Here is an 855,711-nt window from a genome sequence, read left to right as displayed (position 1 = left end):
TTAAAACTGCCACGGTAAGTTATTTTGTTTCCAGCCTTTATCTTGATTATTTCCTTCAAAGCCGTCACTAATATTATAACAATTTTTATAACCCATATTAGTTATAAAATTTGCTGCGATAAACGATCTATATCCGAACGGCACAGAAAAAATATTATTGCATCGATTTTATCGTTAATGATAGATAAAAAATTGTCTCCAAAATCTTTATTTAATTGCCAACTTAGAAAGATCACCTTATTTTTATTATCTACATGAGGTATCCCCACTTGTTGCCACTCTTCTCTAGTTCTAACATCTACAAGAAAAGCATTATCATTTGAAATTAGTATATCATAAGCTTTTGTAGAACAGATATTTTGAACCGACATATTTATGCTTTTCTGCTGTTATTGATAATAAAAGTTAATAGAATTTTACCCATGTAGAATGGATTTATTAGAGTGCTTAATTATTAAAGCATTTTAAAATGATCTTGGTATCTTGATAATTTTAATAATATTATTATAAAAAAATTTTGCAAGATGTTATAGATGAATAAATTAAATAAAAACTCTTTACAAAAGAAACTTTTTTACCGTAGTAAAAATCGCGGTTGCAGAGAAATGGATTATATACTCGGTAGCTTTGCCGAAAAGTACCTATCCTTAATGGATGAAAAAAAACTTGAAGGCTATACTTTAATACTTGATCAAAATGATAATGATCTTTATAATTGGATTAATAATAAATCTTCTGCTCCTTCTTATCTAGATGCCGAAATAATTGATAAATTACGCAAAATAGCAAAAATATAAACTCCTGTAGAATGTTACAACAAAAATTTCCGGCGGTTGCCAAATCTTTCTTTGCAATTGATAATTTTACTAAGAATCTTAAGCAAGATTTTATCTTGAGTGCAAGTAATGAAGAAGAGGCGTTGCAATTATACAAGCAAGTTTTATTTTTTTCTTCTAATGAAAATATTTATTACTTTCCAAGCTATGATACCATTCCTTATGACCATACGTCACCAAATGCAAATATCTTATCTAGACGTGCAGAAACATTAACCAAGCTAACAATAAATAATAGTAATGGCAAATTACTCATCACTCATGCAGCTAACTTATTAAACAAATTACCCCCGAAAGATTTTTTTTCTAAATATTTTTTGAAATTATCCCCTAAAATAAAATTTACTACGGATGAGCTTGCTATGTTTCTAGTAGAAAATAGTTTTACAAGAAATGCGAGTAGCATCGATGTCGGGGAATTTGCGGTTAGAGGCGAAATAATTGATATAATATTGCCAGGTCCTAAAGCTTATAGAATTAATTTTAGCTGGGATTATATTGAATCAATAAAAGAATTTGATATTGATACGCAAATTTCGACTAAATCTTGTACGGAACTCGTTATTAGTCCTGCAAATGAGATAGTTTTAAACTCTGAAACAATCGGTAATTTTAAGAATAATTACTTACGAAGTTTTGGAGTTAATCATACTGATAATCCTTTATATGAGGCGGTAATATCGGGAAGAAAATTTTCGGGATATGAACAATTGCTCCCATTATTTTACGATTCCTGCTCTAACTTAATAGATTATCTAAACGATCCTATTTTCATATTTGATAATCTGTCAAAACAAGCCATTTTAGAGTTTGAACATAGTTATAACGATTTTTATTCAGCAAGGTCAGAGACAAATAAACTTAAATTTAATAGTTTCTATCCTACTCTTTCACTGACTAGCTTATATTTTACCGTTTCTGAAATAACGGAATTACTAGAACGAAAAAACAATATATTGATTAGTTATGAAAATTCTGAGCAAGCTAGCTTAATTGAAAATATTAGTTCTGCAAGTTTTATAGAAAAGAAAACGGTTTTCGATAAATTATTTGAGATTATTAAAGCCCATTCTTCTAGAAAAATTGTGATAGGTGCAGCTTCTTTAAGCGGTCTTGAGAGAGTTAAAAGCATCACCCAAAATTATGAATATAAATATAATGAGATAAATAAATTAGACGAAGCTAAGGCTTCAGTAATAAATGTCGGAATAATTCCTTTAAGTCAAAGCTTTTATACTAAAGAATATTTATTTATTACCGCTAGCGAATTATTAGAAGAAAAAACTAGTTCTACAAACACTAACAAAAAGCTTAAAAATATCTTGCTGGAGCTTGATAATTTAGCTGAAGGTGAGTTTGTAGTACACAAAGATCATGGAATAGGGCAGTTTTTAAAGCTGGAAGCTTTAGAAATCAAAGGTAAACTGCATGATTTCTTAAAGATTCTATATGCCGGTAATGATAAATTATATATACCCGTTGAAAATATAGAGGTAATAAAAAAATACGGCAATGATAATGCGGAGCTTGATAAGCTTGGCAGCGTCTCATGGCAAAGAAGTAAGGCGAAACTTAAAAACCGTATAAAAGAGATAGCACTGCATTTAATACAAATAGCAGCTAAACGGAAACTTAATAGCAGTGCTTCCGTTGAATTTGACCTTGAAGAATATGATAAATTTTGTGCTAATTTTCCTTTCAGTGAAACGGAAGACCAGTTAACCGCTATAAACGATATTAAAGAAGATCTAAGAAGCAGTATGTTAATGGATAGGTTAATATGCGGTGATGTTGGGTTTGGTAAAACTGAAGTAGCAATGCGTGCCGTCTTTATGGTAGCAAAATCTCTAAATGAACATTTACCTCAAGTAGCCGTAGTTGTACCGACAACTATTTTATGTAGTCAACATTTTTCAAGGTTCATAGAAAGGTTCAAGGGTTTTGATTTAAATATCAAGCAATTATCTAGCGTTGTTAGTTCTAAAGAAGCAAAGATTATAAGATCGGAACTTGAAAGCGGTAAAATAAATATAATAATAGGCACTCATTCTTTATTACATAACAATACAAAATTCTTTAATTTGAAATTGTTAATAATCGATGAAGAACAGCATTTCGGTGTCGGTCAAAAAGAATTTCTTAAATCGCTAAAATCCTCTTCCCATGTACTTGCAATGTCGGCAACACCGATTCCTCGAACTTTGCAAATGTCAATGACCGGTTTAAAAGAACTTAGCATTATTGCAACGCCGCCTCTAAACAGGCTGGAAGTTCGTACATCGGTTATGCCGTTTGATCCCGTTATTATCAGAGATGCATTATTACGCGAACATTTTAGAGGCGGAAGAAGCTTTTATGTAGTTCCAAGAATTAAAGATATAGAGGATATCGAAAAACAATTAAAACAAATCATGCCGGAATTAAGCTATAAAATAGCTCACGGAAAAATGACTCCGAGTAAAATTGATGAGGTTATGAGCGAGTTTTATGCCGGCAAATTCGATATACTAGTCTCAACTACTATTATAGAATCAGGAATTGATATAGCCGAGGCAAATACCATGATCATACATAAGGCTGATATGCTGGGTCTTAGTCAGCTATATCAATTGCGTGGTCGAATAGGTCGAGGTAAAATGCGAGGCTATGCTTATCTAACGGTAGCAAGTCATAAAAAGATGACATCGCACTCCTTAAGACGCTTAGAGATAATACAAAATAGTTGTGCTTTAGGCTCAGGTTTTACTATTGCAAGCCATGATATGGATTTACGAGGCTTCGGTAATTTGATAGGTGAAGAACAATCAGGACAAATTAAAGAAGTAGGTACGGAACTCTATCAAGAAATGCTGGAAGAACAAATAGCTATTTTTAAAGATGAACTGGTTGTTTCAGAACAACCCTTTATCCCGACTATTAATTTGGGATTATCCGTCTTTATTCCGGATAATTATGTATCCGATTCGGCTCTTAAACTTGGGCTATATAGAAGAATAGGTAATTTAAGTAATGAGATAGAAGTAGAGAAATTTAAAGATGAGATGATTGATAGATTCGGTTCGCTACCGATTGAATTTAATAATTTACTTGATATTGTAAAAATAAAACTATTATGCTTTAAGTTAAATATTGAGAATTTAGATTCAGGAGATAACGGGTTTGTGATTAAATTTTATAAAAATGCCGATATGACTGATAAAATTTTAAAATTCGTTAGTACTTACTCTAATCAGGCAAAAATCAAACCGGATAATAAATTAGTATATATCAAGAAATTAGTAGATAAAAATATGATTACCGAGGCGAATCAACTACTTTGGAATTTATCGGAGGTGTAGACTCGATGTCATTCCTACTCCGTCATTGCAAGCAGTCGTAGACTGCGTGGCAATCCAGAAGAAATAATAAAAAAATTCTGTAAATCAGAATTTTTTACTGGATTGCTTCGTCAATTGCTATGCAATTTCCTCGCAATGACAATAACACTTTTTTAACATAATAAACATGCTCCATAACTTAAAACAATTATTCCAACAACATAACGTAAAAGGTTTGTCGACCAACTCTAAAAACATTAAGAAGAATGATGCCTTTTTTACGATTAAAGGACAGAATACCGATGGAAATGATTTTATTAAGGATGCTTTAAGCAAAGGTGCAGTATTAGTAATTACAGATAATGAAAAAAATACTGTTATAGATAAAATAATCTATGTAGAGGATGTACAAGCAGCTTTATATGAAGCTATAGAAATCTTCTATCCTAAAAAACCAAAGAATCTAATAGCCGTAACCGGTACTAACGGTAAAAGCTCGGTAGTATCCTATATAGCTCAAACATATTCATTACTTGGGGAAAAAGCCGCATCTATAGGTACGATAGGTGTAGAGATTTTTGGCTGTGATAATCTTATAAATGATGTACCGGAGTTGACTACACTTGATTATTTAAGCTTTAGAAAAATTGCTCATAATTTAGCTGAAAACAGTATAAAATATTTAGCTTTTGAAGCTTCTAGCCATGGTCTTGACCAAGCAAGGCTTGGGGAAACAAAAGTAAATATCGCATGTTTTACTAGCTTTACTCAGGATCATCTAGATTATCACCATACAAAAGAAAATTATTTATTAGCCAAACTGAAATTATTTACTGATCATTTATTACATGGAGGTCTTGCAATATTGAATTCCGATATAGAAGAAATAGAGTTTGTTAAAGATTACCTACATAACCATAATATTAAATTTATAACTGTTGGGAAAAAAGGTGATTTAGAAATAACTAAAATTAACGGTTCTTTAAAAGGACAGGATATTAATTTTACATTTAATAATAGAGAATATAATTTTCATACGCCGATAATCGGTAGTTTTCAGGCTAGTAATTTATTAATTACTGCTCTTAGTGTGCATTATACCGATTTTGCTTTTGATAAAGTTATAGATTCTTTAGTAGAAGTTAAACCGGTAAAAGGCAGAATGCAGCGAATAAGCAACACTAATATTTTCGTTGATTATGCCCATACTCCGGATGCTCTTGAAAAAGCTTTAACAGAGCTGAAAAATATTAAATTACGTGATAGTAAGCTAAGCGTAATTTTTGGCTGCGGCGGTAATCGTGATAAGACAAAGAGAAGTCTTATGGGGCAAATAGCCGCAAAACTCGCTGATCATGTCATAATTACAGATGATAATCCACGCAATGAAGACCCAAAGCTTATTAGAGCTGAAATCATAAGCGGTATAGATAAAGCAAATTATATTGAAATAGCAAATAGAGAAGAAGCTATTAAATATGGTATAAATAATTTAAAACAAGACGATATCTTATTAATTGCCGGCAAAGGTCATGAAAATTACCAAATTATCGGCGATAAGAAAATATTTTTTGATGATGCTGAAGTTGCAGGGAAGAGTATTTTTTCGATGTCATTCCCGCGGAAGCAGGAATCCAAAAAATAACTTCTTAATGTTGACAAATAAACCTAAAAAAACAAGTTTTTTGTAGGTTTTTCTGGATTCCCGCTTCTAGCTAGGAATGACATCGAAGTATTGGCTATCTCAGCAATTCTTTTTAGGCAATGCCGTATTCTTACGAGCTTGAAGCTTGAAATAATTATAGAAATGTACTAAACTAAAAGTTATTTATAAAAGAAACTATGTGCCTGTAATTAGTCGTTTTCTTGGTATTGTAATTATGATGTACTATCACGATCATAATCCTCCTCATTTTCATGCCAAATATGGTGATTATGAAATTATAGTTTCACTAGAAGATAAAGTTATGGATGGTAAATTTCCTAAAAGAGCTTTACAACTGGTTATAGAATGGCTTAATTTATATAAAGAAGAATTACTAGTTAACTGGCAAAAAACTCAAAATGGTGAACCCATTAAATCCTATTACCTCCTTGGAGTAAAGAAAATGTTACATGTCACATCAGTGAAATATGTTAAAGATTATTATATTCATCTAGCTTTTGATGACGGTACAGAAGGAAATATTGATTTATATAAATATCTTAAAGGCTTAATATTTGAACCTTTTCAAAATAAAAACTTATTTAATAAGGTCACTCTAGATAAAGAACTGCACACTATTACTTGGCCTAACGGTGCAGATTTTGCACCTGAATTTCTGAAAACTAATTTAGAAATTAGTTAACAAACACTATTATATGATCTGGAACTCTAAAACTTTAAGTGCTGCTCTCGGTATAACAATCTCTAATTCTATCAATTGTAATGAAGCGCAATTTAATTCCAAAGACGTTAAAAAAGGTGATTTATTTATAGCACTTCAAGGTAATAGAGACGGCCATGATTATGTTTTAGATGCAATAGATAAAGGAGCGGCAACCGTAATTGTTAGTAAGCAAGTAGAGATAACGGATAAAGATAAAATTATTTTAGTTGATGATTGTTTTGAAGCTCTACAAAAAATGGCTTTATATAAACGAGAGAATTCAAAAGCGAAATTCATAGCTATCACCGGTAGTGTCGGTAAAACCTCCACTAAAGAAGCTTTAAAAACCTTACTAACTGAGACTAACGATAAATCATTAGACCTCTTATATAATGAAGCTAATCAAGAGGAATTTGAAGGAAACACGGAACGCAGAACCGCAGCGTACACTTTAGTACGTGAGGATGTGAGTACCGGATTGACGTACAAATTACCGTTAGAAGCAAGTTATATAAGAGGTCTAATTTTTGCTAGCCGAGGTAACTTCAATAATCACTTGGGATTACTTATTAATCTTGCTTCAATGCCTGATGATACGGAATATGCTATTTTTGAGTGTGGTATGAACCATAAAGGCGAAATAAGAGAATTAGTTCAAATATTAAAGCCGAATATTGCTATGATTACTAATATTTCGGAAGCTCATTTAGAATTTTTTAACTCGCTTGAAGAGATAGCTGAAGCTAAATGTGAGATTTTTGAAAATTTTAGCAAAAATGATATTGCCATTATTAATGCCGATACTAATTCCTATAACAAAATATTATCGATATTAAAAAACCTTTCTATTACCAATATACATAGTTTCGGTAGATCATCTAAAGCTTCAGCTGAATTAATTTTATATGAGAAGCTAGAAGATCAAGTTCATTTAAAGTATAAGATAAATAATAAAACCCTAGATGTAACTATACCTTTTGTTCCTGGGCATTTTGCTGAAAATTATACTGGTGTACTTTTAATTATCGATATATTAGGTAAAGATCTAGAGATAGCTGCAAATCACTTAGCAAATATTTCTCCTACTAAAGGAAGAGGAGAAATTATCAATATACAAAATTGTCGTGTAATTTGTGATTACTATAACGCAAGTCCCGCTTCAATGAAAGCTGCATTAGAATATTTAAAACAAGTACCTGCCGAGAATAAAACCGCTATAATAGGCGATATGCTAGAGCTAGGGGGGGATTCTAAACGGCTACATGAGGAACTAGTACCGTATATACTAGATGCTGGTGGTTCTAAGGTCTATTTAGTAGGAGCAAATACTAAATATATTTATGATTTACTACCTTCCAAAATAGCTAAAAAATACTTTAAAAATGTTGACGAATTAATTACGCATATCACGGATTTATTTGAAGGCAATGAGCTTATCCTAATAAAAGGGTCAAGAGGTGTAAAACTTGATAAGATTGTTGATTATTATAAATAAATACACTAGGATATTTCTAATATTGCATGGCTTGGTTTTTCCATTATTGCGAGGAAATTACGAAGTAATGGACGAAGCAATCCAGTAAAAAATGCTAAAGATTAGCATGTTTTTAATTTTTTCTGGATTGCCATGCTCCTTTTAGTCGCTCGCAATAATGATTTGGTATCCGTGCAACAATAAATAACATCAAAATATACTTTTTAATTTAAATCTACAAATGTTATACAATCTTTTACTTCCTCACATCCATAATTCACATATAGCTAATTTATTCCACTATATTACTTTTCGTAGCGGTCTTGCTATTATTATAACTCTAAGCCTGAGCTTTATCACAGGTCCTATATTAATAAAATTTCTGCGATCTCTTCAAAAAAATGGCCAACCTATACGCTTGGACGGACCTGAATCGCATCAAATAAAAGCAGGTACTCCGACTATGGGGGGCATTATGATTATTTTGTCTAGTTGTCTCTCTACTTTATTACTTGCCGATTTAACCAATAAATATATTTGGATTACGTTATTTGGTTTTATTAGCTTCGGTATTATAGGATTTATGGATGATTATGCTAAGGTAACTAAAAATAACCATTATGGGGTAAGAGGGAAAAGTAAGCTTTTGCTGCAAGGAATTATTAGCTTAATCATATGTGTTGTACTAGAATATACCGATAAAAATCCAAGCCATTTACTTAACGTACCGTTTTTTAAAAATTTAAGTTTAGATCTTGGTTATTTTTATATAGTTTTTGCTATATTTGTTATAGTCGGCTCTTCTAATGCTGTGAATCTAACGGATGGGCTTGATGGGCTTGCTACCGTTCCTATTGCTTTTACTGCCGGTTCTTTTGCTTTAATAAGTTATTTAGTAGGAAATCTAATTTACTCGAACTACTTACAGCTAACCTATATACCGAATACCGGAGAGTTAACGGTGTTATGTGCGGGATTAGTTGGTAGCTGCCTTGGATTTTTGTGGTTTAATGCACAACCGGCAGAAGTTTTTATGGGCGATACCGGTAGTTTAAGTCTTGGCGGTGTACTTGGTATTATTAGCGTCATTACTAAGCATGAAATAGTCTTAAGCATAGTCGGCGGCTTATTTGTTATTGAAACGGTATCCGTAATTTTACAGGTGTATTATTTTAAAGCTACTAAAGGAAAAAGAATATTTAAAATGGCACCGCTCCATCATCATTTTGAAAAACACGGCTGGGCAGAATCAAAAGTTGTAATAAGATTTTGGATTATTTCAGTCATATTTGCTCTTATAGGTTTATCATCCTTAAAATTACGTTAACTATACTCGTTTAATTTGAAAAATTGGCTACGTCGTCTTATAAGCTCAAGGATACTCACGTATTATATATGCTGCGTTCCTTGACTTATAGACTCCTTGCTCTTTTTCAAATTAAACTTCGTCTATCTACTTTTTATTTATCAAAAATATTAACATAAATTAACTTTCTCTTTGCTTTTGTACAAGAAATGTACTATAATACCGATATTAATTTATAGTAGGTGTATGACATGGCTAAAGAAATAGATATAAATAAATTATTAGCACAAGAAAATAATGCTTTAAATACTATATTAGGCCAAGTAAACAAATTATGCGAACAAAATAAGAAGCTGCAAGGTTTAATCGAAATACAAAATGAAACTAAAGAACTAGAAAAAGAACATAACAGATCGCTGCATTGGTTTAAAAGATTTGTAAAAACAGTTTCTAATGTAAAGTATATTTTTATAAAAAGTGAAGAACAGTTAACAAATGAAGCAATAAAGTATAATAATAAAGTATTAAAAGATATTGATAATAAGATATATAATATAGCGGAAAAATCTGCACCTTTAAAGCAAGAATTACAAGAAGAAATCAAAAAAAATTTTGAGGATTTAACAAAGAAAAATTTATCTAAAGATCAAAGAGAAAGATTATCAGAAGTATTTTTTAGTTATAAGAGTAAACCTGAAAGATTCTCAGCTCTACATATGACAAATCCCTTACAATTCATTAATGCGGAAGAACTAGAGAAACAATATAATTCTTTAAATGCTACAAAACAAAACATCCAAAATTTAATATCCGAAAATTCTAATATCAAAGAACTTAAAAAAATACAAAAACAGGTTGCTGAAATTAGGGAAGAAATACCTTATACATTTTTTGAAAAATTAAATAATATTTGGCAAAATGTTAAAAATGTTTTTGTAAATAATAGTGAGCAGGTTTTAGCAAAAAACAAAGAAAGTAATACTAGAACAATTAGAAAGATTGACAAACAATTATATGAAACGAAGCATAAATTTGAAGAATTAATTGAAAATAAAGAAAGAAATATTAATGATATAATTGCAAAGTTACCTGACAATGAAGAGTTGCAAAAGATAGTAAGTAACCTTACAAATCACATGACGTCAAAAAAAGAACCAATATTAGCAAATTCGTCCCTAGCTAAACCTTTAGAAAATAACATTCCGCCACCACCACCTTTACCGGAAAATAACATTCCGCCACCACCACCTTTGCCGGAAAATAACATTCCGCCACCACCACCTTTGCCGGAAAATAACATTCCGCCACCACCACCTTTACCGGAAAATAACATTCCGCCACCACCACCTTTGCCGGAAAATAACATTCCGCCACCACCACCTTTGCCGGAAAATAACATTCCGCCACCACCACCTTTGCCGGAAAATAACATTCCGCCACCACCACCTTTGCCGGAAAATAACATTCCGCCACCACCACCTTTACCGGAAAATAACATTCCGCCACCACCACCTTTGCCGGAAAATAACATTCCGCCACCACCACCTTTGCCGGAAAATAACATTCCGCCACCACCGCCTTTACCGGAAAATAACATTCCGCCACCACCGCCTATGGCTCCGGCTCAGACTGAGACATTATCTAAGCCTGTAGAAGCTACTACGGTTAAAAAACTGGAAAATCAACCACGTCCTTCTATAGATACTTCTGATTTAATGAAAGAAATAGTAGGACCAAAAAACCTAAGAAAAGTTGAAAAAACGGATGTTAAGGCACAAGATTCTAGAGATTTATTGCTGCAGTCCATAAGAGGTGAACACAAACTAAAAAAAGTTGAATTTGATCCTAATACAGGGAAACCGGTTGCATATTCTCATAGTAAGCCTGCTCAGAATGTTAGCAAACCTAATGAAATTGCATCAATTTTAGCACGAAGAGTCGCTATGGAGATGAGTGATAGTAGCAGCAGCAGTAGTGGCAGTGAAAGCGATAGCGGTAATTGGAGTGATGTTAGTACTAAACCAAAGGTTCTAAAAACTAAAGGAGAACGAGATGCTATAAAGAGTACCCATGTTCAAAAAGGTTTAAGTGGTAAAAATTCACGAAAATCGTCATTTGGTATAGGTTAATTAAGATGTTATTTCTTTGAGTGGGCTTTGTTGCATGACATAAAACACCATACGTACTTACCCTCTAAACTTCTTAATTACTTCAACTATTCTTTTACCGAATAAATTAGCTGTTAGAAGATCGCCTTTGGTAGGAGTAATATCAGGGGAGGATTTGTGGTTAGATTGAGTCATAAGTCCTGACCAGCTACCTAAGCGGTTAATTTTATCGGGAGCAGGCATCTCGTGATCAGCAAAATTCGGGGCAGCTTCAGCTTATCCAACCCAAATCATGCAATGCTGCATAGCGAAGTGAAATAGCTGCTGAATACTGCATAGCTTATCACCTGAATAAGAAGCAGAATTAGTAAAAGCTGCAGCTATTTTATCTTTCCATTTTTTTGTTGCACCCATCTAGTTGAGATAGCCTCCATAAATGTTTTAAACGGTCCTGCTAAACTACCCATATAGGTTTGGGGACTCCAAAAATGATAGCATCTGCATTGTCTAATAAATCCCAATCGATATTATCAGGTTTATCTTTATTTGTTTGTATAATAGAAACATTTGCTCCTGCTTCTTTTATGCTCTTATTTAGTTCTTCAGCTACTTTTACAGTATGACCATATCCACTATAATATATGATAGCTACTTTAACCATTTTATTCTCCATATTATAAATTAACTATAAACTCGGCTTCAGTTTTAGACTTTATTTCCTCAATAGTAACATAGTCAGCTTTTCTAACTAATATCATTTCATCTTTATCAATATCAAAAATTCCAAGATCGGTAATTTATTCTGTTAACTACTTTTTTGCCTGTTAACGGAAAGCTGCATTCTTTTAATAATTTAGCACCGCCGTCTTTTGCGTTATGTTCCATTATAATAACTACTCTTTTGGGGTTAGCGACCAAATCCATAGCTCCTCCCATACCTTTAACCATTTTGCCTGGGATAGTTCAGTTGGCAAGATCGCCTTTTTGTGAGACTTGCATCGCCCCTAAAATAGTTAAATCAATATGCAAACCTCTGATCATGCCGAATGAAAAGCTACTGTTGAAATAGCTACTTTCAGGAATAGCAGTGATAGTTTGCTTACCGGCGTTAATTAAATCAGGATCTTCCTCTCCTGCGTAAGGAAACGGTCCCATACCAAGCATACCGTTCTCGCTTTAAAATATTATATTCACTCCTTTAGGTATATAATTTGCTACATGCGTAGGCATACTACCTATACCAAGATTGACATATAACCCGTCTTTAAGTTCCTCTGCGGTTATTTGATAAATTTCTTCTTTACTCCAAGCCATATCTTATTTTTCCCTGACAGTTAATTGCTCAATATGTTTCTCATATTTTTCACCTACCATTAATCGCTGTATAAAAATATTAGGTGTGTGAATATTATCAGGTTCTAGATCTCCTACCTCAACTATTTCCTCTACTTCACAAACCGTAACTTTAGCTGCTCCTGCCATGACTGCATTAAAGTTTCTTGCTGTTTTATTGTAAATTATATTGCCGCTTTTATCGGCTTTAAAGCCTTTAATAATAGCAAGGTCAGCTTGAAGTGCAGTTTCCATTATATATTTCTCGCCGTTAAACTCCTTTGTTTCTTTACCTTCCTCTACGATTGTACCTAATACCGGTTTTAGTATAAAAAGCAGGGATGCCCATGCCAAGCAGCTCTAATTCGTTCAGCTAAAGTTCATTGCGGGTTTAATTCAAGCTCAAGTACTTTATCAAGATATTGTTGTTCAAAAATCCTATTTTCTCCGACATACGAAAAAATCATTTTTTTTATTTGTTTAGTTTGAAGAAGTAGTCCAAGTCCGAAATTGTCAACACCGCAATTATTGCTAATAATTGTTAAATTCTGAACATTGCTTTTAAGAAGTGCATTTATTAAATTTTCAGGAATACCGCATAAACCAAAGCCACCGGACATTATAGTCATGCCGTCATAAAGAAGTCCTGCAAGAACAGCCTCAGCCGAAGGATAGATTTTATTCATAAATTTTAAATTATTTAATATCTATTATCTAAGAGTGTATCTGTAAATAAATTTAAGTGGTAATTAAAGAGCTTTTATAGCGAAAATTAATAAGATTTTTGATAGGATATTATTCATATTTTAAAAAAATCTTATAATTTGCAGCAAAAAAGAATTTAATTACCACTTAAATTTATTTACAGATACACTCTTAGAAATTAGGAGGATTTTCAAAAGAAGTCAAGGACATACCTACGTTTGGTATATTAAAAAAATATTTTACAAATTTAAAATAGTATATATTATAGCTACTTATGATTAATAAAAATTAATAATACTATGAAATGAAATAAATTAAATTTAACTATTGCTACTTGTCTTTTATATTCATCATCAGTATTAGCAACTGCATCAAATATTGATGACGATATAACAATTCAAGAAAATTCTAAAAAAAATTATAGCTATGTAGTTACTTATGATAAAGATATGTCCTCAAGAGCGAGTAGCGATGCTGCTATGTCATTGATTGAAGGTTACCGTCAATTAGATGATGCTATATTTGCCGATTCAGATAATATAGCTTATGAAGATCTTAAGTTATATTACAAGATTTACTGCTACATCTTGGATTATGGTAGGTAATCATGAAATAGGAGGTCCCAATGGAGCAAGAGCAAGAGAATTTGACTTAAAAGTAATAAAATATGAGGTAGATCCTTTTGAGGGTACAACATATTTTAAAGCTAAAGATTTTAATTCTTTGCAAGTTTATAAGCAAATTGCTATAGATACAGGGGGGATTCAAGCAAGTCATTTGTTATCTGAAAATATTAAAGATAGATATATGGTAAGTAACAAAATTAATCCTACTTACGGTATAGGTTATTTATGGACAAGACTAGATCAAGCAGGATATATCTTTAGTACTAAATTTAATGATAAAGATAAAAGCGGTAATGATATAAATGCATATGTAACAGCGATTAACTCCATATACGGTAAAAATTATATTACTAAAAATAAAATTCGTTCATATGCTTATTTAGATTTATTTAATCCGTTTTTATTCTATTCAGGATATCCATTTATAATGAATACTAATCTTAATAATATTCCAATGTTTGAGTTGGGAGAAATAAAATATTTACCTGCGACTAGAGCGATACTTGCTCCATACGGTTTAGAGCGTGGTTTAGTTAACCATTTTGTTGTTGATAACAAAATATATTCAAGTTAATATTAATTACGGCAAAAATCAGAAATTTAAGTCTTATGGTGTTGGAGTTAAAGCAAATAAATTAATCGAATTCGATTTTGTCGGTTTAGGTTTAGAAGCGGCATTTTGGAATCAGCCTAAAATGTTAACCGCTACTCCTTTAAAAGAGAGCTGTAAACAAGGTGGACTTGGGGCAGTTAATTTTTTGAGCTTAGCTTAAATGAAACCTTTAAGATAGTCGGCTTAGGCGGTTACAAAACAGCCGGATTTATAGAAGGTATGCCTTTAAAATCTTCAGCTATAGTTAGAACAGGGTTAAAATTAGATTTATAAGCATTGCAAAAAACGTCATTGCGAGCGACTAAAAGGAGCGTGGCAATCTCAAGATTTTGGCCCGAGATTGCTTCATCAAAACTTACAGTTTTTCCTCGCAATGACGAAAAATCCAATCCACGCAGGCAATGCCTTCGTAGGCATGACATAAGGACACTTATTTTTTTATTAACTCTCTACTTATTTTAAAGTATATATGTAATCATGATATTAAAGTAATGGTATATGACGATAATATGCTAACTATTCTAGAAAAATTTTTATTCTCTTCTGTAAAAACGTTCATTAATATACGTGAAGATACCGTATCTGCTCTTAAAAGGCTTGGTATTAATAATATTCGGGATTTATTATTTTATCTACCCGTTTCGTATCAAAATAAAACATTATCGCCTAATTTAACCGAAGTTAGAGACGGTGAAATAATCCAAACGGAAATTGTAATTGAGAGCATTAATTTACCAAAGAAAAGTAATCAGCCTTTAAAGATTACGGCTAGTAATGATACCGGTTCTTTGTTATTAGTGTTTTTTCATAAGCCCCCACCGTTTATTTTTAATAAGCTGAAAGTTGGTACTTCTCATATTATCAGCGGAAAGGTACAATTCTTTGATCATTATTTACAAATTTCGCATCCTGAATTTATTACGAATCCTAAACTTGCAAAAGAAATAGAGCCGATTTATTCCCTGACATACTTACTTAGTAACAAGCAGTTATATTCATATATCATAAAAGCAATAGATATATTTGAAGAGAAGTGTAAGGGAGTGGAAGATAAAGAGGTAAAGGATTATTTGAATGTTATATTGCAGAGTTTGAAGGTGTTGCATGTAAGCGAGGCTGTCATCCCGTGGCTTGACCACGGTATCCATAACAATAACTGGATCCCGCGACTTGATCGCGGGATGACAACGGAAAAATCTAGTAATACAATAAAGCCGCGGGATGACACTGGGGCGGCCAAAAAGCAACTAGCAGCCAAGGAACTTATCGCTAATCAAATATCTCTTTTAAATGTACGTACACAGATAAGTAGAAGACAAGGTAATATTTACCCTAAAGCGGTGGGTATTCAAACAAATATATTAAATGAGCTAGGGTTTGAGTTAACTTCTTATCAAAAGCAAGTTATAGAAGAAATAGAGCTTGATCAAAGCGATAAAGTAGAAATGATGAGATTACTGCAAGGCGATGTTGGCTCAGGTAAAACTTTGGTAGCTCTGCTGACGATGGTAAATGTGGTAGCTAGTGGATTTCAAGCAACGCTTATGGCTCCAACCGATTTGCTTGCCAATCAGCATTATGGTTTTTTTGTTAAAGCTTTAAAAAATACTAATATAAGAGCCTCATTACTTACAGGTAAGATACTGGGGGCAGCTCGTAAAAATATTATGATACAACTTGAAAACGGTGAGATTGATATATTAGTCGGTACTCATGCGTTATTTCAAGAAAAAGTAAGTTTTAAGAAGCTAGGCTATATAGTGATCGATGAGCAGCATAGATTTGGAGTGCAGCAGCGTTTGAATTTAATAAATAAAGGAGCAAATCCTGATGTATTAGTTATGACTGCAACACCGATTCCTCGAAGTCTTGCACTTACTATGTTTGGTGATATGAGTATCTCAAAGCTAATGGGTAAGCCGAAAAATCGTTTACCTATCGCTACAAATACCATGTCCGTTAACAAGATAGAGCATATTATAGAAGCAATAAACAAAAAGCTTGTAGTAGGTGAGCGGGTATATTGGATATGCCCATTAATAGAGCAAGGAAAAATCTCTGTTGTCATACCGTGGCTTGACCGCGGTGTCCAAAAAACAACTTGTAATGCTAGTAATTTTGACTGGATCCCGCAGTCGAGCCGCGGGATGGTAACAGAGGAGGAAGAGGGTAGTTCATTAATGGATGTGATGAATCGTTTTAACTCTATCGAAAATATCTATCAAGGTTATACCGGTATTATTCACGGTAAGATGAAGAATGAGCAGAAAGACCAAATAATGAAGCAATTTAAGGAAGGCAAAATTAAGATATTAGTTGCAACAACCGTTATTGAAGTCGGAATAGATATACCTGAAGCTACCTTGATAATTATTGAAAATGCTGAGCAGTTTGGTCTCGCTCAACTTCATCAGCTTAGAGGTAGAGTAGGGCGAGGCTCTTTGCAGTCATATTGCATATTGCTATACAACCCTAAAAGGCTTGGTAAAGTGGCACGAGGTAGGTTTGAGATAATGAAACAAACTAATGACGGGTTTTATATCGCTGAGCAGGATTTAAAACTGAGAGGTAGCGGTGAGATTTTAGGAGTAAAACAAAGCGGTGAAATGGAGTTTTTCTTTGCTGACTTGGCTAAAGATTATGATCTATTACTTAAAGCTCATAAATTTGCAGAGACAGGCTTAAAAGGTAATTCGGATTTTGTTGACTTTCAGATAAAGCTCTTCGCCAAAACGCAAGTAAGCGAGTTAGTTTAGTTTAAATATGTTATCTCCGGTGGGTGTTCATTGGTTTTTCACCGTCACCCCATGGCTTGCCCATGGGGTCTAGTTAAAAATACTAAAAACTATTAGTATATTATCTTTCTACTCTTAACTTACGTATTGAGCATCTCCAATTATTTGATATTGTGAGCTATCATTAACCTCAGAGTATTGTGGTGGAGCGGTAGGAAGTTCTTCTGCTGTATGACAAAAGACAGTGTCTAAGGATTGAGTTTGTAATTGATCATGATCATTAAGCTTTGCTAATCCTTTTAAAAAAGTATTAAAAACTGCTTTATCTTTTAGAGCAATATCAAAAGCTTCACTAATGCTACTATTTTCTAATTTGACTCCGGTTGCTTCTACTTTACTAAAGTAATTTTTCAATAGTGAAGTGTTTTGTGATTCTACTATATTCTTTAGAACTGAACTTCCTTTAGAATCTGTATAATTATGATCGAATTTTTTGGATGAAAGTAAGCGTTGTGCAGTCTTTTCTTGAGATTGTTTTAATGCATTTTGAAAACCTTCATTTATACTAACCCCTATAAGGCTAGAAAATTCTTCCATAGCTTTTAATTTTTTATCAGAGTTAAATTTATTGAAGATTTTAGGTTGCTTAAAGTTTGATGTTTGTAAGATTTTTTTAAAATTTTTATATCCTTGGATGATATGGTGTGCTGACATAAGTTAACCCTTTAATATTATTTAATAATTCATATAGCTCAAATATTAAATATTCTTAACCATATAAATAAGCTTTAGTAGTATACATATAATGGATTTAAATGTCAATTAATTAATTTATATTTTCGCTATTTATAATAAAAATGCATTAAAATGATGATGAGAAGAGTAGGGAAAGAATAATAAATGAGAAAGAACCGAATGTTGTAAAACGGGTTTTACGAGGATAAAGTTAATCCTGTGTGATTTCAGCAAGTCTAGTAAATAGAGCCTCAATCATATCCCAGCTTTTTTTTGAATAGTGAGTAAAGAAGAATCATTAATATTTATTTGTTTTAATAAATCTATTCCCATTTGTTCATGTTCAGGATCAAGATGCATATGTGTTTTGAAATGTTTTGCTGCTTTATGATTAAAAAATATGATCCTAATTTTTCATAAAATATAGTAGCACAAGACTCTATTACTAAATGGACAAGGACGGCTCTTTCACTATCTCTAAGAGTCATCATTTTTAGCGTAAACCAAGACACCTAAGGCCTCAAAAATAGAATCTGTAGTTTCTTCACCATTTTCTAGATTTTGGGATAATTCTATATTATGTCCAAATTCATCGGTAAGATGCTCCCATGCAAGTTGTTTAAATTCTTTTATTTCAGAAAACACTACTCTTGCTAATACCATTTTTTGAAATTCGTCTGACCAAATCCGAAAATATTTAAGAAATTTATTTTTTCGTAGGGTACTATCTAACTTAATTTCAAATAGTTTGTTTTTTCTAAATTGCTCTTTATATTGTTCATTATCTGAAATTAGATGATCTATCAAATCCATATAAGTAATATCAATATTATCTAAATCATATTAATCTAGGACCACTGTCACTAATTATTAATGTTTACTTACCAACTTTTAAAACCATATGTGTATTTATAGATGAATATGAATTGTAAGATCATCATTTGTATGCAGTAAATATATAAAACATTTCGACTTATCCATTTTAGATTTATAGCTATTTTTTGTGAGTAATCGCTTATGATCATTAATATATAGGTAATTGTTAAGAAAGTAACATTTAAAATTAATTCAGTATTTGAAAAATTAAAATCACTGAAAGGAATTGCAAGAGTAAAAAGAGTCGAATGCACGAAAGAAGCAAAAATTGCTATAAAACAGCAAAGTTTTAGATTTGCCTGCTCATGTTTTGAAATAAATCCAAGTATCATTATAGCAATTACAAGAGTCCCATAATCAATCAAAGCCCAGCTAATATACCACAATATTACCATTATAATTACATGACAATAACCGCTATAGAAAAAGCTAGTTGCAGCATTGCGAAAATAATAAATATACCATTGACCTAAATAGATTGATATTATAATATTTGTAGTAATAAACTGTTTAAACAATACGGTAGTATATATTTGTAGTAAAACACCGCATATTATTATTCTAGTTTTTGGTTTATCATGGAAATTATAACCGGCAAAAAAGCAGAAAACCGGCATAGCGGTTCGACCTATGATCCGCATAATTGTTAGTTCAGGATATAGATATAAACCAATATGATCAATGATCATGGCTATAATAGCTAAAGTCTTTAACAAATCCTGATAGTTTGATTGGTGCTTATTTCTTGTTATTACCATAATTAACCGTTTTTAGTAAATATGCTGAGCTAAAAAATATTATAGCTCCGATTATAATTGTATAAGCTAATGTACAAGCTTTAATTAGTAAATATTCCGAATAAAAATATTCTAAATAATAATGTTTTATTAAAGCAATTGTAATAGACATTAATGTACAGCTTAACAAAATTTTACCACAGAAAAGCTTTATTCCAGCTTCTATGTAAAGCTTATTTTGTTTCGTAGTATAGCTATATAATAAACCTAAATTATACCATGCTGCAATAGATGTACCAACAGCAATACCGATATGTTTCAAAGAATCCATTAGTAGTAAATTCATACCGGTATTAATTATTATCGAAAATAAGGTTATTTTAAGCGGTGTTTTAGTATCTCCGTTAGCATAAAAAATAGGAGTTAAAATTTTTGCCAAAATAAAAGCAGGAAGTCCGAGTGCAAATGCAGAAATAGCCTCGGCTGTATTTGTAGTATCTTGGCTTGTGAAAACTCCTCTTTCATATATTATGTTAATAATAGGATGAGACAGAATTATAATACCGAATGTAGCAGGTAATGATAATAATAACCCCATTCTAATAGCATTATTTTGTACTTTTGTTGCAGCTACTATATCGTTTGATTTATAAATTTTGGATAATTCAGGGAGTAATATAGTAGAGAAGCTAGTACCTATTATCGACAAAGGAAACTGGTAAATCCGATCGGCATAAGATAATATAGAAATAGCACCTTCAATAAAACTAGCAATAGATTGGGATATGAAAAGGTTTAATTGCTGTACGCCGGAGCTAATAGTCGCGGGTCCCATATTAATCAAAAGCTTTTTTACATCGGGATCGCTTGGGTTAAAAATTATCGGAAAACTTAAATTCGCTCTTTTCACGGAGATAAACATAAAAGAAACTTGTAATATTCCGGCAATTATTAAAGATAGACTGATTGAAATGATAGATTCCATGTAATCATCTAACATTAAAGTGCAAATTATTACGCATACGCTTAAAATAACCGGCGAAAAAGCAAAAGCTGCAAATTTCTTTACGGAGTTTAATATTCCGCCAAGTAAGGCGGTCAAGGATATAAATATCAAATATGGTATAGTAATTCGGCATAAAAATACCGTAAGCTCAAACTGTTCTTTTTTACCGTGAAATCCAGGAGCAATAAACAGCATTAATTGTGGCATGAAGATTTGCATTAATGCTATTATTACTATTAATATCAGAAGTAGAAGAGTAAAAACCTCACCTGAAAAATTATTAGCGGCTTTCTTAGAAATAAGTATTTTTTCATTGTAAATAGGGATGAATACGCTTGATAATGCCCCTTCTGCAAAGATTCTTCTAAATAGATTCGGTAGTTTAAAGGCAACATTAATGCTATCGCCCATAGGCGTAGAGCCGAATAATGATGCGATAAATTGTTCACGCACAAGCCCGAATATGCGAGAAATTAGTGTAAAAAAAGCTACTACGACCCCTGAACGAAATAATCGACTTCCTGCATAACTTGCTTCTAAAGGTAATTTATGTGTCAATCCTAACCCCTTATTCTCACGTACTAAAGTGTACGCTGCGGTGTTGCGCTCCGTGTTTTCTTTAAATTCCTCTTTATTAGCTGACGTTTGCAAGAAGTCGGTCACTGTTTATTTTTTATATAAATGTTATTTCCATGTAGGGATGTTACGTGGATTGGGAAATTTTTACATTGTCATACCGTGGCTTATCCACGGTATCCAGAAAAAATAACCTCAACGTTGTTACCGACAGTACATAGTTTGATAGAATAAACATATAAAAATAAATTTTTATATGTTTTACTGGATCCCGTGAATAAATCACGGGATGACAGAGTTTCCCTACACCTATGCTCCTGCCCTGTCTATTCCTTCATTAATCAAGCTATCTGCTTTTGCTTTATTTTCCCATCCGGTAACTTTAACCCATTTACCTTTTTCCAAATCTTTATAATGTTCAAAGAAATGAACGATACGTTTCTTGAGCATGTCACATAAATCATCTAGCTCTTTAATATGATCGAAAGTAATATCAAGCTTTGAGGTTGGTACTGCGATTATTTTCTCGTCGAGTCCCGATTCGTCTTCCATCATTAATATGCCGACTGCTCGGCATTTAATAACAGAACCTGGTACTACGGCGTGATGGGATATGACTAGTACGTCTACCGGATCACCGTCATTTGAAAGAGTATGAGGAATAAAGCCGTAATTACACGGATAGCTCATGGTAGTTTGCATAAAGCGATCAACAAAAACCGCTCCTGATTCTTTATCAAATTCGTATTTGATTGGACCGCTATTCATCGGAATTTCGATAATTACGTTTATTTCATCATTATTTGCTTTTGCTTTGATTTTATCTATAAACATGTTTTCATTTATTTGGTTTGTTGATTTAGTTATTTTTCGTCATTGCGAGAAGAATTACAACGTAATTCGACGAAGCAATCTCAGGCTATTTTACTAGATTGCCGCGTCGCTTCGCTCCTCGCAATGACGTTGTTATTTCAGAGGTCTATAATTCTCATCATGCTTTGCAAGCAATTGTCTTGCTATAAATTTTCCGTCCGATAATTGCCCGATGGCAATAATTCCTTGTCCTTCACGAAATAGAGCAGGAAGTACACCTTGGTATAATATCTCTAAATCCTTAATATTATCGGTAATAACAAAACTTATCTTATCAGCGGCAATTTTATTTATTGAGTCTGTTTTAACAAGCCCACCGACTCTTAACTCCTTGCTTTGTTCTATTTCATTAATTTTTGACGGCGGCAAAAAAAATACTATATTTTTCTCTAAATTATAAAGTATTATACTAATTCCGAGAGCAGCTGAGCAGAAATAAATAATTATTGTTATTAATCTATTTCTTACTCTCTTTTGCATTAAAGTTCTGTTTATTTTTCAATGACTTGTAATTTAAAAAACTTACGATTAATAATATCGTTAAAACTAGAAAAGTAAATAAATATGCAGCTAATATATAATTACTCATTAATTGCCTTTCAAAAACTCCATAATTTCCTTAGGTGAAGAATCTAAATAGAAATGTTTCAGATATTTTCCGTGTGCATCGATTAAATAGGTAAAAGATGAATGATCAAGCATATAGTTTGGGTCGTCATCATCACCATTTACACGAGCATAGAAAACCTTGAATTTATTAGTTACATCTTTTATCTGCTGCTCGTTACCGGTAAGACCTATAAATTTCGGATGAAAATGTTTTAGATATTCTTTAAGTACTATAGGAGTATCACGTTTTGGGTCAATAGTGATAAAAACAGGTAGAATATCTATTTTATGTTTATTTAAAATTTCTACAATCTCCGTCATTTTATTTAGAGAGGTTGGGCATATATCAGGACAACTAGTAAATCCAAAGTAAATGAGGCTTAAGTTGCCTTTCAACTCATCACTATTAAATATCTCTCCATTTTGATCTATTAGCTCAAAATCACCGCCGATTTTTACGTTGTCTTCATAGATATTAACTTGACCAGCAAGCGGTTTTTCAGGCGTTCTTAAAGATAACAACAAATATAATGCTCCTACTCCTATTAATAAGCTAATTACGATAATTATTTTTATAATATTTGACTGCATTTTCATAATATATACTCGTTGAACTTGAAAAATTGGCTACGTCGTCTTTGTAAGTCCCCAGTCCTCACGTATTATTATACGCTGCGGTCCTTGGCTTACAGACTCCTTGCTCTTTTCCAAGTTGAACTTCGTATATCAACTCTTCATTTCACAGGAGTATAGTTCTTTTCTTTCAAGAAGTTCAAAATTACGACATCTTGGTTGTTCTTACACCAGACCTAGCTTTTTAGGTTTAAAATATTTTACCCAAATATCTATTAACAATTTAGTAATGATAATCGCCGAAAACATTGAGGATATGATCCCGATCGTTAATGCAACGGCAAAACCTTTTATTACACCTACTCCAAATATATAAAGTAAAAAAGCAATGATTAAAGTAGTTAAGTTAGAATCAAGGATAGTAGCAAACGCAGATTCAAAACCGGTTCTAATAGCATAAAGATTAGAAACTCCCTTATGTAGTTCCTCCTTAATTCTTTCGTAAATCAATACATTAGCATCAACAGCCATACCCATAGTTAGTATTATTCCTGCAATTCCCGGCAGAGTTAAAGTAGCTTGGAAAAGTGAAAGTAAAGCTAGAATATATAACAATGCAAGGCTTAAGGCTATATTGGCAAATAAACCAAGTACACCATAAGACCAAACCATAAATATACACACTGCTATAAACCCTATAAGTCCTGCTTTTTTTCCCGATTCTATAGAATCAGCTCCTAAATTTGGACCTATACTTCTCTCTTCAATAATTTTAAGTGGAGCAGGGAGAGAACCGGCTCGCAATAACAGTGCAAGCTCATTTGCCGACTCAACGGTAAAATTTCCTGTTATTATACCGCTTCCGCCCATAATTGCTCCATTTATCATTGGAGCACTTAGTAATTTATTGTCTAAAACTATAGCAAGACGTTTACCGGTATTATTTTTAGTTATTTCACCGAATATTTTACTACCTAAATTATTGAAAGAAAAAGCAACTACTGCTTGCGAATTTTGGTCAAAAGAAGCTGAAGCGGTTGTAAGCTGATCCCCACCTAAAACAACTTTTTTCTTTATAACGACATAATACTCCCCATGACTTTCGCTATCTCCCTTAACTAGCATTGAACCTACCGGAACATGTCCTTTTACCGCTTCTTCGATATTGGCATTTTCATCAACTAAATGAAAAGTTAGCTTTGCAGTTTTCCCTAATATATTCTTCAAGTAAGAAGGATTTTCTTCGCCGGGAACTTGCAGTAATATATGCTTATCGCCTTGTTTCTGTAGGGTCGGCTCTTTAGTGCCGGTACTATCAACTCTCATGCGAACGATCTCAATAGATTGGTCTACTATCTTGTTAAGTAAGTCATTCAATCTAGACTCACTGTAGCTTAGTTTTATTTTATTTTCATTTACTTCAGTGATAATTTCCTGATCGATTTTATTAATTATTTTCTTTAACGGCTTTAATTCCTCAGGTGATCTTACTTCTAATTGAATGCTATTTTGTCTAACTAACAGATTTTTATAGCCAATTTTATCCTCACGAAAATTTTTGCGTAAAGTGTCGGCAAGATTTTCCATTGAATCATTTAAGTAGGTATCAAAATCAACATCGAGTAATAAATGAGCTCCTCCTCTAAGGTCAAGCCCTAGATTTACTGAATCATGAGGCAGAAACTTAGAGTTTACCTGCATGAAATTAGGTAAGGCACAAATAACCGCAAAAACCGTACATATAATTGAAAGAAAAATTTTCCACTTAGGAAGATTTTGCACCGCTTACCTTCTTATCTTTTTTGTTATTTTCTTTTTTACTGCTACTTGCTTTTGTACGACTAGTTATATCAATAATAGCACTTTTTAAAACTTTAATACGTACATCTTTGGCTATTTCGACTTCAATATTATTATCGCTATCGCTTACTTTAGTTATAATACCGTAAATGCCACTATTTGTTAGAACTTCTTCGCCTTTTTTAACTTCACTTACTAATTTCTCTCTTTCTTTGCGGCGTTTTTCTTGTGGACGTAATAATAAGAAGTAAAATACGACAAAAATTAAAACCATTGGTATTAAGCTTGTTAACCCTGATTGTAGAGAATTTGTTTCTACAGGCACTACCTCAGTTTCCTGTATTTCTATAGTATCGTTATTATTTGCCTGATTATCTTGCGTACTTGCTGACATATGTAATTTCCTAATTATTGCAATAGACTTCGTGCATAACCTCCTTCTAAAGGTAATTTATACGTCAATCCAGTACTCGCATATCCTACGTACTTTTTTGTACGCTGCGGTTCTGCGTGCCGTGTTTCCTTCAAATTCCTCTTTATAAGATAGGTTATGCATGAAGTCTAATAAAATAAAAATAGCTAGCTAAATGTTTTTATGCAAGGGTAAAATAAATAATGTATAAGTTCGCGCTAGTATCAAAGATAGACGTCGTCATTGCGAGCGACTGAAAGGAGCATGGCAATCTAGTAAAATAATAAAAAAATTCTGATTTACAGAGTTTTTAATTAGATTGCTTAGTCAATTACTTCGTAATTTCCTCGCAATGACAAAAAACTGATCTACACAACAAAGTCCTGCTTCCGCGGGAATGACATTTTTTAGCATGAAAGGGAACTGGAGCGGGTGAAGGGATTCGAACCCTCGACTTCGACCTTGGCAAGGTAGCACTCTACCCCTGAGCTACACCCGCTTAAATAAAATAACGGCGTTTTAATGTAAAAAGTTTAAGGGGATCAAAATTCATTACATATAAAACGCCTTAGTGTTTTTTAATCTAAGCGAATCTGAATATAAGCAATTATAAGATAAATTGCAAGTATTAAATTAGAAATTTATTGGCATTGCTAAATAAAGATAGATTGGTTAATAAATTAACGTCATTGCAAGGAAATTACAAAGTAATTGACTAAGCAATCTAGTTAAAAACTCTGTAAACTAGGATTTTTTTTATTATTTTTATGGATTGCCACCCTCCTTTCAATCGCTTAGCTCATGACGACATCTGTCTTTAGTTAGCAATGCTATAAAATCTAATTTTTTTAAATTGACTTTTATTTTTATATAAAACAGTATAGTTTTTATTAATTTTAACTAAACTGTAAAAAAGTGTGTTAAGTTACGCAAAAGAGCAAAAAAGTTTAGCTCGTAATCAAAAAGAAGCAATAGGGCTACTATCGATAGGTACGTTTCTTGAATATTTTGATCTCATGCTCTATGTACACATGGCGGTACTTCTTAATGAGTTACTTTTTCCTGAAGCTGATGCATGAGCTGCTTCTCTATATTCTGCCATTGCATATTATTCCATCAGTCCTCCGACTTCAATAGAGCCATTGAAAGCATCAGTTTTTTTGTAAGCTAAGGTTTGTCTTATTTACCATCATTATCATTTTTTTTCGCATATTCCAGATTGGAATCTCGTTAATATCTAAATATATTTTATTTTGCTATAATCTTATTTAGCTCATTAAGTTTTTGTTTAGCTACAAACTTTACTTTCTAAATAATTATTGCTTGAGCTTAGTACAGCAAATACTACCCTAGCTAACTTGTTAGCTACAGCAACTACCGTTTTATTGTGTCCTCTTCGTTCAATTAAATTAAATATCCAACCTGTAAACTTACTATAATCCTTCTTGGATTTTTGTTCTTCAGATATAAATCTTAGCTTTGCATTAAGTACTGCTCTGCCTCCTTGGATTAATAGAGTGCGTAAATATATATCTCCTCGCTTACTAATCCCAAGTAACCTTTCTTTACCTCCACTAGAATGCTGCCTCGGCACTAGTCCTAACCATGCCGATAATTGTCTACCATTCTCAAAATTTGCTGCATTACCTATCGATGCTACTAAAGCTGTGGCCGTAATTAATCCAATACCAGGTATTGTAATTAATTGTTGACATTGTCTTGAATCCATAGCTATTACTTTTAATCGCTTCTCTAATTCTTTTACTTTCTTATCATTCTCTACAAATTCTTCCTTTAATTTGTTAAATGTTTGGTAACTTAACTCACTTAACTTACCTTCATCTAAAATTTCTGTTAATTTCACTATTACCTTATTAATACCTTGCGGTATAATAAAACCAAATTCCAGTAACAATCCCCGTATCTCATTGGCTAATGCTGTACGATTCCTTACCAACCTCTCTCTAACTCGATGAATTGATAATATATCCTGTTGTTCTATACTCTTAATAGGTACAAACCTCATATTAGGTCTTGTAACAGCTTCACATATAGCTTCTGCATCTGCCTGATCATTCTTATTAGTCTTAACATATGGTTTTACAAATTGCGGTGCAATCAGTCTTACCTCATGGCCTAACTTTATTAATTCCCTAGCCCAATAATTTGCTCCTCCACATGCTTCTATCCCTATTAAACATTTAGGTAATTTTACCATGAAACTTAATACTTGATCCCTACTTACTTTTTTCTTTAATACTGTTTTCCCATTCCTATCTACTCCATGAATTTGAAAAGTTCTTTTTGCTATATCTATACCTATTGTGTTAATATCCATTTTAACCTCTCGATTGTTGTTTTAATATTTTATTTAATATTAACTCTAGAAGTTTAGCAATTGCTTTTCTTAGCTCCCGCTCTTCATTCTTTATATCGGGAGGTCCATCCCATTATGTATTTAGACCTATCGGTGCTTTAATATTCGGTTGGATAGGAGATACTATAGGTCATAAGGCAACGGTCATTATTACAACTTTTTTAATGTCGCTTTGTTGTCTTATAATGGCTAATTTAAAAACTTATGCCGAAATTGGTATTACGGCAACTTTTGTAGTAACTGCGTGTCGGATCGCTCAGGGGATGTCCTCTATAGGAGAGGTAGTAGGTGCCGAGCTTTATCTAACCGAAATGATAAAAATTCCTCAACGTTATTGGGTGGTGGCTTCGCTTGTTGTTTTTATAACTTTAGGTGCAACTGTAGCATTGGCAGTAGGAACACTTGTTACTTCTTTTGGATTTGATTGGCGTATTGCATTTTGGTTTGGAGCAGCTATTGCTATAGTTGGTGCTGTTGCAAGGACAAATCTTAGGGAGACTCCGGATTTCATTGATGCAAAAAGATGAATAAAGAAAACTGTAGCACAAGCGGGGATAGATAGTAATCGGCTAAAATCAAGCCCTATTTGGAGTGAAAAAATTAATAAAACAACAGCAATAGCTTTCTTTTTTATACATTGTGGAGCACCGTTATGGTTTTATATTGTTTATATTTATTGCGGTAATATGCTAAAAAACTCATTTGATTACAGTGCTGCTCAAGTAATTCATCAAAATTTTGAGTTATTATTAGAAAAAGCTTTTTGTCTTTCAAGTTCGATATTAAAAACTTTTAGGCATAACTCAGCAAATTCTTGTTCTAGTTTATAATTTATATTAGCAGCGACTAAAAGAAAATTTATTAAAGTCTCTTCAATAATTTTTCTAGCTTTCTCAGGTGATTTAACTCCCAAAGTTTGCACATTATGAATTCGGTCAAATAATTTTATTAATGCCATATTGTATCTTTTCTCTTTAATTAATAAGTTTAGGCTTTCTCCACTACTTATCTTTCCGTAAGATTTAATTCTAGTTAGATCTTCTATGTGCTTTGCTACTTCCGGTCCAAAAATTTCGGTAATTGCTTCTTCAGTTAATTCAGTGTCTTCAATAGTATCATGAAGTAAAGCGGCTTGCAGCATAATAACGTTATGAAGCTTAGGTGCTTCTTCAGCTACAAATTCAGCAAGCATAATTGCTACCTCAATCGGGTGCGAATAATAAGGATCGCCGGATTGACGCATTTGAGAACCATGATATTTACGGGCATAGTAGATACCTTTTTTGATTTCGAGTATATCTATAGGATTTTCTACTTTAGTATTTAAATATTCGAGTTTATCAAGTAGTTTTTTACTATAAACACAAATTTCAAACTTTTCTTTCCAAGAGCTTAAATCTTCCATAAAAGTTATTTCTTATCTTATTATTAATTTGTGGGCTATTAATTAAAAAATTGGGCATTGCCTAGAAAAAGTTGATAATGTGAAAAGTTTACGTCATTGCGAGGAAATTTACAATAGTAAATTGACGAAGCAATCCAGTTAAAAATTCTGTAAATCAGAATTTTTTTATTATTTTACTGGATTGCCACGCTCCTTGCAGTCGCTTAGCTCATGACGATATCAACCGTTTCGAGGAAATGCCAAAAATTGCAGTAATAAATAGCTGTAGATTAAAGATTATTGTTATATAATTTTAAATATTAATCCTAAAGTCAAAATGTAACTATGTCAAACCGTAATAGTTTAGAAGTACAAGAGTATGCACAAGCTAGCTCCTTAAATAATACTAATCTCACTGCATCACAGGGTGAGTTAATACTTACTATTGCAAATTTATTGTTCAAAGAGTCGAATATTAATAATAATAATCAGAATATGCAAAGAGATAATAATATATCTTATGAGAATAATATTAATAGTATTACTGACTTTGAAAATCAGGATACAAGTTGTGGTATATGTAAATGTCTTGGAGCTATAGCTACTGTTTGCTGCAATGTGTATGTATTTTTATTTGAATAAACACCAAATTTTACACTAAAAAAATATGAGCAAGGCTTAAGAAAGTTAGGAAACCTAAAGCATCGGTTATGGTTGTTAGAAATACGCCGGAGCCTGCAGCAGGGTCTATATCAAAATAATGCAGTATTATAGGAATAGCAGAGCCGAATAATCCGGCTACTAAAAAATTTAAAATAACTGCAATAGCAAAAATAACGCTAAGATTTAAGTCAAGCAACATCACAAAGCTAAGTCCTGCTCCGATAATTGCGAGTACAAAACCATTAAAAGCCGATACGGCTATTTCTTTTAATATAACTTTATTGACATTATTATAATGAATATCTTTATTAGCAAGGGCTCTAACCGTAACAGTCATGGCTTGTGTTCCGGCATTTCCGCCCATTGAAGCTATAATAGGCATAGTGGCTGCAAGCGTTACAAGTTTTGCAATAGTATCGTTAAAATGGTTAATGATAAGTGAGGTCATGCAGGCAGTGATTAGATTAACAAAGAGCCAAGGAAAACGATGTTTAACGGTATAAAATACATTGAAGAAAGTATCTTGAGTATGTACCCCGCTTAATGATAATATATCTTTTCCGGCTTGTTCTTCGATAATATAAATTATATTATCGATTGATACGCTACCTACTAACTTACCGCTTTTATTTACTACCGGTACAATAGTTAAAGCATATTGTCTAAAAATGAAGCTTAGTTCATTTAAGTCGGTAAAAGCATCTGCAAGCTTAAAATCTTTGCTCATCAAATCTTTTATTAATTCATTTTTTTTGCCTTTAATTAGTGTGCTAAGAGAAATAATACCAATAGGGCGTAATTTATTATCAGTGACGATTGCAGCATAAAAGTCATTCTTTACGTTCTTGATAAAATTTAATGATTCCTCGACCGTCCATCCTTCTTGAAGATTAATAAAATCTCGCTCAATTACTCTACCTACCGTATTTTCGGGATATGTACAACCTACGGTAATTTGGTGTTTTTTTTCTTTAGTGAGATTACTTAGGATAAGGTCTTTTATATCATCGTCTAGATCAATTACTACTTCAATAGCATCTTCTATAACTAGCTTATTGATTAATTCTGCAGATTTTTTTATACCTAAAGTTTCTATTATTAGAGGCTTACTATAAGCATTTAATGATACTAACGTTTCAGGCTTAATTTCATCCTGTAATAAAGGAATAATTATTTTATATGTTTTATTGTTAAGATTATCTAAGAAATCCGCTAAATCGGCATAATGAAGCTTGGCCAGCCTGTTTGCAGCAGCATCATAATTGTGATCTTCAATCAGATCATTAATTTGATCAAAAATTTCAGCAAATTGATCGTGATGATCAGGTAAGATGCTTTTAAATATATTGAAATTAGGCATAACCTATTTACCTAATAGTTTATTATTAATTATTTAAAACTGATTTAGCTAGGTTTGACGCAAGGTGGTGTACAATTTGCTAATCAATATAAATCACAGAGTCCAAATAAGCAATAGTTTTTATTTCAACTCTTTTTCATTTATCAGGAGTATGCAATTAGCCCAGACATTTGGTAATAAAAAAAAGCTAGGAGTAAATATAAAATCTGAAGTGCTAAAACAGAAAAATTTTAGAGCAATGATCTCAGAACAAAGAAAAGAGTAGCCTACAGCAAGAGGTCGCTAATTTGACCTTGTGAAAAACCGGCGAATGGTGCGGTCGAGAAGACTTGAACTTCCAATCTTTTTACAGAACAGCACCCTCAATGCTGCGCGTCTACCAATTTCGCCACGACCGCTTAAGTTTTACTCTATAGCAGATTATGAGGATAATATCAATAGAGTTCTTTTGATGTCATTCCCGCTTTCTTATGTCATTAAGCAGGAATCTAGTTCTTTCTGATGTCATGGCCGTGGCTTGACCACGGGCATCCAGAAAAACAATCAACAATACTAAAATTATTAGTATTTTAAGCTGGATCCCGCGATCAAGTCGCGGGATGATAAGGGTGGAGTTGATCCATGCAACAACGCTGGTTTGACCACAGGATGACAATTAGTTACGATAAACTTACCACAAAACTAGGCATAATCGATTGCTTAACAGCAGCTTTCGTTAAACTATTCAGTTTTTCATCAATATTATCAAAATCAATATGATATTCTCTAGAATTTCCGGTTAACACTAGAGCAGAGTCTATACCGAGGCGATTCGCTGCAAGTATATCGGTGTAAAAAGTGTCCCCAATCATTAACATACGATTCTTAGGGGTATTATGACATTCTTTAAAAATCTTGCTATATATTTCTGCATGCGGCTTACCGCTATAAATTACTTTTCCGCCAAGCTGCTTTATTTTTTTGGCATAATAGCCGCTACAATATCTATAAACACCGTGCTGATTTATTCCAAGGTCAGGATTGGCACAAATATTGACCATTTTACGTTGTACAACAATTTTAAATAATTCATCGAATTCGTTTAAGTCTAAATTTTCATTTTCGTCTCTGTAAATAGTCATTAAGAAAATATTAGCTTTGTTAATATCATCGGTGATAGGACATTGAATTCCGTTTATTATATCATTTTCTAAATGTCCTAAGTGATATATGATCGGCTTTTCAATACCGAATCGTTCTTTACTTTCTAGGATCATTTGCACTGCTATTTCACCTGAGCTAATGATCATTTCAGGTAACACGTTTATTCCCCAAGATTTAATTGTTTGATGTAGTGAAAAAATATTTCGTGGGGCATTAGTAACAAAATATACTTTTTTCCATGCAATAATTTTATTAATATTTTGTGCAACATTCGGGTAGGTATGCCCCCCCTTGATTATTACACCCCAAAGATCAAATAAAAACACGTCATAATCATCCATTACATCGAAAATATTTTTTAACTTTAATATATCCATTATTATCTCGCTAATTTTAAATCAAGAAACTTTACTATTTTAATAAGTTACGTTATAGTGATTTTTATTGTTTCTAGCAACAATTAATAAATATTGTGTTGGATTATGTCGGAAATTGAAGAAAAATTTAACGAATCATCATACGGTGCTGATTCTATAAAGGTTTTAAAAGGTCTTGAAGCCGTAAGAAAAAGACCGGGAATGTATATCGGGGACGTTGGAGACGGGTCGGGTCTACATCATATGATTTATGAAGTAGTCGACAATGCTATTGACGAGTCGCTCGCCGGTTATTGCGATCTAGTACGAGTAACATTAAATAAGAACGGTTCGGTAACCGTATCTGATAACGGGCGAGGTATACCCGTTGAAATTCATGAAGAAGAAGGAATATCGGCAGCTGAAGTTATTATGACGCAACTTCACGCCGGCGGTAAGTTTGATCAGAACTCTTATAAGGTTTCAGGCGGTCTACACGGTGTCGGTGTATCGGTTGTAAATGCTCTTTCTGAATGGCTTGAGCTGCGTATTTGGCGTAATAATAAGGAATATTTGATTAGATTTAATAACGGTACAACGGAAGCTCCGCTTGCAGTTGTCAAAGAAAATATTGACAAAAAAGGTACGGAAGTTACTTTTTTTCCGTCTGTAGAAACGTTTACTAATATAGAATTTGATTTCGGCACTATAGAGCATCGTCTTCGTGAGCTTGCTTTTTTAAATTCAGGCGTAAAGATTTTACTCGTCGATAATCGCTTTGAAGAAGCTAAGGAAGCAGAGTTTTATTATACGGGCGGTATAGAAGCTTATGTAAAATATATAGACAGAGCGAAGCACGCTATCCATCCATATATAGTAGTTAACGCCGATAATACCGAATCCGGTATCAGTCTTGAGCTTGCGATGCATTGGAACGATTCTTATCACGAAAATATTTTATGCTTTACTAATAATATTAGGCAGCGTGACGGCGGAACTCACCTTAGTGCTTTTAAATCAGCGATAACACGTGTTATTACCTCTTATCTTGATACTACGGGTCTTAATAAAAAAGCTAAAAATGACTTTAGCGGTGAAGATACTAGGGAAGGCTTATGTTGCGTGCTTTCCGTTAAAGTTCCTGATCCTAAATTTTCTTCTCAGACAAAAGATAAGCTAGTAAGCTCCGAAGTACGACCGGTTGTTGAAAATGCCATATATACAAAAGTTCTTGAGTGGTTTGAAGAGCATCCGGCGGGAGCTAAGGCAATTATAGCTAAGATTATGGAAGCGGCAAATGCTCGTGAAGCTGCTAGAAAAGCAAGGGAGCTGACTCGAAGAAAATCAGCATTAGAAGTCTCGAACTTACCCGGTAAGCTTGCCGATTGTCATGCAAAAGATCCAGCAATTTCAGAATTGTTTATTGTTGAGGGAGACTCTGCGGGCGGTACTGCAAAGCAGGGTAGGGATAGCAAAATTCAGGCTATACTGCCTCTGCGTGGTAAAATTTTAAATGTTGAGCGTGCAAGGTTTGACAAAATGCTTGGCTCGGACCAAATCGGTACGTTAATTACAGCTCTTGGAATTAGTGTTGAGCGAGAATTTTCTTTAGAAAAGCTTAGATACCATAAAGTTATTATTATGACCGATGCTGATGTTGACGGCTCGCACATTAGAACTTTATTACTCACGTTTTTCTATCGTCATATGCCTGAGCTAATAAATAAAGGCTATCTATATATAGCTCAGCCACCGCTTTATAAGGTAAAGAAAGGAGCAGCCGAGCTTTATTTAAAGAATGAGCAAGCTTTGCAAGATTATTTGATCAAATCAACTATTAATGATACAACCTTAATTCTAGAAGGTAAAGAGCAGTTAGTGGGTGATAATTTAGAAGAGCTAATTAATAAAGTAGTTAAGTTTAACGGCTTGCTTGATCGTGCTAGCAAAAAATTTAACCGCTCAATTACTGAAATTCTTGCGATTAATGATTTACTTAATAATAAAATATTTGAGTCCGCAAGTGATTTAAGACTTAAAAAAGCTTTAGATATTTTAAATAGCTTAGAAGAGTCGCCTGATAAAACTAATTGGGAAATTTTAAAACATGAAAATAAAATAGAGTTCTTCCGTTTTAGCAGAGGTTTAAAAGAAAGTAAAATATTGTTGAAAGAGCAGTTGGAATCATTTGAGTTTGTACAAATATCAAAGCTTGCTTTAACGATTTTTGATATATTTGATAAGAAATTAAAGCTTATAATGAAAAGTCAAGAATTCGATATTTTAACGCCGAGTCAGTTATTAAATACTATTATAGAATGCGGTAAAAAAGGTATAAATATTCAGCGTTTTAAAGGTCTTGGTGAGATGAATTCCGATCAGCTATGGGAAACTACTCTTGACCCCGAAAAAAGAACTTTGCTTCAGGTAAGAGTTGCAGAGATTGATGAAGCAGAGGGCATTTTCTCTACTTTAATGGGTGACGTTGTTGAACCTCGCAGATTATTTATCCAAGCGAATGCCTTAAACGTCGTGAATTTGGATGTGTAGTATAATCGGTGTCATCCCGTGGCTTGACCGCGGGATGACAATTTAACCAGTTTTTCCTCGCAATGACGTTACAATTTTATCAAAATAATTTATGCAAAAATTGATTATTCACGGTGGTAAACCTCTTAAAGGTAGCATTAATATTAGCGGTGCTAAAAATGCTGTGCTACCTATTATGGCAGCGTCTATTCTTACCGATAAACTGCATATTACTAATGTTCCAAAGTTAACGGATGTTAGTACTATGAAAGATTTGCTAAGAAGTCACGGTGCAGAAATTGAAATAATAGAACACCAAGATGAATTTGAGCTTGTAACTAATACCAGAAATATAAATAACTTTACCGCAGATTATGCAATAGTCCGTAAAATGAGAGCATCGATTTGGGTGCTTGGTCCTTTGCTTACCAAATACGGTAAAGCAAAAGTATCGCTGCCCGGCGGTTGTGCTATAGGAGCAAGACAAGTAGATTTGCATATTGCCGTATTAAAAGCTATGGGAGCTGAAATTGAAATAGAAGGCGGCTATATTAATGCTTCAAGTAAAGGACGTTTAATAGGTACTCATTTTGTTTTTGATAAAGTTTCCGTCGGTGCTACGGTTAATGCAATACTTGCAGCCGTTTTAGCAGAAGGCGAAACACTGCTTTTTAATTGTGCTCGAGAGCCGGAAATAGTTGATTTATGTAATTGTCTTATTAAAATGGGAGCAGATATTACAGGTATCGGTACTAGTGAAATAACAATTAGAGGCAGAGATTCTTTAAATAACACCGGCTATAGAGTGTTATCCGATCGTATTGAAGCCGGTACTTATATGTTTGCGGCAGCCATTACTAAAGGTGACGTAAAAATTTGTGGAATAGATTACCATATTATAGAAAATATAGCTTTAAAACTCATTGAAACCGGTATAAAAGTTGTGCCGATCGATAACGGAGTGCAAATAACTTATATTGATAAGCTAAACTCCGTAGACTTGGACACAAACCCTTACCCTGGCTTTGCTACGGATCTACAAGCACAATTCATGAGTCTTATGACGATTAGTAACGGTGTTTCAATGATTACTGAGAATATTTTTGAAAACCGTTTTATGCATGTACCCGAGTTATGTAGGATGGGTGCAGATATAGTGGTGCGAGGTAATAAGGCTATCGTCCGAGGTGTTGAAAAATTAAAGGGGGCGGAAGTTATGGCAAGCGACCTTAGAGCTTCGGTATCACTGATTTTAGCAGGACTTAGTGCTAGAAGTGAAACTATATTACATAGAATATATCATTTAGATCGTGGATTCCAAAATTTAGAAAAAAAATTAAGTAATTGTGGTGCGGATATAAAAAGAGTATAATAAGTCAATTGGTGTTATGGGGTTTGACCTCTGTCATCCCGCGACTTGATCGCAGGATTCAGCTTAAAATACTAATTAATTATTAGTATTTTAAATTGTTTTTCTGGATACCGTGGTCAAGCCACAGTATGACACTGAAAAAATTTAAATAGAGAAAAATTATGGCAAGAATTACGGCAGAAGATTGTAATAAAGTTATACCGGATAGGTTTCGGCTTGTTGTGCTAGCAACAAGATATGCTAAATTATTAAATTATAAAGTAGAAACTAGTCAAAGCAAAAAAGAAAAGCGTGATAAACCTCCTGTTATCTCATTACGTAGAATTGCCGCCGGAAAAGTATCGGTAGAACAGTTAGAACAAGACTTAATAAACAGTCTGCGTACAAAAACTATGATAGAGCCATTTGTTAATCAAGATGAATCAGAAGAGGTAGAAGAAAAATTTGAATATTTACCTGAGGTTTGTATAACTGACGATTACTCTGATTTAGATGATCAAATCTTTATTGATGAGGTCGGTGAGGATTTTGAAGATAAGTAAATGATTATAGGTGTCGGCACTGATATAGTACAAATTCCTAGAATTGAAAAAATATTACATTTGTATTTAGAGCTTTTTGCTAAAAAAATTCTAACTTCAAAGGAGTTAGCACAGCTTAGTTTATTGGATAAGACAGGTTATGCCGTGTTTTTAGCAAAGCGTTTTGCTGCCAAAGAAGCTATTAGTAAAGCCTTTGGAGTTGGTATAGGCCAAGGTATAAATTTTAAAGATATTATTATACTAAATAATGATTTAGGTAAGCCTATAGTAGAAGTTAGCTCAAACTATACAAACAAACTTCCTCCTTTTAATATTCACCTTTCTCTTTCTGATGATTATCCTGTATGTGTAGCATTTGCTGTGATTGAGGGTAGTTATAATATCATTCCCGTGTAGGTGGGGAAGCATTGCTGCATGGCTCGAAAAACCCGTTCGGTGCCATACCGTGGCTTGACCACGGTATCCAGAAAACAACTTAAAATACTGATAATTATTAGTATTTTAAACTGAATCCCGTGATCAAGTCGCGGGATGACAACAAAAAACCTAGATTCCCGCTTTCGCGGGAATGATATTAAAGGTGAATAATATTAAATAAATTACGATCCAGCTTTGCTATCTGCTTTAGGTAGCATGATTTTTAAATCAGCTTTAGCTTCTAAATCAGAAATATATTTCTTTAGTATTTCTGCAGCTAATATATTATCAATAGTTACTTTTGCTTCTTCTTTTGTTGGAATAGGCACAGGTTTTTTCTCAAGCACTTTGATAATATGCCAACCGAAATCGGTTTTTACAGGAGTTGAAACTTCATTTACTTTTAAAGTAAAAGCTTTCTTTTCAAATTCCGGTACTAACTGCCCAGGTTGATTTAGTAGAATGTAACCGATAACGCCGCCGTTTGAAGCTGAAGCTTTATCAAGAGATAACTCTTCTGCAAGCTTAGTAAAGTTTCCGCCTTTGCTTAATTTGGTCTTTATATCATTAGCTTCTTTTTGGGATTTAACTAAAATATGAGCAACTTTTATTTGCTCTTTACCTTTAAGATTACCGACATATTTATTATATTCGTCATCAAACATCTTATCTGTAATGTTAGATTTTATGTAATTTGCTAGCAATTCTTGTTGAGCTAATTGATTTTTTGCATTTTCAAGTTTTTCTTGGAATTCTTTAGATGAAGTAATGTTTGATTTAACAACTTCTTCTTTTAACAAAAGATTATTAACATAAATTTTTATTAATTTTTCCTGATCTTGCAGCGGAAAATCATCAAAATTTTTGATTGTTTCACCTGATTGAAGATTAAGCTGCGGCTTAAATTCTTTCATAATTTGCGATTCTTTTACTTTACCGCCTTTATAGGTAGCAACTACCTTGTCTTTATCGGCAAAAGCAATACCGGAAAGCATGCTAACTGATAAAAGTATAACAGATAATTTTTTCATTTATGACTCGTAATTGTGTTAAACATAAGCTTAAATTTTATAAAAATAATATATAACCGTCAACAGCTATTTGAAAATATTTTATTTATTAATAATAATTTACAAATATTTTGTAGTAAAAAAATGCCTTTCAATAAAAAATTATTCATTTAAATAAAATTATAACATTTGATAATTTTATAAAATATACCTATATTTAAGTACTAAAATACTAAAAATGTCATAAGGACTTTAATGTTTTCTATTTTAAAAAAACTTTTCGGTACTGCAAATGATCGTACTGTAAAAAAACTATTTTCCGAAATTACAAAAATTAACTCGCTTGAGCCTGCTATACAAAAATTATCAGACGAGGAGTTGAAGAATAAAACTGTAGAGTTTAAAGAAAAGCTTAAAAATGGAGCTACTTTAGACGATATAGTATATGAGGCGTTTGCAGTAGTTAGGGAAGCAGCTAGAAGAGTTTGCGGTATGCGTCATTTTGACGTTCAGCTTATAGGTGGTCTTATATTACATCGAGGCATGATTACCGAAATGCGTACCGGTGAGGGTAAGACCTTAGTTGCAACGCTTCCTGCTTACTTAAATGCTTTGACCGGAAAAGGAGTGCATGTTGTAACCGTAAATGATTATTTGGCAAGTCGTGATTCTGCCTCAATGGGTAAAATTTATAACTTTTTAGGCTTATCGGTTGGATGTATTGTTGCTGGTATGCCTGATGAAGCAAAACGAGCCGCCTATAATGCCGATATTACCCATGCAATAAATAATGAACTCGGTTTTGACTATTTAAGGGATAATATGAAGTATAGCATGCAAGAGCGAGTACTTCGTCCTTTTAATTTTGCTATCATCGATGAGGTTGATTCGATCTTGATAGATGAAGCTAGAACGCCGTTAGTTATCTCAGGTCCGGTTAATGATAATTCAGAATTATACGGTAAAATTGATAAAATTGTACGTCTGCTTAATGCAAGTGATTTTGAAAAAGACGAAAAATTAAAAACTATCAATTTAACGGAATCAGGCATTACGCATATAGAATCGCTTTTAAGTAAAGAGAGTATTATAAAACCTGATACCGGTTTATATGATTTTGAGAATTTAACTTTAGTACATTATGTTAACCAAGCATTAAGAGCTCATAATATGTTTACTGTTGATGTAGATTATTTGGTGCGTGAAGGTAAAGTAATGATTATAGATGAATTTACCGGTCGTGTAATGGAGGGACGTAGATATTCGGAAGGGTTACATCAAGCATTAGAAGCAAAAGAAAATGTAAAAATTCAAAATGAAAACCAAACTTTAGCATCTATTACTTTTCAAAATTATTTCCGTAATTATCCTAAATTATCGGGTATGACCGGTACGGCTATGACTGAAGCATCAGAACTAAAAGACATATATAATCTCGATGTGGTCGCAGTTCCAACCCATAATAAAGTAACAAGGCTTGATCTTGATGACGAGATTTACGGTAGTAAAAAAGAAAAATATGATGCTATCTTAAAACTGATTAAAGATTGTTACGATCGTGGTCAGCCTATACTTATCGGTACGATAAGCATAGAAAAGTCAGAAGAACTTTCAAGCGTTTTAAATAAAGAAAAAATCCCTCATAAAGTATTAAATGCTAAGTTCCATGAGCAGGAAGCTTTTATTATTGCTCAAGCAGGTAGGTTTAAGGCAGTAACGATTGCAACTAACATGGCAGGACGCGGTACTGATATTATGCTTGGCGGTAATCCTGAAATGTTAATAGAACAGCTAGATAAAGATCATAATTATGAAGCTAAAATAGCTGAAATAAAAGCTCAAATTGCCGAAGAAAAGAAGCAGGTTATTGAAGTAGGCGGGTTATTTGTGGTAGGTACGGAAAGGCATGAAAGCCGTAGGATAGATAATCAGCTAAGAGGAAGATCAGGTAGACAAGGTGATCCTGGTAAGACTAAATTTTTCCTATCGCTTGATGATGATTTAATGCGTATTTTTGCATCAGATCGTATATCAGGAGTCCTTAGAACACTTGGATTGAAAGATGGAGAGGCTATCCACCATCCGATGATTAGTCGTTCACTTGAGAAAGCTCAGCAAAAAGTGGAAGGACATAACTATGAGATGCGTAAAAATTTATTACGTTTTGATGATGTAATGAATGACCAACGTAAGATAATATACGAGCAACGTACTGAAATTATTAAATCTAAAGATAGTCACGGTTTCTTAAATAGTACTACTGAGGAACTCGCCAAAAAGATAGTATTAACTTTTATGCCGGCAGGATCTTATAGAGAAGATTGGGATATAGAGAATTTAAGCGTAGAATTACATCGTATTTTTTCTATAAAATTTGATCATAATTTAGTAAGTAAAAATGATGTAACGGAAGAAGAAATTACGAAAATCGTTATACAAATGGCTCATGATATATATAAATCAAAAGAAGAAGCCTATAGTAGTGAGTTAATGCATAATGCCGTGAAATATATTTTACTAACTACTCTTGATCAAGTTTGGAAAGATCATTTATATAGCTTAGATCACTTAAGACAAGGCATATCTCTTCGAGTTTATGCACAAAAAGACCCTCTTAGCGAGTATAAAAGAGAAGCATTTAATTTATTTGAGCAAATGCTCAACAATTTAAAAGAATTATTTATTCAAACCGTATATCACTTCCATATCGACTTAAAACATGTTCAAAAAGAAGATGTTTCGCTTGAGCATAAAAAACTTCAGAAAAATATGCGGGAAAGTCGAGAAGATCCGGCATTTAGTAAATATAATGCAGGAAGTAGCATTAAGACCGATCTTAAACCTGTGGTATCACGCATTGATCCTAAAGCTAGGAATCCTGAAGACCCTACCAGCTGGGGTAGGGTATCCCGTAATGAGCTATGCCCGTGCGGTTCAGGTAAGAAATATAAATATTGTCATGGTGCAAATGAATAGATGAAAACCACTTTACCCGAACGTTCTCTAAAAATCCAAGCTAGGCTTAACTTTATAGGGCAGCAGATTTTAGATATTGCACAAGATAAAATTGCTATGATTATCTTGTACGGCTCTTTTGCTAGAGGTGATTGGGTACGTGATCTACCTAACGGTTATCATAGCGATACTGATATTTTGATAATTTTGAAGAAAGGTAAATATAAAGGACATACTGCTTTCAGGTTAGAAGATAAGATATATAAGAGGTTAGAGAAAACGGGAGTAATAAACCCTAAGCAAATTATCCCGTATGATTCATTAATATCTATAATTCTAGAGTCAATTGATGAAGTAAATAGGTAGTTAGAGATAGGGCGTTATTTTTATACTGATATCAAAAAAGAAGGTATTCTTTTATATGATAGCGGTGAGTTTACACTTAGCGAGGCTAAAGATTTACCTTGGAGTGAGATGAAAGAAATTGCTAAAGATTACTATGAAGAATGGTTTAATTTTGGGACAGGATTTCTTATAGATTCCAAAAGTAATTTAGAAAGAGAAAGCCTTAGACATAGTGCTTTTTATCTTCATCAAGCTACGGAAAGTTTTTACAGTACTATTTTGTTAGTTTTTTCTAATTATAAACCAAAATTACATAATTTACAAAAATTAGGTAGTATGGCAGGAAATTATGATAATGAATTATAGGAAGTATTTCCTAAGACAACTGCTGAACAAAAAGAATGTTTTGAATTACTTGAAAAAGCTTATATTGATGCAAGATATGATAAAAACTATAAAATTACTAAAGAACAGCTTTTATATTTAATTGATAGAGTAGAAAAGTTAAAAGAAATCACCGAAAGAATCTGCACGGCAAGAATTAATCAATAGGGCTTTAGTGTCATTCCTAGCTAAAAACGAAGTGTTGTTGCGTGGACCACCAGTTTCCTAATTGTCATCCTGCGACTTGATCGCGGGATCCAATTATTTTCAACATCTTCAAATAATGCACTAAAAGTTGCTACATGGTTAGTTGAAGAAAAAAAAGCAAATGTTAATATGTGTAGTAATATTTTTAAGGACACTCCTTTAAATTTAGCTGCACGTTATGGACATTATAAAGTAGCAGAATATCTAATAGCAAAAAGGAGCTGCAGTAAACGGTAACGAAGGAGCTTGGTTAGGATCACCTTTATATGAAGCGGTAAGCACTTGAATGTAGCAGAACTATTACTTGAGAAAGGAGCTTACAGTTGATCAAAGAAAATCCGGAGAAACGCCTTTACATGCGGTTGCTAAAAACGTTCGATATACTTCGAAAAATATTCAAGATGATGAAATATATAAGCTATTATTAATATGGTGCCGATATCAATGCAAAAGTAGCATTTAAAGGAGTAGGGTTCAGTATATATGATGGAAAAACAGTATCAGAAATAGCAGAATTTAAAATAGTGTTAGCCGGTGCAAGTACAATAATACCAGAAGAATAATGATTGTTATTAAGCTTCAGTTTTTTTACTGTCACTCTGTAGCTTGACTCTAATAGTGTACGAACGTTCAGGATGTCATTCCCGCGGGGCATTATTGCGTGGATCGATTTTTCCGTCATTGCGAGAAGAAACTGCAAGTTTCGACGAAGCAATCCAGTAAAAAAATTCTGTAAATCAGAATTTTTTTAATTATTTTTCTGGATTGCCGCGTCGCGTCGCTCCTCGCAATGACGGTTGGATATCCACGCAACAATGCCTTCCCGTGGAGGCGGGAATCCAGAAAATAACCTTGATATTAAGGTATATTTGATAAAATAAACATAGAAAAATAAATTTTTTCTATGTTTTACTGGATTCCTGCGAAAGCAGGAATGACAATAAGGGATTTTTTAAAATTTGTGTAAAACAAAACCACTTTTTTCTAGGCAATGTCTATTTATCGACATGGTGGTTATTGACAAGTTTAGGAAAAAGTTTTATATTCTTCACAAGTTTAAGAAAAAGTTAATAGTATATGTCTAAAGCTAAAGCAAAAACAGCTTCCAAAAATAACCCGACCTCTAGGGAACAGGCTAAAGAATATTGTCATAACGGTCAGAAAATCAAACCGGTAAAGCTTATTGCTGCTCAAAATTCTTTTCTAGCTGCTGAGTATGAATCTTCCGGAGATTTAGTCGTAGGGAGCAATGGTCAGCCATTACCTTGGGGACTAGTTAAAAGTTTATCTTAATTACTTATAAACAATATATCTTCTACACAATCGGGGATGTAGCTCAGGGGTAGAGCATCTGCTTTGCACGCAGAGGGTCAAGGGTTCGATTCCCTTCATCTCCACCATTCTTTATTTCTATTCCAATTTATAAATATCTCAAACAGCGAACACATTATAAACTAAGGACTTTTTGCTGTCCAAAAAAAGTTAGATAATGTTGAATCTTTCTAGTGATTCTTCTTTAAATCAATCTCAATTCATTTATTTATACTTCTAATTAAATTTCTATTGCATTCTTAAAACTACTTATTATGATTCTGTCTATAGCTCATTTTTAACAAAATATTAAAATTTATAGAATTTAATAAAGATATTAGTATGTTTAAAAAATGGTTGCAACCCTCAAATGAAGAGTTAATAAAAGCAATATACGTAAAAAATGAAGCTGAAGCACAGAAATTAATTGCTAAAATGGATATGCTAGAGTTAAGCAAAGTTTATATTGATAATACAGCTTTAACTTGGGCTGTTGATAAAGGCTTAGAAAAAGTTTGTAAATTGCTTATTAACAAAATGTCCAATGACGCTATTAATCATACATTGACCAATTCCCATGAAGAGGTAAAAAAATTTATATAAGAAAAAATCTCATATAATAATATTTTAGCAGAGAAATTAGCTTTATTTTTAAAAGAATCTTTTTTAGGTAAAGATAATATAAATAATTTTGTTAAAATGATAAGTGCCGCAAAATTTTATAGAATAGTAAATAATAAAGTAATAACTTAATTAAGTTATAGTGCCATAATATAATGAAAAGCTGGGATAACTTGTCCCCACCCTTTAAATTTTTATGCTGCTTGTGAATCTTGCTGCATAAAAAAAGTATAGTCGTTTAGATAGGGCGGATAGCAAATCATACACTAGCCTCCACCACAACTATACGTTAGTATAAAATCCAAAAATTTTAATAATTATTCGCCTATAGACGAATTATCGTAATATTTTCCTAATATTTCTAAAGCGTTTTGTTCATATTCATGTTGATTATCAGTGTGCCATATCGGCTCATAATTTTGTGCTTTTAAAACATTTTCTGTATAATGATGTTCTAATTTTTTCTTATCTAATGTACCGAGTTCATATGAAAGTGTATAAGAAATATTAGGTTTAATCAGAGCTTTTTGTATTTCTTGCTGAATATAATTATGCTGTAATTCGTTTGTACCGCCTACAATATAGATATGAAATTTATGTGTTTGTTGTAATTATATAGCTCTGTTAGCTTTTCATGTTCTACTTTGCACATAGCACTCCAGCATTTATCAAATGTTTCAAGATTTATAATAGGAGTGCCGCCTGCTTTTTCAATTCATTCATTTCTGTATGAAATTCTTCGGTAGTGATTTTACCAGTTTTATACTGATCTATTACCCCACCGTCTTTTTCTTCATTTATAGCTATAGTTCCAACATTTTATGGATCTATAGAAGAGTGTTTGCTAACTTGAGCTATAGTTGCCATTCTATCCGTTTTAATTACCTGAGAATATTTAAAAACATGTGCTTTTTTCATAATTATAACCTATAAATTGTTGGTTAAAGAAATATTAAGATTGTTAAATAAAAAAATCAATAGCTGAATTGTAATTAAATACTATAATATTAAGAAACTATATTTATGGTAAAAAATGAGTTTAAAATCCGCTTGGCTTGATACGCCTCTTGGTTCTATGCTGGCAATTAGTGATGAAGAGAGGCTTTATTTGCTCGATTTTGCTGACAGTAAAGGATTAGAGCATAAAATGAAAAGACTTAAGATTAACACAAAATCGGCTATTACTGAAGATCGCACTAGACCGATTCTATCAATTGAAGAGGAGCTTAAATCTTACTTTAGCGGTACTTTGCAAAAATTTAATACGCCTATACATCTTTTAGGAAGCCCATTTCAAAAATTAGTATGGCAAGAGCTAATGAATGTACCTTACGGTGAAACAAGAAGTTACTTTACTCAAGCTAAATTAATAGGTATGGAAAGATCTTATAGAGCTGTTGCAAATGCTAACGGAGCAAATAAATTTGCTATAATTATTCCGTGTCACCGCATCATCAATAATAACGGTGAGCTTGGCGGTTACGGTTCAGGGCTAGATCGTAAAAAATGGCTTATTGATCATGAGAGACAGAATTATTAAATAAAAAACCAATGCCTGAATTTCGGTTACAGGGGTTTTAAAAAGTTCCTATAATATAATTATAAATTTATATTATAGGATAAATTAATATGTTTAATGAGCATCAAAGACAAGAATATTATCAGGCATTAATTAATAAAGATGACAGATATGAAAATATCTTTTTTGTAGCGGTTAAAACAATAGGAGTATTTTGTAGACCGACTTGTCCTGCACGGAAACCTAAATTTGAAAATTGTGAATTTTATAAAACTGCTAAGGAAGCTTTGCATGCTTCATATAGACCTTGTCAGCGTTGCAAGCCTCTTTCTCATCCTTGCGAAGTTTCGGATTTAGTTCGTACTCTTGTTAATGCTATTGAGCTTAATTCTGCTAAACGATGGAAAGATAGTGATTTTGATGAGCTATCAGTAGATGCTTCTACAGCACGTCGTCAATTAAAAAAACGTTTCGGTATGACGTTTGTAGAATATGTAAGAGCAAGGTGTATGGGTATTTCGATGAAGCAAATTCGCATGGGTGAATCGGTAATTAATACACAAATTGATATGGATTATGAGTCAAGTAGCGGTTTTCGAGATGCTTTTTCTAAAATAATGGGAGGATCGCCAACAAAATTTAATCGGCATTTAAATATTTTAAAAGCAGCTTGGTTAGATACGCCTCTTGATGCTATGATTGTAATTAGCGATGAAAAATTACTTTACTTATTAGAATTTATTGATAGAAAAGGTCTAGAGCGGGAAATTGAAAGGCTAAGGATTAAGATGGAATCTGCTATTATTCCTGGAAGTACTGAACCGATTTTAATGATTGAAGAGGAGCTTAAATTATACTTTAACGGTACTTTACAAAAATTTAATACGCCTATACATCTTTTAGGAAGCCCATTTCAAAAAATGGCTTGGCAGGAATTAATTAATATACCTTACGGTGAAACACGAAGTTATTTAAATCAGGTTAAAGCTTTAGGCAAACCTACTTCTTATAGAGCTATTGCAAATGCTAACGGTATGAATCAGTTAGCAATAATTATTCCTTGTCATCGTATTATTAATAGCAATGGTGAACTTGGGGGATATGGCGGGGGATTACATCGTAACAAATGGCTTATAGATCATGAGAGAAAATTTACAACAAATTAGAAATATTTTACTTGAGAAGGCTACTATTCCTGTAGAACGTAGAACGCTATTCTTTAAAACTAGGGAAGGAGAGTATGGAGAGCATGACCGGTTTATTGGAGTTACCGTGCCGACTTTACGTAAGGTAGCTAAAAGTTATTATAATTTAGATGTGGGGGATTTAAGCCGACTTATTACTTCAGAATTTAATGAAGAAAGGTTTTTAGCGTTAGTTATTTTGATTATGCAATATCAGAAAGCACAAGATAAAGAGTTTTTTATAATTTTTATTTAAACAATATAAAATACGTAAATAATTGGAATTTAGTGGATGCGTCAGCTCATCATATAATCGGAGCTTATTTATGGGATAAAGAAGAGGATTATCTTTTTACATTAACAAAATCGGAAATTCTTTGGGAAAGACAAATAGCTATAGTTGCTACTTGGTATTTTATCACTTTTGAAATAGCAAAACCACTCTTAAACGATAAACATGATTTAATGCATAAAGCAGTAGGTTGGATGCTACGTGAAGCAGGAAAAAAAGATGAAAAACAGTTAATAGATTTTTTAGATCGCTATACTTTACAAATGCCAAGAACCGCAGTTCGTTATGCAATAGAGAAATTTCCGCAAGCAATGTACAAAAAATATCTTTTAAAAAACTAGATTTATATCTAATCTATGCTAATATTTGTATTTTAATTTATCAAGGGTATTATTATGCTAAAAACATTATTAATTGGTTTTATAACTTTAATTTGTGCAGTAAGCTATGCTGATAACCAAACAGCTCAAAATCCTAATTCTACAAATTCTTCTTCTGATCAGCCCGATGATCTATTACCTGCAGAGGCAGCAGTTAACTTTGCACAGCCTTGGGCAAGACCTACAACAAATGTACAAGGTAAAGTTAGCAATTCTGCTATGTATTTTACATTAATAAATAGTAGAAGTAAGAGTTATAATTTAGTGAATATATCTTCAGATAAGATAAGTGGAATAGAAATTCATCAAACAATTAATGATCAAGGGATTAGTAAAATGGTAAAAGTGGATTATCCATTTTCAATTGCCGGTAATATTAACGTTGATTTTAAGCCCGGTGGCATGCATATTATGCTTTATGACCCAAAAGTAGATTTAAATGTAGGAGATGAGTTTAAAATAACCTTTTTCTTTGATGACAATACACGAAAAATAGTGGATGTTAAAGTAGCAAATGACAATCCGTATAATACAGCGGGGAATTAGGAAAAACATCATTGCGAGCGACTAAAAGGAGCATGGCAATCTCAGGACTTTGGCACAAGATTGCTTTGTCAAAACTTACAGTTTTTCCTCGCAATGACGAACAAATAAAATATGACCCCAGAAATTACCGGAAGTGATTTAATTAAATCTAAACTTATAGATGCTCCTGAACGTTCAGGGGTTTATCGGATGTTTGACGTTAACAAGCAAGTTATCTATGTCGGTAAAGCGAAAAATTTAAAGAAACGCCTTACTAATTACATTAAAAGCGATTTAGATAATAAGACGCTTCGGATGATTGCAAATACTTGTTTTTTAGAGTATAGCATCACTAATTCCGAAGTTGAAGCACTACTTTTAGAAGCACAGCTAATCAAGAAATGTCAGCCGAAATTTAATATTCTTCTTAAGGACGACAAGTCTTTTCCTTTCATCAAGTTACGTTTAGATCATGATTTCCCGCAATTACTAAAATATCGAGGTAAAACTCTAAATGACGGAAAATTTTTTGGTCCTTTTGCCTCAAGTGCGGAAGTGAATACTACTTTGACCGAACTACAAAAAATTTTTAAATTACGTTCCTGCACGGATAATTACTTTAATTCACGTACTCGCCCTTGCTTACAATATGAAATAAAACGTTGTTATGCTCCTTGCATCGGTAAAATAAACAAGGAAGACTATAGAGATTTAGTAACTCAGGTTAAAGATTTCTTACAAGGTCGTACTAAAGAACTCCAAGAGAACCTATCTAAAAAGATGGAAGAGCTAAGTAGTCAGATGCGTTTTGAAGAGGCGGCAGAAATTAGAGATCGCATTAAAGCACTTAGTTATGTGCAGCTTAAAGCTGGGGTTTCAGATATTGTTAAAGATGCAGATATAATCGCTATTGTAGAAAAGAACGGACATTATTGCGTAGAAGTGTTTTTATATAGGGCAGGGCAAGCATGCGGTAATATTCCTTATTTTCCTACTTCTACCGAAAATAGTACCAAAGAAGAAGTATTAGAATATTTTTTATTACAATTTTATCAAAAACAACAAGTGCCTGCAGAAATTATTATTAATCATGAAATTAATGATAAAGAGAATGTCATAGAAGTGATTAAGAAAATCAACAATATACTTCAGCTTAATATTACAGTACCTAATAAAGGCGGTAAGGCTAAATTAGTGCAAAATGCCGAGACAAATGCTTTATTCTCTCTAGAGCAATATTTGAAGAAATTTGCAAAAAATCAAGAGATTATGCTTGAAATCAAAGAGTTATTTGATCTTTCTGAAATTCCTGAAAGAATTGAGATTTATGATAATAGCCATATTCAAGGTAAGTTTGTGGTTGGCGTTATGATAGTTGCCGGTAAAGCCGGTTTTGATAAAAAGGAATATCGGGTTTTCTCATTGTCATCCCCTGCTTCTACATTGTCATCCCATGGCTTGACCACGGGATCCAGTACATTAACAAACAATCTGGATCCCCGCTTTTTTCGCGGAGATGACATAAAGAACCGCGGAGATGACATAAAAGGTGACGATTATGAAATGCTCCGGCAAGTTTTAACACGAAGATTAACTAGACTTAAGAATGAGCCGCATAAATTGCCAAACTTAATGATTATAGACGGTGGTAGAGGGCATTTAGGCATTGTTAAAGAGGTAATGGATAAATTTGAAATGAATATTCCTTTTGTTTGTATGTCGAAAGGAGTAGATAGAAATGCCGGTCTTGAACAATTCCATATGACAGGTAAGGAAGTATTTACTTTGGATAAAAATTTGCCGATTATGAAATATTTACAAATCTTACGAGATGAAGCTCATAATTTTGCCATAAAGAATCATAGACTAGGTAGATCACGTGCTATAAAAATATCAAGCCTTGACGATATAGAGGGCATAGGTGAAACTCGTAAAAAAGCATTGCTGCATTATTTCGGTTCATATAAAGCAGTATGCGATGCAACCATAGATGAGCTTGCTAAAGTAAACGGCATTAGTAAGTCACTTGCCGAGATGATTTTTAGAACGTTGCATAAGGGTTAGTAGATAATAACTGATGTCATTCTTAGCTAAAAGTGGCATTGTTGTGTGGATCGATTCTATCCCTGTCATCCCGCGACTTGATCGCAGGATCCAGTTTAAAATACTAAAATTTTAGTATTTTAAGTTACTTTTATGGATATTGTGGTCAAGCCACGGTATGACACCAAATGCGTTTTTCGATCCACGCAACAACGCCGTGCGGGAATGATATAGAAGTTATACAACAACGCTAAAAGCAGGAATCTAGTAATTTAAGTTTCATGATTTCCAAAATTCATGGCTAATACATTCTTCTAACGGTTCTTTACTAGCTTCAAGAATTCTTTCTACTAAGCCTGGAATAGAGTATAAATATAAAGTCTCTTGCAATCCTTCATATTCTTCTTTTGAGATAACCATTGTATCACTACGGTTTCCCTTTGTGTAAATAGCCACAATATTATCTCTAAAAAAGTTATATGCTTAAGTGTACTATATTATGTACGTAATAGCAATAACTGTTTTAAATATCAGTTGCATATAGAAAAAACTAATGTTATAACTCATGATATGGAATTGGCAGCATAAGGATTGGCCTAACTTACATATATTAGATTTAGAGAAAAATTTATTTAAGTGCTAAAAATTATGTAAATATTACTAAAACTTCTAAAGCTACCACCACAAGAGATCTTCAAGAATTAATAGAAATTCAAGCATTTAATAGAACTAGAGAACTTAAGGGAACAAGATATAACATTAATTTAGAAACTTTCCCACAATGATAGGTATTTGTTGCATGAATCGATTTTTTTTTCGTCTGAGCTATGGAAAATTACGAAGTAATTAACGATGCAGTCCAGTAAAAAATTCTATAAATCAGAATTTTTTATTATTTTTCTAGATTGCCACGCTCCTTGCAGTCGCTTGCAATGACAATTCGTCCTAAAATAAATATTATCAGACTAGTTATTGTTCCTATCAAAACTCCTTTCAGGTTGAAATATTTTAGGTATAAAGAATAATATTCCCATATTAAGAAAGTAGCTGCTCCGCCGAGTGATGATAAGACCATTATTCTTTGATCTACTTTGATACCGAAAAGCGTTGTTATTAACGGTACTAATATTACCGGTCCCCAAAAACCGGTAAAGAACACTACTAAATCAATTACATTACTAAATTTTAAGGCTACAATTATCGCAAAACTTCCTATTATAACGTTAATAATTCGGGCAATTAATAATAATTTTTGCTGATTTTTAACCTTAAAAATAGGATTGATTATATCTTTAACAATAGCTATAGAAGTAACATTTAAATCAGAATCAGCAGTAGACATAACGGCAGCTAAGAGGCCGCTCATTACTATCCCTTGAATTAAAGTCGGGATGATTTGGTTGATTAAATAAGGTAATACTAAATTTGATGGTTGGTTTGGATAAAGCTTATAAGCAATTAAACCGTTTAGAGTAATGCAAATCAAGAAGAAAAAATATATAGCGGATTTTGCATATATTGCTTTAGTTATTTGCGTAGGATTTTTATTAATTAAAGCTCTTTGGATAAATGTAGGATATAGATTCATGACGCTAAAGCTTAAAGCTGCTGTAATCGTATAAGAAAGTAGGTTGCTCTGATCAAAATTTGCATTTTCCGTAGGTAGGTTATTAATAAAATCTACAAAACCGATTTTATTTAAACTGATAAAAGTTATGGTCGGTATAGCGATTATCATCGCCACAAATTGTAGTAAATTAGTAAAAACAATAGATTGTAAACCGCCTATTGTAGTATATATAAGTACTATACTATAACTTAAAATTACCCCATTTACATAATTTATTTCTAAGATATATTGGAAAATATAGCCACTGACGCTTATTTGTGCAGCCAAAAATCCCACTGAAACAATGACTGAGCTAACACCGCCGATAACACGACCGATATTACCATAATATGTACTCATGATGTCGCCGATACTTTCAGCTCCGTAATGTTTGGCAATTAAAGGCACTATATAGATCGCAATTAATATATCTATAGGTATTGTAAGTATAAGAGCATAAGCATAATATTCATGCCCTAAAAAAGCCTTTTCCATAATGCCGAAAGTGGTAGCACCTCCGACAGAGCTTGCAAATATCGTAGCTATTAATAACAGCTTACTATTTTTCGCTTTACTTTCGACATTTGCATAGTTCTTAAAACTACTATGTTTAGCTCGGTAATATATACCAATGAGTAGAATAGATATTAGATATATGAATACAATAATATTATCTATAGGTATTTTAAGCATAAATTAGGTTAAGTTTTTAAATGACATTCACTATAGGTTATTATTTTTTAATATACTATAATTAATTTAAACTTCAGATGCAGAACCTAAAATGGTAGTACTATATTTTTCATAAATATCTTTATCAGGATTATATATATATATTATCTTGATGTTCTATAAACTTATTTTCTTTTTTACTTAATAGCTCCATCGGCGTATAAGTATTATCATTAGCTTGGTCTAAAGTTTTTTTACTATTTTTACAATATTCTTGTATTTTTAAAATAGCTAATATAGCAAAAATTACACAACAAATTATTACTACTCTGTCTTTAGTGAATGATAAAAATGTTGAAGTAATTGAAGAATCACCGGACGGCATATTTGATTCTTCTTTATCGAACATCATAAACCCGGCAGTATGTATTGTTGGCCCTAAAGCATATGAAGTAAAGTTTCTTAAATTAGTTTCAAAGTTAGCATTAATAATACAATCTTCAGTAGTATTAAAGCCTATAAAAGCCGGTATATTTGAATCTTTTATTATATTTCCGATAACATCGTATAGCTCACCGAAAATAGAAATCGTATTATTTGAGAATATTTCAAAACTATCATTAAATATAAAGCTTATTTTGTGTCCATCTTTTATTATAGATTAATGGTGTGTTTAGCTTCCTCCGGACATTTTCTCATTAAAATTCTTGCCCAGTTATGAATTCTATAATTTGCGTTGTCTTCACATTCTTCAAAATCTATAAGGGTATTAGTAGTATTATCTTTCATAAATGCATGATAGGGTACAGAAGTAAATAGTTTATCGCCAATATTAAACAAATAAGGTAAAGGAAAGTTAGGTTGATAACTTCCGAGTGATCTAAGTATCGTGGCTATACATTCAAATTACGGTATAATTAACCTTTATTTATATTAAAAGTAAACTAATTATTAAAAAATATTAATAATTAGTTTAGATTTAATATAATAAAAATTAACAAATCAATATTTTTTAAAGTTTTATGTTTTTTATTTTAAATTATTGTAATTAAGATATGCAAGAAAGAGCATAGTATCGGACAGTTTTTATTCTATGTCATTCCTGCTCAGCATAACTTTGTTGTGTGGATCGAAAAACGCATTCGATGTCATACCGTGGCTTGACCACAGGATCCAGTAAAACAACTTAAAATGTTAATAATTTTAGTATTTTAACTGGATCCCGCGATCAAGTCGCGGGATGACAATAAAGACACAAGTTAATAATTTAACCCATGCTTGTTAAAAACGCTTGACTCCATTATATTCCTATAATATCCTATAATTTTCCATTAAATCCCAAATTAACCCAATGAATGTATTTTTATCTAAGTATGTAAATGGTGTTGATAAAAAGAGTAGGGTGTCGGTGCCGGCGAATTACCGTGCGGTACTAGGGAAAGAACTATTTAACGGTGTAATTGCTTATCCGTCGATTAGGAATAATTGTATAGAAGTGTGCGGTATTTCGCATATCGAGAAATTAAGGCAGATGATCGAGACGCTTGATCCTTATTCCGAGGAGCGTGATGCGTTTGAGACTATAATATTTGGGGAAGCCGTGCAGCTTTCGTTTGACGGAGAGGGAAGAGTTATATTGCCGCAGTCTTTAATGCAGCATGCAGGGATCGAAGAGCAGGCATGTTTTGTAGGTAAGGGGGTGATTTTTGAGATTTGGCAGCCGCAGAATTTTGAGAAATATTTAAATTCTGCTCAAAAAATCGCTCATGAAAAGCGTTTAACTCTAAGGAATGCGAATTGATGCTGCAATCTCATATACCGGTAATGCTAAATGAAATGCTAGCAAATTTAGCTCCAAAAGACGGTGAGTCTTATTTAGATTGTACGTTTGGAGCAGGAGGGTATAGCAAAGCAATATTGGAAAGCTGTTACTGTTATGTCACATCTTTGGATCGTGATCCGCACGTGATTAAAAAAGCCGAAGAAATTAAGCAAAATTATGGTGAGAGATTTGATTTTATAGAAACGAATTTTGCGGATAGCTTTACAAAGCTTAAGGAAAAAAAAGTTGATGGGATAGTGCTGGATTTAGGCGTTTCATCAATGCAGTTAGATATAGCAGATAGAGGATTTTCGTTTTTGCATGACGGACCACTCGATATGCGTATGAGTGGGCAGGGGCTTAGTGCTGAGGAATTTGTAAATATGGCAGAGGAAAAAGAGCTTGCCGATGTAATTTACAAATACGGTGATGAGAGCTTTTCACGAAGAATTGCTAAGAGAATTGTAGAATATAGAAAAACGGCGAGAATTGATAGTACAAGCAAGTTAGCCGAGATTGTTAGGAGTAGTATAGGATTTAGAAAAAGCAAAATTGATCCTGCCACTAAAACCTTTCAAGCTATTAGGATTTATATAAACGATGAGCTTGGGGAGTTAGAGCGGTTTTTAGCGAATGTAAAAAATATATTAAAGAAAGATGGACGTTTAGTTGTGGTGTCTTTTCACTCTTTAGAAGACAGGATAGTTAAGAATTTTTTTAAAGAAAATTCGGAAAAGCCGATAGCAAGATCAAAATATGCTAAAGATGATATGGCAATTGATCCAAATAAATGGCTTAAGATTATTACTAACAAAGCTCTAGCATCGTCAGATAAAGAAGTAGGGCTAAATATTAGAGCGAGATCGGCAAAACTTCGAGCAGCAAAAGCGATATATGAGTAATTAATTATGAGTATAAGAAAGTTTCACTATTTAGTATTATTGATAATAATTATAGCAATATGTAGTTTGTTTAGCATAAAGGAGCGAGTCTCAACTCTTGATTATCAATTAAGTAGCGTTGTAAAACAGATAAATAGTGAGAATAATAATATTCATATTTTAAAAGCAGAGCAAGCTTATTTACTTTCGCCGGCTAGACTAAAAAAGCTTGTAGCAGCTTACTTAACATTAGAAACAGTTAAATCTTATCAAATGATAAAAGATCCATTAGTGCCAAATATCGATCAAAATATTAAATTTGATCATAATATTAGTATTTCAAAGAGTAGTAAATGGCGTTACAAAAGAATTACGAATAATAAGTATATACAGACTGTTTCGAGTAGAGTTAAGTGATTGTCATACCGTGGTCAAGTCGGCCTTGTTGTGTGGATATCTAATCATCATTGCAAGCGGTCGAAGACCGTGCGGCAATCTCAGGAATTTTATACTGCTTTATGAGATTGCCGCGTCAAGGCTTCGCCTTTCCTCGCAATGACGGGATCACTACCCACTTAAAACACCATAAATAATATATGAAAAAATTTTGGAAAAATGAAATCTACAATTAAAAGTCTGATAATTTGGAATATTTGTAGTAAGAATACAAAAATCCGATTATTAATGGTTATTTGTGGCTTTTCTTTTCTTTTTTGTACTTTATCTTACAGGTTAATAATCGTTGCTACAAATGTTTACGATAAAAACCAAAGTTCTTTTAAAAAAAATAATCAATTTAGAAAAGAAATAGTTGATCGAAACGGTAATTTATTAGCCGTTAACCTACCTTCTGCATCATTATTTGCTAATCCACAAATAGTACTTGATCCTGAAACTTCCGTAAAAAAGCTAGCAGAAATTCTACCTGATATTAATAAAGCTAAATTACTTACAGAACTTAAGTCAAATAAAAGCTTTATATGGGTAAAAAGAGACTTATTACCTAGTCAGCAAGAAAAAATAACTAGCCTTGGGTTACTTGGTTTTGAATTTGAAGAAGAACAGAAACGAATTTATACGTTTTCTAATTTATTATCGCATGTTGTCGGTTATGTAGGTAGAGATTCGGTAGGGCTTAGTGGATTAGAACTCGCTTACGATAAATATTTAACTAATTCAGATCATGAATTAAATGAACCTGGAAAACAGAAAGAGCCGCTTAAATTATCGATTGATATAAGACTGCAAAGTATTTTAAGTGAGGAGATTGATAAAACTTTAAAGCAATTTAATGCTATAGGGGCAGTAGGCATTATTGCCGATCCAAATAACGGCGAGATTTTAGCATTAGTAAATAAGCCTGATTTCGATCCTCATCATCCGAGTTTAGCAAAACCGGAAGAGTTGTTTAATATAGCAAGTCTCGGCATTTACGAAATGGGTTCGGTGTTTAAGGCATTAACTATGGCAGTCGGTTTTGATACCGGTGCAATAAATATGAATGATGCTTATGATATAAGCTATATGAAAGTAGGAGGATTCCAGCTTAAGGATTATACGCCAAGGCAAGGGTGGCATAGTGTACCTGAGATTTTTCTATATTCTTCAAATATCGGCACAAGTCAAATTATGCTTGAAGTCGGTAAAAGCAATTTTAAAAAATACCTAAAGAAATTAGGTCTATTAGATCAGTTACAAATAGAATTACCTGAACGAGGTACTCCGTTATTTCCTTCTGAGAAAAGATGGAATGAGTTAACTAGTGTTACTATGTCGTACGGCTACGGCATTTCGATTAGCCCTTTGCATTTTGTTAGAGCAATGTTACCGGTTGTTAACGGCGGTATTTTATATGATCTTACTTTATTAAAAAGAAAGGATGAAAAAGTAATAGGTACAAAAGTTTTTAGTGAAAATACCTCTACCCAAATGAAGAAATTATTTAGATCGGTAGTAAAAGAAGGTAACGGTAAAAGAGCAGAGGTCAAAGGCTATCTTATCGGCGGTAAGACCGGTACGGCAGAAAAACTTTCACAAGGTGCAGGGAGAAAAAAGAAATATCTAAAAAATAGTAGAGCTTCATCGTTTTTAGGTATGCTGCCTGCATCTAACCCGCAATATGTTATTTTTATTAGATTTGATGAACCAAAACCGACTAAAGAAAGCTTTGGCTTTGCAACAGCAAGCTGGACGGCTGCCCCTACTGCTGGTAGAGTATTTGAACGTATGATATCTTTATATGGTTTAGAACCAATAGAACAAAGTGAAGAGGAAAGTTGAAAATTAAAAATATTGCCTAATAACTATAGATTTTGTCATTGCAAGCAGCCGTGTAGGCTGCGTGGCAATCCAGAAAAAATTACTGGATTGCTTCGTCAATTTACTACCGTAAATTTCCTCGCAATGACGAGTATATAAGCTAAAAAGGAGGTTTTTATGTCAAAAAATGAAGATATAACGAATGAACTTATTAACACTACCGCTATCAGGCGTCTTCCGTCTTTTGATCCCATGTTAAAAAGACCTAACATTATAACAAAACAACTATTTACGCTTACGTCCCCAAATCACGATGAGCAAGAAGAGTCAGAACTTAGCGGTGATGATAAAAGATGTAATCCTAGCTATTGTGAGTTATTGTAAGTTCTTTTAAATAGAGCCTAATTCAAATAATTTGTAGAAATACCTAATATTTCTATATTAAAATCCTCATCTATAGAAAATGTATTATTTCTTACTTCAAATATTTGGACAGTTATTTTATCACCCTCTTGAGGCACTATGTAAGCTTGTATGTATAGTTGTTTATAGGTAGAAAACTCTTTATAATTTTTTATAATCAATGATTTATCAGCATGCTTTGTAGAAGTAAAACGTATATAAGGGGAAGGGTTGGAGTAGTATAGACTTAAGACCTCAAACCTGTTATATTTTACATCTACTTTAGTATTAAGAGCTATATTAAACCTCATTGGGTTTCCATTTGCCTGCTCAGTATTAGTTATTACTTTAGGTATATTTGATTTCATAAATTTATCTAATTTAATTAATTAAGATAATATAAAGAAATTCTGTTATAATACAAGAAAAATAATATCTCATTCGCCGGATAGTCTATTTTTAAAACTGTACAAAATAGAAAATTAATTTATATTTTGTACACGAGTGGATATGGTTGTTGGGTGTATACCGAGTTGTCATTGCAAGGAAAAACTGTAAGTTTTGACGAAGCAATCCAGTAAAAAATGCTAATTTTTAGCATTTTTTTAATTATTTCCTGGATTGCCACGCTCCTTGCAGTCGCTCGCAATGACAAAAAATAAGATAATTTATGTTAAAGTTAAAACAGGAAATATATAAAAATAGCTTACAAATAATATTAAAATTGCTGGTTGCTTTATTATGTTTTTTTATAATATTATTTCCGTTGGTGAGTTATAAAATAAATATTCAAAGCAGAATTTTTCCGGCGATGGAAATTATATTTATTTATTATTTTATGTCGTTATATTCCTTAAATATTTTTAGCATATTTTTTCTCGGTCTATTGATAGATCAAATAAGCAGTATGCCTATCGGTACAAATTCGTTAGTTTTTTTATCGGCATATATGATTTATAAATTATCTTCAAAATATTTTGTAGCTAAAAACTATTTAATAAATTTCATTATTTTTTGCGTTTATTGTTTATTTATATTGAATTTTAAATATTTACTAGTAACAATCAAGAAGCTAGAAGCAGACGGATATTTAATAATTTTCTTTCAATTTTTAACAACTATATTTTCTTATAATATAATTCGTCTTATACTTGATTCTCCTATGAATTATTTCAAGAAATATGCTAAATAAAAAAATACTACATGGTGAGTTGATTTCACGTAGGGCTTTTATAATCGGATTAGGTAAACTCGGATTTTTATCGCTGCTTGGAATGAGAATGTTTTATTTACAGCTTATTAAAAGTGAAGAATATAAGACTTTATCGGATAAAAATCGTATTAATTTTATTGTACTGCCGCCGACTAGAGGAAGGATTTACGATTTAGACGGCAATATTTTAGCTACTAATAAACCATGTTATCAGCTAGTAATAGATAGGAGCATTAATAATAATTATAGGGATGAATTAGAAATAATTAGTAATATTTTAAATTTATCTCCGGAAAAATATAATTATATTAAGCAAAAAATTAAAAAATCTAGTCGCCACACTCCTTTAATAATACTTGATCAGCTTGATTGGCAGCAAGTATCGATGATTGAAGAACAAAAGCATAAATTGGCCTCGATATTTATTGATATAGGATATTTAAGGTTTTATCCTTTTTCAAGCACTACTTCTCATTTAATCGGTTATCTCGGTCAAATAAATGAGCAAGAGAAGCAAGAGTTAAATATACATAGTTTAAGTGATTTTAATATCGGTAAATCCGGTATTGAAAAATATTACGATAACAAATTACGAGGAGAATTCGGTTATAAAAAAGTTGAAGTAAATGCTTACGGTAAACAAGTAAGAGAAATAACAGGAACCCCTACTAAATCAGGGGAAGACATGCATTTAAATATCGATGCTTCTCTTCAGCAAAATATACAGCAATATTTAAATCCTAAAGGTTCTTCGGCAATAGTTATGGATACTAGAACCGGAAACATACTAATTTGTGCTTCCACACCGGGTTTTGAATCAAATAATTTCAGTAAATTATCGGAAAATTATTGGCAGAATTTAACGAGGAATCCCTATAAACCTTTAATTAATAAGGTAATACAAAATTCTTATCCCCCAGGTTCGGTTTTTAAAATAATTACCGTACTTGCAGCCCTTGAAGTAGGTATTAACCCTAATAAAACCGTTTTTTGTGACGGTAGCTCTGCTCTTGGTACTAATAGCTTTAGATGTTGGAATCATAGCGGACACGGGACGATAGATATGATGTCTGCTTTAAAGCATTCCTGTAATATTTATATGTATGAATTAGCAAGAATAGTAGGTCTGGATAAAATTCTTGAAGTTGCAAGAGAATTTGGATTCGGCTCAAAAACCGGTATTGATTTAGCTCCTGAAAATAGCGGGTTTGTACCGTCAAAAGAATGGAAAAAGAAAAAATTAAAGCTTTCTTGGTCAATAGGGGATAGTTTTAATTTAGCAATCGGACAGGGATTTCTAGGGGTAACGCCGATGCAGCTTGCAAGGTTTATTACGGCTATTGCAAGTAACGGCAAGCTATATACGCCTAGAATATTAAAAAACGATCCGGAATTTTATAATGTCAATATTAAGCCCGAAAATATCAAAATAATCCAAGAAAGTTTGTATAATACCGTGAATGTTGCTGGCGGTACGGCATATTATAATAGAATTTTAGGCGAAAATAGGCAGCTCGCCGGTAAAACAGGTACGTCTCAAGTACAAGGCAAACTAAATGCTAAAGATGATTTAAGCCGCGACTCTATTGCTTGGGAGAGGCGTAATCATGCCTTGTTCTTAGGCTTCGCTCCTTATCACGATCCTCGTTATTCCGTCACCGTCTTTGTTGATCACGGCGGAGGGGGCAGTAAAGCCGCCGCCCCCGTAGCTCGTAAAATCATGTCTGATGTGCTGGATAAGTATTTATAAACTATGATGTAATGCAGTTAAGATAAAATTATGCTAGAAGAACTAAAAACATTATTAGTTAAATTAGGTAGCGAACAAAATAATTGGTCAGAAGAAGAAATATTAGCAGCTCAACACATATTTGGAAATTATGCATTAGAAAGAATAGTAGTTTTAGCTGCTAGAAATGAGAGTTTATTACCTATAATAGAGCATTGTATTAGAAATGGAGGTAATCCGGATTTTGTAATACACGAACGTGATGAAATATTAAATTTGCTTAATATGGCTGCAATAGGAGATGCTTTAAATGTTATAAATTATTTACTTGATAACAATATTTTGACCGTGGATCAAAGAGCTTTTAAAGATAGTAGAACACCTTTTCATTCTGCTGTTCAATGGAATAATATTGAGGCTGCAAAGCTTTTCTTAAAAAGAGGGGCAGATATGCATGCTGAATTTGAGGATATAGAAGTAAGAACTGCTTTGCATGATGTTTTTGATGCTAGATATTATTTAGATAATGAACTTGACTATATAGAAATGTCTAAGTTTCTTGTTAGGTTTGGTATACGAATCCTTGATAATATTGATATGTTATGTTCTGATTCGTTAGTACAACACCATCCTACTAAGGGGGCTATTAAAGATTTATTACTCTCTATAAAAAGACTTGAGGATTTATAAGGTAACGATTTTGTGAATGCTTATAAAGCTTCGACTCCTGAAGTTCAAGAAATTTGGGATGTTAGAATATCAAGAGATCATTTAAGTAAGCTTGCTGGATTTATTGAAAAGAAGTTTAGCAAAGAAAGTAATATAGAACATACAGAATATGCTGCTCTTAGAGAATATAACAGTTTATCGAAACATAAACAGGAAGTATTAGAAATACTATTAGCACGAAAGAATTTTAATTCTGATGATCTTGTAAAAGTAGATAATTATATAAAAGCTCATTTTTTTAAAATAGCTTGTACAGTTAAAGACCTTACTGGTACTGCTTTTGAAGCAATAGCGAAAGCAGGAATAATAGGCGAGATAACTCAGCATCTTCATTTTGAAGATAGCAGCACTAAAATAGCAGGTGAAAACTTAGATAATACAGCAGATAATATAACTAATTGATATAAACTTGGTGTTTTCTATTGGTGATAAATATCAGTTTGTAGTTTGTGTCATAACGTGTTATTATATGTCGTGATGTGTTATTAATTTAAATATAGGTCAAAAGATGGCAAGACTTAATTAACTATTCCAGATGAACTAAATGATAGTTTGGCATGCTCAGCAAAAAACTTAGACAGATCAAAAGGGTATATAGTACGTAAAGCAATTAAATATTATCTATAGGAAATGCAAGAAGATATGGAAGATGCTAAAATTGCTTTACAAAGAATTAATGCTCCTGATTTTAAAACTTACACTACTGACGAAGTTAGGGAATGGTTAAAAAAGAAAAATGTTTAAAGTTATATGGGAAAATAAGGCACGTGCAGAATTAGCCGAGTTACCTACCCTTTAAAAATACTTGACAAAGTAGAATTATATCTTGCTCAAAATCCTATAGAACTCGGTAAACCTTTAAAAGGCGAGTTAAAAATTTATATAGATACAGGTTTGGGAATTATCGTGTAATTCTATAGTGTATCTATTCAAAAATCAACAGCAGCTGTTATAAAAATCGGTCATAGAGCTAATATATATTAATAGCTACTATCTTAACTCATATTAAAAAATACTTTATTTTAGTTAGTAGTTTGTGTTATTAATAACTAGGCTCTGTGAAAGAAAATTAAATTAATCTATTTTTGCTATTTTTTGCTGTAAATCATAAGATTTTTTTGAAATAGGAACAACTATTACTGCAAAAATCTTATTAATTTTCTTTCACAGAGCCTAGGAATTATTACAGAGGTATATTATGTCTAAGAAAAAGCAAGACGATCAAATAATAAAAGAATTAGAAGAAAGACTAGCAAAACTTAAAGGCACTCCTCCAACACTTGAAGAATTAGAAGAAAGGTTTGCAAAGCTCCAAGATAGACCTTATATCCCCACAAAAAAATCCGGTAATGAAGTAGACGATCTAATTGAGCAGATGCAATCTGAACTTAAACTAGAACAAAAAAGTAAAAACCTCAATGATCAAAAAGACCAAGCAATACGTGATAGGCTAGATAAATTAAGAGAAGACAGCCCTATAACGCAAAAAAAGACACCTCTAGATCTTTCTTTTAATGATACTAAATCAATAATTACCGATACTATAGATGTTCAGGCAGATATAGCTAGTTTATATGCTAATCAATCTACTGAGTTAGAGGAGAAAAAAGCATTACTTCATTTAGCTAATAATCTAACTGAAGCTAGGGATATTATTAAAGATACACCCCCTATATCTAAAGAATATGAGCCTAAAATATTAGATGTTATTGCTAGCGGGTTAAATAAAATTTATGAAGGAATAAAGAAAATAGCTTCTCCTGCAGTTAATATTATAAAAGAAATAGGTAGTAGTCTTGTGCATGCGATTAAATCACTTCCTCAAAAATCTTCCAAAAAACAAATAGAAGAATCTAAAACAAAATTAAAGAAGTTATATAAAACATATGTTGATTTGAAAGGAGTAAAACCAAAGATAAAAGAAGAATTTCTTAAAAAACATTACGAGCAAATTGATCAGCTACAAACTCCTCAGGAAATATTTGTAGAAACTGCCAAAATTACTAAATCTATAAGGATAGCCGGAAAACAAAAGATAAATAATCTTAAACAACAACAAATTATTAATAGAATGAAGAAACAAAGCCCTACTGCTTTTATAAATAATAATTCATTTACACCATCTAATACTCCTACTAATAAAGGAAAATCTTCAAAGAGCAACCAAAAGTAGATATACAGATGGTTTTTTGCAGGAATGTTGTTGACATTATACGTCACTGACATAATAATGTTTATATGGAATATATAGAATCCCCTTTATTTAATAAATTATTGAGTTCATATTTTACAGATGATGAGTATGCAAGTTTTCAATGGCACTTGTCACTACATCCTAAATCAGGGGATGTTATAATAGGTAGTGGTGGACTTAGAAAAATATGCTGGATGACTAAAGGACAAGGAAAGCATAGCGGTGTCCGTATAATTTATTATTATAAAAGTAAAGAAGAACAGATATGGTTATTAACCATATATGCAAAAAATGAAGCTGAAAATATCCTGGCTTCTGTTTTAAAAAAAATAAAAGAGGAATTAGGGTTATGAACACAAAAAGAGATATTGGAGCTGAAATTTTGCAATCGATTCAAGATATAAAATTAGGCAAAGGACACATAAAGAAAATAGAGACAAAAGAAGATATAGTAGATATCAGAAAACACTTACATCTTTCTCAATCAGCTTTTGCTGTACTTATGGGAGTTAATGTAAGAACATTACAAGAATGGGAACAAGGAAGACGTAAACCTACCGGTTCTGCTATATCTTTATTAAAAATAGCCTCTAAATATCCTAAAGTTATTATTAATTATTCTCATAATTAATATAAATGATAATTCTAACTTTAATTAGGATTATCCACTCCTTTCATTCCGCTTGTCTTAGCCTTATCAAATGAAGTATCTTTAATTACCGCTTCAGTAAAATCGGCATTTGTTAGGTTGGAGTTACTAAAGCCCGCCTGATCAATTTTAGCTGATTTAAATATACTATCTGTTAATATTGAGTTTGAAAAATCTGTTTTAGTAAGTATTGCTAAAGAAAAATTTGCTTCTTTTAAGATAGAATTTTTTATTACTGTATTTGTTAAATTAGTATTTTTAAAGATACTATTTGAAAAATCTGCTCCATTAAATACTAAACTACTTAAGTCAAGATTTGTTAAATTCATATTTGCTAAGTTAGTTATTTTTTGCAAATCTTTTACCGAACTTATTACTATATTATTTGGTGGAATTTTGCTCGAATTATCACTATTTAAAATGATATTATTAGAAACATTAGTATTAATAAAACCGGAATACGCTTGGTAGTTAATATTATTTATTTGTGAATTAGAAAGGATGGAGTTAATAACCGCAGTATTTGTTAGATTAGAATTTATTAGAGCTACTTGGTTTAAATTGCCTAAAGTAATTTTAACATCTGAAAAATTTACGTTTTGTATTAAAGATTTAGAAAAATTTACATTATTAAATTGCCCGTTTATATTTGAGTTTATTATTTCACTGCCGGTTAAATCGGTATTAATCACTATAAATTGTTTAAAGTCATTATTGCTAAAAATATTATTAGTATAGCTTATATTATCTAAAGTAATATTTGAGCCTTTAGTTTTATTAATCCTTACAAAATTAGCATTACTATTTTTTATTGATAAATTATTAAATTTATTATCGTTTAGACTCATATTATTTAATATAGCATTATCGATTTTAAACTGATTTAAAATTGAACTACTAATTGTGCTATTTTGTAAATCACATTTAGTAAGGCTAATATTTTGTAATGTCGAATCTTGAAAGGAAGCGTATGAAAAGAAAGAGTTATTACTTTGTACGTTATTAAAGTTTACTTCACTAAAGATACTTTGTGTGAAGTTAGAATCCTTAATTATTACTGCTGTTAATTTAGTTTGACTTAGGTCGCTAGATTCAAAATAATTATTAGTAAAATTGGTATTATTTATTATACTTTGTTCTAAATCCGTACCGTAAAATATTGAATTTGTTATATTAGTATTTTTAAAGCTATTATTTTTTAGGTTAGCTTTTTGAAAATTAACACCGTCGATAGTATTATTGCTCCATAATGCATGACTAAATTTAGAATTTTCAAAGTTGACATTTATTATAGTAGTTTTATTAAAAGCAGTATCGCTAAAATTTGATTGAACAAAATTTGTATTTTGTAATGTTATATTGTTAAAAATTGAACCTTGAAAGTCAGAATTATATCCGGAAATATTTTTTATTACCGAATCTGCAAAATTACTTTCTTGAATTATAGCATTTGTAAGTATAGCTTTTTCTAAATTACTACCTGCAAAATCAGCACGTAATATTTCGCAGGAAGTTAAATCTATTCCTGATAAATCTTCATTTATTAGCTTTACTCCTATTAATTTTACTCCTTTTAAATTTGAACCGAACTTCTCTTTAAGGTTCACTTTAAGGTTTTTAGAATTTTGCGATATTATATAATTCCGAATTACCGTGCTTTGGCTATCTGTAAGTAATCCATTCGCATCACGAGTAGACTCGGAACAGCTGCTTAATAACAAATAAATAGTAATTATTGATATGACTTTAAGCATTTGCTTCCTCATATTCTTCTTCATTTATTCTATTTATAGGAGGTATATGTAAGTTTAATAATTTTAATTTACGATGCAAAGCTGATCTTTCCATACCGACAAATGAGGATGTTTTTGAAATATTATTATTAAAACGACTCATTTGTGCCGATAGATATTGACGTTCAAAAACTTCCCTAGCTTCTCTAAGCGGCATAGATAACATATCAAAGCTATCTTCAAGTTTTGTGAGATTAGCACTATTTGCTAATATTTCCGAAGGTATCATATAAGGTTTGATAATTTCATTATTACCTGTAGTTAACGGATTCATAATTAAAGTCCATTCAACAACGTTACGTAATTGTCTAATATTGCCCGGCCATTCATAGGATTGAAGAGCTGCAATAGTTTCATCGGCAAAGGTACGTTCTTTTAAACCTGAAAATTTTGAAAGTTGCTTAACAAAATATTTAACGAGTAGCGGTATATCTTCTTTTCTTTCATATAATGAAGGTACTTTTAGAGAGGATACATTAAGGCGATAATATAGATCTTCTAGGAATTTGCCGTTATTAACTTCATCTTGGATATTTTTAGAAGTACCGGTGATAATTTTTATATCAACTTTAATATTTTTTCCGCAAGGTTTTGTAATAGTTTGATCTTTAAGGAATTTTAATAATTTTACTTGAATAGGAATTGGAATATTACTGACCTCATCTATATATAAAGTACCGTTATTGGCAAATTCTAAGATAGTAGGGCGTTTATTATTATTTTCCTGCTTTTCCAATTCGCCAAATAATTCTTGATTGATTTTTTCCATAGTCATACAGGTTGGGCTGAAAATAATGAACGGATTATTAACCCTTTTAGATTGTTTATGAATTAACCTTGCGGCAAGTTCTTTACCGCTACCGACTTTACCGTGAATCATTATACGACTGCTAGAGCTAGCTGCCTTTTCTATTTCCATTTTATATTTTAAAGTTACCGAACATCCGCCTACTAATTCAGTTTTATCTATAACCTTTGATTTTAAATCTATATTTTCACGTTTTAACTTTGTTACTTCACAAGCTCTTTTAAGTAAAATAACTAATTTATCATTATTAAACGGTTTTTCTATATAATCGTAAGCCCCCATTTTTATAGCATTTACCGCTGTTTCTATAGTGCCATGACCGCTAATAATTATTACTGGCATTAAAGGATAGCGTTTTTTAATTATCTCTAAAATCCCAAGCCCGTCAATTTCGCTTCCTTGAAGCCAAATATCAAGTATAACTGCAGAGACCAGTTTTTCGGAAAGTATTTTAAGGGCTTGAGTACTATTAGCGGCAACCTTAGGATTAAAACCTTCATCGTTCAAAATTGCAGCAATAATATTTCGTATATCCTCTTCATCGTCTATTATTAAAACATCTATTGGTGACATTACAATTTACCTTAAAAATATTTAATACTAGGTTCTTACGTACGCTTTCTAATTGATTTACTATTTTACGATATTTTTGCTGCAAATTATAAGATTTTTTTGAAATATGAATAACTATTCTTTCAAAAATCTTATTAATTTTCGCTAAAAATATCGTAAAATAGTAAATCAATTAGAAAACGTACGTAAGAACCTAAACATATATGTTAATGCCGAATGTAAAAGAAAGCAACATTTTTTATAACATTTTTGTCACAATAGCTATTTATAGTGTAAAGGTTGGCTAAGATTACATAATATTAATTAAATAATTTTATTTGCAGTTTGTAGTGTTATAAATGATTATATATAATAAGAGAGGTAGGATACCCAAGTCGTCATTGCGAGCGACCGTAGGGAGCGTGGCAATCTCATGAAATAATAATAAACTCCTGAGATTGCTTCGTCAATTGCTATGCAATTTCCTCGCAATGACGATTAAGTGTCCATACAACAAATCCTTTAACAAGCAGTAAACCGATTTTAAAAATTATGCTTAACATCTTTTTAATTATTATTTCATTATTTATTTGCTTAATAACCTACCTATTTATCAGAAAAACGGATATTTTTACAAATTTATTGATTTTAAATAGCTTCACGACTTTAGCGAGTTTATTTATTTGCTGTTTAGGTTTATACTCAGGAAATAGTTCATATTTGGATATAGCAATTATTTATTTGCTTTTAAGCTTTATAGCTACAAACGGTTATTTAAAATATTTTATAAATGAATCGAATGAAAACAAAGCAGATTAATATAGCAATTTTAGGTTGTGGTCTTAGCGGTATGCTAACGGCACTTTCTTTTGCAAAAAAAGGCATAGAAACTACTATATTCGAGAGTAAATCGGTAAAAAGTCCAGAGTTTTTTAAAGATATAAGAACGACTGCTTTAACGCCGCATTCTAAAAATTTCTTATTCTCTATTGAGATATGGGAAGAGCTTGAGAAGTTTATGGCAGAAATGCAAGACGTATATGTAGTAGATAATAAGGCATTGGAGATATTAGACTTACGAAATGATAATGATAGTTTACTGGGTTATGTAGTTCAAAATAGTAATTTTAAAAAAATATTATTATCGCAAATAACTGATCATCCGCTAATAACATTAATTGATAATAATGAATATCAAAAAGTTATAAGTCATAGCGATTATTCGATTATAAAATTTGATGATAAACAAATTAAATGTAATTTATTAATTATATGTGACGGAGCAAATTCAAAAGTAAGATCTAATTATTTCGCTAATGAAATAGAAAAACCTTATCAAACAGCTCTGACATTTAACATTAAGCATGAAAAGCCGCATGAAAATAGTGCTATGGAGCATTTTTTGCCGCTTGGTCCTTTTGCTTTGCTGCCTTTAAAAGATCAATATGCTGCATCCGTAATATGGTCAACTTCTTCTGATCAGGCTGCTTTAATTGTTAATTTGCCCGTAGAAGAAGTTAGATTTTTAACTCAAAGAAATGCCGGTAATTCCCTAGGTAAAATTACTATTGATAGTGAGATTAGTAGCTTCCCGTTAAAAGCCCGTATAGCAAATAGATATTTTCATAACCGTATAGTGCTTATTGCAGATACTGCTCACACAGTACATCCGCTCGCCGGACAAGGGCTTAATCAAGGTATAAAAGATATAGAGACTTTGAGTATGATCATTAGTAATAATGATACATTACAAGAATATCAAAAGCTAAGGCAAGACGATAATTTTATTATGTATAAGCTGACTGATGAGTTAAATAATATTTTTTCAAATTATTCCAAAAATTTAAGATATTTAAGGCAAATAGGGTTTAAGACGATAAATAATTTAAAACCTATTAAGAATTTGATTACTAGCTATGCGATGGGAGAGCGGTAATATGTCATCCCGCGACTTGATCGCGGGGATATCCATCTTTCTTAATTTTTTTTTGGACCCTATGGTCAAGCCACGGGGTGACAATGATATATAATTTTATGAGATATCTATGAGTAAAGAAAATTTAAGCAGTAAATCATCTATTAATACTCCTGAAGAAGGAATAAAAAATGCAGCAGAAGATAATAAGCTTAAATCTTCAATAAATACCCCTGAAAGAGTAGAGCCTTTAGAAGCCAGCACAAACAAAAGCTTCTGAGCCTCCACAGGAACGGCAATCGCAAAATAAGCCAGCAGGAAAAAGAACGCTGAAAGAGGATGCGGCACTTTACGGTGCTAGAGTTGCTCGTGCTGGAATCGCTGCAAGTGGAGTAGCAATCGAAATGGTAAAGGAGGGCAGTAAAGTTGTCGCTAGTTCTACTCATATAGTAGAAGGAGTAATTAATGTTGGAGAAAAAGTAGCAAAAACTTATGATCCGGTTGATAAACTTCAGCAAGGTGCAAAAATTAAAGAAGCAGGTCCACCAAGCCCCGGTGTTGTTGATAAGGTGCTTGATAAAATAAGAACTTTACCGGGGGGCTGAAAGGGCAGCAATATGTATTAGAGACAACATATAAAACATTGGGTAGTAAGGCAGTAAAACGTACGGCAAAAATTGGTGGTGTCATGGTGTCGTTAGCCCTTAACCCGACGCCAGTTGGGCTTGGTCTTGCTGCACTTTCTTTATCAGCCATTACTTAATAATATCGGAAAAGAAACTTTAGAAGTAAGAGCAGATAAGCATTTAGATAGAGAGAAAAAAACTTTAGAAAATATTAAGGATAATTATTTAAAACAAGTAGATCTAATAATTAACACTCAAAAAGATAAAGCAAAAGATAGTCCGACACTTAAAAATTTTTTGGATACTAAATTACCTAAAATTTATCAAGGAACTCTTGAACCTAAAAAGTTAAATACTACGAGAACTAAAGAAATTTTAAAAGCAGTTCGGGATAATGTTTTAGAAGTAGCGGCGTTAGTGGCACAAGCAGGTTCAGCAGGTGGTATTATAACCGGTTTAGCAGCCGGTCTTATTGGAGGAGGAAGTAATGTTATAGGTGAAGCAGACATAAAATTAGTACATATGGAACGAAAAAAAGATAAAATAAATCAAATAAATAGTTTAAAAACATCAATAGGAAATTATGAAGATAAAAAAGACTTGCTTGAAAAAGAAAGGCAAGCAAAAACAGATACCAAAGCCTTAGAAAAGTTTTTAGCTACAACCCCTAAAATTGATCAATTAAGTGAAAGAGAGCTTAGAGAACATTTTAATGTAACAAGAGCAAAAGTAGCAGAAAGGCAGGAATTTTTACCTCCGCCTGAAAAAACTAATTTTGAAAAAGCTAAATCAGCAGTAAACGCAGGAGTCGGTTATTTTGTTGAATCGCAATTTGGATATTTAAAAGAAATATATGGTAAAAAGGAAGAGCAGAAACCTAGTACCGTTCTTATTACTCCTAATATTCAAAAGCCAAAAACTCCCGAAATTGCTAAAGCGGAAGAAAAAGTACATCATATGCAGGAAAATTTAACACACGGTAAGGTTAGTTCTTACAGTAGTAGAACACCGTCGCCAACAAAAAGTGCATCTAAGAAATAAGAATCTTCAAAGGGAATGAATGTTGGTTAAATCTTATAATTATCTTATAGATTATATCTTGCCGCAGAGATGTTTAAGCTGTGCGGAAATACTAGGGGGAAGCGGTGAATTTTGTAGCGATTGTTGGAAGAAGCTAGAGTTTATAGCAAGACCCTATTGTAGTATATGCGGACAAAGATTTAGTATAAAAATCTTAGATAACTGCATTTGTGGAAATTATTATAGCAACAAACCTAATTATGATCTAGCTCGCAGCCTATTTAAGTTTAATGAGCATAGCAAAAAAATAGTTCATCAGTTTAAATATCAAGATAAGATGATATTTACTAAGACCTTTGCTAAGCTTTTATATAATAGATATAGCGAGGATATAAAAGATATTGATCTAATCATACCTGTACCTATGAATAGATTTAAGAGGTTACTATGAATGTATAATCCTGCTCATATTTTAGCTATGGAAATTGCAAAAGTTACCGATAAAATGTTAAAAGCCGATATTTTAACTAAATCAAAATGGACCAAGTCTCAGACGTTTCTGTCACGAAAACAACGCAAAAATAATAATATTGTAAGTAAAAAAATCTTATTAGTGGATGATGTCGTTACCACTGCTGTTACTATAAATGAATGTGCTAAAATTTTACGGCAAGCAGGGGCAGCGTCGGTATATGTTATGTCTGTTGCTATGACGTAGATCGTCATTGCGAGGAAAGGCGGAGCCTTGACGTGGCAATCTCATAAAACAGTACAAAATTCCTGGGATTGCCACGCTCTCTACGTTCGCTTGCAATGACGATTAAACAAAACCATCAGGAGTGAAGTAACTTATGCAAAATGAAATAAAAAAAGTTTGTGTTATTGGTTCAGGGATTGCGGCTTTAATTGCTAATTCCTCTCATAAAGTAGTGCTACTTGATATTATCGCTAAAGATTCCGATGATCCTAATAAAATAGTAAAAAATGCCGTAGAAAATTTGCATAAACAAAAACCTCCTCCTTTGTCTTTTCCGGATAAAGTAAATTTCATTACCATCGGTAATTTAGAACATGATTTGGATTTAATTAAAGAATGTGATCTAGTTATTGAAGTTATTGTCGAGAAGTTAGAAATCAAACACCAAATTATATAATAAGATTATCTCTTATCTTAAAGAAGATACAATTATTGCTTCTAATACCTCTACATTACCTCTTAAAAGGCTCAAAGAAAATTTACCGGATAATATTTATGATATTGATGCTGCTATGAAGCTTGGTTATAGCTGGAAATACGGTCCTTTTGAGTTATTGACTATAAAGCGGCTAAAGACGGCTGGGAATTTGTAGCTAAAAATGCCGGTGTAGTGCATATCCCACTTCCACAATATTTAGCCAATAAAGAATATCAAAAAATTGATAAACAAAAATTTAATTCTCACAAAGATATTTTACAAGAAAGTCAGATAGTATTAGAAAACGATTCTGCAAAGCTAATAAATTATCGTGAGAATTTAATTTTTGTGATTACTACAAAAATGAATTGTTTAAATCATAATGTGTTTTACTTACTTCAAGAAGTGGTAAGTAAAGCCGAAAATGATGGTAAAAATCTTTATATTTATCCGCAAGGAAATAATTTTTCTGCCGGTGCGGATTTAAAGCTTCTTCTTTCCTATATTGAAGACGACAATTTTCATGATCTAGAAAATTTATTAAAAGTTGGGCAACAAACTGTGTTGCACTTAAAATATTCGGGGACTCATATTGTTAGTTGTGCCAAAGGAGTAGCACTTAGAGGCGGGTGTGAGCTGCTATTGCACTCAAGCTATATTGTAGCAAATCAGGAACTTAACGCAGGACTTGTAGAACTTGGTGTCGGTTTAATTCCCGGCTGGGGTGGTGTTACCGAAATGTTTGTACGAAGTAACGGTGATAAAACTAAACTAATTAGAAATATCAGAAATATTATAGAGCAGAATAAATCAAGCTCAGCCGATTATGAAGTAGAGAATATGCAAGTAAATATGAACAAGCATTATATTTTAGATGAAGCTTTAAAATTAAACCTATCTAAAAAGATAGTACCTACTCCTCATAAAATTACTTTGCCTAAAATAAATTTAGCAACTGAAATAGATACATCAAAATATAACGATCTACAAAATAAAGTACTTAGCAAATTTCAAGATATTATTGATAAACATAATGAAACGAATGAAGAGGACCTACTTGCCTATGAGCGGGAAATATTTTTAGGACTTGTGCAAAAGATCCAAAAACTATAGAGAAGCTGAAAGCTGTGGTAGGATAAACTCCTACTATGTCATTCCTGCGGAGGTGTTGTTGCGTGGATACCGAGTTCGTCATTGCGAGGAAATTGCATAGCAATTGACGAAGCAATCCAGTAAAAAATGCTATTTTATAGCATTTATTTGTACTAGTTAGGAGTTGATCTGACAGTAAGAAGTTGTTGGGTATGAAAAAAAAGATATACTCGTACCCGGCAAAAATTTAACAACCTCTAAAAAAAGGAGACTGTCAGATGACAATATACCAACAAAAAATAATAAAGCCAAGAATTGGTTTATTACAACTAGCAGAACAACTAGGTAACGTATCGCAAGCATGTAAAGTAATGGGTTATAGCCGAGATACATTTTACCGCTATAAAGAGCTTCATGAACAAGGTGGAGAAGAAGCGCTATATGAGATGAGCAGAAGAAAGCCTTGTTTAAAGAACCGAGTACCAGCAAGTGTTGAAGATGCTATAGTTAATATTACAGTTGAATATCCCGCTTATGGTCAAGAACGTACAGCTAATGAGCTACGCAAGAAAGGAATAATTATTTCAGGAGGAGGCGTAAGATCAGTTTGGCTTCGTCATGATTTAGAAAATTTTAAGAAACGCTTAAAAGCTTTAGAAAATAAGGTAGCAAGCGACGGTATTATTCTAAATGATATACAGTTAACAGCTCTTGAAAAAGTAAAAAACAAACGTGAAGCAAGCGGTGAGATTGAGAGTTTACATCCCGGTTATCTTGGTTCTCAAGATACCTATTATGTAGGGAATATAAAAGGTATAGGACGTATTTATCAGCAAACTTTCGTTGATACTTATTCTATTGCTATTTGTAAACTTTATACAGAAAAAACAGCTATAACGAGTGCAGACCATCTTAACGATAGGGTTATACCATTTTTTGAAAGCTATAATATTCCTCTGGTTCGGATATTAACAGATAGAGGAACGGAGTATTGTGGCAAGCCTGAGCATCATGCTTATCAGTTATATCTTGGTATTGAAAATATAGATCATTCTAAAACTAAAGCCTATAGTCCTCAAACTAATGGGATATGTGAACGATTCCACACAACTATGCAAGAAGAATGTTATCACATTTTATTCCGCAAAAAGTTTTATTCTACATTAGAAGAGCTACAAACTGATATAGATAACTGGCTTGTAGGTTATAATAATGAAAGAACTCATTCAGGTAAACATTGTTACGGTAAAACGCCAATGCAAACTTTTAAAGATTCTCTTTATATTGCAATTAATAAAAATATTGATAATATAGAGACAATATCAGACAACTTGACCTTAACTTATCAAGCTGCCTGATTACTCAATACTGTCAGATCAACTCCTAACTAGTACAGTTTATTGCCACGCAAGTACTATGGTGTCCAACGTTACTTTGCCTATGTTGTTATTAGAAAGATAAAGCTCCGTTAAAGAGTTATTAGCTTTAAGTGTTCTAGCTAGTTCCCTTGCACCTTGCTCGCCTATGTCTCCCCCTCCAAGAGCCAAGCATCGTACCACCCTTTCTTAAACTATCTGCTTTATCCTTTAATCCTCTTTTGTCTAGAAATTCTATTAGTTCTTTCATATCTTTATCCTTATTAAATTCTATAAATTTTAATATTTTGTTAAAAATGAGCTTATAGACAGAATCATAATAAGGAGTTTTAAGAATGCAATAGAAATTTAACTAGACGTATGAATAAATGAGTAGAAGTTGATTTAAAGAATTTATAAGTATATAAAGAATTAAAGGAAATAATAATTTGAAGTAATGGGAATCTCATTAGCAATTGAGGCTGTGCCTGCTTCATTTAAAAACAATGACCGCTCTAGTTGCCGACGTTTAACCAAGCCTTGCAGTTTAATACCGCCTTTAACATGCACCCATCGCAGTAACGCGTTGGCGGCGTTTGCGTATTCGCCTCGGTTTAACTTTTGCCGCAATATTGATGCTTGAAACTTCCCACTGCCACAATTAAAGATGAACGAAATTAAGGTAGCTTATTGCTTAATTAAATTATCAATATTTCTTTTTTATAAGGTGATAAATTTACTATTTAGCAGAAAGAGAGAAGCTGCTTAGTTTAGAGACTTGGTGGCAGAAAATAGTTTAAGAGTGATAGACGTAATACAAATAGCTGCAAATGCATACCAAACTTTCAAAAGTTCGACAATTATAGAAAAACGCAATTTAGTAAATTTAGTATTTGCTAACCAAACATTAAAACCTGAAAAGCTTGACTTTATGTTGCGTCCGCCGTTTGATACGTTTGTAGAAATACCAAAAAATGAAGAATGGCGCACCCGAGAGGAGTCGAACCCCTAACCTTATGATCCGTAGTCATATACTCTATCCAATTGAGCTACGGGTGCTAAGCTTCAAGTAAATTTAGTGCTTAATTTCTAAGTCTTATTTCTTGTTGCTAACATACGAAGAAGCATATATAAAAGCATAGCATTTGTCAAGAAACATAGAGTGTTCTTATATTTTTCTAAATAATAAAATATAAGAACTTACAATTAATAGTTTGAATTATCATATTATATATTGTATATAGAAGTTCATAAATTAACATGAGAAAAAAATGAATAAAATTAATTATAATTTACTTACTTTGTATTAATATGACTGCACAAGCAGACAATCATATCGGAAAGTGCTAAAAAAATTTAGAGGTAATTAACTCTTTAAATGTTAAGGAAAAGTGGTAGAAAGGTAATGTAATAAATTGTAAGTCAGGAGAAACTTTATTAGAAGAAACGGAAAAATATAACTCTCCTAAGTTAAAGCGTTTGAATCATTACAGTTGTTTTGCGTATGCTGCTAGTGTAGCCTTAGGTCTTCCAAATAAGTCTCTACTTCCTCATCCTGAAAGCGATAAAGAAATTTATACCTACTTTATCAAATAAGCAAGCTGAGTGGCTTGAAACAGACGGAATAAAGAACGGATGGAATTTTGTTAAAGCAGGAAATCGTGATGATAGTTTTATTCAAGCACAAAAGTTTGCTAATCAAGGATATTTTGTTGTATCCGTATATACAAATGCTAATCCAAAAAGAGCAGGGCATATTGCCGTTGTAGTACCAAGTAGTAAGGATATGAGAAAATAAAAAATGAAGGATCGGACACGGCTCAAGCCGGTAATATTAATTTTTCCTGTAGCTCTTTGAAAAAGGGTTTTAGGAATAAAAAAGATGCATTTAAAAACAACGAAATAAAATTTTATTATTATAAAATATAACAGAGATCAGTAAGGTAACCGGACAATTTTTATTCTATGTCATTCCTAGCTAGAAGCAGGAATCCAGTGCTTAAAGCTTTTTTAAAAGTTTTACCTTTAAAAAAACGATATAATAAGAAAATCTTTAAAATCAAGATTTTTTAGCCTGGATCCCTGCTTTCGCACATGGGTGTCAACTTAAGCGAAATATTACTCAATGTCATCCCGTGATTTATTCACGGGATCCAAGAAAATGTAGAAATAACTTGTGCTTTAAGTTATTTTTCTGGATACCGTGGTCAAGCCACGGTATGACACCTCTCTTAAGTTGACATTCATGTGCCTTCGCAAGGATGACATCGAGGGCTTTTCAAAAACTGTCCGGTACTATGACAGCATAGGTGAACCTTACAAAATTTGAGTCAATATCTTATCGGTTGAAGAAAATTATCTTTCATGTTGTTTTGAACTATTTTTTTTAAAAAAGGAGTAGATTTTAGAGATTGTATAGAGCTTTGAGTGATTGGATAATTTTTAAAAGTTTGTTGCATTTTTTTGATTTGTTCTATAGTTTTAGGTAAATTTCGAGACGGTTGACTTAAAACTTCTTTAATGTTAGTTTTTTCAGCTTTATTAATTATAGACTTATTATTAATATCTTGATTAGGCTTAGTATTAATAAACGCTTTAACTGCCAGTTTTTCTACTTTTTCAGCTAAATATTCTTCTTTATCTTGTCCTTTAGTTGTTGTAATAATTCGATCAAGAATTGAAAGTTTTGTTGTTTTATGAAGATGTTTTAATGAATCAACCACTTTATTCTTTATGTTCCTCCAAATATTTTATATCTAATTTAGATAAAGCATTTTGATATTGCTTAGTTTGAGTATCGGTAATGGAAGGATTGGTTTGTTTTAAACCCTTAAATATTTTCTCATTGAGTATTAATCTATCATTCACCTCTTTAAGTTTATTATCTACTGCTTTAGTAAAATTCTCTATATTTTCCGGTGTTAGTTTATTTTTATCTAAAGTTGTTATTTCATAATTATAACCATCTTCAGCTTTAAAATTAAATTTAAGATCACCAAAAGCTTTTGCTATTTCAGGTCTAATTATATTTACTACTAGCTGATCTTTAAGCCCATTATTTCCGTTTATAACTATATCTTCATATAATTTGTCGGATATCTATAATATATAATATTGTTAACCAAATTTTTTTTTCTTGCCCATATTCATTTGAGCGACTTGACCGTTTATTAATTCACTAAAAGGTACAGCTTCATTTATAACCTCTTGTTTAAAACGATTTTTTATTAAATTATTTATTTTTTCATTAGAAGTAAAAGCTTCTCGAAATTCAGTGGAAAACTTTTCCATTTCTTGTTTAAGTTCTACAAAATTATCAGATGAAGCTCCTCTACCTTGGGCATCATTTATTTTTTCGGTTATTGCAAGTATTATTGCCGGAACATTTATAACGTTATTTTTTACCACTTCTTTTTTCCCGTCTATTTCTACGGTAGAAGTTTCATTAGGATCAGCTTCAAATGTTCCTTTAAAAGTTTTTTTAAAACCTTCGCTATTGATATCTATAGGTTTTTTATCTGCTATTATTTGATTTTTTAACTGTCCTAGAACATAACCTTCTATATCACGTATATCGTTTCTTGCACCATTAATAATTTCTTTAATCTGCTTCTCAGTAATAGGTGATTTAGCTGGTTGGTTGTCTTTCGACATAATAACGCCCCTAACTTATTTATTAATTCTATTAAACTATTATTTAATGCTGTTAACAAATCATTAAATTTTTACTTAAAAAGCACGGAAGAATATTTTAGAGAGATTTTTGGGAGGGAAGAGGTATTATTGTGTGGATCGTTTTATGTCATTCCCACGTGGCATTATTGCGTGGATCGATTTTCCGTTGTCATCTTCGCGATTTGATCGCGGGATCCAGCTTAAAATACTAATAATATTAGTATTTTAAATTGTTTTTATGAACCCCATGGTCAAGCCATGGGGTGACACAGTGGATTTTACTGGTCCACGCAACAATACTTTCCTGCGGAAGCGGGAATCCAGAAAAAAGCGAAATTATTTGAGCTTTTAATATGAAAAATTAAATATATTTGTATCTTTTAGTTACTGGATTCCCGCTTTCACGGGAATGACACCGATTCATGCAACAACGCCCCTGTTTTGCAGGAATGGCATAATCAGCTTTTTTAGTTATTAGCTATTTTAGAGATTTATGCAACAGCATCTACCCATGCAATTTCCATGCTACCGGTTAGATCTACTGGAGTTACTTCGCTGTAGCTTGGGTAAGTTATCATAAATAAGATTTCCACAACACCTGCGGCTGCATTGAATATACCAGCTGCATCGTGATATGCGAACTCTGCTGCATTTTCCGGTGAAGCTACAACTGCTGCTGTGACAAAGGTTGCCATAACAGCTATAGGATAGTGATAAATAGCACTCACAGCTGTACCTACTACAGTTTTTACAACTTCAGGCATAACGAGACCAAATGCATGTCCGGTCATTAACTTCAGCGGCAAATTCTTTGTAAGCACAGAGTCCAAGAATACCTTGAACAGCTGTTTTAGCAGCATAAGTAGCATAAGCTTCCGCAGCTTGCAGCAACTGTTGTGGGGCGTCTGCAAAATGTTTTGTAGCACTTGCAAAGTAGTTATATGTTGCTTCAGAAACTTTTACTCCTGCATATGTAGTCGAATTATTTACTACTTTTTCAGGTGATATGTTATTAGAAACTGTATTTTTTGAAAATAGATAGCTAAACATAATTTTTCCCCTTTAAAAATTTTGATTAAATTTAATTTTTACTTAAAAAAGTAAATAATCAATTAATATACTCCTAACTGAATATTATAATGCGTTATTGATAGTTTCTTGTTTATCTTAAGTGCATTATACACTAATAGACTGTCACATGTCAAGGGAAAATATTAAATAATTCTTAAAAAATTAATAAATTTTTACTGTAGTACCTAACAAACATATTCTATCATTGACCGTCTATCTTATATGTGATTATGTCTATACTATTCTAAAAAATATTATATGTAATGATGTTATTTAAAATAAATCCTGAATGGATATTGAATTTTAGAAGTGAAATGTTAACTAGCTGGTTTAAAATATTTCCTTTTTTCGCTAGTGATTATTTTTACATTACAATTATTGCGATTGCCTACTGGTTAAATCCAAGAAGATAGATTATTTTTGGATTTAGGCTGGCTTATATCATTTGCAACATTATTGAATGTTATTATTAAAAAGGCTTTTTCTATTCCTCGCCCGCTTAGTACATTACATATGTTACCTATTAATGATGGATCATTTGGTTTCCCTAGTGGAAATGTACAGGTGGCTACTGTTTTCTTTATGATAATATTTTTATCATTTAATTCAAAAACGTTAAAAATAATATCTATCGCAATGATTATTAATATTATGCTTTCACGCCTATATCTTGGAGTACATAGTATATATGATGTTATAGGCGGTATGATTTTTGGAGTGTTAATTATTTTAGTTTATAGAAGTAATTTTATGCCAGCACAAATAAGTAGATGGGAAAATAGTGCTAAATCTTATTATTGTACATTGGCTTTGTGATAGGTATATGTTTCTTTTTATGGAAAGACAATCCTTTTCCCTTACTGCTTTTATTACCAATAGGAACTTTAGTGGGTTATGGTATCGTATATATTTGCTTTAAATATAATTCTGATTTGATCTTAAATAATGCTCAAAAAACTATAGGTATAATTATTAGTTTTACTATGTTATTCTTTTTTTATAAAACTTTTCCTATAATAAAAAATTCAATAATATTATTGAATTTTACACTTTTGCTTAAATTTGCTTTATTACCTGTTTTAATTTATATTTTACTTCCTATGATACAAAGAGAACTAAAAAATAGATTAAATTAAATTTCCTTCACAAAATCCAATGTACTGATTTAGAACCATCCGCAGGGTAGTCTAATATATCAAGTATTGACAAAGTACTTACATTATTTATAATAAATTAAACATTGAAAATGGTTGTGTGATGAGTATTAAACTAGATTCTTATGAACAAGATATTGAAAATAATTTTGAAAAGCAGCAAAAAATTGATGATCCGGCTCTCATTGCATTATTTCAAAAGTCTGCAAAAGCACATCTTAATAAAAAGCGGTCTATTACTATTAGAATTGCAGAACATGACATAGAAGCAATAAAAATTAAAGCTTCTAAGCATGGTTTGCCTTATCAAACCTATCTTAATATGCTAATTCATTCAGACGCTACTAAACTCTAAATACCATGATCAAATTTAGATATAATCATGAAAAGAACGCTAAATTATTATTTGAACGAAATATAGGCTTTGAAGAAATAATACAGTCGATTGCTGATGGTAATTTATTAGCTATTAAATTACATCATAATCAAGAGAAATATAAAGGTCAGAAAATTTTATACGTTAGAATGATTGATCAAGTATATGCTGTGCCATGTGTAGAAGAAGACGAAAATACTGTTTTCCTTAAGACTTTGTTTCTTAGTAGAAAAGCAAAAAAAGAATTTTTAAAAAATAAGAAATAATATATGACCTTTATAGAAGAATTTATAAACAAAGGATATTTTCATCAATGTACCGATTTGGATCGGTTAACAAGTATAACGAAAGAAACAAAAATAGCTGCTTATATAGGTTTTGATTGTACTGCTACATCGCTTCACATCGGTAGTTTAATGCAGATAATGATCCTGCGATTGCTTCAGCAGCACGGACATAAGCCTATTGTAATTATCGGCGGCGGTACGAGTAAAATCGGTGATCCTACTTGGAAAGACGAAGCACGTAAAATTTTAAGCAAAGAAGATATAGCTAAAAATGCTGAAGGTATAAAAAAGTCATTGTCAAAGTTTATCAAGTTCGGTGACGGTAAAAGTGATGCTATTATGCTGGATAATGCAGAGTGGTTAGATTCCCTTAATTATCTAGATTTCCTACGGGATTTCGGCAGCTATTTCTCGGTAAACCGCATGCTGACTATGGATTCAGTAAGGCTAAGGCTTGAGCGTGAGCAGCATTTAAGCTTCTTAGAATTTAACTATATGTTGCTGCAAGCCTATGATTTTTACTATTTAAGCAAGCATTATAATTGCAGCTTGCAACTTGGCGGTAGCGATCAATGGGGCAATATCGTAATGGGAGCGGATTTAATCCGTAAAATAAGCGGTAAAGAAGTATTCGGTATGACGACGCCGCTACTTATGACTAGCTCAGGTGCTAAAATGGGTAAAACTGCTGCGGGAGCAGTATGGCTTAATGAAGATCTACTAAGCCCGTATGATTATTACCAATATTGGCGTAACTGCGAGGATGCTGACGTAATTAGATTTGCTAAATTATATAGTGAGCTAACTTCTGAAGAGCTTAATAAATTTGAGAGCTTAGCGGCTGAAGATATTAATGCAGCTAAAAAGCAACTAGCTTATGAGTTAACCAAGCTTTGTCATTCAGAGCAAGCAGCAAAATCAGCTCTAGAAACTGCAGTAAAGATATTTGAACAAGGAGAAATCGATGAAAATCTGCATACAGTCGTTTTAGAACCGGAAATATTACAATCAGGAATTAGTGCATATGAGTTATTTCACGAAGCAGGGCTTGCTAGCTCTAAGTCAGAAGCACGCAAACTTATAAGAGGAAAGGGAGCTAAGATAAATGATGAGTTAGTTGCAGATGAGAATATGATAATTAATACTACTTTTTTACTCGATAAAAATGTTATAAAGCTCTCTGCCGGTAAAAAAAGACATATATTAGTTAGGGTTTAAGCGGTAATTCTTGAAAATTAAATCATTATATGCTAAATTGAAACTATAAAATTCAATTAGATAGGTATAGGTATGTTTCAGCGTTCTATAGAAGAAGTAGTAGAGCAATATGCTCAGTTTTTTCCGGTAGTCGGTATTACCGGTCCTAGACAATCAGGAAAAACGACTCTAGCTAAAATGTTATTCCCTCATTTACCTTATGTGTCGTTAGAAGATTTAGATATTAGAATGCAAGCGAAAGAAGATATGCGTGTATTTTTATCTAAATATTATGATGGAGCTATTTTTGATGAAGTGCAGCATGTACCTGAGCTATTATCTTATTTACAAGGGGTAGTAGATGACTCACCTCAAAAAGGAAGATATGTAATTACCGGTTCTCAGAACTTTGCCCTTAATCATAAGATAACTCAATCTCTTGCAGGGCGTGTGGGTATGGTTACTTTATTGCCTCTTAGCTTAGCTGAAATTCAAAAAATAGACAATCCTTTAACTTCTATATTTAAAGGGGGATACCCTTCTTTACATAGTTTAAATATACCAACAATTCGTTTTTACCAAAGCTATATTCAGACTTATATTGAACGAGATGTACGGCAACTAAAAAATATCGGTGATTTAAATCAATTTCATAATTTTTTAAAGTTATGTGCCGGTAGAATAGGGCAGATTATAAGTTTTTCATCTTTGGCCCAAGATTGCGGTATTTCACATACTACGGCTAGGCAGTGGCTTAACATACTTGAAGCGAGCTGTATTATTTTTTTTCTTCAGCCATTTTATAAAAATTTTAACAAGCGACTTATAAAGATGCCGAAATTATACTTTTACGATACCGGTCTTGCTTGTAATTTGTTAGGACTTGAACAAGATAAACAATTAGAAACTCATTACCTAAAAGGAGCATTATATGAAAATTTAGTTATATTAGAGCTTTTAAAAGGTAGATTAAATTTAGGATTACCGGCGAATTTTTATTTTTGGCGAGATAAAACAGGTCATGAAATAGATTGTATTGGTGAGTGGGGAGGTAAGATCAAAGCGATAGAGATTAAATTTAATTCCACTTTGCAGAAAGATTTTATTAAGAATCTAACCTATTTTTCTAAATTTGATCCTAATATTGAAAATTATTTAGTTTATAATGGAACACAAGACGGTAGTTTTTTAAATACTAATTTAATTCCATTAGAAAGAATTAGCCAGATATTAAAATGACTAAAATAAGGCTTGATGAATATTTGCTGCAAAAAGGTTTTGTAACAGATATTACCATAGCACGAAGCTTGATTATTCAAGGTAAAGTACATAACAAACATGAGCAGTTAATTAAGCCCGGGGTGCAGGTTAATATAAATGATACCGACATTAAGGTAAAGCTACCGAAGCATAATTATGTTTCAAGAGGGGCATTAAAATTAATTGCTGCTTTGGATTATTTTAAAATTGATCCTGAAAATTTAGTTTGTATTGATATAGGTAGTAGCACCGGTGGTTTTACCGAAGTATTACTTGAGCGTAAAGCAAAATTAATTTTTACCATAGATGTCGGTTATGGCGAACTTCATCCTAAATTACGGGGCAATCCACAAATTAAAGTGTTTGAGAAGACTAATGCACGATATTTAACCGATAAACAAATAACAACGAAGCCTGATTTAATTGTTTGTGATGCCAGCTTTATTAGTTTAACTACTATATTACCGACTCCACTAAATTTAGCTAAAGAAGATTGCATGCTTATTGCTTTAATAAAGCCGCAGTTTGAGGTCGAAAAGCATGAAGTAGAGCAGGGAGGAATTATTAAAAATCCTCTCTTACATCAAAAAGTATGCGATAAAATCAAAGATTGGCTTGAGAGAGAACATAATTTTAAAATATTTGGTATAATAGAAAGTCCAATACTAGGGGCTAAAGGGAATAAAGAGTTTTTAATAGCAGGACATTTTAAGCCTTGATAATTAAATAAGAATGACATAAAGTATTAAGTAACACTTAATACTTTATGTTTATGAGATATGATCTTTTAGATAAAAAAAAGAAGAAACTAGATGATTTGCGTCCATTAAGCTCTGAATTAACTAAAAACTTAGAGGAATGGTTTAAAGTAGGATTAACTTATACAAGTAATGCTATCGAAGGAAATACTTTATCCTGCAAGGAGACTGCTATAGTTATTGAAAAGGGTTTAACTATAGGAGGTAAAGCATCAGTAGAACATTTAGAAGCTATGAACCATGCAAAAGCTTTAGATATGATCCACAAACTTGCTAAAAAGAAATATTACGAAATCACCGAAAAAGATATTTGGCAATACATCATGCAATTCTACATGGTATTGATGACTATAATGCAGGTCATTATAGAAATGTATCCGTACGTATTTCAGGCTCTAGTGTGATAATGCCTAATCTTGCAAAAGTACCCTTATTAATGACGGATTTTATAAGTTGGTTAAATGTGGGAGGTAAAAATATTCATCCAGTTGAGCTTGCAGAGGAAGCTCATTATAGACTCATAACAATTCATCCGTTTTCAGATGGAAACGGTCGCACTGCACGTCTATTAATGAATTTAATTTTAATTATAGAAGGCTATCCACCTGCAATTATAAGACCTCAAGAACGATTGCCTTATATTACGTCTTTAGAAACTGCACAGCTTGGCGGTTCAAAAGAAAAATATCAAAAGATTATTTATAACGCAGCTAACCGTTCACTTGATATTTACTTAAAGGCAGTAATGGGCAAAGAGCCGTCAGATATTGAAAAATCAGAAAGATTAATGAAAATTGGGGAACTAGCTAAAGCCGTTAACGAAAATGTTTCCACAATCCGCTTTTGGACTAAGGCAGGGTTGCTTGAAATTGCCGATATTACCGATTCAAATTATCAACTTTATTCTAAAGAAGCACTTGAGCGATGCAAAAAAATTCAACAATTGAAAAAACAGAGACTAACTATAAACGAGATTAAAGATAAATTATAAGAATATTTTAAAATAATCTAATTGTGGTTTTTTGGTATTGCTATAAAAATATAAAGTTAAATATTGCTTATATATTCTAATTAGTGTATTTTCGTTACGGATAAGCATTATAAAAATTATAGATAGGTGGGTTTATCCCACCTTTTTTGTTATAAATATCAAATATGCAAACTATTGAACAACAAATAACAAATGTAATAGAAGAATCCTTGACGGATATGGGGTTTGAGTTAGTTCTTGTTAAGTTTAAAGGTGTTAACCCTAAAGTAGTCGAGATATTGATTGATAGCTTAAACAGCGAAAAAGTATCTGTGAAAGATTGTACTAAAGCAAGCAGGACTATCTCCGCTATTCTAGATGTTGAAGATTTAATAGAAGACGCATATTCTTTAGAGGTAGCATCAAGCGGTCTTGAACGTCCGTTAGTAAAGTTTGAAAATTATAATAGATTTGTAGGAAGAGAAGTTAAAATCAAACTTAAAGAATTATTGAACGGCAAAACTCGTTATCAGGGTAAAATAATTAAAGCCGAAAATAATAAAATATATTTAAAATGTGAAGAACAAGAAGTACTAATTGATTATGATTTAATTAAAAATGCTAATCTAGTTTTAACTGAAGAAGTATTTAGAAATCTTCACAGAACCTAAAGCAATAAGAGATAATGTATGTCTAATATAGGTAATGTAGAAATTTTACAAATTATAGATTCTGTAGCTCGTGAGAAAGGAATATCAAAAGAAATTTTGATTTCAACGGTTGAACAAGCGGTACAAGTAGCAGGACGAAAAAAATACGGTAATGAATATAATATTAAAGCTCAGATAAATAGGAAAACCGGTGAGATAAATCTTTTAAGGATCTTAAAAATAGTAGAAAATGTAGAAGATTACTTAACGCAAATCTCACTTGAAGAAGCTTTAATAAAGAATTCGGAAGCTAAAATCGGTGATGAGATATATGAATATTTACCACCGATTGATCATGCTAGAGTATCGGCTCAAGCTGCAAAACAAGTTATAACTCAACGTGTTATAGAAGCTGAACGTGAAAAACAATATCATGACTTTAAAGATAGAAAAGGCGAAATTATAAACGGGATAGTTAAGAGAATAGAATACGGTGATATAATAGTTGACTTGAGTCGTGCTGAAGCAATAATAAAAAAAGATCAATTAATTAAGGGTGAGAATTTTAAACCTAATGATCGTATAAAAGCATATGTACAGGATGTAAGGCAAGAAACAAAAGGACCGCAGATTTTCTTGTCTAGAGTAGATAACCAAATGCTGGTTAAGCTATTTAAGCTAGAAGTACCTGAAATGCTTGAAGATATTATTCAAATAAAATCAGTAGCACGTGATCCCGGTTCAAAAGCAAAAATAGCGGTATTTGCTTCGGATAGTAGTATAGATCCCATAGGTTCATGCATAGGTATTAAAGGTAATAGAGTAAAAGCCGTAACAAATGAGTTAAACGGAGAGAAAATTGATATAGTATTATGGAGTAATGATCTTGCACAGTTTATAGTTAATGCTCTTGCACCGCTTGCACCCGGGGAAATCACAAAAATTTTGATTGATGAGGATAGGCATAAGGTAGAAGTAGTAGTTTTGCAAGAAAATCAAAGTATTGCAATAGGTAGAAGAGGGCAGAACGTTCGTTTAGCTTCTAAGCTTACAGGTTGGAATATCGATATAATGACCGAAGAGCAAGAATCAAAAAGAAGAAATGAAGAGTTCTTAACTTCTACGGAATTATTTATGGAAGCTTTAGATGTTGAAGAAGTTATAGGTCAGCTTTTATCGGTAACGGGATTTAATTCAGTAGAACAAATTGCCGGTAGTGAGATTAGTACTTTAACAAGAATTGAAGGCTTTGAGGAAGAACTTGCCGTAGAGATCAAAAATCGAGCTATTAATTACGTCGACCTTAAAAATGAAAAGATTATCAAAAAACTAGAGGAGCTGGGAGTTGAGCAAGAATTAATAGATATATTAGAATTACCGCTTGAATTAATATTAAAATTTGCCGAATATGGTATAAAGACCATAGAAGATTTAGGAGAGATGAGCGTAAATGAATTTAAAAATTTAGCTCCAAATTCTAATATAACGGACGAAAATATTAAATTGCTGATTAAAACTGCTAGACAGCATGGTGAATTAAAGGATAGTTAGAGGATGGGAATGTATGTCGTTCCTAGCTAAAAGCAATATTGTTGCATGGATACTAAATCATCATTGTGAGCAGCCGTAGGCTGCATGGCAATCTAGAAAATAATTAAAAAAATTCTGTAAATCAGAATTTTTACTAGATTGCTTCGTCAATTGCTATGCAATTTCCTCGCAACGACGAAAAAAAACTGATCCACGCAACAACACTTCTGCGGGAATGACATAATAAGTAGTAGACGGAAAAAACAGAAACACAAAGGTTTTAAATATGACGGATAACCAGGAAATCAAACCCAAAAAGTTGACACTTGGCAATTCAAAATTATCGCTTAATAAGTCTTTTGACTCTCTTACAGGAGCTCAAAGCTTTGTTAATGCTAAATCTAAAACGCTAGTAGAAGTTAGGAAAAGCTCTACCGGTAGTACTACTACCCTTTCATTAAATAAAGAAAGAAATAGCTTAGATCAAACTGTTATTGATGCTAATAAGGAAGAATTTAACAGACGTTTATCTATTCTTAAAAAAGCTGCTGAGCAATCTAAATTAAATAACCTTTCACAAATAAGCACTTTAAGTAAACTTGCAAGTATTAACCAGTCTGCTAACTCAAAAATAGAACCGCTAGAAACTGATAAAGAAGTTGAACAAAAACAGCAAAATACCGAAGAAAATAAAGTAGAAGTTAGAGCTAAAATCGTTCAAGATGATGAAGATATACCGTCACAAATACCTAAAAAGAAAGAAGAAACTTTTGTAAAGTCTCTTTTAGTAGGAATGCAAACACGTTACGGTATAGAATCAGAGAAAGAGTTAAATAAAACATCAGGGAGTAAAATAGTCGCACCAAAGGTTAAGCTAGAAGAACCAAAAAAATTCAAAAAAGCTGATCTTTTCAATATGCTTAGTGACGACGAAAGCGGCAGCGGTAGAACTAGAAGTCTTGCTTCTATAAAAAGAGCTAGAGAAAAAGAAAAACGTAAATTAGTATCACAAGCACCTGAGAAAGTATATAGAGCAGTGACTATACCGGAAGTTATCGGAGTCGGTGATCTTGCAAATGCTATGTCTGAAAGAGTGGCTGGTGTAATTAAAGAATTAATGAAACTCGGTATTCTTGCAAATGCTAGCCAAACAATAGATGCCGATACGGCAGAACTAGTTGCAACAAATTTAGGACATACGGTAAAAAGAGTTCAAGAATCAGATGTTGAAAATGTTTTAATTAGTGATGATAAGGTTGAAAATTTAAGAATACGTGCACCGGTTGTGACGGTAATGGGGCATGTCGATCATGGTAAAACCTCATTGCTTGACGCTCTTAAATCTACAGATATTGCTGCAGGTGAGCTAGGCGGAATTACCCAACATATCGGGGCTTATAGAGTAACTCTTGCAGACGGTAGAGCAATTACTTTTATTGATACTCCCGGGCATGAAGCTTTTTCAGAAATGCGGTCAAGAGGTGCTAAAGTAACGGATATAGTTATTATAGTGGTCGCAGCAGATGATGGAATCAAAACGCAAACGGTTGAGGCAATTAATCATGCGAAAGCAGCGGGCGTTCCTATAATTGTAGCTATTAATAAGATTGATAAGCCTGATATTGATATTGAGCGTGTAAAGAACGAATTATATGTCCACGAAATTATCGGCGAAGAGGCAGGTGGTGACGTTATGGTTATTCCTATCTCAGCACTAAAGAAAATTAACTTAGATAAACTTGAAGAAGCAATTTTATTAATTGCAGAAATGCAGGATTTAAAGGCAAGCCCTTTCGGTTCAGCTGCCGGTGTTGTAATCGAGTCAAAAATTGAAAAAGGAAGAGGAACACTAACCACTATATTAGTTCAGCGAGGTACTTTAAGAAACGGTGATATTATAATAGCCGGTACTTCTTACGGTAAAGTTAAAAAGATGACTAATGATAAGGGGCTAGAAATAGTAGAAGCAACTCCGTCTGTTCCTGTAGAAATTCAAGGTTTAAACGAAGTACCTTTTGCCGGCGATAAATTTAACGTAGTACAAAATGAGAAACAAGCAAAAGATATAGCTGAATATAGAATGCGTCTTGCTAAAGAAAAGAAAATATCTATTGCACCGCGTTCAAGTTTAGAAGATTTGTTTTTAAAAGCTTCCGGTAATAGTAAAATTAAGGAATTACCTTTAATTATTAAAGGTGATGTCCAAGGGTCGGTTGAAGCTATTTCAGGTAGCTTATTAAAATTACCGAGTGATGAGATAAAGCTTCGTATACTTCATAGTGGCATAGGTCCGATAACGGAATCCGATGTATCTCTTGCACATGCTTCTTCGGCTATTATTGTCGGCTTTAACGTTAGAGCAGGGGCAAATGTTTTAACTGCTGCAGAAAAAGAAAAAGTCGATATTAGATATTATAGTATAATATATAATTTAATTGATGACATAAAAACCATTATGAGCGGTATGCTTGATCCGATCGTTAGAGAGCAATATATCGGAAGTGTAGAAATTAGACAAATATTCAATATTACCAAAGTCGGCAAAATCGCTGGTAGCTATGTAACTAAAGGGATTATTAAGAAAGGAGCGGGCGTACGCTTATTACGTGATAATGTAGTCATTCATGAAGGAAAACTCAAAACTTTAAAACGCTTTAAAGATGAAGTTAAAGAAGTTAGAGAAGGATATGAGTGTGGTATAGCATTTGAAAATTACGAAGATATTAGAGAAGGAGACACAGTTGAAGTTTTTGAGCTAATTCAAGAACAAAGACAATTATAATATACTCGATCAACTTCAAAAATTGGCTACGTCATCCTACAAGTACTGCAGTACTCACGTATTAAGTAACGGCTTTCGTTCCTCGTCTTGTGGATTCCTTGCTCTTTTTGAAGTTGATCTTCGTATATCGGTCTTTATTATATCTTCTCATACTGATATATTTAATCAATTTTAAGTAAAGCACAATAAGAAGTTAATAATTATTAGCCTTTATCTTGACCTCCTCATAATTTCTATTATAATGCAGCGCTGATTATTATAATAAGAAATGAGGAAGAGTTATGGCAATAACATCAATTTTTAATAAGTTACAAAATTTAATCACACATAATATTTCTCTAAAGCCAGCCTCATATTCTTGCTAACGATGAATTTGAGTTTATAACTTATCCAACGCAAACTACTAATCAAGAAGAAAATACTGATTTTTTAGCAGCATTAGATAATGCGATTAAGCAGTATGACGAAAAAAGTGCAAGATGTAATAAAAAAATAGTAGAAGCTCAAGCTAAATATCCTTTTTTAAATTCTAAAATAGTCTTCCAAGAAGCAGTAAAAAAGATAAGGTAGATACTCTAGGTATCTCTCAAATCAGATTTACAGATATTTTAAATGAGCTTGATGGTAGCGAAAAAGTAACTAATACATATGAAAGCAAAGGTTTTTTCAGTACATTTAGTTCATCATTAAAAACAGTTTATGATTTTGGAGTAAAGAGTTTTAATATTATAAAAATACATCTAGTATTCTTTCTTCTAAAGTTGCTGAAACTTTTAATTTTGTGAATAATAAAGTTTTCTCTTATTTAAATAGTAATGCTGAAGAAACATTTAATTTCTTAGATCAACTTGAAACTCTTTCTGATAATGAGTTAGTAGAAGAAATTTTAAACACGCCTGAAAATGAATTAGATGAAGTTTTTGAAAAGATGACATATGAAAAATTGGCAGAATTAATTAATAATATTTCCGATGAGCAAGCACAAAAATTAGTTAATTATATTATGTCTTGGTATCTTGAAAAAGTAATAGATTTAATTACACGAGATAAGTTGGATAAATTATTTAATGAAAACCCTAATAATCTTTCTTTAGAAGAACTTACCGAGCAGGAACTAAAAAAATTATCGAATAAGGATATTTTCAATGAACAACTTGAAAATATAATTTTTAGCAGGAGAAGAAAAACTTGCAGAAAATTTTGATATTATTCCAAATAAAAATTTAGAAAGAATCATGAGTAATATTTCAAATGATAAGCTAGCAACAATAATTTATCATGCCTCAGATGAAAGTCTAGTAAGAATCGTTGATATTATTGATTCGGATAATCATGATTTATCGGAATTATTAGTTGGGCAAATAATAGCCTTAATACACGATAAGAAGTGTGTAAAGCAAGAAGTAGAATCATATAATGGTAATTTTACTATGAAATTATCAGGTGAAGTATCTGATAGTGATTCCTGGTTGGGTTCTGATTGTGAAGATGATGTAGTATACGTATAATAAAGCTCTTATGTCATTTCGTTGATCACAGGAATCCAGTAAAAATTAATGTTATCTTAGCTAACTTGATTGCGGGATCTCAGGACACAGCCTGTGATACAAGATCCCGTGGTCGTAGCCACGAGATGACAAAAAAATGGATTCCTGCTTTTAGCTAGGAATGACATAATTGATTGCTAGTTTAGCATCAGGAGGGCGTATATATAGTGGTTCGATAGAGCTATTTAACTTTATATCACTTGATAACCTATTAGCAATATATCTACAAATAACCCATGCTTTAACTCGTGCAAAACGCGGCAAGGTTATTATACTTGGTAAATGCATAATTTGATGATATATAAATTCGAGTCCACTACCGCAGCATGCTATATTATCTTTCTCATTTGTAAGCAACTTTATAGCATACTCGAAATCTATCAATAACGGCTCTTCTATTTTTCCTGATTTATGAAAAACTTGCATATAAAGCTGTGAGCGATAAGCGTTTAAAAAGACATATATTTTATCATAATCTTTAACTTGAGTTATGGTTCTAAAGTAAGCATATTCAAAATTACTAACCACTACTGCTTTAATATTTTCCTTGGCAAATAATATACCTTTAGCACTAGCGAGTCCTACTCTAATACCCGTAAAGCTACCGGGTCCGTTAGTTACCGCTAAATAATCTAGATCATCATATGAACATTTAGCTGCTTTCATTACATCTTCTATCATCGGCATTAGATTTTCTGCTTGCATAGAAGGACGTAATTCTTCTATATATGCAAGAATATTCTCATTTGCGGATATTGCCACCGATGCAGTATTATTTGCCGTGTCAAATGCTAGTATTTTCATAGATTATTATTTGAATAAGTCATTATATGTACCGGTACGTATATAGTGTACCAGGAAATTTTTGAAAAACCCTTATGTCATTCCTGCTTTCGCGGGAATGACATGGAATAAAAAATATCCGATACTATAGTCTTTACCACGTTATGCATAAGTAGTAATTCTTTCTCAAAACGTTTAGTGGAGGTTTGCAGAATCATATTAAATTAAGTTTTTTATACATTTCTTTATATGAAGAATATTTATTAATATTTAAACCTTTTGCTGATTCTTCTAATATTTTTATTGATTCTGCATTTAATTCTTTTTCCTGTTCTATTTTATGATATATCGCTTCTCTTACAAAATTCATAATAGTATCATTTTTATGTGCAGTGTGAACTTTAAGAAAATGATGTAATTCGTTTGGTATATCTATGCTTAGTCTAGTCATATTACATACTTATTTAAGTAATTACTTAAGTAAGTATATCATCAAATAAGAAAAATAAAAGTAAAAATATAGCCTCTAAGAATTATTTAAAGTATATTCAATAAAAATTTGGCGTGCTTCAGCCTGTCTATTATTATGAAATAAATATCTATTAAAAAAATAGTTTGTTAGAGTTAAAGCTTGTCTTTTTTCTTCTAATGTAATCTCATTATTATCTGAAAGTAAAAATTTTGGTAACATCAATAATTTATCTTTATAAGGTTTTCCTACTTCATATGATAATGCTCTACCTGATTTAGGTGATACATAGTATAAATCTTGTTTTACATTACTAACGGCACATTTGCTAAGGTCGAGTTTATAACCTGCTATGTCAAGTAAAGCCAGTTCAAAATTAATATAATCACGAAAACAAAAATTCTTTGATAAATTATCTAAATAATTAATTAGAAATGAAAAAAAATTAGAATGCTTTTCTCTTTCATGAAATAACTCTTTGATTAAAGATATAACGGAATTAAAGGCATATAATTTAGCTTTACTTGTGATAAAATAACCAGTGTAAGATTTAATAAGTTCACATTTAGCCATGCCGATATGTTCGTGTAATCTTGCTTGCCAAAGAAAATCTACAATATTACCTTCTTGATATATAAATTTGCTCTTTTTAGAAGATTCCTTTGTAACTCCCGAATATAAACCATGATTTTTAGTAAAAACCGTAATAATAAATGTATTTTCTTTCAAAGGTTTTTTAGCAATTATTACCCCTATATCTTTGATATTCATGGTTTTTTAGTATTAAATTTGCGTCATTGCGAGGAAATTTACAATAGTAAATTGACGAAGCAATCTCGGGCAAATTCTTGAGATTGCCACGCGATCAAAGATCGCTCGCAATGACGGTTTTGGTTTCACGCAACACCCCCCTAGCTTCCTCAGAATCCCCCGTATATACTATATTCTTATACCCTAGTTTGATTGCAGTAAATAAAGCGGCGTGATCCTCTCCTACATTTACGGTAAGATCTAAAACTTTTTCCGGAAATTCTTTACTTAAAGCTTTAAACATATAATCAATTGCTAGCATACCGTAATATTTTACGCTAGAGGCATGATTTGTTAATATCAGCTGCTCTTCTATACTAGATAAAAAATTACGTGCTTCTTCCAAATTTCTTATTTCATAAACTATACTCATTTGATTATCGCTGTTAGGTCCTTTAAATGTAAGATGGAAGATATAAAGTCATAAGTTAAATTTTCAAGTTTAGAGCAGATAATCTTATTAAACCCAAGCTTTACGGCTTCTTTTATTCTTGTTTCTGCTTTTGCAGTTTTTCTTATTTCACCCGATAAGCTTATTTCGCCGAAAAATACGCTATGTTCGGGTACAGGTTTGCCGGTTGCGGCAGATATTAAGCTCGCTGCTACTGCTAAATCAGAAGCAGGATCGGCAATTTTAAGTCCCCCCGCAATGCTTAAATATACCTCATAATTAGCAAGATTAAGTCCTATCCTACTACTAAGCACGGCAAGGATCATTGATAACCTATTAGCATCCCAGCCCACCGCAGAGCGTCTAGGAGTTACCATATTTGAGGGTACTATGAGAGCTTGTACTTCCATAAGTAAAGGTCTTGAACCTTCGATCCCTGCAAAAATAGACGTACCTATAACGTTCTGCTCTCGCTTCATTAAAAATAGTTCAGACGGATTTGTTACTTCAATAAGCCCGCTGCCGCTCATCTCAAATACTCCTATTTCACCCACACCGCCAAAACGATTTTTATATGAGCGTAAAATACGGAAATGATTATTATGGTCTCCCTCAAAATATAATACGGTATCAACTAAATGTTCAAGTATCTTAGGACCTGCTAGCTGTCCGTCTTTAGTTACGTGACAGCTTAATAAAATAATTATATTGTTTTGCTTAGCATAATTAACAAGCTCATCTGCACATGTACGAATTTGCGAAACAGTACCTGGAGGCGAGGATAATTCTTTTGTGGTAATTGTTTGAATAGAATCAATCACTACTAAATCAATATTATTCTTATTTGTTTCTATACTTGCAATAATATCTTCCAAATTAGTAGCTGCTAAAATATCGGTATTATAGTTAGTTAGATTTAGCCTTATGGCCCTTAATTTTATTTGGTCTAACGATTCTTCGCCCGTTATATATAAGCAATTCATCTTTGATGCAAAGTTACTTGCTGCTAGTTGTAGTAACAAAGTAGATTTGCCTATACCCGGGTTTCCTCCTATTAATATAGCAGAACCAAGCACTAAACCCCCGCCAAGCACTCTATTTAATTCACCTATAGGAGTAGGGACACGTAACTGCTCTACGTGACCTGAAAGCTTATCGAAATCTTGCTTGCTACCTGTTTTAACAATTGCTTTATTTGAACTTACTATCTCTTCAACAATACTACCCCATACACTGCAATCAAAGCACTGCCCTGACCATTTAGGACTAATATTCCCACAGTTAGAACATATGTAATGCTTTTTGTCTTTACTCATGTTTATTTTTTAAGGTCTTGTTACGTGGTTCTATGTCATTCCCGCGAAAGCAGGAATGGACAATACTCTACTGTTAGAATGCCTAATGATTTTTCACAGTATAATAAATTAATAGGCTAATTTCAATTTAAGAATTTTAGAAGACGTTTTATTTTTTGAAACTATACACCTAGGATAACTAACAGCAAATTAGCTAAGTAATCTGCTATTAATTGTTTACCTTACAATTCAGGATTCTCTACTGTTTCTATGCCTAAAATTGACATTTCAGTGGTCTTGAAAGAATCTGTAAGATTTTGATTAATATCTAAACCTATTATTTTAGCAAGATTTAGTTGGTCTTTTTCATTAACATTAATATCTTGATGAGAAAGTAGCATTTTAACTATTTCAGGTTTATCATTACTACTAGCTGAATGTAGAGACGTGTATCCACATTTATTTTTTTCATTAACATTGATATCAGGATGAGATTTAACTATTTCAGATTTATCATGTAAAGTAGCTAAATATAAAATAGTAAGTTCTTCTTCATTTTTTTCATTAATCTTTAATATTCAATATATAATTGAATATTTCTGTATTATCAAAATTAGATGCTAAAGAATTAATTAAAACTTCAGAAGAAAGATTACTCGTTTCTTCTTCTACTAATCTTTGGATTATATTTTTTATTTGATGAAAAGCAGCTGTATGGAAAAGCTCTTTACCTAAGGTTTGTACACTTATAAAAGGCAAAAGGTCATCTAGGTTATAAGCTAGGCTTTCATTGAGTGTTAATAATAACTTACATGCTAATTTGTTTATTGTTAAGCAATGCTAAAATATTGTCTCCTAATAAATCTATTGCCTTCTTGTATGGTAACTCCATTAATTCTTTTAGACCTTGCAAAGAATTATCAGGGTAAAAGTTACGAGCGTTCTCGAATAGCTTTTTAACTAAAAAAATATTTTCCTCATTAGCTAAATTACTACATTCTCCTAATGTATTTAGTAATTCATAGTTACTTAAATATGGCTCTATTTCCTCTTTTATTACTATCCCATCTTTTACTAACTTATGTTCTTCAACATTAGTTATTTCTTTTTCACCTCTTAAATCATTTTGCTGTTTTTGTAAGTTTTGTATATTTTGTTTATTAAGATTTTCAAGAGATAGTTTATATTCATTAATTATCTCTATTTTTTCTTCAAAAGAAGCTGTTTGATACAACAAAATATTTTTCTTCTAACTCTTGTATCCCATATCGCTTAAAATTTTACTTTCTATTAACTTTACAGCTTGCTCGTATATACTTCTTTGTTCTTCTTTAGTAAAATTTTTTGTATATCCTTTATTTAACTCTATTATTTATTAAATCTATTTCTTCATCTAATTCCGGATAATCATTGCTTTTTTGAATAAAACCTGTAGCTGCTAACTGTTCTGTGATATATTTGATAGCCGCTTCTTGCTTATTATATTCTAATGGAAATATGTTTTTTAAATCTAATTCAATTAGGGAATAAATTTCTTGCGAAGCTATTCCAGGATCTTTTCTTTTCATATTACTAATTTATTAAAAATTTTTTGCATATTTTAATAAAAAATTCCTTAATTTATCAATAAATTATTAATTAGTTACATTAAGCTATAGATGGAAGATGTATAGTTTATCAGGTTAAGTTTGGTAAACAATCAGAATAAAGGAGGAGTAAAAAATTAAAGATATTTCAAAACTAGTAGTTTAGTATTACCATATAGTTTTTCGCGTATAATTTCAATATTTTCATCTAAAACATACTCATCTGTTTTAGCCATCTCAATAACTATAATAGTACCGTCTTTAAGCCAGTTATTTTTTATCAGCAATTTCATTACTTTAGGCACTATATCTTTATGATAAGGGGGGTCGATAAATACAAGATCAAAAGCTTTATTAGCTTTTGGTAGATTTAAGGCATTAATATTAACGAAATTAACATTATTTTCAATGTTTAGAGATTTAGCAAATCCTTCTGCTATTTTTAATGAGGATGTATCAATATCAATTAAGGTAGCAAAACCTGCTCCTCTTGATAGGCTTTCAAAAGCAAGGCTACCACTACCGGCAAATAAATCGAGAATGTAGGTATTTTCGTTAAATAATTTATTACCGGTAAACTCACCGGAGGTTAATATACTAAATATTGCCTCTTTGAGCTTACCTGTGGAAGGTCGATATTTGATATTTTTAGCAGTAGGTATAATTTGGTTTCTATATTTACCGGATATTATTTTTAACACTTATTTAGTTATATGCTTCTTTTGTTGACCTTGATTTTTTTGTTCGTCTTTTATTTTTTTGGCAAATCCTTTGCCTTTAGTGTTAAGCTTAAATTTTGCTGCAAATGTATTAGATTTTATTTGTTGTTTTTCTACAGTTTTATCTTTCTTTTCTTTTATTTCTACTTTTGGCGTTTCTTGGTTTAAATTATTTTGTGCTTGTTTTAAAATATCTTGTTCTTTAGCTTTATCAATATTATTATTTACATTATTTAAATTTTCTTCCCTGTCTTTAGATTTTTCTGTCTCAGCTTTTTGTCTTGCTTGTTGTTTTTCTGTTACTAATTCATCAATATTTTCAGGAGGCGGTGAGATATATTTATCTATACTGCTAGTCAAATATTCAAATGATTTTTGAATATTGCGTAAAGGTTTTTGGGTAAATTTATAAGTTCCGGTAGCGACTAGCCCTCCGGCCAAAATACCTGCTCCTAGAATGACAGCTTTAGTAGTAAGAGCCGTGCCGGTGACTAATAACACAGGCATTGCCATGAAAGGTGCAGCTGCTACTGCAAGCCCCGCTACTACGGCAAGCCCTACTAAAAATTTTTTACTTGCTAAGAAATTTGTTACTCTGCTAATTCCTGATATAGTACTTTTAGCAAGTTTTGTACAAAGCTGTCCTACTCCGGTTTTCAGAAACCAACCGCTTTTCTCTCTTGCATGAATTTTATCTTGTAATTTAGCATGTTTGTTAACATTGACAGATGTTTTTTTACCGTCTTTATCTTGATGCTCTAAATTCCCTTTAGCCTCACCTTTAGTATCATGCATCTTTGTAGCATCGTCGATTTTTGCTTTATCAAAAGCTGTTCCTTCTTTATTAATTCCAGCTAGATTTGCTGCTTTTAGATTCGCTTGTTTTAGATTTGCTTCTTTAAATATAGCCTCGGCTGCTTCCATTGCTTGCATATCAGCATTTTCCAACACTGCTTTAGTGAAATCAGCTTTAGTAAGATCGGCACGCTGCATAATTGCATTTTTAAAGTTAGCTTCCTTAGCATTAATATTTTTAGCAATAGCATCTGAAATATTTAATCCTTCAGCTTCTGCTTTTTCTAAAGTAGCGTTACTTAACTTAGCAAACTGTGTAGTTGCATTAGTAAGCGTAGCGTTTGTAAGATCGGCATATTCAAGATTTGCTTTATCAAGCTTTGCTTTTGTTAAATCAGCGTTCTTAAGTTTAACACGCTGCATTATAGCTTCTCTTAAGTCAGCTTCTTTTAAAGATAGTATATGTTCAAATTCAGCATCGCTAAAATAGGCATTCCTTGCAGTTATGCCTTGCATGTTACATTGCTCTTTGAATTTTGCTTCTAACGCATGTGCGTTATTCATAAAAGCATTTTCAAGATTAGTAGAAACGATATTTGCTTGCTCTAGAAGTGCGTTATTTAAAACTACTCCCTGCATTTGAACTCTTTGCATATCTGCATAAGCAAGCGATATACCGGTAAGATTAGAATTTTTCCATTCTGAATCTTTAATAATTAACTTTTCGGCATCAGCATTAACCATCATAACCGCATTAAATTTGCTATTTGTTATCTCTGCTTCAGATAAATCTACTTTAGGCATGTAGTTTCTCGACATATCACTATTTTCAATTTTGCTATTTTTAAGATCAGCAAAAAGAAATCCTGCGTTACGTGCGGTAACATTTTGAAAAACGGCATTTTGTAAATTAGCTCCTTCAAAATTAGTAAAATCTAAATTACAATTTGAGATTTTAATATTCTCTAAGTTGGCTGAAGCAAATAATGTATTCTTCAGGTTAAGATTAGTAAGAGTTTTACCTGATAAATTAATTTCTGAAAGATCAGGAACTATATTTAAATCTTCTGAAAGGTTTTTTTGCTTTCTAACAAATGCGGTAAAAGATAATTTTGTGTCAGATTGTTTTGCTGCTTCAGTCAAATATAGATCAAATTCAGCAGAAGTTAATTTTATATATTCTTTCAGTATATCTCGTGTTTCTGAACTTGAACCTATAACATATGAAGGATCCAGTTTTACTTGTATTTTTTCGTCTTTTAGCTGCTCAAAAATACCATCTAAACCCTTACCACAGAACATTCTAAGATTATCTAAAGCATGTACTTCAGTTTCTAATTTATTTACTTCATGCTGTAACTTATTGATTTTTCCTAGTTCATTTTGTCGGTTTTGAGCAATAGTTTCTGTACTATTCCAAAAGGCATTTAAAAGATTGGTAGCAATCCCAGGATTATCTAAGTTTTGCTTTAGAGTTTCTAACTCTTCTTGCTTAGTCTTTAGCTCTTTTGATTTGACTTCCCATAAAGTTTTTTCGCCTTCCCCAGCTAAAATATATTTCTTTTTGTTTGTAACTTTATCTATAACTATTTCTTTGATATGTTCTTTTTCTAAATCTTTATCTATATATTTATTTAATCTTTCAAGATCTGAAAAAGATAGTTTTATATCTCGTATTTTATCTTTTAGATTAGGAATTTTATAGTTATCATAATCATAATCTTTATAATTAAAATCTGTGTAATGAAGATTTGCTCCTCTAAAGTCAGTACCGATAAATGTACAATCATTAAATTCTACATTTGTTAAATCTGAATCACATAATATGGTATTTGTTAAGTCACAATTATTAAATACGGCATCTGTTAGTATTGTACCTTGCAAATTAGCATTTGCTAAATCTGCGTTAATTTCCATATTTTCTAAACTAGTAATGATAATTTTATCATGATCTTCAGCGAAATATTTATTTTTGATAAAATCATTTAGTGAAACATTAGAGTTATCTTTTATATAACCAAGATAATCGTTTAAGTCTTTTTCTTCACATTTATATATATTAAGATTTGTCATATGTTTTTATATGATTAGTTAAAATGCGTGAGTAATAACACATTACTAATTATTTTTCTAGTATTTTATTATTTATTTCTTTATAATCTCCAGGTTTTAGATTACCTATTGTAAAACTACCATATTGAACTCTAATTAATTTGTTAACTTTTAGTCCAAAATACTCGAATATTCTTCTAATTTCACGATTTTTTCCTTCAAATAAAACTATTTCAAACCAAGAATTACTCTTATTTTGCTTAAGTAATTTCACCGAATGAGGATTATAAAATATACCGTCCATTTCTAAATTTTTATAATTGCTTTTTAGTAGAATATTAGGATTCCCGTATGCCCTAACATGATATACTCGCTTTAACCTACTTGAGGGTAGCTCAAACTGACGAGCTAAATCACCACTATTAGTTAGTAATAACAAACCTTCGCTATTTAAATCCAGTCTTCCTATTGAAATTACACGAGGTAAACCGGTTAAATCCTCAAACACGGTTTTACGAGATAAAGGGTCTTTATGAGTGGTAATTAAACCGACAGGCTTGTAATAAATCCAAAGCCTTGGTTTTTGTGATTGATTGATTAATATGTCTGATACTTCAATGTGATTACTAATATCAACGTTTGTAGCCGGTGATAAAATTGTAATGCCGTCTACTTTTACCTGCCCTTCAGCTATCAGCTTTTCGGCATCACGCCTAGAACAAACTCCTGCATTACTAATTATTTTGGCTAATCTATGCATTTTTAAATATAATAAATTTCTTATTATTTCCAAACTTCGCTTCTAGAGGTAATTTATACGTCGATCCGGTACTCGAATCCTCACATATGTCCATATACGCTGCGGTTCTGCGTTCCGTGTCTCCTTTAAATTCCTCTCTATAAGCTGGTGTGGAAAGATGTCTAATAAGAAATATATAAAAATACCCTTAAAAAGCAATATTAATAACTTATGTCAAATTATTAATATAATTATATTATGCTGCTGTTACATAATATTTTAATAAAATTATACGAATGTTAATTTTACTTATCAAAACTTTTTATTCTTTAAAATTCTTATCTTCTTTTTTTAGTTGATTTTCTTTTTAGCAAAAATTAAGTCTTTTTCTTTAATCCAAACTTCATTAAATGATGCAAAAACTTATTGGTTCAATCCTGTTAATTTCAGGTACTTGTATAGGTAGCGGTATGATAGCACTACCCATGGTATTAGCAAAATTAGGTATAATACCTAGTATAATTTATACTTCTGTAATTAATTTAGAGCTTAATCTTCAAGCAGGTAAAGGCTTAACACTCGGGATGCTTGGAAAATATTTTTCAGGACATACTGCTCAAATCATCGGCACGGTAAGTCTTAAGCTCCTTTCATATGCTTTACTTGCAGTATTTATATACGGAGGCTCTTCAATATTACAGAAGTTATTAGCTTTAAATATAAGTATAACTTATATAGGAGCATTCTAATATTATTATTACCTCTAAAGTTAGTAGATTATATAAATCGGGTGTTATTTATCGGATTACTTATAATAATTGCAATTTTAGTTATTGGACTTGTTTCCATGATTCAGTGAGATAATTTACCTTTATTCTCATCAAATTATAAAGAAATATCTATATGAGGTGTAGTAACTCCAGTAGTCTTTACTTCATTTGGTTTCCAAGTAATCTTCCATACCTTAACTAATTATTGTAACAAAAATGCTAAAGACGGCATTTTTATTTGGAAGCTTAATTCCTGCAATAGTATATATAAACTCGGAGTAGGAGGGCTATGTGATTCCCTTAAAACTATGTTTATGAATTCGATACCGAATTTAGTAATTCATAACATGACCGCTTCTATTGTTACTATATTACCGGCTTATATTGTAGCAATAGTAGTACCGAATGCTTTTATTACAATTTTAGGATTTGCCGGTATGATTCTTGTAATAATTGCAATTTTATTACCGGTTTATCTGTTATATAAAGCAAAGATAAATAAGTTTTATTATCCTGAATTGCAAAAACAATATCTAATTATTATATGCGTAATTGTCGGAATGCTTATAATGGGCTATGAACTTGTTAATATATTAGCTAAATAATAATAAAGCTATTTATTATTGCTTTATAAATACAAATATTGTAATATTGGAAAATAGGAATTTTGTAAATATAAATATTATGATAATAGGAAATAATATAGAAACAATCAAACACGTAGGGAATAATGGGCAAATATCCTTGGGGAAGAAATATGCAGGAAAACAGATACAAGTTTTAACCTTAAGTGATGGTACTATAATAATAAAGCCTGGTAGGTTTATTCCTGATAATGAGATGTGGCTTTATAGGAACAACAATAATGAGATGCTTGATAAAGCAATAAAATGGGTAGAAAAAAATAAAAGACGTGAAAATTTTGATGAAATATTAGAATCTATAAAGCATGACTAAAATATTATTAGATATGAACTATCCTGCTTTTCAAGAACAGTTATTTAGTTTAGAAAAGATAGAACAACATGCATTACTTGCTACCTTAAAAAAAATTAAACAATTAAATTGGGACCAATTATATAAGGATAAAGGTATAAGGTGGGAATTAATTACTTCTAAAATAACTTCAAAAGGTAATAATATTTATTCGTTTAGATTTTCTCAAAAATATCGTGGTACTGCTTATAGAGATGGGAACTATTTTGTATTAATGGCAATATTTATCGATCACGACAGTGCTTATAATTAAACAGTGACCTTCACGGGTGTTGCGTGGCTTATTATTCCTCTCTGTCATCCCGTGATTTATTCATGGGATCCAGTAAAACATATAAAAATAAATTTTTATATGTTTATTTTGTTAAACATGTAGTGTGGGTAACAATGTTGAAATTATTTTTTCTGGACCCCGTGGTCAAGCCACGGGGTGACAGTGAAAAATCCGTGAACACTCACATTAAGCAGAGTTAAAAGTTCTTTTCTCCAAATTGCCAAATTTAGAATATTGACTATCATAATAAAGCGGAACATTTCCAACCGGTCCGTTACGATGTTTTGCAACAATTATATCGGCAATATTATATACTTTGTTGAGCTTATCTAACCATTCGGCATGTTTAGCGTCGCCTGCCGCCGGTTCTTTTCTCGTTAAATAATATTCTTCACGATAAATAAACATTACTATATCAGCATCCTGTTCTATAGTTCCCGATTCTCGAAGATCGGATAGCATAGGTTTTTTATCCTCACGTAGTTCTACCGCTCTTGAAAGCTGAGATAACGCAATAACCGGAATATTTAACTCTTTTGCTATTGCTTTTAAACCTTGGGTTATTTCTGAAATCTCGCTAACTCTATTTTCGGATTTACTTACTCCTCTAATTAATTGTAAATAATCGATAAATAATATACCGAGATTATGCTTGCGTTTCATTCTTCTAGCTCTTGTTCTTATAGCGGAAATAGATAGAGCAGGGGTATCATCGATAAAAAATTGTAATTCCGATAAAGTATTTGCTTCCTTGTGAAGACGGTTATATTGTTCTTCACCTAGAATTCCCGTACGAAGAGAAGTAGAATCAATTTCTGCACACATTGAAAGTAGACGTGTGGTTAGCTGTTCTGAGGACATTTCTAAAGAGAAAAAACCTACCGACTGAATTTCTTGATTATCCCTGATATTTTTAAGACGCATATTATTACAGGCGTTAAGTGCAAGATTTATAGCAAATGCCGTTTTACCCATCGACGGACGTCCTGCGAGAATTATAAGATCGGAATTATGAAAGCCGAATAATTTATTGTCTAGATCAATCAAACCGGTAGATATACCGATTACATGATCGTTATTTTTCATGGCCCTATTAATACTAGCTAGTGACTCTGAAATAGATATACCGATTTTGATAAAACTTTTTTCATTTAAGCCTTCGCTAGCTAAATCATAAAGTTTAGCTTCGGCATGTTCAATCTGTTCCTTTGCTTCAACTTCTAATGAAGAACTGTAAGCATTATTTACTACTTCTTCACCGATATTTATTAAATTACGCTTTATGGCTAAATCATATATTATTTTACCGTAATCAACCGGATTTATTACCATCATTGACATAGTTATCAATTTTGCTAAATACTCTGCTCCTTCTATTTCTTGAAATAGTTCATCTTGAGTTAACATACTACGTAAAGTAATAGGGGTAGCTATCAGCCCTTTTTCAGTAATTTTCTCAATTACGTTATAGATTTTTTGATGAATAGGTTCAAAAAAATGTTCATCACGTAAAAATTCCGATACGTAATTTAGTAATTCGTTATTGGTTAGAATTGCCCCAAGTAGCATTTGCTCTGCCTGAACATTTGAGGGTAAAACTCTTGGTATAGGAATAGCTGCTTCTTCGTTAGCAGCTATATTTTTGTCATTATTTATTTTATTACGTGCCATTTTGTTTGTTAAAGTTTATTAGGGGTTGAAAAGTATACAGTGTCATACCATGGCTTGACCACGGGGTGACATTTTGGTTATCTTAAACACTACCCCAGCGTTTAATTAAATTAGTTTCAATATCAAAAAAATCTAAAACTCTACTAATAGAATGATTCACTATATCATCTATACTCGCAGGATTATTATAAAAAGCCGGCACGGGTGGTGCTATTATGCCGCCGTAACTCGCTACTTTTAACATATTTTCTAAATGTCCGATATGCAAAGGAGTTTCACGGGTCATTAAAATAAGTTTTCTTCTATCTTTAAGTACCACGCCTGCCGCTCTACTAATTAAACTATCTTCCATTGAGTGAGCGATACTTGCTAAGGTCTTCATGCTACAAGGGGCTATTATCATGCCTGAAGTTTTAAAAGAGCCGCTTGAGATAGTAGCACCTAAATCTTTATCATCATAATAATAATTTGCTAGTAGCTTAACTTCATCTATAGAATATTTAGTTTCGATTTTTATAGTAAGAGCTGCTCCCTCTGAAATAACCAAATGAGTTTCGATATTTTGTTGCTTTAGTACTTCAAGCAAACGAATACCGTATATTGCTCCTGAAGCTCCGGAAATTGCTATAACAATTTTTTTCATCTAAATTTCTACAATCTGTTAGTTTTAGTATATAATAAAAAAATAAATTATAAAATACATTATATATGCGAATAGCAAAAATATTATTACCGGTAGCAAAATTATTTCCGCTAGATTATTTAATACCTGAAGATTTAGAGCTAAATATCGGCGATCTTGTTGTAGTGCCTTTTAGAAATAAGGAATTAACCGGCATAGTATGGGAGCTTGCTTCAAATTCCAAGGCAAAAAAAATAAAAACTATTAGAGCGAAAGTACCGTTAAATTTAAATATTACTTTAGAAGTTTTAGAATTAATTAAATGGATGAGTAGCTACTATATGTCAGAACTTGGGAGCATAGCCAAGTTAGTATTACCTATAGATATTGCTGAAAAACCGATTAAAGTTAAAGAGCAGAAAGTAAATAATAACTTTGTGCTACCTGATTTGTCAGAAGAGCAGAAACAAGCAGTAACAGTTTTAAATGAAAGTAATAAGCCAACACTTGTTAAAGGTGTTACGGGATCAGGTAAAACGGAAATATATTTTCATCTCATAGCAGATTACTTAGCAAAAGGTAAACAAGTGCTTGTTATGCTGCCTGAAATTGCCTTAAGTACACAAATTATTAATCGATTTATGGAGCGATTCGGTTTTGAACCTATCATATGGAACTCAAGCGTTACTAAAGCTCAAAAGAAAATGATTTTAAGAGGTATATTAAGTAATAAAATTAAAGTAGTAATCGGGGCTAGAAGTAGTTTGTTTTTACCTTTTAAAAATCTCGGTTTGGTGGTTATAGATGAAGAGCATGACGATTCTTATAAACAAGATGACGGTATATTATATAATGCTAGGGATACGGCTATCGTAAGAGGTACATTTGATAAAGCACAAATTGTTTTGTGTTCGGCAACACCGTCTATTGAAACGATGTATAATATAGAAATAGGTAAATATCAATTGGTTATATTGGTTAATAGATATAAAAATGTCGATTTGCCAAATATAGAAATAATCAACATGACTAAAGAAAAGCTACCTAAGAATTCCTATTTATCCAAGATTCTTATAGGAGCTATCAAAGATAATTTAGATAATAAAAAGCAAGTATTATTATTTCTTAATAGGCGTGGTTATGCTCCGCTAATGCTCTGCAAAGCTTGCGGTTACAGATTTACCTGTAAATATTGTTCTTCTTGGATGGTGGTACATAAAGCAACTAAAAAACTTGAATGTCACCATTGCGGTTATCAAAGTAAAATTTTTAATTCTTGTCCTGAATGTCTAGAAGATGAAACATTAACTATCTGTGGTCCAGGAATAGAAAGAATAGAGGAAGAAGCAAAGGCACTTTTTCCTGAGAGTAAAATTGCAATGATAAGTAAAGATCATGCTAAAAATCCTGAAAAAATAGCCCGACTTCTACATCAAATGGAAAATTTAGAAATTGATATTTTAATAGGCACACAAATAATAACAAAAGGTTATCATTTTCCGAATCTTACTTTAGTTGGAGTAATAGATGCCGATCTTGGGAGCAATAACGCCGATCTTAGAGCATCTGAGCGAACTTTCCAGCTACTAAATCAAGTAGGCGGTAGAGCAGGGAGGAGCGATAGTAAAGGTGTGGTATATTTACAAAGTTATTATCCCGATAATATAATTTTTAGTTATGTTAAAGCCGGTGATGAAGATAGTTTTTTTGCAAATGAACTTGAAATAAGAAAATCAGCAGATATGCCGCCATTTTCCAAAATGGCATCGGTAATTTTATCAGGTTCTAGTGAGTCTAAAATTTTAGAGATTGCTAAGAATATGGTCCGAATTGCACCAAAAGCAAACGTAAAAATTTTAGGACCAGCAAGCTCATTAATGTCAAAGCTCGCCGGTAAATATCGTTACCGGATACTTATTATAGCCGATAAGAAATTTAATGTGCAGAAATATTTAAAATTTTGGCTAAGCCTTATAAAAATTCCTTCTTTTTGCCATCTAAAAATAGATATCGATCCTAAAAGTTTTTATTAGCTTCTATATCTTTCTCCTTTATTCTTCGACGGTGGAACATTAGATGAATGAGGAGAAGGATTAGTAAGAGATTTTTGTATTTCTGCTATAGCTTTTTTAGTATTTTGAGTAGAATTTTTTATAGCATCTTTATAAAAAGCAGCTTTAACTTTATCACCGGTAAAAGAATATTTTATAAAATTACCAATATTTTTCCAAATAGGATTATTATCCATTTTTGTAGTTTCTTCACACCATTTACTTACCTCTTTCAGTTTTGCTTCAACTTTAGCTGTAGTAGCTAGATTATGTTTATTATCATCATAAATCTGAATAATATTATTTACTTTTTCTTTAAACTCAATGTGTTTTCTACTTTGTTTCAAATAAGCTATTATATCATCATTGTTTACTAATTCTCTAAGGTTATCAATTATATCAGATAATTTAGGTGGTTCAGGTAATTTATAATGTTGATTGATTTTCTCAAATTTATCTTTATGTGGATGATTCTTTATTAGATCATCTTCTATAAAAGAAATAAACTCTTTTTGAGGTACTCCTACTTGTTTTATTAGCCGTCCTAATGATTGTTCATAAGCTTTAACAGTAACGTCAAGACGCTTCCCAGCCATAGAATTGCTTAATTCTATATAGCGGCTAAATTCCGGAATAAAAGCATCTTTGGTATCAATATTATGATCTTTAAAAAATTTCTCCATTTTTTCTTGTACGGTTAAATTAGATTGTTTTTTATGCGTTTCTTCCGGTACTTTTGTTTGTTCTGGAGCCGGTTTTGAAAGAATAACAGGCTTTTGGGTTTCAACTTGCGGAGATTGGGTATCGACAAACATATCAAGTGCTTGGGAATGTATAGTTAAATCAGTCTGTTTTTTATGTGCCTCGTTCCATGCCTTTATTTGCTCAGAAGTAGGTTTTGGAGGAACAGCCGGTTTTGTATTTTTTGGTGGGTTATTTGACATATTTGATTTTTTTTCCCACTCTTGTATTCTATCTTTTACTGATTTTGGAATATTATCTTGTGCCATATTAAACTCCTATATTTATTTACATAATTAAACCATATTTTTTCGTTAGTTTGCTTAAATTTTTTATAAATTGCAAGCAAAATTTCTTTTTGTAATGCAATATTTTTACTATAAGATAGTTAGGTTATATATTAGAATCCAAGTTATTAACTAAAATGAGATATGAATTTTATGTACCCCCTTATTAGACTTAGAAGAAATAGAAAAGCTTTTTGGCTTAGAGAGTTAATAGCCGAAAGTAATTTATCGGTTAGTGATTTAGTATTGCCTTTATTTGTTGTTGAAGGATATAATGAAAGGCAAGAAATTAAGACTATGCCCGGTATATATCGTTTATCGATCGATCAAATAGTAGAAACGGCAAAAGAAGCAGCAGAGCTTGGTATTAATACTATTGCATTATTTCCTAGTATTGATCAAAGTCTAAAAAGTGAAAATGCCGACGAAGCTTATAATTTAGATAATTTAATATGCAGAACTATTAGAAGCATCAAAAACGCTAATATTGGTATCGGTATAATATGCGATGTAGCACTTGATCCTTATACCACGCATTCGCATGACGGTATTGTGCATCACGGGGAAGTTGACAATGATAGATCAGTAAGAGCCTTGTGTAATCAAGCATTAGTACTAGCAAAAGCCGGAGTAGATATTGTTGCACCTTCTGATATGATGGATGGAAGAATCGGGGCAATAAGGGAATATCTTGACAAAGAGGGGTTTATAAATGTTGGAATTCTTGCTTATACTGCTAAATATGCTTCAAGCTTTTACGGTCCGTTTCGTGATGCAGTTAGGAGTAACAAAAAGAATTATTTAGATAAATCAAGCTATCAAATGGATGTGCGTAATATTAAGGAAGCAATGCTTGAGATTGAGCATGATATAGCAGAGGGAGCCGATATGGTAATGGTTAAACCAGGTATGCCGTTTTTGGATGTTATTCGTGAAGCAGCAAATAATTTTAATGCTAAAATTTTTGCATATCAGGTTAGCGGAGAATACGCAATGTTAAAATTTGCAGCCGAAGCAGGGGCAATTGACTGGGAGAGAGCTGTGATCGAATCATTAATTGGCTTTAAACGAGCAGGAGCAACTGCTATATTTACCTATGCAGCTCTTGAAGTAGCTGAAATATTAAAGAACAATAAAATTAAGTAGAAAACGGCTTCTGTCCTTGATATAAAATGAATGATATGTTTTATAATTATATCAAAATTATCAATTTTATATAAATCATTATAAAGAGGCGAGGATGACGCAAAATAAGAAATCAGTATTTAAAGGTTGGAATTTTTTAAAACCTAAAGGAGGCGGAGCTAATGAGGCAGGAGAGCATGGCGGCGTATATCAAAGCTCAGACGGTAAAATTACGGCGATGATAAAAAAAGAGGCTTCAAGCTCAAAAAATATAGCCGAGTTTTTAGGATCTCAAATTTTTGAAGCTATAAGTCCCGGAAATGGAGCAAAGGTTAATTTAATTGCTCCTGATGATTTTAATAAATCTAAAGCCGTTGATTCGCAAATATATGTCAAATCTGAATTTTTTGAGAATTATAGTAGCGATATGTATGTGGACATGGATAAACATATGTCTGCTAAAACTAAACCGAGTTCTTGGTTTAGAAAGGACGGCGGTAGACCACTTTTTATAGGGGCTAGAAATAAATTATTTAGAACCTTAGAAAATGCTTTTAAGGAAATTAAGTATCAGAACTTTGAAAACATTATGCCGGCAAGTTTATTGATAGGCGATTTTGATATGCATGTTGGAAATATAGGAGTTATCAGAGATCAAAAAAATCCAAAAACTTTACCTAAATTAGTAAGAATTGATTTTGCCAGTAGTTTTGATAATTTAACAAATAATATCTATCCGCATTCAAGAGCCAAACATTTGCCTGGATTCGGTCCTACTAACCATTTTAGAGAATTTCCCTCTAGTTTAAGAACAAAAAATCCTAATTTTGCTGATAGCTTACTTGTAGTTTCTAAAATTGATTTAAGCAAAACTATTGATAAAAGTTTTGATGAATTAACTGAATATTATAGTAATGAAGCAATTGCAGAATTTGCAAAACAAGCAATGCCCAAGAAATTTAATAATAAAAAACCTAAAGAAATAATGCCTGAAGAAATTAAGGCTAGTTTAATAGATACAATGAAAAAAAGGCAAGAATCCTTAAAGGAATATGGCTTAGAAATTAAAATAAATAGTTTAATTTCTAAAAAATATAGTTTTCCTTATTACGAAGTGAAAGAGCAAGGATTAAAAACATTAATGAAAGAATATCCTGATTATTTTGAGAAAATGCTTAATTATGAAGAAAGAAAAAAAGGAGGACAAAAACTTAAATTAAGAAATAAAGTTACTACTAATTTTGCAAGAATTTTAGAAATACTTGGTATTAGAGATAGTGCGAAAAAACATTTAATAAAGACAATAAAAAGTTTAAATGAAGATATTAAAGATGAAAGAAATTTAGCTGGTTCTTCTGATAAAATAAAGAAAGAACCAGAACAAAAATCGGTAAAGACAAATATAGATGTAAACAGAGAATATGTAGATGCTCTAGAAAAATTCAAGAAAGAAGTCGGAACGGATGATATTGTTAGTATTACTCCAAGTCAATTAGGTTTAGCTAAAAAAGCTAAAAAGAAAGATCAAGATTTATTAAAATTAGATGAAGAAGATCTAAAACATATAAAGAATCTAAAAGAAAAGGTTATGAAGCCGCAAGTTACTATCCCTAGTGTTGTTAATAAAAAGTCTACACCATCTAAAACGAGATAATAAATGAACCAAGCAACAAGAAGCCTACAACTAAGTAATAAATCAGTAAAAGCCCATATTGCATAGGCAGCTTAATTATCTCAATCTTTTTAGAAAAATACATGGCTTTTACTACTTTAAGATAATAAAAAGCAGCAACTATACTGGTAAAAATACCACAATAAGCTAATGCGAATTCTTCTTGATTGATTGCTTGGTAAAAAAGGTAATATTTACCGAAAAATCCTGTAAGAGGAGGGATTCCAATCATTGAAAACATAACTATGCTAATTACGGCAGCTATAGTTTTATGGTTCTCTGCAATTCCTTGTATAGTTTTAAAACTAGCTTTATCGGCGTCTTTACCGAGCAGCATAATTAAGCAAGTAAAAAATCCTATACTTCCTACTGCATATATTAGAATATATAGTAAAGCTGCTTTATATCCTTCTTGATTATGCAGAAGAACGCCGATTAATACATAACCGATATTTAAAATAGTACTATAAGCCATTAATCTTTTTAGAGAAGTTTGACGAATAGCTCTAAAAGCTCCAAACAGCATAGATAATATAGCAATTATCTTTATTAAATTATAATTAATAGGGTGGTAGTTACCTATAATTAATTTGCTAATATTTAATAAAACAATAACCATACCTATTTTTGAGGCAGTGGTGAAATAAGTAACCGAAGTAATCGGTGATCCTTCATATACGTCAGGGACCCAAAAATGAAGTGGAACGCTTGAGAGTTTAAAGAAAATACTACTTAAAAATAATACAATACCAATTATTAAACCAAGATTCATCCCAGAATTATCATTTAATTTATATAAGATATCCTCAAATTGTAGGCTTCCGCCGAATCCGTATATAAAAGAAATACCAAATAATGATAAACAACTAACTAAACTACCTAAGATAAAATATTTTAAAGCACCTTCCGATGATTTAATATCATTTAATTTGAATCCTGCAAGTGCATATGAAGTTAAAGCAGTAAGCTCCATACCGCAGAATAATAATAGAAAATTCCGTGATGAAATTGCAACAAAAATACCTACGACTGATAATAACATTAAAGTAATAAATTCAAACTTTAATTCCTCAGCAACAAGAATAGAGTAATCACGGTATATAATCATGGATATAATAGTGAATAGTAGCACTATGCTTTTACTAATACCGATATTTATTCCGGTAGCAAATGAGTACCATACTCCTTCATAGCTTGAGTACTTAAAGGTAAGAAAAATTGATAATATGCATAATAAAATAATGATATTAGAAATAATTCTATTTTTATTTGGTATCATTACGGCAAAAAACTGCCCTAAAAGTGCTATTAAAGTCAAAGTTATTTCAGGAAGTAGCAGTAGCATATAAAACTAATGTTATTGATGGAAATATAGATATTAGTAAATAAATCATTTTTTATCAACAAACTTATATATAATATTGAACTTTAATACTACCTGTAATTAAAATTATTTTCTTCGTAAAATTATATTATGCAAAAAAAGCCTAAACATGATGAGATTGTACGTAGTGCATTTGAAAACCCTATAGTTGCTAAAGAGTTTTTTGAAATGCATTTACCGCCACATATATAAAGATATGGAAAAGGATAGTTTTGTAGAGCCTAATCTTAAGAAATCTATATCGGATATTTTATTTTCTGCTAAATTTAATAGTGAAGATGGCTATTTATTTTTATTGTTAGAACATCAAAGTAAACCTGATTATTCCACAGTTTAAGTAAAAAATGTTATAAATTATTGATTAATGCTTCTTCTAATTTAGATTCAACTAATTGATAAGATTCCGGTAAACCTAAAAATTCTAATATTGACTTTCTCTCATAATTTCTATAGCAGACTTCATATCCTGTGCAAATATATTATTACCGGCTATTAAAATCCCTATGGCTAATATTTTAAATATTCGTTTTTGACCTTGATAAAATAGTAGACATAATAAAGATACACCCTACCCAAGAAGCACTTACTTTCTTGAAAGAGGTAATTATACATAATGATAATGATGATATGTATGTAGCTATTAATAGTTTAGGTGAGATAGTAGAAGCAATGCCAAGCTTATACAAGAATTGAAACCTATTCGAGAAGCATTTACTTTTTTGAAAGAGATGGTTACATATTATAACGATGATTATCCTAACGATGATTATAATTCCGAATCTATAGAAAGTATAGTAAAGATAGTAGAAGCGATACCAAATTTAGTACCGGAAGCCTTTACTTTTTTAAAAGAAATAGTTGTATGTTCTAAGCAAGATCTAAGGTCTAAAGCTATGGAAAATATAGTAAAGATAGTGAAAACTACACCAAGTTTGACCCAAGAAGTATTTGATTTTTGGAAAGAGATAGTTACAAATCCTAAATATGATATCAACTATGAAATTATTGATAAATTGCCTGAGATAGTAAAAATGATGCTAAGTTTAACGACAGAAGCCTTTATTGTTTCTAAAGAGATGTTTACAACTAATAACGATGATGATTACGATTACGTCAAGGCTATTGTTGCTGACAATATGGTCAATATAGTAAGAGTAAATTCTAGTATAGCAGAAGAAGTGCTTGAAATATTAAAAGAAATACTTAGTAATCTTGAATACGACTTTGAGGTTAATTATAGTGCTGCTAAAGGTTTAATTGAGGTATTAAATTTAGTATTACCTATAACCCACCACCTTACTCAAGAATATGAAAAAAGTAAGAATCCTGAAGTAATAGAATGGTTTACTGCGAGTTTTAACGAATTACCGAATATAAGTGAAACTCGAATATTTTTAAAAGAAATATGTAAAAGCATATTAAAAAGCGGTATTATAAATGAGCTAGAGAGTAAGTTTATTTTGAGCTGTATAAAGAAATATAATTTTACTTTTACGGTATCGATTAATAAAGCACAGGGAATAGAAGGTAAGATAATATTTGAAGATAGAAACTATGAAATATTTAAAAACGATAATTCAGCAAGCAAAATAGTAAGTTTAGAGGAGTTTGCAACTAAATTACTTGCGGAAACAGATGATCCGTTAGCAGGGCAATATAAAACGTATAAACCTTTATTCCTAAACAAAGGATTAACTCTTAAAATAGCGGCAAGTGATATTAATTACGTAAGTAGTATTGCAAATGAAAATACCAAACTTTCTACTAAAAAATATCTTTGATCTTATGCAGGTGATAATCAAGATAAGTTCGTAATGTTGTTAGAAAAAAGAAGTATTTTCGGTGATCATCTAATATATAAATTTGGTGAGGATAATTTAAAGAAAATAGCAACTATTTATCCGGCAGAAATTAGCCAAGAACTAAGAGGGCAACTATTTAACGCATTAGAATCCAAAGAACAATTTGATTGTTTTATTACGAATGAAAAGCTTAAGCCTGAAGAAGAAAAACGAATATTTAAACATAGTAGTAAGCTGAAACTTGCAAGCGAAATAATTCAAGGTATAAAAATAGCGTTGAAAACCAGTAATTTTAAATTACTAGATGCCGGAGCAAATAAAAGATTAGAGGTTCATGAAATTAAGATAGATAGTCACAATAAAACACTAAAAGATAGTGGAACAATATAAAAAGCAGAAATTAATAGAGAAATTAAAAGTTTAACACAAGAAAGCCCATTATTATACGATTACTGTAATACATTTTATTGGAATATAGACAATATTATAAAAGCTTGCTGTATTGCTGAAACTAAAATATTTAAAAATAATATTAATGAGAAAGAGGCTATAATAAAAATATTGTCGAAAAGTCTAGATTGAATAACGAAAGGTCTCTTAACAGATGTGTTAAAAGATTTGGCTTGCAGTATAGTAGAAGCAAGGCATGAGAGAAAGCGTGGAAATGAAGTAATTAGTATAAATGATTATTATTCGCAATAAAATTGGAATGGAAGATTTAGATGATAGTTTAAAGAAAATAGCTATTAATAAAATGCAAGAACGTAGAAACGAAATAATAAATCTCCAAAAAATACATGTATCAAATTCTTGTTCCCCGAAATCTCAACCTAAAATACAAAAATTAGGTAATGTGGTTAAAGAATTTGTGTTTCCTAAAGCTTTAAAAAGACATGATATGGATAATTTAGCTGTGCAGCTAGCTTTAAAAGATTCTATTTCATTTATCGAATCTTTATATACAAACCGTGATGATATATTGAATGAAAAAAACGATTTTTACGTGCAGGATGAAAAGGGTGAAAATAGTAATATTGTCTAATGTTAATCTCTTCTGACACCCAATAAATGCAAAATCAGATAAGCAGCAATTGCCACTCTCCTAAGAATCGTGCATGCTGGTTTCCCCGCACACGGCTCAAGCCTTGTTAGACCCAGCTATTTGGTGGTGTGTCACCTTCCCCCCACTAAATGGAGCGTTTTATTATGAACCCAATGCACATGTGATGAATTTCTTTTGAGTCGCTCACGCTTTTCAAAATATTTCTTATATGCTGGATCATATATTGTAGCATTCATTTTCACTTTAACATGTCTTACAATCGGTAAATATTTCATTATTTCATATTTATAATAATGTACCCATCCTCTTAACTTAGAGTTTAACTGGCGTATTAATTCTACAGTTGTTGATGCAATATTCATCTTGATACCTTCTCGAGCTTCTTTCATTAAGGATCAGATATCTTTATCATATTAGCTATCTAGCAACTTATCTGATTGTGATTATCAGAAGGGAATTACTCTCACGAGATTTTCCTATGCTTAACAGTATTTTGTCACATTGTCAGGGTAGCTCTTTATTCATACCCTTAGATTCATATAGTGACATAGATGGTTTCCTGCCTAGCGGAAACAACTCTTTGATGCAACCTCGTGTCACACACTATTATGTGGCTTTTCGGTTATTTAGGTATATGTTAAATATTGCTGATATCATATGAAAGTAATGAAAAACAAAAAATTTCCTTTCATATATTATTTAGTGTTTTATAATGGCATACAAAAATATACTGCTCCTTTAAATTTATGGGAATTATTTGAAAATAGTGAATTAGTAAAAGCTACTTGGATTAATGATTATCGGCTAATTAATGTTCATGAAATTCCTGATGAAAAATTGAAAGAAAATACTTGGTCCGGAATTCTACAATTTTTTATGAAGCATATTCATAAACGAGATTTGTTAAAGAGATGGTAAGAAATAGCTGACCTTTTATCTATATTTGCTGAGGTTAATATAGGGATTGATTATATAGAGTTAATTTTATTCTATACTTTGACCAAAGTTGGTCAAAATGATATAATAGAAATAGAAAAAATACTTAAATCACAATTAATATAGCCAAAAATTTAATCAAAGCCGGTGTAAAAACTGACTTAACAGCTACCTCAACCGGATTAAAGAAGGAAGAGGTTGAGAAACTTAAATAAATTACTCATACATGTATTTATTATCATTTATATTAGGAGGATTAAATGCATTACTCCGTCAATTACGTTTATCAATTAGCTCTATAGAGTTTTATAAAGACGTATATATAAACTATCAAGGATACGGAATAAGATATTTATTTACCATATCTTTTATTCCGTCAATAATTTATTGTATTTTTATATTAAATTACATAATAACTTTAAAAGATTATTTTAACGGAATACAATCATCAAAAGTTACAGACAACATTGAATATATTATCAATCAATTACCGGAAATTAAATATAATAATTCAAAAATTTCAGTTGAAGAAGTAGAGCCTATATATTTATATAGTAAAAATAACAATAAAATAGTCGTCATTGATACAAAAAATCAAGTTTCTAACAAAGAAAAAAGCAAAATACCGTTTGTACTTGAAGAGAATAAGCTGAAGATAAATTTAATTGTAGCCAATACTAAGAAAAATTTCCCAAGTACTGTTAACTATTCTGAGATATTCAAGCAAAATGAAGTAATTTTAACTCTTGAAATAATAAAAAAATATTTTGCCGATAATTTATTATATGCACCAAATTTATTTATTTATTTCGGTATGCCGGCTATTATATTATTTTGGTTTGTAACATTCTTATTAGAGAGAAGTATTATAGTTTTGTTAGTATATAGCTTAGCTAATTTACTTACTACTAAAACTTCAATACAAACTTCTATAAGGTTAGTAATGTTTTCAAGCGGAGTCCCGATAATATTACAACCGGTTATTATTATATTAATACCGGAATTAAGCATATTATTACAGCTACTACAAATGTGTACAACTTGTTTAGTATTTATCGCTATTTGGCAAATTAACAAGAGCCTATCGCACTATATATAAGAAAAATCGGTTATCATATAATATGTGATTTTAAATCCTCAATTTACTAAAAAAACAGCCTATTATTAAAAAAATAAAAGTTTTTATTGTTAAAATGAAACCTAAAATTGTTTGTTTATAAATTTAGGTAATGTAAATGGGTAAGGAAAAAAAGAAAGTAAGGTTTGCAGAAGAGCCGCAAGTTAAGGAATTTTTGCAAGATAAAGAAGCAACAGAAGTAGACCTTATAAGAGGAAGAATAATTAATATTTATGATAAAGGCGGCTACTTAAGCCGGATCAATTGGTAATTCATGAAAGAGAAGCTACTGGAGTAAAAAATGTTGAAGTAAAGAGAAATCTAAATTTCTTTCAACAAATTTTCGCTGCAGTAGGTCTTATAAAGGACACAAAAACAATCAAAGAAGCATTTACTTATACTACCGGCGATATACAAGGAATATTAAAGGATAACGGTCAATTTATTAATAATTCTGAGGAAATTAGAAAATTTGTTGATAAAAATAGAGATATTCAAATTGCGGATATTGATGGTATCGGTATTGGTAATTTAAATCATCAAGGTAAAACACAAATTAATTCAAAGCTTGGATTAAATAATGAAAAAATTATCCTTTATAAGGATAGTCAATTAGCTGCTATTGAAAGAAAAGGTCAACTTATCAATCAAGAGGGAGAGCCTTTATACAAAGATAACTTAGTCCAAAAAGATAATAAAGTTTATCTAGTTGGGGGATGCCGGAAAAAATATTGATACACCTTTTAGAGATCCAAAAACTAGAGCTAGAGATAATTGAAATAGATTAATAAATAAATTCAAGCATGCTTTAATACCGGAACATGAGTTAGGAAAATTAAACGATGCTATAGTAGATTCTGTAAGAGTTAAAGTAGTTCATCCAAATCCAAAACTTGCAGAACATCATCTTCAAGAAATAGCTCAAGGTAAACAAATATGGGATGGGCATGAATTTGAAATATTGCGTATGGGGCCGGAGGAACAAAAAAATCACCGACTATTCTATGATACCTCCTCTTAGAGATTACTTGATTCTAACGGTAAAGTAGCTTCTACTATCGGTAAAGAAAGTAAAAGCATGAATAATGTTCAAGCATTTGTAATGGGAAAGGATGGAGTAATTTATATGGGTACTCATAAAAATCAATATTTGCCAAATACTAAAAATCTTGTTCACGGTTCATTTTTAAGTGGAAAGCCTGCGGAAGCAGCAGGAGTTATAGGTATAAATGATAGGGGAAAAATTGATTACCTTAGTAATAATAGCGGTCATTATCAACCTTAAGCTTTAGATATGTACCGTGCTGTAAAAAAATACAAGAAACTATGCCCGGTGCTTTAGATAAAAATTGTCAAATCGATATTCAAAGGCATCCACGAACATTTGTTACTGATTTTATAAAAGATATGGAAACCAAAGTAGGTTTCGGAAAAAGTGCTAGAACCAAGCATGCAAAACTAAGAGAAAACAGAATAGAAAAAATTAAAAATTATCAAGCTCATTTAAAAAATATTGCTGCTCCTTCAAAACCTAAAGCTAGAAATAGAATAACAAACAGAGGGTATGGATAATAAAATAATTAACTATTTATAATTAAATGTCATTCCTGCAAAAGCAGGAATCTAGCTAAATGTCATATGCCGGCATTGTTGCGTAGATCGGTAAAACCCACTATGTCACCTAGCTCGCTTGACCACGGGGTCTATAAAAACAATTTAAAATACTAATATTATTAGTATTTTAAGTTGGATCCCGCGATCAAGTCGCGGGGGGGATGACAGAGGTGGAATTGATCCATGCAACAACGTCCCTAGGTAATTCTGGATTAATCACTTATTTATAATATTTTGTCCTTCTTTTTCACTTCTACTAGATTCTACACAATTAAATTTTAGTTTATATTAATAAGCTAATTTTTTATTAAATAATATAATTATATACTTGACTAAATTACTTGGGTATTGTAGATATAAAAAAAGATTTTAAGTTTTAATAGGTTGGTTATATGATGCTGACGACGAAAGGAAGATATGCCGTAATGGCAATACTTGAAATGGCTTCAAAATCAAGTGCCGAACCGGTCACTTTGAATGACATTTCCGTAAAACAAAATATATCGCTTAACTATTTAGAGCAGATATTTTCTAAACTTAAAAAAGCTGATCTAGTTAAGGCTATTAGAGGATCGAAAGGGGGATATATTTTAATAGGTAACCTAGAAGAAATAAAAATTTCCGATATTATGGACGCCGTTAACGAAAATTTTATAATGACTACCTGCTATAAGAAATCGGTTAAAACTTGCATGCCTGATACAATAAAATGTAATTCGCATAAATTATGGAAAGGTCTTGGTAAGCATATTAGAGATTATTTTGAAAATATATCGATTAAAGATGCTCTAAACTTAAATATACTCCTGTGAAATGAAGAGTTGGGATACGAAGATCAACTTGGAAAAGAGCAAGGAGTCTGTAAGCCGAGGAGCGGAGCGTACAGAAGTACGTGAGCATCCGAGGACTTACAAAGACGACATAGCCAATTTTTCAAGTTCAACGAGTATATATGATATATTTAGACCATAATGCTACTACTGTTATTGATCCTAGGGTTAAGGAATTCATAATAAGTTTAATGGACAAGGAGCTTAACCCTTCATCAGCACATAGCTCAGGTAGATTTGCTAAGAATATCATAGAAACGGCACGCTTGCAAATAGCAGCAGCTCTTAGTATAACCTTATCATCTAGAGAATATGATATTACTTTTACGTCATCGGGAACTGAAAGTAATAATTTAATAATGAAAAATTTTTATGACAGCGATATTTTTATTTCAGCTATTGAACATTTATCGATCTATAACCACATAAACTACGCTCCAAATATTAAAGTTATAAGAGTTAACACTCAAGGTTTGGTTGATTTAGAACATCTAGAAGAGTTGTTATCTCAAAGTAATGCTACTAAAAAATTAGTTTCTGTAATGATGGCTAATAATGAAAGTGGAGTTTTACAAGATATAACCAAAATAAGTGAAATAGCTAAAAAATATGATGCAAAATTTCATAGTGATTTAGTCCAAGGATTTGGTAAAATACCTATAAATATCAAAGTATTAGGGTTAGATTTTGTGACAATTTCAGGACATAAAATAGGAGCAGGGCAGGGTAGTTCAGTTTTAATTTCTAACTCTAATTTTCAAGTTACTCCAATAATTATAGGAGGAGGGCAAGAAAAAGGAATAAGATCAGGTACTGAAAATGTTTTAGCTATTGCAGGGCTTGGGTTAGCAGCTGAATTAATAACAAAAGATATCTCAAAGAAATATGTAAAAATCAAAAACTTACAGGAAGCTTTAGAGAAAAAACTAAAAGAATACCCAAACGTAAATATTGTTAGTAATAATGTAGCGAGGTTGCCTAATACTACCTTAATTACTATACCGAATACGGATGCACAAGTGAAATTCATCGGGTTTGATTTACGTAATATTTGCGTAAGCTCCGGCTCTGCTTGTTCATCAGGAAAAATATCTAAATCACACGTATTAACCAATATGGGTATGAATGAAGAAGAGGCAAAATCCTCTATTAGGATATCTTTAAGCCATACTAATACGGTAAGTGATATAGAGGCTTTTATAGAAGCCTTTGAGGAGATATACAATATATGAACTTTCAACCCATCATTGCGAGGAAAATTACGAAGTAATCCAGTAAAAAAATACTAAAATTAGCACTTTTTTATTATACTTTTTATTATTTTTCTGGATTGCCAAGCTCCCTACGGTCGCTCGCAATGATGAAAAACAAACTATTTAACATTTGTAACCATATGAACCCACAATTAAACAATTTAACCTTACCGATATATATGGATTATCAGGCAACAACACCGCTAGATCCAAGGGTAATGGAAGTAATGTTGCCCTATTTTACTACCAAATTTGGGAATCCTCATTCACGTAGCCATTCTTTCGGCTGGGAAGCAGAAAACGCCGTTGAAGAGGCAAGGAGTAGGGTAGCAAGGTTAATAGGAGCGGATACTAAAGAAATTATTTTTACCTCCGGTGCAACTGAATCTAATAACCTTGCAATAAAGGGAATAGCAAAATTTTACGGTAATAAGAAAAATCATATTATTACCGTAGTCAGTGAACATAAATGCGTACTTGACGCTTGCAGGCATTTAGAGCAAGAAGGGATAAAAATCACATACTTACCGATTAAACCAAATGGAATAATCGATTTAGAAACTCTAAAAAATGCTATTACTGATCAGACTATGTTAGTTTCAGTTATGGCGGTTAATAATGAAATAGGTGTTATTCAGCCTTTAAAGGAAATCGGGAAAATTTGCCGTGAAAGAGGCGTTTTTTTTCATTCCGATATTGCTCAAGGTTTTGGTAAAATTCCAATTGATGTTAACGAGTTTAATATTGATCTTGCCAGTATCTCAGGACATAAAATTTACGGTCCGAAAGGAATAGGGGCATTATATGTAAGGAAAAAACCTCGTGTGCGTGTTACGCCGCTCATAAACGGTGGCGGGCAGGAGAGAGGTATGCGTTCAGGTACGCTACCGACTCCTTTAATCGTAGGGCTTGGCATGGCTGCTGAAATAGCGTATAGTGAGATGGAAAAAGATACTAAGCACGTAAATTACTTGTTCGACAGATTTTTAAATAATATACATAGCCGAATTTCGGAAGTTTATTTAAACGGCGATAAAGATCAAAGATATAAAGGCAATCTAAATCTAAGCTTTGCTGGAGTAGAGGGGGAGTCAATTATCCTTGCTATTAAAGATTTAGCGGTTTCCTCCGGTTCTGCTTGTACTTCTGCTTCTTTAGAGCCGTCATATGTTTTGCGTTCCATGGGTATCGGTGAAGAGCTTGCCCATACTTCGATTAGGTTCGGTATAGGTAGGTTTACTACCGAGCAGGAAATTAATTACGCAGTAAATTTCATATGCTCAAAAATCGATAAACTAAGGGAATTAAGCCCTCTTTGGGAAATGATGCAAGAGGGGATTGATTTGAAGAAGATTAAGTGGGCAGCACACTAACATTGTCACCCCGCGTGGCTTGGCCACGGGGTCCAGTTTAAAATACTAATAATATTAGTATTTTAAATTATATTTTTGGATGCCGTGATCAAGTCACGGCATGACAGAATTGAAACTAAATTTTAGAGAATAACAATGGCTTATAGCAAAAAAGTGATAGATCATTATGAAAATCCGCGTAATGTTGGATCGCTTGATAAAGAAAATAAAAATGTCGGTACAGGACTAGTTGGAGCTCCTGCTTGCGGTGATGTTATGAAGTTACAAATCGAAGTTGATGATGACGGGATTATTACAGATGCTAAATTTAAAACATTTGGCTGCGGTTCGGCTATTGCTTCAAGTTCTTTAGTAACGGAGTGGGTTAAAGGAAGATCAGTAGAAGATGCCGAAACTATTAAAAATACTGAAATAGCAAAAGAATTGTCACTTCCACCGGTAAAATTACATTGCTCACTACTTGCTGAAGATGCAATAAAAGCAGCTATAGCTGATTACAAACAGAAAAAAGAAAGCAAAAAAGACTCTTAAAACATGAAAAATATTATTTCATTAACCGATTCTGCTGCAAAGCAAGTAAAATTGCTAATAGAAAAACGAGCCAAGCCTACCTTTGGTATTAGGGTAGGAGTTAAGTCAGGCGGTTGTGCCGGTCAGACTTATTACGTTGAATATGCCGATAGTAAAAATCAATTCGATGAAGTAGTTGAAGAAAAGGGCGTGCGGGTACTAATCAACCCAAAGGCATTAATGTATATTCTAGGTTCTGAAATGGACTATGTAGAGACTAAATTCAAATCCCAATTCACTTTCACCAATCCCAACGAAAAAGCTAATTGCGGCTGCGGCAAATCCTTTAGCGTATAAGAAGCTATCTGTAAACTTATTTTAAGGCTAATTAAATTCTTTTCTGCTGCAAATTATAAGTTTTTTTTGAAATAGGAACAGCTATTCCTGCAAAAATAATTGTTCTATAATCTATAATTTTCGCTAAAAAATCTCTTTAATTATCAATTAAAATAAGTTTACAGATAGCTTCTAACAATCCCACTTGATTAATTACACCATATGTTATTTATTAATACTTCAGAACTCAAATAAGTAATTTATATGGCACAAAGCATGTATATTAAAACCGGATGTAAAAGGAAGAATAACACTTGGTAAAAATTAGCTAAAGGAGTAAGTAGTTTTCACGTTATTGTTAATAGTAAAAAAGGACAAATTATTTTAGAACCCTATACGGAAATACCTTTAAAAGAAAGTTGGCTATTTAATAATAAAAAGGCTTTAACACAATTAAATAACGGTATTAAAGATTCTGCTAAAAGGCAAGTTAAATTTATAGAAGATTTCAGCAAATATTTAGATGATGACTTTTAAAATTCTTTACTATTCAAGCTAGTAAAGATTTGGAAGAACTTGAAAATAATAAAGGATTAGAAAAGCGTTTAAAAGCAGTAAAAAAAACACTGGCATATTTACAAATGAATCCTCGCCATCTTAGTTTAAATACCCATAAATATAAATCTATTAAAGGACATAACGGAGAAGAAATATTTGAAGCTTATGCTGAAAATAATACTCCTACTGCTTATAGAATTTTTTGGCATTATGGGACCAAACAAAGATAACATCACTATCTTAACAATTACAGTACATCCATAAAAAGCAGGTTGCGGTTGACTATTACACCAACAGCTTTATTTCAATAAAAATCATGCGAATCACCGGAAAATGAAATCTCCCAGCCTACTTTGATATGATTAGGGTCGCTTATACTATTATATTTAACTAAATCCTGAACAGAAGTACCATAATTTTGTGAAATTTTTGATAAAGTGTCTCCTGATTTTACTGTATAGCTTACTTTTACTTTATTCCCTGGATAAATCTTATCAGGATTAGCTTTAAACTGTTCGTTATTTGGAATAGTTAGCAATTGGTTAACTGTTAGACCATTTTTTGTAGTAATATATGATAAAGTATCACCTGATTTCACTGTATAAACTTTAGCGATGCGATTTGACATATTAACTCCTAAGATTGATAGCTTAAAAAGCTATCAATCTTTTGTTTAGAAATCAAGAGTAAAATGACTATAGTAGTTTTTTATCTATTGCTAAAAATCATTATTTCAGCTATGTTAAAAGCCGTTTCTATAATTAAATCAATAACAAAATTATGTCACAAAAATTAGGTTTTTGGGCGGTTTTTGCCTTAGTAACCGGCAGTCAAATCGGTACTAGCGTTTTTATATTGCCATTAAGTTTAGCACCATTCGGTATATACAGCATTTGGGGCTGGGTACTTTCATTATTCGGTGCTATGAGTATAGCACTGGTATTCTCTTGCTTATGTGCAAAATTTCCTAAAACAGGCGGTCCGCACGTTTATGTACGGGAAAGTTTCAGGGATAAAATAGCTTTTTTCACCGGTTGGACTTATTGGGTTATATCCTTTGTCAGTACAAGTATAGTAGTCATTTCGGCAATAGGCTATCTAACACCTTTTTTTAAATCACAAGCGATTTTAGATTTAATATTACAGATAATATTATTAGGTGCTATTACGGTTTTAAATTTAAAAGGTCCTGAAGTAGCAGGAAAAGCAGAGTTTTATTTAACTCTCTTAAAATTTGTTCCGCTGCTTGTGGTAGGTTTAGCTGCATTATCTCATTTTAATATAGATAATATAGCTATTGCCGAGGAAGTAGAGAGTTTAAGCATTCCGACCATTATGGGAAGAGTTGCACTTCTTACTTTTTGGGGATTTATCGGCATTGAGTGTGCAACTACTACGGCAGGAGCGGTAAAAGATCCGGCTAAGACTATTCCAAGAGCTATAATGCTCGGAACTTTCTGCGTAGCGGTTTTATATATTATTAATAGTATAGGTATAATGGGGCTAATCCCTGCTTCTGAACTTATTAGTTCTAAAGCTCCTTATGCTGATGCTGCTGCATTATTATTTGGGGGTAAATGGTCAAGCGTAATTGCGGTTATAGCTTCTATAATATGTATTGGTACGCTTAATGCTTGGGTACTAACTAGCGGACAGATAGCCCTAGGACTTGCCGAAGATGGATTATTACCGAAATTTTTTGCTAAGAAAAATAGCAATAACGCTCCAACTCACGGAATTATTGTAAGCTGTCTTGGCATTGTGCCGTTATTAGTCTTTACGGCAAATGATAATTTTGCCAAGCAGATCACACAAATAATAGATTTCTCGGTAATAGCGTTCTTATTCGTCTATTTAATTTGTAGCTTAGCATTTTTAAAAGTAATTCTTAGTTCAAAAGAAAATTTTTCTTATTATTATTTACTTATAGTTATGATATCTATTATCTTTTGTAGTTGGGTTATCTATGAAACACCTGTTAAAACTCTGATTATAGCTAGTTCCTTTACTATCCTTGGTATTCCTTTGTATTATGGATGGTATAAATGTCATTCCCGTCTATGAGCGTTGCCTAGGTGGTCAGCATCCAAGCGGGTAAGAGAACGACATGAGAGATATAAACATGACAAAAATCCGAATTAATCTACTTAGAAACTTATTTTCAAAATATAATATAGACGGTTATATAATACCGTCTAACGATAAATATATGAGCGAATATGTACCGGATTATGCTAAAAGGCTTGAATATATCACAGGTTTTACCGGCTCAAACGGTATGGCTATTATATGTAAAGATACTGCATTATTTTTTACTGATGGGCGTTATTTAGAGCAAGCAAGTAAAGAGCTTGATCTGCAAATTTTTAAGATTTTTAACTTAAAAGATATATCCACAACATTAGATAAAGATACTAAAATAGGATATGATTCTGAATTATTTACTTATCCTACTATATCAAATTTAATTTTACTAGATCCTGCGGTCAAGCCGCAAGATGACAATTTGTGCAAAATTAACGGAAATTTAGTTGATAAGATTTGGCAAAATCAGCCTCTAGAACCAAGCTCTAAAGTTTATTTACATGATATTAAATTTGCGGGTGTTAGTCATACTGATAAAATAAGTAAATGTTGTGAAATTGCATTGTCATCCCGTGGCTTGACCGCAGGATCTAATAATTATATGGATACCGTGGTCAAGCAACTAGATGACAACACTGAGGACTTTGCCTTAGTCATTCTTGATAGCTCCTCCATATGCTGGTTACTAAATTTGCGGGCTAGTGACGTTGCCTATACACCTTTAATGTTTGCAAAAGTAATTGTTACATCTACAAAATTATATCTATTTATCGATCCTACAAGAATTGATGCCGAAATTATTGATGCACGTCCTGAAATAACGATTTTACCGGAAAAAGAATTTGAAAATATTTTAAGAGATAGCGAAAATATTTTTATTGATGATACTATAGCCTCTGTTCATATAATGGACTTAATAGCTGATAAAAAAGTACAGAAAATTACCGATCCATGCTTAATGCTTAAAGCTTGTAAGAACGATGTAGAAATTAAACATGCAATCGATTTTCATATTAAAGATGCAGTAGCTTTATGTGAGTTTTTTGCTGATTTGGATAAATGTGTCATCCCGCGGCTTGACCACGGGATCTCAGAACACAGTGTGCAGCACAAGATCCCGCTACAAGCTCGCGGGATGACAAAGACTATAACCGAACACATCCTCGGTTTAAGGCTTACAGAGTATCGAGCTAAACAAGAGGGGTATGTTTCGGATAGTTTTCCAACTATTTGCGGATTTCAGGAAAATAGTGCCATTATTCATTATAGAGCTGACCAAAAAACTGCTAAGAAAATTAGAGTTCTTCCTTCTATAGGGCAGGGGATATTACTAATTGATTCCGGCGGTCAATATAGTGGTGCTACTACCGATATAACTCGAACAATCATGGTAGGTACGCCGACCGATGAGCAGAAAAAGCGTTATACGCAAGTACTTAAAGGACATATTGCTTTAGCTAAAGCCAAATTCCCTAAAAATATTGTTACAGGGGCTCATCTTGATATACTCGCTCGGCAATATTTATGGCAAGAAATGCTAGATTATCCACACGGTACAGGACATGGAGTAGGGAGCTTCTTAAGCGTCCATGAAGGACCGCAAAGCATAAATCTTCGTAATAAAACCGTACTTAAAGCAGGTATGATCTTATCTAATGAACCTGGATTTTATATTCCAGGAAAATACGGAATTAGAATCGAAAATTTAATGTATGTAAAAGAAAATAGCGAATGGCTTGAGTTTGAGACCTTAAGCTTAGTACCTTATGCTAGTAAATTAATTGATGTGAAACTACTTAATATTGATGAAATAAACTATATCAAGGAATATTATAATAAAATTAAAATCCAAATTTATTCGTTATTATCGTCAAATGCTCAAAATTGGCTTAATAATGAAATAAATTTATTTTTACAATCATTATTGTAATTGACGTTTCCGCTGTTTATTGGTATAAAGTCGATACATTTCTAATTTCTACATTGGGACGTCGCCAAGTGGTAAGGCAACGGTTTTTGGTATCGTCATTCGGAGGTTCGAATCCTCCCGTCCCAGCCATCCGTCAATTTCCGATGTTTTTACGAGGCTATCGAAAATCGAAAGGCGAACGCAGCATAAACTCAAGGTTTTCCTATGACTTCTGATACTTTAAAATATCTTAAAAAAGAACCAACAGATATTTATCAGTGGATGAAGCAAACCATGCTGCTTAATGCCAATCGTGAAGCTTATGATGATTTAAGAGAAAAATTTTCGCTATCTAGAATAATATCCTCAGTTAGTGAGTATGAATGCTACCAGGGGATTATTGCAGCAATCATTTTCTTATCTGGTTGCAGGAGAGATGGCAGCAAATATAATGCCTATCTTACAATCAGTATTTTTTGCCTTAGTAATTTGTCTCATTTTCGTAGTATTTCCAATGTCGCTGCTGCCAGGCGGTTATACTATCTTTAAGACCTGGATCATCTTAATTATTTGGGTAACTAGCTGGCCAGTGTTTTTTACGGTGATCCATTGTTTAGGAATGATTAGCCTAGCTGGTAAAGGCACAAGTCACCTTACTGGTTTAAATATCTTATCGCAGGGGAGTTTTTCAGAAATGGTGCTGCATGAGTTTGCAACGTTTCAGATGCTAGCAGCTTCAGTTCCGATGTTATCCTGGGCAGTATTAAAGGCGTGTGCCCATGCAACTACTACTTTGGCCAATCAATTTTCTCCAGTACCGGTTGCAAGTAATATTGGTACTAATATTGCTGATAATAACCTCTCTATGGATAATTACAACATCGGTAATAGAACAATTGCCCAGCAAAATCTTACCCCAACTTTACAATTGGCAGGAGGAATTATTGATGATGGGGGAATGAGAGTGACCAGTACTGATAACGGCAGACAAGTACTAACTGAGGCAGTAGACTCCTTAGTTAACAATTACCGCTCCTCTAAATTATTGCAAGATAGTTATCAAAGCCAGTTTATGAGCTCACAAAGTTATCTTGACTCATTAAATGATAGATATAGTGATTTAACTACTACAGGAAATTCTATAGCAACTGAAATAGGCAAAAGATTAAGCTATGAAGAGGCAAAATCCATTGGTATTACTGATAGCCAGTATCTAGCCTTGCAGCAGATGAATTCAGATAGCATCGCTGCTACTGATCATATTAGTAGTAGTAATAGAAAAGGCACAGGTACTAGTGCTGATATAGGTTTAAATATTCCTAGTCTGGGAGGAACAAAAGTTGCATCACGTAATGATCAAGAACAAGATCAAGGTAAATCTGTTAACCAACAGCAATCATATAATGAAGCATTGTCCAAGATTAAAAGTGCTACTAAAGATGGCAGATTAGGTCACACAAATAGTGATCTGCATTCACTTAGTAATAATCTAAATAATAATTTTTCTGAGCAACAGTCTGTAGGGCAAGAAATAGCAAAAACCAAACAAAATATAGAGCAATTAAGCTATAATATGAATTTATATATCACAAAACTCCGCTTCCATTGATCGTAAGTAATTTAAATGAACCGGTATTAAATAGCATCATTGCCAAAAATATTCCTGGCGTAAGTAGTAAAGAACAGGCTGCTATGTGGGCAAGTACTCACCAACAAGAAGCTGAACAAATAGCTTTAAACATAGCTAAAATTAATAATACTATACCGCAAAATTTAAGCTCTACAAGTAGATCCCATATTCCATCTAAAGAAAGCTTGCGATCAAGTTTTGATAAAAAAACTAAACAGTTAAATGATCAAGCGGCTATTAGTGGTATTGATGATAGAAAAAATGATATTTATGATAAAAATGTAGAACAAATGCTAATTAATAATGTAGATAATAATGAAGTAGAAAAAGTAAAGACTCTAGAGCAGTTATCTGATAAAGTAAAATATAAGAGGGAACAGCTTGAAGATGAATTTAATAAAACTCCTAAATCAACGATTATAAGAACTGGCCAGCAAATAGCAGATAATATTGGCATTAGCGATAAGGCGATAAAGAAAAGAAATATTAAACTACCAGGCTATAAAAATGAAAATAATTAAAAAGAAATCTATACAAAATATCACAAAATTAGCATTCATATTTATCTTACCATTAATATTTTTTAGCAGTGCTTTTGCAGAAAATACCACTAGTATTGTTAATGAAAAACCACAACCAATAGATCCACAAAGCAAGATTCAAGATCCCAATATTTTAGCAGAAGAGTATTTTAATATTGGAAGATCTCTTTATAAATTAGGTCAATATGAAGAAGCAATTAAAAATTATAATTTAGCCATTAAATATAAATCTGATTGTGCTAAATGCTATAACAATAAAGGCATGACTTTAAATACATTAAAACAATACCAAGAAGCAATAGACAATTATGACTTAACTATTAAATATGATTCTAGTTTTGCAGAAGCATATAATAACAAAGCAAATGTATTATGCACAATAGGAAAGCATCGTGAGGCAATAATATCATACAACCTCGCTATAAAAAATAAGCAAGACTTTGCAGCAGCTTATAATAATAAAGGTAGTGCATTAAATGACTTAGGAGAATACCAAAATGCAATAGAAAATTTTGATACTGCTCTTAAATATAATCCTAGATATCCGGAAGCTTATTACAACAAAGGAATATCTTTGATGTCTTTATGGCAACATCAGGAAGCGATAGAAAACTATGATTTAGCTATTAAATATAAACCTAATCTTATAGAGGAATATGAAGCAATAATTAAAGCTTTAAGGCAATTAGGTAATGATCTGATGGCTGGTGAGTTTGAAGAAAAATTAAAGATATTAAAAAATAATTTGTAATTCTATGATAGCCTAAAAGCCATGAAATGATCTGCTTTTGATTGATGTTCTACAAGCAAAAATAAGTAGCCATCTTGTTTATCAAATTTGCATGAGAATAAAACATCAGAGATAGAATCTTTTAAAGAGCTTTCTATAAATGTGGTGTTTTCCATTGCTAAACTAGGAAAATCTATTAAACTTTTAATATTTGGGGGCAAATGTGCATTAAAGAATTCATGGGCAACTAGAGGATTCTCCAGTGCTTTACGAAATATCTTATCATGCTTAGCTTTCTTCGTGCCTTTATCTGGATCACCCAGCAGGTTTCCTTGTTCACTCATATATTTACATTTTTTGAATAGCGATTCAAGATCAAGAAAATAAGAGTCCTAATATTATAGATAAAGTAGGTGATTGGTTTAAAGGGGTAGTAGAAGATATTAAGGATAGATTACACAGTAATGATAACTATTACCACTTAAGAGTGAGATCAAGATCATCTGCTAAAGTAGCAGAAATCCTAAGAAGCACTAGCACAAATTTTGCCACAAGCCATAAAGCCCAAGAAGAGCAAAAAAACTCTTCTCATAACCTCAAGAATTGTAATAAACAAGATACAACAATAAGTGTTAAATTACAAGAGGATATTATGGCAAAGAATAAAATAGATTATAATTCTATTAATAAACAAAAAGCAGTAGAATTAAAGCAACGATTATCATTTAAAGCGGAAGAAATAGGTAGAAATTTGCTAGGCAGTCCAAACAAGCATTTATCAAATAGTCAAGTGTTACGCTGGGAGAAAGATGGCAAAATAGTGATGAGGATAGGTGGCAGTAAACAGATGGTATGATTTTAGTAAAGGAGAGGGAGGAGATTTATTTACCTTAGTACAAAGAGAAAAAAATTGTGATTTTATAGAAGCTAAGAAATATTTACAAGATATGGTTGGTATATCAAACAATAGCAAGTTATTAGAAGATAAGATAAAAGAGCAATTTGACCAAAAAGTTAAGAATCAAGATCAACAAGCGAAATATGCTGAAATATCTAAGATAAAGAGAGCTTATATGAAAAATCAGACTCTGTAAAATATGTCATGCCCAATAATGTAGCAAAAAGATATTTTATCAGAACATCGCAGAATTAAAGACGTATTAACAAGATACCAACTAAGTAACGATCTTAGAACCAATATGATGTGGGACAGTAATAGCAAACAACATTATCCTGCATTAATTGCTTTTGCTAGAAATAAAGATGGTAATATTACCGGTGGACAATCAATTTATTTAAACAAAGACACAAATAATAAAGCTGATATTGAGGTTAATAAACGTTCATTTGGTAGAATCAGAGGTTCTTTTATTGAGATTAATAAAAATAACGAACAGCAGAACGTACAAAGCAGTAAAGATGACAACAATGCAGCAAGTAATATAACGATTATAGCAGAAGGGTTAGAGACAGCCTTAAGCATTGCGGAAGCCGGCATTAAAGGCAAAATTCTCTGTAGTTTAGGTATAAGTAACATCAGGAACTATGAACCTCTCAAAGGTGAGAGAATAATAATTGCTGCCGATAATGATGGTAAAGAAGCAGTATCACTTCATACCATAAATAAAGCACAGGAGGAATTAATTAGCAAAGGAGCAGCGGTAGCAATAATACGACCACCAGAAAAAGGTGATTTTAATGATGTGCTAAAATCTCAAGGAGCAGAATCAGTCAGAAAGATTATAGAGCCTGAAATAGCAAAATTAACAGCAGCAGCTAGCAATGTAGCTGGCCTTAAATCATCATTGAAAGCAAATGATAATAAAAAATCACAATTTAAGTCTATAGAATTACTATTTTCAAAAATGGTAAATAACGATAATAGTGAACTAAGTAATGTGCCACCACATCAAATCAAAGCTCTAGTCAAGTTTGGCACAGAAGAAAATATCAATACTGCCTTACAAATCTACAGAGAAAAAGGATTGGATTCTTGTATGCTCTACAGTCACAAGATTTGCATAGCAGCAATAGAGCAGAAGATACAGAAAGATTTACAAATTATGCAGAATAAATTTGATCCTAATTATAATCTTGGTGATCAAAGATTTTGTGATATAGTAGTATATGATTTTCAAGGTAAAAGTCATCTTGTTGCTGAAGATTATCTATTAGCCATTGGAAAAGATAAGAAAGTCATGCAGTATATAAATCCAGCTTCCGAAATAGGTAAAGCAATAAAAACTGAGATAAAGAACTGTTCTGAGATCAAGATAAATCGAGGTATCAGACTTTGATAGTACAACAAGCAGTATTGCTATACGAATTAAATAATAAATAAGTATATGGCACAAAAATTAAAACATGATGCTTTAGTAAAGAAGATTCTAACTGAGAAGATAGCAGCACAGGAATTTTTAGCACATTATTTGCCCTCAGATTTTAAGGAATTAATAGATTTAAAAGCAATAACAGTAGAAAAAGAGTCATTTGTTGAAGATGATTTAAAAAGAAAATATAGTGATATAATTTATTCAGTCAAAACTAAAGATCAAGAAAAAGCATTTGTCTATGTACTAATAGAGGCTCAATCTAGTTGTGATTATTGGATAGCATTAAGATTATGGAAATATATGCTGCTTCTATGTGAGCGTCATATGACAAATAAAGAGAAGTTACCATTAATTTGTCCATTGTTAATATATAATGGTTCTGAAGTATATAGTGCACCAAGAAATTTCTGGGAATTATTTACAAAACCAGAGCAAGCAAAGAAACTAATGGTTAAGGATTATCAACTAGTAGATTTGCAAAATCAGTCTGATGATGAGATAGCGAAGAAGAAACATCTTGGGATGATGGAGTATTTTTTAAAGCATATATACCAAAGGAATATGCTAAAACTATGGGATGAGTTTTTAACTAGATTTAAACCAAGTTTAATAATGGATAAGGAATCAGGATATATTTACTTAAGATCGTTTTTATGGTATACTGATGCTAAGATCTCTGAAGAGAAGCAGCAAGAATTAGAACAAATAATAGTTAAGCATTTATCAACAGAAGAAAAAGATAATATTATGAGAACAATAGCACAAAAATACATAGATGAGGGTATTCAGCATGGCATAATTCAAGGCATTGAAAAAGGTATTGAAAAAGGAAAAGCTGAAGGAAAAGCTGAAGGAAAAGCTGAGGGGATTCAAATTGGTGCAATGAAAGGAAAAGCTGAGGAAAGAGTAGAAATAGCAAGAAAAATGCTATCTCAAGGTTGTAATTTTTCTTTAATTTCTAGTGTTACTGGTCTTGAAGAAGATTTTATTCGTTCTTTATCATAAAATATTATTGATAGTGTTTGCTTTATTAATAGTTTATTTTAAATCGATAAAATTTTTTAATACCGCCTTAGTAACAAAGTTCATAATGGTAAATTAGCGATTTTAAGGGGTGTTATAATACGATTTTTTGTGTTTAGGTTTCCTTATCAAATAATTAAAATCGTTTAAAAATGCTATTAAAATGGTTTTTACATTCAAATCAAGTTTGTAAATTCATTTGTAATTTCGTAATAGGAAAATTACCAGCAAGTTTTACATAACAAGTAAGATCTTCTAAATTCATGATTTCAGATGGCATGACTAATAATTTTCTTCGCTCGACGTGATGCATGTTTACTCCATCACGCATGGAGTGGGCTCCGTATGAGAGGTTTTCTTGAGTTTCAATAATTTCTTGCTCACCAAGCATTAAAGCAGATCTTTGAGCCGTTTTCTGGTCACTTACTCGGAAGATAAATTTGCTACCAAATAGATCAAGCATTGAATTACTTCCTGCAAAACCATATATTTCTTCTAATTGATAAATATTCTGCACACCAGCAACAAAACAACCACCATATTTCCTGCTTTCAGCTAAAGCTATAGGCAGTGCAGATATCTTTTGGTAGCTCATCAATAATAAACCACATATTTTGATTGGTATTATTGATCTTTCTATCCATTAATGCTTTTATCGCTATACTAATCCATGCAGCAATAAGTGGTCTTAGCGTGACTCTTTGATTAGGAGCAGCTGTAATAAATAGCCAGCCCGTTTCTTCACTAAACCATTTTCTAATATAAAACTACCATTAGGCTCCAAATGTTTTAATGAGGCAATATTCTTGCTAATAGTTGCCTGAATACTGGCAGATGTTTCAGGAGCACTACTGCTTATAATACCTGATACAGCAGTCGCCTTAAAAATCCTAGCAAATTCTTTATTACTTGAGTAAGTTATAGCATTAATTAACTTTTTAATATCTTTGCTATCTTGATATATTTTCAATCCTTCAGCTAACACTAATTCAGCAGTTTTAGCAAAGAAGTCATCTAATTTAGGATTATAACTACTAAAACTACTTGCTATATCATCAAAATCAGAAATCTCGTTGCAATCATTCCATGGTAGCCAGTGCTCACTCCCTGTTGCAAATGGATTAAGCAGTTTATCAAAATTAGGATCAAAAAACTTATGAAAGCTACCTGTTAAATCAACAATAATCGCTCTACCACACTCTTTCCTAATCTGAGGTAATAGCTCATTTAGCATATTGGTTTTACCGCTACCAGTAGTACCAGTAATAAGAATGTGTTTTCTTTCACTATTTTGCACTAATGGCAACCCAGAAAAACAAATGTTAGAAGCTTGTTTGTTTTTATAAAGCATTTTTGCTAAAGCTTTAGCTTCTATAAAATCTGCTCCCCTAAGCTTATCTTTTATCACAGCTTTACTGCCTTTACGAGCAAAAAAGAGGATAGAGATGATTGTACTTATAGTAAAAACAATAATTATTTCTTGCAAGGCTGAATACAATAAAAATTTTCCAAATTGATTAATATGACGCCCATAGGGTGTAACATGCCAAAATTTATGAATAAATTCTTTAGCATGACGATATACCCAAACTTTTTGCTCTAAATAATAAAATTTGATTCCTATTTGCTCTAATGGATAAAAATGCTGCCCTATAGCAAGTTTTAATTGTACATATCGCTTTATGATAAAATAATATAAACTCAGTAAAGATAATTTCTGAAATATACGCAACATCAACCACGCTAAAACAGATACCAAGCCAATCATTAAAGCATTAATACTGCCTTGCCCGAGCATTCTCATCTGATGAGAGCAAAAATCTGAGAACCCCGAGTAAAATCATTTTGATTTTGGTAACTCATGAGTAATTAACTATAGTGTAAATTGTTGCCGGCACTAACACAAATAATCTTCACTTACCTAAATTTATAAATTATTTTTGAGTATTTATAATTTTTCTTCCAAATAATCAGCCATACGGCTATTACCTAATTTTCTTAAACTTTTAATTATTTTTTCATATTCCCCTATAATGTTAGGTCTATATTTAAGGTGCTAAATTAAAATTCTTTTTAGCTTCTTTATTATTTTCTAAGCGTAATAATGCAATGCCCTTTGCTAAATAATTTTCTGCATAATCAGATTGATACTGAATAGCTAGGTTATAATTTTTAATGGCTTCTTGGTAATTGCCTAGTTTTTCAGAGGCAATACCCTTATTATGGTAAGATACCATATCATCGCTTTTATAGCGAAGAGCCATATCACAAATTTCTATCGCTTGCTGATATTTGCCCAAAAGGTTTAAAGATATTGACTTATTAATATATGCTTCTATGTAATTTGGTTTGTATTTTAGAGCGGTATCGTAGTTTTTTATTGCCTCTTGATATTGTCCTAGATACATTAAAGATATGCCTTTATGATTATAAGCATCTGCATAATTTGGTTTATATTTAATTGCTAAATTACAATTTTCTATTGCTTCTTGATGCTGTCCCAAATTTATTAAAGTAATCCCTTATTATAATAAGCTTCGGGATATTTTGGGTTATATTGCAGTGCAAGATCATACTGTTCTATTGCTTCTTCATATTGACCTAATTTATAAAGAGATCTTCCAATATTAAAATACTCTTCTGCTAAAATATTGGGATCTTGAATCTTGCTTTGTGGATCTATTGGTTGTGGTTTTTCATTAACAATACTAGTGGTATTTTCTGCAAAAGCACTGCTAAAAAATATTAATGGTAAGATAAATATGAATGCTAATTTTGTGATATTTTGTATAGATTTCTTTTTAATTATTTTCATTTTTATAGCCTGGTAGTTTAATATTTCTTTTCTTTATCGCCTTATCGCTAATGCCAATATTATCTGCTATTTGCTGGCCAGTTCTTATAATCGTTGATTTAGGAGTTTTATTAAATTCATCTTCAAGCTGTTCCCTCTTATATTTTACTTTATCAGATAACTGCTCTAGAGTCTTTACTTTTTCTACTTCATTATTATCTACATTATTAATTAGCATTTGTTCTACATTTTTATCATAAATATCATTTTTTCTATCATCAATACCACTAATAGCCGCTTGATCATTTAACTGTTTAGTTTTTTTATCAAAACTTGATCGCAAGCTTTCTTTAGATGGAATATGGGATCTACTTGTAGAGCTTAAATTTTGCGGTATAGTATTATTAATTTTAGCTATGTTTAAAGCTATTTGTTCAGCTTCTTGTTGGTGAGTACTTGCCCACATAGCAGCCTGTTCTTTACTACTTACGCCAGGAATATTTTTGGCAATGATGCTATTTAATACCGGTTCATTTAAATTACTTACGATCAATGGAAGCGGAGTTTTGTGATATATAAATTCATATTATAGCTTAATTGCTCTATATTTTGTTTGGTTTTTGCTATTTCTTGCCCTACAGACTGTTGCTCAGAAAAATTATTATTTAGATTATTACTAAGTGAATGCAGATCACTATTTGTGTGACCTAATCTGCCATCTTTAGTAGCACTTTTAATCTTGGACAATGCTTCATTATATGATTGCTGTTGGTTAACAGATTTACCTTGATCTTGTTCTTGATCATTACGTGATGCAACTTTTGTTCCTCCCAGACTAGGAATATTTAAACCTATATCAGCACTAGTACCTGTGCCTTTTCTATTACTACTACTAATATGATCAGTAGCAGCGATGCTATCTGAATTCATCTGCTGCAAGGCTAGATACTGGCTATCAGTAATACCAATGGATTTTGCCTCTTCATAGCTTAATCTTTTGCCTATTTCAGTTGCTATAGAATTTCCTGTAGTAGTTAAATCACTATATCTATCATTTAATGAGTCAAGATAACTTTGTGAGCTCATAAACTGGCTTTGATAACTATCTTGCAATAATTTAGAGGAGCGGTAATTGTTAACTAAGGAGTCTACTGCCTCAGTTAGTACTTGTCTGCCGTTATCAGTACTGGTCACTCTCATTCCCCCATCATCAATAATTCCTCCTGCCAATTGTAAAGTTGGGGTAAGATTTTGCTGGGCAATTGTTCTATTACCGATGTTGTAATTATCCATAGAGAGGTTATTATCAGCAATATTAGTACCAATATTACTTGCAACCGGTACTGGAGAAAATTGATTGGCCAAAGTAGTAGTTGCATGGGCACACGCCTTTAATACTGCCCAGGATAACATCGGAACTGAAGCTGCTAGCATCTGAAACGTTGCAAACTCATGCAGCACCATTTCTGAAAAACTCCCCTGCGATAAGATATTTAAACCAGTAAGGTGACTTGTGCCTTTACCAGCTAGGCTAATCATTCCTAAACAATGGATCACCGTAAAAAACACTGGCCAGCTAGTTACCCAAATAATTAAGATGATCCAGGTCTTAAAGATAGTATAACCGCCTGGCAGCAGCGACATTGGAAATACTATGAAAATGAGACAAATCACCAAGGCAAAAAATACTGATTGTAAGATAGGCATTATATTTGCTGCCATCTCTCCTGCAACTAGGTAAGAAAATGATTGCTGAAATAACCCGCGAGTAGCATTCATACTAACTAGCTGAGGATATATTCTAGATAGCGAAAACTTCTCTCTTAAATCATCATAAGCCTCACGATTAGCATTAAGTAGCATGGCTTGCCTCATCCACTGGTGAATATCTGTTTGCTCTTTTTTAAGATATTTTAAAGTATCAGATGTCATTGTCATAGCTTTTAATCTACTTGCTAATATCTCTTGCCTACCCGAGCTAATACCTATATCATTTGCAAATTGAGTCAACAAGCCATCATTTAATTCTTTATTAATGGCTACCTTAATTAAAGGAGTTGCCTGCCTGCAGGTTTTAAAAGAAATAGCAGAATTACTTGGATCTTTATAATAAATACCAAAATTATTGGGCATATTTTGTTCGATAAAAGCAATGATGTCACTAGCTCTTTGTGCTTCTGCTTTTTTACCTAAAATATTGCCGATGATGTAAGGTTTCATAAAACATTGTCTTAAAAATTCTTTTGTATTGGTTAAAGTTACTGGATCTTCTATGTGAATATCTTTGATTTTACCGATAGCTTTTGCCCCAAACAATAATACAGTATAATTTATCTCTCTTAATCACGCATCACAATATGGGATTAAACTAAGTTAATAGTATCAGGAATATAGAATTGTAAGGTGAGATATTAAAGATTATTGTTCATGATACAGAATTAGATTGCTACAAAAAACAAAAATATATGAGTCAAGAATTAACTGAAGGTTAATATGATTGCTAAATCTATTAGTGTTACTATAGATAGTTCTTTTGCTAAGAGTCGTTATAGTAAAGGATAAATCAATAATATAGTAATTAGGTTTGGTATAGGTCTCAGAACTTCTTGATTTTTTAATTATTTTGTAAGATTATCAATAATTTTTGAGTTTTTAATGTTTATTAAAATAAATTTACAGTTAATAATTTTAATACTAAAATTATGGCAATAGGATGATTTAATTTTTTAAAACTTATTTCATGGTGATTAAACATGACTAAAAGAAAATTGGATTGTGTAATCAAGGAGAGTATACAAATTAATATAATGAATAAGAAAAGAAAATTAGAAGATAATGCTGAAAAAGGTATAATTTACCAGACTTCTAGCGTATCAGGTACAATGTATTCTGATAAAAGTATTAAATCATTATTAAAAAGTTATTTACCAAATGCAAACATAGAGGATATTTACTTATTTAAAGTAATAGAGGATCATGTATATTATAATTTTGTAAATAATTTAAAAACCAAATTAATATATGAAACTAAAGATAAAATAGTATCAGATGATAAATTTTATGTCATAATTGAACAATCTATTAATCAAGATCAAAACATATCTTCTGCGATCCTACTAAAACTGTATAATAAAAACCAACTTGAAATATTACCTGTAATAGACAATGAAGATACTGTAGATTTATTAAAAAATTTAAAAAAACAATTAAAATTAGGGTCTGAAGAATTAAAAAAATTACGCATAATTACTGATGATATACCTGAATGGTATAATGCTCAATTACCAATCAATATTAGCAATCTCATAGAAATAATAAAATTAAGTATAAAATATAAATCACCTCACCAAATACCAGATGATAAGATTATAGAAATCATGAATACTCCTTATGCAGAATATGAAAAATCACATCAAGAATTACTGAATGGATTAAAATTAACTGATGATGAAGAAATAGATCAATTAAGCTTAGTTGATAAGAATCAAGATGAATTTGTTGCAAGTGCCAACATAAAAAAAGCAGTATCCTGGGATCCGGTAGTAGAAGATAATGAAGGTCATACAATAAGAAGAAAAAAACATAAATTTAAAGTTAAAACAAAAGAAAAAGATGAAGTTGAAGAATATTTTGAACAATGCATTACATCTTGGAATTGGGATCAAAAAATATGGGAAGAGAGATATTTTAATACTAATAGATTAGATTCTGATAAATTTAAGGAACTAATCGATAAATATTGTGATGAAATAATAGTAAAGAATTTAGGAAATCAAGTTTTAAGTAAACATCATTATGATAACTGTAACAATACAAGTTGTAATCATACAGAATCACATAAGTCATTAGATAAAATTATTGAAGGATATGTTTTTTTAATAAATTATTCCCCTAACTTATTTACTCTTTTAAAGGAAAATCAAGAAATTGCATTTAGAGCTTTTTCTCAATGTGATGTTGATGTTTTAGGATTTTATAAGGCTCATCCTGAACTAAAGCTAACAAGTTTAATTGGAAAAAGAATTGGGAACATAGATATAGTTGTAAAAGATCAGGGTAATATAATTAATCCTATATCTTATGACAAGATTGATACTGAAATACTGATTGATGTTACAAATTATGACCAAGAAAATTCTGAATTAAAATTAACTGGTAATATTACAGATAATCATGAGCAGCTATCCACTATTTAAAGTTATCTTAATTTTTAATAAGTAATACTAAAGATTTATATAAAATGAGTCGAGAAATTTCATTAGTTATAGAGTCACTATATAGTGCTATTACAAAATATTTTAGTGATGATGAGTCAAATTTATCTAAAATTAAGGAGTGGTTTGAATTAAACGTTCGTGGTGGTGATCAATTAATAGCTAATAGAAGTAAAGTAAGTGCTATATGGTTATATAAACAGTTAAAACAACATAAACCAAATATATTAGCTCAGAAGTTAGTTAAAGAAGCTTTAAACGAGCAGTTAAAATTAGAAGCAGCACAAATCGTAGATTATTTTACAAGTCAGCAAGATAGTGAAAAAATCATCCTATTATATTATAAATATAAACAAGGATATAAATCACTACAAATTGGACAAGAAGTTAATAGACCAGTTCAACAACTACGTAAAACTATAAAAAAATCTATAGCAGAACATTTAAAAATAAGTCTAGATATAGACAACGTTAAAGAGATTACGGATGCTCAATTTAAACAAGAAATATCTAATAAAATACCTGAGCACAGGTTAAATATAATTGAAGATTATCTAAAAGATACAGGATATAACAATCAAGTTACTCGTGGTATTACTATAGATGACATAAAAAATATAATACAAAATAATGGATTAACAGATAGTAAGCTAGGAGAATATATAGAGCAAATCTATAACCAAGGAGTAATACATGAGGTTATTAGCGATACTGAAAGTGAAGATACAAGTTACAGAACCAGTGATAGTAGCACAAATGATCGGACAGAATATAATAAACTAATTAAAAAGATTAAACATCAAGCAGAAGAGCAATTAAATAAGCCTATTAATAAAGTATTATTAGAAATTGATAATAATGCCAATCAAAAGCATGGACTTAGAATAATAAAATTATATGGTATTAATAATCTTAATATAGATATAGAAGTTAATGAACAAGCAACTATCGATAAAGTATCAATAAGAAGGAATGGAAGTGGTAGTACACAAGACAATCATACTGTTCCTGTATCCACATTCCTTAAAGCTTTAGAGAAAAATCTCAAAAACAAAGAGCTTACAGAAAATACGGTCAAGAATTTACTACACCAATATGGAAAATATTTGCAAGATAGTATATCAAATCCTGAGCAAAGGAGAGAACCACAACACACTTCAGAATTTGACTGGATAAAAGATCAAATATCTGGTTTTGATAATAAAATTCCAGAGCAAAAACGATATATAGTTGAGAAATATATTATACCTTTTATATTTTATAAGTGGAATACCAGAGTTGAAGCTACTTTTAGAGCAGTAAAGGAAGCTACAGCTTATGGAGTAGAGGGTAATTTAATAAAAAAAATAAATAAACAATTTAATGAATTAATCAAAAGTCTTAAGAATGGAGAAATACAATCAATTAATAATTTAAAAGAAAAAATTAATGAGATATTACCTGAATATTGTAAATCTATCGATTTACCTCCTGAAAATCAATTAACTCCTCAAAGTCTTGGAGTTGTTATCAGTGATGCAAGAAGATTATTTAAAGTATGGTTTTCATTACTGGAGAATGTGGATAAAAATCTAGGGTTGCGTTCACTCTTAGATAGTAATGGGTCAAATGACTATAAATCATTTAAAGAAGAGTTTTTTAATAGGCAGAAATTTGGTGAGCAGATAATTGATTCAAAGCAACAATTAACTAGAAAACAAAAACAGAGTTTAAAGAATAAGTTAAGTGAATATATAGCAAACAATCCTGAGACAGTAGATTCAGGGGCTGATCATAGTGAATTTGATCAAAGTTCTTCATCTGATGCTCTTTCGCCAGGAAGAGATGAAGATGTTGATGTGATACTGGAAAAAGTAGAACAAGCACCAATTAAAATTGAATATACAGCTGATAAAATTAAATTAATACTTCAGAATTATTTACCACAAAAAAATATAGAACAGGTTTATTTAATAGATGCTTCAGATCAATATCACAGTTGCATAGATAATTTAAAACAAGAATTAATACGAGAAACTAAAGACAAAATTGTATTTAGTGACAAGTTTTATGTTGTAATAGAAAGATCAAACGAACAAGATATTATATCTTCCGTAATTTTATTGAAGTTATCCAATAAAGGAAATAAAAATCAACTTAAAATATTACCTATAACAGATAGTGAAGATACTGCAGATTTGTTTAAAAAACAATTAAAATTAGGATCTGAAGAATTAAAAAAATTACGCATGATTACTGATGATATACCTGAATGGTATCATTCTCAATTATTAATCAATATTAGTAATCTGATAGAAATAATAAAACTAAGTATCGAATGTAATGCTCCTTGTGAGGCTCAAGATAATGAGATAGAAGAAATAATGGGTGAATCTTCTATAGAATATGAAAAAATACATAAGAGTATTTTAGATCAAGTAAATAGTAGAGTAAGTATTGGAGAGCAAGCTGGTACGAGTGGTATATTAAAAAGGAAAGGAATAGATGGTGGTGATTCACCTATAAAAAAAGTAAAGTTTAATCTAGAAAATCTAGAGGAACATAGAGATAATATAAATTTGCAAGCATCTGGCTCTGGTTGTTCTACTCGTACTTCTAGTAAGAAACGTCTTAAACGTGATCTATGTCAAGAAGAAGAAACTAAAGAGATATTTCCATATGAACCATTGGAAGAAAATGTCGCAGAATCTTCTAAAGTCAGTGCAAGACTATATTCACAAATAGCATATCTTGTAGCTTCAGAGCATCCAGAACCTACTAATCCAAACATCAAGCCGGACAATGTTCTTACTTATGCACTAAATATAGGAGATATAATTAGTGAAGGAGAAATAAACCATAGTTTACGAGAACAGGAATTATTACAAACTCATTATCAGGAAGCACAAGACTTCTGTAATACATACCCTAAAGATACGATATTAGATTTAGTAGGAGCAGAAATTGATTTATCAAGTCGTGCTTGGTTATTTGATAATGGTAAACATTCCTTATTAGTATCATATGATGGCAATCGCTATCAGATATATAGTCCAGATTTGAACTATAGACAAAGCTTTCAAACCAAAGAAAGAGTAAGGTTTACAGATATAGAATTATATGCTGAAGCATTTTTTAAATGGCGTAGTAATAGTATAGAATATGATTTGTTTACTTTAAAATCAAATGTACCGGAAATCATTACCAGTAGAATAAAACGAGCTAAATTTTGGCATCCTGATCAAGTTGTTTCTGATTTAGTATTACTTGACAAAGGATCTTTTTCAAAGATAGAGGAAATACCAGCAAAAGTAGTAAGAGAGTTATTCTTTTTAGATGGTACAGTACCGGAACTTATGGCATTGCATGAGAACTTTTTTGCTCAATATTCAGGAAAAATTTCTATTAGAGTAGAGGAATTACATAATGTCTTATCATCTTTAGATCCACAAGCAAGTGAATCTTTAGTTAATTTAGTAAAACAATATAACTTCCGGGTAGATACTGCATATATTAATAATATGCCAGAAAGTACAAAAAGTTTACTACATTCTTATCATAACGAGGTTAGCAACAAGTTAAAAACATTAGAATCTATTACTATTAAAGATTTATCTGATTTATCTTGGCAAATCATTGCAGACAAAATGTTGGAACATCCTGAAATTTCATCTGAATTAAGAGAGTTATCATTACAGAGCGTGAAGGAGTTACATTCTGTAGCTGCTACGCGTGCTCATGCACTTGGGATAACTGGTCAAACATTATTTTTCTTGCCTGATATCATTAGATCAATGAACACTGGTAATTTTGAAGGATTGCAAAAAACTAGTGAGATGATGTTAGGAGATATGGCCTTTAATAAGATGTATGATTCACTAATAAGTAAATTGGGATCAGTATTACCTGAAAGTAGAATAGCATTACTTAAAAAATTACCAATAACAAGTCCTATATTTAAGATATTAACAATTCATGCAATTATAGAATTACATAAACAATTAAATAACTTGCCTGCTGATTCAGAAGAAGCCGGCATTATCAAACACCAATTAGGAGAGCAATATTTTACCATAGGATTAATGGTTGCAGAGTTATTTGGACTAGAACTAGGTCCATTATGGATAGGATTGATGGCAGAACAATTAGTTTATGGAGCAATAGCCTTAAGTAAGCAGTATCACTTAGATATTTCATTTGGTGAAGCGTTCTTAATGAATTTAGGCTTTGAGCAAGATAAGTTACAATCAATACTTACAGAAAGACAATTAGTTGACCTTAACCTATCTTTAGTCGATAGATTGAGTACTCAAATAAATACTAGTTATGGTTTAGTAATAATAAAAGTACCTAAAATGTCATATGATGCACCTCAGGTAGGAAATACTGTGATTGAGTTTAAACCTCAAAATAGTCATTTCTGTATGGAGGATAATGTCTTTTTAGAAAAGAACTCTGGTTATAAGAGAATTTCCTCTGTAATTAGTGATGAACAAAACAACAATTGTGTTGACACTGCTGCATTACAAATATCTGGTGATGGTCTTGCAGCACTGTATGGTAACAATAATAGTACAGAGCAACAATCTATTTATGTTAATTTTGATCCTAATGAAGGAGATATGAAATTACATTTTACTAAAGAAGGATTAAGTAGGTTAGATAAGTTAAATAATCATCAACAAAATAATACTAATGCTACTAGTCCATATGTGGTTACTGCTCAAATATATCATAAACCTTATCCAGATCAGATTGGATTATTTGGTAATAAAAATCATAATTTTATATTAAATGATGATAGCAAGCGTATAGCTAGTAACTATTACCTAGATGGTACTAGCTCTTTTGGATTAGAAGATAATTCTATCTCTACAAGTATAAAGTTTTTAAATAGCAAGCTCTTTAAAGGATATAACGCTTATATAAGCGGTAATACAAGTGATATGCAAGTAAGAAGTATCTATTCAGATGATATCACCAGTCATATTGTTTTAAAAAATAAAGATTACTTAAAGCTTAACTTAGAACATCTTCTTATAAATGGGAAATTAACTATAGATATTCCAAATATAGAAATATTATATGCCAAAGGTGCTACAATGCTACAACATCATCACAATAATAATATAATAGAAGTAAGTCCTAATGTACTAACATTTAAGCTATTATTAGCAGCACCTAGTATTAGCAGAATTGATATTAAGAATAAAAACACTTTTGATGTTATTATAGATATAGCACGACATCTTAATAAGCATGCTTTTACGTTATCTATGAAGGGCCTACATACTGAGTACAAATCGTATTATACTTTTATAGTAGATGATTTACAATCTGTATTAGATGAAATGACCTTTACTAATAGAGGTTTTCCTCGGTATTTTATTTTTGTTTGTAGTAGTAGAGGATCCGTGCAAGGATGGTGCAAGATTAATAATAATCCTAAAAAAAATATCATATCCATAAAAGGGAAAATAGATGAAAGAGATGGCATACTAACCATCGAAGATAAGAAGTCTGTCTTAGAGATTGTTAAAAATACAAATAAGCTACCTCAAGATAATAAGCATATTGAGGTAATAAATTATGATAATGTAGTAGCATTAGAAAATAGTTTAAAATTTGAGAAGGTTTTAAAACATGCTAATTATAATATCAGTGCTTATTATAACTACATTAATAAAAATGATTTATTAGGAAATTGGCATACCATAGAATTTTTTGACACTAATAGTAATTGTACTATACTACATCATTTTAAGCATGATAATAATATACAAATTAATGAAGTTAATTATCTAATAAAGGAAAATAAAATTTATGCTCTTCCACAAGATAACATTGATGGTAACAATTTACTCAGGAATTATGCTGAAAAACCAGTTCCTATTTTCTTCAATGTATCATTAGGTGATAGTCAAATTTCTTTAGAAGAGAAGATCATTATTAATAACTCAACCTTATATAATTTACCTGATACAACAAGCTTAGTTTTTCAGAAATCTAATGTTGAAATATTCCCTATTTCTCTCAGATTTTTAAAAGATAGTTTTAAATATATTAAAAGTGATTCAAGTCAAGAACATTCAACATTATTAATGAATCAAAATCAAATAAGATTCATTACTATTGAACGTAATATATCGATCTACAGTGGTAATAATCTAGAACAATTACAAGTGATTTCTACAACATATGATAAAAAAATAAATGAGAACCCTTATCATATAAATAATAATGATCTTACAATTAGTCGATATGGTAGTAATTCATCTATACATAAAGTTATGCTATCTAATGAACTTGGTACACAGCACATAAATATTATACTAAATACTGGATGTAATATATTTAGTACAAATTGTTTCACGAGCCAATATGAATTTAATTGCCTAAACACACCTATTGAAATAAAAGATAATACTCATTCTACTAGTATTAAATTCAATCAGTATAATTATATCAAGACATTGTCCTCTCAAAAACTGGAAGTACAATGTAATGATAATATAGTATCAACTATACACTTAAAAACACAACAAGATTTGGTACTATACAATCTTGTAATACAAGGTGAATTAAAAGTTGCTGCTAATAATGTAACCATTTTACATGCAAAGAGTGTGAACAATGGTTACATAATGGTAGAAGAAACTACAAAAGATTTTAAGATGATATTAGGAGGGTATATTCATATTGATCAACTTAGTACGGGATTTACATCTAAACTTGATATAATGCCTATACGTATGGATAATGATAATATGCAGTTAGTATATGAGTATACGGAGAAGTATCCTATACCAGTCTATACTGTAAAATTAGAACATATTAATCAAAATCTTTTTGATAGTATAGATGTATCTACTAATCTAAAAGAGCAATATGTTTATTTTAGAACACCTGGCGGAGCATTGTGCAAGTGGTCTTGTACTTATTATTTTAATAATGATCTTAGTTTTATATTGGAAAACGATTATCATGTTCGGAATGTTTTTAAGATTCGAGGTCAATTATACGATGATAAGAAAGGTTCATTGTCATTAGAAGGAGATAAATATATTTTAAGAATTTATAATCAAGCAAGAGAATTAGACTTAGAAGAAATAAAATATCATGATCAACCATTACAGTACCATATAAATAAAAACTTGTCATTTGAAGGTATTATACCAATATGTAATGCATCTTATTATTGTTACTATAATTTTTCTCCCAATTTATCAATAACCAGTAAGAACCAAGTGAATTATGATAGTACTCATAATATATTAGTATTTATACGAGATAATTATAAAGTATTTTATCACTTCAATCATCAAGATATAGAACCAGTTTATAATATAAATAATGTTTATTATAATATAACAAGTAATGAAATTTGTGCTACGTGCAATTACAATCAATCATTGAGTAGTATAATTTTATTAAAGTATCAAAATAATGATACCGTGCCAATTTGTTTCAATAGTATGTTACAAAATGCTAATATCACGAAATATAAAGATGGTTTATTTATTAATAATTGTTTTTTAGATAAAATAACTGAAAAGACGATGATTAATTTCCAGGATAGTAAAAACCATTCTTTTCAAGAGTTATTGAGTAGTACTAATCCACGCTTGCGTCGTGCTATAAAAGAAGATAAGCAAAATTCAGAAGCAACAGCATCTGTAACCATAGATGAACAACAAATTAATATGAATGATGACTTAGCAAATAGTAATACATATAATGTAGCAAGATCAAGTGCATCTATATTAGAACCAAGTTTTTCATTTAATAATGGATTATGGAGTTGGGTTCGGAATAAATTATCTAATTTAAGTTTTAAATTATTACCAGAAGCAGATACTGCTACTCTCGACAATAATAAATCCTTTAATGATATTTATAAACTAATAAAACAATTTAATAATCATCCATCTGATACTCAAATAAAGAAACAAAATCATGAAACTGAAGCAGAAAATAATAATATAGATAACAATGAAAATTATAATCTATATTATAATGATATAGATAACAGTAAGTCATCTTTGTCAGATTATCTTTTAATAGATGATCCTGGTAATGACCAAGGAAATTTACAAACTGTAATAAATTCTATAGATATACCTAATAATCTGTCGTTATTAACATTATTAATAGGGCAGTTTTTTGGTACCAATAAGGCTTTATCTAATAATCCTTATATATCTCCTGAACAAGAAAAAAATAGATATATAAATGAGTTAAACAAAACAGTAAAAAGTGCAATATCAGAAATGAAGACAAAATATGGTAAAAGACAGATAACTAATGAGGAATTAGAAGATATTTTACCAAGTCTAGATATATTATTTAATGGTCAAGAAGAGTTAAATTATAACAATTATTCTACATCTATTCTTGGCAAAATAACTGAAATATGTAATCATATATATGATTGTTTGGGATATGAAGCAAATTAATAGAACATTGTTGTTATGCAAGATTTAGAAAATTGGCAAGGTGAGTTTGAGATATGTATTTATGCTAAGAAGTTATTAGATAAAGTAATATATTTAAATAGTATAGTCAAAGTACCACCGTGGGTGTATTGGAGGTAAAGAAAACTATATACTATGCTAAGAAATATCATGGTAGTCAGATGCGTCAATCAGGAGAACCATTTTATTCACATCCGATAGAAGTAGCATATATGTGATATCAAGATTACTTATTTAGAACAGATATACTAGTAACTAGTATATTGCATGATACTATAGAGGATACAGAACTTACCAAGGAGAAAATATTACAAGAATTTGGAGAGAATATAGCCAATCAAGTAATGGATTTGACGAGGATTAAGGAGAATGGTATAAAGATTAGTTCTGCTAAAATGGTAGAGATGTTATACAAAGAGAAGAAACATGATGTACTTCTGATAAAGTTATTTGATAGACTGCATAATATACAGACAATAGGTGCTAAATCTCCTGAAAAAGCTAAAAAAATTATAAATGAAACTTTAATAAGTTTTATTGTTTTGATGCCTTACCTTGGAATTTCATCATTAGAAAAACACTTTTATCGATTATGTTTAAATGCTACACATAAAAATAGATTAAAGGAAAATACATTGTTCACTAATAATCTTAGAAAATTTTGGAGTTATTTTAAACACAACACTGAAGCTATAAATATAATTTAGCATACTACTTGATTATTTATAGAATAGATTATTTTGGTAGTAATTGAAATACTTTATGCTTTAGGTTAATTCTATTAAATGTATAATTACATGAATTTCATTGTTATCAGGACTCATAATAATAGCAGGATATGAATATTCTTCAGATAGGATGTTACTATATTCTATATCCCCTTCAGGATAGATAGAATTTCTAATAGTGATAGGGTGCCAATTTAACCCCTCATCATAGGATGTAGCTACACTTAATATATTTCGTGATTTATGATTATTGATTACTCGATTATATGTAAGTAGTAATGTATCATCACCTAAATTAATAGCATCAATGGCACTATCAGGGTTTAATAAGTTTACTGGTTCTAAATTACTCCAATATATTCCGTTATTTATCAATCATCTTGAGAAGAAAAAATTACTAGTCATGCCATCTGAAATTATGAATTTAGAAGATCTTAATATGGGGGAAATTTTACCTGAACACAAAAAATCTTATTATAACACCCCTTAAAATCGCTAATTTAGCATTGTGAACTTTGTTACTAAGACGGTATTAAAAAATTTTATAAAAACATCTTTTTTTAATTGAGTATTTGCGAATTTTATCGATTTAAAATAAACTATTACTAAAGTAAATCCTATTAACAATATTTTACGATAAAGAACGAATAAAAGCTTTTTCAAGACCAGTAACACTAGAAATGAAAGGAAAATCACAACCTTAGAATAACATTTTCCTTGCTATTTCAACTCTTTCCTCAGCTTTTCCTTTCATTTCACCAATTTGAATTCCCTCATCTATGTATTTTTGTGCTATTGTTCTCATAATACTATCTTTTTCTTCTATTGATAAATGTTTAACTATTATTTGTTCTAATTCCTGTTGCTTCTCTTCGGAGATCTTATAGCGTCATTATTAATCTTAGCTATATCTAAAGGCTATTTGCTCAGCTTCTTGTCTATGATTATTAGCCCACATAGCTGCTTGTTCTTTACTACTTACTCCAGGAATATTTTTTGCTATTATGCTATTTAATACCGGTTCATTTAAATTGTGATCAATAGAGGCAGAGTTTTGTGCTATATAATGCATATTATAGCTTATAGCTGCTGCATATTGTGTTTAGTTTGTGCTATTTCTTGCCCTACAGATTGTTATTCAGAAAAATTACTATTTAGATTATTACTAAGTGACTGCATACTAATATGCAGACAGTAAGGGCTAAGTCGCTTAACAAGATTTGGCAAACAACCTTGGAAACTTTACAGATATTTTTAGCATTAGCTTCTTACTTAAAAATACCTGAGATTGCTCGGCAATTAGAACAACACTGCCTCGATGTAATCTTCAATTATGAAATCCTATAGAATATATCGGATAATCATCGATTAGTTGATGTAAACTGTTGAGCAAACTATAAGGGAGAATAGAATAAAGTGAAGTTGTATGTCCGTCAAAACTATAGACACATCAGTCTGTTACTCCCATTAATACAGCATCATCAGAAAACGCCTCTGATGATGATAATGCATCTTGAGTGATATTGACATTTTTTGCTTCTAGGTACTGTATAACTTCCACCTGACTAGAGGCAACGTCACTCAATCCTTTTCCATCACTAGTTGTAATATTAATATTAGCACCTTTCTTATCTACTAGGTACTTTATAACTTCTAATGCACCAGCTTGACTACACTTAGCGGCAGAGTGCAGTATCGTTCTTCCATCATTGGCTATAGCATGAATATCAGCGTGTTTCTCCTCCACAAGATACTTTACAGTCTCCAATCTACCGTACCCAGCAGCGTAGTGAAGAATTGTTTCTCCATCATTGGCTATAGCATGAATATCAGCACCTTTCTCATCTACTAGGTACTTTATAACTTCTAATGCACCAGCTTGACTACACTTAGCGGCAGAGTGCAGTATCGTTCTTCCATCATTGGCTATAGCATGAATATCAGCACCTTTCGTATCTACTAGGTATTTTATAACTTCCAGCTTACCAAAGCAGCAGGCAGAGTGAAGCACTGACCAACCTGTTTTATTGGTAGTAGCATGAATATCAGCGTGTTTCTCCTCCACAAGATACTTTACAGTCTCCAATCTACCATACCCAGCAGCGTAGTGAAGAATTGTTTTTTCATCATTGGTTGTAGAATTAATATTAGCACCTTTCTCATCTACTAGGTACTTTATAACTTCTAATGCACCAGCTTGACTACACTTAGCGGCAGAGTGCAGTATCGTTCTTCCATCATTGGCTATAGCATGAATATCAGCACCTTTCGTATCTACTAGGTACTGTACAACTTTCAACTTACCAGATTTAACAGCAAAGTGTAGTATTGTGTTTCCATTCTTATCTGTAGCATCAACCTTAGCATCTCCTGTCTCAACCAAAAATTTGACAGTTTCAAACTTACCAGACTGAGCAGCGAAGTGAAGTACTGTACAGCCATTTTTGGTGACGGCGTCAATCTTTATATGCTTCAGCAAGTACTGTATAACATCTAACGCACCACACTGAGCAGAGGAGTGCAATACTGTCCAATCATCTTTGGCTTTAGCATGAACATCAGCCTTGTATTGTTCTATCAAAGACTGTACAACTTCTAATTGACCAGCTCTAGCAGCCCAGTGCAGTGCGGTCCAACCATCCTTGATTACAAAATTAATAAAATTCTTAGTTATATCATGCTTAGCATACTCAATAAGACTATCTAATAAAAAACTAATAATCTTAACATTACCTTCTCGTGCTGTTATGTATAAAATAAACTCCTCATCATTTTGTAATAATTTTTTGCTCCATAACTCCTCTATTTTCTTTCCGTACTCTATTAATGTACTATATTGGTAATGGGTTCTTATTATTAACAAGTGGTGATTGAAAAAGGTACGAATCATCTGATGACATGGATGCATAAGAATCTCGGTTAATAAATATTCTTGTTTTTTGTTATTCGATAATTTGTGTTGCTCTTTTTCTACCCAATGTGTAAATGCTTGAGCAGCAAAATATTCTCTAAATGTTGGATGAATAAATTCAATATTATTGCCGATACCTTGAGATTTAATAATGCCGACTAATAATATTAAATCTGTAAATTTTGCTAAATTGTTGTGTACTTTTGATTGTATAGTTAATGATTTAGCAAAATTTGCGTGATATTGATCAAAAATTATCTTCTCTTGTTCCTGCTTTAATACTTCTTTTACTAATTTTTTGTTAAAATAAGTTTCATATTTTTTATTAATAAAGGTGTGATATACCTCAGCTATATTATTACCTAAATAACTAAAATGTATATCTAAATCACCATCACTTTTCAGCCAATCTATAAAACGATCTAAAAAAATTTCTAACATTAAATATAGCTGCAATGGTGTGCCAATAAATTTAGCATTATCACCCTTAAATATATCTTTCATCTTGATTAGAAACGCTTCAGCATATTTGGAGACTTTGTTTGTCTTTTCATGTACCTTAGCAGCATTATCTCCAAAAGTATCATTAAACTGCTTCTTACTTAAAGTAAGATGCAACCTGTTTTTGAAAAACTGATATATAAATTCTTTATTTTTTTGATCATTAAGTGGTTCAAATTTTGTGGCAAATATTGATAATTTATTTTCTAAAGTTTGTTCATAATGCAGGCGACTGGTAATCCAAAACTTGACGTTCTTGACATTGGGATCATATTTTAAATACTGCATTAATGAAATAAGGTTATTTCTAATATTTTGATCTAAAACTTCATCAAATCCATCAAATTTGATTAATATAGGTTTTATAAAATTGGTATTCTGAAAAGCAAACAATAATATCTTTTTTGCGAATGTCGTGTTAAGATCTGAATCAGATTCTAAGCATAAGTTAATTATATCATCAATCTTAATATTAGAAGACTTAATCCTGCCGATTGTTGATATATGATCTTTTAGATCAACGCTTATTACCCAATGTGATTGAAATATTGATTTGACTTCAGACCCTAAATCGTATTGTAATGTACATAATTTTGTTAAACTAGTAGTTTTGCCCATACCTGGATCATCTGCGATGATGGTAGTCTGTTTATCCTTTATATCGTTAATAAAATCCTTGTCTAAAGTTAGTTTAATACTTTTTTCATTATTAATATATTTACGCAAATTATCTAATGTGCCACGAGATTTAATCCACACTATCTGTGTATTACCATTATTTTGTTCTATATTTAACCAATGAATGGTTTTATTTTGTACTACTAATTGATCAAACTGTGATAGTTCACCCCTCTTTTTTGCTATTACTCTGGGATGAGCATCATTCATATTTTGTTGTATTAATTTTCTGCTGTATGCTGGAAAAAGCTTTAACAAATCGTCTTGGTTATCTATACCAGTAAATAAAAATATATCACTTCTTTGTTGCGATTCGTTATGACTCTTTACTTGCAACTCTTTATATATATCTTCTTTAATAATTACTTTTTTAAAATGATTAAATTGTCTATCTACATAAAAATCAGGATTATAAATTTGTTGTAAAATAAATTGTGATTCATTATCACTGCCATCTTTGAGACTAATCCAATAAATTTTCTTATTTTCATTAACTAGACATAATTGTTTAAAATGCTTTTCTTGCAATTTATCATCATCTAGTAATATTCTAGTATTATGTTTAGTATCTGGATGAAAATCACTTATCTGATTTTGGTCGATATTATCAACCTGTAGCCCTGTATCAAATGCTTTTAGCTTATCAATAAAACTTTTACTTTTCTTCGATCCATTAATACCACTAATCACAAAGATATTCTCCTTGTCTAATAATAAATTGTTAATCAATCTTTCTATATTAATATCTTGATATAATTGTGCATATGCCCCTACTAAGTCACTTGTACCTGTGCTATCACTTCCTATCTTAATGTCTTCATTCTTAATAAGTTCTACTAATTTTGTTGTAGGGATCATTTGATTTATGATATCTTGGTTTTGTGCATCTGATAAATATTTATCTAAATCACTAATGCCCATTAACTCTTTAAGACTGATTTTTTCTTTATTTCCTAAAAAAATTAACAGCTTTCTTGTTAATAGATTCTCTTGGTCTGTTCGGATTAAATCTATAAAATTATGTTTTATTGGATAAGATTCTGCTTCTTGATTTGGCAATATATCTTGTACATTAAAGCCTTGCTTAGTGAGCAAAATGATTCGTGCCTCGACGTTATTTTGCAAAAGTGAAGATAGTAATGTTGTATTACTTGCGTTTACGATAGATGTATTACATTCAATAACGAATTTACCATATTTAGATAGTATCGATAAAAACTTACTATGATTCTTTAGCAATGAATCTAAATCTATAAAAAGCACATCATTTGTGTTCATAGTGGGATCACATAATATTTGATTTAATTTTGCATAACCTAATTCCATCGAATCTAAGGAAACCAAAGGCAAAATTTGCTTTTTCTCTGTAATAAATTCCTTTATTGTTACGTTATATGCAACATGCTCTAACGCTATAGATTCATAAAGTGATTTTTTATTTAAATCTTCAAAAAATTTATAAAGTGGATTTTGTTTTAATGCGTCTTTACTTTTGGCTTTTTCTAAAAGGTTAATCGTACTAATAAATATGGCTTTAAATTTGAAATCTTTTGTACTAATTATGGTCTCTAGAGTTTCCTTGAGGTTTTGCCGTATAGTGCCTTCAATGAACACAAGATGCAAATCATTTTGCTTAAATAAGGTAAGAGTATACTGATTTTTTGATGTCTTCGGTTGGATGATTGATTGTGTTAACATTTCTAGCGTTGGTAATGTTGCTAAATCTTGGATCGTTAATTGTTGCATTTTTAGTGCTTGCAAATCTCGTAAAACATCCGCTGCGCCTACTTTTGCTGTTTTTCCTGATGTTATTATATTTAGCACTCTCTTCTCTGGAAGCAAAAAATCTTGTAATTTATTATCTCTTAAATCTTTAATAGATTCTTCTGTAAAACTTACACCTAATGCTTCCAATTTTTTGCTATGTGCTCTATTTATCAATAATTCATCTAGTTTTTGCTTTTGATCACTAAATAATTCATCTAGTTCTTTAGGAGTGATTAATGTCTTATTTTCCCCCTTTCTTCTAAAGATTAAATACTGAAGAGCATTAAAGTAATCATTGATTTCAGCTTGTTCTAATAGCTTACCACCAATTTTTATCTTAGCACCAATTTGTTCATTTTTTATAATATTCTCTAAATTATTCCCTACAGTTCCTTGGCGTGGTAAATTAGTCACAAATATTAATTTGCCTAAAAATTCGTCAATACCTTCTGCTAATTCACTAGCATCTAAGTTACATAATTCAGTTAATTTATCTTGATTACCTTTTGATTCAGCTTTAAACGCTTTTATTAGTTCATTTTTTATACTATGAGGTTTATATAGTTCTCTATTACCAATATTTAATTTCTGATTATTTGTTTCTTTTATCAAATATTGGCTGGTAACCCCCTTACTGGTTGCTAAAATACATTCTTCTACCACATCCTTAAATTCTACATTACTATTTAAATTTTTATATTCTATTTGTCGTAAAAGATCTGGATTGTTTTTCGCTTTAAGATAAGCATTGCAATACATTAATAAACTATAATCCCCGTTGAGTAAAAACAGAGCTTGATCGGTAAGATTCTGATTAGGTTCTAGTACATGCTTTGCTTGAACAAAGATTATTCGCTCTTGTGCATTTCTTTCATACCTGATAACTATATCCTCTAATTTCTCAATATCATCAAATCCTGGAAAAAAATTAAAAGAATAATCAGACGCCTTATGTGCTTGATATTTAATATATTGATCTATTAAAAACCAAGTAGCTAGATCTAATTCAAAACTCTCGCCTTGTGCTTTACCCTGTCTCTTCTTTTGTGCTTTAATATTTTTTTTCATATTTGTTACTCTTTAATCTTAGGTGCAAATTCAAGGATTCAGTAGCATGAAACCTACAAATTTTCTGCCCAAATTTCATTGGGTGTTTTATAGCCAAAAATCTTTCTCGGTATGTTATTTACAATATCATTCACATTATCAAGTTGCTTTTGTGTTACAGTGGCAATATCTATATTTTGAGGTAAAATTCTATGCATCATAGAGTTCATCTGCTCCACTAATGCTTTTTGTCTTGGTCTATATGGATCACAGAAGAATATTTTAAATCAAGGATAAAACATTCATCAGCTTTAAACTAAGGTTTTTAGTGATATTGACTGTGAGCATAACGTGTAGAAGTCAAGATTTGCTATATAATCTTCATATCTTACTATGATGATGAATCAGTTTTATATCTAATGCAATAAGATATTGTTATATCTTGATTATTTTTCTGATATGCTGTATTTTCATGTATATTAAGCAATATTCATTACGCCATTTTTAACACATTATGTTGCCTACTAAATATGTTAATCTAAAATTTTAAACTGAGTATCTGTAGAAATATAACTAAGTATCAAGTTAAATTATCAAAAGCGTTCTTACCCATTTGAGTCCATTGATCTTGAATAGTTGGTTGCTGAATTAGCGTGTTTTGCAGAGAAATCAAAGCTCCAAGTAAGCTATTAGCAGGCAAACAGTCAAGTGTGGCTTTAACAACTAAACCACCCATTTCGATTAAGTGATGAGTACGAGCTTTTCTTTCTTTAATTTTTATTTTAGCTTCTTCCATAACTATTTTTGCTTTTTTTGCTCCAATTATAATCGGCGTTTTATAAGATTATTCATATAGATAATGTTGATTGTTAAACTCATCATGAATGCTGAATAAAGTATTGAAGTCAAGTCAATAATTAGAGGTGATAACAGATTGTGCCAAATGTATGTTAGTCTCACTAAGGCATTAATATCAAAACATCGAATGTTATTGCCAAAACAATTTCCAGGACCAACCGAACCAGCGATATTAATCTCAACCACTACCGGCTCTCAGCCGGTAGGTTGGTGGTAGGCACTAGAAGTGCCGTAAAGTTTAAGCTAAAGCTTATTCCAATCTAATATTAAAAATAGAAGTTGGTTGATGAGCTTCTGTATGGTTATTTATATATTCATTAAATGTACTAGTTAGGAGTTGATCTGACAGTATTGAGTAATCAGGCAGCTTGATAAGTTAAGGTCAAGTTGTCTGATATTGTCTCTATATTATCAATATTTTTATTAATTGCAATATAAAGAGAATCTTTAAAAGTTTGCATTGGCGTTTTACCGTAACAATGTTTACCTGAATGAGTTCTTTCATTATTATAACCTACAAGCCAGTTATCTATATCAGTTTGTAGCTCTTCTAATGTAGAATAAAACTTTTTGCGGAATAAAATGTGATAACATTCTTCTTGCATAGTTGTGTGGAATCGTTCACATATCCCATTAGTTTGAGGACTATAGGCTTTAGTTTTAGAATGATCTATATTTTCAATACCAAGATATAACTGATAAGCATGATGCTCAGGCTTGCCACAATACTCCGTTCCTCTATCTGTTAATATCCGAACCAGAGGAATATTATAGCTTTCAAAAAATGGTATAACCCTATCGTTAAGATGGTCTGCACTCGTTATAGCTGTTTTTTCTGTATAAAGTTTACAAATAGCAATAGAATAAGTATCAACGAAAGTTTGCTGATAAATACGTCCTATACCTTTTATATTCCCTACATAATAGGTATCTTGAGAACCAAGATAACCGGGATGTAAACTCTCAATCTCACCGCTTGCTTCACGTTTGTTTTTTACTTTTTCAAGAGCTGTTAACTGTACATCATTTAGATTTATCCTTACTATTTATTGAAGTCTAGTAAGAATTGTAGCAATAATCAAGAAAATCATTATTGTTAATTAATGCATAATCATCAAAACCTTATCAATATCAACATTATGTATCATAAATCAGATCATCAAGAAGAGGTAACTTAATTGGTATATTACAGACAATAGTAGTACTTTTACCTTTTTCACTTGTTACTTCAATCTCTCCATTTAACTCACCAATTAGACGCTTTACAAAACTTAATCCTGATCCAAGTCCATGATATTGCGCAGCAACATCAAATTTATCAATCTTTTCATGAAGATGTTGCTTGATTTCTTTAGACAAACCAACACCACTATCATGCACCATAAATTGGAATACCATTTCTCTGTTTTGTTGTTCTGATTCTGACAATGCAGGATTAATAGCAAACATGTTCACTGTTACCACAACTTTACCTTCTTTAGTAAAGTTAATAGAATTATCTATTAACTGCTCTAATATTGCCCCTATTCGATAAGTATCACTAATTATAGCATTTGTTAAATCATACTGAAAATTACAAGATAAATTTAATCCCTTACGTTGAGCTATTGGCATCGCTTTATCAATAATCTTATTTACCAACTGTTTTGGATCAAACTTATTTAAAACTATAGGAGGTAGTCCAGAATTATTCTGTAGATAACTAAGTATATTGTTATAATAATCTAGTAATTCTTCAGCACAACTTACCACACTAGCTAAATAATCCTTTTTTTCAGGATTATCTTCTACTTCATAAAGAGCTGTTACTAATGAAAAAATCCCATTACATGGAATCTTTAATCCATGTACTATATTTTGAACTACATCTCTTTTAAATAACTCAGATTCTTTCAATTTATTATTTGCTTCTTGTAATTCTAATTTATATTTAATTATATCAGTATAATTTGTGATCGTCGAGTTAATGATATTCTCTTCTTGCTGATATGGTATTAATGTGACAGATATGGGAGATAATTGAAGATTCCAATTTGTTTTAGTAAGATTATGATTATCTTTTGGTTGATTTTGATTATTAATTGTCATAACATTTCCTTGCTGTTAAAGTTAAGAAAACAGCTCAGAGGTTAAAGAGATAAAATTTTGTAGTTTTTAGTTTAACCTCTGAACTAGAACTGCACCACGGCCGCTCTTAGCAAGGACAGATATCACCACAATTCTACGAAGTACAGAGGATTTAAGAGCTTTTGTGACAGGTTTTTATACAATTGGGCAAACAGCTGCACAAATGAGACAGACTTAAAATATAATATTTGTTAGCCCTATTCTTTATCAATTATACATAGATAAAAATAACACTAAGTGATGCTATAATAAATACTAAAATCCTTTTGAATATGCTGTTTTACTCGCATTTAAGCCTCTTTTCTGATATAATCTTTAGTAGAAAATAAAGATAAATAACAAATTATGTCAGTAAAGAACTTAGATAAACCACAACCATTCCTGCAATGGGTGGGTGGTAAAAGAAAAATCGTTGATCAATTAGTTAAATTTATTCCTGAAAGACTAAACAACTACTATGAACCATTTCTTGGTGGTGGAGCTATTCTTTCATGTACGAGATAAATTTAAACAATGCTATTTATCTGACATTAACCTTGAGCTAGTAACGTCCTATAACGCAGTTAAGACAAATCCTGATGCGGTTAGTAAATTACTAGACTCACATAAAACAAAACACTCTAAAGAGCATTATTATCAAGTGAGAGCTAATAATGATAGTAGTGATCCAATAAAAATTACTGCAAGATTTATTTATCTTAATAGATATTCATTTAAAGGTATTTACCGGATTAATATTGATGGCAAACCAGCTCAAACTTTCTCTGGTAGAAATTATAGTAAATCTGATATTGCATCTAGACTAAAGAAATGTAGCAGCTTACTTACTGGTACATATATTTGTGCTATAGATTTCTCTTTCATTGAACCACAAAAAGGTGATTTTGTTTATTTTGATCCTCCTTATCATAAATCAGGTGAGAAGTTTTATACCAGATTACCCTTTGATGAAAATGAGCAAACGAGACTTAAAGATTTTGCTACAGAACTCAATGATAAAGGTGTTAAAATAATGGTTTCTAATAGTAATACTCCCTTTATTAGAAACTTATACAAAAATTTTAATATTAGTACTATTAAGGTTAAATATTCTATGCCTGAGCACAATAAAATATCTGATGAAGTAGTTATTACAAATTATCAATTACCACAATAGCTTAGTTATATTCAAACTTGATTAATTCAAAGCAATAATCTTGAGTCTTAAAAGCTTCTTCTAGATCTTGCATATGACGATTTCTAACATAGTAATCATTAAAAGCCGTTGTTGATTTGAGGATTACCTTGTTGTGACTATATCTTCCTCTACCACTACTAATTTACTTAATACCCCAAAATCAATATATTGGTTATAACGTTCAATGAGAAATTTCCTCACTTTATACCATATTGAATCAGGATTTAATTGTTTTCTTAGCTGCAGTAGATAATTTTGTTTTTCATCTTCAGTATTATTCTGCTTCGCTTCAAGCTCAGCAAATTGTATGATTTTCAACTTCTCAATACTACTGCCATAGATCATTTGTACTTGCTGTAGTATTTTATCTTGTGCATTTTCTGAAAGCGTAATATTTTTAAGCAGTTTTATTTGATAGCTATTACCTACTACCCCAATAAATAAGCAGGAGCTTAGTAATTTATAAGCTGAATCAGGATCAAAACTACCAACAATTTTACGTTTTAGCTGAGCTTGCAAGCTAGTATCAAGGCCACTTTCTATCTTATCTAGGTATTGCTCTTTAGCGTTGTTTAAGTCGCTAGATTTAAACTGAAATGTAGCATTATTAGCTTTAGTAGTTTCACGTAACTCATGAGCTAAAGCTTTAGCCATAGTTCAGTAGGACTTTCTTATGAGCAAAATGGTGATTGGAATATTCTCCTGCAAGCTTTAAGAGCAATTTGTTGATAAAATCTAGGTTAAATTCTCTATTTGATTTTACTTGTAGTAAATCAGCATCTTCTTGGCTTAATGGATAAAAATCTGCTAATTTTTTTCTTTTGAACCAGCTTTTATGATTAGTAGCAGTAATTGCAGCATTATTGCTACTTGATTCTGTAGGATTATATTTTTTAGAAATGTTATCAATAACTGCTTGCAGTGCAGTATTAATTCGTGTAGCACCTGTTGTGATATTAGCACTAGATGAACTGATATTATCACCTTGTTGTTCATCATTGATTGATTTTATAACATTGCATTGTAAATTTGCTTCAGGTTTTTGTTCTTGTAACTGAGTTTGGCTATTGTAATTAGATTCATTTTTTTTATTTTGAAAAATTGTAGATTCGCTAGATCTAGATTTATTAGATATATTTTTATTATTATCTATATATATTGTCTCATCCAAACTTTTTTGGGGCTGAGGCAAAATTTCTTTGGGTTTCACCCCAAAGTTTTTTGGAGTAGGTACAAAATTTTTTTCATTTTCAGAAGGTATTTTGCTAGAAGTAGGTTGGAAATTTCTGGCTAGCTTAATACAAGGAGTATTACGGCATTTAATGCCATATTTAACTATTGTTGCTTTATAAAATTCGATAAAGCCACTCTTTTTTAACTCAATTAGACACTGTCTGACACGTTCTTGAAAAACTCCCAAATGTTCTTCAAAGAAGTGATAAGTTTCTTGAAGTTCATCGATACTATTATTGTAGTAGATTTGCATACGGAAGACTATTAGGGATAGCAGTTGTCTTGCAGTTTTGCTTAATATCTTACCATTATGAGAGGAAAGAGTACTCCATTCAGGAGGGATAAAATTACCAACAAAATTATAGAAAATTATTGAATTTTTATCACTATGATTATGGATTACACAATCAGGAGTGAAATGTGAGCAGCATATAGTGTGCATAAGACCTCAACTTAAACATTAGGTTTAATCGAGGTAATAGAGCAATTAATACACCATTTTTAAAAATGCGAGGAGCATATAGTGAGCATACAGAGTAGGGAGGTAAAATTAGTATATTATGAAAAGCCTGGAGGTAAGGTGGTGGGCGATGGGGGACTCGAACCCCCGACCTTTACGATGTCAATCTAAAAGCCTCTTTTACCACACTTTTCTGCTTTTTTCTCATATACTAATTTGTAGCTCATAATCCTAGTATTTAATGGGTTTTCCTTAATTACCAAAATTATAGGCTTAACTGTAGTAGAGTTGCAATTATTTGTCAATATTAAAAAAATAGTACAAATCTAAAAATAACATGTGGATATGATGAGCATATAGTTAGTGCAAATTCATGATCAATTTTTAGCTTGTAAATATACCTGGACCTTTTGAATTTGATAAGAAATTATAGCAACTATTGGTTATTTAATTGTATATAGTTAGGATAAATTATCATGTTTTAAAGTATAATCCTGTTTAACATAAGATTTGTTTTTCTGAGTAAAGCATACTACAGTTTAATTATATATGAATTAAGCTGTGGGAGGATTTATGTCAGTTAAATCACTATTGTTTACTAAAGAAGCATTACATGAAATTAAAGCTCCACAGGCAAAACGAGATGTATATAAAGATACCAAAGAAAAAGGATTATTGCTAATCGTATCATATGGTGGTAGTAAAATATTTTATTTGGGCACAGTACTTGATAAGAAATATCATAGAATTAAAATAGGTGTGTTCCCTGATCTATCAATTATTGATGCTAGAGCCAAAGCATCTGAATTAAAAGGTGAGATCGCCAAAGGATATAATCCTGTAGAAGAAAAAGCTAGATTATCAAAAGAACTGACCTTTAAGGAGCTTTATGATAAATACCTTAATGAATATCTAAATATTACTACTGACCAAATCTGATATTTACAAGATTTTAGGATCATTTTGTAATTATCACTTGCAAGAAAAATTACTGCAGTTCATTTAGATCATTCTGTCTATAATTCATTGCTTCTCCAAACATTTCTACACTATCTGCCAGTATTTCCTCAGATGAATAATTTGCATAGATACTTGTTTTCTCACTCCTCTGATGTCTTTTGCTTACTATTTCTTCATATCTGTCTTTCATAACATCTTTGTACCACTGAGGTTCACTATTATAATTAGTAATAAAATTATCTATAGTATAACTAGCAAAGGGATTATTATCCATCATAGGTAAAATTTCTGACGCAAGCTTGTTTATTCTAATAACTTGTTCTTGTTCAAGTGAGACATAGTGAATATTACTAAGAGACTGATTCATGCCAAATAACTGGTAGATCAACAACTGTCCAAGAAGTAAATTACCATTTATATCAACTGTATTTGTTGTGATACTATTCTTGCTATCGTCAAAATTAATTGCCAGGTTATTTGATGAATTTGAAGCATTTTCTCTTATAATATAATCTGTATAATTATTCGATATTGTCTCCGTTAAGTTAGTAGTATTATTAGCAGTACTATTAGTTAGTTTTGGTGCCATTGACAAAACTAACTCTTGTAATAATTTAATACCATTTATAAATGACATAGTCATATTATTTGAATTTCCATATTCTTGCTGATGCACTGAATTCTCATTTCCTACAACGGTAGCTTCAGCTCCAGGTAAGATATTAAAACTTGGAAGTCTAATCCATGAAAACCAACCACTATATTCAGTATTATTATTTTCATGCTCTGTCTTTGCTTGACTATTTTGAGTAACCTGCTTCTGGTCAACTATAGTTTGTAAATTTTTATCTTCTAATTCTTGGTTAGCTTCAAGTTTATTTCTAGTAAAAGTACTATCTTTTAATAGAGCTATATCCTCATTGTTAGCATGTAGATCTAGATGATAGTACGTATCAATTGCTTTATAATACCTTTCTACATTTAGCTTAAGATCTAAACCTTTAGTGTTTATTTTATTAATAAAACGTCCATTTCCTATTAACTCTAAGTCAATTTTATCCTTATAAATTTCTAAATTATTAAAAGTCAAGTTATATTTATTTTGAAGATTATACAAACTTATTTTCCATAATGCATATGGACTAAGCATAAAATTACCATTCTTAATCTCACCGTATGTATCACCTATCACCACTGGTTCTTCTTTATTATGCTTTTTTTCAAAATAATACGACACCTTTTGGCTGGTGGTTGTTATTAGATATATTGTATCATTATATCGATAGTATGAATTACCAAGATGAGTAGCGCTTATTTGAAATCCTTTTAGTACGTTATCTATTTCAGATTGTACCGTTTGGTTTGTTGCCTTAAAATACAGTGCTATATTATTAAACTTAATTGCATCTTTATCGGAACTAGAGTCCATTATATCAGCTCTAACTACTACTTCTTGTCCAGATAATAGTTTTGAGAACATGTTTTTATGTTGCTCATTTTTCCATACAAAGAATGGTTTGTTGGAAATATAACCACTCTTAAACTCTCCTGTAGCAGTGAATTCATAGTGTTTTGGTGATATTGTTTTATCTTTTATCAACTCTGATCTTATGGTTTTTATTTGTTCTATTGCTGAATAGACTAAATTCTCAAGTGTGGTAGTGTTTTTATTAGCACCACCTAATTCAAGATGTGATGGTAACACCAGTTCCTTCAGATAAATGTGAGCAAATGGAAATACAAACTGTTTGAAGCCATTGATGGCTGTTTGATATTGCTTTAATACAAGATTAGATCTGATTAATATCTCTAAAGACGCTACAGCATCCTTAAGATTTTCATCAGTAATATCTATGTTACTTGAACCAGCAGAACTGATATTTGCAATGTAATTAGTTAAATTTTGCTCTTTCTGATAATTCTGTATATGATCGTAAACATTGATTAGGATAGTCATAGCATCTTCTAATTTTTCTATGCAACGTACTAAATTAGCTTGAGTTTTAAGACCTTGTGTCATTTGTTGCATTTGTAACTGCATATCTCTTATAGTACTTTGTACTTGCCACTTAGTTACATCAAGTGCTACTGATGACTTGTTACCTAATTTATTTGCTACTTCACTTAAATCATCTTGCATATTCTGTAATGTTGGAGTGATCACATCATAAATTGTATCTTCATATTGTTTTAATCTCTGCAATTCTTTGTATTTCCGGTTAATAGCCTCATTTATTACATCGAGTTGTGTTTGTCCAGTTTTGTACTTACTGTAAGTATCAAGGAGTACTTCACTGAATTGCATAGCTTTTTTGAAATTCTGTAGTACTGATAACGCTTTTACAGTGTTCTGATCAGCAATACTTACTACCTGAGATTTTTGTAGTTCTCCCTCTTGTGTTTGCAATGTTGCTGTTAATTCATTTTCTAAAACTCGAATTTCCTTAAAATTAAATCTTTTTTCATCAATTTTATTCAACCTGTCTTTAATCTCAGCCACTTTGACTGATATATTTCCTAATTTCTCTGAATGTTCATTGATACCTTGCGATATATCTTCTAATGTTTTTTTAAGGCGAATCACTTTTTGGTCTCTAATAGTTTTCATTTGACCTATTAGTGACTCAATATTCGATATACCTTGTGGTAATTTTGATGTGTTATACTGACTGTTTTGATTATCTAAAACAAAAGATTCAGCTATTTTACTGCCCACTCCAATAGCTGTACCAACAACTGCTCCACCAGGTACAAAACTTATCATTTGACCTATAATCTTAATTGGAGCGAGCAAGCTCTGTAATACCAATGCGTTTTCTAATTTATTTCTATGCTCAATGAATTCTTTTGTTTCTTTCTTGTTTTGGTTTTGTAATGTTGTTACATCATCAATCAATGATTTGATTTGGGTATCAATCTCAGTACTAATATTTTCTATTTCAGGTCTAATGTCTTTTGAAATAAGCTCCCTAGCTTCTGCAATTTTTTTATCAATTGCTTCTTTATAATCTTGTTTATATTTATTTATTATATTTTTCTTATTCTGTGCATGTTGTAAATCTTTTAACTCACTAATGTTCTCTTTCACCAAATTTAAATATGAAGTTATATTAATAATCAGATTAGATTCTGAGTTATCTTGTAAACTGTATATCTTACTTAAAGTAGCCGTATACAAATAACTTAGAACCTTTTTATATTCATTAGAATCTCCAACATCTTTGGGATGTTTTGCATACTCGCTTATTCTCTCTAATAGAGATTGATAAAAAGGCAGCAAGTCTATATCTTTATTGAGCTTATAAAACTGCTCCTCTAAACCTTGTAATTCATCTACCAATCCTAGTGTATTATAAACATCTTTAACATTCTGATTGCTATCCAAACTATTTGAAAACTTGGTTAAAAAAGATTTGGTAAAACGATCATTTAAGTTTTCTCTTAAATAGCTTTTATACTGATTTATAATTTTGGCTGGTTCAAGAATAATATCTGTTGATTTTGGATTTTTTATGTCCTTACTATTCCCACCATCGGTGCCATTTCTGCCTGATGGACTTTTTTTACTGTATATTTTCTCCTCTAATCTCCATCCTTCTGCTGAATAAGCATTTGCAATGTATGCAACTATATAATCTATATCATTACCACTATCTCCTCCTATTCCACCCGTACCATTCTTTCCATCTTTTCCAACATCATTATACTTTGATATTCTTGAATCATTACTCAATTCAAATAGTGCAATACTTCCTGGTAGTCCGCCTATCCCTCCTCTTCCACCATTACCACCATCTCCTCCCTTTGTTCCAGGTGTACCAAAAAGTTTATACTTACAAACAGGCCTAAAATATAAACCAGATTTCCCATCACTATCATGATAGGAATAATCAATTTTTTTACAATTAAACCCATTAATTTGTTTACCACCATCACATAAATCCTTATAACAAGGAGAGAGATCAGATGCTGATTTAACTATAGGGCTACTTCCATCTCTTCCTTTGAATCCATCTCCACCATCTTGCCCTGCACCACCTATCCCACCATTAGCAGTAATTGTCAAATTTCTACCATTAATAAATTGGTCTCCAATCCCAAAGAAACTGCCACCAGGCCCTCCAGCTCCACCTGGCTTGCCATCTTTTCCATTAATGTGTCGCTCGGTACCACCCTCTGCTTTAGATCTACCGTGTAGTATATGCAAAGTAAAATGTTTATTCTTCTGTATTGTTTCATTATAATGAGATTCTCCCTCAACACCATCTAATGATATTGTTTTAGTACCTATAATGTGCCATTTCGGGGCTATAACGGTAAGCGTATTGTTTCCTAATGATACATCTTCATCAATAAATAGTGTGTTTAAAGCAAAAACATTTAGGAATTTTAATTTTTTTGCTAATTGAGTCATAGTTAAATTACAACTATTATCCATATTAATAGTCATATCATGTGGTAGGATACCTCCCCAATGTTGGTGCAAAAATTTTAGACCTACCTCCATTAATACTTCTGAAGCAACAATGTAATTTCCTTTTATAAAAAGATATGGTTCTATACAGCTTACATTTATCTTATGTTTTAATGTTAAATCTAAAACATGGTTTAATTCTTTTAATCTTAATCCTGTAACCGTAATATTTTTAATGTTATCATACTCTGCTATTTTATATTCTGCTGTTTTGTTTAAAAACACCTCAAAATTATTTTTATTTATCTCTATCCCTTGCGGTTTTTTTTGTCTACCCCAATCTTCAAGATTAACAACATTATATTTACCTCTATCTTTCTGTATTTCATATTCTGAGAACTTAGAATACAAGCTATTTAAAAATATATACCACTGCTCTGATTGATTCAGGTAGTTAACTGCATCTTTAAATGGGGATATCCAGGTTAATGTGCCATTAATTAATTCTTTATTACTGATAGTTTGTAAAAAGTTAAAATATTTTTCCTGATTTATAATGGTTGGTATATTATTCTTAGCTATACTAATTCCTAGACTATTTGTCCTATCATAAATTGTTTGCATGGTTTTTAACAATTCGTTTCTAGTTACTGAGCCTTCAATTTCTTTTTCTATTTTAAGTATAACATCATGTTCTTTTCTCAATTCAGCTGGCAATTCCTGAATTTCAAGTAACTTCATTTTGTTATCATAATGTCCATGTATTGCTTTTACTGTACCATTAAGCTGTTGATTAAGCTTTTCTGCCGTATCACTAACGTTTTTCTCAATATTGTCCCTTAATTCAGAAAAGTACGGTAATATATTTTTAAATAATTCTGCCCATGGTCTAGTACTAAATGTCTTATCACTTACAATTTGTAGAAAATTAAAATATTTCCCTTGATTCAATACATCTAATATTTCATCTTTAAATAAGTTAATGTCTAAATTACTAATACTAGTATTAATCTTTCCTGCTAATTCTTCTGGATTTGTTAAATTTGTAAGCTCTACTACAAGATTTGATGTAATGTTATATCCCTCATTGAACTTAGATGAAAATGTCTGAGCTTCTGATGGGTCTACATCAACAATAGCACTACTACTAGTAACAAAAGATTTCATCTTATCATCCATTTGCTCTACTAAGTCATGATAATATCTTTTAACTTTCTCTGCTATATTGTGAACATTAGACCATATGTTTTGATTGATTTCGTCTACTAAATCATGAATGGAATTTTTAGATGTATCAGAGATAGTATAACCAAAATCTTCATCAAGTTTTGCAGTAAAATTAAGTTTTTCATACAATATTCTTTCTATGTGTTCTTTTCCTTCCTGTAGCAAAGTAATATTGCTTAAAGGTCCAGGTTCATCTGGTCTCCTAAAAATTCCTATCTTTGTATAATAATCATCTTCTTTTGCTAACAACACATCAATAAATTTTATGCTATTGTTATAGAATTTTTGTTCTTCAATAAAAATATCTGGAAGCTTTACTCTTTCTCCCAAATCTTGCTTAACCTCTTGTAAAAAATCAGCAATAGCTCCTATGACTTTACTGTCTTCCACTAAGGTAAAGCTTTTGCCTTGCTTTATATATTGGTTATTAACTTTTGTTGCTACAATAGCAATACTACACTGAAATTTATCAATGTCTTTTACAAGGTCAATAGCATGTCTTATTAATTTCATGAAGTCTTGTCTATCAAGACCTTTCTGAACTGAGGAGTGATTAATAATAAAAATCATTTTCACACTTTCAGCATGATCTATTACTTTTTTGATAAAGTAAGTTGTTGCTATATCATTACTCGTACTCCTAGTATCGCTAAATCCAGGACAATCATAATAGGTTGTGTTTGTCTTAGTACCTACTACTAATTCAGGAAAAATTGTTTTAGATGTTATAGTCGAATTACCAATCCTATTATTATCTTCAATAAGAAATTCACCAGTGCCTGCTGCTACTTCTTTTGCTATTAATTTATCATTATCCCCGGCAATCCACTGAGTAAATGTAGTCTTACCAGCTCCAGTATTACCCAATATTAAAACTATATCTTTGTATTTATCATTTAACTGTATCTCACTCTCACCTCTTTTTAACAAATCAAAAGTGAATCTGATTTGAGATTTTATTTGTGTATTACCTGTGTTATTAGCAGATTGCTGATTATTCGTTAATTCTGTATTGTTCATAAGGACCTCCAATCTGACTATATTCATTCAAACACTTGATTCATTTGAATTTGTGTCCAAAATAGCAGCATCTTAATCCTTCAATTACAGAACTTGTATGTTTGACAGTAAATTTATCACACACCGCTACTATATGCACACTTATTTGCAATCTTAATTTTATTAAAACATATAAATTCATCTGTGTATACTTAAGTTATTGATTTTATTTCAAAATACATTTGACTTCCAAAAAATTATTCAGCATTCATGATGGTTACAATAATTTGAGGTTCAAACATTAATATGGATAACGTCATAAAACAAAGATTAAAATTAGAACAAAAAAAAGCTAATATACTTATGCAAGAGGCTAAAATGAAAATTAGAGAAAGAAAAGCTCGTACTCGTCATTTAATTGAACTTGGAGGATTAGTTGTTAAAGCTAAACTTGACTGCCTGCCAGCTAACAGCTTGCTTGGAGCCTTGGTTTCTCTACAAAATGAGTTGATTCAGCATCCAAATGTGCAAGATCAATGGACTCAAGCTGGCAAAAATATTTTTGATCAGAAAAATGATCAAAATCTGTTATCTTAGCTTTCAGCTTACTTGAGTTTTGTATTTAAATATTGTATCTATAACAATACTTATTTAATTGCTTTTGAATATCTGGCACTTTTAGATAACTAGCAAAAGGTATAAATGTATGTAAGGTTTCTAAAGTGGTTTTTTGTATTTTATCTAGAGGTTTAGCAGATATAGTCTGCATGTTATGTAATCTATCGCATAGCTTAATTAATAATAAATCTTTTTTATTTTCTTGATATAATATTTTTACCATTTCTGCTGAGCTGATTTTCCTATTATGTTTGATTCTAGTTAAATCAGTAACATAATTTGCAACTTTATTACCAAAATCTTTAGCAATTGTTTCTTTCGTAAGATCTGTATCTTCTATACAATCGTGTAGTATTGCTGCAATTATTATATCTGTCTTAAATAAATAATCAGTTACTATATAAGCTACTTCTATAGAATGAGAAAAGTATAACTCTCCCGTTGCCCTTCTTTGATTATTGTGATACTTAAAAGCTATATAAATAGCTCTGCTTATTTTATCGCAATCAACTTTAATTTGAGACTTGCTATTCTTTGACAACAACTTATCTATTAACCTTTTGCTATAACGACAATCTATAGCAAGTTTTCCTATATCATCAGACGTAGCTTCCATAAACTTCTCCCCTCTGTAGTTTTTAAATGCTTTATCTATATTGGCGATAATAATCTTACTTTTGTACTGTTAATTAACTATCCAATATTATCATATATAAAATCATCGAGCAGAGGTAATTTCACTGGTATATTACAGATGATAGTAGAGCTTTTACCTTTCGTACTTGTCACCTCTATTTCTCCATTTAACTCATCGATTAGGCGTTTGACAAATTTTAGCCCTGATACTATTTCTTCATATTGAGTATCAAACTCATCAAATTCTTTACGTAAATATTCCTGTATTCCTTCGCTTAAACCAATTCCTGTATCATGTACAATAAATTGCAACACCATCTCTCTTTTGTTCTGTTCTGATTCTGATAATGCTGGGCTAATTGCAAACATATTAACTGTTACCACTACATTACCTTTATTGGTAAATCTGATGCCATTATCTATTAATTGCTCAAGTATGGCTTCTATTCTATAGCTGTCACTTACTACTGCATTGGTGATTTGATACTGAAAATTACAAGAGAGATTTATTCCTTTATCTTTAGCAACTGGTCTTGCTTTATCTATAATCTTATTTACTAATGATTCTAGATGAAATTTCTTTAACTCTATAGAAGGAAGACCAGTGCTACTATGTAAATTCTTACTTAATTTATCATAGTAACTTAGAAGACTTTGGGTATAATCTACTATACTGGCTATATAATTCCTTTTTTGCACATCATCTTCTAATTCATGCAATACTGCTACTAATGCAAAAATTGTATTACAGGGTATCTTTAAATTATATACTATATTTTGTATTAGATTTTTATTAATGCATTCCACTTGTTTTAACCTGCCTGTTAACTCTTGCAGCTCTGACTTGTATTTAACTATATCAGAGTAATTTGCTACTAAATGATTTATGTTAGATTCTGCATTAGATAGTGATTCATATGATGGTATTAATGTAACAGATATTGGTGATAATTGGAGTTGCCAGCTATGTTTAATAGAATTTTTAAGCTGGTCGATATCTTTTTCTTGATTCTCGTTGTTAGTTGTCATAATCTTCCTCTGCTGTTTTGTGTTGTAAAATAGTAGCTGGAGGTTAAATGTTAGAATTTTGGAGTTTTATAATTTAACCTCTATGCTTAGCGTTATCTTACATAACGTCAAATCACAGATATCCCAGCTATTTTCAGAAGTACAGAGGATTTTACAGCTTTTTTGACAGATTTTTATACAATTTAGCAAACAGCTGCACAAATGAGACACTGATAAAATACTAAAAAACGTACTTTATTAGCTCGTTTCTATATCACTACATATAATCAAAGTTAGCATTAATTGTGCCACAACAACACATCAAAATCTTTTAAATGCAGTATTGTACTAGCATTTGAGGCTGTTTTATGATATAATCTTTAGTAGAAATAATTAAGATCAATCATGGTTATGTCAGTAAACAAAATAGATAAACCTCAACCATTCTTACAATGGGTCGGAGGCAAAAGAAAAATCGTTGATCAATTGGTTCAATTTATCCCTCTAAATGTAAATAACTACTATGAACCATTTCTTGGTGGTGGAGCTTTATTCTTCCATGTAAGAGATAAGTTTAAACATTGCTATCTATCTGATATTAATCTAGAGCTAGTTACCTCCTACAATATGATAAAGAAAAATCCTGATAAGGTTAGTAAATTACTAGACTCACATAAAGAACAACATTCTAAAGAACATTATTATCAAGTTAGAAGTAATAATGATAGTAATGATCCAACAAAAATTACTGCAAGATTTATTTATCTAAATAGATATTCATTTAAAGGTATTTACCGTGTTAATATCAATGGCACGCCAGCTCAAACTTTCTCTGGCAGAAATTATACTAAATCTGATATTGCTTCTAGATTAAAGCAATGCAGCAGCCTTTTAGCTGGCACATCTATTTTTGCTACAGATTTTTCTTTCATTGAACCACAAAAAAATGATTTCGTGTACTTTGATCCTCCTTATCACAAATCAGGTGAGAAATTTTATACCAGATTACCCTTTGATGAAAGTGAGCAAACAAGACTTAGAGATTTTGCTCTAGAGCTAAACAATAAAAGAGTTAAAATAATGATTTCTAATAGTGATACTCCTTTTATTAGAAACTTATACAAAAACTTTAATATTAGTACTATTAAAGTTAAATATTCCATGTCTGAGCATAATAAAACAGTTGATGAAGTTGTTATAACGAACTATACTACGACTTCACTGCAAAGATTCTAATCCCAATAAATTAATAATTTCTTCTGCACCATCAATTTCTTTGTGATCTTGATAATAAGAAATGATTTCTTCTCTTTTATTAGGCTCGAGCTCTCCATTATATAAAGGCATACTGTATTTATCTAGCATCTTATAAATATATGGATGCAAAATTTCTGAATCTTCATCTGCATAATAAAGATCTCTATGTAATAGCTCTATGTAATAGTAAGTTCTCGACAACCTCAGATAATTTCATATCTTCAAGTTACTTTACAAGATTAACATAGTCATAATTATCGAGTAATGTCACCAATCTGGATACGTTATCGTTAAAAAATGTATTAAATTTATTCAGAATCGCTGCTACAAATTCATTAATTTTACCAATTATATCCGGATAATCAGCACAATGATTTTGTCGAATTATATCAAAAATATGTCCTTTAGCATTTGGTACATCATTTATTGTTTGTATAATATTTAAATACTCTTCAAAATTTAAATTTTTAATTTCATTAGGAATTATAAATTCTAAATTATCGGTCTGAGTGTTCTGTGCTACCAATTTTTGGAAGATATTTTGAAGTTTAGATGCTTTTATAAAGCACATAAAAACCACGGGGCTTGCCCCGTGGATGTAGTGCTCCCCATATCTTTCTGCTATGGTGATGTATGCAGATTAGAAAACAAGGTCACTGTGCTTACCGATGTGAATATCATTTAGTGCTGGTTAGTAAATACAGACGCAAAATATTTAATGATGGTAGTTTCAAATATTTTCAAGGCGTTCTGAAGCAGGTATGGGAAAATATCCCTGAGGTAAAATTATTGACAATAAATCATGATACAGACCACATTCATATGCATCTATCAATACCACCCAAGGTAAGAGTGAGCGATGTGGTTAGGACAATAAAATCTATCACTGGTCGATTATTAAAAAAGAAATTTGAATATATAAGAAAAGCTTATTGGGGCATTGATGGAATTTGGTCGGATGGATATTTTGTCGCGACTGTTGGAATCAATGAGCATATAATTAAACGATATATAGAACATCAGGGGTAGGAGGATATGGGGCAAGCGCAGCTTGTACTCGACCTTTAGGTCGACATAGATACCACGGGGCTTGTGCCCACAGCTGTCGAAAGTAGATAAAAATAGTTATAATCTAAACTTTATAAGATCAATATGCCCCCCAGATAATATTACAATATCATGGATTATTTCCTTCTCTAGTAATAAGCAAAACCGTAATAATGGAATCTTAAAACCCTTTAATTTATTTATTTTTTAAATATGGTAAATAGAATCGCAGCTATTAATATGCTGTATAAATATACTATCATGCCATTTTGAGAATGACTGATAAAATGTTTAAACTGTAAATGCTGTTTTATGAATTTAAAAAATACTTCTATATCCCATCTTTTCTTATATATCTCTGCTATTTCTTCAGCAGAACTATCCGATAAATTTGCTAAAAACCATATTTCTTTATTTTTGTAATCAATGGTTTTTATTAATCTTAAATTACATTTGATTATCTTGTTAGCACTGTATAAATTTATAATCTCATCACTTTGTATTTGTAAGTTACTATGATTATTTTGATGCTGCTTGATCTCTAACTTTTTAATAACTCTATAGCGTCTATTAGTTTGTACTCTAGTCACAAATTTTATTTCTTTGTTACTGAAATCTTCATAGGTAGTTGTTTTACAGATTCCTCTATCAAATACTAATATATCTTCCTTATCTAGCTTAGATTCATTTATAGCTTTAACTAATGCTACATCATCACTTGCTTCAGATTTATCATTGCAAAATCTTATATTAGATGGAATTTGTCCTTTTAAACCTACACTCAGCTTTACTTGACTATCATTCTTTTTACCTCCTATTTTTAATCCATCTTTAATTACTCTGCCAGAAAGATTAATAGTTGTTGAATCAAATAGGTGCAATTGTCTCCTTTCTACCTTATTAAAACGGCTATTATACTTTTCTACTAGTTCATCATAAATTGCTTGGAAATACTCTGTTTTTATTGTTTTTAATCTTTTACCAATAGAACTATGATCTATTTTATTTTTACCAGCCTTTTTTGTTTTAAGAAGATTACTTAACTCTAAAGATACCGGTACTATTTCATCTAATGTCCTTAAGCTAATCGGTCTACCAAGTAGTGACGACCTAACAAAACTTTTTAAAATAAAGGCTCCTGTAATTTTATGATTGGCTTTATCTACGGTATATTTTCTCCCTACCTCTATCAGCCTCTTATCACTAATTAAGTTCATTATTTCTTTTATTTCCATTCAGGGTAACCTCTTTAGTTTTTTAGTTACCTGTTTAACTCCTCCTAATACTTTTTTACATACTTATTTCTTCTTTTCTACTTTCGACAGCTGTGGGCTTGCCCCGTGGAGTGTTCACTTTATTCTCAGATACAGCTTCGTTTATTGCGGTTTTAACTCGATACCCCATATCGATATTACCAAAATTAACTTCAATAATTTGTGTGTCTTTTAAAGTTCGTGCCAAATATTGCACTCCATTATTATCTATGTTGTTGCACTTCAAAGAAATCGAAGTCAAACAACTATCTTTTAGATGGTCTGATAGGTATCTCATGCCACAATTACTTATAATATTAGAATCCAGATTAAGATGGCTGAGATTGGATTGTTTTAGATGCTCTGATAGATATTTCACTCCATCATCTGCTATTTGATTAGAGTCACGTGAGAAATCATCATTACTGAACACAATAGAAGTAAGGCTAGTATGTGTAAAGCATCTGCCAGATACTTTATGCCATTGCTTGTTATACCATTATTTTCCAAATTTAAAAAAATTACATTGGTGTTTTTTAAACCTGTAGATAGGTATTTCATGCCATCATCTTTTATCTGATTAGCCTTAAGACCAAGAGAAGTGATACAAGTATCCTTTAGAATATCTGCCAAATACTTTATTCCCATGCTCCCAATATCAGTATTATAAAGGTTCAAAGATGTGATATTGGTGTGTTTCAAGCCATCAGCTAAGTATTGAGCTGCATTACTATATTTAGCTGCATTACCACCTATTATGTTATTGCCTAAATTAAGAATTTTGACTTGCGTGCTTTCTAAAGCATTCATTATAACTCTAATTTTAATAGGATCATATATGTTACCTCGAATGTTAACACGATTAACCCTGGAATCTCTATCTAATTCCTGTATTAGATTGCAACCATTCCATCCTATCCGCATTACATGCATTGTTAAGTCCCAAAATTCTATGTTTTTATAATGAAAGTGGCTGAACATAATATTCTCCTATTAAACTTTATTCTGACAAGAAAAACAAACGACCCAAAATACTTCATCTGATACTTTGGACAATGATCCGTTACTACGATCCTAATCTACATTTAAATACACTGCGATAATCTGTTCCGTGCCTCCCTTCAAATTTCTTAGCATGAATAAATTTCAAAAGATGTCTATTCACTTATATATTAACTTTCAAATTTTATCAATTTAAAAGTAAAGTTTTGAGCCTCAAATGCTTCTGCTAGATCTTGCATATAACGATTCCTGACATAATAATCATTGAAAGCTGATGTTGATTTAAGAATCATGTTCTGATTCACTGTATCCTCTTCTACTACCACTAATTTACTTAATACACCAAAATCAATATATTTGTTATAACGCTGAATAAGAAAGCTTCTTACTTTATACCATACCGATTCAGGATTTAATTGTTTACTGAGCTGTAGCAGATATTTTTGTTTTTCATCTAGGGTATTATGCTGATTAGCATTAAGCTTAGTAAATGCTATAATTTTCAATTGCTCAACACTCTTACCATAAATTATTTGCACTTGCTGTAGTAGTTTATCTTGTGCGTATTCTGAAAGCTTAATATCTTGCGGTAGCCTGATTTGATACTTACTATCCACTACACCAATAAAAGAGCAGGAGCTTAGCAATTCATAAGCTGTATCAGAATCAAAGATGCCAATAATTTTACGTTTTAGCTGAGCTTGTTTGCTAGTATCAGTACTACCTTCTATCTCATTTAGATACCGCTCTCTAGCTTTATCTGCATCGTGATAGTTAAACTGAAAACTCGCATCATTGGCTTTAGTAGATTCTCTTAGCTCGTTAGCAAGAGCCTTGGCCATGTAATTCAGTAAAACCTTCTTATGACCAAAGTGATGATTAGAATATTCTCCTGCAAGCTTTAAAAGCAATTTATTGATAAAGTCTAGATTAAACTCTCGATTAGATTTTATACGTAATAAATCAGCATCTTCTTGGCTTAATGGATAGAAGTCTGCTAATTTTTTTCTTTTGAACCAGCCTTTATTGTTTCTAGATTTTACTGCTGCATTGCGGTCAGCTACGTGGTGGCGTCTTGTATAATCAATTCTATCAATCACTGCTTGCAATGCTTGATTTACCTGTACTGGGTCTACAGTATTTCTATATTCCGTTGGCTTTTTACTATCTTGTTGATCATTTGCTGATTCTTCTGTTGTAAATTGTAAATCTTGTTTCAGATTTTGCTCTGATCCAGATTGTAATAATTGTTTATCTTGATCAATTTCATTTTTGTTAAAAATTTCACTATATCTAGATTTATTAGATATATTTTTATTATTATCTATATATATAGAGTGGTCCAAACTTTTTTGGGGTTGAGGCAAAATTTCTTTGGGGTTGACCCCAAACTTTTTTGGAGTTGGTAGAAAATTTTTTTCATGTTCATGGGTAATTTTCTGAGAAAATGACTAGAAATTTCTAGCCAGCTTAATACAAGGAGTATTACGGCATTTAATGCCATATTTAACTATTGTTGCTTTATAAAATTCGATAAAGCCACTCTTTTTTAATTCAAGTAAGCATTGTCTTACACGCTCTTGACATACTCCTAGAGAATCCTCAAAGAAATGATAGGTTTCCTGAAGTTCGTCAATACTGTTGTTATAGTAGATTTGCAAGCGGAAGACTATAAGAGATAGGAGTTGTCTTGAGGTTTTACTTAAAATTTTACCATTACGAGAGGAAAGAGTACTCCATTCAGGTGGAATAAAATTACCGACAAAATTGTAGAAGATAGTGGGATTATTATCACTCTCATTATGAGTTACACAATCAGGAGCGAAATGTGAGCAGCATATAGTGTGCATAAGACCTCAACTTAAACATCAGTTTAGAAGAGGCAATCAAGGGGATAATAACACCATTTTTAAAAATGCGATGAGCATATAATGAGCATACGGAGTATGAAGCTAAAATTAACAGATTATGAAAAGCCTGGAGATAAGGTGGTGGGCGATAGAGGGATCGAACCTCTGACCTTTACGATGTCAACGTAATGCTCTAACCAACTGAGCTAATCACCCGTATGATTTTTTAAAATTATGGACCTTATAATATTTATAATTAAGATAAGTGTCAATTGATTAGTTCAAGTTATATTGATAACAAATAATTGTATAATATATCAAATTTGATATATTATATATATAACAAAGTGGATTATAAAATTTATAAATAATGCTGCAGAGAAAGAAGTACAGAAGCTTACTTATGATCTACAAGCTGATTTTTTACATCTATGTGAACTGCTTATTGAGTTTAGTCCACATAATGTAGGAATGCCTCACACAAGAAATATAGAAGACAAACTTTGGGAACTAAGGTTACATGGTAAAGATAATATAGCAAGATCAATATATTATTTAGCTATGGATAAAAAAATAGTTATATTGCATACATTTATTAAAAAAACGGAAAAAACTCTTAAAACAGCTATTTTAATAGCTAAAACTAGATTAAAGAAAGGTTTTAATGAAAAACTTTGATGAATTTAAAAAAGAGTTATTATCAAACCCTGAAGTAAGAAAAGCTTATGAAGAACGAAAAATGGAATTTGAGATAGCAAGCACTTTAATAAAGGCTCGTCTTGCATCTAATATGACTCAGGTGGATGTTGCTAAAAAAATGTCTACTTCTCAAGCTCAAATAGCAAGAATGGAAAGCGGACATCATATTCCTAATTTCTTAAGCCTTCAAAAATATGCTAAAGCTGTAAATCAAAAAATTAATTTGTTAATTACCCCATAGGTTCAATTCCCATAGGGTGTACTACTAAATCTGTATGTAGTTTTTAACCCTTGTTTTTTACAAAAATTCATTAATGTACTAGATTTCAAGCTTTATTTCCATTATTTATAATATTTTATTATTTAGTCTATAATTTTATGGTGGATTTAAAAACTAAAGCCTTTGATATTTCTCAAAATTTTACTATTGCTCTTGACGGTCCTGCTGCTTCAGGTAAAGGGACCATCGGTTTAATACTGGCCAAGAAATTTTCTCTTAAATATTTTCAGTCAAGTATTGTTTATAGGCAGCTTGCTTTTGACTGTATTAGTCAAAAAATAGATATCACTAATATAGATGCGGTAATTGCTTTATCTAAAGAATTAGAACTCGATAATACTAGACATCTTTCCAAAGTCGCTTATAGAGAAGAATTTAAAGGAGATACGGAACACAGCACCGCAGCGTATACAAAAGTACGTGAGGATGCGAGTACCGGATCGACGTCTAAATTACCTCTAGAAGTAGAGTTTGGGAAGATGTCTAATATTGATTTAGAGAATGAGAATATAGGAAATATAGCATCACAAATTGCCATAATAAGTGAAGTTAGAAATAATCTAAACAAATACCTGATTAATCTAGTAAAAACAACGCCAAGAATTATTATGGAGGGTAGGGATATAGGCACCGTTGTTGCACCTGACGCCGATTTAAAGATTTTTATAACCGCAAATCCTCAAATTAGGGCTGAAAGACGATATAAGCAGTTGCAAGCAAAAGGAAAAACATGTATACTCGATGAGATTTTACGGCAAATAATTTTGCGAGATAAAAGAGATAAAGAGCGAAAAGCTGCGCCGTTATTACCGGCTTCAGATGCTTTAATTATCGATACTTCAGAGCTTTCGGCTATGGAAGTCGTAGAAGAAGTAACAAATTACATAAAGAATAAAATAACTTGAAAAAGTGCTAGGTTATTTTATTCAATTTTATTGGTATTGCAAAATATAATTATAGATATCATCATTGCGAGCGGTCAAAGACCATGTGGCAATCCAAAAAAAATAATAAATTTAACTGGATTGCTTAGTCAAAATTTTCAATTTTTCCTCGCAATGACGTAATTTATTTTACAATATCGGTTTTATTAACCTTTTTAAAAATTTTTATTAGTTTAGGTTCTATGAATATTGAGCCTAGGCACTTTAGCTAATATTACGAGAAGAATATGTCAATAAAACTAAAACAACGATTTGTTCCACAACTTGCAGCAATTAATCACGAATTTGAGGAAGATTTTTCTAAAATGCTTGAAACCGTTGATATAAGTCACATAAAAGAAAAAACGGTAGTGAAAGGTCAAGTAATCGAAATAAAAAACGATATGATTATTGTTGACGTTGGATTAAAAAATGAAGGTAGAATACCTAAGTCTGAATTTTTAGCTTTACCTGAAGTTGGGGACATAGTTGAAGTTTTCATCGAGAAAATTGAAGGACGTAACGGCAGAACGATATTGAGCCGTGAAAAAGCAGTTAAAGAAGAATTATGGGGACAACTAGAAATCATGTGTTCCAAGGGCGAATTTGTCGATGGTACGATTTTCGGTCGTGTGAAAGGAGGCTTTACCGTGGATTTATCCGGTGTAGTAGCATTCTTACCAGGAAGCCAAGTCGATGTTAGACCTATTAAAGATCTTACTTCTATAATGAATATCAAGCAACCGTTTAAAATTTTAAGCATGGATAAAAAGCTCGGTAATATAGTAGTTTCAAGAAGAGCTATCTTAGAAGAATCACGTTCCGAAGCTAGAGATGAGATGCTATCTAAAATTAAAGAAGGCATGGTGTTAGAAGGGACCGTGAAAAATATTACTGATTACGGTGCGTTTATCGATCTTGGAAGTGTTGACGGTTTATTACATTTAACCGATATTTCTTGGGGAAGAGTTAACCATCCTTCAGAAGTGTTAGAATTTAACCAAAAGGTTAAAGTAATGGTTATTAAGTTTGATGAAAAAACCAAAAGAATATCACTTGGTATAAAACAACTTGATTCTAACCCATGGGAAGCAATTAAAGAAGAATTCCCCGTCGGTAAAAAAATGATAGGTAAAGTTACAAATTTTGCTGATTACGGCGTATTTATAGAATTAAAAGACGGACTTGAGGGACTTGTTCATTCAAGCGAAATTAGTTGGTTAAAATCTAATCAGAATCCTAGAAAAACGCTAACTATAGGACAAGAATTAGAATTCGTAGTTTTAGAGGTCGATACTGAAAAGCATCGTATTTCTTTAAGTATTAAACAATGCCAAGAAAATCCTTTAATAAAATTTGCCGAAAATAATCCTGTCGGTACTATAATTAAAGCACCGATTAGAAATATTACGGATTTCGGTATTTTTGTTGCACTCGGTAATAATATGGACGGCATGATTCATGAAGGTGATATTAGCTGGGAAGATAAGGGAATGGATCTATTAACATCATACAAAAAAGGTGACGAAATAAAATGCAAAGTTCTAGCCATTAATATTGAAAAAGAACAAGTTAGTTTAGGTATAAAACAATTGTCGCCGAATCCATATCAAGAAATCAGTGACGAATATAAAAAAGGCACAATAGTTAAAGCCCTTATAACAGAAGTTAAAGATGATGGACTCGAAGTACTATTAAACAATAAAGTAGCAGGTTTTATTAAAAGAGTTGAATTATCAGATGAAAAAGATGAGCAGAAACCTGAAATGTTTAAAGTAGATGAAGAAATAGAAGCAAAAGTTACTTCTATAGAGAAATCAACCGGTAGAATTTTATTATCGGTAAAAGCTCATAAAATAGCAGAACGTCAAAAAGCTCTCAAAGAATACGGTTCTAGTGATAATACTACCAATATAGGAGATATACTTGCTCATGTTTTAGAAGATAAGAAGTAATAATCTATATCGTCATTGCGAGTTGAAATTGCCTGCATGGATCGAAAAACGTACTCGGCGTCATACCCCGGCGGTGGCCTGACCACGGTATCCAGAAAACAACTTACAATGCTAATAATTTTAGTATTTTTAACTGGATCCCGCGATCAAGTCGCGGTATGACATCTTTAATCAATCAGTTTCAGGAGAAAATATTAATGTCGTATGTACCGATAGTAATTGAACAAACCTCTCGAGGGGAGCGTGCTTATGATATATATTCAAGATTGTTAAAAGAACGTATAATCTTTGTATGTAGCACTGTTGAAGATCATATGGCAAACTTAATCGTTGCACAATTATTGTTTCTTGAAGCAGAAAATCCTAAAAAAGATATATATATGTATATTAATTCCCCTGGAGGCGTTGTAACCGCAGGTCTTGCGATTTATGACACAATGCAATATATAAAACCTAAAGTGGCAACGCTTTGCATAGGTCAAGCTTGTTCTATGGGTTCACTTTTACTTTGCGGCGGTGAGAAAGGAATGCGTTATAGTTTACCTCACAGCCGTATTATGATCCATCAGCCGTCAGGAGGTTATAAAGGACAAGCTACTGATATAGAAATCCACGCTCAAGAAACCCTAAAAATCAAAAAATTAATTAATGGATTATATAGTAAACATACCGGGCAGGATATACAATATGTGGAAAAAAGTATGGAACGCGATAATTTTATGTCACCGGAAGAAGCAAAAAAATTTGGATTAGTAGATAATATAATTTCTTCTAGAGATGCTATGGCATTGTTAGCAAAATAAAGATTAAATTTTATAAAAAAATCTTATAGATTTAGTTTTATTATTATAGTATAAGAGAATTAATTTGTTATAGTCAATTCAGTGGGATTTGCATGCAAGGAGTGAGGAGTGAAGCCTATAACTAATAGGAGAGCGACGAGTGACGATGTAAGGCGAGTCCAAATCAATTGACTATATTGGGGTCATAGCTCAGTTGGTAGAGTGTTTGAATGGCATTCAAGAGGTCGGGGGTTCGATTCCCCCTGGCTCCACCAGATAAAGTCAAGCTTTTTGCATTTTACCAATTTTCCTCCATGCTCCTTATGCTCACTATATGCTCATCGCATTTTATTAATGATTGTGCAACACATAATTTTGATGATCAAAATGTAATCATTTTCTATAATTTTGTTGGCAATTTTATCCCTCCTGAATGGCGTCATCTCTCATCTCATAATGGCAAAAAATTAAGTAAAACTGCAAGACAGCTACTCTCTTTAATAGTCTTCCGCTTGCAAATCTATCACAATAATAGCATTGATGAACTTAAGGAAACGTATCTCTTCTTTCAAAAACACTTCGGTGTTTGTCAAGAACGCGTACGACAATGCTTACTTGAACTACAAAAAGGTGGCTTTATTAAAGTTTACAATGCAACAATCGTAAAATATGGTATTAAATGCCATAATACTCCTTGTATTACGCTAGCTAAAAATTTCTATCCATTTTCTAAAAAAAACACTCTTGAAAATGAAAAAAATTTTGCATCAACTCCAAAAAACTTTGGGGTTAACCCCAAAAAAGTTTGGACCACTCTCTCTCTATATATAATAATAAAAATATATCTAATAAATCTAGATGTAGTGAATCTACAATTTTTCAAAATCAACAAAAGCCAACTCTGCAAGATCAGAAATTACTACAAGATCAACAAACACCAAATCTGGCATAAGAATGACAATTTGAAATAATAAGATCAGCAAATAATCAACAAAAAAGTGAAAATACTAAAACAGCCAAAAATAATTTTGTTATCGGTCCATTACAGGTTAATAAGCCATTGCAAGTAATTCTTGATAAAATTGATAAGGCAAGATGTAAGCAAATAGCATTATCATCTCATAATGATCTAGCAGGAGAATCTGTAAAGAATAAAGGCTGGTTCAAGAGAAAAAAATTAATAGATTTTTATCCATTAAGCCAAGAAGATGGCAATTTACTTCAGATCAAATCAAATAGAGAATTTAATCTTGATTCTATCAATCAATTACTCTTAAAGCTTGCAGGAAAATATTCAAATCATCATTTTGGTCATAAAAAGGTGCTACTAGAGCTAAGGCATTATTTCATGAGCTAAGTAAGGAAAATACTAAAGCTAATCACTATGCTACTAAATCTCAATTTAGTAACTTCAATAAAGCTCAAGAGCAATATTTAGATAAGATAGAAAGCAGTAGTAATACTAGCAAATAAGCTCAACTAAAACGTAAAATAATCAGCATTTTTGATGCTAATACAGCTTATGACTTACTAAGTTCTTGCTGCTTTATTGGCATAGTTGATAATCAATACCAAATAAAACTGCTTAAAAATATTACGCTTTTAGAAAATACACAAAATCAAATACTACAGCAAGTACAAATGATCTATGACAGTAGTATTGAAAAGTTAGAAATAATACCATTTACTGAACTTGCAGCTAAGCAGCAAAACGCTGAATATGAAACACAAAATTACCTATCGCATCTTAGTAAAGAATTAAATCCTGATTCAGTATGGTACAGGGTGCGGAAATTTATGATTGAACATTATAATAAATATATTGATTGTAGTGTATTAAGTAAATTGGTAGTAGCAGAGGAAGATACGTGTAATAAGCAAATAATCCTTAAATCCACTTCATCTTTCTATGATTACTATGTGAGAAATAATTATATGCAGGATTTAGACAAGGCCTTTAAAGCTCAAGGTTTTACTTTTGAATTAATGAAATTTTAAAATAATCAAGGCTTTCTATGATTTAGAAGATAGTAATTGGTAACTTATTGAGTAGCAGTATACCGCAGTACTGTAATCTCACTTTAATAATTGGTTACTATTACCTCATCAGATATTTTATTATTCTCAGGCATAGAATATTTAACTTTAATAATCTTAATATTGAAATTCTTGTATAAGTTTCTAATAAATGGAGTATTACTATTAGAAATCATATTTAATTAATTGATCAACTATTTTTCTTTTACCACCTACCCATTGCAAAAATGGTTGCAGTTTATCTAAAGTTTTTACTGACATGATTTATTATTTATCTTTAATATTTCTACTAAAGATTATATCAGAAAATAAGCCCAAATGCTAGCAAAACATTATAACATAAAGGGATTTCAGGCTTGATTATAGCATTAATTTAGTATGATTTATCTATGTATAATTGATAAAGAATTAGACTAGAATATATTATTATTTAAAGCCTGTCTCATTTATGCAGTTGTTTGTCATATTATGAAAAATCTGTCAAAAAGCTTTTCAATTCTCTGTACTTCTAAAAACAACTGGGATATCTGTGATCTGATGTGACATGAGTATCAACATCAAACATAGAGGTAAAATTAAAACTACAAAATCTCAAATTTACCTCTAGCTACTATTTTACAACATAAAACAGCAAGAGTACATTATGACCATTAACAATCAAAATCAAGCACAAGATAACAGCAAGCTTGAAAATTCCCTCAAACATAACTGGCACCTCCAATTATCACCTATATCTGTCACATTAATTCCATCATTTGAATCACTATCTAATGCAGAAATTAATATAAATCACCCAGTAACAAATTACTCTGATATTATTAAAAAATCTAAGTCAGAGCTTCAAGATATAACAGATAAGTTAAAAAAAGTTGAATGTATCAACAAAAATCTAATACAAAATATAGTATATAATTTAAAAGTACCATGTAATTCAATTTTTGCATTAGTAGCAGTACTTCATGAGTTAGAAGATGATATACAAAAAAAGAATTATATAACCAGTATAATAGATTATACCCAAAGTCTGCTAAATTATTATGATAAATTAAGTAAGAATTTACATAATAGTACGGGTCTACCTCCCATAGAGTTAAAGAAATTTAATCTGTAATCATTAGTAAATAATATTATTGATAAAGCGAGACCAATTGCTCGGAATAAAGGCATCAATTTATCTTGTAATTTTCAGTACCAAATAAGCAATATAGTAGTAAGCGATAGTTATAGAATAGAGATCATACTTGAGCAATTAATAGATAATGGTATAAAATTTACTAATAAAGGCAATGTAGTAATAACAGTAAATATGTTTGCAATTAGTCCGGCTTTATCAGAAGCAGAACAAAATAAAAGAGAGATGGTATTACAATTCATTGTACATGACACAGGAAAAGGATTAAGCAAAGCAATACAAGAATATTTACGTAAAGAATTTGATGAGTTTGATATTCAATATGAAGAAATAGTCTCAGGTTTAAAATTTGTAAAGCGTCTGGTAGATGCACTACATGGAGAAATAGAGGTAACAAGCACAAAAGATAAAAGTTCTACTATCATATTGAAATTACCTCTTCTCGATAATTGTCCATACGGTAATATTTAACTAGTAATCAGTGTTAGTATTATAAACAAAACTTAGGCTATGTTATTGCTATAATTAAAAATTTTGACTGAAATGTATATTTTGTAATGAAGATTATTTATAATATCCCACTATTAAGGTCTTTGTAATAAAACATAGAGTAAGTTTTATAAACGTAATATTCTCAAAAAGAGTCTAAAAATAATAAATACATGTTAATTAACACAGTTACATTTGTAGCAACTTTAATAATTTTTGTATACTCAATAGTAATACATGAAGTGTCGCATGGGATATGTGCTCATTATTTAGGAGACCCTACTGCTAAAAACATGGGGAGATTATCATTAAATCCAATAAAGCATTTGTCTATATTAGGGATAGTGCTACCTATCATATGATATATAGTTGGAGCACCAATGTTTGGCTTTGCAAAACCTGTAATTTATAATCCAGTATATTTTAAAAAACCTAAAAGGGATATGATCCTTGTTGGACTTGCAGGTCTTCTCTCTAATTTTCTTCTAGCTACAATTGCATTTACTACAATATTTTTGATACATAACTTTCATATAGATTTGATAAAGTGTGCGTATGAAGTACTAAAACAATATGATAACAATAAATTTAATATTATGCTTTTTTAATTTATTTCCAATTCCTCCATTAGACGGAAGTATATTGTATATGAGTAGCATTATTGATAAAAATCCATTATTCGCAAGAAAATGCACATAAGATGCAACCTGTTTTTGAAAAACTGATATATAAATTCTTTATTTTTTTGATCATTAAGTGGTTCAAATTTTGTGGCAAATATTGATAATTTATTTTCTAAAGTTTGTTCATAATGCAGGCGACTGGTAATCCAAAACTTGACGTTCTTGACATTGGGATCATATTTTAAATACTGCATTAATGAAATAAGGTTATTTCTAATATTTTGATCTAAAACTTCATCAAATCCATCAAATTTGATTAATATAGGTTTTATAAAATTGGTATTCTGAAAAGCAAACAATAATATCTTTTTTGCGAATGTCGTGTTAAGATCTGAATCAGATTCTAAGCATAAGTTAATTATATCATCAATCTTAATATTAGAAGACTTAATCCTGCCGATTGTTGATATATGATCTTTTAGATCAACGCTTATTACCCAATGTGATTGAAATATTGATTTGACTTCAGACCCTAAATCGTATTGTAATGTACATAATTTTGTTAAACTAGTAGTTTTGCCCATACCTGGATCATCTGCGATGATGGTAGTCTGTTTATCCTTTATATCGTTAATAAAATCCTTGTCTAAAGTTAGTTTAATACTTTTTTCATTATTAATATATTTACGCAAATTATCTAATGTGCCACGAGATTTAATCCACACTATCTGTGTATTACCATTATTTTGTTCTATATTTAACCAATGAATGGTTTTATTTTGTACTACTAATTGATCAAACTGTGATAGTTCACCCCTCTTTTTTGCTATTACTCTGGGATGAGCATCATTCATATTTTGTTGTATTAATTTTCTGCTGTATGCTGGAAAAAGCTTTAACAAATCGTCTTGGTTATCTATACCAGTAAATAAAAATATATCACTTCTTTGTTGCGATTCGTTATGACTCTTTACTTGCAACTCTTTATATATATCTTCTTTAATAATTACTTTTAAACCCAAAGCTAAAAGCAAAGGTGCTAGCCAAATATTAGTAGTTTGCGGAGTACATGATGAACCTAAACGCCAATTTCTAAAAGCACTTGGATTAAATGTCGCTTCAGAATGGTATAATGCTGTTATATGAACATAAACTTTATCCCGCTTTCTACTTCTCATTTTTCGTTTCTTTTAAAATGGCTAGAAATGCCGCATGTGAAACTATGGTGGGATGAGGATATAAAATGGAGTTTAGAATTGATCGAACAAAAATACTTAAGCTATGTTAAGGGATATAAGCTAGAAAATAATGACCCGAAAAATATACAAGCTTATATTATAGAAGCAGACCGTACTCCTATAGGGTATATCCAAATTTACAATGCTTATGATTTTGAGCGTTCAGACCCATTAATAAACTTACCTTCAAAACTTGCAGCAATCGATTTCTTTTTAGGTGAGCCTGAATATTTAAATAAAGGGGTAGAGCTACTTACTCTAAGAACTTTTTGAGAAAATTTTATAGATAAGCAATATACTCATGTTTTAGTTGATCCTGATAGAAAAAATATCGCTGCTATTAAAACTTATGAAAAAGCAGGATTTAAAATAATTCAAGAGAATAACGACGTCTTAATGCTTAAGGAATTAAGGCAATAATTCTAACTTTGGCAATATATCTTATAATTTGTATATTTCTTAAAGCCTAATTTTTCAGCAAGTGACGTTGCCATTGGTGAAGTTTGAATTATTACCTTATCGATTCCCATTTCTTTTAATATTTTAAACCTAGCTATATATAAATCACTTGCAAGACCACGATTTCTATATTCCGGCATCGTTGAATCGTGATAAAAACCTGCTATGCCGTTTGCAAAAATTATAGAGGCAGTTGCAACAATTTTATTTTCTTCATATGCAGTAAGTGGAACAAATACTTTGTTATCTCCAATAAATTTTGATAAATTATCAAAATAAATATTATAAACATCATCACTAAATCCAAATGATCTAATTAATACTCGAATTCATTCCTTATATTCCTCTATTCCAGTAATAATTCTAATATTAGACATCTTCCCAAACTTCGCTTCTGGAAGTAATTTATACATTGATCCGGTACTCGAATCCTCACGTACGCTTGTGTACGCTGCGGTTCGAGGTGAAGTGTCTCCTTTAAATTCCTCTCTATAAGCCGGTTTGGAAAGATGTCTATTTTTATTATCCATATTTTGTTCAGAATAATCTTTAAGCGCATAAACCATTCCGGGTACGTCACCAAAATCAGTATATTTACCGTTTTGGAAATGCTCAAGCATTTCAGATGATAGATTCTTTTCATCAACCCACCAAGCAAACGGTAAATCCTATAGTTTAAACACTTCTTCCATTTTATCCATTTGGCTTATATTCACTTTATCAGGCAGTACAATCATATTCCATACAGGATGATTGCATCCTATATGTATCAGATAATAATTTATTCCATCTATTTGTTGCTCTTGTAGCCCCAAATATCTAAATGTTTCTATTAAACTTTGATCCACTAAATCAGCATTATTACTCGTAAATTTATCTAAGTGTATTAATTATATACCAAAAGTTATAATAAGAATTAGGAAATAGTAAAGAAATATATTTTGCAAAGCTAAAAATATTGTTATAGATTAGGTTCTGTGCACTTTTAATAGAATAATCATAATTATGGCTCTTTTTAACTACAAATTATAAGATTTTTTTGAAATATGAATAACTATTACTGCAAAAATCTTATTAATTTTCGCTTAAAAATATCTCATAATTATAATCATTAATCAAAAGTGCACAGAACCTAAGTATAAAAAAGAATTAACGAGTAAAATGTCAAAAAATCAAAGTTTAGATATAGAAAGAAAGCAAGATCATATTAAAATTAATCTTATAAAAAACGTCGAATCTACACTTAAAAGCGGTTTTGAATCTATTCAATTTATTCACAACGCATTACCGGAAATTAACTACGATAACATAGATACAACTACTACTTTCCTCGGAAAATCTTTACAAGCACCTATTCTAATTTCTAGTATGACCGGAGGCACAACTAGAGCTGGAGATATTAACTATCGACTTGCACAGGCCGCCCAAAAAGCCGGAATTGCTATGGGGCTTGGCTCTATGCGGGTTTTATTAACGAAACCGGATACGATCAAGACATTTGCAGTAAGGCATATAGCTCCCGATATCCCTTTATTAGCCAATATCGGTGCAGTGCAACTTAATTACGGAGTGACACCTAAAGAATGCCGGTATTTAGTTGATGCTATTGAAGCCGATGCCTTAATTTTACATCTGAACGTATTGCAGGAGCTAACTCAGCCGGAAGGTAATAGAAACTGGGAAAATCTTTTACCTAAGATAAGAGAGATGGTTAATTACCTCTCTGTCCCTGTAATTGTTAAAGAAGTAGGGTATGGTTTATCTAAACAAGTGGCTAAAAGTCTTATTGATATAGGAGTTAAAGTTCTTGATATTGCAGGGAGCGGTGGGACATCTTGGAGTCAAGTAGAGGCTTATCGTGCTACAAATTCGTTACAAAATCGTATAGCTAGTAGCTTTATTAACTGGGGAATTCCGACTTTAGATTCTCTAAAAATGGTGAGGGAAGTTTCAGAAAATATTCCGATTATTGCCAGCGGCGGGTTAAAATCCGGCATTGACGGGGCAAAAGCAATTCGTATGGGAGCTAGTATTTTTGGACTTGCCGGTCAATTTTTAAAAGCTGCAGATACATCAGAAAACTTACTTTTCGAAGAGATACAATTAATAATCAAGCAGCTTAAGATTACTATGCTATGCACCGGATCACGCACTTTAAAAGATTTAGCAAAAGCAGATATAAGGCATTGCTAGATTAGTCAAAATTTAACGTCATTGCGAGGAAATTATGTAATAATTGACGAAGCAATCCAGTTAAAAAATGCTAAAAACAATACTTTTTTATTATTTTTCCGGATTGCCACGCAGCCTATGGCTGCTTGCAATGACGATTGACATATTCTGCAATATATTTTAGTCCAGGAATAATTACTTGGTCATCAAAAAGACTAAACTGAGTCATAATTTAAATTCCTAAGTAGCAAATTTAGAATACTCTTCAATTGCACTTTCATCTTGATTAGTCATGGTATGTACATATCCCGGATAATCTTTTGGATCAAATTTATATTTGATGGGTATTGGTATTTTAAATGCATAATCAAAATCTTCTTTATTTATCATAATAACCTCTGCAACATTACGGATATTATATCATATAAATACTTTATACTAATCCTATTACTATATTATACTTTTCTTCATCCTAGGCTTTCCTATTAAATAGCATAGTACCGGACAGTTTTTACTCTATGTCATGCCTGCGAAAGCAGGGATCCAGGCTAAAAAATCTTGATTTTAAAGATTTTTTTATTACATTATTTCACTTTTTATGTAAAACCTTTAATCATTTGATTTTTTTAGGTTTTACTGGATTCCCGCTTTCGCGGGCATGACATAGAGTAAAAACTGCCCGGTACTATGATTAAGTAGATGATGGTTGTCATGTTATTATTTCAATTTTGGCATTGGAAAATTGCGGATTCTAGGGTGCATGTGAGTATGTAGTACTCTTATAATCATTATACCTTTTTCTTATTTTATATTAGACATCTTCCCAAACTCTAAATCTTTAGGAGCAGAATGTTCTGCTACAGAAATTAAATATAAAGCATCCTTTAAGGTTAATTTGTTTGGTATAGGAATATCGATATTAACAGGCAAAAACGCTTGCATTAACACATTTCTTTTATTTTCTTCTTCAGCTTGTTCTTTCTGTTTTCTAATTTCTTTACAATTAGAACAGGAACAGTAAGTATGGTCTCGATGATCACATACAGGGCAAAATTTTTCAAAATGTACTACATTATAATTCCTATGACTTCTACCGTCTAATTTACTTACTAGGTTTATATCCGGACAATATTTACAAAATAATTCATTATGAACTACAGGCGGAAAAAGTTTAACTAATATGCTAGGATATACATTAATCTCAAATTCTTCTAATAAATTAGCTATTTTCTCATGGTTATAGTAACGTTTTATTAAATCTTTGATTTGTTCTTCTGTTAAATGTGATAAATCTTTATGAGCCATAACTTAATATAAATTAATTGATTATTAGGTATATAATTGTAACTTATAAAATTACGGCTATAATAGAGAAAGTAGTATAAATATACAACTATTTTTATTATAAAAGTAAAAATAGAAATTAAAAGACTATCAATATGAGGTAATTAGTAGACGATAAGCTTTCTTAAAAGCTTTTAGACTTTATAAATGTAATAACAAATGCATATGAAACTTTTAAAGGCTTGACAGTGGAAACCTTGATTACTCTTTGGCTTTCCCGTTCGATAAACTACAAAAATTGGCTAACTGTCCAGACTAGACGTGGTATGTTAGTATTACAGAAAAAAGATATTTTTGTTTAGGTAAAGTTGATGGTAATATTTTAACAGTCCGTTTTATGTTCCGAGATAATCATATAAGAATTTTTGGAGTAGGATACTGGCGTAAAGGTAAGAGAGGATTTATGAGCAAGAGAATAAAATACACTGATGGGGGAATAGATGCAGTAAAAATAGTAAAAGATTTCTTGCCACACCCTAGAGAACTTTTATTAAAAGATGATTCTGTAAAAGTAACCATTTCTTTAAGTAAAGAGAGCGTAGAATTTTTTAAATCAGAAGCAGCAACTGCACATGTTCCTTATCAAAAAATGATTAGGATTTTACTAGATAAATATACTAAGCATTATAAAGAAAATACAAGAACATAACATACTCTTCTGCTTTTAAGAATTGCTCTTTGTTATCTTCATGGATTCACGTACTCACTTATTAAGTATAAGCTGTATACACTCACCATTTGATCACAAATTCAATTCTTGCAATCAATTTGAGTATACCATAAACTAAACTGGCGGGGAGGGTGTATGTTATGCAAACCTTTAACCTACATAAACTAAAGTTAATTAATATTCTAATAAAATTTTCTTACTTTAACAACCCTAATGAAAAAGAAAAGATAGCCATCATCTGATACAATTATATTAATAAAATATTAATTTATTAATTATTCATGTTGCTATTATGTGCTAATTATGTCATAATAATGCATAATTTTACATGAAAAAACAATGAACAATAATTCACATAATAATCCTGACAACACAATGCCTTTAGCAGTGATAATTACTGTACATTATGACAACAACTCAGCTTTTAATAAAAATAGAGGCTATTTTAAAGCTAATAAACAGCAATTACTAAATGGTTATAAAGTTATTGAGATAGATGATATAGCAAGCCCAAGAGATATTGAGAATATTTTAAAGGATATACCCCCAGATAAAATAGTTTTTTTTTGGCTAAGAGGTCATGGTGAAGCAAAATCAATACGATTTTCAGAACAAAATTATTTACTATCACAAGAGGTAGAAGAGATTTTTCACTGGTTACCAAATAAATTACAAGCGAAGGCAATTCTCTACTTAGAGTCATGCTCAACCGGTAGCCTTGAAAATGATTTTTATAATAATATTCAGTTTAGCTTTGCCAAGTTAATGAAACCCTAGTATTAAAGTTATTGCTCCTGCAGAAAAAGCAGCTTTAAATAAATTTACCATCGATCAGGATAATAATTTTAAATTTGCAGCCTTACCTGATTATAGTATAACTTCTCCTAATATTATGAAAATTCTTGATAAAAGCGTAAAAGAATTACTTAAGGGTATCGAGTTAAATACAGAGTTAAATTATCAGGATCAACTTCGTGAAAACGTAAAAGCTGGTAACGATGTATTTAAGCATTTTAAATTTAATGAATATCTTGCAGATAATTATTTCCTTCATGAGAAAGCAATATGTGCAGCTATATTTGTTAATGATTTAGAGGCAGTTAAAGAATTAACAACACTCTTTAATGTAGATGTAAATAATCCATTAACTATGGATGGAGGACTATGTTATTTCCCATTAAGCTTTGCTATTGATTCTAAAAACATACAAATATTGAAATTATTACTAGAGCAAGGGGCGAATATTTTTGCTGAATACAATAATTCCTCGCCTTTTAAATATTTGCTAGAACATTATAACTCCGGAGATTTATTTTATTTATCTACTTGGCAAGAAATAGATCAGCATTTAATAAAAAATGGTGAAAAATCTCTTATTGATAAATTTAATATACAAAGAGACGAATATAGAATAGCTAAAAGTTTTTATCAACATAATGATTTAAAAGTTGCTTGGGAAAGTTCCGTAGATGAGATAAATACTAACAATTCTCAGCCTTGTTTTGATAATCAAGATACTATTTGTTTAGGAAATACCATACATAAATTATGTAATTTGATACAATAAACTAAACTGGCGGAGAGAAGGGGAGTCGAACCCCCGACACGTTGCCGTGAACACGCTTTCCAGGCGTGCGCCTTAAACCACTCGGCCATCTCTCCAAAATTTTTAGCATTGTGCGCCCCCTATGGCTTCCTATGTAATTCTCGCAAGGCGTTTGCGTGGATACTGAGTTGTCATTGCGAGCAGGTGTTGTTGCGTGGACCGGTAAAATCCACTGTGTCACCCCATGGCTTAACCACGGGGTCCATAAAAACAATTTAAAATACTAATATCATTAGTATTTTAAACTGGATCCCGCAATCAAGTGGGGGGGATGACAACAGAAAATCGATCCATGCAACAACACCTGCTCGCAATGACAACTCAGTATCCATGCGGGTAACGCTAAGACTTGTTCTTAGAAAAAATATTATTAGTTTCTTCTAGCTCATTTTTAGTATTAACACCAACAATTAAATCATGATCAGTAGATAATAAATATGAAACTTTTTCACCGTGATTTTTACATATTTTTACTATTTCAGTTAAATAAACTTCCTTATTACCGTTAGTATTAGTAGCAAATAAAGGTAAGTATTTATTTAAAATTCCTCTACTGAAAGCCATAATACCTGAATTACAAAGTTTTATGTTTTTCTCTTCTTCGCTTGCGTTTTTATGTTCGATTATCTCTAAAAATTCGCCATTTTTATCAGTAGCTATTCTTCCATATTGAGCCGGATTTGCTCTCTCAAAGCTTAAAGTCACTAATGCAGAATTAGTAAGGCTTAAATAATCTATTAATTCATACATAAGTTTTGGAGTAATAAGAGGATGATCACCGTATAAAACTAATATTGTTTTATTTTTATCAATTAAATCTATTGCTGCATAAGTAGCATGAGCTGTGCCTTTAGGTTCTTCTTGCAGTACAAAACGACACATATTTTCATAGGGCGTTAAATGTTTTTTAAGTTCTTCTGAATAAACTATAATTACATCATTTGTGATGTTAAGCGAATTCTTTAATACCGTTTCAAGCATTGGAACTCCGCCGACTTTATGCATTACTTTCGGTAAATCGGACTCCATTCTAGTGCCTTTACCGGCTGCTAAAATAATTATTTGATAATTTGCATCGTTATAAGTCATTGTTCTCCTTGTATTATTTCGTAAACATCATCAGATAACTCATAATTCCCGAAAACTCTTTGTACATCGTCGCTTTCTTCTAAAACTTCCACAAGCTTTAGTAATTTTTCAGCTTTTCCCTTATCATCTATAATTATTGTATTTAATGGAATCCAGCCTATATAAGAGTCTTCAGGTATACCGTATTTGCCGGTTAAAAATTCTAGAACTTTAGAAAAATTTTCAATATCCGTATAGATTGTATGGGTGGTATCATCAGATATAATATCATCTACATCTATTTCTATAACTGCTTCTAAAATATTTTCATTCGATGCTATGTCACTTAGATATTGAATAACGCCGCAATGCTTAAATAAATAATTGACACTACCGGTTTCGCCTAAACTCCCACCATATTTAGTAAAACTAGAGCGTACTTCTGCAGCAGTGCGGTTTTTATTATCGGTTAAAGCTTCAACTATTATAGCAATACCATTCGGTGCATAACCTTCATATCTAATTTCCGTATAATTTTCGGTATTAGAAGAATCATTAGCACTATTAATAGCTTTATCTATTCTTTCTTTAGGGAGATTTTGACTACGTGCGGCGGTTAAAGCATTTCTAAGACGTGGATTATTTTCAGGGTTATTAGAAGAACCGGTTTTAGCTGCAGTAACTATTTCACGAATTAATTTAGTGAAAACTTTTGCTCTTTTTTTATCTTGAGCCCCTTTACGATGCTGAATATTTTTGAACTTTGAGTGACCGGCCATATTTATTTCTTTTCTTTCAAAAGTAGTATTATATACTCTGAAGTAAAATGAAGAGTAGTATACGAAGATCAACTTGGAAAAGAGCAAGGAATCTATAAGCCGAGGAGCGGAGCGTATATTAATACGTGAGCATCCGAGGACTTACAAAGACGACGTAGCCAATTTTGCAAGTTGATCGAGTATATTTTTTTTCTCCAAAAACGATTAATTAACCTTGTTTTGCTTTAAATCTTTTATTCTTTTTATTTATTACAAAAATTTTGCCTCTTCTTTTAACGATCTGACAATCTTTATCACGTTTTTTTAATGATTTTAACGAGCTAACAACTTTCATAAAATATACTTTTACATTTAATTTGGACTGATAATAAACATTTTGATTTATTCAGTCAATTACCAATTTAAAGCATTTTAAAAAACCATATTTTATGGTTTTTTAAATATAAATTTAACCAATAATTATAAAAAGGTCAAATTATGAAAAAATATTCGCCATATGATTTTAATCAAGTAACTATAAATGAAGTCAAACAAAATGGAAGAGAATGGAGTTTAGACAAACCATATTATGATGAATTTCTTGTTGAATTACCGAAATTAGTTCAAAAATTTGATCTATCTAAAATAAAGTAGATTATCCAGGTAAACATGTATCCATATTTAATGCAGTAGGGGAGCTAGCATCATATGCTAAACTTGCTAAATGGGCTGAGAACGCTATTAAAGATGAGCAGCAAGGTGAAAATGAAAAAGCTAATAATCAATGGAAAGCTATAAAAGCAGTATTAGAGCATGTTAAAACATCAGGTATAGATTATTGTAGTTTAATAAGGGGTTGGGAAAATAATAAGGGGCAGCACAAGGCGATCAGATACTGAAACTTCTTTTAAACAAAGTTAAGCAAAATATTGACTTAAGTATAGATGAACTGAAGATAGCTAAAATCGTAATAGACGAAGCAGATAAAGGAGAATACGGTTTATACGCTATTCCGAGTAATTATAAAAATAATGAAAATGTAAAACATGCAGCTAACGAACATAAGAAATGGTATGAAAGCATAATTAAAGATGATGATTTTTCAATGTTACAAGCTTTAAGCGATAGTGTGGATACAAACTCTATATTGCAAGAAGAAGATCTAATTGATCTATCTGAGGATGATTCTACTTTATCTCCAGAAATATCAAAGGAACAAAATAATCTTAACGATCAACAACTTGCAGCTTTGGTTCATCAAGCAACTGTGCATGCTAACGGAAAGGCAATACCACATGTACAACCTTCTACTAGTTCTAATAGAGGAGAGAGCGGTACAGAAAATACTATTTTAGGTATACAAACTAAGGATTTAGTAACCTTAATTAAGGCCGGAGTGCAAGCTTTAGATGGGGATACTAATCCTCAAGATACTCAAGGTAGAACTGCTGAAGACTTTATAACGCAAGTAAGTAATCTTTTGTAAGCGACAGGAGGTGATATTAATAATTTGTGGGATATGATACCCGATATATTAGGTAATCCTCAAAACACTAATGATGCAGCTTGGGATTTAGATTAAGTCTTTACATCTTAAATGTCATAACTTCTTTTGTTTCATAAGAGAAGTTATGATAGATTGTCTTTATTTCTTAAAAATAATTAATAACCTCTATACGCAAATCTTATATTTTATTGACAAAATTTTATAAATTCTATATATCTCCGTTTTCAAAAATTCAAAATCCATATCTCATGGTTTTTGAGATTTTAATTTAAATAGGGATATATTTATGAAAGAGTCTTTGATTGAAAAATTAAAAAAAGATGCAGTGGGTAAACTAGAATCGACAGATTATTTAAGTATACTTACTGAAATCGGAAAGCTTATTGAAGCTTAATATTGATAATGTAGCATTAAGACAAGGTTTATTGTCCTTAGAGCAAGTTTCAAAAGAAGCAAAAAATAATAATGAAGCTATTATAAAAGGTAAGGACATACTTAGAGTTACTTGCTCAAAATTTACCGGCAACTAAAAGCGATCCATTAAAAACAACAATATTTCACTTACTACTAAATGATTGTAGTGATTATTATAGAAATAATGAAGATGTTAATAATACATATCAATGGCTTAAAGAAATTGGCGTAAGATTTAGTGTGGTTAGAGCTGCAAGTTTAGATGAAGAAATATTAACCTCAGAAAACTTTAACTTTAATAAAAAGTCAGCTGAGTTAGAGCCTGTAGTAATAGAACTTGAACAAATATTAGAAACATTAGGTATTACTAAATTGTACTAGTTAGGAGTTGATCTGACAGTAAGAAGTTGTTGGGTACAAAAAAAAAGATATACTCGTACCCGGCAAAAATTTAACAACCTCTAAAAAAAGGAGACTGTCAGATGACAATATACCAACAAAAAATAATAAAGCCAAGAATTGGTTTATTACAACTAGCAGAACAACTAGGTAACGTATCGCAAGCATGTAAAGTAATGGGTTATAGCCGAGATACATTTTACCGCTATAAAGAGCTTCATGAACAAGGTGGAGAAGAAGCGCTATATGAGATGAGCAGAAGAAAGCCTTGTTTAAAGAACCGAGTACCAGCAAGTGTTGAAGATGCTATAGTTAATATTACAGTTGAATATCCCGCTTATGGTCAAGAACGTACAGCTAATGAGCTACGCAAGAAAGGAATAATTATTTCAGGAGGAGGCGTAAGATCAGTTTGGCTTCGTCATGATTTAGAAAATTTTAAGAAACGCTTAAAAGCTTTAGAAAATAAGGTAGCAAGCGACGGTATTATTCTAAATGATATACAGTTAACAGCTCTTGAAAAAGTAAAAAACAAACGTGAAGCAAGCGGTGAGATTGAGAGTTTACATCCCGGTTATCTTGGTTCTCAAGATACCTATTATGTAGGGAATATAAAAGGTATAGGACGTATTTATCAGCAAACTTTCGTTGATACTTATTCTATTGCTATTTGTAAACTTTATACAGAAAAAACAGCTATAACGAGTGCAGACCATCTTAACGATAGGGTTATACCATTTTTTGAAAGCTATAATATTCCTCTGGTTCGGATATTAACAGATAGAGGAACGGAGTATTGTGGCAAGCCTGAGCATCATGCTTATCAGTTATATCTTGGTATTGAAAATATAGATCATTCTAAAACTAAAGCCTATAGTCCTCAAACTAATGGGATATGTGAACGATTCCACACAACTATGCAAGAAGAATGTTATCACATTTTATTCCGCAAAAAGTTTTATTCTACATTAGAAGAGCTACAAACTGATATAGATAACTGGCTTGTAGGTTATAATAATGAAAGAACTCATTCAGGTAAACATTGTTACGGTAAAACGCCAATGCAAACTTTTAAAGATTCTCTTTATATTGCAATTAATAAAAATATTGATAATATAGAGACAATATCAGACAACTTGACCTTAACTTATCAAGCTGCCTGATTACTCAATACTGTCAGATCAACTCCTAACTAGTACAACTAAAGATAATAAGTAATCTTGTATCATAACGTCCCTTGCTTCATAAGATAAGTTATGATAGACTAGTTTATCTTATTGTAACTCAAGTTATTTTAGCGTTGCCGGTATGGTTTGGAAAAACAGTATGTCATCCCGTGGCGGGACCGGTGTTGTTTCATGGCTACTGATGTCATTCCCACGAGGATTGCTTGTGTGGATACTGAAGCGTCATTGCGAGCGCCTAAAAGGAGCGTGGCAATCCAGAAAAATAATTAAAAAATGCTACGCATTTTACTGGATTGCTTCGTCAAAACTTATAGTTTTTTCTCACAATGACATTAAAACCATCCTAATTCTCTTATCTTCCTTTATCCTCGTCTCTAAGTCGGCTATTGCCGATCCTGAAATAGCTGAATCCTTTAAATGTTCAAAACTTTTTCCTTACTTTGAAAAAAAATTTAATATCCCATCTAATACGTTACATTCAATAGCTTTAAAAGAATCGGGGAAAAAACATACAACCCGTAAAATTAGAGTAGTATGGCCTTGGACGGTAAACGTTGAAGGAAAAGGCTATTATTTTAACAGTAAAAGAGAAGCTATAAATTTTGTTAGAATAGAGCTTATAAAAGGGCGAGAGAGCATTGATGTCGGATGCATGCAGATTAACTTAAGACATCATTTAGGGGCTTTTAATTCCCTTGAACAGGCATTTGATCCAAATAATAATGTTCGTTACGGAGCAGAGTTTTTACGTTCAAAATATGACCAGCTAGGGAGTTGGCACAAAGCTATAGCACATTACCACTCAGCCACTCATTCTTTAGGGTTTAAATATAAGCAAGACGTAGTTAAAATAGCAAGTAACATGGCACTTTATAAAGCATCCTTACATAGTTATCTAAATAATAATGAAGGGGCTTTAGAAGATACAATTCCGGTAAATAATAACAAAGTTCAAAAAAAATCACTTTTTAGTGGCAATAAAAGATACAGAAGTAGTATTATGATACCTATTCCTGCTAAAATTAATTAATTCTATGAATATTAAATTAATTACATATTTTTTAATATTAGTAAGTACTGTAAAAGCAAATGCAGATTTTAACAATATTCAAGATAATTTTGAATATCAGGAAGAGCAGCTAACAATAGAATTACCTTGGAGCGATTGTACCGAAATTCATAAATTATTAGAGGAAAAATTATCTTTTTCAGAACAACAAATAAAAAAAGAAAATAAAATTCATGAGAAATATAAGCAATTTTATTTAAAACATAATAATCCTACTAATTTTTCTATGCAATTTCTTGAGAAAAAATCTGAGACTAATGGAGTAGAAACTTTAATATCAGGTTTTTTAAAATTTTGTGAAGATCATTTCCAAACTAGTAAAAGTAAATCTAATTCCCTAAATTATTATATTAAAAAACAACAAGACCAATGGTTTAATGATATAAGAAATGAGAATTACAAAATATATTATAGGAAAAAATACGAAGATAATATCTTTAGAAATAATTAATTTATTTCAGTACTTGATTCATATATTATTTAATTTATATTAACTATAATAATATACAGGGTTATTTATGTTAAAGAAATGTATATTTAGTATTGTGGTGTATTAAGTGGTTATAAATCTCTAGGAGAATCTAATAAGACAGAGAACAATGTTTCAGCAAATGTTAATAATAATTCATTAATAGAAAAGAAAAAAAATTCTAGTAATAGATATCTTTCCAAACTTCGCTTCTAGAGGTAATTTATACGTCGATCCAGTACTCGAATCTTCACGTATGCTTGTGTACGCTGCGGTTCTGCGTTCCGTATCTCCTTTAAATTCCTCTCTATAAGCTAGTTTGGAAAGATATCTAATGATAAACAACTAAAACTTGTCTATATTTAGAGTATTTTGATCTAACTTCGGATTTAAATCCTTCAGAAAAAAGTTTGCTAAGTTTAGAACCTTTATTACCTAATAATAAAAATACGAAATCTATAGTTGTAGGTATTCAGGATAATTTTGAAGGGCTAGATAGAGTTAAGGGGGATGATATACATATAGCAAGACAGAGAGAACTTATTCAAAATAGTTGGCTAGGAGGTTTTATTTCTGGATCACCCCAAACAATTTTAGGAGAGAAAATGCAAGATAGGAGAGGAAATTATATATTCAACAGATTAAAGCTAAAAAATCACCGAAATAATGCAGTAAGAGGAATAAGTAACAGCTTATTTATCAAGCATGCAGCTGATGATATAATAAGCCGGTTAGGGATGATTGACAAGGATTTAGCAGATATTCTAGAAATATCTGCTAAATGCGGTTATCTTACAGCTTTACTAAAAAATACTTATCGAAATGCTGATATTACCGCAACAGATATGTCTCCTTTGTTGCTTGATCCTTTTGAGCATAATCACAAATTATTAATTGATGATGAAGATTTAGAATTTCCTCCGAACTCTTTTGATTTAATTATTTATTCATTAGGGTTATACTGGATAAATGATGTGCAGAGTTTTCTATCTAATATAAGAACATTTTTAAAGCCTGACGGTGTTTTTATCGGTAATTTTGTCGGAGGAAATAGCTTAAAGAATTTACGTAAATCCTTAATAGATGCCGAAATAGCAAGTGGTTTTAAACATTCTCCTCATATTTCTCCTTTTATTCATTTTGATCATGTTCCGATTTTATTTTCGCAGGCAGGATTTGCTGAAGTAATTATTGACTATGAAAATATAGATCTAAAATTTGATAATCCTTTAGCGTTAATGAGGGAAATAAAAAATATAGGTGAGTCAAATTCACTAAATGCTAGTCATAATTACGCTATTTCTAAAAAGATGTTTTCTTTACTACAAAATTATATAAACGGCTTTGAAGATAATATTAATTTAATTAGTTTTATTGCTTCGCCAAATAAGAATAGTATAAGATTAAAGTTGTTATAAAGGTAATAGTGGTGTATTTTTAGCAGTATTACGTCATTGCGAGCAACTAAAGGCTTTGTTGCGTGGCTTATTTTTTTTGTCATTGCGAGGAAATTACGTATGTAATTGACGAAGCAATCCAGTAAAAATTCTAGTTTACAGAGTTTTTTTATTATTTTTTTGGATTGCCACGCAGCCTACGGCTGCTCGCAATGACGACTCGGTATCCACGCAGGCAAGCCTCCTCGCAATGACGAGCTAACCATCCAACAATTTATTAAGGTCAAACAAATATGCAAGAATTTGATTTAGTGGTAATAGGTAGCGGTCCGGCCGGTTATACAGGCAGTATTAGAGCTGCTCAGCTTGGTATGAGAGTAGCGTGTATTGAGAAAAACGATACTCTTGGCGGCACTTGTTTAAATATAGGATGCATACCGTCGAAAGCTTTACTTAATTCCTCCGAAAAATATGAAGAAGCTCTAAAGCATTTTGAGAGTATAGGTATTACTGCAGATATAAAATTAGACTTACAAAAAATGCTAGCTAATAAAGATAAAGTAGTTCGTGATCTTACAAAAGGTATAGAAAGCCTATTTGCCAAAAACAAAGTTACTAGAATAAAAGGTGAAGCTAAAATTATCTCTAGTAATATCGTTGAAGTAAATAAAGAGCAAATTAAAGCCAAAAATATTCTAATTACTACAGGCTCCAGCGTCATAGGAATACCGAATATCAAAATAGACGAAGAATTTATTGTTTCATCTACCGGTGCTTTGAAACTTTCTAAAGTACCTGAGAACTTAATAGTAGTCGGCGGAGGGTATATAGGCTTAGAACTTGGTTCAGTTTGGCGTCGTTTGGGAGCTAAAGTAACGGTTATTGAGTATGCACCGAGCATTATACCTATGCTTGATAAAGAAATTGCTATGCAATTTATGAAACTACAGCAAAAACAAGGTATAGAGTTTAAACTGAATACTAAAGTGCTATCTGCTGAAGTAAAGTCAGGAAAAGTAAATCTGACAATAGAGGAGGGCGGTAAGAGTTCGGTAGTAATAAGCGATGTTGTGTTGATGGCGGTAGGCAGAAAAGCCTATACGCAAAATCTAGGACTTGAGTCTGTCGGTATTATTACGGATAAGCAAGGTAGAATTGAGATTAATGACTATTTCCAAACAGCTGTTTCAAACATTTACGCAGTTGGTGATGTGGTAAAAGGAGCGATGCTTGCTCATAAAGCCGAAGAAGAGGCTGTAGCTGCCGTGGAAATTATGGCAGGGCAGGCAGGGCATGTTAACTATAACTTAATTCCAAGCGTGATATATACTTATCCTGAAGTAGCAAGCGTCGGTGAAACGGAAGAGCAACTAAAAGAAAAAGGTATTAATTATAAAGTCGGTAAGTTTCCATTTTTAGCAAATAGTAGAGCAAGAGTAATCGGTAGTACGGAAGGTATGGTTAAGATGCTTGCCGATAGTAAAACCGATAGGGTTTTAGGAGCTCATATTATAGGAGCCGATGCAGGTACATTAATTGCCGAGCTTACCGCTTATATGGAATTCGGAGCAGTGGCAGAAGATATAGCACGAACCTGCCACGCCCACCCGACTTTAAGCGAAGCTATAAAAGAAGCAGCTCTTAGTATAGATAAAAGAACTATTAATATGTGATATACTCCTACGTCATTGTGAGGAAAAACTGTAAGTTTTGACAAAGTAATCTCGGGAGTCCTGCTTTATGAGATTGCCATGCTCCTTTCAGTCGCTCGCAATGACGAATTTAAGGATATTTATGCATAAACAAGAACTGCGTCTTTATTTCAAAGATCTTTTAATAAGCAACCAAGAAAAAATTACTTCCGACTTAGTCAGAAACTCCTTAATAAGTAAAATTAGCCGATTATTAAAGGAGTTAAAAGTAAAGACAGTAGGACTTTACTATCCTCTAAAATACGAAATTAACTTACTTAAAATAACAAACTTACTTCCTGAAATAAAATTCTTCTTACCAAAAATTATAAAAAATGAGATAAAATATTGTGCTTATAATTATAATGACCGGCTGACTTCAGGTGATTTTAAAACCTATGAACCTATAAATAATGATTTTTTTATTCCTGAGTTAGTTATTATCCCAGGGCTTGCATTTAGTAAGGATGGTTATAGACTTGGATACGGCAAAGGACATTTCGATCGGTATTTAAATAATAACCAAAATATACTAACTGTCGGCGTTTGTTTAAAAGAACAGTTAATAGATAATTTTCCGGTTGAATCTCATGATCGTAAGCTTAAATTTGTGATCTTGGTATGATTTGTAATATTGCGTGGATTAGTTTTTTCGTCATTGCGAGCGACTATAAGAAGCGTGGCAATCCAGAAAAAGTAACAAAAAATGCTAATCTTTAGCATTTTTTAACTAGATTGCTTCGTCAATTATTTCATCATTTCCTCGCAATGACAAAAAAACTAATCTCATAATAAAGCTGTTAATATCATAACATGCCCAAAAAATTATTACACAAATTCATTATTTCATCTTTATATTTTTGTTTATGTAAATATTTGCTTTTTAAATTTAGATTTTTAAAATCCTTGTTATTCAATGGAAGGTATTTGCAAATCTTTATTAAATCTTCATCTAAAATAAAATGTTTGCGAGGAATATTTATAGTTTGTGCATTCTCTTCACGATAAGCTGCAAGTGCTTGAATTTTACGATTAAACCTCTCATCATCACTTCTATATTTTATTTTTTTCCAAGCATCTTTCAGCTCAACCTTATAATTTCTAACATCTAATAAAGAACTAAGAGTAGTTTGATATTTATTAGTATAATTATTAGAAATAATTATACTATTTAACTCTTTATATATCTTATACAAATACTCCACGTCTAACATTGCATAATTTAACATATCACTAGTGATAGGGCGTTTTAGCCAGTTAGATTTTTGGTGGGTTTTATCGATAGTAATGCCGATTAGCTTATAGCAAAGGTCATCATAGCTTAGCTGTTTACCGAATCCGCAAATATTTGCTGCAATTTGTATATCAAAAACATTAGAAGGTAGTGTTTTAAATAAATTATAGAAAATCTCTAAATCTTCACGAGGAGCATGAAATATTTTAGTAATATTATTATCTGCAAGCAGCTTATTATAAATATTCAGATCTAAATTGCTTAATGCATCAATTATTCCACAATATTCTTCTGCTTTAACTTGAATTATACTAAGCTGAGCATAATAGGTATAACGACGCTCAAATTCCGTATCTATGCTTAAGCATGTCTTATTTGCTAATTGTTTACAAAATTCTTCTAATGTTTTTTGATTATCGATAATTTGCATAGAAGCTATTTATAAAGCTCCGATAATTTTTAAGAAAAGATTAGTATGAGATAACGACAGGACAACTTCAAGACCGATTAAAATAATAATAATCCACTCAAGTTTGGTAGAATGTTTATAATTAAGATCGTTTGAAAGAATGTCTAAAAGCTCGTGAATCATATTAAGACGATGATTCATTATATTTTGCCGTATTTCTATGTCTTGAAATTCTGCCGTCATAAGATATAGAGGCTCATAGCTCGGACGACGCCAAAAGAATTCCGGAGTATCAAATATATCGCTATGCAAACTGATTGAATAACGTTCGTTAAATAATATACCTATCTGCTGTAATATCTCCTTTTTAGAAAGCGATACGCTACCGGTTCTAGCTAGTTCCTGCTGTATAGGAGTTGTCTGAACAATCAAGTTACTAACGGATTGCTCAAGAACGCTAAGTTTAACCGATTGTGCAAGAGCATGGGAAATAGAAAGTTTAACAAAAACTGATTTATCTGCTAAGATTATTTTATTTTTTTCTTCATCAATAAATGTTTTCTCGACTTCTGTATTATATTCAAAATAAATATAATCAGATACCGGCTCTTTAAGCTTGTTCACGGCTACTAAATCAGTATCGCTTAAAACTATTTTTTCTTGAATTTCATCGCCGCCCCAAATAGTTATACAGCCAAACGGAAAGAAAAATATCTCTATAAAATCAGAATCTTTATTTATCTCTTTCCGAATATATAAAACATCGTCAAAATGTTGAGGTTCAAGACCAATCTTTTTTAAATTAGTAACTAGATCACTCATATTATATTCGGAAGAAGTACAGTAAGATGAACATCTCATGATTATTAAGTTTAATTTATATATAATTTAGAGTATAGTAGTTAGCAGCATATAAAGTCAATAATATTATAATTATGTATGAAATATTAAGTAATAGAGAGGTCATTAAAATAATAGGTTTAGATTCCGTAAAGTTCCTACAAAATCTCATTACGAACGATATTTGTAAGAGTATAGTCAATTCAGTTGGGCTTGGATATAAGGCACCGAGGATAGAGCCTATAATAATAGGCGAGACGATGAGTAACATCGTCAGCGAGTCCAAATCAATTGACTATAATTACTGCTATACTTATTTGCTTAATAATCAAGGAAGATATTTATTTGATTTTTTTGTGTATGTTCATAACCTTGAAGAAATTTACCTTGATATTGATAAAAGTAATAAAACTGCTTTGATAGATCATTTAAATTTCTATAAATTTCGCTCCAAAATACAAATAATGGATTGTAGTAGAGAATATAAAGTTATATATTTACGTCAAAAATTAGATATAGACACGCTAATTACGGTTCGTGATCCTCGCTATGCTAAGCTTGGTTTTCGTTCTATAGTATGTCATTCCTGCGTTCCCTTATGTCATGCCCGCGAAAGCAGGAATCCAATATACCTAGAAGATAAATATAATTTTGCAATAATAGACGGAGTAGAAGATTTAATCACAGATAAATCTATTCCAAATATGTATGGTGCTGAGGAGTTAAATGCAATTAGTTTTGACAAAGGTTGTTATGTCGGGCAGGAAGTGATTTCAAGAGCTAAATATCAAGGTGTTATAAGAAGAAAGATATATAAAATTACGTCGGAAGAAGATTTATCCTCATTAGTTAAAGATGAAGAAATACTTGCAGATAACGATAAAATCGGTGTAATATGCTCAAGTTACCGTAATAAAGCAATCGCCTTAATCAGAGAAGAAAAATATTTTGCCGATAGAGAAGCTGATATTACCGTTAAAGGGATTAAAATAAACTTATCTTTCGCACCTTGGTATTAAATAATAGTTAATTTTTTAATAATTGCTTGACATTCATCAAGTTTTCATGTATTATACTAATTATAAAAGACATAGACCATATTTCATGGTATTTTTTTTATAAAAAATTAATATAAATTGGAGACTTTTATGACTATACCTTTTCAATTGTTAACTTCAGGAAATATACAAAACATACAACTAATACCGGCTATATTAAACGGAACTAATGTTAATAACAACCTTAATATTTTTGAAACTCTTTGTAATTTAATACCTCAACAACAAGATAAGAATGTTAAAAATGCTTTAGAAAGTACTGCAATACAGGTATTAGGAAAAATGATTTCCATTTCTGAAACCAATTGGGATAAAAAAGACGGTAATGATAATACTATATTTGAATGGGGAGTATGGAGTAATAGCTCTAAATTTCATAATAATCCTCAAATAATGAATAAATTTGTTTCAGCTGAGAAAACACAAATTCATAATTTTTGCCGTGTTATAGCAGAGCCGCATATTTCTGATGAATTCCGTAAGATACAAATCGAAAAATTAAAGCCATTCGGTTTAGATATTAATGAGTTTGGTTAAGATCATACTGCTTTATATTCTGCAATAAATATCAGCTTATTGCTAATAATCCGAGTAATCAAAATATAAGTTTATTTCAAACTCAAATGGATAAATATTATAAAATAATTGAGAATCTAGTTAAATTTGGTGCTAATCCTTCGCTTGAAGCAAATAATATATTAAAATGTATAAACTCGTCTGACTGATTTACATTGATGGCAAAAGACACAAAGCAAATATCAAAAACTTTTTTTATTTCGGCAATTATTTGTCTTTGTTTATCCACCTTATTTATTTGGATTGTAATATTATTACTATCTCAAGATCCGAGTGTTGACACTAATCAATTGTTTTTACGGATTATTAAAAGTTATATAGGATTTAAGGGGTTAATAGTCGGCGTTATTATGGCAATGATAATCTCAAGTACTAACTCTTATATTAACGTTGCAGCGGTAACTTTTACTAATGACATCATTAAAAAAGCTTCATTAAATTATAATTATATAACCGTAATTACTATAGGATTAATAGGTTTTATTATATCACTCTATACGAAAGATTTAATAAATCTATTTCTATTATTAACTAGTATCTATTTGCCGCTAATCACTTTGCCGTTAATTTTGTTAATATACGGTTTTAAATCAAGTGCCAAAAGTTTTTTTATCGGTATGATTGCTGCAATATTAACTATTATATTGTGGCAAATATTTTCTTTAAGAGCAATTCTAGGTATTTATCCGATACTACCCGCAACTATCGTAAATTTACTCTTTTTCCTTGGAAGCCATTACATTTTAAAACAACCAGGAGGGTTTAGTTCTTTAAAAGAGCCGCTAGCCGTTAAAATAATCAGGCAAGAGAGAAAAAGAAAAATTTTGACTTTATTTCGTGATCTTAAGAATTTTAACATCTTTAAATATTGGGAAAGTACCCTACCAAATCAAGAAATTACTTATAGTGATGTCGGTATATTTATTTTAATATCGATGTTCTCATCTTTATATACCACACCAGGTAGCAGAATAATGGACCATTTAGAGATATATAATATTATTTACCATACCACACTTATAACTGCTGCAATATTAATCACTTATCCTTTATGGTCTTTAAAGTTTAAAAAGAATTATATTATCTCTTTATCTTGGTTTGTTGCTACTTTTGTTATATTAATATTTTTCGGTAGTTTACTTGTTATATCAAGTAGTTTTGATCAGCTGCAATTAATATGTTCGATAATTTAACTTACTTATAATTGCAATGATATTCAGGTGGCAAGCTACTGTACTTATGATCGTTACAGGTGTATTTGCTAGTATAGAGTTTTATAAATATTTTATGGATGAGAAGTTATGAATTAGCATAGATAGTTTTCAATTTAAAGTAGTATATTTCCTAACCTTATTTAGTAGCCTTTTAATAGTATTCTTAAAACCAAGGCAGGAGCAAGAGAGATTAGTTAACCTAAAAAATACCCATGTAGGAATAGAGTTAATTATAGAGAACAGGAATTAGAGAAGTTACTTGATTTGAAACATGAGTTCTTACGTAATATAAACCATGAAATCAATATGCCGCTAACCGGTATTATTAGTCTTGGTGAAACCTTATGGGCTAATTATGATAAATTTAATGAAGATCAGCGTCGTAATGCCGTAGAGATTATAGCTAAAAGCTCTATTAGATTAAATAGCTTGATAAATAATATTCTAGATTTTTCAAAATTATCCAGTCTTAATTATGAACTAAATAAAGAAAATATAAACTTAAGCGAATTGCTACATGAAAGGATTAAAATACGTAAGAAATTATATCTAAACGGCAAAACCTTAAATTTTGTATCTGATATTGAAGAGAATATAATATTTAACTGTGATCCTCATTATATTAAACACACATTCGATAATCTAATAATTAATGCTATCAGCTATTGTAGTGAGGGAATAATAAAAATTGATCTACACATGCAAGAAAATAATATCTTATTTAGTATAAAAGACGATGGAGCAGGAGTGCTGAAAGAGGAATTGCAGAGTATATTCGGTGTATTTGTCGTAAGCTCTAAAACACGTACAACGGCAGGAGGTAGAGGAGTAGGGCTTGCTCTATGTAAGAAAGTAATAAAGAACTACACGCCGGAAAAATTTGGGCGGAAAACGATAAGCAGGGGAAAACTCAATTTATTTTCACTATGCCTTATACTCGATGAACTTCAAAAATTGGCTACGTCGTCTTATAAGTTCTGCGGTGTTCACGTATTAAGTATATGCTCCGCTCCTCGCCTTATAGACTCCTTGCTCTTTTTGAAGTTGTGTCGAAGTATAACTATCATGATTTTAATGTCATTTGTGGATTGATTCTACTTTTTTTAATCTTGAAAGTTTTTAATATATGTGCTACAATGTAGCTACATTATTTAAAGAGAATTTTATGTCTGCTGGTTCTATTGTTCGAGCTCGTATTAATGAAGACGTGAAAGAAGAAGCAACTGTAGTGCTTGCTGCTATGGGGCTTACTGTGTCCGATGCTGTTCGTATGCTTTTATTTCGTGTTGCTCGTGAAAAAGCATTACCGTTTGAACCGCTTATCCCAAATGATGAAACAATTAAAGCTATGAAAGCTGCAAGAAGCGGCAAATTAGTTCATATTGGTAATATAAATAATTTATTATCCGATTTAAATGAGAACGATTAAACGTACTGCACAGTTTAAACTTGATTATAAGCGTGAAAAACATAGAAAACATGGAATAAATTTGGATGATGTTTTACTGAAAGCAGTTAAGTACTTGATTGCTGATATAATATTACCTATACATATGAGAGATCACGCCCTTATAGAGATTGTCATATTAAGCCGGATTTAGTATTAATTTATAGAAAACCTGATACTGACACAAACGAGATTTGATATCAATTATAGCACCGGCGTCAAGCTGTCCGGATGCACAGGATAAACTAAAGAAAGCTATTGAAATACTAACTTTACAAGGGTTTAAAACTTTAGTAGATGATAAGATTTTTTCAGGTGATGAATTGCTTTTTTCGCTGCTCCTAAAGAGGAAAGGTTGAGAATGTTTAAAGTAGTCATGGAAAATGAGAAGGTTAAAATAATTTGGGCTTTTCGTGGCGGATATGGATGCGGTGAATTTGTAGAAGATTGTTTTAATATAGAGCAAAAAGGGGATAAAGTCCTGATAGGCTATAGCGATATTACCGTTTTGCATTTATTACTAAATAACCATTATAATATCCCAACTATACATGGTTCAGTACTAACCTCGTTACTACCGCCTACTAATCAGGCTATTATGCCTATAATAGATGTTCTTGAAGGGAAAAAGAGTAAAATACAACTTACACCTATAAAGAAAATTAGTGAAGAAAATATAACAGGTACAATAACAGGCGGAAATTTAACGGTTTTTAGCAAATTAATAGGAACTTCCGTTAATCTAAAAAAGAGTAATATATTACTGCTTGAAGATGTTAATGAAAAAGGTTATGCAGTACATCATAATTTAGTTCAGTTAAAAAATGCCGGTATATTTGAATGTATAAAAGCAATAATTTTCGGTGATTTTACTAAAGGGGATAAGTTTATAGAACAAACTATAAAAAGTTTTTGTTTAAATGATATTCCAAATATTAGAACTTATAAAGCAGTAGGAATAGGGCATGGAGAGGTAAATCATCCGGTTATTATGCATCATGAAGTAATTATAAGCAGTAATGTTTTAAGTTTTACTAGTCCTTTTGAAATAGTAGAAAACAAATGACAAATTCTATCAAAATAGGTACAAGAAAAAGTCCGCTTGCTTTAATACAAACTAATTTAGTTATTCAGCAAATCAAACAATTTTTTCCTGATATTAATTGTGAAATAGTATCCATTATTACTAGCGGGGATTTAATCCAAAATAAACCATTATACGATATAGGCGGTAAAGCTTTATTTTTAAAGGAAATAGAGCAAGCCTTGCTTGATAAAAAAATTGACTTAGCCGTTCATTCTTTAAAAGACATACCTGGTAGAATACCTGAAGAGCTAGTAATTGCTGCCGTTTTAGAGCGTGAAGATCCTAGAGATGTTTTTGTATGTTTAAATTATAAATCCATAGAAGAGCTGCCGCAAAATGCTGTAATAGGTAGCTCGGCAGTACGAAGAAAAGCATTTATCCAAAAAATAAGAATGGATTTAAAGGTAACGGTTTTTAGAGGGAATGTTGATTCAAGAATAAAAAAGCTAATGACCGGCGAAGTTGACGCAACAATTTTAGCATATGCAGGTCTTAAAAGGTTAGGGGCGTTTAATCCAGAGTATTGTCATTTGATAGAGTATTCACAGATGTTACCGTGTATAGGGCAGGGAGTCATTGCAGTTGAAATACGACAAGATGATAATGCTATGCTTGAGATATGCAACCAAATTAATCATCTTCCTACCTTTGAACTAATAAAACCCGAAAGAGCATTTTTAGAATATCTAGATGCTAATTGCTGCACGCCGATTGCTGCTTACTCTAAATATTTAGATGCGGATACTAGAAATCTTTCCAAACTCACTTATAGGGAGGAATTTGAAGGCAACACGGAAGCACTTGCCGCCACAGCATACAAAAGCGATAGCACAGATGCAAGTACTGAATTGACATATAAATTACCCCTAGAAGTAGAGTTTGAGAAGATATCTAGTATAAAAACCGATTTCATGCTAGGTAACCTCGACGGTAGTAAAATAATCTTCCACACCGAAACTACCAATATAAAAACCTCAAAAGAAGCAAGTATAAAAGCCGCTAAAATGATGTTGAATCAGCTAGACAAATAGATATTTAAGGAATATATTCCTTAAATATCAGATATTTAAGGAATATATTCCTTAAATATCTAAATTTGAAAGGTATTATCATGACGATACAAAGATTTTTAGACCTAGAATTATCAAAAGGACAATCTTGTTTTTTATGGGGAGCACGTAAAACCGGTAAGTCAACATATTTAAAACAACATTTTCCAGATAGTTTATATATAGATTTATTACAAGCTGATATATATAAAGGCTACTTTCAAAATCCTGAACGTTTAAGAGAAGAGCTTAAGTCAAAAGACGGCATCTCAACTATTATTATTGATGAGGTGCAAAAAATTCCCTTACTGTTAGATGAGGTTCATTATTTAATAGAATCTAATAAATCTTTACAATTTATCCTTTGCGGCTCCAGTGCTAGGCGTTTAAAATCAACAGGTAGCAATTTGCTTGGGGGAAGAGCGTGGAGATATATGTTTTTACCCTTATGTTATCCTGAGATAAAAGAGCTTGATTGGCATAAAATTTTCAATCATGGACTAATACCGGATCATTATATTGCATTAAAAAAGATTCATAAATATCTTGCGTCTTATTTATATGATTATATTTTGCCGGAAGTGCAATTTGAAGCTAATCTTAGAAAGCGTGAGGCATTTGCTAAATTCTTAGAGATTATAGGTATTTCAAACGGTGAGATGATAAATTATAGCAATATAGCAAGAGATTGCAGCGTTGATGCAAAAACCGTTAGAACATATTTTGAAATATTAGAAGATATGTATTTAGGATATCATCTTTATCCGTATAGATCACGTAGTAAAAGGCAAATTATTACGGAAATGCCTAAATTTTACCTTTTCGATACCGCACTCGCAAATTATCTAAGGAAATATGAATATCAGGAAATGATAGGGTTTGATGCCGGTAAAGCTTTTGAGCATTATGTATTCTTAGAGTTAATAGCTTATAAACACTTAAACGATAAAAGAGATGAGTTATTTTATTGGCGTACCAAAGAAGGATATGAGGTTGATTTTATATTTCAAAATAATGCATTTGAAGTTAAAATTGCTTCTTCTATACAAAAAAATCATTTAAAAGGTCTATTAGAATTCAGCAAAGATAGTGACTTTAAATTACATGTTATATCTTTAGAAAAAACAAAACGTATAATGAATTTAGAAAATAAAGAAATTACCATTTGGCCTATTCAAGAATTTTTAGATACTCTTTGGAATAATGAAATATGGCGGTAAAATAGTTAATAAATTTTTTCTTAAATTTTAATTTAAAACTAAAAGGTATGGTTTATTACCCATACAAATATATGGACATTTAGTATAAAGCTAAGTATTATTAAATTAATCTATTAAAGGTTAAAAATACATTCTTCTTTTGAATGGGATGAAGAAAAAAATAAAATTAATATTGGGAAGCATAACGTAAGCTTTTATGAAGCTCAAAAAGCTTTTCTAGATATAAAAAGGATAATTCTTGAGGATGTAGACCATAGTATTACAGAAAAAAGATATTTTTGTTTAGGTAAAGTTGATGGTAATATTTTAACAGTCCGTTTTATGTTCCGAGATAATCATATAAGAATTTTTGGAGTAGGATACTGGCGTAAAGGTAAGAGGATTTATGAGCAAGAGAATAAAATACACTGACGGGGGAATAGATGCAGTAAAAAAATGATTAGGATTTTACTAGATAAATATACTAAGCATTATAAAGAAAATACAAGAGCATAATACCATAAACTGAGCTGGCGGATAGGGTGGGATTCGAACCCACGGTACGGTTGCCCGTACGCCAGTTTTCAAGACTAGTGCCTTAAACCGCTCGGCCACCTATCCAAGAAGATTCATAGCAAAAAATGTTGCGTAATTCAAGGAAAATCTTGAAAAATATAAATTTAAATTACAAATCCGAATTGTTCTTTCACTTCATTTACCGTTTCAGAGGCTCTAATTTTTGCTTTTTCTGCTCCTTTATGCAGTATTTTTAATAAATATTCTTGATCATTCATTAATTCTAAATATTTATCACGTATCGGTTGTAGATTTGTAATAATAATTTCTGCCAAATCTTCTTTAAATTTTGCAAAGCCTTGGTTTTGATAATTATCGATTATTTTTTCTAAGCTTTCTTCAGACAAGCTTCTATAAATATCTAATAAATTACTCATTTCCGGTCTTGTTTCTTTATCATAGCTAACGAAACTTAAATGATCAGTTTTGGCTTTTTTTATTTTTTGATGAATAAGATCGTTATCATCTTTTAAATTGATACGGGAAAAATCTGAAATATCGGATTTACTCATTTTCTTTAATCCGTCTCGTAAGCTCATGATTCTTGCTCCTGTTTCACTAATTAAAATATCCGGAACTTTTAGAATTTCTTTATCAAATTTCCTATTTATCACCCCTGCAATATCTCTTGTTAGCTCTAGATGCTGTTTTTGATCTTCACCGACAGGTACTATATCCGCTTTATATATAAGTATATCGGCTGCCATAAGTACCGGGTAGGAAAATAACCCAAGACAAGTCTTTTCTTGATCGCTACCTGCTTTATCTTTAAATTGCGTCATCCGCTTTAACCATCCAAGCGGTGTAACGCAATTTAGTAGCCAAGCAAGTTCAGTATGCTCTTTCACCATACTTTGTGCAAAGATTGTTACTTTATCAGACTCTAGTCCTGCTGCTAAATAAATAGCAAGAACCTCCATAATTGAATTATTAAGTTCTGACGGTTTAATATCAACCGTGATAGCATGCAAATCTGCTAAGAAGAAAAAACAATTATATTCTTCCTGCATTCTAACCCAGTTTGTAATTGAACCTAAGTAGTTACCGAGATGTAAAGAACCGGTTGCTTGCACACCGGAAAGAACAGTTTTTTTCATTTAATACCTTTTTATTTTACTCATTATAAAATTATGTTATAAATACCATTTTAATTAATATAATTATTTTAATAATTATGCTTTGGCGTTTAAGAATTTTATCATTTTACGGATTATTATCGTTATTTACATTTATTTTTTTTCTTATATGTTACATACCCTTAACATTTTTCAATGTCAACTATCAAATAAGATATAGAATTGCCATTATCTTTTCTTATGCTTTTGTGTGGCTTGCAAAAATTTGTTGCGGTCTTAAATATAAAGTAGAGGGGCTTGAGAAATTACCGAAGACTACTTCAATAGTCGTGTCTAATCACCAATCCTTTTGGGATCAAATGTTTATGCAACTGATTATTCCTAAACATTCTTGGGTATTAAAGCGTGAATTATTTAATATACCCTTGCTTGGTTGGGGACTTCAGATGGTTAAACCTATTGCGGTTGACCGTGGTACTAATAGCTCAGTTGCTCAAATTTTAAGAGAAGGTCAGGAAAAAATAAAAGAAGGATTATGGTTAATAATATTTCCGGAATCAACCAAAGTCCCACCTGAGAGAACGGTAAAATTTAAGCCAAGTGCTGTAAAGCTTGCTTCAATTACTAAAGTTCCGATTGTAATGATGGCTCATAATGCCGGTTTATTTTGGCCTAGAGGTTTTTGGTTTAAGCAGCCTGGAACTATAAAGGTAAAGATTATAGGTGTAATAGAAAAAGAAGAGGTAGAGCAAACAGACGTACGTATACTTAATGACAAGGTTGAGCAAATTATTAACAGTGAAAAGCAAAAATTATTAAATTAATATTAGGTTTTAAAAATAATTAGTATTATCATAAAATTACTAACTAGTTTTTATGGAGGTATTTATGGTAAGTACGGCACCGTTAAAATTAATTGCGGTTATCGATAGTAAGCAAATGATGCTTTACGACGCTCAAGGAGTTAAAATTACTACTAATAAACCTTTAAAATTATCTTTGGATTTAGAGGAACATCACCATCATAGAGAAAAAAGACAAAGCCTTTACCAAAATAAATCTACCCCAGGATCACTTTTTGAGCCGCATACTTCGCTAAAAGATATAGAACATAAAGAAGCAGCCAGAAGTATTATTAAGCATTTAGAAAAAATAGCAGGAAATGATCAAGCTAAATATAAAGAATTGATTATTGTAGCAGAACCGCAAATGCTTGGATGTGTTAGACAAGAACTTAAAAACGGTCTAAAAAAGATGATTACTAAAGAAATTGCTAAGGATTTAGTACAACATAGCGTAGATGCAGTGGAGCGAGCAGTATTTTCTTAGATAATAGTGAATAGCAAATTACTTTTATAATTTGCTATTGTTATATTAAAATAAATCGGAATGAGTTCCAGTATGATATAAAATAATTGTATCTTTTTTTATTTTATATTAATAGCCAATCAGGTTCAATATGACATTCCCATTTTGGGTAATGATCACCTATGAGTTTATGAGGTCTATATTTTTGTGGTAAAGCAATATTGTTTATAAGCATATTCACTATTGCTTGTATTTTTTTTTGATATTTTTACCTATTTTAACCAATCGTTTTAAATCGCGATTAAAAATTACGGTAGAGTGAATTTGTTTCATTTAGCGATGTCGTCTAAAAATTTTTCAAATTGTTTTAAGTTATAGCTTTCAAACTCACCGTTTTCTGCCTGCTTAAATGATTCTAATGTTTCTTTATTAGGAATCTTAATGTGTGGTTTGAAAGGCAAACCGCCGCTATTTATACATTGATTTAGGAATATCCTCATGGCTTCCGACATAGTCATCCCCATTTGCTTAAATATTTCTTCTGCTTCAATTTTTATATCTGCTGAAACACGTAATCTAATATCTACCGTATTCATAATATAGCTCCATTCAATTATTATTATCCGCTGTAGTCAAATGATTTGAATTCACTTACATCGTCTCTCGTCGCTCTCCTATTATCTATAAGGCTTCGCTCCTCGCTCCTTGTAATTAAATCCCACTGATTTGACTATATTTTAGTATATATGGCGGCATATGTCAATACAATCATATTTTAATTAAGAATAGTTGCACTAATAAGAAAAAGTGGTAAAATATCATATCGAACAAATTAAATATTATGAATAATTATGCCACAAATTTATTTTAACGGTCCGGAAGGACGAATCGAAGGAAGATATGCAAAAGCTACCTCGCCTAATGCCCCTATTGCATTAGTTCTTCATCCTCATCCTTTATACGAGGGTAATATGAATAATAAAGTAGTTTATAATGCCTATAAGATTTTAGCAGATAACGGTTATACCGTCTTACGTATTAATTTTAGAGGAGTAGGGGGATCGCAAGGTAAATTTGATAACGGAGTCGGTGAAGTTGTTGATGCGGGGGCAGCTTTTGACTGGTTACAGCAGAATAACCTAAATGCTCAGTCTAATCTGATATTAGGATTTTCGTTCGGAGCATGGATAGCTATGCAGCTTGTAATGCGACGTCCGGCAATAAATCATTTTATTGCTATTTCGCCACCGGTTAATACAATTCATAAATATGACTTCTCATTCCTTTCGCCTTGTCCTATCCCAGGGTTTATATTACAGGGAGATAATGATAGTATAGTATCGGCAGATGATGTAAAAGATCTAGCAAATAGATTATCTAAGCAACAATCCCATATTAAAGTTGATTATAAAATTATCAATGGGGCTGACCATTTCTTTCGTTATAAAACTGAAGAATTTTCTAAAGCAATAAATGATTATTTAATAACAATCCAATCTAATTATCATCACCATAATAATAATGTAAATGAAGAAATTAGTAAGAGCCAAAAGAAACTATTTTTATATTAGTTTTTGTTGTGTGGTTCGAGAGGTCCGGTCCGTGCTCGATGTCATTCCGGCCTTCGCGGGAATGACATAAAAGAAGCCATGCATCAACGTCTACAATTCTAAATAAGCTTCTATTGCCAAAATTAATATTTCATCTTTTTTAGCATCTAACTCTTGAGTTAATTCTTCGTAAATTTGCCTATTTGATAGAGAAGTGAATTTTTTAAATAACTGCACTAATTTTAAAGAGGGGATAATACGAAAAGCATCTTTTAATATTTTGATCTTTTTATTAACATTAAGCTTATCATTTAAATTAAAGTAAAATTCTAGTAATTCGTCGTTATAAAAATTTAAACCTACAGCCGTTTCCAAATAATCTATAGCATTAGCCGTATTATTACTTTCTACTTCTTGCTTCGCTGCTAATAATAAATAATACTCAGCAATTTCTTGAGTTTGCAGTAGTATAGAACCATGTTTATGAAATTTTGCGAGCTTATTCATTATAAAAATAAATTTCGTCCATAGAGAAAGCTTTCCATAACAACGCATTAAAGTAATTAAATTGTCACTATCAAGTTCATTGAAATTATAAGCCTTTGTTGCATAATTTTCTGCTTTCTCATATAAAGATTTATCATAATAAAGTTTTGCTAGGTTTTTGCTACCGTAAAAAACAAATTCTTTAGATGTAATAAGTTTTTGAAAATAGGAAATTTTTCTATCTACATCCTCTTCAGTTACGGCTAAGATTAAATTATGGAATTCTTGTGAATCTTTTAGATCTTCAGAAGATAAATTTTTGCGGGCAATAGAAGCAGATTTAGCTTTATTATTCATAATATATTCGGCAAAAGCTAAAATTAAAGCATATCTATCATGATTAATTTTTCGTTTATTAAAAATATTATGTATTTTAGACGGTAAATCGATAATTAATATTAGAAATCTAATGACAATAAAACAAGAAATTAGTAATAAAAGCCCTAAAATAAGACTAAAGAACAACATAGTTTCAATATTATAATCGTATAAACTAATAAAAACTTTTGAATCAAAGCTCTCTATTAAAGTAAATCCGAAATAAAATAGTAAAAAAGTAGCACATATTAATAATAACCTAAACATCTTTATTTACAAACTCCTGCATAAATTTTTCTGAATAAAGAAAATCGATTAGATAGTTTAATTTCTCTAAAATGAGAGCTTTATCTTGTTCTTTTATCATCATAGCAGAAGGTTTTTTCTCAATTTTGATAAATTTCTCCAGCCACTTATGGTTGGTAGGAAAAATTACTTCCGTACTACTTGATTTAGAAAAAAGATAATTATTATTATATGCTTCTAAGTTATTTAAAATATTCCTTATATCTTGAGGCAGTAGGCGGAATTTTACTATTCTTAGTTCTTTACTATAATCCTTATCTTGCATGAAATTATATACTAATAAATTTACGTTTAATAAATAATGAATATAGTTCTTAGAATATGATTCAATAGGGGCTTTTACATTGTCATCCGTGACTTCTATACTGTCATCCTGCGGCTTGACCGCGGGATCCGGTTTTGGTGCTTCAGGAAACTTTAAAGAACTTACGTAATTTAAAAGCGACTTGGTAGATAATAGAGGGGCTGCTTCCTTTTCTTCCAGGGTAGTATTTTCTTTATTTTCTACTGTTTGATCAGGAATTTGGCTTAAATCTTTATTTTCACTTTTAAACAGTTTTAAAATATCGGATCTATTATGATAAAGAGTAAAAGAAGATAAGACAAATATTACTATTGTTATAAAAAAGATGTTTGTACTTTTAAATAAACTATCAAATTTTTGCATTTTCGGATAATAACTTGATTATATCGTTAGGGTTTTGATCATCACAATAAACCACATTTTTTATAAAAGGTCTAACTATATTTGCGACTTTCAAACTTATGGCTATAACTAAACTATCTTGTAAATATACCTTTGATACTTCAAGATTTGGTAAGTCAAATTTCAGGATTCGCCTTTGCTCACGTAGTTTTCTATGCTCCGCAGGCTCACCACTTATTTGACTTTCAACTTTTGAAGTATCTGCAGTATACTCTAGTAAATTATTTTGAAGTAATAATTTTATAAAAGTCTTAGCACTATTCTGAGAATAAAGAAGTATAAAGTCAATATTGTTTTTAAATTCTTTTATAATAGATACGGGCAGCTCATTCAAATATTCTACATTATAAATGATATGTCTAGCTATTTTACTAGGTAAATCTTTAGTAATTTCATTTGAAGATAAATATATAGTCTGCTCATATAAATCAGGAGGAAAATGCTTAATCAAATCTTCCACGTTTTTAGCGGTATAAATTACTTTCTTGCCCAATAATCGTTTTGACTTACTACCTACTACCCAAATATCTTGTTTTAAATTATGACCGGCTAAGATATTTGCCGCATATTTACTAGTAATTATTATATTTGAATAATCGTTTAAAATATCAATATTAAAATCTAGGGTTTCATATTTAATTAAAGGACAGTGAATATAAAGTAAATCTAAATTATATTTACTTATTTCCTTTATAGTTTCATTATTTTCTTCAATATTTCTAGTTAATAAAACCGATTTCATGCAATATACTCGATGAACTTGAAAAATTGGCTAACGTCGTCTTTGTAAGCCCTCGGATGCTCACGTATTTAGTATACGCTCCACTTCTCTCGGCTTACAGCCTCCTTACTCTTTTCCAAGTTGATCTTCGTATACCGACTATTCATTTTACTTCAAAGTATATTTGTACTCCAATATAAAAAAAGTAACTGCCCAAATAATAATAGCAGCTATTTTATTAATTATAGTTAAAATCGTACTACTTTTATTTAGCTTTCTGATATTATAGCCTGCAACTGCTAAAGAAAAAAACCATATCTAAGATATAACTATGCAAGTTAAGGTAAATATAATTTTTACAATACCGTTATACTTTAAAGCACTAGTACCTATTACTATAATCATATCCATAATTGCATGCGGATTTAATATTGACACCGATATAGCAAATAAAATTTGTTTTTTAGCTGAAAAAGCCCCAGAATTCATTGTAAGATCAATAGGAGGCTGATTCCAAGTATTATATCCCATATAAATTAAAAAAATAAATTCAACTATTCCTATTATAAAGGTGATAGGCACGATAAACAATTGACCGAGGGCAGTAACCATACTTATAATAAAGCTATAACAAATCCAAGCAATAATTATACTGGGTAGAGCTTTTTTAAAACTATGATATTTAGTACTTTAATTTAATATAAAAATACTCGGTATAATGGAATATATAGCCACATACGGTGTTAAAAATATTATATGTGAAAAAATATTTAATACATCTTCATTGTAGTTTAGTTTTTATTTTTAATAATATTAGTAAAGAGGAGATAGTTATAATAGTAGTAAATAAAAAGAAATTTTGCCAACCGAAATTTACTACCATATAGCCTGAAATTATAGGAAAAATTGAACGCGAAATCCCCATCATTGATGAAAGGAACGAATATTGAGTAGCTCGAAATTTACCTTGACAGAGTGAAGAAATAAAAGCGATATAAGCAATCATCGTCATACCGCCGGTAATACTTTCTATTCCTATTGTAATAAATAATAATAAAGAATTTTTACCGTTTATTTCAAGAAAAATAAATAAAATATGTCCTAAAGCGTGAATAATACCAAATAAAAATATACTATTTAATATATTTTTATGTTTCATAATAATACCGCCGACGAGTCCACCGATTATAGCTCCTACAATGCCCCAAAACTTTCCAACGCTTGCTATTTCAAAAGCATCATACTCAAGATGAAGCAAAAACGGATTAATCATAACATTGATTAAGTTATCCGGTAATCTATATAATACTAGGAAAATTAATATAAGAATAATGAAATAAACAGAACCTATAGGTTTTAACGCATTATATATAAAATGTATTATGTTTTTTTTATTTTGATTATTTTTTATATCATTCTTGATTATCTTTATATGTATGTTCTCGTTTAAATAACAATACTTAATTCCTACAATCAATAAAATTAAATAAATCAATACTAAACCGGCAAAGATTTTATATATTTCATTAAATGTTAAATAAATAGATAAATAAATAGCTCCGGAACCTGCTAAAAGCATACCGACCCGATAGCCGAATATATATATTCCTGAAGTAAACCCAAGCGATTCTTTAGGTACTATTTCCGTTCTTAAAGCACTTAATATAGTATCTTGTACGGCACTAAAAAAAGAAATAATTAAAGCCGTAAAAGCAAATAATAATAGATTAGTACTAGGATCTAGAAAGCTGAAAATATATATAAGAAATATCAATGCACTACTAGTTAAGCAAATCCAAGATAATCTATGACCGAATATTTTGTTTAAATATTTAACTTGCACTGCATCAAAAATCGGTGCTAACAAGAAATTAATAGAGTAGGGAAGCGTTATGAATGATAACATACCGATTGTTTGTAGTGCTATATCTTCTTTAGCAAGCCAATAATTTACAGTATTACCGGTAATCATTAGATTAAAACCGCTAATAAGCCCAAACAACCAAATAATACATAAACGAGAGTTATTTAACATGAATTCTATATACGCCTGTAGCTCTAGTTCCCATAGGCTTAATATGCAAAAATGTGAGTATTCTGTTTATTTGTGGCATGTAATGTAATTATGTTATTTTAATTTCTCAATTTCTTCTTTTTTTAAACCTGTAAAGTTTATAATCTTATTTATAGGCTCTTTTATAGATAGCATCTTTTTAGCTATAATAATTTTCTCTTTTTTTCTACCTTTTTCCATACCTTATTGCTCCCAGCTATGAGCTAAGCTATTCATAAGTTTTTCTCCTAATTCAGGGTTTAAATGCGATTTAAGCATTCTTTCTATTTCTATTTTATCATTTTCCTTAATCTTATTCAAGGTGTAGGACAAAAATTAGCTCTATATAATCTATACCAATATTAACTTTAATAAATTCAGGTAAAAAGATCAGCTACTTCTTGCCATCTCTTTAATAAATCTCATTCGTGGATATGTTTTAAAAAAAACTGCAAGATTCCAGACCACGCTTTTTCTTTTAATTTTTCATCAGAAATATTTTGAATATTGATTAATTGATAATCATTAGTCCAAGTTGTTTTTACAAGTTCGCTATTTTCAAATAATTCCCATAGACTAATACGTGAAGATCAATTAAATTTTGATTTAGTACTTGAGCAATTAGAAGATACGAATCTTTAAGCTTAAAAGATAAAGCAAGGTTAGAAAAAATTTGCTCTTTTCAAGTAGAAGACGGAATGGTACGTTTAGAGGTAGCAAAGGGTTATGATTGCTTACTACGTCTTTATCTAGACAAAAATGCTACTTTAGTTCAGCAATATAAAGCGATTAAAAACGGTAGTTACGGTTTAGATACTTAAACTAACATAGTTTGCTATTCATGCCGGTGCAGTAATATCCTCTAGTTTACTAAATAGCGATTTAGATAGTTTCTATAGATTTCATATTGTTATTCTAATGCCCCTGTTAGTCAAGAATCAATGGAAAAATTAGCTTCCATGAAATATATCAGAGATTATTCTATAGATCTTTTCCTGAAAATATATTAAATCAAGCTTTAACCGATAAGAAAATAAAATTTTTGGATAATTGGCTTAGTTTAGTAATGTATAGGTTATATTTTGATCAAATCTTTCCGCATCTAGATTCTATATTATATCTTGATGCAGATATTGTAGCTCTTAAAAAAATAGATATGAGTGATTATATTGCGGCGGGTAGCATAGATACATTTAAAATGTGATTTTTCTTTTCCTGACCAAGATTTATTAAATGTTACATTTCAGCATTATATTTATCCCTTATCGATGAGATGGAACTTTTGTACATATTTTGAGACTCAAAGCCCTTATTTTTCTTACTTCATTTTACACTATGCAGGACCTAAGCCATGGACTACCGATAAGCAGGAATTATGGGAGACAAATCAGGGCAAATTAGATAAGATCACAAAATATTACTGGCTATATAGAGAAATAACACCTTGGAGTAGTATAAATTGATTATTTTAATTGACTTTAGCACTTAAGAGATTTAAAAGTTAACTTTAATATGTAAGGTTACAATAAAAATGTTACCGCCTAAAATTTTCTTTGAAAAAGTTAAAGAAATAATTTGGCCTATAGAAAGGAAAGAATTAAAGCTATTTATACCTATGGCTTTAATGATGTTATGTATTCTTTTTAATTTTGGGGCCTTAAGATCTATCAAAGATAGTTTAGTAGTACCCTCTATGGGGGCTGAAATTATTAGCTTCTTAAAATTATGGTTAGTATTACCCTCGTGCGTAATTTTTACCGTACTTTATGTTAAGCTTAGTAATAAATTAAATTTTGAATATATTTTCTACATCATAGTCGGCAGCTTTTTACTATTTTTCTTATTATTTGCCTATATTATTTATCCAAATCAAGATATTTATCATCCTAATGATGAAATGATAAATAATTTAATTGCTTCATACCCTAATTTTAAATGGTTCATTAAAATAGGTAGTAAATGGAGTTATGCACTGATGTATATTTTCTCGGAATTATGGAGTGCAGTAGTCATAAACTTAATGTTTTGGCAGTTTGCCAATCACATTTTTGATACTTCTAAAGCTAAAAGATTCTATCCCGTTCTTGGAATGGTCGGTAATATCGGTCTTATAATAGCAGGCAGCGTACTTGTCTTTTTCTCAAGCGGGCAGGACGTCATTGATTCAAAATTATTACCGGATTCTTTTAATTCATCCGCCGGCAATGCTATAATGCTTCAGCCGATCATGTCAATTATTGTTACTGCAGGAATAATTGCTATGCTTCTATTTAGAATAATAAATAGATTTATTTTAACGGATTCCATAAATGTTTTAGATACAAAAAAAGTTACGGCTAAAACGAAAACAAAACTTTCGGTAATTGAAAGTATTAAATTAGTAATTCACTCAAAATATATAGGTCGTATTGCTTTATTAATAATTTGTTATGGATTATTAATAAATATAGTCGAAGGACCTTGGAAAGCAAAAATAAAAGAATTATACCCGAACACTATAGACTATGTTAACTTTATGGGCAGGTTTAATATTTGGATGGGAATATCATGCGTTACTTTCATGGTAATAGGCAGTAATATTCTTAGAAGACTCGGTTGGCTCATTTCTGCATTATTAACTCCTATTATGTTGTCTATTACCGGCTTGATGTTTTTTATTTTTATAATTTTTATTGAAGAAATAGGATCATGTTTCGGTGATTTTAATCTTCTATATGCAGCGATTATTGTTGGAGCAATTCAGAACATACTTAGTAAATCATCCAAATATTCATTATTCGATTCAACAAAAGAAATGGCGTATATTCCTTTATCTTTAGAGCTTAGAACTAAGGGAAAAGCTGCCGTAGAGGTAATAGGTACTAAATTCGGTAAATCGCTTGGAGCATTTATCCAGTCTTTGATATTTATTATTATTCCGACTGCTACCTTTGATTCTATTATAATATATTTATTAGTAATTTTTATAGTTATGATGAGTTTATGGATTTGGAATGTTATAAAATTGAATAAGGAATATATAGAGCTATGTAAGTGATTAGGTTTTAAATACTTTTTTTATATTAGTTGCTAAATTGTACCAATTATGGTACATTAAGTGTGGATAAACTTGCTGTTGTTATCCCGCGACTTGATCGTGGGATCCAGTTTAAAATACTAACATTGTTAGTATTTTTAGTTATATTTCTGGATACCGTGGTCAAGCCATGGTATGACAACGAGTGCTTGTTTCAATCCATACAATAAACTCTGATGACAAATAACCTGTCAACTAAAAGAAAAAAGTATATTGGTTCTAATTTTGATGATTTTCTTAATGAAATAGGAATATTAGAAGAGGTAATGGCAATAGCTCATAAGCGTATTCTTGCTGAACAAATAAAGCAGATTATGGAACAAAAATACATAACAAAATCAGAAATGGCCGAAAAAATGGAAACAAGTAGGTCAGCCGTAAATAGACTTCTAAATCCTAACAACCCTAATGTCACCCTTGATACTCTTGATCGTGCCACTATTGCTCTAGGAATGAGATTAAATATTTCTTTAATTTGATTTAAAGATGAAAAAAATTCTTAAAATAATATTATTTATAACTATCTTTATTATACTCGCATATAGTGGGCTGTGGTTTACTATTATGTTCTCTTTATCACACTCTATAAACCAAAAATATGCCGGTACCAACCTTAATATAGAAGAGGCTGATAATAATCCTAATCAGCAATATCTTATTAAATTTTCCAAAGTTCAGCCCTATGGTTTTCCTTTTAAATTAGGTATTTCGGTAATTAATTGGCAAGAAGAGAGTATTAATAGAGCGATTGAATTTACCACACCGATAAATATTGGTTATGATTTACTTAAGCAGAAGTTATTTATAAATTTTTCTGGAGAAGCATTCGGAAAATTTAAGCCGGTTCAAAGAGGATTTGGAGTAAGATTTTATAATGAGAACTGCATATTATCAGCAAGAATACCGTTAAATTTTAAATTATTTGAAATAGTACGATCAAAAAAAGATTTATTTGAAGTTATAAATTTAATAGAAAATATTAAATTTACTTCCGGTAAAACAGAAATTTTTGACTTAGTCGATAATCAAAAATTATATGAAGAAGATCATACTGTACTTACTATGTTATTTGATAAAAGTAAGTATTATACAAGTAAACAGGATTTCCTTGATAATATACCGCAAAAATTAGAAATTTATTATGAAACCGAAATAGTACAAAGTAACCTTGAAGATAGAATAATACCTGCCGGCTTATTATTATATAGACCCGCTTGGAATAATAATTTCAAATTTTCCGGTAATTTCTTGATTAGTACTAGTAGTTTGCATTTTAAAGATATTGCTAAAGATTTAACAATTGAAGTTACTAATGCAAAAATAAATAGTAATAACTTTGAAAATAATATTAATTTATTATATAAAGGTAAGTTAAACGATTTCAGCAATAATAATATTGATCTTTTGGTAGATTCGCAATTTAAGCTAAAACCGGGTTTTATAATAGGTTCATTAGAATTTATAAAGAAATATTACGATAAGCAAACCTATCTGTTTAAACTTTCCGATAATAAGCTATATAAAGATTTTAATAATGAACTAAGCTACATTTTGAATAATAATAAACAATATAATTTTAGCATTTTTGAAGATAGGCAATATAATTTTAATTTAAATATTAATTTAGTTACTGAATTAAATAAATTAACTAGAGCACAGATAAATGCTTTAAGTCTATATTCAAACGCATCGGGATTTAATATAACAAATGAAACTATAGTAAATGCTCTTAAAGATTCTTATAGTAAAGGTACAGTAATAATTAATGATTACTCTAGAATAATAGATGTTTTAAGTCCATATATGTATGGGGTAGGGGATTTAAAAAACTTATCCAAAGAGAGCAAAGAAGTATACGGAGATGCTCTAAAATCATTTTTAAAAACCATTTCCGATCACCCGAATTCATCTAATTTAATTGACGCTAGTATTGAGTATGTATTTGATTTATCCGATTTAAACAAAGCTAAAATAGGTAATATAGATGATATAAATAAACTTATACCTTTATATTATTTGTCTTTATATCAAGCAGCAGTAAAAAAAGTGAAACCGGGAGAAAACGTAAAAGAAAAAATTATGGAGTTAATTCCTAATGTTGATCAAAAAATATTAGAACAATGTGTAACTCGATGAACCTCGTTAATCGTCATTGCAAGCGACTGAAAGGAGCGTGGCAATCCAGAAAAAATAACAAAAAAAATTCTGTAAATCAGAATTTTTTACTGCAATGACGGAAAAAATTTAAAAAATACAATGAATATTATAGTAAAAATACAGCAAGATTTAAAAGATGAAGTAACTAAGTTAAACGATTTAATCATTAGTTGTTTAAAAAGTGATGAAGAATTAATAGAAACAGTAGGTAAATATTTACTAGAAGCAGGAGGTAAAAGAATTCGTCCGCTTTTAACTATAATAACCGCTAAAATGTTTGATTATAAAGGCGATAATCATATAAAGCTCGCAAGTGCCGTTGAATTCATTCACACCGCCACATTGCTTCATGATGATGTGGTAGACGACAGCACTTTAAGAAGATTCAAACCTACGGCTAACGTTATTTGGGGAAGTAAAACAAGTATTTTAGTCGGTGATTTCCTCTTTAGTCAGTCTTTTAAGTTAATGGTAGCTTCCGGCTCTATTAAAACTATGAATGTTCTAGCTAAAGCTTCGGCGATTATTTCCGAAGGAGAGGTAGTACAGCTAGTTAAGCTAAATGAGCGACGTATTATAACTATAGACGAATATCAGCAAATAGTTAAATCTAAAACCGCCGAACTATTTGGAGCTTCTTGTGAAGTTGGAGCTATTATAGCAGAGCAGGTAGACCATGTTTCTAAAGATATGCAGGACTTTGGAAGATTACTCGGTACGATATTTCAGGTTATAGATGATTTACTTGATTATCTAGGTAATGACAAACAGGTAGGTAAAAATATCGGTGACGATTTCTTGGAAGGAAAAGTTACGTTACCGCTGATTTTTTTATATAATAAGCTAGAGCAAGATAAACAGCTTTGGCTTGAAAATATCATTAAATGTGATAAGCGTACTAATGAAGAGTTTATGCAAATACATGACTTAATGGTAAAGCATGAAATTTACAATGAAACAATTAATTATTTGAGTAACTTAGAAAATGAAACAAATAAGTTATTAAATAAAATTCCGGTTCAGAATATTTATAAAGATTATTTGTTTTTGATTATTAGATTTATTTTAGACCGTTCTTATTAATTTCGTAATTTGCATTCGTAGCTCAGTTGGATAGAGCGTTGCCCTCCGAAGGCAAAGGCCGTTGGTTCAAATCCAATCGAATGCACCATCTTCTTTTCTTTTTTCCATAATATAGATTATAGAACAATATTTCTGTTAGTATTATCGATAGGTCTGAATTGACTATAGATAGGTCTGAATTGACTATAGACCGTTCTTAGGACGTTCAGGACTCTTCATCATCTCAAAAAACTCACCGTTAGTTTTAGTATTTTCAAGTTTTTTGAGTAAAAATTCTATTGCTTCACTGCTACCCATCGGATCGATGATACGACGAAGAACCCACATTTTATTTAATATTATTTTATCTACTAGTAAATCTTCTTTTCTAGTTCCTGATCTAGTTATATCAATTGCCGGATAAATACGCTTATCGGCAATCTTACGATCTAGAACTATCTCGGAATTACCTGTACCTTTAAACTCTTCAAAAATTACTTCATCCATACGAGAACCGGTTTCAATTAAAGCTGTACCGATTATAGTAAGCGAGCCGCCGTTTTCGATATTTCTTGCTGCTCCGAAAAATCTTTTCGGTCTTTGTAGTGCATTAGCATCAACACCGCCCGTTAATACTTTCCCTGATGACGGCACTACGGTATTATAAGCACGAGCTAAACGTGTTATCGCATCTACTAAAATTACCACGTCTTTTTTATGTTCTACTAAACGCTTTGCTTTTTCAATAACCATTTCTGCAAGCTGCACGTGCCTACTTGCCGGTTCATCGAAAGTAGAGCTAACAACCTCACCGCGTACCGAGCGTTGCATATCGGTTACTTCTTCGGGTCTTTCATCTATTAACAGTACTATTAAAAATACTTCCGGATTATTGGTTGTAATTGCATGTGCTATGTTTTGTAATAATACGGTTTTACCCGTACGAGGCGGTGCTACTATTAATGCACGTTGCCCTTTACCCATAGGGGCAACAAGTTCAATAACCCGTGTACTAAAATCCTTACTATCTTTACTATTATTTTCAAGTTCTAATCCTAATTTTTCATCAGGATATAAGGGAGTTAAATTATCAAAATGAACACGATGATAAGCTTTAGAAGAGTCTTCAAAATTTACTCTATTGACTTTCAGTAAAGCAAAATAACGTTCTCCGGCTTTTGGAGCTCTGATCTGACCTTCTACCGTATCACCGGTACGCAGACCAAAACGACGAATCTGACTTGGAGAAATGTAAATATCATCAGGACCTGCTAAATAGTTTACTTCCGGCGAACGTAAAAAACCAAATCCGTCAGGTAATACTTCAAGTACTCCCTCTCCCACTATTAAACCTCCCTGCTCTACGGATTTTTTCAAAATTGCAAAAACTAATTCTTGTTTAAGTAATGAATTAATATTTTCAATTTTTAATTCTTCTGCTTGAGCTTGTAGTTCCTCCGGTAATTTACGTTTTAATTGTTTTAAATTAATAATATTACCGTTCTCTGCAAAATTATTATGATTGTTATTGGATTCGGTATTGTTAAGTTCTTCTGTGGATTCTTTATTAGTTGTGTTCATTATTTTATTATTAATAGATTATAATTGAAAAGTTGAGTTAGCAATTAAGTTTAAAGGTAAGTAATATACTTATTTAAATTAGGAATTAAATTAGATTTTTAGAAAATTTTATTTATTCTTGCGGTTTGAAGAATTATTTATCTTGTTAGCTTATAAGAGCTGTCTATGTATGTAAAAGCATACTAACAACGTAATAGCACATTGTCAACCCAAATCGTCATTGCGAGCATTTGCTGGTGTTGTTGCTTAGTATTTTAAGCTGGATACCGCGATCAAGTCGCGGTATGATAACTGAAAAATCGATCCACGCCACTAATGCCGATTAAATATATTTAGTGCTTCTAAATATCGACATTGAGATATTAACATTTAATAGCATTATTTTTCACTTCTGCAAAAAGTTAAAAAGATGGATAAAGTAACTAGAGAAGCAATTTCCGAAATACTTACCGGTAATATTTACTGCTGAAGGATTAGACTCCAAATGTTCATAAATTTGTTTAGCAAAATTGGCAATATTATGGAAGTACGGTATATTATCAAGGTCATCAAGAGAGGCTACACTATCTTTTTGGTTTGATATGTAAAATGAATGTTTAATAATTACCGGTCTTTATCCATCTTTTTAACTTTTTGCAGAAGTGAAAAATCTTTTATATAACCTTCCGGTCTTAATAAAATTTTCTCTAAAGGATCAAGATAATCAACAAAATTTAAGTCTGCTTTTTCTATGAATTCATATAACTCAGGAATTTATCATTTTCATTAAATCCTGAACTTAATAAACACCGGTACGCCCGTATTAGCATATACCATTAAACCTATACTGCCGGTCGGCTTTAACAAATCTTTTAGATTTTTTAAACTTTCATCAGGATTTGCTAAATGATGAAGCACGCCGGTACAATTTTAACTGCTCGGCAAGATAAATAGTCGAATCACCGGTGCCGCCCGCCGGCTATTAAACATCTAAACCCGTTATTAAAATTTTCCTTTATATAGAAAATGGTTTAATTCTCCTAAGAACTCACCGCAAATTGCAAGTAAACGTTCTTTTTCTTGATTAGGGTCTCTAAACGGATAAGGATAATCTTGATAATGCTCTTGTACTTCTGCTAAATCTTTAGAAATTGTAGTATTTTTTGTTTTCTTTAAATCGCTCATAAATATTATTTTTAAGTTATTATTATATATATTCGTTTAATTTGAAAAATTGGCTACGTCGTTCTACAAGTACTGCAGTGCTCACGTATTAAGTATACGCTCCGCTCCTCGTCTTGTGAACTTCTTATTCTTTTCCAAATTAAACTTTGTCTATCTACTCTTTTAGAAGTATATCTTTTATAATTAATTGAATAGTATAATTATCTTGCCAATTATTGGTTTTTAATGTTCCTATTACGGCAATATTCTTTGCTTTAGGGCTTAATAACACTTCTTCAAGTGAAGTTCCTACCGAATTAAAAGCAATAGCAGACAAAGCTTTACTATCAAAACCTCGCTTATTTGGAGCAAGCATACATTTAATATGCTTACTTCCAACGATATCTGCTTTTAATACAAATAAATCATCAAACTTAAATATAGGCTCATGGTTACCTTGTCCAAAAGGTTCTAGAGTACTTAATTCTTCCATTAAGGATAAATTAATACTATTGAGGCTCAAGTCAAGATCATATTCTACTTGCTTATAATTTTCTAGCTTATTTATACTAATTCTAAAGGCGTTATTTAAAAATTCTTGTAATTCTTGTAATTTTTCAGCAGTTACGGTAAAACCTGCTGCCATAGCATGACCTCCGCCTGCTATTAGTAAATCTTTGCTTTTAGCATTGATAATTTCAGCACCGAAATCAATACCTAAAATAGAACGGCATGAAGCTTTACCAATCCCGTCATTTAAAGCCACAACCGCTACTGGCTTATCAAATTTTTCTTTTAATCTGCCGGCAACGATTCCTATAACGCCTGGATGCCATCCTTCTTTTACGATAAATAATAAACTACTATCTTGTTGTGTCAAAGCAATTTCCATCGCTTCTTCTATCATTAATAACTCAATTACTTTACGCTCATTATTATGTTTTTCAAGTTCTTCAGCTAATTTGTTTGCTTCATTAGAACAACTAGTAGATAGGAGATTAGCCCCTAAACTTGACTTTCCTACTCTACCGCCCGCATTGATACGCGGACCTAAAATAAAACCTAAATGATAACATTTTGGTATTTCATTAAGCCCTGCTATATCATATAATGTTTTAATCCCTATATTTTGCCTTTGTTGCATTACTTTCAATCCGCTTGCGACAAATGCACGATTTAAGCCTGTTAATTTCATCATATCGCAAACAGTACCAAGAGCCACTAAATCTAGATACTTCATTAGGTTAGGCTGAAGCAGTGTTTGCGTGAAATAATTTTGCTTCTTTAAATTCGATAATATGGCAGTTGCAAATAAGAAAGCAACTCCTACGGCTGCCAAATGTTTATATTCGCTTTTTTCATCAATACGATTTGGATTTACTATAGCTACTGCATCCGGTAATATTTCCATAGTTATATGGTGATCGATGACTATAACATCAAGCTGGGCGTCCTTTGCATATTTTAGGGCTTCATGTGCCATAGCACCGCAATCAACCGTAATTAATAATTGAGTAGAGTTATCTTTAATTTTTTGCATAGCAAAAGGAGTTGGACCGTATCCTTCAGCTATACGATCAGGAACATAAATATCACATATTATATTTAAATCTCTAAAGATATTTTTAAGTAAAGCGGCTGAAGTAGCACCGTCCACATCATAATCGGCAAAGATACATATTTTTTGGTTATTTAAAATAGCTTTAACGGTTCTATCTACAGCCTTTTCCATATCAAGTAGATGAAAAGGATCAGGTAATAAATTTTTGATTTTCGGTATTAAAAAATCTTCTACCTCTTCTAAATTATTTACTCTTAATGATACTATTCTAGCAAGTAAATCACTAATTTTAAAACTCCGACATAATTCCATAACTATATCTTCGTTAATCGGCTTCTGTTGCCATGTTTTACCGTTTATAGATGCTTGTGGTTTCATTATTATTTATAAATTGTTGAGATGTTTTTATAGTGTGTTTTTAAATAATTACACTTTACCCATACAATCAAACGTACCGCAATCACTTTCCTCTTCTAAAGCTAGAATTTTTGTTTGACTACTAGTATCATTGTCATTATATTCTTTTAATGATTCCGTATCGGCTATACTTAGCTAATTCAATTGCTTCTGAATTTTCACTTTTACTTTTATGTAAATGATTATCGAGGTGTTTGTTACTTTTTTTTGCTGTTTCATCTAGCAGCATTAATTCATCGCTATTTAAACTATTATTAGAACAAAATGCTTGTATTATTTCTACTTTTCCGAGGGTTATAGTAGCTTTACCTTGCTCATTATATGTATATATTGTTATACTTGCTTGATTTTTTTTGTATTCATACTTTAGCTTTATATTTCTGAAAGTTTCTTAGCCTCATCATCTGCAATTAAAGTTTCAATAAACTCATCTAATTGTCCGTTTTTAACTACTTCATCTATCTTATAAAGTGTTAAGTTTATTCTATGGTCGGATACTCTTCCCTGTGGGAAATTATAAGTACGTATCCGCTCCGAACGATCTCCCGAACCTACCTGCCCTCTTCTGCTATCGGCTCTTTCTTGTTCTTTTTTACGTCGTTCTTCTTCATAAATTCTAGCACGTAGAATTTTTAACGCCTTTGCTTTATTTTTATGCTGTGACTTCTCATCTTGCAAGGCTACGGTAATACCGGTAGGGATATGGGTTATACGTACGGCAGAATCGGTAGTATTAACATGCTGCCCACCAGCCCCTGAAGCTCTATAAGTATCGATTCTTAAGTCTTTATCTTCAATTTTAATATCAACCTCTTCAGCCTCAGGAAGTACTGCAACTGTTGCTGCCGAAGTATGAATACGTCCTTGTGATTCCGTTTCCGGTACTCTCTGTACTCTATGAACGCCTGACTCAAATTTAAGCTTAGAGAATACATCTTTGCCTTTTATCGATGCCGATGCTTCTTTATAACCGCCTATTCCCGTATCGGAAATTGCTAATATCTCAAAACGCCATCCTTTTAACTCGGCATATCGCTGGTACATATTGAAAAGTACGGCAGCAAAAAGTGCGGCTTCTTCTCCGCCGCTTCCTGCTCTAACTTCAATAATAGCACTTTTACTATCCGCATCATCTTTCGGTAATAAAGCAATTTTTACGGCTCTTTCAAGTTTTGATAACGAATTTTCAAGAGTGTGTATTTCGTCTTCAATCATTTCTAAAGTGGCATTATCAAGTCCCACTTCTAGCTTAAAATTATTTGCTTCTTCAAGCTCAGATTTAGCTTTATTATATTCTTTAATTTTTTCTATAACATCTTCAAGTTCGGCATATTCTTTAGATGCCTTAACAAACTCGTCTCCCATAATGCCGGAAGATAGTTTTTTGCCTAAATTTTCATATTTATCTAAAATTTTTGCTAAATTATCTGAAAAACTCATGTTATTTGTGATTTATTTATGGGTGAGAATAACAGTACTATCGTCATTGCGAGGAGGCATTGTTGCATGGATCGATTTTCTATTGTTCATCCCGCGACTTGATCGCGGGATCCAGCTTAAAATACTAATATTATTAGTATTTTAAATTGTTTTTATGGACCCCGTGGTCAAGGCCACGGGGTGACATAGTGGATTTTACCGGTCTACGCAATAATGCCTCCTCGCAATGACATTGTTCATAACAACATCAAAGCGGGACTCTCTATAAACTTCTTAAATGCTGCTAAAAACTCAGCACCGACTGCTCCGTCTACTACTCGATGATCGGCAGAAAGAGTTACGTCCATAATTGTTGCTATAGTTATTTGATCATTCTTGACTATAGCACGTTTTGAGCTGCTACCGATGCCCATTATACAACTTTGCGGTGGATTAATTATAGCATTGAAATTCTTAATACCGTACATACCAAGGTTAGAAATGGTAAACCCTCCGCCCTGAAATTCTTCAGGGGTTAATTTATTATCTTTTGCTTTCTTTATTAATTCTTTCATTTCACGAGATAGCTCTATAATGTTTTTTTGGTTGGCATTTTTAACTATCGGCGTAACAAGCCCATTTTCAATTGCTACCGCTACTGAAATATCAACATTATTATAATATCTAATCGCATCTTCTCCCCAGCTAGCATTAGCACTTGGCACTTCTTGTAAAGCTTTGGCTACTGCTAAAATAATAAAATCATTAACTGATATTCTTGTTGATTTATCTTCAGGAAAAGATTTATTAATGTCTTCTCTTATATCTAACAATTTATCGATATTACATTCTATAGATAAATAAAAATGTGGAACTGTTTGTTTAGATTTAAGCAGACGCTTGGCTATAATCTTGCGGATGTTATTATTTGGTACTAAACGATATTCTTCAGGATTTCTACTAACTATTTTATTATGAACAGTGCTAGGAGTATATGATAAGATATCTTGTTTGACTATTCTACCGTGTGGACCGCTACCTTTCACGTTCTCAAGCCTAATATTTCCCATTTTTGCAAGTCTTTTTGCAAGTGGTGAAGCGAATATTTTACTAGCATCATGTTTTATAACTGCTACCTGTTCTTCTATATTAGTTATATTTTCGTGGGGTTTCGGAAGACTAGCATCTGTTTTCGGTGACGGTGATACACTATTATTTTTTGCAATCAACGCATCAATATCTGCTTTTTCTTCTCCCTCTTCACTTAACACGGCAATTAAAGAGTTAACAGGTACATTTTGACTATTTTGTGGGATAACTATTTTGGCAAGTATACCTTCGTCTACTGCTTCTACTTCCATCGTTGCTTTATCGGTTTCAATTTCGGCAATTACTTCCCCGGGATTAACTTTGTCCCCTTCTTTTTTTAACCATCTAGCTAGATTTCCTTCCGTCATAGTTGGAGATAAAGCAGGCATTAAAATTTTAATCGGCATAATCTGTTTTTAGTTTTTATTATTGTTTTAGTTGTGGTAGGTTTACTTGAAAAATGTCATCCCCGTGAAAACAGGGCATTGTTGCTTGGATCAATGTCATTCCTGCTTTCGCAGGAATCCAGTAACTAAAAGACACAAATGTATTTAATTTTTCAGATTAAAAGCTCAAATAATTTCGCTTTTTTCTGGATTCCCGCTTTCGCGGGAATGACATCGAGTAGGTTTTTTGAGCCATGCAACAAGGCCTACGCTCGCAATGACGTTATTGCACCTTAATATCAGGGCTAACTATCATTATCATCTGCTTACCTTCCATTTTAGCATACTGATCAATTTTAACGAGTCCTTCGAGTCCTACTTCTATACGTTTAAATAGTTCTTGACCTACCTCTTTATGAAGAATCTCTCGCCCCTTAAACCATAAAGAAATTTTTACTTTATCTCCGTCTTTTAAAAATTCTTTTATTTTTCTTAGCTTAATTTCAAAATCACCTATACTAATATTAGGTTTAAATTTCATCTCTTTAAGTACGACGATTTTTTGCTTTTTGCGTACTTCATGCAAACGCTTTTTGCTTTCGTACTTAAACTTACCAAAATCTAGAATTTTACAGACAGGGGGTACAGCATTTGGTGATATCTCGACTAAGTCAAGACCGGCTCTTTCCGCCATATCTAATGCTTCTCTAATATTTACGACGCCGTGCATTCCACCGTTTTCGCCTACTAGACGAACTTCTCTAGCTCTGATTTCTCTATTAGCCTTAGGAAAATTATTTTTAGAAATAAAATTTCTCCGTATTATGTTTATAAATAAATATATATTGCATTTAACTTATTTTATTTAAAATTACAAGTAAATAAAATATTTTATCTTTAATTTGATTGAGAAAGTTTTAAAAAAAAATTGACACTACAAAGCAAATTCCAAATATTAATAAACAGATTCGTGTTAATTTAGCGACTCTTTCCTGTATTTTCAAGTTTTTTAGGTCTACAGCATGCTTATGAGCTTGTTCTTTTTGTGCCATATGTATTAATTCCTGTAAAGTACCGGGATAAATACTCTCATACTCACTGATTAAATCAATTGGCGGTAATATATGTTCAAATTTTTTACGGTAAAAATTATTATCAGGCTCGTTTATACTAAAAGTCGTAGCATAACCTTTATTTAATCTATTATTTTTGTTAAAAAAACGTTTAGTCTCTTTCATATTCCTTTTTCATTTTTTGAAATGTATATAATATATTACTTTCAACTATTTTAAAATAATCAATTAATTGCGTTTCTTTTTTTTGCTGTTGTTTGGAGCTTTTCATATTTATTATATTCTTTAACTCTGCATATACTAGTTTTATAAAACTTTGTTTCATTGATTATACTAAATTTATAAAATCTTTTTTTGGTATTAGCGGTTCGCCCCTAAAATTTATAGCATTATTAAATTTATTACAACAGGTTATAAAATTTTTATCACATCTGGCAGTAATTTTTACTTCCTCGGCATCTTTAGCATAATCTGGTATAATATCCTCTAATATAATCAAATCATGAAATTGCTTAGAACTTTACTGTTAAAATGACTTTCGCCGAATATAATTTGACCGCCGTTATAATAGCTGTTTTCTTTATCTAAATCTAGTATTTTTAAACTTTCCTTGAGCATTTCTTTAACCTTATATATGCCGCTATATAAAAAAGCTTTATCTATTTTACATTTACTATCTCCGAAAACTGCTCTACATGTTTTGCTATATCGATTAATTACAGTCTGATTATATTTTACCGTTTCGGGTTTTAAATGCATTTTAAAGTTTAAATCGTATTTTATATATAAAGTGCAATAATATGTAACGAAATGCTCAAAAACCTTGTCAGTATATATTATTATTTTAACAATAGCATTATTTAAATCCATTGCCGTCGTAATGCCGTTTTCCTCAAAAATACCTTCAATGATTATATGGTTTTGTGCGGAATCGTTAAATTCCGCTTCTTTTAAATCTAAACCGGAATTCGGTAAAAAAACTTTTCTTTTCACTTTTTATAGCATGATCGCTATTTGTTAAGTTTAATTCCTCACCGCTAGCTAGCTTAATTTGAAAACAATAAACAAAATTTGTGAGCTTTGTAATTACTTCTTCAAGGGCAATACTTCATATAACTACCTCTACTAACTCTATGTCAGATAATTCTATAGAACCGTCGTTACAATAAGAATATTCAAAACTATCTATACTAAATCTAACAGCTACATCAAAAGTAAAATCAGCAGTTAAAATTGCATCTTGACCTAAGGGAATTGGTAAGGTCACTATACCATCGTTGTAATCTACAATGCCCATAGCTCTTACATTATTAATATATAGAATTACACTATTATTAACCGGTTTAGTGATAACTCGTTCGTAAGGAGCAATAGGATCGCTATTTCCTTAGCTGAAATTTATTTAAATTACCGTCCCCTTTAGTCCTTTATAATCTGCATAATCCCTAAAAACCTAAAAGCAAAATTACTGCCACGTCTTGCTTTAAAAAAGCTATTAAATTGCTCAAATTCCGTACTGCTTAACCTTGCATTTTTGATTAAATATTTCTGACAGCCATAGTTGCGATCTAAATGTCTTGCTTCTCTACCTGATTTAGTTATAGCGTGAAAAGTAGAAAATTCTGGCTTCCCAACCGCAAAACTTTCAATAAATTCCGGCATGCATATATCGTGAAAATTCATAGAATACCTGCGTTGTTATTCAAAAAGAATAAAATCATGATACATATATTTCCAACGCTATTATATTTAAAAATTTGCTTTTTTCTTCGACATTAATAATTCGTTTAATTTCAAATTCTCGCTCTTTAAATAAAATACGCATTTTAGTAGTGATATTTTTAATAAATCTTATTCTAAATAAAAAATATCCTTCCGTTATTATATGTCCGAAACTTATATTTTCTAAAGCAAGAAATTTACTATCACATAATGGTTTGATTTCGGCATAGCTCGTCAATTTCTCTACCCATCTATCCTCCTCCATTCCCTCCCCTGCTATATTTTCTAAAAATTTAATTTGATGCTGAAAATTTTTCACGATTATTTTTGTCATTTTATTACCTTTTAAATTAAGTAAGGTGTCATCCTGCGAGCTTGTAGGCGTTATTGCATGGCTCGGTTTTTCAGTTATCATCCTACGATTTGATCGCGGGATCCAGTTAAAAATACTAACAATGTTAGTATTTTTAATTGTTTTATGGATACCGTGGTCAAGCCACGGTATGACATTGAATAATAATAAATGCCATATTTCCTAAATTTGTATATTTCTATAAGGTAGGTATAAATTTTTTACCTCTTTTGAAAGACCGATACAATTCATAGCTTGACGATCATACATCTCGGCTATATGTAGCATTATTCCGTGTTTTATAGCATGCGGAATATTGTTTTTATCATAACCGCTTATATATTTTACCGTCAGCTCTTCATTACTTAATGCTTTATGTAGAGTTAAAATATTCTGCTCAATCACATAATCATCTGCCGCTAAATCATTTTCTTGGTCTTTAAATTTTTTCTTTATTTTTAGTAATGGGTTATATTTTAATGAAAACTTCCCTTTTCCTGAGATATTACAAATAAATTTAATTTGTTTTGATATAAAATTTAGCTTAGTAAAATTCTCTGCTACTGTGATTGCAGCATCAATTAATCCGACTATTAAATCATCATCATAAATTGCCTCCACCCGCATATAATTTTTTATCTGCTCTAAACTCCGCACTTCTTGTGGAAATATTTTTATGATTTGAAAATTGTTTTTTTTGAACATAATTAAGCCCTCGGTGTTATGCCGTGGCTTGACCACGGCATCTAGAAAAATTAAAAAAGACTGGATCCCGCGATCAAGTCGCAGGATGACACAGTCTCTAACCAAACACCTCAATCTTAATAGCTTCTTGGTTCATCACATCGCCCCCTGCTCTTTTTACGGCATAAAATTTAACAAAAGGCTTTTCGGTATAAGGATCACGCATTATATTAATACCGCTTCTATCTACTATTTTATAGCCTGTTTTAAAATCACCTATTGCTATAGCATTTCCTTTCTTATCCATAGTAGGCATATCGGAGCTATAAACTACCGGTACTCCGAATATAGTTTGCTTAAAAGAATCCGAAAGAGATTATTACCAAATAAAACGCCCTTGATTATCTTTAAGTTTTTGTACTTCCGATAAGGTAATACGGTTCATTAGCAAAGTTGCATTTGCTAAATATTCTTCCTTAAGCGAGTTTATAAAATCAAGCAATCCCTCAGCAGTAATTTTATTACCCATTTTAATTTTCTCAATTTTATCATGATGAGGCGATAAAATACCTTTAATAGAATGAAGTTTTTGTCCTATTTCGAGAAAAAAATCTCCTTCAGTATAATTTTCTTTAACTAACCAGCCATTATAATAAAACTGAGCTAAATGCCACGCTGCATTTTCTTGACTGCAAAAAAGAGCTTCTTTTAATTTTTGGTATATTCCAATTATAATATCTCGGTTATTTTCTGTTATTTCTGATGGACTTTTTCCTGAGTTGGTAGAGGCATTGTAATATTCTCAGAATAGTATTTTAATGCTTCTTATAATATTTCTAAAGAAGTAAGTAATATATTTTCTGTTTTTCTAGTTTCATTTATCATCATTATTTTTATCCCTTTATTTTTTTAAGATATGGTGCAGTTTTCTGCTCCGGTTAGCCAGTAATCATCATTCTTAACATACTCTCTATATTCTTCTATTGGGTTCTAGAGTTATAGGTTGAGATTGGGCTTTAGTAGGCTTTATTATTTCTTCCATTTCTTGGGGTTTTTTGAATTATAGATTTATGCTTATCTTTATTGCTACCCAATACAGTAAATTCGTTTATTTCTTCTTTACATTCAAAAACGCTTTTGTCAGTAACTAATTGGTATTCAAATGGTAAGGTGTCATTAAACTCTTTTATAATTGTTTTTAAGTTAGTCAGGATCAAATATTCAGGAACGGGAATTTTATGCCATTCTCCCTATACTGCATTCATATATCCATTTTCTATTATAGCTAGCTCCTTAAGTTCAGAGTAATCAGATATTCCAAAATCTTTTAAACATATAGAATTTGTTAACTTGCTATGATATAAAAATTTTCCTATATTAATTACAATTTTTATTAAATTACTTAGTTGTTCATTATTAATTCCAAGGTGATTTCCATTTTTATAAAATTCTGATAAATATGCACAAGCATCATTGCTTCCTAAAAACATAGCACCTTGAAAATATAACATGGTATCTATATATTTTTCTTGTTGCTTAGAAATCTCTTCTTCCAGTAAAGCCTCTTGATGAGATTTTTTACCTTTTTCATATCAATATTCAGGAGTTAGTTGTATAAATTTTTGAGTCATAATAGTAGTTTGTTTCATAATCCATATCCCTATAAGATATTACACAAACTATATTCTGAGGTTATTATTTTAATCTCATCTTCGTCTATAGTTTATTGAGGATATAAGCTCTGAATAGTCTATTGTTATAGATATACAGAGGCTATCAAGAGTGAAATTAAAATTGTCAATAATTTTATTCTTATTAATTGCGAAAGGATTTTTACTATTTTGCTTTTGACATATTTCAATAGCTTTTATATGAGCAATAACACTTGGTTTGAGAAATTTTTCATCAATATCTATTGACAATAAGGAAGTTTTTATACATTTTTCATTCTTAAGTTCTCTTCCGACTAAGACCATAATATCTCTAAATTGTATTATATTTATATTTTGAAGTTCATAATCAGGTATTTTTTTTATTACTTCGTCATATAGTTCTACTAATCCTAATCCTTCACATAAATAAGGCACATTTAAAAGCTTTTTCAATTTTTAAGAAATCTTGTGTTAAAGTACAAATATTGTCATAAGAAAGATTTTTAAATTCTTTTAATTGTTTAGAAGCATTTTTACAAAATGCTTGAGACACATAACTTGGGCTGTTATTCTCTTGGGGCATATATCTATTACCTTGTTAAATTGGAGCTTAAGTAGAAGTTAACAAAAATTAAATCTATAATTTAAATTTAGTAATATTTTTGCTAAAAGAAAAGTTCGACAGTGGAAAAAGAGATTATTTTTTTGGAAGGTAGTTGCAATATTATTCTTCCAGTATTATCGATTTTTTTAAAAAAACCGGTTATGAGTTCATTTTGATGTTTAACGCTAATATTCTCATGTAACTTATAAGCATGTGCTAACCATTTTTTTCTAATAAAAGAAAAACCTTGAGCATGCCAAATTTGATAATATTTTTCAAAATTTTCTATTAATATCTTAAGTAAAGCTTGCGGTTCTATAGTCGGTAGATTTTCGCTTATTAAGCTAGTAGTAGGCTGATCTATATTATCAGGGTGATAGGTAATATTAATCCCTATACCGAGAATAAGGTAATAATTATTTTCTACTTTAACGGATTCAAGCAGTATACCGGCAATTTTTCGACCGTTCACCAAAACATCATTGGGCCATTTGAGTTTCACACTGTCATCCCGTGGCTTGACCACAGGATCCAGAAAACAACTTACAGCATCATTAGTTGTTGATTTACTAGATCCCATAGTCAAGCCACGGGATGACATAGTCAACAATTCTATACTCTCATAAACGGCAAGTGCTGCAACAAAAGATAATTGCGGTAATAATTCTAGCTCTTTATCAGGCTTTACTACTAAACTTACATGTAAGTTACCTGATCTAGATTGCCAGTTTTTACTGCTTCTTCCTCGTCCCTTGGTTTGAGATTTAGCAAGTACTGCATAATTTGAATCAATTTTATTACTCTTAGCAATTCTCATAGCCTCAGAGCTTGTACTATCTATTTTATCAAAAACAATTAGTTTAAATTTACCGATGTTCATTTTTTTTAGTAGCCGTCATTGCGAGGAAAGGCGAAGCCTTGACGCGGCAATCTCATAAAGCAGTATAAAATTCTTGAAATTGCCGCACTCACTTCCATTCGTTCGCAATGACGATTTTGACCCCATATAACACCACCTAACTCACCCCCTACTTACATGATTTGCAGCTACGTTATGTTTGCTTTGAATTTTTGGTGTTTCGCTTTTACTTTTAGTTATAAAGCTTTCTAAATCTTGTTTAGTAAATTTAAACTTAGCAATATTTTCATCAAAGGTTTTAGTTTTATCAAATCTTACATCTTTATTTTTGTCTATTCCAAGTACCTCAATGAAACTATCTTTTACTTTATTTGAAGCAGCAGGATCGTTTAAGGTATGCAGCAAAGCTTTCAATGAGTTTGTATCGGCTTTTAGTGTATTATTACGACTAGTTGCAGCAATAATTACATATTCTTTAAGCTTTTCATTTAATTCTTTTTCGTTTAATGCTCCGGTTTTACAAAATGATAATAACATTTTTGTTTTATCATCATGATTTTCAATAACTCCTTCTTGCCATTTAGAAGTATTATTTTCTTTTGATGGAATAAACATTTCTAATAATTTAGTTCCAAATGTTTTATGTAGATTTTTATTATCATAAACTTCATAAACATTTAGTAGAAATTTTTGATGGTCAAATGTTTTATCTGCTTCTTTGCTAAGGTCATGATTATTCAAATGTTCTCTAGTTTGACAATATCCTTTAATATGCAAATAATCAGAATATTTTTGTGCATCTTTGAAATCTAAAGTATCTATTCCGGCAGTATCTAAAACCACAGTGTTTAAAGCATTTTCACGTAACTGCTCATTAGTTTCTCTTAGAGTTTCAGTATATTTAAATTTTCCTCCTACTTTTGCAAGTGTCTTAAATAGTACATCAGCTAAAAACTTTACGATATCACTTGGGCTTTCAAATTTTTTTGCACTATATATAGCAATATTTGCATCAGCTTCCATACCCGTACCAAAAGCCATAGCTAGAGTTCTACCTTGCTTTTTAGCTAAGGTAATCTCCTCCATATTATTAGTTACTTCTTTTATATCAAATTCCGGTTCATTGCCTTTAAAATATTTTGTCGGTATATTATCTCTATATCCGCCGTCGACATATTTTTTACCGTCGATTTCTACCGGCTCAAAAACAAGCGGTATAGAAGCAGAAGCACGGCAAGCTAAAGCAATTTCAACATTTGGCGTATCAAAGCTATTGAAAATAGTTAGTTTGCTTGTCTCTTGCTGAGTTGCCGTAATTACTAAATCCTTATATTGCACGGGATCGTATTTTTGCAGTAACGCTATATCTTTAAAATATATTTTACCGTCTTTTTGATTGTATCTTTCTCTTAATTCATCAAGAGCTTTATCACCTTTAATATTTACTATATCTGATCTCTGTAAAAAATTCCCTATATTTTCTTTAATAACAAGTTCTAATAGATCATATAAAGGTTTACCGTCTTTATTTAACTGTACTATACCCGCAGAAAATCCTTTTTTTCCAAGCAATGTTTGTAAATTTGTATTTTTAGAAATTTCTTCAAATCGCTCAGGCGGTGTCCCAAGAGCTACCACTGCTGCAATTATAGCACCGGCGGAAGAACCGGCTACCGCCTTGACATTATCCAAAATACCGGCTTTTTTAGCTGCCTCATAAGCCCCGGAATACATTGCTCCCTTAGCTCCCCCTCCACTAAAAGCTATATATTCAATAGGAGTTTCTTGAGCCTTTTTAATATCCTCTAAATTCATAATTTTACTTAATTAAGTTATCTTCTACAAACTTCCAGTTAATCATATGCTTAATAAATATGTCAACATAATCAGGTCGTTTGTTACGATAATCAATATAATAAGCATGTTCCCAAACATCACATGCGAGAAGCGGCTTCATACCGTTTGCTATAGGTGTGCCGGCATTAGCGGTTTTTATAATTTGTAACCTATTATCGTGATATACAAGCCACACCCAGCCGCTACCGAACTGCCCTACTGCCTCTTGCTTAAACTGCTCACAAAATCCTTCAAAACTACTGAAATCTTTATTAATTTGTTCTAATATTTTACCGCTTGGCTTACCTCCGCCCTGCGGCTTTATTGAATGCCAAAAAAAGGTATGATTCCATATTTGGGCTGCGTTATTAAAAATAGCTGCATTTGAGTTTTGAGATGACCATTCTATTATTTCTTCTAAATCTTTTTTTTGTAATTCTTCTTTATCTTTGAGTAAATTATTTAGATTTTGTACATAAGCATTATGATGTTTACCATGATGATAATCAAAAGTCTCGGGAGTAAAATGTGGTTTAAAACTCTCTTTCTCATAAGGTAAATCAGATAAGATAAAAGGATGTGAGGTTTGATTAGATTTGTCGCAATAGGTCATATTTATTTTCTCCTATGTTGGTTAAATTATTGTCATACCGCGACTTGATCGCGGTATCTCGTATACGGGCTGCATCATAAGACCCAGTGGTCAAGCCATGGGGTGACAATTGGATAACAATTTATAAAAATCGGAAGCTAAATAAAGCGATCCGGTTATTATAATATTTGCTTTATTATCGCCGTTTATCTTCTTTATATTACTAATCGCTTCTTCGAGTGAGCCGCTTTCGCTAAAATCAATGCCGCTCTTTCCACCTTCTGAATTTACTGTTTCTGCATTATGACTTAGCGGTTCGGATAAAACTTTAACACCATAACCCTTAATTGTCAAACCCTTAAAGTAAGAGCAAAATTCCTCGATATTCCTATTTTTAGTCATACCGAGTATTAAATATATCGGTGATTTTAAATTATCACGAATCCAATTTGCCAAAACTTGAGCTCCGCTATTATTATGAGCTGCGTCTACCCAAATTTGAACATTATCACCTATTAATTTAGAATATTTTTTCGGTTCTATTTTGTCGATTCTTGCAGACCAAACAGTATTTTGCAGTCCTTTAGAGATAATTTCGTTGCTGATATTAAATTGTTTATTTATCAAACTTATTAAAGCAATAACGCTTGCAGCATTTATTAATTGATGATCACCAAGCAGTGAAGGAGTCGGAAACTCATAACTAAAATTATTTGATAAATAAATAAATCCATTATCCATCTTTTTAATACCGAAATCATATTCATAACAGAAACTCGGTACTTCCAGCTCTTCAGCTTTTTTAAGTAACACTTCATAAACTTCAGATACTTGCATACTTATAACACAAGGGACGCAAGACTTCATAATACCGGCTTTCTCAATTGCTATTAAGGGTAATGTATTACCCAGCATATGCATATGATCATATGAAATAGGTGTAATTAAAGTAATTAACGGTCGTTCTACTATATTTGTTGCATCTAAACGTCCACCAAGTCCTGTCTCTAAAATTAATATATCGGCTTTAGTATCCGCAAATGCTAGAAATGCTGCTGCCGTAGTACCTTCAAAAAAACTAGGTTCAATATTAAATTTTTCACTTGCTACCCTCACCTGCTCACAAACTTGCCATAATTCATTATCCGAGATTTTCTCGCCTGCTACTACAATTCGTTCATTAAATTCTAATAAATGAGGAGATGTATAGTAATGTACCTTATAACCGGCAAGCGTAAAGATGCTTTTGAGCATAGCGGCACTTGAACCTTTACCGTTTGTACCTGCTATATGTATAATAGGAGGAAGCCTTAAATGAGGATCACCTAAGGCTTTTAAAAGTCTTGCTATATTTTCAAGATCATATTTAATGTTATTGTTCCAGGTTGGTACCGGAAAATGCGGCATTAGCATTTTTCTTTAAATTTTGGTTTTACTGCATTGATAAGTCCAATTAATAATACTGATTTAATTATTCCCGGTATTATAAAAGGTAATACACCACCGTAAAATGCACCGCTTGGTCCTAAGAATTTAGAAAGCCACATCCAGCCAAAACTCATAATAATTATATTACCGATCAAATATAAAGATATCTGATTTAACCATTTATTAGAAATAAAAATTTTATCTTTTAAACTAGAACATATACGGCAAGTAGAAAACCTGCTAGATATCCTGCGGTAGGACCGAATAATATTCGTAACCTGCTCGGAAACTCTCCAAACACACAGGGATCCCCATTACTCCAAGAGTTATGTAAGATAGTATAGTTAAAGGTGCGGTAGTCTTATTATATGTCAGTCCGATGAACATCACTGCAACGGTTTGTAATGAAATAAATATAGGCTTCATAGGTATTACTAATTTGTGAACAAATAGTTAAGTAATGCCACTCCTAAAACTATTTCTATTGTTTGCCTTTTGGTTAACGGTAGTGAGATTGAATTAAGTTGCATAAAATTACCTCATAATTTCTTTTTAAGTCATTACACTAAAAATTATATAATATTCTTGTCAATAATATAAAAATGAAAATTTATAATGATTTAGGAGTTTCAAAAGAAAGTATTAAGCATTGCGTGCATACCTTAAAACTTTATGCTCCAAAGTATAACATAGATTATATTTCTGCACAAGAAATTATAGACGAAAAGTGGGTTCAAAACACCTTATTACTTATTTTACTCGGTGGAAGAGATTTATACTATGTACAAAAATTGTAAGGCAAAGGAAATGCTAATATAAAAAATTATTTAAAAAATGGCGGTAATTTTCTTGGAATATGTGCCGGTAGTCATTATAGTGGCAATTATTTAGAATTTGCTAAAGGAACAAATATAGAGGTTATAGGTGAAAGAGAATTAAAGATTTTCAATGGACAGTTAGAGGACCACTGCTTGTTCCTTATTATTACAACTCACATAAAGGAGCAAGAGCCGCTTATCTAAAAATCAATCTCTTAATAATATTCGTAAAATACTAAAAGCTCATGATACGGAAAGAATCAAATTATTAAATTATATATTCAAAAATCTAAATCTGTATAATAGCTCGGAGGGGTAAAGCCCGGGATTCTATCTTGTAATAATAACCTAAAAGCCGGTCTTGATTTAATTAGTGAATACCAATGTTTGATAAGCGTCCATTTATCCCAATCAATCTCACCGAAATAATCAAGTACCGATAAGTGACAGCTTGCTGCAATATCGGCAATAGTTAGTGAATCCGATACGATATAGCTTCTTTTTTCTAATAAAGAAGTTATATATTCTAAATGATAATTTAAATTATTTTTTGCAGCACGTAAAAACTCGGTTCGTGGGCTGCTCATTTTAGCAATTGATCTTATAACTTTTTCATCGATAATAATCTTAGTAACTTCACGATAAAACTTATCGTTAAACCAAAAGAATAATCGTCTAATTTCGCAACAAATATCAATATCTTCATCTAAAAAATTAAAATTCGGATATTTGCTATTAAGATATTCGACAAAAGGATAAATACCTACTACAAATAAGCTGTATTGTTCTGCTAAAACAGGTAAAGTTCCGGACGGGTTTATTTTTAAGAATTCTTTATTGAATTGCCAATAGTCTTCTTTAATCGTAGTAAATTCTATATCTAATTCTTTTAAGAAGACACGGGCTTGTCTTGAAAGAGGACAAATAGGATAATGATATAACTTTTTCATTAAATTTATGTCATAGTAAGTTCGGTGTCATCCCGTGTCTTGCCCTATGTTGTATGAACAACCTCGTATGTCATTCCTGCTTTCGCAGGAATGACATAAGGTCCACGGGATGACAATAAGGTCTATAAGCCGGATTCTGTATGAATATAAATTCATTGCAGTTATTTATCTAGGATAAACGTTACCGTTTACCTCAAGCGATCTACCCGCATTACAAGCCGGTTAGAGATAACCCGGGAACTTGACAAGTTCTGTAACGCCTATTTGATCTTGCTCTTGGTGGGGTTTACCATGCGTAATTTGTTACCAACTTACCGGTACGCTCTTACCGTACCTTTTCACCCTTACCGAAAATACTCGATGAACTTCGTATTCATATTCAGCGGTATATTTTCTGTGGTACTTTCCCTAAAGTAATAATACTCTGCCGGAGGTTAACCGGCACCATACCTCTATAGAGTCCGGACTTTCCTCGTGATCTATAGCTTTGCTATATCATCACGCAACTGCACGACCATTTAGAATTATGGTCAATTTTCTTAAATTAGTCAATAACATTTAGAAGAAGTTCAATTAACTTATTAGGTTCTGCGGATAAAATTTAAAATAATATATTATAATTCTTTTTAGCTGTAAATTATAAGATTTTTTTTTGAAAATTTGACTTTTATACACAGAATATAATTAAGTGAGTAAGTATAATAACAAATTTAAAATTTCAACTATTTTATTAAAGATATTCTTAATTTAACGTTGCTACTATTTTTTTCATACTGTATAAATATGTATTTAATGCTCCTAAACACATAAGTTTGTTAGCAAATTTTGATATATGATATGAAAAAATTAATTTATTATTTTGGCAGTAATGGTAGTGATGGAAACGCTAGCATGAAAAATATACTTGGTAATAAAGGTGCTGGTCTTGCCGAAATGTCTAACCTAAAACTACCTATTCCTGATGGTTTTACAATAACTACGGAGCTATGTAATTACTTTTATACCCACAATAATAACTTTCCTAAAAATTTTCAAAGTGACTTAAAAAAAGCTATCACCGAACTTGAAATAACTACCGGTAAAATTTTCGGCAGTACAAGCAATCCTTTGTTATTATCGGTGCGTTCGGGTTCTATGGTTTCAATGCCTGGAATGATGGATACTATCCTTAATCTCGGAATGAATAACGAAGTGTGTAATGCTCTTGCTGATTCGTGCGGTGATAAACGATTTGCTCTTGATAGTTACAAAAGATTTTTAGAAATGTACGGCTCAACGGTATTATCTATACCTAGTGATCTATTTGAACAAATTTATGAAAAACATAAGATTCAAGCTGATATTTATAAAGATAACGACATTACCGTAGAATTATTAGAAAAAATTATTGATGATTTCAAACGATTGCATATTAAGTATACTAAGCAACTAATTAATGATCCTTATGAACAGTTAGAATCGGCAATTAAAGCGGTGCTACATTCTTGGATGAGTAATAGAGCGATTATATATAGAAAAATCAATAATATTTCGGAGGATTTCGGTACGGCTATTAATATCCAAGCCATGGTTTTCGGTAATTTAGGTAAAACTTCGGCTACGGGAGTTGCTTTTACTAGATCACCTTCTACAGGAGAAAAAAAGCTCTTTGGAGAGTTTTTAATAAATGCTCAAGGTGAAGACATAGTATCGGGAACTAGAACACCTATGCCTATTATTGCAAATGATTCAAATTCTATGCAAGCAATGATGCCGGAAGTGTTTAAGGAGTTATCACAAATTGCGAAAAAGCTTGAAGAACATTACTTAGATATGCAGGATATAGAATTCACTATAGAAAATAATAAGCTATATATCTTGCAAACACGTACCGCAAAAAGAACAGCCATTGCTGCTATTAATATTGCCGTACACATGGTGAAAGAAAAGCTTATTTCTAAAGAACAAGCCTTAATGCGAATTGATCCGGAATCGTTAAATCAATTATTACATACAAGAATTGATTACAGTAAGGGGCTTACTTCTATTGCCGAGGGGCTACCTGCTTCTCCTGGGGCTGCAACAGGTATTGCAGTATTTTCACCTTATGATGCCGAAAAATTATCTCATCATCATAAAGTAATTTTAGTACGCCATGATACCAGTCCCGAGGATATTAACGGAATGCATGTTTCTTCAGGTATTTTAACTATTAGAGGGGGAATGACTTCACATGCCGCAGTTATAGCAAGAGGTATAGGGAAGCCTTGTGTTTGCGGCACAAGTAATTTATCTATAGATGAGAAAAAGCAAATACTAACAGCAGACGACATAGTGATTAAACAAGGTGATATTATAACGATTGACGGAGGTAGCGGTAAAATCTTCTTAGGTGAAATGCCTTTAATTCAACCTACTTTCAGTGAGGAATCAAAATTAATTTTAGATTGGGCAGATGAAATTAGCAGCTTAAAAGTTCGTGCAAATGCCGAAACGGTTAATGATGCTTTAGTATCTATAAAGTTTGGAGCTCAAGGTATAGGTTTGTGTCGTAGCGAACATATGTTTTTTGATGAAAATAAAATTCCTTTAGTAAGGGAAATGATTATTGCTCCTGATATAGAGCGGAGAAAGCTTGCCGTGCAGAAATTATTACCTCTGCAAACTGAGGATTTTAAAGCTTTATTCAGAGTAATGAAAGATAAACCGGTAAATATTAGATTACTTGATCCGCCGTTGCATGAGTTTTTACCTACCACCGAAGAAGATAAAAAGAATTTGGCAAATAGCTTAAATCTACCTTTATCCATGATTAATCAACGTCTTCATGCTATGCATGAAGTAAATCCTATGCTCGGTCACCGTGGATGTAGACTTGGTATATGTTCGCCGGAAATTTACCAAATGCAAATTGAAGCAATTTTTACAGCTATTTTTGAGCTACATAAAAAAGAACATATAGAATGTAACTTAGAACTAATGATTCCTTTAATTAGCAATGTAGGTGAAATAAAAAAGCTTAAAATGGATATTTATGAGGCAATAGAGGAATTAGAGCAACGTTATAGATATAAGTTTTCCTTTACGCTTGGTACTATGATAGAACTACCAAGGGCAGCACTTGGCAGTAAGAAAATAGCTAAGGAGGTTGACTATTTTAGTTTTGGTACTAATGATTTAACTCAGACTACATACGGAATTTCTAGAGATGATATTGCCTCCTTTCTTCCATATTATTTAGAAGAAAAGATTTTTGAATCCGATCCATTTACTACTCTAGATGAAGAAGGTGTAGGAGAATTAATTGAAATTGCTATAAAACGAGGAAAAAGCAGTAATGCTAATTTAAAGTTAGGTGCTTGCGGAGAACATGCAGGAAACCCTGCCTCTATAGAATTTTTTCATAGAATGAATTTACACTATGTATCATGTTCTCCATACCGTATCCCTATAGCAAGGATCGCCGCAGCACAAGCTAAAATTAAACACGGGTGATAATATCGTCGTTGCAAGTGGGCTTTATTGTGTGGATACCGAGCCATCGTTGCGAGCAGCCGTAGGCTGCGTGGCAATCTCATGAAATAATAGCAATCTCGAAAAAACTGAACCCCGTAGGAATGACATTCCCCGATTAAACCGGCGTTTCAAATGTTGATGACTCACCTATAAGATCGCTAGAATCACCTACCTCTGTTATTGTATATTTAATAGCATTATGATTACCCTTTTTATCAAATATAATTAGATGTTTATCGCCGTTTCGATATACTATACTAGGATATAACCTGCTATCTTGATCAATTTTTAATTCTATTTTATCATCAAGGAATTTTACTCTGTTTTCACCTTCGCTTCTATGAACAACTCCTTTTTTTAAAGCTTGAGTAAATATATCAAACGTTACCTTTTCAAGTGTTAGTTTAGAATCAATTACTGCATACCAATTTTTCTTAACCTTGATAACTTCTTCTGACTCTGTTGTAAAATCTTTTCTATCACCAATATGCCATGAAATTGACTTTTTAGTTCCAAGTAATTTTTATACTTGTTGTTTTTGTATTTTTTCTTTTTTATATTTGAAATATTTTTGAACTAATTTTTGATCAAGTTGAGTAAGAGAAGCATGATCTCCTGCGTTTATTATTGCTTCTATTTTTTTAAAGCTATCCTTATCCCTTGGTGCTTCAGATACTGATCTTACAAACGGCTCATATATTATTTTAGTAGCAGGAGTATCTATTACCTCTTCTGCTACTATCGCCTCTTTCTTTATATTTTCTGTAGTCGTTCTTTCAACTAAAGCATTTTCATTAGATATTTCAAATATAAATTGCATCAATTTGCTATAAGTTAATAAAGAGTTAATTTCAGGAACATATTCGGGAGCAACAGAGATTTTTTCTATATTTTGTAAGTATTTAGAAATTTTGCTTAAATCACCTGTAGAACATATTTGAAAAATTTTAAACTTATAAGCATCTATAGTAAATTCTAACCATTCCAATGATAAAGATGTTTTTTATGAAGATTTGTTAAAATTTCATCGCTTTTATCAAAACATTTTTCATATTTATTATAAATAGCAAACGCTGCCTGTGTTAAAAGTAAGCAATTATGATTTTTTAAGATCTCAGGATGTTCTTTATCAATTTTATCTAAGAGAATTTATATCCTGCATTCCAATCTTCATTTTTCACGCATAACTGCAAACATTTAACTATTGTTTCGTAAATCCAATTACTATTAGCTGTTACAAAAGCAAATTTTAATAATCTATCATATGAAGCGTATACTTCTTTAATATTATTATCGCTTAAATGTTTTTTTATTAGTATTTCATAATATATGTAGGTTTTTTCAAAATTATCAGCTAATTTTTTAAAAGAAAATCTATCGTTAAAATTACATTTTTTTAGTATATCAGATACTTGTTCCCCTGATTCTCGAAGAGCTTTAATAATTAAAAGATCCGTATAGTCTTGATCATATATTTTTCTTGCTTCATCAATAGCAGCTTGAAAGTTTTTAAAACCTAGAGAAATATAATATTTATCTTTTACTATTTCTTCATCATTGGTAGTGAGTGCTTCTACTTTATTTAAATATAAAAGTGCTTTATTTTTATCGCTTAAATTATACACTTTTCCCAAATTATGATATAAGCCTTTTTCCATATTATTAGTTGTTTGTTTTTCTAATAAATGAAAATTTTATTCAATTTTTTTATATAATCCTTAGTTTCAAAAATATCACCTCTATTTGCGGAAGCACCCATTAAATCTGAATAAATAGCTAATAATTAGATGCATCCCCAAAATGTTGTTCCGCGATTTCTAATATATAATCCTTTAAGTTTTCGTGACCTGAAAATGTAAAAATCTTATAAATATTTCTTAGTACATACAATCCATCGGATATATCTACTAAAATATTTTCCTTTACTTTAGCATTTGCTGTTGACTTTAATTGAACTATTTTATCGTTAATTATTTTTTTTGTTCTGTAATTACTTGTGGAAGTAATGAATATTTCTTACATAATATAAAGCTTGTAATAACTATATTTATCTTTTTTCCACTCCTTCTAGTAGCTTACATAGCTCACAAAATGATGGAGAATTATCTTTATCTCTAGAAGAATTATTTAAAATTGTAAGTTTTATATCCTTATAATCTTTTTAGGCTTTAAAAAGCGTATATTTTTTATTAGATGAAAGATTCAATAACTTCTTTCCCTTCATCATAAGAATATGAAGAACGTGTAAAAACCTCTATAGTTTGTTGATCTATTTTAGCACCCTTTTGAACTAATAAATTTATAATATCTTCATAAAAACATGCATATGTTAAAGGTGTAGCATCACTACCATTTGTAGTATTTATATTATATTTTCCTATACCTAAAAGAGATTCTAAACATTTTTTAGCTCCAAATGTTACTGCAAAATGTAAAATACTATCTCCATTTTCATTGTTTATTATTGATTTAAAATTTAATTTTAATTCTTCTATAAAATATTTAAGAATATCTGCCCTATCATTTATTCCTATTAAAAGTTTAAAGTGACTTACTGCCTCCTCCTCACTTAATTTTATTCCTTCCTTTTTCTCAAGAAGTGCTTTTAAAACTTCTAAATTTGTATCTTATAATGCAGGAGTTATTATCGCATCTTTATGTTTTTTAATTAAATAATCTACCGTTTCTTTTCTAAATCTTTCGTTAACCTCAATAGAAAAATTATTATTCTGATTTTGTTTGCTTTTACTTTTCTTCCCCATATATTTACTCAAATTAACTAATAGATTATTAAAAAATTAGGCATTATAATCTTTTTCTTAAGAAATTGCAAGGTTTACATTTTTATATTTGTTGGATAGAATACCTAAATTTATTATTTTTAAAAATATATGATCATAATACCGATATTAAGTATTTTTGGCTTTTCGTCTTTTTTTGCCAAATATTTCAAAACAAAATTGACTTTCGCTATTCCAGTAACAATCAGCATATTAGTACCGATTTTATATTGTTTTGCTATGTTAAAGCTATTATTGGCTGCAACATATGTAAGTTATTTCATCGGTATATTTTTAGCTTTCGTGTCATTTCTGTGCTTCATGTCATCCTTACCCTTTACGTCATTCCTGCCCTTTATGTCATTCTTTCGAAAGCAGGAATCTAGAAAAAATATAATTGAAATCATCGTATTTACTTTATTGATTCTTTTGTTTTTTCTTTATACAAGAGATGCATCGCTGCATGCTTATGATGATTTCTCACATTGGGGGATATTTACTAAAGAATTGCTATATTTCGGTGTTTTTGAGAATCAGTCTTCGTTAACCTCCATTATTACTACTCATGCACATTATCCAAGAGGAGCCGCCGTTTATCATTACTTCATACTTTCACTTTCAGGTTATTCAGATGGTAACGTATTATTTGCACATTTCTTATTACATTTAGCATTTCTAGTTCCTTTAGCCGCAAATAAGAAATTGTGGCAAACCGGTGTGTTGTTTTCACTAATACTTTGCAGTGTAGTATTATATACGACTGGAATTCGCTCTATATATAACGATAGTACTATCGGCTTAATGTTCGGAGCTATTGTTGCAATTTATATCCTTGAGGAAGACAAGAAGAAAGCATTATTGCTTATTTTACCTATCACGATATTGCTTGCCTCTTTCCGAGAAATTGGAACATGGTTTGCAAGTTTTGCTTCGGTAATTCTTATAGCTCATTATACAATTTTTTATAAAAAACCTAAAAAATCAAGCGATTATATTACATATCTAATTCTACTTACCTTACCGATTTTATATAATTTTATTTGGATGCATTATTTCAAAAATACTCATGATTTTTTTGACAGAGGCGAACATAGTTTTAGCAATTTAGTATATATTGCTGAAAATTTTAATGAACAGCATAGGTTATTATTACTAAATTACGGTAAATTTCTCTTGTTATTCTTAGTAAAAGAAGGAAGTTTAGTTGTATATACTATTTGTATAGCTGCATGGTACGGAATTCATAAATATAAACCGGATTTGCTGAAAGAATATAAATTTTTTCTGATAAGTACGTTTGCTTGTTTTATAATTTTTGCCTTGTGGCGATTATATTTATATTTCTTTAACTTTAGCTATGAGGAGGCAATTAGAGGAGCATCGTTACTTAGATACCTTGGATGTTATATTATCAGTATCGGAATGATTGCAGCTGCATATGTTAAAAATAGTATTTTCTTAAATAGATCTCTTCAGAAACGAGGGTTTAGGGAGGAATTTGAAGGAGACACGGAACACAGCACCGCAGTGTACACAAACGTACGTGAGGATTCGAGTACTGGATCGACGTACAAATTACCCCTAGAAGTAGAGTGTCCGAAGTCTATTAAGCAAAGTAATAAAGAGTTATTTATATTCCTTCTGCTTCTTGCTGTTTCTACGTTTTCTGTAGTAAAAAATATACTAAGAATCAAACACTTAAACTTAGAACAAAAGAATTTTATCCAGCAAACAACAGAGATTAAAAAGCTATTGAAGCAAGGAAATAAAATTGAATTTAACTTTAGCGGTAAGAAAGATAATTTACAATGTTATATATTAAATTATAATATAGCACCGTATTTAGGGAAAAAATATTTACAAGAATGTATAAAAACTCCTAAAGAAGCGATGATAGAAACAAAGGAAGAAGCGGTATATGCTCCTTTTTTGGGTATTCAATATTGATGGCTTGAATACTCTTACGTCATTGCGAGCGACTGTAGGCTTTATTGCATGGCTCGGTTTATCCGTCATTGCGAGGAAATTGCGTAGCAATTGATTAAGCAATCCAGTAAAAAAATGTTAATTTAACATTTTTATATTATTTTTTATGGATTGCCACGCAGTCTACGACTGCTCACAATGATGATTTGGAATCCACGCAATAATGCCACGTGGGAATGACATAAAACCAATATAGATTTAACAATAATGGATATAAAATATAATTTAGCTGCTGCTTACCGAATAATGGCGTATTTATCGCTGGATGATCATACCTATACGCATCTATCCGCAAGACCTAAAAATGCCAATTTTTACTATATTTATCCTTTTGGACTAAGGTTTGAAGAAGTAACTATGGAGAATCTTTTAAAAGTTAGTTTAGACGGAAAAATTTTAGAAGGGGAGGAATATCAATATAATAAAACTGGTTACTTTATTCATGGTAGTATTTACAAAGCACGCCCTGATATTTCTGCTATTTTTCATTATCATACTCCCGCAGCTATTGCGGTTTCTGCTTTAAAATACGGGCTTTTACCGATCAGCCAGTGGGCATTACATTTTTACGATAGAATATCATATCATGATTATAATTCTCTAGTGCTAGATGCTGACAAGCAAAGCACTAGACTTGTTAATGACCTTAAGCAAAACTACGTGATGTTACTTCGTAATCACGGTGCTATTACCTGCGGAAAAACTATTCATGAAGCTATGTTTTATACTTACCATTTAGAACAAGCTTGTAAAACACAATGTCTGCTAAATTCCACAAAAGAACAAGAACTTATAATCCCTTCCATAGAAATATGTAAGCAAACGGTAAAAGACTTATTATCGTTTGAAGAAGATTTAGGCAAACGCGACTGGGAAGCTTGGCTGCGACTTGTGAAGATGTGATCACAACACCACAACCCCAACGGCTTTACTTGCTTGTTTTAAGGATTTATCAAGTGTTGCTATTGGTAACCCACAGCGTAATGCTAGCTCTAAATAGCTCTAGCATCATAAAGTATTAATCCATATTGTACGGCTAAATCCATTGTCTCAAACCATATATGTTCCAGTGTTATTTGATCAATTTTGATGTAAATATCCTTTAAAGTATAAATTGCTTGATGGCGTTGATTTGGAGTAAGGTTTTGCACGCTCTGCACATAGTAATACACTTCCAATCTCAAGTCTCCAAATAGAAGGGACGATTACTCCTTCTTTTACCGTTTTATCTAATATTCCTAAATTTGCTACTTCATCAGGCATAAGCCAGGATAAAGCTACTGAAGAATCTAAAACAAAAGAGACCATCTTCTTTACTTCTTACCCTCATTCCTGTAATTTAGCCATACTTCTAGATCCGATGGTTGTAAATTAATTTCTTTTGCAAGTTTCCGAAGTCTGAGAGCTGCTATATTTGCAATCTCTACATTATTATGAGAATTAATAGGAACAATTTTTGCAGCAGCTTTTCCTCTTTTAGTAATTAAAATTTCTTCACCTTTACTAGCTCAGTCTAACAATTTAGAAAAATGGGTTTTAGCATCAAAGGCTGTAATTGTGTTTTTCATATAATTAACTAGTCAGTTATAACATATTTTAAATTCAAATGTCAAAAACTTTAATGCCTACAACTGCTACTGTGAATATGTGGAGGATGGAGTTTTATATGCTTTAGCATCTTTTTAAGGAGTGTATCATGCTTAAGTTTTGATAAATGATCTAAGAAAGTTTTGCCGTTTAAGTAATCTATTTCATGTTGAATCACGGTTGCTAGAAAGCCTTCTGCTTCTAGTTCTTGTTTATTACCGTTATAATCAAGATACTTTACCGTGATTGCTTTTGATCGTGTAATAGATGCTTCAATGCCTGGAAACGATAAAGAACGCTCAATAAAAGTTTGTTTTTCTTCCGAAAAATAAGTTATTTCCGGATTAATAAAAACTATAGGCGATGATTTATTATTTTCATGTAGGTCAACTACTGCTATACGCTTTAATATTCCTACCATATTAGCACCTAGCCCCACTGCCCTTTCTATATGTAAAGTCTGAAGCATTTTATCGACAATAGTATGAATATTATCATCAACAATGTCTATATATTCTGCTTGTTTTTTAAAAATATCGTTAGGTGCATAAACTATTTGATAGTAAGGTTTCTCTTGATTCATTAATATACTCCGGATAAATGAAGAGTTATTTTGGCATTGCTAAATAAAGATAGATATCGTCATTGCGAGCGGGCATTGTTGCGTGGATCGAAAAACGCACTGGGTGTCATACCGTGGCTTGACCACGGTATCCAGAAAACAACTTAAAATACTAATAATTTTAGTATTTTAAACTGGATCTCGCGATCAAGTTATGGGATGACAGGGATGGAATTGATCCATGCAATAACGCCTCCTCGCAATGACGTAGCTTTTTCAAACCATCAATATTTATTTAGCAATGCCATTATTTAATTACGATAGCTGATAATATATTCTGATTATAAGGTTCTTGCAAATGATATGAGCGTCTTTTGCTTGGATATTTTAACGGATTTGTGTAAGTATCTTCACCAATATTTTTTATATCTTTAACGCCTGCTTCTTTAAGTTTTAACTCTACAAAAGCCGGTAAATCAAACATATAATGATTTTCTTTTATCGAGTTTATAAAAAACTGTTTATTGTTAATATCCTTACTTAAGAAAGCTTTATAATATTCATCATCAACTTCATATGAACTTTGAGCTATAGCAGGACCTATCACTGCTATTAAATTCTTTGCTCCTTTTTCTGTCATATTAGTAACTATATTACTAATAATATTATTTATACTTCCTTTCCAACCTGCATGTGCCGCTCCGATTATTTTACCGTCGCCGCTTGCAAGTAGTACCGGTACACAATCTGCCGATTGTACCGCTAATACTAAATTTTTCTTAGTTGTAATGCTTCCATCTGCCTCAGGTACGGCAATTATGGACTCATCAGCATTAACAATTTGATTGCCATGTACTTGGTTTAAAATTAAAATATCTTGTGCTTTAAAATAAGTAGTAATAGATTTTTTGTTTTCAACTATTTCTGTTTCATTTATAGAGTTATTTTTTTTTATATATCTATGACTAGAATTATTGAATGTTTTATCAAAAATTTTATAATAAACTGATCCGTTTATTAATCCTTCCATGAAAATACCCTATATTAATTATAATAGTTTTATTAATACTTTATCCGGTCGTTTACAAAAAAATAAACAGCTGGAAAAAATAATAGCACAATTTCATCAAGACTATAACCTAATCCCTATTATCGGCGTAGAAATAGAGTTTTATTTAAGTCACAATATTGATATAGCTAAATTTGAAATACTTTCAAGAAAATACTTAGCTAGATTTAAAATTTCTAAAATAAAAAAAGAAAAAGGCAATAACCAATTTGAAATAGATCTCCCTCCTTCTGTAAACTTAATACAATATATAAAAAATATATTAGAGGTTAAAACTATTTTAAAAAAAATGGCACAGCAGTTAAACGGTTATATAGATTTTTCTCCTAAGCCGTTTTTGGATGATTATGGTAATAGTATGCATTTTCATATTAATTTTAATTCTGAGTTCAATGATTATTATATAATTTTAGCAGCACAAGGGCTATGTCACTATATGTTAGACACCCTACTCGCTTTTATGCCGACTACTCTAGATTATTCACGGATAAATAAAAAATTTATGGCTCCTACGCATATATCGTACGGTGGAAATAATAGAAGCGTAGCCGTACGAATTCCAAATTCTTTTCCCAAACGTTTAGAACATCGCTTATCTTCCCCTGAAACCGATCCGTATATAGCAATTTTTACTATTTTAAAATCAATATTATTGGCTTTAAAATCTCCAAGTTCGCTCCAAAAAATAGAAAAAATTTACGGGAACGCTTTCGATCTACAATATAATTTAATTCCATTACCTACATCATCTCAGGATAGCTTTATGTTATTTAAACCGGAGTTTTTTAAATAATTTGTATTTTGTTCACAAAACCTAAAAACTAAAAAATAATTGTTTTCTTACAACTAAAATAAAGATTGATATAAAGTTTTAAATATAAAACTGCCGAAATTATTTCAATTAATTATTTTATTTTTGTAAAACTAAATACTTATGAAGTGCTTTAAGCCGCACTTCACTCTATATTTTCATAATTTTTCATTAGATAATTAAATTCCGCACCATAGATAAATATCATATTTATAATATAGAAGAATATTAATGTAACTATTATACTACCAAGAGAACCATACATTAGATTTAATTGATTATAGTAGACTATATAAGTTGAAAGCAAATAGCCGCTTATTATCCATAATATCACAGTTAATAAAGCCCCTGGAAATACATCAACAAAATTTAGTGTTACATTAGGTAATATATAATACAAAGACGAGGCACCTAAAAATAATAAAATTAAAATTAAAGAATATCTTATAAAATTTAAAATGATCTTATATTTTTCAATGGTCTCTAATATTATCGGAATTTTTGTAAATAATATTGGAATTACCACTAAAAGAAACATAGTAAAGATAATCAAGGCACTAATTATAAGAAACTGTATAATACTAAGTAATCTTCTTCTTATATAAGGGGGGGGAGATTTTATTTGATATACACGATTTAAAATAGTCCTTAAACATTCTACAAAAGAAGAAGCAGTCCAAATACTGCCTACTATGGCAAGATTCATTAAACTTTGAGGAGGAGCACTTAGTAATTCTCGTATTCTCTTTTCTATTGATTCCGTTGCTTGTTCCGGAAGACTCTCTAGAAAAATTTGTATAAAATTTTGACCAAGTTCTGAAGCTCCTAAAAAGCTTGTTAAAGCTAATAAGAATACTAGGAAAGGGAAAATAGATAAAAGTATCATAAATGACATATATCCCGAATGTTCAACGCCATCATCTTCTATTGTTCTAAATAAGGCTACGTAAAGACAATTAAAAATTTTTCTCATTATAAAAGCTAAGTTATTATTATTAATTTTATACTTAATCTTAAATAAGTTTGCTGTAAATAATTAATTTATAATTAAAATGAAACTATACTTTATCCTTGATTTGAAATATTAATATAGAAATGAAATTTTCCCTTGCATTAATTTTATATTTTTATAAATTGTAATTTATGCTTCAGTAAATAAGTTTTTAAAACATAAGATATTCATATTTTAACTTTAAAATAATTTTAAAGTTCTTATGGTATTTTTATTTGATAAGAAATAATTTTGCACGATTCTTTAATAATTATTTACCAAATGATTACAAAAAACTTAAAAAATGTTATTTTATAGTTGCTTATAATATTAATTTATGGTATTATTTCTACTTATAATTGGATATGGTATAAAATTATGGATAACCACATGTTTTATAATAATATAGGATAATATCATTTTTGTTCAAAGAAAATTTTTAAATATAGATATAATTAGTAACCAAGGAGAAGATAATGGGTAGAAAAAACGATATTATACAAAAAATCGATAGTTTTATCGGCAAGAAAATTTATTCTTTAAGACTCGCTAAGGGGTTGTCTCGTCAACAACTTGCTGAAGTAATTGATGTTACTCATCAACAATTACAAAAATATGAAAAAGCAATTAATAGAATTTCTGTAGGAAGGCTAGTACTAATCGCAGAAGCTTTAGATAGGAATATTGATTATTTCTTTGAAGGTTTAGAAGAAGCTAATAAACCGCAGCCCGTACATACTCAACATCAACGTATGTGCATTGAAGTTTCAAGAAATTTTATGAAAATTAATAGCACGGAAGAACAACAAGCCGTTAATAATTTAGTAAAATGTCTAGCCGGAAAAGAAAAACTAAACACTAATGCATAAAGGCAAGCTGGCATCCTGATTATGTTTTGATATCATCTATGTCATTCCCGCGGAAGCGGGAATGTATCGCTTGTCCTATAATATACAGAATATAAATCTTGATCAGCGTTGTAGAGGGGAAGACTCTCTTTTAATAGGTGTTGATTTATTTAAATTTTCCAACTGAATGCTATCTCTTGCATTCATTAATGCTCCCATAATTTTTATATTATCTTTGATATTAACTCTATCTCTTTCTACTACCATTTTAGCTTTTTCAATATCCGGCTCATCTTTACTTATAGGTTTTAATTCAGACTGTCCTGATACTACCCTTACATCTTCCGTTTTAATACTAGGGTTTTCAACTGCTTCTGCTTGTTTTTGTTCTTGTTCTTGTAATAACTTATCTATAGTTTGTAAACGTACCTCTTTAGATAAAGTTTTATCATCAATTAAATTAGCTTTAATGAAACTTTGCTGTTCTTCAGTAGAAGATTTAGTACCAAATTCCTTTACCAGCTCATCTACTTTTTTTATTGATTCCTTTTTTTTTTCTTTAGCTATATCTAAAGGATCACGAAAAGTACTTTTTATTCTCTCGACATAACTAGAGATATCATTTAATATACTAGAAGTTTTTTTCGCCATTTGTTCTTCTGAATGAGCCTCTAAAACAGGATCAATAACATTTTTTAATGCATCAGTCATATCTTGGGATTTGTTATATATATCATGGTGAGGCTGAATTTCTTCTATATTTTGCCCTTGTAAATCTTTATTTAAATTTTGAGTTTCTCTATCTAAAGCTGCCTCACTCACTGTATCTTTAGCTTTTTTAAGTGCCTCTTTCTCAGAGCCATTAATATTACTATTATTAATCCCGCTAGAAACTGCCTTAGGCATTTCCTTAGTGATTTCAGGATCTGTTTTGCTTTCATAAACACCTTCTACTAACCCTTTAGTCATTAGCTCTCTATCAGGTAAATCAGTCTTACTTTCTGCAATACCTTTTTCCGCTGATGCCATAATAAGTGCTTTATCCGGTAAGGATAAAGAGGTGTCACTATGAGTAGCTATAGCCTTGCCTACGCCTTTAACAATCTCTGCTTTGTCTTTAGCTTCAAGCGAGCTTCCTGCAACTGTGTTAGTAATTCCTTCAATTATTTCACTTTTTACCTCTACTTTAGCCGGACTATCTAAAACATTAGCCGTAATGGCTTGTATGTTTGTTGTTTTTAATTCAGTATTACTTAGAGGATCAAATAAAATATCATTTACTTTTTTTATTGTATCTTTTTTAGTTTGTTCCGCCGTAATCTTATCTAAATTCTGTTGCATCAATTGTTGTTGTTCCGGGCTGAAAACTTGGGTTTCTACACCTTTCTTTAATACAGAACCTAATAATTTTTGTTTTTCCGCATTGCTTAATTCAGAGGCATTAACCTTATCATCTACTGCTATAAGCATTGTCCCTTTATCTTCAGTAGAAAGGTTACTTTTTATTACAGCATCCGTAATACCGTCAATTGCCGCAGCTCTACTTGCATCATCTTTAAGACTTAAACCGACATCTACTGCCTTTTCTAACATCTGCTGTTTTTGCTTTGGCTCAAGATTCTCTGAATTTAAAGCTATAGCTACTGTAGCTTCAAGCATTTTTGATTTTTCTAGGTCTGGAGTATTCTGATCATTTTTTATGGTTTCTAATATCGCATTTACTCCAGCTACTTTTGCGTCCGGTGTGAGGTCTTTATTATTGACCGTATTTTCAGCTAAAGCAATGATATTAGCCTGCTTTTCAGCAATATCACTTTTTTCATTATTAAGAATTGCTGTGGCTGCTTCTTTAATTAAATCAATTTGTTTATTGCCGTCAGTTTCTTTTGTTAAACCTGTATTTACATAATTTAATAAATCTTGCATGCTGCCTGATAAAGCTATAGCTGCATTAAGCACTGGATTTGGAATTCCTGAAGATTGAGCTTGTTGTGGTTGCGGCGGCTGTACTTGTGAAGTCTCAGGTTGCAGTGGCTGGTTGGCAGGGGTAATTGATGGCATTTGTGTAGCAGTAGGCGTTTCAATAGATGATTTTAATTCTTGATTTGGAGTTATTATTGGTTGTGGTGTTTCCTGAGATCGACCTTGCACCTTTGTTAAATCTTCAGCTATAGTTTGTGATAAATCAACACTTTGTCCTTTGTTTAACTCTACCTCTTTCATCATTTCTTTATATTTACCGCGTGTTACCGCAAGTGTATAAATTTCTCCTCCATGCTCAATATAAGCTACTGCATCATCTCCAGTTCCGGCAAATTTTAAAGGTTGAGGTGAGCTTATTTCTTTAAGTAATGGTTTACCGTTTGGTCCTTCTTCGTAGTGAGCGGTAAAATATACTGCTTTATCTTTGGAGGGCTTTGTGCCATCAGCTTTTAATGCTACCATCGATAAATGCATTGACCCATCGGCTTTATCAAGTTTTATAGGAAAATCTATTTCTCTATATGAGCTGACCTGAACCTGAGTACCGTCTTGTTTAGCTACAGTAAAAGGTTTAGTTTTAACAGTTATTTCATTTAAAGTACAAAGTTCATCACCTACATCATTTTTAACTACCGTGGCTCTAAGACCGCTTGCACTTATTTGGGGTTCCCACTGTACCGGCTTAAATCCACCTTGATACCCATTAGCGGCACTATATATTGAGAGAACATTTTTATAGCCGGCTATTTCTATTGATTCTAATTTCTTTTTAAGTTCAGGATTTTCTAAAGCCCTATCAATAAATTCTCTATTAGCCGGATTACCGAAAAAAGCACTTAATGTTTTATCTTTTTCTTTTTCCTCTTCTATTTCTTTTCTTTTTTGTTCAGCTAAATTACGGTCTGCAAGGACTGCCAGGTCTTTTAATATTTGTTCTATTAAATTATCTTTTTGTGGTTGTATAATTGTTTCTCTTACAGCCTTGGTTATTGGGTCTGATGTCTGACCGTCAGGGGAGATATTGCCTGATAAAACACTAATTGAAGGGGTAGATTGAGCAGAAGATGCAACCATAAAACCATCGTCAGCTGTCGCCGGTGTAGTTTGAGAAAAAAGTTCTTGTTCTTGTTTCGTTTGTTGCTGTTTTTCTTCTTCTGTAAATTCTCTATTTAAAGGATCAAATTCACTTGTATCTGGGTTACCGTCTTTACTCATAAAACCTCTAATTTAACCAAAAATTAATTAGCACAAACCGAATGTCATACCGCGACTTGATCGCGGTATCTCAGGAAATAGTCTGCGATAAGAGATCCCGTGGTCAAGCCACGGGATGATACATTATTTGTAGTTTGTGTTATACTGTTAAAGATAGTATATAGAGATTTTAGTAATATCAAGAAAAAACTGATATTATTATTGAGAAAATTTAATAGAATTTTTATATTCTTTATTGAGTTCTTTAGTTACCCAAAGCCAAGTTAAGCAAGTAATTATAAATATAATCATTAAACAGATAGAAATAGATTGATAACTAGCGGAAGGTAATATTATAAATACCAATGATTGTAAAAACGCACTACCGGATTTACCGAGTTTTGTACCTATCACGTCGGCAGTAGCTTTACCTTTTATTTTTATTTCCGGATCTAAAGGAACATAGGCCATTTCTTTTGTTGAATCAAATAAGGTATATTTGCTTGATTTACTAAGCACATTTTGAATAGCACCTATTGTTATAGCAATTAAAGCAGGATCGGTTAGAATAAAATTTGCTATTATTAAGCCGGCAAATCCTTCAAAATTATTAACGGCAAAAAATAATATTCCGGTAGTAAAAACTATTAAAGGTGTGATAACAGCTGCCGTAAACCAGCCAAGTCTTCTAACTATATTTGAGCCAAGTACTACAAATAAAATAGTAAATACTCCGGTATAGCTCAAATAACTTCCTATAAAAGCTGCATATTCGGTTGGAGTTTTATAAATTTTAGTAGCTGCTGCTTTCCAAGGACCTTCTACTAAATTAATGGCAATGCCATAGCAGATAAGCAAAGTTGCAATTAATCTAATATGTCTTGACGATAGAATCATTTGAAAACTTTCGGCAATAGTCATAGATTTTTTCTTTGCTTTAAACCTGAGTAATGCCATATGCTCTTTATCTAGTACTTTATGATTAAGCAACCAAAAAGTTTTAATAGCTATTATGCCTAAAATTAATACTATAGTTAGTATAATTTGTATAGAAAGCATATGAAAAGACGATTGCAATGCAAATTTATTAGTTATGTAATCATTAATATTACTTAGATTTTCTAAAAACTGCCCTGCTAAATAAATACCTGTTTGACTAAGTAAACCGAATAATGGATAAAATCTTTTAGATTCTTCCACTGTAGTAATGTTATTAACAAACTGCCAAAAAAGTAATGCGAAAACTACGTTTGGCCATAATTCGGCTATTATATAAAATAGCGAAAAACTCCATTTTGATAAAAGCAATATAAACCATTTTAAATTAGGTAAACTTGCCGTTAAATTTTGAACGGTTACAGGGCTTAAATGCAGTATTTCATGATTTGGAAAAATAACGTAAGCAAAAAGGGCAAAGAATGTTAAGAATATTGATATAATAAGATAAAATATATTTTCTGCTTTCATCCTATTAACAAGCTTTACATATATAGCAGTCATTAAGAAAGCTGACGGCATCACTCCCCAAAACTTCAAAAACGAGATAGTCTCGGCACCGATCATAGTAGTAACAATACTATCTTTTAAAGCTCTGATTAAATTTTGGATAAATAAAATATAGAACATTAATAAAGTGATGAATAAAAATTTAGAAACTTCATGGCGTTTTATAGGCCAGATATAATCGGTAAGTTTGGAAAGACGGCTATTGATTTTAGAGGAAGAATTTTCTATATTACTGGGGTTAATCGTCATTATTTGGTCTAACCTATATCTTGCTATTGGCTAGAATTATATATTAAAGATTTTCTAAATTTAAGTCAAGTTACAATCAAATTAAAATGAGTAATTATTGGTTAAATATTTATAAACCAAGAGGTATAAGTTCTGCTAAACTTGTTAGTATAGTAAAAAAAATACTCGGTAAAACCAAGATAGGGCATGCCGGTACTTTAGACGTTGAAGCGGAAGGAGTATTGCCCCTTGCCATAGGCGAAGCTACAAAGCTGATACAGCTACTAATTGATGCTAGAAAAGCCTATATTTTTACCATAAAATTCGGAACACAAACAGATAGCGGCGATTATGCCGGTAAAGTAATAGCAACGAAAGATTATATCCCTTCTCAAGAAGAGGCTTATGCCGTATGTTCTAAATTTATCGGTAACGTAACACAAATACCGCCGGCTTTTTCAGCTCTTAAAGTTAACGGTGTAAGAGCTTATAAATTGGCAAGAGAGGGGAAAGAAGTAGAATTAAAGCCACGAAATATAACTATTTATGATCTAAAATGTTTAAATTTTGGTGAGAAAAATGCTACCGCTATATACTATACGGAATGCTCAAAAGGTACTTATATAAGGACTTTAGCAGAAGATTTGGCATTGTCCTTGCAAAGTTTAGGATTTGTGATAGAATTACGCCGTACTCAGGTTGGAATATTGAAAGAAGAAAATGCTATCCGAATTAAATCGCCTGACGAAATTACCAAAAATTCCCTAGAGGAAAAAAGCATAAAGATAGAAGCAATACTGGACGACATCCTGGTTCTTGATGCAACTGACAGCCAAGCACAGCAAATTAAATACGGACAGAAATGTTTATTTAATTATGAAAAAGACGTTAATCTTTTATGGGTTCGCTATAAAGGCGTTTTGCTTGCAATAGGTAGCTTAAATAAGAGTTGCTTTAATTCTTTACGAGTATTTAATTTAACACCATAGAAATCTATCAAATAAGGAGAAATTATCGATGTCGATTACACAAGAACGTAAACAACAATTAATTAAAGAATATGCTATAACAGAAAATGATACAGGTTCAAGTGCAGTGCAATGTGCTATCTTAACTGAAAGAATCAATAATTTAACCGAGCATTTTAAATTTAACCATAAAGATCATACTTCAAGACGTGGATTATTAATTTTAGTCGGGCGTCGCCGCAGATTACTTAACTATATTAAAAAGAATAATATTAGTGAATATCTAGAGTTAATCAGTAAGCTAGGAATTAGAAAGATTAAGTAATTAAATAATCGTCATTGCGAAGAAATTGCATAGCAATTTACGAAGCAACCTCAGGAGTTTGTTATTATTTCATGAGATTGCCACGCAGCCTACGGCTGCTTGCAATGACGAAATGTAATATAAATTATGAAATGAGATAAATAGATGTTTAACGAAATAACTAAGAGTATTACATGGAACGGAAAAGTTCTTGAGCTTAGTACAGGTAGAATAGCACGACAGGCTGACGGGGCAGTTATGGTAAAAATGGGTAATTCCGTTTTATTATGTACGGCAGTAGTAGCTAACAAAGCAAAAGAGGGTATAGGTTTTTTTCCTTTAACAATTAATTACAGAGAAATGGCATATGCTGCCGGTAAGATACCCGGAGGATTTTTTAAACGTGAGGGAAAAGCATCAGATAGAGAAGTTTTAGTATCTCGTTTAATAGATAGACCAATTAGACCGTTATTTCATCCGGCTTTTGTGAATGAAACGCATGTAATTTGCAGTGTTCTTTCATATGATCCTGAAACTCCGGTAGATGTACTTGCAATTATCGGTGCATCGGCTGCACTTAGCCTATCCCCTGCTCCTTATCTAGAAATAGTTGCTGCAAGTAAAGTCGGTTTAATCAACGGTGAATTTGTTTTAAATCCGACACTTGAATTATTAAAAACAAGTCAGCTTGATTTAGTAGTTGCAGGAACATCAGATTCAGTAATGATGGTTGAATCGGAAGCTCATTTCCTCTCTGAAGAACAAATGTTAGAAGCTGTAAAATTTGGATTTGAGAGCTTCCAGCCGGTAGTAAAGATAATTAAAGAACTAGCAGAAGAAGTTAAAAAAACAAAGCTTGAAATGCAAGATTTATATCCCGCCTCATTAAAGAAAGAAATTGAGAAGTTATTTATAAAAGAAATTGAACAAGCTTTTGCGATTAAATCTAAACAAGAACGTAGCACTAATTTAGATTTAATACCTGAAAAAGTTCTTACACATTTTATAAGCGACATAGAAAATAAAAAATATAATAATTATCAAATCGAATCGGCTTTAAAATCTATTGAATCAGATATAGTACGTAACGAGATTTTAGAAAAAAATAGACGTATCGATGGAAGAAGTACTACGGATATAAGACAAATTGCTTGTGAAATAGGTTTATTACCTTCCGCACACGGTTCAGCTTTATTTACTAGAGGCGAAACGCAAAGCTTAGTTAGCACTACATTTGGTACTAGTTTAGATGAGCAGATAGTTGACAGTTTAGAGGGTGAGTATAAAGAGCGTTTTATGCTTAATTATATCTTCCCGCCCTACTCTGTAAATGAAGCAATGCCGATGAAAGCACCTAGTCGTCGTGAAGTCGGACACGGTAAACTCGCATGGCGTGCTATTAATCCAATATTACCTAATAAAGTACAATTTCCTTATTCTATTAGAGTAGTTGCCGAAACTACGGAGTCTAACGGTTCTTCTTCAATGGCAACTGTTTGCGGTAGTTCTCTTGCTTTAATGTATGCCGGCGTACCGATAAAAGCACCGGTTGCGGGTATTGCTATGGGACTTGTTAAGGAAGGCAAAAAATTTGCGGTATTATCCGATATTCTTGGAGATGAGGATTATTTCGGTGATATGGACTTTAAGGTTGCAGGAACTAGCGAAGGGATTACTGCATTACAAATGGATATCAAAATATCCGGAGTAGATTTTAAAATAATGAAAGTAGCTTTAGAGCAAGCACGACTCGGTCGTTTGCATATACTTGAGCAAATGAATAATGTTATCAGTAAACCAAATAGCGAACTAAGTAAGAATGCTCCTTCTACTACTACTATAAAAATAGATAAGGATAAAATTAGAGATATTATAGGACCGGGCGGTAAAGTAATAAAGGAAATTTGTGAAACTAGCGGTGCTAAAATAGATATAAGCGATGACGGCAGCGTTTCTGTTTATGCTTCAGATAGAGATAAGCTAAAAGTCGCCTTAGATAAAATTAAAGCTATTGCTGTTGAACCTGAAATCGGTGAAATATTTAACGGCACGGTAATGAAAGTCTTAGATTCCGGTGCTTTTATTAATTATTTAGGTAGTAAAGACGGCTTTGTTCATATTAGTGAAATTTCAGAAGAAAGAATAGAAACGGTTAGCAGTGTTTTGAAACAAGGCGATATAGTAAAAGTTAAGCTAATAGGTTTTGATAATAAATGCAAAGCAAAATTAACTATTAAAAATGCCGATAAAGATAAATCTTCAAATAATCCAAAGCCAAAAAATAATGTTAATAATGCTAAGGAAAATTCAGAACCTGAGCGACGTGATTCTAGTAAAAAACGAGCTTGGAATGAAGATAATAATGCTGAAACTGCTGAAGTAATTACAGAACGTAAGTATTTTACATAGAACGTCATTGCGAGGAGATATTGTTGCGTGGATCAATTCTACCGCTGTCATCCCGCGACTTGATCGCGGGATCCAGTTTAAAATACTAAAATTATTAGTACTTTAGATTATTTTTTGGATACCGTGGTCAAGCCACGGTATAACACCGAATGCGTTTTCCAATCCATGCAACAATGCCTATGCGGGAATGACATTGAGCGGGTTTTCCGAGCCATGTAACAACGTTTTCGTGTGCTCGCAGTGACGATTTTTTCACAAATGAGCATACATAATGACCAACACAAATAATTACCGCATCATCGCAAAGAGAGTTATTTCTAGTGAAGCAAGTGCTTTAGAAAAATTATCCGAAAATATCCCTGAAGACTTTAACAGAATTATAGAATTTTTATTATCTTTTAAAGGACGGGTAATTTTAACGGGTATAGGTAAAAGCGGTTATATTGCAAGAAAAATAGCTGCTAGCTTTTCTTCAACCGGTATGCCTGCTTTTTATTTACATCCGGCAGAAGCAAGTCACGGCGATTTAGGTATGGTGACGAGAAATGATCTAGTAATTATGCTATCTAATTCCGGTGAAACTAAAGAGCTATTTAATATAATTGAATATTGCAAGAACTCTTCCATAAAAATTGCTGTAATGACAATGAATAAAAATTCCACTTTAGCTAAAAGAAGCGATTTTTTATTAATAGTACCTGAATACCCGGAAGCTTCTATAATTGGAGCTCCTACTATATCATCTTTAATAATGTTATCACTCGGTGATGCTTTAATGACTGTTATACATGAAAAACGAGGCTTTACTAAAGATGATTTTAAAATTTATCATCCGGGAGGTACAATCGGTGCTAATTTAACAAAAATTAAAAACCTAATGCGTAGCGGTGATGAAATACCTTTAGTATATGAAGATACTTCCTTTGCTGAAACTATAATTGTTATGAATAAAAAACGTTTAGGTTGTACACTTGTCACGGATAAAAACCAAAATTTGGTAGGAATTATAACCGACGGGGATTTACGTCGTCATATTAACGACCAAATTCACTTAAAAACAGCATCAAGCATTATGACCAAAAACCCTATTCATATCTCATCGGACATATTTGCAAAAGAGGCTTTAAATTTAATGAAAACCAAGAATATCACTAATATACCGATTGTTGATGATAATGTTATTATAGGCATTATTCATATTCATGATTTACTACGCATAGGAGTTAGCTAAAATCTATGTCCTCTTCTTATAAACGGCGAAAAAAAATTTGGAAATCTATATATCTTTTAATAATAATTGGAATTTTGTATATAGGATATATATTAATTAAAAGCGGTTATATTAATGAAGAACATGATATTAACGTTACAAAAAAAAGTTTAAAAGATAATAAAAATTTTGATTTAAAATATAATATTATATTGAAAGATTTAATTTTTGAAGGAGTAAATAAAAATTTAAATGCATATAAGATTAAAACTGAGCGAGCTATAAAAGAGTCGGATAATAAATATAAACTAGATATAATAAATGCTATTTATAATGTAAATCAAGATCAAACTCTTATTATCAACGCGAAAGAAGGCTTTTTAGATGAAGAATCAAACATATTAGATTTAAAAAACGATGTAAAACTTTTTTTTGATGAGATCATATTTAACACTAACGATGCAAGGATTGATTTAGTAAATAAGAATATAACCGGTCATTCCCCTGCTAAGTTACTTTACAAAAACTCTTCAATTACTTCGGATAGTTTTAATACGAAGGATGAAAATAATATTATAATTTTTAAAGGCAATGTCTCTACAATCATCGATTTATCGGATTATTAAACTTGTTTTACTTCTTATAATTAGTACCGTAATATATGCTAATGATAAAAATATTTCAAATTTACATATAACATCTGATACTTTAATTATTGATAGAACCAAACAAAAGGCAGAATATCTTGGAAATGTTATTGTTTACTTCGATAATGCGATCCTTAGAACGAAAGAATTATACATTTTTTACAAAACAATAGATGAAAAGCAAACTATTGATCATATAGTTGTCCCTACTAAATTGACTGTAGAAAGAAAAATAAATAATGAATTATTACTTGCAGATAGTGCTAAATATTTTTTCGATAATAAACAACTTATTCTATTTGGTAATGTAATATTACAGCGTGACGATAATGTTTTAAAAACTAATAAACTAATCTATTATGTAGATATTGTTGATAAATAACATTTTTTATCGTTGGTACGTCATTGCGAGCGACTGCAAGGAGCGTGGCAATCCAAAAAATAATTAAAAAAATGCTAAAGATTAGTATTTTTAAACTGGATTGCTTCGTCAATTACTTATGTAATTTTCCTGCAATGACGTTGAAAATTAATCCACGCAACAAAATCTTAACAAATAAAAAAGATGGACAGCTTACAAGTTAAAAATATATCAAAATCCTACAAAAAAAGGAATATATTAACTGATATATCTCTTAATATAAAACAAGGGGAAATAGTCGGTTTATTCGGTCCGAACGGAGCTGGTAAAACAACTTGCTTTAATATTATTATCGGTTTAATGAAACCGGACTCAGGGCAATTACTTTTAAATGATATAAATATTACCAACTTGCCTATTTATTTACGAGCAAGGCTTGGAATCGGCTATCTTCTTCAAGAACCTTCAATATTTCGTGGGTTATCGGTTGAGGATAATATTAAAGCTGTAGTTGAGATATCTGAAAATGATAAAGAAGTAATTGAACAAAAAACCCATAATTTGTTAGAGAAGTTTTCAATAGTGCATTTAAAATATCTTTCTGCCTCTAGTTTATCAGGCGGTGAAAGACGTAGGCTTGAGATCGCACGTTCACTTGCAATAGAGCCTAAATTTATCATGCTTGATGAACCGCTTGCCGGTATTGATCCGCTTGCTATTTCCGATATCAAAAATCTAATTACTTATTTACGTAAGTTCAATATAGGTATATTAATTACCGACCATAACGTACGTGATACTCTAGATATAGTCGACCATGCTTATGTTATTTTTGAAGGTAAAGTATTATTAGAAGGAAGTGCTAAGGAAATAGCAAACAGCAAGAAAGTTAAAGAAGTGTATTTAGGTGAGAGCTTTAATTTCTAGATTCCAATGTCATTCCTGTATGGCATTGTTGCGTAGATACTGAGTCGTCATTGCGAGCAGCCATAGGCTGCGTGGCAATCCAAAAAAAATAATAAAAAAATTCTGTAAGTCAGAATTTTTTACTGGATTGCTTTGTCAAAACTTACAGTTTTTCCTCGCAATGATGAAAAAACCGGTCTACGCAACACAATACCTCTTCATAATGACAATATATTAATATTTACAATATGCAAATTAACAAAGAAATTTTTAGGGCTTATGATATAAGAGGCAATAGCCTTAAGAATTTAACAGAAGAAGTAGCTTATAAAATCGGCTTTTGTTTTGCCGGGATGACTATAACGAAAGATAACGATAAAATCTGTATCGGTTTAGACAGTCGCCTTAGCTCCCCTACCCTTTGTAAAGCTTTAGAACTAGGATTAACTGATGCAGGAGCTAAAATCATAAATATTGGCATAGTTCCAACGCCGGTTTTATATTTTGCCGATAAAGAATTTATGCCTGCCGGTAGTATTATGGTCACGGGATCACACAATCCTCGTGATGATAACGGCTTTAAAATACTACAAAATGGTAAATCTTTTTTCGGTCCTCAAATCCAGGATTTACTAGCAAAGATTAATGCCATACCGTGGCTTGACCACGGTATCCAAAAAAAAAATAAACAAGACTGGATCCCGCGGTCAAGCCGCGGGATGACAATAATACCTAGCGGGAATGACATAGAGTATAGACATAATATAGAGCATAAATACCTAAAGCGTATTTTAGACGGAATAAGTATTAGCCCCAAATTAAAAGTAACTTGGGATTGCGGTAATGGAGCAACAGGCAATATTATTGAAGAATTAAAAAGCAGTTTAACTAATGAAAACATAATCATAAATAGTAAAATTGACGGGAATTTTCCAAGCCATCATCCTGATCCTACGAATCCTGCTAACTTACAAGAGCTAATTAAATTAGTTAAAGAACAAAATTGTGATCTTGGTATAGCTTTCGACGGTGACGGTGATCGCTTAGGCATTGTAAGCTCAAGCGGGAAGATATTATTTGGTGATCAAATTTTATGTATATTTGCTGAGGATATTTTAAAGGAAAACCCGAATGCTACTATAATAGTCGATGTAAAAGCCAGCCAATTTATAATTGATAGAATTAAGTCATTTGGCGGAAATCCTATAATATGGCGAACAGGTCATCCATTTATTAAAAGCAAAATGCTTGAGACAAAAGCTTTACTTGCCGGTGAAATGAGCGGACATATATTCTTTGCCGATAAATATTTTGGCTTCGATGATGCAATCTATGCAGCTCTTAGATTTTTAGATTTACTTAGCAGCTCAAGTAAAACTCTAGATGAGATAATAGAAGATTTACCGAAAAGCTATAGTACACCGGAAATTAAAATATTTGTTTCTTCAGAGTTAAAATTACAAATTATTAAAGAGATTAAAGAAAAATTATTAGAAGAGAAAATAGAGTTTAATGATATAGACGGTGTACGGGTAAATACTGAACATGGATGGTGGTTGCTGCGTAGCTCTAATACCGAATCTATTATAGTTGCAAGGGCTGAATCAGCTAGTAAGAATGGTCTAGAGGAAATAATAACTATAATTAATAAATATCTTGAAAAATATGTTATTAATTAATTATTAAAAAATTAGTTTATCTATTGAGTTTTTAAATATTATTTTATATATTCTTTTCACATTAAATTAATATAAGGAAAAATAATATGTTAAAAGTCCCATCAGACCTAATCGATACATTACCTGTTGATACTAAATTAGTTACAATAATGGCAACAGATGCAAATACATTAAATACTATCGTCATCAATAAGACAGCCCAATTAGTAATAAAAAAGGAAGACCTTGAGCCTACTAATAATCCTTTTGTTTTTTAAACTTAACAGTGATGTAGCAGCATCTCACGGTATAAATAGTTTAGTTCTTGACTACAGTGACACAGGCTTATTTAGTGGTCCAGCTATTATTTATGACGACAAACTAGGCGTAATAACATTTAGTGGACCGGTAGATAATACTGTTAACTACAAAGTTGATAGTACTGAAACTTTAGGAAATACTAATACTGATGAAATCGTTTAATTGTACGATGTCATTACTGCGAAAGTAGGAACGCATTGTTGCATGGATACCCAGCCCGTCATTGCGAGCGGTCGAAGACCGCGTGGCAATCCAGAAAAATAATAAAAAATTCTGTAAATTAGAATTTTTAACTGGATTGCTTCGTCGAATTACTGAATAATTCTTCTCGCAATGACGGAAAAACCGGTCCACGCAACAATGCCATGCGGGAATAACATAGAACAAAAAACTGTCCGGTACTATAGAATGACATACTGAATGTTCGTACAACATAAGGTCAAGCCATGGTATGACACCGAATACATGAAATAGTTTAAATAAGTGATAAAGAAAGAAATAATTATATTATGCGGTCCAACTGCTAGTGGGAAGTCTTATTTAGGGCATGCACTGGCTAAAATATATAATGGGGAAATAGTAAACATCGACTCAATGCAGGTTTATAAGGAAATTCCTATTATTACCGCTTCTCCGCCTCAAATTTATAACACAAAAATACAGCTAAATTCAGAAAGCTTCAGACAAGATGAATTTAAAGGCGAACCTGCACAGCATATAAAAATACGTGAGCACAGGCGAATCCTGCAAAATTCACTTGTATCAAGTTTTCTGAATGACGCTGTACCTTATCACTTATATAATTTTTTATCTATTACGGAAGATTTTTCGGTAGTAAAATATCTAAAACTTGCTACAAAAAAAATAAAAGAAATAACCGGCAGGGGTAAACTACCTATATTAATAGGTGGAACGGGTTTATATATCAATTCTTTAGTTTTTGGCTATAATAATATTCCTGATATATCAGAAGATTTACGAGAACAAGTAAGAAACTTACATGCTAAAATAGGCAATATAGAATTATGGAGTAAATTAGAGCAGCTTGACCCGCTTGCTGCTTTTAAAATAAACCAAAATGATACTCAGCGTTTAATTAGAGCTTATGAAGTATTCATGCAAACCAGTAAATCTATTTTTTCCTTTCAAACTATGCCAAAAGAACAAATCTTATCTGATTTTAATTTCAAAATTATTTTCTTAAACCCTGAGCGAAAATTTTTATATAAAACATGTGATGAGCGTTTAGATATGATATTTAAAGAAGGGGCAATTGATGAAATAGCTTTAATAAAAAAGCAATTTGCTCCTAAAGATTATTCAAATTTAAAAGCAGTAGGGATAAAAGAAATTTTAGCTTATTTAGATGGCAATTTTACTTTAGATGAGGCTTTAAACGCTGCTATGATTAGGACCCGTAGGTATGCTAAAAGACAAGTTACTTGGTTTAAAAATCAGATACAAGATAAAATCACATTGGAATATGTTAACCAAGAAGAATTTACCCAAATATTAAGAAATTTTTTTACTAATTAATGCGTTTATCTATGTATTTCTTCTTTCTTTTTATTATTGGAAATAGGAGTAATGGAAAGTGCATTTGTCTTAGATCCTACAATATTAATCTTACTATTTAAATTTGAGACGATACTTTGTGCTTCTTTTAAAACATTTAATTTATTAATATTTTCAAACTCATTTTTAAAGTTATCTTTTAACTGTTCATTGAAGATTTCTTTTGGTAAATAAATTCCACCGGTAATAGTGCCTGCCCAAGTATATTTAGATTTAGAATTTAAAGTAGAGGCAATATTACTTGCTAACTTTTCTAGATTTTTCGGCTCTAAAAAATTATTTATATTATCGGGATTTTCTTTAGAATATTCAGAAACGATAGGTTTTAGCATCTGATTAATCATGTAAAAATCTTTACCTCTATTATCACCTTTATCAAAAAGTTTTTGTGATATTTGTTCACTTAAAATATTTGCCAATAAGTTACTCTTAATATCTTGTTTATTTGCAATATTTTCATATAAAGGGTTCAATATTTGTAATGGAGAATTTATATGATTTGTAATATGTTTATATTGGTTTGTTTTAGGAGTAGCTAGATTAGTAACCATATTCATAGGTAGTGAATTTAGTTTTTCTATAATATAGTCTTTAACCGTTTGATTTTCTTCATATAATATTTGTACTTGTTGCACAAATTCTTTTTTACTAAGTAAATTTCTTTTTCCTTCAGCTTGTATTTGTATAAATACTTTATCAATTGCCTTATCAATTAATTTTGCTTGTTGTTCTTTAATTAGTTCAGGTACTAAAGGAGGGATAGCTTTATCAAGATTGTAAGTATCAGTAAGTAGCATTAAATTATCAGGTAATTTAGCATCTGCTAAATTAGTATTTTTAAAATTACAATCTTTTAAAGAGGTTACTTTAGTTAAATCTGCATTTTTTAATGATACGCCTGAGAAGTCGATATTAGATAAATTACCTACTAATATAGCTCCCTCTAAGTTGAATTTTCCATTTTGTATTTTATTTAAATTATTTCTAAGAGTAATTTCATCTATAGTTTTATCTTTAAAATCTTGTGATGGACTAAATACGTCTTTTACTTTTTCAGTAGCATAGCTAAAACCTGCTTTGATAATATTCGGCAATTGCCCTTCAAAATAATTTGTTTTTTGAGCTAGATTATATATAGCACTAGCGGCCCCACGATAATTACTTTTTTCAACTTCCTCTATAACTTTAACTAATTCATCAGGATGGTTTAACATTGATGGAAGTACATTATATAATTCTTTCTTATCAAGGTTATTTATACCGGGTATGTCCACTAAAGTTTTATCTAAAATACTTGTAAATACTTCTCTATTATTGTTTAAATATTCTTTAATTTCAGGATTGTCTTTAGTTAAAGCTATTAACTCTTTTGCCATTCCCGTATAATCACCTTTAATAAAATCTCGAAAAACCGTTTTTAATGATTCAGGTTTATCAAGTAATATAGGCATTATGCTAGTTAGCTTTGTAACATCACTCGCTTCCAGACCATAATTTATAAGTTGTTGTTTTATAGTTTGGCTATTTTTTTCATCTTGTTCTAAAACTCCTGTAATTAAATTATCAAATAGACCTTCTTTACTTTGTTCTACTAATATATCTTTTAATTTAAATGAAGGATCATTAAGGGCAGAGATTATATTACCGGTTAAACTCATATAATCGCCTTTATTTAAGTCTGCAATAATCTCATGAGCAATTTCCGGTTTTGACATAACTTCGCCTACTATACTAAGCATTTGTTTATCAAAATTATATTCTTTTATTATGCTTTGTACGCTAGGAGTATTTTCAATAATACCTAAAGCAATATTTGGTAAGATTGTTTTATTATTAGCAAAAAAACTTTTTAATTTATCATCACCCGCTACCATTTCTAAGGATTGCTCAAGAGATATCATTACACCTTGATTTGGAGCATTAAGAGTATCAAAAATCTCTTTTGTCTCAGGAATTTTATTTAATAAAGTAGGAATAATATCTAAAATTTTAAGATCAATTTTGTAGCTTTCAAAATATTCTTTTAAGAAAGGTTTAGCTTGTTCTTTTGCTTCTGCTAAGAAACTTTCAATAATTATTTGTTTTTCAGGAGATAGTTTGTTAAATCTTTTTAGAGAATTAGTATTATTTATATTTTCAGCTAGTTCTTGTTTAAAATCAGGATATTCATTAAATATTTTTATAACTTTTGCATATATATCCTTACTTTGAGGTTTTTGTAATATATTATCAAAAGTTTTTATATAATCGCTTGGAAGTATTGCAGTTGCTCCGGTACGTATGTAATGCGTAATATCTTCGCTCTTTTCGTTAAAGAATTTTTTGAAGTTTTTATCGGTAACCAGCATATCCAAACTTCTAGAAGCCACTTTATTCCAGTCCGGTAGCTCTTGCTTTACTTCAACTGCAATTTCTTGAAGTTTTTTAAGTACTTTTTCATTTTTAAAACATTCTTTTAGTATTTCGAGTCCCTTTTGATCTAAAGCACTCTTATCTTGAAATTCCCTAAAGCCTGCTTTTGCTAAGATTTGACCTATTTTAGGCAAATCATCTGAATGTTTTTTTAAAAATTCCCATATTGGAGATTTTTCAAGAAGTGATTTTTGAAATTCCGGATCAAGATATATATTAGAGGATTTAGCAAGCTTAACAAGATTATAAGTATTTACAGGATTAGTTAAAACAAACCTTGCTCCGAGTAATATCGTTCTTAAGCTTATACTCTTTGAAGACGATAAGTCCTTAATTACACTCTTTAGTACTTTATTAGCTTTAGAAGAAGATAAAACGTTTCCTATAACTTTTTGATAGTTTTTATTATTTGTAACAGCCATAAAATTACTTGAAATTTTTAAATATTCTAAATCTATTTTAAAAAATTTTTAAAAATAAAGATTAGTATTTTTAATTTTTTTTATTCTTGTTATTAATATGTATAATTCGAAGTAAAATGAAGAGTAGTATACTTCGACACAACACGTTCAGCATCTGAGGTCTTACAAAGATATTGCTGCCAATTTTTCAAGTTCTATCTGAGTATATTATTTAGCCTCCACTTTTAGTATCCATCTCAGTGAATACTTCTTCCCATGAACCGGTAGTCGCTGCTTTTGAATATTCAGTTGCTCTATTTTCAAAAAAGTTCGTATGCTCAACTCCGTTTAGCATTTCATCAAGCCAAGGAAGCGGGTTATGATTTACCAAATATACATCTTTGAGTCCTAGCTGCATTAAACGACGGTCGGCAATATAACGAATATATTGTCTTACTTCATATGCCGTTAACCCCTCAATACCGCCGACTTCAAAAGCAAGTTCAATAAAGGCATCTTCAAAATGCACAATAGTCGTACAAGCTTCATAAATACGTTTACGTAAAGTTTCCGTCCAAACTTCAGGGTTTTCTCTTACAAAAGTCTTAAACAGAGTAATAATTGAGTTAGTATGAAGTGTTTCATCGCGCACTGACCAAGCAATAATCTGACCCATACCTTTCATTTTATTAAAACGAGGAAAATTAAGCATGATCGCAAAAGAAGCAAATAGCTGTAATCCTTCAGTAAAAGCTCCAAATACTGCTAGTGTAGTTGCTATATCTTCTTTGGTATCCACTCCGAATTGCTGCATATAATCATACTTGTCTTTCATTTCCTTATATTTAAGAAATGCTGAATATTCTACTTCCGGCATACCTACCGTATCAAGTAAATACGAATATGCTGCAATATGTACCGTTTCCATATTAGAAAATGCCGATAACATCATTAATACTTCAGTCGGTTTAAATACTTGTGAATAATGCTTCATATAGCAATTATTCACTTCAATATCTGCCTGTGTAAAAAAACGAAATATTTGCGTTAATAGATGTTTTTCCCCTGGAATTAAGTTATATTTCCAATCTTTAACATCGTCGGCAAGTGGTATTTCTTCCGGTAACCAATGAATTTTTTGTTGAGTGTGCCAAGCTTCATATGCCCATGGATATGAAAATGGTTTATAAATTGGACTTGCATCAAGTAGTGACATAATTTTTCTTTTATTTTTATTCTTTTAATTTTTCTATTTCTTCTTTTGAAAGCTTAGCATATTTAATTATTTTCTCTATCGGCTCATTATCCGCTAACATTTCTTTTGCTATTTCAATATTTTTTCTAGTTTTCCCAATTTCAATATCCTCAACTTTCCTATCAGCTTTTCCCTCATTATACTTACTTTTTTGATTTAACTCTTCCGTTTGAGCAGCAAGCATCGCTTTAATATAATTATCGTATTCTGCTTCACTCCAGTTAAATTGTTCAATAGTGTTATAGGCTGATAATACTATTTCATCTTTTATATATTTCGGGGGTTCTTTTGCTCTATCGAATTTAGCCATCATATATAACCAATCATCTTCTAAACTTTCTAACTCATCTGCTTCTTTGGTAAATTTGTCTAATTCAGCAAATACGTAAGACAAGCATTTAAGTTGATGCTTACCGTTGCTGACATTAATAGTTTGATGACAGCTAATACATTCTTTTTCCTCGGGTAATGCCTGAAATCCAGAAGTAATTACTACCATTACTACAGGAGCTAGATCAGCATATTCTTTTCCTCTTTTTAATTGCGAAGAAAACGCTATATAACCGTAAAATTGTACTCTTGCTAAAAAAGCATCGGCATAGCCGTTTTGCATCTCAACAATATAAATACTACCGGAGTTATCTCTAACTTTTACGTCTACTATACTCCTTTTATTCTGCCCTAAATCCGGTACTTGTTCGTTTGAAATATATTCAAGGCCGATAATCCTTAACTCTTCAGGTAACCTCATAATATTATTAAGAAAGCTTAGTAACCTTGTTTTATCCGTAAACAATTTTTTAAATGCTATATCATTTGTTGGGTCTAAATATCTTTGCACAGTTGTATTATACTTACTGACAAGCTAAGCATTCCTCATAGTTACCCGCTTCTGCTAGCTTGTCATTTTGTTTCTCTAAATCTTTAAAATCGGCTTTTAATACGTCATGCGAGACCTTATCAGCTCGCTGTATTGATGTCGATCTACAGTAATATAAACTTTTTACTCCTTTTTTCCAGGCTTTAAAATGAATATTATTTAAATATTTCTTACTAACATTACCCGGTAAAAAGATGTTTAAAGATTGTGCTTGCGTAATGTAAGGAGTACGATCGCTTGCCAGTTCAATTAGCCAATTCTGATCAATTTCGTAAGCGGTTTTGAAAACCTGTTTTTCTTCTTCGGATAAAAATGTTAAATGTTGCACTGAGCCTTCATGTGTTGCAATCGAAGACCAAACTTGATCATTATTAAATCCTGTCTCTTCTAATAACTTTTCTAAATGTTTGTTACGCACGTTAAAAGAACCGGTTAAAGTCTTTTGTACAAAGCTATTAGCGGCAAACGGCTCTATTCCAGGTGAGGCATTACCTGCTATTACCGAAATTGAAGCGGTAGGTGCTATTGCGGTTTTATTGCTAAATCGTTCATTACTTCCTGCATCTAAAGCATCAGGACATGCTCCTTTTTCTTTACCGATTTCTATTGAGGCTTTATCGGCTTCAGCAGATATATATTCAAATATTTTTTTATTCCAAACTTTTGCCATAACCGATTCTATCGGTACTTTTTTCATTTGCAAAAATGAGTGGAATCCCATTACGCCAAGTCCAACGCTTCGCTCACGCAAAGCCGAATATTTAGCTCTTGCCATAGTATCCGGTGCTTTATTAATAAAGTCTTCTAAAACATTATCAAGGAACAACATAATAGAATGGATAAATTCTTTATCATCTTTCCACTCTTCATAATACTCTAAATTTAAAGAAGAAAGGCAGCAAACAGCAGTTCTTGACTTTCCTAAATGATCAATTCCCGTCGGCAATGTAATTTCGCTACAAAGATTGGACATTTTAACTTGAAGCCCTAATTTTTTATGATGCTCAGGTATGGATTTATTAACACTATCGATAAATAATAAGTAAGGCTCACCCGTTTCTATTCTAGTAGTTAATAACTTAACCCATAAATCTCTTGCTCTAACTTTATTTACAACTTTTTTGGTAGCAGGACTAATAAGGTCAAAATCCGTATTGTTTTCAACGGCTTTCATAAATTCATCGGTAATAGCTATACCGTGATGAATATTGAGAGATTTTCTATTTATATCCCCCCCTGTTGGACGTCTTATATCGATAAACTCTTCAATTTCAGGGTGATTAATAGGTAAATATACAGCTGATGAACCTCGCCTAATGGAACCTTGCGAAATAGCAAGAGTCATAGAATCCATTACTTTAATAAACGGTATGATTCCCGAAGAGTGACCCTTATTATGAATTTCTTCGTTTATAGACCGAACATTACCCCAATAGCTACCAATCCCCCCTCCTCTCGAAGCCAGCCAAACATTTTCTGTCCATAAATTTACTATATCGTCTAAGCTATCATCGGTCTCATTCAAGAAGCATGAAATAGGAAGCCCCCTATCCGTTCCACCGTTACTTAAGATCGGTGTTGCCGGCATAAACCACATTTTACTCATATATTCATATAACTTCTGAGCATGCTGTTTATTTTCGGCATAATAACTAGAAACTCTTGCAAATAAATCTTGAAAATCCTCACCTTTCATAAGATATCGATCTCGCAGAATAGCTTTACCGAAAGGAGTAAGTAAATTGTTATGGTTGTTGTTTATAGTTATTTGAAATTTGTTTTTTTTAAGCGTGTTCATTATAGGTACTAATGGGGTTGTAGGCGTTATTTATAATGCTTATTTTGAAAAAATGACACCATATTCAGTGTATAGAATCTTCACCTAAGTAGACACGAGAATAATAATTTATTCAATATAAATATTTATTTTTTTTTAGATTTTTGACTTGACACAAATCATCCTTGATTACTATATAGAATAGTTTTTACAAATATTATGCTTTCTTAAGGCACAAGCAGTCTCTTACCCTGCGGAAGTAAGGCATCGTTGCGTGGATCCAGGTTGCATTCCCGCGTAGGCATCAGTTTAAGGATCGATATCATACTAGATAAAAGTGGATATCAAAACTATTTAAAAAGCTTTAAAGTACTGGATGCCTGCGGTCAGGTATTGTTGCATGGCTCGGAAAATAGCAAAAATGTCATACCGTGGCTCTAAGCCACGGTATCCAAAAAAACAACTTACAATACTAATAATTTTAGTATCTTAAGCTGGATCACGTGATCAAGTCACAGCGCAACAGAAGGAAAACCGATCCATGTAATAAGACCGTATCTACGCGGGAATAACGTTAAAGGCATTCTCCATCATTTGTATTAAGATCTATTGGTATAAAACCTCATCCTTATATTCAACAATAAACGATGAAACAAATTTACGTGGTGTGTCGGCTACTATTCAATCAACTTCTACAACATAATATCCTGGATCTCTGTCTGGAAAAGTTACTTCAATCGTTTTAGAAGGAGCTAATGTATGATCCCAGTAAGGGAATGTATCAGAAAGTTCACTATAAATTTCTTCTAAATCGTCGTGTTTCAGTCTATTTTCAAAGGTAAACTCTGCCTTTGTCATTTGCACTAATATAACCGCGAGTTTTATGTGACGCAGTATAATCCCATTCTATTGTAAGTTTTTTCTCACCCTCTAATGGTATAGCAAAGTTTATCCAGTTAAACGTTGGATCTTTTAATTCCGCTCTTATTTCTTCATTAGTAGCATTTTACCCAATCTGTATCATCTATACGCCCACCATTAAGAATATGCCCATCTAGTGGTAGCGGTTCCCCTGCGACATCATCCCCAAAACGCTCATCACTCCCTTTCCCTGTTTCAAATCCGTTAAGTTTCCACTCTTCATCTATTAGCTTCTTATCTACACAAACTTTTCCCATTGTGTAAAGAGGGAATATTATTCGACCATGTTTTGGAGCTGGTTGATTTTGTTGTTCTTCATTTTTCATAACTTCGACCTTTATTTAAGTTAAAAATATTAAGTAACTACAAAATAACTAAATATAGTTATAGTAATAACATTATTATAATTATTAATTATGTAATATAAAACTTAAATTGTTTTTGATATTATAATAAAAATACAACTTCATAATACCGGACAGCAATGTCCAGCACCCTGTAAATCAATCTATGCAAGCAATAAAGTTAGAACACAGATATCTAGGCTGAAGAATCTTGATTTCAAAGATTTTTTTATTATATAGCTATGGCTGGGTTACGGTTGCAGTAATAGTGTCTTGAAACGTACCAGCAGCGGCAAGAGGTTGTGACGGCAGGCGTGCATAGACCGTGTAGTTTCTTGTTACCGGTCCAAGCCCTAATAAATAGCTATCGGTAAATGTTACAGTACTACTAGTGTTCGAGTATTTGAGTAAAACCTGCATCTTTGTATAAATTATAATGCAGCTTACGTACCCCATTAATCATATTGCTTGGGTTATAAATATTAGCAGCACCTGTACTAAAAGTTACGGTATAGCTAACAAGCAGAGATAATAAGCCGCTGCACGTAACCATAGCATTAACAGAAGTGGTTCTAACGGAAGAAACAGCAAAACTACCAAAACTTACAGTTGGAACTGATATATTACATGTTGCAAGTAACGCCACAGCATTTCCTGATATAATAATATTGATTAATAATACTGCTAATTTTGTTTTTGGAGCAACTTTCAAAGAAATATCCTCAAACTCGGTATTAAGAGGTAGATTTTCATCGTCTAGTCTTATTTCAGAAGGAACATACGGTGTTATGTTAGGTACAAGCATTTTACCTTTATCATCAGTATAACCCGCTAATAGATTATTATTATAAACTCCGATATTTTTAAACTATTTACTTTAATCAAGGCAAGACCTCCGGTAATCGGTCTTGTCGCATAATAGCTTTTATCAACAGAAACAATTCCCTCTTTTATATTAAATCGTTATATTTAATATGAATTTATGATATTTTTCCCATAGAATTTGTTTTGGTTTTTTTATACATTGTATACTCAAATGAATGTTAATTCAGCCGGTAGAATGTGTTATCTTGCTATAATAAATTGAATATTTAAGTCTAGTTTTTGCCAAATTCTATCACAAGTAAGAATCGGGTAATTTTTAAGCATAGCAAGTGCAATGCATGCTCTATCTCCAAGCGATAAGCCGTAAGTCTTAGTTTTATGAATAACATTTGCACTAATTAATGCTTGCTCATGGCAAAAATCTATAATTTTGATATCTGATAATTTAATAAGAGTTTTTGCATCTTCTTCTGCTAAACCTTGTATTTCAATGCAATATTTATAAATCTCAGCAATATTCACGCTTGAAATTACTCCGTCTTTCATATATTTTTTAATCAATTGATATCCGTTTTCTTTTGCAAATAAAGCAATTAGTGCTGATGCATCCAATACTATTTTAGACATTCTTTTTACTTCTTGATTCTTCAATTAAATATTCCTGATGTTTTCGAGTAATAAAATCATCTACTACGGACTTTTTTTTATTAGTCTGATTTTTTGTAAAAATTTTGTGCATTTCGTCAATTGTATGTTCTGCATTAACAATTTTAATTTCGTTATCATCAATTTCTATAGTAATTTTTTCGCCTGGATGCATATTAAACTTTTCTCTAATTGATGACGGTATAAGCATTCTACCGTGTGCATCCATACTCGTTATTACTCTTTCCATATTCTACCTTATAATCATTATATTAATATTACCATTTCTTATAATATGTCATTTTTATGAAAATAACAATTGATTATTTAATAAAATCTTTTTTCAAATATAATTGACTATTTTATTTGACTATTATAATATAATAATACTTATTATTTTTTTAGAGTATAAAAATGGCTATTAGAATAGCAATCAGTCAATTTAAGTCTCATTGTCTTGAAATAATAGAAAAATTACAAACAGATAAGGAATCTATTATAATTACCAAAAGAGATAGGGAAGTAGCACAAATATTACCTATAAATACTAAAAAGACCTCAATATTCGGTATGCTAAAAAACAAAGCCGAGATAAAAGCGGATATATTAGATCCAATAGAAGAAAAATGGAATGCAGAACATTAATAATGGCTTAGTACTAGATACCCATGTTTTATTGTGGTCATTATTACAACCTGAAGAATTATCAGAACAAATAAAACACAAAATCAATTTAGTTCAAGAAAATTCGCAATTATTCCTAAGTTCTATTTCATTATGGGAAATAGCTATGCTTAACTTTAAAAAGCGTATTAATATTTATGAACCTATAAAGGACTTTCTAAACTCTATAACAAATATCAACGGATTATCTATTAAAGATATTTCTCCGGAGATTGCTGCTGAAAGCATTGCTCTTATGGATGGTTTTCATGGTGACCCAGCTGATAGAATTATTGTAGCAACAGCAAAATGTCTTGGAGCTACCATACTTACTAGAGATCAAAAAATTCTTAATTGGGCTAAGTTAGGACATATTAAATCAATATCTATTTAACAATAACAATTGATTATTTCCTCAATATCCAATAAAATCCTTTTTAAAATTTAAATATAAAAAATAATGTATAATACCGATATTGTAATAATAGGTGCCGGTCCGGTTGGATTATTTGCAGTTTTTCAGGCGGGAATGCTTGGCATGAAATGTCACGTTATTGATGCACAAGAAGTTGTCGGTGGTCAGTGTATTACCCTATATCCTGAAAAGCCTATTTACGATATACCGGCTTATCCTAAAATTGCAGCAGAAAAGCTAATAAAACAGTTAGAGCTTCAAGCAGCTCCTTTTAACCCTGTATATCACTTAAATCAGCAAGCTATAGAGCTAAATAAACAAGATGATTTTTTTGAAATTAAAACCTCAAAACACACTCTTATTAAAAGCAAAGTTATTATTATTGCAGCAGGAGCAGGTTCATTCGGTCCGAACAAACCGCCTCTTGCAAATATTGAAGATTTTGAAAGCAAGTCGGTTTTTTATTTCATCAATGATAAAAATAAATTTGCGGGTAAAAATATAGTTATAGCAGGCGGCGGTGATTCGGCCGTCGACTGGGCTATTTTTCTTTCGGAGATTGCAAATAAAATATATTTAGTACATAGGCGGGATAAATTTACGGCTGCCCCTGAAAGTGTAAGGCAATTAAGACATATTGCAGAAACCGGTAAAATCGAGCTAGTAATCGGTTATCAGTTAAATGCTTTAGAGGGCAATGATAGTGAACTTCAATCAGTTATAGTTAAAGATCTACAAAATAATACTCGCAAATTAGATGCCAATATATTACTACCGTTTTTTGGTTTAAAACAAGATCTAGGTAGCTTAGCAAATTGGGGGTTAAATGTTAAGCTTCACCATATTGAAGTAGACAATTCCTATTATCAAACTAACATAGAAGGTATTTACGCCATTGGCGATATTGCTCATTATGCCGGTAAACTTAAACTGATCCTTACCGGTTTTGCTGAAGCGGCAAGTAGCCTTCATCATGCTTATAGTAGAGTATTTGACGGCAAGGTTTTACATTTTGAGTATTCTACCACTAAATATGGGGAAAAGAAGTTAAGGTAAAAATCATAGTACTCTATGTCATTTCTGCGAAAGTATTGTTGCGTGGAACAAAAAAAGCACTCGGTGTCATACCGTGGCTTGACCATGGTATCCATAAAAACAATTAAAAATACTAACAATGTTAGTATTTTTAACTGGATCCCGCGATCAAGTCGCGGGATGACAACTGAAAAAGGATAAAAATATAGTGAATAATATAATTGACGGTAAAGCGTTAGCAAATGAGATACTAGCAGATTTAAAGCTAGAAATTCAAGAACTTAAAAGCCAAACCGATGCTTCACCGAAGCTTGCTATAGTATTAGTAGGCGATAATCCGGCAAGTATTATTTATGTAAAAAATAAAATAAAAAATGCACATAAAATAGGAATTGATATTTTATTAGTAAATCTATCTACTACTATTCATACAGATGATTTAATATCGAAAATCAATGAGTTAAACCTTGATAACGAGATTTCGGGAATTATAGTTCAACTTCCTTTGCCAAGCTCTATAGATAAAAATAAAATTTTATCGGCAGTATCACCCTCTAAAGATATCGATGGTTTTCACCCTTTAAATGTTGGTTATTTACATAGCGGGATCAGTCAAGGCTTTATACCCTGCACTGCTCTTGGTTGTCTTGCAGTTATAAAAAAATACGAACCTAATTTAACCGGTAAAAACGCTGTAATTATTGGACGCTCAAATATAGTAGGTAAACCTTTAAGTGCTTTACTGTTAAAAGAAAATTGCAGTGTTACTATTTGCCATTCTAAATCACGAAACTTAAGCTCTATTACTTCTAAAGCCGATATAGTTGTTGCAGCTATTGGATCATCTTTAAAACTAACTTCTGAATACTTTAATCCTGAATCTATAGTAATTGATGTAGGGATCAATAGAATTAACGGTAATAAAATTATTGGTGATGTTGATTTTGAAAATGTTGAGCCTAAAGTAAAATATATTACTCCCGTCCCAGGCGGCATCGGACCGATGACTATTGCGTTTTTACTTAAAAATACAGTAAAAGCATTTAAAGATTCTATGACTCTATAAATAGTCATTGCGAGCAATCTTTGATTGCGTGGCAATCCAGAAAAAAGAAAAAAAATGTTAAATTAACATTTTTTTTCTTTCTTGCTTCATCAAAACTTACAGTTTTTCCATAGCTCAGATGATGAAACCGATCCACATAATAATGCTGAGCTAGGAATGACATCAATCCATGCAACAAGACCGACTTGATCGCGGAATTCAGTTAACAATACTAAAATTATTAGTATTATAAGTTGTTGTTTGGATCCCGTGGTCAAGCCACGGGATGACATCGAATCTTATAAACATTAGCAAGTTTTACATAATTTCTTACGTTATCTTGCATATATTCTAAATCTTGATCGGTTAAATATCTAACGAATTTTGCAGGGGATCCCATCCATAATTCCTTAGATTTAATTATCTTCTTTGGCGGGATAAGACTTCCTGCAGCAATAAAAGCATATTCTTCTATTACTGCATAATCCATTATTGTAGTACGCATACCGATAAATGCATTATTATGTATTGTGCAGGCATGAATAAGAGAGAGATGACCGATAGTTATATTATCGCCTATTTCTACCGGTCCGTTAAATCTTGAAGTATGAATTACACTACCGTCTTGTACGTTGGTATTATTTCCTATTTTTATTGATTCAACGTCGCCTCTAAGAACTGTATTAAACCAAATGCTTGAATTACTACCTATTTCAACATCTCCTATTAAAGAGCTGCTTTCGGCAATATATACACTTTTATCGATTCTTGGCGTAACTCCTTTATAAGGGATAATGAGCATTAATTATAATCTACCCAAGAAATATTACCGTCTTTACGATAATAAACTATATTGATACGATCATTATTGATATTTTTAAATACTACCGCAGGTAAATCTTCTAAATCCATTTTCATTACCGCTTCTTTTACTGATAATTTTAATATTTCTACAGGCTTTTCAGCGATAATTGCCGGATTATCATTATCTTCGGAGTTAGAGGTTTCACTATCAGATTGCGGATTAATAATATATTTAGTACCTTCGTAAGCAATTTCTGATATTTTTACTTTACCCGCATGATGATTTTTGAATTTTGATTTATATTTTCTAAGCTGTTTTTCTAGTTTTGACATAGCTTTATCAAAAGCTACATATATATCGTTACAACTATCATTACTTTTGACTATATTATGTTTACCTGAGCCATATTTTACTATAATATCACATTTAAAGTTAATTCCCTCTTTTGAAAAATGTATATCTATATTTATTATATCGGTAAAATATTTTTTAACGACTTGCGTAGCCCTCTCTTTGGAATATTCTTGTAAGCTATTACCGATCGAAATATGTTGAGCTGAAACTGAAATAATCATAAATAACCTTTATAATCTGAAATAATTAATATATAGGCGTTACTAAGTAACACCTATACAATTAATTTATATTTAGAGTAATTTCAAGTTTTATTACAAATTAATTTAAACTTTAGCCGTAGAGTTTAGGATGCTTATCTTTATTTTATTTGATTTAATTAGTTTTTTAACAGTCTTTCTTACATAATTAGGCTCAATGCCGATTTCTAAACAAGTAGAATTAAAATCTTCATTATTTTCAAAAAGCCACTTTTTAGCGTTATATTCTGCTTTGATTGCTTCTTTCTTGGTAGAAGTATTAGTCCGTATCTATTATTGCCTGCATAATAATAGCACTTCTAAGAGCGATATCGGGTACAGGATTATAAAGTTTAATACGCTCAAAAGGAATAGTTAATTTAATGACATATGGTTTAGTCATATAAAATCTCCAATAATTATTTAATAAAATAAGATTTTGTTAATATAGATGCAATCAATAGGTTTTTCTTTTTTAACAAAATCCTTAAAAAGTATAATAATTTTCAAGGCTTCAACTAATAGTGACTAATTTGGATTAATAGAGATATCTATTGATTATAATATTAGGAATAAGCTATAAAATCTAAACGTTAGGTTATGTATATTTTTTGATAAAATAAGATATTTTACTCTTGCAGAAATAGAAGAATTGTTATATATGTTGTTATCTCTTATGTATACTCAAATGATTTCAAGAATTGAATTTTATTTTGAGAGGTGAGCACCTGCAGCCTATACTTAGTAGGTGAGGATGTGCATCCTTGATAAAATGAAAGAGCAATTCTTAAAAGCAGAAGAGTATATAAGGGGGTGTAGCTCAGTTGGTTAGAGCGTCTGCCTGTCACGCAGAAGGTCGCGGGTTCGAGTCCCGTCACTCTCGCCAAGCCCTTTCAGGGTTTCCCTTCGTTTTCTAAAAAATCCATATGCTCCTTTATATTCCTTTTGTTTTAATTTTTGTATTAAATCTCTTTTAAATACCGAATTTTAAATAAATTAAAACAAAATTATAAAAAAACTAACTTTGTATACTTCTTAAAATAATCTCAACTCATTTATTCATACTGTTAATTAAATATCTATTGCATTCTTAAAACTCCTTACTATGATTCTATCTATAGCTCATTTTTTAAAAAAATATTAAAATTTATAGAATTTAATAAGGATATATCTATGTATAAAAGACAGTTTCAATCCTCACAAAAAGTAGCAGCAACAAAAACATCGCATGAAAAATTAATAGAATTCCTAGAGAAAAGCTGGTTAATTATCCTAAGTCTTACTTCTGTGAACATAGATGGTGGTGGGGCGGGGGAAATCGCTGAAGCTCTTAAAGTAAATACATCTTTAACTTCTCTTCATCTTGATGATAACAACATAGGCGATCAAGGCGCAAGGAGCCTTGCTGAAGCTCGTAAATCTAATATATCTTTAACTTCCCCTTTATCTTGATAATTACGACATAGTTGAAGCAACCTTAAATACAACTATTGAACAGCAAGACCTTGAAGAGTTAAAATATAATCAATTAATTTCAGCAATAAAAAAAGTAAGGAAAAAGAAGCAGAAAATTTAGTTAGGGAGCTAAATGGTTATGTGCTTAGTAAAATTGATTATAACGGCAATACAGCCTTAACTTTAGCTGTGCTTATAAAGGTTTAGGAAAGATTTGTGAGTTACTTATACTTAAAATGTCTAATCAGACTATTAGTATTATTAATAATAATAATGGAGAAACGGCATTAACTTATGCTGCATGGAAAGGGTTAAAAAGTGTTTATGAAATACTTATTTTTAGGATATCTGATCAAGCTATTAATCACATAAATAATAATGATGATATAGCTTTAATTTGGTCTGCTTATAATGGATGGAAAAAGATATGTGAACAGTTAATTTCTAAAATGAATAAAAAAACTATAAGCGTTATTGATAACGATGGGTATAGTGCATTAATTTATGCTAATAACAAAGGTTAAAAAAATATGTGAGCTAATCACTTTTAAAATAAATGACGTGACTAATAAAGCAACTATGGAAAAGAAACAATAAACTCTAAAATCTAAACAATCAATTATAGCAATAAATAAAAATAAGGTTAAGATACAGAGATAAATATCCAAGCAACTCAAATTATAGTGAAGAGGAGGAAGATATTTACCAAATAATAAGCAAGATAATTTTTAACATACAAAATAGTACTAATATTGAGGAAACAGACAAGTCAGTAATAGAATATGCTTTATATAGAATAGCCGATAAAGTGCAGAAGCTAACAGATAAAAACGACATAATAAATATAACTCAAAGTATAAAAACTTATAGGAAACGAAATTATTGAAGGAACTGTTGTAGATGTAGAAGATGAAGTTAACGAAATAGCAGAAAAACAAACTCAAATAGAGGAAAATATACGTATACAGAAGTTAAGTATATTCAACGAAGCAGTAAAAAAAATAATTACGAAATTAGAAACAACTAATATTAAAGATAGTGTAGTGATACAAATACAAATAAATGAAATATCAAGTAAAGTACAAACTTTAGAAAATCATGTTAGTATAGAACAAATAACAGGCTGTATGGAAAAACTTATAGACGGTAAAATCACTAAAGGAATTGATACAATAATACTTCAAGAAATAAATGAATCCACTAATGTAATTACGTTTATAGCAAAGGAAATAATTTATGATAAACCGCTTTTGAATCATCCGAAATTACTACAAGTTGCCGTAGATAGTAAACTAAGCTCTGATTTAATCCACGAAGCAATTTAATAATGATGACGGCGATCTTATTGTATTAGCCGGCTTACTGAGCGTAGGGTATGATATAGGATCAATTAATTAAATTAGGAGATGGGCAATTTGCCCTACCCTCCTGCCTATGGCTAATTAAGCCGATATTAAGGCATAACAGGGCTTAACAAAAACCCTAATCAGGTCTAGTTCTATACTGGTTTAAGGTTCTCTAATATTAAGATCAAGGGAACACAACCCATCAGTTAGAACGCAAATTGTGGATAATGGGGTTATTATAGATTCACTTTAAATTGTACTAGTTAGGAGTTGATCTGACAGTAAGAAGTTGTTGGGTACGAAAAAAAAGATATACTCGTACCCGGCAAAAATTTAACAACCTCTAAAAAAAGGAGACTGTCAGATGACAATATACCAACAAAAAATAATAAAGCCAAGAATTGGTTTATTACAACTAGCAGAACAACTAGGTAACGTATCGCAAGCATGTAAAGTAATGGGTTATAGCCGAGATACATTTTACCGCTATAAAGAGCTTCATGAACAAGGTGGAGAAGAAGCGCTATATGAGATGAGCAGAAGAAAGCCTTGTTTAAAGAACCGAGTACCAGCAAGTGTTGAAGATGCTATAGTTAATATTACAGTTGAATATCCCGCTTATGGTCAAGAACGTACAGCTAATGAGCTACGCAAGAAAGGAATAATTATTTCAGGAGGAGGCGTAAGATCAGTTTGGCTTCGTCATGATTTAGAAAATTTTAAGAAACGCTTAAAAGCTTTAGAAAATAAGGTAGCAAGCGACGGTATTATTCTAAATGATATACAGTTAACAGCTCTTGAAAAAGTAAAAAACAAACGTGAAGCAAGCGGTGAGATTGAGAGTTTACATCCCGGTTATCTTGGTTCTCAAGATACCTATTATGTAGGGAATATAAAAGGTATAGGACGTATTTATCAGCAAACTTTCGTTGATACTTATTCTATTGCTATTTGTAAACTTTATACAGAAAAAACAGCTATAACGAGTGCAGACCATCTTAACGATAGGGTTATACCATTTTTTGAAAGCTATAATATTCCTCTGGTTCGGATATTAACAGATAGAGGAACGGAGTATTGTGGCAAGCCTGAGCATCATGCTTATCAGTTATATCTTGGTATTGAAAATATAGATCATTCTAAAACTAAAGCCTATAGTCCTCAAACTAATGGGATATGTGAACGATTCCACACAACTATGCAAGAAGAATGTTATCACATTTTATTCCGCAAAAAGTTTTATTCTACATTAGAAGAGCTACAAACTGATATAGATAACTGGCTTGTAGGTTATAATAATGAAAGAACTCATTCAGGTAAACATTGTTACGGTAAAACGCCAATGCAAACTTTTAAAGATTCTCTTTATATTGCAATTAATAAAAATATTGATAATATAGAGACAATATCAGACAACTTGACCTTAACTTATCAAGCTGCCTGATTACTCAATACTGTCAGATCAACTCCTAACTAGTACAAATTAAGCAAGGAAAATCGCATTTTTGATTGAAAAGTCAAAAAGAATTACATTACTATAGCTTGCATTAATTTAATATATGATATTTTGACTATTAACAAATCTCTATTTATTTATCGGCGTTTCTACCAAAGCGTGTTTCAGTACTTGGTCGATATTTGACACGGATATAATTTCTAAACTTTCTTTTATATTCGGCGATATATCTTTTAAGTCTTTAACATTCTCCTCAGGAATTAATACGGTTTTAATCCCTCCCCTACTCGCAGCAATTAACTTCTCTTTAAGACCACCGATAGGTAAAACATTTCCTCTTAAAGTAATTTCACCGGTCATTGCTATAGTGTGGTGTACGGGTATTTTAGTCATCAACGAAACAATAGTAGTAAACAAAGCACAGCCGGCAGACGGTCCATCCTTTGGAATAGCTCCGGCCGGTACGTGAATGTGAATATCAAAATCTTTATAATTATCATATTTTAATCCAAAATTTGTTGCTCTGCTTCTAAAACAACTATAGGCAGCCATTGCCGATTCTTTCATAACATCACCGAGTTTTCCGGTGGTTTTTATTTTACCTTTCCCTGGAAATGCTAAAGCCTCTATAGTTAAAAGCTCTCCTCCTACTGCAGTATAAGCAAGTCCTGTAGTACTCCCTATTTGATCTTCTTTCTCGGCAAGCCCAAAATTATATTTTTTAGCCCCTAAAAATTCTTCAAGATTATTACTATCTATGGCAATATGCTTAACACTTTTATCTGCTAAAATTTGCTTTAATGCTTTTCTAGTTAATGCCCCTATTTCACGTTCTAAAGCTCTTACGCCTGATTCCTTGGTATAATATCTAATTAAATCCAAAATTGCCGTCTCGGATATAGTAATTTCATCTTTTTTGATTTTATGCATTTTAAATTGTTTCGGCACTAAATAATTTTTGGCGATTTGTAATTTTTCCTCTTCTACATAACCGGAAATATATATTTTTTCCATTCTATCACTTAAAGCTCTAGGTAAATCATGAGAGTTAGCAGTAGCAATAAATATTACATTGGATAGATCATATTCTACCTCTAGATAATGATCAACAAAGTGACTATTCTGCTCATGGTCTAATACCTCAAGCAAAGCGGATGCCGGATCACCTCTAAAATCAGAACTCATTTTATCGATTTCATCAAGCAGCATTACAGGGTTACTAGTCTTAACTTTCTTAAGTTGACCTAAAATTTTACCGGGCATTGATCCAAGGTAAGTTTTTCTATGCCCTCTGACTTCTGCTTCGTCTCTAACACCACCGAGAGCAAATTTAGTGTATTTTCTACCCATTCCTTCGGCAATAGATTTTACAAGCGAAGTTTTACCGACCCCTGGCGGACCGATTAAACATAATATAGGTCCTCTAATTTTACTTGAACGCTGTAATACCGCCAAATATTCTATAATTCGTTCTTTAACTTTTTCGAGTCCAAAATGATCACGATTTAAAATTTTCTCGGCTTGATTAATATCTATTTTGCTATTATCATATTTACCCCAAGGCAGGCTAAGCAATGTCTCAAGATAGTTACGCGTTACTCCCGACTCTGCCGACATTTGGTTCATGGCACGGAGTTTCTTAAGTTCAGACTCAGCTTTTTCTTTTGCTTCTTTTGATAATTTTAAACTTTTAATTTTTTTCTCAATATCGGCAAGTTCCGATTTATCTTCATCAAGCTCCTTTTGAATAGCTTTCATTTGTTCGTGCAGATAATAATCACGCTGTGTTTTTTCGATTTGCTTTCTTACTCTTTGCTGCAATGCTTGCTCGGTTTCTGAATTTACTATATTGGAAGTAAGCATACTAATAACCGTAGTGATACGCTTAAAAGGACTGGTCTCTTCTAATAAATGTTGCTTTGCCTCAAGTGAAGTTATCAGATGTGAAGCTAATATATTTATAATATTTATGAAATTAGTGCTATTACTTATTTCTTTATTGATGGTTTCAATAATTTCCGCATTAACTTTCTTATCATTAATCGCATATTTACTAAATAGTTGTACTGCATTATCCACTAATGAACGCATATTATTCACGTCAAATATTTCTTCATCCGGAATAATTTCGTAATTTGCTTCAAAAGCTTCTTCGCCTTTGATATTGCTTAGCTTTACTCTTGCTACTGCTTCTATTAAGATTTTTGCTGTATTATTAGGCAGCTTCACTATTTGGATAATCTTGGCAAGTATAGCTGTGTTATAAAGTGCGTGTTTACTAGGGTTTTCTTGATCAAATTTTTTCTGTAAAGTTACTAAAATATATTTACTATTATCTTCCTCAGAAATGGTAGTATGAGAGAGTGCTTGCAGCGATTTTTGCCTACCCACAAAAATAGGAGCAATGACTCCTGGGAACACTACCATATCTCGTAATGCCATAAGCGGCAGGGATTTTTTATTCATCAATTAAAACCTTTTAAAATTTCTAATTATTAACTATATAATATAGTATAAATGCTATTTCAAGCCATCTTTATTAATTATATTTATGAATTTATTACTACAATCCTCTCAAAATGTAGCTACTGCACATAATAGAATAAAACAATATCTACATTTAACTCCGATCGTTCACTCTGAAAGCTTAAATGAGATGCTCGGTCATGAGATTTTTTTTAAAGTTGAATCATTACAAAAAACCGGTGCATTTAAAGTTAGAGGAGTGTTAAATCATTTATTAGAATTAAAAGAGCAAGGCAAATTGCCTGATAAAATAGTCGGTTATAGCACTGGTAACCATGGAATCGGTCTTGCTTATGCAAGTAAATTATTCGGTATTAAAACAAGAATTTATTTACCGTTAAATACTTCAAAAGTAAAACAGCAAGCAGCTCTTTATTACGGCGGTAAAGTTATATATACAGATACTCGACAAGAAGCGGAAGAAAGAGCAAAAGAAGATGAAAAGCAAGGATTTTACTATATACATCCTTCCGATAGCGATTCTATAATAGCAGGAGCAGGCACGTTATGCTATGAAGCATTACAGCAGCTAGGCTTTAGTCCTAATGCTATTTTTGCATCTTGCGGCGGCGGCGGTTTAATTTCCGGATCATATCTTGCCAAGGAATTAATATCACCGACAAGTTTGTTAATAGGTTCAGAACCGCTTACGGCTAATGATGCTTATTTATCGGTTAAAGATAATAAAATATATAGATTTAACTATGCTCCGAATACTATTGCGGACGGTCTTAAAACCTTGAACGTATCGGCTCGTACATTTGAGTATTTAAAAAAGCTAGATCATTTTTATTTAGCAGATGAATATGAAATATATTACTGGACGGCGTGGCTTACTCATTTACTTAAAGTAATATGCGAGCCGTCAAGCAGTATAAATATGGTTTCAGTAATAAATTTTTTAAAAATGCAATCCCAACCTCAAAAGTTACTAGTACTAATCTCAGGCGGTAATATCGACCCTATTCTTTATAACGAGCTATGGAAAGAGGAGTATTTAAGCATCTCACCTAAATCTTTAGGTTCTGATGTCATTCCTGCGAAAGCAGGAATCTAGTAACCTTTAATGTCATACCACAACTTGATTGCGGTATCTTAGGACTCAACTTATAATACAAGATCCCGTACTCAAGCCACGGGATGACAATAAAAAATCTAGGTTCCTGCTTTCGCAGGAATGATATTAAGTACGTTTTTCGAGCCATGCAACAAAGCCGTAATTTCCTCACAATGACGGAAATTTTATCAAAAGTCTAATATTAAACTTTAACCCCTTCTTCTTACTACTTCTTGATTTTTAGTAGAAGCAATAGGAGTAGTTTGCGGAGATTTTATATTAGAACTTCTTAGTTTTATTAAATCTTCAAATATGGTTTTATCAAATGCTATTGGATTGATTTTTCTTAATTCTGCTAAATTAAAATTATTAACTTGTTGCGGTTGAACTATAATAGGCTCACCCGTAACAGGAATTAAATTTTTAAATTCAGGATTAGTTGCTGCCTTATCTTTATTTTCATTCAAAAATTTTGTTAGACCTTCAGCAATTTTAGGATTTGTTAAAGCGTTTGAAAAGATTTTATCATTAATTGTCTTCACTACATATCCATCACTTAGAGTAATATATTTATCTATAACTTTTCCTAATCTTTCTTCCAAATAATTTCTACCTGTAAATATCTGCTTAAATTTTTCCCATAAAGAAGTACCTCTATCATTAATATCTTTTAATTCAGTGGCTATTTTAGTACTATTTTCAGTTAGATAAGTAGAATCTAACTTATTTAATTCCCTTATTATTACTTCAGGATTCTTTATGCCTGATGAGTTAGTAAGTATAATAGTTTGTTCTAATTGCTTACTAATTTTATTATTTTTTTCTAATCTATTACTAATTTGCTGCACCGTATTAGTGGCTGCCTTTTGTAATTCCTTAAATTCCGCTTGAGATAGTTGATTTACTCTTGGGATAAACCGCTTACTATCTTCATCAAATTTCTGATTTTTATCTCCTTGAATAATAAATTTTTCATATTTCTCAAGTTTTTCCAGAGTGTTTTTAGGATCTTGTTTTAAAATTTCTATAGCTTTATCTTTTACAGCCTGTGCATATTGCTCTTTAGGTATAGCCTTTCCGCTTACGGCTATTAATGCTTCTTTAGTTGCTCTTATAGGATTGGCAAAGATTTCTTCTTCATTTTCCACACCCATAAATGATAATTCATCAAAAGGTCCTCCTTTATTTAGAGGAAGTATAAAACCCTTAAGTGCTGCTTCAGCCCTTGCGACATCAAACTTTAGCTTATCTGCTGCACTAGGTATTAGTTTTGTATCTTGTCCTAAATTGATATGCAGGTTATCTACTAATTTTTGTACATCTTTATTTTCTACAACTTCACTAATAATTTTACTGGCAAGAACTTCAAGTGTACTAGTAATATATTCTTCAGATTGTAAATATTGTTGAATAGGATCGAGAGTAACAATATTTTTATTCAAAGTATCTAATCTACTATCTACGTTTTTTATATCAACTATTTTTCTTTTTACTGCAGCTGATATCTCAATTACTTCATCATTTTTTTTAATTTTTTCAATAGCATTATCTCTATTAGTTATAATCTCTGCCATATAATACTCATTATTAAGTTATTTGATATAATGAACCAAATTATCAAATTTCTTAAAAATTCGCAACTATATTATCATATAAATCACTACTTAACTATGCCCTGACTGTTGCCCACTCTCTCTACTTTTTTTAACAGATTCGGCAAAAGATGAGCCGGTAGGAGTTGATATAGAGGACTTATTATAGCCTTGGGTATTGTTTTATTTTGCTCTTTTCTTTCTATTATAATATTGATGCCTTTATCTTGCTGTTGTTTTGCTTCTTGCTCTTTTAGTAGTTCTTTTGGCAAATTTTTCATTTTTATATGTAGACTATTACTTTCTTTAAAGTTAGCGAATGCTTTATCTATATTTTGTTGAGCATAATCCGTACCGGTAACAACTGCTACTAATTCTTTCCCATAGCTTAGGTTTGGCTACTCTTTATAATTCTAATGCTATATCTTCTCCTCTTCCGTGTTCCGCTAAATATCCAGGATCTAGCTCTGATAATACTTTTTTAGCACCATTAACAAGTGCAGGGTGCTTGCTCTCAAGTAATGGGGCAAAATTCTTGATAATTTCTCTACCTTGCTCTGTCATTTTTTCAGGCGGTAGTTTACTTATTGCCGGTAATAACGCTGATGCAACTTTTTTATTTTCTTCTATACTAATATTTGGACTTAAATTTTCTTGAATCACAGCAAAACTTTGCATACCTTGATTTACTAATTTAGTAAATTTATCAATATTTTCTTTTGATTTCAATTTCTTATCATTTATTACGCGTTGTGGTTTATTGCAAAAACATTCTATAGCATTTTCCATAATAGCATTACTCAATGGTGCTAGTAATGTTGGATCCCTTAACATTGGTGTTACTAAACTAGAAGGTATTTCTAAATTTTGTTACAGCAACATCAATACCTTCTTGAGTAGAATACTGCATTTCTACTTTTTTAGGTAAATCACTCATTTCTTCTTGTAGCTCCTTAAAGTAGTCTGCAGGTTCGGGTTTTTTTAACAAATTTGGAAATATTTTCTTGGATATTTTGTATAGTGGAATTTATACTTAAGACTGGCTTTGCACCCATTGCTGGTTCTTCATTCTTATCAGGTTCAGCATTTATCAAACTCGTAATAGCATCTTTTACTCTAGGATCCTTTATATCTATTTTTTTGTTCTCGCTTGCTTCCCCTATCTTGACTAACTCTTCTACTATCTCTTCTTGTCTCTTCTTTAAATCGTTTTTTGATCTACGAATCAATTCTGCACTTCTGGACTAAGAATATTGCCTTCTAAATGTTCTTTCGACATAATTACTTACTCTGTTAATTAATTAAAACTTATAAGAGGAATTGTATTTTTTCATAGAAGAGATTACTAATTATTGAAATATTTGATATATTAAATATTTCAATTTTATAATTTGCAACTTATTATCCTATCAATCACTACCTATCACGCCCTTGTCCTTGCTCACTCTTTCTACTTTTATTAACTCTCTCAGCGTGAGATTGAGATGGAATTAGTGTAGGAGCTTTATAGCTTTGGGTTACTATTTGATTTTGCTTTACAATATTGGTTCCTTTATCCTGCTCTGGTCTTATATTTCCTTGAAAATTTGTAAATTTATTACTTTCTTCTTTTAAGCTAGTTAGTGCTTTATCCATATTTTTTTGTGCATAATCCGTACCAGTAAAAACTTTTACTATTCTTTGCCATATCTTAAGTTTGGCTGCTTTTTGTAATTCTTGTGCTATAGTTTCTCTTGCTTCTGCTAAATATTTAGGATCTAATTTTGCTAATGCTGTTTTGGTACCGTTAGCAAGTGCTGGGTTGTTGCTCTCAAGTAATGGAGCAAAATCCTTTTCAATTTTAATTTTTAAATTATCATTTGCAAACTTACCATTATTAGGATTTAATTTATTATCTATAGCTGAATATGGATTCTTTATAGTTACTTATTCTGCTTCTATCGTATTTTTATTCATTGCTTCTTTAGCTTTATTAGCAGCTTTAATAGCCTCTTCCACAAGTTGATCAGTTTTTTCTGGAATTATTGCCGGCTGAAATTCTCTCTTAACAAGATTCTTACTTTTATCACCTTGGGTAATAAAGTTCTCATATTTTTTAAGTGATTCAGCAGAAATTTCTGGATCTTTTTTTAAATTATTCAAAGTTTCATTGATAACTGCTTGAGCATATTCTTCTCTAGAAACATGTTCACCGTTTAATTTAATTATAGCTTCTTTTACTGCGGGTATGGCTTTCTCTAAAACTTCTTTTTCCTCTAACCCGGCATAAGACAAATTATCAAATGCCGTATTCTTTTCTAAAGGTAGCTCAAAACCTTTTAAAGAAGCTTCTAAATTTGCAGCTGCAAATCTCATTTTAGCTTGTTTTAAGGGCGATCTTTCCAATTTTATACATTTTTCTAGTTGTTTATTAATATTATCTGTTAATGAATCAATTTCCTCTGAAGGTAAGTAATTTCTGATTCCATCTTTTCCTTGTGCTACTGCTCCAAGGAATGCATCATAACTTGTTAAAATTTTATTTACAGGATTGCTTTCAATTATTCTGCTACTATATGTATCTACTGCACTAATTACTGAAGTTAGACCAGACATTATTTCGTTGGCATTTGGCATATCATTTCCTCTATTAATTATTATTAATTAAATTAGATAATAATTAGTTAAAGAATGCAAACCAATTTAAAATTTATGAATGAAAATTAATTAAAATTTGTAAAAGGAAGTGTATTTTTTCATAGAAGAGGTTCTAATCGTAATTTCATCAGGGATTTCGGTTATGAATCTTGAAGGGTAAGAGCGGACTATTTCATAAAATATTTTTCGACTTTCCGCATGGGTAATGTAAAGGTCTTTTTTGGCTCTCGTAATGCCGACATAAGCAATGCGGCGTTCTTCTTCTAAGCCTTTTTCGCCATCTTCGTCTAGAGATCTTTGAGACGGAAATACCCCCTCTTCCCATCCCGGTAAGAATACTACATCAAACTCTAGCCCTTTAGCAGCGTGCAGGGTCATTATAGTAACAGAGCCACCGTAATTGGTTTCAAGCACTTCGTTTTCCATAACTAAGCTTGAATGTTCGATAAAATCGTGAATATCGTTAAATTCGGCAATAGCTCTAAGCATTTCGTTAATATTTTCGATTCTACCGAATGCTGCTTCGGTTTTTTCTTCTTGAAGCATTTCAAGATAACCGGAATCATCAAGTATTGCTTTAACAATTTTTATCGGAGCATCTATACTAAATCTGTCATGCCAATTATCAATTTTAGTAACCACATCTTTTAGAGAATCATATGATTTTGCTTTAATTTCACCTATTTCTAGCATTTCTTTAATGGCTGCGAAATTAGAAATATTTCGCTCAAGTGCATAGACTCTAATTTTATTTAAGCTAGCTGCACCTATTGCCCTTTTCGGCACATTTATAATACGCTCAAGTGCTAGATTGTCATTTTGATTCAAAGATATACGGATATAAGCAAGTACGTCTCTTATTTCCATACGTTCATAGAACCGCAAACCGCCTATAATTTTATAAGGCATAGCACTATTTATAAACGCTTCCTCAAAACTTCTTGTTTGAAATCCGGCTCGTACTAATATTGCAATATTGCCGGCATTATATCTGTCTTCTCTCACTAACTTATCTATTTCGCCGGCTATATATCTTGCTTCTTCTTTATCACTCCAACAAGAGATAATTTTTATCTTTTCACCGCTTTCCCTATCCGTCCATAACGTTTTACCGTGACGGTTTTTATTATTATTGATAACATTGGAAGCAGCAGCAAGTATCGGCAAAGTTGATCTATAATTCTGCTCTAATTTAATAATCGTTGCACCTGCAAAATCTTTTTCAAAGCGTAATATATTACCAACTTCCGCTCCTCGCCAACCATAGATAGATTGATCATCATCCCCTACACAGCAGATATTTTTATATAAACTTGCGAGCATTCTTACCCATAAATACTGGACAACGTTAGTGTCTTGATATTCATCGATTAAAATATATCGATATTTTTCTTGGTAATATCTTAGTATTTCGGGATTTTTAATAAAAAGCTCATTATTATAAAGTAGCAAATCTCCAAAATCTAAAACATTAGAAATAAGTAAATTTTTCTGATATTCTTCGTATACAAGTTTTGCCATCCTCTGCAGCGGTAAATTAGTATCTGATGCTGATAGTTTACTTGGTAATAATCCTTGATCTTTCCATCTCGAAATTATGATATGTATTAATTTAGGAGCATATTTTTTAGTATCGATATCTTTTAGCTTTACTATATCTTTAACTAGTTTTAATTGATCATCATGACTAATAATAGTAAATCTATTATTTAAACCAAGATTTAAATGCTCAATCTGGTCACGTAATATCCTAGCTGCCATTGAGTGGAAAGTGCCTATATTAAGACCATAGCAATTAATTAGACTATTAACTCTTTCAGCCATTTCTTTAGCAGCTTTATTAGTAAAAGTAACGGCTAGAATATTTTGAGGTGAGGCTAAATTTTGGTGAATAATATTAGCTATTCTTGAGGTTAATACTTTCGTTTTACCTGTCCCTGCACCTGCAAGCAATAAAAGCGGTCCTTCAGTGTGAAGAACTGCTTTTTGCTGTTGCGGATTTAATGTATGTATGAAATCTTGATTTTGCATTGCACCTGTCATACCGTGGCTTGTCCATGGTATCCATAAAAAAATTTAAAAAGACTAGACCCCGTGATCAAGAACTAGGTGACACTGTTCTAAAATATCACCTAATTCTTCTCAGATTTTTAATAATATAAGAAATAGTAATTATCGGACTACAAATAATTATTTTAAATAACCTAAAATAAGAGATTAAATTTCTATCTTCAATAAACCAATTATATAAATCATTTATAGGTTTAACTCGATCTGGAATAATATATTTATCTTTAAATAATTCTTTTAAAGCTCTTTTTGCCTGTTTTGCTTCTACTTTACGCTCTATTGTTAAGCTTTGATCATGCACTCGGTAGAAATATAAAGACTGAGGTATATGAGCAAATTTCGTAATAAGTCCAAACCTTAGCCAATATTCATAATCATCAACTAACTGCATATTTTCATTATATCCGCCTACTTGCTTTGCATACTCTGCTCTATATAGAAAACATGTTCCGACACAATCTCTAATGGGTAAAAATTCAGGCGGTTCTTGATAAAGCCTTGCTCCTACTTTACCCTGGTCATCGATCAAGGTATAATCGGTATAGACAAGCCCTATATCCGGCGAATTATCAAGCACTCTAACCATTTCTTCTAAAGCATTTTCATGGAAAAGGTTATCATCGGAAGTCCAAGTAAAATACTCCCCCTTAGCCTCTTTAAAAGCAATATTAAGACTTGCTGGTAATCTTTTATTAGTCTCATTTACTATTACCTTAATACGTGAATCCTGCTCTGCATATTTCCTAGCTACTATAACGCTATTATCTTTTGAGTAATCATCAATAATAATAAGCTCAAAGTCTTTAAAGCTTTGATTAAGGCAGCTCTCAATAGCAAAAGGTAATAGCTTCTCTCTATTATAAACCGGTAGAACTATTGAGATTTTAGGAAGATTACTATGCATGTACCTCTTATATTTTGATGTAATTCCGTGCGTAGATCGATTTCATCGTCATTGCGAGGAAAAATTGAAAATTTTGACGAAGCAATCTCGTACAAAAATCCTGAGATTGCCATGCTCCTTTTAGTCGCTCGCAATGACGATTTGGTATCCATGCAGGCAACACTGCCTTCAGCTAGGAATAACATTCTTAATTCTGTAAATTTATATATTTCGTATTTAGATATTCAAATATCCCTTCAAATGAGCCTTCAACTCCAAAACCTGAAGCTTTACGTCCTGCAAAAGGTGCTTTTGCATTTGCAGGTAACGGGTTGTTAATCGATACCATACTAAAATCAAGCTTAGACGCTATCATTTGTGCCACGGATATATTATCGGATATATTATATTTGAATATTACATATCCTTGCAAGCCGTATTCGGTATTATTTGTACGTTCTATTACTTCTTCTAGCTCTTGGAATTTATAGCACGCAACCACCGGACCGAATATTTCTGTTCTAAAGATATCCATATTATCCAAACAGTCAATAATAATAGTAGGCTCAATAAGATTATCAACAGCTTTACCGCCGCAAATTAATTTAGCTCCTTTATTTTATGCATCAGCGAGTAGCTTTTGTATTTTTTCTATAGCAGCGTGATTAATTAATGGACCTATATCTGAGGTCTTATCAAATCCGTCACCGGCTTTAAGTTTAGTAAACTTAGTCTTTAGAATTGCTATAAATTTTTCATATTCATATATAGATTCTTCTATAAATATCCTATTAGGTGAAGTACAAGAGCCCGCTATTTCTAGTTTTAGCGATTACTAAATCATTTGCTACTTTTTCCAAATCATTAGACATCTTCCCAAACTTCGCTTTTAGAGGTAATTTATACGTCGATCCGGTACTTTTCGATCCTCACGTACTTCTTTATACGCTGCGGTTCTGCATTCCGTGTCTCCTTTAAATTCTTCTCTATAAGATGGTTTGGGAAGATGTCTATTATCTGCAGTTATAATGAAAGGAGCATTGTTGCTAAGTTCCAAAGATAAACACTTTACGGTATTTGCAGAAGCTTTATATAGAATTTTACCGACATTCGTAGAACTGGTAAATGATAATTTCCGAAGCCTAAAATCTTCATAAAAAGCCTTACCTATAATATCTGAACTACCTGTAATTACGTTAAATACTCCGGCGGGCAAGCCGGCTTCGCTTGCAAACTTTGCAAGTACTAAAGCTGATAGAGGCGTAAGACTTGACGGTTTTAATATAACGCTGCAACCCACAGCTATTGCAGGTACTACTTTGTGAGTAATCATTGTATTTGGAAAATTCCAAGGAGTTATAGCAGCAGACGGTCCTACAGGCTCATATTGCGTAATAATTTTATGAGTTTTACTATTACCGGGTTTGATAGTCGAATGAATATTATGTATAGCATATGTATACCAATCAATAAAAGAGGCTCCATATAGAATTTCTTTTTTTGATTCAGCAAGTACTTTACCCTGCTCTAGCGTTAATATATGACTTAACTCATCAATATTTTCGATTACTAAATTATACCATCTTCTAAGAATCACTATTCTCTCTTCAAATGAACTTTGTGACCATGAAGAAAAAGTAGTCACCGTATTATTAATCGCTGAATTAATCTCAGATAATCCCAAATTCGGAACTGTAGCAATTTCTTTTAAGATCGAAGGATTAATAACGGATATTTGCTTCCTGAACTCTACAAATTTACCGTTTATATAATTCTTTCCCGTAATGTTTTTAAGTAAGTTCGTATATCCCCCAATAGTATTAATGATCCTTTATTTGTTATGCTACGAACGTCATTCCTGCGTGGATCGAGAAACGCACTCGATGTCATCCCGTGGTCAAGCCACGGGGTGACAATGGTGAAACCGAACCACGCAACAATACTCTATAAGAATGACATTAGTGAGTTTATCATAATTTTAGAATCATATAATAAAGCTTAGTTTTAAAAAAATAATATTACTTACGCTGCTTCATCGTAACAACTTCTTACCACGCCGACAATATCTGTATCAGACTCCTCTATTCCAATCGTGAATCGTTGATCGTCTTTAGAAAATGTAATTTCTTTATCGGTATCTACTTTATCTCCAATAAAAACATCACCTTCTTGTACTCGTGTTATCAAATTTAATTGTTCTCCTAATATTTTCCAAATAACCACCTTTTGCTCAATATTGTCAATATATTGTTCAAGCTGTTTCATACCATTAGGATCTCTTAAACTGATATGAGTAAATCCTCCTTAAATTGAGGATTGTGTATTACAGCGATTGCAGAATCTATAACCTCTTGTTGTGTTATATTACAGTCAGTTCCTTAGTTCTTTCCATCAGTAAATACTATAATAGTAGAATGTATATCTATTTTTTCTTTCAATAATTCTAAAGCATCTTACGGTACCATATAATCTTGTATATCCATCAGCATTTAACATTTCTACATATTTCTTAATATCTTCAATAGAATTTTCCTTATCAGAAAAAGATTCCATGCTAGATTGATCATTAAATGAAACTATATTAATTTTCCAATTAGGGATCTCAACTAATTTAGCTAGTATCTTTTGTATATTACTTTTATAATCACTAAAAGTATATTTCATACTACCGCTAATATCTATTAATAAAGTAATTCATGATTATTATTAGTATTTAGATATTCTGGTCTTTAGAAGAAAACATAATAGGAAATTTACCGTCTTCCTACCAGACAAAACCGTTAAATATCGGAAATAAATATTTTAATAAATATTGCTTATCTAGGATAAATCCGCCTTCCAAATTAGAAGCGATAATAGGTGGTTTACCGTCAACTTTATAAGCTTGAACGGATTGTATTGCTGCACTGTTATTTAGAGTAAAAGTTAAGCTATTATTTTCTTTATGAGAAATAATTTGGGATATTAATTTAGAAAATTCAGTAGGTGGATAGGTATAACCCGTAGCCGGTGTTGCTTCGCCTGTTAAAATTTTTGATAATTTATTTTCATCACTTGTAACGGCTTATAATGTCTAAAGTTTGGATTCATCCATTTTATGTTTTATTGGATTTCCACAAGAGAATTAAATCTCAGCAGTTAATAATTCTTTATTAAATTCAGCTTCTAATCTTGTTATTTCTAAAATTTTAGACAAACCATACTCTGTTATAAGGTCACCATCTACTAGCTTATAAAATAACTCTCCTATTTCTATATCTGAAGTATCCGCATTGTATAGTTCAGATTCTACTATATTCTCCTTATTATCTTTAAAATAAAGCATGTATCACATTCTTCTTTAATTCATCAGGGGATGCTAATAATGTATAAAAATGTTCTAAGTCTTTAAAAGTTGTTTTAAAAATGACTTTATTATAAGTTACCTTTGTAACTCCTATCTCTGCTCCTATAGCTTTTAAAAAAATTTCCCATGTTTTCTCTGAAGTTAAGTGTTGTATAGGCATAATTCCTCTCTATTTTATAAAATTAGAAAGAAAGATTATATTGCTATAATTTTCAATACAAGAATTTATTAAAAAATTAATAAATTCTTGTACGCCTGTTTCTTTTTTTAGGAAATTTATTATTTATTCAAAAATTTTTCAGCCTCAAGAGCCGCCATACAGCCACTACCTGCAGCAGTTACTGCTTGTCTATAAATTTTATCCTGAACGTCACCAGCAGCAAAAACACCTTCTACACTAGTTCTAGTCGTGCCTGACTTCATGATAATATAATTATCATCATCCATTGCAATTTGTCCGGTAAATAGCCCCGTATTCGGTGCATGCCCGATAGCTATAAATACACCGTTACAATTCACTAAACTAATCTCTTTGGTGTGGACATTTTGAATCTTAACTCCGGTAACGGATTTTGGTTTATTGCTACCTACAATCTCATCTACTATATGATCCCAAATTACCGATATTTTAGGATTTTTAAATAATCGATCTTGCAATATTTTCTCAGCTCTAAAACTATCTCTTCTATGCACTATAGTAACTTTGCTAGCATGATTGGTTAAGTATAAAGCTTCTTCTACTGCACTGTTTCCTCCCCCTACTACAACTATTTCTTGATTCTTAAAAAAGAAACCATCACAAGTAGCACATGCTGAAACACCAAAACCACGAAATTCCTGCTCTGAAGCTATACCAAGCCATTTTGCTTCTGCACCGGTACAAATGATTATACTTTCTGCTTCATACTCATTTCCAGCTCCGGTAAATATTTTAAAAGGTCTCTTTGATAAATCCACTTTTTCCACGTAATCACTAATAATTTCTGTACCGACATTTTTAGCCTGCATAGACATCTGCTCCATAAGCCAAGGTCCTTGCACCGTTTCCGCAAATCCGGGATAATTCTCAACATCGGTGGTAATCGTAAGCTGCCCACCTGGCTGCATACCATTAATTAATATTGGTTTTAGAGCGGCTCTAGCCGTATAAATAGCGGCACTTAGACCCGCAGGACCTGAACCTATTATTAGTACTTTAGTAGTAATTTTCATAATTATTATTTATTAATTTAACTTTACATTATTGTGCGGATATCCAAGCCGTCACTGCCTGCATGGATACCAAATCGTCATTGCGAGCAGCCATAGGCTGCGTGGCAATCTCATGAAATAATAACAAACTCCTGAGATTGCTTCGTCAATTGCTATGCAATTTCCTCGCAATGACGATTTGGTATCCACGCAGAAACGACATTAAGAGTTCTTCTCTAACCAAGATTTAACATAGTTAATTTCTTCAGGGTTCATTAGAGAAGGAGCATGACCAGCATATTTTATTTCATAAAGATCAAAAGTTTTTGTTTCTTTCATCTTTTTAATAGTAGATTTTGTTAAAATTTGAGATTTCATCCCATGAATTACTAATATTCTACATTTTATTTTATTCCATACGGACCATAGTTTAACATCTTCCTGGTTACTAGCATTTTTCATTCCTTTTATTATAGCAGGATCATAATTCATTTTATATTTTCCGCCAAATGTAGAAATTACGCTATATTTTATTAAATAATCCCAATCTTCTTCATCTTTAATACCGATTTGTGCATAAATAAGTTTTAAATGTTCTTTTGCACTAGCCAAATCATCTAAGAGCACCGTTTGTTTAGCATAACCTCCAATTTTAATTAAAGGAGCAGCATCAATAAATGCCCCTATATCATTTAATATTAAGGCCTTAAAAATATTTTTATATTTACTGGCAAGTACCATACCTATAACACCGCCCATTGAAGTACCGAGCCAAATAGGTTTTTTAATATTTAGTCTTTTAAAAAAGAATAACGTATCTTTAATATAGGTAGTATAATTATAATGATTAGCTTTTTTAAAATTTTCGCTATCACTGCGACCAGGATAGTTTATTGAAATTACTCTATAATTTTTACTCAACTCTTTAGCCATTTTATCAAAATCATGAGCATTTCCAGTTAAGCCGTGAGCACATACTATTATATTTTTATTTTTAGGATCACCGAATTCCACATAAGAAATTTTATGTTTCGGTATATATTGAAGAGGTAATAAATTAATATAGGGACCAATTTTTATTGAATTAATTTTCATATGAACCTATTAATACCAATTTAGAATAAGTTTTAAAAAAATCATTGTCATCATGTTATTAATTTAAGTCACTTAAAAATATACTGACCATTGTCGGCATATATATAACTACAAAAAGCAAAGATAAAAACACGGTAGTTGCAACTTTCTCAGGGTAAAATTTCTGTAAATTCGCTATAACTATAGTATTGGCTGCAAGCGGTGCCGTGGAAAGTAGTTTTAAGGCATTATAGTAATCATTATTATACCATTTTGTTATAAAATGATCAAACATGATAAATAACCCTACTCCCAAAGGATAGAATAAAAATTTAGCAGCAAAAGTAGCAAGAGTAAATTTTATATCGACTTCAAATTTTTGTAGAGAAGAAAGAGCAAGACCCACCATTACCATACCGAGTATTGAAAAAGAACCTTTCATATTATATATAAAATCATCTAAAAAATCCGGTAAAGTAAAACCACAAAAACTAAACAAACATCCCAAGAAAAAAGCATTTAAAATCGGTAATTTTACTACTTTTAATATACTATCGGTGGTATTAGCAAAACTTCGCATACAAATATAAAAGCCGACGGAACATTCATAAATATTAACTCCTATAACAGCCATCATGTAAATACTTAATGTATAATCATCAAAAAGTGCCGCCGCTATAGGCAACATAAAATATCCACCGTTTGCCGTACCTGCAGATAAAGCTATAATATTACGTGTATGATCCTGCCAAAATTTACCAAAAAAATAATAAGAAAAGAGCGATAAGAGTGTTGCAATTACAAATGTTACGACTGTAACGCTTAATGCCGAAAGTGTTAAGGTTGTACTAGCAGGTATCGTAAAAAATACTATAGGCGATATAAAATAGAATAGTAACGAAGAGATACTATCTCTTTCAACATTTGAATATTTACCTGCTAAAAATCCTATTACTACACTTAATAATACCGAAACGGTTTTAAAAAAAACTATACTAAAGATTATCATATAATGAGCTAAAGATATAATTACCTATAATATATGAGGTTTTATTTTTTTTCACTAAATTTTATAAAGATTTTTATTTCATTGGACAAAAATAAATTTTTAATTGAAATTTAAAAAATCTTATGTTATTTAAGGTGTATAATTTAATATAAAATTTTCATATTATTTATGCAAAATCTATTATCCTTATTCATTATATTTTTTTGTTTAAATACCTATTCTAATCCTATGCCGCTTGGTCTTGAATTAAATAAAACTACCAATATAGATCTAACAAAAAAATACAAAATCATCAATAAAGACCCTAATTATTGGCAAGGATATAATTATTATATAGAACCAAAAGAAAAAATTATCTCTAAAGCTTTAGTGATATGTAATGATTTTAATGTAATAGAAGCCGTTATTTTAACTATAGATAAAAATAAATTTGAAGAGTTTTATAGCATCTTAAAAGATAAATATAGTTTAGAAGAAGAAAATGATAAAGTGGTTACTTTCAAGGATGGTGAATATTTAATCATACTTGAATCTTCTGAATTAAATCCTGAAATGGAACTTGTATATATAACGAACGGTTTCTATAAAGAATTTTTAAATAAATTAGACAAAGAAGAAAAGCTAGAGCAGGAACAGATGAAGAGATTGTTGTAGCTACAATCAATTGTCATTGCAAGGAAATTATGAAGTAATTGACGAAGCAATCTCAGAAGTTTGTTATTATTTCATGAGATTACCACGCAGCCTATGGCTGCTCGCAATGACGATTTTGGGTATCCACGCACAAGCCTCATGCAGGAATGATATAGGTAGCTACTTCGGAAATTATAGGCATGTGTAAACTATATTTTTTCATCAAATCTAAAACTAATTTTAATGCTTCTCTTCCCTCCACCAACTCTTTATATTCTTGTAAAAATTTCTTTTTATCTCTACTAATGCCAAACTCATAACCAAATTTTGCATTGCGTGATCCTAAAGAGTAACAGGTAAGTATTAAATCGCCTACTACTCCCGCTTCTAACAATATATTACCCCCCTCTTGCATACACTCAAAAAATTCGCTTGTATCAAGTGATCGAGATGACGCTGTACTGCCTAAAGCTTTCGATAAAGTAGCAATTTCTTTTAAGGCAGATACTATAAGCGTTGCTCTTGCGTTTTCGCCCTGCTCTCTTGCTAAATCAATTCCACTTTTAATAGCAAAGATATTTTTCAATGCTCCTGCTACCTGTAATGTCACAATATCGCTTGTCACATTCGTAGTAAAAATTTTTGAACCTAGATTATTGGCTATTTTATTTGCTATATCTATATCTAAACTTGCAATACTTGCTGAAGCTGGTAAATTTTTAGCGAGTTCTTTTGCTAGATTTGGACCTGATAGAAACACTATAGAGTTATGCGGTAATAGGGTTTTAAGTCTATCAGAAAATAGTTCAGTAGGATTACGGGCAAAACCTTTTGTTGCAATTAGAAGAATATTATCTTTAGAAATGTCGTGAGTTTTTAACAATTTTATTGAATCATCGAAAGCGTAAGATGGCACAGCAATCATAATTAGTTCAAAATCCTTAATTATATCTAAGTTTGTAGTAGCCTGTAAATGAGCAGGTAATTTAATATTCCCTAAATATTTTACGTTAGTTTTGTTATGTAAAATTTCTTTTGCTATTTCCTCATCACGTAAAAATAAAGTAACGTTATTACAGTTTTGTGCTGCTAAGGAAGCAAGGCTAGTACCGAAACTCCCTCCCCCGTAAACCGCAACATTTTTAAATTTATTCATATGTTTTATATGAGTTTGATTTTGTGCTAAGGAGGTTGTACCAACATGGTCTGTTTTATGTCATTCCTGCATATGCGGGAATGCATTGTTGCATGGCTTGGTTTCATCGTCATTGCAAGGAAATTGCATAGCAATTGACGAAGCAATCTCAGGAGTTTCTTATTATTTCATGAGATTGCCACGCTCCTTTGAGTCGCTCGCAATGACGACTCAGTATCCATGCGGGCAATACCTCCTCACAATAACAATTTCACTAATCTACAGCTTTTTCAAGATTTACTATTATCACAGGGGATTTATTAATTTCCTGTTTTAAAGTTTTCCTAATTGTTCCTTTTATTGCTTCGATTACTTGTTCATCCGACAGTGCTTTTTTAGCCTGTTTATTTTGAATGGTAACAAGTTCTTTAATATCGTTTTTAATGAGATTAACTAAGGCCATATCCTCCTTTGGGTCAAGCAGCCCAGGCATAGATAGCATTGGGTTTGCAACAAGCAGCCCTTTTTTATTAATTACTACTGATGCTACCACGATACCCGATTCACGCATACGTCTTCTAGCTTTGAAAATCGGAGATTCGAGGGGCAGTAAATAATTACCGTCTACAGCTAAATAACCGCTTTCAACCTTTGACATTACTTTCGCATTATTAGGCTCAAGCAATACTACGCTACCGTTTTCAACCTCTATTGCCTGTTTTATACCATGTTTCTTAGCAAGCTTAACATGTTCATGAATATGTACCGGCTCGCCATGGACAGGAATACAGATATTCGGTCTAATAAGAGAGTACATTTTTTGCAGCTCATCAATCGATGGATGACCTGATACATGGACAAAATGATCTCGCTCGGTAATAACTTCTATACCAGCTTTAACAAATATATTAAATAGCCTGAATATTTTCTTTTCATTGCCGGGAATAATTTTTGAAGAAAAAATCATTGTATCCTTAGGAGCAAGCCTTATTGACGGATGAGCATTACTAGCCAATTTTGCAGTTGCAGCCATAGGCTCGCCTTGACAACCGGTAGCAATTACTAATAATTCTTCTCTTCTAAATCTACTAACATCACGCTCACTAATGAGAGGAGCAATATCTTTAAAATAGCCGCTTTCTTGAGCAGCAAGCATCATACGGTGTAAACTTCTACCGGTTAAGACTACTTTTCTACCCGCAAGCCCTGCAGCATGCATTATTGTATCAAGCCGTGCTAAATTAGAGGCAAAGGTTGAAACTACCACTATTTGAGGACAGCCGGCTATAATATCTACTAAACTTTTTCTAACATCACCTTCAGAACCTGAGCTTCCTTTATTAAATACGTTAGTTGAATCACAAACAAGGGCAAGCACCCCTTCATCTCCATAAGATTTTAGAAGCTCCTCATCGGCTTTTTTCCCAAGTATCGGATCGTTATCAAATTTCCAATCTCCCGTATGTAAAATATTACCCGCATCCGTACGGATCATAATTGCTTGCATTTCAGGAGCCGAGTGAGTCAGTGGCACCATCTCTAAGGAAAAAGGATCTAGATTTATTTTACTACCGGGTTTTACTTCATGAATTTTTATATTTTTAGCAAAATCATATTCATTTAAACGAATCTTTAAAAAATTTGACGTGAAAGTAGTAGTATAAATAGGACATTTAAGGCTATTCCATAAATATTGGACTCCACCTAAATGATCCTCGTGAGCATGAGTTAAAATCAGACCTACTATATCTTTTTTATATTTCTCGATAAAGCTGCTATCGGCAATTATCATATCAACACCGGGTAAATAATCATCGGCAAAACCACTACCGCAATCAATCATTAACCATTTACCTTTATAGTGGTAAAGATTAAGATTCATACCTATTTCATTAGATCCTCCTAGCGGTACAAATAGCAGATCATTTTTATGATTTTTGATGTTGAATGATGACATAATTTAACTTAATATTTATTTTATTACTTTATTCTTATAACTTATTATTAGTTAAGCGTCTATATATTAAACAAAGAAATTCATAGAATGAATATAAATAAACTAGCATTGATTTATAACCAAAATTCCAAACATCTAGCTATAGAGGAAATAAAAAAACTCTATAATTATTGTAAAATAGAGGAAGCAGAAGCAATTATTGTAATAGGCGGCGATGGAGAATTACTACATAATATTCACCGCTATATGCATCTTAATATCCCTTTTTATGGAGTTAATTTAGGAAGCCTCGGCTTTTTAATGAATCCTTTAGATACCAAGAATTTATTACAAAATATACATGAAAGTACGGTTTCTATCTTAAATCCTCTTCTTATGCATGCCGAAGATACGAGCGGTCAAATATATACGGCACTTGCTATTAACGAAGTATCGATATTTCGTAAAACTAATCAAGCTGCTAAATTTAGAATAGACGTAAACGGGATAGAGAGAATGAGCGAATTAGTAGCAGACGGAGCTTTAGTTGCAACACCTGCCGGAAGTAGTGCTTATAATTTATCCGCCGGTGGTCCTATTTTACCGCTTGAATCAAATATGCTATGCCTAACCCCTATCTGCTCGTTTAGACCGCGTAGATGGCATGGTGCTTTACTACTTTCATCTGCTACGATTAAATTTGAAATATTTAATACAACCAAACGACCGATAAATGCCACTGCCGACTTTCAGGAGTTTAATAATATCACACGGGTTACCGTTAAATCTACTAAGGATAAGCCTATCAAACTGCTCTTTAATAAAAACCATACGCTGGAAGATAGAATTATTAAAGAGCAATTCGGTGGGTGATTATTAAAAAATATTAATAATTTTTTGACTAAGAATTAAATTAATATATGATGCCTTGTTAAAAATAACTAGGTATTATATATGAAATCAAAAAAGTCTTCTATTAACTTTTCTGAAAATAACCATATTTTATGGTTACCACTTGAAACTCGCAATATTACCTTAAATACAGCTATAGAATTGTACTCAGCAATAGTTAAAGATTTTGATATAAAAAATAATTATTTAAGAACTATTGAAGAAATAAAAAACTCAAAATTAGCTATTGGAATGTGTATTAAAAAATTACAGTTACGAAGAACTTAAAAATCATGAGTTATTTAAAGATTATGAGATTAGTGAATATAATTCTTTAATTAATAAAAATTCTAAAGCAGAAATATTTTTTGAATACAAACCTAGCTCCAATTCTTCTAACCCTATCGCTAAGATTATCAATAAATTTATCGCTAAGGAAAATATTTTTCGTTTAGCCATAATAGAAAAGAATATTTCATTAATAAAAGAAGTAGCTAAAGATATACTTAAATCAGCACCTATAGTTTTAAATTTACTTAAAACTCAAGGAGAATGGTATCAAAAATATCTAAATTTTATTATTTGTAAAACCTGAATTTCAACCTGATATTATTAAACAGTTAGCAGATATAGAAGATTTTGCTATTCTAAGCTCTTTTTCTGAAATATTGCTTGCTACCAAAAAATATTATGAAATAATAACGTTACTTGAACCGCGACTAGCGAATCTAGTAAACAATGAGCAAAAACAGGAAAATAAAGTCATCTATTTTTGCCGTTATAATCTATCGGTAGCTTATAATAATACAGGAAAATTGTCATTAGCCGAAGAGCAATTATTACGCATTTTAAAGGATCGACCAAACGATAGCGATTCAATCTATAGCTTATTTAATATTTATTTACTTAACGAAAGGGCAACAGAAGCAAAAAATTTAATAAAAAATGCTCCCAAAGATATAAAAATTTTGACAGAAATGAGTTTTAATTTAGCTGAAATTACTAAAGCTAAATTAAATCTAATTAACCAAGACAATTTATCTAAAGATAGTAAAGAACAGTTTCGATGTTTTCAATATATTGCCAAATACAATAAATATTCTACTTCTGAGAAAATTTTGAATGAAAAAAACCTAAAGGATGAGTTAATCAAAATTAGCAACTCTATTAGTGGTTCTACATTATTATCTACAACAGCCTTATATACCAAATAATATGAATTAGCTAAACAATTTATACAAAAAACACCTAAAAATAAAATAACTCCATATCTCAGTAATATCTTCCAAGAAATAGAATTTTTATTAAATCCTGAAGAATATATTAACCAAATTCATATAGAAGCTCTTGTTAGCAACCTTACTTTTTCACAAGCACAAGCTATAGAAAAAATTAATAAGATTATCACTTGTTTAATCGCAATTAAGAAATACGACTTCGCTTTAAACAAAGTTGAGGAAATTTTACAATATGATAATAAAAATCAGGAAGCCATTGAGAATGGACTCGCAGCTGTAAGGCTCGCTAATGATCAAGAAAAGATATAGGAATATATTGGTTTATTATCACTTAAAGAAGAGCTAGAGCAGTATGAAAATCAAAATCCTATAAAAAATTTATGAATATTATCAATCAATAAAAAATGCACATTTACTTCATACTATCGGGCAAGTTATTCCTAGTTACAGCAGTTGGAAAGTTAATAAAGAAGGGGAAATTATAAGTAATAACACTACACCTTTAGGCAAATATCAAGGACTTAAATGTTATGGAAGAATTAGTGAAAAATTACAAGAAAAATTAGATAAGAATCAATGTGATAAATTTGTAAATGCCTTAAAGAAAGGTATAATATATAGACAACAAGGGGATAACGGCGTTAAATTTATCGGTAAAAAAGCAGTTGAAATTAAAATTGACGGGTGACCAGCGTTTATTCACAAATATATTACATTCAAACGAACACAGTGAATTACTGATAAATTTTGATCATCAAGGGAATCATAATGATGTAATAAAATTTGCCGGCGAATATCATCTAGAATTTCATCAAGATTCGCTATAACTTTAATAAAATTGTTAATTTTTACTCAAAAGGTTGGCGTAGGTTAATAGCGGCAGATAAAGTACCTTCATCTAAATAATCAAGTTCACCTCCGATAGGTATACCGCTAGCAAGGCGAGAAATTCTAGCAGGATGCTCTTTTAAATATTCTGTAATAAAATAAGCAGTAGTCTGACCTTCTAAAGTAGAATTAGTAGCAATAATAACTTCTTTAATATTTTCTGCAAAACATCTTTTAAGTAGTTCAGGTAACTGAAGTATACTAGGGTTTTGCCTACTAGCTGCCGATAAATTATGACCGAGTACGTGATATAAACCTTTAAAATTACCGCTACGCTCCATTGCCCATAATTCAGCTATGGTTTCAACGACGGCAATAACCGACTTGTCCCTATATTCAGAAGAACAAATATGGCAAATATTTGCAGTATCTAAATTACCGCAAATCTCACATTTTACTATTTTCTTATCTATCTCTATAAGGTTATTAATCAGGTTTTTTAACCTAACATCTTTATCTTGTAGTAGGTAAAGCACTATACGTCTTGCCGACCTACTACCAAGACCAGGTAATTTGGAAAAAAGATAAATTAGTTGATCTATATCATTTGTTTCATTCATATCAGTTATACATTTAAGACTTAATAACGACTGTTCCAGCTATTTTATCATGTAATGCTTGTTTTTTAGAAGAAAAAAGTATGAAAAAAATACCTATAGGAAAAGTCATATATCCTAAAAATCTTTTAATTAACTGCTTTAAAGTCGGATGATTTAATGTTACGGCATCTACGATTTTCATACGTAAAAACATTTTACTAAGCGTTGCACCTTTATAATACCAAAGCGTTATGAAATATGAGCCTATTACTAATATATTAGTAGTAAAAATTGAAATATTAAACAAAATATATTTATTAAAATTTCCTGCTTTAAGATATTCATAAAATTCCTGACTCATAACAGAGTTAAACATTTCATTGGGATTATGAAGATTAATGTTATTGCTAAGGAAATAATCATTAAAGAACAACCATAATAAATTAAAAGAACAAAATTGTGATATTGGGATTGCTATAAAGGCAAATAATGATAAATCAAGTGCCGTAGAAAAAATTCGCGCTATAAAATCAGGATAAATAATTTGCTTTTTCATTGCCGGTTACTTTATTTTGGTGTTAGATAGTAAGGGTTGCCGAAATCATCATTGCGAGCGGGCATTATTGCGTGGATCGATTCCATCCCTGTCATTTCCCCCGTGACTTGATCACGGGATCCAGTTAAAAATACTAATATTATTAGTATTTTTAGTTGTTTTTCTGGACCCCGTGGCTTGACCACAGGGTGACAACAAAAAGATCGAGCAATACAACAACCCTAATTAAAATTCAATATATTACATTTATGAATCAATTTGAAGCATATAGTTTATTATTTGTTGATAGTTTTGTCTCAAATCTTGTTATCGGTTTTCAGAATGAATTAATATTTCATTCTATGAAAATGTTTGGAGGCTATAATAGTTTAATAATGCTGTTAGTAGCTACTTGTGCTTTTCTTAGCGGTAATGTAGTCAATTATATTTTTGGAAGAATAGTTTTAAATATCTTTTATGCTTCTAAAAATGAACAAAATATTTTAAGACATAAAAATTTAACGAAACTATATTATAAATATGAGATATTTATAATTTTCTTAATGGCATTTCCTTTTTGGGGAAGTTTTATTTCCTTATTCTCCGGTTTTTTTAAAACAAAATTTCTAAAATTTTTAGGTATTGGTTGTTTGGCAAAAGCATGCTATTATGCTCTAGAATTGTATATATTTTAACTCATGAAAAAATTAACCAAAACTAATTCTCATAGACAACAAAAATTAGCAAGCATTATAAATGAAGCATTAATCGAAATTCTAAGGCGTGGTAAAATGCTGGATAGCAGACTTTTTGATTGTCCTCTCACTGTTACGAAAGTTATAGTTACTGCCGACCTAAAAATAGCTAATTGTTATTTCTTGCCTTTTAATACTAAACTAACAATAGATGAAATTATGGATGCATTAAATAATTCTAAAAATGCTATCAGAAATTTTATTACTAATAAAATAAATATGAAATTCTCACCTGATATAAGATTTCATTACGATCACGGATTTGATAATGCTATAAAAGTGGAAGAGTTGCTAAACAGTATATAGGTGCTAGGGGATAAACTCAATCATTGAAAACAATAATTATCCGTTATACTATAAAAACGCTTAAAAATTAAGCTTTAGTACAACAGCCCCCTAGCATAAATGGACTAAAGGCTATAAATGTTTTGCAATGATGGAGTTTAAACATCATTTACAAAACGTAAATATCATAATAATTAAAATAATCAAGATATTTTAGTTATTTTTTAAATTTTAAGTATAACTCAAATAAAAATAAATCCTTATTTTTATTAAATAACTTTAAAAGATTATTTTTTTATATTAAGATATAAGAATAATCTTTTAATAAAAATAAATAGAAAATGTCTCCTCAAATAATAGAGTTATTAATTTTTGCCGTTATTGCCTTTTTTATTATTAACAAATTAATTACGACTCTCGGTTCTACTTCAGAAGAGGAACAGACAAAGCAAAAATCTTATTTTGGCGAACCGGTTATTAAGGACGTAACTTATAGTACAGTTAAATCTAATAAAGAAGAAAAAAATATTCCAACAGTCCAAGATATTAAAGCTTTTAAAGATATAATAGTGGAACATAATATAACTGCGGTCGTAGATGGAATGGAACAAGTCCATAAACGCCTTTATTCCTTTGATCCGGTTAAATTTATAAATAATGCTAAAACTGCTTTTCAAATGATTATAGAAGCTGCTTATAAAAAAGACATTCAAGAATTATCTGAGCTGATAGATAAAAGATACTTGGAAGAATTTGAAAAAATCACACCGTCTTACGGTGATTTTTTTGACTCATCGGCTTTAAGTGCAAAATATTCAGAAATTTACATGTTCGGTAACAACATATTTATTAAATTACTATTTCAAGGTAAAAATGTAGTTGACAAAATCGAAGATTTAAAAGAAGAATGGACATTTACACGTAATGCTAATACCAAAAAAGTTGATTGGTTTTTAAGCAATATTGAAAGAGTGTAAATAAAATTCTATGTCATTGCGAGGAGATGTGCAGCATCGACGTGGCAATCTCATCAAGCACCATATAACTCCTGAGATTGCTTCGTCAATTACTTTGTAATTTCCTCGCAATGACTACTTAAATAACCTAATAAACCATTAGTAATGAGCAAAATTTTCTATATTATAGGCACTATATTAATAATAAGTGTCGGTATTTTTATGTTTCAAAAGCAAACAGTAATGGATAATAATCAAATAATCCCAAGAAAAGTTTTATTCGGTAATCCTGATAAAGCAAGAGTTTCTCTAACCCATGACGGTAAATATATTCTATATGTTGCACCCAAGGACAGCGTCTTAAATATTTGGCTAGCACCATCAGACGATATTAGTAAAGCAGAAGCCATAACCCATGACAAAGGACGCGGTATTTGGTCTTATGCTAAAGCTTATAATAATAAAAATATTTTATATACCCAAGATTTTAACGGTGATGAAAACGATCGAATCTATAGTTATAACATAGAGACAAAAGAAACAAAATTACTTACTCCTGAAAAAGGAGTTAGAGCCGGAATAGCCGGAGTGAGTTATAAAAAACCGAATGAGATATTAATATATTTAAATGACCGTAATCCTGAATATTTTGATATTTACAAGTTAAATCTAGATACTCTAGAAAAAGAACTAATTTATAAAAATGATAGATTTACTGATTATGTAACCGATGAAAATTTGAATCTAAGATTCGGTAGTTTACTAGATAAAGACGGAGCCGTTGAATATTATGAATTAAAAGACGGAGAATTTAAATTATTCACTAAGATATCAATGGAAGATTCTTTCAACACTTCCATACTCGGTTTTGATGCTAGCGGTGAAACTTTATATATGCTAGAGGGACGTAATCGTAATACCTCAGCACTTAAAGCCATAACACTAGCTACAGGTAGTGAAGAAATATTAGCCGAAGATGTGAAAGCCGATATTGGCTTACTTACAGTTCATCCTATCAAACAAACTCCACAAGCAGTATCCGTAGACTATGATAGAGTCTCATACAAAATATTAGATAAAGATATTGAAGATGATGTTAAATATTTGCAATCTCTTGATCATGGAGATTTAATTATTAATAGTAGGACGTTAGACGATAAAACTTGGATCATTGCTTATATGGCTGATAACGCACCGGTAAAATTTTATAAATATGACAGAGAAAATAAAAAAGCCGAGTTTTTATTTACTAACCGTAAAGAACTTGAACAGTATAATCTTGCTAAGATGATACCGGTGATTATCAAGTCACGTGACGGGCTTGATTTAGTTAGCTATATCACTTTTCCAAATGATGTAAAGCTCGATAAAAATAATATCCCCGATAAAAAAGTACCGCTAATAATTAACGTTCATGGCGGTCCGTGGGCTCGTGATAGCTGGGGATACGATCCTGAGCATCAGTGGCTTGCAAATCGTGGCTATGCGGTTTTAAGTATTAATTATCGTGGTTCTACCGGTTTTGGGAAAGATTTCTTAAATGCCGGTAATTTAGAATATGCCGGTAAAATGCATACTGATTTAATTGACGGTGTTAACTGGGCAATTAAAAGTAATATAGTCGATTTTGATAAAGTTTGTATTATGGGCGGAAGCTATGGAGGTTATGCAACGCTTGTAGGTCTTACCATGACGCCTGACGTATTTGCTTGCGGTGTTGACGTTGTCGGTATGTCTAATTTATTAACTCATGTGCAATCTAAAGCTCCTTATATGACACCATTGTTAAGTATATATAAAACACGTATAGGACCTTGGGATACCGAAGAAGAAAAAGAGTTTTTAAGACAAAGATCACCGATTAATTTTGTTGATAATATCAAAAAGCCTTTATTTATAGCACAAGGTACTCACGATGTAAGGGTTGTGCAAGCTGAAGCCGATCAGATTGTTAACGCAATGAAAGCAAAGCATATACCGGTAGTTTATGCACTTTACAAAGATGAAGGACACGGCTTTGCAAAACCAGGTAACAGAATCTCATATTACGCTCTTGCCGAGCAGTTTTTAGCCAAGATTTTAAAAGGAAGAGCGGAACATATAGGAGACGATTTAAAGAATGCTAATCTCATTCTAAATGATAAAGAAAAAATTACCGGTGCAGAAGCGGAAAAGATTATAGATAAGGCAGTTGGGAATTGATATCCTGCGTCATTGCGAGGAGAAACTGTAAGTTCGACGAAGTAATCTCAGGAGTCCTGCTTTATGAGATTGCCACGCTCCTTTCAGTCGCTCGCAATGACAAAAAAGATGACATCACAATTTCAAAAGAGTACTATCATGCTATACTTACAAATACTGAAAATTCTTACGGCTTAATTGCAAAATTTTTTCACTGGACCATGAGTATTATAGTTATAGTAATGCTCGTTGCCGGTTTCCCAATGGATAATTTCGTAGCACCTCCTTTAAAATGACAACTATACGGGATACATGAAGCAACCGGTATAGTTGTTTTATCTTTGGTAATAATACGGCTCTTATGGAAATTCTATAATGCTAATGTTTTGCTACCGGAAAATATGCCGGATTGGCAGAAAAAAGCCGCTAAGATTAATATAAATTTGCTATATCTTTTAATATTATTAATGCCGATAAGCGGCTTTCTAATGACTATTTTATCAAATCATCATATTGATTTTTATGGTTTGTTTACTATAAATTCTTTTGTTCAAGATTTACAATTTGCTAAAATCTTTAAGAAAATCCATAAAAAGGCTGTTTTATTATTTACTGCCTTAATTATTTTGCATATACTAGCTGCGTTATATCATCACTTTATTAGAAAAGATAACGTACTAAAAAGAATATGGAATGAGTAGCCTAATTATAAACTTATTGACATATAATAAATTGTGTTTTATATACAAAGTAAGATCATATCACTTACCATATTAGTATTATGAGCAAAAGTACCAGAGTAGTAGTCTCATCTAAAGGACAGGTAGTTATACCTAAATATATCAGGAATAAACTTGGTTTACATTCAGGCTCTGAGTTGATAATTAATTACAAAAAAAATGACACATTAGAACTGCTTCCTATAAAAAAAGATATTTACAGTTTTTTTGGCAAAGGTAAACATAAAGCCAAAAATGGTCCAGCTGATATAGATGAAGCTATCAGTATTGCGGTTATAGAAAATGATAGGAATTGATACTAATATTTTAACTCGTACTTTCCTTGAAGACGACAAGATATAGTCTAAGGCTGCTTAAAATTTCCTAAAAAATAATGCTAAACATAAAATTTTTATTTCTTCATATGCAATGCTTGAGTTTGTGTGGATATTAAAAGTTAAAAAATTTACTTGGCAAGAAATTTATGAAGCAGTTATGAATCTTATTGATAATTCCGGTTTTGTTGTTGGCAACCAAGAGATAATAATATCTGCAGCTAAGGTAAGTATATTAAAGGAAAAGCAGGTTTTGCTGATTATATAATTATTGCTGAAGGAGAAGCAAACAGTGTTAATAGTTTTATAAGCTTTGATAGAGAAATAGTCTGAGAAGTTAAGAATGCATCTTATCCATAAAAATTAATAACAATTCAAATAAATTATTTAAAATGAATATTCATGAATATCAAGCAAAAGAGATTTTAAGAAAATACGGCGTACCTACTTCCACCGGATTAGTTGTTACGAAAACCGAAAGGATTAATGAAACCATAGATAAGTTAAATACGGAAGTATATGTGGTTAAAGCACAAATACATGCTGGCGGCAGAGGTAAAGCAGGCGGTGTTAAAGTTGTTAAGAGTAAAGAAGAAGCCAAGAAAGTTGCTCATGACATGTTTGGTATTAATTTAGTAACGCATCAAACAGGGCCTCAAGGACAAAAAGTAAATCGTCTTTATATCGAATCAGGTTATGATATTTTAAAAGAATATTATTTCAGTATAGTATTTGATAGATCGGCTAGCTGTATTACTTTCATAGCTTCTACCGAAGGAGGGGTTGATATTGAAGAAGTAGCAGAAAAAACTCCGGAAAAAATTATTAAATTTTCTGTTGATCCTGCAACTGGTTTACAAGGTTTTCATATGCGAGGCATAGCTTATGAGTTAGGCTTTAAGGATAACCAAGCCAAACAGATGAAAGAAATAGTAAAATCAGTCTATAATGCTTTTATTGAAACCGATGCAGCACAAATTGAAATCAACCCATTAATTGTAAATAGCGACGGGAACTTATTGGCTTTAGATGCAAAAATTACTTTTGACGATAATGGCTTATTTAAGCATCTGAATATTATGGCAATGCGTGATCACGATGAGGAAGATCCTTTAGAAACTAGAGCAGCAAATGCAGGACTTAGCTATGTAAAAATGGACGGTAATATCGGCTGTATGGTTAACGGGGCCGGTCTTGCCATGGCTACTATGGATATTATTAAACTTTACGGTGCTTCGCCTGCTAATTTCTTGGATGTCGGTGGCGGGGCCGATCGTGAGCGTGTAAAAGAAGCTTTAAAAATAATTTTATCTGATAAAGAAGTACAAGGGATTTTAGTTAATATTTTCGGCGGTATCATGCGTTGCGATATTATAGCGGAAGGAATTATTGCAGCTGCAAAAGAAATAGACATAAAAGTACCGTTAGTGGTTCGTTTAGCCGGTACAAACGTTGAAAAAGGCGAAGAAATTTTATCAAATTCCGGTTTAGAAATAATACCGGCACATGATTTAGCAGATGCGGCTAGCAAGATAGTCGAGGCGATACGGTAGATAATCGTCGTTGTGTGCAGGCATTGTTACATGGCTCGAAAAACCAGTTTGGTGTCATACCGTGGCTTGACCATGGTATCCATAAAAAAATTAAAAAAGGACTGGATCCCGCGATCAAGTTGCGGGATGACATCAAAGTACAATAAAAACAATAAAAATTATTTAACATGGCAATATTAATAAATAAAAAAACAAAAGTTATCTGTCAGGGTTTTACAGGTTCACAAGGAACTTTTCACTCTGAACAAGCAATAGCTTACGGCACTAACATGGTTGGCGGTGTTACCCCAGGCAAAGGCGGTCATACTCACCTTGATTTACCCGTATATAATACCGTACATGAAGCAAAAGCAAAAACCGGTGCAAATGCGAGCGTTATATATGTTCCGCCTGGCTTTGCCGCTGATTCGATATTAGAAGCAATCGATGCTGAAATTGAAGTAGTAGTATGTATAACGGAAGGAATTCCGATACTTGATATGGTGAAAGTAAAACGTGCTTTAGTCGGTTCTAAAACTAGATTAATCGGTCCTAACTGCCCTGGGGTTATCACACCGGGTGAATGTAAAATCGGTATTATGCCTGGGCATATTCATAAAAGAGGAACGATAGGTATTATTTCAAGATCAGGTACTCTAACTTATGAAGCAGTAGCACAGACAACAGCCGTAGGGCTTGGACAATCTACATGCGTCGGTATTGGCGGCGATCCTGTTAACGGCACTAATTTTGTTGATTGTATTGAGATATTTTTGAAAGATGATGAAACAAAAGCAATGATTATGATCGGTGAAATTGGCGGTAATGCGGAAGAAGATGCAGCCGACTTTATCAAACAATCAAAAATCAAGAAGCCTATTGTGAGCTTTATTGCAGGTATTACAGCACCTCCTGGTAAAAGAATGGGACATGCCGGAGCTATTATTACCAGAGGAAAAGGAAGTGCCGAAGATAAGCTTGAAGCTCTACAAAGTGCCGGCGTAACTATCACTAGATCCCCTGCCGATATCGGTAAAACTATGCTGGATTTACTAAATAAAGGCTAAAGTTATTCAATAGCAATCAATGTCATTCCTGCAATGACTTAGCTTTGTTGTGTGGATCAGTTTCACCACTGTCACCTTCGTGGCTTGACCACAGGTATGACACTGAACGGGTTTTCCGAGCCATGCAACAATAATTTATATTAAATGTTAAAAAACTGAACAACCGTGAACGCTCACGGATACGACGGTCAATTTCAAAAAGAGCAAGGAGTCTGCAAGTCGCGAGGAGCGGAGCGTATACTTAATACGTGAGCACCGCAGATCTTGCTAGACGACACCGCCAATTTATGAAATTGACCGAGTATCCCTAATTTCTTTAACTATATTTAGTAATTGTGGGAAATCTATTAACCCAGGTATTAATTTTGAATCAATTATATACGCAGGTACTCCTTGGATTCTAAGGCTTCTAGCTATTTTCATATTTTGAGTAACTAAATCTTTAGTCTCATTGCTATCGGCAATTTCTTCAATTTCTATAGTATTTAAGCCATTCTCAGTTAATAATTCTTTTATAGATTCCTTAGAAACATCTCTTATTTTTATTAATTCATCATGAACAGCTTTAAATTTACTTGGATTAACCTTATAAACGGCTAAAACTATTCTTGCAAGATATTCGGAAGCATCTCCAAGGATAGGGAGCGGTCGTAATACAACTTTAACTTTTGAATCATTTTGCAATAATTCATTTATAGAAACATCACCTTTCTTACAGTAAGAACAATTGTAATCATAAAAAATAATTATTGTTACATCACCGTCTTTATTTCCTATAACAGGAAAGCGTGTACTATCTTCAATACCTAACTTATTATCTTTTAGATAGTTATTAACTTTAGTCTCATTTTCCTGTACTTTACGTTTTTGCAACCCTTCTATTGATTCTATTATTATTTCCGGAGTTTTAAGCAAATAATCTTTGATTATTTCTTGGACTCTTTCCTCTTCACATTTCCTTGCATCCTCGCTTTGTTTAACCTCCACGGAAACCGGATTTGTAGAATAAGTTTTCATTGTTTTGAAAACAAATAAAACTCCTATAACAATTACAAATATAACTAATATTTTACCTATAATATGCTGCATAAATACCTTTTTAAAAATTTTATATAGTTTTTACTTTATTGCATATCTATGCCATTCCCGCAAAGGCTGGAAGACATTGTTGCGTAGATCGGTTTATCCGCCATTGTGAGGAAATTGCATAGCAATTGACGAAACAATCCAGTAAAAAATTCTGATTTACAGAATTTTTTTATTATTTTTTCTAGATTGCCACGCAGCCTACGGCTGCTCGCAATGACGATTTAGTATCTATGCAACAAAGCAGGTACAAGCAAACTAGATAACACCGAGTACGTCGAACCCACACAACCAAATTCTTTACTTCTGTCTTATTAATCTGCTCTGATCTCTTTTCCAGTCTTTTTCTTTAATTGATCCTCTTTTATCATGTAATTTCTTACCTTTAGCAATACCAAGTTCAATTTTCACTTTATTTTTTTTATTAAAATACATAGAAAGAGCTACTAGCGTATAGCCTTTTATTCTAATTCTACTGATAATTTTCTTTATCTCTTTAGTATGCAACAACAATTTACGCGGTCTACGAGTAGAATGATTAAATCTATTCGCTTTCTTATATTCTGCAATATGGCAGTTATACAAAAATACCTCATGTCCGGTATCTGCCGCATGGCTCTCTTCTATAGAAGCTTTGCCTTGACGCAGAGACTGTACTTCACTACCCTTTAATACAATACCTGCTTCTAATCTTTCTTCAATAAAATAATTAAAAAGGGCTTTCTTATTTTGTGCAATAACTTTCTTATACTCGGTCATAATTTTATGGATAGTGATGTTATAATGTTTTCAATTTGTTTTTTAGCACTATCACTTGCTTCAGTTAATGGGAGTCTAATTTCATTTTCACATAAACCTAAATAATATGCAGTATATTTTATCGGAATCGGATTAGATTCTACAAATAATACTTTATATAAAGGCAGTAATTTCTGATGGATTTCTAATGCTCCTTTAGTATCATTCTTATACCACTTCTCTAATAGCTCTTTACACATATCGGGAGCAATATTAGAAGCTACAGAAGTCCACCCTACTCCGCCTTGTGCATTAAAAGCTAACACTACTTCATCATTACCGGTTAAAATATTGAAATCCTTTTTAACTATTGCTCTAATCCGCAATGGACGTTCTAAATCTACGCCACAATCTTTTAATGCTAAAATACGCGGTAGCTTGCTAAGTCTCAATATTATCTCATCAGAAAAATCTACTCCGCTTCTAGTTGGAGCTGAATATAACATAATAGGTAGATTACACGCTTCATGCAATGCTTCAAAATGCTTATAAATCCCGTGTTGGGTAGGTTTTACATAAGATGGCGGACTAGCCATAAAACCATCTACGCCGATTTTTGTAGATTCCGCTGCAAGTTCTCTTGCATAAGCAGTATTATTTGATGAACATCCACTTATTATAGGAATACGCTTATTAACGATTTCTACGCTAGTTTGCAGTAATAATTTATATTCTGCAAAACTCAAACTACTACCTTCTCCGGTTGAGCCTGCAATTAATACTGCATCGACTTCATGCTTTATTTGATGTTTTAAAATTCTCTCTAAAGCATATAAGTCTAACTTATTATCTTTAAAAGGTGTTATAAGTGCGGTAATTAAACCTTTAAATATGTTGTACATTGTTTTTTACTTATTTATTAATTATGTCATTGCGAGGAGAGGCAAAGCTTCGACGTGGCAATCTTGTCAAACATCCTGAGATTGCTTCCGTCAATTACTTAACGTAATTTTCCTCGCAATAACGTTTCTTCTATGCCCTAACCAAGAGATCATATTCTTTTTTTAGGGTATTTGCAATTTGATGATCATCAAAAATAATCTTTTTATTGCCAAGATCTATAGAATCAATATTTTGTACCTCAATTGCCGTACCTGTGACAAAACATCCAGTAAAATCCTCTATTTGCTCTAATTTCAAACGCTCTTCTTTTACTTCTAGACCTAAATCTTTTGCAATTTCAATAATAGTCTGTCTTATTATACCGTTTAAAAACCTATCGGCAATTGGAGTATATAATGTTTTATCTTTAACAAAAAAAATATTTGTTGTAGTGCATTCAGCAATATACCCTTCATAATCAAGTAATAATGCATCATCATAGCCAAGAGCTTTAGCTTCTTTTTTACTCGTTATTGCCATATTATATTGAGCGGCGGATTTAGATTGTACCGGGGTGCTGTCAGGCATTGCTTTACGCCAGCGGCTTACATGCAAATTTATACCTTTCTCAAAAGACCTTGGCATAGATGGAATACCGGCAATCAAAAGATTAGTAGATAAATCAGGATTAGTAATATTTAGCGATTCACTTCCGCACCAAATAAGCGGTCTTATATATGCATCCTTAATATTATTTTGTTTTATTACAAGTTCATGAGCTTTTATTATCTCGTCCACACTATAAGGTACTGTCAAACCTAATGCTTCTGCTGATTTTATTAATCTTTCCGTATGTTCTTTTAGTTTAAAAACTTTGCCGTTATAAGCTCTCTCACCCTCAAATACCGATCCTGAATAATGCAGGCTATGAGTCAAAACATGAATCCTTGCGAATTGATAAGGAACTAAATCACCGTTAATCCAAACATGCCAAAAAATTTGCTCTAGTTTTATCATTGTCATTAACCTATATTTATATTAAAGTATTGTCAATCATCATTGCGAGCAGCGTTGTTGCATGGCTCGAAAAATGCGTTCGATGTCATTCCCGCTTGCGCGGGAATGATATAGAGAACTGCAAGCATGACATAAAACAAGCAACAACACTAATTTTTCAAATTAAACGAGTATACATGCATACATACAAAGCACATATTTTAATCGTTGATGATGATAGCAGGATATTAGCACTTTTAAAGCAGTTTTTAAATAAAAACGAGTTTTTAGTATCAACGGCAAGCTCAGTCATAGAAGCTAAAAATCTATTAAAAACTTCTAATTATGATTTAATTATTTTAGATGTTATGTTACCTGAAATAACAGGGCTTGATTTTGCTACTACTATAAGGGATGCCGGTAATAATGTTCCTATAGTTATGCTTACTGCTTTATCGGAAGCCGATGACCGTGTTAAAGGACTTGAAGCCGGTGCCTCTGATTATATAACTAAACCTTTTGAACCGAGAGAATTATTACTTCGGATAAATAACTTAATCAATAATTATAATAACTTTAAAAAAGAAACAAATATAATTAAATTCGGCAATAATTTTTATAATTCCAATACAAAAGAATTTACCAAGAATAATCAAATTGTATCTCTTAGCTCTACTGAACAAAAATTACTTGAGATATTAATAAACAATTCCGGTAAATCTACTAGTCGTTTTGAACTTTCAAAAATAATGGGAGGGCTTAGTATGCGTTCTATCGACGTACAAATTACAAGAATAAGAAGCAAAATAGAAGACAACCCAAAAGAACCGAAATATTTAAAAACCGTGCGTAATGAGGGCTATGCACTTTATATCTAAATTATTACCGAGAACACTATTTATAAGATTCATGTTTATTATAATCATTCCGATTTTAATAGGGCAAATCGTTGCTATATTTTTGTTTTACGATCGTCATTGGTATAATGTTTCATATTATACTAGTACTATTATTATCAATGAAATAGAATCATTGATTAAAGAACATAGAAATAATTCAAGAGAGATAACCCATTTATCGGAAAATTATCTTAATTTATCTTATCAATTTCAGCTTAGTAAAAAGTTATCTATAAAACAACCTAAATTAAGTGAGCCTTTAACTATATTTAAAAACATTTTAGCTACAAAAATCCATGAAAAAAATATAGTTAAACTAAATCAAGACAATAAAATCGAAGTATTTTTAGAATTAAAAGATGGAATATTATATATTACTTTTCCTGCAAAATTACTACTTAATCCTACAGTATATATATTTGTTTTATGGATTATATCTTTAACTGTTATATTACTTTCTGTTTCTATTATTTTCTCCAAAAATCAAATTAAATCAATACTCACTCTTGCGGATAGCATGGATAAATTTGGTCGAGGTATTTTAAAAGGCAAAAATTTTAAACCTTCAGGAGCCTTAGAAATAAGAAAAGCAGGGCTTGCTTTTTTAAAAATGAAAGCTCGTATTGAAAAACAAATTACTAAAAGAACCACTATGCTTGCTATGATTTCGCATGACCTTAGAACTCCTTTAACAAGAATGAAGCTACAACTTGAATTGATGGAAGAAAGCGAAGAAATCAAAGGGTTAAAACAAGATATATTAACTATGCAACAAATGATAAATTCTTATTTAGATTTTGCTAAAGGTGAAAGTACAGAAGAATTTGAAGAAATTTTATTATTACCTTGGATGGAACATCTTTTAAACAAATGGTCACATGTAGATATTGAATTTATAAAATCTACTAATTTAGATAAACTAGAAGTACGAATTAAGCCGAATTCTTTTGAAAGAGCCTTGTCTAATTTAATTGGTAATGCTATAAAATATGGAACTAAAATTAAGATATCTTCAAAAGATAATTCATCTACCGTAGCTATAATTATTGAGGATAACGGTCCCGGTATAGATGATATGGAAAAACACCTTGTATTTAAACCGTTTTATAGATCGGATAAAGCAAGACAGCTTGATAATGCAAGTAACGTAGGACTTGGGCTTGCTATTACTAAAGAAATAATAAACGATCACAAAGGCTCTATTTATTTAGAAGATAGCAAGGATTTAGGCGGGCTATCGGTAAGAATTGAAATACCTAAAATATAGGATTTGTTTTCTCTGTCATCCCGTGATTTATTTACGGGATCCAGGAAAATAAACAAAAAAATAACATTATTAAGTGGTTATTCTGGATACCGTGGTCAAGCCACGGTATGACATCGAGTATGTTTTTCGATCCATGCAGCAGCATCTAAAATATAAAATAATGACTAATATAAAACATTTAGCAATAATAATGGACGGTAATGCTCGTTGGGCAGATCGGCATAACTTAACAAAATCTGAAGGGCATAAAGTAGGAGCCGATAAAATTCGTGAATTACTACCTGAGTTTATTAACCTTAATATAGATTACATAACTTTATATACTTTCTCTTCCGAAAATTGGCAACGCTCAAGCATGGAAGTAGATTTCTTAATAAAACTATTAAGTATTTATTTAAAAACCGAATTAAATAATTTACATAAAAACGGCGTTAAAATAAAAGTAATAGGTAGGCTTAATTTATTAAGTAGCTCATTGCAAAAACATATAAATAATGCTATAGAATTAACAAAAAATAATAATAAAATAACACTTTGTATAGCTTTTAGTTATGGAAGTCGCCAAGAAATAGTTGATGCCTGCACAAAAATTATTGCAAGCGGTAAAAAAGAAGTAAGTGAAAGCGATGTACAACACGCTTTATATGATCCTGAAATGCCGGATGTAGATTTATTAATAAGACCGGGCGGAGTTTATCGCATCAGTAATTTCTTGCTTTGGCAAGCAGCTTATGCTGAATTATATTTTTCACCCAAATATTGGCCTGATTTTAATAAAGAAGATATACAAGAAGCTATAAATGATTACTCAAAAAGGAAAAGAACATTTGGCAAAAGATAAACAAAATATATATTTAAGAATCCTATCCGGTATAGTTTTAGTTCCGTTATTTATTATAGCTATATTATGGTTTAAGCCTTTATTCTATATTCTAATGATATTAGTGGGTACGGGAATGTTAAGTGAATGGTATAATATGACCTATTCTTCTATTCCTTATCTATTAATCGGACTAATTATTATTCCGATTCCTATAAGCCTATTAATATTTTTAAGTATGGAAGATACCAATAGATGGATTATTATGCTTTATTTTTGTATTATTTGGTCCGTAGATACTTTTGCAATGATTGGCGGCAAAACTTTTAAAGGAGCAAAACTTGCTCCAAAAATCAGTCCTAAAAAAACTTGGAGTGGTTTAGTTATGGGAGTATTATCGGCAGGTTTAGTTGTATTATTAGTTAGTTTTATACCAAACTGTCATATTGAAAATTACTATTTTTCAAATAAAATTTATTTGTTTATAATTAGTTGTATATTAGCATTAATAACTCAATTAAGTGATTTGTTTATTTCATATTTTAAGCGAAAATTTAATATTAAAGATAGCGGTCATATAATACCCGGTCATGGAGGGGTGCTAGACAGATTTGATAGTATCATTTTAACTGCTCCGGTATTATTTCTTATAAGTAATATTTTATGAATGATATTCTACATTATGACGTTTTTATGTCATTCCTACAAAGGAATTTTTGCGTCACGTTCGGTGTCATACCGTGGCTTGACCACGGTATCCATAAATACAATAAAAAATACTAATAATTTTAACTGGATCCCGCTATAAGCTCGCGGGATGATAAAATGCTTATGAATTTAATACATTTCAATAATCATTCTAAAAAAATAATTTTAAATATCTTTTTAGTTTTACTGCTTGGATATTTTGTTTTTCATTGCATATATGGTAACAAAGGGATTATTGCATATTTAAAAGTAAATAGGCAGCTTGAAAAAGCTTATGATGAACTAAAAGGCTTACGAGCAGAAAGAGTAGAACTTGAACATAACGTCAAATTACTCCGAACGGAATCGCTAAATAAAGATATGTTAGAAGAACAAGCAAAGAAAGTTTTAGGAGTAGCTGCTCCAAATGAGCAGGTATTTAATCACCAATAGCAAAACTTTGTTGTCATCCCGCAACTTGATTGCGGGATCTAGTCTTTTTTACTTTTTTTGGATACCGTGGTCAAGCCACGGTATGACACCGAACACGTTTTTCGATCCGCACAATAACACTATTGATTAAAAGGAATTAAAAATCATTTATGACTATAAAAATTTATCAAAACGACCTACCTAATAATTTTGTACTTGAAGGAGATCTTGCTATAGACACCGAGACAATGGGGCTAAATCTACATAGAGATAAACTATGTTTGCTACAATTTAGTAACGGCAATGGTGAAGCTCATCTTGTTCATTTTACAAATCAAGATTATACGGCTCCTAATTTAAAAGCATTATTACTAGATAAAACTAGATATAAGATATTTCATTTTGCTAGATTTGATTTAGCATCCATAAAAAAATATTTAAGTATAGATTTAGAAAATATCTTTTGTACTAAAATATCTTCAAAACTAGTTAGAACTTATACCGATAGTCATGGTCTTAAGGATTTGTACCGAGAATTGCTTAATATAAATATTTCAAAACAACAACAATCTTCCTATTGGGGTGCTGATAATTTATCTTCAGAACAAAAAGAATATGCAGCAAAAGATGTGCTTTATTTGCATCAGTTAAAAGATATTTTACAAAAAATGTTACTTAAAGAAAATAGGTATGAACTTGCCCAAGATATTTTCCGTTTTTTACCGACAAGAGCTAATCTAGATTTACTCGGTTGGAATGAAATCGATATTTTTATGCATTAATTTAAATTAAGATAAGTTAATAAAAATATTAAATTATTAACATAATAAATTGACTTCAGGTATAAGATCATGCACACTATTTTAGTAGCTAATTGAGTTTTTTAAATTACTTAGCCTACAATAGACTTCTTGCCTAACATAGCTAATAAGGAAGAATTTGAAGGAAACACGGAACGCAGCACCGCAGCATACATAAAAGTACGTGAGGATGCGAGTACCGGATTAACATACAAATTATCCTTAGAAGCAAGTTAGGCAAGAAGTCTAATTAATTAATAACTAAAATAGGGGATCTTTATGACTAATAAAAAAAATAGACCTGCTAGATTCGGATTTAAATTTAAATCTAAGTCTAGATAGTATAGCAAGATTCTGTTATCCTAGTGTTATAACTTGTAAAGAAACAGAAGAAGACACTTTAAGTATTGATACCGGTGTTTTTGCCGCATTTTGGTGGGCAGCCAATTATATAGTAGATAAAGTATTAATGCCAGTAGCAGACCATATTTGCTATTACCTTAGAGAGAGGATCTAGGGCATTATGAAACTTCATCTTATCAGAGTTATAAGGGTGCTTCAAAAGGTACTTACCATAATTGCAATAACTTTATAGATGAGCCAAAACATTATGACTCTTCATTAGATAAACATGAGGAGGTAGTTTTAGGTAATACTACTTTTTTTGGGTTAGTATGGTGGTAATGTAATAAAAGTATGCTAGGTATCATACTGCAGCTTGACCACGGTATCTAGAAACAACTTAAAGTACTAAATTTAGTATTTTAGCTGGATCCCGTGGTAAAGCCACGGTATGACATTCTGACTACTTTTTAATCCACACAATCTTTCACTTCAAACAATAATATTCACAATTTTACGAGGAACGAGGATAATCTTCTTCGGCTCTTTTCCTTCCAAGAACTTTTGTACCTTTGGCAGACTGACGGTCATTTGCTTTATTTCATCTTCACCTACGGAAGTTTTAAACTCATAGGTATCACGGAGTTTGCCGTTAACCTGCACTGCCATAACATATGTATCTAATTCTAACATTGATTCATCAAATGCAGGAAAAGCTGATTTATATAACTGTTCTTTGTTGCCAAGCTTCTGCCAAATTTCTTCTGTAATATGTGGTATGAATGGGTTTAGTAGCTGAACTAAAACATTAAAGCCATGCCTTACGGTTTTAACATCAATTTTATCTTTGGATATTTCAGAGGATATAGCATTAGAAAGCTCACGCATACGTGCTATTGCTCTGTTTAAAGCAAAATGTTTTATATCATCGGCGACGTGCTTTATGGTAAAATGAACTAATCTATTAAGTTCCTTGTTAATTTCGCTATTCACATCATCTTTTAAAGAATCTATCGCCTCAAACATATTCTCAAACTTATTAATGAAACGTGAGCAGCCTTCTATACCGCTTGCCGACCATTCTAGATCTTTCTCAGGTGGACTATCAGACAGCACAAAAAGCCTAATTGCATCTGCTCCATATTGCTCTTGCATTGTCTCAAGATCGATAAGATTCTTTTTAGATTTACTCATCTTCTCAATACGGCCTTGTACAACTAAGCTGCCTTTTTCTTTATGGAAAAATTCATTACCCTTTTTAACTACTTCTTCAGGATATAACCAATTATTATACTCATCTTTGTAAGTAGCATGCAGCACCATACCTTGAGTAAATAGCCCTTTAAAAGGTTCACGAATGCTTACGTAATTCTGTTCGTTCATTACTTTTGTGAAAAACCTTGCATATAATAAATGCATCACTGCATGCTCTATACCGCCTATATATTTATCGACCGGTAGCCAGTAATCACAAGCTTTTTTGTCGGTCATGTCTATAGCATTGCTATTGCAATATCTCATAAAATACCAAGATGATTCAAAAAATGTATCAAAAGTATCGGTTTCACGAACAGCCGGCTTATCGCATTTCGGACAATTAACATGTTTCCAACTAGGGTGATGATCAAGAGGATTACCGTGACCGTCAAAATTTACGTCATCAGGTAAAGTAACGGGTAAATCTTTGTAAGGTACGGGAACTATGCCGCAAGCTTCGCAGTGAATCATAGGAATAGGACACCCCCAAAAGCGTTGACGAGAAACCCCCCAATCTTTTAGTCGGTAATTTACGCTGCGTTTACCTATGCCTAGTTTCTCAAATTCCTCGATTACTTTTTGTTTTGCTTCATTACTAGTTAAGCCGTTTAGAAAATCTGAGTTAATTAAAATTCCGTCTTCCGTATAAGCGGTCTTTTGTACATCAATATCTGCTTTTATTACTTGTTTAATAGGTAAATTCATTTTAACGGCTAATTCATGGTCACGCTCGTCGTGAGCAGGACAACCGAAAACAGCACCAGTGCCGTAATCCATTAACACGAAATTCGTAATAATAACCGGCAGTATTATATTTGGATCAAAAGGATGAATGACATAAAGACCGGTAAATATACCTTCCTTTTCAGCTTTATCAAGTTCAGCAGAACTGGTTATATTTGCACATTTAGCTATAAAATTCGATATTTCAGGTGTCTTGGAAATTAATTTCTCTATTATCGGATGATTAAAGGCAATTCCTATAAAGCTAGCTCCAAAAATAGTTTCAGGTTTGGTTGAGAATACTTCTATAGTAGTATCTTCATTATCCTTAATTTTGAAATGAAAATTAGCACCTATCGATTTACCTATCCATTTCTCTTGCATAGAGCGGACTGCTTCAGGCCACTCTTTTAAATTCTGAATTTCGTTTAATAACTCTTCAGCATAATAGGTGATTTTTAAGAACCATTGCTTTAAATAACGTTTTTCAACTATTGCACCTGAACGCCAACCACGCCCGTCTACAACTTGCTCATTAGCAAGAACGGTATTATCAACCGGATCCCAATTAACAAGTGATTCTTTTTGATAAGCAAGATTTCGTTCATAAAGCTCTAAAAAGAATTTCTGCTCATGTTTATAATACTCAGGATCACAACTATTTATCTCTCTAGACCAATCATAAGAAAAACCCATAGATTTTAGCTGCTTTTTCATATTCTCGATATTAGAATAAGTCCATTCTTTTGGGTGAGAATTATTTTTTATTGCGGCATTTTCGGCAGGTAGCCCGAAAGCATCCCAGCCCATAGGATGAAGCATGTTAAAACCTTGCATAATCATAAACCTTGCAATAACATCACCTATAGAATAGTTGCGTACGTGACCTACATGGATTTTGCCGGAAGGATAAGGCAGCATTTCAAGTATGTAATATTTTGGCTTGCTACTCTCGTTTGATACCTCAAAAGCTTTTTTTTCTTGCCAAATTTGCTGCCATTTTTGTTCTATTTGGTTCATATCTTCTTATATCATTTATATACTGCATCGTCATTGCGAGCGACTAAAAGGAGCGTGGCAAAATCCAGAAAAAATATAAAAAAATTCTATAAATCAGAATTTTTAACTAGATTGCTTAGTCAATTACTTCGTAATTTCCTCGAAATGACGAACCTTAGCATTACCTCGCACTATTAATATATATCGCTCTAGCTTTTCTTAAAATTTTATCTTCAAGCGTGATAGCAAGATTTGAGATGTTTTCATTAAGTACCCATTGTTTATTTTTAAGCATTTCTTCAAATACTTTCACTTCAATTGAATCAGGGCTTATTATATCGTCTTTAATAAATATATTTATTTTAAATCGAAAATTAGGATTAGAGCGTGGGCTATACCATTCCGTAATAATCACGCCGCCGTTTGAGTCGGCTGATGCAAGAGGAGCAAAACTCACGGTCTCTAATGCTGCTTGCCAGAGATATTTATTAACCAAGCCTCCTACAGCTTTAGTAGATTCATTTTTTACCCTGCCCGGTCTAAAAACTAATCCTTCTTCACCTGCTATAGAACCTACTTCGTCCCATTTCTGCTCTCGTTCTGTTTTTGGATAATCATCCGCTAAGATACTAGTACTTATTGCACTAAGTATAATTATAAAAAATAATCCGATAATTTTGTTCATAACCAATATTTAATTAGTGTGCTTGAGGGAAATAATAGAGAAGCTTTGGCTATTAGTCAAAAATTATTTGAACTAACTAATTTGATGTCATACCGTGCTTTTCGTCATTGCGAGGAAATTATGAAGTAATTGACGAAGCAATCTCAGGATATTTGACGAGATTGCCGCACAGCGCCTACGGCTTGCTCGCAATGACGATTAGCGAACCACACAAGCAAGCTTTCCGCAGGAATAACATATAGCTACTCTACACTTTAACAGGCATGACGACAAAAATATCTTTAGGATTCTCAGGAAATTTAATAAGTACCGGTGCTGAAACATCTGAAAAATATAGTTCTACTAAATCCGATTTCACGGCTTTTAAGACATCTTCCAAATATTGCGGATTAAAGCCTATAGCTAAAGACTCATCACTATTATATTCATAAAAACTTTCCTTATCTTGTGAAGAATTAATAACCTCTTTTGCGTTACCTCTTGCTTCACCGACGGCACTAATCTCTAAGGTTTCACGAGATAACGATAATTTTACTGCTCTAAATTTTTCAACGGTTATTATCGCTATCCTTTCTATACTATTTGCAAATATTTTTCGATTAATTACTAATTTTGAGCTGCTGCTTTCCGGAATAAAAGCACTATAATCAGGAAAAATACCGTCTATAAGCTTTGATAGCATAATAGTATTTTCATTACATATAAATTTAATCTTATTGCTACTTAATAAAATTTCTATATCTTCATTTATATTTTTAGGATCTTTAACTATTTTTAAAATTTCCTCTGCACTTTTGTGCGGTAATATAACTCCAAAATTCTTTATTTGTTTTTCTAATGTTACCCATGAAATCGAAAGTCTATGCCCATCGGTACTTGCCGAACAAAACTCTTTGTCTTTTATGTGTAAATAAACACCGTTTAAATTATAACGAGTTTCATCTAAAGAAATTGAAAATTTTGTCGATTCGATTATTTTAGCAAAATCCGTGCAGGAAATTTTAAAACTTGCTTCAAGATTAATACTATCCATTGCAGGAAAAGAACTAACCGGCAAAGTAAATAAATTAAATTTACAATTTTTTCCTTTGATCTCAAGTCCCGTTGTACCGCGATCTGTTAATGTAAGCTCGGAATCTGGAAGTTTTCGGACTATATCATTTAGAGTTTTCGTAGAGACGGTAAGTTCACCTTCACTTACTACCTGTACTGCTATTTTTTGACTTAAGTACAAATCCATATTAGTAGAACTAAGCTCCAGATTGCCGTCTTTTGCTGATAATTTAATGTTTGCATATTCAGGTATTACATTACGTTTTTCAACAACGGAACTTGCAAATCCTAGGGACTGAACTAATGTTTTAGTTTCAACTATTAATTTTAACATATTGTTATTCTCTTAATGTTCCTTGAAATTTTTGCGAGATGGCAGCAACTAAATCTTTACTGAACGAATTTAAATCAGTATCAGACAACGTGCGGTCATCTGCTTGTAGCTCTATTTTAATCGCTATAGATTTTTTACCTTCAGGTAATTTATCACCGCTATAAATATCAAATAATATAACTGATTTGATAAGCTTTTTATTAAAATTATTTATATATGATATTATTTCACCGACCGCTTGATCTTGATCAACAATAAATGCGTAATCTCTAAAATTAGCTTGGAAATCCGATACTGCAAATTCGTCTCTTTTACCGAATTTAGCTTTTATCAACGGCAAATTCGTAATATTTAGCTCGAATGCAAATATTTCCTGATTAATATCATAATATTTCAAGATTTTAGGGTGTATCTGCCCAAAATGACCTAATAAATTTTTACCAAGCCCTATATTTACTGCTCTGGTTGGATGATAATATTGGGGCAATGCTGTCCCATTTGTTGCTATACATTTATCTATAGATAGTCCTGCATAATCAAACACCTGCTCTAAATCGCCTTTAAGATCAAAAACATCATAGCCCCGTCCAAGCGAATGAGGATTTTTATTATTATATGAACCGCTTATAATTGCCGTCAAATAAGTTGCTTCCGTATTTAAATCTACAAAACTCGGTCCAACTTCAAAAAAAGCCATATCTTTTATAGAGCGTGCTAGATTTTTACTTACTATACTTAACAAATTTGGCAGTATAGTAGGACGCATATAATTGTCCTCTATGCTAATAGGATTAAGCAAAAATAACTCTTCTTTTAGTTCAGCAAACAACTTTGCATCTTCACTATTCATAAAAGAGTTAGTTACTACCTCATCATAGCCTTTGCTTGCTAATATCCTTTTAAAACTAGATATTCTTTTATGCTCTCTTAGCTTATTATTATCTTGGTCTAGTTCGGGTAATTTTATACTCTCTATTTTATCATAGCCGTAAATACGAGCGATTTCTTCAGCTATATCTTCTAAAATAGTTATATCGTGACGCCAAGAAGGAGCTATTACCTTTATAATCTCACCTTTAACATCCGTAATAAATCCTAGTTTATTTAATATAGCTTCTATCTCTTTGATATTTAGTTTAATTCCTGTAATTTTTTCTAAATAGCATGCTGAAAAATCTAAAGGTTTTTTTTGTGACTCTTTTTCACCGACTTTCACTACTTTCGATACTTCACCGTTTCCGCATATTGACAAAATAAGATTAGTTGCTATGTCCAAAGCCTTTTCCGTAAAATTTCTATCAATATTACGCTCATTACGATATCTAGCATCCGTATCAATTTGGTGCTTCCGACCACTTGCTGCAACCATTTTAGCATTAAAACAAGCAGCTTCGAGTATTATATTAGTCGTACTATCAGTACAACTACTATCAGCCCCGCCAATGACCCCGGCTAGACCTTGAATACCGCTTTCATCTTTTATAGCTAAATCATTTTCGGTAAGTAAATATTCTTTGCCGTTTAGGGCGTGGAATTTAGCTACGTCATCTTTGTCATCCCGTGGCTTGACCACGGTATCTAGAGAATCACTTACAGCACTAGTAATTTCATTGGATCCCGCGGTCAAGCCACGGGATGACAATTGTTTCTCCTGTTTCTCCTCGCAATGACGTGCTACAGTAATCCCCCCTTTTATCCTATCTACATCGTAAGCATGCATCGGCTGCCCGAAGCTATAGGAAATATAATTTGTTACATCCACTAAGCTTGAAATAGTTTTTACCCCAACATTTTTTAATAATTTCCGTAACCAATCAGGGCTTGGTTTATTCTTTAAATTTCTTATTTCTCTAAATGTAAATAAAGGACAAGCTTCTTTATCCTGTACGTTAAGCTTCATTTTAGAAATGAATGTACTCTTTATTTCCGAAATTTCTAGTTCTTTAAGTATTCCTATTCCTTTAGCTGCTAAATCTCTTGCAATGCCGTAAACTCCAAGTGCATCACCACGATTAGGAGTAACGTTAATAACAAATATAGGATCATCTAAACCGTAATATTTAGTAAAATTCTCTCCAACCACGGCATCTTCAGGTAGCTCTATAATCCCTTCAGACTCTGAAGCTAGCAGTAATTCCTCTTCAGAGCAAAGCATACCGCAGCTTTTTTCGCCTCTAATAACAGATTCCTTAATCTTAAATTTACCGTTTGGTATTTCTATTCCGATATTTGCAAGTACTACTTTTATACCTGCTCTTGCATTACTCGCACCACAAATTATTTGCAACATACCGCTTTTAGTCTCAACATCACAAAGCTTTAATTTATCAGCTGACGGGTGAGGTTTAGTATTTGTAATATATGCTACTTCAAATTTTTGTAACTCTGCCGCCTTATCTATCACCTCTTCTACTTCAAGACCAATAGCTATTAGGGCTTCGGCAATTTCAGTAACTGAAGCTGATGTCTCTAAAAATTGTTTTAACCATAATAACGTAAATTTCATTTCGTAAGCCCTCCTGCTAAATTCGGTATATCAAAGCTCCCAAAATTATAATGTTTAAGCCAACGCATATCTCCTTCAAAAAATTGTCTTAAATCTTTGATATTATATTTTAGCATTGCAAAACGCTCTACTCCAAGTCCAAAAGCAAAACCTTGATACTCGCTGCTATCGATACCGACATTTTTAAGCACGTTTGGGTGAACCATCCCGCAACCGAGTACCTCAAGCCATTTATCGTTTTTATTCATCCGAATATCAACTTCGGCAGAAGGTTCAGTAAATGGGAAAAAGCTGGGTCTAAAGCGTAATTCAATATTAGAATTTTCAAAAAAGCTTTTTATAAATTCCGTGATAACGTATTTTAAATGTCCCATATTGATATTTTTATCAATAATAAGCCCTTCTATTTGGTGGAATGTTGGCGTATGCGTCATATCCGAATCCGATCTATAAGTCCTACCCGGTGCTATAAACCTAAAAGGCGGTTTGCCGTTTTTCATAGCTCTAATCTGCACTGTTGAGGTATGAGTACGTAATAACAGCGGCTTATTATTTTCCTGACCTTTCAAATAAAAAGTATCATGCATTTGCCTTGCGGGATGATCATCTTCAAAATTGAGAGCGGTAAAATTATGAAAATCATTCTCTATATTCGGTCCGTTCTCTATAGTAAAACCAAACTGCGAAAATACTTGTATTAACTCCTCACTACATTGTGTTATTGGATGAATAGAACCTTGTTTATATCTCCTTGCAGGGATTGTTAAATCAATTTTATCGGCAGCAAGTTTAAAATTTAGTTCCTGCTCCTCTAAAATTTCTTCTTTTGCTTTTATTATATTCTGTATTTTATCTTTTAATTTATTGATTTTTAAGCCAAATTCTTTACGTTCCTGTTCATTTAAACTACCTAGTTTTTTAAGCTCACCGGTCACTATACCGTTCTTGCCTAAAAATTCTACTTTATATTCTTGCAGATCTTTTAAGTTTTGTACTAATAAGATTTTTTCCTCAGCAAGCCTTAATATTGTTTCTATATTTTCCATGATTGTTTTTTTATTTTTGATTTTTTATTGTACGGTAGAACGTCATTGCGAGGAGAGGCGAAGCCTCGACGCGGCAATCTCAGGAATTAGTATTACTTTATGAGATTGCCACGCTCTCTATGTTCGCTCGCAATGACAACTCTGGGTCTACGCGGGAATGACAACGCACCTCATATGCCTTTCCTCTATACCTACCAACTTCGCTTTAAATATCTGCCCTATTTCTAAAGGTTTATCTAACTTTACCGGAATAAAATTCTCGGTATGAGCAATATTATTATTCTCTACTAATAGCTCCACTTTCTGCCCTATATGCTTCTTAAAGAACTCGAATAGCTGATTCTGCCCCTCTTGTCTTAGAATTTCTGCTCTTTCTTTCCTTATAGCTTTCGGTACTTGCGGCATACGTGCTGCAGGCGTTCCTTCTCTTTCCGAATAAGGAAAAACATGTAAATATTGTAATTCCGCTTCTGAAATTAATTTTCTTGTATTTTCAAACATTTCAGGGGTTTCAGTCGGGAAACCAGCTATAATATCTGCACCAAACGATACTTCCGGTCTTATTGCCCGCAGCTTTCGACAAAACTCTATTATGTTTGTTCTATTATGCCGTCTTTTCATACGTTTTAATATCATATCGTCGCCTGCTTGCAAGCTAATATGAAAATGCGGCATTATCTTTTCACTATAAGCTATAAGCTCAAAAAGTTCATCATCTATTTCTGCAACATCTATTGAAGATAATCTAAGCCTCTTTAATTCAGGCACTAAATTCAAAACTCGTTTAATCATTTGTGCGAATGTTGGATTCCCGGGTAAATCACTACCGTAAGCCGTGACATCGACACCGGTAAAAACTACTTCTTTAAAGCCGTTTAATACTAAATGCTTTACCTGCTCTGCTATAGCTCCTATTGCTACTGATCTACTTTTACCTCTACCGTAAGGGATAATACAGAAAGTACAAAAATGATCACAACCGTTTTGTACCTGAATAAAAGCACGAGATTTACCGTCAAAGCTACTTATCAAATGACCTGCCGTCTCTTTCACCGACATTATATCGTTAACTGTTATTTTTTCATCGGTAATTTGATAGTAATTAGGTAATAACTTCTCTTCATTACCTATAACTTTGTCAACTTCCGGCATATTACCGTACATTTGCGGACTTGTTTGAGCACTACAGCCGGTAACGATAATTTTTAAATCAGGGTTATTTTTTTTAGCCTTGCGGATAGCTTGTCTTGCTTGTTTCTCAGCTGCTTTAGTTACCGCACAAGTATTGAATATTGCCACATTATCGATACCCGATAATTCCAAGTTTTTTCGTATTATCGCACTTTCGTAAATATTAAGTCTACAGCCAAATGTTACTACTTCTTGTCTTAAATTATTGCTCACAATAATATTCCCCACGTGCTACAAGCATAGCTGCCCCTTGCATTATTATATTACCGTTTCCTTCTTTCATAGTAAGGTTACCGTGCTTAAATACTACCATACTTGGTGAATGGATAAAACCGAGCTTTAAACCGGCAGCAAAACTACCACAAGCTCCGCTTCCGCAAGCAAGCGTTAACCCTGCCCCTCGCTCCCAAACAGATAAATAGATTTTATTATCTTTTACTTCAGCAAAATTAACGTTTACCCCATCTGCGAATAATTCTTTAGCCTGCAATTTTTCACCGACAATTTTTTGATCTTGAGGTTCTAACTTACTAAAAATAACCAAATGTGGATTACCTATATCAACGCAAATAGTTTCCTTTAAATCAATCATATAACGCTCTGCGAATTCCCAAATTTTATCACGGCTCGGCATCCAAGCTTCATTAAAACTAACGGTTCCTACATTAACGCTAATCTTATTTTCATCTTCCACATTACATAGCAATTTTTTATTGCCTACCATTACGGTAATATCTTTCTTTCCCGTATCAAGATAAATTAACTTGGCTAAACATCTTGTAGCATTACCGCATAATTTAGCACTAGAGCCGTCTATGTTATATATAATCATTTCATAAAAATCATTATATACCTTTGATACTTCAAGATTTGGTACGTCAAATTTTGGGATTCGCCTTTGCTCACGTAGTTTTCTACGCTCCGCAGGCTCACCGCTTATTTGACTTCCAACTTTTGAAGTATCTGCAGTATGCTCTTCATAAATAATAAACTGATCGCAACCGATACCCGTATGACGATCAGTCATATTTTTTGCTAACTGCGATAAATCATGTGAACTTGATAAATCTCGTTTATTAACGATCACGAAATCATTACCGAGACCATGCATTTTTACAAAATTAATTTTACTAATCATAATCAATTATAATATTTAAGATTGTATACTCGGTGAATTCCAAAAATTGGCTACGTCGTTCTACAAGAGCTCCGGTACTCACGTATTAAGTATACGCTGCATTCCTCACCTTGTGAACTCCTTGCTCTTTTTGAAATTGACCTTCGTATATCAACTCTTCATTTACTCGAAGTATATTATAGCAAATTTCTTGAAATTTGCTATAATGAAGTTATTATATGTAAAAATAGAAATGAAAGTACTCAATATTATGCTAAGCCGTGACCTTGGCGGCATTCAGCAAGCATTCTTAGATTATAACACAGCTCTTGAAATGCAAAAAATTGAGGTTATAAATATCACTTCTTACAAAGCAAAAATAAACTCCTTTCTATGTAATGCAAGTTTTAAACTACCTAATTTAGTACCGTTTGATCCCTTATCGGTACTTATTCTTAAATATATAATTCATAAGACTAAGCCCGATATAATTATAGCACACGGTAATAGAGCAATAAATTTTAGTAAACTTGCCAAAACACATAACATTAAATTAATAGGTATCGCTCACAATTATACTTTAAAAAGACTACGTAAATGTGATTTTGTTATTGCTCTGACATATCATATGAAAGAATATTTACTAAAAAATAATTTTGCTGAATCTAAAATATTTATTTTACCAAACATGATAAATATTAGTAAAGATTTTGCTCCAAATAAAACATATAGAGAACCTATTATAATTGGTGTACTAGCAAGATTTGTAGCTAAGAAAGGTGTTAATGTTTTTATTAGAGCTATAAAACTTTTGAAAGAAAAAAAATATGATACTCATGTAGTTATAGGTGGAGACGGAGAAGAAAAAGATAATTTAATTGCTTTAGTACAGGCACTTAATCTACAAAATCAAATATCATTTATAGGGTGGATTAACTATAAAGATAAATTCTTTAAACAGATCGATATTTTTTGCTTACCGTCTCTTCATGAACCGTTTGGAATTATAGTGCTTGAAGCAATGGAGGCAAGCGTGCCTATCGTTAGTACAGATACCGAAGGACCTGCAGAAATCTTAAGCGACATGCAAGACGGGCTTATTTGTAAAGCCGATTCTGCTGAAGAGTTAGCAGAAAAAATTGCCCACTTAATAGATAATCCTATAAAAGCAAAGGAGTTTTCTAAAAATGCTTATCTAAAATTACAACAAAATTATGATACTAAGATTGTTTCTGAAAAGTTAGTAATATTATTACGTAATTATAAAAATAGTTAGTTGAAAAAATAATAGTCTATATTGACATAATAGTTTAAAGATTCATTAATAATATTAATTTATTTTAATGAATCTACAAAAGAGTTTTATGTCATTCCTGCGTGGATCAAAAAAAGCACTCGGTGTCATACCGTGGCTTGACCACGGTATCCAGAAAATAACTTATCATATACGTTGTTTTAGCATTTTTGACTGGATCCCGCGATCAAGTCGCGGGATGACAATGAGGAATGACCTAAATGTGGGTAAGTATAACATACTAATTACATCAATTTTTTTATTCCTACTATGTAGTTATAATACAAAACACGATAATATCCCCCTAACCTCCCATTACCTACTAATTGGAATAATTATTCTCTAGAACAAAATAATAATGCATTCTCCAAGTGGTGGCTGCAATTTAACGATCCGGTGTTAAATAACCTAATCGAAGAATCTTTAACCGGTAACTCCGATATTGAACTGGCAATGAGTAATGTGCTAGCAGCGAAAGCTCAGCTTAATCTTGTTAATTCTTATAGATTTCCACAAATTAATTTACAAGGCGGAGCAAATCGAACAAAAAATAGCAAGGAAACAAAAGCACCGAATGAGCCAAAATTTTCTAATAATTTTGGGCTAGCAAGCGTGCTTAATTATGAACTAGATTTATGGGGGGCAGCCGTAAATGCTAGCGAATCGGCTAAAAAAACTTTCCTTGCAACCGGGTATAGCAAGGCAGCGGTACGTTTATCGGTTATAAGTAACGTTATCATAAGTTACTTTAATCTTTTAGCATTAGACAAACAAATATATCTAACTGAAAAACTAATTGAGGCTCAAACGGAAATTTATAAATTAAATCAGAAATTATATAATCTTGGTGTGGGTGATTCAATATCGGTTAGTGAGGCTACTTCTGAACTTGCCCTTACTAATTTATCATTGCCGCCTTTAAAACAACAAAGACATGAGCAGGAAACCGCTTTAAAAATTTTAGTAGGTAGAACGCCTGAAAATATAGTAAATGGCTTAATTTATCATAATAAACCAATAGATTACTTCCCTGCTCTACCGGTATTACCAAAATATTACCGTCAGAACTTTTAGAGCAAAGACCGGATATTAAAGCGGCAGAGCAGAATTTACTAGCAGCAGACGCAAACTTAAAAGCAATAAAAGCTACTTATTGTCCGCAAATTTCTTTAACAGGTTTACTTGGTTTTGGTAGCAATAAACTTAATACTCTATTTACTAACTCAGCTGAGACTTGGCAGGTAGGCGGCAATATAGCAGGACCTATTTTTGATTTTGGCAAAACTAGAGCTAATGTACAAATTGCCAAAAGCGTTAAAGAGCAGTATATAGCCGTATATAAATCGGTAGTACGTACGGCTTTTGGGGAAGTTATGGATGCTTTATCGGCAGGACAAACATCAAGTAATAATTTTCATATTTGGCAGCAAAACGAAGCAGCTTTAATTCTATATTTAAGCTTGCTGATCAGCGTTATAAACGAGGTAATATAGATTACTTAACAGTGTTTACCGCAAAGCAAAACGTACTACAAAACGAAATTGACGGGGTGTCTATAAAACTTTCACAGTTAAGTAGTATGGTTAATATTTTCCATGCTTTGGGTGGGAGAGTGGTAGTACTCACAACGTCATTGCGAGCGACCATAGGAGCGCGGCAATCTCATGAAATAATAACAAACTCCTGAGATTGCTTTATCGTTTCACTCCTCGCAATGACAATCATAATAACACAAACACATTAAAACAATGCTTAAAATAATAATGCGGAATTTGATATTGATAACATTACTAGTACTGACGGTAATATTAGTGGTTTGGACAATAAAACATCATCATAAAAACAATAAGCAAATAATAATAGCAGCTCCGGTTGAGGTAATAAAAGTTATCAGAAGACGTACCTTATGTGATAGAACTTGCAGGAGCGGCTAAAACTTACCAAAGTGCCGATATTAAATCTCAAGTTACGGGACAAATATTAAGCGTAAATTTTGATGACGGACAAGAAGTAAAGGCAGGTGATTTATTATATGAAATCGATTCTCGTCCGTTTCAAAATCAATTACAGCAAGCACAAGCAAATTTACTAAGTGATACTTATAACCTTAAGAATGCTATAAAAGAAGAGGCAAGATATCGTGCTTTATACGAGGAAAAAGCCATTTCGGAAGAGCAGTATTTATAGATGTTGACTAATATGAATATGCTTAAAGCTGCCGTAGAGCGAGATAAAGCAATTATTGCAGACGCTAATTTACAAATCGAGTATTCAAAAATAGTAGCTCCTTTTGACGGTAAACTTAGTGAGAGTAATATGGATATAGGTGATTTAGTGTCGCCGGATTTTGCGAGTCTAGTCACTATAAATACCATCTCGCCTATTTATGTCAGTTTCTCCGTACCTGAAGAACATTCAGATAGAATAAATAAATCTCAAAAATCTAATGATTTGGCTTTGACGGTTAGAACCACAAGCGATCAGGAAATTAAAGACGGTGAGATCGTTTTTGTCGATAACTCAATTGATCCAAATAGCGGTACTATCAAAGTTAAAGCAACATTACCTAATCAAGATGAAGCATTATGGCCGGGACAGTTTGTGCATGTGTCTTTAACAATTTATATAGAAAATAATAGTTCCGTCTAAAGCCATGCAAACTAACGATCAAGGACCTTATGTATTTGTTGTCGATAAAGATAATAAAGCTGTGGTCAAGAATATAGATATAGTTTTTTCTAATGATGATTTTATTATTATTAAAAGCGGTATAGATAAGGGAGAAACGGTAAGCACCAACGGGCAGCTACGATTATCTAACGGAGCAGAGGTGAGTGTTAGGGAGGAGTAGTTTAACTGTCATCCCGCGACTTGATCGTGGGATCTCAGGATACGATTTGCGGCACAAGATCCCATGGTCAAGCCATGGGATGACAATATGACGACCTAAATATAAAACAGGAGAAAACTCATTGGGTATTTCAGAAATATTTACTAAGCGTCCGGTTCTTGCTACTTTATTCATGGCAACTATTTTGCTGTTTGGAGCATTTGGCTATAAGCTATTACCGGTAAGCGTTTTACCTGACATTGATTTCCCGACTATTCAGGTTTCGGTAAGCTTTGCCTGGAGCTGACCCAACTACTATGGCGTCTTCAGTCGCATTACCGCTTGAAAAACAATTCTCGACAATATCCGATATTGATTCGATGAGTTCGGCTAATAGTAACGGTACTACTCAAATTACTTTGCAGTTTAATTTAGATCGTGATATAGATGCAGCGGCACAAGACGTACAAGCAGCTATCTCATCCGCTGCTAAGCAGCTACCGCACGACACTTACCTACCCCGCCCTCGTATCGTAAAGTAAATCCTGCCGATGCACCTATATTTTATTTATCTTTAACTTCTGATACCCTACCCTTATATACCGTGGACTATTATGCCGAAACAATTATGGCTGAGCGTTTATCAATGTTACCGGGTGTTGCACAGGTACAAGTTTACGGCTCACAGCAATATGCAGTGCGTGTACAGGTTGATCCGGTTAAAATAGCAGCTAATATAGGGCTTGATCAAGTATCAAATATTATCAGCTCTACTAACGTTAACTTACCTACCGGAGCTTTATACGGTAAAGATATCTATTCAAGCATTAGAGCCCCCGGCAATTACAAAATGCTAAAGAATATAATGAGTTAATATTAACTTATAAAAACGGTAATCCGCTTTTTCTTAAAAATATCAGGAAAACCATTGATAGTGTAGCTAACAATAAAATAGCTGCTTGGTATAGGGATAAGCCTGGGGTAATACTTGCTATTCAGAAACAACCGGATACTAATACTATTGAAATAGTCGACTCTATAAAAAAAGTATTACCGTTACTTCGTAGGCAAATCCCTGAGGGCGTTAATATAAATATTATGTTTGATAGGTCAATTTCTATTCAGGGCATCGGTAAATGATGCCAATTTTACGATGCTCCTCGCTTTAATACTCATAGTGATTGCTATATTTCTCTTCCTACATAATTTACGATCCGTGATTATTCCAACTATTGCCCTCCCCTTATCAATTGTCGGTACTTTTGCCTTTATGTACTTATTCGGTTATAGCATAGATAATATGTCTTTAATGGCTCTAACCCTTGCAATGGGGTTTGTAGTAGACGATGCAATAGTAGTGCTTGAAAATATCACACGACATATGGAAAAAGGCGAGAATAAAATAGCAGCATGTATTAACGGTACTAAAGAAATAGGTTTTATTATAGTATCAATGACTTTATCCCTAATGGCGGTATTCATCCCGATATTATTTATGAGCGGAATTTTAGGAAAATTACTGCACGAACTTGCCGTTGTTATTACTACCGCTATTTTGCTTTCGGGAGTTATTTCAATAACCGTAACTCCTATGTTATGTAATGTATTTTTGAGGGATGAGGAAAAACAACGTCATTGCGAGGAGCGAAGCGAAGCGGCAATCTCAGGATAACAAACCGAGATTGCCACGCAGTCTACGACTGCTCGCAATGATGAGTTATTACTAACAGAAAAAGCCTTTGAATATGTCAAACAAAAATATGGTAGCAGCCTAAAAATAGTAGTAGAGCATTCAAAAACTACTATGCTTATATTTCTCTTAGTAATTATCGCAACGGCTTATTTATTTGGAAAAGTACGTAAAGGCTTTATGCCTGATTCCGATACGGGATAAATCTTAGTTTTTACCGAAGCCGCTCAAACTATTTCTTTTGATGCGATGGTAAAAGAACAACAGCAAGTAAGCGATGTATTACTTAAAAATCCTAACATAGATTCATTCTTTTCGGCAGTCGGTGTTTCAGGTAGAAACTCTGCCGTAAATCAGGGTACGATTTTTATTAGTTTAAAACCTCGTGATCAAAGAATAGGTGCCGACGCTGTTATAGATCAGTTACGTTCAAAACTAAATCATTTAGTAGGTTTTAAGGGTATATATCCAAAACATATCCACTATTACGATCGGAGGACAGGCCACAAAAAGCCAATATCAATATACTATGTAAGGACTCGATCAAGATGAGCTATTTAGTTTTGCACCGAAATTAAAAGACAAGCTCGTAACTCTTCCGGGTTTTATTGACGTGACCTCGGACTTACAAATAGCACAACCACAAACTTTAGTGCAGATTGATAGATATAAAGCTGCAAAACTCGGTATATCAGTCGAGCAAATCCAGAATATCCTATACACAGCTTACGGTGCTGAGCAGATTTCAATATTATATACCCCAACAGCTCAATATGACGTTATTTTAGAGCTAGATCCTAAATATCAAACAGATTCGTCAATGTTATCTTTAGTCAATATTAACTCCGCAAACGGCAATTTTAGTACCGTTAACGACACTTGCTAAAATTGTTAATACTGTTGGTCCTCTTAGTATTTCACATTTTGGATAATTACCTTCAGTTACTGTATCATTTAACCTACAAGATGGATATTCAATTAGTGATGCCATTCCAAAAGTCAATGAAGCTATAAGAGAACTTCAAATGCCGGCTACGATTACGGGAAGCTTCCAAGGAACGGCTCAGCAGGCATTTCAGTCATCTTTTTCCGATCTTGGCTTATTGCTTGGGCTTGCCGTTATAGTTATTTACATTATCCTTGTGGCATGTTATATGAAAGCTTTGTGCATCCTATAACCATACTTTCAGGGCTACCTACCGCTATTTTTGGAACATTGCTTACGTTGCTAATATTTAATAGCGAACTTGATATGTACGGATTTGTCGGGCTTATTATGCTAATCGGTATCGTTAAGAAAAACGCTATTATGATAATTGATTTTGCTCTAGAACTTGAGAGAACCGGCAACAAATCTTCGCATGAAGCAATTTATGAAGCATGTATAATAAGATTCAGACCGAATAGGAATAGCGAAAGGAGATTACTGTATCAAATAATTCATATCTAGACAATTGGATAGAAACAATAAGTAACCTTAATAATACGTCTGAAGTAGAAACTTCACAATATAGTACTAATGATTGGATGTATCTGAGTTTCAATATTATCGGTGTAGCACTTATACTTGGACTTCCTATTGGATATGCCGCTTATAAATCAAAATGTTGTGGTATAGTAAAACCATACAAGAATTAAAATGTTTGGGAAATGATGGAACGGGCGATAGCACGAGTATTAATTGTGAATAAAGATGTATTACTAATAGCAAATTACTTTTGTAATTTACTATTAGTATTATATCAAGCTTGTTCAGTATTCGGCGCCGTTTTCTCTTCTCCAGCAACCATAATTTCATCACTATCATAATTAAATGTATCCGTTGTAGAGGGGGTAGACGGTACAGGCGATTTATTTACTAACTCAGAAGACTTTTGATCTAAATAGTCTCTGACTTCTCGTTTACCAAGCAATTCCATAACATCATTTTTATTACTCTCTTTTTTATATATGCTTCAGGAATATATGCCTTTATATATTCTATATCAAAGGCGTTTTTTAATAAATAAGGTGATAAAAATTCCAATATACCCTTACTGCTTTTTTTATAACTAGCAAATGAATAAGCAACACAAATGCCGTAGTCATTTAATTTATTACAAAATTCTTGTGTCTTGTCTGTCAAATATTGTTTTGCAGATTCTACAGCTTTTAAAGCATATAATATCTATTCTCTTGTTGCTTGAATAGAAACATCATCTGAAGCCATCCCGTAAGCTTTTTCAAGCTCTTGATCTTTAAAATGTAATTTTTTTGTTAATTCTTTTATTTCAGTAACAATAGGGTTTTGAAGACCTTTTATAGAGGTAAGACTAGCAGTACTTGCTGAGAGTTTACTTTTCATAATATACCTATTAATAAATTTAACATATTTCTATATTCAGATATTAATTTTTATTAATAAATAATAAACCTATTAAATAGTAATATATTTATCACATAGTATGCCATTCCTGTGGAAGCAGGAATAACCTATATTATATCGAACAAGCATTACTGCCGTTATCATCATCTTCACGGATAAATTTTTGCTTTACCTTAGAATTATTATTATACGGCTTACTATTTTTTACCGGTGGATAATTTACAGGCTCATAATTTGTAACGGGTGGTGCATAATTTTGGTTTACTGTAGCATTTGGACAAGTATATTTTGATATATCACGCTTAGTTTCTCTAAGCATTGCTTTTATCTGATTTAATTCCTCTTGCATCTTTTTTTCTTTATCACTATCGTCTTTTCTAATCTTTTTATTCGCTCTACTTAAAGTCATATCATCATCGGATTCAGCGAAGCCGGCTTCTGCTTTTTGCCTTGCTATATCCCTTTTAATCATCTTAAGATACATTTCACGATTTTTCTTTACAGGATCGATTCTCTCTCCTCTTAAAGGACTATCGCTATCATAGTCCTCACCATCGCCGTTATCATAATCAAGATTATCTTCTACTATATTCTTTTTAGCCAAAGTAATATATTTATTATTATATACAGGTTTTCTTTTGCCGCCTTTAGCACCTTTACTATCAATCAATCTATTATTTGCGGATCTTTGAAAATAGCTTCTAAAATTATCGGTACAAGCTGAAAGTAAAAACATTCCTAAAAATAATATTATAATTTTTTTTAACATATATTTATATTATTCCAAAACTTTTATTAGACTTCCTGTATAACGTAGCTAATAAGAAGGAATTTGAAGGAGACACGGAATACAGAACCGCAGCGTACACTTAGTACGTGAGGATTCGAGTACCGGATCGACATACAAATTACCCTTAGAAGCAAGTTATGCAGGAAGTCTATTATGATTAATGCCACATAATAGCCAAACTTGCAAGAATAAAGAGCCGAACTTCTGTGTGCTTAATTAAATTATTGTTATTTTGAGGTATTTTTTATCTACTTCGAGTAAATGAAGAGTTAGTATACGAAGATCAACTTCAAAAAGAGCAAGGAATCCACAAGACGAGGAGCGGAGACTTAATACGCGAGCACCGCAGTACTTGTAGGATGTGACGTAGCCAATTTTTAAAGTTCATCGAGTATACACCTCTTCTATTAGGTTACTTAATAACTTATGCCCTTCTTTTCTTCTTTTTAATAAATTTTGTGAAGCATCCTCTAATATCTTGGGATTACTTATCAAATCGAGTATTTTATCTGCTAATTTTCCTGCAGAAATATTATTCTGCTCTAAACACCATCCTGCTTTTTTATCTTCCAATAATTTTGCATTGTAATATTGATGATTATCCGCAGCACTAGGCAGTGGAATAAAGATTGCCGGCAACCCTATATAGGTCAATTCTTCTATAGTAGATGCTCCTGCTCTTGAAATCACTAAATCGGCTTCTTTATATTGTAATGCCATATTATCAAAAAATTCGGCAAATTCATAAGTAATGTTTAATTTCGAGTATATATCTTTTATTTTTACTTGATCATCTAATGCTGCTTGCTGGATTATATTTAATTCAAGACTTGGCTGTTTTTGCATCAAAATTTGGATACTTGCAGGTATCAGCTCTGAAAATAACTTAGCTCCTTGACTACCGCCGAAGATGAATATAGTAAAAATATTATCTTTGTCATTCCATGGCTTGACCACGGCATCAAGTCTCTTTATTAAAGGTTTTTTGGACCCCGTGGTCAAGCCACGGGGTGACATTTCTAATTCTTTATTTATAACCTTTAACTCCCTAATATTCCTCCTAACTATCCCACCGGTAACTACTATTTTACTTTTTGCAAATTCCGGTAAATTCTTTACGTTTTCATAAGAAATAGCTATCTTTTTAGCAAAGCTTGCAAAAAATTTATTAACTTTTCCAAGGTAAGAATTCTGTTCATGAATTATAATCGGTACTCTTAAAAAAATTGCCGCAAACATTGGGGCTACAACAGGATAACCGCCAAATCCTACAATGATGGAAGGCTTCATATTATATAATAATCTAATAGCTTTTAAAACCGCAATTGATAATTTCGGTAAAAATAAAAAAATATTACTTGATCGTTTTAAATCTAAGATATGAAAAATTACTTTCATATCCTGATTTATATATTTTTTGCATCTTAAATCAGTAATAAAATGAACTTCATACCCACGTTTCACTAATTCTTCCCCAAGAGCGACTGCCGGAAAAAAATGCCCGCCCGTGCCACCTGCTACTAAAACTATTTTTGCCATATTTCAATATTACGAATTTTGTATGAATTTAAAGGTGTTCGGTGCCTTGTAAAGCTAAGAAGCATACCGGTAGCGATAGCTATTGCAAGCGTTGAAGAACCACCGTAACTAATAAACGGTAATGTCATACCTTTAGTAGGAAGTAAATGTAAAGTCACACCCATATTAATTATTGCCTGAAGCCCTAATTGTGCAATTATACCGCTAGCAGCAAATTGTATAAATTTATCTGTTTCGTTTAATAATTTAATAAGACTTCTTAATACTATAAAAGCAAATATACCTATAACAATAAGGCAAATAATAGCTCCAAATTCCTCACCTGCTACAGCAAAAATAAAATCCGTATGCGAGTCGGGTAGTACCTGCTTTACTGCTCCCTCCCCTGGACCACGTCCATATAAACCGCCATGCTCAAAAGCCTTAAGAGACTTACTAACTTGATAATTCTCGCTACTATCGGGATCTAAAAATGAATTAATTCTTTGCGTTACGTGAGGTAACCAAAAATAAGCAATAGTTACTCCTATCATTCCTAAAAAACCCGCTAGAACAATCCAAAATATCGGCATACCCGCAATAAACAGCTGAATACCGAAAACTGCCGTAATCATTACAAGCATTCCAAAATCCGGCTGAAGAATTAAGAGAATAGCAACAATAGAATAAAGTATTACACAAATCGTAAAACTTGGAAAATCATCATTAAATTTTAGCGATAATATCCAGCCCGTAACAACTGCAAAAAACGGTTTGATAAATTCCGAAGGCTGAATAGATAGACCTAGAATATTAATCCATCGCACTGCCCCTTTTACTTCATAGCCAAAAAATTTAACTGCTATTAATAAAACTATACTAGCAATAAACCCAACTATTGCAAAACGCCTTAACCATTTTTTATTAAGACATGAAAATAATAATATAAGCCCTGAAGCGGCAGCTAAATAAAATATTTGTCTAGATGCAAAATAACTTTCTTCAAGCCCTATTCTACTTGCTACTGCCGAACCTGAGGTAGTAACAAGCATTAGACTAAAAGCAAATAAGATAATTAAAGAAATTATTATTTGCCTATCGGTACTCCGCCACCATAATTTTATAAAGTTATTAGATATTTCGTTATTCATATTATAGTTATTCAATTATTGCTATATTTATGATGTTATTGCATGGATCAATAAATTCAGTATGTCATACCGCAACTTGTGAGCTAGATCTAGAAATACAATTTATAATATTAATAATTATATTATGAACTGGACCCCGTGGTCAAGCCACGGGGCGACATCTGTTTATAGATTCCTGCTTCCGCAGGAATGACATTGAGAGCGGCACACAATTTTATAAACAATTCTCCACGCTCTTCAAAATTTTTAAACTGATCATATGAGCTACAACTAGGTGCTAACAAGATATTTTTTACCTCCGCGTTATCACCTACTGCATCCTTATAAGCAAGATCGAAAGCCTGCTCAAGATCATCACATATTACAAAATCTACTATATTTTTAACCGTATCTGCAAACATTTCTTTAGCTTGACCATAAAAATAAGCTTTCTTAATTTTACTGAAATAAGGCTTTATTTCCTCAATACCACTCTCTTTAGGGATTCCTCCCACAAGCCAGTAAATATTATCGAGTGCTTTAATTGATTGCACGGCAGATATGGCATTTGTTGCTTTACTATCATTATAAAAACTTATATTATTTATACTACCAATATATTGCATTCTATGAGGTAAACTTTGAAAACTACTTATATACTCAAGTATTTTTTTAGGTTCTACTCCTATTATTTTAGCTACTGCATAACTTGCTGCAATATTCTCACAATTGTGAAGTCCTTGCAAATTTTTATTAAACGATAATTTATAACTTATATCATTATCTTTAATTTTATCATCAACTACCGAAATACCGTTTTCAAGAATTTTAGTAACCGAAAAAGGAATTAGTTTTATACGCTGCTCTTGCTGTAATAGCATAAAAATCTCACGACAATAATCATTATCGATATTAATTACTGCATAACTCTCTTTATCCATTCGATTGAAAATCTTAGATTTTGCTGCAATATAACCGGTCATGTCTTGATATCTATCCAAATGGTCGGGAGTGATATTAAGAAGCACTGCTATTTTAGCTGTAAAGGTTTTTACTAGATCTAGCTGAAAAGAAGACAATTCAAGTACATACCCATCCTTACTTGCTTTAGCTTGCAAAGCAGGAACTCCAATATTACCTGCAACCGGATAGTCTAAACCATTACTATTTAAGATATGGCTTATTAAAGCAGTAGTAGTACTTTTACCGTTTGTACCGGTTATAGCTATAAATTTTAAGTTTTTTGATTTTTCAAATAATAAGTCTATATCGGAAGTGATTGGAATATTAAAATTTTTTGCAATATTGACTATCTCATGCGTTAAAGAAATTCCAGGACTTAAGACAATTTTGTCTAAATTTTGCCATCTTGAATCAGATAAAGCAGCAATAGCGGTTTTACTATATAATTCTTCAAATATATCTCTATTTGCTTTTAAATCATCATAAACAATTACATCATATTTATTTCGCAATTCCTCGTAAACCGATATACCGGTTTTACCAAGCCCAAAAACACCTATTTTTTGTTTTGTATGAGAATTCATGAGTTAAATATAAGAGGATTTGATCTTTATCGTCATTGCGAGCGGTCGAAGACCGCGTGGCAATCTAGAAAAATAATAAAGAAATGCTGATTTTCAGCATTTCTTACTGGATTGCTTCGTCAAACTTGCAGTTTTTCCTCGCAATGACGAAAAAATAGAAAAATCTTAGTTTATATCTTGCATTAATGCTTGCTCACCTTCATTAAATTCACCTTGTCCTTTTATATTATTATAAGTTGGTTTACTATTCCCAGGATCAGGTAAATAATAATGAGGCGGAACTTCTAGTGCTTTAGCACGCTGTACTTGATACTCATTAGGTCCGGCTGTTGATATACCTACGGTTTCTTTTAACTTTTTACTACAAGCAGAAGTAATTAATAAAACAGTAAATAATAAAAAAATCTTTTTCACTTATACACCTTTAATTTAAGTTATATTTTATCGTCATTGCCTTGTTCGACATTACGAATTTTTTCAGCCATAGCTTCAATTTGAGCATTATCATAATTCCCTTTAGCCTTTTCTTCAATAACTTTTTTAGTACTATAATAATCTTCTATTAAGATAATGACTCCTATTGTAATAAAGCAATCAGCTAAATTAAATACGGGGAAGCTATAATTCTGATAATGAAAATGGATGAAGTCAAAAACTGCTCCTCTAAAAAATCTATCCATTAGATTACCGACAGCACCGCCGATTACAAAGCTATAACCTGCAAAACTCCCTATCGTTTTTGAACGTATCATCAAATAATATAAATAACAGATAATAAGCGTGTTCGTTATTAAGAAAATAGCATTACTATACTGATAATAATCATGCATTAATCCAAAACTAATACCGTAATTCCAAGTATAAACCATATTTAAGAAAGAAGTAACCTTAAGCATTAAGCCTGGCTTCCATCTCAAATTATCAATAAACCACCATTTGCTTAACTGATCAATAATCACTAAGGTTATTATTATACGACTACTACGAGCGAATGTTAGAGAGAATTTTTTTAGTAGTAGGAACATAGATGTTTTGTGAATGAGTAATGAATAGATGTCTCTTATATTATTTTTGCGTGGATACCTAATCATCATTGCGAGCAGCTGTAGGCTGCGTGGCAATCTCATCAAATACCCTGAGATTGCTTCGTCAATTACTTCGTAATTTCCTCGCAATGACGATTTCTTTACAAAGAAGTTTTAACTGTCTTAGCTACTTGTAATTCCTTATCAAGCTTAACATTTAAAGTTTTTATTTCTTTTTTAAATTGTTTAAATTTCTCTAAATCTTTTCCGTTCAGTTCTATACCAGGTGTTGTTTTAACTGACATAGGATTAACATGTTTGCCGTCAATTTTAACTTCATAATGTAAATGTGGACCTGTAGCTCTGCCAGTACTTCCGACATATGCTATGATTTGTCCTTGTTTTACGATACTTCCCACTTTTAAATTTTTTGCAAAATTTGAAGCATGAGCATAAGCAGTAGATAGAGTACCGCTATGTTTTACCTGAATAAATTTTCCATAACCCGACTTCCAACCTATTTCCGTTATAACTCCGTTTCCTGCAGAATATATAGGCGTACCGGTTGGAGCTGCAAAGTCAACCCCCTTATGCATTTTAGTATAACCGAGTATCGGATGCTTTCTATTACCGTAATGTGAAGAAACTTTTATAACTTTTAGCGGAGTTTTAAGTAAGCTTCTTTTTACGCTTTTACCGTCTTCGGAAAAAAATGCATGATTATTTGCGTTATTGTCATGGGAATAACGATATATATTATATTCTTTCCCTGAAAGATTTAATGAAACATATAGAATTTTACCGTGGTGGGAAAATTTACCGTCTTCCGTTACGTATTTTTCCGTTATTACGGTTGCAGTATCACCGCTTTTTATTTGACGCTGAAAATCGATTTGATAGGCATAAGCATTAATCAGCTCTATTATACTATTATTCGATAAACCCAGTTTTTTAAGGGCTGACATAAAATTTGATTCAATACTTACCGACGATTTAGCAACTTTTTTACTCAAAGGTACTATAATTTCTTCAACTTTAAAATTATCACCTTCTCTAATTACTTCAATAGTTTTTAGCTTATCGATAATTATAACGATTTTATTTAAGAATATTACCTCTGAGGTTAAATCTTCATCCTCGTTTTCGGTAATTTTTGTTTCATATTCAAAAGTAATTTGCTGCCCTATTTTAAGAGCAGAAGATAATTTACCTTCTTTTACTAAACTTACAATTTTTTCTATTTCATTTTTAGGGATATTTTGTTCTTTCAAAATTGACTTTATAGTATCGCCTTTTTTTACTACTACTTCTTTAAATGAAACTGTTTCTTCTTCACTACTATCAGGTTGTACTAAAGTTATGGATAAAGTGTCGTTAACATAATTATTAACGGCAAAAGAGACAAAAACAACTAATCCTATAAATAATAATAAGGAGGCAGAGGTGAGGATTTTCCTGAGACGTGCACTAATAAAAGATGATGGTAATATGCCATTAAAATCATAAGATAGTGCAGTATCATTCATTAAAAATTGCTCTGAAGATTATTTGAATCAATTTTTCATTACTAATAATAATATGAACTATATATAAACAAATTACAATAGAAAATTGTAAAATTTTGTTTTATTTCTGTTTTATTAGTTTTTTATTAATTAAAATTAAATTTTTTATATAAGTTAATTTTTGTTAACTTATATAGATGAAGGTTATGCCTAGACTTTTCCTATTTTTATTAATTTTTATAAATCTTATATTATGTTCATCTAACTATAATTCTGTTAAATTGCCCAAAATAGAATATTATGAGAATATTTCTTTAAATAAAAACTGTCCTATAAATAGTGAAATAGTTCTAGTAGGCGGTTGTTTTGATTTATTACATTACGGTCATATAGAATTTCTATGCAAAGCTAAAAAACAAGGTAAATACTTAATCGTTGCTTTAGAGCCAGATGAAACAATTATTAAATATAAAAAACGTCAACCTATCTATAATCAATTACAACGAGCAAAAATTTTAAGTTCTTTCACATTTGTTGATAAAGTACTTATATTACCTAAACTAAAAGATTTTAATGATTATGCTCGGTTAGTGCAAAACATTTGTCCTTCTGTAATCGCTGTAACAAAGCACGATCCTCAGTTAATAAATAAACAAATTCAAGCCAAATTAATAAATGCAAAAGTAATAGAAGTTATTGACTTACTATAACATCCTAATATAGGTACACTTTCTAGCTCAAATATTATTAAAAATATGTAGTTTTTACAAAAATTTATCGATTTTTACTTTAATAAAACTGTATATACATTTATATTAATATAGAAATAACTTTATATGTGCTATGAAAAATATTATTGCTTTAATTTATTTTTTGATTGTTAGTAGTAGCTGCTTTGCTTCCGAGCCGTTACCTTGGCAAGTAACGTTCCAGCCGCCGGCAAGTCCGATTATGGAGGAATTACATCATTTTCATAATTTTCTGCTTTATATCTCAACAGCTATTGTTTTATTTGTTGCCGGATTACTTGGCTTTGTATGCATCAGATTTAATGCAAAAAATAATCCTATACCGGCAAAATTTTCACATAATGTTTTAATAGAAATAATTTGGACTGTGATACCTATAATAATTTTAGTTATTATTGCAGTGCCGTCTTTTAGAATATTGCGTCATGCCGAAAAAATACCCGAAACGGATTTAACTATTAAAGTAGTAGGTTATCAGTGGTATTGGCACTATATATATCCCGATCATGATAATCTAGAATTTGATAGCGTAATGATCTCTGATGAGAATCTAAAGCCCGATCAAAAAAGATTACTGGATGTTGATAATCGAATTGTTATCCCTGAAAATGCTACTGTAAGATTTCTCATTACCGCAGGTGATGTAATACATAGTTTTGCCGTTCCATCGCTTGGGTTTAAAATAGACGCAGTTCCAGGCAGAATAAACGAAACCTGGACAAGAGTGGCTAAAAAAGGTGTATATTATGGACAATGCTCGGAGCTTTGCGGTATTAATCACGGCTTCATGCCGATTGCTATAGAAGTAGTAAGCAAAGAGGATTTTGACAATTGGATTGCAAGCAAGAATAAGACGGCTATGAATGGCAAGAATCCAAAATTATTATATAGATAAGAATTTAATAATTTGCATTATTAATATAATATGTATATACTTGGTATATACATATTATTGACGGTAAGCTTATGAAAGCTCAAATTCAACAATGGGGAAATAGTTTAGGAGTTAGAATTCCTCAAGTTTTAGCTAGAAAACTACATTTTAAGCAAGGAATAGTTGTTAATCTAGAAATAACTGATGATGGTTTGTTTATTAGTGCTAAAACCTCTGAATTAGATGTTTTACTAGATGATATTACTGATGCTAATCGTCATCATGAGGTATTTAATAGCGATGATACGGTAGGTAATGAGTCATGGTAGCTTATATACCTGAAAGAGGTGATGTAGTTTGGCTTGATTTTGATCCTCAAAAAGGTAATGAAATTAAAAAAATACGACCGGCTATTGTGCTTAGCACCTACAAATATCACCTTAAAAGTAATCTTGCTTTATTTGTCCCTATTACTAGTCAGATTAAAGATTACCCATTTGAAGTAATAATAAATATAGATTCTATAAATGGTGCAGTATTGTGTGATCAAATTAGATCTATGGATTTTAAAGCACGTAAAGCAAAAAAAATTCTAAGCTTAAATAATTCACTTGTAGATGAAATACTATATAAATCAAAACTATTACTTTAAATTTTTTAATATATGACTAACCACAATAACCCTTATCCCCATCTTTTCCCTAAACAAGCGAAAGAAACAATATTTTTAAAACATTTTATCCATAATCCAAATATAATAGTCGGAGATTACACTTATTATCAATGACGCTAACCACCCTGAGAAATTTGAATATGAAAATATCCGAGGGGCTTATTTTATTAAATTGATTATAGGAAAATTTTGTGCTATTGCTATGGGTACTAGTTTTATAACCGATGATATGAATCACCCGATGGACGAGTTTTCTACTTATCCTTTCTTTATTTTTGAAAACTGGAATAATTATACGCCTTCTCCTAATAAAAGAAGAGATACCATTATCGGAAACAATGTATGGTTTGGTACAAACTCTACCGTTTTGCCTGGAGTTAATATAGGTGACGGAGCAATTATCGGTGCTTGCTCAGTAGTAGCTAAAGATATACCACCGTATATAGTATAGTTGCCAGCAATCCTGCAAAGGTAATACGCTATAGATTTCCTGATGAGATAGTTGAGCAATTACTTAAAATTAAATGGTGGGATTGGGATTATGATAAAATCACTCGCAATATTCCGGCCATTGTCGGAGCAGATATCAAAAAATTAAAACAGGCTGAATAATAATTATGGATATAACTACGAACGAGCTAAACCACGATGACCACCATCCCCCGCACGGTTGGAGGCGATGGCTTTTTTCTACTAATCATAAAGATATCGGCATTATGTATATCATATTTGCCGTTTTTGCTGGAATTGTCGGCGGTTTATTCTCACTGCTTTTCAGGTTAGAGCTTGCAATGCCCGGCGGCACTTTCTTAAATCATGATTTCCAGCTGTATAACGTGCTTATCACGGCACATGCGGTTATTATGGTATTCTTTATGATTATGCCGGCTTTGTTTGGTGGTTTTGGTAACTATTTTGTACCTCTATTAATCGGGGCTCCCGATATGGCATTTCCACGCCTTAACAATATCAGTTTTTGGTTATTAGTTTCTGCTTTTCCCTTACTTATAGGATCGGCTTTTGTTGACGGCGGACCGGGAACGGGCTGGACGCTCTACCCTCCTTTAAGTAATTTGAGCGGGCACCCGGGAGCAGCAGTCGATATGACTATTTTCAGTTTACATTTAACCGGCCTATCGTCAATCCTCGGATCAATTAACTTAATTGTTACTATCTTTAATATGAGAGCTCCAGGAATGGGGCTTTTTAAGATGCCGTTATTCGTTTGGTCTATATTAGTTACCGCATTTCTAATAATTCTTGCTATGCCGGTACTTGGTGGAGCTATTACTATGCTACTTACCGATCGTAACTTTGGCACTACTTTCTTTAAGCCTGACGGCGGCGGTGATCCTGTATTATTTCAGCATCTATTTTGGTTTTTCGGTCATCCTGAAGTATATATCGTAATACTTCCGGGCTTTGGTATAGTAAGTCAGGTTATTTCAACTTTTTCACGCAAACCTATATTCGGCTATCAAGGTATGGTTGGAGCTATGGTAATAATCGGTTTCGTCGGATTTATCGTATGGGCTCACCATATGTTTACAGTCGGACTTTCTTATAATGCACTTATATATTTCACTGCCGGAACGATGATTATAGCAGTTCCAACGGGCATTAAAATATTTAGCTGGATAGCGACTATGTGGGGCGGCTCGATTACATTCCCAACTCCTATGTTATTTTCGATAGGATTTATTATATTATTCACGATTGGCGGCGTAACCGGCATAATCCTATCAAATTCGGCACTTGATAGAGTTCTGCACGATACATATTATGTTGTTGCACATTTCCATTATACGATGTCGCTCGGTGCTTTATTTACGGCATTTGCAGGCTTTTATTATTGGTTCGGCAAAATATCCGGTAAACAATATCCAGAAATTTTAGGCAAAATCCATTTTTGGATTACCTTTATAGGCGTTAATTTAACTTTCTTCCCGCAGCATTTCTTAGGTCTTGCGGGCATGCCAAGAAGAATACCGGACTATCCTGAAGCTTTCGCCGGCTGGAATATGGTGTCATCGATAGGAGCAGGTATCTCTATGGTAGCTGCTCTTTATTTTGTGTTTATCGTTTTCTACACGCTAAAATACGGTAAAGACTGCCCAAATAATCCTTGGGGCGATGGAGCTGATACGTTAGAGTGGACACTTACCTCACCACTGCCGTTCCACACTTTTGAAACACCACCGCATATTGAGGAGTAAATATATTATATGTAATTCCTACGGAGATGTTATTGCATGGATTATTTTTCCCACTGTCAACCCCATGACTTGATCACGGGGTCCAGCTTAAAATACTAATATTATTAGTATTTTAAATTGTTTTTTAGATACCGTGGTCAAGCCACGGTATGACACCGAACACATTTTCTGATCCACGCAGGAATGACATAGCTGACAGAAAAATAGTAAAACGATAATAAAATGTATAAAAAACCGATAATAGGTGTTACACCTGATTTAGCTCAAAATTGTGAAAAATATACTTACGCTGCTTTTCCATGGTACGCCTTGCGAAGAAACTATACCGATGCGATTATTGCAGCCGGCGGTGTACCGCTATTATTACCTTATCAAAGTAATACAATAGATCGGCTTATAAATCTTCTTGACGGTGTTGTAATTCCAGGCGGTGATGAGGATATACATCCTAAATTTTATGAACCGGAATATGCCGAAGATGTAGTCATTTCCAATGAAGAACGTGATAATTTTGAGATATTAGTTTTAAAGAAAGCATTAGAGAGAGATATTCCTGTTTTAGGTATATGCCGAGGTATGCAGCTATTAAACGTTATTTTTAAGGGTATGCTTATTAAACATATTCCTGATTATATTGAAACTGTAATTAATCATACACAACCTTCGCCTAAAAACACAGTTTCGCATGCAATTAATATAGAAGCCAATACTAAACTTGCTAGAATAGCTAATAATCAGCTACAAACTATGGTTAATTCGACTCATCACCAAGCTGTTAAACAAGTTGGTAATGATCTTATTGTATCTGCAAAAGCAGAAGACGGTATAATTGAAGCCATTGAATCAACGAAACATAAATTTGTTATCGGCGTTCAATGGCATCCTGAATATCTTAACGATAATGGAGTAGATTTAGAATTATTTAAAGAATTCATAAAAGCTAGTAAGTAAATATTAGTTTTCAATATTATCAGATGAACATATTACAAACGCTTTATTATATTCATATCCAAGCGGCCAACAACATACGGAATTTTTAGAGAGCGTTCACATACGAAAGTAGAACCTCTACCATTGTCTCCTAGTTGATACTTGACCATAAATTACAGGTCCACACTGTTCTTGCCAAGCAATTGAATATTTTACCCGATTATCTTGCACATCCCATTGTTGTAAACAGCCGCTAATAATACAATTTGTTTCAGCCGCAAATAGTTTAACTAATTTTTGTATTACTAAATCTTCTTGTTGTTCTACTTGTATATTATCACAATAAGCTATATGTGAGTTTAAATTATTAGCATTGATGTTATAGAGACTATAATAGTAAATAATATAATAAAAATTTTCATATGATACCTTATTTATAAAATTTAAATTAATATATTTTAAGATACTTAATAAGAAACTAATAATCAAATATTATTTATTGTACTATTATCGTTTTAAATAAGATTTGTTTCGGACCTTTGATCTGCTATATTATCGTAAAAAACATTATTTATGGCTGCTGATTATTCTTTTTTGAAAAGTTTTGCTGAGTATATCATTGATAAATTAGGTAAAGGTACAGAAGTTCAAATAATATTGCCTAATAATTTCTCATGCCTAGAATTAAAAAAGATTTTAACCGATAAATATAAAATTAAATTACCTATCATTATTCCTTTTAATTCTCTTATTGCAAAAAAAACCGATTCGGATTATGTATCTAAAATAGAAGAACTTCTTATTATATCAAAAATAATTACTGAATATAAAGAATTACCCTTTAATAAAAATGAATCGTTAAAAGCTGCAGAAATTCTAAGAAAATTGTTTAATGACCTTATAATCAATAATATCGACATAAAATTAATTGAAGTCTATAACAATTCTAACTATTGGCAAAAGATTTATAAATTTCTAGAATATTGCTTTTTAAGATGGCAAGAAGAAATATCGTTTACTCAAAAACAAACTAAAGCAGTTTATAAATTAAAGCTATTACAAGAAGAAATAATAAAAATAAAAAAGGGGCATAAGCAGGTAATACTCGCCGGAATATTCAAGCCTAATGTTTTTTTAAAAAGATTTGAAGAAGAATTAAAGGATTACATAATTCACTATAACCCAGCCTCCAAGCAGATTAGCGATGGTATATCTTATCATGAACCTAATGACATTTATGAAGAAGCTACACAAATAGCCTATATATGTAGCCGTAATAAAGATAAACGGATTGCAATCGTTACAGATAATAATAAGCTTAAAAGAGCATATTGTAATTTTTTAGATATAGTCAATTCAGTTGGATTTACATACAAGGAGCGAGAAGCAAAACCTATAACTAATAGGAGAGCAACGAGTGACGATGTAGGAAAGTCCAAATCAATTGACTATAAATATGAAGATCTACTAGGTAATGACTTAAGGCTTACTAATATCAGCGAATTACTAACTTCCATTATTAAAATATTATGTAATAATTTTGATTTAAAACTTCTATTTTTATTACTTAAAAATCCTTTAATTAACTGCCCTACCGTACAAAAATTAGAGTTAATGCTATCTAATAAAAACCGTTTTATATCCTCACCAAAATATTTATTGCAATTACAATTTGATAACGAGGATACAAAGGAGTATTGCCGTAACTTAATAGATATTTTATTTACCGATACTCTACATAATATACAAGCTATTCTAACCTTAACTAAAGAAATAGCTGAAAAACTTTTGCCTACTATTTGGGAACAAGAAGGAGGAACAGAACTACTTGAGTTTTTAACAAATTTAACCGCATATAGTAAACATATAAATTTAACGGATAAAAAGGATTTTCCTAAAATTTTCTCTTTTCTACTTTCTAATATCAAATATTACAAAAATACCGACTCTGCCAATATTATTATAGGATCACCGGAAGATTTAGTATTATGTGAATTTAACTTAATTATATTACCGCATTTTAATAATGAAAATTGGACCCCTACCGCTAAAGCTCACCCATGGCTTAGCAAGAAAGCCTTGCAGATACTAAATATAGATTACGATGAAATCACCCCTACTCTATATTCAGATTACTTCAATTTATTTCTACAAAATAAACAAATAGTTATACTGAATGCTAAAAAATATGATGGGAAGTGGTCAGTGCCGAGTAATTTATTTTTGAAGCTGCAACTTAAGTATGTCATACCGTGGCTTGACCACGGTATCCATGCGATTAATAAAAGTGGCAATATTTTTCTGGATCCCGCGATCAAGTCGCGGGATGACAAAGCAATCCTCAGTACATTTTTCCCAAGCGTCTTATCAGTAACCGACATAGAAACATTAATAAGAAACCCATACGGTTTTTATGCTAAGAAAATTCTTGGACTACGTAAAAAAGATAATATATGGGAAGAGCCTAAAATATCGGATTTCGGTAATTTTATTCATAAAGTTTTAGAGGAATATTCTAAAAATTACGACAAACAATATATTAATTTAAATTTGCTTGATAAACAAAATGCTTTAATAAATATCGGTAATCATATTTTATATAGCACTATTTTACCAACCTATACAAAAAAAACTTGGCAAATAAAACTCACGGCTTTCAGCAAAGCTTTTATTTTATTTGATATAGAACGCCGAAAAAACTGCAAAGAAATCTATTTTGAGGTTAAAGGAGAATTATGCTTAAATATTGCAGATCAAGATATAAAAATAATCGGTATAGCTGACCGAATTGAAATTAATAAATCAAACAATATAACTATACTGGATTATAAAACCGGTGCTATTCCGACTAAGAAAGAAATAGAGCTTGGACTTTCTCCGCAACTTATCATAGAAAGTTTGATGTTACTAGAAAACGGATTTACGGAATGTAATTCTCTGTCCCTTTTATGTCATTCCCGCGAAAGCGGGAATCCAGTTATGAATAACAATATTACTATTGCCTACGTAAAAATAACTAGTACCGATCCCTACATACAAACGACGGAAATAGCTTTAAGCATCGAGACTTTAAATAGACATAAAGCAGGATTAGTAAAATTACTTGAACACTATATTATAAATAAGTTCTTTTCTTATGATTTGAATTTATCAAAATATAATGATTATTTACATTTGAGTAGGTAGAGTTAACTGTAAAAAACGTCATTGCGAGGAAAAACTGTAAGTTTTGACGAAGCAATCCAGTAAAAAATGCTAATTTTTAGCATTTTTTTTAATTATTTTCTGGATTGCCACGCTCCTTTCAGTCGCTTGCAATGACGAGGTGGTGTCCACGCGGGCAATGCTTGCTCGCAATAGCGTTTACAACCTCATCACTAACTTAAATCCTTTATTTTTAATAATCTTACTATCCGTATTATAAATAATCGGATCGTTAATTTTTTCATGACCGAATCTATTTGTTTTAAATACCGGTACATCTAAACTATCTGCAAAATTATGAAGCACTAACATTGTGTTTTCAGAATCTTTATCAAATGAACCAAATATTATAGCCTTAACATCCTCAAGCAACCCTGCTTGCTTTAAGTGCAAAAGCTCACGATCTAATCTAAAAGCAACTATATTCACATCTTCTAAAAAAAGAATTTTGCCTTTAGTTTTTATCTGCCAATTTGTGCCTATACTAGTTTGCAGCATAGTTAAGTTACCGCCTGTTAGTTTGCCGTTAACAAGATCACTTGATTTTGCTATATCGTTAAGAGGCATTAAATTATCTATAGTAACCTGCTTTACTTTACCTTTTAATATTTCAGCAAGCTTGGTAAAATTACCTTGATCTTTTTCCGGCTTTAAGAGATCGGCTATATTACTGCCGTGAATAGTTTTCCATCCCCATTCTTGTGATAGAACAAGATGTAAAGCCGTTATATCGCTATACCCTATAAAGAATTTCTCTTTATTTGGTTTTGATAACTTTAGTAAATCGGGAATTATTCTAGCACAGCCGTAACCGCCTCGTAAACTCCATACTACATTATCAGACTTATCAAATAACGCATCCCGCAGGCAATGAAACCTTACTTCATCGCTACTTGCAAGAAATGGTAACTTGCCTTTGACAAAACACTTATAGGGAATCTGTAAATTTAGTCCGTTAATATTTTTTAAATCCGATAAAGTCTTATTATCAGCACCTGTTGCCGGAGCAACAACAGTAATAGGGATATTTTTTAGACTATGGCCAGCAGAAAAAGCTGATATTGAAAAGAATAATATTATTAGTAAAGATAAATTGTTAAGAATCATGGAAGATAATTTGTTTTGTGTCATTCCCGCGAAGGCGGGAATCCAGTAACCTTTAATGTCAAATGTCACCTAGTTCGCTTGACCACGGTATCCAAATAAAAATATTATTTGTGGACACCACAGGTACAAGCCACGGTATAACACTGGAAAAATTTAGATTCCCGCTTTCGCGGGAATGACATAAGAAACGAGAACAATATTAAAAAACTAGTCTAAATAAGAATCACCGCCTGTAATCTCTACTTCTTTAGCTTTTATTTCATCAATATTAAGATCGCTATATTCTACAAACCAACTTAATAAGGTTGATGCATTACCAAAAGAATTAATCATATTAACAGTGCTTGATTTATCGATACGACCTTCCTGTATATTATTATATACAAACTGTAATGCTATTTCTTTTTCTAGCGGTTCACGAGTATTATATGGCACTTCTTTTAAAATCATATCCATAAAACCTTTATCAGATAGACATTTCAGAATAGACTTAACTTCAAATTTAGCACCATTAGTAAGCGTTACTTTATCTCCAAGTTTATTCGCCGAAGCATCTGATATTTCATCATCTTCAGATGCATCAGTTGAATTTTCGCTCATTCTAAGGTTTTCTATTTTAGTCCATAGCTGTTCAGCTAAATCACAACCACTATCAGCTAGATATTTGTTACTTTCCTCTCTAGGTGGTATAAAAGCATTATTAATAAATTCTTTAACGATCCATTTATTGTTAAATTTATTAGAAGCACTTTCTATAAACTCTTCTAAATTATTAGAACCTAACTCTAAGAATTTTTGCTTAAGTTCTAGAGGAATATGACTTTTTGTATCTAACCATATTTGCATTCCTGTTAATATTTCCGCTATTAACTTATTAGTGTCTTGTATCGGTACAGTAATATTATTACTCTTAATAGTAGCATCAAGTGCATTTTTAGTACTAGCATCCAAGTTAGATACTAAGTTTTCATACTGGGCTGGGTTACTTTTAGCTTCTTTTAAAGTTCTTACTATATCCTTAAATATTGGTACTATTTCCGAATGACTACCCGTAGTGCTTGTCATCCAATCCCATTTAAAATATTCAAACCCGCCAATAGCATGATTTGGAACTTCAACATGTGCAGATTTATGGTCATATTTAATGCCAATTGCATCAAGTTCTTGTTTATATTTCTTTACTTGAGTATCTATATCATTACGTTGCTTTTTAAGGTATTGCTCTATATGTTTTTTCATAATCTCCTCCTTAATTTATGTTTTTTTAGTTCCCGTATCATACTTATATATTACCATATGTCAAAGTATTAATAAAATTAACTTTTTGATATATCGCAAGCATGTAAGTCACGTTTAAAATATAAATTATTATTCTTATTCAAGATTGTTCGGTAAATTTGAATATTTTCAAGTACCCGTTGAACATAATCTCTAGTTTGAGAATACGGTATTAACTCAATCCAGTCAATAATTTTTCTTGTATCTTTTATATCCCTTGGATCACCGAATCTATCGATCCATTTTACTACCTTATGACTTCCAGCATTATAAGAAGCGATAGATAGAATATAGGATCCCTTATGATCATCTAATAGTTTTTTGAAATAATGCGAACCAAGCTTAATATTATATACCGGATTCCTAGTTAAATCTGCTACATTACATTTCATATTTATAGATTTTGCGGTATCACAAGCAGTATCTTTAATAAGCTGCATCAGCCCCATGGCGTTTGCATAACTCACTGCCTTATGGTCAAAGACTGACTCTTGCCTCATTATTCCGTAAGTTAAATGGGATGAAATAGGCAAACCTGCTAGATTATAAGGCGTTGGAAAAGCACAATCTGGAATAAAAGCATTATTTTGAGCGGCAATCTTTGCTACATCAACCATATAATGGGTATTATTACATCCTTTAATAATATTCACAATTATTTGAATTTCTGCAAGGCTTTTAGTATTTTTAATAGCTTCTTTGGAATATATCATGGCTAAGTGGTTTTTATTATATTTAACCAGTAACCTTATTGCTTTAATAATCTCTTTATTTTCTATAGTTTTCCTTTCTTCAGAAGTTATTACGGGAATAAGAGGCAAAACTAACTTTGTCCTATTTAATTCAATATTTGCTACCTGCCCATAAAAGGTAAAAGAATATTTGGCTGCTTGCTCGTAAAATTTTCTAGCCGTTTGCTTATCGCCTTTTGCTTCATAGCTGCGGCCTAACCAATAAAACCCACGTGCCAAACTAATCGGAGTTTTAACTACCTTGATAAACTTATTAAAATGTACTAATGCTTGATCAGGCTTCTTTAAAAAGCTTAAAGAAAGCCAACCTGCAAGCCACTCCTGCTCCCTTATAGTTTCAGGGCAAGTAGCAAAGGGCATCGTTGCCATTCTATAACTGTTGGCAAAATCTTTGTAATCGATGAATTCACGAGCATAATAATGTTGAATACGACACCATTTAGCAAAATGTTTACGGTTATTTTTAGCCTTCTTAAATAAAGCAATATCTCCACTCGTCGGTTTTTGCGTTTTTTTAGAATCTAAATAACGATATAATAAACCGGAAGTATAATATTTTTCAGGTATAGTTCTAAAAAGTTTTTCAGCATTTGGCGATTTATTGATAATCGCAATTTGTGCTTTAAAAGAATTATGATAGCCTTGATCTACATATTTTAGCGATTGCTCAGCAGACCTAATATCATTTTTCCATAAATGCTCTTCTATTCGCTCTAAATGATCATTTGTCGTTAAATATTTATGCCACTTATTGTAATATGCATTTTCTTCTTCAGGAGTAAAATTAGCATATACCCAAGCCTCTTTAATAACAGGTAGTAATATTTTCTGATCTTTGATTAAACTACTTGCAGCTGCCGCATAAAATTTATAACCTTTACCGGTAAGAGGGGGATGTTTACTAAACCAATCAAAAATTACTTTTTTATTTGTATTATTATTTAGATATTCTTCGGCTCTTTCTTCGAGTAATTTATTTTGAGGCCAATCCGGATTATTGCGTAAAAACCTTATTACTTGCTCAAAACTATTATCTAAATACTTATTATCTAAATATTTCTGAGAAAGTACGATTTTTATTAAAGCTTTATTATTTACCTCACAAGCTAAATCTTCAGCCTGTGACCAGTTTTTTTTATCAATATAGGTAAAAATCTGCTTAATATTATCTACAGGATCAGAATTAGCATTTACTTTTAAAGCTAATAATAAGAATATAGCAATTAATAATTTTATTGTGATTTTCATAAGTTTCATGATTTGTTGCGTGGATACCTAATCGTCATTGCGAGCGACTAAAAGGAGCATGGCAATCTCAGGAATTTTGTACTGTTTCATGAGATTGCCGCGTCAAGGCTTTGCCTCTCTCCTCGCAATGACATTTTTAGAATCCTTAAGCACCTGTAGAGCCGAAGCCACCGCTACCACGCACTGTTTCCTCAAGCACACTACTTTCTTTCCATAATATACGTTCGTACTTGGATATTATCATCTGTGCAATTCTCATGCCTTTTTCTATAACGAAATCTTCTTTACCGAGATTAATAAGAATCACCTTTATTTCACCTCGATAATCTGCATCAATAGTACCAGGCGAATTAGCAACGGTAATACCGTGTTTAACGGCAAGACCCGAACGAGGTCTTATCTGTGCTTCAAACAAATCCGGTAGTGCTATAGCAATACCCGTTGGAATTAGCTGTATTTCGCCGGCTTTTATTGTTATAGGCTGGTCGTTTGCGGCTATTAAATCCATTCCCGTACTATGCTCTGTAGCATATTCCGGCAAACTGCCTGAAAAATTTTCTAATTTCTTAATTTTAACTTGTGTTATAGTCATATTATTTTATATCAAATTTATCGTTAATAATTTTATTTTCAACTGTATCAATTAAAGAGTTAGCAAAATTATCTGCCAATATTTTACCTGACATACCGAGTTTCTTTTTAAGCCAAGGCTGCTTAGCACATAGATATTGAAACTTAATATTATCACCGAATTTTTCCTTCATTATGCTATACATATCACCTATACCGTCAATTAAGCCGTAATCAAGAGCCGTTTGTCCTGCCCAAAATTCGCCGTTAAATAAAATCTCGTCTTGTTGTGTTAACTTCCCTACTCTTCTTGTTTTTACATAATCAACGAAATGCTCATAAACCTGCTTTTGCAAATCTTTGATAATTTTAAGATCGTCTTTATTAATAGGTTTAAAAGGATCTAAAATTGCTTTATTTTTTCCTTCCGTATAAACTCTACGCTCTATTCCAAGTTTATTAATCGCTTCATGGAATCCAAATCCGCTTGATACTACTCCGATACTACCAATAACTGAGCTATAAGAAGCATATATTAGGTCTCCAGTGCAAGCAAGCCAATATCCGCCTGAAGCCGCCATATCTTCAATAAAACTATAAATTTTTATTTTATTTTCTTTAGCAAGGTCACGAATACGTTTTGCGATAAGTTCAGATTGTACTGGAGAGCCGCCCGGGGAATTAATAATTAAACATAAGGCTTTTAGTTTCTTTATTTTAAAGGCTTTTTCTATTAGCTCATTTAACGATTCTAACGTAAGGCCCGATTGCACGCTACTTACTTTACCGATAATACCGCTAAGACGCAAAACAGCAATTACGTCTTTAGAATCACCGAAAACCGAAGCAAATAACTGCTCTATTTTACTTATCTGACGTTTTGCTATTACCTGCTCAAATTCTGCATTCGCTATAGTTAATTTATTCACTTCATTCATTATTTTGCTCATTTTTAATTATATCCTTTTTTACAGGCGGCAAAGGCTTAGCCGGTTTATTCAAAGATCGCTCGTTATAACTATTTTTAGGCTCAGGATAATTTCCAGGGATGGCAGATAAAATAGTTTTCCTAACTTTTTCGTCATACCAATTTGTATTACCGACAAAGCTAGTGATTATTTTGCCGTTTGGGTCTATTAGTATACTAGTTGGTAAACTAACAACCCCTAAGGCTTTAAATAATTGATTTCTATAATCATGATGAATAGGTAAATATCTTATTTGATAGCTTTTAAAATATTCTTTAACAACTTTTATATCTTGATAATCTTCTGAAATTGGAATTACTGAAAAAGGTAGTTTCCTAAAATCTTTTTGCAATATATCAAGATCAGGCATTTCTTTGACACAAGGAGCACTCCAAGTAGCCCAAAATACTAACAATATAGTTTTTCCTTCAAACTGATCAAGAGAATATTGATTTTTTTCTTCATCAAAAAAAATTATATTATCAGGAACGTTTGAACCTCTTAAAAATTCTAATTTATCTTGATGCTTATTATAAAGCTTAGCATGAATTTTAGGAATAAAAATTATTATAGGTAATAAAAATACTATAATATATAAAAGATATTTATTATAATTTCTTAAGGTCATATAATAATTTATATAATGAAGACATTTTATTTATTCGTATTAGCACTTATATGCGTTGTATTATGTAGTTGCGGGATAAAAAAACCTTTAGAAGCACCAGTGCAAGAAACAAAGCGTCATTGCGAGGAAATTACGTAAGTAATTGACGAAGCAATCTTCTGTCAAAGCTCTGAGATTGCTACGCAGCCTACGGCTGCGTAGCTCATGACGTTACGAATACAACATCAATACCTCTTAAGCGTCGTACCTTGCAACACTAAATCAAAACAATAAGACTGCATATTTTCTTGCGGTTCAATCAATATCGGATTTACTTCACCGCACTCATTATCACACATATTTTTATCAGACAAATCTAAACGTGTTTCTAGAGTCGTAAGGCTAGGATGCTCTACTCTTATATTTGCACTTCTTAAATAACGGGAAGATTTATAAGGCAACATACTAACAAAGTAATATTCCCCTTTATTATTAGTAGTAGCAGTGCCTGAGCCGGTAAAGCTTGAATCACTTTTATTTGTGAACCTTCTTTTATCTACTCTAGTTTTTAAAGGCTCATAAGGGTATTTACCGCTACTCCCTGCTTGCCATAGATAAACTTTAGCATCTGCAACCGGTACGCAATTTTGATCTAATACTTTTCCTTTAATTAGTATTTTTTCACCGTAAAATTTTGATAATCTTCCTGTTTTACGTAATAAGTTATTAGTAGTCTCAAAAACTTTTGGTTCATAATCATTAAATATATTTCTAGTAATTTTACAACGATTAAGCTTATTAGGATAAGTTTTAGAAGCAGCAAATATGTTTAACATCCATAAACATAAAAAACAAAATATAAATTTTTTCACTTCTTACCACTTTTATATTTTAAAAAAATTCTATATTTAAAATTTAGACTAATTGCTTATAATAATCAAATTATTTTTATTCTCATTTGATTATTAAGCAATTGATTGTTATAGTAGACTTTGTTGTATCAAAATATTATATTATATGCAGAAATTTTTATCTTTAATAATTGTAATCCTAATACTTTACAATATAGTAAAGTTAAAAATAGCCCCTGACAATAATAATCCTACAACTGTAGAGCAAACGACTTCAAATAATTCATCTACTGATGAAAACCAAACTAGTATAAACAATGAACCCCCTATTTCATTAAACGGTAATTTATTTGAACGTACGGTTTCAAAAATAGTAATAAATGCTCTTAAAACCGAAGAAGGGAAAGCATTTTTTGAAAATATTTTACAACCGTTAAATGGACCTATCAATCCTAATGATTACACTATTGAAGTACGTAAGGATTTAGTAAAAACACTGTTCAAAATTAATACGCTCGGTAGCGGTAATATCGGTCCCGCTTCTTGCGGACATGTAGTTACCGTATTTTATCAAATATCAGATATGAACAATACTTTAATATCTGAAGATACTAAGACTTTTACTTTAGGCTCTGCTCCTGTAATGCTTGGCTTAGATAATGTAATAATCGGTATGATGGTAGGAGAAGCACGAGAAGCTATTATTCCAGCAAAATATGCCGTTAATAATAGTAATAATATTATCTTCGATGATGCTTATAATTATAAAGTTAATGTAATTTTAAAATCCATATTACCACAAAATTTTGTTAAAAGTAATGAAGTTAAAATTTATGACGATGAAATAGCTTATCGTGTTCCTTTATTATGTGGTGAAAAAGTAAGCTTTAATGCTAAAATTACTCGCTTATCAAACGGTAAAATATTATATGATTCTAAAGAAAAAGGACAACAAATAGATATGAAAATCGGCGATATTACATATCCTTTAATTTTTTCTTATGCCTTGCAAGGTAAAGTAACGGTTGGAACACGCAGTGTTATTGCTGAAGGCAAAACATTTAAAGCCTTAGGTTCTAACATAAATAAAATTATTTCTCATGAATCGTTACCGATAAATGAATATCTTTTGCTTGAACTAGGAGACTTTAAACAAAATTAAATAAATATGAAACAGCCTAAAATATCGGATATTAGCCCTATTTTCAAACTCGCTTATAGAGAGGAATTTAAAGGAGAAACGGCACACAGCACCGCAGCGTATAAAGAAGTACGTGAGGATGCGAGTACCGGATTGACGCATAAATTACCTCTAGAAGTAGAGTTTGAAAATAGGGCTAACAAAAAACAAAAAAATTATATTTTATTATCTATCCTTGTCATAATGATAATAATTGTATATCTTATAGCTTTAATAAAAATTGCAGGATAAATTTGGTGTTTATTAAAAATTTGAAACTCAAATGAAGAATATTTAATTTGAAAAAGAGTAATTAGTCTAAATTCCTCGGAGTGTAGCATATATTATTATAAGACTTTGCACCAATTTTTCAAATTAAACGAGTATATAAGAATCTTACTTTAAACTTTAATTAAGCTAGGAATTTAGTATGGAAATTATTAAAAAAAATATTATTATTATAATAGTAGGTTTAATATTTCTAGCAACAATCATTTATATCTCTATAAATAAGAGTTCCGATAATAAAACAAATAATAATATATTAGAAGTAAAGATAGCTATAAAAGATCATAAGTTTGTTCCGAATATAGTTGAAGTACCAAAATCTACTAAGATAAGGTTAATTGTTCATAATGAAGATGATACGGTAGAAGAATTTGAAAGTCATGATTTACATCGTGAAAAAATAGTTATGCCAAATGAGTCAATAAATATTATACTTGCACCGCTTAATCCTGGAAAATATGAATTTTTTGGAGATTTTCATCAAGATACGGCTCAGGGTTTTATAATTGTTAATGATTAGATAAAAATATGTTTAAAATTGCTTTAGTAGTGTTTCGTGAATGTTTAGAAATATCTTTATTACTTGGTGTAATACTCGCCGTAACAAAACAAATAGAAAGATCTCGTCTTTATATTATTGCCGGAGTAATGCTTGGAGTAGTATGTGCTTCAATTTTTGCATTTTTTACACGTAAATTATCTTTATCTTTTGGCGGAATAGGCGACGAGTTATTCGACTCCGGAATTATGATGCTAATAACAATTCTGATTAGCTGGACAATAATATGGATGCAAGGTTACGGTATAAAAGTAAAGCAACATATAAACGACTTATCGGTAAAAATTCATGAAGGTAATGCCAGTTATTTCATGTTGGTTTTTTTAGTTGCCACTACCATATTACGAGAAGGTGCAGAAATTATTATTTTAGTATATAGCATATCTTCAGTTGAAACAATATCAAGCAGTATTTACTTGCAAGGAGTGATAATAGGTGCTACAAGTGGCTTCTTACTTGGTTTAGTAATATATTTCGGTTTAATTAAGATTGCTAATCAAAAATATATTTTTAAAATCTCTACAGTATTATTAATGCTAATAGCAGGTGGATTTGCAGCAAGTGCTGCAGGTATTTTAACCTCTTCCGGTCTAATTATGTTTTTATCCGATCAACTTTGGGATAGTTCATGGTTAGTAGCAGATAGAAGTATGATAGGTAAAATCTTACATATTGTTACCGGTTATATTGCAAGACCTAATGGGCTACAAGTACTTGCCTATTTTACTACTATATTACTGATAAATATTTTCATACAAATAAAATTAAGATATTCCAAAAATATCTTAATATCAGTACAAAAAAATGAATCAAATTAATTTGATCAAAGAGAACAATTAAATTAAATATGTTAAAACTTTTATCAGAAATTGGTCCGGTAATAGCATTTTTTGCAGGCTTTTTTTATGGAGGCGGTATACAAAGCGCTACTCTTTATATGCTTATTACCTCTGTTATTTGTATTACTCTTTGTTATGTTATAGATAAGAAAGTATCCAAGCTTTCTATTATTTCTATGACTGTTTTATTGGTTTCGGGAAGTATAACTTTAATTAGCGGCGATTCAATGTATATAAAAATCAAGCCTACTATATTATATGTTATTTTTGGAATAATATTTCTCATGAGCGGTATAAGAAAAAATCCTTTTATCAAATATGCTTTAGAGAGTATAGTACGTCTTAAAGAAGAAAGCTGGATAACTTTAAGCTATAGAACAGCGGCTTTTTTCTTTTTTATGGCTGTAGTGAATGAAATAGTTTGGCGTAATTTCTCAGATGAAACATGGGTAAAATTCAAAGTATTCGGCGTAATACCTATTACTTTTATATTTATTTTGCTGCAATTACCTCTTTTATTAAAGAATAAATTACCGGATAGTAAGATATGATATTAAGAATTCTAATTTTTATAGCTCTCTCTTTTAGTCTATCTGCTTGTTTACCTGCTATTTTTACCGCAGCAGCCACTACCGGCATTGTTGCTTCAAAAGATCAGCCAATGTCTGAAACATTAAATGATTCAAGGATTTCTGCCGGTATTAAAACTGATTTAGTAAAAAATAATTTTAGAGAGTTAGGGGCTAAAATAAAGGTTGAAGTATCACAAGGAAGAGTATTATTAACAGGAAATATTCAAAAAGAATCGGATGCGTTAAAAGCCGTAGAAATTGCTTGGAATCAAAAAGGCGTAAAAGAAGTTATTAATGAGTTGAAAGTAAATAAAAACAGTAATCATTTTGACTTAGCCCAATATACTAAAGATAGTATGATAACCACGCAAATTAAAGCTAAAAACTTAGTCAGAAAAGACATTAAATTTGCTAATTATACTATTCTAACTATAGATAATATTGTTTATTTATTTGGAGTTGCAAGATCAGAAGAAGAGCTAGAAAAGCTTGCTTCTATTGCATCAAAAATAAAAGGTGTTGAAAAAGTTGTGTGTTATGCTAAAATAATGGATAACTTTAATAAGGCATGATGATGATACAGCGTCATAAGCTACAGCTAAATTCAGACAGCTTCAGACAGGATGAATTTAAGAGTAAGTCTGCGGAGCGTACAGTGGTACGTGAGCACAGACTTAACTCAAAAAATTCGCCTGTATCAAGCTGTCTGAATTTAGCTGTATTACTTTTATTAATTTTTTGTTTTTGTCTAAGCGGTTGTAATACCTCAAAAACATTACCTTATTCCCGTAAACATTCATACAAAGAATTATCAAAAGATGATCCTCATAATCTAACTTATAAAGGATATTATAAAGTTGGAAAAAATTATAAAATAAAAGGAAAGACTTACAAACCTCACAACCCTAAATCTTTTACCGAAACAGGTTATGCCTCATGGTACGGTGGATGTAAAGACGGTTTTCACGGTAAAAAAACAGCTAACGGTGATAGATTTAATAGAAATCTATTAACTGCCGCACATAAAACTCTTCCGCTTCCTTGCTTAGTTAAAGTTACCAATAAAGCCAATAATAAATCAGTAATTTTAATGGTTAATGATAGAGGTCCTTTTAAGAAAAATCGTATAATAGATGTTTCTCAAAAAGCGGCTGAAATTTTAGCATTTAAAAATCAAGGTATCACTAAAGTAAAAATAGAATATTTACCTAATGAAACTGAGAAATTTCTAAAAAATATTAATCTAAAAAAACCACAAAGTAAAACTTTAGCTAAAAACTCTAAAAAATCTTCATCTACTAAAGTTATAAAAAACAATAAATGTAGCATTAATTGTCATATAAAACTTGTAAATTTAAAGTATAAACTAGCAGTAAATCCTTAAAAGGTGTGTGAATATTAAATCACACCATTGTGAGCAGTCGTAGGCATTGTTGCATGGCTTGAAAAATGCGTACGGTGTCATACCGTGGCTTGACCACGGTATCCAAAAAACAATTAAAAATACTAATAATTTAGTATTTTTAACTGGACCCCGTGATCAAGTCGCGGGGGGTGACAATGTGAAAAAACCGATCCATGCAACAAAGCCCTTTAGTCGCTTGCAGACGATGTATATCAACTATGTATATTCTTTTTCTTTATTATTTTTGATTTAGCTTTTGTAGTAGATTTATTATTAGAAGCAAGCTTGATTGAAGGTTTAGAAACTATAGGCTTAACATTAAAATGCTGATCTAATAATCCAATCATTTTTTGATCACGAGATGCGGCACTTCTGCTGCCTGTAACAACGGCAATCAATGATTTACCGTTCCTAGAAGCAGTAGTTACTAAATTATAACCTGCCGGTGTATGAAAACCTGTTTTCATGCCTTCTGCACCTTGATAATTTTTAGTAACTCTATTATGTCCGTTTACTACGTTTCTACGAAATACAAAGCTGGTTTTAGCAAATAACGGATAATATTTTGGATAATCTCTTTTCAGGGCCATAGCAAGTTTAGCCATATCTCTTGCGGTAGTTTGCTGCAATGGGTCATGCCAACCTGAAGCATTTTTAAAATAGGTATTCTTCATACCGAGCTGCTTAGCTTTAACATTCATTAAATGAGCAAAAGCTTTTTCGGAACCTTTCATATTCTCAGCAACCGTTACGGCAGCATCATTAGCGGATTTTATGATTAATCCATTAATTGCCTCTCGAACGGTTATAGTTTCCCCTGCTTTTAAACCCAGCTTACAAGGCGGCATTTTTGAAGCTTTTGCTGATACAAGTAATTTTTTATCTAAAGGTAACTTACCGGCTTCGACTGCTTCAAACATTAAGTATAGAGTCATTAGCTTAGTTAAAGAAGCGGGGTAAATCCGAATTTGTGAATTATGGGCCTGCAACACTTTACCGCTTTTTGCATCAATTACTAAACTAGTTTGAACAGGAGGTTTAGGTGTATTTTTTATAGCTTTCTTCGCTTCGCTTATGGGAGCAAAGAAAAATGTTGCAATAAAAATATAAGGTAATAAAAATTTACTAAACATTTTAAATAAATAAAATATTATTCAAATTAAATCAAGTGTGATTTTTCGTCATTGCAAGGAAAAATTGAAAATTTTGACGAAGCAATCCAGTTAAAAATGCATAGCATTTTTTTATTATTTTTATGGATTGCCACGTTCCCTATGGTCGCTCACAATGACGATGGAAATAAAATTTAACTACATATTAACCTTTTTATTAAGATACATTAATATAAATAAAGCAGGCAAGGCTAAAATTATAGTAAAGATGAAAAAACCGTCCCAGCCCATCATATTTACGAATTTTCCGGCATAAATAGTGACAGTATTGTTACATAAACTACTAGCACTACTAAGTAAAGCATATTGTGTTGCGGAATATTTTTTATTACATAAATTACCTATATATCCGACTAAAGCAGTCGCACCCATAGCGGCAGCAAAATTCTCTATAGTAATAGCAATTAATAAAGCTTCAAAAGAAGGAGGCTGGTGATTAAGCCAAATAAATGCAAAATGCGTTAAGCTTTGGGCAATACCGGTAATAATCAAACCTTTAAAATTTCCCACTCTATACATTACAATACCACCGGCAAAACCGCCGACTAAGGTTGCAATCAATCCATAAAGTTTAGCTATTATTGCTATTTCGCCTTTTGTATAACCAAGCTCTATATAAAAAGGTGAGGCAACCACTCCAAGCATAGCATCGCCTAATTTAAAAAATATTACCGCAAGTAAAATAGTTATGGCAAATTCTCTTTTGAAAAAATCCTTGAAAGGATTAATTATTGTAGAAATCCATGAAGTAATAGAAATAATATTAATTTTTTCTCTTACTAATTCTTTTTCATTTACCGTTACTATAAATATAGTAGCAACGGCAAATATTATAGCTATAACAAAGAAAGTTAGTTGCCAATTATTTCCGGTTATTTCTGCAAGGTATAAAGCACCTGCCCCTGTAATAAGCATACCGATTCGATAACCGAATACGGCAGTTGCACTAGCTATGCTTTGCGTTTCATGATCAAATCTATCAATACGTAACGCATCAACAGCAATATCGAACGTGCTGGATAAAAAGCCTAATACTATAGTCAAAAAATATAAAGAAGTTAAAGAAACTTCAGGATTTTCCTTGCTCATAGCAATTAATACTAAAGCCATTAAAGAGCTACACAATATAAGCCAGCTTTTTCGATGCCCCCACCTACTTAAAAAAGGTATTTTAAAATTATCGACTAACGGTGACCAAAATACTTTTAACGAATATGATAACCTTGCAACCGCAAAAGTAGTAATAACAGCGATATCTATTCCGGATTCTTTTAACCATACCGAAAGAGTAGAAAAAATTATAACCAGCGGCATACCGCTAACCATCCCTAAAATAAATATTTCAAATAATCGATAGTCTTTAAAAATTTTGGTAATGAGCATTATGGTATTCCTTGTGTTGATGTCATTCCCGCGTAGGCGGGAAAGCGTTGTTGCGTGGATACCTAAGTCGTCATTGCGAGGAAAAATTGAAAATTTTGACAAAGCAATCCAGTTAAAAATTCTGATTTACAGAATTTTTTATTATTTTCCTGGATTGCCATGCTCCTTTTATTCACTCGCAATGACGATTTAAGCCACACAATAATAATTAATAAAAATTAAGAAATATAAGCTATTTACTTTATAAATCAACTATTTTCTCTTAACTCCTTATGATACAACCTATAATATTCATCTTTATTTTTAAGCAATTGTGTATGAGTTCCTTGTTCACAAATCTCACCGTTTTTCATGACGATAATGTTATCAAGATCGGTAATACTGCTTAAACGATGCGTAATAATTAAAGTGGTTTTTCCTTGGCGTAATTTCTTTAAAGATTCTAGAATTTTCTGTTCGGAAGCTTGGTCCAAGCTGCTTGTTGCTTCATCCCAAATTAAAATAGGGGCATCTTTTAAGAAAGCTCTAGCAATAGATAAACGCTGACGCTGACCGCCTGAAAGAGTTGTCCCCTGCATCCCTATCTGCGTGTCGTAACCGTTCGGCAGATGCATAATAAACTCATGAGCATCTGCATATTTTGCTGCTCTAATTATTTCTTCTCTTGTAGCGTTTTCCTGACCGTATGCTATATTTGCGGCAACGCTTGTATCAAATAAATGAGTATCTTGAGTAACTAAGGAAATCTGACCTCTAAGTGAAGTAAGCTTAATATCTTTAATATCATGATTATTAATTAAAATTCTTCCTTCATTTGGATCATAAAAACGCACTAATAAATTACTAAGCGACGTCTTACCGCTACCTGAACGTCCGACAAATGCAATCATCTTATGAGGCTCTAGCTTTAAATCTATATATTTTATAGCTATTTTACTCTCAAAACTTAAAGCTAGTTTTTCAAAGGTAATTTGTGGATTATATAAATCTACTTCTTTAGCATCTTCATGATCTTTAATAAGAGGTTCGGTATCCAAAATACTAAATACCCTCTTAGCTGCTGCTATTCCTTCTTGTAAATTAATATTTAACGATACCAAACTTTTAAACGGTCTATAAGCTGCAGCAAAAGCAGCTAAAAAAGCAAAAAGAGCCCCTGGCGTACTTTGCCCCTCAAGGACTAGATTACCTCCGTACCATACCATTCCTCCTACTGCAAGACCGCTTAAACCCTCCATAATCGGTGAAACCATCGCATCTAGCGTAGATGTTTTTTTGTAGAACTCTAAAATATTATTAATAATCAACGATGCTCTATTACTTTCTATTTTTTCGCCTACAAAAGATTTAATAATCTTAATTGACTGAAATGTTTCATCAAGCCGAGAGGTATAATGCCCAAGCTCTTCTTGTGACTGTGCAAATATTCTTCTTATCTTTCTACCCATCCTTTGCACCGGATAAACAGCCAAAGGGAAAATAAGAAAAACTACGCAAGATAATAGCGGTTCTAAATGAAACATCGTTATTATTAAACATACTACAGTTAGGAAATGTTTAGCACATCCGACAAGTAAATTAGAAACAGCCCCACGCATCAAAGAAATATCATTAGTAAAACGAGATATTAAACGTCCTGAAGATTGGTTTTGAATAAAAGAAATATCGGCAAATAACAAATGCTCATACATTTTTATCTGCAAATCGTTTAGTACCCTCTGCCCAACAAATTTTATTAGATAATTCTGATAATACTCTGAAATTCCTTTTATAAAAAAAGTTACAGTAAGCACTATAGGCATTATTATAAGCATTTTCTTATCATGCGTTAAAAAAATCTTATCAATAATAGGTCTCACCGCATGTACGATCACTGCCGTACAAAGTGCTGTAATAACCATACAAAATATCGAAAAATATATTTTATTTGCGTAAGGTTTAACATGATCTTTTATCAGCCTCTTTATAACATCTGTAGCTATATAACTATCATTTAAATTATTATTATTCATTCTCGTTAAAAATATTAAATTGATGATGTGATTGATTCGGTATCGGCATTTTCAAATGCTCAAAAGCGGCAATTGTGATTACCCTACCTCTAGGAGTTCTTTGTAGTAAACCTATCTGTATAAGATAAGGCTCAATGGTTTCTTCAAGTGCGTCACGCTGTTCAGACAATGCAGCTGCGATCGTTTCAATTCCGACAGGACCGCCGTTATAATTATCCGCTATGAATTTCAAATAACGATAATCATTGCTATCAAGTCCTATGCGATCAACTTCCAAGCGATTTAACCCAAAATCAGAGATTTCTTTATCTACTCTTGATTTACCGTCAATTGCTGCAAAATCTCTTATACGACGAAGCAATCTTAATGCAATTCTTGGCGTTCCTCTACTTCTTTTAGCTATTTCTTCAGAACCCAAATCAGTCAAATCAATATCAAGTAATTTACTTGCTCTATTTAGAACTTTCTTCAATTCCTCAGTATTATAAAAATTTAGCCGCATAGGAATACCGAACCTATCACGCAAAGGATTACTAAGCAGCCCAAGCCGAGTAGTAGCCCCGATTAAGGTAAATTTCGGCAAGGTTATTTTCACTGACCTTGCGGCAGGTCCTTCACCGATAATTATATCAAGCTCAAAATCCTCCATAGCAGGATATAAAACCTCTTCAACGGAAGTATTTAGGCGATGAATTTCATCGATAAATAATACGTCGTTTTTTTCAAGATTGGTGAGAATAGCAGCAAGATCAGCTGCTTTAAGTATAGCCGGACCGGAAGTAGATTTAAAATTACCACCGATTTCGTTAGAGATAATCTTAGCAAGCGTAGTCTTACCAAGCCCGGGCGGACCGTAAAATAAAGTATGATCAAGATGCTCATTTCGAGATTTTGCAGCCTTAATAAACACGGAGAGATTTTCTTTAATTTGCGTTTGCCCGACAAATTCTTGCAAATATGATGGTCTTATCGGCAATTCTTGATCATTTTCACTTTTTTCAGGCGATAATATATTAGTCATTAATTTAAATCGAATATAATGACTAATAATAGCGGAAAAATAGTTTTATGCTATAAATTATTTTAGACTTTTATATTAGCCCTCTTCACAGAAACTAGTTACCCCTTCTCCAAGTTTATCTACGGTTTCAAAAACTTTTTCTGTATCAGTGACTCCTAAGTTTTTTAATTCTTCTTTAAGGTAATTTTTATTTAATCCTTTATATAACTTTAAATAATGACCAAATATCTCATTTGATAATATCATATTAGGATTTTCATAATAATTTTTTAAAACTTCTGCTACATCTTTTAGAGTAAGGTTATTTTCATCAGTTATTTCTGTAATTTGTGCGTTTAATGCTTGTCTATCTTGAGATTTCATTCCTATCTTATACCCTAAAATATTACATCCAATTAAGCTTTTATTCTCTTTTATAGCATCCGATAAGGCTTTCTTTGATTCCTCGCTTACTTCTGTACTTAATAAAAAATTCAATCCGGCAAGTTTAGTATTTTTAACAAATGAGGATAAGGCAGGAACATTATCATTATCATTATCAAAAAATATCCCACTTATATCTAAATCGCTTATTTTTGTTTCTTTTATATCTTCAAGTAATTTTATTAAATTTTCTTGTGTTATAGGATTTGATGAAATATCAAGAGCTTCAGTATTAGATTCTTTAAGGAATTTAATAAAATTATTTATTATTCCGTTGTCTAATCTTATATTTATATTTTGCAATTCTAAAGTTTTTATAGATTTCTTAGATAAATTATCTATTAATCTATCTAATCCCTTATCTCTTAAATAATTATGAGCTAGTTTAATATTTTCTATAGTTCCATTTACTCCTAAGGCATCTGAAAGAACATCTATTTTATTAACATCATTTAAAGCATTTATAAAACTAATGCCGGTAATTCGACATAGCGGACCTTTAAAAAATTCAGCAAATAACTTTATTGATTTTAAACTCTACGAAAAACTATCAGCTTTTAAGTACTTTGTAGTAGCATCTCCTTTTAAAGCATCAAACAAAAAAACCCATTTAAAGCATCTTCAGAAATTTTAGAGTATCCAGCAGCTGCAAATACCGGTGATTGTGGTACAAAATCAACCTCGGTAATACTTAAAGTAGTAGGGTCTTTCTTTAACTCTTTTAATATTCTTTCAGCTCCTATTTTTTCTAAATATTCTATTAACTTTAACATAAATTTATCCTATATAATTTTAGTTACTAAGATTAATATAAAATAACTATTAATTTATTAACTAAAAATTAGAATTTCGATGAGACTTCTTGCATAACGTAACTAATAAAGAGGAATTTATAAGGAGACACTTCACTGCGAACCGCAGTGTACACACTAGTATGTGAGGATTCGAGCACCGGATCGACTTATAAATTACCTTTAGAAGCAAGTTATGCAGAAAGTCTATTTTTTAGAGCTGTTTTGATTAATTCATCAATAGAGATTTCGGGATTTTGGGTAATGATGCCTTGAACGGCGTTTTGAGCTTCAAATCTAGAAAAGCCTAGATTTACTAGAGCTTTTATTACTTCATTGTTTGCGACGGGTGTAATATTCTTAATATTTAAGCTATCTTTAATAATAGCAGAGCCGCTTGATATTTTCGCTACTTTACCCTTCAGCTCTAACACTATACGCTCGGCAAGTTTAGCTCCCACTCCGGATATTGCTTTAAATATATTTTTATCTTCATTATTTATAGCAATTTGGATATCCGAAGGCGTAAGGCTTGATAAGATAGATAAAGCCATTCTTGTACCGATACCGTTTACTGATTGCAGCAAATTAAAAAAACTCTTCTCTTCTAGAGTCAGAAAACCGTAAAGATGAATATGTTCCTCTCTAACATGGGTTTCGATAAATAGTTTATAAAACTCCCCTTCGGCAAGTTTACTTAGAGTTTTACCTGAAGCATAAACAAGATACCCTACCCCGTTTACGTCAATTATAACGTAATCATCGCCTTGGGAATCAACTTTACCGCTTAATTTACCGATCATATATTTACTTTTTCTTTTTACTATATATTAAAATTAGTGTCGGTAAAGCGGTAATAATTGCTGCTAAGATGTAATGAATAACAAGCGGTCTATCCATCATATGACACTGCCCATCATTTGGAATCGTTTGAGCTAAAACCATATAAGCAACTATTATCGTCACTATTATATATAGACCAGTAAAGAACAAATATTTTATAAAATTTTTCATGTTAATCTCCTGTGAATTAACTGTGTCCATGTCAGCATTGTTGCATGGCTTGGAAAACATACTCGATGTCATTCCCGCGAAGGCAGGAATCCAGTAAAACCGTCTTAATATTGGCAAAATAAACCTAAAAAAACAAGTTTTTTGTAGGTTTTACTGGATTCCTGCCTTCGCGGGAATGACATTAAAAACTATACAAACTTATAACAACTCTGATTCTTATCACCTTTACTTATTAAAAGTTTATGCTCTAAACCATATAACAAATCCCTGCTAGCCGTTGCCGTAGAAATATTTTTATGTACATTAATATAATCTTTTCTAGAAAACCATTTATCAATTAAATTAACCTTAGCAAATTCCATTCTAGATAAAGGCGTACTTGCTTCATATGTTATATTATTACTATATAATCTTAATGCTGTAACTATTTTATCAAGCATAAACCCGATAAATAACGTCGATTCACCAAGCTTATCACACTTGTGTAAAACACTATAATACTCACTTTGATTATTTTTAATCAAACTTTCAACAGAGAGATATTCAAAAATTTTATTAACTTGCATTAGTAATAATTGCTGCCATAACCTACCGATTCGTCCGTTACCGTCTGAAAAAGGATGGATAAATTCAAACTCATAATGAAATATACAAGCTTTAACTATTCCGGAAACGTTCTTATCTTGTGCTATAAACTCAAATAAATCCTGCATTAATAAAGATACACGGCTTGCCGGAGGTGCAAAATGTATAATCTCCGTGCCTTTAAATATAGCGGCATTACCTTTACGCCACTTTCCGTTATCTTCTACTAATCCTTGCATTAATATCTCATGTGCTTTTAATAATGATTCAACCGAAAAAGGATCAAATATGGTTAAATCATTATATAATTTTATAGCATTATTTACTTCTAAAATATCTTTTTCAGGTGCAAGTACACGCTTGCCGTTTATTATATCGGTAATTTGCTCTACGCTTAAACTATTTCCTTCAATTGCTAAAGAAGAATGGATGGTTTTAATTTGATTATTTTTTCTAAGTTTTATAGGTTGAGAGTACAGCTTGCTACCGGCTAAAATACCAAGCTCATAAGAAATATCTTGTGATAACTCCAAGATTTTATTAGTTATTTGAAAAGGTGGTCTGTTATTCATTTTATGATAGTATCATATGATACTATCACTGTCTATGTTATTTGATATAATTAATAAGATTTTCTACTTCAATATCTTCTGTCACTCCGGTTTTACGGTTTTTCAGTTCAACAATATTATTTGCGGCTTTTTTAGGACCGATTATAATGTGATGAGGTGAACCTATAAGATCATGCGTTGCAAATTTACTGCCTGGACGTGCATCAGTATCGTCATATAACACTTCTATATTTTGATCTGATAGCTCTTTATAAACCCTTTCCGCAAGCTCCATGCATTTACTATCATGAATATTCAAATTAATTAGAGACACTTTAAAAGGAGCAACACTAGAAGGCCATATAATACCTTTCTCATCGCAATTTGCTTCTATGATAGCCGCCACTAACCTTGAAATACCTATGCCATAAGAACTCATTTCTACAGGAGTTAATTTACCGTGTTCGTCATTAATAAGAGCATTCATACTAACCGAATATTTTGAGCCGATATAAAAAATATGCCCGACTTCTATTCCTTTACTGCTGGTTATTTCTTGTTCAGATATAGATAATTTATTTACGTCATGTTTTTCTTCAGCTGCCGCGTACCAGCTTTTAATTTCCTCTACATCGATATCAGGATTATCTTTTAGAGTTTTAAATCTTTTATCGTAATAAATAGTACTTTCACCGGTTTCGGCAATAATATGAAACTCATGGCTTAAATTGCCGCCGATTGGACCGTTATCGGCAATAACAGGGATAGCAAACACACCTAAATCCCGAAAAGTATTGATATAAGCCTTATACATTTGATTATAGGTTTTAACAGCACTTTCTTCATTTATATCAAAAGAATAAGCATCTTTCATTAAAAATTCCCGACCTCTCATAACACCAAAACGTGGTCTGATCTCATCACGAAATTTCCATTGGATATGATAAAGATTTTTCGGCAAATCCTTATATGACTTAATATTATGACGAAAAATATCCGTAATCATATCTTCGTTAGTCGGACCGAATAGTAAAGTATTATCGTGACGATCTTGAAACTTTAGCATTTCCTTACCGTAATTATCAAAACGTCCCGATTCCATCCATAAATGTGCCGGTTGAATGCAAGGCATTAGAACTTCTAAAGCTCCTGCTTTATTCATATTTAAGCGTACTATATTCTCGATATTCTTCAGTATTTTTAAGCCGAGCGGAAACCATGTATAAATACCGGCTGCTTGCTGCCTAATCATTCCGCTTCTAAGCATTAATTTATGCGAAGTTACTTGAGCTTCACTTGGCTCTTCTTTTAAAACAGGTAAAAAATATTTTGATAATAACATAGAATTTTTTTAGTTTAATATATTTTTCCGTCATTGCGAGGAAAATTACGAAGTAATTGACGAAGCAATCTTGTGCCAAAGTCCTGAGATTGCCATGCAGCCTATGGCTGCTCGCAATGACGACTCGGCTATCCATGCAATACCATGGGTGCAAGCCACGATATGACAATCGTATTTTACCTTTTCGAGGTAAGATTCAGAAACTCATGGCGATATTTCTGCTGTTCGGCAAATATACCCGTATAATGCATGGTATTCATAGTAATATTAATATCGCTATCTTGCATAACACCCCGCATCGTCATACAGCTATGTAAAGCAGAAATCTTAACGGCAACGCCAAGCGGCTTTAAATTCTCCTGCACGCTTTCTGCTATTTGTACCGTCATTTTTTCTTGAATCTGTAATCTTCTAGCAAAAACATTTACTATTCGTGCAAGTTTACTTATGCCGATGATACAATTATCTGGAATATAAGCTATATCTACAGTACCGATAAAAGGAAGCATATGATGTTCACAGAAAGAGGTAAACTTTATATCTTTCAGTAATATAAAATCCTGAAAATTACACGTATCATAAAATTTTGTGCTTAATATTTCTGCTACATCTTTTTCATAACCGGAGAATAGTTCCCTATAGCTATTAATTACTCTATCAGGGGTTTTAAGTAGCCCTTCTCTATTCGGATCTTCGCCGATAAATTTTAGTAATGTTCTTACCGCTTCTTTAGCTTCTTCTCTAGACGGTTTTTCAAGTTTCATAAGTTTATTTGCTTTTTAAAAACATTGTTTTACCACAAATATAAACAAACATCAAGCCGCCTACTATAGCAATAAGCCCTCCTCCACCCATCATACCCATTAATAGCTTAGCAGATAGCGGCATTACGCTATTTGGATCTTTCCGCATAACTCCGTAACCACCGGCGAGTGCTAGCCCCAGTATGTGCAGAATCTGCCCGAATATTAGGAGGTAGAATGTAAAGTTTATAATATTGTCATTGCGAGGATGTACGAAGTACCGACGTGGCAATCTCAGGAATTTTTGTATCGCCTCATAAAATTGCCATGCTCCTTTTAGTCGCTCGCAATGACGTTGATACCCCACAATACTTAAATAACTATACCCCATATAAGCAATGCTAATCCCTACTATAGACCCGTGATAATGAGCAGGGATTACTACATTTATACCTGAGATATTGATTGCTATAAGCCCACCAAGTAGGAATAAAGTAATAGAGCAAAGTAAGATGGTTTTGATTACTTTGCCATCCACCATCAATGTCATTCCCGCTTTCGCGGGAATCCATTCTTTTCTATCTAGATTCCCGCTTTTGCGGGAATGACATAAAGGCACGTGGAAATAACATACCAATTCAAGCCCCATACCAACCAAACATAAAACAGGAGCAATGCCGCCTAGATATTTCATATGATGTGTGTAAAATTCTTTAAATGCTCCATCGATAATATCATAAGATATATGACCGAATACTATAAGAATACCGAAAATAACATTCAAATAAAGTAAGAATAGATAGAATCTTTGGAATTTTAATTCTCTACCTATTAACTCTCTAAATAAAATAACCCAAATAAATATTAATATTTGAGTATATATAAATTGTAGTAAATGACCTCCGCTCCAAAAAAGTAATTCATAATAAAATTCTATCTCTATAGGAATAATTTGAATAATGTTTTGCAAGCCGTTATAAGAGCATCCGAAACAAACGAAGCTTAAAATAAACATTATAATAGTCGATAATACGGTAAAATTAACTAGACTATTTAAGTTCATCCAATCAAAGAAGTATAAAATATTTATAGCATATAATAGCAGTGTAACGCCAAATAAGCTTAACCCCAAAATAAATACGATGTTTTCAAGCATCGGTATATAATTATTCATCACCGGATTATGCCCTGCTACTGGGGAAACAGCGATTAGAAGAGTAGCTAGAAAAGCGAGTTTGGGATAAAGGTGAAACACGTCATTGCGAGCGAACGTAGAGAGCATGGCAATCTCATGAAGAAGTGGAAAGTTCCTGAGATTGCCGTGTCGAGGCTTTACCTCTCCTCGCAATGACATTTCACCCCAAACACTAGCAGTGATAGATAATAACCAAATCAATACCGATAAATTAACATGAATAATTAAAGCAGATTTAAAAATATGAGGATTTGGAAAAAAATCGGCTAATTGCGGGGTACGTAGCACTACCAAAATAACCGAATATAAACCGGCAAGCCCTAAAGACATTATGCCAAGCTTAAGCCAAGCAAACATTAGGCTATTATTTTGTGATTGATTGGTAGAATTCATGATTACAGGAAAATATTAAATATAATTTACAAATAGCTCACGGTATTTAAATAAGCAATATTTTTTTATTTGTTTTAGAAATTAACATACGATATTAATAAGTCAATCAAGAGTTAATAGTTAGATATGACTAACCACCCATACATCGGTATAGGTGCTATAGTTTTTAATAGCAAAAATGAGATTTTACTAGGCAAACGTATTAGTTCTCATGGTGAATCTAGTTATGCTCCAGCCGGAGGACATTTAGAGTTTGGAGCAACATTTGAAGAATGTGCTATCCGTGAAGTTTTAGAAGCAATAAATCTGATTATTGAAAACCCACAATTTATAGTGGTGACTAACGATTTTTTTGAAAAAGAGTAAAAGCATTATGTCTCGATTTTCCTTAAAGCTCATTGTTTAAATGAACATGAATTACAGAATCTAGAACCTCATAAGGTAGAAAGCTGGCAGTGGTGTGCCCTTGATAATTTACCTTCTAACCTTTTTCTGTCTCTAAAAAGACTGATAGAGAAAAAATGTCATTTATATAAAGAAATTATTGATTAACCCAATTTATCTAATTTTAAATATCCGGATGCATATTTGTGTAAAACACTAGCAATAAGAGTTTGATAAGGCATTCCTTCTTGTGCTGCAATTCTTTTTATATGATTTAAATCGTATAACGGCAATCTAATATTAATTCTTTCCGATTTTTTAAAAAAATTAGCAGCTGCAATTTTAGCTATATTTTTTTGATTCTCTAGTTCTTTTTCAGGTAACTCTAAAAGCTCATCTTTTTCAAAATAATCTAATATTTCTTGCTCTTCCTCTGTTAATTTATATTTCTTCATAGTTTTTTACCTTTAGCTTTTATATATTCTTTTAGTAGCTTTTCTACTTGGAATAATTGTTTTTAAAAAGACTTTGTCCTCATTAATCACACACGGTACTAAATAACAATAACCATCTATTTCAACTACATATATTTTTTGATTTGGATATTTACCTTGATTAGGATGGTCCTGTATATTTAATACATAATCCTGTTCTATTAAAGCAATTACCTGTTCAAAACTTATCCCTCTTTCTTTTAACAAGGCAATATTTTTGTCTTGATTAAATTCAAAATAACACTTTTTCTGCATATACTTGACATTATGAGATTTTGCATGCCTTTTATCAATATCATCCTAACTTTAACAATTTAACATGTAAATAGATTTCGTTGTTGCGGTGGATTGAATGGTGGGTTTGAGAAGACTTGAACTTCCGACCTCACGCTTATCAGGCGTGTGCTCTAACCAGCTGAGCTACAAACCCACAATATAGAGACGTGGTGAGCTCGCCGGGATTCGAACCCGGGACTCTTTGATTAAAAGTCAAATGCTCTACCGACTGAGCTACGAGCTCTTAAATATATTGTAATTAGCAATATGAAGATCAATTTCAAAAAGAGCAAGGAGTCTATAAATCGAGGAACGCAGCATATATTAATACGCGAGTACTGCAGACTTTATTAAGACGACATAGCCAATTTTTAAAATCCATCGAATATTGAATATATTCAAAAATTATGTTTTACTTTATCGCCGAAAAAGGCTAATCTGTCAACAATTATTTTTTAATTTAAATATAGGCAGTTTATGCAGCATCAGGACGTGGCTATAATTATCCCCTCAAGGCTAAGTTCAACTAGGCTTAAACAAAAACCTTTACAGCTTATCGGCTCTATAACTTTAATCGAGCGGGTATTCAAACAAGTAAATCAAGCTAACCTTGAGCATACATACGTTGCGACCGATTCGGAAGAGATAGCAAAAATTATTAAAAAAGTCGGAGGGAAAGTAATATTTACCGATAGCAATATCCCTACCGGTACTGATCGTACTTATGAAGCTTTTAAATTCATTCCAAATAACCAAAATATTAATTACATAGTTAATGTACAGGGAGATATGCCTTTTATTGAACCTAGCTCTATTTTGACAATTATAGAATATTTAAAAAACAGCGAATACGATATTATTACACCGGTAGTAAAAGTAGATAGGGAATCAGTAGAAGCTAGTAGTAATGTTACCGTAGCGGTTGACTCGGCGGGGAAAGCATTGTATTTTTCGCGTAGTCTTATTCCAAACGGTGCAGAAGAATTTTTATATCATGTAGGCATATATGGTTTTCACAAAAACGCTTTAGAAAAATTTGTATCTCTTAAGCCAACTTTTTTAGAAAAAACAGAACGTTTAGAACAACTACGTGTCCTTGAAAACGGCATGACTATAGGTACATGTTTAGTTGAGAATATTCCTATTTCCGTAGATACGGAAGAAGACTTAAAAAAAGCAGTAAAATTTTACGAAAATATTAGTAAACTAGGTTTATAATAAATAATGGTACGTTTCATTTTTGTTACCGGCGGTGTTGTTTCATCACTCGGTAAAGGTCTAACTGCTGCATCTCTTGCTATGCTATTACAAGCGAAAGGATTTAAAGTTTGCGTACGAAAACTAGACCCTTATCTTAACGTCGACCCTGGGACTATGAATCCTCACGAACACGGGGAAGTATATGTAACGGATGACGGAGCAGAAACCGATCTAGATCTTGGACATTATGAACGTTTTACTGGAATCCCTGCATGCAAGCATGATAGCATTACAACAGGTGCGATATACTCAAAATTACTTAAAGATGAACGTTTAGGAAATTACACCGGCGTTACCGTTCAAATCATCCCGCATGTTACGAATATAATAAAAGATTTTATACTTTCAAACACCAAGGGTTTTGATTTTATTATTTGTGAAATAGGCGGTACAGTCGGTGATATTGAAGGTCTACCGTTTTTTGAAGCTATAAGGCAAATCGGTAACAACTTAAAAAGCGAAAATTGTTTATTTATTCATTTAACATTATTACCTTATGTTAAAACCGCCCGTGAATTAAAAACAAAACCTACCCAATACTCAGTTAAAGAATTACGTGCTATAGGTATTTCACCTAATATACTAGTGTGTCGTGCAGAACGTAACATTTCAAAAAGCGCAATAGATAAAATAGCTTTATTTTGTAATATAGAATCTGAGTATGTTATTCCGGCAATAGATCAAAAAAATATATATTTAGTACCTATTGCATATTACAATTCAGGTCTTGACAATAAAGTATTAAAATTTTTTAATCTTAATATTACACCGTCTAAATTAGACGAATGGCATGATATAATTGGTAGGCTAAAAGATTCTAATTCAAAAGTAAGAATCGCTATAATAGCTAAATATCATAAATTAAAAGATGCTTATAAATCAGTAATCGAGGCACTTGATCATGCAGGTATTTATTACAAATATAAAATTAATTTAGTATGGATAAATGCTGGAAATCTAACTGAAGAGAATATTAATAAAAAATTATTAGATATAGACGGGATTTTAGTACCAGGCGGATTTGGAGAACGAGCAACTGAAGGAAAAATTATAGCAATAAAATATGCCCGTACTAATAACATACCTTTTTTTGGAATATGTTTCGGTATGCAACTTGCGACGATCGAAATAGCTCAGAATTTAATCGGTATTAAAGATGCAGTCACGGAAGAATTTAAAGTAGACGGTACAAAAATTATTGAGAAAATAAATAAAAACCGTGAAGACTCAAAAATAACAATTGAAAATAGACATCTTTCCAAACTCGCTTATAGGGAGGAATTTGAAGGAGACACGGAATACAGAACCGTAGCGTATACAAACGTACGTGAGGATTTGAGTGCCGGATCGACGTACAAATTACCCCTAGAAGTAGAGTTTGGAAAGATGTCTGATGTAAAAAAGACTATGCGTCTTGGCTCTTATCCTTGTAGTTTGGTTGCAAATACCATTGCAGCTAATGCCTATAAAAGCCTTGAAATAAATGAGCGACATCGTCATAGATACAAATTTAATAATGAGTTTCAAAATATTTTTGAAAAAAACGGAGTGGTATTTAGCGGTTTTTCAAAAGATGAAGAGATTATAGAAATAATTGAACTACCGGCACTTCGTTGGTTTGTAGGAGTACAATTTCATCCGGAATTTAAATCTAAGCCGTTTGAAGCTCATCCGTTATTTATTGAATTTGTTAAGGCTGCAATTGAGTATAATAAATGTAATTAACAATAAAGTATGAGCTTATTTTAAAAAATCTTGACATAGTTTTTATTATAGTCTAGGTTGCATTAGATTTCTTTCTAAAGTCGCTTATAGGGAGGAATTTGAAGGAGACACGGAACGCAGAACCGCAGCGTACATAAAAGTACGTGAGGATTCAAGTGCCGGATCGACGTATAAATTACCCCTAGAAATAGAGTTTAGAAAGAAATCTATAAAATAAGCTCATAGGTAAATTAATGGACGCCGTGGATTCTAACTTCACAATTTGGAATAAAGCTAGAAACAGTAAATTTAGGCATATAGTATGGCCGATTAGATCGTATGAATTAACCAAATTCATCCCGATGGCTTTACTAATGTTTTTTATTCTACTTAATCAAAACTTAGTTCGTAGTATTAAAGATAGTTTTGTTATTACCTTAATTAGCTCGGAAGTATTGAGTTTTATCAAACTTTGGGGCGAAATGCCGATGGGAATTTTATTTGTTATTCTTTATTCTAAACTCTGTAATATTATGACAACAGAGCAAGTGTTTAGGATAATTACTGGTACTTTTTTATTTTTCTTCGCAATTTTTGGTTTTGTTCTATTTCCGTATAGAGATTTTTTTCATCCCGATCCTGAATTAGTCAAACATTATATAACCCTTCTTCCCCATTTAAAGTGGTTTTTAATAATCTGGGGACAATGGAGTTTGGTATTATTTTATATTATGGGAGAGTTATGGCCGGTTATAGTCTTTACTCTTTTATATTGGCAGCTTGCGAATAAAATTACTAAAGTCGAAGAAGCTCCAAGATTTTACTCGTTTTTTACTTTATTCGGACAAACTAATTTACTCATCTCAGGAACTATAATTATTTATTTTGCTAAGAGTAATCATTTCTTACTTCCTTTATTTTCTCATCTAAACGATACAAATGAAATCCTTTTAAAATCATTTATTACGGTTATTTTAATATCCGGATCAATTTGTCTGGCTCTTCATAAATTTATTGATAAATCAGTCGTAGAAGCTGACAAAAATATTAAATTTAAAAATCAAAGAACGGATATATTAAAATTAAGCTTGGTCGAAAGTGCAAAAGTAATATTAACTTCTAGATATCTCGGTTTTATTTGTCTTCTTGTAATGTCTTATTCTATGAGTATTAGCCTAATAGAAGGATTATGGATGTCAAAAGTAAAACAACTCTATCCTGCTACAAAGGATTTTATATCCTATCACGGTGAAGTGTTTTTTTGGACGGGAGTACTCACGTTAGTTAGTGCGTTTTTAGGAAGTAGTTTAATTAGAATATGCGGCTGGTTTTGGGGAGCTATTATAACACCGGTTATGATGTTTGGAGCAGGCGTTATGTTCTTTTTATTCACGGTTTTTGAAAATCACCTAGGAAATATCGTACATACTCTCGGCTATAGTTCGCCGCTTGTCGTTATAGTTTTTATCGGCGGACTTTGGCATGTACTTTCTAAATCCGTAAAATATTCACTTTTCGATGCTACTAAAGAAATGGTATATATCCCGCTTGATAGTGAAATGAAGACCAAAGGAAAAGCTGCCGTTGATGTTATGGGTACTAAAATCGGTAAATCAATAGGTGCTATTATTCAATTCATATCCTTTAGTATTTTCCCGAACGCTGTACATAATGACATAGCCGGTTTATTGATGTTTAGTTTTATTATCGTATGTCTATTATGGCTATATGGCGTGAAAGTTTTATCGCAATATTATAATAAGATGATAAAACATTAATAGTTTTATTATTGTTGTGTGGCTCGATTTTGTTGTTGTCATCTCGTGGTTTATACCTGCGTTGTTGCATTGCTTAGTTGTCATTCCTGCGAGACATTGTTGCATGGATCAATTCCATCCCTGTCATACCGCGACTTGATCGCGGTATCCAGTTAAAAATACTATATTTTAAGTTGTTTTTTGGATACCGTGGTCAAGCCACGATGTGACACCGAATGCATTTTTCGATCCCATACAACAACGCTTACGACATTGATCGCGTGGATACCAAATCATCATTGCGAGCGAACTTTAGTTCGCATGGCAATCCAGAAAACAATAATAAAAATTCTGTAAATCAGATTTTTTTCTTCCTTACTTCGTCAATTGTTATGTAATTTCCTCGCAATGACAGGAAAACCGATCCACGTAATAGTTGATCAAACTACTGTATTTTGAACATCCTCTCCTATTAATCCTTGATCAAGCAAATCAAATGCCTCATCCAAATAATTACTCACCTCGTTTTCTTGAGCTAATTCTAAATAATCTTTAATTCACTCTTGCTCTTGACAAACATTAATAAGTTTAGCTTTTAAATCATCATTCTCTTGATTTTTAATATAATCTAATATTATTTTTGAAACAATTTGATTACCATCCTTCACTTCTTCAGTTTGATATATTAACTCCTTTACTTCTCTAGCTTGTTTTATTAACTGCTTTAACTTTTGACCGTCTTTACATTGTTTTATTAAATTATCTTTTGTATAATCAGTATTATTATGCATTAAGGATTATGACCACAGTGATATAATATTTTACCCATCTGCTGCTTACTGTATACCGTAGCACTATGCTCAAGTAACATTTTGGCAATTTCAAAATTACCTGTAACCTCTAAAACAGTATCACCATTCTCATCTCGTATATTAGGATCAATACCTTTAGAAATTTTAGGCATAATTATTTTCTTTTTTTAGTTATTTTATTAAAATTCCATATTTCATGGTATTTTGTTGACTCGGCATTATATTAATCTATTTTAATAAAGTCAATGTGAGTGATTAATTTATAAAAATTAATCACTTAACAATATAATTTAAAAATTCTTTTTTCTTGAATGTATTTGTAATATAGTGATAGGCATATTTAATATTTGTAGAGGGAGTAATGAAAAAAAATCCAAAAATCTCATTAATAGGTAGCGGTAACATAGGTGGTACGCTTGCTCACTTAATTAGCCTTAGAGAAATCGGGGATATCATGTTATTTGACGTGGCTGAAGGAGTGCCGCAAGGAAAAGCACTCGATCTTATGCAAGCAGGGACGATATTAGGCTCTGATATAAAAATAAAAGGAAGTAATGACTATAAAGATATTGAAGGGTCTGATGCAATAATTATTACTGCCGGTTTACCAAGAAAACCAGGAATGAGTAGAGACGATCTCATTAGCGTTAATACCAATATTATGAAAGACATAGCACAAAATATAAAAAAATATGCTCCGAATGCTTTTGTAATAGTAATTACCAATCCGCTTGATGTTATGGTATATGTCATGCTTAAAGAAAGTGGGTTACCTCATAATAAAGTAATCGGTATGGCGGGGGTACTTGACTCATCAAGATTTAATCTTTTTCTTGCTGAAGAGTTTAAAGTATCGGTTAGCAATGTTAATAGCACGGTTCTCGGCGGTCACGGTGATGCTATGGTACCTCTTGCAAGATATTCTACAATATCAGGCGTGCCGATACCCGACCTGATAAAAATGGGCTTATCAAGTAATGAGCGTATTGAGAAAATAATCGATCGTACTAGAAACGGCGGCGGTGAGATTGTTGCATTACTTAAAACAGGCTCTGCTTATTATGCCCCCGCAGCCTCAGCAATAGAAATGCTTGAATCATATTTAAAAGATAAACGTCAAATTCTAACTTGTGCCGCTTATTTACAAGGCGAGTACGGTGTACATGATTTATATGTCGGAGTGCCTATTATTATCGGTAAAGAAGGTGTCCTAAAAGTAATAGAACTACAGTTAACCGCAGAGGAAAAAGCACTATTTGATAAATCAGTCGAGGGAGTTAAAAAACTCATTGAGACGGTGAAATAAATGATAATGATAAAATTATATTATTGAAGCACAAATGCAATAAAATTTAAAATATTGAATTAATACTGATTATTAGTATTGTTAATTTAACATAAATGGTATTACAGTTTGGTTTATTTTTATTAATAGAGGAAAATTATGAAACATAAGAATGAATTAGACCGGCTAATAAGAAATCTTTATTTAATAAAAAATACTAATTTAAATAATATTTTAGAAACAGATAAACTAGCTATAACATGTACAACTAATTTTATAGAAGCTCTAATAAACAAAATAGACCCTAGAAAACCGGGACCGTATGTTTCTCAACAACAAGCTAACTTCAAAGTAGCAAATGATAAAAATATACAGGGTGGTAAGAAAGAAATTTATTTAAAAAACCTACCTATTTAGTATTGGTAAAGTTGAAGGCTTTAAGGAAGACGAAAAAGGTAGAAAAGCAAAGACTCAACTTGATGTCCTAATATCCCCTTCAGATTTTTCAGAATTATTAAGACTAAGTAATTCATTACCGGTCACTAATGAGCAAGGGCTAGAAGTAAAGGGCAATATTAATCTATTGCAATTGATGGAAGAAGTTGTTCAGAAAGTAGGGAAAAAGAGCTTAAATATACAGCAAGATAAAAAAGTACTTACCTCACAAGAAAACGAACAAGCTATAACACACGGTCAACAAAAAGTAGAGCTTAGCCTTAAAAAAGAGATAATAAAGTTAAGGGAAGCAGTTCAAGAAACAATCAAAAATCCAACTAATAATGAAGAATTTAATAAGACATCAAAAGAAATTTTAGATTTGATTAATAATATCAACTCTCATCAACCATCTAGATTACAGGCAGCTAGAAATAAAATCCTGAGTAGTGGAGGAAGCCCTAATACTAACAAAAATAGAGGAATTTTTTCTTGAACAATATGAATGGGATAAATTTCAAGAATTAAGAGAAAGATTACAAAAAATAAAAGAACCTAGAGAAAAATTAGATGAAATGAAAAATTTTTATGATGTGATTAATTCATTAGATAAAAATATCATTCTAGGAGCAATGCAAGAGAAATAAAAAGTTCAACAAACTTCTAATCAAAAAGCACAAGAGATTATAAGAAGTAAATTTTTATACCTTGATAATGCCGGGGATTTTTCAGATGGTTTACAAAATTTATTTGAGAAGTTAAAAAATAAAGAAGAGAAAGAGGGAAAAGAACTTATAGAAGCTTCTAAAAATATACTCAGCAAAAAAGTATATCAGTAAATAAAAATTACTTCCGTAATACTAATAATTCAAGCGAATTAGATTTGCAATATAAGATGTTATTAATAGATCATGCAGATAATATCTCGCAAAATATAAAGGAGACTCTAGTCTTATATGCCGGAAGTAATAACAATAACAAGCTTGATATATTATCTGAAGAATTAGCAAATAAATTTAAAAATATATCAAATTTAATAAAGCAAAATGAATCGGTACTACAAAAAGAAACAGGTAAATATTCTCCTTCTTTAGAAACTATACCTGAAGATTCTATACCTAAGTTATCACCGGCAATAGTACATTCCTCAACAGAACTTTTTGCCAAACTAGAAAACTCATTCAATGAACTAGAACAATTCACTGATAAAATATTAAGAGCTGCTGGCAAATCGTATGTACAACAGGCAAATATTAATCCTAAATCTAATACCGTTTCTAGATCTTCTTCTATTGATTCAGGAATCGGTTCAAGCCAAGAAGAATTATCTACCACATTTGGAAAAAGTGGCTCTACTAATTTAATTGAAGCTCTTCATTTAGCACAAGCAAAAATTTTATCAAATTCAAATACAGCACAAGATAAGTTAACGGCAACAAAAGAACTACAAAAATCTATCCAACAAAAAGAAGTAAACAATGAAAGACTTACTCAAGAAGAAATAGATAATATTTATAAGACACTAGGTATATTTGAAGAAATTAAGGAATATGAAAAGAGTGAAAATTCACGTGATCCTCGTTTGTTAAATAAAAATTACTATAAGCTAACTGATCCGCGTACTGAACATAGAATACATACTTTAAACTGAGATGATACAAGTTTAGATATAATTGACGATAACTCTTTAGAATGGGATGATGAGGGAATGCCAGCTCCTTTCCAAAAATCTTATGGTGCTGGAAATGTTTTAAATAGGTTAAAAGAGGCAGTAGATGATTATATATCTGAGCTACAAAATGAAAAGCTATCTAAAGATACATCCCCAAAACAAGTTGAGGCAATAACTCATCCAATGCAGGAAGCAATATCAACTCCACCTGCTCTTTCCTGGAATACTCATCCTATATTCGGTGATACAATAAAGTTCTTAAAGAGATTTAAAGAAGAGATTGATAAATTTCCGCAAGATTATACTAAAGCCTCTACCATACCTCTATATTTAAGTAATGTTAATAGAAATTTAGGAAGAAGTGACTTTTTAGCAAGTATGGTATCGACTTCTCAAAAAGATGAGAAAATTAATAATATATTAGATAAGCTTCAAAAAATTTCTACTAATTGCAGTAAGATAAGTAATAGTGATGATAAGTTTAATAAAGAGATTAAAGAATCTTTTGTAGAAATTAATAACACATTAAAAAATATAATAGAATATAAAGGACCTGAAATAGAATATTTAAATTCCAATATAGAAAAAGTTCAAAAGAGTTTATCTCGTTTAGAATCTTTTACTTATGAATTATCTAAAAAGACGACTCCGAAACACACTAAGCAATCAACCCAAGATCAACCTACAATATCTACAGGAGCAGTTACCGGTATAAAAGATAGAATAGCAAAATTTGAAGCAGACTCTGACAGCAAAATTAAAAAATACTGGACAGAAGAAAAGAAATAGACTGTAGAAAAACAACATGAAAATACTCAATCTGACTATATAACTCCTAAGAAAAATTTTGAGTTTGAAAATCGAGGTAAAGAAATTTAAAGAGAATAGCACCAAAAATTTAATAAACAAATTTGAAAAAGGCTTTGATAGTAAAATAACAAGATACTGGACCTCACCTGAGGAATGGGATAAATGGGAGGAAGAAACACAGAAAGGTACAGGGAAAGAGAATGAATTAATAAGACCTCGTATAAAATTTGCAATAGAACATTCTAAACATACTCAATCTAAAGAGCCTATATATAATCCAACTCCTGAAAAATTGAATATTAACAAAATAACTCACGATTTAAAGCTAAAAGGTAATATAAAAAACTTAAAAGACAAATTTGAAAACTTAGCAAAAGAAGCGAAGCAAATTGGAACACAGGCACAGCAAAGATCCAAATCTTCAAGTAGTTCTAGCATAAAACCTACAGGTCGCAGTAAAGACGGAAGAAACATCTAAAAGGCAATTGATGTCATTCTTGCTTTTGCGAGGTGTTGTTACATGGATCCTGTTATGTCATTCCCGCGTGGCATTGTTGCGTGGATCGATTTTTCCGTCATTGCGAGAAGAAACTACAAGTTTCGACGCGGGAATCCAGTAAAATATATAAAAAACTAGTTTTTTATATATTTATTTTACCACATATGTAGTTTTTATAGTAATATTAAGGTTATTTTTCTGGATCCCTGCTTTCGCGGGGATGACATAGAGCACATTTTTCGATCCAGGCAACACAACCCTTTTACAAGGATGACATCCTACGTAAAACCAACACTGTACTAATTAATATTATAAGCAAAAATATGAAAAAGCTTAAAGTTAGAGATAGTGACTTAAAATTTTGCCACAACAACATACTAAAGAAAGGAGTAGTTGAGGATAGAATAATACCTCCAAAAGAATGTGATAGACTATAAAGCCTCATTTTAACATTAGTCTTAAACAAAGATTGAACAATAATTTGTAGCGGTACTGCATAAAATGCTGCAAGCCCTATTAATATAACGGGACAGAGAATATTAAATATTTGTTTGTATAACATTATTTGCATTCCTAAAGCAACAATAATGCTAGCAAATAAAGCCCACGTAATCTGTCTTAAAGGGTTTATTTTATCGGCAAGCAGCCCTGCAAAAACGGCTGATATTCCATAGGTAGTAGTAAGAGCTATATTCATAAACCTTATTTCAGGATGATTTATAAAAGCTATTTTTGTTAAAAAAACTCCCAAGAAAATTACTAAAAAGTGATACACTCCTCCAATAGCACCGTTTACTAATAATGCTATTATAAAGGATAGTTTATTATCTTTTATAATTTGTTGCACGGTACTTTTTGATGACGTTCTTAAAAACTCGCTACTCTCTTTAAAAAAATTTCTCATCAAAATAGCAAATAAACCAAATATTGCACCGATAAAGAAATTAAAACGCCATAAATATCCGATACTAGAATTACTAGCATAATAATAAGCTATAGCCGCAAGTAATGCACCTATTTGGCTACAGCACGACACTATTCCTATATTTAAATTTTTTTGATTATCTCCTGTTTTTTCAGCTACATAAACCTTTATTCCGTCAACTTCTCCGGCAAGGCTTGCTAAAAAAACCATTCGACATAATGTGAGTATTACCGTAGCAAAAATACCTATCATCTCAAAGGAAGGAGTAATAGCAATTAATCCGGTAGAAATGCTACTTATGAACATTGATATCTTGATAGATTTAGTACGTCCGTATTTATCTCCGATAAATCCAAAAATTAAAGACCCTAAAGGTCGTACTATAACGGCTGTACTAAGAATGGCAAAAAAACCGAGTAGTTGTTTATCCTGCTCTATATTAGGTAAGAAATTTTGTGCAAGAATACTAGCCGATAAACCGAATAGAGCATAATCATAATAACGGATAATCGTTGTAAAAAATGCAACTAAAAAAGCTGAATTAGACATATAATATTTTCTTCCAATGATAACAATATTAGGTTCAATATAGAAATATTTTATTTATTTTACTATTGTAGTTTTAATTATAATATTTTATATTTGGTATATATTTAATTTTTAACTATTTTAAAAATATACACTTAGAATATAAAGTTACTATATCTGAAAATGGCAGAATAAATATTCCTGCAAAAATTCGTGATCAATTACATCTTTCTTCAGGAGATCAGTTAATGCTAACACTTGATAAAGAATTAACATTGATTCCTATAAAAAATAAAATTAAAGAATTTCAAGCATTAGTAAAATCTAGAAATAAAGATAACATATCATTAGTTGACTCTTTAATTGAATCAAGAAGAAAGGAATTTAATAATGAATAAATATATTTTAGATTCATCTGCTTTACTTGCATTATTTAACTCAGAAATCGGTAGTGACAAGGTCGAAGAATTATTACCGTTATCTATTATGTCTACAGTAAATATAGCAGAGGTAGTAGCAGAACTAGATAAAAAATTGAACATATCTTTTATTCAAAGTAAAGAAATGATCTTAGCTTCAATAAATAAAATTGTAGCTTTAGATTTTGATCAAGCTATAGAAATTAGACGCTTAAAGAAAGAAACAGAACAATTTGGTTTATCTCTTGGCAACAGAGCTTGCATTAGTCTAGGATTAATTACAGGCTATCCTATATATACTGCAGATAAAATTTGGGCTAAACTGCAATTAAATTGTAAAATCGTTCTAATTCGCTAGGCTCTATGAAGATTTCTAATTGATTTGCTATTTTGAGGTATTTTTTAACGAAAATTAATAAGATTTTTGAAGGAATAGCTACTCCTATCTCAAAAAAATCTTATAATTTGCAGCAAAAAATAACCAAAATTAAATCTTTTTAGAAATCTTCATAGAGCCTAATAGCTCATTTTATGATCAAATTTGAAAAAAGAGCCATTATGATACTATAATAATTACCTTCCTCTGCCTGTCTCTATTTTTTCTCTTCGTGCTTTCATAGCTTTTGCTAGTTCTTCTTTATGCTTATCCCCTCCTTGAGGCATTTGTTTACCAATATCTTTCGCCTCTTTTTTTATAGTCTTTGGAATTGATATAGGTGGGGGAATAGGGATACCAATTCCAGGCATTGGAGGCGGCATCGGTATAGTACCGCTAGACATAGTTGGAGTATTTTTTGAAGATTGATTAACAGCTTCTGCTTGCTGCTGTTTTATCTTCTCTTCTTTCATACGTTTTATAGCTACTAATGTTTCCTTGTTGCTGTAAATCTGCAGCTGTCGGTTCTCTTTTTGTAGGAGTTAAGCGTTTATTTTTATTATCAAACTTTTTTATAGCTTTCAATCGGTTATTAATAGATTCCAATTCTGCAACAATTTTCCATCTTTCTTCTCTAGTAATATTAGAATCGGCTTTTTTTACTTCAAGCTCTGTTTTTCTTTGTTCTAATTTTTTCTGTGTTTGCTTTAATTCTTCTAAACGTTTTGCATGATTATCTATTTTTTCTTCTGTAACCTTTGTTTGCTGCTCGGAAGAATCCTTTACTTGTCTGCTTTGAACCTTTTTCTTTAACTCTTCATCAAAAGAAAGCTGTTTATTTTGAGTAGATTTTCCTAAATCAGAATGTATTAGATCTTCAAAATTTTCTCTAGAAGCTAGCGGTTTTTTAGTGGTATCAGGTATTTGAGGCTCATGTTTTCATAAATCTTTTGTAATTTCTTGTACATTTTTATGAAGTTCTGTAATCGAAGCCACTTTACCTCTCACAAGTTAATTGATTTTAAAGATATAGTAATTAAACCTCTTTTATAGCTTCAACGCAAGCAAAAGTTGCTATTTTTAGTATTTCATTAGCTGTTGCTGTAGCTTGAAGTATTTGAACGGGTTTTTCAAAACCGTTTGTTATAGGACCTATAAAGCTGTTTGATGAAAATTCTTGTAATAATTCAGTAGAAATAGCAGCTGAATTTAAACCAGGCATAATTAATACATTTGCAGATCCTGATAATCTACAAAATTTATATAATTTACGTAAATCACCGTCTAAAGCCACCTTAACCGACATCTCTCCGTCATATTCAAAATCTACTTTCATGCCGCTCAGCCCTTCTGTATCTTCGCTAAAATTATCTAGTATATTTACTGCTTCACGAATACGAGCTGTTTTTTCCTTAGAAGAATTACCGAATGTTGAAAAAGAAAGAAGTGCAACACGAGGAGTGATTCCCATATTTTTAGCAATTTCTGCAGTTTGGGTTGCTATTTGTGCAAGTTCCCAGCTGTTTGGATATTCGGTAATACAATTATCGGCAATAATAATATTATTATCTTTAGCAATCATAATTGAATAGCCAAGGATTCTACGATTAGGTTTTGGTGAAATTACTTTCATGATATCTTCTAAACTATCGATATAACTTTTCGTAACACCGGTTAAAAGAGCATCACCGTCACCGCATGCTACCATACAAGCAGCAAAAATATTCTTATCAGTTTTAACAAGTTTAGCACAATCACGATATAAATAACCTTTTCTCTGAAGTCTTTTATATAAATAATCAACATATTTCTCTAGGCTATCACTTAGAGCGGCATTCATTATTTGAATTCCGTCTAAGCTAATATCTTGACCTATCTTTTTTAACGTAGCCTCAATTCGTTCAACACGGCCAATTATAATCGGATGACCATATTTCTCGTCTCGCATCATAAGAGCGGCAGAAATTACTTCTTCTTCTTCACCTTCAGCAAAAACAATCCGTTTAAGCGGTGCATTATGAATTTTTTCAGCTAAGAAATTCATATAGTTAGCAGTAGGGTTTAATCTGCTACCTAATTCTTTCTTATATTTACCTATATTAAAATCTTTAACCCTAGCAACGCCGCTTTCTATTGCAGCAACGGCAACCGCCGCTGCTACTATGGTAATTAAACGAGGATCAAACGGTACGGGAATGATATATTCCTTACCAAAAACCATCTTACGCCCTGAGTAAGCTTTATACACCTCTTCCGGTACAGGTCTACGGGCTAAATCTGCAATAGCTTTTGCTGCAGCTATTTTCATTTCCGTATTAATAGTCTTAGCTCTTATGTCTAATGCTCCTCTAAAAATATAAGGAAATCCTATAACATTATTAATCTGATTATTATAATCAGATCGCCCTGTTGCTATAATCGCATCATCTCGCACAAGTTTTATATCTTCCGGAGTAATTTCCGGATCAGGGTTAGCCATAGCAAAAATAATCGGATTATTTGCCATTTGACTCACCATATCTTTAGTTACTGCTCCTTTTACCGATAACCCTATAAATACATCAGCATTATTTAAGCTTTCCGCTAAAGTCCTAAACTTGGTATCGCTTGCATATAGCTCTTTCCATTTATTCATACCTTCTAGGCGTCCTTTGTAAACAACACCTTTAGTATCACATAAAATAATCTTTGATTTATCGGCTCCAAGAGCAATTAATAAATCAATGCAAGCAATAGCTGCTGCACCTGCTCCGTTAACTACGATTTTTAGATCTTCAAGCTTGCGATTAGTAAGATACGCAGCATTTATTAGCCCTGCGGCGGTAATAATCGCCGTTCCATGCTGATCGTCATGAAAGACCGGTATATCCATTAAAGATTTTAATTTTTCTTCTATAATAAAACATTCTGGAGCTTTAATATCTTCAAGATTAATACCCCCAAAACTATAACTGAGATACTTCACGGCATTAATAAATTCTTCAGGATCTTCCGTATTCACTTCCAGGTCAATTGCATCAATATCGGCAAATTTTTTGAATAGTACGGCTTTACCTTCCATCACCGGTTTTGAAGCGGCAGCTCCTAAATTACCAAGCCCAAGTACGGCAGTACCGTTAGAGATTACGGCAACTAAATTACCGTAAGCAGTATATTTATATATATCCTCTAAATTTTTAGCAATTTCAAGGCAAGGAGCAGCTACGCCTGGGGAATACGCAAGCGATAAATCTTGCTGAGTAACTAAAGACTTTGTTGCAGAAATAGCGATCTTACCAGGCTTATCTTTTTCATGATATTTAAGGGCCTCAGCATAATTTATTTTATTCATTTCATCCATTTTAGAAATTCCTGTTTTTTTTGTTAATAATGTCATCCCGCGACTTGGTCGCGGTATCTTGTATCATGGATTGTATCCTGAGATCCCGCGATCAAGTCGCGGGATGACATTCGAACTCCCTACCTCATTATATACATAATAATTGATATAGTAACTACCGAGAAAAAAGTAGTAAATGTTATAATCGACGCCATAGAATCAGGATCACCGTCAAGCTGACGAGATAAAACATAAGCCGTACTCGCACATGGAAGGCAGCTATATAATATTCCTACCGATCTATCTAATCCGTCAATAGACATTAACCATAGTACTACTACACTAACTAGAGGAAATGCAACTAATTTAACAAAGCTTGTAAACATTACATTATGTAAAAGCTCTTGTCTAATAGTAAAATTAAGCCCTGCCCCAACATTTAACATACCGATAGCTAAAGCGGCATTAGAAAGGCTATCTAACGTTTTCTTAAGCCCTAAATGTAATTCAAGATTTGAGTAATTAAAAACGAATCCTACTAAACTTGCGATAATTAACGGATTACGCACAATTAATTTCATCATTAAAACAAAACTAGTTCTAATAGTATTAGTAACGGATTTATTAGGGATATAATAAGCGAAAATCATTACCGATAAAATATTGGTAAAAATAATCATATAAGAAGAAATAACAGCGACAATAGAAAGCCCACTAGGACCAAGCAAAGGGCTACTCACCCCAAAAAAAATGTAGCTATTATAACGAATTGATCCTTGAAAAATGGAAGTAAATTGGACTTTATCTATATTGTATTTTTTTTGGTAAATTATAAGACCGATTGATACAAGAATAGTGGATATAATAAGAGCCACTACTAATTTAATTATGGATGCAACGCTTAAGTCGGCAGTAGATACGTAATTAAACAGCATGGCAGGAAATAGTACAAAATACGATAATTTCTCAATACCACGCCAAAATTCTTCTGAAGTTAACCATTTATTTTTGATAATACTACCAAGAAGCGTAATTAAAAAAATAGGTAACGTACTACAAAAAATTTCATTCATTTGTTAATAATGTCATTCCTGCGAAAGCAGGAATCCAGAAAATTATTCTATTAAATCTTTCCATTCAGGATTAGTTTTTTCTATCAATTCTATTTTCCAGCTACGCTTCCACTTTTTTAATGCTTTTTCTCTAGTGAGAGCCTCTTTAATATCAGTAAATTCTTCTGTATAGACAAGCTTTATAATATTATATTTTGCTGTAAAACCCTTTACTGTCTTTTGTTTATGCTCATAAGCACGACGTATTATATTATTGGTGACACCAATACATAAAGTACCATTTCGATTAGAGCATAATATATCTATTTATTTTTACTGGATTCCTGCCTAGGCGGGGATGACATATAACCTACAACTTTTCTTCAATTAATCTCATCGTTTCTTTTATACCGTAAAGCTTTATAAAAGTCCCAAGTCTTGGACCTTCATTCTGCCCAAGCAATATTTGATATAAATCTTTGAAGTAATCACGCAGATTTTCATACCCTGCTTTCATTCCTATATCATATATTGCTTTCTGAATTGCTTCAGCCTCGGTTTGATCAGATATATCAGATAACATATCTAATATATCACGTAAAATAACCTTATGCTTTTCAGAAGGAGCTAAATATGATTTATATGCTTTAATAAAGTCATTATAATATCTTATAGCAAATCCTGCTAAGTGGTCAAGGTAAGGAGTAGTATTTGGGGTTGCTTTTGGCTCATATTTGCTAATAAATCCCCAAAGTACCGATTTATCCGAAGGATTACACACAGAAGTAAGATTTAAAAGCAACGAATAGGTAATTCCAAAAGTCTCAATTTTTGGGACATTTCTGTGATGTATGTGATAAACGGGGCTTGCAAAACGCTTTGCCCTATCCTCTTCTAAATGATATTTCTGATTAAAAGTAATATATTCATCAACATTTTTAGGAATTATATCAAAAAACAAACGCTTAGCTCTAGTCGGATTTTGATACATAAATAATGCCATACTTTCAATAGGAGCATATTTAAGCCAATCATCCACACTAATACTATTACCTTTTGATTTCGAGATTTTCTCACCGTTTTCATCTAAGAATAGCTCATAACATAACTGCACCGGTGGCTTGCCTCCTAGGATTCGGCAAATTTCCGAATAAAGACGAGCATTTGCCAAATGGTCTTTACCATACATTTCGTAATCGACTTTAAGAGCAGCCCAACGCATACCAAAATCTGGCTTCCACTGTAATTTACAATGCCCTCCCGTTACCGGTACTTCTATATAATTACCGGCATCGTCTTTATACGTAACTGTCCCTGCTTTAGCATCCCATTTTTCTATAGGTACTTGCAGTACCTTACCTGTTTTCGGGCATATAGGCATGAAAGGTGAATAGGTAGCCTTTCGCTCTTCTCTAAAAGTCGGTAGCATCAGCTCTATTATCTCGTCATATTTCTCAAGCACTCTTATTAACATCTCATCAAACATACCGGCTTTATAACAGTTAGTACTACTATAAAATTCATACTCAAAGCCGAATTTATCAAGGAATGAGCGAAGCTTTGCATTCATATAATGCCCATAACTTTCACATTCTTTGAATGGATCAGGAATAGAGGTAAGTGGCATATCCATATACTGTACTACCATTTCAGGGTTTGGGATATTACTTGGCATTTTACGAAGCCCATCCATATCATCGGAAAAGCAAATTAGCTTAGTCGGAATATCGGATAATTGCTCAAATGCTTTCTGCACCATCACCATACGAGCATTCTCACTAAAAGTACCGATATGAGGTAAACCTGAAGGACCGTAACCCGTTTCAAATAATACATACCCCCTCTCAGGAATTTTACCGTTTAAGCTGTCTAATATCTTCTTAGCCTCGACAAAAGGCCAAGCATTTGACTTAATAGCATCTTCCCAAATTTCTGACATTTATTTTTCTTGCACTTTAATTAATAATCAGTGACAATATACTAAATTTATTTATTTGTAAAATATCACTTGAATTTTTTACGATTTTGAAGCATAAACTAGCGTCATTGCGAGGAGCAAAGCGACGTGGCAATCTCGTCAAACTTCCTGAAATTGCCACGCTCCTTTCAGTCGCTCGCAATGACATTAAGAATAAAAAACCCATGCCATTTAATACTATTATAAATTACATCCGAAAAGATAGCTATAAAGTTCTACATTTAGGGCTGATTGCAATTTCTATAATAGCACTTGCTACCGCTTATATTGCTGAGTATATATTCCATTATACACCCTGCCCTTTATGCGTTTACGAGAGATTTCCCTATTTAACGCTAATCAAAATTTGCTTAACTGCTTTAATCATCAGACAGTTAAGTAAGTATACTTTAATATTCATTCTCCTAACTATCCTTAGCTCTTGCATATTATCAACCTATCATAGCTTCGTAGAAAGAGGGATAGTACAACCCAGTAGCCTTTGCTCATCAATGATCCGTATCCCGAAAGGCTTGTCTATACAACACATCAAGCAAATGTTTTATAGTCAGCCAATCACTTCCTGCACTAAACCCGCCATCAAAATCCTTGGTATTTCCATGACGGAGTATAATCTGCTCTTAAATATCGGTCTTCTAATCTGTTTACTCCTCGTTTGGTTTTATCCAAAATCTAATAAATAGTTAAAATTTGGTCATTATAAGAAAGCTTTGCTTGCATAGATTAGAAGTGCGTGTGATACCATCCCAACTTTGTTGCATGGATACTAAATCATCATTGCGAGCGAACATAGAGAGCACAGCAATCTAGAAAAAATAATAAAAATTCTGATTTACAGAATTTTTTACTGGATTGCTTCGTCAATTGCTATGCAATTTCCTCGCAATGACGACTCGGTATCCACGCAGGCAATGCCTATGCGGGAATGATATTACTGCAAATATTAAATTTGATTAATCATTAATTAAAAAATTAATATTTAGTTTGCAAAAATTAAAAATATTATGTATAATGCTCGCACGACAAAATAATATTTAAACTTAAAAAGGATATTTATATGATGAATCAACAAATTAATACAAAACTTCCAAACGGAAGTACAGTTTTACATAATGCGGCACGTATAGGAAATGTAAATAATGTTAGACTTTTACTTTCACAAGGGGCAGATGTTAACGCTACAGACGCAGAAGGTAAGAAACCTTTAGAATATGCTTCTAACCCAGAAATTAAAGAATTATTAATTAATTCTGCTAATGCACGCTTAGCACTTCCTGAATTTAAAGCAGAACAAAGACTTGCTGAGATGAAGAAAAATATTAAAAATGAGGACGATAAGAATAAACTTAATTAATGGATTAATTATGAATCCTGAATTTTATTCTGATATGGATGAAGCTACCATAGCGAAATTAATAGAAAAGCTTTTTAATTACAATATTAACGATAATAATCCCGTAACAGCTCTGGTAGCAGCAGCATCAATAACAACAACTACTACAGTAACACCGCTAGAGGAGGATGTACGTGCACCGGATCCTGAAAGATACGACACCTTAATTGAAGCCGAAGACAACCGTACACCGCTTAGTATAGCAGCTTCAGCCGGGAATGCAGATATTGTTAAAGAATTAATTGAGAAAGGTCATGATGTCAATGCTAAGGATGAAAAAGGAAATACAGCTTTATTTTATGCAAGCACTAAAGAAATAGCTCAAATTTTATTAGATAAAGGGGCAAGTTTTGAAGTTGAGAATGAGTATCTATACTCACCTATACATTATGCAGCAATAATAGGAAATAAGGAGCTTTTTACTTTTTTACTTGAAAAAGGAGTGGATGTTAATACTAAAGATGGAAATGGGCGTATACCTATACATTATGCAACTTATTCTAAACAGCACGAAATAACTCAAATTTTATTACAGTCCGATAGTGAAATTGATACAGTAGATAATTATGGCGGCACACCTTTTTTCTATTTACTACTAAAGCATGAATCAGGTCAAAATAAGACGTTACTGGACTTCTTTTTAAATAATAACGTTAATCTTAACATTAATGCGTGTGGTGAGTCAATTTTTAATCATGCGTTACAATCAAAAGATAAATGGTTACTTGAGAAGTTAATATCTAAAGGTGTTAATATAGGAAAAGGCATTCTATTTGCGTGACCCATTCGATCACAGTATAGAGGAGCTTGTAAAGATAGGTGTTGATAAAGAAACGATAGTTTACGCATTAAAAAAATATAATTCTCATATTGATGAGCAAATAAAAATTAACACTATACAAAAATACTTAGGTGAGAAATCAGCCAAAGATTATAAAGACATGAATGTTGACGATTATAATTATGATGCACCGACTCAAGAAGAGTTAGCAAAAAATACAAAAGAAACATTATTAAAGGATATTATGCAACGTCTTCAAAAAGGTGAAGATAAGGATGGTATTATTAATACAATATTTGAGCTTAGTATTGATAGTGCTACAAAAGAAGAGTTAATAGATAAAGTTATAAATTATGACTTTAATGATAATAATTCTGTAGCAGCTCCGGCGATAGTAGCTTCAGTAGCGGTCACACCTGCACCGGTCGGTGGCTACACAAGTACCGACTCGTGCCATAGAGGAAACAGAAGACAGATTATCTGCCGATATAAAAAAGCGTCTTTTTAATGGTGAAGATCCCATGAAAGTTATGAGCTCATTAGAATACTATCCTGATATCTCGCCAACGAAAATAGAAGAATTAACAAATTATATTTATTTGTACTAGTTAGGAGTTGATCTGACAGTAAGAAGTTGTTGGGTACAAAAAAAAAGATATACTCGTACCCGGCAAAAATTTAACAACCTCTAAAAAAAGGAGACTGTCAGATGACAATATACCAACAAAAAATAATAAAGCCAAGAATTGGTTTATTACAACTAGCAGAACAACTAGGTAACGTATCGCAAGCATGTAAAGTAATGGGTTATAGCCGAGATACATTTTACCGCTATAAAGAGCTTCATGAACAAGGTGGAGAAGAAGCGCTATATGAGATGAGCAGAAGAAAGCCTTGTTTAAAGAACCGAGTACCAGCAAGTGTTGAAGATGCTATAGTTAATATTACAGTTGAATATCCCGCTTATGGTCAAGAACGTACAGCTAATGAGCTACGCAAGAAAGGAATAATTATTTCAGGAGGAGGCGTAAGATCAGTTTGGCTTCGTCATGATTTAGAAAATTTTAAGAAACGCTTAAAAGCTTTAGAAAATAAGGTAGCAAGCGACGGTATTATTCTAAATGATATACAGTTAACAGCTCTTGAAAAAGTAAAAAACAAACGTGAAGCAAGCGGTGAGATTGAGAGTTTACATCCCGGTTATCTTGGTTCTCAAGATACCTATTATGTAGGGAATATAAAAGGTATAGGACGTATTTATCAGCAAACTTTCGTTGATACTTATTCTATTGCTATTTGTAAACTTTATACAGAAAAAACAGCTATAACGAGTGCAGACCATCTTAACGATAGGGTTATACCATTTTTTGAAAGCTATAATATTCCTCTGGTTCGGATATTAACAGATAGAGGAACGGAGTATTGTGGCAAGCCTGAGCATCATGCTTATCAGTTATATCTTGGTATTGAAAATATAGATCATTCTAAAACTAAAGCCTATAGTCCTCAAACTAATGGGATATGTGAACGATTCCACACAACTATGCAAGAAGAATGTTATCACATTTTATTCCGCAAAAAGTTTTATTCTACATTAGAAGAGCTACAAACTGATATAGATAACTGGCTTGTAGGTTATAATAATGAAAGAACTCATTCAGGTAAACATTGTTACGGTAAAACGCCAATGCAAACTTTTAAAGATTCTCTTTATATTGCAATTAATAAAAATATTGATAATATAGAGACAATATCAGACAACTTGACCTTAACTTATCAAGCTGCCTGATTACTCAATACTGTCAGATCAACTCCTAACTAGTACAATTTATTGAATTATAATATCTCTTTCTGTTCTTTCAAAGAAAAACTTAGTGGTTTTAGGTAGTCTAGTACTACCTTACCACTATCTAGTACTATAAGCCTTTTGCCGTAATTTACGGCATCTTCCAAATTATGCGTGATCATAACGGAAGTCATCTTATGCTTCTCAATAATCTCTGCTGTTTTTTTCATCACTTCCAAAGAAGCTTTCGGATCTAAATTTGCCGTATGCTCTCTAGAAATAATATTTTAGGCGGATGAGCTATGCTAAGGGCTAGGAGTATAATCTGCTTTTCTCCGCCGGAAAATTTACCTAACGACTGTGAAAATAAAAGCAAAAAGCGTTTAGGCGAACCTGTAAGCTCTAACACCTCGCTACTTGTTAACCGTTCATTACTAGGGCATCTACTTTCCCATAGAGTAATATTGTCCTCAAGCGTTAGCTCGGTAAATAGCCTTTCTTCAGCCTTTTGTGTTAATGTAACCAGAGTAGAAGCTTTCTTAGCTTTAGGTATTTTATCGATTCTGATTTGATCTAAAAATACTTTCCCGCTAGTCGGTTTCAAATAACCGGCAAGTATTTTAGCTAAAGTAGACTTACCGCTACCGTTATGACCCAATATTACAACAAACTCTTCTTTAGCAATATTTATAAGTAGTTTCCGCAATTATAGGCTCACTTCTTTCCTTAACTTTGAACTGTATCTTTTCTGCATATAAATAAGGTTTCATAATTTTGTCTTTTTAATTGAAAAACCGTGCTAGGTGTCATACCATGGCTTGACCACGGTATCTAGAAAAAAATTTAAAAATACTGGATACCGCGATCAAGTCGCGGGATGACAATAAGTTTATTGGATTCCCGCTTTTAGCTAGGAATGACATTACAGTATTACTTCTTACCCACCGTACTCAATGAAATAAACAATACTATCCCTAATATAAGCTTAAGGTTTATGGGATCAATGCTAATCCGGAGTAAACTACTAAGAGCAATAAAGTAAAATAATATATCTATAAAACAAGAGAATATCTCTTTAAACGCATTAAAATTATTAGCATGGATTAAAATATGATGCCCTATAACAATTGCACCGATACCGACTAGTGCTACCCCAAAACCCATATTATTATAATATCAGCAAAACCGTTTACTTGTGCAGATAGAGTACCGGTTAAAGCAGCAAGGCAATTACTTATGCTAAGACCGATAGTATGGTAAAGCTCGGCAGGTTTTCCTAAATTAATCAGTAAATCTTTATTAAAACCAAAAGCTCGTAGCAATAAACCGAGCTTACCTTTCAATAAAATTATAACTGCAAATATAATAAGATAATTGATTATTATTAAAGGCACTAACCAATTTTCGAGATCTAATATAGATAACAGAGTCGGCATACCAAGAACCGATATATTAGGGCACTGCATAATTTGTAAGTTCACGGAATAAAGCATAAAACTTGCAAGTATTCCGGCTATAAGTCCGTTAATACGGTTATTCTTCTACATAAAACTAACTATACTGCCGATAATTCCCCCTGCTATTACGGCAAATATTAATGCAGGAAATAATCCAAATGAAAGGCTACGGGCAAAATACCACTGCACCAAGCACGCAAGTACTGTCTACGGTAAGATCGGTAATTTTCAGAATTTGATAACTTAATACATCCCTAAAATAAGCGGCAGCATTATTAAGGATTGCTCAAGAGCAGCAACTAAAATGTTCATGTTACTACTCTTCAAGTTCTTTACGAATAAAAGGAATTACGGATAAATTTTCTTTAGTAAGAATATCTTGTTTAACAAAAGATCTAAGATTAACAAATAAAGTTAAGGCTTTCATATCTCCAAATGGAATATTTTTCGGTTCTATTCCTTGCAAGATTTTTTTTGCCATTAAACCTGCTTCTACGCCTATTTGCTTTTCTTGCACTCCTACAGCAATAGTCGCGCCCCGCTAATTACCGAACCTTCATCGGAAGCAATGATCGGAATACGGCGTTTAAATATTGCATAAAGTTGTTGCACGGCTTGAAAAACCCACTCGATGTCATTACCGCGTAGGTGGGAATCCAGAAAAATAACCTCAATATGGATACAGGAGCTATATGAGCATTTCCTTCTCGGTTTACAGTTACTTCACCAAGACCGACTAAATCATGTTTTAAATCTAAATCTGGATATCTTAATTTTATATCCTTAAGGAATTTACATAATTGCCCTATTTGCTCTTCAGGAAAATCACTTTTTGCATCATTAATAAGCATATTCCCAATATCAAAAACTTATTAACACCTATTTCTCCTTTCCAAATACTCTTACCGGCATAAAAAGCTTGATCTGTTAAATCATTATGATATTCTTTTTGAGTCCCATCCTTATCAATTATGTAATGAACACTTGCACCTCGCTCATCCAATACTTCACGAGCAGACTTAATATCCTTGCTTACAGAATTAAGTAATTACTACACAGGTAGGTTTTACTCCTTCCGGTCTTGGAGCCATATATTTACCGTTTGGACTATTTGTATTACTAATACCGTTATTTTCTATAGCTTTACTTTTACTCATAAATTTCCTCCAATATATTTAATAATTGTTAATGGTTCAGAATTTACTAAACCTTAACAAGGGTTAATACTTTGGCAATGCTAAGTCAATGAAAATTTAAATATTATTCACAAGGTATCGATACTGATCTGACAAGTTCAATTATTATTTTTCTAATATTTGGATTTTGTACTCTAGTAAATGCTCTAGTTAACGATAAAAGTTCTCTTTCCATAGTCCTTGATAATTCTTTATAATCAAAAGAGACGTCATTTTCATATTGCCCTTCTTCTTCAGCAATATTATTTAAGAAATCACTTTCTATTTCTTTGAATAGATATTCAATTTTATTATTAGAAGTATTTTCATCGTCAGTTTTTAACTTTTCTTCTTCAGAACTATTAAAGAAATATTTTAAAGGCGTATTTAAAACTTTTGCAAAAACATATAACCTACTTATAGGTATATTACTTAAACCTTCTTCATATTTTTTAACTTGGAGAGCACTAATGTCTAAAGCTTGCCCTAATTCTTTTTGGCTAATATCTACAGCAAGACGTCGTTCTTTTAAACGTTCACTTGCGAGTTTGTCCGGATGTTTTATTGAATCATTCATTTTAACAATAAGCTTAAATTATTATAAATTAATTATTATAAAGTCTATTCAATTTTAAATGTAGTATATATATTACTTTATATTTAATCAAGTAACTTTATTAAAAACTTAATATAATAATGCTAAAACCCTTTAGTTATCAAGAATCAAGGCTAATAAATAATTAATTAAAAGTATAAAAACGATGAGTAATAGAATAGTAAAATTACTGAATTGCGAGAATATAGTAGGAGAGATTAGTTTTTTAGGAATTAAACCTTGGGTATAATTTATTTCATTTAGATTTAGTTTTTTTATTGTTCTGCCAAAAGGATCTACTATAGCTGAAATACCGTTATTCGCTACTCTAATCATAGGTAAACCGTTCTCTACAGCTCTACTTCTACTAATATGAAAATGCTGATATGGACCGCTTGATTTACCATACCATGCATCATTTGTAATATTAATTATTACATCGGCTATTTCATTATTCGTCTGTACAAAATCAGGAAAAATAGATTCATAACAAATTAAAGGTTTAATTTTAAGGTTATATTTTTCAAGATAAACAAGCCCTCCGTCTCCTTCTTTATAATCAATTAAACCGTGAGTTAATTTTTTAAACGGTAGTATCTTTTTAAGAGGCATATACTCACCGAAAGGTACTAAATGTGATTTATGGTATTCAAATAATTTATGATCATTTTTATCAAGAGCATACATAGCTGAGTAAAGTTCAAACTCATCACCTTGTTTTTTATTATCCGAGATCCCTCCTGTTATCAAAATAGCATTTGTAGAATTTAGCATTTTTAATAATTCTGATTTAACTTGCGGTATATCATCAGGTACTACTAATGCTGCTTCAGACCAAATAATTAAATCGGTAGGTTCCGAATTTTCCGATAAATTAATATGTAGCATTAAATTATGCCAAAATTCTTCTTCATTCCATTTTTCGGTTTGAGGGATCGAAGGCTGCACTAATCGCACTTTTATATCAGTGAAATTTGTATGGTTATTACTTAGCCTTACTGCTCCGTAAATGACAATTACGGTTAATACTAGGACTGAACTAGCTAGTAATATTTTTAACTGAGTAAATTGCTTGCTAAATAAAGGATAAGCGGAAGTGGCAATATATATAACTATAAAACTAAGCCCATATATCCCTATTATACTTAAAGGCTGTATTAAAATATCTGAAAACGAAAAAGCATAACCGATCAAATTCCAAGGAAGACCGGTAAAAATCCATGAACGTACCCACTCAAATAATACCCAACATAAACAGAATATAAATTGGTAATATTTATTATTTTTAGCAAAAAAACTAAGCGTGCAACTTGCAGATATAAAGAAAGCTAAAACTATAGGTAGTCCAAATAACGCAAAAGGAATTGCCCACCAAAAATCTATAATATAAACGCTAACACCGATACTTATCCAATATATTCCACTTAAAAAATGCCCAAAACCGAATAAATAACCAAATTTTGCAGCTTCTTGCCAATTTTCGGATTTTTGAACTATATAACATAAGTAAGATAACGTTAATAATGCCGGTATAAAGAAAGTCGGAGCAAAAACTAAACCGCTTAACATACCTAGCAGTAAACACATGATTTTAGGTTTATACATTTTTATCGATTATTTGTTTACAAAATAATACATCATGCTATCATTTCAGCAAGTTTTAATATAATGAGTAAATAAATGACTACAGGGTTACTACAAGGAACAAAAGGCTTAATTACAGGTATTGCAAATAATATGTCAATATCGTGGGCGATTGCACAGCTTGCTAAAAAACACGGTGCCGAACTATGGTTTACTTATCAATCGGAAGTACTAGAAAAACGAGTTAAACCGCTTGCTGAGGAAATAGGTTGTAATTTTGTTAGCGAACTTGATGTTACGCATCCAAAATCAATTAGTAATTTATTTGATGATATAAAAGAAAAATGGGGTAGTTTCGATTTCTTACTTCACGGTATGGCTTTTGCCGATAAAAATGAATTAAAAGGACGTTATGTTGATACTAGCTTAGAAAATTTTCATAATTCTTTACATATATCATGTTACTCTCTTTTAGAACTCTCAAGATCCGCAGAAGCCTTAATGCATGACGGCGGAAGCATTGTGACATTAACTTACTACGGTGCTGAAAAAGTTATACCTAATTATAATGTAATGGGGATTTCTAAAGCTGCACTTGAGGTTAGTGTAAAATATCTAGCAAACGATTTGGGAGAAAATAATATTAGAGTAAATGCTATTTCGGCAGGACCTATCAAAACTTTAGCATCTAGTGCAATAGGTGATTTTAGTACTATGCTTAAATCTCACGCTGCAACCGCACCGTTAAAACGTAATACTACCCAAGAAGATGTAGGAGGAGCAGCAGTATATTTATTTAGTAATTTATCTAAAGGTGTTACCGGTGAAATTCATTATGTAGATTGCGGTTATAATATTATGGGAAGCAATAAATTATTGTAGGAATTGATATCATTCCCGTGAGGCATTGTTACGTGGACCAGTTTTCGTCATTGCGAGGAAAATTACGGAGTAATTGACGAAGCAATCCAGTAAAAAATGCTAAATTTAGCATTTTTTTATTATTTTTTTTGGATTGCCACGCAGCCTATGGCTGCTCGCAATGACGATTTGGTATCCACGCAACAATGCCTTCCCGTGAAAGCGGGAATCCAGTAAAACCTATAAAAAACAAGAAGTTTTTTATAGGTTTATTTTTTCAAATATGTAACGTAATATTTATATCAATATTAAGGTTATTTTTTTCTGGATTCCTGCTTTCGCAGGAATGACATACAAAACCGCGTAATAAAATTACCCCTTAGTATGACTTCTTTTTTTGAGGTGTTTAGATTTTGCCTGAGCCTTTTTAACCTCTGACGGCAATGTGCCAGATTATTTAATCTATTTAACTCTTTTGAGATTTATTTTAACTGTTCTTGTACTTCTATCTTTAAAGGAGTATGAGAATTTTTAATTTCACTATTTATTATTTTTCCTATTTTCTTAAGATTTTCTTTAGAAATGGAATATGATTTTGTACCTATATAATTAACAATCTTTGACCACCAAGTTTGTCTTTTATGTAATCCGTGATATATTAATCTACTAAATCATTTTTTTTGAATGTTAATATATAATCAGAAGCTCCTTCTAAGGATTTAGATAAATGCCTTTTTATTTCTCCTCGTCTCTTATCTTCAATATTTACCTTTTTGTCTTTCTCAAGTGTTGTTATTGCTTTTTCAATTATTGAAGATATCTTAGTCTCTTTTCCTTCATTTGCTTTATTTTCTAAATTTTCTTTGGTATTAAAATGTATATTGGTTCCTATTTTAGCATCTATTAATTGTTTAACATACTTACCGTTAGGATCTTGTATTTTTCGCTCTATCTCAGCACATTTTAAACCTAATTTTGTATATATCTCTGATCCCCCCTTGGAAAAGTGGAGTATATAATAAAAAATTAACACTTTGGGCTATTCTACTATCTACTAAATCTTTAGGATCTCTTTTGGGATAAAATTTTTCTTGTAAAATACGATAATGATCTAATATTTCCTGTGTTATATCTTTTATATCAAGAGATTGTAATTCCCCTTTAGCATTAAATTTTGCTTTCATACCTGAGCGTTTTGCTTCCAATAATAATATTTCTTGAAAAACTTTATTATTAGGAGTACGACAAACAAAATTAGGATCATTATCCGGCATGAATTCATTTGCATTTTCCATTATTGCTTGATTGAGTTTATGTAATTGCTCTTTATTAAGCTTTTTATCTAAAAAACTTATAAAAGCTTCTCTTTGTTTTTGCTTACTTGCAGTACTAAAAGCCTGCTGCATCTTTTGCACAACACCAAAATCAAAATTTTCGTTACCTATTTCTTTGATAACTAAATTTACTAAATTTTTTGCTTCAGTATTCACTATTTCTTTTTTATTTTTTGTAGCCATATTTAGTATTAATCTAACCTATAATTATTTAAATATTAATTATAGATTAAATTAACTTCTAGATGTTTTTACTATATGTTATAATCAAAACTTTAAGATAGTACCTAGAAAGTCATACTAGGCATTCGCTATTTCCTAGAATTTCTATTGATTCTATTGTTTCATTATTTGATTGACTATGCATTACTAAATCTAAAATATTTGAAGCTACTAAATTATTAATATAAACACCTTGTACATCATTTAATACATAATCCACCACTAATAATTTAGAATCAGCAGAAGTTCCGTATAATGCCATTTTTTCCTCAAATAATTTTTTAAATATATCTAATTCAAGTAATTCTTCACATACAGCATGTTCTTTAATATCTCTACTTACAAATAAACCCATTATGCTTAGTGCTAAACTATTTTTAATATAAAATTCTTTTAAGCATTCAATACAACTCTCAAAAAAATTTAGTTTTTCAAAAGGAATTTTGAAATCAGGTAATAATTCTTGATATAATTTTCTCTGCAATTCCTCTTCTTCAATTAGTTTTTCAAAAGGAATTTTGAAATCAGGTAATAATTCTTGATATAATTTTTTCTGCAATTCCTCTTCTCCAAATTTTTTCAAATAAAAATTATCAATTAATAGCTTGTAAAGCTCAAGTACCCCGTTAGGAAAGTTAATTTTCAAAGTTCCTTTTTTATCAATTTCTACAGTAAACTTGTTTCCTTTTGCTTCTAAATATATTAGATCTCGAAATATACTATCCTCTTTTGTTCTACGAAGTAAAAAAGCTGAATCTTTAGAATCAACTAAATCTAAAGCATGTTCCATTATTTTTTCATTAAGCTTATGTAACCTATTGTTAGATACCATCTGTTCTACATCTGCTAGAAAAGATTTTTTATCATCTACTTTTAATTTCCTTAAATTTTCTAGCACCTCTAAAGTTATTTCTCCTTGTTGAATTTTTTTAATTAACTCATAATAGTTGCTAGATTCTACTGCTTGATTTTTGTATCCTAACCCAGAATCAACATTGAATCCTGCTTCTTTCTTTTGATCTAATCTAGGATATTCTTTTTTAATTTCTCTAGGTTTACGAATACAAGAGATCATAATTTCTTTTAACTTCATATAATTTATTCCTTAAATTAAAAAGGTACATTATATTTAGTTAAAAAATATTAACAAGCACTTTATAAAAGATTAAGATAAATTAATTTTTATTGAGGGGGTGATGCAATAATGCTTTTTTTAGATGATTAGTTTGAAGATGAGTATATATTTGGGTAGTGGATATATCAGCATGACCGAGTAGTTCTTGAATAACTCTTAAATCTGCTCCGCCCTCAAGCAAATGACTTGCAAAACTGTGACGTAATATATGCGGAGAAATATGCTCAGGGTTAAGTCCTGCATAAAGGGCGGTAGATTTTAACAGAATCGCAAAATTTTGCCTAGTCATATAACCCGCTAAAGCTGATGAGGGAAATAAATAAATTAGATTTTTTGGTTTAGCTTTATTCACAAAAACATCTCTAACTGCAAGATATTTAGCAATACTGACAACTGCCTGCTCGTTTATTACTATGACTCTTTCCTTATTACCTTTACCGAGTACCGAAAATATTTTTCTTACTTCTCCTTTAGACGTTTTATTAGTCAGAATATCAGCAAGCTTAAGACTAACAAGCTCCGAGACTCTAAGACCGCTGGCATAAAGCAAATGAATCATCGCATTAAGTCTGATCCCTTCCGGCGTAACGTCTTTGGAGCAATATTCAAGTAGCGATTTAATTTGATCTATAGACAATATTTCGGGAAGTTTATTTTGATATTTCGGTAAATCTATGTTAAGAACCGGATTAAAAGCGGTATGGTTTTCGCTAATTAAAAATTCGTAATAACTTTTTATAGTTGAGATTTTTCGATTGATAGAACGAGCTTGCAAATCATTACCCGCTAAATACTCAATCCAATCTCTAATATTTTCCGTAGTGGTATTTAATTCTGATATTTTTTGTTTAGCAAGATAATTTTGAAAATCGAATAAGTCACGCTTATAGCTAAGTATGGAATTTTTTGATAATGCTCGCTCGGCTAAAAGCATTTCTAGGAATTGCGCAATAAATTCCATAAGATTTTTTAATTTCTATAATGGAGGCCAGGGTCGGAATCGAACCGACGAATAGAGGATTTGCAGTCCACGGCATTACCACTTTGCTACCCAGCCTAGGTTGTTTTTATGGTGTCTATCGTCATTGCGAACGACTGTAAGGAGCGTGGCAATCTCATGAAGCAGCATACAATTCCTGAGATTGCCACGTCAAGGCTTCGCCTTGCCTCGCAATGACGTTTTTAAAGCCACTACTAAACTGCAACAATACTACCAACATCCATACAAAAAAGCAACTATTTTTATATTAAACTCCTAATCCTTGCGGGCTGTTTTAGCGATTTATCCTTCATAAAATTCAGGAACTGGCTAACTGAATCTACTATATCGTCATTTTTAATATGAGGAAAATTCAGTAATTCCTTTAAAATTATGCTTGATTGCTTGGGTATTAAAACACTACCTGATTGCAATAAAGGGACTACCGAGGCAAATCTTGTAACTTTATCAAGTCTTGGCTTAATCCCGATCACTCTAATATTATCGCCTAAAAACCCTATATCTTGAATCAATTGTTGACCGCTTGCTTTATCTTCTATTAAGATAAATCTCGGTTTATACTCGTTTGCTAATTTTTCCGTCAAATTCTTAAGCTCAGGATAATTAATTTTTTTCCGTACTAATGATACTAGATAATATTTCTGCTCAAGAATCCCCCATATAGTGCAAACACTATAATCGGAATCTTCGGAAATCTTAATTGCTGTATCCCAGCTTTACACAAAATAATCAAATCTTGAAGGTAAATTTTCATAAAAACTAATATCTTCCACATTAAGTAGCGATGACCCTGTAGCTATAGGTTCTTGCAAATATTGAGCATTATAATTATAGTTACCTACTTCCTGCTCTAATTTCATTAAGTAATCAAAAGGTTCTTTATAGCTATCTAAAATCTCACCGCTAAAATAGCTATATTCTTTTTCTCTGTTATTAGCTGTTAATTTAAAAGAATAGTCTTGAGGAGCAATTGCCGGAATTTTTAAATGATGCCATGAATTGCTATTATTGTAGATAACCGGATAAATCATCCATATGAAGACGCACTGCATAACTAAAACTATCGCTCCCTTATTACGATTATTTAGTCTGTTAACAAAAGTTTGCTCAAACCAATCTATAACTTTCTTGCGTATTTTATAAGAATGAATTTGCGTAGGATTATGAGGATCATCAATAATTAAGATATCCCTCCCTCACCTGTTGCTGATCCTCCAACCGATGTTGCAAATCTAAAGCCGTTAGCAGTCGTTAAAAATTTACTTTTTTGATTATGGGTTTTACTAAGGATAGTACTTGGAAAAAGTTCCTTATACCAATCAGAATTTAAAATAAACCGACAATCTAGTGAGTGTTTAATGCTAAGTATTTGAGAATAGCTGGCAGCCATAATCCTTTTGGTAGGATCATCCCCAAGTAGATAAGCAGGCCACTAACACAAATAGATTTTAAACTCCTTGGCGGTATATTGATTATTAAACGATTAATCTCACCGCTTTGTACAGCATTTAAATAATCAGTAATTATTCTTATATGTTTACTTGGATAATACTCCGTTCCTGGGTTAATAGTATTAAATACCTTAATTATAAAACTGTGAAAATCCTGTCGTAAAATAGAATTTAAGAGTTCTTTAGAGTGGATCATATTGTTTACTTTATTCGTCATTGCGAGAAGAAACTATAAGTTTCAACGAAGCAATCTCAGGAATTCTCCCAAGATTGCCACGCTCCTTGCAGTCGCTCGCAATGACATTAAAACCTTATCATAAATTATCATTGCCATTAATCCCCTATAGTATATAATTTTGAAAAATAATATGTTTATTTATGAAATTACTAAAAATTATTTTTATCATTACTATATGCATTAATTTTCCTATATTCGCAGAAAATTTAGAGTCGGTTACTACAACCGAAGATATTGAAAATGACGTATTTATCCCTCTTGATGAAAATCATCCTATTTTAAATCCAAACGATAATATTAATAATAGTTCTGAATTTAAGAATTATACAAATGGTAAAATTATTGCTCTAAATAAAATTACTGCTACTTCTGAAGAAATTAATTTTAAAGTTGGAGAAGAAAAATATTTCAGTAATATAAAAATCAAATTACATAAATGTATAAAAAATCTTGATCCGTATAATGAAGATAATTATTTGTTGATGACCATAACGGAATATAAAATAGACGAAGATCCTAATTTACTTTTCCAAGGGTGGATGATTTCTTCAAGCATTTCACTTTCAACGTTTGAACACCCAATCTACGAAATTTTTGCTAAAGATTGTTTTTAGATGCAGTATTTAATCACTAGCTTAATATTTTTAATTCCAAGTCTTGGTATGCTTACGGGCTTATCGGTTGCAACTACTGTTACAATTTTTTTGTTAATGTTATTTCTGCAGGGTATCAATCGTCATTGCGAGCGACTAAAAGGAGCGTGGCAATCTCATACAACAGGACTCTTGAGATTGCTTCGTCAAAACTTACAGTTTTTCCTCGCAATGACGATAAAAACTGAACTATTATTCACTACTTGGTGCTTTATATCTTGTTTATTCACAATTCATCCTATTAATAGCTTAGCTACTTTTACTCAAGTTTTCATACTCTTATTTCTTGGCTTTGCAGTGAGTAATTCTGCTCCTTTTCAAAATCGCTTACAGCTTAAAAAAGCCTTAATATTCGGAATTCTCACAGCAATATTATTATTCTTCATCGAATATTCTTCTCATGGATTTTTAACAAGAATATTCAAAGCTAGTTTTGGCTTATATATGTTAGATCGGGGCTGTGCTTTACTTTCAATTACTGTTTGGGTAGCGGTTATAATTTTACTCTCTAACGGTAAAAAACGACATGCATTAATGCTATATATATTAGTGCTTTATTTATTAAGTATTTCCGATAGTTTAGCAAGTTTTTTAGGCTTCGGTATAGGCGGAATAATATTTATTTTAACAAGATTTATGAAGCCGATATTTTTCAAATTAATCGCAATAAGTTTAATTACCGGCTCGTTACTATTTCCTGTTATAGCCAAACAAATAGAACCACGAGATTTATCTGAAAGATATTTAACAACTCAAGCATCGGCTGCTCATCGTTTATTTATTTGGCATTTTGTCGCAAACAAAATCATTGAAAAGCCGATTTTAGGCTATGGCTTTGCTTCTTCTAAATATATCAAAGTCAATGATAGTGAAATGATCGATTACAACGGAGAAAAATGGCATCCTTTACCACTTCATCCTCATAATAATATATTACAAATTACTCTTGAACTCGGTATAATAGGGCTAATATTATTTTTAAGCTTAATCTATAAATACTTAAAACAAATTGATAATATAAAGAATAATAATTTTAGGTCAGCTTCTTATGCATGTTTTATCAATTACTATATTATCGGCATGATTTCATATAATATTTGGCAAATATGGTGGATATCAAGCGGTATTTGGGTACTAGTTTTAATGAAGTTACTAGTTAAACCTGATATTGTCGTTGATAATTGATGCTATTTGAGGTAAATATAGATAAATATAGTGTCATTAAACCTATGTCATTGCGAGCAGCCGTAGGCTGCGTGGCAATCTCGTCAAATATCCTGAGATTGCTTCATCGAATTACTTCGTAATTTTCCTCGCAATGACGAAAACTAATAAAAAACATATGCTACAAAACTCAGAACTTTTACAGGAATATCTACCGATTGCTATATTTTTCGGTATTGCGGTATTGATTTCCGGTTTAATAATGATTCTACCTAACCTATTATCGACAAAGAAATATAATAAAGATAAGCTAGAGCCTTATGAGTGCGGTTTTGAGCCTTTTAGCGATGCAAGATCAAAATTTGACATACGTTTTTACTTAGTTGCTATTTTATTTATTATCTTTGACCTTGAAATTGCATTTTTAGTGCCTTGGGCTATTAGCCTTAATATGATAGGTAAAATAGGCTTTTTCTCAATGATGTTTTTCTTATTCGTACTTATTATAGGTTTTGTGTATGAATGGAAGACAGGAGCTTTAGACTGGTAGTAATATGAAAAATAATTTTTATCAAGAAGATGAATTATTAAACAGTGAGCTTTCTAATAGAGGGTTTTTATTAACTAAAGTTGATGATGTTATAGGCTGGGCGAGAGCTAATTCCTTATGGCCTATGACTTTTGGGCTTGCTTGTTGTGCTGTTGAGATGATGCAGGCAGCAGCAAGTAGATATGATATGGATCGCTTCGGTATGTTATTTAGACCCAGTCCAAGACAGTCCGATCTTATGATAGTTGCAGGAACGCTTACTAATAAAATGGCACCGGCTCTACGTAAAGTATATGATCAGATGGCTGAGCCTAAATGGGTGCTTTCAATGGGTAGCTGTGCTAATGGCGGCGGCTATTACCACTTTTCCTATTCGGTAGTGCGTGGCTGTGATAGAATCGTACCGGTTGACGTATATGTCCCTGGCTGTCCTCCTACTGCTGAAGCATTAATTTACGGACTTATGCAGCTACAGAAAAAAATTAAACGCACTACAGGTTTTAAGTATGACGCTAGACAAACTCATTGAAAAGCTTACTGCTAAATCTAGCATCTTAATAACTCCGGTCACGGTTAAAGATTACCTAGCTTATAAAATCGAGCCGAATTTTTTATTACTGTTTTTAAAAGCTTTAAAAGAATCGGAAAAATTACGTTTTACTGTACTTACTGATTTATTCGGTTCTGATTTTCCTGAAAGAGATAAAAGATTTGAAGTAGTATATAACTTACTAAGCTTAAAATTAAATAAGCGTTTAATAATAAAAATAGATATATCTGAAAAAGAAACTATACCTTCGGCAATGAATATATTTAGTGCTGCTTGCTGGTATGAGCGTGAAGTTTACGATATGTACGGGGTAATTTTTGATGGCAATGACGATAAAAGACGAATACTAACCGATTATGAATTTGAGGGGCATCCATTACGTAAAGATTTCCCGTTAACCGGTTATACGCAAGTTAAATATGATGAAAAATTAAAGAAAGTAGCTTATGAACCGGTCGATTTAGACATAGAATATCGTGAGTTTGATTTTAGCTCACACTGGCATAGCCCGACTTACGTATTGCCTGGGGATGAGAAGGCTAGGAAGTAACAAGCGACTGCAAGGAGTGCGGCAATCCAGAAAAAATTATGAAACAACCAACTGTATATATTTAATTGCTAATAAACGAAACGGTACGATTTACGTAGGAGTAACTTCTAATCTTGTCAAACGTATATATGAACACAAAAATAATACAACTAATGGGTTTAGTAAAAAATATGATTGTAAAATACTAGTATTTTATGAAATTCATGAAACTATGGATTCTGCAATAGCTAGAGAAAAACAAATTAAATCAGGCTCAAGAGCAAAAAAGCTTAATTTAATTGAGCAAATGAATGTAAATTGGAAAGATTTATATGATGAAATTATTTAACAACTGGATTGCCGCGTCGCCTACGGCTCCTCGCAATGACGGATACTATGACTAACAACACCAAAACTATAACTCTCAATCTTGGTCCGCAGCATCCGGCAACTCACGGAGTTTTAAGATTAATCCTTGAAATGGACGGGGAAGTAGTAAATAATGCCGATCCTCATATTGGGTTACTTCATCGTGGTACGGAAAAACTTATTGAGCATAAAACATATTTGCAGGCTATACCTTATTTTGATCGCCTTGATTATGTTTCGCCAATGTGCCAGGAACATGCATTTGCTTTAGCTGTTGAGTCGTTATTAGAATGTAAAGTCCCACGAAGAGCTCAGTTTATCAGGGTACTATTCTCAGAACTAACAAGAATTTTGAACCATACTTTGAATATCGGCAGCCAAGCTTTAGATATCGGTGCTACTACTCCTTTATTATGGCTCTTTGAAGAGCGAGAAAAGATCATGGAATTTTACGAGCGTGTTTCCGGCTCTCGTATGCATTCAAACTACTTCAGACCCGGCGGAGTTGCAGAAGATTTACCTGATGGTTTACTTGAGGATATAGATAAGTTTATAGAGCAGTTTCCTCCTAAACTTCAGGATATTGAAAGTCTATTAAATGAAAATAGGTTATGGAAACAACGTTTAGTAGATATCGGTGTTGTGTCTCAAAAAGAGGCAATGGACTGGGGGTTTTCAGGACCGATGCTTAGAGGTTCGGGTATAGTTTGGGATTTACGCAAGTCAAACCCTTATGACGTTTATGATGAAATAGACTTTGAAGTACCGATCGGTAAAAACGGCGATTGTTACGACAGGTATTTCGTTCGTATGCTTGAAATGTACGAATCAATCAAGATAATCAAGCAATGTATAGAAAAAATGCCGAAAGGTGCAGTTAAAACCGATGATCCTAAATTAACACCGCCGACAAGAGCCACAATGAAAGAATCTATGGAAGCAATGATTCATCACTTTAAGCTTTATACTGAAGGTTATAACGTTCCTGCCGGTGAGACTTATAAAGCAGTGGAGGCTCCTAAGGGTGAATTTGGCATATATTTATATTCAACAGGCAATAATAGACCTTATAGATGCCGCATTAAAGCCCCGGGCTTTGCTCATTTGCAAGGACTAGATTTTATGTCTAAAGGTCATTTAATGTCAGATGTTATTACTATTATAGCTACGCTTGATATTGTATTTGGTGAGATTGACCGGTGATTCGTTATTGCGAGCAGGCATTGTTGTATGGATACCAAACTGTCATTGCGAGTGACTGCAAGGAGCGTGGCAATCTCAGGATTTTAGTCCGAGATTGCTTCGTCGAATTACTACGTAATTTCTTCTCACAATGACGATGAAAACGATCCATGCAGGAATAATATAAGAGATATATGAGTACAAATTTTACATTTGATAAGAAAAATTTAAATCTAGCAGAAGAGATTATAAAGAAATATCCGCCGGAGGGTAAAAGAAGTGCAATATTGCCGTTGCTTGATCTAGCACAACGTCAAAACGGCGGTTGGCTGCCTGTGCCTGCTATCGAATATGTCGCAAATATGTTAGAAATGCCTTATATGCGGGCTTATGAAGTTGCAACATTTTATACTATGTTTAACTTAAAGCCCGTCGGTAAATATCATATTCAAGTATGTACTACTACCCCTTGCTGGCTGCGTGGTAGTGATGATATAATGAAGATTTGCGAAAAGAAATTAGGTGTAAAACTCAAAGAAACTACTGAAGATCAAAAGTTTACTTTAAGCGAGATAGAATGTTTAGGAGCATGCGTTAACGCTCCGGTCGTACAAATTAATGACGATTATTATGAAGATCTAACTCAAGAAAAAATGGAAACTATTATAGATAAGCTGCAAAATGAGTAAAATACTCTTATTAATAATAAAGTTCTATCAATATTTCATTTCCCCGCTACTTGGCAATAATTGCCGATTTCGCCCCACTTGTTCAGAATATGCTAAAGAGGCTATAACATTACATGGTAGTCTAAAAGGACTATGGCTTGCTTTTAAAAGAATCATCAAATGCCAACCGTTTTGCAACGGCGGATATGATACCGTTCCAACCTCTATAAAAAATTCTAAACCACTTAATAAAAAAATATAAATTATGTTTATTGTAAATCTTAAATATACCTTAGGCTTAGACCTTTCTTCCGTTGAAAAATTTATTACGGAACATAGAAAATTTTTAGATAAATGTTATGATAAGGGATGTTTTATTTTATCAGGTCCTATACATCCAAGAATTGGTGGTATTATTTTAGCTAATATAGAAAAACTAAGTCAGCTTAAAGATATATTAAAACAAGATCCTTTTTATATAAATAATATAGCTGAATATGAAATTACCGGATTTACTCCTACAAAATGGCATAAGAATTTAAATATTTTTTTTCAAAAACATGAATAAATTAATCCCTTTACCTCGTGAATTTTTTGCAAGAGATACTAACTTAGTAAGCACTGAGTTAATCGGTAAAGCTCTTTATTTCCAAGGTAAAGCCGCTATAATCACTGAAACTGAAAGTTATATAGGTCAGGATGATCCTGCTTGCCATGCAGCAAGAGGGCGGACCAAAAGAACGGATGTAATGTTTGGTCCTGCAGGCTTTAGCTATGTCTATTTAATTTATGGAATGTATTACTGTGTAAATTTCATAACTGAAGCCGAAGGCTTCCCTGCTGCGACCTTAATAAGAGGCATACATGTTATTTCGCCTGGAAATCTATACCTCAATGGTCCGGGTAAATTATGTAAATATCTTGGAATTAATATTTCTCATAATAAATGCGATCTTATAAATAACAACAAATTTTTTGTCGGCGATATCGGCTTAAAACTCCCCTACTCTAATACTACCCGCATCGGTATTACTAAAGGTACGGATAAATTATGGCGTTATGTTGTTACAGATATCACTAATTTAATCTCTCAATATAATGTATAGCCTTAATAAGATCATATTGATTAACGGCAAAAGGACCTCGAAAAGGTTTATCTAATATAAATAATAAAAAAGCATTGATGATGAAGTAATACAAACTAAACCAACCGAAATCTTATGTAGATAAAGTTTAGTACCAAGCATACAGACAAAAATTAAATGAATAATAGTCATTATAAATATAACTATCCAATATTGGATATTCAAAGGAAAATAAGACATTTTAACTCTATTGTACCTCACGGTATAAAGCTCTTTTATCTCTTTAATTATTTCTTTTTTAATGAATATCTGCATTTGATCATTTACTTTATAAGCTTGTAGTCGCTATTAATATCTTGGAGGAAACTAAGAGCTTCATGACCGATTTTCTTGCCGTCTTTCATTAATTGCCATTCACGCTGTATTATATCTTTGATATAATTTTTAATATCTAGATAAATTGCAAGTCTCATTTCATGGGGAAGCCAATCTACACTATCTGCAAGCCTCATCAACACTATAGATTCTGCTACCACCCCTTCTTGTGCTTTATTAAAATTACCGAGTAAATAAATTAATACAAAACCGGTTGATACCGCATACATACTACCGACTACACCCGATAAAAACCCGCCAAGACTTCCAAGCTCTTCTTTTTGAAAATTATTAGGAATAATGTATTTGTTAAATATAAACATCCCGCACAAAAACTCATCAAAATAATATTTATTATGAGGAATAAAACAATATTAGGAACGGTATAGATGAAGTCAATTATATGATTAACCATAAGCATTGTAATTTTTATGTTATGTCATTCCTGCAGGGCATTGGCGTTGTTGCGTGGACGGGTTGCACCTCTGTCATCCCGCGACTTGATCGCGGGATCCAGTAAAAAATACTAAAATTATTAGTATTTTAAGTTATATTTCTGGACCCCGTGGTCAAGCCACGGGGTGACATAGTGGGTTTTACCGATCCACACAACAATCCCCGCTTGCAATGACAAATCTATAGTTAGTAGGCAGTGTCAACACTACACTTCTGTCTCTTCTAAGATCACCTTAGAATCAGCAAGTTTAGTAATTTTTTCAATTTTTAACCGAGCTTCTTTTAGTTTTTTCTCACAATGATTCTTAAGTAAAATACCTCTTTCAAAGCTATTAACTGCCGTCTCTAGACTCTCTTGTCCGTTATCTATTTTTTTAACAATTTCCTCAAGCTCTTTTAAAGCTTCTTCAAAGCTAATATTTTCTTCTAAAGTTTTAGTATTAGTCATTTATTTTTATTTTTCAATGGTTATCTGTAGTAATTTTGTCTTCAGTTGTTTGTGGTATAAGTAATTTTTTTAGCTCACTACTATCAAAAGTTTTCTTAGGAGCAAAAATACTCCCTTGCATTTTTATATTAAGATGTGCCAAACTATCTTTATCGGAACTCGTATTTGAGGTATTTAACTTAACAAGCCTTGCCGGTACATAAAATGATAAAATACTAGATGCATCCATATCAAAACTATATATATTAACTGCAAAAGAGGCCGCACCGCTACTATATTGTGTTGCAAATTTTACTTTCTTTAAAAGGGCAATACCTTTTTGTAGTTCAATATCACCGCTTATGCCTCTAATATTTTCTTGTCCTGTGGTTATAGCACTATTTATATCTTTATCTAAATTTTGTACCTTATAATCAGCTGTATTAATTTTTTCTATAAAAGAATCCATTGCAAAATTATTAACATCTATATTGTTTATAGCAAATTGTGATTTTGTAGTAAGGTTATATAGCTGGCTTTGAAGAGTGTTACCGTTAGTCCCTAAACTACCGCTTATACTTACTTCTCCGCTACTTGCAGTAAATATTTTAGGCATAAAAGCCGAAACTTTGTCTAAATCTATTGTATTTAAAGCATATACGAAATTTATAGAATAAGGTTCCAATAAAATATTGCCGCTACCTTGAAACTTACCGCCTAATAATTCTGCTTCAATATTATTAAATTGTAATAGATTATTATTATTTGCTACATAAAATTTAACATTTTTCAATATTAAATCATTTTGTGATAATGTTGATAATGTCCCGTAAAATTGCAATGTAGCTTTATCTAAACTATAATCATTTATTAATTTATTTCTTAAATTAAGCATTCCTGCCGGTGATAATAAATCAGTAGTAAGATTACCGTCCTTAATTTCTACGGTCAGAGACGGTAATACACTCGAGGCATCCAAGTTCCAGCTAGTTGATAAATAGCTGTTAGCAGTTTTAAAATCTAAATTACTAATTTTTATATTAGCCGGTACGATTTTAGCAAGCAAATTTATTTTGTCAAATACATGATCATCATACTTAATGCTATCTATCAAAATATCTAAATTAGCTAAATATCCTATTATTCTAATAGGAATAAATTTACTTGGATAATCTAAAGCTTTCATATCTTTAGTTAAATTTTTTGTAAATTCGATAAGCGGCGAAATTATTGGATACGTCCTACTGCTTAAGTCAAGCGAAGATATATTAAGCGTAGCATCTAAACGAGGTGTTTGAGCAATAAATTTACTAGAAAAATTTCCTGATAAATTTAAATTATCCGTTTTAAGTAATAAATTTTTAAAAAATAAATCTATTAAAGTGAGTTTTAAATCTGACGACAAGCTAAAAGGAATAGCTTCTTTAATAGTAACATCGTTAAATCCTAAAATATTCAGTAACGAATTTATATCGTTGTGTTTTAAATATAGCTGTCCATCGAACATACTTCTAACAGCATTCTGTGTTACATTACCTGTAAGCTTAAATTCTCCACCTGACTTAATATTACCTGAAAATTCATGTATCTTTAAAGTACCCTTTGATAAGTTAGAAGAAAAGACTATTTTTTCTAGTGCTTCATTATTACTTAAAATTATTTCGTTAATTGCCACGTCTGCTTTAAGTAATTTATCGGCAAAAATAAATCTAATATTTGAATAAGAAGTATTAAATGTTACCCCTGCATTTGGAGAAATTAACGAACTTAGATCTATTTTAGGAAAATCTAGTTTCACATTAGTAGTAATATTATCATTTTTAGCAATGTTAACAAATCCATTACCTGTAATAAAAGACGATGCTATTACTATGTCTTTTAGCTCTATTTCATCTTCATTATTTGAAATATTAAATTTAATGTTTATTGCCTCATTTTGATTAAATTTATTAAAAAGATGGTTTAAATCCGGTAATATATTATACATTACCGATGCTAAATTTTTAATCTGATATTCACCGCTACCGCTAGTAAGCTTAAAATCTTTGTAAATTTGCAATAACTTAAAACCATAATCATTATTATCAATATTAAGACTAAAATCTACTGTATCGTCACGTTTATTAATTGAACCTGAAATTTTACCTATATAGTTACTTGTAGTTTTAAATATGTAATTAGACGATAAAGCATTTTCTTTTTTTAATATACAATTATTAAAATTTAAAATAGAATAATCTTGTTTAGTAATAATACTTAGATTAGTAACATTTAGATTTATATTTTGTAATTTATATTTAAAGAAATTCTTTATTAACTCTTCATGATTATAAATATTTAATACATTAGAATTTGAATAAAATTTAGCATCTAATATGTCTATTTTATTAATTTTAGGATTAAATTTTATAAGTGACCACAACGAAAAATGAATTCTAATCTGCTCTAAATCTAACTTTCCTTCTTCCCTTATCGTCTCAATAACTAAATAGGGCAAAGGAAATTTATTCATCTTTATTTTTCTGATATTTTCTTTCGCAATTCCTAAATGACTGGTAAAATTATTAGTAACCAAATTATAGTTAACAAACGATAATGCACCAAAAATTATAAATAACAATAATGAGAAACAAATTATGAGGCCGGCAGCTATTTTTTTTATCATATTTAGAAATCTGTTAAAAAATTTTTCTTTTAGAGGTTATCTGTAAACTTATTTTAATTGATAATTAAAATAAGTTTACAGATAATTTCTTAGATATATTATTATAAACTATCAAAATTTAAAGGCAAATTAATGAATTCTTTAGAAAATTTAATTTTAGTCGGTGTAATAAAATCATGTCACGGAGTTAAAGGTCATGTAATTTTAAAATCTTTTACCAAACCTGCTACAAGAATACTTGAAAGAAATTTAGTAAATGAGTCAGGAGAAGATATATATATTAAGCTAATTAGCCAAAATGCCAAAGGAGAATTAATTTGTACATTTAAGGATATAGCTACTCGAAATGAGGCTGAAAATTTAAAAGGTTATAAAATATTTTGCTTAAGAGCAAATTTACCGGAACTAGAAGAAGATGAATTTTATATAGCGGATTTAAACCATTTACCGGTATTAAACCAAGATCATAAAGAAATAGGCAAAATTAAAAATATTCTTAACTTTGGTGCTGGTGATATAATTGAAATAGAATTTTTAGACCAAACAACCGAATTATTACCTTTCAATAAAGAATTTTTTCCTATTATAACTAAAGATTATGTGATTTTAAATTATCAAAGAGAAGTTTGAACAATTTACCGTAGTTTTTAAATCTCCTATTTTTGGAGTTGTTTTTGTAATTCTTCAATTTCTTTTTTTGTAAAACCGGTAAATTCAATAATTTCGTCTAAAGGCTTATTTTTCCTTAACATTTTTTTTGCCATCTCTGCTAATTTCATTTCACCGATTTATATCGCTTCTTTTCTGCCTTCTTGTCTACCTTTTTCTATACCTTCCTGCATCCAGTGATGAGCTAAGCTTACCATAATTTCCTCTTCTACTTTAGGGTTTAAATGTGATTTAAGTATTTTTGCTATTTCTATTTTATCATTTTCCTCAATTCTAGTCAAAGTATAGTATAAAATTAACTCTATATAATCAATGCCGAGGTTAATATCGGCAAATTGAGGCAAGAGATCAGCTATTTCTTGCCATCTCTTTAATAAATCACGTTCATGAATATGCTTCATAAAAAATTGTAAAATTCCGGACCAAGCAGTTTCTTTCAATTTTTGATCAGATATATCATGCACGTTTATAAGTTGATAATCATTAATCCAGGTATTTTTTACAAGATCGCTATTTTCAAATAATTCCCATAAATTTCGAGGAGCATTATATTTTTATATACCGTTATAAAACACTAAAGGATATATGAAAAGAAATTTTTTGTTTTTTAGTGCTTTCATATGATGTTCGACAATATTTAACATATACCTAAATAACCGAAAAACCATATAATAATCAGGTTTACTTTGATGCTCTAGCAATAAAAATAAGTAATCGTCTTCACCATCAAATTTAGCAGAAAATAGAATATCCAGTATAAATTCTTTAAGATTCGGCTCTATAAAACTATCCTTTTCCATCTTAAGAGTCTCAAATATGAGTGAATCTTTGATATGAGGCGGTAAATGCATCTCGAAAAACTCCCTAGCAACGAAAGGATTTTCAAATGGACTACGAATAATTTTATCATGTTTAAGTTTTTTAGACATAGTTATATTATTGATATATAATACTATAAATTCATTAATAATACAATTATTTCAATCTTTAATTGAGCAAGCTATATGCATTTGACAATTAAGCCTTAAATACTATAATCAATAATATGTATATAAATAGAAGGTTAAACTCTATGCCTAAAGCTTTAAAATACTCACTTATTATACTTATAAGTATAATATTATTATTAATTGTTATTCCTTTCTTTATTCCTTTAAATAACTATAAAGGAGTAATAATAGATAAAGTCAAAGAGGCTATAAATAGAGATTTAACTATTAATGGCGATATAAAATTATCTTTATTACCGAATCCTACAATTTCGTTATCAGAAATTAAATTATCATCAATAGACGGCACAAAGGAACCTACTCTAGTTTCCGTTGAAAGTGCTAAAGCTTCATTGCGGCTTTTTCCTCTTTTTAGAGGAACAATTGAAGTAGCTTCTATAACCTTACAAAAACCTATTATAAATCTAGAAGTCTTGAATAACGGACAAAAAAATTGGCAATTCGTTACATCTAATAATAACCCTAACATAAATAACGTCAGCTCTGTAGAATCTACTGATACTAAAACTGAATTAGAACTTCCTATTTTGATTAGTCATTTTAAAATAATAGATGGCAAAGTAATCTATATAGAAAAAAATAGTGAGAAAATATTTAACGATATTAATTTAGAGACTAAAATTAAAAGCCTTAAAGGACCGATAGATTTTACTTTAGCTTTAAAGGCTTTGGAACAGCAGATTAATATAGATGGAAATATTGAAGAAATCAGGAAAATAATTCCGTTAAGTGCCAATATTAATCTTGCCGGTGAAAAAATTAAAATCGAAGGAAAGTTTGATAGCGAAAATAATTCTTTTATAGGTAATGCAAATATTAAAGGTAATACTAAAACTTTAGGTATGCCGGCTGACTTACAAAATGACTATGAGCTAACTACGGCAATTACTGCCGATAATAAAAATATAACTATCAAAGATGCCAGACTTAATTATCCAAATATAGAATTACTAGCAAATACAAATTATGATATAGAGCGTAATAACCTAAAATCAAATATTATTGTAAACCCTGGTAACATTATAACCGAGATTAGTACTAATTTAGATAAGACAAATATTGTGCTACAAGCTGATAGTTTAAAACCTATACTTGATGCTCTAAAACTAAAGACCGATAAACTACCGCCTATTATTAATCAAAAACTTATACTGACTTCTAATGTAATTTATAACTCCCAAGCAATAAAGCTGCAAAATATTAATTTATCGGCTGCAAATAGTAATCTAACGGGAGATATTGAGCTTAAAAATTTAGCACAAGATATAACTATTTCTCACAATCTAAAAATTAATAATTTTGAGTCGTTTATGTCTCTTATGGGAGTAAGTAATTTAAGTAAGATTGGGGTATTGCAGTTAAACGGGGAAGTACAAAAAATTAAAGATACTTTTCGTATCAATAATAAAATATCTGCTTTTAACACTAATATATCTATTAAAGGCGATATTAATTTAGCAGCTCAGAAGCCAAATTTTAACCTTAACTTATATAGCCCATTGGTTAATTTGGAGAAAATTATTTCAAGCAATAACCCTACTGCTGCTCCAAGTAAAACTAGTAGCCCTACTACTCAAAATACACCTACAGCTAAAAATAATTCTCCTTGGTCAAACAATCCTATTAACTTAGGATTTTTAAATGAAATTAAAGGACAACTAGCCGCAAATATTGATAAATTAACTAATGACTCATTAATCATAAATACTTTAAAAGCAACATTAAATATCACCGGCGGTAAGCTAAATATTACTTCAGTTAATGCGAGCATTTACGGTGGCGAACTAAGTAGCACCGGTTATGTGAGTTCAGGAAAAGATCAAAACGCTGCAATCAAAATCGATTTAAAAAATGCTTACTTAAAAAATTTAACTCCGCAATCGGGTAAAATAAAAATAACTGATGGGCGACTAAGCTTTAAAGCGGATCTTACTTCTCGCGGTAATAGCGTTTATACATATATTAATAATCTAAACGGACACTTTAACGTAAATAGCGATAACGGAAAAATAAGCGGATTTGATTTAAACAGAATTGCAGATGCGGTAAATAATGCTAAAAATACCGAAGGAGTATTGCGACTTATTAACAGCTCTTTTAGCGGCGGATCAACATCTTTCAAAAATCTAATTGCAAGCGGAAATATAACACAAGGCAAACTTAATTTAAATGAATGTAGTTTAGATGCTTCACCTGCTAAAGCAAATGCAAGCGGTCAAATTAACTTACCGCAATATATGATGGATATTAGTACAAGCGTTACTATTGCGGATTTACCGCCTATAACCGTTAAATTATACGGATTCATAAATAATCCGCAGCATAAATTGGATGTTCAAGCCCTTCAAACATATTTAGTCAAAAATGTGTTTAATAGTGTTATTAAAGACTTAAAAAGCGGAGAGCAGAAACCTGAAAATATTATTAAAGATGCTTTGGGTCTTAGAAAGAAAAAGGATACAAATGCAGAAGAACAAAACAACCATCCGCCGGAAAACCAACAAGCAGATCCTGTAAACAAACTACTACAAAAAGGATTGAAGAAATTATTTTAACATCAATACTCTAATCCTAAAAGAGAAATATCATTTTTTCTCTCAGTATCTAATACCAAATGAGGTATGTTTTTAGGGATCTCTTGAATTGCTTCAGTAATTTTTGCTGCTTCTTCACCATAATTTGCCTTTTTCAATAAAATAATAAGGTCTTCATATAGTGATTTCCTATTTTGATTTAACCCTATAGCTCTTTTGATAGAAGCTAGTGCTTCCTCCGGATTTATTCTATGTAACTTATTAAAAAGCTCTTCGTGGTAGTATGTTACTTGGATCTAGTTCAATAGCTTTTTCTTTAATGATTTAATCGCATTATCTTGTTGTTTTTCCATTAAAATAGAACTTAAGCTATGAAAAACTTCAGCTTCCCTATTGTTATATTTTTCAGTTTTATTATAAGCTGCAATAAAATTTGAAAGTTCTTCAGGATCAGTTTCAACGAATTTTCGTAGATTGTCTTTTTCTTCTTGATATTGATATCTATTATGAAGATCGAAACATTTTTTAAACAGCTTCACAATTTCATCTTTAGTCATAATCTATCCTCTATTAATCTACTATAATATACAAAAACTAACTTGGTAAAGCATTAATCAATGCAAGACTAAATTTTAATATAACAAATAGAGCCGATAAATGGACCTCTTATACATCTATTAGTTGTTAGCTCTAAATTGTTATTTCTATTTTATTAAGCTAATATTTACCCATATTGTTTTTTCCATTCTATTGTCATCTTTTTATATTTCTTATTATCTTCTGCCTCTTGCCATTTTTTGAAAAATATATCGGCACTTTTCACTTTTTTTGGATCACCTCTTCCTTTTTCTAATTTCTTATAATCATGATCTTTATCATATTTTTTTCCACCTTTATAATTAGCATAACGTCTACTTCTAGTAAAACCCATCTGCAAATATTTACGAGCCATATCAGCTCCAACAAAATCATTATCCTCTAAGTATTTTAAAAATATTTCATATATTCTTTCACTACTTTCTTTAGCAATTTCAGGAGTTTTAAACTTCCAATAAGGCAAAATTTCATTTTTATATGGTTGACAAATCAATACTCCTTGCTCACCTTTACCTACTCTATAGCTTTCCGGGCATTTACGATAATCAATATCATTTTTCCATTTATAATTTTTATTATCAAAATTTAGATAGCTTGGTTTTTCCATAACTTATGATATATTTGTAATTAATAATTTATAACTACAATTTCAAGATAAGTAAATAAATCTGAAGTTTGTAAAGCTAAGTAAGTATTTTAAATAAACTTTAATTTAAAATCGTATGGTTAAAAAAATAGTACAAAATACGAAAACTTTGCACGTACGTCCTAATGGAAGATCAGCTGATTACATAACACCTAACTTCATATATGGCTGTGCCGGAGGTTGCAGAAATAGTTATTGTTATGTTATGCGTCATAACTATGAGATATTATATATAAATGAAAATATAGATCAAATACTTGACATATTGGATAAACACATAGCAAGTTTGCCGACTAAAATTTCCAATCAAACAGATTCTAAATATTGGACATATGATATAGGTTGTTCTACCGATGTAAGTTTGCATTGGAAACACATTAATTAGTTAAAGATATTTAATGTCTCTAAAGAACATCCACATGCTAAAGCAACTTTTGCTACTAAATATGTCAATCCTAAATTACTTAATTTTAATCCTGAAAGCAAAATAAGGATTAGATTTAGTTTGATGCTGGTAAGGATGAGTGAGATATTAGAGCCAAAGACGAGTACAATTATCGAGAGAATAAAAGCGGTGAATATTTTTAATGCATAACGATAAGCAGCATGAAAGAAATATTGCCTCAAATAGATTGGAGAGTGAAGCTTTAATTTGGCAACCAAATATATAGGAAAATAAAGTAAGTGAATACGGAGGCAAGGCTGTACGTTATAAAGCCGGTATTAAGAGTAATTTTATCCAACGATGGAGTGTGTGTTGCATGACAGGTTGATCCCAGGAATCAAATCCGATATATCTTCTAACTCTTCCTACTTATCAAAATTACGAAACAAAAGCATAAAATTTGAAAATTACAGTTATAAATAAAAAATCACTTGCATGAAAATAAACTTATGATATGTTTCTTCACGTTGGGTTTCAATTTTATCTCCCATAAAAGTAACTCAACACTATTATCTCTCAGCTAATAGGGGATATAGTGTTAGTTGAGTACAAAAGTAAAAATATAAAAAACAAGTAAAATATCGAATAGGCAAAAAATCGTTTAGCTTGTTTGTTATCAGGAGTATCATAGAATAAGGAACCGGCATAATATAGAAATACTAACCCAAGAATACCAGAAATTATTAAATATATAAAATTATTCATTTCGATAAAAAAAGGCATTAGCGAAACAATAAATAAAAGAATGCTGTAAATTAGAATTTGTTTTTTAGTATATAAAGTCCCTTTTACGGCAGGCATCATCGGTACTTTACAGTTTTTATAATCTTCGTTACAGAATAAAGCAAGAGCCCATGAATGCGGCGGTGTCCAAATAAAGATAATCAAAAATAATATAATCGACTCTAGAGATATAGTATTGCTTACCGCTGCATAACCTATCACAGGAGGCAATGCTCCCGATACTCCGCCAATAACGATATTTTGTATAGAACGACGCTTTAACCAAATAGTATAAATACAGATATAATAAAAAATAGTGAATAGCAGTAAAAAGGATGCAAGTAGATTAACACATAAAGCCATAAAAAATACTGCAAAAAATCCCGTTATTAAACCAAAAGATAAAGCCTCATCAGGTTCTATAGCACCTCTGACGATAGGTCTTTTTTGAGTACGTTTCATTAAGCTATCGATGTCTCTATCGTACCACATATTAATTGCCCCAGCACTACCTGCCCCAAGAGCTATACAAGCAACAGCAATAACAGCAATAAAAGGATGCACGGAATAAGGAGCAATCCACATACCTACAAAACCCGTAAAAATCACAAGCGACATCACACGTGGTTTCATTAATAATATATAGTCTTTAACTGTACTCTGAGAGTAATTTATTTTACCTAAATTTATTGATTTTACCGAAGAACTCATACGATTTTTTTATTTAAGTATAAAAAGTTTTAGGTTAAAAATCAATGATTGACTTTGATATAAGAAATGTATATATTTTCTTACAAAGCTAGATTCGGAAAGCTTTAGACAAGATGAATTGTCGACTGAGCCTACGGAGCGTACAAAAAGTACGTGAGCAAGGGCGAATGTCAGAAAATTCGCTTGTATCAAACTTTCTGAATGACGCTGTAATTCAAATAAAAGTTAAGGATATTATCAGTGACAAAAATTGTTCGTTCTAAATATAAAGCTAGTAGAAGACTTGGGGTAAGTCTATGGGGTGATAGCAAGGATGCTTTCAATACACGGAATTATCGTCCCGGGCAACATGGGCACAATACCATGATTAAAACTTCAGATTACGGTTTACATTTAAAAGCTAAGCAAAGGTTAAAATGCCACTACGGTCGCGTCACTGAAAAACAATTTAGAAATATTTTTGCACTTGCTCAAAAAATGAAAGGTAATACCGGTGAAAACTTTATTGGGTTACTTGAAAGTAGACTTGATACGGTAGTTTATAGAATGAATATAGCTCCAACTATTTTTGCTGCAAGACAGTTAGTTTCACACGGACATATTAAATTAAACGGTAAGAAAGCCGATATAGCAAGCATACGACTAAAGGAAGGTGATGTTATAGAAGTTAAAGAATCCGTAAAACAAATACCGCTTATCCAAGAATCCGTTTCAAAACAAGGTCAAACAACACCAGGCTATTTATCATTTGATGTACCTTCATTAACCGGTAAATATTTAAGAATTCCTGCTCTTTCTGATATTCCATATCCTTTTGAAGCAGAAGTTCATTTAGTAATCGAGTTATATTCTCGTTAATAATTACAAAAAGGCAGGCTTTATTTATCTGCCTTTTTATTTTCTTCCCTACACCTACATTTTTTCTTTATACTATAATGCGACTTATCACCTAATTCGGCAATGTTTGTTAAAGATAGATTAGTTAAGAATTTAACTTCTGAGCTAAGGAAAAACTGTAAGTTTTGACGAAGCAAGGAAGTATAAAAATGCTAAAGATTAGCATTTTTTTATTATTTTTATGGATTGCCACGCTCTTTTCAGTCGCTCGCAAGGCATTGTTGCGTGGATCAGTAAATGCTCTTTATTGTCATTCCCGCGAAAGCGGGAATGACATCGGTATCCACGCAACAACGCCTGCTCACAATGACGATATCTATTTTTAATAAACAATGCCCCATGTATAATAATTGTTTCTACTTGCTTATTATTTTTAAGCACATATAATGTCATTATTTTTAATAAAAATTAACAATTATGGCATTCTCTTTTTTATTTCGTAAAAATCCGGTAATAAAATCTTTTTCTAACTTAGGCTATAATATAGACGATATAATATCTATAATTTCATCTAATAAGGTAAATTTTAATAAAAATAATGTTGCTTCTACCTTTTCCAAGAAGTTAGCATATGGAACGCATTTAATAATTAGCGGTATAACTGGTTTTATTGTAAATGGGATAAAAGGAGAGAAGCAGTCTTTTTGTTTCGGCAACTCTTGCTGATGAAATCTTAATAACTGCAGGGTATTTTCAGAAACATTATCTTACTTCTGCCACATTTAAAGGAAGTTTAATCTACCCTATTACTATAAATCTCATCACAGCTTTTCCTAATTATTCAGTACCAATTTATTTAACTTCTACAGCTGCAATATTGAGCTTAGCATATTATGGGACTGATTTCTTAAATTATCAGGAAAATTTAAAAGAAATTCAGACAAACTTAACCCCTAATATTAGGGTAATTGATCCTAATATACTTTCTAACAATTTTAAAAATGATTCAAAAAATGAAATTAAAGATGTAATCCAAGGATTTTACCATATTTCTAATAATTGGATTATTAGAAATATGGTTATAACAAATGTTTTAGATTTAATTGAAGCATGCATTAAATAGTAGTTTTATTAACTACACCGGAAATGATGGCAATACATATTATAATTGCATTAACCTTACTCATACAGGACCCTACTGCTGCTATAGGACCTCTTGTTTTTCAAGGAGCAAAAATCAGTATTTTATAGTGTGGAAAAAATATAATAAGCACACTATTCCAATCATATAAAACTTCTTTAACACAAAATACTCAAGATTTAATTGAACAAAAAGCTTTGGAACTGTTACTAAACGAGGAATATAAAAGTAAAATCTTAGGATTAAAGGATATAGCAGCTATTACTAATAATTTATTTAATGATCTTAATAATACTTTCACTATTGGAATTTTACAATTAGGGAATTTAACTACTCAAAAAATTATACAGCTTATTGCATTGCAAGATATAATGAATTTAGTTCCAGGAGCTATTATATTTAATGAGTTTGAAAATATTAAGCAAGGATTTTTAAATATATTATATCAACTAGATATTTCTTACAGGAAAGAAGCGGAGAAAATTAACGAAAATAAAGCTTCTATAGTAAGAAATATATCATCTAATACTTCAAATATCTTGTTAACTGATCTGCTCAATTTGTATAAAATCAATATGCCAAACAACTTAAAGCTAAAAAAGAAGTATCAAAGAAAATGCTGTTTTTAGATAGCATAAAAAATACTATAACCACTATACTAGATATCTCAGATAAATTCATAAAATCACTTTACTATATTTATAAAGTAAAAAATGGAGAAATTACACTTGAGCAAGCTCTACTACTTAATCCTTGGCTTGAAACCTTAAAACCATTCTTAACAAGTTCCTCATTAAAAATAATCTTTAGTGGAGCAGTTATATCACAAGCGAGAATTACAAAATTAATAGAGGCAATTTCTTCTGAGGATAAAAAAGGAATAACATGGTCTACTAATGATACAAATGATGAACTTGTAATTTCTGATTATAACCTAATTATAGAAGAAAAAACTATTTTGAGTTTTGAAAAATTAGTATTAACATTAGGAGCACATTATCTTCTTTCAGCTTCCTCAGGAAAAGGCAAAACTACTTTTTTAAAGAGTTTAGTAAATTGTATTGCTGATCCATGCCATAGCGTTGGTGAAATTTCCATACCTACCCATTATCAAAATCCAAAAATAATATTTATTGATCAGAATAGTTACATACCGGCTCAATCTACTTTATTTGAAGTAATAACCTCAGGCCTTGATCAATCAATCATTAAAAGTAATAAATAATCATTAGAAGAAAAAATTAACACACTATTTATAAAATTAGATCTAGGTACATTAATTACGCACTTAAGTGATAAAAATTATGATGTAATAAATGCACCAAGTGGCAGTCAAAAGAAAAAAATTGGAATCATTAAAGCTATAATTTCAAACCCTAAAATATTAATTTTAGACGAGGTGTTTGCCAATCTTAATAAAATATCTATAGAAAATGCACAACAAGCTTTAAAAGAATTTTTACTGGAAACTTTAATGCTTGTAGTGCATCATGACGGTAAATCTCATGACTATAATAATTTTTATGATCAGTATATAAATCTTGAAGATTTGTATGCTGAAATAAAATTATTAGGAGAATAGCTATTCTATTCAACCCTATATACTTGACTACTTTTCATTTATCATGAGTATATACTAAATCTAGGTGTTCAATTATGGGAGTTTTTTAAGATTTCTTTATAGACTTCAAGGTTTTTTCTTAGCATCAGATCAAGAGAGAAATTATTAATTACCGTATGTCTTGCTGCTTCTTGGATTTTCTTAGCAGTATCAGTGCCTAAAATCGAGAAACAATAATCGATTTTCTGTGCTAACGCTTCGGCATTATTTGGTTCTACGTGGAAACTGGTTATATTATTATTTATTGTTTCTACTGCACCGCCAATATTAGTTGCAATAACAAGCTTCTCCATCGCTTGCCCTTCTATAATAGTACGACCGAAAGCTTCAGGCTCGATTGAGGCAGAAACGATAATATCGGAAATCCCGTATAGGTTTATTATATCCGAATCATTACCGAAAATTTGAATTTTATTTTGAAGTTTTAGAGTAGCTATAAGCTCTTTTACTCTATTAGTAAAATTGGGATGTCTAGATATATCACCGACCATTAAACAATAAAAATCTCTATGTTTTAACTTACTTAATGCTTCTACTAAAACAAGATGCCCTTTCCAGCTTGTCATTCTAGAAGGCATTAATATTATCGGCACGTTACTCGGTGCATCATATTTATTACGACATTTTTTAAGTTTTTCGGGCGTTAAATTTGCCGGATCAAAATAATCACAATTCACTCCACGTTCAATTACTACTATTTTATCTTCATCAATTTTATAGTTTTCGAGCAAGTGTTGTTTTATAAAATTAGACACGGCAATAACTTTCTCGCCTTTTAGCATTATGCTATTATAACATTTTTTAAAACTATTTGGAATATTATAAACCCCATGAAAAGTAGTTAGAAATTTAGCATTCGTCCATTTTGTTGCTAGATATGAACTCCATGCCGGTGCCCTTGATCTTGTATGAACTATATCAACATTATATTTTTTGATTATTTCTGCTATCAATTTTGCATTATTCAGAATTACAAAAGGATTTTTACTGCTACTATTCATTTCAATATGCAATATATCTTCCTTATCTAACTCTTTAACTAAAGTACCGCCTGCTGAAATTATGATAGGAGTATGACCGAGAATTTTAAGATATTTTGCAACTTCTATAGTACCTCTTTCAACCCCTCCCGAAACTAGAGCAGGAACTACTTGCAAAATAGTATATTTATTGTATCGTTTACTTGACTTTAATGAAGGCATTAAATCTCAATCTATTAAAATAATTATTTAAAATGTACAAGCTTTATAATAAAACACAAGACAAATTTATTGTCTATGATAATTATAGAATAATTAATACAAATATTCCATTTGTAATTTTTTTACACAGCTTGATGTCTAGTATGCAATCAACTAAGGCTATCCATTTAATAGATTATTGTAAAAAAAACAATTATAATTTTATTGTTTTTGATAATTTCGGTCATGGAAACGCATCGGGACAATTTGAGGATCAAACAATTAGTGATTGGTTAGAAGGAGTATCACTAATTTTAGACAAATTAATTGATACGGAGGCGATATTAGTAGGTTCGAGCATGGGAGGATGGCTAGCACTTCTTGCGGCTTTAAGATTTCCTGATAAAATAAAAGGGCTTGTGTGTGTAGCCCCTGCTCCAGATTTTACCGAATATATTTGGCAAAATATATCGCTAAATGATCAAAATAAGATGCAAAAAGAGGGAATACTAGAAGTAAGCGGTAAAAATTGCGAGCATAAATATCCTATTAGCTATAAACTGATAGAAGATGCAAAAAAACATTTATTATTAATAAAAAAACAGATTGATATAAATATACCGCTGCATATAATCCATGGAATGTTAGATGAAGGTGTGCCTTATAATGTTTCAGTAAAATTATTAGAAAAAATAACGAGTAAACAAATAGTAATGAAGCTAATTAAAGACGGTCACCATAATTTATCTAGAGAAGAAGATTTAAAGGTAATGACAAATTCCTTAGAAGAAGTGATAAGTAATATTAAATAAAAAAACAAATATGTATAGCAAAATAAATAAAGTTCATGATTTTAAAGAAGTTATAGAAACGGTAAAACAAGCCGATAATACTAGCTTAGTGCTTTTTGATATAGATGAAGTAATTGTAATGGATAGTGATGAATCTAGGTTAACACATGATTATAGAAAAGCATTAATGAAGGACATTGAAAAAAGACTTACTAGAAAAGAATGTGAATTATTACTTAGCGTTATTCTTAAAGGAAAAAAATCTAGGTTCGTTAATTTAGATATTTTAAAAATATTTGCTCTACTTAAAGAAAAAAATATTCCGGCAATGGGGCTTACTAAACTTCCTACCGATAAATTCGGCGTAATTGAAGATATGATCGAGTGGAGAATTCGTGAACTTGCTGAATTAAAGGTAAATTTTCAAGAATTTTCACCTTTAGAAGATGAAATAATAATCGAGGATTTTAATATCGGCTATGGTAAACCTACATTAAAAGACGGTATAATTTACACTGCGGAATATGATAAAGGAAGCGTACTTGAATATGTATTACGCAAAACAAATTATTATCCGCAATCAATAATATTTATTGATGATATAGAAGAAAATTTACTATCATTACAAAAAACTTGTAAAGAACTAAAAATTAACTATCAAGGATTTGAATTTATGGGTTCTGCTATCGTTCCTGAACCTGATCTTGATGAACAATTAGAAAAAATTAGATTTGAAATTCTAGAGAAAGAATATAAATGGTTAACAGATACGGAGCTTAAAACACTAAAAAAGTAATTCCATGTTTATAAAGTTTATTAATTTACTTATTTTACTAATTTCATTATCTGCAATAGCAAATAAAGAAGTAATCACAAATATTATCGGTATAAAAGCAACTAAAGTACAAATTTGCCGAGCTTTACGACATATTTAATATTGTAGGACAATGCCAGAATGATAATAGCCGTGATTATTATGCTAATGCCACCGGAATAGTTGAAAAAGTCTCGGCACATCAAGGAGAAATAGTAAAAAAAGGATATTATTACGAGTTATAGATAAAAACATAGCAGAAACCACTAAATCTCAGCAGCTTTATTAAATACAATACAAAGAAGATTATAATAGAAAAGAAGCTTTATTTGCTAAAAAATTTGTAAGCAACGAGGAATATAAAAGATCAAAAAGCGAACTTGAAGATGCAAAATTTAATTATTCCAAAGCTCTAAAAACATATAACGACATGATAATTACTGCACCCTACTCCGGTAAAATAGGTGTAATTAAGTCTATGGTCGGCGATGAAGTAAAATAGGCGACTATCTTTTTAGCATTACCGGAATAGAAAACTCACAAAGTATTTTTATTGAATTGTCGGAGTCTTTAAGCGGAAAAGTTGGAGTCGAGCCTGAAGTTTTAATTGCAGGAAAAATTAAAAGCACAATCGGGGCAGTGTCGCATTACTTATCAGATAACGGTACTTTAACAGCTAAAATTATTTTATCTATGGGTACAAAAATCTTACATAATAGCTTTGTAGATGTTATGCTTATAATTAATCCACATAAAAATCTAACCGTTCCCGAAAGCTGTATTCAACGAAATAATCAAGGTAATTTTATTTATAAAGTAGACGGTGATACAGTAAAACAATTATACGTAAAAATCGGTACACGTACAGAAGGTTTAATTGAAATTACCTCTGACGATATTAAAGGTGACTTAGTTGTTACGGAAGGTATGACTAAAATCGGCGATGGCTCAAAAGTGAAAATAATTGAGGAATAGTTATTTATATATGCTTTCTAAGCCACCTCTGTATTCTAGAGATTGTTGCACGTATTCCTTCTTGCCTTATAGAAGTAATAGTTAATAAAATCAAAATTTTTGTCACAAAGCAATAGGTTCGTATTTTTTGAATTACATAGTTATTTTTGAAAAAAGAAATATTGCTTTTTTTATAGTCTTCATTTTTATTTTCTAGTAATCTTAATTGTGTAACAGCTGCTAATAACAAATTAATAGTAAATGGACTAAATTTACTTAAATAAGAATCATTAAGAACATAAGAAGTAATATTTATTAAACCTACTGAATATTTATTTGGGTCCATAAACGTATTAGTACCACTGCTAATTCGTATTTTAGACAATTCTTTGTCTATACCGCCTATTGAGTTTTTACTAGCAATAGATATCCATAAACAACAATCTTCACCGCTTCTTATATTTTCAGGAAATAAATTTTCTTGGAATAATGTCAAAGTTCCCATAACTGTCGGCATTGCTATTGGACAAGTTTGTATGACTTGAGGAAAAATATTTCCACTAAAAAACCCGGAATGAATAGATTCTATATATTTTCCTTTTTCATTTATTTTTTGATATGAAGTATGAGAAAATATAAAATTATTTTCTTCCATAAACTTTAATTGGATTTCTATTTTATCCCTATAAAATAAATCGTCCGAATCAAGGAAAGCAATATATTTTCCTATAGCATTTTTAATACCTAAGTTACGTGCAGCAGCAGGTCCTTCATTTTTTTTACGAAAATATTTTATTCTTTTATCTTTTTTGCATATTGAAGTTAATTCTGATATATCATCAGTCGATCCATCATCTATTATAAGTATCTCAAAATTTTTGTGTGTTTGAATAAGTACACTTTCTATAGCTTCAATTGCCCAATTTATTCTATTATATACCGGTATAATAACACTAACTTTAGTATCATGTAGTACTTGCTTAGCCATAGTACTTGCTAAATCACAAGCTTTTTTATATGGAGTATTATTTGATAAAAAATTAGCTGTACGAGTTAAAAATAAATAAGAAGAACCTTCCATTCTAATCATTTCATCTTCTGTTAACTCATGAAGAAACGATGACCATAATACATTACATTCTTCATTATGATTTGATATTTTTTTACTACCTTGCTCTGAATGAAAACGAGATTTAATTAGGATAGACTCGTCAAAATGAATAGGAGCAACACGGAAAATTTTAAACCATAAATCATAATCTTGCGTTGTCGGTAAAGTTTCATTAAATATACCGACTTCATGAAAATATTTAACAGGAATTAATAACGAACAACCATGTATTAATCCTCGTAATAAAGGTAATAAAGAAATATTAAGTTTATTTATAGGTAGCACACTATCCGGTTTAATATAACGTAGAGAGTTTCCTTTTTCATCAATTAATTCATAACCACCGTAAATGATAGTATCTTTATTATCTAATTTATTTAATATGTTAACTTGATGCTCGATTTTATTAGGATAATATATATCATCATGGCTAAGCCATGAAAAATATTCCCCTTTCATGTTTTTTATACCGTAATTTAAAGCCGAACCGCAGCCTCCGTTTTCTTTATGAAAATAGCGTATTTTATCACCATATGATAATGCTACACGTTCTGTCTCTCCATTATCTTTTGAACCATCATTAACAACAATAATTTCAATATTTTTATAAGTTTGTGCTAAAGCACTATTTATAGCTTCTTTCATATAATTAGCTCCATTATAGACAGGTATAACAATGGAAACTAAAGTATGATAAATATTTAGAGGTTTATCTTTTCTAGTTGTCATAACTTTTAAAAATAATTTATAAAATGTTAGTTTTATTGTTTAAATTTTCTATAGAGTTTTAGAAAAATAGATTTTTCTTCTTCACTAATAATTAGTTTATTTTTAAGAATTTTTATTTCTTCTAAAGCATTATTTAGCTCTGTTACAGTATTATTTAATTTACTTTCATAGTTTAGTTTTTCTCTTCGCTATTTTTAAATGCATCCCTAGTTTGCAGCAATTGTTTTAATATATCTTGGAATTACAAACCTAACTTTTCTAAAAATTCCGGGTTCCAAGCTCAGCTTGGATAGTTAAATAATTGTTTTATAGGCTTTAAATCTGAGTTACTGGGTATACAGATTATAGAATTAGGAGGATTTTTTTCAGAATGTGTGTCGTTAGTTACACCATCTACTCCTTCATAGAAAAATTCTTTGTTCTGATATGATTCAAAGTCTTTTTCAGTAATCTAATTAACTAAATGATGTATATTCCCTTCCAGTTCATTAAAAGGTACATTTACTATTAATCGTTTTTTATATTTAAGATTAAGTGCCAGATTTAACCCATCTTCAATATGCTCAAGTGCATGTCGTGATACAATATAATCATATTCTTCTGCCTTTTTAATAAAACTAACTAAATCAGATTTAATATATTTTATATTAGATGCTCCATAATTTTTGTTCAGCATAAATTATAGATTCTTTACTGATATCTATTGCTGTAATTTCTACTCCTAATATATCGCTAAGCATGAAAGTTCCGTGTCCTGTTCCACAACTTATATCTAAAATTTTTATTTTTTGATTTAGCATTAATGGGCTATTAAGTATATCGGCTTCTATAATTTTTTTAAAAATCTTATAGCTACTTTTATGACGAATTACCTCTAAAATATCATGAGTTTCCCCAGGCATTAATCTTTCTCCGTCATTATAAATTTCTTCTAACATAAATTATTTAAACTATTATAACTTTAATAAATATTCGGCGATAAATGCAGCAGGGTTTTCTACAGGATCAAGCATCTTTTTAAATTGATTTCTGCCGCTACTATTTTCATGATAAGGTAAATAATGATTTTGCTTAATAAATTCTATATAGTTAATAATATCTTGCGGCTCATAAGCAAAATACATATATTTTTTTAATTCTTTAGATAGAGCATTGCTATTAAATTCATTATTCCAACCATTACTTAAGTAAATTATAGGCTTATCGGCAACTACTACTTCAGCAAGAGATGAAGTACCGTCACTTATTACAATATCTGACACCATTATATCATCCAGTAACGACCTGAATGCATGTGCAGAAACAGTAACATTCCTTAAAGAATTAAATCTACTTAATATATTATCCATATCACTTTGGCTTAAGTAATTTTTACCGACCGCATAGGTAAATAGTGTAACATGTGGTCTTATAATAAAATGAATATTAGGATGTTGTAATGCATAATTATAGAAAAAATAGTGATAATTTAAGAAAGTAGAACCTCCTTCATATAAATCTCTATTTTTAAATGATAATTCCCATCTAGGAAGCCATAAAATGGTTTCCGAGTTTGGTTTTTCTTTAATATTATAATTTCTTACTTCATAGTATGGTTGATAACCTGAAACAATCACTCTATCCTTAGAAAATTTATAATTACTAATAAAGATATCTTTTGTACTTTCTGAGTCAACAAATACCGTCTCTATGAAACTTGATAACTTATCATCATCAATATTTTTTTGATGAAAGATATGCGGACCATAAACTACATACATAATTTTTGTTTTAGTTTCTCTAAAGCTCTTATACAAATTAACAGCCGTAAAAGGTTCTGATATATAGCCTTGGAAATTTTCGTAAGGGTTTTGCGTAAAGATAAAATCCGGCTGATAATTTTTTAGTTCAGAAATTTCACATTTTGTATTAACATTTGAATAAGAAGCATACTTACCACATGGATATATCACATCTTGTATATCAAATTTACTAATAAACCTGGTATCTATTCCTCCTTGAATATTAGGATGAGGATGAGGTACTATTACAATTTTGACATCATGACCTATTTTTTTCATCTCATTATACATTGCGTATACGCCTTTGCCGCCGAATGTCTCTGTACTAACAAGGAAAACTATTCTTTTATAAGAATTTTCTTTGGAATAGCAAAAAGAAGATATAAGAGTTATTAGTAAAAAAACACTTAAAAATAAAGTGTTAAGTTTTATTAATTTAAAGAATTTCATGTTTTTGATATGGTAATAATGAATAGGATTACTTTTTAAACCATACTGTACGGTTAACATAATCCACATAACTTAAAACTATACGTAATATTTTCTTTGATACAAGACCTGCTTCAGCATAATCCGGTACAATATCTTGCATATTTTTATTATTCTCGCGTTCTTCCGTAATAGCTTTCACCGATTGCAGTACCCGCTCAGCCTTAAAACCCGACATAATAAGCGTACCGGCGTCCATACCTTCAGGACGCTCATGTGCTTCTCTAATATTTAAAGCAGGTAAATTAAGTATCGATGCTTCTTCGGTAATAGTACCGCTATCGGATAAAATACAAAATGCATTCATCTGAAGCTTAACGTAATCAGTAAAGCCAAAAGCCGGTAAAAACCTTATTTTATCATCAAGTTCCTTAAACCCTTCCAAATCTTCAAGCCTTTTTTTAGTCCTTGGGTGTGTTGAGAAGATTACGGGGAAATTATATTCTTTAATAAGCGTTTGTAAACTACTTAATAATTCTTTCAGATTATTTTTGACGTCGACATTTTCTTCACGATGTGAACTAATTAAGAAATATTGTTTTGGTGTAAGTGACAATTTATCCAAAATATCCGACTTTAATATTTTAGGCATAAAGCGGTCAAGAACTTCAGGCATATGCGAACCTGATTTAAAAATAAGCTCAGGAGGCAAACCTTCAAAAATTAAATAACGTCTTGCATACTCGGTTAACGTAATGTTAACGTCGCTAATATGATCAATGATTTTACGGTTTATTTCTTCAGGTACACGCTGATCAAAACAACGATTCCCTGCTTCCATATGAAAAATCGGAATTTTACGGCGTTTAGCGGCAATGGCCGATAAGCAAGAGTTAGTATCACCATAAAATAAAACAGCATCGGGCTTTTCTTTCTCAAGTACTGCATCAACTTTTTCGATAATAAGCCCGATAGATTTTGCAGTATTGTCTGCTGCTACTTCTAAGAAATAATCGGGTTTTCTAATTCCCATATCATCAAAAAAAACCTGATTTAATTCATATGCATAATTTTGACCGGTATGAACTAGGATGTGATTAGTATATTTATCAAACTCGGAAATCACGCAGCATAGTTTAATAAGTTCAGGACGAGTGCCGACAATCGTCACTACCTTAAGCATTGTTTAGCTCCTCTTGTACATAATCAAGATTTAGTAGCAGCTCTTTTACTTCTTCCAAATTTAAACGTTTTGTATTATGAGAATTGTAATCCTCTAAAAGTGCTACTTTCTTTTCACCTTCAACAAAATATTTTGCATAATTAAGATCGCGCCCGTCCATAGGAATACGGTAATAATCCCCTAAATCATCAGCTTTTGCCATTTCTTCAGATGATACTAACGATTCATAATGTTTCTCTCCATGACGTGTACCGATAAAGCGTATTTCATTTTTGCTACCGAATATTTCTTGTAACGCTTTTGCAAGTACCTCAATTGTACTTGCCGGAGCTTTTTGTACAAAAATATCGCCTTGACGTCCATGCTCAAACGCATATAAAACTAAATCTACGGAATCTATAAGCGACATTAAAAAACGTGTCATTGAAGGTTCAGTGATGGTAAGGTCTTTATCCTGCTTAATTTGATTGATAAAAAGAGGAATTACCGAACCACGGGAAGCCATAACATTACCGTATCTAGTGACACAAAGCACGGTCTCACCCTGGCTACGCATACGAGCTTTTGCTACTGCTAACTTTTCCATTAACGCTTTAGATAATCCCATTGCATTAATTGGATATACAGCCTTATCAGTACTAAGTACTATAACTTTTGCAACTTTATTATTAATGGCTGCACTTAAAACATTTTCGGCACCTAACACATTAGTATTGATTGATTCCATAGGATAAAATTCGCAAGTCGGAACTTGCTTTAAAGCAGCGGCATGAAATACATAATCTACACCGTGCATTGCCTCATCAATACTTTTATAATTGCGTACGTCTCCGATATAGAATTTAAGTTTCGGATTATTTAAAGCAATACGCATATCCTCTTGCTTTTTTTCATCTCTACTGAAAATTCTAATTTCTTTAATATCGTTAATAATATCGGATTTAAGAAAACGAGAAAGCACCGCATTACCAAACGAACCGGTGCCTCCTGTAATCATTAAAGTTTTATCTACAAACATTATATATAAATACCTATTTTTGAAATTAACTGTCATCCCGTGATCAAGTCACGGGGTGACAAGTATCACCCAAACTCACACATACGCTTTACAAGCTCACGCCATTCAGGCGGAGCATATCCCGTTACCTCGTTAAAACTAGTAGCATCTAGTGAGCGATCTATTACAAGCTCATCTGACGGAATAATATCGATTTCTTTATTATATATTTCCGCTACTAATTTTAATAATTCTAACTTATTAATCGGTTTTGATGCAATATGATAAAGCCCATGCAACTCTTTATTTGGTAATACAAAATCCCTTATTATTCTTGCAAGCTCTACTGTCGGAAATCCTGAATAAATAGCTTTTTCAAAACCTTTCACGTGTCCTTCTGCACTTAAAAACCAATTGATTAAGCTTCTATTGCCTGCTAGCTCATGACCTATAATGGAAGTACGTAGTGTAATAGCATGCGGATAATCTACTTCGCCAAGAAATTTTGAACGACCGTAAAGATCATAGCAATCAGGAAAATCGCTTTCCTTATAATTACCTTTTTTTCCTGAAAATACACAATCCGTACTAATATGGATTAACCTTGAATTAGTTAGTTTACATAAATTAGCTAATCTATGCGGTAACAAACTATTTATCGGTAATGCTTTTAATGGATCGTTTGCATCAGTTAGTTGTTTTACAAGCCCTATACAATTTATTACTATATCGGGTTTTGTTTTATTAAATACCTCAACTAATGAATCATGGTTCTCAACATCTACATTTGTAATTAATTTATCGGATAAATCCTTAGAAAAATAAGAACGAGCGGAATTATTTCGGGCTGTCGCAAAAATGTCAAATTTTTTATCACTACTTAAAAACCTGCATATGCTATTACCTAGCATACCGGTAACACCTAAAATTAATATTTTCATGGTATATCTTATTTATTTTGCATCGTTTCTATCATAAATAATATATCTTTACAATAAGGTTTTTGCAAAGCTAGAAAGGCATTACTTTAAAAAGGTGATTTTGTTTTACCCGACTCTTACAAAAGACCTTATTGTCATAGAAATAATTAACTTGCCATAGAAAAAGTTCTTATTCTACTTTCTTTAACTTTCCAATCTTCATCTTCTGCAAGCTCTAAATCATATTGGTTTTGCATATTCATTCCACCAACGAGGATTAACATTAAAATATTTACCTAAACGGAGTGCTGTATCAGCAGTAATTGAACGATGATGCTTAATTATATTATTAATCCTAGTAACAGGTACATCAATATCACGAGCAAGCTTGCTTTGACTAATCCCCATAGGCTCCATAAATTCTTCTAAAAGAATTTGTCCCGGTGAAATAGGAGATAATTTATTTGTCATAAATTCTTTCCTAATTAAATATTTTTTATAGAATCAAGCACAGTTTCAAGGATCATACTAGCAGCTACGGCATCATCATTATTATTACGGTCTTTTCTTTTAACGCCGAATGATTTAAGAAAATTATTTGCAGCTTTTGTAGTTAGTCTTTCATCTTGTAAGTATATAGGCAAGTTTATAGATTTTGTTAACTCTTCTGCAAATTTCATCACTATATTTGTTTGCTCCGTTACTGCTCCGCTCATATCAATCGGTAGACCTATTACAACACCGCAAACTTTATATTTTTCAATGATATTAAGCAAGGAAGTAATAACAATCTTTTTATTTATCTCGGTTATAGTATTTAAGGGCATAGCAATACTACGTTCTTGATTAGATAATGCGATTCCTAATTTTTTGCTTCCGTAGTCAATAGCGATAAGCGGAGCATTTGGTATTAAAAGCCGATAAAATTCTTGAAGATTTTTTATGATCATGATAGTTATAAAAATTACTTTATTAATTATTATATATGCTAAAAAATATCCAAAAACACATAGATATCAAATTAATTAAATTATCGGCGATTTTAGCCTTTATTTATTATTTATTATTTAATACCGCAATATTGATTTATAAATTTGATTATTATAAAGCAACGATCTTTAGAGGGATATTAGAGTTATCAAAAGATTTTTGTTATATTTATATATTTTCTTTTATAACATTTTTCGGTCTTAGCGTACATAGATTAGTATTAAAAATCGGCGTGGGGTTTTTATTTATAACATCCGCTATTGCTAGTTATTACATTTATTTCTTCAAAATCAATCCTACTAAACAAGTAATAGGTAGTTTTTTCTCAACGGATTTAAACGAAGTTTATGAATTAACCAGCATTAAGTTAATAATATGGATAATTTTTTGCCTTTTTACCTGTTGTTATACTCTCAAATCTTTTGCCGCCGAAAATTCTAAATCATTTGTAATAAAACTATTATCTGCCGCTTGCTTACTTATTTTTGTATATAATATTATTACTCCTTCATTTAAGATACTAAAAAATTATTTTCCCATTCAGTATTTACATAATAGCTACCTTAATTTTGCTGGAAATTTCGGTGATAAAAATTATGCATGTATAGATATTAGCAAACAATATAATTTTATAGATAACTCTGACGCCGATATTATAGGCGTTTTAGTTATAGGAGAATCAGCAAGATTTGATCATTTCGGTATTAACGGTTATGAAAGAGATACGACTCCTTACTTAAAGACTGCTCAAAACCTAATTTCTTTCAAAGCTCAATCTTCTTCTAACCTTACCTATCTTTCCGTACCGTCTTTACTTTCGCGTTATCCTGCAAGTCACATTGAAAATAGTAGACAAGAGAACAGCTTTTTATCAATTTTAACAAATCTTGGCTTTAATACTACCTGGATTGGTACTCAAACTTTAATGAGGAGTTTTGCAAATTTTGACCTCAGTAATATATATAATGACGTTAATTTTACTATAGTACCGGGCGGCTCTGCCCTATTCTCTTTAAATGATCATGATGAAAAAATATTGCCTTTTATAAAAGAAATAATAACAAACTCAAAGAAACAATTTTTAGTAGTTCACACTTCCGGCAGCCATTGGAACTATAATGCGAGATATCCAAAAGAGTTTGAACATTTCACCCCTACCTGCCCTATTAAGGTTAAGGGGGATGCAAGTGATTGCGATAAGCTTGCTTTAGTTAACAGTTATGATAACTCTATTTTATATACCGATTTTTTTTTATCTAATTTAATAGATTTGCTTAAAGATAAAAATGCATTTTTATTATATGTATCCGATCACGGCGAATCACTAGGAGAAAATGGTTATTACGGTCACGGTGGTCCACTACTTGCAGAACAAATAACCGTACCTCTTATAGTTTGGGTATCAGATGATTTTCAAGCCAAATATCCTGAATCAGTATCTTCAATTAAAAATTATGCTAATACCGAGATTAGCCATGATTATGTATTTCATTCAATCCTTGACTGTTTAAATATAGATTCCGACATAATAGATAAAGACTTAAGTATATGTAAATCTAGTTAAAAATTATTGAATTATTAAAAAATTTATATATAAATTAAGATCTCAATAATTATATGATTTACCATTATATCTGATATACCTAAACTAGACGACTATTATTATAGATTTTTACAAAATATTTTACTTAAAACACTAGAACAAAATAAAGCTGCTGAAACTTATTTATTACAGAAAGATTTTAATAGTGCTTAAATGAGATAAAAAATGTAAATGAACAACTTGAAGAATATTCAAGCATTCTTTCTTTACTCAAAGTAATTAAAACCCATTTTATTGATAAAAAAATATATAATTTAAGTACCGTTTAACTTAAATCCTTTTTTTATAATTAAAAATAATATAGAGTGGAAATAAAAAAAGGTATTGAATTATGGAATATGCATTATTAATTTTCAGTATTATAGCGATTTTAGTTATAATACAAATGGTTAAAGTTGTACCACAACAACAAGCATGGGTAGTAGAAAAACTCGGAAAATTCGATAAGGTACTGCAGCCTGGTTTAAATTTACTAATCCCTGTCATTCAAAGAGTAGCATACAAACATACTTTAAAAGAAGAAGCCATAGATGTTACCGCTCAAACAGCTATTTCAAACGATAACGTAACATTATCTATTGATGGTGTTTTATATGTTAAGATCATTGATCCAATGGCAGCATCTTATGGAGTTAATAATCCTTACTATGCCATAACACAGCTTGCTCAAACTACTATGCGTTCGGAAATCGGTAAACTCCCTTTAGATAGAACTTTTGAAGAACGCGAAACTTTAAATGTAGCAATTGTAGCAGCTATTAATCAGGCTGCTATAAATTGGGGCATACAATGTATGCGTTATGAAATTAAAGATATTCAACCTCCGCAAACTATACTTAAAGCTATGGAATTGCAGGTAGCGGCGGAGCGTCAAAAAAGAGCTCAAATTCTAGAATCAGAAGGTAATAGACAAGCAAAAATTAATCATGCAGAAGGTGAAAAAGCACAAATCGTACTGAATTCAGAAGCTTCTTATACCGATCAAGTTAATAGAGCAAAAGGTGAAGCTGAGGCAATCGGTTTAGTCGCTACCGCTACGGCAAATAGTATTGAGATTGTCGCAGCTGCCGTACAAAAAACGGGAGGAAGTGATGCAGTAGCTCTTAAAATAGCCGAACAATATATTAGTGCGTTCGGTAATTTGGCTAAAGATACCAATACCGTAATTTTACCTGCAAACCTTTCAGAACCGAGTAGTTTTGTAACCGGAGCGTTAACTATATTTAACCAATTAAAAGCTTCTTCGGAAAAAAAAATAGATAAGTAGCAATTTATAAAGATTTATTATTGTAATAATAATTAGTTTTATATATCATATCAGATTATTAATTAATAAAAGGTTATGAATATGTCAGTATTTGTCGGCAAAACTGCTCCGGATTTTACAGCTAAAGCTATTATGCCTAATAATAATATAGACGATGAGTTTAAACTTAGCGATTATGCTGCAGGGGATAATATAGTGTTATTTTTTTATCCCCTAGATTTTACTTTTGTTTGTCCATCGGAAATTATAGCATTTCATAATAAGCTTGGTGAATTTACTGAAAGACGTACTAAAGTAGTAGCTGTTAGCGTTGATTCTCATTTTAGCCATTTAGCTTGGAAAAATACTCCGCATAATAAAGGCGGACTTGGACAAGTACAATTCCCAATGGTTTCCGATATAAAAAAGGATATTTCTTCAAAATATAATGTACTTAATGAAGACGGTGTTGCTTTGCGTGGAACTTTTTTAATTGATAAGGATTTCATAGTACGTCACATGCTAGTTAACGACTTACCTATAGGTCGTGATATTAATTATATATTAAAAGTAATCGATGCTTTAACTCATCATCAAAAGCACGGCGAAGTTTGTCCTGCCGGCTGGCATAAAGGTGAGGAAGCAATTACCCCATCACATGAGGGTATAGCACATTATTTAAGCTCACATGCCGAGAAATTATAGTATACTCGTTTAATTTGAAAAATTGGCGTCGTTGTTTCATATATTTTTTGATCCTCCATAGGTTATCTATGCTGCGGTCAAAAAATATGAAACGCCTTGCTCTTTTTTAAATTAAACTTCGTCTACCTAGCAATAACACTCCACTTATGTAAGAAAAACCCTAACCCATATCAAATAACCCTAAATAATGCTAAAAGAATTATTTTCTGTCTCTAATTCTAAAACTTCTTATAGTCTTGAAACAATTAATATTTTACGTCTTATTAGGAGTGAAAATATCGGTCCTAAAACTTTCTTTAGTTTAATTAAATTATTCGGTGATGCAGCAACTGCAATAGATAACGCTCCGGATTTTTCATTGCGAGGCGGCAAGTCAAAACCAATTAAAATTTTTAGTAAAAGTGATGCTGAAAAAGAGTTAGAGCTTCTCGAAAAAGACAATGCTAAGATCAGCACATATAAATCTCCGGAATATTCAAAATTGTTACTTGAAATTTATGATCCACCACCAATATTAAGCTATAAAGGTAATATAGAGTTATTAAATCATAATAAATGCGTTGCAATAGTAGGTGCAAGAAACGCTTCTGCAAACGGAAGAAGCTTTGCGCATAAAATTACAAATGATTTAGTAAAAGAAGGTTATATAACCGTTTCAGGTTTAGCACGAGGAATAGATAGCAGTGTACATCAAGCAGCAATTTCTCAAACTATCGGAGTTATTGCAGGCGGTATTGATCATGTATATCCACCGGAAAATAAAAAACTATTTGAAAATTTAGCAGAAGAAGGTTTAATATTAGCTGAGTTACCTATCGGCTCTACACCGCTTGAAAAACATTTTCCACAGCGTAATAGGATAATATCGGGACTAGCCTTAGGAGTAGTGGTAGTAGAAGCAAGCTTAAAATCCGGTTCATTAATAACTGCAAAATTTGCACTTGAACAAAATAGGGAAATATTTGCCGTTCCCGGCTTTCCTTTAGATCCAAGATGTCAAGGTACAAATAAATTGATTAGAGAGGGAGCATATTTAGTGGAGTCAGTAGATGATATTGTAGCTAATTTACCACAATATGAAGAATTTATGAAAAAAGATGATGGATTATTTAAGGATTTTGTTGAGCTAGGAACACTAAATACGAGATATGTTAAAGAACCGTCACAAAAGGAGCGTACTGCTATATTGGAATTATTATCGGCAGTACCTATAGATTTTGAATATTTACAAAAAGAAACAGAATTACCGCTTCCTATTATATATACGGTAATATTAGAATTAGAACTCGCCGGCAAAGCACTGCATCACGCCGGTAATAAAATATCATTAGTTTATCCCTAATGCTTTATGTCATTCCCGCGTAGGGGGAAATCTAGAAAAAAGCGAAATTATTTGAGCTTTTAATTTTAAAAACTTAGTGTGTTTATACTTGTTAGTGACTGGATTCCTGCTTTCACAGGAATGACATAGTCAAGAGTTATGCAAACAATATAGAGTAATTATTTTTATAATCAAATTATATAACAAAAAATAATCATAGATGAAATTAGTAATAGTAGAATCGCCGGCAAAGGCAAAAACAATAAATAAATATTTAGGTGATGAGTTTAAGGTCATTGCATCATTCGGTCATATCAGAGATTTACCTTCTAAAAAAGGCTCTGTGTTACCTGATGAAAATTTTGCAATGAAATATGATATTTCCGATAAAGCCGGTAAATATGTAGATGCCATAGTTAAAGATGCTAAAAAAGCTGATGCAGTATATCTTGCAACCGATCCTGATCGTGAGGGTGAATCTATCTCATGGCATGTTGCAGAGGTAATAAAAGAAAAAAATAAGGTTAAATCCGATAATTTTTTCAAAAGGGTAGCCTTTAATGAGATCACTAAAAAAGCAATTATTCATGCCGTTGAGAACCCTAGAAAACTTGACACTAACTTAGTCAATGCCCAACAAGCAAGAAGAGCTTTAGACTATTTAGTCGGCTTTACCCTTTCACCTCTTTTATGGCGTAAGTTACCGGGATGTAAATCGGCGGGACGTGTGCAGTCCGTGGCTCTGCGATTAATATGTGAGCGAGAAGATGAAATAGAGCGTTTTAAGTCAGAAGAATATTGGGATATTAGCCTTAAAATGCAAAATAATAATAACGAACTATTTACTGCTAAATTGACTCATATAAACGATCAGAAGTTAGAAAAATTCTCAATTATTAATGAAAAAGATGCCAAAGATTTAACCGAAAAATTAAAATCACAAAAATTTCATGTTGATAGGATAGAAAAGAAACAACAAAAACGTCAACCTCAACCTCCTTTTATTACTTCATCACTGCAACAAGAAGCAGCAAGAAAATTAGGTTTTAGTGCTAAAAAAACCATACAAATAGCACAAAAACTTTATGAGGGCGTTGATATAGGTAAGGAAACTATAGGGCTTATTACCTATATGAGAACCGACGGCGTTACATTATCAAATGATGCAATAGCAGATATACGCAAGTTAATCGATAAAAGTTACGGCGATAAATATTTACCGACTAACCCTAGAATTTATAAATCCAAAGTAAAAAATGCTCAAGAAGCTCATGAAGCAATAAGACCGACAAATATCACTTATACTCCAGATAGCTTAAAAGAAAAGCTAGAAAAGGATTATTATAAACTCTATGAACTAATTTGGAAAAGAACTATAGCCTGCCAAATGGAAAATGTGATAATGAATTTGGTAGTTGCAAATTTAGCTTCAGACAATAAAGAATATTTGGCAAAAGCAAACGGATCGACTATAGCATTTGACGGATTTTATAAGGTTTATCGTGAAAGTGTAGACGATGAGGCTGAAGAAGAAAATAAGATGCTACCGCCTTTAAAAGAGCAAGAACAGCTTAAAACTAAAGAAGTTATTCCGAATCAGCATTTTACCGAACCGCCTCCAAGATATTCGGAAGCAAGTTTAGTGAAAAAACTTGAAGAGTTTGGGCTTGGTCGTCCTTCAACCTATGCTAGTATTTTATCGGTTTTACAAGATCGAAAATATGTTTCTCTTGAGAAAAAACGATTTATACCTGAAGAGCTTGGACGTTTGGTAACGGTATTTTTAGTTGGTTTTTTCAAAAAATATGTTGAATATGATTTTACTGCAGGACTTGAAAATGAATTAGACGAAATAGCAGCCGGCAAACTTGAGTGGAAGGCTGCCTTAAATAATTTTTGGAGCGGTTTTAACCATAATATTGAATCGGTGAACGAGCAAAAAATAACCGAGATTATTAGCTATGTACAGAAAGCTCTTGATTATCACTTGTTCGGTGAGAATAAAGAATCTAAAATTTGTCCATCATGTAAAACAGGCGAGCTTAGCTTAAAGCTTGGTAAGTTCGGGGCGTTTTTAGCATGTAGCAATTACCCTGAATGTACTTTTAGAAAATCTATTGTGAGCGGTAACGATAATAACGAGAATGAAGGCGAGCCTTCCGCTACTCCTAATGAGAATAAAGTTTTAGGTACGGATAAAGACGGGATAGAAATATATCTGAAAAAAGGACCTTACGGACCTTATATTCAACACGGCGAACAAGAAGGCAAAGTAAAGCCGAAACGTAGCCCCATACCTGCTAGCTTGAACCAAAGCGACATCACACTTGATATAGCATTAAAGCTTCTAAGCTTACCGCTTAAAATCGGTATTCATAAAGATAGCAGCGAGGAAATTATGATAGGATACGGTAAATTCGGTCCTTACATAAAATATACAGGGAAATTTATTTCAATACCTAAAAAATATGATTTTCTAAATTTAAGCTTAGATGATGCAATGCAGCTAATTGAAGACAATAAGGCGAAGTTAGAGAAGAAATAAGCGTAAGAGGATGTCATTCCTGCGAAAGCAGGAATCCATAAAATAAAACTAAAAAACAAAAATGTATTGGGTATATATATTATGCTCTAACAAGAATGGCACTTTATATGTTGGTATTACTAACAATTATAATACGTCGTGTTTATGAACATAAACAAAAAATAATAAAAGGTTTTACCTTAAAGTATAATATTACAAAACTTGTTTATACAGAAGAATTTACTGACATTCAAGAAGCACTTACAAGAGAAAAAAACTTAAAAAAATGGAAGCGTAGTTAGAAAACAGAACTAATAGAAAAAACTAATCCTGAATGGAAAGATTTAATTGAATAGCTCTATGGATTCCTGCTTTCGCAGGAATGACATCGATCTTGCTTTTAACTAAAAAAATAAGTAAAAATGACAAAAGTTATAACACGATTTGCTCCGTCACCGACCGGTATGTTACATGTTGGTAATATCAGGGCAGCATTGCTTAACTGGCTATATGCCAAGAAGCATAACGGACAGTTTATTTTAAGATTTGACGATACGGATTTAGAGCGTAGTAAACAGGAATATAAAGATGTTATCGAGGAAGATCTAAAATTTTTAAATATTAATTGGGATCAAACATTTAACCAATTAAGCCGTTTAAGTAGATATGATGAAATCAAAAATCTATTACTAAACAAAAAAAGATTATATGCCTGCTATGAGACTCCTGAAGAGCTAGAATTAAAGCGTAAATTTCAACTATCTAAGGGATTACCACCGATTTATGACCGTGTTAGTTTAAATCTAACTTCAGTGCAAACACAAAAATATATAGAACAAGGAAGAAAACCGCATTATAGATTTTTGATAAATCATGAACCGATTAGCTGGCATGATATGATCAAAGGCGAAGTTAAATATAATGGCAAGACTTTAAGCGATCCAATAGTGATAAGAGCAGACGGTAGTATGACCTATATGTTATGCTCAGTTATTGACGATATTGATTATGATATTACTCATATTATTAGGGGTGAAGATCACGTGAGCAATACCGCTATTCAAATTCAGATGTTTGAAGCATTAAATAAGATTCCGCCGGTTTTTGGGCATTTGAGTTTAATAATCAATAAAGACGAGAAAATTTCTAAACGAGTGGGAGGGTTTGAGATCGCAACTCTTAGAAAAGCAATCGGGCTCGAAGCTATGGCAATTGCTAGCTTTTTTAGTTTACTTGGTTCATCGGCACAAATCTTGCCTTATAAATCAATGGAGAAGTTAGCAAATCAATTTGAGATAAGTAGTTTCTCTAAAAGTCCAACTATCTATCAGCCGGAAGATTTAGAAAGACTAAATCATAAATTACTTATAAATTTAGATTTTGATGAAGTAAAAGAACGCCTTAAAGAAATAGATGCCGAGTATATTGAGGAAAATTTTTGGTTATCGGTAAGACCTAACTTACAAAAATTACGTGATGTAAAAGACTGGTGGGAAATTTGTCATCAAACTCCAAATGTTCAAAATCTAAATTTAGATAAGGAATATTTAAAGCAAGCAGCAGAATTATTACCGAAAGGTAAAATCACTAAAGATAGCTGGAGCATTTGGATTAAAGAAATAACAAATATAACAGGTAGGAAAAGTAAGGAATTATTTTTACCTCTTCGCCTTGCTTTAACCGGCAGAGAATCAGGACCAGAAATCGCAGGAGTTTTACCTTTGATTGATCGGAAAGAGATAGTAAAACGATTAACGTCATTCCAGTGAAAGGACTCATACCGGACAGTTTATAAAAGACCCGTCATTGTGAACCAGCATTTATGCTGGCGTGGCAATCTCAGGAGTTTTTTTATATTATCTTATGAGATTGCCGCGTCGTTGCTAACGCAACTCCTCGCAATGACGATTGAATATAACAATACTTTAGCTATAATACTCTATCATATTGGTATTAATAATAGCACCGGCAAGTTCTGCAGTATCGCTATAGATATTATCAGCAATAAGAGAAACTACACCCGCTGTTCCTGCTACTAAATCTTCCACAGTTTCATAAGCTATATATCCTGCAGTTAGTCCTGCTTTTACTGTATTTTTTACACATTCGATAGAATCGGATGGCGAAATTAAAATTGCTCCTAAGGTAAAAGCACCAATAAGAACCGGAGGATTGTAATAAGCAAAAGTTGCAAGGCTTGCTACGGTTGCTTGAGCAAATGTGGATACAAAAGAATAATTAGCGTTATTCACATTAGAAATAAAATCTTGAACGGAGCATACAGCACTCGCACCGTTCTCTAATATATTAATAGCATGTTCTGTTGCTAAGGTAGCATACCATACATTGTGAAATCTGTCGCAGCTTTGGTAGCATTTTGAAAATGAATTATAGCACTATCAAAGTAACTAGATGTTTTTTTTGAGGTTTGTGGCCCCGTATAGTTTTTTGTCATGATTTTTCCCCTTAAAATTAAATCGTGACGCAATTATAACTTAAATATTAGATCATGTCAATGGATATTATTAATAAATTAATAAAGGTAAATTAGTGTGTAATTCCCAATTTCTGAGAGGCTATCTGTAAGGTAATTTTAATTGATAATTAAAGAGAGTTTATAGCGAAAATTAATAAGTTTTTGAAAGGATGCTGTTCCTATTTCAAAAAAAACTTATAATTTGCAGCAACAAAGAATTTAATTAGCGTTAAAATTACTTTATAGATAGCCTCTCAAATAACTCATTATCTTTTTTAGGCATTGGATTAGCTGAAGTTAAAAGCTTTTCTCCGTAGAATATTGAATTAACGCCTGCCATAATACATAAAGCTTGTAATTCATCAGACATTTGTTCCCTACCTGCCGATAAACGAATATACGATTTTGGAATCATTATTCTTGCCAAAGCTATTACTCGAATAAAATCAAAAGGATCAATTTCGTGTACATTTTCTAGCGGAGTACCTGGAATTTTTATTAGCTTATTGATAGTTACCGATTCAGCATTTGCAAGAGTCAAGATCATATTAATACGATAGTCATTAGTTTCTCCCATTCCTAAAATACCGCCGCAGCATACTTTCATACCGGAAGCACGAACATAGTGCAAAGTATCTAGCCTATCCTGAAAAGTACGGGTGATAATAGTTTTATCGTAAAACTCTTTTGAAATATCAATATTATGATTATAAAAATCAAGCCCTGCTTCTTTTAAAATAATTGCTTGATGCTCTTTTAATAAACCAAGCATAACGCAGGTTTCTAAGCCTAATTTTTTGACCTCCTTAATATCATCTCTCACAAACCAGCTTTAAGTCCTCATCACGTGGACCACGCCATGCAGCTCCCATACAAAAGCGAGTACTACCTGCTGCTTTAGCACGTTTTGCTGCCGTAATTACTTCTTCAATTTGCATTAAAGGCTCTTTTTTTACATCAGTTTTATAGTGTGCAGATTGAGGGCAGAATTTACAATTTTCAGGACAACTCCCTGTTTTAATGCTTAAGAGGCTACTGATTTGAACTTTATTCGGATCAAAATTAGTACGATGCACTTGTTTGAGCTTGATAGATCAGCTCCATAAACGAAAGGCTAAAGAGCTCTTTAGCCTCGTCAAAAGTCCATTTTTTCATTTCTAAAAATTATTTTCTTTTTAGGTTCTGTGTACAAAATTTAAATTATTTGAAAATATATTATTTTAAATTTTTGTACATAGAGCCTTTATTCTTAACGTAAGAAAATAAAGAAGAGAAAACAAAAAGTTTAGCAAGACCGCTGGGAATAAAAATTATAAATCCGCTATAAATTGCTTGTTTTAAGCCTATCATACTTGCAAGCCAGCTAACGCCGAATAGATACAATATAGTATGACCGATAATACAAATTATAGTAACATTTACAAAATTCTCAGCTAGCTTATCCTTTAAAGCACTCATAACAGGAGTTCCGATTAAGAAGCCGAGATAATAGCCCCCTGCTGCTCCTAAAAAATAATTTATCCCGCTAGAAAATTTACAGAATACCGGCAAACCCATTATACCTACAAAAATGAAAGTTAGTATAGTTAGAAAACTAAGACGTGGACTATAAGTAAAAGCGATAATATAAAGTATTACGCTATGCATCGTAATTGCTACCGGTTTTATAGGAATGCTTATTTGGGACGAAGCAAAAATAGCCGCTACTCCCATAATTATTTTAACAATATCTAGAGCATAAGAATTTGTATTTAAATCTTCTACAACTCTATTCGGATGTAATACTTTTAATAGAGAATTCATTGTACACCTCTTTCTTTAGTGGACATCTTTCGCAACTCTACTTCTAGAGGTTAATTTATACGTCGATCCGGTACTCAAATCCTCACGTACTAGTATGTATACTGCGGTTCGAGGTGAAGTGTCTTCTACAAATTCCTCTCTATAAGCGAGTTTGGAAAGATGTCTAGTTTATATTTTATTTTTTGGATAATACATAAAAATAAAGGAAAGAAAAGAGATATTTTCGATATAATTCTATTATTAATTGTTAATTATTTTATTGTAAAAGATTTAAAAACTAAAAAACTTTTTGATTTTTAGCTTATCTTCTTCAGACGAATTAGGCTTGAACCTGTATATATCTTTTTTATTAGCACTTTCAGGTCTAAATTTAAACTCGCCTCTAGTTGTTTTGATTGTAACTATCTGATCAGGAGAACCCCATTTAGGAAAATCATATTTTATAACTATGTCCCTGTTTCTAAGTCCAGCTTTATAAGCATTACTATTTTCGTCAATATTTTTTATTGTATAATTATTTATTAAAGCATCTCTATCAAAACCACGATCATATGCCCCCATTTTTATTTTCTCGATCGGCAGAACTTTAGCAACATCAGCGAAATCTATAGTTTTACCTTGTTCTGTATATTCGTTTATCTCTTTATCTATCCCTTTTGGAACATAATTTTTAACTATTTTTTTAAAATAATCGCTTGAAAATTCTTGTTCTTTTGAGGTTTTAAATAAATCAAGCATAACATTATCCAGCGATTTACTCTTATTATTCTCTTTAATGAGGCTGTCCAAATAAAGTGCAAAAACAAACCCACGATAATATGGCAATCTTTGTACTGCATAATCTTTCCAATAATCTGTTTTGATTAAATTATTAGGCTCGTTTATTACAGATGATAAATAATAATCTTTAAAGAATTGGTTAAATTCTTCTATAAATTCTTCAAGTGTTATAACTGTAGAACGCAAAGCTAAAACACGTGCATAATAATCGGTAAACCCCTCACTCCACTAATAATTTAATCCTTCTAAGTTATTACGTATTTTCTTCCCTATCCAATTATGCAGATGTTCATGAGCAAATAACGTTATATAATCCTGTTTGTCCAAACCTTGAGGAATAAACGCGGTAAAACTATGAGTTAAAACTGTTCCACCCATATGTCTAGGTTGATCGCCTTCGATTAAGCTTATTAGATAATACGGAAAATCATTATCATGGAAAAATGCTCTTTGTCCCTTAATAATTTTATTTATATAAGAAGATATTTCTTGATCTTTAAGATCAAACTGACCATATAACGAAAGATATACAGGATTTTTTTGATCAACAATTTTGTAAACACGTAAATCACCCGCTGCATAAATTGCACTATATAATTCAATCGGCGTAGCTTTAAATTTCACGCTTTTACCAAGACCATAATCTGATATTGTTTTCCAGCTATCAGCAATATTATTCCATTCAATATTAAACTCTACTATGTCATTTCCATTTAGATCACCGGGAGTAGCAAAAAGCCCATAACCCGGTGAATGAATTAAATTTTGTCTCATTATTGTTTCATGGATATCACAAGGATTACCGGCTTTTTGATATATTTTGTAGCTTAAACGGATAATATTGATTTTTTCCCGTATTAAAAATAGCTTCATTCGAGTCCTGATGTCTAAACTGCAACTTGCCGATAGGATATTCTAGCTTAACATTTTTAATTTGCTGATAGTATGAACCGCTTGCCCAAGCATAGGGTAAATCTAAAACAACCTCTCCATCCATATCCCCGATTATTTCGATTTCAATCTTGATAGCAGAAACAGGAGTATTAGATAAGGGGATTATTTTGTAATTTATCTGCCGATAAGTGTTTGCTAATACTAGATTTGGAATTAGAATTACAAGTATTATCAAAAAAATTTTTAGAAAGTACATTTTCAAAACTCAGGGATTTTAGAGATTATTTAGATTGTTATGCAACTCTCAACGTCATTCCCGCGTGGATACCGAGTCGTCATTGCGAGCAGCCGTAGGCTGCGTGGCAATCTAGAAAAAATAATAAAAAAATTCTGTAAATCAGAATTTTTGACTGGATTGCTTCGTCAATTACTTACGTAATTTCCTCGCAATGACGGAAAAAACCTATCTATGCAACAATACCTCGTGGGAATGACATACACCTTGCAATTCATAAGCTTCTTCATCTTCAAGTCATTTAGCGTTTTCTATTAAATATGATTCTTGAAATTCGGCAAGTTTTGGATCAGGGACACCTTTTAGATTTTTAAGCCCGTCAAATAAAATACCTAAAAAACCTATATTATTATTTTTACAATAATTCCCTATATCTTCCACATGTTTTTCCCGATCATCAACAAATACAATAAAATAATCTTTTAAATTTAAATCTTTAGAAAATTTTGATAAAGTACCGCTTTTTGAGTGATTACCAGTTATGAATATACCTGTATAAAAAATAGCATCATCATTTTATCCTGAATTATAAATTGCTAATTTTTCATTATCCAAAAACTCTATACCTAGCTCTTTTAATTCTTTATACCTCCAATCTTGCATCGAAGGAATACTGCCGAACTCTCCCGTATTCATTTGTGTAAGAGCATAAACAGGAAACTTTGCCTTGAGTTTGTTTACAACTTCTACCCACTCTTCATCAATTAATATTACTTTTCGCTGCAGCCGCTAATTACTGACAATTTCTTCATAATTGTCATAATTACTTTTATTTTCCTTAATTCTATCAATCATTTGATTATAAGGTGGCTTCTTAAAAGTTTTTGATTTAGGAGTTATAAGGGTATCGTCAACATCAAGGAATATAGATGCATCGGCAGGTGCATTTTTTATTATTAAATCATAAACTTTTTTAGCATTATCGATAGTTTCAAAATCTTTCATATATTATCAAATTTAATATTAAGTTCTTCAGTTAAAATAGCCATCAACTCAAATCCTGCTCCATTTTTCCATTTTCCTTGTTCATAAAAAAAATGATAAGGACCGCTAACCGGCGACGACAACCAAATTTCTTTGGCGGCACTTTGTTTATTTATTACATATATACCTTTATCAGTATCAAGATTTAATATATCGCCTTGTAAATCTACGTCTATACTTGCTTCTTTATCTTGCTCTTCTATCTTTTCTGCTATATATGCAATTGTTATTTCGGCTATTTTACTAAATTCAGTATTATTCATAATTTTCTTTTTATTTTTCAGGATCAATTTCCGGCTCAGCTATTTTAATCAAACTTTTTCGATAAGTTTCAACAAATCTATTATGATCATTAAGATTGTTAGAAAAATTATGCCCGCCTTTACCGTCAACTACAAAAAATAATGCATCCGTTTTAGCAGGTTTTACCACTGCTTCTAAAGATTTTAACGACGGACAAGAAATCGGACCGGGTGGTAAACCTTTTATATAATAAGTATTATAGGGTAGTTCTTGCAATAAATCTTTTTTTGTTAAAGCTCTTGCTAATTTAAATTTACCCTCAGTCAAAGCATATATAGTAGTTGGATCGGCTTGTAGCTTCATATTTTTCTTTAAACGATTAATGAATACTGCTGCTATAATAGGCTTTTCTGCATTTGAGCCAGCCTCTTTTTCAATTATCGAAGCTAGCGTTAATATCTCAAGTCTAGTTTTTAACGGAGAATCCGGTGAAAGATTTTGCATTACCTTATCTAAATTAGCAGACATTAAATTTCTCATTTGATCGATTATCTGCTCTTTTTGATCTCCATAAGAAAAAAAATACGTGGAAGGCATTAAAAAACCTTCCGGTATTATCCCTTTTATCTCTCCTAGTAAACGACTTTCTTCATTAATTTTCTTTATAACCTTACTAACTACCGTACCTTCCGGTACAATTATCTTGTGTATTATAGATTTACCGCTTGCTAATATTCTTAAAGTTTGCAGAGGCGATATATTACGGGTAAACACATATTCACCGCTTTGAAGAGGTCTTTTTATAGAATAAATTTTAGCAATTACCTTAAAAATTCTCGGATATTTGATTACTTCATTAGAATAAAGTTTTGTAACTATTTGATTTACGGATAATTTAGGTTCAATAATTATCGTTTTATTTTGAGTAAGATTACCCGGCACAAAAATATAAAATATACTAAAATTTAGCAAAGTAATAAATATAGTTAGAGATACTATAACTAAAAAAAGTTTAGTTTTTAATATGTTTTTTAACATAATAACTATTATTTTTATAAGGCTTAGAAATATTGATAAAAAATTACCATGAAATATGGTTTTTTTCTTGACATTGGAAATAACATATAGTAAAACTAACTTAAAGTTTGGTTGAAGTGAAATATTTGCTAAATTTAAATTATATAGTTTTTGCTAAATAAATCAATAGTTTTAATATTTGGTAATTAAAATATTAAAACTAGATGATTAATGAGCAACAAATTAATAACGCAAACCAATTTACTATAACAATAGTATACTCCTGTGAAATGAAAAGCTGGAATTTTTATTACAAACAAAAAATATAAATCTTTATTCATAGTTCATATTACTATACCGGCGTTAATACTGATCTTATAATGGATATTATATATTATGATACACGATCACAATACCGATCTAAAACACGAAGAACATACTAAAAGGTTAAAAGCTTTACAAAATAAGTTAGGAAACTTATCCGGTTTCTTGACAACAATGCGTTCTGATAACAATGAGGAATACAAAAAAATTTCCAATGATTTAGAAATTTTAATGAAAAAAATTAATACTATAAGAAAAAACATGGAAATATATTTTGTTATTATATTAATATTAATGTTTATTATAATTCAGAAAACGTTATGGATCACCGGTTCAAGTACTAATCTTTCTCTTTTAACAACTTTATTTTAGGTTCTAAGAACTCCTGTTTAATAATTTCTGCAGCTATATAAGAAGGTACAGCGTCATCTCGATCACTTGATACAAGCGAATTTTCCAAACTAAACCTATGCTCACGTACTTTTGTATGCCTAGCTAGCTTGCCTTTAAATTCATCGTGTCTAAAGCTTTCTGAATTTAGCTGTAATCGGTTTGACTTAAATCCTAATTGCTGCAAAATTTTTTGGCTTTCTATTACCTGCTCATAAGCTTTTTTAGAATTAAATAATAACTCTTGAAGCTTATTACTAATAAGATTAGCTCGGCAATTAAATTGGATAAATTCCGGAATTATTTCTTTATCAGCTATAATATTTATTAACGTAACATATTTTATTTTTATCAATAGCCTAATGATAAGAAAACTTAAAATATTAATCTTATATGCTACAATCATAGGAGTACTGGAAGCTGCTATCTCTAAAGTATTAGTACCGGATTTTGCTAGAGCTACATCCGCAACAGCATAAGTTTTAAGTCTCTCACTTGAAAATAAATAATTAAACTTAACATCTTCTAAAAACGGTTTTATTATTGCCTCATGAGCAGGATTTGCAAGAGTAAATATAACTTTAAGATTATTACAACTCTTGAATATTTCTTCAATAGAAGAAACAAAAACCGATAAATGCCTTAGAATCTCACCCTTTCTACTACCAAGAGTAACACATAAAACTCTCTCATTCTCATCTATTTTAAACTCTGCACGTAAAGCTATTTTATCACTATAAAACTCTTGCTCCATAATCGGATGACCTATATATCTACAATCAAGACCGACTTTAGTAAAATATGGAGGTTCAAACGGTAGTAAAGCAAATAAACAATCATAAATTTTAGCGTATTTTACTGCCCTACCCTCTTTATATGCCCAAACTGACGGTGCAACGATATGAATCATTTTCAGCTTTGGTAAAAGTTTTCTTACCCGCTTTGCCACACGATAAGTAAACCCTGGTGAATCTATGGTAATTAATAAATCAGCTTTACTATTTATTATATCCTCTACAGTTTTATCAATTAATTTTTTAAGCTTAAAAATATGAGGTAAAATTTCTACAAAACCCATTAAATTTATGGAAGTAATAGGAAATAAGCTTTTAAAGCTACCGGCTTCCTCCATATATTTGCCGCCAACACCAACAAACTTTACTCCTGTATTGTTTCTTAAATGCTGAATTATACGACCACCTACAAAGTCTCCTGACACCTCACCGGCTATAAAGTAAATTTTTGTCATTAAAGATAGTTATTTTTTAAGGTTCTCAATTTCTGCTTTTAATCGCTCTATTTCTTTTATAGATAATTCAGTAATCTCATGTATTTCTTCTATCGAGTGTTTTTTCATTAACATCTTTTTTGCTATTTTATACTTTTTGTAACTTCACCTTCTTGTCTACCTTTTTTTCTCCCCTCTTCTATTCCTTTTGCCATACCTGGTTCTCTACCTTTTTCTTCAGCAGAAACTATATAATCACGCTCTTTAAAGCTCTTATTCATGTGTGCACAATAAACTATCTGCTCTTTAAGAGTCATCTTAAGTATATTAAGTCGATTTGCGACCTTTGTCATATATGGTGATTTAAAGTCTTTCTTAACTCAGAATGTTTTACTACATATAGCCATTCATCCAATTCATCTCTTATAACATCATTAAATAATGGTACTGATATTACAAAATATTCTGGAAATACATTACATAAATCAAATATTTTACCTCTCATATCTCCCAAAGAAAATTTCATAGGGTGTTTTTTATCAACTTCTCTAAAAATAGTCTTACCGTGATATAAAGGTGCTTTCATATCAGCAAAAGGAAAATATAATAAATTAATATGAAATATTTTTTTAATTGTGGAGTAATCATCATTTTTTGAAATACTATCTACTATTAATCTGTTACTATTAAAGCAAGCTTTATGCATAAAAAGATTTGTATAGGATTTATCTATTTCCACTATATATTTATGCCCTTCTTCATCTTCCACAATTACATCTGCTATGCTAGATTTTAAGCTATCATTTTCTTTATTACTGCCACTTTCTAATAAGGCTTTTATTTTAATAGAACTATAAACCAGCATCTTTGAGTATTGCCGAGATAAACCCTTCAACTATCTCGTAATCACCTTTGTCCTTAAGCAAATATTTTATAGCGTAATCAAAACTTATTATAGTACTCATATTTTCCTATCTAATTAAATATTATTAAATTCCATTTTACGATAGCTCAAAGCTTCTGCAATATGCATTTTCAAGACCTTATCCGTATTCTCAAGATCGGCAATCGTACGTGCTACCCTTAATATTCGATTATAAGCACGCATTGATAAACGAAATTTATTTGCCGCTTCATTCAGTAAATCTCTTCCTTCATCCGCAGGCATAGCGTAATCTATTAATAACTGCCTGTCTAATCTATTATTTGTTTTAATATTATATAACCCTCATATCTCTTTTCTTGAATCAAACGCACTTTCTTGACTCTTGCAGCTATATCCTTAGAATTTTCTTCAGAACTATAATCAATAAGATCATAATTATAAACATTAATACTAGAGACTTCTATATGCAAATCAAATCCATCCATAATAGGTCCCGATACTTTCATTTGATAGTCGCTAGCACATTTTGGAGCTTTCATACATTCTTTATAAGGATCGCCTAAATAACCGCATGTACAAGGATTCATAGCTGCTATTAACTGGAAATTTGCCGGATATTTTATATGAGCGTTTGATCTTGAGATTAGTATTTCACCGTTTTCAATAGGCTGTCTTAATGCATCAATAACATGCTGTGGAAATTCAGGTAGTTCATCTAAAAATAATACTCCGTTATGAGCTAGCGTAATTTCCCCAGGCTTTACTTTTTTTCCGACACCGCCGCCGACCATAGCGGCAAGTGAGCATGAATGATGCGGAGTTCTGAACGGCCTTGCTTTGGTAAGTTTACCGTCTAAAAATTTTCCTGCAATACTTGTAATCGTGCTGCATTCTAAAATTTCTTTTGTAGACATTTTAGGTAGTATACTGGGAAGACAGGCAGCAAGCCTTGATTTACCGGTTCTGGGAGGGCTGAACATTAAAAGATTATGTCCACCTGATGCTGCAATTTCTAAAGCTCGTTTAGCAATTTTTTGACCTTTTATATTTTTAAAATCGGGATAATTTATCAGCTCATCTTGCAATTTAGCTTCCGGAGGAGTTAAAACTTGTGAACCTTTAAAATGATTTACTAGTTCAATTAAATTACCTGCAACAAGTATATTAATTACCCGACCAAGCAACTTCCGAGCTGTTTTTACTTGAACAAATAAGACCTTTACCTCTAGCAGAAGCCCCAATCGCTGCAGGTAAAGCTCCGCTTACCGGTAAGATTGAACCGTCTAATGATAACTCTCCTATTATCAAATATTCCGATATTTCAAGCTCCGGTAAAATATTCATTGCGTTAAGTATCGAACAGGCAATCGCAAGATCAAAATGGCTTCCTTCTTTTACTAAATCTGCCGGAGCTAAATTTATTAAAATCTTTTTAGTAGGTAGTGCAAGCCCTATAGAAGATAATGCTGCTTTAACTCGTTCTTTTGATTCAGCTATAGTTTTATCGGCAAGCCCTACTATAGTAAAAGCAGGGATACCCGGTGATATTTGTACCTGCATGTCAACGTCGATAACATCAATTCCATTCAACGTTAGACTTGCTATATGAATTATCATGAAATTTTTCTTAAAATGCCATTTTGTCATCCTGCGACTTGATTGCAGGATCTCATCAAATATACTACTACAGACTACTTTATGAGATCCCGTGGTCAAGCCACGGAATGATAGGAATTATCTCAACTATTAATCGGAAAAGCATACTATAGAACAAACTTAGCTAGGTCAAGATTAGTTATTATTTTTGATAATTGATTTTCTACGAATTTATCATCGATAGTTATTTTTTTGCCTTTCATTTCGCTAGCTTCAAAGCTTATATCCTCAAGCAAATTCTCAAGTATAGTATGCAGCCTTCTAGCCCCTATATCTTCGACTTCTAAATTAACGGTGATCGCATAATCCGCTATCTTCTCAATAGCAGAAGCAGCAAATTCAAGACGCACGTCTTCAGTACCTATTAACGCCGAATATTGCTTTATTAAACTAGTTTCAGGCTCAAGCAATATTTTAATCATATCATCTTTGGTAAGCGAATTTAATTCTACTCTAATCGGTAACCTTCCTTGTAACTCCGGTAATAAATCAGAAGGTTTAGCAATATGGAAAGCACCTGAAGCAATAAATAATATATGATCGGTTTTAACCGGTCCATATTTAGTATTAACCGTCGTTCCCTCTATCAAAGGTAGCAAATCTCTTTGCACTCCCTCTCTACTTATTTCGGCATTTTTTGCTCCGGAACTACCAGTCGAAGCTATTTTATCAATTTCGTCAATAAAAACTATACCGTCATTTTCAGCTAAACTTATAGCTTGCTGAATAATTTTTTCTTGGTCTATTAATTTTTCTGATTCCTCAGGTATAATAATAGCCATAGCATCTTTAACTAGCATTTTTTTTGTTTTAGTCTTACTGCTGCCAAGGGCTCGTCCAATCATATCGCCAAGATTAAGAACGCCCATAGATGCTCCCGGCATGCCCGGTATTTCAAAACTTCCACCGCCGACAGGTGTAGTATCAGCTACGCTAATTTCGATTTCCGTATCATCAAGTTCGCCGTTTAAAACTTTTTCTTTGAACTTTTCTCTAGTCTCACTAGTAGAAGTTTTACCTACTAAACTATCTAATATTCTCTCTATCGCTTTTTCACGGGCATTAATATCTACTTCTGTTTTTGCTAAAGTTTTTTCAGTATTAACGGCTATTTCGACTAAATCACGAATTATTGATTCTACATCACGCCCCACATATCCGACTTCGGTAAATTTAGTTGCTTCTATTTTATAGAAAGGAGAATTAGTGAACTTTGCAAGGCGTCTTGCTATTTCCGTTTTACCGACTCCGGTTGAACCGATCATTAAAATATTTTTTGGTACTATTTCATGACGTAAATTACCTTCTACTCTTTTACGACGACAACGATTTCTAAGTGCAATAGCAACGGCTTTTTTGGCCTTTTCTTGACCTACGATAAACCTATTAAGTTCATTAACTATTTGAGAAGGGGGAAGCCCCATAGGGTCTTTTTTATAAGTAGTTTTAGTAGCTTTCATACAACTTTTTCCATTATAATATTATGATTAGAAAATACACACAAATCTGCAGCTATATTCATAGATTTTAAAGCAATTTCTTCAGCAGTGAGATTATTATCGTAAGACATTAGGGCACGAGCGGCAGATAGTGCAAATAAACCGCCTGAACCTATTGCTGCAACATTATTTTCAGGCTCTACGACATCACCGTTACCGGTTAAAATTAATATATGACTACGATCGGCAACAATCATCATTGCTTCCAAACGTCTCAAATATTTATCGCTACGCCAATCTTTTGCAAGCTCAACTGCACTTCTAAGTAGATTATGTGAGTATTTTTCTATTTTTGCTTCAAGTTTTTCAAATAAAGCAAGTCCATCAGCCGTAGAACCTGCAAAACCGGCAATAATTTTATTGTTTGCTATAGTCCGTAGTTTCCTAGCACCGGATTTTAATATCGTATTGCCGTGCGACACCTGTCCGTCTGCCGCTATAATTATTTCTTCGTTCTTTTTTAAACAAAGTATTGTTGTGCCATGTAAGGCTAAATTATCTGACATAATATAAAATTATATAAAATTTATTGATATTAAGTTGTTAATTAAGTACTATAACGTAATATTTTACTCTGAAGTAAAATGCAGAATTATTATACGAAGATCAACTTCAAAAAGAGCAAGGAGTTCACAAGGCAAGGAACGCAGCGTATATTTAATACGTGAGTACCGCAGCTCTTGTAGAACGACGTAGCCAATTTTTGAAGTTCATCGAGTATACTTGACTAATCCAATTTAGTTAATTATTGTCCCTTGAATTTTCAAGGCTTAAACTTAAACAATGAATATATACGCAATATACATTAACTCCACACAAAAAAATAATAATTTTATTGTTATTGAAGAAGGCTTTTCATGGATAGCTGCTCTTTTAAGTATATTTTGGGCATTATACCATAAAATGTGGTTAGTTGTTGCTATTGCCGTAATAGCGAATATAATCGTTACGGCGATTATTATCGAAGAGTTAAAGTTTATATTTAAGATAGTTTAAATATTAGGCTTCAGCTTTTTTGCTTCAGATATTAGAGAAAATTATTTAAAAAGAAATAATTACCGACTAGAAGATATAATAATTGCCAACTCTAGCATTGAAGCTGAATTAAAATTTCTAAAACGTAATATACTCGTTTGATGAATAGAAAAATGTCCTTAATGTCATTCTTGGATCCTCGTTTTCACGGGGATGACATCGAGTGCGTTTCTCAAGCCATGCAATAAAGCTTTTAACAGGAATAATGATATATAACAAAGAAAATGTTTTTGCAAAAATTATAGATAAAAATCTTCCGGCAGAAATAATTTATGAAGACGAACAAATTTTAGCATTCAAAGATATAGCACCCGTGCATATTATTAGTAATGCCTAAAAATGAATATTATAGATTATGCCGATTTTATCTCTAAAGCTTCCATAGATGAAATAAAACATTTTTTTGCTAAAATTTCTGATATAGCAAATGAAACGGGTTTAGATAAAGACGGTTATCGTTTAATAACTAATAAAGGCGAGAAATCGGGACAAACTATTTTTCATTTCCATTTCCATATTATCGGCGGTGAAAAACTCATCGGATTAATAAATAAAAATGACTAAAAAATACAATATTGCAGTAATCGGAGCTACAGGAAATGTAGGGCGTGAAACTCTAAATATTCTAGCTGAGCGTAATTTCCCCATTAATAAAATTCATGCTATAGCTTCAGATAGCTCTCTAGGGCGGGAAGTAAGCTTTGGAGAAAAAATACTACAAATTAATAGTTTAAAAAATTTAAATTTTGACGATATCGATATTGCTTTTTTTTGTGCAGGTTCAGAAGTTTCAAAAGAATTTATACCAAAAGCTACTGCTAGTAACTGTATAGTTATAGACAAATCCTCACTTTTTAGAGTTGATAATCAAGTGCCGCTAATTGTACCTGAGGTTAATTTATCAACACTTAAAGAGTTTAATACTAAAAATATCATAGCTAACCCTAACTGTATAGTAATTCCGCTTGCAGTAGCATTAAAACCGCTAGATAATGAAATAAAGATTAAAAGAGTAGTGATATCTACTTATCAATCAGTATCAGGAGCGGGTAAAGCAGGAATGGACGAACTCTACGACCAAACAAAATCTAAATATGTTTTTGGAGAGAATGATCCTAAGAAATTTCCAAAACAGATTGCATTTAATCTATTTCCTCATATAGGTGATTTAAATAAAGACGGCTATACAAGTGAAGAAACAAAAATTGCTTTTGAACTAAACAAAATTATAGGCAATCACTTTAAAGCTAGTGTTACTTCCGTGCGAGTACCGGTATTTATCGGTCATTCTATATCGGTTAATATAGAATTTAACGATAAAATTGATGCCAAAGAAGTCGAAGAAATATTACAAGATGCAGATGGAATTATTACAATTTCTAATAATAATGACCTTGCTTATATCTCACCCGTTGAAGTGGTAGGCGAAGATGCCGTATATGTCTCCCGCATTAGAAATGACATAAGTAAACCTAACACGATAAATCTATGGATCACATGTGATAACTTACGTAAAGGAGCAGCTTTAAACAGTGTCCAAATTGCTGAAGAACTAATTAATAATTATTTATAATATAACTAATATGGATAATAAAAATAATAATCTAAATAAAAAAAACCCGCTAGTAATAGCATTAGGCGAATGTAGAACAGCTTTTTGGATAGTCTTTTGGTTTGCTTTTATAATTAACTTACTAATGTTAATTACTCCTCTTTACTCATTACAAGTGCTTGATAGAGTCCTTGGAAGCGGTAATCTACAAACATTATTATTTTTATCGATAATAATCGCATATATTTATTTTGTTTATGGATTATTACAAATTGCTCGTTCTTTTACACTTATAAAGGTAGGGGAATGGCTTGATAGAACAGTAGCTCCCGTAATTTTTGCTTCTTCAATTTCTGCAGCTGCAACACGAGCAAATATGGGTTCTAGCCAATTATTACGTGATTTTCAAGCCGTCAAAACATTCCTAACAAGTACCGGAATTAATACTTTATTCGATGCCCCTTGGAGCCTTATCTATATTGTGGTTATTTTTTCAATTCATCCATATATCGGTCTTATTACCGTTTTTGGTGCAATTATCATAGTTTCAACCGCTTTCTTTAACGCAGCGGCTACTAATAAGATGCTAGGTGAAGCTACCGAATTTTCGATAAAAGGTATGACACAAGCCGATATTGCAAACAGAAATGCAGAAGCAATTGAAGCAATGGGAATGATGAAAAATGTTACAAAAAATTGGCATAAATTTAACATATCAGCACTTGATAAGCAATCAGTTGCTAGCTATCGTAACGGTGTTATTTCTAACTTTTCAAGGTTTATCCGTAACATAATGCAAATGGCTGTTACCGGAGTCGGTGCTTACATTGTTGTAAAATCTCACAGTGCAGATATGACTCCCGGTAATATGATTATGAGTTCTATCATAGTCGGTAGAGCTCTTGCTCCTTTCGATAATGCTATTGACCTATGGAAAAGTATGAGCGGTGCTATTAAATCATACAAAAACATTAATAATTTATTTAACACTTATTCTTCTAGAGACGAAGCGATGCCGATTCCGAACGTTGATGGTCATCTTACTGTTGAAAATGTTTATTATGCTCATCCTATACCGAAACATTTACCTCAACCTCCCGTACCGAAATATATCTTAAAAGGTGTTAGTTTTGCAGTACAACCGGGCGAAGTGTTAGCAATTATCGGTCCTTCGGCTACAGGAAAATCAACTTTAGCTAAAATCATAGTCGGGGTATGGAAAGAATCATCAGGTTCCGTACGTTTAGATAGTGCTGAAATTTATCGTTGGAATAGAGAAGATTTCGGTAGACATGTCGGCTATCTTCCTCAAGGAATAGAACTTTTTAGTGGTAGTATTAAACAAAATATAGCTAGAATGGAAGAAAATGCCGACCCACAAAAAGTTATTGAAGCAGCTAAAATAGCCGGAGCTCATGAAATGATATTAAGATTCCCTGACGGTTATGATTCTGATATCGGTCCTGCAGGCTCTAATCTATCAGGTGGTCAAAGACAACGTATCGGGCTTGCTAGAGCTTTTTACGGTAATCCAAAACTCATCATTTTAGATGAGCCTAATGCTAATTTAGATGAGGCAGGTGAAGTTGCCCTTGCAAGTGCCTTAAAACAAGCACAACTTAAAGGAATAGCAGTTCTTGTAATTTCACATAGACCATCCGTATTATCCGTTGTTGATAAAATTCTAATATTACAGGATGGAGCCGTTGCAGTTTACGGAACGGAAGAAGAGATTCAAAAACACTTTAAAACTTTAAAAAGCGGTACAATTCATATTAACAACTAAAATGTCATATCATGGTTTGATTGGCATTATTGCGTGAACCAGTTTTTCCTCGCAATGACGACCTTCAGTATCCACGCAACAATGCCCGCTCGCAATGACGCAAAATACAAACAATGCTGACTAAATATAATAATGATTAAATATTATGCAGGACTTAAAACACAATAAACCTCAAATTACTCCGGAACAATTAAAACAATTATTATCCTTAAGAGAAGATGCGTTAAACCTTAAAGGTCAAAGTTCTAAACGTAAAGCTTTAATAAATACTACATTAAGGAAAACCTCTCATGCTATAGAATTCTTATTAGTAAAACTTGATAGGTTTGTTAATTTTATTACCAAGAAAACCGATAAAGATCGTAATAACGTAGCCCAAGCTGCAAGGTTACCTATACTTTTCGGTATTTATGTTATTATCTTTTTAGTATTAATAGGCGGATTATGGTCAGCTCTTGCTCCGCTTGATAGCGGTGCTGTAGCTGTCGGTATCGTAGTGCCAAGCACAAATAAAAAAACGATTCAACATCATGAAGGCGGAATAATCAATGCTATTTACGTTAAGCAAGGTGATAAAGTCAAAGAAGGCGATAAGTTAATAGAACTTGAAGAAACTAGAATAAAAAGCGAACATGAAAATATCCTTGGTCAGTACCGTAATTTTTTAGCAACTGAAAATCGTTTAATTGCCGAACGTGATAATTTAGAACAAATCGAATTCTCTGATTTTCTAATGCAGGATATAAATTTACCGGAAGTAGCTAAAATAATTCATACGCAGGAAAATTTATTTAGATCTAGAAAAGAAGTATATAACTCAGAGAAAGATGCATTACATCAAAATATTGCTCAACTTGAGAAAAAAATTGAAGGTTTAGAAGCAAAAAAAGTTGCCGCCTCCAAAACTGCTGAAGTTTATCAAGACCGTTTAAAAGCTTTAAGAACGTTAAAAGAAAAAGGCTTTGTACAAAAAGCAGCCTTATTAGACCAAGAGGCAAAAGTTGCCGCTTCAAAAAGCGATGTTGCAACAACTGCAGCCGAAATAGCAGGAATACGCCATGCTATTACCGAAACTCAAATTAAAATTATAAATCAACAAAATAAATACACTGAACGGACTTTAACAGAGCTTCGTGAAGCTCAAGTACAAACAGCATCTCTTAAAGAAAAATATAATTCCCTGACGGATTCGCTTAATCGTGTGATAATCAGATCACCTGTTGACGGTATAGTTAATAATTTAAAATATCATACAATAGGCGGTGTTATAGGTCACGGACAAACTATTATGGAAATTTCGCCAATTAATGACCCATTAATAATAGAAGCAAAGGTATCTCAAAAAAATATTGACTCAGTACATGAGGGATTAGTTGCAAAAATACGTTTTAGTGCATTTAAATCAAGAACAACTCCAACATTTACCGGTAAAGTAGTAAGCATATCTCCCGATATAGTACAAGATGAAAGACAGCACCCGGGACAACAACAAGATAATTATTATGTTGCAAGAGTTGAAATCGATATGGATGAATTTAACAAAGTTGCTAAAGTTAAAAATCTTGAATTACACCCCGGTATGCAAGCTGAGGTACAAATCGTAACCGGTACTAGAACACTACTTAGATATTTACTTGATCCCGTTACTGATACTGCATTTAAAGCTTTTAGAGAAAAATAGATAATTTAAAAATTTCAGGTTAGATAACTTTACGGAACCTAGATATTTAGTAACAATATTTATTAAAAATTCTTAATTCTTGATTGACTTTTAACTACAAAAGTATAAGCTTATTTTACAATCTAATTATAATAAAGGTTATATGTTAGGCTACGAAATAGAACAAAGAAGTTTCAATAAAGAACAAAAACAAGCTGTCGGATTACTTTCTATAGGTACATTTCTAGAGTATTTTGATCTTATGCTTTATGTGCATATGGCGGTGCTTTTAAATAATTTATTTTTTCCAGAATATGATCCTTTCACTTTTTCGTTGCTTACTGCCTTTTCTTTCTGTTCTACCTATTTGCTAAGACCTATAGGAGCATTAATATTTGGGTATATAGGCGATCATTTTGGACGTAAGATTGTAGTTATTTTAACTACCCTATTAATGGCTATTACTTGTGTGATTATAGGCAGCATGCCAACATATGCACAGATAGGTATAACAGCCTCTTGGGTTCTTAATATATGTCGTATAATTCAAGGTATGTCGGCAACTGCAGAAGCACGAGGTGCAGAGCTGTATTTAACCGAAAATTCATCTCCTCCTATACAATATCCATTAGTAGCAATTATAACCGTATTTTCTGCCGTAGGCACGACGGTAGCACTAGGTATTGCATCAATTTTTACTAATCAAAATATTTATCAATATGAATCAAGTTGGCGTATAGCCTTTTTCGTTGGTGCAACTATCGCTTTTGTAGGTACTATTGCAAGGACTAGTTTAAAAGAAGCAGATGCATTTTCAAATAAAAGAAACAAATTAAAACTAAGACTTCAAGAAAATAATATTATGCTTGAAGACATTGATAAAGATATTCTAGATCAAAAAGTTCCAAACGCCACTTCTATTTGGTATTTCTTTATCCAGTGTGCTAGACCACCGTGTTTTTATTTCGTGTATATATATTGCGGTGATATATTAAAAAGAGAATGCGGATTTACTCCGAATCAAATTATAAATCAAAATTTTTGGGTATCTATAATAGATTTACTCGGTATTATCGGTCTTGCATTTATTAGCTATAAAATCCATCCTTTAAAAATCCTAAAGGTAAAATTATATCTATTTTTTACCTCTCTCATTTTTTTTCCTATAATGTTAAATTATAACCCTACTCCTTTATATATTTTTATTTTTCAATGTTTAGCTGCATTATTCGTATTTGATCACATACCGGCAGCTCCTATATTTTATAAATATTTTCCGGTTTTTAAGAGATTTACGTATACTAGTATGCTAAGTGCAATAGCAAAATTATTTACTTATATTATAACGTCATTTGGTTTAGTTTATATTACCAATTATTTAGGATATTGGGGGTTATTTTTAATTTTCATTCCGGTAGGTATAACTTTCTTCATGGGAGTAACTTATTTTGAGAGAATGGAAAAGAATCAAAATTTATAATTTTATTAAAAGTAGAATCTATATTAAACTTTAAATTATTTTTATAACATTCAGCATATATAAGCTCTGAAACTAAAGGTATTTCAAGCATTTCACTTAATACTAAAAAGCTTTTTAATGTCTCTTTAATTATTTTATGAGCTTTTTCAGGCGATTTTGCTCCTAAAGTTTGTAAATTATGTATTCTATCAAAAAGTTTTATAAGAGCAGTATCGTATCTTTTTTGTTTAATTAATAAAATAAGACTTTTCTCGCTACTTATTTTTCCACAAGATTTAATTCTAGTTAGACCTGCTACATGCCTTGCTACTTCTTCATCAAAAATGTTGCTAATCATTTCTTCAGTAAGTTCAGTATCTTCAATAGTGTCATGAAGTAATGCAGCTTGTAGCATTCTAAAAGTAAAGAGTTTAGGTACTTCTTTTGCTACAAATTCCGCTACCATAATTGTTACTGCGATTGGATGAGAATAATAAGGGTCACCCGATTGACGCATTTGCTCACCATGATATTTACGAGCATAATAAATACCTTTTTTAACTTCTCTAATATCGATAGATTGTTTTACTTGGGTATTGAAAAATAAAAGCCTTTCGATTAATTTATCTGAATACTTACAACTTTCAAAATTCTTTTCCCAATATTCTATATCTTTCATAAAATCTCCCAATTCTATATATTATTTTACTGGTTTTTCTTATGATTATCTTTTATATTTTCTTTTTAAAATCCAATTATTATTTATTAAAAATCTCTATATTTAATAATTTTTCTATTTTTAATGCTAAAAAATAATTATACATTAAAAATAGTTTTTTACAAAGGTTTATATGTCCATCCTTAACTATCACCTACATTTTTCTCGTTATAACAATCTTAATATCTTGTTTTGTCGTGATAAAAGACCTACATATTTAGGCATAGGCATTACGATTTTAGCTGCTTTATATCAAAGCGTAATAAAATATTATAGGAGTTTGGGGCTTTATCTATTTTTACTGCTATTACCTATGCCTATTTTAATTTACAGCTAAATAAAGTATTAAAAACCTTATTATTTATATTAATCTCGCTAGGTTTTACTATATTTGCTTTTCATAAAGTTCCAGAATTTTTTAATATACTTGCTATTGATAAAGTACAGTTATCGGAATTATCCATACCGTTTTCTATGTATCTAAATTTTGATAAGGTAATGCCGGCTTTAATAATTTTCTCTGTCAGTGATTTATATATTAGACATCTTTCCAAACCAGCTTCTAGAGAGGAATTTAAAGGAGACACGGAACGCAGAACCGCAGCGTACACAAGCATACGTGAGGATTCGAGTACCGGATCGACGTATAAATTACCTCTAGAAGCTGGTTTGGAAAGATGTTTTTAGAAAAACAAGAAAGTAAGAATGCTCTAAGGTATACCTTCTTTTCTCTTTCACTCTGTGTATAATGATAATTATGACTCTGTCAATTTAATAAGCGGTTACGTCTTATTTGAGCCTAAAATCCCAAGCATACTACCAATATGGGCAATTAATAATTTCTTTTTAGTATGTATGGCTGAGGAAGTTTTCTTTCGAGGGTTTTTAACAAAGAACATTACAAAGTCTTTTACCAAAACAGCAGATTTTAGCTGTTATTATAGTATCTTTAATATTTGGGATTGCACATTTTCAAGGCGGGGCATATATAGCTTTAAGCACTATATGCGGTTTTTTCTATGGTTATGCATATTATAAAACAGACAAAATATTATGCTCTATGATAGTCCATTGCGGTCTAAATTTATGCCATTTATTATTATTTACTTATCCTGCTCTTAAAACTTTGTGAAATAAATGTAATTTTAATAGACAAAGTTATAGAGTTTTTTTATTTATAAATAGTAAACATAATAACTAAGTTTTATGAACAAAGACATCCCTATGGATTTATTACCTTCAGAATATGAGCTAACAAGCTCTAGTAGTGCTGCTTTGACTCTACTTTTAATGTGGGAGCAACCTTATTATTCTTAATAGGTTATTGCTGTTATTATTGCTTCAATAATGAGCCAAAAGATATGGGACTTGAATTAATCGGTGATCACCACGAACATGATGAATAATATTTTTAAATTATTGCATGGTGCTTAATGTCATTCCCGCGAAAGGCTTGCCTGCGTGGTGCGAAAATCGTCATTGCGAGGAAAAATTGAAAATTTTGACGAAGCAATCCAGTAAAAAATGCTAAAATTAGCATTTTTTTATTATTTTTTATGGATTGCCATGTAGCCTACGGCTGCTCGCAATGACGATTTGGTATCCAACACGGGCAATGCCCAACCTATAATTTACTTGGATCAAAGCTAAAATTAATCTCTTTCCAATGGTTAAAGCGTGTAGGATCAAGGTTTTCAATAGGGCTTGCCTGCCATACCGCTCTAATTGCATTATCCGCTAAAGCTTCACAAATGCTAGCCGGAATATTAGGACAAATTCTTTCTTTAACTTTTGCCTGCTCAACGTTCCCTGCCTTATCTAACGTAATACTAATAATAACTTTTACCTTATTATTACCTCTAACCCCTGCCGGTACATTACTCCAATGTCTTTCAATCTGTCTTTTTATCAAAGATGTTTCACTATCGGAAAGAGGCAGCCCATCCGTATAAACACCTTTAGTTTCTTTTGCATTATCAACTTTTTTTGATCTTTGATGCTTATTGGATTTTACATTATCCCCTTCAGAGGATTGCTCTAAATTCTTCAGTAAAGAATCAAGCTCATCGGTTTTAGGCTCTTTTTTCTTTACCTCTTTTGGTTTCTCTTCAGACTTTTTGACAACGGCTTCTTCTTTCTTCTCTTCGGGCTTCTTCTTTTCTTCTGCTTGTTTTTTTTCCTCTTCTTTAGGCTTTTCTTCCTTTACTTCTTCTTTTTTCTCAGGCAACGCTTCTTTCGCTTCTTCCGGCTTTGGTTCTTCTATAGGTTTTTTCTCTTCTATTTTAGGCTTTTCTTCTATTGTTTTAGCTTCAGGCTCTTTTGCTTTTTCTTCTTTAGGCAAATCTTGCTGCGGTTCTTCCTCTTTAGGCTTACTCTGCTCAGACTTTTTAGCGTCTTTATTTTCTATAGGGGCTTCTTTTTGCTTTGTTTGGGTTATGATATTTGGTTTATCGCTAACAGGTAACATCTCAAAAGTTATAGTGTGCTCTTCCGGTAATTTTTCAAAAAGCGATGGCATACCGAATAGAAAAAAATATAAAAGAAGTAAGTGTAGAAGAATAGAGAAGCTAAGGAAAACCGTAAAATTATCCTTATTTTGATTACTTTTCATTATTTTTAATATTTGAAATAAGAGCTACACGAGTAAAGCCGGCAGCATGAATTTCAGCAACTATCTCTACCACCTGCCCATACGAGACATTTCTATCGCCTCTTACAAAAATTCTAGCATCCTTTTTTTCTTTAGTGATATTTGCAAGCTTGTCGGTTAAATGCATTCTCTCTATTGGAGTTTCAAGCAAGAAAATTTCACCTTTATTATTGATAGTAACAACCAAAGGCTCATCTTGACTTGAAATCGGGCTTGAATTTGTCTCAGGTAAATCCACATTTACACCTGAAACAAGCATTGGAGAAGTAATCATGAAAATAATTAATAGCACAAGCATCACGTCAACAAGCGGTGTAACGTTAATTTCGCTAACTACCGCTCTTTTGCTTTTTCTATTACTTCCGGCAAGCTTTATAGCCATTACATTTTCTCCTGATCAATTGCCTTAGAAAGTATAGAGTTTAACTCGCTAATAAAATCTTCAATCTTATTATTGATAAGAGTAATACGGGAAATAAGATAGTTATAAAAAATTACTGCTGGAATAGCTGCAAATAAACCGATAGCCGTTGCAAGTAACGCCTCGGTAATTCCGGGAGCTACTACGGCAAGTGAAGTATTTTTTGAAGTAGCAATCGATTGGAAGCTATGCATAATCCCCCAAACGGTACCGAATAAACCTATGAAAGGAGCACTTGATCCAACAGTTGCCAAGAAGCTCAAATTCTTCTCAAGCTTTTCGACTTCTCTATTTTGAGCTAGATACATTGCACCCGTTATACGCTCTTTATGGTTATTTTTTAATGCATCGGAAAGCCCTTTAGTGTTTAAGCTTTTACACTCATCCATAGCGGATACGAATATTAAAGCTAGCGGATTATTAACCGACCTCTTTATGCTTTCATATAATTGCTCCAATACTCCACCAGACCAAAACACATTTTCAAATGCTTGCATTCTTTTCTGCACTTGCACTAGCTTAAATATTTTATCCAAAATAATAGCCCATGACCAAATGGAGGCAATAAGCAACATCAACATAACCGACTTACCGATAATGTCGGATGAACTTATTAAAGAAAAAATCGATAAATGATCTTGCGTAACAATTTCTAAGCTATCGCTAATATTAGTATCTGCACTCATTGAATGTATATTATTTAATTATTCTAAAATTAAATAATATATTCATATTTTACTTTTGTCATTAGGTTATGTGAAAATTTTTGTCATTGCGAGGAAAAACTGTAAGTTTTGACGAAGCAATCTCAGGAGTTTATTATTATTTCATGAGATTGCCACACAGCCTACGGCTGCTCGCAATGACGATTTGGTATCCACGCAACAAAGCTTTGCGAGGAGTGAAGCGACGTGGCAATCTTGTCAAGCATCCTGAGATTGCTTTGTCAATTACTTTGTAATTTCTTCGCAATGACGTAAACTTTTCAAATTATCAACTTGTTTCTAGGCAATGTCTCATTTTAAATTAAAAAATCTATTGTCTTCTTAAACTCCTTTGTTATTATTTTTAGAATAATCTTTTAATAATAATTCTATGTAAAATTTCAAAATTTTCATCTATACCAACTGTTGGTGCAGCTATAGAAGTAATGCATTATATATTTGGATATTTAAATAGCGAAAAAACTGAAATAGATACCAAAAAAACTATAAAAATTAAGCATTCACTATTGCATAGATTAATGTCTAATTATCCATATGAAAGCTACAAAAATCATGAATTGTTGAAAAATTATAAAATAATATAGAGACCCGGCTTTTTTGAATATAAATTTAGATGGTGAATCCATAAAATGGATACCGGATAAAATCATTCCTAAAACACCTGATACGCTAACTAAAATTCAAGTAATGAGTCTTGCTTTTCAATGTAGTATATTAAATAGATACAATGAAACTGCTAAAGAGATATTTAAATATATAATTACAGCAACAAATTTATATTTTAATCACTTTGCAAAAGAAGTTGAACAATATAGCAAACGTGCAGAATATATACTTCCTGTGCTAAAACTTATTGAACCGGAATCTAAGCTTAAAATTATCCAAGCACTAGTACTATATATAAAATTCAGCTTGGATTTGTCAGGTCAATTCTCTGATTTACTAATGGAAAATAAAAATTTTGAAGAGGCAAAAGCATTACTTGAAGAATCTATTTTTTTGTTAAATAATAATACTGAAGATCAGGTTTTAGCCCAGTGGTATTATAGAACAGGTTGTGCTTGTGAGGAAATCGGAAACTATTATATGTCCACTAAATGTTATGAACATGCCTTTGTGCTTCTATGCACACATCCAACAGCAGCCTATCATTTATGGTCTAATTATAAGAATACAAGGCGAATTTGATAAAGCTAATGACTTAATACAATATGTGCCGATAGAATATATAAAATACATTCTAGAAATGTTAACTAATCCATATGAAATTTCTTATGAGAAGTTAGATTTAATTTAAAAAAATACCTTAGTTCCCTTTTATTTATCAATATATGACGGCTGTGAATACATGGCTTTTTATAACAAAATTTCCAATACACAAACAATTACAAAAAAACAGCAATCAATATTAACCGCAAAACTAAAAGCAATTAGTGATGCCCCAAGCAACATACTTCTAGCATTCTCACTCGCCCTATGTAGTATAAGCAATTTAAAACGGCTTCTGATCTTTTAAATAAAATGCCTGAGCATCAAATAAATTTGTATGAAAAGGCTATTATAAAGCTTTGGAGTTACGTGGACCCAAATTATACATTACCTCAAAATAATACTCTAAATCCCAATGAAAAAGTAGAAGTTCTTAACGCGGTTAATACCGGTTTAATAGCAGATAACGAGACTAAATTAACTTCTGAAAAATCTGAAAAGATTTTCCAAAATGTTGAAAACGCTCTGCAAAATGATTCTTGCAATGAAAATACTTTAGAAATTGGGATAGTTACCGCCTTATTAAATAACAATCAAGAAAAAGTGTAAGAATATGCAAGTAAATTAAGTCAAAAAAACAAGAAGAAATTATTGCAAGCTATTCCCCCGATAATAAGCAAATAGAAAATTTAGAACAATTAATTGATCAATATGATGCAAAAAAAATTCATCAATATTATCAACTAAAAAAGAAACATGAATTTTATCTAGCCATTCAAAAGATTACCCACTTCAATAATAATTCTTGGAATATTCCTAAAGAAGGTCAAATTAAAATTGATAATCAGGAAGTAAGAGAAGGTACGGCTAAATTTCTTGGCAAATATAGAGGATTTGATTGTTACGGTACAATTTCTAAAAAAATCTATAATACCTTTGATAAAAGTAAAATTATGTCTTTTATTTCTGCTTTAAAAAAAGGAATAATATATCACAAACACGGAGTAAATGGAGTTAAACTTATTAAGGAAAATGCTTGTAAAGCTAAGTGGGACTGTGATGACCGACTATTTACAAATATATTAAATTTTGATGAGTACGGTAACCATGCTGAAGTAAAAAAGTTTATTAGCGGTCATCATCTGGAGTTTTATAATGTAGAGTGATTAAATTTAAGATTATGCTTTGTTGTATGACTTGATTTGCATGGTCATTGCAAGGAAAATTACAAAGTAAATTGATGAAGCAATCTCAGGATATTTGACGAGATTGCCACGCAGCCTATGGCTGCTCGCAATGACGATATCTATATTTAATGAGCAATGCCTAAAACTTAGGATAATTTTGTAGTAGAACTTAAATAATCATTACCGTATTTCTCAATATAATCATCATATTTATCTTTAAAATCAATAAGATTTTTTCTATGAGAAAGAGCAATAAGAATTATTGCTATGGATTTTGCAAAATCACGATCGTGCGTTACTAATATTACCATACTATCAAAATCAATTAGAGATTTTTTAAGAGCTTCTCTTGACTCTATATCAAAGGTGATTTGTCGGTTCATCAAGAACCAAAATATTACTTTTTTCTAGCATCATTTTAGCAAGTAATAACCTTGCACCCTCGCCGCCGCTTAAACTCAAAATATTTTTATTTACTTCATCACTATGGAATAATACTTGCCCAAGCGTATTTCTAATAGTATTTTCCGTTTCCTTTTCAGATTGCTTTTTAAGCCAATCAATAATACTAATATTTTCATTAAGTAACTCATGGTGATCTTGAGCGAAATAAGATATTTGTGATTCACCCCACTCATAGCTACCTTGATCTGCTGATATTTTATTCATTAAGATTTTTAATAAAGTAGATTTACCGATACCGTTTGCACCGATAATAATAATTTTTGCTCCTCGTGATACGTTAAAACTAACTTTATTTAATATTTACTTATTCTCAAAATCTTTAGTTATTTGATCGATTTTTAATACTAATTTTCCTGATGATCTTAGTTGTTTAAATCTAAATAACAGACTAATTCTTGAAGATTTCTATATATCCGGTAATTCTATTTTCTCTAACTGCTTTTCTCGGGAGGCACTTTGCCTTGCTCTCGTCCCTGCTCTAAATTTATCAACCCAAGCCTGCATATTTGCTATTTTCTTTTCTAAAAAATTTCGCTTGCTTAGCTTCTGCATAGCTATTATCTGCTTTTCTTGAACAAAAGTATCATAATTTTCCGTATATAGTTTTATTTCTCCATAATCTATGTCCAAAATATCCGTTGCGACATTATTTAAAAAAGCTAAATCATGCGATATAAAAATTAATATTCCCTTAAAAGAGTTTTTTAAATAATTCTCAAGCCAATATATTGAAATAATATCTAGGTGATTTGTCGGTTCAGCGAGTAGTAAAATATCGGGATTATTAAATAGACTTTGTGCAAGTAAAACACGTAACTTATAACCTCCCGATAAAACAGAAAGCGGCTCATAATGATATTTTTTGTTTATTCCAAGACCTATAAGCAAGCTAGCTGCAAAAATTTCCGCAGTATAACCGTCGTTATCATATATTACTTGCTCAAGTTCACCAAGCTTATACCCATCTTCATCACTACATTCTTGCCGATTTAATATCTCATCTTTTTCCTCTAAAGCTTTCCATAGCTCCTTATTCCCTGCTATTACCGTATCTATAATTTTAGTATTTCCATAAAGAAATTGATCTTGTTTTAAACAACCTACTTTAGAATTTTTAGGTATGTTAATATCACCGAAAGCTGGCTCTTCTTCTTTAGTTAAAATTTTGAAAAAAGTTGTTTTACCTGCTCCGTTGCTACCTACAAGACCATATCGTTTGTTATTTTTAATATGCAAATTTAACATCGGTAAATAGTATTTTTACACCATAACTCATAGCTAAATCGTTTATAATAATCATATTTTTAGATATCGTGATTAAATTCAGGGTAAAAAGATGATTTTGTTTTATACAACTCTTAAAAGACCTTATTGGCATTGCCCGTGTGGATACTGAGGTGTCATTGCGAGCAGCCGTAAGCGTTGTTGCATGGATCAATTCCACCGCTGTCCATTCCCACGACTTGATCGCGAATCCAGTTTAAAATACTAATGGTTTTAGTATTTTAAACTGTTTTTTGGATACCGTGGTCAAGCCACGATATGACACATCAAGCACATTTTTCGATCCACGCAACAACCTCTCCTCGCAATGATGATATCAACTGCTTCGAGGCAATGCTAATATTTCTTCAATAATTCAAGAGCTTTTACAAGATCTACTATATATTCTTCTTGTTTTTCTAAATCTTTAAGTTTGAGGCTATTATTTGTCTGTTCTTCATCACCTATGAAAATAATAAATTTAGCATTTTCATTAAGGATGCGTTGTATTCTTTTAGCTATTTTACCTAGAGGTTCTATGATAGTAGCAATATTTTGTGTTCGCAATTTATCTACAATTTCTAAAGCATAACAAATATTATTTTCACCTATAGGTAATACAGCTACTAGACTTAATGACGATACATTATATTCTCGCATTAAAGCAATTCGCTCAATACCGGCGGCAAAACCGATAGCCGGTACATCATCATTATTACCCATGATTTTAGCAAGCCCATCATATCGACCGCCAGCAAGAATAGTAGATTGTGATCCAAGCTTTTTCGTAGTGAATTCAAAAGCAGTATGACAGTAATAATCAAGCCCTCTAACTAAACGTGGGTTTATACTATATTTCACACCTAAAATACCAAGATATTTTAGTAACTCATCAAAATATTCTTTGGATTCATCACTGTAATATTCAGATAAAACCGGTGCTGCAGCTACTATTTTTTGATCAATCTCGCTTTTTGAATCAAGGATTCTCATAGGATTTTTGATCAGCCTTATTTTGCTTTCTTCCGATAATTGATCTTTAAAATCATTTAGATATTCTACTAATTTTTGCTGATACACGCTTCTTGATTCACTGCACCCAAGAGAGTTAAGCTCTAAGGTAGTATCCTGCTCTATTTCGAGTGCTTTAAGTATGTCTACTACCAGCTTTAAAGTTTCGGCATCAGTAATAGCACCTTTAGCTCCGATATACTCGTAATTTAGTTGGTGGAATTGACGTTGACGCCCTGCTTGCGGTCTATCATAACGAAAAACAGGACCGATAGAGAAGAACTTTAAGGGTAATTTATGTTGTAAACCATTTGAGATGAAGCTTCTAATAATACCGGCCGTGAACTCGGGTCTAAGAGCTATAGATTCATTACTTTTATCTAAAAAACTATAGATTTCTTTACTGATTACGTCAGAGCTTTCACCCATTGAGCGGTTAAAGACTTTGGTATACTCCAAAATAGGAGTACTCATTTGTTTATAGCCGTATAATACTCCAACATCTCTTGCCTTATTAATTATATAGTTGTGCACTTTATAATCATCCGGCAAAAGATCTTTCATTCCTCGGAGTGATTGCAGCTTTTCAGTCATTTGGTTAATTTTGTTTTGTTGTGTGGATCAACGCCATTGCAAGCAGGTATTGTTGCGTGGATAGGTTTTTCCGTCATTGTGAGGAAAAACTGTAAGTTTTGACGAAGCAATCCAGTAAAAAATTCTGATTTACAGAATTTTTTTATTATTTTTCTAGATTGCCACGCAGCCTACGGCTGCTCGCAATGACCATAGGAATAACATCTAGTTCTGCTCTTTTTTCATAAACAATGATCTTACAATATATAAAACAAATATTGTAATAAACCAATATATTAATGCACGACCTGCCGTTAATAGGTTAAAATTTCCTTTATATATTTCATCACCGTACATTTGTGTAAGTAATAGATAGATACAAGCAAACAAAATAAACGGTGCAATAATAAATACTATAGGACATTTAAATGATCTTTGAGCAGTCGGTAATTTTATCCTAAACATCATTACTATTATTGCTACAGCAATATAATCAATAAGTGCTCCCATTGAAGTTAATTGTGTTATAATTTCAGTAGGACAAAAACCGCCTAAAAACGCTGCAAGTGCAGAGAATATTATAATCGTAATATACGGGCTATCATATTTAGGATGCAACTTTGCAAAACTTTTCGGTAGTAAACCGTCACGTGCGATAGCATAAAAAATACGAGAAGTACCGTAAATATTCATCATCAACACCGTCATCATACCGCAAACCGCTCCAGTTGAAACAATTGCTGAACCAATTCTACTATTATTGATAGTCAAGGCATAAGCAAGCGGACGATCATTATTTAGCTGATCGAAAGGAGCTATACCGGTAACTAAGCCTGACATTACCACATATGCTAAAGTAGTTAAAACTAGTGATCCTATAATACCGATTATTATATCACGTTTTGGATTTTTACATTCTTCAGCTGCGGTTGCAATTGTTCCAAAACCTGTAAAAGCTAAGAACAAAATAGAAGAACCCATCACGACGCCACTGAAACCGAACGGCATAAAATTACTCCAATTAGTAGCATCAAAATGCGGAGCAGCTGCCACAACAAAAGCAAATATTGCTGCCATTTTTATAAAAACTAAAATAGCATTTATTTTTTTACTATCTTTAGTACCTAAAAATAAAATAAATCCAATAAATGCCGAAATTAAAAATGCCGGTAAATTTATTACTCCACCATTTGAAGGCACGGTAGTTAAGGCTTTTGGTAAGTATACTCCTCCAACCTCTAATATTCCTTGTATATAACCGGACCAACCGGCTGCTACTATTCCGGCAGATACTCCAAACTCTAATATTATAACGCTACCGATCATCCAAGCAAATACTTCGCCGAATGCAACATAGGAATAAGTATAAATACTGCCGGAAGTCGGAAGCATAGCGGCAAGTTCGGTATAAACAAGTGCAACGAAAATACAGGTAATACCGGCAATTATATAAGATATCATCACTGCAGGTCCTGAAAATTTAGCAGCAATTATACCAGTAACGACGAATACGCCCGTGCCGATCATTGCACCAAGACCTAGTAATATTAAATCGAATGCTCCAAGCGTTTTGCTAAGACCGCTTGAGCTACCTATCTCCTTTACTGATTCAAAACTTTTCTTCCTTAAAAAACTCATTAGTTTCTCCTATTTTAGTGAGCTTATTTTGTATTGCCTAATGTAATAATTTTTTCGTCATTGCGAGGAAAAATTGAAAATTTTGACGATGCAATCCAGTTAAAAATGCTAAAGATTAGCATTTTTTTATTATTTTTTCTGGATTGCCACAGCCACTTCGTGGCTTCGCAATGACGATTTGGCATCCACTCCTCGCAGGAATGACTACCTTATCTCCCTAGTAATCCATCCGCCACCAAGCACTCTTTCACCTGCATAAATAACGCATGCTTGCCCAGGGGCAACGGCTTTTTCTTCGGATAAAAATTTTACTTTCATTTTATCATCACCAAGTTTACTGATTTCGGCTAGACGAGGCGGTCTTGTCGAGCGAATTTTAACGGCTACTTCTAGCTTTTCGTTATCTTTAATCTCATCTGCAAGCCAATTCACGTCTTTAATTATAAACTCCTGTACGTTTAATGCGGACTCCGGTCCTACATATACTATATTGTCCTTAGGATCAATCTTTACTACATATAAAGGCTCATTATAAGCTATACCAAGCCCACGACGTTGCCCTATAGTGTAATTAATTATACCGCTATGCTGCTCTCCTAGTTCAAACCCGTTTATGTGAATAATCTTACCGCTTTCACTGCTATCCGGACGTATTTTATTTATTACGCTCTTATAATTTCCGTCAGGTACGAAACAAATATCTTGGCTGTCAGGCTTATCCGCTACCTCAAGCCCAAATTTACTAGCAAGCTTTCGTGTTTCATCCTTAGTAAGTCCCCCAAGAGGAAAGATTAAATATTCTAATTGCTCTTTAGTTGTCGTAAATAAAAAATAACTTTGGTCTTTTGCCGGATCAAGTCCCGTATGCAACTCCACTCCGTTATCACCGTTTATTTTTCGTACGTAATGACCAGTAGCAAGCTTATCTGCCCCAAGTTCTCTAGCCGTTTTAATTAGATCCCTAAACTTTACCGATTTATTACATTGTACGCACGGCAGCGGTGTTTCACCTTGTAAATAGCTATCGACGAAATTATCTATTACCGACTCTTTAAATTTGCTCTCATAATCAAGTACGTAATGAGGAATACCTAGTTTGTTTGCTACCATTTTAGCATCGTAAATATCCTGACCGGCACAACAGGCATTTTTTTTCCCTACTGCCATACCATGATCATATAGCTGCAAGGTAATACCTATAACATTATGTCCCTGTTCATGCAGCATTGCGGTAACCGCCGAACTATCAACCCCGCCCGACATTGCGACAACTATAGTAGACTGCTTATCCCCTAAATTAATCATACCAACCTTAAACAAACAGCAAGTTATACTAAATTTATAATTAAATTACAACACTATCTTTTAACATATTAAAATGCTACAATTGGTGCTGTTTAATAATTATCGATTTCGTCATTGCTTCGTCAATTACTTCGTAATTGACGAAGCAATCCAATTAAAAATTCTGATTTATAGAATTTTTATTATTTTTCCTGGATTGCCACGCAGCCTACGGCTGCTCGCAATGACGACTCGGTATCAAGGCAACAAAGCTTGCTCACAATGACGTAGCTTAAAGAATTCAAAAAATTAAATTATATGTTATTTAAAATATTATACAAGACGATTATTACGTTAGCTCTAATTTATTTTATACTGATTATTTTAGAATATGCACGTCAAGGTTTTATTAATGACGTATCGTTACAAAAAGTAGATTTATCTATTCAGAATTCTATAAAAGAACCTATTTATTTAGTTTCTTATGCCGACGGTCCGGAGCATGTTTATCGTAATCAGAATGCAACTACTCACTATGCAATTAATAAAGGTATAGATTTCATATTGAACTATAAGAAAAAACACATAAATCAAGCGTTTATAGAAAAAAATCAAGAAATTTTTAATGAACCTGCAGGAGCGGGATTATGGCTATGGAAGCCTTATATTATACTTGAAACAATGAAAAATGCACCGGAAGGAGCCATTATAGTATATTTAGATTCGGCTTTTGTTATTAAAAAGCATATCAGTAATTTAACAAATCTTTTAGGCAATAATGATTTATTACTGGTACATGATCGCAATCGTAAAAATGGTAGTTTTGTTAAAGGCGAAACTTTCGCTTTAATGGATTGTCTTACTGACAAATGCAGAAATGATGATCACATTTGGAGTGCCGTTATTATTGTGCGTAATACTGAGCTTTCTCGTTCTTTTGTTGAAAAATGGCTAAAAAGTTGCGAAGATATTAGAATTCTTTCAGGCAAAGATTATAATATCTATCCTAATTACGATGAATATAAATGGCATCATTCCGATCAATCGGTACTTAGCCTTATATATCACAAAAATCCACAATCGGTTAAAGTAATAGAGTATGAAGAAACAACACCTTCTTTATCTTGGTTCCACCGTAAATATTCAAATAGCTCACCATTAAAGCCGTGGTATAGCATATATGGTATAGAACCTATAATTAACTTTAATACTAACGGCAAAGTTTTACCTTCTACCGCTCTTATAAATACTCTACCGGTTGTTAGACTTCGTAAATGGGTTATCGAGTGTATACTCGATGAGCCGGTGTCGTTGCATAACTCCAAAATCGTCATTGCGAGCGGCCGTAGGCTGCGTGGCAATCTCATGAAATAATAACAAACTCCTGAGATTGCTTCGTCAATTACTTACATAATTTCCTCGCAATGACGATATCTCTCTTACTTTAAAGAAACTATAAGATAAGGTAAGTACTTTAATGTCTTGCATTTCAGGGTCAAGCTCAAAATCCTTATCTATATAAAATGTAACCGGCATTAAGACTTTTTCGCCGGCTTTTAATAATTGTTCTTCAAAACAAAAACAATGAATTTTTACGAAATATTTTCCTGCTTTATTTGGAGTAACATTATATACGGAAGTACCTATTATATCGTTATCGCTTAGATTTTCCGTTTCATAGAACACTAGAGTATTCTGCCCCGGAATAATTTGCACTCTTTGCTGCCTTGGGATAAAACGCCAAGGCAAATCTTTATCAACATTAGTATCAAACTCGATAATTATAGGTTTAGTGCCTTTTACCTTAGAATATACACTCACCGTTTCTTTTACAGTAGTGCCGCCATATCCTGTAACTTTACAAAATAAATTATAGATAGGTACGGAAGCAAAACTTAGTAACACCATACTAATTATTAATCCCAACAAGGAAAAAGCTAAATTTTTATTGGATTTTTTAGACATTATTTGATTTTATTTAAAAATACTCTAGAAAAAGTTTATTTTAGATCATATATGTGTTAGTATAAAGAAAAATAGTTTTTAAGGTTAGTATGACTAATAGTATTAATGCATTAGCAATTTCTAGCGAATCAGGATTTTATAGCTACTTACAGAAAATCAATAAAATTCCTTCACTTACGCAAGAAGAAGAATTTTTATTAGCGAAATCCTATTTAGAGGAGAATGATTTACAAGCTGCACATAAATTAGTAACGAGCCATCTTAAGCTTGTTGCAAAAATTGCAAGCGGCTATAGGACTTACGGTCTTCCTATTACCGAACTGGTTTCAGAAGGTAATATAGGTTTAATGCAGGCAGTAAAAAAATTCAATCCCGAACTTGGTTTCCGCCTATCAACATATGCGATGTGGTGGATTAAAGCAGCCATACAAGAATATATATTAAAATCTTGGTCATTAGTAAAGATGGGAACAACGGCCGCACAAAAAAAATTATTTTTTAGTCTTAATAAAGTTAAGCATAAAATTACTAATTTATACTCAAGGGCTATTACTACCGATGATTTTGCACAAATAGCAGATGAGCTAGGCGTTTCGGTTAATGAAGTTTCTGAAATGAATACTAGAATTTCAGGTCCTGATTTATCGTTAAATAACTCTATAAATAGTGATGATGCAGAATCAGGAGAACTAATAGAACTATTACCAGAAACACGCCCTACTCCCGAAGCTATGGCTGTTAATAAGCAAAATTTTACCAGTAAAAGGAAGTTACTATCAAATGCTATGAAGATTTTAAACGATAGGGAACTTCATATTTTAACAGAGCGTAAATTAACGGATACTCCTAAAACTCTAGATATTCTAAGCAATGAGTATAATATTTCTAAGGAACGTATTAGACAAATAGAAAATACGGCTTTTGAAAAAATAAAGAAGTTTATTTTAAACCATAGTAGAGAAGTAGCTTAACATTCTTAATCGTCATTGCAAGCAGCCGTAGCGTAGGCCGCGTGGCAATCTCATGAAATAATGACAAACTCCTGAGATTGCTTCGTCAATTACTTACGTAATTTCCTCGCAATAACGATTTTGGTATGTCCACGCAGGCAAGCCTTCTCCCAACGATGAAGCATCAATTCAGCACACCTGACCACTCAGGATCAGAAGCATCTGCCGGTGTTATAATTTCTCTTTCATTATGACCTGTTAGATCAATTGCAAAAATTTTATTCTTTCCCGGAGCTTTAGCTCTTGAAGGCCAACCTTTAGCAAACATAATAACTCGTCCGTTAGGCGACCAACAAGGACTTTCGACTAAATATCCGCTTGTTATTATCCTTTCACTATTCTCATCATCTTGGGGGCATGCTTTCATAATTCCGATATTAAAAGTTTTTCCTCCGTCTCCTCTAGTAATCTTAGTAAATGCTATATAGTCTCCTCTAGGCGACCAGCTAGGAGCTGCGTAAGAACCACCGCCAAAACTAATACGCTGAACATCACTTCCATCCGAATTCATGATATATAATTGAGGAACACCGTTTCTATCGGAATTATACACAATTTTTTTACCGTCCGGTGAATAGCTAGGAGAGGTATTAATACCGAATCCGTCAGTTAATTTATGAAGCCGTTTAGTAGCAAGGTCAATTTCATAAATATGCGTCGAGCCGTTTTTAGCTATCGACATTACAGCTTTTCTACCGTCCGGTGAGAATCTAGGAGCAAAAGATATACCGGAAAAATCACCTACTACGCTTTCTTTGCCTGTTTTTAAATCTTTTTCATAAACGAGTGCTCTTCTTTTAGTAGCATATGAAACGTAAAAAATCTTATCCGCTGAACGAGCAAATCTTGGGGTCAAGACTAGTGATTTACCGTTGGTAAGGTATTTATTATTAGCCCCGTCATAATCCATCAAAGCAATTCTTTTTATTTTCGGTAAAGAACTACTTTCTGATACATACACTATTTTGGTGTCAAAATAACCGGCATCACCGGTAATTTTTTCATAAATTTTATCGGCAATTTTATGTGCTGCTCTTCTCCATAGATTTTCCGGTACTTCAAGAATTTCACCGGCGAGCTGTTTTTCAAGCAACGTATCCCATAATATAAAGCTAATTTTAAGTTTACCGCTTTCTAGTTTTTTAACTTCACCGTTTACTAAAAGACTAGCATTAATTTGACGCCATGCAGCAAAAAGCGGTTTATATTCTATTCCTGTCTTCTCTTCTATAAAAGATGCAGAGGAAATAGGACGGAATAACCCCGAAAGCTTTAAATCATTAGAGATAACTTTAACCACATCGTGACCTACTGCGTTATCAGTAGAACTATCAGCATTAAATTTATTTACTGCTATAGGTGTAGGGTCAGCTCGCCCATGCTCAATATTTATTGTTTCAAGTGCATAACCGGTAAAACTAAATAATAGTGATAGTATAAAATATATAATATTTCTCACTCAAAATACTCCTTTTTATAATTAACGTCATTGCGAGGAAATTGCGGCTTTGTTGTATGGCTTAAAAATCGTCATTGCAAACGAACAAAGTGAGTGCGGCAATCCAGAAAATAATTAAAAAAATTCTGTCAATTAGAATTTTTGACTGGATTGCTTCATCAAAACTTACAGTTTTTTCTCACAATGACGGTAAAAATCGAGCCACACAACAACGCCTTTGGTCACTCGCAATGACACCTTGCGAAACTACCCAAAAATCTTCATTAATTCTTCCCATTCTCTTTTAGTCATGCCGCTAGTCTCATGGGTAACTTTCTCACCTTTTATCATTCTTTTAATTACGTCCAAACCTTTACGTGAAATATTTGCTCCCTGCAAACGATATTCCTCAAAAGCTTTGTAAGTAAAAGGTACCCAAGCTTTGACTATCTCAAGCATTTTTTCGGCATAAACTCTAATTTCATATTGAGCATGAGGATCGGCACGCAACCTTAAGAAATGAAGTAAATTATGTAAATTAATCTTCCAATACCATTCAGTATAATAATTTAAAGTTAAATTCATACGGGCAAGCTCTCTTGCTATCCCTGTGGCGTTTTCATCTATAATATTACCCTCTTCATCGGCATTCATCAGCTCCTTATAATGCCCGTAGCACTGTCTAGCATCTTCCTCTAAAATTGTAAGGACCTTTTCAGCCACTTCTTTCGGCAAGCTATCCCCTTCCCTACATTGTTTATTTACGGCAGATTGGGAAGCAATATTTGCCGGTTCAGGTAGATAAAATTCATTGCCTAAAATAGAATATCTTGCCGAATATTCATTAACACTAGCCGTTCTATGCCTAATCCATTGTCTTGCAATAAATATCGGTAGTTTAATATGGAACTTGATGTCACACATCTCAAAAGGAGTGGTATGATAGTGACGAAGCAAGTAGTTTATCAGCCCTTTATCTTGGTTTAATTGCTTCGTACCCTTACCGTAAGAAACACGTGCTGCTTGTACTATAGCACTATCATCTCCCATATAGTCAATAACTCTAATAAAGCCGTGATCTAACACTTTTATAGGCTCATATAAGATTTCTTCAAGTGCCGGAACTGTTGCTCTTTTTGTGGTGTTGTGCATTCTATCCTCTGTATTCTTTAATTATCAGGTGTCATGCCGTGGCTTGTCCATGGGATGACATTTCACGACAAATAACTATATAAATTCTTACCGTTTCTTTTTAGCCATAATTTTGCCAGTTGGTATTCAGGATATATATCCTCAACTAACTGCCAAAAATTTTCGCTATGGTTCATTTCTTTTAAATGTGCCATTTCATGAGCTACTAAATATTTCAGTACTTCAAAGGGGGCAAAAACTACCCGCCAATTAAAAGCAAGATTCCCTTTGCTACAACAACTCCCCCAACGGCTAACATTTTCTATTATTCTAATATTAGAATAAGTCAAATTATGTTTTTTGGATATATTCTCTACTATTATTTTTATTTCTGCTAATAATTTCTTTTTAAGGAATACTTCTATACTAAGTGTTTTTAGTACCTTACTGCAATACACTTCTAACGTAGAATCATTTAGTTTTATCTGATTTTTAGACGAATCAATATGTATCATTTCATAAGATTTACCCAAAATAGAAATCTTATCTTCATCCTTTGGTATCACAGTTACATTACGATGTAATTTTTGCCTAACCCAATATTCTTTACTTAACAAAAAATTATGACCTTTTTCGGCTTTTACCTTAAGAGGTAATATAAGCTCTGCACCTTTAGGCGTAATTCGGATGGCTATATTTTTAGCTTTGCTACTCCTCCTTACTATAACATTTTGAGGTTCGCCGTATTTGGTAAGAGTAATAAAATCTTCCATTTAAAATCCTATATATTTGCTTGGATCAACCGCTATTTTGTTTTTACGCATCGCAAAATATAACTTATGTTCTACATGTCCGATAACACTATTTTTAGCAACTTTATCACCTTTTTTAAGTAATAAATCATCTAAACTCGCATATGCTACTTCCAAATCGTCTTTATCTAACTTAACTATTACTAAATTACCGAATTGTTTATTAAAGCCTGAATATATTACCGTTCCTGCAGCTATTGATTTAACTTCGCTATATTCTTTAGCTACAATAAATCTGTCCCTTTACTTTTACCGGCTTTAAACTCGGTAATAATTACCCCATTTAACGGTTTTACAAAGTTTAATTGTGCTATCGCTCCTTCATCTTTATCTTCATTCCGAGATACAGGAATCTCAATATCATCATTATCATCTTCTATAATTTTTGCCTTTGGTTCCTCGAGTCTACCGCTAACTTTTTCTGATGTAGAAGTATCTTCCATAGTTCTTTGAACTATCATTCCCTCATCGTGATCTAGTTCGGTAGAATTATTATTTGCAGTAACATCTCCTACTTTATACTCAATTGGAGCCGGTGGCTGATCAACGCAAGCAACTAAACAAAAACATATAACGATACTAAGTGCAACAGGATATTTCATATATTTAACAAAACTATTATTTACATTAGAAAACAAATCTTAGAGTCTATCTGTAAATAAATTTTAATTGATAATTAAAGAGCTTTTATAGCGAAAATTAATAAGATTTTTGAAGGAATAGTTATTCATATTTCAAAAAAATCTTATAATTTGTAGCAAAAAAGAATTTAATTATCAATTAAAATTTATTTACAGATAGACTCTTACATAGTATATAATTTTTATCACTATTTTCCATCAAAAAATTAACTATGAAAACTTATAATATTGTCATAGCTAGTGATCATTCAGGTTATAAGCTTAAGTCTGAAATTATCAATTATTTAGAGCAGAAATCTCTAAAGATTTATGACTGCGGAACGAATAATACACAAACCGTTGATTATCCTGATTATGCTAAGAAAGTAGTAGATATTATTATTGAAAAATTAGCTCCTATCGGTATTTTAATTAGTGATACGGGGATTGGCATGTCTATAGCTGCTAATCGTAGTTCGGAGATAAGAGCCGCTTTGTGCAATGAGATATTAACTGCCGAAAATGCTAAAGCTCATAATGATGCTAATATCTTGATACTCGGGGCAAAAACCATAGATCACAAAATAGTATTTGATATTATAGATAAGTTTTTAATCACTAAATTTGAAGGCGGCAGACATAGCACCCGCCTATCAAAGATAAAGTAGTTTTATAAATTATTAAATATTGTTAGTTCACTTGCTGCTTTATCAAAAGTAACAGTATAATTACATCCATTAAATATATTTAGCTTACCTATTAATATATCGGGAAAATCTGTTTTATAATTTTCATATTCTAAAACTGATAACCATAAGACTTGTTGATTCTCAAAACTAAATTCAACTGTACTAAATATTTCTTTTAGTACTAAAATTATTTGCTCTTTTGAATATTTATAACCTTTTTCTAATACCCAAACTAATTCACATATAACTATATTATTTATAAATATTGAATTTTCTTTACCGGAATATTTTTCTATTAATTCTATAGCTTTAATGCTTTGTACTTTATCGTCTCCGGTTAAGTAATGAATGAGAATATTTGTATCAATTCCTATCATATGAACCTTTAATAATTTCATTCATTTCATCTATAGTTAGAGTATTTTTAGGTTTTGGTAAAATATGTTTCAAGTTTTTAACTGATTTATTTATAGGTATTACCATAAAAGAATTATCTTGCACTATTAACTCTAACTTACTTCCTGTGGATAAATTTAATTTCTCTCTAATATAACTTGGAATTGTCATTTGCCCTCTATTAGTGAGAACTACAAGCTGTGTTTTCATAATGATCTAATTTAAATATTTTCAGTATAAATTAATAATGCAGCATTATAATTAATTTTCCCATAAAAATATATATTTAACTTGACGAAACATTCCTATATATTTTGATAAACCAATATATAACTTTGCTTAATATGAATCTTCAAGAATTTAAACAAAAATATAATTACGATGTTGCAACGAAAATGATGCAACAATATCTAGACATTAAATTTGCTCATTTAGATTGCTTACTACTATTTAGAATGGGTGATTTTTATGAGATGTTCTATGAGGATGCAATCTTAGCCAGCAATGTTTTAGGTATTGCCTTAACAAAAAGAGGCAAAAACGGCGAAGAAGAAGTCCCAATGTGCGGCGTACCTTATCATGCACTTGAGAATTATTTAACTAAGTTAATTGAAGAAAACTATAAGGTTGCTATTTGTGATCAACTTGAAACACCTGAAGAAGCAAAAAATAGAGGCGGTTATAAAGCGATAGTTACTAGAGATGTCACACGTATTATAACTCCAGGAACTATAATTGAAGAAAATTTAATTGCTTCAGCCAAACCTAATTATTTAGCAAGTCTCGTAATACCGAAAAATAAAGAAACAGCTAGCCTTTGTTACATTGATCTTTCTACTTCTGAAATTTTTGTAGTTAATATACCGGAAGCTGAAATTCTCAATGAACTTGCCCGTCTAAAACCTCGTGAAATTTTACTTAGCGAAAATCTAAGATCTTCTAATCTTGCGGATAATATCTTCAAACAATTAAATTTTCGTATTACCTATCAAGTTGATAGTTTTTTTGCAGTTAATAAATGTGAAAAAATCATTTTAGATTTTTATAAAATGAAAGATATTAAAGGGATTGGTGAAGTATCTAACGGTCAAATTTGTGCTATAGGTAGCATCTTAGAATATTTATCGTTAACTCAAAAACAAAATATTCCTCATTTACCGATCCCTAGAATTGTCAATTTTCATAGCTATATGACTATTGATTTTGCAACTAGACGCAACCTTGAAATTGTAACAAACTCACAAGGCAGCTCGCAAGGAAGTTTACTCAGCACCCTTAATCATACGGTTACTAAACAAGGCGGACGTTTATTATATAATTTTCTTTCAAGTCCTTTAACCGACATCCTCAAAATAAACCACCGTTTAAATATTGCCGAATTCTTTTATTCTAACTTAGAAATAGTAAAAAAAATTAGAGAACTTCTAAAAAAAACTAGTGATATAGAACGCTGCTTAACACGTATTACGATGAATAGAAGTTCAGGTCGCGATTTACTTAGTATTAAATATACTTTGGAAACAGCAACGATTATTAAAGGAGTATTTTTTGATGCTTACGGTTTTAATTTGCCTGATTTTATTGAAAAAATTATTAAATCGCTGTCAGGTAATGAAGAGTTATATAATTTAATAGACGAAACAATACGTGAAGATGCCCCGAATAATTTAAATGAAGGCGGTATAATAAGGCATGAATATCATCCGAAAGTAGCACAATTACATGATTTAATTAATAATGGGAAATTACATATTGAAAAGCTAAAAGATCAATATCGTAAAGAAACAAATATAGACAGTTTAAAAATATCTCATAATAATGTTATTGGGCTTTTTATCGATATAACTGCTAAAAATGTCAATAAAATCACCGATCCCAAATTTATTCACCGTCAAACCACAGTCAATAATGTCCGCTACACTACTACCGAATTACAAAAGCTTGAAAGCGAGTTAGTCAACGCCAAAACCTTAGTAATAAGCTTAGAAAAAGAATTATATGCGGATATTTGTAGCCAAGTAATCGCAAAAGCTTCCTATTTACGAATGCTTGCAAGCTCTTTAAGCGGACTTGATGTATTTTGTAATTTTGCTTATATCGCTGATGAATATGATTATGTTAAGCCTGAATTTACCGATGATTTAAGCTTTGATATCGTTAAAGGACGACATCCGGTAGTAGAGAAAGCACTACAGCGAGAAAGCAAAAGCTTTGTATATAATGACTGTCATTTATCGGAGCTTGAGCGTATTTGGTTAATTACCGGTCCTAATATGGCAGGTAAAAGTACTTATCTGCGTCAAAACGCCATTATCGCAATCATTGCTCAAATAGGTTCATTTGTTCCTGCAAAAAGTGCTAAAATAGGAGTAGTCGACAAAATATTTAGCCGAATAGGTGCTGCCGATGACTTAATTAAAGGTCAATCAACCTTTATGGCAGAGATGCTTGAAACCTCGGCAATTCTTGCCCAATCTACAAAGAATTCTTTAATCATCCTTGATGAGGTAGGTAGAGGTACTTCCACTTACGACGGTGTATCTATAGCTTGGTCGGTGCTTGAATATATCCATGATAAACTGAAATGTCGCTGTTTGTTTGCAACTCACTATCATGAACTTACCGTTATGAGTAATTTTTTGCCGGCTTTGCAAAATTATACTATTGCTATTGAGGAGTCAGGTAAAGATATTCTATTTTTACATAATATTATCTCAGGTGCAGCTGATAGGTCATACGGTATTCATGTTGCGGCTCTTGCCGGTCTTCCTGCGAGTGTTATAAACAGAGCTGAGCAGATTCTGCTTAAATTTGAAAAAACTTCTACAGGTAAAGGAAAAAATATCTTATCGACGGAATCAAATAATTTGAGTTTGTTTAATCTTGAACCTAATAAAACTACTATAAGCAACAAATTAGATGAAAAATTTAGAACTATCGATCCTGATAAACTATCCCCTAAAGAAGCACTTGAGTTGATTTATGAGTTGAAGAAGTTGGTTTGAGATGTCATTCCCACGAGGGGTATTGTTGCGTGGATACCAAATCGTCATTGCGAGCAGCCGTAGGCTGCGTGGCAATCCAAAAAAAATAATAAAACAATGCTAAATTTAGTATTTGTTCCTGGATTGCTGTGTCAATTACTCCGTAATTTTCCTCGCAATGACGAAAACTAGTCCACGCAACAATGCCTTCCCGCGAAAGCGGGAATCCAATAGTCTGTATTGTCCGCGACTTGATCGCGGTATCCAGTAATATTTAACTACTACAAATGTTTCTAATGGATACCGTGGTCAAGCCAAGGTATGACAGTTTGGATTCTTTCCCAACCAATATTTGCTACAGGCGAAAAAATTAGGATTAGCAAAATTTTCTTTACCGTAAGTAATTTCTTGTCCGTCGCAATCTAAAATATTACCGCCGCCGGCTTTAATTAAAGCATGACCTGCCGCTATGTCCCATTCCATAGTTTGACCGAATTTTGGATATATATCAGCTGTTCCTTCAGCAATTAAGCATAGTTTAATTGAACTACCTATTGCATTTATTTGACCGAATGAATACTTACTTAAAAATTCTTTAGTAGCTTTATTTGAATTATAAAAACCTATTACCGCATTAAGCTCTTCATGTTTAGGTTCATGATTAACAAATACTTCTTTAGAATTCTGTTCGATTTTTAACCGACCGTTTACATCGGTATAATATAGCTTTGCTGTTTCAGGGTGATATATCAAGCCGATGGTCGGAGAACCGTTTTCAATAAGCCCTATATTTAACGTATATGTACTTTTACCGTTTACATAGCTCCGTGTCCCGTCAATAGGATCGATTAACCAAAAAGTATCACTGCTTAATATAGGTAGCGGCTGTTCTTCACATACTATAGCTATTTGAGAGGTTAAGGTTCGTAGAGTTTGATAAATTATTTTACTAATTTCCTTATCGGCATTAGTGACTACTGACCCATCTGATTTAGTATCAGTCAATATTCCTGCCTTTTTTATATCTAGTGCAACCTTGCCGGTATTAATAATTAAATCTTTTAAAGCATTAATTAAATTGTCATTCATAATTATTTATTTAACATCTTTGCAGCTGTATCATCTTCTAACCACTGACCGGTATTTAAAAACGTAGATTGCTGCAACTCAGCGATTTGATGATCAGGTGACCCCGGTAACATTTGCCACCCCAAATATTCAATTCCATAATACCCTATATCAACCATACTTAAATAAGAGTCCATATTTTCTAAATCTTTTTTATTATTTGCAAAAATTACTATTTTTTTAGGTTGTTTTGGTATAATTTTTAAGAACTCTATAAGAGTTTTTACTCTATTTATATTACCGGTAAATATTATACCTAAATAAAAAATAGGGGCTCCAGCATCACTTGGATTAAATCTAAATACATCTTTATCATTAACTTTATTAGTAAAATTAATATTGAGTCCATAAAGTAAGGTATATAACCATCCTTCATAATTTTCAATTAAATTACATGGGGCCGTTATTTCCTGAAGACCTAAAACCGTTGCACCTTGCTGTTTCATCTTATTAATTAAATCTACCCATTTAGATTCAACAAGCATCATTTGACGCTGCTCTATCAATTTTGCAATAGTTTTATTAACTGATGCGTTATCCGCTGCAAGACTATATAAATATTTAGTAAAATTTATATAAGAATTATCCTGGTATCGAAATAATTTGGATTTCGGTGTTATAATAGTATTATCTATATTTATAAGTACCAGCGTATCTGCATCTATCTTCGGTAATAAATTTTTCATTGTTACCGAATCTATGGAGTAAGTAGGAATAATTTGACCGTAGCCTGCACACGAAATAACTAAGCAAAGTAAACTCAATAAAACTTTATTGATTAGACCTCTTAAATAACATATCTTATAAAGAGGAATTTGAAGGAAACACGGAAACACTTGCCGCCGCAGCGTACAAAAAAGATCGTGCAGATGCGAGTACCGGATTGACGTACAAATTACCTTTAGCAAGAGGTTATTTAAGAGGTCTACTTTTGTCATAAGGATTTTTACCTTTCGCATTATTATTCTTTAAAGGCGGATTATTTCTTTTTACTTTATTTATTTGAGGTATTAAATCACCAATGGTGTTAGTATAATATGCAGCATCCTTATTTTCCGGGGTATTTTTATTATTATAATGATAACCAATAAATAATATATTAGAACTATAACTATTAAGCTGAAATTCCATTGAGCTTAGCAATTCTACGCTACTACTAATCATTATAAAGCATTTCGGTATAAAATTCATTTGAACAAGGAAATTGATCATCATTTCCGCTTCCGATATATTATTACTTGTCAATATACCCTTATAAAATACCGGATAAGTATTAGCAAAACTGTCTAAATTATTAAAAATAATATAATTATTGTTTGGAAAACTATTTGAAAAATCAATATCGAAATTTTTCTTTAAATAATCGGCAAACCATATTTCAAATTTAGGAATATTATTAAAATTACCGGTAAAGCCATCATTTACTGCTATTATAGGGATTTTACTATTACTCATTTCATTTACAAAATTTGGAAAATCAGATTCTTGTAATTCTTTCTTATAACTATCATTAGTTAAAATCAATTGATTTATATAAATAGCTTTTGGATTTTTATTAATATTACGCAAAAGAGGAGTTAGTGTAAGATAAATATCTTCATCAATTTGTTCACCGATAGGCACTAAAGACTTAAACAAAAATTCATCTAAAACTGTTACTACTAATAAATCCTGAGGTACATAATTTTTATTATAATTTTCTTTAAAATCTTGTTTTATTTTATTTAAACTATCCACTTCTATAATCTCTGCTTTAACTAAGGAAGCAACAAGCAATAGTAAGATGAATAAAGATTTTTTAAACATTTATGGTTTCCATTTTTTTAATTTTGTCATTGCGAGGAAAATTACGAAGTAATTGACGAAGCAATCTCGGGAGAATTCCTGAGATTGCCACGCTCACTAACGTTCGCTCGCAATGACGATGTAGTCTCAGGAATGACATCAATACTATTAGTGTTACCACATCATAATGCTAATATCAATCCATATTAAACTATAATATGGTAAATATGTTTGGAAGTTTTTTTAGTTCGCTTGGCAGTGCTGTTGGAAATGCATTTGGCGGCAGCATATTTTCAAGTGTAGGAAGATTTGCCGGCAAAATGCTTGGTGAGTATTTAGATCAACTAAATCACGAACCGATATAATATGACAATATTAAAAATTTCAAAGAAAGCTTTAAATATGTAACAGCTAATTACGGTGAACCTATACAACTAATTTTTGGTACTGCAAGAGTTAACGTAAAAATAATGTGGGCAGATCAAATTAAAGAGATAGAAAATAGTACCCGTCATAAAGAATATTTCCCTTATTTTCATAACTTAAAATCCGTTACTAATTTCACTGAATATAGCTATTTCTTTTCTTTTGCAGTTAGTATTTGCGAGGGAGAGATTAATAGAGTATGGGCGGGTGATGAAGTAATAAAATTTAGGTAAGTATAATTTTAGATTATATAAAGGCTCAGAAACGCAATTACCCGATCCTTTAATTAAAACCTACCTCGGTAACGGTAAAACTCCTGCTTTTAGATCACTTAGCTATATAGTATTTGAAGAATTACCTTTAGAAGATTTCGGTGATATTATTCCGAGTTTCTCATTTGAAGTAACAAGAAAACCAAATATTTATTTACCGAATAATTATGCAAAAGTTGAAAATTTAATCAGTAGCATTAACATGATCCCGGGATCAGGCGAATTTGTTTACGATACGGCAACAATATAAAACTCAAGAAAGTTCTTACGGCGGCGTTGTGAATCACGAAACTATTAACTCTCATAATCATTATAATATTGCGGATAGCGTATTTAGTCTCAATCAGCTATAAAACACCTGCCCTAATATAAAATGGATAGCCCTTTGGTAGTTTCTTGGTTTGGCGATAGTTTAGACATAAGCTATTGCAGCATAAAGCCGGCTATAGAGTTTAACGACCCTCTAACCTCATATTCATGTACTTGGCAAGTAGGTCGTTATAATAGAGCAAATGCTAAAATTATCTCTAAAGATGAGCATGACAACCCTAATTACGGCGGCACGGTTAATGATGCTAGTTTAGTATGTTACTTAACCGAGTTAAAAAGACGTAATTTAAAAATTATGTTTTATCCAATATTTTTCATGGACTTATCAGGTAAACCGTGGCGTGGGCATGTTACAGGTTCTACAAATTCAGTAAATAATTTTTTTCATAAAGCAGACGGCTATAATAATTTCATTCTTCACTATGCAAGGCTTGTTAAAGATTATGTAGATAGCTTTATAATCGGCTCGGAGCTGATCGGCATAACTTCTATAAAAGATGCAGCCAATAATTTTCCGGCAGTAAGCGAGCTTATCAACCTTGCTCGTTTAGTAAAAGAAATAGTAGGAAGTAATGTACAAGTTACTTATGCCGCTGATTGGTCAGAATATCATCATACTAGCGGCGGGTGGTATAATTTAGACCCGTTATTTACCTCCCCTTATATTGATTTTGTCGGAATAGATGCTTATTTCCCTTTAACTCGTTCTTTAAACTCTCAGATAACTAAAGAAGAAATTATGAAAGGTTGTAACTCAGGCGAAGGGTATGATTATTATTTAGACGGCAACGGTAATAAACAGCCTCTATCTGCTCCTTATGCTTGGAAGAATGTAGGGTATTGGTAGGAAAATCATCACTAATAATCCTGACGGGAATCGAACGGCTTGGGAGCCAAAAATGAAAAAAATATGGTTTACCGAGTTTGGCTTTCCGTCAATAGATAAAGCACTAAACCAACCAAACGTATTCTTTGATCCTAAATGTACGGACGGCGGTAGCCCTAAATATTCCTCGGCAGGTACGGATTTTTCTGTACAACGCACAGCTATTAAAGGCTTCATAGAATATTGGCAAACGCAAGAATATATAGAAGAAATGTTCTTATGGATATGGGATGCACGTCCCTACCCTGCATGGCCGCATGGGAATATTTGGAGCGATAATCATTTATGGGAAACAGGACATTGGGTTAACGGCAAATTCGGCTCTTGTAGTCTTGCCGAGATAATCCTTGAGCTATCTGCTAGAAGCGGTATTGACCTACAAAAAATCGATATTTCTACTATTGACGAAGTGGTAGACGGTTTTATTTTGAATAAAATTTTATCTACAATAGATGTGATTAATTCTCTAAGAATATTTTACTTTTTTGATATGATCGCAAGCGAACGTGAAAAAATTAAATTTCTAAAGTGAGGAGCAGGTAATTTAGAGCATCTAAGCAGCGAAAGCTTAATAAAAATTTCAGATAATAGTTATTTAAAGCAAACGGAAATACCTGAAGAAAATATTATTAGCAAGCTTAGTATTAATTTTATCGATCGGTTTTAATAATTATGCTCATTCCTATTGTTATGTAAGCAATGAAACAGGTTCAAATAGTCCAACCCTTAACGTCAAAATTCCTATTATCTTATCGCTGCCTGAAATAGAAAAAATAGGAGGATTAATCTTAAAAAATGCTTCTATTGAGAGCAAGGTAATCAAATTCTTAATACCTGCACTTTTTCATGGGTTTAAGCTAGGGGATTTCTTAATACTTCATTATAACAAACTTAAATACCAAATTAGAATAGTGAATAAAGAATTACTTTCTCTAACTTCTTATGTTACAGGCGTTATAGATAATTTATCTTCTTATTATTTGCCTGCTGCAAATATTCTATCCGGTTTTGAGAAAACCATAAAGACCGAAGTTAAATGTATTATACTTGACTTACCTTTTAATGTGGTAGAGGGGCATGATCAGCCTTATCTAGCAGTTTATTTACAGAGTAATATTAATGAAGCCTTATATGTGTCTACAGAAGGCAGAGATTATACCAAAATAGCAAATTAACTAACCGGACTTTTATAGGTAGCGTAGTCGGTTTTGCTTCAGATTCTCTCACTATTAACTGTAAAAATTTTGAAATACTAGTTAATGATGATTGGAACTTAGCAGCTTTCAATCAGGAAATTATAAAATTCAAAAGATGGGAAAAATTAGATACCTATGATGATAGTTTTTTAAATGCAAGACTCTACTCATCTTGCAAATAGGATCAATCTTATAAATCCTATCACCTTTGTTACTTTTATATTTATAAGCAACTAAATTGTTATGTTCTATAACAAGTTCCGTAGCAAGAGCGGGTAGTAAATAAATCTCTTTAGGGTACGAGTCTAGAGTTGATAAAATATAACTATTACCGAATAATAATTTGCTTGCAATTAGCTCACTAAAAAAATCCGCTCCGGATTTTTCAGGATTCGGTCTTTTTAGTAAATAATGTACCGGATGGTCTGATATTATTTCTCTGGTTTTACTTTTAAGCACTTTCCACGGAACATGTCCCGCCGATTGTGCAATTAAATTAATACACCTATATACTATAACATTTTCACGATAAGCTTCTATGCCGACTCTGACTCTTTTTAAATTATCGTATGCAATGTCGTTTAGTTCAATAAAATTTTGTGATTTGGTAGTACTATTCTTCCAAAACTTTTTCCAATAATTTTTTATCATAAATCCTAATATATTTATGGCTTTTAGGAGTGGCATTATTGCATGTATCATTAAACAACGTTTTCAAGAGTATATAATGATTTGGGAGGTAGACTAAGAGAGCTTAATAAAATATTAATATTTGTTAAGTTTTGTATATAGAAATAATTAAAATTAATTTGGATCTTTTCTTTACATATATAAATAATCGTGCTATAAGAAGCAAGAAATTACCACGAAATATGGTATTTTAATATAGATAAGGGGTAAAAAATATATCACTCGTAGCACAAGAAATTTTTTCAATTATTGATGGGAATTTAGAATCAATAATCAATTTATTTCCTTTACAATATAAAAAGCAATATGATGCTATTAGCTATGTAATCAATCATTTAAATAATATTAGAATTCAACCGTAAGAATCACAAAGTTTAACTAACGAGCTCGAAGAAGAGCTAAAAGAAATAATGGAACTAACAAATACTTTTAAAGAATTAAAAAAATTAACTGAGGCCGAATTACTCCAAATGTGTGCAGAAACTGCAGAATTAATAAAAAATAATACTTTAGAAGAAATTAACACAAAAATAGAATATTTTACAAAAATATCTGAATCTGAACTTGAAAAAGAATATCAAACTAAAGTAACTGAAACTCAGCATAAAGCCATAGAACGGAAAGAACAAAGCAAAGAGGATCTTGAAAAAGCTTTGCTGTTTAGTGCATTGCTATTTAGTGAAGCAACAAAAATACAGACTTATTAAAAGTATATGAGAATAACCTAAAAGATCAAGAAAGGATCAAGACTGCTGAAGATACAAAAGCTTTAGCAGAATATCTAGAAAAAAAATACGTTCTACTTTTAAACGCTAAGAATTCTGAAGAAGAAAAACAAGAAATAATTGCTAAATATAAAAAAGAAGTGGAATCCTTAAATAAGGCAAATCGACAAAATTTATAAAACCAAGAACACGATCAAAGAACAGGAAAAGAAATAACTAATATTGAAGAACATAAGTTAGTAAAAGCAGGAATATTAACACAAGAAGAAATTGCACCATATTTAAGCTATTATGAACTTACTTAATACGCTAAGAGAATATAGTAGTATAACTGAAGATAAGAATGAAGAAGAAAGTAATGAGAGAGTTTCTCTAGTAAAAAAACTATTTGATGCTGCTCGTAACTTTTATGAGAATAATCCTGCACAAGGCTTGCAGGAGCTAATGGAAATATCTCACTAAAAAGCTAGTGATTTATTGGGACAAAACATTTTACGGCTGCTTAAAAACAGACAAATTAGTTTTATAGATGTAAATTATATAGAAGCTAGTGCATTAGACAGAATAGATAATATTGAGATTAAACCTCATTACAAATTATTAGAATGTATTATTGCTAGCGGATGCCCCTTAACCTTACAAAAACTTATAAATGACAATAAAATAGATAAATTTAAGAAAGAAGAATTAGATTTAGTAGTTGTACTTTTAAAAAAGATTCAGAGGCTTTAAGCAAAAGCCCTATTATAAAATTAAATAATGAAATAGGTAAATTATTATTAACTCCAAGTGAAAACTTAGCCTACGAACTAAAGGAACTTATACCTTTTATAAATGTACAAAACCTAGGAAATGAAGTTTTGACCATGGCAGCCTTATGTCAAGAAATAGATATAATGAAGAAAATAGAACAAGAAACTTTAACTTCCAAAATTATATTTAATGCTTTCATTTATGGCATTTACCGCAGTAATTTAGAAATAATAAACTATTTACTTTCTTTAGAAAAAACAAATATCAATGAAAAAGATACAGATAATAATACTCTTTTACATTATGCTATTATTCTAATAATCCTGAAATAGCTGAATTATTACTTAGCCATAAGGATATCAACATTCATAAAAAAATTCACACAATGAGACTCCTTTAGACTTAGCTACTAATAAACCGGAAATATTGAAATTACTAAATGACTATAAAGAGTCTCATGAAATTTCTACGGTTTCTCAAGATCAAGAGCAAGAAGTACAAATTCTAGGTGAAGATATAATTGTGACACATTTGATGGAGAGCGTAATTAATCATGCATAAGAGCGTTGTTGCATGGATACCAAATCGTCATTGCGAGCGACTAAAAGAAGCGTAGCAATCTAGAAAAAATAATAAAAAAATGCTAATTTTAGCATTTTTTACTGGATTGCTTCGTCAAAATTTTCAATTTTTCCTCGCAATGACGTTGAAAAGTGATCCACGCAACAATACTTCCGCAGGCAGGACATAAAAGGAAACACACAAACAAAATCTAATCACTAAAATTATAACTAATATTTTTTCTAGCAGAACTTATATCTTTTAAACGTTCACAAACCTTTTCAAACACTTGTTTAGGCAAGATATTTGAAGCATTAATTTGTAAAAATTTATCGTCTTTTAATTTAATCGAAAAAGAAGGTTCTTGGAATTCCGGTCCATCGATCTCTCTAGCAATTTTTATATAATAACCGATTATATGACTGTTGTAATAATCACTTTTACTAATCATTTTCTTAGCTATTTTATTAATCTGCATGTCAGTTTTAGCAGTATAAGTAACTGTAAGGGCAATACCTAGCATAAGACGCTGTCTATGACTAAAAGGAATGTCTGAAGATAATATAAATGCTGAAACAAAATTTGCTCTGAGCGTTTTATCAATATTTTTATTATATTGTGCTAGCATTATAGCGAGTTCAATAATAATAGGAGTCGTGGCATCGGAATTAATTAAAAGATATTGTACTGCTTCAATATATTTTTCAATTTTACATATATTTCTATCAAATTTTACTAATCTCTTTACCCTCTCATAAATAATATCTTTTTCTGTTTCATGAGACGGCAACGAGTCAAATCTTACTCCTTCTTTTAAACCGTAATTTGAGATAATAATTTTTTCCGGTGAAAATACCTTAATCATCGCTTTTATTACTAAAACTGCATTATAATTTATGGCTTTCTGCTCGTAATAACTCAACTTTAATTTATCGATTTGCGATAATTTCTCTAAATATAACTCAAACTCTACACGATTTATTTCAAAATTATGTAAATTTTTAAGGGGATAATTTATAGACTCCATGTATATACGGCTCATTAGACGTAATGCACCGCCGATTAAATATAAATTAGGATAATGTGCAGCTCCAAATTCCTCCTCTAGCATTTTAGTAATCAGCCCAACATCACCAAAATTGCTACTAGCAATAATTTTTGTACCAAGCGGCAATGATTTTAATTTACCGACTTTTTTATTTCCAATCTGTGCAAGCTCAAGACTTCCACCGCCAAGATCGGCTACAATACCGAAAGCATCACTAATACCGGAAATTAATCCGGCAGCAGTTAAATAAGCTTCACGTTCACCTGAGATAATTTCAATATCAATATTGAATCTCTTTTTAATTATAGCTTTGAATTCATCTGCTTTAGGATGCCCCCTAAGTATAGCTGTTGCAACACATCTAATATTAGTAACGGACAGTTTAGTAAAAATATGGATAAGATATTGTAGAGATAAATATGTTTGATGTTTTACGTCTAAATTATCTAAATTAAGTAAATTTGTAAGATAATTTCTAAATTTGTAATTAAAAATTTCCGGAGCTCCAAGCTCATCACTTTCATAAACTACAGCTCTTAAAGCATTTGAACCGATATCAATAATAGCTGAACGCATTTTTGGATCTTACTCATTATTTTCCGGAGCAGTTGTTGTTTCAGTCTCTTCAGAAGCCTCATTATTATTTGCCCTAGGGTTAAAAGGTACTTGAGTAGGTATAAAAGTCGGCGGTAATAATCTACTAGTAAAAAACTTATCTTCATAATACTTAATTTTACGAGATTTTATAGGCGGAAAGGATTCTATTAAAACAATTTGCTCATCTCTCGGTAACTGTATTACTTCTTGAGGTAAAAGTAAAGCTCTTTGAACTTGAGAAACATTTTGGGTTCTAGTAGAAATATTAAGGTCAAAAAATAAAGGTTTACTAAATGATCTTTGTTCTACCGTCTTATTACCGACAAGCTGCGATATTAAATTTGCCGTTTCATAGTTATTAGCAGCAAAAGTAATACGATATGTTGCATTAGATAAGAAAGAATTCATCCCTGCATCTTCATATGTTCCTTTTAACTGCTGCGTATCTTGAATAATCAAAAATAACCGAACTCTATAACCTCTAAAATAAGCTATACCGGCTTTAAAAGTATCCATCTTCCCAAGCGTCGGGAACTCATCAAGTAAGAACATTACCCCATGCGGCTCTTCCTTTAAATCCGGCATTTTGCGGCTTAAAAATTCTGTCGCCTGCTGATAAAACACCTGCATTAATTTTTGTAAACGCTGTATATTATCGGGTGTTAACCCTACATATACGGTTGTTTTTACTTTTTTAAATTCTTGTATGTTGAAATCAGAAGATGCAGTAGCTGAATCAATAAGCGGATTTGCCCATAATTCAAGCGATGAGTTCATTGTAGATATTACGCCCGAACGCTCTTTATCGGCTTTTTGCAAAAACGCAGCAATATTCATATATGCAACAGGATGTATTACACTGCCTAAAGTGTCGAGTACGACCGCTAGATTATAAACTACGTCGTCACTTCTCATGGTACGCACTACTTCACCGAAAGATTTAGTTTTAGTAGGATCAGCTATTAAATATAAAGTTACACCTAAGAATAAACTTCGTGCTTCATTATTCCAAAAATCCTTTTCCGGCATTATAAGATTTGAAATTTTTTGAACGTCATCAACCATCTGCCCGGGCTTAGTACTAACCCAATCAATCGGATTGTAACAATGAGTGACACCGTCGGGATTAGAAGGTTCCCATACAAAAACTTTCTGACCTTGTTTCTCACGCCAACCGCTCGTCAAACCGTGATTTTCGAGCTTTATGTCATGTACTACTACCGAATCACTCCAAAATAACAGGTTAGGTATCACAAAACCCACACCTTTACCTGAACCGGTAGGAGCAAATAATAAAGCATGCTGGAACCCGTCTGCAACAAAATATCCACCGACATCAACACCTATTAACATACCTTTTTTGGATCTAAGACCCGCAGCCTCTATATCTGATGGATTAGCCCAGCTAGCATCTCCATATACTTTTTCCGGTTGCTCAAAAAATTGTAATGATTTTATTCTTTCAAAATTTTTAATATAAAATATTATAACAACAATAGCGGGACCAAGAAGAGATGCAATTAGCTTCAATTTTAAATAATTATAGTCGGCAATTTTTAACTGCCCCCAAACGTTAATAAGCCAATAAGCCCACTTATAAGCAATATTTATAGCATTTATATCTACACCTAAAGCTCTAACCTCATTAGTAAAAATTGCAACAAATGCACCGCTTATCCAAATGGTACAAAAAATAACAACTGGATGAATTATAGCATGACCGAATATATTCCTAGTAACTTTAAGTATCTTATACCATTCCATGAATTGATATTCCTAGTTTATTCTATACGTTAGTTTTTGCGTGGAGTAATTTTTACGTCATTGCGAGCGACTGAAAAGAGCATGGCAATCTCAGAAATCTTGTCTAAGATTGCTTTGTCAATTACTTCGTAATTTCCTCGCAATGACGCTTTTAAACCATCCCCTCAGCATTTTTATTCTTCTTGTAGTACACCTCTGAAACATATCTCTTCCCACCGCTACCGCGTTTTAACTGCACAACGATATCTACAACGGTTAAAATATACTTCTTTACTTCTTCAGGCGGCATACCAAGATCTGCTTGCATAACCATAAGCTTTAACTGCTCAATTGCCATAGCGGGACTATCAGCATGCAGTGTTGATATTGAACCGGGGTGACCTGTATTAATAGCACGCAAAAAACTAAAAGCTTCTTTACCTCGAAGCTCACCGACTATAATTCTATCCGGTCTTAAACGCAAACAGGCCTCTATTAAATCTTGAGTAGTAACATTTGCACGCCCCTGTCCTCCTTTGGAAGCAAGTAAATGCACTCTGTTAGGATGGCTTGATAGCACAACCTCACGAGCATCTTCTACAGTAATTAATCTTTCTATTGCAGGTATTTCAGTAAGTGCCGCATTAGTAAAAGTAGTTTTACCGGTTGAAGTACCACCGCTAATTATGATATTTTTCTTTGAAACAACTGCATGTCTAATAAATTCTTTAATCTTTTTTTCAGCTAAGAAATTATTTAAAATTACTGCATCTTCATCTACTAAACCTTCTGTTGCAGTATCATCAAATGCCCCCATTTTAGCATATTCATCTAAAGTTAGATTCATACCGCTAGGCTTTCTTATAGAATAAATGATTTGTCCTATCTCACAAGCAGGAGGAAATACTATTTGAATACGGTAGCCATTCGGCAAAGTTGCTGAAAGCAGCGGTTTTTCTTCTGAAATCATCTGTTCGGTAGATTGAGCGACTAAACGCCCTAATGAAAGTAGATGTTCGCTATCCAGTTCCGGTATTTGTTTAGAATATATATCGCCTTTTTTTTCAACCCATACTTCTCCAGGCTTATTAACCATAATTTCGTTAATACCGTCTTCAGCAAATAAATTTTTAAAAGGAAGTAAAAACGTCTCTAAGGCTGCAAATTCTTCATTCATTTCATTACCTTCGATTTTAATAAAATGGCTTTTGGGAATTTATAATCCTTATTAACGTATATTCTAACCGGCGTACCTTGATTAACCGTTGTCGTCGGCTTAAACTGCTGCTGAGTGATCATATTTTGTACAACATTCGTCACATCCGTAAAAGCTTGAGTAGAAGCTTGTTGTGCTTGCGTCGGAGTTGATGCTATAGATGTAGTAGTAAGCAAACTTGAAGCTGCCGTATTAACTGCCTGTACTAAGGTTTGAAGTCTCTGCTCAGCAGTATTCGCTGAAGAAGCAGTTTGTGCTGTTGTACATGCTTGAGTCATAGTAGTATAAGCAGTCGAAGTTTTATCGGTAATAGCAGCAAGTATATTAGTACAAATTGTAACTATCCTAGTATTTGCATCCATACCGGTATTAGCAGCGATAGTTTGAGCCGTATTTAATAATTGTGTTGCCGTAGCACTATTGGTAGCCGCTGCCTGCGAATCTATAGGAGGCGGCACTAACTTATCAAGGACTTTAGCAAGACCTATATTAAAGCCAGATTGTAATACAGCATTTGCAAATTGTTCTTTATATTTATTATCGACTCTTCCTTGTAGTCCCGGTCTACCTAAATTATCAACTGCAGGTGAGTCGAATTCTATAGTATAACCGTTAGTTAAATCGATTCTATCCCATATTATAGAAACTCTACCGTAACTGTCTGACGAAGTTGAGGTTGCATATTTACCAAATATTTTTGACCCTTTCGGTATCAATATAACTTTATCTTTCTCAGAAAATACGTCTCTACTAATAATGGCTCTTATTTCACCGCCGAGATCACTGTTAATTGCCGTCTCAAGCACTGCATCAATTAATTTACCGCGTCCAAGAACTAAAGACATATCACCACGATCTTTAAAGGTCGCTTCTGCCGTAATCTGTTCCGGTGTTTTTTTAGGCTCTACACCACTAACTAACACTATAGCTGATTTTCTTTTTGCTTCACGACGTTGCTTCTCTGCATCGCTCTCAACTAGCATTCCTGAGGTCGAAGGCAACGAAACCGGCGGCAATGGAAGCGTTTTGTCTTTATTCTCTTCTACAGGAGTAGTAGGAGGTAAGACCGGTGGAACTTCTACTACCGGAGGAGGCAGCGGTGGAAGAGCGGTGGGCGTCTCAAGCTTAGGCGGATCAGGTAATTTTGGAATCTCCAGAATATTATCATCAACCTCCGTAACAGGTTTTACAATATTACTCGGTATCTGAGTCTTCGGTATTTCTTCTTTTTTAGTACCGAAAAAAAGAGTATAAAAAATATATATAAAAATACAGCAAATTACGACTACTATCGCAATACTCTTATTAAAGCTAACTGAAACTTTTGATAATTCTCTTTGTACTTCAGGAGAATCTGCTCCTGATAAAGAACCGGCATTATTATTATTATTTTGCTCTTCAGCCATATCTAAATTATATTAGTTAAAGTGTTTGATATTAAAAAATTGTCATACCGTAGCTTGACCACGATATCTTTTATCACAGACTGTGTTCTGAGATCCCACAATCAAGTTGCGGGATGACATTAATTTTTTTCTGGATACCGTAGTCAAGCCGCGGTATGACACCGAGTGCGTTTTTCGATCCATGCAACAATGCCTTCCCCGTAGGCAGGAATGACATCGATTAAAACCTTGCCATGTAATTACTATTTTTCTTAGGGTAGTAAAATTTAATTACATATACTAAATCCCTTTCGTTACCCATCATAAGTTCCGTAGAAGCGATATCAAATTCATATGTTCTTTTATTAGTTATAATAGTCATATTTGTGCGAATATCTTTTTCAAGAGGCTTAATAAATAATCTATTTGCAAGAGGAGTTATTTTCCACGCATAAGCATCCCCAAGAATTATATTGTGGATTTCTTCGTTTTTAGCAAATTCTATATGCGATTGAAAGCCAAAATGCAAAACTAATAAATAAACTTCATTTGGATTATATATATAAGTTTTTATCCTATTATCTTTAGTTATAGATAAATCATCTACATAATTATTACTACTACTATTGCATGGATCATCTATAAGTGGACATTCTCGTTGTACTGTAAAACCGCTTAATAATATAAAAACTAAAAAATAAAATCTAACTATTGTCATCGTCTACCCTATATCCGTTAACTTGAAACCCTACCGGATTTACATCAAGTTCTGAATCTGTTAATTGCATAGGCACGTAAGCATAACTTACTACCGCTATTTTATTATAAACTAATTGGCTTCCTGATGTTTCATTTACGGAAAATCTAACTATATATTTATCGGCTGCAATTTTTGACCATGATTTTATTACTAAAAATGTAGTATTATCTTCTTTATATTTTATCGTAGGATCAAAATCTTTATTTCTTATATAGCCAAGATAATTATAATAAACACCGCTTGTTGAGAATAATCTTATTGTCGTACGAGCTAAAGTAGTAAAATCAACCGGATTATATGTTTCCCGTGCCGTTATGTATTTCTTTATAAAATACCTTGTAAGAGACTCATCCGCCGTTAACACCGGTGATGAAATAGGTTCTACCACCGAGGCACGTCCGGTATTACTATTAAGCTGAATAACAAAAGGATCAAACTGTTTAGATTTTACTATAAATGCTATTACTAAAGTTGATATAACCATAAAAATGGTTAGTAGTATTACTAATATGATAAGTAAGTTACGTTGAACAATTAACTTATCAGATCGTTCTTCATACCAATTCTGAGTAATTTTTAAAGGATTAGCCGATTTAATACTTTCTTGATTTTGTGTACCTCCTGAACCACTTTGCGAGTTGTTACTTGATTTAAAGAAGCCAAATATATTATTCATATCAAAGGTATTTTTATTATTACATTGTTATTGTATAAAACTATTACTTTTATGCTATATTTACTGAATTAACCGGTCTTCTTATACAAGGATTTACGCTTAAACTCGATCCATCCTCTATATCAGCAGAAACGCATGGGCTTTTAATTTCATAAGGAGCTGAAGGGGTACATGACAATAATTGAGACAGCATAATTAATACTAATAGAAATTTTAATGATTTTAACATTCTAATTATACATTATTAAATTCTTGTTACTATTTTAAAATTACCTTACTATACAATAGTTCACAAGCATTTTTTGAAAAAATCTATTTATAAATATAAAAAATATTAAAAAGTATTGTAAACTATTATATTCTGAAGTAAATAAAGAGTAGCAATACGAAGTTCAACTTGGGAACAGAGCGTATACTTAATACGTGGCTACCTGCGGACTTATAAAGACATTGTCGCCAATTTTTCAAGTGGGGCGAGTATAACATAATAACTACCATCAATAATTGTTATTGTATAATTTTAATTTATAATTAATTTATTTTAATTTTAAAGTTAAATAATATTTGGTATTGTAGCAACAATATACACTTATTTTATAGCTTAAATAACATTAAATTAATAAATCATAATCATATTATAATAATTATGGTAGAGTTAAAACAAAATAACATTAGCTATTAATCTAGTAATTATGGACCCATTAACCAACGCAATACAAGAATATATAAAATCCGGTGAATATTTTATTGATGCAAGAAAATGGTATAATTTTAAGTATATCTTACCGTTAAGTCATAGAAGTCTTCTGCTTTTAATATGCACGATTTTTACCTTATTATTAACCTTAATTTGTATAAATATCAATATATTGCTACCGATAAACGACAAAGTAAGTTATTTAATAAAAGATGATGCTGAAAAACAAGCTACTGTTACTAATACTAAACATTCAACATTAGCAAATCCTTATATTTTTATTGCAAATATTATGCTTCAGAATTATGTAAAACAACGAGAAGAATACAATTACGATATATTAAAAGAACAATTTACCTTTATCAAAAATGCTTCTACAAGTATTGTTTATATGCAATTTGCTAATTTTATGAATATTGATAACCCATTATCACCGGTCATAAGATATCAAAAATTATATAGACGCTCAATTAATATATTATCAATTAACAATATAAACGATAATGAAGCAGTTGTTACTTTTGAATCATTGGCAAAAAATAGTACGGGTGAAATTTTAGAAAATATGGTATGGGAAGCAAGAATCGGATTTATAATGGATGCTATCAGTACAAGTACATCACCTGATATGCCGTTCAATTTTACCGTTACTAGTTACAAGCTAAAGTTATTAAGGAATAAAAATCAGAAATAATATGAAGCAACTAATAATATTTTGTACTCTTATAATACTTACATTAGATGTATTTGCTCTTACTATATCACGACCTCTAGGTCGAGACCCACGTCTAAGAGTTATGACTTATAACCCTGACGATGTTTTCAAATTCACAGGATATTACGGCTATCAAGCAAGTATAGAACTAGCAAGAGATGAGGAAATAGTAAGTATTTCTATGGGAGATACTACTTCATGGCAAATAGTACCTGCCGGTCATAGGATTTTTATTAAACCGATGGAACCGGATGCTACTACTAATATGACTTTAATTACTAATAAACGGACTTACTTCTTTGAACTATACGCCGCCGAAACTCTTGATATGCGTGATCCTGAAATGGTCTTTAATGTAAAGTTTCTTTATCCGGATGACGAAAATGACAATATGAGCGGTCATATGCAAACTTTTTCTGCTTCCCCAGCAAGTCCTGATCTTACTCATCCTGAAAAATATAACTTTAATTACTATATTAGCGGCAGCGAAGAAATAGCTCCTATTAAAATTTTTGACGACGGCGAGTTTACTTATCTGCAATTTAGGGATAAAAATGCTGAAATTTCCGGTATTTTTGCCGTAGATGATTCACTGCGAGAATCTTTAGTAAATTATCGCCTTGCTCAAGATAATCCTAATATGGTGATCCTTGAACAGGTTTTTCCTAAGCTCGCTATACGTAAGGGTAAAAAAGTCACATGCGTATTCAATCAGTCTTTCAAAGCATACTAACTGTCATCCTGCGATCAAGTCGCAGGATCCAGTCTTTTTTAAATTTTTTGTTGGATACCGTGGTCAAGCCATGGTATGACAATGTTATGTCGCATTTAATATATTTCTTTGCCTTGATCTTACTAACTAGCGGCTTATTTATAATGCTTACAAGCCGTAATTATATTCATAAAATTATCGGGCTTGGAATCTTTCAAAGTTCGGTGTTAGTATTTTATTTAAGTATCGGAAAAATTAAAACAGGCGGTGTACCTATTTTACAAGAGGGCGTCACTACTTACACTAGCCCTTTGCCTCATGTATTAATGCTAACTGCTATAGTAGTTGGGTTTGCTACTCTTAGCGTAGCTTTAAGTTTAATATATCAAATTTATAAACATTTTGGTACAATATCAGAAAATGAAATTAATTTTGATAAATGATCCTAGCTAACCATTTCCCTATCATACAAATATTATTCCCTTTATTCGGGGCTTTACTCTCAATAATATCTTTTCGCTTTACTACCTTTGCACGAGTAATTACCGTAGTTTGCATTTTATCTAGTCTTTTGGTCAATGTTTATGGATATAGCATTATACAAAATACAGAACTATCTTACACCATGGGAGGATGGACTTCAAAAATAGGAATAGAATATCGGCTAAATTCACTAAACCAAGCTATTATTATTTATCTTAACTTGGTTTTATTATTCTTTTTAGTTTTTTGTCATAAGATTACTAATCGAACTATCTTAAAATATATCAACAATAATAGAAAATCTTTATTTTATAGTATTTTATTATTTGCTCATACCGGCTATTTAGGAATGATTGCTACTCACGATTTCTTTAATCTATATGTATTTATAGAGATTTCGGCACTTAGTAGCTATGTCCTGATAGCCTCAGGTAATAATCCAAAATCTTTAATCGGAGCTTTTGATTACTTGATAATGGGTAGTATCGGAGCGACTCTTATTCTTATATCTATAGGGTTTTTACTGAGCATTACGGGTAACTTAAATGTGTATGATGTTGCAGCTTATTTGCAAGAACATACTAATTCCCGTATAGTCACTATAGCTATTGGTTTTTTCTTAATAGGAGCTATTTTAAAAACTGCCTTTTTCCCTATGCATTTTTGGATGATGAGAGCTTATAATAACACGGCTTCAGTCACTTTAGTATATTTAGCAGGGATTTCTACTATAATAGGAATATATATAATATATAAATTTACTTATATTATTATAGGCTATGAGACGATTAAAACTGCTATTACAAACTTTATAAGACCTATTGCTTTAGCAACTATTATTATAGCCCCGTATTTTGCTTACCAGGCAAAAGACTTCAAGAATATTATAATTTATTCGTGTTTCACTCAAATAGGTTACGTATTTTTATTATACGTAACCGAAAACGGTATAATAGTTTTACCAAGTTTATTACTTGCAGATAGTATAAATAAAATAGCTCTTTTCTTGATAGATGCTTATAATGAAAGCTATAAAAAGAATCCTAACAAAGTTTTAATAATAATTGTTATTATTTGCAGTTGCGGCTTACCCATAAGCCCATTATTTTTTATCAAAATAAATATTCTTGAATTATTATTTAGACAAAAACTATTATTAGATTTTGTTATAATTTTACTCAGCTCCGTAGGATCATTATTTTACCATTATAAAATGGTACTATTGTCATTCCTGCGAAAGCGGGAATCCAGTAACCTTTAATGTCATCCTAGCTCACTTGTAGCGGGATCTAGAAAAAAAAACTTAGGGAGTACATTGTTTTGATGTTTTTACTGGATGCCGTGGTCAAGCCATGGCATAACAATAATTCGCTTTTTCTAGATTCCTGCGATCAACGGAATGACACAACGAACAATAATATAATACCATGATTACACAATTTACTACTCCGAGTCTTTTGATTCTATCAACTTTGCTAGTTGGTGTATTAAACTTAACCAGTCCGTATGCCACTCAAAAAGATAGTTTTATACGTAATTTTTTACTTATTACTATCGCTATTTTTTTCTTCGGTAATATTTTAATTATAGACTGGTTGTTTTTAAAAGGTATTAGAGCAGGATTTGAATTTAATATATTCGGTAATTACTCTATAGGTTTTCATCTTGAACCTTTAGGGCTTATTTTCTTAAGCTTAATAGGCTTTTTATGGATTTGTGCTTTACTTTACACTCCAAAATATCTTGCTATTAATAATATAGAACACTCTTCTAGATTCTTATTTTGCTTTAACTTAACTATTCTAATCGGTGTTTTAATTGCCTTATCTAGTAACTTATTTACGATGTTTATTTGCTATGAGCTTTTAACTATTTCTACAGCTTTTTTAATAGGACATACCAAAAATAATATAGTACTTAGCGGGTTATACAAATATTTAAAAATTCTGATGATTTCTGCCACAATATTACTTTTACCGGCAGTGATAATCATTTATGCTAAAACCGGTAACGGGGATTTTGCAAGCGGTAGCCTAGTAGAAAATTATTTTTCTCAAAGCCAATCCATTATTTTATTATTAATGTTTATTTTCGGTATTGCTAAAACTGCAATTTTTCCGGTACATTCATGGCTTCCTGCTGCAATGGTTGCACATTATCCCGTTAGTAGCTTACTGCATGCCGTAATAGTGGTTAAAACCGGATTATTTTGTATTTACAAAATCCTATTATATATATTCAGTTTATCATATTTACAAATGATATTTGCCGAGCTTAACTGGTTAATTTTTATACCTATAGTAAGCATATTTTACAGCTCAATCAAAGCACTAGGCACAGATAATATTAAAAAAATACTCGCCTACTCCACTATGAACCAATTAAGCCTCGCATTGCTTAGTGCTTTCATGTTAACGCCTAAGGCACTTGGAGCTGCAATACTCCATTTAGTTTCACATTCTTTTACAAAAATCTGCTTATTTTATAGTATGGGAAGTATTTACAGTTTAAAGAAAGCCGATCAAGTACAGAATTTACATGGTACATCCAAAGAATTTCCTTTAATTTCTTTTATTATATCCATCTCTTCATTATCATTAATCGGTATACCTATCTTTAGCGGATTTATTAGCAAATTCTCAATATTACTTGCCGTAAGCGAACAAAATCAAATTATCGTTATGATTGTCGTAATAGCTAGTAGTATATTCTCAAGCCTTTACCTTCTCAAAATATTAAGCTCTATTTATAAACCTTCTTTGGTAGAATCTAGCGTAACAAAACCACTCCCCTACTCTATGCAAATTAGTATAATAATTTGCTGCTGTGCCGTAACTCTCTTTTATTTTATTCAAATCTTAATCAGAGAATTTTTAGCTTATATTACATAAACATATTTACATAATTTACATATAATCATATAATATGTAAGAGGCTATCTGTAAATATAGTAATTATTTTTGAGGATAAATATGGCACAAATTATTAGAGCAACAGAAGTTGTACGCTCTTTGTTCAGATATTATGAATAGAGTTTACTATAAAGGCGAGAGCTTTGACGTTCACAAAGGTAATAATATAGTAGCAAGGATTACGCCTGCAGAAACCAAGCCTTCTATAGCAGTAAGAGACTTAGAGAAAGCCTTTAAAAATGGCCCACACCTTGATCCTGAAGATACCGATCAATTCATGAAAAATATCGAAGAAATAAGATGCAATACTAGACAAGATATTAAAAAATTGGTTGAAAGATGGGATTAATTATTGATACTTCTATAATCATAGCTTTAGAAAGAGGAAAGGTTAAGTACTAAGCAATGGTCACATTATGGTCAGGCTTATATTAGCCCTATTGTGTTAACTGAACTATTAATAGGAGTAGATAGAGTCAATAATGAGAATAAACGTATAAAATGTTTAGCTTTTATAGAATATGTAAAAAGTCTGTTTACTATATTGCCTTTCGGTATTGAAGAAGTATATACATATGCACGTATTATTCATGATTGATACAAACAACGTATAACTATAGGAATTCATGATATGCTCATTGCAGCAACGGCTATTACAAAAGGTTTTCCGATATTAACTTTAAATGTAAAAGACTTTAAAAGAATTCAAGGACTAGAAGTTTTAACAGTTTCTTCTAAAGATTGAAATGTTTATTCAAAACACTCAATTTGCACTTTCGCTAGCTAATTTTGAACTTGCTTTTGACCTTAGCTCTCAAAATCAATTAATAGCTTTAGCATTTCTAATTGTTACTGCTATCTTAAATCTTTATACAATTTCCCAAAATAGAAAATTAGAATGCTTAATAGGTAGTTTATACTGTTTATCCTCTATTATATGTGTATTTGCAGCTGATTTTATTTCCATGATAATCTCGCTTGAATTCATGACGATTTTTGCCTGCATAATTATTTTTTGCGATCAATTAAAGATAAAACCGGCACGTCAATATTTCCTCACTCATTTATTCAGTAGCGGGCTAATTTTAATCGGTATGACTCTTTTAATCCAAACAACAGGTAATACTGCTTTTATTTCTTTAACGGAATCAGTATATAATTTTGAGTTACCGGCAATATTCATACTTGCAGGTTGTTTGATTAATGCCTCGGCTATTTTTGTAAACGGATGGGTGGTTAATTGCTATCCTATAGCTTCAAGTGGCGGTGTTGTATATTTAATAAGTTTTACTACTAAAGTTACTTTAATTATCATTTTAAAATTATTTAGCAGTCTTGAGATACTTAAGTTTTTTGGAATATCAATGATCATTTATGGGTTAGTATTTTCTCTAATCGAGAAAAACCTTAAACGATTGATATGTTATCTTACCGTATCACAGCTTGGTTTTATATTAATGGCTATTAGTATAAACTCTCCAAACATAGCTTATCTTATTACAAGCTTTATATTCATACATATATTATATAACGGGTTATTTGCTTTATATTTCACTTATATAGAAGATGAGTACGACATTAAAAATTATCAAGATCTTCAGAATACTCAAATTAATCTTATTAGACCTCTTCAGAAACGAGGATTTAGGGAGAAATTTGAAGGAGACACGGAACGCAGAACCACAGCGTACAAAAACGTACGTGAGGATTCGAGTACCGGATCGACGTACAAATTACCCCTAGAAGTAGAGTTTCTGAAGAGGTCTATTCTATTAGGCGGGTTTGTAGTTAGTATATTAATATATACCTCTATACTGCCTATTAGCTCTTCTTATATCAAAGATGGAATTGCTGATCTTTTAGATGCAAATAATATTATTATATTTTCTAAAATAGCAACTTGTACCGTATTATTTGGGTTATTGTTGGAAAGTTTGCTATCGTCATTGCGAGCGACTAAAAGGAGCGTGGCAATCCAGGAAAAAAACCGATCTATTTTTACTGGATTGCTTCGTCAAAACTTACAGTTTTTTCTCGCAATGACGTTAAGGGACTTAATCTACCTCTCTTTCTGCATCATAACTTTATGCGTATGTTTATTCTATCCTGTTCAAATATCACATACTACTAACTTTAAGCTAGTTATCCTTGCAATCTCACTATTATTAGCTTTAATATTTAGAAAAATACCACGCATTTCGACAGAAAACATAAACCTTGACCTATACCAATATATCGAAAAACTTATCTATTTCAGTATCGATAAATATAAAGAAACGGTAGACAATAACGAAGATGCGGAAGAATATCTTAATTTTAAGGTTATTTGGGATAATATTTTAAGTAAAATATCTGCTTGGCATAATCAGCAAACTGCTATATTTATTGTATTATTCCTATTAATTAGTTTGATTTATATACTTGTCATTCCCGCGAAAGCGGGAATCTAGTACTTTTGGCTGTCATACCGTGGCTTGACCACGATATCCAGTAAAAAATTAAAAAAGATTGGATCCCGCGATTAAGTTAGCTAGGATAACAACAGAAAACCCGATCCACACAGGAATGACATAAAAGAAGAGTCACAATATGAAACCACCAATAACAGATAAACAAAATTACAGCTTTGAAGTTCACGGAACAACAATAAACGATGATTATCACTGGCTACGTGATCCGAGGTGGCCAAATGTCGAAGGCTCTAAAATTTTAGATTACTTAAAGACCGAGAATAAATATACCAGACATTTCTTTGCCGATCTGCAAAAGGATAAGGAAAAGATTTTTGAAGAATTAAAAGGACGGGTCAAATTAGACGATGAGTCAGTTTATGTTAAGAAAAAAGATTATTACTATTACCATAGAGTAGAGGGTGATAAAAATTATCCGATATATTGCAGAAAATATCAAAGCATGGAAGCAGGAGAAGAAGTAATATTAGATGTTAACCTTCTTGCTCCAAACGGCAGTTTTACCGATGTTGCCAAAGTCGCAATGTCACCTGATCACAATTTAATGGCTTATAGCGTTAATTTTACAGGTAATGAGCAATACAATATCAAAATATACAGTCTTAAAGAACAAAACTACTTACCTGATGAAGTAAAGGAAATCGCACCTACTATAATTTGGCATGAAAAATTAAACGGCTTTTTCTATATTACTATTAATAAGAATCAACGCTGGGACAAGGTAATGTTTCATCGTTTAGGCGAAGATTCTACTCAAGATAAATTAATATTCAAGGTAAAAAATCCTCTTCATTTTATCAGCTGTGAGAAATCAGCAAGTAGTAAATATATTTTTATAAATTCAGGCGATCATAATGAAAATGAAATTTACGTAATTTCTATGCAGGATGATAATTTCACTCCTAAATTAGTACGAGCTGCAGAAAATAAAATATTCTATGAAATAGAACATAATGGCGATTATTTTTATATTAAAACTAATTATAAAGCTAAAAATTTCCATGTTGTAAAACTGCCAGTAAATAATTTTGAAAATACTAACTGGGAAGATATTTATATTAAGGAAGAACAGGACAAATATTTAAAAAGCTTTGATGTTACAAATAATTATTTAATCTTAAATTATCGTGACCAAGGTTTACCGCTAATTAAAATAAAGCGATTTAAAGATCTACAAGAAAACACAACTCATTTTCCCGATGAAAGTTTCCAAGCAAATAGTTTTTCTACAAACTTTGAGGAAGACGATATTAGAGTAAATTACTCTTCTCTAGCAAGACCAAATACCACTTATAGCTACGATTTTGATAACGATAAATTAACGATATTAAAGAGCCAAGAAATACCTTCAGGCTTTAATCCGGAGGAGTATAAAGTAGAGAGAATATTTGCAGATAATGAAGATGTCAAAGTACCGATTACTTTATTCTACAAAAAATCTTTATTTAAAAAAGACGGCTCAAATCCTTTATATTTAATGGGATACGGAGCTTACGGGATTAGCATACCTGTCAATTTTAAAAATACGGCAGTAACGCTTGCCGATCGTGGCTTTATTTACGCAGTTGCTCATATTAGAGGCAGCGATGATCTAGGTCATGATTGGTATGAAGCTGCTAAGTTTTTAACCAAAAAAAGAACATTTGAAGACTTCATAGCTTGTAGTAGAGCTTTAATTAACGAGCAATATACAAGTAACAACAATATAGTAATAATGGGCGGTAGTGCCGGAGGTATGTTAATAGGTTATGTACTCAACGAAAAATCGGAAATTTATAGAGCAGCAATCGCTCATGTGCCGTTTGTAGACGTGCTGAGTACCATGCTTGACGAAAGCTTACCGTTAACTCTCTTGGAATATAATGAGTGGGGTAATCCGAAAGAGAAAGAATATTTTGAATATATTAAATCATATTCCCCTTATGATAACGTAAAAGCACAAAACTACCCTGCTCTATTCGTTACTTGCGGTATATCCGACCCACGTGTAGGTTACTGGGAACCTGTTAAATGGGTAGCAAAATTACGAGAACTAAAAACGGACAATAATCCATTATTATTAAAAATAAATATGGATACGGGTCATAAAGGTTCTACCGGTCGTTTTGATTATCTGAAAGAGGCAGCCGACGAATTAGTATTTATTTTTAAAGTGTTTAATGTGGGGGTTTAGAGATTTTGGATAAATAAACGTCATTGCGAGCAGGTGTTGTTGCGTGGACCAAAAAACGCATTCGGTGTCACCCTGTGGCTTATCCACGGTATCCAGTAAAACAACTAAAAAATACTAATATTATTAATATTTAACTAGACCCCGTGGACAAGCCACGGGGTGACAGTGGTGAAACCGATCTACACAGGCAATGCCGACTTCCTCCACGGTATGACAAAATAAATATAAAAAACAATGCATAAAAATTATCTAGAACAATTACAAAAATTACCGATTACTTTAATTTTACTAATTAGCTTAATTTGTTGTATTGGTTTCATTGTGCTTTATTCTGCAGCAAATAGTAATTTGCAGCCTTGGGCTTACAAACAAATTATAAATTTTTGTATATTCTTGCCTTTAGCTATTATTATTGCATTAATTGATTTACGAATAATATTTAGGTTCTCGTATATCTTCTATTTTTGCGTGCTAGCTTTATTAGTAGCCGTGGAGCTTTTCGGCTCAACTGCCATGGGCGGTAAAAGATGGATCGATATCGGTATAGTTAAGCTTCAACCTTCCGAACCGATAAAAATCGCCGTTGTACTAATGCTTGCTAGATATTTCCATTCACTAACAATTGATGATCTTACAAAATTTCACAAAATTATCATACCGATTATAGGAGTTTTAATACCGGCTTTTCTAATAATTAGAGAGCCGGATCTCGGTACAGGGATGATTGTCTTAATTGTTTCGGCAATTATATTTTTTACAGCAGGTTTTAGAATAAAATATTTTATAATGCTAGGTCTTGCTGCTCTTATTAGCCTGCCTATTGCTTGGAATATGATGTATAATTATCAAAAAAAACGGGTAATGGTTTTTTTAGATCCCGAACATGATCCGCTCGGTGCTAGTTATAATATTATTCAGTCTAAAATCGCTATAGGTTCAGGTAGCCTATTTGGACGCGGTTTAAATCAAGGTAGCCAAAGCCATTTAGATTTTCTTCCCGAACATCAAACAGACTTTATCTTTGCTACCTTTGCTGAAGAATTCGGCTTTATAGGAGGAATGTTTTTACTAATATTATATTTTGCACTTATAACTATTTCTTTATTAATTGCTGCAAATTGCCGAGAGATTTTTAGTAAATTAATGGTAATAGGTATTACTTCAATTTTATTTAGCCATGTATTTATTAATATAGCTATGGTTATGGGCTTACTCCCCGTAGTAGGCGTACCTTTACCGTTTATTTCTTACGGCGGAACAATGATCACATCCATGCTAATCGGCTTTGGGCTTGTGATGAATGCTCAGGTACACAGACATACCGCTTTAAACTAGTTCAATTATATTTATAAAATTGATAACATAAATTAATAATAAGTTGCACTTCACTTTCTGATGTATCGTATAAAGCAAAATTTCCTATTGACTTTTATATAAAACAGTATAGCATTTTTTTACAATTTAATTTTTTATAAAGAATTGATGCTCGGCTATGAGAAAGAACAGAGAAGGTTAACAAGAGAACAAAAAGAAGCTGTTGGAATATTATCTTTAGGAACTTTCCTTGAGTGTTTTGATTTAATGATTTATGTACATATGACAGTACTTCTTAATGAGTTATTTTTTCCAAAAGCTGATACTAAAACTGCTGCTATATATTCTACTAGTGCTTTTTGTTCTACATTTGTTTTTAGACCTTTTGGTGCTTTATTGTTCGGGTGGATGGGTGATAAAAATATGGGCGTCAATCTACAGTAATTATAACTACAATTTTAATGGCTATTTCTTGTGCTATTATGGCTGGATTACCTACTTATACCCAAATAGGAATTACTGCTACTTGGATCGTTACAATATGTCGTATTATTCAAGGCATGTCGTCTCTAGGCGAGTTAATAGGAGCGGAGCTTTATCTTACAGAAATAATATCACCTCCTAAACAATATCCAATTGTAGCATTGATTGCTTGTTTTTCAGTACTTGGAGGGGTTACAGCATTAGGGCTAGCTTCATTAATTACTCACTTTGGATTTAACTGGCGTATAGCTTTTTTTATAGGAACAGTAATTGCTATAACAGGAGTTTATGCTAGAACCCGTTTACGCGAAGCTAGGGATTTTATAGATGCTAAACAACAAGTTAAAAATAGCTTTAGTAAAGCTAATATGGATATAAAATTACTTGAAAATGATCCGATTTGGAAAGAAAAAGTTCACTGGAAGACATCTTTATCATATTTTCTAATTCAATGCTCATGGCCTGTCACTTTTTATCTTGTATTTTTCTATTGTAGCAATATTTTGAAAGATACTTTTCATTATACTGCTGAACAAGTTATAACTCATAATTTCTTTGTATCTATAATGCAGTTTGGATTAGGTGTAGTCCTTAGATGTTACTTAAGCGGTATAATACATCCTTTAAAGATTCTTAAAGGATTTTTAGCTATATTTTCATTATTTATTGTTATTATTCCGCATTTACTAAATAATATCACTGCTCCTACAGAATTATTTATTATTCAGTAACGCTAGCTGTTATTGGCTTAGGGGATGTTCCTGCTATACCAATTTTCTTTAAACATTTCCCGGTATTTCAAAAGATTCACTTATTCGAGCTTTTTATACGCCTTATCTCGTGCTTTAATACATATGGTTACTTCGTTTAGTATGATATATTTAGTAAATTATTTTGGTCACTGGGGAGTATTATTTATTGCGATTCCGATAAGTATAGGTTACGGATACGGGTTACTGCATTTTGAGCAGTTAGAAAAGAAAAGTCAGAACTACTTTTAGAAATAACATCATTATCTTCTAATTTTTTTAAACATAGTTCTAACAATTTATTTTTTATTTTTGGTGTTCCTAAATACATACTTAAAATTAAAAACTTTTTTAGTGTCTCTTCAATTATTTTCCTAGCCTTTTCAGCTGACTTAGCTCCTAATGTTTGTATATTATGGATTCTATCAAAGAGTTTTATAAGAGCTGTATCATGTTTTTTTTGTTTGATTAATAGATTTAAACTTTCCTCGCTACTTATTTTTCCGTAAGGTTTTATTCTAGTTAAACCCTCTACGTGCTTTGCTACTTCCGGTCCAAAAATTGCGGTGATCATTTCTTCGGTAAGTTCTGTATCTTCAATAGTATCATGCAGTAAAGCAGCTTGCAGCATAATAGCGTTATAAAGCTTAGGAGCTTCTTCGGCTATAACTCTGCGAGCATAATTGCTACTTCAATCGGATGAGAGTAATAAGGATCGCCTGATTGACGCATTTGTGAGCTGTGATACTTGTGAGCATAGTAGATACCTTTTTTAACTTCTTCTATATCAACAGGATTTTTTATTTTAGCGTTTAAATATTCGAGTTTATCAAGTAATTTTTTAGCGTAAACTTTCCCTAAAATACTGTACGTTCTATTTGACGACGTTTAACGAGTCTTTACTAGTTTTTTAACATAGAACAAATAAGCTCGACTCATATTTAGAGTTAGTAGCGGATGGGATTATAACTAGAGAAGAGTTTTTGCGTAAGAAAACATAATGGAAAAAACATCAAGATAAAGTAATGTTAGAGATAGCGGAGCATAATAAAGGTGATGATTGTTTTACGGAAAAAATGATAGATGTACTAAATCTAACTGCCAATGCACATCAATATTTTATTTTGTCGAATGTTGAGAGAAAAAGACGCCTAATAAAAACTATGTTTTCGACAATTAAATTAACAGGCAAAAAGCTTGACTTTACGCTGCATTCGCCGTTTGATTCATTCGTAAATTTGTCGAAAGCCGAGGAATGGCTCCCCGGGCTGGACTCGAACCAGCGACCGAACGGTTAACAGCCGTTTGCTCTACCACTGAGCTACCGAGGAATAGAAGTCCTGTGTACTTTTGATTAATGATTATAATTATGGCTTTTAGCTGCAAATTATAAGATTTTTTTGAAATAGGAACAGCTATCCTCTCAAAAATCTTATTAATTTTCGCTTAAAAATATCTCATAATTATAATCATTAATCAAAAGCACACAGAACCTAGAAACTCTAAAACATTTTAGATACAGCATATTTTAGAAAGCTTCAGATAAGATGAATTTAAAGGCGAGCCTGCACAGCGTACAAAAGTACGTGAGCACAGGCGAGATCTACAAAATTCGCTTGTATCAAGCTTTCTAAAATATGCTGTAACTTCTTATAACAAATCTTTTCTATAACGTCTAGCGTTTTCTTTATACAAAATAAAAAAAGTTTATTCATCCCCAATTTTCAAGGCTGCAATAAAGGCAGATTGCGGGATTTCGATATTACCGTACTGTCTCATTCTCTTTTTACCTGCTTTTTGCTTCTCAAGAAGTTTACGCTTACGGCTTATATCACCGCCGTAACATTTAGATAAAACATCTTTACGCAGGGCTTTAATAGTCTCACGGGCAATAATACGGCTACCGATACTTGCTTGAATTGCTATATCGATCTGCTGTCTTGGTATCAAGTCCTTTAACCGCACGCATAACGCTCTACCCCTCTGCTCGGCACGTGAGCGATGTACGATTGTGGACAGTGCATCAACCGCTTCTGCGTTAACCAAAATCCCAAGCTTAACAAGCTCGGAAGGTTCATAAACATCCATTTGCCATTCAAAACTTGCATAACCTTTAGAGCAGCTTTTTAAACGATCGTAGAAATCGTAAACTATCTCATGTAACGGTAATTTATAAACTATTTTAGCCCTATTTGCTATATAGCTATGATCGAGTTGCATCCCCCTCTTTTCCGTACAAAGCGATAATACCGCACCTAAAAACTCATCAGGTACCATTATAGTGGCCTTAATCCATGGTTCTTCCATCGATTCGATTTTTTGCAAATTAGGCAAATCTGCGGGGTTATGAATCTCCAAGCTCTCACCATCCCGCATATGGATTTTATACACTACGCTTGGGGCAGTGGTGATCAAATCTAAATCGAATTCCCTACTTAAACGTTCTTGGATTATCTCTAAATGTAGTAACCCTAAAAAGCCGCATCTAAAACCTACTCCGAGTGCTGACGAGCTTTCCATTTCATACTCAAAACTAGCATCATTAAGGCGTAATTTAGCAAGAGAATCCTTTAGATGCTCAAACTCTGAACTATCTGTCGGATAAAGCCCGCAAAACACTACGGGTAAGTTTGGTTTAAAACCCGGTAGAGCTTGCTCGCAAGGCTTCTTCTCATCAGTTATAGTATCCCCGACTTTACAATCCGCTACTTGCTTTATAGAAGCAGTAAAGAAGCCGATTTCGCCTGCATGCAAAACATCCGAAATATGTTTTTTCGGAGTAAAATATCCAACATTCTCAACTGTATAAACTGAGTTAGTAGCCATCATTTTAATCCGCATATTCTTACGCAGAGTTCCATCAATAATACGTACTAAAATAACCACACCAAGATATGGATCATACCAACTATCAACAAGCAAAGCTTTTAAAATATCAGTGTTACTTTCTTTCGGCGGAGGTAATTTATTTACTATTGCCTCTAAAACTAACTCAATACCTATACCGCTTTTTGCCGAAATCAATACAGCTTCACTTGCATCGATCCCAATTATATCCTCTATTTGCTGCTTAACCTGCTCAGGTTCTGACGCCGGCAAATCAATCTTATTAAGCACCGGCACAATCTCATGATCATTCTCGATTGCTTGGTAAACATTGGCAAGCGTTTGGGCTTCTACTCCTTGCGTACTATCAACTACTAATAGCGACCCTTCACAAGCAGCAAGTGACCTACTAACCTCATAAGCAAAATCAACATGCCCAGGAGTATCCATTAGATTCAAATAGTAGGTATTGCCGTCTTTAGCTTTATATACAAGCCGCACGGTTTGTGCCTTAATAGTTATACCCCTCTCTTTTTCGATATCCATCGAATCTAGTACTTGCTGGCTCATTTCCCTAGCCTGCAAGCCGCCGCAATGCTCAATTAACCTATCGGCTAATGTAGATTTACCGTGATCGATGTGAGCGATTATTGAAAAGTTCCTTATATATTTTTGATTATTCATAATTATTGTGATATAATTTGTATTTTGTCATCCCCGTCATTGCGAGGAGAGGTGAAGCCTCGACGTGGTAATCTCATGAAATAATAACAAACTCTTGAGATTATTGTGTACGTACAATTACTTTGTAATTTCCGTAGCTTATGACGGCTACAATCACGATAATATACAACAAAATCGAAATTTATAACAGGAAAAAATAATGCAAGCCGAAATAGAAAATTACGTAAAAAAAATTGAGCAGTCTTTAGAACTACTTTGGAGGTCACTTTGACGTTGAAGCATCAACTGAAAGACTGAAAGAACTAGAAGAATTAGCAGCCGACCCGAGTTTATGGAATGATCAGGCTAATGCACAAAAATTACTACGAGAAAAAAGTAATTTAGAAGAAAAACTAAATGCTTTTAATAAGCTCAAATCCAATTTAAAAGATGTTTTAGAACTTGAAGCAATGGCTGAAGCCGAAAACGACCTAGAAACACTTTCACAAGTTGAACAGGACTTTAAAAATTTAAGCATAATCGCTGCCAAATTTGAAACTGAATGTTTATTTTCAGGTGAAGCAGACAGTAATAATTGCTTTTTAGAGATTAATGCCGGCGCGGGAGGAACTGAAAGCCATGACTGGGCATCTATTATGATGCGTATGTATTTGCGTTTTGCCGAGAGACTCGGCTTTAAAACCGAAATAATCAATATTATTAACGGCGAAGAAGCAGGCATTAAATCATGTACGATTAGGATAATAGGCAAGCGTGCTTACGGGTGGTTTAAAACTGAAGCAGGAGTTCATAGGCTGGTACGTATTTCTCCGTTTAATGCAGCAGGTAAAAGAATGACCAGCTTTGCAAGTAGTTGGGTATATCCTGAAATTGACGATAATATAGCAATTACTATTGAGGATAAGGATTTAAGAATCGATACTTTTAGAGCATCGGGAGCCGGCGGACAGCACGTTAATACTACTGATTCTGCGGTACGTATCACCCATATACCGACCAATACGGTAACGCAATGCCAAAGCGATAGGTCACAGCATAAAAATAAAGCTCAAGCTATGAAAATGCTTCAAGCAAAACTCTATGAGCTTGAAATGCAGAAACGCACGGACAGCGTTAACGAGCAGAATGCCGCTAAAACCGATAATAGCTGGGGACATCAAATTAGATCATACGTTTTGCAACCGTATCAAATGGTGAAAGATTTACGCACCGATTATGAAACTTCTGATACTAAAGGAGTACTTGACGGTGACCTTGAAGAATTTGTTTCCGCAAGCCTTGCTATGAATGCAGGTGGTAAGAAGTAGTTAAAATCAATGAGCAATATTTTAAGTAATGAATCATATACTGATTTAATTAAAAATTTAAAACAAGAAATTAGCAAAGCTTGTATTAGAGCCCATTTAGCAGTTAATAAAGAATTGATAGTTCTTTATTGGAATATAGGAAAATTAATTTTAGAACGTCAGAATAAAGAGAAATGGGGATCAAAAGTTATTCAAAATATTTCTGATGATTTGCGTAAAGAATTTCCTGAAATGAAAGGATTATCATATCAAAACCTTTCTTATATGTGTCAGTTTTTTGCAGAATATAATAATGACCAAATTCTCCAACAGGCGGTTGGAGAAATCCCATGGAGTCATAATATTATTATTTTTTCAAAACTAAAAAATATAAATCAAAGAATTTGGTATGCACAACAAACCATCGCAAATGGTTGGTCAAGAAATGTATTATCTTTGCAAATTAAAAGTAATTTATATGAAAGGTCAGCGAAAGGTATAAATAACTTTTCCAATACTTTACCTGAATTACAATCTGATTTAGCAAGGTCGATTATAAAAGACAACTTAGAATTTTTAGATATTCAAGATAAAATAATAGAATGAGATTTAGAAAATAAATTGATAGATAATATTAAAAACTTTTTATTAGAGTTAGGACAAGGTTTTGCATTTGTTGGCAATCAGTATCATATAGAACTTGAGGGAGAAGATTATTATTTGGATTTAGTTTTTTATCACATAAAACTCAAATGTTATGTTGTTATTGAATTAAAAACCGGTAAGTTTAAGCTGGAATATGCCGGTAAACTAAATTTTTATCTTAATTTAATGGATCGCAAAATTAAAGATAATTCGGATAATCCTACAATTGGGTTAATTTTGTGTGAAGAAAAACAAGGTATTACTGTAGAATACGCTATAGAAGGCATCCAAAAATCAATAGGAGTATCACAATTTAAGCTTACAGAAACATTACCTAAAAAGCTTGAAAAATTTCTGCCTACCCCTCAAGAGCTAGCAAAGCTAAAAAGCGAATAAGTTACTAAAAGTTATTTTTCTTGATATCACAGTCAAGCTATGGTATGACATATCCGTATTTCAACCTCATTATTTTTATCACAACATGAAAAACTATAAAAACCTTACCACTGTTATTGCTATAATTATTATAGGTGTAGTTTCATTTTTAGGATTCCAAAATTATCAAAAATTTACTCAAGACAAACATTTTGAGCAGATAATAACCGATCTAAATAATCTAGAGTTTGATCCTGCTAATGAAAAAATCCGCAAGAATTTTATCTCAGAAATACAAAATATTTATGCAACCGAAAATCCTGAAATAGATAAGAATATAAACTATGTATGGGTTTTATCTGCAAGACATTCTTATACAAAAATACCGATTAATTCTGATGCTCAAAATATTGGAGCGGTAGATAAAGAGGACGGATATAATAGAATGAGGCTTTGGGATCGAAATAGCAAGAGAAGTAGCAGCTAAAAAACTTGATAAGCAGGAATCTAACTTAACATCTGAAGAATTATAAAAATACGGACCGATAATTTTATTTAATGGCAGAGCTCATGATAATAGCTTACTAAAAGAAGCCCTTGATAAAAATATTATTATCGATTATCTGAAAGAAAATTTCTATATTTTCACGTTACCGGAAAATCACACCAATACCGGCGGACAATTTAAAACTCTATATAAAGAGCATGAAAACGGTAATATTGACCTAGATAATGCCGAAATTGCTATTGTTACTCATGCTTATCATTTTCCTCGTGTTAATCGATATTTTGATAACAAACCGAATTTTGACTTCTTCTTCAATCATAACACTAAACTTATGATTTTTTTAGTCGATCGAATATTTGAAACCTCAGGAGTAGATCATGAACTAAAACAGGAGCTAATAAAATTACCTAGCTATATAGAGAAAGGTTTTGTTTCAGAAAAATTAAATGCTAATTAATTAATCGGTATCTCTCTTGCTTCTTGTTCTTTAATCTCAATGCGAGGTAGAATAATAGTAAGTATTCCATTCTTAAGACTTGAAGAGATATTTGCCTGATCTACATCTTCATATAATGACATTACATAATTAAAATTTTTATTCATATAATTATCTGAATCATCACCTTTATTTTTTTCTTCTATATTCCCTGTAATAAATAATTTATTGCCGTTCACTTTAACCTTAATTTGACTTTTATCAAAACCAGGTACTTCCATAATAATAATATAGTGCTTATCTTTAGTAATAAAATTGCTTTTTATGCTATTAAATTCATACAATGGCAATCTATTTTTAAATAAATTATCAATATTTGTAATTTGATTATCTATTAAATCTACTACCTGACGCAGCGGCATTGCATGACCGGAATCATAATTCTTATTAGCTATTGCAATATTACTAGATAAAATAATAGCTGCTATAGACGGAATATATAATCTTACGCTCTTTAACATAAAACCACCATTAATTTTGTTAGTTATATATTTAAACATATAACATTATCTATTCAAAATTCAAGTCTTATATACTCAGAGTAAATGAAGAATTAGTATACTCGGTCAATTTCAAAAATTGGCGTTGTCGTTCTACAAGATCTGTGGTGCTCACGTATTAAGTATACGCTCCGCTCCTCGCCTTGTGAACTCCTAGCTCTTTTTGAAATTGACCGAGTATACTTCCATAATTTGCTGAAAGTACGTTGACCAAAATAAAAGCTAATAATCCCCACAAAAATAGTTTGATCTTCTATGCTCCATAATATATCTAAATACTCCACTAGCAGAGCAGAACTTTTTAACGATTTATATTGAACATATTTAACACCCCCATACATTGCAAAAAAGCTATAGGCGAGTATGGGTCTTACCAAGCCGTTTAAAGCATCAACCCAACTAACACCTGATTTATAAGTGGAGTAAAGAGAATATTGCTCTGCCATTTCTTGCGATATAGTAAGCTCTGTAAAAGTTTTGGATTGATTGAGTTTGTTATTAGCAATTTGACGATCTAAAATATTTATCTCGTGTTTTTTGTCGTTAATATCTTTGTATATTTTTAAAACTTCAGGAATAATAGAGCTAATAAAGCCTGTAATCGCTGCAAATAAAGTAATCATAAATACCTATCTATATAAATTTTAGGATAAGTATAGCAAAGATAAGTCATTATACTAAGAGAGGGACGTTGTTGCATGGATCGGCTTTTCCACTGTCACCCCGTGGCTTGACCACGGGATGACACCGAGTGCGTTTTTCAATCCATACAACAACGCCTTTGGTCGCTCGCAATGACGATTTTACCGTGTAAAAATAATATTGAACTACTTTAAATTAGACCAAATGCGGTTTTTTGCAATATAGAAAAAGATAGTAAATACTACCAAAAACATCATAACTTTAAGACCCATAGATTTACGGTGTTCCATTTCCGGCTCAGCTGCCCATTGCAGGAATACCGCAACATCATGCGACATCTGCTCTACACTTGCGTTAGTACCGTCCATATAGGTTACCTGCCCGTCTGTAAGCGGCGGTGGCATTGCTATTTGCTCGCCAGGGAAATAGGGATTATAATGAGTTCCTTGCATCAGCTTAAAATCTGCCGGCGGTTCGGTATAGCCGGTAAGGAGCGAATATATATAATTAGCTCCGTCATGACGTGCTTTTATTATTAAAGATAGATCAGGAGGATGGGCTCCATTATTAGCCGCTCTCGCTGCTTGCTCATTAGGGTAAGGAGGTACAAAACGATCCGATGGAAGAGCGGGACGGTCAAACATCTCACCATCATCATTAGGTCCGTCTTTTATCGTATATCCTTTAGCGATTTCTTTTATTTCATCATCCGAAAAACCGATATCTTTAAGATTACGGTAATATAAATTGTTTAAACCGTGGCAAACGCTACAAACTTCTTTATAGACCTGAAAACCTCTTTGTGCAGCTTCACGATTAACTGTGCCAAATACGCCGTCAAATGACCATTTCATCTTTTTCGGTGGTAATGCTTCTTCGTTGGCTAGACTTAAGCATGAAGTTAGTAGTATGATGCTAGAGATAAGTAGTTTAGTTTTCATAAATTTTTTGAGTCGTCATTGCGAGGAAAAATTGAAAATTTTGACGAAGCAATCTCAGAAGTTTATTATTATTTTATAAGATTGTCGTGTCGAGATTTTGTCTTTCCTTGCAATGATATTTTTATTACAGAATAATTTCATTATATAAATCATCCCAATTTATATTTGTTTGTTCTATTAATTTAATTTTTTTGTCTCTTGAACCGGCTTTAATTTGTTTTTCTCTATTTATTACTGAATTCATAGTTTCATGAATCTCATAAAATACTAAAATTTTGCAATTATACTTTTTACTAAACCCCTTAATTATATCATTTTTGTGTTGGTATACTCTTATTAAATTAGAAGTAACACCGGTATAGAGTATACCATTTTTCTTGTTAGTTACTATATATACTATTGGTTGCTTCATAAATTTGCATGATACAAAAAACGTCATTACTATGTCATTCGACTAAACAATCTCAGGAGTCCTGCTTTATGAGGTTGCCACGCAGCCTACGGCTGCTCGCAATGACGACTTAACTCTTACAACTCCTCCGGCAATGGCAGTGGCTTCTCATATTTACCTATCAGCGGCAGAGCTACTAAGAAATGAAAAAAGTAATAGCACGCAGCAAAACGGCTAATGGTAATATACGGCTCTTCTGCCGGCTGCCCGCCTAAATAACCAAGCAATAAACAATCTGCCATAAATATCCAAAAAGCAATTCGGTATATTGGTCTATAATTACTACTTCTGATTTTTGAAGTATCAAGCCAAGGTAGTAAGAATAACACAAATATACTTCCGAACATTAATAGCACCCCGCCGAGTTTAGAAGGTACGGCTCTAAGGATCGCATAAAACGGCAAAAAATACCACTCAGGTACGATATGAGCAGGCGTAACTAACGGATTTGCTGGAATGTAATTATCGGGATGACCTAAATAATTCGGTTCGTAAAAAATAAAATAGGCAAATATTATGAAATAAACCCCAAAACCGACAAAATCCTTTACGGTATAATAAGGGTGAAACGGAATAGTATCTTTAGGGCTTTGAACGTTGATACCTTTTGGGTTATTTGAGCCATGCTGATGTAAGGCTACTAAATGCAGCATCACAAGAGCAACAATAATAAACGGCAATAAATAATGCAGTGAGAAGAATCTATTTAATGTCGGGTTATCAACGGAAAAACCACCCCACAGCCACGTAACTATGGATTCCCCTATTAATGGAATAGCCGAAAATAAATTAGTAATAACCGTTGCTCCCCAGTAGCTCATCTGCCCCCAAGGAAGCACATAGCCCATAAAAGCAGTAGCCATCATGGTTAGAAAAATGATGATACCGATATGCCAAAGCAGTTCCCTAGGTGCTTTATAAGAGCCGTAATATAAACCTCTTGCTATGTGTAAGTATACGGCGGCAAAAAACATCGATGCACCTACTGCATGAGTATAACGCAGCAACCAGCCGTAATTTACATTACGCATGATTCGCTCAACGCTATCAAAAGCATGATCAACATGGGGTGTGTAGTGCATAGCAAGCACCACGCCGGTAATTATCTGAATCACTAACGCAATACCGGCAATAGAGCCTAAATTCCACAAATAGCTAAGATTTTTTGGAGTCTGATAATGGCTAAAATGCTTTAAGAAAGAGAAAATCGGTAAGCGATAATCTATCCACTGGACAACGGCATTAGGCTTTTTAGGGGTAATATCTTCATTCATAAATAAACTACCCAATTCTAATTTTTTTGTCGCTAATAAAGGTATAAGGCGGTACTACTAAATTTAAAGGAGCAGGACCTCTTCTAACTCTACCTGAAGAATCATATTGTGAACCATGGCACGGACAGAACCATCCATCATATTCACCTTGATTAGCAAGCGGCACACAACCTAAATGCGTGCAGATCCCGATCGTCACCAACCAATTATCATGCCCTGCTTTCACACGTGCTTCATCCGGTTCAGGATCGATCAGTTCTGACATTTTTACGGCTCTTGCTTCAGCTATTTTATCAGGAGTACGGTTAGTGATAAAAACCGGTTTACCTTGCCATTTAACCGTAACTGTTTGCCCTACTGCAATATTTGATAAATCAACCTCAATTGATGATAAAGCTAGCACGTCTGCAGAAGGGTTTAAAGAATCAACGAGAGGCCAAAGAGTACATGCTGCCCCAACTGCTGCAACACTACTAGCCGTTAGAACCATAAAATCACGACGTGTAGTTTGTTTGTTTTTATTATCTTCAGTATCCGACATACAATATTAAAGTGACATAAATTAACGATTATTATTACTACTGCTTGGGGTATTATTAAGATTATTTGGATTTTCTAGTTCTTCATAAGGATTTATTATAGGACGTTCAGCGTCTGCAGCACTATCTGCTTGTTTTGGCGTAAGCTTATTTATTTCATCTTCTAACACTTTTGCTCCTGTCCCTTCTTCATGCTTATATTCTCCAGGATCACTTAAACAATTCCAAAAACTAACTAAATGATTCCAATTAGGACCGAGTGTTGTAGTACAATTTTGAGCAACTGCTTTAGTTATATCTAATATCTCGACTGTAGTTTTAGTAAAATAATCTATAAACCCAATCTTTTTTAATCCTAATACTGTATAATATACAGTAATTAAGGAAGCAACTGCTATAATTAAATACCATTTAGTGATAATAGACCACAGAAAAAATCCCATAGGATTTGCTGCAATTAACCTTCGTAAAGCCTGCCACATATATTTTTCTCAAAAAAATTTATTAATAATATTCATCTTATTTTATATCACTACATTAGTAAAAATAAAGCAAAATCACGTAATATTATAAATATTTTTAATTAAATAGGAACTCAAGAAGAATGAAATCGGTAAAAATACTAAATTAATTCCTATCATAATAAAAATTAATTGTAAGTTATTATCTTGTAATATTAAACCTGTCATTATAATATTCGGAATTAATAACGGCATGATAAACGTACCGACAAAGTTAGCATTCTTCTTAAAATAACATTGCACGCTACCGGATAAAACTACTAAACTACTTGATAAAACTAATATCATCCATACACTAATAAAGAAAAATACTATCTCAAGCAAAGTTTGATCAAAAAAAACATAAATAATGGGTAAAATAAAAACCAACCCTACCGTACTACTGATAAATATAGCAAAAAATTTAGCTAATATCATTTTTTCATGACTAACAATTGATAATAATAACTCTAAGCTTCCGTCTTCCAAATCATATTTAAATATAATCGAAGAAAAACCGATTAATGAAATTAATAAACAAATTACCGAAAAAATTAAACCAAATTTATTAATATCCCTTTCATTGTTAATTAAAACAGTACTAATTATGCAAAATAAAAAAAATATAACTAGATATTTAATTATATTATTAATGCGATTCTGCACTATAAATTCACGCTTAATTAATACAAATAGATTATTCATAATTATTAAATACGTTGTAAATTAAGTACATAATAGCTGCGACAGTTAAACCTATGCCAATTTCAACAATAACTATAGCGATATGCTGAGCAAGTAACTTATCATCGATAAAATTTGTTAGTGAATAATAATTTAAATAATTATCATTAAAAAAGAGTGATATAGTTCCTATAATTGCATATATTGCTACACCTAAAATAGCAATACAAATTAGCACATTAGGAGGAAAATATCGGCTTAATTTTCGATTACCGTAAACTAAATCATAAGCAATAAGGTTAGATGCAAATATAACACCTGCTTGAAAACCGCCGCCCGGCGAAGACTCACCGTTAAGCTGAATATATATACTATATAAAATTATATAAGGTATTATAAAACTAGTGATATATTTTATTATCGGATAAGCTTTTAATATAATTGTGGATTTTGTCATCCCGTGGCTTGACCACGGGATCTTGTTTAGCATATTGTGTCCTAAGATACCGCGATCAAGTCGCGGTATGACATCTTTCTTTGAAAATATCAACAACACGGCAATTCCTGCAATTAAAATTACGCTAGTTTCACCTAAAGTATCATATCCACGATAGCTTGCAAGAATAGCTGCAACAAGAGAAGGTATACCTATATCTTTACTGGTATTTTCTATATAATATTTACTTGAATGCATATGAATAGGAGCATTATCATCACCGTAATTCGATAATTCTAGCCCCATATAAGCAAGAGTTACTACAAACAATAAACATATTAAACTTGCAGGAATAATATTAGTTCTCTCAATATTCTTTAAATCAGGAGGTAATTTACGTAACAAATTCAAATATACGCATGTTGATAAGCAAGCTCCAAGTGCTGCTTCGGTCATTGCGACATCAGGAGCATCCATAATGAGATAAGATACACCGATTAATAAGCTAAAGACAGAGGAAGCAATAACTGCATTTAGTAAATCTTTAACAAAAATTATTTTTATGGATATTAAAATTAATAAAAAAGCAATTAAGTTAAGTAGGTAATTGCCGAGATCAAAATTTAAAGCTGTATTCATTAGTTTTATAAGATGTTGGTGTCTAATGTCATTCCTGCAAAAGCGGGGCTTTATTGCGTGGTTTGGTTTCACCACTGTCACCCCGCGGCTTGTCCACGGGGTCTAGTTAAAAAATACTAATATTATTAGTATTTTTAATTGTTTTTCTGGATTCCTGCTTTCGCAGGAATGATATCGAAAGCAGCGATGCTTTACCAAGTGCATTAGTTGCTACCGGATTTAGTAGAAAAATCAATAAAGCTGCTAAAATTAATTTAACAGAGTTAATAATATCTGCTTTAATACACGCAAAGCCTATTAAGCAAATAGGCACTCCAAAACTCTCAATAACACTTGCTGCATGTAATTTAGTATAAAAATCAGGCAATCTAAAAAACCCGATTATCCCTGAAAATATAGCAAATAATCCAATAATTACTAATAAGATTCCTATATAGTATAATATCATTGTTTTTAATCTTATTAATTATTTAGCATTGTATAGATGAAGATCAACTTCAAAAAGAGCAAGGAATCCACAAGACGAGGAATGCATCGTATACTTAATACGTGAGTACCGCAGCTCTTGTAGAACGACGTAGCCAATTTTTGAAGTTCATCGAGTATATCACTCACCCTGAGCCAAACTATACCCTGCCACCCCATCAAACTCAAATAAATTCTCTACTTTGATAAAATCGATATTTGCTTTGCTTAAAGCTTCAAGTAATCTTGTTATATCTAAATGCTTTATTTCCGTGCCGTCCTTATTCATAAAACGACAACACCAATGATCGGAAACAGTTTCAAACCTTGTATCACGAGGCCATAATTTTAGCCCTTTTGAAGATATAGTTTTTAGCTCAAAATTGCCAAGATCAAGCTTATTAATTTTATCCGCTATATCATGAGCAGAAGATATTTTCATATTTACAAATATATCCGTACCGACCAATTTCTTAACTTCTTTAGTATCAATTTTATAATCTATATTGCTTTCTTGTTTCTCAGCAATTAACGGATAATCTGCTTTAGGTAGTTTTGTAGGTAGTTGTCCTAATCTTTTTGTTACTTCTTCGGCAAATTCTTTTGTGCCGACTTTTTTACTAGAACTCTGCTCATTATATATATCGGCTGTATGAATTCCATCCTCTATAGTTTTTTTCCAAGCATTTTCGATTACACTAGCGATATTACCCTGCCCTATATGTATTAGCATCATTATTGCAGCATTTAACAGCCCTGACGGATTAGCAATATCTTTGCCCGCAATATCGGGAGCACTTCCGTGTACTGCTTCAAACATCGCATAATGCTGCCCGATATTTGCAGAACCTGCAAGCCCTACCGAGCCTGAAATTTCAGCAGCTACGTCGGATATGATATCACCGTATAAATTAGAAGTTACGATAACGTCAAATATTTCCGGTTTGGTTGCAAGCCTTGCCGTCCCGATATCGATAATATAATGCTCATTATTAATTTGCGGGTATTCTTTTGCAATCTCATTAAATACTTTATGAAAAACCCCATCGGAAAATTTCATAATATTATCTTTGCTTAAACACGTGACTTTTTTACGGTTATTTTTTACTGCATATTCAAAAGCATATCTAATAATTTTTTCACAACCGGTACGGCTAATTAACTTAACCGATTCATACATATTATGCGTTTGGCGGTATTCTATACCTGCGTATAAATCTTCTTCATTTTCACGTATAATAGTTAGGTTTAGATTTGGATGCAGTGTTTTAGTAAAGGGATAAAACGAAATGGAAGGACGAATATTAGCAAAAAGCTGTAATGTTTTACGAATCGTGACGTTTAAACTTTTATATCCTCCACCTTGCGGAGTAGTAATCGGGGTCTTAAGTATAATACCGGTACGTTGTATCGACTCCCAACTTTCCTCGCTTATGCCTGAAGTATAATGCTTCTTGTAAAGCTTTTCACCTACTTCAATGGTTTCTAAACGAATACGAGCCTCGGCTTTACGTAATATATAAAGCACTGCCTCCATTATTTCAGGACCTATACCGTCCCCGTATGCAATTGTAATCGGTGTAAATTCTGCCATATTAAATACTCTCGTTAAATAATAGCACTGCCTGCGTGGATACCAAATCGTCATTGCGAGCGACTGAAAGGAGCGTGGCAATCTTGTCAAATATCTTGAGATTGCTTCGTCAATTACTTCGTAATTTTCCTTGCAATGACGTTAAAACTAAACCATACAACAACGCCATTAATAGTTTATAGTTACTTCTTTTAACCTTTCATTCAACATAAAAGTCACTTCGGAAGTTATATTCAAATTATTTTTGGCATATAAAACTTGAGCACTTGGAATTACCAAATTAAGGTTATATTTCTCGGCAAGTTCACTAATTATTGTAATAGTTGTTTCATGGACTCTACTCATAGCCTCAGCGTGGGCTTGTTCAAGCTTTGTTTTCTTAATCTGAATTTCTTTTCTAACGTGACTAACTTTTGCATTAAATTCGTTTACTTTATGCTCAAATTCGGTTTCACTTAAATTAGAACGCTCATTTAGCAATTTCTCTTCCAGCGGTTTAAATTCTGCTTCTTTTGCAGCAATATCCTCTTGAATTTTATGATTAAGCTTTTCGATTTTATTACGCAAATCTTTTATAGCTATCGAACCTTCCAATATAGATTGTACATCAGCAACAGCTACTCTAACTTTAAAATTATCTTCTTTAATCGGCACATTTTGTGCCTCCGTGATCGTTGAGAAATTTATTATGAATATGCATAAACATAATATTCGGTATATCATCCTTGATCCTTTTAGATTAAACGGTGTCGGTTACCTTCGTCATTGCGAGCGACTGAAAGGAGCGTGGCAATCTCAGGAATTTTGTCTAAGATTGCTTCGTCAAAACTTACAGTTTTTCCTCACAATGACGAATACCCTTATTAATCTAAGAATAAATAACATCGGGTGATTTGTCTATAATTTAAAACTTAACTGTTACCTAACGTTGGCATATTTCCATCTCCCCATGGTGTATACCCCCCACTATCCAAATAATAATCATCTGAAATAGGTTCAAATGGAATGTTTTTCATTGTTTCCAAACTTAAGTAGGTGTTCTCTTCATCACTAAGAAGAGGTTCAGTATCAGGATAATTTAACTCAACATAAATTTCGTGCTTTTCATTAAAGTCATATAAAAAATTCAAAGCTTGATGAATATGCTCTGTTCCCTTCGTCTTAACCTAAACAGCTCTAATCCCATATTTTTCTACGGCTTTGATATGCTTAAGAGTATCATCCATGAAAAATACATTTTTTTCATTAGTTATTTCGGTATTCCTCATTATTTTTTCAATATAAGGTACTTTATTGCAAAGTTTTATCTCTTCATCCTTCTTAGCAGGTAAACCTGATTTTATATATATGTTTTCTACTATTTCTTTGCCTAATAATTGCTCTAATGCATATTTTACGGCATCAGGATAATCATTAAACGATGCTATAGCTATTTTATGACCGGATGATATGATATTTTTAAAAAGACATACTAATTGTTCTTCATTTTTCCAACCTAAATTTTCATTATCTAGGAATCCTTCCATCAGCTCTATAGAGAATTTTTGCTCAAGCCTAGCTATTTCTTTAGCACGTTCGTCATATGAACTAAAAAAGTGATTTTGTATATTACGTGCTATTAAGCCTCCTAATCGCTCTCCGATATAATTATGTGAATGTCCATTAACTAAAGTGCCGTCAAAATCAAATATTAAATAGTGCTGTATTTTCGTTCATTAATTTCTCTTATTTTAAAGTTTAAAGATTCTTAGTAATTTTTATTCTATAGTTAAATCAGTTAGTTTTTCAAGAACTTTATTCCAATTTTCGGTATTTTAGTGTATAATACGAAGAACTATTGTAAACTTGTGAGAATTTTTAAAGATGATATCTATTCGTAATATAGCAATTATTGCCCACGTTGATCATGGGAAAACTACGCTTGTCGATAATATGCTTAAACAAAGCGGAACATTTAGAGCTAACCAAGCAGTAGCCGAGCGTGCTATGGATTCTAACGATCTTGAGCGTGAACGCGGTATTACCATACTAGCCAAATGCACCGCTCTTATGTGGAACGATATCCGTATTAATATAGTTGATACACCTGGACACGCTGATTTTGGCGGTGAAGTAGAGCGAATATTAAGCATGGTTGACGGTGTGGTACTACTTGTCGATGCATCGGAAGGGCCAATGCCGCAAACAAAATTCGTGCTTTCTAAAGCCTTAAACCTCGGCTTAAAACCTATTGTCGTTATTAATAAAATAGATAGGGATGACCAAAGAATTAAAGAAGTTATCGACGAAGTATTCGAGCTATTTGTAGCGTTAGAGGCCAATAACGATCAGCTTGATTTCCCTATAGTCTATGCATCAGGTAGAGCAGGAAAAGCATCTTTAACATTTGATGATAAAATTAATCCTTTAGACAATTTAGCAGATGATTTAGCACCGCTTTTTGACCTTATAGTACAGCATGTACCAAAGCCTGTAGCCGATGATAAAGCACCGTTTTCTATGCTTGTTACTACTAGAGAATATAATTCTTTCTTCGGTAGGGTTTTAACGGGACGTGTACAAAGCGGCACTGTTAAAATCAATCAAAACGTAAAAGTATTAAATCGAGAGAATAAAGTACTTGAAACTGGACGTATCACTAAAATATTAGCATTTAGAGGTTTAGAGAGAATTGCTATAGATGAGGCTACAGCCGGTGATATTATTGCCGTAGCAGGCGTTGAAAATGCCAACGTTGCCGATACTATCTGCTCTCCCGAAGTAACTGAAGCCGTACTGTCTCTACCGATCGATCCGCCGACTTTATCCATGACTTTTAGCGTTAATGACTCACCGCTTGCAGGAAGCGAGGGGACAAAAGTTACGTCGAGCTTGATTGGAGCTAGATTAATGCGTGAACTTGAAAGTAACGTCGCACTAAAAGTTACCGAAGCTGCCGAGAAAAATGCTTTTCAAGTTGCAGGACGCGGAGAGTTACAGCTTGGTATTCTAATTGAAACTATGCGTCGTGAAGGGTTTGAGTTATCTATTAGCAGACCTGAAGTATTATTCCAAACCGATGAGAAAGGTAATAAGCAAGAACCGATGGAAGAAATCCAAGTTGACGTTGATGACGATTATGTTGGAGTAGTCGTAAAATCTTTAGCACTTAGAAAAGCCGAAATGACTGATATGAGACCGTCAGGCGGAGGTAAAAGCCGTGTTACGTTCATCGGACCGTCTAGAGGGTTAATCGGCTATCACAGCCAGTTTCTAACCGAAACACGTGGTACAGGAATTATGAACCATATTTTCCACGGATACGCTGATTATAAAGGAAATATCGAGGGAAGACGCAACGGCGTGCTTATCTCTAACGGTGACGGGGCAGCTGTCGCATATGCTCTATGGAATTTAGAAGAAAGGGGGAAAATGTTTATAAACCCTAGCGATAAAGTATATAGAGGTATGATTATCGGCGAACATAATCGTGATAATGATTTAGAGGTAAACCCACTAAAAGCGAAGCAATTAAGCAATGTTAGAGCAGCAGGTAAAGACGAAGCCATAAGGCTAACTCCGCCGATGCTTTTAACGTTAGAGCAGGCAATCAGCTATATACAGGATGACGAGCGAGTTGAAGTAACGCCGAAATCTATTCGTTTGCGAAAAGCTCTACTTGACCCTAACGACCGCAAAAGAGCTGCGAAGTAGGCATTGCCTCGAAAAAGTTGATATCGTCATTGCGAGGAAAAACTGTAAGTTTTGACGAAGCAATCCAGTAAAAAAATGCTAATTTATAGCATTTTTTACTTTTTTTTTGGATTGCCACACTCCTTACAGTCGCTCACAATGACAAAAAAACTAAGCTATACAATAAAAAGTTATAACCTAAACACTATAATAACAAACCTTTTTAACGGCTTCTATTACGTCATTTTCGCTCGGCAGAGCTAATTTCTCTAAATTAACGGCATAAGGAAGCGGTACATCTTTACCGCTGACAATTTCTATCGGAGCATCTAAATAATCGAATGCTTCTTTCATAACTATAGAGGCTATACTTGCTCCAACACCTGCAAAAAACCAACCTTCTTCGACTACAACTAAACGATTAGTTTTTTTCACTGATTCTATTATTGTATCCGTATCAAGCAGTTTAATAGTGCGAAGATCAATAACCTCGCAATCAATATTATCATTCTGCAAAACATTTGCAGCATCTAGGGCAAGTTTTACTTGAATCGAGAAAGTAACTATAGTGACACTACTACCTCCTCTTAAAATTTTTGCCTGACCAAAAGGTATAGGCGCAATTGTTTCCGGCACGTCAAAACTATGACTATATAAAATCTCGTTTTCCAAAAAAATAACCGGATTATCATCTCTAATAGCCGTGATCATAAGCCCTTTATGATCTTCTGCACTATAAGGAGCTACTACTTCTAACCCTGGAATATGGGAATAACAAGCTGTATAATTTTGGCTATGTTGTGCTGCTACTCTACTTGCTGCTCCGTTTGGTCCTCTAAATACTATCGGACATTTTACCTGCCCACCTGACATATAATGAGTTTTTGCAGCCGAATTAACTATATGATCGAATGCTTGCATAGCAAAGTTAAAGGTCATAAACTCCACGATCGGGCGAAGTCCTGCAAAAGCTGCCCCAACTGCAAGCCCTGCAAAACCATATTCCGTTATTGGCGTGTCAATTACTCTCTTAGGACCAAACTTCTCTAATAATCCTTGAGTTACCTTGTAAGCTCCTTGATATTCTGCGACTTCCTCGCCTATGACGAAAACCTTATCGTCTCTTATCATCTCTTCTTGCATCGCATCACGCAATGCTTCACGTACCGTTATTTGCATTTTTCTTTTTATTTAAATTAAACAATTGTCATACCGTGGCTTGACCATGGTATCCAAAAAAATTAAAGACTGGATCCTGCGATCAAGTCGCGGGATGACACTGGAAAGAGCTAGATACCGTGGTCAAGCCACGGTATGATAAATATTCGTATACAATTCCCCCTCATCAGGCAGCGGTGAATTTTCTGAGAATTCTACTGCTTCTTTCACAATTTCTTTTACCGACTGTTCTATTGCTTTTAAATCTGCTTCGGTTGCATATTTATTGTCGAGTATCGTTTTTCTTATTATTACTAACGGATCACGCTCTTTATATTGCTCAACTTCTTCTTTGCTGCGATATTTTGCCGGATCGGACATCGAATGCCCACGATAACGATAAGTTTTTACCTCTAATATCAGCGGGAAGCTATTTTCTCTAACATACTCGGCTGCTTGCTTAGAGCCGTCATACATTTCTTCAAAATCCATACCGTCTAGCTGAAATCCTTTAATCCCAAATGATTCCCCTTTCTTATATAAATCACATATAAAGGTAGAACGTGCTACAGACATTCCCATCGAATATTCGTTATTTTCAATAATATAAACTACAGGTAAACCCCATAAAGCAGCCATATTAAAGGCTTCATATACCTGACCTTGATTAACCGCACCATCACCTAAAAAAGTAAAGCAAATATTATTCGTACCTTGATATTTCTCAGCAAAAGCAAGCCCTGTACCTATAGGTACTTGAGCTCCAACTATACCGTGTCCGCCGTAAAATTTATTCGGTACGTCAAATAAATGCATCGAACCGCCCTTACCTTTTGAGCAGCCTGTAGCTCGCCCCATAAGCTCGGCAAGAACATATTTAGGATCAGTTCCCGCTAAAATAATATGAGCATGGTCGCGATAGCTAGTAATAGTGCTATCGCCTTTTTGTTTAACCATATCTACTGCAGAAATTACTGCTTCCTGACCTATATATAAATGACAAAAACCACCTATTTCTCCCATACCGTATAGCTGTCCGCATTTTTCTTCAAAACGACGCAGTAGGAGCATATCTTTAAAGCTTTTTATATATTCTTCCTTAATCGGCTTGTATTTTCCTAACTTAATATCCACTAATTACTCCCTAAGATTCTTAGTCTTATATCATTCACGTAGCTTTTTATGTCATTCCTGCTTTCGCAGGAATGACATAGAACTAAAAACCATCAAAATTAAAACTTACAAAATACGGTATATGATCCGAAGGTGGCGGCCAATCACGTGCTTCTGGTAGTAAATGCATAGAAAATCATGCATCTTTTAAATTATCGCTAACCCAAATATGATCAAGCCTTCTACCTCTGTTAGATTTTTTCCAATCTATATTTCTATAACTCCACCAAGTATAAAATTTTTCGTCAAGCGATACGAAATGTCTGCTACTATCAATAAAACCTAACGAATTTTATAACTCTACCAATAATGAGCGTTCAATATCGGTATGGCTGATAACATTTCGCAGCTGCTTACTAGACCATACATCATGTTCATGCGGAGTAATGTTCAAGTCCCCGACAATGATAATTTTATCGTTTTTAGTACGGTTTAGTAGTTAACCATTCCTATATTAACCTTACATATTCGCACTTATGCTTAAATTTTGCATTTACCTCGATATCAGGTATATCACCACCGGCAGGAACATAAAAATTATGTATTTCTATATCATTAACTATAGCGGCTATATGCCTTTTATCACTGTTATATAATTCCAAAGAGCAAACATTATGCAAAGGAAATTTAGAAATAATAGCAACACCGTTATATGATTTCTGCCCTGAATATATTACATGTTCATAGCCTATATTTTTAATAACTTCAAGAGGAAATAATGAATCAGCTACCTTTGTTTCTTGAAGTAAAATAATATCCGGCTGATGTTCATGTACTAATTTTCTTAATAAATCGATCCGTAGACGCAATGAATTAATATTCTAGGTAACTATCTTCATTAGACTTGTTGTATAACCTCCTTCTAAAGGTAATTTGTACGTTAATCCGGTACTCGCATCCTCACATGCTAAGTGTACGCTGCGGTGCTGCGTTCTGTATTTCCTTCAAGTTCCTCTTTATACGATAGGTTATACAAGAAGTCTATTTAATTTTTTATAGCTGCTCCTATTATTGCATCTCTGAAATAAATTATTCCAAGTTGATTTAAAGGATTTTTCATGTCAATTTTATCTTTTTCTTCTTCAGGAATTTTAATCATAGTATTACTTAATATAGCAAAATACAGATTATCAGGCAAAACATATCCTGCTTCACTTTGTATTCCAAGGGCTTTTCCCGTATAATGAATCATTAAATGCTTAGAATCAAGATCAGTAAGGAAAATACCGTAACCCATATAAGACTTACGCCCTTCTATATCTTTTGCTAAAAAATATTTAGTAGTCATAAGTTTATATGACTTCTTAGAAAGAATTTTCCCCTCATTCAATGCCCTATACCATTTAATAAGATCAACCGATGTTGATATTATACCACCGTCAGCACAAGGAACTGCTAAAAAATCAGCAGTTACAGGAGTAAATATAGGTTTATTACTATTATTAGGCGTTAAAAAATATCTTACCGGATAATTAGAACTAATAACGTTTTTTTGGATTCTAGCGGCTTCACTATATGAAGCAAAACTAGTAGATTTCATATTAAGAGGTTTAAAAAATTCATCATAAAAAAAGTTAGCTAAATCTTTTTTAGATACCTTTTCGATAATCATACCGAGTATAACAAAATTAGTATTACTATATTTAAATTTTTTTCCTATAGATATTTCTAAAGGCTTAGAAGAAACAAATTGTAATATTTTCTTGTGAATCTCTTTCTTAGGCATATTTAAATCAAGTTTAACAAAACTAAAATATTCGGCAATACCGCTACTATGCGTTAATAAATTATGGATAGATATTTTATATGCCCAATCCGGCACTTTTCCCCCCCACATTTCCGGATCAAGATATTTATAGATTTTATCGTTAATATTTAATAATTCCTGTTCTTGTAATTTTAAGATTCCTGCCGCTGTAAAAGGCTTTGTAGCAGAAGTAATAGGCATCATTTCATTTGCTTTTAATTGCTCACCGTTTAAAGCAAAGATTCCTTTAGCACCGGTTAATAAAGGTTTATAATCATCGGCAAATATAAAAACGGCATTTAAAAATCTATTACTTATATATTCTTTTTCTGCTTCATTGATTCTTTGCTGTATATCTGCAAAACAATCAATACAATTAATAATTAAAAAAAGCAGCAATAAAAAATATCTACGAATCATAACTTCAACACTCCACAAACTTATCAGTAGACATCTTACATAACTTGCTTCTAAAGGTAATTTGTACAGTCGATCCGATACTCGAATCCTCACGTACTTTTTTGTACGCTGCGGTTCTGCGTGCCGTGTTTCTTTCAAATTCCTCTTTATTAGCTGTGTTATGTAAGATGTCTAGTAAAATAAAACGGTAATTTTGCTTCTAACTTAATCTCTTTACCAAAAATCTTTTCAGATAAACATATATTATTAGCATGCAGGAACATATATTTACTATACGGCATTATTTCTTTATTACCATATTTATCATCTCCAAGTATCGGGCAACCTAATAATTTAGCATGCAACCTTAATTGATGCATTCTACCTGTAACCGGCATAAATTCAATTAAAAATAAGTTATTCTCAAGTGATTTAAGTAATTTATAATAAGTAATGGCAAGTTTACCATTTTCACTATCAATATCAGTAATTTTAGGTGTACTTCCTTTACTCTTTTCTATATTACTTCTAACTTCGCCTACATTTTTAATTGGCTTCCCATAGGTTACAGCAAAATATGTTTTTACAACCAATTTTTCTTTAAAAGCATCATGAAGTTTTACACTACTTAAATAATTTTTAGCTATTAAGAGCAAACCGCTTGTTTCTTTATCTAACCTATGTACTAGCTTAAAATCAGCACCTTTATAATTCAAATATTTTAATGCAGAGTCAATAGATAAATTTATTTTACTACCACCTTGAGTAGCAAGCCTTGCAGGTTTATTTATAGCTATTAAATTATCATCTTCATATATCAAATAATCGGTAGTAATTTTCTTCACTAGCTTAATTTCGGCATCGGTAAAAACTAATTTTTCAGGTTGCTTAACGGGTAAATTAAACTTATCGTTAATAAAAATTTTATCGCCGTCTATTACTCTTAAACTCGCCTCTGCTTTCTGAGAATTAATGGTAATTTGTTTTTGACGTAATGCTTTCTCTATTACTCCTTGAGTCAATAACGGATATAGACGTTTTAAATATTTATCTAATCTAGAAGAAATAGGAGTATTAACATCGATGATCATTTAGAGCTTTTTATTGTGTTATTGCATGTATCAGTTTATGTCATTCCCGCATAGGCGGGAAGGCATTGTTGCATAGATCGATTTCCCGTTGTCATCCCGTGGCTTGACCACGGGATGACAACGGGAAATCGATCTATGCAATAACGCCGACTTGACCACGGTGACATTTCAACTACTTTTTATTAAAAAATAGCACCAAATTATTATAGATAAAAGGATTATAGCAAAAAGCTGATGTATAGAGGCAATTATTATAGGTACAGAGTATAAAAGAGTAATTATTCCGGTAGATATCTGCATCAATAATGCAATCATTAGAAAATAAGCTATCTTATTTAATTTCGGATGTTCTATTGTTAACAAGCAAATTACCAAAACCACAACAATCAAAAATACGCTATAGCCACCTAAACGATGTATGAATTGTATAAAAACCGGATCATACCAATTTTTAAGATCAAAGAAATTATCTTTTATCTCCATCGGAATAAAACTATCACCCATTAGCGGAAAACTATTATATATCAGCCCTGCATCAAGCCCTGCAACTAAAGCACCTAAAAAAATTTGCACATATATTACAGTAATAGCAATACCAGAAAATATTAATGGTAATTTTAAATCTGTGTGTGACGGGATTAACAAAATATCACAACGATTTTTTATTAATTGATAAAAAAGTATGTGATAAATAATTACGGCGATAATTAAATGAAAAGCAAGTCGAAAATGACTAACAGACGGGCTATTCAACAAGCCGCTTTTAACCATATACCACCCCATAAAGCCTTGCAGGCAAAATAATAGCAAAGCAGTTATATAAGGTATAATATCACGATTTTTTATTATGCCTTTAAAATAAAAATATATTAAAGGTAGGATATATATTAAAGCTGTAATTCTACCGAGTAACCGATGTATAAACTCTAACAGATAAATAAATTTAAACTGTGATAAAGTCATTCCGTAATTAACGGAGTTATATTCAGGAAAAGCTTTATATTTAGCAAATTCCGCTTGCCAAGCATCAAAGCTAAAAGGCGGCAAAATACCGGTTACCGGACGCCACTCAACTATAGATAAACCAGAACCGGTAAGCCTTGTTATCCCTCCTATAACAATCATCGCTATGACCATTATACAACTTATACACAACCATTTTGTAATTAAATTTTTCTGCACTTTTATTTTAAGTTTATGTTTTTTTGCTTCGTCATTGCGAGCGAACGAAAGCGTTGTTGCATGGCTCGAAAAATCTGCTCGATGTCATTCCGCATAGGCGGGAATCCAGAAAATAACTTCAATATTGATACAGAAGTTACATATTTGATAAAATAAACATATAAAAAACTCATTTTTTATATGTTTTACTGGATTCCCGCATACGCGGGAATGGCATACACAAGCCATGCAACAACACCGCGAATGAAGAGAGCGTGGCAACACCCCAGGATTTTGGCATGAGATTGCTTCGTCAAAACTTACAGTTTTTCCGTAGCTCAGACAATTGAGGAGTCATACAATACCCTAACAATTACCCTCAAATCAAGACTCTGCATTCTTTTCCATATCTTCGGCAGTATTAGCAGGACGTTTCTTATTTGATTTTTTATTATGATATCTATGTTTTGTCTTTTTTGGAGCAGCTTGTGCTTCTTCTAAGCCGGCATTACTTTCTACAACTTTCACCTCTTCCACAACGCTTACGGTTTGCTCTACCGGTTCTTTTGCCTCTAAACTCTTATCTTTTACTTCATTAGCAATATTATTACTATTATTAGCTGTTTTCCATTTATGTTTATTTTTGCGTAACTGTTCTTTTTTCAGCTCTTCTTCAGTATAATCGGCACTATGATTCTGAATTACCGGCTTAACAGGATTAACATTATTGTTATTTTTCTTCAACAGCTTCACTTTTTCAATTGAATAACTATCTGATGTAGCATTAGGATCGGAATAAAAATTAAGCTTTATATTATATTTTTCTTCAATAAATTTTATCTCAGCACGTTTATTATTAAGTAGATAAATAACTGAAACGATATTGGTAAAAACATTTATTACATCAATTCTTTCTTCAAAAATTTCATTCTCTATAGTACGTAAAATTAACATAGCATTAGCGTCACTCGCTCTAATGACTCCTTTACCGTTACAATGAGAACAAATTGCCGAATTAGTTTCTAAGAAAGAAGAACGTAATCTCTGCCTTGAGAATTCAAGTAGTCCAAACTGACTAATATTACCGGTTTGTATACGAGCACGATCACGACTTAAAAACTCTTTAAAGGATCGTTCAATAATTTTACGATTCTTAGCTTCACTCATGTCTATAAAATCAACAACTATCAAACCTGATAGATCTCTAAGCTTTACTTGCTTTGCTACTTCTTTGGCTGCTTCTAAATTAGTTTTTAGTGCCGTTTCTTCAATATTTTTTTCAGAAGTTGATTTACCGGAATTTACATCAATTGAAATAAGAGCTTCCGTAGGATTAATAACGATATATCCCCCTGAAGGTAGTGTCACGACAGGCTGATATAATTTAACTAATTGCTCTTCTACTTGAAACTTAGTAAATATAGGAGTTTTATTTTTATGTTCTTTAAGTTTTGAAAGCTCTGAAGGTAATAAATCCTGCATAAATTTTGAAGCATCTTCATAGGCTTCCTGTCCTTGAATCACTACTTCTTTAACATTGTGATCACACATATCACGTATGGTTTTACGTATTATACTATCTTCTTCATGAATGAAACACGGAGCCGGAAATTTAATAGTACTTTTACGAATTTTATTCCATAACCTTGCTAAATAATTATAGTCTTTCTTCAAATCTAAGGTGCTACTTCCTCTACCTGCGGTTCTAACAATGACGCTATAAGCATTTTTGTCACCGCTTACTATTTTATTTAAAATATCTTTCAGTCTTTTTCTTTCTTCCCCGTTTGATATTTTACGCGATATGCCGTTTTGCGAACCTTTATTAGGCATTAAAACACAATATTTACCAGCCAAGGATATATAAGTAGTAAAAGCGGCACACTTATTTCCTCGTTCTTCCTTAGTAACCTGTACTAATAATATTTGGTTTTTTCTTATTACTTCTTGAACTTTATATTGTTTATATTGCGGAATATTTGACTCAGGGGTGCCGCTTTGAATAATTTCAATATCATCAGCCGCTTCTAAATTAAGTTCTGACTGGAATTTACTCTCTACTAAATCTTCTATGGTTTTTAGGTCAATTTCTTCACTATCAACCAAAGAATCATATATAGCAGCCGATTTCTCTTTATCATCCTCAACCGTAATATTTGAAAGAGCTATTTCAGGAAAAGCATTAACCGGAAAATTTCTCTCCGAGGCAGGTAAATTGTAATAGTTAGGATGAATTTCACTAAATGGTAAAAATCCACTTTTATCCATTCCATACTCTATAAAAACAGCTTGTAGCGACGGCTCTATTCTTGTGACTTTTGCTAAATAAATATTACCTTTATTTTGTTGTCTTACGGTTGTTTGAAATTCAATATCTTCTATATTGTTGCTTTGTTCTAATAAAACTACTCTTGTTTCGCTTGGAAAATTAGCATCAATTATAATCTTTTTATTCATTTATCTTGCTCACTAACTTGAAGAACAAATAATTAATATAATGCTTGTATCTTAAGAAAAATCATTGCTTATCTTGTATTAATTTATTTAAATAGATAATTTATCTATGATTAAAGAGCAAAAATGAAATTCTAGATAAACTTCAAATAATACCTCTTTAAAATACTAAAAAATATATTATTATTTTTCTTACATTAAAATATTTTCATATTATTTAATTCATTAATTTTTTTAAAATTAAACAATAATTATATACAAATTATAAATAAGACTACCATACTTGATTAAAAGCTGATAATCTAATAATTATCCATATATACTTAAAATAATGGAATTACGAATCTCTTTGATTTTTAAGATAATAATGGACTTCTTGCAAAATTAACTTCTAAAGAGGAATTTGAAGGAAACACGGAACGCAGAACCGCAGCGTAGTAGACCTACGTGAGGATTCGAGTACCAGATTGACGCACAAATTACCTTTAGAAGTTAATTTTGCAAGAAGTCCATTATTATCTTAATCATTATAATTATGAGTTATATACCATGTATTTATGTTTAGCAAACACTTAATTTATGACTTTAAAAAACGATTATAAAACTATTTTTTTCTCACTTTTAGGAATATTTATTTTTTCCTGTATCAATGCTATAAATTTTTATAATTTTAAAATCTTTTTACTGATAAATAAAAATCTAGGCGGAGAACAAATAAATCATATAAATCAAACTAAATTTATAGGTTCGATAATCGCAGGCTTTGCCTCAACACAGTTAATTAATAAGTTAAGTAATAAAAAAATTATTTTAATTAGCTTATCTTTATTAATTATTTGTACAATAAACCTAATTTTATTAAATAATTATACTTTAATTAAAATTAATTTTATTTTAATTAATTTTGGAACATTTTCATATTTCACTTCTATAACATTAGACATTATTGAGAGTAGCAAAGAAAAGAAATATTTTTTTTTAGCTTGTATAATGTTGTTATGGGCGGGTGGAAACTTAATGGTAGATTTATTAAATCCATTTATAAAACCGACAAATAATACTATAGTAATTTGTGCATTGTTATACTGTATCAATATACTAACCGAATTTCTGCATTATAATCCTACATCTCATAAATTAAATTTAAATTCAAAATTCTCATCCTTAATAAAAAATGTCGAATTACAATTATTGACAGGCTTCGTAGTTGCTTATGTCACCTTAGATATATTATGGTATTATGAAGCTTTTGCATTAAAGAAAGAATTAGCATTAATTAATTTAAGACTCATACTAAAATATATTTTCCTAGCAATATGTTTTTCTATAATTCCTATATGCTACATATTAAGCAAAGTAAATAAATATTTGGCTAATTTATCACTAACTATAATTCTACTAGTCTGCTTTATTTTACTACCGCTTCATGGAACTAATCAAAACCTTAATATATTATATATAATACTAATCGGTAGTTGTTTAGGATCCATTTATATTTGCAATATTTTAATACTAATTGATAAATTTAGGGATTACGAACTTAGAACAGCTTTATTTTCGTATTTTTCAATGTGCAGCATCGGTATATATGCCGGAGCTTTATCATCTCATGTACCTTACGGCACTATTAATGGCAGTGATTTCTTATTTTCCGTTTTTGCCGTAGTCGGTAGTTTTGTAGCTTATCATTTTTGGTATTTTATTAAGTATAAATTGTATAGATTTTAAGAGGTTTTCGTCATTGCGAGGAGGTACGAAGTACCGACGTGGCAATCTCAGGAATTCTTATATCGCCTCATGAGATTGCCACGCTCCTTTCAGTCGCTTGCAATGACATTCATGTAATATTTTGTAACATAATATAGCTTGTATAATTTGGCATTAAATATTAATACTTAAATATATTTTTACAATGCCTAAAATGCAGCAAAGTACATTATTAAAACCGGTTAGTTGTTACGGGATCGGGGTTCACTCAGGAAAACGCACCCAGTTAACTATAGAACCCGCTAAAGAAAATACCGGAATTATATTCATTAGAACCGATATATCTTCTGAAAATAATTATATTGAAGCTAGCCATTTCAATGTTTCCGATACCTTGTTATCTACCACTATAAGTAATGATCATAAAGTTCAAATTTCAACAATTGAACATTTAATGGCAGCACTTTGGGGATGCAGCATTGATAATGCAATTATTAAAATTGACGGCCCTGAAGTACCAATTATGGACGGCAGTAGTAAACCTTTTGTGTTTATGATTGAATGTGCAGGTAAAGAATTACAAAATGCTCCTAAAAAATATCTAAAAATTTTAAAGGATAAAAAAGTAGTTCATAAAGATTGTGAATTATATTGTACTCCTTCCAATCACATGACTGTAGATTTAACCATTGATTTTAGCAGTAAAGCTATAGGCAGACAAAATCTAAATTTTGGGGATCAAGAATCTTTTACTAAAAATATTGCGGATGCTAGAACTTTTGGATTTATAAGAGATATTGATTATTTGAAAAGCAAAGGACTTGCCCAAGGTGCCTCATTTGAGAATGCTATAGGAATAGATGAGCAAGATAAAATCTTAAACCCAAACGGCTTACGTTATGAAGATGAATTTGTTCGCCATAAACTATTAGATTTATTCGGTGATTTATATACCAGCGGCACTAGCGTTGTAAGTGCAATTAAAGGCTACAAAACCAGCCATGCTCTTAATAATGAATTATTGCATAGAATATTTAGCGATACTACCTCTTACAAATTTGTTACTGCCAGTGAGTTATAATAATCATTTCATATTGTTAAATTTCGCTTTCTTTTTTGCATCCTTTTTGACTTTTCACTTTTCATTTCAGCATTATTAACTTTATCTTTATCCATAGCTTTAGTTAAAGGACTATATCCTTCAGCTTTACTAGGATTTTCATAAAATGGATTCATTACATTTTTAATATCTTTAACATAATTCTCTTTTCTATTATCCATTGTTATTTTATTTTTTCTCAAAAATTCTTCTAAACCGTTTCTTTTTATTTCAAAATTAAAACTGCCTCTTATTTCTCGAAATTTTTGTATTTTTTGGTCTTTATTCATACTCCAATAATTCTTATCCGTTATTAATTTTTTTAAAGCTAATGTTTGTAATACTTGATTCTTAGTATAATTCTCTAATTGTTCTAAATGTTCATATATAGGAGTATCTTGTTTTTTATATTCTTCATTTATATTGAATTTAAATATTGCTTTTATTTCTATTTTTTCCTTTTCAGTAAGACCGTCGATAATTAATGATGCGGTCGTAACTACACCGTAACCCGTAGCTTTTAATATATCAAGCACATTACCGCTAGCACCTTTAATAATAGAGGCAGCCAAATTTGCAGCTCCACCTAAATTATTTCCAAATATTCGTCCTGTACTTTTCAATTTATTTACATTTAACTCATACTTATCTTGAGTAGAATCCTTACCTGCCGTTTGCGGCGTATATAATTCATTTTTTAAAATATCTTTTAAGCTCGGTTCTAATGATAATATATACTCTTGCTGACTTTTAGCATTTCTGTTATGTACTAATAAATTATTCTCTTTATGAAGTTTACGCAAACTATGCACTTTCCAAGTCTCGTTTATAGCCTGAATTCCTACGCTAACGCCTGAAACAACAGCTACAGCTATAATTATCGGTGATATAGGAGTAAAAAGTCCGGAAACTGTAATTGCTATAGAAGCTATGGAAACTGCATAACTTAAACTATTGCTAAATAATATTTTACCGATTTTACTTTGTCTAAAACTAGTCCAATAAGATTTTAACTTATTAAATATTTTTCTAACCCTTGATTTTTTTGAATCAGACATTTATTTTTCTCTCCAAAGAACAATATTTTTATAAATTTTTCTTTTATTTATTTAATTAACTTCTCTTACAACTTAAATTATAGTATAAACTCTAATAAAGAAACAAAATAAATGTCTGGAAAAGAATTAAATAAAATTGTTGCAGCCATCTTATTTGCTAGTTTAATTGCTATGATGGTTGGATTTGTTGCAAATATATTATACAAACCAAACTTACAAGTTTTACATCGTGGTTATAGCATTGCAGTTCAGGAATCCACAGAAAATCAAGATACTACGGCAATAGAGCAAGCACCGGTAAATATACCGGAATTGATGAAAGCCGCTAATGCCGATAATGGCCAACAGATAGCTAAGAAATGTTTAATGTGTCATTCCCTTGATAAAGACGGTCCAAATAAAATAGGACCTCATTTGTGGGATGTAGCAGGCAGACCAAAAGCAAGCATAGCAGACTATAAATATTCCCCTGCTCTATCAAAACTTGGCGGCATATGGGATGATGATAGTTTATTTGCTTTCTTACATAAGCCAAGTAGCTATGCCTCAGGAACTAAAATGTCCTTTGCCGGTATCTCAAAACCACAAGACATAGCTGACGTAATATTATTTTTAAAAACTTATGTTCATGATAAATAATTATCTCACCGAAATATGGTTAATAATCGGCATAATTTGTATAGTTGTTGAATTCTTTGCAATTCCAAGCATTGGATTCTTATTCTTTGGGCTCGGAGCATTATCAAACACTCTTGTGGTATATAACTATACTCTAGTTGGCTTAACAAATCAAATAACATTTTTTGGTATATTATCGCTTATTTGGTTTTGCATATTATATTATCCTCTTAAAAAATATGTTTATAATAAAACTGATAAAACAGAAAATTACTCGGATATGATAGGCAAAACGGTAGAGGTTTATAGTGCTACTGTTTCTTCTGATACTATAGGACAAGTAAGATGGTCCGGTACTATTATGAATGCTTATCTTGCCCCAAACGAAATCGATGCAAAAACAGGCGACCGACTTTTTATTATCGAAGTTAAAGGGAATGTACTAATTTGCTCTAAGCATAGACCTAAAACATAGAATCAAACCCTATATAATTTATGCCAAGATTAATAACGCATCATGGATTAACTAAATCTACTTTTGATGCTTCGCAACTCAAAAAAGAGTTGGAAAACAAGCATATTACTTTTTTGCCATTAGATGAACAGCTTGCCTTACTTGATCAATTACGTGAATTTGAGTTAGGTCGTTTTTTGTTGGCAAATAAAAGACTGAATGGTTATTGGACATCTTATATAATAATTCATGGTCTTAAAAAAGAAAAACTCCACCCTTTAGAAAGATGGATTTTGTATCATGCTCCTTCTGTTAAAGCTACCCAAGAACGCTTTAAAATATTTCAAAAAATTTTACAGGATAAGTTAGAAGACGGAATGCAATTTATTTCTGTTCCTTGCGGTACTATGGACGATTTTACATTAGATTACAGCGAAATAAAAGAAATTCATCTGACAGGGATTGATCTAGATGCTATTTCTTTAGAATTAGCACAAGAAAACGCTAAAAATCATCATCTTACGCATGTTAACTTTCAAGATGCTTGGAATCTTGATATTCACGAGGAATATGATATCCTTATGAGTAATGGTCTTAATATTTATGAATTTGATGATGATAAAGTTACTGATCTATATAAACAATTTAGTAAAGTGCTTAAACCTAGCGGCATACTAATTGCAAGCTTTTTAACGCCTCCTCCAACATTATCAAAGGAATCTACATGGAAAAATATTAATACTGAGGATGCTTTAAAACAAAAGACTATTTTTAGCGATATTATTAACGCTGCATGGCAAGTTTTTCGTACAGAAGCTGAAACACTAAACAGCTAGAAAAAGCAGGATTCCAAATCCTTGAAATTATATAATGATTCTCAAGGTATTTTTCCACAGTAGCAAGAAAAAAAATAATAATCAAATCAAACATTCTCCTTAAACCAATCAAAAGCTTTTTTAAAGAAGCTGCTATTTTCATCAAGTCTAATATGAGCGAATGCTTTTTGCTGTTTTAGAGCATGAATTTTTAGCATTCCTATAGTTGCTGAATACATAGCCGGATTATAGTCTTCTGTAAAACCGGCAATAATTTCTGGTTTACCGATTCTACTCTGTTTTTCAAAAACTCTATTTGAAAGCTCTTTAAGCCCTCTAAGCTGAGACCCACCGCCGGTAATTACAACTCTAAAAACTTCAACCTGCCCTTTTGTTGCTTTATCATATTTGGCTTTTACCATTGATAATATTTCTTCGGCTCTTGCTCTTATTACCTCAGCCAATTTATAAATTGTTACGGAAGTATTTAAATTATGATGAGTATCAACCTGAAAATCATCCATATTTATAATACTATCTTTCTCAAACAAAGGTATAATTGCATTACCGTATAAAATTTTTAATTTCTCTGCCGTAACAAGATCAATACCAAAGACTTTAGCAATATCCGAGCTAATATGAAAACTACCTATATTTACATGCCCTGTATATATTAATTTACCTGCAAAAAAAATGCCGAAAGAGGTAGTTTTATCACCCATATCTATAATAAGCGAGCCTAGATTTTTTTCATCATTCGTAAGACAGCTAATAGCAGAAGCATAAATTGCTAGAGTAATATTTGTGACTTCAACATGACATTTAGCGAAGCATTGTACAATATTTGATAACATATTTGAACTAGCTGCAATAATATGTAATTCACAACTAAGTTCTCTACCATACATACCGATAGGATTCTCGACTGTATTATTATCAAGGGTAAATTCAAGAGGAAAATAATGAATAATTTCTTGGTTTTTAACTTTAAATTCAAGTAATGCTTTTTGTAGTAACTTTTTAATATCCTGCTGCGTTACAGTTTGCCCGTTAACTTTAATGGTATAATTAATATAATAAGATTTAGTGTCAGCACCTGATAACGATAATATAACTTTTTTTATATTTTTACCGCAATCTTTTTCAAGTGCGTAAATTGCCGAAACAATACTAGTTTCAGCATTTTTTAAATCTGATATAACTCCTGATTTAATACCTTTAGAATGATGCAAATTTTGGCTAGCTACTTTAATTTCACCTTTTTTACTAATATAGGCAGCAATTACGGCAATCTTACTACTACCGAAATCAAGTGTTACAAAATTTGATATTTTCTCTTTCATTTTTTTATGCTTGTTATTCCAAAAACGTCATTGCGAGAAGAATTACAAAGTAATTCGACGAAGCAATCTCAGGATGCGTGACAAGATTGCCACGTCGAAACTATGTTTCTCCTCGCAATGACGATTCTCAGTACTTCTCAATATAATATTTATTTCTATCCCTCAAATCCAAAACCTTATAATTTTGGTTAAATAGCTTGTTAGCTTTATTTAGTGCATCGATATATTTTAATGCTTCTTCAAACTCTTTTTCAGGTAACTTAATACTTATATTACCTTTAAGATTTAAATCCCACCTTCTATCTCCGAGTCTTACAGCAGCTGAAGTTTTATTCATTAATGCCGGATATTTCTGCAACTCTACTACTAATTTACCTGCATAGATATTTGCCCCTTCCCCTACAACATGTAATAAATGAGGAAAAGGCTGAATATTTTTACTAATTTCGTAACCTTCTTCATCGACTAAGAAAAGCTGATTATTAATTTGCCAAATAGCAATAGGTTCTCTTTCAAATAATTTTATATATACCGTATTTGGTAATCTTCTACTGACATATACTTCCTTGATCCATTTATTTTTCTTTAAATTATTTCTAATTTCGTCTAATTTAAGAGCAAAAATAGGACTACCTTTACTCGCATTTAAAACCTTTAATATTGTAGACTCATCGACATTTTGCTGTCCTTCAATGATAACATTCTCAAGTTTAAACCCAAGTTTTGTTGTTGTTTGGTATATATTTGTTGTTAAGTAGGTTTTTACGCCGGCAAAATATTTTGTAAAAATAAATAGACATACAAAGATAATTAAAGCAATCTTAAGCCCTAGTATTGCTTTTTTGTAAATTAGTCCTAATTTTCGGCGTAATGAGATATTATTAGTTTTTTTTGTTTGTTTTTTTTTATTGGAGCTTGTTTTTTTTCTCATGATTCAAAGCTTGCCGTCTTTATAATTTCTTCAATTAAGTTAGTAAAATTTATCCCTGCATAAGCTGCAATTTCCGGCACTATGGATAAAGGCGTCATACCTGGGTGAGTATTTATCTCCAAAGCATATAATTTGTTCGTCTGATCTTCTAAAATAAACTCTGCTCTAGCAGGACCTTTACAATTCATTGTTTTATAAATTTTTTCTGATTCTATAAGTAATTTTTCATATAAATTAGCAGGTAGCGGAGCAGGACAAAGATGCTCAGCAAATCCTTCGGTATATTTAGTTTCATAATCATAGAAACGATTTTTTAGTAATTTAATCTCTAAAGCTCCAAGAGCTTTGCCGTTTAATACCGCTACTTGCAATTCCCGCCCTTTTATATATTGCTCTATTATTACCTGATCACCATAAGGAAAATCATAATCGGCAAAGTTAAAATCATCTTCTTCAAATATCACCTCAACACCGATACTTGATCCTTGCGTAAAAGGCTTAATTACATATGGATGTTTCATAGGATCGCTTTTTATATCATCACTTTTACTTACGACAATACTTTCTGCCATATTAATATTATTCGTTAAAAACCAGCTCCTAGAATGTATTTTATCGAATGCTAAAGCTGAAGATAACACGCCGCTATGAGTATAAGGAATCCGTATTATATTAAGTAATCCTGGTAAACAACCGTCTTCACCATATGTACCATGCAGGCAATTAAAAACAATATCAGGTTTTATTTCTTGTAATTTAACTGCAATATCTGCTCCCATATCAATAAAGGTAACTCTATACCCTAATTCAATTAAAGCTTTACTAACTCCTTCGCTTGACACTAAAGATACTTCTCGCTCAGCAGACATACCACCCGCTACTAACGCTATATGTTTTTTACCGGTACTACTTAATATTTTGACTACAGAGTGTTCCACCCAATGTGTTTGATATTTCATATTATTTGCTTTGATTCTATATTGTCATCCCGCGACTTGATCGCGGGATCTTGTATCATAGTCTGTCTCCTGAGTGCCCGCGATCAGGTCGCGGGATGACAAGTGTTCATCGATATACCCCTATTCTCTTAATCTCCCATTCTAATTCAACCCCGCTATCTTCAAATACTTTTTGCCGGATGAAATCACCTAAATTTTCTAAATCCTTAGCGGTAGCATCGCCGTTATTTACCATAAAATTACAATGAAGTTCTGACATCGAAGCACCGCCTATTCTATAGCCTCTAAGCCCTGCTTTGTCAATAAGTTCCCAAGATTTAAGCCCTTCAGGATTTGCAAAAGTACTACCTCCTGTACGTTCTTTAATAGGCTGCGTAGATGATCTTGCGTTATTTATTTCATTCATCCGTAATAATATATTTTCACTATCGCCTCTATTTACTTTAAAAACGACTTTGAGAATAATTAAATCCTTTGGTAAATTATTACTGCGATATTTAAAACCAATTTCTTCATTGGCAAATGTTAAAAAGTTTCCTGCAAAGTCAATCGCTTCAATCTTCACTATAATATCTTTAAATTCAGAGCCGTAAGCACCGGCATTCATAGCAACTCCGCCGCCGATAGTCCCTGGAATACCTACTAAAAACTCAAAACCGGAAATAGCATTTACTTGACAGAATTTTGCTAAATTATAATTAAGGCAGCTGCTACCTACTATCAAATGATTATCTATAAACTCAATATTGCTAAAATTCTGACCAAGTTTTATAACAACCCCTTCTATGCCGCCGTCTCTTATAATAATATTTGAGCCTGCTCCAAAAGTAGTTATAGATAATTTTTGCTTATTTTGTATTAAGAAACTTTTTAAATCTTCGCTATCTAAAGGTTTAAAGAAAATTTCGGCATTACCGCCTACTTTAAACCATGTCAGATGTTTTAAATTATAATCTTTTTTATACTCGCCTTTTACTATCGGTAAAATTAACATATTTTTACTGTCATCCCGCGACTTAATCACGGGATCTTGTATCGCAGTCTGTATTCTGAGATCCCGTGATTAAGTTGCGGGATGACAATCTCCCATCTAATTCATTAGCAAAACTTGAAATATTACCTGCTCCCATCATAATTATCATATCACCGGAAGCTGCATTATCTATAATAACCCCAACCGCATCATCTAGCTGCACTAGAAAATTTGCTTTATCGTGATGCTTATTCTTAGTAATCTTATCAACTAAACTTTGTCCTGTAATTCCTTCTATAGGGTTTTCACCTGCAGCATATATATCGGTAATATAGAGTATATCGGCATCAGCGAAGCAAAGCATAAAATCATCAAATAAATGCTGCATTCTTGAATATCTGTGAGGCTGAAAAATAGCAATAACTTTACCGTTTTGTTTATTTGCTATATTTTTAGCCGTCGCAAGTGTTGCTTTGATTTCCTCAGGATGATGAGCGTAATCATCAATAATTGAAGCCCTATTATATTCCGCTACTTTAGTAAATCTTCTCTTCACTCCTTTAAAATTATTAAAACCGTTTTTAATAGCTTTAATACCGAAATCTAATTCTATCCCAACGGCAATTGCAGCAAGACTATTTAAAATATTATGTCTTCCAGGCATTGGAATAGTAATTTTTTCAATAATCGTTGTACCTAGTACATTTGGTAGACTAATTTTTACGTCAAAAGTAGAGGAGGCAATATCAGTGTTAATATTAAACGCTATAATATGAGCATCTTCCGAATCGATTCCATAAGTAACAATCTTCCTTTCAGTAATATCATCTACTAACTTACGAACTATTTTATGATCGATACAACAAACGGCAAAACCGTAAAACGGCAAATTAGTAATAAAGCTTTTAAAAGCACCAATTAATGTTTCAAAATCTTTATAATAATCTAAATGTTCGGGATCAATGTTAGTTATTATCGCAATAGTTGATGGAATATGAATAAACGTTGCATCCGATTCATCGGCTTCCGCAATTAAATAATTACTTGAACCAAGATATGCATTAGTCGATTTATTATTTATGATCCCGCCGTTAATAACCGTAGGACATAAACCGGTTGCCTCAAATAAACAAGCAACTAAAGAAGTAGTAGTGGTTTTACCATGCGATCCCGAAACTGCTACTGAACATTTTAATCTCATAAGTTCAGCAAGCATTTCCGCACGTCTAATAATCGGAATTTTACACTCTAATGCCTCTTGTATTTCAGGATTATTTGGATTAATTGCCGATGAAATAACAACATACGAAACATTGGTAATGTTTTGCTCAGCGTGTCCTAAAAATATTTTAATGCCGTATGACTCAAGCCTTTTAGTATTATAATTTTCTACTAAATCGGAACCTTGTACTTTATAACCTAGATTATGTAATATCTCGGCAATACCGCTCATTCCAATGCCGCCGATCCCTATAAAATGTATAGTTTCTAAGGTTTGATTAGTTTTTTTTAATTCAAGTAACAGCATCTAAGTTTAATCATTTAAAGTTGAGTTCTGCATATAGGTTTTTATGTAGATTGTCAAGCCCTTTGTCATCCCGTGGCTTGATCACGGGATCTTGTGTCACAAGCTATATCATGAGATACCGTGACCAAGTCGCGGTATGACAATAATTAAACCTCATCCACCCTATCAAACTTTGCTTCGGAATAGAAGTTCCCTTGTAGCCCACCGACTTTTAGATCAATTAAAAATTTAGCTATTTCCCCGTTTTCTACGAATTCAGCTACTATTTCAATACCTAAATCTTCTGAAATTTTAATTAATCTTTCTACGAAATACCTACTTTGTACATCACTTGTAATACTACGCACATATTTACCGTCAATTTTGATAATATCAATTGGTAAGCTTTGAAGTTGTTTAAAAGAAGTAAAACCCGAACCAAAATCGTCTAATGCAAATTTACATCCGTACTTACGTAGTTTATTAATAAATAAAGTTATTTTATCATAATGCTCATTGAAAGAAGTTTCTGTAATTTCAATAATTAAGCGATCCCGAACATTATGAGCTTTTAATAAGTTTTCTGCTATTTCCCATAAAGCTTCATCGCTTGTTCCTATATTTGAAATATTAACGGCTAACATTAAGTTTGGGTTGCGGGCAAGTTCATTAACAGTCATTTCCAAAACAATTTGATCAATTATAAAAATTAATCCTTTATTTTCAGCAATAGGGATTATAGGACCTATGGAAATATAAACGCCGTTCTCGTCAGGTATACGAAGCAGACATTCATAATAATGAATTTTCATAGTATTGCGATCTATTATAGGCTGATAAGCAAATCGCATAGTCTTGTTTGCTAAGGCTTGTCGTAGTAAGTTAAGCTGAAGATTAGATTTTCTTATATTTTCCAAATCATGTTCTGTACTGCTATATTCACGGTAATAATAATTATTATTTTGTGCAAGTAACATATTTAATGTTTTTTCAATTTCTTTAGCATTATTACTTACTTTTGGAAATTTAATACTAGCAATATAACAATTCATATAAATTGCCGGCTTCTGTTCATTAATATAAAGCTGCGAAAATAAATATAATTTTCTAGCAAAATTTTTAATTAAGTCAGAATCAGTAGTATTTAGGATAAATAATATTCTATCTTGCTTTATTTTCTTAAACTTTGAAAAAATATTAAGTTCTTTGCTTATATCTTCAATGATTTGATCTAAATCTTTAATTATAAAGTGTTTATCTTGCTCTATAAATTCTATTTCATCATAATTAACTAATCTACAAGCAAAACATACGCCTTTTTCCAATTTATCTATCTCATCTTGTAAATCTTTATAATCCGTTATTAATTCTGACATTGCCATTTTTATCATAAAATTATATACTTAAGAATATTAGGACATTTTTACTGTAAATGAAATAAAAATATGAGCCGCATAGAAAGGATACAAGAAAAATTAAGTGTGTTAAAACCACATTTTCAAGAAATAATAGATGAAAGCTATAAACATGCGAGTCATTATGACGGAATCCACAGCCATATAAAAATAAGAATTTCTGCAGAAACATTACAGGGAAAAAGCCTAATTGCCAATCATCGCACTATTAATAACTTACTTGCCGATGAATTTAATAGCGGCTTGCATGCTTTATCGATAGAGGTACTATGAAAACAAATAATATTTTAAAAGTAGCTGTTGGAGCTAGCAGCGTAGCACAAAAAGCCTTAAATAGTATAGCGGATAAAAGCTGTGGCATAATTGAGGATAAAATACTTAAAGGTAATTACGTCACTCGCGAAGAATTTGAAAAATTACAAACTTTAGTAATAAAACTAAAAAAAGAATTAGCAGAGTTAAGGGATAAATAATTAATCAACTAGCTTTAGAATTTTCTATTTTTGCTTTTAGCTCTTCTATTTCTTCCTTAGATAACCCTGTAAACTCTATTATTTGCTGAACAGTTTTGCCTTGTTTTAACATCATTTATATTAATTCAGCTTTACCTTTTTCAAACTTTTCTTCTAAAGCTATTTCTTCAGCATCTTCCATTAATTTTGCTCTTATGGGGGTGTGAGGGTGATGCATTTCTATTACATTGTACGCATCTAATACTTTCTCGCTCTTTATATTTGCAGGCGGGCTAGTTTCGTTTTCTGCACATTTAAATAAATGTAGCCACTCATCTATAGTAGTATCAAACTTATCTTTATCAAACTTTTTAAGCTCTATAAATACATAGGAAAAATCAAATAAATATTGCTTATTTGTTTTAGTTTCAAGCATTTTATGAAGACTGATACAAGGCACTTCGTCATCAAACATTTTAGTCTTTATAAGCGAAATAACTATTACCGGTAATAAATCTTTATGCTTTATTCCTTATGTAAGTTGCTGTACATAAGAATGAGCAGAATAATATTGTACTCTTTTTAAGTAATCGCTTTCATTTCTTTTTTGCATCTTGATTATATACCAGCTACTGGCTTCATCTTTAACCTTTAAATCAACTATGCTTTTTTTCCCTTTATCGAGCATAGGTACTTGCTCTACACAGGATAAATTCTATTTCTTTAATTCTAAGCCCCTCAGGTAGTTCAAGAACTGCATTGATAAATTCCTTTAACCTCTCTAAATCACGAAAGATTTTTTTAAATAAATATCATTCGTAGGATCTAAATATCTTTGCATATTAATTATTACTTATTAGTATTACTTATATTATATAACTTTTTAAGTAAATATACTAGATTCTGTATACTTGTGATGGAATAATTATAATATGGCTATTCTTTAGCAAAAATTACGTCTTTTGATCTGTTCTAATGGATACGATTGCTGACATGCCGGGAACTAGATTAGCATTTGGGGATTCAAAATCTATTAAAACAGGTACACGTTGTACGATTTTAGTAAAATTACCGGTAGCATTATCTGGTGGGATTAAGCTAAATTTAGAGCCGGTAGCAGGAGCGATATTACGAATCTTCCCGTAAATTACCTTTTTAGGCAAAGCATCAAATTCAATTTTGACTTTCATGCCGGACTTAAATTTCTTAATTTGTGTTTCCTTAAAATTGGCTTGAATATACATTGAATTATCCTGCACTATAGAAAACAATGCTCTACCGGGTAATATATAATTTCCGACTTCTAAACTACTATTACCGAATATACCGGGTACCATAGCAATAAGTTTAGTATTTTGTAAGCTCCTTAAGGTTACTTTTTTATTTTCCGTTAGCTCTTTAAGTTTTTCCTGTTCTGCTGCTTTTTCAAGCTCAAGAAGCTGTAAATTTTGCTTAGATATATCTACATCTAACTGTGCTTGTTTATAATCCGTTTTGGCTTTTTGATATGCATTTTTAGAATCATCTAACGTTTTAGAGCTAGCAAATTTTGCCTTATTTAATTCCTGCACTCTAGTAAAATCCGTTGAAGCAATATCAAAGCTTATTTTAGTAAGCTTTGATTTTTCAGCCGCTTGTTCTAGGCTAATCCGCCCTATTGAGATTTTTTGCTCTATAATTTCTATATTTTTTATGCAAGCTTCAATAGATGCTTCAAGTGCTGCAAGCTTTGCCTTATAATCTCTATCGTCAATTTCACCTATCAGATCGCCTTTATTAACTTTAGTATTATCGGTAACAAATAACTTTGTTAAAACACCACTAACTTCAGCACTAACATTTGAAATATCTGCATCTATGTAAGCATTATCCGTGAATTGTGTATTTGCCCAAACATAAATTCTATATCCCAAATAAATAAATATTATTAAGGCTATAATAATTACATATTTAGTAAATATATGATGTTTATATTTGTCGATAGCTTGTTGTAATACACTCGGCATAATTAACTTTACCAATACCCTCTATGTTTAAAAAAATAACAAATTGGTATAGAAAGAATATATATAACTGCAATTAACGGCAGTGAATACCATGGATATATGATAAGATTTATAATAACAATAGCAACTAAAATCATTGCAAGCGATAAATATTCAGGTTTAATACTTAAATTTTTTGTTGAGATTGTAGGAAGCCTACTAGCAAGTAGAAAAGCTATAATAGCTAAATATATATTAATTGTTATGGTGTGAGTACGTGTATTGATATTTAATAACATACCGATTTCAAAATCTATCATTACAGGCATTAAAGCAAGTAAAGCACCGCACGGAGCAGGTACACCAGTAAAAAAATATTCAGTTTTTTTATCTTGTTTCGGTTGATAAATACCAACGTTAAAGCGAGCTAAACGCAATGCCATACACACTATAAATAATAGCATTACTGCTGATGAAAATACCTTATACTCATATTGTTGAAAAGACCATAAATATATTAAATAAGCAGGAGCTATACCGAAATTAGCAAAATCGCATAATGAATCAAGCTCTGCCCCAAATGGGCTAGCTGCATTTAGTATCCTTGCTATTCTACCGTCGATACCGTCAATAATTGCCGCTACTATAATGCAATATACCGCAAGTTCCCATCTGCTATCCAAAGCAAATTTTATAGAACTCATACCGGTTACTAAACCAAGCAACGTAATAAAGTTGGGAATTAATTTTATTAGAGGTACAGGCTTAGTTATTATAGATTTACGAATTTTTAACAATTTTTATACTCAAAATGTATTTATAACGTCATTGCGAGAAAAAACTGTAAGTTTTGACGAAGCAATCTCAGGAGTTTGTTATTATTTCATGAGATTGCCATGCAGCCTACGGCTGCTCACAATGACGGTTTTGAAGTTATGAGACTACTTCCTCTCAAACTTAAATTCTGCTGTCTTTTTACGTCCAAAATCAGCAATGATAGTTTCACCGCCTATAGCAGTCTGCCCTTTACTCACTAATAAAGCTGTTTTCAACGGTAGATAAACATCTACTCTGCTACCGAAACGAATTATACCGTATCGCTCGCCCGTTTTAACTTCATTACCCTCTTCTAAATCACAAACTATACGCCTTGCTATCAGTCCGGCTATTTGAACAAAAACAATTTTCTGTCCTTGATCAGTTTCCATTAATACTGATTGACGCTCATTATAAATACTAGCTTTATCGAGTGAAGCATTAAAAAATTTTCCCGGATTATAATGAAGTGCTAAAATTTTTCCGTTTGCCGGAATTCTATTAACATGGACATTAAAAATATTTAGAAAAATACTAACTCTAATCATTTCCACATCACCAAGCCCTAATTCCAGCGGCGGCAATGCTTCCTTAATTTCTTGAATTATTCCATCTGCAGGACTTATTACCAGATCATCACTTATAGGCACAAAGCGATCAGGATTACGGAAAAAATAAATACACCAAGCAGTAGCAATAAATCCAATACAGCCAAGTTTTTCATTAAATGATGCTAATAAAAAACTTACTAATGCAAAGCTAGCAATAAATATATATCCTTCGCGGTGAATAATTTTAAATAAATCATTATATTGTTTCATTTTAATCTCTATGAATCTCCTTATTATTTTTAAACTATGCCTGCTCTGCTTTATCTTCTTGGTTCTCACTCTCGTCTTCATCTTCTTCTTGAGGGGTAGCTTGGGCTTCTTGAGCAGAACCAAGAGCATATACGCATAAATCCGGAAGTGGAACACCGTGTTTTTTGGCAAGATCATTTAGCTGTGATATTGCTTTCATAACCTCATCAGGAATAGTACCGCCTCTTTCGTCAGATAACCATTTTGCTTGAAATTGTAGCGGATGATGCCCTTCTTGCGGCATACCTATATAAAACTTAAACTTGGCTCTTTGTCCACCAAAATCGCAGTCAAATTCAAACTCTTTATAATGTGCCATAACTTTATGAATTAATAATTATATTAATATTATTATATTCTAACAATAAAAATGCAAATCTAAAATAATTTCTTGTCTAATATTTTTTAAGTTTCTTAGCAATATAACGATTTGAATATATAAATTTATCGCTAGAATCTATAATTATCCCGCCTGCTTCCCTAATAAGAAGCTCAAATGCATAATATAATGTAAAATTTAATAATGATAAACATATTAAATCCGCTTTACCTGAAGCTACAAGCGTAGCTGCATAGCAAGGAGAGCCAAAAGATCTCATATTATTTATATAATCACTCTTCACTTCACCGGAGTATATCTCCTCCAAATCATTATGATTTACATCTTCAATAATTGCTAAACAGTTCTTTAAATCGGCATTATCGGAAACTCTAAGTCTTAACCCTTGATAATTAGAGTTTAAATTATTTTTTTCTATCCAAGCTCCTTTACCTTTTTCAGCATAATAAATTTCATTAAGAGCAGGGAAATATATTACTGTAGAAGTAGGAGTTAAAACTTCTTGATTCCTTTTTAAATAAGTTACGGATATCGCAAAAAAAGGTATGCTTCTGGCGAAATTATTTGGGCTATCTATAGGATTAATTAAAAAAACACTCTCATAATCATTATTTAAATCGAATTTATCTTCCGGAAAAAATAAATATTGTGTATGTTTTTTTAATTCTTCACATAATAAAGTTTTTAATTTTAAATAAGATCGCTTGCAAAATTCTTCATTTCTTACAGAATTTTTTTGTAGCATTTCGAGTTCTAAAAAATCTCTATGCAAAAACTTAACTGCTTTACGCAGGGCATTAATTAATAAATTAGTTATAGGTTGCATTTGATGTAAATTATAGTTAATTTCTCGTTGTTATGTCCACGAGCTTGTAGGCATTGTTGCATGGCTTGGTTGTCATTCCGTTGAGTGCAGGAATCCAGAAACAGATGTCACCCCGTAACTTGATCACGGGGTCTAGTTTTTTTTTAATTTTATATGGATACCGTGGTCAAGCCATAGTATGACAATTATACTTATTTGGCTCTTTCAACATATGTCATATCATCAGTTTTAACAACAATTTTTTCTCCTATTTCTAAATATTGCGGCACCTTAACTTTAATACCGTTTTCTAAAATTGCTGGTTTATAAGAGGCGGTAGCGGTTGCTCCTTTTATTACCGGATCAGTTTCACTAATCTCAAGTATAACAGTTGGAGGAAGCTCAATATTTAAAGGTTTTTCATTATAAAATTCGACTTTAACAATCATATTTTCAGTTAAGAAAGGTAATTTTTCTTCTAAAATTTCCTTGGGAACATTTATTTGATCAAAATGTTTGGTATCCATCAATACCAAATCATCACCTTCAAAATATAAAAATTGATAATCTTTTTGTTCAAGTTCAGCTTTTTCTAAATAATCGGAAGAACTGAATCTTTCGTTACGCTTTGTCCCTGTTTTTAAATTTTTCATCTCAACTTGTACATAAGCTCCGCCTTTCCCTGGTTGAGTATGTTCCGGTGTTTTGCTTACAACCCATAAATCATTATTATAAACTAATATGTTACCTGTTCTAATTGAACTTGCTGAAATTTTCATATATTATACATTTAAGACTTAAAATTAAAGTATAAATATACAAATTATTTCCTTTAAAAACAAGAATTTAATCTTATGACCACAATATTAATAGTAGACGATATAGAAACCAATATTAAGTTACTAACAGCCAAACTTTTAAAAGAGTATTATACGGTTCTTACTGCAAATAGCGGCAAAGAAGCACTAGCAATTCTTAAAAAGGGAAAAATTGATATTATACTACTTGATGTTATGATGCCGGAAATGGATGGATTTGAGGTATGTAAAACGATAAAAACCGATCCGGAAACTACTCATATACCGGTTGTAATGGTAACTGCACTTTCCGATATTGATGATCGAGTTAAAGGTCTTGAGGCAGGAGCTGATGAGTTTTTAACAAAGCCGATTAACGATACTGCTCTATTTGTAAGACTTAAATCGCTATCTAGAATGAAAAGCTTAATTGATGAGTTAAAGCTTCGTAATAACACTAATGCATTATTAGGCGTAACAAATATCGAAATGCATGACACTTGCACAGATAAAAAAATATTACTAATTAATGATGATATAGTACAAGCTAAAAATATAAAACAAATGTTACTTAAGATTACCCAAAACGTAAAGGTAATAAGTAATTCCGATGAATTAGATATTATAAATGAATATACACCCGATTTAGTAATTATCAGTAGTACGCTCGAAAATGAAGATCCTTTGAGGATCAGTGTTATTTTAAGAGGTAAAGCAGAAATAAGCGGCGTGGTAATAATTTTACAAATTGATGAAGACGGTATGCCTTTGGTTGTGAAAGGTATTGAACTCGGTATTAATGATTATTTCGTTTATCCTATAGAGGAAAGTGAATTACTTGCTAGAATTAGAACACAATTAAGGCGTAAGCAATACCAAGATAATTTACGTAATGATCTTGAACAAAGTGTTAATTTAGCAGCTAAAGACAGCTTAACCGGCTTATTTAATCGTCGCTATTTCGATATACACCTTAAACAAATGATTGAGAAAGCTAATAAAGAAAGTATTAAATTATATTTACTTATGTGTGATATCGACAATTTTAAACATGTAAACGATACTTACGGTCATCAAGCAGGCGATAAGGTTTTAACAATTGTATCCCGTATTTTGAAGAATACTCTCAGAGTAACAGACTTAATAGCAAGATTCGGCGGTGAAGAATTTACTATACTCTTAACGGATATAGATATTTCTAAAGCAATTGAAACTGCGGAGAGAGTTAGAGTTAAAATAGAATATATGGATTTTCACATTGAAGATCAAATTGAACCTTTAAAAAAAACTATTTCAATCGGAGTTACGGAATATAAAAAAGAAGAATCAATAGAATCTTTCATTGAACGTGCTGACAAAGCTATGTATGAAGCTAAAACAACGGGTAAAAATCAAGTAGTAAAATTATAATTGATTTTTTTAAGTAAAAAAATAATGAGAAATTCTTCCAAAAAACATCTTGATTTACCATATAGACCAGGGGTCGGCATGATGATATTAAATGCCGATAACCATATATTCGTCGGTAAAAGAATAGATACAAAAATATCTGCATGGCAAATGCCGCAAGGTGGGATAGTTCCCGGCGAAACACCAAGTATTGCAGCAATGCGTGAGATGTTAGAAGAAATAGGAAGCGATAAAGGATATATTATTGCCGAAAGCAAATGCTGGTATAGTTATGATGTACCAAGCTTTTTAATACCTAAATTGTGGAATGGTAATTTTCGTGGACAGAAACAACGCTGGTTTCTCATTAGATTTACCGGAAATAACGAAGATATTAATATAAATACCTCTAATCCGGAATTTGATCAATGGCGTTGGGCATCACTTGACGAGCTATTATCTATTATAATTCCTTTCAAACGGAAACTTTATCAAGCCGTCGTAAAAGAATTTGAATCATTAATTCAGTAGTTTTTCTTACTTTTAATATATAAGAGGCTATCAGTAAATAAATTAGAAATCTTTACAAAACCTAAGATTTTCAATTCCTAAACAAGTAATATTCTCAGAGAGTTTAAATTTTTCGTTACTTGGGATTATTAAATATAAATGTTCTAATTCTAAGTCATTCAAAGCGATATTCATTGATTTTGTTATCTTAGGGTTTTCAGTATATTTTATTTCAAATCCTATTTTTCTTATTCCATTTGTTATAAGTAAATCAAGTTCAGCTCCGCTATGAGTAGCCCAAAAATAAGAAGTTTCATAAGCATTAAAATGACGTACTATCTCTTCAATAACAAAGCCTTCAAAAGAAGCTCCAAGTTTTGGGTTAAATTCTATTTCTTCATCTGATAATCCAAGTAATCTATATAATAAACCACTATCTCTAATGTATATTTTAGGAGATTTTACCTCACGTTTTTTTGAATTGTTGTGCCATGGTCTTAATAAAGTAATCATAAAAGCACTTTCCAAAATATTAAGATACCTTTTAACAGTACGATGATCTATTCCCAAGGATTGACTTAAATGATGAATATTTAAAACTTGAGCTTGCATAAAACTAAGCATACGCCATAATTTATTAACAATTGAAGGGGTTAAATCAAAGCCAAGTTTTAATATATCTCTCTCTAAGAAAGTTTTTATATATTCATCCCGCCATCGTTCACTTAATTTATTAGAAGCAGCTAGAAATGACTTTGGGAATCCACCTCTTTTCCATAATAATTTCCAATCTTTAACTTCTTCAAGAGTGAAAGGAGTAACCTGGTGATAACCTATTCTTCCTGCTAAGGTTTCAGAAGATTGGTTTAATAGATCACGTGAAGCACTGCCTGTAACTAGAAACTTACTTTCTTTATTGTTATCTACAATTACACGTAGCACAGGAAATAAATCGGGTCTTAATTGTACTTCATCAATTACTATCAAGCCTTGTAATTCTTGAAAAGTAAGCATTGGATTTTCAAGTCTAGCTAAATGTAAAGGATTTTCACAATCAAAGAAATGTGTAGGTATTTCTATACTGTTTAAATAAGATTTTACTAATGTTGTTTTACCCGATTGCCTTGGTCCTACTAACCCGCAAACTTGGTGAATAGAATATTCTTCTTCAATTTTAGATAGTAAATATTGCTTAAGATTTCCATGAAAAAATGACGTCATTATGTAATAATTTCAAGTATATTTATATATTTATTTGACAAAAATAAATATTAGCCGATGTTCAAGAGCTAATTAGTTTTCTCTATCTTTACAGCCAATATAAAGTCGTTTTCTGTAAGACCGTCGATTGTATGAGTCCATATTTCCACACTACATGCTCCCCCCAAGATATAGTTAAATCGGGGTGATGTGCTTCCTGCTCTGCAATTTCAGCTATCTTATTTACAAATTCCATAGCTTTTATAAAATTAGAAAATTTATATTTTTTATAAAGATGCCCTAATTCATTCACTTGCCAATCATTTTATAACTCTGCTAGTGACTTATCAATTTCTTTTTTCTCAAGCGGCGGAATACCGCCCTCACATGGTATGCATCTTTTCTTGCTTAATACTATCATAGTTTTTTATTCTATATCAAAGTTAAAATATTGATCTTTATAAGGCTCATCTTCAAGTGTATAATGCCATCACTCAATTTGACATGCTTTAAAATTATGTTTTTGCATCTTAGAACGTAAATAATTACGTTTTGCTAAATATTGCTTATCAATTAATTTACTGTCATGATGTGAAGCTTCATCAAATACGTCAAAAGAAGTATACATGTCTACCGTATTGTCATCTAAATAGGATATAACACGCTCGTCTTTCAACTTTCTCTTAATGACTTTCGGGTTATTATTAACTTTCTGCTGAATTTTTATTATTGATAAATCTACAGTATTACCCCTACTATGACTGGATCTTTCAGCTATATAACCTAATGTAAAACATTTAGACTTATCTATATATGGGTAAAAGCTTTCCTTATTTTTTTGATCAATATTATCTTTGCTCCATCTTAAAAAGTGTTGTACAGCTTTTTATGGTCTATATGCATCATATATAATAAGTGAATAACCATCTTTTTTTATCTCAGCTTGTACTACTTTAAGAGCCTTAGCAGCTTCTATGGTTAAAATTGCTTCCGGTGCTTTATAACCCTCTACCTTTTTACCAACAAAATTTTCATCTGAATAATAACGCATACTTTGAATAATTGTAGGGATCGATATCTTTCAGATATACGAACCCTTTAGGTAAGGATTTAGCATATATTGGAAGAAAGCTCATAAATATAAGAATTAAACTTGTTAAAATCAATTTCATAAAATGCTAGACTTTGTAAAGGTTTCTAATTGATTTGTTATTTTGAGATATTTTTTAGTACAAATCAAATCTTTTTAGAGATCTTCACAGACCCTAATATAAAATAGACTTCTTGCATAACCTCTTTCTAAAGGTAATCCGGTACTCGAATCCTCACATAGATTTGACTATGCTCCGGTTCTGTGTTCCGTATCTCCTTCAAATTCCTCTTTATAAGATAGGTTATGCAAGAAGTCTAATATTTATCTTATACAAAATTTTATTAAAAACTATAGTAAACTCAACCCCATTTTGTGACAGGCACGAGGGTAGAGCCTATATATTAATAGGCGAGACGATAAACAACGAAGCACAAAGTTCAAATCAAGTTTACTATAGAACTTTCAAAAAGACGAATGAATGGTAGCGAGGGAGGGATTTGAACCCCCGACACACGGATTATGATTCCGTCGCTCTAACCAGCTGAGCTACCCCGCCAGGGGAAAGTGTTTATATAATTTGTTAAGATCGTAAAGAAGTATCATTCTAAATAAAAAAATTGATCCATGCAACAATTGACTAGCAACTTCTCAAATTTTATCTTAACGTTTAGAGAATTGTGTTTTCTTACGTGCTTTACGTTGTCCGTATTTCTTACGCTCTACTACCCTAGAATCACGTGTTAAAAGACCGCCTTTACGCAAAATAGCATGAACATCCGGAGCAGATTTATCTAAAGCTTTAGAAATTCCATGTAAAATAGCACCTTTCTGTCCTGAAATTCCTCCACCTCTAACAGTACAAATTATATCATACTGATCAATAGTTTTTGTTAAGACAAAAGGCTGTAAGATAGTTTTCACATAAGTTTCAGAAGGAAAATACTGGTCTATTGTTTTTTTATTAACAACTATTTTTCCTTTTCCTACTTTAAGCCATACTCGTGCTATAGCATTTTTTCTTTTACCTGTAGCATAAAACTTGCCTGAATTATCTATTTTTTCTTTAGGAGTTTTTAATACCGGTTTTAAAGGTTCTTTAGTTAACTGCTTTTCTACTTTTTCTGTTTTAATTTTTAACTCGGTCATATTCTATTACTTTTTATTTTTTGGATTTTGGCTTGCAAAATCATAAACAGTAGGTTGTTGTGCCACATGAGGATGATCACCATTTGCATAAACATACAAATTACTCATTTGCTTAGCACCTAAAGCATTTCTTGTAATCATTCTTTTTACGGCCATTTTAATAACTCTCTCAGGGTGTTTACCGCTTAAGATTTTACCTGCCGTAGTATCTTTTATCCCACCTGGAAATCCTGTATGCCTGTAATACATTTTTCCGTCTTTGGGATTCGCTTTTTTACCTGTTAATTTTACATGTTCCGCATTTATTATGATTATATTATCACCACAATCTAAATGAGGTGTAAAGCTAGGCTTATGCTTACCGCGTAGCATACTAGCAACTCTGCTAGCGAGTCGTCCTAGTACAATATTTTTTGCGTCTATGACCCACCATTTCTTTTCAATTTCCGATGGCTTTGCCGAGTAAGTTTTCACAATATTATCTTTTTAATTTTTTAAATAAAGACTTAAGAAACATACTTAATAGCATTAATACCTGCCATTTGTCAAGTTAAATATAATCTATTTACTGGTATTGTCTAAAAAGAGTTAACCTAAAGTTTCTATATCATTCTTGCTTTCGCGGGAACGACACCGGAAGACTAAGCTATGCTATAAAACAACTTTTTCTAGGCAATCCTATTTACTTCCAAATATTATTTTTCTATCGGTAGAAAAATATAAATTATTATTTGCTCTTAGCCCATAATAACGAATATTTTTTATAATTTTGACAATATGAGGCATCATGTTTAATCCATTATTATCAACATCAAAACTATATAAAACACCGTTAACGGAAATAACATTTAAACTTCGCTTATTGTTATTATCAACTCCAACAAAAGGTACTAAAAAAGTAGCAGATTTTAGTTTCTTAGGATCCTTTCCATCATTTAAATCAGTTACAAACTTTACTTTCCCTGTTTCAGGATTAAACGCTGCTATTTGTCTTGCATTATTTATTACAAATAGGCTATTACCGATTAAAGACATTGATTGAATATCCTCGGCATTTACCTGCCAAATCACACTACCGGTTGCTGTACTCAGTTTAATAAGCTTACCAAGACCGGTCGCTATATACAGATTCATATTATCATGAACGGGGGTACATAAAATACTTGATTCATCAAAATTCGGTACAGCTGTATGATCATTAAGATTTGCAAACTCAAAATTCCATCTTACTTCACCATTTTTTATATTTAAGGCAAGTACTTGCCCGGAATTATAAGTTACTATTACATTGTCATGTTGTACTATCGGCGTCATAAAATAACTAGCCGATAAAACTTCCGCTAGGCTTTCATGTTCCCATACGGTTTTTAAAGTTTCTGCATTTAAAGCAATAGTTTGATTACTGATAGTTTGTACTAAGACAGTATTATCATTTAGCACAATAGGCTTAATTCTAATAATATCCGGAAGTTCTTTTCTAATTATTTCATAACCTGATTTTGCATCTAGCACTACTAACAACCTTGAACCGTATGTTACGTATAATTTTCCACTATGGTGTAAAATTCCGCCGCCTATATAATTATCTTTTTTATGTCTACTTAAATTATAAGACCAAATAATCTTATTTTGCTCTATAGAAAATGCAGAAATATTCGATCTAATATCCAATGCATAAATCATATCGCCTATAAAAACCGGCTCGGTAATTGTGTTGCTTCTAGCGAAACTATACTGTTTATTCTTAAGCATATTTGCATTAAATGCATATATATTTGCATTAGAATCTAAATATATCGGCTCATTGGTCTGAATCGCTAATTTAGGAGTCAATTCAACAATATTTTTTACCCTTTTTAGTCCAAGCCCGTTACATGAAATTAAAATAAACGGTAATAACAGAAGTGCTATTTTTTTTGTCATATTTTTCCTTAAGTACGAATTATTATTTATTTAAATTTACAAGCAATGCTTTAGCCTGATCTTTTATTAGATCAGATACATTATTTGAAATTAATAAATTTTTTAGATTTTTTTCTACTTGCGGTTTCATATTATTCTTAATATCCCACATAGCTTTTATAATAGTTGCCGTAGCCCAAAAAGGTTTTTTCTCGTCATCAAAATAGTTTAAATATTTGGTCAATTTTTCTTTATCTTGAATATCTAGATTTTGATCATCAATAACAAGACCACACCATGAAATACGTGCATAAAAAGTAGAAATTTCAGAATATTCTTTATTTTCAATAATTTTATTAAGCAGGTCTTTCGCTTCTGAATATTTTTTTTCCGAAATCTTTATGGCTACTTGTTCTAATGCAGCTATTTCTCTTATTTTAGTATTACTAGTAGTAACTAAATTCTCTAAAGTATTAAAAGCTAATTCTTCATTATCTTTTGTTGTTTCCAAACCAACAGTCTTAACAAGAATATCTCCGTTTTTTTGGTTATTTTTAATTCTTTTATCTTTATTATTATTAATAACAACCATTATAGTAATAGCTATTATAGAAATGATTATTATTATAGGTAAAAGCTTTTTGAAAAAAATTAACCTTTTTTCTTCATTTTGATCACTCAGTACTTCATCCAAAATATCAGTCATATTTTATTATTTTTATTTATTTTTACAGCCAAATTTGATCTTAGCATCTTCTGCCATTTTTTTGGATGCGGCAGTTCTATTAGTTGGCAATTCCTTATCAAGCTTAGCAAGCATATTACATGCTGCCTGAGTTTTTTTTAGTTTGCCTAAGGAAAGTGCTAACTTCAATAACCCATCGGAAGATTTTGCCCCTTTCGGTGACTCTTTATAGCCTTTTAAATAGTTAACTGCTGCTCCGTTATAGTCATTTTGTTTAAAAAAGCATTCCCCATACCAGAAATAAGCATTACTAATCAGCGAACTGTTAGGATATTTTTGGATAAAATTTTTAAATTTATCTTTTGCTTCAGTAAGTTTATTATCTTTATAAGCAGCAAGAGCCAAATCGTAAGCTTGCTTATCGGGAGCTATATCCTTATTAACCGCAATAGGCTTTTTAGGAGCATTATCCGGCATATCTTTAAGCAAAGCTACATCAAAAACATCTTGTTTTTTTGAGTCACCGACTTCTAAAACTTCAGTATTTTCTTCTTGATTTGGAATATTTGAGTTTTGCGTTAACATATCAATTTTATGCTGTAAAACCTCAACTTTACCGATTAATCTTCTGATTTCTTGTTCCTGTTCATCTAGTCTATTTTCAAAATCATTATTTGCTGCATATTTTAAAGGCTTTCCTTTAATAGTTTCGCTTTCTCCGAAAGAAAACATAGAAAATAAAAAAGTCAATAATAAGATAATAAGTTTCATATATTTTTTTATAATATCTCTGAATAAACGAAGAGTAAGTAGACGAAGTTTTATTTGGAAAAGAGCAAAGAGTTTATAAGGTGAGGATCACAGCGTATACTTAATACGTGAGAACCGCAGATCTTATAAAACGACGTAGCCAATTTTTCACATTAAACAAGTATACCGAAAATTTTTTAATATTCCACACAATTTTTTATATTTCAATACTATCGTCATATGTAAAAGTTATTGTTATGGTGGTACCTTCATTTATCTTACTTTGCAAATCAAATTTACCGTTCATAAGCTCAACCAGCTTTTTAGTAAGCGGCAACCCAAGACCGGTACCCTCATATTTTCGACTAAGCTCACTATCAATTTGACTGAACTCCGATAAAGTTTTTGGGATATCTTTTTCCTCAATACCGATGCCGGTATCTATAACTTTTATATATACTAATTTTGCTAACTCATCTTTTTCAAGTGTAATAGTAACACTTCCTCCGGAATTTGTAAATTTCACGGCATTTGATAAAAGATTTAAGAATACTTGTTTTAGCCTTTTTGGATCAGCTTTTATAACAACATGCTCTTTCGGTAATCTACTAATTAAAACCACTTTGGCTTGATCGGCACGAGGCTTAACAAGTATCAGTGAAGAACTAATTAATTTATTTAAATCAAGATCTATACTATCTACTTTTAATTTATCGGCAGAAGCTTTAGAAAGATCTAAAATATCATTAATCATACTAAGCAAATGTTTACCAGCATCATTTATGTCTTTAATATAATTTTTATTTTTTTCTGCATCTCTTTCCGACATAAGAATTTCCGAAAAGCCTATTATAGCATTAAGTGGTGTACGCAATTCATGACTAATATTAGTAAAAAACTTTGTATTTGAAGATCTGGTTTTTTCTACTTTTACTATTTGAGCTTTTAAATTTCTATTTGTTTCAAGCTGCTCCTCAATAACTTGTCTAGCATAGTTAGTGTTACTAATAATTATAGTGCAGAATATTATAAAAATAATGATAAAAGTTATAAAAACCTTTTGCTCAAGAGAGGTTATATTTTGCCACTGGCTGGTAATATTAGTGTTAATCTCAAATACTGCATCTACGGGAAAATCTAAATTATTATCTATAACAGGGATATAGCTAGTAACAAAAGAAGCTTCTTCCACTGTTAAATCACTTTCATTTTCTATTATTACCCTTGGTAATAATACATGACTTGTAATACCTTTAAAAGCGTCTCGAAGCGGAGCTTTTGAAGTAAAAGACTTTAAAAAAAATTTATCGATTTTTGCGGTAACTATCTCAACCAAACTATCATCTTTATAATTGTCTACACTATACATATGTAACATATTACTAGTGATGAATTTATTACCTTTAAGATCGTAGAGAGAAATATTAATATTAAGATTGGTGAACCATTGAGCGGTAATCTTTGCAAAATTAATAAAATCTTGATCTTGTAATAATTTTAAATAATCGAATTTATGTAATTTACTGATTACGTTCTGATGAGTATTCCAAATATTATCAGTGTAAAGTTCTACAATTTTAGTATGTTCCAAAGCCACTTGTTTTACTATCATTTCTTTTATCATAAAATAACGGTAAAACATCATATTTATGACAATATTAAGAAACAATATAATGAATGACAATCTTACTATATACTTATTATGGTTCATTACGACCTTTCTTTTCTTTTAAGAGCAAGTATTTTATGCTTGTATGGCTCTTAAAAAAGTCATTGATGTCATTCCTGCTTTTAGCTAGGCATGACATTACCCTTTCTCTTTACTTTCTTGTTTAACTTTCTCTTTTGTGTCCAGCTTCTTATTAAGAATCAACCCTGTAATTACATCATAAGCACGAGCAAATTGATAATCTTTTTTGTATAATTCCGACAATTCATTCTCTTCTTGTTTATTATTTTTGGCTTTTATTTCTTTTGTGCTATCTTTGTTTTTAGATGAATAATCTTTATTTTTTTCATTATCATTCTTTAAGTAATTTTTTAAAGAACTTTCTGAAAAACGCTTATCTATTTTTTTCACCTTAGGATATTCGACTTTTGCCGGCTCAATTAAAATATCAGGCTCTATTCCTTCTGCTTGAATAGAACGACCGCTTGGGGTGTAATATTTAGATATAGTGAGTTTTACGGCAGCCCTAGAATTGATTTGCGTTAAAGCCTGAACTGATCCTTTACCGAAAGACTTAGTGCCAAGTATTATTGCTCTTTTATGATCTTGCAAAGCTCCGGCAACTATTTCCGAGGCAGAGGCAGAATTACCGTTTATTAAAACTATCATAGGTACTTTGGGAGCTTTTAACGAAAACTCATTTGCTTTAGTTTCGCTATTACTTGATATAGTTCTACCTTTTGTTGTTACAATTACACCGGAATCAATAAAATAATCACTAACGGCAATAGCTTGATCGAGTATACCACCGGCATTATTACGTAAATCTAGAATTATACCTTTAAGATCATCTTTACTTTCAGTTTTTAACTTCTTTACTGCTGCCTTCAGCTCAGAAATTGTTGACTCATTAAAAGTAGTTATACGTATATATGCAATATTATTTTTTTCTAAATGTGCTTTTATCGGCTTGATTTTTACTATTTCGCGAGTAAGCTCTAGCTCTTGCGGTTTTGCCTCTTCTTCCTTAATTATCAATAATTTAACCTTAGTACCCGGTGTACCACGCATTTCTTTTATAGCTTTATTAGGACCAAGCGTAGAGACTAACTCGTCATTCACGCCTACTATATAATCTCCGCCTTTAAGCCCTGCTTTGAAAGCCGGCAAATCATCAATAGGCGATATTATCTTAATTGCTCCGCTATCATACATTATTTCAACACCGATTCCGCCGAATTCACCTTTTGTAAAAGTAAAAATATCTTCTAAATCCTCATCGGTATAATAGCTTGAATGAGGATCAAGTGAGTTTAACATACCGTTAATTGCTTCATCTATCATTTTTTGCCTATCGGGTACCTGTACATAATCCTTTTCGATACGTTCAAATACGTCTTGAAATTGCTTATAAGCCTCCTGATTTGATATTTTATTTTCAGGTTCTTTTTCTTCTTCTGCAAATGCACAAATAGAATTTATAATAAAAAATAGTGTTACAATTAAACGTAATAACATAATACTCCAAATATGTGTGTTTTTTGTCATCCCGCGACTTGATCGCAGGATCTTGTATCACAGGCTGTGTCCTGAGACCCCGTGGTCAAGCCACGGGGTGACATTGAGGACGCTCGCAATGACGATTAAATATCCAGCTCACTAATAATCTTATCCATTTTAACTAAAGCCTGTTCATAAATAAATTGAAATCTTTTTTCCGGCTTTTTACCCATTAAATCATCTACTATTTTATCGACATTTTGAAAATCTTCTAAAGTTACCTTTAAAAGCGATCTTTTTTCCGGATGCATAGTAGTTTCCTTTAATTGTGCAGGCATCATTTCACCCAGTCCCTTAAATCTACCTACTTCAATTTTAGCTTTACTAGCTTTTGATAATTTATCTGTTAACTTAGCTTTTTCCTCTTCATCGCCTGCATAATAAGTTTTATTAGACTGCGTTAAACGATAAAGCGGAGGCTTAGCTAGATATAAATGCCCCTCTTCTACCAATTTCGGCATTCGTAAAAAAAAGAAAGTCATTAATAACGAAGCTATATGAGCACCGTCAACATCTGCATCAGTCATAATAATTATTTTTTCGTAACGCAAATTTTCTTTTTTATAATTCTTTAAACTACCGCAAGCAAGAGCTATTTCTAAATCTTGTATTGCTTGATTATTAACGATTTTCTCAAGCGTAGAACTCGCAACATTTAGAACTTTACCCCATAGCGGTAATACTGCTTGCGTTTCTCTATTACGTGCTTGTTTTGCAGAGCCTCCTGCCGAATCACCTTCTACAATAAATAATTCCGTCCCTTCAGGTGCAGTTCGTGTGCAATCGGCAAGTTTACCGGGTAAACGTAATTTTTGAGTGGCATTTTTACGGGAAATATTTTTTTCGTTTTTCTTACTTATTCTAAACTCGGCAATGCTAATTACATGCTCAAGTAAATTAGTAGCTAAAGCTTTATCGCTACTAAGAAAGTGGTCAAAATGATCTTTTATTATATTCTCAACTGGTTTACTTACACCATTTGATACTAATTTTTCCTTAGTTTGTCCTTGAAAAGACGGCTCAGCTATAAAAATAGAAAGTACGACACTTGCGGTTTCTAAAATATCCTCAATAGTTATATTAGCAGCTTTTTTATTCCCTATCATTTCACCGTATGCTTTAAGCCCACGTAAAATAGCCGACTTAAGTCCTTGCTCATGTGTTCCTCCTTGAGGAGTCGGAACGGTATTACAGTATGATTGAATAAATGCCGAGCTATCGTTATTTTGCCAGCAGATTGCCCATTCAAGTTTTATCCCGTCTGGCGTAGACTCTATATTGCCTGAAAAAATTTCCGGAATAATTAAATTATCTAAAGTTATTTTTGAACTTAAATAATCTTTTAAACCGTTTGGAAAATTTATTAATGCCTTTTTAGGTATATCTGACGGCACTTCTACTTCGCATTCCCATTCTATAGTAACACCGCGATATAAATAAGCTTTTGACCTTGCAAGCTCATAAATCTTTTTAGGATTAAAATGTAATTTTTCACTAAAAATTTCCGGATCAGGAGTGAAATTTATTGATGTACCTCTTAGCCTTTTAGATGCGTCTTCACATATTAAATCAGTTAACTTTTCTCCTTTAGAATAACTTTGGCTATATAATTTACCTTGTTTATAAACCTTTATTTCTAAATGTTTAGATAAAGCATTTACTACCGATAGTCCAACACCATGCAATCCGCCTGCAGTATGATAAACATTATTTGAGAATTTACCTCCTGAATGAAGAGTGGTTAAAATTACTTCTAAAGCTGATTTATCAGGAAATTTAGGATGATTATCAATAGGGATACCGCGACCGTTATCAAATATAGTAATACTATGATCCTGATGCATTTTTATCGTGATGATACTTGCAAAGCCGGCGACTGCTTCATCCATAGCATTATCCAACACCTCAGATACTAAATGATGCATAGCATTTGAATCAGTGCCGCCGATATACATCCCTGGTCTTTTACGAACAGGCTCAAGTCCCTCTAATACTTCAATATCTTTTGCACTATAGTTATTATCGACTAGCTTATTTTTTTTTTCTTTGTTAAAGCTGAATAAATCGCTCATATATTAGAGATTCAATTAATTATTTTCTTTCCTAAATTAAACTATTTAATATAGAAAAGCAATTCTGCTTTGAAAGAAATTATTTGAAAATTCTACGTCATTGCGAGAAGAAACTGTAAGTTTTGACGAAGCAATCTCAGGATTTTATACTATTTCATGAGATTGCCACACTCCTTGCAGTCGCTCGCAATGACGATAAAAATAATCTTATCAGTTATACCCCTTAGCTTTGATTAGCATGCAAGCTATGTTAGCGTTTCCTTGAGCTAATGCAATATCTAATGGATATTGGCACTCATCATTTAGAGTAGAAATTTTAATACCTCGTATGACCAAAAATTTTGCTAAATAGTAATTATCATTATAAATAGCAGCAGTTAGTAATGTTTCACCTAATCTGCTCTTTTCTTGCAATATCGGATAAACGTCAAGTAACGCACGCAACCCCCAAAGATTGTTTCTATCAACTGCTCTAAAAGCATTATCTACTGCACTATAATAAGATAGGTTGGCATAAATATCTTTCTTTTTATTTATATCATTATCATATTTAATAAAACTCTCTACAACTTTTCTTCTTTCGGCATTTACTATCCATTCTTCTTTCTTTTGAAATAGCCCTATATATGCATACATATCCATCTGCTCTAAAGTCGCTTGCTCTGTTAGTTTACCAAGAACTATATCATCATCAGGTAAAAGTAACATTTGCGTTTCATCTTTAACAAATTTTGTTACCAACTCCGATGTTTCATTATTTACGTTATTATCTTGTTTTTGAATCGTGACATTTGGAGAGCTTATCGGCGGTGATTTCTCTTGATTATTCGTAGTTTGATTATTCTTAATTTGCTTCTCTAAAGGCTGAGGTTGATTCGGCTTCACTACAACAACGGGTATAAGCGGAGTATTCCAATCTTGTTTTTTTGGGACATTTGAAACAGCAATAAATGTCTCCTGCAAGTTATTTATTTCCGCCGAAGAATCGGTTGTAGGAACTACTTTAGGCGGAGTAGTAACGGGTGTATTTGGGCTAGTCGGTGTTATAGGCTGTGTAGACGGTTGATCTGTAGGCATTACCGGCGGTGTAGGTACATTACTAGGTACTACCGGAGTTTCTGCAGGAGGTACTGTTGTCGGCATAGTACTTGGTATAGTATCTTGGGTTACCGGCGGGCTAACCACAGGCGGAGAAACAGCAGGCATATTAGGTATCGACGGCGGTGATATCGGTGCTACGCTTTCTTCCTCTTTATTAGCATCAGGAGGTGGATTAAGAGGAATAGGCTTATGCACAGGCGATAAATTGGTCGGTTTATATATTTGCACCGGTCGCTGCGGAGGCACTACATAACTTCCTGCTTGAGCCGGAGGCATCGATACTATCGGTCTCGGTACGTTAGGAGTTATAATATTAGAAGCTAAATTTGTATCATTATGCTCATTAGAAGCAACTTCTTCCTCATGCATTTCATTACTTGTAGCACTAGGTAACTTTGCACTACCAATATCTATAAAAGGTTCAGATGTTTCCGATTTATTAGGTTCTTGTTGTGTAACTTGTATATCCGGTGTGTTATCATGAGAAGCTAAATTTGTACTATTTTCATGCTCAGTATTTGTATGAACATCATTACTTGCAGCACTAGGCAATGTTGTACTACCAACATCTATAAAAGGTTCAGATACCTCGTTTTCATTAGATTTATGAATGTCATGAGAAGCTAAATTTACACTACTTTCATGTTCATTACTTGCGGTGGCACTAGGCAATGCTGTATTACCGACATCTATAAACGACTCAGCTTGTTCATTTTCATTAGGCTCTTGGGAAGCGAGCTTTGGTTCTTCTTGATGGTCTGCTTTAGTTTGTTCATTTGCCTGCTTAGGGGGTATATCTTTCTTTTTTGTTTTACTAAAAAATTGCTTAAATTTATCAAAAAAAGAAATATCGGAACTAGAGCTAACATCCTTATCGTTAGTATCTACTTCAGCAGCCGGTAATGATGGCGGTAAGGGCGGAGGTGAAGCATAACTTTGCACTGCAACCAATAACAGATTGATAAAAAATAATATCTTACATAATTTATTTAACATATAATTCCTTATTTATCCTGTCATGCCGTGACTTGATCACGGCCTCCAGTCTTTTAAATTTTTTTCTGGATACCGTGGTCAAGCCACGGTATGACAATAATTTACTCTCCTACCTCTTACTATTCTGCACCAATTTCTTTATTTCAATCTCTACTAACTCTTTAACAAGTAAAGGTAGATTTTTGTCAAGCCAAGCTTTAAGTTCCGGTTTTAACATCTCAACGACTAATTCTTCAAGTGCATTTTTAGATGAAATATTATTATCCAGCTTTTTATCTTTAATAGTATCGGTAAAATTTTTAAAAATATCACCTACCTCTTCAGCAGATTTAGTTGATATTAACCTTTCTTCTTCATCTTGATTTACTATTTCCGTTAGCTCTAATATATCTTCATTTTCACTATCATTTTCGTGAATAGGATTTTTACGTTCGTTAATTACTCCTTTGATCGATTTTAATATGTCTTCTATAGACATATCTTGGTTCTTTTTATTTTCCTTACTCACGTTAGAAACCTATAAACATTTTCTTTTTAATAGTCTTAAACTCTTCTTCAGGACTAAAATATTTTACTTTAAGTTTTAAACTTTGAGCCGTTAGCTCGCCGGTTAACAATTTCATTTGATATGCCGCAAGTACTGAAGATTTATACGCATCCACACAAGTTATTTTTGCTTCGTATAATTTTTCTTCGGCAGTTAAAACATCTAACATTGTTTTAGACCCGACTATTTCCTCTTGCACAGTACCGTCATATGATATTTGAGCAGCATCCACTCCTTGATTAGCTGCAACAATACGAGATTTTGCTGCTTCAAATCCCTCCCACACACTTACAACCCCTGCTTGGGTCTGCTTTATCGTACTATCAAGCTGAACTGCACTATTTCTTGTTTGATTTTTAGCCGATCTGATTCTTGAATATTGAGCTCCTCCCTCAGGATAAATAGGAATATTTACCGAAAGAATAGTAGTATAGCTTCTATTACTTATAGCATTTATATCACCTTGTGGATTGTAGTGCGTTCTACCGGATTGCAGTTGCACGCTTACTTGCGGTAATAATTTCCCTTTTTCTGCCATTTCTAAGGCTTTAGCCGAAGTTACATTATGCCTTGCCGAATCAATATCAGGATTGAGCTTAACAGCTCTTCCTATTAACTCATCTAATGAAGCAGGTAACATTTTAGGTAACTCAGGCATAGTGATATTAGTCGGCTCTATTCCAAATACTCTAATAAAATTTGCTTTTTTTCCTTGAAAATCGGCATAAGCAGCTAGTTTATTCGTTTCTGCCGCTGCAAGCCCTGCTCTTGCGGTTGCTATATCTATTTCCGTTGCTTCTCCAAGTCTTAATTTCTCCTCAATGGTGTTAACTTGTTGCATGTTAGTGCGAACCCTACTTTCAGAAATATCATATTTCTCTTTGCTCTCAAAACAATCAAGATACGCAGTTATTAAATTTAATAATATTTTTTGTTCACCGGCATAATATGCACCTCGTGCGGCTCTAAATCCTGCTTCAGCAGCTTTAAGAGCCGCAACGCTAGAACCACCGTTAAATAGAGACTGTTGAATTGTTAATGCACCTTGATCGCTATCTGTTGCCCTTGGAGTAAGACCAAGTCTATCTGCATATTTTTTATTATATTTAGTCTTATTATTTTGTCTATTAATCTGCAATCCGGCACTAGGCATAAACCCTGAAAAAGCTCGTGGAAACTGCTCAATCGAGTCTAAAAACTTAATTCTAGCAGCTTTCAGCTCCTCATTATTCTTATATCCTTCAGTTAAAGCTTCCTGTAAATCAACAGCGACAACTGAACTAGTTAGTAATAATATAACAATAAATATAGTTAATTTACGCATAAATTTTTTGAATAATTGATAATATGTTAGTTAGATTAGTTTAATCTTTCAAGAATATACCTATATCCCAATAAAACAATATTAATCTATTGTAGCAATGTTAGCACGTAATATAACAAAAATTAATCTCAAGGGCAATGATCACTATTTTACATTTTATTTTACGGTTATAAAGCTTTAAGATTAATTAACATTTGGTAACAAAATAATAAATTTTATGTCTATAATTGATTTTTCTAGTTTCAGCGGACTAAATAAAGAACAACAAGAAGCATTACAAAGACTTTTAATAAAATTAAATGGTTTTACAAAATCTTTGAAAATGAATGTAAAAGATTTAGAAGATCATTTATTTTATATTTTACAAAATTCTTTAAATGAATTATCTCACACTGAAAATATTGATATAGAGGAAATAGAAAAACTTTTTAATAGGACAATCCAAGAATCTCTAACTACTTTATCTGAAGCACTTGAGAAAGCATATCAAGAACAGTTAAAAACAAAAGATATCTTTTTATTTGACGGGATTATTGTAGAAAAATGTTTAAACGTTTTAGAACAAGTTTTAAAATTTCAGCAAGAATTAGATAAACTCTATCCTGGAGCTTCTAAAAAAATTATAGAATCATTAGAAAATATATTAGTCAGGGTCATATCAACTCAAATACCAATTCTTGGGATATTCCTTCAAACAAGCGGAATATTTGAGAAAATAAATAATCTTATTGACTCTGAAAAATTATTGCCAAAAATAACAAAATTGCATAATGATATAAAAGAAATAAGGGAAGAGGCTAAATCTAATGAGAAGCTTGAAAGCATCTATGAAAAAGCCAAGAAAGTTGCCGCAATTTCAGAAATATCAAAGGAACCACCTCGAAAAATTATTGAAATAGTAAATAAAAACCCTAATAACAAAGTTTCACTAGAGAATGTTGCAAAAGTTGCTAAAGCTATACCAAAAAGCAAAGATGAAGTAGAAGAAAAAATAGCAGAACTAAAAAGTAATCTTGAAAGTGCAATTCCGCAAGATATAAATATTGACAAATTAAACTCTGTAAAGAATACTATTTCGGGTAATCTAAATGAAACTAAAACAGAATTATTAAAAGTATTAAATCCGGAAGCTTCTTTTGGTGAAAAGATAGAATCCTTATGTAAAGCCGCAGAAAAAGCTACGGAAATTGCAAGTGACATAAAAAAAATAGTAGGAGTAATACCAGGAAGTAAAGAACTCGGAAATATTATAAGTCTAACAATAAAAACTAACTTATTACCGCCTCCGGTCTTAGCAGTTGCAAAGCTAGCTCCTGATATAGCTAACTTAGTTAATATAGGTAAAGCAGTGGTTACTGCTTTCTAAAACACAAAACTTAACTCAACAACAAGGAAGAGCAAAATAGTGTCTAATTCTAATACTCATATTTTAATTGCCGTAGGTTGCTTAGTATTATTATTAATATTTTTAATTTATAAGGAAATAGCAGCACGTAAAAAAAATATATTACCTGCTGAAGGAGGTAATATTGACGATTCACCAAATGTTGTCCTTAATAGTCAAAAACCGGAAAATAAAAAGCTGACATTACAAGAAAGAATAGAATTATCTTGGAAATTCCTTTATGACATCACGGAAATTATTTTAAATAAATTCTCTAAAGAAGATGTTATTCAAGTGAATAAATGCGGTCAAGTTTTATTTGAAAACGGTGTTAGATATGAACATGTAGTCGATCTTGCAATCCCTCAAGTCAAGTCTCATATTCAAGCAGTTGAACAAGAACAATCTAAAGGTAAAAAAACCTTAGGGGTATAACTCAAAAGTATGTCATTCCCGCGAAAGCGGGAATCCAAAAAATATATAAATCCAGGAGAATTTTTATTTTTTTTCTGAAACTTTAAAGCAATTATCAAAAATACCTGTAATTTCTTGATTTTTAAAAGTTTTTTCTGGATTCCCGCTTTCGCGGGAATGACATTCATTTATAAAATTTCATGATTCCATAATTTCTCTAAAAACTGTTGCACCGGTATTATATCTATTTCTTGCGTACCCTAAATTACTTTTCTAAGATTTGATTCCAAACAAACAATATAACCTTTACTTAGTTGATGTTCTTCTATAAAAGATTTAATCCCTCGAAGTTCGCTATTATGTACATTTGATGATATTTTCACTTCGATCGGCACCGCTTTACCTCTAATAGTACTAACTATAAAATCAACTTCTAAACCTGTTTTGGTACGCCAGTAATTTATACGATAATCGAGATCGTTTAAACCTCTAAATAAGCTGTCAGTTCCGCAAATATATAATGTTCTAAAGCTTTTCCTGCTTCCGCTCCTCTTACTTCATTAAATTGGTATTGCATGATATTATTTGCAACTCCGACATCAAAAAAATAAAATTTTGGAATAGACGATATAATTTCTCTATATAACTTTTTTAGTATAAGGATAAATTAAATATCCTACTAACGTGTCGACAAGTCTCTGATAATATTCCTTAACTGTTTTTGCGTCTATTCCGCAATCACAGGCTATATTAGAATAATTTAACAACTCACCGTGAGAAAAAAAGCGATGCTATCTATAAATCTACTGAAAGCTGCTATATTACGCACTAACCCTTCAACATGAATTTTATTTGTTAAGTAATCTTCTACATAGGCTTTTAAGAGTTTACGAGGATTATTACTAGCGAAATGTAGCGGGATTAAATCATTATTGAATATCTTAAGTAAATTAAACTCTTCTTTTATTTCAGGATATACTAAAGGATAAAAATTATATTTTATTGCTCTACCGCCTAATAAATTTATTCCTGTTACTCTTAATTTTCTTGTACTTGAACCGCATAAAATAAAATAGCTGTCTGTATTTTCTATAAATCAGTGTATTTCATCAAGTAATGCCGGTACTTTTTGTATTTCATCTACTATAATCGGTAAAGTAAGCTTATCTTTCTCAAGTCCTAATATTTCTTCTCGAAAACTTGACGGCTGTTTTAAATATCTAATCTGTAAGTCGGTTTTTAATAAATCATAATATATAGAATTCGGATATAATTCTTTTAAATAAGTAGATTTCCCTGTTTTTCTTGCCCCCTATAAAAAAGCAGTTTGCTTTTTATCTAAGATTAATTTTATATATCTGTTAAACATTTTTTTATTACTATTTAGGAGTGTATTCCTAAATAGTAAGTTTTTTTAGGAATAAAGTCCAACAAAATTATATTATAAATATTGTTTTTTCGTCATTATAAGAAAGCATTGCTGCGTAGATCAGTTTTTTCGTCATTACGAGGAAATTGCATAGCAATTGACGAAGCAATCCAGTAAAAAATTCTGATTTACAGAATTTTTTTATTATTTTTTCTGGATTGCCACGCGATCAAAGATCGCTCGCAATGACGATTTCTATAATTAGTTAACAACACCTAAATACTAATTTTTAAACAAAGCCGTTAACTTGATGCTCCCAGAGTTCCTTAAAAGTACCGTCTTCTACGATTTTGCCTTTATCCATAACAATATCCTATCCATGTGTTTTATAGTAGATGAGCTATAGCAATTATAGTTACATTATCAATATCAAGCATTGTATTAATAGATTTTTATACCTCTTGCTCTGTATGGCTTATCAAGGCTTGAAGTTGCTTCATCTAAAACCAAGATCGGAGCGTTTTTAAGAATAGCACGGGCAATTGCTATGCGTTGTCTCTGTCCGCCGCTTAGCTTTACTCCTCTCTCACCGACAATAGTGTTATATTTTTCCGGTAAACTTTCGATAAATTCATGGATATTTGCAGCTTTGGTGGCATTTTCTATTTCCTTAGGCAATGCATTCTCTTTCACATACCCGATATTCTCACCTACTGAGCGATGAAAAAGCATAATATCTTGAGGAATTAATGATATCTGCTCCCGCAGACTATCAGAAGAAGTATCGTAAATACTTTGGTTATCAATTATAATATCTCCGATTCCGGCTTTAAAGTTCTTCAACAATAATGCAATCAAAGTAGATTTACCGCCGCCTGAATGCCCCACAATACCCACTTTCTCACCGGCTTTTATATGCAAATTAAGATTGTTCAATACACTACTCCCTTCTTTATAAGCAAAAGATATATCTTTAAATATAATTTCCCCTTTAGAAATTTTTAATTCAGCGGCATTTTCTTTATCTATAGTATCTTGTGGGATTTTCATGATTGTAAAGACGGAGCGAAACGCTGCCACATCTTCTAAAAAGTCTTTAACTCTCATAGTAGCATGCCAAGAATTTTCAGCAAATAAAAAAGTTAGGGACATAATAAAAACGATATCACCGATACCGATCTCACCAAGATTACGCAAGTAAATTACATATACAAATACTCCTATCAAATATACCCAATATACTAAGTTCAATATTATAGAGATAATGAGATCATATTTATAATATCTAGTTGTTAAAATATTATGCACATTATGATAATAATCTTCTATTTTATTTAATTCTCTCTGTTTTGCTGCAAATGAAAAAATAGTAAAGATATTTGTAATACAATCAGCTATGATACCAAATAAATTATACCAAGAATCTTGCTTATCCTGCTCCATTTTTGCAAGTTTGATAAAAAACCGTAATGCAAGCAGTAAATAAACAGCAGTAAAACCAACAATAATAATACATATTTTAATATTAATATAGGCAAGAGTAACACCGGAAAATAATGTAATAAGTAGAGTTTGGCTTAATTTATACTCAATTGCTTGGTGCATTTTAGAATAATTATCACCTATGCCCCGTACTCTTCCGACTATAGAGCCGGAAAGGTTATTTTGACAATAAGTGTATGGCAAATTAAAACAATGATGACATAAAAGATATAAGGCATGGCTTTATAAGCTGTGCAAAATTGTGAGCACGCCAAGCCCCGTCAAGTATAGCTTATGCTGCTACAAACCATATTATCGGTTTATAACTTTGAGCAAATGTAATCTTTTCATTTTGGGTAAATAAATCAAGCAAAAGCTTCACAGCATAGTTATATAAAATAAGATGAAAACCACTTGCGATTAGAGCAATCATCATAATTAGATATAGATATTTATACGGCTTTATAACAGACCATAAAAAAGAAACAGGATGAGTTTTGATTTTCATAAGTTGAGAGAATATTGGTCACATTTAGGTTCTATAAAGAATGCCCAGATCTAACCTATATGCTGTAAGGTACTTTTATATCAAAAGCATTAACAGGGAAATCTTTAGTATTTCTTGTGATTAATATGCTATTGGTAAACCTTGCAGTAGCCCATATTATAGCATCGATAGTTTAATTTTATTTTCTTTACGAAGGATTACTGCATCTCGGCAATTTCTTCATTCAGGTTAATTATAAAAAAGTTTTAAAAAAAATGTAACTAGCTAAAGCTTGCTTAATAATTTTATCTATTGATACTTTTTTTTCTTGGATAATTGATCTAGAATTTTAACTTGCGAATCAGCTATATTAATAATAGTTCTCACATAAGCTCCTTGAGATTTTTCCTAACTGGGATATCATATCCCTATGATACATATTATAAATGTCTTATATCACATTTTAGATTTAAAATCTACCGGTAGTTATTTAGCACATTGGCATTGCCTAAAAATGGTTGATATCGTCATTGCGAGCGACTGCAAGAAGCGTGGCAATCTAGCAAAAATAATAAAAAATTCTGTAAATCAGAATTTTTAACTAGATTGCTTCGTCAATTATTACATAATTTCCTCGCAATGACGTTAAATCTTGATACATTTTTTCTTAAAGACACCTACTATTCTCTTCCTTAATTAATGTTATCAACTGTTCGATCGATAATACTTCCTGGTCAGTAGTTCCGAGTCTTCTAATCGTTACTTGTTTATTTTCTTGCTCTTGTTTACCGATTACAGCAATCATTGGTATTTTTTGATTAGAAAACTCACGAATTTTATAGTTAATTTTATCAGGTGAGATATTAATATCCGTTCTTACGCCATTATCAACTAAAGCTTTTTGCACTTCTAAAGCATAATCGTTTAAATCACTGGTAATGGTCGCCACGGCGACCTGTATAGGAGCAAGCCAAAGAGGAAAACGCCCGGCATATTCTTCGATCAATATACCGATAAAACGCTCAAGCGAACCTAGTATTGCTCTATGCAGCATTACAGGTCTTTTTTTCTCACCGCTTGCTGCGATATAGCTAGCATTGAGTCGCTCCGGCAATACAAAATCCATCTGAAGTGTACCGCATTGCCACTGCCGTCTTATCGCATCGGTTAAAACAAACTCCAGTTTCGGTCCGTAAAATGCTCCCTCGCCTGGGTTTAGCGTATAAGTAAAACCTGCTTTTTCTACTGCTTCTTTTAAAGCATTCTCAGCCTTATCCCAAACTTCATCACTTCCTGCTCTGATTTCAGGACGATCAGAAAATTTTACCTTGATATCGGTAAAACCAAAATCCTTATAAACTTCCGTAAGTAGCTTACAGAAACTAACCGTTTCATCGGTAATTTGTTCCTCCGCACAAAATATATGTGCATCGTCTTGCACTAAACTCCGTACTCTCATTAAACCGTGCAATGCACCGGACGCCTCATTACGGTGACACAAACCAAACTCCGACATACGAAGAGGCAAATCACGATAGCTCTTGATACCTTGTTTGAATATCTGCACGTGGCAAGGGCAATTCATCGGCTTTAAAGCTAATGTCTTGTCATCTGTTTCTAACGCAAACATATCATCACGAAATTTTTCCCAGTGTCCTGAAGCCTCCCAAAGGCTTTTATCCACCAAAACAGGAGTTTTAACTTCAATATAACCGTTTTTACGAACCTTTTTCCTAATATATTGCTCGATAGTATTATATATACTCCAGCCCTTATCATGCCAAAATACCATTCCTTGAGCTTCTTCTTGGAAGTGGAATAAATCAAGCTCACGCCCAAGTTTTCTATGATCACGCTTTTCGGCTTCTTCAAGCATAAAAAGGTAATTATCTAGTTGCTCTTTCGTAGCCCACGCCGTGCCGTATATACGCTGCAACATCTCATTACGACTATCACCTCGCCAATAAGCTCCTGCAACTTTCATCAACTTAAAATGCTTAACAAACCCTGTAGAGGGAGCATGCGGACCTCGGCATAGATCAATAAAATTACCTTGCCTGTATAAAGTAATTGGCTCACCTGCCGGAATTGAAGCAATAATTTCGGCTTTATAATGCTCTCCTATCGATTTAAAAAACTCTACGGCTTTATCCCTATCCCATAGCTCTCTAGTAATTTGTTCGTTTCGCTTGACTATTTCATGCATTCTTGCTTCTATCATCGCCACATCACCCGGCGTAAATGGCGTATCCTTAGCAAAATCGTAAAAGAAACCGTTTTCAATTGCAGGACCGATAGTTACCTGAATATCAGGGAATAATTCTTTAGCAGCTTCAGCTATAATATGAGCTGCATCATGTCTGATGATCTCAAGACATTCAGGATCTTTTGCAGTTAAAATACGAAGCTTACAATTATTTTCAATTACAGTACTTAAGTCTTTAAACTCACCGTTTATTTCAGCAATCATTGCTTGTTTTGCAAGTGACATTGAAATTGCATTTGCTACTTCATAGGCGGTAATGTTTTTTTCAAATTGTCTTACACTACCGTCAGGAAAAGATATATTTATCATTTTTTATTCCAACTTATTTTTTCTAGGTTTCCACTTTACACGTTGTCGGTATGGTTCTTGAAAAATTCGTTGTCATAACATGGCTTGACCACGGTATCCAGTCTTTTTTATTTTTTTGGATCCCGAAATCAAATCGGCTTTATTGCATGGATTGAAAAACCCACTCGATGTCATCCCCGCGTAGGCGGGGATCTAGAAAAATAACTTCAATATTGATATAGAAGTTACATATTTGATAAAATAAACATACAAAAAACTTGTTTTTTTATATGTTTCACTGGATTCCCGCTTCTAGCTAGGGATGACAATTTCTCGAACTGAACAATACTTTAAATTATTTACCGACAACTTGTTTTCTTTCTTGATCTATCATAACCATGGCATTCATAAATTCTAATACTCTTGCATCACTAAAGATCTGATCAATAGCTTTATCGTTAAAGGTTAGTCCGGCATCTTTACTTTTTACATCAACTACTAAAGATTCACCGTCTTTTAATTCAGAATTTTTACTAAAAGCTTCTATTGCTCCAAAACCGTATTGCTTTATCACTGAAGATTGTTTTCCTAGATTTAAAGCAAATTCCTTAGAATCTTCTATTTTGTTAAGTACCGGTATAATAGCATTATTAGTATAATTCACAAAATTATTTATAACCGCACTCGGATCCGATAATTTTATTATGCTTTCTAGATTCATAGGATTCTCTAAATTAGGCATATCAATATCAATAGCAAAATTAAAATCATCCATTACAAGATTAGTTTTACCGGATAATTTTTTTTCTTCGGGATCAAACTCACCTTTTAAATTAAATTTGGAATTATTTATTTTTGCAAAAATACCCATTACTTTTTCCCCGTCTTCTTGAGTAATAGGGCTAGTTAGTTTAAAAATTTTGTCTAACTCGGCTCTTTTGTTTAAACCATTACTAAAGTAACGTCCTAAAGCTTCAACTGCCGTTTTTTGGTATATTTCGGAAGGTTCTTTAGTAGATTTAATATTTAAAGCAAAATCAAAAATTTTATCTTTTTCTATATTTAATTTGTATAAATTACTTTCTATTTTTCCTTTTCTTTCAAAATCGCAAGCAAATAAAAATGGCTTACCTTTTACTAATTCTCCTAATATCTGCATAAAAATAACGGCATGCATATTTTCATCTTGTTTTTGATCTAGAGAAAAATTTTGAATTAATAATTTTCCAAGAGCTAATAGCTCATCACTATATTTAAGCTTTAATTGGCTATTATAAGTAGTTGGCACATTTAACGCATCCAACTGTGCTACATCATATTCAAATGAGTCAAAATTAGCTTCCTCTCCTATTTTATCTCTTAAAAATTTAAAAACTTTATCAGATAAATTTTTACTATAGTTTTCAGAAGTAAAAGAAATGGTGCTTTTTCCATCCACAGTTAATAAATTAAGATTATCTGATGTTTTAGTATTAGTAATTACAGAATTACTAATATCACTCTCTGCTAATTTTTCTGCATCTAGAGAACTATAAAGAGTTGATTTATTGTCACTCAAGCTTAATTTCCAATAATCAGGCTCTCTATTAAACAAAGATTTTCTAAACCAAATTGTTGTATGATGATCAGGTGAGTAAAAAATATTTTTTTCATCTTGAGCGGTAGTAATTTTTATATTATTTCCGTAAGAATCAATTTTTGTAATATTTAAACACGGTATATGCCTAATAACTATTTCATCAAAATAAAAATCTATAGGTTTTAACATTACTTTATTTAAAGTAACACTAAATCCATATTTATTAACTTTTATTGCATCATAAGTTATATATTCTTCATATTGATCAAGAATAGAGATAATATTCTCTTTACTTTGATGTTCAAATTTATAGGCAGCATATCCCCATCCTACTAAGATTAGAACCATAAAGCTTATTATAATAAATCGTATTTTCATCTTTTCTACTGTAAAAAATTATTAAAAACTAAAAATTCTCTTATATTATTCCTGCGAAAGCGGGAATCTAGTTACCTTGATGTGTCATCCTAGCTAACTTGATCGCGGGATCTCAGGACACAGTCTGTGATACAAGATCCCGTGGTCAAGCCACGGGAAGATGACATCGGAGCATTTGTCAAGTCCAAAATAGCATATATCGCTTAAAAAATATATTTATTTTTCTTTTAAACGATCAGCTATTAGCTGGTATGATTCAAAAACCTTATTTGGTTCTTTTTCAAGCAATTCAAATCCTAATTTTTCATTACTGTTAATATGCCATAATCTACAATTATCCGGACTAATTTCATCAGTTAACATAATGATAGATTCTTCACCGTTAAACACACGCCCAAATTCTAATTTACACTCAACAAGCCGAATCCCGACACCGATAAATAAGCCGCTTAGAAAATCATATATACGCAAAGCCTGCTCTTTTACCGCTTTAATTTCATCCCTAGTTAACCAGCCGAAATTTAATATTTGATACTCATTAACTATCGGATATTTAAATTCACGACTTCGGACCTTAAAATCAATGATCGGTTTATCAAATACATACCCTTCATCCATTCCGAATTCTTTTACAAATCTACCGCACGCTACCGATGATATTATTACTTGTATCGGGAAAACTTCGACATATTGAATTAATTGCTCCCTCATATTTATTTTTTCGATAAAATGATTTTCAATGCCGATCATTTCCAGTTTATCCATTAGAAAGGAAGAAATATTATTATTAAGTACTCCTTTACCTGATATATCAACAGTCTCGCTGGTTTCTAAAATAGCCTTATCGGAAAAAGCCATTATAAGTAAAAAATCTTCTTCGGCGGAATATAAAATTTTACTTGAACCTTCATATAATTTTTTTTTCATTTATTTGTCTCAAAATTCATTTAAGTATTCTGTGTCATCCCGTGGCTTGACCACGGGATCTTTTATCATAGGCTCTATCCTGAGATCCCGCTACAAGCTCGCGGGAATGACATTAAAACCCCTGAAGATCATTCGGACCGATAATTGCCGACGTAATAGTACCGCTAAATATTTTATTTGCCGTATTAATAATATCATCAGCTTTTATACTCATGATAATTTCCATAATCTCTTCAGGAGCAATATATTTACCGAAAACAGAATAATTTTTACCTATTTCTTCTGACTTATAGGTATTTTTCTCTTGAGCCATTTGTAAATTACTACGAAGTTGTGTTTTAGCTCTCATAATCTCTTTTGTGCTTACTTTTTCAGTCATTTTTATTATTTCATTTTTAATCTCTCTATATAATAATTCTAACTTGTCATGTGCAGTGGATGCATAAATTGTAAACACTCCACTATCAAAATAAGCACTATTATAACTACCTACTGCATATGCTAAACCTAATTTCTCGCGAATATTTTGGAATAAACGCGATGACATACCGCCGCCGAATATTATAGAAAGTAGATGGGTTTGGTAAAGCTTTTCTAAATTAATATATGATGTACCTTCAAACCCTAGCACTAAACTAGTTTGCTCTAACTCCTTATTAATAAAGCCGCTTCCGCCTACATATTTTGCCGGAATAAAGCTACTTTTTACTCCTTGCTTCAAAGAAGAAAATAACTGTTCCGCTATAATTACTATTTTATCATGATCAATATTACCAGCAATTGATAAATAGAGATTTTCGGCATTATAATGTTTACCTATAAAATTAAAAAAATGTTCTTTCGTAAAAGTTGCAAGGGTTTTAGCAGTACCTAAGATCGACTTACCTAATGGTTGATCTCTATAAACTTTATTATAAAATTTCTCATATACTAGGTCATCCGGATTATCCTGATGATGAGCAATTTCCTGCATGATCACCTGATATTCCTTAGCTATTTCTTCGTCAGCAAAAATAGAATTTTGAATTATATCGGCAAGTATATTAAGTGCTTTATCACAATTTTCAGACAAGACTCGTGCATAATATACCGTATTCTCATGACCGGTATAGGCATTAAAATGTCCGCCTATAGAGTCAAACTCTTCCGCTATCTGTTTTGCCGTTCTAGTTTTTGTACCTTTAAAAGCCATATGCTCAAGAAAGTGAGATATGCCTTCCTCTTCTGCATTTTCATAACGTGCTCCAACTTTAGCAATTAAATTTATTGCTACCGAATTAACATAAGGCATATTATATGTTAAAATTGTCAAACCGTTTTTTAATTTACTAACGTTAAAATTTTCTTTCATAATTTATTTTTATTTTCTAAATCGTCATTCCGAGGAGATGCATAGCATCGACGTGGCAATCTCAGGAATTTTATATTACTTCATGAGATTGCCATGCTCCTTATAGTCGCTCGCAATGACGTTTTTTGATTTAAGCGATGACTCTCTTAACTTCGCAAGCCTTAGAAACCTTGCAAAAGCAAAAATCATTGAATCTACAAAACCGTCAAAACCGAATATAAAATATCGTCTGATAAAAAATGCTTTAAAAAACCACCATAACATTTCAAATGCTATTCGGATATTTGAAACTTTTTTATCTTGCATCATTAAATCTTTTGCTTGCTCGCTAGAATAAAAATTTGCTTTAGTTACCAACTGCTCAATTGAAGTACCCGAATAATGATAAGCAGCCTCATTTAATAGATAAATTTTACCTTCAAAATCAACATCTTTATTAAATATCACCGAATCATGAGTAGTACTATTTACGGTATTTGCAAAACTTGCAAATTTTTTATTATACAACCGAGTACATTTATTAAATGGAGCAAACATTCGTGGCTTTTGGTCATTACGATGTATTATTAATAGCTTTATTTGATAAGCTAGATATTGATCTTGATTCTTAGATGCAAAAATAGACTCTATTTCATCTTGTAAATCTTTAGACAACTCCTCATCGGCATCAATATTAAGAACCCAATCATTTACGCAAAGGCTTTCGGCAAAAGATTTCTGCCCTATATAACCAAGCCAAGGCTTTACTATTACCTTTGCTCCTAATTTTTCAGCTATACTAACTGTATCATCAGTACTTTCACTATCTACTACTATCACCTCATCGACAATATTTTTTACGCTATTTATAGCTCTTGCTATTCTTGCCGCTTCATTTTTGGTAATAATAAATGCTGAGATTTTTTCAGTTAATGACTTATTCATAATATATCCGCATATGAAGCATTTTTATAATGAAACAATTATTATTCTAATTTATCGCTACATTTTTCTATCGGTTCTGCTCGTCCTTCAATTATGGATTTATACATATTAAGAATAGATAATAAATATAAGGTCTCATTCATATTACGATAATCTTCTTCTGAAATCATAACTATTTTTTCTCTTATCTTTAAGTTATATTTATTATAAGTAAATATTAGCTTTGTTGCATGGATCAATTTTTTCGTCATTGCGAGGAAAATTACGAAGTAATTGACGAAGCAATCCAGTAAAAAATGCTATAAGCTAGCATTTGTTTAATTTTTTTGCTGGATTGCCACGCTCCTTGCAGTCGCTCGCAATGACGATGACGATTTTAATTACTTCTTTACCCTATCATCCTAAACACCAACTTAACTACATAAGTTAAAAGTAATGTGGATAATAATCCGCTAAGCCATAGAATAATAAACCATTGCCACCCTTTTAGACAAGAGGTGATTTTTTTAATATATCGGATGATGAGATGATTTGCCACGGAATATATAATAACAATAGAATATGTAGCCAAGTATGACAGGTAGAAATATCCCAGCCCCTATCAACAGTAAAGACTGTGACTCCGGTGCTGCTGCTGCGGTTTCAAGCGTAACTTTATAAGGAACGATATATGGCCATATACTTATCGCAAGCCCTAAATATCCTAATAAAAATAACAAGATCGTATAAATAAACGGCTTTACTTCTTTTTTCTGCTTAACGGCTTTAATTAACTTGATAAATATTAAAGCCGTTACAATAGGTACAATCGATAAATAGTAAATATTAGGTACACTAAACCAACGATGATTTATGTGGTTATTTAAGAAAGGAACCCATAAGCTTACAAGCCCCATAAAAAGTGCAACGTAAAATAAAATATATAAAGCAGATTTATAAGCCCAATCTTGTGTTTTCTTTTCTGTTTTCAGAATAAGCCAAGTAGCACCCAAGAGTGCATAACCGAATATTAATGCTATCCCCGTCATAATGGAAAAGGGAGTAAGAAAATCAAAGCTCCTCCCTGCAAATTCTCGTCCTTCTATCTCTATTCCTTGGACAAACGTACCAAGCATTAAACCTTGACAAAAAACAGCAAGCATAGAACCGAAATGAAAAGCGTAGTCCCAAATATAACGATGACCTATATGAGCCTTAAAACGGAATTCAAAAGCTACACCGCGAAATATTAGACCGAGTAACATCAATGTAATAGGAATATATAAAGCCGGCATTAATAGTGAATATGCCAGCGGGAAAGCTGCAAATAAACCACCGCCGCCAAGTACTAACCAAGTTTCGTTACCGTCCCAAAAAGGAGCAATAGAATTAATCATTTTATGACGGCAATCATCAGTAGGTGCAAACGGAAATAAGATCCCTACTCCTAAATCAAAACCGTCTAATAAAACATATAAACAAATAGCGGTAGCTATAAGCTCACCCCAAACAAGCGGTAAATCTATATAAGGTGCAAAATTTAACATAAGCTTATTACTTTTCTAATAATGGGTTATTCAAACCGATCTCTCCGTACATTTCTTTATTATCTATCGCTTCTATACCTTTCTTTATCAAATGCATTATATAATATATACCCGCTCTGAAAATGATCACATACACTACTACAAAAGCAATTAGAGAAATAAATACATATTTGCCAAGTACCGGTGATACCGTATCTACGGTTTTTAAAATATTATATACTATATAAGGTTGTCTACCTACCTCGGTTACAAACCAACCGGCAAGTACTGCAATAAAACCTGAAGGTGACATTAATATATACCAATATTGAAACCAATGCGTAGTATATAATCTTTTCTTCAAGTAAAGATATAAGCCGGCTACACCTGTAAATACCATTAAGAAACCGATTCCTACCATAATACGGAAGCTAAAAAATACCACAGCAACCGGTGGACGCTCTTCTTTTGTCCATTCTTTTAATCCTTTCACTTCACCGTCTAAGTTATGCGTTAAGATTAAACTACTAGCATAAGGTATTTCTATAGCATATTTTGTTTTTTCTTCTTCCCCGTCAGGAAAGCCGATAAGATTAAAGGCCGCTCCTTTTTCCGTATTCCAAATACCTTCCATAGCCGAAACTTTAACCGGCTGATATTTAAGAGTATTTAAACCATGCAGATCACCGATAAATATTTGAATAGGTGCAACGATTAACGCCATTAACACCGCCATAAAAAGCATAATTTTAGCATGCTCTTTATAACGATTATTTAGTAAATAAAAGCTACCTACACCACCAATAACAAAAGAAGTAGTTAAATAAGCCGCTGTAATCATATGGAAAAAGCGATATGGGAAAGAAGGGTTAAAGATAATTTCTAGCCAATTTAAAGGATAAAAGAATCCTTCGCCTCGCAGTTCAAAACCAGCAGGCGTATGCATCCAGCTACTAGCTGCAAGTATCCAAAAAGCTGAGATTACAGTACCAACGGCAACTATTAACGTAGAAATAAAATGTACTTTTTTACTGACTTTATTAAAGCCGAATAACATTATACCTAAAAAAGAAGATTCGAGGAAAAAGGCAGTAAATACTTCAAAACCGAGAAGCGGACCAAGGACATTTCCAACCTTATCTGAAAAATGTGACCAGTTAGTCCCGAATTGATAAGACATTACGACGCCTGAAACTACTCCCATACCGAAAGTAACGGCAAAAATCTTCACCCAAAATTTGTATATTTCTTGATAAACCGGCTTTTTTGTTTTTAACCATAACCCTTCAATTACCGCTAAAAAGCTTGCAAGCCCTATAGTAAAAGCAGGAAATATTATATGAAAACTTATGGTAAAAGCAAACTGAATCCTCGATAATAATACTTGATCAAATTCCATATTTAAGCTGCTGTTTTAAGATAATAAGCTTTTTGACAATAACAATACACTCCAAGCGTAATGAAGAGTAGACGAAGTTTAATTTGGAAAAGAGTAATCGGTCTATAAGACAAGGAGCGGAACATACACTTAATACGTGAGTACCACAGTACTTATAGGACGACTTAGCTAATTTTTCAAATTAAACGAGTATACAGTATTTGATTTAATCATCCACCTTTGCTATTATTAAATTCTATCTGATTAGTTTTAACAAATTTTCCTTTTTCGGAGTTCCAATTATAATGAACATTTACTATTCTTACTTCTGTAACATTAATATCACCATTGGGCAATTGCGTTACATCATACCCTTTTTGGATAGAATCCGTAATTAATAAACTTGCTTGACAAATATATTTTACATCAAAGAACGGAGAATCATCTTCCTTAGACTTTTCTTGTTCTTCTAAAAAATTATTAGATAATTCTTTTTCTTGCATTTCTAATGATTTTGAAGTTATTTTCTGAATTTTGTAGCATTATTTAGGGTAAGAAGCAAGGCTTGTTTATTATTTTTCCATAGTATTTAATATTTTTAGGTATATTTTTGCAAAATAATTAAATTAAAATATGCTCCAAAATAACACGAAAATATATTATTTTAAAATCGAGGTACATTATCGTGATAAAATACCCTACTTTATCTAAATCAACATTTAGCTTAGGTATTTATTTTTTAAAATTCGATAAAGTTAAAATTACTTTATTGACTGTAATTTGTATTTTACTCGGTATGATTCCGGCAATTGATAGTATATTACTTCAGAAAATCATTGATCTAATTGAATCTTGCAGCGATGAGAATGCTAATAATCTTTTATCTCCCATGATTTACTGGGCAGTATTTTATGCTCTTTGGTGGGAGAGTATTAATATAGCATATCGTTCATATGATTATCTATATCTAAAAACTATGCCCGTAATAAAAGGAAAAATACTAAATGAACTTTATAATTATACCCAATATCATAGCCATAAATTCTTTCAGGATAATCTAGCAGGACATATTAGCAATCGTATTACTGAAACCGCAAGATCGTTTGAGATGATCATTTCGATATTCGGCGAAAAAATTCTTCGTAAACTAGCAATTATTGTATTTGCATTAATTGCTTTATATTCGGTACATTACGTTTTTGCTACGATATTTATTTTATGGATTACGGTTTTTTTAGGGCTTAATGTTCTTTTTTCGGATAAAATCAATAAATACTCATTAAATTATGCTAGAAGCCAATCTTTTGTTGCTGGTAGTATCGTAGATGCAATTAGCAACATTAATGCGGTTAGAATGTTTACAGCCCATAAATTTGAACGTCAACATCTAGAAACAAGAGTAGAAAATGCCGTAGCTGATGAGCAGACTATGCAATTCTTTATGTTCAAATTGCGTTATGCTCTTGGGACTTCTTGTTCAATAATGATTTTTATAATGATCTATTATTTATCTAGACTTCGTAGTGAATTATCTATAAGCATAGGTAATTGCGTATTAGTTCTAACATTATGTATAAATGTAGCAGACGATATTTGGGATTTAACGCAAGAAATCGGTGATATGTTCGAACAGGTCGGAGCATTTAATCAAGGCTTATCCCTAATGGCACCGCATATTATAACTGATATTGAAAATGCTACTCCTTTAGATATCAAAGAAGGTGTTATTGAATTTAGAAATGTTACGTTTAATTATCATCATAATAACAATCTATTTTATAATAAATCGGTATTAATACCGAGTAAACAAAAAGTAGGGCTAGTCGGATTTTCCGGTTCAGGGAAAACCACTTTTATTAGTTTACTCACTAGGTTACATGATATAGAAGAAGGGATGATTTTAATAGATAATCAAAATATTAAAAACGTAACTCAAGATTCTCTAAGAAAAGCTATTAGCCTTATACCACAAGAACCGGTACTTTTCCATCGTACTATTTTGGAAAATATCAGATACGGAAAAAAAGAAGCTACTCTTGAGGAAGTTATAGAAGCAGCAAAATCTGCACATATCCACGATGTTATCGATAATTTACCGGACGGTTACGATACTATGTGCGGTGAACGGGGGAATAACTTATCAGGCGGTCAGCGTCAAAGAATTATTATAGCAAGAGCTATCTTAAAAAATGCTCCTATTTTAATTCTCGATGAAGCAACAAGTAGTTTAGATAGCGAAACGGAAAGCCTAATTCAAGAGTCAATGGATTATTTAATGCAAAATAAAACCGTGATAGTTATTGCTCATAGATTATCTACTTTACTCAATATGGACAGAATTTTAGTTTTTGAAAAAGGTAGTATAATCGATGACAGTAGCCACGCAGAATTACTAAAAAATAGTAAGCTATATCAAAAATTATGGAACTCACAAGTTAAAGGGTTGATAGTGTGAGGATGTGTTATCTATCGTCATAAGCTACGGAAATTGCGGTGTTGTTGCATGGATACCAAATCGTCATTGCGAGGAGCGGAGCAACGTGGCAATCTTGTCAAGTATCCTGGGAGCTTGCTTTGTCAATTACTTCGTAGTTTGCCTCGCAATGACGGAAAATTGAACCATACAACAAGCTCGACAGTACCAGTCTCCACCTTTAAACTAAGTCAGTATGAGCCTCTGCTTCTCCTGCTACTTCAATATAAATCTCTTTCTCTTTCAGCCAATTTATTACAGTATTATATTTTATCTTCTCATCAAATGTTATCTCACCTTCAACATTACCTTTAATAATATCTCCAATTTTTAAAAGGCATAAAAACTTCAAAGACGGTGCCAATTTAGCTATCTTTGCTCTTAATTCTATTAATGGTTGTGTTATAAAATCATCTGAATCCAAATTCACTTGTTTTGAAAATGTATTTAGCTCTAATAGGCTTTTAATATACTCATCCTTAGAAACAGCTTTTATAACCGGCAATATGTCTGCTTTCCATTGAACAAATCCAGCTAAATCTTTCTTGTCAATAGCCCCTATTGCCTTGCAATCATTCTTACGAAATGCGGATTCTAATTTTAAAAGAGCTTTCAAAGGTTCATAAATTACTTCCATGTCACGGATCATTTGACCGTTAGAATACAGTACATCTGGATTAGCACCGTATTGTAAAAATACTTTTATCATATCTATTTTATTTTGCTTATCCTTAGGCCCCTCAGCCAAATAACTTCTACCTAAATATGTTAACTGTTCAAATATGGTCTTTTCATTATCCATATTTATAACTTCCATATTAGCGCACCATAAGCAAGCAATTTAGTTACCATAGCTATATCTTTGTATCTGAAGGTAACTATTTCTAAACAAGAGAAAATTTTCCTCCCCATGTAATTAGGATCAGCTCCATTTTCAAGTAGAAATTCTACCATATCCAGATGCCTGGCTTCTATAGCATTATATAAGGGGATCATACCAAAATCATCGGCAAATTTTATATTTGCTCCTTTTTTAATTAAAAGCCTAGCTATCTCTTTCTGATTATTAATACACGCAAAATATAAAAGACTTCCAGCAGCAGCATCCGATATATACGCTACTTTATTTGGATCAATACTTAAAGCTGTTAACAAAGTATCAACTAAATCGTAATCACCTTGTTGAATTGCTTTAGCTGTAAAATCTCTAGGATTTCTTGCTATTTTAGCTATATTGATGTATGCCCCATAGTGCACACTATCAACATCTTTATTTGGATCTTCAATAAAAGCGGTGAATTCTTTGACAAAACTTTCTCTAAAAAATTGATATCTTTTTATTTCATCTATATTATTAAATCCCATAGTTTGCTGTTCTTCTATATCTTTACCGCTTAATATCTCATAAAATTTATTCCTAATTATATCATCAGTTATTTCTATTTGTTCTACCTGTTTCTTCATAATTTTCCCCTTTGTTAATCAATTAATAATATTTTTATATTATATAGAAAAATATTGATTAGTCAATAGATAATTAATTTATTAATTACTTATTAATAAATAAAATCTTATATTAAATATTGTAATATGCTGTTATAATCGCTTTTTTAGCTACTGGTGTTCTAATAATGAAACTCTCTGATTTTGACTTTGACTTGCCAAGTGAACTTATTGCACAATATCCATCTAGTAAACGTGACCGATCGGATTTACTAATTGCTGCTACGCCGCCTATTAAAACTAAATTCTACAACATAATAGATTACTTAAAAGAAGGTGATTTATTAGTCTTTAATAATAGCAAAGTGATTAAAGCAAAGTTACATTTGGGGAGAAATATTACTATCAACTTAAATAAAAAATTATCAGATATAGTCAATTCAGTTGGATTTGCATACAAGGAGCAAGGAGCGAAGCCTATAACTAATAGGAGAGCGACAAGTGACATAGTAGGCGAGTCCAAATCAATTGACTATAATAGTTGGTCGGCTTTTGCAAAACCAGCTCGTAAACTTAATATAGGCGATGAATTTTATTTTGATAATCATAAGGTAATCATTACCAAAAAATTTGCAATGGGCGAGATTAACGTAAAATTTGAACTTGATAATATTTCGGTATTTGAATTTTTGGACAAATACGGTGAGATGCCGCTGCCGGTTTATATTAGGAGATCATTTAAACGTCATTGCGAGGAAGGACGCAGTCCTGACGCGGCAATCTCGTTACAAGATCCTGAGATTGCCACGGCATCCCAAATAATGCCTCGCAATGACGATAAACTAGACCCTCTACGCTATCAAACTGTCTATAGTCAAATAGAAGGATCGGTTGCAGCACCAACAGCAGGCTTGCATTTTACAAAGGATATAATTGATAAGCTTAAGGCAAAAAATATACAAACCACATTTTTAACATTACATGTGGGAGCAGGAACTTTTTTACCTGTAAAAACCGAAAATATTCATGAGCATAAAATGCATACCGAATATTGCTCTATTACTCCTGAAACTGCTGAAATCATCAACAAAACAAAGCAAGAGGGAAGACGCATTATTGCAGTCGGCACTACAACACTTAGAACACTTGAGAGTTCTTGCAATAACGGCATCGTAAAAGCCGGTGATTTTGAAACCAATATTTTCATAACTCCGGGTTTTAAATTTCAAACAGCCGATATGCTACTTACTAATTTCCATTTTCCTAAATCTACTTTATTTATGCTTATATGTGCTTTTGCCGGATTTAAAGAGATGCATGAACTATATAAATATGCTATAAAAGAAAAAATGCGTTTTTTTAGCTATGGCGATGCAACACTTTTGTATAGGAAAGTATGAATAGTATCAAAGAATATTTTTTTGTAAATCTAACCACATTACCCTTTATAGAAGAAATTTGGCTTTTTGGCTCACGCGGGCGAGGTGATAATACTGAACGTTCTGATATTGATATTGCCATCCTCTGCCCTAATACAAATGAAGATGATTGGCAGCAAGTTTTAGAAATAATATATGATGCAGATACACTTTTAAAAATAGATTGTGTACGATTTGATACATTAAATGACGATGATAAGCTTAAATAAAACATCGTTAATTTTAAAAAAATTCTTTATAAAAAAGGTTCACGCTAATGGAAGAAATATTTTGGGCAGATTATTTTAGAACCTTGGGACAAGCTATACAACGTTTACACGAGGTTATAGAAAGAACTAAAGTAGATAAAGATCCTATTTTTTTAGATGCTGCTATTCAGCGATTTGAATTCGTAATAGAGCTATTTTGGAAAGTACTAAAGAAAATACTAACCCATGAAAAAATTGATAGTACTACTCCAAAAGATGTCCTAAGTAAAGCTTTTCAATTTAGTATGATCGATGATGAAAAAATGTGGCTTAAAATTGTTAGATGATCATAATATTACTTCTCATGTTTATAAATATGAAGATGCAAAACGAGTTTTTGAAAATATTAAATTATACTTACCGATTTTAGAAAAAACATATAACAAACTAGAGAAAAAATATTTTGGATGATAAAATCCTCTACTGCATTAATACTAGATTCAAAACAAGCTGCTTTATTAGAAGAATTAAAACCACTGGCAATAGAACTTAATAAGCCAAAAAGTTTATTTAAATTCTTTAACCAAAATAATTTAAAAAACGGAATTTATTTATACGGTCCAGTGGGCAGTGGTAAAACTATGCTTATGAATTCTTTTTTTGAAGCGATAAGCATACCTAAGACTATTCTACACTATCAGAACTTTATGCAGGAAATTCATAAATCTATGCATAAATTACAAACGGAAAATCAAAAAGATATCATACCTAAAATTGCCAAAGATTATGCTAAAAAAACTAGAGTACTTGGAATAGATGAATTTGAAATTAAAGACATAACCGATGCAATGATAATCGGTAGATTATTTAATGAATTAATAAAGCAAAATATTTTTATTTTTATAACCTCTAACACGAGTCCCAATAATCTTTACAAAGACGGGTTACAACGAGAATCTTTCCTACCTTTTATAAAGATAATCAATAATACATTTTATGTTAAATATCTAGATAATCACTATGATTATCGATTTGATAAAGCGTTAGGAGTTAAAGGGGCAAGGATAATTTATCCCTTAACTTTAGAAAACCAAAACAAACTTGAAAAAATTATCACAGATATTAGTGATAATAATCTTGTTTCTCAAAATATACAGGTTTTAGGTAGAGAAATATCGTTTCAAAAAGTGTATAAAAGAATATTAGTAACAGATTATAATGAATTATTTGCAAGAGACTTAAGCTATATCGATTATGTTAATATTTGCCAAAATTTCAACGTTATTATAGTGGGGAACGTTCATACTATCGATGCTAATGATACAAATACAGCCGTTAGATTTATCAATTTTATCGATAATGCCTATTTCTATAAAATACTTTTATTTATGAGCTTAGAAGATAACCCAAATAAAATATATCAAGGTTCAGCACGAGCCACAGAATTCAAACGCACTATTTCAAGACTAAATGAAATGAATAGCGAATCTTATTTATTAAATAATGATTTTAAGAATTAACTTCCTTAAGAGGCTATCTGTAAATAAATTCATCAATATTGATCTTTATATCGTCTTCTAAATGCTCTTCTATTGTCTGATCTACATAAAAAGGATAATAATCTCGCATGACATATAATTTGCCACTCTTTTATCAAAACTTCTAGAGGGAGTTGTGCCGTGATCAATCTCTACTACTTTGCATTTTGGAGCCGCAAAAATAAGATTACAAATCCTGATCCGTGCGGTCCAACTATTATTTTTGCTTTATTAAAAAGCCGGGCCTGTTCATACGGGGAGGATAGCTCTAGATATATTATCTTAAAACCGAGTTTCTCAATTTTTTCTATTAACTCTTCTTCATTAACTATTTTTCAGGTAGAAGCGTATTTACGAGAAATATATATTTTATCGTATGCTTTACTATTATCTTTAATAAAAATATTTCTTAAATATTTTTTTAGCAATAAAGGCAAAGGTGTACCTTTTACCGGAATAAACGGTACAGATGGAACAATTAGTCTAGTAGACTGAATTATACAGTCACTATTTACTACAAAAAGCTTATCTTCCGGTATATCTAAATAATTTAATACTATTTCTAATGACTTAATTTGCCATGAATATTTTAAATTATTAAATAGATACGATCATATTCAAGATCTGATTCTTTTAATATAATTAATCTAGGCAAAATTTGTAGCAGCTAATGATACCAATTTTCAGAACCAGAAGATAAAATTACTGCTAATTTTCCATTAAAATATAAAGGATTTTCTGTATTAATATCTCGTTTTTTATTTAATAAACGATGTTAATCACCTAAGCTTATTTGAGTATCTTGTAGAATATAACCTTCTTGAGTTAAAATTCCACCTTCATTAATTACTGTGCCGTTTGGTAACTCTAAAATAAATTGATCAGTATTTTTTTAAATAGTTTTTTAATTTCTATGTTAGATTTCAACGATTCTCTGGAAATAAATTGATGTTTATTCTTTAATGCGTAAGCATTACTAATATAGAAAAAGGTGAAAATTATGAATATAAAATATCTCATAAAGAGAAAGAAAGATAATTAAAAATTTGCATTGCAAGCTTGGCAGCGACCTACTCTCCCATGCCTTATGACATAGTACCATTAGTGCTATGAGGTTTCACGTTCGAGTTCGGGATGGGATCGTGTGTTTCACTCATGCTACAACCACCAAGCTAGCAATACAAACTTTTAAAAGATAGATTTGTATTAGTTTGCTGTTAATATTGCTGCACGACTCAAAAAAAGTCTTAACATTATATCCTAACTTTTACTACGATACTCAGCAAAATAATTTTTACTGGATACCGTGGTCAAGCCATGATATGACATTAGTCATGCAACAACATCTTTATTAGTTGATAAAGCTGTATATAAACCTGATAACTTTGTGAGTTGATACTACATTAGACCTATTCGAAAACCCTACTTCTAGGGGTAATTTGTACGTCGATCCGGTACTCAAATCCTCACGTACTAAGTGTACGCTACGGTTCTGTGTTCCGTGTCTCCTTCAAATTCCTCCCTATAAGCAAATTTCTAAAAAGGTTTATTCTTATAGAATTAACACTATATGCATATGTAATCTCACAGCAAAGTAAATCAATCGAGCTATTAGTATCGGTTAGCTACACACATTACTGTGCTTCCACACCCGACCTATCAACGTGGTGGTCTTCCACGGCTCTAATAGGGAAGTCTAGTTTTGAGGTAGGTTTCCTGCTTAGATGCATTCAGCGGTTATCCCTTCCGTACTTAGCTACCCAGCTGTGCCGTTGGCACGACAACTGGTCCACCAGGGGTACGTCCACCTCGGTCCTCTCGTACTAAAGGCAGATCCTCTCAAACTTCCTACACCCACGGCAGATAGGGACCGAACTGTCTCACGACGTTCTAAACCCAGCTCACGTACCACTTTAATCGGCGAACAGCCGAACCCTTGGGACCTTCTCCAGCCCCAGGATGTGATGAGCCGACATCGAGGTGCCAAACGATTTCGTCGCTATGGACGCTTGGAAATCATCAGCCTGTTATCCCCGGAGTACCTTTTATTCGTTGAGCGATGGCCCTTCCACTCGGGACCACCGGATCACTATGACCGACTTTCGTCTCTGCTCGTCTTGTCAGACTCGCAGTCAGGCTAGCTTATGCCATTGCACTCTAAAAGTTGATTTCCGACCAACCTGAGCTAACCATCGCGCGCCTCCGTTACTCTTTGGGAGGCGACCGCCCCAGTCAAACTACCCACCATGCATTGTCTCGGATCCTGATTCAAGGATCTCGGTTAGATATCAAGAACCAAAAGGGTGGTATCTCAAGGGTGACTCCACAAAGGCTGACGCCTTCGCTTCGTAGTCTCCCACCTATCCTGCACATCTGATTTCTAACACCAGTGCAAAGCTATAGTAAAGGTTCACGGGGTCTTTCCGTCTGACCGCGGGAACTCCGCATCTTCACGGAGAATTCAATTTCGCTGAGTCGATACTGGAGACAGTGGGGAAATCGTTACGCCATTCGTGCGGGTCGGAACTTACCCGACAAGGAATTTCGCTACCTTAGGACCGTCATAGTTACGGCCGCCGTTCACTGGGACTTCAATTCAGAGCTTGCACCCCTCCTTTTAATCTTCCAGCACTGGGCAGGCGTCAGACCCTATACGTCGTCTATTGACTTTGCAGAGCCCTGTGTTTTTAATAAACAGTCGCTACCCCCTAGCTTGTGCCACCTGCACATGGTTGCCCATATACAGGTCATCTTTCTTCCGAAGTTACAGATGCAATTTGCCTAGTTCCTTCAGCATCGTTCTCTCAAGCACCTTGGTATACTCTACCTGTCCACCTGTGTCGGTTTCGGGTACGGTCTTTATGGACCTCTCACATAACTTATTTCTAGAGGCAATTTGTGCGTCGATCCGATACTCAAATCCTCACGTACGCTTATGTACGCTGCGGTTTTGTGTTTCGTGTCTCCTACAAATTTCTCTCTATAAATAAGTTATGTGAGAGGTCCATGTGAAGGTGTTATTTCCTGGAAAATATTCACTGCACAATCAATCCAATAAGACTGTACAATTTACTATTTTCGTCACATCCTTCAGGTTCAGGAATATTAACCTGATTCCCATCGATTACGCCTTTCAGCCTCATCTTAGGGGCCGACTAACCTTGCACAGATTAACTTTATGCAAGAACCCTTGGACTTTCGGTGAGAATGTTTCTCACATTCTTTATCGCTACTTATGTCAGCATTCTCACTTCCGATACCTCCAGCAAACCTTACGGTTCACCTTCGCAGGCTTACGGAACGCTCCGCTACCATTTATGCCAAATGCATAAATCCGCATCTTCGGTACATGACTTGAGCCCCGTTACATTGTTGGCGCAAGAAAACTTATTTAGACTAGTGAGCTATTACGCTTTCTTTAAATGATGGCTGCTTCTAAGCCAACATCCTAGTTGTTTTGGTCTTCTCACATCCTTTAACACTTAGTCATGATTTAGGGACCTTAGACGGCGGTCTGGGCTTTTTCCCTCTCGACTATGGACCTTAGCACCCATAGTCTGTCTGCTATGCTGTACTCGTCGACATTCGGAGTTTGATTGAGTTTGGTAAGTCTGTGGGACCCCCTAGCTCATTCAGTGCTCTACCTTCGACGGTAATCGCTATAACGCTCTACCTAAATAGATTTCGCGGAGAACCAGCTATATCCGAGTTTGATTGGCCTTTCACCCCTAACCACAACTCATCCCCTACTTTTTCAACAGTAGTGGGTTCGGTCCTTCAGCGGATTTTACTCCGCTTTCAACCTGGCCATGGCTAGATCACCCGGTTTCGGGTCTAATTCATCTAACTAAACGCCCTATTCAGACTCGCTTTCGCTATGCCTACACCTAATGGCTTAAGCTTGCTAGATAAACTAAGTCGCTGACCCATTATACAAAAGGTATGCCGTCACAAGACATATAAATACGCTTGCTCCGACTGCTTGTAAGCATTTGGTTTCAGATACTATTTCACTCCCCTTGTCGGGGTACTTTTCACCTTTCCCTCACGGTACTTGTTCACTATCGGTCACTAGAGAGTACTTAGGCTTAGAGGGTGGTCCCCCTATGTTCAGACAGGATTTCACGTGTCCCGCCTTACTCAAGGACTTCAAACTTTTTACCTATACAGGACTATCACCCTCTATGGTCAACCTTTCCATGTTGTTTTAGTTATTTTTTTGAAGCCACTGGCCTGGTCCGCGTTCGCTCGTCACTACTAACGGAGTCTCGGTTGATGTCCTTTCCTCCAGCTACTTAGATATTTCAGTTTGCTGGGTTTGCCTCATATAACTATGTATTCACTATACAATACCTAATAAATTAGGTGGGTTTCCCCATTCGGAAATCTTCGGATCAAAGTTTATTCGCAACTCCCCGAAGCTTATCGCAGCGTATTACGTCCTTCATCGCCTTCTAATGCCAAGGCATCCACCAAATGCTCTTATTATATTTACTTACGCTTTTTTACTTGAGACTACACGATGCATACAGAATTAATTTCACAATTATTTTCAGTATCTACTCACGATATAAATTTTTATTATCGCGGTGTATTTAGTTTTTAGCTTTATCAACTTTTTAAACAGCTACAAAGTTTTATGTTTCAAACTTTGTGTGGTGATTTTATATCTATATTTTAAAAGCTTGTCAAACACTAATTTCAAATAATTTTAATTTTATTTTTTATGAGGGAGCTTAAAGTTATTTTAACCTCTTTTTAAAGTAGGCTTTATCGGCTTTTTGTTTAGACCTACGGTCTCTATTTTGTATCTACCTTACCGTTAAAATCTTCAAAAAATAATCTGCCTTTTTGTAAAATATTATTTACTGCTTTCATTTTTCCTTCTCTGCTTATCAAACCGCTTTGAGTTTTAACAAACAATAATTTCAAAGAGTTAGTTAATATTTTTTAATATGTATTAAAAAATATTGTTCATTATTATAAAGCGGCTATTGATATAATTATGCATTGCTCTTTCCACGCAATATGGTTTTTCTAAAAAAAATAATGAAAAATGATAACATAGCAATAAAGGGGAATTTTTATACTCCATTAGGACAATACAAATTATTTGGGTCATTAAGTTATACAATGGAAAGCCACATAACAGAGTTTAATAATCATCTAAAAACAAAGTTTGATATAATTGAATTAAAACCTCAAGGGAAACGTCATGGTCAATATGGAATATATGCATTTACAAAAGATTGCGATGGCAATACTTTAAGCGTTCCTCAAGACTATACAAAACACTTAAAAAATTCTTCTACTGAGGGTTACACAGATAGCGAAAGCCAAGAGATCTGGAAAGAAATCAAACCAAAAATAGTAGAATTAAATAACGATTTTGAAAATAGAATGAATAAATTTAAAAATTCTATAAATAAGGATAATTATGAACCGATGCTTACTTATCTCCTCACTCCTAATTATTACAATAAACAGCACTTTCTTATTCATCTGATCTATCTATATTGGATGAAGTGATATTGCCTTTAATATATAATGGACTTGATCTCCTTAAATGTTTAGGAGATTCACAAATTTTACCAGATAATGCATAAGTAATTTCATCGTAAATAAGGATAAATCTTATCCTTATTTTTCATTATTCTAATATTACTCCTTTTAAAATATTTGTACCATGCAAGAACTCGGAAGTAGGCAAAGCTCGTTTTCCTTCTTGCTGCAAAATTTTCACTCGTAATATACCGCTTCCGCAAGCTATTTCCAGCTTATCGCTAATAACGGTACCGGAAGTAAAGTGATGATCCGCATTTAAATATTCTGCTTTAAGGATTTTAATTATTTTATCATTATAACTAAAATATGCTCCAGGCCAAGGATTCATCCCTCTTATTTTACAATCTATTTTATATGCAGATTCATGCCAATTAATCTTTCCTTCTTCCTTTGTTAGTTTATGAGCATACGTAACACCGTCGCTTGACTGTTTTATCGGTACTATATTATCGATATTTGCAAGTGTTTTTATTAGTAATTCAGCTCCTAAATTAGCACATTTATTATGCAATTCTTTCAGCGTTGTTCTTTCTTCTAAATCAAAATCTTCTTTCATCAATATATCGCCTGTATCAAGCCCTGCATCCATACGCATAATACATACACTACTTTTTCGGTCACCCTCTATAATGGTACGCTGCAAAGGTGCTGCTCCTCTATGACGAGGCAAATCGGACGGATGGATATTAAGACAACCGTATTTTTTAGCTTCTAATATAGCTTTCGGCACAATAAAACCATATGCAATAACAACTATAATATCAGCATTAACTTTATTAATTAGATTTATTATTTCATCATTACGAAGAGTAGAAGGAGTATAAACAGGAATTTGATGCTCAAATGCTAATTGATGTATCGGGGATTTAGCTAGGTTAAGTCCTCTACCCTTAGCTTTAGGTTGCTGTGTAAAAACAGCCGTAACTTCGTGATGAGTTATAAGTTTTTTAAGAGCGGGAACGGCGAATTCAGGCGTTCCCATAAAGATTACTTTCACACTATATTATTTTTGAGTTTCTTAAGCTTACGAAGCACTACATCTCGTTTCAGACTACTTAAATAATCAATCATGAGCTTACCTTCTAAATGATCATACTCATGCTGGATAACTCTTGCAAGCCAATCATTTGCCTCAAGCTCTTGTTGCTTGTTATGATAGTCTAAATACCTAATCTTTATAGATTCCGGTCTCGCGACATCAACACGTTGCTCCGGTAATGAAATACAGCCCTCATTAGCTATAACTAGCTCTTCTGATTTTTCTATTATTTCGGGATTTACTATAAAAAGCGGATAAAAATCTTTTGGCCTTTCTACTGGATCATGATCCTTTATATCAATTACCATAATACGTTTTAATACTCCCACCTGCACGGCAGCGAGCCCTCCCCCATCCTCATGGTACATAGTTTTAACCATATCATCCATAAATTTCCGTGTTTGGTCGGTAACTTCTAAAACCGGTTGAGATTTCTGCCTTAATCTTGGATCAGGTGCTGTTACTATTGATAATATTGACATAATTTAATCTTAATATTTTATTTTAATATACCATAAAACCCACTACATGTAAAGAAAAGCAGCAAACCTATCTAATTGTGGCAATAGTTGCATAATAAACTCACCTAATAATAATAATTTATTGAGTTAATAATATTTAGTAAAAAATAATAGCAAATATCAGATAACATGTTAATAAATAAGGCTTGCATAAAATTAAGGAGGAATAATAATGCATTGGGGTGATATTGAAGAAATTGCTGAACAACTCGAGGAACATTGTAGCGGTCAGTATAATGAAAAAAAAAATCATTATCAAAACTAGAAAAATTGATTAGAGATTTTGAAGATAAAGATAAAAAAGTTGAAGAAGTTACGTTAGAAGAAATTCTAGATAAGTGGGAAGAAATACGAGAAATGAATTAAGTAGTTATTTTCAGGCATTTATAAATTAACTTTATAAAAATATATTATAAATAACAATAATATAGCAACTGCCTGAAAAAACACTCTCAAAGTCATTAGCTTTGAGCTAAATTTCTTATCAAACTTTCCTCCGATAGCCATCGACACTACCCCTGTAACAAGAACCGCAACGGTTAAACCAATCGCGATTAATAACCATATCATAATTTATTACCAATATATAACTTTCCACACAAAGATTATAACCTTGTTGCGTGGATATCCAATCGTCATTGCGAGGAAAATTATAAAGTAATTTGACGAAGCAATCTCAGGAGTTTGTTATTATTTCATGAGATTGCCACGCAGCCTATGGCTGCTTGCAATGACGACTTAGGTATCTACGCAAAATGCTTTTGCAGGAATGACATCGAGAGCCTTTTAAGAGCTATGCGGGAATAACAACGCCTCAGCCCTTACACCTCTTCAGGTTGCTCTAAACCTTCTTCCTCTAATTCACTATCCTCTTCACCATCAGCACTTTCAGCAATGAGAGAAACAGATACGACTTTTTCACCGTCATCTAGCTTAAACAGGATTACACCGCTAGTGTTACGTCCCGTAATACGCACTGACTCAAGTTTACAGCGAATTAACTTGCCATTATTAGTGATCAGCATTAACTCATCATCCATTTTGACCGGCATAACACTGACGACTAAACCGGTTTTGTCGTTAATATCCATATTGATTATACCGCTACCGCCACGATCGGTAATTCTATAACCATATGCTGAGCTTCTTTTACCGAAACCGTTCTCTGTAACCGTCAAGATAAATTCTTCGGAATTTGCCATTTCTAAAATAGCCTCAACAGTTAAGCTTACACCAAGTTCTTCAGGATTAAACGCCTCACCTTTAGCAATTTCAAGTCTCTGCTCCCACGGCACAGATAAATAAGCATCTCTATCTTCTTTTGTACTACTAATACCTTTAAGCACAGTCATAGAAATCACGAAATCATCTTTGGCTAGTTTCATACCTCGTACCCCATCGGAAGTACGACTTTTAATAACACGCAATGATTCAACAGGGAATCTTAAAGCTTTACCAGCTTTGGTGGCAAGTAAAATATGCTCGTCTTCTTTACATGGTTTTACGTCAATTAATTTATCGTCCTCATCAAGCCTAATAGCAATTTTACCGTTTGACTGAATCTTCTTAAAGTCTAGCAAATCGCTCCTTCTGATGTTACCCTTGGCAGTTGCGAACATAATATTTAAATTATCCCACTCATCCTGATTTTCAGGTAGCGGCATAATATTCGTAATATGCTCATTTTCTTTCAGCGGTAATATATTAACCATCGGTCTTCCTTTACCTTGCGGATTACTTAAAGGAAGCTTATAAAGCTTTAAGCTATAAACCTGACCGATATTTGAGAAGAACAACATTGGCGTATGAGTACTACTGACAAAAACTTGCGTGGTAATATCTTCATCACGCATTGAAAGCCCTGATCTTCCTTTACCGCCACGTTTTTGCGAACGATAGCTACTTAGAGGTACACGTTTGATATACCCACCAAGCGTTACGGTTACTACCATCTCTTCACGCTGAATTAAATCTTCTATATCTTGATCAAATTCGCCGAATTCAATTGAAGTAAGACGAGGAGTCGCAAATTCTTCTTTAACTTTAATTAGCTCTTCCTTTAAAATCTCAAGTAACCTTGTACGAGAGCCGAGTATATTAAGATATTCGGTGATTTCCGTAGCGAGGTTCTTTAAATCCTCTTCAAGCTTGTTTTTCTCCATAGCGGTCAGGCGTTGCAATCTCATTTCTAAGATTGCCTTAGCTTGCACTTCGGTAAAGTTACATTTGCCTTGCTCATTTAACATTGCTTTATCATCAACCAGCTTTACAAGAGGTAGGATATTTAATGCTTCCCACTGGCGAGCCATTAATTCTTGTTTAGCTGTATTCGGGTCATTTGAAGCTTTAATAATACGTATTATTTCATCGATATTACTAACGGCAATAGTTAGTCCTAGTAAAATATGTGCTCTATCTCTTGCTTTATTTAGCAAATATATAGTACGGTTAGTAATTACCACTTCCCTAAAACTAACGAAAGCTGCGATTACTTCTTTCAAATTCATCACTTTCGGTAGCCCGTCTTTAAGAGCAAGCATAATAACACCGAAGCTAGTTTGTAGCTGCGTACATGCGTATATTTGATTTAAGACTACTTCAGCAACTACGTCTTTCTTTAACTCAATAAAAATCCTTACACCGTTTTTATTCGATTCGTCACGTAAATCACTTATACCTTCTATATGCTTTTCCTTAACCATTTCAGCGATTTTCTCAACGAGCCTTGCCTTATTTACCATATACGGTATTTCGTTAATAATAATTGCTTGACGATTATTACCGATATTCTCAATCTCGGCTCGACCTCGCATAATGATACTACCTCTACCGGTAAGATATGCCGATCTAATACCGCTAATACCTAAAATCATTGAACCCGTAGGGAAATCAGGTCCTTTAACAACTTCTAGTAAATCTAAAATTTCTATATCATTATTATCTATATATAAACAGCACGCATCGATAACCTCACCAAGATTATGAGGCGGGATATTAGTTGCCATACCGACCGCAATACCTCCGCTACCGTTAACCAATAAATTGGGAAACATTGCAGGAAGTACAGAAGGCTCTTCTTCAGAACTGTCGTAATTAGGGTTAAAGCTGACGGTCTCTTTATCGATATCCTCTACGAGCTTATGTGAAACTTTAGCCATTCGAGATTCGGTATATCTCATTGCTGCCGCCGCATCACCGTCCATCGAGCCGAAATTACCCTGCCCATCCACAAGCGGCAGACGCAAGGAAAAATCTTGTGCCATACGTACTAACGAATCGTAAATAGCACTATCGCCGTGCGGATGGTATTTACCCATCACGTCACCGACTATTCTAGCAGATTTTCTATAAGGTTTACTAGCATGATTACCGGCTTCATGCATGGAATAGATAATTCGGCGATGTACCGGCTTTAAGCCGTCCCGAACATCCGGTATAGCTCTACTTACTATAACGCTCATAGCATAATCAAGATAAGATACTTTCATCTCATCTTCGATATTTACCGGTACTAAATTAGAAGAATATTTATCAGTCACGATTACTTAGCCTTAAACTTAATGAATTATATTTAATAATAGAGACATAATAAATTTCTTTCAAGGATTGCTTGTATTTACTTTTTGCTTTGAAAGGCAGTATTAAACCTCCTTTCTAAAGGAGGTTTAAAATAATGTGTATCCAAGATAAAAGGGGATTTTCATTTTGGATACTAATTTAATTTGATCCTAAAATTTCTACACAATATATTATCTTCTATACTAGTATCACTTTGAAACTCATAGAATGGATTAGTCAAACTTATTGCTTTATATAATTGGTTATTCTCTAATTCTATAGTCTAATTCCTTATTGATGAACCACGCATTTATATTTTCGTCATAGATAAATAAATCTTTAGCTGATGATTCTAATTCATTTAAATCATCTCTAGAAAATCCGATTTTACTTAAATCATTGTTAATTCTATTAATCAAATATCCTCTTTCTATTAATAGCTTTAGCAAGCCATATTCACCAAATTAAGTGTGCTGTTCCTACACAACATACAATATCTTTATTATATTCTTTAAAGTAATTGATCTATTTTAGTTATCCATGCTGTGTTACGTTGTTTAATGGGCATTGGGCTATCATCTGATGGGATCATATCTGTCAATATATGCCCTTTCAAATATTCTAAAGACATGATATTCATCCCTCTTGAATCGTCTACACAGGAAATAACATAATTCTCAAGGCACTTTATATCTATACCTTGCATGGTGTTTGCCTCATCCAAGTTCAGCACTAACTTTCCTTCTTATAGATTAATGTCTTGCTAATTCAAAATCCATACCTTTATGTCCTCCGTCTAGAGCAGCAAGCATTATAACCCTTCATGAGATAAATCATGTAATTTAAGATTTAATTCCGATTTATGAGATAAAGCTTTTGCTGCTATCTTTAATATTCTTGGATCAATATCATCATGTGTACTATCAGCATTTTCATTTAGCAAATTTAATTTTGCACAAAATTGTAATCTCTCTGAAACAGATTTTTCTCCATCTCCTTCGGTAATAAGTATTTTCTGTTTCAATAAAAATTCTTTGGCTACCGTTGGTTAAGAAATCTATGCTTAAAGAATGTACTAACCCTAATAAATAAGCGGATTTATTACCACGACTAAATTCAAATAAAAACATACCAAACTTCAAAAAATTAATTAATTTTAACTAAACTTAAGTATATATATTGAGCTAAGTTTTATTGTCAATAAGGATTTTTAGAGAAGTAGAAGGTATTGCCTAGAAAAAGTTGATAATTTGAAAAGTTTACGTCTGAGCTATGGAAAATTACGAAGTAATTGACAAAACAATCCAGTAAAAAATGCTAATTTATAGCATTTTTTTAATCTTTTTCTGGATTGCCATGCTCCTTTTAGTCGCTCGCAATGACGATATCAACCGTTTCTAGGCAATGACATAATCGTAAGAGTTAACAAACTTTATTATATATTAGAATTATTTTATACTTTCTAAATATAATGAACGCTGCTCTATTTTTTTTATTTCATCTACTGTTACCTGTTCTTCTAGCGTTTGTTTAAACTTAGATCTTAGTTTTTCTAAATCTTTATTTTTCTTAGAAATCGGTAATATTTTAGATAATAATTTATTATTTTTGTTGAACATGTAATTACTCCCTATTGATTAAACTTAAATTGCTCAAGTTTCAACCACCGAAGAGAAATAAACTCTTGGTGGTCTATGTATTTAATAAGTGTTTAGAATAATGCATAATTCTAGATACTGTAAGGAGGTAACGATGGTGGTCAGGTTATTAATTTAATTATAATTAATGAACCGTGCCCCGGTGTGTTCTCCTTACTTCATTTGGTTCCAAACAAATCAATAGAGCAAGGGGTTATTCACGATCAACCATTAAGATCAAGTGAATAACCCCCTTGCTCGTACATGGGACAGGAGAGAAAAACATAACAAAGCATATCTTTATAGGTATCGATGTATCTGAAGATACTTTAGACGTCTGGTTACACCCATTGAATAAATATAAAGTTTTTAATAATGATCAATAACATTGTTAAAAACAAACGACCTTGGCAGGAGCAATATAAACAAATTATCTTGACTTCTTAAACACAATCACCAGGGCGTTAGTAACACACCATATAGAACAACAGCTATGAACAGTAGCCACGCAGCATTACTAAAAAATAGTAAGCTATATCAAAAATTTAGGCTTTAGGCTTAAAGTTTACACCTTAAACCTTGGACATACCTAATATCTCCCCGACCATGAAAAAGTTGAGGAGCATTTTTAAATGGGTAATGCTAACCATCTGTGTAAAGGGCTTTGAAACCCCGGAATAATGTCGCCGCTATTCCTGCAGGAGATTTTACTCAATTTTTTAAAAATGTCAATTATCTATCGATATCATTCCTGCAGAAGCAAGAATCCAGTAACCTTTAATGTCATCCTAGCTAACTTGATTGCGGGTTCTAGTCTTTTTTAATTTTTTTCTAGACTCCATGGTCAAGCCACGAGGTGACAATGGAAAGAGCCGGATACCTGCTTTTAGCTAGGACATTGAGGCATACAATAATACCTTTAGTAGGTTAAACTAACAAACCTCTATAAGGCTATGGTGGGAATCGCCAATCAATATCCTAAAGCCTTCTCCTTCATTATCATTATGATCAAAATTATTTTTAGAACAACAAAACTTGAATTTAATATCTTTAAAGTTGAATCTAATATCTTTAATAAGAATTGCATCTATATCATTTGATTTAGTATCATATATCCATAAAATTTCTGCTCCGTCCCAAACAATCTTTTTCTCATTCGACAAGCTTATGGTGTTATAATTTTTAACTTCTGTAATAACCTGAGGTTTAGCTCTAACCGAAACTCTTGTCTCATCATTTGAAAAAGAAATAGGGTTGGTATGCGAAGTACTAACATTTCTGATTTCCACTAGGTTTAAATTAACTATAGGGTTATCTATAATAACACGCACTCCATTCGCATTTATTGTTTCATTAACTAAATTATTATAAATATCGGAGGGACTCCCAAATGTAAGCGTATCACCACCTACTACCGGACTACCCGATGCTCCTAGATTCTCTACGCTAGCACCATTACGTATTGCTGTATTTTCTGGCATAATCTTTACCTTATTTTTTGTTAAAAAACTATTATACACAAAATTATAAATTAAGTAAAGATATATTAATTTATTAGTATTTTATTTACTTTTGCTCCTCTTCCTGCTGTTTATACCAAAGTTCGGCATAATAGCCTTTGTGCTGTAGCAAGGTTTTATGGTTGCCTCGTTCGACTATATAGCCGTTATCCAAAACGATAATCTCGTCTGCATCGATAATAGTTGATAGTCTATGGGCAATGATAAGGGTAGTATGGCATGCCGAGAGCTCTTTAAGGCTTGCTTGAATTAGCTTGTCGGTTTTAGTATCAAGCGAGCTAGTTGCTTCATCAAAAACATATATTGCCGGATTTTTTAGGATGGTTCTTGCGATTGCAATACGCTGTTTCTCACCACCCGAAAGCTTTAAGCCTCTCTCGCCTACCTGCGTCTCATACCCTTCGGGTAGCATGCTAATAAACTCATGAATATGAGCATTTTTTGAGGCTGCTATAACTTTATCATAACTAGCTGCATTATTACCGTACGCAATATTGTAATATATCGTATCGTTAAACAACACCGTATCTTGCGGGACAATTCCGATAGATTTACGAAGCGACTGTTGCGTTACTTCTCTTATATCTTGATCGTCTATAGTAATATTGCCGCCATTAATATCGTAAAACCTAAATAGCAAGCGTGATATCGTCGATTTCCCTGCCCCGCTACTACCGACTACTGCTAAGATTTTACCGCTCTTGATCGTAAAACTTATATTATGCAAAATCGGACGTTCCTGATTATAAGCAAAGCTAACATTATCGAAACTAACCTCACCTTTTGAGATAATTAGCTCCTTAGCATCTACCGCATCCTGTACTTCTGCCGGTATATCAAGCAGCTTAAACATATCTTCCATACTAACTAGAGCGTTTTTAATTTCTCTATAGGCAAAGCCAAGTATTGAAAGCGGAATTGATAGCTGAAATAGATAAGTATTAACCATTATTAAATCGCCGACGGTCATTTTATTCTGATTAATAGCATTTGCCGAAAGTATCATAAGGCTAACAAGCCCTAAGGATATTATAACATCCTGCCCTATATTTAAAATCGATAGGCTGTTAGTAGTTTTAGTGGCTGATTTTTCATAAGTTTGTAAAGCCTCATTAAACTTTACCGCCTCATATTCTTCATTACCGAAATATTTAACGGTTTCAAAATTCAGTAAACTATCGATCGCCCTATTATTGGCAGTGTTATCGCTTTGGTTCATTTCCCTTGCAAAAGAAATACGCCAAGTACTGATTAAGAAAGTATAGCCAACATAAACTATCATTGTTATTAAGATAGTCACGGCAAACCAAATACCGTAAACATACCATAACATCCCGCTTACTAGTATAATTTCTACGCTTGTCGGGAAAATATTAAATAATGAATATCGCAGCACCACTTCAATACCTTTAGTACCACGCTCTATTGACCTACTTAAGCCTCCTGTTTTTCTAGTAATGTGAAAACGCATACTTAAATTATGCATGTGCTTAAAGACATTTAGAGCAACTAAGCGTGTTGCTTGATGTCCTACCTTTGAAAAAATAATATTTCGTAATTCACTGAAAATTTGAACAAGTATTTTTGTTCCGCCATATGCAACAATAATCCCGATAATAACCAAAAGAGCAAAATTTTTATTTAGCCCATCTATTATACATTTATAAACAATCGGAACAAAAATATTTATTACTTTAGCTATGACTAGACAAATAAGAGAGGTAACAATACGCAGGCGTATATCAACATCCTTCGACCATAAATACGGCAGAAGTAGATAGAATGAATTTTTGTGATTGTTGTTTTTGAACATTTTTGAAGTTTTCAGCGTCATTGCGAGCGGGCATTGTTGCATGGAGCCTAAATCGTCATTGCGAACAGCCATAGGCTGCGTGGCAATCTCATGAAATCATAATAAACTCCTGAGATTGCTTCGTCAATTGCTATGCAATTTCCTCGCAATGACGTTTTTATTAATTACGCCCCGGCAGCAGGCAAAGTCTTCTTCGGCTGATTTTCTAACAACTTATCTAGCCTTCCCTCTTTTTCAAGATCAAACAGATCATCACAACCGCCAACATGCATATTATCTATAAATATCTGCGGGACGGTCTTTTTTCCACCGGCTTTCTTAATAAATTTTTCTTTCTCTTCCTGAGTAAAATTACTTACTTCAATTTCCTCATAAGCAACATTTTTCTCATCAAGCAATGCTTTAGCTTTTATACAATAAGGACAACTAGCGAGAGTATAAATAATAATTGTGTGTAATATAGCTTTATTCATAATGTTATATTTTTTTGTTAGATTTTAATATATTATCTTAAACTATAGTTTTTAAAGCAAGTAAAAATGCATGAATAATTTTTCTATTATCTCAGAATATAAACCAGCAGGCGATCAACCAAAAGCAATAGATGAAATTATAATAGGATTAAATAGTAAGAAACGCTCACAAATGTTGCTTGGTATTACGGGATCAGGCAAAACTTTTACTATGGCGAATATTATAGAGAGAACTAATCGCCCTACTCTTATTATGGCTCATAATAAAACTTTAGCTGCCCAAATCTATTCAGAGATGAAATCGATTTTTCCAAAGAATGCCGTTGAGTATTTTATCTCATATTATGATTATTACCAGCCCGAAGCATATATAGCACGCACCGATACTTTTATAGAAAAAGACTCATCAATTAATGAGCAGATTGATTTAATGCGTCATTCCGCTACAAGATCGTTATTAGAGCGTCGTGACGTTATAGTAGTTTCTTCCATTTCTTGTATTTACGGGCTTGGCTCTCCTGATTTGTATTATCAAATGACGGTTAATTTAGAGCCTGGTCAAAGCTATCCTCGTGATAAGCTGTTAAATGATTTGGTAAATCTACAATATGAGCGTAACGATATCGGGTTTGAGCGTGGCTGTTTTCGAGTTAAAGGGGATAATATCGATATTTTTCCCTCGCATTATAGCGATAAAGCTTGGCGTTTATCGTTTTTCGGTAATGAACTTGAGTATATACATGAATTCGATCCCCTAACAGGCGAAAAACTTGCTAAGCTCGATAAAGCTATGGTCTTTGGTAATTCGCACTTTGTGATGCCTCAAGAAACGGTAAATAATGCCATATCAGGCATTGAAGAAGAATTACAAAAACGCTTAGAGTTCTTAAAGTCACAAGATAAACCACTTGAAACGCAAAGGCTAAATCAACGTACTCAATATGATCTTGAAATGTTAACGGAAACAGGCAGCTGTAAAGGCGTTGAAAACTACTCTCGCTTTTTCACAGGACGTAATGCCGGTGAGCCGCCACCAACATTATTCGAGTACCTACCGGAAGATGCGTTATTATTTGTTGATGAAAGCCATGTATCCGTACCGCAAATTAGAGCGATGTATAACGGCGATCGAGCAAGGAAAGAAGTTTTGGTAGAGCATGGGTTTCGTCTGCCCTCTGCTCTTGATAATAGACCTTTAAAATTTGAAGAATGGGAAAAATTCAGACCGCAAACCGTTTTTGTATCAGCAACTCCAGGACTGTTCGAGTTAGAAGAAACCGGCGGCACGGTTGTAGAATTGATTATCAGACCTACGGGACTGCTTGATCCTGAATGTATTATCAAACCTGCTACTAACCAAGTTGAGGATTTAATTAGCGAGATTCAAAGCACTATCGCTAAAGGTTTCCGTGTTCTAGTCACCACCTTAACTAAAAAAATGGCAGAAGATTTAACCGCCTATTTACAGGAACTAAAATATAAAACCTCTTATTTACATTCTAACGTTCATACTCTAGAACGTATCGAAATTTTACGAGATTTAAGACAAGGTACTATTGATATTTTAGTGGGTATTAATCTATTAAGGGAGGGGCTTGATATCCCTGAATGCGGCTTAGTTGCTATACTTGATGCAGACAAAGAGGGGTTTTTGCGGTCGGAAGTATCGTTAATACAAACAATAGGAAGAGCTGCAAGAAATAGCGAGGGTAAAGTTATACTTTATGCCGATAAAATGACTAAATCTATTGATAAAGCCGTTAGTGAAACGTTGCGTAGAAGGCAAATTCAACAGGAATATAATGAAAAACACGGCATAATTCCAAAAACCATCAACCGTGCTATTCACGCTTTAGCAGAACTTGAGAAAATCGATAGTAAGCTTGATAAAAAACAAACTCATAATTTATTTGATAACCCTGCTAAGCTAAAAGCTCATATTGACAAATTAAAGAAAGAAATGCTTAAAGCCGCAAGTAATCTTGAATTTGAACAAGCCACAAAACTTCGTGATCAGCTAAAAACTCTAGAAGAGGCGGCACTCGAGTTGAGTTAATGGTGTACGTTGTGGATACCAAAATCGTCATTATGAGTAGGCATTGTGGCGTGGAACGATTTTTTCGTCATTGCGAGGAAAATTACGAAGTAATTGACGAAGCAATCTCAGGAGTTTGTTATTTGTTATTATTTCATGAGATTGCCACGCCAGCCTACGGCTGTTCGCAATGACGACTCTAGTATCCACACAACAACGCCTATTAACAACACCTAAAACTCTTCCTATGATACGGTGATAAGCCGTGGGTATTAATAGCTTCGATATGCTCTTTAGTACCATAGCCGGAATTTTTGTGCCATAAATATTGTGGGAATTCAGTGCTTAAATCTAACATCAAACGATCCCTAGTAACTTTTGCAATAATGGAAGCCGCTGCAATCGATAACGATAAATTATCACCGTTAACTATACTGACAAATCTTGCATCCTTAAACTGCATATTACCGTCAACTAAAACTTTCTCCGGCTTAGTTGTAAGATTTGCCGCAGCAATAGAACAAGCTTTTTTAGTTGCCTCTAATATATTAATCTCATCAATTTCGGTATGAGAAATAATAGCGGTTGACCAAACATAGTTACTAGTTATTTGCTCATATAGTAATTCTCTTTTCTTTTTGGAAAGCTTTTTAGAATCTTTAATACCCGTTATAATATTGGCGTTATCTATTATAACGGCACTTGCTACTACTGGACCTGCGAGCGGTCCTCTACCTGCTTCATCTATACCTGCTACAACATACTCCTGATATTTCTTCTCAAAATGTAATAGATCTACTTCCATAATTGTATTTTTTTAATTTTTGATATATGATAGAGCAGTTTAGAATTACAAAAAAGTAAAAGTGCAAAATTATTTTCAATTACTAGGGCTCCCGCAAGAGTATAATATTGATTTAAAGATATTAGAAAAGCAATATTTTGCTATGCAGGTAAAATATCATCCCGATAAAGCAAAAACTTTGCAGGCAAAGGAACAAAATCTAATTACTGCGGCTGAATTAAATAACGCTTACTCTACTCTTAAAGATGCCTTAAAGCGTGCCGAATATATGCTGCTTTTGCAAAATATAAATTTGAATGATGAAAAAACACGCAGTTTACTTTCGCCGCTAGAATTAAGCATATTCTGGGATGAAATGGAAATAATTGAAAATACTATCTTATTTAGTGATCTAGAAAAAATAAAAGATAAATATGAATTAATGGAAAAGCTCGAGATTGATTCTTTAAAACAAGCTTTTGAAGAACAAAATCTATCAGACGCAACTATAAAAACTAGCAAGCTTAAATATATTGGGACATTGCTGCATAAACTGCAAGAAAAAATAAATTCATGCAAATAATAGAAATTAGGGAACCAGAGCAAGCTGATCTTAAGCAAGAACAGCAAATAGCAGTCGGTATCGATTTTGGCACTACTAACTCATTAATAGCTATTGCAGCTAATAGAAAAGTTAAAGTTATTAAATCTATAGATGATAAAGAATTAATCCCAACTACTATAGATTTTACAAGTAACAATTTTACTATAGGTAATAATAAGGGACTTCGTTCTATTAAAAGATTATTCGGTAAAACATTAAAAGAAATTTTAAACACTCCGGCACTTTTTTCTTTAGTTAAAGATTATTTAGATGTAAATAAAGGCGAGCTTAAGCTAAATTTTGCTAATAGACATCTTCCCACACCAGCTTATAGAGAGGAATTTAAAGGAGACACGGACCGCAGCACCGCAGCGTATATAGACATACGCGAGGATGTGGGTACCGGTTCGACGTCTAAATTACCTCTAGAAGCGAAGTGTGGGAAGATGTCTATTAAAAGGATGCGGATTCCTGAAATTGCAGCAGAAGTTTTTGTTTACCTAAAAAATCAAGCAGAGAAACAATTAAAGACTAATATAACTAAAGCAGTAATAACAGTACCTGCACATTTTAACGATGCAGCAAGAGGCGAAGTAATGCTTGCGGCTAAAATAGCAGGTTTTGAAGTATTAAGGCTAATTGCCGAACCGACGGCAGCTGCCTATGCTTACGGCTTAAATAAAAATCAAAACGGTTGTTATTTAGTATATGACCTAGGCGGCGGCACTTTTGATGTATCTATTCTTAATATACAAGAAGGTATTTTTCAAGTTATAGCAACAAATGGCGATAATATGCTTGGTGGCGACGATATAGATGTAGTAATTACACAATATCTTTGTAATAAATTTGATTTACCTAATTCTATAGATACTTTACAACTTGCAAAAAAAGCAAAAGAAACTTTAACATATAAAGATAGTTTTAATAATGATAATATGTCAATTAATAAGCAAATATTAGAACAATTAATTTTACCTTTAGTAGAACATACTATCAATATAGCTAAAGAGTGTTTAGAACAAGCAGGAAATCCAAATATAGACGGAGTTATTTTAGTAGGAGGTGCAACCCGCATTCCTTTAATAAAAGACGAATTATATAAAGCATTTAAAGTAGATATTCTATCAGATATCGATCCTGATAAAGCAGTTGTATGGGGGGCTGCATTACAAGCAGAAAATTTAATAGCACCCAATACAAATTCATTATTGATTGATGTAGTACCTCTATCGCTGGGCATGGAATTATATGGTGGTATAGTTGAAAAAATCATCATGCGTAATACTCCGATTCCTATTTCGGTAGTAAAAGAATTTACGACTTATGCCGATAATCAAACCGGTATACAATTTCATATATTGCAAGGTGAACGTGAAATGGCTGTAGATTGCCGTAGCTTGGCTCGATTTGAGTTAAAAGGATTACCTCCTATGAAAGCAGGAGATATTAGAGCCGAAGTTACTTTTGCTATTGACGCAGACGGTATATTATCCGTTTCTGCTTATGAGAAAATCAGTAATACATCACATACTATAGAAGTAAAGCCAAATCATGGTATTGATAAAACGGAGATTGATATTATGTTAGAAAACGCTTATAAAAATGCTAAAATAGATTATACTACAAGATTATTACAAGAAGCAGTAATTGAAGCAGAGGCTTTAATCTTTAGCATAGAACGTGCTATAGCGGAATTAACAGCTTTATTATCGGACAGTGAGATATCTATAATTAATTCTTTATTAGATAATATAAAAGAAGCCACACACGCTAGAGATCGGATCTTAATTAATAATTCTATTAAAGATTTTAAATCCAAAATAAAGCAATCTATGGATACAAAGTTTAATATAATAATTAATGATTTGCTAAAAGGCAAAAATATCAATCAAATTAAATAGCCTCAGTTATATATAAAGTTTTATATATAATCGAGCTAATTTAGATAAGGAAAAATAAGAAGAATGTCAGGAAAAATAAAAGTAACATTTATTATAAATGATGGAGAAGAAAAAACAGTAGAAGCACCGATAGGGCTTTCTATTTTAGAAATTGCCCATAGTAACGATCTAGACCTTGAGGGAGCTTGTGAAGGATCGCTTGCTTGTGCTACTTGTCACGTTATTTTAGAAGAAGAATTTTACAACAAATTAAAAAAACCTACGGAAGCAGAGGAAGATATGCTTGACTTAGCCTTCGGTCTTACCGATACTTCTAGATTGGGATGTCAAATTATTTTAACCGAAGAATTAGACGGCATAAAAGTACGCCTTCCTTCTGCTACTCGTAATATAAAATTATAATGGATTAAAAAAGTGATACGTAAAATACTTCTTTTTGTGTTTTTAGCCTTTACTATAATATGGTTTGCAACTGCATATACTATAAAAAATAACGTTGTAAGTTTAATTAAAAATTCTGAATCCGATAATCTTAAAATATCTTATAATGCCGTTAAGTTTTCAGGCTATCCTTTTAATTGGAAAATTACCGTAACGGATCCTAAAGTAAAATTAATTGATCATGTAAATTCTAAAGAATTTACTAGCAAAAATATTGTCCTAAATATAGCTTTTAGTACTAAAAGAGCTGCTCTTAATTTCGGTCCTTTTATTAGAGAAGTCGATAATTACGGCGACAAAACATTTACCTATGATGTACGCAGCGATGATGACATAAAGGGTATAGGAAAATTTAATAAACCTTTATATAAAATATCAAAAGATGCTAATTTAAAAGAAATATTAAAATCAATTCAGTTAAATAATAAAGCATTATCGATATTTAAAGATAATCAAGAAATTTTTAAAATTAATGATTTAGCATTTCTTATAAGAAAACAGAATTTAGCAAGTGAGGAAAATATATCCTTATTTTTAAATATGAATTATTATTCAGAAAAAGATATTTTGAATTTTAAAAATGCTAATTTAGATATTGCTGCTTCTTTAAAATTTGCTGAAGACGGAGAAGATTCAGCTATTTTACAAAATTTTAATATAGAAAGATTTATTTTTACTTGTGATAATGATTCTAAAGTTAATTTAAACGGTGCTTTACAATTCTGTGCCAATAAATTACCGGAAGGAAAACTATATTTTGAGCTGGAAAATTATAATTCCATAGTTGATAAATTATTACCGAATAATATTATTTTTTCCAAGAAAATAATTAAAACAATTATTGCTAAAGCAATTAATAAAGCTTCCGACGAGCAATTAAATATAGATCAAAATGATGTAAATTCGGCTTACAATAATATAGAAAAAGCTAAGTTTGATATTGAGTTTTCAGACAAAGGGATAAATATCAGTTCTATTAATTTATTAGAACTCAAACTTGGTGAACATAAAGAAGACCAAAACACCGAAAATAATCCAAATTAGTTTTATGAATAATTTTAAACTAGCTACTATTATTAGCATATTTCTTATTTGCAGTAATATTTATGCTGCTCCAAAAGTCATTAAAATCGGTACCGGCTCTATTTTAAAAGGATATTATGCTATTGGACTTGATTTATGCAAGACTATTACAAATGATGATAAAAATAATGAACATATTAAATGTGAAGTTGTTGTAACAAACGGCAGTATAGAAAATTTAAAATTATTACAACAAGGCAAAATTGATTTAGCTTTAGTGCAGGCCAATATTGCAGTAGAAGCATATAAGGGCATAGGTTATTATCACGATCAAGAAAAAATGCAAAATTTACGTCAGGTGCTTAATCTACATGATGAGTTTTTTACGGTTATTGTAAAAGATGAGGATAAAATAAAAGTTTTTGCTGATATTGACGGAAAAAAAATAACTAACGGTCCAGCATTTTCCGGTAGTAATATTACTTATGATGCCGTACGTTCTTTATATAAATTTTCTAAGGAACCTGAAGAGCTACACATTAATTATGAAGATTCTATTAATAAATTCTGTAATAAGGAAATAGATGCTATAATAATGATGGTTGGACACTCTAACCCCTTAGTAAATCTAATAGCTAATAAGTGTGAAGTTGATTTCGTTTCAATTGAAAATGATAAAATAGCAGAATTAGTAAAACAAAATAGAGCTTTTCATAAAACGGTGCTTCACAAAGGGTTATATCAAAGGATTACCGATGATCAAACTACAGTAAAAGTATCGGCAATCCTAGTAACTAGAGATAAGGTAAATCGTGATATTTTAGACAAATTTATCGGAGCTTTTCATAGAAACGTAGCAAATTTCAAACTTTCTAATTACTTATTAAATAACCTCGACATTAACTATTTCACCGATACTAAAAATTTTGTTCTACCAAAACATGATTCAGTAAGAAACAAAAACTAACAATATCTTATGTCTGAAAATACTATATTTAAAAATATACTTATACCTATAGATTTAAATGATAAAAAATCTATAAAAGGTATTCTTTCTAAGGCTTTAATGCTTGCGACGAACTTTCAAGCAAAATTACATTTTATGTATGTAATTCCTGAATTCGGTACGAAAATGTTTGAAGATTATTTACCTAAAAATTGGAGAATGGAGAAAAAAGAAAAGTATCAAGCTCAAATTAAAGACCTTATTAAACATTATATTCTCGATGAAATTGAAACAGATTATTATATAGGTAGCGGTGCCGTTTATGATGAAATAATTAAGCACTCTAATGAAATTAAAGCCGATTTAATAATAATCTCTGCAGTCAGACTACAATTAAAAGATTATATGCTTGGACCTAATGCTTCTAAAATCGTCCGTCATTCAGATATATCAGTTTTAGTAGTAAGGGATGAGGAATAAGTATTATTTACGGCTCTTATGTCATCCACGAAAGCGGGAGTGCATTATTGTATGGATCGAAAAACGCACTCGATGTCATACCGTGGCTTGACCACGGTATCTTGTATCATAGGCTGTGTCCTGAGATCCCGCAATCAAGTTGCGGGATGACATTAACCATACGTGGAATAACAATAACTTACAACTTTACTTTTAACTTCACAAAACCTTGATGGCTTTGATATTTCTTTTGTAAATGACAGTTATATTCAAGTAATACGCTTACATTCCCTTTTTCAATTAAAACGCTAGCACCGATATTATAACCGACTTTAGGTTGCTTCAGTAATGCAACGGTTTCATTAACTTCTCTATCTTTCCACTTTACTTTAGTATTAAGTTTTTTGCTCTTATCGTTAAAGTAATTTTCTACAGAAGCTTGAAGTGCAGGCGTAACGCTGAAACCTTCAGCTATTTTTTGTGGAGCTAAAGCTACCTTACCGCCTTAAAATACCGCTCCATAAGTTTTGCTTCTTAGACACAATACTTAAATGCTGAATACCTACATTACTTTCTTGGTACGAACCGTCTTTAGAGTGACCGTATCTTACACCGAGATTTGGAGTAAGAGTAATACCGCCTCTCATAAAATGATTGTAACTTAATAAAGTTTCAAAGTTATAATTATCATTCTTATATTTACCGGTTGCAATAGTACCTAAACGGTTGATTTTACTCTTTACGATATTATGATTGTAAGCAAACATACCTTGGATCATAAAGTTTTTCGGTAATTCTTTTTGTCCGTATAAAGTTACGATATGGCTATCGATATTAGTATTTGACCTGCTACCGCTAGATTTAAACTTTGAATCCAATTTAATACCGACTAAATCTTTATAGTTATCAAAGCCAATATCAAAACCTATAGTACCGCCCGAAGCTTGACCTTTATAACCGCCTAAACCTTTTTGCGTATTAATACCGTAAGTACCTGCGATCCAAGCCCCCTTGATCTAACACTCTTTCATCTTCATCACCCCCGCAGCACTAGAGAACATTCTATGCGATATAATATTACGGCTCATTTGAGCGATATCACGAATCGGATTATATATTGCTCCAATCATTTCTTCGTCTTGTTTTACTGCATTTTGCATTTCTGCAACTTCAGCAGCTTCAACTCTTACAGCTTCAGCACTTCTTACTTCTTCTGCTTCCTTTATAGAAGCAGCTACTTTTGCCTCCTCTTCTTTTTTTGCTTCCTCTTATTTCAAGTTTTCAAGGCTATCTTCAGAATCCTTAGATTCTAATTTATTTACAATTACTGCAGTGCTACTAGATACTTCTACTTTTGTTTGCTCCCGTATTATATTATCATCATCATCAAAGTCTTCAATATTGCCCTCTACAGGAACAATCCTCTCTATACGTCGAACAATCATAATTTCTATATCAGTATGCGGAGCTTCTTCCACCGGAGGCGGAACTACCTCTACATCTTCCATATTAATAACCACCGGTGCCGGTGCTAATGGAGCTGTAGCGACGGAGCAGCTATTACCTCTTCAGGGGGGGCTGTGCCGGTAAAACTAACGGTGCAACAGGGGGGGGAGGCTATAGGAGCAACAGCAGGAACTACTACAACTACTCCCCCATAGCTTATAACGTCTCCATTTGCTACTGCTTGTGTTGCTGCTGACTCTGGAAGTCTTGTAGCAACTTCTTCTTCATTTACAGCTGCCGCTGCTATAACTCTGCAGCTAACCTAGGATTATTCGTTTTAAGTTGCTGCATTAAGCCTGCATCTTGATTTATTCTAACACATAGATTTCTTGTGTCTTGATCTATACTACTTGCTACTTCTCTTTTAGGACTGATGAACTCAATATCAGTTCCTTCTTTTATAGCTTGAGCTAATTGATTTATATTACCATCAAGTGCATCTGCATTTTTAGTTGTATATTTCTCAAAAACTTCTTCTACAATTAATGCTTTTAACTTTTCTTTTCCTTTAATTTTTATTGCTAACTCCTTTTTTAACTCAGTGTTAACTGAAGCTGCTATAGCTTGAACGGCAGCTTCGTATTTTTTTCCTATTTCAGAAGTAGGAGCAATATAAACTACTTCACCTTCATCTATATCGGGTTTTTTAAGAAAAAGATTTTCGATAGGCTTTAAAATATTCATCTTTCTAACCAGACCATCCATACCAAGCCTATTATATCGGCGGTGGCATGCCTACACCAACAACAGGAGCAGCAGCTGCCCTAACTGCTAAAGCTTTTGCTTTTTTTATTTCTTTTAATACCGCTTCTATTTTCTTATCACTTATTACATTAAGAAATTTTACAATTTCTTCTTTTGAGAAATCTTTAGTATCAGGTGTTAAAGCTTTCATTTTTACATTGAAATTATTTTGTACGGCGGTCTGTTATATTTTTCTCCGTAATATGCTTAGAAGCTTTAGATAAATCGGCTGGATTATCGGCTAAAACTTTTTTCAGTAATTTAGCTTTGGTATCAACTGCCGTTTCATAAATTTTTGATAATGTTGCCGGGGCAGCTTTATTTTATAAAAATGTTAAATCGCCACTATCTATATTACTTTCCACTGTTAAATTAACAATATTGTTATTAATCCAATTATTTACTTGAATATCTACTTCATTTGCTTTAGGAATAAAGGCTATATTATCATGTACGTCTCCTTTATTAAGAGCAAGATCTAGTGCATCGGAAAATTTTAAAGTATTAAAATTATCAACAATTCTCTCTATTTCATTATTTAAAGAATTTGCTCCTAAAACATTTTCATTTTTAGTAATATAATCTATTCTTGATATAATTGTTTTCTTACCTTGTAGTTCATCTTTTATTTTTATTTCATTACTTCTTGCCGTAATATGATCTTGTAAGTCCAGCGGTAATTTACCAAAAGTATAATTTAAACGGTCTATTGCGTTATGCTCTTCTTCATTAAACAGCTCTTTAAAAAATTCCTCGTTGGCTATTTTATTATTTAAAGTTAAAGCTTGCCTTGAAATTTGCTTTATTAAATCATCATCTTTTAATCTATTCCAAATATTCTTAGCTTTTATTATTAGCTGTGCTTTATCAGGATTTGCTTCTGAAAATCATTTCAAAGACTCATGTGGAGCTTTTCCTTCCTCTAAAGTTAAAAGTGTTTTTATTGTAATTCCTAAATCATTTTCTGCACCTAATGTTCTTACTTCTAATGTTTCAGGATTTTTTGTATTTTTACATCTCGTTATGAAATATGCCTTCTAAAGTATTTGGAGCTACAAGGATTTCTGCAACTGCCGCTGCAGCTGCTCCACCTATAACGGAGGCAGGTACTCCTCCCACTACAGCTGCACCTTCTTTTGCTTTTAGATCATGACCTGCTAATTTTAATTCAGGACTAAGATCAGCTATCGCATCCAAATTATTTAAATTTCTAACCGCTCTACCTGTTGGTCGAGGCGGTGACATTGTATTATTAAGCCCTACTAAACGCTCATTATCTGTTTTTATTTCACCTACGGTCTTTGTTAGGACAAGTGCTAGATCACTCATTGTGAAAGCATCAAAATTATCTATAAATGCTTGCATTTTCTTGCCATCCAAATCTTTAGCTATTAAACCGGCATCTTTTAAAATCTTATTATAATTCTTTAAACCCTCTTCATTAACTACCTTATTTTTACCGTTATCGATATATGCCGTCTTTAATTCAGCCATTTTCTCTAAATAAGTAACTAATCTTGCAGGATCAGCTAGTTTTATTATAGCCTGTCTTGTAGGAATATTAGATTTGTTAGCCTCAAGTTCAACTAAGTTTTGAGTAACATAATTTTCAAATTGATTTAATAATTTACGCTTTGTTTCCGGGGTCGCTACACTTTTAAACTTTTTTAATAAATCACTTTGTCCGGGTTTATAATAATCAACTTTAATATCTGCATTTCTTATATTAGCATCAGTAATATTAGTGCTAAAATATACATGTTCAAAAGTTTCTTTTGTTAAAGGGGCTTCAACATAATTATTTACAACTTTTAAATTATCATTAGCATCTACACCACCTGCCATAGCTATATATTTTAACTGCTCCAAAGGTATATTTAAATTTTCTATGTTATTAAAATGTATAGCCTTTTTAATTTTATCGTTAACACTTACAGCATTTACTCCTTCAGCTTTAGCGAGGATTTCCAATATTTGAAGCCTAATTTTCTAGAGCCATCTCTTGCTCGTTACGTCCTGTTTCTACTGCTGTATTACCTGTTAAATCAACAACTTCAACACTGGCTACACGTGCTTCTCTTCTTTCTCTAGCACCGTTAAGTACAGGAGCAGCTGCTTGAAGCCTAGTGACTTCTATTATTTCGTTATTGAATAATCTTCTTTCCCCTGGCATAAGATCATCAAAAAGATCAGCAAAATCTTCACGACCTTGCATCCCTCTTATAATATTAAGCTTTTGTGCAGGGATTAATGCTTCATACTCCTGAGTATGATTCAATATATCATAGATTTCTATATCCCCTTTTGCTACGCTAGGCATACCGGTCATGATTGCCGCATTAGCACAGCTAAGTAAGAATAATTTTGTAAGTTTAGAATTTATAGATTTCATATTTTTTCCATAATATCTAATTCCCCTTTAATAAATATTAATTAAAATATTAATATTTTCATTATTATTAAAGGGATAGTACACGAAAAAAATATTATATCAAGACATTTTTATTGATAGGATACAAGGTAGATTAGTAACGTAAGTTTTATATTATAGTTTAATATTTGTAATAATCGTAATGTTTAATTTTTGTTAACGATTAATTAATTTATTAATGCCCTTGTGGTGCGTTATACGACATTACTTTTATACATGCAAGCTATATTATTAAATTTTTCATTATTTTTAAAATGCTTTATAATCAATGCAAGTAGCACGTTTAAGATACGGAATAAATTCTTCTACTATTCTTGGTAAAATCCATCAAATCATTAAAGCTATTCATGTAGAGCTACATTATTCAAAAAATGAAATCCTAGAAGCTTATCTAAATCTAGTGCCTTACGGTAGTAATATTGAAGGGGTAGCAGCTGGCAGTTATATTTACTTCAATCATGACCTAAAAGATTTAAATTTGATCGATATTCTAAGCCTTGCAGTAATCCCGCAAAATCCGCTTAAAAGAGGCGGGAATGATATTAATATTTTTAAAGCACGTAAATATCTATTTACCGAATGGCTCACGACTCACCCACAAGATATTATTTATAATAAGTTAATTAGTTTGCCGATTAAATTTAATCAAAATAAAAATCTTCCTTTTATCACACCGCATTTTACTTTAGATATACTAACCGGTAATGATAGCCCTATTATATATACTACTAATAGATAAAAATCTACAAACTACTATAGAGAAACAAGTTCGGCTATATATTAATGATCGGAAAAAATACGGCATTAATAATGCCTCCATAATTCTTATTGATTTTACTACTATGGAAGTGCTTGCAAGTATTGACTCCGGAGAGTTTTTTAATAACGATATTTGCGGACAGATTATAACGGCACTAAAAGTCGAAGATCTCCAGGCTCAGCTTTAAAACCGTTTGTCTATGCACTTAGTTTTGATCAATCACTAATACATCCGCTAACCTTACTAAGGATACACCTACTTACTATGATCATTATAAACCGGAAAATTTTGATAGCAGATTTACAGGTGGGTTAGGTGCTAGAGAATCGTTAAATAAAGAGCCGTAACGTACCTGTAATATTTCTAGCATCTAAGTTAAAAAACCCGAATTTTTATGAGTTCTTACAACAAGCAAAAATTAGCGGCTTATGAAAACCTGAAAATTACAGCTTATCTGTACTAGTTAGGAGTTGATCTGACAGTAAGAAGTTGTTGGGTACGAAAAAAAAGATATACTCGTACCCGGCAAAAATTTAACAACCTCTAAAAAAAGGAGACTGTCAGATGACAATATACCAACAAAAAATAATAAAGCCAAGAATTGGTTTATTACAACTAGCAGAACAACTAGGTAACGTATCGCAAGCATGTAAAGTAATGGGTTATAGCCGAGATACATTTTACCGCTATAAAGAGCTTCATGAACAAGGTGGAGAAGAAGCGCTATATGAGATGAGCAGAAGAAAGCCTTGTTTAAAGAACCGAGTACCAGCAAGTGTTGAAGATGCTATAGTTAATATTACAGTTGAATATCCCGCTTATGGTCAAGAACGTACAGCTAATGAGCTACGCAAGAAAGGAATAATTATTTCAGGAGGAGGCGTAAGATCAGTTTGGCTTCGTCATGATTTAGAAAATTTTAAGAAACGCTTAAAAGCTTTAGAAAATAAGGTAGCAAGCGACGGTATTATTCTAAATGATATACAGTTAACAGCTCTTGAAAAAGTAAAAAACAAACGTGAAGCAAGCGGTGAGATTGAGAGTTTACATCCCGGTTATCTTGGTTCTCAAGATACCTATTATGTAGGGAATATAAAAGGTATAGGACGTATTTATCAGCAAACTTTCGTTGATACTTATTCTATTGCTATTTGTAAACTTTATACAGAAAAAACAGCTATAACGAGTGCAGACCATCTTAACGATAGGGTTATACCATTTTTTGAAAGCTATAATATTCCTCTGGTTCGGATATTAACAGATAGAGGAACGGAGTATTGTGGCAAGCCTGAGCATCATGCTTATCAGTTATATCTTGGTATTGAAAATATAGATCATTCTAAAACTAAAGCCTATAGTCCTCAAACTAATGGGATATGTGAACGATTCCACACAACTATGCAAGAAGAATGTTATCACATTTTATTCCGCAAAAAGTTTTATTCTACATTAGAAGAGCTACAAACTGATATAGATAACTGGCTTGTAGGTTATAATAATGAAAGAACTCATTCAGGTAAACATTGTTACGGTAAAACGCCAATGCAAACTTTTAAAGATTCTCTTTATATTGCAATTAATAAAAATATTGATAATATAGAGACAATATCAGACAACTTGACCTTAACTTATCAAGCTGCCTGATTACTCAATACTGTCAGATCAACTCCTAACTAGTACAGCTATCTATAGTACTCGGCACAGCAGAAATTACTCTTGAAGAGTTAACTACTCTTTATGCTATGCTTGTAATCTCGGTACTTATAAACCGCTTAAGAAAAACTTGATGTGTCATCCCGTGGTCAAGTCGTGGGATGACACGGACACCGTACTACTATCCCCCGAGGCAAGCTATTTAACACTTGATATTATAAAAGATACGACTCGTCCTATTACCTATAACAATACAAGGCATAACTTACCGATTTATTGGGAAACAGGTACTTCCAGCTCATTTAGAGATGCACTTAGCGTCGGCATATTCGGAAAATACGTACTTGCCGTTTGGGTTGGGTATTTCAAAGGGCAAACTCACGGAACATTTACGGGTAATATTTCTGCAGCCCCTTTATTCTTTAATATTATCGAATCCATAGCTAGACCAAATAAAGATGAAGATTTAATCCTTTCAAAAATTAATGAACTAAATATTACTAAAGTAAAAGTTTGTGCAGATACGGGAGATATCGATAACGATATGTGTCCGGTTAAAGCAGAAATCTTATTCATTAAAGGCAAATCGCCGATAAAACAATCAGGCATTTATAGAAAAATGTTGATAGATTTAAAAACCGGTATGCCTGCTTGCAACTTTATTAAAGGACAAACAGAATATAAAACAGTAAATTTATAGCCGACAGATATGCTTTCGGTTTATCAAAAAGCAGGAATACATATATTACTGAAATCGATACCTACAAACCATTGCAATAGGTTGATAAATTGGTATTATCAAAAACCTAAAATTATATACCCGTTAAAAAATTCCGTACATTTAATTAAAAATAGTGATAATATTACTTTTAGTGCGATTAGCGATAATAAAACCAATAACATTTTTTGGTTTGTGGAGAATAAATTAATAGCAACCGCAAAACCAAACGAAGCAGTAATATAGAAAGCAAAAGCCGGTGAATTTATTGTTAGAGCTATCAGTGATAGCGGCGAAAGCGACAGTATAAAAATTTATATCAAAGAATAAATTAACGGTTACATATAAAATTTAAAATTCCCACAGAAGTTGAGATTAAATCTTTAACAGAAGAAGAAACTGCTCTTGATTCTTTAAAAGCAAATATTGACTGAAGTTAACTATTCACTAATACAAGCAGGAAAAACATCAGAAACTACAGTAATAATAGGATTGCCTTATAGCGGAAAAAGCACATTTTTAAATGCTCTTGAAAACAACCTTAAGATTATCGAAAACGGTGAAGAATTTACATTTGATAAATTATTTGATTTTGACACACCGGAAATTAAGCATAAATATGAACCGGCTGTATATTACCCAAAAAAATTTGAAATTGCAGAAAAAGTATTTTGGGAATGCTCTAATGAGGTACCCGATACAGTTCAAGAGTTAATCAATGTATTTTTTATTAAAAAGCTAGTTCAAATGACCGATAAATTAAAATTTATCATAGTAGCAAAAGAAGAGACTGTAAAATCCCCTAGTATCTTTAACAGGATTATAGAAGACTTTAAAAATATTTTTCCTACAGAAGAACACAAAAAATTAAAAGGAAATGTTATATGTATAATAACACAACATAATAAAAATAATCATGAAAACATTATACCGATGTTACAAAATAGCATTGCTATTAACAAGGATATATTAGAATTTTCAGATATAAAATTTTTCCATAAGCCTACTTCTCAAAATGAGGAAATAAAGCTGACCCTAAAGCTAAAAGATCTAGAAGAGAGAGCAGGAGTGCAAAATCTAGAGATAAAGAAGCTAAGTTCATTTCTAGAGGCACAAGACAGTCTTATAGAAAATTTACATACACAAATACAGATAAATGTAGAATGTATAATTAATACTATCCAATCAATTTTTGAAGGCTTTAGTGTATATACACCTCTTAACTACTCAAAATTTTTAGATAATAACTATAAGGGTTATGTTAAACCATATTTACCAAGTTCTCCAATACAATATCCGGCTATAGAAAAAACTCCTTCTTGTTTTGAAGGATTAGCACCATTATCGGAATTTCAAGCTATCATATCAAACAAACAAGATAATAACCTCATAGTGGCAATATTTCAAATTTTAGACTCTATTGAGAAATTCACGGATAATAAGCCAGTTATTCAAGCTTACCGGTATGTGTTAGAGCTACAAATTAAAGAATTATCATTATTTGAAGAAATGTTATCTACAACATGGTCTCAATCCAATGATTGCTATAGTTCCCTAATTGAAATATGTGATTTATTCGTACAAAATAACTATCTATCTTCTATAAAAAATATAGAACCTAAAAACGATCAACTGGTGCAATATTATAAAGAAGCCATAAAGTGGTTAAATAAGTAAAAGTAACCAAAACTATAGCTTAGGCTGCTACTCTAAAATAGGCGATATATTGAGCGAAGAAGAAGATTATAACGGAGCTTTAGCTAATTATAATGCAGCTCTAACATGTAATGAAGAACTTAAAGAAATGTACAATAAAATCGGTGATATGCTATTTAACTTAGGACGTGAAGACTCAGCTATCATATTTTATAGAAAGAATAATAAATTAGACTCTATATTAAAATGTTATGACAGCCTTATTTATAAGGCTGAAAAGCCTATAAAATATGATTTATATATGGACCAAGGAAACGAACTTCGCTTTCAAAAACAACAGGAAGCAGATGCTGCAGAATCATATTTTAAAGCAGCTGGTGTTGTACGTGATCCTCAAAAACAACAAAATGCAATGCTTATGGCATACAATACTTTCTTAGGAAACTCAAATAATAACGCAATTCAACAAACAGATATTTTAGCACAACAAAGAAAGGAGTATTTTAAGGATATAATCGGCGATATTATTGATCTACATTCTTAATAGATCATTTATGCTTACTTTAGCTCTCGTAGTTTTATCGACTTGTTTTATGATGACCACACAATAAAGTCCAGGCTTACCCGCTTCCTTAGCAGGTAATACCCCAGGTACTATAACAGAATAAGCTGGAATTCTGCCGTAAATAATTTCACCTGTATCTCTGTATACTATTTTTGTAGAGCTACCGATAAACACCCCCATACTAATTACTGCTCCCTCCTCTACTATTACACCTTCTGCTATTTCCGATCTTGCACCGATAAAACAATTATCTTCAATGATAACAGGCTTTGCTTGCAACGGCTCAAGCACCCCACCTATTCCCGTGCCACCTGAAATATGGCAATTCTTGCCGATTTGGGCACATGAGCCGATAGTAGCCCATGTATCAATCATTGTTCCCTCATCTATATAAGCACCTATATTAATGAAAGAAGGCATAATTACGACATTTTTAGCTATATAAGTACCGGTTCTAACAACAGCTCCGGGAACTTTGCGTATAGCTGCTTTTTTGAATGTATTTTTCTCGATATCTGCAGAAAATTTAGGAGCAACTTTATCATACCAACTATTATAATTGTTATTATAAAGCTGCGATTCCGTAGTGATAAAATATAGCAATATAGCTTTCTTTACCCATTCATTAACTTGCCAACTATTTTCTTTCTTTTCACAAACACGAATTGTACCTTGATTTAAACTTTCTATAATATCATTAAGAGTGTTCTTTAATGTTATAAGCTTTGAAGCATCTTGAAGAAGTTTGTCCTTAATTTGCCAAGCTTCTTCAATTTCTTTAATAAGAGAGGACATATCTTTTAACTGTTTTATTGCCAAAAATAATAAATGAGATTATCATGAAAGTCAAACATAATAATTATAATTAACTATGTATATTACTTGCCCAAATTGCCAAACAAGATTTATTGTTACAAGCAATCAAATGGGTATTAACGGACGACGAGTAAAATGTTCCAAATGTAACCATTTGTGGTATCAAAAATTAGACTATAATACTAGTAAATTAAATGACTTTAAAGATAAAGTAAACACGGAAACTATTAAAACTCCTATTAAAAATCATTACAATGCTAATGTGCCGGTTATTTTACCGTATATTCCTCCTAAGAAAAAATATAATATATTTCCAATATTATGGACTAGCTTTATAGTTTTTTGTTTAGTGATATTACTAATAGATAGCTTTAAATTCTTAGGTAAATATGATCAATTAAAGATAGAGGAAATTAATTTAGGAAAATCTCGTCATATAGGTGGTATGAAGATATTTTATAAATTATCTAATGAGTCTGATTATTTAATTTCCGATCCTATAATCAAAGTTAGAGTAATGGATACTAATAATCAAGCTTTAGATGAATATGTATCAATTACAAAACTACAAACAAAAATCCCTGCAAAACAAGCAATACATCTAGAAATGAATATTGAAGGGATCCCTGTTACGGCAAAATATATTGATATTGTTATAGGTAATAGATTAGGGCTTTTATTTAAGTAATCAACGTTCCTACGCGGCTCTTAACACATAAAAATACTAATAATTTTAGTATTTTTATATTTATGGATACCGTGGTCAAGCCCTGTATTGTACGAACGTTGCCGTTGACCTGAGTATAAAGGCAATTGCTGTCATTCCTGCGAAGGCAGGAACCCAGTAAAACATATAAAAACAAGTTTTTATATGTTTGTTTTTATTAAATATGTAACCTATATTAAGGTTGTCCTGGATTCCTGCCTTCGCAGGAATGATAGCCTGAACGTTCATACAGTAGAGAGTCAAGCCACAGTATAACACGGAACGTGCTTTTCAATCCACGCAACGATGCCACGCGGGAATGACATAGGGGCTATGCAACAACGTCACTTAAAAATACCCATAAGCCGAAACTTATGGGTATTACAAGATATAATAATTTTTATTATCGTGTATTAGGAAACACCACAACTTGAGCTATTAGTATCACTTGATACCATATTAACAATATCTGGAGCTTTAAATAATATAATGATTGCAGTAACTACTACTAAAGCTACCTCCCACTGCAATTTTCCTCTTAATGTTTGAATTCCCAGAACAATTATACCGACAACAGCTATACCTTTTGCAGTATTGCCTCTGAATACTTTAATTAACTTACATAATGCATCACCTACAGGATCACCGACATTACTACCTAAGCTATCAAAAGCTACCATAATAATAGCCACGCTTAGAATAGTAAATAATATGCGTAATGATAGATTATAATCGATTAATTCTTCGTTTAATTTACGAATAGGAAAGTTCATATGTTTTTACCTCAATAAAATATTAGCATTTAAATAAGTAATGTATAATTTATTTATATATAAATCAACTCCTAAATATATGCAATTTTAATTAATATGCAAAAATATTTTAAAAACACTTATTTTAAGTAACATTATAATCACATATAGTATAATTTAACTTCCAAATATATAAACAAACGTAAATAAAAATAACCAAACCACGTCCACAAAATGCCAGTACCATGCAGCAAATTCAAACCCTAAATGTCCATTACCTTCTGTAGTAAAATCTCCTCTTTTTGCTCTAAAGTAGCAAACTATTAGAAATATAGTACCTATAATTACATGAGCTCCATGAAAACCCGTAGCTAAATAAAAATTAGAAGCATATATACCATCTGTAAATTTAAATGCCGCATGATAATATTCATATGCCTGCATAGTTGTAAAAAATATTCCAAGCAATATGGTAAGAGCAAGTGCAGTTACACAATCTTTTTGATTTTTTTCTTCTAAGGCGTAGTGAGCCCAAGTAACGGTAGTGCCTGATAAGAGTAGTATTAAAGTATTGATAAAAGGAATATCAAATGGATCAAAAGTTTTAATTGTAGGTGGAGGCCAAATTCCCTGTTTTACAACCCATACACCGTCTAAAAGACCTACGGGTGATAGACTTGATTTAAAAAAAGAAGCAAAAAATACACCAAAAAATACTATTTCCGTTAAGATAAATAACGCCATACCTATTTGTAAACCTTTTCTAACAGGGCTAGTATGCTGATGTTCGACTATTCCTTCTTTCACTACATCCCTCCACCAAGAATATAAACAGTAACCTACTGAAATAACTCCTGCAGATAAAATATATACATTAAATTTGTAGCCATGCATGAACGAGACACCGCCTATAACCAAAAGAAGTAAAGCAAAAGATGTTAGGACGGGCCAAGGGCTTGGGGCTACTATATGGAATAAGTGCGATTTAGTAATAGGATGTGAATTTAGACTCATATTTTATTTTATCATTTTCTAATTATACTTCGAGTAGATATACAAAGATCAACTTGGAAAAGAGCAAGGAGTCTGTAAGCCGAGGAGCGGAGCGTATAATCCGTGAGCATCAGAGGTCTTACAAAGACGACATAGCCAATTTTTCAAGTTCATCGAGTATATAAATAAATATAAATTATTATTGATGTAAAAGCAAATTCTAGAAGCAGATTATATAGAAAATATGCCTCGTAACTCAGAATTACATTATTTATTATTAATGACAACTAAAATCTCTTGATTCTTTATATTATTCAACTAATATAAAGACCGCTAATAATGTTTAAGCTCCATTGTTGCAAGACCAATCTGTCAAAACTTAATATTAAGTTATGCCCCAGGGGTCTATTATTATAAGTGAGTAAAATCATGAAGTATTAATGGAGGTTGTCGTCTTACAGCAACGGAGCTTAACCCCTGGCACCTTTATTTATTAATTTCTAGATTAGGTTTAGGCATAAATTAAATAAAGGAATTGTGAGTAGTATTAGCTATGTTTGATAAAAATAAAGATTTATTAATTCTAAAAAATACAAATGCAAAAAATAAAGAAAAAATTAAAAAAATTTTTCCTTTCATCACCGTTTCTAATAATATTATTAATGTTTTTTTATTATCTTCTTAATATCTTAGAAGTAAAATATTTCTAGATTTTTCAACTAATTAAGTTGTTAACTCTAAATTTTCTTACTTAAAATTATAGAGATATGACAAATTATCTTCACTATTTTACTAGTTATTTCTGCAAATATTGCCTCTGTACTATCATTCATTATAGCAATATTTTTATGTTCAATTTCATCAAGTCGAAATTTAATAATATTATTTAATAATTCCAACTCAACATTTTTATTTTCTAAATAATTTATTTGCTGTTCATAATGTTTTTCTATTACTTCTTCTACACTCTCGGTAACAAGCATCGCCGTTTTTATTCCCATCAAGGAAGATAAAATACCAAGTAAAAATCCGTAATGATGCCAAAAAAATAATAAAACCGTGGGTCTTACTTCTTTTTCCAGTAATTTTTTTTCAAAATAATTTAAATGGATCTCTTCGTGATCAAGCATTTCTTTAATCAATATATGATCATTTTGAGATTTAATATATTTTAGCTGCCCTTGATAAATTCTTTTTGCACCATACTCTCCGGCATGATTAACTCTAATTATCTCGTGAATTTGTTTGTCAGGGTCAGAAAAATCAGGTCTAGGCATAAATATACTCCTTTTGAAAGAAGTTTAAAATTAGGTAGACGAAGTTTAATTTGGAAAAGAGCAAGGCGTTTCATATTTTTTGACCGCAGCGTACATACTAGTGTGCGGATCAAAAAATATGAAACAATGACGCCAATTTTTCAAATTAAACGAGTATACTTTGGAATAAATCAAAACCGGCAGGATTTAATTTATAATCCACTTCCGCTTGCTGTAATAATTTTAAAGTCTCTAAACATTCAGTTAGGCTAAGGCCGTTTGCTATCTTCGTAAAATCATTAATATACTGATAGAAAATCGGTGGTGATAATGATTTTATTGCGAGTTCCAAACGCTCACCGTTTTTTACTTTCGACAAAACTATATATAAATTTAAATAATGCCTTATTAATGCTCTAATAATTAAAACTTCATTGATATTTTGTTTTTTTAATATATCAAGCTCTTGCAGAAAATTACTATAATCTTTTTTTGAAAAATACATTGCTAAATCACTGCCGTTTGCCGTAATTTCGCTACTTATAACTTCTAGAACGTCGTTTAAAGTAATTTCGCGTACGTCGTGAACAAAATATATCAATTTATTTATTTCGCTACAAATTAAATCATGATCACCTTTTAAATGAGCTTTTAAATAAGTGATAGCTTCTTTACTTATAATTTTATTAGTTTTTTCTACTTTACCTAAAATAATTCGTTCAATTTTTGCTTCATCGTCATGATAACAAGCAACTGCCGCTAAATATTCTTCTGTTTCAAAAAACTTTCTAACGCTCCCGCTTGAAGTAATTGCTTCACCTATAAATACAGGAAAATTTATATAATCACTGCTTAGAATTGTTTTTAAATTCTTATCGATTGAATTCCCGACCGATCTAATTTTAATTAATTCTTTTTGACCAAAAAAATTAGACGAATTAAGTAATATTTCTAAAGATGAAATATTAAGATCTGCGTATTCTATAGAAGTTTGTAGCATATTTAAGCTTTTTACTAAATGCTTACAAATTTTTCCTATATAACCTTTATCAGGACCATATAGTAAAAGAGCTCTAATCTTTCCGACTGTTATTAGCTCAAATAATCTACCTATTTGTGAAAAATAAAATTTCATAGCTTAACTATTTCCGTGTAAAATATAAAATTAATCTGCTACGAATTTCTTCTGCTGCTTGATATGCCAAATCTATTCCTGTTTCATCTCTTTCAACATTTGTTGCATATGGTGTAAAAATAGCATTATATGACGTGTTTTGGTAAAACTTCTCTTCAATTAAAACCTTTTGACTTTCTATATCAATTAATTTATATCTAACTAATTGATTAATATATTCCCTTAAAACATTGGAGTTTTTTTCAATAGTAGCAGGCATAGTTGTTGCGATAAGCTCTGCTTTAAGCAGGTATTTTGCTTTTGCTTTCTGAGGTAAAATACTAGTTAAATGATGATAAAACTCAGCTCTTTCAATTGTTCTAATCGGTTCAACTTCAATAACTTCTAAATCATTATTTCTACTGTATTTTTCACTATGTACCGGTTTTAAATTACAACTGCTCATTAGAAAGAATATAATTATTACAAATAAAGAACGCATATATAGATTAAGATTAGTTTTTTATATTAATAACAGTTTATTTCGATTTTGTGAAAGAAAATTATAATAATTAGCATTTATTAATATTTATATGTTAAATGTTGACATTAATAAGTGAGGCTTGTACTATTACCGCTTCAAAATAATTTTAAGGTATTAGATGTTAATTTTAAGTGTTCCAATAGAAATAAAAACAGCATTGGTAGAAATAAAAACAGCATTGGTAAAAATAAAAATATATTTTTGCTTCCTAAAAAAAGAAAAAGTAATTTTAACAAAATATAACTCAACAGAAAATATTGAAACACTCAAGGTAAATACAGATGAAGCTAAAACTGTAAAGATTACAAAAGAGGATTTAGAAAAATCTTTTGAGTTATATGAAGAAAAATTGGCAATATTAGCACAAAAACTATCATTACAAACATCAATTAGTTATGATGATTATAACCCTCAAACAGAGTATTACCCATTGATAGGAGAAGATGGAAGTATCAAGTATATTCCTACTACTGAATTATAATTTTTTAAGCTTAAAATACTTTATCAGTCAGTTTTACATACTTACCGTTTTTTATTAAAGAACTCTCTACATCCTCCTTGCAAATCTAATATTCTATGTTAAATTTACAAGGAAGAGAGCCGTTTTAAGTTAATAGTTTTAGTTTAAGCTTTTTAAAACTCATCATTATTTATTTTAGGATTAGTTTGCCCAACTACTGTTTTACATTCCAGATATTCTTCAAAATCTTTTTCCCAATTAGGTCGTACTTCTATAGGAGAACATTTTGAAGGGGTTATAGGAACATATTTTGGCGTTTTTATAAGAATTTGATCTATAACATTTCATTCATAATCTTGTAATATTTCTAGTATTTCTTTACTAGTATTATAACGTGATGGAGTAAGACCTGAAGCATCTTTTTTTGTTACTAAAGTAGGCTCTGCCTGTAATAGAATTTCAATAATTTCTTTATTACTAACCCCTGCAATTGCTGAATGTAATACCGATACACCCTGAAGAGTTGTAGAATCTATAGAGTCTCGATTTACTTTTAAGGTCTCTACTACTAACTCTTTTTTACCATGCTCAGCTGCTTCGTGTAATAAAGCATTGGGATTATTTTCAATAGATACCTTTAATGCACTATTAAAAATTGCTATACCGTCTTTTATTGTATCTTTAAATAATTGTTCTAACTCTTCTATATCACTCTTGACTGATGCGGATTTCATTGCTATATCTGAATCGAGCGAATTTGGACCTGGAGTTTTATATTTATCTAAATCTGATGTAGGTAAAGTAGACATTTTTTGCTTTCTCATTAATTCTCCTAAATTTATTAGTTGCCACTAAAACCTTTACAATATCATGGGCTTGTATGACTCTGATATCATTCTCGTAGAGGTGCCTAGACGTCAGTTTAAGGCTCGATGTCATTCCCGCATAGGCGGGGATCCAAGGTAAAGCGAGATAAATCGAGCTTTTCAAAAAATCTTTTAGATTAAGATTTTTTAGCCTGGATCCACGCAATAATGCCCGCTCGCAATGACAACCTTCAGTATCCATGCAGGAATATATAGTTGGCGAACGACATGAGCTAATTTGCAATTCTCCTAAAATTAAGATTATAAATTTAAGAATAATAACGCAACAAATCAAGTTGAATTATACCTTACTTAATTGATTAAGAATTGTTAATTTATCACAATGGATTAGTTACTGAAGTTTTATATTTTCCATATCCCAATCGTGAGAAATAGTATTATACTTTAATATATAAGGCTTAGTATCTATAGAATCTAGAGTTACATCGGCAATCATATCATCATGTGACGAGATAAGTTCATTATAACCGAAATTAGCATAATAAGGTTGATAATTTCTAAATCTAACCGTTATAAATTTCTCTTTAGTAATAGCAGGTAAGAATTTCACTAAATCGTCAAGATTACTTAATCCTAAATCTTTCATCTCAAAAATTTGTAATCTATAAACATTTTTATAATCTTTGGTAAAGAATGTCGGTATAGAGCTAAAGCTACTACCGGATTGAACGGAGGCTATACTTAAAGCTTTAAGCGGAATTCCTGATTTATTACTAAAATAATCATCGGCTTCAAAAAATACTGCACCGCCGAAATTTACCATTTTAGCGATTTTATTATTGTTCACATCATATAAATCTACTGCTTGTTCTAGCTTTTTTCCATCACGAAATATAGTAAGTTTAATAGCTATTCCTTTAAAATTATCCATTTCTTTATCAAATAATGCTAGATTGCCGCCGAGTTCCTTATCATTCACCGCCCAAACAATATCACCGGCTTTTAAAGATTTTTCAGCAGGCGATCCGGCTAGAACTGCCTTAACGCTTATCACTCTATTTCTATTATCAGAAAAATTCTTTATATATTTATCCATTTCTTCTTTAGGGAAATTATGATGTCTAACTGCTTTATTTAAAGAATATAACTCGCTTATTATTCCTATATGTTTTCTGCTTGGTTGTTTATTATTCTTTAAACTGTCTAAAGTGCGAGCTACATAATCACCGTGCAGTGCTAGAGAATGAGTTTTACCACCACCATATAATACTCCTATAGCCTCAATCTTATCATTTAATACCGGTGAACCGCTAGCACCGCCGGTACTATTTAGGTTAATAACATAAGTACATTGCGGCATTAAACCTTCAATATTATAAAGATCGGACAAATAACCGGTATGGAAAGAAAAGCCTTTTGCTTCCGTGTTACCGACTACAAAAACTTTTTGATTTAATTTTGGAAGCTCGTTTGAGAAAGCTATTTGTGTTGTCGATACCGGTATGTCTTTACTTTCTACTTTTAGAACGGCATAATCTTGCCAAATATCGTAATAGATAAGCTTTGCTTCTGCCTGCTCACCATTATAAAAAGTAACAAAATAAGTTCCGATAGACGCACCGCCGACAACATGAGTATTAGTAATTATATAACCGTTGTTCTTATCGTTAATAAATCCCGTTCCAGTCCAACTACTTGTATCATCGTACGCCGATACGGCAATTCTAGTATCGATCGTTACAATTGCTTTCTTCGCTTTTTCAAATATAACAGTGCTTGTTTCACTAGATGCTAAAACTATATTATTTAGGAAAATTAAATTAATAATAAATAAAAGTTTTAGCAACATCGGTAGTTTTTTCATTTTCACCTCTTGTAAAATCACTTAAGCCGCATTATATCAAATAAAAAGTCATAATAAAATAAAAAAAAGAAAACGAGGATTCTTATGGGAAAAGTAATAGGTATCGACCTTGGAACTACCAACTCTTGTGTTGCAGTAATGGAAGGGAAAGAGCCAAAAGTAATAGAAAATTCAGAAGGTGAGAGAACTACGCCGTCAATAATAGCTTTTGCAAACGGCGAAAAATTAGTCGGACAATCTGCTAAAAGACAAGCAGTAACTAACCCTCGCAATACTATATATGCGGTAAAGCGATTAATCGGTAGAAATTTTACCGATCCTATGGTTGCAAAAGATCAGGATATCGTGCCGTATAATATAGTTAAAGCCGATAACGGGGATGCATGGGTCAAAGCGGATAACAATAAATATTCACCAAGTCAAATTAGTGCTTTCATTTTACAAAAAATGAAAGAAACTGCCGAGAATTATTTAGGGGAGAAAGTAACACAAGCAGTAATAACCGTACCTGCTTATTTTAATGATGCACAGCGTCAAGCAACGAAAGATGCCGGTAAAATAGCAGGTCTTGAGGTCCTTAGAATAATTAACGAGCCGACTGCTGCAGCTCTTGCTTACGGTTTTGATAAATCGGCAAGTAAAACTATTGCAGTATATGATCTTGGCGGCGGAACGTTCGATATTTCAATTCTTGAAATCGGTGACGGTGTTTTTGAGGTAAAATCAACGAACGGTGATACATTCCTTGGCGGTGAAGATTTCGATACAAGAATATTAAACCATTTAATAGATGTATTCAAAAAAGAAAGCGGTATAGATCTACGTAACGATCCTTTAGCACTTCAGCGTTTGAAAGAAGCGGCGGAAAAAGCTAAGAAAGAGCTATCTTCTGCAGTAACTACCGATATTAATTTACCTTATATTACGGCTGATAGTAGCGGTCCAAAACATTTAAATATCAAATTTACTAGAGCGGAACTCGAAAAATTAGTAGACGATTTAATTGAAAAAACCATTGAGCCTTGCCGAAAAGCATTAAAAGATGCAGGCTTAAAAGCTTCAGATATTCAAGAAATAGTGTTAGTCGGCGGTATGACTAGAATGCCGAAAGTACAAGAAGCCGTAAAAAAATTCTTCGGACGTGAGCCGCATAAAGGCGTAAACCCTGATGAGGTTGTAGCTCTTGGTGCTGCTATCCAAGGCGGAGTACTTAATAAAGAAGTAACGGATATATTATTATTAGACGTTACGCCTCTATCTCTTGGTATTGAAACTCTTGGCGGCGTATTTACAAGATTAATCGATCGTAATACTACTATCCCTACTAAGAAAAGCCAAGTATTTTCCACTGCCGATGATAATCAGCATGCCGTAACTATTAGAGTGTTCCAAGGTGAACGTGAAATGGCCAAGGATAATAAATTACTCGGTCAGTTTAATCTTGAAGGCATACCTCCTTCACCGAGAGGAGTTCCACAAATAGAGGTAACATTTGATATTGACGTTAATGGAATAGTGCATGTTTCGGCTAAAGATAAAGCAAGCGGTAAGGAACAGAAAGTAACTATTCAAGCTTCCGGCGGTCTTAGCGATGCCGAAATCGAACAAATGGTTAAAGACGCCGAGCAGAATGCTGATGAAGACAAAAAGCGTAAAGAGCTTATTGAAGCGAAAAATGCTGCCGATAGTTTAGTTTATTCTACTGAAAAGACTCTTACAGAGTGTGGTGATAAATTATCATCAGAAGATAAAGGAACTGTTGAAGAAGCACTGGCCGCTTTAAAAGCCGTTCTTGAGTCGGAAGATGCTGCTTTGATTAAAGAAAAGACCGAAAGCTTAACTGCAGCTAGCATGAAAATCGGCGAAGCAATGTATAAAACACAAAACGAGAATCAGCCTTCTGAAGAAAGTGCCGCTAATGATGAAAAAATAGTAGATGCTGATTTTCAAGATGTAGAGAAGAAGTAACATACTGAATTTGTCATCCCGCGATCAAGTCGCGGGATCCAGTAAAATATATAAATGGATTCCTAAGATCCCGCGATCAAGTCGCGGGATGACAACCGTGTTTATAAATTAAATTATGTCACAAGATTATTACCAAATACTAGGTATTAGTAAAACAGCTAGTCAAGCTGATCTTAAAAAAGCTTACCATAAGCTAGCTAAACAATATCATCCCGATAATGCGGCGGCCGGAGATACGAATGCCGAGAAGAAATTTAAAGAAATCAATGCTGCTTATGATGTTTTAAAAGACGAACAAAAAAGAGCTGCTTATGACCGTTTTGGACACGATGCTTTTCAAAATCAACAATCACGAGGGGGAGAAGGAAATCATGGCGGTTTTCACCCCGATATCAATGATATATTCAGCGACTTCTTTAGCGACTTTATGGGAGGCAGCAGAAGATCATCACGCCCAACTTCAGCTAAAGTTAGAGGCTCGGATTTAAAATATGATCTGACAATTAACCTAGAGGAAGCATTTCACGGTATAGAAAAAAATATTAGCTTTTCTAGCGAAGTAAAATGCGATACTTGTCACGGTAGCGGTTCTGAAAAAGGTGAAACCATAACTACTTGCGATGCTTGCGGCGGTGTTGGAGCAACTAGAATTCAGCAAGGATTCTTTACGATTGAGCAAGCTTGTCATAAATGCCAAGGTAACGGACAAATTATAAAAAATCCTTGTAAAAAATGTCATGGCATGGGACGTTACCGTAAGCAACGAAATTTATCAGTAAATATTCCTGCTGGTGTTGAAAACGGTACTAGAATAAGACATATCGGAGAAGGGGAAGCAGGCATTAGAGGCGGTAATAGCGGTGATTTGTACGTTGATATAGCAATAAAACCACATGATATTTATAAAGTAGACGGAGCAAATCTACATTGTAAACTACCTATTAGTTTTGTGAATGCCGCTCTTGGAGGAGAGATGGAAGTACCAGTAATTGAAGGTGGAAAAATAAACTTAACAATTCCTGCAGGCACACAAAACGGTGATCAATTAAGGCTACGCAGCAAAGGTATGTCTAAAATGAGATCAACTATTAGGGGTGATATGCTTACACATATTCATGTTGAAGTACCTAAAAATTTATCTAAAAGACAACGTGAATTACTAGAAGAATTCAAAAAAGAGTCCATAAATGAAAAAGAAAATGACGGCAGCTTTTTTAATAAAATGAAAAGCTTATGGTCATGAATATAAGCCTCGTCATTGCGAGCGACTAAAAGGAGCGTGGCAATCCAGAAAAATAATAACGACTTACTTGATTCAGTCAAAAATCATCTTCCGAGCCATGCTAAGGATATTTATCGCAAAGCTTTTAATCATGCATTTGAACAATATAAGGATGCCGATAAAAGACGTGGAAATAACTCTAGAGAGACAGTTGCACATACAGTAGCATGGTCAGCCGTAGAACAAAATACCATAAAAATGATAAAGAACACTGGGTAGAGAAATAAGTCCAAAAAATAGACCTATTCCTTCTAGGGGTAATTTATACGTCGATCCGGTACTTGAATCCTCACGTTACTTACGTGTACGCTGTGGTTCGAAGTTAAGTGTCTTCGGAGGGATTCCTACCTAAATCCTCATTTCTGAATAGGTCTAATTTATAAGTTTATGAGATTTTAAATTGAATCCTTGAAATTCTGTAAGCTTATATGTATATTTAGGTATTAACTGAACTTAAGTTCTTATGAAATTAGCAAAATTATTGAGTCCCCTTTTAGTTATAGGGTTAGTTTTCAGCGGATGCAAAAGCAAAAAAAACAGTGATGACATAGTAGTTCCTATCCCTACCCTTTATAATGAAGGTATTACCTTATTGGAAAAGAAAAAATATAAGAAAGCTGCGGAAGAATTCGGAAGAGTATTTTACCAACATCCAGGTAATGAAATGACGCCGCAAGCCGAATTGATGCAGGCTTATTCTTTATTCCTCGCCGCTCAATATGAAGAAGCGGTTGATGTGCTTGATATGTTCATTAATTTGCACCCTGCAAATGTTGACATTGCTTATGCATATTACCTTAAAGCATTATCATATTATATGTTAATTTCAGACGTAAATCATGATCAATCTAGAACTTTCCTAGCTAAAGATAGTTTTGAAGACGTAATAGCAAAATTCCCAAATACTAAATATGCTATTGATTCATCTTTAAAAATCGACCTAGTAAACGATCATTTAGCAGGTAAAGAGATGATAGTAGGTCGGTTTTACTTAAAGAAAAAGAACCCAATGGCAGCAATTAACAGATTTGAAGAAGTAATTGATAATTATCAAACTACTTCTCACTCGGTAGAAGCTCTTTACCGTTTAGCCGAAAGCTATATGATGCTTGGGCTGCCGGATGAAGCAAAAAAATATGCCTCGGTACTAGGTTATAACTATCCTGATAGTCAATGGTATAGTTATGCGTATAGGCTAGTTCAGAACCACTAAAATTAAGCAGCATATGTTCTGCAGTTTCTCAGTTAAAAACTTCATTCTGATAGATGAGCTGGAAATTGAGTTTAATAAAGGTTTATGCGTTATTACTGGTGAAACAGGAGCCGGTAAATCTATTTTACTTGATGCGATTTTGTTTTGCCTAGGTTATAAAACTTCAAATAATATAATAAAGCGTGGAAAAGATTACGCTGTTGTTAATATAATATTCTCTTTAAATGAAGAAATAAAAAATTTTCTGATCCAAAATTTTATTGAGCCTGAAGAGTTATTGCTTGTAAAGTGTCTGCAAAAAGCCGAAGGACGAAAAAAATTTTTCATTAATAATCAAGTGGTTACTAAAGCTCTTATGCAGCAATTAGCTACTTATTTATTTGAGCTTCATGGACAAAATAATAATATTTCTCTTCTAGAAGCAAATACGCAGCGTGATATTTTAGACAGTTACGGAAATCTTTTGGACTTTCGAGCCGAACTTTCTAAATGTTATCAGACTTGGCAAGATACTAGAAAAGAAATTGCCGAAATAACACTTAAACACAATTCTATAGAGCAGGAAATTGATTATTTGAGCTTTACAACGGAAGAATTAACTAAGCTGAACATTCAAATAGGTGAAGAAGAAAAATTAGCAAATATCAGAAAAGATTTGCAAAATAAAGATAAGGATTTACAGCTAATAAAAGATATTCTAGAACAAATTAATAACCCCGAAATAAATACATCGATTAATAGAGCAGAGAAATTATTAGCAAGGCAAGGCGACAATGAGCGTTTTGAAGCTATCGTTACAAGTTTAGAGGAGGCCTATAATAATCTAGAAGAAGCACGCCAAGAATTATCAAATCTGTTAGATAGTTTTAATTATGAGGAATATAATCTTGAAGAAACAGAAGAAAGATTATTTTTAATAAAAGCTATTAGCCGTAGATATAATGTTCCCGCTGATGAATTAGGTGTATTTTTAGATAAATCTTTAGAGCAGCGCGGTATATTAAAAAACAAAATAGCAAATAGCAATGAGTTAAAAGCTCAAGAAGTACTATTACAGAAAAAATATTATGAACTAGCGAGCTATTTATCCGCAAAGCGTCTTATTGCTGCAAAACACTTAGAAGAATCGTTGCATCAGGAGCTAAAACAGCTTAAAATGGCGAAAGCAATTTTTGGGATTGAGATAACTGCTAAAAAAGAACCGACCGCCGGCAGCAATGACGATATTGTGTTTAAAGCTTCTACTAACCCGGGAACGGCAGCGGAAGCAATTAATAAAATCGCTTCCAGCGGTGAATTATCAAGGTTCATGTTAGCTTTAAAAACTTCTTTGTTTGATAAAATGGTAAAACCGTCTATTATATTTGATGAAATAGATGTCGGGATTGGCGGAGAGGTTGCAGATAAAGTAGGTGAGCGATTAAAAAAGCTTAGCTCAGTTACGCAGATAATAGTTATTACTCACCAGCCGCCAAGTAGCAGGTAAAGCGGATTTGCATATAAAAATTGAGAAAACGCAGCTAGAAAAAGAAACAAAAATAACGGTAAAAGCCTTAAATTTAGATGAAAGACAAGAGGAACTCGCCCGCATGATTTCAGGTAAAACAATCACCAAGGCTAGTTTAAAAGCAGCAAAAGAGTTATTGCACTGTCATCCCGTGGACAAGCCACGGGATGACAATAGGGAAAAATTATGAACAACAACTATACAAAATTAGAAAACGAGTCTCTGGCCATCTCTCATTTTAATAATATTTTGAGCATATTATACTGGGATGTTGCTGTAAATATGCCTATAGGTTCAGGAGAAAGTCGCAGCAACGAAATAGTAACTTTAACGTCGCTTGTTCATTCTATGCTCAAATCTCCTATGCTAAAAGAGTTACTTAGCAAGGCAAAAGAAGAATCAAAGAACCTTAATGAATGGCAAAATGCTAATATTAGAAAGATTGAGAGAAAAATAACAGATACAAATTGTATTGACGAGCAGCTACAAAAGAAATTGGTAGCCACTACTACTAAAGCCGAATTTGTTTGGCGAGAAGCAAGAAAAAATAACGACTATAATTTATTCAAACCACACTTACAAAAAATTTTAGATTATACGAAGAAGTTGGTAAAGTACGAGCAGATGTTTTTAATTGCGGATTATACGACTCATTAATAGATATATTTGATCCAAGCAGAAAAAGTAGTGAGATCAGCGAAGTTTTTTCAGTACTTAAAAGAGAAATCTCGGTTCGTTAAAAAATTCAGCCGATTTATTAAAAAGTGCTAGCGGTGAGGGGAAAATTAACCCTGAGGTGTATATAAGATATTTAGAAGGGTAAGTATTTATAGTAATAAAATCGTCATTGCGAGGAGCATAGCGACGCGACAATCCAGAAGAAAATTATAAAAATGCTAATTTATAGCATTTTTAGCTGGATTGCTTCGTCAATTACTATGCAATTTCCTCGCGATGACGTTAATCAAACAATACAAACAACAATATGGAAGAATATTTAAAAAAAACAGGTTATTTATTTGGTGGGAATGCTGTTTTTGTTGAAGAACTATATAGACAATATCTAACAAACCCCGCTTCAGTTGATCAAACTTGGCAAGGTTTTTTTGCCGAAATTAAGGATAATAATACTTTACTCAATAAAAGTACGGCTAAAGTAATTATCCCAGATGAAACAAAAAAAGAACCGTTAAATAATAATCTATCTTCAGAAGGCTTAAATAGTAGACATCTTTCCAAACCAGCTTATAGAGAGGAATTTAAAGGAGACACGGAACGCAGCACCACAGCGTACACACTAGTACGTGAGGATGCGAGTACCGGATCGACGTATAAATTCCCTCTAGAAGCGAAACTTGGAAAGATGTCTAGTTTAAAAGCTAAAGAGATGATACATGCTTATCGCAAGCATGCTCATTATTTAGCAAATCTTGATCCGCTTAGTCTTGAGATACGCAAAACAAAAAATGATTTAAAGCTTAATATAGAAACTTTTGGTCTTGATAGCGGTCAGCTAGAAGAAAATATCAATATTACGGATGAATTTGTCGGCACTTGGAACTGTAAATTATCTGAATTAGTTACCAAGCTCGATAAAGTTTATACGGGTTCTATAGGTGTAGAGTTTGAGCAAATAGAAAATGTAGAAGAAAAAAACTGGTTATATAATAAGCTAGAAAGCAAAGTTACATTTTCTTCTGAAGACAAAAGAACTATCCTAAATGATTTAGTAGAAGTAGAAGGGTTTGAGCAGTATCTACATACTAAATTTCCTGGAGCTAAGCGTTTTTCCATTGAGGGCGGAGATGCTTCTATAGTCGCCATGAGTAAAGCTATAGATTTATCTATGCATCAGGGCGTCTCAGAAATCGTTATCGGTATGGCACATCGAGGGAGATTAAACACTCTGACTAAAGTAGTCGGTAAGCCATATAAAGCCGTTATTGCGGGCTTCATAAGCGGCAGCGTATTTCCTGATGAGCTAAATGTTTCAGGCGATGTAAAATACCATTTAGGCTATTCGTCCGATAGAACTATAGAGGATAAGAAAATATATTTATCGCTTGCCGATAATCCATCGCATTTAGAGGCAGTAAATCCTATAGTTGCAGGGAAAGTAAGAGCAAAGCAAGATATTCTTGGAGATACTAAACGCAGCAAAGTTAAGGCTATTTTAGTGCATGGTGACGCTGCTTTTTGCGGTCAAGGCGTAGTTGCCGAGAGTCTATCAATGTCACCTTTAGCTGCTTATGATATTGGCGGAATATTGCATTTCGTAATTAATAATCAGCTAGGTTTTACGGCTAATGCTAAGGATACTAGAGCTAGTAGATATTCTACGGAGTTTGCTAAAATAATAGCTGCTCCGATTTTACACGTTAACGGTGATGACATAGAAGCAGTGTTAAAAGCAACTAATATTGCGGTAGAATACAGGCAGAAATTCGGTAAGGATATTGTAGTAGAAATTATTTGTTACCGTAAATACGGGCATAATGAGGGCGATGAGCCAATGTATACGCAAGGCAAGATGTATAACATTATTAAAAGCAAACCAACCCCTGGAAATATTTACGCAAATGAGTTAGTAAAAAGCGGTATAATTGATAATAATTATTTTGCTAAGTTAAAAGAAGAATTTAAAGCAAAGCTAGATAAGGAATATGAGCAGGCAAAAAGTTATAAGCAAGAAGCACATTTCTTAGGCGGGTTATGGCAAGGCATTTCTCGTACTCGTACACAAGCTGCAATAACGGGCGTCGGTAAAAAAACATTACAAGATTTAGGAACTAAACTATATGAAATACCGAAAGATTTTGCCGTTAATTCAAAACTTGTGAAATTATTTGAAGCTCGAAAAGCTACTCTGACTAGAGATCAGCCTATTGATTGGGCAACGGCAGAGCAGCTAGCTTTTGCAAGCTTGCTTGCTTCAGGCACAAATATAAGGCTAACTGGACAAGATTCGGGACGCGGTACTTTCTCGCACCGTCATTCAGTATTGCACAACCAAATTGATGATACTACCTATATACCTCTAAATAATTTATCTAAAGAACAAGCAAAATACGAGGTAGCCGATAGTAATTTATCTGAATATGCGGTGCTTGGTTTTGAGTATGGTTATTCGTTAGTAAATCCAAAAAATTTAGTTTTATGGGAAGCACAATTCGGTGATTTTGCTAATGGAGCTCAGATTATTTTTGACCAGTTTATTTCAAGCAGCGAAACTAAATGGCTTCGTATGAGCGGGCTTGTGGTTTTGTTACCTCATGCATTTGAGGGGCAAGGACCGGAGCATAGCTCGGCAAGACTTGAGAGGTTCTTGCAGCTAGCGGCTGAGGATAATATGTATGTTACATATCCAACTACTCCTGCTTCTATTTTTCATCTGCTACGTCGCCAAATACTTGATGATACCCGCAAACCGTTAATCGTAATGTCGCCAAAATCATTATTACGTCATAAACATGCCGTATCTAAACTCGATGAGCTAGGAGAAAACACTACTTTCTTGCCGGTTTTAGATGAAGTAACTAAAGTAGATACAAACAATATTACTAAAGTAATTTTATGTAGCGGCAAGATATATTATGATCTATTTGAAATGCGTGGCAATAATAGTAATATAGTAATTGTCAGGCTTGAGCAATTATATCCTTTTGAAAAAAAGGTTGTAGCATCACTATTAAAAAAATATAATAGGACGCAGGAATTTATTTGGTGTCAGGAAGAACCAAAGAATATGGGAGCTTGGCGTTATATAGTTTCTCACTTAAACGATGCTTTAAAAGAAGCCGGAATTAATAATGAATTTAAATATGTAGGTAGAGAAGAATCAGCTTCTCCGGCAGTAGGTTCGCTGCAAGCACATAATCAACAGCAGGAGAAGCTATTAAGGGAAGCATTGGGAGTATGATTCTTAGGGGGTATTGCCTAAGAATCGTCATTGCGAGCGACTGAAAGGAGCGTGGCAATCTCAGGAATTTGCCCGAGATGGCGTCTTCTCGCAATGACGATAAAACTATACAGGGCGATGCCATACAAATATAGGAGTAAAATAAATTATGAGCGTTAAAATTATAGTACCGTCACTTGGGGAGTCCGTAACGGAAGCAACTATTGCCAAATGGTATAAGAAAGAAGGTGATTCAGTTCAAACCGATGAATTATTGTTAGAAATCGAAACCGAAAAAGTGACTTTAGAAGTTAATGCTCCTTGCAACGGTACTATAGGTAAAATATCGAAAACTGATGGTGCAAATGTAGCAGTTGGCGAAGAAATAGGCGAAATAACTGAAGGGACAGCTGCAAATACTGCTGGTACTAATAATGAATCTGCTAAAGCTCAAATAGCCACGCAACCTACTTCAGAAAAACCTGTAGAAAAACCCGCTGTGGCTAATAATACTCTTGCTCCTTCCGTACAAAAATTAGTTACCGAAAATAAGCTTGACCCCAATAATATAAAAGGAACAGGTAGAGACGGTAGAATTACCAAAGGTGACGTACTTGCAACAATAAACACTACGCCTGCGGCTACTTCTGCTCCTACAATAAGTAAATCTAATGAAGATAGAGTGCAGCGTGTTCGCATGTCACGCTTGCGTAAAACTATTGCACAGCGTTTAAAAGATTCACAAAATACGGCAGCTACTTTGACTACTTTTAACGAAATCGATATGTCAAAAGTAATTGCCTTGCGTAATCAATATAAAGAAGAGTTTGAGAAAAAGCACGCTGTGAAACTTGGATTTATGTCATTTTTTGTTAAAGCAACTATAGAAGCTTTAAAGCTTATTCCATCGGTAAATGCTGAAATAGACGGCGATGATTTAGTATATAAGAATTATTACGATATAGGGGTAGCTGTCGGAACAGAGCAAGGACTTGTTGTACCGATTGTTAGGGATGCCGATAAAATGGGATTTGCCGAAGTGGAGAAAGCTATAGGAACTTTGGCTAAAAAAGCTCGTGAGGGTAAGCTTTCTATGGCTGATTTGTCAGGGGGGATATTCTCGATTTCTAACGGCGGCGTATATGGCTCATTATTATCTACACCGATTATTAATCCACCTCAATCAGGTATTCTAGGCTTACATAAAACTGAAGAAAGAGCTGTAGTTATAGATGGTAAAATTGAAATACGTCCAATGATGTATATAGCTTTATCTTACGATCATCGTATAATTGACGGGAAAGAAGGAGTATCATTCTTAGTAAAAATTAAAGAACTAATTGAAAATCCAGAGAAGTTATTATTAAATTTGTAGAAAATGTTGTCATTGTGAGCAACCGTAGGCTGTGTGGTAATCCAGAAATAATTAAAAAAATTCTGATTTACAGAATTTTTTACTGGATTGCTTCGTCACAATTTTCAATTTTTCCTTGCAATGACGATTTGCGTCCCGTTTTTACTTCTTGAAAAAGAAGTAAAATTATTCAAAGAAAGAAAGTATATAATAATGATAAAATGTACTCGTCGCATTGAATTCGATGCAGGACATAGAATTATTGGACATCAAAATAAATGTCAGTTTTTACATGGTCATCGCTATGTTCTTGAGATAACTATAGCTGCAAACGAAATCGATAAACTTGGCATGGTAATCGATTTTGGTTTAATTAAGGATTTAGCTAAAAAATGGATTAACGAAAATTTTGATCATAGCTTAATCCTACATCAAGATGATAAAAAAATGGGGCAGCAAATAGAAAATTGTACCGGTCAAAAAATATATTATATGCAAAATAACCCAACTGCAGAAAATATAGCGACGCATTTAAAGAATGAAATTTTTCCTAAACTTTTCGTAGGTCAAAACTTCTTCATAGCGAGCCTCAAACTATATGAAACACCGAATTGTTTTGTTGAGGTTTAGGTATGTATCTCTATGAAATGAAGAGGGATTATACAAAGATCAACTTAGTAGAAAAGAGCAAGGAATCTGTAAGCCGAGGAGCGGAGCGTACAGGAGTACGTGGGCATCCGAGGACTTATAAAGATGACGTAGCCAATTTTTCAAGTTCATCGAGTATGCAAGATTGCTGTTTAATTTTAACTACTACTAATGATTTGCAAATTGCCGAAAAAATAGCATCTGTTTTGTTAGAATTAAATCTTGCTGCTTGTATTCAAATTGACGATGTCAAAAGTTACTTTAGATGGGATGGTAGAGTAACTTTAGAAACCGAATATAGACTTGTAATTAAAGCAAAATCTTCTAATTATAACGAAATTGAAAATAAACTCCTTGAAATTCATAATTATGAATTACCGCAAATAATAAAAATAAATATTGACTATGGCTTTCAAAAGTACTTAGAATGGGTTGACCAAAATAGTAAATAAACTTATAGTTGAACAAATTTAAAAATTAAGTAAGTAAATTATGAAATTATGGCAAAAAGTTACCTTAGGGTTAATCTTAGGTATTATATTTGGTATATACTTACCACAATATGTTAATTATATTAAACCTATCGGTGACATTTTCTTACGCTTGATAAAAATGATCATTACCCCTTTAATTTTCTTCAGTTTGGTTTCCGGTATCACTAGTATGAATGATACTTCTGCTCTTGGTAGAGTAGGAATGAAAGCGGTAGCCGCTTTTTTAGGTACTACTTTTTTTGCCACGGTTTTTGGACTCACTGTTGCCTTAGTATTAAAGCCAGGAGTAGACATACATATAGATTTCACCTCTTCAGGAACGACAAGCAGAACTTCATTTAATATAATTGATTTTTTTGTAAATATCGTCCCTGATAATGCTGTTGGGGCTTTTGCAAACGGTGATGTCTTGCAAGTTGTATTTTTTGCTATTTTTGTTGGGATTACCTTAAACAAAATGAAATCTATCGGTGAACCTATTACTGATTTAATTCATGTAATGTCAAAATTAATATTAAAAATGATATCGTTTGTTATTCAATTATCCCCTTACGGTGCTTTTGCTTTAACAGGCTGGATTGTAGGCATGCAGGGAGTTGAGGTAATGATTAGTTTATCGAAACTTGTTGTAGCGGTAGTTGTGGCGATGACATTCCAATATTTAGTTTTTGGCTTACTTATATATGTATTCTGCCGTGTTTCCCCTATACCTTTTTATAAGAAAAGTTTTGAGTATCAGATACTTGCTTTTTCTACTTCAAGTAGCAAGGCGACTCTTGCAACTACTATGCAAGTTTGTCGTGAAAAGCTTGGCATTTCAGAGTCTAGTACTTCATTTGTACTTCCAATAGGTGCGTCAATTAATATGGATGGCTTTGCTATAAATTTATCTCTTACTACTATATTCTTTGCTCAGATGATGGGAGTAACGCTTGCTCCTCACGACTATTTAGTAATTATTCTCACCTCAACACTTGGATCTATCGGCGGTGCCGGTATTCCCGGTGCCTCTTTGATAATGCTGCCTATGGTTCTTTCTGCGGTTCACTTACCTATAGAGGGAGTAGCAATTATTGCCGGTATTGACCGAATACTTGATATGCTACGTACTACTATCAATATTACCGGCGATGCAACAATTACTATGATTATAGATAACAGCGAAGATACTTTAGATAAGGAAGTATATTTATCTTAATAATATTGCTAACTAAGGCCGGATATCGTCATTACGAGCGACTATAGGCATTGTTGCATGGATCGAAAAATGCGTTTTATGTCATTCCCGAGAAAGCAGAAATCCAGGAAAAAGCGAAATTATTTGAGCTTTTAATATGAAAAATTAAATATATTTGTATCTTTTAGTTACTGGATTACTGCTTTCTCGGGAATAACACCTATTCATGCAATAATGCCCGCTCGTAATGACGGCTTGGGTATTAACACAACAACACTACTTCCTATTCATTTACTTGAAGTATAGTTATCAAAATTTCTTTTTTTATTTCAATTTTTAAATTAAAAATTCTATTGATTTTAGAATCTAAAGTATGTATTATAATAGCTATATTAGCTTAAAGTTGAGGATGTATGTTAAAGTTCCTAAATAATACAGTACAATCAAAAAGATTTGTATCTATAAATAATAGAACTTCAGTAGTGATATATCTGAATCATTTTGGCATTCTATCGCTGAAAATAGCTGTGATATTAATTGGAAAAATATACCATTACAAAAAAGTCCTTTTCAGATTGTTATTACTCAAGGTTTAATTCAAGAATTAAAACCCAAAACCATAATTGAATTTGGAAGTTTTAAAGGAGCTTCCGCCCTTTGGTTAGCGGACATACAAAGTTTGTCGGTAAAAGATGGTAAAGTTATTAGTATAGATTCGATTTTGAAAATATTGATCAAACTGTAAAAGGAGATAATAGAATAGAGTTTTTACAAGGCGATTTTAATAAAGTAGAAGCGATATTCCCAAAAGAAAAAATATCCGAAATAGTATATCCTATACTTTTAATAGAAGATGCTCATATTAATACTATAGGTATTTTAGAATATTTTCATAATAATATCTTTGAAGAAGGGGATTATTTCATCATTGAAGATACTAATATTGATTATAATAATGCGTGCTATGATGTTTGGAGGAAAACTTTAGATGAAAAAACTTGTATAGCAAAATTAGAAAATTTAAACAATAAAATCGTTAGATTAACTAGCTGGTTGAAAGAAAAAAAAGACTTATATTTAGTAGATACAAAATATGTAGATCCTTTCGGTATTATTAATGCTTCTAAAAATTGGAACTCAGTTATAAAAAAGATTTAAAGATATGGGACTGTTAACAAAATAATTTTGTTAACAGTCCCATAGTCGAGTTGAATTAGCAATGATTTATATTATGAGAAAGGAAATTTATCTAAAAAATTTTAATATTAGACATCTTTCCAAACCAGCTTATAGAGAGGAATTTAAAGGAGACATGGAACGCAGCACCGCAGCATATATAGACAATCGCGCAGATGCGAGTCTAGGCTCAACGCATAAATTACCTCTATAAGCTGGTTTGGAAAGATGTCTAATAATAGCGATGAAGTTTTAAATAACTTTACCGAAAATCTATATAAATCTACCGTATTTTTTAAAAATTTTTTAGAAACAAACTATGTAAATTATATAAAAGAGATTACAGATGCCGTAAATAATGATACAGAAATTATACATATAAAAAACATCGATCAAAAAAATTATAATATAATGACCCCTTATGACGGTGAGGTTCGGATTAGCGGAATAGAAGAATTAATTTGTCATATGTATGGAGTAATAGGGACAATCGGTAGTTTTTCTATCTTATACAAAGATGAAGACAAGAATATTATTAGAGCAGTAGTACCAAGACGTAATTCTCATAATGAACGTAGCTCTCAATCGCCGTATAATGATTTAGATTGGCATGTAGATGCTGCATACCGTCCAATGACAGAGAAGAGTGATAACTTATCTCCCTCTTTTTTTACCCGATTACTTAATTTTCAGTATTGTAAATAAAGGATATGAGAATCTACCTATAGTATATATTAGTCTTAAAGATATATTAAATCAATTAAGCTATCAAGATATCTTAATAGGGTGTAGTAATGAATTTACAGTAACAAGTGTAGATTCTTTTTCATGTAAAATAATGAGCAAGAATCTCCCTTTATTAGTAGAACATGCTAATGGTTATTACAGCAGAATAAAAATGGATGCTATTCCTGAAACACAAAGAGCAGCAGGGTTTTTAAATAAAATTAGAGAAATCGTAGATCAAAAATCTATTCAAAACTATATATATGTTACTTCCGGTGATATCGTTGTATTAAGCAATAAAATGGTTTTACATAAAAGAGATAGCTATAGTCCTAAATGGGATGGAAAAGACCGTTATTTTATTAGAATATATTCAGTGAAAGATATAAACCAAGGTATATTAGCAAATTCTGCTCAATCTTGGATATGGGTATAATAACCATAATACCAAACGGTTTTATGTAAATCACGTAAAAACATCATTGCGAGCATTCGTAGAATGGTGGTAATTGTCCAGTAGATAGGGTATTGTTGCATGGATCGATGTCATTCCTAGCTAAAAGCGGGAATCTAGTAACTAAAAGATATAAATATATTTAATTTTTCATATTAAAAGCTCAAATAATTTCGTTTTTTTTTGGCTTCCCGCGAAAGCGGGAATGACATGCGTTTCTCGATCCACACAATAAGACCGGTAGATAGTGCAAAAACTCCTAAGATTAATGTGTGTTGCTAACACAGCTCCTCGCAAGGCATTGTTGTGTGGATACCGTCTTCATATCTTATAAATTAGGACTCATTCCCTGATTAATTAAAAATTCGGCAATTTCCGGCTTCATAAATCCTATATTTATATGGATTAAATTCATGGATGCACCACGCTTTAATAAAAAATCGGCAATTTTTATATTATTATTCGATATAGCATAATCTAGAGGAGTCTAACCCAAGCATGGTTGATTTACTCCATATCCCTCATCTAATATTTTTTTACTTCATCAATATTATCTGCCTTAATAGCATCTGCTATCGGTGTAATTGGATTTCCGACTTTTTGATCATACTCAATACCGTCTACGTATATCTTTTCGGTCTTATACTCAAGTTTACATTCCATCGCATGAATAGAAGGAATAATAAAAATAATTATAAACTTTAAAATTACTTGAATAATTTTCATATAATTAATCTAGGTACTATGTAGCTATGCAGCATTAAACCTTTATCGGTAAGATAGATATTTTTATCTAACTTAATTAGGTCTTGGTTTTGATAATGTTGCAGGTTATTCATGTCTAAAATATCTGCTAATTTTGCGTTTATTTTCTGTTCTAATGTAGAAATCTTTATGCCTTTGCTAAGACGTAAACTCATCATTAGTACTTCTTCAATGATTTCTTGATGTGTTAACTTAGTGTTAGTTTGAATACCGACATTTTTTGTATTAACCGAATCTAACCATTTTTCAGGTTTATGCCACATCATAATTGCCGATACCGCACTTGAAGCATCAATTATTCTACTATGAGCTCCAGGACCTATACCTAGATAACTATTATAATTCCAATAAGTCAAGTTATGCAAACATTCATTCCCTATCATAGCATAATTGGATATTTCATATCTAAAATATTTTTTAGATTCTAGATAATGATTCGTCCATTCATACATCTCAGCTGCCGTGTCTGAATGCGGCAAAATCAGATTACCATCCTTAAATAATTTATAAAACGGCGTACCTTTTTCGATAGTCAGCTGATAAAGAGAAATATGCGAGGTAGCGAGCTGCATAGCTTGTTTTAATTCTTCTTGCCAATCTTTTAATTTCTGACCGCTACGTGCATATATTAAATCAAATGATACTCTTGGAAAAATCGCATTTGCCGCCTCAATTGTTTTGATGGCTTGCAAAGTATCATGAGTTCTACCTAATTTTTTTAAATCCTCTTCTTTTAAGGATTGTACTCCAATTGAAACACGATTAATTCCGGCGGATTTGAATGCTTTAAACTTCTCAGTTTTAAAGGATGTAGGATTGGTTTCTAGAGTTATCTCGGTTTGATGATCAATAATTGCTAGATTACTGATTTTATTTATTATTCCTGCAACGACTACAGGATTCATTAACGAAGGAGTTCCACCGCCGAAAAAAATAGATTTAATGTATTTATTTTGAATAATATCCCTAAAATACTCGATTTCCGTTTCATAAGATTTAAGCCATTGATTGTGGTCTATAGTGCTTGCCACATGAGAATTAAAATCACAATATGGACATTTTGACAAACAAAAAGGCCAATGAATATAAATGCTTAAATCATCTGCCGTAACTTTCATATTTTTAAAGAATTTAGGCAGTTTGTTGTAATTTCTCAATTTCTTCTTTTTTTAATCCGGTTGAAGCAATTATTAAGTCAGTTTTTAAACCAGCTTTGATTAAATTTTTTGCTATAATAATTTTTTCTTTTCTTCTGCCTTCTTCTCTACCTTCTTGCAGCCAATGATCTACTATACTTCCCATAATTTTTTCTCTTTTTTTAGGATTTAATTTTGATTTAAGTATGTTTTCTACTTCAATTATATCACTTTGCTTAATCTTGGTTAAAGTATAGCATAAAATTAATTCTATATAATCAATGCCAATATTAGCTTTAGCAAATTTAGGTAAGAATCAGCTACTTCTACCCATCTTTTTAATAAATCACGTTCATGAATATGCTTCATGAAAAATTGTAAAATTCCGGACCAAGCATTTTTTTCAATTCTTGATCAGATATATCATGCACGTTTATGAGTTGATAATCATTAGTCCAAGTAGCTTTTACCAATTCACTATTTTCAAATAATTTCCAAAGATTTTGAGGAGCATTATATTGTTGTATACCATTATAAAATACTAAAGAATATATGAAAGGAAATTTCTTGCTTTTTGTTACTTTCCTATGATATTCTGTAATGTTTAACATATACTTAAACAAGCGAAAAGCCATATAATAATGAGGTTTACTTTGATGTTCTAATAATAAAAATAAGTAACTGTCTTCACTATCAAATTTAACAGAAAATAGAATATCTAATATGGATTTCTTAAGTGTTTTATCTACAAAACTATCTTTTTCCATTTTAAGGGTTTTAAAAGAAGCCAAATTTTGTATATGTGGTGGTAAGTGCATTTGAAAAAACTCTTTGGTAACTATTGGATTTTCAAATGCACTTCGTATAATCTTGTCGTGCTTTAGGTTTTTAGACATAAATATTAATGATATACTACCGTTATAAATACACAATTAATATTACTTTTGCAATTATAAATTGAAATAAACTAAGCCAATAAAAATATTATTCTAATTCAAATGGGGCTTTAAATAAGGCAAGACCTAATTGATTATTAATTGCATGATGGTTAGCTAATTCCGAAGCAATTTTAATTTTTCCATTGTTTAATTCAAATTCCCAATATACCGGAATACACCAATGCTTACCGTTTACTTTAAAATTAGCGAGGTCTTCTTTAAATGTTGCTGAAGCAAAAGTTTTAGCAATTAAGTTACCATTCTCAAGAACTCCAACTAATTTAACAATTTGAGTCATATCCGGAAAACTTTTACGAAAATCAATAAGACCATAATGTAAATCATAAATAGTGGCAATATTAAGTATTGGATGGACGAACTCACCTTTACCTTCAACATATTGTGCTATTTTATCCCATGGGCTATCCGGTTCAAAAAGTGCATCAATAAAATTTGTTATCATTTCTTTTTCTGTATTCATAATAAATATATATCCATAAAGTTATTTAAGAAAACAATTTTTCAATTCCGCTATGTAATAGATTCTTAGGATTCATTTTACTGGCTTTTTTCATCATCTCGTTTATTTGCTTATATTGCTTTAGCAAAATATTTACCTTTTGTACCGTAGTCCCTGCTCCAGCAGCTATACGTTTTCTACGAGAGGCATTAATTATATCAGGATTTTTACGCTCTTTCGGCGTCATAGATAAAATAATTGCTTCTTGATGTTCAATTATTTTACTATTTAATTTTGATTGATCTATTTGATCCATAATTTTACCGCTACCCGGTAACATGCTAAGTATATTGCCAAAACCTCCCATTTTTTTTATACTTCTCATTTGCTGCATATAATCATTTAGATCGAATTTACCTTTTTTTAATTTAGCTGCCGTTTTTTCGGCTTCTTCTCTATCAACGATACTAGCTGCTTTTTCAACAAAAGAGATAATATCACCCATATCAAGTATTCGAGAAGCTAAACGTTCAGCATCGAATTCTTCTAAATCGGTTAGTTTTTCACCGCTACTTAAAAATTTAATCGGCTTTTTAGTAATATATTTTACGCTAAGTGCTGCACCACCTTTAGAATCGCCGTCAATTCTAGATAAAATTAATCCTGAAATCTCTAACTTTTCATTAAAGCTGCTTGCCATAACTACTGCATCCTGCCCTGTCATACTGTCAATTACTAATAAAGTTTCGGTAGGCTCCACTATCTTTTTTATTGCAAGTGCCTCCTCCATCATCTCTTTATCAATTTGTGTACGACCTGCCGTATCATAAATTACGACGTCATAAGCAGAAATTTTAGCCTCGGCAATAGCTCTTTTGACAATATCAAGAGGTTTCTCACCTTGCACAATAGGTAATGAATTAATCTGTACTGAGTTTGCAAGTATAGCGAGTTGCTCTTGTGCTGCTGGTCTGTAAGTATCCAGAGAAACAAGTAGAACTTTTTTATTTTGATTTTTCAGTCGTAAAGCAAGCTTACTACTCGCCGTAGTTTTACCGCTCCCTTGCAACCCTACCATTAGGAAATTTACAGGCGGCTTTGAATTTAAATTTATCTTTGTCTCACTTTCACTTGAAGCTAAGAGATTTATCATCTCTTCATGGATAATTTTAATTATCATCTGCCCTGGTGAAACAGACTTAATAACCTCCTGCCCTAAAGCTTTTTGTTTAACTTCTGCTATAAAATCTTTTATCACCGGTAATGCAACATCTGACTCTAAAAGAGCTACTCTTATATCCCGCATAGCAGCATCTATTTGGGCTTCGGTCAAAATCCCTGAGCTGACTAGCTTATCAAAAATCTTCGTTAAATTTTGTGTTAAAGTTTTAAACATGCGAATAATTTAATTTATAAAGTTCCCAAAACCTAATATATACTACGAGTAAATGAACAATAGTCAAAATAAAACATAAATTAAATTTATATTCGAGAGGGAAACTGCTTTCCATCTTGAATACCTATTAACTATTTTTTTAAAAAAAGAGTATATTTCTCTCAATATGTTTTGTTGTTTTATGGATAACATGGAAAGGAACGGAGTGATATCGTGTTAATTACTAGAAAACTCATTCACCACTAATATATAACTTGTTTTTAAGTCCAAATCATAATCAATGGTATTATATATTAACTTTTTTATGTCGGTAAATTTTTGTAGTAAATAGGAAGGATGCTTATTTGGCAGTTTATTAAAAATCTTGTTTTCTAAATCTAGAAGCTCAATATTAACGTTAGCAGATTTTTTAAGAATTCTATTCATTAATAATAATAAATTATCAATAAAATCTAGCCATAATTCTCGGTCTTTAGTAGTAAAACGATTAATAAAATCTAACGTTTCATTATCTGCTATCGGCTGAATAAACTCAGAATATAATTCGCTTTTAGTATTATGGATAGATGATCTAATATTAACTTTAAAACATCTTGATCTAATTGTAGATATAATACTTGCAGCTCTTGAAGTAATTAAAAAAACGTAACTATTCTTTGGTGCATCTTCAAGAATTTTTAAGCATGAATTCGCCGCGTTCAAATTCATAAGATCCGCTGAATAAATTACTGCAACTTTATAACCTGAAATTGCAGAAGTTTTGCTTAAGAAGTCTTGTAATTTTCTTATTTGTTCAATAGAAATATTTTTAGCATTAGATGTAGCTAAAGTTTCCCTAGCGACGAAATGATAATCAGGATTGTTTTCAAGAGGAATGCTATTCTTAAAAAGCTTAATATATATAAACTCTTCTACGTCTTTTAAAGCTTGTTCTATATTTTCGGCTTCGATAAGCCAACTATTATATAGCTTATTATGTTTTAAGTTAAACTCTAGGCGTTCAATTATCAATGGTTGTAATATCATTATGAATTACACTTAAGAAGCGTTCTACATCATTCCGGCTTTTGCAGAGCATTGTTGCATGAGCCGGTTTTTCTAGTATCACCCCGCAAGCTTGTAACGGGGTTCAGAAATTATCAGTACTATAAGTTACTTCTTTATCATTAATTACAAGCTTCTTTCATTTTTCTTCCGGCTCTAAAAGTAGGTTGATTGTAAGCGTCTATTTTCATTTTTGCTCCGGTTTTTGGGTTACGCCCCTCACGTGCTTTTCTATGATGTATTTCAAATGAACCGAAACCTGTTATATTAATATTATGGTGGCTCTTTATAGCACTAATCACACTATCAAGAACTAAATTAAGTGCTTTCTCGGCATCAGCTTTTGTTAATGTTTTATGTGAAACATGTTTATGATTATGACCATGGTCAGTCATAAATGCTATAAATTCGGTTTTATTCATTTTTTTTGGTTCTTTTTTGTTATGTGTATTCATAATAAAATCAACTCTCCTTTAATGGATTAATATGTATTGATGTTTTTTTATAAAATAATATATACAACTGGCAATAAATATACATCAATATATTTTTTATGTGAGTTAATTATAACAAACTACCCACATACTGCAAATGCCAGTTATTTACAAAGTTTAAAATATATACGTTATTATATTAATTTATAGAAAAATGTAGCCATTTTACATCAGTTATACTGTTAAAACTATCTTAATCAAGTAATTAAAGTGAAAATTTATCATTAAAACCCTAATTTATTATCAATAGTAAATTATAAAAGCTAATTTTCTACTCTGTAAAAAATTAATAAGTTTTTTAATAAAAAACAATATATACTTAATTTATATAAAAGGTGAAAAACGGTTTCCACCTTTTATATTCAATATTTCTAACCGAATAGCAGATTATATAATAATTCGCTATTCGAATTAATTTAGAATAAAATTTTTAAAGAAAAATATATTAAATCCAATGTTATTGTCTGAAATTTGTATTAAACGTCCTGTCTTTGCTACGGTTTTGAGTTTGGTTATCGTAGCTCTTGGAGCAATTTTTTTTACCAAGCTATAAATTAGAGGAACTCCGGATATTTCAGTTCCCATTATAAATGTCGATGCTCATTATGCAGGTGCCGATGCTTTATATATGGAAAAAGAAATAACGACGCGTATAGAAAAAGCTTTAAAGACGGTTAAAAATTTAGATTATATAACTTCTCAAAGTTTTACCGGCGAAAGTAGTATTACTTTATCGTTTCTACTATCTACCGATATTGCAATAGCACTAAACGATGTTCACTCCAAAATATCAGATATCACTTATATGTTCCCACAAGATATGAAGGCTTCGTCGGTTGCAAAACTTGATGCCGATAGTTTTCCTAGTCTTTTTATAAGTATTGAAAGTGATCAATATAGCGATTTAGAATTAACAAAGATCGTCGAAGATAATCTACAAACACCGTTAGATAAGCTTGAAAGCGTAGGACAATCACAAATTTACGGCGGTCGGGAATATATAATGAGAATAGAACCCGACTCCAAAAAATTATATCAGCATAAAATTTCTTTATTAGAGATTGAATCCACAATAAAAGAATAAAATAAAGATTATCCCGCAGGTACAATTAAAACAAAAAGTAATAATTTTATAGTAACTCTTGAAGGTTCTTTATCTACACTGGAAGAATTCGGCAATATTATTCTAAAAGTACAAAATGGAAGCATAATAAAATTACGAGATATAGTGAAAATATCTTTAACTTCTCCCGATGAGGACATAATTTTTAGATATAACGGCAAAGCTCCATTGCTCTTGGTCTTATAAAAGAATCAAAAGCTAACGTCATAGATTTATCAAATGAAGTAACTAAAGAATTAGAAAGAATTAAAGAATCAATGCCCAAAGGAATTAAGTACGGGTATCGCATACGATGGAGTAACGCCTGTAAAAGCATCAATTTATGCGGTATTGCAAACAATTTTTGAAGCTTTAATATGTACTAGTTAGGAGTTGATCTGACAGTAAGAAGTTGTTGGGTACGAAAAAAAAGATATACTCGTACCCGGCAAAAATTTAACAACCTCTAAAAAAAGGAGACTGTCAGATGACAATATACCAACAAAAAATAATAAAGCCAAGAATTGGTTTATTACAACTAGCAGAACAACTAGGTAACGTATCGCAAGCATGTAAAGTAATGGGTTATAGCCGAGATACATTTTACCGCTATAAAGAGCTTCATGAACAAGGTGGAGAAGAAGCGCTATATGAGATGAGCAGAAGAAAGCCTTGTTTAAAGAACCGAGTACCAGCAAGTGTTGAAGATGCTATAGTTAATATTACAGTTGAATATCCCGCTTATGGTCAAGAACGTACAGCTAATGAGCTACGCAAGAAAGGAATAATTATTTCAGGAGGAGGCGTAAGATCAGTTTGGCTTCGTCATGATTTAGAAAATTTTAAGAAACGCTTAAAAGCTTTAGAAAATAAGGTAGCAAGCGACGGTATTATTCTAAATGATATACAGTTAACAGCTCTTGAAAAAGTAAAAAACAAACGTGAAGCAAGCGGTGAGATTGAGAGTTTACATCCCGGTTATCTTGGTTCTCAAGATACCTATTATGTAGGGAATATAAAAGGTATAGGACGTATTTATCAGCAAACTTTCGTTGATACTTATTCTATTGCTATTTGTAAACTTTATACAGAAAAAACAGCTATAACGAGTGCAGACCATCTTAACGATAGGGTTATACCATTTTTTGAAAGCTATAATATTCCTCTGGTTCGGATATTAACAGATAGAGGAACGGAGTATTGTGGCAAGCCTGAGCATCATGCTTATCAGTTATATCTTGGTATTGAAAATATAGATCATTCTAAAACTAAAGCCTATAGTCCTCAAACTAATGGGATATGTGAACGATTCCACACAACTATGCAAGAAGAATGTTATCACATTTTATTCCGCAAAAAGTTTTATTCTACATTAGAAGAGCTACAAACTGATATAGATAACTGGCTTGTAGGTTATAATAATGAAAGAACTCATTCAGGTAAACATTGTTACGGTAAAACGCCAATGCAAACTTTTAAAGATTCTCTTTATATTGCAATTAATAAAAATATTGATAATATAGAGACAATATCAGACAACTTGACCTTAACTTATCAAGCTGCCTGATTACTCAATACTGTCAGATCAACTCCTAACTAGTACATTTAATATTAGTGTTTTAGTCACTTATTTATTTCTTGCTTCTGCTAAAATTACCTTAATTCCATTTGTGACAATTCCGGTATCGTTGATCGGTACTGTTAGTGTAATGTATGCTTTTGGATTTTCTATTAATATATTTACGCTCCTTTCTATGATACTTGCTATAGTTTTAGTTGTCGATGATGCGATAGTTATGCTTGAAAACATTTTTAGATATAATGAAATGGGGCATAAACCCATGGAAGCGGCTATGCTTGCTTCTAAAGAAATCGGCTTTGCAATCATTGCTATGACTATTACGCTTGCTGCCGTATTTTTATACCCGTCGGTTTTATAGAGGGTTTTATCGGGAAATTATTTATTGAATTTGCTTGGACTTTAGCATTTTGTGTTTTGTTCTCAGGATTTGTTGCTTTAACTTTAACTCCTATGATGTCAAGTCGTATGGTGACAAAACATAATACGGACTTACCGAAATTCTTAGTAAAGTTTAACGACATTCTACAATTTATTTAAAATAAATATATTTACTATCTAAAGCTAACTTTTGACAATAAAAAGAAATTTGTCATCATTATTGCATCATCATTTATAGTACTGATTATTAGTTTTAAATTTACTCAAAAAATTTTCGTACCCCAAGAAGAATTTTTACAAGTTTCTCTTAAAGGACCTGAAGGTTCTAGCTTAGAATCTTCTACTAAAGTAGTGAAAGAAGCCGAAAAAATCCTTGCTAATTATAAAGATATATTAGGTTATCTGATGGTAATAGGTGCAGGCGGTAGCGATAATGTTTTTGGATTCATTCCGTTAAAAGATTGGGGTGAGCGTTCTCGTTCCCAAGAAACTATTAAGAATATGTTAAATAGCAGTGTTCCGAAATACCGGGCATGTCGATTTTCGCTATGGATCCACGTTCAATGGTTAGCGGGAATGCAAGTAGCCCTATCGAGTTTACTATTCAAACGAACCTTGAATATGATGATCTAGATAAAATATCACAATAATTTATTGATATAATGAAAACAAATCCTATTTTCTTAAACGTCAATAGAAATTTACAATCAGCAATGCCGACTATAAGTATAGAAGTCAACCGTGATAAGGCTTATTTATACGGAATGGATTTGGCAAATATAGGCAAAACAGTACAATATTTACTTGCAGGTCAACAAATCGGGGATTTTAGAATGGGTAATGATTTATATGATGTTATATTACAATTTAATCAAAAAGATCGAAAAGATATTAGCGATTTTAGTAAAATTTTAATCAGAGCAAAAAATAATAATATGTTACCGCTTGAATCAATAGCCAATATTACGGAAAAAATATCAGTAAAATCATATAATCATTATAATAATTCAAAATCCGTTACTATTTCTTCCGATCTTGCTCCTGACGAAAAAATTGATGATGCAATTAATGAAATCAATAAAATAGCCGCTAAGTTACTTGATCCTAGTAATACTATAATTGAATATATCGGAGACATTAAACAAATGAGAGAGGCAGACAGTAATATGCTTATAACATTTGTATTTGCTCTTGTATTTATCTATTTAGTGCTTGCAGCTCAATTTGAAAGCTTTACTGACCCTTTATTAATATTACTCGCCGTACCTTTCTCAATAACCGGCGGTGTACTTGCTCTCTGGCTTGCTGGTAAAATAGTCTTAATATGTATAGTAATATCGGACTTATTACTTTAATTGGATTAATCACCAAGAATTCTATTATGATAATAGAATTTGCTAATCAGCTAAGAGAAAAAGGAGTAAAGGTTCAAGAAGCTATAATAGAATCCTCAAAACTTCGCTTGCGTCCAATTCTTATGACTACCCTTGCTGCTGTAGTCGGAGCTTTACCTCTAGTTTTTACAGATGGGGCCGATGCTGCCGCTCGTAATTCTATAGGTTTTGTAATAGTTGGAGGATTAAGCATCGGTACTATATTTACAATTTTTGTTATACCTGTAATATATCAAACTTTTAAGAAGGATTAATAAATTATAGAATTGTAAAATTTAGTAGACATATAGCTCAAAATGAGAAATGATTATTTTACGTTAGTTTTGTTGCATGGCTCGGAAAACGCACATAGTGTCATCCCGTGGCTTGACCACAGGATCCAAAAATGTAACTTACAATACTAGTAATTTTAGTATTTTTAACTGGATCCCGCGATCAAGTCGCGGGATGACATTCAGAGTGATTAGATTCCCGCTTTCGCGGGGAATGACATCGTAACAACCTCACTTGTGCTATAGCAGTTATTGCTGCTGTTTCAGCACGTAATATATTACTTCCTAAACTTACAGATTTTGTATTCTTATATGAGGCAAGAAGTTCCAGCTCATCATTAGTAAAGCCTCCCTCCGGTCCTACAATAATAGTTATATACCTATTATTAAGTGATGATGAAATTCGTAATATAGAATTTTCTTCTTTTGCATGTTCATTAGCATATAACATCAAATTATTATTCTTTTTAAGATAATCTTGTATTGTGATAGCTTTTTCAATTATCGGGGGAGTAAGACGTTCTGATTGCTCTGTTGCCTCAATCACACATTTTGTTAAACGTTCGATATTTACCGATCTAAATTGACATCGCCTCGTAATTAACGGAATAATTTTAGTTACGCCTAGTTGCGTAGCCATATTTATTGCAAGCATTAATTTATCTTGCTTTATTATAGCAATAGCAAGAGTTAAAGCAGATTCCGTATAAGGCTTTTTTAACTGTTCTTTAAGCCTAACCGATAGGTTAGGCTTACCTATATCGGTAATTTGTGCTAAAAATTCTCCATCCGTACCGTTAAAGATACGCAAGCCATCATTTACTTTAAGACGTAGCACCGTTTTAATATAATGAATATGATCGTTTGCTAATTCTATCTTGCTATTTTCAGCTAAACTACTATTAATATAAATACGATTAAATCTCACATTATTACTATGAAGAATGAAAAAAATAATAATATATTAGAAGAAGAAAATTTGCCAAAAGAAAAAGAAATTGGCGGTGTTAAAGGCTTGGAGCCTACTAGGTACGGGGACTGGCAGCATAAAGGTAAAGTAACAGATTTCTAATATTATGCCATCATTTGAGCAAATTAAGGTTTTACCTTACAAGCCACAGAAATTGTTTGATTTGGTGTGGGATGTAGAGTCTTACCCTAAATTCTTGCCTTGGTGTTCTGCCGCTAGAATCATTTCAGAAGATATAGTCAATTCAGTTGGATTTGGATACAAGGAGCGAGGAGCGAAGCCTATAACTAATAGGAGAGCGACGAGCGACGCTGTAGGCGAGTCCAAATCAATTGACTATAACAATGAGATCATTGCTGAGTTAGTAATTCAGTTAAAAGGCTTTTCAGAAAAATATAACTCACGAGTTACAAGCGAAATAACAGATGATGGAATATATTTGATTAATACGGTAGCTATTTCAGGACCTTTTGAATATTTAAAAAGTACTTGGCAATTTGTTCCATGCACGGCAGGAACTGAATTAAAATTCTTTATTGATTTTAAAATGAAGTCCGTAATACTGGATAAATTAATTGGCACTTATTTTACCAAAGCAACCGAAAAAATGATTATAGCTTTTGAAAAGAGAGCAAAGGATGTTATTAGATGAAAACATTGTTTCCTCTTTATTAAATTTAAATTATCATATTTCATGGTTTTTGAGTATAATGCAAATGCACTGTGTAATAAAATATCAATTTTTTATTTAATAGTAACTTAATGGATGTTAATATTAATACTTGACATTTGTTAAAAAATTCCGTATTCTGTGGTAATTAAGATAAACTAATGTTGGAAATATAAATGAAAGAATTTGAATCTTTAACTATAACAGAAATTCCTACAAATGCTATAAACCATAAGGAATTTGCCCATTTAGGAGTAAATCTTGCGTATAAGACAGATGATACAAATCGATATCTTACAGAAGCATTAATGATGAATGGTAGTCATTTAGTAGGCAGTGGTTGGGAAATACTTGCTGCTTCTTGTGATAATGCAAATACAGCTCAATATGGTTATAAAGCTGTTGCATTTATAAATAAAGAAACTAAGGCCATTCATATTGCTAGTGCCGGCACAAAAGCAGATATGAATGATGTATGGGATGATGTACTTATCATTTTCCATTATGCTCCTAATAAACTAAAAACGGCTCAAAAATTTGTTGATGAAGTAATTGAAAAAATAGGCGGTATTGAGAAAGCTGCAGAATATATTTTTGATACTAGCGGTCATTCACTTGGAGCAATAGTTGCAGATTTAACCGGCGTAGAATTACATTCTCGTAATTTAAATTTTAATAAATCCGTAACCTTTGACAGCCCAGGTTCACAAGAAGTAATTAAATATGCTATAAATCAAGGTTTATTTACTGGAAAAGTAATAACTCCGCTAGAAGAGTTAGCTAAACATTCTGAGATATATAATGCAAAACCTAATATTATTAATACTACCAATAATCATGCCGGTAAAATACACTTAATTCTACCGAAAGTAAATAATATCGAGCAGTCAGAATCATCAAAAGCAGAAGGATGGGGGACATATTTATATAATATGGCTGGCTCTGCCGCTTACAAAGCTGCAGAATATCTAGGCATTAATAAAATGGTTGAAGGAATAAATAATCATAAGCTAAAGAATTTTGCTGATTTAAAAGATAATGCTGTTTTACCTATAGCCGATTGGAATGAACAAATATTAGAAAATAACGAAGATACTTCAAAACTTAAAGCTATTCCATCTAGCGGCAAGGATGTATACTTACTCGATACAACTAGAATTACTGATGATGAATATACTAGTATGATTGGAGTAGATATATTCCATTGGGCATATAATGATTTGCAACAATCTTGTGCTATGGAAGTTGAACAAATAGGCAATATAAATAATAATTTAATACCAATGATATGTTAGAGTATGTTGTTTTCGGTATTGCTAGATTAGCACACAGTGGAGCTAATACTATTTCAGATATAGTAGAAGCTTGCAATAACGCTATTGATACTATTTCAAATACAACTCCGGAAGGGATAGAAGAGCCTACCCTAGAGTCAAAAGATATTGAAGACGACTGGGTAGAAGTATCTCTAATAGGAAAGTAAACTTCTATACTTTAAAGCAACTCTATAAATTTTCTTTAATCTACTGCGGCTTGCAGAGTATTTTAATACTTTAAAATAAATTCACATTCTATATCTTAATAGACATTAACTCATTAGTTGACTTTTATTTCAAATTACCATAAAATATGGTTACAGGTTAAAAAAGAGATAGACATGTCTAAGCACAAAAATTCTAAACATATTAGCACTAAAAAACTTGCTTATATAGGATTAGACCTCGCATATAAAACAGATGATTTAAATATTTATAATCTAGAAGCATCAAAGATCAATGAACAATTAACAGATAGCGGCTGGGAAATACTGACTGCTTCATGTGATCATATCAGCACTGCTAAATATGGTTATAAAGCCGTCGCATTTATAAATAAAAAAACTCAAGAAGTTCATATTGCTAGTGCCGGCACAAAATTCAATATATATGATTTATTAGACGATGGGCTTATCACTCTTCACTATTTACCTACTAAACTAACTCCGCTTCAGGATTTTATTAATGAAGTAATTAACAAATTAGGCAGCTTAAGTAAAGCCGCAGAATATAGTTTTAATACTAGCGGTCATTCACTTGGAGCAATAATTGCAGATTTAACCTCAGTAGAAATACATTCTCGCAACTTACATTTTAATAAATCTATAACTTTTGACAGCCCTGGCTCAAAACCGATAATTGAAAGAGCCATCGAAAAAAATTTATTTACCGGAAAAGTAACAACTCCAATAGAAGAGCTAGCTACCCATTTCAAGATATATAATGCAAAACATAATCTTATTAATATTACTAATAAGCATTTGGGAAAAACAACAATGGTACTTCCTGGTAAAAAAACAGAACTATCACAATCAGAAGAATGGGCATTATATTTATATAATTTTGCCAAACAAAAAGTTACAAAATACCTAGGAATTAATGGAATAGTCGAAGGCTTTGAGGGAATAATAGCCGGAATCAGTAAACATGGACTTGTTAATTTCTCTGATTTGAAACAGAATATTACTTTAACCATAGATGATTGGGAAGCAGAAATACAAAAATATGCTAAAAATACTCTAAATTTAAAAAATAATTTATATAATCAAATAGTTGAAACTGAAACTGGAGCTAATTTAGTTGAGATGTATAATGATTTTCAAAGCTGCAGTCAAGAATATGCTCAAGAAGTCAAAACAACAGGAGATATGAGTAATTATCATCTATATCCTCTCCTAGTATGTTAAATAAAAAAATAACATATATAATCAATTTATATAAAAGGCGGAAACCACCTTTCACCTTTCATATTCATTATTTCTTATTTAGAGCAACTAAATAGATTTCCGTAGATTCGCTGCGGCTGGATGAAGGTTTAAAATGTTTCACCGTTCTAAATTCACGCTTCACTTTATTTAATAATTCGTTTTCTGCACCGCCACGAAAAATTTTAGCAATAAAATGACCGGAGGGTTTTAGTACTTTTAAAGCAAATTCAAAAGCTTGCTCACATAAAAGTAAGGTTCTTATATGGTCTGTAGCTTTATGACCTATGGTATTTGATGCCATATCACTCATTACCATATCAGCTTTACCGTCTAAAGCCTGAATAATTAATTCTTCCGTATCTTCTTCAAAAAAGTCCTTTTGAAGAAATTCAACTCCAGCAATAGGTTCGATTTCTAATAAATCGATAGAGATTATTTTATTATTTAGGTTATTATCCGAAGCTTTAATAAGCTTGGAAGCTACTTGACTCCATCCCCCAGGGGCTGCCCCTAAATCAACAATTTTCATGTTAGGAGTAAAAAGTTTAAATTTTTCATGAATTTCAAGTAGTTTATATGCAGCTCTCGACCTAAAGCCTTCCATGCGTGCTTTTGCAACATACGGATCGTTTAATTGTCGTTTTAACCAGTTATTAGAGGAAACGGTACGTTTTTTAGAAGTCTTCACTCTAACAAATTTATTTCTATAACCGCTTAAATTATTTATCATGGGATTTTTTTATTTTCCTTTGCTATTTTATCTAATACGGAATTAACAAAACCGATCTCGTGTTCATTTAACATGTCATTTGCTATGTCCGTATATTCGTTGATTACTACTTTAGCAGGCGTAGTAGGGCAAAATAATAGCTCACATATACCGGCACGCAATAAAGCTCGGAGTAAGATCGGCATATGTGCAGGATCTTTATCATTTGTTAAATGATTGTCGATAATTTCGTCTAGTTTATTAATATTTTCAAATACTGACTTTACCAGCATTTTAAAATGACTTATACTTAATGATATTTTTAAATTCTCCGGTAAATCTGTTATAGAATTATTATTTTGATAAAAAGAAAGTACGTTTTGCATAATATCATCTATATCTTCGTTATTTTGCAATATGTTTTGATAAACAGCTTGTACTGCTGCAATACGTGCAATCGACTTTTTATTAATTTTATTTGAACTCATAGAGAAAAGAAATTTAAAATTTAATTTTCGTCATTGTGAGTGGGTGTATTGCCTGCGTGTATCAGTTTCACCGTCATTGCGAGGAAAAATTGAAAATTGTGACGAAGCAATCCAGTAAAAAATTCTGATTTACAGAATTTTTTACTGGATTGCCACGCTCCTTTCAGTCGCTCGCAATGACGATGTGGCATCCACGCAGGCAATACACCCACTCACAATGACAAAATGATATCTGTAACCTTGCAATTTATACCTTAAAATAATTTATTAGTAAACTTATAAAATTTTTATGTTATCTATAATCGGATTTATTATAACCATCAGTATCTTGGTATTTATCCATGAGTTTGGGCATTATTGCATTGCTCGATATTTTAATGTAAAAGTTGAGGAGTTCTCGATAGGTTTCGGTAAAGAACTAATAGGTATTACCGATAAACAAGGAGTTAGGTGGAAGATTTGTCTTATACCGCTTGGCGGCTATGTCAAGATTTACGGCTATGATCGCAACCTTATGGATAAGACTAAAGAAGTTAACGAAAAAGTAGCTTTTTATGCTAAATCTTGTTTAGAACGTTTTTTAATAGTTGCAGCAGGTCCGTTAATTAATTATTTACTTGCCATAATAATATTTGCAGGTTTTTATTGTTACTTTGGAAAAACAGAGATTCCTCCTATAATAGGTGATGTAGTAGCTTCATCACCAGCAGAGAGAGCAGACTTAAGAGAAGGAGATAAAATTGTTAAGGTTAACGATAAATCTGTTAAAGATTTCGGGGATGTGCAGAAAGAAATATTAATTAACGGCTTTAGTTCTTCTGCTTTAACTATAGAAAGAAAAAATGAGGAATTTATCGTTAATATAATGCCTCAAGAAATAATTATATCGCCTCCCAAAGAAAAGAAAGTTAAGAAAACTCTTCGCATCGGTATTATAGCTAAAAATGAACCTATTCATACTAAAATAGGAGTTTTAGGAGGATTTTGGGAAGCTATTAATACTACTATAGATATGTCTGCTTTAACTCTAAAAGCAATATCGCAAATGATTGTAGGAAAACGTTCATTCGATGAGATAGAAGGACCGGTAGCTATTGCTAAAGAGTCAGGAAAATCTATAGCGGGGGGAAGCCAAATGTATCTATTATTTATAGCAATGCTTTCCGTTAATTTAGGGTTACTTAACTTACTACCTATACCGGTGCTTGACGGCGGACATTTAGTATTTATATTATATGAAGCAATTACAGGTAAATTACCGAATCCTAAGACTAAAAATATTTTGTTACAATTAGGAGCAATAATCATAATTTTTCTTATTATAATTTCTGTTTCCAACGATATACAAAATTTGTTTTCTTAAATAATAGATTTACTTGCTCTGACTAATATTATCCACTATAGTGGAACATTGATTATGTTTAAATGTATTAGTGTAGGAGAACTTTATCGTCATTGCGAGCAGCCGTAGGCTGCGTGGCAATCCAGAAAAAATAATAAAAAAATTCTGACTTACAGAGTTTTTTTCTGGATTGCTTCGTCAAAACTTACAGTTTTTCCTCACAATGACGATGAATTTGTAGCTAATGCATTAAACCATAGAATATTTAAATCTTAAAGAAGGTTTTAGGTGAAAATCAGATCAATTAGTAAGTTAATAATTTTATTATTAACGATTTTTTATTATCATATTTCATTAGCTGACTCTGTAATTCGTAAAATAACTATCGAAGGTAACCATAGGGTTGAGCGTTCTACTATTGAGAGCTATTTAAAGCTTAAGGTAGGAGAAACCTATAATAATTCTAAAGAAGATGAGGCAATAAAACGTTTATATGCCACCTCACTTTTTAGAAATATAAATATGCATATAACAAATGAGGGTAATTTAATAGTCAATGTTACTGAAACACCTTTTATAAGTAGCGTAGTATTTAGCGGTAATTCTAAAATCAAAACTAATATGCTCGCTAAAGAAATTTATACAATATCGGGCGAATCTCTTAGCCAAGCTAAAATTGAATTAGATGTAAAGAAAATATTAGAAATTTATAAACGTAGCGGATGTTTTGCTACTACAGTAACACCTAAAATCGAAAATTTAGAAAACACCAGAGTTAAGGTTATTTTTGATATAGCAGAAGGACCAAAAACCGGTATTAAATATATTTATTTTAGCGGCAATGAACATTATAGTGATTCAGAACTTAAATCTATTGTTTTAACTAAAGAATCTCGTTGGTTTCGTTTTTTAGACAGTAACGATACTTACGATCCTGATAGAGTGGAGTATGATAAAGAATTACTAAGAGGGTTTTATCAATCTGTAGGTTTTGCAGATTTTAGAGTAATTTCGGCATCGGCAGAACTCAATAATACTAAAGAATATTTCACCCTTACCTATTCCATTGAAGAGGGAGAAAAATATAGCTTCGGTAATGTTACGATAGACAATAAATTAACTAATATAGATATAACACCGCTTAATAAAATTGTTAATATTAAGCAAGGCAAGGTTTTCAATATGAAAATGGTTGATGATATAGCTGAAAAAATCGGAGAATATTTTACAGCGAACGGTTACCCTGCGGTAAATGTTTATCCGGATATAATGAAAAATGCTCATCATACTGCAGATATTAAATTTATTATTGAGAAAGCCGATAAGGTTTATATTAATAAAATTAATATTATTAATAACCTTAAAACTGAAGACCATGTTATAAGAAGAGAATTTAAAACAGAAGAAGGTGATATAATTAACCGTTCATATATTGAAAAAGGTGAGCGTAATCTTAGAAATTTAGATTATTTTGAGAAAGTAGCAATTAGCTTAGCTCCGACTAAAGCTAAAGATAAATATGATGTTAACGTTGAAGTTGATGAAAAATCTACTTCCTCTATAGGTTTTGATTTAGGATATAATACTGCCGGCGGCTTATTCGGACGTTTCTCTTTCCTAGAGCGTAATTTAGTCGGTACCGGTAAACTGCTTAATGCCGGTGTACAAGTAAGTAAAAACACTACAAGCTATTACGGCGGTATTACCGAACCGCACTTTTTAGATCGTGATTTATCACTTGGCGTAAACGCATTTAGAAACTATACAGGACGCGGTGCTAGCGTATTAAATACCACTGATCAAAGCTATAAGTTACACTCTATAGGAGTTAAAACTTCTCTTGGTTATGAAATTAAAGAGGATTTAGGTCACGAAATAGATTATTTAATCAAACGTGATATTCTAAGTGCTCCTACTCCATCAAGTTCAATATTTTTACAAGAACAAATGGGAAGATTCATTACTTCTGCTATAGGACATACTATTACTTATGATCAAACCGATAATAAAATTGTTCCAAAGAACGGTTATTTAGTAAGCGGCACACAAGAATTTGCCGGCGTTGGAGGTGATAACAAATATATAAAACATGAAGTTGACTGTAAATATTATAAATCTTTTATACATAACAAGCTTACTTTAAAATTATCTGCTTCCGGTGGTGATATTGCAGGGCTTGGAGGAAAAATTATTAGAATTTCCGATCGCTTTAATTTAGGTGATTATAGTTTAAGAGGCTTTGCAAGCGGTGGGGTTGGACCTCGTGAAAAGGTCACTAATGAAGGACTTGGCGGGGAGCGATATTATACGTTTTCAACAGAGCTTAATTTCCCAACACCTGTACCTGAGGAATTTAATTTAACCGGTGCAGTCTTTATGGATTTAGGAAGCGTTGGGGGAGTAGGTCTAAATAAGAAACAATATCAAACTCCAAACGGTTTTTATAACGATAAATCGCTTAGAGCTTCCGTTGGTTTCGGCTTTATTTGGGTAACACGTTTTGCACCGATCAGAATGGATTGGGGCTTCCCGGTTAAGAAGAAGAAATATGATGATACACAGCACTTCCATTTAAGATTTTCGACGCATCTTTAAATTATAGCATTACTGCATGGATACCAAGTCGTCATTGTGAGCAGCTATAGGCTGCGTGGCAATCCATAAAAAGTAACAAAAAATGCTAATTTTAGCATTTTTATACTGGATTGCTTCGTCGAAACTTACAGTTTCTTCTCGCAATGACAAGGAAATAAGCTGTAAGAGCAATATTCATACAATTTCTAATTCAGCATAATATAATAATATTTTCAGCCGATGTAGCTCAGCTGGTAGAGTGGCGCATTCGTAATGCGTAGGTCTGGGGTTCAAATCCCCACATTGGCACCATTTTCTAAATAAAACTATAGCCCTATTTTGTGACAGGTGTGGTAGAACCTGATATACTAATAATGTATAGAAAAACGCATTCGTGTCATACCGTGGTTTGACCACGGTATCCAGAAAAATAACTTAAAATACTAATAATTTATCATCACTATCAATCCAAGTGGTCAAAAAGTCCAGCACCTAAAGCGGCTTTAAAAAATGCTTATAAAATAAGTAATGATACTGAAAGACTTATTGCTGTTGATGTAAAAAATGACCAGTTTGTAATATTTGATAATACAGGTGGTAATGTACATCATGGTCATGTAAGGACATATAAAGAAATAGAGAGAGACGCTGTTTTAAAAAATATCCTTATGAAAAATAACCTAATAAAAACAAATGGTAAAATTATAAAATAGTATAAGGTATAAAAATATATGATAACTAATGAGGAAGAATTCAAAAAACAGCCTGAAGTAGCTAATTTTCCGGAATGGAAAAAATCTTTTTACTATATTATCCATGTAGGCATGTATGAAAATTATGAGGAAGCAATGAATTATATTATAAAAAATTTGAAAAATCCTGAAGAATTATTGCAAGCTGCAGCCATTCAAGCTTTAGACATTGTGGTTCGTAGATTTAACAATATTAAAGAAGAGTTGATATTACCTATATTATTTAAAAATTTGAGAAGTGATAGTGAACGAATAAAATATGAAACTATTGATACTTAGGAACAATTACTTACCGTGTAGTGGGGTTAAGAAGAAAAATTTACCTAGAATACTTTAAAAATGGTATTGATTTTTTTACTAGAACAGAACTAAAAAAGTATACTGATAAGTCTTTAATATATTCCTTAAATGATAAAGAAGAAAAAATAGCATTTATTTTAAGTTTCTGTCAAAACTCTTCAAATTATAATGAAGCATTAGAGGTTTGTTTATATTCTCTACAAGAAGAAAATGAAGATATCTATATAGCAGCTTTTCAGGGATTAAACTATATAGTAATCAGATTCCAAAAAATAAATTTTGATGTAATATTACCGCTTATTAAGAAATTTTTAAAGCTTGCTGAAAGCCGTATTTGTGATTATGCTGAAGCACTTTTAGTTGATATAGCAATTATGATACCTGACTTAAGAGAAAAAGTAATACCTTTTTTGAAAAAAACAAAATCACCTTACTTAAAAGAGATACAAGCATTAAATCATTGAATATTGAATATTGCTTATTGCATAATTAGAAATTTTCAATAGCGATAGAGAAAGTAACGGAGTTAGCAGTAAAGGCTGTAAATGACAATGCATTATCCGGCTTAGAGCAGAAGAGAATAAGATAGCGGAGAGCGTTATTATGGCTCTTAATTCTCATAACGGTATACCTTTTTAAGCGGTTACAGCTGTTTAGAGTAGGAATTGTTATTAAAAGCGGTGTGCAGCAAGCGTGCTTCAACATTACCAAAACCTCGAAGCATACTAGAGTGCTTAACGAACTATCCAGCGGAGTGTTTTGTGCAGCAGGGCAGCCATTACTCTGTTGGCGTGTTACTTCATGGAGTGCAGCAGGCAGCAACTACCATTGATGCAATCTCAAAGATAGAACTGATCCTTGATAACATTAAGGAGCAGGCAAATGTTAGGCTAAACGGTAAGACAGTAACAAGAGAGCATGACGCCATTCGTGATTCCCTAAGCCATAATATAGGCAAGATTGCAGCAACTGCGGTGATGAACTTTATTAACCGTAAAGTCACCATAGTATTTTAAACTGGATCCCGCTACAAATGAGCTAGGATGACAGGGTGGAATTGATCATGCAACAACACCAATGCTACACGGGAATGACGATAAGGTCTTTTTAAAGAGTTGTGTAAAACAAAACTACTTTTTTAGGCAATTCCATTATACTTTGCAAAGAATTATAAGTTTTTGCTAAAAAATAACATATACTTAGCTTTATATAAAAGATGAAAGCTACCTTTCACCTTTTATATTCAACTTTTTAAGCTGAATAGCAGATTATGTAATAATTCGTTATTCGTGTTAATTAACTATTATCTTTTTTCTTGGAGGAATATAGATTGTTTCATCTTCAGCATGCGAAATCTTTTCTAAAAGTCCGATAAAACGGTCTTTATTAGGTACTAGCTTTACTATCGTCCACCCCTCTTCTATTGATTTCTTTATGCGTTCTATATCAGATTTATGTTCTGAAAAAGATATAACTTTTTGTGCTGGATTTTGCATATTGATAAATCAATTATAGTTAATAAATATTAATATTATAGTAAATATTTTTTAATAAATCAATCACATATTTATTATTTGCTAATATAAATAAAATGATTACCATATATTAGGTCTTGTCTACTTATATCCTAATAAATAGTTTAATTAAAAATTAAAAGTTGTACAACAATTTTTTATTTTAAACACGTATTTTTATGTCACTTATTAACTTTATTTTTAAAAAAACATCTGAAAAAATCTTATATGACAACAATAATTTATAATATTGTTAGGTTCTATATACAAAATTTAATTTAAATCGTATAATTTAATTATGTCAAATGATAATTTACAACCGCCTGCTCTTTCTAAAAAGCAATTATTTGCCTTTTTTAGTATGGTTGTCGGGATGTTTATGTCAGTACTTGATATTCAAATTGTCGCTAGCTCATTATCTGTAATAGCTGCAGGTCTTGCCGCTTCAAGCGATGAACTTTCTTGGGTTCAAACATCATACTTAATAGCTGAAGTTATCATTATTCCTATTACCGGCTTTTTAGCAAGGTTACTTTCTACCAGAATTTCTTATTTTATTGCAGCTTTAGGATTTACGGTTATGAGCGTATTATGTTCGCTTGCAACTAATATTGAATCCATGATTATCTTTAGAGCATTACAAGGATTTTTTGGCGGTGCTATGATACCGACGGTCTTTAGTACCGTTTTTATAATTTTTCCTGCATCGCAACGTCCTACCGTTACTATCTTAATTGGACTTGTCGTAACTGTTGCCCCTACTTTAGGACCTACGCTCGGCGGATATATTACGGAGATTTTATCATGGCATTTTATGTTTTTATTAAACGTCATACCCGGTATTTTCGTATGCATGGTAGTCTTTTTATATGGGGATTTTGATAAACCAAATTATAAATTACTGAAAAATTTTGATTTTCTCGGTATATTATTAATGGCTTTAACGCTCGGCTTATTACAGTATGTTTTAGAAGAAGGAAACAAAAAAGGTTGGCTTGAGGATAATTTAATATTATTTTTAAGTATTGCAGTAGCTTTAGGTTTTATTTTATTAATCATTAGAGAACTAACCTTTATTAATCCAATTTTAGATTTAAAAACATTTCTTTATAAAGACTTTACTTTTGGTTGCCTTTATTCGTTTGTTATGGGTATCGGATTATACGGGGCAGTATATATATTACCGCTATTTCTCTTTACTATTGCCGGATATGATACATTACAAATCGGGGCTACTATGATGGTGACGGGCGGAGCACAATTTTTATCTGCACCACTCGCCGGTAGAATGCTAGGGCTAGGGGTAGATTTACGCCTGATGCTTATTATAGGGCTTGGAGGGTTTGCTCTTGGATGTCATTTGAATAGTTTTCTAACGCCTGATTCTAAATTTGCTGCATTTGTGCTTCCTCAATTTGTTAGAGGGCTTTCATTAATGTTTTGTTTTATACCGACTAATAATATAGCTCTTGGCAATATGCCAAAAGAAAGAGTAGGCAACGCTAGCGGGCTTTATAATCTTACTCGTAATTTAGGAGGAGCAGTAGGGCTTGCAATAATCAGTACTATACTTACTAATGATACTAAAACCTTTATGCAATATTTATCGGAAAATATCTCGTCTACTTCTATAATGGCATTAGAACAGCTAGATTCTTATACTGCATTATTAAGCAGAAAAGTTCTGAGTCCCGAAAAAGCATCATATTTGTTATTAGCAAACAAATTAAATAATGATGCTTTTGTAATTGCAATAAATAATATATTTAATATGATAGGGCTGTTATTTGTATTTATAATGCTACTGATACCTTTTACTTCAAATATCAAATTAACCGGAAATGTTAATGCTCACTAAAATTAAATTTATATTATATTTTCCTTGGTTATTATTAGAAATATGGAAATCGGCTTTCTCGGTTATTAAAATAATTTGGCAAAGAGAGATAGGGATAGATCCGATTTTTGAATGGATTGACGCAGAAGGACTAGAAGAAATAGGCGAAATAATATATGGTGATTCGATTACTCTAACTCCGGGTACAGTAACACTTGATATAAATAATAATATGTTATTAGTGCATGCACTCAATAAATCATCGATTACCGACCTACAAAGAGGTATAATGATTAAAAAAATTAAGCAGATATTAAACAATTTGAAGTAGAAAATGATATCAGATATAAACACTCTAAAGTATAAAAAAGTTTTACTTAAAGTTTCAGGGGAAGCTTTAATGGGAGACAAGCAATTTGGGCATGAATATGACATAATAAAAAAGATTGCCGGCGATATTAAAGAAGTTATCGATTTAGGAGTAGAAGTCGCTATTGTAGTCGGCGGTGGAAATATTTACCGCGGGATTAATGCAGCACTCATCGGTATGGACCGAGCTTCAGCGGATTATATAGGTATGCTTGCAACGGTGATTAATGCATTAACTTTACAAAACGTTATGGAAAGCCTCAATATCTATACAAGAGTTCTATCGGCTATTCCTATGATGAGCGTATGCGAGCCTTATATTCGCCGCAAAGCTAAAAGACATATGGAAAAAAAACAAGTAGTAATTTTTGCCAGCGGCACGGGTAACCCGTTTTATACAACCGATAGTGCTGCAGTACTTCGTGCAATCGAAATGAATTGCGATATTTTATTAAAGGCAACTCAGGTTGACGGTGTATATGATTCCGACCCTAAAAAAAATCCGGATGCTAAAAAATATTTCACTATTAGCTATAAAGATGTTATAACTAACAACCTGCAAGTCATGGATATGGCAGCTATTGCAGTTGCAAGAGAAAATAAATTACCTATAAGGGTATTTTCAATAAAAGAACAGGGAAATTTTGCTAGAGTAATACAGGATAAAGGGGAATATACGACAATTGAGGAATAATATACTGCTCGTCTTTATAAGAATTATTCTTTCATTTTATCGGGGGTTCGTATCCTCACCAATTAAGTATAGGCTGCGGGTATTCACCCCTCAAAATAAAATCTAATTCTTAAAATACTTCACGTATATAAAAATATAATTATTTAGTATGGATAAAATAAAAATGGAGAAAGAGAATTTAAAGAAAAACTTACAAGAAAAGATGGAGAAAGCTCTCAAAGTTTTAGATCATGAGCTTAAAGGGCTGCGTACCGGTAGAGCTTCGGTTCATTTGCTTGATAGCGTAACCGTGGAAGCTTACGGGAGTAAAATGACGCTTTCACAAGTTGCTTCTCTATCAACCCCTGATGCACGAACAATTAACGTGCAGGTTTGGGATAAATCTATGGTATCATCGGTAGAGAAAGAAATTACGATAGCAAATCTCGGCTTAACTCCTGCAACGGACGGTCAATTAATCAGACTGCCGATACCGGCTTTAACTGAAGAAAGACGTAAAGAACTGGTAAAGCTTGCTCATAAATACGGTGAGGATACTAAAATTTCATTACGTAATATTAGAAGAGATGGCAATGAAGAACTTAAAAAGCTAGAAAAAGATAATATTATTGCAAAAGATGAGCATCATAGCTTATCTGAACAAGTACAAAAGTTAACCGATGATTATAGCAGTAAAGTTGACTCGGCAATAAAACAAAAAGAACAAGAAATAATGACTGTTTAATTATATGTTTCTTACTCCTAGAATAGCTCTCGTATTTAAAAAACTTTTTGGCGTCGAAGAAAATAAAGATTTACTTATTTCACTTATTAATTCCGTGGTATCGGAAGAAGATAAAGTAGTAGAGATAACATTATTAAATCCCTATAATTTTCAAAATTTACTTCTGATTCTGATGAATTAAAGGATATCATAGGCAAAGTTAAAAATTCGTTAGATAGATGGCTAGCTTTTTTAAGTAGAAATGACTTATTAAGTAAAGATAATTTACCGGAAGAACTTGATGATATTCATATTAAAAAAGCTTTGGAAGTTATGGAAATAATGAGCTTTAATGAAACTGAACGTGTAGCTTATGAAGATCATTTAAAATGGTTTAGAGATAAATATAGTGTTATCGAATCTGCCAAAGAAGAAGGACTGATGGAAGGTATAGCGGAAGGATTTAAAAAAGGGATAGAGAAGGGAGAAAAAGATAAAACTATTCAAGTAGCAAAAGAAATGTTAGCAGATAATGAACCTATAGATAAAATAGTTAAATATATGATGTTCACTAAAGAAGAAATTGAAAGATTATAATTATGTTTGAGTTTATTGAAACAGGACTTGCTATTAAAAAACTTTATCAATATGTAAAATCTGAAGTAGTAGATCAGGATTTTTGGGCTTTTTCAGCCAATGATTATCTTAAGCTACCTGAAGAAGATCGCAACAGAAAATGGTATGTATTAAATCCTGATAAACTAAATAATAAGCATTCACAAGATCCATCCGCTTTTATTGTGGATGAAGATGAAAAGGATGCAATGATCCGAGCAGTAAAATTTGTTAATGAGACTACAAATTCTTTACCTGCAGACTCATCTTTTTTAGAAAGATTGCTTTATACAAAAAACTTTATCCCTCCATGTTTTTTTAGCGATAAAACAGTAAAAAATAACGACAGTTCGGTTGTAAGTATAAAACTCTACGGCAAAAAATGAAAATATGAGCGAATAATGATAATAAAAGAAGAAGCACAGAAAATAGCAAAATTAGCTAGATTAAAATTTGAAGAAGATACTGTAGAAAAATTTTCTACTCAGCTTAGTACTATTATGGATATGATCGATATTTTAAATGAAATAGATTGCAAAGATATAGAACCTTTAACTTCGGTTTCTAATATGAATGCTAGAATGCGAGAGGATGAAGTTACGAGTTCTGATTTATCAAATAAATTATTTGATAATGTAAGCGGAAATAGTGCTCAGCTTGCTAAAGAAGTAAAATATTTTATCACTCCAAAGATTGTTAAATAATTATGACGGAACTAAACAAATTAACAGTAGCAGACAGTGTAAAAGGTCTAAAAAATAAAGATTTTACAAGTAAGGAATTAGTTAATGCACATATTAAACAAATAGAAAAGCATAAAAACCTAAATGCTTATGTTACCGAAACTTTTGATTTAGCTTTAAAACAGGCTGAAGCAGCCGATCAAAATTATGCTCAAAATAAAGCAAGAACCCTTGAAGGTATCCCGTTTGCCGCTAAAGATCTTTTCTGTACGAAAGGAATTAGAACTACGGCATGCTCTAATATACTGAAAAATTTTATACCTAATTATGAATCAAGCGTTACACAAAATATTTTTGATAAGGGCGGTGTGATGCTCGGCAAAACTAATATGGATGAATTTGCGATGGGTTCAGCAAATATTACTAGTTGTTTTGGAAATGTAATTAGCCCTTGGAAAGCAAATGATGATAATGCAGATTTAGTTCCAGGCGGTTCTTCAGGCGGTTCAGCTGCGGCAGTTAGCGGCTTCATGGCATCCGCTGCTCTTGGTAGCGATACGGGCGGCTCAGTACGTCAACCTGCAAGCTTTACGGGTTTAGTTGGATTTAAACCGACATACGGACGTTGCTCAAGATACGGGATGATATCATTTGCTAGCTCACTTGATCAAGCAGGGATACTTACTAGAAGCGTTTTAGACAGTAGCATTATGCTTGAAGTGATGATGGGGCTTGATGAAAAAGATTCTACTTCAATTAAGGCAGAAGTTCCAGAGCTACAATCCGCTATCGGAAGTTCTATGAAAAATATGAAGATAGGCGTACCTCTTAGCCTTGGTGAAGGCGGTATTATTGAACCTGATATTATGAAAATGTGGCAGGATACCATAGAGCTACTTAAAAACGCCGGTGCTGAAATAGTTGATATTACTTTGCCGCATGCTAAATACGGTGTTGCCGTTTATTACGTAATAGCACCGGCTGAAGCTTCTTCAAATTTATCTAGATATGACGGTGTTAGATATGGTCTTCGGGTAGAACGTGAAAATATGACGCTTGACGAAATGTATGAAATGACTAGATCAGCCGGATTCGGGGAGGAAGTAAAACGCCGTATTATGATTGGAACATATGTGCTTTCATCTAGTTGTATGGATGCATATTATCTAAAAGCTCAAAAAGTACGTCGTTTAGTTGCAAACGATTTTAATAATGCTTTTGCAAAAGTTGACGCCATTTTGTTACCTGCAGCACCGACCGAAGCTTTTAAGATCGGTGAAAAACAAAATGATCCGACTATTATGTATTTAAACGACTTATTCACTATTCCTGCAAGTTTAGCCGGTTTACCTTGTGCATCGGTTCCTGCTGGATTATCGGCACGAGGTTTACCTCTTGGGATGCAGATTATAGGTAAACAATTAGACGAATATAATGTTTTGAAAGTAGCATCGACAATTGAGTCAGGTGTAAAACATATTAAATTTGAGCCAAAGGGTTTTTAATTATGGCATATATTGAAGGTAATACGGGGAAATGGGAATATGTAATAGGGCTTGAAATCCATGCTCAAATTTCCTCAAAATCTAAGCTTTTTTCAGGCAGTAGTACTATTTTTGCAGCAAGTCCAAATTCGCAGGTTTCCTATGTTGATGCAGCAATGCCCGGGATGTTACCGGTATTAAATAAGCATTGTGTACACCAAGCAATTAAAACAGGGCTTGGGCTTAAAGCTAAAATAAATAAATATTCGGTATTTGACCGTAAAAATTATTTTTATGCCGATCTGCCGCAAGGTTACCAAATTTCACAATTTTACTATCCTATAGTACAAAATGGCACTATGGAAATACCGACTAGTACTGGCGATCTTAAAACTATTCGTATTAACCGTTTGCATTTGGAGCAAGATGCGGGTAAATCTATGCATGATCAATCACCACATTACAGCTTTATCGATTTGAATCGTGCCGGTATTGGGCTTATGGAAATTGTGACCGAACCTGATATATCATCACCAGAAGAAGCGGCTGAATTTGTAAAAAAGCTGAGAAATTTGTTATGTTATATCGGCAGCTGTGACGGTGATATGGAAAAAGGCTCGATGCGTTGTGATGCTAATGTTTCAGTAAGACGTAGCGGCGAACCACTAGGCACAAGATGCGAAATTAAAAATATTAATTCAATTCGTAACATCATTAAAGCAATAGAATTTGAAGCTAAAAGACAAGTAGACTTACTTGAAAACGGTGAAGCAATAATTCAAGAAACACGCTTATTTAATGCCGATAGCGGCGAAACAAGAACTATGCGTTTAAAAGAAGAAGCACTGGATTATAGATATTTTCCTGATCCCGATTTATTACCCCTTGTTATTTCTGATGAGTTAATAAACGAACTAAAAGCAAACTTACCTGAGCTACCTGATCAAAAGATTGAGAAATATACGAAGGAATTTGGCTTAAGTAAATATGATGCCGAAGTAATAGTAGCCGATGAATCAGTTGCTGAGTATTTTGAGAAAGCAGCAAATGAATGTAACCCTAAAATGCTTACTAATTGGCTAACCAGTGAGTTGTTCGGACAATTAAACAAAGCATCGATAGGAATAAATGAATGCAAAATTACTCCTAGTAACTTTGCAAAACTGGTAAAATTAATAGAAAATGATACTATTTCCGGTAAAATTGCAAAAACCGTTTTTGAAATTATGTTTGAAACCGGTAAAGCACCTGATAAAATAGTAGAGGAAAAAGGACTTGTACAAGTTTCGGATAATAACGTGCTAAACACGGTAATTGACGAGGTAATAGCTGAAAATCCTGAATCAGTAGAGGGATATAGAGGTGGTAAGGATAAATTATTCGGTTTCTTTGTAGGGCAGGTAATGAAAAAAACCAGCGGTAAGGCTAATCCGACGCTTGTGAATCAGCTTTTAAAGGAGAAATTGAGTTCTTGATGTTTTCTCTATACCAAATGTCATACCGCAATCAAGTCGGCTTTGTTGTGTGGATCAAAAAACGCGTTCAATGTCATTCCCACGTGGCCTTGTTGCATGGATCAGTAAAATCCACGGGGGGGGTGGACACCGAACGGATTTTTCAAGCCATGCAACAAGGCTGATCAAATCGTGGGATGACACAGGACATACTCAAACTTAAAACATTATTTTTATGAAATTTCTGAAAATATTTTTACTATCTTGCTTACTAGTTTCTTGTGACAAAAAAGAAACGGAAAAAACTTTAATAGTCGGTACTGCCGCAGATAATCCTCCTTATGAATTCATCCAAGACGGAGAGATTGTTGGGATTGATATTGATATCATCAAAGCAATAAGCGAACGTCTAAATAAAAAAGTTATCATAAAAAACTTCGACTTTAACGGTTTACTTGCAGCTTTGGTTAGTGAAAATATTGATGTTGCGGTGGCGGAGCTTTCCGTAACACCGGAGCGTGCCGAATATATCAGCTTTTCCGATAATTACGCTACTGCAAGATTTGCCATAATATATAGAACAGGTGATAATATACAAGGTAGCAAAGATCTAGAGAATAAAATAGTAGGAGTACAGCTCGGTAGTGTTTTAGAAAAAAAAGCACAAGATCTATCACAGACGATGAATATTAAAGTTCATTCTTTAGCAAATCATTTAATGTTAGTTGAAGAATTAAAAACCAGAGTCATAGATGCTATTATTTCTGAGGAATTTCAAGGCAAAAAATTAAAAGAAAATAATTCAAATTTAGAAAGCAGTACTTTAGAAAAATTTTCATCCGATTTTGCTATAGGTATGTCTAAAAACTCAGGACTAATTAATGAAATTAATGAGGCAATCGATTCATTAAAAAAAGACGGAACCATTAACAAAATTATGAGAAAATGGCTGGGACAGTAATAGAAAGTCAATTTAAAGATGCTATGAGCCGATTCCCTCAGGGAGTGACTATTATAACAACAAATTGTAACAACGAGCCTTTTGGCTTTACTGCCAGTTCTTTTACTTCCGTATCTTTAAAACCGCCGTTAATATTATTTTGCCTTAATAAAAACTCTTTTAGTATAAACAGTTTTCAAAAAAGTGATAAGTTTGCAGTTAGTATGTTAGCAGATAATCAAATTGATATCTCAAAATATTTTGCTAAATCACAACCTAATAAATTTACAAAAATTGATTATGAGCTTGGCAATAAAACCGATTGTCCTTTAATAAACGGTGCAACTTGTCATATAGAATGTAATAAATATGCTTCTTACGATGCCGGTGATCATGTTATATTTATCGGTGAAGTAATAAATACCGCTATTAAAAATGATTTAAAGCCTCTATTATATTTTCATAAATCTTATACTCGTTTAATTTGAAAAATTGGCTACAGCATATTTCAGAAAACTTGATACAAGGGAATTTTGCATGACTCGCCCTTACGTAGTTTATCTACGCTGATAAGGCTCGCATTTAAATTCATCTTGTCTGAAGCTTTCTGAAATATGCTGTACGTTGCTAATAAGTTCGCAGGTAGCTCACGTATTAATAACTGCTGCTGCTCCTCGCCTTATATACTGATTCCTCTTTTCCAAATTAAGCTTCGTCCACTTACTGTTCATTTATTAGGAGTATATATTATCAATATGATTAATATCGGTCTTAGCGGTTCTACCGGTAAAATGGGAAAGGTTATTGCTGAAAGAATAGATAAATTTAAAGATTGCAAAATTTCAGCAAAATTTAATAGTACTAATAATTTAGATAATTTTTGTAAAAATTCTGATGTGATCATCGATTTTTCTACCCCTGAAATATTAGAAAAATTAATTAATTATGCATTAAAACATAATACAAAATTAGTAATCGGAACCACAGGTCTCCAGCCTCAACATTTTAAGCTTTTAGAAAAAGCAGCTCAAACTTTACCTGTTTTATATTCTGCAAATATGAGTATAGGAGCTAATTTGCTTAGCTATCTAGCTAAAGAAGTAATAAAAATACTAGATGATTACGATGTTGAAATTCTAGAAACGCATCACCGTAATAAAAAAGATTCACCCTCAGGAACTGCTGTTATGCTTGCTGAAACAATTGCAAGCGAAAAAGGATTAAATATAATATTTAATCGTGGTAATAGACCAAGAAGCAAAAAAGAAATAGGTATTTCCTCGCTTCGTGGTGGGAATGTTCACGGTATACATGAAATATCTTTCCTAGGTGACGATGAAATAATCACTTTAAAACACGAAGCTCTGAATAAAAATTCTTTTGCCATTGGTGCAATTAAAGCCGCTATTTGGCTACAAGATAAACCTTCTGCTTTATATTCAATGCAAGATATTTATAAAATATAGCTTGAAAAAATACCTTTAAGAGTCTATATTTTATTATATAAATAACATAATCCTAAGGTTACTTATGATCGATTATACAAAAACTTTAACTGCCACCTCAAAAAATAAAACTTTTGATGAAGGCTTAAGAAAATACATGCTTAAAGTATATAATTATATGGCTTTAGCACTTTTACTAACCGGTGTAGCAGCCGTAACGACTATATCAGTTGAGCCTATTTATAATTTAATGTTCCAAACAGGTTTTGGCACTATTATAATGTTTGCTCCGCTCGGTATTGCTTTATATTTTTTTATGGGTTTCGGACGAATGAACCTGCAAACGGCACAAATATTATTTTGGGTTTATGCCGGTTTAACCGGTATGTCGCTTGCATATTTAGCTTTTATTTATACCGGTGCATCAATAGCTCGTACTTTCTTTATTTGCTCTTCTGTTTTTGGAGCAATGAGTTTATACGGTTATAGTACAAGTAGAGATTTAACATCTATGGGTTCATTTTTTGCAATGGGTCTTATAGGTCTTATCATTGCTTCATTAGTCAACTTATTTCTAAAAAGCTCGGCTCTTTCTTTTGCTACTTCTCTTATTGGAATAGTAGTATTTATGGGGTTAATTGCTTGGGACACTCAAAAGATTAAGTCTATGTATTACATGGCAGGAAACGATGAAGTAGGACAAAAGCTTTCTATTATGGCAGCCTTTACTTTATACTTAGATTTTATAAATCTTTTCTTATATTTAATGAGATTTTTAGGCAATAGAAGAGATTAATTAGTATTATTACTGCTATGTTATTCTCAAAAACGTTGTTGCGTGGGATACCAAGAGCTGTCACTGCGAGCAGCCGTAGACTACGTGGTAATCCAGTAAAATAATAAAAATGCTATGCATTTTACTGGATTGCTTCGTCAATTACTGCGTAATTTTCTTCGCAATGACGAAAAAAAGCCTGTAACAACAACTATAATCCTTACCCCCCTTCCGCATTTTTTCTAGCAGATGGTGAGAGCATAATGCTTAGCTCTTTTAGAGCTTTATCCTCTACATAGCTTGGGGCATTCATTAGTAAATCTTCAGCCTGTTGGTTTAAAGGAAACGCAATTATTTCTCTTATATTGGTAGCTTGGGCAAGCAGCATAACAATTCGGTCAATTCCTGGGGCTATTCCGCCATGAGGTGGAACTCCAAACTTAAACGCTCTAATCATACCCTCAAATCTCTTATCAACTTCCTCTTCACTATAACCTGCTATGGAAAATGCTTTATACATAATTTCCGGCTTGTGGTTTCTAATAGCACCGCTAGAAAGTTCAATACCGTTACAAACAATATCATATTGGTATGCGGTAAGCTCAAGTAGTTCTTCCGTTGTTTTAGCATGTTCTAAGGCTTCCAAACCACCTTGCGGCATAGAAAACGGATTATGGCTAAAATCAATTTTTCCTGTTTCTTCATTTAACTCATAGAATGGAAAATCGGTAATCCAGCAGAATTTAAAACAATCTTTTTCAAGTAAATTAAGCTCTGCACCAAGTCTTATTCTAACCTTACCGGCAAGTTTAGCAGCTTTCTCTTTCTTATCGCTAGCGAAAAATACAGCATCACCGTTACTTATACCCGCTATAGCCTTTAAACTTTCTAATTGCTGCTCGGTTAAAAATTTTGCTACCGGTCCTTTTGCTTCACCGGTTTCACTAAACTGAATATAGCCAAGCCCCCCTGCTCCTTCGGATATTGCAAACTCTATCATTTTATCGAAGAAACTACGAGGCAGTACAGCTGCCTTAGGTGCAGGAATAGCACGAACTATGCTACCCTTTTTAATATTCTCTCTGAAAATCGTAAAATCGGAATCTCTAAATATCTCAGTTACATCGGCAATTATAATAGGGTTACGCAAATCAGGCTTATCAGAGCCGTATTTTAGCATAGATTCATTATATGGAATACGGACGAAGGGAGTCTCTGATACTTTCTTATCCGTAAATTTAGTAAATAAATCATACATCACAGGCTCAATAGTACTAAATACGTCTTCCTGTGTAACAAACGATATTTCTACATCTAGCTGATAAAACTCACCAGGGGATCTATCGGCTCTTGCATCTTCATCCCGAAAACAAGGAGCAATTTGGAAATAACGATCAAACCCTGAAACCATCAAGAGCTGCTTGAATTGCTGAGGTGCTTGCGGTAATGCATAGAACTTACCCGGATGCATTCTACTCGGTACTAAGAAATCCCTAGCACCTTCAGGGGAGCTTGCCGTTAGGATCGGTGTTTGAAATTCGGTAAAACCTCTTGCCGTCATCAAATGACGAATATGAGAAATAATTTGTGAGCGAAGTATTATATTATTATGTAACTTCTCACGTCTAAGATCTAAAAAGCGATATTTAAGCCTTGAATCTTCCGGAGCGTCTTTTTCGGTATTAATAACAAAAGGTAGAGTATCTGCAGCTGACTCAACAATAAATTCTCCGGCTAATACTTCAATATGACCCGTCGAAAGCGTATCATTAATAGTATCGCTTGATCTTGCTACCACTTTTCCAATAACCGTAATTACCGACTCATAACGCAAACGGCTCGCATCCTCCATAAGCTGGAGATTTTGATCAGTAAACACTATTTGAGTTATACCGTAATGATCACGTAAATCTATAAAAACTAGATTCCCGTGATCTCTTCTTCTATGTACCCAACCTGACAATTTAACTTCTTTTTCTACATCGGATATTTGTAATTCATTACAATTATGAGTTCTGTATTTATGCATTTTTATTTTTTTATTATACGATTTCCCCTATATTTATATACATAAAACTGTAAATTTTCGCAAATAAAAACTAAAAATTTATCTTGATAATGTAGGAATATTCTTTTGTTTTGGCACTGATTTGATATGATTTTGTTGTTGAGGTTTTACTTGATTTAACTCACCTTTAATCCATTCATATATTGCCTTCTTAGGATTTTTAATTATCTCTGCAACATTCTCTACTAAATTTATTATTCCTTTAATTAACGGTAATAACTCCTCTTTAATTTTATTTATAGGGTTATTATGTACTTGTAATTTGTCTTGATTTTCGCTTGATAGATTACCGAATATCTTATTCATTCTTAACTGAAGGTCATTTCGTTTAAGATCTTTTTCTCTAAAATGTGATTCAAGTTTTCTATCAATTTCTTTTTGTTCTTCAGGAGTTAAATTTTTATATTTGTTGATAAGCTCATCAGCTTTCTTTCGTTGTTCCGGTGAAATATTTGGCATTTGTTTCTCTTATAAAGTTAAAACATATTAATTTTGCACATTATATATATTTTTTAACTTTATACAAGAAAAACTTTAATAGAAATTAACCTTTAAACGCAGCCTTAATACCTAGAAAGTCTAAAAAATTTCGTAATTCTTGACGTGCAAGCACATGTGAGCTATTAAATGCTCTATCATATTTTGCAGTTTTTAGATCAAGTAATGTTAGACCTTGCAAAAATAATTCCCTATATATTACACGTTCGCTAAACCCTTCTGCAAGTTTAAAGTTAATTCTTTTAGCAAGTTTAGCTAATACATTTCCTACGCGTCTTTTATTTAATGCATCAAGATTACTTAAACGATTACGAAGTATTACCCAATCTATACTGATTCTATCACGACTAGCACGCTCCATTTTCTGTTCCCAAATCATTTGACTATATATTGACGGGCTAATAATTTCATCCTTGCTATCGACTTTTGCTATTACGTCTAAATCTAGAAAGCTATCATTAATTGGTGTAATAATTGTATCGGCGTAAGAATGAGCAACCCTTGATAAAGGAGTATGACTGCCCGGGGTATCAATCACTATATAATCGGCATCCTGATTACTTTTGAGTACCTGCTCAAAACTCTTTGCTTGCTCTTCTACTTCGCTTTCCGATATATGAAAATGTTTCGGTACTAATACAGTTTTATCAGGATTTTGTTTGTTATATAAATCTCGATTTTTTAAATAATTCGTTAACGAACTTTGACGTGAATCGGTATCTATACTTACTACCGAATAATTTTGATAAAGCAGAGCGATTATTAGATGCATAGAACAGGTAGTTTTACCTGCTCCACCTTTTTCATTACCTATAACAAATATATAAGGTTTATTTATTGTGTTCATAATTATATTCAGAATAAACAAATAATATATAGACGAAGTTTAATTTGGATCAAGGAATACACTCAATATCATTCCTACGAAGGTTTGCTTGCGTGGATCGATTCTACCCATGTCATCCCCCGCGAGCTTGTAGCGGGATCCAGTGCAAAATACTAATAATTTTAGTATTTTTTATTGTTTTTTGGATACCGTGGCTTGACCACGGTATGACACCGAATGCGTTTTTTGATCCACGCAGGCAATGTGACATTAAGTATATTCTTTAATAAACTTTTCAAGTAATCTAACACCATACCCAACTGCTCCCTTAGGACCAAGTGCTGAAGCTTTATTACTATTTGCAACGCCTGCTATATCTAAATGGGCCCAATCTACTCCATCTTTAATGAAACGTTTAATGAAATGTGCAGCCGTGCAGCTTCCGGCAGCTCCCGGTACGTTCCCGATATTTGCTATATCGGCTATGTCGGAGCTAATCATTGCATCGTATTCATCATGAAGCGGCATTCTCCAAAGTTTTTCATTAACTTCTTCCCCTGCTTTTATTAACTTATCAGCTAACTCATCATTATTGGAAAAACAACCGGCATATGTATTACCAAGTGCTACGGTTATTGCTCCCGTTAAGGTTGCAACATCAATCACGCATTTAGGCTTAAACTTTTCTTGTGCATACCAAACGGCATCGGCAAGTACTAAACGCCCTTCTGCATCAGTATTTAAAACTTCTGCGGTTTGCCCTGACATGGTAGTTACTACATCCCCTGGACGCTGTGCATTACCGGACGGCATATTTTCGACAAGCCCTACAACACCGACTATATTTATAGGTAATTTTTGACCGGCAACCGCAATCATGGCACCTACGACTGCTGCAGAACCTCCCATATCGTATCTCATTAAATGCATATTACTTGACGGTTTTAATGAAATACCGCCTGTATCAAAAATCACTCCTTTACCAACCAAAGCAATGGTCGGAGCATCTTTACTGCCGCCTTTATATTCCATAACCACTAACTTTGACTCGTTTTGTGAACCTTGCCCCACCCCAAGTAATGCTCCCATACCAAGATTTTTCATCTCACGTTCACCGATAACATCAACATCTACTCCTAGCGGTTCAAGTATATCAACTATTCTTTCGGCATAGACTTGCGGAGTTTTAATATTTGACGGTTCATTACTTATATCTCTTGTAAAAAATACTGCCTCAGCAATTAATTTTTTGACTTCAAATAATTTTGCCGCTTCAGTGCTATTATCGGTAAAAATTTCAATTGACTCTACTGTAAACTTCTCTGCTTCTTTTAAGGTAGTTCTATATTTATTAAATCTGTAAGAAGCAAGAAACGCACCGCTAGCAACTAAAGATGTAAATGTTTGAGATGTAAACCTGCTAATTCTATTTGTAAGTTTTAAGCCGATAGTAGAAATTTTGCTATCGGTTGCATGCTGTAAGATTTTGCCGCCTAACTCTTCGATTTTTGCTTCAGTTAATTTTTCTTCATTCCCAAGACCTGCTATTATCAAATATTTAACCTCACCTGATTTAATGACAGATGGAATAACCTTGATCTGTCCATATTTACCGGTAAATTGTAGTTTATTCTGAATAGTTTTAGAAATTAATCCGTGATGTTGTTGATCAAGTCCTATTAAATTACTATCAAGCTTTAACTGTTCATCAATAAAAACTACTAGACCTTGATTAGTAGATGATTCTTCATTCACAAAGTTTATGTTAAGCATACTTATTCCTTATATTACTTTTGACTTTGGATAATTCTATTTATCTTGATAAAACTTTGCAAGTATTATAATTGATTTAAAACAAAATCTCGTTAAATAGCATTTGACAAATGTTAACGTTTTTTATATTTTGCTGACGAATTAGTTAAATTTAAGTAATGACATGCCAATACATGATATCACTTCTCACTTAATTAAACAGAAGTATACAATGATTAAAACATCATGTGAGTTAAACCACGATATGGATGAGATTTATAGTCTCACGCCTCATCCAATACGATATACTTGCCTTAACTATTTAAAGTTATTATCTCTACCTATATCGCTAGCATTTTATGTAACAAAGCTTTGTTTTACAGCTAATCCGGTATGGACATGGATCAGGGTTAATATTTTGTATAAGAAGATGGATCAAGTAAATAGCCAACAAAATATTATATGGCTTACCTGACGAAATAGAAACAGATCAAAATATACCTAAAATTGTCGAGTATGTATTTAAAAAATATGAAGAAAATCCTACATTAACCCCTCTTATTGAACCTACATTTATACAAAAATTTTTAGCAAAGACCGGTAAATATATTCCTACTTTTTCTAAAATAGTAAAGTTTTGGAATGAAGGAGGAATTAACTATTCTGATGAAATATAAACAAAACGAGAATTAATTGACATTATTTATAAACAAATTGTTTCTAAAGCTTATGAAGTAGGTAAAAAGGAGGAAAACTTGAAATAACGGATGTGAAAGCACTTTTCCCAGAGATAAATTTTGAAGAAAAAATCAATACTGAATCAGAAAATCTTGAAATAGATAAGATAGAAGTAAGTAATGAAGAGCCTTTAATTTATAAATTACCTGTTAGACATCTTTCCAAACCAAGCTTATAGAATTTAAAGGAGACACGGAACGCAGAACCGCAGCGTATATAGACCGTGAGGATGCGAACACCAGGTCGACGTCTAAATTACCTCTAGAAGCGAAGTTTGGAAAGATGTCTATTGATCAAAAACACGAAGAAGCTACGATTACTACTAATGCAAATAATGGTATTAACCCATGAGTAAATTTTACTCATGTTAAAAGCTTTACATAATGGGATAGACCTCCCGATATAAAGAATGAAGAGCGGGAGCTAAGAAAAGCAATTGCTAAACTTCTAGAGTTAATATTAAATAAAATATTAAAACAACAATCGAGAGGTTAAAATGGATATTAACACAATAGGTATAGATATAGCAAAAAGAACTTTTCAAATTCATGGAGTAGATAGGAATGGGAAAACAGTATTAAAGAAAAAAGTAAGTAGGGATCAAGTATTAAGTTTCATGGTAAAATTACCTAAATGTTTAATAGGGATAGAAGCATGTGGAGGAGCAAATTATTGGGCTAGGGAATTAATAAAGTTAGGCCATGAGGTAAGACTGATTGCACCGCAATTTGTAAACCATATGTTAAGACTAATAAGAATGATCAGGCAGATGCAGAAGCTATATGTGAAGCTGTTACAAGACCTAATATGAGGTTTGTACCTATTAAGAGTATAGAACAACAGGATATATTATCAATTCATCGAGTTAGAGAGAGGTTGGTAAGGAATCGTACAGCATTAGCCAATGAGATACGGGGATTGTTACTGGAATTTGGTTTTATTATACCGCAAGGTATTAATAAGGTAATAGTGAAATTAACAGAAATTTTAGATGAAGGTAAGTTAAGTGAGTTAAGTTACCAAACATTTAACAAATTAAAGGAAGAATTTGTAGAGAATGATAAGAAAGTAAAAGAATTAGAGAAGCGATTAAAAGTAATAGCTATGGATTCAAGACAATGTCAACAATTAATTACAATACCTGGTATTGGATTAATTACGGCCACAGCTTTAGTAGCATCGATAGGTAATGCAGCAAATTTTGAGAATGGTAGACAATTATCGGCATGGTTAGGACTAGTGCCGAGGCAGCATTCTAGTGGAGGTAAAGAAAGGTTACTTGGGATTAGTAAGCGAGGAGATATATATTTACGCACTCTATTAATCCAAGGAGGCAGAGCAGTACTTAATGCAAAGCTAAGATTTATATCTGAAGAACAAAAATCCAAGAAGGATTATAGTAAGTTTACAGGTTGGATATTTAATTTAATTGAACGAAGAGGACACAATAAAACGGTAGTTGCTGTAGCTAACAAGTTAGCTAGGGTAGTATTTGCTGTACTAAGCTCAAGCAATAATTATTTAGAAAGTAAAGTTTGTAGCTAAACAAAAACTTAATGAGCTAAATAAGATTATAGCAAAATAAAATATATTTAGATATTAACGAGATTCCAATCTGGAATATGCGAAAAAAAATGATAATGATGGTAAATAAGACAAACCTTAGCTTACAAAAAAACTGATGCTTTCAATGGCTCTATTGAAGTCGGAGGACTGATAAGTATAGTTTGTAAGTAGCGAATTCCATTAGGGCCATAGGTGATTTAATTAGCTATAGGTCGGATACATGACTGCATTTGTTTTTTTATTACTATTGGTTATTTTTTTCTTGCATTTTTCGAGAGGTCCATACATGAAAGCAGTAAGGTTAAAGTTTTCGCTGTGCCGACAAACGAAGAGCTAATCATCGCTGAGGAAGTGATGAAGTTTTTATAACACAAATTGGTTAATTTTTAATTACTTATACCTCTATTTTTCTTTATTAACTTTTTTTGAAATAAAATATATGCAACTATAGATATATTTTTAACTTAAGTTTTGGAGAAAATTATGGTAGAAAACTTTGATAAAAAGAAAGCAGAAAAACAATTAAAGATAAATCCATATAATGATGCAATGCGGGATTCCAAAGCTCATTTTTTGGATAAAATGGTTAAAGCTGAAAAAGCCAGCGGAAGGTTATAAGACAGCATTAAAAATAGAGCAGCAAGCAAAAGAAGCAGGTGTGAGTTTAGATAAAGATGCTATGAGATGCTTAGAGAAAATAAAAAGTCGTTATATGGAAGCTGATAAGAAAGCGAAATTTGAAACACTTCAAAGCGATCAAGCTCATAAAACGAATCAATAAAAAACTGAAGCATTTAGAAGCGATGCAATAGCTGCTGCTAGAAAGCAAAGAAAAGAAGATTATAGGACAGGTGGATGGGGTAAATAATTAAATTATAATTTTATTGCGTTAATTGGTACTGGCTACTATTTTAAACGTATGTCTATACTTCACGCTACAATCTTAACAGTTTTTCCTGAAATATTCCCTGGGACTCTGGGGTATTCTTTAGCAGGGCAAGCACTGCATAAAAATATTTGGTCATATGACATTATTAATATTCGAGATTTCGGTTTAACTAAGCATAAAAACGTTGATGATGAGGCTTACGGCGGTGGTGACGGGCTTATAATGCGTCCTGATGTTCTAGGCAGTAGCATAGATCATGCTCTTTCTTTAAATCCTAATGCTAAAATTTACTATCCTTCACCTCGCGGTAGAGTCTTTACTCAAAGCTTTGCTAAGGAGATGTTAAAAAATAAAAACCTTATGTTCTTATGTGGACGTTACGAAGGGATTGACGAACGTATAATTGAAGAGTATAATGTTAAAGAAATTAGTGTAGGCGACTACATTTTATCTGGCGGAGAAATACCTACCCTTACCATTCTCGATTGCTTAATTAGACTACTACCAGGTGTTTTAATGAACCAAAATACCTTATCTTCCGAGTCTTTTGAAGAAGACGGGGAATTTAAGGGCGGGCTTGAGTGCGGTCTATATACAAGACCTGAAATTTGGCGTGGAAGAAAAGTACCGAGTGTTTTGTTATCCGGTAACCACAGGCTAATTAATGAATGGAAAAAAGAGCAATCACGTATGACTACTAAATTACGCCGTCCGGAGTTACTTAAAGATTTATAGAGTAAGGAGTTAAAAAAATGAATATTATTGACCGCTTTGAACAGGAAAATATTTCAAAGCTTACTGCAAATAAAAAAATTCCTGATTTTGAAGCCGGCGATACAGTTAAGGTAACTGTTAAAATTATTGATAGATCGATTGAGAAAGACGGTAAGGAAAAATTAACGGAAAGATTTCAAGCTTATGAAGGTGTAGTTATCGCAAAAAGAAATCGTGGTATTACTTCATCTTTCTTAGTACGTAAAATTAGCCATGGTGAAGGAGTCGAAAGACGCTTTATGACTTACTCACCGATAGTACACTCTATTGAGGTAGTAAAATACGGGGTAGTTCGTCGTGCTAAACTTTATTATTTAAGAAATAGAAGCGGTAAGTCGGCTAGAATTAAAGAGAGACATATCACTATTGCTAAAACTAAGGCAGCAAAAGCTTAAATATACTCGTAGCTCTTGTGTCATTACTGCGAAAGAGTGCGTTGCTATGTGAATACTAAATACGTCATTGTGAGCAGCTGTAGACTGCGTGGCAATCTCATGAAGTAATAACAAACTCCTGAGATTGCTTCGTCAATTACTTCATAATTTTCCTCGCAATGACGTATGACTCAAATCCCTAAAGTATCTCTATAAAGTTCAAGCATAGCGTCCTGCTCAGCAAGTTTATCTTTATCCAATTTCTTTAGTTTCAATATAGATTTCATAGCTTTAACATCAAATCCATGTGAAGAAGCATCTTGGAAAATATCTTTTACTTCTTGAGATAAATCAGCTTTTTCCTGTTCTAATCTTTCTATTTTGCTTATATATTGCTCTAATTGTTCTTTTACTACTACTTCTGACATAAAAAATCATTTAACCTTTTTGAATTTACTATATAATACAAATATAACTTTTATTCAATAAAATATATAATAATGCAAATTTATCCTTTAAGGCTTTTACCGAATAAAATCGATTTCGATTTTATGAACTGTAAAAAAGTCAGCTACACTTTCTCAATTATTTTATCACTCATTAGCTTTATTTGGATCGGTATATATAAATTTAATTTCGGTATTGATTTTGCCGGCGGTATAGTTATTGAAGTAAGGCTTGATCAAGCTCCTGATTTGCCAAAAATGCGTCAAGTTCTAGGTGAGCTTGGAATTGGTGAGGTGGTCTTACAAAATTTCGGTAGTGAGCGTGATCTATCAATTAGATTCGGTAGTAGTAGTGAAGAAAATCTCATGAAAAATATTGAGTTAATTAAAACATCTTTGCAAAATAATTTTCCGTATAAGTTTGAATATCGTAAGGTAGATTTTGTCGGTCCGCAAGTCGGTAGGCAGTTAATAGAAGCAGGGGCTATGGCGATGCTGTTCTCTTTCTTAGCGATTATGGTTTATATTTGGGTGCGTTTTGAATGGTATTTCGGTCTTGGTATACTTATCGCCTTAGTGCATGACGTAATACTTGCTCTTGGGTTTATGAGTATGACAAAACTTGATTTTAACTTAAGTACTATTGCCGCAGTTTTAACTATTATAGGTTATTCCGTTAACGATTCGGTAGTAATATATGATAGGATTAGAGAGAATTTACGTAAATACCATAAAAAGAATATAACGGAAATTATAAATTTAAGTATTAATGAGACTTTATCAAGAACTATTTTAACGGTAATTACTACGCTACTTGCCAATTTAGCCCTTATTCTTTTTGGTGGTGAGGCGATCCATAGTTTTAGCATACTTGTATTTTTTGGGATGATAGCCGGTACTTATTCATCAATTTTTATCTCCGCTCCGATACTTACAATGTTTGTTAATAGGAAGTTTAATAAAAAAGTAATAGAAAGATAATGAATCATCATGAGCTAAGCGACTCCAAGGAGCGTGGCAATCTCATGAAGCGGTACAAGACTCCTGAGATTGCCACGTCAAGGCTTCGCCTTTCCTCGCAATGACGTTTTTGAGCCATAACGAGAATAGTTTATGCTAAAAGAAGAAGACAAAATTTTTACTAACCTACATGGGCAGCAGGGCCATGATTTGAAATCTAGCAAGAAATGCGGCGATTGGGATGATACTAAGGCTTTGCTTGATAAAGGTAGAGACTTCATCATTGAAGAGGTCAAGAAATCAGGGCTTAGAGGGCGAGGTGGTGCTGGATTTTCTACCGGTATGAAATGGTCGTTTATGCCCAAAAATTCAGAGAAACCTTGCTATTTAGTAGTAAATGCAGATGAGTCTGAGCCTGGTACTTGTAAGGACCGTGATATATTAAGATTCGAGCCGCACAAATTGATAGAAGGCTGTTTGCTTGCAAGCTTTGCTATAGGAGCGAATAATTGTTATATCTATATTAGAGGTGAGTTTTATAATGAAGCCTCTAATATTCAGCGTGCCTTAGATGAAGCTTATAAAGAAGGGTTAATAGGAAGGAATGCTTGCGGTTCGGGATTCGATTGTAATATTTATTTACATCGTGGTGCGGGTGCTTATGTTTGCGGTGAAGAAACGGCACTGCTTGAAAGCTTAGAGGGCAAAAAAGGCATGCCACGGCTTAAGCCGCCTTTTCCTGCCGGCTTTGGGTTATATGGCTGCCCAACTACTATAAATAATGTTGAGTCTATTGCAGTAGTGCCGACCATTTTAAGACGAGGAGCTAGTTGGTTTGCTTCTATCGGTAAGCCTAACAATACCGGTACTAAAATTTTCTGTATATCCGGTCATGTTAACAAGCCTTGTAATGTTGAAGAGGCAATGGGGATTCCGTTAAAAGAATTGATTGAGAAATATGCCGGCGGTGTTCGTGGTGGATGGGATAATCTTAAAGCCATAATCCCGGGCGGTTCTTCCATGCCTTTACTTCCTAAGTCATTATGTGAAGTAGATATGGATTTTGATAGTTTAAGAACCACAGGTTCCGGACTTGGTACAGGTGGTATTATAGTTATGGATAAATCTACCGACATTATTTATGCAATAGCACGCCTTAGTAAATTTTACATGCATGAATCATGCGGACAATGTACTCCCTGCCGTGAAGGTACGGGCTGGATGTGGCGAATTATGATGCGGCTAGTTAAAGGTAATGCCAAAAAATCCGAGATAGACGAACTTCTTAACGTTACAAAAGAAATAGAAGGGCATACTATTTGTGCTTTAGGTGATGCGGCGGCTTGGCCAATCCAAGGGCTGATACGCCATTTTAGAAGCGAGATTGAGGAGAGGATAAAAAGTCATGCTGTGGCTTGACTTTATCGTCATTGCGAGGAGGCATTGTTGCGTGGATGCTAAGCCGTCATTGCGAGCGACTGAAAGGAGCGTGCAATCTCAAGATTTTGGCATGAGATTGCTTCGTCAAAATTTTCAATTTTTCCTCGCAATGACGATTTCAAACCATGTAACAAATATTATTTATAAATAATTAAGAGATTATGCAAACAGATACAAAATCAAACACTAATAAAATAGCTAAGCAAGAGTGGGGGTCTTTTGCTTTTGTAATATGCATCGCTTTACTTATTAGAATACTTATTATGGAGCCGTTTACCGTTCCGACTGGTTCTATGAAAGCAACCATACTTGAGAATGACTATATATTTTCTACGAAATATAGTTATGGTTATAGTAATTATTCTTTATCTTTTTTTGATTTTATTCCTCTTTTTAAAGGGCGAATATTTGCTCGCGAACCGGAGCGTGGCGATATTGTAGTTTTCCGTCCGCCTAACGATATGAGTGTTAGATATATAAAGCGTTTAATAGGGCTACCCGGCGATAAAATTCAATTGATTGATGACGTGATATATATTAACGATAAAAAAATAGAACGCACGGAAGTTGGAACTTATACAAGCGAAGAGGGAATAAAATATTTGAAGTTTAAAGAAACACTGCCAAATGGTAGAACATATTTTTCTTATAAGCTTGCTCCTATTTTTGGCGTTATATATAATGATAGATACGGTAATGCGGATGTTTTTTATGTACCTGAAGGGAAATATTTCTTTTTAGGGGATAATAGAGATCAGTCAAATGATAGTAGAGTAAATCTTGGATTTGTACCGTTTGAAAATTTTATTGCTAAAGCACAATTTATTTGGTTCTCAACAAAAATAACTTGGTGGGATAATGATATAGGAGTTATTAATCTAATATTAAAGTTAAAACCATGGATTGAATCTGTTAGGTTAAATCGAATTTTCAGAAATCTTTATAACACGGATGAATAATGGTATCATTTGAGCAGTTAGAAAAGCTACTTGGCTATAGTTTCAAAAATAAAGAGCTTTTAATAGAGGCGTTGAATCACCCGTCTTTAAGACAGCATCATGAATATAAAGCCGATAAAGATTATGAACGATTAGAGTTTTTAGGTGATGCCGTATTAAATTTAGTAATCACAGAAATTTTATTTAGGAATTTTGCAAATTATAATGAGGGAAATTTAGCTAAAATTAGATCATATTTGGTTTGTAAAGAAACAATTTGTATGGTTGGAGCTAAACTTACTTTGAAAGATTATATAATTATGACTCATGGTGAAGAAGTAGCAGGGGGGCGTGATAATCCTAATAATATAGAAAATGCTACGGAAGCTTTGATTGCAGCTATATATCTTGATAGCAATATTGAAACAACCCATAATATTATCGGGAAATTATGGGCAGAATTTATAAAAGTTCAGAATTTAACGGATTATGACCCAAAAACTGCTTTACAAGAATGGACTCAAGCTAGTGATCATCACCTACCTATATACCGTCTGATAAAAAGAGAAGGAGCCGCCCATTCATCGACTTTTACGGTTCTTGTAAAAGTAAAAGATTATGAACAAACAGGCACTGGTCACTCGATAAAAGAAGCAGAGAAAAACGCAGCAAGAAGCTTATTGCATAGGCTTAAAGATGTCTAATCAGAAAACAATTTCGGTTTGTATAATCGGGCGACCAAATAGCGGGAAGTCGACTTTGTTAAACAGAATAATCGGTGAGAAGCTTTCAATTGTTACTCCCAAAGTTCAAACGACTAGATCGATTATTACCGGCATTATTACCTTAAAAGATACGCAGGTAATTTTATACGATACGCCTGGTATATTTGAGCCGAAAGGGACGCTTGAGAAAGCAATGGTGAGGTGTGCGTGGTCTAGTTTGCATAGTGCGGATTTAGTTCTATTAATTATCGATAGTCTAAAACCGTTTGATGATGTAACACATAATATTTTAGATAAGCTTCGCTCACTTAATATTGTTCCGGTATTTTTATTGAACAAAATAGACATCGAATCAAAATATCTAAATGACATTAAAGCTTTTTTAACGGAAAATCATCCTGATAGTTTGCTTTTTCCTATATCTGCTTTATCGGGCAAAAATATTGATGGATTACTTGAATATATAACAAGTAAGGCAAAAATTTCTCCTTGGCTTTACGCGGAAGACGACATAACGGATTTACCGATGCGTTTTATTGCGGCAGAAATCACAAGAGAGCAATTATTTTTAAATTTGCAGCAAGAACTCCCTTATAAATTAACTGTACAAACCGAAAAGTGGGAAGAGTTGAAAGACAAATCCGTAAAGATTAATCAAGTTATAGTAGTTTCAAGAGAAAGCTATAAAACTATAATACTCGGTAAAAACGGCTCTAAAATCAAAGAGATAGGGGCAAAATCCCGTATGCAAATAGAGCAATTTTTCGGCTTCCCCGTTCATTTATTTTTATTTGTTAAGGTGCGTGAGCTGTGGGAGAATAATCAAGAATTTTATCAATATATGAAGATATAAAGCTGTCACCCCGTGGTCAAGCCACGGGGTCTTATATCACAGACTGTGTCCTGAGATCCCGCGACTTGATCGCGGGATGACAACAGCAAAACTACAAAAAAAATAACATTAAATAACTATGATAGTACTTGGGATTGATCCGGCACTTGGGAGTCTTGGATGGGCAGTAGTTGCAAAGGAGACCGCAAAGTTGAAATATTTAGCTAGCGGTATTATTAAAACAAATAGTAAGGATGCAATTCATAATAGACTTGCCTTTATTAACAGTACATTAGAAAAAGTAATATTAGAATATCAACCAAATATGGCAGCGATTGAAGAAACATTTGTTAATACTAATAGCGTGACTTCTTTAAAGCTTGGATATGCTAGAGGGGCGATAATGTCGCTGATCGGTAGATATAATTTGGACCTGCGAGAGTTTAAGCCGAATACGGTAAAAAAAACCGTAACCGGCTATGGTCATGCAGAGAAAGACCAAATTTTGCATATGATCAAGCTTTTATTGCCCGGTACTTCCTTAATTACTAATTCCGATGAAGCCGACGCCATAGCGATTGCCTATACCTGCCTAGTTACAAAAAATTATTAAAATGAATCCAATAATAATATTAGTTGCCCCGCAAATGGGCGAGAATATCGGTGCTACTGCAAGAGCAATGAAGAATTTTGGCTTAAATGAGCTTAGAATCGTAACTCCAAGAGACAGCTGGCCTAATGAGCAAGCACGGAGTAATGCAGTTGGAGCGGTTAATATTATAGATAATGCAAAAATTTATGAGAGCCTAGAGGATAGCGTTAAAGACCTCGAATATTTATATGCTACTACTTGCATTAAAAGGGCTATGAATAAAGATTATGTATTTACACAAAATTTACCTTTAGATTATCCAAATTCTGAAAAAGTCGGGATAATGTTCGGGCGGGAAAATAACGGGCTTAGTAATGAGGAAATCTCGCTAGCTAATAAGATTATCACTATTAATACAACCGAATTTAGCTCATTAAATATTGCTCAAGCAGTTATTATTATATGCTATGAATTGTTTCGTAATTCTATGCTTAGAGAGGATATACATAATATTCAAAAATTAGCTACTAAAGAAGAAATAGAACATTTTTTAACAAGTTTATTCGGCAAACTCGATAAAGCCGGATTCTTCAAAGCTCCTGACAAAAAACCTGCTATGCAGCAAAATATCACCAATATATTTACACGTATAAACAACCTTTCTTCCCCTGAAATCCAAACACTGCAAGGTATTATTAAATCTTTGAATCAATAGTATTTAGTAATTTCTTAAGTTCAGGAACATAATTTCTTATGCGGCTATATATTTTCATCGGCAAGCTTTTTATCATAAGTATGTGATGTCATATTGCGATCAGTAAGCATATAAAATCCATAAACTCTCATCATTTATAATACCGGCAACAAAAGCTTCTTTTATCACTTCTTTAGGATAGTGAAGAACTGTGCCTTTTTGAGAAAAATATTCTTTTAAAAACTTCCAGGCAAGTTCAAAAGTAAATTCAAATCTTTGAATGGGTGCGTCAATATAAGCTCTCTCTTCTGTTGCCGGTTTTAAATAAATATCTTCAAGCGTCATAAAAGCTTTACGAAATTTTTCAAGTTTAAGGTTTATTTTTGACATATATAATTTTTTTCTCTTTTAATATATTTTCATAAAGTTCAGAACTTATTTTAGTACTTTCAAACCTTACACAATCTATTTTTAAAAGCGTGTCGGCATTCTCTATAATATCCATAGCTTCTAGCCATTCTTGATCTGTAATATTAGGGCAGATAATTGCAATATCAATATCGGAACGCTCATCATTATCCCCTCTAGCACGAGAGCCGAAAAGCCATATTGCTTTGACATAATGATAAAGACTTTAACTTCTTAATGAATATATATGATTGTATATCTTTATCCATATAATTACCAGCTTTTGATTAAAGATTTAATAATTTCAGCTACTCTTGCTGCTTCATTTAAAGGTTTGTAGTTATATTCTTCTAGAGAAATAACTGTCTCATCAAAAATTCTTGCTATTTTTTGTTTTACTAATTGCTTGATAAAAATTTTATGCTTTGAGGAATTAAAGTTTGGTGGGCAGAATATATAAAGAGGTTTACCACTTGAAGCTGCCTCGCTGCACATTGAAATCGAGTCGGCGGTAGAGATTATATATTTTGCCTTGGAGAGCATAGCTATATAAGGGTTATAGCCTGTGTCTTCGTTCGGGTCATAAATAATTGTAGAAGCCGGCATGTTATTTTTAATAATTGATTTTACGGCTTGTGGTGTACGTCTACTAAAACTAATGAAAAAAGGTATTTTTAGATTAGTATATATTTTATTTAATAATGAAGAAAATAAAACAGCTTCATCTTTGTTGAAATTAAATTTTTTATTATTCCCACCGATTATCACTGCAATAAACTGTTTAAGATTAGGATAATGTTTTTGGAGTTCTAGACTTGTAGAAGCAAATTTAGCAGTTACATTATTGATAGCCCCATTGATGGGAATTATGTTTTTAAAATCGTTATTGCGAGGAAATACGAAGTATTGACGAAGCAATCTAGTAAAAAAATCCTGAGATTGCCGCAGCCACTTCGTGGCTTCGCAATGACGTTTTAGATTTTTATTGGATCCCGCGATCAAGTCGCGGGATGACAAATGGTAATCATGATAAGGCAAAATAACGGTATCAAATGCATTATAGGGAAGATTAGGCTGCATTATTTGTATTAACTTAATATCTTTAAATTTCTTTTTTAAATAAAATGCCAGTACTGCCGTTCTTCTTCCAGCGGTAATTATCATATCAGGCGGGGACTTATCCAAAATATCCTGCAATAGCTCACTTTTTATATGCATAGGATAATATTTTAGTAAAAAATTCGGTAGCTTAGCTAAGCAATTATATTGCAGTTTAATTATCGTATATTCTTCCGTGAATTTTTCAGCAAGTGCGATAGCCTGATGTGTATTGCCTGTTCTATCATCTGCCAATACCTGTATTTTCATCATAAATACTGCTCTAAAGGTAATGTTAATAAGTCTGTTAGAGGTAGTGATTTATCGCAAGCATTGGCTATTTCTTGTATGATTGGGATTTGAGTGATTAACGGTATATTATATTTTTGCGATAAATGCCCGCCGCTATTATTTTCAAGCATATAGCTCATATTCTCAATTATTCCGAGTATCGGTAGCCCTAATTTTTGATATAAATCTATAGAACGTATTACATCTATCTCCGATATTTTTTGTGGTGTAGTTACGATTATTACGCCGTCTAAATGATAATTTTCTAGCATACTTAAATGAATATCACCTGTTCCCGGCGGCATATCGATAATTAAATAATCTAAATTATCCCATTTTGTTACCGATAATAATTGATAAATAGTCTTACTCGCCATAGGACCACGCCAAATAATTGCCGAATGGTCTTTAACGAAAAAGCCTATAGACATGATCTGAATATTTCTAGTCGTTATCGGTATTATTCGTCCTTCAATAGTTTGCGGTACTTCGTTAATGCCGAATATATGTGGAATTGATGGACCGTAAATATCTGCATCTACTATCCCGACTCGGTAATTTTCTAGACTTAACTGCTGAGAAATAAGAGCTGATATTGTAGATTTTCCGACTCCGCCTTTGCCTGATGCTACTAAGATAATTTTTTTTACATTTTCTATAAAATGTTTTGGTTTTTGAGCTTTTTTCTCCATAGGTTTACTTTCGGTAAAAACAATTGTTATTTTATTTACTTCCGAAATCTCGTTAAGTTTATTAATTGCCTTAAGTCTAATTTCTTCGGCTTCTAACTTGTTTTTACCTGATATATCTATTGAGAAACCTATATTATTACCTTTAATTATAATATCCGATATAACTTGTTTTAAAAAAGTACCGTCTTTAAAAGTAATATGCTGCAGTCTATCGATCATTTGTTTTTGGTGTAAATTCGCCATAATTAAATTTCCTTTTTAAAGCTGTTTAAGCTCGTAACTTGACGTTATATACTATAATATATATAATCACTTAATCCTTAAAATAATATAAAAAAGCAAATGCTTAGTAGAAAATATAGCTCGATTTTAAAAAAATCCCCATGGAAAGATTTTGATTCTAATAAAGAAGATAACATATTCACAAGGCCGCGTAAAAATCAATTTAATTTTGATAAATTTCAATTCCAGTTTAATTTCAATGCTAAAACAATAATTTTAGCTGTTGTTGCGATGGTTGCTTTATGGCTTGCTTTGGGTATTTATGAAATAAAAGAAGGCGAAGAAGCAGCGGTAATAAGATTTGGGCGTTTTGTGCGTAAGGGCTACCCTGGGCTTAATTATCATTTACCGACTCCTTTTGAAAAGATAATAGTTGAGAAAGTTAAACAATCACGCCGGATTGAGATTGGTTATCGTACAAATAGCTCTCTGCGTAGCGGTGGCGATAATACTAAAAATATTGCCGGTGAAAGTATAATGCTCACCGGTGATGAAAATATCGTTGCTTTAAATTGTGACGTAATGTGGCATATTAATAATCTTGAAGATTTTATTTTTAACGTACAAAGACCTGAAGAAACAGTAAAAGCAACAGTAGAAAGTGCCGTTAGGGAAGTAATAGGCAATACTCCTATTTCTTGGGTATTATCCGATCAAAAGCAAGAAATTACTTATAAAATAGAAAAATTAGCACAAAAGATACTGGATAGTTATAATGCCGGTGTGATAATTGAGAAAGTACAATTATTAAAAGCCGAGCCGCCTGCCGAAGTAATAGACGCTTATAGAGACGTGCAAACTTCAAAAGCAGATAAAGAGAAAGAAATAAATCAAGCTCAAGCCTATAATAATAAAATTTTGCCGGAAGCTAGGGGAGCGGCTGCAAAGATTATGCAAGAAGCAGAAGGTTATAGAGAAGAAGTTATATCAAAAGCAGAAGGTGATAGCCAAAGATTTAATGCTATTTATAAACAATATGCTACAGGTAAGCAAGTAACTAGAGATAGATTATATTTAGAAGTAGTCGAAGAGATATTAGGCGGTTCAAATAAAACGATTATTAATAATGCACTACTGCCACACATGGCTATAAAGTAGTAGAACTGTCACCCCCCGCGTGGCTTTTTGACCATGGGGTCTAGCTTTAAATACTAATTATGAGTATTTAAAATTGTTTTTCTGGATCCTACGATCAAGTCATGGGATGACATCGAGCGTGTTGTTCAAGCTATACACGAATGATATTTAAACAACAAGGAATATTAAATGCAACAAAAGATTTATTATATAATTTTTACAATTGTTTTTGGGCTGATACTGATTTCTAACTCCTTATTTTCAGTTGACCAACGCCAATCTGCTGTAGTATTCCAATTTGGTGAAGCAGTTAGAACTATAGAAAATCCAGGGCTAAATATTAAAATCCCGTTTATTCAAAATATTGAATTTTTTGATAAGCGTCTTTTAGATGTTGAAGTTGAGGCAAAAGAATTAACGGCTGCCGACGGTAAACGAGTTATTGTCGATGCTTATGCTAAATTCCAAATTAATAATCCTGTAATGTTTTATAAAACAGTGCATGATTATCAAGGCGTAAAAATTAGATTGACCCGAAATCTTGAATCATCAATGCGTAAGGTGATAGGTAAAATCTCGCTAAGTAGCCTTTTAAGTCAGGAACGTAGTAACGTAATGTTAAATATCTTAAATCAAGTGGACGGAGAAGCTAAAAACTTTGGTATTGACGTTGTAGATGTTAGAATTTTAAGAGCAGACTTACCGAAAGAAAATAGTGCGGCTATTTATCGCCGTATGCAAACGGCACGTGAAAAAGAAGCAACCCAAATTAGAGCAGAAGGGCAAGAAGAAAGCGTGCGTATTCGTTCAAAAGCAGATAAAGAAAGTAAAATAATACTTGCTAAAGCTTATCGAGATGCACAAATTATCAAAGGTGACGGCGATGAGAAAGCGGCAAAAATATATAATTCTGCTTATTCAGTCGACCCGGAATTTTATAAATTTTATAGATCACTTTTAGTATATAAAAATTCTTTAAAGAAAGAGGATACTAATTTTGTAATCTCACCGGATGCTGAAGTTTTAAAATACCTTAATCTAACTAAGTAGTATACTCGTTTAATTTGAAGAATTGGCTACATCGTCTAATAAGTTCTGCGGTGTTCACGTATTATATATACGCTCTGCTCCGAGGGTTTTAGACTTCTTGCTCTTTTCCAAATTAAACTTCGTCTATTTACTTTTCATTTTACTTTGGAGTATATGATGAATCTGAAAATAGTTCTTGTTATAATAGTTTTAATATCAAGTAACATTGTTCTAGCAAAAGAAAATAGTAAGTCTTTAAAAGTAGCAGATCAAGAAGAGAATGAATTTACGGAAATAAATTCAGCTCCTTTAAAAGTAAGTGAAGCCGCCCGTTATAGCTTTGCCGATATAGTTGAGCCGTTAATTCCTGCAGTCGTTAATATTTCAACAATAGAATATGTTAATAGTAAGTCGGAAAATGCCGAGAAAGATCCTCTGCAAGAAAAAAAGCCTTTAGATTTCATTAATGATTTTTTAGAAAAGCTTAATATACCGCTGAATTTGGAAGAGGTCGATCAAACTCCTAAAAGCGTTCCGCTTGGTTCAGGATTTATTATTGAACCTAACGGCTTAATAGTGACAAACTATCATGTAATTGCAAATGTTGAGAAAATTAATATAAAACTTGCAGATAATACCGAATTATCGGCTAAATTAATAGGTAGTGATACTAAAACCGATTTAGCTCTCTTAAAAATAGATAGCGAGGAACCTCTACCTTTTGTTGAGTTTGGAGATTCAAATGATGCAAGAGTAGGAGATTGGGTCATTGCAATCGGTAATCCGTTCGGTAATCTCGGCGGTACGGTGACAAGCGGTATTATATCCTCTAAAGGGCGGGATATCGATATAGATACGGATAATATAGTCGATAATTTTATTCAAACGGATGCTGCAATTAATAACGGTAATTCCGGCGGTCCTATGTTTAATTTGGATCAGAAAGTAATCGGAGTAAATACGGCAATTTTTTCACCGCTCGGTACTAATATAGGTATCGGTTTTGCAATACCGTCAAATACTGCAAAGCCTATAATCGCACGTCTTAAGAAAGATGGAAAAGTAAGTAGAGGACGTCTTGGAGTAACAATACAAGATTTAACCGAGGAAATTTCTGAAGGGTTAGAACTTAAAGATACTAGGGGGGTATTAGTAGCTAAAGTACAAGAAGACGGTCCAAGTGATAAAGCAGGAATTAAAACAGGTGATATAATAATAGAGTTTGCAGATATACCGGTTAAAAATACTAAAAAATTACGTGTAATTATTGCAGATGCTCCTATTGATCAGGAAGTAAAAGTAAAAATACTTCGCGATAAAAAAGAGCTTGAATTACCTATTAAAATTACTTCAGATAATGAAGAAGTTACCAAGGATTCTACAGCAGAGACCAATAAAGAAGAAATAATAAACAAAGAAGAAAATAATTTATCTATTACTAAAAATAATATTACTTTTAGTAATTTGACTGAAGAATTAAGACAACAATATAATATTCCTAACGATAAAGCGGGAATAGTTATAACCAATATTGAGGAAGAAGAAAGTAGCTTTAAAATTGGCGATCTGATAACCAATATTAATCAGGAAAGCATAGACGATATAAGTAAGCTAGAAGAATTATATGAAAATGCTAAAAAATCGAATAAGCAAAATATTTTGCTCTTGATTGAAAGGGGTAGCGGTAATATGTTCGTACCATTGCAGGTGATGTAGTATACTCGTTTAATTTGAAAAATTGGCTACACGTTGTTTTATACTTTTTGATCCTCACGTAGGATTAACTACGCTGCGGTCAAAAAGTATAAAACACCTTGCTCTTCATTTACTAAATAATATATCATCTTGCGACTTGATTGTGGGATCTTGTGTCACGGACTGTGTCCTAAGACCCCGTGGTCAAGCCACGGGGTGACAATTATAAATTAAATAATTATGAATGAAAAAATAGCAATTTTAAGTGCATATAGTTTTGTTAATATAGAAGAGCCGGCAAATTTGATACCGAAACTTTTGCTTATCGGTAAAAGAAAATATGTTAGAGGTACTATTTTATTAGCTAATGAAGGTTTTAACGGTTCTTTTTCAGGTTCATATGAAAATGTAAATCTTGTACTTGAAGAACTAATAAAACTAACCGATCCCAAAGATGTTAACGTTAAAATAAATTATAGTGATGTTCATCCTTTTCAGAAGTTGAAAGTCAGACTTAAGAAAGAGATTATAGCGATGAATATTGATGATTTAAATGTTGATTTATTTAAAGGCGAATATATAGAGCCGAAAGATTGGGATGAATTTATCACAAAACAAGATGTTATAGTAATAGATACTCGTAATGATTATGAAATAGAGATCGGTACATTTAAATCAGCAATTAATCCTAATACCAAAACATTTAAACAGTTTCCTGTTTGGGTTCAGCAGAATCAAGAATTGCTCAAAGGTAAGAAAATTGCTATGGTTTGTACAGGTGGTATCAGGTGTGAAAAATCCACCAGCTTACTTAAAAGCATAGGTTATGATGAGGTATATCATTTAAAGGGCGGTATATTGCAGTATTTAGAAGATACGCAAAACAAAAATAATTTATGGCAAGGTGAATGTTTCGTCTTTGATGATAGAAGAGCAGTGGCAGATGATTTAACACCCGCAGAAGGGTATTGGTTGCGGACTCGTTTAATTTGAAAAATTGGCTACGTTGTTTTATACTTTTTGATCCTCACGTAGGGTTAACTACGCTGCGGTTATCAGCTTCAAGACGCCTTGCTCTTTTCCAAATTACACTTCGTCTGCCTTCGTATAATTTTTTATTATATTAAATAGCTATGAATAAAACCAAACAAGAAATTTATAATAAGCGTCCGACTTCGCCGCATTTAAGTATATATAAACCGCAAATCAGTTCTACGTTGTCAATTTTGCATCGTATGACCGGCGTAGCTCTATTTTTTGCAGTATCGATTTTGGTGTGGTGGTTGATTCTTAGTAAATATGACAATAATTATTTACAGCTTGTTAATTGCTGCGTTATAAAAATATGCTTAGTAGCCGCTAGCTACGCTTGGTTTTATCATTTATGTAACGGCATCAGACATTTATTTTGGGATATTGGTTATGGCTTTTCTATAAAAGCAGTTAACATCACCGGTTGGTGTGTAGTTGTATGTTCTATATTATTAACAATATTTTTATGGTAGCAATCTCATGAAATAATAACAAACTCCTGAGATTGCTTTGTCAATTGCTATGCAATTTCCTCGCAATGACGAAAAGCTAAAACAAATAATAGAGAAAATTAATGGTATATGATTTTAAAGCAGAAATTGTAAAAGCAAAAAATAGCGGTTCTGCTAAAAGCGGTTCTCATCATTGGTTATTACAAAGAGTAACGGGGATTATATTAGCTTTATGTTCTATATGGTTAATATATTTTACGTTAACCAACAAAAATAATGATATAAATATTATTATGTGGGAGCTTAAAAAACCTTTTAATGTAGTAGCATTGTTAATTACGGTGGCTATTTCGTTGTATCATGCGATGCTTGGTATGCGTGTAGTGATTGAGGATTATGTAAGTTGTCACAAATTACGTAATACATTGATTATAATAGTGCAATTATTTTGCATTGTGACTATTGCAGCTTTTATAGTAGCGATGTTTTATAGAGGGTGATTTTCATGTTTTCGATGTCATTCCTAGCTAAAAGCGGGAATCCAGAAAATAACTTTAATATTGCTACACATTATTGACAAAACAAACCTAAAAAAACAAGTTTTTTATAGGTTTTACTGGATTCCCGCTTTTAGCTAGGAATGACATCAGCAGCGTTTATAGCAACTAACACCAAATAAAATTAAATAGTAAAAAATTAATTTAATGACCAAAGCGTATAATATCATTCATCATAAATTTGACGTAATAGTTGTAGGTGCAGGCGGAGCGGGTCTTCGTTCTGCATTCGGTATGGCTAAAGAAGGGCTAAATACCGCCTGTATAACTAAGCTATTCCCAACCCGTAGTCATACTGTGGCTGCACAAGGCGGAATCAGTGCAGCACTTGGAAATATGGGCGAAGATGACTGGCGTTGGCATATGTATGATACGGTAAAAGGATCGGACTGGTTAGGTGATCAGAATGCCATCGAGTATATGTGCAAGAACGCTCCCGATGCGATTTTAGAGCTTGAGCATTACGGCGTACCTTTTTCAAGAACCGAAGAGGGAAAAATTTATCAGCGTCCTTTTGGAGGAATGACAACAGAGTATGGTAAAGGAAAAGCAGCTCAGCGTACATGTGCTGCGGCAGATCGTACGGGGCATGCCATACTTCATACTTTATATCAGCAGTCACTAAAACATAAAGTGCAGTTTTTTGTTGAATATTTTGCTATTGATTTATTGATGGAAGACGGTGAATGTAGAGGCGTAGTTGCGTGGAATTTAGATGACGGTAGTCTACATTGTTTTAGAGCTCATAATGTAGTGCTTGCAACGGGTGGATATGGACGTGCTTATTTTTCGGCGACTTCTGCCCATACTTGTACGGGTGACGGGGGTGGTATGGCGATTAGAGCTGGTCTTCCGCTGCAAGATATGGAGTTTGTACAGTTCCATCCGACCGGTATATATTCAGCTGGTTGTCTTGTTACCGAGGGAGCAAGAGGTGAAGGGGGATATCTCGTTAATTCAAACGGAGAGCGTTTTATGGAGCGTTACGCTCCCGCTGCAAAGGATTTAGCTTCAAGAGACGTAGTTTCAAGAGCAATGACTATTGAGATTCGTGAAGGGCGAGGAGTTGGCGAGCATAAAGATCATGTATTCTTGTATTTAAATCATTTATCGCCTGAAATTTTACATAGCCGTTTGCCTGGCATCTCTGAGACGGCTAAAATTTTTGCTGGTGTGGATGTCACTAAAGAGCCGATACCGGTACTTCCTACAGTACATTATAATATGGGCGGGATACCGACGAATTATCACGGTCAAGTCACAATCAAAGACGGTACGAATCATAATAGCGTAGTAAAGGGACTTATGGCAATCGGTGAAGCGGCTTGCGTATCGGTACACGGAGCTAATCGATTAGGGTCAAACTCTTTGCTTGATTTAGTAGTGTTCGGTAGAAGCTCTGCATTAAAAGCAGCCGAGCTTATTAAGCCTGCGAGTCCTCATAAGCCTTTAAAAGAAGAAAGCCTTGAAAAAGTTATTAATAGATTTGATAAAATACGTCACGTTAACGGTAATATTTTAGTTGCAGATTTAAGGCTTAAAATGCAAAGAACTATGCAAAGCCACGCTTCGGTATTTAGAACTCAAGAAGTACTAGATGAAGGAGCAGGAATGATTAGCGAGATAAGAAGCGGCTATAAAGATATAAAAATTAATGATAAATCTTTAATTTGGAATAGTGATTTAGTCGAAGCCTTAGAGCTAGATAATCTACTTGATCAAGCTTTGGTTACGGTATATTCAGCAGCTGCAAGAAAGGAAAGCAGAGGAGCTCATGCTAGGGAAGATTACCCTGATCGTAACGATGAAGATTGGATGAAACATACTCTTAGCTCTATCGATGAAACTGATAAAGTCGTACTTGATTATAAACCTGTGACGTTAACCACTTTAACCGATGAAATAAGTGCAATTCCACCGGCAAAAAGAGTGTATTAAACTTCGTCTACCGGCTCTTTAGTTATCATTTGTATATCAAAATATGTTTGAGTATTTAATAAAATTCTATCCAAAAATCCTTTTCATTGTAGAGGGGACTTTGGTAACTTTAAAATATAGCGTTATTGCTGTTATATTCGGTTTAGTGATAGGGATGCTGCTCGCTATTTGTAAGGTAAATAAGAATCGTAGCATAAGATTTTTTGCTGATTTATATACTTCTATTTTTAGAGGGACGCCTTTATTAATTCAGCTAAGTATTATTTATTTTGCCTCGCCTTATATAATAGGTATTAAATTTAGCGTGTTTATGGCGGGAGCTATTTCTTTTTCGCTGAATTCGGGAGCATATGTTTCAGAAGTAATTAGGGCGGGGATTAATGCGGTTGATAAAGGACAGTTTGAAGCGGCTGAAGCTCTTGCTATCCCAAGGTTTTTAATAATGAAAGATATAATCTTGCCGCAAGCAGTTAAAAATATTTTTCCGTTATTAGTAAACGAGCTTATTAATTTAATTAAAGAATCGGCGATTATTTCTATGATCGGTGAGGTGGATTTAATGCGTAGAGCACAAATTGTGTCACTTGAAACATATAATTACTTTTTTCCAATGCTTGTTGCTGCGTGCTGTTATTATATTTTAGTGATGTTAATCAGCTTTATAGCAAAAATACTTGAGAAAAAAATGATTGTTAATTAAAACATACTTGCTTTTATGGAAAAAGTAATTATAATTTAAATTTAGTGTAATTTACAAATTCTTATAATTTGTATTTAGAAATGATTTCAAATAAAGGGTGGAAGTATTTTTTACACCCTTTAATTATCGTATGTATAAGTTTTTTTGGAGTATTTTTTTAATGCCGACATATAATCAATTAGTACGTTTTGGGAGAAAGTCAAAAACTCGTAAGACCAAATCTCCTGCCTTAGAATCTAATCCTTTTAAAAGCGGTGTTTGCTTAGTTGTAAAAACCGTTACCCCTAAAAAGCCTAACTCTGCACTTCGTAAGATCGCAACGGTGCGTTTAAGTAATAAAAGAACCGTAAATGCATATATTCCTGGTGAAAAGCATAGTGTAAAGGAGCATGATAGGGTGTTAGTAAGAGGCGGTCAGGTTCCTGATCTTCCGGGGGTGAAATATCATATCGTACTCGGTGCTTATGATATTGCCGGAGTTAAAGGACGTAAGCAAGGTCGTTCACGTTACGGTGCTCCTCGTAAACAAGTTGCAGTTACAAAAAAATAAATTATTAGTTAGAGAGAAAAAATAAAATGTCACGTCGTCACGCCGCGGAAAAGCGAGTAGTTTTACCTGATATGAAATATAACAGTATTTTACTGTCAAGATTTATCAATAATATTATGAAAGAAGGGAAGAAAGCCCTTGCAGAGAAAATTGTTTATTCAGCCTTTAATAAAATTGAAAAGAAGCATAGAGTCGATCCGTATCAAACCTTTAATAATGCTATGCATAACGTAAAGCCGCATTTAGAAGTAACTTCAGTTAGGGTTGGAGGAGCTAATTATCAAGTTCCGACGCATGTTGATGAAAGAAGAGGATATGCTCTTGCTAGCCGTTGGATTATTAATGCTGCGTCAAAACGTTCTGAAAAAATGATGATTGATAAACTTGCCGAAGAGCTGTTTGAAGCTTCTAATAATAGAGGCGTTGCCATTAAGAAGAAAGAAGATACTCATAAAATGGCTGAAGCTAATAAAGCTTTCTCTCATTTTAGCCCTAAAAAAATGAAATAAGGTAGGGTAAATGAGTAAAATAAATAAACTTGAGCATATTCGTAATATCGGTATATGTGCTCACATTGATGCTGGTAAAACCACAACTACCGAACGTATTTTATATTATACTGGTAAATCACATAAAATAGGTGAAGTTCATGAGGGCGGTGCTACCATGGACTGGATGGAGCAAGAGCAAGAACGCGGTATAACCATTACCTCAGCTGCTACTACTTGTAGATGGCAAGATAAAATAATTAATATTATCGATACTCCCGGACACGTTGACTTTACTATCGAAGTAGAGCGTTCGCTTCGTGTTCTTGACGGTGCGGTTGCAGTATTTGACGGTGTAGCAGGTGTTGAACCGCAGTCAGAAACGGTTTGGAGGCAAGCAGATAAATATAATGTTCCTAGAATGTGTTTTGTCAATAAAATGGACAGAATGGGAGCAGATTTTTATAGATGCGTTGAAATGATCAAAGATCGTTTAGGAGCAAAACCGCTTGTTATTCAGTTGCCTGTAGGGATTGAAGAAAATTTTAAAGGTATAATTGATCTTGTTAAAATGAAAGCAGTGATTTGGAAAGATGAATCACTTGGAGCTAAGTATTTTGAAGAACATATACCTGCTGATATGAAAGATAAAGCTGAAGAATATCGTGCTAAATTACTTGATATGGTTGTTGAGTTAGATGATCATGTTATGGAAAAATATTTATCAGGTGAAGAAGTAACAGAAGAAGAGATAAAAAGATTAATCCGAAATGGGACTATTTCAGCAGCTTTTTATCCGGTTTTATGCGGTAGTGCTTTTAAAAATAAAGGAGTGCAACCTTTACTTGATGCCGTAGTTGATTTCCTACCTTCGCCTATTGATATAGGTATAGTAAAAGGTATGGAAGTAAATACCGGTGAAGAAAAAGATTTCCCTATTTCAGTAACTGAGCCGTTTGCAGCTTTAGCATTTAAAATTATGAATGACCCGTTTGTTGGTTCATTAACTTTTATTAGAATATATTCAGGTAAAATTACTTCAGGAACAACTGTTATTAATACCGTAAAGAATAAAAGAGAAAAAATCGGTAGAATGCTATTAATGCATGCTAATAATCGTGAAGACGTAAAAGAAGCATCAGCAGGTGATATAGTAGCTTTAGCAGGTCTTAAAGATACTACCACCGGTGATACGTTATCTGATATTGATAAGCAAGTAATCTTAGAAAGAATGGAATTTCCAGAGCCGGTAATTGAGCTTGCAGTAGAACCTAAATCAACAGCCGATCAAGAAAAAATGGGCTTAGCACTTTCTCGTTTGGCAGCCGAAGATCCATCATTTAGAGTTTCAACAGATCATGAAACAGGACAAACAGTGATAAAAGGAATGGGAGAACTCCATTTAGAAATTATCATTGATCGTATGAGAAGAGAGTTTAAGGTTGAAGCAAATATTGGAGTTCCTCAAGTAGCATATCGCGAGACTATAACAAAAGCTTGCGAAATTGATTATACCCATAAGAAACAATCTGGCGGTGCAGGACAATTTGCTCGTGTAAAAATTATTTTTGAGCCTCTAAAAGAGGTAAAAGATCTAAAAGATGAGGATAAAAATAAAACTTTTGTCTTTGAAAGTAAAATCGTCGGCGGTGCCGTGCCTAAAGAATATATACCAGGTGTTGAAAAAGGATTAAATAATATTAGAGAAACCGGTGTTATTGCCGGTTATCCTATGATTGATTTTAAAGCGACTTTAGTTGACGGTGCGTTTCATGATGTAGATTCTAGTGTACTTGCATTTGAGATTGCTGCAAAGGCAGCATTTAGAGAAGGAATGCCGAAAGGTAATCCTAAATTACTTGAGCCAATTATGAAAGTTGAAGTTATCACTCCTGATGAATATATGGGTGATATTATAGGCGATTTAAATAGTCGTAGAGGGCAAATTCAAAGCATGGATCCAAGAGGGAATGCTCAAGTAGTTACTGCGAATGTTCCTTTAGCGGAAATGTTTGGTTATGTTAATATGCTTAGGTCTTTATCTCAAGGTAGAGCTCAGTTTAGTATGATATTTTCTCATTATGATCAAGTGCCAAGTCAGGTAGCTGATATTATTAAAGCTAAAAAATAATTTAGACTCTGTACACTTTTGATTAATGATTATAATTATGAGGTATTTTTAAACGAAAATTAATAAGATTTTTGAGAGGATAGTTGTTTCCATTTCAAAAAAATCTTATAATTTGCAGCTAAAAAGAACCTTAATTATGATTATTCTATTAAAAGTGTATAGAACCTAGAGGTCTCTAACTAGATATAATTAATGTCATGTCTTGCAAAGGTAAATGTTGTTTTACTATGACAGCTTATAAATTAGAAGTACTGGTTATTATAGTAATTTTTTAACAAATATTTTTAATAAATTTATTGATTTTTTATTAAAAATATGATAGGAGTGTAGCTCAATTGGTAGAGCACCGGTCTCCAAAACCGGAGGTTGCGGGTTCGATGCCTGTCGCTCCTGCCATTATAGGTTTAGAGTTTTTTTGCTATAAAATATAGACTTTTTATAAAATTCGCTTATAGAGAGGAATTTGAAAGGGATACTTCACCTCGAATCGCAGCGTACATACTAGTACGTGAGAATTCCAGTGCTGGGATCATCGTCTCAATTACCTCTAGAAGTAGAATGTTGTAAGAAGTCTAATAAATTACCTAACAAAAATATGTTTAAAGAATATAAAATTTATAAGTTTTTTGAACAAGTTAAACAAGAAACTTATAAGGTAGTTTGGCCAACTAGAAAAGAGCTTGTTGCTTCAACATTAGTAGTGGTAGTAGCAGTTTTTATTTTTAGCCTAATTTGTTTGGTGCTTGATTATAGTATACATAACATAATGCAGCTTTTGCTTAATATCGGCAAATAGTATAAGGAATAAATTGTGACAGAACAGAGTATAGATAATATATTGCCTTCTTCTGAAAAAAATGTAAAGCAGTGGTATGTGGTACATACGGCATCGGGAGCAGAGAAACGCATTAAAGAAGATATGCTTAGAAAAATCGCTAAACAGAAAATGACGGATTTTTTTGAAGATATATTAATACCTGTTTTTGGAGTTTCTGAAGTTAAACGCGGTAAAAATATCGAGGTAGAAAAAAAACTAATGCCGAGTTATATCTTGATAAAGATGAATATGACTGATAAATCTTGGCATTTAGTGAAAAATATACCTGGAGTAACCGGCTTTTTAGGAAGCAAAACCACGCCAAAAGCTCTTACAGAAAGCGAAATACAAAATATTTTTAATAATTTGGAAGCAGAAGCTAAAGAAGCAAAGAATTCTAAATTGTATGAAGTCGGTGAAATAGTGACTGTTACAGATGGTCCTTTTGAAACTTTCATAGGTACAGTAGAAGAAATAGATCAAGAAAAAAATAGGTTAAAAGTTTCAGTGTCAATATTTGGTAAAGCAACTCCAATAGAACTAAATTTTAATCAAGTAAAGAAAAATGATTAAAAGTCGATAGTATTTTAAAAATACTACTAAATAAAATGAAGAGTAAGAAAAATAAATAAATTTTTAATAAAAGTGAAAACCGCTTTTCACTTTTATTACTCATTATTTAAAACTTCTTTAAAAAAAGAAGTATATGTCTAGTTAGGACTAAAGTACAATATATAAATTGCCTCTACGTAAGAGTGTTATAAAGTAATATTAATTTAAGAGAAAAATAAGGATATTTATAGAATGTCTCAGAAAGCAATAAAAGGTTATATTAACTTGATAATTCCGGCTGCCGGCGCCGCTCCTGCTCCTCCTATAGGACCGGCCCTAGGGCAAAGAAAAGTTAATATTGTAGCATTTTGTAAAGATTTTAATGATGCTACGCAAGGTATGGAAAAAGGAATACCTCTGCCAACCGTAATTACCGTTTATGAAGATAGTAGTTTTTCTTTTAAAATAAAAACTCCTCCTGCTTCTTACTTTTTAAAGAAGTATGCTAAAATTACTAAAGGTTCTAGTGCTACTAAAAAAGAAGCCATAGTAGGCAAAGTTACTATGGATGATTGTCGTGAAATTGCAAAGTTAAAAATGCCTGATTTAAATACAAAAAATATTGAAGCAGCAACAAAAATTATTTGTGGTAGTGCTACATCTATGGGACTTGAAGTGGTAGGGAATTAATTATTATGTCAAATAAGAAAGATGTTGCCGTAAAAATTAGCGGCGGTAAAAAAATAAGAGAAGCTAGAGAAAAAGTAAAATCAGATACTTTATATAATTTAATAAATGCAGTTGAACGATTAAAATCAGCATCATATGTTAAATTTGATCCAACCTTAGAAATAGTTATGAAGCTTGGAATTGATCCTAGACATTCCGATCAAATGGTACGCGGCGTAGTTAATTTACCTGCCGGTACAGGCAAAACCGTAAGAGTTGCCGTCATTTGTAAAGAAGAAAGAGAAGAGGAAGCTAAAAGTGCGAGAGCAGATTTAGTAGGTTCAACAAATATCATTGATGAAATTAAAGCAGGGAAAATTAATTTCGATGTATGTATAGCTACTCCCGATATGATGGCAGCTATAGGTTCAGTTGCAAGAATTTTAGGACCAAGAGGTTTAATGCCTAACCCTAAACTTGGTACCGTAACTTTAGATATTAAAAATGCTATTAAAAATGCTAAAAGCGGTCAGGTAGAATATAGAGCAGAGAAAGCAGGTATAATTCATGCAGGGCTTGGAAAATTATCTTTCTCAGACCAAGATTTATTAAAAAATTTAAATGCGTTTATTAAAGCAGTAATTAAAGCGAAACCTGCCGGATTAAAAGGAAGTTATTTAAAAGCAGTGTATTTATCTTCTACTATGGGAGCATCGGTACAAATAGATTTAACTAGTATAGCATAATTTTTATAGTCGTTTAACGGTAAGTAATAATAAAAAAGTTTTGTTATTTTAAGCATTTGTATCAGTTTAAATATATTAAACTGTGTTATAAAAGGAGAATTAAAAGGTGTTAAGATCAGAAAAACCGGTAGCAGTAGAGGATATTATAAATATTTATAAAGAATCGCCATCTGTAATTATTACTCATTATCACGGGTTAACCGTTAGTCAAGTGAGTTCGCTTAGAGAATCACTGAAATCTAAAGAAGCAGGTTTTAAAGTAGTTAAAAATACTTTAGCAAAAATAGCTGCAAATCAAGCAGGGCTTAGTATTGCTAATTTATTTGTGGGTCCTACTGCTATTGTTTATTCTAAAGAACCGGTTGAGATGGCAAAATTAGTAGTTAATTTTGCTAAGGCTAATGATAATCTTAAGATTATTGGTGGAATAGTCGATAATCACGTATTAGATGAACATGCAATAAAAGAACTTTCTAAGCTACCTTCGCTTAATGAGCTTAGAGGTAAAATTGTTGGGTTATTACAAGCACTGGCTACTAAGGTTGTAGGTGTTTTACAAGCCCCGTCTTCGAGTATGGCAAGAGTAATACAAGCGCATGCTAGTAAAAATTAACTTAAAGGTTACTGCACCAGGTATTTTAATTGATAATTAAAGAGCTTTTATAGTGAAAATTAATAAGATTTTTATCGAAATAATTGTTCCTATTTTAAAAAAATCTTATAATTTGCAGCAAAAAAGAATTTAATTAACTTTAAAATACCTGGTGCAGTAACCTCTCAATATAAAAAAAAGTAAAAAGGAAAAAATTATGGCAGATTTAGCTAAAATTGAAGAACAATTATCATCATTAACATTAATGCAAGCAGCTGAGCTTGTGAAAATGCTAGAAGGAAAATGGGGTGTATCTGCAGCAGCACCTGTAGCTGTAGCAGCTGCCGGCACTGCAGCTCCTGCGGCTGAAGCAGCTGCTGAAAAAACTGAGTTTGAAGTAGTTTTAACAGCTGCCGGTGACAAGAAAGTTGAAGTAATTAAAGTTGTAAAAGATATCACAGGTCTTGGTTTAATTGAAGCTAAGAAATTAGTTGATGAAGCTCCAAAGCCGATTAAAAGCAATGTGAAAAAAGCGGAAGCAGAAGAAATCAAAGGTAAGTTAGAAGCTGCTGGAGCAAAAGTTGAATTAAAATAATTATTTCTACACTAGGTTCTATAAAGAAAAGTTAAATTATTCGTATTTTTAGATATTTTTAAGTAAAAAGTAATAAGATTCTTGCTGGAACAGTTATTTTTATTCCAAAAAAAATCTTATAATTTTCAATCAAAAACAACTAAATATAGATTAATTTTCCTTTACAGGACCTAATGTTTTTTGCATTACAGGTGAAATATTTTATAGCTTTAAATTAACTTCTTAAAATCTAAAAAGCCTTATTTTAGTAATTAAATTTGAATAAGGCTTTTTTGTTTAAAAATTATTTAATTAGCTTTAAAATTATTTTGTTAACAGTGCCATAGTAAATTAACTTGAATTAGGGATGATTTATAGAAAATATTTTATTTTTTTAAGGGAATAGCGAATACCTCTAATACTAATCCATTTACGATATGAAATATGTTCTTAAAAAATTAAAAGATGATGTAGAAATTATCCCTAATTCAAGTTAATTTACTATAACATACCATACGTCTAGAAATTTAAATTATTGAAATTTTCTAGGTTCTGTGAACATTTATAATTGATTTTTAGTGAAAATTAATAAGATTTTTGAAGAAATGCTCTTATTTTAAAAAAATCTTATAATTTTTTGCAACAAACAAATAACCAAAATCAAATCTTTTTAGAAATGTTCGCAGAGCCTACACAAGATCTAAATAAGAAACTTACTAGGTTTCTTTAATTTAAGTTCTATGTAAAAAAATTTAAAACAGTATATTTTAGTTTTTTACTGCAAATTATAAGCATTTTATCGAAATAGGTATCTATTCCAATAAAAACTTTATTGTTTAAAATATAAATAATTTAAATTTTATATACAGAACCTAATCACTTCAATACGGGCAGTCATTTTATCAGTCAGGAGATTATATGGTTTCATTAAGGGATAATATAGAAGCACAACCCTTGTCACATAATAGAAGAATAAGAAAAAATTTCGGTCACATAAATTTAGTAGCAGATATACCGAATTTGATTGCAATTCAAAAAAATTCATATGAAAAAAACTTTCTACAGTTAAATATTAAAGATTCTGAAAGAAAAAATAAAGGTTTACAATCTATATTAAACTCAATTTTTCCTATTTCAGATTCCTCCAATATTGCTAATTTAGAATTTGTAAAATATGAATTCGATACTCCAAAATATGATGTAGAAGAGTGCAGTCAAAGAAGTTTAAGTTATGCTGCTCCTCTTAAAGTTACTTTAAGATTAAGTATTTGGGATATAGATGAGGATACCGGTACTAGAGAAATTAAAGGAATTAAAGAGCAAGAAGTATATATGGGTGATATCCCATTAATGACTAAAAATGGTACTTTTATTATCAACGGTACGGAAAGAGTAGTTGTATCACAAATGCATCGCTCACCTGGCGTATTCTTTTATCATGATGAAGGAAAAATTCACTCTTCCGGCAAGCTTTTATATTCTGCTCGTGTTATTCCATATAGAGGGTCTTGGCTTGATTTAGAATTCGACGCTAAGGATGTTATTTATTTCAGGATTGATAGAAAAAGAAAGCTTTATGCTACTACTTTGCTTAGAGCTATAGGTATGAGTACTGAAGAAATTATAAAATTTTATTATAATTCAGTAACTTATAAGCTTGTTAAAAATAAAGGTTGGGCGGTTAAATTTATACCTCAGCATATTACTGCTCATCGTTTAACAAGTGATTTAGTAGATGCAGATACCGGAAATGTGTTACTGAAAGCAGGACAAAAAATTACCCCGCGTTTGGCTAAAAAATATTTTGGAGAAGGGCTTAATAATATTTTAGTAGCTCATGAAACTTTAATCGGCAAATATCTATCTGAAGATTTAAGAGATCCTGCAAGCGATGAAGTATTGGCAAAAATCGGTGAAATGATTACTGCTGATATGCTAAATGTTATTAATGATCTTAAAATTAAAAATGTTAACATATTAGTAATCAGTCCTCAATCCGGTCCATATATAAGAAATACCTTATTTGCCGATAAAAATCAGGACCGTGAGGCAGCATTATGTGACATTTTCAGAGTTCTAAGACCAGGCGAACCTGCTAATATTGAAGCAGCCGAAAGCTTATTTTATAATTTATTCTTTGATGTGGAAAGATATGATCTTTCAGAAGTCGGGCGAATAAAAATGAATTCTAGGTTAGAACTGAATATTTCTGAAGAAGTTACGGTTTTAACAATTGATGATATTAAAAATATCGTAAGAGTTTTAGTAGAGCTTAAAGACAGTAAAGGTATCATAGACGATATTGATCATTTAGGTAATAGAAGGGTTAGATCGGTAGGTGAATTGATAGAAAATCAATTTAGAATAGGTTTAGTCCGAATGGAAAAATCTGTAATTGAAAGGATGTCGGCAGGTGATGTTGATACCGTAATGCCTCATGATTTAGTAAATTCTAAAATTTTAGTTTCGGTAGTAAAAGAATTTTTTAGTACCTCCCAATTATCCCAATTTATGGATCAAACAAATCCATTATCGGAAATAACTCATAAAAGAAGGCTGTCGGCACTCGGTCCTGGAGGTCTTAGCCGAGATCGAGCAGGTTTTGAGGTGCGTGACGTACATCCAACTCATTACGGTCGTATTTGTCCTATTGAAACACCTGAAGGTCAGAATATCGGGTTAATTAACTCTATGGCTACTTATGCCAGGATAAATAAACACGGTTTTATAGAGAGTCCGTATAGAAGAGTTAAAGATGGGCGTGTAACCGATGAAGTGGTATATCTTTCTGCTATTGAAGAAGGTAAATACAAAATCGGACAAGCAAATTCTAAAGTTGATAAAGACGGAAAGTTGCAAGGAGAGTTTATTAATTGCCGTGTTGAGGGTGGAAATTTTGTAATGGTAGAACCTCATGAGGTGGATTTCATTGATGTAACGCCTATGCAGGTAGTGTCGGTTGCGGCTTCTCTTATACCTTTCTTAGAAAACGATGATGCTAACCGTGCTTTGATGGGTTCAAACATGCAAAGACAAGCCGTTCCTTTAATTAAAACGGATGCACCTTTTGTAGGTACCGGAGTTGAAGGGGTGGTAGCTAAAGATTCCGGAGCGTCAGTGCTTGCATTACATGACGGTATTGTTGAGCAGGTAGATTCAAATAGAATCGTGATTAGAACTCTAGAACAAAAAGTTGACGGTTCTCCTTCGGTTGATATTTATAACTTACTAAAATTCCAAAAATCCAATCATAATACTTGTATAAATCAAAAGCCTTTAGTTAAGGTTGGTCATTATGTTAAGAAAAACGATATTATAGCTGACGGTCCTAGTACGGATAACGGTGAAATTGCTTTAGGTAGAAACGTGCTTGTGGCTTTCTTACCTTGGAACGGTTATAATTTTGAAGATTCAATTTTAATATCCGAACGTATAGTAAAAGAGGATGTATTTACATCTATTCATATTGAAGAGTTTGAAGTAATAGCTAGAGATACACGCCTTGGTCCTGAAGAAATTACCCGGGATATACCGAATGTAAGTGAAGAAGCGTTGCATCATCTTGATGAGGTCGGAATAATTTATGTAGGTGCGGAAGTAAAAGCCGGTGATATTTTAGTCGGAAAAGTAACGCCGAAAAGCGAGTCGCCTATTACTCCGGAAGAAAAATTATTGCGTGCTATTTTCGGAGAAAAAGCTTTTGATGTGAAAGATTCATCGCTGCATGTACCTTCCGGAGTTAGTGGAACTGTAGTAGAAGTAAGGGTATTTTCTCGTAGAGGTGTAGAAAAAGACCAGCGAGCTATTGCTATTGCAAAACAACAAATTGAAAAATTAGCAAAAGATAGAGACGATGAATTAGAAATTATTGAGCATTTTGTGTTTAGTTGGCTTGAAAAGCTTTTAGTAGGGCAGGTGATTATTAACGGTCCTAAGCAAGTAAAAGCAGGACAAACTATTACTACTGAAATGCTAAAAGGTTTATCTAAAGGGCAGTTTTGGCAGTTTACCGTGGAAGATGCAAATATAATGAATGAAATAGAGCAGATAAAGACTCATTATGATGAGAAAAAAGAGGCTCTTGATAAAAGATTTGCTACTAAGGTAGAGAAATTGCAAAGCGGTGATGATTTACCTCAGGGAGCTTTAAAAGTAGTAAAAGTATTTATTGCAACTAAGCATAAATTACAGCCCGGTGATAAGATGGCAGGAAGACACGGCAATAAAGGTGTTATTTCACGTATCGTACCTGAAGAGGATATGCCGTTTTTAGAAGATGGAACTGTGGTAGATATCGTTCTTAACCCTCTAGGTCTTCCGTCCCGTATGAATATAGGACAGATTTTAGAAACGCATCTTGGGTGGGCATCAATAAATTTAGCAAAAAAAATATCTACCTTAGTAAAGGAATATAAAAATAAACATATAGGTATTGAGCAGATTAAGAAATTCTTAATTGAACTGTATGGAGAAAATATTAATTCTATACTTGAAAGACCAGCAGAAGAGATTATCTCTTTTTGTAAGGAAGTAAGTAAAGGCGTACATTTTGCAACGCCTGTATTTGACGGAGCAAAAGTTCAGGACGTTAAAGATATGCTAAAGCTTGCCGGTCAAGATCCTTCAGGACAAGTAAAATTAATTGACGGTAGAACTGGTGAATATTTTGATCGTCTAGTAACCGTCGGACAGAAATATTTGCTGAAATTGCATCATTTAGTCGATAATAAAATTCACTCCCGTTCTATAGGGCCTTATAGCTTAGTAACGCAGCAACCGCTTGGAGGTAAGTCTCATTTCGGCGGACAGCGTTTCGGGGAAATGGAATGCTGGGCATTACAAGCTTACGGTGCAGCTTATACGTTACAGGAAATGTTAACGGTTAAGTCGGATGACGTAAACGGTAGGATCAAAACTTATGATTCTATAGTACGCGGTGAAAATAATTTTGAATCAGGCATTCCTGAATCATTTAATGTTATGATAAAAGAATTTAGATCTTTATGTCTTAACGTAAAGCTTGAAGTGACTTCGAGTTAAATGTGTTATGCCGTGGTAAAGCCACGGGGTGACATTTTAGAGTACGAGTAATTTTTAAGGAAAAGTATTTATGAGCGTAGTAAATTTTTACGGACAATTAAGTAATACTCAACAATTTGATCAGATAAGGATTAATATAGCAAGTCCCGATCAAGTACGTTCGTGGTCTTTCGGTGAAGTAACAAAACCTGAAACAATTAACTATCGAACTTTTAAACCTGAGAAAGACGGTTTATTTTGTGCAAGAATTTTTGGTCCGGTAAAAGATTACGAATGTCTCTGCGGTAAATATAAGCGAATGAAAAACCGTGGAATTACGTGTGAGAAATGCGGTGTTGAAGTTACGGTTTCTAGAGTAAGGCGTGAAAGAATGGGGCATATAGAGCTTGCAGCTCCCGTTGCTCATATTTGGTTTTTAAAGTCACTGCCTTCAAGAATTAGTACGCTTCTTGATATGACAATGCGAGATGTAGAAAAGATTCTTTATTTTGAAAATTATGTAGTAGTTGACCCAGGGTTATCGATTTTACAAAAAGGCGAACTCTTAACAGAGGAAGAATTACAGAAAGCAAAAGATAAGTACGGTGAAGATGCATTTACTGCCTCTATAGGTGCAGAAGTAATACAACAAATGCTTAAAGAGCTTGATTTTTCAAAATTAAAGCAAGAATTATATGAGGAATTACAAACCACTTCTTCAGAAGTCAAAAAGAAAAAATTAGTAAAGCGTTTAAAATTAGTAGAGGATTTTTTAGAGTCGGAAAACAAACCGGAATGGATGATTATAGATGTTTTGCCAGTTATTCCTCCTGAAATTAGACCGCTTGTTATGCTTGACGGCGGAAGATTTGCTACTTCGGACTTAAATGAACTTTATAGAAGAGTAATTAATAGAAATAATCGTTTAAAGAAATTAATAGAGTCAAAAGCTCCTGATATAATAGTCAGAAACGAAAAAAGAATGTTACAAGAAGCGGTGGATGCGTTATTTGATAACGGTCGTCGTGGTAGAGCAGCGAAAAATGCTAATAAGCGTCCATTTAAGTCATTAAGTGATATGCTTAAAGGTAAACAGGGGCGTTTCCGTCAGAACTTGCTAGGTAAGAGGGTTGATTACTCAGGACGTTCGGTTATCGTGGTAGGACCTGAGCTTAAACTTCACCAGTGTGGCTTACCTAAAAAAATGGCTCTGGAGCTATTTAAGCCGTTTATTTATTCTAAGCTTGAGTTGTACGGCATCGCTACAACTATTAAAGCCGCTAAAAGAATGGTAGAAGCTGAAAAACCTGAAGTTTGGGACGTGCTTGAAGAGGTAATTAGAGAGCATCCGGTTCTACTGAATAGAGCTCCGACGTTACATAGGCTTGGTATTCAAGCATTTGAACCGCTATTAATCGAAGGTAAAGCGATCCAGCTTCATCCGCTTGTTTGTGCTGCGTTCAATGCGGATTTTGACGGTGATCAGATGGCGGTACATATCCCGTTATCGATTGAAGCACAGCTTGAAGCTAGGGTATTTATGATGTCTACAAATAATATCTTAAGCCCTGCAAACGGTCGTCCTATTATTGTACCGGATAAAGATATAGTGCTTGGTTTATATTATCTAACCCTTGCATTTGATAATGAAGTAGGCGAAGGGATGATGTTCTCAGATTTAGCTGAGATGGAACATGCTTTATATAATAAATTTATAACTATTCATACAAAGATAAAATATCGCAGAAATCAGTTAAATGCCGAAGGTAAAATGGTCCCTGTTATCATTGATACTACTTACGGTAGGTTAATGGTCGGTGAGTTATTGCCTTCTAATCCTAATATAGAATTCAAGTTTATTAATAAACAACTAACTAAAAAAGACATATCATTAGTTATAGATTTAGTTTATCGTCACTGCGGTCAAAAAGCTACGATAATTTTTGCCGATCAGCTAATGAAACTAGGTTTTAAATATGCTTGTTCTTCAGGTATTTCTTTTGGAATGGACGATATGGTAGTACCGGAATCTAAGAGTACTCATATCAATGAAACTCAGCTTGAAATAAAAGAATTTGAACAACAATATTCAAATGGTTTAATTACTTACGGAGAAAAATATAATAAAGTAGTTGATGCTTGGTCAAGATGTACCGATAGAGTAGCAAACGACATGATGAAAGAGATTGCTATGCCGCCGATTAATGATGATCCAAATCATCAGAAAATAAATGCTATATATATGATGGCTATTTCCGGAGCAAGAGGTTCTTTCCAGCAAATTAAACAGCTAGGCGGTATGCGAGGTTTAATGACCAAATCAAACGGTCAAATTATACAAACTCCTATTATCTCTAACTTTAAGGAAGGATTAACTGAATTTGAGTGTTTTAATTCTGCTAACGGAATGCGTAAAGGGCAAATAGATACGGCTTTAAAAACGGCAAGCTCAGGTTACTTAACAAGAAAATTAGTAGATGTTGCACAAGATTGTATTATTACTGAAAAAGATTGTGGAACTGATAAAGGAATTGAAGTTAAGAGTGTTATTGAAGGCGGAGAAGTTATAGTACCTTTAGCTGAAAAGATTTTAGGTCGTACTGCTGCTATCGATATATTTCATCCGGTAACTAATGATCTAATTCTCAATAAAGGCGAGCTTATTAATGAAGCAAAGTTAGAGCAGATTGAGTCGGCGGGACTCGACAGAATTATGATAAAATCCGTATTAACCTGTGAAAGTACTACCGGTATATGTAGCATATGTTACGGTAGGGATCTTGCTACCGGTACATTAGTATCGGAGGGTGAAGCAATTGGGGTTATTGCTGCTCAATCTATCGGTGAACCGGGTACACAGCTTACAATGAGAACTTTCCATATCGGAGGAGCGGCAACAAAAGGTGCTGAGGTTTCTTCCGTAGAAGCTTCCTATGACGCAAAAGTGAAAATTATAAGCCGTAACGTTATTATTAATTCCGAAGAACGTAAAATTGTTATGAGCCGAAATTGTGAATTATTATTGCTTGATAATAACGGTAATGAAAAGGCTCGTCATAAAATTCCATACGGTACTAGATTACTTGTTGATGATGGTGATATGGTTATTAAAACTCAAAAACTAGCAGAGTGGGATCCTTATACTATACCGATTATCACGGAGAAGTCAGGTAAAGTTTTATTCAAAGATATGGTTGAGGGTGTTTCTATTCGTGACGTAACTGACGAAGCTACCGGAATACCGAGTAAAGTTATTATTGAATCAAAGCAATATTCACGCGGTGCAGAATTACGTCCGCGTATACAGCTTTTAGATGCTAAAGGTGAAGTTATAACCTTATCGAACGGTTTAGAAGCTAGATATTACTTGCCGGTTGGAGCAGTTTTAAGCGTAGAAGACGGAATACAAATATCGGTAGGTGATATCATTGCACGTATACCGAAAGAATCAACCACTACTAAAGATATTACCGGTGGTTTACCGAGAGTTGCCGAACTTGTAGAAGCAAGACGTCCTAAAGATCACGCAGTTATTGCCGAGGTTGACGGTAGAGTAGAATTCGGTAAAGACCATAAATCTAAAAGACGTATTATTATACATCCGATTGATGAAACAATGTCTATTGAGTATATGGTGCCGAAAGGTAAGCATGTTGTAGTTAACGAAGGTGACTTTGTTAAAAAAGGTGATTTATTGATTGACGGTAATCCGGTACTCCAAGATATTTTAAAAGTAATGGGTGTAGAGGTTCTTGCAAATTATATTGTTAAGGAGGTTCAAGCCGTTTATCGTCTACAAGGTGTAAAGATTGATGATAAGCACATAGAAGTTATTATCCGTCAGATGTTACAAAAAGTAGAGGTCATGGATTCAGGTGGAACCACGTTATTAGCAGGTGAAAAAATAGATAGACATGAATTCAATGAGATAAATGAGAAGGCTATTAAAAATGGTTTAAAACCTGCTGAAGCACAGTTAATATTACAAGGTATTACTAAAGCTTCTCTGCAAACTAGATCGTTTATCTCTGCGGCATCATTCCAAGAGACTACTAGAGTTTTAACTGAAGCAGCTATTGCCGGTAAAGTAGATAAGTTACGAGGACTAAAAGAAAACGTGATAGTTGGACGATTAGTACCTGCCGGAACCGGTTACTTTATGGATAAAATGCGTAAAGCAGCTGTAAAGCTTGATGAAGAAAATGTATAATAAAAATGAATTTTAGAATAATTATTTCTATAATTCCATATAGTATTGGTGAAGGAGTATATAGTTGTAATGTAGTTGTTAAAAGTAAGCGATTTAACGCTATGTGTTATTATAGTACAGAAAGACCTACTGTTCTAGAAGCTCATATATTCGGTTTTTATAAAGATTTATATAACCAAAAAATAAGTATATATTTGAAAAATTTTATACGTAAGCTGGTAAAAAATATCTCTTTTGAACAAGTGAAATTATTAATCAAGCAGGATATAAAGTCTTGTTATGAAGATTTTAATAATATAAGATATTAATATAATTTATTTGTATAAAAGAAAAAAGTCATCTTTCACTTTCTATATTCTGTATTTCTAATTTAATAGCGAATTATTGCATAATTCGCTATTAGGCATTTTAAAGTTAATAACAAGGGATAAGCATTGGCGAATGCGCGTAGTTTTGACCTAAATAATATACTGGTTGTTCAAAGATATACGTATCATTGTTATCATAATTATAATTACCATATAATTGTAATCTTGCTAAAGAATCTTCATATCGGAAGTTTTCAAGTATTTCTTGATTTTTAGATATCTGAATTTCTGCTAAACAATGTTCAACATAAGCTTTCAGGGCTTCTTCTTTATATTTCAGTCCTTGAGAGATATCGCCTAATTGTCCATAAACCAAACCAATATTATTAAGAGAGTCAGCAATATCAGGGTGATTACCTTGATGTAATTCTTGAAACATATTTAAGGCTTCTTCATAATATTTTAGTGCTTTTGTAGTATTACCTAATTTATCATATACTACTCCGGAATCAAGGTTACCTGTCCTTGTACCCATCATAACACCGTCAAGTACGCTAAAGCCCATGGAACTTGTTAGACTGAGACCGTTTTTAATAGCACATAGACTACTACCACTTCCTAAGTGAGCTATAATAGTCTTTGTAGGTAAATCTTCCTTTGTCATTTCTTTAAAATGGCTGCTAACATATTTATATGATAACCCATGAAAACCGTCACGAATTATCCCTTTATCATAATATTTTTTTGGTAAACCGCAAGCTTTTGTAATAGGCGGATTGGTAAAATGAAACGACGTATCAAAACATGCTATATGCGAGATTTCTTTATATTTTTGAAGAAATAAATCCAGTACCTGCAAATTATAAGGTTGATGCAAGGGACTTAGAGGTATTAATGCTCTTAAATCTTCACTAACTTTTTCGTTAACAATAACCGGTTTATTAAAATTTTTCCCGCCATGGACAATACGGTGACCGGTTGCAATTAAATTGAGATTCTCTTGTTTTTTCCACCAATCTTCAAAAAGATCAATCATTCCCTTAACAGCATCACTATTAATATCTGCAGTAGATTCACGATTTTTATTGATATGGAATACTATTTTATTGTCGTTTTTTTCTAAAAAAATATTATAAATTTTATCTTTAACTTTTTTATTCTGAATTTCAAAAATAGAAATTTTTAAACTAGATGAGCTGGCATTAGCTATTAAAATAACATTTTTCATTATTTACCTGCTTGGACATGTAGCTTCGCCTTAGTGTGATTATAAATAAATGAAGCAAGTATACAGGAAATAACACACATATCTATAGGATCGGCTCTACTTGTTAAAATAATAGGCACACGGGCTCCAAGAACGATACCTGCCATAACTGCTTGACCCAAATATTTCAGCTGCTTTGCAAGCATATTGCCTGATTCAAGATCGGGTACTACTAATATATCGGCATTTCCTGAAACTGAAGAGCTAATGCCCTTTGCTTCTGCAGCAAATAAAGATATAGCATTATCAAACGCAAGCGGTCCGTCAACTATAGCATTCGTGATTTGTCCTCGATCTGCCATGTTCGATAAAGCGGCAGCATCAAGGGTTGTAGGGATTGCAGAGGTTACCGTCTCAACTGCCGATAATACCGCAACTCTAACTTGTTTGTCTTCTTTGATCATATGCATTAAATCAATAGCATTCTGCACTATATCACGCTTATCTTCTAGAGTAGGACGAATATTAATAGCAGCATCGGTAATAATAAAAGGCTTTGGGAACGTCGCAACTGCCACTAAGAAAGCATGGCTTATACGGCGTTCGGTACGTAGTCCATTCTCCTTATGAACCACCGCAGACATAAGCTCATCAGTATGAAGCGACCCTTTCATAATAGCCGCAACTTCTCTTTTCTTTGCAAGTTCTACGGCTTTTTTTAGCTGCTTCGTGGCTATGCTCAACGTTAATTACTTGATAATCCTCAAGATCAACATTATTAACTTTTGCTACTGATTCAATTTTATGTTGCAGTCCTATAAGAATCGGTTTTATTACATCAAGTTGTGCCGCTCTAACCGCACCGAGTAATGATTCTTTATCGATCAGATGAACTACTGCAGTTTTAACAGGCTTAAAGCCGTCGGCTCTAAGCAATAGATCGATGAAATGCTTTGCTGCTTAATCAAAGTCAGGATCGTTGATTTCTTTTGGAGGAGTATAAGTAGTGCCTAATTTCTTAGCTAGAATTGCATCTAAAAAAGTCTCATTTATTATATGTTGTTTCTTCATAAACCCCTGAATAAATTAATCACTAACTTAATTGGATAATATATAAGTTGATTAATCAAGGAAAAACTAATTATTGTTTTTAGTGGGAATTTCTTAAGCGCTATTAACACAACAGTGTAAGTTTAAACCATTCTTGCAAGACGTTATTGCGTAGTTCTTAAAAAGACCTTATTATCATTCCCGCAAAAGCGGGAATCCAGTTACGAAAAAGTACAAACACACTAAATTTTTAAAATTAACAGCTCAAATAATTTCGCTTTTTTCTGGATTCCCGCCTACGCGGGAATGACATAGAAGCCATACAATAAAGCTGCGACTAAAATGAGCATGGCGATCCATATAATTACTAATTATGATAATCTAAATCAGTTATTGTTTTAGACAGCTCTTCTAGTTTTAGCTCACCTATAAGATATATATTGCCTACTCCATACAAAGTACAAATTGCATCATCAAGGTGATATTTAAATGACTTTATATCTTTTTTGTCTTGCTCTGTAATATCTTGAGAAGATTTATCAAAAATTTTTAATGTGTCCTCGTTTAAAGCTGTTAACCCCAAATGTTTTAATATGGTGTTTGCTTTTGTAAAATTATATCCTTTTATATATTCTATTGCTTCTCTTTCTGGGTGTTCACTTATACGAATTATAATTTCATTATTTCTTTTCATTTCATTCCTCTTAAATAAATAGCTTCGTTTTTACTATAAATAATCTTATAGATTATTTAAATAATTCCCAGTTTCATTCTTGTAGAGGCAAATCCTTTCTTCCTTCAGGAAAAAAATCATTAGTAGGGTTTAAGCTTAGTTCTTTAAAGACTTCTTCCCAACTTTTTTGTGGTTTAAAGCTTTTATCTGATAATAAATGTTTGAGTTCTTCAGAATCATTTTTAGTTTGATCGTTCATAAACATTTTTGTTTTTACATATTCTATATACTGCAATTGTTTAAAAAACAACTATTAGTTATACTACTTCATACTGCTCAAATGATCTTCTAATTTTCTTAGTTTTCTGCCTTCATTTACTATTGGTCTCACATATTTTTCCATTTTGGCATTTTCTCTATATTTATTAATCTGATCGATCTGAGCATTTACTTCATCGGTAATAGCTTGCTTTCTATCCTCTATTTTATTTAACACTTCAGTACTATATTCATAATTTTTAACATCAGCATTAAAGTTATTAAGCTCTTCCATAATCTTTTGGTCTATTTCAGCTCCTTCGGCAGTATCTTTAACTTTTTGTGCTATTAATGCCGGCATTTCTTCGATCTTGATATCATCTCTTTTGAAATGATCTTTAAGCTCTTTATAAGTTTGTTCTAAATTTTCCTGGGCTTTCTCGTGCATAATATCATAATGCTCTTGGCGACGAGTATATCGATCTCCATCTATAAATTCTGCATATTTTCGATGAGCGTTATCTATCATATCCCGCATCTGAGAATCAGTAGCTTTCTCACGCATAAATCTATCACCCATCATTACCGGCTCACCCTCTTCGGATAACTTACTACGCACCTCATGAATGAGCTTTCTTTGAGCTAATTCTTGATAATATTCTACATCACTCTGTCTACCTGCATTCTCAAGTCTTGCTAGATATTCCGGTGATAATATATCTGCCTGAGCAGCTAGCGTCTCCTTATTAATATGCATTTGGAGTTCTTCACGTTCCCGTGCTTTTTCTTCATCTTTTAATTTTTCGCTATAAGTTCTAAGTCTTGGATCGTTATATTCAAAATCATGCCATTCGGCACTGGTTAGATTACCCTCATAAGCATCGCGTAAATCTTTACCGACTATTGCAGTTAAAGCTTCTCTTTTTATTCCTGTATAACCTGCATATATTTTTTCGCCTATACCTACACGCCTTTCTTCTTTTAATTTACGTTTTGTATCAACACGATGCTCCATCTCTTGCCAGCCTCTAAGCACTCCTATATTCTTACTGAAAAGACCAATACCTCGCCCTGACATTTCTTGGTGAGCATATTTATAAGCATCTTGATAATCTCTAGTAAAGTTCGCATCGCTAGCGAGTTCACGTAAGTTAGCATCTTTTAATGACTTATCAAGCTCTGTTTTTTGTTCTTTACTTAAAGCGGCGTAATCTTTCACTCCATATTTATTTGCAGCAATTTTATCTCGAAGCTGAGTAAATTTCATTTGCGATAGTTCTTTTGCTTTTAATTCATTCCCTTTAGGTAAATTCTTTAATAATCCTGAAATACCGTTTTCATAATCCGTAATAGCATCCATCTTTACATCTTTAGAATCTATACCGTATTTTCTCTTAACCTCATTTTGTACGGCTTTGTTTGCTGAAGAACCGAGAGCTTGCTTTTCAAGCCTTCCCATCATTATACCTTCAAATCCTTTAGCAAAGAACATACTAGTTTCTTCTAACTTCGCACTTACACGGGTAGTTACAGGTGCACTTACCGTCTTAGCCACATAACTTAGCGGTCTATTCATTTGCTTCGCTGCAGATTCATAAGATTGCTGATTAACTTTTTGTATGTCTGTTAAATTACCTGAAGTACCGGCAATAAATTGTGCCGTCGATATAGCAGTATCGTTAAATTTACTTAGCAAATAAATAGACACAAAAATTAGTAATATCCCGTCAAGTTGGATAAATTTCCCGTTTATAAAATTACTAATTCTTTTTGCATCTTTAACTAAATCTAAAAACGGTAATTCAATATAGCGTTCATCTATACACTCATACGCAGCACAATACTTACATGTATCAGGGTCATTCTTACAAGAATCATCTACTATTATATGATCTTCAGGAACTAATATATTTGCTTTGTGGAAATTATTTATACCGCCTTTCATCGGTACGGGGAACCACCAATAAAATATTGAATTACCAAGGCTTGGATCTATATCCTCAAGAAAACTACCGAATATTTCATTTATCGGACCTAAATTAGGAAAATCATGTTTACATACCGCAAAACCAAGCGTTGAATATATTTCGGTTCTGATGATCATTGAAATAAAAGCGATACCGGCAAATAAAATCATAGGCTGTAATGCGTATGATATTAATTGTCTTAACCAATTCTCAAATAACGAACGAGTTATATTAAACAACATGAAACAAATAAATATTGGTCCCATAATTATAATCATACCGATAGTTATAAGAGCGGTTAGATAGATAATAGTAGCTTTAAATATAAGAAAGAAAATAAAATACAGAGCTATTAAATATAGAATGATATATATAAAACCAAGCCAATCAACAAATAGTAAAGAAAATAATTTAGATAAAGTTTGAGGAGAAATAAGTAACCCAAGCAAGCTTTGAGAACCGGGACCAGTAGCCGAAGCTTCATTAATTATTTGCAGTATTTGCTGAACCCCATCAATAAAAAATACGAATAAATAATCATGAAAAAATGTCCAAGCTTTATCCGTACTTAATAATATTGAGACTATACTAACTTTTAATATTCTAACTATAAGTTCGACATGAGTAAGGTTTATATTACCTATTAAAAAGGAAAAGCCCGTAAACATTATATATAGAGTTAAAATAGCCGAGACACTCATCCTATAACCCGGCGTATCAATTATTTGTTGATAAGTTTTCTTTATGATCCCATCGTTACCAAATAATACTCCTTTTATTAAATCCGTTAAAAATTGTAGCGGATCGGGTCTAGTATCAGTAACTCCGGACTTTATTACTAATCTATATTGCCCGCTATTATCATCATAAAATTTATCTATAATCTTAAAATAAAGAGGAGATTGAGCATATTTTGACTTATCTTCACCTTTATATTGATAATTTATACCGCCGGCTTTCAAGAATTGTCCTGTACTATTAATACTATAAAATTCATAGCCTACACTCGAAGTAAGCTCTCCTAAATGCTGAGTTATACCTCGCGGTTTACGCTGTGAATCTGGTGAAATATTGGGATCGGGATAATTTTTATCAGCAATAAGAAAATAAAGCCCGACACCGTCTGTCATTATACATGGAGCATTACTAATCATTGCATCATTTTGATTTGCGGGATTAGGAGTACACATATCAAGCCTAGCATTATCCCAAAAAGTACACGGTTGTAGCTTAACGCAAAAAGCAGCCAAAGTAGTTGTGTTATTTTTTTGACCATACCATGGACACCATGCAGATAACTGACCTGAAGTATTTTTATCGCCAAGTATATAACTCCATGGTTTTACCATAACGGTTAAAGGATAACCGTTTACTTTATAAGCACTATCACGCCATGGTGCTACCTGATCACCTTCCTGTCTTGAAGTAGTTTCTTTCGGATCATATCTAGAAGAAACATTGAATTTGATAAAACCGAAATCATCAGGATCAATACAAGTATCGCCGGTACAACCGGAAAGCAGCAATAGCGATATTAATAATGTAATAAAAATATTTTTGTTCATTTTGAATCGACTTGTCATCCCGCGACTTGATCGCAGGATCTATAAAATGTTTTAATCTCATAAATTGTGTCCTGAGATCCTGCGATCAAGTCGCGGGATGACACTAAAATAATTTAGTTACTTCCTCTCTCCTTTCTCTTTCTTCACATCATTACGCTCGGCAAGGAATTTATTTGTAAATTCACCACCTCCTTCCGGTTTTCTAGCTTTATAATTTTGATCAATTATCTTGTCTTTGAAAACTCTGGCCGGAGCCATTGCAGCCTTTTTAATCGGTTTTGTTACCGAACCTATATCCTGCATAACAGCTCCCACAGGATCAGAACGTTCTTGATAATTTCCTGATATTCGTGCCGGTGTAACATTTGTAAGCATTCCGACTACTATATTTACAAAAGTTACTAAGCCATATGACATCAAACAATATGAATAAAATAATAAAGCCGTAGTAAATAATACTAAGAAAGTATTAGCGTTGTTCGTTAGAATATTCGAGCTACTAATTTCCGGAACATCCGGTACATAGAAAGGTATTCCGGGTAAGAACGGTAACGTAAAAGAGAAATTAATCGGAATACCAAGATTTGTTAAATCAAGCCCTATTTTTATTGGTATAAGAGTATCCCAACAGGCTCTAACTACTACTTTTAAAAGCTGCTCAGATAAAACCTGATCTATCAATAAAAAGAAAATCAATAATATTGTCGGCTGCACTACATAGCTAAGCAATGTCGATATCCAATTATCAAATAAACTCTTAGTTTTTTCAAATAACATTAATATTATGAAAAACGGTGCTAATGAAATCATAACGGTTACCCCTATGAATGCAATAACATAGCCTATTATAACTTCTAAAATAGCTCTAAAATAAGTGATAAGTGAATAAATGGTTATAATAGCGATAAATGCTAAACCATTATGTATTTGTAATAATTCAATAAATAGTAATCCCCAAATCCTACCGTTAGTATATTTATTAAATATAGGATCAATAAAACCAAAAATATTAGATCTAGAGCTTGTAGCACCTACTACGTTAGCTACAAAGAAATCAATACCGTCAGTAAATGCACTAAAGAAGTATGTATTAAAGAAGCTCCAACTTTCTTCTCTAATTAAAAAAGCTACTATAGCTATTTTGCATATACGTGTTATTACTTCTACGGCAGTTAATTTTAATGCTCCTGCAACGAACATGAGCCCAAATATAGTAATATAAAGGGTTAATGCAGCTTTAGCTATATTCTGCACTGCAGAATTTTTAACTAACTTAATATAAAAGTTTTGACTAAAAGTTCTAAACTGATCGGTAATAGGTTTAATAGCACCGTTATATATTATATCAGAAAACCAAGTTGTACCGGTATAATTAGCATAATTTACACTAACTATCCCTTGTATATTACTATTAGGATTTACCACCCTTAACCATAAATATCCATCTTGCGGTGCATCAGTCGCAAAGTTATAATCTACCAGCGTACCACGAACAGATGGATCAGGTAACGTACCATCTGATGTTATTAAATATTCTAACTTTATATTTTGTTGATCACCCGGACTAATTGAATTTGCCCCATTACCTATTTCAACAATCATCGAATAACGACCAAAATATAAAAAATTAGCTGACCAATCATTCTTATTTATATAATCTACAAAACTAGCATAATTTGAAAAATTTTGGCTCCAATCACTCATTAAAACTGAATTACTAAACATGTTACTAACTTGCCAATCGCTAGTAAAATCCATAGTACCGCCGCTAGTTGCTTGATAATATATAAAACTACTTTGGGTACTGCCTGAATTTACAAAACTCTGATCTCGTCCCTTAATAACCTGCCCGCCTACTTTAATTATCATTCCTCTACCTTGATCGTAATAGCAAGTGGGGCTAGTATTTATACCGGCATTAGCAGGACAAGAATTAATTAAACCCATGAAATTCTGTACCGCTCCAATCATCATAGGCTTACCGACTAATACTCCGTTATTTATACTTTTATATTTTGTAGCTGAGCCAGTACCGCTACATCCGCTTGATTTTTCAGGATCTCTTGAGGCATCTATAAGATTACATACCTGCTCTGCAGACGAGTAAATTATTCTATTATCAAAGTTACCAAGGTTACTTTGAGTATAAAGTGCAGAAGCAGCGAATATTGAACTATCAAGTTCCTGTGTTAAAATATTATCTACGGTATTAGGAAGTTTTGGAGTATTAGGGCTAAAAAAATTATCTTTACCAACTAAACTAATATTTACTACATCGCCGGCATTAACTTGAATTCTCGAATTACCGTTAGAATAGTTAAAATACCTAACAGAATCAAACATTTTAGTAAATGAAAGTGCATCAAGGTCTTTATCAGGCGGTATGGCCCCCGGTGTTTCACTGTTATTGTCCGTAACAAAACGAGGAAATCCTAAAGCTTCAAATTGTAATTTAGAATAATTATAAGTTTTAATGAAAACTTGCGGTGTACTAAACCTTGGATCAATTCTATATAATACTAGATATTTTCTAGGTGCAGGAGTAATACCTGAAGTAGACCAGTTTATTTTTAACAATTTACCTTTCTCAACAGCATTACCTGTTGATTGCCAAGTTCCAGCTGTAGATAAACTAATTCCTATATTACCCTCTTGAAAACTTGTAAATTCAGGCACTTCTAAACAACCGAATAAGCTTTTTAACCCACCAAAACCGGTTGACATCCATGAAAAAGTATCAACAGCTTTAGCTGGCATCGCCATAAATAAAACTAATAAAACTAAACTCTTAAGAATTTTCATCATATTATATTATTTCGGTGTTTCAGGTTTAGGCGGTTCTTCATTTGTCTTCTCACCCCCTTCTTTTGACATATTTGTCCTATTTTTCTCAGCCTGATCTAATGTCTTATTGCGTTGTTTTAACCGTGCTTCCGCTCTGCCGGTAATACCTTGTCTTGTTTTATCATCCATTCCTATTGGACTTAATGCTTTTTGTCCTGCATCATGAGACATTTTACCACCAATTTCAGTAGCCGAAGGCCCAGTAGCACTAGTTAATTTTGCTACCATACGTCCTGAAAATTCGACATAACCGTACATACCGTAAGCAATAATAACTAGAGCTACGATATTTTGCATATTTACTCCCATCATACCCGACATATAATCCATTCCCCAAGGGGCAAACCAATTAATACAGAAGATAGGTACATTCAGCAATGCAATAGGTAAAATAGTACCGATAAACGGAATTTTTATCGGTAAAGTACATTTCCAACAAACACTATAACCTAAAACAAAATCTAGATAAATGGTAAATAGCTGTGTTAGCACTATAATACCTGCCATCATAACTACCGGTTCTATCATATAGCGGATCGTAAACCTCACCCAATTATCAAATAAATACCTAGTAAAATCAAATAATAAGAAACTAATAAATAAAGGGGCTATACCTATTAATATACAAGTTGCCATAAATGCCATAATATAAACGGCAATAGCTCTAAGTGCCGTAATAATTACTATACCAAGTGCAACAAAAGTAATTATAAAATATATAATACCGCTAAGCCCAAGTGAAAGAAGTGCAAGTAATTGAGCGATAAATGTTTGACTAAAAAATATTTTACTCATTACTGCATCTAAAAACATAAAAGGATTAGAAATATTACTATTAGGATCAATAGAAGTAAATAAGCTATATCCGCTCATATTAGCAATAATTGCGTCTGAAAAATTGGTAATTGCATCAAAAAGATAGTTATTGAAAAATTCAAAAGTATTACCGTTCATAAGTCCGCTAACTACTCCGATTTTTGCTATTCTAATTACTAGCTCTTTTTGGTTTATCTTAGCAAAACCAAGCAAGAACATTGCTCCGTAAGTCATCACATACAGAATTAAAATTGCTTTAATATAGGTAAAAAAGTTAGTACAGGACGAGCTATCACTAGCTTTATAACATACCATATTTTTAAAAATAGAAGTAGCAGCCCCTTGCACTTTAGTTTTAAATGATTGAAGTAACGGATTCATTACTTTAATAGTAAAACTTCCTACTTTTAAGGATGTTGAGAAATATACTTTATAGCTACCTTCACTATCTTTATAATCCTTTAAATTATTATTAGGATCATTTAGAATTCTCATCCATATATAACCCGCTTCGTTTGCGTTAAAATTATATTTACCGTCGCTATCAACGTTAATTCCTTGAGGTGAATAGGTTTTACCGCTAGTATTCGGGTTTTCTGAAGCCTTTACTATTATGTATTGCACTCGTCCCCGATCATCAAAAGTATCGTTAAAACTATTACCGTTCTCTCTATAACATTTAGTCTGTTTAATATTTAGAACATATCCTCCCGTATTCTTACTAGCATCTTGTGAGGTGGGAGACCAAAGCCTATATTGTAAATAACTTTTTTCAATATTGCTGTTAAAAGGTATATTATATATAACCTTATATATATATTTATCGTCTTTATCTTTATATTCAGGCGGTTGATCTGCATCTGCAACAAACTGAGCAAATTCTAGCTTAGAAGGCAAAGCTTGACTTACAGAACCCGCGTTATTCATTTGATATATTAATCCGGTTGGTCCTTTGCCTCCTTTACCGTCCGCCGTATACCAAAATCTCCGATTCTTTTGAAAATCTCCATCGTTACATATTCCCGAAGTACAATTTACACCTCCAATATAATCTTTATCTTTAGGACTACGATTCTCGACACTATCAGGACATTTACCGTTTGGAGGAATATTAGCATTATTAGAGCATTGAAGATTTGAATAATCAATAAATAAATTACCTGAATTATCTGACCAACTAAAGGTAAAACTACCGTCATCTTTATAAGCTTCCGGCATTGTGCCATAGTGATTTATCCAAGCAGGTAAGGAGTCACATATAAAACCAAGGCAACAATGAGACACAGCATTAGCAGAATCACATACCCACTGAGCAACATCTTCTTGATGAATACATTTAAAAACACAATAACATTTTTCCCGATGCTTATTACCTTGCCAATAATTTTGCTTCAGTTCGCAAGCATTAACATATTGACCTAAATAAATAGAATATTTCCCGCAAATCGGCTCATAAGAAGTTTTGCCTTGTGAGCAATCTTTCGTAACCTCAGCATCTTTAAAAGCATCCTTAACTGTCGCATCCGTACTGGCAAAATTAGGAGATATGGAAACTAAAACTCTATCATTGGCGTATAATTCGGCAATATTACGCCATTCATTATTTTTTGCATCCATTATTAGAGAGACAGGCGGATTATTTGCATCGGTGACACGAGGGATCGGAATCATTTTACCGTTATCGTCTAAATTAGATCCAGTCCCTGTACGTTGTAAATTATCTTTTGGTATATAAGCTAAACACAAACTAATCTGACCGACCACTTGTAAATTCACCGGTTGGCTGTTTTCTACTAGCACCTGAGTATTTAACCATTCACCATAACGAGTAGGATCAGGAATAAGCTGAGTTGTACCGTCGGGCAATATCTTAGAAGTGTTTACATAATTAGCATTAGCATTAAGGGTTATAGTACCGGTTATTGAATCCGCCCCTCCTTTACCGTCCGGAGCATATCTCATGTAGCAGCCGTCACCGACTTTTACTGCTCCTATCATACCAAGTGCTGCAAAAATAAAGCAAACTAACGTTGCTACTATAGCGAGTACTCCTAAAACTTTTAATAAGTTACTCTGCATATTCTATTATTTACCCCCACTCGTCAATAAGGCGTCTTTAGCACTACTACCTCCTTCTGTAGCAAGTGCATCATCTCCTTTCTGTCCTTCTTGGCGTTTACCTCCAGCATCCGGCTTATCTCCTACCGGCGGCTTACCTTGCGAAGCCATGGCAGCATCCTTAAGGAAAGCGGCTCCTTTCTTTACTAAATCAACGATTTTAGTTGGACTCGCCGTTACTGCATCCATATTAGGACCATTAGTTAAATCAGAAGCAAATCGCCCTATAGATTTAGAGAAGTAATAAAAAATAACCGAAAATACTAATACACATAAAAGTTCCGCTAAAATAGATATAACATCTCTAACAATTGATTTTATTGGGAAAAGTATCAATAAATGTTCTTCCCAACCTTCACCTGCATAATATTCTAACATTTTATATCCAAAACTTTCCTGACATTTATCTGCCCCGCCGACAGGAAGCCTTAACTCAAAAGTACTAAATCTAATATCCCCTTTTTCATAATCATATCTCAGGAATTCACAATTTTTAAATATTGTGGAATCATACATAGTTATTAATAAAGCTATAAAACCTGCTATTACTGCCGGCTGCAATGCACATGAGATACATACTTTTAACCACCCGTCAAAATAAGCTTTTGTACGAGTAAATAAAGCCATAGGAATGAATATAGGAGAAATATATGTCATAACGTAAATAGTAATCATGCAAACTAAATAATGCGTAATAAAATATAAAAGTATAGATAAAAATATTACAGAAAATACTAAACCTGCTGCAAGTATAATAACATTTCCGGCCATAAAGAATCCAAACATAACGGCAAAAAATCTTAGTGCTCCTGCTTTACTTAAATCTTTCGGTCTGTTATTTTTACCATCAGGATCAAAATTAGGTATAGGTGTATTATTACCACGGGGACCATTGCCAATCGAATTCCCTAAAACTCCATTCTTATCTATATTATAAAGTAAATCCAAGCCAAGATAATAACCTATACGGCAATCAATAGCGTCCCATAAACCGTAAAATTTATAACCGTCCTTATACTTTGAATTATCAAATTGACATAATCCTCTAGAACCTGCTGCATTAAAGATCATCTGTGCAAAGTCCGGTGCTGCTCCCGTCAAAAGAGGTAATCCATATTTTAACATACCGTTTTCTTTTGTCGGCTGACCTCCGCTAAAATCTAAAGGTCCAAGACCGATAGAAAAATAAGCAACAAATAAGAATTTTATTACAAAAAGAGCTATTTTTTCAGTACTTGCATATTCTTTATTTAGAGCCATATTAAAGGCAAAAAACATAGTATAAAGAATTAGTGCCGCACCTATAGTTCTCTTTAAATAACCTTGAAATGTAGAAAAAGCAGCAAGATTAGTTATTCTAGAATTTTGATCTTGAGAACTACAACCATTTCCGGCAAAAAATACTTTATTAAGCGTTTCGCTCAAACACTGAACTGCAAGACCGGAAAAATTAATTAACGATTGACTATAATTTGCTCCCGTATAGCAACTTTTTCCTATATTACAATTTTCATCATCAGGCGGAGTAGGCGGTGGAGTAACACTTAAAGATTTACATGCTACCGGCATCGGTCCCCTTGACGTAGGCATAACTAAACATAGATCATTATCCCATTTTTTAACCGTTAAAACGATATTCTTTAATACAGGATTTGCTCCAAGATCAGGATTATTATCAGTACTTAAATCACTAATCTTCCTAGAGTCACCTTCATTTAAAGTATACATGGTGCAAGGGCTACTACTACCTTCTACATTTTTAAAACAAAACGTTATACTAGACGCAACTGAGTTACAATTACCTCTTGGATCTTTCATATCAATATTACGAATTATATAGCCATATGCCGTGTCCGTTTCTAAATACCCATCTGAAGTAGTCGGTAAACTAGAACATGACTCTCCAAAGCTGGCAAAGCTAGCTAAGCTTACAGACGCTATATAAACTATAATAAATATCTTTAAGGTTTTAAGAGTTTTCATTAGAACTATTATCTTTTTTTTCTGTTACTACGCCGCTTTTTACTAACTCATCCCATGCTTTTTCAGCATTTGCACGTCGTTCTGATATTTCTCCTCCTTCTTGTTCTCTTACTCTTCCTCCTCCGCTTGCTACTAGTTCATTCCATGCTTTTTCTACTTTTACACGTTTATCTCGAATCTCTGCATTTTCCCGTATCTGCTTTACTCCTGTCGGATTATCATGTTCCTTTAAGTTAAAACTATAATCAATTACTCCTGACCCCCTACTTGTACTGTCAACTTTTTCTTGCGGTGACGTAGTAGTATTATCTTCTTTTCTGTCGTTTTCTATATTTTTATTTTCTTCTACCTTTGCTTTTTCTGACTTATTAAGTTCATCAGCTAATTTATCAAATTTATTAGTTACACTATTATCCCTTTCTCTTATCTCAGTTACTACACCGCTATCGACTAATTCATTCCATTTCTTTTCTGCATTTGCATGTCGCTCCGATGTTTCTTCACCTTGCTGATCTCTTATTCTTCCTCCCCTGCTTGCTACTAATTCGTTCCACACTTTCTCTACTTCTGCACGTTTATCACGAATCTCTGCATTTTCCCGTATCTGCTTTACTCCTGTCGGATTATCATGTTCCTTTAAGTTAAAACTATAATCAATTACTCCTGACCCCCTACTTGTGCTGTCAACTTTTTCTTGTGGAGTTGCATTATCAACTTTTTCCTGTGAAGGCGGAGTATTATCAATCTCTTTTTTACTTTCTTGATTATTATCTCTTATGATTTTTCCAACACTTTCGGCTTCAATATTACTTTGTGGTACAGGTGTAGAAATAGAAGTTCTAATACTAGCAGGCGGTGGTGAAACAGCTTCTGGAGGAGCAGGAGGAGGAGTAACAATATCCGATCTTGCTTCACTACTTACAGTTTTTGGGCTAGAAGTTGCTACAGAAGATGAAGCTGTCGGCGTTGTTACCGCAGGTGTCGACGTACCTCCGCTTGCAGCAATATTATCATTTGGTAGTCCGCCTTTACCTACCTCTAAATCACTTGCTCCTCCACCTTGACCGGCTTTTAAATCACTTATTCCTCCTCCCCTGCTTGCTACCTGATCGAGACCCTTAGTTGCAGCACCCGCAGTAGCAAGTACTGCCATAGCTGCCTTAAATATTGCTTGCGGTTTTATAGCAACATTATTAAGAGCTACTCCTTCTGTCATATCTGCAGCAAATTCAGCTAGCTGACTACTAAAATTATACATCAAATACAATGTAAAACATGCCGTAACTAACGCAAGCAAAATATTTTTAATTTTCTCAAAAAGCACTTTTGGAGACATGAAAAACATTCCGGGATCCAAAACTACTCCCGATAAAAACTGGAATTTAGCAAGAAATTTATCGGTAGGGGTATCGCCCGGTTTACTATCGACAATTTCACTTACACTATCTTTTGCAAAATTAAATGCCGTGGTAATAGGGTTATTTAACATATAACCTAAACTATTTTGACAATTTTCTGCGTCCTCTTTTTTAGGATATTGTGATATATCATCCCAATCATTATTAATATAAAATATCAAAACATCACGGCTTGAAGTACCACCCTGTGCAAGATTTTCTATACTATTGTGAATTAACTTGCTCTTATATTGACATTTACCGTAGAAACCATAATCATATACCGAAAACATCGTGATCATAAAAGTAACTATCACCATAGGCTGTAGCAAGAACGAGATCATTAGTTTAACCCAGCTATCAAAATAATTTCGTGTATACGTGAATAAAAACATGGGTACAAAAAGAGGAGCTAAAATACCGAGTATTACTATAGATATCATACACATAATCGTTGCATTAACCATAAAGGCAGCAACCGAAATCACAAGTAACGGATACGAAAGAGCGAGTGACACTAACATCATATTACCGGAGATTATCGCCGGAATTAGCAAATAAATATATGGTGGAGCACTAAAACTAAAGAAATCAAAATTTAAAAAATCATGGCTTCGATAAGCATTTTCGACAAGTAACGTAGATAATATATCAAGCCCTAAATAATGAGCTACCCTACAATCTAATGCATCCCATAATGCAATATAAGAAACGGTACCGTCATAAGAAAGATTGTTAAATTTACATAAACCGGACGGAGCAGCATTCATAACCCAACTTGCTAAACCGTTTATACCGTCAAGTAAGAAAGGAAACGCCCACTGAATCATACCGTCTAACCGGTCATACGGAGAGCCATTACCAGGGGTTATATTAATTCCTATTGAAAAATAAGTTACGAATATCATTTTCAATATAAAATTTATATACTCACTTTTTGGCGGTACTTCACCTGCAAGTAACAGTTTAAAGCCAAAAAACATAACATATAAAGTTAGAAAAGCCGTAACTATTTTATACATTCCTACTTGGAACTGAAATAATGCACTATCTTGCCTTGAAGCCAAATTAACCACTTGGCTTACATTATCAAAACTACAAACATCTTTACTAATTAGTAATCTAGTAATCATTTGCCTCATACACTCTATAAGAGGAGAAGTCATGACTACTGCAGTTTTTGAAGCATTATAAGCTTTTTGATAGCATCCTCCACCTGCTGCACTACAGGAAACTAAGGCTAAAGGATCGGTAGGCGTTTCATTTGGATCTTCAATCAAATCCTTATCTGCTACATCCATAAAGCTATTATACATGGATTTTGGAAACGGCTCTTTCATGTATTTACAGCCGACGGGAACGTATCCTGTAAACCCCTTTGTTGAGACACATATTCTATCTTTATCTTGAATAACTTTCCAATATATTACAGGGAAGCCTACATCAAATGCAAAACCGTCATCACCGGGCTTACCGCTATATGGAACATAATAATCTTTCTTATTATTTTCCCACGCTTTTTTTATATCATCCCAAGGATCACTACCTGTTAATACGGCTTTAGCAATAGCAAGTGCCGATTCTAAAACAGCTCCTGCTCTAGCTACAATTAGTTTAGCATTACTACATAAAGCAAAACGTAATTCCGGATTTTTAGGATCAATTCTGTTTTCACGAGTACATTGACCTCCTGGAAAATTTCCAAACTTACTATCGTTAAATAAATCTTTATCATTTATTTTAAGCTTTAAAAACGTATTCATGTATAAGACGGGAGAAACAAGATTCATTACCGCAAAAGTAAAGAACGGAGCAACAATACATGTATGAGAGAATTCACTACGTAATAAATCACCTACGCCTTGAGTTTCGCAAGTTAAACCGTTTAAAACATCTACAATGCTATCAAGAGTATCTTTAGCATGAGTTTTAGTAACTAACCCTAAATTTAGGATAAAGCTTAGTACTAATGTTATAAGTATACTACGAGGAAATAATTTCATCACTAGTTACTTGCCTCGTATTGTAAAAATGTCATCCCGTGGACAAGCCACGGGATCTCAGGACATAGTCTGTGAGACAAGATCCCGCAGTCAAGCCGCGGGATGACAAACAGGAAGCTATAATGTTTTAACTGCTTCATAAAATATAGGTAACCACTTATCCGGATTATTGCCGTATTTCTCTCTAATTTGATCGAGCAATATTACAGTCTCAACTCTGCCAGATAAAACACTAATTATATTATTCATACCGTCTAAGTTAACTTTGGCAACTACGGCATCTATTCCTTGTTTTATTAAAAAATAACGTGTAGTAGGGTCGGTAGTTTTAATTAAAATATATTCTCGCTGACTTAACATAAATGCACTACGATAAATATCCGTAGCTTTCAAATTAGGTAAAAAAATCTGCGTAGCTGTTTGTTGAATCAACGTATCACTAATTCTACTTTTTGCGGCATCTTCAACACTCTGCGTAGCAAATATAACAAAAGTATTTAATTTTCTCAACACTTTTAACCAATCTTTGATCTTAGGTGCAAACACCGGATTATCGATTAAAGCCCATGCTTCATCAAGCACTATCATAGTTTTCTGCCCATCTAAAGAGATATTAATACGATGGAAAATATATAACAATACCGGTGCAAGGCTTATAGGATCTTTAAGTAATTCAGTCATATCAAAACCGAATACCCTTGCTTTTTGTAAATCAATATTATCTATTTCATTGTCAAATATCTTAGCGTGTGAACCTTTACCAACCCACATTGCAATCCTACTTGCCAAACTATTTGGTGTATCAATACCAAGAAATGCTATAACATTACTAAGCTTTCTGTCTTTTCTTTCTAATCTAAAATTACCGCTTACCGCTTGAGATAAGATTTTATTATCTTGTGCAGTTAAACTTTCACCGTTAGAAGTTACAAGCACGCGAAGCCACTCTAAAATAAACGTTCTATTCTCACTAGTATCTTCAAGTTGTAAAGGGTTAAAGTTGCATTTTAAGCCCGGATCAATTACTGTATAAACTCCGTTTAAAGCACGTATAAATATTTCTGCTCCTCGATCTTTATCAAAAAAGAACATACGAGGTTTGAATTTTTGTGCTTCAGCACATAAGAAATTCATAAGAACTGTTTTACCGGCACCGGTTGGACCGATAATTAGAGTATGTCCAACATCCCTTACATGGAAATTAAAATAAAACGGCGTACCTGAAGTAGTATCAAGTACTGTGACATATTCTCCCCAATGGTTATCTCTAATTTTACCGAGCGGATAATTATGTTGTGAGGCAAAGCTAGCCATATTAAGAGTATTTATAGTGGATTTACGCACTATATAATCCATATTTCCTGGCAACTGTCCCCAATAGCTAGGTTCCATGTTAACTTTTTCTCTAACCGGCTGAATTCCTGAATTAGAAAGCTCAACTGCTGCCATTGACAATATATCTTCCAAAGCTTTAATATTATTTGCGGAACATAAAAGCGATAAATGATGCTCACCAAAACCGATATCACCGCTAGTAGCCATATCAAGGGCCGTATTGATTTCAGCAATTTGTGAAGTAGCCTTGTCACCGGATTGTATCATTCTATTTTGCTGTAATTGCATTTTACCGATCGCTATGGTTCTATTAGCAAAGACAAAGCTTTGTGTCATGACAAATTCAAAAGGCATTTGCAGGAATCCGTCAAAAATTCCTGCCGAAGTATTAGGACCGTATTCAAGTATACTGATCATTCCGGCATATTTCTTGCCAAGCGGACTTCTTGCTTCAATAGTACGAGAATCAAAAAATAAGCGATGAGTCGGTAAATATTCGTCAATAGTACCACGCGGTAATGCTATAGGACCTGGTGAATCGCCGCAATTAATTAAAGATGAAAGGAATTCTAAAATTTCGCAATAACTACCTGACTGCGTTTGACGAACTCCAAGTAATCTTGTTCCATAACTTCTGAGTGTATTAACCACTCTAGTTGATATTTCTTGAAGATTTTCTTTCATCTCTTTCATGTCGTTTTCCCAAGCAGTTTTATTAGATTTTTGTCTAAGCTTCTTTAGAAAATACTCAACTATAGCAGCACCGCCAGTATCAGGCTTATATAAAATACTAATATATAATTCATTAAAAAACGACCTAGCACCCGCATGTTTCTTACGCCATTCTGCACCTAAATAAGTAATAAAATCATTAGGGACTTTTACGGTAGGATCATAAGTAAATTCCGTATCGTCAAATATTACTGCTTTACGTCTTCTAATAGTATGGAAATACATAATGATATTTCCCGAAGCCATATTTTTAAGTAAGGCATTTCTGATATTCTTTTTAATATCTAGATCTTCATCATCGGCAGTTTCAAAAGAAAATCCGTTTATTTTAATAACTTGTAATAAAGAATTATCTTTCGTTAAAATAGTATTACTATCCCAATGACATTTATAAGGAATAAAATGCGAAGTGGGTCTTTCTTGTTTAGACCTCAATTCTTTAGCTGCTCTAGTTCTAAATAACTTCATTACCTCACCTGATTTAACTATTTTGATTTATTTTGTCATTGCGAGGAGAGGCGAAGCCTCGACGTGGCAATCTCAGAAATTTTATGCTGTTTCATGAGATTGCCATGCAGCCTACGGCTGCTCGCAATGACGATTTTAGAGACATATACATCATCAAATACTATACGAATTTGCTCCGTAGTAAAATTTATTAGGACATTGGCTAGTTCTTGACATTTTATTTAAATATAGCTCTATGAATCTCGGTTCTTTAAAACATATAATATAAGCTACCAAATGCAAAGCAGTTGCAATGAATAAAATCATAATGCCGTTATTCCAAATAAATACTATCATCGTCATTATCATATTTAATGCAGCAAACTTAATACTTACTCCAAATATCATCGGCGGTCTAGTTAACCCTACAAATAAAAGATCAGATGCTAATGCTCCTGCCATAAAAAACCTCTATTAATTTATATTAATATCAAACATAGTTGACAATATTGAATTCGGTACTTCACTATTCACAAAATGTACGTAACCGTTATTATTTTCAAGTGCATTAACTGCTATCTTAATTAATTCTTCTTCGATGAAATTATTACTATCATCTAACATTGATTTCAACAAGTTAATATCTCGTATTTTTATATTATATGGAAACGTCTCGGATACCTGTAATATCTCATATGGCAATATTAAATGTTCCGCACTTAATGCAGAAGCAATTGTTGCTACCGTTAAGTTAACATTTAATAAATGCGTTTTCTCCTGATCATCGTTAGCAAACGGTGCTATCACGGGTATAATATTATTATCTTCAAAATTTAATAAAATTTCCAGATTAATCATAATAGACTTGCTTAAAAAACCAACATTTATAACATCATGATTTACAATTTTTCGGTGAGATAATTTTGATTTTTTTGCTTGCAGTAAATTAGCATCCTTACCCGAAATACCAACTGCATAACAACCTATACTACTTAACTTTGTTACTATAAGCTTGTTAACGTAACTGGATAAAATTTCCATAATAATAGGATTATTTAGAGAACTATAATCGCTTATTTTACTAATTTTTTGACTAAAATTTCCATCTATTTGTGATATTAAAGACGAACTTCGTAAATCAATATGATCATGTACTATATATATTCTAGCACCACACATCTCAAGCAATCTAATAGATTCAATAAAAGCCGTAAATAATTTATCGTCAATAATAATAGTAGCAGGTAATTTTAGAACTATTGCTTGACTCTTCAGCTCACTACTACACTTTATTATATTCTTAATTATAGCAATGTTATTTAATGAAGAAATACTATCTCCTCTTTACCTTTGAGGTTTGATGCATTTTGCCAAACTAGCTTTAAGTTCTCTTGCACCTTCTTTACTCCTACTACTTACATATATAACATTACATGAGTAGTTTAAAGTTGCAAGAAAATTCTGTGCTTCATCGTTAAGGTTTTTATGATCCGTAACTTTATCCGATTTTGTGAAAATAATTTGAAATTCTCTTTTATTTGCAAGTAATAGCTCAGCTACTTTCTTATCGTTTTCTTTTATACCCCTTCTTGAATCAATCAATAAGTTAACTAACCTTAAATTATGACTATTTCGTAAATAATAACTAATTAACACTTTCCACTGCTCTTTGACTGATATAGGAACATTAGCAAAACCATAACCGGGAAGATCAACTATAATAAGTTTATCTGCAAGGTTAAAGAAATTGATTTGTCTAGTACGCCCCGGAGTATTAGAAACTTTAGCAAGATTTTTATTATTACATATCGTGTTTATTAGGCTTGATTTGCCGACATTTGACTTACCGACAAAAGCAATTTCCGGTAATGAAAAATTGGGGATTTGATTTATATTCATAGCACCGGCTACAAATTTAGCTTGATGACGAAAAAGCTTACTGCCATCAGTCGATTTTGTAGGCACTATTTTCTGAGTAGTCATAATTTGCTTTCGTATTGGATGTAATTAGGCATTGTTGCGTGGATACCGAGTCGTCATTGCGGAACGACTGAAGGCTTTATTGCATGGCTCGAAAAACCTGTGCGATGTCATTCCCGCGTAGGCGGGAATGACATAACACGAGTCATGCAATACGCTATAAGTGAGCCAGAATGACATTGAAAAAATATGGTAGCGGGGGCTGGATTTGAACCAACGACCTTCAGGTTATGAGCCTGACGAGCTACCGAGCTGCTCCACCCCGCAATAATTGAGAATTGACAATTTATCTGTGTTATATTGTGACTTGACTCCCTGAACGTTTAAGATATCATTCTCGTATGATAAAACCGTCATAAGCTATACAACTAAAAGCCTTGTTACATGGACCATTATAACGTGTTGGATGTCATTCCGTTGATCGCAGGCATCCAGTAAAACATATAAAAAACAAGTTCTTTATATATTTATTTTATCAAATATGTAACTTCTATATCAATATTGAAGTTATTTTTCTGGATTCCCGCCTACGCGGGAATGACATAACACGATCCACGCAACAAAGCATAACTTTCTTATAATGAATCCAAGAAATATAAGCCTAACTAGCTTCTTTCTTACTACCGAAAGAAAGACCTGAGAATCTTTTATTGAAATCACTAACACTTTTGTTCGATTGATTTACTACATTTCCGGAATCTTTATTCCATGCCGGATGCTTTCTAAAATCAACATCCATTAAAATTTCACCTGTAGGATGAGTAGACATTGTTTCAAAAACATCGCTTCCTACTTTAATCAAAAACTTTTTATATTCTGGATGTATACCGCTTTTCATAATGATTTCGCCGTTTTAGTCTGAATTATTTTTTTCTTAATAGCTCTAGCTGTACTAGATAAAACATTATCATCGGCTTTTAGAATATATGCATCAAAACCGCCGGCTTTTTCCACTGAACTAATACATCTAGCATTAACCGATAATCTATATTCTCCGGCTGTTATATCACTTGTAAACTTAACTGACCTTAAATTAGGCTCAAAACGCCTTCTAGTTTTACGCTGAGAATGTGATACATTGTTGCCGTATAAAACACCCACACCTGTGAGTTCGCACTTATGAGACATAAGCTAAATACCTTAAAACTTATAAATATACAATAGATAAGAAATATAAAGTAATACTCCCCTAGTGTCAAGAGATAATTATGGTCCATTTAGTGAAGAAATAAAGATAGGTACGATGTATTTATACGTGAAATAGGCAAAAGCTAAACCTAAAATAGTACCAATAACAATTATGCGGAATTTTGCAGGACTAAAAATTAAAATAACTATTCCAAGAATAATTACTATTTTTATTATATCATCTGTCGTATAAGAGCTAGAATTTATAGCATAAACATTTAGGTTTATACCTAGAAATATTACTATACATAATAAGTGCTTAAACATTTTATACCTCTATAGGACCGGTAGTTAATCCATTTATAAATTGTTTTAAATAAGGATTATCACTATTACGCATTTCATCTTTACTGCCATACCATTTAATTTTCCCTTGATAAATCATAGCTACTTCTTTAGCTATTTTTTCGGCACTAATCATATCATGAGTTATAGTAATCGTAGTTGCCCCTAACTCTTCTTGGATTTTTATAATTAATTCGTTGATAACATTTGCCATTATAGGATCAAGCCCTGTGGTCGGTTCATCAAGAAATAAAATCGACGGTGTACTACAAATAGCCCTAGCAAGGGCTACTCTTTTTTGCATTCCTCCCGATAATTCGGAAGGGTAAAGATCGAGTATTCTAGGGGATAAACCGACGGAATTAAGCTTTGCACCGGCAAGGTCGTTTTTTTCTTTCTTAGATAATTTTTTAGTCTCGAAAGTAATATTATCACATATATTTAAGGAGTCAAATAATGCTCCGCCTTGGAATAAAAAACCTATACCGTCCATAATCTCAAATTTTTGTTTACTTGAGATATCTTGGATTTCTACATTATCAATAAAAATTTTACCTTTATCAGGTTTAATCAATCCTACTATATTTTTAATTAGAACAGATTTGCCGCTACCGGAACCACCTAAAATAACTAATGAACTGCCCTTTTTTACATCCAAATCTATTCCGTCTAACACCTTATGATTAGCAAATGATTTATACAATGACTGAATTTTAATTTTAAACTCTTCTTTTTCACTCATATCTATACTTTAAAAAATAATTCGGTTATTAAATAATTGCTTATTAAGATAAGGATAGAAGAATTTACTACTGCCGAGGTAGTTGCTCTTCCAACTCCCTTAGCCCCTTTACCTGAATAATAGCCGCTATAGCAACTTATTATAGAAATAATAAACCCAAAAACTCCCGCTTTAACAAGACCGGAAATTACGTCAATCGGCTCTAAATACTGAAAAGTACTGGTTAAATAAGCTGAACTATTAAAATCAAGTTTATATACCCCTACCAAATAACCGCCCATAACACCAATTATATCCCCGATTAAAACAAGATAAGGCATTGTAATAATAGCTGCTATTACTCTTGGAAAAACTAAATATTTAATAGGATCGGTAGATAAAGTATATAAAGCATCTACCTGCTCCGTTACTCTCATTGTTGCTATTTCGGCGGCGATTGATGCCCCGACTCTTCCCGCTACCATTAACCCCGCAAGTACCGGTCCAAGCTCTCTAGTCAGCGACAATACTACTACCGTTGCAATGGAACTTTCAGCTGAGAAACGGGAAAAACCGGTATAACTCTGTAATGCAAGTACTGCACCTGAGAAAAAAGTTGTCATCGCAACAACCGGAAGCGAGTGAAACCCGATAAATAATAATTGTCTGATGATTAAACTCAAATATAAAGGCGGTCTTATGATACTGCTAACGGCAGCAAAGCTAAATAGAGAAAAACTGCCTACACTTTGTGCAAACTTTATAGTACGTTTACCGACCGAATTAGCTATATTTAATAACATTTATGTATATTTTTTTGTTTTATAATTGTTATCTAAATCGTCATTGCGGGCAGCCGTAGGCTGCGTGGCAATCTCATGACATAATAACAAATTCCTGAGATTGCTTCGTCAATTACTTCGTAATTTCCTCGCAATGACGCTTACTTATAAACCCTCTTATATCTACTACTGAGACTAGTCAATACCTCATACCCGATAGTACCTATAATACTTGCTATTTTATCGGGCGTGCAATGATTTCCGATAATTTCCGCTTCCTGCCCTAGAAAAATATCGGATGGTGGTAGATCAGTAACATCGATATTTATCAAATCCATCGATACTCGCCCTACTATAGGAACACTGCGACCGTTAATAAACACCTCGCCTTGATTACTAAAATTACGGCTATATCCGTCAGCATAACCAAGCGGTAACGTTGCAATGACACTATCACGCTTAGTTGTAAAAGTCATATTATAACCGATATGGCTATCTAGTGTCAAATTCTGTAAGTGGATTATTGGGGCTTTTAAGGTTACAGGATTTTTCATTACAGGGTTAAGTCCGTATAAGGCTGCCCCTGGTCTTGCTAAATCAAAATGGTAATCCTGTCCTAAAAATATGCCGCCGGAATTAGCAAGGCTTGCTTTGACGTTCGGAAAATATTGTAAATAAGCTTTAAATCTGTTTAATTGTTCTAGATTATAAGGATTATCTATTTCCTCGGATATAGCTAGATGGCTTATAATATATTGTAAATCTAGCCCTTTTAATAAATCACGATCATTAATTAGCTGCTCTATCTCATCAGAGCTTAAGCCAAGACGATTAATCCCCGTATTGAAATGTAAATCACAAGGCAATAATCGGTTTTTCAAATTACCGAATTTTTGCCAAATTTCTATTTGTTTTAAGTTATTTAGAACAGGTGTTAAATTATATTCTATAAGCTCTAAAGCATCATGCTCAAAAACTCCGTTAAGAACTAAAATATTTGCATCATTACTTAGTGCTTTGCGTAAATTCACTCCTTCTTCACTTGAGGCCACAAAAAAATGCTTACAATTTTCTTCTATTAAAGCTTTAGAAATTTGCATTGCTCCAAGTCCGTAACCATCAGCTTTAACGGCAGCACCGACTAACGAGGTTTTGCAAATATCTTGTAATAAAAGGTAATTATTTTTTATTGCAGATAGATTTATTTCTAGAGTACATAAACTCATAATATATTTCTTAACTCTTTAACGATAATTGGCATTACCGGTATTATATGAAATTTTGGAGGTAAGTCACCTACTTCTATAGTATCGGTAACAAAAATATTATCTATTACCGAATTTTCAATTTTATCTTTAGAGACGGCAGAAAGCACTGCATGAGTTATAAAAAAGCACTAACCGATAAAACCGTGTGTTCTTTTAAAAATCTCGCTGCTTTTACTATTGTTTCGCCGCTATCTATAATATCATCAATTAATATGCAATTTTTGCCTTCTACACTACCTGTTATTGATATCATCTCGCAATTATTATTTATATCCCTTTCTTTGTTTATATAAGCTGAATCTATATTTAGTAAATTACTAATTTTTTGAACTCGATTAATACTGCCTTTATCAGGTGCAACTATGACGAAATTGCTATAAGTTCTTAAAAACGGGATATATAAATTTATAGGTTCAAGATTTAGAAACAGGAATATTAAAAAATTTCTCTATTTTATCGGAGTGTAAATCAATAGTAATTACATGGTTTACTCCGAGCTTCTCTAAAAAATCTGCTATTAACTTAGCAGGAATTATATTTTGAGAATTTATATTATCTTGCCTTGCATAACCGAAATAAGGCATTACCAAAATTATTCGATTTGCTCCCGCTTTTTTTGCTGCATCTACTAGCAAGAACAGCTCAATTAAGCGATCATTAACGGGTTTTGATGTGGATTGTACTATGATTATATCTTCATTATGAAACGATTCTTGAATTTCTACTTTTATTTCGGAATCATTGAAATAGGTAATTCTCGGCTCAATATATTTTATATTTAATGCTATAGCTAAACGAGATGCGAGTAACTTATTACTACTGCCTGCTAAGATTTTCATGTGAGTGGTTTATGTTGTTTAACGTCATTGCGAGCGACTGAAAGGAGCATAGCAATCTCAGGATTTTGGCACGAGATTGCTTCGTCAATTACTTCGTAATTTTCCTCGCAATGACGTTTTAGTAATAATACCGAATTTAAGAACGACTTTCTAATTTTTGTATTAGTGCCTCAAAACCTTGATTTTTTAAAGTATCGGTAAACTCGTCTTGTTGAGCTCCAATAAGACTTACACCTTCCGTAATTATATCAGAAACTTTCAAAACGTCTTTTCCGTTTCCTTTCATTTCACGTACAAGATATTCTACTTTAATAGGGTCTTGCTCTTTATTACTAATGATATTCATAGCAACCATAAAATCGGTCGAGCTTAAAGTACGAACTCCTACTATTTTAGGCTGTTCACCTTTATAATCTTTTATTAAATCAGTATAAGATTTAGTAACATATTTAGAGTAAACTTTGATGAATTCCTGAACCTGCCCACCTGATAAAGTTTTTATCCCATTTCTGCCTAATGTATATTTAGCCATCCAATCAAAATCTAGGTTCTGAGACATTAACTCACGTGCTTTAGCAATTTTTACTCGCTCAGATAGCTTACTATCGTTTAATATACTAGAAGCTTCATTTACTAAATTAGTAACGTAACTGTTCAAACCGGCAGGCACTTTTTCATTAGAATAAGCGGAAAACGTTATAACTAATAGAAATAAACCTGTAATAATTTTTTGCATATAATCCTCTTTTAAGTTAATTTTTATTTTCTTTCATAAGGGCTAGGACATTTAAAATTTTCAGGATATTGAACCGATGCTTCACGAGCACGATGTAATGCCGATCTAATAGCCACATAAGGATCGGTAGAATTCTTCATCACATAATCACTAAACGGTAATACAACATATCGATCGTTTATTTTACTAACTGCTAGTACTCCTAAGTCAAAATCATTATGAGTGTAGTACCTTAATGGATTAAGAGCATAATTAGTAATTACCGAATCCGTCATGTCTCTTGCGTTAGTACTACCGATTATCGGCAATACTAAATAAGGACCTGGGGCAACCCCATAATGTGCGAGGGTACTACCGAAAGTTTGATGATCAGAGGGTAAACCTACTTTACCTGCCACGTCAAATAAACCGCCTATGCCAAGCGTCGTGTTAATGAGAAACCGCCAAACGCTTTTCATAGTTTTATCGTAATTTAACTGAAGCCCGTAATTTACCGCTGTAAGCGGTGTATCGACATTACTGATGAAACTATTAACACGTGCTTTTACGTAATCATTCGTGATATTCTTATAACCTATTGCTAAAGGACGCAATATTATATAATCTAACACAGAATTAAATGTAAATACTTTACGGTTAAATTTTTCGTATGGATCATAAACTTCCAAGCAACCGTTTTCGTTTCTTCCACCATTATAGTTATATATGTCATTATCAACATATTCAAGATCAGCTCTTATCGATAATGAATATAAAATAATGGATAATATAATTAATATTCTCATTGATTTATGCTGTTTTCTTACAAACAATAATACTATATTTATTGTTTTCCGCTAGTATTATTTCTTCCGCAGTTAATATAGTAAAATTATTTTTTTGTAAAATATTATTTATTTCATTCAAGTTAAAAATAAATTCCTTGCGTTTTACTGAAAATTGCGTCTTTGCGGCGTTCGGTAAACAAAGGGCACAATACCCTTGTTTACTAAGAGATGAGTATATTAAATTAAAATATTCTATTAAATTGTTAGTAAACGGTAATCCGCACAAACTAAAAATAATATCAAATTTATTAGAGTTTTGTTTTAAAAATTCATCGATAGCAATATTATATATTTGATTGTAAATTTTAGTGTTCGGATAATATGTTTCTTGTAAATCATTCATTAAAGTAGAAATTTCTACACCGGTTAAAGTAAAACTTTCCGGAAAACGTTTTTGTATTTCATAACCTACAAGCCCTATATTACTTCCAAGCTCTAGAATAGAGTAATTATCCGGTAAATCAGATATCTGCCTAAGTGCTGCATTAACAAACCTATACGGAAGATGGATATTTTTATCGTTATTAAAAATAGTAGGATAATATTGTGCAGTTAAATCACGATATTTTCCCCAAATTTCTTGAGGTATTTCAGTAATATCTTTATAATTTTTCAAAAAATTTATAAATATAGCTTTATATTTTTCATTAGATTTTTCTAAATATTCTATAGCTTGCCTGTAATTATTTTTTAAAAAATAAACCCATCCGAGTTGATAATATACTTTAGAATCATTAGGATTAAAAAATTTATCGACTAGTTTAAACCTAAGCAATGCATCATTTAAATTACCTCTATATAAATGATCGAGTCCAAGTTGATAATTAGTTTCGGCTAAATGAGAGAATTTATATTTACAATCACTTATATAATTTTTAAATTCTAAAATTCTATTCTTAATAAAATTCGGTATATTTATTATAGTTAAGCAATAATGTTTGATTTTGTCTTTTATTTTACCGAGCATAGTTTAATTACTAAATTAATGTTACTTACTATAATAAAGCATATCTTGATAAATTTTTAAATAAAATAATAGTTATATTATGAAATCAAACACTAATGAAGATGAAGAATCTACAAAAGAAACATTATATTTATTATCTAATCCGGTAAATGCTAAACGGATAAAGGAAGCTATAGAACAAGCAGAAAAAGGAGAACTGCTTAAAGTTAATTTAGATGATTAAATAATTTTTTTATTTTAGATTATTTTACATAGTTGTTGCAGCTTAAATCTTCTTCACAGAATTTAAAATTTACTATATTATAATTTTCATTAATACGGACTCAAATTATGTCAATTATTTCTACGAGGCTAAGTTCTATAAAGCCGTCGCCGACCCTTGCAGTCGTTAAAAAAACTCTTGAACTTAAAAAAGCGGGAGTTGATATTATCGCACTCGGTACCGGTGAGCCTGATTTTGATACGCCTGATAATATCAAAGAAGCGGCAATCAAAGCTATTAAAGACGGTTTTACCAAATATACCAATGTTGAAGGGATGCCTCTTTTAAAGCAAGCAATAAAAGACAAATTCAAACGTGAAAATAATATAGATTACGAACTTGATGAAATAATAGTAAGTACCGGTGGTAAGCAAGTTATATATAATTTGTTTATGGCATCTTTAGATAAAGGGGATGAGGTAATTATTCCAGCACCCTATTGGGTTTCATACCCTGATATGGTTGCACTTAGCACAGGAACACCTGTTTTTGTAAATTGCGGAATTGAAAATAACTTTAAATTAAGTGCGGAAGCTTTAGAACGTTCAATTACAGATAAAACTAAGTGGCTTATTATTAACTCTCCTAGTAACCCGACAGGTGCAAGCTATAATTTTGAAGAACTAGAAAATATTGCTAAAGTTTTAAGAAAATATCCCCATGTAAACGTAATGTCCGATGATATTTACGAGCATATTACTTTTGATGATTTTAAATTTTATACATTAACCCAAATAGCCCCTGATTTAAAAGAACATATATTTACCGTAAATGGAGTATCTAAAGCTTATTCTATGACGGGTTGGCGTATAGGCTATGGAGCAGGTTCAAAAGCTTTGATTAAAGCAATGACTATTATTCAGTCGCAAAGTACTTCAAACCCTTGTTCAATAAGTCAAATGGCTGCTATTGAAGCATTAAACGGTCCTCAAGATTATGTAAAGCCTAATGCTTTAAATTTTCAGAAAAAGCGGGATCTTGCTTTATCAATTTTGAAAAGAGTAAAATATTTTGAGTGCTATAAACCTGAAGGAGCGTTTTACTTATTTGTTAAATGCAATAAAATATTTGGGCATAAAACTAAGTCAGGAAAAATTATTGCAAATAGTAATGATTTTGCCGAATATTTACTTGAAGAAGCGAAAGTTGCCGTAGTACCCGGTATTGCTTTCGGCTTAGAGGGATATTTTAGAATCTCTTATGCTATTTCTATGGAAGAGCTACAAGAGGCTTGTATTAGAATTGAGAGAGCAATCGATGTCATTCCTGATTAAGCTTGTATGGATACTAAATCGTCATTGCGAGCAGCCGTAGGCTGCGTGGCAATCTCGTCAAATATCCTGAGATTGCTTCGTCAATTACTTCGTAATTTTCCTCGCAATGACGTTAAAAACAATACCAAACCAATACAAAATCAATGCGGAAAGTTTTTAAAAAGTTTTTAAAAAATAATAAATACGTACTTAGTATAATTACTATTTTACTATATTGGTATTTGCGTTTTGTTTATTTTACTTCGAGGCAGAAATTTATATTTTACGATAACGGCAATAAGGAAAAATTCCTAAACGAACAAGGTATAATCTTTGCATTTTGGCATAATATGCTCGCCTTAAGTCCGGCTATGTTTATAGGACATAGAAATATCTATGCTTTAATATCACCGCATTTAGACGGAAAAATTTTAAATGATCTAGTAGGAAAATTCGGTTGCAGAGTTATAGTAGGTTCTACTAATAAAAATCCAATTGGAGCTTTACGTAATATTATAGGTAAGCTATTTCAAGGTGCAAATATAATAGTCACGCCGGACGGTCCTAAAGGACCGATATATAAAGTAAATAGCAGCATTACCGAAATTGCTTATAGATATAACAAAAAACTTATTCCGATAGTAAGTAGTACCTCTAAATGTTTTAGACTAAAAAGTTGGGATAAATTAATAATACCTCTACCGTTTGGTACTATTAAAATCATAGTTGGCTCACCTTTAGAACTCACAAATGATAAAATACAAAACCATATAAGCCTTGAAAAACAATTAGCAAGCTTAACAGAGAGCTTAAGGAAATGATGCTATTATATTACGCTTTAAGCTTTATATTATTACCTGTTTATTTTATCATAATTCTTATACGTTTATTAATAGGTAAGGAAGATATAAGACGCATCCAAGAGCGTTTTGCTATTGGCAAACACAGACAAGACGATTCTTTCTTAGTATGGATTCATGCAGCAAGCGTTGGTGAGTCTATGGCAGCTTTAACATTAATATATAATATAAGTAAACGTTATCCTGACGTTCGTTTTCTAGTAACTTCTTGGACTAACAGCTCCGCTAAAATATTAACTGCCAAATTACCTAAAATAGCAGTTCACCAATTTTTACCGATAGATAATATTATTTTTACTAAAAAGTTTTTAAGAAATTGGCAACCTAATTTAGGTATTTTTATAGAATCGGAATTATGGCCGTGTACTATTAATGAGGGATCGGGGAAGTGTAAATTACTACTAGTAAATGCTCGTATTTCCGATAAATCGTTTAAAGCTTGGCTAAAAAGAAAAAGCTTCTTTCAGCTTATCCTCAAAAATTTCAGTAAAATTATTGTGCAAAGCGAGCGTGACTTACAAAAATTCAATGAACTTGGCGTATCAGATGCAATTAATTTAGGCAATATTAAATTTGCCAATGAAAAACTTCCGGTCAATCTAGAAGAGTTATCAAAATTAAGCTCACATCTAAACAATAGGCGAGTCGTGGTATTTGCCAGCACTCACCCCGAAGATGAAGAGGTGATTTTGCCTATAATCAAAAACCTAAAAGAGCAGTTTTTAGATTGCTATATTATCTTAATTCCAAGACATCCTGAGCGAGTTAAATCAATTATCGATAATTGTAAGTCACATAATTTATCCGCTGCCGCTAAGTCGCAAAATGATTTACCTGTTTTAAGCGATGATCTTTATATAGTTGATAGGTTCGGCGAAATGGGGCTATTTTTTTCCGTAGCGTTAATCTCATTTATCGGCGGTTCTTTTAAACAAGGCGGGCATAATATTTTAGAAGCGGCATATTTCTCTAATTGTATTATATTCGGTCCCGATATGAGTAAAAACACCGATATCGCTAAAGGCGTACTGCAAAATGAAGCAGCTATCCAAATCAAAAACGGTGAAGATTTACTAACTAAACTAACATATCTACTTAGGTCTAATAATTCTCTAGAACTTAAAGCCTATCGTGAAAATGCTTTAAAATTTGTTGAGGACAACCAAAAAATCCTAGATGAATATTTAAAAGTAATTATGAAGTTTCTTTGATAGCTGAATTCGGTTAATAAAAATAGAACTTCTAAAAGAATATTTAACTTCTAATTGCAATATGATTAAATAAGCCTATTCAATAACTAAGGATATACTTATGGAAGACCCAGACTATATACGTACCCTTATAAATCAACGAGCAGCAGAGGATCACGAAAGAAGAGAAAAAGCTAAAAAATACGATAAATCTCCTAAACAAATAGTAACAGAAAGAGAAAAACATAGGCAGCTTCAAGAAAAAGAAGGCTATGAAATATGTTAATCCTACCTTTTATTAATATACATACGAAGTGCGTTAAGCCCGTACTTCTTTTATTAACAATAAAATTTTAAGGAGTATTTATTATGGGCAGAGATGATGATTTGTATAGGAAAGCCGGTTATAATTATGGGGTATTAAAAAAGCAACAAGATAGAGAGCAAAAAGAAGCACAGGAAAAAGCAAAACGTAAGGAGGCAGATAGAAGAGGGGCTGAAAGGTGGGCTAGGATGAGTCCGGAGGAAAGAGAAGCAAGAGAACAAAAAGATAGAAGAAAACTTTAAAAATGACCCTATTATCAAAGGCATAACTTATGTAGGTAAAGGGATATATTTAAGGCAAGGGAGCAATAGAAGTAGGAAAAACTACAGCCACCACTTTAGTAAATGCATATAAAATTTCTACGGGTAGCATTGAAATAGTTAATACTGATGTGAATGGTAAAACTCAAGTAGTAATAAAAGATTCCGAATCTAATACTATTACTTCAAATAATAATTCTACCACTATTACATCAACTGTTACTACTACAGCTAATACTACCTCTACCTCACATATTACAAGTAAAACTGTTGAATTTAAAAATGAAAATGGTGTAGTAAGATTAAAGTACAAGAAAAAACAATAAAAACTTCCTTAAAATTTAAGCTAAATAAGCAACATATAGTAGAAGTTAAAGAATATAGAGATATTACTTTTCCTGATATTATGGATGGAAGCACAAATCTACAATTAGTTTTATATGAATCTAATGGTTCAAGACCAGAAAAAACAAATGCTTCTTACTTGAAACTTGATTATACTGATGATGGAAGAATAATTAAGCTATCTTTACCAAATCCTCCGGTTCTTTCTAGCAAACCATTATACCCAGCTTGCATTATTTATCATAGTAAATTATATACTTTATCGGTGAATAGCGAGCATTATGAGCATTTAACTCGAAAAATTTATGAAAATAACGGAGTAGTAGAAATAGGACATGCTGACCCTGCATATCATATAGAAGCTATATATGGTTAATAATCATGACTTATTTTTTTATTAAACTTTTTTGGGATTATAAAACAAATAGGTTTTGTTGCACGGCTTAAAAAAAGTACGCGATGTCATCACCACAAAAGTGGAGGTTTGTTGCATGAATCCAAAATCGCCATTGCCACGCTCCTTTTAGTCGCTTGCAATGACAAAAAAACTGATTCATGCAACAAGGCCGTTAACCCTGTGTGATGGCAGCTACTTCATCGGCAAAGTTTTTTTCTTCGTGTTCTATACCTTCACCAAGTTCGTATCTAATAAATTTGGCGATTTTAATTTCTGCACCGAGTTCTTTTTCAGCATTTTTAATTACTTCCGCAACGGTAAGTTTAGGCTCAAATAAGAAATTTTGCTGCAGCAATACAACTTCAGAGAAGAATTTACGTATTCTACCTTCTACCATTTTTTCTATAATATTATCAGGCTTTCCTTCTTCTTTAGATTTCTCAAAAAATACTTTTCTCTCACGCTCAACTAAAGCTTGATCCAAGCTTGAATCATCTATACTTTGCGGGTTATTTCCTGCTACATGAACAGCAATTTGTTTAGCTAAAGCTTCTAGTTTTGCTTTATCTTTTGCGTTAGACGCAAGACCTACTAATACGGAAATTTTTCCTAGATTCGGTACAACTTCATTATGCACGTACGAGCCGATTGCTCCTTCGGATATCTCTAATATATCCATACGACGTAATGTTAAATTTTCACCGATTGTAGCGATGTTTTCTATAATATCTTCTTCAACTGATTTACCGCTTTGCATTTTAGATGTTTTTAGTGTGTCTATAGTTTTTGCAATTCCTGCAAGGTTTACAATATCCTTAACTAAATCCTGAAATTGCTCATTTCTAGCAACAAAATCCGTTTCGGAATTTACTTCAACAACTACTCCGGTAAGCCCATCAACTTTTGCAGCCGTTAAGCCTTCAGAAGCAATACGTACGGCTTTCTTTGCAGCAGCAGCTAAACCTTTCTTACGAAGAAAATCAATAGCTTCTTCAAAATTACCGCTGGTTTCTATTAATGCTTTTTTGCAGTCCATCATACCTGCACCGGTTTTTTCTCTTAATTCTTTAACCGCTGCAGCACTTATATTTACTTCACTCATACCTTACTTTCTCCTTAATTATTATATTTGGCTTGGGTTGTGGCACCTAATCGTCATCGCGAGCAGCCATAGGCTGCGTGGCAATCCACAAAAAATAATAAAAAAATGCTAATTTATAGCATTTTTACTGGATTGCTTCGTCAAAATTTACCGCTTTTCCTTGCAATGACGAAAAAATACGAGTCACACAACAACACTTATGCATTATCAGAATTTTTATTTTCATCGGCATCATTTAATGCTTGCTCAAATTCTGTATTTGTCTCTTCATCAATATTTTTCGTTTTAGAGAATTTTTTAGCTTGTTTTAATTTAGAAACATTTTTAGAAGTTAACGCCTTATCTGTATGCTCCTGCATAGCCCCTATATCAACTCCTGAAGCTTTCATTAATTCTTCAAGTCCTTGTAATGCCGCACCTGCAAATAAACTACAATAAAGTCTTATTGATCTTATAGAATCATCATTACCCGGAATCGGATAATCTACATTATCAGGATTAGAATTAGTATCGACTACTGCAACTATAGGAATATTAAGCTTTACTGCTTCATTAATTGCGATATGCTCTTTATTAGTGTCAATAACTACTAGAAGATCAGGTTTAGAATTAAGATTTCTAATACCGGCAAGAGATAGAAGTAACTTATCTTTCTTACGGCTCATATCGAGTATCTCTTTCTTAGTATAACCCATAAGTGCTTCTTCACTTTCTAAGGTTTTTTCTAACTTATTTAGTTTTTCTATTGAACCCGCAATAGTTTTCCAGTTAGTTAGCATACCGCCAAGCCATCTATGATTTACGTAATATTGCCCGCATTTTTCGGCATATTCCGCTATAATATCACTTGCCTGTATTTTAGTACTTACAAATAATATTTTACCGTCTTTTTTTACGGTTTCATATATTGCATTCAAAGCAACGCTCATTAAAGCAGCACTTTGTCTTAAATCGATTATATGAACATCATCACGTTCACCATATATATAAGATGCCATTTTAGGATTCCAGCGTGAGGTCTTGTGACCGAAATGCACGCCCGCATCTAATAATTCTTTAATGTTAACAGATGGTATTTTTGACATTTTTAAATTCTCCTAATTGTTAGTTTATACCTCCGTAAGATGTTCATTCTAATGAACTAACATATATCTTACGTGTGAATTTTTTGCTTAAGTTTTGGAAAATCGTCATTGCGAGCGACTGAAAGGAGCGTGGCAATCCAGACAAAGTAATAAAAAATGCTAATTTATAGCATTTTTAACTGGATTGCTTCATCAATTATTACATAATTTCCTCGCAATGACGACTTACAAGCCTACAAATTATATACGCATATTGTGTAATTTACAAGCTTTTATTCTTTTCGCCAGGTAGTAGTACCGTCAGGTTTATCTTCTAGAATTATCTGTTGTTCTAATAATTGATTACGAATTTGATCGGCTAATAACCAATTTTTTTGTTTTTTTGCTTCTAAACGTTTATTTACAAGCTCATTTATATGGAGTTCATCCACACCGCTATTAAACCACTCGTGTGGAGTCTTATTCATTAAACCAATAAAATTAGCACAAGTAATAAGAGCAGCGGCATTAAGCTGCCTTTCTTCTTCAGTTGTAGAAGTAAATACTTCTTTAGCGTAGTCATTAATTATTTTTACGGCAAGCGGCGTATTCATATCATCAAGTAAGCTTTGCATGAAATTATGAGGTAAATCTATTTTTTGCACATTAATATTTTCTATAGCTCTATACCAATAATCTAAAGTTTTCTTCGCATCTTCTATAGCTTTATCATTATAATCAAGAGGACGCCTATAGTGACTACTTAATAAAAATAACCTTACTACTTCTCCTGAAATCTCTTTATCCATTAAATCCCTTACGGTGATAAAATTCCCAAGAGATTTACTCATTTTCTCACCGTTAACTGTTAAAAAACCGTTATGTATCCAGTATTTAGCATAGGTAGAACTTGGAAAAGCACATCTACTTTGAGCCATCTCATTGGTATGATGCGGGAAGATTAAATCTGCTCCCCCTCCGTGAATATCAAAATTCTCACCTAAATATTTGTAGTTCATGGCTGAACATTCAATATGCCATCCAGGGCGACCAAGTCCCCAAGGGCTTTCAAAATTCATATTTGCTGATTCATTTTGCTTTGCCGGTTTCCATAATACAAAATCCTGTGGATTTTTTTTTGTTTTACTATTTTCTACACGTACTCCCTCAAACATTTCTTCTAAATTTCGGTTAGATAATTCCATATAATTTGGAGCTGATAAAACATCAAAATAAACATGATTATCAGCAATATACGCGTGATCTTTTGCTATTAAGCGTTCTATTATTTCGATCATTACATCAATATGCTCTGTAGCTTTCGGCTCAATACTCGGTAATTTACAACCTAAATACGCCATATTTGTATGAAACTCTTGAGTAACTTTATCAGTCAACTCATTAATAGTAATGCTAAGTAGTTCAGCTCTATCGATAATTTTATCGTCAACATCGGTAATATTGCGTACATATTTTACTGCTCTACTGCCAAATATTTTTATAAGTATACGATAAAGTAAATCATATACTACTACCGACCTACTATTGCCTATATGAGGATTATCATAAACAGTCGGTCCACATACATACATTTTTACGTTAGCCTTATCTTGAGGATTAAAAACCTCTTTAGTACGGCTAAGAGTGTTATATAAGTGAAATTGAATTTGCATATTTTATTTACCAAAAACTGAAATACATTTCTTTCAAAAGTTAGTATTACATACTCCTTTTGAAAAAAGTTTAAAATTCGGAGTATACATTAGCATGCGATATATTAAACACATTTTGGCTAAATTCTTATTAATTAATTAAGAATTAATGATTAATAGTTTACATAAGTTAACAAATATTGTATAATTTGCCTCGTTTATATTTAAAAAATAATAACTAATCGAGGTTTGAATGAATTTACAAAATTCCCACTCAAAAAAATATGTTTTAACTTTTTTCATGTCAACATATTTGTTGACTAGTAGCTTTTTAAGTACAAGTGCTAGAGCGGCAAGCTTTAAAGATTTAGTTAGTAAAACACCGGCATGGGAAAAGCACAATTCAAAACAGCAATAAAATATTTGGAAGGATTTTACTCCAAATGAAAAAATCAAAAAATGGCAAGAAGCAGATTTAATTCCTAGTTTTAGTCAAGCACAAGATGATCTAGGAATAAAGTATAAGGAAACAGATTTATCAAGTTTTTTAGATAATACTAGACATAAAGCAAGACAAGCAAGAGCTAAAATTTTATTATACATCGAAAGAGTAAAACAACAGGATTTTGATACAAAAAAACAAGAATATATTAAGCAAGGCGTAGTTCCTACAGATATGGAAGCAGCAACAAATCTTGGAATAAGTTATGACCCTAGCAAAATAGACAATAATATAGAAAAAGATCAAAAGGTACGTCGTGCAGAAAAAGACAAAAAAGCGGTAATCGATCTATATATCAGCTCAATAAACAGAGATATTAAATACAAACACTATGTTGATAATGATATTATCCCTAAAATGAAAGAAGTAAGGACTGCTCTTAACATAAATAAAGATGATGCAGAATCTTTTATTGGGTCAATAAGAACTGAAATTATGGAAAATGCAAAGGGATAATATATAGCGGATAGTCTATTCCTACAGAAAAAGAGCTAGAGCAGAAATTTGGTGCTGATAAAGGTGAGGCAACAAACTATATCGCATCAATAGAAACTCAGATGATGCTTGGTAAAAAATCGTACTATATAGATAATAATATTATCCCTAACGCTGACGAATTAATGAATGAATTTAAGATAGGGAAAATAAAAGCAAATTCTTATATAGAACAAATAAGAGCCGGAATAGAACCAGTTTCTAAATAACAATGATACTACTAAACCGTCTGCGCTGGACGCTCTCAAAAAAAGAGCGGGACCAAAAGTGATAATTGGTATATGTCAAATCAAGGTACAAATAATACAGGAACATCTTCGGGGGTGCCCAGAAAAGAGAAACAACCATATTCTTTTGATCCTATAAGTACTTTTAAAACTTACTTTAATAATAAAGAAAGTAAGGGTAATTTAACTCAAGCTCAACACAATATAAATAGAATAATACAACAAGAAAAAAAATATTGAAGAATTTAAAAATCTTATTAAAACAGATCCTGTAGCAGCATTAAATCTGAAAGTAGATAGTAGTTATAAAAAAGAAGCAGTAAATACTATCTTCAGTGATTTTAATGATGATACTATTCAAAAAGTATTATTTAGCAACGATAAGGAGTAATTAGATTTCAATACCAATATTGACGTTAAAAATAGACCTATTCTAAAAGAATTATTAGAAAATAGTTCTTCTGAAGAAAAAACTAAATTTGCTGAAAGAATTAAAGACTATGCAACACGAAATATATCTAATAGTCAATTTGAGGAAAAGGCACGATTAGATTTTATCAAACTAGCAGCAAGTAAAGATAAGAGTTCAGTAGAAAAATTTTTAGCTCTGCAATTAGAGTTATAAAACAAAATGCAACCACATATTATAAAAAGCGTCTATATTTTAACATCGGAAATAGTAGAAGAAATAAATATAGAACTAAAAAATAAAGGGCTAATAATAGATAGTTTAACTAAAGACGATATGATTAAACTAGCCAAAGAAGTAAATAAACAAACATTAAATTCAGTAATTAAAGTAATATTATCCGATAGTAACGTACTAAGTAATGAAACCAATAAAATTTTAGGGTTAGCAGTAGGTAATAATACAAATAATTTAGAACAAACACAAAGCGGCATTCCGAATCCACCACCTCTACCGCTAAATGGGAGTATGCCACCCCCACCACCTCCCTTAAATTCTCAAGGCTTTAGTAGCAACTCTAACAATTTTGATTTAAATAAGTTACAAGCAGAATATACTCAGTTTACTCGTAATACTACTGTTCAACTAAAAGCGCCACTTCAACCTCTAGTGCAACCAGCACAGAAAGAAGCAAGCCAGAGACAGCTTATGCCAAACTATATATAGAATATAGAGCTGAGACAGGAGGTAAAAAAGCTGATGATTTACAAGATCAGCTTATAAAAAGAAAATATGACATTACAAATGTTATACGTCAAATATTAAACAGAATTATACGCCAACCAAGGAGCTGACGAGAAAACTCTTGTAAATTTATTTAGCATTTCAACCCTTGAAATCGAAGAAAAAGCTAAAGAAGCTTTTAACAAACTTGTTCAAGACCCGTATATACAAGATATAACCGTAAATGGTAAGAAAGCAACAACAAGCGAAGAGATACTTAAAAATCTTTTCAATGAAGACACTGATGATGCAGTAAAACGTATTTTATTATCGTCATGTAAAAATATCTGAAGAATTAAAGAGACCTATTAAACTTGAATTAAATATTAAAAGCTCTTAAAGAGTACTCGCAAGAAAAAACTAAAAAACACATCCATACCGGAAACATGCCACCACTGCCACCGCCTAGTTCAAAAGATTTGGAATTAACTTATCTAATAAGTTTAGGGATTACTAAAGATTGGATAAGTAGAATTACTAAATTAAACGCAAATACATCTACTTTTAAAATAACTCCAAAAATTTATAACTTTAGCTCCGATATAGCTGTAAGATATAAAGAATTTGCTTTATCAGGACAAAAATCAGCAGGACATAAAGCAAAATACTCTGATGCCGATTTATTTAAAAAGCTATAATGGAATCAGTAGCATTTGAGCATTCAAAAAATTTATCTAAAGTTCATCAAAATAATAAGTATTTTGTAAAAATCCAAGAAGCAGTCAACACTATGCACTCTAGCTTTATAGGTCCTAGAACTGAAATAGGGCAAGAAGTACATAATATTTATAAATCCAAACTTTTAGAGTTAGCAAAAGATAAAGAATTGTTTTTATTTGTTGAACAATTACTAGCAGAGTCTACTGAACTAGAACAAAAATACGGTAGTGATGTTCAATCAGAAAATAGTAACAACGAAAAGCAAGTAGGACGTTTAGATCTGAAACAATTACGATTATTCCAACAAGAAAACGAAGCTACAAATGACGAATCCTCAACAAAGGATTATACACAACATGAAGATAGCAATAAAAAGTTAGAAACATCGGATTCAAAAACCACTTCATCAATGATGTTATCAAATTCTAACGATAGCGAAAATTATAAATCATCAAGATGACAAAAGATCACTTCTGGCATTAAGATCTAGTGATGAAGAAGCTAGTATAAACAGAGGGGTATGGATTAGCGGCTTATACGGTATCAACAAACAAGGAGCTTGGAAAAATATTCCAAAATATCAAGGTCGTACCACCGGCGTAACTATCGGGGCTGATGCTGAATTTATCAATAGTCATGATGTTATAGGAATAGCTTATAGCCGTTTGGAATCCCAAGTTAAATATAATAAAAAACTAGGAAAAACAGCAATTAACGGTCATCTTTTAAGCATTTACGGTCTAAAAGCACTAATTAAAGGTTTCTCGTTGCAGGCTATAACATCTTACGGTCATAATTATATTAAGAATAAATCTAAAAGTATTAATAATATAATTGGAAAATATCAAAACAATAATTTAAGTTTTGAAAGCTCGTTAAATTATAAATATAGTATGAAATATGATTTATATTTAATCCCTAATATCGGTTTTAAATATGATTATTCAAGAGCTAGCAACTATAAAGAGTATAATATAGATATAGAAAATCTGATGATTCAAAAGAAATCAAATCAATCATTTGAAAGTAGTCTTGGCGGTAAAATAGTGTTTAAACCTATAGCGACTACAAGTAATATAGTATTAACACCAAGTTTGTACGGTAATATTGAGCATCACTTCAATAATAAAAATACAAAAGTTAATGCAAAAGCGACTTTTAAAGGACAAACATTACAAGAAACAATTATTATTATACCAAAACAACCTAAGCTTGGATATAATATCGGTAGTAATATACTTATGAGTAGAAAAAATATAAATGTTCTACTTGAGTATAATTATTATACACATAGAAAATATCAAAGCCATCAGGGACTTGTTAAGTTAAAAATTAATTTGTAAAGCTATTACTCAACCGTTATAGGATTTTAGCTTATTAGTGGTTGAATATACTTCGATACAACTTGGAAAATAGCAAGGAGTCTGTAAGCCGAGGAGCGGAGCGTATATTAAACGTTCAGCATCCGAGGACTTACAAAGACATTGTAACCAATTTTTCAAGTTGTACTAGTTAGGAGTTGATCTGACAGTAAGAAGTTGTTGGGTACAAAAAAAAAGATATACTCGTACCCGGCAAAAATTTAACAACCTCTAAAAAAAGGAGACTGTCAGATGACAATATACCAACAAAAAATAATAAAGCCAAGAATTGGTTTATTACAACTAGCAGAACAACTAGGTAACGTATCGCAAGCATGTAAAGTAATGGGTTATAGCCGAGATACATTTTACCGCTATAAAGAGCTTCATGAACAAGGTGGAGAAGAAGCGCTATATGAGATGAGCAGAAGAAAGCCTTGTTTAAAGAACCGAGTACCAGCAAGTGTTGAAGATGCTATAGTTAATATTGCAGTTGAATATCCCGCTTATGGTCAAGAACGTACAGCTAATGAGCTACGCAAGAAAGGAATAATTATTTCAGGAGGAGGCGTAAGATCAGTTTGGCTTCGTCATGATTTAGAAAATTTTAAGAAACGCTTAAAAGCTTTAGAAAATAAGGTAGCAAGCGACGGTATTATTCTAAATGATATACAGTTAACAGCTCTTGAAAAAGTAAAAAACAAACGTGAAGCAAGCGGTGAGATTGAGAGTTTACATCCCGGTTATCTTGGTTCTCAAGATACCTATTATGTAGGGAATATAAAAGGTATAGGACGTATTTATCAGCAAACTTTCGTTGATACTTATTCTATTGCTATTTGTAAACTTTATACAGAAAAAACAGCTATAACGAGTGCAGACCATCTTAACGATAGGGTTATACCATTTTTTGAAAGCTATAATATTCCTCTGGTTCGGATATTAACAGATAGAGGAACGGAGTATTGTGGCAAGCCTGAGCATCATGCTTATCAGTTATATCTTGGTATTGAAAATATAGATCATTCTAAAACTAAAGCCTATAGTCCTCAAACTAATGGGATATGTGAACGATTCCACACAACTATGCAAGAAGAATGTTATCACATTTTATTCCGCAAAAAGTTTTATTCTACATTAGAAGAGCTACAAACTGATATAGATAACTGGCTTGTAGGTTATAATAATGAAAGAACTCATTCAGGTAAACATTGTTACGGTAAAACGCCAATGCAAACTTTTAAAGATTCTCTTTATATTGCAATTAATAAAAATATTGATAATATAGAGACAATATCAGACAACTTGACCTTAACTTATCAAGCTGCCTGATTACTCAATACTGTCAGATCAACTCCTAACTAGTACATTTCAAGTTCATCGAGTATAGTTTGCTCAATCTTCCTAACTTATCTTCTAATTGATGCAACAATTATTTTTAATTTAACCAATATATTAATAAAAAGTAATGTTTTTCTTGATAAATATTAATAAATGTTATATAACTCGCCTTGTTCATATATTAAAAAATAATCATTGAGATTAAGTTAATGAGTATAACAGGCAAATTAAAATCAGTATTGTTAACATACTCTGTTGTTATTAGTATATCAATAAATTTATTGACCACCGGTTCAGAAGCAACCAACGGTTCACTTCCTCCACCTCCACCTCCACCCATAGAAGGTTTAAAAAACTTTAAATCCCCAATGAATCAATCAAGACACAATTCTAAGGGCGATCAATCGCAACATAACAATAAAAGTCATACTACTAGTAGCATAAAAACACCTCCTCCCCAATCGCTAGAAGTATCTATCCCTACTGGAGAATTTGGTAAAAAATACGCTGAATTAATTAATCCGAATGCTGGTCAACAAAATTTAAAGATAGAATTTTCAAAGAATATAACATCTCTTATACGCGATGAATTAACACTTAAGAATCTTACCGCTGATGCAGACAAAATTCTTGCTCTTTTTAGTAAGAAAGATGATGTAATCTTAGGTGAGGCAAAAGAAAAATATAAAGAGCTTATACAAGATCCTTATATAGCCCAGTTTATAAGTATAAATAACCAAAAAACAGGAGATTTTTTAGATAATAAGCTCTTTGAAGAAAGTCTAGAAGAAGCAACATTACGTCTTTTATCATTAGAGCAACTAGATGCACAAAGGAAACAAGAAATTTTAAGTAAACAGGGTGATATATTAGGACAATTGAAATTTATAAATGAAAATTCTAGAATTTTAGGTGCGTACGGTAAGACGGCATCAACAGATATATCAAAAAAATTACCTAAAGAATTACCTAAAATTTTAAGTAAACAGGGTGATATATTAGGACAATTGAAATTTATAAATGACCATTCTGAAATTTTAGGTGCGTACGGTAAGACGGCATCAACAGATATATCAAAAAAATTACCTAAAGAATTACCTAAAATTTTAAGTAAACAGGGTGATATATTAGGACAATTGAAATTTATAAATGACCATTCTGAAATTTTAGGTGGACACAGTAAAGCAATATTAAAAGATACACTAAAAAAATTATCTACGAAGTTAGATAAAATTTCAAGCAAGCAATTAGTAGGTTTTATACTTGATGAAAATAAGATCAACACAAACTTAAAAAACGTTCCTTTTTCAAAAAAAGAAGTAAGAGAGCTAATAGATAGCTTAAATAATAAAATCTTAGAGAAAATTTTTCTCCAAGATGATGGTACGATAACTGAACAAGATTTAACTAGAATATTACAAAAATATAAAGAAACAGATTTAATAAAAAATTTAACCAAAGCTATAGTATATATTGATGGCAATACAAGTAATGAAACTGTAAATAAAGCTTTAGAAAAAGGTTTAGAAAACACTACTCCAGAACAACAAGGGTTGATCTTAAATGTATTGACTCATAATATAAGGATACGCAAAGTTCTTATAAGCAAAATAGAAAGAGAGCGAAAACAAGACAAAAGTCAAAGACTAAAAGAAAGAACCAAAGATGATCCTTTATTAGATGGACTAAAGAAAGTGCTTGCACAAAGGAAATATATAAATCAAGAAACAATAGAAGAACAGCTAGCAAGAAGAAAGCAAGAAACAGCAGCAAATTGGAATGTGTGGAATAGGGTTAGACAAAATATGCATAATCCAGATAGCCAAAATGATAATCAGAATGCACAGGATGAGAATAATCAAAAATGGAAAGAGGATAATCATGCACAGGATAAGAATAATAACGATATTGACAAAATAATAAAAGCAAATCAGGAATTAGAGCAAGCAGTTAACGCTGCAACAAGAAAATCTAGTGAAATGAGTAGTCTACTAAAAGACAATATAATAAAAAATGCAACAACATGCCAAGGATATTTAAAAGGAGTTGAAGATCAACTAACCTTAGTAAGAGACAAAGGGAAAGAGCTAATAGAGAATTCAGTCCAAGCATTTAAAATAATACCTAAAAAATATCAAGATAATATGGATGAGAATTGGCAGAATTATTTATCACTGGAAGAAATAACAAAACTAAATACACTAGAGGCGGAGATTAAGCCATTAAAGAGCCAACAAAATAAATTCGGGAAATTTACATCAAAGACAGACTTATCAGAATTTAGAACAAAACAAGAAGAACTTCAAATATTATCTGAAAGATTAAGAGAAGACGTAGTTACAAAACAAAGAAAGCAACTTGTTCAAAAGTACGTAGATGAAATGGTCACAAATGTTAAAAAGGCAGTAGAAAAAATAGAAATAACTTTAGAGGACCTAAACAAGAAGAAAGAAAATAAACATGATAATGCAGAATCTATTCCGCTAATTTCTAAGGAAATATTAGTGGCTCAAGAGCGGCTAAAAAAAGCTGAAGAAAAACTAGAACATATTACACTCAAGCATATAATTGCTCAACAGAGGAAGGTGGATAGTTCTGACGATGATTCTGATGATGATTGGGATGATGCTGATGCTGATAAAAAAGCAATAAAACGAAAAAAAGAGTTAGAAAATGCTCAAGAAGAGATAAAACAAGCTAAGAAAAACTTAGAGGATGCTGAAACAAAAGATGCAGAACGTAAACAACAAGAAGCAGAAGCAAAGCGTCAAGAAGACCTGAAGCGTAAGCAAGAGGAAGAGCGTCAGCAGAGAGAAGACGCAGAGCATCAGCAAAGACAAGATGCAGAGCATCAGCAAAGACAAGATGCAGAGCGTCAGCAAAGAGAAAACGCAGAGCATCAGCAAAGACAAGATGCAGAGCGTCAGCAAAGACAAGATGTAGAGCGTCAGCAAAGACAAGATGCAGCAGAGCGTCAGCAAAGACAAGACGCAGAGCATCAGCAAAGAGAAAACGCAGAGCATCAGCAAAGAGAAAACGCAGAGCATCAGCAAAGAGAAAACGCAGAGCATCAGCAAAGACAAGATGCAGAGCATCAGCAAAGACAAGATGCAGAGCATCAGCAAAGACAAGATGCAGAGCATCAGCAAAGACAAGATGCAGAGCATCAGCAAAGACAAGATGCAGAGCATCAGCAAAGACAAGATGCAGAGCATCAGCAAAGACAAGATGTAGAGCGTCAGCAAAGACAAGATGCAGCAGAGCGTCAGCAAAGACAAGACGCAGAGCATCAGCAAAGAGAAAACGCAGAGCATCAGCAAAGACAAGATGCAGAGCGTCAGCAAAGACAAGACGCAGAGCGTCAGCAAAGACAAGATGCAGCAGAGCGTCAGCAAAGACAAGACGCAGAGCATCAGCAAAGAGAAAACGCAGAGCATCAGCAAAGAGAAAACGCAGAGCATCAGCAAAGACAAGATGCAGAGCATCAGCAAAGACAAGATGTAGAGCGTCAGCAAAGACAAGATGCAGCAGAGCGTCAGCAAAGACAAGACGCAGAGCATCAGCAAAGAGAAAACGCAGAGCATCAGCAAAGACAAGATGCAGAGCGTCAGCAAAGACAAGACGCAGAGCGTCAGCAAAGACAAGATGCAGCAGAGCGTCAGCAAAGACAAGACGCAGAGCATCAGCAAAGAGAAAACGCAGAGCATCAGCAAAGAGAAAACGCAGAGCATCAGCAAAGACAAGATGCAGAGCATCAGCAAAGACAAGATGTAGAGCGTCAGCAAAGACAAGATGCAGCAGAGCGTCAGCAAAGACAAGACGCAGAGCATCAGCAAAGAGAAAACGCAGAGCATCAGCAAAGACAAGATGCAGAGCGTCAGCAAAGACAAGACGCAGAGCGTCAGCAAAGACAAGATGCAGCAGAGCGTCAGCAAAGACAAGACGCAGAGCATCAGCAAAGAGAAAACGCAGAGCATCAGCAAAGACAAGATGTAGAGCGTCAGCAAAGACAAGACGCAGAGCATCAGCAAAGAGAAAACGCAGAGCATCAGCAAAGACAAGATGCAGAGCGTCAGCAAAGACAAGACGCAGAGCATCAGCAAAGACAAGATGCAGAGCGTCAGCAAAGACAAGACGCAGAGCGTCAGCAAAGACAAGATGCAGAGCGTCAGCAAAGAGAAAACGCAGAGCATCAGCAAAGACAAGATGCAGAGCGTCAGCAAAGACAAGACGCAGAGCATCAGCAAAGAGAAAACGCAGAGCATCAGCAAAGACAAGATGCAGAGCGTCAGCAAAGACAAGATGCAGAGCGTCAGCAGAGACAAGATGCAGAGTATCAGCAAAGAGAAAACGCAGAGCGTCAGCAAAGACAAGATGCAGAGTATCAGCAAAGAGAAAACGCAGAGCGTCAGCAAAGACAAGATGCAGAGCATCAGCAAAGACAATACGCAGAGCGTCAGCAAAGACAAGATGCAGAGTATCAGCAAAGAGAAAACGCAGAGCGTCAGCAAAGACAAGATGCAGAGTATCAGCAAAGAGAAAACGCAGAGCGTCAGCAAAGACAATACGCAGAACGTCAGCAAAGACAAGATGCAGAGCATCAGCAAAGAGAAAACGCAGAGCATCAGCAAAGACAAGATGCAGAGCGTCAGCAGAGACAAGATGCAGAGCGTCAGCAAAGACAAGATGCAGAGTATCAGCAAAGAGAAAACGCAGAGCATCAGCAAAGACAAGATGCAGAGCGTCAGCAGAGACAAGATGCAGAGCGTCAGCAGAGACAAGATGCAGAGCGTCAGCAGAGACAAGATGCAGAGTATCAGCAAAGAGAAAACGCAGAACGTCAGCGTCAAGAAGAGCAGAACCGCCAAGAGCAAGAGCATAAACGTCTAGCAGACAAGGCAGAAGCAGAATGTCTAGAGGATATGGCTTCAATGTTTAAGAACGCAGAAGATGAAGCTGAACAAAAAGAAGAAGCAAAACGTCAGCGTCAAGAAGAGCAGAACCGCCAAGAGCAAGAGCATAAACATCTAGCAGACGAAGAAGCTGAACAAAAAGAAGAAGCAAAACGTCAGTGTCAAGAAGAGCAGAACCGCCAAGAGCAAGAGCATAAACGTCTAGCAGACAAAGAAGCTGAACAAAAAGAAGAAACAGAGGAAGAAGAATTAACAAAAGATATAGTTTTAGAAAGCGAAGATAAAGCTATCGATGTGTCACTCAAAACTGAAGAAATTGCAGAACAAGATGAAGCGACACAGAAACAACAGGTATCTGATGACACCAGTAGAAAAGTAGCAATATTAGTTAAGGCGACTTCAACTCTTCACAAACCTGTTCATTATAATATTTTAAGTGATAGATTAAAGGTTGCTGCAATAAGTGCCGGTGATGAAGAAGCTAGTATAAACAGAGGGGTATGGATTAGCGGCTTATACGGTATCAACAAACAAGGAGCTTGGAAAAATATTCCAAAATATCAAGGTCGTACCACCGGCGTAACTATCGGGGCTGATGCTGAATTTATCAATAGTCATGATGTTATAGGAATAGCTTATAGCCGTTTGGAATCCCAAGTTAAATATAATAAAAAACTAGGAAAAACAGCAATTAACGGTCATCTTTTAAGCATTTACGGTCTAAAAGCACTAATTAAAGGTTTCTCGTTGCAGGCTATAACATCTTACGGTCATAATTATATTAAGAATAAATCTAAAAGTATTAATAATATAATTGGAAAATATCAAAACAATAATTTAAGTTTTGAAAGCTCGTTAAATTATAAATATAGTATGAAATATGATTTATATTTAATCCCTAATATCGGTTTTAAATATGATTATTCAAGAGCTAGCAACTATAAAGAGTATAATATAGATATAGAAAATCTGATGATTCAAAAGAAATCAAATCAATCATTTGAAAGTAGTCTTGGCGGTAAAATAGTGTTTAAACCTATAGCGACTACAAGTAATATAGTATTAACACCAAGTTTGTACGGTAATATTGAGCATCACTTCAATAATAAAAATACAAAAGTTAATGCAAAAGCGACTTTTAAAGGACAAACATTACAAGAAACAATTATTATTATACCAAAACAACCTAAGCTTGGATATAATATCGGTAGTAATATACTTATGAGTAGAAAAAATATAAATGTTCTACTTGAGTATAATTATTATACACATAGAAAATATCAAAGCCATCAGGGACTTGTTAAGTTAAAAATTAATTTGTAAATCACCAATGGCTTTGTTGCATGGAACGATTTTTTCGTTATTGCGAGGAAAAATTGAAAATTTTGACGAAGCAAGGAAGAAAAAAAATGTTAAATTAACATTTTTTTATTATTTTTCTGGATTGCTATGCTCCTTATAGTCGCTCGCATAGGTATCAATGTAACAAAGCACTCACCAATTGGCGATAAAATAGATAGGGATAAGCTTTTCCTAAAAGCTTATCCCTTTCTTAATGAATAAACTTATTAACCAAACTCCTGCATAGAATACTGGAGTACTAAATATAGTAAAAAATAGTTTAAATGAATAGCTATTAAGTACAAGATGGCCTAATTGGTCAAAAGGAAAAATATTAAATAAGCTCATAATCCCAATTACAATAAAAGTATCAATAAATAAAGAAATTGCCGTACTAAAATTGTTTCTTATCCATAAATATTTACCTTTAGTAATTTTACGTATCCATAAATATATATTAATATCAACAAGTTGAGCTATATAACAGGCAAAAGTTGATGCTAAAAAAGATATATGGTATGAACCAAAGACTTTATGAAAAGTTATGTTATCAACATTAGACCAATTAGTAGCTTCCAATTTATCCATAAGACTTATTATTAGAACTACTATTATATTAAAAATAATAGCAAGCTTTACACAAAAATTGGCTCTTTCTTTACCGTAAAACTCAGCTATTAAATCCGTTAATAAAAAAGTTAACGGGTAAAAAATTGCTCCTATAGATAATTCAAGAATATAAAAATTAAAAATATTAAGGTAAACAAATTTTTGATATATTAAGTTTCCTACTATAATAAGGACTGTAAAAAACGTACATAAAATGATATAAATTTTTTCTTTTATATTAAATGCTATAGACATTTCTAAAATTATTTTGTGAATAAAATATTGCTATACTTTAATAATATATATCGGGAGTTCTAAAAACTATACTAAACTCTCTGATGTCATTCCCGCGGAAGCGGGAATCCAGTAACTAAAAGATACAAATATATTTAGTTTTTCATATTAAAAGCTCAAATAATTTCACTTTTTTCTGGATTCTCGCTTTCGCAGGAATGACATAAAACGCATTTTTCAATCCATGCAACAATGCCAATAAAGGTAGACAATGACAAGTATGAGAGATATTACTAAGATAAAGCTGTAACTATTTAGCTATAGGTAAACTATTTTCTGCTTGATTTTCTTCAATTTCATTAATCTTAGAAACTAAATCTGATTTCTTTTTTGAGGAAAGGTTAGCAAGTACTATTGCATTTATTAAAAATAATGTTGTAAGTATTATAGTGCTTTTAGTAAGAAAATTACCGACTGTTTTAGCACTGACTACTCCCATATTATTACCGCCGCTTATACTACTAATTCCATCCGATCCGCTACGCTGCATCAGAATAACTATAATTAGCAATATTGCAATAGTAATATGTACAAAAAGAAGGATGTCTATCATAAATATAACTATTTTTAGTGGTGCTACTAGGGGGAATTGAACCCCCGACCTCTTCATTACCAATGAAGTGCTCTACCCCTGAGCTATAGTAGCAAGATTATTTCAAACTCTTTTTGCCATATATTTGTTATTAAATCAAGAAGAATTTTGGAAATTCATTTACTATTTACAAAAAAGCGCTTATTCTAGCTTTTCATTCGCTCCGCCTATATGTACCTCATCATAAGATGCTACTGTAGTTTCATTAGCATGTATCCCAAATTCTTTATGTAAATAATCACTTAAAATCTTTAGGGTTTTTTCTTTGGTTTGGCATGCTAATATCATTTTATTATCTTGTACTAACTTTTGTAATTGGGCTATCTCTTCTACAGAAGCAGGTCTCATTTCTAAAGATCCGCTTTCTTCTTGCTGTATTCGGTCAGTCATTACAGTCGTAGTAACTCCATGGCACGTATCGAATAAGTCTATATCTATCCTTGAAATTGCCTCGTTACTAGTTATTTTTTCAATATTTTTGGAGTGATTGATGCTATCCTGTGAGATACTAGCAAAAACTAATCCATTTTTAATACTCTTGTATTCATGACCATGGTAAGAACTCTTAGGTGTAAAAGCTACAATTTTATCATTAAATTCAACTAGGTTTGCAGGTTTTGTAATTTTTTTCATATTTTATCTAAACTTCTATTTTTGTAAAAAGATAAGGCGATCAATGCAAAAATACAGCTTAATATGACATAATAAACTGCCGAGGTTACATGCCCTGTTTTTTGTACTAAATATTCAAAGACAAGAGGCGTAGTACCACCAAAAATACTTGTAGCAGTGTTATATGAAATAGAGAGAGCGGTGTTACGTATATTTGTAGGATAAAATTCTGCTTGTAATGCCGGTTCAGGACCGATATAGTTAGCGGCAAGTATAGCGAGTATAAATTGTGAGATAATTACGCTTGTGAAGTCCCCGTTCTCAAAATTATTAAGTAAAAACGGCGTTGTTACAATAATTATTATCAGATTAATTACAAAAATTTTCCTGCGACCTATAATATCGGATAGATAACCGCTTAATAAAGTTACGGCTATCATAATCACATAACATATGCTAGCAAGGCTATTTACCTCATTTTCAGTAAAATTACGGCTGATTTTTAAAAACGATACCAAGTAAATTGTAGTTAGATAGAATATTATCGAACCGGGAGCATTGATAAAAACCGAGATTAATATATCAAACCAATGATTGGTAATGACTTTTTTTAATGGTGACTGTAAAATCTTTTTCTGTTCTCTTAGATTTTTAAAATTCGGTGTTTCATGTGTATGTTTTTTAATATAAAATGCTGAAAAAAGAATAAAAAAACCAAGTAAAAAAGGTATTCTCCAGCCAAAACTATCAAATTGTGAAGCTGTTAGGATATTCTTGACGATATAAGAAATAAAAGAACCAAGCAATAAACCAGAGCATATACTAGACATTGAAATACTACCGGTGAAGCCTCGGTGTTTATGGCTAGTATGCTCAATAACAAAGGAAATAGAGCCGGTCAAAGCTCCTCCCATTGATAATCCTTGTAGAATTCGTACACAAATCATTAATATAGTCGCAGTTATCCCGATAGTATGGTAAGTTGGTAATATTCCTATTAATATGGTTGGGGCAGACATGCAAAATAACGCGCTAGTTAAGGCTACTTTGCGTCCAAATCTATCACCGATAACACCAAAAAATATGCCGCCCAACGGTCTTGCCAAATAACCTATAGCAAATACTAAAAAAGCTTGCAGTAAAGAAGTATTAGCATCATCATTCGGAAAAAATTTTGCTCCTATTATGGGTGCAAAATAACCGAATAATACATAATCATACCATTCAAAAGTGTTGGCGATACCGCTTGAAAATACTAGTTTACTGCGATTCATGTTTTCTACTCATAGCTTTTTTTTCGGAGTATATTATAAATAAGGTGACAGGAATTATTATTACTGCTCCATGAAGTGTGCTTTTATCGGGAAACTCGTTAAATATGAAATATGCCGCTATTGCTGAAATCACCAGCTCTAAATATCTATAAGGAGCGGTAGCGGTTGCATCTACCATGGAAAAAGCTTTAAGCAGGAAGAATAATATTAAGCTTCCGCTACTACCGAGTACAAACAATAAAGCTAATTCAAAACTACTAGGAGTTAGCCAATACTGCGAGGCTACAGGTAGCGACACTATAGCAGTTACTATTGCCGAATAAAATAGCATGCTAATCATCGATTCTTTTATTACGAATTTTTTATTAATAATGTCAAGCATAGCAAATGAAATAGCCGCTAATACAAAATACAAAATTTCGGGGTTAAAATCCTCAGCATGCGGTTTAAGCGTAACAACAAGTCCTATAAATCCTACTATGGTAACTACCCATCTTTGCCAAATAATACTTTCGTTAAGAAAAAATACGGCAAGTATTAAAGTAAATAAAGGAATAGAAAAACTTACGACGGTTGCAGTAGTAACGGGAGCTATGGTAAGACCATAAGTCCAGGAAGTCATACCGAAAAATAATAATAACCCTCTTAATATATGTACAAAAGGACGACTTGTTTTTAAGGTATTTTTACCGTAATAAACAACAAAAGGTAGTAAAACTATGCTACTGAAAAAGAAGCGGAAAAAAGCTACTTCAAAGCTATGTAAACGAGTCCCAAGATATTTAGACATTACATCATTGGCACTACTACTTATTAAACTAAATAAAAACCAACCTATACCGGTTAAATATGTTTTTAATGCATCATTCATTAATATGCTCCAATAATTTCTATAATTTTACTTAAATGTCTTGACTTTTAGCATAAAAGAATTCTATCTTCTATGACAATGGTATAAATATATAAACAAAAATTTTATATAATATACGGTAATCAATTTTAAGCAAGTAAAGGTTATAATTATTATGTTAAGAATAGTGAAAAAATTAGGGATAATTTTGTTTGTATCTAGCATAAGTATTAATAGTTTTGCTAAAAGCATTTATGATGATGTAGATTCTGCTCCTGACTATGATAGTACACCGTATTATGAAAACGAAGGAAGTTTAGTTTTCAAGATGCGTCTAGGAGGTGTTTTTTCAAGTGCTAAGCAAAAAGGATTACCTCCTCCTACCTCTCCTCAACCTGTTTCAGTAGGAGAAGTTGCAAAAAACGGTTATGGAGGTGATGCATCCACTACTATATTCTTTAACAATTATTTAGCCACTGAATTATCACTTGGCTTTAATGTTTTACGCACTAAATATACCTCCCTTGCAGCCGTTGCTCATAATTATGGCGTTGATAATGTCAAACTAGGAAAAAACAAACCTATTTATATGATTCCTGCAACGGTTACCGGACAATTTCATATAGCTCCTTACGGTGGAATAAGACCGTATATAGGCATAGGTTATCACGGTTCTTATATGCTTACACAAGCTACCGGTCTTAAAATTAGAAACGGACACGATGCCGTAGGACAAATAGGTGTAGATTTTTATGCTAAAGATGATACTTTAATCAATATTGACGTAAGACAATTTTTCTTAAATCCTAAACTTGAGTATAAACCGAATTTAGTAGGTAATAAAACCATGACCTCTAAAGTTAAACTTAATCCTTTAATAGTTTCCGTAGGTATAGGATTTACTTTTTAAAAATATTTTGTCATTGCGAAGAGACATTGTTGTATGAACTGAGCCGTCATTGCGAGGAAATTACGAAGTAATTGACGAAGCAATCTCAGGAATTTGTTATTTTCATGAGATTACCACGCAGCCTATTTGGTATCAACGCAGACAAACCTCCTCGCAATGACGTTTCTAAATTATTAAATAAATTCACCCATGTCTCTGCAGATTATCCAATTACTATATTTAGCTTCCGCTATTTGTTTTATTCTGTCGCTAAAGTTTTTATCCTCACAAAAACAAGCATATTTAGGTAGTACCATAGGTATTTTGGGGATGGCGATAGCAGTCGGCGTTACTTTTTTCCTACCGGATTTTACTCATAAATTACCCATTATAACCACTATATTATTGGGCGGTATAATAGGAGGAATTATTGCACTTAAAATTTCTATGATGGCAATGCCTCAATTAGTCGCAGGTTTTCACTCTTTTGTCGGTCTTGCTGCAGTATTTGTAGCTTACGCTACGATACTTGCACCTGAAAATTTTTCTATAGGTATGGCAGGGAACTTACCTATTAGTTCTTTGATAGAAATATCCTTAGGCGTCTCTATAGGTGCTTTAACTTTTAGCGGTTCGGTTATAGCTTTTCTAAAACTACAAGGCTTAATGAAAAGTAGCCCGTTAAAATTCTACGGTCAGCAATATATATGCTTATTAACGGCAATAATATTAGTTCTTTTGATAATATCGTTTATTCGTTCAGAGAATATATTTTTATTTAATCTAATAGTCTTTTTATCGCTGTTAATCGGAGTATTACTAATAATACCGGTGGGCGGTGCAGATATGCCTATTATAGTATCAATGCTAAATTCTTATTCAGGTTTTGCGGCAGCAGGTATAGGGTTTACGCTTAGCAATAGCCTACTTATTATTACCGGGGCATTGGTCGGCAGTAGCGGAGCTATACTTAGCTATATAATGTGCAAAGCTATGAACCGCTCATTAATCAAGGTTATTTTTGGAGCATTTTTACCTACCTCTGTAGGAATTAGCAAAGATATAGACGACGATAAAATAGCAAAAACAAGCTGCCCTGAAGATGCAGCACATTTACTACTTAATGCATCGTCGGTGATAATTGTTCCCGGTTACGGTATGGCAGTAGCCCAGTCTCAGTATATCATAAAAGAGATGGTTGATATATTAGAACGTTCAGATATTAATGTACGTTTTGCCGTACATCCGGTAGCAGGTAGAATGCCTGGACATATGAATGTTTTACTTGCAGAAGCTAATATAGATTATGAGAAAGTACTTGAGCTTGAAGAAATTAATAGAGATTTCGCTACCACTGACGTAGTGCTTGTGATTGGGGCAAATGACGTAACTAATCCTGCTGCTAAAAATGATCCGAATAGTCCAATTTACGGTATGCCGGTACTCGATGTCGAAAAAGCACGTACGATTTTGTTTATTAAACGCTCTATGGCATCAGGATATGCAGGTATAGAAAATGAACTATTTTATCACGATAATACTTTTATGTTATTCGGCGATGCTAAGAAAGTAGTTGAGGAGATAGTTAAGTTTCTAAATGAAGATTAGGTTCTATATCTTTTGGATTTTATAGTATTATTTTAAATCTTGTAACAGATCGTTTTCATGATTTATAACATATCCAAATCGACATTTAAAACAGTACTTAGTTTTTTTAGCGTATCTATTGTACCGGTGCGTGATCCTTTTTCAATAACAGAAATATATTGCTTAGTTTTACCAATTTTAATGGCTAATTGTTCTTGGGAAAACCCTCTATATTCACGGTAAACTTTAATAGAATTTTCACCGTTTAAGATTTTTTGTACTAACTCTTCAGGGAAATATTCTTCATTTTTAGCTATCCCTTCAGCGTATAATTCTTCATCGGTGATGTGACATTTTTTAAAGTTTATAAGTTCCTAATGCTCATTAAAAGGTATAATAATAAAAGCAGGTTTTCCTTGATACTCTATTATATGTTTACTACTCATTTGTACACCTCGCCTCTAACATCGATATTGATTACTAGAATTTCTAATTTTCCTGTATCTATTCTATATATAATTCGGTAATTTCCAACTCTTAATCTATACCCCTCATGCCCTATTAGCTTTTTAATATTATTATTTTCCTTATAAGGGACTATAGTTTTAACTGCTCTAATTTTTCTAATATAATCTTTCTTTTATTTGCAGAAATTTTGAGTAAATTTCTTAAAGCTGTTTAATTTATAATATTGGTCAACATATAGTTGACATTAAAAGAAATAATTTAGAACTTTGCTTTATTAATACTTGTTTTCTAAATGAAGATTGACTTAAATAACTCTATTTGTTATAACTTCTTAAATTAAGCCAAAAAACAATTATCATGAATTCGCAAAAAACATTACCGCTTCTGCCAAAAGCCACGGCTATGTGGTTAATTGAAAATACTTCTTTAACTTTTAAACAAATTGCCGGTTTTTGCGGTATTCATGAATTTGAAATAAAAGGTATGGCTGACGGTGAAGTAGCACAATCTATAAAAGGTTTAAATCCAATTGCAAATGGTCAGTTAACTTTAGAGGAAATTGAGCGTTGCAGTAAAGATCCTAATACTAATTTACAAATTTCATATAGCCCTGCTGATGAATTGATGAAAAATCAGAAAAAACAGCGTGCTAAATACACTCCTATAGCAAGACGTCAAGATAAACCAGATGCTATATATTGGTTATTGTCTAATTATCCGAACATCCAAGACCATCAAATAATTAAATTAATAGGTACTACTAAAACTACTATAGATGCTATTAGAACCCGTAGCCATTGGAATATGAATTCTATTCGTCCTCGTGATCCTGTATTACTGGGGATCTGTAGTCAAATAGACCTGAATAAAATAGTAGAAAGCCTAAAGCCTCCATAAAATCCTACAAAAGAATCGTAAAATTATACTCACTTCTATCCTGCGAAAAGCTTGCTTACGTGAATTATTTTCTGATTGCCCGCTTTGATCAGCGTTATTGCGTGGCTTGTTTATGTCATTCCTGCATAGTCTATGTATTTAATAAGTGTTTAGAATAATGCATAATTCTAGATACTGTAAGGAGGTAACGATGGTGGTCAGGTTATTAATTTAATTATAATTAATGAACCGTGCCCCGGTGTGTTACTCCTTACTTCATTTGGTTCCAAACAAATCAATAGAGCAAGGGGTTATTCACGATCAACCATTAAGATCAAGTGAATAACCCCCTTGCTCGTACATGGGACAGGAGAGAAAAACATAACAAAGCATATCTTTATAGGTATCGATGTATCTGAAGATACTTTAGACGTCTGGTTACACCCATTGAATAAATATAAAGTTTTTAATAATGATCAAAAAGGCATTAATGAGCTAGCCGAATATATAGCAGGTTATAGTATTGCTAAAATTGTAATTGAAGCTACCGGTGGGCTTGAATATAAAGCGGCAAACACCTTATAAAAAGCAGGATATTTGGTGTCAGTAGTTAATCCTTATTTTACATCAGCATTTAGAACTATGAGAGGTAAGTTTACAAAAACTGATACCATCGATGCACAAATGTTAGCATTATTTGCAGAAAAAATTAACCCTGAATCTAGAAAAGTAGCGAATGAGATAGAAAAAGAATTAAAAGAACTTACAGCTAGACGTAACCAATTAATTACTATGATAGTATCTGAACGCAATCGCTTACGTAGAGTTACTAATCAAAAAATAATTAATAGTATAAATAATGTTATTGATTTACTTAATAGCCAAAAGGAATAAGTAGAAAAGCTTATATTACATCTTATTTTAAATCTAGAAAGTTACAAAGAAATATATAATTTACTCATTACTATCCCAGGTATTGGCTCGATTATAGCAATAACCTTAATTACAGAATTACCGGAGCTTGGTAATTTAAATTGTAAACAAATAGCTTCTTTAGTAGGAGTAGCACCTCACTGTAAGGAAAGTGGCAAAACAAGATTTAAAGCAAAAACTAAAGGTGGTAGAAAAACGGTACGGGCAGCATTATATATGGCAGCTGTTATGTCTGTAAGATGTAATTCTGCAGTTAAACCTTTTTATAAAAGACTTGTAGAAAAAGGAAAGGCCAAACAATTAGCTCTTACTGCTGTAATGCGAAAGATAATAATAATTATCAATAACATTGTTAAAAACAAACGACCTTGGCAGGAACAATATAAACAAATTATCTTGACTTCTTAAACATAAATCACCAGGGCGTTGTTGTATGGATAATTAATCGTCATTGCGAGAGTCATAGACTGCGTGGCAATCCAAAAAAAATAATAAAAAAATTCTGTAAATCAGAATTTTTTTACTTTCTTGCTTAGTCAATTGCTATGCAATTTTCTCGCAAACGGATTTTTTTATGGATTAAAAAAGTGATTTATTGCCTAATAAGTCGTTTATCGCTAGGTAAAGTATAACTTTTATCGGTAGAACGACAGGGACAAATATCAATTCCTCCACGCCTAGTATATACTATATAAATAGAAAGAAAATCAGGATTTATAGCGTTTTTAATGTCTGTAAAAATACGCTCGGCACACTGCTCTGCAAACTCATTACAATTTCTAAAAGATATTAGATATTTCAGGAAATAATCATGTTTTAACTTTTTTCCTTTATATTTTATAATGATTGTACCCCAATCCGGTTGACCGGTTACTAAGCAATTTGATTTTAGTAAATTAGAATTAATCTCTTCTTCTACCAAAACATCTTCATACTCAATTAAACTATTATCGGGTGGACCGTAATTATTGCATACTATATCTAAATCATCGATATTTTTACCGCTTGGAACACCAAATTCTATTTTTGTATTTATAGGCCATATCCGTCCTGTTACTTTAGCGTATGTAACATTACTTAGATCCTGCAAGATAATTCTTTCTAGTTCTTCTATTGATTCAACAACAAAGTTATTAAAAGAATTTAGATATAATTTAAATGATTTTGATTCTACTATATTTTCAGAATCCGTCGGTATATAAAAAGTGCCTACTCCAACCCATGGCTTACCGTTCTTATTAAGACAAGATAGTTCATATGTATTCCAAACATCTACACCGTAAAACGGAAGATTATTACTATTTATTCCCAGTTCGTTTCGATTATTTATACGTGGAATTTTAAATAATAAAGTCGCATCATAACTATCTTTATAAGTACTTTTTTTACCAAGTAAAGAAGTAGATAAAGGCATTAATTATGCTCCTTGTGCTAAAATTTCTTTTTGTTGTAATTCATCATATTCTTTTAGCATATAACCGCGTCCCCATACTGTGTCGATATAATCTCTACCGCCGGCAGCATCACTTAACTTTTTACGAAGTTTACAAATAAATACGTCAATAATTTTCATTTCCGGTTCGTCAACACTACTATATAAGTGATTTAAGAACATTTCTTTAGTTAAGATAGTTCCTCTTCGGAGTATTAATAGCTCTAAAATAGCATATTCTTTGTTCGTCAAATGTACCTTTTTGCCGTCAACTTCTACACTTCTAGTATCTAGGTTTACGCTAACCTTATCAAACCTAAATACTGATGCTGCATGCCCTTTAGAACGTCTAACTATAGCTTTAATTCTAGCAATTAATTCCTCTCTTACAAACGGCTTGGTTAGATAATCATCGGCTTCGGAAGAGAAACCGGTAATTTTTTGATCCGTATCCGTTAAGTTAGATAAAATTAAGATTGGAGTTTTTATTTTGGCAGCACGCAATCTTAGTAATATCTCAAAACCATTAATATCCGGTAACATAAGGTCTAAAATCACTAGATCATAACCACCGACTTTACCAAGTCTTAAACCTTCCACACCAACTGAAGCTTTATCGCAAACTATCCCTTCTGAAGCTAAAGTTAGCTCAATTAAGTTAGCCATTTCCGGCTCGTCTTCAATTAACAAAACTCTCACTATTTTTCTCCATAAAATTCAATTTTTATATTGTGCTATAATTTAATTACAGTTAATTATTGTTAACTAAATTATAATTTTTTATCTAGTGCTTTATACATTCATTAATTACATAAGTAAAGAATATTTAATCAAATTGATAAAATTTTTACTATTAAGCTCTATCTATGATTTAAAAACCATGGCGTTTAAAACGAAATTTATTAAATAATTAAATGATTTTCTTAGTTTTGATGCTCCGACATTTTCTTATGATATAAGGCACCAAAATCTATAGGATCAATCATTAAAGGCTGGAATCCTGCATCTTGAGTACAACTAGCTATAATTTTTCTAGCAAATGGAAATATCATTGCCGGACAATGAACTGATAATAAAATCGGATGTTGTTCAGCATCAATATTAATTAAATTAAATACTCCGGCATATTTTAATTCTATCTGAAATAATTTATATTTTTCATTTCTTGCGATTGCTTCGATATTTAATTCTACTTCATAGAAATTTTCTTCCGATAAATTAGTAATATTTATATCTAGAGATAAATCAATTTGAGGGCGTTGATCCAAAGCCGCAAGAGAAGACGGGGCAGAAGGGTTCTCAAGAGATAAATCTTTTATATATTGTGCATTAACGGAAATATGCGGCATTGCCTCATTAGTATCAGTGTTTATTGTACTCATAAAAATCCTTATTAAAAATTTAATATAATTTTTTACATAAAAAAGTTATGTTAAAGGTAAAGTTACGCCTACTTGTTTCATATATTTTCCTTGTCGATCAGCATATGAAGTATCACAAATTTGATCACTTTTTAAAAATAAAAACTGACAAGCTCCTTCATTTGCATATATTTTAGCAGGTAATGGAGTAGTATTAGAAAACTCTAAAGTTACATGTCCTTCCCATTCTGGTTCTAACGGAGTCACATTTACTATTATACCGCATCTTGCATAAGTGGACTTGCCGACACAAATAACTAATACATCACGCGGTATTTTAAAATATTCTATAGTCCTGCCAAGGGCAAAACTATTAGGTGGAATAATACACACATCTACTTCTCTATCAACTAAATTATATTCACTGAAATTTTTTGGATCAACCGTAGTAGAATTTATATTGGTAAATATTTTAAATTCATTAGATACTCTAGCATCATAGCCGTAAGAAGATAAGCCGTAAGAAATAATCTTTTCTTTATTATGAACTCTTACCTGCTTTTCCGCAAAGGGCCTTATCATACTTTGATTTATAACAGCTTCTTTTATCCACTTATCTGACATTATAGCCATAATCAAAACTTAATTTAATTAATAAACTAATGATTATAACTCATAATTATTTACAATACAAAATTTTTCTTTAAAACTATAAGTCTGAGACTACTTGAATAATGATAATGATAATAATACAACATTGTATACTTAAAATTAAATTATTATAAATTAAAATAGTTTTTTATTGTCAATTCTGAAAAGATTATTATATTCTAGCGTAGTTGGTTTATATTTATTAATACTAAAATTTATTTTGTAGTATTAAATTTTATTATTTAAGTTTATAGGGACTTTATTAAAATGAAAAAATTATTATTAGCTGCAAGTATTATTTGCCTTGCATCGGCTGGTCTTGCCGAAGAAAATCCAATACCTGTTATTTCTAATTCTGATACTGAAATAAAATTAGAAGGGTTCTATTTATTTGAAAACGGTTATATTAAACAGGATCATTTAATTTTATTTGATAAAAATGTAACTGATAACAGGAAAAAGCTAGGGTTTTACACGGAAGCAGCGTTTGCAGCAACTATTACTAAAACTATCAATGATGTAATAGCAGGTGCTAAAATAGTGCTTCAGCCTACTACAAGAGCAAAAACCTCTACAAGTTATAATGGATCACATATCTTTATTAAAACTAGTTACGGTAAAGTAGAACTCGGCTCTCCTGCTGATGTAAGTGCTAAATTGCGTATTACCGGTAGTCAAGTAACTGCAGGTACTGGAGGATGGTGTAGATATGCTCTACTTGACGGTCAGTATATGAGGTATAAAGGCTTAAAACCAGATTTTGATACTAGTGCTAATTTTTATCTTGAATCATACTCGAATTATTTTGATCAAATCAATGATAAAGCTGAGAGAGCTAGAAGATTGAACTTTTTTACGCCTAAAATGAAAGGCTTCCAAGCCGGTATCTCTTATACTCCCGATACTGCTAATACGGGCGGTAACAAAGATATAAATAATTTAACACTTGAAAGGTCAGGAAGAAACGGGGTTAGTGTTTCTAGAACCGGAATAAAGACGGTTAAATTAGAGAATAATGAAACTATGACTATTAATCAGAATATTAGAGATGCTTTTTCTGCCGGCTTAACTTATGAACATGAAATTAGCGAAGATGCAGACTTAAAATTATCCGTTACCGGAGAGTACGGTAAACCTGCTCGTCGTCTTATTCATGCTAAAATGGACGGAACTAAAGTAGTAGAAGTATTAAATACTTATAAGCTTTCTAATTTAAAAGCATATAATCTTGGAGCCGTATTTACTTATGGTAATTTCTCTTGTGGAGCTTCTTACGGTAATTTAGGTAAAAGCTTAACTGCTAAAGAATATTATAAAGTCGGTCGTGATACCTATTATTACAATGGAGCAGTTGCTTATGGACAAGGACCTATAAAAACAAGTCTTGAATATCTCAAAACTTCAAGATATAAAAACACCGTTGATGCTGTAAGCCTCGCTACTGAATATAAGATCATGCCTGGTTTATTACCATATGCTGAAATTTCTCATTTCCAAGCTAAAGGTAAACCTGTATATTACCCTGAAGCACCTAGTAAAACAACACGAGGTACTGTTGGTCTTATAGGTACAAAACTTAAATTTTAATGATCTATAGAGATAAAATACATCGTCAAATTTTCCATGTCATACCGTGGCTTGATCACGGTATCTAGAGAAATTAGTATTTTAAGCTAGATACCGCACTCAAGTCGCAGCATGACGACTGAAAAATCATTCCACGCAACAAAGCCTCACAGGGATAACATCGAGGACTTTCTAAAAACTGTTCAGAACTATAACTAAAAAATCGGATATAAGTATTATTGTAAGAATTAACAAAATTACTAACAAACTCGTTATGTTCTTCATGAAAATAAACGAATTTCATCACTAGACCTCTTCGGAAACGAGGATTTAGGGAGGAATTTGAAAAAGGAGACACGGAACACAGAACCACAGCCGTACACAAGCGTACGTGAGGATTCGAGTACCGGATCGCTTAGAGCAATCTTATGCCTTGATTATTCCATTTTTTTAATTGAACTATCAATAAACTTTATAGTTCCATCGTTGCAATAGTCTTGTTTTCTCTTCTGTTAAATCTTTAAACCATTCTATTAGCTTACAGTTCTCTAATCCTTGTCAAATTATGCTTAGTTTTGTACTTCATGTACTTAAATGGTATATTTCAGAAAGCTACAGCCAAGATGAATTTAAAGTTGAGCCTACACAGCGTAAATTACATAAGTACCGGCGAACCCTAAAAAATTCGTGCTATACTGCCTTTTGATTAAATAAAATTATATATTTTACTTTTTTTATTTTTAGATATTGACTTTCTTTGATTACCATATATTGTGATGCAACCATAATATATGGTAATCATGTGATATATGATTTTTATTATTTTAAAATAGGAGTAACACTATGAATCATGCTCAATTTACAAGCTCAGGATATTCCTTTATAAATGGATTAAAAGCAGTTACAAGGTATGCAACCGCTTCTAAATTATTATTTAAAGATGCATATAATTTTGTTTCTAGTTCCAACTTAAAAAAATATTTACAATATTACATGCTTTAAATATTCAGAAAGTCTATACAAAAGACGGTGATTTTGAGGCAGCATTGAAGTTTTTTAATATGAAACAGTATAGTTCTCTAAAGATAGATGTAACTCAGAACATAGAAAAACCCGCGTCAGAAAACAATGAAAATTTTTTCTCTCCTATATTAAATGTATTTAAAAACATGATGGAAACAAGTAATATTATAGATAAATATATTACTGCAATCCCTCATTTAATGAGTATAGGTTTTACCTTAAAAAAAATTTCAAGCCCCAACCACGTTATAAGCAAATTTGATGCAATAAAGGTACCAGCACTTATGGCAGCTGCTACTGCTATCGGAGAACCTTTAATAGATACAATTAAAGAGGATTGTTCTACTATAATTCAATTTTTCAAAGATAGTAATAGCTCTTAACTGGTGTTTATAACCTTTTCAGTAATAATAATGAAGATTTTACATATTATCAGTTAGAGGAAGGTCATCAGGATGATCAAGTTGATGTTATAGGAGTAGGAGATAGTAACATCTATTAATTTTAAATAGGCAAGATGAATTTAAAAGCCTATAAAAACTTTTAATAATAGGACGATACAAGCGAATTATTTACAAATTCGCTTGTATCAAACCATATAAAATATGCTGTTTTTTTTGTATATATTCAATCTTTATTATAATTATGATGAAAATCTATTATTTTTTGGGAAACCCATAGGAGGTAATTTACCGGTACTACCTCTTTTTCCTAAAAATGCAATAATATTTTTCTCGAGCTTTACTTTTCCATTGTTATTCCAGCCTAAGCCATCTTCTTTATTAAATATTTTAATATCTAAAAGTTTTGCATTCTTAAATTTTTGCAGCGTTACACCTTGCCCTTTTTTCATTTCAGGTATTTCATCTACATTAAATACCAGTAATTTACGGCTTTCACCGATACAAGCAATACTATCCCCGTTTACAGGTAAACAAGCTATACATGCATGACCATCCGGTACATTCATAATTTGCTTTCCTGTTTTTGTTTGAGCCATTACTTCGTTTGAATTAACTAAAAAACCCTTACCTATGCTACTTGCAAGTAATAAAAGCTGATCAGGCTTATAGACTAAAATATTAGTAATATCATTATTCCCTATATCTACAAGTAGCTTTATAGATTCTCCCGTTCCTTTACCTTTGGAAATATTATCAGCAAGTAATGTAAAAAACCTCCCTTCTGAACTAACTATTAATACTTTATCAGTCGTGTAAGCTTCTAAAATAAATTTTTCTGCATCACCTTCTTTATATTTAATAGTCGATAAATCGGTGTTATGACCTTTTAACGAACGTGCCCACCCCATTTTTGAGCAGATAATAGTAATCGGTTCTTTAGTAATGAAAGCCGTTATATCAACTACTTGATTCGTAAGCGTTACTTCTTCAAAGCTTGTACGTCTAGCTCCTATTACTGTATTTAATCCGAATTTCGTTTGTACTGCTTTGATTTCTTTTTTAACTATTTTCCATAGTTCTTTAGGATTATTTAAAATCTCTTCTAATATAGCTTGTTGCTTCTGCAAATTACTATGCTCATTAATCATTTCCTGCTCTTCAAGTTTGCGTAACGAGCGAAGACGAGTATTTAATATTGCTTCTACTTGTATTTCGGTTAGTTTAAACCGCTCCATCATTATCGCTTTCGGCTCATCCTCTTCACGAATAATTTTAATGATTTCATCAAGATTTAGATAAGCTATCCTAAGCCCTTCTAGAATTTCTAAACGATGCTTGATTTTATTCAAAAGATATGTTGATCTGCGAGTAACAATATTTTGTCTATGATCTAGAAACTCTTGTAAAATCTCTAAAATATTCATTACTCCCGGCACGTTATTACTGCCGATTACATTCATATTTAGCTGAATGCGGCTTTCTAAATTCGTTAGCTTAAATAGAGATTCCATAACTATTTGCGGATCACAACTACGATCTCTAGGTTCGATAATTAATCTAATAATATCAGTTGATTCATCTCTAATATTGCTAACAAGCGGGATTTTTTTATCCTTTAGTAATATTGCTATTTGTTCTATAAGTTTTGATTTCTGAACCTGATAAGGTATCTCGGTTACGACTATCTGATATGTACCGTAACTTAGCTCCTCTTTTTCCCATCTGCTTCTCACTCTAAGACTACTGCGTCCAGTAGTATATGCAGCATTAATAACTTCAGCTTTATCAATAATTATGCCGCCGGTCGGGAAATCAGGACCTTTGATAAAGTTCATTATATCATTAATTTCAGCTTTCGGGTGGTCGATTAAATGTATTAGAGCATCACAAAGCTCATGTAAATTATGCGGCGGTATATTGGTTGCCATACCGACTGCTATCCCTTCAGAACCATTAGCTAGTAAATTCGGAAAACTTGCCGGCATTATTACCGGTTCTAAATCGGAATCATCATAAGTAGGGCGAAAATCTACCGTATCTTTATCGATGTCCTCCATTAATAACGTACATATTTCCGTCATACGTGATTCGGTATAACGCATAGCCGCCGCATTATCACCGTCGATAGAGCCGAAATTACCCTGTCCATCAATTAAAGGATAACGCAACGAAAAATGCTGAGCAAGGCGTACCAAGGTATCATACACTGCCACATCACCGTGCGGGTGGTATTTACCTATTACATCACCGACCACCCTTGCACACTTCTTATAACCGGAATTCGGCTCAAGCCTTAGCTGTAGCATTGCGTATAATAATCTACGATGTACAGGCTTGAGCCCGTCACGTACGTCAGGAAGCGAACGTGACATAATTGTCGACAACGCATAAGCAAGATAACGCTCCGATAATGCATTAGCAAAGTCAATATTTTCTATTTTAGCTTCTTTCATAAGTTATTTTGTATTTGTTTTTGTTACATGACTCCTATGTCATTCCTGCGAGGCATTGTTGAGTGGTTCAGAAAACGCATTCGATGTCATCCCTATGAAAGCAGGGATCCAGAAAAAATAACCTTAATATAGGTACAAAATTATATACTATTAATAAAATAAATATATAAAACACGTTTTTATATATTTTACTGGCTTCCCGCTTCCGCGGGAATGACATAGAGTATACAAATATCACTTCAACACACAACTCTGCTTGTTATAAGCTAATTTCTTACAAACCGCTTTAGCTTGACTAAGACTACCATAATCACCGGCTAAGATTAAATAGAAAAATTTGCCGTCGTCATATTTAACTTTTTTGGTTGTGATAACAACATTTTTAAGAATTTTCGGGAATTTCTTTTTTATTCTTTCCCCTTCTTTCATTGCTTCTGCTTCAGATTTTACCGAACCTAGTTGTACTTTATAACTTTCATTATTTTTACAATTTTTAGGATTATTAGACTTATCTTTACTTCCTTTTTCAAGCTTTATTATATTTAAATCCGTTTCATTTTTGGAGTTATTATTTGGCTCTATTAATGCAATAAGGTTAGATATTTCATCAAAAGATTCATCGCTTTGACTTTGGTTACGAGAATCTATACTCATAGGTTTCTCAGGGTCAGGAAGCAATTTTACGGTTTTAATATTTGTATCTTTAGCAATAAGATTTTCATATATCGTACTATGTACTGCTGCTATTTGGTTATTTTCTATTATAGACGGTTTTATTTTTGTAGGCAGTTCATCAGGATAAATAGTAATTACCGGTTTGCTATTCTGATAATATTGATAACCAAAATAAATAGCGGATATACATATTAAGCACACTAGAAATATTTTAATAAAAATATTATTGATCATATTTAGTAAACGAAAAATTAGTAGACAAAGATCAATTTCAAAAAGAGCAAGAAGTTCACAAGGCGAGGACCGCAACGTATACTTAATACGTGAGAACCGCAGCTCTTGTAGAACAACATAGCCAATTTTTGAAATTCATCGAGTATACAATTACATTTTGTTCATCGGTTCTACACCTATCACTTCAAGGCCGCTAGCTATAACTTTTTGTATAGCTTTAGCAAGAGCAAGGCGTGCTAGAGTTAATTCTTTATTGTTTTCAATTACAAATCTATAGTCTCTATTTTCTTTACCGAAATTCCATATAGAATGAAATTTTGAAGCTAAGTTTATTAAATAAAATGCGATGCGATGCGGTTCAAAATATTTTGCAGATGCTTCTAATGTTTTTGTCCACGCAGCTAAAAGTTTTATGATTTCAATCTCTTCTTCTGATGATAATAAAGATAAATCATACTTACCTTCTTCAAAGTCATTATAATATTTCGGCATTAGTGCCATAGCTTTCGATAAAATCGATATTGTTCTTACATGGGCATATTGTACGTAAAAGATAGGATTTTCTCTTGATTGTTCTTTTACTTTTACTAAATCAAAATCAAGCGGCTTATCATTTTGTCTAGTCAACATCATAAATCTTATGATATCTTTCCCCACCTCATGATTTACATCTTGCACACTAGCAAAGCTCCCAAGACGTTTTGACATTTTAACCGGCACACCGTTTTCAACGAAATTGACCAATTGACAGATTTTAACGTCTACTTTAACCTGTTGCTCTTTGCCTAGAGCCTTAACTATTGCCTCAATTCTTTTAACATATCCGCTATGATCCGCACCAAGTACGTAGATTAAGTGACTCGCTCCTCTATCTATTTTATCCTTAGCATATGCAAGATCGGAAGCAAAATAAGACCAACTTCCGTCAGCTTTTTCTATAGGACGATCTTGACTATCACCATACTTAGTAGATTTAAATAATTTTTGAACTCTGTTATCCCATTTATCGTGAACTTTACCTTTAGGAGCAGAGAGCGTTCCTTCATAAATTAACCCCATACCGGTAAGTAATTTAACTGTTTCCTCTATCTCGCCTTTATCATGCAATGACTGTTCAGAAAAAAATATATTATGTTTAATACCGAGATCTTCTAAATCTTTTCTATTTAAATCAAGCATTTTTTCTACGGCAAAATTTTTGACTATTTTGAACCTTTCCGCTTCATCCATCGTTAATAATTTATTACCGTATTCTTTCGCTAAAATTTGCCCGAGCGGGATTAAATATTCTCCAGGATATAAACCGGTAGGGATAGTAATTTTTTCGCCTAAAGACTCTCTATAACGTAATAATACTGTACTAACTAAATCATTTATTTGTGAGCCTGCATCATTAACATAATATTCTTTTGTAACAGAGTAACCTACCTTTTGCAAAATTCTTGCTAGCACATCACCATATACTGCACCCCTAGCATGTCCTATATGCATTGGACCGGTGGGATTTGCCGAAACATACTCGATGTTAATATTTCTGCTTTTATCTATATCAATTTCAAAAAATTTTTCTTCGTGCTGTAAAATATCTTTTATCGATGCCTGCCAACTATCAGCTTTTATAGTGAAATTAATAAAGCCCGGTCCTGCTATTTCTATACTTGCAATATAAGGTAATGTTATAAGTACTTCTTTAAACTTTAAAGCCACTTCCCGAGGAGAAATACTTTCTTTAGCAGCAATAATCATTGCAATATTACTTGATAAATCACCGTTAAAACTATCTTTCGGTGTTTCAATAGTAGCAGTATTTGCTATTTCTTGATTATTATATAATTGCTGACTTACTGCAATTATATCTTGTTTCAATTGATTAAATATATTCATAATTAAGTTTTTAGATATTATTAAAATTCAGAGAACAAAGTTGATTATATTCCTGAATGGCAAAACGATCAGTCATACCTGCTATATAATCGGCAATAACTCTAGCTTTACTATATGTTTCATTAGAGTCTATTAGCATTTTCCAATTAACCGGTAATAAATTAATATCATCCATATAAACCTTAAACAGACCTTGTACGATTTTAGTACATTTAAGGCGGATGGCCGTAATTTTATTACTTTTATAAACTCGCTCATGTAAAAACTTCTTAGTTTCCTTAATATGTTCATTAGTTTTTTCCGTAAAATCCACTATCTGATAATTCAAGTTACGTATCTCGTCTATATTAGTAATTTTTTCTTTATTTAAATTTTCTTTTGTTTGCCATAATAAATCGGTAATTAACTCATGTATTAGCTTACGTACTACCTCATAAATCAGACATGAGGAGCTAATATTTTTAAATTTTGACTTGAGTTCAAAAACATGCTGATCAATATATTTAAGTTCAGTAAGACTATTAAAATCGATAATTTTAGCACCGATACTATCTTCTAAATCATGCGAAATATAGCTAATATCATCGGCAAGTGCTGCTATTTGAGCCTCTGCTGATGCATACGTATCAAGTTCTAAATCATTTTGCTTATTATACTCTGCTATATATTCATTTATTTCATTGGTTATAGGACCATTATGTTTTACTATTCCTTCTAATACTTCCCATGTTAAATTCACTCCATTATAAGCCGCATATCTTTTTTCAAGTAGTGTTAATATCTTTAAAGATTGAGCATTATGGGAAAAGCCATTATACTCTCTCATACATTCATTTAAAGCTCTCTCTCCCGCATGACCGAAAGGCGTATGCCCAAGATCGTGAGCAAGTGCTATTGTCTCAGCTAAATCACTTGATAAATTTAAAGTATTAGCAACTGAACGTGCAACAGTCGAAACCTCTAGAGAATGAGTTAGCCTATTTCTGTAATGATCTCCCTCGTGATTAATGAAAACTTGAGTTTTATATTGCAAACGCCTAAATGCATTAGTATGTATAATGCGATCACGATCACGTTCAAACTCGTTTCTATAAGATGTTGGGATTTCCTTATATAATCTTCCCCTACTTTTCAGAGGATCAGAAGCGTATGAAGCTAGCATCGTTATCCTTTATTACTTTTTGTAAATAAATAATCGGCATATGAAGATCAACTTTAAAAAGAGCAAGGAGTTCACAAGGCGAGGATCGCAGCATATACTTAATACGTGAGAACCGAAGCTCTTGTAGAACGACGACGCCAATTTTTGAAGTTCATCGAGTATACGAGTATACTTGAAAAATATTCATTATGCTATATAATTTATGAGACTTTTACAAGGTAATTTTGGTGACGATAACAATTACGGATAGAGCTTTTCAGCGAGTTCACAAGTTAATAGAGCTAGAAAAAGATAAGAATTTAGTACTGAGAGTTTCGGTTGATAGCGGCGGCTGCTCAGGTCTTATGTATAATTATGAATTAGTCTCAAAAGATAATATAGAACAAGATGATTATGTCATTACTAAACATAATGCTACAATTATTATTGATCCTATCTCTCAAAAATTTATGCTGGATTGCACTCTTGATTTTATAGAAGAGCTAGGCAGTTCATATTTCAACGTTAGTAATCCGCAAGCTAAAGCAAAATGCGGCTGTGGTAATTCTTTCTCGGTATAAATGCAAGTATTGCGAGTGGGCATTGTTATTAGAATGCCGATGTCATTTCCGCGAAAGTAGGAATCCAGTAACCTTTTGTCATCCTGCGACTTGATCGCGGGATCTTAGAACATAGTCTGTGATATAAAACCCCGTGATCAAGTCATAAGGTGACGCTCATTTCTAGATTCCTGCTTTCGCGGAAATGACATAAACCAGGTCTACACAAGCAAGCCTATCGCAGGAATGATATCGCAACGTCAAACTTTTAATGTTGATCATTAGGTTGCATAGCTGCTCCACCTACCTCAACTTCGTCATTATCACCGTAAGGAGGACACACCATTTCATTACTATTACCGTTATTATTCCCATCTTCTTCGTCATCTGAAGCATTACTATCTACCATAATATAAATATGTTGTTGTTGGGCTTGTTGAGCTATTAAACTTTGTTTTAATGTTTCAGCTTGAGATTTTCTTAAATTTAGCCCTTGTCCTATACATTGCTCCGTAGAGAGAATTTCCAAACTTTGAGATTGTCTTATTAAATCATCGCATATAAAAACTCCGCAGTCCCAAGTATTATCTTGTTGTAGAATTTGTAAGTCTATTATTTTTGCATCAGGATAAACCTCAGTAATAAGTTCTATTAAGTCAGGACGATCATTTAACGATCTGCCCAGAGGATCATTATACGTGTACTAGTTAGGAGTTGATCTGACAGTAAGAAGTTGTTGGGTACGAAAAAAAAGATATACTCGTACCCGGCAAAAATTTAACAACCTCTAAAAAAAGGAGACTGTCAGATGACAATATACCAACAAAAAATAATAAAGCCAAGAATTGGTTTATTACAACTAGCAGAACAACTAGGTAACGTATCGCAAGCATGTAAAGTAATGGGTTATAGCCGAGATACATTTTACCGCTATAAAGAGCTTCATGAACAAGGTGGAGAAGAAGCGCTATATGAGATGAGCAGAAGAAAGCCTTGTTTAAAGAACCGAGTACCAGCAAGTGTTGAAGATGCTATAGTTAATATTGCAGTTGAATATCCCGCTTATGGTCAAGAACGTACAGCTAATGAGCTACGCAAGAAAGGAATAATTATTTCAGGAGGAGGCGTAAGATCAGTTTGGCTTCGTCATGATTTAGAAAATTTTAAGAAACGCTTAAAAGCTTTAGAAAATAAGGTAGCAAGCGACGGTATTATTCTAAATGATATACAGTTAACAGCTCTTGAAAAAGTAAAAAACAAACGTGAAGCAAGCGGTGAGATTGAGAGTTTACATCCCGGTTATCTTGGTTCTCAAGATACCTATTATGTAGGGAATATAAAAGGTATAGGACGTATTTATCAGCAAACTTTCGTTGATACTTATTCTATTGCTATTTGTAAACTTTATACAGAAAAAACAGCTATAACGAGTGCAGACCATCTTAACGATAGGGTTATACCATTTTTTGAAAGCTATAATATTCCTCTGGTTCGGATATTAACAGATAGAGGAACGGAGTATTGTGGCAAGCCTGAGCATCATGCTTATCAGTTATATCTTGGTATTGAAAATATAGATCATTCTAAAACTAAAGCCTATAGTCCTCAAACTAATGGGATATGTGAACGATTCCACACAACTATGCAAGAAGAATGTTATCACATTTTATTCCGCAAAAAGTTTTATTCTACATTAGAAGAGCTACAAACTGATATAGATAACTGGCTTGTAGGTTATAATAATGAAAGAACTCATTCAGGTAAACATTGTTACGGTAAAACGCCAATGCAAACTTTTAAAGATTCTCTTTATATTGCAATTAATAAAAATATTGATAATATAGAGACAATATCAGACAACTTGACCTTAACTTATCAAGCTGCCTGATTACTCAATACTGTCAGATCAACTCCTAACTAGTACATTATACGTAAATATTATCTTATTTGTATTATTATCTTTACTAATCACCATACTTACCTAATATGCATGCCCTGTATTAATAGGCATAAGTATAACTTTACTTTTTTTCCTTCAAATCCTCATATACTCCCTCTCTAAGTGCATCTCTTACTTGTTCAGGCTTTGCTAAATCAACGTGGGTAACTATAGAGAATTTATTTTTGTCTATATTTGCTTCTAATATATTTTTTATATCATCTTCACTATACCAGTAATTTGGTTTTTGTATATTTTCTATAGTGCGAAGTGGGGTGTTGTCCATTGGCTGTGATTGTTGTTGATGCTGTTGTGTTTGCTGCGGCTGAATTAAAGCTTCTTTTTGTGCTTGCTGCTGTGTATTATTCTGTTTGGTTAATTCTTTTTGATCATTAGTTAATTGCTCATTTTGATTTTATTGTACTTTTGGCCACTCCTTGGCTTGCAGCTCCGGCAGTGAAACAAAATCATTTATTATAGTCTGTGTATCACTTAAAAATTTTGTTCTGTCAGCCTCCTTGGCAAACATACTAAGATCCTCTATTTTGCCTTTGTCAAGCATTGCACGTATAAAAGCAGTATTTTTTGCCATATCTGTATCAAAAGCTTTTAAAGCCTTTGATACTAATTCTTGTTTTTCTTTCTCATTTTTGTCAACTCTACTTGCAGCTCTCAAATATTCAAGCCCTGCTTTTGGCATTAAATTTAATTTAAATAAAAATTCTGCTACAGATATATGAAGATCTTTTTCTAAAGATATATAATGTGCTTTTTCTTCTCATTTATTTTTTAAAATACTAAAAATTTCATGAAGAATACTACTACTATCCTCAATATCGGCTATACTTAAACTTACTTTAAAATATTTCATTGCTTCATGAATCAACTTGATAGCGTTCCCATTTTCATTTTTACTTCTACACCATTTCCCTAGTGCTAAAAATAAGTCACCTATTTTTTTATAAATATTGCTAAAAATGTCCGAAAAAGTGTCATGATCATAGCTAAAGTTAAAATCTTTATCAATTTCTAGAGCATTAATATATTCTCTTATTGCTCTAAACCAATCTAATTCCGATTTACTATTTTCATAGATCATACCTAAATAATAATAAGCATTGGCTTTTATTTCATTTATAGATATAACAATATGCTCAGCTTGCGGTCCCGTAAGTTTATCAAGCCATTCTAATGCTTCTTTATAATATTTTTTTTGTTCTTTATTAGATTCTACATTATCGGTTACTTGATAAGGTTTTAATTTTATATCTAATATAGCTTTATCTAATAAATTTTCTTCAATTAAGATTTTTTTGCTTCTTCAACTGCCCCCGTCAGCGGCTGCAAATCTTGTGATTGCGGATAAAGTTTTTTACAAAAAGATAAAGCTTTACATTGCTGATTTAAGAAATATACATAGTGACCTAATACCTCTTGAAAAGAAATTTTATCTTTTATATTTTCTGCCTTATAAAATTTTCTTATAGTTTCTAAAAATGAACAAACCATATTTAGGTGATCATTAGAATATTTAATATATGTATCTTCAAGCTCTTCTATTTCTTTTAAAACAATGAAAAAGTTTTCTTCGGTTTTTTGTATCGGTGATTTATTTAATATTTTTTTGGGTATATAAGGTTTTATTAATGAATAATCACGTAAAAATATATCTGCATTTAATGGGTAACATAAATCAAGCTCATCAAAAGAAATAAATGGGCTTATTTATGTTATGTTTATTGACTTGAAAAAAGTTTATAATAATTTTACCTATAGTTAAAATATTCTCCCTTTACTTGATTTAGATAAAACTTGTGATAAAATTGGCTTCTGTGTTTCTGATTTTTGTGGTTTTATATATACTTCTTTTATTGTA

General features: G+C 32.2%; 805 protein-coding genes, 20 tRNA genes, 2 rRNA genes, 1 other RNA gene and 128 pseudogenes. 469 read left to right on the top strand and 487 right to left on the bottom strand.

Features of this window, described 5'->3' with window-relative positions; genetic code table 11:
* Window positions 1–371 (bottom strand): annotated as a pseudogene (locus AB1146_RS08175) (rhodanese-like domain-containing protein).
* A 162-nt stretch (window positions 372–533) separates the two neighbouring features.
* On the opposite strand from AB1146_RS08175, the gene AB1146_RS08170 reads away from it, so the two are divergent.
* The 7 genes from AB1146_RS08170 to AB1146_RS08135 all read left to right on the top strand — a co-directional run bounded on the left by AB1146_RS08170 (window position 534) and on the right by AB1146_RS08135 (window position 11,431).
* Complete coding sequence (locus tag AB1146_RS08170) at window positions 534–797, top strand: succinate dehydrogenase assembly factor 2 (RefSeq protein WP_010421957.1); 264 nt, start codon at window positions 534–536, stop codon at window positions 795–797.
* An 11-nt stretch (window positions 798–808) separates the two neighbouring features.
* Entirely contained in the window at window positions 809–4,174 is a 3,366-nt protein-coding gene (gene mfd, locus AB1146_RS08165) for a transcription-repair coupling factor (protein WP_010421959.1), read from the top strand.
* A gap of 166 nt (window positions 4,175–4,340) precedes the next feature.
* Window positions 4,341–5,798 carry a UDP-N-acetylmuramoyl-L-alanyl-D-glutamate--2,6-diaminopimelate ligase gene (locus AB1146_RS08155; protein ID WP_010421960.1) on the top strand — a complete coding sequence of 486 codons (1,458 nt, stop codon included), beginning with the start codon at window positions 4,341–4,343 and terminating at the stop codon, window positions 5,796–5,798.
* Between the two features lie 199 nt (window positions 5,799–5,997).
* Window positions 5,998–6,501: a DUF4160 domain-containing protein gene (locus tag AB1146_RS08150; protein ID WP_010421963.1), complete on the top strand. Its 504-nt coding sequence runs from the start codon at window positions 5,998–6,000 to the stop codon at window positions 6,499–6,501.
* Between the two features lie 13 nt (window positions 6,502–6,514).
* Window positions 6,515–8,017, top strand: a complete 1,503-nt coding sequence (murF, locus tag AB1146_RS08145; RefSeq protein WP_010421964.1) for a UDP-N-acetylmuramoyl-tripeptide--D-alanyl-D-alanine ligase — start codon at window positions 6,515–6,517, stop codon at window positions 8,015–8,017.
* Between the two features lie 220 nt (window positions 8,018–8,237).
* Window positions 8,238–9,323, top strand: coding sequence for a phospho-N-acetylmuramoyl-pentapeptide-transferase (mraY, locus tag AB1146_RS08140; RefSeq protein ID WP_010421967.1), 1,086 nt, complete (start codon window positions 8,238–8,240; stop codon window positions 9,321–9,323).
* Between the two features lie 230 nt (window positions 9,324–9,553).
* Complete coding sequence (locus tag AB1146_RS08135) at window positions 9,554–11,431, top strand: Arp2/3 complex-activating protein rickA (RefSeq protein ID WP_355403968.1); 1,878 nt, start codon at window positions 9,554–9,556, stop codon at window positions 11,429–11,431.
* Window positions 11,432–11,488: 57 nt separating this feature from the next.
* Here AB1146_RS08135 and AB1146_RS08130 read toward each other — a convergent pair whose 3' ends face one another.
* The 5 genes and pseudogenes from AB1146_RS08130 to AB1146_RS08110 form a co-directional block, all read right to left on the bottom strand.
* On the bottom strand, window positions 11,489–11,653 hold the full coding sequence (locus AB1146_RS08130) for a hypothetical protein (protein WP_172616136.1): 165 nt from the start codon (window positions 11,651–11,653) through the stop codon (window positions 11,489–11,491).
* Between the two features lie 33 nt (window positions 11,654–11,686).
* Window positions 11,687–11,824: a hypothetical protein gene (locus tag AB1146_RS08125; RefSeq protein ID WP_232203677.1), complete on the bottom strand. Its 138-nt coding sequence runs from the start codon at window positions 11,822–11,824 to the stop codon at window positions 11,687–11,689.
* A gap of 40 nt (window positions 11,825–11,864) precedes the next feature.
* Entirely contained in the window at window positions 11,865–12,071 is a 207-nt protein-coding gene (locus AB1146_RS08120) for a flavodoxin domain-containing protein (protein WP_156790175.1), read from the bottom strand.
* A 13-nt stretch (window positions 12,072–12,084) separates the two neighbouring features.
* Window positions 12,085–12,724: pseudogene (locus tag AB1146_RS08115) on the bottom strand (3-oxoacid CoA-transferase subunit B).
* Between the two features lie 3 nt (window positions 12,725–12,727).
* Window positions 12,728–13,428, bottom strand: a pseudogene (locus tag AB1146_RS08110) (CoA transferase subunit A).
* Window positions 13,429–13,993: 565 nt separating this feature from the next.
* Between AB1146_RS08110 and AB1146_RS08105 the strand changes: the two are divergent.
* The 4 genes and pseudogenes from AB1146_RS08105 (at window position 13,994) to AB1146_RS08085 (ending at window position 17,442) form a co-directional block, all read left to right on the top strand.
* A complete protein-coding gene (locus AB1146_RS08105) occupies window positions 13,994–14,647 on the top strand; it encodes a hypothetical protein (protein WP_232203678.1) in 654 nt (217 codons plus the stop codon).
* Entirely contained in the window at window positions 14,622–14,846 is a 225-nt protein-coding gene (locus AB1146_RS08100; protein WP_232203679.1) for a hypothetical protein, read from the top strand. The genes AB1146_RS08105 and AB1146_RS08100 overlap by 26 nt, the downstream gene beginning before the upstream one ends.
* A gap of 349 nt (window positions 14,847–15,195) precedes the next feature.
* Window positions 15,196–16,740: pseudogene (locus AB1146_RS08095) on the top strand (DEAD/DEAH box helicase); the annotation flags it as partial.
* A 93-nt stretch (window positions 16,741–16,833) separates the two neighbouring features.
* On the top strand, window positions 16,834–17,442 hold the full coding sequence (locus AB1146_RS08085) for a helicase-related protein (RefSeq protein ID WP_355404514.1): 609 nt from the start codon (window positions 16,834–16,836) through the stop codon (window positions 17,440–17,442).
* A gap of 114 nt (window positions 17,443–17,556) precedes the next feature.
* On the opposite strand, the gene AB1146_RS08080 is transcribed toward AB1146_RS08085, so the two are convergent.
* The 11 genes and pseudogenes from AB1146_RS08080 to AB1146_RS08025 all read right to left on the bottom strand — a co-directional run bounded on the left by AB1146_RS08080 (window position 17,557) and on the right by AB1146_RS08025 (window position 26,117).
* Window positions 17,557–18,135, bottom strand: coding sequence for a hypothetical protein (locus tag AB1146_RS08080; RefSeq protein WP_010421990.1), 579 nt, complete (start codon window positions 18,133–18,135; stop codon window positions 17,557–17,559).
* Between the two features lie 232 nt (window positions 18,136–18,367).
* Window positions 18,368–18,969, bottom strand: a pseudogene (locus AB1146_RS08075) (hypothetical protein).
* A gap of 68 nt (window positions 18,970–19,037) precedes the next feature.
* On the bottom strand, window positions 19,038–19,790 hold the full coding sequence (locus tag AB1146_RS08070; protein ID WP_010421997.1) for a TraX family protein: 753 nt from the start codon (window positions 19,788–19,790) through the stop codon (window positions 19,038–19,040).
* Window positions 19,771–21,333: a murein biosynthesis integral membrane protein MurJ gene (gene murJ, locus AB1146_RS08065; RefSeq protein ID WP_410524594.1), complete on the bottom strand. Its 1,563-nt coding sequence runs from the start codon at window positions 21,331–21,333 to the stop codon at window positions 19,771–19,773. Before murJ ends, AB1146_RS08070 begins: the two co-directional genes overlap by 20 nt.
* 327 nt (window positions 21,334–21,660) lie before the next feature.
* A complete protein-coding gene (gene ppa / locus AB1146_RS08060; RefSeq protein ID WP_010422008.1) occupies window positions 21,661–22,185 on the bottom strand; it encodes an inorganic diphosphatase in 525 nt (174 codons plus the stop codon).
* A gap of 132 nt (window positions 22,186–22,317) precedes the next feature.
* The gene (gene ccmE / locus AB1146_RS08055) at window positions 22,318–22,704 is read right to left on the bottom strand and encodes a cytochrome c maturation protein CcmE (protein ID WP_010422009.1); all 387 of its coding nucleotides are present in this window, start codon (window positions 22,702–22,704) and stop codon (window positions 22,318–22,320) included.
* Window positions 22,705–22,812: 108 nt separating this feature from the next.
* A complete protein-coding gene (locus AB1146_RS08050; protein ID WP_010422013.1) occupies window positions 22,813–23,430 on the bottom strand; it encodes an SCO family protein in 618 nt (205 codons plus the stop codon).
* Window positions 23,431–23,631: 201 nt separating this feature from the next.
* On the bottom strand, window positions 23,632–25,188 hold the full coding sequence (gene secD, locus AB1146_RS08040; protein ID WP_010422015.1) for a protein translocase subunit SecD: 1,557 nt from the start codon (window positions 25,186–25,188) through the stop codon (window positions 23,632–23,634).
* Window positions 25,172–25,600, bottom strand: a complete 429-nt coding sequence (gene yajC, locus AB1146_RS08035; protein WP_010422019.1) for a preprotein translocase subunit YajC — start codon at window positions 25,598–25,600, stop codon at window positions 25,172–25,174. The genes secD and yajC overlap by 17 nt, the downstream gene beginning before the upstream one ends.
* Window positions 25,552–25,734, bottom strand: a pseudogene (locus tag AB1146_RS08030) (hypothetical protein). Before AB1146_RS08030 ends, yajC begins: the two are co-directional and overlap by 49 nt.
* 308 nt (window positions 25,735–26,042) lie before the next feature.
* Window positions 26,043–26,117 (bottom strand) — tRNA-Gly (locus tag AB1146_RS08025).
* A 418-nt stretch (window positions 26,118–26,535) separates the two neighbouring features.
* Here AB1146_RS08025 and AB1146_RS08020 point away from each other — a divergent pair.
* Complete coding sequence (locus AB1146_RS08020; RefSeq protein WP_010422020.1) at window positions 26,536–26,697, top strand: hypothetical protein; 162 nt, start codon at window positions 26,536–26,538, stop codon at window positions 26,695–26,697.
* Window positions 26,698–26,906: 209 nt separating this feature from the next.
* On the opposite strand, the gene AB1146_RS08015 is transcribed toward AB1146_RS08020, so the two are convergent.
* Window positions 26,907–27,956, bottom strand: a complete 1,050-nt coding sequence (locus AB1146_RS08015; protein WP_010423836.1) for an IS110 family transposase — start codon at window positions 27,954–27,956, stop codon at window positions 26,907–26,909.
* Window positions 27,957–27,982: 26 nt separating this feature from the next.
* On the opposite strand from AB1146_RS08015, the gene AB1146_RS08010 reads away from it, so the two are divergent.
* Entirely contained in the window at window positions 27,983–28,522 is a 540-nt protein-coding gene (locus AB1146_RS08010; RefSeq protein ID WP_355404511.1) for an MFS transporter, read from the top strand.
* Window positions 28,523–28,725: 203 nt separating this feature from the next.
* Here AB1146_RS08010 and AB1146_RS08005 read toward each other — a convergent pair whose 3' ends face one another.
* Window positions 28,726–29,400 carry an HD domain-containing protein gene (locus AB1146_RS08005; protein ID WP_010422025.1) on the bottom strand — a complete coding sequence of 225 codons (675 nt, stop codon included), beginning with the start codon at window positions 29,398–29,400 and terminating at the stop codon, window positions 28,726–28,728.
* Window positions 29,401–29,724: 324 nt separating this feature from the next.
* Between AB1146_RS08005 and AB1146_RS08000 the strand changes: the two genes are divergently transcribed.
* Window positions 29,725–30,021, top strand: coding sequence for a hypothetical protein (locus AB1146_RS08000; RefSeq protein WP_010422026.1), 297 nt, complete (start codon window positions 29,725–29,727; stop codon window positions 30,019–30,021).
* A gap of 10 nt (window positions 30,022–30,031) precedes the next feature.
* Here the strand turns inward: AB1146_RS08000 and mgtE are convergent, their stop codons facing one another.
* From mgtE to AB1146_RS07985, 3 genes are all read right to left on the bottom strand, one after another.
* The gene (gene mgtE, locus AB1146_RS07995) at window positions 30,032–31,402 is read right to left on the bottom strand and encodes a magnesium transporter (protein ID WP_010422027.1); all 1,371 of its coding nucleotides are present in this window, start codon (window positions 31,400–31,402) and stop codon (window positions 30,032–30,034) included.
* 311 nt (window positions 31,403–31,713) lie between these two features.
* Window positions 31,714–31,800: transfer RNA gene (locus AB1146_RS07990), tRNA-Leu, on the bottom strand.
* Window positions 31,801–32,061: 261 nt separating this feature from the next.
* The gene (locus tag AB1146_RS07985) at window positions 32,062–32,922 is read right to left on the bottom strand and encodes a TIGR01459 family HAD-type hydrolase (protein ID WP_010422029.1); all 861 of its coding nucleotides are present in this window, start codon (window positions 32,920–32,922) and stop codon (window positions 32,062–32,064) included.
* A 105-nt stretch (window positions 32,923–33,027) separates the two neighbouring features.
* Between AB1146_RS07985 and gyrB the strand changes: the two genes are divergently transcribed.
* The 4 genes from gyrB to acpS all read left to right on the top strand — a co-directional run bounded on the left by gyrB (window position 33,028) and on the right by acpS (window position 37,740).
* The gene (gene gyrB / locus AB1146_RS07980) at window positions 33,028–35,451 is read left to right on the top strand and encodes a DNA topoisomerase (ATP-hydrolyzing) subunit B (protein WP_010422030.1); all 2,424 of its coding nucleotides are present in this window, start codon (window positions 33,028–33,030) and stop codon (window positions 35,449–35,451) included.
* 91 nt (window positions 35,452–35,542) lie between these two features.
* Window positions 35,543–36,802 carry a UDP-N-acetylglucosamine 1-carboxyvinyltransferase gene (gene murA, locus AB1146_RS07975; RefSeq protein ID WP_010422038.1) on the top strand — a complete coding sequence of 420 codons (1,260 nt, stop codon included), beginning with the start codon at window positions 35,543–35,545 and terminating at the stop codon, window positions 36,800–36,802.
* Window positions 36,803–36,963: 161 nt separating this feature from the next.
* Window positions 36,964–37,344 carry a DNA-directed RNA polymerase subunit omega gene (rpoZ, locus tag AB1146_RS07970; protein WP_010422039.1) on the top strand — a complete coding sequence of 127 codons (381 nt, stop codon included), beginning with the start codon at window positions 36,964–36,966 and terminating at the stop codon, window positions 37,342–37,344.
* On the top strand, window positions 37,345–37,740 hold the full coding sequence (acpS, locus tag AB1146_RS07965; protein WP_010422040.1) for a holo-ACP synthase: 396 nt from the start codon (window positions 37,345–37,347) through the stop codon (window positions 37,738–37,740).
* A gap of 203 nt (window positions 37,741–37,943) precedes the next feature.
* Here the strand turns inward: acpS and AB1146_RS07955 are convergent, their stop codons facing one another.
* Complete coding sequence (locus AB1146_RS07955; protein ID WP_010422041.1) at window positions 37,944–38,792, bottom strand: peptidylprolyl isomerase; 849 nt, start codon at window positions 38,790–38,792, stop codon at window positions 37,944–37,946.
* A 234-nt stretch (window positions 38,793–39,026) separates the two neighbouring features.
* On the opposite strand from AB1146_RS07955, the gene secA reads away from it, so the two are divergent.
* The 5 genes from secA to AB1146_RS07930 all read left to right on the top strand — a co-directional run bounded on the left by secA (window position 39,027) and on the right by AB1146_RS07930 (window position 42,899).
* On the top strand, window positions 39,027–41,747 hold the full coding sequence (secA, locus tag AB1146_RS07950) for a preprotein translocase subunit SecA (RefSeq protein ID WP_010422042.1): 2,721 nt from the start codon (window positions 39,027–39,029) through the stop codon (window positions 41,745–41,747).
* Complete coding sequence (locus tag AB1146_RS07945; RefSeq protein WP_198005267.1) at window positions 41,748–42,092, top strand: nucleotidyltransferase domain-containing protein; 345 nt, start codon at window positions 41,748–41,750, stop codon at window positions 42,090–42,092.
* A 108-nt stretch (window positions 42,093–42,200) separates the two neighbouring features.
* Window positions 42,201–42,437 (top strand): hypothetical protein, encoded by a 237-nt coding sequence (locus tag AB1146_RS07940; protein WP_232203681.1) that lies wholly within the window; start codon window positions 42,201–42,203, stop codon window positions 42,435–42,437.
* Between the two features lie 63 nt (window positions 42,438–42,500).
* Window positions 42,501–42,623, top strand: coding sequence for a hypothetical protein (locus AB1146_RS07935; RefSeq protein WP_232203701.1), 123 nt, complete (start codon window positions 42,501–42,503; stop codon window positions 42,621–42,623).
* A gap of 60 nt (window positions 42,624–42,683) precedes the next feature.
* Window positions 42,684–42,899 (top strand): ankyrin repeat domain-containing protein, encoded by a 216-nt coding sequence (locus AB1146_RS07930; RefSeq protein WP_083831783.1) that lies wholly within the window; start codon window positions 42,684–42,686, stop codon window positions 42,897–42,899.
* Between the two features lie 187 nt (window positions 42,900–43,086).
* Here the strand turns inward: AB1146_RS07930 and AB1146_RS07925 are convergent, their stop codons facing one another.
* On the bottom strand, window positions 43,087–43,260 hold the full coding sequence (locus AB1146_RS07925) for a hypothetical protein (protein ID WP_232203682.1): 174 nt from the start codon (window positions 43,258–43,260) through the stop codon (window positions 43,087–43,089).
* A 479-nt stretch (window positions 43,261–43,739) separates the two neighbouring features.
* Between AB1146_RS07925 and AB1146_RS07920 the strand changes: the two genes are divergently transcribed.
* From AB1146_RS07920 to uvrC, 10 genes and pseudogenes are all read left to right on the top strand, one after another.
* Entirely contained in the window at window positions 43,740–43,955 is a 216-nt protein-coding gene (locus AB1146_RS07920; RefSeq protein WP_010422044.1) for a hypothetical protein, read from the top strand.
* Window positions 43,956–43,987: 32 nt separating this feature from the next.
* Window positions 43,988–44,062, top strand: a tRNA-Ala gene (locus AB1146_RS07915).
* 253 nt (window positions 44,063–44,315) lie between these two features.
* Window positions 44,316–44,576, top strand: coding sequence for a hypothetical protein (locus AB1146_RS07910; RefSeq protein ID WP_010422045.1), 261 nt, complete (start codon window positions 44,316–44,318; stop codon window positions 44,574–44,576).
* Between the two features lie 1,051 nt (window positions 44,577–45,627).
* A complete protein-coding gene (locus tag AB1146_RS07905) occupies window positions 45,628–46,134 on the top strand; it encodes a methylated-DNA--[protein]-cysteine S-methyltransferase (RefSeq protein ID WP_010422046.1) in 507 nt (168 codons plus the stop codon).
* Between the two features lie 89 nt (window positions 46,135–46,223).
* Window positions 46,224–46,700, top strand: a pseudogene (locus AB1146_RS07900) (bifunctional transcriptional activator/DNA repair enzyme AdaA); the annotation flags it as partial.
* Between the two features lie 30 nt (window positions 46,701–46,730).
* Entirely contained in the window at window positions 46,731–47,279 is a 549-nt protein-coding gene (locus AB1146_RS07895) for a methylated-DNA--[protein]-cysteine S-methyltransferase (RefSeq protein ID WP_232203702.1), read from the top strand.
* Window positions 47,254–47,553, top strand: coding sequence for a DNA alkylation repair protein (locus AB1146_RS07890; protein ID WP_010422051.1), 300 nt, complete (start codon window positions 47,254–47,256; stop codon window positions 47,551–47,553). Before AB1146_RS07895 ends, AB1146_RS07890 begins: the two co-directional genes overlap by 26 nt.
* 32 nt (window positions 47,554–47,585) lie before the next feature.
* Window positions 47,586–47,930, top strand: a complete 345-nt coding sequence (locus AB1146_RS07885; RefSeq protein ID WP_010422053.1) for a DNA alkylation repair protein — start codon at window positions 47,586–47,588, stop codon at window positions 47,928–47,930.
* A 54-nt stretch (window positions 47,931–47,984) separates the two neighbouring features.
* A complete protein-coding gene (locus AB1146_RS07880; protein ID WP_010422055.1) occupies window positions 47,985–48,515 on the top strand; it encodes a copper chaperone PCu(A)C in 531 nt (176 codons plus the stop codon).
* A gap of 111 nt (window positions 48,516–48,626) precedes the next feature.
* Entirely contained in the window at window positions 48,627–50,558 is a 1,932-nt protein-coding gene (uvrC, locus tag AB1146_RS07875; protein ID WP_010422057.1) for an excinuclease ABC subunit UvrC, read from the top strand.
* A gap of 258 nt (window positions 50,559–50,816) precedes the next feature.
* On the opposite strand, the gene AB1146_RS07870 is transcribed toward uvrC, so the two are convergent.
* The 4 genes from AB1146_RS07870 to AB1146_RS07855 all read right to left on the bottom strand — a co-directional run bounded on the left by AB1146_RS07870 (window position 50,817) and on the right by AB1146_RS07855 (window position 53,607).
* Window positions 50,817–50,993: a type II toxin-antitoxin system Phd/YefM family antitoxin gene (locus AB1146_RS07870; RefSeq protein ID WP_010422058.1), complete on the bottom strand. Its 177-nt coding sequence runs from the start codon at window positions 50,991–50,993 to the stop codon at window positions 50,817–50,819.
* Between the two features lie 436 nt (window positions 50,994–51,429).
* Window positions 51,430–52,839, bottom strand: a complete 1,410-nt coding sequence (locus AB1146_RS07865) for a sodium:solute symporter (RefSeq protein ID WP_010422061.1) — start codon at window positions 52,837–52,839, stop codon at window positions 51,430–51,432.
* A 130-nt stretch (window positions 52,840–52,969) separates the two neighbouring features.
* Window positions 52,970–53,230: a hypothetical protein gene (locus AB1146_RS07860; RefSeq protein WP_156790176.1), complete on the bottom strand. Its 261-nt coding sequence runs from the start codon at window positions 53,228–53,230 to the stop codon at window positions 52,970–52,972.
* Between the two features lie 242 nt (window positions 53,231–53,472).
* Entirely contained in the window at window positions 53,473–53,607 is a 135-nt protein-coding gene (locus AB1146_RS07855; protein WP_269572119.1) for a hypothetical protein, read from the bottom strand.
* Window positions 53,608–54,169: 562 nt separating this feature from the next.
* Here AB1146_RS07855 and mraZ point away from each other — a divergent pair.
* The 5 genes from mraZ (at window position 54,170) to AB1146_RS07830 (ending at window position 58,164) form a co-directional block, all read left to right on the top strand.
* Window positions 54,170–54,619, top strand: a complete 450-nt coding sequence (gene mraZ / locus AB1146_RS07850) for a division/cell wall cluster transcriptional repressor MraZ (RefSeq protein ID WP_010422069.1) — start codon at window positions 54,170–54,172, stop codon at window positions 54,617–54,619.
* On the top strand, window positions 54,619–55,542 hold the full coding sequence (rsmH, locus tag AB1146_RS07845) for a 16S rRNA (cytosine(1402)-N(4))-methyltransferase RsmH (protein ID WP_355404504.1): 924 nt from the start codon (window positions 54,619–54,621) through the stop codon (window positions 55,540–55,542). The genes mraZ and rsmH overlap by 1 nt, the downstream gene beginning before the upstream one ends.
* A gap of 6 nt (window positions 55,543–55,548) precedes the next feature.
* On the top strand, window positions 55,549–55,938 hold the full coding sequence (locus tag AB1146_RS07840; RefSeq protein WP_010422078.1) for a hypothetical protein: 390 nt from the start codon (window positions 55,549–55,551) through the stop codon (window positions 55,936–55,938).
* 198 nt (window positions 55,939–56,136) lie between these two features.
* Window positions 56,137–57,801 carry a peptidoglycan D,D-transpeptidase FtsI family protein gene (locus AB1146_RS07835; RefSeq protein ID WP_029374772.1) on the top strand — a complete coding sequence of 555 codons (1,665 nt, stop codon included), beginning with the start codon at window positions 56,137–56,139 and terminating at the stop codon, window positions 57,799–57,801.
* 156 nt (window positions 57,802–57,957) lie between these two features.
* Window positions 57,958–58,164, top strand: coding sequence for a hypothetical protein (locus tag AB1146_RS07830; RefSeq protein WP_010422084.1), 207 nt, complete (start codon window positions 57,958–57,960; stop codon window positions 58,162–58,164).
* 17 nt (window positions 58,165–58,181) lie between these two features.
* Here the strand turns inward: AB1146_RS07830 and AB1146_RS07825 are convergent, their stop codons facing one another.
* A complete protein-coding gene (locus tag AB1146_RS07825; protein WP_010422087.1) occupies window positions 58,182–58,550 on the bottom strand; it encodes a hypothetical protein in 369 nt (122 codons plus the stop codon).
* Window positions 58,551–58,852: 302 nt separating this feature from the next.
* On the opposite strand from AB1146_RS07825, the gene AB1146_RS07820 reads away from it, so the two are divergent.
* From AB1146_RS07820 to AB1146_RS07790, 7 genes are all read left to right on the top strand, one after another.
* Window positions 58,853–59,374, top strand: coding sequence for a hypothetical protein (locus AB1146_RS07820; RefSeq protein WP_010422092.1), 522 nt, complete (start codon window positions 58,853–58,855; stop codon window positions 59,372–59,374).
* Complete coding sequence (gene mrdA / locus AB1146_RS07815) at window positions 59,364–61,145, top strand: penicillin-binding protein 2 (protein ID WP_010422095.1); 1,782 nt, start codon at window positions 59,364–59,366, stop codon at window positions 61,143–61,145. Before AB1146_RS07820 ends, mrdA begins: the two co-directional genes overlap by 11 nt.
* A 30-nt stretch (window positions 61,146–61,175) precedes the next feature.
* Complete coding sequence (locus tag AB1146_RS07810; RefSeq protein WP_010422099.1) at window positions 61,176–61,814, top strand: ankyrin repeat domain-containing protein; 639 nt, start codon at window positions 61,176–61,178, stop codon at window positions 61,812–61,814.
* A gap of 12 nt (window positions 61,815–61,826) precedes the next feature.
* The gene (locus tag AB1146_RS07805) at window positions 61,827–62,255 is read left to right on the top strand and encodes a hypothetical protein (RefSeq protein ID WP_010422101.1); all 429 of its coding nucleotides are present in this window, start codon (window positions 61,827–61,829) and stop codon (window positions 62,253–62,255) included.
* A 796-nt stretch (window positions 62,256–63,051) separates the two neighbouring features.
* Entirely contained in the window at window positions 63,052–64,026 is a 975-nt protein-coding gene (locus tag AB1146_RS07800; RefSeq protein ID WP_010422107.1) for a hypothetical protein, read from the top strand.
* 65 nt (window positions 64,027–64,091) lie between these two features.
* Window positions 64,092–64,400, top strand: a complete 309-nt coding sequence (locus tag AB1146_RS07795; protein WP_010422110.1) for a hypothetical protein — start codon at window positions 64,092–64,094, stop codon at window positions 64,398–64,400.
* Entirely contained in the window at window positions 64,397–64,678 is a 282-nt protein-coding gene (locus AB1146_RS07790) for a helix-turn-helix domain-containing protein (RefSeq protein ID WP_010422112.1), read from the top strand. The genes AB1146_RS07795 and AB1146_RS07790 overlap by 4 nt, the downstream gene beginning before the upstream one ends.
* 20 nt (window positions 64,679–64,698) lie before the next feature.
* Here AB1146_RS07790 and AB1146_RS07785 read toward each other — a convergent pair whose 3' ends face one another.
* Complete coding sequence (locus AB1146_RS07785; RefSeq protein WP_010422114.1) at window positions 64,699–66,450, bottom strand: pentapeptide repeat-containing protein; 1,752 nt, start codon at window positions 66,448–66,450, stop codon at window positions 64,699–64,701.
* Entirely contained in the window at window positions 66,443–67,870 is a 1,428-nt protein-coding gene (locus AB1146_RS07780) for a sigma-54-dependent transcriptional regulator (protein WP_010422122.1), read from the bottom strand. The genes AB1146_RS07785 and AB1146_RS07780 overlap by 8 nt, the downstream gene beginning before the upstream one ends.
* A 531-nt stretch (window positions 67,871–68,401) precedes the next feature.
* Here AB1146_RS07780 and AB1146_RS07775 point away from each other — a divergent pair.
* From AB1146_RS07775 to AB1146_RS07730, 9 genes and pseudogenes are all read left to right on the top strand, one after another.
* Window positions 68,402–68,668 (top strand): monovalent cation/H+ antiporter complex subunit F, encoded by a 267-nt coding sequence (locus AB1146_RS07775; RefSeq protein WP_010422124.1) that lies wholly within the window; start codon window positions 68,402–68,404, stop codon window positions 68,666–68,668.
* The gene (ubiH, locus tag AB1146_RS07770; protein WP_156790177.1) at window positions 68,640–69,785 is read left to right on the top strand and encodes a 2-octaprenyl-6-methoxyphenyl hydroxylase; all 1,146 of its coding nucleotides are present in this window, start codon (window positions 68,640–68,642) and stop codon (window positions 69,783–69,785) included. The genes AB1146_RS07775 and ubiH overlap by 29 nt, the downstream gene beginning before the upstream one ends.
* 109 nt (window positions 69,786–69,894) lie before the next feature.
* A pseudogene (locus AB1146_RS07760) lies at window positions 69,895–70,160 on the top strand (hypothetical protein).
* An 8-nt stretch (window positions 70,161–70,168) separates the two neighbouring features.
* The gene (locus tag AB1146_RS07755) at window positions 70,169–70,369 is read left to right on the top strand and encodes a hypothetical protein (protein ID WP_010422128.1); all 201 of its coding nucleotides are present in this window, start codon (window positions 70,169–70,171) and stop codon (window positions 70,367–70,369) included.
* Between the two features lie 126 nt (window positions 70,370–70,495).
* Window positions 70,496–71,431, top strand: a complete 936-nt coding sequence (locus AB1146_RS07750) for a hypothetical protein (RefSeq protein WP_010422129.1) — start codon at window positions 70,496–70,498, stop codon at window positions 71,429–71,431.
* A gap of 19 nt (window positions 71,432–71,450) precedes the next feature.
* Window positions 71,451–71,861: a ComF family protein gene (locus AB1146_RS07745; protein WP_010422132.1), complete on the top strand. Its 411-nt coding sequence runs from the start codon at window positions 71,451–71,453 to the stop codon at window positions 71,859–71,861.
* The gene (locus AB1146_RS07740) at window positions 71,862–72,128 is read left to right on the top strand and encodes a ComF family protein (RefSeq protein WP_010422134.1); all 267 of its coding nucleotides are present in this window, start codon (window positions 71,862–71,864) and stop codon (window positions 72,126–72,128) included.
* Window positions 72,129–72,261: 133 nt separating this feature from the next.
* Window positions 72,262–73,724, top strand: a pseudogene (locus AB1146_RS07735) (3-hydroxyacyl-CoA dehydrogenase NAD-binding domain-containing protein).
* 231 nt (window positions 73,725–73,955) lie between these two features.
* Window positions 73,956–75,035 carry an IS481 family transposase gene (locus AB1146_RS07730; RefSeq protein ID WP_010420735.1) on the top strand — a complete coding sequence of 360 codons (1,080 nt, stop codon included), beginning with the start codon at window positions 73,956–73,958 and terminating at the stop codon, window positions 75,033–75,035.
* Window positions 75,036–75,074: 39 nt separating this feature from the next.
* Here AB1146_RS07730 and AB1146_RS07725 read toward each other — a convergent pair whose 3' ends face one another.
* Both AB1146_RS07725 and AB1146_RS07720 read right to left on the bottom strand, forming a co-directional pair.
* Entirely contained in the window at window positions 75,075–75,236 is a 162-nt protein-coding gene (locus tag AB1146_RS07725) for a hypothetical protein (protein ID WP_156790178.1), read from the bottom strand.
* A 228-nt stretch (window positions 75,237–75,464) separates the two neighbouring features.
* Window positions 75,465–75,662, bottom strand: coding sequence for a glycoside hydrolase family protein (locus tag AB1146_RS07720; RefSeq protein WP_010422137.1), 198 nt, complete (start codon window positions 75,660–75,662; stop codon window positions 75,465–75,467).
* 151 nt (window positions 75,663–75,813) lie between these two features.
* On the opposite strand from AB1146_RS07720, the gene AB1146_RS07715 reads away from it, so the two are divergent.
* The gene (locus AB1146_RS07715) at window positions 75,814–76,044 is read left to right on the top strand and encodes a hypothetical protein (protein ID WP_010422140.1); all 231 of its coding nucleotides are present in this window, start codon (window positions 75,814–75,816) and stop codon (window positions 76,042–76,044) included.
* On the opposite strand, the gene AB1146_RS07710 is transcribed toward AB1146_RS07715, so the two are convergent.
* The 6 genes from AB1146_RS07710 to AB1146_RS07685 all read right to left on the bottom strand — a co-directional run bounded on the left by AB1146_RS07710 (window position 76,015) and on the right by AB1146_RS07685 (window position 79,757).
* Window positions 76,015–76,091, bottom strand: a tRNA-Arg gene (locus tag AB1146_RS07710). The genes AB1146_RS07715 and AB1146_RS07710 overlap by 30 nt on opposite strands.
* A gap of 1,271 nt (window positions 76,092–77,362) precedes the next feature.
* Window positions 77,363–77,755 carry a hypothetical protein gene (locus AB1146_RS07705; RefSeq protein ID WP_010422141.1) on the bottom strand — a complete coding sequence of 131 codons (393 nt, stop codon included), beginning with the start codon at window positions 77,753–77,755 and terminating at the stop codon, window positions 77,363–77,365.
* Between the two features lies 1 nt (window position 77,756).
* Window positions 77,757–77,900: a hypothetical protein gene (locus tag AB1146_RS07700; RefSeq protein ID WP_010422145.1), complete on the bottom strand. Its 144-nt coding sequence runs from the start codon at window positions 77,898–77,900 to the stop codon at window positions 77,757–77,759.
* A gap of 249 nt (window positions 77,901–78,149) precedes the next feature.
* Window positions 78,150–78,686: a hypothetical protein gene (locus AB1146_RS07695; RefSeq protein WP_010422148.1), complete on the bottom strand. Its 537-nt coding sequence runs from the start codon at window positions 78,684–78,686 to the stop codon at window positions 78,150–78,152.
* Window positions 78,687–79,198: 512 nt separating this feature from the next.
* Window positions 79,199–79,471, bottom strand: coding sequence for a hypothetical protein (locus tag AB1146_RS07690; RefSeq protein ID WP_010422150.1), 273 nt, complete (start codon window positions 79,469–79,471; stop codon window positions 79,199–79,201).
* Window positions 79,464–79,757 carry a hypothetical protein gene (locus AB1146_RS07685; RefSeq protein ID WP_010422153.1) on the bottom strand — a complete coding sequence of 98 codons (294 nt, stop codon included), beginning with the start codon at window positions 79,755–79,757 and terminating at the stop codon, window positions 79,464–79,466. Before AB1146_RS07685 ends, AB1146_RS07690 begins: the two co-directional genes overlap by 8 nt.
* A 441-nt stretch (window positions 79,758–80,198) precedes the next feature.
* Here AB1146_RS07685 and AB1146_RS07680 point away from each other — a divergent pair, with 441 nt between their 5' ends.
* From AB1146_RS07680 to AB1146_RS07625, 12 genes and pseudogenes are all read left to right on the top strand, one after another.
* Window positions 80,199–80,594 carry a phosphatase PAP2 family protein gene (locus tag AB1146_RS07680; RefSeq protein WP_010422155.1) on the top strand — a complete coding sequence of 132 codons (396 nt, stop codon included), beginning with the start codon at window positions 80,199–80,201 and terminating at the stop codon, window positions 80,592–80,594.
* A 441-nt stretch (window positions 80,595–81,035) separates the two neighbouring features.
* Complete coding sequence (locus tag AB1146_RS07675) at window positions 81,036–81,287, top strand: CopG family antitoxin (RefSeq protein WP_010422161.1); 252 nt, start codon at window positions 81,036–81,038, stop codon at window positions 81,285–81,287.
* Between the two features lie 5 nt (window positions 81,288–81,292).
* Window positions 81,293–81,574 carry a hypothetical protein gene (locus AB1146_RS07670; RefSeq protein ID WP_010422164.1) on the top strand — a complete coding sequence of 94 codons (282 nt, stop codon included), beginning with the start codon at window positions 81,293–81,295 and terminating at the stop codon, window positions 81,572–81,574.
* 3 nt (window positions 81,575–81,577) lie between these two features.
* Complete coding sequence (gene tyrS, locus AB1146_RS07665) at window positions 81,578–82,813, top strand: tyrosine--tRNA ligase (protein WP_010422167.1); 1,236 nt, start codon at window positions 81,578–81,580, stop codon at window positions 82,811–82,813.
* 72 nt (window positions 82,814–82,885) lie between these two features.
* On the top strand, window positions 82,886–84,031 hold the full coding sequence (locus AB1146_RS07660) for an ATP-binding protein (RefSeq protein WP_010422170.1): 1,146 nt from the start codon (window positions 82,886–82,888) through the stop codon (window positions 84,029–84,031).
* Window positions 84,028–84,771 (top strand): TlyA family RNA methyltransferase, encoded by a 744-nt coding sequence (locus AB1146_RS07655; RefSeq protein ID WP_010422171.1) that lies wholly within the window; start codon window positions 84,028–84,030, stop codon window positions 84,769–84,771. Before AB1146_RS07660 ends, AB1146_RS07655 begins: the two co-directional genes overlap by 4 nt.
* A 53-nt stretch (window positions 84,772–84,824) precedes the next feature.
* Complete coding sequence (locus AB1146_RS07650; RefSeq protein WP_198005268.1) at window positions 84,825–85,214, top strand: hypothetical protein; 390 nt, start codon at window positions 84,825–84,827, stop codon at window positions 85,212–85,214.
* The gene (locus AB1146_RS07645) at window positions 85,121–85,801 is read left to right on the top strand and encodes a Fic family protein (protein WP_198005269.1); all 681 of its coding nucleotides are present in this window, start codon (window positions 85,121–85,123) and stop codon (window positions 85,799–85,801) included. Before AB1146_RS07650 ends, AB1146_RS07645 begins: the two co-directional genes overlap by 94 nt.
* A gap of 164 nt (window positions 85,802–85,965) precedes the next feature.
* Complete coding sequence (gene rimP, locus AB1146_RS07640) at window positions 85,966–86,451, top strand: ribosome maturation factor RimP (protein ID WP_010422173.1); 486 nt, start codon at window positions 85,966–85,968, stop codon at window positions 86,449–86,451.
* An 18-nt stretch (window positions 86,452–86,469) separates the two neighbouring features.
* Complete coding sequence (gene nusA, locus AB1146_RS07635) at window positions 86,470–87,981, top strand: transcription termination factor NusA (RefSeq protein WP_010422175.1); 1,512 nt, start codon at window positions 86,470–86,472, stop codon at window positions 87,979–87,981.
* Between the two features lie 265 nt (window positions 87,982–88,246).
* Window positions 88,247–90,742, top strand: coding sequence for a translation initiation factor IF-2 (gene infB / locus AB1146_RS07630; RefSeq protein WP_010422177.1), 2,496 nt, complete (start codon window positions 88,247–88,249; stop codon window positions 90,740–90,742).
* A gap of 281 nt (window positions 90,743–91,023) precedes the next feature.
* A pseudogene (locus AB1146_RS07625) lies at window positions 91,024–92,250 on the top strand (hypothetical protein).
* 150 nt (window positions 92,251–92,400) lie between these two features.
* Here AB1146_RS07625 and tsaB read toward each other — a convergent pair.
* From tsaB to AB1146_RS07560, 13 genes and pseudogenes are all read right to left on the bottom strand, one after another.
* Window positions 92,401–93,093: a tRNA (adenosine(37)-N6)-threonylcarbamoyltransferase complex dimerization subunit type 1 TsaB gene (tsaB, locus tag AB1146_RS07620; protein ID WP_010422181.1), complete on the bottom strand. Its 693-nt coding sequence runs from the start codon at window positions 93,091–93,093 to the stop codon at window positions 92,401–92,403.
* 193 nt (window positions 93,094–93,286) lie between these two features.
* Window positions 93,287–93,523 (bottom strand): hypothetical protein, encoded by a 237-nt coding sequence (locus AB1146_RS07615; RefSeq protein WP_010422183.1) that lies wholly within the window; start codon window positions 93,521–93,523, stop codon window positions 93,287–93,289.
* Between the two features lie 75 nt (window positions 93,524–93,598).
* Window positions 93,599–94,312: a DNA repair protein RecO gene (recO, locus tag AB1146_RS07610; protein ID WP_010422185.1), complete on the bottom strand. Its 714-nt coding sequence runs from the start codon at window positions 94,310–94,312 to the stop codon at window positions 93,599–93,601.
* Between the two features lie 94 nt (window positions 94,313–94,406).
* Complete coding sequence (locus tag AB1146_RS07605; RefSeq protein WP_010422187.1) at window positions 94,407–94,724, bottom strand: hypothetical protein; 318 nt, start codon at window positions 94,722–94,724, stop codon at window positions 94,407–94,409.
* The gene (gene radA, locus AB1146_RS07600; protein WP_010422189.1) at window positions 94,721–96,058 is read right to left on the bottom strand and encodes a DNA repair protein RadA; all 1,338 of its coding nucleotides are present in this window, start codon (window positions 96,056–96,058) and stop codon (window positions 94,721–94,723) included. Before radA ends, AB1146_RS07605 begins: the two co-directional genes overlap by 4 nt.
* A gap of 221 nt (window positions 96,059–96,279) precedes the next feature.
* A complete protein-coding gene (locus tag AB1146_RS07595; RefSeq protein WP_355404501.1) occupies window positions 96,280–96,576 on the bottom strand; it encodes an ankyrin repeat domain-containing protein in 297 nt (98 codons plus the stop codon).
* Between the two features lie 25 nt (window positions 96,577–96,601).
* Window positions 96,602–96,796: a hypothetical protein gene (locus AB1146_RS07590; RefSeq protein WP_010422193.1), complete on the bottom strand. Its 195-nt coding sequence runs from the start codon at window positions 96,794–96,796 to the stop codon at window positions 96,602–96,604.
* Between the two features lie 49 nt (window positions 96,797–96,845).
* Window positions 96,846–97,274, bottom strand: a complete 429-nt coding sequence (locus tag AB1146_RS07585; RefSeq protein WP_156790179.1) for a hypothetical protein — start codon at window positions 97,272–97,274, stop codon at window positions 96,846–96,848.
* A gap of 118 nt (window positions 97,275–97,392) precedes the next feature.
* A complete protein-coding gene (locus tag AB1146_RS07580) occupies window positions 97,393–97,605 on the bottom strand; it encodes a hypothetical protein (protein ID WP_029374775.1) in 213 nt (70 codons plus the stop codon).
* Between the two features lie 155 nt (window positions 97,606–97,760).
* On the bottom strand, window positions 97,761–98,324 hold the full coding sequence (gene rsmD / locus AB1146_RS07575; protein ID WP_010422196.1) for a 16S rRNA (guanine(966)-N(2))-methyltransferase RsmD: 564 nt from the start codon (window positions 98,322–98,324) through the stop codon (window positions 97,761–97,763).
* Between the two features lie 4 nt (window positions 98,325–98,328).
* Window positions 98,329–101,210: pseudogene (locus AB1146_RS07570) on the bottom strand (pentapeptide repeat-containing protein).
* 49 nt (window positions 101,211–101,259) lie between these two features.
* Window positions 101,260–101,949 (bottom strand): pseudouridine synthase, encoded by a 690-nt coding sequence (locus tag AB1146_RS07565; RefSeq protein WP_010422200.1) that lies wholly within the window; start codon window positions 101,947–101,949, stop codon window positions 101,260–101,262.
* 31 nt (window positions 101,950–101,980) lie between these two features.
* Window positions 101,981–102,124, bottom strand: a pseudogene (locus tag AB1146_RS07560) (palindromic element RPE1 domain-containing protein); the annotation flags it as partial.
* A 214-nt stretch (window positions 102,125–102,338) separates the two neighbouring features.
* On the opposite strand from AB1146_RS07560, the gene AB1146_RS07555 reads away from it, so the two are divergent.
* The 4 genes and pseudogenes from AB1146_RS07555 (at window position 102,339) to AB1146_RS07540 (ending at window position 103,947) form a co-directional block, all read left to right on the top strand.
* Window positions 102,339–102,677, top strand: coding sequence for an aromatic amino acid transport family protein (locus AB1146_RS07555; protein WP_232203685.1), 339 nt, complete (start codon window positions 102,339–102,341; stop codon window positions 102,675–102,677).
* A 329-nt stretch (window positions 102,678–103,006) separates the two neighbouring features.
* Window positions 103,007–103,198, top strand: a pseudogene (locus AB1146_RS07550) (aromatic amino acid transport family protein); the annotation flags it as partial.
* 184 nt (window positions 103,199–103,382) lie between these two features.
* The gene (locus AB1146_RS07545) at window positions 103,383–103,655 is read left to right on the top strand and encodes a hypothetical protein (protein WP_010422203.1); all 273 of its coding nucleotides are present in this window, start codon (window positions 103,383–103,385) and stop codon (window positions 103,653–103,655) included.
* Window positions 103,648–103,947 (top strand): hypothetical protein, encoded by a 300-nt coding sequence (locus AB1146_RS07540; protein WP_010422206.1) that lies wholly within the window; start codon window positions 103,648–103,650, stop codon window positions 103,945–103,947. The genes AB1146_RS07545 and AB1146_RS07540 overlap by 8 nt, the downstream gene beginning before the upstream one ends.
* Before the next feature lie 207 nt (window positions 103,948–104,154).
* On the opposite strand, the gene AB1146_RS07535 is transcribed toward AB1146_RS07540, so the two are convergent.
* Window positions 104,155–105,639: a replicative DNA helicase gene (locus AB1146_RS07535; protein ID WP_010422209.1), complete on the bottom strand. Its 1,485-nt coding sequence runs from the start codon at window positions 105,637–105,639 to the stop codon at window positions 104,155–104,157.
* Between the two features lie 82 nt (window positions 105,640–105,721).
* Window positions 105,722–106,282 (bottom strand): UbiX family flavin prenyltransferase, encoded by a 561-nt coding sequence (locus AB1146_RS07530; protein WP_010422212.1) that lies wholly within the window; start codon window positions 106,280–106,282, stop codon window positions 105,722–105,724.
* A 65-nt stretch (window positions 106,283–106,347) separates the two neighbouring features.
* Between AB1146_RS07530 and AB1146_RS07525 the strand changes: the two genes are divergently transcribed.
* Window positions 106,348–108,294, top strand: a complete 1,947-nt coding sequence (locus tag AB1146_RS07525; RefSeq protein WP_010422215.1) for a primosomal protein N' — start codon at window positions 106,348–106,350, stop codon at window positions 108,292–108,294.
* Here the strand turns inward: AB1146_RS07525 and AB1146_RS07520 are convergent.
* Window positions 108,291–109,322, bottom strand: a complete 1,032-nt coding sequence (locus tag AB1146_RS07520; RefSeq protein WP_010422217.1) for a hypothetical protein — start codon at window positions 109,320–109,322, stop codon at window positions 108,291–108,293. The genes AB1146_RS07525 and AB1146_RS07520 overlap by 4 nt on opposite strands.
* 171 nt (window positions 109,323–109,493) lie before the next feature.
* On the opposite strand from AB1146_RS07520, the gene hemB reads away from it, so the two are divergent.
* Together hemB and AB1146_RS07510 are read left to right on the top strand one after the other, a co-directional pair.
* The gene (gene hemB / locus AB1146_RS07515) at window positions 109,494–110,486 is read left to right on the top strand and encodes a porphobilinogen synthase (RefSeq protein WP_029374776.1); all 993 of its coding nucleotides are present in this window, start codon (window positions 109,494–109,496) and stop codon (window positions 110,484–110,486) included.
* A 94-nt stretch (window positions 110,487–110,580) separates the two neighbouring features.
* Window positions 110,581–112,119 (top strand): hypothetical protein, encoded by a 1,539-nt coding sequence (locus tag AB1146_RS07510; protein WP_010422222.1) that lies wholly within the window; start codon window positions 110,581–110,583, stop codon window positions 112,117–112,119.
* Here AB1146_RS07510 and nuoN read toward each other — a convergent pair.
* Window positions 112,106–113,482 (bottom strand): NADH-quinone oxidoreductase subunit NuoN, encoded by a 1,377-nt coding sequence (gene nuoN / locus AB1146_RS07505; RefSeq protein ID WP_010422225.1) that lies wholly within the window; start codon window positions 113,480–113,482, stop codon window positions 112,106–112,108. The genes AB1146_RS07510 and nuoN overlap by 14 nt on opposite strands.
* A 129-nt stretch (window positions 113,483–113,611) precedes the next feature.
* On the opposite strand from nuoN, the pseudogene AB1146_RS08670 reads away from it, so the two are divergent.
* The 4 genes and pseudogenes from AB1146_RS08670 to AB1146_RS07485 all read left to right on the top strand — a co-directional run.
* Window positions 113,612–113,846 (top strand): annotated as a pseudogene (locus AB1146_RS08670) (Rpn family recombination-promoting nuclease/putative transposase); the annotation flags it as partial.
* Window positions 113,847–114,210: 364 nt separating this feature from the next.
* Window positions 114,211–115,302, top strand: coding sequence for a hypothetical protein (locus tag AB1146_RS07495; RefSeq protein ID WP_051125501.1), 1,092 nt, complete (start codon window positions 114,211–114,213; stop codon window positions 115,300–115,302).
* 33 nt (window positions 115,303–115,335) lie between these two features.
* Entirely contained in the window at window positions 115,336–115,713 is a 378-nt protein-coding gene (locus AB1146_RS07490; protein WP_040611300.1) for a hypothetical protein, read from the top strand.
* 319 nt (window positions 115,714–116,032) lie between these two features.
* Window positions 116,033–116,365, top strand: a complete 333-nt coding sequence (locus tag AB1146_RS07485) for a hypothetical protein (RefSeq protein ID WP_232203687.1) — start codon at window positions 116,033–116,035, stop codon at window positions 116,363–116,365.
* 131 nt (window positions 116,366–116,496) lie between these two features.
* Here the strand turns inward: AB1146_RS07485 and AB1146_RS07480 are convergent, their stop codons facing one another.
* The gene (locus tag AB1146_RS07480; protein ID WP_355403899.1) at window positions 116,497–116,748 is read right to left on the bottom strand and encodes a group II intron maturase-specific domain-containing protein; all 252 of its coding nucleotides are present in this window, start codon (window positions 116,746–116,748) and stop codon (window positions 116,497–116,499) included.
* 304 nt (window positions 116,749–117,052) lie between these two features.
* Between AB1146_RS07480 and AB1146_RS07475 the strand changes: the two genes are divergently transcribed.
* The 12 genes from AB1146_RS07475 (at window position 117,053) to AB1146_RS07415 (ending at window position 125,143) form a co-directional block, all read left to right on the top strand.
* Window positions 117,053–117,304: an Rpn family recombination-promoting nuclease/putative transposase gene (locus AB1146_RS07475; RefSeq protein ID WP_232203688.1), complete on the top strand. Its 252-nt coding sequence runs from the start codon at window positions 117,053–117,055 to the stop codon at window positions 117,302–117,304.
* A 244-nt stretch (window positions 117,305–117,548) separates the two neighbouring features.
* A complete protein-coding gene (locus tag AB1146_RS07470) occupies window positions 117,549–118,421 on the top strand; it encodes a DUF1189 family protein (protein ID WP_029374777.1) in 873 nt (290 codons plus the stop codon).
* Window positions 118,422–118,557: 136 nt separating this feature from the next.
* Window positions 118,558–118,710: a hypothetical protein gene (locus tag AB1146_RS07465; RefSeq protein WP_010422248.1), complete on the top strand. Its 153-nt coding sequence runs from the start codon at window positions 118,558–118,560 to the stop codon at window positions 118,708–118,710.
* Window positions 118,704–119,174 carry a hypothetical protein gene (locus tag AB1146_RS07460; RefSeq protein WP_010422251.1) on the top strand — a complete coding sequence of 157 codons (471 nt, stop codon included), beginning with the start codon at window positions 118,704–118,706 and terminating at the stop codon, window positions 119,172–119,174. Before AB1146_RS07465 ends, AB1146_RS07460 begins: the two co-directional genes overlap by 7 nt.
* Before the next feature lie 343 nt (window positions 119,175–119,517).
* On the top strand, window positions 119,518–119,724 hold the full coding sequence (locus AB1146_RS07455) for a hypothetical protein (protein ID WP_010422253.1): 207 nt from the start codon (window positions 119,518–119,520) through the stop codon (window positions 119,722–119,724).
* Between the two features lie 41 nt (window positions 119,725–119,765).
* Complete coding sequence (locus AB1146_RS07450; protein WP_010422256.1) at window positions 119,766–120,011, top strand: hypothetical protein; 246 nt, start codon at window positions 119,766–119,768, stop codon at window positions 120,009–120,011.
* Between the two features lie 434 nt (window positions 120,012–120,445).
* Window positions 120,446–120,865, top strand: a complete 420-nt coding sequence (locus AB1146_RS07445; protein ID WP_010422259.1) for a Fe-S cluster assembly transcription factor — start codon at window positions 120,446–120,448, stop codon at window positions 120,863–120,865.
* A 140-nt stretch (window positions 120,866–121,005) separates the two neighbouring features.
* Window positions 121,006–122,115, top strand: coding sequence for a cysteine desulfurase family protein (locus tag AB1146_RS07435; RefSeq protein WP_010422262.1), 1,110 nt, complete (start codon window positions 121,006–121,008; stop codon window positions 122,113–122,115).
* 161 nt (window positions 122,116–122,276) lie between these two features.
* Window positions 122,277–123,509: an IscS subfamily cysteine desulfurase gene (locus AB1146_RS07430; RefSeq protein WP_010422265.1), complete on the top strand. Its 1,233-nt coding sequence runs from the start codon at window positions 122,277–122,279 to the stop codon at window positions 123,507–123,509.
* A gap of 135 nt (window positions 123,510–123,644) precedes the next feature.
* Window positions 123,645–124,040, top strand: coding sequence for a Fe-S cluster assembly scaffold IscU (gene iscU, locus AB1146_RS07425; protein ID WP_010422268.1), 396 nt, complete (start codon window positions 123,645–123,647; stop codon window positions 124,038–124,040).
* Between the two features lie 3 nt (window positions 124,041–124,043).
* Complete coding sequence (locus AB1146_RS07420; protein ID WP_010422271.1) at window positions 124,044–124,376, top strand: iron-sulfur cluster assembly accessory protein; 333 nt, start codon at window positions 124,044–124,046, stop codon at window positions 124,374–124,376.
* Between the two features lie 545 nt (window positions 124,377–124,921).
* The gene (locus tag AB1146_RS07415; RefSeq protein WP_010422273.1) at window positions 124,922–125,143 is read left to right on the top strand and encodes a hypothetical protein; all 222 of its coding nucleotides are present in this window, start codon (window positions 124,922–124,924) and stop codon (window positions 125,141–125,143) included.
* A gap of 74 nt (window positions 125,144–125,217) precedes the next feature.
* On the opposite strand, the gene AB1146_RS08665 is transcribed toward AB1146_RS07415, so the two are convergent.
* A complete protein-coding gene (locus AB1146_RS08665) occupies window positions 125,218–125,541 on the bottom strand; it encodes a LysM peptidoglycan-binding domain-containing protein (RefSeq protein ID WP_010422277.1) in 324 nt (107 codons plus the stop codon).
* A 152-nt stretch (window positions 125,542–125,693) separates the two neighbouring features.
* Between AB1146_RS08665 and AB1146_RS07400 the strand changes: the two genes are divergently transcribed.
* From AB1146_RS07400 to AB1146_RS07380, 5 genes and pseudogenes are all read left to right on the top strand, one after another.
* Window positions 125,694–126,977, top strand: a complete 1,284-nt coding sequence (locus AB1146_RS07400; protein ID WP_010422280.1) for an APC family permease — start codon at window positions 125,694–125,696, stop codon at window positions 126,975–126,977.
* Between the two features lie 58 nt (window positions 126,978–127,035).
* Window positions 127,036–128,928 carry a M24 family metallopeptidase gene (locus AB1146_RS07395; protein WP_010422282.1) on the top strand — a complete coding sequence of 631 codons (1,893 nt, stop codon included), beginning with the start codon at window positions 127,036–127,038 and terminating at the stop codon, window positions 128,926–128,928.
* A gap of 54 nt (window positions 128,929–128,982) precedes the next feature.
* Window positions 128,983–129,057 (top strand) — tRNA-Gln (locus tag AB1146_RS07390).
* 75 nt (window positions 129,058–129,132) lie between these two features.
* Window positions 129,133–131,058, top strand: a pseudogene (locus AB1146_RS07385) (conjugal transfer protein TraG N-terminal domain-containing protein); the annotation flags it as partial.
* Window positions 131,045–131,830: a tetratricopeptide repeat protein gene (locus tag AB1146_RS07380; RefSeq protein WP_010422292.1), complete on the top strand. Its 786-nt coding sequence runs from the start codon at window positions 131,045–131,047 to the stop codon at window positions 131,828–131,830. The pseudogene AB1146_RS07385 and the gene AB1146_RS07380, both read left to right, overlap by 14 nt.
* Before the next feature lie 8 nt (window positions 131,831–131,838).
* Here AB1146_RS07380 and AB1146_RS07375 read toward each other — a convergent pair.
* Window positions 131,839–132,153, bottom strand: a pseudogene (locus tag AB1146_RS07375) (Rpn family recombination-promoting nuclease/putative transposase); the annotation flags it as partial.
* 17 nt (window positions 132,154–132,170) lie between these two features.
* Here AB1146_RS07375 and AB1146_RS07370 point away from each other — a divergent pair.
* Together AB1146_RS07370 and AB1146_RS07365 are read left to right on the top strand one after the other, a co-directional pair.
* Window positions 132,171–134,106 (top strand): annotated as a pseudogene (locus tag AB1146_RS07370) (toprim domain-containing protein); the annotation flags it as partial.
* A 48-nt stretch (window positions 134,107–134,154) separates the two neighbouring features.
* Entirely contained in the window at window positions 134,155–135,147 is a 993-nt protein-coding gene (locus AB1146_RS07365; protein WP_010422284.1) for an Rpn family recombination-promoting nuclease/putative transposase, read from the top strand.
* Between the two features lie 199 nt (window positions 135,148–135,346).
* Here AB1146_RS07365 and AB1146_RS07360 read toward each other — a convergent pair.
* The 4 genes and pseudogenes from AB1146_RS07360 to AB1146_RS07345 all read right to left on the bottom strand — a co-directional run.
* Window positions 135,347–137,028: pseudogene (locus tag AB1146_RS07360) on the bottom strand (type IV secretion system DNA-binding domain-containing protein).
* Window positions 137,029–137,213: 185 nt separating this feature from the next.
* Entirely contained in the window at window positions 137,214–137,669 is a 456-nt protein-coding gene (locus tag AB1146_RS07355) for a tetratricopeptide repeat protein (RefSeq protein WP_232203693.1), read from the bottom strand.
* 5 nt (window positions 137,670–137,674) lie between these two features.
* Window positions 137,675–137,980 carry a tetratricopeptide repeat protein gene (locus AB1146_RS07350; protein ID WP_232203692.1) on the bottom strand — a complete coding sequence of 102 codons (306 nt, stop codon included), beginning with the start codon at window positions 137,978–137,980 and terminating at the stop codon, window positions 137,675–137,677.
* Window positions 137,967–140,278: pseudogene (locus tag AB1146_RS07345) on the bottom strand (conjugal transfer protein TraG N-terminal domain-containing protein); the annotation flags it as partial. The gene AB1146_RS07350 and the pseudogene AB1146_RS07345, both read right to left, overlap by 14 nt.
* 488 nt (window positions 140,279–140,766) lie before the next feature.
* Between AB1146_RS07345 and AB1146_RS07340 the strand changes: the two are divergent.
* From AB1146_RS07340 to AB1146_RS07330, 3 genes and pseudogenes are all read left to right on the top strand, one after another.
* Window positions 140,767–142,155 carry a hypothetical protein gene (locus AB1146_RS07340; RefSeq protein WP_355403887.1) on the top strand — a complete coding sequence of 463 codons (1,389 nt, stop codon included), beginning with the start codon at window positions 140,767–140,769 and terminating at the stop codon, window positions 142,153–142,155.
* Between the two features lie 44 nt (window positions 142,156–142,199).
* Window positions 142,200–150,608: a hypothetical protein gene (locus AB1146_RS07335; RefSeq protein ID WP_010422301.1), complete on the top strand. Its 8,409-nt coding sequence runs from the start codon at window positions 142,200–142,202 to the stop codon at window positions 150,606–150,608.
* Window positions 150,609–150,623: 15 nt separating this feature from the next.
* Window positions 150,624–151,333, top strand: a pseudogene (locus AB1146_RS07330) (HD domain-containing protein).
* A gap of 60 nt (window positions 151,334–151,393) precedes the next feature.
* On the opposite strand, the gene AB1146_RS07325 reads toward AB1146_RS07330, so the two are convergent.
* The 8 genes and pseudogenes from AB1146_RS07325 to AB1146_RS07295 all read right to left on the bottom strand — a co-directional run bounded on the left by AB1146_RS07325 (window position 151,394) and on the right by AB1146_RS07295 (window position 161,204).
* Window positions 151,394–151,729, bottom strand: coding sequence for an exo-alpha-sialidase (locus AB1146_RS07325; RefSeq protein ID WP_010422307.1), 336 nt, complete (start codon window positions 151,727–151,729; stop codon window positions 151,394–151,396).
* Window positions 151,730–151,985: 256 nt separating this feature from the next.
* Window positions 151,986–152,237 (bottom strand): annotated as a pseudogene (locus AB1146_RS08660) (transposase); the annotation flags it as partial.
* 18 nt (window positions 152,238–152,255) lie between these two features.
* The gene (locus AB1146_RS08655; protein WP_010422311.1) at window positions 152,256–152,426 is read right to left on the bottom strand and encodes a hypothetical protein; all 171 of its coding nucleotides are present in this window, start codon (window positions 152,424–152,426) and stop codon (window positions 152,256–152,258) included.
* A 378-nt stretch (window positions 152,427–152,804) separates the two neighbouring features.
* Entirely contained in the window at window positions 152,805–158,279 is a 5,475-nt protein-coding gene (locus tag AB1146_RS07315; RefSeq protein ID WP_355403884.1) for an ankyrin repeat domain-containing protein, read from the bottom strand.
* Window positions 158,280–158,332: 53 nt separating this feature from the next.
* Entirely contained in the window at window positions 158,333–158,479 is a 147-nt protein-coding gene (locus tag AB1146_RS07310) for a hypothetical protein (protein ID WP_010422320.1), read from the bottom strand.
* Between the two features lie 359 nt (window positions 158,480–158,838).
* The gene (locus AB1146_RS07305) at window positions 158,839–159,054 is read right to left on the bottom strand and encodes a conjugal transfer protein TraD (protein WP_010422323.1); all 216 of its coding nucleotides are present in this window, start codon (window positions 159,052–159,054) and stop codon (window positions 158,839–158,841) included.
* Window positions 159,055–159,475: 421 nt separating this feature from the next.
* A pseudogene (locus AB1146_RS07300) lies at window positions 159,476–160,153 on the bottom strand (integrase core domain-containing protein); the annotation flags it as partial.
* Window positions 160,154–160,253: 100 nt separating this feature from the next.
* Window positions 160,254–161,204 carry a sensor histidine kinase gene (locus AB1146_RS07295; RefSeq protein WP_010422327.1) on the bottom strand — a complete coding sequence of 317 codons (951 nt, stop codon included), beginning with the start codon at window positions 161,202–161,204 and terminating at the stop codon, window positions 160,254–160,256.
* Between the two features lie 384 nt (window positions 161,205–161,588).
* Here AB1146_RS07295 and AB1146_RS07290 point away from each other — a divergent pair.
* A pseudogene (locus AB1146_RS07290) lies at window positions 161,589–162,399 on the top strand (DNA adenine methylase).
* A 1-nt stretch (window position 162,400) separates the two neighbouring features.
* Here AB1146_RS07290 and AB1146_RS07285 read toward each other — a convergent pair.
* Window positions 162,401–164,095, bottom strand: a pseudogene (locus tag AB1146_RS07285) (hypothetical protein).
* A 591-nt stretch (window positions 164,096–164,686) separates the two neighbouring features.
* Here AB1146_RS07285 and AB1146_RS07280 point away from each other — a divergent pair.
* A pseudogene (locus tag AB1146_RS07280) lies at window positions 164,687–165,034 on the top strand (Arm DNA-binding domain-containing protein); the annotation flags it as partial.
* 67 nt (window positions 165,035–165,101) lie between these two features.
* Here AB1146_RS07280 and AB1146_RS07275 read toward each other — a convergent pair.
* Complete coding sequence (locus AB1146_RS07275) at window positions 165,102–171,734, bottom strand: hypothetical protein (protein WP_010422334.1); 6,633 nt, start codon at window positions 171,732–171,734, stop codon at window positions 165,102–165,104.
* 285 nt (window positions 171,735–172,019) lie between these two features.
* On the opposite strand from AB1146_RS07275, the gene AB1146_RS07270 reads away from it, so the two are divergent.
* A complete protein-coding gene (locus AB1146_RS07270) occupies window positions 172,020–172,310 on the top strand; it encodes a conjugal transfer protein TraD (RefSeq protein WP_010422337.1) in 291 nt (96 codons plus the stop codon).
* 25 nt (window positions 172,311–172,335) lie between these two features.
* Here AB1146_RS07270 and AB1146_RS07265 read toward each other — a convergent pair whose 3' ends face one another.
* The gene (locus tag AB1146_RS07265; protein ID WP_010422340.1) at window positions 172,336–172,947 is read right to left on the bottom strand and encodes an HD domain-containing protein; all 612 of its coding nucleotides are present in this window, start codon (window positions 172,945–172,947) and stop codon (window positions 172,336–172,338) included.
* Between the two features lie 77 nt (window positions 172,948–173,024).
* Window positions 173,025–173,996, bottom strand: coding sequence for a sensor histidine kinase (locus AB1146_RS07260; protein WP_010422343.1), 972 nt, complete (start codon window positions 173,994–173,996; stop codon window positions 173,025–173,027).
* Window positions 173,997–174,386: 390 nt separating this feature from the next.
* Between AB1146_RS07260 and AB1146_RS07255 the strand changes: the two genes are divergently transcribed.
* Entirely contained in the window at window positions 174,387–175,211 is an 825-nt protein-coding gene (locus AB1146_RS07255) for a DNA adenine methylase (RefSeq protein ID WP_029374785.1), read from the top strand.
* Here AB1146_RS07255 and AB1146_RS07250 read toward each other — a convergent pair.
* The gene (locus AB1146_RS07250) at window positions 175,194–175,433 is read right to left on the bottom strand and encodes a hypothetical protein (RefSeq protein ID WP_029374786.1); all 240 of its coding nucleotides are present in this window, start codon (window positions 175,431–175,433) and stop codon (window positions 175,194–175,196) included. The genes AB1146_RS07255 and AB1146_RS07250 overlap by 18 nt on opposite strands.
* Window positions 175,434–175,458: 25 nt before the next feature.
* Window positions 175,459–175,812 carry a hypothetical protein gene (locus tag AB1146_RS07245; protein ID WP_355403877.1) on the bottom strand — a complete coding sequence of 118 codons (354 nt, stop codon included), beginning with the start codon at window positions 175,810–175,812 and terminating at the stop codon, window positions 175,459–175,461.
* A gap of 53 nt (window positions 175,813–175,865) precedes the next feature.
* Here AB1146_RS07245 and tnpA point away from each other — a divergent pair, with 53 nt between their 5' ends.
* Window positions 175,866–176,261, top strand: a complete 396-nt coding sequence (tnpA, locus tag AB1146_RS07240) for an IS200/IS605 family transposase (protein ID WP_010422349.1) — start codon at window positions 175,866–175,868, stop codon at window positions 176,259–176,261.
* Window positions 176,262–176,479: 218 nt separating this feature from the next.
* Here tnpA and AB1146_RS07235 read toward each other — a convergent pair whose 3' ends face one another.
* The 5 genes and pseudogenes from AB1146_RS07235 to AB1146_RS07210 form a co-directional block, all read right to left on the bottom strand.
* Window positions 176,480–177,514 (bottom strand): IS4 family transposase, encoded by a 1,035-nt coding sequence (locus tag AB1146_RS07235; protein ID WP_010422352.1) that lies wholly within the window; start codon window positions 177,512–177,514, stop codon window positions 176,480–176,482.
* 55 nt (window positions 177,515–177,569) lie between these two features.
* A complete protein-coding gene (locus AB1146_RS07230; RefSeq protein WP_010422355.1) occupies window positions 177,570–177,911 on the bottom strand; it encodes a hypothetical protein in 342 nt (113 codons plus the stop codon).
* Between the two features lie 11 nt (window positions 177,912–177,922).
* Window positions 177,923–178,342 carry a hypothetical protein gene (locus AB1146_RS07225; RefSeq protein ID WP_198005257.1) on the bottom strand — a complete coding sequence of 140 codons (420 nt, stop codon included), beginning with the start codon at window positions 178,340–178,342 and terminating at the stop codon, window positions 177,923–177,925.
* Between the two features lie 362 nt (window positions 178,343–178,704).
* Window positions 178,705–180,384, bottom strand: a pseudogene (locus AB1146_RS07220) (hypothetical protein).
* A gap of 139 nt (window positions 180,385–180,523) precedes the next feature.
* A tRNA-Val gene (locus tag AB1146_RS07210) sits at window positions 180,524–180,600 on the bottom strand.
* 114 nt (window positions 180,601–180,714) lie between these two features.
* On the opposite strand from AB1146_RS07210, the gene AB1146_RS07205 reads away from it, so the two are divergent.
* The 9 genes from AB1146_RS07205 (at window position 180,715) to AB1146_RS07165 (ending at window position 187,021) form a co-directional block, all read left to right on the top strand.
* Window positions 180,715–181,062, top strand: a complete 348-nt coding sequence (locus tag AB1146_RS07205) for a type II toxin-antitoxin system RelE/ParE family toxin (RefSeq protein ID WP_355404497.1) — start codon at window positions 180,715–180,717, stop codon at window positions 181,060–181,062.
* A complete protein-coding gene (locus AB1146_RS07200; protein ID WP_010422366.1) occupies window positions 181,049–181,324 on the top strand; it encodes a helix-turn-helix transcriptional regulator in 276 nt (91 codons plus the stop codon). The genes AB1146_RS07205 and AB1146_RS07200 overlap by 14 nt, the downstream gene beginning before the upstream one ends.
* Before the next feature lie 137 nt (window positions 181,325–181,461).
* Entirely contained in the window at window positions 181,462–182,268 is an 807-nt protein-coding gene (locus AB1146_RS07195) for a (d)CMP kinase (protein ID WP_010422369.1), read from the top strand.
* Window positions 182,269–182,534: 266 nt separating this feature from the next.
* Window positions 182,535–184,241 (top strand): 30S ribosomal protein S1, encoded by a 1,707-nt coding sequence (locus AB1146_RS07190; protein ID WP_010422371.1) that lies wholly within the window; start codon window positions 182,535–182,537, stop codon window positions 184,239–184,241.
* A 197-nt stretch (window positions 184,242–184,438) separates the two neighbouring features.
* Complete coding sequence (gene clpP, locus AB1146_RS07185; RefSeq protein WP_010422374.1) at window positions 184,439–185,044, top strand: ATP-dependent Clp endopeptidase proteolytic subunit ClpP; 606 nt, start codon at window positions 184,439–184,441, stop codon at window positions 185,042–185,044.
* 178 nt (window positions 185,045–185,222) lie between these two features.
* A tRNA-Ala gene (locus AB1146_RS07180) sits at window positions 185,223–185,298 on the top strand.
* Window positions 185,299–185,346: 48 nt separating this feature from the next.
* A complete protein-coding gene (locus AB1146_RS07175) occupies window positions 185,347–185,994 on the top strand; it encodes a hypothetical protein (protein ID WP_232203603.1) in 648 nt (215 codons plus the stop codon).
* 89 nt (window positions 185,995–186,083) lie between these two features.
* A complete protein-coding gene (locus AB1146_RS07170; protein ID WP_029374791.1) occupies window positions 186,084–186,380 on the top strand; it encodes a hypothetical protein in 297 nt (98 codons plus the stop codon).
* A gap of 284 nt (window positions 186,381–186,664) precedes the next feature.
* Entirely contained in the window at window positions 186,665–187,021 is a 357-nt protein-coding gene (locus AB1146_RS07165) for a hypothetical protein (protein WP_040611304.1), read from the top strand.
* Window positions 187,022–187,104: 83 nt separating this feature from the next.
* Here the strand turns inward: AB1146_RS07165 and AB1146_RS07160 are convergent.
* Window positions 187,105–187,236 (bottom strand): annotated as a pseudogene (locus tag AB1146_RS07160) (DNA adenine methylase); the annotation flags it as partial.
* Between the two features lie 467 nt (window positions 187,237–187,703).
* Between AB1146_RS07160 and AB1146_RS07155 the strand changes: the two are divergent.
* Window positions 187,704–188,171, top strand: coding sequence for a hypothetical protein (locus AB1146_RS07155; RefSeq protein WP_232203604.1), 468 nt, complete (start codon window positions 187,704–187,706; stop codon window positions 188,169–188,171).
* A 15-nt stretch (window positions 188,172–188,186) separates the two neighbouring features.
* Complete coding sequence (locus AB1146_RS07150; RefSeq protein WP_355404494.1) at window positions 188,187–188,663, top strand: sensor histidine kinase; 477 nt, start codon at window positions 188,187–188,189, stop codon at window positions 188,661–188,663.
* 676 nt (window positions 188,664–189,339) lie between these two features.
* On the opposite strand, the gene AB1146_RS07145 is transcribed toward AB1146_RS07150, so the two are convergent.
* Window positions 189,340–190,482, bottom strand: a complete 1,143-nt coding sequence (locus tag AB1146_RS07145) for a hypothetical protein (protein ID WP_355403867.1) — start codon at window positions 190,480–190,482, stop codon at window positions 189,340–189,342.
* Here AB1146_RS07145 and AB1146_RS07140 point away from each other — a divergent pair.
* Window positions 190,447–190,815: a GNAT family N-acetyltransferase gene (locus tag AB1146_RS07140; protein ID WP_083831795.1), complete on the top strand. Its 369-nt coding sequence runs from the start codon at window positions 190,447–190,449 to the stop codon at window positions 190,813–190,815. The genes AB1146_RS07145 and AB1146_RS07140 overlap by 36 nt on opposite strands.
* Window positions 190,816–190,964: 149 nt before the next feature.
* Here the strand turns inward: AB1146_RS07140 and AB1146_RS07135 are convergent, their stop codons facing one another.
* The gene (locus tag AB1146_RS07135) at window positions 190,965–191,282 is read right to left on the bottom strand and encodes a GNAT family N-acetyltransferase (protein ID WP_269572127.1); all 318 of its coding nucleotides are present in this window, start codon (window positions 191,280–191,282) and stop codon (window positions 190,965–190,967) included.
* Between the two features lie 78 nt (window positions 191,283–191,360).
* Window positions 191,361–191,531: pseudogene (locus AB1146_RS07130) on the bottom strand (palindromic element RPE1 domain-containing protein); the annotation flags it as partial.
* 631 nt (window positions 191,532–192,162) lie between these two features.
* Between AB1146_RS07130 and fni the strand changes: the two are divergent.
* Window positions 192,163–193,194: a type 2 isopentenyl-diphosphate Delta-isomerase gene (fni, locus tag AB1146_RS07125; protein WP_010422387.1), complete on the top strand. Its 1,032-nt coding sequence runs from the start codon at window positions 192,163–192,165 to the stop codon at window positions 193,192–193,194.
* Window positions 193,195–193,413: 219 nt separating this feature from the next.
* Here fni and AB1146_RS07120 read toward each other — a convergent pair whose 3' ends face one another.
* Window positions 193,414–193,563: a hypothetical protein gene (locus AB1146_RS07120; protein WP_010422388.1), complete on the bottom strand. Its 150-nt coding sequence runs from the start codon at window positions 193,561–193,563 to the stop codon at window positions 193,414–193,416.
* A gap of 411 nt (window positions 193,564–193,974) precedes the next feature.
* Window positions 193,975–194,478 (bottom strand): hypothetical protein, encoded by a 504-nt coding sequence (locus tag AB1146_RS07115; protein ID WP_010422391.1) that lies wholly within the window; start codon window positions 194,476–194,478, stop codon window positions 193,975–193,977.
* A gap of 376 nt (window positions 194,479–194,854) precedes the next feature.
* On the opposite strand from AB1146_RS07115, the gene AB1146_RS07110 reads away from it, so the two are divergent.
* The 3 genes from AB1146_RS07110 (at window position 194,855) to AB1146_RS07100 (ending at window position 196,754) form a co-directional block, all read left to right on the top strand.
* A complete protein-coding gene (locus tag AB1146_RS07110) occupies window positions 194,855–195,166 on the top strand; it encodes a hypothetical protein (RefSeq protein ID WP_010422394.1) in 312 nt (103 codons plus the stop codon).
* Between the two features lie 360 nt (window positions 195,167–195,526).
* Window positions 195,527–195,964, top strand: a complete 438-nt coding sequence (locus AB1146_RS07105; RefSeq protein ID WP_355403862.1) for a C13 family peptidase — start codon at window positions 195,527–195,529, stop codon at window positions 195,962–195,964.
* 115 nt (window positions 195,965–196,079) lie between these two features.
* On the top strand, window positions 196,080–196,754 hold the full coding sequence (locus AB1146_RS07100) for an ankyrin repeat domain-containing protein (protein ID WP_010422400.1): 675 nt from the start codon (window positions 196,080–196,082) through the stop codon (window positions 196,752–196,754).
* A gap of 7 nt (window positions 196,755–196,761) precedes the next feature.
* Here AB1146_RS07100 and AB1146_RS07095 read toward each other — a convergent pair.
* The 4 genes from AB1146_RS07095 to ykgO all read right to left on the bottom strand — a co-directional run bounded on the left by AB1146_RS07095 (window position 196,762) and on the right by ykgO (window position 198,974).
* Window positions 196,762–196,849 (bottom strand) — tRNA-Ser (locus AB1146_RS07095).
* Window positions 196,850–197,135: 286 nt separating this feature from the next.
* A complete protein-coding gene (locus AB1146_RS07090; RefSeq protein ID WP_010422403.1) occupies window positions 197,136–197,882 on the bottom strand; it encodes a sugar phosphate nucleotidyltransferase in 747 nt (248 codons plus the stop codon).
* Window positions 197,879–198,640: a YebC/PmpR family DNA-binding transcriptional regulator gene (locus AB1146_RS07085; protein ID WP_010422406.1), complete on the bottom strand. Its 762-nt coding sequence runs from the start codon at window positions 198,638–198,640 to the stop codon at window positions 197,879–197,881. The genes AB1146_RS07090 and AB1146_RS07085 overlap by 4 nt, the downstream gene beginning before the upstream one ends.
* Window positions 198,641–198,848: 208 nt before the next feature.
* Window positions 198,849–198,974 carry a type B 50S ribosomal protein L36 gene (gene ykgO / locus AB1146_RS07075; RefSeq protein ID WP_004998227.1) on the bottom strand — a complete coding sequence of 42 codons (126 nt, stop codon included), beginning with the start codon at window positions 198,972–198,974 and terminating at the stop codon, window positions 198,849–198,851.
* Window positions 198,975–199,117: 143 nt separating this feature from the next.
* Between ykgO and AB1146_RS07070 the strand changes: the two genes are divergently transcribed.
* The 7 genes and pseudogenes from AB1146_RS07070 to AB1146_RS07040 all read left to right on the top strand — a co-directional run bounded on the left by AB1146_RS07070 (window position 199,118) and on the right by AB1146_RS07040 (window position 203,646).
* Entirely contained in the window at window positions 199,118–199,273 is a 156-nt protein-coding gene (locus AB1146_RS07070) for a hypothetical protein (protein ID WP_010422451.1), read from the top strand.
* Between the two features lie 451 nt (window positions 199,274–199,724).
* A pseudogene (locus tag AB1146_RS07065) lies at window positions 199,725–200,201 on the top strand (hypothetical protein).
* 308 nt (window positions 200,202–200,509) lie between these two features.
* A complete protein-coding gene (locus AB1146_RS07060) occupies window positions 200,510–200,656 on the top strand; it encodes a hypothetical protein (RefSeq protein WP_232203607.1) in 147 nt (48 codons plus the stop codon).
* A 124-nt stretch (window positions 200,657–200,780) separates the two neighbouring features.
* A complete protein-coding gene (locus AB1146_RS07055; RefSeq protein WP_010422453.1) occupies window positions 200,781–200,921 on the top strand; it encodes a hypothetical protein in 141 nt (46 codons plus the stop codon).
* A gap of 101 nt (window positions 200,922–201,022) precedes the next feature.
* Complete coding sequence (locus AB1146_RS07050) at window positions 201,023–202,102, top strand: IS481 family transposase (RefSeq protein WP_010420735.1); 1,080 nt, start codon at window positions 201,023–201,025, stop codon at window positions 202,100–202,102.
* 205 nt (window positions 202,103–202,307) lie between these two features.
* On the top strand, window positions 202,308–203,156 hold the full coding sequence (locus AB1146_RS07045; protein WP_040611474.1) for a lytic transglycosylase domain-containing protein: 849 nt from the start codon (window positions 202,308–202,310) through the stop codon (window positions 203,154–203,156).
* 4 nt (window positions 203,157–203,160) lie between these two features.
* Complete coding sequence (locus AB1146_RS07040) at window positions 203,161–203,646, top strand: DUF2532 domain-containing protein (protein WP_010422871.1); 486 nt, start codon at window positions 203,161–203,163, stop codon at window positions 203,644–203,646.
* 186 nt (window positions 203,647–203,832) lie between these two features.
* Here AB1146_RS07040 and AB1146_RS07035 read toward each other — a convergent pair.
* A pseudogene (locus AB1146_RS07035) lies at window positions 203,833–204,009 on the bottom strand (palindromic element RPE1 domain-containing protein); the annotation flags it as partial.
* Between AB1146_RS07035 and AB1146_RS07030 the strand changes: the two are divergent.
* From AB1146_RS07030 to AB1146_RS07015, 4 genes and pseudogenes are all read left to right on the top strand, one after another.
* Window positions 203,995–204,331, top strand: a pseudogene (locus tag AB1146_RS07030) (hypothetical protein); the annotation flags it as partial. The pseudogenes AB1146_RS07035 and AB1146_RS07030 overlap by 15 nt on opposite strands.
* A complete protein-coding gene (locus AB1146_RS07025; protein WP_355404490.1) occupies window positions 204,294–205,082 on the top strand; it encodes a methyltransferase domain-containing protein in 789 nt (262 codons plus the stop codon). The pseudogene AB1146_RS07030 and the gene AB1146_RS07025, both read left to right, overlap by 38 nt.
* Before the next feature lie 272 nt (window positions 205,083–205,354).
* Window positions 205,355–206,734: a dihydrolipoyl dehydrogenase gene (gene lpdA / locus AB1146_RS07020; RefSeq protein WP_010422874.1), complete on the top strand. Its 1,380-nt coding sequence runs from the start codon at window positions 205,355–205,357 to the stop codon at window positions 206,732–206,734.
* A 121-nt stretch (window positions 206,735–206,855) separates the two neighbouring features.
* Window positions 206,856–207,377 carry a 5-formyltetrahydrofolate cyclo-ligase gene (locus tag AB1146_RS07015; RefSeq protein WP_010422875.1) on the top strand — a complete coding sequence of 174 codons (522 nt, stop codon included), beginning with the start codon at window positions 206,856–206,858 and terminating at the stop codon, window positions 207,375–207,377.
* A gap of 181 nt (window positions 207,378–207,558) precedes the next feature.
* Here the strand turns inward: AB1146_RS07015 and AB1146_RS07010 are convergent, their stop codons facing one another.
* On the bottom strand, window positions 207,559–208,416 hold the full coding sequence (locus AB1146_RS07010) for a ribonuclease D (protein ID WP_010422876.1): 858 nt from the start codon (window positions 208,414–208,416) through the stop codon (window positions 207,559–207,561).
* 9 nt (window positions 208,417–208,425) lie between these two features.
* Complete coding sequence (locus tag AB1146_RS07005) at window positions 208,426–209,217, bottom strand: RMD1 family protein (RefSeq protein ID WP_010422877.1); 792 nt, start codon at window positions 209,215–209,217, stop codon at window positions 208,426–208,428.
* A 113-nt stretch (window positions 209,218–209,330) separates the two neighbouring features.
* Here AB1146_RS07005 and AB1146_RS07000 point away from each other — a divergent pair, with 113 nt between their 5' ends.
* From AB1146_RS07000 to AB1146_RS06955, 9 genes and pseudogenes are all read left to right on the top strand, one after another.
* Entirely contained in the window at window positions 209,331–210,254 is a 924-nt protein-coding gene (locus AB1146_RS07000; protein WP_010422878.1) for a YgfZ/GcvT domain-containing protein, read from the top strand.
* Window positions 210,255–210,383: 129 nt separating this feature from the next.
* On the top strand, window positions 210,384–210,830 hold the full coding sequence (locus AB1146_RS06995; RefSeq protein ID WP_010422880.1) for a hypothetical protein: 447 nt from the start codon (window positions 210,384–210,386) through the stop codon (window positions 210,828–210,830).
* A 194-nt stretch (window positions 210,831–211,024) separates the two neighbouring features.
* Window positions 211,025–213,027, top strand: a pseudogene (locus AB1146_RS06990) (ATP-binding protein); the annotation flags it as partial.
* A 221-nt stretch (window positions 213,028–213,248) separates the two neighbouring features.
* Window positions 213,249–213,512, top strand: coding sequence for a type II toxin-antitoxin system RelB/DinJ family antitoxin (locus AB1146_RS06985; protein WP_010422883.1), 264 nt, complete (start codon window positions 213,249–213,251; stop codon window positions 213,510–213,512).
* Window positions 213,499–213,684, top strand: coding sequence for a type II toxin-antitoxin system YafQ family toxin (locus AB1146_RS06980; RefSeq protein WP_010422884.1), 186 nt, complete (start codon window positions 213,499–213,501; stop codon window positions 213,682–213,684). Before AB1146_RS06985 ends, AB1146_RS06980 begins: the two co-directional genes overlap by 14 nt.
* Window positions 213,685–213,724: 40 nt before the next feature.
* Window positions 213,725–214,596: pseudogene (locus AB1146_RS06975) on the top strand (LD-carboxypeptidase).
* Window positions 214,593–215,648, top strand: a complete 1,056-nt coding sequence (hemC, locus tag AB1146_RS06970) for a hydroxymethylbilane synthase (protein ID WP_010422890.1) — start codon at window positions 214,593–214,595, stop codon at window positions 215,646–215,648. Before AB1146_RS06975 ends, hemC begins: the two are co-directional and overlap by 4 nt.
* 80 nt (window positions 215,649–215,728) lie before the next feature.
* A complete protein-coding gene (locus AB1146_RS08650; RefSeq protein ID WP_010422892.1) occupies window positions 215,729–216,886 on the top strand; it encodes an ATP-binding protein in 1,158 nt (385 codons plus the stop codon).
* A 126-nt stretch (window positions 216,887–217,012) separates the two neighbouring features.
* Window positions 217,013–217,297 carry a BrnT family toxin gene (locus AB1146_RS06955; RefSeq protein ID WP_083831796.1) on the top strand — a complete coding sequence of 95 codons (285 nt, stop codon included), beginning with the start codon at window positions 217,013–217,015 and terminating at the stop codon, window positions 217,295–217,297.
* Window positions 217,298–217,396: 99 nt separating this feature from the next.
* Here the strand turns inward: AB1146_RS06955 and AB1146_RS06950 are convergent.
* Window positions 217,397–217,486 (bottom strand) — tRNA-Ser (locus tag AB1146_RS06950).
* A 59-nt stretch (window positions 217,487–217,545) separates the two neighbouring features.
* Window positions 217,546–218,538: a tryptophan--tRNA ligase gene (gene trpS / locus AB1146_RS06945; protein ID WP_010422894.1), complete on the bottom strand. Its 993-nt coding sequence runs from the start codon at window positions 218,536–218,538 to the stop codon at window positions 217,546–217,548.
* 77 nt (window positions 218,539–218,615) lie between these two features.
* On the opposite strand from trpS, the gene AB1146_RS06940 reads away from it, so the two are divergent.
* On the top strand, window positions 218,616–219,341 hold the full coding sequence (locus AB1146_RS06940) for a lysophospholipid acyltransferase family protein (RefSeq protein ID WP_355403846.1): 726 nt from the start codon (window positions 218,616–218,618) through the stop codon (window positions 219,339–219,341).
* A 64-nt stretch (window positions 219,342–219,405) separates the two neighbouring features.
* A complete protein-coding gene (locus AB1146_RS06935) occupies window positions 219,406–219,846 on the top strand; it encodes a host attachment protein (protein WP_010422898.1) in 441 nt (146 codons plus the stop codon).
* Between the two features lie 103 nt (window positions 219,847–219,949).
* On the opposite strand, the gene AB1146_RS06930 is transcribed toward AB1146_RS06935, so the two are convergent.
* Complete coding sequence (locus tag AB1146_RS06930; RefSeq protein WP_232203610.1) at window positions 219,950–220,060, bottom strand: type II toxin-antitoxin system mRNA interferase toxin, RelE/StbE family; 111 nt, start codon at window positions 220,058–220,060, stop codon at window positions 219,950–219,952.
* A 94-nt stretch (window positions 220,061–220,154) separates the two neighbouring features.
* Entirely contained in the window at window positions 220,155–220,421 is a 267-nt protein-coding gene (locus AB1146_RS06925; protein WP_010422900.1) for a type II toxin-antitoxin system RelB/DinJ family antitoxin, read from the bottom strand.
* A 255-nt stretch (window positions 220,422–220,676) separates the two neighbouring features.
* On the opposite strand from AB1146_RS06925, the gene AB1146_RS06920 reads away from it, so the two are divergent.
* Window positions 220,677–221,396 (top strand): alpha/beta hydrolase, encoded by a 720-nt coding sequence (locus AB1146_RS06920; RefSeq protein WP_010422902.1) that lies wholly within the window; start codon window positions 220,677–220,679, stop codon window positions 221,394–221,396.
* A gap of 90 nt (window positions 221,397–221,486) precedes the next feature.
* On the opposite strand, the gene AB1146_RS06915 is transcribed toward AB1146_RS06920, so the two are convergent.
* From AB1146_RS06915 to AB1146_RS08645, 6 genes and pseudogenes are all read right to left on the bottom strand, one after another.
* A complete protein-coding gene (locus AB1146_RS06915; RefSeq protein ID WP_010422903.1) occupies window positions 221,487–222,506 on the bottom strand; it encodes a tetratricopeptide repeat protein in 1,020 nt (339 codons plus the stop codon).
* On the bottom strand, window positions 222,499–223,212 hold the full coding sequence (locus tag AB1146_RS06910) for a hypothetical protein (protein WP_010422907.1): 714 nt from the start codon (window positions 223,210–223,212) through the stop codon (window positions 222,499–222,501). Before AB1146_RS06910 ends, AB1146_RS06915 begins: the two co-directional genes overlap by 8 nt.
* Window positions 223,199–223,993: a uroporphyrinogen-III synthase gene (locus tag AB1146_RS06905; RefSeq protein WP_010422910.1), complete on the bottom strand. Its 795-nt coding sequence runs from the start codon at window positions 223,991–223,993 to the stop codon at window positions 223,199–223,201. Before AB1146_RS06905 ends, AB1146_RS06910 begins: the two co-directional genes overlap by 14 nt.
* A 142-nt stretch (window positions 223,994–224,135) precedes the next feature.
* Window positions 224,136–224,740, bottom strand: a pseudogene (locus tag AB1146_RS06900) (LysE family transporter).
* A gap of 13 nt (window positions 224,741–224,753) precedes the next feature.
* Window positions 224,754–226,007, bottom strand: a complete 1,254-nt coding sequence (locus tag AB1146_RS06895) for an AmpG family muropeptide MFS transporter (RefSeq protein WP_010422915.1) — start codon at window positions 226,005–226,007, stop codon at window positions 224,754–224,756.
* Window positions 226,008–226,100: 93 nt separating this feature from the next.
* Window positions 226,101–226,226 (bottom strand): hypothetical protein, encoded by a 126-nt coding sequence (locus tag AB1146_RS08645; RefSeq protein WP_010422917.1) that lies wholly within the window; start codon window positions 226,224–226,226, stop codon window positions 226,101–226,103.
* A gap of 381 nt (window positions 226,227–226,607) precedes the next feature.
* Here AB1146_RS08645 and AB1146_RS06885 point away from each other — a divergent pair.
* The 6 genes and pseudogenes from AB1146_RS06885 to AB1146_RS06860 all read left to right on the top strand — a co-directional run.
* Window positions 226,608–227,488: pseudogene (locus AB1146_RS06885) on the top strand (glycosyltransferase); the annotation flags it as partial.
* A gap of 68 nt (window positions 227,489–227,556) precedes the next feature.
* Window positions 227,557–229,062 (top strand): nucleotide exchange transporter Tlc3, encoded by a 1,506-nt coding sequence (tlc3, locus tag AB1146_RS06880; RefSeq protein ID WP_010422925.1) that lies wholly within the window; start codon window positions 227,557–227,559, stop codon window positions 229,060–229,062.
* 215 nt (window positions 229,063–229,277) lie between these two features.
* Window positions 229,278–229,580, top strand: a complete 303-nt coding sequence (locus AB1146_RS06875; protein WP_010422927.1) for a helix-turn-helix domain-containing protein — start codon at window positions 229,278–229,280, stop codon at window positions 229,578–229,580.
* A 7-nt stretch (window positions 229,581–229,587) separates the two neighbouring features.
* Complete coding sequence (locus AB1146_RS06870) at window positions 229,588–231,237, top strand: hypothetical protein (protein ID WP_010422929.1); 1,650 nt, start codon at window positions 229,588–229,590, stop codon at window positions 231,235–231,237.
* A gap of 120 nt (window positions 231,238–231,357) precedes the next feature.
* Window positions 231,358–232,341: a polyprenyl synthetase family protein gene (locus tag AB1146_RS06865; protein WP_010422932.1), complete on the top strand. Its 984-nt coding sequence runs from the start codon at window positions 231,358–231,360 to the stop codon at window positions 232,339–232,341.
* Between the two features lie 11 nt (window positions 232,342–232,352).
* Window positions 232,353–232,429 (top strand) — tRNA-Arg (locus tag AB1146_RS06860).
* Between the two features lie 95 nt (window positions 232,430–232,524).
* On the opposite strand, the gene rho is transcribed toward AB1146_RS06860, so the two are convergent.
* The 23 genes and pseudogenes from rho to AB1146_RS06740 all read right to left on the bottom strand — a co-directional run bounded on the left by rho (window position 232,525) and on the right by AB1146_RS06740 (window position 251,248).
* The gene (gene rho / locus AB1146_RS06855) at window positions 232,525–233,901 is read right to left on the bottom strand and encodes a transcription termination factor Rho (protein WP_010422934.1); all 1,377 of its coding nucleotides are present in this window, start codon (window positions 233,899–233,901) and stop codon (window positions 232,525–232,527) included.
* A 325-nt stretch (window positions 233,902–234,226) separates the two neighbouring features.
* Window positions 234,227–235,065, bottom strand: a pseudogene (locus AB1146_RS06850) (class I SAM-dependent methyltransferase); the annotation flags it as partial.
* Window positions 235,066–235,219: 154 nt separating this feature from the next.
* Entirely contained in the window at window positions 235,220–236,983 is a 1,764-nt protein-coding gene (recJ, locus tag AB1146_RS06845; RefSeq protein WP_010422940.1) for a single-stranded-DNA-specific exonuclease RecJ, read from the bottom strand.
* A gap of 411 nt (window positions 236,984–237,394) precedes the next feature.
* A complete protein-coding gene (gene prfA, locus AB1146_RS06840) occupies window positions 237,395–238,462 on the bottom strand; it encodes a peptide chain release factor 1 (RefSeq protein WP_010422942.1) in 1,068 nt (355 codons plus the stop codon).
* 236 nt (window positions 238,463–238,698) lie between these two features.
* Complete coding sequence (locus tag AB1146_RS06835) at window positions 238,699–239,937, bottom strand: pyruvate dehydrogenase complex dihydrolipoamide acetyltransferase (protein WP_010422945.1); 1,239 nt, start codon at window positions 239,935–239,937, stop codon at window positions 238,699–238,701.
* Between the two features lie 262 nt (window positions 239,938–240,199).
* Window positions 240,200–240,760: a translation initiation factor IF-3 gene (gene infC / locus AB1146_RS06830; protein ID WP_083831797.1), complete on the bottom strand. Its 561-nt coding sequence runs from the start codon at window positions 240,758–240,760 to the stop codon at window positions 240,200–240,202.
* Between the two features lie 73 nt (window positions 240,761–240,833).
* Entirely contained in the window at window positions 240,834–241,154 is a 321-nt protein-coding gene (locus AB1146_RS06825; protein ID WP_010422951.1) for a DUF2335 domain-containing protein, read from the bottom strand.
* Window positions 241,141–241,314 (bottom strand): hypothetical protein, encoded by a 174-nt coding sequence (locus tag AB1146_RS06820; protein WP_010422953.1) that lies wholly within the window; start codon window positions 241,312–241,314, stop codon window positions 241,141–241,143. The genes AB1146_RS06825 and AB1146_RS06820 overlap by 14 nt, the downstream gene beginning before the upstream one ends.
* 3 nt (window positions 241,315–241,317) lie before the next feature.
* Window positions 241,318–241,488: a phage BR0599 family protein gene (locus AB1146_RS06815; RefSeq protein WP_010422956.1), complete on the bottom strand. Its 171-nt coding sequence runs from the start codon at window positions 241,486–241,488 to the stop codon at window positions 241,318–241,320.
* Window positions 241,485–241,748: a DUF2163 domain-containing protein gene (locus AB1146_RS06810; protein WP_232203611.1), complete on the bottom strand. Its 264-nt coding sequence runs from the start codon at window positions 241,746–241,748 to the stop codon at window positions 241,485–241,487. The genes AB1146_RS06815 and AB1146_RS06810 overlap by 4 nt, the downstream gene beginning before the upstream one ends.
* A gap of 123 nt (window positions 241,749–241,871) precedes the next feature.
* Window positions 241,872–242,094 (bottom strand): annotated as a pseudogene (locus AB1146_RS06805) (hypothetical protein); the annotation flags it as partial.
* A 3-nt stretch (window positions 242,095–242,097) separates the two neighbouring features.
* Window positions 242,098–242,672: pseudogene (locus AB1146_RS06800) on the bottom strand (TIGR02217 family protein).
* A 34-nt stretch (window positions 242,673–242,706) separates the two neighbouring features.
* Entirely contained in the window at window positions 242,707–243,045 is a 339-nt protein-coding gene (locus tag AB1146_RS06795) for a phage head closure protein (RefSeq protein WP_029374795.1), read from the bottom strand.
* A gap of 201 nt (window positions 243,046–243,246) precedes the next feature.
* On the bottom strand, window positions 243,247–243,768 hold the full coding sequence (locus AB1146_RS06785; RefSeq protein WP_010422963.1) for a head-tail connector protein: 522 nt from the start codon (window positions 243,766–243,768) through the stop codon (window positions 243,247–243,249).
* Between the two features lie 97 nt (window positions 243,769–243,865).
* A pseudogene (locus AB1146_RS06780) lies at window positions 243,866–244,276 on the bottom strand (phage major capsid protein).
* 721 nt (window positions 244,277–244,997) lie between these two features.
* Window positions 244,998–245,258 carry a hypothetical protein gene (locus AB1146_RS06775; protein ID WP_010422966.1) on the bottom strand — a complete coding sequence of 87 codons (261 nt, stop codon included), beginning with the start codon at window positions 245,256–245,258 and terminating at the stop codon, window positions 244,998–245,000.
* A gap of 195 nt (window positions 245,259–245,453) precedes the next feature.
* On the bottom strand, window positions 245,454–245,834 hold the full coding sequence (locus tag AB1146_RS06770; protein WP_010422969.1) for a hypothetical protein: 381 nt from the start codon (window positions 245,832–245,834) through the stop codon (window positions 245,454–245,456).
* Entirely contained in the window at window positions 245,818–245,982 is a 165-nt protein-coding gene (locus tag AB1146_RS06765) for a hypothetical protein (protein WP_010422972.1), read from the bottom strand. The genes AB1146_RS06770 and AB1146_RS06765 overlap by 17 nt, the downstream gene beginning before the upstream one ends.
* Before the next feature lie 82 nt (window positions 245,983–246,064).
* On the bottom strand, window positions 246,065–246,883 hold the full coding sequence (locus AB1146_RS06760) for a biotin--[acetyl-CoA-carboxylase] ligase (RefSeq protein ID WP_010422974.1): 819 nt from the start codon (window positions 246,881–246,883) through the stop codon (window positions 246,065–246,067).
* A 141-nt stretch (window positions 246,884–247,024) separates the two neighbouring features.
* Entirely contained in the window at window positions 247,025–248,677 is a 1,653-nt protein-coding gene (locus AB1146_RS06755; RefSeq protein ID WP_010422976.1) for a patatin-like phospholipase family protein, read from the bottom strand.
* Between the two features lie 4 nt (window positions 248,678–248,681).
* Window positions 248,682–249,311: a superoxide dismutase gene (locus AB1146_RS06750; RefSeq protein ID WP_010422977.1), complete on the bottom strand. Its 630-nt coding sequence runs from the start codon at window positions 249,309–249,311 to the stop codon at window positions 248,682–248,684.
* Window positions 249,312–249,401: 90 nt separating this feature from the next.
* A complete protein-coding gene (locus AB1146_RS06745) occupies window positions 249,402–250,703 on the bottom strand; it encodes a folylpolyglutamate synthase/dihydrofolate synthase family protein (RefSeq protein ID WP_029374797.1) in 1,302 nt (433 codons plus the stop codon).
* Window positions 250,697–251,248 (bottom strand): annotated as a pseudogene (locus tag AB1146_RS06740) (biotin transporter BioY). The gene AB1146_RS06745 and the pseudogene AB1146_RS06740 overlap by 7 nt, the downstream one beginning before the upstream one ends.
* 66 nt (window positions 251,249–251,314) lie before the next feature.
* Between AB1146_RS06740 and AB1146_RS06735 the strand changes: the two are divergent.
* Window positions 251,315–251,855 (top strand): annotated as a pseudogene (locus AB1146_RS06735) (BPL-N domain-containing protein).
* On the opposite strand, the gene AB1146_RS06730 reads toward AB1146_RS06735, so the two are convergent.
* Together AB1146_RS06730 and rnpB are read right to left on the bottom strand one after the other, a co-directional pair.
* Window positions 251,818–252,486: a glutathione S-transferase family protein gene (locus AB1146_RS06730; RefSeq protein ID WP_010422982.1), complete on the bottom strand. Its 669-nt coding sequence runs from the start codon at window positions 252,484–252,486 to the stop codon at window positions 251,818–251,820. The pseudogene AB1146_RS06735 and the gene AB1146_RS06730 sit on opposite strands and share 38 nt — an antisense overlap.
* A 109-nt stretch (window positions 252,487–252,595) precedes the next feature.
* Window positions 252,596–253,008, bottom strand: an RNA gene (gene rnpB, locus AB1146_RS06725) — RNase P RNA component class A.
* Between the two features lie 315 nt (window positions 253,009–253,323).
* On the opposite strand from rnpB, the gene ppdK reads away from it, so the two are divergent.
* The gene (gene ppdK, locus AB1146_RS06720) at window positions 253,324–255,960 is read left to right on the top strand and encodes a pyruvate, phosphate dikinase (protein WP_010422984.1); all 2,637 of its coding nucleotides are present in this window, start codon (window positions 253,324–253,326) and stop codon (window positions 255,958–255,960) included.
* A 544-nt stretch (window positions 255,961–256,504) separates the two neighbouring features.
* Here the strand turns inward: ppdK and AB1146_RS06715 are convergent.
* From AB1146_RS06715 to AB1146_RS06700, 4 genes are all read right to left on the bottom strand, one after another.
* Window positions 256,505–256,969, bottom strand: coding sequence for a hypothetical protein (locus AB1146_RS06715; RefSeq protein WP_010422986.1), 465 nt, complete (start codon window positions 256,967–256,969; stop codon window positions 256,505–256,507).
* A 151-nt stretch (window positions 256,970–257,120) separates the two neighbouring features.
* Window positions 257,121–257,639 (bottom strand): hypothetical protein, encoded by a 519-nt coding sequence (locus AB1146_RS06710; RefSeq protein ID WP_010422989.1) that lies wholly within the window; start codon window positions 257,637–257,639, stop codon window positions 257,121–257,123.
* A 531-nt stretch (window positions 257,640–258,170) separates the two neighbouring features.
* Window positions 258,171–258,491 carry an ankyrin repeat domain-containing protein gene (locus AB1146_RS06705; RefSeq protein ID WP_355404485.1) on the bottom strand — a complete coding sequence of 107 codons (321 nt, stop codon included), beginning with the start codon at window positions 258,489–258,491 and terminating at the stop codon, window positions 258,171–258,173.
* Window positions 258,492–258,608: 117 nt separating this feature from the next.
* On the bottom strand, window positions 258,609–258,743 hold the full coding sequence (locus tag AB1146_RS06700; protein ID WP_269572100.1) for a hypothetical protein: 135 nt from the start codon (window positions 258,741–258,743) through the stop codon (window positions 258,609–258,611).
* A gap of 375 nt (window positions 258,744–259,118) precedes the next feature.
* Between AB1146_RS06700 and AB1146_RS06690 the strand changes: the two genes are divergently transcribed.
* Window positions 259,119–260,708, top strand: a complete 1,590-nt coding sequence (locus AB1146_RS06690) for a palindromic element RPE1 domain-containing protein (RefSeq protein ID WP_010422991.1) — start codon at window positions 259,119–259,121, stop codon at window positions 260,706–260,708.
* Window positions 260,709–260,954: 246 nt separating this feature from the next.
* Window positions 260,955–261,650, top strand: coding sequence for a class II aldolase/adducin family protein (locus tag AB1146_RS06685; RefSeq protein ID WP_010422995.1), 696 nt, complete (start codon window positions 260,955–260,957; stop codon window positions 261,648–261,650).
* Here the strand turns inward: AB1146_RS06685 and AB1146_RS08640 are convergent.
* From AB1146_RS08640 to def (AB1146_RS06670), 3 genes and pseudogenes are all read right to left on the bottom strand, one after another.
* A pseudogene (locus AB1146_RS08640) lies at window positions 261,651–262,055 on the bottom strand (type II toxin-antitoxin system VapC family toxin). It lies immediately after the preceding gene.
* A gap of 5 nt (window positions 262,056–262,060) precedes the next feature.
* A pseudogene (locus AB1146_RS06675) lies at window positions 262,061–262,315 on the bottom strand (type II toxin-antitoxin system Phd/YefM family antitoxin).
* Between the two features lie 50 nt (window positions 262,316–262,365).
* Window positions 262,366–262,917 carry a peptide deformylase gene (def, locus tag AB1146_RS06670; RefSeq protein WP_010423001.1) on the bottom strand — a complete coding sequence of 184 codons (552 nt, stop codon included), beginning with the start codon at window positions 262,915–262,917 and terminating at the stop codon, window positions 262,366–262,368.
* A 78-nt stretch (window positions 262,918–262,995) separates the two neighbouring features.
* Here def (AB1146_RS06670) and AB1146_RS08635 point away from each other — a divergent pair.
* Window positions 262,996–263,151 (top strand): annotated as a pseudogene (locus AB1146_RS08635) (MFS transporter); the annotation flags it as partial.
* Between the two features lie 52 nt (window positions 263,152–263,203).
* Here AB1146_RS08635 and pgeF read toward each other — a convergent pair.
* Entirely contained in the window at window positions 263,204–263,926 is a 723-nt protein-coding gene (pgeF, locus tag AB1146_RS06660; protein WP_010423005.1) for a peptidoglycan editing factor PgeF, read from the bottom strand.
* On the opposite strand from pgeF, the gene AB1146_RS06655 reads away from it, so the two are divergent.
* Complete coding sequence (locus AB1146_RS06655) at window positions 263,925–264,758, top strand: glutamine synthetase family protein (RefSeq protein ID WP_355403820.1); 834 nt, start codon at window positions 263,925–263,927, stop codon at window positions 264,756–264,758. The two genes, pgeF and AB1146_RS06655, sit on opposite strands and share 2 nt — an antisense overlap.
* Window positions 264,759–264,921: 163 nt before the next feature.
* Here the strand turns inward: AB1146_RS06655 and AB1146_RS06650 are convergent, their stop codons facing one another.
* Entirely contained in the window at window positions 264,922–265,749 is an 828-nt protein-coding gene (locus AB1146_RS06650) for a YihY/virulence factor BrkB family protein (protein WP_010423012.1), read from the bottom strand.
* Between the two features lie 494 nt (window positions 265,750–266,243).
* Between AB1146_RS06650 and AB1146_RS06645 the strand changes: the two genes are divergently transcribed.
* Window positions 266,244–266,636: a helix-turn-helix domain-containing protein gene (locus AB1146_RS06645; protein WP_010423013.1), complete on the top strand. Its 393-nt coding sequence runs from the start codon at window positions 266,244–266,246 to the stop codon at window positions 266,634–266,636.
* Window positions 266,637–266,738: 102 nt separating this feature from the next.
* Here AB1146_RS06645 and AB1146_RS06640 read toward each other — a convergent pair whose 3' ends face one another.
* Window positions 266,739–269,813 carry a Sca4 family spreading effector gene (locus AB1146_RS06640; RefSeq protein WP_355403816.1) on the bottom strand — a complete coding sequence of 1,025 codons (3,075 nt, stop codon included), beginning with the start codon at window positions 269,811–269,813 and terminating at the stop codon, window positions 266,739–266,741.
* A gap of 198 nt (window positions 269,814–270,011) precedes the next feature.
* The gene (tlc4, locus tag AB1146_RS06635) at window positions 270,012–271,547 is read right to left on the bottom strand and encodes an NTP/NDP exchange transporter Tlc4 (protein WP_010423014.1); all 1,536 of its coding nucleotides are present in this window, start codon (window positions 271,545–271,547) and stop codon (window positions 270,012–270,014) included.
* Window positions 271,548–271,633: 86 nt separating this feature from the next.
* Here tlc4 and truB point away from each other — a divergent pair, with 86 nt between their 5' ends.
* From truB to miaA, 11 genes are all read left to right on the top strand, one after another.
* Window positions 271,634–272,515: a tRNA pseudouridine(55) synthase TruB gene (gene truB / locus AB1146_RS06630; protein WP_010423015.1), complete on the top strand. Its 882-nt coding sequence runs from the start codon at window positions 271,634–271,636 to the stop codon at window positions 272,513–272,515.
* Window positions 272,516–272,543: 28 nt separating this feature from the next.
* Complete coding sequence (gene rpsO, locus AB1146_RS06625) at window positions 272,544–272,819, top strand: 30S ribosomal protein S15 (protein WP_010423016.1); 276 nt, start codon at window positions 272,544–272,546, stop codon at window positions 272,817–272,819.
* A gap of 144 nt (window positions 272,820–272,963) precedes the next feature.
* Window positions 272,964–275,207: a polyribonucleotide nucleotidyltransferase gene (gene pnp, locus AB1146_RS06620; RefSeq protein ID WP_010423017.1), complete on the top strand. Its 2,244-nt coding sequence runs from the start codon at window positions 272,964–272,966 to the stop codon at window positions 275,205–275,207.
* 271 nt (window positions 275,208–275,478) lie between these two features.
* Window positions 275,479–276,438, top strand: coding sequence for an SIS domain-containing protein (locus tag AB1146_RS06610; RefSeq protein ID WP_010423018.1), 960 nt, complete (start codon window positions 275,479–275,481; stop codon window positions 276,436–276,438).
* Window positions 276,439–276,443: 5 nt separating this feature from the next.
* Window positions 276,444–277,043, top strand: coding sequence for an LPS export ABC transporter periplasmic protein LptC (lptC, locus tag AB1146_RS06605; RefSeq protein ID WP_355403810.1), 600 nt, complete (start codon window positions 276,444–276,446; stop codon window positions 277,041–277,043).
* Window positions 277,009–277,446, top strand: coding sequence for an LptA/OstA family protein (locus AB1146_RS06600; protein ID WP_010423021.1), 438 nt, complete (start codon window positions 277,009–277,011; stop codon window positions 277,444–277,446). The genes lptC and AB1146_RS06600 overlap by 35 nt, the downstream gene beginning before the upstream one ends.
* Window positions 277,447–277,629: 183 nt before the next feature.
* Window positions 277,630–278,352 carry an LPS export ABC transporter ATP-binding protein gene (gene lptB, locus AB1146_RS06595; protein ID WP_010423022.1) on the top strand — a complete coding sequence of 241 codons (723 nt, stop codon included), beginning with the start codon at window positions 277,630–277,632 and terminating at the stop codon, window positions 278,350–278,352.
* Window positions 278,353–278,579: 227 nt separating this feature from the next.
* Window positions 278,580–280,010, top strand: coding sequence for a phosphomannomutase/phosphoglucomutase (locus tag AB1146_RS06580; RefSeq protein ID WP_410526280.1), 1,431 nt, complete (start codon window positions 278,580–278,582; stop codon window positions 280,008–280,010).
* A gap of 86 nt (window positions 280,011–280,096) precedes the next feature.
* Window positions 280,097–280,267, top strand: coding sequence for a hypothetical protein (locus AB1146_RS06575; RefSeq protein WP_010423032.1), 171 nt, complete (start codon window positions 280,097–280,099; stop codon window positions 280,265–280,267).
* Complete coding sequence (locus AB1146_RS06570) at window positions 280,236–280,472, top strand: hypothetical protein (protein ID WP_232203613.1); 237 nt, start codon at window positions 280,236–280,238, stop codon at window positions 280,470–280,472. Before AB1146_RS06575 ends, AB1146_RS06570 begins: the two co-directional genes overlap by 32 nt.
* Window positions 280,473–280,793: 321 nt before the next feature.
* Window positions 280,794–281,846 carry a tRNA (adenosine(37)-N6)-dimethylallyltransferase MiaA gene (gene miaA, locus AB1146_RS06565; RefSeq protein WP_010423038.1) on the top strand — a complete coding sequence of 351 codons (1,053 nt, stop codon included), beginning with the start codon at window positions 280,794–280,796 and terminating at the stop codon, window positions 281,844–281,846.
* A 5-nt stretch (window positions 281,847–281,851) separates the two neighbouring features.
* On the opposite strand, the gene AB1146_RS06560 is transcribed toward miaA, so the two are convergent.
* The 10 genes from AB1146_RS06560 to AB1146_RS06520 form a co-directional block, all read right to left on the bottom strand.
* A complete protein-coding gene (locus tag AB1146_RS06560; protein WP_010423041.1) occupies window positions 281,852–284,719 on the bottom strand; it encodes a pentapeptide repeat-containing protein in 2,868 nt (955 codons plus the stop codon).
* Window positions 284,720–284,930: 211 nt separating this feature from the next.
* The gene (locus tag AB1146_RS06555; protein ID WP_010423043.1) at window positions 284,931–285,914 is read right to left on the bottom strand and encodes a ribonucleotide-diphosphate reductase subunit beta; all 984 of its coding nucleotides are present in this window, start codon (window positions 285,912–285,914) and stop codon (window positions 284,931–284,933) included.
* Window positions 285,915–285,930: 16 nt separating this feature from the next.
* Window positions 285,931–286,794, bottom strand: a complete 864-nt coding sequence (locus tag AB1146_RS06550) for an Rpn family recombination-promoting nuclease/putative transposase (RefSeq protein WP_010423046.1) — start codon at window positions 286,792–286,794, stop codon at window positions 285,931–285,933.
* Between the two features lie 13 nt (window positions 286,795–286,807).
* Entirely contained in the window at window positions 286,808–288,631 is a 1,824-nt protein-coding gene (locus tag AB1146_RS06545) for a ribonucleoside-diphosphate reductase subunit alpha (protein ID WP_010423048.1), read from the bottom strand.
* A gap of 660 nt (window positions 288,632–289,291) precedes the next feature.
* A complete protein-coding gene (locus tag AB1146_RS06540; protein ID WP_010423051.1) occupies window positions 289,292–289,468 on the bottom strand; it encodes a hypothetical protein in 177 nt (58 codons plus the stop codon).
* Window positions 289,469–289,605: 137 nt separating this feature from the next.
* Window positions 289,606–289,857 carry a hypothetical protein gene (locus AB1146_RS06535; protein ID WP_010423054.1) on the bottom strand — a complete coding sequence of 84 codons (252 nt, stop codon included), beginning with the start codon at window positions 289,855–289,857 and terminating at the stop codon, window positions 289,606–289,608.
* Window positions 289,858–290,115: 258 nt separating this feature from the next.
* The gene (locus AB1146_RS08630; RefSeq protein ID WP_410525662.1) at window positions 290,116–290,295 is read right to left on the bottom strand and encodes a spore coat protein U domain-containing protein; all 180 of its coding nucleotides are present in this window, start codon (window positions 290,293–290,295) and stop codon (window positions 290,116–290,118) included.
* Entirely contained in the window at window positions 290,264–290,680 is a 417-nt protein-coding gene (locus tag AB1146_RS08625) for a spore coat protein U domain-containing protein (protein WP_010423056.1), read from the bottom strand. Before AB1146_RS08625 ends, AB1146_RS08630 begins: the two co-directional genes overlap by 32 nt.
* Window positions 290,681–290,940: 260 nt before the next feature.
* On the bottom strand, window positions 290,941–291,327 hold the full coding sequence (locus AB1146_RS06525; protein ID WP_010423059.1) for a type II toxin-antitoxin system VapC family toxin: 387 nt from the start codon (window positions 291,325–291,327) through the stop codon (window positions 290,941–290,943).
* Window positions 291,320–291,595 (bottom strand): AbrB/MazE/SpoVT family DNA-binding domain-containing protein, encoded by a 276-nt coding sequence (locus AB1146_RS06520; RefSeq protein ID WP_232203614.1) that lies wholly within the window; start codon window positions 291,593–291,595, stop codon window positions 291,320–291,322. Before AB1146_RS06520 ends, AB1146_RS06525 begins: the two co-directional genes overlap by 8 nt.
* Before the next feature lie 164 nt (window positions 291,596–291,759).
* Here AB1146_RS06520 and AB1146_RS06515 point away from each other — a divergent pair, with 164 nt between their 5' ends.
* From AB1146_RS06515 to folD, 4 genes are all read left to right on the top strand, one after another.
* The gene (locus tag AB1146_RS06515; protein ID WP_010423071.1) at window positions 291,760–291,990 is read left to right on the top strand and encodes a type II toxin-antitoxin system Phd/YefM family antitoxin; all 231 of its coding nucleotides are present in this window, start codon (window positions 291,760–291,762) and stop codon (window positions 291,988–291,990) included.
* Complete coding sequence (locus tag AB1146_RS06510; protein ID WP_010423073.1) at window positions 291,977–292,402, top strand: type II toxin-antitoxin system VapC family toxin; 426 nt, start codon at window positions 291,977–291,979, stop codon at window positions 292,400–292,402. Before AB1146_RS06515 ends, AB1146_RS06510 begins: the two co-directional genes overlap by 14 nt.
* A gap of 66 nt (window positions 292,403–292,468) precedes the next feature.
* The gene (locus AB1146_RS06505; protein ID WP_010423075.1) at window positions 292,469–293,479 is read left to right on the top strand and encodes an NAD(P)/FAD-dependent oxidoreductase; all 1,011 of its coding nucleotides are present in this window, start codon (window positions 292,469–292,471) and stop codon (window positions 293,477–293,479) included.
* Window positions 293,480–293,666: 187 nt separating this feature from the next.
* On the top strand, window positions 293,667–294,524 hold the full coding sequence (gene folD, locus AB1146_RS06500; protein WP_010423077.1) for a bifunctional methylenetetrahydrofolate dehydrogenase/methenyltetrahydrofolate cyclohydrolase FolD: 858 nt from the start codon (window positions 293,667–293,669) through the stop codon (window positions 294,522–294,524).
* Between the two features lie 253 nt (window positions 294,525–294,777).
* Here the strand turns inward: folD and AB1146_RS06495 are convergent, their stop codons facing one another.
* From AB1146_RS06495 to AB1146_RS06485, 3 genes and pseudogenes are all read right to left on the bottom strand, one after another.
* Window positions 294,778–295,305 (bottom strand): gamma carbonic anhydrase family protein, encoded by a 528-nt coding sequence (locus AB1146_RS06495; RefSeq protein ID WP_010423080.1) that lies wholly within the window; start codon window positions 295,303–295,305, stop codon window positions 294,778–294,780.
* Complete coding sequence (gene hpf / locus AB1146_RS06490; protein WP_010423082.1) at window positions 295,305–295,883, bottom strand: ribosome hibernation-promoting factor, HPF/YfiA family; 579 nt, start codon at window positions 295,881–295,883, stop codon at window positions 295,305–295,307. The genes AB1146_RS06495 and hpf overlap by 1 nt, the downstream gene beginning before the upstream one ends.
* Before the next feature lie 112 nt (window positions 295,884–295,995).
* Window positions 295,996–296,304, bottom strand: a pseudogene (locus AB1146_RS06485) (hypothetical protein).
* A 406-nt stretch (window positions 296,305–296,710) separates the two neighbouring features.
* Here AB1146_RS06485 and AB1146_RS06480 point away from each other — a divergent pair.
* The 5 genes from AB1146_RS06480 (at window position 296,711) to AB1146_RS06460 (ending at window position 300,146) form a co-directional block, all read left to right on the top strand.
* A tRNA-Asp gene (locus tag AB1146_RS06480) sits at window positions 296,711–296,787 on the top strand.
* A gap of 287 nt (window positions 296,788–297,074) precedes the next feature.
* Window positions 297,075–297,353: a ribonuclease inhibitor gene (locus AB1146_RS06475; protein ID WP_010423088.1), complete on the top strand. Its 279-nt coding sequence runs from the start codon at window positions 297,075–297,077 to the stop codon at window positions 297,351–297,353.
* Window positions 297,354–297,592: 239 nt separating this feature from the next.
* Window positions 297,593–297,880 (top strand): ankyrin repeat domain-containing protein, encoded by a 288-nt coding sequence (locus tag AB1146_RS06470; RefSeq protein WP_010423090.1) that lies wholly within the window; start codon window positions 297,593–297,595, stop codon window positions 297,878–297,880.
* Window positions 297,881–298,399: 519 nt separating this feature from the next.
* A complete protein-coding gene (locus AB1146_RS06465) occupies window positions 298,400–298,681 on the top strand; it encodes a hypothetical protein (RefSeq protein WP_010423091.1) in 282 nt (93 codons plus the stop codon).
* A 385-nt stretch (window positions 298,682–299,066) separates the two neighbouring features.
* Window positions 299,067–300,146 carry an IS481 family transposase gene (locus AB1146_RS06460; RefSeq protein ID WP_010420735.1) on the top strand — a complete coding sequence of 360 codons (1,080 nt, stop codon included), beginning with the start codon at window positions 299,067–299,069 and terminating at the stop codon, window positions 300,144–300,146.
* A gap of 141 nt (window positions 300,147–300,287) precedes the next feature.
* Here the strand turns inward: AB1146_RS06460 and lon are convergent, their stop codons facing one another.
* Entirely contained in the window at window positions 300,288–302,624 is a 2,337-nt protein-coding gene (lon, locus tag AB1146_RS06455) for an endopeptidase La (RefSeq protein WP_010423093.1), read from the bottom strand.
* 85 nt (window positions 302,625–302,709) lie between these two features.
* On the opposite strand from lon, the gene AB1146_RS06450 reads away from it, so the two are divergent.
* Window positions 302,710–303,741, top strand: a complete 1,032-nt coding sequence (locus AB1146_RS06450) for a serine/threonine dehydratase (protein ID WP_010423094.1) — start codon at window positions 302,710–302,712, stop codon at window positions 303,739–303,741.
* A 209-nt stretch (window positions 303,742–303,950) separates the two neighbouring features.
* Here AB1146_RS06450 and AB1146_RS06445 read toward each other — a convergent pair whose 3' ends face one another.
* From AB1146_RS06445 to AB1146_RS06365, 16 genes and pseudogenes are all read right to left on the bottom strand, one after another.
* Complete coding sequence (locus tag AB1146_RS06445; protein ID WP_010423098.1) at window positions 303,951–305,315, bottom strand: hypothetical protein; 1,365 nt, start codon at window positions 305,313–305,315, stop codon at window positions 303,951–303,953.
* An 86-nt stretch (window positions 305,316–305,401) separates the two neighbouring features.
* Window positions 305,402–305,614, bottom strand: a complete 213-nt coding sequence (locus AB1146_RS06440; RefSeq protein WP_010423099.1) for a hypothetical protein — start codon at window positions 305,612–305,614, stop codon at window positions 305,402–305,404.
* Window positions 305,615–305,738: 124 nt separating this feature from the next.
* Window positions 305,739–306,167 carry a hypothetical protein gene (locus AB1146_RS06435; protein WP_010423101.1) on the bottom strand — a complete coding sequence of 143 codons (429 nt, stop codon included), beginning with the start codon at window positions 306,165–306,167 and terminating at the stop codon, window positions 305,739–305,741.
* 119 nt (window positions 306,168–306,286) lie between these two features.
* The gene (locus tag AB1146_RS06430) at window positions 306,287–306,562 is read right to left on the bottom strand and encodes a hypothetical protein (RefSeq protein WP_010423102.1); all 276 of its coding nucleotides are present in this window, start codon (window positions 306,560–306,562) and stop codon (window positions 306,287–306,289) included.
* Between the two features lie 187 nt (window positions 306,563–306,749).
* A complete protein-coding gene (locus AB1146_RS06425; RefSeq protein WP_010423104.1) occupies window positions 306,750–306,968 on the bottom strand; it encodes a hypothetical protein in 219 nt (72 codons plus the stop codon).
* Between the two features lie 291 nt (window positions 306,969–307,259).
* Window positions 307,260–307,949 carry a hypothetical protein gene (locus AB1146_RS06420; protein ID WP_010423105.1) on the bottom strand — a complete coding sequence of 230 codons (690 nt, stop codon included), beginning with the start codon at window positions 307,947–307,949 and terminating at the stop codon, window positions 307,260–307,262.
* A gap of 90 nt (window positions 307,950–308,039) precedes the next feature.
* The gene (gene pcrA / locus AB1146_RS06415) at window positions 308,040–310,013 is read right to left on the bottom strand and encodes a DNA helicase PcrA (protein ID WP_410526278.1); all 1,974 of its coding nucleotides are present in this window, start codon (window positions 310,011–310,013) and stop codon (window positions 308,040–308,042) included.
* An 85-nt stretch (window positions 310,014–310,098) separates the two neighbouring features.
* A complete protein-coding gene (locus tag AB1146_RS06405; protein WP_010423108.1) occupies window positions 310,099–310,944 on the bottom strand; it encodes a glycosyltransferase in 846 nt (281 codons plus the stop codon).
* A 187-nt stretch (window positions 310,945–311,131) separates the two neighbouring features.
* Window positions 311,132–312,709 (bottom strand): annotated as a pseudogene (locus AB1146_RS06400) (aldehyde dehydrogenase family protein); the annotation flags it as partial.
* 236 nt (window positions 312,710–312,945) lie between these two features.
* Complete coding sequence (locus AB1146_RS06395) at window positions 312,946–313,188, bottom strand: hypothetical protein (protein WP_029374799.1); 243 nt, start codon at window positions 313,186–313,188, stop codon at window positions 312,946–312,948.
* Between the two features lie 126 nt (window positions 313,189–313,314).
* Complete coding sequence (locus tag AB1146_RS06390) at window positions 313,315–313,587, bottom strand: hypothetical protein (RefSeq protein WP_029374800.1); 273 nt, start codon at window positions 313,585–313,587, stop codon at window positions 313,315–313,317.
* Between the two features lie 460 nt (window positions 313,588–314,047).
* Window positions 314,048–314,248 carry a hypothetical protein gene (locus AB1146_RS06385; protein ID WP_010423111.1) on the bottom strand — a complete coding sequence of 67 codons (201 nt, stop codon included), beginning with the start codon at window positions 314,246–314,248 and terminating at the stop codon, window positions 314,048–314,050.
* Entirely contained in the window at window positions 314,235–314,429 is a 195-nt protein-coding gene (locus AB1146_RS06380; RefSeq protein WP_010423113.1) for a hypothetical protein, read from the bottom strand. The genes AB1146_RS06385 and AB1146_RS06380 overlap by 14 nt, the downstream gene beginning before the upstream one ends.
* A gap of 119 nt (window positions 314,430–314,548) precedes the next feature.
* Window positions 314,549–315,481 carry a thioredoxin-disulfide reductase gene (gene trxB / locus AB1146_RS06375; protein WP_010423115.1) on the bottom strand — a complete coding sequence of 311 codons (933 nt, stop codon included), beginning with the start codon at window positions 315,479–315,481 and terminating at the stop codon, window positions 314,549–314,551.
* Window positions 315,482–315,682: 201 nt separating this feature from the next.
* Window positions 315,683–316,555 (bottom strand): alpha/beta fold hydrolase, encoded by an 873-nt coding sequence (locus AB1146_RS06370; RefSeq protein WP_010423117.1) that lies wholly within the window; start codon window positions 316,553–316,555, stop codon window positions 315,683–315,685.
* A gap of 58 nt (window positions 316,556–316,613) precedes the next feature.
* A complete protein-coding gene (locus AB1146_RS06365; protein ID WP_010423118.1) occupies window positions 316,614–317,543 on the bottom strand; it encodes an AEC family transporter in 930 nt (309 codons plus the stop codon).
* A 168-nt stretch (window positions 317,544–317,711) separates the two neighbouring features.
* Between AB1146_RS06365 and AB1146_RS06360 the strand changes: the two genes are divergently transcribed.
* The gene (locus AB1146_RS06360) at window positions 317,712–318,197 is read left to right on the top strand and encodes a hypothetical protein (RefSeq protein WP_010423121.1); all 486 of its coding nucleotides are present in this window, start codon (window positions 317,712–317,714) and stop codon (window positions 318,195–318,197) included.
* A gap of 136 nt (window positions 318,198–318,333) precedes the next feature.
* Here the strand turns inward: AB1146_RS06360 and AB1146_RS06355 are convergent, their stop codons facing one another.
* Window positions 318,334–319,332 carry an NAD(P)H-dependent glycerol-3-phosphate dehydrogenase gene (locus tag AB1146_RS06355; protein ID WP_010423122.1) on the bottom strand — a complete coding sequence of 333 codons (999 nt, stop codon included), beginning with the start codon at window positions 319,330–319,332 and terminating at the stop codon, window positions 318,334–318,336.
* A 253-nt stretch (window positions 319,333–319,585) separates the two neighbouring features.
* The gene (locus tag AB1146_RS06350; protein WP_010423124.1) at window positions 319,586–321,268 is read right to left on the bottom strand and encodes a ribonuclease J; all 1,683 of its coding nucleotides are present in this window, start codon (window positions 321,266–321,268) and stop codon (window positions 319,586–319,588) included.
* Between the two features lie 87 nt (window positions 321,269–321,355).
* Between AB1146_RS06350 and AB1146_RS06345 the strand changes: the two genes are divergently transcribed.
* The 5 genes from AB1146_RS06345 (at window position 321,356) to AB1146_RS06325 (ending at window position 324,203) form a co-directional block, all read left to right on the top strand.
* Window positions 321,356–322,120, top strand: coding sequence for an NAD kinase (locus AB1146_RS06345; RefSeq protein WP_010423126.1), 765 nt, complete (start codon window positions 321,356–321,358; stop codon window positions 322,118–322,120).
* A gap of 81 nt (window positions 322,121–322,201) precedes the next feature.
* Window positions 322,202–322,426 (top strand): hypothetical protein, encoded by a 225-nt coding sequence (locus AB1146_RS06340; RefSeq protein ID WP_010423135.1) that lies wholly within the window; start codon window positions 322,202–322,204, stop codon window positions 322,424–322,426.
* The gene (locus AB1146_RS06335) at window positions 322,386–322,733 is read left to right on the top strand and encodes a hypothetical protein (protein WP_010423136.1); all 348 of its coding nucleotides are present in this window, start codon (window positions 322,386–322,388) and stop codon (window positions 322,731–322,733) included. Before AB1146_RS06340 ends, AB1146_RS06335 begins: the two co-directional genes overlap by 41 nt.
* 73 nt (window positions 322,734–322,806) lie before the next feature.
* Window positions 322,807–323,352: a hypothetical protein gene (locus AB1146_RS06330; protein ID WP_010423137.1), complete on the top strand. Its 546-nt coding sequence runs from the start codon at window positions 322,807–322,809 to the stop codon at window positions 323,350–323,352.
* 689 nt (window positions 323,353–324,041) lie between these two features.
* Window positions 324,042–324,203: a hypothetical protein gene (locus AB1146_RS06325; protein ID WP_232203615.1), complete on the top strand. Its 162-nt coding sequence runs from the start codon at window positions 324,042–324,044 to the stop codon at window positions 324,201–324,203.
* Window positions 324,204–324,224: 21 nt separating this feature from the next.
* On the opposite strand, the gene recR is transcribed toward AB1146_RS06325, so the two are convergent.
* Both recR and AB1146_RS06315 read right to left on the bottom strand, forming a co-directional pair.
* Entirely contained in the window at window positions 324,225–324,824 is a 600-nt protein-coding gene (gene recR / locus AB1146_RS06320) for a recombination mediator RecR (protein WP_010423138.1), read from the bottom strand.
* 13 nt (window positions 324,825–324,837) lie between these two features.
* Entirely contained in the window at window positions 324,838–325,359 is a 522-nt protein-coding gene (locus tag AB1146_RS06315) for an RDD family protein (RefSeq protein WP_010423139.1), read from the bottom strand.
* Between the two features lie 248 nt (window positions 325,360–325,607).
* On the opposite strand from AB1146_RS06315, the gene AB1146_RS06310 reads away from it, so the two are divergent.
* The 9 genes from AB1146_RS06310 to sucD all read left to right on the top strand — a co-directional run bounded on the left by AB1146_RS06310 (window position 325,608) and on the right by sucD (window position 333,168).
* Entirely contained in the window at window positions 325,608–326,033 is a 426-nt protein-coding gene (locus tag AB1146_RS06310; RefSeq protein WP_010423140.1) for a YqaA family protein, read from the top strand.
* A gap of 3 nt (window positions 326,034–326,036) precedes the next feature.
* Window positions 326,037–326,399 carry a 30S ribosome-binding factor RbfA gene (gene rbfA / locus AB1146_RS06305; protein ID WP_010423141.1) on the top strand — a complete coding sequence of 121 codons (363 nt, stop codon included), beginning with the start codon at window positions 326,037–326,039 and terminating at the stop codon, window positions 326,397–326,399.
* A 320-nt stretch (window positions 326,400–326,719) separates the two neighbouring features.
* On the top strand, window positions 326,720–327,355 hold the full coding sequence (locus AB1146_RS06300) for a Tim44 domain-containing protein (protein WP_010423142.1): 636 nt from the start codon (window positions 326,720–326,722) through the stop codon (window positions 327,353–327,355).
* A gap of 144 nt (window positions 327,356–327,499) precedes the next feature.
* Window positions 327,500–329,536 (top strand): S9 family peptidase, encoded by a 2,037-nt coding sequence (locus AB1146_RS06295; RefSeq protein WP_010423143.1) that lies wholly within the window; start codon window positions 327,500–327,502, stop codon window positions 329,534–329,536.
* Between the two features lie 320 nt (window positions 329,537–329,856).
* Window positions 329,857–330,216 carry a cytochrome b gene (locus tag AB1146_RS06290; RefSeq protein WP_010423148.1) on the top strand — a complete coding sequence of 120 codons (360 nt, stop codon included), beginning with the start codon at window positions 329,857–329,859 and terminating at the stop codon, window positions 330,214–330,216.
* 80 nt (window positions 330,217–330,296) lie between these two features.
* The gene (locus tag AB1146_RS06285; protein WP_010423149.1) at window positions 330,297–330,551 is read left to right on the top strand and encodes an AbrB/MazE/SpoVT family DNA-binding domain-containing protein; all 255 of its coding nucleotides are present in this window, start codon (window positions 330,297–330,299) and stop codon (window positions 330,549–330,551) included.
* A 124-nt stretch (window positions 330,552–330,675) separates the two neighbouring features.
* Window positions 330,676–330,837, top strand: a complete 162-nt coding sequence (locus AB1146_RS06280) for a hypothetical protein (protein ID WP_355403776.1) — start codon at window positions 330,676–330,678, stop codon at window positions 330,835–330,837.
* Window positions 330,838–330,961: 124 nt separating this feature from the next.
* Window positions 330,962–332,122 (top strand): ADP-forming succinate--CoA ligase subunit beta, encoded by a 1,161-nt coding sequence (sucC, locus tag AB1146_RS06275; RefSeq protein ID WP_010423151.1) that lies wholly within the window; start codon window positions 330,962–330,964, stop codon window positions 332,120–332,122.
* 167 nt (window positions 332,123–332,289) lie between these two features.
* Window positions 332,290–333,168 (top strand): succinate--CoA ligase subunit alpha, encoded by an 879-nt coding sequence (sucD, locus tag AB1146_RS06265; protein ID WP_010423152.1) that lies wholly within the window; start codon window positions 332,290–332,292, stop codon window positions 333,166–333,168.
* Window positions 333,169–333,453: 285 nt separating this feature from the next.
* Here the strand turns inward: sucD and AB1146_RS06260 are convergent, their stop codons facing one another.
* From AB1146_RS06260 to AB1146_RS06240, 5 genes and pseudogenes are all read right to left on the bottom strand, one after another.
* Complete coding sequence (locus AB1146_RS06260) at window positions 333,454–334,257, bottom strand: DsbA family protein (protein WP_010423155.1); 804 nt, start codon at window positions 334,255–334,257, stop codon at window positions 333,454–333,456.
* Between the two features lie 110 nt (window positions 334,258–334,367).
* Window positions 334,368–334,452: pseudogene (locus tag AB1146_RS06255) on the bottom strand (lytic transglycosylase domain-containing protein); the annotation flags it as partial.
* 102 nt (window positions 334,453–334,554) lie between these two features.
* Entirely contained in the window at window positions 334,555–335,013 is a 459-nt protein-coding gene (gene smpB, locus AB1146_RS06250; RefSeq protein ID WP_010423156.1) for an SsrA-binding protein SmpB, read from the bottom strand.
* Entirely contained in the window at window positions 335,010–335,894 is an 885-nt protein-coding gene (dapA, locus tag AB1146_RS06245) for a 4-hydroxy-tetrahydrodipicolinate synthase (protein WP_010423157.1), read from the bottom strand. Before dapA ends, smpB begins: the two co-directional genes overlap by 4 nt.
* Before the next feature lie 130 nt (window positions 335,895–336,024).
* On the bottom strand, window positions 336,025–336,897 hold the full coding sequence (locus AB1146_RS06240) for a branched-chain amino acid transaminase (protein ID WP_010423158.1): 873 nt from the start codon (window positions 336,895–336,897) through the stop codon (window positions 336,025–336,027).
* A gap of 170 nt (window positions 336,898–337,067) precedes the next feature.
* Here AB1146_RS06240 and AB1146_RS06235 point away from each other — a divergent pair, with 170 nt between their 5' ends.
* The 7 genes and pseudogenes from AB1146_RS06235 to AB1146_RS06195 all read left to right on the top strand — a co-directional run.
* Window positions 337,068–337,748, top strand: coding sequence for a response regulator transcription factor (locus tag AB1146_RS06235; protein WP_010423159.1), 681 nt, complete (start codon window positions 337,068–337,070; stop codon window positions 337,746–337,748).
* Complete coding sequence (locus AB1146_RS06230) at window positions 337,732–339,036, top strand: sensor histidine kinase (RefSeq protein WP_010423160.1); 1,305 nt, start codon at window positions 337,732–337,734, stop codon at window positions 339,034–339,036. The genes AB1146_RS06235 and AB1146_RS06230 overlap by 17 nt, the downstream gene beginning before the upstream one ends.
* Window positions 339,037–339,169: 133 nt before the next feature.
* Window positions 339,170–339,877, top strand: a complete 708-nt coding sequence (uppS, locus tag AB1146_RS06225; RefSeq protein WP_010423161.1) for a polyprenyl diphosphate synthase — start codon at window positions 339,170–339,172, stop codon at window positions 339,875–339,877.
* Window positions 339,837–340,523, top strand: a complete 687-nt coding sequence (locus tag AB1146_RS06220) for a phosphatidate cytidylyltransferase (protein WP_010423162.1) — start codon at window positions 339,837–339,839, stop codon at window positions 340,521–340,523. Before uppS ends, AB1146_RS06220 begins: the two co-directional genes overlap by 41 nt.
* Window positions 340,524–340,681: 158 nt before the next feature.
* Window positions 340,682–340,996 carry an FtsB family cell division protein gene (locus AB1146_RS06210; protein ID WP_010423164.1) on the top strand — a complete coding sequence of 105 codons (315 nt, stop codon included), beginning with the start codon at window positions 340,682–340,684 and terminating at the stop codon, window positions 340,994–340,996.
* Between the two features lie 149 nt (window positions 340,997–341,145).
* Window positions 341,146–341,757, top strand: a complete 612-nt coding sequence (locus AB1146_RS06200; RefSeq protein ID WP_010423165.1) for a ribonuclease D — start codon at window positions 341,146–341,148, stop codon at window positions 341,755–341,757.
* Window positions 341,758–341,877: 120 nt separating this feature from the next.
* Window positions 341,878–342,009: pseudogene (locus AB1146_RS06195) on the top strand (palindromic element RPE1 domain-containing protein); the annotation flags it as partial.
* A 600-nt stretch (window positions 342,010–342,609) separates the two neighbouring features.
* Here the strand turns inward: AB1146_RS06195 and leuS are convergent.
* The 7 genes from leuS to dapF form a co-directional block, all read right to left on the bottom strand.
* Window positions 342,610–345,117 (bottom strand): leucine--tRNA ligase, encoded by a 2,508-nt coding sequence (gene leuS / locus AB1146_RS06190; protein WP_010423167.1) that lies wholly within the window; start codon window positions 345,115–345,117, stop codon window positions 342,610–342,612.
* Window positions 345,118–345,277: 160 nt separating this feature from the next.
* Window positions 345,278–345,781 (bottom strand): DUF3576 domain-containing protein, encoded by a 504-nt coding sequence (locus tag AB1146_RS06185; RefSeq protein WP_010423169.1) that lies wholly within the window; start codon window positions 345,779–345,781, stop codon window positions 345,278–345,280.
* A 247-nt stretch (window positions 345,782–346,028) separates the two neighbouring features.
* On the bottom strand, window positions 346,029–347,168 hold the full coding sequence (gene dnaN, locus AB1146_RS06180; protein ID WP_010423170.1) for a DNA polymerase III subunit beta: 1,140 nt from the start codon (window positions 347,166–347,168) through the stop codon (window positions 346,029–346,031).
* A 4-nt stretch (window positions 347,169–347,172) separates the two neighbouring features.
* Complete coding sequence (gene pheT, locus AB1146_RS06175; protein ID WP_010423172.1) at window positions 347,173–349,674, bottom strand: phenylalanine--tRNA ligase subunit beta; 2,502 nt, start codon at window positions 349,672–349,674, stop codon at window positions 347,173–347,175.
* Window positions 349,671–350,720: a phenylalanine--tRNA ligase subunit alpha gene (gene pheS / locus AB1146_RS06170; protein WP_010423174.1), complete on the bottom strand. Its 1,050-nt coding sequence runs from the start codon at window positions 350,718–350,720 to the stop codon at window positions 349,671–349,673. Before pheS ends, pheT begins: the two co-directional genes overlap by 4 nt.
* Window positions 350,721–350,867: 147 nt before the next feature.
* Window positions 350,868–352,139 (bottom strand): tRNA (N(6)-L-threonylcarbamoyladenosine(37)-C(2))-methylthiotransferase MtaB, encoded by a 1,272-nt coding sequence (gene mtaB, locus AB1146_RS06165; RefSeq protein ID WP_010423175.1) that lies wholly within the window; start codon window positions 352,137–352,139, stop codon window positions 350,868–350,870.
* Entirely contained in the window at window positions 352,114–353,049 is a 936-nt protein-coding gene (dapF, locus tag AB1146_RS06160; protein ID WP_010423177.1) for a diaminopimelate epimerase, read from the bottom strand. The genes mtaB and dapF overlap by 26 nt, the downstream gene beginning before the upstream one ends.
* Window positions 353,050–353,281: 232 nt before the next feature.
* On the opposite strand from dapF, the gene AB1146_RS06155 reads away from it, so the two are divergent.
* The 11 genes and pseudogenes from AB1146_RS06155 to AB1146_RS06095 form a co-directional block, all read left to right on the top strand.
* The gene (locus AB1146_RS06155) at window positions 353,282–354,304 is read left to right on the top strand and encodes a glycosyltransferase family 4 protein (RefSeq protein WP_010423181.1); all 1,023 of its coding nucleotides are present in this window, start codon (window positions 353,282–353,284) and stop codon (window positions 354,302–354,304) included.
* A 414-nt stretch (window positions 354,305–354,718) separates the two neighbouring features.
* On the top strand, window positions 354,719–355,396 hold the full coding sequence (locus AB1146_RS06145) for a TolC family protein (RefSeq protein WP_010423184.1): 678 nt from the start codon (window positions 354,719–354,721) through the stop codon (window positions 355,394–355,396).
* Window positions 355,366–356,009, top strand: a pseudogene (locus tag AB1146_RS06140) (TolC family protein). The gene AB1146_RS06145 and the pseudogene AB1146_RS06140 overlap by 31 nt, the downstream one beginning before the upstream one ends.
* A gap of 221 nt (window positions 356,010–356,230) precedes the next feature.
* Window positions 356,231–356,509 carry an efflux RND transporter periplasmic adaptor subunit gene (locus AB1146_RS06130; protein ID WP_029374803.1) on the top strand — a complete coding sequence of 93 codons (279 nt, stop codon included), beginning with the start codon at window positions 356,231–356,233 and terminating at the stop codon, window positions 356,507–356,509.
* Between the two features lie 12 nt (window positions 356,510–356,521).
* A complete protein-coding gene (locus AB1146_RS06125; RefSeq protein ID WP_232203616.1) occupies window positions 356,522–356,971 on the top strand; it encodes an efflux RND transporter periplasmic adaptor subunit in 450 nt (149 codons plus the stop codon).
* A 4-nt stretch (window positions 356,972–356,975) separates the two neighbouring features.
* A complete protein-coding gene (locus AB1146_RS06120) occupies window positions 356,976–357,173 on the top strand; it encodes a hypothetical protein (RefSeq protein WP_040611315.1) in 198 nt (65 codons plus the stop codon).
* Between the two features lie 121 nt (window positions 357,174–357,294).
* Window positions 357,295–357,459 carry an efflux RND transporter permease subunit gene (locus AB1146_RS06115; protein WP_156790185.1) on the top strand — a complete coding sequence of 55 codons (165 nt, stop codon included), beginning with the start codon at window positions 357,295–357,297 and terminating at the stop codon, window positions 357,457–357,459.
* Between the two features lie 10 nt (window positions 357,460–357,469).
* Window positions 357,470–357,694: an efflux RND transporter permease subunit gene (locus AB1146_RS06110; RefSeq protein ID WP_269572101.1), complete on the top strand. Its 225-nt coding sequence runs from the start codon at window positions 357,470–357,472 to the stop codon at window positions 357,692–357,694.
* A 17-nt stretch (window positions 357,695–357,711) separates the two neighbouring features.
* Window positions 357,712–358,292 (top strand): annotated as a pseudogene (locus AB1146_RS06105) (efflux RND transporter permease subunit).
* Window positions 358,293–358,305: 13 nt separating this feature from the next.
* Window positions 358,306–359,394 (top strand): annotated as a pseudogene (locus AB1146_RS06100) (efflux RND transporter permease subunit).
* 43 nt (window positions 359,395–359,437) lie between these two features.
* Window positions 359,438–360,202 (top strand): annotated as a pseudogene (locus tag AB1146_RS06095) (efflux RND transporter permease subunit); the annotation flags it as partial.
* A gap of 382 nt (window positions 360,203–360,584) precedes the next feature.
* On the opposite strand, the gene AB1146_RS06090 reads toward AB1146_RS06095, so the two are convergent.
* From AB1146_RS06090 to AB1146_RS06080, 3 genes are all read right to left on the bottom strand, one after another.
* Entirely contained in the window at window positions 360,585–360,761 is a 177-nt protein-coding gene (locus AB1146_RS06090; RefSeq protein ID WP_010423193.1) for a hypothetical protein, read from the bottom strand.
* A gap of 248 nt (window positions 360,762–361,009) precedes the next feature.
* Complete coding sequence (locus tag AB1146_RS06085; protein WP_010423194.1) at window positions 361,010–361,186, bottom strand: hypothetical protein; 177 nt, start codon at window positions 361,184–361,186, stop codon at window positions 361,010–361,012.
* Between the two features lie 133 nt (window positions 361,187–361,319).
* Entirely contained in the window at window positions 361,320–361,976 is a 657-nt protein-coding gene (locus AB1146_RS06080) for a hypothetical protein (protein ID WP_010423195.1), read from the bottom strand.
* 26 nt (window positions 361,977–362,002) lie between these two features.
* On the opposite strand from AB1146_RS06080, the pseudogene AB1146_RS06075 reads away from it, so the two are divergent.
* Window positions 362,003–362,136 (top strand): annotated as a pseudogene (locus tag AB1146_RS06075) (palindromic element RPE1 domain-containing protein); the annotation flags it as partial.
* 245 nt (window positions 362,137–362,381) lie between these two features.
* Here AB1146_RS06075 and murG read toward each other — a convergent pair.
* The 5 genes from murG to lspA all read right to left on the bottom strand — a co-directional run bounded on the left by murG (window position 362,382) and on the right by lspA (window position 367,217).
* Complete coding sequence (gene murG / locus AB1146_RS06070; RefSeq protein WP_355403756.1) at window positions 362,382–363,536, bottom strand: undecaprenyldiphospho-muramoylpentapeptide beta-N-acetylglucosaminyltransferase; 1,155 nt, start codon at window positions 363,534–363,536, stop codon at window positions 362,382–362,384.
* Window positions 363,524–364,666: a putative lipid II flippase FtsW gene (ftsW, locus tag AB1146_RS06065; RefSeq protein ID WP_010423203.1), complete on the bottom strand. Its 1,143-nt coding sequence runs from the start codon at window positions 364,664–364,666 to the stop codon at window positions 363,524–363,526. Before ftsW ends, murG begins: the two co-directional genes overlap by 13 nt.
* A gap of 122 nt (window positions 364,667–364,788) precedes the next feature.
* A complete protein-coding gene (murD, locus tag AB1146_RS06060; protein ID WP_010423205.1) occupies window positions 364,789–366,192 on the bottom strand; it encodes a UDP-N-acetylmuramoyl-L-alanine--D-glutamate ligase in 1,404 nt (467 codons plus the stop codon).
* Window positions 366,193–366,357: 165 nt separating this feature from the next.
* The gene (locus AB1146_RS06055) at window positions 366,358–366,606 is read right to left on the bottom strand and encodes a DUF3035 domain-containing protein (RefSeq protein ID WP_010423207.1); all 249 of its coding nucleotides are present in this window, start codon (window positions 366,604–366,606) and stop codon (window positions 366,358–366,360) included.
* Window positions 366,607–366,626: 20 nt separating this feature from the next.
* The gene (gene lspA / locus AB1146_RS06050; RefSeq protein WP_010423210.1) at window positions 366,627–367,217 is read right to left on the bottom strand and encodes a signal peptidase II; all 591 of its coding nucleotides are present in this window, start codon (window positions 367,215–367,217) and stop codon (window positions 366,627–366,629) included.
* Between the two features lie 42 nt (window positions 367,218–367,259).
* On the opposite strand from lspA, the pseudogene AB1146_RS08620 reads away from it, so the two are divergent.
* Window positions 367,260–367,393 (top strand): annotated as a pseudogene (locus AB1146_RS08620) (polysaccharide polymerase); the annotation flags it as partial.
* Here AB1146_RS08620 and AB1146_RS06045 read toward each other — a convergent pair.
* The gene (locus AB1146_RS06045) at window positions 367,379–368,743 is read right to left on the bottom strand and encodes a M23 family metallopeptidase (protein ID WP_010423213.1); all 1,365 of its coding nucleotides are present in this window, start codon (window positions 368,741–368,743) and stop codon (window positions 367,379–367,381) included. The pseudogene AB1146_RS08620 and the gene AB1146_RS06045 overlap by 15 nt on opposite strands.
* A 185-nt stretch (window positions 368,744–368,928) precedes the next feature.
* Here AB1146_RS06045 and AB1146_RS06040 point away from each other — a divergent pair, with 185 nt between their 5' ends.
* The 7 genes and pseudogenes from AB1146_RS06040 to AB1146_RS05995 all read left to right on the top strand — a co-directional run bounded on the left by AB1146_RS06040 (window position 368,929) and on the right by AB1146_RS05995 (window position 374,185).
* Window positions 368,929–369,432 (top strand): adenylyltransferase/cytidyltransferase family protein, encoded by a 504-nt coding sequence (locus AB1146_RS06040; protein ID WP_010423216.1) that lies wholly within the window; start codon window positions 368,929–368,931, stop codon window positions 369,430–369,432.
* Window positions 369,433–369,565: 133 nt separating this feature from the next.
* Window positions 369,566–370,366 (top strand): cytochrome c oxidase subunit II, encoded by an 801-nt coding sequence (coxB, locus tag AB1146_RS06035; protein ID WP_355403750.1) that lies wholly within the window; start codon window positions 369,566–369,568, stop codon window positions 370,364–370,366.
* A 71-nt stretch (window positions 370,367–370,437) separates the two neighbouring features.
* Window positions 370,438–370,674: an AbrB/MazE/SpoVT family DNA-binding domain-containing protein gene (locus tag AB1146_RS06030; RefSeq protein WP_010423224.1), complete on the top strand. Its 237-nt coding sequence runs from the start codon at window positions 370,438–370,440 to the stop codon at window positions 370,672–370,674.
* Window positions 370,668–370,997, top strand: a complete 330-nt coding sequence (locus AB1146_RS06025) for a type II toxin-antitoxin system PemK/MazF family toxin (RefSeq protein ID WP_010423226.1) — start codon at window positions 370,668–370,670, stop codon at window positions 370,995–370,997. The genes AB1146_RS06030 and AB1146_RS06025 overlap by 7 nt, the downstream gene beginning before the upstream one ends.
* Window positions 370,998–371,009: 12 nt before the next feature.
* A pseudogene (locus AB1146_RS08615) lies at window positions 371,010–371,630 on the top strand (CatB-related O-acetyltransferase).
* 5 nt (window positions 371,631–371,635) lie between these two features.
* Window positions 371,636–373,234: a cytochrome c oxidase subunit I gene (gene ctaD / locus AB1146_RS06005; RefSeq protein ID WP_010423229.1), complete on the top strand. Its 1,599-nt coding sequence runs from the start codon at window positions 371,636–371,638 to the stop codon at window positions 373,232–373,234.
* Window positions 373,235–373,456: 222 nt separating this feature from the next.
* Complete coding sequence (locus AB1146_RS05995) at window positions 373,457–374,185, top strand: gamma-glutamyl-gamma-aminobutyrate hydrolase family protein (protein WP_010423231.1); 729 nt, start codon at window positions 373,457–373,459, stop codon at window positions 374,183–374,185.
* Window positions 374,186–374,302: 117 nt separating this feature from the next.
* On the opposite strand, the gene AB1146_RS05990 is transcribed toward AB1146_RS05995, so the two are convergent.
* A complete protein-coding gene (locus tag AB1146_RS05990; RefSeq protein WP_010423233.1) occupies window positions 374,303–374,653 on the bottom strand; it encodes a hypothetical protein in 351 nt (116 codons plus the stop codon).
* Window positions 374,654–374,737: 84 nt separating this feature from the next.
* Here AB1146_RS05990 and AB1146_RS05985 point away from each other — a divergent pair.
* Together AB1146_RS05985 and AB1146_RS08610 are read left to right on the top strand one after the other, a co-directional pair.
* Window positions 374,738–375,511 (top strand): annotated as a pseudogene (locus tag AB1146_RS05985) (hypothetical protein); the annotation flags it as partial.
* Between the two features lie 105 nt (window positions 375,512–375,616).
* Window positions 375,617–377,350: pseudogene (locus AB1146_RS08610) on the top strand (PD-(D/E)XK nuclease family protein); the annotation flags it as partial.
* Window positions 377,351–377,527: 177 nt separating this feature from the next.
* Here the strand turns inward: AB1146_RS08610 and AB1146_RS05970 are convergent.
* The 7 genes from AB1146_RS05970 to AB1146_RS05940 form a co-directional block, all read right to left on the bottom strand.
* Window positions 377,528–378,475: an LD-carboxypeptidase gene (locus AB1146_RS05970; RefSeq protein WP_010423235.1), complete on the bottom strand. Its 948-nt coding sequence runs from the start codon at window positions 378,473–378,475 to the stop codon at window positions 377,528–377,530.
* 207 nt (window positions 378,476–378,682) lie between these two features.
* On the bottom strand, window positions 378,683–379,714 hold the full coding sequence (locus tag AB1146_RS05965; RefSeq protein WP_010423237.1) for a hypothetical protein: 1,032 nt from the start codon (window positions 379,712–379,714) through the stop codon (window positions 378,683–378,685).
* Window positions 379,715–379,791: 77 nt separating this feature from the next.
* Complete coding sequence (locus AB1146_RS05960) at window positions 379,792–381,753, bottom strand: lytic transglycosylase domain-containing protein (protein WP_355403745.1); 1,962 nt, start codon at window positions 381,751–381,753, stop codon at window positions 379,792–379,794.
* Between the two features lie 145 nt (window positions 381,754–381,898).
* The gene (gene dut, locus AB1146_RS05955; RefSeq protein WP_010423241.1) at window positions 381,899–382,345 is read right to left on the bottom strand and encodes a dUTP diphosphatase; all 447 of its coding nucleotides are present in this window, start codon (window positions 382,343–382,345) and stop codon (window positions 381,899–381,901) included.
* Window position 382,346: 1 nt separating this feature from the next.
* Window positions 382,347–383,261, bottom strand: coding sequence for a S49 family peptidase (locus AB1146_RS05950; RefSeq protein ID WP_010423242.1), 915 nt, complete (start codon window positions 383,259–383,261; stop codon window positions 382,347–382,349).
* On the bottom strand, window positions 383,254–383,919 hold the full coding sequence (locus AB1146_RS05945) for a TlpA disulfide reductase family protein (RefSeq protein WP_010423243.1): 666 nt from the start codon (window positions 383,917–383,919) through the stop codon (window positions 383,254–383,256). Before AB1146_RS05945 ends, AB1146_RS05950 begins: the two co-directional genes overlap by 8 nt.
* Before the next feature lie 224 nt (window positions 383,920–384,143).
* Window positions 384,144–384,770: a dioxygenase gene (locus AB1146_RS05940; RefSeq protein ID WP_010423244.1), complete on the bottom strand. Its 627-nt coding sequence runs from the start codon at window positions 384,768–384,770 to the stop codon at window positions 384,144–384,146.
* 145 nt (window positions 384,771–384,915) lie between these two features.
* Here AB1146_RS05940 and AB1146_RS05935 point away from each other — a divergent pair, with 145 nt between their 5' ends.
* The 7 genes from AB1146_RS05935 to AB1146_RS05905 all read left to right on the top strand — a co-directional run bounded on the left by AB1146_RS05935 (window position 384,916) and on the right by AB1146_RS05905 (window position 389,571).
* On the top strand, window positions 384,916–385,911 hold the full coding sequence (locus tag AB1146_RS05935) for an FKBP-type peptidyl-prolyl cis-trans isomerase (RefSeq protein WP_010423245.1): 996 nt from the start codon (window positions 384,916–384,918) through the stop codon (window positions 385,909–385,911).
* Between the two features lie 6 nt (window positions 385,912–385,917).
* On the top strand, window positions 385,918–386,181 hold the full coding sequence (locus AB1146_RS05930; RefSeq protein WP_010423246.1) for a palindromic element RPE1 domain-containing protein: 264 nt from the start codon (window positions 385,918–385,920) through the stop codon (window positions 386,179–386,181).
* Between the two features lie 178 nt (window positions 386,182–386,359).
* A complete protein-coding gene (locus tag AB1146_RS05925; protein WP_010423247.1) occupies window positions 386,360–386,737 on the top strand; it encodes a cupredoxin domain-containing protein in 378 nt (125 codons plus the stop codon).
* Between the two features lie 8 nt (window positions 386,738–386,745).
* Window positions 386,746–387,594, top strand: coding sequence for an FTR1 family protein (locus AB1146_RS05920; protein WP_010423248.1), 849 nt, complete (start codon window positions 386,746–386,748; stop codon window positions 387,592–387,594).
* Window positions 387,595–387,623: 29 nt separating this feature from the next.
* Window positions 387,624–388,166 (top strand): septation protein A, encoded by a 543-nt coding sequence (locus AB1146_RS05915; protein ID WP_010423250.1) that lies wholly within the window; start codon window positions 387,624–387,626, stop codon window positions 388,164–388,166.
* Window positions 388,163–388,759 carry a BON domain-containing protein gene (locus tag AB1146_RS05910; protein ID WP_010423252.1) on the top strand — a complete coding sequence of 199 codons (597 nt, stop codon included), beginning with the start codon at window positions 388,163–388,165 and terminating at the stop codon, window positions 388,757–388,759. Before AB1146_RS05915 ends, AB1146_RS05910 begins: the two co-directional genes overlap by 4 nt.
* The gene (locus tag AB1146_RS05905; RefSeq protein WP_010423254.1) at window positions 388,759–389,571 is read left to right on the top strand and encodes a septal ring lytic transglycosylase RlpA family protein; all 813 of its coding nucleotides are present in this window, start codon (window positions 388,759–388,761) and stop codon (window positions 389,569–389,571) included. The genes AB1146_RS05910 and AB1146_RS05905 overlap by 1 nt, the downstream gene beginning before the upstream one ends.
* A 233-nt stretch (window positions 389,572–389,804) precedes the next feature.
* On the opposite strand, the gene AB1146_RS05895 is transcribed toward AB1146_RS05905, so the two are convergent.
* The 6 genes from AB1146_RS05895 to AB1146_RS05870 form a co-directional block, all read right to left on the bottom strand.
* Entirely contained in the window at window positions 389,805–390,725 is a 921-nt protein-coding gene (locus tag AB1146_RS05895) for a D-alanyl-D-alanine carboxypeptidase family protein (RefSeq protein ID WP_010423256.1), read from the bottom strand.
* Window positions 390,726–390,902: 177 nt separating this feature from the next.
* Window positions 390,903–392,147, bottom strand: a complete 1,245-nt coding sequence (locus tag AB1146_RS05890; RefSeq protein WP_010423258.1) for an AmpG family muropeptide MFS transporter — start codon at window positions 392,145–392,147, stop codon at window positions 390,903–390,905.
* Between the two features lie 248 nt (window positions 392,148–392,395).
* Entirely contained in the window at window positions 392,396–394,159 is a 1,764-nt protein-coding gene (locus AB1146_RS05885) for an ABC transporter ATP-binding protein (protein ID WP_010423260.1), read from the bottom strand.
* Window positions 394,152–395,180, bottom strand: coding sequence for a Holliday junction branch migration DNA helicase RuvB (gene ruvB / locus AB1146_RS05880; RefSeq protein WP_010423262.1), 1,029 nt, complete (start codon window positions 395,178–395,180; stop codon window positions 394,152–394,154). The genes AB1146_RS05885 and ruvB overlap by 8 nt, the downstream gene beginning before the upstream one ends.
* 75 nt (window positions 395,181–395,255) lie before the next feature.
* Window positions 395,256–395,543, bottom strand: coding sequence for a hypothetical protein (locus AB1146_RS05875; protein WP_029374859.1), 288 nt, complete (start codon window positions 395,541–395,543; stop codon window positions 395,256–395,258).
* Window positions 395,544–396,187: 644 nt separating this feature from the next.
* A complete protein-coding gene (locus AB1146_RS05870; protein WP_010423265.1) occupies window positions 396,188–396,376 on the bottom strand; it encodes a hypothetical protein in 189 nt (62 codons plus the stop codon).
* A gap of 101 nt (window positions 396,377–396,477) precedes the next feature.
* Here AB1146_RS05870 and AB1146_RS08605 point away from each other — a divergent pair.
* A pseudogene (locus AB1146_RS08605) lies at window positions 396,478–396,610 on the top strand (palindromic element RPE1 domain-containing protein); the annotation flags it as partial.
* Here the strand turns inward: AB1146_RS08605 and ruvA are convergent.
* From ruvA to AB1146_RS08595, 7 genes and pseudogenes are all read right to left on the bottom strand, one after another.
* Complete coding sequence (gene ruvA / locus AB1146_RS05865) at window positions 396,589–397,197, bottom strand: Holliday junction branch migration protein RuvA (RefSeq protein WP_010423267.1); 609 nt, start codon at window positions 397,195–397,197, stop codon at window positions 396,589–396,591. The pseudogene AB1146_RS08605 and the gene ruvA overlap by 22 nt on opposite strands.
* A gap of 4 nt (window positions 397,198–397,201) precedes the next feature.
* Window positions 397,202–397,408: a hypothetical protein gene (locus AB1146_RS05860; protein ID WP_010423269.1), complete on the bottom strand. Its 207-nt coding sequence runs from the start codon at window positions 397,406–397,408 to the stop codon at window positions 397,202–397,204.
* Between the two features lie 188 nt (window positions 397,409–397,596).
* Window positions 397,597–398,565 carry a Fic family protein gene (locus tag AB1146_RS05855; RefSeq protein ID WP_010423270.1) on the bottom strand — a complete coding sequence of 323 codons (969 nt, stop codon included), beginning with the start codon at window positions 398,563–398,565 and terminating at the stop codon, window positions 397,597–397,599.
* A 37-nt stretch (window positions 398,566–398,602) separates the two neighbouring features.
* The gene (proS, locus tag AB1146_RS05850; RefSeq protein ID WP_010423272.1) at window positions 398,603–399,886 is read right to left on the bottom strand and encodes a proline--tRNA ligase; all 1,284 of its coding nucleotides are present in this window, start codon (window positions 399,884–399,886) and stop codon (window positions 398,603–398,605) included.
* A 176-nt stretch (window positions 399,887–400,062) separates the two neighbouring features.
* Window positions 400,063–400,650, bottom strand: a complete 588-nt coding sequence (gene folE / locus AB1146_RS05845; protein ID WP_010423274.1) for a GTP cyclohydrolase I FolE — start codon at window positions 400,648–400,650, stop codon at window positions 400,063–400,065.
* Between the two features lie 4 nt (window positions 400,651–400,654).
* Window positions 400,655–401,158, bottom strand: a pseudogene (locus tag AB1146_RS08600) (hypothetical protein); the annotation flags it as partial.
* Between the two features lie 92 nt (window positions 401,159–401,250).
* Window positions 401,251–402,217, bottom strand: a pseudogene (locus AB1146_RS08595) (hypothetical protein); the annotation flags it as partial.
* 126 nt (window positions 402,218–402,343) lie between these two features.
* Here AB1146_RS08595 and AB1146_RS05835 point away from each other — a divergent pair.
* Window positions 402,344–402,670, top strand: a pseudogene (locus AB1146_RS05835) (nucleotide triphosphate diphosphatase NUDT15); the annotation flags it as partial.
* Between the two features lie 95 nt (window positions 402,671–402,765).
* Here AB1146_RS05835 and AB1146_RS05830 read toward each other — a convergent pair.
* From AB1146_RS05830 to AB1146_RS05815, 4 genes are all read right to left on the bottom strand, one after another.
* Window positions 402,766–403,056 carry a CopG family antitoxin gene (locus AB1146_RS05830; RefSeq protein WP_010423277.1) on the bottom strand — a complete coding sequence of 97 codons (291 nt, stop codon included), beginning with the start codon at window positions 403,054–403,056 and terminating at the stop codon, window positions 402,766–402,768.
* Window positions 403,057–403,068: 12 nt separating this feature from the next.
* Window positions 403,069–403,350, bottom strand: a complete 282-nt coding sequence (locus tag AB1146_RS05825) for a BrnT family toxin (RefSeq protein WP_010423278.1) — start codon at window positions 403,348–403,350, stop codon at window positions 403,069–403,071.
* Window positions 403,351–403,448: 98 nt separating this feature from the next.
* Window positions 403,449–403,525: transfer RNA gene (locus AB1146_RS05820), tRNA-Ile, on the bottom strand.
* Window positions 403,526–403,539: 14 nt separating this feature from the next.
* Window positions 403,540–403,615 (bottom strand) — tRNA-Lys (locus tag AB1146_RS05815).
* A 233-nt stretch (window positions 403,616–403,848) separates the two neighbouring features.
* On the opposite strand from AB1146_RS05815, the gene AB1146_RS05810 reads away from it, so the two are divergent.
* The 4 genes from AB1146_RS05810 to tlc2 all read left to right on the top strand — a co-directional run bounded on the left by AB1146_RS05810 (window position 403,849) and on the right by tlc2 (window position 408,113).
* A complete protein-coding gene (locus AB1146_RS05810) occupies window positions 403,849–404,589 on the top strand; it encodes a 3-deoxy-manno-octulosonate cytidylyltransferase (RefSeq protein WP_010423279.1) in 741 nt (246 codons plus the stop codon).
* A 6-nt stretch (window positions 404,590–404,595) separates the two neighbouring features.
* Window positions 404,596–406,356: a CTP synthase gene (locus AB1146_RS05805; protein WP_010423280.1), complete on the top strand. Its 1,761-nt coding sequence runs from the start codon at window positions 404,596–404,598 to the stop codon at window positions 406,354–406,356.
* A gap of 61 nt (window positions 406,357–406,417) precedes the next feature.
* Window positions 406,418–406,573, top strand: a complete 156-nt coding sequence (locus AB1146_RS05800) for a palindromic element RPE1 domain-containing protein (protein ID WP_083831858.1) — start codon at window positions 406,418–406,420, stop codon at window positions 406,571–406,573.
* 16 nt (window positions 406,574–406,589) lie between these two features.
* The gene (gene tlc2 / locus AB1146_RS05795) at window positions 406,590–408,113 is read left to right on the top strand and encodes a nucleotide exchange transporter Tlc2 (RefSeq protein ID WP_010423282.1); all 1,524 of its coding nucleotides are present in this window, start codon (window positions 406,590–406,592) and stop codon (window positions 408,111–408,113) included.
* 536 nt (window positions 408,114–408,649) lie between these two features.
* On the opposite strand, the gene AB1146_RS05785 is transcribed toward tlc2, so the two are convergent.
* The gene (locus AB1146_RS05785; protein ID WP_010423284.1) at window positions 408,650–408,883 is read right to left on the bottom strand and encodes a hypothetical protein; all 234 of its coding nucleotides are present in this window, start codon (window positions 408,881–408,883) and stop codon (window positions 408,650–408,652) included.
* A pseudogene (locus tag AB1146_RS05780) lies at window positions 408,883–409,097 on the bottom strand (hypothetical protein). The gene AB1146_RS05785 and the pseudogene AB1146_RS05780 overlap by 1 nt, the downstream one beginning before the upstream one ends.
* Before the next feature lie 168 nt (window positions 409,098–409,265).
* On the opposite strand from AB1146_RS05780, the gene mdh reads away from it, so the two are divergent.
* The 7 genes and pseudogenes from mdh (at window position 409,266) to AB1146_RS05745 (ending at window position 413,584) form a co-directional block, all read left to right on the top strand.
* A complete protein-coding gene (mdh, locus tag AB1146_RS05775) occupies window positions 409,266–410,210 on the top strand; it encodes a malate dehydrogenase (RefSeq protein WP_010423288.1) in 945 nt (314 codons plus the stop codon).
* 138 nt (window positions 410,211–410,348) lie between these two features.
* Window positions 410,349–410,606 carry a hypothetical protein gene (locus AB1146_RS05770; RefSeq protein ID WP_010423290.1) on the top strand — a complete coding sequence of 86 codons (258 nt, stop codon included), beginning with the start codon at window positions 410,349–410,351 and terminating at the stop codon, window positions 410,604–410,606.
* Between the two features lie 175 nt (window positions 410,607–410,781).
* A complete protein-coding gene (locus tag AB1146_RS05765; RefSeq protein WP_198005289.1) occupies window positions 410,782–411,120 on the top strand; it encodes a hypothetical protein in 339 nt (112 codons plus the stop codon).
* Window positions 411,074–411,271 (top strand): hypothetical protein, encoded by a 198-nt coding sequence (locus AB1146_RS05760; RefSeq protein ID WP_232203618.1) that lies wholly within the window; start codon window positions 411,074–411,076, stop codon window positions 411,269–411,271. The genes AB1146_RS05765 and AB1146_RS05760 overlap by 47 nt, the downstream gene beginning before the upstream one ends.
* A gap of 248 nt (window positions 411,272–411,519) precedes the next feature.
* Window positions 411,520–412,275, top strand: coding sequence for a hypothetical protein (locus AB1146_RS05755; protein ID WP_232203619.1), 756 nt, complete (start codon window positions 411,520–411,522; stop codon window positions 412,273–412,275).
* 600 nt (window positions 412,276–412,875) lie between these two features.
* Window positions 412,876–413,254 (top strand): annotated as a pseudogene (locus AB1146_RS05750) (hypothetical protein); the annotation flags it as partial.
* A gap of 144 nt (window positions 413,255–413,398) precedes the next feature.
* Window positions 413,399–413,584: a hypothetical protein gene (locus AB1146_RS05745; RefSeq protein ID WP_029374860.1), complete on the top strand. Its 186-nt coding sequence runs from the start codon at window positions 413,399–413,401 to the stop codon at window positions 413,582–413,584.
* Between the two features lie 283 nt (window positions 413,585–413,867).
* Here AB1146_RS05745 and AB1146_RS05740 read toward each other — a convergent pair whose 3' ends face one another.
* A complete protein-coding gene (locus tag AB1146_RS05740; RefSeq protein WP_010423292.1) occupies window positions 413,868–415,079 on the bottom strand; it encodes an MFS transporter in 1,212 nt (403 codons plus the stop codon).
* A 128-nt stretch (window positions 415,080–415,207) separates the two neighbouring features.
* Here AB1146_RS05740 and AB1146_RS05735 point away from each other — a divergent pair, with 128 nt between their 5' ends.
* Complete coding sequence (locus AB1146_RS05735; RefSeq protein ID WP_029374807.1) at window positions 415,208–415,456, top strand: AbrB/MazE/SpoVT family DNA-binding domain-containing protein; 249 nt, start codon at window positions 415,208–415,210, stop codon at window positions 415,454–415,456.
* Window positions 415,449–415,835, top strand: coding sequence for a type II toxin-antitoxin system VapC family toxin (locus AB1146_RS05730; protein ID WP_010423296.1), 387 nt, complete (start codon window positions 415,449–415,451; stop codon window positions 415,833–415,835). The genes AB1146_RS05735 and AB1146_RS05730 overlap by 8 nt, the downstream gene beginning before the upstream one ends.
* Window positions 415,836–416,050: 215 nt before the next feature.
* Here AB1146_RS05730 and AB1146_RS05725 read toward each other — a convergent pair whose 3' ends face one another.
* From AB1146_RS05725 to AB1146_RS05700, 6 genes are all read right to left on the bottom strand, one after another.
* A complete protein-coding gene (locus tag AB1146_RS05725) occupies window positions 416,051–416,326 on the bottom strand; it encodes a hypothetical protein (RefSeq protein WP_010423297.1) in 276 nt (91 codons plus the stop codon).
* The gene (locus AB1146_RS05720; protein ID WP_355403723.1) at window positions 416,283–416,438 is read right to left on the bottom strand and encodes a hypothetical protein; all 156 of its coding nucleotides are present in this window, start codon (window positions 416,436–416,438) and stop codon (window positions 416,283–416,285) included. Before AB1146_RS05720 ends, AB1146_RS05725 begins: the two co-directional genes overlap by 44 nt.
* Before the next feature lie 451 nt (window positions 416,439–416,889).
* On the bottom strand, window positions 416,890–419,193 hold the full coding sequence (locus AB1146_RS05715) for an NADP-dependent malic enzyme (protein WP_010423298.1): 2,304 nt from the start codon (window positions 419,191–419,193) through the stop codon (window positions 416,890–416,892).
* 119 nt (window positions 419,194–419,312) lie between these two features.
* Window positions 419,313–420,245, bottom strand: a complete 933-nt coding sequence (locus AB1146_RS05710) for an AEC family transporter (RefSeq protein WP_010423299.1) — start codon at window positions 420,243–420,245, stop codon at window positions 419,313–419,315.
* Between the two features lie 42 nt (window positions 420,246–420,287).
* Window positions 420,288–420,551 (bottom strand): GIY-YIG nuclease family protein, encoded by a 264-nt coding sequence (locus AB1146_RS05705; protein ID WP_083831860.1) that lies wholly within the window; start codon window positions 420,549–420,551, stop codon window positions 420,288–420,290.
* A 43-nt stretch (window positions 420,552–420,594) separates the two neighbouring features.
* Complete coding sequence (locus tag AB1146_RS05700) at window positions 420,595–422,163, bottom strand: lysine--tRNA ligase (RefSeq protein ID WP_010423300.1); 1,569 nt, start codon at window positions 422,161–422,163, stop codon at window positions 420,595–420,597.
* A gap of 203 nt (window positions 422,164–422,366) precedes the next feature.
* On the opposite strand from AB1146_RS05700, the gene AB1146_RS05695 reads away from it, so the two are divergent.
* The 5 genes from AB1146_RS05695 to AB1146_RS05675 all read left to right on the top strand — a co-directional run bounded on the left by AB1146_RS05695 (window position 422,367) and on the right by AB1146_RS05675 (window position 426,165).
* Window positions 422,367–422,885 carry a disulfide bond formation protein B gene (locus AB1146_RS05695; protein ID WP_010423301.1) on the top strand — a complete coding sequence of 173 codons (519 nt, stop codon included), beginning with the start codon at window positions 422,367–422,369 and terminating at the stop codon, window positions 422,883–422,885.
* Between the two features lie 374 nt (window positions 422,886–423,259).
* Complete coding sequence (locus AB1146_RS05690; RefSeq protein ID WP_232203622.1) at window positions 423,260–423,556, top strand: ankyrin repeat domain-containing protein; 297 nt, start codon at window positions 423,260–423,262, stop codon at window positions 423,554–423,556.
* Window positions 423,557–423,566: 10 nt separating this feature from the next.
* Window positions 423,567–424,376, top strand: coding sequence for an ankyrin repeat domain-containing protein (locus AB1146_RS05685; RefSeq protein WP_355403718.1), 810 nt, complete (start codon window positions 423,567–423,569; stop codon window positions 424,374–424,376).
* Window positions 424,369–424,884, top strand: a complete 516-nt coding sequence (locus tag AB1146_RS05680) for a hypothetical protein (protein WP_010423306.1) — start codon at window positions 424,369–424,371, stop codon at window positions 424,882–424,884. Before AB1146_RS05685 ends, AB1146_RS05680 begins: the two co-directional genes overlap by 8 nt.
* A 201-nt stretch (window positions 424,885–425,085) precedes the next feature.
* Window positions 425,086–426,165, top strand: coding sequence for an IS481 family transposase (locus AB1146_RS05675; protein WP_010420735.1), 1,080 nt, complete (start codon window positions 425,086–425,088; stop codon window positions 426,163–426,165).
* Window positions 426,166–426,212: 47 nt separating this feature from the next.
* Here AB1146_RS05675 and AB1146_RS05670 read toward each other — a convergent pair.
* From AB1146_RS05670 to lnt, 6 genes and pseudogenes are all read right to left on the bottom strand, one after another.
* Window positions 426,213–426,932 (bottom strand): annotated as a pseudogene (locus tag AB1146_RS05670) (ATP-binding cassette domain-containing protein).
* Window positions 426,933–427,092: 160 nt separating this feature from the next.
* A pseudogene (locus tag AB1146_RS05660) lies at window positions 427,093–427,931 on the bottom strand (ABC transporter permease subunit).
* Window positions 427,932–427,935: 4 nt separating this feature from the next.
* Window positions 427,936–428,210: pseudogene (locus AB1146_RS05655) on the bottom strand (ABC transporter substrate binding protein); the annotation flags it as partial.
* Window positions 428,211–428,296: 86 nt separating this feature from the next.
* Window positions 428,297–428,776: pseudogene (locus AB1146_RS05650) on the bottom strand (N-acetylmuramoyl-L-alanine amidase); the annotation flags it as partial.
* Between the two features lie 103 nt (window positions 428,777–428,879).
* A complete protein-coding gene (locus AB1146_RS05645; RefSeq protein WP_010423320.1) occupies window positions 428,880–429,371 on the bottom strand; it encodes a helix-turn-helix domain-containing protein in 492 nt (163 codons plus the stop codon).
* Window positions 429,372–429,503: 132 nt separating this feature from the next.
* A complete protein-coding gene (gene lnt, locus AB1146_RS05640; protein WP_355403714.1) occupies window positions 429,504–430,994 on the bottom strand; it encodes an apolipoprotein N-acyltransferase in 1,491 nt (496 codons plus the stop codon).
* Window positions 430,995–431,069: 75 nt separating this feature from the next.
* Between lnt and fabI the strand changes: the two genes are divergently transcribed.
* Entirely contained in the window at window positions 431,070–431,855 is a 786-nt protein-coding gene (fabI, locus tag AB1146_RS05635; protein WP_010423322.1) for an enoyl-ACP reductase FabI, read from the top strand.
* A 351-nt stretch (window positions 431,856–432,206) separates the two neighbouring features.
* On the opposite strand, the pseudogene AB1146_RS05630 reads toward fabI, so the two are convergent.
* The 7 genes and pseudogenes from AB1146_RS05630 to AB1146_RS05600 all read right to left on the bottom strand — a co-directional run bounded on the left by AB1146_RS05630 (window position 432,207) and on the right by AB1146_RS05600 (window position 437,193).
* A pseudogene (locus tag AB1146_RS05630) lies at window positions 432,207–433,351 on the bottom strand (DUF5410 family protein).
* A gap of 112 nt (window positions 433,352–433,463) precedes the next feature.
* A complete protein-coding gene (locus AB1146_RS05625; RefSeq protein ID WP_010423324.1) occupies window positions 433,464–434,483 on the bottom strand; it encodes a DUF5410 family protein in 1,020 nt (339 codons plus the stop codon).
* 82 nt (window positions 434,484–434,565) lie between these two features.
* Complete coding sequence (xerD, locus tag AB1146_RS05620) at window positions 434,566–435,486, bottom strand: site-specific tyrosine recombinase XerD (RefSeq protein WP_010423326.1); 921 nt, start codon at window positions 435,484–435,486, stop codon at window positions 434,566–434,568.
* A 21-nt stretch (window positions 435,487–435,507) separates the two neighbouring features.
* Window positions 435,508–435,582, bottom strand: a tRNA-Cys gene (locus AB1146_RS05615).
* Window positions 435,583–435,767: 185 nt separating this feature from the next.
* A complete protein-coding gene (gene terL, locus AB1146_RS05610; protein ID WP_232203711.1) occupies window positions 435,768–436,178 on the bottom strand; it encodes a phage terminase large subunit in 411 nt (136 codons plus the stop codon).
* A 63-nt stretch (window positions 436,179–436,241) separates the two neighbouring features.
* The gene (locus AB1146_RS05605) at window positions 436,242–436,556 is read right to left on the bottom strand and encodes a hypothetical protein (RefSeq protein WP_355403709.1); all 315 of its coding nucleotides are present in this window, start codon (window positions 436,554–436,556) and stop codon (window positions 436,242–436,244) included.
* A gap of 313 nt (window positions 436,557–436,869) precedes the next feature.
* Window positions 436,870–437,193, bottom strand: a complete 324-nt coding sequence (locus AB1146_RS05600) for a hypothetical protein (protein ID WP_355403706.1) — start codon at window positions 437,191–437,193, stop codon at window positions 436,870–436,872.
* A gap of 161 nt (window positions 437,194–437,354) precedes the next feature.
* Between AB1146_RS05600 and AB1146_RS05595 the strand changes: the two genes are divergently transcribed.
* The 11 genes from AB1146_RS05595 (at window position 437,355) to AB1146_RS05545 (ending at window position 443,985) form a co-directional block, all read left to right on the top strand.
* Entirely contained in the window at window positions 437,355–437,828 is a 474-nt protein-coding gene (locus AB1146_RS05595) for a DUF2155 domain-containing protein (RefSeq protein WP_010423328.1), read from the top strand.
* Window positions 437,829–439,052, top strand: coding sequence for an O-antigen ligase family protein (locus AB1146_RS05590; RefSeq protein WP_010423330.1), 1,224 nt, complete (start codon window positions 437,829–437,831; stop codon window positions 439,050–439,052).
* Window positions 439,053–439,209: 157 nt separating this feature from the next.
* A complete protein-coding gene (locus tag AB1146_RS05585; protein ID WP_010423332.1) occupies window positions 439,210–439,581 on the top strand; it encodes an NADH-quinone oxidoreductase subunit A in 372 nt (123 codons plus the stop codon).
* Window positions 439,582–439,585: 4 nt separating this feature from the next.
* Window positions 439,586–440,110: a NuoB/complex I 20 kDa subunit family protein gene (locus AB1146_RS05580; protein WP_010423334.1), complete on the top strand. Its 525-nt coding sequence runs from the start codon at window positions 439,586–439,588 to the stop codon at window positions 440,108–440,110.
* Entirely contained in the window at window positions 440,088–440,681 is a 594-nt protein-coding gene (locus AB1146_RS05575) for an NADH-quinone oxidoreductase subunit C (protein ID WP_010423336.1), read from the top strand. Before AB1146_RS05580 ends, AB1146_RS05575 begins: the two co-directional genes overlap by 23 nt.
* On the top strand, window positions 440,662–441,009 hold the full coding sequence (locus AB1146_RS05570; protein ID WP_156790186.1) for a GIY-YIG nuclease family protein: 348 nt from the start codon (window positions 440,662–440,664) through the stop codon (window positions 441,007–441,009). The genes AB1146_RS05575 and AB1146_RS05570 overlap by 20 nt, the downstream gene beginning before the upstream one ends.
* Window positions 441,010–441,056: 47 nt before the next feature.
* Window positions 441,057–442,232 (top strand): NADH dehydrogenase (quinone) subunit D, encoded by a 1,176-nt coding sequence (gene nuoD, locus AB1146_RS05565; RefSeq protein ID WP_029374810.1) that lies wholly within the window; start codon window positions 441,057–441,059, stop codon window positions 442,230–442,232.
* 173 nt (window positions 442,233–442,405) lie between these two features.
* Window positions 442,406–442,900: an NADH-quinone oxidoreductase subunit NuoE gene (gene nuoE, locus AB1146_RS05560; protein WP_010423339.1), complete on the top strand. Its 495-nt coding sequence runs from the start codon at window positions 442,406–442,408 to the stop codon at window positions 442,898–442,900.
* A complete protein-coding gene (yidD, locus tag AB1146_RS05555; protein ID WP_010423340.1) occupies window positions 442,893–443,141 on the top strand; it encodes a membrane protein insertion efficiency factor YidD in 249 nt (82 codons plus the stop codon). The genes nuoE and yidD overlap by 8 nt, the downstream gene beginning before the upstream one ends.
* Window positions 443,142–443,144: 3 nt before the next feature.
* Window positions 443,145–443,447 (top strand): YciI family protein, encoded by a 303-nt coding sequence (locus AB1146_RS05550; protein WP_010423341.1) that lies wholly within the window; start codon window positions 443,145–443,147, stop codon window positions 443,445–443,447.
* Window positions 443,440–443,985 carry a DNA-3-methyladenine glycosylase gene (locus AB1146_RS05545; protein WP_010423344.1) on the top strand — a complete coding sequence of 182 codons (546 nt, stop codon included), beginning with the start codon at window positions 443,440–443,442 and terminating at the stop codon, window positions 443,983–443,985. The genes AB1146_RS05550 and AB1146_RS05545 overlap by 8 nt, the downstream gene beginning before the upstream one ends.
* Here the strand turns inward: AB1146_RS05545 and AB1146_RS05540 are convergent.
* Window positions 443,957–444,679 (bottom strand): annotated as a pseudogene (locus AB1146_RS05540) (hypothetical protein). The gene AB1146_RS05545 and the pseudogene AB1146_RS05540 sit on opposite strands and share 29 nt — an antisense overlap.
* Window positions 444,680–444,742: 63 nt before the next feature.
* Between AB1146_RS05540 and AB1146_RS08590 the strand changes: the two are divergent.
* Window positions 444,743–444,926 (top strand): annotated as a pseudogene (locus tag AB1146_RS08590) (hypothetical protein); the annotation flags it as partial.
* A 74-nt stretch (window positions 444,927–445,000) separates the two neighbouring features.
* Here AB1146_RS08590 and AB1146_RS05535 read toward each other — a convergent pair.
* Window positions 445,001–445,243 (bottom strand): exodeoxyribonuclease VII small subunit, encoded by a 243-nt coding sequence (locus AB1146_RS05535; RefSeq protein WP_010423346.1) that lies wholly within the window; start codon window positions 445,241–445,243, stop codon window positions 445,001–445,003.
* A 13-nt stretch (window positions 445,244–445,256) separates the two neighbouring features.
* Window positions 445,257–447,887, bottom strand: a complete 2,631-nt coding sequence (locus AB1146_RS05530; protein ID WP_010423348.1) for an AsmA-like C-terminal region-containing protein — start codon at window positions 447,885–447,887, stop codon at window positions 445,257–445,259.
* A 132-nt stretch (window positions 447,888–448,019) separates the two neighbouring features.
* Here AB1146_RS05530 and rimM point away from each other — a divergent pair, with 132 nt between their 5' ends.
* Window positions 448,020–448,517 carry a ribosome maturation factor RimM gene (rimM, locus tag AB1146_RS05525; RefSeq protein WP_010423350.1) on the top strand — a complete coding sequence of 166 codons (498 nt, stop codon included), beginning with the start codon at window positions 448,020–448,022 and terminating at the stop codon, window positions 448,515–448,517.
* A gap of 26 nt (window positions 448,518–448,543) precedes the next feature.
* On the opposite strand, the gene AB1146_RS05520 is transcribed toward rimM, so the two are convergent.
* Window positions 448,544–448,666 carry a hypothetical protein gene (locus AB1146_RS05520; RefSeq protein ID WP_010423352.1) on the bottom strand — a complete coding sequence of 41 codons (123 nt, stop codon included), beginning with the start codon at window positions 448,664–448,666 and terminating at the stop codon, window positions 448,544–448,546.
* A gap of 9 nt (window positions 448,667–448,675) precedes the next feature.
* Window positions 448,676–449,485: pseudogene (locus AB1146_RS05515) on the bottom strand (Rpn family recombination-promoting nuclease/putative transposase).
* A gap of 143 nt (window positions 449,486–449,628) precedes the next feature.
* Between AB1146_RS05515 and AB1146_RS05510 the strand changes: the two are divergent.
* A complete protein-coding gene (locus AB1146_RS05510) occupies window positions 449,629–452,121 on the top strand; it encodes an AsmA family protein (protein WP_010423358.1) in 2,493 nt (830 codons plus the stop codon).
* Window positions 452,122–452,123: 2 nt separating this feature from the next.
* Here the strand turns inward: AB1146_RS05510 and AB1146_RS05505 are convergent, their stop codons facing one another.
* From AB1146_RS05505 to AB1146_RS05495, 3 genes are all read right to left on the bottom strand, one after another.
* Entirely contained in the window at window positions 452,124–452,258 is a 135-nt protein-coding gene (locus AB1146_RS05505; protein ID WP_010423360.1) for a hypothetical protein, read from the bottom strand.
* A 138-nt stretch (window positions 452,259–452,396) separates the two neighbouring features.
* The gene (locus AB1146_RS05500; RefSeq protein WP_010423363.1) at window positions 452,397–452,657 is read right to left on the bottom strand and encodes a hypothetical protein; all 261 of its coding nucleotides are present in this window, start codon (window positions 452,655–452,657) and stop codon (window positions 452,397–452,399) included.
* A gap of 167 nt (window positions 452,658–452,824) precedes the next feature.
* Complete coding sequence (locus AB1146_RS05495) at window positions 452,825–453,304, bottom strand: DUF4385 domain-containing protein (RefSeq protein WP_010423365.1); 480 nt, start codon at window positions 453,302–453,304, stop codon at window positions 452,825–452,827.
* Between the two features lie 115 nt (window positions 453,305–453,419).
* Between AB1146_RS05495 and AB1146_RS05490 the strand changes: the two genes are divergently transcribed.
* Window positions 453,420–453,728 (top strand): hypothetical protein, encoded by a 309-nt coding sequence (locus AB1146_RS05490; protein ID WP_010423366.1) that lies wholly within the window; start codon window positions 453,420–453,422, stop codon window positions 453,726–453,728.
* A 576-nt stretch (window positions 453,729–454,304) separates the two neighbouring features.
* Here AB1146_RS05490 and cyoE read toward each other — a convergent pair.
* Window positions 454,305–455,222, bottom strand: a complete 918-nt coding sequence (gene cyoE, locus AB1146_RS05485) for a heme o synthase (RefSeq protein ID WP_010423368.1) — start codon at window positions 455,220–455,222, stop codon at window positions 454,305–454,307.
* 240 nt (window positions 455,223–455,462) lie between these two features.
* Between cyoE and rpsD the strand changes: the two genes are divergently transcribed.
* The 6 genes from rpsD to AB1146_RS05455 all read left to right on the top strand — a co-directional run bounded on the left by rpsD (window position 455,463) and on the right by AB1146_RS05455 (window position 458,782).
* On the top strand, window positions 455,463–456,080 hold the full coding sequence (gene rpsD, locus AB1146_RS05480; protein ID WP_010423369.1) for a 30S ribosomal protein S4: 618 nt from the start codon (window positions 455,463–455,465) through the stop codon (window positions 456,078–456,080).
* A gap of 456 nt (window positions 456,081–456,536) precedes the next feature.
* A complete protein-coding gene (locus tag AB1146_RS05475) occupies window positions 456,537–456,785 on the top strand; it encodes a hypothetical protein (protein WP_029374811.1) in 249 nt (82 codons plus the stop codon).
* Window positions 456,786–456,936: 151 nt separating this feature from the next.
* Complete coding sequence (locus AB1146_RS05470) at window positions 456,937–457,182, top strand: hypothetical protein (RefSeq protein WP_010423370.1); 246 nt, start codon at window positions 456,937–456,939, stop codon at window positions 457,180–457,182.
* 215 nt (window positions 457,183–457,397) lie between these two features.
* Window positions 457,398–457,829: a hypothetical protein gene (locus AB1146_RS05465; protein ID WP_010423373.1), complete on the top strand. Its 432-nt coding sequence runs from the start codon at window positions 457,398–457,400 to the stop codon at window positions 457,827–457,829.
* Window positions 457,817–458,425 carry a hypothetical protein gene (locus tag AB1146_RS05460; RefSeq protein WP_010423374.1) on the top strand — a complete coding sequence of 203 codons (609 nt, stop codon included), beginning with the start codon at window positions 457,817–457,819 and terminating at the stop codon, window positions 458,423–458,425. Before AB1146_RS05465 ends, AB1146_RS05460 begins: the two co-directional genes overlap by 13 nt.
* A gap of 174 nt (window positions 458,426–458,599) precedes the next feature.
* Entirely contained in the window at window positions 458,600–458,782 is a 183-nt protein-coding gene (locus AB1146_RS05455) for a hypothetical protein (protein WP_010423375.1), read from the top strand.
* Between the two features lie 68 nt (window positions 458,783–458,850).
* Here the strand turns inward: AB1146_RS05455 and AB1146_RS05450 are convergent, their stop codons facing one another.
* Window positions 458,851–460,023 carry a glycosyltransferase family 4 protein gene (locus tag AB1146_RS05450; RefSeq protein WP_010423376.1) on the bottom strand — a complete coding sequence of 391 codons (1,173 nt, stop codon included), beginning with the start codon at window positions 460,021–460,023 and terminating at the stop codon, window positions 458,851–458,853.
* A 32-nt stretch (window positions 460,024–460,055) separates the two neighbouring features.
* Here AB1146_RS05450 and AB1146_RS05445 point away from each other — a divergent pair, with 32 nt between their 5' ends.
* The 3 genes and pseudogenes from AB1146_RS05445 to AB1146_RS05435 all read left to right on the top strand — a co-directional run bounded on the left by AB1146_RS05445 (window position 460,056) and on the right by AB1146_RS05435 (window position 462,582).
* Window positions 460,056–460,814, top strand: a complete 759-nt coding sequence (locus AB1146_RS05445; protein ID WP_010423377.1) for an alpha/beta hydrolase — start codon at window positions 460,056–460,058, stop codon at window positions 460,812–460,814.
* A 10-nt stretch (window positions 460,815–460,824) separates the two neighbouring features.
* A complete protein-coding gene (locus AB1146_RS05440; RefSeq protein ID WP_010423379.1) occupies window positions 460,825–461,589 on the top strand; it encodes a DUF2608 domain-containing protein in 765 nt (254 codons plus the stop codon).
* Window positions 461,590–461,593: 4 nt separating this feature from the next.
* Window positions 461,594–462,582 (top strand): annotated as a pseudogene (locus AB1146_RS05435) (efflux RND transporter periplasmic adaptor subunit).
* Window positions 462,583–462,586: 4 nt separating this feature from the next.
* Here AB1146_RS05435 and AB1146_RS05430 read toward each other — a convergent pair.
* From AB1146_RS05430 to ruvX, 9 genes and pseudogenes are all read right to left on the bottom strand, one after another.
* Window positions 462,587–464,401: a glycosyltransferase family 2 protein gene (locus tag AB1146_RS05430; RefSeq protein WP_010423383.1), complete on the bottom strand. Its 1,815-nt coding sequence runs from the start codon at window positions 464,399–464,401 to the stop codon at window positions 462,587–462,589.
* 451 nt (window positions 464,402–464,852) lie between these two features.
* Window positions 464,853–465,339 (bottom strand): annotated as a pseudogene (locus tag AB1146_RS05425) (class I SAM-dependent methyltransferase).
* A 15-nt stretch (window positions 465,340–465,354) separates the two neighbouring features.
* A complete protein-coding gene (locus AB1146_RS05420; protein ID WP_029374812.1) occupies window positions 465,355–466,701 on the bottom strand; it encodes a hypothetical protein in 1,347 nt (448 codons plus the stop codon).
* Window positions 466,661–467,794, bottom strand: a complete 1,134-nt coding sequence (gene wecB / locus AB1146_RS05415; protein WP_010423387.1) for a non-hydrolyzing UDP-N-acetylglucosamine 2-epimerase — start codon at window positions 467,792–467,794, stop codon at window positions 466,661–466,663. The genes AB1146_RS05420 and wecB overlap by 41 nt, the downstream gene beginning before the upstream one ends.
* Window positions 467,787–468,812 (bottom strand): polysaccharide biosynthesis protein, encoded by a 1,026-nt coding sequence (locus AB1146_RS05410; RefSeq protein WP_010423388.1) that lies wholly within the window; start codon window positions 468,810–468,812, stop codon window positions 467,787–467,789. The genes wecB and AB1146_RS05410 overlap by 8 nt, the downstream gene beginning before the upstream one ends.
* A gap of 65 nt (window positions 468,813–468,877) precedes the next feature.
* Window positions 468,878–469,732, bottom strand: coding sequence for a dTDP-4-dehydrorhamnose reductase family protein (locus AB1146_RS05405; RefSeq protein WP_010423389.1), 855 nt, complete (start codon window positions 469,730–469,732; stop codon window positions 468,878–468,880).
* A 146-nt stretch (window positions 469,733–469,878) separates the two neighbouring features.
* A complete protein-coding gene (locus tag AB1146_RS05400; RefSeq protein ID WP_010423391.1) occupies window positions 469,879–469,968 on the bottom strand; it encodes a hypothetical protein in 90 nt (29 codons plus the stop codon).
* Complete coding sequence (locus AB1146_RS05395) at window positions 469,952–470,119, bottom strand: HigA family addiction module antitoxin (RefSeq protein ID WP_029374813.1); 168 nt, start codon at window positions 470,117–470,119, stop codon at window positions 469,952–469,954. Before AB1146_RS05395 ends, AB1146_RS05400 begins: the two co-directional genes overlap by 17 nt.
* Before the next feature lie 77 nt (window positions 470,120–470,196).
* A complete protein-coding gene (gene ruvX, locus AB1146_RS05390; RefSeq protein ID WP_010423395.1) occupies window positions 470,197–470,661 on the bottom strand; it encodes a Holliday junction resolvase RuvX in 465 nt (154 codons plus the stop codon).
* Window positions 470,662–470,696: 35 nt separating this feature from the next.
* Here ruvX and AB1146_RS05385 point away from each other — a divergent pair, with 35 nt between their 5' ends.
* The 8 genes and pseudogenes from AB1146_RS05385 to gltX all read left to right on the top strand — a co-directional run bounded on the left by AB1146_RS05385 (window position 470,697) and on the right by gltX (window position 479,869).
* On the top strand, window positions 470,697–472,265 hold the full coding sequence (locus AB1146_RS05385; protein WP_010423397.1) for a phosphoethanolamine transferase: 1,569 nt from the start codon (window positions 470,697–470,699) through the stop codon (window positions 472,263–472,265).
* 66 nt (window positions 472,266–472,331) lie between these two features.
* Window positions 472,332–472,573, top strand: a pseudogene (locus tag AB1146_RS05380) (hypothetical protein).
* 62 nt (window positions 472,574–472,635) lie between these two features.
* The gene (locus tag AB1146_RS05375) at window positions 472,636–473,571 is read left to right on the top strand and encodes an SPFH domain-containing protein (protein WP_010423399.1); all 936 of its coding nucleotides are present in this window, start codon (window positions 472,636–472,638) and stop codon (window positions 473,569–473,571) included.
* Window positions 473,572–473,652: 81 nt separating this feature from the next.
* The gene (locus tag AB1146_RS05370; RefSeq protein ID WP_010423401.1) at window positions 473,653–474,255 is read left to right on the top strand and encodes a peroxiredoxin; all 603 of its coding nucleotides are present in this window, start codon (window positions 473,653–473,655) and stop codon (window positions 474,253–474,255) included.
* A gap of 187 nt (window positions 474,256–474,442) precedes the next feature.
* On the top strand, window positions 474,443–475,597 hold the full coding sequence (dprA, locus tag AB1146_RS05365) for a DNA-processing protein DprA (RefSeq protein ID WP_010423403.1): 1,155 nt from the start codon (window positions 474,443–474,445) through the stop codon (window positions 475,595–475,597).
* A 199-nt stretch (window positions 475,598–475,796) separates the two neighbouring features.
* On the top strand, window positions 475,797–478,121 hold the full coding sequence (gene topA / locus AB1146_RS05360) for a type I DNA topoisomerase (RefSeq protein WP_010423404.1): 2,325 nt from the start codon (window positions 475,797–475,799) through the stop codon (window positions 478,119–478,121).
* A gap of 61 nt (window positions 478,122–478,182) precedes the next feature.
* Window positions 478,183–478,402 (top strand): annotated as a pseudogene (locus AB1146_RS05355) (GIY-YIG nuclease family protein).
* 120 nt (window positions 478,403–478,522) lie between these two features.
* Entirely contained in the window at window positions 478,523–479,869 is a 1,347-nt protein-coding gene (gene gltX, locus AB1146_RS05350) for a glutamate--tRNA ligase (protein ID WP_010423406.1), read from the top strand.
* A 156-nt stretch (window positions 479,870–480,025) separates the two neighbouring features.
* On the opposite strand, the gene AB1146_RS05345 is transcribed toward gltX, so the two are convergent.
* From AB1146_RS05345 to mltG, 11 genes and pseudogenes are all read right to left on the bottom strand, one after another.
* Window positions 480,026–480,352: a hypothetical protein gene (locus tag AB1146_RS05345; RefSeq protein WP_010423407.1), complete on the bottom strand. Its 327-nt coding sequence runs from the start codon at window positions 480,350–480,352 to the stop codon at window positions 480,026–480,028.
* Between the two features lie 459 nt (window positions 480,353–480,811).
* Window positions 480,812–481,731 (bottom strand): annotated as a pseudogene (bioB, locus tag AB1146_RS05340) (biotin synthase BioB).
* A 60-nt stretch (window positions 481,732–481,791) separates the two neighbouring features.
* Window positions 481,792–482,379 (bottom strand): biotin transporter BioY, encoded by a 588-nt coding sequence (locus AB1146_RS05335; RefSeq protein ID WP_010423409.1) that lies wholly within the window; start codon window positions 482,377–482,379, stop codon window positions 481,792–481,794.
* A 27-nt stretch (window positions 482,380–482,406) separates the two neighbouring features.
* A pseudogene (locus AB1146_RS05330) lies at window positions 482,407–482,544 on the bottom strand (palindromic element RPE1 domain-containing protein); the annotation flags it as partial.
* A 105-nt stretch (window positions 482,545–482,649) separates the two neighbouring features.
* Window positions 482,650–483,345, bottom strand: a complete 696-nt coding sequence (locus tag AB1146_RS05325; RefSeq protein WP_232203627.1) for a M61 family peptidase — start codon at window positions 483,343–483,345, stop codon at window positions 482,650–482,652.
* 42 nt (window positions 483,346–483,387) lie between these two features.
* Window positions 483,388–483,933: a hypothetical protein gene (locus tag AB1146_RS05320; protein ID WP_232203628.1), complete on the bottom strand. Its 546-nt coding sequence runs from the start codon at window positions 483,931–483,933 to the stop codon at window positions 483,388–483,390.
* 25 nt (window positions 483,934–483,958) lie between these two features.
* A complete protein-coding gene (locus AB1146_RS05315; RefSeq protein WP_232203629.1) occupies window positions 483,959–484,288 on the bottom strand; it encodes a hypothetical protein in 330 nt (109 codons plus the stop codon).
* Window positions 484,289–484,585: 297 nt separating this feature from the next.
* Window positions 484,586–484,831, bottom strand: coding sequence for a DUF2608 domain-containing protein (locus tag AB1146_RS05305; RefSeq protein ID WP_232203712.1), 246 nt, complete (start codon window positions 484,829–484,831; stop codon window positions 484,586–484,588).
* 246 nt (window positions 484,832–485,077) lie between these two features.
* Complete coding sequence (locus AB1146_RS05300; RefSeq protein WP_232203630.1) at window positions 485,078–485,293, bottom strand: hypothetical protein; 216 nt, start codon at window positions 485,291–485,293, stop codon at window positions 485,078–485,080.
* On the bottom strand, window positions 485,290–485,595 hold the full coding sequence (cyaY, locus tag AB1146_RS05295; RefSeq protein ID WP_010423411.1) for an iron donor protein CyaY: 306 nt from the start codon (window positions 485,593–485,595) through the stop codon (window positions 485,290–485,292). Before cyaY ends, AB1146_RS05300 begins: the two co-directional genes overlap by 4 nt.
* 10 nt (window positions 485,596–485,605) lie before the next feature.
* Window positions 485,606–486,613, bottom strand: a complete 1,008-nt coding sequence (gene mltG, locus AB1146_RS05290) for an endolytic transglycosylase MltG (protein ID WP_010423412.1) — start codon at window positions 486,611–486,613, stop codon at window positions 485,606–485,608.
* Between the two features lie 375 nt (window positions 486,614–486,988).
* Between mltG and AB1146_RS05285 the strand changes: the two genes are divergently transcribed.
* A complete protein-coding gene (locus tag AB1146_RS05285; protein WP_010423413.1) occupies window positions 486,989–487,288 on the top strand; it encodes a hypothetical protein in 300 nt (99 codons plus the stop codon).
* Here AB1146_RS05285 and lpxB read toward each other — a convergent pair.
* From lpxB to hslV, 6 genes and pseudogenes are all read right to left on the bottom strand, one after another.
* Window positions 487,257–488,555, bottom strand: a complete 1,299-nt coding sequence (lpxB, locus tag AB1146_RS05280; RefSeq protein WP_010423414.1) for a lipid-A-disaccharide synthase — start codon at window positions 488,553–488,555, stop codon at window positions 487,257–487,259. The genes AB1146_RS05285 and lpxB overlap by 32 nt on opposite strands.
* A gap of 9 nt (window positions 488,556–488,564) precedes the next feature.
* Window positions 488,565–489,399 (bottom strand): annotated as a pseudogene (locus AB1146_RS05275) (PD-(D/E)XK nuclease family transposase).
* 117 nt (window positions 489,400–489,516) lie between these two features.
* Window positions 489,517–490,505: pseudogene (locus tag AB1146_RS05270) on the bottom strand (YifB family Mg chelatase-like AAA ATPase); the annotation flags it as partial.
* A 79-nt stretch (window positions 490,506–490,584) separates the two neighbouring features.
* Window positions 490,585–491,067, bottom strand: coding sequence for a magnesium chelatase domain-containing protein (locus tag AB1146_RS05265; protein ID WP_156790188.1), 483 nt, complete (start codon window positions 491,065–491,067; stop codon window positions 490,585–490,587).
* Between the two features lie 116 nt (window positions 491,068–491,183).
* On the bottom strand, window positions 491,184–492,536 hold the full coding sequence (gene hslU / locus AB1146_RS05260; protein WP_010423417.1) for an ATP-dependent protease ATPase subunit HslU: 1,353 nt from the start codon (window positions 492,534–492,536) through the stop codon (window positions 491,184–491,186).
* Window positions 492,533–493,081 (bottom strand): ATP-dependent protease subunit HslV, encoded by a 549-nt coding sequence (gene hslV, locus AB1146_RS05255; protein ID WP_010423418.1) that lies wholly within the window; start codon window positions 493,079–493,081, stop codon window positions 492,533–492,535. Before hslV ends, hslU begins: the two co-directional genes overlap by 4 nt.
* A gap of 277 nt (window positions 493,082–493,358) precedes the next feature.
* Here hslV and AB1146_RS05250 point away from each other — a divergent pair.
* From AB1146_RS05250 to AB1146_RS05225, 6 genes and pseudogenes are all read left to right on the top strand, one after another.
* Window positions 493,359–493,712 (top strand): annotated as a pseudogene (locus tag AB1146_RS05250) (DUF2628 domain-containing protein).
* Window positions 493,713–493,818: 106 nt separating this feature from the next.
* Window positions 493,819–494,174: pseudogene (locus tag AB1146_RS05245) on the top strand (HIT domain-containing protein).
* Window positions 494,167–495,183: an aspartate-semialdehyde dehydrogenase gene (gene asd / locus AB1146_RS05240; protein ID WP_010423424.1), complete on the top strand. Its 1,017-nt coding sequence runs from the start codon at window positions 494,167–494,169 to the stop codon at window positions 495,181–495,183. The pseudogene AB1146_RS05245 and the gene asd overlap by 8 nt, the downstream one beginning before the upstream one ends.
* Window positions 495,184–495,193: 10 nt before the next feature.
* A complete protein-coding gene (locus AB1146_RS05235; RefSeq protein ID WP_355403669.1) occupies window positions 495,194–496,948 on the top strand; it encodes a type I secretion system permease/ATPase in 1,755 nt (584 codons plus the stop codon).
* 145 nt (window positions 496,949–497,093) lie between these two features.
* Window positions 497,094–498,629 (top strand): HlyD family type I secretion periplasmic adaptor subunit, encoded by a 1,536-nt coding sequence (locus AB1146_RS05230; RefSeq protein WP_010423428.1) that lies wholly within the window; start codon window positions 497,094–497,096, stop codon window positions 498,627–498,629.
* A gap of 142 nt (window positions 498,630–498,771) precedes the next feature.
* Window positions 498,772–500,088 carry an MFS transporter gene (locus tag AB1146_RS05225; protein ID WP_355403665.1) on the top strand — a complete coding sequence of 439 codons (1,317 nt, stop codon included), beginning with the start codon at window positions 498,772–498,774 and terminating at the stop codon, window positions 500,086–500,088.
* Here AB1146_RS05225 and AB1146_RS05220 read toward each other — a convergent pair.
* Window positions 500,039–500,746 (bottom strand): HD domain-containing protein, encoded by a 708-nt coding sequence (locus AB1146_RS05220; RefSeq protein WP_010423430.1) that lies wholly within the window; start codon window positions 500,744–500,746, stop codon window positions 500,039–500,041. The genes AB1146_RS05225 and AB1146_RS05220 overlap by 50 nt on opposite strands.
* A gap of 573 nt (window positions 500,747–501,319) precedes the next feature.
* Here AB1146_RS05220 and AB1146_RS05215 point away from each other — a divergent pair.
* Together AB1146_RS05215 and AB1146_RS05210 are read left to right on the top strand one after the other, a co-directional pair.
* Window positions 501,320–501,451: pseudogene (locus AB1146_RS05215) on the top strand (palindromic element RPE1 domain-containing protein); the annotation flags it as partial.
* Between the two features lie 259 nt (window positions 501,452–501,710).
* The gene (locus AB1146_RS05210) at window positions 501,711–501,917 is read left to right on the top strand and encodes a CPBP family intramembrane glutamic endopeptidase (protein ID WP_083831862.1); all 207 of its coding nucleotides are present in this window, start codon (window positions 501,711–501,713) and stop codon (window positions 501,915–501,917) included.
* A 492-nt stretch (window positions 501,918–502,409) separates the two neighbouring features.
* Here the strand turns inward: AB1146_RS05210 and AB1146_RS05205 are convergent, their stop codons facing one another.
* Genes AB1146_RS05205 through tolQ form a run of 3 tightly spaced genes read right to left on the bottom strand, consistent with a single transcriptional unit; the run spans window position 502,410 to window position 504,542 of the window.
* The gene (locus AB1146_RS05205; RefSeq protein ID WP_010423432.1) at window positions 502,410–503,396 is read right to left on the bottom strand and encodes an energy transducer TonB; all 987 of its coding nucleotides are present in this window, start codon (window positions 503,394–503,396) and stop codon (window positions 502,410–502,412) included.
* On the bottom strand, window positions 503,386–503,817 hold the full coding sequence (gene tolR / locus AB1146_RS05200) for a protein TolR (protein ID WP_010423433.1): 432 nt from the start codon (window positions 503,815–503,817) through the stop codon (window positions 503,386–503,388). The genes AB1146_RS05205 and tolR overlap by 11 nt, the downstream gene beginning before the upstream one ends.
* Complete coding sequence (tolQ, locus tag AB1146_RS05195; RefSeq protein ID WP_010423434.1) at window positions 503,817–504,542, bottom strand: protein TolQ; 726 nt, start codon at window positions 504,540–504,542, stop codon at window positions 503,817–503,819. Before tolQ ends, tolR begins: the two co-directional genes overlap by 1 nt.
* Before the next feature lie 636 nt (window positions 504,543–505,178).
* On the opposite strand from tolQ, the gene AB1146_RS05190 reads away from it, so the two are divergent.
* The 3 genes and pseudogenes from AB1146_RS05190 (at window position 505,179) to AB1146_RS08585 (ending at window position 506,956) form a co-directional block, all read left to right on the top strand.
* Window positions 505,179–505,769: a tetratricopeptide repeat protein gene (locus tag AB1146_RS05190; protein WP_355403661.1), complete on the top strand. Its 591-nt coding sequence runs from the start codon at window positions 505,179–505,181 to the stop codon at window positions 505,767–505,769.
* Window positions 505,770–505,929: 160 nt separating this feature from the next.
* Window positions 505,930–506,418 (top strand): annotated as a pseudogene (locus AB1146_RS05185) (hypothetical protein).
* A gap of 325 nt (window positions 506,419–506,743) precedes the next feature.
* Entirely contained in the window at window positions 506,744–506,956 is a 213-nt protein-coding gene (locus AB1146_RS08585; RefSeq protein WP_010423437.1) for a hypothetical protein, read from the top strand.
* A gap of 167 nt (window positions 506,957–507,123) precedes the next feature.
* On the opposite strand, the gene AB1146_RS05175 is transcribed toward AB1146_RS08585, so the two are convergent.
* The 7 genes and pseudogenes from AB1146_RS05175 to mnmA form a co-directional block, all read right to left on the bottom strand.
* Complete coding sequence (locus AB1146_RS05175) at window positions 507,124–507,360, bottom strand: hypothetical protein (protein ID WP_232203633.1); 237 nt, start codon at window positions 507,358–507,360, stop codon at window positions 507,124–507,126.
* A complete protein-coding gene (locus AB1146_RS05170; protein ID WP_232203714.1) occupies window positions 507,338–507,691 on the bottom strand; it encodes an ATP-binding cassette domain-containing protein in 354 nt (117 codons plus the stop codon). Before AB1146_RS05170 ends, AB1146_RS05175 begins: the two co-directional genes overlap by 23 nt.
* A gap of 156 nt (window positions 507,692–507,847) precedes the next feature.
* Window positions 507,848–508,072, bottom strand: coding sequence for a hypothetical protein (locus AB1146_RS05165; protein WP_332252586.1), 225 nt, complete (start codon window positions 508,070–508,072; stop codon window positions 507,848–507,850).
* 177 nt (window positions 508,073–508,249) lie between these two features.
* A pseudogene (locus AB1146_RS05160) lies at window positions 508,250–508,742 on the bottom strand (ATP-binding cassette domain-containing protein); the annotation flags it as partial.
* A 320-nt stretch (window positions 508,743–509,062) separates the two neighbouring features.
* On the bottom strand, window positions 509,063–510,310 hold the full coding sequence (gene hisS, locus AB1146_RS05150; protein WP_010423441.1) for a histidine--tRNA ligase: 1,248 nt from the start codon (window positions 510,308–510,310) through the stop codon (window positions 509,063–509,065).
* Between the two features lie 204 nt (window positions 510,311–510,514).
* Window positions 510,515–511,927 carry an amino acid permease gene (locus tag AB1146_RS05145; protein ID WP_010423442.1) on the bottom strand — a complete coding sequence of 471 codons (1,413 nt, stop codon included), beginning with the start codon at window positions 511,925–511,927 and terminating at the stop codon, window positions 510,515–510,517.
* Window positions 511,928–512,131: 204 nt separating this feature from the next.
* Window positions 512,132–513,232 (bottom strand): tRNA 2-thiouridine(34) synthase MnmA, encoded by a 1,101-nt coding sequence (gene mnmA / locus AB1146_RS05140; RefSeq protein ID WP_010423443.1) that lies wholly within the window; start codon window positions 513,230–513,232, stop codon window positions 512,132–512,134.
* Between the two features lie 297 nt (window positions 513,233–513,529).
* Here mnmA and AB1146_RS05135 point away from each other — a divergent pair, with 297 nt between their 5' ends.
* The gene (locus tag AB1146_RS05135; RefSeq protein ID WP_010423444.1) at window positions 513,530–514,585 is read left to right on the top strand and encodes a hypothetical protein; all 1,056 of its coding nucleotides are present in this window, start codon (window positions 513,530–513,532) and stop codon (window positions 514,583–514,585) included.
* 24 nt (window positions 514,586–514,609) lie between these two features.
* Here the strand turns inward: AB1146_RS05135 and AB1146_RS05130 are convergent, their stop codons facing one another.
* Window positions 514,610–515,176, bottom strand: coding sequence for a cytochrome c oxidase assembly protein (locus AB1146_RS05130; RefSeq protein WP_010423445.1), 567 nt, complete (start codon window positions 515,174–515,176; stop codon window positions 514,610–514,612).
* 89 nt (window positions 515,177–515,265) lie between these two features.
* Here AB1146_RS05130 and rpoH point away from each other — a divergent pair, with 89 nt between their 5' ends.
* On the top strand, window positions 515,266–516,147 hold the full coding sequence (gene rpoH, locus AB1146_RS05125; protein ID WP_010423447.1) for an RNA polymerase sigma factor RpoH: 882 nt from the start codon (window positions 515,266–515,268) through the stop codon (window positions 516,145–516,147).
* Window positions 516,148–516,310: 163 nt separating this feature from the next.
* Here the strand turns inward: rpoH and tolB are convergent, their stop codons facing one another.
* The 4 genes and pseudogenes from tolB to AB1146_RS05105 all read right to left on the bottom strand — a co-directional run bounded on the left by tolB (window position 516,311) and on the right by AB1146_RS05105 (window position 520,205).
* A complete protein-coding gene (gene tolB / locus AB1146_RS05120; protein ID WP_010423449.1) occupies window positions 516,311–517,645 on the bottom strand; it encodes a Tol-Pal system beta propeller repeat protein TolB in 1,335 nt (444 codons plus the stop codon).
* A 246-nt stretch (window positions 517,646–517,891) separates the two neighbouring features.
* A complete protein-coding gene (gene thyX / locus AB1146_RS05115) occupies window positions 517,892–518,776 on the bottom strand; it encodes an FAD-dependent thymidylate synthase (protein WP_010423451.1) in 885 nt (294 codons plus the stop codon).
* Between the two features lie 62 nt (window positions 518,777–518,838).
* On the bottom strand, window positions 518,839–519,528 hold the full coding sequence (locus tag AB1146_RS05110) for a M48 family metallopeptidase (RefSeq protein ID WP_010423453.1): 690 nt from the start codon (window positions 519,526–519,528) through the stop codon (window positions 518,839–518,841).
* Window positions 519,529–520,205, bottom strand: a pseudogene (locus AB1146_RS05105) (murein hydrolase activator EnvC family protein).
* 215 nt (window positions 520,206–520,420) lie between these two features.
* Between AB1146_RS05105 and rpiB the strand changes: the two are divergent.
* On the top strand, window positions 520,421–520,855 hold the full coding sequence (gene rpiB / locus AB1146_RS05100; protein WP_010423458.1) for a ribose 5-phosphate isomerase B: 435 nt from the start codon (window positions 520,421–520,423) through the stop codon (window positions 520,853–520,855).
* A 2-nt stretch (window positions 520,856–520,857) separates the two neighbouring features.
* Here the strand turns inward: rpiB and AB1146_RS05095 are convergent, their stop codons facing one another.
* Both AB1146_RS05095 and AB1146_RS05090 read right to left on the bottom strand, forming a co-directional pair.
* Complete coding sequence (locus tag AB1146_RS05095; RefSeq protein ID WP_040611322.1) at window positions 520,858–521,253, bottom strand: PIN domain-containing protein; 396 nt, start codon at window positions 521,251–521,253, stop codon at window positions 520,858–520,860.
* Window positions 521,240–521,482: an AbrB/MazE/SpoVT family DNA-binding domain-containing protein gene (locus tag AB1146_RS05090; protein ID WP_010423462.1), complete on the bottom strand. Its 243-nt coding sequence runs from the start codon at window positions 521,480–521,482 to the stop codon at window positions 521,240–521,242. Before AB1146_RS05090 ends, AB1146_RS05095 begins: the two co-directional genes overlap by 14 nt.
* A gap of 134 nt (window positions 521,483–521,616) precedes the next feature.
* Between AB1146_RS05090 and mutS the strand changes: the two genes are divergently transcribed.
* Window positions 521,617–524,277, top strand: a complete 2,661-nt coding sequence (gene mutS / locus AB1146_RS05085; RefSeq protein WP_010423464.1) for a DNA mismatch repair protein MutS — start codon at window positions 521,617–521,619, stop codon at window positions 524,275–524,277.
* A gap of 288 nt (window positions 524,278–524,565) precedes the next feature.
* Here mutS and AB1146_RS05080 read toward each other — a convergent pair whose 3' ends face one another.
* Both AB1146_RS05080 and AB1146_RS05075 read right to left on the bottom strand, forming a co-directional pair.
* Window positions 524,566–525,345, bottom strand: coding sequence for a 3'(2'),5'-bisphosphate nucleotidase CysQ (locus AB1146_RS05080; protein ID WP_010423465.1), 780 nt, complete (start codon window positions 525,343–525,345; stop codon window positions 524,566–524,568).
* Window positions 525,346–525,347: 2 nt separating this feature from the next.
* Window positions 525,348–526,184 carry a DUF2608 domain-containing protein gene (locus AB1146_RS05075; protein WP_198005286.1) on the bottom strand — a complete coding sequence of 279 codons (837 nt, stop codon included), beginning with the start codon at window positions 526,182–526,184 and terminating at the stop codon, window positions 525,348–525,350.
* Window positions 526,185–526,186: 2 nt separating this feature from the next.
* Here AB1146_RS05075 and AB1146_RS05070 point away from each other — a divergent pair.
* Window positions 526,187–526,288, top strand: a pseudogene (locus AB1146_RS05070) (palindromic element RPE1 domain-containing protein); the annotation flags it as partial.
* An 8-nt stretch (window positions 526,289–526,296) separates the two neighbouring features.
* On the opposite strand, the gene AB1146_RS05065 reads toward AB1146_RS05070, so the two are convergent.
* A complete protein-coding gene (locus AB1146_RS05065) occupies window positions 526,297–527,190 on the bottom strand; it encodes a DUF2608 domain-containing protein (protein WP_010423468.1) in 894 nt (297 codons plus the stop codon).
* A 197-nt stretch (window positions 527,191–527,387) separates the two neighbouring features.
* Here AB1146_RS05065 and AB1146_RS08580 point away from each other — a divergent pair, with 197 nt between their 5' ends.
* The 5 genes from AB1146_RS08580 (at window position 527,388) to AB1146_RS05040 (ending at window position 530,258) form a co-directional block, all read left to right on the top strand.
* Window positions 527,388–527,534 (top strand): hypothetical protein, encoded by a 147-nt coding sequence (locus AB1146_RS08580; protein WP_029374822.1) that lies wholly within the window; start codon window positions 527,388–527,390, stop codon window positions 527,532–527,534.
* Between the two features lie 105 nt (window positions 527,535–527,639).
* Window positions 527,640–527,828, top strand: coding sequence for a hypothetical protein (locus AB1146_RS05055; RefSeq protein ID WP_010423470.1), 189 nt, complete (start codon window positions 527,640–527,642; stop codon window positions 527,826–527,828).
* Between the two features lie 412 nt (window positions 527,829–528,240).
* Window positions 528,241–529,044 carry a glycoside hydrolase TIM-barrel-like domain-containing protein gene (locus AB1146_RS05050; RefSeq protein ID WP_029374823.1) on the top strand — a complete coding sequence of 268 codons (804 nt, stop codon included), beginning with the start codon at window positions 528,241–528,243 and terminating at the stop codon, window positions 529,042–529,044.
* A gap of 52 nt (window positions 529,045–529,096) precedes the next feature.
* Window positions 529,097–529,615, top strand: coding sequence for a glycoside hydrolase TIM-barrel-like domain-containing protein (locus tag AB1146_RS05045; protein ID WP_029374824.1), 519 nt, complete (start codon window positions 529,097–529,099; stop codon window positions 529,613–529,615).
* Window positions 529,616–529,994: 379 nt separating this feature from the next.
* The gene (locus AB1146_RS05040) at window positions 529,995–530,258 is read left to right on the top strand and encodes a hypothetical protein (RefSeq protein WP_010423471.1); all 264 of its coding nucleotides are present in this window, start codon (window positions 529,995–529,997) and stop codon (window positions 530,256–530,258) included.
* A 150-nt stretch (window positions 530,259–530,408) separates the two neighbouring features.
* Here the strand turns inward: AB1146_RS05040 and AB1146_RS05035 are convergent.
* Window positions 530,409–530,930, bottom strand: a pseudogene (locus AB1146_RS05035) (phage portal protein); the annotation flags it as partial.
* Between the two features lie 449 nt (window positions 530,931–531,379).
* Between AB1146_RS05035 and AB1146_RS05030 the strand changes: the two are divergent.
* The 4 genes from AB1146_RS05030 to AB1146_RS05015 all read left to right on the top strand — a co-directional run bounded on the left by AB1146_RS05030 (window position 531,380) and on the right by AB1146_RS05015 (window position 532,779).
* Window positions 531,380–531,676 carry a hypothetical protein gene (locus AB1146_RS05030; RefSeq protein ID WP_010423473.1) on the top strand — a complete coding sequence of 99 codons (297 nt, stop codon included), beginning with the start codon at window positions 531,380–531,382 and terminating at the stop codon, window positions 531,674–531,676.
* Between the two features lie 309 nt (window positions 531,677–531,985).
* Entirely contained in the window at window positions 531,986–532,156 is a 171-nt protein-coding gene (locus tag AB1146_RS05025; RefSeq protein ID WP_156790190.1) for a hypothetical protein, read from the top strand.
* A 15-nt stretch (window positions 532,157–532,171) separates the two neighbouring features.
* On the top strand, window positions 532,172–532,426 hold the full coding sequence (locus AB1146_RS05020) for a hypothetical protein (RefSeq protein WP_029374825.1): 255 nt from the start codon (window positions 532,172–532,174) through the stop codon (window positions 532,424–532,426).
* A gap of 134 nt (window positions 532,427–532,560) precedes the next feature.
* The gene (locus AB1146_RS05015; RefSeq protein ID WP_010423474.1) at window positions 532,561–532,779 is read left to right on the top strand and encodes an ankyrin repeat domain-containing protein; all 219 of its coding nucleotides are present in this window, start codon (window positions 532,561–532,563) and stop codon (window positions 532,777–532,779) included.
* A gap of 440 nt (window positions 532,780–533,219) precedes the next feature.
* Here the strand turns inward: AB1146_RS05015 and AB1146_RS05010 are convergent, their stop codons facing one another.
* The 7 genes from AB1146_RS05010 to AB1146_RS04975 form a co-directional block, all read right to left on the bottom strand.
* On the bottom strand, window positions 533,220–534,632 hold the full coding sequence (locus AB1146_RS05010; RefSeq protein ID WP_010423475.1) for a Ppx/GppA phosphatase family protein: 1,413 nt from the start codon (window positions 534,630–534,632) through the stop codon (window positions 533,220–533,222).
* Window positions 534,633–534,641: 9 nt separating this feature from the next.
* Entirely contained in the window at window positions 534,642–536,417 is a 1,776-nt protein-coding gene (locus AB1146_RS05005) for a type IV secretory system conjugative DNA transfer family protein (RefSeq protein WP_010423476.1), read from the bottom strand.
* A 151-nt stretch (window positions 536,418–536,568) separates the two neighbouring features.
* Window positions 536,569–537,573, bottom strand: a complete 1,005-nt coding sequence (gene virB11, locus AB1146_RS05000; protein WP_010423477.1) for a P-type DNA transfer ATPase VirB11 — start codon at window positions 537,571–537,573, stop codon at window positions 536,569–536,571.
* On the bottom strand, window positions 537,570–539,018 hold the full coding sequence (locus AB1146_RS04995; protein ID WP_010423478.1) for a TrbI/VirB10 family protein: 1,449 nt from the start codon (window positions 539,016–539,018) through the stop codon (window positions 537,570–537,572). Before AB1146_RS04995 ends, virB11 begins: the two co-directional genes overlap by 4 nt.
* A gap of 220 nt (window positions 539,019–539,238) precedes the next feature.
* Complete coding sequence (locus AB1146_RS04985) at window positions 539,239–539,715, bottom strand: TrbG/VirB9 family P-type conjugative transfer protein (RefSeq protein WP_010423479.1); 477 nt, start codon at window positions 539,713–539,715, stop codon at window positions 539,239–539,241.
* Window positions 539,702–540,433, bottom strand: a complete 732-nt coding sequence (locus AB1146_RS04980) for a virB8 family protein (protein ID WP_010423480.1) — start codon at window positions 540,431–540,433, stop codon at window positions 539,702–539,704. Before AB1146_RS04980 ends, AB1146_RS04985 begins: the two co-directional genes overlap by 14 nt.
* 49 nt (window positions 540,434–540,482) lie before the next feature.
* The gene (locus AB1146_RS04975) at window positions 540,483–540,662 is read right to left on the bottom strand and encodes a DUF2706 domain-containing protein (RefSeq protein ID WP_010423481.1); all 180 of its coding nucleotides are present in this window, start codon (window positions 540,660–540,662) and stop codon (window positions 540,483–540,485) included.
* Between the two features lie 463 nt (window positions 540,663–541,125).
* Here AB1146_RS04975 and AB1146_RS04970 point away from each other — a divergent pair, with 463 nt between their 5' ends.
* The 11 genes and pseudogenes from AB1146_RS04970 to AB1146_RS08570 all read left to right on the top strand — a co-directional run bounded on the left by AB1146_RS04970 (window position 541,126) and on the right by AB1146_RS08570 (window position 553,394).
* Complete coding sequence (locus AB1146_RS04970; protein ID WP_010423482.1) at window positions 541,126–541,824, top strand: virB8 family protein; 699 nt, start codon at window positions 541,126–541,128, stop codon at window positions 541,822–541,824.
* A gap of 1 nt (window position 541,825) precedes the next feature.
* Entirely contained in the window at window positions 541,826–542,578 is a 753-nt protein-coding gene (virB9, locus tag AB1146_RS04965; protein ID WP_010423483.1) for a P-type conjugative transfer protein VirB9, read from the top strand.
* Between the two features lie 86 nt (window positions 542,579–542,664).
* Window positions 542,665–543,000: a Na+/H+ antiporter subunit C gene (locus AB1146_RS04960; protein WP_010423485.1), complete on the top strand. Its 336-nt coding sequence runs from the start codon at window positions 542,665–542,667 to the stop codon at window positions 542,998–543,000.
* Window positions 542,997–544,301 carry a proton-conducting transporter membrane subunit gene (locus AB1146_RS04955; protein WP_010423487.1) on the top strand — a complete coding sequence of 435 codons (1,305 nt, stop codon included), beginning with the start codon at window positions 542,997–542,999 and terminating at the stop codon, window positions 544,299–544,301. Before AB1146_RS04960 ends, AB1146_RS04955 begins: the two co-directional genes overlap by 4 nt.
* Before the next feature lie 166 nt (window positions 544,302–544,467).
* Entirely contained in the window at window positions 544,468–545,931 is a 1,464-nt protein-coding gene (locus AB1146_RS04950; protein WP_010423488.1) for a proton-conducting transporter membrane subunit, read from the top strand.
* A gap of 81 nt (window positions 545,932–546,012) precedes the next feature.
* Window positions 546,013–546,301 (top strand): annotated as a pseudogene (gene vapB, locus AB1146_RS04945) (type II toxin-antitoxin system antitoxin VapB).
* Window positions 546,292–546,697, top strand: a pseudogene (vapC, locus tag AB1146_RS04940) (ribonuclease VapC). The pseudogenes vapB and vapC overlap by 10 nt, the downstream one beginning before the upstream one ends.
* 1 nt (window position 546,698) lies before the next feature.
* The gene (locus AB1146_RS08575; protein ID WP_010423495.1) at window positions 546,699–548,402 is read left to right on the top strand and encodes a palindromic element RPE1 domain-containing protein; all 1,704 of its coding nucleotides are present in this window, start codon (window positions 546,699–546,701) and stop codon (window positions 548,400–548,402) included.
* A gap of 139 nt (window positions 548,403–548,541) precedes the next feature.
* Window positions 548,542–550,596, top strand: coding sequence for a S9 family peptidase (locus tag AB1146_RS04920; RefSeq protein ID WP_010423496.1), 2,055 nt, complete (start codon window positions 548,542–548,544; stop codon window positions 550,594–550,596).
* Between the two features lie 234 nt (window positions 550,597–550,830).
* A complete protein-coding gene (gene rodA, locus AB1146_RS04915) occupies window positions 550,831–551,931 on the top strand; it encodes a rod shape-determining protein RodA (RefSeq protein ID WP_010423497.1) in 1,101 nt (366 codons plus the stop codon).
* A gap of 147 nt (window positions 551,932–552,078) precedes the next feature.
* Window positions 552,079–553,394 (top strand): annotated as a pseudogene (locus AB1146_RS08570) (MFS transporter).
* On the opposite strand, the pseudogene AB1146_RS04900 reads toward AB1146_RS08570, so the two are convergent.
* Window positions 553,309–554,006: pseudogene (locus tag AB1146_RS04900) on the bottom strand (HD domain-containing protein). The pseudogenes AB1146_RS08570 and AB1146_RS04900 sit on opposite strands and share 86 nt — an antisense overlap.
* Window positions 554,007–554,398: 392 nt before the next feature.
* A tRNA-Asn gene (locus AB1146_RS04895) sits at window positions 554,399–554,473 on the bottom strand.
* A gap of 185 nt (window positions 554,474–554,658) precedes the next feature.
* Between AB1146_RS04895 and AB1146_RS04890 the strand changes: the two are divergent.
* Window positions 554,659–554,787, top strand: a pseudogene (locus AB1146_RS04890) (palindromic element RPE3 domain-containing protein); the annotation flags it as partial.
* 62 nt (window positions 554,788–554,849) lie between these two features.
* Here the strand turns inward: AB1146_RS04890 and lepA are convergent.
* Window positions 554,850–556,652: a translation elongation factor 4 gene (lepA, locus tag AB1146_RS04885; protein ID WP_010423501.1), complete on the bottom strand. Its 1,803-nt coding sequence runs from the start codon at window positions 556,650–556,652 to the stop codon at window positions 554,850–554,852.
* 199 nt (window positions 556,653–556,851) lie between these two features.
* On the opposite strand from lepA, the gene prfB reads away from it, so the two are divergent.
* The 6 genes and pseudogenes from prfB (at window position 556,852) to AB1146_RS04860 (ending at window position 559,923) form a co-directional block, all read left to right on the top strand.
* Window positions 556,852–557,959, top strand: a protein-coding gene (gene prfB, locus AB1146_RS04880) for a peptide chain release factor 2 (protein ID WP_156790191.1) whose coding sequence is annotated in 2 segments (ribosomal slippage) — window positions 556,852–556,920 and window positions 556,922–557,959 — 1,107 coding nt in all. Because the reading frame shifts where the segments join, the coding sequence is not laid out codon by codon here.
* Between the two features lie 9 nt (window positions 557,960–557,968).
* On the top strand, window positions 557,969–558,544 hold the full coding sequence (locus tag AB1146_RS04875; RefSeq protein WP_010423505.1) for a DUF1016 N-terminal domain-containing protein: 576 nt from the start codon (window positions 557,969–557,971) through the stop codon (window positions 558,542–558,544).
* A gap of 15 nt (window positions 558,545–558,559) precedes the next feature.
* Complete coding sequence (locus AB1146_RS04870) at window positions 558,560–558,979, top strand: PDDEXK nuclease domain-containing protein (protein ID WP_010423507.1); 420 nt, start codon at window positions 558,560–558,562, stop codon at window positions 558,977–558,979.
* Window positions 558,980–559,064: 85 nt separating this feature from the next.
* Window positions 559,065–559,445 carry a hypothetical protein gene (locus AB1146_RS04865; protein ID WP_040611325.1) on the top strand — a complete coding sequence of 127 codons (381 nt, stop codon included), beginning with the start codon at window positions 559,065–559,067 and terminating at the stop codon, window positions 559,443–559,445.
* Window positions 559,446–559,503: 58 nt separating this feature from the next.
* A pseudogene (locus tag AB1146_RS08565) lies at window positions 559,504–559,687 on the top strand (hypothetical protein).
* A 110-nt stretch (window positions 559,688–559,797) separates the two neighbouring features.
* Window positions 559,798–559,923 (top strand): hypothetical protein, encoded by a 126-nt coding sequence (locus tag AB1146_RS04860; protein WP_269572104.1) that lies wholly within the window; start codon window positions 559,798–559,800, stop codon window positions 559,921–559,923.
* Here AB1146_RS04860 and AB1146_RS04855 read toward each other — a convergent pair.
* The 12 genes from AB1146_RS04855 to AB1146_RS04800 all read right to left on the bottom strand — a co-directional run bounded on the left by AB1146_RS04855 (window position 559,920) and on the right by AB1146_RS04800 (window position 569,350).
* Window positions 559,920–560,423 (bottom strand): Hsp20/alpha crystallin family protein, encoded by a 504-nt coding sequence (locus tag AB1146_RS04855; protein WP_010423508.1) that lies wholly within the window; start codon window positions 560,421–560,423, stop codon window positions 559,920–559,922. The genes AB1146_RS04860 and AB1146_RS04855 overlap by 4 nt on opposite strands.
* Before the next feature lie 92 nt (window positions 560,424–560,515).
* Entirely contained in the window at window positions 560,516–561,085 is a 570-nt protein-coding gene (locus AB1146_RS04850; protein ID WP_010423509.1) for a hypothetical protein, read from the bottom strand.
* Window positions 561,086–561,289: 204 nt separating this feature from the next.
* On the bottom strand, window positions 561,290–562,045 hold the full coding sequence (locus tag AB1146_RS04845; RefSeq protein ID WP_010423510.1) for a cytochrome c1: 756 nt from the start codon (window positions 562,043–562,045) through the stop codon (window positions 561,290–561,292).
* Window positions 562,046–562,169: 124 nt separating this feature from the next.
* Window positions 562,170–562,457 (bottom strand): GIY-YIG nuclease family protein, encoded by a 288-nt coding sequence (locus AB1146_RS04840; RefSeq protein WP_010423511.1) that lies wholly within the window; start codon window positions 562,455–562,457, stop codon window positions 562,170–562,172.
* A 116-nt stretch (window positions 562,458–562,573) separates the two neighbouring features.
* Window positions 562,574–563,770 carry a cytochrome b gene (locus tag AB1146_RS04835; protein WP_010423512.1) on the bottom strand — a complete coding sequence of 399 codons (1,197 nt, stop codon included), beginning with the start codon at window positions 563,768–563,770 and terminating at the stop codon, window positions 562,574–562,576.
* A gap of 7 nt (window positions 563,771–563,777) precedes the next feature.
* Window positions 563,778–564,311: a ubiquinol-cytochrome c reductase iron-sulfur subunit gene (gene petA / locus AB1146_RS04830; RefSeq protein WP_010423513.1), complete on the bottom strand. Its 534-nt coding sequence runs from the start codon at window positions 564,309–564,311 to the stop codon at window positions 563,778–563,780.
* A 21-nt stretch (window positions 564,312–564,332) separates the two neighbouring features.
* Complete coding sequence (locus tag AB1146_RS04825; RefSeq protein ID WP_010423514.1) at window positions 564,333–564,791, bottom strand: DUF2670 domain-containing protein; 459 nt, start codon at window positions 564,789–564,791, stop codon at window positions 564,333–564,335.
* 75 nt (window positions 564,792–564,866) lie between these two features.
* Entirely contained in the window at window positions 564,867–565,514 is a 648-nt protein-coding gene (locus AB1146_RS04820) for a heme exporter protein CcmB (RefSeq protein ID WP_010423515.1), read from the bottom strand.
* Window positions 565,507–566,568, bottom strand: coding sequence for a DUF4040 domain-containing protein (locus AB1146_RS04815; protein WP_010423516.1), 1,062 nt, complete (start codon window positions 566,566–566,568; stop codon window positions 565,507–565,509). The genes AB1146_RS04820 and AB1146_RS04815 overlap by 8 nt, the downstream gene beginning before the upstream one ends.
* Before the next feature lie 106 nt (window positions 566,569–566,674).
* Entirely contained in the window at window positions 566,675–567,016 is a 342-nt protein-coding gene (locus AB1146_RS04810; protein WP_010423517.1) for a Na+/H+ antiporter subunit G, read from the bottom strand.
* 159 nt (window positions 567,017–567,175) lie between these two features.
* A complete protein-coding gene (locus tag AB1146_RS04805) occupies window positions 567,176–568,627 on the bottom strand; it encodes an NADP-dependent isocitrate dehydrogenase (protein ID WP_010423518.1) in 1,452 nt (483 codons plus the stop codon).
* Window positions 568,628–568,795: 168 nt separating this feature from the next.
* Complete coding sequence (locus AB1146_RS04800) at window positions 568,796–569,350, bottom strand: OmpH family outer membrane protein (RefSeq protein ID WP_010423519.1); 555 nt, start codon at window positions 569,348–569,350, stop codon at window positions 568,796–568,798.
* Here AB1146_RS04800 and AB1146_RS04795 point away from each other — a divergent pair.
* Window positions 569,316–569,519 carry a hypothetical protein gene (locus AB1146_RS04795; RefSeq protein ID WP_232203726.1) on the top strand — a complete coding sequence of 68 codons (204 nt, stop codon included), beginning with the start codon at window positions 569,316–569,318 and terminating at the stop codon, window positions 569,517–569,519. The genes AB1146_RS04800 and AB1146_RS04795 overlap by 35 nt on opposite strands.
* Window positions 569,520–569,538: 19 nt before the next feature.
* Here the strand turns inward: AB1146_RS04795 and AB1146_RS04790 are convergent, their stop codons facing one another.
* The 3 genes and pseudogenes from AB1146_RS04790 to AB1146_RS04780 form a co-directional block, all read right to left on the bottom strand.
* Window positions 569,539–569,757, bottom strand: a complete 219-nt coding sequence (locus tag AB1146_RS04790; RefSeq protein WP_051125506.1) for a hypothetical protein — start codon at window positions 569,755–569,757, stop codon at window positions 569,539–569,541.
* A 36-nt stretch (window positions 569,758–569,793) separates the two neighbouring features.
* Window positions 569,794–570,060 (bottom strand): hypothetical protein, encoded by a 267-nt coding sequence (locus AB1146_RS04785; protein WP_355404447.1) that lies wholly within the window; start codon window positions 570,058–570,060, stop codon window positions 569,794–569,796.
* 54 nt (window positions 570,061–570,114) lie between these two features.
* Window positions 570,115–570,343: pseudogene (locus AB1146_RS04780) on the bottom strand (hypothetical protein); the annotation flags it as partial.
* A gap of 147 nt (window positions 570,344–570,490) precedes the next feature.
* On the opposite strand from AB1146_RS04780, the gene typA reads away from it, so the two are divergent.
* Complete coding sequence (gene typA, locus AB1146_RS04775) at window positions 570,491–572,320, top strand: translational GTPase TypA (protein WP_010423520.1); 1,830 nt, start codon at window positions 570,491–570,493, stop codon at window positions 572,318–572,320.
* Window positions 572,321–572,497: 177 nt separating this feature from the next.
* Here typA and AB1146_RS04770 read toward each other — a convergent pair whose 3' ends face one another.
* The 9 genes and pseudogenes from AB1146_RS04770 to AB1146_RS04735 all read right to left on the bottom strand — a co-directional run bounded on the left by AB1146_RS04770 (window position 572,498) and on the right by AB1146_RS04735 (window position 581,485).
* Complete coding sequence (locus AB1146_RS04770; RefSeq protein WP_010423521.1) at window positions 572,498–573,478, bottom strand: pyruvate dehydrogenase complex E1 component subunit beta; 981 nt, start codon at window positions 573,476–573,478, stop codon at window positions 572,498–572,500.
* Between the two features lie 123 nt (window positions 573,479–573,601).
* A complete protein-coding gene (gene pdhA, locus AB1146_RS04765) occupies window positions 573,602–574,591 on the bottom strand; it encodes a pyruvate dehydrogenase (acetyl-transferring) E1 component subunit alpha (RefSeq protein ID WP_010423524.1) in 990 nt (329 codons plus the stop codon).
* An 82-nt stretch (window positions 574,592–574,673) separates the two neighbouring features.
* Window positions 574,674–575,448, bottom strand: a pseudogene (locus AB1146_RS04760) (exodeoxyribonuclease III).
* Window positions 575,449–575,481: 33 nt separating this feature from the next.
* Window positions 575,482–575,615, bottom strand: a pseudogene (locus tag AB1146_RS08560) (palindromic element RPE1 domain-containing protein); the annotation flags it as partial.
* A pseudogene (locus AB1146_RS04750) lies at window positions 575,616–576,839 on the bottom strand (serine hydrolase domain-containing protein); the annotation flags it as partial.
* Window positions 576,834–576,963, bottom strand: a pseudogene (locus AB1146_RS08555) (palindromic element RPE1 domain-containing protein); the annotation flags it as partial. The pseudogenes AB1146_RS08555 and AB1146_RS04750, both read right to left, overlap by 6 nt.
* Window positions 576,956–577,867, bottom strand: a complete 912-nt coding sequence (locus AB1146_RS04745; protein WP_010423530.1) for an RluA family pseudouridine synthase — start codon at window positions 577,865–577,867, stop codon at window positions 576,956–576,958. The pseudogene AB1146_RS08555 and the gene AB1146_RS04745, both read right to left, overlap by 8 nt.
* Window positions 577,868–578,035: 168 nt before the next feature.
* Window positions 578,036–579,049 (bottom strand): COX15/CtaA family protein, encoded by a 1,014-nt coding sequence (locus AB1146_RS04740; RefSeq protein ID WP_029374828.1) that lies wholly within the window; start codon window positions 579,047–579,049, stop codon window positions 578,036–578,038.
* 363 nt (window positions 579,050–579,412) lie between these two features.
* Window positions 579,413–581,485, bottom strand: coding sequence for a ribonuclease E/G (locus AB1146_RS04735; protein ID WP_010423534.1), 2,073 nt, complete (start codon window positions 581,483–581,485; stop codon window positions 579,413–579,415).
* A gap of 576 nt (window positions 581,486–582,061) precedes the next feature.
* Between AB1146_RS04735 and AB1146_RS04725 the strand changes: the two genes are divergently transcribed.
* Together AB1146_RS04725 and lpxC are read left to right on the top strand one after the other, a co-directional pair.
* Entirely contained in the window at window positions 582,062–583,210 is a 1,149-nt protein-coding gene (locus AB1146_RS04725; RefSeq protein ID WP_010423536.1) for an MFS transporter, read from the top strand.
* Between the two features lie 193 nt (window positions 583,211–583,403).
* The gene (lpxC, locus tag AB1146_RS04720; protein WP_010423538.1) at window positions 583,404–584,270 is read left to right on the top strand and encodes a UDP-3-O-acyl-N-acetylglucosamine deacetylase; all 867 of its coding nucleotides are present in this window, start codon (window positions 583,404–583,406) and stop codon (window positions 584,268–584,270) included.
* Window positions 584,271–584,278: 8 nt separating this feature from the next.
* Here lpxC and AB1146_RS04715 read toward each other — a convergent pair whose 3' ends face one another.
* Complete coding sequence (locus AB1146_RS04715) at window positions 584,279–585,346, bottom strand: hypothetical protein (protein ID WP_010423541.1); 1,068 nt, start codon at window positions 585,344–585,346, stop codon at window positions 584,279–584,281.
* A 111-nt stretch (window positions 585,347–585,457) separates the two neighbouring features.
* Between AB1146_RS04715 and AB1146_RS04710 the strand changes: the two genes are divergently transcribed.
* From AB1146_RS04710 to AB1146_RS04700, 3 genes are read left to right on the top strand one after another with little or no spacing between them, the layout of a single operon-like run.
* Entirely contained in the window at window positions 585,458–585,985 is a 528-nt protein-coding gene (locus AB1146_RS04710; RefSeq protein ID WP_010423543.1) for a c-type cytochrome, read from the top strand.
* A complete protein-coding gene (locus tag AB1146_RS04705; RefSeq protein WP_010423545.1) occupies window positions 585,969–586,439 on the top strand; it encodes an NfeD family protein in 471 nt (156 codons plus the stop codon). The genes AB1146_RS04710 and AB1146_RS04705 overlap by 17 nt, the downstream gene beginning before the upstream one ends.
* A gap of 20 nt (window positions 586,440–586,459) precedes the next feature.
* On the top strand, window positions 586,460–587,254 hold the full coding sequence (locus tag AB1146_RS04700; protein ID WP_010423547.1) for a methyltransferase domain-containing protein: 795 nt from the start codon (window positions 586,460–586,462) through the stop codon (window positions 587,252–587,254).
* 86 nt (window positions 587,255–587,340) lie between these two features.
* On the opposite strand, the gene ftsA is transcribed toward AB1146_RS04700, so the two are convergent.
* The 6 genes from ftsA to AB1146_RS04670 all read right to left on the bottom strand — a co-directional run bounded on the left by ftsA (window position 587,341) and on the right by AB1146_RS04670 (window position 594,337).
* Window positions 587,341–588,576 carry a cell division protein FtsA gene (ftsA, locus tag AB1146_RS04695; RefSeq protein WP_010423549.1) on the bottom strand — a complete coding sequence of 412 codons (1,236 nt, stop codon included), beginning with the start codon at window positions 588,574–588,576 and terminating at the stop codon, window positions 587,341–587,343.
* Window positions 588,577–588,703: 127 nt separating this feature from the next.
* On the bottom strand, window positions 588,704–589,507 hold the full coding sequence (locus tag AB1146_RS04690) for a cell division protein FtsQ/DivIB (protein ID WP_147141916.1): 804 nt from the start codon (window positions 589,505–589,507) through the stop codon (window positions 588,704–588,706).
* Window positions 589,504–590,466: a D-alanine--D-alanine ligase gene (locus AB1146_RS04685; protein ID WP_010423552.1), complete on the bottom strand. Its 963-nt coding sequence runs from the start codon at window positions 590,464–590,466 to the stop codon at window positions 589,504–589,506. Before AB1146_RS04685 ends, AB1146_RS04690 begins: the two co-directional genes overlap by 4 nt.
* Window positions 590,467–590,572: 106 nt before the next feature.
* On the bottom strand, window positions 590,573–591,460 hold the full coding sequence (murB, locus tag AB1146_RS04680; protein ID WP_010423554.1) for a UDP-N-acetylmuramate dehydrogenase: 888 nt from the start codon (window positions 591,458–591,460) through the stop codon (window positions 590,573–590,575).
* 22 nt (window positions 591,461–591,482) lie between these two features.
* A complete protein-coding gene (gene murC, locus AB1146_RS04675; RefSeq protein ID WP_355403616.1) occupies window positions 591,483–592,967 on the bottom strand; it encodes a UDP-N-acetylmuramate--L-alanine ligase in 1,485 nt (494 codons plus the stop codon).
* A gap of 146 nt (window positions 592,968–593,113) precedes the next feature.
* Window positions 593,114–594,337 (bottom strand): EAL domain-containing protein, encoded by a 1,224-nt coding sequence (locus tag AB1146_RS04670; RefSeq protein WP_010423558.1) that lies wholly within the window; start codon window positions 594,335–594,337, stop codon window positions 593,114–593,116.
* Window positions 594,338–594,391: 54 nt separating this feature from the next.
* Between AB1146_RS04670 and AB1146_RS04665 the strand changes: the two genes are divergently transcribed.
* Complete coding sequence (locus AB1146_RS04665) at window positions 594,392–594,634, top strand: BolA family protein (RefSeq protein WP_010423560.1); 243 nt, start codon at window positions 594,392–594,394, stop codon at window positions 594,632–594,634.
* Window positions 594,631–594,834, top strand: a complete 204-nt coding sequence (locus AB1146_RS04660; RefSeq protein WP_010423562.1) for a hypothetical protein — start codon at window positions 594,631–594,633, stop codon at window positions 594,832–594,834. The genes AB1146_RS04665 and AB1146_RS04660 overlap by 4 nt, the downstream gene beginning before the upstream one ends.
* 115 nt (window positions 594,835–594,949) lie before the next feature.
* Here AB1146_RS04660 and AB1146_RS04655 read toward each other — a convergent pair.
* The 7 genes and pseudogenes from AB1146_RS04655 to efp form a co-directional block, all read right to left on the bottom strand.
* Window positions 594,950–595,501 (bottom strand): annotated as a pseudogene (locus tag AB1146_RS04655) (PD-(D/E)XK nuclease family transposase).
* Window positions 595,502–595,766: 265 nt separating this feature from the next.
* Entirely contained in the window at window positions 595,767–596,819 is a 1,053-nt protein-coding gene (locus tag AB1146_RS04645; protein ID WP_010423566.1) for an HlyD family secretion protein, read from the bottom strand.
* 8 nt (window positions 596,820–596,827) lie between these two features.
* Window positions 596,828–597,595, bottom strand: coding sequence for a CDP-alcohol phosphatidyltransferase family protein (locus tag AB1146_RS04640; RefSeq protein ID WP_010423569.1), 768 nt, complete (start codon window positions 597,593–597,595; stop codon window positions 596,828–596,830).
* A 144-nt stretch (window positions 597,596–597,739) separates the two neighbouring features.
* The gene (locus tag AB1146_RS04635; protein ID WP_010423570.1) at window positions 597,740–598,435 is read right to left on the bottom strand and encodes a phosphatidylserine decarboxylase; all 696 of its coding nucleotides are present in this window, start codon (window positions 598,433–598,435) and stop codon (window positions 597,740–597,742) included.
* Between the two features lie 34 nt (window positions 598,436–598,469).
* Complete coding sequence (locus tag AB1146_RS04630; protein WP_010423573.1) at window positions 598,470–598,793, bottom strand: DUF2610 domain-containing protein; 324 nt, start codon at window positions 598,791–598,793, stop codon at window positions 598,470–598,472.
* A 76-nt stretch (window positions 598,794–598,869) separates the two neighbouring features.
* Window positions 598,870–599,640, bottom strand: coding sequence for an inositol monophosphatase family protein (locus AB1146_RS04625; RefSeq protein ID WP_010423574.1), 771 nt, complete (start codon window positions 599,638–599,640; stop codon window positions 598,870–598,872).
* A gap of 191 nt (window positions 599,641–599,831) precedes the next feature.
* Window positions 599,832–600,398, bottom strand: a complete 567-nt coding sequence (efp, locus tag AB1146_RS04620; RefSeq protein WP_010423577.1) for an elongation factor P — start codon at window positions 600,396–600,398, stop codon at window positions 599,832–599,834.
* 75 nt (window positions 600,399–600,473) lie between these two features.
* Between efp and AB1146_RS04615 the strand changes: the two genes are divergently transcribed.
* Both AB1146_RS04615 and AB1146_RS04610 read left to right on the top strand, forming a co-directional pair.
* Window positions 600,474–601,826 carry a PleD family two-component system response regulator gene (locus tag AB1146_RS04615; protein WP_010423579.1) on the top strand — a complete coding sequence of 451 codons (1,353 nt, stop codon included), beginning with the start codon at window positions 600,474–600,476 and terminating at the stop codon, window positions 601,824–601,826.
* 24 nt (window positions 601,827–601,850) lie between these two features.
* A complete protein-coding gene (locus AB1146_RS04610) occupies window positions 601,851–602,336 on the top strand; it encodes an RNA pyrophosphohydrolase (protein ID WP_008580323.1) in 486 nt (161 codons plus the stop codon).
* Between the two features lie 42 nt (window positions 602,337–602,378).
* On the opposite strand, the gene AB1146_RS04605 is transcribed toward AB1146_RS04610, so the two are convergent.
* The 16 genes and pseudogenes from AB1146_RS04605 to AB1146_RS04520 all read right to left on the bottom strand — a co-directional run bounded on the left by AB1146_RS04605 (window position 602,379) and on the right by AB1146_RS04520 (window position 618,360).
* Entirely contained in the window at window positions 602,379–603,536 is a 1,158-nt protein-coding gene (locus AB1146_RS04605) for an ATP-binding protein (protein WP_010423585.1), read from the bottom strand.
* 68 nt (window positions 603,537–603,604) lie between these two features.
* Window positions 603,605–603,936: pseudogene (locus tag AB1146_RS04600) on the bottom strand (4a-hydroxytetrahydrobiopterin dehydratase).
* A 69-nt stretch (window positions 603,937–604,005) separates the two neighbouring features.
* Window positions 604,006–604,143 (bottom strand): hypothetical protein, encoded by a 138-nt coding sequence (locus AB1146_RS04595; RefSeq protein ID WP_029374831.1) that lies wholly within the window; start codon window positions 604,141–604,143, stop codon window positions 604,006–604,008.
* A gap of 258 nt (window positions 604,144–604,401) precedes the next feature.
* A pseudogene (locus AB1146_RS04590) lies at window positions 604,402–604,687 on the bottom strand (M15 family metallopeptidase).
* 400 nt (window positions 604,688–605,087) lie between these two features.
* Window positions 605,088–605,164, bottom strand: a tRNA-Met gene (locus AB1146_RS04580).
* Between the two features lie 104 nt (window positions 605,165–605,268).
* Window positions 605,269–605,754, bottom strand: coding sequence for a 30S ribosomal protein S9 (gene rpsI, locus AB1146_RS04575; RefSeq protein ID WP_010423593.1), 486 nt, complete (start codon window positions 605,752–605,754; stop codon window positions 605,269–605,271).
* Between the two features lie 6 nt (window positions 605,755–605,760).
* Window positions 605,761–606,228 carry a 50S ribosomal protein L13 gene (gene rplM, locus AB1146_RS04570; protein WP_010423595.1) on the bottom strand — a complete coding sequence of 156 codons (468 nt, stop codon included), beginning with the start codon at window positions 606,226–606,228 and terminating at the stop codon, window positions 605,761–605,763.
* Between the two features lie 204 nt (window positions 606,229–606,432).
* A complete protein-coding gene (locus tag AB1146_RS04565) occupies window positions 606,433–607,677 on the bottom strand; it encodes an outer membrane protein assembly factor BamB (protein ID WP_010423597.1) in 1,245 nt (414 codons plus the stop codon).
* A 22-nt stretch (window positions 607,678–607,699) separates the two neighbouring features.
* Complete coding sequence (locus tag AB1146_RS04560) at window positions 607,700–608,362, bottom strand: DUF2659 family protein (RefSeq protein ID WP_010423599.1); 663 nt, start codon at window positions 608,360–608,362, stop codon at window positions 607,700–607,702.
* 12 nt (window positions 608,363–608,374) lie between these two features.
* Window positions 608,375–609,112, bottom strand: a complete 738-nt coding sequence (gene ybgF, locus AB1146_RS04555) for a tol-pal system protein YbgF (protein WP_010423601.1) — start codon at window positions 609,110–609,112, stop codon at window positions 608,375–608,377.
* Window positions 609,113–609,308: 196 nt separating this feature from the next.
* Window positions 609,309–610,802 carry a sensor histidine kinase gene (locus tag AB1146_RS04550; protein WP_010423603.1) on the bottom strand — a complete coding sequence of 498 codons (1,494 nt, stop codon included), beginning with the start codon at window positions 610,800–610,802 and terminating at the stop codon, window positions 609,309–609,311.
* A 96-nt stretch (window positions 610,803–610,898) separates the two neighbouring features.
* Window positions 610,899–612,278: a S41 family peptidase gene (locus tag AB1146_RS04545; protein WP_010423605.1), complete on the bottom strand. Its 1,380-nt coding sequence runs from the start codon at window positions 612,276–612,278 to the stop codon at window positions 610,899–610,901.
* Window positions 612,279–612,403: 125 nt separating this feature from the next.
* On the bottom strand, window positions 612,404–614,392 hold the full coding sequence (gene parE / locus AB1146_RS04540; protein WP_355403601.1) for a DNA topoisomerase IV subunit B: 1,989 nt from the start codon (window positions 614,390–614,392) through the stop codon (window positions 612,404–612,406).
* 210 nt (window positions 614,393–614,602) lie between these two features.
* Window positions 614,603–616,489, bottom strand: coding sequence for an ankyrin repeat domain-containing protein (locus tag AB1146_RS04535; RefSeq protein ID WP_010423610.1), 1,887 nt, complete (start codon window positions 616,487–616,489; stop codon window positions 614,603–614,605).
* Window positions 616,490–616,598: 109 nt separating this feature from the next.
* Window positions 616,599–616,997, bottom strand: coding sequence for a DUF2497 domain-containing protein (locus AB1146_RS04525; RefSeq protein ID WP_010423611.1), 399 nt, complete (start codon window positions 616,995–616,997; stop codon window positions 616,599–616,601).
* Window position 616,998: 1 nt separating this feature from the next.
* Entirely contained in the window at window positions 616,999–618,360 is a 1,362-nt protein-coding gene (locus AB1146_RS04520) for a TolC family outer membrane protein (RefSeq protein WP_010423612.1), read from the bottom strand.
* Between the two features lie 217 nt (window positions 618,361–618,577).
* Between AB1146_RS04520 and AB1146_RS04515 the strand changes: the two are divergent.
* Both AB1146_RS04515 and AB1146_RS04510 read left to right on the top strand, forming a co-directional pair.
* Window positions 618,578–619,766 (top strand): annotated as a pseudogene (locus tag AB1146_RS04515) (hypothetical protein).
* Window positions 619,766–620,179: a DUF2660 domain-containing protein gene (locus AB1146_RS04510; protein WP_010423614.1), complete on the top strand. Its 414-nt coding sequence runs from the start codon at window positions 619,766–619,768 to the stop codon at window positions 620,177–620,179. The pseudogene AB1146_RS04515 and the gene AB1146_RS04510 overlap by 1 nt, the downstream one beginning before the upstream one ends.
* A gap of 239 nt (window positions 620,180–620,418) precedes the next feature.
* Here the strand turns inward: AB1146_RS04510 and AB1146_RS04505 are convergent, their stop codons facing one another.
* The 4 genes from AB1146_RS04505 to AB1146_RS04490 form a co-directional block, all read right to left on the bottom strand.
* Window positions 620,419–620,553, bottom strand: coding sequence for a hypothetical protein (locus AB1146_RS04505; RefSeq protein WP_269572105.1), 135 nt, complete (start codon window positions 620,551–620,553; stop codon window positions 620,419–620,421).
* 701 nt (window positions 620,554–621,254) lie between these two features.
* Entirely contained in the window at window positions 621,255–621,416 is a 162-nt protein-coding gene (locus tag AB1146_RS04500) for a hypothetical protein (RefSeq protein WP_332252588.1), read from the bottom strand.
* 552 nt (window positions 621,417–621,968) lie between these two features.
* On the bottom strand, window positions 621,969–623,213 hold the full coding sequence (locus tag AB1146_RS04495; protein WP_029374832.1) for an ABC transporter ATP-binding protein: 1,245 nt from the start codon (window positions 623,211–623,213) through the stop codon (window positions 621,969–621,971).
* Window positions 623,214–623,301: 88 nt separating this feature from the next.
* Window positions 623,302–623,517 (bottom strand): hypothetical protein, encoded by a 216-nt coding sequence (locus tag AB1146_RS04490; protein ID WP_232203634.1) that lies wholly within the window; start codon window positions 623,515–623,517, stop codon window positions 623,302–623,304.
* 519 nt (window positions 623,518–624,036) lie between these two features.
* Here AB1146_RS04490 and AB1146_RS04485 point away from each other — a divergent pair.
* A pseudogene (locus tag AB1146_RS04485) lies at window positions 624,037–624,149 on the top strand (lytic transglycosylase domain-containing protein); the annotation flags it as partial.
* A 14-nt stretch (window positions 624,150–624,163) separates the two neighbouring features.
* Here the strand turns inward: AB1146_RS04485 and thrS are convergent.
* From thrS to AB1146_RS04430, 10 genes and pseudogenes are all read right to left on the bottom strand, one after another.
* The gene (gene thrS / locus AB1146_RS04480) at window positions 624,164–626,071 is read right to left on the bottom strand and encodes a threonine--tRNA ligase (RefSeq protein ID WP_010423616.1); all 1,908 of its coding nucleotides are present in this window, start codon (window positions 626,069–626,071) and stop codon (window positions 624,164–624,166) included.
* A 334-nt stretch (window positions 626,072–626,405) separates the two neighbouring features.
* Window positions 626,406–628,007 carry a hypothetical protein gene (locus tag AB1146_RS04475; protein WP_010423617.1) on the bottom strand — a complete coding sequence of 534 codons (1,602 nt, stop codon included), beginning with the start codon at window positions 628,005–628,007 and terminating at the stop codon, window positions 626,406–626,408.
* A gap of 216 nt (window positions 628,008–628,223) precedes the next feature.
* Window positions 628,224–628,934 (bottom strand): phosphoribosylaminoimidazolesuccinocarboxamide synthase, encoded by a 711-nt coding sequence (locus AB1146_RS04470; RefSeq protein ID WP_010423618.1) that lies wholly within the window; start codon window positions 628,932–628,934, stop codon window positions 628,224–628,226.
* 112 nt (window positions 628,935–629,046) lie between these two features.
* A complete protein-coding gene (locus tag AB1146_RS04465) occupies window positions 629,047–630,285 on the bottom strand; it encodes a M16 family metallopeptidase (protein ID WP_010423621.1) in 1,239 nt (412 codons plus the stop codon).
* A gap of 75 nt (window positions 630,286–630,360) precedes the next feature.
* The gene (locus tag AB1146_RS04460; RefSeq protein ID WP_010423622.1) at window positions 630,361–631,209 is read right to left on the bottom strand and encodes a glycosyltransferase family 2 protein; all 849 of its coding nucleotides are present in this window, start codon (window positions 631,207–631,209) and stop codon (window positions 630,361–630,363) included.
* Between the two features lie 41 nt (window positions 631,210–631,250).
* Window positions 631,251–631,460, bottom strand: a complete 210-nt coding sequence (locus tag AB1146_RS04455; protein ID WP_147141823.1) for a type II toxin-antitoxin system Phd/YefM family antitoxin — start codon at window positions 631,458–631,460, stop codon at window positions 631,251–631,253.
* Window positions 631,450–631,561: pseudogene (locus tag AB1146_RS04450) on the bottom strand (lytic transglycosylase domain-containing protein); the annotation flags it as partial. The pseudogene AB1146_RS04450 and the gene AB1146_RS04455, both read right to left, overlap by 11 nt.
* A gap of 154 nt (window positions 631,562–631,715) precedes the next feature.
* Window positions 631,716–632,735 carry a cytochrome d ubiquinol oxidase subunit II gene (gene cydB / locus AB1146_RS04445; RefSeq protein ID WP_010423624.1) on the bottom strand — a complete coding sequence of 340 codons (1,020 nt, stop codon included), beginning with the start codon at window positions 632,733–632,735 and terminating at the stop codon, window positions 631,716–631,718.
* Window positions 632,736–632,742: 7 nt separating this feature from the next.
* Window positions 632,743–634,113, bottom strand: a complete 1,371-nt coding sequence (locus tag AB1146_RS04440; RefSeq protein WP_010423625.1) for a cytochrome ubiquinol oxidase subunit I — start codon at window positions 634,111–634,113, stop codon at window positions 632,743–632,745.
* A 209-nt stretch (window positions 634,114–634,322) separates the two neighbouring features.
* A complete protein-coding gene (locus tag AB1146_RS04430) occupies window positions 634,323–634,595 on the bottom strand; it encodes a DUF2671 domain-containing protein (RefSeq protein ID WP_010423626.1) in 273 nt (90 codons plus the stop codon).
* Window positions 634,596–634,777: 182 nt separating this feature from the next.
* Here AB1146_RS04430 and AB1146_RS04425 point away from each other — a divergent pair, with 182 nt between their 5' ends.
* On the top strand, window positions 634,778–636,547 hold the full coding sequence (locus AB1146_RS04425) for an ABC transporter ATP-binding protein (RefSeq protein ID WP_010423627.1): 1,770 nt from the start codon (window positions 634,778–634,780) through the stop codon (window positions 636,545–636,547).
* Between the two features lie 199 nt (window positions 636,548–636,746).
* Here AB1146_RS04425 and AB1146_RS04420 read toward each other — a convergent pair whose 3' ends face one another.
* A complete protein-coding gene (locus AB1146_RS04420; protein WP_355403587.1) occupies window positions 636,747–637,367 on the bottom strand; it encodes a hypothetical protein in 621 nt (206 codons plus the stop codon).
* Window positions 637,368–637,369: 2 nt separating this feature from the next.
* The gene (locus AB1146_RS04415; RefSeq protein ID WP_010423629.1) at window positions 637,370–638,029 is read right to left on the bottom strand and encodes an ankyrin repeat domain-containing protein; all 660 of its coding nucleotides are present in this window, start codon (window positions 638,027–638,029) and stop codon (window positions 637,370–637,372) included.
* Window positions 638,030–638,196: 167 nt separating this feature from the next.
* Between AB1146_RS04415 and queA the strand changes: the two genes are divergently transcribed.
* Genes queA through zapE form a run of 5 tightly spaced genes read left to right on the top strand, consistent with a single transcriptional unit; the run spans window position 638,197 to window position 641,155 of the window.
* Window positions 638,197–639,408 (top strand): tRNA preQ1(34) S-adenosylmethionine ribosyltransferase-isomerase QueA, encoded by a 1,212-nt coding sequence (gene queA, locus AB1146_RS04410; RefSeq protein ID WP_010423630.1) that lies wholly within the window; start codon window positions 638,197–638,199, stop codon window positions 639,406–639,408.
* A complete protein-coding gene (locus AB1146_RS04405) occupies window positions 639,405–639,656 on the top strand; it encodes a nucleotidyltransferase domain-containing protein (RefSeq protein ID WP_010423632.1) in 252 nt (83 codons plus the stop codon). Before queA ends, AB1146_RS04405 begins: the two co-directional genes overlap by 4 nt.
* Before the next feature lie 47 nt (window positions 639,657–639,703).
* On the top strand, window positions 639,704–639,982 hold the full coding sequence (locus AB1146_RS04400) for an HI0074 family nucleotidyltransferase substrate-binding subunit (RefSeq protein WP_010423633.1): 279 nt from the start codon (window positions 639,704–639,706) through the stop codon (window positions 639,980–639,982).
* A complete protein-coding gene (locus AB1146_RS04395; RefSeq protein ID WP_010423635.1) occupies window positions 639,972–640,106 on the top strand; it encodes a nucleotidyltransferase domain-containing protein in 135 nt (44 codons plus the stop codon). Before AB1146_RS04400 ends, AB1146_RS04395 begins: the two co-directional genes overlap by 11 nt.
* Window positions 640,103–641,155: a cell division protein ZapE gene (gene zapE, locus AB1146_RS04390; RefSeq protein WP_010423637.1), complete on the top strand. Its 1,053-nt coding sequence runs from the start codon at window positions 640,103–640,105 to the stop codon at window positions 641,153–641,155. The genes AB1146_RS04395 and zapE overlap by 4 nt, the downstream gene beginning before the upstream one ends.
* 173 nt (window positions 641,156–641,328) lie before the next feature.
* Here the strand turns inward: zapE and AB1146_RS04385 are convergent, their stop codons facing one another.
* Window positions 641,329–641,451: a glycosyltransferase 61 family protein gene (locus AB1146_RS04385; RefSeq protein ID WP_232203715.1), complete on the bottom strand. Its 123-nt coding sequence runs from the start codon at window positions 641,449–641,451 to the stop codon at window positions 641,329–641,331.
* On the opposite strand from AB1146_RS04385, the gene AB1146_RS04380 reads away from it, so the two are divergent.
* The gene (locus tag AB1146_RS04380) at window positions 641,393–641,668 is read left to right on the top strand and encodes a hypothetical protein (RefSeq protein ID WP_232203716.1); all 276 of its coding nucleotides are present in this window, start codon (window positions 641,393–641,395) and stop codon (window positions 641,666–641,668) included. The two genes, AB1146_RS04385 and AB1146_RS04380, sit on opposite strands and share 59 nt — an antisense overlap.
* A 562-nt stretch (window positions 641,669–642,230) precedes the next feature.
* On the opposite strand, the gene rrf is transcribed toward AB1146_RS04380, so the two are convergent.
* From rrf to AB1146_RS04360, 4 genes and pseudogenes are all read right to left on the bottom strand, one after another.
* A 5S ribosomal RNA gene (rrf, locus tag AB1146_RS04375) occupies window positions 642,231–642,345 on the bottom strand.
* Window positions 642,346–642,578: 233 nt separating this feature from the next.
* A pseudogene (locus AB1146_RS04370) lies at window positions 642,579–642,709 on the bottom strand (palindromic element RPE1 domain-containing protein); the annotation flags it as partial.
* A 54-nt stretch (window positions 642,710–642,763) separates the two neighbouring features.
* A 23S ribosomal RNA gene (locus tag AB1146_RS04365) occupies window positions 642,764–645,670 on the bottom strand.
* Between the two features lie 250 nt (window positions 645,671–645,920).
* Window positions 645,921–646,102, bottom strand: a pseudogene (locus AB1146_RS04360) (hypothetical protein); the annotation flags it as partial.
* 120 nt (window positions 646,103–646,222) lie between these two features.
* Between AB1146_RS04360 and AB1146_RS04355 the strand changes: the two are divergent.
* Complete coding sequence (locus tag AB1146_RS04355; RefSeq protein WP_156790192.1) at window positions 646,223–646,702, top strand: hypothetical protein; 480 nt, start codon at window positions 646,223–646,225, stop codon at window positions 646,700–646,702.
* A gap of 121 nt (window positions 646,703–646,823) precedes the next feature.
* On the opposite strand, the gene fmt is transcribed toward AB1146_RS04355, so the two are convergent.
* Both fmt and def (AB1146_RS04345) read right to left on the bottom strand, forming a co-directional pair.
* Window positions 646,824–647,735: a methionyl-tRNA formyltransferase gene (gene fmt, locus AB1146_RS04350; protein ID WP_010423641.1), complete on the bottom strand. Its 912-nt coding sequence runs from the start codon at window positions 647,733–647,735 to the stop codon at window positions 646,824–646,826.
* A complete protein-coding gene (def, locus tag AB1146_RS04345; protein WP_010423642.1) occupies window positions 647,732–648,259 on the bottom strand; it encodes a peptide deformylase in 528 nt (175 codons plus the stop codon). Before def (AB1146_RS04345) ends, fmt begins: the two co-directional genes overlap by 4 nt.
* 211 nt (window positions 648,260–648,470) lie before the next feature.
* On the opposite strand from def (AB1146_RS04345), the pseudogene AB1146_RS04340 reads away from it, so the two are divergent.
* A pseudogene (locus AB1146_RS04340) lies at window positions 648,471–648,664 on the top strand (Fe-S cluster assembly protein IscX).
* Between the two features lie 18 nt (window positions 648,665–648,682).
* Here AB1146_RS04340 and AB1146_RS04335 read toward each other — a convergent pair.
* The 6 genes and pseudogenes from AB1146_RS04335 to AB1146_RS04310 all read right to left on the bottom strand — a co-directional run bounded on the left by AB1146_RS04335 (window position 648,683) and on the right by AB1146_RS04310 (window position 653,475).
* A complete protein-coding gene (locus AB1146_RS04335) occupies window positions 648,683–648,868 on the bottom strand; it encodes a twin transmembrane helix small protein (protein ID WP_010423645.1) in 186 nt (61 codons plus the stop codon).
* 251 nt (window positions 648,869–649,119) lie between these two features.
* On the bottom strand, window positions 649,120–651,837 hold the full coding sequence (gene gyrA / locus AB1146_RS04330) for a DNA topoisomerase (ATP-hydrolyzing) subunit A (RefSeq protein ID WP_010423647.1): 2,718 nt from the start codon (window positions 651,835–651,837) through the stop codon (window positions 649,120–649,122).
* A 282-nt stretch (window positions 651,838–652,119) separates the two neighbouring features.
* Window positions 652,120–652,275, bottom strand: coding sequence for a hypothetical protein (locus AB1146_RS04325; RefSeq protein WP_156790193.1), 156 nt, complete (start codon window positions 652,273–652,275; stop codon window positions 652,120–652,122).
* Between the two features lie 392 nt (window positions 652,276–652,667).
* The gene (locus tag AB1146_RS04320) at window positions 652,668–652,880 is read right to left on the bottom strand and encodes a hypothetical protein (RefSeq protein WP_010423650.1); all 213 of its coding nucleotides are present in this window, start codon (window positions 652,878–652,880) and stop codon (window positions 652,668–652,670) included.
* 249 nt (window positions 652,881–653,129) lie between these two features.
* Window positions 653,130–653,237, bottom strand: a pseudogene (locus AB1146_RS04315) (lytic transglycosylase domain-containing protein); the annotation flags it as partial.
* Between the two features lie 67 nt (window positions 653,238–653,304).
* On the bottom strand, window positions 653,305–653,475 hold the full coding sequence (locus tag AB1146_RS04310) for a hypothetical protein (RefSeq protein WP_010423651.1): 171 nt from the start codon (window positions 653,473–653,475) through the stop codon (window positions 653,305–653,307).
* A 272-nt stretch (window positions 653,476–653,747) separates the two neighbouring features.
* Here AB1146_RS04310 and AB1146_RS04305 point away from each other — a divergent pair, with 272 nt between their 5' ends.
* The gene (locus AB1146_RS04305; protein ID WP_269572106.1) at window positions 653,748–653,879 is read left to right on the top strand and encodes a hypothetical protein; all 132 of its coding nucleotides are present in this window, start codon (window positions 653,748–653,750) and stop codon (window positions 653,877–653,879) included.
* A gap of 546 nt (window positions 653,880–654,425) precedes the next feature.
* Here the strand turns inward: AB1146_RS04305 and AB1146_RS04300 are convergent.
* From AB1146_RS04300 to grxC, 3 genes are all read right to left on the bottom strand, one after another.
* A complete protein-coding gene (locus tag AB1146_RS04300) occupies window positions 654,426–654,974 on the bottom strand; it encodes a hypothetical protein (protein WP_010423652.1) in 549 nt (182 codons plus the stop codon).
* 85 nt (window positions 654,975–655,059) lie between these two features.
* Complete coding sequence (locus AB1146_RS04295) at window positions 655,060–656,826, bottom strand: ABCB family ABC transporter ATP-binding protein/permease (protein WP_040611561.1); 1,767 nt, start codon at window positions 656,824–656,826, stop codon at window positions 655,060–655,062.
* Window positions 656,827–656,990: 164 nt separating this feature from the next.
* Window positions 656,991–657,299, bottom strand: coding sequence for a glutaredoxin 3 (gene grxC, locus AB1146_RS04290; protein ID WP_010423655.1), 309 nt, complete (start codon window positions 657,297–657,299; stop codon window positions 656,991–656,993).
* Window positions 657,300–657,369: 70 nt separating this feature from the next.
* On the opposite strand from grxC, the gene uvrB reads away from it, so the two are divergent.
* Window positions 657,370–659,355, top strand: coding sequence for an excinuclease ABC subunit UvrB (uvrB, locus tag AB1146_RS04285; RefSeq protein ID WP_010423657.1), 1,986 nt, complete (start codon window positions 657,370–657,372; stop codon window positions 659,353–659,355).
* Between the two features lie 202 nt (window positions 659,356–659,557).
* On the opposite strand, the gene AB1146_RS04280 is transcribed toward uvrB, so the two are convergent.
* A complete protein-coding gene (locus AB1146_RS04280) occupies window positions 659,558–660,139 on the bottom strand; it encodes a ribonuclease HII (RefSeq protein WP_010423658.1) in 582 nt (193 codons plus the stop codon).
* A 61-nt stretch (window positions 660,140–660,200) separates the two neighbouring features.
* Between AB1146_RS04280 and hscB the strand changes: the two genes are divergently transcribed.
* The 6 genes from hscB (at window position 660,201) to AB1146_RS04250 (ending at window position 665,516) form a co-directional block, all read left to right on the top strand.
* Window positions 660,201–660,701 (top strand): Fe-S protein assembly co-chaperone HscB, encoded by a 501-nt coding sequence (gene hscB / locus AB1146_RS04275; RefSeq protein WP_010423659.1) that lies wholly within the window; start codon window positions 660,201–660,203, stop codon window positions 660,699–660,701.
* Entirely contained in the window at window positions 660,692–662,626 is a 1,935-nt protein-coding gene (gene hscA, locus AB1146_RS04270; RefSeq protein WP_010423660.1) for a Fe-S protein assembly chaperone HscA, read from the top strand. The genes hscB and hscA overlap by 10 nt, the downstream gene beginning before the upstream one ends.
* A 63-nt stretch (window positions 662,627–662,689) precedes the next feature.
* Window positions 662,690–663,028 (top strand): ferredoxin family 2Fe-2S iron-sulfur cluster binding protein, encoded by a 339-nt coding sequence (locus AB1146_RS04265; protein ID WP_010423662.1) that lies wholly within the window; start codon window positions 662,690–662,692, stop codon window positions 663,026–663,028.
* Window positions 663,029–663,040: 12 nt separating this feature from the next.
* On the top strand, window positions 663,041–664,111 hold the full coding sequence (locus AB1146_RS04260) for a hypothetical protein (RefSeq protein ID WP_010423664.1): 1,071 nt from the start codon (window positions 663,041–663,043) through the stop codon (window positions 664,109–664,111).
* 4 nt (window positions 664,112–664,115) lie between these two features.
* Complete coding sequence (locus AB1146_RS04255) at window positions 664,116–665,057, top strand: TAXI family TRAP transporter solute-binding subunit (RefSeq protein ID WP_355403568.1); 942 nt, start codon at window positions 664,116–664,118, stop codon at window positions 665,055–665,057.
* Between the two features lie 9 nt (window positions 665,058–665,066).
* A complete protein-coding gene (locus AB1146_RS04250) occupies window positions 665,067–665,516 on the top strand; it encodes a universal stress protein (protein WP_010423665.1) in 450 nt (149 codons plus the stop codon).
* A 476-nt stretch (window positions 665,517–665,992) separates the two neighbouring features.
* Here the strand turns inward: AB1146_RS04250 and AB1146_RS04245 are convergent, their stop codons facing one another.
* The 7 genes and pseudogenes from AB1146_RS04245 to AB1146_RS04220 all read right to left on the bottom strand — a co-directional run.
* The gene (locus AB1146_RS04245) at window positions 665,993–666,478 is read right to left on the bottom strand and encodes an autotransporter outer membrane beta-barrel domain-containing protein (protein ID WP_232203717.1); all 486 of its coding nucleotides are present in this window, start codon (window positions 666,476–666,478) and stop codon (window positions 665,993–665,995) included.
* A gap of 33 nt (window positions 666,479–666,511) precedes the next feature.
* Window positions 666,512–666,655 carry a hypothetical protein gene (locus AB1146_RS04240; RefSeq protein ID WP_156790194.1) on the bottom strand — a complete coding sequence of 48 codons (144 nt, stop codon included), beginning with the start codon at window positions 666,653–666,655 and terminating at the stop codon, window positions 666,512–666,514.
* Window positions 666,656–666,763: 108 nt separating this feature from the next.
* Window positions 666,764–667,003, bottom strand: coding sequence for a hypothetical protein (locus AB1146_RS04235; RefSeq protein ID WP_029374836.1), 240 nt, complete (start codon window positions 667,001–667,003; stop codon window positions 666,764–666,766).
* 241 nt (window positions 667,004–667,244) lie between these two features.
* Window positions 667,245–667,706, bottom strand: a complete 462-nt coding sequence (locus AB1146_RS04230; protein WP_232203635.1) for a hypothetical protein — start codon at window positions 667,704–667,706, stop codon at window positions 667,245–667,247.
* A gap of 10 nt (window positions 667,707–667,716) precedes the next feature.
* On the bottom strand, window positions 667,717–667,896 hold the full coding sequence (locus AB1146_RS04225) for a hypothetical protein (RefSeq protein ID WP_010423668.1): 180 nt from the start codon (window positions 667,894–667,896) through the stop codon (window positions 667,717–667,719).
* Window positions 667,897–668,756: 860 nt separating this feature from the next.
* Window positions 668,757–669,662: a cell surface protein gene (locus tag AB1146_RS08550; RefSeq protein WP_410525668.1), complete on the bottom strand. Its 906-nt coding sequence runs from the start codon at window positions 669,660–669,662 to the stop codon at window positions 668,757–668,759.
* Window positions 669,642–670,065, bottom strand: a pseudogene (locus AB1146_RS04220) (cell surface protein); the annotation flags it as partial. The pseudogene AB1146_RS04220 and the gene AB1146_RS08550, both read right to left, overlap by 21 nt.
* 376 nt (window positions 670,066–670,441) lie before the next feature.
* On the opposite strand from AB1146_RS04220, the pseudogene AB1146_RS04215 reads away from it, so the two are divergent.
* The 6 genes and pseudogenes from AB1146_RS04215 to AB1146_RS04190 form a co-directional block, all read left to right on the top strand.
* Window positions 670,442–671,365, top strand: a pseudogene (locus AB1146_RS04215) (transglycosylase domain-containing protein); the annotation flags it as partial.
* Between the two features lie 135 nt (window positions 671,366–671,500).
* Window positions 671,501–672,580, top strand: coding sequence for an IS481 family transposase (locus AB1146_RS04210; protein WP_010420735.1), 1,080 nt, complete (start codon window positions 671,501–671,503; stop codon window positions 672,578–672,580).
* A 38-nt stretch (window positions 672,581–672,618) separates the two neighbouring features.
* Window positions 672,619–673,637 (top strand): annotated as a pseudogene (locus tag AB1146_RS04205) (penicillin-binding protein 1C); the annotation flags it as partial.
* A gap of 417 nt (window positions 673,638–674,054) precedes the next feature.
* A pseudogene (locus tag AB1146_RS04200) lies at window positions 674,055–674,280 on the top strand (hypothetical protein).
* A 95-nt stretch (window positions 674,281–674,375) separates the two neighbouring features.
* Window positions 674,376–674,984: a hypothetical protein gene (locus AB1146_RS04195; RefSeq protein WP_332252560.1), complete on the top strand. Its 609-nt coding sequence runs from the start codon at window positions 674,376–674,378 to the stop codon at window positions 674,982–674,984.
* Window positions 674,985–675,033: 49 nt separating this feature from the next.
* Window positions 675,034–675,507 carry a hypothetical protein gene (locus AB1146_RS04190; protein WP_010423676.1) on the top strand — a complete coding sequence of 158 codons (474 nt, stop codon included), beginning with the start codon at window positions 675,034–675,036 and terminating at the stop codon, window positions 675,505–675,507.
* On the opposite strand, the gene dapD is transcribed toward AB1146_RS04190, so the two are convergent.
* Complete coding sequence (dapD, locus tag AB1146_RS04185; RefSeq protein ID WP_010423677.1) at window positions 675,496–676,323, bottom strand: 2,3,4,5-tetrahydropyridine-2,6-dicarboxylate N-succinyltransferase; 828 nt, start codon at window positions 676,321–676,323, stop codon at window positions 675,496–675,498. The genes AB1146_RS04190 and dapD overlap by 12 nt on opposite strands.
* Window positions 676,324–676,399: 76 nt before the next feature.
* Between dapD and AB1146_RS04180 the strand changes: the two genes are divergently transcribed.
* Entirely contained in the window at window positions 676,400–677,032 is a 633-nt protein-coding gene (locus tag AB1146_RS04180) for an MJ0042-type zinc finger domain-containing protein (protein WP_010423678.1), read from the top strand.
* A 431-nt stretch (window positions 677,033–677,463) separates the two neighbouring features.
* On the opposite strand, the gene AB1146_RS04175 is transcribed toward AB1146_RS04180, so the two are convergent.
* Complete coding sequence (locus AB1146_RS04175) at window positions 677,464–677,823, bottom strand: TrbC/VirB2 family protein (RefSeq protein ID WP_010423681.1); 360 nt, start codon at window positions 677,821–677,823, stop codon at window positions 677,464–677,466.
* 156 nt (window positions 677,824–677,979) lie between these two features.
* Window positions 677,980–678,816: a cytochrome c oxidase subunit 3 gene (locus tag AB1146_RS04170; RefSeq protein ID WP_010423683.1), complete on the bottom strand. Its 837-nt coding sequence runs from the start codon at window positions 678,814–678,816 to the stop codon at window positions 677,980–677,982.
* Window positions 678,817–679,348: 532 nt separating this feature from the next.
* On the opposite strand from AB1146_RS04170, the gene AB1146_RS04160 reads away from it, so the two are divergent.
* Window positions 679,349–679,480 carry a hypothetical protein gene (locus AB1146_RS04160; RefSeq protein WP_355403558.1) on the top strand — a complete coding sequence of 44 codons (132 nt, stop codon included), beginning with the start codon at window positions 679,349–679,351 and terminating at the stop codon, window positions 679,478–679,480.
* 52 nt (window positions 679,481–679,532) lie between these two features.
* Here the strand turns inward: AB1146_RS04160 and AB1146_RS04155 are convergent, their stop codons facing one another.
* The 3 genes from AB1146_RS04155 to AB1146_RS04145 all read right to left on the bottom strand — a co-directional run bounded on the left by AB1146_RS04155 (window position 679,533) and on the right by AB1146_RS04145 (window position 681,667).
* Entirely contained in the window at window positions 679,533–680,072 is a 540-nt protein-coding gene (locus AB1146_RS04155; RefSeq protein WP_010423689.1) for a demethoxyubiquinone hydroxylase family protein, read from the bottom strand.
* A gap of 145 nt (window positions 680,073–680,217) precedes the next feature.
* Window positions 680,218–681,186 (bottom strand): DNA polymerase III subunit delta, encoded by a 969-nt coding sequence (gene holA, locus AB1146_RS04150; protein WP_010423691.1) that lies wholly within the window; start codon window positions 681,184–681,186, stop codon window positions 680,218–680,220.
* Between the two features lie 7 nt (window positions 681,187–681,193).
* Entirely contained in the window at window positions 681,194–681,667 is a 474-nt protein-coding gene (locus AB1146_RS04145; protein ID WP_010423693.1) for a hypothetical protein, read from the bottom strand.
* Window positions 681,668–681,827: 160 nt separating this feature from the next.
* On the opposite strand from AB1146_RS04145, the gene AB1146_RS04140 reads away from it, so the two are divergent.
* Window positions 681,828–682,190, top strand: coding sequence for a hypothetical protein (locus AB1146_RS04140; RefSeq protein ID WP_010423694.1), 363 nt, complete (start codon window positions 681,828–681,830; stop codon window positions 682,188–682,190).
* 323 nt (window positions 682,191–682,513) lie between these two features.
* Here the strand turns inward: AB1146_RS04140 and AB1146_RS04135 are convergent, their stop codons facing one another.
* On the bottom strand, window positions 682,514–682,993 hold the full coding sequence (locus AB1146_RS04135; RefSeq protein WP_010423696.1) for an ankyrin repeat domain-containing protein: 480 nt from the start codon (window positions 682,991–682,993) through the stop codon (window positions 682,514–682,516).
* A gap of 394 nt (window positions 682,994–683,387) precedes the next feature.
* On the bottom strand, window positions 683,388–684,881 hold the full coding sequence (locus AB1146_RS04130) for a S1C family serine protease (RefSeq protein ID WP_029374841.1): 1,494 nt from the start codon (window positions 684,879–684,881) through the stop codon (window positions 683,388–683,390).
* Window positions 684,882–684,944: 63 nt separating this feature from the next.
* Between AB1146_RS04130 and dnaK the strand changes: the two genes are divergently transcribed.
* The 16 genes and pseudogenes from dnaK to AB1146_RS04045 all read left to right on the top strand — a co-directional run bounded on the left by dnaK (window position 684,945) and on the right by AB1146_RS04045 (window position 700,739).
* Window positions 684,945–686,828: a molecular chaperone DnaK gene (gene dnaK, locus AB1146_RS04125; RefSeq protein WP_010423699.1), complete on the top strand. Its 1,884-nt coding sequence runs from the start codon at window positions 684,945–684,947 to the stop codon at window positions 686,826–686,828.
* Between the two features lie 115 nt (window positions 686,829–686,943).
* On the top strand, window positions 686,944–688,071 hold the full coding sequence (gene dnaJ / locus AB1146_RS04120) for a molecular chaperone DnaJ (protein WP_010423700.1): 1,128 nt from the start codon (window positions 686,944–686,946) through the stop codon (window positions 688,069–688,071).
* Between the two features lie 36 nt (window positions 688,072–688,107).
* Window positions 688,108–688,329 (top strand): ChaB family protein, encoded by a 222-nt coding sequence (locus AB1146_RS04115; RefSeq protein WP_010423701.1) that lies wholly within the window; start codon window positions 688,108–688,110, stop codon window positions 688,327–688,329.
* Window positions 688,330–688,573: 244 nt separating this feature from the next.
* The gene (locus AB1146_RS04110) at window positions 688,574–689,323 is read left to right on the top strand and encodes an outer membrane protein assembly factor BamD (RefSeq protein ID WP_010423704.1); all 750 of its coding nucleotides are present in this window, start codon (window positions 688,574–688,576) and stop codon (window positions 689,321–689,323) included.
* Between the two features lie 13 nt (window positions 689,324–689,336).
* A pseudogene (gene recN / locus AB1146_RS04105) lies at window positions 689,337–691,020 on the top strand (DNA repair protein RecN).
* Window positions 691,017–691,558 (top strand): annotated as a pseudogene (locus AB1146_RS04100) (carboxypeptidase M32); the annotation flags it as partial. The pseudogenes recN and AB1146_RS04100, both read left to right, overlap by 4 nt.
* Before the next feature lie 257 nt (window positions 691,559–691,815).
* The gene (locus AB1146_RS04095; protein WP_010423711.1) at window positions 691,816–694,749 is read left to right on the top strand and encodes a 2-oxoglutarate dehydrogenase E1 component; all 2,934 of its coding nucleotides are present in this window, start codon (window positions 691,816–691,818) and stop codon (window positions 694,747–694,749) included.
* A 148-nt stretch (window positions 694,750–694,897) separates the two neighbouring features.
* A complete protein-coding gene (gene odhB / locus AB1146_RS04090; protein WP_010423712.1) occupies window positions 694,898–696,103 on the top strand; it encodes a 2-oxoglutarate dehydrogenase complex dihydrolipoyllysine-residue succinyltransferase in 1,206 nt (401 codons plus the stop codon).
* 192 nt (window positions 696,104–696,295) lie between these two features.
* Window positions 696,296–696,712 carry a 6-pyruvoyl trahydropterin synthase family protein gene (locus tag AB1146_RS04085; RefSeq protein ID WP_010423715.1) on the top strand — a complete coding sequence of 139 codons (417 nt, stop codon included), beginning with the start codon at window positions 696,296–696,298 and terminating at the stop codon, window positions 696,710–696,712.
* A gap of 155 nt (window positions 696,713–696,867) precedes the next feature.
* Window positions 696,868–697,182, top strand: coding sequence for a divalent-cation tolerance protein CutA (gene cutA / locus AB1146_RS04075; RefSeq protein ID WP_010423716.1), 315 nt, complete (start codon window positions 696,868–696,870; stop codon window positions 697,180–697,182).
* 40 nt (window positions 697,183–697,222) lie between these two features.
* Window positions 697,223–698,422, top strand: coding sequence for a dicarboxylate/amino acid:cation symporter (locus tag AB1146_RS04070; RefSeq protein ID WP_010423718.1), 1,200 nt, complete (start codon window positions 697,223–697,225; stop codon window positions 698,420–698,422).
* A gap of 466 nt (window positions 698,423–698,888) precedes the next feature.
* The gene (locus AB1146_RS04065) at window positions 698,889–699,146 is read left to right on the top strand and encodes a CmcI family methyltransferase (protein WP_355404432.1); all 258 of its coding nucleotides are present in this window, start codon (window positions 698,889–698,891) and stop codon (window positions 699,144–699,146) included.
* A pseudogene (locus tag AB1146_RS04060) lies at window positions 699,146–699,244 on the top strand (cephalosporin hydroxylase); the annotation flags it as partial. The gene AB1146_RS04065 and the pseudogene AB1146_RS04060, both read left to right, overlap by 1 nt.
* Window positions 699,245–699,632: 388 nt before the next feature.
* Window positions 699,633–699,788 (top strand): annotated as a pseudogene (locus AB1146_RS04055) (palindromic element RPE1 domain-containing protein); the annotation flags it as partial.
* Window positions 699,789–699,805: 17 nt separating this feature from the next.
* The gene (locus AB1146_RS04050) at window positions 699,806–700,282 is read left to right on the top strand and encodes a hypothetical protein (protein WP_232203637.1); all 477 of its coding nucleotides are present in this window, start codon (window positions 699,806–699,808) and stop codon (window positions 700,280–700,282) included.
* Window positions 700,224–700,739 carry a carbon starvation induced protein CsiD gene (locus AB1146_RS04045; protein WP_232203638.1) on the top strand — a complete coding sequence of 172 codons (516 nt, stop codon included), beginning with the start codon at window positions 700,224–700,226 and terminating at the stop codon, window positions 700,737–700,739. The genes AB1146_RS04050 and AB1146_RS04045 overlap by 59 nt, the downstream gene beginning before the upstream one ends.
* Window positions 700,740–701,044: 305 nt before the next feature.
* On the opposite strand, the pseudogene AB1146_RS04040 reads toward AB1146_RS04045, so the two are convergent.
* The 9 genes and pseudogenes from AB1146_RS04040 to AB1146_RS04000 form a co-directional block, all read right to left on the bottom strand.
* Window positions 701,045–701,226, bottom strand: a pseudogene (locus AB1146_RS04040) (ankyrin repeat domain-containing protein); the annotation flags it as partial.
* A gap of 56 nt (window positions 701,227–701,282) precedes the next feature.
* A complete protein-coding gene (locus AB1146_RS04035) occupies window positions 701,283–701,483 on the bottom strand; it encodes a hypothetical protein (protein WP_010423727.1) in 201 nt (66 codons plus the stop codon).
* Window positions 701,480–702,640, bottom strand: coding sequence for a radical SAM family heme chaperone HemW (gene hemW / locus AB1146_RS04030; protein WP_010423730.1), 1,161 nt, complete (start codon window positions 702,638–702,640; stop codon window positions 701,480–701,482). The genes AB1146_RS04035 and hemW overlap by 4 nt, the downstream gene beginning before the upstream one ends.
* A gap of 13 nt (window positions 702,641–702,653) precedes the next feature.
* Entirely contained in the window at window positions 702,654–702,824 is a 171-nt protein-coding gene (locus AB1146_RS04025) for a hypothetical protein (protein ID WP_010423732.1), read from the bottom strand.
* Between the two features lie 199 nt (window positions 702,825–703,023).
* Entirely contained in the window at window positions 703,024–703,554 is a 531-nt protein-coding gene (locus AB1146_RS04020; RefSeq protein ID WP_010423734.1) for an Rpn family recombination-promoting nuclease/putative transposase, read from the bottom strand.
* Between the two features lie 88 nt (window positions 703,555–703,642).
* On the bottom strand, window positions 703,643–704,077 hold the full coding sequence (locus AB1146_RS04015) for a hypothetical protein (RefSeq protein ID WP_010423736.1): 435 nt from the start codon (window positions 704,075–704,077) through the stop codon (window positions 703,643–703,645).
* Window positions 704,078–704,102: 25 nt separating this feature from the next.
* Complete coding sequence (gene ffh, locus AB1146_RS04010) at window positions 704,103–705,452, bottom strand: signal recognition particle protein (protein WP_010423738.1); 1,350 nt, start codon at window positions 705,450–705,452, stop codon at window positions 704,103–704,105.
* Between the two features lie 216 nt (window positions 705,453–705,668).
* The gene (locus AB1146_RS04005) at window positions 705,669–706,478 is read right to left on the bottom strand and encodes a DNA polymerase III subunit delta' (protein ID WP_198005262.1); all 810 of its coding nucleotides are present in this window, start codon (window positions 706,476–706,478) and stop codon (window positions 705,669–705,671) included.
* 140 nt (window positions 706,479–706,618) lie between these two features.
* Window positions 706,619–706,951 carry an HU family DNA-binding protein gene (locus tag AB1146_RS04000; protein WP_010423743.1) on the bottom strand — a complete coding sequence of 111 codons (333 nt, stop codon included), beginning with the start codon at window positions 706,949–706,951 and terminating at the stop codon, window positions 706,619–706,621.
* A 592-nt stretch (window positions 706,952–707,543) separates the two neighbouring features.
* On the opposite strand from AB1146_RS04000, the pseudogene AB1146_RS03995 reads away from it, so the two are divergent.
* The 3 genes and pseudogenes from AB1146_RS03995 to AB1146_RS03985 all read left to right on the top strand — a co-directional run.
* Window positions 707,544–708,470: pseudogene (locus AB1146_RS03995) on the top strand (efflux RND transporter permease subunit); the annotation flags it as partial.
* 109 nt (window positions 708,471–708,579) lie between these two features.
* Complete coding sequence (locus tag AB1146_RS03990; RefSeq protein ID WP_010420735.1) at window positions 708,580–709,659, top strand: IS481 family transposase; 1,080 nt, start codon at window positions 708,580–708,582, stop codon at window positions 709,657–709,659.
* 46 nt (window positions 709,660–709,705) lie between these two features.
* Window positions 709,706–711,700: pseudogene (locus AB1146_RS03985) on the top strand (efflux RND transporter permease subunit); the annotation flags it as partial.
* 181 nt (window positions 711,701–711,881) lie between these two features.
* Here the strand turns inward: AB1146_RS03985 and AB1146_RS03975 are convergent.
* Complete coding sequence (locus tag AB1146_RS03975; RefSeq protein WP_010423756.1) at window positions 711,882–712,646, bottom strand: 16S rRNA (uracil(1498)-N(3))-methyltransferase; 765 nt, start codon at window positions 712,644–712,646, stop codon at window positions 711,882–711,884.
* 30 nt (window positions 712,647–712,676) lie between these two features.
* Here AB1146_RS03975 and AB1146_RS03970 point away from each other — a divergent pair.
* From AB1146_RS03970 to AB1146_RS03950, 5 genes and pseudogenes are all read left to right on the top strand, one after another.
* Window positions 712,677–712,790 (top strand): annotated as a pseudogene (locus AB1146_RS03970) (DUF1674 domain-containing protein); the annotation flags it as partial.
* Between the two features lie 4 nt (window positions 712,791–712,794).
* Window positions 712,795–713,340, top strand: a complete 546-nt coding sequence (locus tag AB1146_RS03965) for an SRPBCC family protein (RefSeq protein ID WP_010423763.1) — start codon at window positions 712,795–712,797, stop codon at window positions 713,338–713,340.
* A gap of 194 nt (window positions 713,341–713,534) precedes the next feature.
* Window positions 713,535–714,653: a hypothetical protein gene (locus tag AB1146_RS03960; protein WP_010423765.1), complete on the top strand. Its 1,119-nt coding sequence runs from the start codon at window positions 713,535–713,537 to the stop codon at window positions 714,651–714,653.
* Window positions 714,647–714,841, top strand: a complete 195-nt coding sequence (locus AB1146_RS03955) for a hypothetical protein (protein ID WP_010423767.1) — start codon at window positions 714,647–714,649, stop codon at window positions 714,839–714,841. Before AB1146_RS03960 ends, AB1146_RS03955 begins: the two co-directional genes overlap by 7 nt.
* Window positions 714,842–715,015: 174 nt before the next feature.
* Entirely contained in the window at window positions 715,016–716,080 is a 1,065-nt protein-coding gene (locus AB1146_RS03950) for a hypothetical protein (protein ID WP_010423770.1), read from the top strand.
* A gap of 67 nt (window positions 716,081–716,147) precedes the next feature.
* Here AB1146_RS03950 and AB1146_RS03945 read toward each other — a convergent pair whose 3' ends face one another.
* The 3 genes and pseudogenes from AB1146_RS03945 to AB1146_RS03935 form a co-directional block, all read right to left on the bottom strand.
* Window positions 716,148–716,831, bottom strand: a complete 684-nt coding sequence (locus AB1146_RS03945) for an RlmE family RNA methyltransferase (RefSeq protein ID WP_010423773.1) — start codon at window positions 716,829–716,831, stop codon at window positions 716,148–716,150.
* Entirely contained in the window at window positions 716,828–717,298 is a 471-nt protein-coding gene (gene nusB, locus AB1146_RS03940) for a transcription antitermination factor NusB (RefSeq protein ID WP_010423775.1), read from the bottom strand. Before nusB ends, AB1146_RS03945 begins: the two co-directional genes overlap by 4 nt.
* A gap of 62 nt (window positions 717,299–717,360) precedes the next feature.
* Window positions 717,361–717,483, bottom strand: a pseudogene (locus AB1146_RS03935) (lytic transglycosylase domain-containing protein); the annotation flags it as partial.
* Between the two features lie 104 nt (window positions 717,484–717,587).
* Here AB1146_RS03935 and rseP point away from each other — a divergent pair.
* From rseP to AB1146_RS03905, 6 genes are all read left to right on the top strand, one after another.
* Window positions 717,588–718,661 (top strand): RIP metalloprotease RseP, encoded by a 1,074-nt coding sequence (rseP, locus tag AB1146_RS03930; protein WP_010423777.1) that lies wholly within the window; start codon window positions 717,588–717,590, stop codon window positions 718,659–718,661.
* A gap of 267 nt (window positions 718,662–718,928) precedes the next feature.
* The gene (bamA, locus tag AB1146_RS03925) at window positions 718,929–721,235 is read left to right on the top strand and encodes an outer membrane protein assembly factor BamA (RefSeq protein WP_010423780.1); all 2,307 of its coding nucleotides are present in this window, start codon (window positions 718,929–718,931) and stop codon (window positions 721,233–721,235) included.
* A 215-nt stretch (window positions 721,236–721,450) separates the two neighbouring features.
* A tRNA-Thr gene (locus AB1146_RS03920) sits at window positions 721,451–721,526 on the top strand.
* Window positions 721,527–721,945: 419 nt separating this feature from the next.
* Window positions 721,946–722,245 (top strand): hypothetical protein, encoded by a 300-nt coding sequence (locus tag AB1146_RS03915; protein WP_232203639.1) that lies wholly within the window; start codon window positions 721,946–721,948, stop codon window positions 722,243–722,245.
* Between the two features lie 20 nt (window positions 722,246–722,265).
* Window positions 722,266–722,730, top strand: coding sequence for a hypothetical protein (locus AB1146_RS03910; protein WP_232203640.1), 465 nt, complete (start codon window positions 722,266–722,268; stop codon window positions 722,728–722,730).
* A 297-nt stretch (window positions 722,731–723,027) separates the two neighbouring features.
* Window positions 723,028–723,282 (top strand): hypothetical protein, encoded by a 255-nt coding sequence (locus tag AB1146_RS03905; RefSeq protein ID WP_010423782.1) that lies wholly within the window; start codon window positions 723,028–723,030, stop codon window positions 723,280–723,282.
* Window positions 723,283–723,558: 276 nt separating this feature from the next.
* Here the strand turns inward: AB1146_RS03905 and AB1146_RS03900 are convergent, their stop codons facing one another.
* Window positions 723,559–723,762 carry a DUF2674 domain-containing protein gene (locus tag AB1146_RS03900; RefSeq protein ID WP_010423784.1) on the bottom strand — a complete coding sequence of 68 codons (204 nt, stop codon included), beginning with the start codon at window positions 723,760–723,762 and terminating at the stop codon, window positions 723,559–723,561.
* A gap of 316 nt (window positions 723,763–724,078) precedes the next feature.
* Between AB1146_RS03900 and AB1146_RS03895 the strand changes: the two genes are divergently transcribed.
* The 14 genes from AB1146_RS03895 (at window position 724,079) to AB1146_RS03825 (ending at window position 734,800) form a co-directional block, all read left to right on the top strand.
* The gene (locus AB1146_RS03895) at window positions 724,079–725,638 is read left to right on the top strand and encodes a DHA2 family efflux MFS transporter permease subunit (protein ID WP_010423787.1); all 1,560 of its coding nucleotides are present in this window, start codon (window positions 724,079–724,081) and stop codon (window positions 725,636–725,638) included.
* Complete coding sequence (locus tag AB1146_RS03890) at window positions 725,622–725,948, top strand: monovalent cation/H+ antiporter subunit E (protein ID WP_010423790.1); 327 nt, start codon at window positions 725,622–725,624, stop codon at window positions 725,946–725,948. Before AB1146_RS03895 ends, AB1146_RS03890 begins: the two co-directional genes overlap by 17 nt.
* Before the next feature lie 3 nt (window positions 725,949–725,951).
* Window positions 725,952–726,680 (top strand): UMP kinase, encoded by a 729-nt coding sequence (gene pyrH / locus AB1146_RS03885; RefSeq protein WP_010423792.1) that lies wholly within the window; start codon window positions 725,952–725,954, stop codon window positions 726,678–726,680.
* A gap of 163 nt (window positions 726,681–726,843) precedes the next feature.
* Window positions 726,844–727,404, top strand: coding sequence for a ribosome recycling factor (gene frr / locus AB1146_RS03880; protein ID WP_010423794.1), 561 nt, complete (start codon window positions 726,844–726,846; stop codon window positions 727,402–727,404).
* Window positions 727,405–727,408: 4 nt separating this feature from the next.
* A complete protein-coding gene (locus tag AB1146_RS03875; protein ID WP_010423796.1) occupies window positions 727,409–727,585 on the top strand; it encodes a PD-(D/E)XK nuclease family transposase in 177 nt (58 codons plus the stop codon).
* Between the two features lie 5 nt (window positions 727,586–727,590).
* The gene (locus tag AB1146_RS03870) at window positions 727,591–727,980 is read left to right on the top strand and encodes a PD-(D/E)XK nuclease family transposase (protein WP_355404425.1); all 390 of its coding nucleotides are present in this window, start codon (window positions 727,591–727,593) and stop codon (window positions 727,978–727,980) included.
* A 2-nt stretch (window positions 727,981–727,982) separates the two neighbouring features.
* Window positions 727,983–728,384, top strand: coding sequence for a hypothetical protein (locus AB1146_RS03865; RefSeq protein WP_010423800.1), 402 nt, complete (start codon window positions 727,983–727,985; stop codon window positions 728,382–728,384).
* Window positions 728,385–728,399: 15 nt separating this feature from the next.
* Entirely contained in the window at window positions 728,400–728,702 is a 303-nt protein-coding gene (gene gatC / locus AB1146_RS03860; protein ID WP_010423803.1) for an Asp-tRNA(Asn)/Glu-tRNA(Gln) amidotransferase subunit GatC, read from the top strand.
* Window positions 728,703–728,704: 2 nt separating this feature from the next.
* Window positions 728,705–730,186: an Asp-tRNA(Asn)/Glu-tRNA(Gln) amidotransferase subunit GatA gene (gatA, locus tag AB1146_RS03855; RefSeq protein WP_010423805.1), complete on the top strand. Its 1,482-nt coding sequence runs from the start codon at window positions 728,705–728,707 to the stop codon at window positions 730,184–730,186.
* 2 nt (window positions 730,187–730,188) lie between these two features.
* Window positions 730,189–731,640: an Asp-tRNA(Asn)/Glu-tRNA(Gln) amidotransferase subunit GatB gene (gene gatB, locus AB1146_RS03850; RefSeq protein WP_010423808.1), complete on the top strand. Its 1,452-nt coding sequence runs from the start codon at window positions 730,189–730,191 to the stop codon at window positions 731,638–731,640.
* A 214-nt stretch (window positions 731,641–731,854) separates the two neighbouring features.
* On the top strand, window positions 731,855–732,580 hold the full coding sequence (locus tag AB1146_RS03845) for an ABC transporter substrate-binding protein (RefSeq protein ID WP_010423811.1): 726 nt from the start codon (window positions 731,855–731,857) through the stop codon (window positions 732,578–732,580).
* Window positions 732,565–733,047 carry a flavin reductase family protein gene (locus tag AB1146_RS03840; RefSeq protein ID WP_010423814.1) on the top strand — a complete coding sequence of 161 codons (483 nt, stop codon included), beginning with the start codon at window positions 732,565–732,567 and terminating at the stop codon, window positions 733,045–733,047. Before AB1146_RS03845 ends, AB1146_RS03840 begins: the two co-directional genes overlap by 16 nt.
* Before the next feature lie 267 nt (window positions 733,048–733,314).
* Window positions 733,315–734,025 carry a 4-hydroxy-tetrahydrodipicolinate reductase gene (gene dapB, locus AB1146_RS03830; RefSeq protein ID WP_010423817.1) on the top strand — a complete coding sequence of 237 codons (711 nt, stop codon included), beginning with the start codon at window positions 733,315–733,317 and terminating at the stop codon, window positions 734,023–734,025.
* A 64-nt stretch (window positions 734,026–734,089) separates the two neighbouring features.
* Entirely contained in the window at window positions 734,090–734,800 is a 711-nt protein-coding gene (locus tag AB1146_RS03825) for a Bax inhibitor-1/YccA family protein (RefSeq protein ID WP_010423819.1), read from the top strand.
* A 199-nt stretch (window positions 734,801–734,999) separates the two neighbouring features.
* On the opposite strand, the gene aspS is transcribed toward AB1146_RS03825, so the two are convergent.
* The 5 genes and pseudogenes from aspS to AB1146_RS03805 form a co-directional block, all read right to left on the bottom strand.
* Window positions 735,000–736,808 carry an aspartate--tRNA ligase gene (gene aspS / locus AB1146_RS03820; protein WP_010423823.1) on the bottom strand — a complete coding sequence of 603 codons (1,809 nt, stop codon included), beginning with the start codon at window positions 736,806–736,808 and terminating at the stop codon, window positions 735,000–735,002.
* 78 nt (window positions 736,809–736,886) lie between these two features.
* Complete coding sequence (locus AB1146_RS03815; protein ID WP_010423826.1) at window positions 736,887–737,306, bottom strand: DUF3106 domain-containing protein; 420 nt, start codon at window positions 737,304–737,306, stop codon at window positions 736,887–736,889.
* An 85-nt stretch (window positions 737,307–737,391) separates the two neighbouring features.
* Window positions 737,392–738,192: a division plane positioning ATPase MipZ gene (locus AB1146_RS03810; protein WP_010423828.1), complete on the bottom strand. Its 801-nt coding sequence runs from the start codon at window positions 738,190–738,192 to the stop codon at window positions 737,392–737,394.
* 80 nt (window positions 738,193–738,272) lie between these two features.
* A pseudogene (locus AB1146_RS08545) lies at window positions 738,273–738,442 on the bottom strand (MFS transporter); the annotation flags it as partial.
* A complete protein-coding gene (locus AB1146_RS03805) occupies window positions 738,442–739,944 on the bottom strand; it encodes a leucyl aminopeptidase (protein ID WP_010423830.1) in 1,503 nt (500 codons plus the stop codon). The pseudogene AB1146_RS08545 and the gene AB1146_RS03805, both read right to left, overlap by 1 nt.
* 163 nt (window positions 739,945–740,107) lie before the next feature.
* Between AB1146_RS03805 and AB1146_RS03800 the strand changes: the two are divergent.
* From AB1146_RS03800 to rplS, 5 genes and pseudogenes are all read left to right on the top strand, one after another.
* Window positions 740,108–741,009, top strand: a pseudogene (locus AB1146_RS03800) (palindromic element RPE1 domain-containing protein); the annotation flags it as partial.
* A gap of 148 nt (window positions 741,010–741,157) precedes the next feature.
* Window positions 741,158–742,206, top strand: a pseudogene (locus tag AB1146_RS03795) (IS110 family transposase).
* 562 nt (window positions 742,207–742,768) lie between these two features.
* Complete coding sequence (locus AB1146_RS03790) at window positions 742,769–743,008, top strand: hypothetical protein (RefSeq protein ID WP_010423839.1); 240 nt, start codon at window positions 742,769–742,771, stop codon at window positions 743,006–743,008.
* Window positions 743,009–743,146: 138 nt separating this feature from the next.
* Window positions 743,147–743,851 (top strand): tRNA (guanosine(37)-N1)-methyltransferase TrmD, encoded by a 705-nt coding sequence (gene trmD, locus AB1146_RS03785; RefSeq protein WP_010423840.1) that lies wholly within the window; start codon window positions 743,147–743,149, stop codon window positions 743,849–743,851.
* 17 nt (window positions 743,852–743,868) lie between these two features.
* Window positions 743,869–744,285, top strand: a complete 417-nt coding sequence (gene rplS / locus AB1146_RS03780) for a 50S ribosomal protein L19 (protein ID WP_010423841.1) — start codon at window positions 743,869–743,871, stop codon at window positions 744,283–744,285.
* A 170-nt stretch (window positions 744,286–744,455) separates the two neighbouring features.
* Here the strand turns inward: rplS and AB1146_RS03775 are convergent, their stop codons facing one another.
* Window positions 744,456–744,692, bottom strand: a complete 237-nt coding sequence (locus tag AB1146_RS03775; RefSeq protein ID WP_004996682.1) for a DUF2312 domain-containing protein — start codon at window positions 744,690–744,692, stop codon at window positions 744,456–744,458.
* A 72-nt stretch (window positions 744,693–744,764) separates the two neighbouring features.
* Between AB1146_RS03775 and secF the strand changes: the two genes are divergently transcribed.
* The 7 genes from secF (at window position 744,765) to AB1146_RS03740 (ending at window position 750,912) form a co-directional block, all read left to right on the top strand.
* Window positions 744,765–745,691, top strand: coding sequence for a protein translocase subunit SecF (gene secF, locus AB1146_RS03770; RefSeq protein WP_010423869.1), 927 nt, complete (start codon window positions 744,765–744,767; stop codon window positions 745,689–745,691).
* A gap of 132 nt (window positions 745,692–745,823) precedes the next feature.
* Complete coding sequence (nuoF, locus tag AB1146_RS03765; protein WP_010423871.1) at window positions 745,824–747,089, top strand: NADH-quinone oxidoreductase subunit NuoF; 1,266 nt, start codon at window positions 745,824–745,826, stop codon at window positions 747,087–747,089.
* Between the two features lie 182 nt (window positions 747,090–747,271).
* The gene (lepB, locus tag AB1146_RS03760; protein WP_010423873.1) at window positions 747,272–748,069 is read left to right on the top strand and encodes a signal peptidase I; all 798 of its coding nucleotides are present in this window, start codon (window positions 747,272–747,274) and stop codon (window positions 748,067–748,069) included.
* A complete protein-coding gene (rnc, locus tag AB1146_RS03755; protein WP_010423875.1) occupies window positions 748,069–748,752 on the top strand; it encodes a ribonuclease III in 684 nt (227 codons plus the stop codon). The genes lepB and rnc overlap by 1 nt, the downstream gene beginning before the upstream one ends.
* Window positions 748,745–749,626, top strand: coding sequence for a GTPase Era (gene era / locus AB1146_RS03750; protein WP_010423877.1), 882 nt, complete (start codon window positions 748,745–748,747; stop codon window positions 749,624–749,626). Before rnc ends, era begins: the two co-directional genes overlap by 8 nt.
* Window positions 749,627–749,744: 118 nt before the next feature.
* Window positions 749,745–750,218 carry a crossover junction endodeoxyribonuclease RuvC gene (gene ruvC / locus AB1146_RS03745; protein WP_010423879.1) on the top strand — a complete coding sequence of 158 codons (474 nt, stop codon included), beginning with the start codon at window positions 749,745–749,747 and terminating at the stop codon, window positions 750,216–750,218.
* Window position 750,219: 1 nt separating this feature from the next.
* On the top strand, window positions 750,220–750,912 hold the full coding sequence (locus AB1146_RS03740; protein ID WP_010423882.1) for an RNA methyltransferase: 693 nt from the start codon (window positions 750,220–750,222) through the stop codon (window positions 750,910–750,912).
* A gap of 99 nt (window positions 750,913–751,011) precedes the next feature.
* Here the strand turns inward: AB1146_RS03740 and AB1146_RS03735 are convergent, their stop codons facing one another.
* The 4 genes from AB1146_RS03735 to AB1146_RS03720 all read right to left on the bottom strand — a co-directional run bounded on the left by AB1146_RS03735 (window position 751,012) and on the right by AB1146_RS03720 (window position 753,623).
* Entirely contained in the window at window positions 751,012–751,281 is a 270-nt protein-coding gene (locus tag AB1146_RS03735) for an HI0074 family nucleotidyltransferase substrate-binding subunit (protein WP_010423885.1), read from the bottom strand.
* Window positions 751,262–751,501 (bottom strand): nucleotidyltransferase family protein, encoded by a 240-nt coding sequence (locus AB1146_RS03730; protein ID WP_083831823.1) that lies wholly within the window; start codon window positions 751,499–751,501, stop codon window positions 751,262–751,264. The genes AB1146_RS03735 and AB1146_RS03730 overlap by 20 nt, the downstream gene beginning before the upstream one ends.
* Before the next feature lie 71 nt (window positions 751,502–751,572).
* Window positions 751,573–752,667, bottom strand: a complete 1,095-nt coding sequence (locus AB1146_RS03725) for a mitochondrial fission ELM1 family protein (protein WP_010423891.1) — start codon at window positions 752,665–752,667, stop codon at window positions 751,573–751,575.
* Window positions 752,667–753,623 (bottom strand): Mrp/NBP35 family ATP-binding protein, encoded by a 957-nt coding sequence (locus AB1146_RS03720; protein WP_010423894.1) that lies wholly within the window; start codon window positions 753,621–753,623, stop codon window positions 752,667–752,669. The genes AB1146_RS03725 and AB1146_RS03720 overlap by 1 nt, the downstream gene beginning before the upstream one ends.
* Window positions 753,624–753,722: 99 nt before the next feature.
* Here AB1146_RS03720 and hflK point away from each other — a divergent pair, with 99 nt between their 5' ends.
* From hflK to AB1146_RS03610, 21 genes are all read left to right on the top strand, one after another.
* A complete protein-coding gene (gene hflK / locus AB1146_RS03715) occupies window positions 753,723–754,760 on the top strand; it encodes an FtsH protease activity modulator HflK (protein WP_010423895.1) in 1,038 nt (345 codons plus the stop codon).
* 168 nt (window positions 754,761–754,928) lie between these two features.
* Complete coding sequence (gene hflC, locus AB1146_RS03710; RefSeq protein WP_010423897.1) at window positions 754,929–755,789, top strand: protease modulator HflC; 861 nt, start codon at window positions 754,929–754,931, stop codon at window positions 755,787–755,789.
* A 153-nt stretch (window positions 755,790–755,942) separates the two neighbouring features.
* A complete protein-coding gene (locus AB1146_RS03705; RefSeq protein WP_010423899.1) occupies window positions 755,943–757,484 on the top strand; it encodes a Do family serine endopeptidase in 1,542 nt (513 codons plus the stop codon).
* Between the two features lie 219 nt (window positions 757,485–757,703).
* A complete protein-coding gene (locus AB1146_RS03700) occupies window positions 757,704–758,456 on the top strand; it encodes a rhodanese domain-containing protein (RefSeq protein ID WP_010423900.1) in 753 nt (250 codons plus the stop codon).
* Between the two features lie 140 nt (window positions 758,457–758,596).
* Window positions 758,597–758,968 carry a succinate dehydrogenase, cytochrome b556 subunit gene (sdhC, locus tag AB1146_RS03695; protein WP_010423903.1) on the top strand — a complete coding sequence of 124 codons (372 nt, stop codon included), beginning with the start codon at window positions 758,597–758,599 and terminating at the stop codon, window positions 758,966–758,968.
* A 101-nt stretch (window positions 758,969–759,069) separates the two neighbouring features.
* Window positions 759,070–759,447, top strand: coding sequence for a succinate dehydrogenase, hydrophobic membrane anchor protein (gene sdhD / locus AB1146_RS03690; protein WP_010423904.1), 378 nt, complete (start codon window positions 759,070–759,072; stop codon window positions 759,445–759,447).
* A gap of 204 nt (window positions 759,448–759,651) precedes the next feature.
* Window positions 759,652–761,442: a succinate dehydrogenase flavoprotein subunit gene (sdhA, locus tag AB1146_RS03685; RefSeq protein WP_010423907.1), complete on the top strand. Its 1,791-nt coding sequence runs from the start codon at window positions 759,652–759,654 to the stop codon at window positions 761,440–761,442.
* Window positions 761,443–761,485: 43 nt separating this feature from the next.
* Window positions 761,486–762,142 (top strand): amino acid ABC transporter permease, encoded by a 657-nt coding sequence (locus AB1146_RS03680; RefSeq protein WP_010423909.1) that lies wholly within the window; start codon window positions 761,486–761,488, stop codon window positions 762,140–762,142.
* 160 nt (window positions 762,143–762,302) lie between these two features.
* Window positions 762,303–762,692, top strand: coding sequence for a 30S ribosomal protein S12 (rpsL, locus tag AB1146_RS03675; RefSeq protein ID WP_004996647.1), 390 nt, complete (start codon window positions 762,303–762,305; stop codon window positions 762,690–762,692).
* A 26-nt stretch (window positions 762,693–762,718) separates the two neighbouring features.
* Complete coding sequence (gene rpsG / locus AB1146_RS03670; RefSeq protein ID WP_010423922.1) at window positions 762,719–763,201, top strand: 30S ribosomal protein S7; 483 nt, start codon at window positions 762,719–762,721, stop codon at window positions 763,199–763,201.
* 10 nt (window positions 763,202–763,211) lie between these two features.
* Window positions 763,212–765,311, top strand: a complete 2,100-nt coding sequence (gene fusA, locus AB1146_RS03665; RefSeq protein WP_010423925.1) for an elongation factor G — start codon at window positions 763,212–763,214, stop codon at window positions 765,309–765,311.
* 320 nt (window positions 765,312–765,631) lie between these two features.
* A tRNA-Trp gene (locus AB1146_RS03660) sits at window positions 765,632–765,707 on the top strand.
* A gap of 199 nt (window positions 765,708–765,906) precedes the next feature.
* Window positions 765,907–766,107, top strand: a complete 201-nt coding sequence (gene secE / locus AB1146_RS03650) for a preprotein translocase subunit SecE (RefSeq protein WP_004996644.1) — start codon at window positions 765,907–765,909, stop codon at window positions 766,105–766,107.
* A gap of 15 nt (window positions 766,108–766,122) precedes the next feature.
* Entirely contained in the window at window positions 766,123–766,701 is a 579-nt protein-coding gene (gene nusG, locus AB1146_RS03645) for a transcription termination/antitermination protein NusG (RefSeq protein WP_010423929.1), read from the top strand.
* A 231-nt stretch (window positions 766,702–766,932) separates the two neighbouring features.
* Entirely contained in the window at window positions 766,933–767,370 is a 438-nt protein-coding gene (rplK, locus tag AB1146_RS03640; protein WP_010423932.1) for a 50S ribosomal protein L11, read from the top strand.
* A gap of 5 nt (window positions 767,371–767,375) precedes the next feature.
* A complete protein-coding gene (rplA, locus tag AB1146_RS03635; RefSeq protein ID WP_010423935.1) occupies window positions 767,376–768,095 on the top strand; it encodes a 50S ribosomal protein L1 in 720 nt (239 codons plus the stop codon).
* A 106-nt stretch (window positions 768,096–768,201) separates the two neighbouring features.
* Complete coding sequence (rplJ, locus tag AB1146_RS03630; protein WP_010423938.1) at window positions 768,202–768,708, top strand: 50S ribosomal protein L10; 507 nt, start codon at window positions 768,202–768,204, stop codon at window positions 768,706–768,708.
* Window positions 768,709–768,904: 196 nt separating this feature from the next.
* Complete coding sequence (rplL, locus tag AB1146_RS03625; protein WP_010423940.1) at window positions 768,905–769,282, top strand: 50S ribosomal protein L7/L12; 378 nt, start codon at window positions 768,905–768,907, stop codon at window positions 769,280–769,282.
* An 897-nt stretch (window positions 769,283–770,179) separates the two neighbouring features.
* Window positions 770,180–774,301, top strand: a complete 4,122-nt coding sequence (gene rpoB, locus AB1146_RS03620; protein ID WP_010423943.1) for a DNA-directed RNA polymerase subunit beta — start codon at window positions 770,180–770,182, stop codon at window positions 774,299–774,301.
* A 70-nt stretch (window positions 774,302–774,371) separates the two neighbouring features.
* On the top strand, window positions 774,372–778,490 hold the full coding sequence (gene rpoC, locus AB1146_RS03615) for a DNA-directed RNA polymerase subunit beta' (protein ID WP_010423945.1): 4,119 nt from the start codon (window positions 774,372–774,374) through the stop codon (window positions 778,488–778,490).
* Window positions 778,491–778,495: 5 nt separating this feature from the next.
* A complete protein-coding gene (locus AB1146_RS03610) occupies window positions 778,496–778,798 on the top strand; it encodes a riboflavin kinase (protein ID WP_010423947.1) in 303 nt (100 codons plus the stop codon).
* 106 nt (window positions 778,799–778,904) lie between these two features.
* Here the strand turns inward: AB1146_RS03610 and AB1146_RS03605 are convergent, their stop codons facing one another.
* From AB1146_RS03605 to prs, 23 genes and pseudogenes are all read right to left on the bottom strand, one after another.
* Window positions 778,905–780,026: a tetratricopeptide repeat protein gene (locus tag AB1146_RS03605; RefSeq protein WP_010423950.1), complete on the bottom strand. Its 1,122-nt coding sequence runs from the start codon at window positions 780,024–780,026 to the stop codon at window positions 778,905–778,907.
* Window positions 780,026–781,076: pseudogene (locus AB1146_RS03600) on the bottom strand (phosphate acetyltransferase). The gene AB1146_RS03605 and the pseudogene AB1146_RS03600 overlap by 1 nt, the downstream one beginning before the upstream one ends.
* A gap of 346 nt (window positions 781,077–781,422) precedes the next feature.
* Window positions 781,423–781,749 (bottom strand): hypothetical protein, encoded by a 327-nt coding sequence (locus AB1146_RS03595; RefSeq protein ID WP_010423953.1) that lies wholly within the window; start codon window positions 781,747–781,749, stop codon window positions 781,423–781,425.
* A 73-nt stretch (window positions 781,750–781,822) separates the two neighbouring features.
* On the bottom strand, window positions 781,823–781,987 hold the full coding sequence (locus tag AB1146_RS03590) for a hypothetical protein (RefSeq protein ID WP_172616100.1): 165 nt from the start codon (window positions 781,985–781,987) through the stop codon (window positions 781,823–781,825).
* Window positions 781,988–782,050: 63 nt separating this feature from the next.
* Window positions 782,051–785,518: a type IV secretion system protein gene (locus tag AB1146_RS03585; protein WP_010423957.1), complete on the bottom strand. Its 3,468-nt coding sequence runs from the start codon at window positions 785,516–785,518 to the stop codon at window positions 782,051–782,053.
* A gap of 117 nt (window positions 785,519–785,635) precedes the next feature.
* Window positions 785,636–788,320: a type IV secretion system protein gene (locus tag AB1146_RS03580; RefSeq protein ID WP_010423960.1), complete on the bottom strand. Its 2,685-nt coding sequence runs from the start codon at window positions 788,318–788,320 to the stop codon at window positions 785,636–785,638.
* Window positions 788,321–788,329: 9 nt separating this feature from the next.
* A complete protein-coding gene (locus tag AB1146_RS03575) occupies window positions 788,330–791,257 on the bottom strand; it encodes a type IV secretion system protein (protein ID WP_010423961.1) in 2,928 nt (975 codons plus the stop codon).
* A 6-nt stretch (window positions 791,258–791,263) separates the two neighbouring features.
* Window positions 791,264–793,279, bottom strand: coding sequence for a type IV secretion system protein (locus AB1146_RS03570; RefSeq protein WP_010423963.1), 2,016 nt, complete (start codon window positions 793,277–793,279; stop codon window positions 791,264–791,266).
* Window positions 793,266–796,679 carry a type IV secretion system protein gene (locus AB1146_RS03565; RefSeq protein WP_010423967.1) on the bottom strand — a complete coding sequence of 1,138 codons (3,414 nt, stop codon included), beginning with the start codon at window positions 796,677–796,679 and terminating at the stop codon, window positions 793,266–793,268. Before AB1146_RS03565 ends, AB1146_RS03570 begins: the two co-directional genes overlap by 14 nt.
* A gap of 117 nt (window positions 796,680–796,796) precedes the next feature.
* A complete protein-coding gene (locus AB1146_RS03560; protein ID WP_010423970.1) occupies window positions 796,797–799,214 on the bottom strand; it encodes a VirB4 family type IV secretion/conjugal transfer ATPase in 2,418 nt (805 codons plus the stop codon).
* A gap of 153 nt (window positions 799,215–799,367) precedes the next feature.
* Window positions 799,368–799,655, bottom strand: a complete 288-nt coding sequence (locus AB1146_RS03555; protein ID WP_010423973.1) for a type IV secretion system protein VirB3 — start codon at window positions 799,653–799,655, stop codon at window positions 799,368–799,370.
* Window positions 799,656–799,667: 12 nt separating this feature from the next.
* Window positions 799,668–800,468, bottom strand: coding sequence for an acetylglutamate kinase (locus AB1146_RS03550; protein ID WP_029374848.1), 801 nt, complete (start codon window positions 800,466–800,468; stop codon window positions 799,668–799,670).
* Between the two features lie 69 nt (window positions 800,469–800,537).
* Window positions 800,538–801,176, bottom strand: coding sequence for a ribosome biogenesis GTP-binding protein YihA/YsxC (yihA, locus tag AB1146_RS03545; protein WP_010423978.1), 639 nt, complete (start codon window positions 801,174–801,176; stop codon window positions 800,538–800,540).
* Between the two features lie 187 nt (window positions 801,177–801,363).
* A tRNA-Met gene (locus tag AB1146_RS03540) sits at window positions 801,364–801,440 on the bottom strand.
* Window positions 801,441–801,774: 334 nt separating this feature from the next.
* Window positions 801,775–802,011: a 50S ribosomal protein L31 gene (gene rpmE, locus AB1146_RS03535; RefSeq protein ID WP_004996719.1), complete on the bottom strand. Its 237-nt coding sequence runs from the start codon at window positions 802,009–802,011 to the stop codon at window positions 801,775–801,777.
* Window positions 802,008–802,301 (bottom strand): 50S ribosomal protein L28, encoded by a 294-nt coding sequence (rpmB, locus tag AB1146_RS03530; RefSeq protein WP_010423982.1) that lies wholly within the window; start codon window positions 802,299–802,301, stop codon window positions 802,008–802,010. The genes rpmE and rpmB overlap by 4 nt, the downstream gene beginning before the upstream one ends.
* 78 nt (window positions 802,302–802,379) lie before the next feature.
* Window positions 802,380–802,628: a DUF5510 family protein gene (locus AB1146_RS03525; protein ID WP_010423985.1), complete on the bottom strand. Its 249-nt coding sequence runs from the start codon at window positions 802,626–802,628 to the stop codon at window positions 802,380–802,382.
* A gap of 1 nt (window position 802,629) precedes the next feature.
* Window positions 802,630–803,388 carry an ABC transporter ATP-binding protein gene (locus AB1146_RS03520; protein WP_010423988.1) on the bottom strand — a complete coding sequence of 253 codons (759 nt, stop codon included), beginning with the start codon at window positions 803,386–803,388 and terminating at the stop codon, window positions 802,630–802,632.
* A gap of 2 nt (window positions 803,389–803,390) precedes the next feature.
* Window positions 803,391–804,170, bottom strand: a complete 780-nt coding sequence (locus tag AB1146_RS03515; protein WP_010423991.1) for an MlaE family ABC transporter permease — start codon at window positions 804,168–804,170, stop codon at window positions 803,391–803,393.
* A 140-nt stretch (window positions 804,171–804,310) separates the two neighbouring features.
* A complete protein-coding gene (locus AB1146_RS03510; protein ID WP_010423994.1) occupies window positions 804,311–805,375 on the bottom strand; it encodes an alanine racemase in 1,065 nt (354 codons plus the stop codon).
* A complete protein-coding gene (locus AB1146_RS03505; RefSeq protein ID WP_232203641.1) occupies window positions 805,372–805,524 on the bottom strand; it encodes a hypothetical protein in 153 nt (50 codons plus the stop codon). The genes AB1146_RS03510 and AB1146_RS03505 overlap by 4 nt, the downstream gene beginning before the upstream one ends.
* A gap of 8 nt (window positions 805,525–805,532) precedes the next feature.
* The gene (locus AB1146_RS03500; protein ID WP_232203719.1) at window positions 805,533–805,739 is read right to left on the bottom strand and encodes a phosphoribosyltransferase family protein; all 207 of its coding nucleotides are present in this window, start codon (window positions 805,737–805,739) and stop codon (window positions 805,533–805,535) included.
* A 91-nt stretch (window positions 805,740–805,830) separates the two neighbouring features.
* A complete protein-coding gene (gene prs / locus AB1146_RS03495; RefSeq protein ID WP_029374849.1) occupies window positions 805,831–806,256 on the bottom strand; it encodes a ribose-phosphate diphosphokinase in 426 nt (141 codons plus the stop codon).
* 37 nt (window positions 806,257–806,293) lie between these two features.
* On the opposite strand from prs, the pseudogene AB1146_RS08540 reads away from it, so the two are divergent.
* Window positions 806,294–806,386: pseudogene (locus AB1146_RS08540) on the top strand (lytic transglycosylase domain-containing protein); the annotation flags it as partial.
* 6 nt (window positions 806,387–806,392) lie between these two features.
* Here AB1146_RS08540 and AB1146_RS03490 read toward each other — a convergent pair.
* Genes AB1146_RS03490 through AB1146_RS03480 form a run of 3 tightly spaced genes read right to left on the bottom strand, consistent with a single transcriptional unit; the run spans window position 806,393 to window position 808,786 of the window.
* Entirely contained in the window at window positions 806,393–806,992 is a 600-nt protein-coding gene (locus AB1146_RS03490) for a phospholipid-binding protein MlaC (protein ID WP_355404316.1), read from the bottom strand.
* A gap of 23 nt (window positions 806,993–807,015) precedes the next feature.
* Window positions 807,016–807,777 (bottom strand): VacJ family lipoprotein, encoded by a 762-nt coding sequence (locus tag AB1146_RS03485; protein ID WP_029374850.1) that lies wholly within the window; start codon window positions 807,775–807,777, stop codon window positions 807,016–807,018.
* 4 nt (window positions 807,778–807,781) lie between these two features.
* On the bottom strand, window positions 807,782–808,786 hold the full coding sequence (locus AB1146_RS03480; protein WP_010424000.1) for a methyltransferase domain-containing protein: 1,005 nt from the start codon (window positions 808,784–808,786) through the stop codon (window positions 807,782–807,784).
* Window positions 808,787–808,865: 79 nt separating this feature from the next.
* On the opposite strand from AB1146_RS03480, the gene AB1146_RS03475 reads away from it, so the two are divergent.
* From AB1146_RS03475 to AB1146_RS03440, 8 genes are all read left to right on the top strand, one after another.
* Window positions 808,866–809,009 (top strand): hypothetical protein, encoded by a 144-nt coding sequence (locus AB1146_RS03475; protein WP_010424002.1) that lies wholly within the window; start codon window positions 808,866–808,868, stop codon window positions 809,007–809,009.
* Between the two features lie 107 nt (window positions 809,010–809,116).
* Window positions 809,117–810,322, top strand: a complete 1,206-nt coding sequence (locus AB1146_RS03470; RefSeq protein WP_010424004.1) for a pyridoxal phosphate-dependent aminotransferase — start codon at window positions 809,117–809,119, stop codon at window positions 810,320–810,322.
* A gap of 143 nt (window positions 810,323–810,465) precedes the next feature.
* On the top strand, window positions 810,466–811,122 hold the full coding sequence (locus AB1146_RS03465; protein ID WP_010424006.1) for a lysophospholipid acyltransferase family protein: 657 nt from the start codon (window positions 810,466–810,468) through the stop codon (window positions 811,120–811,122).
* Window positions 811,119–812,372 (top strand): lipid IV(A) 3-deoxy-D-manno-octulosonic acid transferase, encoded by a 1,254-nt coding sequence (waaA, locus tag AB1146_RS03460; RefSeq protein WP_010424008.1) that lies wholly within the window; start codon window positions 811,119–811,121, stop codon window positions 812,370–812,372. Before AB1146_RS03465 ends, waaA begins: the two co-directional genes overlap by 4 nt.
* Before the next feature lie 100 nt (window positions 812,373–812,472).
* On the top strand, window positions 812,473–812,637 hold the full coding sequence (locus AB1146_RS03455; protein ID WP_156790195.1) for a hypothetical protein: 165 nt from the start codon (window positions 812,473–812,475) through the stop codon (window positions 812,635–812,637).
* Between the two features lie 83 nt (window positions 812,638–812,720).
* Entirely contained in the window at window positions 812,721–812,918 is a 198-nt protein-coding gene (locus tag AB1146_RS03450; protein ID WP_010424010.1) for a hypothetical protein, read from the top strand.
* A gap of 149 nt (window positions 812,919–813,067) precedes the next feature.
* Window positions 813,068–813,262, top strand: a complete 195-nt coding sequence (locus AB1146_RS03445; protein WP_010424013.1) for a hypothetical protein — start codon at window positions 813,068–813,070, stop codon at window positions 813,260–813,262.
* Complete coding sequence (locus AB1146_RS03440) at window positions 813,238–813,657, top strand: Sca4 family protein (protein WP_040611333.1); 420 nt, start codon at window positions 813,238–813,240, stop codon at window positions 813,655–813,657. Before AB1146_RS03445 ends, AB1146_RS03440 begins: the two co-directional genes overlap by 25 nt.
* Before the next feature lie 193 nt (window positions 813,658–813,850).
* On the opposite strand, the gene tsf is transcribed toward AB1146_RS03440, so the two are convergent.
* The 3 genes from tsf to cysS all read right to left on the bottom strand — a co-directional run bounded on the left by tsf (window position 813,851) and on the right by cysS (window position 817,517).
* Entirely contained in the window at window positions 813,851–814,780 is a 930-nt protein-coding gene (gene tsf, locus AB1146_RS03435) for a translation elongation factor Ts (protein WP_010424019.1), read from the bottom strand.
* 197 nt (window positions 814,781–814,977) lie between these two features.
* Window positions 814,978–815,865, bottom strand: a complete 888-nt coding sequence (gene rpsB / locus AB1146_RS03430; protein WP_010424023.1) for a 30S ribosomal protein S2 — start codon at window positions 815,863–815,865, stop codon at window positions 814,978–814,980.
* Between the two features lie 272 nt (window positions 815,866–816,137).
* A complete protein-coding gene (gene cysS / locus AB1146_RS03425; RefSeq protein ID WP_010424026.1) occupies window positions 816,138–817,517 on the bottom strand; it encodes a cysteine--tRNA ligase in 1,380 nt (459 codons plus the stop codon).
* A 232-nt stretch (window positions 817,518–817,749) separates the two neighbouring features.
* Here cysS and AB1146_RS03420 point away from each other — a divergent pair.
* From AB1146_RS03420 to AB1146_RS08515, 7 genes and pseudogenes are all read left to right on the top strand, one after another.
* Window positions 817,750–821,915: pseudogene (locus tag AB1146_RS03420) on the top strand (autotransporter outer membrane beta-barrel domain-containing protein).
* Between the two features lie 270 nt (window positions 821,916–822,185).
* A complete protein-coding gene (locus AB1146_RS03410; protein WP_355404292.1) occupies window positions 822,186–823,265 on the top strand; it encodes an IS481 family transposase in 1,080 nt (359 codons plus the stop codon).
* A gap of 3,261 nt (window positions 823,266–826,526) precedes the next feature.
* Window positions 826,527–826,778 carry a bacteriophage T4 gp5 trimerisation domain-containing protein gene (locus AB1146_RS08535; RefSeq protein WP_410526284.1) on the top strand — a complete coding sequence of 84 codons (252 nt, stop codon included), beginning with the start codon at window positions 826,527–826,529 and terminating at the stop codon, window positions 826,776–826,778.
* A gap of 18 nt (window positions 826,779–826,796) precedes the next feature.
* Window positions 826,797–827,048, top strand: a complete 252-nt coding sequence (locus AB1146_RS08530) for a bacteriophage T4 gp5 trimerisation domain-containing protein (RefSeq protein WP_410526284.1) — start codon at window positions 826,797–826,799, stop codon at window positions 827,046–827,048.
* Between the two features lie 18 nt (window positions 827,049–827,066).
* Entirely contained in the window at window positions 827,067–827,270 is a 204-nt protein-coding gene (locus tag AB1146_RS08525; protein ID WP_410526283.1) for a bacteriophage T4 gp5 trimerisation domain-containing protein, read from the top strand.
* Window positions 827,271–827,297: 27 nt separating this feature from the next.
* On the top strand, window positions 827,298–828,164 hold the full coding sequence (locus AB1146_RS08520) for a bacteriophage T4 gp5 trimerisation domain-containing protein (protein WP_410526288.1): 867 nt from the start codon (window positions 827,298–827,300) through the stop codon (window positions 828,162–828,164).
* Window positions 828,165–828,196: 32 nt separating this feature from the next.
* Window positions 828,197–829,510: an autotransporter outer membrane beta-barrel domain-containing protein gene (locus AB1146_RS08515; protein WP_410526287.1), complete on the top strand. Its 1,314-nt coding sequence runs from the start codon at window positions 828,197–828,199 to the stop codon at window positions 829,508–829,510.
* Window positions 829,511–829,720: 210 nt separating this feature from the next.
* Here AB1146_RS08515 and AB1146_RS03400 read toward each other — a convergent pair whose 3' ends face one another.
* The 6 genes from AB1146_RS03400 to AB1146_RS03375 form a co-directional block, all read right to left on the bottom strand.
* Entirely contained in the window at window positions 829,721–830,392 is a 672-nt protein-coding gene (locus AB1146_RS03400) for a queuosine precursor transporter (protein WP_010420378.1), read from the bottom strand.
* 289 nt (window positions 830,393–830,681) lie between these two features.
* Window positions 830,682–830,984, bottom strand: a complete 303-nt coding sequence (gene secG / locus AB1146_RS03395; protein WP_004996773.1) for a preprotein translocase subunit SecG — start codon at window positions 830,982–830,984, stop codon at window positions 830,682–830,684.
* A gap of 18 nt (window positions 830,985–831,002) precedes the next feature.
* Window positions 831,003–831,077, bottom strand: a tRNA-Thr gene (locus tag AB1146_RS03390).
* Between the two features lie 87 nt (window positions 831,078–831,164).
* Window positions 831,165–831,371, bottom strand: a complete 207-nt coding sequence (locus tag AB1146_RS03385) for a hypothetical protein (RefSeq protein ID WP_029374715.1) — start codon at window positions 831,369–831,371, stop codon at window positions 831,165–831,167.
* Window positions 831,372–831,652: 281 nt separating this feature from the next.
* Window positions 831,653–832,909 (bottom strand): MFS transporter, encoded by a 1,257-nt coding sequence (locus AB1146_RS03380; RefSeq protein WP_010420420.1) that lies wholly within the window; start codon window positions 832,907–832,909, stop codon window positions 831,653–831,655.
* Window positions 832,896–833,780: a DMT family transporter gene (locus AB1146_RS03375; RefSeq protein ID WP_010420428.1), complete on the bottom strand. Its 885-nt coding sequence runs from the start codon at window positions 833,778–833,780 to the stop codon at window positions 832,896–832,898. The genes AB1146_RS03380 and AB1146_RS03375 overlap by 14 nt, the downstream gene beginning before the upstream one ends.
* Window positions 833,781–833,934: 154 nt before the next feature.
* On the opposite strand from AB1146_RS03375, the gene AB1146_RS03370 reads away from it, so the two are divergent.
* Together AB1146_RS03370 and AB1146_RS03365 are read left to right on the top strand one after the other, a co-directional pair.
* Window positions 833,935–834,669 (top strand): OmpW family outer membrane protein, encoded by a 735-nt coding sequence (locus AB1146_RS03370; protein WP_010420430.1) that lies wholly within the window; start codon window positions 833,935–833,937, stop codon window positions 834,667–834,669.
* Between the two features lie 189 nt (window positions 834,670–834,858).
* Entirely contained in the window at window positions 834,859–836,256 is a 1,398-nt protein-coding gene (locus AB1146_RS03365; RefSeq protein WP_010420437.1) for an NAD(P)(+) transhydrogenase (Re/Si-specific) subunit beta, read from the top strand.
* A 62-nt stretch (window positions 836,257–836,318) separates the two neighbouring features.
* Here AB1146_RS03365 and AB1146_RS03360 read toward each other — a convergent pair whose 3' ends face one another.
* Both AB1146_RS03360 and AB1146_RS03355 read right to left on the bottom strand, forming a co-directional pair.
* Window positions 836,319–836,486: a helix-turn-helix domain-containing protein gene (locus AB1146_RS03360; protein WP_269572128.1), complete on the bottom strand. Its 168-nt coding sequence runs from the start codon at window positions 836,484–836,486 to the stop codon at window positions 836,319–836,321.
* Between the two features lie 191 nt (window positions 836,487–836,677).
* Window positions 836,678–836,752, bottom strand: a complete 75-nt coding sequence (locus AB1146_RS03355; protein WP_355404409.1) for a hypothetical protein — start codon at window positions 836,750–836,752, stop codon at window positions 836,678–836,680.
* A gap of 308 nt (window positions 836,753–837,060) precedes the next feature.
* On the opposite strand from AB1146_RS03355, the gene AB1146_RS03350 reads away from it, so the two are divergent.
* The 4 genes from AB1146_RS03350 to AB1146_RS03335 all read left to right on the top strand — a co-directional run bounded on the left by AB1146_RS03350 (window position 837,061) and on the right by AB1146_RS03335 (window position 838,920).
* A complete protein-coding gene (locus AB1146_RS03350; RefSeq protein ID WP_010420445.1) occupies window positions 837,061–837,600 on the top strand; it encodes a cell cycle transcriptional regulator TrcR in 540 nt (179 codons plus the stop codon).
* 330 nt (window positions 837,601–837,930) lie between these two features.
* On the top strand, window positions 837,931–838,164 hold the full coding sequence (locus AB1146_RS03345; protein WP_010420447.1) for an IS110 family transposase: 234 nt from the start codon (window positions 837,931–837,933) through the stop codon (window positions 838,162–838,164).
* Window positions 838,165–838,179: 15 nt separating this feature from the next.
* On the top strand, window positions 838,180–838,473 hold the full coding sequence (locus AB1146_RS03340; RefSeq protein WP_010420449.1) for an IS110 family transposase: 294 nt from the start codon (window positions 838,180–838,182) through the stop codon (window positions 838,471–838,473).
* Window positions 838,474–838,485: 12 nt separating this feature from the next.
* A complete protein-coding gene (locus AB1146_RS03335; RefSeq protein ID WP_083831759.1) occupies window positions 838,486–838,920 on the top strand; it encodes a transposase in 435 nt (144 codons plus the stop codon).
* Between the two features lie 184 nt (window positions 838,921–839,104).
* Here the strand turns inward: AB1146_RS03335 and queF are convergent, their stop codons facing one another.
* The 4 genes from queF to dcd form a co-directional block, all read right to left on the bottom strand.
* Window positions 839,105–839,926 (bottom strand): NADPH-dependent 7-cyano-7-deazaguanine reductase QueF, encoded by an 822-nt coding sequence (queF, locus tag AB1146_RS03330; protein ID WP_010420455.1) that lies wholly within the window; start codon window positions 839,924–839,926, stop codon window positions 839,105–839,107.
* A 3-nt stretch (window positions 839,927–839,929) separates the two neighbouring features.
* A complete protein-coding gene (gene ctrA / locus AB1146_RS03325; RefSeq protein WP_010420458.1) occupies window positions 839,930–840,643 on the bottom strand; it encodes a response regulator transcription factor CtrA in 714 nt (237 codons plus the stop codon).
* Between the two features lie 224 nt (window positions 840,644–840,867).
* Entirely contained in the window at window positions 840,868–841,326 is a 459-nt protein-coding gene (gene secB, locus AB1146_RS03320) for a protein-export chaperone SecB (protein WP_010420460.1), read from the bottom strand.
* Window positions 841,327–841,371: 45 nt separating this feature from the next.
* Window positions 841,372–841,938, bottom strand: coding sequence for a dCTP deaminase (gene dcd / locus AB1146_RS03315; protein WP_010420471.1), 567 nt, complete (start codon window positions 841,936–841,938; stop codon window positions 841,372–841,374).
* 285 nt (window positions 841,939–842,223) lie between these two features.
* Here dcd and AB1146_RS03310 point away from each other — a divergent pair, with 285 nt between their 5' ends.
* A complete protein-coding gene (locus AB1146_RS03310) occupies window positions 842,224–843,543 on the top strand; it encodes a porin (RefSeq protein ID WP_010420474.1) in 1,320 nt (439 codons plus the stop codon).
* A gap of 1,040 nt (window positions 843,544–844,583) precedes the next feature.
* The gene (locus AB1146_RS03305) at window positions 844,584–844,928 is read left to right on the top strand and encodes a hypothetical protein (protein WP_010420476.1); all 345 of its coding nucleotides are present in this window, start codon (window positions 844,584–844,586) and stop codon (window positions 844,926–844,928) included.
* 260 nt (window positions 844,929–845,188) lie between these two features.
* Here AB1146_RS03305 and parC read toward each other — a convergent pair whose 3' ends face one another.
* The 4 genes from parC to AB1146_RS03285 all read right to left on the bottom strand — a co-directional run bounded on the left by parC (window position 845,189) and on the right by AB1146_RS03285 (window position 851,357).
* A complete protein-coding gene (parC, locus tag AB1146_RS03300; protein WP_010420478.1) occupies window positions 845,189–847,402 on the bottom strand; it encodes a DNA topoisomerase IV subunit A in 2,214 nt (737 codons plus the stop codon).
* A 234-nt stretch (window positions 847,403–847,636) separates the two neighbouring features.
* Entirely contained in the window at window positions 847,637–848,311 is a 675-nt protein-coding gene (locus AB1146_RS03295; RefSeq protein ID WP_010420480.1) for an SPOR domain-containing protein, read from the bottom strand.
* A 150-nt stretch (window positions 848,312–848,461) separates the two neighbouring features.
* Window positions 848,462–850,195, bottom strand: coding sequence for an arginine--tRNA ligase (gene argS / locus AB1146_RS03290; protein ID WP_010420482.1), 1,734 nt, complete (start codon window positions 850,193–850,195; stop codon window positions 848,462–848,464).
* 10 nt (window positions 850,196–850,205) lie between these two features.
* The gene (locus tag AB1146_RS03285; protein ID WP_010420483.1) at window positions 850,206–851,357 is read right to left on the bottom strand and encodes a deoxyguanosinetriphosphate triphosphohydrolase; all 1,152 of its coding nucleotides are present in this window, start codon (window positions 851,355–851,357) and stop codon (window positions 850,206–850,208) included.
* A 227-nt stretch (window positions 851,358–851,584) separates the two neighbouring features.
* Between AB1146_RS03285 and AB1146_RS03280 the strand changes: the two genes are divergently transcribed.
* On the top strand, window positions 851,585–851,917 hold the full coding sequence (locus tag AB1146_RS03280; protein WP_010420484.1) for an iron-sulfur cluster assembly accessory protein: 333 nt from the start codon (window positions 851,585–851,587) through the stop codon (window positions 851,915–851,917).
* Between the two features lie 247 nt (window positions 851,918–852,164).
* Here the strand turns inward: AB1146_RS03280 and AB1146_RS08510 are convergent.
* Window positions 852,165–852,584, bottom strand: a pseudogene (locus tag AB1146_RS08510) (hypothetical protein); the annotation flags it as partial.
* 120 nt (window positions 852,585–852,704) lie between these two features.
* Between AB1146_RS08510 and AB1146_RS03270 the strand changes: the two are divergent.
* Complete coding sequence (locus AB1146_RS03270; RefSeq protein ID WP_355404292.1) at window positions 852,705–853,784, top strand: IS481 family transposase; 1,080 nt, start codon at window positions 852,705–852,707, stop codon at window positions 853,782–853,784.
* Window positions 853,785–853,917: 133 nt separating this feature from the next.
* Here AB1146_RS03270 and AB1146_RS03265 read toward each other — a convergent pair whose 3' ends face one another.
* From AB1146_RS03265 to AB1146_RS03250, 4 genes are all read right to left on the bottom strand, one after another.
* Window positions 853,918–854,121, bottom strand: a complete 204-nt coding sequence (locus AB1146_RS03265) for a hypothetical protein (RefSeq protein ID WP_010420488.1) — start codon at window positions 854,119–854,121, stop codon at window positions 853,918–853,920.
* 129 nt (window positions 854,122–854,250) lie between these two features.
* Window positions 854,251–854,535 carry a hypothetical protein gene (locus AB1146_RS03260; protein ID WP_010420490.1) on the bottom strand — a complete coding sequence of 95 codons (285 nt, stop codon included), beginning with the start codon at window positions 854,533–854,535 and terminating at the stop codon, window positions 854,251–854,253.
* Window positions 854,536–854,613: 78 nt separating this feature from the next.
* Window positions 854,614–854,934, bottom strand: a complete 321-nt coding sequence (locus AB1146_RS03255; RefSeq protein ID WP_010420494.1) for a hypothetical protein — start codon at window positions 854,932–854,934, stop codon at window positions 854,614–854,616.
* Window positions 854,935–855,137: 203 nt separating this feature from the next.
* Complete coding sequence (locus AB1146_RS03250; RefSeq protein WP_010420496.1) at window positions 855,138–855,344, bottom strand: hypothetical protein; 207 nt, start codon at window positions 855,342–855,344, stop codon at window positions 855,138–855,140.
* Between the last annotated feature and the right edge of the window lie 367 nt (window positions 855,345–855,711).

The sequence above is a fragment of the Rickettsia helvetica genome (genome assembly GCF_963970025.1).
GTDB lineage: Bacteria > Pseudomonadota > Alphaproteobacteria > Rickettsiales > Rickettsiaceae > Rickettsia > Rickettsia helvetica.
The sequence above is the reverse complement of the archived record's forward strand: the minus strand, read 5'-3'. Positions and strand labels throughout refer to the sequence as shown.

What these genes read in the sequence shown, in the direction of transcription:
- AB1146_RS07785 (WP_010422114.1), bottom strand. Translation starts at nt 66,450, where the DNA reads ATGCTTAAAGTCATATCAATAATTACTATTTATTTGTTATTAAGCAGC.
- AB1146_RS07190 (WP_010422371.1), top strand. Translation starts at nt 182,535, where the DNA reads ATGTCAATAAAACTAAAACAACGATTTGTTCCACAACTTGCAGCAATT.
- AB1146_RS05855 (WP_010423270.1), bottom strand. Translation starts at nt 398,565, where the DNA reads ATGAATAACAGACCACCTTTTCAAATAACTAATAAAATCTTGGAGTTA.
- AB1146_RS03825 (WP_010423819.1), top strand. Translation starts at nt 734,090, where the DNA reads ATGATCGATTATACAAAAACTTTAACTGCCACCTCAAAAAATAAAACT.
- pheT (WP_010423172.1), bottom strand. Translation starts at nt 349,674, where the DNA reads ATGAAATTTACGTTATTATGGTTAAAACAATTTTTAGAGACATCAGCT.
- AB1146_RS08070 (WP_010421997.1), bottom strand. Translation starts at nt 19,790, where the DNA reads ATGGTAATAACAAGAAATAAGCACCAATCAAACTATCAGGATTTGTTA.
- AB1146_RS05830 (WP_010423277.1), bottom strand. Translation starts at nt 403,056, where the DNA reads ATGAAGAAATATAAATTAACAGAGGAAGAGCAAGAAATATTAGATTAT.
- AB1146_RS04725 (WP_010423536.1), top strand. Translation starts at nt 582,062, where the DNA reads ATGACTTTAAAAAACGATTATAAAACTATTTTTTTCTCACTTTTAGGA.
- AB1146_RS04955 (WP_010423487.1), top strand. Translation starts at nt 542,997, where the DNA reads ATGATCCTAGCTAACCATTTCCCTATCATACAAATATTATTCCCTTTA.
- AB1146_RS07520 (WP_010422217.1), bottom strand. Translation starts at nt 109,322, where the DNA reads ATGGCACAAGATAATATTCCAAAATCAGTAAAAGATAGAATACAAGAG.
- AB1146_RS04665 (WP_010423560.1), top strand. Translation starts at nt 594,392, where the DNA reads ATGAGCCGCATAGAAAGGATACAAGAAAAATTAAGTGTGTTAAAACCA.
- AB1146_RS04465 (WP_010423621.1), bottom strand. Translation starts at nt 630,285, where the DNA reads ATGAAAGAAAATTTTAACGTTAGTAAATTAAAAAACGGTTTGACAATT.
- parC (WP_010420478.1), bottom strand. Translation starts at nt 847,402, where the DNA reads ATGAAAGAAGCTAAAATAGAAAATATTGACTTTGCTAATGCATTATCG.
- AB1146_RS07295 (WP_010422327.1), bottom strand. Translation starts at nt 161,204, where the DNA reads ATGACAATTAATAATCAAAATCAACCAAAAGATAATCATAATCTTACT.
- prs (WP_029374849.1), bottom strand. Translation starts at nt 806,256, where the DNA reads ATGAAAATCTTAGCAGGCAGTAGTAATAAGTTACTCGCATCTCGTTTA.
- AB1146_RS04630 (WP_010423573.1), bottom strand. Translation starts at nt 598,793, where the DNA reads ATGGCACATTATAAAGAGTTTGAATTTGACTGCGATTTTGGTGGACAA.
- rpmE (WP_004996719.1), bottom strand. Translation starts at nt 802,011, where the DNA reads ATGAAAAGCGGTATACATCCAGAATATAAAAAGTTTTTGATTAAAGTA.
- AB1146_RS05575 (WP_010423336.1), top strand. Translation starts at nt 440,088, where the DNA reads ATGACGCTAGACAAACTCATTGAAAAGCTTACTGCTAAATCTAGCATC.
- AB1146_RS05420 (WP_029374812.1), bottom strand. Translation starts at nt 466,701, where the DNA reads ATGTGGATTATGTTAACCGTACAGTATGGTTTAAAAAGTAATCCTATT.
- AB1146_RS04685 (WP_010423552.1), bottom strand. Translation starts at nt 590,466, where the DNA reads ATGAAATATCAAACACATTGGGTGGAACACTCTGTAGTCAAAATATTA.
- AB1146_RS05550 (WP_010423341.1), top strand. Translation starts at nt 443,145, where the DNA reads ATGTTTATTGTAAATCTTAAATATACCTTAGGCTTAGACCTTTCTTCC.
- AB1146_RS05475 (WP_029374811.1), top strand. Translation starts at nt 456,537, where the DNA reads ATGGCATTCTCTTTTTTATTTCGTAAAAATCCGGTAATAAAATCTTTT.
- AB1146_RS03270 (WP_355404292.1), top strand. Translation starts at nt 852,705, where the DNA reads ATGACAATATACCAACAAAAAATAATAAAGCCAAGAATTGGTTTATTA.
- AB1146_RS04805 (WP_010423518.1), bottom strand. Translation starts at nt 568,627, where the DNA reads ATGGCAGAATTTACACCGATTACAATTGCATACGGGGACGGTATAGGT.
- AB1146_RS07100 (WP_010422400.1), top strand. Translation starts at nt 196,080, where the DNA reads ATGAAAATTCTTGATAAAAGCGTAAAAGAATTACTTAAGGGTATCGAG.
- AB1146_RS04035 (WP_010423727.1), bottom strand. Translation starts at nt 701,483, where the DNA reads ATGAAAATTATTCAAGTAATTTTAAAGTTTATAATTATTTTTATTATT.
- AB1146_RS04095 (WP_010423711.1), top strand. Translation starts at nt 691,816, where the DNA reads ATGGAAGAATATTTAAAAAAAACAGGTTATTTATTTGGTGGGAATGCT.
- AB1146_RS03305 (WP_010420476.1), top strand. Translation starts at nt 844,584, where the DNA reads ATGAAACAGTATAGTTCTCTAAAGATAGATGTAACTCAGAACATAGAA.
- AB1146_RS04335 (WP_010423645.1), bottom strand. Translation starts at nt 648,868, where the DNA reads ATGATATGGTTATTAATCGCGATTGGTTTAACCGTTGCGGTTCTTGTT.
- rpoC (WP_010423945.1), top strand. Translation starts at nt 774,372, where the DNA reads ATGAGCGTAGTAAATTTTTACGGACAATTAAGTAATACTCAACAATTT.
- AB1146_RS05675 (WP_010420735.1), top strand. Translation starts at nt 425,086, where the DNA reads ATGACAATATACCAACAAAAAATAATAAAGCCAAGAATTGGTTTATTA.
- asd (WP_010423424.1), top strand. Translation starts at nt 494,167, where the DNA reads ATGACTAAAAAATACAATATTGCAGTAATCGGAGCTACAGGAAATGTA.
- mdh (WP_010423288.1), top strand. Translation starts at nt 409,266, where the DNA reads ATGAAAAAAAATCCAAAAATCTCATTAATAGGTAGCGGTAACATAGGT.
- ykgO (WP_004998227.1), bottom strand. Translation starts at nt 198,974, where the DNA reads ATGAAAGTTGTTAGCTCGTTAAAATCATTAAAAAAACGTGATAAAGAT.
- ruvC (WP_010423879.1), top strand. Translation starts at nt 749,745, where the DNA reads ATGATAGTACTTGGGATTGATCCGGCACTTGGGAGTCTTGGATGGGCA.
- ruvB (WP_010423262.1), bottom strand. Translation starts at nt 395,180, where the DNA reads ATGACTAATATATTATCGCCTGAAAAAAGTGAAAATGATCAAGAATTG.
- AB1146_RS07565 (WP_010422200.1), bottom strand. Translation starts at nt 101,949, where the DNA reads ATGCATAGATTAGCCAAAATAATTAGTAATGCAGGAGTTTGTTCTAGG.
- AB1146_RS04420 (WP_355403587.1), bottom strand. Translation starts at nt 637,367, where the DNA reads ATGGATAATGAAAAGACCATATTTGAACAGTTAACATATTTAGGTAGA.
- AB1146_RS05080 (WP_010423465.1), bottom strand. Translation starts at nt 525,345, where the DNA reads ATGAATGACAATTTAATTAATGCTTTAAAAGATTTAATTATTAATACC.
- AB1146_RS04715 (WP_010423541.1), bottom strand. Translation starts at nt 585,346, where the DNA reads ATGTCTGATTCAAAAAAATCAAGGGTTAGAAAAATATTTAATAAGTTA.
- AB1146_RS05765 (WP_198005289.1), top strand. Translation starts at nt 410,782, where the DNA reads ATGGAAGAAGTTGTTCAGAAAGTAGGGAAAAAGAGCTTAAATATACAG.
- AB1146_RS08580 (WP_029374822.1), top strand. Translation starts at nt 527,388, where the DNA reads ATGGTAAATATGTTTGGAAGTTTTTTTAGTTCGCTTGGCAGTGCTGTT.
- AB1146_RS06405 (WP_010423108.1), bottom strand. Translation starts at nt 310,944, where the DNA reads ATGCATAGTAATCTTCCTAAAATCTCAATAGTTCTACCGGTTTATAAT.
- sucD (WP_010423152.1), top strand. Translation starts at nt 332,290, where the DNA reads ATGGCAATATTAATAAATAAAAAAACAAAAGTTATCTGTCAGGGTTTT.
- AB1146_RS04690 (WP_147141916.1), bottom strand. Translation starts at nt 589,507, where the DNA reads ATGAGAAAAAAAACAAGCTCCAATAAAAAAAAACAAACAAAAAAAACT.
- mraZ (WP_010422069.1), top strand. Translation starts at nt 54,170, where the DNA reads ATGAATGTATTTTTATCTAAGTATGTAAATGGTGTTGATAAAAAGAGT.
- fusA (WP_010423925.1), top strand. Translation starts at nt 763,212, where the DNA reads ATGAGTAAAATAAATAAACTTGAGCATATTCGTAATATCGGTATATGT.
- rpoB (WP_010423943.1), top strand. Translation starts at nt 770,180, where the DNA reads ATGGTTTCATTAAGGGATAATATAGAAGCACAACCCTTGTCACATAAT.
- nusA (WP_010422175.1), top strand. Translation starts at nt 86,470, where the DNA reads ATGTCTAATATAGGTAATGTAGAAATTTTACAAATTATAGATTCTGTA.
- def (WP_010423001.1), bottom strand. Translation starts at nt 262,917, where the DNA reads ATGAATCAAGAGAAACCTTACTATCAAATAGTTTATGCACCTAACGAT.
- AB1146_RS07445 (WP_010422259.1), top strand. Translation starts at nt 120,446, where the DNA reads ATGATGCTGACGACGAAAGGAAGATATGCCGTAATGGCAATACTTGAA.
- tlc4 (WP_010423014.1), bottom strand. Translation starts at nt 271,547, where the DNA reads ATGACGATTAACCCCAGTAATATAGAAAATTCTTCCTCTAAAATCAAT.
- AB1146_RS04705 (WP_010423545.1), top strand. Translation starts at nt 585,969, where the DNA reads ATGTTCATGATAAATAATTATCTCACCGAAATATGGTTAATAATCGGC.
- pcrA (WP_410526278.1), bottom strand. Translation starts at nt 310,013, where the DNA reads ATGACAGGTGCAATGCAAAATCAAGATTTCATACATACATTAAATCCG.
- AB1146_RS07695 (WP_010422148.1), bottom strand. Translation starts at nt 78,686, where the DNA reads ATGTCGAAAGACAACCAACCAGCTAAATCACCTATTACTGAGAAGCAG.
- AB1146_RS06235 (WP_010423159.1), top strand. Translation starts at nt 337,068, where the DNA reads ATGCATACATACAAAGCACATATTTTAATCGTTGATGATGATAGCAGG.
- queA (WP_010423630.1), top strand. Translation starts at nt 638,197, where the DNA reads ATGAAACTCTCTGATTTTGACTTTGACTTGCCAAGTGAACTTATTGCA.
- AB1146_RS06260 (WP_010423155.1), bottom strand. Translation starts at nt 334,257, where the DNA reads ATGCAGCATATTATAGGTAAAATATTAGTTATATTTGTAATTGTTATA.
- AB1146_RS04975 (WP_010423481.1), bottom strand. Translation starts at nt 540,662, where the DNA reads ATGTTAAAATCATTAAAATTTCTATTAGTATTAATTATGCTGTCTCAA.
- yajC (WP_010422019.1), bottom strand. Translation starts at nt 25,600, where the DNA reads ATGTCAGCAAGTACGCAAGATAATCAGGCAAATAATAACGATACTATA.
- AB1146_RS05995 (WP_010423231.1), top strand. Translation starts at nt 373,457, where the DNA reads ATGTATAAAAAACCGATAATAGGTGTTACACCTGATTTAGCTCAAAAT.
- AB1146_RS03735 (WP_010423885.1), bottom strand. Translation starts at nt 751,281, where the DNA reads ATGTCAAAAATAAACCTTAAACTTGAAAAATTTCGTAAAGCTTTTATG.
- AB1146_RS03375 (WP_010420428.1), bottom strand. Translation starts at nt 833,780, where the DNA reads ATGAATGATGCATTAAAAACATATTTAACCGGTATAGGTTGGTTTTTA.
- AB1146_RS08655 (WP_010422311.1), bottom strand. Translation starts at nt 152,426, where the DNA reads ATGCATTATATAGCACAAAACTCTGCCTCTATTGATCACAATTTAAAT.
- AB1146_RS08080 (WP_010421990.1), bottom strand. Translation starts at nt 18,135, where the DNA reads ATGTCAGCACACCATATCATCCAAGGATATAAAAATTTTAAAAAAATC.
- AB1146_RS06045 (WP_010423213.1), bottom strand. Translation starts at nt 368,743, where the DNA reads ATGAATGATACTGCACTATCTTATGATTTTAATGGCATATTACCATCA.
- AB1146_RS05875 (WP_029374859.1), bottom strand. Translation starts at nt 395,543, where the DNA reads ATGAAATCTCAAGATAGACAAGCATTAAACGCACAAATTACAGAAATA.
- AB1146_RS07670 (WP_010422164.1), top strand. Translation starts at nt 81,293, where the DNA reads ATGATCAAATTTAGATATAATCATGAAAAGAACGCTAAATTATTATTT.
- AB1146_RS06470 (WP_010423090.1), top strand. Translation starts at nt 297,593, where the DNA reads ATGTCTAATCAGACTATTAGTATTATTAATAATAATAATGGAGAAACG.
- AB1146_RS07490 (WP_040611300.1), top strand. Translation starts at nt 115,336, where the DNA reads ATGTTGTTAGAAAAAAGAAGTATTTTCGGTGATCATCTAATATATAAA.
- AB1146_RS07465 (WP_010422248.1), top strand. Translation starts at nt 118,558, where the DNA reads ATGGGTAAGGAAAAAAAGAAAGTAAGGTTTGCAGAAGAGCCGCAAGTT.
- AB1146_RS06340 (WP_010423135.1), top strand. Translation starts at nt 322,202, where the DNA reads ATGAAATCAAAAAAGTCTTCTATTAACTTTTCTGAAAATAACCATATT.
- AB1146_RS07350 (WP_232203692.1), bottom strand. Translation starts at nt 137,980, where the DNA reads ATGAAAATAATTAAAAAGAAATCTATACAAAATATCACAAAATTAGCA.
- AB1146_RS05730 (WP_010423296.1), top strand. Translation starts at nt 415,449, where the DNA reads ATGAATAAATATATTTTAGATTCATCTGCTTTACTTGCATTATTTAAC.
- mnmA (WP_010423443.1), bottom strand. Translation starts at nt 513,232, where the DNA reads ATGATTAATTTAGGGGATAAGCAGTCTACTATAGTTGTCGCAATGTCG.
- AB1146_RS03840 (WP_010423814.1), top strand. Translation starts at nt 732,565, where the DNA reads ATGGCTGGGACAGTAATAGAAAGTCAATTTAAAGATGCTATGAGCCGA.
- AB1146_RS04920 (WP_010423496.1), top strand. Translation starts at nt 548,542, where the DNA reads ATGAAACCACCAATAACAGATAAACAAAATTACAGCTTTGAAGTTCAC.
- hslV (WP_010423418.1), bottom strand. Translation starts at nt 493,081, where the DNA reads ATGTCAGATAATTTAGCCTTACATGGCACAACAATACTTTGTTTAAAA.
- AB1146_RS07650 (WP_198005268.1), top strand. Translation starts at nt 84,825, where the DNA reads ATGAGATATGATCTTTTAGATAAAAAAAAGAAGAAACTAGATGATTTG.
- AB1146_RS04560 (WP_010423599.1), bottom strand. Translation starts at nt 608,362, where the DNA reads ATGACTGATATTTTGGATGAAGTACTGAGTGATCAAAATGAAGAAAAA.
- AB1146_RS05490 (WP_010423366.1), top strand. Translation starts at nt 453,420, where the DNA reads ATGGTTAAAAAAATAGTACAAAATACGAAAACTTTGCACGTACGTCCT.
- dcd (WP_010420471.1), bottom strand. Translation starts at nt 841,938, where the DNA reads ATGGCTATAATGTCAGATAAGTGGATAAAAGAAGCTGTTATAAATCAA.
- AB1146_RS07755 (WP_010422128.1), top strand. Translation starts at nt 70,169, where the DNA reads ATGGTAAAGGAGGGCAGTAAAGTTGTCGCTAGTTCTACTCATATAGTA.
- dnaJ (WP_010423700.1), top strand. Translation starts at nt 686,944, where the DNA reads ATGTCACAAGATTATTACCAAATACTAGGTATTAGTAAAACAGCTAGT.
- AB1146_RS06090 (WP_010423193.1), bottom strand. Translation starts at nt 360,761, where the DNA reads ATGGAATTGCTTGGTAAACGAGAAGTCAGAGACTATTTAGATCAAAAG.
- nuoN (WP_010422225.1), bottom strand. Translation starts at nt 113,482, where the DNA reads ATGCTACTGCTACTTCCTGAAATAACTTTGACTTTAATAGCACTTTTA.
- AB1146_RS05755 (WP_232203619.1), top strand. Translation starts at nt 411,520, where the DNA reads ATGTTATTAATAGATCATGCAGATAATATCTCGCAAAATATAAAGGAG.
- AB1146_RS07480 (WP_355403899.1), bottom strand. Translation starts at nt 116,748, where the DNA reads ATGAATATTGCATCAACAACTGTAGAATTAATACGCCAGTTAAACTCT.
- AB1146_RS08535 (WP_410526284.1), top strand. Translation starts at nt 826,527, where the DNA reads ATGCAGCAGAGCGTCAGCAAAGACAAGACGCAGAGCATCAGCAAAGAG.
- AB1146_RS03890 (WP_010423790.1), top strand. Translation starts at nt 725,622, where the DNA reads ATGTTAATGCTCACTAAAATTAAATTTATATTATATTTTCCTTGGTTA.
- parE (WP_355403601.1), bottom strand. Translation starts at nt 614,392, where the DNA reads ATGAGCGATTTATTCAGCTTTAACAAAGAAAAAAAAAATAAGCTAGTC.
- AB1146_RS04840 (WP_010423511.1), bottom strand. Translation starts at nt 562,457, where the DNA reads ATGAAGCAACCAATAGTATATATAGTAACTAACAAGAAAAATGGTATA.
- AB1146_RS07450 (WP_010422256.1), top strand. Translation starts at nt 119,766, where the DNA reads ATGCCCGGTGCTTTAGATAAAAATTGTCAAATCGATATTCAAAGGCAT.
- AB1146_RS06525 (WP_010423059.1), bottom strand. Translation starts at nt 291,327, where the DNA reads ATGTCTAAAATAGTATTGGATGCATCAGCACTAATTGCTTTATTTGCA.
- cyoE (WP_010423368.1), bottom strand. Translation starts at nt 455,222, where the DNA reads ATGAGTTCTTCGGTAAAATCAATAAATTTAGGTAAAATAAATTACTCT.
- AB1146_RS06910 (WP_010422907.1), bottom strand. Translation starts at nt 223,212, where the DNA reads ATGCAAAAATTTGATAGTTTATTTAAAAGTACAAACATCTTTTTTATA.
- AB1146_RS06220 (WP_010423162.1), top strand. Translation starts at nt 339,837, where the DNA reads ATGATTACTCAAAAAGGAAAAGAACATTTGGCAAAAGATAAACAAAAT.
- efp (WP_010423577.1), bottom strand. Translation starts at nt 600,398, where the DNA reads ATGAAAATTTCAGCAAGTTCAATTAGAACAGGTAACATATTAGTTTAT.
- AB1146_RS03565 (WP_010423967.1), bottom strand. Translation starts at nt 796,679, where the DNA reads ATGAAATTATTTCCTCGTAGTATACTTATAACATTAGTACTAAGCTTT.
- AB1146_RS03895 (WP_010423787.1), top strand. Translation starts at nt 724,079, where the DNA reads ATGTCAAATGATAATTTACAACCGCCTGCTCTTTCTAAAAAGCAATTA.
- AB1146_RS07830 (WP_010422084.1), top strand. Translation starts at nt 57,958, where the DNA reads ATGTCAAAAAATGAAGATATAACGAATGAACTTATTAACACTACCGCT.
- clpP (WP_010422374.1), top strand. Translation starts at nt 184,439, where the DNA reads ATGTCGTATGTACCGATAGTAATTGAACAAACCTCTCGAGGGGAGCGT.
- AB1146_RS05725 (WP_010423297.1), bottom strand. Translation starts at nt 416,326, where the DNA reads ATGAAAGAAGAGAAGATAAAACAGCAGCAAGCAGAAGCTGTTAATCAA.
- AB1146_RS06690 (WP_010422991.1), top strand. Translation starts at nt 259,119, where the DNA reads ATGTCATTCTTTCGAAAGCAGGAATCTAGAAAAAATATAATTGAAATC.
- sdhC (WP_010423903.1), top strand. Translation starts at nt 758,597, where the DNA reads ATGAATAAAACCAAACAAGAAATTTATAATAAGCGTCCGACTTCGCCG.
- AB1146_RS07110 (WP_010422394.1), top strand. Translation starts at nt 194,855, where the DNA reads ATGTTCCGAGATAATCATATAAGAATTTTTGGAGTAGGATACTGGCGT.
- AB1146_RS07825 (WP_010422087.1), bottom strand. Translation starts at nt 58,550, where the DNA reads ATGAAATCAAATATACCTAAAGTAATAACTAATACTGAGCAGGCAAAT.
- trxB (WP_010423115.1), bottom strand. Translation starts at nt 315,481, where the DNA reads ATGAAAATTACTACTAAAGTACTAATAATAGGTTCAGGTCCTGCGGGT.
- AB1146_RS06385 (WP_010423111.1), bottom strand. Translation starts at nt 314,248, where the DNA reads ATGCTTTATTTTAAAGATAATAAGGAGAATATAGTAGAATCTGAACTA.
- folE (WP_010423274.1), bottom strand. Translation starts at nt 400,650, where the DNA reads ATGAAACTTGAAAAACCGTCTAGAGAAGAAGCTAAAGAAGCGGTAAGA.
- AB1146_RS05920 (WP_010423248.1), top strand. Translation starts at nt 386,746, where the DNA reads ATGTTTAAAATTGCTTTAGTAGTGTTTCGTGAATGTTTAGAAATATCT.
- AB1146_RS04050 (WP_232203637.1), top strand. Translation starts at nt 699,806, where the DNA reads ATGTCTAATAATAGCGATGAAGTTTTAAATAACTTTACCGAAAATCTA.
- AB1146_RS04845 (WP_010423510.1), bottom strand. Translation starts at nt 562,045, where the DNA reads ATGAAAACTAAACTACTTATCTCTAGCATCATACTACTAACTTCATGC.
- AB1146_RS05810 (WP_010423279.1), top strand. Translation starts at nt 403,849, where the DNA reads ATGCAGCATCAGGACGTGGCTATAATTATCCCCTCAAGGCTAAGTTCA.
- AB1146_RS07175 (WP_232203603.1), top strand. Translation starts at nt 185,347, where the DNA reads ATGCTCACTATATGCTCATCGCATTTTATTAATGATTGTGCAACACAT.
- AB1146_RS07820 (WP_010422092.1), top strand. Translation starts at nt 58,853, where the DNA reads ATGTTAAAGTTAAAACAGGAAATATATAAAAATAGCTTACAAATAATA.
- acpS (WP_010422040.1), top strand. Translation starts at nt 37,345, where the DNA reads ATGATTATAGGTGTCGGCACTGATATAGTACAAATTCCTAGAATTGAA.
- AB1146_RS04210 (WP_010420735.1), top strand. Translation starts at nt 671,501, where the DNA reads ATGACAATATACCAACAAAAAATAATAAAGCCAAGAATTGGTTTATTA.
- AB1146_RS06580 (WP_410526280.1), top strand. Translation starts at nt 278,580, where the DNA reads ATGCAAATTAACAAAGAAATTTTTAGGGCTTATGATATAAGAGGCAAT.
- rnc (WP_010423875.1), top strand. Translation starts at nt 748,069, where the DNA reads ATGGTATCATTTGAGCAGTTAGAAAAGCTACTTGGCTATAGTTTCAAA.
- AB1146_RS03950 (WP_010423770.1), top strand. Translation starts at nt 715,016, where the DNA reads ATGTCTAAGCACAAAAATTCTAAACATATTAGCACTAAAAAACTTGCT.
- lpxC (WP_010423538.1), top strand. Translation starts at nt 583,404, where the DNA reads ATGCAGCAAAGTACATTATTAAAACCGGTTAGTTGTTACGGGATCGGG.
- AB1146_RS04440 (WP_010423625.1), bottom strand. Translation starts at nt 634,113, where the DNA reads ATGGAATTTGATCAAGTATTATTATCGAGGATTCAGTTTGCTTTTACC.
- AB1146_RS06460 (WP_010420735.1), top strand. Translation starts at nt 299,067, where the DNA reads ATGACAATATACCAACAAAAAATAATAAAGCCAAGAATTGGTTTATTA.
- AB1146_RS07840 (WP_010422078.1), top strand. Translation starts at nt 55,549, where the DNA reads ATGAGTATAAGAAAGTTTCACTATTTAGTATTATTGATAATAATTATA.
- AB1146_RS07675 (WP_010422161.1), top strand. Translation starts at nt 81,036, where the DNA reads ATGAGTATTAAACTAGATTCTTATGAACAAGATATTGAAAATAATTTT.
- ubiH (WP_156790177.1), top strand. Translation starts at nt 68,640, where the DNA reads ATGAATCGAATGAAAACAAAGCAGATTAATATAGCAATTTTAGGTTGT.
- AB1146_RS06295 (WP_010423143.1), top strand. Translation starts at nt 327,500, where the DNA reads ATGAGCAAAATTTTCTATATTATAGGCACTATATTAATAATAAGTGTC.
- AB1146_RS05570 (WP_156790186.1), top strand. Translation starts at nt 440,662, where the DNA reads ATGAGAAGGCTAGGAAGTAACAAGCGACTGCAAGGAGTGCGGCAATCC.
- mraY (WP_010421967.1), top strand. Translation starts at nt 8,238, where the DNA reads ATGTTATACAATCTTTTACTTCCTCACATCCATAATTCACATATAGCT.
- hslU (WP_010423417.1), bottom strand. Translation starts at nt 492,536, where the DNA reads ATGAAAGCTACTAAAACTACTTATAAAAAAGACCCTATGGGGCTTCCC.
- AB1146_RS03455 (WP_156790195.1), top strand. Translation starts at nt 812,473, where the DNA reads ATGGAAGACCCAGACTATATACGTACCCTTATAAATCAACGAGCAGCA.
- AB1146_RS06895 (WP_010422915.1), bottom strand. Translation starts at nt 226,007, where the DNA reads ATGTTAAATAACTCTCGTTTATGTATTATTTGGTTGTTTGGGCTTATT.
- AB1146_RS04860 (WP_269572104.1), top strand. Translation starts at nt 559,798, where the DNA reads ATGATTTTTTTAGTCGATCGAATATTTGAAACCTCAGGAGTAGATCAT.
- AB1146_RS05135 (WP_010423444.1), top strand. Translation starts at nt 513,530, where the DNA reads ATGTTATTTAAAATATTATACAAGACGATTATTACGTTAGCTCTAATT.
- AB1146_RS07835 (WP_029374772.1), top strand. Translation starts at nt 56,137, where the DNA reads ATGAAATCTACAATTAAAAGTCTGATAATTTGGAATATTTGTAGTAAG.
- topA (WP_010423404.1), top strand. Translation starts at nt 475,797, where the DNA reads ATGAAATTAGTAATAGTAGAATCGCCGGCAAAGGCAAAAACAATAAAT.
- cyaY (WP_010423411.1), bottom strand. Translation starts at nt 485,595, where the DNA reads ATGAATAATACTGAATTTAGTAAAATAGCCGAAATAACAATTGCATAT.
- AB1146_RS07265 (WP_010422340.1), bottom strand. Translation starts at nt 172,947, where the DNA reads ATGGAAGCTACGTCTGATGATATAGGAAAACTTGCTATAGATTGTCGT.
- AB1146_RS05885 (WP_010423260.1), bottom strand. Translation starts at nt 394,159, where the DNA reads ATGAATAATAATAATTTAAATGATAGTTATATAGCTACAGATGTTATA.
- AB1146_RS07910 (WP_010422045.1), top strand. Translation starts at nt 44,316, where the DNA reads ATGTTTAAAAAATGGTTGCAACCCTCAAATGAAGAGTTAATAAAAGCA.
- sdhA (WP_010423907.1), top strand. Translation starts at nt 759,652, where the DNA reads ATGACCAAAGCGTATAATATCATTCATCATAAATTTGACGTAATAGTT.
- AB1146_RS04155 (WP_010423689.1), bottom strand. Translation starts at nt 680,072, where the DNA reads ATGCCTAGACCTGATTTTTCTGACCCTGACAAACAAATTCACGAGATA.
- queF (WP_010420455.1), bottom strand. Translation starts at nt 839,926, where the DNA reads ATGCCTTTATCTACTTCTTTACTTGGTAAAAAAAGTACTTATAAAGAT.
- AB1146_RS07615 (WP_010422183.1), bottom strand. Translation starts at nt 93,523, where the DNA reads ATGACTAGACTAAGCATAGATATACCAAACGAATTACATCATTTTCTT.
- AB1146_RS04550 (WP_010423603.1), bottom strand. Translation starts at nt 610,802, where the DNA reads ATGAACCATAATAAGTATATAGTAAGATTGTCATTCATTATATTGTTT.
- AB1146_RS05825 (WP_010423278.1), bottom strand. Translation starts at nt 403,350, where the DNA reads ATGCAGAAAAAGTGTTATTTTGAATTTAATCAAGACAAAAATATTGCC.
- recO (WP_010422185.1), bottom strand. Translation starts at nt 94,312, where the DNA reads ATGAATATCAAAGATATAGGGGTAATAATTGCTAAAAAACCTTTGAAA.
- recJ (WP_010422940.1), bottom strand. Translation starts at nt 236,983, where the DNA reads ATGAAACCACAAGCATCTATAAACGGTAAAACATGGCAACAGAAGCCG.
- AB1146_RS06285 (WP_010423149.1), top strand. Translation starts at nt 330,297, where the DNA reads ATGAGCAAAAGTACCAGAGTAGTAGTCTCATCTAAAGGACAGGTAGTT.
- AB1146_RS06600 (WP_010423021.1), top strand. Translation starts at nt 277,009, where the DNA reads ATGTCTCTACAATCATCGATTTATCGGATTATTAAACTTGTTTTACTT.
- ffh (WP_010423738.1), bottom strand. Translation starts at nt 705,452, where the DNA reads ATGTTTAAAACTTTAACACAAAATTTAACGAAGATTTTTGATAAGCTA.
- AB1146_RS05905 (WP_010423254.1), top strand. Translation starts at nt 388,759, where the DNA reads ATGATGATACAGCGTCATAAGCTACAGCTAAATTCAGACAGCTTCAGA.
- AB1146_RS07050 (WP_010420735.1), top strand. Translation starts at nt 201,023, where the DNA reads ATGACAATATACCAACAAAAAATAATAAAGCCAAGAATTGGTTTATTA.
- AB1146_RS07040 (WP_010422871.1), top strand. Translation starts at nt 203,161, where the DNA reads ATGAATATTAAATTAATTACATATTTTTTAATATTAGTAAGTACTGTA.
- AB1146_RS06835 (WP_010422945.1), bottom strand. Translation starts at nt 239,937, where the DNA reads ATGCCGATTAAAATTTTAATGCCTGCTTTATCTCCAACTATGACGGAA.
- pyrH (WP_010423792.1), top strand. Translation starts at nt 725,952, where the DNA reads ATGATATCAGATATAAACACTCTAAAGTATAAAAAAGTTTTACTTAAA.
- AB1146_RS04865 (WP_040611325.1), top strand. Translation starts at nt 559,065, where the DNA reads ATGAAAAACTATAAAAACCTTACCACTGTTATTGCTATAATTATTATA.
- grxC (WP_010423655.1), bottom strand. Translation starts at nt 657,299, where the DNA reads ATGAATAAAGCTATATTACACACAATTATTATTTATACTCTCGCTAGT.
- AB1146_RS04475 (WP_010423617.1), bottom strand. Translation starts at nt 628,007, where the DNA reads ATGAAAATACGATTTATTATAATAAGCTTTATGGTTCTAATCTTAGTA.
- AB1146_RS07865 (WP_010422061.1), bottom strand. Translation starts at nt 52,839, where the DNA reads ATGCTTAAAATACCTATAGATAATATTATTGTATTCATATATCTAATA.
- AB1146_RS04875 (WP_010423505.1), top strand. Translation starts at nt 557,969, where the DNA reads ATGAGCAATATTTTAAGTAATGAATCATATACTGATTTAATTAAAAAT.
- AB1146_RS07255 (WP_029374785.1), top strand. Translation starts at nt 174,387, where the DNA reads ATGTCAGTAAACAAAATAGATAAACCTCAACCATTCTTACAATGGGTC.
- dapA (WP_010423157.1), bottom strand. Translation starts at nt 335,894, where the DNA reads ATGTACAACATATTTAAAGGTTTAATTACCGCACTTATAACACCTTTT.
- AB1146_RS05450 (WP_010423376.1), bottom strand. Translation starts at nt 460,023, where the DNA reads ATGCCTTCATTAAAGTCAAGTAAACGATACAATAAATATACTATTTTG.
- AB1146_RS05460 (WP_010423374.1), top strand. Translation starts at nt 457,817, where the DNA reads ATGCTGTTTTTAGATAGCATAAAAAATACTATAACCACTATACTAGAT.
- AB1146_RS04015 (WP_010423736.1), bottom strand. Translation starts at nt 704,077, where the DNA reads ATGAATACAGAAAAAGAAATGATAACAAATTTTATTGATGCACTTTTT.
- leuS (WP_010423167.1), bottom strand. Translation starts at nt 345,117, where the DNA reads ATGAACCAAATAGAACAAAAATGGCAGCAAATTTGGCAAGAAAAAAAA.
- AB1146_RS03845 (WP_010423811.1), top strand. Translation starts at nt 731,855, where the DNA reads ATGAAATTTCTGAAAATATTTTTACTATCTTGCTTACTAGTTTCTTGT.
- AB1146_RS06030 (WP_010423224.1), top strand. Translation starts at nt 370,438, where the DNA reads ATGAAAGCTCAAATTCAACAATGGGGAAATAGTTTAGGAGTTAGAATT.
- ftsA (WP_010423549.1), bottom strand. Translation starts at nt 588,576, where the DNA reads ATGAAAGAGAAAATATCAAATTTTGTAACACTTGATTTCGGTAGTAGT.
- AB1146_RS06360 (WP_010423121.1), top strand. Translation starts at nt 317,712, where the DNA reads ATGCAAAATCTATTATCCTTATTCATTATATTTTTTTGTTTAAATACC.
- AB1146_RS05925 (WP_010423247.1), top strand. Translation starts at nt 386,360, where the DNA reads ATGGAAATTATTAAAAAAAATATTATTATTATAATAGTAGGTTTAATA.
- nuoF (WP_010423871.1), top strand. Translation starts at nt 745,824, where the DNA reads ATGCTAAAAGAAGAAGACAAAATTTTTACTAACCTACATGGGCAGCAG.
- AB1146_RS08105 (WP_232203678.1), top strand. Translation starts at nt 13,994, where the DNA reads ATGAAGATCTTAAGTTATATTACAAGATTTACTGCTACATCTTGGATT.
- AB1146_RS07475 (WP_232203688.1), top strand. Translation starts at nt 117,053, where the DNA reads ATGAAAAACAAAAAATTTCCTTTCATATATTATTTAGTGTTTTATAAT.
- AB1146_RS04820 (WP_010423515.1), bottom strand. Translation starts at nt 565,514, where the DNA reads ATGAATAATCTATTTGTATTAATTAAGCGTGAATTTATAGTGCAGAAT.
- AB1146_RS06785 (WP_010422963.1), bottom strand. Translation starts at nt 243,768, where the DNA reads ATGTTCAAAAAAAACAATTTTCAAATCATAAAAATATTTCCACAAGAA.
- AB1146_RS04255 (WP_355403568.1), top strand. Translation starts at nt 664,116, where the DNA reads ATGAATAATTTTAAACTAGCTACTATTATTAGCATATTTCTTATTTGC.
- AB1146_RS06435 (WP_010423101.1), bottom strand. Translation starts at nt 306,167, where the DNA reads ATGTTAAGGGATCCAACATTACTAGCACCATTGAGTAATGCTATTATG.
- AB1146_RS04615 (WP_010423579.1), top strand. Translation starts at nt 600,474, where the DNA reads ATGACCACAATATTAATAGTAGACGATATAGAAACCAATATTAAGTTA.
- AB1146_RS04265 (WP_010423662.1), top strand. Translation starts at nt 662,690, where the DNA reads ATGTCAGGAAAAATAAAAGTAACATTTATTATAAATGATGGAGAAGAA.
- rpsB (WP_010424023.1), bottom strand. Translation starts at nt 815,865, where the DNA reads ATGTCAAAAATACCATCTGTTAACATTAAAGAATTATTAGATGCGGGC.
- AB1146_RS07470 (WP_029374777.1), top strand. Translation starts at nt 117,549, where the DNA reads ATGTATTTATTATCATTTATATTAGGAGGATTAAATGCATTACTCCGT.
- AB1146_RS05770 (WP_010423290.1), top strand. Translation starts at nt 410,349, where the DNA reads ATGAAACATAAGAATGAATTAGACCGGCTAATAAGAAATCTTTATTTA.
- rpmB (WP_010423982.1), bottom strand. Translation starts at nt 802,301, where the DNA reads ATGTCTCATAAGTGCGAACTCACAGGTGTGGGTGTTTTATACGGCAAC.
- AB1146_RS04535 (WP_010423610.1), bottom strand. Translation starts at nt 616,489, where the DNA reads ATGTTAAATAAATTATGTAAGATATTATTTTTTATCAATCTGTTATTG.
- AB1146_RS07235 (WP_010422352.1), bottom strand. Translation starts at nt 177,514, where the DNA reads ATGGAAATAAAAGAAATAATGAACTTAATTAGTGATAAGAGGCTGATA.
- AB1146_RS04135 (WP_010423696.1), bottom strand. Translation starts at nt 682,993, where the DNA reads ATGAGAAAGCAAAAAATGTCTACTTTACCTACATCAGATTTAGATAAA.
- AB1146_RS05495 (WP_010423365.1), bottom strand. Translation starts at nt 453,304, where the DNA reads ATGGAAAAACCAAGCTATCTAAATTTTGATAATAAAAATTATAAATGG.
- AB1146_RS03945 (WP_010423773.1), bottom strand. Translation starts at nt 716,831, where the DNA reads ATGATAAATAATTTAAGCGGTTATAGAAATAAATTTGTTAGAGTGAAG.
- AB1146_RS07485 (WP_232203687.1), top strand. Translation starts at nt 116,033, where the DNA reads ATGGAAGATTTAGATGATAGTTTAAAGAAAATAGCTATTAATAAAATG.
- AB1146_RS05645 (WP_010423320.1), bottom strand. Translation starts at nt 429,371, where the DNA reads ATGAATGATTCAATAAAACATCCGGACAAACTCGCAAGTGAACGTTTA.
- AB1146_RS03585 (WP_010423957.1), bottom strand. Translation starts at nt 785,518, where the DNA reads ATGAACAAAAATATTTTTATTACATTATTAATATCGCTATTGCTGCTT.
- tsaB (WP_010422181.1), bottom strand. Translation starts at nt 93,093, where the DNA reads ATGAAAATACTAGCATTTGACACGGCAAATAATACTGCATCGGTGGCA.
- infB (WP_010422177.1), top strand. Translation starts at nt 88,247, where the DNA reads ATGACGGATAACCAGGAAATCAAACCCAAAAAGTTGACACTTGGCAAT.
- lnt (WP_355403714.1), bottom strand. Translation starts at nt 430,994, where the DNA reads ATGTATAAACCTAAAATCATGTGTTTACTGCTAGGTATGTTAAGCGGT.
- AB1146_RS03725 (WP_010423891.1), bottom strand. Translation starts at nt 752,667, where the DNA reads ATGAAAATACAGGTATTGGCAGATGATAGAACAGGCAATACACATCAG.
- hemW (WP_010423730.1), bottom strand. Translation starts at nt 702,640, where the DNA reads ATGAAAGTTACGGCAGATGATTTAAGCATTTATATTCATTGGCCTTTT.
- AB1146_RS06775 (WP_010422966.1), bottom strand. Translation starts at nt 245,258, where the DNA reads ATGTTATATTTTCAAGGTGCTATGTTTTTAGGAAGCAATGATGCTTGT.
- dnaN (WP_010423170.1), bottom strand. Translation starts at nt 347,168, where the DNA reads ATGTTAAAATTAATAGTTGAAACTAAAACATTAGTTCAGTCCCTAGGA.
- secA (WP_010422042.1), top strand. Translation starts at nt 39,027, where the DNA reads ATGTTTTCTATTTTAAAAAAACTTTTCGGTACTGCAAATGATCGTACT.
- AB1146_RS03990 (WP_010420735.1), top strand. Translation starts at nt 708,580, where the DNA reads ATGACAATATACCAACAAAAAATAATAAAGCCAAGAATTGGTTTATTA.
- AB1146_RS06925 (WP_010422900.1), bottom strand. Translation starts at nt 220,421, where the DNA reads ATGAATACGGTAGATATTAGATTACGTGTTTCAGCAGATATAAAAATT.
- AB1146_RS07000 (WP_010422878.1), top strand. Translation starts at nt 209,331, where the DNA reads ATGTATGAAATATTAAGTAATAGAGAGGTCATTAAAATAATAGGTTTA.
- trmD (WP_010423840.1), top strand. Translation starts at nt 743,147, where the DNA reads ATGTCTATACTTCACGCTACAATCTTAACAGTTTTTCCTGAAATATTC.
- prfA (WP_010422942.1), bottom strand. Translation starts at nt 238,462, where the DNA reads ATGAGTTTTTCAGATAATTTAGCAAAAATTTTAGATAAATATGAAAAT.
- AB1146_RS05960 (WP_355403745.1), bottom strand. Translation starts at nt 381,753, where the DNA reads ATGAAAATCACAATAAAATTATTAATTGCTATATTCTTATTATTAGCT.
- AB1146_RS06795 (WP_029374795.1), bottom strand. Translation starts at nt 243,045, where the DNA reads ATGACAAAAATAATCGTGAAAAATTTTCAGCATCAAATTAAATTTTTA.
- AB1146_RS06905 (WP_010422910.1), bottom strand. Translation starts at nt 223,993, where the DNA reads ATGAAATCGGTTTTATTAACTAGAAATATTGAAGAAAATAATGAAACT.
- lpxB (WP_010423414.1), bottom strand. Translation starts at nt 488,555, where the DNA reads ATGACAAAAATTTACTTTATAGCCGGTGAGGTGTCAGGAGACTTTGTA.
- AB1146_RS08170 (WP_010421957.1), top strand. Translation starts at nt 534, where the DNA reads ATGAATAAATTAAATAAAAACTCTTTACAAAAGAAACTTTTTTACCGT.
- AB1146_RS05950 (WP_010423242.1), bottom strand. Translation starts at nt 383,261, where the DNA reads ATGAATGAAGTGAATAAATTAACTATAGCGAATGCAGAATTTGAGCAG.
- AB1146_RS08155 (WP_010421960.1), top strand. Translation starts at nt 4,341, where the DNA reads ATGCTCCATAACTTAAAACAATTATTCCAACAACATAACGTAAAAGGT.
- AB1146_RS06760 (WP_010422974.1), bottom strand. Translation starts at nt 246,883, where the DNA reads ATGAACATCGGTAAATTTAAACTAATTGTTTTTGATAAAATAGATAGT.
- AB1146_RS07580 (WP_029374775.1), bottom strand. Translation starts at nt 97,605, where the DNA reads ATGAAAAGAAAAGATCCTGGAATAGCTTCGCAAGAAATTTATTCCCTA.
- murD (WP_010423205.1), bottom strand. Translation starts at nt 366,192, where the DNA reads ATGAATTCTCATACAAAACAAAAAATAGGTGTTTTTGGGCTTGGTAAA.
- tlc2 (WP_010423282.1), top strand. Translation starts at nt 406,590, where the DNA reads ATGGACGCCGTGGATTCTAACTTCACAATTTGGAATAAAGCTAGAAAC.
- AB1146_RS07155 (WP_232203604.1), top strand. Translation starts at nt 187,704, where the DNA reads ATGACCATTAACAATCAAAATCAAGCACAAGATAACAGCAAGCTTGAA.
- AB1146_RS05005 (WP_010423476.1), bottom strand. Translation starts at nt 536,417, where the DNA reads ATGGAATGGTATAAGATACTTAAAGTTACTAGGAATATATTCGGTCAT.
- AB1146_RS06155 (WP_010423181.1), top strand. Translation starts at nt 353,282, where the DNA reads ATGAAAGTACTCAATATTATGCTAAGCCGTGACCTTGGCGGCATTCAG.
- AB1146_RS05945 (WP_010423243.1), bottom strand. Translation starts at nt 383,919, where the DNA reads ATGACCTTAAGAAATTATAATAAATATCTTTTATATATTATAGTATTT.
- AB1146_RS05915 (WP_010423250.1), top strand. Translation starts at nt 387,624, where the DNA reads ATGTTAAAACTTTTATCAGAAATTGGTCCGGTAATAGCATTTTTTGCA.
- AB1146_RS03790 (WP_010423839.1), top strand. Translation starts at nt 742,769, where the DNA reads ATGATGCAATGCGGGATTCCAAAGCTCATTTTTTGGATAAAATGGTTA.
- AB1146_RS08525 (WP_410526283.1), top strand. Translation starts at nt 827,067, where the DNA reads ATGCAGCAGAGCGTCAGCAAAGACAAGACGCAGAGCATCAGCAAAGAG.
- hemC (WP_010422890.1), top strand. Translation starts at nt 214,593, where the DNA reads ATGACAAATTCTATCAAAATAGGTACAAGAAAAAGTCCGCTTGCTTTA.
- AB1146_RS04825 (WP_010423514.1), bottom strand. Translation starts at nt 564,791, where the DNA reads ATGTGGCAGGCTTTACGAAGGTTAATTGCAGCAAATCCTATGGGATTT.
- rplK (WP_010423932.1), top strand. Translation starts at nt 766,933, where the DNA reads ATGTCTCAGAAAGCAATAAAAGGTTATATTAACTTGATAATTCCGGCT.
- dapB (WP_010423817.1), top strand. Translation starts at nt 733,315, where the DNA reads ATGATTAATATCGGTCTTAGCGGTTCTACCGGTAAAATGGGAAAGGTT.
- AB1146_RS06395 (WP_029374799.1), bottom strand. Translation starts at nt 313,188, where the DNA reads ATGAAACAGCTTGAACAATATATTGACAATATTGAGCAAAAGGTGGTT.
- tolR (WP_010423433.1), bottom strand. Translation starts at nt 503,817, where the DNA reads ATGGCTATAAAGCTTGCCGGAAGTAATAGAAAAAGCAAAAGAGCGGTA.
- hpf (WP_010423082.1), bottom strand. Translation starts at nt 295,883, where the DNA reads ATGATTATTTCAGTTTCAGCTCAACATATTTCGATCGGTAATAGCTTA.
- virB9 (WP_010423483.1), top strand. Translation starts at nt 541,826, where the DNA reads ATGAAGCAACTAATAATATTTTGTACTCTTATAATACTTACATTAGAT.
- lon (WP_010423093.1), bottom strand. Translation starts at nt 302,624, where the DNA reads ATGAATAAAAAATCCCTGCCGCTTATGGCATTACGAGATATGGTAGTG.
- AB1146_RS06750 (WP_010422977.1), bottom strand. Translation starts at nt 249,311, where the DNA reads ATGACCTATTGCGACAAATCTAATCAAACCTCACATCCTTTTATCTTA.
- AB1146_RS07315 (WP_355403884.1), bottom strand. Translation starts at nt 158,279, where the DNA reads ATGAAAAAAAATATTAAAGCACAAAAGAAGAGACAGGGTAAAGCACAA.
- secB (WP_010420460.1), bottom strand. Translation starts at nt 841,326, where the DNA reads ATGAGTACAATAAACACTGATACTAATGAGGCAATGCCGCATATTTCC.
- AB1146_RS06380 (WP_010423113.1), bottom strand. Translation starts at nt 314,429, where the DNA reads ATGCCTATACAACACTTAACTTCAGAGAAAACATGGGAAATTTTTTTA.
- AB1146_RS06995 (WP_010422880.1), top strand. Translation starts at nt 210,384, where the DNA reads ATGACTATACCTTTTCAATTGTTAACTTCAGGAAATATACAAAACATA.
- cysS (WP_010424026.1), bottom strand. Translation starts at nt 817,517, where the DNA reads ATGCAAATTCAATTTCACTTATATAACACTCTTAGCCGTACTAAAGAG.
- AB1146_RS04355 (WP_156790192.1), top strand. Translation starts at nt 646,223, where the DNA reads ATGAAAAATGATAACATAGCAATAAAGGGGAATTTTTATACTCCATTA.
- AB1146_RS06495 (WP_010423080.1), bottom strand. Translation starts at nt 295,305, where the DNA reads ATGCTCATTATCCCTTATAAAGGAGTTACGCCAAGAATCGATAAAAGT.
- gatA (WP_010423805.1), top strand. Translation starts at nt 728,705, where the DNA reads ATGACGGAACTAAACAAATTAACAGTAGCAGACAGTGTAAAAGGTCTA.
- AB1146_RS06240 (WP_010423158.1), bottom strand. Translation starts at nt 336,897, where the DNA reads ATGACAATGATAAAACTAGAGCAAATTTTTTGGCATGTTTGGATTAAC.
- AB1146_RS04250 (WP_010423665.1), top strand. Translation starts at nt 665,067, where the DNA reads ATGTCTGAAAATACTATATTTAAAAATATACTTATACCTATAGATTTA.
- AB1146_RS06515 (WP_010423071.1), top strand. Translation starts at nt 291,760, where the DNA reads ATGGCTATTAGAATAGCAATCAGTCAATTTAAGTCTCATTGTCTTGAA.
- AB1146_RS05235 (WP_355403669.1), top strand. Translation starts at nt 495,194, where the DNA reads ATGGATAATAAAAATAATAATCTAAATAAAAAAAACCCGCTAGTAATA.
- gatB (WP_010423808.1), top strand. Translation starts at nt 730,189, where the DNA reads ATGGCATATATTGAAGGTAATACGGGGAAATGGGAATATGTAATAGGG.
- AB1146_RS07005 (WP_010422877.1), bottom strand. Translation starts at nt 209,217, where the DNA reads ATGAGTGATCTAGTTACTAATTTAAAAAAGATTGGTCTTGAACCTCAA.
- AB1146_RS06700 (WP_269572100.1), bottom strand. Translation starts at nt 258,743, where the DNA reads ATGGGGAAGAAAAGTAAAAGCAAACAAAATCAGAATAATAATTTTTCT.
- AB1146_RS03480 (WP_010424000.1), bottom strand. Translation starts at nt 808,786, where the DNA reads ATGCTCGGTAAAATAAAAGACAAAATCAAACATTATTGCTTAACTATA.
- AB1146_RS04520 (WP_010423612.1), bottom strand. Translation starts at nt 618,360, where the DNA reads ATGCGTAAATTAACTATATTTATTGTTATATTATTACTAACTAGTTCA.
- AB1146_RS03385 (WP_029374715.1), bottom strand. Translation starts at nt 831,371, where the DNA reads ATGAGACCTGCTTCTGTAGAAGAGATAGCCCAATTACAAAAGTTAGTA.
- AB1146_RS05740 (WP_010423292.1), bottom strand. Translation starts at nt 415,079, where the DNA reads ATGTCTAATTCAGCTTTTTTAGTTGCATTTTTTACAACGATTATCCGT.
- AB1146_RS07310 (WP_010422320.1), bottom strand. Translation starts at nt 158,479, where the DNA reads ATGATGCATAGAATTTTACCTCAAAATATAGATATTGCCACTGTAACA.
- AB1146_RS07740 (WP_010422134.1), top strand. Translation starts at nt 71,862, where the DNA reads ATGTATAATCCTGCTCATATTTTAGCTATGGAAATTGCAAAAGTTACC.
- AB1146_RS05970 (WP_010423235.1), bottom strand. Translation starts at nt 378,475, where the DNA reads ATGATTCTTAACAATTTATCTTTACTAATAATATTATTCTTTTCAATA.
- AB1146_RS07810 (WP_010422099.1), top strand. Translation starts at nt 61,176, where the DNA reads ATGCTAGAAGAACTAAAAACATTATTAGTTAAATTAGGTAGCGAACAA.
- AB1146_RS06200 (WP_010423165.1), top strand. Translation starts at nt 341,146, where the DNA reads ATGACTATAAAAATTTATCAAAACGACCTACCTAATAATTTTGTACTT.
- AB1146_RS04735 (WP_010423534.1), bottom strand. Translation starts at nt 581,485, where the DNA reads ATGAATAAAAAGATTATAATTGATGCTAATTTTCCAAGCGAAACAAGA.
- AB1146_RS07880 (WP_010422055.1), top strand. Translation starts at nt 47,985, where the DNA reads ATGCTAAAAACATTATTAATTGGTTTTATAACTTTAATTTGTGCAGTA.
- AB1146_RS03265 (WP_010420488.1), bottom strand. Translation starts at nt 854,121, where the DNA reads ATGGACAACACCCCACTTCGCACTATAGAAAATATACAAAAACCAAAT.
- petA (WP_010423513.1), bottom strand. Translation starts at nt 564,311, where the DNA reads ATGTCGGATACTGAAGATAATAAAAACAAACAAACTACACGTCGTGAT.
- AB1146_RS08625 (WP_010423056.1), bottom strand. Translation starts at nt 290,680, where the DNA reads ATGCTTGTACCTAACATAACACCGTATGTTCCTTCTGAAATAAGACTA.
- AB1146_RS07380 (WP_010422292.1), top strand. Translation starts at nt 131,045, where the DNA reads ATGAAAATAATTAAAAAGAAATCTATACAAAATATCACAAAATTAGCA.
- AB1146_RS03485 (WP_029374850.1), bottom strand. Translation starts at nt 807,777, where the DNA reads ATGAGAATATTAATTATATTATCCATTATTTTATATTCATTATCGATA.
- AB1146_RS06085 (WP_010423194.1), bottom strand. Translation starts at nt 361,186, where the DNA reads ATGAAAAGTAAACTCTCAGCAAGTACTGCTAGTCTTACCTCTATAAAA.
- AB1146_RS06505 (WP_010423075.1), top strand. Translation starts at nt 292,469, where the DNA reads ATGTATAATACCGATATTGTAATAATAGGTGCCGGTCCGGTTGGATTA.
- AB1146_RS05175 (WP_232203633.1), bottom strand. Translation starts at nt 507,360, where the DNA reads ATGAACCGACAAATCACCTTTGATATAGAGTCAAGAGAAGCTCTTAAA.
- AB1146_RS04455 (WP_147141823.1), bottom strand. Translation starts at nt 631,460, where the DNA reads ATGACGAAAAAATTGATCCATGCAACAAAGCTAATATTTACTTATAAT.
- AB1146_RS05605 (WP_355403709.1), bottom strand. Translation starts at nt 436,556, where the DNA reads ATGATTTATCCGGTTATCTACAATAATAGCAATTCATGGCATCATTTA.
- AB1146_RS03515 (WP_010423991.1), bottom strand. Translation starts at nt 804,170, where the DNA reads ATGTTATTAAATATAGCTAATTCGGTCGGTAAACGTACTATAAAGTTT.
- AB1146_RS03875 (WP_010423796.1), top strand. Translation starts at nt 727,409, where the DNA reads ATGTTTCTTACTCCTAGAATAGCTCTCGTATTTAAAAAACTTTTTGGC.
- rbfA (WP_010423141.1), top strand. Translation starts at nt 326,037, where the DNA reads ATGAAAAAATTAACCAAAACTAATTCTCATAGACAACAAAAATTAGCA.
- AB1146_RS05595 (WP_010423328.1), top strand. Translation starts at nt 437,355, where the DNA reads ATGAAATTACTAAAAATTATTTTTATCATTACTATATGCATTAATTTT.
- AB1146_RS03700 (WP_010423900.1), top strand. Translation starts at nt 757,704, where the DNA reads ATGAATGAAAAAATAGCAATTTTAAGTGCATATAGTTTTGTTAATATA.
- AB1146_RS04020 (WP_010423734.1), bottom strand. Translation starts at nt 703,554, where the DNA reads ATGTCTAAAAACCTAAAGCACGACAAGATTATACGAAGTGCATTTGAA.
- AB1146_RS04645 (WP_010423566.1), bottom strand. Translation starts at nt 596,819, where the DNA reads ATGCCGAGTGTATTACAACAAGCTATCGACAAATATAAACATCATATA.
- AB1146_RS06755 (WP_010422976.1), bottom strand. Translation starts at nt 248,677, where the DNA reads ATGAATTTAGAGGATATTAAAAAGGCTCAAGAAACTCCTATTGAATAT.
- dapF (WP_010423177.1), bottom strand. Translation starts at nt 353,049, where the DNA reads ATGATTAGTAAAATTAATTTTGTAAAAATGCATGGTCTCGGTAATGAT.
- AB1146_RS03575 (WP_010423961.1), bottom strand. Translation starts at nt 791,257, where the DNA reads ATGCAGAGTAACTTATTAAAAGTTTTAGGAGTACTCGCTATAGTAGCA.
- AB1146_RS06080 (WP_010423195.1), bottom strand. Translation starts at nt 361,976, where the DNA reads ATGTTAAAAAAAATTATAATATTATTTTTAGGAATGTTTTTACTTTCA.
- AB1146_RS03350 (WP_010420445.1), top strand. Translation starts at nt 837,061, where the DNA reads ATGAATTCGCAAAAAACATTACCGCTTCTGCCAAAAGCCACGGCTATG.
- AB1146_RS04145 (WP_010423693.1), bottom strand. Translation starts at nt 681,667, where the DNA reads ATGCGTTCTTTATTTGTAATAATTATATTCTTTCTAATGAGCAGTTGT.
- rho (WP_010422934.1), bottom strand. Translation starts at nt 233,901, where the DNA reads ATGAACACAACTAATAAAGAATCCACAGAAGAACTTAACAATACCGAA.
- AB1146_RS04470 (WP_010423618.1), bottom strand. Translation starts at nt 628,934, where the DNA reads ATGAAAAAAAAATTATATGAAGGTTCAAGTAAAATTTTATATTCCGCC.
- murF (WP_010421964.1), top strand. Translation starts at nt 6,515, where the DNA reads ATGATCTGGAACTCTAAAACTTTAAGTGCTGCTCTCGGTATAACAATC.
- AB1146_RS04670 (WP_010423558.1), bottom strand. Translation starts at nt 594,337, where the DNA reads ATGATAAAAATGGCAATGTCAGAATTAATAACGGATTATAAAGATTTA.
- AB1146_RS05625 (WP_010423324.1), bottom strand. Translation starts at nt 434,483, where the DNA reads ATGAAGTTAAAAGAAATTATGATCTCTTGTATTCGTAAACCTAGAGAA.
- cydB (WP_010423624.1), bottom strand. Translation starts at nt 632,735, where the DNA reads ATGTTAAATTTTGCACCTTATATAGATTTACCGCTTGTTTGGGGTGAG.
- AB1146_RS04180 (WP_010423678.1), top strand. Translation starts at nt 676,400, where the DNA reads ATGTATATTACTTGCCCAAATTGCCAAACAAGATTTATTGTTACAAGC.
- tnpA (WP_010422349.1), top strand. Translation starts at nt 175,866, where the DNA reads ATGCAGATTAGAAAACAAGGTCACTGTGCTTACCGATGTGAATATCAT.
- AB1146_RS05405 (WP_010423389.1), bottom strand. Translation starts at nt 469,732, where the DNA reads ATGAAAATATTAATTTTAGGTGTTACCGGTATGCTAGGTAATAGCATA.
- AB1146_RS05400 (WP_010423391.1), bottom strand. Translation starts at nt 469,968, where the DNA reads ATGCAAAACCAATATGATTTAGAGCTTGCAGAAGATGAAGATTGGAAA.
- AB1146_RS08665 (WP_010422277.1), bottom strand. Translation starts at nt 125,541, where the DNA reads ATGTCAAATCGCATCGCTAAAGTTTATACAGTGAAATCAGGTGATACT.
- mutS (WP_010423464.1), top strand. Translation starts at nt 521,617, where the DNA reads ATGAATCTTCAAGAATTTAAACAAAAATATAATTACGATGTTGCAACG.
- rplA (WP_010423935.1), top strand. Translation starts at nt 767,376, where the DNA reads ATGTCAAATAAGAAAGATGTTGCCGTAAAAATTAGCGGCGGTAAAAAA.
- ruvA (WP_010423267.1), bottom strand. Translation starts at nt 397,197, where the DNA reads ATGATCGGTAAATTAAGCGGTAAAGTTGATTCCCAAGGCGATGATTAC.
- AB1146_RS07225 (WP_198005257.1), bottom strand. Translation starts at nt 178,342, where the DNA reads ATGAATGCTTTAGAAAGCACGCAAGTCAAAATTCTTAATTTAGGCAAT.
- AB1146_RS03370 (WP_010420430.1), top strand. Translation starts at nt 833,935, where the DNA reads ATGTTAAGAATAGTGAAAAAATTAGGGATAATTTTGTTTGTATCTAGC.
- AB1146_RS04565 (WP_010423597.1), bottom strand. Translation starts at nt 607,677, where the DNA reads ATGACAAAAAAAATAGCACTTCTGTTATTACCGTTTATTTTAATTTCA.
- nuoD (WP_029374810.1), top strand. Translation starts at nt 441,057, where the DNA reads ATGACTAACAACACCAAAACTATAACTCTCAATCTTGGTCCGCAGCAT.
- AB1146_RS07270 (WP_010422337.1), top strand. Translation starts at nt 172,020, where the DNA reads ATGGATAACGTCATAAAACAAAGATTAAAATTAGAACAAAAAAAAGCT.
- AB1146_RS04595 (WP_029374831.1), bottom strand. Translation starts at nt 604,143, where the DNA reads ATGTATACTTCTTTTGACGTATTTGATGAAGCTTCACATCATGACAGT.
- AB1146_RS03250 (WP_010420496.1), bottom strand. Translation starts at nt 855,344, where the DNA reads ATGGTTTGTTCATTTTTAGAAACTATAAGAAAATTTTATAAGGCAGAA.
- AB1146_RS05545 (WP_010423344.1), top strand. Translation starts at nt 443,440, where the DNA reads ATGAATAAATTAATCCCTTTACCTCGTGAATTTTTTGCAAGAGATACT.
- AB1146_RS07685 (WP_010422153.1), bottom strand. Translation starts at nt 79,757, where the DNA reads ATGTTTAGCTATCTATTTTCAAAAAATACAGTTTCTAATAACATATCA.
- AB1146_RS03965 (WP_010423763.1), top strand. Translation starts at nt 712,795, where the DNA reads ATGCCATCATTTGAGCAAATTAAGGTTTTACCTTACAAGCCACAGAAA.
- uvrC (WP_010422057.1), top strand. Translation starts at nt 48,627, where the DNA reads ATGACCCCAGAAATTACCGGAAGTGATTTAATTAAATCTAAACTTATA.
- cutA (WP_010423716.1), top strand. Translation starts at nt 696,868, where the DNA reads ATGCAAGATTGCTGTTTAATTTTAACTACTACTAATGATTTGCAAATT.
- AB1146_RS07860 (WP_156790176.1), bottom strand. Translation starts at nt 53,230, where the DNA reads ATGATGTTCGATAAAGAAGAATCAAATATGCCGTCCGGTGATTCTTCA.
- AB1146_RS05895 (WP_010423256.1), bottom strand. Translation starts at nt 390,725, where the DNA reads ATGTTTAGTAAATTTTTATTACCTTATATTTTTATTGCAACATTTTTC.
- AB1146_RS04855 (WP_010423508.1), bottom strand. Translation starts at nt 560,423, where the DNA reads ATGTTAAAGAGCGTAAGATTATATATTCCGTCTATAGCAGCTATTATT.
- AB1146_RS04025 (WP_010423732.1), bottom strand. Translation starts at nt 702,824, where the DNA reads ATGGGAAGTATAGTAGATCATTGGCTGCAAGAAGGTAGAGAAGAAGGC.
- AB1146_RS07015 (WP_010422875.1), top strand. Translation starts at nt 206,856, where the DNA reads ATGCATAAACAAGAACTGCGTCTTTATTTCAAAGATCTTTTAATAAGC.
- AB1146_RS03740 (WP_010423882.1), top strand. Translation starts at nt 750,220, where the DNA reads ATGAATCCAATAATAATATTAGTTGCCCCGCAAATGGGCGAGAATATC.
- gltX (WP_010423406.1), top strand. Translation starts at nt 478,523, where the DNA reads ATGACAAAAGTTATAACACGATTTGCTCCGTCACCGACCGGTATGTTA.
- ppdK (WP_010422984.1), top strand. Translation starts at nt 253,324, where the DNA reads ATGAAAAAATTAATTTATTATTTTGGCAGTAATGGTAGTGATGGAAAC.
- hemB (WP_029374776.1), top strand. Translation starts at nt 109,494, where the DNA reads ATGTACCCCCTTATTAGACTTAGAAGAAATAGAAAAGCTTTTTGGCTT.
- AB1146_RS06185 (WP_010423169.1), bottom strand. Translation starts at nt 345,781, where the DNA reads ATGAACAAAATTATCGGATTATTTTTTATAATTATACTTAGTGCAATA.
- AB1146_RS05065 (WP_010423468.1), bottom strand. Translation starts at nt 527,190, where the DNA reads ATGTTTAAAAAATCTTTATTCATCTTACTATTGCTTGTTGCTTCCTTA.
- AB1146_RS04110 (WP_010423704.1), top strand. Translation starts at nt 688,574, where the DNA reads ATGAAATTAGCAAAATTATTGAGTCCCCTTTTAGTTATAGGGTTAGTT.
- AB1146_RS06730 (WP_010422982.1), bottom strand. Translation starts at nt 252,486, where the DNA reads ATGAAAAAGTTATATCATTATCCTATTTGTCCTCTTTCAAGACAAGCC.
- AB1146_RS06610 (WP_010423018.1), top strand. Translation starts at nt 275,479, where the DNA reads ATGACCAACACAAATAATTACCGCATCATCGCAAAGAGAGTTATTTCT.
- AB1146_RS03955 (WP_010423767.1), top strand. Translation starts at nt 714,647, where the DNA reads ATGTTAGAGTATGTTGTTTTCGGTATTGCTAGATTAGCACACAGTGGA.
- AB1146_RS04660 (WP_010423562.1), top strand. Translation starts at nt 594,631, where the DNA reads ATGAAAACAAATAATATTTTAAAAGTAGCTGTTGGAGCTAGCAGCGTA.
- rpsG (WP_010423922.1), top strand. Translation starts at nt 762,719, where the DNA reads ATGTCACGTCGTCACGCCGCGGAAAAGCGAGTAGTTTTACCTGATATG.
- AB1146_RS05050 (WP_029374823.1), top strand. Translation starts at nt 528,241, where the DNA reads ATGGATAGCCCTTTGGTAGTTTCTTGGTTTGGCGATAGTTTAGACATA.
- AB1146_RS07535 (WP_010422209.1), bottom strand. Translation starts at nt 105,639, where the DNA reads ATGGCACGTAATAAAATAAATAATGACAAAAATATAGCTGCTAACGAA.
- hflK (WP_010423895.1), top strand. Translation starts at nt 753,723, where the DNA reads ATGCTTAGTAGAAAATATAGCTCGATTTTAAAAAAATCCCCATGGAAA.
- AB1146_RS04280 (WP_010423658.1), bottom strand. Translation starts at nt 660,139, where the DNA reads ATGGAAGTAGATCTATTACATTTTGAGAAGAAATATCAGGAGTATGTT.
- lptB (WP_010423022.1), top strand. Translation starts at nt 277,630, where the DNA reads ATGGACAGCTTACAAGTTAAAAATATATCAAAATCCTACAAAAAAAGG.
- rimP (WP_010422173.1), top strand. Translation starts at nt 85,966, where the DNA reads ATGCAAACTATTGAACAACAAATAACAAATGTAATAGAAGAATCCTTG.
- AB1146_RS03915 (WP_232203639.1), top strand. Translation starts at nt 721,946, where the DNA reads ATGATAACTAATGAGGAAGAATTCAAAAAACAGCCTGAAGTAGCTAAT.
- AB1146_RS04235 (WP_029374836.1), bottom strand. Translation starts at nt 667,003, where the DNA reads ATGGAAGATGTAGAGGTAGTTCCGCCTCCGGTGGAAGAAGCTCCGCAT.
- rimM (WP_010423350.1), top strand. Translation starts at nt 448,020, where the DNA reads ATGAATTCTTTAGAAAATTTAATTTTAGTCGGTGTAATAAAATCATGT.
- AB1146_RS07655 (WP_010422171.1), top strand. Translation starts at nt 84,028, where the DNA reads ATGACTAAAATAAGGCTTGATGAATATTTGCTGCAAAAAGGTTTTGTA.
- tyrS (WP_010422167.1), top strand. Translation starts at nt 81,578, where the DNA reads ATGACCTTTATAGAAGAATTTATAAACAAAGGATATTTTCATCAATGT.
- secE (WP_004996644.1), top strand. Translation starts at nt 765,907, where the DNA reads ATGTTTAAAGAATATAAAATTTATAAGTTTTTTGAACAAGTTAAACAA.
- AB1146_RS03775 (WP_004996682.1), bottom strand. Translation starts at nt 744,692, where the DNA reads ATGTCAGAAGTAGTAGTAAAAGAACAATTAGAGCAATATATAAGCAAA.
- AB1146_RS05410 (WP_010423388.1), bottom strand. Translation starts at nt 468,812, where the DNA reads ATGTTTGTAGATAAAACTTTAATGATTACAGGAGGCACCGGTTCGTTT.
- AB1146_RS06315 (WP_010423139.1), bottom strand. Translation starts at nt 325,359, where the DNA reads ATGAAAAAGCAAATTATTTATCCTGATTTTATAGCGCGAATTTTTTCT.
- AB1146_RS07745 (WP_010422132.1), top strand. Translation starts at nt 71,451, where the DNA reads ATGTTGGTTAAATCTTATAATTATCTTATAGATTATATCTTGCCGCAG.
- AB1146_RS03365 (WP_010420437.1), top strand. Translation starts at nt 834,859, where the DNA reads ATGTCTCTGCAGATTATCCAATTACTATATTTAGCTTCCGCTATTTGT.
- AB1146_RS07430 (WP_010422265.1), top strand. Translation starts at nt 122,277, where the DNA reads ATGAACCCACAATTAAACAATTTAACCTTACCGATATATATGGATTAT.
- AB1146_RS06370 (WP_010423117.1), bottom strand. Translation starts at nt 316,555, where the DNA reads ATGAAAATTAATTCAATAAAAATTGGTCCCTATATTAATTTATTACCT.
- AB1146_RS05930 (WP_010423246.1), top strand. Translation starts at nt 385,918, where the DNA reads ATGAAACAGCCTAAAATATCGGATATTAGCCCTATTTTCAAACTCGCT.
- AB1146_RS07525 (WP_010422215.1), top strand. Translation starts at nt 106,348, where the DNA reads ATGCGAATAGCAAAAATATTATTACCGGTAGCAAAATTATTTCCGCTA.
- AB1146_RS03900 (WP_010423784.1), bottom strand. Translation starts at nt 723,762, where the DNA reads ATGCAAAATCCAGCACAAAAAGTTATATCTTTTTCAGAACATAAATCT.
- AB1146_RS06120 (WP_040611315.1), top strand. Translation starts at nt 356,976, where the DNA reads ATGCAAACTAACGATCAAGGACCTTATGTATTTGTTGTCGATAAAGAT.
- AB1146_RS07905 (WP_010422046.1), top strand. Translation starts at nt 45,628, where the DNA reads ATGAGTTTAAAATCCGCTTGGCTTGATACGCCTCTTGGTTCTATGCTG.
- mfd (WP_010421959.1), top strand. Translation starts at nt 809, where the DNA reads ATGTTACAACAAAAATTTCCGGCGGTTGCCAAATCTTTCTTTGCAATT.
- AB1146_RS04160 (WP_355403558.1), top strand. Translation starts at nt 679,349, where the DNA reads ATGTTTGATAAAAATAAAGATTTATTAATTCTAAAAAATACAAATGCA.
- AB1146_RS06825 (WP_010422951.1), bottom strand. Translation starts at nt 241,154, where the DNA reads ATGAAAGAGACTAAACGTTTTTTTAACAAAAATAATAGATTAAATAAA.
- AB1146_RS05010 (WP_010423475.1), bottom strand. Translation starts at nt 534,632, where the DNA reads ATGCGTTCAGCTATTATTGATATCGGTTCAAATGCTTTAAGAGCTGTA.
- AB1146_RS06710 (WP_010422989.1), bottom strand. Translation starts at nt 257,639, where the DNA reads ATGGAAAAAGGCTTATATCATAATTTGGGAAAAGTGTATAATTTAAGC.
- AB1146_RS05965 (WP_010423237.1), bottom strand. Translation starts at nt 379,714, where the DNA reads ATGAAAAAACATATAGAGCAATACCTTAAAAAGCAACGTAATGATATA.
- dapD (WP_010423677.1), bottom strand. Translation starts at nt 676,323, where the DNA reads ATGTCCTCTCTTATTAAAGAAATTGAAGAAGCTTGGCAAATTAAGGAC.
- AB1146_RS03560 (WP_010423970.1), bottom strand. Translation starts at nt 799,214, where the DNA reads ATGAAGTTATTTAGAACTAGAGCAGCTAAAGAATTGAGGTCTAAACAA.
- AB1146_RS07780 (WP_010422122.1), bottom strand. Translation starts at nt 67,870, where the DNA reads ATGTCACCAATAGATGTTTTAATAATAGACGATGAAGAGGATATACGA.
- AB1146_RS06745 (WP_029374797.1), bottom strand. Translation starts at nt 250,703, where the DNA reads ATGCTAATGCCGCATTTTCCGGTACCAACCTGGAACAATAACATTAAA.
- thrS (WP_010423616.1), bottom strand. Translation starts at nt 626,071, where the DNA reads ATGATAAATATATCTTTTCCTGACGGTAGTGTAAGACAATTTGAAAAA.
- AB1146_RS06350 (WP_010423124.1), bottom strand. Translation starts at nt 321,268, where the DNA reads ATGTCATCATTCAACATCAAAAATCATAAAAATGATCTGCTATTTGTA.
- AB1146_RS06545 (WP_010423048.1), bottom strand. Translation starts at nt 288,631, where the DNA reads ATGAACACGCTTAAAAAAAACAAATTTCAAATAACTATAAACAACAAC.
- AB1146_RS05580 (WP_010423334.1), top strand. Translation starts at nt 439,586, where the DNA reads ATGAAAAATAATTTTTATCAAGAAGATGAATTATTAAACAGTGAGCTT.
- AB1146_RS07940 (WP_232203681.1), top strand. Translation starts at nt 42,201, where the DNA reads ATGAAAGAAATTGCTAAAGATTACTATGAAGAATGGTTTAATTTTGGG.
- AB1146_RS07145 (WP_355403867.1), bottom strand. Translation starts at nt 190,482, where the DNA reads ATGAGAAGTAGAAAGCGGGATAAAGTTTATGTTCATATAACAGCATTA.
- AB1146_RS06110 (WP_269572101.1), top strand. Translation starts at nt 357,470, where the DNA reads ATGGCGTCTTCAGTCGCATTACCGCTTGAAAAACAATTCTCGACAATA.
- AB1146_RS06920 (WP_010422902.1), top strand. Translation starts at nt 220,677, where the DNA reads ATGCCACAAATTTATTTTAACGGTCCGGAAGGACGAATCGAAGGAAGA.
- AB1146_RS05030 (WP_010423473.1), top strand. Translation starts at nt 531,380, where the DNA reads ATGGAACTAACAAATACTTTTAAAGAATTAAAAAAATTAACTGAGGCC.
- hisS (WP_010423441.1), bottom strand. Translation starts at nt 510,310, where the DNA reads ATGACTGAAAAGCTGCAATCACTCCGAGGAATGAAAGATCTTTTGCCG.
- AB1146_RS05585 (WP_010423332.1), top strand. Translation starts at nt 439,210, where the DNA reads ATGCTACAAAACTCAGAACTTTTACAGGAATATCTACCGATTGCTATA.
- AB1146_RS04070 (WP_010423718.1), top strand. Translation starts at nt 697,223, where the DNA reads ATGAAATTATGGCAAAAAGTTACCTTAGGGTTAATCTTAGGTATTATA.
- AB1146_RS07855 (WP_269572119.1), bottom strand. Translation starts at nt 53,607, where the DNA reads ATGAAAGATAATACTACTAATACCCTTATAGATTTTGAAGAATGTGAA.
- gyrB (WP_010422030.1), top strand. Translation starts at nt 33,028, where the DNA reads ATGTCGGAAATTGAAGAAAAATTTAACGAATCATCATACGGTGCTGAT.
- AB1146_RS07945 (WP_198005267.1), top strand. Translation starts at nt 41,748, where the DNA reads ATGAAAACCACTTTACCCGAACGTTCTCTAAAAATCCAAGCTAGGCTT.
- ppa (WP_010422008.1), bottom strand. Translation starts at nt 22,185, where the DNA reads ATGTTTATAGATAAAATCAAAGCAAAAGCAAATAATGATGAAATAAAC.
- rodA (WP_010423497.1), top strand. Translation starts at nt 550,831, where the DNA reads ATGCATAAAAATTATCTAGAACAATTACAAAAATTACCGATTACTTTA.
- era (WP_010423877.1), top strand. Translation starts at nt 748,745, where the DNA reads ATGTCTAATCAGAAAACAATTTCGGTTTGTATAATCGGGCGACCAAAT.
- frr (WP_010423794.1), top strand. Translation starts at nt 726,844, where the DNA reads ATGGAGAAAGAGAATTTAAAGAAAAACTTACAAGAAAAGATGGAGAAA.
- AB1146_RS08530 (WP_410526284.1), top strand. Translation starts at nt 826,797, where the DNA reads ATGCAGCAGAGCGTCAGCAAAGACAAGACGCAGAGCATCAGCAAAGAG.
- AB1146_RS06025 (WP_010423226.1), top strand. Translation starts at nt 370,668, where the DNA reads ATGGTAGCTTATATACCTGAAAGAGGTGATGTAGTTTGGCTTGATTTT.
- AB1146_RS06425 (WP_010423104.1), bottom strand. Translation starts at nt 306,968, where the DNA reads ATGGATAAAGCACTAACTAGCTTAAAAGAAGAAAGTAATAAATTTACA.
- murA (WP_010422038.1), top strand. Translation starts at nt 35,543, where the DNA reads ATGCAAAAATTGATTATTCACGGTGGTAAACCTCTTAAAGGTAGCATT.
- AB1146_RS06310 (WP_010423140.1), top strand. Translation starts at nt 325,608, where the DNA reads ATGAATCAATTTGAAGCATATAGTTTATTATTTGTTGATAGTTTTGTC.
- ybgF (WP_010423601.1), bottom strand. Translation starts at nt 609,112, where the DNA reads ATGAAACTTATTATCTTATTATTGACTTTTTTATTTTCTATGTTTTCT.
- hflC (WP_010423897.1), top strand. Translation starts at nt 754,929, where the DNA reads ATGCAACAAAAGATTTATTATATAATTTTTACAATTGTTTTTGGGCTG.
- AB1146_RS05710 (WP_010423299.1), bottom strand. Translation starts at nt 420,245, where the DNA reads ATGAATGAAATTTTTTGTAGTACGTTACCTATTTTTTTAATTACGCTT.
- AB1146_RS05395 (WP_029374813.1), bottom strand. Translation starts at nt 470,119, where the DNA reads ATGGGGATTAGTCAAAGCAAGCTTGCTCGTGATATTGATGTACCTGTT.
- AB1146_RS05220 (WP_010423430.1), bottom strand. Translation starts at nt 500,746, where the DNA reads ATGAAAGATATAGAATATTGGGAAAAGAATTTTGAAAGTTGTAAGTAT.
- AB1146_RS06810 (WP_232203611.1), bottom strand. Translation starts at nt 241,748, where the DNA reads ATGCATTTAAAACCCGAAACGGTAAAATATAATCAGACTGTAATTAAT.
- mltG (WP_010423412.1), bottom strand. Translation starts at nt 486,613, where the DNA reads ATGTTAAAAAACATATTAAAAACTAAACTTTTTTTAGTTATAGTATCT.
- AB1146_RS06445 (WP_010423098.1), bottom strand. Translation starts at nt 305,315, where the DNA reads ATGGCAGAGATTATAACTAATAGAGATAATGCTATTGAAAAAATTAAA.
- AB1146_RS05910 (WP_010423252.1), top strand. Translation starts at nt 388,163, where the DNA reads ATGATATTAAGAATTCTAATTTTTATAGCTCTCTCTTTTAGTCTATCT.
- AB1146_RS03470 (WP_010424004.1), top strand. Translation starts at nt 809,117, where the DNA reads ATGTCAATTATTTCTACGAGGCTAAGTTCTATAAAGCCGTCGCCGACC.
- AB1146_RS05025 (WP_156790190.1), top strand. Translation starts at nt 531,986, where the DNA reads ATGAACTTACTTAATACGCTAAGAGAATATAGTAGTATAACTGAAGAT.
- AB1146_RS07660 (WP_010422170.1), top strand. Translation starts at nt 82,886, where the DNA reads ATGTTTCAGCGTTCTATAGAAGAAGTAGTAGAGCAATATGCTCAGTTT.
- mgtE (WP_010422027.1), bottom strand. Translation starts at nt 31,402, where the DNA reads ATGCCTAATTTCAATATATTTAAAAGCATCTTACCTGATCATCACGAT.
- AB1146_RS07510 (WP_010422222.1), top strand. Translation starts at nt 110,581, where the DNA reads ATGACGCAAAATAAGAAATCAGTATTTAAAGGTTGGAATTTTTTAAAA.
- AB1146_RS06865 (WP_010422932.1), top strand. Translation starts at nt 231,358, where the DNA reads ATGAATATTATAGTAAAAATACAGCAAGATTTAAAAGATGAAGTAACT.
- AB1146_RS03805 (WP_010423830.1), bottom strand. Translation starts at nt 739,944, where the DNA reads ATGCTTAACATAAACTTTGTGAATGAAGAATCATCTACTAATCAAGGT.
- AB1146_RS04605 (WP_010423585.1), bottom strand. Translation starts at nt 603,536, where the DNA reads ATGACGTCATTTTTTCATGGAAATCTTAAGCAATATTTACTATCTAAA.
- AB1146_RS05695 (WP_010423301.1), top strand. Translation starts at nt 422,367, where the DNA reads ATGCCATTTAATACTATTATAAATTACATCCGAAAAGATAGCTATAAA.
- AB1146_RS06420 (WP_010423105.1), bottom strand. Translation starts at nt 307,949, where the DNA reads ATGCCAAATGCCAACGAAATAATGTCTGGTCTAACTTCAGTAATTAGT.
- AB1146_RS04415 (WP_010423629.1), bottom strand. Translation starts at nt 638,029, where the DNA reads ATGAAGAAACAGGTAGAACAAATAGAAATAACTGATGATATAATTAGG.
- AB1146_RS05785 (WP_010423284.1), bottom strand. Translation starts at nt 408,883, where the DNA reads ATGCATAATAATACTGATTATACAAAAGATAATTTAATAAAACAATGT.
- AB1146_RS03960 (WP_010423765.1), top strand. Translation starts at nt 713,535, where the DNA reads ATGAAAGAATTTGAATCTTTAACTATAACAGAAATTCCTACAAATGCT.
- AB1146_RS06555 (WP_010423043.1), bottom strand. Translation starts at nt 285,914, where the DNA reads ATGTCACTACTTGATGCAAGTCCAATTTATAAACCATTTTCATATCCA.
- holA (WP_010423691.1), bottom strand. Translation starts at nt 681,186, where the DNA reads ATGAAATTTTATTTTTCACAAATAGGTAGATTATTTGAGCTAATAACA.
- AB1146_RS07890 (WP_010422051.1), top strand. Translation starts at nt 47,254, where the DNA reads ATGAGAGAAAATTTACAACAAATTAGAAATATTTTACTTGAGAAGGCT.
- AB1146_RS07775 (WP_010422124.1), top strand. Translation starts at nt 68,402, where the DNA reads ATGCTTAACATCTTTTTAATTATTATTTCATTATTTATTTGCTTAATA.
- dut (WP_010423241.1), bottom strand. Translation starts at nt 382,345, where the DNA reads ATGACTATAACACAAGTTAAAATTAAGAAATTAGAAAATTTTTCAGGC.
- pgeF (WP_010423005.1), bottom strand. Translation starts at nt 263,926, where the DNA reads ATGGAAGGATTAATAAACGGATCAGTTTATTATAAAATTTTTGATAAA.
- AB1146_RS08645 (WP_010422917.1), bottom strand. Translation starts at nt 226,226, where the DNA reads ATGGAAAAAGGTAGAAAAAAAGAGAAAATTATTATAGCTAAAAAGATG.
- AB1146_RS06210 (WP_010423164.1), top strand. Translation starts at nt 340,682, where the DNA reads ATGCTTATGAATTTAATACATTTCAATAATCATTCTAAAAAAATAATT.
- AB1146_RS07800 (WP_010422107.1), top strand. Translation starts at nt 63,052, where the DNA reads ATGTCTAAGAAAAAGCAAGACGATCAAATAATAAAAGAATTAGAAGAA.
- AB1146_RS03590 (WP_172616100.1), bottom strand. Translation starts at nt 781,987, where the DNA reads ATGAACGATCAAACTAAAAATGATTCTGAAGAACTCAAACATTTATTA.
- AB1146_RS03380 (WP_010420420.1), bottom strand. Translation starts at nt 832,909, where the DNA reads ATGAATCGCAGTAAACTAGTATTTTCAAGCGGTATCGCCAACACTTTT.
- murC (WP_355403616.1), bottom strand. Translation starts at nt 592,967, where the DNA reads ATGCTGTTACTTGAATTAAAAAAAACTAATCAAACCTTAGAAACTATA.
- AB1146_RS03570 (WP_010423963.1), bottom strand. Translation starts at nt 793,279, where the DNA reads ATGAAAACTCTTAAAACCTTAAAGATATTTATTATAGTTTATATAGCG.
- AB1146_RS05690 (WP_232203622.1), top strand. Translation starts at nt 423,260, where the DNA reads ATGATGAATCAACAAATTAATACAAAACTTCCAAACGGAAGTACAGTT.
- AB1146_RS05430 (WP_010423383.1), bottom strand. Translation starts at nt 464,401, where the DNA reads ATGACAACTAGAAAAGATAAACCTCTAAATATTTATCATACTTTAGTT.
- AB1146_RS07120 (WP_010422388.1), bottom strand. Translation starts at nt 193,563, where the DNA reads ATGATAAATAAAGAAGATTTTGATTATGCATTTAAAATACCAATACCC.
- AB1146_RS05685 (WP_355403718.1), top strand. Translation starts at nt 423,567, where the DNA reads ATGAATCCTGAATTTTATTCTGATATGGATGAAGCTACCATAGCGAAA.
- AB1146_RS03810 (WP_010423828.1), bottom strand. Translation starts at nt 738,192, where the DNA reads ATGAACACAATAAATAAACCTTATATATTTGTTATAGGTAATGAAAAA.
- lepB (WP_010423873.1), top strand. Translation starts at nt 747,272, where the DNA reads ATGCAAACAGATACAAAATCAAACACTAATAAAATAGCTAAGCAAGAG.
- AB1146_RS04140 (WP_010423694.1), top strand. Translation starts at nt 681,828, where the DNA reads ATGTTAATTTTAAGTGTTCCAATAGAAATAAAAACAGCATTGGTAGAA.
- AB1146_RS07090 (WP_010422403.1), bottom strand. Translation starts at nt 197,882, where the DNA reads ATGACTTATAACGATGCAAATTATCAAATAATTATTTTAGCAGCCGGT.
- AB1146_RS08085 (WP_355404514.1), top strand. Translation starts at nt 16,834, where the DNA reads ATGGTAACAGAGGAGGAAGAGGGTAGTTCATTAATGGATGTGATGAAT.
- AB1146_RS08630 (WP_410525662.1), bottom strand. Translation starts at nt 290,295, where the DNA reads ATGCAGGTTTTACTCAAATACTCGAACACTAGTAGTACTGTAACATTT.
- waaA (WP_010424008.1), top strand. Translation starts at nt 811,119, where the DNA reads ATGATGCTATTATATTACGCTTTAAGCTTTATATTATTACCTGTTTAT.
- ctaD (WP_010423229.1), top strand. Translation starts at nt 371,636, where the DNA reads ATGGATATAACTACGAACGAGCTAAACCACGATGACCACCATCCCCCG.
- AB1146_RS04225 (WP_010423668.1), bottom strand. Translation starts at nt 667,896, where the DNA reads ATGAAAGCTTTAACACCTGATACTAAAGATTTCTCAAAAGAAGAAATT.
- ftsW (WP_010423203.1), bottom strand. Translation starts at nt 364,666, where the DNA reads ATGAATAACGAAATATCTAATAACTTTATAAAATTATGGTGGCGGAGT.
- AB1146_RS08135 (WP_355403968.1), top strand. Translation starts at nt 9,554, where the DNA reads ATGGCTAAAGAAATAGATATAAATAAATTATTAGCACAAGAAAATAAT.
- secG (WP_004996773.1), bottom strand. Translation starts at nt 830,984, where the DNA reads ATGATAGACATCCTTCTTTTTGTACATATTACTATTGCAATATTGCTA.
- gatC (WP_010423803.1), top strand. Translation starts at nt 728,400, where the DNA reads ATGATAATAAAAGAAGAAGCACAGAAAATAGCAAAATTAGCTAGATTA.
- AB1146_RS06520 (WP_232203614.1), bottom strand. Translation starts at nt 291,595, where the DNA reads ATGGAAAGAGTAATAACGAGTATGGATGCACACGGTAGAATGCTTATA.
- AB1146_RS04300 (WP_010423652.1), bottom strand. Translation starts at nt 654,974, where the DNA reads ATGCCAGAAAATACAGCAATACGTAATGGTGCTAGCGTAGAGAATCTA.
- AB1146_RS03610 (WP_010423947.1), top strand. Translation starts at nt 778,496, where the DNA reads ATGAATTTTAGAATAATTATTTCTATAATTCCATATAGTATTGGTGAA.
- thyX (WP_010423451.1), bottom strand. Translation starts at nt 518,776, where the DNA reads ATGCACAACACCACAAAAAGAGCAACAGTTCCGGCACTTGAAGAAATC.
- AB1146_RS06450 (WP_010423094.1), top strand. Translation starts at nt 302,710, where the DNA reads ATGAATTTATTACTACAATCCTCTCAAAATGTAGCTACTGCACATAAT.
- AB1146_RS06390 (WP_029374800.1), bottom strand. Translation starts at nt 313,587, where the DNA reads ATGAAATATACTTTTAGTGATTATAAAAGTAATATACAAAAGATACTA.
- AB1146_RS07435 (WP_010422262.1), top strand. Translation starts at nt 121,006, where the DNA reads ATGATATATTTAGACCATAATGCTACTACTGTTATTGATCCTAGGGTT.
- AB1146_RS05375 (WP_010423399.1), top strand. Translation starts at nt 472,636, where the DNA reads ATGGAATATGCATTATTAATTTTCAGTATTATAGCGATTTTAGTTATA.
- AB1146_RS08005 (WP_010422025.1), bottom strand. Translation starts at nt 29,400, where the DNA reads ATGGAAGATTTAAGCTCTTGGAAAGAAAAGTTTGAAATTTGTGTTTAT.
- AB1146_RS05300 (WP_232203630.1), bottom strand. Translation starts at nt 485,293, where the DNA reads ATGAAAGATTTTGAAACTATCGATAATGCTAAAAAAGTTTATGATTTA.
- AB1146_RS03605 (WP_010423950.1), bottom strand. Translation starts at nt 780,026, where the DNA reads ATGAAAAATGTTATTTTAATAGCTAATGCCAGCTCATCTAGTTTAAAA.
- AB1146_RS04000 (WP_010423743.1), bottom strand. Translation starts at nt 706,951, where the DNA reads ATGAATACACATAACAAAAAAGAACCAAAAAAAATGAATAAAACCGAA.
- AB1146_RS06655 (WP_355403820.1), top strand. Translation starts at nt 263,925, where the DNA reads ATGAAAATACCCTATATTAATTATAATAGTTTTATTAATACTTTATCC.
- AB1146_RS06765 (WP_010422972.1), bottom strand. Translation starts at nt 245,982, where the DNA reads ATGCCCCAAGAGAATAACAGCCCAAGTTATGTGTCTCAAGCATTTTGT.
- AB1146_RS03580 (WP_010423960.1), bottom strand. Translation starts at nt 788,320, where the DNA reads ATGAAAATTCTTAAGAGTTTAGTTTTATTAGTTTTATTTATGGCGATG.
- AB1146_RS06535 (WP_010423054.1), bottom strand. Translation starts at nt 289,857, where the DNA reads ATGAAAAATGAAGAACAACAAAATCAACCAGCTCCAAAACATGGTCGA.
- AB1146_RS03865 (WP_010423800.1), top strand. Translation starts at nt 727,983, where the DNA reads ATGTTTGAGTTTATTGAAACAGGACTTGCTATTAAAAAACTTTATCAA.
- AB1146_RS07895 (WP_232203702.1), top strand. Translation starts at nt 46,731, where the DNA reads ATGGGAGGATCGCCAACAAAATTTAATCGGCATTTAAATATTTTAAAA.
- AB1146_RS06355 (WP_010423122.1), bottom strand. Translation starts at nt 319,332, where the DNA reads ATGAATAAATTTAAAAATGTTGCGGTTTACGGGGGAGGGAGTTTCGGT.
- AB1146_RS07115 (WP_010422391.1), bottom strand. Translation starts at nt 194,478, where the DNA reads ATGGCTCATAAAGATTTATCACATTTAACAGAAGAACAAATCAAAGAT.
- AB1146_RS08585 (WP_010423437.1), top strand. Translation starts at nt 506,744, where the DNA reads ATGTCTTTTATTTCTGCTTTAAAAAAAGGAATAATATATCACAAACAC.
- uppS (WP_010423161.1), top strand. Translation starts at nt 339,170, where the DNA reads ATGCAGCAGCATCTAAAATATAAAATAATGACTAATATAAAACATTTA.
- xerD (WP_010423326.1), bottom strand. Translation starts at nt 435,486, where the DNA reads ATGGAATTTATTGCGCAATTCCTAGAAATGCTTTTAGCCGAGCGAGCA.
- nuoE (WP_010423339.1), top strand. Translation starts at nt 442,406, where the DNA reads ATGAGTACAAATTTTACATTTGATAAGAAAAATTTAAATCTAGCAGAA.
- AB1146_RS05225 (WP_355403665.1), top strand. Translation starts at nt 498,772, where the DNA reads ATGTTAGGCTACGAAATAGAACAAAGAAGTTTCAATAAAGAACAAAAA.
- AB1146_RS05045 (WP_029374824.1), top strand. Translation starts at nt 529,097, where the DNA reads ATGAAAAAAATATGGTTTACCGAGTTTGGCTTTCCGTCAATAGATAAA.
- rpiB (WP_010423458.1), top strand. Translation starts at nt 520,421, where the DNA reads ATGAAAACTTATAATATTGTCATAGCTAGTGATCATTCAGGTTATAAG.
- AB1146_RS05335 (WP_010423409.1), bottom strand. Translation starts at nt 482,379, where the DNA reads ATGAATTCTCTATTAAAAGTATTACATCCGAATAGAGTTGTAGAAGAT.
- AB1146_RS04170 (WP_010423683.1), bottom strand. Translation starts at nt 678,816, where the DNA reads ATGAGTCTAAATTCACATCCTATTACTAAATCGCACTTATTCCATATA.
- AB1146_RS07540 (WP_010422206.1), top strand. Translation starts at nt 103,648, where the DNA reads ATGACTAAAATATTATTAGATATGAACTATCCTGCTTTTCAAGAACAG.
- AB1146_RS06560 (WP_010423041.1), bottom strand. Translation starts at nt 284,719, where the DNA reads ATGGCTGTTACAAATAATAAAAACTATCAAAAAGTTATAGGAAACGTT.
- AB1146_RS07260 (WP_010422343.1), bottom strand. Translation starts at nt 173,996, where the DNA reads ATGACAACTAACAACGAGAATCAAGAAAAAGATATCGACCAGCTTAAA.
- AB1146_RS05445 (WP_010423377.1), top strand. Translation starts at nt 460,056, where the DNA reads ATGTACAAGCTTTATAATAAAACACAAGACAAATTTATTGTCTATGAT.
- AB1146_RS05090 (WP_010423462.1), bottom strand. Translation starts at nt 521,482, where the DNA reads ATGAAAACACAGCTTGTAGTTCTCACTAATAGAGGGCAAATGACAATT.
- AB1146_RS03520 (WP_010423988.1), bottom strand. Translation starts at nt 803,388, where the DNA reads ATGAGTGAAAAAGAAGAGTTTAAAATTAAAATTCAGTCATTGTATAAA.
- AB1146_RS06935 (WP_010422898.1), top strand. Translation starts at nt 219,406, where the DNA reads ATGGTAAGTACGGCACCGTTAAAATTAATTGCGGTTATCGATAGTAAG.
- dnaK (WP_010423699.1), top strand. Translation starts at nt 684,945, where the DNA reads ATGGGAAAAGTAATAGGTATCGACCTTGGAACTACCAACTCTTGTGTT.
- AB1146_RS06650 (WP_010423012.1), bottom strand. Translation starts at nt 265,749, where the DNA reads ATGAGAAAAATTTTTAATTGTCTTTACGTAGCCTTATTTAGAACAATA.
- AB1146_RS04700 (WP_010423547.1), top strand. Translation starts at nt 586,460, where the DNA reads ATGCCAAGATTAATAACGCATCATGGATTAACTAAATCTACTTTTGAT.
- AB1146_RS06440 (WP_010423099.1), bottom strand. Translation starts at nt 305,614, where the DNA reads ATGAAAAATTTGCCAAAAGAACTACTAAAAGAGCAAGAAGCAAAACAA.
- AB1146_RS04815 (WP_010423516.1), bottom strand. Translation starts at nt 566,568, where the DNA reads ATGAATACAGCTTTAAATTTTGATCTCGGCAATTACCTACTTAACTTA.
- AB1146_RS07340 (WP_355403887.1), top strand. Translation starts at nt 140,767, where the DNA reads ATGAATAAGAAAAGAAAATTAGAAGATAATGCTGAAAAAGGTATAATT.
- rpsI (WP_010423593.1), bottom strand. Translation starts at nt 605,754, where the DNA reads ATGACCGAGTTAAAAATTAAAACAGAAAAAGTAGAAAAGCAGTTAACT.
- AB1146_RS07305 (WP_010422323.1), bottom strand. Translation starts at nt 159,054, where the DNA reads ATGGAAGAAGCTAAAATAAAAATTAAAGAAAGAAAAGCTCGTACTCAT.
- AB1146_RS07105 (WP_355403862.1), top strand. Translation starts at nt 195,527, where the DNA reads ATGAACAATAATTCACATAATAATCCTGACAACACAATGCCTTTAGCA.
- tolQ (WP_010423434.1), bottom strand. Translation starts at nt 504,542, where the DNA reads ATGAGTGCAGATACTAATATTAGCGATAGCTTAGAAATTGTTACGCAA.
- AB1146_RS05265 (WP_156790188.1), bottom strand. Translation starts at nt 491,067, where the DNA reads ATGACAAAATGGCATTTTAAGAAAAATTTCATGATAATTCATATAGCA.
- rplS (WP_010423841.1), top strand. Translation starts at nt 743,869, where the DNA reads ATGAATATTATTGACCGCTTTGAACAGGAAAATATTTCAAAGCTTACT.
- AB1146_RS06510 (WP_010423073.1), top strand. Translation starts at nt 291,977, where the DNA reads ATGCAGAACATTAATAATGGCTTAGTACTAGATACCCATGTTTTATTG.
- yihA (WP_010423978.1), bottom strand. Translation starts at nt 801,176, where the DNA reads ATGACTACTCAGAAAATAGTGCCTACAAAATCGACTGATGGCAGTAAG.
- AB1146_RS06645 (WP_010423013.1), top strand. Translation starts at nt 266,244, where the DNA reads ATGGGTAGAAAAAACGATATTATACAAAAAATCGATAGTTTTATCGGC.
- AB1146_RS05890 (WP_010423258.1), bottom strand. Translation starts at nt 392,147, where the DNA reads ATGCTCATTACCAAAATTTTTAAAGACTATCGATTATTTGAAATATTT.
- AB1146_RS05145 (WP_010423442.1), bottom strand. Translation starts at nt 511,927, where the DNA reads ATGAGTTTTTTAAGGAAGAAAAGTTTTGAATCAGTAAAGGAGATAGGT.
- AB1146_RS04810 (WP_010423517.1), bottom strand. Translation starts at nt 567,016, where the DNA reads ATGATATTATACTATATAGGAATCTTATTAGTAATTATTGGATTATTT.
- virB11 (WP_010423477.1), bottom strand. Translation starts at nt 537,573, where the DNA reads ATGAATGAAGAATTTGCAGCCTTAGAGACGTTTTTACTTCCTTTTAAA.
- iscU (WP_010422268.1), top strand. Translation starts at nt 123,645, where the DNA reads ATGGCTTATAGCAAAAAAGTGATAGATCATTATGAAAATCCGCGTAAT.
- AB1146_RS08000 (WP_010422026.1), top strand. Translation starts at nt 29,725, where the DNA reads ATGTCAAACCGTAATAGTTTAGAAGTACAAGAGTATGCACAAGCTAGC.
- AB1146_RS04405 (WP_010423632.1), top strand. Translation starts at nt 639,405, where the DNA reads ATGAATAGTATCAAAGAATATTTTTTTGTAAATCTAACCACATTACCC.
- AB1146_RS05285 (WP_010423413.1), top strand. Translation starts at nt 486,989, where the DNA reads ATGATACACGATCACAATACCGATCTAAAACACGAAGAACATACTAAA.
- AB1146_RS05715 (WP_010423298.1), bottom strand. Translation starts at nt 419,193, where the DNA reads ATGGATGAAATGAATAAAATAAATTATGCTGAGGCCCTTAAATATCAT.
- AB1146_RS04240 (WP_156790194.1), bottom strand. Translation starts at nt 666,655, where the DNA reads ATGCAAAATGCAGTAAAACAAGACGAAGAAATGATTGGAGCAATATAT.
- AB1146_RS05205 (WP_010423432.1), bottom strand. Translation starts at nt 503,396, where the DNA reads ATGAAAAGTAATCAAAATAAGGATAATTTTACGGTTTTCCTTAGCTTC.
- AB1146_RS04005 (WP_198005262.1), bottom strand. Translation starts at nt 706,478, where the DNA reads ATGATATTACAACCATTGATAATTGAACGCCTAGAGTTTAACTTAAAA.
- AB1146_RS06685 (WP_010422995.1), top strand. Translation starts at nt 260,955, where the DNA reads ATGGATATAAAATATAATTTAGCTGCTGCTTACCGAATAATGGCGTAT.
- AB1146_RS06875 (WP_010422927.1), top strand. Translation starts at nt 229,278, where the DNA reads ATGACAAATAACCTGTCAACTAAAAGAAAAAAGTATATTGGTTCTAAT.
- AB1146_RS03555 (WP_010423973.1), bottom strand. Translation starts at nt 799,655, where the DNA reads ATGGCAGGAGCATTAGCATCTGATCTTTTATTTGTAGGGTTAACTAGA.
- AB1146_RS06940 (WP_355403846.1), top strand. Translation starts at nt 218,616, where the DNA reads ATGCTTTGGCGTTTAAGAATTTTATCATTTTACGGATTATTATCGTTA.
- lpdA (WP_010422874.1), top strand. Translation starts at nt 205,355, where the DNA reads ATGCAAGAATTTGATTTAGTGGTAATAGGTAGCGGTCCGGCCGGTTAT.
- odhB (WP_010423712.1), top strand. Translation starts at nt 694,898, where the DNA reads ATGAGCGTTAAAATTATAGTACCGTCACTTGGGGAGTCCGTAACGGAA.
- AB1146_RS07165 (WP_040611304.1), top strand. Translation starts at nt 186,665, where the DNA reads ATGATCTATGACAGTAGTATTGAAAAGTTAGAAATAATACCATTTACT.
- sdhD (WP_010423904.1), top strand. Translation starts at nt 759,070, where the DNA reads ATGGTATATGATTTTAAAGCAGAAATTGTAAAAGCAAAAAATAGCGGT.
- AB1146_RS05520 (WP_010423352.1), bottom strand. Translation starts at nt 448,666, where the DNA reads ATGAAATTAGCAGAGATGGCAAAAAAAATGTTAAGGAAAAATAAGCCT.
- trpS (WP_010422894.1), bottom strand. Translation starts at nt 218,538, where the DNA reads ATGAAAAAAACTGTTCTTTCCGGTGTGCAAGCAACCGGTTCTTTACAT.
- AB1146_RS07795 (WP_010422110.1), top strand. Translation starts at nt 64,092, where the DNA reads ATGGAATATATAGAATCCCCTTTATTTAATAAATTATTGAGTTCATAT.
- rplL (WP_010423940.1), top strand. Translation starts at nt 768,905, where the DNA reads ATGGCAGATTTAGCTAAAATTGAAGAACAATTATCATCATTAACATTA.
- smpB (WP_010423156.1), bottom strand. Translation starts at nt 335,013, where the DNA reads ATGACCGAGTATAAGAAAGTTATTGCACAAAATAAGAAAGCCCTTTTT.
- AB1146_RS05500 (WP_010423363.1), bottom strand. Translation starts at nt 452,657, where the DNA reads ATGACTAAAGATGAAATTGTGAAGCTGTTTAAAAAATGTTTCGATCTT.
- AB1146_RS05870 (WP_010423265.1), bottom strand. Translation starts at nt 396,376, where the DNA reads ATGTTAAAGTTAATAGAATATTTAGAAAAAATAGGAGCTGAAAGAATA.
- AB1146_RS07085 (WP_010422406.1), bottom strand. Translation starts at nt 198,640, where the DNA reads ATGGCCGGTCACTCAAAGTTCAAAAATATTCAGCATCGTAAAGGGGCT.
- mrdA (WP_010422095.1), top strand. Translation starts at nt 59,364, where the DNA reads ATGCTAAATAAAAAAATACTACATGGTGAGTTGATTTCACGTAGGGCT.
- AB1146_RS04770 (WP_010423521.1), bottom strand. Translation starts at nt 573,478, where the DNA reads ATGCAAATAACGGTACGTGAAGCATTGCGTGATGCGATGCAAGAAGAG.
- AB1146_RS04230 (WP_232203635.1), bottom strand. Translation starts at nt 667,706, where the DNA reads ATGGATGGTCTGGTTAGAAAGATGAATATTTTAAAGCCTATCGAAAAT.
- AB1146_RS03285 (WP_010420483.1), bottom strand. Translation starts at nt 851,357, where the DNA reads ATGCTAGCTTCATACGCTTCTGATCCTCTGAAAAGTAGGGGAAGATTA.
- AB1146_RS05110 (WP_010423453.1), bottom strand. Translation starts at nt 519,528, where the DNA reads ATGGAAGATTTTATTACTCTTACCAAATACGGCGAACCTCAAAATGTT.
- AB1146_RS04835 (WP_010423512.1), bottom strand. Translation starts at nt 563,770, where the DNA reads ATGAATGAAGATATTACCCCTAAAAAGCCTAATGCCGTTGTCCAGTGG.
- lptC (WP_355403810.1), top strand. Translation starts at nt 276,444, where the DNA reads ATGTCCTCTTCTTATAAACGGCGAAAAAAAATTTGGAAATCTATATAT.
- AB1146_RS07920 (WP_010422044.1), top strand. Translation starts at nt 43,740, where the DNA reads ATGTCTAAAGCTAAAGCAAAAACAGCTTCCAAAAATAACCCGACCTCT.
- rseP (WP_010423777.1), top strand. Translation starts at nt 717,588, where the DNA reads ATGTTATCTATAATCGGATTTATTATAACCATCAGTATCTTGGTATTT.
- AB1146_RS07730 (WP_010420735.1), top strand. Translation starts at nt 73,956, where the DNA reads ATGACAATATACCAACAAAAAATAATAAAGCCAAGAATTGGTTTATTA.
- AB1146_RS05535 (WP_010423346.1), bottom strand. Translation starts at nt 445,243, where the DNA reads ATGACTAATACTAAAACTTTAGAAGAAAATATTAGCTTTGAAGAAGCT.
- AB1146_RS04950 (WP_010423488.1), top strand. Translation starts at nt 544,468, where the DNA reads ATGATTACACAATTTACTACTCCGAGTCTTTTGATTCTATCAACTTTG.
- AB1146_RS04310 (WP_010423651.1), bottom strand. Translation starts at nt 653,475, where the DNA reads ATGTTCAACAAAAATAATAAATTATTATCTAAAATATTACCGATTTCT.
- AB1146_RS05130 (WP_010423445.1), bottom strand. Translation starts at nt 515,176, where the DNA reads ATGTCTAAAAAATCCAATAAAAATTTAGCTTTTTCCTTGTTGGGATTA.
- AB1146_RS03720 (WP_010423894.1), bottom strand. Translation starts at nt 753,623, where the DNA reads ATGGCGAATTTACACCAAAAACAAATGATCGATAGACTGCAGCATATT.
- AB1146_RS07420 (WP_010422271.1), top strand. Translation starts at nt 124,044, where the DNA reads ATGAAAAATATTATTTCATTAACCGATTCTGCTGCAAAGCAAGTAAAA.
- ruvX (WP_010423395.1), bottom strand. Translation starts at nt 470,661, where the DNA reads ATGATCATAAAAAATCTTCAAGAATTTTATCGGCTTTTAATACCAAAT.
- AB1146_RS07545 (WP_010422203.1), top strand. Translation starts at nt 103,383, where the DNA reads ATGATAATAGGAAATAATATAGAAACAATCAAACACGTAGGGAATAAT.
- AB1146_RS04995 (WP_010423478.1), bottom strand. Translation starts at nt 539,018, where the DNA reads ATGGCTGAAGAGCAAAATAATAATAATAATGCCGGTTCTTTATCAGGA.
- AB1146_RS05860 (WP_010423269.1), bottom strand. Translation starts at nt 397,408, where the DNA reads ATGAAAAATTTTATAAAATATTTGTTCTTTACTGGTCTATATATAATA.
- AB1146_RS08015 (WP_010423836.1), bottom strand. Translation starts at nt 27,956, where the DNA reads ATGGATATTAACACAATAGGTATAGATATAGCAAAAAGAACTTTTCAA.
- fabI (WP_010423322.1), top strand. Translation starts at nt 431,070, where the DNA reads ATGACTACAGGGTTACTACAAGGAACAAAAGGCTTAATTACAGGTATT.
- AB1146_RS06040 (WP_010423216.1), top strand. Translation starts at nt 368,929, where the DNA reads ATGCCTAGACTTTTCCTATTTTTATTAATTTTTATAAATCTTATATTA.
- AB1146_RS07200 (WP_010422366.1), top strand. Translation starts at nt 181,049, where the DNA reads ATGAAAAACTTTGATGAATTTAAAAAAGAGTTATTATCAAACCCTGAA.
- AB1146_RS05055 (WP_010423470.1), top strand. Translation starts at nt 527,640, where the DNA reads ATGTGGGCAGATCAAATTAAAGAGATAGAAAATAGTACCCGTCATAAA.
- AB1146_RS04635 (WP_010423570.1), bottom strand. Translation starts at nt 598,435, where the DNA reads ATGAAACAATATAATGATTTATTTAAAATTATTCACCGCGAAGGATAT.
- dprA (WP_010423403.1), top strand. Translation starts at nt 474,443, where the DNA reads ATGCTAAAAGAATTATTTTCTGTCTCTAATTCTAAAACTTCTTATAGT.
- def (WP_010423642.1), bottom strand. Translation starts at nt 648,259, where the DNA reads ATGTCAATATTATCAATAGTAACAGCACCTGATCCAAGATTAAGGCAG.
- AB1146_RS07455 (WP_010422253.1), top strand. Translation starts at nt 119,518, where the DNA reads ATGAATAATGTTCAAGCATTTGTAATGGGAAAGGATGGAGTAATTTAT.
- AB1146_RS03450 (WP_010424010.1), top strand. Translation starts at nt 812,721, where the DNA reads ATGGGCAGAGATGATGATTTGTATAGGAAAGCCGGTTATAATTATGGG.
- ccmE (WP_010422009.1), bottom strand. Translation starts at nt 22,704, where the DNA reads ATGCAAAAGAGAGTAAGAAATAGATTAATAACAATAATTATTTATTTC.
- pnp (WP_010423017.1), top strand. Translation starts at nt 272,964, where the DNA reads ATGTTTAACGAAATAACTAAGAGTATTACATGGAACGGAAAAGTTCTT.
- AB1146_RS07955 (WP_010422041.1), bottom strand. Translation starts at nt 38,792, where the DNA reads ATGAAAAAATTATCTGTTATACTTTTATCAGTTAGCATGCTTTCCGGT.
- AB1146_RS03295 (WP_010420480.1), bottom strand. Translation starts at nt 848,311, where the DNA reads ATGATCAATAATATTTTTATTAAAATATTTCTAGTGTGCTTAATATGT.
- AB1146_RS04960 (WP_010423485.1), top strand. Translation starts at nt 542,665, where the DNA reads ATGTCGCATTTAATATATTTCTTTGCCTTGATCTTACTAACTAGCGGC.
- AB1146_RS05015 (WP_010423474.1), top strand. Translation starts at nt 532,561, where the DNA reads ATGGCAGCCTTATGTCAAGAAATAGATATAATGAAGAAAATAGAACAA.
- pheS (WP_010423174.1), bottom strand. Translation starts at nt 350,720, where the DNA reads ATGGAAAATATAGAAACAATATTAAGGCTTGCTGAGGAAAAAATCTTA.
- AB1146_RS03680 (WP_010423909.1), top strand. Translation starts at nt 761,486, where the DNA reads ATGTTTGAGTATTTAATAAAATTCTATCCAAAAATCCTTTTCATTGTA.
- AB1146_RS03525 (WP_010423985.1), bottom strand. Translation starts at nt 802,628, where the DNA reads ATGTTTAAGCACTTATTATGTATAGTAATATTTCTAGGTATAAACCTA.
- rpsL (WP_004996647.1), top strand. Translation starts at nt 762,303, where the DNA reads ATGCCGACATATAATCAATTAGTACGTTTTGGGAGAAAGTCAAAAACT.
- AB1146_RS04460 (WP_010423622.1), bottom strand. Translation starts at nt 631,209, where the DNA reads ATGAATAAGTCATTAACTGAAAAAATCTCAGCATTTATTATTACCAAA.
- AB1146_RS04800 (WP_010423519.1), bottom strand. Translation starts at nt 569,350, where the DNA reads ATGATATACCGAATATTATGTTTATGCATATTCATAATAAATTTCTCA.
- wecB (WP_010423387.1), bottom strand. Translation starts at nt 467,794, where the DNA reads ATGCTTAAGGTAGTGACGATTGTCGGCACTCGTCCTGAACTTATTAAA.
- AB1146_RS03475 (WP_010424002.1), top strand. Translation starts at nt 808,866, where the DNA reads ATGAAATCAAACACTAATGAAGATGAAGAATCTACAAAAGAAACATTA.
- AB1146_RS04985 (WP_010423479.1), bottom strand. Translation starts at nt 539,715, where the DNA reads ATGACAATAGTTAGATTTTATTTTTTAGTTTTTATATTATTAAGCGGT.
- typA (WP_010423520.1), top strand. Translation starts at nt 570,491, where the DNA reads ATGATATCTATTCGTAATATAGCAATTATTGCCCACGTTGATCATGGG.
- murB (WP_010423554.1), bottom strand. Translation starts at nt 591,460, where the DNA reads ATGTTAATTTTACCGATAGTAAAAGGCGAGTATAAAAAAGATTATAAT.
- AB1146_RS03260 (WP_010420490.1), bottom strand. Translation starts at nt 854,535, where the DNA reads ATGCCAAAAGCAGGGCTTGAATATTTGAGAGCTGCAAGTAGAGTTGAC.
- AB1146_RS05385 (WP_010423397.1), top strand. Translation starts at nt 470,697, where the DNA reads ATGCTAAAAAATATCCAAAAACACATAGATATCAAATTAATTAAATTA.
- AB1146_RS07395 (WP_010422282.1), top strand. Translation starts at nt 127,036, where the DNA reads ATGACAAAAATCCGAATTAATCTACTTAGAAACTTATTTTCAAAATAT.
- AB1146_RS05700 (WP_010423300.1), bottom strand. Translation starts at nt 422,163, where the DNA reads ATGTCAGAAATTTGGGAAGATGCTATTAAGTCAAATGCTTGGCCTTTT.
- AB1146_RS08050 (WP_010422013.1), bottom strand. Translation starts at nt 23,430, where the DNA reads ATGAAAATGCAGTCAAATATTATAAAAATAATTATCGTAATTAGCTTA.
- AB1146_RS06300 (WP_010423142.1), top strand. Translation starts at nt 326,720, where the DNA reads ATGTCTCCTCAAATAATAGAGTTATTAATTTTTGCCGTTATTGCCTTT.
- AB1146_RS03510 (WP_010423994.1), bottom strand. Translation starts at nt 805,375, where the DNA reads ATGAGTTTATGTACTCTAGAAATAAATCTATCTGCAATAAAAAATAAT.
- AB1146_RS04430 (WP_010423626.1), bottom strand. Translation starts at nt 634,595, where the DNA reads ATGCAAGAAAAAGAATTATCTAATAATTTTTTAGAAGAACAAGAAAAG.
- AB1146_RS03815 (WP_010423826.1), bottom strand. Translation starts at nt 737,306, where the DNA reads ATGCCAAATATTTCACCGGAACAACGAAAGAAAGCTGATGAGCTTATC.
- AB1146_RS06475 (WP_010423088.1), top strand. Translation starts at nt 297,075, where the DNA reads ATGTATAAAAGACAGTTTCAATCCTCACAAAAAGTAGCAGCAACAAAA.
- zapE (WP_010423637.1), top strand. Translation starts at nt 640,103, where the DNA reads ATGATAAAATCCTCTACTGCATTAATACTAGATTCAAAACAAGCTGCT.
- AB1146_RS05590 (WP_010423330.1), top strand. Translation starts at nt 437,829, where the DNA reads ATGCAGTATTTAATCACTAGCTTAATATTTTTAATTCCAAGTCTTGGT.
- AB1146_RS07690 (WP_010422150.1), bottom strand. Translation starts at nt 79,471, where the DNA reads ATGCCTGAAGTTGTAAAAACTGTAGTAGGTACAGCTGTGAGTGCTATT.
- AB1146_RS04795 (WP_232203726.1), top strand. Translation starts at nt 569,316, where the DNA reads ATGAATATGCATAAACATAATATTCGGTATATCATCCTTGATCCTTTT.
- AB1146_RS07195 (WP_010422369.1), top strand. Translation starts at nt 181,462, where the DNA reads ATGGTGGATTTAAAAACTAAAGCCTTTGATATTTCTCAAAATTTTACT.
- AB1146_RS07400 (WP_010422280.1), top strand. Translation starts at nt 125,694, where the DNA reads ATGTCACAAAAATTAGGTTTTTGGGCGGTTTTTGCCTTAGTAACCGGC.
- AB1146_RS04175 (WP_010423681.1), bottom strand. Translation starts at nt 677,823, where the DNA reads ATGAACTTTCCTATTCGTAAATTAAACGAAGAATTAATCGATTATAAT.
- AB1146_RS04710 (WP_010423543.1), top strand. Translation starts at nt 585,458, where the DNA reads ATGTCTGGAAAAGAATTAAATAAAATTGTTGCAGCCATCTTATTTGCT.
- AB1146_RS04400 (WP_010423633.1), top strand. Translation starts at nt 639,704, where the DNA reads ATGGAAGAAATATTTTGGGCAGATTATTTTAGAACCTTGGGACAAGCT.
- AB1146_RS06365 (WP_010423118.1), bottom strand. Translation starts at nt 317,543, where the DNA reads ATGATAATCTTTAGTATAGTTTTTTTTAAAACCGTTTCGGTATTATTA.
- AB1146_RS03310 (WP_010420474.1), top strand. Translation starts at nt 842,224, where the DNA reads ATGAAAAAATTATTATTAGCTGCAAGTATTATTTGCCTTGCATCGGCT.
- coxB (WP_355403750.1), top strand. Translation starts at nt 369,566, where the DNA reads ATGAAAAATATTATTGCTTTAATTTATTTTTTGATTGTTAGTAGTAGC.
- AB1146_RS05805 (WP_010423280.1), top strand. Translation starts at nt 404,596, where the DNA reads ATGGTACGTTTCATTTTTGTTACCGGCGGTGTTGTTTCATCACTCGGT.
- AB1146_RS07140 (WP_083831795.1), top strand. Translation starts at nt 190,447, where the DNA reads ATGAACATAAACTTTATCCCGCTTTCTACTTCTCATTTTTCGTTTCTT.
- uvrB (WP_010423657.1), top strand. Translation starts at nt 657,370, where the DNA reads ATGAATAATTTTTCTATTATCTCAGAATATAAACCAGCAGGCGATCAA.
- AB1146_RS03400 (WP_010420378.1), bottom strand. Translation starts at nt 830,392, where the DNA reads ATGTCTATAGCATTTAATATAAAAGAAAAAATTTATATCATTTTATGT.
- hscA (WP_010423660.1), top strand. Translation starts at nt 660,692, where the DNA reads ATGCAAATAATAGAAATTAGGGAACCAGAGCAAGCTGATCTTAAGCAA.
- AB1146_RS04610 (WP_008580323.1), top strand. Translation starts at nt 601,851, where the DNA reads ATGAGAAATTCTTCCAAAAAACATCTTGATTTACCATATAGACCAGGG.
- AB1146_RS03595 (WP_010423953.1), bottom strand. Translation starts at nt 781,749, where the DNA reads ATGAAAAGAAATAATGAAATTATAATTCGTATAAGTGAACACCCAGAA.
- rpoZ (WP_010422039.1), top strand. Translation starts at nt 36,964, where the DNA reads ATGGCAAGAATTACGGCAGAAGATTGTAATAAAGTTATACCGGATAGG.
- rsmH (WP_355404504.1), top strand. Translation starts at nt 54,619, where the DNA reads ATGCTGCAATCTCATATACCGGTAATGCTAAATGAAATGCTAGCAAAT.
- AB1146_RS04850 (WP_010423509.1), bottom strand. Translation starts at nt 561,085, where the DNA reads ATGATTACTTTATTTGCAGCGATTACAGGCTTTATTAGCTCTATTATT.
- AB1146_RS05530 (WP_010423348.1), bottom strand. Translation starts at nt 447,887, where the DNA reads ATGATAAAAAAAATAGCTGCCGGCCTCATAATTTGTTTCTCATTATTG.
- AB1146_RS07555 (WP_232203685.1), top strand. Translation starts at nt 102,339, where the DNA reads ATGATGCAAAAACTTATTGGTTCAATCCTGTTAATTTCAGGTACTTGT.
- AB1146_RS08515 (WP_410526287.1), top strand. Translation starts at nt 828,197, where the DNA reads ATGGCTTCAATGTTTAAGAACGCAGAAGATGAAGCTGAACAAAAAGAA.
- AB1146_RS04490 (WP_232203634.1), bottom strand. Translation starts at nt 623,517, where the DNA reads ATGAAAATCAAAACTCATCCTGTTTCTTTTTTATGGTCTGTTATAAAG.
- AB1146_RS03705 (WP_010423899.1), top strand. Translation starts at nt 755,943, where the DNA reads ATGATGAATCTGAAAATAGTTCTTGTTATAATAGTTTTAATATCAAGT.
- AB1146_RS06575 (WP_010423032.1), top strand. Translation starts at nt 280,097, where the DNA reads ATGTTAAAAGTCCCATCAGACCTAATCGATACATTACCTGTTGATACT.
- AB1146_RS06640 (WP_355403816.1), bottom strand. Translation starts at nt 269,813, where the DNA reads ATGAGTAAAGACGGTAACCCAGATACAAGTGAATTTGATCCTTTAAAT.
- AB1146_RS03490 (WP_355404316.1), bottom strand. Translation starts at nt 806,992, where the DNA reads ATGCAAAAAATTATTACAGGTTTATTTCTATTAGTTATAACGTTTTCC.
- AB1146_RS06930 (WP_232203610.1), bottom strand. Translation starts at nt 220,060, where the DNA reads ATGCTTATAAACAATATTGCTTTACCACAAAAATATAGACCTCATAAA.
- AB1146_RS07530 (WP_010422212.1), bottom strand. Translation starts at nt 106,282, where the DNA reads ATGAAAAAAATTGTTATAGCAATTTCCGGAGCTTCAGGAGCAATATAC.
- AB1146_RS04085 (WP_010423715.1), top strand. Translation starts at nt 696,296, where the DNA reads ATGATAAAATGTACTCGTCGCATTGAATTCGATGCAGGACATAGAATT.
- rpsO (WP_010423016.1), top strand. Translation starts at nt 272,544, where the DNA reads ATGTCGATTACACAAGAACGTAAACAACAATTAATTAAAGAATATGCT.
- truB (WP_010423015.1), top strand. Translation starts at nt 271,634, where the DNA reads ATGAGTAATTATTGGTTAAATATTTATAAACCAAGAGGTATAAGTTCT.
- AB1146_RS04625 (WP_010423574.1), bottom strand. Translation starts at nt 599,640, where the DNA reads ATGCAACCTATAACTAATTTATTAATTAATGCCCTGCGTAAAGCAGTT.
- AB1146_RS06125 (WP_232203616.1), top strand. Translation starts at nt 356,522, where the DNA reads ATGAATATGCTTAAAGCTGCCGTAGAGCGAGATAAAGCAATTATTGCA.
- AB1146_RS07070 (WP_010422451.1), top strand. Translation starts at nt 199,118, where the DNA reads ATGAAAAAATATTCGCCATATGATTTTAATCAAGTAACTATAAATGAA.
- fni (WP_010422387.1), top strand. Translation starts at nt 192,163, where the DNA reads ATGTCAAAAAATCAAAGTTTAGATATAGAAAGAAAGCAAGATCATATT.
- AB1146_RS07790 (WP_010422112.1), top strand. Translation starts at nt 64,397, where the DNA reads ATGAACACAAAAAGAGATATTGGAGCTGAAATTTTGCAATCGATTCAA.
- lspA (WP_010423210.1), bottom strand. Translation starts at nt 367,217, where the DNA reads ATGTTCCTACTACTAAAAAAATTCTCTCTAACATTCGCTCGTAGTAGT.
- AB1146_RS07010 (WP_010422876.1), bottom strand. Translation starts at nt 208,416, where the DNA reads ATGCAAATTATCGATAATCAAAAAACATTAGAAGAATTTTGTAAACAA.
- recR (WP_010423138.1), bottom strand. Translation starts at nt 324,824, where the DNA reads ATGAATGAAACAAATGATATAGATCAACTAATTTATCTTTTTTCCAAA.
- AB1146_RS08120 (WP_156790175.1), bottom strand. Translation starts at nt 12,071, where the DNA reads ATGGTTAAAGTAGCTATCATATATTATAGTGGATATGGTCATACTGTA.
- AB1146_RS06870 (WP_010422929.1), top strand. Translation starts at nt 229,588, where the DNA reads ATGAAAAAAATTCTTAAAATAATATTATTTATAACTATCTTTATTATA.
- AB1146_RS07985 (WP_010422029.1), bottom strand. Translation starts at nt 32,922, where the DNA reads ATGGATATATTAAAGTTAAAAAATATTTTCGATGTAATGGATGATTAT.
- AB1146_RS04545 (WP_010423605.1), bottom strand. Translation starts at nt 612,278, where the DNA reads ATGTTATTACGTTTAATTGTAACACTATTTTTTATTATAAATTCTATT.
- AB1146_RS08125 (WP_232203677.1), bottom strand. Translation starts at nt 11,824, where the DNA reads ATGGGTGCAACAAAAAAATGGAAAGATAAAATAGCTGCAGCTTTTACT.
- AB1146_RS07605 (WP_010422187.1), bottom strand. Translation starts at nt 94,724, where the DNA reads ATGAGTATAGTTTATGAAATAAGAAATTTGGAAGAAGCACGTAATTTT.
- AB1146_RS08575 (WP_010423495.1), top strand. Translation starts at nt 546,699, where the DNA reads ATGTTTATTCAAAACACTCAATTTGCACTTTCGCTAGCTAATTTTGAA.
- AB1146_RS07045 (WP_040611474.1), top strand. Translation starts at nt 202,308, where the DNA reads ATGTCATTCCCACGAGGATTGCTTGTGTGGATACTGAAGCGTCATTGC.
- AB1146_RS08130 (WP_172616136.1), bottom strand. Translation starts at nt 11,653, where the DNA reads ATGCCTGCTCCCGATAAAATTAACCGCTTAGGTAGCTGGTCAGGACTT.
- AB1146_RS08650 (WP_010422892.1), top strand. Translation starts at nt 215,729, where the DNA reads ATGACGATACAAAGATTTTTAGACCTAGAATTATCAAAAGGACAATCT.
- yidD (WP_010423340.1), top strand. Translation starts at nt 442,893, where the DNA reads ATGAGTAAAATACTCTTATTAATAATAAAGTTCTATCAATATTTCATT.
- AB1146_RS04970 (WP_010423482.1), top strand. Translation starts at nt 541,126, where the DNA reads ATGGACCCATTAACCAACGCAATACAAGAATATATAAAATCCGGTGAA.
- AB1146_RS07275 (WP_010422334.1), bottom strand. Translation starts at nt 171,734, where the DNA reads ATGAACAATACAGAATTAACGAATAATCAGCAATCTGCTAATAACACA.
- AB1146_RS06985 (WP_010422883.1), top strand. Translation starts at nt 213,249, where the DNA reads ATGTCTGCTGGTTCTATTGTTCGAGCTCGTATTAATGAAGACGTGAAA.
- sucC (WP_010423151.1), top strand. Translation starts at nt 330,962, where the DNA reads ATGAATATTCATGAATATCAAGCAAAAGAGATTTTAAGAAAATACGGC.
- nusB (WP_010423775.1), bottom strand. Translation starts at nt 717,298, where the DNA reads ATGAGTTCAAATAAAATTAATAAAAAGTCGATTGCACGTATTGCAGCA.
- AB1146_RS05440 (WP_010423379.1), top strand. Translation starts at nt 460,825, where the DNA reads ATGTATAGCAAAATAAATAAAGTTCATGATTTTAAAGAAGTTATAGAA.
- AB1146_RS03465 (WP_010424006.1), top strand. Translation starts at nt 810,466, where the DNA reads ATGCGGAAAGTTTTTAAAAAGTTTTTAAAAAATAATAAATACGTACTT.
- AB1146_RS04980 (WP_010423480.1), bottom strand. Translation starts at nt 540,433, where the DNA reads ATGAATAATATATTTGGCTTCTTTAAATCAAGTAACAACTCGCAAAGT.
- rpoH (WP_010423447.1), top strand. Translation starts at nt 515,266, where the DNA reads ATGACTAATAGTATTAATGCATTAGCAATTTCTAGCGAATCAGGATTT.
- AB1146_RS06540 (WP_010423051.1), bottom strand. Translation starts at nt 289,468, where the DNA reads ATGACAAAGGCAGAGTTTACCTTTGAAAATAGACTGAAACACGACGAT.
- argS (WP_010420482.1), bottom strand. Translation starts at nt 850,195, where the DNA reads ATGAATATATTTAATCAATTGAAACAAGATATAATTGCAGTAAGTCAG.
- secF (WP_010423869.1), top strand. Translation starts at nt 744,765, where the DNA reads ATGCAAATTTATCCTTTAAGGCTTTTACCGAATAAAATCGATTTCGAT.
- radA (WP_010422189.1), bottom strand. Translation starts at nt 96,058, where the DNA reads ATGAGTAAAGACAAAAAGCATTACATATGTTCTAACTGTGGGAATATT.
- murG (WP_355403756.1), bottom strand. Translation starts at nt 363,536, where the DNA reads ATGGCAAAAATAGTTTTAGTAGCAGGTGGCACGGGCGGGCATTTTTTT.
- AB1146_RS07335 (WP_010422301.1), top strand. Translation starts at nt 142,200, where the DNA reads ATGAGTCGAGAAATTTCATTAGTTATAGAGTCACTATATAGTGCTATT.
- AB1146_RS05370 (WP_010423401.1), top strand. Translation starts at nt 473,653, where the DNA reads ATGTCAGTATTTGTCGGCAAAACTGCTCCGGATTTTACAGCTAAAGCT.
- AB1146_RS06345 (WP_010423126.1), top strand. Translation starts at nt 321,356, where the DNA reads ATGAATATAAATAAACTAGCATTGATTTATAACCAAAATTCCAAACAT.
- AB1146_RS04295 (WP_040611561.1), bottom strand. Translation starts at nt 656,826, where the DNA reads ATGTTCAAAAACAACAATCACAAAAATTCATTCTATCTACTTCTGCCG.
- aspS (WP_010423823.1), bottom strand. Translation starts at nt 736,808, where the DNA reads ATGCATAAATACAGAACTCATAATTGTAATGAATTACAAATATCCGAT.
- AB1146_RS03410 (WP_355404292.1), top strand. Translation starts at nt 822,186, where the DNA reads ATGACAATATACCAACAAAAAATAATAAAGCCAAGAATTGGTTTATTA.
- AB1146_RS06980 (WP_010422884.1), top strand. Translation starts at nt 213,499, where the DNA reads ATGAGAACGATTAAACGTACTGCACAGTTTAAACTTGATTATAAGCGT.
- AB1146_RS03255 (WP_010420494.1), bottom strand. Translation starts at nt 854,934, where the DNA reads ATGATCTATGAAAATAGTAAATCGGAATTAGATTGGTTTAGAGCAATA.
- AB1146_RS07365 (WP_010422284.1), top strand. Translation starts at nt 134,155, where the DNA reads ATGGCACAAAAATTAAAACATGATGCTTTAGTAAAGAAGATTCTAACT.
- AB1146_RS06230 (WP_010423160.1), top strand. Translation starts at nt 337,732, where the DNA reads ATGCACTTTATATCTAAATTATTACCGAGAACACTATTTATAAGATTC.
- AB1146_RS05230 (WP_010423428.1), top strand. Translation starts at nt 497,094, where the DNA reads ATGCAGGACTTAAAACACAATAAACCTCAAATTACTCCGGAACAATTA.
- proS (WP_010423272.1), bottom strand. Translation starts at nt 399,886, where the DNA reads ATGTTATTATCAAAATATTTTTTACCTGTTTTAAAAGAAGAGCCAAGT.
- AB1146_RS06915 (WP_010422903.1), bottom strand. Translation starts at nt 222,506, where the DNA reads ATGTTTAGGTTATTATTAATATGTGCTACTTTTTTACTATTTTATTTC.
- AB1146_RS05600 (WP_355403706.1), bottom strand. Translation starts at nt 437,193, where the DNA reads ATGACGAATAAAGTAAACAATATGATCCACTCTAAAGAACTCTTAAAT.
- AB1146_RS05935 (WP_010423245.1), top strand. Translation starts at nt 384,916, where the DNA reads ATGCAGAAATTTTTATCTTTAATAATTGTAATCCTAATACTTTACAAT.
- AB1146_RS05320 (WP_232203628.1), bottom strand. Translation starts at nt 483,933, where the DNA reads ATGAGACAAAATTTAATTCATTCACCGGGTTATGGGCTTTTTGCTACT.
- AB1146_RS06820 (WP_010422953.1), bottom strand. Translation starts at nt 241,314, where the DNA reads ATGAAACAAAGTTTTATAAAACTAGTATATGCAGAGTTAAAGAATATA.
- lepA (WP_010423501.1), bottom strand. Translation starts at nt 556,652, where the DNA reads ATGAATAATCAAAAATATATAAGGAACTTTTCAATAATCGCTCACATC.
- tsf (WP_010424019.1), bottom strand. Translation starts at nt 814,780, where the DNA reads ATGAGTGAAGTAAATATAAGTGCTGCAGCGGTTAAAGAATTAAGAGAA.
- AB1146_RS05095 (WP_040611322.1), bottom strand. Translation starts at nt 521,253, where the DNA reads ATGATAGGAATTGATACAAATATTCTCATTCATTACTTAACCGGAGAC.
- AB1146_RS04745 (WP_010423530.1), bottom strand. Translation starts at nt 577,867, where the DNA reads ATGATCATCGATGTTAATACTCCTATTTCTTCTAGATTAGATAAATAT.
- AB1146_RS05510 (WP_010423358.1), top strand. Translation starts at nt 449,629, where the DNA reads ATGCCTAAAGCTTTAAAATACTCACTTATTATACTTATAAGTATAATA.
- tlc3 (WP_010422925.1), top strand. Translation starts at nt 227,557, where the DNA reads ATGTTACCGCCTAAAATTTTCTTTGAAAAAGTTAAAGAAATAATTTGG.